The sequence below is a fragment of the Tissierella sp. MB52-C2 genome (genome assembly GCF_030931715.1).
In the GTDB taxonomy this organism is placed as follows: domain Bacteria; phylum Bacillota; class Clostridia; order Tissierellales; family Tissierellaceae; genus Tissierella.
In genome coordinates, this window is sequence record NZ_CP133261.1 from 173014 (window position 1) to 1095759 (window position 922746).

892 protein-coding genes, 4 tRNA genes, 3 rRNA genes, 1 other RNA gene, 11 pseudogenes, 8 riboswitches and 6 other annotated features (2 of these 925 cut by a window edge) are annotated in these 922746 nt (G+C 31.0%); of the genes and pseudogenes, 794 read left to right on the forward strand and 117 right to left on the reverse strand.

The window, feature by feature from the left end:
• The 8 genes from RBU61_RS00805 to RBU61_RS00840 form a co-directional block, all read left to right on the forward strand.
• Positions 1-444 carry the final stretch of a siderophore ABC transporter substrate-binding protein gene (locus RBU61_RS00805; RefSeq protein WP_308877505.1) on the forward strand. The gene continues 579 nt to the left of window position 1, outside the view, so only the last 444 of its 1023 coding nucleotides appear in the window; the start codon falls outside the window, past its left edge; the stop codon is at positions 442-444.
• 19 nt (positions 445-463) lie between these two features.
• Complete coding sequence (locus tag RBU61_RS00810; RefSeq protein ID WP_308877506.1) at positions 464-1477, forward strand: iron chelate uptake ABC transporter family permease subunit; 1014 nt, start codon at positions 464-466, stop codon at positions 1475-1477.
• Complete coding sequence (locus RBU61_RS00815) at positions 1474-2538, forward strand: iron chelate uptake ABC transporter family permease subunit (RefSeq protein WP_308877508.1); 1065 nt, start codon at positions 1474-1476, stop codon at positions 2536-2538. Before RBU61_RS00810 ends, RBU61_RS00815 begins: the two co-directional genes overlap by 4 nt.
• Positions 2535-3287 carry an ATP-binding cassette domain-containing protein gene (locus tag RBU61_RS00820; RefSeq protein WP_308877509.1) on the forward strand — a complete coding sequence of 251 codons (753 nt, stop codon included), beginning with the start codon at positions 2535-2537 and terminating at the stop codon, positions 3285-3287. The genes RBU61_RS00815 and RBU61_RS00820 overlap by 4 nt, the downstream gene beginning before the upstream one ends.
• Before the next feature lie 712 nt (positions 3288-3999).
• Entirely contained in the window at positions 4000-4302 is a 303-nt protein-coding gene (locus RBU61_RS00825) for a DUF6709 family protein (protein WP_308877510.1), read from the forward strand.
• An 84-nt stretch (positions 4303-4386) separates the two neighbouring features.
• Positions 4387-5022, forward strand: coding sequence for a hypothetical protein (locus RBU61_RS00830; RefSeq protein ID WP_308877511.1), 636 nt, complete (start codon positions 4387-4389; stop codon positions 5020-5022).
• Between the two features lie 299 nt (positions 5023-5321).
• Complete coding sequence (locus RBU61_RS00835; protein ID WP_308877512.1) at positions 5322-5747, forward strand: N-acetyltransferase; 426 nt, start codon at positions 5322-5324, stop codon at positions 5745-5747.
• A 653-nt stretch (positions 5748-6400) separates the two neighbouring features.
• A complete protein-coding gene (locus tag RBU61_RS00840) occupies positions 6401-8512 on the forward strand; it encodes a methyl-accepting chemotaxis protein (protein ID WP_308877513.1) in 2112 nt (703 codons plus the stop codon).
• A gap of 394 nt (positions 8513-8906) precedes the next feature.
• On the opposite strand, the gene RBU61_RS00845 is transcribed toward RBU61_RS00840, so the two are convergent.
• From RBU61_RS00845 to RBU61_RS00865, 5 genes are all read right to left on the reverse strand, one after another.
• A complete protein-coding gene (locus RBU61_RS00845) occupies positions 8907-9131 on the reverse strand; it encodes a transposase (protein WP_308875721.1) in 225 nt (74 codons plus the stop codon).
• Entirely contained in the window at positions 9100-9801 is a 702-nt protein-coding gene (locus tag RBU61_RS00850; protein ID WP_308877514.1) for a transposase, read from the reverse strand. The genes RBU61_RS00845 and RBU61_RS00850 overlap by 32 nt, the downstream gene beginning before the upstream one ends.
• A 251-nt stretch (positions 9802-10052) precedes the next feature.
• Positions 10053-10379, reverse strand: coding sequence for a transposase (locus RBU61_RS00855; protein ID WP_308876808.1), 327 nt, complete (start codon positions 10377-10379; stop codon positions 10053-10055).
• A gap of 227 nt (positions 10380-10606) precedes the next feature.
• Positions 10607-11176 (reverse strand): hypothetical protein, encoded by a 570-nt coding sequence (locus RBU61_RS00860; RefSeq protein WP_308877515.1) that lies wholly within the window; start codon positions 11174-11176, stop codon positions 10607-10609.
• A 22-nt stretch (positions 11177-11198) separates the two neighbouring features.
• Positions 11199-11834: a TetR/AcrR family transcriptional regulator gene (locus tag RBU61_RS00865; protein ID WP_308877516.1), complete on the reverse strand. Its 636-nt coding sequence runs from the start codon at positions 11832-11834 to the stop codon at positions 11199-11201.
• Positions 11835-12111: 277 nt separating this feature from the next.
• Here RBU61_RS00865 and RBU61_RS00870 point away from each other — a divergent pair, with 277 nt between their 5' ends.
• The 21 genes from RBU61_RS00870 to RBU61_RS00970 all read left to right on the forward strand — a co-directional run bounded on the left by RBU61_RS00870 (position 12112) and on the right by RBU61_RS00970 (position 32198).
• Positions 12112-12297: a hypothetical protein gene (locus RBU61_RS00870; RefSeq protein WP_308877517.1), complete on the forward strand. Its 186-nt coding sequence runs from the start codon at positions 12112-12114 to the stop codon at positions 12295-12297.
• Between the two features lie 138 nt (positions 12298-12435).
• Positions 12436-13134, forward strand: coding sequence for a VanR-ABDEGLN family response regulator transcription factor (gene vanR, locus RBU61_RS00875; protein ID WP_308877518.1), 699 nt, complete (start codon positions 12436-12438; stop codon positions 13132-13134).
• Positions 13112-14260, forward strand: coding sequence for a HAMP domain-containing sensor histidine kinase (locus tag RBU61_RS00880; RefSeq protein ID WP_308877519.1), 1149 nt, complete (start codon positions 13112-13114; stop codon positions 14258-14260). The genes vanR and RBU61_RS00880 overlap by 23 nt, the downstream gene beginning before the upstream one ends.
• Before the next feature lie 207 nt (positions 14261-14467).
• Positions 14468-15448, forward strand: coding sequence for a D-alanyl-D-alanine carboxypeptidase (locus tag RBU61_RS00885; RefSeq protein WP_308877520.1), 981 nt, complete (start codon positions 14468-14470; stop codon positions 15446-15448).
• A gap of 170 nt (positions 15449-15618) precedes the next feature.
• A complete protein-coding gene (locus RBU61_RS00890) occupies positions 15619-16647 on the forward strand; it encodes a TlpA disulfide reductase family protein (RefSeq protein WP_308877521.1) in 1029 nt (342 codons plus the stop codon).
• 151 nt (positions 16648-16798) lie between these two features.
• The gene (locus RBU61_RS00895; protein ID WP_308877522.1) at positions 16799-16957 is read left to right on the forward strand and encodes a CD1871A family CXXC motif-containing protein; all 159 of its coding nucleotides are present in this window, start codon (positions 16799-16801) and stop codon (positions 16955-16957) included.
• Positions 16950-17780 (forward strand): 4Fe-4S binding protein, encoded by an 831-nt coding sequence (locus tag RBU61_RS00900; RefSeq protein ID WP_308877523.1) that lies wholly within the window; start codon positions 16950-16952, stop codon positions 17778-17780. The genes RBU61_RS00895 and RBU61_RS00900 overlap by 8 nt, the downstream gene beginning before the upstream one ends.
• A gap of 274 nt (positions 17781-18054) precedes the next feature.
• The gene (locus tag RBU61_RS00905; protein ID WP_308877525.1) at positions 18055-19131 is read left to right on the forward strand and encodes a hypothetical protein; all 1077 of its coding nucleotides are present in this window, start codon (positions 18055-18057) and stop codon (positions 19129-19131) included.
• Positions 19132-19240: 109 nt separating this feature from the next.
• Complete coding sequence (locus RBU61_RS00910; RefSeq protein ID WP_308877526.1) at positions 19241-19402, forward strand: hypothetical protein; 162 nt, start codon at positions 19241-19243, stop codon at positions 19400-19402.
• Between the two features lie 501 nt (positions 19403-19903).
• Positions 19904-21073, forward strand: a complete 1170-nt coding sequence (locus RBU61_RS00915) for a bis-aminopropyl spermidine synthase family protein (RefSeq protein WP_308877527.1) — start codon at positions 19904-19906, stop codon at positions 21071-21073.
• 34 nt (positions 21074-21107) lie between these two features.
• The gene (gene speD, locus RBU61_RS00920; protein WP_308877528.1) at positions 21108-21497 is read left to right on the forward strand and encodes an adenosylmethionine decarboxylase; all 390 of its coding nucleotides are present in this window, start codon (positions 21108-21110) and stop codon (positions 21495-21497) included.
• Positions 21498-22013: 516 nt separating this feature from the next.
• Positions 22014-22763 (forward strand): dienelactone hydrolase family protein, encoded by a 750-nt coding sequence (locus RBU61_RS00925; RefSeq protein WP_308877529.1) that lies wholly within the window; start codon positions 22014-22016, stop codon positions 22761-22763.
• 343 nt (positions 22764-23106) lie between these two features.
• Positions 23107-24144, forward strand: a complete 1038-nt coding sequence (rsgA, locus tag RBU61_RS00930; RefSeq protein ID WP_308877530.1) for a ribosome small subunit-dependent GTPase A — start codon at positions 23107-23109, stop codon at positions 24142-24144.
• 11 nt (positions 24145-24155) lie between these two features.
• Entirely contained in the window at positions 24156-24758 is a 603-nt protein-coding gene (locus RBU61_RS00935) for a GNAT family N-acetyltransferase (protein WP_308877531.1), read from the forward strand.
• A 303-nt stretch (positions 24759-25061) separates the two neighbouring features.
• Positions 25062-25688, forward strand: coding sequence for a TetR/AcrR family transcriptional regulator (locus tag RBU61_RS00940; protein WP_308877532.1), 627 nt, complete (start codon positions 25062-25064; stop codon positions 25686-25688).
• Positions 25689-25832: 144 nt separating this feature from the next.
• Positions 25833-28181 carry an ABC transporter permease gene (locus RBU61_RS00945; protein ID WP_308877533.1) on the forward strand — a complete coding sequence of 783 codons (2349 nt, stop codon included), beginning with the start codon at positions 25833-25835 and terminating at the stop codon, positions 28179-28181.
• Positions 28182-28215: 34 nt separating this feature from the next.
• Positions 28216-28983, forward strand: coding sequence for an ABC transporter ATP-binding protein (locus tag RBU61_RS00950; protein WP_308877534.1), 768 nt, complete (start codon positions 28216-28218; stop codon positions 28981-28983).
• A gap of 41 nt (positions 28984-29024) precedes the next feature.
• On the forward strand, positions 29025-29165 hold the full coding sequence (locus RBU61_RS00955; RefSeq protein ID WP_308877535.1) for a hypothetical protein: 141 nt from the start codon (positions 29025-29027) through the stop codon (positions 29163-29165).
• A gap of 375 nt (positions 29166-29540) precedes the next feature.
• Complete coding sequence (locus RBU61_RS00960) at positions 29541-30494, forward strand: phosphoglycerate mutase (protein WP_308877536.1); 954 nt, start codon at positions 29541-29543, stop codon at positions 30492-30494.
• Between the two features lie 569 nt (positions 30495-31063).
• The gene (locus RBU61_RS00965; RefSeq protein ID WP_308877537.1) at positions 31064-31651 is read left to right on the forward strand and encodes a chromate transporter; all 588 of its coding nucleotides are present in this window, start codon (positions 31064-31066) and stop codon (positions 31649-31651) included.
• Positions 31623-32198: a chromate transporter gene (locus RBU61_RS00970; RefSeq protein ID WP_308877538.1), complete on the forward strand. Its 576-nt coding sequence runs from the start codon at positions 31623-31625 to the stop codon at positions 32196-32198. The genes RBU61_RS00965 and RBU61_RS00970 overlap by 29 nt, the downstream gene beginning before the upstream one ends.
• On the opposite strand, the gene RBU61_RS00975 is transcribed toward RBU61_RS00970, so the two are convergent.
• Positions 32172-33038 (reverse strand): LysR family transcriptional regulator, encoded by an 867-nt coding sequence (locus RBU61_RS00975; protein ID WP_308877540.1) that lies wholly within the window; start codon positions 33036-33038, stop codon positions 32172-32174. The two genes, RBU61_RS00970 and RBU61_RS00975, sit on opposite strands and share 27 nt — an antisense overlap.
• A 497-nt stretch (positions 33039-33535) precedes the next feature.
• Between RBU61_RS00975 and RBU61_RS00980 the strand changes: the two genes are divergently transcribed.
• Positions 33536-34411: an aromatic acid exporter family protein gene (locus RBU61_RS00980; RefSeq protein WP_308877541.1), complete on the forward strand. Its 876-nt coding sequence runs from the start codon at positions 33536-33538 to the stop codon at positions 34409-34411.
• A gap of 45 nt (positions 34412-34456) precedes the next feature.
• Positions 34457-34912, forward strand: a complete 456-nt coding sequence (gene mscL / locus RBU61_RS00985) for a large conductance mechanosensitive channel protein MscL (RefSeq protein WP_308877542.1) — start codon at positions 34457-34459, stop codon at positions 34910-34912.
• A gap of 63 nt (positions 34913-34975) precedes the next feature.
• Here the strand turns inward: mscL and RBU61_RS00990 are convergent, their stop codons facing one another.
• Positions 34976-35689, reverse strand: coding sequence for a cell wall hydrolase (locus RBU61_RS00990; RefSeq protein ID WP_308877543.1), 714 nt, complete (start codon positions 35687-35689; stop codon positions 34976-34978).
• Positions 35690-35698: 9 nt separating this feature from the next.
• A riboswitch (cyclic di-AMP (ydaO/yuaA leader) is annotated at positions 35699-35832 on the reverse strand.
• Between the two features lie 155 nt (positions 35833-35987).
• Positions 35988-36581 (reverse strand): rubrerythrin, encoded by a 594-nt coding sequence (gene rbr, locus RBU61_RS00995; protein WP_308877545.1) that lies wholly within the window; start codon positions 36579-36581, stop codon positions 35988-35990.
• A gap of 178 nt (positions 36582-36759) precedes the next feature.
• Positions 36760-37008: a binding site (T-box leader), on the forward strand.
• 92 nt (positions 37009-37100) lie between these two features.
• Between rbr and RBU61_RS01000 the strand changes: the two genes are divergently transcribed.
• From RBU61_RS01000 to RBU61_RS01020, 5 genes are all read left to right on the forward strand, one after another.
• On the forward strand, positions 37101-38462 hold the full coding sequence (locus RBU61_RS01000; protein ID WP_308877546.1) for a YjiH family protein: 1362 nt from the start codon (positions 37101-37103) through the stop codon (positions 38460-38462).
• A 13-nt stretch (positions 38463-38475) separates the two neighbouring features.
• Positions 38476-39426, forward strand: a complete 951-nt coding sequence (locus RBU61_RS01005; protein ID WP_308877547.1) for a threonine/serine dehydratase — start codon at positions 38476-38478, stop codon at positions 39424-39426.
• An 89-nt stretch (positions 39427-39515) separates the two neighbouring features.
• Positions 39516-39699: riboswitch (Lysine riboswitch) on the forward strand.
• Between the two features lie 169 nt (positions 39700-39868).
• Complete coding sequence (locus RBU61_RS01010) at positions 39869-40684, forward strand: transporter substrate-binding domain-containing protein (RefSeq protein ID WP_308877548.1); 816 nt, start codon at positions 39869-39871, stop codon at positions 40682-40684.
• A gap of 24 nt (positions 40685-40708) precedes the next feature.
• Complete coding sequence (locus tag RBU61_RS01015) at positions 40709-41491, forward strand: amino acid ABC transporter permease (protein ID WP_308877549.1); 783 nt, start codon at positions 40709-40711, stop codon at positions 41489-41491.
• A 14-nt stretch (positions 41492-41505) separates the two neighbouring features.
• The gene (locus RBU61_RS01020) at positions 41506-42237 is read left to right on the forward strand and encodes an amino acid ABC transporter ATP-binding protein (RefSeq protein ID WP_308877550.1); all 732 of its coding nucleotides are present in this window, start codon (positions 41506-41508) and stop codon (positions 42235-42237) included.
• 46 nt (positions 42238-42283) lie between these two features.
• Here RBU61_RS01020 and RBU61_RS01025 read toward each other — a convergent pair whose 3' ends face one another.
• The 6 genes from RBU61_RS01025 to sufC all read right to left on the reverse strand — a co-directional run bounded on the left by RBU61_RS01025 (position 42284) and on the right by sufC (position 47424).
• Complete coding sequence (locus tag RBU61_RS01025; RefSeq protein ID WP_308877551.1) at positions 42284-42469, reverse strand: hypothetical protein; 186 nt, start codon at positions 42467-42469, stop codon at positions 42284-42286.
• A gap of 83 nt (positions 42470-42552) precedes the next feature.
• Positions 42553-42975, reverse strand: a complete 423-nt coding sequence (sufU, locus tag RBU61_RS01030; RefSeq protein ID WP_308877552.1) for a Fe-S cluster assembly sulfur transfer protein SufU — start codon at positions 42973-42975, stop codon at positions 42553-42555.
• Positions 42965-44203 (reverse strand): cysteine desulfurase, encoded by a 1239-nt coding sequence (locus RBU61_RS01035; protein WP_308877553.1) that lies wholly within the window; start codon positions 44201-44203, stop codon positions 42965-42967. Before RBU61_RS01035 ends, sufU begins: the two co-directional genes overlap by 11 nt.
• Entirely contained in the window at positions 44196-45239 is a 1044-nt protein-coding gene (gene sufD / locus RBU61_RS01040; RefSeq protein ID WP_308877554.1) for a Fe-S cluster assembly protein SufD, read from the reverse strand. The genes RBU61_RS01035 and sufD overlap by 8 nt, the downstream gene beginning before the upstream one ends.
• 11 nt (positions 45240-45250) lie before the next feature.
• Positions 45251-46657 carry a Fe-S cluster assembly protein SufB gene (gene sufB / locus RBU61_RS01045; RefSeq protein WP_374212472.1) on the reverse strand — a complete coding sequence of 469 codons (1407 nt, stop codon included), beginning with the start codon at positions 46655-46657 and terminating at the stop codon, positions 45251-45253.
• 11 nt (positions 46658-46668) lie between these two features.
• The gene (gene sufC / locus RBU61_RS01050; RefSeq protein ID WP_308877557.1) at positions 46669-47424 is read right to left on the reverse strand and encodes a Fe-S cluster assembly ATPase SufC; all 756 of its coding nucleotides are present in this window, start codon (positions 47422-47424) and stop codon (positions 46669-46671) included.
• 217 nt (positions 47425-47641) lie between these two features.
• On the opposite strand from sufC, the gene RBU61_RS01055 reads away from it, so the two are divergent.
• Both RBU61_RS01055 and RBU61_RS01060 read left to right on the forward strand, forming a co-directional pair.
• Complete coding sequence (locus tag RBU61_RS01055; protein WP_308877559.1) at positions 47642-48565, forward strand: L,D-transpeptidase family protein; 924 nt, start codon at positions 47642-47644, stop codon at positions 48563-48565.
• A gap of 138 nt (positions 48566-48703) precedes the next feature.
• Positions 48704-50065, forward strand: coding sequence for an MATE family efflux transporter (locus tag RBU61_RS01060; protein ID WP_308877560.1), 1362 nt, complete (start codon positions 48704-48706; stop codon positions 50063-50065).
• A 94-nt stretch (positions 50066-50159) separates the two neighbouring features.
• Here RBU61_RS01060 and RBU61_RS01065 read toward each other — a convergent pair whose 3' ends face one another.
• Positions 50160-51740, reverse strand: a complete 1581-nt coding sequence (locus tag RBU61_RS01065) for an aldehyde ferredoxin oxidoreductase N-terminal domain-containing protein (protein WP_308877562.1) — start codon at positions 51738-51740, stop codon at positions 50160-50162.
• Between the two features lie 226 nt (positions 51741-51966).
• Here RBU61_RS01065 and RBU61_RS01070 point away from each other — a divergent pair, with 226 nt between their 5' ends.
• The 4 genes from RBU61_RS01070 to RBU61_RS01085 all read left to right on the forward strand — a co-directional run bounded on the left by RBU61_RS01070 (position 51967) and on the right by RBU61_RS01085 (position 55847).
• The gene (locus RBU61_RS01070; RefSeq protein ID WP_308877564.1) at positions 51967-53052 is read left to right on the forward strand and encodes an ABC transporter substrate-binding protein; all 1086 of its coding nucleotides are present in this window, start codon (positions 51967-51969) and stop codon (positions 53050-53052) included.
• Positions 53052-54065: an iron ABC transporter permease gene (locus RBU61_RS01075; protein WP_308877566.1), complete on the forward strand. Its 1014-nt coding sequence runs from the start codon at positions 53052-53054 to the stop codon at positions 54063-54065. The genes RBU61_RS01070 and RBU61_RS01075 overlap by 1 nt, the downstream gene beginning before the upstream one ends.
• A gap of 10 nt (positions 54066-54075) precedes the next feature.
• Entirely contained in the window at positions 54076-54846 is a 771-nt protein-coding gene (locus RBU61_RS01080) for an ABC transporter ATP-binding protein (protein ID WP_308877567.1), read from the forward strand.
• 170 nt (positions 54847-55016) lie between these two features.
• On the forward strand, positions 55017-55847 hold the full coding sequence (locus tag RBU61_RS01085; protein ID WP_308877568.1) for a sulfurtransferase: 831 nt from the start codon (positions 55017-55019) through the stop codon (positions 55845-55847).
• Between the two features lie 24 nt (positions 55848-55871).
• Here the strand turns inward: RBU61_RS01085 and RBU61_RS01090 are convergent, their stop codons facing one another.
• Positions 55872-57092: an aminopeptidase gene (locus RBU61_RS01090; RefSeq protein WP_308877569.1), complete on the reverse strand. Its 1221-nt coding sequence runs from the start codon at positions 57090-57092 to the stop codon at positions 55872-55874.
• 488 nt (positions 57093-57580) lie between these two features.
• On the opposite strand from RBU61_RS01090, the gene RBU61_RS01095 reads away from it, so the two are divergent.
• The 3 genes from RBU61_RS01095 (at position 57581) to RBU61_RS01105 (ending at position 61361) form a co-directional block, all read left to right on the forward strand.
• Positions 57581-59398, forward strand: coding sequence for an adenine deaminase C-terminal domain-containing protein (locus tag RBU61_RS01095; RefSeq protein WP_308877571.1), 1818 nt, complete (start codon positions 57581-57583; stop codon positions 59396-59398).
• Between the two features lie 126 nt (positions 59399-59524).
• Positions 59525-60733 carry a hypothetical protein gene (locus RBU61_RS01100; RefSeq protein ID WP_308877573.1) on the forward strand — a complete coding sequence of 403 codons (1209 nt, stop codon included), beginning with the start codon at positions 59525-59527 and terminating at the stop codon, positions 60731-60733.
• Positions 60734-60866: 133 nt separating this feature from the next.
• Positions 60867-61361 (forward strand): hemerythrin domain-containing protein, encoded by a 495-nt coding sequence (locus RBU61_RS01105; RefSeq protein WP_308877575.1) that lies wholly within the window; start codon positions 60867-60869, stop codon positions 61359-61361.
• A 227-nt stretch (positions 61362-61588) separates the two neighbouring features.
• Here RBU61_RS01105 and RBU61_RS01110 read toward each other — a convergent pair.
• Positions 61589-61732, reverse strand: a pseudogene (locus tag RBU61_RS01110) (ATP-binding cassette domain-containing protein); the annotation flags it as partial.
• 144 nt (positions 61733-61876) lie between these two features.
• Here RBU61_RS01110 and RBU61_RS01115 point away from each other — a divergent pair.
• The 6 genes from RBU61_RS01115 to RBU61_RS01140 all read left to right on the forward strand — a co-directional run bounded on the left by RBU61_RS01115 (position 61877) and on the right by RBU61_RS01140 (position 69568).
• On the forward strand, positions 61877-62326 hold the full coding sequence (locus tag RBU61_RS01115) for a histidine kinase dimerization/phospho-acceptor domain-containing protein (RefSeq protein ID WP_308877576.1): 450 nt from the start codon (positions 61877-61879) through the stop codon (positions 62324-62326).
• Between the two features lie 6 nt (positions 62327-62332).
• Positions 62333-62818 carry a HAMP domain-containing sensor histidine kinase gene (locus RBU61_RS01120; protein WP_308877577.1) on the forward strand — a complete coding sequence of 162 codons (486 nt, stop codon included), beginning with the start codon at positions 62333-62335 and terminating at the stop codon, positions 62816-62818.
• A 63-nt stretch (positions 62819-62881) separates the two neighbouring features.
• Positions 62882-63628: a GTP pyrophosphokinase family protein gene (locus tag RBU61_RS01125; protein WP_308877578.1), complete on the forward strand. Its 747-nt coding sequence runs from the start codon at positions 62882-62884 to the stop codon at positions 63626-63628.
• Positions 63629-63760: 132 nt separating this feature from the next.
• Positions 63761-65638 carry a molecular chaperone HtpG gene (gene htpG, locus RBU61_RS01130; RefSeq protein WP_308877579.1) on the forward strand — a complete coding sequence of 626 codons (1878 nt, stop codon included), beginning with the start codon at positions 63761-63763 and terminating at the stop codon, positions 65636-65638.
• A 72-nt stretch (positions 65639-65710) separates the two neighbouring features.
• Positions 65711-67177, forward strand: a complete 1467-nt coding sequence (locus tag RBU61_RS01135) for a DUF445 family protein (RefSeq protein WP_308877580.1) — start codon at positions 65711-65713, stop codon at positions 67175-67177.
• Between the two features lie 258 nt (positions 67178-67435).
• The gene (locus RBU61_RS01140) at positions 67436-69568 is read left to right on the forward strand and encodes an adenosylcobalamin-dependent ribonucleoside-diphosphate reductase (RefSeq protein WP_308877581.1); all 2133 of its coding nucleotides are present in this window, start codon (positions 67436-67438) and stop codon (positions 69566-69568) included.
• A gap of 60 nt (positions 69569-69628) precedes the next feature.
• Here RBU61_RS01140 and RBU61_RS01145 read toward each other — a convergent pair whose 3' ends face one another.
• The gene (locus RBU61_RS01145; RefSeq protein ID WP_308877582.1) at positions 69629-70900 is read right to left on the reverse strand and encodes a DUF1576 domain-containing protein; all 1272 of its coding nucleotides are present in this window, start codon (positions 70898-70900) and stop codon (positions 69629-69631) included.
• 238 nt (positions 70901-71138) lie between these two features.
• Between RBU61_RS01145 and RBU61_RS01150 the strand changes: the two genes are divergently transcribed.
• From RBU61_RS01150 to RBU61_RS01170, 5 genes are all read left to right on the forward strand, one after another.
• Positions 71139-71552: a hypothetical protein gene (locus tag RBU61_RS01150; protein ID WP_308877583.1), complete on the forward strand. Its 414-nt coding sequence runs from the start codon at positions 71139-71141 to the stop codon at positions 71550-71552.
• 121 nt (positions 71553-71673) lie between these two features.
• Entirely contained in the window at positions 71674-73383 is a 1710-nt protein-coding gene (locus tag RBU61_RS01155; RefSeq protein WP_308877584.1) for a transporter substrate-binding domain-containing protein, read from the forward strand.
• 12 nt (positions 73384-73395) lie between these two features.
• Complete coding sequence (locus RBU61_RS01160) at positions 73396-74769, forward strand: sigma-54 dependent transcriptional regulator (RefSeq protein ID WP_308877585.1); 1374 nt, start codon at positions 73396-73398, stop codon at positions 74767-74769.
• A 262-nt stretch (positions 74770-75031) separates the two neighbouring features.
• Positions 75032-75754 carry a cyclase family protein gene (locus RBU61_RS01165; RefSeq protein ID WP_308877587.1) on the forward strand — a complete coding sequence of 241 codons (723 nt, stop codon included), beginning with the start codon at positions 75032-75034 and terminating at the stop codon, positions 75752-75754.
• 265 nt (positions 75755-76019) lie between these two features.
• Entirely contained in the window at positions 76020-76511 is a 492-nt protein-coding gene (locus RBU61_RS01170; protein WP_308877588.1) for a phosphatidylglycerophosphatase A, read from the forward strand.
• Positions 76512-76544: 33 nt separating this feature from the next.
• Here the strand turns inward: RBU61_RS01170 and RBU61_RS01175 are convergent, their stop codons facing one another.
• Together RBU61_RS01175 and RBU61_RS01180 are read right to left on the reverse strand one after the other, a co-directional pair.
• Positions 76545-77654 (reverse strand): M20/M25/M40 family metallo-hydrolase, encoded by a 1110-nt coding sequence (locus tag RBU61_RS01175; RefSeq protein WP_308877589.1) that lies wholly within the window; start codon positions 77652-77654, stop codon positions 76545-76547.
• A gap of 74 nt (positions 77655-77728) precedes the next feature.
• Entirely contained in the window at positions 77729-78898 is a 1170-nt protein-coding gene (locus RBU61_RS01180; RefSeq protein ID WP_308877591.1) for a dicarboxylate/amino acid:cation symporter, read from the reverse strand.
• Between the two features lie 209 nt (positions 78899-79107).
• Here RBU61_RS01180 and RBU61_RS01185 point away from each other — a divergent pair, with 209 nt between their 5' ends.
• Together RBU61_RS01185 and RBU61_RS01190 are read left to right on the forward strand one after the other, a co-directional pair.
• Positions 79108-79806 (forward strand): cytochrome c biogenesis protein CcdA, encoded by a 699-nt coding sequence (locus RBU61_RS01185; protein WP_308877593.1) that lies wholly within the window; start codon positions 79108-79110, stop codon positions 79804-79806.
• Positions 79807-79816: 10 nt separating this feature from the next.
• Positions 79817-80380 (forward strand): redoxin domain-containing protein, encoded by a 564-nt coding sequence (locus tag RBU61_RS01190; RefSeq protein ID WP_308877594.1) that lies wholly within the window; start codon positions 79817-79819, stop codon positions 80378-80380.
• Between the two features lie 355 nt (positions 80381-80735).
• Here the strand turns inward: RBU61_RS01190 and RBU61_RS01195 are convergent, their stop codons facing one another.
• From RBU61_RS01195 to rocF, 8 genes are all read right to left on the reverse strand, one after another.
• Positions 80736-81347 carry a DUF6273 domain-containing protein gene (locus RBU61_RS01195; protein WP_308877595.1) on the reverse strand — a complete coding sequence of 204 codons (612 nt, stop codon included), beginning with the start codon at positions 81345-81347 and terminating at the stop codon, positions 80736-80738.
• Positions 81334-82341: a MerR family transcriptional regulator gene (locus RBU61_RS01200; protein ID WP_308877596.1), complete on the reverse strand. Its 1008-nt coding sequence runs from the start codon at positions 82339-82341 to the stop codon at positions 81334-81336. The genes RBU61_RS01195 and RBU61_RS01200 overlap by 14 nt, the downstream gene beginning before the upstream one ends.
• Positions 82342-82668: 327 nt before the next feature.
• Positions 82669-83772 (reverse strand): ABC transporter permease, encoded by a 1104-nt coding sequence (locus tag RBU61_RS01205; RefSeq protein WP_308877597.1) that lies wholly within the window; start codon positions 83770-83772, stop codon positions 82669-82671.
• Positions 83769-84947: an ABC transporter permease gene (locus RBU61_RS01210; RefSeq protein WP_308877599.1), complete on the reverse strand. Its 1179-nt coding sequence runs from the start codon at positions 84945-84947 to the stop codon at positions 83769-83771. Before RBU61_RS01210 ends, RBU61_RS01205 begins: the two co-directional genes overlap by 4 nt.
• 10 nt (positions 84948-84957) lie before the next feature.
• On the reverse strand, positions 84958-85896 hold the full coding sequence (locus RBU61_RS01215) for an ABC transporter ATP-binding protein (protein WP_308877600.1): 939 nt from the start codon (positions 85894-85896) through the stop codon (positions 84958-84960).
• Between the two features lie 88 nt (positions 85897-85984).
• Positions 85985-86632, reverse strand: coding sequence for a response regulator transcription factor (locus RBU61_RS01220; RefSeq protein WP_308877601.1), 648 nt, complete (start codon positions 86630-86632; stop codon positions 85985-85987).
• Between the two features lie 123 nt (positions 86633-86755).
• Entirely contained in the window at positions 86756-87910 is a 1155-nt protein-coding gene (locus RBU61_RS01225; RefSeq protein ID WP_308877602.1) for a sensor histidine kinase, read from the reverse strand.
• Between the two features lie 116 nt (positions 87911-88026).
• Positions 88027-88935, reverse strand: a complete 909-nt coding sequence (gene rocF, locus RBU61_RS01230; protein ID WP_308877604.1) for an arginase — start codon at positions 88933-88935, stop codon at positions 88027-88029.
• A gap of 135 nt (positions 88936-89070) precedes the next feature.
• On the opposite strand from rocF, the gene RBU61_RS01235 reads away from it, so the two are divergent.
• Positions 89071-89679, forward strand: a complete 609-nt coding sequence (locus RBU61_RS01235; RefSeq protein ID WP_308877605.1) for a ribonuclease H family protein — start codon at positions 89071-89073, stop codon at positions 89677-89679.
• Between the two features lie 42 nt (positions 89680-89721).
• Here RBU61_RS01235 and RBU61_RS01240 read toward each other — a convergent pair whose 3' ends face one another.
• Positions 89722-90150 (reverse strand): deaminase, encoded by a 429-nt coding sequence (locus RBU61_RS01240; RefSeq protein WP_308877606.1) that lies wholly within the window; start codon positions 90148-90150, stop codon positions 89722-89724.
• A 180-nt stretch (positions 90151-90330) separates the two neighbouring features.
• Between RBU61_RS01240 and RBU61_RS01245 the strand changes: the two genes are divergently transcribed.
• The 4 genes from RBU61_RS01245 (at position 90331) to RBU61_RS01260 (ending at position 94030) form a co-directional block, all read left to right on the forward strand.
• The gene (locus RBU61_RS01245; RefSeq protein ID WP_308877607.1) at positions 90331-91476 is read left to right on the forward strand and encodes a CapA family protein; all 1146 of its coding nucleotides are present in this window, start codon (positions 90331-90333) and stop codon (positions 91474-91476) included.
• 12 nt (positions 91477-91488) lie between these two features.
• Positions 91489-92706 (forward strand): patatin-like phospholipase family protein, encoded by a 1218-nt coding sequence (locus RBU61_RS01250; RefSeq protein ID WP_308877610.1) that lies wholly within the window; start codon positions 91489-91491, stop codon positions 92704-92706.
• Between the two features lie 96 nt (positions 92707-92802).
• Positions 92803-93324, forward strand: a complete 522-nt coding sequence (locus RBU61_RS01255) for a peroxiredoxin (RefSeq protein WP_308877611.1) — start codon at positions 92803-92805, stop codon at positions 93322-93324.
• 85 nt (positions 93325-93409) lie between these two features.
• Positions 93410-94030, forward strand: coding sequence for a CoA pyrophosphatase (locus tag RBU61_RS01260; RefSeq protein ID WP_308877612.1), 621 nt, complete (start codon positions 93410-93412; stop codon positions 94028-94030).
• Between the two features lie 15 nt (positions 94031-94045).
• Here the strand turns inward: RBU61_RS01260 and RBU61_RS01265 are convergent, their stop codons facing one another.
• From RBU61_RS01265 to RBU61_RS01275, 3 genes are all read right to left on the reverse strand, one after another.
• Positions 94046-95413, reverse strand: coding sequence for an MATE family efflux transporter (locus tag RBU61_RS01265; RefSeq protein WP_308877613.1), 1368 nt, complete (start codon positions 95411-95413; stop codon positions 94046-94048).
• A 106-nt stretch (positions 95414-95519) separates the two neighbouring features.
• Positions 95520-96326, reverse strand: coding sequence for a CAP domain-containing protein (locus RBU61_RS01270; RefSeq protein ID WP_308877614.1), 807 nt, complete (start codon positions 96324-96326; stop codon positions 95520-95522).
• An 84-nt stretch (positions 96327-96410) separates the two neighbouring features.
• Positions 96411-96683 (reverse strand): hypothetical protein, encoded by a 273-nt coding sequence (locus RBU61_RS01275; protein WP_308877615.1) that lies wholly within the window; start codon positions 96681-96683, stop codon positions 96411-96413.
• Positions 96684-97024: 341 nt separating this feature from the next.
• Here RBU61_RS01275 and guaD point away from each other — a divergent pair, with 341 nt between their 5' ends.
• The 11 genes from guaD to RBU61_RS01330 all read left to right on the forward strand — a co-directional run bounded on the left by guaD (position 97025) and on the right by RBU61_RS01330 (position 109666).
• Positions 97025-98305 carry a guanine deaminase gene (gene guaD, locus RBU61_RS01280; RefSeq protein ID WP_308877617.1) on the forward strand — a complete coding sequence of 427 codons (1281 nt, stop codon included), beginning with the start codon at positions 97025-97027 and terminating at the stop codon, positions 98303-98305.
• A gap of 13 nt (positions 98306-98318) precedes the next feature.
• Entirely contained in the window at positions 98319-99989 is a 1671-nt protein-coding gene (locus tag RBU61_RS01285) for a PucR family transcriptional regulator ligand-binding domain-containing protein (RefSeq protein ID WP_308877618.1), read from the forward strand.
• Between the two features lie 78 nt (positions 99990-100067).
• Positions 100068-101063 carry a nucleoid-associated protein gene (locus tag RBU61_RS01290; protein ID WP_308877619.1) on the forward strand — a complete coding sequence of 332 codons (996 nt, stop codon included), beginning with the start codon at positions 100068-100070 and terminating at the stop codon, positions 101061-101063.
• A 37-nt stretch (positions 101064-101100) separates the two neighbouring features.
• Positions 101101-102477 (forward strand): sigma 54-interacting transcriptional regulator, encoded by a 1377-nt coding sequence (locus RBU61_RS01295; protein WP_308877620.1) that lies wholly within the window; start codon positions 101101-101103, stop codon positions 102475-102477.
• A gap of 265 nt (positions 102478-102742) precedes the next feature.
• Entirely contained in the window at positions 102743-104104 is a 1362-nt protein-coding gene (locus tag RBU61_RS01300; protein WP_308877621.1) for an aldehyde dehydrogenase family protein, read from the forward strand.
• Between the two features lie 21 nt (positions 104105-104125).
• Positions 104126-105241, forward strand: a complete 1116-nt coding sequence (locus RBU61_RS01305) for a 4-hydroxybutyrate dehydrogenase (RefSeq protein ID WP_308877622.1) — start codon at positions 104126-104128, stop codon at positions 105239-105241.
• A 10-nt stretch (positions 105242-105251) separates the two neighbouring features.
• A complete protein-coding gene (locus RBU61_RS01310) occupies positions 105252-106553 on the forward strand; it encodes an acetyl-CoA hydrolase/transferase C-terminal domain-containing protein (RefSeq protein ID WP_308877624.1) in 1302 nt (433 codons plus the stop codon).
• A 43-nt stretch (positions 106554-106596) separates the two neighbouring features.
• Entirely contained in the window at positions 106597-108060 is a 1464-nt protein-coding gene (locus tag RBU61_RS01315) for a 4-hydroxyphenylacetate 3-hydroxylase family protein (protein WP_308877625.1), read from the forward strand.
• A 43-nt stretch (positions 108061-108103) separates the two neighbouring features.
• Positions 108104-108388 carry a NifU family protein gene (locus RBU61_RS01320; RefSeq protein ID WP_308879735.1) on the forward strand — a complete coding sequence of 95 codons (285 nt, stop codon included), beginning with the start codon at positions 108104-108106 and terminating at the stop codon, positions 108386-108388.
• Complete coding sequence (locus RBU61_RS01325) at positions 108389-108649, forward strand: hypothetical protein (protein ID WP_308877626.1); 261 nt, start codon at positions 108389-108391, stop codon at positions 108647-108649.
• Between the two features lie 231 nt (positions 108650-108880).
• On the forward strand, positions 108881-109666 hold the full coding sequence (locus tag RBU61_RS01330) for a hypothetical protein (RefSeq protein ID WP_308877627.1): 786 nt from the start codon (positions 108881-108883) through the stop codon (positions 109664-109666).
• A gap of 79 nt (positions 109667-109745) precedes the next feature.
• Here RBU61_RS01330 and abc-f (RBU61_RS01335) read toward each other — a convergent pair whose 3' ends face one another.
• Positions 109746-111215: a ribosomal protection-like ABC-F family protein gene (gene abc-f, locus RBU61_RS01335; protein ID WP_308877629.1), complete on the reverse strand. Its 1470-nt coding sequence runs from the start codon at positions 111213-111215 to the stop codon at positions 109746-109748.
• Positions 111216-111571: 356 nt separating this feature from the next.
• Between abc-f (RBU61_RS01335) and RBU61_RS01340 the strand changes: the two genes are divergently transcribed.
• The 3 genes and pseudogenes from RBU61_RS01340 to RBU61_RS01350 form a co-directional block, all read left to right on the forward strand.
• Positions 111572-111985, forward strand: coding sequence for a transposase (locus RBU61_RS01340; RefSeq protein WP_308877631.1), 414 nt, complete (start codon positions 111572-111574; stop codon positions 111983-111985).
• Positions 111986-111992: 7 nt separating this feature from the next.
• Positions 111993-112244, forward strand: a complete 252-nt coding sequence (locus RBU61_RS01345; protein ID WP_308879737.1) for a helix-turn-helix domain-containing protein — start codon at positions 111993-111995, stop codon at positions 112242-112244.
• A pseudogene (locus RBU61_RS01350) lies at positions 112217-113119 on the forward strand (IS3 family transposase); the annotation flags it as partial. The gene RBU61_RS01345 and the pseudogene RBU61_RS01350, both read left to right, overlap by 28 nt.
• 63 nt (positions 113120-113182) lie before the next feature.
• Here RBU61_RS01350 and RBU61_RS01355 read toward each other — a convergent pair.
• Positions 113183-113878, reverse strand: a complete 696-nt coding sequence (locus RBU61_RS01355; protein WP_308877633.1) for a cyclase family protein — start codon at positions 113876-113878, stop codon at positions 113183-113185.
• Positions 113879-114130: 252 nt separating this feature from the next.
• Between RBU61_RS01355 and RBU61_RS01360 the strand changes: the two genes are divergently transcribed.
• The 18 genes from RBU61_RS01360 (at position 114131) to RBU61_RS01445 (ending at position 129769) form a co-directional block, all read left to right on the forward strand.
• Positions 114131-115729: a dihydroorotase gene (locus RBU61_RS01360; RefSeq protein ID WP_308877635.1), complete on the forward strand. Its 1599-nt coding sequence runs from the start codon at positions 114131-114133 to the stop codon at positions 115727-115729.
• 22 nt (positions 115730-115751) lie between these two features.
• Positions 115752-116354 carry an isochorismatase family cysteine hydrolase gene (locus RBU61_RS01365; RefSeq protein ID WP_308877637.1) on the forward strand — a complete coding sequence of 201 codons (603 nt, stop codon included), beginning with the start codon at positions 115752-115754 and terminating at the stop codon, positions 116352-116354.
• A 52-nt stretch (positions 116355-116406) separates the two neighbouring features.
• Positions 116407-116964 carry a UbiX family flavin prenyltransferase gene (locus tag RBU61_RS01370; protein ID WP_308877639.1) on the forward strand — a complete coding sequence of 186 codons (558 nt, stop codon included), beginning with the start codon at positions 116407-116409 and terminating at the stop codon, positions 116962-116964.
• A gap of 17 nt (positions 116965-116981) precedes the next feature.
• A complete protein-coding gene (locus tag RBU61_RS01375) occupies positions 116982-118331 on the forward strand; it encodes a UbiD family decarboxylase (RefSeq protein ID WP_308877640.1) in 1350 nt (449 codons plus the stop codon).
• Positions 118332-118347: 16 nt separating this feature from the next.
• Entirely contained in the window at positions 118348-118629 is a 282-nt protein-coding gene (locus RBU61_RS01380) for a BMC domain-containing protein (protein ID WP_308877642.1), read from the forward strand.
• A gap of 2 nt (positions 118630-118631) precedes the next feature.
• On the forward strand, positions 118632-118853 hold the full coding sequence (locus RBU61_RS01385; RefSeq protein WP_308877644.1) for a hypothetical protein: 222 nt from the start codon (positions 118632-118634) through the stop codon (positions 118851-118853).
• A gap of 16 nt (positions 118854-118869) precedes the next feature.
• Positions 118870-119238, forward strand: coding sequence for a BMC domain-containing protein (locus RBU61_RS01390; protein ID WP_308877645.1), 369 nt, complete (start codon positions 118870-118872; stop codon positions 119236-119238).
• Between the two features lie 39 nt (positions 119239-119277).
• Complete coding sequence (locus tag RBU61_RS01395; protein ID WP_308877648.1) at positions 119278-119556, forward strand: BMC domain-containing protein; 279 nt, start codon at positions 119278-119280, stop codon at positions 119554-119556.
• Between the two features lie 16 nt (positions 119557-119572).
• A complete protein-coding gene (locus tag RBU61_RS01400; protein WP_308877650.1) occupies positions 119573-120325 on the forward strand; it encodes a flavoprotein in 753 nt (250 codons plus the stop codon).
• An 11-nt stretch (positions 120326-120336) separates the two neighbouring features.
• Complete coding sequence (locus RBU61_RS01405; protein ID WP_308877651.1) at positions 120337-120624, forward strand: EutN/CcmL family microcompartment protein; 288 nt, start codon at positions 120337-120339, stop codon at positions 120622-120624.
• 19 nt (positions 120625-120643) lie between these two features.
• Positions 120644-122455: an adenine deaminase gene (gene ade / locus RBU61_RS01410; protein WP_308877652.1), complete on the forward strand. Its 1812-nt coding sequence runs from the start codon at positions 120644-120646 to the stop codon at positions 122453-122455.
• 99 nt (positions 122456-122554) lie between these two features.
• Positions 122555-123919: an NCS2 family permease gene (locus tag RBU61_RS01415; protein WP_308877653.1), complete on the forward strand. Its 1365-nt coding sequence runs from the start codon at positions 122555-122557 to the stop codon at positions 123917-123919.
• 75 nt (positions 123920-123994) lie between these two features.
• On the forward strand, positions 123995-124861 hold the full coding sequence (locus RBU61_RS01420; protein WP_308877654.1) for an FAD binding domain-containing protein: 867 nt from the start codon (positions 123995-123997) through the stop codon (positions 124859-124861).
• Positions 124855-125328 (forward strand): 2Fe-2S iron-sulfur cluster-binding protein, encoded by a 474-nt coding sequence (locus RBU61_RS01425; RefSeq protein ID WP_308877657.1) that lies wholly within the window; start codon positions 124855-124857, stop codon positions 125326-125328. Before RBU61_RS01420 ends, RBU61_RS01425 begins: the two co-directional genes overlap by 7 nt.
• Positions 125328-126599: a molybdopterin cofactor-binding domain-containing protein gene (locus RBU61_RS01430; protein ID WP_308877659.1), complete on the forward strand. Its 1272-nt coding sequence runs from the start codon at positions 125328-125330 to the stop codon at positions 126597-126599. Before RBU61_RS01425 ends, RBU61_RS01430 begins: the two co-directional genes overlap by 1 nt.
• On the forward strand, positions 126596-127594 hold the full coding sequence (locus RBU61_RS01435; RefSeq protein ID WP_308877661.1) for a molybdopterin cofactor-binding domain-containing protein: 999 nt from the start codon (positions 126596-126598) through the stop codon (positions 127592-127594). The genes RBU61_RS01430 and RBU61_RS01435 overlap by 4 nt, the downstream gene beginning before the upstream one ends.
• Before the next feature lie 18 nt (positions 127595-127612).
• The gene (locus RBU61_RS01440) at positions 127613-129193 is read left to right on the forward strand and encodes a methyl-accepting chemotaxis protein (protein ID WP_308877664.1); all 1581 of its coding nucleotides are present in this window, start codon (positions 127613-127615) and stop codon (positions 129191-129193) included.
• Between the two features lie 9 nt (positions 129194-129202).
• Positions 129203-129769 (forward strand): nucleotidyltransferase family protein, encoded by a 567-nt coding sequence (locus tag RBU61_RS01445; RefSeq protein WP_308877666.1) that lies wholly within the window; start codon positions 129203-129205, stop codon positions 129767-129769.
• A gap of 27 nt (positions 129770-129796) precedes the next feature.
• Here the strand turns inward: RBU61_RS01445 and RBU61_RS01450 are convergent, their stop codons facing one another.
• Positions 129797-131152 (reverse strand): sigma-54 dependent transcriptional regulator, encoded by a 1356-nt coding sequence (locus RBU61_RS01450; RefSeq protein ID WP_308877667.1) that lies wholly within the window; start codon positions 131150-131152, stop codon positions 129797-129799.
• The gene (locus RBU61_RS01455; protein ID WP_308877668.1) at positions 131145-132749 is read right to left on the reverse strand and encodes a transporter substrate-binding domain-containing protein; all 1605 of its coding nucleotides are present in this window, start codon (positions 132747-132749) and stop codon (positions 131145-131147) included. The genes RBU61_RS01450 and RBU61_RS01455 overlap by 8 nt, the downstream gene beginning before the upstream one ends.
• Positions 132750-132983: 234 nt before the next feature.
• Here RBU61_RS01455 and RBU61_RS01460 point away from each other — a divergent pair, with 234 nt between their 5' ends.
• Genes RBU61_RS01460 through RBU61_RS01480 form a run of 5 tightly spaced genes read left to right on the forward strand, consistent with a single transcriptional unit; the run spans position 132984 to position 137586 of the window.
• Positions 132984-134123: an ABC transporter substrate-binding protein gene (locus RBU61_RS01460; protein WP_308877670.1), complete on the forward strand. Its 1140-nt coding sequence runs from the start codon at positions 132984-132986 to the stop codon at positions 134121-134123.
• 51 nt (positions 134124-134174) lie between these two features.
• Positions 134175-135047 (forward strand): branched-chain amino acid ABC transporter permease, encoded by an 873-nt coding sequence (locus RBU61_RS01465; protein WP_308877672.1) that lies wholly within the window; start codon positions 134175-134177, stop codon positions 135045-135047.
• 13 nt (positions 135048-135060) lie between these two features.
• Positions 135061-136131, forward strand: coding sequence for a branched-chain amino acid ABC transporter permease (locus RBU61_RS01470; protein WP_308877674.1), 1071 nt, complete (start codon positions 135061-135063; stop codon positions 136129-136131).
• On the forward strand, positions 136112-136879 hold the full coding sequence (locus RBU61_RS01475) for an ABC transporter ATP-binding protein (RefSeq protein ID WP_308877677.1): 768 nt from the start codon (positions 136112-136114) through the stop codon (positions 136877-136879). The genes RBU61_RS01470 and RBU61_RS01475 overlap by 20 nt, the downstream gene beginning before the upstream one ends.
• Positions 136879-137586, forward strand: coding sequence for an ABC transporter ATP-binding protein (locus RBU61_RS01480; protein ID WP_308877679.1), 708 nt, complete (start codon positions 136879-136881; stop codon positions 137584-137586). Before RBU61_RS01475 ends, RBU61_RS01480 begins: the two co-directional genes overlap by 1 nt.
• A gap of 23 nt (positions 137587-137609) precedes the next feature.
• Here the strand turns inward: RBU61_RS01480 and RBU61_RS01485 are convergent, their stop codons facing one another.
• Positions 137610-138128, reverse strand: coding sequence for a nitroreductase family protein (locus RBU61_RS01485; protein ID WP_308877680.1), 519 nt, complete (start codon positions 138126-138128; stop codon positions 137610-137612).
• Between the two features lie 230 nt (positions 138129-138358).
• On the opposite strand from RBU61_RS01485, the gene RBU61_RS01490 reads away from it, so the two are divergent.
• A complete protein-coding gene (locus tag RBU61_RS01490) occupies positions 138359-138925 on the forward strand; it encodes a DNA-3-methyladenine glycosylase I (protein ID WP_308877682.1) in 567 nt (188 codons plus the stop codon).
• A gap of 119 nt (positions 138926-139044) precedes the next feature.
• On the opposite strand, the gene RBU61_RS01495 is transcribed toward RBU61_RS01490, so the two are convergent.
• Positions 139045-139395: a carboxymuconolactone decarboxylase family protein gene (locus RBU61_RS01495; protein WP_308877684.1), complete on the reverse strand. Its 351-nt coding sequence runs from the start codon at positions 139393-139395 to the stop codon at positions 139045-139047.
• A gap of 205 nt (positions 139396-139600) precedes the next feature.
• Between RBU61_RS01495 and RBU61_RS01500 the strand changes: the two genes are divergently transcribed.
• Positions 139601-140272, forward strand: coding sequence for a TIGR00266 family protein (locus tag RBU61_RS01500; RefSeq protein WP_308877686.1), 672 nt, complete (start codon positions 139601-139603; stop codon positions 140270-140272).
• 65 nt (positions 140273-140337) lie between these two features.
• On the opposite strand, the gene RBU61_RS01505 is transcribed toward RBU61_RS01500, so the two are convergent.
• The gene (locus RBU61_RS01505) at positions 140338-140490 is read right to left on the reverse strand and encodes an NAD(P)H-hydrate epimerase (protein WP_308879739.1); all 153 of its coding nucleotides are present in this window, start codon (positions 140488-140490) and stop codon (positions 140338-140340) included.
• A gap of 386 nt (positions 140491-140876) precedes the next feature.
• Here RBU61_RS01505 and RBU61_RS01510 point away from each other — a divergent pair, with 386 nt between their 5' ends.
• The 6 genes from RBU61_RS01510 to RBU61_RS01535 all read left to right on the forward strand — a co-directional run bounded on the left by RBU61_RS01510 (position 140877) and on the right by RBU61_RS01535 (position 146824).
• Positions 140877-141671, forward strand: a complete 795-nt coding sequence (locus RBU61_RS01510) for an ABC transporter ATP-binding protein (protein WP_308877688.1) — start codon at positions 140877-140879, stop codon at positions 141669-141671.
• Between the two features lies 1 nt (position 141672).
• The gene (locus RBU61_RS01515) at positions 141673-142782 is read left to right on the forward strand and encodes an ABC transporter substrate-binding protein (protein ID WP_308877690.1); all 1110 of its coding nucleotides are present in this window, start codon (positions 141673-141675) and stop codon (positions 142780-142782) included.
• Between the two features lie 42 nt (positions 142783-142824).
• On the forward strand, positions 142825-143598 hold the full coding sequence (locus tag RBU61_RS01520) for an ABC transporter permease subunit (protein ID WP_308877691.1): 774 nt from the start codon (positions 142825-142827) through the stop codon (positions 143596-143598).
• A 66-nt stretch (positions 143599-143664) separates the two neighbouring features.
• The gene (locus tag RBU61_RS01525) at positions 143665-145014 is read left to right on the forward strand and encodes an acyclic terpene utilization AtuA family protein (protein ID WP_308877694.1); all 1350 of its coding nucleotides are present in this window, start codon (positions 143665-143667) and stop codon (positions 145012-145014) included.
• A gap of 2 nt (positions 145015-145016) precedes the next feature.
• Positions 145017-145322 carry a hypothetical protein gene (locus RBU61_RS01530; protein ID WP_308877697.1) on the forward strand — a complete coding sequence of 102 codons (306 nt, stop codon included), beginning with the start codon at positions 145017-145019 and terminating at the stop codon, positions 145320-145322.
• A 206-nt stretch (positions 145323-145528) separates the two neighbouring features.
• Positions 145529-146824, forward strand: a complete 1296-nt coding sequence (locus RBU61_RS01535) for an acetamidase/formamidase family protein (protein WP_308877698.1) — start codon at positions 145529-145531, stop codon at positions 146822-146824.
• A gap of 131 nt (positions 146825-146955) precedes the next feature.
• Here RBU61_RS01535 and RBU61_RS01540 read toward each other — a convergent pair whose 3' ends face one another.
• A complete protein-coding gene (locus tag RBU61_RS01540; RefSeq protein WP_308877700.1) occupies positions 146956-147621 on the reverse strand; it encodes an NAD(P)H-hydrate epimerase in 666 nt (221 codons plus the stop codon).
• Positions 147622-147831: 210 nt separating this feature from the next.
• Between RBU61_RS01540 and RBU61_RS01545 the strand changes: the two genes are divergently transcribed.
• The 6 genes and pseudogenes from RBU61_RS01545 to RBU61_RS01570 all read left to right on the forward strand — a co-directional run bounded on the left by RBU61_RS01545 (position 147832) and on the right by RBU61_RS01570 (position 152294).
• Positions 147832-149169 (forward strand): TldD/PmbA family protein, encoded by a 1338-nt coding sequence (locus RBU61_RS01545; protein ID WP_308877702.1) that lies wholly within the window; start codon positions 147832-147834, stop codon positions 149167-149169.
• Positions 149170-149181: 12 nt separating this feature from the next.
• Positions 149182-150411 (forward strand): metallopeptidase TldD-related protein, encoded by a 1230-nt coding sequence (locus RBU61_RS01550; RefSeq protein WP_308877704.1) that lies wholly within the window; start codon positions 149182-149184, stop codon positions 150409-150411.
• Between the two features lie 120 nt (positions 150412-150531).
• Positions 150532-151122, forward strand: a complete 591-nt coding sequence (locus RBU61_RS01555; protein WP_308877705.1) for a hypothetical protein — start codon at positions 150532-150534, stop codon at positions 151120-151122.
• Positions 151123-151220: 98 nt separating this feature from the next.
• Positions 151221-151499: a hypothetical protein gene (locus tag RBU61_RS01560; protein ID WP_308877707.1), complete on the forward strand. Its 279-nt coding sequence runs from the start codon at positions 151221-151223 to the stop codon at positions 151497-151499.
• A 144-nt stretch (positions 151500-151643) separates the two neighbouring features.
• A pseudogene (locus RBU61_RS01565) lies at positions 151644-151961 on the forward strand (Spx/MgsR family RNA polymerase-binding regulatory protein); the annotation flags it as partial.
• 171 nt (positions 151962-152132) lie between these two features.
• Positions 152133-152294, forward strand: coding sequence for a rubredoxin (locus RBU61_RS01570; RefSeq protein WP_308877709.1), 162 nt, complete (start codon positions 152133-152135; stop codon positions 152292-152294).
• A 27-nt stretch (positions 152295-152321) separates the two neighbouring features.
• Here RBU61_RS01570 and RBU61_RS01575 read toward each other — a convergent pair whose 3' ends face one another.
• Entirely contained in the window at positions 152322-153347 is a 1026-nt protein-coding gene (locus RBU61_RS01575) for a low specificity L-threonine aldolase (protein WP_308877711.1), read from the reverse strand.
• Positions 153348-153552: 205 nt separating this feature from the next.
• Here RBU61_RS01575 and RBU61_RS01580 point away from each other — a divergent pair, with 205 nt between their 5' ends.
• The 11 genes from RBU61_RS01580 to RBU61_RS01630 all read left to right on the forward strand — a co-directional run bounded on the left by RBU61_RS01580 (position 153553) and on the right by RBU61_RS01630 (position 164528).
• A complete protein-coding gene (locus tag RBU61_RS01580) occupies positions 153553-154506 on the forward strand; it encodes a Gfo/Idh/MocA family oxidoreductase (protein WP_308877713.1) in 954 nt (317 codons plus the stop codon).
• A 33-nt stretch (positions 154507-154539) separates the two neighbouring features.
• On the forward strand, positions 154540-155067 hold the full coding sequence (locus tag RBU61_RS01585; protein WP_308877715.1) for an isochorismatase family cysteine hydrolase: 528 nt from the start codon (positions 154540-154542) through the stop codon (positions 155065-155067).
• A gap of 63 nt (positions 155068-155130) precedes the next feature.
• A complete protein-coding gene (locus RBU61_RS01590; RefSeq protein WP_308877717.1) occupies positions 155131-155700 on the forward strand; it encodes a xanthine phosphoribosyltransferase in 570 nt (189 codons plus the stop codon).
• A 186-nt stretch (positions 155701-155886) separates the two neighbouring features.
• A complete protein-coding gene (locus RBU61_RS01595; protein ID WP_308877720.1) occupies positions 155887-156573 on the forward strand; it encodes a Crp/Fnr family transcriptional regulator in 687 nt (228 codons plus the stop codon).
• A gap of 66 nt (positions 156574-156639) precedes the next feature.
• On the forward strand, positions 156640-157692 hold the full coding sequence (locus RBU61_RS01600) for a BMP family ABC transporter substrate-binding protein (RefSeq protein ID WP_308877722.1): 1053 nt from the start codon (positions 156640-156642) through the stop codon (positions 157690-157692).
• A gap of 71 nt (positions 157693-157763) precedes the next feature.
• Complete coding sequence (locus RBU61_RS01605) at positions 157764-159299, forward strand: ABC transporter ATP-binding protein (protein WP_308877723.1); 1536 nt, start codon at positions 157764-157766, stop codon at positions 159297-159299.
• Positions 159300-159313: 14 nt separating this feature from the next.
• The gene (locus RBU61_RS01610; RefSeq protein WP_308877724.1) at positions 159314-160396 is read left to right on the forward strand and encodes an ABC transporter permease; all 1083 of its coding nucleotides are present in this window, start codon (positions 159314-159316) and stop codon (positions 160394-160396) included.
• A complete protein-coding gene (locus RBU61_RS01615) occupies positions 160389-161324 on the forward strand; it encodes an ABC transporter permease (protein WP_308877726.1) in 936 nt (311 codons plus the stop codon). Before RBU61_RS01610 ends, RBU61_RS01615 begins: the two co-directional genes overlap by 8 nt.
• A complete protein-coding gene (locus RBU61_RS01620; protein WP_308877727.1) occupies positions 161317-162639 on the forward strand; it encodes an NAD(P)/FAD-dependent oxidoreductase in 1323 nt (440 codons plus the stop codon). Before RBU61_RS01615 ends, RBU61_RS01620 begins: the two co-directional genes overlap by 8 nt.
• Positions 162640-162651: 12 nt before the next feature.
• Positions 162652-163383, forward strand: coding sequence for a nucleoside phosphorylase (locus tag RBU61_RS01625; RefSeq protein WP_308877729.1), 732 nt, complete (start codon positions 162652-162654; stop codon positions 163381-163383).
• Positions 163384-163526: 143 nt separating this feature from the next.
• On the forward strand, positions 163527-164528 hold the full coding sequence (locus RBU61_RS01630) for a questin oxidase family protein (protein ID WP_308877731.1): 1002 nt from the start codon (positions 163527-163529) through the stop codon (positions 164526-164528).
• Between the two features lie 47 nt (positions 164529-164575).
• On the opposite strand, the gene tyrS (RBU61_RS01635) is transcribed toward RBU61_RS01630, so the two are convergent.
• Positions 164576-165799 carry a tyrosine--tRNA ligase gene (tyrS, locus tag RBU61_RS01635; RefSeq protein ID WP_308877733.1) on the reverse strand — a complete coding sequence of 408 codons (1224 nt, stop codon included), beginning with the start codon at positions 165797-165799 and terminating at the stop codon, positions 164576-164578.
• A gap of 567 nt (positions 165800-166366) precedes the next feature.
• Entirely contained in the window at positions 166367-166744 is a 378-nt protein-coding gene (locus RBU61_RS01640) for a class II SORL domain-containing protein (protein ID WP_308877735.1), read from the reverse strand.
• Between the two features lie 138 nt (positions 166745-166882).
• Here RBU61_RS01640 and RBU61_RS01645 point away from each other — a divergent pair, with 138 nt between their 5' ends.
• From RBU61_RS01645 to RBU61_RS01670, 6 genes are all read left to right on the forward strand, one after another.
• Positions 166883-168016 (forward strand): class I SAM-dependent RNA methyltransferase, encoded by a 1134-nt coding sequence (locus RBU61_RS01645; RefSeq protein ID WP_308877737.1) that lies wholly within the window; start codon positions 166883-166885, stop codon positions 168014-168016.
• Positions 168017-168132: 116 nt separating this feature from the next.
• Positions 168133-168660 (forward strand): cob(I)yrinic acid a,c-diamide adenosyltransferase, encoded by a 528-nt coding sequence (locus RBU61_RS01650; protein WP_308877739.1) that lies wholly within the window; start codon positions 168133-168135, stop codon positions 168658-168660.
• A gap of 129 nt (positions 168661-168789) precedes the next feature.
• Positions 168790-169914, forward strand: coding sequence for a SpoIIE family protein phosphatase (locus RBU61_RS01655; RefSeq protein WP_308877740.1), 1125 nt, complete (start codon positions 168790-168792; stop codon positions 169912-169914).
• A gap of 154 nt (positions 169915-170068) precedes the next feature.
• Entirely contained in the window at positions 170069-170848 is a 780-nt protein-coding gene (locus tag RBU61_RS01660; RefSeq protein WP_308877742.1) for a short-chain-enoyl-CoA hydratase, read from the forward strand.
• Positions 170849-170862: 14 nt separating this feature from the next.
• Positions 170863-171711 (forward strand): 3-hydroxybutyryl-CoA dehydrogenase, encoded by an 849-nt coding sequence (locus RBU61_RS01665; RefSeq protein WP_308877744.1) that lies wholly within the window; start codon positions 170863-170865, stop codon positions 171709-171711.
• Positions 171712-171841: 130 nt separating this feature from the next.
• A complete protein-coding gene (locus tag RBU61_RS01670; RefSeq protein ID WP_308877746.1) occupies positions 171842-172828 on the forward strand; it encodes an LCP family protein in 987 nt (328 codons plus the stop codon).
• Between the two features lie 46 nt (positions 172829-172874).
• Here RBU61_RS01670 and murC read toward each other — a convergent pair whose 3' ends face one another.
• The gene (gene murC / locus RBU61_RS01675) at positions 172875-174278 is read right to left on the reverse strand and encodes a UDP-N-acetylmuramate--L-alanine ligase (protein WP_308877748.1); all 1404 of its coding nucleotides are present in this window, start codon (positions 174276-174278) and stop codon (positions 172875-172877) included.
• Positions 174279-174561: 283 nt separating this feature from the next.
• Here murC and spoVG point away from each other — a divergent pair, with 283 nt between their 5' ends.
• From spoVG to lepB, 68 genes are all read left to right on the forward strand, one after another.
• Positions 174562-174825, forward strand: coding sequence for a septation regulator SpoVG (spoVG, locus tag RBU61_RS01680; protein WP_154439470.1), 264 nt, complete (start codon positions 174562-174564; stop codon positions 174823-174825).
• A gap of 128 nt (positions 174826-174953) precedes the next feature.
• The gene (gene glmU / locus RBU61_RS01685) at positions 174954-176339 is read left to right on the forward strand and encodes a bifunctional UDP-N-acetylglucosamine diphosphorylase/glucosamine-1-phosphate N-acetyltransferase GlmU (RefSeq protein WP_308877753.1); all 1386 of its coding nucleotides are present in this window, start codon (positions 174954-174956) and stop codon (positions 176337-176339) included.
• 68 nt (positions 176340-176407) lie between these two features.
• The gene (locus tag RBU61_RS01690; RefSeq protein WP_308877755.1) at positions 176408-177355 is read left to right on the forward strand and encodes a ribose-phosphate pyrophosphokinase; all 948 of its coding nucleotides are present in this window, start codon (positions 176408-176410) and stop codon (positions 177353-177355) included.
• 19 nt (positions 177356-177374) lie between these two features.
• A complete protein-coding gene (pth, locus tag RBU61_RS01695; RefSeq protein WP_308877758.1) occupies positions 177375-177953 on the forward strand; it encodes an aminoacyl-tRNA hydrolase in 579 nt (192 codons plus the stop codon).
• Positions 177954-177989: 36 nt separating this feature from the next.
• Positions 177990-181505: a transcription-repair coupling factor gene (gene mfd, locus RBU61_RS01700; protein WP_308877759.1), complete on the forward strand. Its 3516-nt coding sequence runs from the start codon at positions 177990-177992 to the stop codon at positions 181503-181505.
• A gap of 38 nt (positions 181506-181543) precedes the next feature.
• On the forward strand, positions 181544-182494 hold the full coding sequence (locus tag RBU61_RS01705) for a peptidylprolyl isomerase (RefSeq protein ID WP_308877761.1): 951 nt from the start codon (positions 181544-181546) through the stop codon (positions 182492-182494).
• A gap of 169 nt (positions 182495-182663) precedes the next feature.
• Positions 182664-183215: a stage V sporulation protein T gene (gene spoVT / locus RBU61_RS01710; RefSeq protein ID WP_308877762.1), complete on the forward strand. Its 552-nt coding sequence runs from the start codon at positions 182664-182666 to the stop codon at positions 183213-183215.
• 97 nt (positions 183216-183312) lie between these two features.
• Entirely contained in the window at positions 183313-184923 is a 1611-nt protein-coding gene (locus RBU61_RS01715) for a polysaccharide biosynthesis protein (protein WP_308877763.1), read from the forward strand.
• A 24-nt stretch (positions 184924-184947) separates the two neighbouring features.
• On the forward strand, positions 184948-186408 hold the full coding sequence (gene mazG, locus RBU61_RS01720) for a nucleoside triphosphate pyrophosphohydrolase (RefSeq protein WP_308877765.1): 1461 nt from the start codon (positions 184948-184950) through the stop codon (positions 186406-186408).
• 88 nt (positions 186409-186496) lie between these two features.
• Positions 186497-186775: an HU family DNA-binding protein gene (locus RBU61_RS01725; protein WP_308877767.1), complete on the forward strand. Its 279-nt coding sequence runs from the start codon at positions 186497-186499 to the stop codon at positions 186773-186775.
• 47 nt (positions 186776-186822) lie between these two features.
• On the forward strand, positions 186823-187065 hold the full coding sequence (locus RBU61_RS01730; RefSeq protein WP_308877769.1) for an RNA-binding S4 domain-containing protein: 243 nt from the start codon (positions 186823-186825) through the stop codon (positions 187063-187065).
• 77 nt (positions 187066-187142) lie between these two features.
• Positions 187143-187421: a sporulation protein YabP gene (gene yabP, locus RBU61_RS01735; RefSeq protein WP_308877771.1), complete on the forward strand. Its 279-nt coding sequence runs from the start codon at positions 187143-187145 to the stop codon at positions 187419-187421.
• A 16-nt stretch (positions 187422-187437) separates the two neighbouring features.
• A complete protein-coding gene (gene yabQ, locus RBU61_RS01740) occupies positions 187438-187905 on the forward strand; it encodes a spore cortex biosynthesis protein YabQ (protein WP_308877772.1) in 468 nt (155 codons plus the stop codon).
• 48 nt (positions 187906-187953) lie between these two features.
• Positions 187954-188283 carry a septum formation initiator family protein gene (locus tag RBU61_RS01745; RefSeq protein ID WP_308877774.1) on the forward strand — a complete coding sequence of 110 codons (330 nt, stop codon included), beginning with the start codon at positions 187954-187956 and terminating at the stop codon, positions 188281-188283.
• Between the two features lie 64 nt (positions 188284-188347).
• Positions 188348-188761: a S1 RNA-binding domain-containing protein gene (locus tag RBU61_RS01750; RefSeq protein ID WP_308877776.1), complete on the forward strand. Its 414-nt coding sequence runs from the start codon at positions 188348-188350 to the stop codon at positions 188759-188761.
• 290 nt (positions 188762-189051) lie between these two features.
• Positions 189052-191379: a stage II sporulation protein E gene (spoIIE, locus tag RBU61_RS01755; protein WP_308877777.1), complete on the forward strand. Its 2328-nt coding sequence runs from the start codon at positions 189052-189054 to the stop codon at positions 191377-191379.
• Between the two features lie 127 nt (positions 191380-191506).
• Positions 191507-192883, forward strand: a complete 1377-nt coding sequence (tilS, locus tag RBU61_RS01760; protein ID WP_308877778.1) for a tRNA lysidine(34) synthetase TilS — start codon at positions 191507-191509, stop codon at positions 192881-192883.
• 29 nt (positions 192884-192912) lie between these two features.
• Positions 192913-193452 carry a hypoxanthine phosphoribosyltransferase gene (gene hpt / locus RBU61_RS01765; RefSeq protein ID WP_308877779.1) on the forward strand — a complete coding sequence of 180 codons (540 nt, stop codon included), beginning with the start codon at positions 192913-192915 and terminating at the stop codon, positions 193450-193452.
• Positions 193453-193527: 75 nt separating this feature from the next.
• Positions 193528-195342, forward strand: coding sequence for an ATP-dependent zinc metalloprotease FtsH (gene ftsH, locus RBU61_RS01770; protein ID WP_308877780.1), 1815 nt, complete (start codon positions 193528-193530; stop codon positions 195340-195342).
• Between the two features lie 304 nt (positions 195343-195646).
• A complete protein-coding gene (locus RBU61_RS01775; RefSeq protein ID WP_308877781.1) occupies positions 195647-196933 on the forward strand; it encodes a dicarboxylate/amino acid:cation symporter in 1287 nt (428 codons plus the stop codon).
• A gap of 39 nt (positions 196934-196972) precedes the next feature.
• Positions 196973-198340, forward strand: a complete 1368-nt coding sequence (locus tag RBU61_RS01780; RefSeq protein WP_308877783.1) for an aspartate aminotransferase family protein — start codon at positions 196973-196975, stop codon at positions 198338-198340.
• Entirely contained in the window at positions 198337-199164 is an 828-nt protein-coding gene (locus RBU61_RS01785; RefSeq protein WP_308877784.1) for a 3-keto-5-aminohexanoate cleavage protein, read from the forward strand. The genes RBU61_RS01780 and RBU61_RS01785 overlap by 4 nt, the downstream gene beginning before the upstream one ends.
• Positions 199165-199226: 62 nt before the next feature.
• Entirely contained in the window at positions 199227-199580 is a 354-nt protein-coding gene (locus RBU61_RS01790; RefSeq protein ID WP_308877787.1) for a DUF3870 domain-containing protein, read from the forward strand.
• A 264-nt stretch (positions 199581-199844) separates the two neighbouring features.
• Positions 199845-201524 carry a methylmalonyl-CoA mutase family protein gene (locus RBU61_RS01795; RefSeq protein WP_308877788.1) on the forward strand — a complete coding sequence of 560 codons (1680 nt, stop codon included), beginning with the start codon at positions 199845-199847 and terminating at the stop codon, positions 201522-201524.
• Positions 201525-201706: 182 nt separating this feature from the next.
• Positions 201707-202102, forward strand: a complete 396-nt coding sequence (locus RBU61_RS01800; protein WP_308877789.1) for a cobalamin B12-binding domain-containing protein — start codon at positions 201707-201709, stop codon at positions 202100-202102.
• Between the two features lie 16 nt (positions 202103-202118).
• Positions 202119-203060 carry a methylmalonyl Co-A mutase-associated GTPase MeaB gene (gene meaB, locus RBU61_RS01805; protein ID WP_308877790.1) on the forward strand — a complete coding sequence of 314 codons (942 nt, stop codon included), beginning with the start codon at positions 202119-202121 and terminating at the stop codon, positions 203058-203060.
• 56 nt (positions 203061-203116) lie between these two features.
• On the forward strand, positions 203117-203518 hold the full coding sequence (mce, locus tag RBU61_RS01810) for a methylmalonyl-CoA epimerase (RefSeq protein ID WP_308877793.1): 402 nt from the start codon (positions 203117-203119) through the stop codon (positions 203516-203518).
• A gap of 24 nt (positions 203519-203542) precedes the next feature.
• Complete coding sequence (locus tag RBU61_RS01815; protein ID WP_308877795.1) at positions 203543-205087, forward strand: carboxyl transferase domain-containing protein; 1545 nt, start codon at positions 203543-203545, stop codon at positions 205085-205087.
• 14 nt (positions 205088-205101) lie between these two features.
• The gene (locus tag RBU61_RS01820) at positions 205102-205482 is read left to right on the forward strand and encodes an OadG family protein (RefSeq protein ID WP_308877798.1); all 381 of its coding nucleotides are present in this window, start codon (positions 205102-205104) and stop codon (positions 205480-205482) included.
• 22 nt (positions 205483-205504) lie between these two features.
• Entirely contained in the window at positions 205505-205906 is a 402-nt protein-coding gene (locus RBU61_RS01825) for a DUF2118 domain-containing protein (protein WP_308877799.1), read from the forward strand.
• Positions 205907-205933: 27 nt separating this feature from the next.
• The gene (locus RBU61_RS01830) at positions 205934-207118 is read left to right on the forward strand and encodes a sodium ion-translocating decarboxylase subunit beta (RefSeq protein ID WP_308877800.1); all 1185 of its coding nucleotides are present in this window, start codon (positions 205934-205936) and stop codon (positions 207116-207118) included.
• A 113-nt stretch (positions 207119-207231) separates the two neighbouring features.
• Positions 207232-208194, forward strand: coding sequence for a P1 family peptidase (locus RBU61_RS01835; protein ID WP_308877802.1), 963 nt, complete (start codon positions 207232-207234; stop codon positions 208192-208194).
• A 152-nt stretch (positions 208195-208346) separates the two neighbouring features.
• Positions 208347-209096 carry an ECF transporter S component gene (locus RBU61_RS01840; protein WP_308877803.1) on the forward strand — a complete coding sequence of 250 codons (750 nt, stop codon included), beginning with the start codon at positions 208347-208349 and terminating at the stop codon, positions 209094-209096.
• Positions 209097-209115: 19 nt separating this feature from the next.
• Positions 209116-209889 (forward strand): type III pantothenate kinase, encoded by a 774-nt coding sequence (locus RBU61_RS01845; protein ID WP_308877806.1) that lies wholly within the window; start codon positions 209116-209118, stop codon positions 209887-209889.
• 47 nt (positions 209890-209936) lie between these two features.
• A complete protein-coding gene (dusB, locus tag RBU61_RS01850) occupies positions 209937-210905 on the forward strand; it encodes a tRNA dihydrouridine synthase DusB (protein ID WP_308877807.1) in 969 nt (322 codons plus the stop codon).
• Between the two features lie 196 nt (positions 210906-211101).
• Entirely contained in the window at positions 211102-211884 is a 783-nt protein-coding gene (locus RBU61_RS01855) for a hypothetical protein (RefSeq protein WP_308877808.1), read from the forward strand.
• Between the two features lie 154 nt (positions 211885-212038).
• Positions 212039-212515: a transcription elongation factor GreA gene (gene greA, locus RBU61_RS01860; RefSeq protein WP_308877810.1), complete on the forward strand. Its 477-nt coding sequence runs from the start codon at positions 212039-212041 to the stop codon at positions 212513-212515.
• Positions 212516-212573: 58 nt separating this feature from the next.
• The gene (gene lysS / locus RBU61_RS01865) at positions 212574-214022 is read left to right on the forward strand and encodes a lysine--tRNA ligase (protein ID WP_308879742.1); all 1449 of its coding nucleotides are present in this window, start codon (positions 212574-212576) and stop codon (positions 214020-214022) included.
• Between the two features lie 87 nt (positions 214023-214109).
• Positions 214110-215333 (forward strand): glycosyltransferase family 4 protein, encoded by a 1224-nt coding sequence (locus RBU61_RS01870; protein ID WP_308877812.1) that lies wholly within the window; start codon positions 214110-214112, stop codon positions 215331-215333.
• A 286-nt stretch (positions 215334-215619) separates the two neighbouring features.
• Positions 215620-217150, forward strand: a 16S ribosomal RNA gene (locus RBU61_RS01875).
• A gap of 86 nt (positions 217151-217236) precedes the next feature.
• Positions 217237-217313 (forward strand) — tRNA-Ile (locus RBU61_RS01880).
• 109 nt (positions 217314-217422) lie between these two features.
• Positions 217423-220317, forward strand: a 23S ribosomal RNA gene (locus RBU61_RS01885).
• Between the two features lie 24 nt (positions 220318-220341).
• A 5S ribosomal RNA gene (rrf, locus tag RBU61_RS01890) occupies positions 220342-220458 on the forward strand.
• The 16S, 23S and 5S rRNA genes sit together here with 1 tRNA gene alongside, the layout of an rRNA operon.
• A gap of 490 nt (positions 220459-220948) precedes the next feature.
• Positions 220949-221818: a radical SAM protein gene (locus RBU61_RS01895; RefSeq protein WP_308877814.1), complete on the forward strand. Its 870-nt coding sequence runs from the start codon at positions 220949-220951 to the stop codon at positions 221816-221818.
• Between the two features lie 247 nt (positions 221819-222065).
• Complete coding sequence (locus RBU61_RS01900) at positions 222066-223325, forward strand: uracil-xanthine permease family protein (protein ID WP_308877816.1); 1260 nt, start codon at positions 222066-222068, stop codon at positions 223323-223325.
• 107 nt (positions 223326-223432) lie between these two features.
• Positions 223433-226138, forward strand: coding sequence for a sigma 54-interacting transcriptional regulator (locus tag RBU61_RS01905; protein ID WP_308877817.1), 2706 nt, complete (start codon positions 223433-223435; stop codon positions 226136-226138).
• A 178-nt stretch (positions 226139-226316) separates the two neighbouring features.
• Positions 226317-226628 (forward strand): PTS sugar transporter subunit IIB, encoded by a 312-nt coding sequence (locus tag RBU61_RS01910; RefSeq protein ID WP_308877818.1) that lies wholly within the window; start codon positions 226317-226319, stop codon positions 226626-226628.
• Between the two features lie 36 nt (positions 226629-226664).
• Positions 226665-227948, forward strand: coding sequence for a PTS sugar transporter subunit IIC (locus RBU61_RS01915; protein WP_308877819.1), 1284 nt, complete (start codon positions 226665-226667; stop codon positions 227946-227948).
• A 94-nt stretch (positions 227949-228042) separates the two neighbouring features.
• Complete coding sequence (locus RBU61_RS01920; protein ID WP_308877821.1) at positions 228043-228375, forward strand: PTS lactose/cellobiose transporter subunit IIA; 333 nt, start codon at positions 228043-228045, stop codon at positions 228373-228375.
• Positions 228368-229447, forward strand: a complete 1080-nt coding sequence (locus RBU61_RS01925) for a MupG family TIM beta-alpha barrel fold protein (RefSeq protein ID WP_308877823.1) — start codon at positions 228368-228370, stop codon at positions 229445-229447. Before RBU61_RS01920 ends, RBU61_RS01925 begins: the two co-directional genes overlap by 8 nt.
• Positions 229448-229471: 24 nt before the next feature.
• Positions 229472-229735: an HPr family phosphocarrier protein gene (locus tag RBU61_RS01930; RefSeq protein ID WP_308877825.1), complete on the forward strand. Its 264-nt coding sequence runs from the start codon at positions 229472-229474 to the stop codon at positions 229733-229735.
• An 11-nt stretch (positions 229736-229746) separates the two neighbouring features.
• Entirely contained in the window at positions 229747-231468 is a 1722-nt protein-coding gene (gene ptsP / locus RBU61_RS01935) for a phosphoenolpyruvate--protein phosphotransferase (RefSeq protein WP_308877826.1), read from the forward strand.
• A 105-nt stretch (positions 231469-231573) separates the two neighbouring features.
• The gene (locus tag RBU61_RS01940) at positions 231574-232806 is read left to right on the forward strand and encodes an NAD(P)/FAD-dependent oxidoreductase (protein ID WP_308877828.1); all 1233 of its coding nucleotides are present in this window, start codon (positions 231574-231576) and stop codon (positions 232804-232806) included.
• 9 nt (positions 232807-232815) lie between these two features.
• Positions 232816-234105 carry an NAD(P)-dependent oxidoreductase gene (locus RBU61_RS01945; RefSeq protein WP_308877829.1) on the forward strand — a complete coding sequence of 430 codons (1290 nt, stop codon included), beginning with the start codon at positions 232816-232818 and terminating at the stop codon, positions 234103-234105.
• Positions 234106-234742: 637 nt separating this feature from the next.
• On the forward strand, positions 234743-236083 hold the full coding sequence (locus tag RBU61_RS01950) for a nucleobase:cation symporter-2 family protein (RefSeq protein WP_308877831.1): 1341 nt from the start codon (positions 234743-234745) through the stop codon (positions 236081-236083).
• A gap of 76 nt (positions 236084-236159) precedes the next feature.
• A complete protein-coding gene (locus RBU61_RS01955; protein ID WP_308877833.1) occupies positions 236160-236960 on the forward strand; it encodes a GntR family transcriptional regulator in 801 nt (266 codons plus the stop codon).
• Entirely contained in the window at positions 236908-237756 is an 849-nt protein-coding gene (locus tag RBU61_RS01960; RefSeq protein WP_308877834.1) for an FAD binding domain-containing protein, read from the forward strand. The genes RBU61_RS01955 and RBU61_RS01960 overlap by 53 nt, the downstream gene beginning before the upstream one ends.
• On the forward strand, positions 237753-238205 hold the full coding sequence (locus RBU61_RS01965; RefSeq protein ID WP_308877835.1) for a 2Fe-2S iron-sulfur cluster-binding protein: 453 nt from the start codon (positions 237753-237755) through the stop codon (positions 238203-238205). Before RBU61_RS01960 ends, RBU61_RS01965 begins: the two co-directional genes overlap by 4 nt.
• Positions 238202-240526, forward strand: a complete 2325-nt coding sequence (locus RBU61_RS01970) for a molybdopterin cofactor-binding domain-containing protein (RefSeq protein WP_308877837.1) — start codon at positions 238202-238204, stop codon at positions 240524-240526. The genes RBU61_RS01965 and RBU61_RS01970 overlap by 4 nt, the downstream gene beginning before the upstream one ends.
• 204 nt (positions 240527-240730) lie before the next feature.
• Positions 240731-240948 (forward strand) — a binding site (T-box leader).
• Between the two features lie 257 nt (positions 240949-241205).
• Positions 241206-244310 carry an isoleucine--tRNA ligase gene (gene ileS, locus RBU61_RS01975; protein ID WP_308877839.1) on the forward strand — a complete coding sequence of 1035 codons (3105 nt, stop codon included), beginning with the start codon at positions 241206-241208 and terminating at the stop codon, positions 244308-244310.
• Positions 244311-244696: 386 nt separating this feature from the next.
• Positions 244697-245359, forward strand: coding sequence for a hypothetical protein (locus RBU61_RS01980; protein WP_308877841.1), 663 nt, complete (start codon positions 244697-244699; stop codon positions 245357-245359).
• A 284-nt stretch (positions 245360-245643) separates the two neighbouring features.
• A complete protein-coding gene (locus RBU61_RS01985; protein WP_308877842.1) occupies positions 245644-246411 on the forward strand; it encodes a hypothetical protein in 768 nt (255 codons plus the stop codon).
• Between the two features lie 145 nt (positions 246412-246556).
• A complete protein-coding gene (locus RBU61_RS01990) occupies positions 246557-247372 on the forward strand; it encodes a GNAT family N-acetyltransferase (RefSeq protein WP_308877843.1) in 816 nt (271 codons plus the stop codon).
• 66 nt (positions 247373-247438) lie between these two features.
• Positions 247439-248194: an alpha/beta fold hydrolase gene (locus RBU61_RS01995; RefSeq protein WP_308877844.1), complete on the forward strand. Its 756-nt coding sequence runs from the start codon at positions 247439-247441 to the stop codon at positions 248192-248194.
• Between the two features lie 240 nt (positions 248195-248434).
• Positions 248435-249190, forward strand: coding sequence for a class I SAM-dependent methyltransferase (locus tag RBU61_RS02000; RefSeq protein ID WP_308877846.1), 756 nt, complete (start codon positions 248435-248437; stop codon positions 249188-249190).
• 159 nt (positions 249191-249349) lie between these two features.
• Entirely contained in the window at positions 249350-250141 is a 792-nt protein-coding gene (locus RBU61_RS02005; RefSeq protein ID WP_308877848.1) for an alpha/beta hydrolase, read from the forward strand.
• Positions 250142-250233: 92 nt separating this feature from the next.
• Positions 250234-250503 (forward strand): HAD family hydrolase, encoded by a 270-nt coding sequence (locus RBU61_RS02010; RefSeq protein WP_374212504.1) that lies wholly within the window; start codon positions 250234-250236, stop codon positions 250501-250503.
• Between the two features lie 64 nt (positions 250504-250567).
• Complete coding sequence (lepB, locus tag RBU61_RS02015) at positions 250568-251173, forward strand: signal peptidase I (RefSeq protein WP_308877850.1); 606 nt, start codon at positions 250568-250570, stop codon at positions 251171-251173.
• 373 nt (positions 251174-251546) lie between these two features.
• On the opposite strand, the gene RBU61_RS02020 is transcribed toward lepB, so the two are convergent.
• Complete coding sequence (locus tag RBU61_RS02020; protein WP_308877851.1) at positions 251547-252023, reverse strand: GyrI-like domain-containing protein; 477 nt, start codon at positions 252021-252023, stop codon at positions 251547-251549.
• 336 nt (positions 252024-252359) lie between these two features.
• On the opposite strand from RBU61_RS02020, the gene RBU61_RS02025 reads away from it, so the two are divergent.
• The 34 genes and pseudogenes from RBU61_RS02025 to RBU61_RS02185 all read left to right on the forward strand — a co-directional run bounded on the left by RBU61_RS02025 (position 252360) and on the right by RBU61_RS02185 (position 284282).
• Positions 252360-252836: a GNAT family N-acetyltransferase gene (locus RBU61_RS02025; protein ID WP_308877853.1), complete on the forward strand. Its 477-nt coding sequence runs from the start codon at positions 252360-252362 to the stop codon at positions 252834-252836.
• Between the two features lie 442 nt (positions 252837-253278).
• Positions 253279-253719 (forward strand): 2'-5' RNA ligase family protein, encoded by a 441-nt coding sequence (locus RBU61_RS02030; RefSeq protein WP_308877855.1) that lies wholly within the window; start codon positions 253279-253281, stop codon positions 253717-253719.
• A gap of 88 nt (positions 253720-253807) precedes the next feature.
• Positions 253808-254362 carry a histidine phosphatase family protein gene (locus RBU61_RS02035; protein ID WP_308877857.1) on the forward strand — a complete coding sequence of 185 codons (555 nt, stop codon included), beginning with the start codon at positions 253808-253810 and terminating at the stop codon, positions 254360-254362.
• Positions 254363-254509: 147 nt separating this feature from the next.
• Positions 254510-255280, forward strand: a pseudogene (locus RBU61_RS02040) (GNAT family N-acetyltransferase).
• 64 nt (positions 255281-255344) lie between these two features.
• A complete protein-coding gene (locus RBU61_RS02045) occupies positions 255345-256028 on the forward strand; it encodes an amino acid racemase (protein WP_308877858.1) in 684 nt (227 codons plus the stop codon).
• A 57-nt stretch (positions 256029-256085) separates the two neighbouring features.
• Positions 256086-256916 (forward strand): GNAT family N-acetyltransferase, encoded by an 831-nt coding sequence (locus tag RBU61_RS02050; RefSeq protein ID WP_308877861.1) that lies wholly within the window; start codon positions 256086-256088, stop codon positions 256914-256916.
• Between the two features lie 62 nt (positions 256917-256978).
• The gene (locus tag RBU61_RS02055; protein ID WP_308877862.1) at positions 256979-257848 is read left to right on the forward strand and encodes an alpha/beta fold hydrolase; all 870 of its coding nucleotides are present in this window, start codon (positions 256979-256981) and stop codon (positions 257846-257848) included.
• A 46-nt stretch (positions 257849-257894) separates the two neighbouring features.
• On the forward strand, positions 257895-258413 hold the full coding sequence (locus RBU61_RS02060; RefSeq protein WP_308877863.1) for a CHAP domain-containing protein: 519 nt from the start codon (positions 257895-257897) through the stop codon (positions 258411-258413).
• 38 nt (positions 258414-258451) lie between these two features.
• Entirely contained in the window at positions 258452-258955 is a 504-nt protein-coding gene (locus tag RBU61_RS02065; RefSeq protein ID WP_308877864.1) for a GNAT family N-acetyltransferase, read from the forward strand.
• 48 nt (positions 258956-259003) lie between these two features.
• Entirely contained in the window at positions 259004-259891 is an 888-nt protein-coding gene (locus tag RBU61_RS02070) for a GNAT family N-acetyltransferase (RefSeq protein ID WP_308877865.1), read from the forward strand.
• A 195-nt stretch (positions 259892-260086) separates the two neighbouring features.
• Positions 260087-261079 (forward strand): effector binding domain-containing protein, encoded by a 993-nt coding sequence (locus RBU61_RS02075; RefSeq protein WP_308877866.1) that lies wholly within the window; start codon positions 260087-260089, stop codon positions 261077-261079.
• Between the two features lie 67 nt (positions 261080-261146).
• The gene (locus tag RBU61_RS02080) at positions 261147-261824 is read left to right on the forward strand and encodes a DUF1905 domain-containing protein (protein ID WP_308877868.1); all 678 of its coding nucleotides are present in this window, start codon (positions 261147-261149) and stop codon (positions 261822-261824) included.
• A 50-nt stretch (positions 261825-261874) separates the two neighbouring features.
• Entirely contained in the window at positions 261875-262597 is a 723-nt protein-coding gene (locus RBU61_RS02085; RefSeq protein ID WP_308877869.1) for a protein phosphatase 2C domain-containing protein, read from the forward strand.
• A gap of 68 nt (positions 262598-262665) precedes the next feature.
• On the forward strand, positions 262666-263433 hold the full coding sequence (locus RBU61_RS02090) for an N-formylglutamate amidohydrolase (protein ID WP_308877871.1): 768 nt from the start codon (positions 262666-262668) through the stop codon (positions 263431-263433).
• Positions 263434-263518: 85 nt separating this feature from the next.
• Complete coding sequence (locus tag RBU61_RS02095) at positions 263519-264457, forward strand: dipeptidase (protein ID WP_308877873.1); 939 nt, start codon at positions 263519-263521, stop codon at positions 264455-264457.
• Positions 264458-264529: 72 nt separating this feature from the next.
• On the forward strand, positions 264530-265807 hold the full coding sequence (locus RBU61_RS02100) for a sensor histidine kinase (RefSeq protein ID WP_308877875.1): 1278 nt from the start codon (positions 264530-264532) through the stop codon (positions 265805-265807).
• A complete protein-coding gene (locus RBU61_RS02105) occupies positions 265804-266643 on the forward strand; it encodes a response regulator (protein WP_308877877.1) in 840 nt (279 codons plus the stop codon). Before RBU61_RS02100 ends, RBU61_RS02105 begins: the two co-directional genes overlap by 4 nt.
• A 213-nt stretch (positions 266644-266856) precedes the next feature.
• Entirely contained in the window at positions 266857-268326 is a 1470-nt protein-coding gene (locus RBU61_RS02110) for a sodium:alanine symporter family protein (RefSeq protein ID WP_308877879.1), read from the forward strand.
• A 136-nt stretch (positions 268327-268462) separates the two neighbouring features.
• Positions 268463-269224, forward strand: a complete 762-nt coding sequence (locus RBU61_RS02115) for a copper homeostasis protein CutC (RefSeq protein ID WP_308877880.1) — start codon at positions 268463-268465, stop codon at positions 269222-269224.
• 1 nt (position 269225) lies between these two features.
• The gene (locus RBU61_RS02120; RefSeq protein WP_308877882.1) at positions 269226-270149 is read left to right on the forward strand and encodes an ROK family protein; all 924 of its coding nucleotides are present in this window, start codon (positions 269226-269228) and stop codon (positions 270147-270149) included.
• Between the two features lie 13 nt (positions 270150-270162).
• A complete protein-coding gene (locus RBU61_RS02125; protein WP_308877883.1) occupies positions 270163-271095 on the forward strand; it encodes a N(4)-(beta-N-acetylglucosaminyl)-L-asparaginase in 933 nt (310 codons plus the stop codon).
• A gap of 113 nt (positions 271096-271208) precedes the next feature.
• Positions 271209-272090, forward strand: a complete 882-nt coding sequence (locus RBU61_RS02130) for a GyrI-like domain-containing protein (protein WP_308877885.1) — start codon at positions 271209-271211, stop codon at positions 272088-272090.
• A 92-nt stretch (positions 272091-272182) separates the two neighbouring features.
• Complete coding sequence (locus tag RBU61_RS02135; protein WP_308877886.1) at positions 272183-273157, forward strand: NAD-dependent epimerase/dehydratase family protein; 975 nt, start codon at positions 272183-272185, stop codon at positions 273155-273157.
• Positions 273158-273193: 36 nt separating this feature from the next.
• Positions 273194-273496: a hypothetical protein gene (locus RBU61_RS02140; protein WP_308877887.1), complete on the forward strand. Its 303-nt coding sequence runs from the start codon at positions 273194-273196 to the stop codon at positions 273494-273496.
• 225 nt (positions 273497-273721) lie between these two features.
• Positions 273722-274258 carry an SDR family NAD(P)-dependent oxidoreductase gene (locus tag RBU61_RS02145; protein ID WP_308877890.1) on the forward strand — a complete coding sequence of 179 codons (537 nt, stop codon included), beginning with the start codon at positions 273722-273724 and terminating at the stop codon, positions 274256-274258.
• Between the two features lie 88 nt (positions 274259-274346).
• Complete coding sequence (locus tag RBU61_RS02150; protein WP_308877892.1) at positions 274347-275216, forward strand: phosphotransferase; 870 nt, start codon at positions 274347-274349, stop codon at positions 275214-275216.
• Between the two features lie 75 nt (positions 275217-275291).
• Positions 275292-277058, forward strand: coding sequence for a S41 family peptidase (locus RBU61_RS02155; RefSeq protein ID WP_308879746.1), 1767 nt, complete (start codon positions 275292-275294; stop codon positions 277056-277058).
• 25 nt (positions 277059-277083) lie between these two features.
• Positions 277084-277854: a Nif3-like dinuclear metal center hexameric protein gene (locus RBU61_RS02160; RefSeq protein ID WP_308877894.1), complete on the forward strand. Its 771-nt coding sequence runs from the start codon at positions 277084-277086 to the stop codon at positions 277852-277854.
• Positions 277855-277921: 67 nt separating this feature from the next.
• On the forward strand, positions 277922-279430 hold the full coding sequence (locus RBU61_RS02165; RefSeq protein ID WP_308877895.1) for a hypothetical protein: 1509 nt from the start codon (positions 277922-277924) through the stop codon (positions 279428-279430).
• A 36-nt stretch (positions 279431-279466) separates the two neighbouring features.
• On the forward strand, positions 279467-279778 hold the full coding sequence (locus tag RBU61_RS02170; protein WP_308877897.1) for a hypothetical protein: 312 nt from the start codon (positions 279467-279469) through the stop codon (positions 279776-279778).
• A 14-nt stretch (positions 279779-279792) separates the two neighbouring features.
• Positions 279793-280086: a signal peptidase II gene (locus tag RBU61_RS02175; RefSeq protein ID WP_308877899.1), complete on the forward strand. Its 294-nt coding sequence runs from the start codon at positions 279793-279795 to the stop codon at positions 280084-280086.
• A gap of 297 nt (positions 280087-280383) precedes the next feature.
• Entirely contained in the window at positions 280384-283302 is a 2919-nt protein-coding gene (locus tag RBU61_RS02180; protein ID WP_308877901.1) for an insulinase family protein, read from the forward strand.
• A gap of 101 nt (positions 283303-283403) precedes the next feature.
• Positions 283404-283673 carry a Nif3-like dinuclear metal center hexameric protein gene (locus tag RBU61_RS19460; RefSeq protein ID WP_374212505.1) on the forward strand — a complete coding sequence of 90 codons (270 nt, stop codon included), beginning with the start codon at positions 283404-283406 and terminating at the stop codon, positions 283671-283673.
• Positions 283674-283724: 51 nt separating this feature from the next.
• A complete protein-coding gene (locus RBU61_RS02185) occupies positions 283725-284282 on the forward strand; it encodes a signal peptidase II (protein ID WP_308877903.1) in 558 nt (185 codons plus the stop codon).
• A gap of 81 nt (positions 284283-284363) precedes the next feature.
• Here RBU61_RS02185 and RBU61_RS02190 read toward each other — a convergent pair whose 3' ends face one another.
• Together RBU61_RS02190 and sfsA are read right to left on the reverse strand one after the other, a co-directional pair.
• Entirely contained in the window at positions 284364-285386 is a 1023-nt protein-coding gene (locus tag RBU61_RS02190) for an alpha-hydroxy-acid oxidizing protein (protein WP_308877905.1), read from the reverse strand.
• Positions 285387-285467: 81 nt separating this feature from the next.
• Complete coding sequence (gene sfsA / locus RBU61_RS02195) at positions 285468-286169, reverse strand: DNA/RNA nuclease SfsA (protein WP_308877906.1); 702 nt, start codon at positions 286167-286169, stop codon at positions 285468-285470.
• Positions 286170-286336: 167 nt separating this feature from the next.
• On the opposite strand from sfsA, the gene RBU61_RS02200 reads away from it, so the two are divergent.
• From RBU61_RS02200 to RBU61_RS02305, 22 genes are all read left to right on the forward strand, one after another.
• On the forward strand, positions 286337-286507 hold the full coding sequence (locus RBU61_RS02200) for a hypothetical protein (RefSeq protein ID WP_308877909.1): 171 nt from the start codon (positions 286337-286339) through the stop codon (positions 286505-286507).
• Between the two features lie 96 nt (positions 286508-286603).
• Complete coding sequence (locus RBU61_RS02205) at positions 286604-287344, forward strand: SagB/ThcOx family dehydrogenase (protein ID WP_308877911.1); 741 nt, start codon at positions 286604-286606, stop codon at positions 287342-287344.
• Between the two features lie 120 nt (positions 287345-287464).
• Complete coding sequence (locus RBU61_RS02210) at positions 287465-287878, forward strand: GNAT family N-acetyltransferase (protein ID WP_308877913.1); 414 nt, start codon at positions 287465-287467, stop codon at positions 287876-287878.
• A 203-nt stretch (positions 287879-288081) separates the two neighbouring features.
• Complete coding sequence (locus RBU61_RS02215; protein ID WP_308877915.1) at positions 288082-289119, forward strand: P1 family peptidase; 1038 nt, start codon at positions 288082-288084, stop codon at positions 289117-289119.
• A gap of 22 nt (positions 289120-289141) precedes the next feature.
• A complete protein-coding gene (locus tag RBU61_RS02220) occupies positions 289142-289507 on the forward strand; it encodes a GNAT family N-acetyltransferase (protein WP_308877916.1) in 366 nt (121 codons plus the stop codon).
• Positions 289486-290037 (forward strand): GNAT family protein, encoded by a 552-nt coding sequence (locus RBU61_RS02225; protein WP_308877918.1) that lies wholly within the window; start codon positions 289486-289488, stop codon positions 290035-290037. Before RBU61_RS02220 ends, RBU61_RS02225 begins: the two co-directional genes overlap by 22 nt.
• A 46-nt stretch (positions 290038-290083) precedes the next feature.
• Positions 290084-290653, forward strand: a complete 570-nt coding sequence (locus tag RBU61_RS02230) for a class I SAM-dependent methyltransferase (RefSeq protein ID WP_308877919.1) — start codon at positions 290084-290086, stop codon at positions 290651-290653.
• 399 nt (positions 290654-291052) lie between these two features.
• The gene (locus RBU61_RS02235; protein WP_308877921.1) at positions 291053-291364 is read left to right on the forward strand and encodes an RNHCP domain-containing protein; all 312 of its coding nucleotides are present in this window, start codon (positions 291053-291055) and stop codon (positions 291362-291364) included.
• Positions 291365-291499: 135 nt separating this feature from the next.
• Positions 291500-292186 (forward strand): 5'-methylthioadenosine/adenosylhomocysteine nucleosidase, encoded by a 687-nt coding sequence (locus RBU61_RS02240; RefSeq protein WP_308877923.1) that lies wholly within the window; start codon positions 291500-291502, stop codon positions 292184-292186.
• 40 nt (positions 292187-292226) lie between these two features.
• Positions 292227-292763 (forward strand): GNAT family N-acetyltransferase, encoded by a 537-nt coding sequence (locus tag RBU61_RS02245; RefSeq protein ID WP_308877925.1) that lies wholly within the window; start codon positions 292227-292229, stop codon positions 292761-292763.
• Between the two features lie 207 nt (positions 292764-292970).
• Positions 292971-293729 carry a class I SAM-dependent methyltransferase gene (locus tag RBU61_RS02250; protein ID WP_308877928.1) on the forward strand — a complete coding sequence of 253 codons (759 nt, stop codon included), beginning with the start codon at positions 292971-292973 and terminating at the stop codon, positions 293727-293729.
• 164 nt (positions 293730-293893) lie between these two features.
• On the forward strand, positions 293894-294322 hold the full coding sequence (locus tag RBU61_RS02255; RefSeq protein WP_308877930.1) for an NUDIX domain-containing protein: 429 nt from the start codon (positions 293894-293896) through the stop codon (positions 294320-294322).
• Positions 294303-295106 (forward strand): GNAT family N-acetyltransferase, encoded by an 804-nt coding sequence (locus RBU61_RS02260; protein WP_308877931.1) that lies wholly within the window; start codon positions 294303-294305, stop codon positions 295104-295106. Before RBU61_RS02255 ends, RBU61_RS02260 begins: the two co-directional genes overlap by 20 nt.
• A gap of 112 nt (positions 295107-295218) precedes the next feature.
• On the forward strand, positions 295219-296070 hold the full coding sequence (locus tag RBU61_RS02265) for an MBL fold metallo-hydrolase (protein ID WP_308877932.1): 852 nt from the start codon (positions 295219-295221) through the stop codon (positions 296068-296070).
• Between the two features lie 41 nt (positions 296071-296111).
• Positions 296112-296672, forward strand: a complete 561-nt coding sequence (locus tag RBU61_RS02270) for an AAA family ATPase (protein ID WP_308877933.1) — start codon at positions 296112-296114, stop codon at positions 296670-296672.
• Positions 296673-296735: 63 nt separating this feature from the next.
• Positions 296736-297341 carry a histidine phosphatase family protein gene (locus RBU61_RS02275; RefSeq protein WP_308877934.1) on the forward strand — a complete coding sequence of 202 codons (606 nt, stop codon included), beginning with the start codon at positions 296736-296738 and terminating at the stop codon, positions 297339-297341.
• Between the two features lie 21 nt (positions 297342-297362).
• Complete coding sequence (locus tag RBU61_RS02280; RefSeq protein WP_308877935.1) at positions 297363-297905, forward strand: GNAT family protein; 543 nt, start codon at positions 297363-297365, stop codon at positions 297903-297905.
• A gap of 35 nt (positions 297906-297940) precedes the next feature.
• A complete protein-coding gene (locus RBU61_RS02285; protein WP_308877936.1) occupies positions 297941-298423 on the forward strand; it encodes a GNAT family protein in 483 nt (160 codons plus the stop codon).
• Positions 298424-298694: 271 nt separating this feature from the next.
• The gene (locus RBU61_RS02290; RefSeq protein ID WP_308877937.1) at positions 298695-300281 is read left to right on the forward strand and encodes a spore germination protein; all 1587 of its coding nucleotides are present in this window, start codon (positions 298695-298697) and stop codon (positions 300279-300281) included.
• Positions 300282-300291: 10 nt separating this feature from the next.
• Complete coding sequence (locus RBU61_RS02295; RefSeq protein ID WP_308877939.1) at positions 300292-301464, forward strand: Ger(x)C family spore germination protein; 1173 nt, start codon at positions 300292-300294, stop codon at positions 301462-301464.
• Positions 301465-302574: an endospore germination permease gene (locus RBU61_RS02300; protein WP_308877940.1), complete on the forward strand. Its 1110-nt coding sequence runs from the start codon at positions 301465-301467 to the stop codon at positions 302572-302574.
• Positions 302571-302783, forward strand: coding sequence for a hypothetical protein (locus tag RBU61_RS02305; RefSeq protein ID WP_308877941.1), 213 nt, complete (start codon positions 302571-302573; stop codon positions 302781-302783). Before RBU61_RS02300 ends, RBU61_RS02305 begins: the two co-directional genes overlap by 4 nt.
• A 290-nt stretch (positions 302784-303073) precedes the next feature.
• Here the strand turns inward: RBU61_RS02305 and RBU61_RS02310 are convergent, their stop codons facing one another.
• Complete coding sequence (locus RBU61_RS02310; protein ID WP_308877942.1) at positions 303074-304021, reverse strand: alpha/beta fold hydrolase; 948 nt, start codon at positions 304019-304021, stop codon at positions 303074-303076.
• Between the two features lie 83 nt (positions 304022-304104).
• Positions 304105-305343 (reverse strand): transposase, encoded by a 1239-nt coding sequence (locus tag RBU61_RS02315; RefSeq protein ID WP_308877943.1) that lies wholly within the window; start codon positions 305341-305343, stop codon positions 304105-304107.
• Between the two features lie 223 nt (positions 305344-305566).
• On the opposite strand from RBU61_RS02315, the gene RBU61_RS02320 reads away from it, so the two are divergent.
• From RBU61_RS02320 to RBU61_RS02385, 14 genes are all read left to right on the forward strand, one after another.
• The gene (locus RBU61_RS02320) at positions 305567-306163 is read left to right on the forward strand and encodes an AAA family ATPase (RefSeq protein ID WP_308877944.1); all 597 of its coding nucleotides are present in this window, start codon (positions 305567-305569) and stop codon (positions 306161-306163) included.
• 56 nt (positions 306164-306219) lie between these two features.
• Positions 306220-306606 carry a hypothetical protein gene (locus tag RBU61_RS02325; protein ID WP_308877945.1) on the forward strand — a complete coding sequence of 129 codons (387 nt, stop codon included), beginning with the start codon at positions 306220-306222 and terminating at the stop codon, positions 306604-306606.
• A 59-nt stretch (positions 306607-306665) separates the two neighbouring features.
• A complete protein-coding gene (locus tag RBU61_RS02330) occupies positions 306666-307253 on the forward strand; it encodes a methyltransferase domain-containing protein (protein WP_308879748.1) in 588 nt (195 codons plus the stop codon).
• A 212-nt stretch (positions 307254-307465) separates the two neighbouring features.
• Positions 307466-308356 carry an ABC transporter ATP-binding protein gene (locus RBU61_RS02335; RefSeq protein ID WP_308877946.1) on the forward strand — a complete coding sequence of 297 codons (891 nt, stop codon included), beginning with the start codon at positions 307466-307468 and terminating at the stop codon, positions 308354-308356.
• Positions 308356-309165: an ABC transporter permease gene (locus tag RBU61_RS02340; RefSeq protein WP_308877947.1), complete on the forward strand. Its 810-nt coding sequence runs from the start codon at positions 308356-308358 to the stop codon at positions 309163-309165. Before RBU61_RS02335 ends, RBU61_RS02340 begins: the two co-directional genes overlap by 1 nt.
• Before the next feature lie 186 nt (positions 309166-309351).
• The gene (locus RBU61_RS02345; protein ID WP_308877948.1) at positions 309352-309720 is read left to right on the forward strand and encodes a zinc ribbon domain-containing protein; all 369 of its coding nucleotides are present in this window, start codon (positions 309352-309354) and stop codon (positions 309718-309720) included.
• Between the two features lie 21 nt (positions 309721-309741).
• Positions 309742-310464, forward strand: coding sequence for an NAD-dependent protein deacylase (locus tag RBU61_RS02350; protein WP_308877949.1), 723 nt, complete (start codon positions 309742-309744; stop codon positions 310462-310464).
• 506 nt (positions 310465-310970) lie between these two features.
• Complete coding sequence (locus RBU61_RS02355; protein ID WP_308877950.1) at positions 310971-312140, forward strand: SAM-dependent methyltransferase; 1170 nt, start codon at positions 310971-310973, stop codon at positions 312138-312140.
• A gap of 76 nt (positions 312141-312216) precedes the next feature.
• Positions 312217-314295 carry a methyl-accepting chemotaxis protein gene (locus RBU61_RS02360; protein ID WP_308877951.1) on the forward strand — a complete coding sequence of 693 codons (2079 nt, stop codon included), beginning with the start codon at positions 312217-312219 and terminating at the stop codon, positions 314293-314295.
• A gap of 187 nt (positions 314296-314482) precedes the next feature.
• Positions 314483-314863, forward strand: a complete 381-nt coding sequence (locus RBU61_RS02365) for a DUF2500 domain-containing protein (RefSeq protein ID WP_308877952.1) — start codon at positions 314483-314485, stop codon at positions 314861-314863.
• A gap of 57 nt (positions 314864-314920) precedes the next feature.
• Positions 314921-315532, forward strand: a complete 612-nt coding sequence (locus tag RBU61_RS02370) for a DNA-3-methyladenine glycosylase (protein WP_308877953.1) — start codon at positions 314921-314923, stop codon at positions 315530-315532.
• A gap of 200 nt (positions 315533-315732) precedes the next feature.
• The gene (ndk, locus tag RBU61_RS02375) at positions 315733-316131 is read left to right on the forward strand and encodes a nucleoside-diphosphate kinase (RefSeq protein ID WP_308877954.1); all 399 of its coding nucleotides are present in this window, start codon (positions 315733-315735) and stop codon (positions 316129-316131) included.
• Between the two features lie 151 nt (positions 316132-316282).
• On the forward strand, positions 316283-317497 hold the full coding sequence (gene dapG / locus RBU61_RS02380; RefSeq protein WP_308877955.1) for an aspartate kinase: 1215 nt from the start codon (positions 316283-316285) through the stop codon (positions 317495-317497).
• 104 nt (positions 317498-317601) lie between these two features.
• Entirely contained in the window at positions 317602-318768 is a 1167-nt protein-coding gene (locus RBU61_RS02385; protein WP_308877956.1) for an AI-2E family transporter, read from the forward strand.
• A gap of 31 nt (positions 318769-318799) precedes the next feature.
• Here the strand turns inward: RBU61_RS02385 and hisC are convergent, their stop codons facing one another.
• Positions 318800-319879: a histidinol-phosphate transaminase gene (gene hisC / locus RBU61_RS02390; RefSeq protein WP_308877957.1), complete on the reverse strand. Its 1080-nt coding sequence runs from the start codon at positions 319877-319879 to the stop codon at positions 318800-318802.
• Between the two features lie 224 nt (positions 319880-320103).
• Between hisC and fusA (RBU61_RS02395) the strand changes: the two genes are divergently transcribed.
• The 6 genes from fusA (RBU61_RS02395) to radA all read left to right on the forward strand — a co-directional run bounded on the left by fusA (RBU61_RS02395) (position 320104) and on the right by radA (position 328180).
• Positions 320104-322167, forward strand: coding sequence for an elongation factor G (fusA, locus tag RBU61_RS02395; RefSeq protein ID WP_308877958.1), 2064 nt, complete (start codon positions 320104-320106; stop codon positions 322165-322167).
• 139 nt (positions 322168-322306) lie between these two features.
• Positions 322307-322765 carry a CtsR family transcriptional regulator gene (locus RBU61_RS02400; RefSeq protein ID WP_308877959.1) on the forward strand — a complete coding sequence of 153 codons (459 nt, stop codon included), beginning with the start codon at positions 322307-322309 and terminating at the stop codon, positions 322763-322765.
• Between the two features lie 15 nt (positions 322766-322780).
• Positions 322781-323299: a UvrB/UvrC motif-containing protein gene (locus RBU61_RS02405; RefSeq protein WP_308877960.1), complete on the forward strand. Its 519-nt coding sequence runs from the start codon at positions 322781-322783 to the stop codon at positions 323297-323299.
• On the forward strand, positions 323292-324317 hold the full coding sequence (locus RBU61_RS02410; RefSeq protein WP_308877961.1) for a protein arginine kinase: 1026 nt from the start codon (positions 323292-323294) through the stop codon (positions 324315-324317). The genes RBU61_RS02405 and RBU61_RS02410 overlap by 8 nt, the downstream gene beginning before the upstream one ends.
• A 4-nt stretch (positions 324318-324321) precedes the next feature.
• Positions 324322-326748 (forward strand): ATP-dependent Clp protease ATP-binding subunit, encoded by a 2427-nt coding sequence (locus RBU61_RS02415; RefSeq protein ID WP_308877962.1) that lies wholly within the window; start codon positions 324322-324324, stop codon positions 326746-326748.
• Positions 326749-326803: 55 nt separating this feature from the next.
• Positions 326804-328180, forward strand: a complete 1377-nt coding sequence (gene radA / locus RBU61_RS02420; RefSeq protein WP_308877963.1) for a DNA repair protein RadA — start codon at positions 326804-326806, stop codon at positions 328178-328180.
• A gap of 84 nt (positions 328181-328264) precedes the next feature.
• Here radA and RBU61_RS02425 read toward each other — a convergent pair whose 3' ends face one another.
• Positions 328265-328678 carry a DUF1573 domain-containing protein gene (locus tag RBU61_RS02425; protein WP_308877965.1) on the reverse strand — a complete coding sequence of 138 codons (414 nt, stop codon included), beginning with the start codon at positions 328676-328678 and terminating at the stop codon, positions 328265-328267.
• Positions 328679-328920: 242 nt separating this feature from the next.
• On the opposite strand from RBU61_RS02425, the gene RBU61_RS02430 reads away from it, so the two are divergent.
• The 66 genes from RBU61_RS02430 to rpsI all read left to right on the forward strand — a co-directional run bounded on the left by RBU61_RS02430 (position 328921) and on the right by rpsI (position 377973).
• Positions 328921-329427, forward strand: coding sequence for a CarD family transcriptional regulator (locus tag RBU61_RS02430; RefSeq protein ID WP_308877966.1), 507 nt, complete (start codon positions 328921-328923; stop codon positions 329425-329427).
• Positions 329428-329496: 69 nt separating this feature from the next.
• Positions 329497-330591, forward strand: a complete 1095-nt coding sequence (locus tag RBU61_RS02435; protein WP_308877967.1) for a PIN/TRAM domain-containing protein — start codon at positions 329497-329499, stop codon at positions 330589-330591.
• Between the two features lie 91 nt (positions 330592-330682).
• A complete protein-coding gene (gene ispD, locus RBU61_RS02440) occupies positions 330683-331423 on the forward strand; it encodes a 2-C-methyl-D-erythritol 4-phosphate cytidylyltransferase (RefSeq protein ID WP_308877968.1) in 741 nt (246 codons plus the stop codon).
• A gap of 17 nt (positions 331424-331440) precedes the next feature.
• Positions 331441-331920 carry a 2-C-methyl-D-erythritol 2,4-cyclodiphosphate synthase gene (ispF, locus tag RBU61_RS02445; RefSeq protein WP_308877969.1) on the forward strand — a complete coding sequence of 160 codons (480 nt, stop codon included), beginning with the start codon at positions 331441-331443 and terminating at the stop codon, positions 331918-331920.
• A 34-nt stretch (positions 331921-331954) separates the two neighbouring features.
• Positions 331955-332162, forward strand: a binding site (T-box leader).
• Between the two features lie 356 nt (positions 332163-332518).
• Positions 332519-334240, forward strand: coding sequence for a proline--tRNA ligase (locus tag RBU61_RS02450; RefSeq protein ID WP_308877970.1), 1722 nt, complete (start codon positions 332519-332521; stop codon positions 334238-334240).
• Between the two features lie 222 nt (positions 334241-334462).
• Positions 334463-334618, forward strand: a complete 156-nt coding sequence (locus RBU61_RS02455) for a hypothetical protein (RefSeq protein WP_308877971.1) — start codon at positions 334463-334465, stop codon at positions 334616-334618.
• Positions 334619-334768: 150 nt separating this feature from the next.
• Positions 334769-336250, forward strand: a complete 1482-nt coding sequence (gltX, locus tag RBU61_RS02460; RefSeq protein ID WP_308877972.1) for a glutamate--tRNA ligase — start codon at positions 334769-334771, stop codon at positions 336248-336250.
• Positions 336251-336292: 42 nt separating this feature from the next.
• Positions 336293-337690, forward strand: coding sequence for a cysteine--tRNA ligase (gene cysS, locus RBU61_RS02465; protein ID WP_308877973.1), 1398 nt, complete (start codon positions 336293-336295; stop codon positions 337688-337690).
• Between the two features lie 3 nt (positions 337691-337693).
• Positions 337694-338116, forward strand: a complete 423-nt coding sequence (locus RBU61_RS02470) for a ribonuclease III domain-containing protein (RefSeq protein ID WP_308877974.1) — start codon at positions 337694-337696, stop codon at positions 338114-338116.
• Between the two features lie 17 nt (positions 338117-338133).
• On the forward strand, positions 338134-338901 hold the full coding sequence (thyX, locus tag RBU61_RS02475; RefSeq protein WP_308877975.1) for an FAD-dependent thymidylate synthase: 768 nt from the start codon (positions 338134-338136) through the stop codon (positions 338899-338901).
• A gap of 19 nt (positions 338902-338920) precedes the next feature.
• Positions 338921-339655 carry a 23S rRNA (guanosine(2251)-2'-O)-methyltransferase RlmB gene (rlmB, locus tag RBU61_RS02480; RefSeq protein WP_308877976.1) on the forward strand — a complete coding sequence of 245 codons (735 nt, stop codon included), beginning with the start codon at positions 338921-338923 and terminating at the stop codon, positions 339653-339655.
• Positions 339648-340190 (forward strand): NYN domain-containing protein, encoded by a 543-nt coding sequence (locus tag RBU61_RS02485; protein ID WP_308877977.1) that lies wholly within the window; start codon positions 339648-339650, stop codon positions 340188-340190. The genes rlmB and RBU61_RS02485 overlap by 8 nt, the downstream gene beginning before the upstream one ends.
• Before the next feature lie 61 nt (positions 340191-340251).
• Positions 340252-340896 carry an RNA polymerase sporulation sigma factor SigH gene (sigH, locus tag RBU61_RS02490; protein WP_308877978.1) on the forward strand — a complete coding sequence of 215 codons (645 nt, stop codon included), beginning with the start codon at positions 340252-340254 and terminating at the stop codon, positions 340894-340896.
• A gap of 53 nt (positions 340897-340949) precedes the next feature.
• A tRNA-Thr gene (locus RBU61_RS02495) sits at positions 340950-341025 on the forward strand.
• Between the two features lie 107 nt (positions 341026-341132).
• Complete coding sequence (tuf, locus tag RBU61_RS02500) at positions 341133-342326, forward strand: elongation factor Tu (protein WP_308877979.1); 1194 nt, start codon at positions 341133-341135, stop codon at positions 342324-342326.
• Positions 342327-342563: 237 nt separating this feature from the next.
• Positions 342564-342713: a 50S ribosomal protein L33 gene (gene rpmG / locus RBU61_RS02505; RefSeq protein ID WP_308877980.1), complete on the forward strand. Its 150-nt coding sequence runs from the start codon at positions 342564-342566 to the stop codon at positions 342711-342713.
• A gap of 29 nt (positions 342714-342742) precedes the next feature.
• Positions 342743-342946, forward strand: a complete 204-nt coding sequence (secE, locus tag RBU61_RS02510; RefSeq protein WP_308877981.1) for a preprotein translocase subunit SecE — start codon at positions 342743-342745, stop codon at positions 342944-342946.
• Between the two features lie 70 nt (positions 342947-343016).
• The gene (nusG, locus tag RBU61_RS02515; RefSeq protein ID WP_374212475.1) at positions 343017-343532 is read left to right on the forward strand and encodes a transcription termination/antitermination protein NusG; all 516 of its coding nucleotides are present in this window, start codon (positions 343017-343019) and stop codon (positions 343530-343532) included.
• Positions 343533-343625: 93 nt separating this feature from the next.
• Positions 343626-344051, forward strand: a complete 426-nt coding sequence (rplK, locus tag RBU61_RS02520) for a 50S ribosomal protein L11 (RefSeq protein WP_308877983.1) — start codon at positions 343626-343628, stop codon at positions 344049-344051.
• Between the two features lie 53 nt (positions 344052-344104).
• The gene (gene rplA, locus RBU61_RS02525) at positions 344105-344803 is read left to right on the forward strand and encodes a 50S ribosomal protein L1 (RefSeq protein ID WP_308877984.1); all 699 of its coding nucleotides are present in this window, start codon (positions 344105-344107) and stop codon (positions 344801-344803) included.
• Between the two features lie 38 nt (positions 344804-344841).
• Positions 344842-344975 (forward strand) — a sequence feature (ribosomal protein L10 leader region).
• A 16-nt stretch (positions 344976-344991) separates the two neighbouring features.
• The gene (gene rplJ / locus RBU61_RS02530) at positions 344992-345519 is read left to right on the forward strand and encodes a 50S ribosomal protein L10 (RefSeq protein WP_308877985.1); all 528 of its coding nucleotides are present in this window, start codon (positions 344992-344994) and stop codon (positions 345517-345519) included.
• Between the two features lie 32 nt (positions 345520-345551).
• Positions 345552-345938, forward strand: coding sequence for a 50S ribosomal protein L7/L12 (gene rplL, locus RBU61_RS02535; RefSeq protein WP_308877986.1), 387 nt, complete (start codon positions 345552-345554; stop codon positions 345936-345938).
• Between the two features lie 245 nt (positions 345939-346183).
• A complete protein-coding gene (rpoB, locus tag RBU61_RS02540; RefSeq protein WP_308877987.1) occupies positions 346184-349939 on the forward strand; it encodes a DNA-directed RNA polymerase subunit beta in 3756 nt (1251 codons plus the stop codon).
• Between the two features lie 83 nt (positions 349940-350022).
• Entirely contained in the window at positions 350023-353550 is a 3528-nt protein-coding gene (gene rpoC, locus RBU61_RS02545) for a DNA-directed RNA polymerase subunit beta' (protein ID WP_308877988.1), read from the forward strand.
• Between the two features lie 109 nt (positions 353551-353659).
• Entirely contained in the window at positions 353660-353902 is a 243-nt protein-coding gene (locus RBU61_RS02550) for a ribosomal L7Ae/L30e/S12e/Gadd45 family protein (RefSeq protein WP_308877989.1), read from the forward strand.
• Positions 353903-353928: 26 nt separating this feature from the next.
• The gene (gene rpsL / locus RBU61_RS02555) at positions 353929-354348 is read left to right on the forward strand and encodes a 30S ribosomal protein S12 (protein ID WP_308877990.1); all 420 of its coding nucleotides are present in this window, start codon (positions 353929-353931) and stop codon (positions 354346-354348) included.
• A 128-nt stretch (positions 354349-354476) separates the two neighbouring features.
• The gene (rpsG, locus tag RBU61_RS02560) at positions 354477-354947 is read left to right on the forward strand and encodes a 30S ribosomal protein S7 (protein ID WP_308877991.1); all 471 of its coding nucleotides are present in this window, start codon (positions 354477-354479) and stop codon (positions 354945-354947) included.
• A 72-nt stretch (positions 354948-355019) separates the two neighbouring features.
• Positions 355020-357089 (forward strand): elongation factor G, encoded by a 2070-nt coding sequence (fusA, locus tag RBU61_RS02565; protein WP_308877992.1) that lies wholly within the window; start codon positions 355020-355022, stop codon positions 357087-357089.
• Between the two features lie 25 nt (positions 357090-357114).
• Positions 357115-358308, forward strand: a complete 1194-nt coding sequence (gene tuf, locus RBU61_RS02570; protein WP_308877979.1) for an elongation factor Tu — start codon at positions 357115-357117, stop codon at positions 358306-358308.
• 344 nt (positions 358309-358652) lie between these two features.
• On the forward strand, positions 358653-358970 hold the full coding sequence (gene rpsJ / locus RBU61_RS02575; protein ID WP_072976851.1) for a 30S ribosomal protein S10: 318 nt from the start codon (positions 358653-358655) through the stop codon (positions 358968-358970).
• Positions 358971-359024: 54 nt separating this feature from the next.
• Positions 359025-359651, forward strand: a complete 627-nt coding sequence (rplC, locus tag RBU61_RS02580; protein WP_308877993.1) for a 50S ribosomal protein L3 — start codon at positions 359025-359027, stop codon at positions 359649-359651.
• A 27-nt stretch (positions 359652-359678) separates the two neighbouring features.
• The gene (gene rplD / locus RBU61_RS02585; RefSeq protein ID WP_308877994.1) at positions 359679-360302 is read left to right on the forward strand and encodes a 50S ribosomal protein L4; all 624 of its coding nucleotides are present in this window, start codon (positions 359679-359681) and stop codon (positions 360300-360302) included.
• Complete coding sequence (rplW, locus tag RBU61_RS02590) at positions 360302-360595, forward strand: 50S ribosomal protein L23 (protein WP_308877995.1); 294 nt, start codon at positions 360302-360304, stop codon at positions 360593-360595. The genes rplD and rplW overlap by 1 nt, the downstream gene beginning before the upstream one ends.
• A 25-nt stretch (positions 360596-360620) precedes the next feature.
• Positions 360621-361451, forward strand: coding sequence for a 50S ribosomal protein L2 (rplB, locus tag RBU61_RS02595; RefSeq protein ID WP_308877996.1), 831 nt, complete (start codon positions 360621-360623; stop codon positions 361449-361451).
• A 26-nt stretch (positions 361452-361477) separates the two neighbouring features.
• Positions 361478-361762, forward strand: a complete 285-nt coding sequence (gene rpsS, locus RBU61_RS02600) for a 30S ribosomal protein S19 (RefSeq protein WP_308877997.1) — start codon at positions 361478-361480, stop codon at positions 361760-361762.
• Between the two features lie 20 nt (positions 361763-361782).
• Positions 361783-362118 carry a 50S ribosomal protein L22 gene (rplV, locus tag RBU61_RS02605; protein WP_308877998.1) on the forward strand — a complete coding sequence of 112 codons (336 nt, stop codon included), beginning with the start codon at positions 361783-361785 and terminating at the stop codon, positions 362116-362118.
• 17 nt (positions 362119-362135) lie between these two features.
• Positions 362136-362804: a 30S ribosomal protein S3 gene (gene rpsC, locus RBU61_RS02610; RefSeq protein WP_308877999.1), complete on the forward strand. Its 669-nt coding sequence runs from the start codon at positions 362136-362138 to the stop codon at positions 362802-362804.
• A 30-nt stretch (positions 362805-362834) separates the two neighbouring features.
• Positions 362835-363278 (forward strand): 50S ribosomal protein L16, encoded by a 444-nt coding sequence (rplP, locus tag RBU61_RS02615; protein WP_154440261.1) that lies wholly within the window; start codon positions 362835-362837, stop codon positions 363276-363278.
• Positions 363268-363474: a 50S ribosomal protein L29 gene (gene rpmC / locus RBU61_RS02620; RefSeq protein ID WP_154440263.1), complete on the forward strand. Its 207-nt coding sequence runs from the start codon at positions 363268-363270 to the stop codon at positions 363472-363474. Before rplP ends, rpmC begins: the two co-directional genes overlap by 11 nt.
• A 6-nt stretch (positions 363475-363480) precedes the next feature.
• Positions 363481-363735: a 30S ribosomal protein S17 gene (rpsQ, locus tag RBU61_RS02625; RefSeq protein WP_308878002.1), complete on the forward strand. Its 255-nt coding sequence runs from the start codon at positions 363481-363483 to the stop codon at positions 363733-363735.
• A 29-nt stretch (positions 363736-363764) separates the two neighbouring features.
• On the forward strand, positions 363765-364133 hold the full coding sequence (gene rplN, locus RBU61_RS02630; RefSeq protein ID WP_308878003.1) for a 50S ribosomal protein L14: 369 nt from the start codon (positions 363765-363767) through the stop codon (positions 364131-364133).
• 15 nt (positions 364134-364148) lie between these two features.
• Positions 364149-364463, forward strand: coding sequence for a 50S ribosomal protein L24 (gene rplX, locus RBU61_RS02635; RefSeq protein WP_308878004.1), 315 nt, complete (start codon positions 364149-364151; stop codon positions 364461-364463).
• 26 nt (positions 364464-364489) lie between these two features.
• On the forward strand, positions 364490-365032 hold the full coding sequence (gene rplE / locus RBU61_RS02640; RefSeq protein ID WP_308878005.1) for a 50S ribosomal protein L5: 543 nt from the start codon (positions 364490-364492) through the stop codon (positions 365030-365032).
• A 17-nt stretch (positions 365033-365049) separates the two neighbouring features.
• On the forward strand, positions 365050-365235 hold the full coding sequence (locus tag RBU61_RS02645; RefSeq protein WP_308878006.1) for a type Z 30S ribosomal protein S14: 186 nt from the start codon (positions 365050-365052) through the stop codon (positions 365233-365235).
• Positions 365236-365266: 31 nt separating this feature from the next.
• Positions 365267-365662, forward strand: a complete 396-nt coding sequence (gene rpsH / locus RBU61_RS02650) for a 30S ribosomal protein S8 (RefSeq protein ID WP_308878007.1) — start codon at positions 365267-365269, stop codon at positions 365660-365662.
• Between the two features lie 33 nt (positions 365663-365695).
• Positions 365696-366235: a 50S ribosomal protein L6 gene (gene rplF, locus RBU61_RS02655; RefSeq protein WP_308878008.1), complete on the forward strand. Its 540-nt coding sequence runs from the start codon at positions 365696-365698 to the stop codon at positions 366233-366235.
• A gap of 16 nt (positions 366236-366251) precedes the next feature.
• Entirely contained in the window at positions 366252-366614 is a 363-nt protein-coding gene (rplR, locus tag RBU61_RS02660) for a 50S ribosomal protein L18 (RefSeq protein ID WP_308878009.1), read from the forward strand.
• 17 nt (positions 366615-366631) lie between these two features.
• On the forward strand, positions 366632-367138 hold the full coding sequence (rpsE, locus tag RBU61_RS02665) for a 30S ribosomal protein S5 (protein ID WP_308878010.1): 507 nt from the start codon (positions 366632-366634) through the stop codon (positions 367136-367138).
• A 12-nt stretch (positions 367139-367150) separates the two neighbouring features.
• Entirely contained in the window at positions 367151-367327 is a 177-nt protein-coding gene (gene rpmD / locus RBU61_RS02670; protein ID WP_308878011.1) for a 50S ribosomal protein L30, read from the forward strand.
• A 19-nt stretch (positions 367328-367346) separates the two neighbouring features.
• Entirely contained in the window at positions 367347-367796 is a 450-nt protein-coding gene (rplO, locus tag RBU61_RS02675) for a 50S ribosomal protein L15 (protein WP_308878012.1), read from the forward strand.
• A complete protein-coding gene (gene secY, locus RBU61_RS02680; protein WP_308878014.1) occupies positions 367797-369071 on the forward strand; it encodes a preprotein translocase subunit SecY in 1275 nt (424 codons plus the stop codon).
• A gap of 19 nt (positions 369072-369090) precedes the next feature.
• On the forward strand, positions 369091-369738 hold the full coding sequence (locus RBU61_RS02685) for an adenylate kinase (RefSeq protein ID WP_308878015.1): 648 nt from the start codon (positions 369091-369093) through the stop codon (positions 369736-369738).
• Positions 369739-369809: 71 nt separating this feature from the next.
• A complete protein-coding gene (locus RBU61_RS02690) occupies positions 369810-370091 on the forward strand; it encodes a KOW domain-containing RNA-binding protein (RefSeq protein ID WP_308878016.1) in 282 nt (93 codons plus the stop codon).
• A gap of 30 nt (positions 370092-370121) precedes the next feature.
• The gene (gene infA, locus RBU61_RS02695) at positions 370122-370340 is read left to right on the forward strand and encodes a translation initiation factor IF-1 (protein WP_154440286.1); all 219 of its coding nucleotides are present in this window, start codon (positions 370122-370124) and stop codon (positions 370338-370340) included.
• Positions 370341-370356: 16 nt separating this feature from the next.
• Entirely contained in the window at positions 370357-370470 is a 114-nt protein-coding gene (rpmJ, locus tag RBU61_RS02700) for a 50S ribosomal protein L36 (RefSeq protein WP_072976919.1), read from the forward strand.
• A gap of 52 nt (positions 370471-370522) precedes the next feature.
• Positions 370523-370885 (forward strand): 30S ribosomal protein S13, encoded by a 363-nt coding sequence (gene rpsM, locus RBU61_RS02705; protein ID WP_308878017.1) that lies wholly within the window; start codon positions 370523-370525, stop codon positions 370883-370885.
• A gap of 19 nt (positions 370886-370904) precedes the next feature.
• Positions 370905-371303: a 30S ribosomal protein S11 gene (gene rpsK, locus RBU61_RS02710; protein ID WP_308878019.1), complete on the forward strand. Its 399-nt coding sequence runs from the start codon at positions 370905-370907 to the stop codon at positions 371301-371303.
• A gap of 17 nt (positions 371304-371320) precedes the next feature.
• Positions 371321-371944: a 30S ribosomal protein S4 gene (rpsD, locus tag RBU61_RS02715; protein WP_308878020.1), complete on the forward strand. Its 624-nt coding sequence runs from the start codon at positions 371321-371323 to the stop codon at positions 371942-371944.
• A 68-nt stretch (positions 371945-372012) separates the two neighbouring features.
• Positions 372013-372960 (forward strand): DNA-directed RNA polymerase subunit alpha, encoded by a 948-nt coding sequence (locus RBU61_RS02720; RefSeq protein ID WP_308878021.1) that lies wholly within the window; start codon positions 372013-372015, stop codon positions 372958-372960.
• Between the two features lie 23 nt (positions 372961-372983).
• Positions 372984-373325: a 50S ribosomal protein L17 gene (gene rplQ / locus RBU61_RS02725; RefSeq protein WP_216584929.1), complete on the forward strand. Its 342-nt coding sequence runs from the start codon at positions 372984-372986 to the stop codon at positions 373323-373325.
• A gap of 363 nt (positions 373326-373688) precedes the next feature.
• Positions 373689-374510, forward strand: a complete 822-nt coding sequence (locus tag RBU61_RS02730; RefSeq protein ID WP_308879750.1) for an energy-coupling factor transporter ATPase — start codon at positions 373689-373691, stop codon at positions 374508-374510.
• The gene (locus RBU61_RS02735) at positions 374507-375370 is read left to right on the forward strand and encodes an energy-coupling factor transporter ATPase (protein WP_308878022.1); all 864 of its coding nucleotides are present in this window, start codon (positions 374507-374509) and stop codon (positions 375368-375370) included. The genes RBU61_RS02730 and RBU61_RS02735 overlap by 4 nt, the downstream gene beginning before the upstream one ends.
• Positions 375363-376160: an energy-coupling factor transporter transmembrane component T gene (locus RBU61_RS02740; RefSeq protein WP_308878023.1), complete on the forward strand. Its 798-nt coding sequence runs from the start codon at positions 375363-375365 to the stop codon at positions 376158-376160. Before RBU61_RS02735 ends, RBU61_RS02740 begins: the two co-directional genes overlap by 8 nt.
• Before the next feature lie 8 nt (positions 376161-376168).
• Positions 376169-376909 (forward strand): tRNA pseudouridine(38-40) synthase TruA, encoded by a 741-nt coding sequence (gene truA / locus RBU61_RS02745; protein WP_308878024.1) that lies wholly within the window; start codon positions 376169-376171, stop codon positions 376907-376909.
• Positions 376910-377126: 217 nt separating this feature from the next.
• Complete coding sequence (gene rplM, locus RBU61_RS02750; protein WP_308878025.1) at positions 377127-377555, forward strand: 50S ribosomal protein L13; 429 nt, start codon at positions 377127-377129, stop codon at positions 377553-377555.
• A 25-nt stretch (positions 377556-377580) separates the two neighbouring features.
• Complete coding sequence (gene rpsI, locus RBU61_RS02755) at positions 377581-377973, forward strand: 30S ribosomal protein S9 (protein WP_308878026.1); 393 nt, start codon at positions 377581-377583, stop codon at positions 377971-377973.
• A gap of 181 nt (positions 377974-378154) precedes the next feature.
• On the opposite strand, the gene RBU61_RS02760 is transcribed toward rpsI, so the two are convergent.
• Positions 378155-379660, reverse strand: coding sequence for a hypothetical protein (locus RBU61_RS02760; protein ID WP_308878027.1), 1506 nt, complete (start codon positions 379658-379660; stop codon positions 378155-378157).
• 348 nt (positions 379661-380008) lie between these two features.
• Here RBU61_RS02760 and cwlD point away from each other — a divergent pair, with 348 nt between their 5' ends.
• The 12 genes from cwlD (at position 380009) to RBU61_RS02820 (ending at position 392890) form a co-directional block, all read left to right on the forward strand.
• Positions 380009-380743, forward strand: a complete 735-nt coding sequence (gene cwlD / locus RBU61_RS02765) for an N-acetylmuramoyl-L-alanine amidase CwlD (protein ID WP_308878028.1) — start codon at positions 380009-380011, stop codon at positions 380741-380743.
• A 633-nt stretch (positions 380744-381376) separates the two neighbouring features.
• Positions 381377-382471 (forward strand): glycine cleavage system aminomethyltransferase GcvT, encoded by a 1095-nt coding sequence (gene gcvT / locus RBU61_RS02770; protein WP_308878029.1) that lies wholly within the window; start codon positions 381377-381379, stop codon positions 382469-382471.
• Positions 382472-382492: 21 nt separating this feature from the next.
• Positions 382493-382876, forward strand: coding sequence for a glycine cleavage system protein GcvH (gene gcvH, locus RBU61_RS02775; RefSeq protein WP_308878030.1), 384 nt, complete (start codon positions 382493-382495; stop codon positions 382874-382876).
• A 3-nt stretch (positions 382877-382879) separates the two neighbouring features.
• The gene (gcvPA, locus tag RBU61_RS02780) at positions 382880-384226 is read left to right on the forward strand and encodes an aminomethyl-transferring glycine dehydrogenase subunit GcvPA (protein ID WP_308878031.1); all 1347 of its coding nucleotides are present in this window, start codon (positions 382880-382882) and stop codon (positions 384224-384226) included.
• Positions 384223-385677, forward strand: a complete 1455-nt coding sequence (gene gcvPB / locus RBU61_RS02785) for an aminomethyl-transferring glycine dehydrogenase subunit GcvPB (RefSeq protein ID WP_308878032.1) — start codon at positions 384223-384225, stop codon at positions 385675-385677. The genes gcvPA and gcvPB overlap by 4 nt, the downstream gene beginning before the upstream one ends.
• A gap of 9 nt (positions 385678-385686) precedes the next feature.
• Positions 385687-387093 carry a dihydrolipoyl dehydrogenase gene (gene lpdA / locus RBU61_RS02790; RefSeq protein ID WP_308878033.1) on the forward strand — a complete coding sequence of 469 codons (1407 nt, stop codon included), beginning with the start codon at positions 385687-385689 and terminating at the stop codon, positions 387091-387093.
• A 47-nt stretch (positions 387094-387140) separates the two neighbouring features.
• Positions 387141-387761, forward strand: a complete 621-nt coding sequence (locus RBU61_RS02795) for a phosphatase PAP2 family protein (RefSeq protein WP_308878034.1) — start codon at positions 387141-387143, stop codon at positions 387759-387761.
• Positions 387762-387866: 105 nt separating this feature from the next.
• Positions 387867-388898: a M42 family metallopeptidase gene (locus RBU61_RS02800; protein WP_308878035.1), complete on the forward strand. Its 1032-nt coding sequence runs from the start codon at positions 387867-387869 to the stop codon at positions 388896-388898.
• An 89-nt stretch (positions 388899-388987) separates the two neighbouring features.
• Positions 388988-390385, forward strand: coding sequence for a hypothetical protein (locus RBU61_RS02805; protein WP_308878036.1), 1398 nt, complete (start codon positions 388988-388990; stop codon positions 390383-390385).
• A gap of 135 nt (positions 390386-390520) precedes the next feature.
• Complete coding sequence (locus RBU61_RS02810) at positions 390521-391501, forward strand: MqnA/MqnD/SBP family protein (RefSeq protein ID WP_308878037.1); 981 nt, start codon at positions 390521-390523, stop codon at positions 391499-391501.
• Positions 391476-392231 (forward strand): ABC transporter permease subunit, encoded by a 756-nt coding sequence (locus RBU61_RS02815; protein WP_308878039.1) that lies wholly within the window; start codon positions 391476-391478, stop codon positions 392229-392231. The genes RBU61_RS02810 and RBU61_RS02815 overlap by 26 nt, the downstream gene beginning before the upstream one ends.
• Entirely contained in the window at positions 392210-392890 is a 681-nt protein-coding gene (locus RBU61_RS02820) for an ABC transporter ATP-binding protein (RefSeq protein ID WP_308878040.1), read from the forward strand. The genes RBU61_RS02815 and RBU61_RS02820 overlap by 22 nt, the downstream gene beginning before the upstream one ends.
• Before the next feature lie 49 nt (positions 392891-392939).
• Here the strand turns inward: RBU61_RS02820 and RBU61_RS02825 are convergent, their stop codons facing one another.
• From RBU61_RS02825 to RBU61_RS02850, 6 genes are all read right to left on the reverse strand, one after another.
• The gene (locus RBU61_RS02825; protein ID WP_308878042.1) at positions 392940-394757 is read right to left on the reverse strand and encodes an ABC transporter ATP-binding protein; all 1818 of its coding nucleotides are present in this window, start codon (positions 394755-394757) and stop codon (positions 392940-392942) included.
• A gap of 11 nt (positions 394758-394768) precedes the next feature.
• Complete coding sequence (locus tag RBU61_RS02830) at positions 394769-396562, reverse strand: ABC transporter ATP-binding protein (protein ID WP_308878043.1); 1794 nt, start codon at positions 396560-396562, stop codon at positions 394769-394771.
• A 379-nt stretch (positions 396563-396941) separates the two neighbouring features.
• Complete coding sequence (locus RBU61_RS02835) at positions 396942-397211, reverse strand: DUF3343 domain-containing protein (RefSeq protein ID WP_308878044.1); 270 nt, start codon at positions 397209-397211, stop codon at positions 396942-396944.
• A gap of 8 nt (positions 397212-397219) precedes the next feature.
• Entirely contained in the window at positions 397220-397432 is a 213-nt protein-coding gene (locus RBU61_RS02840) for a sulfurtransferase TusA family protein (protein ID WP_308878045.1), read from the reverse strand.
• Positions 397425-398519: a YedE family putative selenium transporter gene (gene yedE, locus RBU61_RS02845; protein WP_308878047.1), complete on the reverse strand. Its 1095-nt coding sequence runs from the start codon at positions 398517-398519 to the stop codon at positions 397425-397427. The genes RBU61_RS02840 and yedE overlap by 8 nt, the downstream gene beginning before the upstream one ends.
• A gap of 143 nt (positions 398520-398662) precedes the next feature.
• Positions 398663-399343: a Crp/Fnr family transcriptional regulator gene (locus RBU61_RS02850; protein ID WP_308878048.1), complete on the reverse strand. Its 681-nt coding sequence runs from the start codon at positions 399341-399343 to the stop codon at positions 398663-398665.
• A gap of 280 nt (positions 399344-399623) precedes the next feature.
• Here RBU61_RS02850 and RBU61_RS02855 point away from each other — a divergent pair, with 280 nt between their 5' ends.
• The 5 genes from RBU61_RS02855 to RBU61_RS02875 all read left to right on the forward strand — a co-directional run bounded on the left by RBU61_RS02855 (position 399624) and on the right by RBU61_RS02875 (position 402516).
• Complete coding sequence (locus RBU61_RS02855; protein WP_308878049.1) at positions 399624-400010, forward strand: hypothetical protein; 387 nt, start codon at positions 399624-399626, stop codon at positions 400008-400010.
• Positions 400011-400225: 215 nt separating this feature from the next.
• Complete coding sequence (locus RBU61_RS02860) at positions 400226-400510, forward strand: hypothetical protein (protein ID WP_308878050.1); 285 nt, start codon at positions 400226-400228, stop codon at positions 400508-400510.
• 22 nt (positions 400511-400532) lie between these two features.
• Complete coding sequence (locus RBU61_RS02865; protein ID WP_308878051.1) at positions 400533-401126, forward strand: DUF4230 domain-containing protein; 594 nt, start codon at positions 400533-400535, stop codon at positions 401124-401126.
• Between the two features lie 89 nt (positions 401127-401215).
• Positions 401216-401941: a L,D-transpeptidase family protein gene (locus tag RBU61_RS02870; protein ID WP_308878052.1), complete on the forward strand. Its 726-nt coding sequence runs from the start codon at positions 401216-401218 to the stop codon at positions 401939-401941.
• Positions 401942-402030: 89 nt separating this feature from the next.
• The gene (locus RBU61_RS02875; protein ID WP_308878053.1) at positions 402031-402516 is read left to right on the forward strand and encodes a ferritin; all 486 of its coding nucleotides are present in this window, start codon (positions 402031-402033) and stop codon (positions 402514-402516) included.
• A 55-nt stretch (positions 402517-402571) separates the two neighbouring features.
• Here RBU61_RS02875 and RBU61_RS02880 read toward each other — a convergent pair whose 3' ends face one another.
• Positions 402572-402793 carry an alpha/beta-type small acid-soluble spore protein gene (locus RBU61_RS02880; RefSeq protein ID WP_308878054.1) on the reverse strand — a complete coding sequence of 74 codons (222 nt, stop codon included), beginning with the start codon at positions 402791-402793 and terminating at the stop codon, positions 402572-402574.
• 279 nt (positions 402794-403072) lie between these two features.
• Here RBU61_RS02880 and RBU61_RS02885 point away from each other — a divergent pair, with 279 nt between their 5' ends.
• The 5 genes from RBU61_RS02885 (at position 403073) to RBU61_RS02905 (ending at position 405106) form a co-directional block, all read left to right on the forward strand.
• Complete coding sequence (locus tag RBU61_RS02885) at positions 403073-404185, forward strand: sodium ion-translocating decarboxylase subunit beta (RefSeq protein WP_308878055.1); 1113 nt, start codon at positions 403073-403075, stop codon at positions 404183-404185.
• Between the two features lie 10 nt (positions 404186-404195).
• Positions 404196-404309, forward strand: a complete 114-nt coding sequence (locus RBU61_RS02890) for an OadG family protein (protein ID WP_154439924.1) — start codon at positions 404196-404198, stop codon at positions 404307-404309.
• A 115-nt stretch (positions 404310-404424) separates the two neighbouring features.
• Positions 404425-404622, forward strand: coding sequence for a spore coat associated protein CotJA (locus RBU61_RS02895; RefSeq protein ID WP_308878056.1), 198 nt, complete (start codon positions 404425-404427; stop codon positions 404620-404622).
• Entirely contained in the window at positions 404609-404875 is a 267-nt protein-coding gene (locus tag RBU61_RS02900; RefSeq protein ID WP_308878057.1) for a spore coat protein CotJB, read from the forward strand. Before RBU61_RS02895 ends, RBU61_RS02900 begins: the two co-directional genes overlap by 14 nt.
• 12 nt (positions 404876-404887) lie before the next feature.
• A complete protein-coding gene (locus tag RBU61_RS02905; RefSeq protein WP_308878058.1) occupies positions 404888-405106 on the forward strand; it encodes a manganese catalase family protein in 219 nt (72 codons plus the stop codon).
• A 10-nt stretch (positions 405107-405116) separates the two neighbouring features.
• Here RBU61_RS02905 and RBU61_RS02910 read toward each other — a convergent pair whose 3' ends face one another.
• The 8 genes from RBU61_RS02910 to RBU61_RS02940 all read right to left on the reverse strand — a co-directional run bounded on the left by RBU61_RS02910 (position 405117) and on the right by RBU61_RS02940 (position 413530).
• Positions 405117-406727, reverse strand: a complete 1611-nt coding sequence (locus RBU61_RS02910) for a recombinase family protein (RefSeq protein ID WP_308878059.1) — start codon at positions 406725-406727, stop codon at positions 405117-405119.
• 135 nt (positions 406728-406862) lie between these two features.
• A complete protein-coding gene (locus RBU61_RS02915; protein ID WP_308878060.1) occupies positions 406863-408080 on the reverse strand; it encodes a hypothetical protein in 1218 nt (405 codons plus the stop codon).
• A gap of 56 nt (positions 408081-408136) precedes the next feature.
• Entirely contained in the window at positions 408137-410287 is a 2151-nt protein-coding gene (locus RBU61_RS02920) for an ATP-binding protein (RefSeq protein WP_308878061.1), read from the reverse strand.
• Positions 410288-410609: 322 nt separating this feature from the next.
• Positions 410610-411050, reverse strand: coding sequence for a peptidoglycan-binding protein (locus RBU61_RS02925; protein ID WP_308878062.1), 441 nt, complete (start codon positions 411048-411050; stop codon positions 410610-410612).
• A gap of 179 nt (positions 411051-411229) precedes the next feature.
• Entirely contained in the window at positions 411230-411586 is a 357-nt protein-coding gene (locus RBU61_RS02930; RefSeq protein WP_308878063.1) for a hypothetical protein, read from the reverse strand.
• Between the two features lie 150 nt (positions 411587-411736).
• The gene (locus tag RBU61_RS02935; protein WP_308878064.1) at positions 411737-412507 is read right to left on the reverse strand and encodes a restriction endonuclease; all 771 of its coding nucleotides are present in this window, start codon (positions 412505-412507) and stop codon (positions 411737-411739) included.
• Between the two features lie 121 nt (positions 412508-412628).
• Entirely contained in the window at positions 412629-412886 is a 258-nt protein-coding gene (locus tag RBU61_RS19465) for an ImmA/IrrE family metallo-endopeptidase (protein ID WP_374212506.1), read from the reverse strand.
• A gap of 230 nt (positions 412887-413116) precedes the next feature.
• Positions 413117-413530, reverse strand: coding sequence for a helix-turn-helix transcriptional regulator (locus RBU61_RS02940; RefSeq protein ID WP_308878065.1), 414 nt, complete (start codon positions 413528-413530; stop codon positions 413117-413119).
• A gap of 295 nt (positions 413531-413825) precedes the next feature.
• Between RBU61_RS02940 and RBU61_RS02945 the strand changes: the two genes are divergently transcribed.
• From RBU61_RS02945 to RBU61_RS19470, 4 genes are all read left to right on the forward strand, one after another.
• A complete protein-coding gene (locus RBU61_RS02945) occupies positions 413826-414005 on the forward strand; it encodes a hypothetical protein (protein ID WP_308878066.1) in 180 nt (59 codons plus the stop codon).
• A 102-nt stretch (positions 414006-414107) separates the two neighbouring features.
• Positions 414108-414338, forward strand: coding sequence for a hypothetical protein (locus RBU61_RS02950; RefSeq protein WP_308878067.1), 231 nt, complete (start codon positions 414108-414110; stop codon positions 414336-414338).
• 362 nt (positions 414339-414700) lie between these two features.
• The gene (locus tag RBU61_RS02955) at positions 414701-414877 is read left to right on the forward strand and encodes a hypothetical protein (protein ID WP_308878068.1); all 177 of its coding nucleotides are present in this window, start codon (positions 414701-414703) and stop codon (positions 414875-414877) included.
• Positions 414877-414951, forward strand: coding sequence for a DUF1064 domain-containing protein (locus tag RBU61_RS19470; protein WP_374212507.1), 75 nt, complete (start codon positions 414877-414879; stop codon positions 414949-414951). The genes RBU61_RS02955 and RBU61_RS19470 overlap by 1 nt, the downstream gene beginning before the upstream one ends.
• Before the next feature lie 56 nt (positions 414952-415007).
• On the opposite strand, the gene RBU61_RS02960 is transcribed toward RBU61_RS19470, so the two are convergent.
• The gene (locus RBU61_RS02960; RefSeq protein ID WP_308878069.1) at positions 415008-415307 is read right to left on the reverse strand and encodes a YmaF family protein; all 300 of its coding nucleotides are present in this window, start codon (positions 415305-415307) and stop codon (positions 415008-415010) included.
• Between the two features lie 565 nt (positions 415308-415872).
• Here RBU61_RS02960 and RBU61_RS02965 point away from each other — a divergent pair.
• Together RBU61_RS02965 and RBU61_RS02970 are read left to right on the forward strand one after the other, a co-directional pair.
• Positions 415873-416412, forward strand: a complete 540-nt coding sequence (locus RBU61_RS02965) for a 2'-5' RNA ligase family protein (protein ID WP_308878070.1) — start codon at positions 415873-415875, stop codon at positions 416410-416412.
• A 500-nt stretch (positions 416413-416912) separates the two neighbouring features.
• Positions 416913-417425, forward strand: a complete 513-nt coding sequence (locus RBU61_RS02970) for a GNAT family N-acetyltransferase (RefSeq protein WP_308878071.1) — start codon at positions 416913-416915, stop codon at positions 417423-417425.
• A 426-nt stretch (positions 417426-417851) separates the two neighbouring features.
• On the opposite strand, the gene RBU61_RS02975 is transcribed toward RBU61_RS02970, so the two are convergent.
• On the reverse strand, positions 417852-418613 hold the full coding sequence (locus tag RBU61_RS02975) for a LysM domain-containing protein (protein ID WP_308878072.1): 762 nt from the start codon (positions 418611-418613) through the stop codon (positions 417852-417854).
• Between the two features lie 592 nt (positions 418614-419205).
• Here RBU61_RS02975 and RBU61_RS02980 point away from each other — a divergent pair.
• Both RBU61_RS02980 and RBU61_RS02985 read left to right on the forward strand, forming a co-directional pair.
• Positions 419206-419802 carry a manganese efflux pump MntP family protein gene (locus tag RBU61_RS02980; RefSeq protein WP_308878073.1) on the forward strand — a complete coding sequence of 199 codons (597 nt, stop codon included), beginning with the start codon at positions 419206-419208 and terminating at the stop codon, positions 419800-419802.
• Between the two features lie 166 nt (positions 419803-419968).
• The gene (locus tag RBU61_RS02985; RefSeq protein WP_308878074.1) at positions 419969-420406 is read left to right on the forward strand and encodes a DUF2383 domain-containing protein; all 438 of its coding nucleotides are present in this window, start codon (positions 419969-419971) and stop codon (positions 420404-420406) included.
• A gap of 76 nt (positions 420407-420482) precedes the next feature.
• Here RBU61_RS02985 and RBU61_RS02990 read toward each other — a convergent pair whose 3' ends face one another.
• Complete coding sequence (locus RBU61_RS02990; RefSeq protein ID WP_308878075.1) at positions 420483-420650, reverse strand: aspartyl-phosphate phosphatase Spo0E family protein; 168 nt, start codon at positions 420648-420650, stop codon at positions 420483-420485.
• Between the two features lie 912 nt (positions 420651-421562).
• Here RBU61_RS02990 and RBU61_RS02995 point away from each other — a divergent pair.
• Positions 421563-421862 carry a hypothetical protein gene (locus tag RBU61_RS02995; protein ID WP_308878076.1) on the forward strand — a complete coding sequence of 100 codons (300 nt, stop codon included), beginning with the start codon at positions 421563-421565 and terminating at the stop codon, positions 421860-421862.
• Here the strand turns inward: RBU61_RS02995 and RBU61_RS03000 are convergent.
• Positions 421852-422082: a hypothetical protein gene (locus RBU61_RS03000; protein ID WP_308878077.1), complete on the reverse strand. Its 231-nt coding sequence runs from the start codon at positions 422080-422082 to the stop codon at positions 421852-421854. The genes RBU61_RS02995 and RBU61_RS03000 overlap by 11 nt on opposite strands.
• A 464-nt stretch (positions 422083-422546) precedes the next feature.
• Here RBU61_RS03000 and RBU61_RS03005 point away from each other — a divergent pair, with 464 nt between their 5' ends.
• The 17 genes and pseudogenes from RBU61_RS03005 to RBU61_RS03085 all read left to right on the forward strand — a co-directional run bounded on the left by RBU61_RS03005 (position 422547) and on the right by RBU61_RS03085 (position 436652).
• Positions 422547-423035, forward strand: a complete 489-nt coding sequence (locus RBU61_RS03005) for a DUF1259 domain-containing protein (RefSeq protein ID WP_308878078.1) — start codon at positions 422547-422549, stop codon at positions 423033-423035.
• A 263-nt stretch (positions 423036-423298) separates the two neighbouring features.
• On the forward strand, positions 423299-424090 hold the full coding sequence (gene arsM / locus RBU61_RS03010; RefSeq protein WP_308878079.1) for an arsenite methyltransferase: 792 nt from the start codon (positions 423299-423301) through the stop codon (positions 424088-424090).
• 97 nt (positions 424091-424187) lie between these two features.
• Positions 424188-424565, forward strand: a pseudogene (locus RBU61_RS03015) (manganese catalase family protein); the annotation flags it as partial.
• A gap of 216 nt (positions 424566-424781) precedes the next feature.
• Positions 424782-425327, forward strand: coding sequence for a ferritin family protein (locus RBU61_RS03020; RefSeq protein ID WP_308878080.1), 546 nt, complete (start codon positions 424782-424784; stop codon positions 425325-425327).
• A gap of 98 nt (positions 425328-425425) precedes the next feature.
• Entirely contained in the window at positions 425426-426022 is a 597-nt protein-coding gene (locus RBU61_RS03025) for a DUF5317 domain-containing protein (RefSeq protein WP_308878081.1), read from the forward strand.
• A 66-nt stretch (positions 426023-426088) separates the two neighbouring features.
• Complete coding sequence (locus tag RBU61_RS03030) at positions 426089-426793, forward strand: PrsW family glutamic-type intramembrane protease (protein WP_308878082.1); 705 nt, start codon at positions 426089-426091, stop codon at positions 426791-426793.
• A gap of 101 nt (positions 426794-426894) precedes the next feature.
• Positions 426895-428109, forward strand: coding sequence for a CapA family protein (locus RBU61_RS03035; RefSeq protein WP_308878083.1), 1215 nt, complete (start codon positions 426895-426897; stop codon positions 428107-428109).
• Positions 428110-428223: 114 nt separating this feature from the next.
• On the forward strand, positions 428224-429057 hold the full coding sequence (gene cdaA / locus RBU61_RS03040; protein WP_308878084.1) for a diadenylate cyclase CdaA: 834 nt from the start codon (positions 428224-428226) through the stop codon (positions 429055-429057).
• On the forward strand, positions 429038-430252 hold the full coding sequence (locus RBU61_RS03045; protein ID WP_308878085.1) for a CdaR family protein: 1215 nt from the start codon (positions 429038-429040) through the stop codon (positions 430250-430252). The genes cdaA and RBU61_RS03045 overlap by 20 nt, the downstream gene beginning before the upstream one ends.
• An 11-nt stretch (positions 430253-430263) precedes the next feature.
• Positions 430264-431355 carry a butyrate kinase gene (buk, locus tag RBU61_RS03050; protein ID WP_308878086.1) on the forward strand — a complete coding sequence of 364 codons (1092 nt, stop codon included), beginning with the start codon at positions 430264-430266 and terminating at the stop codon, positions 431353-431355.
• Complete coding sequence (locus RBU61_RS03055; protein WP_308878087.1) at positions 431348-432250, forward strand: phosphate butyryltransferase; 903 nt, start codon at positions 431348-431350, stop codon at positions 432248-432250. Before buk (RBU61_RS03050) ends, RBU61_RS03055 begins: the two co-directional genes overlap by 8 nt.
• A gap of 10 nt (positions 432251-432260) precedes the next feature.
• Positions 432261-433328: a butyrate kinase gene (buk, locus tag RBU61_RS03060; RefSeq protein ID WP_308878088.1), complete on the forward strand. Its 1068-nt coding sequence runs from the start codon at positions 432261-432263 to the stop codon at positions 433326-433328.
• Between the two features lie 12 nt (positions 433329-433340).
• On the forward strand, positions 433341-434018 hold the full coding sequence (locus RBU61_RS03065) for an ATP-binding protein (RefSeq protein WP_308878089.1): 678 nt from the start codon (positions 433341-433343) through the stop codon (positions 434016-434018).
• Between the two features lie 19 nt (positions 434019-434037).
• Positions 434038-434253, forward strand: a complete 216-nt coding sequence (locus RBU61_RS03070; protein ID WP_154439910.1) for a 4Fe-4S dicluster domain-containing protein — start codon at positions 434038-434040, stop codon at positions 434251-434253.
• 29 nt (positions 434254-434282) lie between these two features.
• Positions 434283-435344 (forward strand): 3-methyl-2-oxobutanoate dehydrogenase subunit VorB, encoded by a 1062-nt coding sequence (locus RBU61_RS03075; RefSeq protein WP_308878090.1) that lies wholly within the window; start codon positions 434283-434285, stop codon positions 435342-435344.
• Positions 435344-436090 (forward strand): thiamine pyrophosphate-dependent enzyme, encoded by a 747-nt coding sequence (locus tag RBU61_RS03080; protein WP_308878091.1) that lies wholly within the window; start codon positions 435344-435346, stop codon positions 436088-436090. The genes RBU61_RS03075 and RBU61_RS03080 overlap by 1 nt, the downstream gene beginning before the upstream one ends.
• A gap of 1 nt (position 436091) precedes the next feature.
• Positions 436092-436652, forward strand: coding sequence for a 2-oxoacid:acceptor oxidoreductase family protein (locus RBU61_RS03085; RefSeq protein ID WP_308878092.1), 561 nt, complete (start codon positions 436092-436094; stop codon positions 436650-436652).
• Between the two features lie 100 nt (positions 436653-436752).
• On the opposite strand, the gene RBU61_RS03090 is transcribed toward RBU61_RS03085, so the two are convergent.
• On the reverse strand, positions 436753-437655 hold the full coding sequence (locus RBU61_RS03090; RefSeq protein WP_308878093.1) for a CsxC family protein: 903 nt from the start codon (positions 437653-437655) through the stop codon (positions 436753-436755).
• 166 nt (positions 437656-437821) lie between these two features.
• Positions 437822-437951: riboswitch (cyclic di-AMP (ydaO/yuaA leader) on the forward strand.
• 90 nt (positions 437952-438041) lie between these two features.
• Between RBU61_RS03090 and RBU61_RS03095 the strand changes: the two genes are divergently transcribed.
• From RBU61_RS03095 to RBU61_RS03125, 7 genes are all read left to right on the forward strand, one after another.
• Positions 438042-439157: an NAD/NADP octopine/nopaline dehydrogenase family protein gene (locus tag RBU61_RS03095; RefSeq protein ID WP_308878094.1), complete on the forward strand. Its 1116-nt coding sequence runs from the start codon at positions 438042-438044 to the stop codon at positions 439155-439157.
• Positions 439157-440800, forward strand: coding sequence for a cobalamin B12-binding domain-containing protein (locus RBU61_RS03100; RefSeq protein WP_308878095.1), 1644 nt, complete (start codon positions 439157-439159; stop codon positions 440798-440800). Before RBU61_RS03095 ends, RBU61_RS03100 begins: the two co-directional genes overlap by 1 nt.
• A gap of 741 nt (positions 440801-441541) precedes the next feature.
• Positions 441542-441685 (forward strand): hypothetical protein, encoded by a 144-nt coding sequence (locus tag RBU61_RS03105; RefSeq protein ID WP_308878096.1) that lies wholly within the window; start codon positions 441542-441544, stop codon positions 441683-441685.
• Between the two features lie 221 nt (positions 441686-441906).
• The gene (locus RBU61_RS03110) at positions 441907-443685 is read left to right on the forward strand and encodes a radical SAM protein (protein WP_308878097.1); all 1779 of its coding nucleotides are present in this window, start codon (positions 441907-441909) and stop codon (positions 443683-443685) included.
• A 144-nt stretch (positions 443686-443829) separates the two neighbouring features.
• The gene (locus RBU61_RS03115; RefSeq protein ID WP_308878098.1) at positions 443830-445617 is read left to right on the forward strand and encodes a B12-binding domain-containing radical SAM protein; all 1788 of its coding nucleotides are present in this window, start codon (positions 443830-443832) and stop codon (positions 445615-445617) included.
• A gap of 158 nt (positions 445618-445775) precedes the next feature.
• Positions 445776-447344, forward strand: a complete 1569-nt coding sequence (locus tag RBU61_RS03120; RefSeq protein ID WP_308878100.1) for a radical SAM/SPASM domain-containing protein — start codon at positions 445776-445778, stop codon at positions 447342-447344.
• Between the two features lies 1 nt (position 447345).
• On the forward strand, positions 447346-448638 hold the full coding sequence (locus RBU61_RS03125; RefSeq protein WP_308878101.1) for a radical SAM/SPASM domain-containing protein: 1293 nt from the start codon (positions 447346-447348) through the stop codon (positions 448636-448638).
• A 282-nt stretch (positions 448639-448920) separates the two neighbouring features.
• On the opposite strand, the gene fabZ is transcribed toward RBU61_RS03125, so the two are convergent.
• A complete protein-coding gene (gene fabZ, locus RBU61_RS03130) occupies positions 448921-449352 on the reverse strand; it encodes a 3-hydroxyacyl-ACP dehydratase FabZ (protein ID WP_374212476.1) in 432 nt (143 codons plus the stop codon).
• Positions 449353-449551: 199 nt separating this feature from the next.
• Here fabZ and RBU61_RS03135 point away from each other — a divergent pair, with 199 nt between their 5' ends.
• The 17 genes from RBU61_RS03135 to RBU61_RS03215 all read left to right on the forward strand — a co-directional run bounded on the left by RBU61_RS03135 (position 449552) and on the right by RBU61_RS03215 (position 462336).
• Entirely contained in the window at positions 449552-450550 is a 999-nt protein-coding gene (locus RBU61_RS03135; protein WP_308878102.1) for a beta-ketoacyl-ACP synthase III, read from the forward strand.
• A gap of 1 nt (position 450551) precedes the next feature.
• Complete coding sequence (gene fabK / locus RBU61_RS03140; RefSeq protein WP_308878103.1) at positions 450552-451511, forward strand: enoyl-[acyl-carrier-protein] reductase FabK; 960 nt, start codon at positions 450552-450554, stop codon at positions 451509-451511.
• Positions 451504-452463, forward strand: a complete 960-nt coding sequence (gene fabD / locus RBU61_RS03145) for an ACP S-malonyltransferase (protein ID WP_308878104.1) — start codon at positions 451504-451506, stop codon at positions 452461-452463. Before fabK ends, fabD begins: the two co-directional genes overlap by 8 nt.
• 31 nt (positions 452464-452494) lie before the next feature.
• Positions 452495-453238 (forward strand): 3-oxoacyl-[acyl-carrier-protein] reductase, encoded by a 744-nt coding sequence (fabG, locus tag RBU61_RS03150; RefSeq protein WP_308878105.1) that lies wholly within the window; start codon positions 452495-452497, stop codon positions 453236-453238.
• A gap of 76 nt (positions 453239-453314) precedes the next feature.
• A complete protein-coding gene (acpP, locus tag RBU61_RS03155) occupies positions 453315-453548 on the forward strand; it encodes an acyl carrier protein (protein ID WP_374212477.1) in 234 nt (77 codons plus the stop codon).
• Positions 453549-453570: 22 nt separating this feature from the next.
• Entirely contained in the window at positions 453571-454809 is a 1239-nt protein-coding gene (fabF, locus tag RBU61_RS03160; protein WP_308878106.1) for a beta-ketoacyl-ACP synthase II, read from the forward strand.
• A gap of 378 nt (positions 454810-455187) precedes the next feature.
• Entirely contained in the window at positions 455188-455913 is a 726-nt protein-coding gene (locus RBU61_RS03165) for a LytTR family DNA-binding domain-containing protein (protein WP_308878107.1), read from the forward strand.
• A complete protein-coding gene (locus RBU61_RS03170; protein ID WP_308878108.1) occupies positions 455904-457187 on the forward strand; it encodes a GHKL domain-containing protein in 1284 nt (427 codons plus the stop codon). Before RBU61_RS03165 ends, RBU61_RS03170 begins: the two co-directional genes overlap by 10 nt.
• 163 nt (positions 457188-457350) lie before the next feature.
• Positions 457351-457494, forward strand: coding sequence for a cyclic lactone autoinducer peptide (locus RBU61_RS03175; RefSeq protein ID WP_308878109.1), 144 nt, complete (start codon positions 457351-457353; stop codon positions 457492-457494).
• Positions 457495-457505: 11 nt separating this feature from the next.
• Positions 457506-457892: an accessory gene regulator B family protein gene (locus RBU61_RS03180; protein ID WP_308878110.1), complete on the forward strand. Its 387-nt coding sequence runs from the start codon at positions 457506-457508 to the stop codon at positions 457890-457892.
• A 100-nt stretch (positions 457893-457992) separates the two neighbouring features.
• Positions 457993-458205 carry a hypothetical protein gene (locus RBU61_RS03185; RefSeq protein ID WP_308878111.1) on the forward strand — a complete coding sequence of 71 codons (213 nt, stop codon included), beginning with the start codon at positions 457993-457995 and terminating at the stop codon, positions 458203-458205.
• A 38-nt stretch (positions 458206-458243) separates the two neighbouring features.
• Positions 458244-458828 (forward strand): hypothetical protein, encoded by a 585-nt coding sequence (locus RBU61_RS03190; RefSeq protein ID WP_308878112.1) that lies wholly within the window; start codon positions 458244-458246, stop codon positions 458826-458828.
• 57 nt (positions 458829-458885) lie between these two features.
• On the forward strand, positions 458886-459416 hold the full coding sequence (locus tag RBU61_RS03195; RefSeq protein ID WP_308878114.1) for a hypothetical protein: 531 nt from the start codon (positions 458886-458888) through the stop codon (positions 459414-459416).
• A gap of 31 nt (positions 459417-459447) precedes the next feature.
• Complete coding sequence (locus tag RBU61_RS03200; RefSeq protein WP_308878115.1) at positions 459448-460164, forward strand: DUF1835 domain-containing protein; 717 nt, start codon at positions 459448-459450, stop codon at positions 460162-460164.
• Positions 460161-461150, forward strand: a complete 990-nt coding sequence (locus RBU61_RS03205; protein ID WP_308878116.1) for a hypothetical protein — start codon at positions 460161-460163, stop codon at positions 461148-461150. The genes RBU61_RS03200 and RBU61_RS03205 overlap by 4 nt, the downstream gene beginning before the upstream one ends.
• 365 nt (positions 461151-461515) lie before the next feature.
• The gene (locus RBU61_RS03210; protein WP_308878117.1) at positions 461516-461647 is read left to right on the forward strand and encodes a hypothetical protein; all 132 of its coding nucleotides are present in this window, start codon (positions 461516-461518) and stop codon (positions 461645-461647) included.
• Between the two features lie 38 nt (positions 461648-461685).
• Complete coding sequence (locus RBU61_RS03215) at positions 461686-462336, forward strand: plasmid recombination protein (protein WP_308879757.1); 651 nt, start codon at positions 461686-461688, stop codon at positions 462334-462336.
• A gap of 103 nt (positions 462337-462439) precedes the next feature.
• Here the strand turns inward: RBU61_RS03215 and RBU61_RS03220 are convergent.
• Positions 462440-462670 (reverse strand): annotated as a pseudogene (locus RBU61_RS03220) (transposase domain-containing protein); the annotation flags it as partial.
• A gap of 279 nt (positions 462671-462949) precedes the next feature.
• Here RBU61_RS03220 and RBU61_RS03225 point away from each other — a divergent pair.
• The 16 genes from RBU61_RS03225 to yihA all read left to right on the forward strand — a co-directional run bounded on the left by RBU61_RS03225 (position 462950) and on the right by yihA (position 477805).
• Entirely contained in the window at positions 462950-463276 is a 327-nt protein-coding gene (locus RBU61_RS03225) for an ATP-binding protein (RefSeq protein WP_308878118.1), read from the forward strand.
• A gap of 186 nt (positions 463277-463462) precedes the next feature.
• Positions 463463-463606, forward strand: coding sequence for a cyclic lactone autoinducer peptide (locus RBU61_RS03230; protein ID WP_308878120.1), 144 nt, complete (start codon positions 463463-463465; stop codon positions 463604-463606).
• 11 nt (positions 463607-463617) lie between these two features.
• Positions 463618-464175, forward strand: coding sequence for an accessory gene regulator B family protein (locus RBU61_RS03235; RefSeq protein ID WP_308878121.1), 558 nt, complete (start codon positions 463618-463620; stop codon positions 464173-464175).
• A 158-nt stretch (positions 464176-464333) separates the two neighbouring features.
• Complete coding sequence (locus RBU61_RS03240) at positions 464334-465017, forward strand: hypothetical protein (protein WP_308878122.1); 684 nt, start codon at positions 464334-464336, stop codon at positions 465015-465017.
• A gap of 102 nt (positions 465018-465119) precedes the next feature.
• Entirely contained in the window at positions 465120-465953 is an 834-nt protein-coding gene (locus RBU61_RS03245; RefSeq protein ID WP_308878123.1) for a hypothetical protein, read from the forward strand.
• 318 nt (positions 465954-466271) lie between these two features.
• A complete protein-coding gene (locus tag RBU61_RS03250) occupies positions 466272-466460 on the forward strand; it encodes a hypothetical protein (RefSeq protein WP_308878124.1) in 189 nt (62 codons plus the stop codon).
• A 178-nt stretch (positions 466461-466638) separates the two neighbouring features.
• A complete protein-coding gene (locus RBU61_RS03255) occupies positions 466639-467463 on the forward strand; it encodes a hypothetical protein (protein WP_308878125.1) in 825 nt (274 codons plus the stop codon).
• Between the two features lie 156 nt (positions 467464-467619).
• The gene (locus tag RBU61_RS03260) at positions 467620-468954 is read left to right on the forward strand and encodes a CCA tRNA nucleotidyltransferase (RefSeq protein ID WP_308878126.1); all 1335 of its coding nucleotides are present in this window, start codon (positions 467620-467622) and stop codon (positions 468952-468954) included.
• Between the two features lie 61 nt (positions 468955-469015).
• Positions 469016-470362 (forward strand): phosphoglucosamine mutase, encoded by a 1347-nt coding sequence (glmM, locus tag RBU61_RS03265; RefSeq protein WP_308878127.1) that lies wholly within the window; start codon positions 469016-469018, stop codon positions 470360-470362.
• Between the two features lie 20 nt (positions 470363-470382).
• Positions 470383-471219, forward strand: coding sequence for a DegV family protein (locus tag RBU61_RS03270; protein WP_308878128.1), 837 nt, complete (start codon positions 470383-470385; stop codon positions 471217-471219).
• A gap of 65 nt (positions 471220-471284) precedes the next feature.
• Positions 471285-471368, forward strand: a tRNA-Leu gene (locus RBU61_RS03275).
• Between the two features lie 256 nt (positions 471369-471624).
• Complete coding sequence (gene tig / locus RBU61_RS03280; RefSeq protein WP_308878129.1) at positions 471625-472914, forward strand: trigger factor; 1290 nt, start codon at positions 471625-471627, stop codon at positions 472912-472914.
• 18 nt (positions 472915-472932) lie between these two features.
• A complete protein-coding gene (gene clpP, locus RBU61_RS03285; RefSeq protein WP_308878130.1) occupies positions 472933-473514 on the forward strand; it encodes an ATP-dependent Clp endopeptidase proteolytic subunit ClpP in 582 nt (193 codons plus the stop codon).
• Positions 473515-473532: 18 nt separating this feature from the next.
• Positions 473533-474813, forward strand: coding sequence for an ATP-dependent Clp protease ATP-binding subunit ClpX (clpX, locus tag RBU61_RS03290; protein ID WP_308878131.1), 1281 nt, complete (start codon positions 473533-473535; stop codon positions 474811-474813).
• Between the two features lie 66 nt (positions 474814-474879).
• The gene (gene lon, locus RBU61_RS03295; RefSeq protein WP_308878132.1) at positions 474880-477234 is read left to right on the forward strand and encodes an endopeptidase La; all 2355 of its coding nucleotides are present in this window, start codon (positions 474880-474882) and stop codon (positions 477232-477234) included.
• A complete protein-coding gene (gene yihA, locus RBU61_RS03300) occupies positions 477221-477805 on the forward strand; it encodes a ribosome biogenesis GTP-binding protein YihA/YsxC (protein ID WP_308878133.1) in 585 nt (194 codons plus the stop codon). The genes lon and yihA overlap by 14 nt, the downstream gene beginning before the upstream one ends.
• A 63-nt stretch (positions 477806-477868) precedes the next feature.
• On the opposite strand, the gene rd is transcribed toward yihA, so the two are convergent.
• Positions 477869-478027: a rubredoxin gene (rd, locus tag RBU61_RS03305; RefSeq protein ID WP_308878134.1), complete on the reverse strand. Its 159-nt coding sequence runs from the start codon at positions 478025-478027 to the stop codon at positions 477869-477871.
• Positions 478028-478202: 175 nt separating this feature from the next.
• On the opposite strand from rd, the gene RBU61_RS03310 reads away from it, so the two are divergent.
• The 6 genes from RBU61_RS03310 to RBU61_RS03335 all read left to right on the forward strand — a co-directional run bounded on the left by RBU61_RS03310 (position 478203) and on the right by RBU61_RS03335 (position 484516).
• Positions 478203-478598, forward strand: coding sequence for an ATP-binding protein (locus RBU61_RS03310; protein WP_308878135.1), 396 nt, complete (start codon positions 478203-478205; stop codon positions 478596-478598).
• 301 nt (positions 478599-478899) lie between these two features.
• A complete protein-coding gene (typA, locus tag RBU61_RS03315) occupies positions 478900-480726 on the forward strand; it encodes a translational GTPase TypA (protein ID WP_308878136.1) in 1827 nt (608 codons plus the stop codon).
• Between the two features lie 16 nt (positions 480727-480742).
• Positions 480743-482200 (forward strand): cardiolipin synthase, encoded by a 1458-nt coding sequence (gene cls / locus RBU61_RS03320; RefSeq protein ID WP_308878137.1) that lies wholly within the window; start codon positions 480743-480745, stop codon positions 482198-482200.
• A 43-nt stretch (positions 482201-482243) separates the two neighbouring features.
• Positions 482244-483188: a hypothetical protein gene (locus tag RBU61_RS03325; RefSeq protein ID WP_308878138.1), complete on the forward strand. Its 945-nt coding sequence runs from the start codon at positions 482244-482246 to the stop codon at positions 483186-483188.
• Between the two features lie 25 nt (positions 483189-483213).
• Positions 483214-484056 carry an aminotransferase class IV gene (locus RBU61_RS03330; protein ID WP_308878139.1) on the forward strand — a complete coding sequence of 281 codons (843 nt, stop codon included), beginning with the start codon at positions 483214-483216 and terminating at the stop codon, positions 484054-484056.
• A 292-nt stretch (positions 484057-484348) separates the two neighbouring features.
• Positions 484349-484516 (forward strand): aspartyl-phosphate phosphatase Spo0E family protein, encoded by a 168-nt coding sequence (locus RBU61_RS03335; RefSeq protein WP_308878140.1) that lies wholly within the window; start codon positions 484349-484351, stop codon positions 484514-484516.
• Between the two features lie 41 nt (positions 484517-484557).
• On the opposite strand, the gene RBU61_RS03340 is transcribed toward RBU61_RS03335, so the two are convergent.
• Positions 484558-485331: a ZIP family metal transporter gene (locus RBU61_RS03340; RefSeq protein ID WP_308878141.1), complete on the reverse strand. Its 774-nt coding sequence runs from the start codon at positions 485329-485331 to the stop codon at positions 484558-484560.
• A gap of 284 nt (positions 485332-485615) precedes the next feature.
• Between RBU61_RS03340 and RBU61_RS03345 the strand changes: the two genes are divergently transcribed.
• Positions 485616-486488: a DegV family protein gene (locus RBU61_RS03345; protein WP_308878142.1), complete on the forward strand. Its 873-nt coding sequence runs from the start codon at positions 485616-485618 to the stop codon at positions 486486-486488.
• A 116-nt stretch (positions 486489-486604) separates the two neighbouring features.
• Here RBU61_RS03345 and RBU61_RS03350 read toward each other — a convergent pair.
• Positions 486605-486677, reverse strand: a tRNA-Lys gene (locus RBU61_RS03350).
• A gap of 690 nt (positions 486678-487367) precedes the next feature.
• Here RBU61_RS03350 and RBU61_RS03355 point away from each other — a divergent pair.
• The 7 genes from RBU61_RS03355 (at position 487368) to RBU61_RS03385 (ending at position 495241) form a co-directional block, all read left to right on the forward strand.
• Entirely contained in the window at positions 487368-488369 is a 1002-nt protein-coding gene (locus RBU61_RS03355; RefSeq protein WP_308878143.1) for an ABC transporter ATP-binding protein, read from the forward strand.
• A 1-nt stretch (position 488370) separates the two neighbouring features.
• Positions 488371-489312 (forward strand): ATP-binding cassette domain-containing protein, encoded by a 942-nt coding sequence (locus RBU61_RS03360; protein ID WP_308878144.1) that lies wholly within the window; start codon positions 488371-488373, stop codon positions 489310-489312.
• Between the two features lies 1 nt (position 489313).
• Positions 489314-490279, forward strand: a complete 966-nt coding sequence (opp4B, locus tag RBU61_RS03365) for an oligopeptide ABC transporter permease (RefSeq protein ID WP_308878145.1) — start codon at positions 489314-489316, stop codon at positions 490277-490279.
• A 13-nt stretch (positions 490280-490292) separates the two neighbouring features.
• Complete coding sequence (locus RBU61_RS03370; RefSeq protein ID WP_308878146.1) at positions 490293-491225, forward strand: ABC transporter permease; 933 nt, start codon at positions 490293-490295, stop codon at positions 491223-491225.
• A gap of 21 nt (positions 491226-491246) precedes the next feature.
• On the forward strand, positions 491247-493100 hold the full coding sequence (locus tag RBU61_RS03375; RefSeq protein ID WP_308878147.1) for an oligopeptide ABC transporter substrate-binding protein: 1854 nt from the start codon (positions 491247-491249) through the stop codon (positions 493098-493100).
• 237 nt (positions 493101-493337) lie between these two features.
• Positions 493338-494063 carry an HAD-IB family hydrolase gene (locus RBU61_RS03380; protein ID WP_308878148.1) on the forward strand — a complete coding sequence of 242 codons (726 nt, stop codon included), beginning with the start codon at positions 493338-493340 and terminating at the stop codon, positions 494061-494063.
• A gap of 104 nt (positions 494064-494167) precedes the next feature.
• On the forward strand, positions 494168-495241 hold the full coding sequence (locus RBU61_RS03385; protein WP_308878149.1) for a GerMN domain-containing protein: 1074 nt from the start codon (positions 494168-494170) through the stop codon (positions 495239-495241).
• 257 nt (positions 495242-495498) lie between these two features.
• On the opposite strand, the gene RBU61_RS03390 is transcribed toward RBU61_RS03385, so the two are convergent.
• Positions 495499-497364, reverse strand: coding sequence for an ATP-dependent helicase (locus RBU61_RS03390; RefSeq protein ID WP_308878150.1), 1866 nt, complete (start codon positions 497362-497364; stop codon positions 495499-495501).
• Between the two features lie 137 nt (positions 497365-497501).
• Here RBU61_RS03390 and RBU61_RS03395 point away from each other — a divergent pair, with 137 nt between their 5' ends.
• The 18 genes from RBU61_RS03395 to RBU61_RS03480 all read left to right on the forward strand — a co-directional run bounded on the left by RBU61_RS03395 (position 497502) and on the right by RBU61_RS03480 (position 514710).
• A complete protein-coding gene (locus RBU61_RS03395) occupies positions 497502-498059 on the forward strand; it encodes a phosphatase PAP2 family protein (RefSeq protein ID WP_308878151.1) in 558 nt (185 codons plus the stop codon).
• 65 nt (positions 498060-498124) lie between these two features.
• A complete protein-coding gene (locus RBU61_RS03400; protein WP_308878152.1) occupies positions 498125-498940 on the forward strand; it encodes a nitroreductase family protein in 816 nt (271 codons plus the stop codon).
• A 235-nt stretch (positions 498941-499175) separates the two neighbouring features.
• Positions 499176-501290, forward strand: coding sequence for a heavy metal translocating P-type ATPase (locus RBU61_RS03405; RefSeq protein ID WP_308878153.1), 2115 nt, complete (start codon positions 499176-499178; stop codon positions 501288-501290).
• A 71-nt stretch (positions 501291-501361) separates the two neighbouring features.
• Positions 501362-502291 (forward strand): tetratricopeptide repeat protein, encoded by a 930-nt coding sequence (locus RBU61_RS03410; protein WP_374212478.1) that lies wholly within the window; start codon positions 501362-501364, stop codon positions 502289-502291.
• Positions 502292-502324: 33 nt separating this feature from the next.
• On the forward strand, positions 502325-503077 hold the full coding sequence (gene map / locus RBU61_RS03415) for a type I methionyl aminopeptidase (RefSeq protein WP_308878155.1): 753 nt from the start codon (positions 502325-502327) through the stop codon (positions 503075-503077).
• Positions 503078-503785, forward strand: a complete 708-nt coding sequence (locus RBU61_RS03420; RefSeq protein ID WP_308878156.1) for a hemolysin III family protein — start codon at positions 503078-503080, stop codon at positions 503783-503785. It abuts the gene before it with no gap.
• A gap of 68 nt (positions 503786-503853) precedes the next feature.
• Entirely contained in the window at positions 503854-504504 is a 651-nt protein-coding gene (locus RBU61_RS03425; protein ID WP_308878157.1) for a response regulator transcription factor, read from the forward strand.
• Between the two features lie 137 nt (positions 504505-504641).
• Positions 504642-505604: a M23 family metallopeptidase gene (locus tag RBU61_RS03430; RefSeq protein WP_308878158.1), complete on the forward strand. Its 963-nt coding sequence runs from the start codon at positions 504642-504644 to the stop codon at positions 505602-505604.
• A 142-nt stretch (positions 505605-505746) separates the two neighbouring features.
• Positions 505747-506919, forward strand: a complete 1173-nt coding sequence (locus RBU61_RS03435) for an MFS transporter (protein WP_308878159.1) — start codon at positions 505747-505749, stop codon at positions 506917-506919.
• Positions 506920-506924: 5 nt separating this feature from the next.
• Positions 506925-508085 (forward strand): sensor histidine kinase, encoded by a 1161-nt coding sequence (locus tag RBU61_RS03440; protein ID WP_308878160.1) that lies wholly within the window; start codon positions 506925-506927, stop codon positions 508083-508085.
• Positions 508086-508105: 20 nt separating this feature from the next.
• Positions 508106-508588: a Cys-tRNA(Pro) deacylase gene (gene ybaK / locus RBU61_RS03445; protein WP_308878161.1), complete on the forward strand. Its 483-nt coding sequence runs from the start codon at positions 508106-508108 to the stop codon at positions 508586-508588.
• An 11-nt stretch (positions 508589-508599) separates the two neighbouring features.
• Positions 508600-509256, forward strand: coding sequence for a pentapeptide repeat-containing protein (locus RBU61_RS03450; protein WP_308878162.1), 657 nt, complete (start codon positions 508600-508602; stop codon positions 509254-509256).
• Between the two features lie 16 nt (positions 509257-509272).
• Positions 509273-510208, forward strand: coding sequence for a YafY family protein (locus RBU61_RS03455; RefSeq protein WP_308878163.1), 936 nt, complete (start codon positions 509273-509275; stop codon positions 510206-510208).
• A gap of 68 nt (positions 510209-510276) precedes the next feature.
• Positions 510277-510534, forward strand: coding sequence for a zinc ribbon domain-containing protein (locus tag RBU61_RS03460; RefSeq protein WP_308878164.1), 258 nt, complete (start codon positions 510277-510279; stop codon positions 510532-510534).
• A gap of 124 nt (positions 510535-510658) precedes the next feature.
• A complete protein-coding gene (locus tag RBU61_RS03465; RefSeq protein ID WP_308878165.1) occupies positions 510659-511639 on the forward strand; it encodes an ATP-binding cassette domain-containing protein in 981 nt (326 codons plus the stop codon).
• Positions 511636-512436 (forward strand): ABC-2 family transporter protein, encoded by an 801-nt coding sequence (locus RBU61_RS03470; protein WP_308878166.1) that lies wholly within the window; start codon positions 511636-511638, stop codon positions 512434-512436. The genes RBU61_RS03465 and RBU61_RS03470 overlap by 4 nt, the downstream gene beginning before the upstream one ends.
• 3 nt (positions 512437-512439) lie before the next feature.
• Positions 512440-513240 (forward strand): ABC-2 family transporter protein, encoded by an 801-nt coding sequence (locus RBU61_RS03475; RefSeq protein WP_308878167.1) that lies wholly within the window; start codon positions 512440-512442, stop codon positions 513238-513240.
• 117 nt (positions 513241-513357) lie between these two features.
• Positions 513358-514710 carry an MATE family efflux transporter gene (locus RBU61_RS03480; RefSeq protein ID WP_308878168.1) on the forward strand — a complete coding sequence of 451 codons (1353 nt, stop codon included), beginning with the start codon at positions 513358-513360 and terminating at the stop codon, positions 514708-514710.
• A gap of 38 nt (positions 514711-514748) precedes the next feature.
• Here the strand turns inward: RBU61_RS03480 and RBU61_RS03485 are convergent, their stop codons facing one another.
• Positions 514749-515111, reverse strand: a complete 363-nt coding sequence (locus RBU61_RS03485) for a DUF1667 domain-containing protein (RefSeq protein ID WP_308878169.1) — start codon at positions 515109-515111, stop codon at positions 514749-514751.
• 86 nt (positions 515112-515197) lie between these two features.
• On the opposite strand from RBU61_RS03485, the gene RBU61_RS03490 reads away from it, so the two are divergent.
• From RBU61_RS03490 to RBU61_RS03505, 4 genes are all read left to right on the forward strand, one after another.
• Entirely contained in the window at positions 515198-515707 is a 510-nt protein-coding gene (locus RBU61_RS03490; RefSeq protein ID WP_308878170.1) for a nitroreductase family protein, read from the forward strand.
• A gap of 31 nt (positions 515708-515738) precedes the next feature.
• Positions 515739-516446: an MgtC/SapB family protein gene (locus tag RBU61_RS03495; RefSeq protein WP_308878171.1), complete on the forward strand. Its 708-nt coding sequence runs from the start codon at positions 515739-515741 to the stop codon at positions 516444-516446.
• A gap of 193 nt (positions 516447-516639) precedes the next feature.
• Complete coding sequence (locus RBU61_RS03500; RefSeq protein WP_374212508.1) at positions 516640-517251, forward strand: peptidylprolyl isomerase; 612 nt, start codon at positions 516640-516642, stop codon at positions 517249-517251.
• A 23-nt stretch (positions 517252-517274) separates the two neighbouring features.
• Positions 517275-518036, forward strand: a complete 762-nt coding sequence (locus tag RBU61_RS03505; RefSeq protein ID WP_308878173.1) for a hypothetical protein — start codon at positions 517275-517277, stop codon at positions 518034-518036.
• A gap of 65 nt (positions 518037-518101) precedes the next feature.
• On the opposite strand, the gene RBU61_RS03510 is transcribed toward RBU61_RS03505, so the two are convergent.
• Positions 518102-518902 (reverse strand): ABC transporter permease, encoded by an 801-nt coding sequence (locus RBU61_RS03510; RefSeq protein WP_308878174.1) that lies wholly within the window; start codon positions 518900-518902, stop codon positions 518102-518104.
• Positions 518895-519671 (reverse strand): ABC transporter ATP-binding protein, encoded by a 777-nt coding sequence (locus tag RBU61_RS03515; protein ID WP_308878175.1) that lies wholly within the window; start codon positions 519669-519671, stop codon positions 518895-518897. The genes RBU61_RS03510 and RBU61_RS03515 overlap by 8 nt, the downstream gene beginning before the upstream one ends.
• Before the next feature lie 146 nt (positions 519672-519817).
• Between RBU61_RS03515 and RBU61_RS03520 the strand changes: the two genes are divergently transcribed.
• The 4 genes from RBU61_RS03520 to RBU61_RS03535 all read left to right on the forward strand — a co-directional run bounded on the left by RBU61_RS03520 (position 519818) and on the right by RBU61_RS03535 (position 523836).
• Complete coding sequence (locus RBU61_RS03520) at positions 519818-520387, forward strand: thymidine kinase (RefSeq protein WP_308878176.1); 570 nt, start codon at positions 519818-519820, stop codon at positions 520385-520387.
• 9 nt (positions 520388-520396) lie between these two features.
• Positions 520397-521221 carry an NAD(+) diphosphatase gene (gene nudC / locus RBU61_RS03525; protein ID WP_308878177.1) on the forward strand — a complete coding sequence of 275 codons (825 nt, stop codon included), beginning with the start codon at positions 520397-520399 and terminating at the stop codon, positions 521219-521221.
• Between the two features lie 277 nt (positions 521222-521498).
• Positions 521499-523118, forward strand: a complete 1620-nt coding sequence (abc-f, locus tag RBU61_RS03530) for a ribosomal protection-like ABC-F family protein (protein ID WP_308878178.1) — start codon at positions 521499-521501, stop codon at positions 523116-523118.
• A 16-nt stretch (positions 523119-523134) separates the two neighbouring features.
• Entirely contained in the window at positions 523135-523836 is a 702-nt protein-coding gene (locus RBU61_RS03535) for a fructose-bisphosphatase class III (protein WP_308878179.1), read from the forward strand.
• 48 nt (positions 523837-523884) lie between these two features.
• Here RBU61_RS03535 and RBU61_RS03540 read toward each other — a convergent pair whose 3' ends face one another.
• The 5 genes from RBU61_RS03540 to rodA form a co-directional block, all read right to left on the reverse strand.
• Entirely contained in the window at positions 523885-525114 is a 1230-nt protein-coding gene (locus RBU61_RS03540) for a S41 family peptidase (RefSeq protein ID WP_308878180.1), read from the reverse strand.
• A 69-nt stretch (positions 525115-525183) separates the two neighbouring features.
• A complete protein-coding gene (locus tag RBU61_RS03545) occupies positions 525184-526521 on the reverse strand; it encodes a DUF4097 family beta strand repeat-containing protein (protein WP_308878181.1) in 1338 nt (445 codons plus the stop codon).
• A 12-nt stretch (positions 526522-526533) separates the two neighbouring features.
• A complete protein-coding gene (locus RBU61_RS03550; protein ID WP_308878182.1) occupies positions 526534-527103 on the reverse strand; it encodes an HAAS domain-containing protein in 570 nt (189 codons plus the stop codon).
• Entirely contained in the window at positions 527100-527417 is a 318-nt protein-coding gene (locus RBU61_RS03555) for a PadR family transcriptional regulator (protein ID WP_308878183.1), read from the reverse strand. Before RBU61_RS03555 ends, RBU61_RS03550 begins: the two co-directional genes overlap by 4 nt.
• Positions 527418-527504: 87 nt before the next feature.
• A complete protein-coding gene (gene rodA, locus RBU61_RS03560) occupies positions 527505-528611 on the reverse strand; it encodes a rod shape-determining protein RodA (RefSeq protein ID WP_308878184.1) in 1107 nt (368 codons plus the stop codon).
• Positions 528612-528723: 112 nt separating this feature from the next.
• Between rodA and RBU61_RS03565 the strand changes: the two genes are divergently transcribed.
• The 76 genes and pseudogenes from RBU61_RS03565 (at position 528724) to ssrA (ending at position 618858) form a co-directional block, all read left to right on the forward strand.
• On the forward strand, positions 528724-529563 hold the full coding sequence (locus RBU61_RS03565) for a deoxyribonuclease IV (protein ID WP_308878185.1): 840 nt from the start codon (positions 528724-528726) through the stop codon (positions 529561-529563).
• Entirely contained in the window at positions 529551-530588 is a 1038-nt protein-coding gene (gene queG, locus RBU61_RS03570) for a tRNA epoxyqueuosine(34) reductase QueG (RefSeq protein WP_308878186.1), read from the forward strand. Before RBU61_RS03565 ends, queG begins: the two co-directional genes overlap by 13 nt.
• A 58-nt stretch (positions 530589-530646) precedes the next feature.
• Positions 530647-531837 (forward strand): glycine C-acetyltransferase, encoded by a 1191-nt coding sequence (locus tag RBU61_RS03575; protein WP_308878187.1) that lies wholly within the window; start codon positions 530647-530649, stop codon positions 531835-531837.
• A 68-nt stretch (positions 531838-531905) separates the two neighbouring features.
• Positions 531906-532187 (forward strand): DUF503 domain-containing protein, encoded by a 282-nt coding sequence (locus RBU61_RS03580; RefSeq protein WP_308878188.1) that lies wholly within the window; start codon positions 531906-531908, stop codon positions 532185-532187.
• Positions 532188-532195: 8 nt separating this feature from the next.
• Positions 532196-532846: an endonuclease III gene (gene nth / locus RBU61_RS03585; RefSeq protein ID WP_308878189.1), complete on the forward strand. Its 651-nt coding sequence runs from the start codon at positions 532196-532198 to the stop codon at positions 532844-532846.
• A gap of 156 nt (positions 532847-533002) precedes the next feature.
• Positions 533003-534355, forward strand: a complete 1353-nt coding sequence (locus RBU61_RS03590; protein ID WP_308878190.1) for a VanW family protein — start codon at positions 533003-533005, stop codon at positions 534353-534355.
• A gap of 46 nt (positions 534356-534401) precedes the next feature.
• A complete protein-coding gene (locus tag RBU61_RS03595; RefSeq protein ID WP_308878191.1) occupies positions 534402-535073 on the forward strand; it encodes a DUF2225 domain-containing protein in 672 nt (223 codons plus the stop codon).
• 154 nt (positions 535074-535227) lie between these two features.
• Positions 535228-535881, forward strand: coding sequence for a CPBP family intramembrane glutamic endopeptidase (locus RBU61_RS03600; protein ID WP_308878192.1), 654 nt, complete (start codon positions 535228-535230; stop codon positions 535879-535881).
• A gap of 34 nt (positions 535882-535915) precedes the next feature.
• Positions 535916-536251, forward strand: a complete 336-nt coding sequence (locus RBU61_RS03605; RefSeq protein WP_308878193.1) for a hypothetical protein — start codon at positions 535916-535918, stop codon at positions 536249-536251.
• Between the two features lie 369 nt (positions 536252-536620).
• Positions 536621-539725, forward strand: coding sequence for a lantibiotic dehydratase (locus tag RBU61_RS03610; protein WP_308878194.1), 3105 nt, complete (start codon positions 536621-536623; stop codon positions 539723-539725).
• Positions 539726-539831: 106 nt separating this feature from the next.
• Positions 539832-540080, forward strand: coding sequence for a hypothetical protein (locus RBU61_RS03615; RefSeq protein WP_308878195.1), 249 nt, complete (start codon positions 539832-539834; stop codon positions 540078-540080).
• 95 nt (positions 540081-540175) lie between these two features.
• On the forward strand, positions 540176-540388 hold the full coding sequence (locus RBU61_RS03620) for a hypothetical protein (RefSeq protein ID WP_308878196.1): 213 nt from the start codon (positions 540176-540178) through the stop codon (positions 540386-540388).
• Positions 540389-540407: 19 nt separating this feature from the next.
• Complete coding sequence (locus RBU61_RS03625) at positions 540408-541343, forward strand: type II CAAX endopeptidase family protein (protein WP_308878197.1); 936 nt, start codon at positions 540408-540410, stop codon at positions 541341-541343.
• Between the two features lie 40 nt (positions 541344-541383).
• On the forward strand, positions 541384-542106 hold the full coding sequence (locus RBU61_RS03630) for a flavodoxin family protein (protein ID WP_308878198.1): 723 nt from the start codon (positions 541384-541386) through the stop codon (positions 542104-542106).
• A 43-nt stretch (positions 542107-542149) separates the two neighbouring features.
• Complete coding sequence (locus tag RBU61_RS03635; protein ID WP_308878199.1) at positions 542150-543463, forward strand: lanthionine synthetase LanC family protein; 1314 nt, start codon at positions 542150-542152, stop codon at positions 543461-543463.
• 69 nt (positions 543464-543532) lie between these two features.
• Positions 543533-545368, forward strand: a complete 1836-nt coding sequence (locus RBU61_RS03640; protein WP_308878200.1) for an ABC transporter ATP-binding protein — start codon at positions 543533-543535, stop codon at positions 545366-545368.
• A gap of 1474 nt (positions 545369-546842) precedes the next feature.
• The gene (locus tag RBU61_RS03645; RefSeq protein WP_308878201.1) at positions 546843-548240 is read left to right on the forward strand and encodes a radical SAM/SPASM domain-containing protein; all 1398 of its coding nucleotides are present in this window, start codon (positions 546843-546845) and stop codon (positions 548238-548240) included.
• Positions 548227-549117, forward strand: a complete 891-nt coding sequence (locus RBU61_RS03650; protein ID WP_308878202.1) for an ABC transporter ATP-binding protein — start codon at positions 548227-548229, stop codon at positions 549115-549117. Before RBU61_RS03645 ends, RBU61_RS03650 begins: the two co-directional genes overlap by 14 nt.
• Positions 549110-550504, forward strand: a complete 1395-nt coding sequence (locus RBU61_RS03655) for a hypothetical protein (RefSeq protein WP_308878203.1) — start codon at positions 549110-549112, stop codon at positions 550502-550504. The genes RBU61_RS03650 and RBU61_RS03655 overlap by 8 nt, the downstream gene beginning before the upstream one ends.
• Positions 550486-551178: a hypothetical protein gene (locus tag RBU61_RS03660; protein ID WP_308878204.1), complete on the forward strand. Its 693-nt coding sequence runs from the start codon at positions 550486-550488 to the stop codon at positions 551176-551178. The genes RBU61_RS03655 and RBU61_RS03660 overlap by 19 nt, the downstream gene beginning before the upstream one ends.
• A 500-nt stretch (positions 551179-551678) precedes the next feature.
• A complete protein-coding gene (locus RBU61_RS03665; protein ID WP_308878205.1) occupies positions 551679-551885 on the forward strand; it encodes a hypothetical protein in 207 nt (68 codons plus the stop codon).
• Positions 551886-552017: 132 nt separating this feature from the next.
• A pseudogene (locus tag RBU61_RS19475) lies at positions 552018-552148 on the forward strand (IS982 family transposase); the annotation flags it as partial.
• Positions 552149-552462: 314 nt separating this feature from the next.
• Positions 552463-553281, forward strand: a complete 819-nt coding sequence (locus RBU61_RS03675) for a CPBP family intramembrane glutamic endopeptidase (RefSeq protein WP_308878207.1) — start codon at positions 552463-552465, stop codon at positions 553279-553281.
• Between the two features lie 517 nt (positions 553282-553798).
• Positions 553799-554509 carry a LytTR family DNA-binding domain-containing protein gene (locus RBU61_RS03680; protein WP_308878208.1) on the forward strand — a complete coding sequence of 237 codons (711 nt, stop codon included), beginning with the start codon at positions 553799-553801 and terminating at the stop codon, positions 554507-554509.
• The gene (locus RBU61_RS03685; protein ID WP_308878209.1) at positions 554506-555828 is read left to right on the forward strand and encodes a GHKL domain-containing protein; all 1323 of its coding nucleotides are present in this window, start codon (positions 554506-554508) and stop codon (positions 555826-555828) included. Before RBU61_RS03680 ends, RBU61_RS03685 begins: the two co-directional genes overlap by 4 nt.
• A 58-nt stretch (positions 555829-555886) precedes the next feature.
• Entirely contained in the window at positions 555887-556381 is a 495-nt protein-coding gene (locus RBU61_RS03690) for a methylated-DNA--[protein]-cysteine S-methyltransferase (RefSeq protein ID WP_308878210.1), read from the forward strand.
• A 43-nt stretch (positions 556382-556424) separates the two neighbouring features.
• Complete coding sequence (locus tag RBU61_RS03695) at positions 556425-557663, forward strand: alpha/beta fold hydrolase (RefSeq protein ID WP_308878211.1); 1239 nt, start codon at positions 556425-556427, stop codon at positions 557661-557663.
• Positions 557664-557681: 18 nt separating this feature from the next.
• Positions 557682-557870, forward strand: a riboswitch (cobalamin riboswitch).
• Between the two features lie 102 nt (positions 557871-557972).
• The gene (locus RBU61_RS03700; protein ID WP_308878212.1) at positions 557973-558950 is read left to right on the forward strand and encodes a cobalamin-binding protein; all 978 of its coding nucleotides are present in this window, start codon (positions 557973-557975) and stop codon (positions 558948-558950) included.
• 13 nt (positions 558951-558963) lie between these two features.
• Positions 558964-560007, forward strand: a complete 1044-nt coding sequence (locus RBU61_RS03705) for an iron chelate uptake ABC transporter family permease subunit (RefSeq protein ID WP_308878213.1) — start codon at positions 558964-558966, stop codon at positions 560005-560007.
• A gap of 28 nt (positions 560008-560035) precedes the next feature.
• Positions 560036-560812 (forward strand): heme ABC transporter ATP-binding protein, encoded by a 777-nt coding sequence (locus RBU61_RS03710; RefSeq protein ID WP_308878214.1) that lies wholly within the window; start codon positions 560036-560038, stop codon positions 560810-560812.
• A gap of 127 nt (positions 560813-560939) precedes the next feature.
• On the forward strand, positions 560940-561752 hold the full coding sequence (locus tag RBU61_RS03715) for a Cof-type HAD-IIB family hydrolase (RefSeq protein ID WP_308878215.1): 813 nt from the start codon (positions 560940-560942) through the stop codon (positions 561750-561752).
• 15 nt (positions 561753-561767) lie between these two features.
• On the forward strand, positions 561768-562238 hold the full coding sequence (locus RBU61_RS03720; protein ID WP_308878216.1) for a tRNA (cytidine(34)-2'-O)-methyltransferase: 471 nt from the start codon (positions 561768-561770) through the stop codon (positions 562236-562238).
• 91 nt (positions 562239-562329) lie between these two features.
• Positions 562330-563949, forward strand: a complete 1620-nt coding sequence (locus tag RBU61_RS03725; protein WP_308878217.1) for a Na/Pi cotransporter family protein — start codon at positions 562330-562332, stop codon at positions 563947-563949.
• Positions 563950-564091: 142 nt separating this feature from the next.
• Positions 564092-564196, forward strand: a riboswitch (glycine riboswitch).
• A gap of 303 nt (positions 564197-564499) precedes the next feature.
• A complete protein-coding gene (trxB, locus tag RBU61_RS03730; protein WP_308878218.1) occupies positions 564500-565438 on the forward strand; it encodes a thioredoxin-disulfide reductase in 939 nt (312 codons plus the stop codon).
• 36 nt (positions 565439-565474) lie between these two features.
• Positions 565475-565792 carry a thioredoxin domain-containing protein gene (locus RBU61_RS03735; protein WP_308878219.1) on the forward strand — a complete coding sequence of 106 codons (318 nt, stop codon included), beginning with the start codon at positions 565475-565477 and terminating at the stop codon, positions 565790-565792.
• Between the two features lie 87 nt (positions 565793-565879).
• Entirely contained in the window at positions 565880-567166 is a 1287-nt protein-coding gene (locus tag RBU61_RS03740; RefSeq protein ID WP_308878220.1) for a glycine/sarcosine/betaine reductase component B subunit, read from the forward strand.
• 62 nt (positions 567167-567228) lie between these two features.
• Positions 567229-567702, forward strand: a complete 474-nt coding sequence (gene grdA, locus RBU61_RS03745; RefSeq protein ID WP_308878221.1) for a glycine/sarcosine/betaine reductase complex selenoprotein A — start codon at positions 567229-567231, stop codon at positions 567700-567702.
• A gap of 47 nt (positions 567703-567749) precedes the next feature.
• The gene (grdB, locus tag RBU61_RS03750; RefSeq protein ID WP_308878222.1) at positions 567750-569066 is read left to right on the forward strand and encodes a glycine reductase complex selenoprotein B; all 1317 of its coding nucleotides are present in this window, start codon (positions 567750-567752) and stop codon (positions 569064-569066) included.
• A 147-nt stretch (positions 569067-569213) separates the two neighbouring features.
• The gene (gene grdC / locus RBU61_RS03755; protein WP_308878223.1) at positions 569214-570752 is read left to right on the forward strand and encodes a glycine/sarcosine/betaine reductase complex component C subunit beta; all 1539 of its coding nucleotides are present in this window, start codon (positions 569214-569216) and stop codon (positions 570750-570752) included.
• Between the two features lie 10 nt (positions 570753-570762).
• Positions 570763-571950, forward strand: a complete 1188-nt coding sequence (grdD, locus tag RBU61_RS03760; protein WP_308878224.1) for a glycine/sarcosine/betaine reductase complex component C subunit alpha — start codon at positions 570763-570765, stop codon at positions 571948-571950.
• A gap of 150 nt (positions 571951-572100) precedes the next feature.
• A complete protein-coding gene (locus RBU61_RS03765; RefSeq protein ID WP_308878225.1) occupies positions 572101-573210 on the forward strand; it encodes a BMP family ABC transporter substrate-binding protein in 1110 nt (369 codons plus the stop codon).
• Positions 573211-573287: 77 nt separating this feature from the next.
• The gene (locus RBU61_RS03770; protein ID WP_308879758.1) at positions 573288-574814 is read left to right on the forward strand and encodes an ABC transporter ATP-binding protein; all 1527 of its coding nucleotides are present in this window, start codon (positions 573288-573290) and stop codon (positions 574812-574814) included.
• Positions 574801-575910 carry an ABC transporter permease gene (locus RBU61_RS03775; protein WP_308878226.1) on the forward strand — a complete coding sequence of 370 codons (1110 nt, stop codon included), beginning with the start codon at positions 574801-574803 and terminating at the stop codon, positions 575908-575910. The genes RBU61_RS03770 and RBU61_RS03775 overlap by 14 nt, the downstream gene beginning before the upstream one ends.
• Positions 575903-576880: an ABC transporter permease gene (locus RBU61_RS03780; RefSeq protein ID WP_374212479.1), complete on the forward strand. Its 978-nt coding sequence runs from the start codon at positions 575903-575905 to the stop codon at positions 576878-576880. Before RBU61_RS03775 ends, RBU61_RS03780 begins: the two co-directional genes overlap by 8 nt.
• A 264-nt stretch (positions 576881-577144) precedes the next feature.
• Entirely contained in the window at positions 577145-578521 is a 1377-nt protein-coding gene (rpoN, locus tag RBU61_RS03785) for an RNA polymerase factor sigma-54 (RefSeq protein WP_308878227.1), read from the forward strand.
• 164 nt (positions 578522-578685) lie between these two features.
• Positions 578686-579717 (forward strand): sugar-binding domain-containing protein, encoded by a 1032-nt coding sequence (locus tag RBU61_RS03790; RefSeq protein ID WP_308878228.1) that lies wholly within the window; start codon positions 578686-578688, stop codon positions 579715-579717.
• Between the two features lie 49 nt (positions 579718-579766).
• Positions 579767-580771 (forward strand): type I glyceraldehyde-3-phosphate dehydrogenase, encoded by a 1005-nt coding sequence (gap, locus tag RBU61_RS03795; protein WP_308878229.1) that lies wholly within the window; start codon positions 579767-579769, stop codon positions 580769-580771.
• Between the two features lie 86 nt (positions 580772-580857).
• The gene (gene pgk, locus RBU61_RS03800) at positions 580858-582051 is read left to right on the forward strand and encodes a phosphoglycerate kinase (protein WP_308878230.1); all 1194 of its coding nucleotides are present in this window, start codon (positions 580858-580860) and stop codon (positions 582049-582051) included.
• 66 nt (positions 582052-582117) lie between these two features.
• Positions 582118-582861, forward strand: a complete 744-nt coding sequence (tpiA, locus tag RBU61_RS03805) for a triose-phosphate isomerase (RefSeq protein WP_308878232.1) — start codon at positions 582118-582120, stop codon at positions 582859-582861.
• 12 nt (positions 582862-582873) lie between these two features.
• Positions 582874-584406, forward strand: coding sequence for a 2,3-bisphosphoglycerate-independent phosphoglycerate mutase (gpmI, locus tag RBU61_RS03810; protein ID WP_308878234.1), 1533 nt, complete (start codon positions 582874-582876; stop codon positions 584404-584406).
• A 19-nt stretch (positions 584407-584425) separates the two neighbouring features.
• Complete coding sequence (gene eno / locus RBU61_RS03815; protein ID WP_308878235.1) at positions 584426-585718, forward strand: phosphopyruvate hydratase; 1293 nt, start codon at positions 584426-584428, stop codon at positions 585716-585718.
• Positions 585719-585844: 126 nt separating this feature from the next.
• Positions 585845-586030: riboswitch (cobalamin riboswitch) on the forward strand.
• Positions 586031-586218: 188 nt separating this feature from the next.
• A complete protein-coding gene (gene sucC, locus RBU61_RS03820; RefSeq protein ID WP_308878236.1) occupies positions 586219-587379 on the forward strand; it encodes an ADP-forming succinate--CoA ligase subunit beta in 1161 nt (386 codons plus the stop codon).
• Between the two features lie 15 nt (positions 587380-587394).
• Positions 587395-588297 carry a succinate--CoA ligase subunit alpha gene (gene sucD, locus RBU61_RS03825; RefSeq protein ID WP_308878237.1) on the forward strand — a complete coding sequence of 301 codons (903 nt, stop codon included), beginning with the start codon at positions 587395-587397 and terminating at the stop codon, positions 588295-588297.
• The gene (locus tag RBU61_RS03830) at positions 588287-589132 is read left to right on the forward strand and encodes a YitT family protein (protein ID WP_308878238.1); all 846 of its coding nucleotides are present in this window, start codon (positions 588287-588289) and stop codon (positions 589130-589132) included. Before sucD ends, RBU61_RS03830 begins: the two co-directional genes overlap by 11 nt.
• 17 nt (positions 589133-589149) lie before the next feature.
• Positions 589150-589644 carry an FUSC family protein gene (locus RBU61_RS03835; RefSeq protein ID WP_308878240.1) on the forward strand — a complete coding sequence of 165 codons (495 nt, stop codon included), beginning with the start codon at positions 589150-589152 and terminating at the stop codon, positions 589642-589644.
• A gap of 121 nt (positions 589645-589765) precedes the next feature.
• Positions 589766-589951, forward strand: a riboswitch (cobalamin riboswitch).
• 123 nt (positions 589952-590074) lie between these two features.
• Positions 590075-590227, forward strand: a complete 153-nt coding sequence (locus tag RBU61_RS03840; protein ID WP_308878242.1) for a DUF2292 domain-containing protein — start codon at positions 590075-590077, stop codon at positions 590225-590227.
• 133 nt (positions 590228-590360) lie between these two features.
• Positions 590361-591314, forward strand: a complete 954-nt coding sequence (locus RBU61_RS03845; protein ID WP_308878243.1) for a DUF4430 domain-containing protein — start codon at positions 590361-590363, stop codon at positions 591312-591314.
• Positions 591315-591330: 16 nt separating this feature from the next.
• On the forward strand, positions 591331-592035 hold the full coding sequence (locus RBU61_RS03850; RefSeq protein WP_308878245.1) for an ABC transporter ATP-binding protein: 705 nt from the start codon (positions 591331-591333) through the stop codon (positions 592033-592035).
• Positions 592032-593831: a hypothetical protein gene (locus tag RBU61_RS03855; protein ID WP_308878247.1), complete on the forward strand. Its 1800-nt coding sequence runs from the start codon at positions 592032-592034 to the stop codon at positions 593829-593831. Before RBU61_RS03850 ends, RBU61_RS03855 begins: the two co-directional genes overlap by 4 nt.
• On the forward strand, positions 593831-595135 hold the full coding sequence (locus RBU61_RS03860) for an ABC transporter permease (RefSeq protein ID WP_308878249.1): 1305 nt from the start codon (positions 593831-593833) through the stop codon (positions 595133-595135). The genes RBU61_RS03855 and RBU61_RS03860 overlap by 1 nt, the downstream gene beginning before the upstream one ends.
• 175 nt (positions 595136-595310) lie before the next feature.
• Entirely contained in the window at positions 595311-596162 is an 852-nt protein-coding gene (locus RBU61_RS03865) for a DUF4430 domain-containing protein (protein WP_308878250.1), read from the forward strand.
• A 96-nt stretch (positions 596163-596258) separates the two neighbouring features.
• Complete coding sequence (locus RBU61_RS03870; RefSeq protein WP_308878252.1) at positions 596259-600662, forward strand: hypothetical protein; 4404 nt, start codon at positions 596259-596261, stop codon at positions 600660-600662.
• 23 nt (positions 600663-600685) lie between these two features.
• Entirely contained in the window at positions 600686-604537 is a 3852-nt protein-coding gene (locus RBU61_RS03875) for an Ig-like domain-containing protein (protein WP_308878253.1), read from the forward strand.
• A 38-nt stretch (positions 604538-604575) separates the two neighbouring features.
• Complete coding sequence (locus RBU61_RS03880; RefSeq protein WP_308878254.1) at positions 604576-605598, forward strand: terpene cyclase/mutase family protein; 1023 nt, start codon at positions 604576-604578, stop codon at positions 605596-605598.
• Between the two features lie 35 nt (positions 605599-605633).
• Positions 605634-606344, forward strand: coding sequence for a DUF4430 domain-containing protein (locus RBU61_RS03885; RefSeq protein WP_308878255.1), 711 nt, complete (start codon positions 605634-605636; stop codon positions 606342-606344).
• Complete coding sequence (locus RBU61_RS03890; RefSeq protein ID WP_308878256.1) at positions 606341-607237, forward strand: energy-coupling factor transporter transmembrane component T; 897 nt, start codon at positions 606341-606343, stop codon at positions 607235-607237. Before RBU61_RS03885 ends, RBU61_RS03890 begins: the two co-directional genes overlap by 4 nt.
• Positions 607210-608874 carry an energy-coupling factor transporter ATPase gene (locus RBU61_RS03895; RefSeq protein ID WP_308878257.1) on the forward strand — a complete coding sequence of 555 codons (1665 nt, stop codon included), beginning with the start codon at positions 607210-607212 and terminating at the stop codon, positions 608872-608874. Before RBU61_RS03890 ends, RBU61_RS03895 begins: the two co-directional genes overlap by 28 nt.
• Positions 608856-609587: an ECF transporter S component gene (locus tag RBU61_RS03900; RefSeq protein ID WP_308878258.1), complete on the forward strand. Its 732-nt coding sequence runs from the start codon at positions 608856-608858 to the stop codon at positions 609585-609587. Before RBU61_RS03895 ends, RBU61_RS03900 begins: the two co-directional genes overlap by 19 nt.
• A 159-nt stretch (positions 609588-609746) precedes the next feature.
• Positions 609747-609974, forward strand: coding sequence for a preprotein translocase subunit SecG (gene secG / locus RBU61_RS03905; RefSeq protein ID WP_308878259.1), 228 nt, complete (start codon positions 609747-609749; stop codon positions 609972-609974).
• A gap of 17 nt (positions 609975-609991) precedes the next feature.
• Positions 609992-611983 carry a sodium-translocating pyrophosphatase gene (locus RBU61_RS03910; protein WP_308878260.1) on the forward strand — a complete coding sequence of 664 codons (1992 nt, stop codon included), beginning with the start codon at positions 609992-609994 and terminating at the stop codon, positions 611981-611983.
• Positions 611984-612139: 156 nt separating this feature from the next.
• A complete protein-coding gene (locus RBU61_RS03915; protein WP_308878261.1) occupies positions 612140-612904 on the forward strand; it encodes an alpha/beta hydrolase in 765 nt (254 codons plus the stop codon).
• An 85-nt stretch (positions 612905-612989) separates the two neighbouring features.
• A complete protein-coding gene (gene murF, locus RBU61_RS03920; RefSeq protein ID WP_374212509.1) occupies positions 612990-614474 on the forward strand; it encodes a UDP-N-acetylmuramoyl-tripeptide--D-alanyl-D-alanine ligase in 1485 nt (494 codons plus the stop codon).
• A 19-nt stretch (positions 614475-614493) separates the two neighbouring features.
• Positions 614494-615657, forward strand: coding sequence for a D-alanine--D-alanine ligase family protein (locus RBU61_RS03925; RefSeq protein WP_308878263.1), 1164 nt, complete (start codon positions 614494-614496; stop codon positions 615655-615657).
• A gap of 119 nt (positions 615658-615776) precedes the next feature.
• Entirely contained in the window at positions 615777-617888 is a 2112-nt protein-coding gene (gene rnr, locus RBU61_RS03930; RefSeq protein ID WP_308878265.1) for a ribonuclease R, read from the forward strand.
• 64 nt (positions 617889-617952) lie between these two features.
• Positions 617953-618417: an SsrA-binding protein SmpB gene (gene smpB / locus RBU61_RS03935; protein ID WP_308878266.1), complete on the forward strand. Its 465-nt coding sequence runs from the start codon at positions 617953-617955 to the stop codon at positions 618415-618417.
• Between the two features lie 112 nt (positions 618418-618529).
• Positions 618530-618858, forward strand: a transfer-messenger RNA (tmRNA) gene (gene ssrA, locus RBU61_RS03940).
• Between the two features lie 309 nt (positions 618859-619167).
• On the opposite strand, the gene RBU61_RS03945 is transcribed toward ssrA, so the two are convergent.
• Complete coding sequence (locus RBU61_RS03945) at positions 619168-619575, reverse strand: LAGLIDADG family homing endonuclease (protein ID WP_308878267.1); 408 nt, start codon at positions 619573-619575, stop codon at positions 619168-619170.
• Between the two features lie 218 nt (positions 619576-619793).
• Between RBU61_RS03945 and RBU61_RS03950 the strand changes: the two genes are divergently transcribed.
• The 6 genes from RBU61_RS03950 to argS all read left to right on the forward strand — a co-directional run bounded on the left by RBU61_RS03950 (position 619794) and on the right by argS (position 626281).
• Positions 619794-620240 (forward strand): GNAT family N-acetyltransferase, encoded by a 447-nt coding sequence (locus RBU61_RS03950; protein ID WP_308878268.1) that lies wholly within the window; start codon positions 619794-619796, stop codon positions 620238-620240.
• A gap of 234 nt (positions 620241-620474) precedes the next feature.
• On the forward strand, positions 620475-621380 hold the full coding sequence (locus RBU61_RS03955) for a GNAT family N-acetyltransferase (RefSeq protein WP_308878269.1): 906 nt from the start codon (positions 620475-620477) through the stop codon (positions 621378-621380).
• Positions 621381-621761: 381 nt separating this feature from the next.
• Positions 621762-622865 (forward strand): amidohydrolase family protein, encoded by a 1104-nt coding sequence (locus tag RBU61_RS03960; protein ID WP_308878270.1) that lies wholly within the window; start codon positions 621762-621764, stop codon positions 622863-622865.
• 445 nt (positions 622866-623310) lie between these two features.
• On the forward strand, positions 623311-623556 hold the full coding sequence (locus RBU61_RS03965; RefSeq protein ID WP_308878271.1) for a type II toxin-antitoxin system prevent-host-death family antitoxin: 246 nt from the start codon (positions 623311-623313) through the stop codon (positions 623554-623556).
• Between the two features lie 2 nt (positions 623557-623558).
• Positions 623559-623897: a type II toxin-antitoxin system RelE/ParE family toxin gene (locus RBU61_RS03970; protein ID WP_308878272.1), complete on the forward strand. Its 339-nt coding sequence runs from the start codon at positions 623559-623561 to the stop codon at positions 623895-623897.
• A 315-nt stretch (positions 623898-624212) separates the two neighbouring features.
• Positions 624213-624419, forward strand: a binding site (T-box leader).
• Between the two features lie 98 nt (positions 624420-624517).
• Positions 624518-626281 (forward strand): arginine--tRNA ligase, encoded by a 1764-nt coding sequence (gene argS, locus RBU61_RS03975; protein ID WP_308878273.1) that lies wholly within the window; start codon positions 624518-624520, stop codon positions 626279-626281.
• 249 nt (positions 626282-626530) lie between these two features.
• Here the strand turns inward: argS and RBU61_RS03980 are convergent, their stop codons facing one another.
• Together RBU61_RS03980 and RBU61_RS03985 are read right to left on the reverse strand one after the other, a co-directional pair.
• Positions 626531-627919: a glycine--tRNA ligase gene (locus tag RBU61_RS03980; protein WP_308878274.1), complete on the reverse strand. Its 1389-nt coding sequence runs from the start codon at positions 627917-627919 to the stop codon at positions 626531-626533.
• Between the two features lie 403 nt (positions 627920-628322).
• Positions 628323-629321: a sigma-54 dependent transcriptional regulator gene (locus tag RBU61_RS03985; RefSeq protein WP_308878276.1), complete on the reverse strand. Its 999-nt coding sequence runs from the start codon at positions 629319-629321 to the stop codon at positions 628323-628325.
• 290 nt (positions 629322-629611) lie between these two features.
• Here RBU61_RS03985 and RBU61_RS03990 point away from each other — a divergent pair, with 290 nt between their 5' ends.
• The 52 genes from RBU61_RS03990 (at position 629612) to RBU61_RS04245 (ending at position 680463) form a co-directional block, all read left to right on the forward strand.
• A complete protein-coding gene (locus tag RBU61_RS03990) occupies positions 629612-630652 on the forward strand; it encodes a zinc-binding dehydrogenase (RefSeq protein WP_308878277.1) in 1041 nt (346 codons plus the stop codon).
• Between the two features lie 159 nt (positions 630653-630811).
• Positions 630812-631420, forward strand: a complete 609-nt coding sequence (locus tag RBU61_RS03995) for a superoxide dismutase (RefSeq protein ID WP_308878278.1) — start codon at positions 630812-630814, stop codon at positions 631418-631420.
• A 247-nt stretch (positions 631421-631667) separates the two neighbouring features.
• The gene (gene adhE, locus RBU61_RS04000; RefSeq protein WP_308878279.1) at positions 631668-634313 is read left to right on the forward strand and encodes a bifunctional acetaldehyde-CoA/alcohol dehydrogenase; all 2646 of its coding nucleotides are present in this window, start codon (positions 631668-631670) and stop codon (positions 634311-634313) included.
• Between the two features lie 214 nt (positions 634314-634527).
• Positions 634528-637107, forward strand: a complete 2580-nt coding sequence (gene mprF, locus RBU61_RS04005; protein WP_308878280.1) for a bifunctional lysylphosphatidylglycerol flippase/synthetase MprF — start codon at positions 634528-634530, stop codon at positions 637105-637107.
• 16 nt (positions 637108-637123) lie between these two features.
• Positions 637124-637876, forward strand: coding sequence for a sugar phosphate isomerase/epimerase (locus RBU61_RS04010; RefSeq protein WP_308878281.1), 753 nt, complete (start codon positions 637124-637126; stop codon positions 637874-637876).
• A 10-nt stretch (positions 637877-637886) separates the two neighbouring features.
• On the forward strand, positions 637887-638741 hold the full coding sequence (locus RBU61_RS04015; protein ID WP_308878282.1) for a cobyric acid synthase: 855 nt from the start codon (positions 637887-637889) through the stop codon (positions 638739-638741).
• 12 nt (positions 638742-638753) lie between these two features.
• Entirely contained in the window at positions 638754-639701 is a 948-nt protein-coding gene (gene cbiB, locus RBU61_RS04020) for an adenosylcobinamide-phosphate synthase CbiB (RefSeq protein WP_308878283.1), read from the forward strand.
• A 162-nt stretch (positions 639702-639863) separates the two neighbouring features.
• Positions 639864-640538 carry a response regulator transcription factor gene (locus RBU61_RS04025; protein ID WP_308878284.1) on the forward strand — a complete coding sequence of 225 codons (675 nt, stop codon included), beginning with the start codon at positions 639864-639866 and terminating at the stop codon, positions 640536-640538.
• Positions 640535-641824, forward strand: coding sequence for a HAMP domain-containing sensor histidine kinase (locus tag RBU61_RS04030; protein WP_308878285.1), 1290 nt, complete (start codon positions 640535-640537; stop codon positions 641822-641824). Before RBU61_RS04025 ends, RBU61_RS04030 begins: the two co-directional genes overlap by 4 nt.
• 268 nt (positions 641825-642092) lie before the next feature.
• On the forward strand, positions 642093-642803 hold the full coding sequence (locus tag RBU61_RS04035; RefSeq protein WP_308878286.1) for a zinc metallopeptidase: 711 nt from the start codon (positions 642093-642095) through the stop codon (positions 642801-642803).
• An 85-nt stretch (positions 642804-642888) separates the two neighbouring features.
• Positions 642889-644631: a methyl-accepting chemotaxis protein gene (locus RBU61_RS04040; protein ID WP_308878287.1), complete on the forward strand. Its 1743-nt coding sequence runs from the start codon at positions 642889-642891 to the stop codon at positions 644629-644631.
• Between the two features lie 281 nt (positions 644632-644912).
• Positions 644913-645260: a hypothetical protein gene (locus RBU61_RS04045; RefSeq protein ID WP_308878288.1), complete on the forward strand. Its 348-nt coding sequence runs from the start codon at positions 644913-644915 to the stop codon at positions 645258-645260.
• A gap of 102 nt (positions 645261-645362) precedes the next feature.
• Complete coding sequence (locus RBU61_RS04050) at positions 645363-646328, forward strand: metal ABC transporter substrate-binding protein (protein WP_308878289.1); 966 nt, start codon at positions 645363-645365, stop codon at positions 646326-646328.
• Between the two features lies 1 nt (position 646329).
• Entirely contained in the window at positions 646330-647040 is a 711-nt protein-coding gene (locus RBU61_RS04055) for a metal ABC transporter ATP-binding protein (protein ID WP_308878290.1), read from the forward strand.
• Positions 647033-647899, forward strand: coding sequence for a metal ABC transporter permease (locus tag RBU61_RS04060; protein WP_308878291.1), 867 nt, complete (start codon positions 647033-647035; stop codon positions 647897-647899). The genes RBU61_RS04055 and RBU61_RS04060 overlap by 8 nt, the downstream gene beginning before the upstream one ends.
• Complete coding sequence (locus tag RBU61_RS04065; protein ID WP_308878292.1) at positions 647899-648426, forward strand: hypothetical protein; 528 nt, start codon at positions 647899-647901, stop codon at positions 648424-648426. Before RBU61_RS04060 ends, RBU61_RS04065 begins: the two co-directional genes overlap by 1 nt.
• A gap of 136 nt (positions 648427-648562) precedes the next feature.
• A riboswitch (cobalamin riboswitch) is annotated at positions 648563-648742 on the forward strand.
• A gap of 165 nt (positions 648743-648907) precedes the next feature.
• Positions 648908-649624: an energy-coupling factor ABC transporter permease gene (locus tag RBU61_RS04070; protein WP_308878294.1), complete on the forward strand. Its 717-nt coding sequence runs from the start codon at positions 648908-648910 to the stop codon at positions 649622-649624.
• On the forward strand, positions 649608-649901 hold the full coding sequence (locus RBU61_RS04075; protein ID WP_308878295.1) for an energy-coupling factor ABC transporter substrate-binding protein: 294 nt from the start codon (positions 649608-649610) through the stop codon (positions 649899-649901). The genes RBU61_RS04070 and RBU61_RS04075 overlap by 17 nt, the downstream gene beginning before the upstream one ends.
• A complete protein-coding gene (gene cbiQ, locus RBU61_RS04080) occupies positions 649885-650565 on the forward strand; it encodes a cobalt ECF transporter T component CbiQ (RefSeq protein ID WP_308878296.1) in 681 nt (226 codons plus the stop codon). Before RBU61_RS04075 ends, cbiQ begins: the two co-directional genes overlap by 17 nt.
• Positions 650566-651369, forward strand: a complete 804-nt coding sequence (locus RBU61_RS04085) for an ATP-binding cassette domain-containing protein (protein WP_308878297.1) — start codon at positions 650566-650568, stop codon at positions 651367-651369.
• Positions 651366-652115 carry a sirohydrochlorin cobaltochelatase gene (locus RBU61_RS04090; RefSeq protein WP_308878298.1) on the forward strand — a complete coding sequence of 250 codons (750 nt, stop codon included), beginning with the start codon at positions 651366-651368 and terminating at the stop codon, positions 652113-652115. The genes RBU61_RS04085 and RBU61_RS04090 overlap by 4 nt, the downstream gene beginning before the upstream one ends.
• On the forward strand, positions 652115-652768 hold the full coding sequence (locus RBU61_RS04095) for a precorrin-2 C(20)-methyltransferase (RefSeq protein ID WP_308878299.1): 654 nt from the start codon (positions 652115-652117) through the stop codon (positions 652766-652768). The genes RBU61_RS04090 and RBU61_RS04095 overlap by 1 nt, the downstream gene beginning before the upstream one ends.
• 10 nt (positions 652769-652778) lie before the next feature.
• Positions 652779-653810, forward strand: a complete 1032-nt coding sequence (locus tag RBU61_RS04100) for an ABC transporter substrate-binding protein (RefSeq protein WP_308878300.1) — start codon at positions 652779-652781, stop codon at positions 653808-653810.
• Positions 653811-653822: 12 nt separating this feature from the next.
• Positions 653823-654824, forward strand: a complete 1002-nt coding sequence (locus tag RBU61_RS04105) for an iron ABC transporter permease (protein WP_308878301.1) — start codon at positions 653823-653825, stop codon at positions 654822-654824.
• Positions 654824-655612 carry an ABC transporter ATP-binding protein gene (locus tag RBU61_RS04110; RefSeq protein ID WP_308878302.1) on the forward strand — a complete coding sequence of 263 codons (789 nt, stop codon included), beginning with the start codon at positions 654824-654826 and terminating at the stop codon, positions 655610-655612. Before RBU61_RS04105 ends, RBU61_RS04110 begins: the two co-directional genes overlap by 1 nt.
• Before the next feature lie 120 nt (positions 655613-655732).
• Positions 655733-656782 (forward strand): histidinol-phosphate transaminase, encoded by a 1050-nt coding sequence (locus tag RBU61_RS04115; protein ID WP_308878303.1) that lies wholly within the window; start codon positions 655733-655735, stop codon positions 656780-656782.
• Positions 656783-658102 (forward strand): cobyrinate a,c-diamide synthase, encoded by a 1320-nt coding sequence (locus RBU61_RS04120; protein WP_308878304.1) that lies wholly within the window; start codon positions 656783-656785, stop codon positions 658100-658102. It abuts the gene before it with no gap.
• A gap of 1 nt (position 658103) precedes the next feature.
• Positions 658104-658724: a precorrin-8X methylmutase gene (locus RBU61_RS04125; protein WP_308878305.1), complete on the forward strand. Its 621-nt coding sequence runs from the start codon at positions 658104-658106 to the stop codon at positions 658722-658724.
• A complete protein-coding gene (cbiD, locus tag RBU61_RS04130) occupies positions 658721-659797 on the forward strand; it encodes a cobalt-precorrin-5B (C(1))-methyltransferase CbiD (RefSeq protein WP_308878306.1) in 1077 nt (358 codons plus the stop codon). Before RBU61_RS04125 ends, cbiD begins: the two co-directional genes overlap by 4 nt.
• Complete coding sequence (gene cbiE, locus RBU61_RS04135) at positions 659791-660387, forward strand: precorrin-6y C5,15-methyltransferase (decarboxylating) subunit CbiE (protein WP_308878308.1); 597 nt, start codon at positions 659791-659793, stop codon at positions 660385-660387. Before cbiD ends, cbiE begins: the two co-directional genes overlap by 7 nt.
• Positions 660374-660928, forward strand: a complete 555-nt coding sequence (cbiT, locus tag RBU61_RS04140; protein WP_308879760.1) for a precorrin-6Y C5,15-methyltransferase (decarboxylating) subunit CbiT — start codon at positions 660374-660376, stop codon at positions 660926-660928. Before cbiE ends, cbiT begins: the two co-directional genes overlap by 14 nt.
• The gene (cobM, locus tag RBU61_RS04145; RefSeq protein ID WP_308878309.1) at positions 660921-661676 is read left to right on the forward strand and encodes a precorrin-4 C(11)-methyltransferase; all 756 of its coding nucleotides are present in this window, start codon (positions 660921-660923) and stop codon (positions 661674-661676) included. Before cbiT ends, cobM begins: the two co-directional genes overlap by 8 nt.
• A complete protein-coding gene (gene cbiG / locus RBU61_RS04150) occupies positions 661673-662695 on the forward strand; it encodes a cobalt-precorrin 5A hydrolase (RefSeq protein ID WP_308878310.1) in 1023 nt (340 codons plus the stop codon). The genes cobM and cbiG overlap by 4 nt, the downstream gene beginning before the upstream one ends.
• Positions 662688-663410 (forward strand): precorrin-3B C(17)-methyltransferase, encoded by a 723-nt coding sequence (cobJ, locus tag RBU61_RS04155; RefSeq protein ID WP_308878311.1) that lies wholly within the window; start codon positions 662688-662690, stop codon positions 663408-663410. The genes cbiG and cobJ overlap by 8 nt, the downstream gene beginning before the upstream one ends.
• Positions 663407-664156, forward strand: coding sequence for a precorrin-6A reductase (cobK, locus tag RBU61_RS04160; protein WP_308878313.1), 750 nt, complete (start codon positions 663407-663409; stop codon positions 664154-664156). The genes cobJ and cobK overlap by 4 nt, the downstream gene beginning before the upstream one ends.
• Complete coding sequence (locus RBU61_RS04165; protein WP_308878314.1) at positions 664157-664411, forward strand: cysteine-rich small domain-containing protein; 255 nt, start codon at positions 664157-664159, stop codon at positions 664409-664411.
• Positions 664412-664428: 17 nt separating this feature from the next.
• Positions 664429-665502, forward strand: a complete 1074-nt coding sequence (cobT, locus tag RBU61_RS04170) for a nicotinate-nucleotide--dimethylbenzimidazole phosphoribosyltransferase (protein ID WP_308878315.1) — start codon at positions 664429-664431, stop codon at positions 665500-665502.
• A 13-nt stretch (positions 665503-665515) separates the two neighbouring features.
• Positions 665516-666052: a bifunctional adenosylcobinamide kinase/adenosylcobinamide-phosphate guanylyltransferase gene (gene cobU, locus RBU61_RS04175; RefSeq protein ID WP_308878316.1), complete on the forward strand. Its 537-nt coding sequence runs from the start codon at positions 665516-665518 to the stop codon at positions 666050-666052.
• Positions 666049-666783 carry an adenosylcobinamide-GDP ribazoletransferase gene (gene cobS, locus RBU61_RS04180; RefSeq protein WP_308878317.1) on the forward strand — a complete coding sequence of 245 codons (735 nt, stop codon included), beginning with the start codon at positions 666049-666051 and terminating at the stop codon, positions 666781-666783. The genes cobU and cobS overlap by 4 nt, the downstream gene beginning before the upstream one ends.
• Positions 666774-667340 carry a histidine phosphatase family protein gene (locus RBU61_RS04185; RefSeq protein ID WP_308878318.1) on the forward strand — a complete coding sequence of 189 codons (567 nt, stop codon included), beginning with the start codon at positions 666774-666776 and terminating at the stop codon, positions 667338-667340. Before cobS ends, RBU61_RS04185 begins: the two co-directional genes overlap by 10 nt.
• A 92-nt stretch (positions 667341-667432) precedes the next feature.
• Positions 667433-668089, forward strand: a complete 657-nt coding sequence (locus tag RBU61_RS04190; RefSeq protein WP_308878319.1) for a response regulator transcription factor — start codon at positions 667433-667435, stop codon at positions 668087-668089.
• The gene (locus tag RBU61_RS04195) at positions 668086-669411 is read left to right on the forward strand and encodes a HAMP domain-containing sensor histidine kinase (protein WP_308878320.1); all 1326 of its coding nucleotides are present in this window, start codon (positions 668086-668088) and stop codon (positions 669409-669411) included. The genes RBU61_RS04190 and RBU61_RS04195 overlap by 4 nt, the downstream gene beginning before the upstream one ends.
• 311 nt (positions 669412-669722) lie before the next feature.
• Positions 669723-670871, forward strand: coding sequence for a hypothetical protein (locus RBU61_RS04200; protein WP_308878321.1), 1149 nt, complete (start codon positions 669723-669725; stop codon positions 670869-670871).
• Positions 670872-671003: 132 nt separating this feature from the next.
• Positions 671004-671260 (forward strand) — a binding site (T-box leader).
• A gap of 83 nt (positions 671261-671343) precedes the next feature.
• The gene (gene tyrS / locus RBU61_RS04205) at positions 671344-672552 is read left to right on the forward strand and encodes a tyrosine--tRNA ligase (RefSeq protein ID WP_308878322.1); all 1209 of its coding nucleotides are present in this window, start codon (positions 671344-671346) and stop codon (positions 672550-672552) included.
• 151 nt (positions 672553-672703) lie between these two features.
• Positions 672704-673810 (forward strand): HD-GYP domain-containing protein, encoded by a 1107-nt coding sequence (locus RBU61_RS04210; protein ID WP_308878323.1) that lies wholly within the window; start codon positions 672704-672706, stop codon positions 673808-673810.
• A 195-nt stretch (positions 673811-674005) separates the two neighbouring features.
• A complete protein-coding gene (locus tag RBU61_RS04215) occupies positions 674006-674743 on the forward strand; it encodes a GntR family transcriptional regulator (RefSeq protein WP_308878324.1) in 738 nt (245 codons plus the stop codon).
• A gap of 87 nt (positions 674744-674830) precedes the next feature.
• Positions 674831-675388, forward strand: a complete 558-nt coding sequence (locus RBU61_RS04220) for an ECF-type riboflavin transporter substrate-binding protein (protein ID WP_308878325.1) — start codon at positions 674831-674833, stop codon at positions 675386-675388.
• A gap of 24 nt (positions 675389-675412) precedes the next feature.
• Positions 675413-677119, forward strand: coding sequence for an ABC transporter ATP-binding protein (locus RBU61_RS04225; RefSeq protein ID WP_308878326.1), 1707 nt, complete (start codon positions 675413-675415; stop codon positions 677117-677119).
• Positions 677120-677953 (forward strand): energy-coupling factor transporter transmembrane component T, encoded by an 834-nt coding sequence (locus tag RBU61_RS04230; RefSeq protein ID WP_308878328.1) that lies wholly within the window; start codon positions 677120-677122, stop codon positions 677951-677953.
• A 17-nt stretch (positions 677954-677970) separates the two neighbouring features.
• A complete protein-coding gene (locus RBU61_RS04235; RefSeq protein WP_308878330.1) occupies positions 677971-678813 on the forward strand; it encodes an S-adenosyl-l-methionine hydroxide adenosyltransferase family protein in 843 nt (280 codons plus the stop codon).
• 8 nt (positions 678814-678821) lie between these two features.
• Complete coding sequence (locus RBU61_RS04240) at positions 678822-679628, forward strand: GNAT family N-acetyltransferase (RefSeq protein ID WP_308878331.1); 807 nt, start codon at positions 678822-678824, stop codon at positions 679626-679628.
• Positions 679621-680463, forward strand: a complete 843-nt coding sequence (locus RBU61_RS04245) for an S-adenosyl-l-methionine hydroxide adenosyltransferase family protein (protein ID WP_308878332.1) — start codon at positions 679621-679623, stop codon at positions 680461-680463. Before RBU61_RS04240 ends, RBU61_RS04245 begins: the two co-directional genes overlap by 8 nt.
• Before the next feature lie 32 nt (positions 680464-680495).
• On the opposite strand, the gene RBU61_RS04250 is transcribed toward RBU61_RS04245, so the two are convergent.
• Complete coding sequence (locus tag RBU61_RS04250) at positions 680496-681419, reverse strand: pseudouridine-5'-phosphate glycosidase (RefSeq protein ID WP_308878334.1); 924 nt, start codon at positions 681417-681419, stop codon at positions 680496-680498.
• Between the two features lie 4 nt (positions 681420-681423).
• A complete protein-coding gene (locus RBU61_RS04255) occupies positions 681424-682350 on the reverse strand; it encodes a carbohydrate kinase family protein (RefSeq protein WP_308878335.1) in 927 nt (308 codons plus the stop codon).
• A 259-nt stretch (positions 682351-682609) separates the two neighbouring features.
• Between RBU61_RS04255 and RBU61_RS04260 the strand changes: the two genes are divergently transcribed.
• The 4 genes from RBU61_RS04260 to RBU61_RS04275 are packed head-to-tail and all read left to right on the forward strand — an operon-like array spanning position 682610 to position 686810.
• Entirely contained in the window at positions 682610-683674 is a 1065-nt protein-coding gene (locus tag RBU61_RS04260) for an ABC transporter ATP-binding protein (RefSeq protein ID WP_308878337.1), read from the forward strand.
• A complete protein-coding gene (locus RBU61_RS04265; protein ID WP_308878338.1) occupies positions 683671-684567 on the forward strand; it encodes a sugar ABC transporter permease in 897 nt (298 codons plus the stop codon). The genes RBU61_RS04260 and RBU61_RS04265 overlap by 4 nt, the downstream gene beginning before the upstream one ends.
• 14 nt (positions 684568-684581) lie before the next feature.
• Positions 684582-685403: a carbohydrate ABC transporter permease gene (locus RBU61_RS04270; RefSeq protein WP_308878339.1), complete on the forward strand. Its 822-nt coding sequence runs from the start codon at positions 684582-684584 to the stop codon at positions 685401-685403.
• 51 nt (positions 685404-685454) lie between these two features.
• On the forward strand, positions 685455-686810 hold the full coding sequence (locus RBU61_RS04275) for an ABC transporter substrate-binding protein (protein WP_308878340.1): 1356 nt from the start codon (positions 685455-685457) through the stop codon (positions 686808-686810).
• A gap of 66 nt (positions 686811-686876) precedes the next feature.
• Here RBU61_RS04275 and RBU61_RS04280 read toward each other — a convergent pair whose 3' ends face one another.
• A complete protein-coding gene (locus RBU61_RS04280; protein ID WP_308878341.1) occupies positions 686877-687437 on the reverse strand; it encodes a CD3072 family TudS-related putative desulfidase in 561 nt (186 codons plus the stop codon).
• Positions 687438-687664: 227 nt separating this feature from the next.
• Between RBU61_RS04280 and RBU61_RS04285 the strand changes: the two genes are divergently transcribed.
• The 13 genes from RBU61_RS04285 (at position 687665) to RBU61_RS04340 (ending at position 698776) form a co-directional block, all read left to right on the forward strand.
• Complete coding sequence (locus RBU61_RS04285) at positions 687665-687973, forward strand: helix-turn-helix domain-containing protein (protein WP_308878342.1); 309 nt, start codon at positions 687665-687667, stop codon at positions 687971-687973.
• 165 nt (positions 687974-688138) lie between these two features.
• Positions 688139-689590, forward strand: a complete 1452-nt coding sequence (locus RBU61_RS04290) for an IS1182 family transposase (RefSeq protein ID WP_308878343.1) — start codon at positions 688139-688141, stop codon at positions 689588-689590.
• 290 nt (positions 689591-689880) lie between these two features.
• Entirely contained in the window at positions 689881-690576 is a 696-nt protein-coding gene (locus RBU61_RS04295) for a pirin family protein (protein ID WP_308878344.1), read from the forward strand.
• Positions 690577-690610: 34 nt separating this feature from the next.
• Positions 690611-691210: a nitroreductase family protein gene (locus RBU61_RS04300; RefSeq protein WP_308878345.1), complete on the forward strand. Its 600-nt coding sequence runs from the start codon at positions 690611-690613 to the stop codon at positions 691208-691210.
• A gap of 511 nt (positions 691211-691721) precedes the next feature.
• Positions 691722-691910 carry a hypothetical protein gene (locus tag RBU61_RS04305; RefSeq protein WP_308878346.1) on the forward strand — a complete coding sequence of 63 codons (189 nt, stop codon included), beginning with the start codon at positions 691722-691724 and terminating at the stop codon, positions 691908-691910.
• Between the two features lie 59 nt (positions 691911-691969).
• Positions 691970-693325 (forward strand): hypothetical protein, encoded by a 1356-nt coding sequence (locus tag RBU61_RS04310; protein ID WP_308878347.1) that lies wholly within the window; start codon positions 691970-691972, stop codon positions 693323-693325.
• Positions 693326-693335: 10 nt separating this feature from the next.
• The gene (locus RBU61_RS04315) at positions 693336-693461 is read left to right on the forward strand and encodes a hypothetical protein (protein WP_308878349.1); all 126 of its coding nucleotides are present in this window, start codon (positions 693336-693338) and stop codon (positions 693459-693461) included.
• Between the two features lie 10 nt (positions 693462-693471).
• Positions 693472-693576: a hypothetical protein gene (locus RBU61_RS19480; protein WP_374212510.1), complete on the forward strand. Its 105-nt coding sequence runs from the start codon at positions 693472-693474 to the stop codon at positions 693574-693576.
• A 44-nt stretch (positions 693577-693620) separates the two neighbouring features.
• Complete coding sequence (locus RBU61_RS04320) at positions 693621-694934, forward strand: radical SAM/SPASM domain-containing protein (protein ID WP_308878351.1); 1314 nt, start codon at positions 693621-693623, stop codon at positions 694932-694934.
• A gap of 89 nt (positions 694935-695023) precedes the next feature.
• A complete protein-coding gene (locus RBU61_RS04325; protein WP_308878346.1) occupies positions 695024-695212 on the forward strand; it encodes a hypothetical protein in 189 nt (62 codons plus the stop codon).
• A 59-nt stretch (positions 695213-695271) separates the two neighbouring features.
• Complete coding sequence (locus tag RBU61_RS04330) at positions 695272-696636, forward strand: hypothetical protein (RefSeq protein ID WP_308878352.1); 1365 nt, start codon at positions 695272-695274, stop codon at positions 696634-696636.
• Positions 696637-696646: 10 nt separating this feature from the next.
• Entirely contained in the window at positions 696647-697555 is a 909-nt protein-coding gene (locus tag RBU61_RS04335) for an ABC transporter ATP-binding protein (RefSeq protein ID WP_308878354.1), read from the forward strand.
• Positions 697556-697561: 6 nt separating this feature from the next.
• Positions 697562-698776, forward strand: coding sequence for an ABC transporter permease subunit (locus tag RBU61_RS04340; RefSeq protein ID WP_308878356.1), 1215 nt, complete (start codon positions 697562-697564; stop codon positions 698774-698776).
• A gap of 378 nt (positions 698777-699154) precedes the next feature.
• Here the strand turns inward: RBU61_RS04340 and RBU61_RS04345 are convergent, their stop codons facing one another.
• Positions 699155-700021 carry a DMT family transporter gene (locus tag RBU61_RS04345; RefSeq protein ID WP_308878357.1) on the reverse strand — a complete coding sequence of 289 codons (867 nt, stop codon included), beginning with the start codon at positions 700019-700021 and terminating at the stop codon, positions 699155-699157.
• Between the two features lie 422 nt (positions 700022-700443).
• Here RBU61_RS04345 and RBU61_RS04350 point away from each other — a divergent pair, with 422 nt between their 5' ends.
• The 20 genes and pseudogenes from RBU61_RS04350 to RBU61_RS04450 all read left to right on the forward strand — a co-directional run bounded on the left by RBU61_RS04350 (position 700444) and on the right by RBU61_RS04450 (position 723405).
• Positions 700444-701790: a 2-isopropylmalate synthase gene (locus RBU61_RS04350; RefSeq protein WP_308878358.1), complete on the forward strand. Its 1347-nt coding sequence runs from the start codon at positions 700444-700446 to the stop codon at positions 701788-701790.
• A 23-nt stretch (positions 701791-701813) separates the two neighbouring features.
• Positions 701814-703730: an aconitate hydratase gene (locus tag RBU61_RS04355; RefSeq protein WP_308878359.1), complete on the forward strand. Its 1917-nt coding sequence runs from the start codon at positions 701814-701816 to the stop codon at positions 703728-703730.
• A gap of 2 nt (positions 703731-703732) precedes the next feature.
• Positions 703733-704740, forward strand: coding sequence for an isocitrate/isopropylmalate dehydrogenase family protein (locus RBU61_RS04360; protein WP_308878360.1), 1008 nt, complete (start codon positions 703733-703735; stop codon positions 704738-704740).
• Positions 704741-708175, forward strand: a complete 3435-nt coding sequence (locus tag RBU61_RS04365) for a pyruvate carboxylase (RefSeq protein WP_308878361.1) — start codon at positions 704741-704743, stop codon at positions 708173-708175.
• A gap of 129 nt (positions 708176-708304) precedes the next feature.
• Positions 708305-709168, forward strand: a complete 864-nt coding sequence (locus RBU61_RS04370) for a DMT family transporter (RefSeq protein ID WP_308878362.1) — start codon at positions 708305-708307, stop codon at positions 709166-709168.
• 373 nt (positions 709169-709541) lie between these two features.
• Complete coding sequence (locus RBU61_RS04375) at positions 709542-710075, forward strand: RNA polymerase sigma factor (RefSeq protein WP_308878363.1); 534 nt, start codon at positions 709542-709544, stop codon at positions 710073-710075.
• Positions 710062-711144, forward strand: coding sequence for a hypothetical protein (locus RBU61_RS04380; protein ID WP_308878364.1), 1083 nt, complete (start codon positions 710062-710064; stop codon positions 711142-711144). The genes RBU61_RS04375 and RBU61_RS04380 overlap by 14 nt, the downstream gene beginning before the upstream one ends.
• A 147-nt stretch (positions 711145-711291) precedes the next feature.
• Positions 711292-712152, forward strand: a complete 861-nt coding sequence (gene dpsA / locus RBU61_RS04385) for a dipicolinate synthase subunit DpsA (protein ID WP_308878365.1) — start codon at positions 711292-711294, stop codon at positions 712150-712152.
• A 2-nt stretch (positions 712153-712154) separates the two neighbouring features.
• On the forward strand, positions 712155-712733 hold the full coding sequence (locus RBU61_RS04390) for a dipicolinate synthase subunit B (RefSeq protein ID WP_308878366.1): 579 nt from the start codon (positions 712155-712157) through the stop codon (positions 712731-712733).
• Between the two features lie 121 nt (positions 712734-712854).
• Positions 712855-713334, forward strand: coding sequence for a YkvA family protein (locus RBU61_RS04395; protein ID WP_308878367.1), 480 nt, complete (start codon positions 712855-712857; stop codon positions 713332-713334).
• A gap of 258 nt (positions 713335-713592) precedes the next feature.
• Complete coding sequence (locus RBU61_RS04400) at positions 713593-714474, forward strand: YitT family protein (protein ID WP_308878368.1); 882 nt, start codon at positions 713593-713595, stop codon at positions 714472-714474.
• A 568-nt stretch (positions 714475-715042) separates the two neighbouring features.
• Positions 715043-715504 (forward strand): annotated as a pseudogene (locus RBU61_RS04405) (response regulator transcription factor); the annotation flags it as partial.
• Between the two features lie 5 nt (positions 715505-715509).
• Complete coding sequence (locus tag RBU61_RS04410) at positions 715510-716136, forward strand: hypothetical protein (RefSeq protein ID WP_308878369.1); 627 nt, start codon at positions 715510-715512, stop codon at positions 716134-716136.
• 16 nt (positions 716137-716152) lie between these two features.
• Positions 716153-716380 (forward strand): ATP-binding protein, encoded by a 228-nt coding sequence (locus RBU61_RS04415; protein WP_374212511.1) that lies wholly within the window; start codon positions 716153-716155, stop codon positions 716378-716380.
• 173 nt (positions 716381-716553) lie between these two features.
• Positions 716554-717239 (forward strand): annotated as a pseudogene (locus RBU61_RS19485) (polyphosphate polymerase domain-containing protein).
• 26 nt (positions 717240-717265) lie between these two features.
• On the forward strand, positions 717266-717790 hold the full coding sequence (locus RBU61_RS04430; RefSeq protein WP_308878373.1) for a DUF4956 domain-containing protein: 525 nt from the start codon (positions 717266-717268) through the stop codon (positions 717788-717790).
• 61 nt (positions 717791-717851) lie between these two features.
• On the forward strand, positions 717852-719540 hold the full coding sequence (locus RBU61_RS04435; RefSeq protein ID WP_308878374.1) for a phospho-sugar mutase: 1689 nt from the start codon (positions 717852-717854) through the stop codon (positions 719538-719540).
• Positions 719541-719682: 142 nt separating this feature from the next.
• Positions 719683-720549, forward strand: a complete 867-nt coding sequence (locus RBU61_RS04440; protein ID WP_308878375.1) for a sulfide/dihydroorotate dehydrogenase-like FAD/NAD-binding protein — start codon at positions 719683-719685, stop codon at positions 720547-720549.
• The gene (gltA, locus tag RBU61_RS04445) at positions 720549-721934 is read left to right on the forward strand and encodes an NADPH-dependent glutamate synthase (RefSeq protein WP_308878376.1); all 1386 of its coding nucleotides are present in this window, start codon (positions 720549-720551) and stop codon (positions 721932-721934) included. Before RBU61_RS04440 ends, gltA begins: the two co-directional genes overlap by 1 nt.
• 103 nt (positions 721935-722037) lie before the next feature.
• Positions 722038-723405: an MATE family efflux transporter gene (locus RBU61_RS04450; RefSeq protein WP_308878377.1), complete on the forward strand. Its 1368-nt coding sequence runs from the start codon at positions 722038-722040 to the stop codon at positions 723403-723405.
• 21 nt (positions 723406-723426) lie between these two features.
• Here RBU61_RS04450 and RBU61_RS04455 read toward each other — a convergent pair whose 3' ends face one another.
• The 6 genes from RBU61_RS04455 to RBU61_RS04480 form a co-directional block, all read right to left on the reverse strand.
• Entirely contained in the window at positions 723427-724467 is a 1041-nt protein-coding gene (locus RBU61_RS04455) for an NAD(P)H-dependent oxidoreductase (protein WP_308878378.1), read from the reverse strand.
• Positions 724464-725720 (reverse strand): lactate dehydrogenase, encoded by a 1257-nt coding sequence (locus RBU61_RS04460; RefSeq protein WP_308878379.1) that lies wholly within the window; start codon positions 725718-725720, stop codon positions 724464-724466. Before RBU61_RS04460 ends, RBU61_RS04455 begins: the two co-directional genes overlap by 4 nt.
• Before the next feature lie 17 nt (positions 725721-725737).
• A complete protein-coding gene (locus RBU61_RS04465; RefSeq protein WP_308879762.1) occupies positions 725738-730561 on the reverse strand; it encodes a cytidyltransferase in 4824 nt (1607 codons plus the stop codon).
• A complete protein-coding gene (sdaAA, locus tag RBU61_RS04470; protein WP_308878380.1) occupies positions 730561-731430 on the reverse strand; it encodes an L-serine ammonia-lyase, iron-sulfur-dependent, subunit alpha in 870 nt (289 codons plus the stop codon). The genes RBU61_RS04465 and sdaAA overlap by 1 nt, the downstream gene beginning before the upstream one ends.
• Before the next feature lie 4 nt (positions 731431-731434).
• Complete coding sequence (gene sdaAB / locus RBU61_RS04475) at positions 731435-732103, reverse strand: L-serine ammonia-lyase, iron-sulfur-dependent subunit beta (RefSeq protein WP_308878381.1); 669 nt, start codon at positions 732101-732103, stop codon at positions 731435-731437.
• Positions 732104-732166: 63 nt separating this feature from the next.
• Positions 732167-732811: an undecaprenyl diphosphate synthase family protein gene (locus RBU61_RS04480; RefSeq protein ID WP_308878382.1), complete on the reverse strand. Its 645-nt coding sequence runs from the start codon at positions 732809-732811 to the stop codon at positions 732167-732169.
• A 175-nt stretch (positions 732812-732986) separates the two neighbouring features.
• Here RBU61_RS04480 and RBU61_RS04485 point away from each other — a divergent pair, with 175 nt between their 5' ends.
• The 47 genes from RBU61_RS04485 (at position 732987) to RBU61_RS04720 (ending at position 788008) form a co-directional block, all read left to right on the forward strand.
• Positions 732987-734756 carry a peptide ABC transporter substrate-binding protein gene (locus RBU61_RS04485; protein ID WP_308878383.1) on the forward strand — a complete coding sequence of 590 codons (1770 nt, stop codon included), beginning with the start codon at positions 732987-732989 and terminating at the stop codon, positions 734754-734756.
• Between the two features lie 134 nt (positions 734757-734890).
• Positions 734891-735838 (forward strand): ABC transporter permease, encoded by a 948-nt coding sequence (locus tag RBU61_RS04490; RefSeq protein ID WP_308878384.1) that lies wholly within the window; start codon positions 734891-734893, stop codon positions 735836-735838.
• Positions 735838-736956 carry an ABC transporter permease gene (locus tag RBU61_RS04495; RefSeq protein WP_308878385.1) on the forward strand — a complete coding sequence of 373 codons (1119 nt, stop codon included), beginning with the start codon at positions 735838-735840 and terminating at the stop codon, positions 736954-736956. The genes RBU61_RS04490 and RBU61_RS04495 overlap by 1 nt, the downstream gene beginning before the upstream one ends.
• Positions 736957-736969: 13 nt before the next feature.
• Positions 736970-738970 (forward strand): dipeptide ABC transporter ATP-binding protein, encoded by a 2001-nt coding sequence (locus tag RBU61_RS19490; protein ID WP_374212482.1) that lies wholly within the window; start codon positions 736970-736972, stop codon positions 738968-738970.
• 119 nt (positions 738971-739089) lie between these two features.
• Complete coding sequence (locus RBU61_RS04510) at positions 739090-739254, forward strand: hypothetical protein (protein WP_308878386.1); 165 nt, start codon at positions 739090-739092, stop codon at positions 739252-739254.
• 246 nt (positions 739255-739500) lie between these two features.
• Positions 739501-740472, forward strand: a complete 972-nt coding sequence (locus tag RBU61_RS04515; RefSeq protein WP_308878387.1) for an MBL fold metallo-hydrolase — start codon at positions 739501-739503, stop codon at positions 740470-740472.
• A 51-nt stretch (positions 740473-740523) separates the two neighbouring features.
• Entirely contained in the window at positions 740524-741693 is a 1170-nt protein-coding gene (locus RBU61_RS04520; protein WP_308878388.1) for an iron-containing alcohol dehydrogenase, read from the forward strand.
• Between the two features lie 30 nt (positions 741694-741723).
• Complete coding sequence (locus tag RBU61_RS04525) at positions 741724-742656, forward strand: PfkB family carbohydrate kinase (protein WP_308878389.1); 933 nt, start codon at positions 741724-741726, stop codon at positions 742654-742656.
• Positions 742657-742726: 70 nt separating this feature from the next.
• A complete protein-coding gene (locus tag RBU61_RS04530; protein WP_308878390.1) occupies positions 742727-743659 on the forward strand; it encodes a DUF5700 domain-containing putative Zn-dependent protease in 933 nt (310 codons plus the stop codon).
• Positions 743660-743807: 148 nt separating this feature from the next.
• Positions 743808-744887 (forward strand): DNA repair exonuclease, encoded by a 1080-nt coding sequence (locus RBU61_RS04535; protein ID WP_308878391.1) that lies wholly within the window; start codon positions 743808-743810, stop codon positions 744885-744887.
• A gap of 4 nt (positions 744888-744891) precedes the next feature.
• Positions 744892-747327: an AAA family ATPase gene (locus RBU61_RS04540; RefSeq protein WP_308878392.1), complete on the forward strand. Its 2436-nt coding sequence runs from the start codon at positions 744892-744894 to the stop codon at positions 747325-747327.
• A gap of 79 nt (positions 747328-747406) precedes the next feature.
• Positions 747407-748096, forward strand: a complete 690-nt coding sequence (locus tag RBU61_RS04545) for a metallophosphoesterase (protein ID WP_308878393.1) — start codon at positions 747407-747409, stop codon at positions 748094-748096.
• Positions 748097-748101: 5 nt separating this feature from the next.
• Positions 748102-748827 (forward strand): glucosamine-6-phosphate deaminase, encoded by a 726-nt coding sequence (gene nagB, locus RBU61_RS04550; RefSeq protein ID WP_308878394.1) that lies wholly within the window; start codon positions 748102-748104, stop codon positions 748825-748827.
• A gap of 14 nt (positions 748828-748841) precedes the next feature.
• On the forward strand, positions 748842-749384 hold the full coding sequence (locus RBU61_RS04555) for a class IV adenylate cyclase (protein WP_308878395.1): 543 nt from the start codon (positions 748842-748844) through the stop codon (positions 749382-749384).
• Between the two features lie 64 nt (positions 749385-749448).
• The gene (locus RBU61_RS04560) at positions 749449-749655 is read left to right on the forward strand and encodes a hypothetical protein (RefSeq protein ID WP_308878396.1); all 207 of its coding nucleotides are present in this window, start codon (positions 749449-749451) and stop codon (positions 749653-749655) included.
• Positions 749656-749839: 184 nt separating this feature from the next.
• Positions 749840-751231 carry a TldD/PmbA family protein gene (locus RBU61_RS04565; RefSeq protein ID WP_308878397.1) on the forward strand — a complete coding sequence of 464 codons (1392 nt, stop codon included), beginning with the start codon at positions 749840-749842 and terminating at the stop codon, positions 751229-751231.
• Between the two features lies 1 nt (position 751232).
• Entirely contained in the window at positions 751233-752579 is a 1347-nt protein-coding gene (locus tag RBU61_RS04570; protein ID WP_308878398.1) for a TldD/PmbA family protein, read from the forward strand.
• A 78-nt stretch (positions 752580-752657) separates the two neighbouring features.
• Positions 752658-752861: a hypothetical protein gene (locus tag RBU61_RS04575; RefSeq protein WP_308878399.1), complete on the forward strand. Its 204-nt coding sequence runs from the start codon at positions 752658-752660 to the stop codon at positions 752859-752861.
• A 174-nt stretch (positions 752862-753035) separates the two neighbouring features.
• Complete coding sequence (gene ppsA, locus RBU61_RS04580; protein WP_308878400.1) at positions 753036-755387, forward strand: phosphoenolpyruvate synthase; 2352 nt, start codon at positions 753036-753038, stop codon at positions 755385-755387.
• A 249-nt stretch (positions 755388-755636) separates the two neighbouring features.
• A complete protein-coding gene (locus tag RBU61_RS04585; RefSeq protein ID WP_308878401.1) occupies positions 755637-757172 on the forward strand; it encodes a glutathione ABC transporter substrate-binding protein in 1536 nt (511 codons plus the stop codon).
• A 106-nt stretch (positions 757173-757278) separates the two neighbouring features.
• Entirely contained in the window at positions 757279-758205 is a 927-nt protein-coding gene (gene nikB / locus RBU61_RS04590) for a nickel ABC transporter permease (protein WP_308878402.1), read from the forward strand.
• Between the two features lie 24 nt (positions 758206-758229).
• Positions 758230-759117 carry an ABC transporter permease gene (locus tag RBU61_RS04595; protein WP_308878403.1) on the forward strand — a complete coding sequence of 296 codons (888 nt, stop codon included), beginning with the start codon at positions 758230-758232 and terminating at the stop codon, positions 759115-759117.
• Between the two features lie 16 nt (positions 759118-759133).
• A complete protein-coding gene (locus tag RBU61_RS04600; RefSeq protein WP_308878404.1) occupies positions 759134-760123 on the forward strand; it encodes an ABC transporter ATP-binding protein in 990 nt (329 codons plus the stop codon).
• Positions 760124-761089: a dipeptide ABC transporter ATP-binding protein gene (locus tag RBU61_RS04605; protein WP_308878405.1), complete on the forward strand. Its 966-nt coding sequence runs from the start codon at positions 760124-760126 to the stop codon at positions 761087-761089.
• Between the two features lie 102 nt (positions 761090-761191).
• Positions 761192-762274 carry an ethanolamine utilization protein EutH gene (gene eutH / locus RBU61_RS04610; RefSeq protein WP_308878406.1) on the forward strand — a complete coding sequence of 361 codons (1083 nt, stop codon included), beginning with the start codon at positions 761192-761194 and terminating at the stop codon, positions 762272-762274.
• Positions 762264-764042, forward strand: coding sequence for an aminopeptidase P family protein (locus RBU61_RS04615; protein WP_308878407.1), 1779 nt, complete (start codon positions 762264-762266; stop codon positions 764040-764042). Before eutH ends, RBU61_RS04615 begins: the two co-directional genes overlap by 11 nt.
• A 165-nt stretch (positions 764043-764207) precedes the next feature.
• Entirely contained in the window at positions 764208-765434 is a 1227-nt protein-coding gene (locus RBU61_RS04620; protein ID WP_308878408.1) for an FprA family A-type flavoprotein, read from the forward strand.
• 137 nt (positions 765435-765571) lie between these two features.
• Positions 765572-767452: an excinuclease ABC subunit UvrC gene (gene uvrC / locus RBU61_RS04625; protein WP_308878409.1), complete on the forward strand. Its 1881-nt coding sequence runs from the start codon at positions 765572-765574 to the stop codon at positions 767450-767452.
• Positions 767449-767640, forward strand: a complete 192-nt coding sequence (locus RBU61_RS04630) for a PspC domain-containing protein (RefSeq protein ID WP_308878410.1) — start codon at positions 767449-767451, stop codon at positions 767638-767640. Before uvrC ends, RBU61_RS04630 begins: the two co-directional genes overlap by 4 nt.
• A gap of 223 nt (positions 767641-767863) precedes the next feature.
• Positions 767864-771388, forward strand: a complete 3525-nt coding sequence (gene nifJ, locus RBU61_RS04635; RefSeq protein ID WP_308878411.1) for a pyruvate:ferredoxin (flavodoxin) oxidoreductase — start codon at positions 767864-767866, stop codon at positions 771386-771388.
• 415 nt (positions 771389-771803) lie between these two features.
• On the forward strand, positions 771804-772004 hold the full coding sequence (locus tag RBU61_RS04640) for a hypothetical protein (protein ID WP_308878412.1): 201 nt from the start codon (positions 771804-771806) through the stop codon (positions 772002-772004).
• Positions 772005-772121: 117 nt separating this feature from the next.
• Complete coding sequence (locus RBU61_RS04645) at positions 772122-772559, forward strand: hypothetical protein (RefSeq protein WP_308878413.1); 438 nt, start codon at positions 772122-772124, stop codon at positions 772557-772559.
• Positions 772560-773157: 598 nt separating this feature from the next.
• The gene (locus RBU61_RS04650; protein WP_308878414.1) at positions 773158-774468 is read left to right on the forward strand and encodes a radical SAM/SPASM domain-containing protein; all 1311 of its coding nucleotides are present in this window, start codon (positions 773158-773160) and stop codon (positions 774466-774468) included.
• Between the two features lie 9 nt (positions 774469-774477).
• A complete protein-coding gene (locus RBU61_RS04655) occupies positions 774478-775779 on the forward strand; it encodes a B12-binding domain-containing radical SAM protein (protein WP_308878415.1) in 1302 nt (433 codons plus the stop codon).
• 86 nt (positions 775780-775865) lie between these two features.
• Positions 775866-776003, forward strand: a complete 138-nt coding sequence (locus RBU61_RS04660) for a hypothetical protein (RefSeq protein ID WP_308878416.1) — start codon at positions 775866-775868, stop codon at positions 776001-776003.
• 100 nt (positions 776004-776103) lie between these two features.
• Complete coding sequence (locus tag RBU61_RS04665) at positions 776104-776400, forward strand: PqqD family protein (protein ID WP_308878417.1); 297 nt, start codon at positions 776104-776106, stop codon at positions 776398-776400.
• A complete protein-coding gene (locus RBU61_RS04670) occupies positions 776393-777691 on the forward strand; it encodes a B12-binding domain-containing radical SAM protein (protein ID WP_308878418.1) in 1299 nt (432 codons plus the stop codon). Before RBU61_RS04665 ends, RBU61_RS04670 begins: the two co-directional genes overlap by 8 nt.
• Before the next feature lie 19 nt (positions 777692-777710).
• Positions 777711-777893 (forward strand): hypothetical protein, encoded by a 183-nt coding sequence (locus tag RBU61_RS04675; RefSeq protein WP_308878419.1) that lies wholly within the window; start codon positions 777711-777713, stop codon positions 777891-777893.
• Between the two features lie 6 nt (positions 777894-777899).
• A complete protein-coding gene (locus RBU61_RS04680; RefSeq protein WP_308878420.1) occupies positions 777900-779255 on the forward strand; it encodes a PqqD family peptide modification chaperone in 1356 nt (451 codons plus the stop codon).
• A 3-nt stretch (positions 779256-779258) separates the two neighbouring features.
• Positions 779259-780890, forward strand: a complete 1632-nt coding sequence (locus RBU61_RS04685) for an ABC transporter ATP-binding protein (RefSeq protein ID WP_308878421.1) — start codon at positions 779259-779261, stop codon at positions 780888-780890.
• A gap of 262 nt (positions 780891-781152) precedes the next feature.
• Positions 781153-782097 carry an ABC transporter ATP-binding protein gene (locus RBU61_RS04690; protein ID WP_308878422.1) on the forward strand — a complete coding sequence of 315 codons (945 nt, stop codon included), beginning with the start codon at positions 781153-781155 and terminating at the stop codon, positions 782095-782097.
• Entirely contained in the window at positions 782094-782789 is a 696-nt protein-coding gene (locus RBU61_RS04695) for an ABC transporter permease subunit (RefSeq protein WP_308878423.1), read from the forward strand. Before RBU61_RS04690 ends, RBU61_RS04695 begins: the two co-directional genes overlap by 4 nt.
• Positions 782790-782928: 139 nt before the next feature.
• Entirely contained in the window at positions 782929-784278 is a 1350-nt protein-coding gene (locus RBU61_RS04700; RefSeq protein ID WP_308878424.1) for an MATE family efflux transporter, read from the forward strand.
• A gap of 157 nt (positions 784279-784435) precedes the next feature.
• A complete protein-coding gene (gene murB / locus RBU61_RS04705; RefSeq protein WP_374212483.1) occupies positions 784436-785347 on the forward strand; it encodes a UDP-N-acetylmuramate dehydrogenase in 912 nt (303 codons plus the stop codon).
• On the forward strand, positions 785348-786115 hold the full coding sequence (locus RBU61_RS04710) for a PHP domain-containing protein (RefSeq protein ID WP_308878426.1): 768 nt from the start codon (positions 785348-785350) through the stop codon (positions 786113-786115).
• Positions 786116-786127: 12 nt separating this feature from the next.
• Positions 786128-786985: an RNase adapter RapZ gene (rapZ, locus tag RBU61_RS04715; RefSeq protein WP_308878427.1), complete on the forward strand. Its 858-nt coding sequence runs from the start codon at positions 786128-786130 to the stop codon at positions 786983-786985.
• 18 nt (positions 786986-787003) lie between these two features.
• Positions 787004-788008, forward strand: a complete 1005-nt coding sequence (locus RBU61_RS04720; protein WP_308878428.1) for a YvcK family protein — start codon at positions 787004-787006, stop codon at positions 788006-788008.
• A gap of 10 nt (positions 788009-788018) precedes the next feature.
• On the opposite strand, the gene RBU61_RS04725 is transcribed toward RBU61_RS04720, so the two are convergent.
• The gene (locus RBU61_RS04725) at positions 788019-788540 is read right to left on the reverse strand and encodes a hypothetical protein (protein ID WP_308878429.1); all 522 of its coding nucleotides are present in this window, start codon (positions 788538-788540) and stop codon (positions 788019-788021) included.
• Between the two features lie 364 nt (positions 788541-788904).
• Here RBU61_RS04725 and RBU61_RS04730 point away from each other — a divergent pair, with 364 nt between their 5' ends.
• Both RBU61_RS04730 and RBU61_RS04735 read left to right on the forward strand, forming a co-directional pair.
• Positions 788905-789735: a hypothetical protein gene (locus RBU61_RS04730; protein WP_308878430.1), complete on the forward strand. Its 831-nt coding sequence runs from the start codon at positions 788905-788907 to the stop codon at positions 789733-789735.
• A gap of 30 nt (positions 789736-789765) precedes the next feature.
• A complete protein-coding gene (locus RBU61_RS04735) occupies positions 789766-790302 on the forward strand; it encodes a hypothetical protein (RefSeq protein WP_308878431.1) in 537 nt (178 codons plus the stop codon).
• Between the two features lie 85 nt (positions 790303-790387).
• Here the strand turns inward: RBU61_RS04735 and RBU61_RS04740 are convergent, their stop codons facing one another.
• Positions 790388-790660, reverse strand: coding sequence for a hypothetical protein (locus RBU61_RS04740; protein WP_308878432.1), 273 nt, complete (start codon positions 790658-790660; stop codon positions 790388-790390).
• Positions 790661-791061: 401 nt separating this feature from the next.
• Between RBU61_RS04740 and RBU61_RS04745 the strand changes: the two genes are divergently transcribed.
• From RBU61_RS04745 to RBU61_RS04760, 4 genes are read left to right on the forward strand one after another with little or no spacing between them, the layout of a single operon-like run.
• Positions 791062-792687, forward strand: coding sequence for a hypothetical protein (locus tag RBU61_RS04745; RefSeq protein ID WP_308878433.1), 1626 nt, complete (start codon positions 791062-791064; stop codon positions 792685-792687).
• Between the two features lie 30 nt (positions 792688-792717).
• Entirely contained in the window at positions 792718-793659 is a 942-nt protein-coding gene (locus RBU61_RS04750) for a MoxR family ATPase (RefSeq protein ID WP_308878434.1), read from the forward strand.
• A 2-nt stretch (positions 793660-793661) separates the two neighbouring features.
• The gene (locus tag RBU61_RS04755) at positions 793662-794744 is read left to right on the forward strand and encodes a DUF58 domain-containing protein (RefSeq protein WP_308878435.1); all 1083 of its coding nucleotides are present in this window, start codon (positions 793662-793664) and stop codon (positions 794742-794744) included.
• Entirely contained in the window at positions 794745-795944 is a 1200-nt protein-coding gene (locus tag RBU61_RS04760; RefSeq protein ID WP_308878436.1) for a hypothetical protein, read from the forward strand. It begins immediately after the preceding gene.
• A gap of 111 nt (positions 795945-796055) precedes the next feature.
• Here RBU61_RS04760 and RBU61_RS04765 read toward each other — a convergent pair whose 3' ends face one another.
• Complete coding sequence (locus RBU61_RS04765) at positions 796056-797081, reverse strand: M42 family metallopeptidase (RefSeq protein WP_308878437.1); 1026 nt, start codon at positions 797079-797081, stop codon at positions 796056-796058.
• 156 nt (positions 797082-797237) lie between these two features.
• On the opposite strand from RBU61_RS04765, the gene RBU61_RS04770 reads away from it, so the two are divergent.
• The 19 genes from RBU61_RS04770 (at position 797238) to RBU61_RS04860 (ending at position 819206) form a co-directional block, all read left to right on the forward strand.
• A complete protein-coding gene (locus RBU61_RS04770; RefSeq protein ID WP_308878438.1) occupies positions 797238-797639 on the forward strand; it encodes an NUDIX hydrolase in 402 nt (133 codons plus the stop codon).
• Between the two features lie 20 nt (positions 797640-797659).
• Positions 797660-798613 (forward strand): DNA-binding protein WhiA, encoded by a 954-nt coding sequence (whiA, locus tag RBU61_RS04775; protein ID WP_308878439.1) that lies wholly within the window; start codon positions 797660-797662, stop codon positions 798611-798613.
• Positions 798613-798999, forward strand: coding sequence for a GrdX family protein (locus tag RBU61_RS04780; RefSeq protein WP_308878440.1), 387 nt, complete (start codon positions 798613-798615; stop codon positions 798997-798999). Before whiA ends, RBU61_RS04780 begins: the two co-directional genes overlap by 1 nt.
• Before the next feature lie 287 nt (positions 799000-799286).
• Entirely contained in the window at positions 799287-802760 is a 3474-nt protein-coding gene (locus RBU61_RS04785) for a DNA polymerase III subunit alpha (protein ID WP_308878441.1), read from the forward strand.
• Positions 802761-802814: 54 nt separating this feature from the next.
• Positions 802815-803009: a hypothetical protein gene (locus tag RBU61_RS04790; protein ID WP_308878442.1), complete on the forward strand. Its 195-nt coding sequence runs from the start codon at positions 802815-802817 to the stop codon at positions 803007-803009.
• A 20-nt stretch (positions 803010-803029) separates the two neighbouring features.
• Positions 803030-803989, forward strand: a complete 960-nt coding sequence (pfkA, locus tag RBU61_RS04795; RefSeq protein WP_308878443.1) for a 6-phosphofructokinase — start codon at positions 803030-803032, stop codon at positions 803987-803989.
• 45 nt (positions 803990-804034) lie between these two features.
• Positions 804035-805792, forward strand: a complete 1758-nt coding sequence (gene pyk, locus RBU61_RS04800; protein ID WP_374212484.1) for a pyruvate kinase — start codon at positions 804035-804037, stop codon at positions 805790-805792.
• A gap of 20 nt (positions 805793-805812) precedes the next feature.
• The gene (locus RBU61_RS04805) at positions 805813-806823 is read left to right on the forward strand and encodes an aldo/keto reductase (RefSeq protein WP_308878445.1); all 1011 of its coding nucleotides are present in this window, start codon (positions 805813-805815) and stop codon (positions 806821-806823) included.
• A gap of 80 nt (positions 806824-806903) precedes the next feature.
• Positions 806904-808289 (forward strand): sigma 54-interacting transcriptional regulator, encoded by a 1386-nt coding sequence (locus RBU61_RS04810; RefSeq protein ID WP_308878446.1) that lies wholly within the window; start codon positions 806904-806906, stop codon positions 808287-808289.
• Positions 808290-808598: 309 nt separating this feature from the next.
• The gene (locus tag RBU61_RS04815; RefSeq protein WP_308878447.1) at positions 808599-809312 is read left to right on the forward strand and encodes an isochorismatase family protein; all 714 of its coding nucleotides are present in this window, start codon (positions 808599-808601) and stop codon (positions 809310-809312) included.
• 106 nt (positions 809313-809418) lie between these two features.
• Entirely contained in the window at positions 809419-810819 is a 1401-nt protein-coding gene (gene hydA / locus RBU61_RS04820; protein WP_308878448.1) for a dihydropyrimidinase, read from the forward strand.
• 165 nt (positions 810820-810984) lie between these two features.
• On the forward strand, positions 810985-811626 hold the full coding sequence (locus RBU61_RS04825; RefSeq protein ID WP_308878449.1) for a GntR family transcriptional regulator: 642 nt from the start codon (positions 810985-810987) through the stop codon (positions 811624-811626).
• Between the two features lie 191 nt (positions 811627-811817).
• Positions 811818-812291, forward strand: a complete 474-nt coding sequence (gene grdA, locus RBU61_RS04830; RefSeq protein ID WP_308878451.1) for a glycine/sarcosine/betaine reductase complex selenoprotein A — start codon at positions 811818-811820, stop codon at positions 812289-812291.
• A gap of 55 nt (positions 812292-812346) precedes the next feature.
• Positions 812347-812730 (forward strand): GrdX family protein, encoded by a 384-nt coding sequence (locus RBU61_RS04835; protein WP_308878452.1) that lies wholly within the window; start codon positions 812347-812349, stop codon positions 812728-812730.
• A 31-nt stretch (positions 812731-812761) separates the two neighbouring features.
• On the forward strand, positions 812762-814048 hold the full coding sequence (locus RBU61_RS04840) for a glycine/sarcosine/betaine reductase component B subunit (protein WP_308878453.1): 1287 nt from the start codon (positions 812762-812764) through the stop codon (positions 814046-814048).
• 24 nt (positions 814049-814072) lie between these two features.
• The gene (locus RBU61_RS04845) at positions 814073-815371 is read left to right on the forward strand and encodes a glycine/betaine/sarcosine/D-proline family reductase selenoprotein B (RefSeq protein WP_308878454.1); all 1299 of its coding nucleotides are present in this window, start codon (positions 814073-814075) and stop codon (positions 815369-815371) included.
• A 95-nt stretch (positions 815372-815466) separates the two neighbouring features.
• Positions 815467-816549, forward strand: a complete 1083-nt coding sequence (locus RBU61_RS04850) for a hypothetical protein (RefSeq protein WP_308878455.1) — start codon at positions 815467-815469, stop codon at positions 816547-816549.
• Positions 816550-816801: 252 nt separating this feature from the next.
• Entirely contained in the window at positions 816802-818205 is a 1404-nt protein-coding gene (locus tag RBU61_RS04855) for an MATE family efflux transporter (protein WP_308878456.1), read from the forward strand.
• Between the two features lie 143 nt (positions 818206-818348).
• Positions 818349-819206, forward strand: a complete 858-nt coding sequence (locus RBU61_RS04860; protein ID WP_308878457.1) for an AraC family transcriptional regulator — start codon at positions 818349-818351, stop codon at positions 819204-819206.
• 16 nt (positions 819207-819222) lie between these two features.
• On the opposite strand, the pseudogene RBU61_RS04865 reads toward RBU61_RS04860, so the two are convergent.
• Positions 819223-819369, reverse strand: a pseudogene (locus tag RBU61_RS04865) (site-specific integrase); the annotation flags it as partial.
• Between the two features lie 563 nt (positions 819370-819932).
• On the opposite strand from RBU61_RS04865, the gene RBU61_RS04870 reads away from it, so the two are divergent.
• The 31 genes from RBU61_RS04870 (at position 819933) to RBU61_RS05020 (ending at position 859346) form a co-directional block, all read left to right on the forward strand.
• The gene (locus RBU61_RS04870) at positions 819933-820922 is read left to right on the forward strand and encodes a MerR family transcriptional regulator (RefSeq protein WP_308878458.1); all 990 of its coding nucleotides are present in this window, start codon (positions 819933-819935) and stop codon (positions 820920-820922) included.
• Between the two features lie 11 nt (positions 820923-820933).
• Complete coding sequence (locus tag RBU61_RS04875) at positions 820934-821758, forward strand: hypothetical protein (RefSeq protein WP_308878459.1); 825 nt, start codon at positions 820934-820936, stop codon at positions 821756-821758.
• A gap of 440 nt (positions 821759-822198) precedes the next feature.
• Positions 822199-822483, forward strand: a complete 285-nt coding sequence (locus tag RBU61_RS04880) for a CD3324 family protein (protein WP_308878460.1) — start codon at positions 822199-822201, stop codon at positions 822481-822483.
• 222 nt (positions 822484-822705) lie between these two features.
• Positions 822706-823266 carry a DUF1062 domain-containing protein gene (locus tag RBU61_RS04885; protein WP_308878461.1) on the forward strand — a complete coding sequence of 187 codons (561 nt, stop codon included), beginning with the start codon at positions 822706-822708 and terminating at the stop codon, positions 823264-823266.
• Between the two features lie 716 nt (positions 823267-823982).
• A complete protein-coding gene (locus tag RBU61_RS04890; RefSeq protein ID WP_308878463.1) occupies positions 823983-824921 on the forward strand; it encodes a linear amide C-N hydrolase in 939 nt (312 codons plus the stop codon).
• A 36-nt stretch (positions 824922-824957) separates the two neighbouring features.
• Positions 824958-825095 carry a hypothetical protein gene (locus RBU61_RS04895; RefSeq protein WP_308878464.1) on the forward strand — a complete coding sequence of 46 codons (138 nt, stop codon included), beginning with the start codon at positions 824958-824960 and terminating at the stop codon, positions 825093-825095.
• Positions 825096-825213: 118 nt separating this feature from the next.
• Complete coding sequence (locus tag RBU61_RS04900) at positions 825214-826116, forward strand: hypothetical protein (protein ID WP_308878465.1); 903 nt, start codon at positions 825214-825216, stop codon at positions 826114-826116.
• 422 nt (positions 826117-826538) lie between these two features.
• Entirely contained in the window at positions 826539-828422 is a 1884-nt protein-coding gene (locus RBU61_RS04905; protein ID WP_308878466.1) for an ABC-F family ATP-binding cassette domain-containing protein, read from the forward strand.
• Positions 828423-828435: 13 nt separating this feature from the next.
• A complete protein-coding gene (locus RBU61_RS04910; protein ID WP_308878467.1) occupies positions 828436-830616 on the forward strand; it encodes a DNA topoisomerase III in 2181 nt (726 codons plus the stop codon).
• A gap of 143 nt (positions 830617-830759) precedes the next feature.
• Positions 830760-832415: a phosphoenolpyruvate carboxykinase (ATP) gene (locus RBU61_RS04915; protein WP_308878468.1), complete on the forward strand. Its 1656-nt coding sequence runs from the start codon at positions 830760-830762 to the stop codon at positions 832413-832415.
• 111 nt (positions 832416-832526) lie between these two features.
• Positions 832527-833360: a S1-like domain-containing RNA-binding protein gene (locus RBU61_RS04920; RefSeq protein ID WP_308878470.1), complete on the forward strand. Its 834-nt coding sequence runs from the start codon at positions 832527-832529 to the stop codon at positions 833358-833360.
• 23 nt (positions 833361-833383) lie between these two features.
• Positions 833384-833917, forward strand: coding sequence for a hypothetical protein (locus tag RBU61_RS04925; RefSeq protein WP_308878472.1), 534 nt, complete (start codon positions 833384-833386; stop codon positions 833915-833917).
• Between the two features lie 17 nt (positions 833918-833934).
• Positions 833935-834252, forward strand: coding sequence for a putative heavy metal-binding protein (locus RBU61_RS04930; RefSeq protein ID WP_308878473.1), 318 nt, complete (start codon positions 833935-833937; stop codon positions 834250-834252).
• A gap of 89 nt (positions 834253-834341) precedes the next feature.
• Positions 834342-835691 carry a 23S rRNA (uracil(1939)-C(5))-methyltransferase RlmD gene (gene rlmD, locus RBU61_RS04935; RefSeq protein WP_308878474.1) on the forward strand — a complete coding sequence of 450 codons (1350 nt, stop codon included), beginning with the start codon at positions 834342-834344 and terminating at the stop codon, positions 835689-835691.
• Between the two features lie 249 nt (positions 835692-835940).
• The gene (locus tag RBU61_RS04940) at positions 835941-837077 is read left to right on the forward strand and encodes a hypothetical protein (RefSeq protein ID WP_308878475.1); all 1137 of its coding nucleotides are present in this window, start codon (positions 835941-835943) and stop codon (positions 837075-837077) included.
• A 798-nt stretch (positions 837078-837875) separates the two neighbouring features.
• Positions 837876-841490: a metallophosphoesterase gene (locus tag RBU61_RS04945; protein WP_308878476.1), complete on the forward strand. Its 3615-nt coding sequence runs from the start codon at positions 837876-837878 to the stop codon at positions 841488-841490.
• A gap of 426 nt (positions 841491-841916) precedes the next feature.
• Entirely contained in the window at positions 841917-842465 is a 549-nt protein-coding gene (locus RBU61_RS04950; RefSeq protein WP_308878477.1) for a flavin reductase family protein, read from the forward strand.
• Positions 842466-843276: 811 nt separating this feature from the next.
• A complete protein-coding gene (locus RBU61_RS04955; protein WP_308878478.1) occupies positions 843277-843843 on the forward strand; it encodes a hypothetical protein in 567 nt (188 codons plus the stop codon).
• Positions 843844-844162: 319 nt separating this feature from the next.
• Positions 844163-844378 (forward strand): helix-turn-helix domain-containing protein, encoded by a 216-nt coding sequence (locus RBU61_RS04960; RefSeq protein ID WP_308878479.1) that lies wholly within the window; start codon positions 844163-844165, stop codon positions 844376-844378.
• Positions 844379-844777: 399 nt separating this feature from the next.
• Complete coding sequence (locus RBU61_RS04965) at positions 844778-844987, forward strand: helix-turn-helix transcriptional regulator (protein ID WP_308878480.1); 210 nt, start codon at positions 844778-844780, stop codon at positions 844985-844987.
• Between the two features lie 208 nt (positions 844988-845195).
• Positions 845196-846743, forward strand: coding sequence for a type I restriction-modification system subunit M (locus tag RBU61_RS04970; RefSeq protein ID WP_308878481.1), 1548 nt, complete (start codon positions 845196-845198; stop codon positions 846741-846743).
• Positions 846740-847861 (forward strand): restriction endonuclease subunit S, encoded by a 1122-nt coding sequence (locus RBU61_RS04975; protein WP_308878482.1) that lies wholly within the window; start codon positions 846740-846742, stop codon positions 847859-847861. The genes RBU61_RS04970 and RBU61_RS04975 overlap by 4 nt, the downstream gene beginning before the upstream one ends.
• 1 nt (position 847862) lies before the next feature.
• Positions 847863-849026, forward strand: coding sequence for an AAA family ATPase (locus RBU61_RS04980; RefSeq protein ID WP_308878484.1), 1164 nt, complete (start codon positions 847863-847865; stop codon positions 849024-849026).
• A 2-nt stretch (positions 849027-849028) separates the two neighbouring features.
• On the forward strand, positions 849029-852127 hold the full coding sequence (locus RBU61_RS04985; protein ID WP_308878485.1) for a type I restriction endonuclease subunit R: 3099 nt from the start codon (positions 849029-849031) through the stop codon (positions 852125-852127).
• A gap of 32 nt (positions 852128-852159) precedes the next feature.
• The gene (locus tag RBU61_RS04990) at positions 852160-852381 is read left to right on the forward strand and encodes a PC4/YdbC family ssDNA-binding protein (RefSeq protein ID WP_308878486.1); all 222 of its coding nucleotides are present in this window, start codon (positions 852160-852162) and stop codon (positions 852379-852381) included.
• 152 nt (positions 852382-852533) lie between these two features.
• Positions 852534-852662: a hypothetical protein gene (locus RBU61_RS04995; protein ID WP_308878488.1), complete on the forward strand. Its 129-nt coding sequence runs from the start codon at positions 852534-852536 to the stop codon at positions 852660-852662.
• A gap of 664 nt (positions 852663-853326) precedes the next feature.
• On the forward strand, positions 853327-853515 hold the full coding sequence (locus RBU61_RS05000) for a hypothetical protein (protein ID WP_308878489.1): 189 nt from the start codon (positions 853327-853329) through the stop codon (positions 853513-853515).
• A gap of 273 nt (positions 853516-853788) precedes the next feature.
• Complete coding sequence (locus tag RBU61_RS05005; RefSeq protein WP_308878490.1) at positions 853789-856563, forward strand: hypothetical protein; 2775 nt, start codon at positions 853789-853791, stop codon at positions 856561-856563.
• A 245-nt stretch (positions 856564-856808) separates the two neighbouring features.
• Positions 856809-857003: a hypothetical protein gene (locus RBU61_RS05010; protein ID WP_308878492.1), complete on the forward strand. Its 195-nt coding sequence runs from the start codon at positions 856809-856811 to the stop codon at positions 857001-857003.
• An 89-nt stretch (positions 857004-857092) separates the two neighbouring features.
• Positions 857093-857998, forward strand: coding sequence for an AbiJ-NTD4 domain-containing protein (locus tag RBU61_RS05015; protein WP_308878494.1), 906 nt, complete (start codon positions 857093-857095; stop codon positions 857996-857998).
• Positions 857999-858431: 433 nt separating this feature from the next.
• Complete coding sequence (locus RBU61_RS05020; RefSeq protein ID WP_308878495.1) at positions 858432-859346, forward strand: bacteriophage abortive infection AbiH family protein; 915 nt, start codon at positions 858432-858434, stop codon at positions 859344-859346.
• 282 nt (positions 859347-859628) lie between these two features.
• On the opposite strand, the pseudogene RBU61_RS05025 reads toward RBU61_RS05020, so the two are convergent.
• From RBU61_RS05025 to RBU61_RS05045, 6 genes and pseudogenes are all read right to left on the reverse strand, one after another.
• Positions 859629-860135, reverse strand: a pseudogene (locus RBU61_RS05025) (IS3 family transposase); the annotation flags it as partial.
• 57 nt (positions 860136-860192) lie between these two features.
• Positions 860193-861794, reverse strand: coding sequence for an IS66 family transposase (locus RBU61_RS05030; protein ID WP_308878497.1), 1602 nt, complete (start codon positions 861792-861794; stop codon positions 860193-860195).
• Positions 861795-861905: 111 nt separating this feature from the next.
• Positions 861906-862262: an IS66 family insertion sequence element accessory protein TnpB gene (gene tnpB / locus RBU61_RS05035; RefSeq protein ID WP_308878498.1), complete on the reverse strand. Its 357-nt coding sequence runs from the start codon at positions 862260-862262 to the stop codon at positions 861906-861908.
• A 2-nt stretch (positions 862263-862264) separates the two neighbouring features.
• Positions 862265-862618, reverse strand: a complete 354-nt coding sequence (locus RBU61_RS05040; RefSeq protein ID WP_308878499.1) for a hypothetical protein — start codon at positions 862616-862618, stop codon at positions 862265-862267.
• 130 nt (positions 862619-862748) lie between these two features.
• Complete coding sequence (locus RBU61_RS19495; protein ID WP_374212512.1) at positions 862749-862952, reverse strand: IS3 family transposase; 204 nt, start codon at positions 862950-862952, stop codon at positions 862749-862751.
• 155 nt (positions 862953-863107) lie between these two features.
• On the reverse strand, positions 863108-863398 hold the full coding sequence (locus RBU61_RS05045) for a transposase (protein ID WP_308878500.1): 291 nt from the start codon (positions 863396-863398) through the stop codon (positions 863108-863110).
• A 387-nt stretch (positions 863399-863785) separates the two neighbouring features.
• On the opposite strand from RBU61_RS05045, the gene RBU61_RS05050 reads away from it, so the two are divergent.
• The 9 genes from RBU61_RS05050 (at position 863786) to RBU61_RS05090 (ending at position 872548) form a co-directional block, all read left to right on the forward strand.
• Complete coding sequence (locus tag RBU61_RS05050; protein WP_308878501.1) at positions 863786-863926, forward strand: hypothetical protein; 141 nt, start codon at positions 863786-863788, stop codon at positions 863924-863926.
• 311 nt (positions 863927-864237) lie between these two features.
• Positions 864238-864564, forward strand: coding sequence for a hypothetical protein (locus RBU61_RS05055; RefSeq protein WP_308878502.1), 327 nt, complete (start codon positions 864238-864240; stop codon positions 864562-864564).
• Between the two features lie 293 nt (positions 864565-864857).
• Entirely contained in the window at positions 864858-865499 is a 642-nt protein-coding gene (locus tag RBU61_RS05060; protein ID WP_308878503.1) for a DJ-1/PfpI family protein, read from the forward strand.
• A gap of 680 nt (positions 865500-866179) precedes the next feature.
• Positions 866180-867184 carry an AAA family ATPase gene (locus RBU61_RS05065; RefSeq protein ID WP_308878504.1) on the forward strand — a complete coding sequence of 335 codons (1005 nt, stop codon included), beginning with the start codon at positions 866180-866182 and terminating at the stop codon, positions 867182-867184.
• Positions 867185-867695: 511 nt separating this feature from the next.
• A complete protein-coding gene (locus RBU61_RS05070; protein ID WP_308878506.1) occupies positions 867696-867950 on the forward strand; it encodes a hypothetical protein in 255 nt (84 codons plus the stop codon).
• A gap of 223 nt (positions 867951-868173) precedes the next feature.
• Entirely contained in the window at positions 868174-869868 is a 1695-nt protein-coding gene (locus RBU61_RS05075; protein ID WP_308878507.1) for a recombinase family protein, read from the forward strand.
• 111 nt (positions 869869-869979) lie between these two features.
• The gene (locus RBU61_RS05080; RefSeq protein WP_308878508.1) at positions 869980-870258 is read left to right on the forward strand and encodes a hypothetical protein; all 279 of its coding nucleotides are present in this window, start codon (positions 869980-869982) and stop codon (positions 870256-870258) included.
• Positions 870259-870287: 29 nt separating this feature from the next.
• Positions 870288-870692, forward strand: coding sequence for a hypothetical protein (locus tag RBU61_RS05085; RefSeq protein WP_308878509.1), 405 nt, complete (start codon positions 870288-870290; stop codon positions 870690-870692).
• Positions 870693-871558: 866 nt separating this feature from the next.
• The gene (locus tag RBU61_RS05090; protein ID WP_308878510.1) at positions 871559-872548 is read left to right on the forward strand and encodes a hypothetical protein; all 990 of its coding nucleotides are present in this window, start codon (positions 871559-871561) and stop codon (positions 872546-872548) included.
• A 156-nt stretch (positions 872549-872704) separates the two neighbouring features.
• Here the strand turns inward: RBU61_RS05090 and RBU61_RS05095 are convergent, their stop codons facing one another.
• Genes RBU61_RS05095 through RBU61_RS05105 form a run of 3 tightly spaced genes read right to left on the reverse strand, consistent with a single transcriptional unit; the run spans position 872705 to position 873681 of the window.
• Positions 872705-872857, reverse strand: a complete 153-nt coding sequence (locus tag RBU61_RS05095) for an IS3 family transposase (protein WP_308878511.1) — start codon at positions 872855-872857, stop codon at positions 872705-872707.
• A 27-nt stretch (positions 872858-872884) separates the two neighbouring features.
• The gene (locus RBU61_RS05100; protein WP_308878512.1) at positions 872885-873340 is read right to left on the reverse strand and encodes an IS3 family transposase; all 456 of its coding nucleotides are present in this window, start codon (positions 873338-873340) and stop codon (positions 872885-872887) included.
• 47 nt (positions 873341-873387) lie between these two features.
• Positions 873388-873681 (reverse strand): transposase, encoded by a 294-nt coding sequence (locus RBU61_RS05105; protein WP_308878514.1) that lies wholly within the window; start codon positions 873679-873681, stop codon positions 873388-873390.
• A gap of 327 nt (positions 873682-874008) precedes the next feature.
• Between RBU61_RS05105 and RBU61_RS05110 the strand changes: the two genes are divergently transcribed.
• The 7 genes from RBU61_RS05110 to RBU61_RS05140 all read left to right on the forward strand — a co-directional run bounded on the left by RBU61_RS05110 (position 874009) and on the right by RBU61_RS05140 (position 877890).
• Positions 874009-874356, forward strand: a complete 348-nt coding sequence (locus RBU61_RS05110) for a hypothetical protein (protein WP_308878515.1) — start codon at positions 874009-874011, stop codon at positions 874354-874356.
• A gap of 24 nt (positions 874357-874380) precedes the next feature.
• A complete protein-coding gene (locus RBU61_RS05115) occupies positions 874381-875145 on the forward strand; it encodes a hypothetical protein (protein WP_308878516.1) in 765 nt (254 codons plus the stop codon).
• 104 nt (positions 875146-875249) lie between these two features.
• The gene (locus RBU61_RS05120; RefSeq protein WP_308878517.1) at positions 875250-875945 is read left to right on the forward strand and encodes a hypothetical protein; all 696 of its coding nucleotides are present in this window, start codon (positions 875250-875252) and stop codon (positions 875943-875945) included.
• A 34-nt stretch (positions 875946-875979) separates the two neighbouring features.
• Positions 875980-876441, forward strand: coding sequence for a hypothetical protein (locus tag RBU61_RS05125; RefSeq protein ID WP_308878518.1), 462 nt, complete (start codon positions 875980-875982; stop codon positions 876439-876441).
• A 172-nt stretch (positions 876442-876613) separates the two neighbouring features.
• Positions 876614-877102 (forward strand): transposase, encoded by a 489-nt coding sequence (locus RBU61_RS05130; protein WP_308878519.1) that lies wholly within the window; start codon positions 876614-876616, stop codon positions 877100-877102.
• 17 nt (positions 877103-877119) lie between these two features.
• Entirely contained in the window at positions 877120-877536 is a 417-nt protein-coding gene (locus tag RBU61_RS05135; protein WP_308878520.1) for a transposase, read from the forward strand.
• A gap of 48 nt (positions 877537-877584) precedes the next feature.
• A complete protein-coding gene (locus RBU61_RS05140; protein ID WP_374212485.1) occupies positions 877585-877890 on the forward strand; it encodes a transposase in 306 nt (101 codons plus the stop codon).
• A gap of 161 nt (positions 877891-878051) precedes the next feature.
• Here RBU61_RS05140 and RBU61_RS05145 read toward each other — a convergent pair whose 3' ends face one another.
• Entirely contained in the window at positions 878052-878375 is a 324-nt protein-coding gene (locus RBU61_RS05145) for a protein rep (protein ID WP_308878521.1), read from the reverse strand.
• A 391-nt stretch (positions 878376-878766) separates the two neighbouring features.
• On the opposite strand from RBU61_RS05145, the gene lanM reads away from it, so the two are divergent.
• The 21 genes from lanM (at position 878767) to RBU61_RS05250 (ending at position 904409) form a co-directional block, all read left to right on the forward strand.
• Positions 878767-881574 (forward strand): type 2 lanthipeptide synthetase LanM, encoded by a 2808-nt coding sequence (lanM, locus tag RBU61_RS05150; RefSeq protein WP_308878522.1) that lies wholly within the window; start codon positions 878767-878769, stop codon positions 881572-881574.
• Between the two features lies 1 nt (position 881575).
• Entirely contained in the window at positions 881576-883228 is a 1653-nt protein-coding gene (locus tag RBU61_RS05155) for a hypothetical protein (RefSeq protein ID WP_308878523.1), read from the forward strand.
• Entirely contained in the window at positions 883206-883817 is a 612-nt protein-coding gene (locus tag RBU61_RS05160; RefSeq protein ID WP_308878525.1) for a response regulator transcription factor, read from the forward strand. Before RBU61_RS05155 ends, RBU61_RS05160 begins: the two co-directional genes overlap by 23 nt.
• A gap of 147 nt (positions 883818-883964) precedes the next feature.
• On the forward strand, positions 883965-884132 hold the full coding sequence (locus RBU61_RS05165; protein ID WP_308878526.1) for a hypothetical protein: 168 nt from the start codon (positions 883965-883967) through the stop codon (positions 884130-884132).
• A gap of 192 nt (positions 884133-884324) precedes the next feature.
• The gene (locus tag RBU61_RS05170; protein WP_308878527.1) at positions 884325-884507 is read left to right on the forward strand and encodes a hypothetical protein; all 183 of its coding nucleotides are present in this window, start codon (positions 884325-884327) and stop codon (positions 884505-884507) included.
• A gap of 74 nt (positions 884508-884581) precedes the next feature.
• On the forward strand, positions 884582-886300 hold the full coding sequence (locus RBU61_RS05175; protein ID WP_308878528.1) for an ABC transporter ATP-binding protein: 1719 nt from the start codon (positions 884582-884584) through the stop codon (positions 886298-886300).
• Positions 886301-886315: 15 nt separating this feature from the next.
• Positions 886316-887734: a Cys-rich peptide radical SAM maturase CcpM gene (gene ccpM, locus RBU61_RS05180; RefSeq protein WP_308878529.1), complete on the forward strand. Its 1419-nt coding sequence runs from the start codon at positions 886316-886318 to the stop codon at positions 887732-887734.
• Positions 887719-888801, forward strand: coding sequence for a TIGR04066 family peptide maturation system protein (locus RBU61_RS05185; protein WP_308878530.1), 1083 nt, complete (start codon positions 887719-887721; stop codon positions 888799-888801). Before ccpM ends, RBU61_RS05185 begins: the two co-directional genes overlap by 16 nt.
• Before the next feature lie 16 nt (positions 888802-888817).
• On the forward strand, positions 888818-889078 hold the full coding sequence (locus RBU61_RS05190) for a phosphopantetheine-binding protein (RefSeq protein WP_308878531.1): 261 nt from the start codon (positions 888818-888820) through the stop codon (positions 889076-889078).
• Positions 889079-889114: 36 nt separating this feature from the next.
• Positions 889115-890275, forward strand: coding sequence for a S8 family serine peptidase (locus RBU61_RS05195; RefSeq protein WP_308878533.1), 1161 nt, complete (start codon positions 889115-889117; stop codon positions 890273-890275).
• 103 nt (positions 890276-890378) lie between these two features.
• Positions 890379-891500, forward strand: a complete 1122-nt coding sequence (locus RBU61_RS05200; protein ID WP_308878535.1) for a sn-glycerol-3-phosphate ABC transporter ATP-binding protein UgpC — start codon at positions 890379-890381, stop codon at positions 891498-891500.
• Positions 891501-891567: 67 nt separating this feature from the next.
• Positions 891568-892965 (forward strand): extracellular solute-binding protein, encoded by a 1398-nt coding sequence (locus RBU61_RS05205; RefSeq protein WP_308878536.1) that lies wholly within the window; start codon positions 891568-891570, stop codon positions 892963-892965.
• A gap of 27 nt (positions 892966-892992) precedes the next feature.
• The gene (locus RBU61_RS05210; protein WP_308878539.1) at positions 892993-894741 is read left to right on the forward strand and encodes an ABC transporter permease subunit; all 1749 of its coding nucleotides are present in this window, start codon (positions 892993-892995) and stop codon (positions 894739-894741) included.
• 767 nt (positions 894742-895508) lie between these two features.
• A complete protein-coding gene (locus RBU61_RS05215; RefSeq protein ID WP_308878540.1) occupies positions 895509-896633 on the forward strand; it encodes an amidase domain-containing protein in 1125 nt (374 codons plus the stop codon).
• A gap of 183 nt (positions 896634-896816) precedes the next feature.
• Entirely contained in the window at positions 896817-897431 is a 615-nt protein-coding gene (locus tag RBU61_RS05220; RefSeq protein ID WP_308878542.1) for a hypothetical protein, read from the forward strand.
• A gap of 402 nt (positions 897432-897833) precedes the next feature.
• A complete protein-coding gene (locus tag RBU61_RS05225) occupies positions 897834-898718 on the forward strand; it encodes a DUF3658 domain-containing protein (RefSeq protein ID WP_308878544.1) in 885 nt (294 codons plus the stop codon).
• Positions 898719-899118: 400 nt separating this feature from the next.
• Entirely contained in the window at positions 899119-899793 is a 675-nt protein-coding gene (locus RBU61_RS05230) for a response regulator transcription factor (protein ID WP_308878546.1), read from the forward strand.
• Complete coding sequence (locus tag RBU61_RS05235; RefSeq protein WP_308878548.1) at positions 899793-900635, forward strand: HAMP domain-containing sensor histidine kinase; 843 nt, start codon at positions 899793-899795, stop codon at positions 900633-900635. Before RBU61_RS05230 ends, RBU61_RS05235 begins: the two co-directional genes overlap by 1 nt.
• Positions 900636-900743: 108 nt before the next feature.
• Positions 900744-901421, forward strand: a complete 678-nt coding sequence (locus RBU61_RS05240; protein WP_308878550.1) for an ABC transporter ATP-binding protein — start codon at positions 900744-900746, stop codon at positions 901419-901421.
• Positions 901414-903921, forward strand: coding sequence for an ABC transporter permease (locus RBU61_RS05245; RefSeq protein ID WP_308878552.1), 2508 nt, complete (start codon positions 901414-901416; stop codon positions 903919-903921). Before RBU61_RS05240 ends, RBU61_RS05245 begins: the two co-directional genes overlap by 8 nt.
• A gap of 185 nt (positions 903922-904106) precedes the next feature.
• On the forward strand, positions 904107-904409 hold the full coding sequence (locus RBU61_RS05250; protein WP_308878554.1) for a hypothetical protein: 303 nt from the start codon (positions 904107-904109) through the stop codon (positions 904407-904409).
• A 1186-nt stretch (positions 904410-905595) separates the two neighbouring features.
• Here the strand turns inward: RBU61_RS05250 and RBU61_RS05255 are convergent.
• Complete coding sequence (locus RBU61_RS05255; protein ID WP_308878556.1) at positions 905596-906009, reverse strand: hypothetical protein; 414 nt, start codon at positions 906007-906009, stop codon at positions 905596-905598.
• Between the two features lie 402 nt (positions 906010-906411).
• Here RBU61_RS05255 and RBU61_RS05260 point away from each other — a divergent pair, with 402 nt between their 5' ends.
• The 3 genes from RBU61_RS05260 (at position 906412) to RBU61_RS05270 (ending at position 908185) form a co-directional block, all read left to right on the forward strand.
• Complete coding sequence (locus tag RBU61_RS05260; RefSeq protein ID WP_308878558.1) at positions 906412-906621, forward strand: hypothetical protein; 210 nt, start codon at positions 906412-906414, stop codon at positions 906619-906621.
• Between the two features lie 108 nt (positions 906622-906729).
• Positions 906730-906933: a hypothetical protein gene (locus tag RBU61_RS05265; RefSeq protein ID WP_308878560.1), complete on the forward strand. Its 204-nt coding sequence runs from the start codon at positions 906730-906732 to the stop codon at positions 906931-906933.
• A 301-nt stretch (positions 906934-907234) separates the two neighbouring features.
• A complete protein-coding gene (locus RBU61_RS05270) occupies positions 907235-908185 on the forward strand; it encodes a DUF1097 domain-containing protein (RefSeq protein ID WP_308878563.1) in 951 nt (316 codons plus the stop codon).
• Between the two features lie 358 nt (positions 908186-908543).
• On the opposite strand, the gene RBU61_RS05275 is transcribed toward RBU61_RS05270, so the two are convergent.
• Complete coding sequence (locus tag RBU61_RS05275) at positions 908544-909224, reverse strand: Crp/Fnr family transcriptional regulator (protein WP_308878565.1); 681 nt, start codon at positions 909222-909224, stop codon at positions 908544-908546.
• Between the two features lie 392 nt (positions 909225-909616).
• On the opposite strand from RBU61_RS05275, the gene RBU61_RS05280 reads away from it, so the two are divergent.
• From RBU61_RS05280 to RBU61_RS05315, 8 genes are all read left to right on the forward strand, one after another.
• Entirely contained in the window at positions 909617-910891 is a 1275-nt protein-coding gene (locus RBU61_RS05280) for an SLC13 family permease (RefSeq protein ID WP_308878567.1), read from the forward strand.
• 26 nt (positions 910892-910917) lie between these two features.
• A complete protein-coding gene (locus tag RBU61_RS05285) occupies positions 910918-911793 on the forward strand; it encodes a DUF6282 family protein (protein WP_308878568.1) in 876 nt (291 codons plus the stop codon).
• Positions 911794-911914: 121 nt separating this feature from the next.
• Positions 911915-912295 (forward strand): cupin domain-containing protein, encoded by a 381-nt coding sequence (locus RBU61_RS05290; RefSeq protein WP_308878569.1) that lies wholly within the window; start codon positions 911915-911917, stop codon positions 912293-912295.
• A 99-nt stretch (positions 912296-912394) separates the two neighbouring features.
• Positions 912395-913171, forward strand: coding sequence for an aldolase/citrate lyase family protein (locus RBU61_RS05295; protein WP_308878570.1), 777 nt, complete (start codon positions 912395-912397; stop codon positions 913169-913171).
• A 900-nt stretch (positions 913172-914071) separates the two neighbouring features.
• Positions 914072-914299 carry a hypothetical protein gene (locus RBU61_RS05300; protein WP_308878571.1) on the forward strand — a complete coding sequence of 76 codons (228 nt, stop codon included), beginning with the start codon at positions 914072-914074 and terminating at the stop codon, positions 914297-914299.
• 90 nt (positions 914300-914389) lie between these two features.
• Positions 914390-914584, forward strand: coding sequence for a hypothetical protein (locus RBU61_RS05305; RefSeq protein ID WP_308878572.1), 195 nt, complete (start codon positions 914390-914392; stop codon positions 914582-914584).
• Between the two features lie 315 nt (positions 914585-914899).
• Complete coding sequence (locus tag RBU61_RS05310) at positions 914900-915175, forward strand: DUF3781 domain-containing protein (protein WP_285622428.1); 276 nt, start codon at positions 914900-914902, stop codon at positions 915173-915175.
• Between the two features lie 374 nt (positions 915176-915549).
• Positions 915550-915999 carry an NUDIX hydrolase gene (locus tag RBU61_RS05315; RefSeq protein WP_308878573.1) on the forward strand — a complete coding sequence of 150 codons (450 nt, stop codon included), beginning with the start codon at positions 915550-915552 and terminating at the stop codon, positions 915997-915999.
• A gap of 74 nt (positions 916000-916073) precedes the next feature.
• Here the strand turns inward: RBU61_RS05315 and RBU61_RS05320 are convergent.
• Positions 916074-917194, reverse strand: a protein-coding gene (locus RBU61_RS05320) for an IS3 family transposase (protein ID WP_308878574.1) whose coding sequence is annotated in 2 segments (ribosomal slippage) — positions 916074-916945 and positions 916945-917194 — 1122 coding nt in all. Because the reading frame shifts where the segments join, the coding sequence is not laid out codon by codon here.
• Between the two features lie 1247 nt (positions 917195-918441).
• Positions 918442-919434, reverse strand: a complete 993-nt coding sequence (locus tag RBU61_RS05330; protein WP_308878575.1) for a zinc-binding dehydrogenase — start codon at positions 919432-919434, stop codon at positions 918442-918444.
• A gap of 106 nt (positions 919435-919540) precedes the next feature.
• Here RBU61_RS05330 and RBU61_RS05335 point away from each other — a divergent pair, with 106 nt between their 5' ends.
• From RBU61_RS05335 to RBU61_RS05345, 3 genes are all read left to right on the forward strand, one after another.
• Positions 919541-920413 (forward strand): LysR family transcriptional regulator, encoded by an 873-nt coding sequence (locus RBU61_RS05335; protein ID WP_308878576.1) that lies wholly within the window; start codon positions 919541-919543, stop codon positions 920411-920413.
• Positions 920414-921085: 672 nt separating this feature from the next.
• Positions 921086-921676 carry a hypothetical protein gene (locus RBU61_RS05340; protein ID WP_308878577.1) on the forward strand — a complete coding sequence of 197 codons (591 nt, stop codon included), beginning with the start codon at positions 921086-921088 and terminating at the stop codon, positions 921674-921676.
• Between the two features lie 443 nt (positions 921677-922119).
• A protein-coding gene (locus RBU61_RS05345; RefSeq protein WP_308878578.1) for a helix-turn-helix transcriptional regulator crosses the window boundary here: on the forward strand, positions 922120-922746 show its 5' portion. The gene runs 483 nt beyond the window's last position; only the first 627 of its 1110 coding nucleotides appear in the window; the start codon lies at positions 922120-922122; the stop codon falls past the right edge of the window.

Sequence of the window (922746 nt, forward strand, 5' to 3'; positions counted from 1 at the left end):
TTTGATCAAGTTATTGAAAACGCTAAGTCTGCGTATAATGGAACGGATACAGTTATGAGTATTGTAGTTTCTGGTGGAGATATTGGTTTTTCAGCTCCTCATTCTGGACGTGTTTGGGGACCAATGTATGAAATTTTTGGATGGGTTCCAGCATTAGAGGTTGGCAATGCTTCCTCTGATCATCAAGGTGATGATATTTCTGTTGAAGCTATTGCACAAAGTAACCCTGATTGGATTTTCGTACTAGATCGTGATGCTGCAGTATCTTCTACAACTGATGCAGTTCCTGCTCAGGATGTTATCGATAATTCACCTGCTCTTCAAAACACAACTGCTGTTTCTGAAGGAAAGATCGTTTATGCACCAAATGATACTTACACAAATGAATCAATACAAACTTATCTAGAGTTATTTGAAGAACTTGCAAACGCTTTAGCTAAGTAACATAAAGGAGTATAATATAGTGCCGAAAAATACAATGCAAAAAATGTATGGGGCTGAGAACTCTCAGCCCCAACATTATAATAAAAATAAAATATGGACAAAACCTTTTATATTAGCAGTTATAGTTGTTATTATGATAGGTATTATATCACTGTTTACTGGAGTTTATGATATCCTAGGACAAGAGGATGGAATGAGTATGTTTTTCATAACTCGTGTTCCAAGAACAGTTTCACTAATGCTTACTGGAGCTGCAATGTCAATGTCAGGACTGGTAATGCAACTTATTACACAGAATCGCTTAGTTGAATCTACCACAACGGGAACTATTGAATGGGCAGGTTTGGGGCTTGTTTTTGTTTATTTATTATTTCCTGCACCAACTTTGGTTCAACGAATGACTGGTGCAATATTTTTTTCTTTTATAGGAACTATGATTTTCTTTTTGTTTTTAAGAAAAATTAAACTTCGTTCGTCTTTAATTGTTCCAATTATCGGGATGATGCTTGGAGCAGTCATTTCTGCAATTTCTACTTTTATAGGACTAGTCTTTCAAATGACTCAAAATATTGAAGCGTGGTTTGTAGGTTCTTTTGCATCGGTTCAAATTGGAAGATATGAATATTTATGGCTAATTGTCATTGTCACTTTTTTAATTTTCATCTATGCTGATAGGTTGACTTTAGCTGGACTAGGGGAAGATATTGCAACAAGTCTTGGAGTAAATTATAATAGGATAGTTCTTTTGGGTACTGGTCTTATTTCTTTTGCAGTTGGAATTGTTGCGGCCGTTATTGGAAATTTGCCTTTTTTAGGTTTAATTGTGCCAAATATTGTTTCAATGTATAGAGGTGATGATCTTAGGAGTAATTTGCCTTGGGTATGTGTGTTAGGAATGGGTACTATAACTGTTTGTGACATAATTTCTCGAACACTTATAAGGCCTTTTGAAGTACCTGTCTCTTTAATACTCGGAACAATAGGGTCAGTTGTATTTATTGTTATTTTATTGAGACAAAGGAGGCTAAGATGAACGTATTAGAATATAGTAATAAAAGAAATATCGAAATTGATTCTAGCATACATAATGAAAATAGATCAGCTAGAGCCTTCCGTTCTAAGAAAGAAGAAAAACGTTATTGGATTTTCTTGATAACATTGTTTGCTTTGGGCGCTCTTTCTTCATATGGACTTTTGGTTTATAATAATCCAGTTCCAGTAGGTTCCCCTTCCTTTATTCCAGTTGTTAGAAGAAGGATGGTAGCTCTTGTTGCAATGATTATTGCTGCAACTTGTCAGAGTTTGTCCACTGTTGCTTTCCAATCGATTACTAATAATAGGGTTATAACTCCTTCACTTTTAGGTTTTGAAGCACTTTACTCAACAATTCATACTAGTACAATATTTTTCTTTGGTGCTAGTACATTTATAAATTTTAGCGGCATTGGATCATTTATATTTCAAGTTGTTGTTATGGTTTTAATGTGTTTGATACTTTATGGATGGTTACTTTCCGGAAAGTATGGAGATTTACAACTTATGCTTTTAGTGGGAGTTATTATTGGAACTGGGTTAAGGTCTTTGTCATCTTTTATGAGAAGACTTCTTGCACCCTCTGAGTTTGATATTTTACAGGCAAAATTGTTTGGTTCTGTAAATAATGCAGATTCAGCATATTTTTTTGTTGCGATTCCAATTGTAATAATTGCAGCATTACTTCTTCTTACTTATTCTAAGAAGTTAAATGTACTGTCACTTGGAAAGGACGTCTGTACTTCTTTGGGTATTAATAATCAATTTAGTGTAATTTATACTCTTATATTAGTTTCTGTTTTGATGTCGATTTCAACGGCTTTGGTTGGACCACTTACTTTCTATGGATTTTTAGTTGCGACTTTGAGTTATCAAGTGGCGCCAACTTATGATCACAGATATATTTTTCCAATGGCCCTTGCTATAGGATTTTTGATAATAACGGGTGCATACTTTTTTATGTATCATGTATTCAATGCTCAAGGTGTAGTTTCAGTTATTATCGAAATGTTTGGAGGAATAACATTTTTAATTGTAATTTTAAGGAAGGGGACTTTATGATAAAGATTGATAATGTTAAAAAGGTGTATACTGATGAGGTAAAAATAGGACCTTTGAATATTGAAATACCAAAAGCTGGTCTTACTTCTTTAATTGGACCAAATGGTGCTGGGAAATCTACAACACTTTTAATGATTGGAAGACTTTTGGATATGGATAAAGGCCAAATTAATGTGGCAAATATGGATGTTTCTGAATCTAAATCAGAAGATTTAGCAAAAATCCTGACTATTTTGAGACAAGAAAATCATTTTATAACAAGGCTTACTGTTAGACAATTAGTTGGATTTGGGCGTTTTCCTTATTCAAAGGGAAGATTGACTAAAGAGGATGAGGCTATTATTTCTAAATATATTGACTTTTTAGGCTTGACTGATTTAGAAAATAGATATTTAGATGAGCTTTCTGGTGGTCAAAGGCAAAGAGCATATGTAGCAATGGTTTTATGCCAAGAGACTGAATATGTACTTTTGGATGAGCCTCTGAACAATTTGGATGTTGCTCGTTCTGTTCAAATGATGGAGCATCTTAGGTATGCTGCTAATGAATTTGGAAGAACAATTCTGACTGTTATGCATGATATAAATTTTGCAGCAAAATATTCTGATAGAATTTGTGCCATGAAAGATGGACAAATTGCTGCCTTTGGAACAGTAGAAGAGGTTATGGACCCAGAATCTTTGACAGGTATCTTTGAAACGAAAATAGAAATTATTGATGGTCCTTATGGGCCAGTAGCGATTTATTAGTTATAAAATCAAATAAAAAAAGAGAGGCATCTCAGTAATACGTTGATTATCTTCATGACGATCATAATAATAGCTGGGAGAAGAGGCGACTTTAATAAATTGACATATACAATTAATTGCTAGGGAAAAGAAAAATCAGATGATATAACAATCTTACATTATGACGATTTATATGATTTTTCTAATTTACCCATTGGCAAAGTTACTTATTAGAAGTATATTTTAAAAAATTAAGAGGCTAAGTTCTAGATTAACCTATATAATCTATAAACTTAGTCTCTTAATTTATACCCAAAAACATAAGGAAAAGAATGAGAACAATGACAAAATTATTTATGTATGGAATATTACTAGGAAGAATAAAGAAGAAACAATTATAATTCTTAGCAGTTGAGTCTAAAAGGAAATTCTGTTTTGTTGATAGATTATAACGATCTCGCAGAAGATTTAACTGTAGGGCAAAACGAGGATAAAAGTAGAACTATTACGAAGAAAGAAAAGAATCCTGCTTAGATTTTATTATCTAAACAGGATTTAAATATTTTCAGATTAATCTCTTAGTATTTTATTGATTTTTTAGATACTTTTAAACATGATTGATATTGTTAATTTTTATTCAATTTGTCAAAAACAAGACTTTAGTAGTATACACAGGAATGAAAATAATATATATAATGTTTATTATCTACAAATATGAATTAAAGGTACATTTATGGAAATTCATGAATCTCAAATGTTATCTTTATTAAAGAAGAAAGGAAAAAACATAGCTATACTTAGAACAGTTATTATTTTTGCTATTATTATTGCATATTTTATCTACTCTGATTTTGCACCTATTAAATTAATTCAGGGACCTACACCGTTGGGAGATATCAATGTTGTTGACTATAAGAATCAATATGTAACAGTAGAAATGGCTCTATCACTTGGTGCCTATATGGATACCTTCTCCACTGATGAGAAAACCAATATTTCAACCACCATAAAATCTGCCTATGTAATACCTATTTAGGTATGAAATACCATTCAACAGCTCAAGAGTAAGCCTTAATATGTATATAGATAATAAATATTAGAAAAACAGGGGTGCTACTTTATGCAGTGTAAAAATGGAATAAAATATATACTAATTTTTCTTGTAATGCTCTTAATACTTTCAGGTTGTAGTAAGGAACCAGAGAAAGCACCAGAAGCAGTCCACCAAATAGATGTAATAATAGATTATGGTGACTTTCAATTGGCTGTAGGAGACACACGATTAAAGGACATACAAGATGCAGGATATATTGTTGCCTTAGATAAACGTTTAAAGGAAGGGATTGAAGGTAAGGTTATGCCTTCAAGAAGCTATTCTTTAAGGGGTTATATGGGACGAGATGATAAGTTATACTGTAAATTTCAGTTTCTAAATCCCTTAATGGATCAAACCATGTATTTTGAGGAATGTCTGATTAATCAAGTTACTGTATCACTTATTTCTTTACCCTATCAGTACGAATATGACAACAGCAATACCTTAATTAATGGTGAGAACTATAATGGTCTAACTCCTTCTGAAGTTGATGAAAAGTTGCTGGATATTACAACTGACCATCAGGAGTATAAAAATCCTAGTGGAAGTGTTGGGCTAAAAACTTATTTATTAGGAAAGACCAAGCTTTCCTTTGAATTTGATTATGAAACTCATCAAGTGAATTCAGTAGAAATCGGGATAGCTCACCATAATTATTAGTATTTTCCGTTAAAGTTTATTTAAATTCGAATTTCTATATTTTATGGAAACTTCAAGGATAAAATTTGGGTCAAAAATCGATGAAAGAACACTATTTTTTGACCCTTAAAAATAGGCAAAAATATAGATAATATTGGATAATTGGACTAGAGATAGGGGAATACTGAAAAAGTAGAGTTTAAAAGATGGGATTATTAGTTGATAGATTGGCAGATGAATTATATAATATTATGTACATAAGCAGAATTATTTGTCAAAAAGTATGGACTGAAGTTTTTATAAAATAAGGAGTATATTTAATGATAAAAGAATTAAACAAATCTAAAATAGATCATATAATGAAAATCTGGCTTGAAGAAAATATTAGCACACATGATTTTATTTCCAAAGACTATTGGAAGACGAACTATGAATTTGTCAAGAATGCTCTACCAGAGTCTACTGTCCTTGTCTATGAAGATGGTGGTGAAATAAAAGGTTTCATAGGTATTATAGAAAACTCATATATCGCAGGATTATTTGTTTCTAATAAATATCAGAATGAAGGTATAGGAAGTAAATTACTCGAAAGATGTAAAGAAGATTATTTTGTCTTAAGCTTAGATGTTTATGCTAAAAATTTAAAGGCTATAAATTTTTATAAGAAGCATGGATTTAAAGTCAAAAAAGAGAAAGAAAATGATGAAACTAAGGAAAAAGAATATTCAATGATATGGAAGTTGTAAATACAGAAAATAGATTAGGCTAAGTTTTTAGGTCAACAGAAAAGACCAGATAGACTTAGTCTACTTTTTTATAACAAAGGCTACATCTGTATTTTACCTTTTCTAGTGCAGATATTTATCTAATTGAAAATTTTAATTTTATAATAATAGCTGTTGCCTAATTTTTTAAAACTTCAGATAAATAACATGGAGTAAACAGTGTACTGATAAGATTATTTATAAGGTTATTTGTATATTTAAAGTTTAATTATTAACAAAATATGTCGATATTAATATAGAACTAATTGTAAAAATATGTATAATTGTGAAAGGAAAACTCAAATTAGTTAGATAATAAGTTGTTTTTGTAGAAAAAAGGACGTAAAACAAACCATACTGAGGGGGAATGTAGTGGATAAAAAGATTAAAATAAAAAAATGGTTGGAAAACTTATGTCATTCCCTTGGCTATAATATTAGTTTTGTTTCTAATAGCATGAGATGCTATTAGAAACTTAATTAATATAGTAATGGAAAATCGAAGTAATTTAAATAACGAATTATTTAAAAAATATCTGAAGATTTAAAAGCGGGTCATATATATTGTTACAAAGCGATAGCAATGCATTTATAGATAGACTTAATTAAATAAAAACCATAAGGGAGGAAGAGTTTATGAAATCGATTAAAGCTAGAATGTTATTAAGTATTTTAATGGTTATATTAGTTATCTTTGTAGTAACTATTGGTTTTATTGCAAGAAGTTCTTATAAAATTCAAGAAAGAGAAACATTTAATTATACAAAGGCAGAAACAGAAAAGTTTGTAGAAATGGCTCAAGATGAACTTATAAAAGCTATATCTACAACCAAGACAACAGCAGAAATGTTTGGAGGGATGAAGCAAAATGGAATAGAAGATAGAAGTGAATTACTTGTAATCCTAAAAAACATTATTGAAAAGAACCCTAATTTTGTTGGTATGTGGACAGTTTGGGAACCTAATGCTTTGGATGGGAAGGATATAGAATATATAAATACTCCTAATCATGATGAAACAGGTAGATTTATTCCATACTGGAATAGAGGTAGTGGAAATCTAGTGTTGGAAAAGACAAGTGATACCTATAAAAACTATGATGAAAGTGGTCTATGGTATCAAGCCTCTAGAGAAACGATGAAAGATATTGTGTCTGAACCTTCCACTTACACTTTGCAAGGAGAATCTGTAACGCTAGTATCCATTACATCTCCAATCATATATAACAATGAGGCTATAGGAGTTGTGGGGGTAGATATTGCATTAAATAGAATACAGGAAATTGTCTCTGATATCAAGATATTTGAAAGTGGATATGCTCAGTTGATTTCTGCAAATGGCACTATTGTAGGACATTTAGATCCAGATTTAATTGGCAAAAATGCTTTTGAGATATTTGGGGATGAGGAACTTCAAGAAGTGATTATAAATGGCGAGAGTACACGAATAGAAAAAAAAGCAGATTCCATCTACCCACGAAGATATTTAATAGTAGAACCATTAACTACAGATGGATATAGTAATAACTGGGCGTTGATGCTTATAGTTCCTCATAATGAAATATTTAAGGAACTAACTAATTCCATAAAGATTACTGTAATTACTGCCATAATTGGTATTATAATACTAGGATTTGCAATATTAATGATTACAAAGTCAATTAGTACACCAATAGTTGAGTTATCAAAAAATATTGAAAAAATATCAAACTTTGATTTAAGTTATGATAATGACAGCAAGACTGCGGAATATTTAGATAGGAAGGATGAAATTGGCTTAATCACCAAATCATTATCCATAATGCAGAAAAATCTTATAGTGTTAGTAAAAGACATAGCAGATAGTTCCCAACAAGTGGCGGCTTCATCAGAGGAGTTGACTGCGAATATGAACCAATCTGCAATAACCTCTGAAGAAGTTGCTAGAGCCATAGAGGAAATTGCAGGAGCAGCCAGTTCTCAGGCAATAGATACAGAAAAAGCTGCAACTGATATAGATACACTTGCTCAAGGTATTGAAGATAATCGTCGTAATGCAGATGAATTAAATCATACGGCAGGGGAAGTGAATAATTTAAAAAACCAAGGATTAAATACTGTAAAAGAACTTTTAGATAAAACAAATACAACTACTGTATCTATTGGAGAAGTATATAAAATAATATTAAATACTAATCAAAGCACTGAAAAGATAAAAAATGCCAGTGAAATGATCAAAAATATTGCAGACCAAACAAACTTACTCGCTTTAAATGCTGCAATAGAAGCAGCTAGAGCTGGAGAAGCAGGAAGGGGTTTTGCTGTTGTAGCAGATGAAATTAGGAAATTAGCAGAAGGATCTACATCTTTTTCTGGAGAGATTACCTCTATTATAGATAAATTAGCTGCAGAAATTGAATATGCCGTAAATACTATTGCGAAAGTAGAAGAAATAGTAAAATCTCAAAATGAAACAGTAGATATGACCAATGAACAATTCCAAGGAATTGCTTTAGCTATAGAAGCTGTAGAATTATCAGTAGCATCTATTAGAAATTCTAGTATAGAAATGGAGTCAAAGAAAGATGGGATCATAGGAGTATTACAAAACTTATCAGCCATAGCAGAAGAAAATGCAGCTGGAACAGAGGAAGCATCAGCATCTGTTGAAGAACAAGTAGCCTCTATCGAGGAAGTTTTAAATGCAAGTGAAGCATTATCAAAACTGGCTGATGAAATGCAATTGAGCATTTCAAAGTTTAAATACTAAAAGAATTTAGGTAGTTGCAGAATGTAGTTTTTATATAAATCAAGGTAATTCACAAAATAGGATATGATGAAGTATAAGTTAGCAATAATTTTCAGATGCATCTAAGCTATATATTGGTGTGACTGAGTTGAATTGTTTGGCTCTTTTGAAGAAGATAGTGATGGATTAAATATGAGTATATCAGAAATAGTACCTTATTGAGTTTTCAAAAAGGGGCTGTTTCATAACTGATAAATCAGTTATGAAACGCCTCTTTTTCTATATCAAAGTTGACAACTAAGTTATATCAGTCCCTATAAATATTAAATATACTCTCTCTAAATTAATTTAGGGTACAGGAAATAAAGCTTAGATTTTTCTAAACCTCATTTTACTTATGGCGTTTTTTCTATTTCTAAATCACTTCTTTATATCGGATAAAACCTAATTTGTCTGCCTTTATTTTACTACTTAGTTTTCTTATATTTATTGCGACACTTAGTAACTTTATTTCTGAAATAACTTTTTCCATACCTCTATGTTTAAATCTTAAATATTGCATTCCTGATTTTATATATGAAAATACTCCTTCTGACTGAATTGAACGATTAAGTCTTTCTGTAATTCCTTCTTCTGTCATTATATATTTTTTCTGATTCTTTTCTTAATTCTTCAAATCCTTCAGAAACATATATGCGTTTCAATCCAGTTTTGTTTTTCATATTGATGCAATCACTAGAATATATACAATTTAGACAGTCATTGCATAGATAAACCTTAGACTCACTTTTAAATCCATATTTATTTTTTCTATATATTCTCTTTTCGAATTTAAGCTTTTTATTATTATGACAAATATAGTAATCTTCTACTTTATAGTAAATCATATTCTCTTTTCTTGATATGTCATTTCTATATTTTCTTGTCTTTTTTACTTCATAATTTAAGGGTTTTATGAAAGGTTTTATTTTCTTTTTTCTTAGATAAAGATAATTTTCCTCACTTTCATAGCCTGAGTCTGCTACAACTCTATTTATTTTTGTATCATATTTTTTTAGAAGTTTATCCATAAAAGGAACTAAGGTTCTCACATCTGTAGGATTACTAAATCCCTCTATATCTACAATATACCCGCCATTCGTTGCACATTGAATATTGTAAGCAGGTTTTAACTGACCATTTTTCATATGGTCATCTTTTAATCTCATGAAAGTTGCATCTTTATCTGTTTTTGAATAGCTGTTTCTTTCATCAAGTATATTCAAATGTTTTTCATATATATTTAGCTTATCAAGCCACTCTTCCAACATTTCATATTTCTTTTGTTCTTCTAATTTTCGCTTCCCTTTACCATAAGCAAATACTATATTTCTTGATTTGCAAATATTTCTTATGTTATTGAATTCAAGTAGAACAAGCTTTTTACAATCCTCACTAGATAAATTTTCATTAATTCTGAAATATTCTAGTATTTTCTGTATTAGTTTCTCTTGATATTTAAGTATAGATTTTTTCCATACAAATGTGTATCTATTGGCATTTGCTTCTATTTTCGTTCCGTCTATGTATACACTTTTAAATCCATTTCTCCTTGTTCTACTAGTAAGTTTACTAGTTGATGTAATATTTCATCCATGAAAGGATATATCTTATTCCTAAATCTATTGATGGTTACATGATCAGGGGATTTTCCATTATCTAAAAGCCATCTGAATCGAATATCATATTTACAGGCATCTTCAATATCTCTAGCTGAATATTTTCTATTTATGTATGCAAAAACTAGAATTTTCAACATGGTTTTTGATTCTACAGCTGGTTTTCTACCTTTATTAGAGTAGGCACTATCTAAAAACTTTAAATTCATCTCCTCAATAATATTGTGCACCAGGAAAACCTCATCATCCATATCAAAATTATTAGTCAAATCAAAACTAAAAGTTAGTTGCATTTTTTTGATTTTTGCTCTATGATTAACTTTAGTATGTATATTCATCGCAGATAAAGCATACTAGAAAAGAGTTCAAAGAGCAACCGCTCTCTGAACTCTTTTTTTATTAAGGACTATTTATTTTGAAACAGCCCCTTCTAATATTTTGGCGAATTGTTAATGTATCAAATTTTATTCGTTCGCTTATGCTTCTTAAGAAAACAATATAATCCACCGATACAAACTATCAAACCTGTTAATGCAGGTTTTAGAATAGACATGCCTGCCTCACCACCAAATGCTATACTCCAAATAAATTTTAGAACAGCTGCCCCTATGATAATACCTAAAAGCCATTTCCAGTTTCTTTTCCATGCTGCTGTAATAAGAATGATAAAAAATAGGGGTACTGCTAAACTTATTATTATTTTTGGAGCAGTCCATACACCCTTTAGATACTCCATTTCAAAAGCCAAGAATGATAAAACCTGAGAACTACTTGTCGTAGGTACAGGAAACCAGAACATGCTTGTAAATAGAGCAAAAATTGAAGCGAATATACCAGTAAAACTTTTCTTAAATGCAAATATCACCATTGGTATAATAAATAATGGTCTAACATACCAGCTTAATATATTGTGGTGTCTTTCAAATGCCCAATTAAAAAACATATCATTAGATAGAAATAATATAATGAATACAACGGTAGCAACTGCAAATAACATCCCCAGCATAAAATCTAATTTTTTACTCATGGTAAACCTCCTTATACTCTGTTTAAATTTTGTTTTGAATTCCGTTAAATATAATACTTAAGAGAGAATCTACAAAATTACTCACATCTTCTTCATATTGCTCATACCTCACATTCCCAAACTTATTAAGCATATATTCATTAACCGAATTATTCAAAGATTGAAATATCATGCTTAAGGCTAAAGAATCAACTTTACTGTCTATTTCACCTTTAGATTTTGCATGGTCTATCATTTTTATAAATAGTGATTCTGATTGTTTATATCCTGCTTTAATAACCGATGATTTAGCTAATTGATTATTTTCTTTGGAAAATTGTTCTCCTAAGGCAGCGTATTGAGGATAATCTTTTGCAAATTCAATACCTTTGATAAAAAGCAAACGAAATTGCTCTAATAGTGATAAGGTATGAAATTCTCTTAGGATCACCGAGAAAAACCTAATCTTTTCTTCAATAGCTAAAGTCATTATATAAACATATAAATCCATCTTATCAGTGAAATATTGATAAAAGCTTCCTTTAGCAATATTTGATTTCTTGCATATTTGGTTTATACTGGCTGCACTATAGCTAGCTGAAGAAAACTCATCTATGGCAGCAGAGATTATTAAATTTCTTTTGTCATCTGATAAATTAAAAAATGTTGCTTGTGGCATTATATCACCCTTCCCCAAGATAGTGACCATGTGGTCATGTTATACCAATATTATATGACTACATGGTCACACTGTCAAGTATGTATAGCGTGCAGAAACACCATATAAGAATTAGTTCTTTTACAGATAGGAATATATATTGACTTTTGTAGCAAAAAGGGGTAATAATTATTAAGACACAGCTACCAAGGGGATACTAGATTTTAGCGACATCATTATTGTCTTATCAAGGTACAAAATATGAAATTTTAAACTATTATATTCTTGATTCTCAAAAATGAAAATCCAAAAACTATCACCAAGGGATTTAGCAATCTGTCGGAGACCTTTTGAGAATGGGGATACTTTATCAGAAAGAATAGTAGGTAGGTCATTGGTATTACATTCGGATAATGGAAGTGCCATAGATGTAGCTACAATATATTTGATGAATTTAGTGGACATTAAAATGTTAGACAAGTAGGAAGTATTACTGAGCTGGTTAAGGAAAAGATATAGCTATAAGCCTTAACATACTTAAAATAAGTTTGATAGATAAAGTTGAGAAGAAGTATAGGAGTTGCAAAACTCTGCTTATTAGATATAGAAAGAGGGTGGACATATGCATACAAAAATTTTAGTAGTTGAAGACGAAAAAGAAATTGCTAATTTAATTGAATTATATCTAAAAAATGAAAATTTTATAGTGTTCAAATGTTATACAGGAGCAGAAGCAATGAAAGTTATAGAAACTGAACACTTGGATATGGCTATTTTAGACGTCATGCTCCCAGATATAGATGGATTTTCCATTTGTCAAAAAATACGAGACTCTTATAATTTTCCAATCATTATGTTGACTGCAAAAGATGAAGAAATAGATAAAATCACGGGTTTGACATTAGGTGCAGATGATTATATTACAAAGCCATTTCGACCACTAGAGCTAGTAGCTCGAGTAAAGGCTCAATTAAGAAGGTTCACGAAATATAACCAATTAGACAAATCCCAAAATGAAGACATAATTTCTATAGCAGGGCTGGTAATAGACAAAAATACTCATGAGTGTTTTTTAAATGAAAAACCATTGTTCTTGACTCCTACTGAATTTTCAATTTTGTGGGTTTTATGTGAGAACAAAGGTCAGGTCGTAAGTTCTGACAGGTTATTCCATGAAGTTTGGGGGGATAAATACTTTAGCAGCAGTAACAACACCATTATGGTTCACATTAGACACTTAAGAGAAAAAATGAATGATTCAGCTGAAGATCCAAAATATATCAAAACTGTATGGGGAGTTGGTTATAAAATTGAAAGCTAATAAAATAAGGAAAAATGATTATTCATTATTCAAACGAAAAATATTCTTTAAAATATTTATACTTATTCTAGTTAGTATTAGCTTTTTAATGTTATTAAGTTCGATATTTCGAGGAAGTTTTGGTAATTGGATTGTTGATTTCTTACAAAATACATTTAATTTGTCTTATTATGATGCATTAGATATCCACCAATATATATTCCGTAACAATATGTATATTATTATGTTAGTTTTAAGTGTTGTTTTTTCATTAATCATTTTCCGATTTGCTATTTCTCGGATTACAAGATATTTTGATGAAATCGCTGAAGGTATGGATGAGTTAATGAAAGGTTCAGATAAGGAAATTGAACTATCCCCAGAAATGAGTTTTTTGGAAACCAAACTAAATATGTGCAGACATATTCTAGAAAAGAGAGAAAGAGATGCAAAACAAGCGGAACAAAGAAAGAATGATTTAGTTGTTTATCTTGCACATGATATAAAGACTCCACTTACTTCAGTTATCGGATACTTAGATTTAATGTCAGAAATACCAGATATGCCAATTGAACAAAGGGCAAAATATATGGAAATTACTCTAGAAAAAGCAAATCGCCTTGAAAAACTTATCAATGAATTTTTTGAAATTACCAGGTATAATCTTCAAACGATTGTATTGGATAAAAAAGACTTTAATCTATCCTATATGTTATTTCAAATGGCAGATGAGTTTTATCCAATGCTTTCTGAAAAAAGCCAAGAGGTTATAGTAAATGCAGAAGACGATATCATACTTTTTGGGGATTCAAATAAACTGGCAAGAGTATTTAATAATGTATTTAAAAATGCAATTGCATATGGTGGTAAAAATAGTAAAATTATAATAGACATTTATAAACAATCACAGAATGCAGTTATAACATTTAAAAATTATGGAAAAAGTATTCCGCCACAAAAACTAGATAGTATATTTGAAAAGTTTTATAGGATAGACGAATCCAGAGGAACAGATACCGGTAATTCTGGGCTAGGTCTTGCTATTGCCAAAGAAATTATAATCTTACATGAAGGTGAAATTTATGCAGAAAGTAACGATAATTATACAATATTTCATATAAAGATACCAGGCGTAATCAACAACTAAGAAACATTATTTCTTTATGATATAACAATTCATAAAGAAATAATGTTTTTTTATTTTTACTATGTTTTTAAATGCTGCAAATATTAAGCAGTTCATAAGAAAATCTTAATAAGTCCATAAGCTGTTGTTTATACAAAAAATATTAAACTTTATTAGAATTATATTATAAGACGAGATCATATCTCATATTTAAGGAGGAATGTTAAAATGAGAGTTAATAGACAAAAATATAGAAGAAAGAGGAAGATAAAATTTATTCTTTCAATTCTATGTGTATGTGCGGTGGGTATTACAGCTTTATTTTTGCAAAATCATATAATAAGTAAAAATAATGAACAAATAGAATCACCTATAAAAACTCAAGAAACAAGGATTTACGAAGAATTTAATCAGATTATAGTCGATGACTTATATAGTTCAAACGCTATTCTCATTTCTTTAGACGATAATGAAATATTATTAGATAAATCATCTGATGAAAGAGTCTATCCAGCATCTCTTACAAAAATTATGACAGCAATACTAGCAATTGAAAATCTATCAGATTTAGACGAAGAAATTTATCTATCAGAGGATATGTTTGAGGAATTGTATTCTGAAAATGCTTCTATGGCAGGATTCTTGCCAAACGAAAAGGTGCCAGCAATTGACTTGATTTATGGAGTATTATTACCATCTGGGGCAGAAAGTTGCATTGGGTTAGCGGATGCAATTGCAGGTTCAGAAAAAAGTTATGTAAAATTAATGAATCAAAAGGCTGAAGAATTAGGGATGAATAACACTCATTTTACTAACTCCACAGGGCTACATGACAGGAATCATTATACTACTGTAAATGATATTGCGAAATTACTGAAATATGCATTACAAAACAATCTATTTCGAGAAGTATATACCTCAAAACGTTATACGACAAAAGCAACAAATCTTCATCTCGACGGAATTACTTTCCAAAGTACAATGTTTGAAAAAATGGATACGGAGGATGTAAATAATGGTACTATCGAAGGTGGAAAGACTGGTTATACGAGAGAAGCAAAATTATGTCTTGCTAGTTTGGCAAAAATAGATGGCAAGGAATATATTTTAGTGACTGCTAATGCAGATGGGAGTCCTTATACGGAACAGTTCAATATTTTGGATGCATTTACTGTTTATAATCAGGTTTCCAAAACTAATGCTTCCTAGAAATATTAAGTGCTCCATAAGTAATTCTTAAGATATTAATAAGCAAATGTATACAAAGTTTTTTAAAAATTCCTATAAACTATAATTGTTACCGGTAAACTAATAGCAATTTGAGAAGTTATATATTTAAAGTATGAGAATATAATAGAGGACATAAGGAGGAATTAATTATGAAAAGAAAAATTTTAACAATTTTAATATCAGGAGTACTTTGTATATCGATGGTAGCATGTGATAAGTCTACAAGAAGGTTTGAAGATGTTGGAATTGGATTTAGCTTACCTAGTAAGTGGAGAAATAAGGCACAAAACATAGATGCATACGCAACTTTACCAGGAGAAAATATTGAAGGTCAACTGATCGTCAGTTTCATACTTGATGAGACTATGGAAAAGGCACGAAAACTAAATGAGGAGGCATCAAAGATCCCAGAAACAGATAAAGAAAAAATCAAAAAAGCTGCAGCGGAAATTATGGATTTAACTAAAGAATTTAAAGAATTATGGACTGTAGTAAGTATAGATAAGAGCAAAGAAGAGGGCAAAATTCAAAAAGATTTATTTTCAAAATATGAAAATAAGGATTTAATAGGTAAAGAAGGCAATCTTGAATTTTACTTATTATATAATAATAAACCTGATGTTAGTGGTTTATCTGAAAAATCTAAGAAAGACTATGAAGAAATATATGGAGGAATTAAAGAATTTAAAAGTTTAATAAAAACATTTGAGCAAGTAACAGAACAAGAAAGATTAAGTAAACATAAGAAATTTGAATTTAAAACAAAAACTTTAAATGGTAAAGAAATAGATAGTAGTATTTTTAAAGATAGTAAGCTAACCATGGTAAATATATGGGCAACATATTGTAGCCCATGTATAGAAGAAATGCCAGAGCTTCAAGCGCTTTATGAAGAAGTTAAGAATGAGAATGTTAATGTGATTGGTGTTGTCTCAGATACACCAGATGTAGACAATGAAGAATTAGCTAAGAAAATTTTATCAAAAAAAGGTGTTAAGTTTGCTAATATTATTCCAGATGAAAAAATTATAAATAATATATTACAAGATATTTCAGGAGTTCCAACTACATTTTTTGTTGATAGTGAAGGAAATATAATTGGAGAGTTTATAGTAGGTTCTAATAGTAAAGAAGAATTTAAGAAGGAAATTGAAGATAGATTAAAAAATATAGAATAGAAAACTGTATACCTCATCTATCTTCTAATAGTTGAGGTATATATCACAATTTGAATTAATATATGAATAAAGATGATAATTTTATAATTTCAAGAGTGAATATTTTATTATAAGATAATTTAATACATGATATATTAAGGATGTGTAATCTATGAATGTAAACAAATTCAATAAAAGTGAAGTGCTTATAAAATATAGTATTTTAATTATGAGTATTTCATTCATCATCACTGGGATATATAGAGAGGAAGTGAGAATTGTATTTAAAAAGGCAATAAATATATGTTTGGAGTGTATAGGAATTGGATAGGAGAAGAATAACACAAATTATTGTAGCTATAACGACAAATGCAAATGTCAATGGGTTTCTAAAAGGCACTATATTTAAAGGAAGTACAAAAAAAATCTGTGTCCCAGGTTTAAACTGTTATTCTTGCCCTGGAGCTATAGGCTCTTGTCCCATAGGCTCTTTACAGGCTGTTATTGGAACTGTAAAATATAAATTTTCATTATATGTAGTTGGACTTATGTCTTTATTTGGTATTATATTTGGTAGATTTATATGTGGGTGGCTATGTCCTTTTGGTCTTATTGAAGACCTATTACATAAAATACCTTCTAAAAAGATAAATGTAAATAAAAAAGTAAATAATGTACTTAAATATTTAAAATATATTATATTATTATTATTTGTTATAATATTACCTATGTTTTTAGTAAACGAATTTGGAATAAGCCCTCCATATTTTTGTCAATATATATGTCCAGCAGGAACATTAGAGGGTGGGGTACCGTTAATTTTACTAAATCAACCTTTAAGGGGAGCTATAGGATACTTATTTGTCTGGAAAATGTTTTTACTAATTATCATTATTATAGCTTCCATAATTATATACAGACCATTTTGTAGATATATATGTCCATTAGGAGCATTTTACTCACTATTTAATAAAGTAAGTTTTTATAAATACGAAGTAGACAAAAATAAATGTACAAGCTGTGGTGTTTGTACACATAAGTGTAAAATGAATATAGAAGTTTATAAAAAACCTAATAGCCCTGAATGTATTAGATGTGGAGAATGTGTAAAGATATGTCCTACAAAGTCTATTAAAAAAGGAATTAAATTTTAGAATTTTAATTATGGGTAAGGCTGGAATAGCTAGCTATCTAAGCTTTCTATGAAAAGAGTATTTTGTCTCAAAAAAACTGGAACAATATAAAGTATAGTTAAAGAAGTATATAATTAAAAAAGGCAATAATAGGTATATAGAAGAATTCATAGTGCAATCAACTATATGACTCCGCATATAGCACGAAAAAACATAATATAAGGAGATATAATATGAAACGTAAGAAGACTTTTTTAGAATTACTTTATTAATTGTATTTTTAGGCATTATAGCTGTGGTAGGATTTAATAAGTTATTTAATACAGAATATAATTCACTAAATGATTTAGATAAGAGCATGATAAATCAGCTTTCAGAAGTTTATGAGACATATGATAATAATTCGAGGGATATATGGATGGAAGGATATAATTTTAATAATATACCATTTATATTGACTCCGGTAAGTAAGGATAGAGGAACGTTACATGCATATTCATATGTGGTAGGAGTTGATAAGTTAGAAAACTCCATATTTTCTAAAGAAATGAATTTACCATCTATTTATAGAGTATCTTTTTTATCTCCTTCTTTGATTAAGGCATGGACACCAGCAAAGTTTATTTTTTCAGATATAGGAACTCAACATGTTACTTTTTTTAAGTATAATCCTTTGAATACTACAGCACTGAATACAGAAAAGTCATTTAAATATTTTTTAATGCATGAAGTATTTCATGAGTATAGACAAGTACCTTTATGGAAAAATGTGAATGACTTAACCTCAAGTATTTTTATAGAAGAAAGAAATAAGGAGCAATATCAACTTTTATTATTAGAGTTTGCCATTATGGACAAAGCTAATGAAATAAATAATAGAGATGAATTAATAAATATTTTAAGTGATTTTGTTACAGCAAGGGAATATCATTATAATAAATTTCAATATATGAAACAAGAAAAGCTAGTTGAAACTTTGGAAGGATATGCTCAATATATAGAATATAATTATTCTAATTTAGTGGGAGATCTTGTAAAGCCACCATTCACTGTAGATGGAGAAGTAGTAGGATTTAAAGATGTATTTGCTAAAGAAACATTAGAAAACTTTGTAAAAGAAAATAGCTTAAATCAATTTATGGATAAAAACTTGTACTACTATGTAGGTTCATTAGAGGGTGTACTTCTAGATAAATTAGATATAAATTGGAAAGATAGAGTAGAAAATAATGAATTAATTTATGATATTATGAAAGATGAAATATATAAGCGAGCAGATGGCAAGATAAATAGCATAGAAGAAATCAAAGATAAATATGGTTACGATAACTTTGAAGATGAAGCTAAAATCATAATAGATAATTTAGATTAATGTTGATATTATTTTATATAAATAGAGACTGTAAATAATTTTGCGCTAAGTAATTAAATAGTCCTTTGAGGTTAATGTTAAAATAAATATTAATTTGGAAGGATTTTTTATGGCAAGACAAAGAAAATTAACTAAAGAACGAAAAAACTTAATCGATAATTTACTGGCAGCCTATAAGCCAGAGGATGCAAAAATAGTGGGATTAGAAAGGCAGAATTCTCGGTTTTTATATTTGAAGAGAATGTTATTATATGTTATAATAAGCTTGTAAAGGACTAAATATTAGAGGAATATAAGGGAGAGAATTTGATGTCCGCGTTTGTTTTTAACTAAATCAACTAAATAGTTGTATCTTAAAAAGTGTTTAAACCTATATTATCTAGGTTTATTTGTTGATGACTTTTTAAGGATAAGTTAGAAACATGGATATCATTAAACCACACAATATATTAGAATAATTAATGTTTATTAGAATTATTTTATATCAAATATGAATTTTTATATACCTTATATTATAGTTATAGGTTTATTTTTGAGTTTCAATATTTTAATATGATTTTTAGCATATTATTTATTGGAATCTAATATAGGGTATTATTTGACATATAATGTAAATGGTAAAAGGTTATAGTGACTTCGTGTTGCTATGACCTTTTTTGTTTTTGTTCATGTTTCTTTTTACTTTCAATATTAGCATAGACATAATTAGTATTTTAGTTCTTATAGACTATGCAATGAAATTTAAAATGATAAATATGGAGGACAACAAACAATGCTTAATTATATAGATGAAGTAAACAAGAATGTAAGTATAGAAGAAGGTAAGAAGGCCATAGAGAACATATTAATAACAATATACCTTAAAGGAGGAATTTCCACTAAGGAATTAGCAAGAAACAGTCTCCTACCTATTCCCGTGGTTTCAGCTATAAAAAAAGAATTTATTAAAAAAGGGTTGGTTATTCAAGACCGGGGAACAAGGCTTACAATAAAGGGTAGACATTTTGTAGAGGAAGGTTTAGGGTTCAAAAAAATAAATAGTGATTTATATATGAAACTATTAATGGAACCTTGGAAGGAACATAGAGAAATTATTGAGATAAAAGAGGAACTACAGGAGCTCTTTGATAATCGTCCTCAGGTAGATGTCACTATAGATCAGTCAAAGTCCAGTATAGATACATCTCTAAAAAGGGCAATATTGTCTCTTAAAAATCATAACTTGGTAGGAAAAAGAATTTTGTGTTTGGGAGATGATGATTTAGTAAGTATAGCTTTAGGTTTTCTGCTAAAAAAGCTTTTTAATAATACTATTCATCATACTACTAAAATTACTGTAATGGATATTGATAAAAGAATTATAGACTATATAAATGATATAGCTATAAAAGAATCTCTTCCAATTAAGTGCGAGTATGTAGATTTCAGGATGCCATTAGCGGATAATTTTAAAAATCAATTTGATTGTTTTTTTACAGATCCACCTTATACTCTTGAAGGAATGAATTTGTTTCTTTCAAGAGGGATAGAAGCCTTAAGAGATGATAGTGGGCTTACTATTTATTTTTCTTATGCTCATAAGTCTCCAGATTTTCAATTAACTATGCAAAAGTGTTTTTTTAGCATGGGACTTATAGTTTCAGAGGTAATGGCTAGGTTTAATACCTATGAAGGGGCTAGCATAATTGGAAACACAGGACAAATGATTGTTCTTAAGACTACTAATATAACTAAAGCGTTAATAAAAACCCCTTATAAAGGAGTTTTGTATACTGGAGAACTGAAAGAAACAGTACGCTCTTATAGATGTAAACAATGTGGTGAAATTATAAAGGTAGGGCGTTCTGAAAAATTTAATAATATAGAAACATTAAAGTCAAAAGGTTGTTATAAATGTAATAGCCAAGTATTTGAGTTAATTCAGAGAAAAAATATAAACTAGTTAAATATAGAATAAGTATAGAAAAGGAGAAGTTATGATTAAACAAAAGCAATTAGGAAACCATCTTTTAATTGAATACTATGATTGTGATAGTGAAGTATTAAAAAATACACAGCTAATAGAGAAATATATGATAGAAGCTGCTAAAATGGCTCATGCTACAATTGTGGAAAGTGTATTTCACACATTTAGTCCTTGGGGAGTTAGTGGGGTTGTGGTTATTGAAGAATCACATCTAACTATTCATACTTGGCCAGAATATAAATATGCAGCTGTAGATTTATTTACTTGTGGGAATACAATAAAGCCTTGGGTTGCTTTTAAGTTTTTAGAAGAAAAGTTAAAAGCAGAAAGAGCTGATTTAGCAGAGATATCTAGGGGAATGATAGGTCGGATTTTAAAAGATAACAAGAATCTTTTATAATAATCTGGGATTTGATTAGAATAAAACTCAAGCTTGGAAAATCTGTAGGTCTGTAGGGTTAATTCTATGATGCAATAGATATGACTTCATATGACCTCTTGTATCTAAAAAGCAAAAAACAGAGTTTAGACGCAATATGTAATAGGTGGAGGGTGATTTGGGGTCAAAAAATCAGTGAAAAACACTGTTTTTGACCCTTAAGAATAGGTAAAAACGTAGATGTACCGGAAACATTGGTATCTATTATCAATGAGTTTTGGGATAAAAAGCAGAGCATATAAATTCCAATTTGTAATCGAGCTATTTCACATTCTTTATTTGTTGTATACCAGTAGAAAAATATTCAACAGAAACTATTTATATTTTTATTAGTCATCTAAAAGGAAATTTGGCTGATAAACAATATAGAAGATATGGTATAATTTGCTTATTAGAATAGCTGAACTAAATAAATTGCCTAGCAAGCTATTTTTTTGAATCACAGATCAAGAATAAAGATAAAGGGAGATAGTACAAATGGAATGGTCAATATTTAAACAGGAGAATGAATTTGTGACGATTACAGAAGAAAAAGTAGGTGATATTCCATACCTAAGGGTTAATCCAAAAAAATATACTGGAGTATTACCAACTGTTATTTATTATCATGGATCGCATTCAAGTAAAGATTTTATAAGATTTCAAGCAATGTCAATTGCCAGTTTTGGTTATCAAGTAATTGTACCTGATGCATTATACCATGGTGAAAGACAGTCAATAGAATATAACGTAAAATATATATGGGAAATAATATTTAAAAGTATTCAAGAATCGGATATACTTATTAAGAGAGCAATAGAAAAACATGATGCTGATTCAACACGGATAGGAGTAATGGGAGATTCCATGGGGGCAATAACAGCTGGGGGAGTTTTCATTAAGCATGACTACTTAAAATGTCTAGCTGGATTCAATGGAGCCTTTGCTTGGCAAGAATGCATAAAAGTGAATGTCTTGCCATCGAGTGAACTTTATAAAGATGAAATTGAGTTATATGATCCAATGACACATGAAGAAAAAATAAAAGATAGAGCTATTTCAATTTTCCACGGAATAGAAGATACATCTTTACCTATTGAAATACAGAGAAAATTTGTTGATAGAATGAGACCACTTTATACAAGTAATCAAGATAAATTACAGGTAATAGAGTTTAGTAATGTTGACCATAGGGTTACGACAAGTATGTTAGAGAATTTAATTACATGGTTAAAAGTAAATCTTTAGTACTAAGTAGATGAAAATAACTTATTAAGAATCAGATGTACATCTCATGGAAATAAAAACTTCCTTATATGGATTATATTTATATAATTCAAAATTGTAGTTGTATTCTTTATTTCATTTTAGTACAATATAAGAGAATACAGCTTTCAATTTAATTTCGAAAGGAGTTGATTAAATTATGGCAAATATGAATATGGTGATGAATCAATAATTTAATACTTAAGTGTACGCTGAAACTAAGGTTTTCCGTATACTTTATAAAAACAACCCTTTTGAAAATACTGTATAAACAGAACTTGTCGATGGGCAAGTTTTTTTGTGCAAAAAAATTGGAGGTAATATGGTGAGATTTGAAGAGATTTATAAGAATGAAATGATTCTGACAAGAGAAAAAGATAATTTAATTATAGCACGTGTTAGCGAAGTACAGAGAGAATTATTAAAAGTAGTGTGTAGATATGGAGAAACAAATGCAAAATTAAAAGGTGCTTTTTATAAAGATAAAATGAATAAAGAGTATCCTGTAGTAGGAGATTATGTTCTGCTAGAATATAATGAAAATGGAACTTCTTTAATTCAGGAAGTATGTGAACGAAAGAGTTCTTTTTCTAGAACGGATTTTTCAGGACATGTCGCTGGATATGTTAAAACAGTGAAAGAGCAGGTAATAGCAGCTAATTTTGATTATATATTTATTCTTTCGTCTCTGAACCATGATTTTAATTTGAACAGAATAACCAGATATATTAGTGTGGCTTTACAAAGTGGGGGAAAAGCGGTAGTGATTTTAACAAAAGCAGATGAATGTAATAATCCAGATACTTATGTAGCACAGGTAAAAAACATATCAGAGAAGGCTGATGTTGTCGCTATTAGTGCTAAAACTGGATATGGAATGAAACAGTTAAATGTGTATATGCAGGCAGGAAAAACTATAGTTTTTTTAGGATCTTCTGGCGTAGGGAAATCGACACTTGTAAATGCAATTGCAGGGGAAGAAATCATGGTGGTAAGTGAGATACGTGAAAATGATTCTAAAGGTCGACATACAACAACTCATAGACAGTTGATAGAACTTGCTTCAGGAGTAACTGTTATTGATACTCCAGGAATTAGGGAACTTGGAATGTGGGATGCTGAAAATGGCATAAATGATACATTTTCAGATGTAATTCAACTTTTTGCTAAATGTAAATATCATAACTGCAGCCATGGCAAGGAGCCGGGATGTGGAGTAAATCAAGCAATTGAGGATGGGATACTTTCCATAGAGAGATGGAAAACATATTGTCAGCTGTCAAATGAAAATGAATGGGGAAAGAATAAATCAATATATACTAAAAAAGGGAAATTGAGAAATAAGATAAAAGGGAGGAAATAAAAATTCAAAATATGGACCAAAAATATATAGAAGAAGTCCTTGAAGAATATGGCGTTAATAAAGAATATAGCAGTAAAGGTATACACAATTTATTATTAGTTGAAGTATCAAAGAAATATGAGAAGCAAGCTATGGCATACAGACAAGATTATATATCCAATGGAGAAAAACATATAAATGGTAGCAGTGGACTTATTCACTATCAAGATTATGATGAATGGTTAAGGAAAATTGAGCTTGAAAAATACAAGGAAGCTTCGCAGGATGATACACCTGCCACCACATATTTTACAATACGTAAAGAAGACAATAAAATCATAGTTTCGATTCAATTGCGTCATCATTTAACAGAAGAACTAAAGAAAGACGGAGGCAATATTGGTTACGGAATATGCCCATCAGAAAGGGGTAAGGGTTATGGGACACATCAACTTGCCTTTGTATTACTTCAAGCTCAAGCACTGCAGATTCAAAAGGTAATGATTTCATGTGATAAAAGCAATAGAGCATCTGCAAAGGTAGCCATAAAGAATGGAGGCATTTTATCAGGAGAAGGTTTTGATGAAGAAAGCGAAACAATAACAGAAATATATTGGATTGACCTTTGTCAATAATTATAAAAATTCATACGTAGATGTGTTTTATGTTCCCTTAGCCCCATAGGTCTAGGGGAATTTTTATAAGGGGATATACTGATAGCATTATCACCATATTCAATAAATTAATATGTAAGTGCCTAACTCCAATACACAGTTTATTGTATATTAGCTATATGATATGGCGTATTGAAATAAAGCTTGATAAATCGGGGGATAAAATTTAAAAGTTTGTATGGTGAGAGAGTTGACAAACTGAAAAAATTATTATATATTGTTTATGGACCGACTGTCGGTCTATAAGGGAAATAGGGTGATACTATGAGAATTATTAAGGCATATGATGAAAGAAGAAATGAAATTCTTGATACTGCCGAAAGGCTATTTCAAGTGAAAGGATATGGGAAGTGTACTATCAATGACATACTTAAAGATGTTGGAATTGCCAAAGGCACTTTTTATTATTATTTCAAATCTAAAGAAGAAGTTTTAGAGGCAATTGTATCAAGATATAAAGAGATTATAATTAGTAGAGTTGAAAAAGTGATTGAGAAAGATGATATTAGTTTGGAAGAAAAACTAATGTATACATTTATGGCAATGCGAATTGATGATAGGGTTGACAGTCATATGATTGATGAATTGCATCAAACTGAAAATGCACTATTACATCAGAAGACTTTGAACCAGATAGTTACGGCTATGGCCCCTATTTTGGTGAAGGTTATTGAGGAAGGGATTGAAAAAGGAGTTTGGAATTGCAAATATCCATTACAGTATATGCAGATTTTTCTGGTGGCATCATTAACCTTAACTGATGAAGGTATTTTTGAATTGGATACTGACTCGCAAATGAAGGTTATGGTAGCATTGATTTCCGTCCTTGAGAAGATGCTAGACATTCCTGAGAACTCTTTTATGCAGTTGTTTATGCAAAACTGGGAATAAAATTTGTAGAGGGAGATTTTATATTATGACTGCAGGGAATATTCGAGTATGGCAAATCTGCAAGTATCTGAGAGATGGAAATAAGCTTGGATGTATAACAATTAGATACTTTAATGCAAATACATATAGTAGAAGGGAGAAAGTATGTTTTTAAAAATCGTAAAGAATGATTTTATAAGGAAGAAAATCATAACCCTGACAATATTCATATTTATAACTATGGCAGTTATTTTAGGAGCTAGTGCAACAAATACTATTGCAAATTTGACTCAGTCCATATCACAATTTAAGAAATTTGCAGTACCTGCAGATATTTTACAGATGCATATCGGAAAATATGACCAGGCAGAAATTGATAAATTCACAGAAGAACATCATGAGAATATAGCCATGCAGCAGACGACAGTTCTTTTGAATTTTGAAGGAATGAATATCAGTTTTGACAATAATGAAACCATGGCTGGAACTATACAGGATATTTCATTTGTTGAACAGAATAAGAACTTTGATTTTATATTAGACTTAGATAATAAAAAATTAGATGTAAGCGAAGGTAAGGTAGCAGTTCCCATTTATTTCATGGAACAATATGACCTAAAAATAGGTGATAAGATTACGGTGGAAAGTAACGGGTATCAAAAAGAGTTTGTCATCTCAGATTATGCAAGAGATTATGAGATGGGTTCTTCTTTTACTTCTTCGAAACGGTTTGTTATTAATCAAGTGGATTATGATGAAATAAGGCAGGCAGCAGAGCTAGAATATCTTATTCAATTCAAATTAAATGAAGGTGTGGATTCTAAGGATGTGATGTCTGCATATATTGAAGCAAATCTCCCTGGGAACGGACCTGGTATAGAAGGAAAATTTTTTATGGTGTTTAATGCCATTTCAGATGTGACAGTTGCCATAGTAATTATACTTATCAGTATTTTATTAATTATTATAGCTGCTGCTTGTATCAGACTTACCTTCGTGGCAACCATTGATGAAGATTTAAGAGAAATTGGAGTTATGAAAGCAATTGGAATATCACAAAAGGATATAAAGAAAGTGTATCTTACTAAATACAGAGTTATGTCAGTCGTAGGTGGTATAATCGGCTATCTACTTTCCTTTGTAGCAATAAATCTGTTTAACGGTAATATGAGACTATATATATCTTCAGATCTATCAGGAAACTTAAAATATATACTATCTCTTATAGCTCCATTGTTTGTATATATCATAATTGTGATGTACTGTAAGAAGGTACTGAAAAGGATTGATAAAATATCTGCGGTGGAAGCTTTACGAACTAATATCATGGAGAGTAGAAAGAATCAAAAATACAGATTTTCCTTGCTTAAGAACAAATTTTTCAGCACCAATATTTATATGGGATTTAGGGATGTATGGAAGCGTTTCAAATTATACAGGTTACTGATTTTTATTTTTGTACTATGTACATTTGTTGCAATACTTCCTTTAAATACTTATAATACCATGAATTCACCAGAGTTTTCTACATATATGGGAATAGGAAAATGTGACATTAGAATCGACCTTAGAAGAACAGATACGATTACAGAGGATTTCAAAAGGCTGAAGGAAGAGTTAGAAAATGATTTGGATATAGAAAAATATGCGGACTATATCACATATTCCTACCAAATTAAAAATGCAGAAGGTTCTTGGGACCACATTAATATTGAAACTGGAGATTTTTCAGTATTTCCATTAAATTATTTAGAAGGAAGAGCACCGGAGAATGAGGAAGAAATAGCACTTTCTCTTGCAAATGCGTCACAAGATGGATTAAACAAGAAAGTGGGAGATGAAGTAGTTGTAAAGGTTGCTGGAACAGAAAAGACCATGAAAGTAAGCGGTATTTATCAAGATATTACAAATGGTGGAAAAACAGCAAAGGCACATACTAGTCTTGGGCTAAATGAAGATGAAGTTCTTTGGTATATTGTGAGCATTGATGTGGTCACTGGTGTTGATATTAATAAGAAAATGGACTACTATCAGAAAGCCTATGATTCTTCACAGGTAAATAATATTAAAGAATATACTAGGCAGACTCTTGGAAATATGATTAATCAGATGAAAATAATTGTTATAAGTGGAATTGCAATTGCACTTATAATTGTTACATTGATAACTACATTATTCCTTAAAATGTTATTGTCAAAGGATATGTACCAGATTGCAATCATGCGAAGTATTGGACTAACTTCTAAAAATATTAAACATCAATATATGGTAGGAATTTTGCTGGTACTAGTATTGGGAATTATACTGGGAGTATTGACTGCTAATTCTTTAGGTGAAATACTTGTAAGTATGGCAATGGCCTCTATGGGTGCTTCAAAAATTCAATTTGTTAATATTGCATGGCAGACTTGGATTCTATATCCCTTGGTACTAATTACAGTGGTTGGATGTATTATTTCAGTGTGCTGCAATGTAATAGTAAAAGATGATTTATCTGTAGTATTAAGAAGTTAGAATTTCTATTTAATATTTTACATTGGAGGAATATATGAGCAATATATTAGAAGTAAGAAATATTAACAAAATAGTAGAATTGGGGAAAGAAAATGAGGTGCACATCTTAAAAAATGTAAATTTAGATATAGAAAAAGGCGAATTCCTATCAGTAATGGGACCATCAGGAAGTGGAAAATCAACTCTATTATATAATGTAAGCGGTATGGATAAAATTACTTCTGGGAGTGTGAAATTTAAAGACCGTGAAATCGGGGAACTAAAAGAAGAAAAACTGGCGAAGATTAGACTAGATCATATGGGTTTTATCTTTCAGGATATTAATCTTTTAAAAAATCTATCAGTGATTGACAATATTATGTTTCCTGCTCTTGTATCAAAAGATGCAGATAAAAATGCAGTAAGTCAAAAGGCGAAACAATTATTGAAAATGACAGGAATTGAAAAGCTAGCAGATAATAATATCAACCAAGCCTCCGGCGGACAACTGCAAAGAGTCGGAATCTGTAGATCATTGATAAAGGATCCAGATATACTATTTGGAGATGAACCGACGGGAGCATTAGACTCAAAATCGGCAGCAGAGATTATGGCAATCTTCGCAGAGATTAATAAAAAAGGTGTGACTATAATGTTAGTTACCCATGACGTAAAGGTAGCGGCAAAAACTGAGAGAATATTGTTTATGGTAGATGGAAAAATTATTGCACAGAAGAAGCTGGGTAAATATGATGGCTATCATGATGATATTAAGAAAAGAGAAGAAAGTATTATGAAATGGTTAGTGGAAAATGGATTCTAATATTAAAATCATAGTTCTATAGAAAAAAGGAGTGTGAACTTATGAAAGTAATAGCTATTAATGGTAGTCCCCGTAAAAATGCCAGATCAATGGCTTGGCTCCTTAAGACAATTGACGCAGGAAAAGAAAAAATACCTGTTCCTGTAGAAGAAGACCGTGTTATGATAAACTTTATACGATAATAAATCGGAAAGGAAAATGGTCCTGAAAGAGAACTTTTATACATTTTAAGAATTCAAATAAGATGGAAAAATTCATGGGGCTAGAAACTTGAAAGGATAGTATGAAAAGAATCTGGTTGGTTCAGCAGAAAAAGTTAATGTAATAAAGAACAAACCCAAATATTTAAGCTTACAAAAAGAAACGGAATAGAAGTATATTCCGTTTCTTTTTACATTTATATATTTATTTCAAGAAGGAATGCTAGATTTGCTTAAGGTTTCATCTTCATTGCTATGCAGGTTATAATTTTATATATTATTTATAGGATCTAAGTTCATCAACTAATAGGTGCTGTAGAAAGTCAAGAAGTTGCATTTGGCACATTAGGAGCTTTAGTGATTGCAAACTTTATATTGGCATTTTTCGTACCTTTAACAACGGCAAGAGCAGGACGTATTAGGGAAAATACCAATATACTAGCAAATGATATAGACGGCATTATAATCGATGGAGTGAAGGTACTGTTTAAGGAAGCAACGGAACATAGGGCTGTACTTATATTAAGGGGACAAGGCCTTAATGGGAATATAACAGATTCAGATCCCAAGGTTTTAAATGGAAATACAAAGTACAAGAAAGTTTATGCAACTGATGATAAAGAGGAATCAATATTTACCGCAAATATATTAAATAAATTTCTTTTAGAAGCAAATAAAATATTAAAAAATCATGAAATAAATAAAGATAGAGAAAAAAGAGGGGAATTACCGGCAAACTTTATCCTTACAAGGGGAGCTGGTATTATGCCTAATATGAAAAAAGTAACAGAAAAATTAAACTTCAAAGCTTCTTGTATAGCAGCAGAAGGGACTGTATTGGGTGTTGCAAGATTAGCAGGATTTAATGCAATATCTAATATAGAAATGACAGGAAATATAGATACAGATGTGGAACTCAAGGCTCAGAAAGTAATTGACGAACTAGAGGATAATAATTTTGTAGTAGTAAATCTAAAAGCACCTGATTTAATGGGACATGATGGTAATCCAGAAGGAAAAGTAAAGGCTATAGAATTATTTGATAAGCTTATAGAAAATATATTAAAGCATAAATCAAATGATACAATCATATCTGTGGCAGCAGATCACTCAACGCCTTGTGAAAGAAGAGAACATAGTGGAGATCCAGTTCCTGTACTAATAAACGGTCCTGGAATAAGAAGAGATAGGATAGAGAAATATAATGAGATAGATTGCAGTCATGGAGGACTAGGTAGAATAAAGGGTTCTGAGTTTATAAGTATATTATATGATTATCTAGAACTGACAAAAAACAAGGGAACTAGATAAATTTGTACCAAGTTTAAATTATAATACTAAAACATAAAGGTGCTATCTCAAAAAAAATGAGACAGCACCTTTTAATGTTTTATTTCTTTTTTAGGAATGGAATGGGTACTTGATAAACACTTACTGAATTTACTTATTATTAAAAAGGAGAGGTCGGATAATTATATTATCTACAACCTTTATTCTTAGGATAGAAGCATTTACAACAAATTCCATAACAACAATGTTCTGTTTAATGTTTATATATAATTTCATAATTATAAAATTATATATAATATAGTATGCAGGACAAAGTATTTGTTTACATTTTTAGTCAAAATTTTTACGAGAACTTGTAATGTTCGTCATGACACTTTATTTTAAAATAATAGAGTTGTAGTAGAGGTGGAAAGTAAATTGTTTATCAATATTAGTAAGAACAGCTTATATTGCCTACTTTGACAATGGTTTACAAGGTTTATATGTTTGTTATTATATCTATAAGATTTTATTATAGATATAATAACAAACATATATTTTACATATAACTGTTAAGTTGTTAAACTTGTAGAGGCAAAGGAGAGATGCATATGAAAGAAAATAGACTTTGGAAACTTTTTATTTCAACCTTCACCTTAAGTGCCTTCACATTTGGTGGTGGATTTGTAATAGTTTCCCTCTATAAGAAAAAGTTTGTTGAAGAGCTAAACTGGTTAGAAGAAGATGAGATGTTAGATATTTCTGCTATTGCACAATCGAGTCCAGGTCCTATTCCAGTCAATGCAAGTGTAATTTTAGGATATAGAATCCATGGTATTTTAGGAAGTATAGTTGCCATACTAGGTACAATTATTCCGCCTTTTGTTATTATTTCTCTTATTTCAGTTTTTTATCGAGAATTTAAAAACAATGAGATAATTGGAATTGCACTACAGGTAATGCGAGCTGGAGTGGCTGCTGTAATTTTAGATGTGGTTGTTAATTTAGGAAAAAATGTTATCAAGACAAAAAATGTTCTTTATACAATTGTAATGGCAGTTGCTTTTATAGCCACATATTTCTTTAATCTTGGTGCTATGTATATTATATTTTCTTGTTTAGGGATTGGACTCATTTCTGTCTTTTTAGACTATAGAAAGGAGAAAAGTAATGGAACTTCTATGGACTCTATTCATTAGTTTTATACAAGTTGGTTTATTTAGTGTGGGTGGAGGATATGCAGCAATTCCACTTATTCAGGAACAAGTAGTTTATAATCATAAATTGTTAACTATGGCTGAATTTACAGATTTAATCACAATTGCTGAGATGACCCCGGGACCAATTTCGATCAATTCAGCTACCTTTGTTGGACAGAGAGTATATGGTACTTTAGGGGCAGTAGTATGTACCATAGGGGTTATTCTTCCTGCATTTATTATTTGTCTGACCCTTGCTTATTTTTATTATAAATACAAGAACTTTTCTGGTGTTCAAACTGTACTAGGGGCACTTAGGCCTGCTGTAGTAGCCTTAATTGCCAGTGCAGGTGCTTCAATTCTAGTACTTGCATTATTTAATACTGATTTTAACAATATAGTACTTAGTGAATTTAGATGGCTTGAGTTTATACTATTTATAGGTGGATTTATAGTTCTTAGAAAATACAAATTAAATGCAGTAACAATTATTCTAGGAACAGGTATTGTAGGCACTGCTCTACAAATTATTATTAATGCAATCTAAAATTTGAAATATAATTTGATCCTTATCTTGGCTCTTATTATAGATATATCTTATTGAGCGTGGACAGCTATAATCAGCAAAGTTTAATTGCTTTAAGCTTTGCTTTTTTATTGCTGTTTCAGCAGCTATTTTAGAAATAATGGCAAAACCATAGTTGTTTTCAACGGCTTGTATAATTGTTTCTAAATTCGTTGCCCTAAATATGATTTGTGGATGAATATTTCTCATATTCATATCAATCTCAAATTGATTTCTATAATGACTTCCTTCTTCACGAGAAATCCAAGGTAATAGTTCTAAATCTGATAAGTTTTTAATATTGCCGTCAAGAGGATAATCTTGTCCAATTACGGCTATTAACTCATCCTTTAAAATCTCAACTTCAATTATATTTTTTGAATTAATCTTACCCTCAACAATAGCAATATCAATTCTATTATTCAATATTAGTTTTTCTATTTCTGCAGTATTGTTAATTATAACTTCAAATTCTAGATTTTGTATAAAAGATTTCAACTTTTTTAGATAATCATTTAATAGATATTGTCCAACTGTCACACTACTACCAATACGAATTATTTTGTTTAGCCTAAACATTTCATCATTCATTTCTTTAAAATCAGTCATTACTTTTCGTGCATACTTTTCTAATTTTATACCTTCAGGAGTTAAATAAAGTTTTTTAGAAACACGATTAAATAATCTAGTTGAATAGTAGTTCTCTAAATCCTTAATCATGAACGAAATATTTGGCTGTGTAGTGAAAAGCCTGTTAGCAGCAGCAGACATTGTCTTATGATCAATAACAGCCAAAAAAGCTTCTAATAATTTTATATTCATGGCTTAGCCTCCATATGCTGATTTTAATGTCATATTTATTTTATCATAATTCAATGCAAATGTAATATAGTGAAAATCCTACACATTTTAATCTCTACATAGTAATTTGATAAATTATCTTGACCTTATATATTGTTTATAGGCATCGAACATGAAATCATAATAAAAAATACTAAGAGAGTGCATTTGCAGAATATGGAATAACTCCCAATGAATGAAGCTATAAAATCCGTAAAGAAATTTATATGTTTGAGCGTAGCGAGTTTATAAATTTTAGGATTTTGTAGCTGAATGAATTGTAGGAGTTACCCATATTCGAAACGGCCGAACGTGTATTTTTTATTATGATGTTGGATGCCTATACTTATGTTATTTAAGTAGTTGAATTGAAAAAAGCTGTGAGATATAATATATAAAAATCCATATTGCCATAAAAGATATTAAGAAAACTAAATAAGTCATATAATAGGAATAGCTATACTAAAGGGAGGGGTTAGATGAGAGTTGCAAAGATTGGTATGAGAACTATAAAGACTGTTATAGCAGTACTCTTAACTCTAGGAATATCACATATTCTCAAGTTAAAAAGTCCGCTGTTAGCAAGTATAGCAGCTATAATGACTATGGAAAGTTCAATTTCAGAATCTTTTGCTACAGGAATAAATAGAATGTACGGAACTATATTAGGTGGTGTAGTGGCACTAATCATGTCTTATATTCTTCCTATTAATTTCTTTTTCATTGGCATAGGCTTAATTATAATTATAACAATATGTAATATATTTAAGTGGGAAAAGGCTGTTAGAATGGCAATGATAGTATTTCTATCTATAGCATTGAACTATGAAGGTCAGGCTAGATTTTACTATGCAGTTTTTAGAACTTTAGATACACTCATTGGAGTAGTAATAGGAACTGCCATAAACTATTTCATAAGACCACCTAATGGAGAAGAAAAAATTAAAAATATAATAAATAACGCTTATTTGGAAATTAAGGATGTATTAGAAATGCTAATATGGAATAAGGAAATAGATAAACTTGAAAAATTAAAAAGTGAGATAACAAACATAGGAGAAGGGTATAAAATATTTATAAAGGATTTAAAGTTTCATATTGGAAGATCTAATAATGCTGATTCTTACCATAAGCTATTTAATTCCTTTGAGAAAATCCACAATCATCTGAGTGTAATATGTTCTATAAAAGAATCACCTATTATTAACTGTAATAATAGAGGGATCATAGAGAACTACTTTAATAGAAAGATTCCAGATATGGAATATGATGAAATGGATGATTTGGATTTAATATATAATTATCATCTAGAACAGATATTATCTGAGTTGGCCATTATAGATTCAATGATATAGAGACTAAGATATTATAAGATAGCTATAGAACTAAGGAGGAAAACTATGTTAAAAGATTTTAAAGAATTTGCAGTAAAAGGAAATGTAATAGATTTAGCAGTAGGGGTAATCGTTGGTGGAGCATTTGGAAAAATAGTTACTTCTATAGTCAACGATATGATAATGCCAGTAATAGGTTTGTTAATTGGAAAAGTGGATTTTACAAATTTATTTATTAGTCTAGATGGGACAAAATATTTATCTCTAGCTGCGGCAAAAGAAGCAGGAGCAGCAACATTAAATTATGGTGTATTTATTAATACTGTAATTGAGTTTTTAATTATATCCTTTTCCATATTCATAGTTATTAGGCAATTAAATAAGTTTAACAAAAAGGAAACTGAAGAGGAGTCAAAAGCAAGTACTAAAACTTGTCCATACTGTTATACAGAAATTAATCTAAAGGCCACTAGATGCCCTAATTGTACTTCAGAAATAAGTGAACAATTAAGTGAACAATAAAATAATTTGTGAATATCTAATAAAAAAAGGTGTAGATTTATAATCTACACCTTTAGTAAGTTTCTAGCTATAGAAACTATGTCCTCCTATTTTTTTCATGTAAGTTTTATTCTTTACAATCCAAGTACCTGCTGCCTTAGCCGGATTGAAGAAATATGTTGCGTTTCCTACTGGTCTTGCCCCATTTAATGCATCCTTAGCTGCCTTTATACTATCATCTGATGGCTTGTTATAAATTGTGCCTTCAGCAACTGGGCTAAATTGAGGAATATTTTTATAATACTCAAAAATCACATCATATATAGTATTAGGAAATTCCTTAGAATCAACTCTGTTTAAAATTACATTACCAACTGCTACTTTTCCTTCATATGATTCGCCACTTGCTTCAGCCTCAATAATCCTAGCTAACCATAATAAATCCTTATCACTATAATTTCTAGAAGAGCTTCTTGAGGTGCTTGTCCCTCTGGAAACCGTAGTGGTAGTAGATTTATTATATAATGCACCTTGAGTTTGTTTCCCTGCAATACCATCAATAGTTAATTTATTATCTTTTTGAAAATTGATAACAGCTTTTTCTGTTACAAGACCAAAGATACCATCTACAGCAATATTATAGTATCCACGGTTTTTTAACTCCTGTTGAAGTTTAGAAACTTGATTTCCTTTACTTGTAAACTCTAAATTTACAGAATTCTCACTTGCAAATACTCCAGTCATTGGTGATAATACCAATACTAAAGCTACTAAGAATGATAAAATTCTTTTTTTCATTGACATATACACTCCTTCCTTAATAGAGCTTCCGAAGTTAGCTGACGGGTTCGGGATAGAAGGCTCCCTACCACAAATGTGGATTAACCCCTTAGTTGGTTCCTCCGTACCTAGTAATTTCTAGGATTCAGCAGTTATAATGGTATGCAATATGGATATTATATAAAAGTGTATAAGCTATGTAAACCCAAAACAGCCATATACCAAAATTTACATATTGATAAAATTACCATAATATACAAAAAACACCATAATTCATGTCAGTAAAATGACGTAAATTATGGTGTTTTTTTATATATTAATAAGTCTCTACAAAGAGCTCAAAATGTCCTTGTGGATGTATACAAGCTGGACATAAGTCAGGTGCATTAGAACCTTCATGGACATATCCACAGTTTCCGCATTTCCATAATACTTTTTCAGCTTTTTCAAATACTTTATTATTTAATATATTTTCAGCAAGTTTATTGAATCTAACTTCATGGGCTTTTTCAGCATCTGCTATTGCTCTGAAAGCATCTGCTATTTCTTTAAATCCTTCCTCTTCCGCAATATCTGCAAAAGCTGGATAAAGCTCTTCCCACTCTTCATTTTCTCCACTTGCAGCTGCCCTTAGATTGTCTATTGTATTGCCTTGTGCAACAGGAAAAGATGCTTCTATATTAATATTTGCTGGAAGTTCATCTTTTAATCCTGCAAGTAAGAACTTGTAAAATCTTTTTGCATGCTCTTTTTCATTATCAGCCGTTTCGATGAATATATTTCTAATTTGTTTATACCCTTCCTTATCGGCTACAGAAGCATAATATGTATAACGATTTCTAGCTTGAGATTCTCCTGCAAAAGATTTCATTAAATTTTCAGCTGTTTTTGTTCCTTTTAAATTGTTCATTTTTTACCTCCTAAAAAGTATTTTTAGATTAGATAATCTATATAATAATTGCTTGTTTGTAATCATTACAAGTTATATAGTACCATTAATGTAAAACATTGTCAATAAAATACTTTATATAAAATTAGTAAAAATATCTTTACTTTTCTTTAGATATGAATTATAATTTAAAATAATTTAAAAAACTTTGAAGAGGAAAGTAGTTTTAAGAAAACTTCTACAGCGAGTTCTAGATGGTGAAAGGGAACAAAGTCTATTAAAATGAAAAGGGCCTCTGAGTTGTGCACCGAAGTATGAACTAAGGCTGCAACGGGTTCACCCGTTATAGTGATAGGGTATAATCATTTTTTGATGGTACCTAAAGAGGCTTATATCGTAAGATATGAGTAAATTAGGATGGCAACGCGAATATACTCTCGTTCCTAAGAATATTATTCTTAGGAATGGGAGTTTTTTTATTTTCTAGAGGGGAGTGAATTAGTAAACAGTCATTGATTAATAAAAATAGGAGGTATGATTATGGAAAACAAAATAACTAAGAAAAAATATGCATTAGGAGATTATTTCAAGTTTATAATACCGTCATTAATAGGTATATTACTACTTATGCTTCCATTTCAATATGAAGGTGAAACTACAATAGTAGTAGCTCTACTTGCAGGAAAAATGACATCTGCATTAGAAAATATACTACCAACCATTATTTTAGGATTTATAGCCTTTACTGGAGTAGCAACTGTAGTATATAAAGCATTTAAGCCAGCAATCATTGAAAAAAGTAGTTTTTTAAAGGATACATTTAATGTATCAAATTTCTGGATAGTAGTTAGAATGATAGGTGTAATACTTGCAGTAATGGTATATTTTAAAGTAGGACCTGAATGGATTTGGTCAGGAGACACAGGAGGATTAATTTTATATGATTTAATATTGACCTTATTTACCATGTTTTTATTTGCAGGATTTTTATTACCATTTCTTACAGAGTTTGGACTTTTAGAATACGTAGGAGCGCTTTTCACTCCAATTATGAGACCAATTTTTCAATTACCAGGGCGTTCTTCCATAGACTGTATAGCATCTTGGGTAGGGGATGGTACTATTGGAGTTGCGTTAACTAACAAACAATATGAACAAGGATATTATACAGGGAAAGAGGCGGCTATTATTGCCACAACCTTTTCAGCAGTATCTATTACATTTTGCTTAGTAGTATTGAATCAAGTTGGGTTAGTTCATTTATTTGGACCGTATTACTTAACTGTAGTTATAGCGGGATTAGCTGCAGCTGTAATAATGCCTAAAATTCCACCACTATCTAAAAAATCTGATGGTTATTATGAAGGAATAAAAAGAGATATAGGTGAAGATGTGCCTAAGGGATTTACAAATGTCCAATGGGGTCTACATTTAGCCATAAAGAAAGCGGAAGAAAGCAGCAGTGTAAAAAACTTTATAGTAAATGGAATTAAAACCGTTTTAGATATGTGGTTGGGCGTATTACCAGCTATAATGGCCTTTGGAACCATAGCTCTTATAATTGCAGAAACAACACCAGTATTTGAATGGTTAGGTATGCCCTTCATCCCGTTATTAAAGCTATTTCAAATTCCATATGCAGTGGAAGCTTCTCAAACTATTATGGTAGGATTTGCAGATATGTTTTTACCATCAGTTATAGGTGCTAGTATACCTAATGAAATGACTCGTTTCATAGTTGCTACACTCTCTGTAACTCAATTAGTCTATTTATCAGAGGCAGGAGCAGTAATCTTAGGTTCAAAGATTGATATTACTCCTATGGATTTATTTATAATATTTATAGAGAGAACTCTTATTACTTTACCAATTATAGTAATAGCCGCTCATTTAATATTTTAAGGAGATGTAACACATGATTAATTATGAAAACATAAAGGAGGCTAAAGGCAGAATAGATAAATATATTTATCATACGCCTTTAGAAAAATCCATATATTTAAGTAATGCAGATACAAATATATATCTAAAGCTAGAGAATCAACAAAAAATGAGATGTGCCAAAATCAGAGGTGCTTTAAGTAAAATTACAAATCTTACAAAAGATGAAATAGAAAAAGGCGTAGTAGCTATTTCCTCCGGAAATCATGGAGCTGCTGTAAGCTATGCATCTAACTTATTAGGAGTTGAAAATGCAACTATATACGTACCAGAAACTACTCCAAATAGCAAAGTAGAAAAAATAGAATACTATGGAGCTAAGGTAGTAAAGATAGGAAAAAATTATGATGAAGCCCATGAAATGGGGCTGGAGGAAATAAAGAATAATGGCGGTCTATTCATAGACCCATGTTCAGATGAAGTAGTCATTGCGGGACAGGGAACAATTGCATTGGAAATACTTGAAGAAGAACCTAATATTGATACCATATTAGTTCCCATAGGTGGTGGTGGAATCATAACAGGCATAAGTATAGCAGCAAAAGCCATTAATCCCAACATAGAGATAATAGGACTTCAAACGGCAGCCTGTCCTGCCATGGTGGCATCTTTAAAGGATGAGAAATTTTACGAAGTATATCCAACAGAGGATTCTATATGTGATGCATTAGTAGGAGGAGTTGGTGAAATACCCTATAAAATGGCAAAGAAATGTATAGATGATATACTAGTAGTAGAAGAAAATCATATTGCTGAAGCTATTAAATACCTTATAATGACAGAAAAGATAATGGCAGAGCCGGCAGGAGCCATAGGGATAGGTGCCATAAGAAAAAATATAGATAGATTCAAAGGAAAAAATGTAGCCATAGTTATTACTGGTGGCAATATAGATCAAGGTCTAATGAATGAAATTATTAAATAGGATATATTCTAAAATTATCCAATAGGTTGACAAATATGAAATATTGATATAAACTATAAATCATAATTTAATAAGGCCTCATCTTTTTCAGGTGAGGTAGAGGCGCAGTGTTTAACAGTCCTTAATGGAGCATGAGAAAGCCATGATATTAAGGAGAAGGAAATGTTGCCGAAGTGTATAATATTCTCAGTATTATATGCTGGGTCTGCAGTGAATAATTGCAGGACTGTCTCAATAAACTTTCCCAGTTTATTGAGTTGTGCTATCTCATTTTGGGAAAAGGAGGGGAATTAGGTACTACTATGTCTATTAGGATCTGAGTTCATCTCGGATCTTTTTTTGTTACCAAAATAGTGCAACTCGGATACAAGGTGGTAAGTTTAAGATCTTAGATTTTATATTATTAAATTAAACTTATTATGACAGAAGGAGAGAAGTAAATATGAAAAGAAAAATATCATTATTAGTAGGAATCGCCTTAGTAGCTATGGTTTTAGGAGGATGTGGCAAGTCAGTATCAGATGATAATACTTTTAAAATAGGACTTGAGGCAGGATATGCACCATTTAACTGGACACAAATAGATGATTCAAATGGTGGAGTTAAAATAGATGGAAGTTCAGAGTATGCAGGTGGATATGATGTTGAAATTGCAAAGAAGATTGCAGAAGGGCTAGGAAAAGAATTAGTTATTGTAAAGACAGAGTGGGAAGGTCTTATACCAGCGTTAATATCAGGAAAAATTGATGCTGTAATGGCAGGTATGTCACCGACAGCAGAACGTTTAGAGTCTATTGACTTCTCAAACAATTATTATAAATCAGATTTGATCATGGTTGTAAAAAAAGGTGGAGAATATGAAAATGCCACTTCAATAGATGATTTTAAGAATGCTAAAATTACTGGACAACTAAGCACATTTCACTATTCAGTAATTGATCAAATAGAAGGTGTAAATAAGCAAACAGCAATGGATAATTTTCCAGCCATGAGAGTTGCACTTGAATCAGGAATAATTGACGGTTATGTATCAGAACGCCCAGAGGGAATAAGTGCCACATCTATAAGTGATAAGTTTGCAATGGTGGAGTTTGATCATGGATTTGAGACATCTGACGATGATACTGCAATTGCCGTAGGTATTGTAAAGGGTAGTGAATTAAAGGAAAAGATAAATAAAATATTAGATGGGATTTCAGAAGAAGAATTTAAAGACATTATGGATAATGCCATTAAAAACCAACCAGCAGTTGAGTAATGTTTATTTAGAGAGGTGACGAAAATGAGTTTTGAATGGATAATAAAAATTATTTCAGAGTATTGGCCAATGCTTCTTAGGGGAGCAGGTGTGACTCTTTGGATTTCTATAATTGGTACTATTATAGGGTTTATTATTGGACTATTAATAGGGTCTATACGTACTATTCCAATGTCTAGAAATAAGATAAAGGCTTTTGGTCTTAAAATTGTTAATGCTATCTTTTCTATTTATATAGAAATATTTCGTGGGACACCTATGATAGTGCAAGCCATGGTAATTTATTATGGTTCTGCCTTGGCCTTTGGAATAGATATGGATAGAATATTTGCAGCTATACTTATAGTATCTATAAATACTGGGGCTTATATAGCAGAAATCGTTCGTGGTGGTATACTATCAATCGATAAGGGACAGTTTGAAGCAGCTGAGGCAATTGGAATGAATCATTTTCAAACTATGACCAATATTATATTACCACAGTTAATTAGAAATATCTTACCTGCAATAGGAAATGAATTTGTTATAAATATAAAAGATACCTCAGTTCTTAATGTAATTTCTGTGACAGAATTATATTTCCAAACCAAATCTATTGCAGGAAATAATTTTAAATACTTTGAAACATTCTTTGTGTCATCTGTTTTCTATTTTGTGATGACCTTTACAGTAACTAGGATTTTACGTTTTATCGAAATGAAAATAGATGGCCCTGAAAATTATACTATGAATGTAGAGGAAATGTCAGTGGAGAAGTCTGAAAAATTACTTCCTAGAATGAAAGATGCCGATATAGGACAATATTAGGAAGGAGAGATAATATGGAAAAGGTAATAGAAGTTAAACATTTAAATAAATCCTTCGGAAATCATGAAGTCCTAAAGGATATTAATTTTTCAGTAAATAAAGGTGAAGTAGTCTGTATTATTGGATCATCAGGTTCTGGTAAATCTACACTTCTTCGATGTATAAATCTTTTAGAAGAACCTAGTAGAGGGGAGATTATATATAAAGGAGAAAATATATTAGATGATAATCATGATATTTGTCTATATCGCAGAAAATTAGGAATGGTATTTCAGCAGTTCAATTTATTTAACAATCTTAATGTTTTGGGAAACTGTATGGTGGGACAAAGAAAGGTATTGAATCGCTCTAAAGAAGAAGCAGAAAAGATATCTATGGAGTACTTAAAAGTTGTAGGAATGGAAAAGTTCATCAATGCAAAACCAAAACAATTATCAGGAGGACAAAAGCAACGTGTAGCCATTGCAAGAAGTTTATCTATGAAACCAGATGTAATGTTATTTGATGAGCCAACATCAGCTCTTGATCCTGAAAAGGTGGAAGAAGTGCTTCAAGTTATGAATAAACTTGCTAAAACAGGACTTACAATGATAATAGTAACCCATGAGATGGAGTTTGCAAAAGACGTTGCAGATCGTATAGTATTTATGGATAAGGGTATTATTGCAGAGGAGGGAACTCCAGATAAGATATTCAATAATCCAAGTAAAGAACGTACAAGGGAATTTTTAAGACGTGTATTATAGAAATGAAAAGACAGTAAACTTTACTGTCTTTTCATTATATCTATGATTATGAAGGATTGAAAGTGTCCTTATTTTTATGGGAATATTCTTTTTCTCCCATGTGAGCTATACTCTTGGTTATACCCATGGAATTTGCCATAGTAGTAGGATCATAGCCTAATTCATTGGCTATTTCTAACTTCATTTCTTCAAAAGCTTTCATAGCATTTTCGTTTATTGGTTTTTTAGTCATTAAAATCACCTCGTATATATTATTTGCTCTTATTTTATATAATTAGTAGATATTTCATACTAGGTAATTAAATGAAAATGCTTCTAACTAATGGCTTCCTTTAATGTATGCCATGCTAAAACAGCACATTTTACTCTAGCGGGCATATTAGAAATATTTTGTAGAACTATGGCATCTTCCAATTTTTCCAATTGATTTTCATCTGTTATTTCTTTTTTAATCATAGCTATAAATATCTCTACTAGATTTAAAGCCTTCTCTGTAGTTAGCCCTTTTATTAAATCTATCATCATAGATGTAGATGCTTGAGATATGGCACATCCAACTCCTGTAAAGGAGGCATCTTTTATTATATTTCCATCAAGTTTAAGCTCTAAAGTAATATCATCGCCACAACTAGGATTATGACCTCTTTCTCTTATATCTGGATCTACTAAAGCTTTTTTATTATGTCCACTTCTATTATGTTCCATAATTAGCTCTGTATAAATAGAATTAATATCCATAGCCAAACCACTTCCTTACATTTTTAATTCCTTCAATAAATTTATCTATATCTTCCGTTGTATTATAAAGGTAGAAACTAATCCTTGAAGTTGCAGGTATATTAAGATGTTTCATTAAAGGCTGACAACAGTGGTGTCCTGCTCTTATGGCTATACCATAGGAATCTAGAATGGAGGCTATATCATGGGGATGAATATCATCTATGGTGAAGGAGATTATTCCACCACGTAAATTTAAGTCTTTAGGTCCTTGAATATTTATATATGGCAAACCTACCATTTTGTCTAAGGCGCATTCCACTAGTTTGTTTTCGTGAGCTTCAATATTATCTAATCCAATTTTTTGCAGATAGTCAATGGCTGATGCTAGTCCAACAGCACCCTCTACATTTTGCGTTCCCCCCTCAAATTTAAAGGGGAGGGGAGCAAAGGTTGCACTATCTTCAGAAACGTATTCTATCATATCTCCACCTAATAAAAATGGTGGCATTATCTCCAGTAATTGTTTTTTCCCATATAACACTCCAATGCCCATGGGACCCAACATTTTATGTCCAGAGAAAACAAAGAAATCTGCATCAAGTTTTTGCACATCTACTGTCATATGAGGAGTGCTTTGGGCACCATCTACTATGACTACGGCACCCATTTTATGGGCATATTCTATGATTTCTTCTATTGGATGAATAGTTCCAAGTGTGTTTGACATTTGAGAAATAGCCACAATCTTTGTTTTGTTGGTTATTTTAGATTTGACTTCTTCTAGAGGAAGTCTTCCTTCTTTATTAAGGTACATATATTTTAAAACTCCACCTTTTTGCCTTGCTACCCTTTGCCAAGGTAAGACATTACTATGATGCTCTGATATGGCGAGAACTATTTCATCATTTTCTTTAATAAACTCCATACCATAAGAATAAGCAATTAAGTTAAGAGATTCTGTAGCATTTTTTGTAAATATAATTTCTTCTATATATTTAGCATTTATAAACTTTTTTACTTTTTCTTTAGCCAAGTCATATGCTTTAGTAGCCTCTATACTAAGCTCATGGGCTCCCCTGTGGGGATTGCCATGGGAAGTTCTATTGTAATTATTCATGGCATTTATCACATCTATAGGTTTTTGAGTTGTAGCACCATTATCTAAATAAATTAAATTATTACCATTGATTTTCTGATTGAATATAGGAAAATCTTTTCTTATTTCAAAAGGATTTAATTTATTCATCTATAAGCCTCCCCTCAATTTCCTTACTAATAATAAGGCGTAAGTCTTCAAATGGTATCTTATCAACTACTGGTCTAAAGGATGCTTCTATAATCAATTTTTTTGCTTCTCTCTCACTTAGTCCCCTACTCATAAGATAGAAAAGTCTATTTTCATCGATTTGTCCTGCACTGGCAGCATGTTCTCCCTCTACATCATCTTCTTCACATAATAGAGCAGGAATAGAATCAGATTTTACAGTGGGATCCAGTAGTATTACATATTCTTCTTCAACACCTTTAGAGTGTCTAGCACCTCTTTTAAAATCAAGATTTCCTCTGAAGACTTTTTTGGCATTATCTTTAAGGACTCCCTTAGTTTTAATACTGCTTATGCTTCTAGGACCTTTATGAATCATGGAATATTCTAAATCCATTTTTCGTTCACCATCTCCTAAATATATAGAGGAAAGAGCAGATTCACTGGCTTCTCCTTCTAGAAATGTGGAATAACTAGCACCGCTAATATTACTTCCCAACTCTACAGAAATCCAGTTAACTATTCCTCCACCTTCAACAAAGGCAATATTTGAATCAAAACTAGGAGATATATCATTTAGCCTTTGAATCTTTACTATATTGACTACTGCATTTTCCTTTGCATATACGACAGTAAGTCCATTATGAAATGCATTTACCTCTTTTGTAGAATTATAGTCAAAGATAATAGTGGACTCACTACCAGATTCAGCTACAATAATATTTTTATCTATAACCATAGGGTTTTCCATATCCATATTGAATTCAACCTTTATAGGGCTATTAACCTTTATATTCTGGGGAAGGGATAAACTTATTCCACTATTATATGAATCCCTGGCAAAGACAATAAATTTATCTCCTAATCCTTTAGCTTCGTCTATGTCTAACTCTATGTCCCGTGTAGTTTTATTCAATTGTATTTCATTTGGAATATTGCTAGATTTAATGTATTCTTTATTATAATTGACAACATTGGGAAAATCAAAATCTTCCAATTTAATTCTCTTCCAAAGCATTTTATCCCTCCTTATCCAATAGAGCCTTCAAGCTCTATATTGATTAGATTATTTAACTCAACTGCATATTCAAGAGGTAGTTCTTTGGTTATTGGGTCAACAAATCCTCTAACTATCATTGCCTTAGCCTCTTCTTCATCTATACCTCTACTCATTAGATAGAAAATAGCCTCATCACTGATTCTGCCAATTTTTGCTTCATGACCTATATCTATATTGTCATTATTTAATTCTATAACTGGTAAAGTATCTGACTTAGAATCATTATCAAGCATTAAGGATTCACAGGATACTGTAGACTTGCAGCCATAGGCATCCTTAGCCACCCTAAGAAGTCCCCTATAAAAAGCATATCCACCATCCTTAGATATGGATTTAGAGTTAACAGTAGAAGTAGTATGAGGAGCTGCATGAACCACCTTTGTACCAGTATCTAAATGCTGACCTTTTGCAGCAAATGTAATACCAGTAAATTCAGATTTTGCACCTTCTCCCCTTAATATGCTCATAGGATATAGCATGGAAACTTTAGAACCAAAAGAGCCAGAAACCCATTCTATAGTTCCATTTTTATCTACTACAGCTCTTTTGGTATTTAAATTGTACATATTTCTAGACCAATTCTCTATGGTACTATATCTAAGAGAAGCATTTTCTTTTACAAATAATTCAACACAACCAGCGTGAAGATTATTTACCTTATATTTTGGTGCAGAACAACCTTCTATAAAATGAAGCTTTGCACCTTTTTCAACTATAATTAAAGTATGTTCAAATTGTCCTGCTCCAGGTGCATTAAGTCTAAAGTAAGATTGTAAAGGAATATCTACTTGAACTCCTTCGGGAACATAAACAAAAGAGCCACCAGACCATACTGCTCCGTGAAGGGCAGCGAATTTATGGTCATTTGGAGGAACAAGTTTCATAAAGTATTCTTTAACTATATCTTCATAGTCTATTAAGGCAGTTTCCATATCCATATAAACTACACCTGCATCTACTAATTCTTGTCTAATATTATGATATACTACTTCTGAATCATACTGTGCCCCTACTCCAGCTAGAGATTCTCTTTCTGCTTGAGGTAGTCCTAATCGCTCAAAAGTGTCCTTTATATCATCAGGAACATCTTCCCAGCTATTCTTCATATCTGAATCTGGCTTAATATAGGTAATTATATTTTCCATATCAAGATCAGATAAATCTACTCCCCATTTAGGAATAGGTTTATTATTATATATTTCTAAAGATTTTAATCTAAAATCAGTCATCCACTGGGGCTCATTTTTTTCCTTTGAAATTTCCATTATTATTTCAGGAGTTAATCCCTTGTCGGTCTTATATTTGTAGGTAAATTCATTTTTAATATCGTAGATTCCTCTATCAATATCTTCAATGACAGACTTTTTTCTTTCCATATTCATCACCTCTATTTATTGGAAAATTCATTTTTAATATTTTCATATCCATTTTTATTAATTTCCTGAGCCAATTCTAATCCACCACTTTTAACTATCTTTCCGTCAAGTAATATATGGACAAAATCAGGCTGAAGATATTCTAGTAGTTTATTGTAGTGAGTTATCACTAATATAGATTTTTTATTATCTTGAAGTTTTTTTACACCCTCGGCTACTATTCTTATGGCATCTACATCAAGCCCAGAATCTGTTTCGTCTAGAATTGCAAGTTTTGGCTCAAGAATAGACATTTGAAGAATTTCATTTTTCTTTTTTTCTCCACCAGAAAAACCTAGATTTAAATATCTGGAAGCATATTCTTCTTTCATTTCCAGTTGCTCCATTTTTTCTTTCAATAGTTTTCTAAATAGAATAATCTTTTGCATTTCTCCAGATACAGAAGCTTTTGCAGTTCTTAAAAACTCCTCTACTGTGACGCCAGGAATTTCTTCTGGATATTGAAATGATAAAAAGATACCCTTTTTAGCTCTTTTATCTGGTTTTAAATCATTTATTATTTCTCCATGAAATTCTATACTTCCATTTGTAATTTCATACTTAGGATGTCCCATTAGGGTATATCCTAAAGTAGACTTACCACCGCCATTAGGCCCCATGATTACATGGATTTCTCCTTCACCAATTTGGAGACTTAGACCTTTTAGTATCTCTTTATCTTCTATATTTACCTTTAAATCATTTATATTTAATAAATTATTTGTCATACAATCTCTCCTTTATATGAAATAGACTATCAACTGATAAGTGTTATCATTATCATATATTTTTAATTATATACTTATGCCCTAAGAAAGTAAAGCTACTAATTTAATAGGAATTAATTATAAGTTTATATAAAGAATAATATATGAGATATAATCCTGGATTCATAGGAATAGAATAAATAGAAGAATTATATAGGTATGTGAAGGAGAGGGTTATATGTGGAAACAAGGACTAGTACTAGTATTATCTATTATTTCGTCTACTATGATTACTAATCCAGAACAAGAAGTATTAGATAATCTTAATATAAGTATGCCAGAAGAAGTAATAGAAAGCCAAGAAGAACTAGTAAATGAAGGAGTTGGAGAAGAGATAGAGGAAGAAATTGAAGAAGAAATTGAGGAAGTTAATGAAGGAGAAAAAGAAATTATAAAGTTTACATTAGATAAATTGAATTTAAAAGAAGGTATAGTGGCTGAAGATGTTTTAAGAGTTAAAAAGTTTTTAAAGGAAAAAGGATATACAGATATGAGTGAAGGTTACTATTTTGATGGAAGTATAAAATCAGCAATAGCAAAATATCAGAAAGATAATGGGTTAACATCTGATGGAATAGTTGGAAATTTTACATATGAAAAAATAAACCAGGATATGGAAAATAATAATATAAGCATACCAGAAATAAAAATAGAATTTACAAAGGATATACCTAAGGGAAAGTTTATAATAATCAATAAGGATAGTAATACGTTGTATCATCTAAATGGAGAGGAAATAATAAAGAAATATCATGTGGCAACAGGAAAACAATCAGAGCATACTCCAGAGGGAAAGTTTACTATAATTGTTAAATATATAAATCCCTCATGGGGTGGTGCAGGGAGAAGTAAGCCTATAAAAGGAGGAGCACCTAATAATCCTTTAGGGAAAAGATGGATGGGATTAAATATTAAAGGTGGGGGAGTATATGGAATTCATGGAAATTCAAATAAAGACAGTATTGGAAGATACATATCTTTAGGGTGTATTAGAATGTTTAATGAAGATGTGGAATATTTATATAATATAGTAGAAAAAAATACTCCTGTATGGATAGGAAATGAGGAAAAACTTAAAGATTTTGGAATATTATTTAGGTAATTGCAGACTTGCAAAGGACGAATTAATTTGATAGACTAATTATATATTTATTGTAAAAGGATGGCTTCTATTGGGACACCCATGACGTTGCCATATCTTTTTTATTTTTTGCAATATTTCTTAGACAGGAGGATAAAAATGAATAATGAAACAACAGACAAATTAGGACAAGACAGTATAGGAAAATTATTATTCAGTTTGGCAATGCCGGCTATCATAGCTCAGCTTGTAAATATGCTATATAATATTGTTGACCGTATTTACATTGGACATATGCCAGAGATAGGAGCAACAGCTTTAACAGGGGTTGGTGTTACCTTTCCGATTATTATGATAATTACAGCATTTAGTTCACTTATAGGAATGGGTGGAGCACCAAGGGCAGCTATAAAAATGGGAGAAAAAAACCATAATGAGGCTGAAAAAATATTAGGAAATTGTTTTGTACTTTTAATTGTTATTTCTATTATATTAACAGCTTTTTTCCTGGCAACAGGTGAAAAACTATTGATGTTGTTTGGTGCCAGTAGTGATACTATTGGCTATGGACTTAGCTATCTAAATATTTATGTAGGTGGAACAATATTTGTAATGATAACATTGGGACTTAATAGTTTTATATCAACTCAAGGTTTTGCAAAAACAAGTATGATGACAGTTTTAATAGGAGCTGTAATAAATATAGTCTTAGATCCAATTCTAATATTTGGATTTAAAATGGGTGTTAAAGGTGCGGCAATTGCTACAGTTACTTCTCAGGCAATATCAGCTATTTGGGTTTTAAAGTTTATGTTAGGGGACAAAACTAGATTAAAAATTCGCAAGATAAATATGAAACTAGATAAAGCGGTTATTATTCCAGTTCTTATGTTAGGGGTATCTCCTTTCATAATGAATAGTACAGAAAGTTTATTAAATATATCTTTGAACTCGTCTTTACAAAAATATGGGGGAGATGTGGCAGTAGGAGCAATGACCATATTATCCAGTTTAATGCAGGTCATATTTTTACCAATATCAGGATTAACACAGGGAGCACAACCAATAATTAGTTATAACTATGGTGCAAAGAAGAATGATAGAGTAAAGGAAACCTTTAAACTACTTATAATATCGGCTATGGCTTTTTCACTTATAATGTGGGGATTGATGATGATATTCCCAAGGGGATTTGTATCTTTATTTACTAAAAATATTGCACTGATGAATTTTACTTCATGGGCACTCAGAATCTATCTAGGATTAGGGGTTATACTTGGAGCGCAAATAGCATGTCAGCAGACATTTATAGCCATAGGGCAAGCAAAAATATCATTATTCCTTGCGTTACTTAGAAAAGTAATATTGCTTATACCTTTAATATATATATTACCTCATTTCTTTGAGGATAAAGTATTTGCAGTATTTTTTGCAGAGCCTGTGGCAGACCTAATTGCAGTTACTGTTACTGTAACTGCGTTTTCAATGCAATTTAAAAAGTTATTAAGGGCGAATAATTAGATTATTTAATATTGAAATATATTAAAATTATTCGGATAAAAAGTAAGAAAGTAATAGGATGGATAAAGAAAAACTGGGATATCCCAGTTTTTCTTTATCCAATATACACTTTAGTTTCATCTTTGTGAAAATATCTATATAGGACCTTCACGAAATTAGGTATAGTTTTAGACACATTTTTTAACTTTACTTCACCTTCATATTCTTTTTCATTTTTTATAGTTTTGAGGGCATAGTCTAAAATACTTTTTTCGTTTACTTCTATCCCTGTTTTATAAAAAAATAATTCAGAGAGTAGAGTTAGTGCTTTAGGATTATCTATAAATGCAAAAGAAGCAAATAAACAAAAACCTAGATTCTCTAAGGTAATTATATATGCATATAAATAATCTAAATCTGATAATCCTGGTAAATTAATAGTTTTCGACTGAATATCTATATTGAAGTTTTTTTCCTCAACTATGGATGGCTTAGACACCATTTCCTTATATTTTTCTTTTTCTCTAAACAAACCATACATACCCTCAGTTTTACTACCTAATACTCTGCCTATTAAAGTAAGATTTTTGACCTCCACTAAAGCTTTATCCATTTCTTTTATATTACCTTCTATTTCCTGTAGATTAAAATAAAGAGCACAGCTAAAAATGAATTCAATACAATCTATACCTAACTCAAAACACTTATTTGTAAAGTTTTTTACATATTGCTTATCATTTATATCAAAACATTCATTCAATGCTGCATATGCTTCACTTTCAGCAGGAGCAGAGTAATAGTCTTCACCTGTTTTAGTATGTCTATTTAAACATCCTACCACACAGAGAGGAGAACAAGTTCTATTAATTTTAAATGCTATATCTTTATAATTATTTTTGATATTGTTGTTACAATCTAGCTCTGACATATCTATGTTTTTACCTTGGGATAACATTTTCATTAAGGTAATAGAACCAAGTCCAGGTAAGGCCTTACCACATATAGGATGTTCTATAATGATTTTGGATAATTCCTTAGAACATCTTTTCATATTTTCTACATCATATACTGGAGCGTTAAAATGTTCTTTATTTTTAACAGCTATGGCCTTTAACCCTTTATATCCAAAAATATCACCTATACTGTTTCTTGCGCAATAAAAGGAAGGACTTCCCTCTGGATATGTACTAAATAGAGTGGATATGGGTAATAGATTTTCACCTGAAGGGCCTATGCCAATAACTCCACATTCTTTCCCATATAAGCCTTGTATAATATCTATGGTTGAAGATACATCCATGCCTTTAATATTATTAATATTAACTAAAGAAATATGATTTTCCTCAATTAATAGTGTCAATGGTATTTCTTCAGTACTTTTTCCAGATATTATAATGGCATCTATATTAAGAGATGCTAATTTTTGTGAGATAGTACCTGCAATATTTGAAATCTGTATTCCTTCATCTTTTGAGGATTTTGTACCTACCAATAGCCTGCCAGTACTGGGAGCCAAGGTTCCAGAGAATAGACCTGGGGCTAATACTATTACATTTTCGTCATCAAGCCTACTAGCATTAGGAGAAACCTCCTCCCTTATAATCTTTGCAATTAAACCTCTGCCATAATCCTCGGAGTCGTTTTGCTTTTTAATTATTTGTTTTTTCGTTAAATCTATATAAAGTAATTTACTCAAATTAAATTACCTCCTTCATCTTTTCTAATAAATTATACCATTAATTTTTTTAAACCATCTATAGATTAGTAAAATCTATAGGAAGGCTTCTATTATAGATAATCTTTTTAAAAATTGCTAATTAATTGACATTGAAAAAATTATATGGTATATCTTATTTAGATTAATACTGTAATTATCAAGTATTAGAGCAAGATAATATGACGAAAATTAAAGGGGGATTTTAATGAAATTTTGGAAAAGAGGTATTTTATTTCTATTGGTTTTTGTAATTTCTGTATCCATGGTTGGATGTAAACCAAAGGATAAAACTAAGGTTGATGAAGAAATAACAGATGCGTCAACAGAAGAACTACAAAACAAAGAATTAGAGCAAGAATCCGAAGAAAGTGAAATTACTATTATAGACCATTTAGGAAGAACGGTAACACTTGATAAAAAGGCAGAAAAGATAGTAAGTGGATATTATATAACTACATCTATGATGATTGCTTTAGGACTGGAGGATAATGTAGTAGGAATAGAGGCGAAAGCTAAATCAAGACCTATTTATTCATTAGCAGCACCTGAATTTTTAGAACTTCCAAACGTTGGTACAGCAAAAGAATTTAATTTAGAAGGTACGATAGCACTTGAACCAGATTTAGTTATATTACCTATTAGATTAAAGGATGCTGTAGAAAGTTTAGAGAAAATGGGAATAAAAGTCTTAGCAGTAAATCCTGAAAACATGGACTTACTGAAAGAAACCCTTAAAATAGTAGGATTAGCTACAGGAACTACAGAGAGAGCTGATAAGTTAATATCCTATTATGATGATAAGTTTATACAAATTGAAAAGTTAATTGGTACAGAAAGTAAGAAGAAAGTGTATCTAGGAGGTAATAGCGATTTTCTGTCTACAGCAGCAAAGAATATGTACCAAAACTATATGATAGAAGCAGCAGGAGGTATCAACGTTGCTTCTGACATTGATGATACTTACTGGGCTACTATTTCCTATGAGCAATTAATCTCTTATAATCCAGACATTATAGTTATAGTACCAGAAGCAGACTATACAAAAGATGATATAATAAATGATACTAAATTAGCTGGAATAAATGCAGTGAAAAATAATAAAATATATGTAATGCCAGATACATTTGAAGCTTGGGACTCTCCAGTACCTTCTAGTATATTAGGTACAATGTGGTTAACATTTGTTATAAATGAGGATATTCATAACTTTGATGATTTTAAAGAAGAGGTAGCTAACTTCTATGAAACATTTTATAATTTTACAGTAGATAAAGAGAAAATTACTAAATAATGAAGATATATGCTTCAGAGGTAAGGAAGACTAATAACAAATATTTCCTTCAATATCTTATAGCAATTATATTATTATGTGTTGCATTTGCCTTTTCCATAGGAGTAGGAAAGTATCCAATTCATATTAAAGATATAATAAAAATTACTCTTGGTAAGGAAGTTGATTCAACTGTAAGAATGGTATTTTTTAACCTTCGTCTTCCAAGGACTATTATGGTTCTTATTGCAGGAATGGGGCTTAGTATATCAGGGAGTATATACCAAACTATTTTCAAAAATCCTCTTGCAACTCCAGATATTATAGGAGTATCTTCTGGGGCGACTCTTGGGGCGGCCATTGCAATAGTATTTTTATCTGGAGGAACATTTACTGTAGCTTTTAATGCCTTTATGGGAGGTATAGTAGCAGTTTTCATAGCTATTGGACTTGCTAGGATGTCAGAGAATAAAGGGATTGCTACCATTGTCTTAGCAGGTATCGTTATTGGTTCAATAACTAATGGACTAATAATGATATTAAAGTTCTTTGCAGACCCTGAAAGGCAGCTTGCAGCAATAGAGTTTTGGTCCATGGGTAGCTTTGCAGGAATTACAGCTGATAAAATGCTAGGGGTATTACCTTTCTTTTTATTGGGTATTATCATACTTATACTACTTAGATGGCAGATAAATATTTTATCATTAAGTGATGATGAGGGGAAAAGTCTTGGTTTGAAGATTGAAAGAGTACGCTTACTTATTATTGCAGCTGCAACTTTAGTTGTAGCCAGTATTGTAAGTATTACTGGGCTTATATCATTTATAAGTCTAATAGCACCACATATAGCAAGGATTATGAGGAAACGAAATGACTTTAGTACCACTATTTTTAGTGGATTAATTGGTTCATTAATCCTCATTATAGCTGATTGCCTAGCAAGAAGTATAGGAAGTAGCGAAATTCCCATTAGCATACTGACTACTTTTATTGGGGCACCTTATTTAGCATATTTAATGAGTCGCCATAGGTAGGAGGAATATAATGGAGGTATTAAAAATTGAAAATATAGTTGCTAGTTATGGGAGAGAGTTAATAGTTGATGATATTAGTTTTCATATGAAAAAAGGGGAATTCACTGCTCTTTTAGGTTTAAATGGTACTGGGAAAACAACTTTATTAAAGGTGATTTGCGGACTGCTTAGACCGAAAAGTGGTAAATGTTTGATAGATAATAAAGATATGATGAAATATAAGGAAAAAGAAAGGGCAAAGTATATTTCTTTTATGCCCCAACGCCACAGTATAATATATGATACAACAGTGTTAGAGGTTGTATTAATGGGAATTACCCCCTATCTTGGAACTTTTAGCCATCCAACTAATGAGCATAGAAAAATTGCTCATGATATACTAGAAAAAATGAATATGGGAGAACGTGCTAATAAAAACTTTCTCCAGTTAAGTGAAGGACAAAAGCAGCTAGTTATTATAGCCAGATCTTTAATGCAGAATTCACAATTTATGTTATTTGATGAGCCAAATAGTGCTCTTGACTTTAATAACAGCCATATGATTTTGTCAAAGATAAGGGAAGTAATAAAAAAGGAAAGAAAGTCTGGGCTAATAACTTTGCATGATCCTAATATGGCACTAAGCTACTGTGATAGAATTATAGTGTTAAAAGATAAAAAGAAGTTTGCTGATTTTTATATAAAGGATATAGATAGTGGATTTATTCAAGAAGTGTTTAATAAAATATATGGAGATATAGAGATAATTCATTATAATGGAAAGTATATGATAGTAAAATAAAACCAGTGGGATTTCCTGCTGGTTTTATTTTACCACATCTTTGGCTACAGTCTTTTCAATACAATTTTTAAAATACTTCAAGAGAATAATTAAATCATTTAATTGTATATATTAAAATTATTTGGGTAACAAATAAGAACTAGAAACTATTAAAATATATTGGAGGAAACATGAAAAATATCATATCTCAAGAATGGCTGAAAAACAATATATCAAAGGAAGACTTAATTATATTAGATACTAGAGCTGAGTTAAATGATCCTAGCTACGGTTTTAATGAATATAATAAAGGGCATATTAAAGGTGCACAATTTGTGTCAATGGAAGAAGTTATGACTGGAGAATTAAGGGAACATGGAGGCAGACACCCATTGCCTAATATGGATGAATTTATAGAAAACATGAAAAGTCTTGGTATAGAAGATAACTCTACTGTAGTTATTTACGATGATGGAGAGTTAGCTATGGCAGGTAGATTGTGGTGGATTCTAAAATATTCTGGAAAAAACAAGGTTTATGTTTTAGAAGGGGGTATAAAATCTTGGGTAGAAAATGATTTAGAATTGACTACAGAAATTCCTAAAGTAAAGAAATCAAACTCCTTAACTCTAAATTTAGCCCCATCAATGGAAGTGGATATGGATTATGTAAAAAAAGTAATTACCGATAAAGACATAGCCATAATAGATTCAAGGGCCTATGAAAGATATATCGGGAAAATAGAGACAATAGATAAAGTAGCAGGGCATATTCCAAGTGCTTTAAATTATCCATGGACTAATTTAGTAGAAGATGGAATAAAGCCTAAGGAAGAACTGGAAGAATATTTTAAACCATTGAAAGACTATAAGGAAGTAATAGTTCACTGTGGTTCAGGTATTACAGGAACAGTAAATCTAATGTTCATGGAAGAAATAGGATTGAAGCCCAAATTTTACGTAGGTGGATATAGTGATTGGATTAGTTATGAAGACAATGAAATAGTAGAAGGAGATAAATAAAACCAGCGGGATTTCCCGCTGGTTTTAAAATACCCAATTTCCGTTTCTAAATAATTCTACTTCATTTCCACTCTTTTCATAGGCCATAATGCTTAGCTCAGGTCCACCCACCATAAAATCCACATGGATTAAACTAAAGTTTGAACCCTTAGCTTCTAATTCTTCTTGAGTCATATTTGAACCATTCCTCATGGCATAAGCATAGGCACGACCTAAGGCAAAGTGACAAGAAGCATTTTCATCAAATAGAGTTTCATTAAATAATATGCCTGTATTAGAAATAGGAGAATCATCTTGTACCAAGGCAACTTCGCCTAAATATTTAGCACCTTCGTCATTTTCTAAAAGCTTTTCAAGAACATCTTTACCCTTTTCTGCATAAAAATCTACAACTTTTCCATCTTTAAATGTAAATCCAAAATTATCTACGATTTTTCCATTTAAACTAAGAGGCTTGGTAGATTTAAGAGTACCATTTACCTTTAAGCGATGAGGTGTAGTAAATACTTCTTCTGTGGGAATATTTGCAACATAGGAATGTCCACTTTGACTTTCTTTTGCACCACCCATCCAAAAATGATCTTCAGCTAAGTATACCTCTAAATCTGTACCTGGACCTTTAAATACTAATTTATCAAACTGTTTTTCATTTAAAAAGTTTCTATATTTTTTAAGATTTTTATCATGAATCTCCCATGCTTTTACTGGGTCATCTTGATCAACTCTAGTGGCTGCAAATATTTTCTCCCATAGTTTATCTATGGCTTCTTTTTCATCTAATTCTGGAAATACAGATTTAGCCCAAGCTGGTGATGGCATGGCTACTATATTCCATTTTGTAATTCCTGTCATTCTATATTTCATTACATGAGCCATAGCCTTAGAAGCAGACTTTTGACTTGTGGCAATTTTTTCACCATCTACATCTTTTAATAGTTCAGGGTCAGATGCTAAAATAAAAATATGATGATAATTGTCTTTATACATAGCTTCTAAAGAACCCACTTTCCACTGTGGAAAATTTTCAAATACAAAATCTTTCCCATTTTCAAATTTTATTAAACTCATTTCATCATCATTTAACATAAATTCAACATGCTTTGCACCGATTTCATAAGCTTTCTTCATCATAAGTCTGGCTAGGGGTAATGTTTCTGCGTTTCCTGTTATTATTAACCCCTCTTTTTCCTTTAAATTAACTCCAACTTTTACAGCAAGTTCAGCATATTTTTCTAAATTATTCATATTTACCTCCCTAATAAAAGTATTATCTATATTTTACCATAAAAGTAAAGTTTAGTTGCAACAAAAATTCCTAAAGAGCATAATATGGATTATTACTATGGTAGACATTAGTACTAGACAAAATTATACATTAATAGCCCCTTATATAATACAAGAGGAAAAGAGTTCTCATATAGGAACTTTTTTCCTCTTGTGTTTATTTTGTTTGAAACATAGCTAAGCAAATGTTAAATATTTAAACATATAAAATGAGGAATTATTTTCCTTGTTTTATAGTTATACCAGAGAAATATTATATACGTTTAAAAAGCATATTGTAACATCTTATGGTTATATAATCGAATTACAAGAATTATAGAAAAATTTTAAAAAGCAAAAGATTGGCAATTTACACACCTTTCTTTGATGAATATTTTGTTTTCTGAAACTTGGCACAGGAGTTGCTTATATAATGAATTGCAATATAAAAAATAAGGGGGTATGTGTAAATGTTAGATACAAAGAGTCTGAAACTAGTGGCAGATAGGCTCCACCTAGTAGATACCTTATTAGATGAGAATGTTTATGCAGATAAGGTATTAGCAGGTGGTAAAGTTGTAAACGTTATTACTAAAGAAATCTATGAAGCAGAGGTAGCCATTACAGGTGAGTATATATTAATGGTTGGAAATTGTTCAAAGCTTAAAGGACCTAAAACTGAAATAGTAGACGTCACAGGAAAATATATAACGCCAGGCTTTATAGATGCACATATGCATTTTGAATCTGCCATGCTTACAGCTACTGAATTCTCAAGATTATCTCTACCTACAGGTACAACTTGCCTTATATCAGACCCACATGAAATAGGAAATGTACTAGGAAAAGTTGGAATGAAGGCAATGGCTGAAGAAGTAGCCACTCTTCCACAGCACGTGTACTTAAGAGTTCCTGCTTTAACTCCAGATTCACCAGGACTTGAAACAGCAGGAAAAAATATAACATCAAAAGACATACCAGAAATGCTTTCTTGGGAAACTGTCACAGGAATAGGAGAGACACAAGGAGTAACTACTATAAAATTTGTATATGAGCATAATTATGAAGTTATAAAGGATACAATAGCTTCCACAGTATATGCAAGATCAATTGGAAAGCAAGTTGATGGAAATATAGCTGGACTATTTGGAGAAGAACTAGCGGCCCATATAATCTGCGGTGGAACAGATATATCTTGTCACGAGACTACAACTAAGGAAGAAGCAGTTGAAAAATTAAGATATGGTGTGTACGTGCTAATGAGAGAAGGATCTACTCAATATAATATGGCTCAATCTGTAAGAGCTATAACTGAAGATGGATTAGACTCTAGAAGAGCGATAATAGCAACTGATGATATGTTAGCTGAAGATATTATAAACAAAGGACATATGAATGATATTATAAGGAGAACTATAAAAGAGGGAGTAGACCCAGTTGAAGCTATTCAAATGGCTACTATAAACCCAGCTACTTGGTTAGGACTTAGTGAAATAGGAGTATTAGCACCGGGAAAATATGCTGATATAGCAGTTATAGACGGAAAGCTTGAAGATATGAATGTAACTCAAGTATTTTTAAAAGGAGAAAAAATAGCTGAAAATAAAGAACTTTTAATCGACCTTCCAGTCTATACTTATCCAGATACAGTTAAGAAATCAGTAAAGAGAGATCCAATAACTGCTGAGGATTTGATGATAGCTTCTAATGATGATAAGGTATTGGCAAACTGTATAGGACTTATACCACTAAACAATTTATCAGAAAAGCTACAGGTAGAATTGCCGGTTGAAAATGGATATGTAAAATCAAATGTGGAGGATTTACTCCCGGTTGCAGTAGTTGGCAGACATGGGCAAAAGGATATAGGTAAGTCCTTTGTGAAGGGATTCGATCTTAAAGAAGGAGCTTTTGCAGAGACAGTATCCCATGATACCCATAATCTAATAGTCATAGGAACTAATTATGAAGATATGGCAGTAGCTGTAAATAGAGTTATAGAACTGCAAGGTGGAGTTGTTATCGCTAAGGACGGAGAAGTAGTAGATGAATTGCCACTTAGAATATCTGGACTTATGACAGATGAGTTAACAGCTTATGAACTTACAGATAAAATGACTGAACTCCATAAAAAGGCAAAAGAGGTTCTAAAATGTTCTATACCTGCACCATTTATGCATTTAGCATTCCTTTCTCTATCTACAAGTCCAAAGTGGAAGATAACTGACAAGGGAGTAGTAGATGTTGAAAATTATAAAGTAATACCATCAATTGAATCTATAAAGTAATTAAAAATCAAAAAAGAAGTAGTAAATATTGCTGTATATGGCTGGAGATATATCTCCAGCCATATGTAAGAATTCAAGTGATTTTCATCAATTAAATACCAGAAAATATAAGAAAGAAGGTATAATATGATAAGTGAAAAGAAAAAAATCACTAATAGTACTACAGCATCTTTTCTCGGACTTGTGATAATCTCTCTTGTAGGTCTTATATTGTATTTATTATTGTCTAATATTGTAATTGTAACAGATTGGATTCCCTATGAATCTATCATAGAGGGGATAATGGGAAATAATATAATATTTAAGTTTATTTGGATGATAAAAGATTTTTCAGAGGGGCAGTTTTATGGAGGATTATTCGCAAGTATAGGTCTTATAATAGGAGCTATACTTGCTTGGAGACTAGATGTTAAAAATTCTAGATATGCTGGTATAAATATATCTTATGGTTTAAATATATGGCCTTGGATATTTACATCACAGATTTTGACGATGTCAATATCTATATTTATATTGAACTACTTGAGTCTTTTAGACAATGAAAGCTATACTTGGTTACCTACATTTCTATTATTAGTAGGAGCACCACAGGCAGTATTATGCATCTATGGACCTAGTATTAAAGCATTGTTTACAGGTTCAATTTTAGGAGGAACACTTACAGTTCCTATAGCTAACTGGATTAATAATTACATAATGATACCAGTTGGGATGCCAGGAACTGTGGCTAATTACTTTGCATTGGCAAGCTCCATAACTATAACATTACAAGTTTGTAGTTTACTTCCATGGATGGAAAAAAAGTCATTTAATACTATAGACTATGGACCAAAGCCTACAGAAGAAGAAATGTATAATATCTTAAAAAATCCTCTATGGATTATTAGGAGAACTTTGGCAGATTTAACAGACCCACTTTTTTATGGAAATGAAATAGCCTCTCTTTTTTTAATAATTGGAGCTATAATAGATTGGCTTTTAAACTCAAAGCACGGATTCCTAGGATCTCAAGTTTTTCCAGCAATATTATTTTCTCAATTGTTAAGTGGGGGGGTGTCAGTATATCTCTATGGTAGAAAACATTTGGAAAATGGTTGGTATCCTACTTATGTACCAGTGGTAAGTATAGCCCCATTTTGTGTTTTAACATTTGGAACTACTATACCTGTAATACTACTTTCTTCAATACTTGGTGCAATAATAGGGGCACCCTTTGCTGAATTGTTAAATAGAAATCTTCCAGACCATCTCCATGGAGTCATACCAAATGTATTAGCTATGGGTATGACTACTATGCTTACAATAAGTGTTATGAATTATTTACCTTGGTTTTAAAGGTATCCTTTAAGGATACCTTTTTATGTGATTATTTTATTATTAGTAGTATAACTTTTAGATTTTATAGATTAATTAATTTCCAATAGGGTATCACTAAAATTAGAATATGCATAAAATTAGGAGGATTTATATGGCGAATTTTGAGACTGAAAGTTATTCTAAAACAATTGAATATATTTTAAAGAATCATCATACTCCATTAAAAAAGGAATTACCTGAGTTAGAGAAATTAGTATATACAATATTTAAAGTTCATTTTGAAGATATGGGAGATGTTTTAGAGAAGGTTCATGAACTATACGGACGACTAAAGACTACTTTAGAATCCCATATAATAAAGGAAGAAAGAGCATTATTCTATAGCATAAGGGACTATGATAGGGATAAATCAAAGGATTTATTAGAGGAAGTACTGGAAGGAATCAAAAGCGTTGAGATGGATAATAAAGAAATAGAAGAACTAGTAAAGGAAATTAGAAAAGTAACAGATGATTATTTAATTCCACCTACCAGTTGTCCGACTTATGAAAATACTTATGATAGATTAAAAGATTTAGAAAAAAACTTATGCGAACATATAGAGATAGAGAGTACATTATTTCTTAGATTAAAAGATGAAAGATAGTAGACAAAAAAACATCTCAAACTGCTTTAATAAGCAGTTTGAGATGTTTTTTTTATATATACTTAAATAAATTCTACAATATTATCTTTTGCATTATTAGTCTTTTCTCCATATATTTTTCAAGGCTTTCTTTATCAGCATCCATGGTATTTTGAGAGATTATAATAGGAAATTCTGAAAGAGCATCTCTTTGAAATTTATCAATTTGAATTTTGAAACCAGTAGAAAGACTGAGTATGAAGGGCACCTGTAGGTTCATCTGCTAGAATGATGTCTGGATCATTTGCAAGGGCACGGGCTATGGTAACTCTTTGCATTTGCCCTCCAGAGAGCTGGTTTGGTTTTTTGTGTATATGGCGTTTTAAGGATAATGAAGACTTTGAAATCATTACAATACGTGGGTTAGGTTATAAGGCGGTGAAAGGTAAGTGAATAGACTCCGAAGCCTAAATTTTAGTCTTGTCATTCTTGTATTTATAATTATGATATTTTCTAGTATATTAGCAGGTATTATCTTGTTTGTTTTGATTAAATGCAACATTATTTCTTATATAAGGATAACTCCAAGACTATTTTTAATGATTGGGCTTATTGTAAGTACAATCATTGGAACGATTCTTACTTTTCCCATAGGAAATCACTTTTTAAGACCTTTAAATCAATTGATTGAGGCAACTCAAGAGGTATCCAGGGGCAATTTTAGTGTTAAGGTAAAAGAACTTGAGAAAAATTATGAAATAGATAAACTTATTAGAAGTTTTAACACTATGACAAATGAATTAAGCAGTATTGAGATGTTTAGAAAGAACTTTATTAATAACTTCTCCCATGAGTTCAGAACACCAATAGTGTCTATACGAGGATTTGCAAGACAACTTAAAAATTCTACTTTAACAGATGAAATGCGTAAGGAGTATATTGATATAATAATTAGAGAGTCGGAAAGACTTACAAATATGTCCTAGAACATTTTGCTTTTAACAAAACTTGAGAATCAAGAAATAGTTACAGACAAAAAGTTGTTTTCATTGGACGAGCAGCTTAGGAACTGTATATTACTATTACAGATGGAGTGGGAGAGGAAGGATATTAGTTTTAGTGTTGAGTTGGACTCAATTGGGTATTATGGAAATGAAGAAATGTTGTCTCATGTTTGGTTAAATTTGTTAGGAAATGCAATTAAATTCAGCCATAAGGGCGGAGAAATTACAGTAAAATGCCGTAATGAGGGAAGCTATGTTAAGGTCAAGATTTCTGATAATGGTATAGGAATGAATGATGATACTAGACATCATGTATTTGAAAAATTTTATCAAGGGGACTCCTCACGTTCTTCAGAAGGTAATGGTCTAGGGCTTTCCCTTGTGAAACGTATTGTGGATTTGTGCGAAGGGAGAATTGATGTGAAAAGTCGCTTAGAAAAAGGAACAGATATTGTTATCAGATTACCAAATTGAATAAGAATAAAGCGTTAAAGAATATACAATCAAATTTAAATAGACAGAAGAGGTGTGTTTAAGATGGAAATAAAAGCAGCAGTAAATATGAATCAATTAAAGATGATGGAAAAAGAGTTAAAGAGATTTTTAATGTCCTATAAGTTTGGGCTTGAGGAAGTAAAGACAAAAATCAATATTTTAAATGAGGAATTCAAATACATTCATGACTATAATCCTATTGAGCATGTGAAATCTAGAATTAAAAGTCCTGAAAGTATTTTAGAAAAATTAAATAGAAAAGATTTAGAGATTTCTTTTCCTTCAATAAAAGAGAATATTAAGGATATAGCTGGAATTCGGATAGTTTGTTCATTCGTATCGGATATATATAAAATAAGTGAAATGTTAAAGAAACAGAAGGACTTGAAGGTGATAAAGTATAGGGACTATATAAAAAATCCTAAGCCTAATGGGTATCAAAGCCTCCACTTGGTTTTACAAGTACCAGTATTTATGTCAGATAGGATTGAAGATGTTTGTGTAGAAGTTCAGATTCGAACAATGGGTATGGATTTCTGGGCAAGCTTAGAGCATAAAATTTATTATAAATATAATAGTGACGTTCCTCAAAGGTTAAAGGATGAGTTAAGGGAAGCCGCAATTACAGTGTCTCAGTTAGATAGAAGAATGGAAAATCTCAGTAAAGAGGTTATAAAGATAAAGGACTCCAATAGTTCAGAGGAAAATTTGATAAATATTTTTGTAAAGGACACCAGTTTCTATCTTTCTGATAGTCTTTTAAATTTAGAGGAAGAATTGGAGGCATAATTTTATGAATATAAAAGAAAAGTATGTAAATTCTTGACATAGAAAAATAAATATGGTACATTTTTCTTATTAGCACTCTAGTGGTGCGAGTGCTAATTTATTTAAAATAAGAATTAAGAAAGGGAAGATACTATGGAAAAGAGAGAATTTAGGGCAGAATCTAAACGTTTATTAGATCTTATGGTCAACTCAATCTATACTCATAAGGAAATATTTTTAAGAGAATTAATTTCTAACTCATCTGATGCCATAGATAAAATTTATTATAAGGCATTAACAGATGAAAATATATCCTTCAACAAAGATGATTATTATATCAAAATAGTTGCAGATAAGGATAATAGAACCTTAACCATATCAGATACAGGAATAGGAATGTCTAAAGAAGAGTTGGAAGAACATCTTGGAGTAATAGCCAATAGCGGAAGCTTTGCATTTAAAAATGAAAATCAATTAAAAGATGGATATGATATAATCGGTCAATTTGGTGTTGGATTTTATTCTGCATTTATGGTAGCAGACAAGGTAACAGTCGTAAGTAAAACCTTTGGATCTGAAGAAGCATATAAGTGGGAGTCAGAAGGAGCAGAGGGATATACCATAGACAGAGCGACAAAGGACATAGTAGGAACAGATATAATACTTAACATAAAAGAAAACACAGAAGATGAAAAATATGATGAGTTTTTAGAAGAATATAGACTTAGAGGAATCATAAAAAAATATTCTGATTTCATTAGATACCCAATTAAATTAGATATAACAAAGAGTAAATTAAAAGAAGGTTCAGAAGACGAATACGAAGAATATAAAGAAGAACAAATAATCAATAGTATGGTTCCTATTTGGAGAAAGAATAAAAATGAGTTAAAAGAAGAAGACTATGAAAACTTTTACATGGAAAAACATTTTGGCTTTGATAAACCAATGAAATCTATCCATTTAAGTGTAGATGGAACTCTAAGATATAATGCCATATTATTTATACCACAGGAAGCACCTTATGATTTTTATACTAAGGAATATGAAAAAGGGTTAGAATTATATTCTAATGGAGTCCTTATAATGGAAAAATGTGCTGATCTTTTACCAGATTATTTTAGTTTTGTAAAGGGAGTAGTCGATTCAGAAGATCTATCTCTTAATATATCTAGGGAAATATTACAGCATGATAGACAGCTAAAACTAATTGCTAAGAAGATTGAAGATAAAATAAAAGACGAGTTAAATATAGTATTAAAGAATAATAGAGAAGAATATGAAAAATTCTTTGAAAGCTTTGGAAAGCAGTTGAAGTTTGGAGTTTATAGTGATTTTGGTATGAATAAGGAAGTTCTACAAGACTTACTTTTATTCTATTCATCTAAGGAAAAGAAAATGGTTACATTAGATGAATATATAAGTAGAATGCCAGAGGAACAAAAGTATATCTATTATGCGGTTGGAGAGTCAGTTGACAGGATAGATAAATTACCACAGACTGAAGTTGTAAAGGATAAGGACTACGAAATCCTATACTTTACAGATGATATAGATGAATTTGCAATTAAGGTATTGATGAGTTATAAGGAAAAAGAATTTAAATCAGTATCATCAGGAGACTTAGGCATAGAAATTGATGAAAATGATAAAGATAATGAAAAGGAAATAGAAGAGAATAAGGACTTATTTGGATTTATGAAAGAAACCTTATTAAATAAAATAAATGAAATCAAACCATCAAAAAGACTAAAAAATCATCCAGTTTGTTTATCTACAGAAGGAGATCTTTCCATAGAGATGGAAAAGGTTTTAAATATGATGCCAGACAATCCTAATATAAAAGCAGATAAAATATTAGAAATCAATGTAAATCACCCTGTATTTGAGACATTGAAATCTGCCTATGAAAATGATAAAGAAAAGTTAAAATTATATACTAATCTATTATATAATCAAGCACTGTTAATAGAGGGATTACCTATTGAAGATCCTGTAGAATTTACTAACAATATATGTAAACTTATGTAATATAAAGAGGTGGTTTAAGTATACTTTGCCAGTAAACTAAAACCACTTTCTTGTTTTCGAAAGGAGAAAAACATGAAATTAATAATACCTGTCATAGTTGGAGCCATCATAGGATATTTTACAAACTGGCTTGCCATAAAAATGTTATTTAGGCCCCACTATGAAAAGAAAATATTTGGTATAAAAGTTCCCTTTACTCCAGGACTAATACCTAAAGAAAAAGATAGAATAGCTAAGAGTATTGGTGAGACTGTAGGTGTTTATCTATTGTCACCTGATACAATAATAGAAGCTCTTTCTAATAAGGAAATAGATAATACGATTAAGTCTTGGATATATAATAATATGGAAAGATTAAAGGAAAATCACCAATCTATAAAAGTATTTTTAGAAAATACACTAGACAATAATTACAATAAATTTGTAAGGAGAATAGAAGAAAAGACAAGGGATTTAATTATAAAACAAATTAGAAAAGATGAATTTAAAAGTTTAATATCAAAGTCTATTGCCGAAAAAGTAAATAATATGAATTGTGAAGATATTTATAGATTATTAGATGAAAAATTAAGAGATTTTTTATTAGAGTTATCAAAATCTCATGAATTAAAAGTAGGAATAATAGAGTTAATAAAATCAAAATTAGATGCTTTATCAGGTGATGAAAGGAAGTTATCTGAAATATTGCCGGAAGAAATATTATCTTCCATAAATAATTATATTGATGAAAATAAAGATGAAATAGGAAATATTATAAAAAACAGCTTTAAGGATCCTGCTATACAACAAAAACTTAAAAATTCCATATCTGAATTAGTGCTCAAAAATATGAGTAAGGTAATTATGGCATTTGTAAGCCCTGATATGATAACTGAAAAGATATTTCATATGATTGAAAAATACATCAATAGTGAAGATACAAATAGGGATATTGTAATGCTTATTAAATCTCTATTAGATAAGCTATTAGAATCAAAAGTTTCAGAAATAAGTCCAAAGATATTAGATGGCATTGGAGAAGAAGGATTTGAAAAAATATCATGTATATTAATTGGATATATTGCCAATGAAGATAATTACAATGTATTATTAAATATCTTAGGAGAAAAATTAAGAAATTCTGAATCAGAAAACAAGGAAGCTATAATAGATTACTTAACTAAAAATATAGATAAAGTATTGGAAAGCGAAGAGCTTGAGAAAAGTATAGATTTATTTATAGCAAATATTGTGGAGGAGTTTTTAAACAAATCCATATCATCTATGGTAGGAAAGATAGATGAAGATAGTATTTTAAGAATATACAATTCTTTACGGAATATATTTGATAAGTTTGCCATAAATCAATTGCCAAAAATAATTGAATTCTTTAATATATCAAAGATTGTTGAGGATAAAATACAAAGTTTTGATGTGAACTTTACAGAAAAGCTGATTTTAGATATTGCCAATAAAGAGTTAAAGGCTATTACATGGTTAGGAGCTTTACTTGGTGGAATCATGGGCATATTAACCCCCCTTCTTCAAATGTTGTATTAAGATAATTTAATATCTTTGATTTTTAAGCTAATATTTGATAAATTGGGTATATGTTGTATATGAATGAATAAGATATACCATATATAGTTCGAAAATAGTGAATAGTGAATAACTAATATAAGCAGGGTACCAAAATTGTGGTTTTCAATTTTGTGTACATCGCTTAGTTTGTTTATCTAGTGAATAGTTAGAAGCCTTTATGTATATAGGTTCTCAACTATTCACTATTCATTCTTAACTAAATGGAGGGGGAAAAATATGTTACAAGTAGAAAAACGAAATGGTAATATAGTTATATTTGAAGAAGATAAGATTGTTAATGCTATTAAAAAAGCCATGGGAGAAACTGAATCGAGTATTGATGAAAATTTAGCCAAAGAAATTGCCCACAAGGCTTTTTTAGAATTTAGTGAATTAGAAATAGTAAATATAGAAAAGATCCAAGACTTTGTAGAAATTGAACTTATGAAATCACGTCCAGATGTGGCAAAATTATATATAATATATAGAGAAGAAAGAACGAAATTAAGGGAACAAGGATGGATTATGTCTGATCTTCAAAGAGATATATATGAAAAGAAATATCGCTATGAAAATGAGAATTTCGATAGTTTTTTAACTAGAGTAAGTGGTGGAAACAACGCCATAAAAAAAGCTATAAAGGATAAGAAATTCATGCCAGCAGGACGTATTTTAGCTGGTAGAGGATTAGACAAACTTGGAAGGAAAATTACCTTATCAAATTGTTACGTAATGCCAAAGGTTGAAGATAATATTGAATCCATATTTGATACTGCAAAATACCTTGCAAGAACTTATTCCTATGGTGGGGGAGTAGGACTTACTATTTCTAAATTAAGACCAAAGGGTTCTAAAGTAAATAATGCTGCTAATACTACAACAGGGGCAGTTTCCTTCATGGATTTATTTTCCATGGTTACAGGATTAATTGGTATGAGAGGCAGACGTGGAGCATTGATGCTAAATATGGACTGTAATCATCCTGATATAGAGGATTTTATTGATGTTAAAAATGATTTATCTAAGGTGAATTATGCCAATATTTCTGTTAATATAGATAATGAATTTATGAATGCAGTAAAAAACGATGAAGAATATAATTTATACTTTAAAGTTGAGGCTACGGGAGAAGAGATAAGTAGAAAAGTCAATGCTAGAGAATTATTTGAAAAGTTATCTAGGAACAATTGGAATATGGCAGAACCTGGAGTATTATTTCAAAATAGGATTAATTCATGGCATTTAATGAGTGAAGATAAAGAGTTTGAATTTGCAGGAGTCAACCCTTGTGCTGAGGAGACATTACCCGCATTTGGAAGTTGTAACCTATCCTCTATTAACTTATCTGAATTTGTAAAGAATCCTTTTACAAAATATGCATATTTTGAATACGAAAAATTTGGTCAAATGGTAAGGGATGGAGTAATTTATTTAAACGAAGTATTAGATGAGAATATGGAGCTGCATCCATTGGAACAACAAAGAGAAATGTCTAGGGAGTTAAGACAAATTGGTCTTGGAATCATGGGCTTAGCAGATATGTTTATTAAGCTAGGAATTAAATATGGAGGGAAAGAATCTATTGATTTGATTCACAAAATAGGCCATACTATGATTAACGAAGCTTTAAGACAATCAGCTTTAATGGCTAAGGAATATGGAACATTTCCAAGATATAACAGAGAGGCAATCCTTAGTTCATCATTCCTTTTAGAAAATGCAACAGAGGAAGTCTTAGAATTGATCAGGGAATATGGACTAAGAAATAGCCAGTTATTAACTATACCACCTACAGGCAGTATATCTACATTAATAGGATGTAGTAATGGAGTAGAGCCAATATTTCAAGTGTCCTATACAAGAAAGTCTGAATCTTTACACCATGAAGACACTTATTATAAAGTTTTTACACCGATAGTTAAGGAATATATGGATAGGAACAATATATCTAAAGAAGAAGATTTACCAGAATTTTTTATAACTACTTCAAACTTAAATTATAAGGACAGAATAGAAGTTCAAGCAGCTTGGCAGCAATATATAGATGCCAGTATATCATCTACAGTTAATGTACCAAATGAATTTACAGTTGAAGAAGTGGGAGAACTATATATATATGCGTGGGAAAGAGGATTAAAAGGGATAACTATTTATCGTGATGGATGTGCAAGGTCAGGAATTCTTATTACAAATCAAGAGAAGAAAAATAGATTAGATAAAATAGATGAATTAAAAAATGAAATAAATAAATTAGCAGAAGAACAGATAAAAGAAGATCCAGATACTTGTCCTATGTGTGGTGGAGTTATGATGCATAGTGGTGGATGCTCAGAATGTCAAGATTGTGGCTATAGCCCTTGTTCATTTTAATTATCAAAAAACAAGCTAAATGATTGTCATTTAGCTTGTTTTTATCTTATTTAACTATTTTTAATCCCTTTCTTTTTTTCCCTTTCTAGAGAAAGCTTCTAAAATTGGCACCATAATCCCTGCTACTATTCCGCAAGAAAATCCATTGTTATAAAGATTTAATCCATTATGTACCTTTAGTACATTAGCTACAACAGAAACATGAAGGAATCCAGCAATTATACCAGCTATAAATCCATAAGACCCTGCAATAGGTGCTAATGCTGTACCAAATAATGCAGCCATAATTACAGTTGTTGAAGAAGCATTAAAAATCTTTATTATAGCTGCTAGATATACACCAATAAAAATAGGTACTGAATTTCTAGGATGTTTACCAAAAGGAGCAAATGCCATAACAGTTACTATTCCAGCAACTATAGGTCCATTAAACACACCGTTAGTTAACAAAACATAAAGAATACTTATAAACCCCATTATCCCAATATTTATATAGGCAAGCCCAAAGCCAAAACGTTGGATAAAATCACCTAATGAGTGGCCGCTAGTCTTTAGGACATTAGAATAACCTTTAAAACTTCGATTATTCATTATATATCCTACAATTAAATAGAAGGCAGAAATAAAAATTAATAAATACTTCATAAATATACTATATTCTGTGGAAAGAGTAGATTGAGTTCTTATACTAAATCCAAATCCTTGAATTAAAGAGGTAATTAGCGTTCCTATTATGCCACCAGCAAATCCCATGTTATATAAATTATATCCAGAATGAAAATGCGCAATATGAAGAGAAACAGGAATAATAATAAATCCAATTAGTATACCAGTTCCTATGCCTAAAGGAATACTAAGATAATAACTTAAATTAAGACCAAATGCTATTTCACTAACTGCAGGAGCTAGTGTAGTTGCAAATAGAATAGGAGTTAGAATAGTTTTAAATTCTATTTTTTTATGACGACAATATAATAATCCTCCAACTAAAATCGGCCATACATTTCCAATGTTTTTTCCAATAAAACTAAAGCCTATGACAGTTAAAATTGCTGCAATTAAAGGTCCTGTTAAAGAAATCTCTAAAAAATATACTATGAAAATACATAATAGACCTAAAATCCCAGCATTTAGAAAGGTAGCTCCTATGCCACCTACTGCTAAATAATCAGTAAGCAGTATATCTGGGGCTATAATTAAATCGTATAAACCTTTAAATATTTCTTTAGGAGAATCAATTAAAAACCCTAGAATAATTAATAGGGAAGGAATAAAAGATAGTAAAATAAGATTGAGATGCTGAGTGGAAAAATAGTATCGTTGCTTTTTCATCTGTACCTCCAAGCTCAAATAAATTATTTATGAATTCATATGTTATAATAAGAGAGTTTTATTATAACATAGAATTAAGTTCTTATGATAGATAAATTTTTATCGAGAACTATATTTGTAATATATTAAGGAATTAAGTATGATAATTAATAAGTTATTGATTTTATCTTCAAAATAGGTGATACTATAAATAGTAATAAAAGGTAAATAAACTAATAAAAGATGAGGAGTGTGCTTAATGCATGGGGAATCACCTACAGTTTTAAAAAAATTAGAAAAGAAGATAAAACATTTTATTCTGTGGATAGAAGTTATAATGGCAATGTTTATACTTGCTACAGTAATTGTAAGCTGTAAAGACATAGTTGTTTTAATTTATAAAGTGTTTATTACAGAGGCTAGTTCTTCTTATGTAGTCTTGCAAGGACTATTTGTACATATATTGCTTCTAGTAGTAGGTTTAGAGTTAGCACTTATGCTAATAGGTCATACTGCTGGAAATGTTCTTGAGGTAATTCTGTATGCAATAGCAAGAAAAATGTTAATTAGCAGTTCTAATAGTATAGATATACTCTTAGGTGTAATTGCTTTGGCAATAATATTTGCAGTTGATAAGTATTTACATACAAAAGAAATTAAGAGATTGTTATAATTATAAATATGTACATTACTAAGAGTTAAAGACAGATATCTTTAACTCTTTTTTAGTGATAATATAATTGAAATTAGGGTAAAGAGTTTACAAGGTTAACTTAGATAAAAGGAGAAACCCTATGGAAAAAGTAAGAATATGTGCAGATGTAAAACATCCACCCTATGAATTTATAAATGACAACGGAGAAATAGATGGTTTTAACATAGATATTAGTAAAGCCATAGCAAAAGAAATGAATATAGAGATTGAGGTAAATTTATTGGACTGGACAGAGGCTATAAAGGCCATGGACAATGGACATTATGATGGGATTGAGGGAATGTCTTTTTCTGGTGATCGTCAGGAGAAATATATTTTTGGTGCAGAATATATTACAGTATTTCATTCTGCTTTTGCCTTGGAAAATAGGCAGGATATAAAAGACCTCATTAATCTATATAAATATAGAGTGGCAGTACAAAAGAATGATGTTGGATTTGAAATAATAACTAGAGCAAGTTCCAATAAAAATCCTATATCAATATTTGTAGTATCTAGCCATGAGGATGCTTTAAAACTATTATTAGAAGGCAGAGTGGATTTAGTAGTAGGAAATAAGCTAACAATACTGCATTATGCTGAGAAACAAGGGTTTAAAAATAAATTAAAGTTAATTGGGTCGCCAATTCATTTAACAAAGTACGGAATAGCCTTTAAAAAGGGAAATGAAGCTATTGCAAATAAGTTTAGAATGGGAATGAAAAAAATAAAAGACAATGGTAAATATGAGGAAATATATGATAATTGGTTTAACCACAAAATGGGCTATTTTGGGAAGCAGATAATAGAAAATATAGACACAGGAGTAATATATATAGATAAATTAGGTAGAATCACTGCAGTAAATAAATTTGCTGAAGGTATTTTAGCTTTATCTTTAGAAAATATATTATTTAAGTCTTTTTATGAAACAGATATAGCTAAAATATTTAATACAACAGTTATACATCATATATTAGATGGTATTGAAGATACTTATTATGCAAAACTAGAAATAGATAATGCCTGTGAAAAAAAGTATCTGGAAGTTAATTATACTAAATTATTAGATGATAAAAATGTATTAGTAGGTGTACTAATTAACTTTATAGATATTACAGAACGTAAAAAAATAGAAGAAACTTTAATTAGAAAAGATAAGATGGAGTCTTTAGGATTCCTTCTATTAAATATTGCCCATGAATTAAGAAACCCACTTACTAGCGTTAAGAATTTTATTGAATTAATCCCAGAGCATATTGAAGATGAAGAATTTAGGGAATCTTTAATTTACTACGTACCAAAACAAGTGGATTACATAAATAAACTTTTTACGAGTCTATTAGAGTATTCTAAACCAAATGAGGCAAATGTATCTAACGTAAATATAAAGGAACTATTAGAAAATGATATTATGAAATCATTATATAAATCATCAAGCAGATTTAAGAAAATAAAGTTCCATATAGATATAGAAGAAAGATTTACATTAAATGTAGATAAAAATCAAATAAAACAAGTATTAATCAACTTAATATTAAATGCCATTGATGGGATTAAAGATATTGGAAATATAAATGTTTACGCTAAAGAAGATAATGATAAAAAGATGATTTTAATAGAAAATGATGGTAAACAAATCTCAGGAGCAAATATCTCAAAAGTATTTGACCCATTCTTTACAACAAAGAAAAATGGAACAGGATTAGGATTATTTATATCATATAATCTCATTAAAGAGAATAATGGAATTATTGAGGTAGAAAATATAGATAATATAGTAAGGGTTTCCCTAATTTTTCAGATATAGGAAGTGATAAAAATGGAAAAAATATTAATTGTAGATGATGATGAGGCCATAGTAGAGTCTTTGAAGTTTGCGTTTAAAAACCAATATAAGGTTTATTTAGCATATAATTCAAAAGAAGCACTAGAACATTATACAAACAATGAAATATCAGTCACCATCTTAGATTTGAAACTAGGAAATGAAGATGGAATGGAGTTATATACTAAAATAAAAAAAATAAATCCAGAAGCTGTTGTAATAATTGTTACTGCCTATGGTACTATAAAATCTTCAATTGAAGCCATAAGAAGTGGAGTATTTCATTATTTAACAAAACCTATAGACATAAAAGAACTAGAATTTCTAATAGCAAAGGGTACTGAAGTCAATAATCTTTATAAACAAATAAATTTTCTAAGTGCTGAATCTCGAGAAAAGTATGTCAAAGATGGAATCATAGGAAAATCTAATGCTATAAAAAGTATATTAAATACTATAGAGAAGATTAAAGATATAGATTCTAAAGTCTTGATTACTGGAGAAAGCGGTACTGGAAAAAGTTTAATAGCCAAGGCAATACATAGGCAAGGAAATAGGAGACATAAGAAGTTTTATGCAATAAATTGTGCTGCAATACCAAAGAATTTACTAGAAAGTGAACTATTTGGATACAAAAAAGGTGCTTTTACAGGTGCTACAACAGATAAAAAAGGATATTTTGAATTGGCTCATGAAGGAACATTATTTCTAGATGAAATAGGAGATATTGAGTTGGGACTACAGGGAAAACTATTACAAGCAATTCAAGAAAATGTAATAACTCCTGTAGGCTCCAAGGATTCTATAGTTGTAGATGTAAGGATTATAACTGCTACAAATAAAGACTTGCTTAATTTAGTAAAGGAAGAAAAATTTAGAGAAGACTTATATTATAGATTAAATGTAATCAATATTCATATGCCTGCCTTAAGAGATAGACCAGAGGATATTGTTCCTTTAGCCAATTATTTTATCTACAAATATAGTAGACTATTAAATAAAGAAATAAGAAAGGTAGAATATGATTTTATTGAAACCCTAGAGAAATATGAATTAAATGGAAATGTAAGGGAATTAGAAAATCTAGTGGAAAGAGCCATAGCTCTTGTGGAGGGAGATACTCTAACTAAAAAAGATATATTATCCCATATAAATAAAGACGAGAAATCAGAGAAATTTATAAATAAAAAACTTATTCCAATATTCGTAGGACAAACTCTTGAGAATATTGAGAAGAAGGTTATTGAGACTACTTATATAGAATGTAATTATAATCAAAGAGAAACAGCAAGAATACTTGGAATAACTGATAGAACCATAAGAAATAAATTAAAGAGATATATAGAAGAAGAGAGTAAAAGTGAATAGAAGAAGGAAAAAAATACCTATGAGGAAAAAAATACCTATGAGGAAAAATATTCCTTTTAGGTATTTTTTCTTTTAAATGAAGATGAACAAAAGGATTTGAATTATTGAATATTTTCTAAATATTACGAGGAGGAAAAAAATTCTTCTTTTAGCTTTGGTACAAAAAGCAAAATATTGAGAAAGCTGCTTTGCAGGATATAAAAAATTGGCATAAGAATTGCTATTAATATGTGCATATATAAAAGACTAAAGGAGTGTTAATATGAATTTTAATCAAAAATGGGAGATTATCGACCTAACTCAAGAAATTTATCAAGGTATGCCACTGTTTGGTATACATCAGCCAACATTTATAATGACAAACCAAACTCATGAAGAGAACATGAAGGCTACTGGCAGTGAAACATTAGGATTTTATGCAAGAAATATTTTAATGAGTGAACATGCTGGAACTCACTCAGATGCAGTTATTGAGTATAAGCCAGGTGGAGCTCCAATGGAGGATATGCCTTTGGAATATTTCTTCGGTGATGCTATATGTGTTGATTTGAGACATATTAGATATCCAGACTATATAGAAATAAAAGATATTGAAGAGGCTCTAGAAAAACATGGCTTAGAAATCAAGAAAGGTGATATTTTCATAATGTATACAGGACATTATGATAGGACATATCCAGACAATGGATACGGTGGACTAAGTGCAAAACATTCAGGAGTTTCTTATGAGTCAGCAAAATGGTTAGCAGAAAAAGGAGTAGTAAATATTGCTGTTGATTCACCAGCAATTGACCAAACTCCAGATGATTTAGATTTCTCAGGCCATCTAGTATGTGGAGAATATGATATTACAAATACAGAGCATTTATGTAATTTAGATAAAGTTGTTGGAAAGAGATTTGTATATATGGGATTACCTTTAAAGATTAGAGGCGGAACAGGTTCTCCAGTTAGAGCAATTGCATTATTACCTAAGAACGAATAATTATTATCGCTAGTATCTCTAAAGAGATACTAGCGATAATAATTATTCATATGTACTAGGAAGATTCTTTGAATCAAAGATACTAGGAAATAAAGGATAAGCATAATATAATAAATAATAAATATCATATGAATAGGTTAAAGAAAGATTTTTCTTTAACTTCTTTTAATTTACCATAAATATATTTAATTTATTTGGGAATATATACTTAAATAAGGGAATATATAAATAAATATTAAATATTAGGAAGTAAGGGGTGGAAATAATGGGAAAGTATAATATGGAAGAATTACATGAACAAACCATAGCAATGCTTGAAAGAAGAGGCGTAAAATTAGAAGATATAGGAGAAATAGTATTACTGCTTCAGAAAAATTATTATCCTGATTTAACATTGGAGTTCTGTGTAGAGAATATTAAAGCTGTACTTACAAAGCGAGAGATAATCCATGCTATTTTAACAGGAATAGCTTTAGATGAATTGGCAGAAAAAAAACTATTACCAGAACCACTTCAAGATATAGTTGAATCTGATGAAGGATTATATGGAATTGATGAAATAATTCCTCTATCTATAGTAAATGTCTATGGAACCATAGGACTTACAAATTATGGATACTTAGATAAAGAAAAGATTGGAATCATAAAAAAAATAGATGGAATGAAGGGCGTTGCAGTTCATACATTTTTAGATGATTTAATTGCAGCCATAGCAGCTGCAACTGCTAGTAAGATTGCCCATTCAAGAAAAGATTAAAAAATAGGTTCGATTAATCGAACCTATTTTTAATTATATGCTTTCTTCAATTATTGCAGCAACCAACTGACTAGTTTTAACTAAATCTTCTATGGCTATATATTCATCTACACTATGAGCATTAAACATACCAATTCCAAGGGTAGCTGTTTTGATTCCTTTTCCATTGAATATATTAGTATCAGAGCCACCACCTGTAGAACAAGGTCTATATGAAATATTTAACTTATTCATAGCTTTTTCTATTGTCTTTAACATAGGTTCTTCTTTATCTAATTTAAAAGTAGGATATGAATAGTTTACTTCAGTATCTACTGTGCCATTGAAAGATTTAGTGGCTTCCTCCATGGTATCAACCATATGTTTAACTTGATTGTTTAGCTTTTCTTCATCTAAACTACGAGCTTCAAATTCTATTTCAACTAAATCTGCAACAATATTAGTTGCAGCACCACCTTTTATAATTCCTACATTTGCAGTGGTCTCTTCATCTATTCTAAGTAAATTCATTTTATCTATGGCTCTTGAGGCAATTTGAATAGCACTTATACCTTTTTCTGGACTAAGACCAGCATGGGCTGCTTTTCCATGAAATTTTGCAAAGATTTGAGCTTGGGAAGGTCCCTGAACATTTACTCCTCCGATTTCTCCACTAGCATCTAATATAAAGGCTGTTTTAGATTTTATCTTAGAGTAGTCCAAATATTTAGATCCATATAGCCCAACTTCTTCACATATGGTGAATACTACTTCTATATCACCGTGAGGCATATTATTTTCTTTTATATATTTGATTCCCTCTAAAATACCAACTATACCAGCCTTATCATCAGCAGAAAGAATGGTATTTCCTTTAGATTTGACAATACCATTTTCAATAATAGGTTCAATATTTTCACATGGAGTTACAGTATCTAGATGAGCACAGAACATAATAGGAGCTGCCTCTTTATTTCCCTTCAAATATCCAATAAGATTTCCAGTATCTGAATTTGCCTTTATACCTGCATCGTCAACTGTTACATCGAAACCTAAAAACTCCATATCCTCTTTAACTTTTTTAGCAAAGTTTCCTTCTTTATAACTAGGACTTGATATTTTTACATAATCTAAAAATCTTGATAAAACTTCATCCTTATTCAAATTAAAATCCTCCCATCTATAGTATGATTTATGTAAATCATACTATAGATGGGAGGTGATTTCAAATATAAGTTTTATTTAACTAGTTTGTTTCCAGAAATTTTATTTACCATAAGAGCTATAGCTCCATCTCCAGTTACGTTTGTTGCAGTACCAAAACTATCTTGGGCAACATATAAAGCTATCATTAGTGAAAGCATAGGCTGTGGGAAACCTAACATAGTTTCCAGAAGTCCTAAAGCTGCAATAACTGCGCCACCAGGAACTCCAGGAGCTGCAACCATAGTGATACCAAGCATTAGTATAAATGGAAAGAAAGATACAAAGCTTATAGCCATGCCATTTAACATCATTATAGCCATAGAACAAGAAACTAAAGTGATTGTACTTCCAGATAAGTGTATAGTAGCACATAGAGGAATTACAAAGTCAGCAATATCATCTTTAACTCCATTTTTCTTAGTTTGGGCCAGTGTAACAGGTATAGTAGCTGCTGATGATTGAGTTCCAATAGCTGTTAAATACGCAGGAATCATATTTTTTAACATTCTTATAGGATTACCTCCAGCTATTGTACCACCAATGAAGAATTGGATAACTAATGTAATTATATGAAGTGCAATTACCATTAGGAATACCTTTGAGAATACAGAAAGAATAGTCACTACTTGACCTGCATAAGTCATGTTTGCAAATATTCCAGCTATATGAAAAGGTAATAAAGGTATTACTATACTGTTTATAAGCTTTTCAATTATCTCTTGGAAATCATTCATAAATTTCTTTAATGTATCACCTTTAATTGCTGCAATACCAAGTCCTAAAGTAAATGCAAGTAATAAGGCTGTCATAACATCAAATATAGGTGGCATTTCAACTGTAAAAAATCCAGTTAGTAAAGCCTCTTCAGGATTAGCAGCATTTAGGCTTAAACTGCCTAATTTTAAGAAAGTTGGCAATATAATGGAACCTGCAAAGTATGCTAAACTACCTGAAAGAATAGTGGAACCATAGGCAATTCCTGCAGTAATAGCCAATAGCTTTCCAGCTCCATCACCTAGATCACCAATTCCAGGGGCAACAAACCCTATGATGATTAATGGTATAGCAAACCCTAAGAAGTTGCCAAATATGCCATTGAAGGTTGCAAGGACCCTAACGGACCACTGTGGTCCAAAACTTCCTATTAGTATACCAATAATTATGGCAATAATTAGTTTAGGTAGTAAGCCTAATTTTTTCAAAATAATCTCCTCCTTCGTAAGATTTATAATATTATATCACTAATTCCGTTATGTAATACCCTACAAATTTTGAAAGTAAACTCAGAATATGCAATTAATACAAATAATAATATAAGTATAAGTTTTTAAATTATCTTAAAGGGTACATATATATGAAGAGGCGGTTAATAAATATAGTTTAATAAAAGAATTGACATAAAGGAGGAAATATGATTAGTTTAGGAGATGTTTCTATACCCATAGCTTTTGGGGCAGGGTTTCTGTCTTTTTTTTCCCCATGTATACTTCCCCTAATACCAGCTTATATAATGTATATTACTGGTGTTGATATGGAAGATGAACTAGAAAAGAAAAGATTATTTGCTTTAACGAGAACCTTTGGATTTATAATAGGCTTTACAATTATTTTTATGATAATGGGCACATCTGCCAGTTTTCTAGGTAAGATATTTGTAAAAAATAAAGAAGCCTTCAGTAAAATCAGTGGGATTATTATAATCCTATTTGGATTAAATATGATGGGAATATTGAAACTTAGATTTTTAAACTTTGAAAGAAGGGCTAAGGCGCCTAAGAAAGTCACTAATTGGTTTAGTTCTATTCTAATGGGAATGGCATTTGCAGCTGGATGGACTCCTTGCTTTGGACCAGTATTGGCATCAATACTTATGTATGCAGGTGGGGCTTCTACTATTTCAAAGGGAATCTATTTACTACTGGTATATTCTATAGGAATGGCAATACCATTTATATTGACTGCATTATTTATAAATGGGTTTACCAGACTAATGAATAAGGCGGATAAGTTTATGAAATATATTCCAATAATTAGTGGACTCATTATGGTTGTATTTGGATTACTTGTGTTTTTTAATAAGGTGATAAATATAAGTAGATTTTTGCAATAAGGAGGAGAATATGAAAAAAATATTGATAATGATTTTGGCATTAACGCTATTTATAGGAGGATGCGGTAAACAAGATAAAGAAGAGGATATAAATCAGGTAGAAAACAATATAGAAGATGGTCAAACCCCTGATGAACAAACACCAGAGGAAGATGAAGATATAATAATAGAGGCTCCAGATTTTACTCTTAAAAATTTACAGGGTGAAGAAGTATCCTTATCAGATTATAGAGGTAAAATAGTTCTAATAAACTTCTGGGCTACTTGGTGTACTTGGTGTGATAAGGAAATGCCAGATTTACAAAGGCTAGATAATGAAAATGATGATTTAGTAGTTCTTGCAGTAGATGTAATGGAAGATAAGAAAACTGTTGAAAAATATATTGAGGAAGGAAAATATGAATTTGAAGTAGTTTTAGATGAAGATGGAGAAGTATCACAGACTTATTTAGTAAGTGGATTTCCTACATCTTATTTTGTAGACAAAGATGGAATATTATTAGGTGGAGTGCCAGGAGCAATGACTTATGATGATATGGTTAAAATATTAGAAAGCATAAGGGGAGAAGAATAAGACAGGATATATCCTGTCTTATTCAGATTGTTGACTTATTGCTTCTTGGTTGCAAAAATCAAGAAGCAATTTCAAGTTCACAAAATTTTTTTCAAAACCTTCAAATATTGACACAAACAAGCGGAAAAGCAAAGGGGTTAAGTCGTTCTTCCGCAACCTATTTGCCAATTTTTTAGGATTCATACAAGCAAATAAGAGGTTTAGTTCCATTTTCACTCGGTCTAAACCTTTATGCTGGCATAACGAATACCATGAAGCTCCTTAGCATCTGCAAAGACCAGTTCAATAGTTTGGCTTCGGAGTGCATAGAGTTCCTTGCTCCCTACGGTATTATACTTATTAGCCATAATTCAAATTATATATTTAACCACAAAGCGGGACGAACGCCGCCTGTACATTTGCCATCGCTGATGTTGCCTTTCAATATATTGTTGCCTTGGATACCTATATTACCGTTAGTCCCAAAGATGTACACGGCTTTTACATTAACACGGCCGGGCGACCGAAGCCACCACCACCAACCCCATTCTTTACCCTGAAGTCTTGCTATTCGCTTACTGTTGTTTTCATCTTTTCTTTCAAACCAATATCTTTGATTTTTTCCTCGATTTTGCAGTTTTGAACGGCTATCACCGAAATATTTGCACACTTCCTCAAGGCTTAATAAAAATATACTATCTTGCGTATCTGCTCCGCCCTTTGAACCATACCACTGATTGTCAAGATTTTTATTTATTACCGGAATTATCCTTGATTTATCAGTTGCGTTGAATTTGTCATAAAATTCACCATTAAGATATTTTCTTAACGCGCAGTCAGCCCATGTTATATCTTTATAAGCATCATGGTAAGGACGTTGTTCTATTATTTCTTCAGTTATAATCAAAGCCGCATTGTTTTTTATGTCAAGCACACGCCAGTTGTAGTCACCAAATGATATTATCGAATCAATTTTATAATTTTCCATTGTCCTTCTCCTTAATAGGGAATAATAAATCAAGCTGTAAATTTTCCATTTTACCACCTTTTTGTGCAAAATTATAAAAATTCAATGTTTCTTCAAATCCCTGCCCCGCACTGGTTTCTGGCGATGTCCAGCGTGGGGAACCCCAGTCGTTATCATACTTATCACTTGCATTAACCCATTCTCTTAATAAACGCCAATCTTCAAAATCCCATGTCCTCAATACATGCGCAGCATATAACCCACCGTTAAAGGTTCGCTTTACTAAAGGCATAGGTATTTCTATGTCGTTGGGAACAGATACCCACCCTTCATATACATGTGATGGTTCTCCGATTGCTATTGCCTCCTTAGAGCAGTCAAAACCAAAACTTCGGGCGTCGGGTTTAATTTTTAACAATCCACTATCTTTTATAAATTGATTAATCATGTCCATCGCTTTGCCTTCACAGCCTTCTCCCGATGCGTAAGCGGCAGCCACGGTCATAGGCGGAAGGTAAACAATCCGTACATCTTTGTCTTCAAGTTTACTAAGCTTCTCGCTTGCGTGGTTAAGTTGTTCCATTGACTTTTCCTCCTTGAAATTAATTTTAGAGACAGTCAATGAATCTACAATTTCTAATAAGCCTTCATCATCTGGTAGTGCGAATATTGCGCTTCCAAGATTTAGATGTTCGATAAAGGCTTTAATAATGCTACGGATAGTGGAGAGTGCGGTAATTTCGTCCTCAATTTCCATAAGGTTGTGCTCAAAGGCTTCGATTGCAACACGCACATCTGTGCTTTGCAGAATCCTGGCAATCTGTTTAAGAGGTATCCTTAGTTTGCGTAGAATAATAATCTGATGCAGACGTGTAATGGTTTCCATATCATATGCACGATAAGCAAAACCTTCTTTTTTCACAGGTGTTATCAACCCTATTTGCTCGTAATATCTAAGTGTCCGGGTTGAAATTGAAAAATATTTAGATACTTGACTTATGGTTTGCAGTTCCATGACTATCCCCCCTTTCAATTATAAGTATATAGGTTGACGCGACGTCAAAGTCAAGAAAGAAATCAAGAAATTCGTTTTAAAAACCCACGGAAAACCAAGATTATGCTTGCCGTGCAGATAATATAAAATTTGTTCGCTACTGTAATAAAATCAGTGTATCATATTTAAAATTTCTTTTCTACAGTTGGATTAAAAAATTCGGGCAAGTAATGTGTATATTATCTGACTAATAATCAGTATAGTATAATTCTTTTACTAATCATAGATATTAAAAAGCCATCAACATATAGAATGTCGACGGCCTGAAATAAGGCAGGAAATCCTGTCTTATTTTTTAATTAAATCTTTTAATCTATAGTTACCAGCAGTAAATAATGCCAAAACTATAAGTAAGACTATAAATACATTTGGAAATAATATTGATTTTTCTAGACTATCAAATATCCAGTATTGTGGAGTAAATTTACCTAAGTTTACTATAAATTGAGGAAGATTCTGATACATTCCCTCTTGAGAAAATACAGATAAAAATAGTGTCATCATAGCGATTAAGGCTGTAATTAAAGAAGCAGAACTCTCATTATTAAATAATCTAGTCATAGCCAGAGATAAAGTGATGGAGAAAAGGCTAGCTAAAGTAAGATTTATAATGATGATAGGAAGATTAACTATGTTATAACCTATGAGTTTTGTACCTAATAATACAACTATGGTATTTCCTACGACTTGAAAAAATAATAGAGATAAACCTAGACTTCCTAAAATTACACTACTTTTATTTGGAGTAGTAATAGCCCTTGAAATAATATTTTTTTTCTTAAATTCCATTAATTCTACAACAATAGGAGAAGCACCTAAAATGATAAAATATACTAACATCATGGTTACTAGATTCATATCTCCAGTGATTACTTTTTGATTTCTCTCAAGAAATGTTTCAGTTTTAAGAATATATAAATCATCTTTATCTGAAATTATGCCTTTATCAAGAAGTAATTTTTCTTTGATAAACTCATTTATTTTATTATTTATTTCCATTTCCAATGGAACTGTTATATTTCCTTCTTCTCTTTTATAAGATTCAATAATTGGCTTTTCATAGCTATTAATTTTATCACTAAAGTCAGCAGGTATATTATATACTACAGCAACTTCATTGGTTTCAAGTAGATCTAAGGCTTTACTTTTTTCATTGTGAAATACCCATTGAGATTTAGATGGAATAGAGACTTCATCCCATAAATTACCTTTATCTTCAATATTATAAGCCACACTGATATTGGATATTGTACTAGATGTATGTGTATCTCCACTTTCTAGGAAATTAACAAAAAATATTACAGCAATAGGCATTATAAGCATAAATCCAATTTTACTGGGATCTTTTAACATTCTTTTTATGTTTACAATTATTAGTTGAACTAGATTCATTTACTTACACCCCATTTCATTTTAATTAATAAGATATTGATTAAATAAAGTATCGCAGATATTCCTACCATAATTAATAAATAGTTAGATATAGAAGATAGATTATTGTTGATTATATAATTTCTATAGCTATTTACAATGACTGCATCTAGTTTATATTTAGCAAAAAAATTAAAGATAGGATTACTGTTCCATTTGTGTAAAGGGCCTACCATTCCACCTAATATCATATGCACTACTAGGAATACTTGCAAAAAAGGTAATCCATATTTTTTCTTAAATAAGGTAGAAATCAAGCTGCCTATAATTGTTATCATAAGGCTTTGTACTAAGACAATTAAAAGTAAAATAGGCAGTGAACCTTTAAAGGATAGTCCACTTATTCTATATGCACCAACATAAATTAAATTGGCCACTAACATCATCAAATAATTTGACATAACACCATAATTAAAGTATTGAACTTTTGTCATAGATGTGGACATTATTCTACTATATAGACCTTGTTCCTTTTCTAAAGCATCTGATGCAACAACTGCCATTAGAAATATAATGAAAGAAAAATTTAAGAATGCAACAGAGTAGTATTCAAAAGAATTTAAGCTTTTTCTAACTTTGTGAATATTATCCTTTATTGAATTTGTATCATAGGCATTACCTAATGCACTACGGAGTTCCATAATTAAATTTTCCTTATTTTCTTCAGATAACGAACTTCCTTCAATTCCTTCACTAATGATTAATCCCTGACTTACTTCAAGATTATATTTATCTACTATATTTACCAATATATTTCCCATAGTAGTAGAAGACTTTTCTTCTGCTTCTACTTTTACAGAGGCAGAATTCTTACCGAGTAAACTACTACTATATCCCTTTGGAACTCTAAGGGTATAATCAAATTTATCACTATCACTTGGTTGGACAGTGAGTACCTGAGACATATCTGCACTATTTAAAAAGGATATTAAGCTTTGAGACTCCTTAGTATTATCTTCATCTACTATGATAATTGAGAAAATAGGATCGTTTATTGCAGGAGTAAACATATCCTTCTGTACATATCCCATTACTAATGCAAGTACTATGGGATAAATAGCATAGGATAATACAAAGGTAGGAAATTCCTTTATGATTCCTTTTAAGGAAACTTTTAAATAAGCTAATAATTTCATCATATCACTCCTAATCCCGTAAATTCTTTCCAGTAAGGCTTAAAAATACTTCCTCTAGATTTGGCTCGTCGACATTAATACTTTTTATTATAGAGTTATTTTTTTCAAGAATCTTTAATAAGGGTTCTAATTTAAAAGTATCTCCCTTAACTAAGAGTTTGATTTCATCCGGGGAAGTATCACAATTTATTACTGAATCCATTAGCTCAATATTACTTATTAAATCCTTGTTGATTTTGTCAACTCTTAAATTAACTTTATTATTATCACTAATCATAGATTTTACTGTCTTTTTATTTCCATATGCTATTTCCTTACCTTCATCCATTATAAAGATATTGTTACAAAGGTATTCTACTTCTTCCATATAATGTGAAGTATAAAGAATAGTAGCATTTCTTTCTCTATTCACAGATTTAATAAATTCAAAAATATGATTTCTTGACTGAGGGTCGATACCTACTGTAGGCTCATCAAGGATTAATACTTTTGGTTCATGCATTATGGCAGCAGCAAGATTGAGCCTTCTTTTCATTCCACCAGAAAACTTCTTTACCTTATCATTTCTCTTTTCAGTAAGCCCAGTAATATCTAAGGCATAACCAATTTTTTCTTTTAGGGTTTTTCTCTTTAAGCCATATAGGCTGCCAAAGAATTCTAAATTATCATAGGCAGATATATTTTCCATTAAGGCTAATTCCTGTGGTACTAATCCTAGAAATTCCTTTGCCTTTAATGGTTCTTTTTTTATATCAAATCCACCAATTGAAATACTACCATTATTAGAATCTAGTAATCCAGTCATAATATTTATCAATGTAGATTTTCCAGCACCATTTGGGCCAATTAAACCAAAAATATCTCCTTCTTCAATATTAAAAGAAATATTATCAAGTACGAGTTTGTCTTCAAATTTTTTACTTATGTTTTTAATTTCTATTATATTCATATAAAACCCTCCTTTATATTTTCATTATATGAAAAATCATAATTAAATCACATTGCCCTAGGTAATGAAAAAGTAGTGACTAAAGTCACTACTTAGTAAGATTGTTTTTAAAGGCAAAGACCACTATTTGTGTACGATCACGAAGATTAAGTTTTGATAGAATTGTACTTACATTATTTTTAATAGTTCCCTCAGAAAGAAATAGTTTTTCACCAATTTCCTTATTAGATAGACCATCTGCAATATACTTTATAATCTCGTATTCTTTCTGGCTTAGATCGTATTCTTCAAGGGTTTTATCTACATCGTTTTCTATTGAACTATGATTAAGGATATTAGTTGCAATTTCAGGATGAATGACTATATTACCCTTTACGGCTGCCTTAATACCCTCATAAATTAAGTCAGAAGAACTGTCCTTTAAAAGATAACCAGATGCTCCATTTTTCAAGGCTTCTTGTATGTATTCCATATCTTTAAATGTAGTTAAGATTAAAACTTTAGTATCTGGAAACTCATCTTTTATAATTTTTGTACCAATTACTCCATTACATATAGGCATTCGTACATCCATTAGAACTAAATCAATATCTTTAGATTTACATATATTTAGCGCTTCATATCCATCTCCAGCCATAGATACAATATCTATATCATCATAAGTAGAAAGTATAATTTTTAAGCCTTCTCGTATTAATTTCTCATCGTCAACAATTGCTATTTTGATTTTTTTCATAATATACCCCCAATATATGTAATAACTAATATAAGCAGTTACTAAAACTATGGCATTCAATTTTATAAATACTACTTACTTTGTTTATCCAGTTAATATTGAATAACTATTTATTATTATTTTTTACTGGTCTAAACTATTCACCGATTTTAAAACTATTCTAAGGAAGAAGCCCTTATCTTCTTTACTTTCATAACTAATATTCCCTCCAAGTTCCTTTACTCTTTCGGATATACTGGTTAGACCTATTCCTTTTTTGATAGTATTTGTACCTATTCCATTGTCTTGTAAAGTAAGAATTAAATCATCTCCAAAGTGTAAGAAGATATTGATTTTAGTAGCCTTTCCATGTTTAGCAGAGTTAGACAAAAACTCTTGGATAGACCTATATAAAACTAAAGAAGTTTCCTCACTGATTTGCCATTTGTTTTTAGAGAATCCAAACTTAACATCTATTCCTGTTAATTTTTTAAAATCTTTTATTAAATTTTCAATAATTAGTAGAGATTCATATTCCTTAAACTCCTTAGGTTTAAGTTCTCTTAGAGCCTTTCTAATTTCTTCAAGTCCATCTTTAGCAAAGACTTTTAAGTTTGACGCCATTAAAGATGCAGCTTCTCCATTGTCCTTTCCTATTTTTTCTATGGCACCTAATTGAATTATTATAGTAGATAGGCTATGACCTACACTATCATGGATTTCCCTTGAAATTCTATTTCTTTCTTTAAGGATAGACAATTCACTGATTGAATTTGCATATATTTCTAGTTCTTGATTTGTTTTAATCAAATTTTCTTCTGATAGTCTAAGTCTATGATATAAATCCTCTAATTTCAATTTATTATTATGTTCTTTTGCGATTATATTTGAAATAAATAGTAAGGAAATCATAGAAGATAAAAAGGCTAATAGTTGTTCTATAGGTAAGTCCTTACTAGAATATAAGAAAATCATAATGCCTAAAAGGCTGATGATATATCTGCTGAAGTCTTTGATTAAGAAGAAACTATCTGTTATACCTATGATGAAATATGGAAGAAGTAAACCTTGGTATTTTGTATATAATGTGTATCCCAATACAAAGTCAAGAAGAATAGATAAAAATACAAAAGTGGAAATTTTACTAAAGAGAAAATAACGTAATTGATTATTTATAATAAAAATTAAAGTCAATATTATAGGAAAAATAGTAAAGCTTCTTACTTCTATAAGTGTAATTCCAAGTATTATTATAGGCAAATTTATATATCTTATGATTAATAGATTTTTATTTTCCATATTATACTCCTGTTATTTTATTTGAGATTTGTTTATATTATATCATTTATTAAGTGAATATAATTTAAAGAGTATAAAGGGGTAAAGATATATATCTTTACCCCTTTATATTTGTGTTATTTGCCAATTATTTCAAATATATGTTCAAGGATTTCAATGCAACTTTTAATAGTTGTTTTATCTTCATTATCAAGTAGAGGATTTAACTCTACAAAATCAATAGAAGTAACAAACTCTTGTCCTAAGAAAGAAGTAAATACTTCTTTTCCCTCTTCTATGGAGAATCCTCCAACTACAGGAGTTCCTGTACCAGGTACAAGGGTTGGATCTAGAACATCTATATCGAAACTCAGATGTACTCCGTCTATATTGGAGGCTTTGATTTTCTCTATTATTTCCTTTATTACATCTTCTAGTCCTCTTTCACGGATTGCTTCCATAGTATACATATTAAGATTAAGTTCATCGCTAAGGGCAAACTCACCTGGGTCAATATCTCTGCCTCCTAGTATATAAACATTTTCTGGTTTCACCTTTTGCCCATCATAATAAATATTTCTAAGGTCACTATATCCTACATTCATTGATGCAGCAAGAGGCATACCATGTATATTACCTGAAGGTGATGTTTCAAAGGTATTTATATCAGCATGGGCATCAACCCAAATCACAGCCATCTCTCTAAAAAAATTACTGGCACCTGCAATACTGCCCATACCTAAGGCATGATCTCCTCCTATTATGAAAGGAAAACGATTTTCTTTAAGTGAGCAATATACATTATTAGCTAAATTTGTAGTGATTTCCGTTATTGTATTCAAATATTTCATTTTTGGGTGATCACAAAATTTTAATTCATTAGGTATAATTGGAACATATGTATCTCCCATATCATAAACATTATGTCCATTTTTTTTAATGATATCTATTATGCCATTTTCTCTAAGAATTTTAGGACCTAAATTTGCACCATTTCTATCACAACCATAGTATAAAGGTACTCCAATTATGTTAATATCCACCATCAATACCCCCTTAATATATAATCTACAGATATATTATATCATGGATTAGAGCTGAGTGTTAAAAAATCCAGTTATCCATACTGAAAAATTTATATTATGCTATAATTAGGATATTAATAGTATAGAGGTGACAAAATGGCAAAGTTTTACTATGCAGTAAGAAAAGGAAAGGTACCAGGTATATATGAGACTTGGGGAAAGTGCGAAGAGCAAGTAAGAGGATATTCAGGAGCAGAATATAAGAAATTTTCCACATATGAGGAAGCATTAACATTTATAGATGGTGGAAGTGAGAAGTTAGACTTAGTTGATGAAAGTAGTTTAAAAGAGAATGAAATAATAGCCTACGTAGATGGAAGTTTTGATATAAAACATTTTACTTATAGCTATGGAGTTGTATTAATAACCAATGATGGAAAGGAAACATATAGTGGGCGAGATAATAACAAAGAATTGGCAGAAATGAGAAATGTATCAGGAGAAATAAAGGGAGCCATGGTAGCTATGGAATTGGCAATAGAAAAAGGTAAAGATACACTATATCTTCATTTTGACTATACAGGAATAGAACAATGGGCAATAGGCAGTTGGAAAACAAATAAAGATGGGACAAAGGCCTATAAGAATTTTTATGATTCCATAAAGAATAAATTAAAGGTAGTATTCATAAAAGTAAAGGCTCATTCTGGTATAGAATATAATGAAGAAGCAGATAAGTTAGCAAAAGAAGCAATAATGGAATAAAGAGTAACTCCGATTTCCGATGACTAGCATCAGAAATCGGAGTTATTCTATTTTTTCAAAATTTATATTGTTTTTATTAAGTAATTCTACGGCATAATCATCTATTCTATAATCATTTTTATAGTATATACATTTGATTCCAGATTGAATTAGTGCTTTAGTACAGTTAAGACAAGGGAAATGAGTGACATAGGCAGTACATCCCTTTACAGAAATTCCTTCTCTGGCACAATATAATAAGGCATTGATTTCAGCGTGAATAGTGGCAATACAATGTCCATCTCTCATAGTATGTCCAATATCATCACAATGGGGATTTCCAGAAACTGAACCATTATATCCACTAGATACTATTCTATTATCGTCATTAACCAATAGACAACCTACAAAAGCTCTATTACAAGTAGAGCGTGTTGCTACTAATTCTGTAATTTCCATAAAATATTCTTTCCAAGATTTTCTGTTATCCATATCGATCCTCCTAAATTCATAATTCAATATTATATCATAGAAAATAAGAATAATAACATAAACTATAGAAGATAATATGAAAGATTTATATAAATTATAGTAAAATATAGTTGTTGTTGGAGTTTTTTGTATTATTAGGGTATATTTAGAATAACCAATAATTATATTTAGGAGGCTTAAATGAAAAAAAGATTTTATTTACTTATGTCAATAGTAGGTATACTGCTAGGTTTATTTTCTGTTAAGGCTGTAGAAGTCTTGGGAAGTAAAAATGATACTGAAATTCAAATAAGTGAAAAAACAAGAAAAGAAAAAAAGGAAGAACCATCAATAGAAGCATTTGAGTCAATAGATGAAACTGAAGAAACTTGCAGCCTTAGTATCTCTTTGATAGGAGATATACTAATGGATGGAAGCGTAAAGATACATATAAATAAAAACGGATTTAATTATCCTTGGGATAGGGTGAAGGAATATTTCCAGAATGATGATATAACCATAGGAAATTTGGAAACAAGTATTACAACTAAAGGACAGAAATGGCCTGATAAACAATTTAATTTTCGTTCAGATCCAAGAAATATAAAGGCTATGGAAGAAGCAGGAATAGATATAGTATCACTTTCTAATAACCATTCCCTAGATTATGGTTATGATGGACTTATGGATACGTTAAAATATATAGATAATAGCAAAATAAAAAGAGTTGGGGGTGGATATAATAAAAAGGATGCAATTAATGGCACTATAGTTGAAAAAAATGGAATTAAAGTAGGAGTACTAGGATTTTCTAGAGTAGTCCCTGATGTTAAATGGTATGCTACAGACAAAAGAGCAGGAATTGTTGGAGCATATGATCCTCATATAGAAGAAGTAACAGATAGAGTAATGGAAATGAAGAAGGAAGCAGATATAATGGTGTTGGCTATTCACTGGGGTGTAGAAAGAAGTGATACTCCAAGAAAACAGGAAATGGATTTAGCTAAAAGACTAATTGATTCTGGCGTAGATATAGTAATGGGACATCATCCTCATGTTTTGCAAGGAGTAGAGATTTATAAAGGAAAGCCAATATTTTATAGTTTAGGAAATTTTGTATTTGGAACATCAACTGAAATTACTTCCAATACTATGATAGCACAAGTAAACTTAATCAATAAAAATATTGACAATATTAAAATAATACCTTGTGAAATAGTAAGTGGTAGACCGATACCTTTAGATAATAATAAAAACGCAGAAAAAATTAATTATCTACATAAGATATCTAAAAACTTCAAGACTAATATTGATAAGGATGGATTAATAAAAATAGTAAAGGAGTAAGGATGTGTTATAATGCATGGATTAGTTCTAGAAGGCGGGGGAGCGAAGGGTTCTTATCATATAGGTGTATATAAAGCATTAAAGGAATTAAATGTAGAAATAGGTGGAATTGCAGGTACTTCAATTGGAGCCTTAAATGGTGCAATGATAGTACAAAATGATTATGAAAGGTGCTATGATCTTTGGTGCGATATAACTTATTCTATGGTGGCAGATGTAGATGATGAAGATATAGACAAGATAATGCAGTTGAAATTGGTAAGGGAAGATTTATCTTTTCTAAAGGATAAAATAAAAGTTTTAATAACGGGAAGAGGATTAGATATTACTCCATTAAAAGGATTGCTAGATATATATATAGATGAAGAAAAAATTAGAAAATCTAAAATGGATTTTGGAATGGTGGCTATAAATTTAAGTCAAAGAAAGCCTTTATATGCATTTGTTGAAGATATACCAGCAGGTGAGTTGAAAAATCATTTAATGGCGAGTGCATATCTTCCCATATTTAAATCGGAAAAGATAAATGGTGAGCGATTTTTAGATGGAGGCTTTTATGACAATTTACCATTTAAAATGTTATTGGAAAAGGGATACAAAGACTTAATTTTAGTGAGAACTCATGCCATGGGATATACTAGAAAAATAGATCTGCCATCAGATGTAAATGCTTTACTTATATCTCCTTCTGATAATATAGGAAAATCTTATGAATATGATGGAAATAAAGCTAAGAAAAATATAGAACTTGGATATTATGATGGATTAAAAGCTATAAAAGGATTAAAGGGTAATAAATACTATATACATCCTCAAGGAGACAAAGATTATTATTTTGAATTTCTGCTTAATATAAAAGAGGAAGAAGTAAGAGAGATTGAAAAGATATTGAAACTTCCAGAAATCCCCTATAGGAGATCTTTATTTGAACACATAATACCTAAGATATGTTCGATGCTTTCCATAGGTAAAGATTGTAGTTATGAAGAATTATTTATCTATTTATTAGAAAAAAAAGCAGAATGTTTGAATATAGAAAAGTTTAAGGTTTATGATTTTAGAGATTTATTATCTTTAGTAGAAGATAGAGCAATCAATATATATAAAGAGGAATTGGGACCCTTAGACAAATTAATAGAAAAGGTAGATATTATTCCTGTACTCAACAAGGAAAATACATTATTGGAGATTGCAGACATACTTTTTAGAAGAAGAGATCAAACTAAATGATAATTATTATCAAATGTATGTTTAAATTATAAAGAGATGGATATAAATAGAATAATGAAACACACCATAAAAAATTATAAAATACGGAGGTATAAAATGGATAGAATAGTTGGAAAAAAGGCACCAGATTTTAAGATGAATACTTGCGATGGTGATGGTAATAATTTTGGAAAAGTAGAATTAACTGATTACCAAGGTAAATGGTTGGTTATGTTCTTTTACCCACTAGATTTTACTTTTGTATGCCCTACAGAAATTACAGCATATAGCAAGAGAATTGAAGATTTCAAAAAAGAAGGTGCAGAAGTATTATCTGTATCAGTAGATAGTGAACATTCACATAAAGCATGGATTAACTCTAGTTTAGGAAAAGTAAATTTCCCAATGGCTTCTGATATGACTAAGCAAGTATCAAGAGATTATGGAGTATTGCTAGAGGAAGATGGAGTTGCTTTAAGAGGATTATTTATCATAGATCCAGAAGGAATTGTTAGATATTCAGTAATTCATGATTTAAACGTAGGAAGATCAGTAGATGAGACCATTAGGGTACTTAAGGCATTAAAAACAGGTGGACTTTGCCCAGTAGATTGGGATGAAGGAGAAAAATTACTTTAAACTAAAGGAGTCTTTTATGACTCCTTTTATTTTTATATAGATAGAATTAATTTTGTCTTCATTATAATAGCCAGAGGAGGAAAAGATGGATATAGAAAAAATCAGTGAAATAATTAGAGATAGAACTCCTATGCCTATAGATATAAAAAAGAATTACTCTGTACTTATACCAATTATTGAAAAAGACAATAGAATGGAAATAATATATGAACTTAGGTCTAAAAATCTAAATAATCAGCCTGGCGAAATATCATTTCCAGGGGGAGAGGTAGAAGATAAAGAAGCATTTGTAGAGGCAGCCATAAGAGAAACTATGGAAGAACTAAATATAGAAAGAAAAAATATAAATATAATTGGAGAATTGGATTATTTGGTTTCCTATGCCAATATGACGATTCGTTGTTTTCTAGGCATAATTTCTGGATTAAATGTGGATAATATAGTTCCAAATGTTTATGAAGTAGACCATATATTTACAGTACCATTAGATTTCTTCTTGGAAAATGAACCTGATATTTATTATTTAGATTTAGAAACTGTATTAAATGATGAATTTCCATATAATTTAATCCCCAAGGGAAGAGACTATAATTGGAGACGTGGCAGATACTCTGTTATGTTTTATCATTATAATAATTATATAATTTGGGGATTTACTGCTAGAATGACTAAACAGTTTAGAGATATAATAAAAGGGCTAGTTTAAACTAGCCCTTTTAATTTAATTTTTTTCTACTCCAAGAGTTCTAACACTTCTAGTTACAAAATATACAGTAATTATAGAAGCAATGAGATCTGATAGAGGACCTGCTAACCAAACTCCTGTTAATCCATAAAGTTTAGGCAAAATAATTAATGCAGGAATAAGTACTAAAACTTGTCTTGATAGACTAAGTAACATAGCATGTTTTGGTTTTCCAATGGCTTGAAAATAATTGGAGCTTACAACTTGAATTCCTACAATAGGAAACATGGCTAAGTATATTCTCATACCAGGAACACCTATTTTGGTTATTTCTGCTAAATTACCACCTTTACTTATGAACATTTTATATAATGGAACAGGAAATAATTGGGTCAATATAAATCCAACAGTGGTTATACAAGTTGCACCTATAATTGCATATTTCAAAGTTTGCTTGACTCTATCGTACTTCTCTGCCCCATAGTTAAATCCAATAATAGGCTGTGCACCTTGATTGATACCAAATACAGGCATCATTACCATCATAGCAACACTGTTAATAACAGCCATACTTGAATTGGCTAAGTCACCGCCATAGTTTTTTAAACTATTATTTAATAATACAGTTACCATACTACCAGCCAACTGCATACTAAAAGGTCCAAGACCAATGGCAATGATTTTCTTTGTTATATCTAATTTAGGTTTTAGATAATCTTTTTTAATAGTTAGCATACTATTTCCACCGAAGAAATATCTCATAACCCATAGGGTAGATAGAGCTTGTGAAATAATAGTTGCTAGGGCAGCACCACTTACGCCCATCTTAAACCAAAATATAAAAATAGGGTCAAGTATGGTATTTGAAATGGCTCCTATTAACATGGTTTTCATTGCGATTGTCGGGCTTCCTTCACCACGAATAAAGTTATTCATTCCAAGACCAACAGCTTGGAATACAGCACCAATAAGTATAATTTTCATATAGTCATAGGCATACTGAAAATTAGAAGTAGATGCACCAAATAAGTTCAATAAAGGTTTTAAAAACATAAGTCCAAATATAGTTATAAGTAATGAAACTAAAATTAAAAGAATAAATGAATTACCTGTAACTCTTTCAGCTTCTTCTTTCTTGTTTTGTCCTAGTTTAATGGAAACTAAAGTATTTCCACCGATACCTATTAACATACTAAATGCCATTATAATCAAGGAAATAGGGGAACTAATAAATAATCCACCTATGGCAAGGTCACCTACACCTAATCCAATGAAAATCCTATCAACAACGTTATATAGGGCATTTACCACCATTCCCGTAATTGCTGGTAATGAAAACCTAATAAGTAATTTTTTTATTGGTTCTTCACCAAGCAATTTTTTTCTTTCGTTTTCTTTATCCATTTTATCACCTACACAAAAAAAATAATTAGCCCTTCTATATAGAAAGACTAATTATTATTATACCACACAAATACAGATATATTTAAATAATATTTTTCTTGACTAACTAATTAGTAAACATTTGAGTCCAGTAGTTTGTCCCATTACTTGACTTAGCTAAACCAACACCTATCTTATTAAAGCTAGGATTCATTATGTTTGCCCTATGTCCAGATGAATTCATCCATCCATTAACTACAGATTGGGCTGTAAGTTGACCTTTTGCAATATTTTCTCCAGCAGTATTATATTTAATACCAAAGGATTTCATCATATCAAAAGGTGAACCATAAGTAGGAGAAGTGTGACTAAAATAGTTCTTTGTTGCCATATCCTCTGATTTTGTCCTAGCTACTTTTGAAAGCTCAGAGCTTGCTACAAATGGTTTTAAGCCTTCTTTTTGTCTTTCAATGTTTACTAATCTAACTACTTCAGCTTCTATTGCTGATAATCCTGATACTGATGGTGTTTCAGTTGTAGGTGGTGTAGTTGGTTTAGGATTAGTAGGTGTTGTTGGTTCGGTAGGTGTAGTCGGTGTAGTTGGATCTGGATTACTAGGTTTTGTTGGGTAAGTTGGTTTTGTAGGTTTATTTGTATTAGGAATTGTTACAACATTTCCTGGTTTAGATCCTGGTCTATTAGTAATTATTGTCCAATTATAATTAGGATAGCCCTTAACTGTTGTATTTTGTTGTGTATTTGAATTCTTATTGCAATCATAGTTAGAGTTTATAGAATATTCTTTGCTATAATTATTTAATATTGAGTTATAATCAAAATTTGTAAGATCGAAGCTTGCAGCACTTGCTGCAGATGAGCTAAATATTGTTGCGGCTATTAATGAATATACTACCTTTCTTTTTCTTGTAAACATGTTTTGTCCTCCTTGAAATTATGAAAAAATTTAACTTTTTCTATTTGCTTAATATTATAAATTTGATCTTTTAAAAATATCTCTTTATTTTGCAGGAATTGTTAAACAGTTTCCTAACTTATCAGCAATAGCTGTCCAATCAAATTTAGAACAACTGCTGTCTGTTGTATCTTGTTCTGTATTTGAATTTTTATTTGAGTCATAATTGAAATTGATGCCGTACTCTTTGATGTAATTATTTAATATTGAATTACAATCAAAATTCGCTAGATCAAAGCTTGTAGCATTAGCTGCAGATGAGCTAAGCATTAGGACGGCTATTAATGAGTAAATTACTTTTCTTTTCTTTGTAAACATATTTTTGTCCTCCTTGAAATTTTGAGTAAATTTAACTATTTTAACTTGCCTCCTTTCAAATTGATTACAAATGTATTACAAATGTATTACATTTTTTAAAGTATAACATTTAATTCATAGGGATAGTAACCCTCAGATTATGACAGTTGTGGATAATCATGGAATGATATATACTATAATTGTAAGAAACAATTCCGAATTTTGAATCCTGGCTTTAAAATCGAAATTACTGAGGAGACAGTGATAATTTGTATAATATCTACATAGGATTATTATCTATCAAGTAATATAATACTCTTAGTATTGTAAAGATTTAGATAATCTATAAGGGGTGACGAATTATGAATAATATGATATTAAAGGGTGATATTGCATTTACACCAACTAAGGACATAATGGAAATTCATAAGAACTCATACATGATAGTAGAGGAAGGAAAGGTAGTGGATATTTGTAAGGAATTAGATAATTCCTACAAAGGCTATCATTTGAAGGACTTTACAGGAAAAATAATTATACCAGGGTTTGTTGATCTACACCTTCATGCTCCCCAATACCCTAATATGGGATTAGGACTAGATAAAGAACTTATTCCTTGGTTAGATACTTATACATTTCCAGAGGAAGAAAAATATAGTGATTTAGATTATGCTAAAAAGGTATATTCAAGACTTATAAATGATTTATGGAGATTCGGAACTACAAGATCTGCAGTATTCGCAAGTATACATAAAGAAAGTGCCAAACTTCTTATGGATATGTTCATAGAATCAGGTTTAGGTGCTTATGTAGGTAAGGTAAATATGGATCAAAACACAGCTCCAAAATTAACTGAAGATACTAAAAAATCCATAGAAGAGACAGAGGAAATATTAGAGGAATATATGACTAAATCCGATTTAGTGAAACCTATTATAACACCTAGATTTATACCTACTTGCTCAGAGGAGATGCTGACAAGATTAGGAGAACTAGCTATTAAATATGATATTCCTATTCAGTCTCATCTAAACGAAAATACATCAGAGGTTATCTGGGTAAAAGAGCTCTTCCCTAACTCTAAGAATTATACTTCAGTTTATGAGGAATTTAATTTATTAGGTCAGACAAAAACTGTAATGGGGCATTGTATATATAATACTGATGAGGAAATTGATTTAATGAGTAAAAACAAAGTATATGCTGCCCATTGTCCTTATTCAAACTATAATTTATCTAGTGGCATAATGCCTGTTAGAAAGTATTTGGATAAGGGGGTTCCAGTGGGATTAGGCTCAGATATTGCAGGTGGAAATAGTTTAAGTATAATGAGTATCATAGGATGTACCATTCAAGCTTCAAAGATGAAATGGCTAGATACAAATAAAGAACTTCAACCTCTTACATTTAATGAAGCGTTTTTCCTTGGAACAAAAGGAGGAGGCAGTTTCTTTGGCAAAGTAGGCAGCTTTGAGAAGGGCTACGATTTTGATGCACTTATAATAGATGATAGTTCATTAACAGGGCTAAAAGAATTATCTATAGAAGAAAGACTGCAAAAAATAATATATACAGGTGATGACAGAAATATAACTGAAAGATATGTAAAGGGAATAAAGATAGAGAAGCCCTTTATATCTTAAAAGGAGTTTTCCCATGGCTAGACAAAATGGAATTAGTATAGAGGATATGTTGGAACTTGATGTAATGAAATCCTGCAAATTAATTGCAGGATTTCGTGGCACTAGAAATACAATATCTAGGGTAAATATAATGGCAGACCCAGATATATTAGAGTGGACGACAGAAGGAGAGTTTCTATTAACTACTGCCTATTCCTTTAAAAAAGATACTATTGAATCTCAAAAAGAACTTATAAGAGAATGTGCATCTAAAAAGTTGGCAGGTCTGGGAATAAAAGTATCTCCTTATTTAGAATATCTGTCTCAAGAGGTTTTAGACTTGGCAAACGACTTGAGTTTCCCCATAATAGATATTCATTATTCCATACCTTTATCTGATATAATGATGGTAACTTTTAGGGAAATATTCAATAAGCAAGCTTCACTTTTAGAAAGGATTGAAAAGGTTCACGAAAAACTAATGGGAGCTATGTTGGAAGGAAATGGATTAAAAGACTTAGTTGAAATAGTTAAGGAAAACATTAAAAATCCTGTGGTACTACATTTAAACTTTTCCAATGAAACCATTAAGTCCTTAGATGGAAGTAATATTCAGGATTCTCAAGAGTTAATTAAAGAAGTAAAAGAATTTTATGAACCTAATAATACTAGAAGTAAATTAAAAAAGTTAATTGAAGATAAGGTAATAATTAATGGAAAATATGTAAAAAGAATGATAATGCCCATAGTATTAAGGGAACATATATATGGACATTTATTTGCTTGGAGTACAGATATGCCCTTAGGTGGATTTGATTTAGCAATTATAGAATCTGCTTCAACTACTATAGCCTTAAGTATATTACAAGAACTATCTGTGAAGGAAGTGGAGATAAGATATAGATCAGAATTCTTTGAGGATTTAATCTCCATAGACAGTAAGAGGAAGAAGAAGGCTCTAGATAGAGCAAGATTTTTTAACTTAAAGCTAGAAGATTTCTATGCCATAGAAGTAATGAGCTTTAAACATAAGAACGAGGATAATGAAAATGAACTTATAGTAGATTATATACAGGATTTTATAAATCCAATGGTACATACAATAGAAGAATTGATGAACTATTTAAATTTAAAGGGAATAGTCTCTACTAAAGTAAATGGAATTCAAATTCTTTTAAGCTTTAAAATAAAGGATTGTATTGAAGATAAAATTAAAGAATTTAATCAAAAGATAATAGAATCCATTAAGAATAAATCAGATAAATTAGAAGTTAAAATAGGAATTGGAAGAATATATAAGAATCTGGAAAATGTGGATAAAAGCTTTCAAGATGCAGTAAGAACAGTAAGAATAGGAAAAATTATTACTTCAAAGGAAGTAGTCTCCTTTAATGAGCTGGGTATATTCAAAATTTTATCTGAAGATATATTAAAAGATGAGTTAGAGGATTTTTATAATTCTACCTTAAGGCCTTTAGTTGACTATGATAGAAAGAAATCTACAGAGTTAGTTAAGACCTTAGATATCTACTTTAAAAATAATGGAAATTTAACTAGAATATCAGAACAATTATTTACCCATTACAATACAGTACTTTATAGAATAAATCGTATTACTGAAATAACAGAAATGGATTTGGAAGATCCAAATCACAGATTAAATTTAGAAATTGCACTAAAAATTAAAGAGCTACTAGATAAATAATGCCAGAGTTTCTCTGGCATTTTTTATTTATAAGAATTATAATAACAAAGGACATACTGTTATAAGGAGAGATAGAAATTGGAAATACAAATAAACGATGCCATACTTCATATATTAGATTCTACAAATGCACTACCTGTATATTCTCAAGAAATATTAGATTTAGACAATGAAAAGATACAGGAGTTTATAGGAAGACATATTGAAAGAATGTTTAATGATCAAGGGGTTAAATTAGGAAGATTTACTGAAGGTTCAAAGGTGAAAAATTTAATCGTAAAGATTAATGAAGACTTCATTGGTACTAGCATAAAGATTGCAGAAAACCTATATGAGACTATGATAAGATATATGGAAATCCCCAGTGGAGATTTATTAATAGTATCCTTAACTATAGAAAATCAAACTTATATTATGATGATAAAATTAAACTATAAAGAAGGATATACTCATTATGTGGATTATGGAGATAATGGAACATCAAATAAAATAGTTGTCAACAAAGTAATGTTTCCATCAGAAACTCAGAGAAGTATTGAGGCCACTTTAATTAAATTGGAAGATTTATCTTTAAGGATATTTGAAAGGGAATATGATGTTGAAGGAGAAAAGATATTATACTTTTCCAGAATGTTTTTAGATTGTGATACAGACCTTTCTATTAAGGAAAGTATTAAGGTAATTAGAGATGTGGCAAAGGATATGACTAAGGAATATTATAATAACGATTTTGAAAAAGTATCTGCCATAAAGGAAGCAATCTATGATAATCTAGATACTGGTGCTATCGAAGTAGAAAATGTGGCAAATAAAGTATTTAGAAATAATCCTGATATAAAAAGAGAGTATATGGAAAGAGTTGAGGAAGCAGGAGTCAATAAGGTAGTAGATTTAGAAGGAAAGAAACCAGAAAAGAAACTAACTGTACATAAAATCAAAATAGATAATGGAATACAACTAGATATTCCAGTAGATCTTTATAGAGACAGGAACATTATCGAATTTATAAATAACCCTGATGGAAGCGTATCTATATTGATAAAAAATGTAAATAAGATGAAGCAGGGGAATTAAGGGTAGTTCTCAATTAGTTCAGAGAGGAGAGATTATTTTGTTTTCTGAAGAAAGTTTACATTTGAGGATAAATGATATATTGGACTCATCATATGATGGGATTTATATAACTGATGGAAAAGCCAATACTATCATGGTAAATAAGGCTTATGAAAGGATTGCTGGTATAAAGGTTGAGGAATTAATTGGCAGAAATATGAATGATTTAGTGAAGGAAGGCTATATATCTCAATCGGCTACTCTATTGGTATTGAAAGATAAAAAGATAAATACCATTGAACAGAATTTTAAGACCGGAAAAAAAGCATTAGTTACATCTACTCCTGTATTTAATAGTGCGGGAGATATTACAATGGTAGTTACAAATGTAAGAGATATTACTGAATTATATGAACTGAAGGAAAAATTAGATGAAAAAGAAAGTCTTACTAAAAGATATTCTGTAGAACTTGAAGCTTTAAAAATAGAACTACTAAAGAATAATGATCTAATTGCCATGGATAAAAAAATGTTAGATATTATTCAAATGTCAATTAGAGTAGCTCCAATTGACACAACAGTATTGATAACAGGAGAAACTGGAGTAGGTAAGGAAGAGATTTCAAAATTGATATATAAAAATAGTAATAGAGCAAATAAACCATTTATAAAAATTAATTGTGGATCTATACCTAAGACATTAATAGAAGCAGAGTTATTTGGATATGAAAAAGGCTCATTTACAGGGGCAAATCGAGAAGGAAAAATAGGTTTATTTGAAGTAGCTGATGGAGGAACAATATTTTTAGATGAAATAGGGGAATTACCTCCAGATATGCAGGTGAAATTTCTAAGGGTACTTCAAGATGGACAATTTACTAGAGTTGGTGGAATAGAAGAGATAAAAGTAGATGTTAGGATCTTAGCAGCAACCAATAGAAATCTTGAAGAAATGGTAAGGGAAAAAGTGTTTAGAGAGGATTTATATTATAGACTAAATATAGTACCAATTATAATACCCCCATTGAGAGATAGACGAGATGATATTATTCCACTTATACATTACTTTTTAGATAAATTAAATAAGAAATATAAATTAAAAAAAACCATATCCAGTGAAGTAATGAAAACATTATATGCTTATGAATGGAAAGGTAATGTAAGGGAACTTAGAAATATTATTGAAAGAATGGTTGTAATGTCAGAGAAAGATATGATTAGCAAATCAGACCTTCCTAAATCAGTATTAGCTTGGAATGAATCTCAGAATATAATCAACGAAAATGAAATAGTTCCGTTAAAACAAGCATTAAATAAAATTGAAAAACATCTATTAGAAATTTCATTTGATAAATACGGCAATGTAAGAGATGCTGCAAAAGCATTAGAAATAGACCCTTCTACTTTTGTAAGAAAGAGACAGAAATATAAATAAGTGTTGTAAATTTGCAACCAGTTGCAAAAACACATCATAAATAAAAATATTAGATAATTGGGATTTTAACCCAATGAGCTTTAGAAGTACATAATATTTCCAGAAAAGATGTTGCAATAATACAACAAAAAAATCTGGAAATATTTCTTTATGCGATATAGTTAATTATTTAACGAGCAAAATAGAGAGGTGTAGAAGAATGTTAAAAATTTGGCATACTTATTGCAAAAGATAATAATAAAATTTAGGAAAGAGGGGTTGCCAAGTGGATAAAACGGTTGTAGAGATTATGGTGGAAAAGGCTAGAGAAGCACAAGGAGTATATGAAACATTTGATCAAGAAAAAGTAGATAGTATTGTAAAGGCCATAGGAAAGGTGATTTATGATAATGCTGAAACTTTAGCTAAGGAAGCTGTAGAGGAGACAAGAATGGGAGTATACGAAGATAAAGTAGCCAAAAATAGAGGAAAATCTAAGACTATTTGGAATAGCTTAAAGGGCAAAAAATCCATAGGTATAATAGATGAAGATATTGAAAATGGATTAATCTCCATAGCTAAACCTATAGGGGTAGTATGTGCTGTTACTCCCACTACAAATCCAATTGTGACACCTATGTGTAATGCAATGTTTGCCTTAAAAGGCGGAAATGCAATAATTGTTGCGCCACATCCTAGAGCTAAAAAATCAAGTGCTCATGCAGTAGAATTGATGAATAAAGAAATTAAAAAACTAGGCGGACCTGATAATCTTATACAAATAATTAAAGAACCATCAATAGAATTGACAAGTGAACTAATGCAGAAATCAGATGTTGTATTGGCTACAGGTGGAATGGCAATGGTTAAATCAGCATATTCCAGTGGAAAACCATCTTTTGGAGTAGGAGCTGGTAATGTTCAAGTAATTTTAGATAGAGATATAGATTATATAGAAGCTGCTGAAAAAGTAATTGCAGGAAGAAAATTTGATAATGGAATTATTTGTTCAGGAGAACAATCTATAATAGTACCAGAAGATAAATATGAGGATGTTGTAAAGGCAATGGAAGCAAATGGAGCTTTCTATGTCGGTGACGAAGAAACTGTAAGCAAATTTAGAGATGCTCTATTTAAAAATGGAATGATAAATGGAGATGTAGTAGGACAGTCAGTACAATTTATCGCAGATTTAGCAGGTGTTGAGGTTCCAAAGGATACTAAAGTAATTTTATTAAAACCAACAGGAGTTGGAAAAGAAGATTTGCTTTGTAAGGAAAAGATGTGTCCAGCAATGATAATACTTCCTTACAATGCATTTGAAGAAGCAGTAGAAATCGCTCAGACAAACCTTGAATTAGAAGGTAAAGGACATACAACTGCAATTCACTCTAATAATCAAGAACATATAAAATATGCTGGATTAAATCTTACTGTTTCAAGACTAGTAGTAAATGCACCATCATCTACTACAGCAGGTGGCTCATTATTTAATAGTTTATCACCAACTACTACTTTAGGTTGTGGAACTTGGGGAAATAACAGTATATCAGAAAATCTAAACTATAAACATTTGATAAATGTATCAAGAGTAGCCTTTGTGAAAACAGGAGTTACTGCACCTACAGACGAAGAAATTTGGGCTTAGATATAATAAGGAGGTAATTAAATGAGACAATTAGTTGTAAAACCTGAAATATATAAATTTAATAATTGTGCTGAATTTGTAGGGGATTTTCCAATAACCGAAAAAGATTTGGTACTTACAAATGAATATATTTATCAGCCTTATTTTGGAGACTTTAAATTACCATGCCATGTTGTGTATCAAGAAAAATATGGAGTTGGGGAACCTTCAGATGAGATGATAGACAAAATATTTGCTGACATCAAGGATATAGGGTTTAATAGGGTAATTGCAATAGGCGGAGGCTCTGTAATAGATATTGCAAAATTATTTGTAATTAAAAATGCTTCAAATACATTGGAGCTATTTGAAAAATCTATTCCAATGATAAAAGATAAAGAGTTAATAATCATACCTACTACTTGTGGTACTGGTAGTGAAGCTACTAATATTTCCATAGCCGAATTAAAATCTAAAGGAACAAAGATGGGATTGGCAATAGATGAATTATATGCAGACTATGCAATAATCATACCTGAGATGTTAAAAACATTACCATATAAATTTTTTGTGACTAGTTCCATAGACGCTTTAATCCATGCAATAGAATCTTTAGTTTCACCAAAATCCAATTGCTATACTGAATTATTTAGTATAAAAGCTATTGAAATTATCTTAAAAGGATACTTAGATATTATTGAAAAGGGTGAAGACTATAGAATTGAAATAATAGAGGATTTCTTAATTGCAAGTAATTATGCTGGAATAGCTTTTGCCAATACAGGTGTAGGAGCAGTTCATGCTTTATCTTATCCAGTAGGAGGTACTTATCATGTGCCACATGGAGAGGTAAACTACCAATTCTTCGTGGAAGTATTTAGGACATATAATAGATTGAATCCAGATGGAAGGATTAAAGATGTAAATAAGATGTTAGCAGATATAATCGGAACTACAGTTGAAAATGTATATGATGAACTTGAGAAGATATTAAATAATTTACTTCCTAAAAAATCACTTAGAGAATATGGCATGAAGGAAGAAGAAATAGAAGAATTTACAATATCTGTACTTGAAAAACAACAAAGGTTATTGGCAAATAATTATACAGAATTATCAAGAGATGAAATAAAAGGTGTTTTTGCTAGATTGTTTTAGGAGTGATTATATGAACTGGAAATTAGAATATAATAATAGATTAGTATCTAAAGAAGAAGCGGTAAAACATATAGAGTCTGGTGATAGAGTAGTAATAGGTCATGCTGTAGGTGAACCAACTTTAATAATAGAAGCCATGGTGGCAAATAAATCTCAATATGAAAATGTAGAAATAGTTCATATGGTTCCAATGGGAAAAGGTGAATATTTGGAAGAAGGTATGGAAAAACATTTTCGCCATAATGCCATATTTGTAGGTGGTTCTACTAGGGACGCAGTAAACTCAGGCAGAGCAGACTATACACCATGTTTTTTCTCAGAAGTTCCAAGGCTTTTTAGAGATAGCAGTCTTCCAGTAGATGTTGCACTTATAAGTGTTAGTAAACCAGATGAAAATGGATATTGTAGCTTAGGTACATCTGTAGACTATACAAAAGAAGCTGCTAAATCTGCAAAAATAACCATAGCTCAAATAAATGAAGAAATGCCAAGGACCATGGGAGATTCTAATATTCATGTGTCAGAATTAGATTATATAGTGGAAGGTAATATGCCTATTCCAGTTTTAAACCCTCCTAAGATTTCTGAGGTAGAAAGAGCCATAGGAGAACATTGTGCTTCACTAATTGAAGATGGCTCTACACTTCAATTAGGTATAGGGGCAATACCAGATGCAGTGTTATTATTCTTAAAGGATAAAAAGGATTTAGGTATCCATTCTGAAATGATTTCTGATGGTGTTGTAGAACTATACGAAGCAGGAGTAATTACAAATAAAATGAAAACTTTACATCCAGGTAAAATGGTAGTTACATTTTTAATGGGAACAAAGAGATTATATGATTTTGTAAACAATAATCCAGAATTAGAAATGTATCCAGTGGACTATGTAAATGACCCATGTGTTATAATGCAAAATTATAAAATGGTATCTATTAATTCTTGCATTCAAGTAGATTTAATGGGACAAGTGGTTTCAGACACAGTAGGTAAAAAGCAATTCAGTGGAGTAGGAGGACAAGTGGACTTTGTTCGTGGTGCTTCCATGGGAAAAGATGGAAAGTCAATTATAGCAATGCCTTCTACAGCAGCAAAAGGAAAGATTTCAAGAATAGTACCTATAATAGATGAAGGTGCAGCAGTTACTACTTCAAGAAATGATGTCCATTATATAGTTACTGAATACGGGGTAGCAAATCTTAAAGGAAAAACCTTAAAAGAGAGAGGGAGAGCATTAATAAATATAGCTCATCTAGATTTCAGAGACGAGTTAATTAAAGAATGGGAAATTAGATTTGCTGATAAGTTTTAATATGCTTTTATAGTATAAATATATTTAAAAGGAGATGTTTTAAATGGCATTAATGACTAGGGAGGAATATATAGAAAGTCTAAGAAAAATGAATCTAAAGGTATATTTATTTGGTAAACTTGTTGAAAAACCTGTAGACCACCCAGTAATTAGACCTTCCATGAATTCGGTGGCAATGACTTATGAATTGGCACAGCAAGAAGAATATAAGGATTTAATGACTACAAAATCTCATTTAACTGGTGAAGTAATCAATAGATTCTGCCATATTCATCAAAGCACTGAGGATTTAATTAAAAAAATAAAAATGCAAAGACTACTAGGTCAAAAAACTGCATCTTGTTTCCAAAGATGTGTAGGAATGGATGCTTTCAATGCCATATATTCCACTACATTTGAAATGGATGAAGAATATGGTACAAACTATCATGAGAGATTTGTAAATTACCTAAAATTTATTCAAGAAAATGATTATACAGTAGATGGAGCAATGACAGATCCTAAAGGGGATAGAGGACTTTCACCATCTCAACAGGAAGATCCTGACTTATATCTTCGTATCACAGAAGTAAGAGAAGGGGGAATCGTAGTAAGAGGGGCAAAGGCTCATCAAACAGGAGCTGTAAACTCTCATGAACATTTAATCATGCCTACCATTGCATTAAAAGAAGAAGATAAGGACTATGCAGTATCTTTTGCAGTACCATCAGATGCTGAAGGAGTAATTATGATTTATGGCCGCCAATCCTGTGATACAAGAAAATTAGAAGAAGGAGCAGATATTGACCTTGGAAATGCTCAATTTGGTGGACATGAAGCATTGGTAATATTCAATGATGTATTTGTTCCAAATGAAAGAGTATTTATGTGTAAAGAAGCCAAATATGCTGGTATGTTAGTAGAGAGATTTGCTGGATACCATAGGCAGTCTTATGCTTGTAAAACAGGTGTAGGCGATGTGTTAATAGGTGCAGCAGCTTTAGCAGCAGACTATAATGGTGCAAATAAGGCTAGTCATATAAAGGATAAATTAATCGAAATGACACATTTAAATGAAACTCTATGGGCGTGTGCTGTTGCCTGTTCAGCAGAGGGAAGTAAAACAGCTTCAGGAAACTATTTAATAGATTTACTATTAGCCAATGTATGTAAACAAAATGTGACTCGTTTTCCATATGAAATATCAAGATTAGCGGAAGATATAGCTGGAGGATTGATGGTTACAATGCCTTCAGAAAAGGATTTTAAAGACCCAGAAATAGGAAAATATGTTGAAAAGTATCTAGTTGGAAAAACTGGAACTTCAACAGAAAACCGTATGAGAGTATTGAGATTAATCGAAAACATTACATTAGGTACTGCAGCAGTTGGATATAGAACTGAATCAATGCACGGTGCTGGTTCTCCACAGGCTCAAAGAATAATGATTGCTCGTCAAGGAAACCTTGAATCTAAGAAAGAGATGGCAAGAAAAATTGCACAATTAGATATAAGTAAGGATAAATAATAAGTTAATGAAATAATCTAGTGGAGGGTTGGCTTTGAGTGATATGTTGTTAAAGGAGATAGAAGATGTGGTGGAAAATTTTATCAGACCACAGCTTAAACTACATGGGGGAGATATAAGGGTTAATTCTGTTATTGGAAAAACAGTAAGAATAACATTGACTGGTAATTGCCACGGCTGTCCCTCTGCTCAGATTACTACTGAAGAGATTGTAGAAAGTATATTGAAGGAGAAACTGGGGGATTCAATAGATAAAGTTATTTTGGTGAATCAAGTTGATGATGAATTATTAGCCTTTGCTAAAAAACTTTTAAATGGTGGTGAATAGGTGAAGGTGGGTATAAAATATTGCGGTGGCTGCAACTCAAGATTTGAACGTACTACTATTGCAGAAAAAATAAAATCGGATTATAAAAACTTTGAAATTAGTTATGCTAAGGAAAACGAGGAATATGATTTCATTATTGTAATTAATGGATGTCATATAGCCTGTGCGGGATTACATGACTTAAAGTCTAAAAAAGGCTTTATAATCATTAGAGATGATGATTATAAGAATATAAGAGCAAGGATAGATAAAATACTATAATAGAATACCTTATGGTAAACAAGACTAGTTAGGAATACATATGATTCTAGCTGGTCTTGTTTTGCATTTACCATAGGCGTAAACTAGTCATTCATTCATTAATTTTTACTTTTATAAGGAGAAATAGGAAACGCAATACAAGCTTATACTATGAAAGTTAAACTTTTATCAACCTTATCCGATATATTATAATAAGGGAATATATCTTGAATGAAAGGAGGGAGCATAAAAGTGAAACTAAATTTTAATAATATTGGACAAAACAATTTTTTAAATATCCATAGAGTTAATCAGAGTATCTCAAGGCAAAATGGTAAAGATGATTCTCAGCAATCTTTAAAAGTTGAACTTAAGGATAGTGTTACAATTTCTCCACAGGGAAAAGCTAAAAAATTCTTAGAAAATCTTATGAAACAAAAGATGAATATTACAGAACAAAGGAAATCTTTGATTAGTAGAACTCTTGAAAAAGGTGATACACTTGATTCTATAAAGTCTGAATTAGATTCTTATGATGATCAGATAAGAAATATTGATAATCAAATTGCTGAAATGATGACAAAGGAAATGGAAAAACAGGCACAAAAAGTCAAGGAACAATATGATAATAATAAACCAAAGACAGAGGAAGAAGTAGAAAATCAACGTCTTGCAACTGTTACAGGTTTATCCATTGATTTGCGTCAAGCTAAAGCAGTCAATGCTGTAAAGACAAGAATTGGTGGAGAGTCCCGTGTACTTAAATCAGAAATAGAAATGGATAGAGATCGTGGAGTATCAGTAAAAGCTAAAGAAGATAAACTTGCAGATATGAAACAAAAATCATCAAATCTAATTTCTAAAATAACAGATGAGTTAGCTGATATTTCCGAGAAGGCAGATAATATTAGTAAACCTCAAGAAATTATATCTGAAAAAGAGAATGAAAGAATCGATGATGACAAAGATTCGATGATAGAGCCAACTTATGAAGAAATTTATAGAAATTCTGAGGATAGCCATAAGGTCAAAGAATAAATCACTTTAACTAAATATTAGGTATGAATTATGACCACCAGTAAAAAGTGTGGTCATAATTCATATTTCAGGCTTATATTTAACCTTTTATTTTATTCAGCTTTTTATCTCTTATTTCATAAATAGTATCTGCTACATTATCTATTAATCTTATATCATGAGAGACAAATAGAATAGTCCCTTGATATGCTATCATCATGGTTTCCAATGCTTCAACACTCTGTGTATCAAGAAATGTGGAAGGCTCATCCATTAAAAGTATATTGTATTGTCCAGATAACAACTTAACAAGCATTACCTTAGTAAGCTCACCACCACTAAGTTGATTTAATGATTTTCTGATATCCTGAACTTCAAATCCAATTTGTACTAACATCGCAATTAACTCATGGGACTTATAATCGGAGTCCTTAGATAAAAATTGGAGTAAAGATTCATTGCTAGTTGACTTATAACTTTGTTGTTTAAAATATCCGATTTTGGCCTTTTTAGAAATTGTTAAACCTTCATCATTAGATAAAATCATTTTAAGAAGAGTTGTTTTACCTGCACCATTATCACCAGTAATAGCTATCTTTTTTCCTAAGGGAATGATAAATGATGCTTCATCAAATAGATGTGTACTTCCAAGGCTTTTACAAATATCTCCGCCCATAATTGGAAAGTCATTATATAATTTAACGGATTCACTTTGTTTGAAGAATATTTTACTTTGTACTGACGGAGCATTTACTTCTTCCAGGGTTTCTAGCCTTTTTTTTATACTTTTTGCTATCCTATTCATACTTTTTTCTTTACTTCCAATAGGTCTCTGGCCGCTTATTCTACTGTCTTGTTGAGTATTGTTTTTTATTGGCTTTCCAACTTGTTTAGTTTGCAGCTTGCTTGCTTTATTCTCTATAGTTTCTATAGAGTGTCTTAACCTTTCACTTTCATTTACATATATATTATATTGTTTTTCTTGTTGCTTACGTTCAAACTCAATCTGATTCAAATAATCAGAATAGTTACCATAATATTCTAAGACACCATTATCTTTAATTTCCCAAATCTTATGGACAATGGAATCTAAGAAGTAACGATCATGACTTACAACAACAAGTGCACCTGTATAGTAATTAAGCTGTTGAATCAAAAGTTGGACCCCTTCTTGATCTAATTGGGAAGTAGGTTCATCTGCCAAGATACACACTGCCTGCTCTGAAAAAGCTTTTGAAATTCTATAGCGTGTTTCTTCTCCGCCACTCATAACAGTTGTATTTTTGGCGTTGATTTGCCACAAAGAAGTCCAATAATCAGACTTACTAACCTCTTGACTTTGTTCTGAGGGGATTTGAGGAATTATTACAACATTTCCATTATGAATAATTTCACAGCCAGCTGGTCTTAAATCACCTGCAAGGATTCTAAGAAGAGATGTCTTTCCTGAACCATTTTTTCCAATAAGTCCAATTCTTTCTCCTTCAAAAATAGTCAGCTCGGTAATATCAAGAATGTTTTTACCATTATATTCAAGGTCAATATTTTTAACAAGAATTGATTCGTACATAGTCTTTGTCCCCTTTATATATGATTTGGAATAGCCAATTCAAATAATATTTATTGGGGAGCTAAATTAGCCTCCTGTTTGGATTACTAGCAACAGAAAGAGGCCATTCGATTTTCTTTCTATCGCTAGTGGATAGAAGTTCTTAATCTATTACACATGTCGATTCTCCTTTATCTCATATATTTATTATAAATATAATATAACTCATACTATTGATAAATTCAAGTTAAGAAAACATTTTTAATTATGTAGAGATAAGTCTGAAACTAAATAAAAAGCCAAAGGGACTGATATGCTCCCCTTATGGTAGACAGATTTAAAAAATAAAAATCTGATACTAAGAAGGGAGCATTTTTATGTCTAAAAGATCAAAATATACTAAAGAAGAAAAGTATACTATTTTAAAGGAAATTGAATCATCTGAAATATCTATAGAAGATACATGTAGAAAATTTAAGATTAGTTATAATACTTATGATAACTGGAAGTTTACATATGAAAAATATGGAATACAAGCATTAGAAGAAAGTAAAACATGGAAAAGATATTCTAAAGAATTAAAAGAAATGGCAGTTTTAGAATATTTAAATGGAGAAGATACACAATTAAATATTTGTAGAAAATATGAAATATCTTCTCGATCTGTTTTAATGAAATGGGTTAAAAGGTATAATAGTCATAACGAATTAAACACTACGAAAGGTAGGAATGGTGCTGTTATGACAAAAGGTAGAAAAGACCAATTTAGAAGAAAGAATAGAAATTGTTAAATATTGTATAGAACAAAATAAAGACTATAATAATGCTTCTGAAATTTATGAGGTTTCATATCAACAAGTCTATCAATGGGTTAAAAAATATGAAGAATCCGGTGAAAATGGACTTGTAGATCGTAGAGGAAAAATAGAACTTACATCAAAAGATAAAGATCAAATTGAGATGAGAAAACTTAAAAAAGATAACGAAAGATTAAGAATGGAAAATGATTTTTTAAAAAAGCTACAGGAGCTGGAAAGGGGAGGATTTTAAGCTCATCTAGTCTTAAATATGAAGCAATACAGCAATTGCATAAAGAAAAGAAGTACTCCATAACTTCCCTATGTGAAGTGGCAGAGATTTCCAGAGCTTCATATTACAAATGGCTTAAACGAGTTGATGCAGTTAATGATAAAATTAATGATAATTTAATGGAAGAAATTATAAAGTTATATGAAAGAGTAGATGGAATCTATGGTTACCGAAGAATTACTATGAATATTAATCGTAAATTAAACAGTAAATATAATCATAAAAGAATATATAGACTTATGAGAATTTTAGGGTTGAAATCAGTAATTAGAATTAAAAAGAAAAGATATTTAAAAGTATCTGCTGAGGAGATTGCAAAGAATAAGTTGAATAGAAACTTTTTAGCGTTTAAACCAAATGAGAAATGGCTAACTGATGTAACAGAACTTAAATACAGCATTGGTCAAAAGGCATACTTAAGTGCAATTTTAGACCTTTATGATAATAGTATCATAGCTTATAAAATAGGACACAGCAATAATAATTCCTTAGTATTTAAAACCTTTGATAAAGCTATCAAATCTAATCCCAATGCAAGACCACTTCTTCATAGTGATAGGGGCTACCAATATACGTCCCATGGGTTTAAAAAGCGATTAGAAATTTATGGTATGGAACAAAGTATGTCAAGAGCTGGTAGATGCATTGATAATGGTCCAATGGAAAACTTTTGGGGAATATTAAAAGCAGAAAAGTATTATCTAAAAGACAAATATGAAACTTTTGAAGAGTTGGAAACTGATATTAAAAATTATATAACTTTTTATAATAATAAAAGATTACAAAAAAGATTAAACAGCATGAGTCCACTTGAATATAGAGCTCATGCTGCTTAAAGTATTTTATTTATTTACATTGTCTACTTGACAGGGGGCACTTCAGACTATCCCTTGGCTTTTTTATTCTTCTAATAAAGCAACTGCTCTAATTGGTGAACCTGTACCATCTCTTATCTTTAGCGGCAATCCAATATATAAAAATCTTTTATTTATCAATTTGTCTAAATTACACAAATTCTCTGTATTAGTTATATTATATTCTCCACAAATTAGATGAGCCGAAAAGTCAATATCATCTGGAGTTTGGTCTATGGCTGGAGCATCTACTCCAATATTTACTACTCCTTTTTCAGCCAACCACTTAGCCCCTTCATAGCTAAGACCTGCATATTCTTTTTGAAACAAATCTGTCCCAAATGCTCTATCATGGTGGCCGGTATGAAGTAGGACAATATCACCTTGCCTTATTTCTTGACCAGACCGATTTAATGCTTCTTCTAAATCCCTTGGTTCAAAATAATTAGGATATCTTATATGAGATAGGTCTATACATATGGCTGAGCCCCAGAAGTATTCTAAAGGCATTTTATCAATAGTAGGGCCATTTGGGTTGTACTCCCATACTCCATCACTGTGAGTTCCACCATGTTCACTAATAAGTAAATTTCTAGCAGAAAATCCTAATTTCTTACTTCCTGTTTTTTGCATATTTTCCTTATGGGTCATATTGGTCATTATGAAAGTTTGTTGATGCATTGGAAAAACGTCCATGCCTTGATAAATTTCTTGAGATAGGTCAATTAATTTCAACGTCACAAAATCTCCTCCCCAATAATATTTAAATAATTTACTACATCATATATAGATATGTATATTATTTAGTCCTTATTATAGCTAATTGTTTATTTAAATCATATATAGAAGATATACAAAAAGTTTATAAGAAACTAACAAAAGATTTAGCATAAAATTTAATTCTTTAGTATATTTTTATAGTAAACTAACAAGGTTTATTTTATATTAATGTGTTATTATTAATACAAAATTATTTAAGAAGGGGGAAAAAATATGTATGATGTAGTAATAAAAAATGCAAGAATTCCTCAGCATGATGATACTGTACTTACTAATATCCTAGTAAAGGATGAAAAGATAGCGGGATTTCTAGACAATATTGATGGAATAGATGCAAAGGAAATAATAGATGCAGAAGGCAATCTAACTCTACCTGGATGTATAGATTCCCACACTCATTTTATGTATCAAGGATTTCCTCACAGAGAAAACTTCCTAACAGGTACAGCTGCTGCTGCACGTGGTGGAGTAACTACAGTTATTGATATGCCTTGTTGTTCTGTACCATCTGCAAGAAGTGTAGAACAACTAGAATTAAAATTAGATTTAGTAAGACCTCAAGCCTTAGTAGATTTTGCTATGTGGGGTGGTGTAACAGGAGAAGATGTAAGAGAAGGCTGGTTAGACCATGTACAAGAGCAGGCAGACTACGGAGTAGTTGCATTTAAAGCTTATATGACACCTTCAGTACCAACTTTTCCTAGAGTTACAGATCCAGAGATGTATGAAGCTTTTAAAGCTGTGGCAAAAACAGGACTTCCAATAGGAATTCATGCTGAAAACTATTCTATGTGTGATTACTATGTAAATAAATTCCGTGAAGAAGGAAGAATGGATGGGCCGGCTTGGGCAGAGGCAAGAATGGAATTAGCAGAGAAGGTTGCCATAGAATTGGGCATAAGCTTTGCCGAAGATGCGGGAGCAAGACTTCATATAGTCCATATGAGTACAGGAATAGGCGCTAAATTAGTAGGAGAAGCAAAGAAAAGAGGATTAAATGTAACATCAGAATCTTGCCCTCACTATTTAACTCTAAACTATCAAGAAGCTATGACAAAACACGGTGCTTGTGCAAAGATAGCCCCTCCTCTTAGAACTAAAAGAGATAATGAAGAACAATGGGAAGGAATAAATAATGGAAGTATCGACTTTATTGCAACAGACCATGCTCCTTATGAAATAGAGAGTGAAAAGGCGAAGGAAGGAATGAATATTTGGACAGCATTCCCAGGAATACCTGGAGTAGAAACTATGGTTCCTATTATTGTAAGCGAAGGCTACAATAAAGGAAGAATATCTTTAAGCAAACTAGTTGATATATTAAGTAAGAATGCTGCAATCCACTATGGATTATATCCAAAGAAAGGTGCAATGCATATAGGCTCAGATGCTGACTTTACTATAATAGATTTAGAAAAGAAATGGACTATAGATCCTAAGACTGAAGCTTCAATGTGTGGATATACTCCGCTGGAAGGAATGGAGCTAACAGGAAAGGTAGCTCAAACCATAGTTCGTGGACATTTAGTATTTAAAGATGTAGAAGAAAGTACATTAAGAGATTTAACAGATGATGAACTTCAAGAAATAGTTCATAATTATCCAAAGGGAATAGAGGAAAGATATAATAAAATATTTGAAAACTATCCTCATGCCCATAGTGCAGAGTATGAAAAGAGTTATAGAAAAGAACATCCTGAAGTAATAGATAAACATATAAGAGCTATTGATGGAATCATGATTAAACCAGGATTTGGACAGTTCATAAAGAGACAGAGTATACAGATATTACCAAGACAAATAACATTTTAAAAAAATACAAGGGGGAATATAAATGGCTAGACATGCAATTTTAGTGATAGATATGTTAAATGATTTTATACATGATGATGGTGCTCTATTATGTAAAGGTGGGCAAACAATAATTCCAGATTTACAGAGATTGTTCAAATGGGTTAGAGGAAGAAAGAATGATGATATTCATATAGTTCATATTCAAGAAGCTCATAGAAAAAATGATGCTGACTTCAGAGTGAGACCAGTACATTCTGTAGCAGGAACATGGGGTTCCCAAATAATAGATGAGCTTGCACCAGAAGGAGATGAATATGTAGTACCAAAGAGAAGACATAGTGGGTTTGCTCATACGGATTTAGATTTATATCTAAGAGAAGAAAATATAGATACAGTAGTAGTTACAGGGGTTTGGACTAATGTTTGTGTAAGAAGTACAGCAACTGATGCTCTAGCTCGTGCATATAAGGTAATTACCCTAAGCGATGGATGTGCATCTAAGACAGAAGAAATGCATGAATATGGATTAAATGATTTAAGTATATTTACAAAGGTAATGACTATTGACGAATATGTGGATGACTGGGAAAAAGGCATAGATGCATGGGCAGGCGGTGGAGACAGAGAAAACAAAGTGGAATAATATTAGGCGGTCTTTGACCGCCTAATTAGTACATAGAAAGAGAGGAAAAAAGATGAAAATAGTAGTTGGAGTATCTGGCGGTAGTGGATCCATTTATGCTATTTCTCTTCTAAAGGCATTAAAAGAACTAAATATAGAGACTCACCTTGTGGTTTCCACCATGGGAGAATATGTAACAGAGCATGAATGTGGTGTGAGTTTAGAAGAATTAAAATCCTTAGCCACATATTACCATGACAACAAAAACTTTGCAGCTCCCATAGCCAGTGGATCTTTTAAGGTAGATAAAATGATAGTATTACCTTGTTCCATGAAGACTTTATCATCTGTTGCCTATGGTTTTTCTGATTCATTAATAGCTCGTGCTTGTGATGTTACCATCAAGGAAGGAAGAAAATTAATCTTAGTACCTAGGGAAACTCCATTAAGTTCAATTCACCTAGAGAATATGCTAAAACTCTCAAAGATGAATGTAACTATATTTCCACTGAGTCCAGGATTTTATAACCATCCAGAAACCATAGAAGATATTGTATTTAATATGACAGGAAGAATATTAGATGCATTAGAAATAGACAATAATTTAGTCAATAGATGGACAGGACAATAAGTATAAGGAGGGAGAATGTGGAGAATCAAATGTTAAGATATACCTTAGAAAAACTAAGGGCTAACAATTCCCTTTTAGAAACAAATAAAGAAGTAGATTATATATATGAAATGGGAGCAGTATTAAAATATTGTAACAATAGAGTACCTATGTTGTTTAACAATATAAAGGGAAATCCGTTGTCCTCCATAGGAGGATTGTATGGAGATAGAATGATAATATATGACTTACTGGGAATAGACCACAACAATAGAATGGAAAGATTTATGGATGGGATAGTTAATCCACAACCATATAAAGTAGTTAGTAATGGTCCAGTGAAGGAAAATATAATAAAAAGAAATATAGATCTACAAAGAATACTACCTATAAACAAGTTTCAAGAAAAAGATTCATCAAGCTTTATAACGGCAGGAGTAATGGTAGTAAAAGATCCTGATACGGGTAAATTTTTTACTTCCATAAGAAGACTACAGGTAAATGGTGGAAATCAGCTTTCAGCATTGATCGCATCACCAAAACTTACTAATGATTTTCTAGAACTAGAAAGACAAGGAAAGCCCTTAGAAGTTGCCATAGTTTTAGGATATGATGCACCATTTCTAATGGCCAGTCAAATAAGTTCTGCAACTTATGGAGTAGACAAATATATGGTAGATAGTAGTTTAAGAGGAGAACCTTTAGAACTTGTACCCTGTGAAACAGTAGATCTTTTAGTGCCAGCATATGCAGAAATAGTTTTAGAAGGGCGTATTGTTCCAGGTAAAAGAGAATTAGAAGGACCATTTGGAGAACTAATGGGATACTATGGAGCACAAGCACCACACCCAATAATAGAAGTAGATTGTATTCTTCATAGAAATAATCCTATATATCAAACTGCTTTTCCATGTAGAGAAGAACATGTATCAAATGGTTTAATAAGAGAAATAGAACTATACTACCATCTAAAGAATCAAGTAGATGTAGTAGATGTATATGTAACAGAAGGCGGGGGGTACAGATTTAATGCCTTTATTGCCATTAGAAAACATAAAAAGGGTGATGCTAAAACTGCAATATTAGCTGCATTAGGACTAAACAAGGACTTAAAGCAAGTTGTCATAGTAGACGAAGACGTAAACATATTTGACCTTCAAGAAGTTGAATGGGCAATAACTACAAGATCACAAGCATCAATGGACTATACCATAGTGGAAGGGGCCTTAGGTTCATCCTTGGAGCCATCCCATGATATAAGAGGAGTAACAGATAAGGTTGGAATAGATGCTACTAGACCTTTAGAAGATAATTGTGGAAAATTTAGTAGAGCCATTATACCAGAGTATGGTAATATAGATATAAATAAATACTTTCCAAATATTTAGAAAGTTGGTGAGGTAAGTGAGAGAAGCTATAGGAATGGTTGAGACGAGGTCTTTTGTTGCGGCTCTTGAAGTGGCAGATGCAATGACAAAGGCTGCCAGTGTAAAGATTATGGATTTTCAAATAGTTGGATCAGGACTAGTTTCAGTTACAGTAACAGGAGACGTGGCTGCAGTAACTGCAGCAGTAGAGACAGGGAAAGAACGAGGGGCACAAGTGGCGGAAGTAGTATCAGCTAATGTAATTCCAAGACCTCATGATGAAGTAGATAAAATATTTGACTTTGATGGTGGTGAATAATTATGGCAAATCCCTTATCTAGAATCGCCATGGGGAACCTTATAAAGGATAATAGACCAATAATAAGCAATAGAGTAGAAAATAAAATCTGTAACCTTGGCAATGGAGAAAGTAAAATAATCTCAGATATAATAAATAGAGAGAGACAAGTAGTAGAAGAAATAAGAGGAGTAAAAGCAATAACCCTAGAAGAAGCAGCGGAAAGAGTAAAAAATAACCGTTAGCAACGGGAGGTGTGAAATGAATAAAGCATTGGGACTTATAGAAGCCTTAGGTTTAACTACAGCAGTTACAGCTTTAGATGCTGCCAGTAAAGCTGCTGACATAACCTTAGTTGGATTTGAAAAAATTATAGGAGTAGGTAAGGCAGTGGGAGTAAATATCCAGATAGCAGGAGAAGTAGCTGCAGTTCAAGCAGCAGTAGAGGCAGCGGTAAGTGCTGGAAATAAAGTAGGAGTAATATTTGCATCCCATGTAATACCAAGACCCCATGATGAAGTAGATGCTCTAATAGCAAAATTTGCTAAGAATATAGGGAGCAAGGAAGAAAAAAAAGAAGTAAAAAAATCAGCAAAACAAGAAAATAAAAAAGAAGAAAATAAAAAATAAATAAGAATAGAATAAAAAATCCATAAGGAGGAATAAAACATGAGTCAAGCATTAGGATTAGTTGAAACTAAAGGATTAGTAGGTAGTATAGAGGCAGCAGATGCCATGGTAAAAGCTGCAAATGTTACTTTAGTGGGATATGAGAAAATAGGATTTGGTCTTGTAACAGTAATGGTTAGAGGAGACGTAGGAGCAGTAAAAGCAGCAGTAGATGCAGGAGCAGAAGCAGCAAGAAACGTAGGAGAACTTCATTCCGTTCACGTAATCCCAAGACCTCATGCAGAAGTCGAAAGAGTTGTCTTAAAACAATACGAATAATATTGGAGTGTTTTAGATGAAAACAAAGATAACTTCAAATATATTGGAGGATATATCTAAGAGGCTTTTAGGGGGAAATAATCAAGGAAATGGTGAAAGAGTATTAGTAGTCTTTACTGGCTCTGATATTTACCTAGATAATAAAATAGAAGAAATAAGAGGACTAAAAAATAAAGGGATGAAAATATCTCTAGGGTTTTCCTTTATGGCAGAACAAATATTAGATACTGAAAAAATCATTAATACCTTGACTCCAGCAAAGATATATAGAGAACAAGATATTCTAAAACTAAAGGAAATACCAAGAAATTATTCAGCCTTAATTAGTCCAAATATAACTATAAATACAATTTCTAAAATATCTCTAGGAATGATAGATTCCTTTATACCCAATTTAATATGGACATTTATGTATCAAGGTAAAAATGTGTATATGGATTTTGAAGGAATCAGGAACTATTTAGGAGAAAAAACAAATAATAAAGAAATACTAAATCAAATCAATATCCATATAGAAACTGTTAAAAAAATGGGAGCAATAGAAATAGAAGATAATAAATACACAGACAATATAGTAATAGGGGTAAAGGATGAAAATATAAAATTAAATCCAAGATTACAAGAAAATACAGATAAAAAAGTAATAACAGAAAAGGATATATTAAATATATCTTCAAATAGTAATTTAATCTTACCTAAAGGAACAATAATAACCCACTTAGCCAGAGATAAGGCTTTAGCTAAGAACATAAAAATAGAAATAAAATAAGGAGGCTTAGTATGAGAATCGGTAGAGTAATTGGAACAGTCGTAGCCACAAGAAAAGACGAGAAACTAATAGGAACTAAGTTAATGATTACACAGCCTCTAGATTTAGATTTGAAACCAAAAGGAGAATCACTAATTGCTGTGGACACTGTAGGTGCAGGTATAGGGGAGCTAATAGTATTTGTAACAGGAACAGCCTCTAGAATTGCCGCGAGAAAAATGGACTCACCTATAGATGCTTCCATAGTAGGTATAATAGATGAAGTAGATATAAATAAGAGCCTATTAGGCAATGAGTAGAAGGGAGAGGATAGGCTTTATGGATACTAAGTATTTGAAAATGGCAATGGAATATAGATCCTCCATTGATGCTTTAATGGGTAGTAAAGAATATGCAGATACAGTTCTTGTGGGAGGAGAAGTAATAAATGTAATTACTAGAGAAATATATAAAGCTGATATCGCCATTAAGCATAAATACATTTTATTAGTGGGAGATTGCAAAGAGTTAATAGGACCTGAAACTACAGTTATAGATGTAAGTGGAAGATACTTATCTCCTGGATTTATAGATTCTCATATGCATTTTGAATCCAGTATGCTTACAGTAACAGAATTTTCAAGACTTTCTATACCTTCAGGAACAACAACTTTAGTAGCAGACCCCCATGAAATAGGAAATGCACTAGGTACTATTGGAATGAAGGCAATGGCAGATGAAATAGATCATGTTCCATCTAATGTATATCTGGTAGTGCCTGCACTTACTCCAGATTGCCCAGACTTAGAAACAGCAGGATATGATGTAAATTCTAAAGATATGAAAGAATTGCTAAACTATAAAAATATAATAGGTATAGGGGAATTACAAGGATTTAGTAATGCAAAACATGTATATAGAAATACACCGGAAATAATAACAGATTTATTAGCATCAACCATATATGCAAGGTCTAAAAATATGGTGGTAGATGGAAATGCTCCAGAGCTATTTGGCAAGGAACTGGCAGCTCACATAATATCAACAGGTGGAAAATGTTCATGCCATGAGACAACTACAAAAAAAGAAGCAGTAGAGAAACTTCGTCAAGGAGTATATCTATTTATGAGAGAAGGATCTACTCAAAAGAATATGGCAGAATGTATAAGGGCAGTAACAGAAGAAGGAATGGATTCAAGACGATGCATATTGGCTACAGATGATATGGTAGCAGCAGACTTAGAGACAATAGGACATATGAATGAAATAGTAAGAAGAACTATAAAAGAAGGAGTCAGTCCAGCAGAAGCCATTCAAATGGTGACAATAAATCCAGCTACATACTTTGGACTTGACCATGTAGGGGTATTATCTCCTGGGAAACAGGCAGATATAGCCATAATAGATGATTTGGAAGAAATGGTAATAGCAGGAGTATTTCTAAAAGGAAATTTAGTTTCTTTAAAGAAAGAGCTTCTCATAGATTTACCAAGATATACTTATCCAGAAGTTGTAAAGACTTCTGTTAAAATAGGACCAATCTCTGAAAATGATTTAGAAATAGAAGCAGAAGGACAATCAGCCCGTGTAAGATGTATAGAAGTAATACCAGATCAAAACCTAACAGGAAAATCAGAGGAAACATTAAGGGTAAATAGAGGCTTAGTAGAAGCAGACACAGGGAAAGACACTTTATATATAGCCTGTGTAGAGAGATATAATAGAACAAATAATATAGGAAAAGCTTTTGTAAAAGGCTTTGGTATGCAAGAAGGAGCTTTTGCAGAATCGGTAGCTCATGACACTCATAATATAATGGTTGTTGGAAGTAATATAAAAGATATGACCATAGCAGTAAACAAAGTAATAGAAATGGGCGGAGGAATAGCAATTGCAAACAGGGGCAGAGTATTATCTGAAATGAGATTACCAGTTGGGGGACTTATAACAGATGAACTAGACGGACATGAAGTGAGTAGAAAAATAGCTGAACTAGAAAATGTAATAACAAAAGACTTAGGATGTAAAATTCATGCACCATTGATGCACTTATCTTTTTTAGCATTATCTACTAGCCCAGCTTGGAAAATAACAGATAAAGGACTTATAGATGTAAACAACTTTAAAATTCTTCCTCCAGTTATAAAATAAGAATTAACTACAGTTATGTACGAAAATTTAGTATAATACTAAATAGATATAGAAAGGAAAGGAGGGTAGTTTCTAAAATCAAATAAAAGGAGGAGTATTATGTCTAGTCAAGGAGCTTCAAATGTTAGTTTTCTTGAAAAGCAGTTTAAGCTAAAGGAACACAATACTGACGTAAAGACAGAAGTTTTAGCAGGTATCACTACTTTCATGACCATGGCTTATATTTTAGCGGTAAACCCTAGTATACTATCAGAATCAGGTATGGATTGGGGTGGAGTATTTACAGCTACTGCACTTTCAGCTGTAATAGCATGTGTGATGATGGCGTTCATGGCGAATTATCCATTTGCATTGGCACCAGGAATGGGACTTAATGCGTATTTTACTTATACAGTAGTATTTGGTATGGGAAAATCATGGCAATTTGCTTTGACAGCTGTACTTTTAGAAGGGATTATATTTATTTTACTATCATTCTTTAATGTTAGAGAAGCAATTTTTAATTCAATTCCATTTAATCTTAAAAAAGCGGTATCTGTAGGCATAGGTTTATTTATTGCTTTAATCGGACTAATAAATGCAGAAATAGTATCTACAGGTAAGACAATGGTAGTAGATGGAGTAAATGTATTAAATGAAGGTGGACTAATAATAACTCTTGGAAACCTAAAATCAGCAACTCCAATATTAGCAATAATAGGAATAATAATAACAGGATTTTTATTAGCTAAAAAGGTTAAGGGAGCATTATTCTTTGGTATTTTAATTACAACAGTTGTTGGTATACCAATGGGAGTTACTCAATTACCACAAGGTGCATTATTCTCATTACCACCATCCCTTAAAGAAGTAGCATTTAAATTAGAATGGACTAATATATTTAGTTGGGAAATGCTTATAGTAGTATTCTCTTTCCTATTCGTTGATGTATTTGATACTATAGGAACTTTAATAGGAGTATCTTCAAAGGCTAATATGCTTGATGAAAACGGTCAGTTACCTAAAGTTAAAGAAGCTTTACTGGCAGATGCCATAGGTACCACAGCTGGAGCTCTACTAGGTACATCTACAGTAACTACCTTTGTTGAATCATCTGCGGGAGTAGCTGAAGGTGGTAGAACAGGACTTACTACTTTAACAACGGCAGGAATGTTTGCTTTAGCATTAGTATTTGCTCCAATATTTGGAATGGTTCCAGGAGCTGCAACTGCCCCAGCATTAATCTTAGTTGGACTTTTCATGATGAGCCCAATTAAAGAGATTGATTTAGATGATTTCACAGAAGCAATACCAGCATTTTTAACAATTGTTATGATGCCATTTGCATATAGTATAGCTGAAGGTATAGTATTTGGAATGGTTTCATACGTAGTATTAAAAGTTATAACTGGAAAACACAAAGATGTATCACCAGTTATGTATGTACTGGCATTATTATTTATAGCTAAAATAATATTTATGTAAAGTAATACTTACTTGAATAGCCGCCTCTCTCGGGGGCGGCTTTTTAAAACAAAAAATCCTATGAGGGGTGAAAATATGACCTTAAAAGAAGTTTACAATGGTAGGAGTGTTGAGGAAGTAGTAGGATTATTGGGGGAATATGGAAATGGGGCAAAGCTCATTTCTGGAGGAACAGATATAGTAATTGAACTTAAAAACAAGAAAATAACACCTAAGATTTTGATAGACATAAGTAAAATAGAAGAATTAAAAGAAATAAGAGAAGATGAAAACTATATTACATTGGGGTCAGGAGTTACATTCACTGAAATAATTGAAAATCCATTATTTAGTGGAAATTTACATGGATTATATAAAGCCTGTAGAATGGTTGGTTCTCCCCAAATAAGGAATAAGGGAACCATAGGTGGAAATATAGCCAATGGCTCATCTGCAGCAGATGGAGTGCCGCCTTTAATAGCTTTAGGAGCTACAATAAAAACCCTTAGTATAGAAGGAACTAGAGAAATACCTTTAGAGGATTATTATATAGATAAACTAAAATCAAATGAAATTATAATAGAAGTAAAATTTAAAAAACCTAATAACAACCAAATTCTAACTTTTGCAAAGCTTGGACTAAGAAAAGCTTTAGCCATATCAAGACTATCAATCGCATCTTTAATCGGATTAAATGAAGAAGGAATAATAGAATCTGTCACAATTGCCAGTGGAGCACTGGGAAAGTATCCCATGAGAGAAGAAGAAGTAGAAGAATATTTAATTAATAAGAAAATAGATGAAAAAATCATAGAAGAAGCCATAACTACATTACAAAACTCTATGGATGAAAGGTTAAAAGGAAGGTCCACTTTACCATATAAAAGAGTTGCTGTATCTAGTATTCTTAGAGAGAATCTTGAGGAATTAATAAAAAGTAGAATTGAGGTGGAAGCATGGTGAATATAAGTTTAACAGTAAATGAAGAATTATTTGAAGTTTCTGTAAGGGAAGATTTAAGGCTCATAGATTTACTTAGAGACGAATTAGGACTAATAGGAACTAAGGAAGGTTGTGGAGAAGGTGAATGCGGAGCTTGTACCATAATCATGGATGGAGAAACTGTTAACTCATGTTTGGTCATGGCATTTCAGGCAAATGGGAGCAATATTTTGACAATAGAAGGAATGGAGAAGGAAGGAAATATTCATCCGATACAACAGGCATATATAGATGTTGGGGCAGTACAATGTGGTTTCTGTATTCCAGGAATGGTCTTATCTACTAAGGCTCTATTAGATAAAAATCCCCATCCTTCAAAGGAGGAAATTAGGGAAGGAATATCAGGAAATCTATGTAGATGTACAGGGTATAATAAGATGATTCATGCAACAGAAAAAGCTATGGAATATATGGAGGAGGGGAAGTAATGGAGCTAAATGTAGTGGGCAAAAACATCATTAGGGTAGATGCCTATTCAAAGGTTACAGGAAGGGCTTTATATCCTCAAGATATATATCTAGAAGACATGGTTTATGGAAAAACACTAAGATCAACAAAACCTCATGCAAAGATAAAAGTAGATACTACAGAGGCAGAAAAAATAGAAGGGGTACTAAAAGTATTTACATATAAAGATATACCAAATGAAAATAAACATGGAGTAGTTTTAAAGGACCATGAAGTATTTGCCAGTGAGAAGGTTATTAGAATAGGAGAACCTATAGCGTTCATAGTAGGTGAGACACAAGAAGCTTGTGAAGAAGGTTATGAAAAAATCATAGTGGACTATGAGGAGTTAGATGCAGTTTTTGATCCAGTAGAAGCAATGAAAGAAGATTCTCCCAAGGTTCATGGAGATTCCAATATTATTCTTTATTATAAGTTAAGGCATGGGGATATTGAAGAGGGAAAGAAAAAATGTAAGTATATAGTGGAAAACACATATAAATCTCCAATGGTCGAGCATGCTTTTTTACAACCAGAAGCGGGTTTGGGATATTTAGAAGAAGACGGTACAGTAGTCGTAGCAGTAGCTACCCAATATCCTCATTATGATAGAGAAGAAATAGCTATTAACTTAGGATTGCCAGAGGAAAAGGTAAAGGTAATAAACACAAATATAGGCGGAGCCTTTGGAGCAAGGGAAGATATATCTATTCAAATCCATTTGGCACTAGCTGCTAAAGTCTTAAAAAGACCAGTAAAGGTCATATTTTCTAGAGAAGAATCCTTCTTAGCCCACTCAAAGCGTCACCCTATGATTATGAAATATAAAACAGGAGCAGATGAAAATGGCTTTTTGCAGTATATGGAGGCAGAAATAGTTGGAGATTCTGGAGCTCATGCTTCTTGGGCAATAAACGTACTTAGAAAGTCAGGAGTACATGCAACAGGACCTTATGTTATACCAAATGTAAAGGTGGATAGCTATGCAGTATATACAAATAATCCTTTCACAGGTGCCATGAGAGGATTTGGTGCAACTCAAGTATCTATTGCCTATGAACAACAAATGGATGAATTAGCGGAGAAATTGGGGATAAGTCCTATTGAAATTAGAATGAAAAATATATTTAGAAAAGGATCTATGACAGCAACAGGTCAAATATTAACGGATAGTGTACCTTTAGATAAATGTATAGAAGAAGTTAATAGAGATTTTCAGTTCTTAGAGGAATCGGAGGAGGGAGCCATATGAAAAAAATAGGTAGAGGTATAGGAGTTTCATTTTATGGAACAGGCTATGGTAATGGATTTCCAGATATATCAAGGGCAATAATTAGGCTTCTTCCAGAAGGGAGAATTGGAATATATTGTGGAGTTACAGAGGTGGGACAGGGGGCCAAAACTGCGATGATACAAATTGGGGCTGAAGTCCTAGATTTAGAGGTAAAATATATAGATTTGATTCATGAAAATACATCTTTAATGCCGGACTCGGGAACAGCTGCTGCAACTAGACAAACCTATAACACTGGAAATGCCATAAAAGTAGCTTGCGAAAATATGAAAAAGGAATTATTTGAGAAAGCAAAAGTAGAATTAAATCTTAATTCTACTTCAGGATTAATTTTAGAAAAAGGTGAAGTGATCTTGAAGTTCTTTCCAGAAAGGAGAATATCTTACAAAAAACTATCTGAAATATATTATAATGATGATATAATAGAGGCAAAGGGAGAATTTACTGCTCAAACAACAGAAATGGATATAGAGACAGGTCAAGGAGCACCTTATTGGCCTTATACATTTAATGCTTGTGCAGTAGAAGTAGAAGTAAATGCTGAAACGGGTGTAGTCAATATTTTAAGATCTACCTTTGCTCAAGATGCAGGTCGTGCAGTAAATCCGAGAATATTAGAAGGACAAATGGATGGTGGATTTGCCATGGGACTAGGGTACACATTATTCGAGGATTTGAATCTTGATAAAGGAATAATGAAGAATAATAGATTTTCAAAGTACTTAATACCAACAGCTATGGATATGGTAGATATAAATAATATCATAGTAGAGGACCCTGAACCGACTGCACCCTATGGTGCTAAAGGTATAGGGGAGCCAGTTATGATTCCCATAGCTCCTGCCATATTAAATGCTATCTATGATGCAGTAGGTATTAGAATAAAAGAGTTACCTGTGACACCAGAAAAACTTATAAGGCATCTAAGGGAGGGGGAAGAAAAAATAGGATAAGATACAAGGAGGGTAATTGTGGGGAAAAGAATTAGAGATTTTTTAAAATTATTTATTTTTTCAACTATATTTATGGTGGCTAGTTATTTTACTAGCCTATATTTTGAATCGCAGATTATGCAAATTGTATTAACTGTATTGTTTTCACTAGGATTATCCTTAGTTCTATTAAAAGTAAAAGGTAATGGGGGAATGAAAGAAATCATAAATCATTTATCTAATATTAATAATTTAGATTTTGACCTTACAGAGAACATAGATATATCCCATGAGGCTAGGGAAAAGATTCATCAAGTATATAGACAGGTAAGGGATAATTTAAAAACACAAGTGGAAATATCTACAGAGATATTTAATATATGTGAAGACCTAACTACTTTGGCTGTGGAATCTTTAGGAAGTGCAGAGCTAATAGCTACATCAGTAGAAATAGCTGATTCCAATGCAGTGGAGCAAAGCCAAATGCTTAATGAAACCAATAATCTTGCAGACAAAATTCACTTGTCTATGAAAAATATAGATAATGATGTAATAGATAAGATTCAATTTATATCAAGTTCTATTACTACAGCTCAAGAAGGAATAGAGGAAATAACCGCCATAGAAGATAGAATAATAAACTCTAAATCCATGTTAGAAAATAATGCTAAAAAGGTAGTAGAATTAAGAAACTATTTAGATGAAGTAGTAAATTTAGTGGATTTAATAAATAAAATATCTAATCAGACAAAGATGCTTTCCCTAAATGCATCTATAGAAGCAGCTAGGGCAGGAGAGGAAGGAAAAGGATTTTCCGTTGTAGCCAATGAAGTAGGAAAGTTGGCAAATGAAACAGAAACTGTATCTAAGAAAATAGAGGAAGTAATCCATAGGCTAAAGGATGATATAGTCTTTATCTCTAATTCCATGGAAAGTGAAATGGATTATATGGATGAAAACTGTGGAGTAATGGAAAAGACAAATCAAGAATTTATAGGAATTATAGAAACACTAAATCTAGGTAAAGAAAGCTTAGAAGGTATAAAGGAATCCACAGGGGAAAATAATTCTATGATTGAAGAAATTGTAACTAACGTAACTAGAATACATGAGTTTTCAGAAGAAACAACGGCTCAAATAGTACAGACTACAGAAGAAACAATATCACAACATAATAGATCAAAGAATCTAAATGATGTAGTGGAAAAAATCAAAACCTATGTCTATGCTATGCAGCAATTTGTAGTAGGTAGAGTTATGGAAGAAAAGATGGTAAAACAAGCCCATAAAGTAAAAGAGTATTTTCTAAGTAATAAAAATATAAATGATAATATGATAAAAGAATTAATGAAGGATACAGGAGTAGATGCCATATATATTACAGACTCAAAGGGAGCTGTAGAATATACTAATGAAAAATCTGCCATAGGATTAAATCTATATGAAGCAGATCCAAGTTTTAATGAATTTAAGAGAGGCAATAAGGAATACATAGTAACCCCAATTAAAAAAAGAGTAGAAGATGGAAAATTATTTAAGTTTCTAACCCTTACAGATGAAAAAGGCAGGCTTTACGAAATTGGACTTGCCTTAGACTCACTGATTAAGACTATAAAGTAGGATAGGAAAATGATTACAGGAATTATTTTAGCATCAGGTTTTTCAAGGAGAATGAAAAAAGATAAGCTGCTTATAGATATAGGGGGAGAAAAAATAATAGAAAGAGTTATTAAAGCATGTATAGAATCAAATCTAGATGAAATAATTTTAGTCTACAGGACGGAAGAAGTAAAAAGAATAGGCGAAAAATATAATATAAAAACTTGTTACAACGAAAATGCTCATTTGGGTCAGTCACAGGGACTGAAATTAGGAGTAATGAATTCTTCACATACTGAGTATATGTTTTTAGTAGGAGATCAGCCATTTATTACATCAGAATTAATAAATCAATTAATCTACCAATATAAAGAATCAGATCTACCTATATTAGTGCCTTATTATAATGGAAATCGAGGTATGCCAATGATTATTTCATCCATATATAAGGAAGAAATTCTAAAGATAGTGGGAGATAAAGGGGCTAGAGACATTGTAAAAGGGAACATGGATAAGGTAAAAATAGTAGATATAGAAGAAGAAAAGCCAGGCATGGATATAGATGATGAAGAAGATTTAAGGAAATTTAAAAAATAAAAAATTGAGGGAATCACTGTGATTTCCTCAATTTTTTAAATTATATTGATTTAATTTATTGTAAAGATGTCTTTCACTCATACCTAACATTTGGGCAGTTTTCCTTTTATTATTATCACAATATTCCAAAGTGGCAAGAATAAGTTTTTGTTCTGCAGATTCTATGGTGTCACCAATATAAATAGGGACATTTTCACTCAAGGCAACTCTATGGGTATTAGGTATGATTTCATTTGGTAAATCTTGAACTTGAATGATATTTTTATCTGTCAATGCAACAGCTCTTTCAATAATATTTTGAAGTTCACGTACATTTCCTGGATAATCGTGGTTTTCCAATACTTCTATGGCAGTACGACTTATACCGGTCACGTCTTTATTAAAGGCTTTGCTATATTTATTTATAAAATGTTTTGTTAGAGCTGGAATATCGTCTCTTCTATTTCTTAGAGGAGGAGTTTCAATATTTACTACATTTAGTCTAAAAAATAAATCTTCTCTAAAATTACCCTTCTTTACCTCTGCGATTAAATTTAAGTTAGTCGCAGCCACTAGTCTAAAATCAACAGGTATAGATTTTTCACTTCCAAGGGGAGTAATGGTTTTCTCTTGAATAACCCTTAATAGTTTTGCCTGAAGTTGTAAATCCATATCTCCAATTTCATCTAAGAATAAAGTTCCCTTATCTGCCAGTTCAAATTTTCCTTTGTATTTATTATTAGCTCCAGTAAAAGCTCCTTTTTCATATCCAAATAATTCGGATTCCAGAAGGTTATGTGGAATGGCAGCACAGTTTATAATTTCCATATTTTGATTTTTTCGTCTGCTGGTTTCGTGAATAGCCCTAGCAATAAGTTCTTTTCCAGTGCCTGATTCTCCAGATATTAGAACATTAATATCTACATTTTTGACTCTATCGATCATTTTAAATACTTCATTCATGGCATGGCTGGAAGATACCATTTTAAGATCAAATTTATCTTCATTGATTTTTCGTGTTAAATCCTGAACTTCATCAGATAGAGATTGGTATTCTAAAGCTTTATTTATTAAAGATATTAAACCATTTATATCCAATGGCTTAGTAATATAATAATAAGCCCCCCTTTGAATAGCTTCAATGGAATCTTCAATGGAGCCATAGGCAGTCATGGCAATTACAATAACCCTATTATTTTGAGATTTAATAGTATTTAATACTTCTATTCCCTTATAGTCACCTAAATATTGATCAAGCAAAACCAAGTCTATATCCTTGTTATTAATAATATCTAGACCTTCAGGTACGTCTGTAGTCGTATATACATTAAAATGATCTTCCAGTGCAAATCTTAAGGCAGTAAGAATTGACACCTCATCATCTATTACCAAGATATTATACATTGTTATCATCTCCAATTTGTAAAACTCTAGGCATATAAAGAATAACCTCAGTTCCTTTACTAAGTTCACTATTTAATTTTATTTCCCCATTATTTTCATTGACTAGCCTATGGGTTACTGAAAGACCTATACCATAGCCGGTTTTTTTAGAAGTAATAAAGGGATCAAATAATTTATTTAACATTTCATCAGGTACTCCAATTCCATTGTCCTTAATTTTTATGACAGCCTTAGAATTTTCCACAGATCCTGATATTTCTATTTTACCATTATCTTCTATAGCATCAATACTATTGAGAATAATATTAATAAGAATTTGCTTCATTTGAGGTATATCTGCATAAAAACAAATATCCGTACTCTTAGTAAATATTTGAATATTTTTTTCTCTAATTTTTTGTTTGAGTAATGTTAAAATTTCAGACAAAATATTATCCAATATGATTTTAGATGGCTTTGGGCTTTTGGGCTTTGAATAATCTAATAAAGAACTAACTAGCTCATCTAATCTTTTAACTTCATTTGGAACTACTTTAATCAACTCGTCTCTAAATCTTTCATCCTCATATTTTAAGGGAATTAAATCAACGAAAGCTTTTATAGAAGTCAATGGATTTCTAAGTTCATGAGCAATACTGGCAGATAACTTTCCCAATGATTGCATTTTATCATTTTGCATTGCAATATTATTTAAGGCAATTACTTCTTTAGTTCTAATGTCTACTTCTTCCTTTAGCCTTCTATTCCAATAATATATAACATATATGAAGATACTAGAAAGAAGAAGAGCTACTAAAGCAGTGGAGAAAAGATTTTTCCATTTCTGACTTACATCAAAAATATTCTCACCAAACCATTTGGTATAGATTTTATCATAGGTTCCATTATCTTTGATGGCTTTCAAACCAGTATTTAGAATATTTAAAAGTTCAGTATCTCCCTTTTTTACTGCAATGCTATATTTAGTAGTATAAAGGGGTTCTCCTACTATTTTAACGGTTTCTGTTAAATCAAAGGTTTGAACATAAAAAATTCCAGTGAGTCTATTTCCTATAAAGGCATCTACTTCCCCAGATAATAAGGATTCTAGGGCCTCTAATTGATTTACTTTTTCTATAATATCTAGATTAGGAATGGATCTAATGATTTCATTAGTAACATCGTTTGCTTGGATAGCTACTCTTTTCCCATCTAAGTCTCTAATATCTTTTATATAGCTAGTATCTTTCAGAACAAAAATATTTTGAGAGTTTATAACTATTTCTTCAGTAAAATCATAGGTTCTGCTACGTTCGGGAGTTATTGTCATACCTTGAATACCATCTATCTCTCCATTTTTTAAAGAAATCATAGTATTATCCCAATCATTAGGTATTAACTCAATTTCCAATCCCAATTCTATGGCTATAGCTCTTATTATATCTACATTAAATCCTCTGAAGTTTTGGTTATTGTCTATGAATTCATAAGGTGGATAATTATTATCTCCGCCTATTTTAAGAGGTTTCATTTTAATATCCTGTATATCATTAGTAAATCCAAGGGTAAATATGGAAAATATAATTATCAATATAATTAAACTTTGTCTCTTGTACATTTCACACCTCAAACTATTAGAATAGATTTAATATTATTATACCTTTATATGAAAAAATTTCATAGTATGAATTAATTACATAGTTATTATTTCATATATCTATTATTTCCATAGCTAAATCCCTTATTATAATAAAAATAACAGTATAAAAATTTGGCACAGAATTTGCTATATATAGTGGCATAGAAAAATATAGAGTCTATAAAGATTTCTAAAAAATAAGGAGGATTAATAATGAAAAAAAACGCTTTTATAGCAATTATGTTGATCTTAGTAGTTTCACTATCTGCATGTAGTGGTGGGGGTGGAGGAAACAGCAACTCTACAGAATTATATATAGCATCAGCTAACCCTATGACAGGTGACTCAGCTCAATTTGGTGATATGAAAGTTAAAGCAATAGAATTAGCATTAGATGAAGTAAATAAAGCAGGTGGTATTGATGGTAAACAAGTAAAATTAATTGTTGGTGACGATACAGGAAATCCTAAAGAAGCACCAAACGTAGCTCAAAAGTTTGCAGGAGATAATAAAGTTTTAGCAGTAATTGGTCACTGGAACAGTTCTTGTACATTAGCAGCAAGGGGAATTTATGAGGCTGCTGGTATACCAGTTATTACAGACTCAGTTAATAAACAAATAACTGATGGAAGTACACCTCATTTATATCGTATATCATTAACAGATACTACACAGGCGAAAAACTTAGCACAATATGCTTACAATGTATTAGGTAAGAAAAAGGCTGCAATATTGTTTACAGCCAACGATTTTGGTACAGGACTTAAAAATGACTTTACAGAAGAGTTTGAAGGTCTAGGCGGAAAAGTTGTAGCATCAGAAACATATTTTGAAGGACAATCAAAAGACTTCAGCCCTCAGCTTACAAAAATTAAAGGTGAAAATCCAGATATAATGTTTGTTGCAGGATATTATGTAGAGACAGCTTTAATAGCACAACAGGCAGGACCAGCAGGATTAAATGTTCCAATGATAGGAACAGAGGGAATCAGTTCAGATGAATTAATTAAATTAGGTGGAGATGCAGTTGAAGGAATAAGATTCGCAGCTTTCTTCCACAAAGATGTAGAGTTCCCAGGAACAAAGGAATTTGTAGAATCATTTAGAGCTAAATATAATAAAGAACCTGATAACTATGCAGCATTAGCTTATGACTCAGCAAAACTTATTCTTGAAGGTATGAAACAAAATGGAGCAACAAGAGATGGTATAACTAAATATTTACAAGAAGTTAAGGAGTTCCCTGGAGTAGCAGGACCAATATCCTTTGAAAATAATGATGTAACAAGAAGTATTTTAATATTAGAAGTTAAAGATGGACAAATTGTTTTATCAGAGGATCAATTAAACTAAAACTATGGAGGCCTAAAGGCCTCCTATGCACACAAAGGAGAGTGAAAAGATATGTTTATGGAGCATTTAAGTAATGGTATAGCTTTAGGTAGTATTTATGCCCTAACTGCTATAGGATTTACTATGGTCTATGGTATCATCAGACTTATAAACTTTGCCCATGGTGATGTTTATATGATTGGTGCTTTCTTAACATATACAGGATTGACACTATTTAATATGCCAATAGCCCTTGCTTTCTTATTTGGAATGGCTGGCGCATCTATATTTGGTATAGCCATAGCAAAATTTGCTTATAGTCCTGTATTTAAGGCACCTAAGATAAATCTATTTTTATCTGCAGTAGGAATGGGAATATTCTTGGAGAACTTTGCCATGCTTATATGGGGTCCAGAGACTCAATCATTTCCAAATGTAATCAACAATAAGGTATTTAGTTTTTTAGGAATAAGAGTTAATACTATTCAGTTAATAATTTTAGGTACAACAATTGTTTTAGTTGCAATATTAACTTATATAGTACAATATACAAGAATAGGACGTGCCATGAGATGTGTATCTCAAGATATGGATGTTTCAAGGCTTATGGGAATCAATACAAATAAAATAGTATACTTTACTTTCGGACTTGGTTCAGCCCTTGGAGCTGCTGCAGGTACTTTAGTTGCAATATACTATAAGGCAGCATATCCTATGATGGGTTATGTACCAGGATTAAAGGCGTTTATTGCAGCTGTAATAGGCGGTATAGGTAGTATTCCAGGTGCAATGCTTGGAGGTATTATAATGGGAGTATCAGAGAGTTTAGGTGCAGGATATATCTCTTCAGGATATAGAGATGCCATAGCTTTTATAATCTTAATAATTATCCTTATTCTAAAACCTGAAGGCTTATTAGGTAAGGGCATTAAAGAAAAGGTATAGGAGGTGGAGAAGAATGGGTAATATTTCGAGAGTTTTATTAAATTTAATACTATATTCAGGAATATTATATTTAGGAATAATCGTACTTTCAAAAGTATTTGACCTAGGTACAAAGAAGTTTATGAATTTAAATAATAAGAATAGAAAAGTTGCAAGTTTAGGATTTTTAGTATTAGGAGCATTATTACCTTTAGTTTTGGCCAACAATACCTATGCACTAAGGACAAGTGTATTGGTACTTATATATATAGTATTGGCACTAAGCTTAAACTTTGTTCTCGGATTTGCAGGCCAGCTTTCAATGGGACACTCAGCATTTTATGCTGTAGGAGCTTATACTACTGCTATTCTTACAGTAACGTATAATGTACCATTTTGGATTGCATTAGTTTGCAGTGGAATAGTTTCTGCAATATTTGGATTACTCTTAGGTATTCCTACTTTAAGGTTAAAAGGAGACTATTTAGCTATTACTACCATAGGGTTTAGTGAAATCCTAAGATTAGTTTTAATCAACTGGGCATCCTTTACAAGAGGACCAGCCGGTATACCAGGAATTCCATCACCTAAGATATTTGGTTATACCATAAGTAGTAATACAGGATATTATTATATATTATATATACTAGCTCTTTTAACTATATTTATATCCTATAGATTATTAAATTCAAGACTTGGAAGAGGGTTAGTAGCAGTAAAAGATGATGAAGTAGCAGCTGAAGCAATGGGAATAAATCCAACATTTCTAAAAATCTTAGCATTCGTTTTAGGGGCAGCAATAGCAGGACTTGCAGGAGGAGTATTTGCTTCATTCATCCACTATGTAAATCCAGATAACTTCACATATATGGAATCTGTAGTAATGCTTACTATGGTAGTATTAGGAGGAGTAGGAAGTATTCCAGGAATCATTGTAGGTGCAACAATACTTACAATATTACCTGAGGCACTTAGAGGTATATCCACTTATAGATATGCAATATACGGAATACTTTTAGTAATGATGATGATAGTAAGACCTCAAGGAATGATCAGCATGTCTAGTCTAAAGGGAGGTGCAAAGCATGAGAATTCTCGAAGCTAAAGGAATTACAATGCGTTTTGGTGGATTAACTGCTGTAAATAATGTAGATTTCCATATAGATAAAGGTGAAATAGTAAGTCTAATAGGACCAAATGGAGCGGGAAAAACTACTTTTTTCAATGCTATTACTGGAATATATGAGCCAACAGCAGGGGAAGTTGCATTTTTAGGAGAAAAGGTAAAGAAGTCTAAACCTTATGAAATAACAAAAATGGGTATAGGCAGAACGTTTCAAAATATAAGACTCTTTAGCACTATGACAGTTCTTGAAAATGTAATGGTAGGTCAATATTGTAGAACATCTTCAAATCTGCTGGCTACTATATTGAAATCTCCTAAACTTATAAAAGAGGAGAAAGAAGTTGAAGAGAAAGTAATGGATATTTTAGAATTCTTAGAGCTGACTCATTTGAAAGATGAAATAGCTGTAAGCCTTCCCTATGGTTATCAAAGAAGAGTAGAGATCGCCCGAGCGTTGGCGACAGAGCCTAAGCTAATCTTACTTGATGAACCGGCAGCAGGTATGAACTCAGGTGAAAAAGTTGAAATGACAAACCTTATAAAGAAAATTAGAGATAGAGGAAATACTATTTTAGTTATAGAACATGATATGAAACTTGTAATGGGTATATCCGATAGAATCTCTGTACTAGAATATGGAAATAAAATAGCAGAAGGATTACCACATGAAATACAAAGTAATGATAGAGTAATCGAAGCTTATCTAGGTAAAGGAGGTGCTAAGTAATGTTAAAGGTTGAAGATTTAAACGTATATTATGGTGGGATACATGCCTTACAAGGATTAAACTTTGAAATAAAAAAGGGAGAAATAATTACTTTAATTGGAAGTAATGGTGCAGGAAAGACCAGCACCCTAAGAGCCATATCTAACCTAATAAAGTCTCAAGGTAGTATAAAATATAAAGATGAAGAAATAAGTAATTTAAGTGCAGAAAAAATAGTAGCTAAAAAACTTATTCATGTTCCAGAGGGAAGAAGAATATTTACTGCCCTAACAGTAGAAGAAAACCTTTTAATGGGTGCTTATTTAAGAAATGATAAGGACAAAATAAAGGAAGACCTTGAGTTTGTATATAATATGTTCCCTAGATTAAGAGAAAGAACAAAACAATATGGTGGAACTCTAAGTGGTGGAGAACAGCAGATGTTAGCTATTGGAAGAGCATTGCTATCAGCTCCGGAACTACTAATGCTAGATGAACCTTCCATGGGATTAGCACCAATAGTTATTGAAGAGATATTTGAATCTATCAAAGAAATAAATCAAAAAACAGGACTAACATTTTTATTTGTGGAGCAAAATGCTAATGTTGCATTACAAACAGCAGATAGAGGCTATGTAATAGAAACAGGAAAAATTCTATTTACAGGAGATGCTAAGGATTTATTACATGATGACAGAGTAAGAAAAGCTTATTTAGGTGAAGCATAGAAAAGGCGACCATAGTCGCCTTTTTAAAATTTATTATAATGTATTTTGGCATAAGGAAGAGCTTCGTTATTATGAGGACTTTTTTCTTCTGAAGGATAACCTAGGGAAATCATACATTCAACATTATATTTTTCAGGAATATTTAATACATTTTTTACATAATCCTCTACACTTTCATCTTGCGGAGTAAGTCGATTTCTTACTTGAATCCAACAAGAACCAATACCTAAGGACTCTGCCATTAGTTGAATAACAGTAGCTATAATGGAGGAATCCTCTATCCAAATCTCACTAATTTGAGAGTCAGCAGCTATAACAATTGCTAAAGGTGCATTTTTTATAGGAGCTGAAGCATGACCTCTTGAGTCACCTAGTTTTGTTAAGTTCTCCTTATTGTCAACTACTATAAGTTCCCAAGGTCTTCTATTCTTAGAAGAAGGAGAGGTGAGCGCTCCTTGCAAAATTTTATCTAGTGCTTCTTTTTCTATTTCTCTATCCTCATATTTTCTAATACTTCTTCTTTTCATAAGTAAATCTAACATGGTATCACTCCTTATTTTGGTATTGTAAGAATATTATAACATAGATTATTTATAACGAATAGGAAAGTTCTACTTTGGTATTTTTCTAATTAAGAACTCAATCTGACCTAAACAAGTTTCAAAAAACACTTCCTTTATTATGTTTTTTTAGAAGTCTTTTTTATAATATGGTATTATAGGGTATAAGATAAAGATACATATAAGTATAAATAGATATATAAGGAGAAAATATGGAAATTAAAAGATGCCCTTGGGCAAAAAAAGATATAGATATTGAATATCATGATAATGAATGGGGAAAAGCTGTTCATGATGATAATAAATTATTTGAAATGATTATATTGGAAGGTATGCAGGCAGGACTCAGTTGGAATACAATTCTGAACAAGAGAGAGGATATGAGATTAGCCTTTGACAACTTTAATCCTGAAATAATCGCTAAATATGATATAGCGAAAAAGGAACAATTATTACTCAACCCAAATATTATTCGCAATAAAGCTAAGATAAATGCATTAGTTACCAATGCACAAGCATTCTTACGCATTCAGGAAGATTATGGCTCTTTTGATAGTTATATTTGGAGATTTGTTGATGACCAGCCAATAATAAATTCATGGACAGAAATATCTCAGGTGCCTATAAGTACAGAGATTTCTGATGCTATAAGTAAGGATTTATATGCTCGTGGATTTAAGTTTGTGGGTTCAATAATCTGCTATTCTTTTATGCAGGCCATAGGCATGGTTAATGATCATATGGTATGGTGTGAACAATATAAAATGAATTTGGGTTAGAAGAAGGAAGCAAAATACCTTATCAATAGATAGGATGCTTGTCAGAGGATTGGAAATGTCCTATAGTCTATATAAATTAATAAACTACCTAATTTAGGTAGTTTATTAATTTATTGATATTATTCGAAGTCTTTAGCAAATTCTTCTAATGAATTCTTTAATAAGGTTACAGTATAAGCAAGGGATGGACCGCCACCAAATGCAATTGCAACCATTGCAGCTTCCATTATTTCTTCCTTAGTTAAACCTGTTTTTAAAGCGTTGTAAGCATGTCCAACTATGCAATATTCACATCTACTATATACGGAAATACCAATAGCTACTAATTCTTTTTTCTTTAAATCAATAGTACCATCTTTAAATACAGTATTTGTAAAGTTGCCAAAGGCAGACAATTGTTCTGGATTTGTTGTTGCAACACTTGACATACCATTATTGAAATCAGCTAAATATTCTCTAGGACTTTTCATCTTAAATTCCTCCAATTTAAATTTATAAATATATAAAACAAAAGTTATAATCTACAAATTAATTATACTAGAGTTTAAAATAGCTGACTAATAGAAAAAAATAATAAGCTGACATATAGAATAGAATAAATTTATAGAAGAAATTTAAAAAATCATGTAAAATATATATATGGACATAAAACAATAATTTAGCGGAGGTAGCAACATGAAATATTCAATAGAAGGAGATTATCCAGTACTTAGATGTGTACTTAATAGAGGAGAAACTATAAAAACTAGTGCAGGGGCTATGTCTTGGATGACAGATGGGTTTGATATTGAAACTGCATCAGGTGGTATCATGAAAGGTATAGCTAGAATGTTTTCTGGAGAGAGCATGTTTTTTAATCTTTATACGGCAAAAACTGATAATCAAGAAATTGTATTTGCTTCATCATTGCCAGGAACAATAAGACATATAAAAATGGAAGGTCAAACTTTAATAGGACAGAAATCAGCATATCTAGCTTCAGAAACTAGTGTTGAATTCCAGACTGTATTTACTAAAAAGTTTTCCTCAGGTTTGCTAGGAGGAGAAGGATTTATTTTACAAAGATTTTCAGGATATGGAGATTTATTCCTAGAAGCAGATGGATCTTTAACTGAATACAACTTAAACCCAGGTGAAGCAATGCTAGTAGATCAAGGACATGTATTCTTATTTGAAGAAAGTGTAAAGTATGAAATAGAAACAATTAAGGGAATGAAAAATGTTTTATTTGGAGGGGAAGGATTATTTCTTGTAAGATTAATAGGTCCCGGTAAAGTAGTTCTCCAATCAATGCCTATATCAAATTTAGCTGCAAGGATAGTGCCATTTGTACCTTCAAAGGGATAACAGAGGATGGCTTAGCCCATCCTTTTTAATATTTCATTAGTAACCTTTTAAGGTATTCCAATAGATTACACTATTATTTCTCCTATATTCCCATCTAATCTAGAGGGAATGTCAACTGAAAGAATATTATTTGAATAAACGTTGATTAAAGAAATCACTTCTCTAAATATACCTTCAATTTTTCGTGTTAATCCAATTCCAAATATTGAATCTATAATAAGCTCCTAAGATCTTTGATTTTTTCCAGATAGTGAAGTTAAAGCACCTTGTAATATCTTGTCCTATACTTCTTTTTCTATTTACTGATCCTTATATTTTCTAATGCTTCTTCTTTTCATAAATAAATCTAACATTAAATTTTATCCTAGTTTAATTTTATAAATATATTATATTATAGCTAATTTTAAAAAAGAGAATCTTACTCCTTATATCAATTTTTATATCTGTTTTACTGAATAATGACTTGGTTCTCACTATAGATATAATCTATGTGTAAAGGAAGCCATATAGCTATTTACAATTTGACTTGGATTAATAAATACAATAAAATTGTATCGGTAATTTGAAATATTAGTACCATATAGTTGCATTGGGAGGGTTGATTATGCATGACATTACAGTTGAAAATATTAGGTTTTCATATGGCAAGGAACCTATTCTTGAAAATATAAATATGAAAATAGAAGCCGGAGACTTTGTTTGTCTGTTAGGTCAATCTGGTTGCGGTAAAAGCACTTTTCTTAGATTGATGGCAGGATTATCAGAACCCGATTTAGGTACTATTTATATTGGAGACAAGCCATTACAAGGGGCAAGTCTGGATAGGGGTGTAGTTTTTCAAGATTATAGTTTATTTCCATGGCTAACTACAGGAAAAAATATTGTGCTTTCTTTACAGCAAAAGTTTAAGAATGATAGTAAGAAGGAATTAAAAAAACGTGCTCTCTATTATTTGAAAAAGGTAGGATTGGAAGGATCTGCATTTGATAAATATCCAAATGAACTTTCTGGAGGTATGCGTCAACGTTCTGCTATATGTAGATCCTTTGCCTTAGATCCTCCAATCTTACTTATGGACGAACCCTTTGGTGCTTTAGATGCCGTTACCCGTGCTAAATTACAGGACTTGGTATTAGATCTTTGGCGGAAGGACAAGGAGAACAGAAAAACTGTTTTATTTGTTACCCATGATGTTGATGAAGCCTTACTTCTATCTACAAAAATATTTGTTTTCGGTTCAAGTCCTAGCAAAATCATTTACACACATTCCTTTAAGGAAGGAGAAAAAATTGACCGAGACTCTTTGTTTAAAAATAAGGAAATCTTAGAATTACGAAACAGGCTTATCCACATTATAAATAAAGATATCGAAGAGAAATTAACTGAAGGGAGATCATAAGATGGGACAGAGGAAAATACGTTTTATTACATTAACACTTGCTATACTTATATTAGCAGGAGTTTTGGCTGGCTGCGGCAGTAGAGGAAAAGATATAGGAGAAGATGATACACAAGTATCAGAAACACTTGGAGAAAAAGAGTTGAGCAAGATAAAAGTTGCTTATAATCCTGGAACAGGAAATATCTTAGGATTTATTGCTATTGATAAGGGTATTGCTGCAGAGGAAGGCATTGAAATGGAGCTTGTTCCATTTTCTAACTCAACAGATGCATTAACAGCTCTACAATCAAAAAAGATTGATATGGCTGTTTCCTTTGGAACTGCTGCACCTCTTACATATGTTACAAATGGTGCAGATTTTACAATATTTGGAGGATATTTATCTGGAGGTATGCCTGTTTATGCCGTATCTGATTTAGAGTATAAGGGATTAGAATCATTTGTAGGTAAAAAAGTTGCTACAGCAAGAATGTATACCCCTGATATAGTATGGCGTGGTGCTATGAAAGAAGCAGGCTATGATTTGGAAAATGATGTAACTATACTTGAATTTAAAAAGCCAAGTGAAGTATTGGAAGCTGTTAAATCTGGTAATGCAGATATTGGTATAGGTACAAACTCAACATATTTACAATCTCTTGAAGCAGGTCTTAAAACAATAGCTTGGAGTAATGAGTTCTGGGATCCAGTTCATGTATGTTGTCGACCAGTTGCAAATACAACATGGATTAATGAAAATAGAGATACTGTAAAAGCATTTTTACGTTCATATATACGTGCTGAGAAAGTATTAAATGAAGATCCTGAATATGCAGTTAAATTAAATATGGAGTACCTTGAACTAGACGAAGAAAATGCAAGAACTATGCTTCTTGAAACAAATCAAGTTTTTGATACAGATCCTAAGAGTAATGGAATCCGCTATATGTGGAATCGTTTAATTGATATGGAATACATTGATCCAGCTGATATAGATGTAAATGACCATATTAATATTGAAATATATAAAGAAGCTTTAGATGAACTTACAGCTGAAAATCCAGAGGAGTCATTCTATAAGGAACTTCAAGACAAATTTGTAAATTATAATTCTGAAGCTTTAGATTAGTTTTAAGAACTAGATATTATTATCTATAATAGGTGAGATTAAATGTTAAAAGACGAAAGAAATATTAAAAATTATATGGGAACTATTATAATTATAATTGCAGCATTTTTAATTTATACACTTGCTACTGATGTTTATAATATTCTTGACCCAGTATTATTTCCTGGTTTCTTAAAAATTGGGCCTAAATTTTATGATTCTATGCCTAAATTATTGGAAAGCCTCATTAGTTCTTCAAAACTTCTGATACCGGGATATTTTGGTGCTGCTTTTTCTGGCATCTTATTAGGAATTTTAATAGGTACTAATCCAAGGCTGAACAAGACTCTAAAGCCAATCATATTTGCTCTTAATCCAATTCCACCATCTATGATGACTCCATATCTTATTGCTATTATGCCAACATTTTATTTGTCATCTGTGGCAGTTATATTTATAGGATGCTTTTGGCCCTTTTTAAATGGTACTATAAATGGAATAGTTCTAATAGATCAAAAATATTTGGATAATGCTAAAGTATTAGAATTAAGGGGATATAAAAAGCTATTTAATGTGATCTTGCCTGCCGCTGCCCCATCTATTTTAGCTGGAGCAGGAACAGCTTTAAACTTTGCATTTATTTTACTTGCAATAGCTGAAATGTTTGCAACGAATTCTGGACTTGGATATTTTATCCAATATTATGCAGATTTCTCAGATTATGCAAGGGTAATTGCTGGATTATTATTTATGGGATGCTTTATTGTCATCGTTATGCTTTTATTTGAGAAGTTAAAAAAGAGGATATTGTTTTGGACTCTTAACGAAAATAAATAAGAAATATAAGTGCGGCCACAGTGGATTTGTTCTACTGTGGCTACATTTAAAGGAAGGAGTTTAAGTATGAAAAAGATCAGAATAGGTTGTGGAGCAGGATGTTCCTTTGATAGACTGGAACCGGCAATAGAATTGGTGGAAAAGGGAGATATAGATTATATTGTATTTGAATGTCTTGCAGAAAGGACAATTGCAAATAATCAGCAACAAAAACTAAAGGATCCATCAAAGGGATATACTCCTATGCTTGAACCAAGAATGAGAGGGATTTTAAAGCAAGCAAAGGAAAATGAAGTAAAGATAGTTACTAATATGGGTGCGGCAAATCCTAGTGCCGCTGTTGATATTATATTAAAAGTCGCAAAAGAGTTGAATATTACTAATATTAAGGTTGCCATGGTTTCAGGAGATGATTTGACCCATAATTTAGAGAAGTACAAATCTATGGTCATGTGGCAAAGTACAAAAACTCTTGGTGAACTTGACGCTGAAATAATATCTGCAAACGTATATTTAGGAGCAGAAGCAATAAAAGAAGCACTTGATAATGGAGCGGATATTGTAATTACAGGACGTGTTGCAGATGTGGCATTATTTGTAGGACCTATGATGCATGAATTTGGCTGGACTGAAAATGATTTACATAAAATAGGACAAGCCACTTTACTAGGACATCTTTTAGAATGTGGAGGACAAGTTACAGGTGGATATTTTGCAGATCCAGGATATAAAGATGTGGAAAATCTTCATATTTTAGGCCATCCAATTGCTGAAATCGATGAAACTGGAGATTTTATAGTTACTAAGGTGAAGGGGTCAGGTGGAGAGGTATCTCCCCGTACATGTAAAGAGCAGTTGTTATATGAAATAACAGATCCAGCCTGCTATATTACTCCCAATGCCATGGTGGACTTTACTAATGTTAATTTTAAACAGGTTGAGAAGGATGTTGTACTTGTAACAGGAGCTGTGTCTAAAGGAGTGCCTGATACTTATAAAGTAAATATAGGATATTGTGATTGTTATATTGGAGAAGGGGAAGTAAGTTTTGGTGGTTTAAATTCACTTTCTCGTGCAAAATTGTGTGCCGATATAATTGAAAAACGATTAGAAATAGTAAAAGCAAATATAGATGAGTACAGAGTCGATTATATAGGTTATAACTCTTTGTATAAAACAAATATTTCAGATAGATTTGCACCGGAGGAACATAGCGAGATAAGACTTAGGATAAGTGGAAGAACAAAGACTTATGAAGATGCAATGCTTATATCCCAAGAATTAGATTATCTTTATACAAATGGGCCTGCAGGCTCTTCAGGAGTAGAATCTAGGGTGAGACAGGTATTATCCATTGGCGCAATGATTATTCCGAAGGAAGATATAGCTACTGATATAACTTATTGGGAGGTATAAAAATGAAACTTAAAGAAATAGCACATACTAGAACTGGAGATAAAGGCAATATGTCAAATATTGCAGTTATTCCTTATGATGAAAAGGACTATCCTATGCTTAAAGAGTTTTTAACTGCAGAAAAGGTAGAAGAATTCTTTTCTCAAATATGTTTTGGCGGAGTCAAAAGATATGAACTTGATAATATATGTGCATTTAACTTTGTACTTGAAGATTCTTTAGGCGGAGGTGTCACAAGAAGCCTTGCTGTTGATAAACATGGAAAATCTCTTGGGATGGCACTTTTAGAAATGGAAATAAAAGAATAGATATACAATTTAAAATAGGAATCCTTGGGAACTGATTATGTTATTGCATAGATGAATTTGAAAATGGGAATATTAGGATGGGATAAAATAAATAGTGAACAAATATTGTTGTTTTATTTATTATAACTAGAATATTATTATGTTCATATTAGTCATAAGATAACTTATATAATTAATTTTCAGAAACATTCAAGGAGGATATAGATATGTTGAGAGAGTATGTATTTGTTAATGAATTTACTAATGGAATATTAGATCCAAATAAAGAAATGTTAGGACCAGTAAAAGATGGTGGATTAATAGTTGCGAATACTGCACCAGGATGCTGGGGACCAATGATAACACCAGCACTAAGAGGAGGACATGAGGTAACAAAACCAGTATATGTTGAAAATGCAGAAGTAGGAGACGCTATTGCAATATATATTAAATCCGTTACAGTAACATCTACTGTAGCATCATCAGGTAATGAATCTACAGTTCCAGAAAACTTTGTAGGAGACCCCTTTGTTGCAGGAAGATGCCCAAAATGTGAAAGACTTTATCCAGAAACTAAACTAGTAGGTATTGGATATACAGCAGTACATTGTGCAAATTGTGGTGAGGAAATCGCACCTTTTCAATTCACTAATGGATATACAATGGCATTTAATGAAGATAAAACAGTAGGAGTTACATTAACTAAAGAGATGGCAGAAGAAGTTGCCGGAGAGGCAAAATCATACATGGCAACTCCAGATAATTCTATTCAAAACCCTATACTTACTTTTGCTCCACACGATATAGCAGGAAGTATTTCTAGATTAAAGCCATTTATAGGGCAACTTGGTACAACACCATCTAAAGCTATGCCAGACTCTCATAACGCAGGTGATTTTGGATCATTCTTAATAGATGCTCCCCATGAATATGCATTGACAGAGGAAGAATTGGCTAAACATAAAACTGATGGACATATGGACGTTAATAGAGTAAGAGAAGGTGCAGTTGTAATATGTCCTGTTAAAGTAAAAGGTGGGGGAGTATATGTAGGAGATGTCCACGCTATGCAAGGAGATGGTGAAATAGCTGGTCATACTTGCGATGTATCATCAGTGGTTACATTGAAAGTAAAAGTAATCAAAAATTTAAATATAGATGGCCCAATTATATTACCTGTAAAAGAGGATTTACCTTATCTAGCTAGACCAATTACTCCAGAAGAAATGAAAAAGGCAGAAAGAATGGCAGATATGTGGAAAATAAAAACTCTAGAAAAGACTGCACCTATTAGTTTTGTAGGTACAGGTACAAACTTAAACGAAGCTATTGACAATGGACTTAGCAGAGCTGCTGATCTTTTAGAGATAAGTGTACCTGAAGTTAAAAATAGAGCTACAATAACAGGTGGATTAGAAATTGGCAGATATCCAGGAACGGCAACAGTTACATTTTTAGCTCCGATGGAATTATTAGAAAAAGTAGGATTGTCTGACTTGGTTAAAGAACAATATAATCTATAGAATAAGTTCAATATGAAATAATATTAAAATTTATGGAATAACAACCATAAGAAAAAATACTCTTTTCTGGTAAAAGCAAAATATAGCTAAACTCAGAGAGGAGTATTTTTTAGTATTCTAAAGAGACAACCCTATCGTCTATTTAAGATCTCATTAGTAGCGTGTTTGGGTATGCCAATAGGTTCCACTATTATTTCTCCAGTATATTCTTTGCCTTTTAGTAATCCTTTTTTAATTAGATGAAAGGTAATAGTCTTATTTGCTTTAATAGATATGCCAAGAATTTCTCCTGTATTCCCATCTAATCCAGAGGGAATGTCAACTGAAAGAATATTATTTGAATAATCGTTGATTAAAGAAATCACTTCTCTAAATATACCTTCAATTTTTCGTGTTAATCCAATTCCAAATATTGAGTCTATAGTTAAATAATTCTTCATTAGAGAATTTTTAAGAGTTTCTAGTTCCATTTCTCCAGTTACATGAGTAAATTTTACCTCCATATTTTTAAGTATATTTAAATTAATATTAAAGTCCTTGGTACCTTTATCTAAATTACCAATAATAAATAAATTTACATTTTTTCCATTTACCATAAGATGACGAGCTATGGCTAGACCATCCCCACCATTATTTCCCACTCCACATATTACATTGAAACTATTTATCTTCTGTAAATCAATATTATCCATTACTTTAAGAGCAGCATTTTCCATTAGAACTATACTGGGAATGCCAATCTTTTCTATAGCATATGAGTCCATAGCTTTCATTTCTTCACAACTAATAGTAGACATAAGAAACACTCCTTTCAAAATTATTATATATCTTATGGGAGAGAGTGACAATGATACATAATCAATATAGAATATTTTATTTTCTACTAATATACAATTTATAAAGCAGCAAGGAACTATATTAAAAATTAAAATAATAGATAGTATTCATTGACAATATTTTGTAATATTAGTAATATTTAGTCAACTAAAACTTTAGGGAGGGATTAGATGTATATTTTTCCAGAGAGCCTTTATACAGATGTAAGATTAGAAGATGTTTCTATCAGTGAAATTACCTATGAGAATAAACAACTAAGACAAAATTTAAAAAGAAACCATAAGGGTGGATTCATTAGAATATTTGACGGAGAAAGGTGGTACTACAGTTCAACTACAGATATAGATAATATTCAAGAAGAAATAGATAAACTTGCCCTTATGGCTAAGAAAAATGAGAAAATCAATGAAGACCCTGTAGTTAGAAAATTCGAAATCAATACTGGAGAATTTCTATATTTTCAAGATAATGATATATTAAATATTAGTCAAGGGGAAAAGCTTGATCTTTTGAAATCATACTTTCCAATTATAAGTGAAATGGAAGAAATAAAAATGTGGAGAGCAATATATGTTGACCGTAAAATAACAAAACAGTTTTTTTCCAGCAAAGGTGCAGGTTTGAGATTTGATTATCAGACCTGTGCTATCGGCTTTAGATATTCTATAAATGTAGACGGCAAGACTTTAGATAGTATCTATGATGAGACTACCATAGACTTTAATGAACTTAAATTATTACATGAAAAACTTAGAGATAAAATAGATAAAGATATTATTTATACTAGGGATGCCAAACCTGTTAAGCCTGGAAAATACACAATCATATTCTCACCTATAGCAACGGGAGTATTCACCCATGAAAGTTTTGGTCATAAATCTGAAGCAGATTTCATGGTTGGAGATGAAACCATGATGAAAGAATGGACTATTGGTAAAAAAGTAGGCGTAGATAATCTATCTATAGTTGATAGGGGAGATATTTTAGGAAGTGGATTTGTTCCCTTTGATGATGAGGGTACTAAATATAATGAAACTTATCTTATTAAAGATGGAATCCTTTCAGGGAGACTTCATAGTAGTTTGACAGCTGCATCTCTTAAAGAGAATGTAACAGGTAATGCAAGAGCCTTAAGTTTTGAGTTTGAGCCAATAGTGAGAATGACTACCACTTATATTGAAGCTGGAGATAAGACTAAAGAAGAACTAATCTCAGAGGTAGAAGAAGGTATATTAGTTGAAGATATAAGACATGGTTCAGGTATGTCAACATTTACCATAGCACCTAGTATTTCTTATATGATAAGAGATGGAAAAATTGCAGAACCTGTAAATATTGCAGTTATTAGTGGTAATGTAATGGAGGCTTTATATGAAATAGATGGAATCTCAAAGGAAATAGAAATTCTTTTCTCTTCATTATCAGGTTGTGGGAAAATGGGGCAATTTCCACTTCTAGTAGGTATGGGTGGTCCTTATATTAGAGTAAAAAATATTACGGTACAGTAAGGAGGGGTTTCTATGATTAAGGAAAAATATATTAATAATTTCAAAGAAATAAGTATAAATATTCTTCAATCAAATATAAAATCTGTAAGAAAAAAGGATATTACTAAAATAGGTTTTAGAGTGTATGAAAATGGATTTATTGGTATTGCAGGAGCTGTGGGAAAAGTAGATGAATCTGAGTTGGAAAAAAGAGCAATTGAAAATTTAAAGCTTGAAATACCTTATCCCTATGAGCCGTCTGCTAATCTTGTAAAAAAGGTTGACTATAGGAAAGAAGCATTATCCCATGAAGAGTTGGTAAAAGAAGTAGAGGAGTTACTTAAATTATTAAGGGAAGAGTTTCCAGATTTTATTTTTTCAAATAATGTCTATATCCAAGACTTTGAAACTAAGTTAATAAATAATAAGGGAATTAATCTAACTCATATAGATAGAGTAGTTGGAGCAGGAATTATAATAAAAGAAAAAAATTCTGTGAATGTATTTGATGCTTTTTTAAGATATGTAGATAGGGAATATAGCGGAGAGAAGATTTTAAACAATATAAGGGAAACTTTAACAGCTTATAGAAACAAGGTAGAACTACCTATTAAAGGAAAACAGCCTGTAGTCTTTTTAGTAGATGATGGGTTACCTTTAATGAAAATAATAGAGGAAATGAACGGATACAAGGTAGGAACAGGTGCTTCATTGTTTAAAGATTTCATAGGAGAGAAAAAGTTTAGTGATAAATTTACATTATATCAAAGTGCAGAGGAAGAAGAATTAACAAGAATTGAATTTTTCGATGCAGAAGGTGTAGTAAATCCTGATTACAGATACACCTTAATTGAAAATGGTAAGATAATAACTCCATATACAGATAAAAAAACTGCATCACAATTTAATTTACCCCTTACAGGAAGTGCTTCATCAGAATATGATAAGCTTCCATCCTTAGCACCTAGGAATCTTGTTGTAAAATCTAGTGATAAGACTTTAAAGGAATTATTAGATGGACAGTTAGGTGTATTAGTTATCATAGGTTCAGGAGGAGATTTTACACAGGAAGGAGTATTTGGAACACCTGTGCAATTAGCATTCTTAACTGATGGAGAAAAGCTATTGGGACGACTGCCTGAACTTACAATATCAGGTGAACTATATTCAATGTTTGGTGATGATTTTGTTGGAAAGTCTCAAGATAAGGGACTATTAGACAACAAGACTATGGTATTTAATTTAGACGTGGATTATATTTAAAAGGATATAAAAATAGCATTGGAGTCTATTTTGTAATAAATATAGACTCCTTAAATTAGCTATAAATTAGGATTAAACTACTTTCCGTTTTGCCGATATATAATATAAGGTAGATAATATATGGGAAAGGGTGAGAATGTGAAAATAACAGGGAATCAATTTAATATTAATAACTTTATGCAAAATAATAAAAAAAACATAGGATTTAAGCTTTGGAATAGTAAAATTATCATGTCAGGACAGAATATATTTACAACAAGTATAAAACAAGACAAAAATGAAAAATTAGAAGGACCCCAAGAACCTGAAGGTAATATGTATAAAGGAATCTATGAATCCATAGTATTAGATAAAATAGCCAGAAAAATTGCAAGGGGAGAAGATATTACAGCAGAAGAAAGAGCTATGATTATGGAAAAAGCCCCCGATAGGCTAGAGAAAGCTGTACAAGCAAATAAAAGACGTAAAGAAATAGAAAGCAGGATAAAAGTTGCTAAAAGTGAAAGAGAAGCTAGAGATATAATATTGGAATCTAAGGTAGAGGCAAAAGCAGCTTTTGACAGAGGTGACCAAATCTATGGAGAATATCTTATGGAAGCAGCAAATAAAGTTGAATCAGAGTATAATAAAAATGGTGGCAAAAATAAAGAAAAGATTGATAAAGATATAAATGAGAAAGAAAAGGGAAATGGTATTGATATTAGACTGTAAAATGAAAATCTTCTTATCTTAGATAAGGAGATTTAGAAATATATATGAAAATTTATAATAAATGGGTATATAAAATATTAGTTGAGAGGGAGGTTGAAATGGATTTCAAAGATTATGATACTACTAAGAACAATAAATTTCAAGATAATCCTTCTGGATATTCCAGCTTTCGTGATACTGAAGATGTAATGACTGTTATGGAATGGGTAGGGGTAATAACAATACTATTTATACCTCTAATTAATATCATAATGTTTTCTATATGGGCATTTGGAAAAAGGTCTAATATGAATCTGAAAAATTTTTGCAGAGCTATTTTAGTAGCAATAGTTATTGGATTTTGTTTAAAAGTTTTAAGAGAAATATTTTGTTTTTAGAGAAGTGGTGTATAATAATAAACAAGGATTCAGTGTTATAAATATGAAATACTACCATAAGAAAAAAATTAAATAAAAAAATACTTAAAGGAGGATTTTATGAAATATTTATTATTATGTTATCCAAAGTGAACTACGTGTACAAAGGCTAGGAAATGGCTAGAAGAAAATAATATAGGATATGAAGAAAGAAACATTAAAGAAAACAATCCGACTGAAGGAGAATTACGAGAATGGATTACTAAAAGTAATTATCCTATAAAGAGATTTTTCAATACAAGTGGCAATGTATATAAGGAGTTAAAATTAAAGGATAAACTGCCAGATATGAATGATGATGAGAAGATAAATATTTTATCTACAGATGGTATGCTGGTTAAGAGACCTATATTAGTAGGTGAAAATCATGTTTTAGTTGGATTTAAAGAAGATGAATGGAAAAACATATTAGATAGAAATTAGAAAGGTTGCAGATTTTATATTTTCAGGAGGAAAGTGAATAGAGTTAAGATTTCAGTATGATTGCTTAAATATACAGTAGAAAAATGTAGTGGAAGTGTTGAAGTCAGTTGGAATGACTTTGCAGAAAAGATGAAAGAAAAAGACTTCATAGAATAATAAGGAGAGGATAATATGAATAATTATAAATGTACAGTATGTAGTTATATTTATAGACCTGATAGAGGAGATAAACTTCATGATATAGAGCCTAATACGGCTTTTGAAGATTTACCAGAGGATTGGAAGTGTCCTACTTGCAATCAGTCTAAAATGGCCTTTGAAGAAATGAAATAGAATGAGGACAATTTGTCCCCATTTCTTTTATTTGTTTTTATTAAAAAAATCTCTTAAAGCCTCCACAGCTTCAATTTTTGTTGCCCAAGATGTAACAAATCGTACGGCAGTATTATTTTCATCTACTTTATCAATAAACTCATATACGAATTCCTTTTCCATCTTTTCAAGGAGAGTATCTGGAAAAATTGGGAATATTTGATTTGTATATGGTTCAGTATAGAATTTATATCCTGCCTCTTGAATGATTGATCCTAGTCTTTCAGCCATTTCGTTTGCGTGTCGTGCTAATTCGAAATATAAATCATCTTGAAATAATGCTTCAAATTGAATTCCCAGAACAAACCCTTTAGCTGCCATTGCTCCTCTTTGTTTTATTAGAAAACGAAAGTCTTCTTTTAAATCTTGATTTAAGATAATCAAAGCTTCCCCTAGCAATGCTCCATTTTTTGTCCCGCCAATATAAAATATATCCACTAGATTTGCTATATCCTTAATATTTAAATCATTAGATCTACATGTAAGAGCTGAACCTAGTCTTGCACCATCTAAAAATAATAATAATCCATTTTCTTTACATATTTTATGAATTGATATTAATTCATCCTTTGAATATATAGTCCCTAGTTCAGTAGAACTTGATATATATACCATTTTAGGCTGAACCATATGTTCATCAGTATGGTAATCTAGAGCTTTTTTTATAATATCAGGTGTCAGCTTACCATCTTTACAAGGCATAGCTACTACTTTATGTCCTGTAGCTTCTATTGCACCAGTTTCATGGACATTGATATGACCTGTATCTGCTGAAATCACACATTGGTGTGGTCGTAAGAAAGAGGAAATAACCAACATATTAGTTTGGGTTCCACCAGGAATAAAATGTATATCAGCATCTTCTTTTTCAATCAATTTTTTTATATATTCTTTTGCCTTATGACTATGAATGTCTTTACCATAACCTATATTTGCCTCATAATTTGAATTGCTAAGTAATTCTAAAATTCGTGGATGTGCACCTTCACTATAATCATTTCTAAAACTATACATAACTATTCCTCCGTTTATAGTATTTTCTTATATATATAATACACTAAATAATTCTCAATTAAAACTGGTTTTAATAGGACTAATAAAATCTATTTTTAAACAGTTTCAATACTTGAAAATTATGGTAAGATAACAATATAAACATAATAAAAAGTAGCTGGAGTGGACTTTGCTCTTGAGACAATAGAAAGAAAGGACGAGCGCAATGGGAAAAAACATGAATATGGGAATTATAGGAGCAGGAGTGGTTGCAGAGAGAGTCATAAATGCTAGTAACAATCATCCAAGATCAAATATAAAGGCAATATATGATATAAATACTGATAGATTAAGGGAAATAACAGAGAAATATGGTTTGAAAAGTGTAGATTCTTATAATACTTTATTGGAGGATGAAGATATAGATATTATTTACCTAGCAGTTCCTCCAAAATATCATTATCCCATAGCCATGGATATATTAAAGGCAGATAAGCACTTTATATGTGAGAAACCTTTAGCAAATTCAACAGATGAAGCAAAAGAAATGTATAAAGTGGCCAAAGATAAAAATATAGTTCATGGAATGAACTTTCCTACTGTATATATGAAGGCCTATGAAAAAATAGAGGAGCTTTTAGCGGAAGGATTTATTGGAGATTTAGTTAGAGTTGAGTTTCAAGGGTACTTTACTCATTGGCCAAGGCCATGGCAACAAAATGATTGGATAACATCAAGGGAGCAAGGTGGTTTTGTAAGAGAAGTAGTTACTCACTATATTCAAATGACTCAGAGACTATTTGGAAATATAGAGGATGTAAGTTCATTTATAGATTATCCTGAAAACCCTCAAATCTCAGAAAAGAGTATTATTGCAAGAGGAATGGTAAAGGGAGTTCCAGTATTAATCAATGGAGTTACTGATGTGGGCATGGAAGAAGAATTGTGTTTTAAGATATTTGGTACAGAGGGATCTATATACTTAAAGAATTGGAGAGAGTTATGGATAGCTACAAAAGGTACAGCTTTAGAGAAATTAGATATTAAAGAAGAAAATCATTTAGTTGATTTATTAGATAATGTATTTAGGGCAATAGCTGGAGAAGAGGCTAAGATTATTGATTTTGAAGAAGGTTATAAAACCCATATGATTATAGAGAAATTACTAGGGGAAGAATAGGTTTATAAAATAAAAAAAGAAAGGTGGATTTAAATGAACAACGTTTTATTAGTTGTTGATATGCAAAACGATTTTATAGACGGTTCATTAGGTACAAAAGAGGCAGTAAATATTGTTTCAAACGTAGTTAAGAAAATTAAAGAGTTTGAAGGAAAAATAATATACACCAGAGACACTCATGGGGAGAACTATTTATCCACACAGGAAGGTAGATATTTGCCCGTAACTCACTGTATAGAAGGTACATCAGGATGGGAAATACACAATGATATTCAAGCGTTAATAAGCCCCGAAAATACTATTTATAATAAAGTAACCTTTGGTTCAAAGGATTTAGTCATGGAACTAGTAGAAATGGATAATAAAGAGCCTATAGATGAAATAGAATTAATAGGTCTTTGTACAGATATTTGTGTAATATCAAATGCTTTCACTATAAAAGCATTTTTACCAGAAGTAAAAATTTTTGTAGATGCGAAGTGTTGTGCAGGTGTAACCAAAGAAAGCCATGAGAATGCACTAAATGCAATGAAGGTATGTCAAATACAGGTTAAAGAATAACACACTTGCATAAATCTAATAATTATTATAAGATAATACAAATTAATTATTGGAGTGGATAATATGGAATTATTAAAACAGAGAATAAATAAAGACGGAGATATTAAAGAAGGCAATATAGTTAAGGTAGATAGTTTTTTAAACCATCAAATAGATGTAGATTTACTAAATGAAATAGGCAAGGAGTTTAAATCAAGATTTTCATCAGAAAAGATAGATAAAATACTTACCATAGAAGCATCGGGTATTGCCATAGCTGTTGTTGCATCACAATATTTTAATGTACCTGTGGTTTTTGCAAAGAAAACGGACTCAAAGAATCTTGATCAAGATACATATGAAAGTAATGTTTATTCCTATACTAAGGATAAGACTTATACCATAAGAGTATCTAAAAAATATTTGAATAAGGGAGAAAATATACTTATAGTAGATGATTTTCTTGCCAAGGGAAAGGCAGCAGAGGGGTTAATAGATATAATAAAACAGTCTAACTGTAACTTAGCAGGTGTAGGAATAGTCATAGAAAAGGGTTTTCAAAATGGCGGAAAAAACTTAAGGGATCAAGGCATAAAATTAGAATCTTTAGCTATTGTAGATTCCATAGAAAATGATAAAATAATATTTAGATAATATTACATCAAAATTAAAAAGATTATTCTTAAAAGGTTTAAGAATAATCTTTTTAATTTGATATAGAAGGACATAATTCCTGTTTTTTTACATATATAGTATAATTTATAGTAAAAGTATATTATTTAAGGACAGATGTCCTTTAAAATAATTTTGGCTTACTATATACTTGAAGGAGCGAATGTAGTGAATATAATAGAAATTATTGAGTCTAATAAGATAATAAAAAAAATGCTAAAGGATTGTCCATATAATGTTCTTGACAAATGGGAAAGTATGAATTATTCAAAGGGGCAAATAATTTGCCATCAGGATATGAAATATGAATATTTTTATATTATAGTAAGTGGATACGCTAATATATGCATAAACGGAGAGAATGGAAAAAAGTATTCTCAAGCTATATATAAAAAAGGAGATTACTTTGGAGAGCTAGAGATATTTGATAATAAACCCTATGGTTGTTCTATTGAAGCTTTAACAGATATTCAATTAATACGAATAAACAGGGAAAGCTTTTTAAAATGGATAGATAAGGATAGACACTTTTCTCTACATATAATGAAAACATTGTGTCATAATTTTTACACACTATCTAAAGTAGCAGGAGAAAATACTTTATACTCTTTAAAATATAGGATATGTAATTATCTTCTATATAGGACAGATTCTGGAGTTAAGTCTAGTACTGGAATACAAATAGATATAAATAAGGAACAGTTAAGTGAGCAATTTGCAGTTACATCTAGGAGCATAAATAGAGTTCTGCAACAGCTAAAGGAAAGTAAGCTAATAGATGTGTCTAATAATTATATTACCATAATAGATATTAATGAACTAAAAAAGCAAGAGAAAATAAGTAAAAATGAATGACCATGCAAATAGAATCGATTATTTCGATTTTATATAAAAACAATATATAATAAGGAGGTATTTTTCTTGAAAAAGAAACTTACAATTTTTTTAGCATTAATGTTAATAGTATCTTTAGCATTATCAGGATGTAAAAAGGCTCCTGGTACACTAGACGCTTCAGGTAATCCAGAGGAAGCATCTGGAGATGCGGTAAAAGTAGGCTTAGTATTGGCTGGCGGTTTAGGAGACCGTTCTTTCTACGATTCATCCCATGAAGGTGTAGAAAAAGCTAAGAATGATTTTGGAATTGAATACAAAGTATATGAATGTAGAAATGATTCTTCTTTACTAAACGATCAAGTAGTACAAGCATCCCAATATGGTTCAATTGTAGCAGTAGTAGGTTTTGAATTTTTTGATGTTGTGCCAGCTGTTGCAAAAGAGTTCCCAGATGTTCATTATATATATGTAGATAATGAAATCGAAGGAATTGATAATGTAATCACTGTTTCCTATGCAGAAAATGAAGGAGCTTTCTTAGCAGGAGCATTGGCTGCTATGCTAACAACAGAAACATCTATAGAAGGAATAGATGAAGGCAAATTAATAGGTATGGTTGGTGGTAGGGATATTCCTGTAATCAGAAACTATCAAGTTGGATATGAAGCAGGAGCAAAGTATATTGATCCAGAAATTGAAATTCAAACAATATTTGCAGAGGATTTCGAAGACCCTGCAAAGGGTAAGGATAATGCAACGGTTCTTTATGGAAGAGGAGCTGATATTATATTCCAAGCAGCAGGAAAAACAGGAGAAGGTGTATTTGAAGCTGCTAAAGAACATGGGAAATATGCCATAGGAGTAGATACAGATCAACGTTATGTTAATCCAGACAATATAGTTGCTTCAATGGTTAAAGAAGTAGGAAAATCAATCTATGATGTTATAGAAAAGATCCAAAAAGATGAAGTAGAAAAGGGTAAAGTTGTATACTACGGTTTAGCTCAAGATGGTGTAGGAGTATCTTATGGTACAGAAGATATGATACAATTTGCAACTGAAGATATGAAGAAAACACTTGAAGATATTAAAGCAAAAATCATTAGTGGAGAAATTACTGTACCAGCAGGTAAGTAATAATTAATGGAGAAGTAGCTAGCTACTTCTCCATTTTAAAACAGTTTTTTAGATAAAGAGGTGAAACTTAAGTGTATGAAAAGGTTTTAGAGTTAAGAAATGTATCTAAACAGTTCCCAGAAGTATTAGCGAATGATAATATAAATCTCGATATTAGAAAGGGAGAAATCCATGCAATCATCGGAGAAAATGGAGCAGGAAAATCTACACTGATGAATATATTGTATGGGCTCCATGAACCAACTACAGGAGAGATTTATTTTAATGGCAAATCTATAAGATTGTCAAGTCCTTTAGATGCAATAGAGTTAGGGATTGGTATGGTACATCAACATTTTATGTTGGTACCTTCATTTACTGTTGCAGAAAATATAGTACTAGGTACAGAGCCTAAAAAGAGAAAAATATTTATAGACAAGGAAAAAGCCATAGAGTCCACAAGAAAACTGTCTGAGACTTATGGATTAATAGTCGACCCAAAGTTAAAGGTAGAATCATTATCTGTAGGGATTCAGCAAAGGGTGGAAATATTAAAAGCACTTTATAAAGGGGCAGATGTTTTAATATTAGATGAACCTACTGCCGTTTTAACTCCACAGGAGACAGAGGAACTATTTAAAACAATAAAAAAATTAGTAACTGAACTGGGAAAAACCATAATAATAATTACTCATAAGCTTCAAGAGGTATTATCTATCTCTGATAGAGTAAGTGTTATGAGGCAAGGAAAGATGATAGGCACTTTGGATACTAAAGCTGCCAATGAAAAGATTTTAGCAGAAATGATGGTAGGTAGAGAAGTGTTATTGGATAAAATAGATAAAAAACATATAGAAGATAGAAAATATGAAGAAATATTAAAGATAGAAAGATTGCGAGCTAGGGATAATAGAGGTCTTATAGCATTAAGGAGTATAGATTTAAGCTTAAAACCTGGTGAAATTCTTGGGATTGCAGGAATAGAAGGAAATGGACAGTCCGAACTAGTAGAAGTGCTAACTGGGCTTAGGGAAAAGGAAAGTGGAAAAATATTTATTAATGGAGTTGAGGTTTCAAATAAGTCTCCAAGGGATATAAGAAAACTAGGGATTGCCCATGTTCCAGAGGATAGACTCGCTATGGGTCTGTCTAAAGATGCTTCAATTTCAGAAAATATCCTTATGGGAAGTCAACATAATGAACCTTATGCCATTAAAGGTATTCATTTAAATAAATCAAAGATTAAAGAAAAAAGCAGAGAACTCATAAAAGAGTTTGACATAAGAACTCCTTCGGAAGATGTTCTGGTTGGGAATCTATCTGGCGGAAATATGCAGAAAGTAATTATTGCTAGGGAATTTTCCTTTAATACCCCTATACTGATTATATCACAGCCTACTAGAGGGGTAGATATAGGGGCAATTGAATTTATTCATAGCCAAATAATTGAAAAGCGAAATCAAGGATGTGCTATTCTATTGATTTCAGCAGAATTAGACGAAATATTTAGATTGTCAGATAGGATAATAACTATTTATGAAGGGATTATTACTGGAGAGTTTAAGGAAGGTGAAGTCTCAAAACAAGAAATAGGGCTTTATATGACTGGAAAGAACATACAAATTTAAAGAAGGTGAATTAGATGGAAAGATTAACTAAGAATAAGAACTTTGAATATTTGAATTCCCTATTTATATCTATATTTGCATCACTTTTAATAGGAGCTTTAATTATGATGGCAAATGGTAGAAGTCCATTGGCGGGATATGGTGCTTTATTAACAGGAGCCTTTGGATCAAAATATAATATAGCGACTACTTTCGCTAAGACAGTTCCTTTAGTACTTACTGGACTGGCAACGGCCATAGCCTTTAGAGCTGGGATATCAAACGTAGGTGGAGAAGGTCAGCTTTATTTAGGTGCTTTTGCAGCAGCATATGTAGGTATTACTTTTACTAATCTACCAGGAGCAATAGGTATAATATTAGCGATTGTTGCAGGTGCATTAGTTGGTGGAGCCTATGCGTTTTTTCCTGCCATATTGAAGGTAAAGTATGACGTAAACGAGGTAATAACTACAATAATGTTAAACACAGTAGCCACATTATTTACTGCATACTTGGTTAATTACCCATTTGCTTCATCTCAAGGTAAAATGGGTGGTACAGAAATGATAGCAGAACAATTTCAATTTTCTCGATTAGTTAAGCTATCTACATTAAATACAAGTATATTTTATATGATGATTATAGCCTTGGTTATTTACTACTTAATGGAGAAAACTTCCTATGGATATGACTTTAAAATAGTAGGACAAAATAATATATTTGGAAGATATGCGGGAATAAAAGATAAAAATCAAATGGTAATAGCCATGATAATATCGGGAGGATTATGTGGAATTGCTGGAGCATTGGAAGTTTTTGGAGTCCATTATAGATTTCTACAGCATATATCCCCAGGATACGCCTTCGATGGTATGTTAATAGCCCTAATAGTAAACAACAATCCTATCGGTGTAGTATTGATGTCTATATTCTTTGGAGCATTGAAGACAGGTTCTGTCTCCATGGAAAACTCCATAGGAATACCATCAGAGCTAGTGTCAGTTATCCAATCCATAATAATCTTATTTATTGCAGGGGAAGCAGGTTTTAAAAATATATATAAGAACTGGAAAATGAAAAAGATAGCTAAGAGTAAGGTAGGTGAGGAAAATGTTTAAGGATATTTTTAATTTAACATTGCTGCAGCATACCATTAGAACAGCTACTCCTCTGATTTTAGCAGCATTGGGAGGATTACTTACTCAACAAGCTGGAATATTAAATATAGGTATGGAAGGAATGATTCTTCTAGGTGCATTTTTTGCAGTAGTTGGGAGTTATTTCTTTGGCAATGCCTTTGTAGGAGTAGCTTTAGCAGCTATTGTAGGTTTAATCATAGGACTAATATTTGCTTTATTTGTTATAGATTTAAAATCAGACGAATTTGTAATAGGTATAGCCATAAATATTTTTGCAGGAGGATTAACAGTATTTTTATTAAGAAGTATATTTGGAGTAAAGGGTGCATTTTCTTCACCAGATATAATACCCTTACCTAAAATAAACTTTCCATTTATGGATAATATAAAATTTCTAGATATTATCTTTAATAATCATACTATATTTATTTATATCAGCTGGATATTAGTAATACTTACTTACATATATCTATACAAGACACCTCATGGAATTTGGATGCGTGGTGCAGGAGAATATCCTAATGCTTTAGAGACTGCAGGGGTTAGTCCAAGAAAAATGAAATATATTAGTTCCATATTCTGTGGAATATTCTGCGGATTAGCTGGTGCCCATTTATCCCTAGGATATTTAACTTTATTTACAGAAAATATGAGTGCCAATAGAGGATTTATTGCATTGGCTGCAATAATATTTGGTAAAGCCAATCCAATGGGTACTTTCTTAGCTGCTTTACTATTTGGTTTCTTTGATGCATTGGGCATTAGACTACAGGTAGTAGGAGTTCCTGCTCAGTTCACTCAAATGATTCCTTATTTGGCTACTATATTTGCATTAGTTTTTGTGACTCAAAGACAAATGAATAAAAGGAAAAAGAATAAGGAAGAGGCGATAATCCTTGATGAATAAGAAATACGATGTAGTCATAATAGGCGGTGGCATTGCAGGATATTATAGTGCCATGGCTCTAAGAAGAGGCGGAAAGACTGTAGCGTTAATAGAGAAACACTCCTTAGGTGGAACAGCTCTAAGATGGGGAGCTTTACCTGTGAAAAAGGCATTGGATTCCTTTAAGAATATAAAAAATAATTGTGATGAGATTGAAAATATTAAAGAAACACTTATAAATAAATGGAATGAGGATTTAAATATTTTAGATACAAAGATTAAAAAAGATTTAACAGAGGAAGAAGTAGATATATACATTGGTAATGGTGAATTTTTAGATTCAACGACATTTAGGTTAGATGACAAAATATTAGAAGCTAAGTATTTTATCATTGCAACAGGAACTGAACCTCATAGTATAAAGGAAATTCCCGTTGATGGAGTAAATATAATAACTCATAAGGAAGCCATTGATTTAACTAATCTACCAAAAAATATAATTATTTTAGGTGGAAATGTTGAAGGGATAGAATTTGCAGCTTTATTCTCTGAAATAGGTGTAGATGTTACTATTGTAGAAAAAGAAGATAGTATTTTATATGAAAATGATAGAGATTTAGTAGAACCCATAGAGGCTCATCTAGTATCAAAGGGTGTAAATATAATAAAAGGTGTGGGAGCTAAAAGTGCAAAGGTAAGTACTGAAGGAGTAGAGATACTACTAGACAATGGAGATATAATTTCTGCTGAAAAGGCACTAGTAACATTTATGAGAAAGCCTAATTTTCCACTGGGCATTGAAAATACAAATATAAGAACAAATAAAAATAATATAATAGTCTATGAAAATTTATTAACTGATGAAAAGAATATATTTGCCATAGGAGATATTAATGGAATTTTAGGAATGGCTCATGTGGCTATTCAGCAGGGATTAAGTGTAGCAGATTATATATTAAAAAATATCCCAATAGATATATCCCATCATATTTTACCAAGGGCAATATTTACTCTGCCGGAAATGGCAGGTGTAGGTAAACAAGAATGGGAATTGAAGGAACATAATATTCCATATCAAATAGGAATTGCTTTATTTAAAGACTCCTGGAGAGGCTGGGCAAAGAATATAGACTATGGTTTTGTAAAGGTCATACTAGACGAAGAAAATAAAATCCTGGGGCTATGGATGATAGGAGAAAATGTATCTGAATATATTGGACTAATAGGTTCTATGATAAAAGAAGGAAAAACAGCAGATGATTTATTATCTAATTTAATCATTCATCCTAGTCTAGGAGAATCAATACGAGAAGCTTTACTACAAGGAAAAAAATAAGAAGGTGATAAAATGAAACAGCCTCATATACTATGTGAACCAAAAGACATCTCTGAATATGTAATACTTCCAGGAGACCCAGGAAGGGTTTTGAGAGTGGGAGCATTATTAGATTCTTATGAAGAAGTAGCATATAATAGAGAGTTTAGAACTATAAAGGGTTATTATAAGGGGGTTCCCATAACAGTCACATCTACAGGAATAGGAGGCCCGTCAGCTTCCATAGCCATAGAAGAATTGATTTCCTGTGGTGCAAAATACCTTATTAGAATAGGTTCAGGTGGTGCAGTTCAATCGAATATCGACATAGGTGATTTAATTGTTTGTTCTGCCGCCACAAGAGAAGAAGGTACTACAAGTATGTATATAACCCCAACATATCCAGCTGTACCAGATATAAAACTTACTAATTTAATTATAGATACTTGTGAAGAACTAAAATACAAATATCATTATGGAATAGTTAGATCCCATGACTCTTTCTATACGGACAATGAAGACAAAATAATGGAGTATTGGAATAGTAAAAATATATTGGCTTCAGATATGGAAACTTCATCCTTGTTCGTAATTGGACAGCTTAGAGGAGTAAAAACAGCTAGTATACTAAACAATGTTGTAAAATATGACTCAGGATTAAAAGAAAGTATAGGGGACTATGTAATGGAAGGCATAGGATCTGTAGAAGGTGAAAAGAGACAAATTATTTTGGCGTTAGAAACCTTTGCAAAGTTAAATAAATAGCAAAAAGCATATAAACCCAAGGATTTATAGAATTAATAAATCCTTGGGTTTAATGTTATTAAATTAACTTAATAAAGTAGGGATTATAATAAAAAAAGCTGGGTATTACAATACTACTGGAGTATATTAAAGGGGGATTATATATGATTGTAGGAAATTTGATTAATGAGTATGGAAACAAACATTCACCTTATCTAAAGGGGTTGGTAAATCATTTACCAATGGCTCAATTAGCATTATATAAAATGAGTCAAGATTTAGAAAAGGTAAAGGATTTTACCGAAACTTATGTAAAATGTGTAGATATTGATCCAGTAAAAACAGACTATATAAAAATTAACTCCATAGAAGAATGCCTTGGGAAACGAGAATTATATGAATCATGTTTAGATATCATAAGAAAAGAAATTAAGGAAAAAAACATAGATGAAATTATAAGATATGTACTTAATACTTATCCATTTGGTATGTCATCTGGGCTTTTTCATACATCCATTAGATTAGCTTATGGAGTTGAAGGCTTCAAAATGGAGGAGGAATTAAGTGAAGAGGTGGCTAGAGCCTTGGCATATTATATTACAGCTTATAGAAAGGCAGATATATTCGAAAGAAAAATTAATCCTACAGATATTTTGCAAGAATTAGATAGATTGATAAATAATGAAAAGATAAAAGAAATACTACAATCTAAAACCACAATGGGCCAAAAAATTAAAGCTTTATATGAAAGTGAAGATTATATGAAATTAGGATTTTTAATAGATGGAGATGAAGATGAGAAGATAAATACATTACTTCAAATTCTACTGCCAACTTATATTAATTCAGGTAGTATAGTTATACTACATTGCATAACAGGACTTCATGCATTATTAGTATTAAAGGAATACTATAATGATTTTGATACTGCACTAGATATTATGACTACTTGTGTTATTACACATTTATTAACTAATGAAAATCTAATGTTTACTACTGAAAAAGATAGAATAATAGACTTCTCATGGAACTATATATTGAGCATGTGTGTAGAATCAACAGACGTTCATACTTTGAAGTTTGCCTACAGCTGTAGAGAACTCTATAAAAGAAATAAAATGATTGAATTAAAAAAAGCAGCTAAAAAAAGACTTATAAGATATTAACAAATAACTCCGATTTTTGAAGTCTGACTTCAAAAATCGGAGTTATTTTAAATTCTCACTTGATGATATACTTTTTTACCTTTTTTAATCATTATTTTTCCATCCTTGAAATCCTCTAGTGTAATTTGTTTATCTATAGATTCAACTTTTACCTCATCAATAGATATGCCACCTTGCTCTACTAGTCTTCTTCCTTCACCATTAGATTTAGTAAGACCTATTTCTTTTAATAAGTCAAGAATACCTATACCTTTTTCAAAGGTAGATTTATTCATTTCTGTAAATGGTATAGAACCTTCATCTATACCGCCTGAGAATAGTGCTCTAGCTGCTTGTTGTGCTTTATTAGCTTCTTCTTCTCCATGGATTAATTTAGTTACTTCAAAGGCTAATATTTCCTTAGCAGTATTGATTTCTGATCCTTCTAATGCACTAAGTCTTCTTACTTCATCCATAGGAATAAATGTAAGCATTCTTAAACATTTATTTACATCTGCATCTTCAACATTTCTCCAATATTGGTAGAATTCATAAGGAGATGTTTTTTCTGGATCTAGCCATACAGCACCCTTAGCAGTTTTACCCATTTTATCCCCTTCACTATTTGTAAGAAGTGTACAGGTCATCGCATATACTTGTTTACTAGACTTTCTTCTTACTAAATCCATACCAGCAATCATATTTGACCATTGGTCATCTCCACCTAATTGCATTTTACAGTTATGTTTTTCATTTAATACATGGAAGTCATACCCTTGCATTAACATATAGTTGAACTCTAAGAAGGACAATCCTTTTTCAAGTCTTTGTTTGAAACACTCAGCAGTTAACATTCTATTTACAGAGAAATGTGCTCCTACTTCTCTTAAAAAATCAACATAATTTAAATCAAGTAGCCAATCAGCATTATTTTCTAAAATTGCTTTGCCATCACTAAAATCTATTAATCTTTCTAATTGTTTTTTTATACAACTTACATTATATGCTATATCTTCTTTAGTAAGCATATTTCTCATATCAGTTCTGCCTGATGGGTCTCCAACCATTGCAGTACCGCCACCAACTAAAGCAATAGGTCTGTGACCTGCTCTTTGCATATGAGCCATAAACATCATGGCTATAAAGTGACCTACGTGGAGACTATCAGCTGTAGGGTCAAATCCTATATAAAATGTTACACTTTCTTTACCTAATAGTTCTCTTATTTCTTCTTCATGGGTAGTTTGTTTTATATATCCCCTATCCATTAGAATGTCAAATACATTCTCCATTTTATCCCTCCTGTTTTCTAAATGCCGCAGTTTCGCAACTCAAATCTATTTACTCGCTACGCTCATATAGATTTGGTGCTCATTGTGTTTGACCTACTAAAGCTCACTATCGTTCGCTAAGTTAGGTCATTTGCCGCAGTCTCGAAACTCAAATCTATTTACTCGTTACACTCGTATAGATTTGGTTCTCGTTGCGTTTGACCTACATCAGCTCGTTACACTCGCTGTGTTAGGTCATAAAAAACGGGCCTCATCTCATCTAAAGGACGAGAGGAAACCCGTGGTACCACCTTAATTCGCATAAAGCCTCAGCCACGTAACGTGTGGGAAACGCAATAAAATATTGAAACTCCAGAGTTGTAATTCGTTAATTGAAGGATGTAGATTTCTCACCAATAATCTACTCTCTGTGGATTCACCTTTAATTAGCTACTGAACACCTTCATAGTCTATATATAGTTATATTTATATTATATTAATACAATATGGAGATGTTGTCAAGGATAAAAGAAAAAAAGCCTAGAAAATTTCCAGGCTTTTGATTACAAGTTAAAAATCATATAGATATTATGCTTCGACTTTAAGCTCTACGCTATTTTCCCATAGTCCATGGATATTACAATAGGACTCTGCGTATATTGTACCACATTTTGAAGGCTTAAATCTAAGTGATACATTTGGTTCAGTAAATAATTCACTTTCACCATGAGATGTAAAATTACAGGATCCAATTTCTATTGGAAATTTGTGTCCTTCTGGTTGATAATAGACTTTGATCCATGATATGTAATGCTCAAATGTATTTGGATGTGCTATTTCTTCTCCAACCATAACTTTAATATCTACTAAATCCCCAAGCTTAACTTTTTCAGGAGCATGAATTACTGGTACGTGTTTTTCACCTTTCCAATCTCCACTTTGATATAAACTGCCTATACTCTTCATATAAAATCCCTCCACAATTATTATTTCTAACCTGTTACTATATATACCCAAGTATTAAAAAAAATAATCAATATTATGTAGGTAAATCTTTTATATTTAGAGTATAATAGAGTTAGAGATTCTTGAAGGAGAGATGAAATGGGAAATATTGAATTAATAGCTACTGCTACCTTTGGTTTAGAAGCAGTAGTAAAAAGAGAATTAATGAATTTAGGATATAATGATTTAGTGGTAGAAAACGGTAAAGTAATATTTACTGGAACAGAAAAAGATATACCAAAGACTAATTTATGGTTAAGAACGGCAGATAGAGTTCTTTTAAAGATGGGAGAGTTTAAGGCTTTAACCTTTGATGAATTATTTGAAAAAACAAAGGCACTGCCATGGGATCAATGGATCACGGAAGATGCAAACTTTGTAGTAAATGGAAAGAGTATAGACTCAAAGTTATTTAGTATATCAGATTGTCAGAGAATAGTAGAAAAAGCAGTGATAGAAAAGCTAAAGACTAAATATAATGTAGAGTGGTTCGAGAAATCAGGAGCTAAATATACTATTGAAGTGTCACTTCTCAAAGATGTAGCAACTTTAACTATAGATACATCAGGAGAAGGACTTCATAAAAGAGGATATAGAGATAGACAAGGAGATGCCCCTATAAAAGAGACATTGGCTGCAGCTATGATACTTTTAAGCTATTGGAATAAGGATAGAGTTCTATTGGACCCATTCTGTGGTTCAGGAACTATACCGATTGAGGCGGCCATGATAGGGAGAAACATGGCTCCTGGTCTTGATAGAAATTTTGCGGCAGAAGGGTGGCCGAAGGTAAAGGAAGAATACTGGAAGGAAGCGAGGAAGGAAGCTTTTCAAGTAATAGACAATGATACTAAGCTGCATATCCTTGGTTGTGATATAGATAGAAAGGCTATTCTTCGTGCTAGAGATAATGCTGCAAATCTAGGACTAGAAGATGATATTGCATTTTTTATTAAAGACTTTAGAGATGCAGAACTAAAAAATGAATATGGGGTAGTTATAACTAACCCACCTTATGGTGAAAGATTAAGTGAGAAAAGAGAAGTAGAAAGACTGCATAAAGACTTAGGAATTAAGTTTAAGGAGTTAGACACCTGGTCATTATATGTAATTACTTCTGAGGAAGAGTTTGAAAAACAGTATGGCAAAAAAGCAAATAAGAAGAGAAAGCTATATAACGGAAGGATAAAAGTAGATTACTATCAATACTATGGACCAAGACCAGAAAAATAGTAAAGAGTGGATAGCTTTGAATAAAGCTTAAGGTAATGTAAACTATAGGGTGAAAAACTAGTTTTTTAAATTTACTCTAAATAAAATTGGATTTAATAAAAAACGGAGGTGTAGATATGAAGATTTATACTAAGACTGGAGATAAAGGTACTACAGGGCTTTTTGATAACAAAAGAGTATCAAAGGATGATATAAGAGTGGAAAGTTATGGTACTATTGATGAATTAGGGTCTTTTATGGGATTGGCGAAGAACTATGTAGATGATAAGGAAATGTATGGGCTAATTCAAGAGATTCAAAATAAGCTATTCACCGTTGCCACAAATCTAGCAACAGAAGATAGTACAAAGGTGAAATATCATATATCGGAAAAAGATATAGATGACTTGGAAAAGATAATCGATTTATATATGGGAAAGTTAAATAATCCAACTAATTTTATAGTGCCAGGCTCAGGAAAAAAATCGGCATATCTTCATGTCTCTAGAACTATATGTAGAAGAGCAGAGAGAAGGATTATTACTTTGTCAAACTATGCAGAGGTGGACCCTTTGGTTTTAAAATATGTAAATAGACTTTCAGACTGTCTATATGCAATGGCTAGATACTCCGAAGAAAAAGAAATCAATGTTAAATATACTTAAAGATTATGGGAGGTCTATAGGGATAAAGTAATAAATTTAAAAAAGAGTAGAAATTATTATGTAAATAGTATAGAATGAAAAAAAAGAGTAGTTTTTATAATACAAATAAATATTATATAGGTGATAAGCATGCTAAGAAAAGAAGAGTTGAGTCCTGTAGAAAAGAAGATAGAAGAATATGGTATGCTAAACTATCATGTATTAGAAGGTATGGCAGACTGGGTCCGAGTAGTAGATAATGATGGAACTATTATATATGCCAATAGAACAATGAAAGAATCTTTAGGAGATAATATTATTGGCATGAAATGTTATAGAAGTCATTGTAAGACCACTCCTTGCACTTTCTGTATTACAAAAAGAAGTATAAATACTGGTGAAACTGTACAAAAAGAAGAACAAATTAATGGAAGATATTTTTCAGTGAAATCATCTCCTGTTACTAATTCAGATGGAGAAGTCTTTGCGGCAGTAGAAGTATTTAGAGATGTGACAAGGGAAAGAAAATTAGAGTTAGAGTTAATCGATAAAAATAAAAAGATGAGTAAGGATCTTGGTTTTGCTAAAAGAATCCAAGAGAAAATCCTGCCTAATAAAGAGGCATTAGGAAATATTTTTATTAACTATATATATAAGCCTTCAGAGATGTTAAGTGGTGATATGTTTGATGTATTTCATATTGATGATGAAAATATAGGGATATATATATCGGACGTATCTGGCCATGGTATTGCAGCAGCTATGATGACTATGTTTATTAGGCAAACTATGAGATCTATAAAGGATGATCATTTAGACCCATCAGCTACATTGTCTGAATTATATAAGAGATTTAGCGCTTTAAATTTAGAAGTAGATAAATATTTTACCATGTTTTATGGTGTTTTTAATAAGAGTACCTATGAATTTAAATATGCAAATGCAGGGCATAATTGCATACCGATTAAATACAACAATGATGGTATGGAAATGTTAGAAGTAAAAGGATATCCTATGGTTTTACTATTTGATGAAATTATATATGATGAAGAAACTATTCAATTAAAAAAAGGTGATAAAATATTATTTTATACAGATGGGATAACTGAAGCCAAGGATAAGGCTGGACGAGAATTTGGTACAGAAAGTGTAATTAATATGATTAAAAATCATAAAGACGATATTTTAAATGAAATAAATAATAAGATTATAACCTATAGCTGGGGAGAACAACAAGATGATTTCGCCCTAGTACTTATGGAAGTAATCGAATAAATAGACTGAATAGCTAATATTCAGTCTATTGTTATTTAAGGCTACCTTAATAAAATTAGTAATGGTATAATATACATAATATGTAGTTGATTTACAAAAAAAGGTTTGATATAATATTAACAATTAAACTATTGATTGACTAGGGGGGATTTTTTTGAATTGGGATAATTTATTGTTTAGGAAAGAGAAAAATATTGGAGTTTTATCAATTAATAGACCAAGTGCATTGAATGCCTTAAACGGAGCAGTATTGGAAGAATTAAATGAGGCAATTGATATGATTAATAATGATGACGATATTCATATCCTTATATTGACTGGAGAAGGAAGGGCTTTTGTAGCTGGGGCAGATATAGGAGAAATGAAAGATATGAACTCAATAGAAGCTAGAGGATTTGCAGAAAAAGGATTATCCATATTTAGGCGAATAGAATTAATGGAAAAACCAGTAATTGCTGCAATAAATGGTTTTGCCTTAGGTGGTGGATGTGAACTTGCTATGTGCTGTGACATAAGAATAGCTTCGGAAAAAGCCAAGTTTGGACAACCAGAAGTTGGGCTAGGTATTATTCCAGGATTTGCTGGAACTCAAAGGTTAGCTAGATTAGTAGGATTAGGTAGAGCAAAGGAACTTATATTTACTTGCGATATAATTGATGCAGAGGAAGCTCATAGAATTGGATTAGTCAATAAAGTAGTATCAGCAGAAGAACTGATGAATTTAGCCATGGAAATGGCAAATAAAATCGTATCTAAGGGACAGTTAGCCGTAAGATATGCTAAAGCTTCAATAAATAGAGGAATAGAAACAGATTTAGATACTGGAATGGTCATAGAAAAAGATTTATTTGGTTTATGTTTTTCAACAGAAGACCAAAAAGAAGGAATGAAGGCTTTTTTAGAAAAACGTATACCTAATTATAAATTAAAATAATTTGGAGGTGCCTTATGAAAAAAGTAGGTATTTTAGGTAGGGGAACTATGGCTTGTGGTATTGTACAAATTTTTGCTCAGAAAGATTATAATGTTACTATGTGGGTTAGATCTATTGATGAAGAAAACCCAAGGGGAAGTATTAAATCTATAGAGAAGGGATTAAATAGACTGGTAGAAAAGGAAAAAATTACAAAAGAAAGTATGGATAATACATTAAACAATATCTCCATAACTACTTCCTATGAGGATTTAAAGGATTGTGATTTAGTCATTGAGGCTATATCTGAAGATATGGAGCTTAAAAAAGAGATATTTGCAAAACTAGATGTATTATGTAAAGAAGAAGCAATTCTTGCTACAAATACATCATCATTATCTATTACTGAAATTGCAAAATCTACCAATAGACCAGAGAAAATTATAGGAATGCATTTTTTTAATCCAGTTCCGATGATGAAATTAGTCGAAGTTATAAAAGGAATCGCTACTTCTGAAGAAACAAAAAATAAAATTATAGAATTATCTAAAGAACTAGGAAAGACTCCAGTAGAAGTAGAAGAAGCACCAGGCTTTGTAGTAAATAGAATACTGATTCCTATGATAAATGAAGCAGTAGGAATCTTAGCAGATGGAGTGGCTTCTGCAGAAGATATAGATGAAGCTATGAAACTAGGTGCAAATCATCCAATGGGACCTTTAGCACTTGCTGATTTAGTAGGTCTAGATGTTTGCTTGGCTATAATGGACGTTTTATATGAGGAATTTGGAGATCCTAAATACAGAGCACATCCATTACTTAGAAAAATGGTTAGAGGTGGCTTATTGGGTAGAAAAACTAAAAAAGGTTTCTTTGAATATTAAAATTTGCAATATAAAAGACTCTTATTTAAATAAGAGTCTTTTATATTGCAAATTTTTAATTAATAATTTAAAAATATTTTTTTTGGTTACAATATACTAGTAAGAATCCACATGAGAAAGGTGGCTTTATATGAGAACTTTTTCAAAGGTTTTTATTCTATCTTTTATATGCTTTTTATTGGCAATATCTATTGGTTCTTATTCTTATGTAAAAGAAAAAGATATTAAACTAGAGACCAATATAGATAGTCCAATAAAAGAGCAGTTTGACTTAAGTAAAAGAATTGTAGAAAAATTAGAAACAAAACCAAAGGAGCCAGAAATCTATTCCACATTAAAAGAAGCCTTGGAAAAAAGCAATAGAATCAATTTTCTAGTAATGGGGCTAGAAGATGTGAGGACAGATACTATTATTTTTGCTTCTTTTTGTCCTGACACTAAAAAAGTTGATTTAGTAAATATACCAAGGGATACTTACATTCATAGAGTGGGATATAATACTGCAGAACAAAGAAAGATAAATAGCATATATGGAGATCATGGTATAGCAGGAGTTAGAAAAACTGCGTCCTATATTTTAGATAATGTGCCAATTCATCATTATGTTATACTTAATTATGAGGGGGTAGAAAAAATAGTTGATGGATTAGGCGGGGTAGAGGTGGATGTACCATTTCATATGAAATATAAAGACCCTACGGGAAAACCTCCTCTAGAGATAAATATCCTCCCAGGAAAACAAATACTAGATGGTAAAAAATCATTGGAATTTTTAAGATTTAGAAAAGGTAATCAAAACAAAGGTGGATATATGGATGGAGATTTAGGGAGAATAAAGGCTCAACAAGAATTTATGAGCTCCTTTATAGGCAAAGCGACGGATAACCTACTTACTGTGATTACAAAGGGATTTAACCACGTTAAAACAGATATAAATTTAGTTGACTCTTTATCCTATGGAAGAAAGGCTATAGGAATGGGAAAAGAAGATTTTGAGATGACAACACTACCTGGAAAACCGGAATTTAGAAAAATAAGTAAAAAAACGTTGTCTTATTTTATTTATGATAAAAAGGAAACTACAAAGCTACTGGAAAAAATATATAACGTAAAATAAACAGGTGAATTCACCTGTTTATTTTATATTACTGAATCTATTTTGATTAAACAGCTTCTTTTTCCTTATTTTGATCTATTATTGAATCACCAATCATATATACATTTCCTGCACCCATAGTCAGGAGAATGTCATTTTCCTTAACATTATCTAATAAATAATTTTCCACTTCATCAAAGGAACCCAAATAAATAGCATCTGAGCCTTTATCCATAATTGCATTTACTAAATCCTTAGAATGAATGAGTCCATTATCTTTTTCCCTAGCTGCATAAATATCTGTAATTATAACTTTATCTGCATCTTTAAATGATTCTGCAAAGCTATCTAATAAAAGTTTTGTTCTAGTAAATGTGTGAGGTTGAAATACACAATATATATTACCTTTGGTAGAATTTTTAATCGCATTTAATGATGCCTTAATTTCTGTTGGATGATGGGCATAATCATCAATTATTTTTGTACCATTAAAATAGCCTTTTAGTTCTAGTCTTCTATGGACTCCAGAATAAAAAGAAATGTTTTTTTGAACTTCCTCTATTGAAATTCCATGCATATGTGCAACGGCAATGCTAGCTAAAGAATTATATACATTGTGAATTCCCATTACATTTAATTGAATATTATATAGCCCTTCTCCTTTAATTCTAAGGGTATAAGAAGGATAGCCTTCTGAAGAAAAGTTAATATTTTCTGCAGTGTAGTGCCAGTCACCATTTAGACCAAAGGTAGTTACCTGTGCCTTTGTTCTTTCTATTACTTTTTTAGAATTTATATCATCTGCATTTATCAATAATCTACTATTACTTGAAAGGTTTTCACCGTACTTAATGAAAGTATCTAGAATATGATCCATATTTTTGAAGTAATCTAAATGATCTGCATCAATATTTAATATAATTGCCATTGTTGGAAAATATTTCAATATATTTCCTTTATATTCACAGGCTTCTGTAAGAATAAATTCCTCAGACCCTAATCTTACATTTCCATTAATTTCATCTAATTCTCCACCTAAAAGGATAGTAGGATTTAATGTTGAGCGATTTAATATAGTTGATAACATGCTAGTAGTGGTAGTTTTACCATGGGTACCAGATACTGCAATGGAATTTTTATAGTTTTGCATTAAAGCACCTAAAAAAGTAGCTCTGTCAACTACAGGTACTCCAAGGCTTAAGGCTTTTATAAGCTCTTCATTATCTTTAGATATTGCATCAGTATATATTATTAAATCTGCACCAACTACATTATCCTCGCTATGATTTATATAGATTTGAGCTCCCATATTTCTAAGTTTCTCAATTATTGGACTATCTTTAGCATCCGAGCCAGTTACAGAATATCCTTCATTTAATAAAATTTCGGCTAGGCCACTCATAGAGATGCCACCTATTCCTATAAAATGAACCTTTGAATATTCTTTATTATTTATGCGAAAATCGAACATAAGCTTTCCTCCTAATTAAAATACTTTATGTATGTATTATTACCATCTTATATATTAATATTATTTTATTCTAATATTATTAAATTGTCACTGATAGATTATATCATAAACCTTAGATATTTAAACAAAAATTTAATAGATTATGTAAAGTATATGATATTTTCATATAAAAAATCAAAAAAATAAAAGTTTTTTCAAAAAAAAGAAGGAGTTTTGAAACTTTTATAGAATATAGAGAATATTCAATAGTTTTATGACTTAAATAAAGGGGGCTAAATACAAAATGAAAATTACAGATGTGAGATTAAGAAAAATAACAGAAGAGGGAAAGATGAAAGCAATAGTATCAGTGACTTTTGATGAAGAGTTTGTAGTTCATGATATCAAAATAATCGAGGGACAAAATGGACTTTTTGTTGCGATGCCAAGCAGAAAGATGGCGGATGGTGAATTTAGAGACATAGCACATCCTATAAATGCTGATACTAGACAAAAAATTCAGGAAGCAATATTTGAAGAATATGAGAAATCATTAGCTACAGTATAAAAAGAGCCATAGGCTCTTTTTTTATACAAAAAAATATAAATTAGATTAAATTTATATTTTTTTGTAGACTTATATTTTAAATGGGTTAAAATAATAATGATAGATAATTAAAATCGAGGTGTAAAAAAATGAATATTTCTATTATAATGGCAGCTGGTGAAGGTACTAGAATGAAATCAAAACTGCCTAAGGTATTACATAAGGTCTGCGGAAAATCTATTTTAGAATATGTAATAAATGCCAGTAAGGGTGCAGATGTTGAAAAAAACATAGTCATAGTAGGTCATGGCGGAGATATGGTCAAGGAATATTTTAAAGAGGAATCTATAATTTTTAAAACACAGCCTATAGGAGAAGACACTCCTTATGGCACTGGCTATGCTGTAATGCAGGCAATAGACCATATAGATGATAATAGTACAGTGGCAATATTATCTGGAGACACACCCCTAATTACAAAAGAAACCATAAGTAAACTTATGGAGTATCATAATAAAAATGGATTTCAGGCTACGATACTTACAACCATATTAGAGGATGCTACGGGATATGGTAGAATAATAAGAGAAGAAAACCAGGAAGTACTAAAAATTGTAGAACATAAAGATGCTACTGAAGAAGAGAAACAGATAAAGGAAATGAATTCAGGGATATATTGCTTCAATGGGAAACTTTTAAAATATGCATTAAGCAAAATTAATAATAATAATGCTCAAAATGAATATTATATTACTGATGTTATAGGCATATTGAAAGACGAAGGATATAAAGTTGGTGCATACATTTCTGAAGATTCTAATGAAATCCATGGAGTTAATTCTAGAGTACAACTTAGCTTTAGTGAAAAGATAATGAAAGATAGAATTAATGAAAATCATATGATTAATGGTGTAACTATAATAGATCCTTCAAATACCTATATTGAAGATACTGTAAAAATAGGCAGAGACACTATTATTTATCCCGGAGTAAGTTTAGAAGGAAATACAGAAATAGGAGAAGACTGTATTATAAGGAATAATTCTAGAATTGTAAATAGTGTAATTGAATCCAATGTGACCATTGAGTCTTCAACTATAGAAGATAGTAAAGTAGGCGAATATACTCAGATAGGTCCTTATGCCCATCTTAGACCAAATAGTAATATTGGTAAAAATATTAAGATAGGTAATTTTGTTGAAGTGAAAAACTCAACTATTAAGGATAATACGAAGGCTGGGCATTTAGCATATATAGGAGATGCAGATGTAGGGCATGATGTAAATATAGGTTGTGGAGTTGTGTTTGTAAACTATAATGGAAGAGAAAAGTTTAGAACCACAGTAGGAGATAATTCTTTTATTGGAAGTAACTCTAATCTAGTAGCTCCTGTACAGGTAGAGGCTTGGGGATATGTAGCAGCAGGATCTACAATAGTAGAAGAAGTTCCTGAAGGAGCATTATCTATAGCAAGGGCAGCACAAGTTAATAAAGAAGGTTGGGTAGAAAAGAAGGGTTATAAGAAAAGCTTCTAATGAAGCATTAAAGAAAACTATTCTGTTCTATATAAAAAAAGATAAATAAACTTAGGAGGAATACGTAAATGGAGTTAACTAGAGGCAGCATGAAGATTTTTTCAGGTAATGCAAATAGAGGTTTGGCAGAGAAAATTTGTAAGGAGCTAGGCATCCCCTTAGGTACCTGCGATGTTAGTCAATTTAGTGATGGCGAAATAAATGTAAATATTGATGAAACTGTAAGAGGAATAGACGTATTTATAGTACAATCAACTTGTTCTCCTGTAAATGATAATCTAATGGAAACATTAATACTTATAGATGCAGTAAAAAGAGCATCAGCAGGCAGAGTAAATGCTGTAATTCCATATTATGGATATGCTAGACAAGATAGAAAGACTAAAGCTAGAGAGCCAATTACAGCAAAATTAGTAGCAAATCTATTTACTACTGCCGGTGCAGATAGAGTAATAAGTATGGATTTACATGCTGCACAAATTCAAGGATACTTTGATATTCCAGTGGACCATCTTTCAGGTGGAACTATATTGGCAGAATATTTCAAAGACTTCATAGAAGAAGAAACAGTTATAGTTTCTCCAGATCTAGGTGGAGTAACTAGGGCAAGAGCTTTTGCTAACCATTTAGATTTACCTATAGCTATTATTGAAAAAAGAAGACCCAAAGCAAATGTTTCCGAAGTAATGAATGTTATAGGAGATATTAATGGAAAAAATGTAATAATAGTAGATGATATTATAGATACAGCAGGAACCATAGCTAAAGCGGCATCAGTTCTTAAAAACTTTGGTGCTAAGAAAGTTTATGGCTGTGCTACCCATGGAGTATTGTCAGGACCAGCAATAGAGAGAATAAGAGACTCAGAATTAGAGAAATTTATTATTACAGATACAATACCTCTGTCAGAAGACAAGAAAATAGATAAAATAGAAATAGTATCTGTTGCTCCATTATTTGCTGAGGCCATAAGAAGAATTCATGATAATGAATCTGTAAGTAAATTATTTGAATAGAATAACAGGAGATGATTCTTTGTTTGTTGTAGTAGGACTTGGTAATCCGGGAAAGGATTATACAAATACAAGGCACAATGTAGGATTTGATACAATAGATTTATTGGCGGAAAGAAATAATATTAATATAAATAAGATTAAATTTAAATCTGTATATGGAGAAGGTAATATAGGAGGTTCTAAGGTTCTACTGGTAAAACCACAAACATATATGAACAATAGTGGAATTACTGTTAGAGAAATATCTAATTTTTATAAGATTGAACCAGAAAACATCATTGTTATAGTAGATGATATTGATATTGATTTCAGTGCAGTTAGAATAAAACGAAAGGGAAGTGCTGGTTCCCATAATGGATTAAAATCCATAATATATCACCTACAAAAAGATAACTTCCCTAGGATAAAAATAGGAATTGGAAAAAAACGAGAGAATCAAGACCTAGCAGATTTTGTATTAAGTAGATTTTCTAAAGACGAAAGAAAGATAATGGAAGAATCTATTTTAACTGGAGCAGAATCAGTAGAGTCTATTATAAAAGATGGTATAGAAGATGCAATGAACAAATTTAATAAGGTAAACAAGGCCCAGGAATAAACCTGGGCTTAAGATGTTTACCTAAGAGGTGAAGAAATGGTGAACTTTTTAATAGATCCCTTAAATAATTTAGACTCATATAATAAATTAAAACTAGATATAGAAAATAAAATTAGTCCTATAGCTACTTATGGTATTATCGATGAAAGCATAGGACATATTGTCTATGCCTTAAAGGAACATACCAAAAAACAGATATTATTAATTACCTATAATGAAGTAAAAAGTAAGAAAATATATGAGGATATAAAGAATTTAGGGAATAACAATGTGGTTTTATTACCAAAAAGAGAACTAGTTTTCTATGAAATAGATGCATTTAGCCACGAAAGAAATAATGAAAGAATAGGAATTGTTTCAAGACTTATGGAGGGAGAAGATTTACTTATCGTTACTTCAATAGAAGCAATACTCCATAAACTCATGTCTAAAGATATATTTAAAGCTTATTCAAAGGATCTAAGAGTTGGAGATGAGGTAGATTTAAATAAGTTAATAGATCTGCTTATACATGGGGGATACGAAAGGGTTAATATGGTAGAAGGTGCAGGACAATTCAGCCTTAGAGGTGGAATTATAGACTTTTTTCCTCCCTATAGTGCAAACCCAATTAGGATTGAATTATTTGATGATGAGATTGATTCCATAAGAACTTTTGATATTATAAATCAAAGATCCTTAGATATAATGGATTATACTTTTATATCACCAGTAAAAGAGACATTAATTTTAGAAGATTATAGAGAGAAGATGATTGAAAGTTTAGATAAGGATTTAAATAATGCATTATCTAGATCAAGGGGCAATAAGATAGAAAAGGAAAATCTAGAAAATAAGTTTAACAGGTATAAAGAGAACTTGAAGGAGAAATTATTTATCTCCAATAGGGAAATGATAATACCTTATATACCCAAGGAAAATCTATCCTCTATAATAGAATATTTAAAAGAAGATGCATTAATTTATATAGACGAACCTAAGAGAATAGAAGAAAGTATAAAATCTATTGAGGAGGATTTTAGGTTAAAGTTTACAGATCTTTATGAAATAGGACAACTTTTACCTTCTCATTCCAATATGTTATACGATTATATAGATGTTTTAGAAGAAATAAAAGAAAAGATATGTGTTACAAATAGTGCGTTATTAAGTGGGAGTAACAGTTTAAATCCAAAATCCATTCACGATTTTTCTATCAAAGGTACCCAGTTTTATCATAATAAAATGGAAATTTTAAAAGAAGATATTAATCACTTTAAATATAGAGGCTACAAAGTCATAATACTTTCTGGAACAGAAGAAAGGGGAAGAAGGCTTCATGAAACTTTAATGGAGATGAATATAGAGTCTAACTTCTTAACAGATAGAAATACAGAGATTAAGTCTTCTCAAGTATTTATTACTCCAGGTAGTATTGGTGGAGGATTTGAATACCCTCTTTTAAAACTTGTAGTAATAAGTGATAAAGAAATATTTGGAGCTGGAAAGAAAAAATCTAAAAGAATAAAAAAGAAGGATAGTAAACAGATTAGTTTTTCTGACTTAAATGTAGGTGACTATGTAGTACATGAAAACCATGGAATTGGACGATATGAAGGTGTAGAGCAGTTAAATATCCAAGGAATTAAAAAGGATTATATGACCATAAGATATAGGGGAGAAGATAAATTATATGTACCTATAGATCAAATGCATTTAATCCAAAAATATATTGGTGCAGATAGTATAAAACCAAAGATAAACAAATTATCTAGTGCAGAATGGGCTAGAACTAAAGAAAAGGCTAGAAAAGCAGTAGAGGATATGGCTCAGGATTTACTTGAACTATATGCAAAGCGAGAAACCTATAAAGGATTTGCATTTTCTGGAGATGGAAATTGGCAAAGGGAGTTTGAAGATTTATTCCCATATGAAGAAACAGAAGGTCAATCGAGAAGTATTTTAGAAATTAAAGAAGATATGGAAAAACCTAGACCTATGGATAGACTTCTTTGTGGAGATGTGGGATATGGGAAAACAGAGGTTGCTTTAAGGGCAGCATTTAAAGCCATAATGGATGGTAAGCAAGTTGCCATTTTAGTTCCTACTACGATTTTAGCACAGCAACATTATAATACCATAGTAGAAAGGTTTGAAGGCTTTCCTATTAAAGTCGATATGCTAAGCAGATTTAGAACTAAGACTCAGCAAAAGCTTGCCATAGATAATATTAGAACTGGTGTCATAGATATAGTAGTAGGAACCCATAGACTACTATCTAAAGATGTTTCCTTCGATGATTTAGGTCTGTTGATTATAGACGAGGAGCAAAGATTTGGCGTAAAACATAAGGAAGCTCTAAAGAAATTCAAAGAAACTATAGATGTACTAACTCTTACAGCTACGCCTATACCTAGGACATTACATATGTCTCTGTCAGGTATTAGAGATATGTCTATCATTGAAGATCCTCCTGAGGAAAGGTATCCTATACAGACATATGTAGTTGAATTTAATGAGCAAATGATTAGAGATGCTATTTTAAAAGAAATTAGCAGAGGTGGGCAGGTATATTTTCTATATAATAGAGTTGAAACCATAGATAAGGTGGCTTCACTTCTAAGGAAATTAGTACCTGAAGCAACTTTTGCCATAGGACATGGGCAAATGTCAGAAAGAGAATTAGAAAAGGTAATGGTGAGCTTTTTAGAAAATGAAGTAGATGTTCTAGTATGTACAACTATTATTGAAACAGGATTAGATATTCCAAATGTAAATACTATAATAATCCATGATGCAGATAAAATGGGACTTTCTCAGTTATATCAGCTAAGAGGAAGAGTAGGAAGATCCAATAGAATTGCCTATGGATATTTTACTTATGAAACCAATAAAGTTTTATCAGAAGTTGCGGAAAAAAGACTTAGAGCTATAAAGGAGTTTACAGAATTTGGTTCAGGGTTTAAAATAGCCATGAGAGACTTAGAAATAAGAGGAGCAGGTAATTTATTGGGAGTAGAACAACATGGACAGATTGAGGCCATAGGATATGACCTATATGTAAAATTTTTAAGTGAAGCCATTAGGAGATTAAAGGGTGAAGAAGTAGAAGAAAGCATAGATACTACAGTAGACATTAAAGTAGATGGATATATTAAGGCAAGATATATAGAAGATGAAGAACAAAAAATAGAAGTATATAAAAAGATTGCTTCAATTGCTAATATGGATGATTATAGAGAATTATTAGATGAATTAATTGATAGGTTTGGAGATTTACCTAAAGAAGTGGAGAACCTAATGGATATTTCTTATATTAGATATTTAGGTAGTAGAAATAATATTAAAAATATGACTCAATTAAATAAAGAAGTTCGATTAGAGTTTAATGATACAGATAAAATATCAGTGGAATTACTCCATTATTTATCTACTGAATATGGAAAAAGGCTATCATTTAACTTATCTCAAGAACCATCTTTCAATTATAAGATAAGATCTAATGTATTAGATGAGTTGAAATCCTTAGTTGAAAAAATTAACGGTTTTAATCATAAGGAAAATAATATATAATGGACATATTAATAAATAGCTAAGAAAGGATGTTATTATTGAAAAGAATAAATTATAGAAAATTCTTAGCCATAGGACTATTGGTGGCAATGATCTTTGCCATAAGTGGATGTACTAAGGGAAAGGAAGGCCTTGTTGCCAAAGTCGATGGTGAAGGTATAACAATTGAGGAATTTGAAAGTGATTTTGAAGTATATAAGAAAATATATGAGCAAAGACTTGGAGAAGGAGCAATGTCAGAAGTAGGAGAAGATGGTAAGACATTAGAGGAAAATCTTAAAAATGAAATAGTTCAGAAACTAATTATGGAAAAATTAGTAGCAAAAGAAGCTACTAAAATGGACATAAGTGTAACAGATGAAGAAATAGAAGAACAAATGTTAAACTATACTACTATGATGGGTGGACAAGAAAAGTTTGATGAATTTTTAGACAATAATAAAATATCAAAGGAGTTTTTCAAAGAAAACCTAAGAAAAGAGATATTATTTAATAAGCATAGAGAAACATTTATGGCCGAAACTAATATAAGTGAAAAAGAGGCACAAAAATACTTTAATGCTAACAAAGATGATTTAGTTGTAATAAAAGCAAGTCATATTTTAGTTAAGACTGAAGAAGAAGGTAAAAAAATCTTAGAGAGATTAAATGCAGGTGAAAAATTTGATGTACTGGCAAAGGATTTATCTATAGATAAGGCTTCAGCAGTAAATGGGGGAGATTTAGGTTATTTTACTAAGGGAAGTATGATATCAGAATTTGAAGAAGTAGCTTTTAATTTAAAGGTTGGAGAAATTAGTGATTTAGTTAAAACTGAAGTAGGTTATCATATAATCTATCTTGAAGATAGAAAAGATACCTTTGAAACTTTAAAGGATGATATAATGAAGTTATTGAAGGAACAGAAATACTTAAAATCTGTTCAAGATTTAAGAAGTAGTGCTAAGGTTAAAGTATATTTAGATTCAAAGGATTCAAAGAAGAAGTAATCAAACTATGTAAAATCAAAGGTCTAACAGTTATGTTAGGCCTATGTTTTTAACAAGAGTTAAAGTATTTAATGTAAACACTTTAACATAAAGTAACAAAGATGCATAAAAAATTCCTTTTAGTTAAATAATAATTCTACTACACAATTATTGTTTAAGGAGGAAAATAATGAAGGCCACAGGAATCGTTAGAAGAATAGATGAACTAGGCAGGGTTGTAATTCCAAAGGAAATTAGAAGGACACTTCGAATTAGAGAAGGTGATCCATTAGAAATATTTACCGATAGAGAAGGGCAAGTAATACTTAAAAAATATTCACCTATAGGAGAATTAAACGAATTTGCTCAAGAGTATTGTGACTCTCTACATGAAAGTACGAACCATACGGCTTTAATTTCAGATAGAGATTATATAATAGCAATATCTGGTGGTTCTAAGAGAGAATACTTAGAAAAAAGAATTAGCCCTGAATTAGAAAAGTTAACGGAAAGTAGAAGCACTTATGCAACTAGTGGTGATAATGATCCAATGAAAATAACATATGAGGATCCTAATTTAGATAAGTATTCTGCTCAAGTTATTGCACCTATAATTATGCAAGGAGATCCAATAGGTTCAGTTATACTTATATCAAAAGAACCAAATGCCGTTATGGGTGAATTAGAAGTAAAGTTAACGGAAACAGCAGCAGGGTTTCTATCTAAGCAAATGGAGAACTAGCAACCTACCCATCTTGGGTAGGTTTTATCTTTTATTTGTATTATTTTACTAAATTAAGTGATATAATATAAAAGATTATGTTATAGGGGGAAAATTAATGGATAAAAATAATAACTTTCTAAAGGGTGCAGCTATTTTAAGTATAGCTGGAATAATAACAAAAATTTTAGGGGCAATATATAGAATACCCTTATCCAATATAATACAATCTGAAGGTATGGGATATTATTCCACAGCATATCCTTTGTACACCCTATTACTTTCTATATCTACGGCAGGCTTTCCTGTAGCAATAGCCAAGCTTGTATCGGAGAAAAGGGCAGTGAAGGATTTTAAAGGTGCAGAGCGAGTTTTTAAAGTTGCACTAATGGGACTTTCCATAGGTGGATTACTTACATCTTTATTCTTATTTTTAACTGCAGATAGTATGGTAGAGAGAATGGGTAATAGTAATGCCTACTATGCTTTAGTTGCATTAGTACCAGCGTTATTTGTTGTACCTATTATGTCTGCCTTTAGAGGATATTTTCAAGGACGTCAGTTGATGACCCCAACTGCATTATCTCAAATAATGGAACAACTTTTTAGAGTAGGGTCAGGGCTGTTACTAACATATCTTTTATTAGATAAAGGAATTCCCATGGCAGCAGGAGGTGCTTCCCTTGGTGGCTCCATAGGTGCTATAATGGCAACCTTAACTATGATTTTCATTTACTTTTATGGTAGAAAAGAAGCTAAAAAAGAATTAGAAAGTAGCATTTATACAGAAGAGTATGGAATAGGAACTATTATAAAAGATCTTCTTATAATAGCAATCCCCATTACATTAGGTTCAGCCATTGTTCCAATAATGGACACCATAGATGTAGCAATTGTATTAAAGAGACTGCAATCCATAGGATATTTAGAATCAGAGGCCAATGCCCTATATGGTAATCTAAAAGGAATGGCTCAAACGGTAATTAACCTACCTCAAGTTTTCTCCTTGGCAATTGCCATGAGTCTAGTGCCAGTTATTTCAGATGCCAATGCAAGAAGGAAAAAGAAAGAAGTAGAAACTATTTCTTCTTCAGGTATTAGAATGACACTATTAATTGGATTACCTTGCGCATTTGGTTTATTTGTATTGGCAAGACCAATAATTGGATTATTATATTATAAAAATGATTTAGAAACCATAACTAATATAGGGAATCTACTGTCAGTTTTATCTTTTGGTGTAATATTTTTAACTTTAGTTCAAATCTTGTCTTCCATACTTCAAGGTTTAGGTAAGCCCATAGTTCCAGCTATAAACTTATTTATAGGAGCCATAGTTAAAGTAATACTTTCATATATTTTAACCGCTATACCAAGTATAAATATTTATGGCGCAGCCATTTCAACTGTGGCAGCCTTTGGTATTGCAGCGATTTTAGATTTAATAAGTGTAATATCTTTAGCTAAGGTGAAGTTAAACTTTAAAGATATATTTGTTAAACCTTTTATTTCATCATTATCAATGGCCATCGCTGCATTTCTCTCTTATTTATTTTTAATGGATATAATAGGAGAAAAGTTAGCTACAATAGTTGCAATATTAGTTGGAGTCGTTGTATATGGAATATTTTTAATTATAACAGGAACTATTACTGAGGAGGACTTTAATTTATTACCTAAAGGAGATAAAATAGGTAAGAAATTAAGTAAATTTAAATTACTTAAATAGTTATGTATACAAAGGAGAAATATTATGGGAAAGATATATATAATAGGATTAGGTCCTGGAAGTATTGATGCTCTTACATTAGGAGCTGTAGATAGAATAAACGCAGGAGATAAAAATTTCTTAAGGACTGAAAATCATCCTACTGTGAAATACTTTGAAAATAAGAATATACCCTATAAGTCTTATGACTTCTTATATGATAAGGGAGAAGAATTTGATGAAGTTTATGAAAAAATAGCTCTAGATTTAATAGAAGAATCTAAAAATCATCCTCAGATAAATTATTTTGTACCTGGAAACCCTTTAGTAGCTGAGAAAACTGTGGAGATTTTAATTAATAAGGATATAGATATAGAAATAATATCTGGTATGAGTTTTATAGAGCCTATGATAGAATTAGTGGGTAGAGACCCAATAAATGGGTTAAAAATCGTAGATGGTGCAGAATTTAATAGCTTAATGGTGGATATAAATTCAGATACTATAATTACTCAAGTATATAATCATAGGATATTATCTGAAATCAAACTTATATTATCTGAAATCTATGGTGATGAATACAAGGTGTATTTAATTCATAGTGCTGGAATAAAAGAAGATGAAAAAAAGTACTTTATACCTATTTATGAATTAGATAGAGTAGAAGAAATAGGACCATTAACTAGTATATATGTTCCAGAAATGGCAAAGATAGATAAGAAAGTATTTGACTTCAACGATTTATTAGGTATAATAAAAATATTGAGATCTGAAAATGGTTGCCCTTGGGATATGGAGCAGACCCATGAAAGTATGCGTCAATGTTTGATTGAAGAAGCCTATGAAGTAGTTGATGCCATTGATAAAAAGGATATGGATGGTCTTATGGAAGAATTAGGTGACTTATTACTTCAAATCATCTTTCATGGAGAAATTGCCTTTGAAGAAGGGGAGTTTAATCTATATGATATAACATCAACCCTTGCTCAGAAATTAATTTATAGACATCCTCATGTTTTTGTAGAAAAAAGTGTGGAAAATAGCCAAGAAGTAGTATATAATTGGAATATGCTAAAGTATGCCAAGAGAGACATTCATAACTTTACTGACAAACTTAGAAACATACCTAAACTACCGGCCTTAATGACCAGTTTTAAAATTCAAGAAAAGGCAGCAGAAGTTGGATTTGATTGGGAAGATATAAAAGGACCCTTAGATAAGGTAATGGAAGAGTATAAGGAAGTAATAGAAGCTATGGAACAATTCGGAGGTGGTGGCGAAAAAACAGAGGAAGAATTAGGAGACCTTATTTTTGCTGTAGTTAATCTTTCAAGATTTTTAAATGTAAATCCAGAAATAGCTTTAAATCGAACTATAAATAAGTTTATTAAAAGATTTGAATTTATAGAAGAAAGATTAAAAGAAGCAGGTAAAAATATTGAAGATGCAAATTTAGATGAAATGGATAGCTTATGGAATGCTGCAAAAATACATAAAATCCATTAAAATGCTAATAATTATATAATATAAAGAATGGTTTTAAATTTGCAAAGAATTATTATTTAAATAATAAAACTACGAGGAGGAATTAATTATGAACAAAGCTGAATTAGTATCAAGTATAGCAGAGAAAAGTAATTTAACTAAAAAGGATGCAGAAAGTGCACTAAATGCATTTATGAAGACAGTAGAAGAAACATTAGCAGGTGGAGATAAAGTTCAACTTGTTGGTTTCGGTACATTTGAAGTAAGAGAAAGAAAAGCTAGAGAAGGTAGAAATCCAAGAAACCCAGAAGAGATAATTAAAATAGCAGCATCTAAAGCTCCAGTATTCAAAGCTGGAAAGGCTTTAAAAGAAATAGTAAATAAATAAATGAAAAAATCAGGTCTTGGACCTGATTTTTTTGTAGGAGTGATTTTATGAGAATTGATAAGTTTTTAAAGAACGCTAGAATAATAAAAAGACGAACTATTGCTAAGGAGGCCTGTGAGCAAGGTAAAGTGTCTATAAATGGTAAGATTGCTAAGCCAGGAGATGAAGTTAAGGTAGGAGATAGGGTTCAGATTAACTTCGGCAATAATCCTATGAATTTAGAAGTATTAGACATATCAGATAATGTAAGAAAAGACAATGCCTTAGGGCTATATAAGAATATAGAATAAAAAAAGACTTTGTAATAAAAGTCTTTTTTTATTCATAAATATTAGTAGATAGACTATATAAGAATAGGAGGAATACAATGACTGAAAATAAAATAAAATTTAAAAATCAAAATATAATGATCGAAGATAGGGAGAGAATGACAGTAACAGGCGTAGAACAGGTGGAGAGTTTTAATGACAATACAATAGTATTGACAACAGTAAAAGGTGGGATGATAATAAAGGGAGAGGGATTAAATATATCTAAGCTTAATCTAGATGATGGTGGTGTAAAAATAGATGGAAGAATCAGTGGAATAAATTATACTGATAAGGATGCAACGACAAAAAATATAATGGGCAAGCTATTTAAATAACCATAAGGAGAAAAACATGGATACTTCATTAATATTAGAAATACATATTTTTCTTACAGTTATTTATGGTGGCTTAATAGTAGGGTTTACTTACGATTTATATAGAACCGTGAGATATTTTTTTAAGCCAAATAAGATTATTACTTATTTAGGGGATTTATTATTTTGGACAGCTATAGCTTACATATTTTTTTATACAATTATAAAGACTAACTTAGGGGAAATAAGGGGATATATTTTATTTGGATTTTTTATAGGAATAATCATATATTATAAATTATTTAGCAAATATATTTATAGTCTGTGTATTAAGTTAGGTGAGATTTTGAGTACTTTTATTAATGGTATTCTTTCATTGACTTTATCCCCTCTTAAATTTTTAAAGAAGAAATCATCACCAATCTTTAAAAAGATAAGAAAAGTTCCATCAGAAATCATTCAGCAAACAAAGAAATATAAAAAAATAATTTCTTCAAAAAAATAGAGGAGTTTTTTAACTTGTGTAGAATAGTATATATTAGGTGGTGAAATTATGCAAAAGAAGAAAAAGAAAAAGAAAATAAGTTTAATAAATCTTATAGTTTATTCTCTATTTATATATGTAGGACTTATATTTTGGAATCAAAGAGACTTAATGAAGAATTTAGAAGCTAAACAAATTGAAGTTCAAAAAGAAGTACAAACCCTAGAGAAGGAAATAGATATCCTGAACAAAGAAATAGAGGATAGTGACTCCTTACAGTTTGTAGAAAAAGTTGCAAGGGATGATTTGGGTATGGTAAAGCCGAGGGAAATCATATATATAGATCAGAATAGAAAGAAAAACCCATTTTTAAATCCCATAAAAAAGAGAACTAATTGACATTAAAAGAGTTCTAATATATACTAAATTAAGAAAACTATTTTTAAGGAGGAATCATTAATTTATGCCAGTATCTGTGGGAGCAGTAGTTGATGGTACTGTTACAGGAATAACAAATTTTGGTGCCTTTATTCAGCTACCGGAGGGTAAAAGTGGACTTGTTCATATTTCTGAAATATCACATGATTATGTAGAAAAGGTAACTGATCATCTAAAAAAGGATCAAAAAGTAAGAGTAAAAGTTCTATCAATTTCAAATGAAGGTAAGATAAGCCTTTCCATAAGGCAGGCAAAGCCTAAAACTACAAAGCCAATAGAAGTTGAATGGAATAAGCCTGATGACAAGATGAAACATATGTCTTTTGAAGACAAAATTAGCAAATTTTTAAAAGATAGTAATGAAAAACAAGATCAATTAAAAACTAGAGATGGTAGAAGAAGTTCAAAGCCAAAAAAAATGAGTAATATGGATGTATAAAACCGGTTTATCCGGTTTTTTTATTTTTTCCTTTACTCTAAAAACTCTAAAAAAACTACAAATCTCTACATTAAATATGGAATTAGTCACATGAAGCTCTAACCATTTGGAATACTGGATTTTCAGCTTAAAGTAAATTATATTAAGATCTCCTTAGGAAAGATTAAGGTTATAGGAAATACAAATGATTTATGTCTTAATTTTCTCTAGTTTAAGTACTTAGATTTGACAAATTATTATGGCAGCTTTTGTTAATATGTATCTAAATACAAATAACAGGAGTGATTTTTATGATGAGAACGGATTCTCTAAAGAATCAAGGTCATTGGTACGAAGTAAATCTTAAAATGGATAGAAGAACAATAATAACTGTAATTATTGGTTTTTTCTTAGCAAGGGCAAATTTACTAAATAAACTTACTCCATTTGGATTTGCATTTCTAACTGCTTACATTATAATGAAAAGTTTAAATGTGCCTATGTTGCTATCTATAATTATAGGGACCCTAACTTTTCAAGGAACCAAGGGGATAAGCTATGTATTATCTTATTTATTAATTTATGGGTTTTTCTCTTTATTTAAAGAAGAAAAAACTTATTCCTTAATAAAAGCATCCTTAGTATCTTCTATTATATTTACAAGTTGTAGAGTAGCAGGTGTCTTTCTAAGTAAACAATTATTTATTTATGATTTATTTATGGTATTATTCGAAGGTGTAATTGTTTTTACAATGATTTATATATTTTCCTTTAGTTTACCTATTGAAAAAATAGGTGGTGCAAACTTTAATAATGAAAAAGCCATTTGTTCCTTTATTACATTAGCATTAGCCTTAGCTGGGGTTAAAGATATATTGATATTAGGCTTTGGAATTAAAAATGTAATTAGTATAATGCTTATATTATATGTGTCCTATAGCTATGGAGCATTTATCGGAGGAACCTCTGGAATAATCTTAGGAATGGTAGGATATATATCTCAACCCGAGATGCCTTTCATCATAGGAATACTTGGTATATCAGGACTTTTAGCAGGTATATTTAAAGATATAGGAAAATCGGGCTCAGCTTTAGGCTTTATAATTGGAAATGGAATTACTTCTTTTTATGTCAATGGCTTAGGAACTAGCTTTCTAGGAGTTAAAGAAATTATAATTGGAGTAATATTATTCTTAATAAGTGCAAATAAGATAAATGAAAGATTTACTGAAAGCTTTGTATTTGATTTAGATATGAAAAAGGATTATAACCAAAAAAGAGATGATATTATTATTAAAAAACTAAATAGAATGACAGAGGTTTTTAATAATTTAAGTGAGACATTTAAGGAATCAGCAAACGAAAGGGATTTTCATTCTACGGGTGAAGTATATAGTATGGTAGATAGTATAGCTAATAGCATATGTACAAGTTGTGCAAAGTATCAGGAATGTTGGGAAAAAAATTACTATACTACATATCAGAACTTCTTTAATTTAGTTGGCATAGTAGAAATGAAAACTACAGATAGTGAATTTGCTTATGAAGAAGCTAAAAAGTTTTGTATTAGAAGTGAAAAGACTTTAGATTTAATAGATAGAGCCGTAGAAAAGCTTAATATAGATCATAACTGGAAATTAAAATTAAGAGAAAATAGACTTTTATTGGCAGAACAATTAGAGGAAGTAGGAAAAGTAATAGAAAATATGACTGAAGATATATATGTTGATCCAAAGTTTAATGAAGAAATAGAACAAAATCTTTATAAAGACTTAAAAAATAATAGATTGGATATAAAAGATGTCTCTGTAGTTCAAATAGGAGAAGAAGATTTTGAAATATTCATAGACCTAAATACCGCAGTAAAGACTGAAGGAAAGTTAAAAGCGATGATAACTCAAAGCCTGGGGCAGGAAGTTGTCAGTGATACTAACTTTAATAGTATATCTAATAAGACCCAAAGATTTAAACTTCTGAGAACTAATAGATTTAGTGCCATGACCAAGGTGGCAACCATGCCTAACTCAGAAAATAAAATATCAGGAGATAGCTTTACCTTTGGAGAAATAGAAAATACCCACTTCTCAGCATTAAGTGATGGAATGGGAATTGGAAGGAAGGCTAATGAAGAAAGCAAGGTAGCTATTTCTCTACTAGAAAGATTAATGGAAGCTAATGCAGGTAAGGATATGATTTTAAAGACTATTAATTCAGTGCTTCGAGTAAAGTCTAATGAAGAAATGTTTGCTACCTTAGATCTAGCCTTTATAGACTTATATGCAGGAAAACTACAGATGATTAAAACAGGAGCCCCAGCAACTTTTATAAAGAAGAAAGATAGAGTAGATATGATTAGCGATGGAACTTTACCTGTAGGGATACTGAAGGATATAGATTTTAATCTTTATGAAGAATATATAGAAGACGGAGATATTATTATTATGATGTCGGATGGAGTCTTAGATGTTAATAGAGATATATATAATGCAGAAGATTGGATGAAAAATATAATAATTAATATAGATAGTATAAATCCTCAAGTCATAGCCAATGAAATATTAAATAGAGTTCAAGAAGTGGCAGCTACTAATACTGATGATATGACGGTTTTAGTAACAAAGGTCTGGAAGAATGTGTAAAACCATGAATAACTAAATTATTGGGCTAGCAAAGCTAGCCCAAATTTTTGCCTTAAACTTAAAATCAGTTGACAATTAGGTTATAATAAAGATATAGTTCATATATAATAAAATTTAAGGTGATTAAATGAAAGAAAAGGTATTGGCCACAATTAAAGAGTATAATTTGATAGAAGAAAATGATAATATAGTAGTAGGCATTTCAGGAGGACCAGACTCCATGGCTTTATTATATAGCTTATTAGAAGTTAAGTCTTCAATTCCCTTTAGTATACATATAGCTCATGTAAATCATGGTGTAAGAGGTAAAGATGCAAAATCTGATCAATTATTTGTGGAAAGAATAGCAAAAGAATTGAATTTATCATACTACACAAAAGATGTAGATATGATTCAATATGGAAAGGAGAATGGTATATCCTCAGAGGAAGCAGGTAGAGAGTTAAGATATGGATTTTTTAGAGAAATTCTATTGAAAGTAGGTAAGGGGAAAATAGCAGTTGCTCATAATATGAATGATCAGGCTGAGACTTTAATTATGAGATTTTTAAGAGGTACTGGTATAGATGGATTAAAAGGTATGGAATTTAAAACTAAAGATATAATTCGACCTATCCTGGGTATAGATAGAAAAGAAATTGAAAGCTACATAGAAAAGAATAATATTGAAACTGTATTGGATAAGACAAACTTGGAACCTATATATAGTAGAAATAAAGTAAGGTTAGAGTTAATACCTTACATAGAGGAAAATTTCAATCCCAATATAGTCAATACTCTCTGGAGAATGTCCAAGATATCTTCAGTTGATAGTAAGTTTCTAGAGGAGTATTCTAAAGAAAGATTTAATATTATAGTGAAAAATAAAGATAGACATAGTATAATCTTAGATGGTGGAAAGTTTTTACAAGAAGATAAATCTATTCAACAGCGAATTATAAGAGTAGCCATAGAAGAGATAAATGACTCTTTACAAGGAATTACTGAAGTTCAGATTAACTTAACCTTAAGTCTTTTTTCATCCTTAAATACAGGAAAAGAAATCCATTTATCAAATGGTATAATAGCTAAGACTAGATATAATGACTTAATCATCGAGAAAGATCACAAGAAAGAAGCAAGTAAATACTTTTATAAATTAAATCTTGGAAATACTAATCTAGAGGATATAAAATATTCTTTCAAAGTAGAGGTATTTCCGGTAGGAGAAAATTTCATACTAAATAAATCAAAAAATACTAGATATTTTGATTTTGATATTGTAAAGGGAAGTTTAGGAGTAAGAAATAGACGTGAAGGCGATAGACTACATCCATTTGGCATGAGGGGAACAAAGAAGCTTAAAGATTATTTTATTGATGAAAAGATACCGAAGGAATTAAGAGATAGGATTCCATTAATAGTAGACGAAGAAAATATTATATGGGTAGTAGGATATAGAACAAATGATTTATATAAAGTAACAAAGAATTCAAAGAAAATCCTATCAATATCATATAATTAATTGTATAATACATAACAAGGAGGATTATAATGGAGAAGATAATTAAAACTATATTAGTTACTGAAGAAGATATTGAAAAAAGAGTAAAAGAGCTTGGAAAGCAAATTGCAGAAGATTATAAAGGCAAGGATTTAATTTTAGTAGGCATATTAAAAGGTGCCGTTATTTTTATGTCTGATTTAGCTAGAAATATAAATATGCAAATAGGTCTAGATTTCATGGCTGTATCCAGCTATGGCAGATCATCAACATCTACTGGTGAAGTTAGAATAATAAAAGATTTAGACTTTAGCGTAGAAAATAAGGATATACTTATTATAGAGGATATTATAGATACTGGATATACTTTGGCATATTTAACTGACAATTTGAAAAAGAGAGGAGCTAGTTCAGTTAAAGTTTGTACTCTTTTAGATAAACCTGAGAGAAGAAAGGTAAATGTTCCGGTAGATTATTTAGGTTTTGCTATTCCGGATGAATTTGTAGTAGGTTATGGATTAGATTATGCTGAAATAGGCAGAAACTTACCTTATGTAGCAGCTCTTAAGGAAGAAGTGTATAGCAAGTAGAAGGTTGAAAAAGCCATATAAGAGTGTTATAATATATAGATATTGTCTGTTTATAAAGAGGAGGGAGGACTTGTATTGAAAAGATTTTTCAAAAGTATTAGTATGTATTTACTAATAGTAATCATTATAATGTTTCTAGTAACAACTCTTGGAAATGACGTAGAACAAATTAAAACAATAGATGTAACTGAATTAGTAGAACACTTAAATAATAATGACGTAGAAAGTATTAAGATTGTAGGCAGAGAGGCTACAGGAAAGTTAAGAGATAAAACTCAGTTTATGACTATTTTACCTACCCAAATGCAGGATACGTTTTTTGATAATTATTTAAAAGATAAAGTTGATAATAAAGAAATTGCTTTAAGTTCTGACTTAGAACCAACTCAACCCTTTTGGATAAGTATAATTCCAACTATATTAACGGTTTTAGTTATTGGAGTATTTTGGTTTGTATTTATGCAGCAATCTCAAGGCGGAGGTGGTGGCAAGGTAATGTCCTTTGGGAAGTCTAGAGCAAGACTTCATAATCAAGATGATGGGAAAATCATTACCTTTGCAGATGTAGCTGGATTAGAAGAAGAGAAAGAGGAGTTAAAGGAAATCGTAGATTTTTTAAGAACTCCTAGAAAATATATTGAAATTGGAGCAAGAATACCTACAGGTGTTTTAATGGTTGGTCCACCTGGAACAGGTAAAACATATTTAAGTAAGGCTGTAGCAGGAGAAGCAGGGGTTCCATTTTTCAGCATATCAGGTTCAGATTTCGTAGAAATGTTTGTAGGTGTTGGTGCAAGTAGAGTTAGAGATTTATTTGAACAAGCAAAGAAAAATGCACCTTGTATAGTATTTATAGATGAGATTGATGCCGTAGGTAGAAGAAGAGGAGCAGGTCTTGGTGGTGGCCATGACGAAAGAGAGCAGACTCTAAATCAACTTTTAGTTGAAATGGATGGATTTGCTACTAATGAAGGTATTATTGTTATGGCAGCAACCAATAGAGCTGATATACTTGATCCTGCATTACTTCGTCCAGGTAGATTTGATAGAACTGTTTATGTTGGAGTTCCTGATGTAAAAGGTAGAGAAGAAATATTAAAAGTTCATACCAAGAATAAACCATTGGATTCAGATGTTGATTTAGGGGTAGTTGCTAAGAGGACAGTAGGATTTACGCCTGCAGACTTGGAAAATTTAGTAAATGAAGCGGCACTTCTTTCAGCTAGATATAATTTAAAAACAATACCTATGTATTTAATAGAAGAAGCGTCTATAAAAGTTCAAGCAGGTCCTGAGAAGAAATCTAAAGTTGTAAGTGAAAAGGAAAGAAGACTTACTGCATACCATGAGGCAGGTCATGCTCTTACTTCTAGACTTACTCCAGATACAGATCCAGTTCACATGGTAACTATTATTCCGAGAGGAATGGCTGGTGGATTTACAGCTTATATCCCAGAGGAAGATAGAAGCTTTCTAACTAAAAAACAAATGGAAGCTAGATTAGTTACTCTTCTAGGTGGAAGAGTGGCAGAGGCCTTAGTTCTAGGAGATATAAGTACAGGAGCTCAAAACGATATTGAAAGAGCAACTAAAATTGCTAGATCCATGGTTACACACTATGGCATGAGTAAAAAACTTGGACCTATGACTTATGGTACTGATGATGAGGAAGTATTCGTAGGTAGGGATTTTGGCAGAGCTAGAGATTATAGTGAAGATGTGGCAGCTGCCATAGATAAGGAAATGAGAGAGTTAATAGATACTGCATATAATCAAGCAGAAAAATTATTAGAAGAAAATATGGATAAACTTCATAAAATAGCAGAAGCTTTACTAGAAAAAGAGACAATAGATGGTAAAGAATTTGAAGAAATATTTATGAGTGCATAAAAGTAGGTAATCCCTTTTAAGGGAGCCTACTTTTTATTTGATCAAAATTCAACAAATCTTCAAAAACACTTTACAGATTTGTTGAAATACTATATAATAATGTTTAATAATTCTAAATATTTGGTAAATGCTGCTTTATTTATGGCAAAATGGTTACCCCAGTTTGCAAAGTAAATAAAACCCAGTATTAATGGTTTAATATTGCCATTAATACTGGGTTTTTTTATTAATATAGAAAGGAGGAATAGTATTTATCCATAATCAATAATCTTTAATATAAACTGAAAAGATAGGAGGGGTATTAATGTCAAAACTCAAAAAAATGAAATTATTTCAAAAGATTTTTATTGGATTGTTTTTAGGCGTTATAGTAGGTGCTATTTTATCGGCTATAGGGAAAGATGAAACTTTTGTAGTAACTTTATTGCCTTGGTTAGGTCTTTTGGGAGATATATTTTTAAGATTAATTAGAATGGTAGTAGTTCCTTTAGTACTTTTCTCAATAATTAGCGGTGTTTCAAATTTAACAGAAATTAAGAAGCTTAGAAGTATAGGAACTAAGACTATAATATTCTTTTTAGTAACAGGATTTCTTTCCATAGGAACAGGTCTTTTAATGGCCAATATATTTAAACCAGGCGCAGGGTTAAAAATTGCCGAATTAGGAGCTGACGTAGTAGAAATGAAAGAACTTCCTACAATATTTGATTCTATATTAGGGCTATTTCCAGCAAATATATTTGAATCTTTAGCTCAAGGAGAGATGTTACATATAATTTCTTTCGGTATCTTTGTTGGAGCTGGACTATTAATTATGGGTGAGAGGGCAAAGCCTATTGTTGATTTAGTAGATAGATGTTCGGAAATGATGTATAAAGTAGTTGACATTGTAATACAATTTACTCCGATTGGAGTGTTTGGACTTATGGCAAAAGCAGTAGCTACCTTTGGTGTAGGAATATTTGGACCTGTATTTAAGTTTATTCTAGTTGATTATGGAGCAAATATATTTAATATAGCAGTCTGGTATTCTTTAATACTATATTTCATAGCTAAGGTAAATCCATTGACTTTTTATAAGAAAGCATTTCAACCTTGGGTCATAGCATTCAGTACATGTAGCAGTGCGGCAGCCCTTCCAGTGACTATGAAGGTTGGTACTGATGAGTTGGGAATTCCAAAGGAAACGGCTAGTTTTATCTTACCTTTAGGAGCTACCGCAAATATGAATGGCACAGGGATTTATTTTGGAATAGTAGTAATATTTGCAGCTCAGTTATATGGTATACCAGTTTCACTTACTCAACAGATAATGTTGGTATTTACAGCTACAATGTTATCCATAGGATGTGCAGCAGCACCTCAGACGGGGCTAATTATATCAATAGCACTCTTAACGAGTTTAGGGATTCCATTAGATGGGATAGCATTAATAGCGGGAGTCTATAGAATTGTAGATCAAATTCATACTTCTACTAATGCTTTAGGAGATTTAGTAGTTGGGGTTGCAGTCTCGTCTTTAGAAAGAGATTTAGATATGGAGACATTTAACGGAAAAGGTATGTTTTCAGCAAATAAAGACATTAGTTAATATCAAATATGAATTGAATATCTTAAAGGGGGAATTTTCGTGAGTTTAAATAAAGCACCTAAAAATAATGTATTTTATAGAAATCAAAACTGGATTTATCCTAAAATTGAAAAAGGAGAAGGAATATACTTAATTGGTGAAGATGGAAAGAAATATATTGATGGGTGTTCAGGGTCTGCCGTTGCTAATATAGGTCATGGCAATAAAGAAATTGCTGAATTTGCCAAAGAGCATATTGAACGAATTGCTTTTACTCATTTATCTAGATGGACAGTTGATTCTATTGAAAAATGTGCCGAAAGAATAGTAAAGTGGTGTCCAGAAGGATTAGAACATGTATATTTTGTATCTGGTGGTTCAGAAGCCACAGAAACGGCTATGAAAATGGCAAGGCAGTACTTTGTTGAAAGGGATGGCAAATCAAATAAATGGAAGGTTATATCAAAGTGGAATTCTTATCATGGAGCAACTTTGGGTTCTCTATCTATGACTGGAACAATTGGAAGAAGAAAAATCTACGATCCTCTATTAACTAATTTTCCTAAAATCAATCAATTTTATCATTATAGAAATCCATGGGGAGCAAAGACTTTAGAAGAAACCAGTATACTTGCTGCTAGAAGTTTAGAAACAGAAATCTTACGTCATGGAGCAGATAATATTGCTGCTTTTATTTCTGAACCAGTAGTAGGTTCAGCAGCACCAGGAGTTCATCCTGAGAAAATCTACTTTGATATGGTGCGGGAAATCTGCGATAAATACGATATACTTTTTATAATGGATGAAGTCATGGCAGGGACAGGAAGAACGGGGAGGAAAATGGCATCAGAACATTTTGATGCTAAGCCAGATATCCTAGTAGTTGCCAAAGGATTAAGCAGTGGATATACTCCAATAGGAGCGGCTATATGCACCACTGAAGTATTTGAAACAATCATGGTTAAAGGTTCGGGTAATTTTATTCATGGTCATACTTATGCAGGTAATCCACTATCTTGTGGTATTGCAGATAAGGTGATGGAGATTATTGAAAGAGAAAACTTTATTGATAATTGTGCCAATCAAGGAGATTATTTAATGGAAAAACTAGAGGGGCTATATGATTACCCAATAATAGGAGAAATTAGAGGAAAAGGTTTAATGATAGGTATTGAATTTGTTAAGGAAAAAGAAACTAAGGAACCTTTTGATCTATCAGATAATATAAAGGGGAAAATTACTAATAATTGTTTGGAAGAAGGTTTAGTACCATATCCAGGTGGTGGATCTGTAGATGGATCAAGAGGTGACCATATACTATTGGCTCCCCCAATAAATATCACTAAGGAAGAAGTAGATTTGTTATATGAAAAATTAGAAAATGCCGTTAGAAAGACATCAGAAGTATTACAGGGGATAATCGCATGAATTATAGAAAAGAAAAACTCATAATAACCGTTGCCTTAACTGGAAATGTTCCGACAAAGGAAATGAACTCTAATACTCCAATTACAGTAGGGGAAATAGTGGATGATATCATTAAATGTAGGGAAGCCGCAGCTTCTGTGGCACATATCCATGTAAGATATGAAAATGGAGCTCCTACCTGCGACAGAAGCTTATATAAAGAAGTATTGGATAGGTTAAAGGAAAGAAATTGTGATATAATTACTCAACTATCTACAGGAGCAAGGGGAGGAGGAAATACTGCTGAATGGCGTGGACAGATGTTAGACCTAAATGCAGAAATGGCAAGTTTATCAACAGGTTCATCTAATTTTCCCTCTCAAGTAAATGCAAACTCCTTTGAATTAATAAGAGAATTGGCTAAGAAGATGTATAATAATAACATTAAGCCTGAAATAGAAGCCTTTGATTTAGGAATGATAGACAATGCAGTTTTCTTATTAAAAGAAGGAGTGCTTAAAGCACCATTACAATTTAATCTAGTAATGAATGTAAGAGGGTCGGTCAAGGGAACCCCTCGAAATCTTTTGCATATGATTGAGTCATTACCAGAGGGTTCTACATTTACAGTATCAGGAATTGGTCCTAGTCAGATACCTATGTTGACCATGGCAATATTATTAGGAGGCCATGTACGGACAGGATTGGAAGATACAGTATTATATGATAAAGGGATATTGGCTACTAATCAAATGTTAGTAGAAAGGATAGTGCGAATTGCAAAAGAATTAGGTAGAGAAATTGCAACACCAGATGAGGCAAGAAAAATATTAGGTATAGAATAATAAGAAGAAGGCTGCGTTAATATACGTAGCCTTTTGAAGAGTATATAGAAAGGATGTATAGAATGAGAGAAATAAAAGAATTTGGGGCAGATACCGTATATTTTGTTCATTATTCTAAACTTCCAGAAGATATTTCTGCCACTTATGTACACAAAGTAGTGGGAGTTGGCTTCCTGATAAATGTAAAAACAGGAATTATTGAAGATATTATGGTAACATTAATTTCAGATTTATGTAAGGAGTTCTTAGCATATCTAATAGTAGGACACAATATCGATAGAGATGGAATAGATGAAATTATTGAGAGGATTGATAATCGGTTCTTTGGTTATTCACAAAAAGCTGTTATGGTATGTATCAGAGGAATATATGCTAGATACACACAATGGAAGGAGAAGAATAAGAAAGTTAACTAATGATTAGAAGAATAAATATTTTAAGATTTAATACTAATGAATGATAAACCTCATTAGTATTATTTTCTATGGAGGTTTTTAGATATATATTTCACATATTTCATTGAGAGAATTCATACATATTTATACTAATAAATGCAATATTCCATTCATTTTCAAAATATATTGAAATATATGTTGCAAAAAACACCCAGTTATTACTATAATAGACTTAGGTAGAACTTTTTAGAAAGACCATAAGTTACCATAATAGGAGGTAAGAAAATGTTTGATAATAAAAAGATCGATGAAATTAAATCCTCGGTTGATCAATGGGAAAAAGAAGTGGTAGAGAAGTCTATAGCCAGATTTCCAGAAAGGAAAGAAACGTTTACAACAGGATCAAATATAGAAGTAGATAGGCTATATACTCCTGTTAATGTGGAGGAAATGAATTATAATGAAGATTTAGGTCTTCCAGGAGAATATCCATTTACTAGAGGTGTTCAATCTACCATGTATAGGGGTAGACTTTGGACAATGAGACAATATGCTGGATTTGCATCGGCAGAAGAGTCAAATGGAAGATATAAATATCTTTTGGAGCAAGGACAAACTGGGCTTAGTGTTGCCTTTGACTTACCTACACAAATAGGATATGATTCAGATGATGGTTTATCTGAAGGAGAAGTTGGTAAGGTTGGAGTAGCCATAGACTCATTAAGAGATATGGAAACTTTATTTGATGGTATACCTTTAGATAAAGTAAGTACATCAATGACTATAAATGCCCCTGCATCTGTTTTATTGGCAATGTATATTGCTGTTGCAGAAAAACAAGGTGTATCAAAAGAAAAATTGAGAGGGACTATTCAAAATGATATTTTAAAGGAATACATAGCAAGAGGCACTTATATATTCCCACCTGAACCATCTATGAGATTAATAACAAATATATTTGAATATTGCTCAAAGGAAGTTCCAGGATGGAATACCATAAGTATTAGTGGATATCACATAAGAGAAGCGGGCTCTACTGCATCACAGGAAGTTGCGTTTACATTGGCTGACGGTATAGCTTATGTTGAAGCAGCTATTAAAGCAGGACTTGATGTAGATGATTTTGCACCGAGATTATCATTTTTTTTCAATGCTCATAATGATTTACTAGAAGAAGTTGCTAAGTATAGAGCAGCGAGAAGACTTTGGGCTAAGATAATGAAGGAAAGATTTAATGCAAAGAATCCAAAATCAATGCAACTTAAATTCCATACTCAAACAGCAGGTTCTACCTTAACAGCTCAACAACCTGATAACAATATAATAAGAGTTACAATTCAAACATTAGCAGCAGTTCTTGGTGGAACTCAATCTCTTCATACAAATTCAAGGGATGAGGCACTGGCATTACCTACTGAAGATTCTGTTAGAATTGCTCTAAGAACTCAACAAATAGTAGCTCACGAATCAGGAGTAACAGAAACAATAGATCCCCTAGCAGGATCATATTATATAGAAAATTTAACTAATAAAATAGAAGAAGAGGCTTTAAGATATATAGAAAGTATAGATGAATTAGGTGGAGCACCTAAGGCAATCGAAAAAGGATATATTCAAAAAGAAATCCAAAATGCTGCCTATAGATACCAAATGGAAGTAGAATCTTTAGATAGAATAGTTGTAGGAGTAAATAAGTTCAAAATTGAAGAAACAGATAAAAAAGAATTATTAAAGGTAGATAAAACAGTAGAAATAAACCAAAAAGAAAAATTAAAAACTCTAAGAGCTGAAAGAAATAATGAAGAAGTAGAGAAGACTCTAAATATGTTAAAGGAAAAGGCACAAACTGAAGAAAACTTAATGCCATTTATTCTAGATGCAGTAAAAACATATGCAACTTTAGGTGAGATATGTAATGTATTAAGAGAAGTATTTGGAGAATATCAGCAATCAGTAATACTGTAAATATAGTGAAAAGTGAATAGTGGAAAGTTAATAGTTTTGAGTCAAGCTTTTAGATCTTTTAATCTTTTTAACTATTCACTGGATGAACAAACTAAGCGATGTACACAAAATTGAAAACCACAATTTTGGTACTCTGCTTATATTAGTTATTAACTATTCACTAAAAAATGGGAGGAATATACATGGATAAACCAATTAGAGTTTTAGTTGCAAAACCTGGGCTTGATGGACATGATAGAGGTGCGAAGGTAATAGCAAGGGCTTTAAGGGATGCAGGTATGGAAGTTATATATACTGGACTTAGACAAACTCCAGAACAAATAGTAGCTGCTGCAATTCAAGAAGACGTAGATGCAATAGGTATGAGCATATTATCAGGAGCTCATAATCATTTATTTCCAAAGGTTGTTAATCTTTTAAAGGAACAAGGAGTAGACGATGTTCTAATAGTAGGTGGTGGAGTCATTCCAGAGGATGATATTCCTTTCCTAATAGAATCAGGTATAGAAGCAGTATTTACTCCTGGAACTCCAACAAAGGATGTAGTAGAATTTATCACAAATAACCTTAAAAGGTAAATAGGTGGTGCTTTATTTGGATATTCAAGAAAGACTTTTAAAGGGAGATAAGAGAGCCTGTGCTAGACTTATTACTATGTTAGAAAATAATGATAAGGAAGCAATAGATATATTGAAGAAATTATACAATCATACAGGTAATGCTTATGTCATCGGTATAACTGGACCACCAGGTTCAGGAAAGTCTACTTTAACAGATAAACTGACTAAAGAACTTAGAAAACATAATAAGAAAGTAGGCATAATAGCCATAGACCCTACTAGCCCCTTTAGTGGTGGTGCCATTCTGGGAGATAGAATTAGGATGAATGATCTTTCCCTAGACAAAGATGTATTCATAAGGAGCATGGGTACTAGAGGCTCCTTAGGTGGTATGTCGAACTCCACCTGGGGTGCAGTAAAAGTATTAGATATTTTTGGATGCGACTATATTTTCATAGAGACAGTAGGCGTAGGTCAGTCAGAAGTAGATATAGTAAAAACAGCAGATACAGTACTTATGGTTATGGTACCTAATCTAGGTGATGATATTCAAGCCATAAAGGCAGGAATAATGGAGATAGCAGATGTGTTTGCCATAAATAAATCTGATCTTGATGGTGCAGATAAGACTAAGGTTGAAATAGAAATGAACTTAGACTTAAATGAACATAATGACTACAGGCCGCCAGTAGTTAAGGTATCAGCTGGGCAAAATAAAGATATAGATATTTTACTGGAAAAGATTTTAGAACATAGAGATTACTTAGAGAAAGCAGACAAGCTAAAAGAAATAAGAACGAGAAATAATAAGCTAGAACTATTAAAGATGGTAGAAGAAGATTTGATGAAGCTAATATTAGATAAGGCAGTAAAAGAAGACCTATTAGAAAATTTGGCAAAGAAGATTACATCAAAAGAAACAGACCCTTATACTGCTAAAGAGGAAATAACTCAGTTAATAACTAAAAGTGAATAGTTACTAACTAAAAACTATTCATCATTCATTATTCACTAAGGAAAGGTGGTAATCAAATGGTTGGTAAAGTTGATCATATAGGTATTGCTGTGAAAAATCTAGATGAAACTCTTAAATTTTATGAAGATATATTAGGTATGAAATGTGTAGATAAGGAAGTAGTAGAGGAGCAAAAGGTAAAGGTTGCTTTTTTACCTATAGGGGATACTGAAGTAGAACTACTGGAATCAACAGAAGAAGACGGTCCTATAGCTAAGTTTATTGAGAAAAAAGGTGAAGGAATTCAGCATATTGCCTATAAAGTAGATGATATAGAAAAATCAATAGAAGAATTAAAGGCAAAGGGTATTAGAATGATAGATGAAAAACCAAGATATGGTGCTGGTGGTGCTAAAATTGCGTTCTTACATCCAAAGTCAACTTTTGGAGTTCTTATAGAACTTTGTCAAAGAGATTAGTCATTTTAAAAAAGGAGGGTAAATATGAAGGAGAAAATTGAAAGGCTCCTAGAAACTACTAAGAAAATAGAGCTTGGTGGTGGGGAGCAAAGAATTGAAAAGCATCATAAGTCAGGGAAGCTTACTGCTAGGGAAAGAATCAACCTATTATTCGATGAAGATAGCTTTGTTGAGGTTGATAAGTTTGTGGAGCATAGATGTACAAACTTTGGTATGGAAAAGGTAGAAGCACCTTCTGATGGTGTAGTAACTGGATATGGTACAGTAGAGGGAAGACTTGTATTTACTTATGCCCAAGATTTTACAGTAGTAGGTGGATCACTAGGAGAGATGCACGCTGCTAAGATTTGTAAAATTCAAGATATGGCATTAAAAATGGGTGCACCAATTGTAGGATTCAATGACTCTGGTGGAGCAAGAATTCAAGAAGGTGTAGATGCACTATCAGGATATGGAAAGATATTTTATAGAAATACAATTGCATCAGGAGTTATACCACAAATATCAGTTATAATGGGACCTTCAGCAGGTGGAGCAGTTTATTCTCCAGCATTAACAGACTTTATATTTATGGTAGATAAAACTAGTATGATGTTTATAACAGGACCACAAGTAATTAAATCTGTTACTGGAGAAGAAGTAACTCAAGAAGAACTAGGTGGTGCAAGCACACATAATAAAGTATCTGGAGTAGCTCACTTCATGGATAAAACAGAAGCAGAGTGTATAGAAAGAATAAAAGAGTTAATATCATTTTTACCTTCAAATAACTTAGAAGAAGCACCGATGTATGCAATGGAAGATGAAATCAATAGGGTAGAAGAAAGATTAAATGAATTAGTTCCGGTTAATCCTAATAAGCCTTATAATATGAAAGAAGTTATAAAGCTCATAGCAGACGGAGGATATTTCTTTGAAGTTCAAGAAAACTTTGCTCAAAATATAATAACTGGATATATAAGATTAAATGGAAAGACCATAGGAGTAGTTGCTAATCAACCAAATGTATTGGCAGGATGTCTAGATATTAATGCATCGGATAAAGCAGGAAGATTTATAAGAACCTGCGATGCCTTCAATATTCCATTACTTAATTTAGTAGATGTTCCAGGGTTTTTACCAGGAACAGCTCAAGAATATGGTGGGATAATAAGACATGGTGCAAAGATGCTTTATGCTTATAGTGAGGCAACTGTACCAAAGGTTACACTAATAGTTAGAAAGGCTTATGGTGGAGCTTATCTTGCAATGTGCTCTAAGGACTTAGGAGCAGATCAAGTATTTGCATGGCCAAATGCAGAGATAGCAGTTATGGGACCAGAAGGGGCGGCAAATATCATATTTAAAAAGGATATTGAAAACTCAGATGATCCAATAGCAACTAGACAAGAAAAAATAGCTGAATATAGAGATACTGTAGCTAATCCATATATAGCTGCTCAAAGAGGATTTGTAGATGATGTAATAGTTCCAAGCGTTACAAGACCAAGACTTATTTCTGCCTTTGATATGTTAGAATCAAAGAGAGAAAATAGACCTGCTAAAAAACATGGTAATATACCAGTATAGAAGAGGTGAAATAATTGGGTGAATATATTAATTTTGGAGATAGCATAGTAATTACAATATTTAGTATGGTGGTAGTATTTGTAGGACTAATTCTACTTGCAATGTTAATATCTGTTCTAAAGACCATTGGAGGTAAAGCGGATAAAGACGGAGTTGCTAAAGAAGCAGTTGCATCGGATAAGGTTGAAAAAACTGTAGCAAAGGAAAATATAAGCGAAGTAGAAAAAGACACTGTAGATGATGAAGAATTAGTTGCAGTTATAGCAGCGGCTGTAGCAGCAAGTTTAGGAGTTAGTATACCAGAAGTAAATATAAAAAGTATAAAAAGAGTACCACAAAGAAATTTAGCTTGGTCTACAGCTAGTAGACAGGAGCAAATATACGGAAAACTATAAAAAATATTAAGGGGGAGAAGTCATGAGAAAGTTTATGATAAATGTTAACGGTAATTCTTATGAAGTTGAAGTTGAAGAAGTAGGAGTAAGTAACACATCACAAAGACCAGTGGCATCATCAGCACCATCAGCATCATCAGCTCCAAAAACAGCACCAGCTCCTAAGGTTGCTCCAAAGGAAGAAAAGAAAGAAGTTGTGGTATCAGCAGGACAAGAGGTTGTAGAGGCACCAATGCCAGGAAATATTTGGAAAATAGAAGTTAAAGAAGGAGATACAGTTAAAGCAGGAGATATATTACTAATACTTGAAGCAATGAAAATGGAAAATGAAATTTTAGCTCCAAGAGATGGGGTAGTTGCTAGTATAAATACTACACAAGGGGCCACTGTAAACACAGGAGATAAATTAGTAGTATTAGACTAATTCCATTAAGAAAGGAAGGTAAATTTCATGAACTTAGGACAGATATTGCTGGAATTTTTCCAGAGTACAGGAATTGCAGCCATAACCTGGGGTCAGGCATTGATGCTTCTGGTATCCTGTATACTGTTATATTTAGCAATTGCTAAAGGGTTTGAGCCCTTATTACTTATCCCAATTGCCTTTGGTATGTTATTGGCAAATTTACCAGAAGCGGGGCTAATGGCACCACCAGTTGTACAAATTGCTCCAGATCCTATAACTGGAGAACTAGTCTCCACTACCATAGAAAATGGAGGACTTTTATATTATTTATACCAAGGTGTTAAGTTAGGTATATATCCACCACTTATATTCCTTGGAGTAGGGGCTATGACAGACTTTGGACCTTTAATAGCAAATCCAAAGAGTATATTACTTGGTGCAGCAGCACAGTTTGGTATTTTTGCCACATTTATAGGGGCAACTTTATTAGGATTTACAGGACCAGAAGCAGCTAGTATCGGAATTATAGGTGGAGCAGATGGACCAACGGCTTTATTCTTAACATCTAAATTAGCACCCCACTTATTAGGGCCTATAGCGGTTGCAGCTTATTCATATATGGCTTTAGTACCGATTATTCAGCCGCCAATTATGAAGGCCTTAACAACTAAGACTGAGAGAGAAGTAGTAATGGGTCAACTTAGAACTGTATCAAAAAAGGAAAAAGTAATTTTCCCTATTATGGTTACATTATTAGTTTCTTTATTATTACCATCAGCAGCATCTTTAGTAGGTATGCTAATGTTAGGAAATTTATTTAGAGAATCTTTAGTGGTAGATAGATTATCTAAGACGGCACAAAATGAAATGGTAAATATAGTTACTATATTCTTAGGTACTACTGTAGGAGCTACAGCAAATGCAGAAACTTTCCTTACAGTAAGGACTCTAAGTATAATAGCTCTAGGACTTATAGCATTCTCCATAGGAACAGCAACTGGTGTAGTATTTGGTAAGATAATGTATAAGATATCAGGTGGAAAAATCAATCCACTTATAGGTTCTGCTGGAGTATCAGCAGTGCCGATGGCAGCTAGAGTATCACAAAAAGTAGGTCAAGAAGCTAATCCAAGAAATTTCCTATTAATGCATGCTATGGGACCAAACGTGGCAGGAGTAATAGGTTCAGCCATAGCAGCGGGGTTATTGCTGAATCTCTTTGGAGGCTAAAAATCAATTGATAATTATAAAACAGGATTACAATAGAGACTTTCTCTATTGTAATCCTATTTATTATTTATATTTTTAATCTTAAAATTGTGAATCTTTAAAGGGGTGATTTTATGTATGAAGGTTATATAACCGATGTAGAGGGTATCAAAGTAGGGCATAGTCAATCAGAAGAAGGCATGACAGGTTGTACTGTAATCATTTGTGAAAAAGGAGCTACTGGTGGTGTAGATGTAAGAGGATCAGCTCCTGGAACCCGGGAGACAGATTTATTTAAGGCTGAAAAAATGGTAGATAAAGTTCATGGGTTAGTTTTGTCAGGTGGATCTGCCTTTGGACTAGATGCAGCATCAGGTGTTATGAAATATTTAGAAGAAAATGATATTGGCTTTGATGTGGGAGTGACTAGAGTTCCCATAGTAGCCTCTGCAGTAATATTTGATTTAAATATTGGAGACTATAGAATAAGACCTGACTTTCAGATGGGCTATATGGCAGCAAAAAATGCGAATACATATGATAAACTACAAGGTAATATAGGATGCGGTATGGGTGCCACCATAGGAAAAATATTGGGGACGGAAAATTCCATGAAATCGGGATTAGGTTCTGCCACTGTAAAATCAGGAAAATTAATAGTGTCAGCCTTAGTCTCTGTAAATAGCTTTGGTGATATATATGATTTTACCATTAATAAGCAAATAGCAGGCGTCTATGATTATAAAAATGAAAAGCTCCTTAACACAATAGAGATAATGAAGAGTACAAATAAAGATTTAGGATTTAATATAGGCAATACTACCATAGGAGTAATAGCTACCAATGGAACTTTGACTAAGGCGGAGGGCAATAAAATAGCAGAAATGGCTCATAACGGCTTTGCAAGATCTATTAATCCAATCCACACTATGTTAGATGGAGATACAATATTTACCATGGCAACAAATGAAATAAGGGCGGATATAAATCTTTTAGGAACTTTAGCAGCAGAAGCAATGAGTAAGGCCATAACCAATGCCATAATGTTTGCAGAAAATTCTGGTGGATTAAAAGCCTATAAAAATATTTTTAACTAATAATTAATTTTTATTGAATTAATATGAAAATACAATTATAATAATTGTATTAAATAGCCAATATCAAAATTGAATTGGACTGGATAAAAGTTAAATTGAATATTAAATCGACTGGTATCCAAAATAATAGGAACTAGAGCGGAGGGATTTTAATGATGAAAGAAAAGAGATTTACTGTAAGGAAAATGACGATCATAGGAGTATTAGGAGCCATATCAGCAGTCCTTGGCATGACTCCATTAGGGTTTATTCCTGTGGGACCTACTAGGGCAACTATAATGCACATTCCTGTAATTATAGGAGCCTTAATGGAAGGACCTTTAGTGGGAGGTTTTGTTGGATTGATATTTGGATTGTTTAGCATTTTTCAGGCCATAACAAATCCGACACCAGTATCCTTTGTGTTTTTAAATCCTTTAGTATCTGTATTACCAAGGGTATTAATAGGTATAGTATCTTTTTATATATATGATATATTGAAGAAAGTGGGAAAAGAAAAGATAAGGATAGCATTATACCTAATCTGGATAGGAATTATATCCTATTTGTCCTATGGGATATATATAAATATTAAAAGTCAAGGCAGCATATGGTTAGTTTTAATAAATATAGGGCTAATAATTTTAACTTTAATGATAGTTTATTTTACTATAACTAAACTGAAGGATAAAGCATTAGATATTATTATATCAACTACCATAGGTACATTGACTAATACAGTAGGGGTTCTAACTCTGATATATGTATTTTATGCTGAAAGATTTGTAGAAGCCCTAGGTGGCGATATAAATACAGCAAGAAAGGTCATCTTTGGAATAGGGATGACTAATGGCATACCAGAGACTATTATAGGAATTATAATAGTGACTTCAGTAGTTGGAGCTTTAAAGAGCAGAAGATAAGAATGGAAGGTGAAAATCATTGCTATTAGTTATAGATGTTGGAAATACTAATGTAGTATTTGGAGTATATAAAGAGAAAAAGTTATTATATGATTGGAGAATAGCAACAGAGAAGGATAGAACGTCTGACGAATATGGGCTTTTATTTGAACAGATTTTTAGATATCATGGATTAGATCCAAAAGAAGTAAATGATGTTATTATTTCATCTGTAGTGCCACCACTTATGCATACTTTACCTGCTATGAGTATAAAATACTTTGGCATAGACCCTATTGTAGTCGGTCCAGGAGTTAAAACTGGAATAAATATAAAATATGATAATCCAAAAGAGGTAGGGGCAGATAGAATAGTAAATGCTGTAGCGGCCTATGAAAAATATGGCGGACCTCTAATAATAGTAGATTTTGGTACTGCCATTACATTTTGTGCTGTAGCCCAAAATGGAGATTATTTAGGTGGTGCTATTACTCCAGGAATTAAGATATCATCAGAGGCATTATTTATGAGAACATCTAAACTTCCTAAGGTAGAGATTGCAAGGCCAGAAAAAATAATAGCAAAGAATACAGTAAATAGTATTCAATCTGGTTTGGTATATGGATATATAGGAATGGTAGACTATATAATATCAAAGATGATAGAAGAAATGGAAGAAGATGAAGGAAAAGTAAATGTAGTAGCAACTGGTGGATTTTCAAATCTAATTGCCTCAGAGAGTAAATATATAAATAAAATAGATAAATTGTTGACCCTTGAGGGACTTAGAATAATATTTGAACGAAACAGGTAAGTAGCTATCTAGCTACTTACTTTTGTAATGTGTATTGAGGTGAATATATGAAAATAGGAAACATAGAATTAGAAAATAATATATTCCTAGCTCCAATGGCAGGAGTTACAGACTTGGCTTTTAGAATATTATGTAAGGAAATGGGTGCTGGATTAGTAGTATCAGAAATGGTAAGCAGTAAAGGAATGTATTATAAAGATCCGGGTACAAAAACTTTGCTCCAAGTAAATCCTAAAGAAAGACCAATAGCTGTACAAATCTTTGGATCAGACCCTGAAATCATGTCAAATGTAGTGGTAGAATATTTGAATCCAAGGGAAGATATAGATATTATAGATATAAATATGGGTTGTCCAGCTCCTAAAATAGTTAAAAATGGAGATGGCAGTTCTTTAATGAGGGAACCTAAATTAGTAAGACAAATATTAAAAGAAGTAATAAATGTATCTAAAAAACCTGTTACATTAAAGATAAGAATGGGCTGGGATGAAAACAGTATAAATGGAACAGATATAGCCAAAATAGCAGATGAAGAAGGAGTGGCAGCACTTACAGTTCATGCTAGAACTAGGGAAATGTTTTATTCGGGAAAGGCAGACTGGGAATTTATAAAAAAGGTTAAAGAAAACGTTAGTATTCCTGTAATAGGTAATGGAGACATATTTAACCCACAAGATGCAGTAGAAATGTTTAAATTGACCAACTGTGATGGGGTTGCCATAGGTAGAGGTGCTCAAGGAAATCCTTGGATATTTGGAAGAATAAAAGATATAATGGAAGGGAAGGAAGAGAGGGCCCCTTCAAATGAAGAAATAGTAAAGATGTGTATTAGACATCTGGAGCTTCTTTGCTCTATAAAAGGTGAAAGAGTCGCAGTAAGAGAAATACGAAAGCACGCTGCTTGGTATCTAAGGGGGTTGAGAAACTCTAATGAAATAAAAAATTTGATATACACTATGGTCAGCAAAGAGGAAATAGAAAAGGTTTTATATGAATATATTATTCTGAATCCATAGATTTGTAATAATAACAAACTCTCCTCATATAATAAAGTAAAAATTATATAGGAGGGATACTATAGGATTTATATATATATTAAGTAATGAAAGATATTTAGAGTTTTATAAAAAAGGATTTTTAAAGTATATCCCTGATTTTATTTTACCTGAAATTAAACCTAAAGCCATAGAAAGTACTATAAAAGAAAATAATGTGATTGGTAAAATAGTAGGAATAAATTTGAAGCCTATGGATCTTAACAATAAAGAGGATTTAGATGAATACTTAAAAGCATTAGCAAAACTTAAAGACGAAAACAGTAATACGTTATTTATTGAAGGCTATGAGAATTTAAGTTCATCAACATTAGATTATATACAAGAGTTTACAGAGATGAAAATCTTTAATGGAGAACATACTAAGTTATCTAATATTTTAACAGTCATTAGGAAGATTTATAGTATTCTTAAGGAAGATGTTGGAGATAAAGAAATTCTAGTTATTTGTGATGAAAAGGAAATGACAAAAAGAATAATAAAGGAAGTTGCGAAGGACTTTAGATTTATAGCTGCCATAGGCTGTGAAGAATACAATGATGAAATTTATGAATATATATTAGAGGAAACAGGGTTATCTCTATTTTATCCTGCAAATATTCATAAGATTTTAAATCAGTATAGCATAATAATTAATTTTACAGGGGAATTAGAATTTGATATTTCAAATGCTAAAAGGAATGCTATAGTCTTTAACTTTAGCAAGACAAACCTTAAAGATAATAAAAATAGGGTACATTTTATAGAGGACTATGGTTTTGACCTTAAAGAATTAGGTATAAAAAAGCCTGAATGGATAGATAGTAAAATTCCTTCGAGTTTATTTGAAGCTTTACTAGGAAGTGAGAATAAGAGTATAAACTATTTAGTAGCAGGAAATAACTATTATTCAATAAAAGATTATGTTAATTCATTTATAAAAGTAAAAGGTAGATTCTAAGACTTGACATTATAGACTCACTTGATTATAATATCTTGCATACAATAAGGAATTATGCTTTTGTTTTATTAATTTCAGACCTTATATATAGAGATAATATCAATTATAGAGCTTAAAACTACTAATATATCTTAGTCAAAGGAGAGAGATGTAAATGCCAGAAAAAGATGTTTTTTTAACAGAAGAGGGATTAAAGAGATTAGAGGATGAATTAGATGAATTAAAAAGTGTTAGAAGAAAAGAAGTAGCTGAAAAAATAAAGCAAGCTTTAAGCTTTGGTGATATAAGCGAAAACTCAGAGTATGATCAAGCAAAAAATGAACAGGCACAGTTAGAAGAAAGAATTGCAAAACTAGAAACTATGTTAAGAAATGCAAGAATAATAGATGAAGATGATATTACAACTGATGTTGTGGGAATAGGGTCTAAAGTTTTAGTAAAAGATTTAGAATATGACGAAGACATGGAGTTTATTATAGTAGGTTCTGCAGAGGCAGATCCATACAATGGTAAGATATCAAATGAATCACCTGTGGGGTCAGCACTTTTGGGATATAAATCAGGAGATACAGTAGAAGTATCAGTACCAGACGGAAAAATAGAATATAAGATAATGAATATTACTAGATAAGCATATAGCAAACTAAGGAGGTAATGTAGTGGGAGATACTGAATTAAATTTAAATGAAATGTTAATGATGAGGCGAGAAAAGCTTAAGGAATTAATCGAAAAAGGAAAAAATCCATTTTTAGTTGAAAAATTTGATTATACACATCATAGTGCTACTATTAAAGATAGATTTGAAGAATTGGATGGAGAAAAAGTAGCTATTGCAGGAAGAGTAATGTCAAGACGTGGACATGGAAAAGTTAGCTTTATTGATCTTCAAGACAGTGAGGGACGTATTCAAATTTTTGCTAAACAAGATATATTAGGTAAAGAGGAATACAAGGATTTAAACTTACTAGATATTGGAGATATTATAGGAATTCACGGAGAGGTATTTAAAACAAATGCTGGTGAAATATCTATAAGAGCAAAAGAAATACTTATAATGAGTAAGTCATTACAAATTCTACCAGAGAAGTTTCATGGATTAAAAGACCAAGATTTAAGATATAGACAAAGATATGTAGATTTAATAGTAAATCCGGAAGTAAAGGAAACTTTTATTCTTAGAACGAAAATTATTAAAGCAGTTAGAGAATATTTAGATGATAGAGGATTCCTAGAGGTAGAGACTCCAATACTAAGCCCTATAGCAGGTGGGGCAAACGCAAGACCTTTCGTAACTCACCACAATACCTTAGACATAGATATGTATTTAAGAATAGCAAACGAACTTTACTTAAAGAGACTTATAGTTGGTGGATTTGAAAAGGTTTATGAAATGGGAAAAATGTTTAGAAACGAAGGTATGAGTCCGAAACATAACCCTGAATTTACAAATATTGAACTTTACCAAGCATATGTAGACTATGAAGAAATGATGAGACTAACAGAAAACCTTTTTGCATATGTTGCAGAAAAGGCTTTAGGAACTACAAAGATAAACTATCAAGGAACGGAATTAGAATTATCTCCGCCATGGAGAAGATTAGATATGGCAGATGCAGTAAAAGAGTTTACAGGTGTAGATTTCTCTACAATAAACACTGATGAAGAAGCAATAGCTGTAGCGAAGGAAAAGGGAATAGAAATTAAACCTGGTATGACTAGAGGACATATTATATCAGAGATGTTTGAAGAATTCTGTGAAGAACATTTAATTCAACCTACATTTATTACAGGACACCCTGTAGAAATATCACCTCTTGCTAAGCGAAATCCAGAGGATCCAAGAAAGACTAATAGATTTGAGGCCTTTATTAATACATGGGAATTGGCTAATGCCTTTTCAGAGCTAAATGATCCTATAGACCAAAGGGAAAGGTTTGAAGATCAAGTTAAACAAAAAGATTTTGGAGATGATGAAGCTCATCCAATGGATAATGATTTCATTAACTCCATTGAAGTAGGTTTACCACCTACAGGTGGACTTGGAATCGGTATCGATAGAATGATTATTCTTCTTACAAATCAACCAAGTATTAGGGATATACTATTATTCCCAACTATGAAGCCTTTAGATGAATAAAAATATAAGAAATATGGTGGGATTATAATCCTGCCATATTTTTTATAATATAATAAGAATTATTTCTCTGAATAAGGAGGAAGACAAATGAAGAAAATTTTACATATTATATCTCAGTATCCAGGGAGGACAGGTAGTGGAATATATCTTAATGCCTTAGCTAAGGAAGGGAAAAGAAGAGGATATACTCAAGGACTAATTGCTGGTATACCATATTCAGATAACTTTCAACCTAAATATGTGGAGGAATTTTACCCTATGGTTTTTAACACAGAAGAACTACCATTTTCCATAGTAGGAATGAGTGATACTATGCCTTATGAAAGTACAAGATATAATGAGTTAACAGATGAGATGTTATATCAGTGGGAGTCAAGCTTTAGAAAGGCAATAATCTATGCCTTAGAGGATTTTGAACCAGATATTATACTATCACATCATTTATGGTTATCTACTTCCTTAGTAAGAGAATTAGCCCCTAATGCTAAGGTAATAGGAATATGCCATGGTACAGATATTAGGCAATTAGAAAAATGCCCACAATATAAAGATCATATACTTTCAAACTTTAAAAAATTAGACTTAGTCTTATCTCTAAGTGATTTTCAAAGGGAAGATATTGAAAGGATATATAATATACCTAAATCTAAAATAGTAACCATAGGTGGAGGATATGATGAAGATATATTTTTTCATCCATTAGATAAGATAAGTAATGAAAAGATAAAGATAGTATATGCGGGAAAACTTAGCTTTGCTAAGGGGTTAGTATCTCTATTAAATATATTTAAAGAAATAAGAGAAAAAAATAATCTTGAATTGTACTTAGCAGGATCAGGAACAGGTAAAGAGGAAAAGTTTATTAAGACGCTAGCTATGGAAATTGGTTCTAATATTAGTTTTTTTGGGGAATTAACTCAGAAAGAGTTGGGACAAGTATTTAGAGAATCTCATATATTTGTTTTGCCATCTTTCTTTGAAGGGCTATCCCTAGTAAGTATAGAGGCTTTAGCCAGTGGGATGTTAATCGTTGCTACAGAGATTGAAGGACTTAAATCTAATTTAGGAAGTGAAATCAATGAAAATGGAGTAATAGAATACGTAAAGCTTCCTAGGATGACGAAAGTTGATGAACCTTTGAAGGAGGACTTAGAAATATTTGAGAACAGATTTAAGCTAGGAATAGAAAAACAAATAGAGAAGGTAAAGGAAGGATATAAGGTGGATGAAGATATTAAAAAAAGAATAAAGGAAAAGTCTTGGAAGAATATATTTAATAAAATTATAGACTATATTGAATGTATAAATTAAGCAAGTATTATTATTTTTATATAAAAGTAATAAAAGGTGTTGACTTTTGTTATAAAACAGGGTATCATAGTAAAAGTCAGCTACGACATTAAACTTCATAAATCAACAAAAGATTTGAAAAAAAGTTTTTAAAAAGTAGTTGACAGCAAATGAAAAATTTGCTATACTGAATAAGTTGTCTCAAACGAGGCAACGTGAACTTAGAAAACTAAACAGTGTGAGAAACTTTGAATTATAAAAAGTAACACATGAAACAACAGTCAGCAAATTGAGCTGAATCAAACTTTTAAATGAGAGTTTGATCCTGGCTCAGGACGAACGCTGGCGGCGTGCCTAACACATGCAAGTCGAGCGAAGTTTTCAAAGTTGATTTCTTCGGAATGAAACTTTGATTATCTTAGCGGCGGACGGGTGAGTAACGCGTGAGAAACCTGCCTTTCACAAAGGGATAGCCTCGGGAAACTGGGATTAATACCTTATGATACTAAATCTTCACATGAAGGAATAGTCAAAGCGTAAAGCGGTGAAAGATGGTCTCGCGTCCCATTAGTTAGTTGGTGAGGTAATGGCTCACCAAGACCACGATGGGTAGCCGGCCTGAGAGGGTGAACGGCCACACTGGAACTGAGACACGGTCCAGACTCCTACGGGAGGCAGCAGTGGGGAATATTGCACAATGGAGGAAACTCTGATGCAGCGACGCCGCGTGAACGATGAAGGCCTTCGGGTCGTAAAGTTCTGTCCTTGGGGACGATAATGACGGTACCCAAGGAGGAAGCCCCGGCTAACTACGTGCCAGCAGCCGCGGTAATACGTAGGGGGCAAGCGTTGTCCGGATTTATTGGGCGTAAAGGGTGCGTAGGCGGCCTTTTAAGTCAGATGTGAAAGATCACGGCTCAACCGTGGTAAGCATTTGAAACTGGAAGGCTTGAGTTAAGGAGAGGAAAGTGGAATTCCTAGTGTAGCGGTGAAATGCGTAGATATTAGGAGGAATACCAGTGGCGAAGGCGACTTTCTGGACTTATACTGACGCTGATGCACGAAAGCGTGGGGAGCGAACAGGATTAGATACCCTGGTAGTCCACGCCGTAAACGATGAGTGCTAGGTGTTGGGGGTCAAACCTCGGTGCCGCAGCTAACGCATTAAGCACTCCGCCTGGGGAGTACGTACGCAAGTATGAAACTCAAAGGAATTGACGGGGACCCGCACAAGCAGCGGAGCATGTGGTTTAATTCGAAGCAACGCGAAGAACCTTACCAGGGCTTGACATGCCCCTGGCCGGTCTAGAGATAGATCTTTACCTTCGGGTACAGGGGACACAGGTGGTGCATGGTTGTCGTCAGCTCGTGTCGTGAGATGTTGGGTTAAGTCCCGCAACGAGCGCAACCCTTGCCTTTAGTTGCTACCATTAAGTTGAGCACTCTAGAGGGACTGCCGATGACAAATCGGAGGAAGGTGGGGATGACGTCAAATCATCATGCCCTTTATGTCCTGGGCTACACACGTGCTACAATGGTCGGTACAACGAGCAGCTACTTAGCGATAAGATGCAAATCTCTTAAAGCCGATCCCAGTTCGGATTGCAGGCTGCAACTCGCCTGCATGAAGTCGGAGTTGCTAGTAATCGTGAATCAGAATGTCGCGGTGAATGCGTTCCCGGGTCTTGTACACACCGCCCGTCACACCATGGGAGTTGGCAATACCCGAAGCCAGTGAGCTAACCGTAAGGAGGCAGCTGTCGAAGGTAGGGTCAATAACTAGGGTGAAGTCGTAACAAGGTAGCCGTATCGGAAGGTGCGGCTGGATCACCTCCTTTCTAAGGAGTTCAAAAGAACTCACACTGTTTTTTAGTTTTTTATTTAAATTGCGAAACTGTGATTATTTAAATTATAAATCTAATATGGACCTGTAGCTCAGGTGGTTAGAGCGCACGCCTGATAAGCGTGAGGTCGGTGGTTCGAGTCCACCTAGGTCCACCAATGTGATCTGACGCAATAAGCGCCAAATTTAATAAATAAATTTGAAATGCGAAATTGCATTCACACTGAACATTGAAAACTACAAATTGCAATATAAATAAGTAATTTAGGTCAAGTTATTAAGGGCGTAGGGCGAATGCCTTGGCACCAAGAGCCGATGAAGGACGGGATAAGCACCGATATGCTTCGGGGAGTCGCAAATAGACTATGATCCGGAGATTTCCGAATGGGGAAACCTACTTGAGCAACCCTCAAGTATCATACACTGAATACATAGGTGTATGAAGGAAGACCAGGGGAACTGAAACATCTAAGTACCCTGAGGAGAAGAAAGAAAAATCGATTTCCTAAGTAGCGGCGAGCGAACGGGAAAGAGCCCAAACCAGATTTATCTGGGGTTAAGGACCAGCACAATGGAATAATGAATCTAATAGAAGAGGATTGGAAAATCCCACCATAGACGGTGATAGTCCGGTATATGAAAGAAGAATTTACCAGCTGGTATCCAGAGTACCACGGGACACGAGAAATCCTGTGGGAAGTAGGGAGGACCACCTCCCAAGGCTAAATACTCCTTGGTGACCGATAGAGAAATAGTACCGTGAGGGAAAGGTGAAAAGAACCCCGGAAGGGGAGTGAAATAGAATCTGAAACCCTACGCCTACAAGCAGTGGAAGCACATTATTCGTGTAACCACGTACTTTTTGTAGAACGGGCCAGCGAGTTATGGTAGTGAGCAAGGTTAATGACTTAAGGTCAGGAGCCGTAGGGAAACCAAGTCTTAATAGGGCGACTAAGTTCCCTGCCATAGACCCGAAACCGGGTGACCTATCCATGGGCAGAGTGAAGTTGAAGTAAAATTCAATGGAGGCTCGAACCCGTTAGCGTTTAAAAGCTATGGGATGACCTGTGGATAGGGGTGAAAAGCCAATCGAACTCGGAGATAGCTGGTTCTCCTCGAAATAGCTTTAGGGCTAGCCTCAAGGAAAAGTGATATGGAGGTAGAGCACTGAATGGTCTAGGGGCGCATAGCGTTACCAAAACCTATCAAACTCCGAATGCCATACTCATAACCTTGGGAGTCAGACTATGTGGGATAAGCTTCATAGTCGAAAGGGAAAGAGCCCAGATCACCAGCTAAGGTCCCTAAATCCAGATTAAGTGGTAAAGGATGTGAGGTTTCACAGACAACCAGGATGTTGGCTTAGAAGCAGCCATACATTTAAAGAGTGCGTAATAGCTCACTGGTCGAGAGACCTTGCGCCGAAGATTTCCGGGGCTTAAATCTGGTACCGAAGCTGTGGGATTCGTAAGAATCGGTAGAGGAGCATTGTGTGTGGGTAGAAGGTATACCGTAAGGAGTGCTGGACTGCACACAAGAGAGAATGCTGGCATAAGTAGCGAAAGGTGAGTGAGAATCTCACCCGTCGAAAGCCTAAGGTTTCCTGAGGAAGGTTCGTCCACTCAGGGTAAGTCGGGACCTAAGCCGAGGCTGAAAAGCGTAGGCGATGGACAACAGGTTGAAATTCCTGTACTAGTTATAAGCGTTTGAGAAATGGAGTGACGCAGGAGGATAGGCTAAGCGTGCCGTTGGTTGAGCACGTCTAAGCATAAAGGAAGTGAGTATAGGCAAATCCGTACTCATAATTCTGAAATGTGATGGGGATCGAAAAACAAGTAGAGAAGTAGCTGACTCCACACTGCCAAGAAAAGCTTCTATCGAGCAAGTAACTACCCGTACCGCAAACCGACACAGGTAGGCGAGGAGAGAATCCTAAGACGAGCGGAAGAACCATTGTTAAGGAACTCGGCAAAATAGCCCCGTAACTTAGGGAGAAGGGGTGCCAGGGAAACCTGGCCGCAGTGAATAGGCCCAAGCGACTGTTTACCAAAAACACAAGTATCTGCTAAGTCGAAAGACGAAGTATAGGTGCTGACACCTGCCCGGTGCTGGAAGGTTAAGGGGAAGGCTTAGCGTAAGCGAAGGCTAGAACTTAAGCCCCAGTAAACGGCGGCCGTAACTATAACGGTCCTAAGGTAGCGAAATTCCTTGTCGGGTAAGTTCCGACCCGCACGAAAGGTGTAACGATTTGGGCACTGTCTCAACAATGGATCCGGTGAAATTGTAGTATACGTGAAGATGCGTATTACCCGCGACAGGACGGAAAGACCCCGTGGAGCTTTACTGCAGGCTGACATTGGATTTCGGCATTGCATGTACAGGATAGGTGGGAGACTTTGAAGCCAGGGCGCCAGCTTTGGTGGAGTCAACCTTGGGATACCACTCTTGTAATGCTGAAATTCTAACCTGATACCATGAAACTGGTATAGGGACACTGTCAGTTGGGCAGTTTGACTGGGGCGGTCGCCTCCTAAAGAGTAACGGAGGCGCTCAAAGGTTCCCTCAGCACGGTCGGAAATCGTGCGAAGAGTGTAAAGGCAAAAGGGAGCTTAACTGCGACACCAACAAGTGGAGCAGAAACGAAAGTTGGACTTAGTGATCCGGTGGTTCCGAGTGGAAGGGCCATCGCTCAACGGATAAAAGCTACCCCGGGGATAACAGGCTTATCTCCCCAAGAGTCCACATCGACGGGGAGGTTTGGCACCTCGATGTCGGCTCGTCTCATCCTGGGGCTGGAGTAGGTCCCAAGGGTTGGGCTGTTCGCCCATTAAAGAGGCACGCGAGCTGGGTTCAGAACGTCGTGAGACAGTTCGGTCCCTATCCGTCGTGGGCGTAGGAAATTTGAGAGGAGCTGTCCTTAGTACGAGAGGACCGGGATGGACAGACCGCTGGTGTATCAGTTGTCATGCCAATGGCACGGCTGAGTAGCTATGTCTGGAAGGGATAAGTGCTGAAGGCATCTAAGCACGAAGCCCCCCTCAAGATAAGATTTCCCACTTTAAAAGTTAAGACTCCAAGAAGACCACTTGGTAGATAGGTCTCAGGTGTAAGAGTAGTAATACTTTAAGCTAAGAGATACTAATAAGTCGAGGACTTGACCTAAAATATTGCAATTGATAGTTTTCGTCTGGTGACGATAGCAAGATGGACACACCTGTACCCATACCGAACACAGAAGTTAAGCATCTTAACGCCGATGGTACTTGGTTGGAAACGACCTGGGAGAGTAGGAAGTTGCCGGGCTTACATAAAAACATATAGAAAGCTCTATTACGTTGGTCGTAGTAGGGCTTTCTTTTTTTATGACCTAACTTAACGAACGAAGTGAGTTTTAGTAGGTCAAACGCAACGAGAACCAAATCTATGTGAGTGTAACGAGCAAATAGATTTGAGTTTCGAGACTGCGAAGTACAGTATATTCATATATAAAATCCTATTTTAACCTAGAAACTATTACTTATGATAAGACTTATTCTATTATGACCTAACCCAATTTGTGAACAACGTGAACAAATTGATGGTAGGTCAAACGCAACGAGCACCAAATCTACATGAGCGTAGCGAATGAATAGATTTGTGATGCGAAACTGCGTGGTCACTGTGTCAAACAACTCAATCTAACGACAGTACATTCACATATAAAGTCCTATCACCTTTGAAAGTTATCTTGTATTACTAATCTATATAATATATAATTGAAAATAGACAGTTTTGGAAAATAAGAGGTGATAAAATGAAATATGAAGGTTCATTATATAGGCCCCCTAGTGAAGCCTATAGTTTAATTGTTCAGGCTACCATAGGATGTACTCACAATAAATGTACTTTTTGTTCTATGTATAAGGATAAAATTTTTAGAATCAGAAGTACTCATGAGATAATAGAAGATTTTCAAATAGGAAGAGAAAGATATAAATATGTAAAGAGAATATTTATTGCAGATGGTGATGCTTTAGCAATAAAAACTGGAGAATTAATAAAAATTCTTTCCTTTATAAGAGAAAGATTTCCAGAGTGTGAACGGGTAGGAATTTATGGGTCCCCTAAGGCAATATTGTCTAAAACTAGCCAAGAATTAGAGCAATTAAAATCTCTTGGTCTAGGAATTATATATCTTGGAGTAGAATCAGGATCAGAAAAAATCCTTAGAAATATAAATAAAGGTGTAACTAGAGAAGAAATGATTCAGGCAGGAAAAAAGGTAGTAAAATCTGGCATAAAGCTTTCCGTAACACTTATCTCAGGTATAGGCGGAAAGGAAAATTCCTTAGATCATTCCTTAGAATCTGCTAAAATAATAAATGAAATAAACCCTAATTATGTAGGACTTTTAACTTTGATTGTTGAAGAAGGAACTCCTTTATATGAGGATGTACAGACAGGTAGGTTTCAACTTTTAAGTCCAAGAGAAATTCTTTTGGAAACGAAAGAAATGGTGGAAAATATAGATGTAGATAATTGTATTTTTAGATCAAATCATGCATCAAACTATGTATCTTTAAAGGGAACTCTGCCTCAAGATAAAGATTTAATTTTATCTCAAATAGCAGAAGGACTTGAGTTATCTAATTTAGAAGAAAAGGATTTATTTAGAAGGCTTTAGAAAGTCTTCCTTTTTTTGCAAGAAATATTTTACAAAAAAGCATTGTACAAATTATTAAATGGTGATATAATATTTTGGATGACGGATGAGCCGTCGCAGTTTCGCAACACAAATCTATTTACTCGCTTTGCTCGTATAGATTTGGTGCTCATTGCGTTTGACCTACATCAACTCACTAGCGTTCGTTGTGTGTTAGGTCATAAAAACTTTTAAATCAGTCCTGTGAGGCTGGAAAGGAGAAAATATAATGATTAATAATTCAATCAAAGAAACAGTTATGCCTAAATCTAAAGAAATGTCTTTATTAGGTAATTCTAAAAAGGTGATATTAGCACTTCAACATCTTATAGCTATGTTTGGTGCAACGGTTCTTGTTCCCATATTAACAGGGTTAGACCCATCCATAGCTCTATTCTCAGCAGGTATAGGTACTCTTATATTTCATGCTTGTACAAAGGGAAAGGTTCCCGCATTTTTAGGTTCATCCTTCGCATTTATTCCAGTAATTTTATCAGTAAAAGAATTATATAATGGTGATCTAGCTTATGCACAAGGTGGTATGGTAGTAGCAGGGTTAATTTATGTATGTATATCCTTTATGATTAAGAAAATCGGAATGGATAGAATAGAAAATTATCTTGCACCTCAAGTAGTAGGCCCTATGATTATAGTAATAGGAATGAACATGATACCAACGGCTTTTGGAATGGCAAAGGAAAGTCTTCTAGTTGCAGCTATAACTTTAGGTACAGCATTACTTATAAACTTCAAAGGAAAAGGATTCATAAAACAATTATCAATACTAATAGCAGTTATGGTAGGATATATAGTTTCTTATAAAATGGGACTAGTAAATACGCAAGCAATAAAAGAGGCTTCAATAATAGCAATGCCAAACTTTAGATTACCTAAATTTGATTTAGGAGCTATAGCAATGATTGCACCCGTAGTATTAGCAGTATTTATGGAACATTTAGGCGATGTAACTACTAACGGTCAGGTAGTAGGTAAAAACTTCATAGAAGACCCAGGTTTAAACAGAACTTTACTAGGTGATGGATTAGCTACTACAGTGGCTGCTTTAATAGGTGGACCTGCAAATACAACTTATGGAGAGAATACTGGAGTATTGGCAATAACTAAAAATTATGACCCCTCAATCCTTAGGCTTTCAGCAGTATTTGCAGTATGCTTAGGATTTGTGGCTAAAATTGGAGTTTCATTATCTACTATACCAAATGCTGTAATGGGTGGAATATCACTAATGTTATTCAGTATGATATCCTTAATCGGAATGAAAACCATAAAGAATCAAGAGGTTAAATTTAACTGGAAAAACATTGTAGTAATGGGTGTTATCCTAATACTAGGATTAGGTGGAGAATATTTATCCAAGAAGTTAGGGTTTACAGTGGGAATTACAATAAATGAATCGGTAAAAATATCAGGACTAAGCTTTGCAGCTTTAGTCGGTATAATATTAAATGCGGTACTAAATAGGAAATAAAATTAATAATATATAAAAAAATGAAGCCTATCAGATATATCTGATAGGCTTTTATGTACCTTTTTTTCAAATCTGATATAATATACATATCTAAAGGGGTGGAATATATGAGAAAGATAGATGAAGTTTATAGGACAATTCTAAAATTACAAGAGGAAAGTCCAGCGGGTATATCTGCCATGAAAATAGCTCAAGTAATAAACCTAGATAGATCCAATGTTAGTAGATATTTAAATAGGTTATATAAGGAGAATAAACTTATAAAAATAGATGGTAGACCAGTTTTATATAAAACCATGTCTTCTGAAGGATTAAAAGAAGATATGCAAGAAGATAACTTAAACAGTCTAGATAAACTAGTAGGTGCAAAACAAAGTTTAAGTATTCCTATTGAAAAGGCAAAGGCTGCCATAATATATCCACCAAGGGGACTTCATTCTTTAATTCTTGGTAATACAGGTGTAGGGAAGTCTTTATTTGCCGAACAGATGTGTGAGTATGCAAAAGAAATCAATATATTAAGTTTAGACTCTCCTTTTATTAGATTTAATTGTGCCGATTATGCAGATAATCCAAACTTACTAACTTCTCAAATATTTGGAGTAAAGAAGGGAGCATATACAGGGGCGGATAAAGATAAGGATGGATTGCTGAAACAGGCTAATAAAGGAATATTATTCTTAGACGAGGTTCACAGATTACCGCCTCAAGGTCAGGAAATGTTATTTACATATATAGATAAGGGGTTGTATAGACCCCTAGGTGAAACGGAAAACCTAATTCATGTAGATGTAAGAATAATAGCTGCCACAACAGAAAAGCCATCATCTTATTTGTTGCAGACATTTTCTAGACGTATTCCTATGGTAATATCATTACCAGACTTATCGGAAAGGACTTTATCAGAAAGATACTCCTTAGTAGAAACCTTTGTTAAAGAAGAATCTCATAGAATAGGAAAAAGTATATATATAAATAAAAACTCTATTATTTCTTTTCTATTATATAATTGTCCAAATAACATTGGTCAACTAAAATCTGATATTCAATTGGCTTGCGCAAAAGCATTTTTGAATTATAAGGCAAATGACCAAAAATATTTAATTATAAATCAAGGAGATTTGCCTAATCATGTGAGAAAAGGAATATTAAATATTAAGGAATATAGAAAGGAAATAGACGAACTTTTAAGTTCAGCAGATGATATTCTTAAATATAGTAAGGATGATGAGCCTATTTTGCAATTAGTTCACGAAGAGGAAATAGTAGGAGAAGACTTTTATAGTATTATTGAAGAAAAAATAGACTCCCTTAAAGTACTGGGAATGGAAGATAGTGATATAAATGAAATATTGAATTTAGATATAGAATCTCATTTTGAAAAATATATAGGAGAAATTAGCAAAAGATTTAAGAAAGATGAAATACAAAATATAGTAGATAATCAAGTTTTAGATATTACGGAAGAAATATTAATGTTAGCAAAGACAAACTTAAATAAAGAATTCGGTGAAAAAATATATTTTGGTCTAGCACTACATTTAGAAAGAAGTATAGAGAGAATTAAAAAAGGAGATAAGATATATAATCCTAAACTAAACTTTATTAGAATTAACTACGAGGATGAATTTCTTTTTGCTATGAAGATAGCAAAGTTAATAGACAATAGATTTAATATTGAGATTCCCGTTGATGAAATAGGGTATCTATCTATGTTTTTTACTAAGGAATTATCGCAAATGGAAAAGGAGAAAATCCCTCAAATAGGAATCATAGTAGCTATGCACGGAAGAAGTACTGCCAGTTCCATGGCTGAGGTGGTAAATGACTTAATTGGAATGGAATATATAGTACCAATAGATATGCCATTATCTATGAAGCCAGAAAATATCTATAATATTGTAAAAGAAAAGATTAAAGATATAGATAAGGAAGAAGGAATTATATTAATGGTGGACATGGGATCACTTACAAACTTTGGACCTATGATTTCAGAAGAAACAGGAATTAATATAAGGACAATAGATATGGTAAGTACCCTTTCAGTTTTAGAAGTGGGAAGAAAAGCAATGATGAACTACGATATAGATGAAATAATAAATTCAACATGGAATAAATCATTTACTCATAATATGAAAGCAGATGTAAAAGATAAGAAAAATATTATTCTGACGGCTTGTTATACAGGTGACGGTTCTGCAAGGATAATTGGGAATATAATTAACAAAAGAATTAAAAATAAAAATATAGAAGTTATGCATATAAATATAGTTGACGAAAGGTCTCTACAAGATCGAATTAATGAAATAAAAAAAGATTATAATATTTGGGTTATAGTAAGTATTGTGGATTGTAATATACGAGATATTCCATTTATACCTGCTCTTGAATTATTTACTAGAGATGGAGAAGAAAAGCTAGATAATATAATTGAATATGGTGAATTATGTAATAAAATAAGTAGTTCTTTAGAAGAAAGCTTAACTAATCTTAAGGGAGATAAGATAATAAATGATATTAGAAATACTATAATAAGGTTAGAGGAAGAACTTAGAATAAGAATATCTACTGATATAAAGATTGGGCTGACTTTACATATTTGCTCTTTAATGGACAATTTATTATCTGGAATAATTCCAAGGGAATTTCATGGACTGGTGGATTTTATAGAGCATAATATAGAAGATATGAGTATAGTTAGAGAACTGTTTAGAGATATAGAGAAGGAATATAAAGTGAAGTTTAGAGATGATGATATTGCTTATATAGTGAAACCCCTTAAGGAAAATGGAATACTGTGTAATAGTGTGTAAGAGATTACACACTATTTTGATTTTATAGGTACATTTTGCACAATAAATTTACACTTATTCCTTTGAAAACCTGTAGAAAGCTTAATTTAAGTAAAACAAAAAATTTAAAGTACTTGGCATGAATATTGCTTCATATAAATAGTACACTGGTACTAAGATTAAGAAAGGGGGGATTAAATTGTATAATATTTTACTAGTATGTTCTGGAGGTATGTCTACTAGTCTATTAGTAACGAAAATGGAAAAGGCAGCAGAAGAACAGGGAATAGAAGTAAAGGTAAAGGCTGTAGCAGAAACTGATTTACAGAAAAATTTAGATGGGGTTCAGGCTGTATTGTTAGGCCCTCAAGTGAGGTATATGCTTACGAAGATAAAAGCAGCAACGGAACCTAAGGGAATACCTGTAGATGTTATTTCCAGTGTGGATTATGGAATGATGAAAGGGGAAAGCGTATTAAAATATGCCATATCTATGATTGAGGGTAGATAATTAGTTTTCTTAATTAATTAAGTGAGGGGGATAAGAATGAGTGGCTTTATGAAATGGATGGAAGAAAAATTTGTTCCAGTAGCGGGAAAAATCGGTTCACAAAGACATTTAGCGGCTATTAGAGATGGATTTTTTGGTATTATGCCTATTGTTTTAGCAGGATCTTTTTCAGTTTTACTGAATAATACCCTAGGTGCTTGGATAGAACCCATAGGTAAAATCCTAACTCCTATAAATGGCAATGTATGGTGGGGAACCTTTGGAATGCTTGCCTTATTGACTACATTTTCCATTGCATATAATCTTGGCAAAAGTTATGGAGAAGATGGATTAGCAGCAGCACTAGTTTCCATGGCATCATTTTTAATTACTTTACCACAAGCCCACGGAGATGCAGGATGGGGATATTTACATTGGGGATATTTAGATGGTAGGGGACTTTTTACAGGAATTATAGTGGCATTAATTGCAACGGAAATATTTGTAAGACTTACTAAAAAAGGATTAACTATTAAAATGCCTGACAATGTACCACCAGCAGTAGGGAAAGCCTTTGCTTCAGTAATTCCAGGACTCATAACACTATTTATATTTGGTGCCATAACTTACGTAATTAGCACTTTAGGATGGGGAAGTTTATACGATATAATATTTAATGTAATTCAGAAACCTCTTATGGGACTTGGGCAAGGTATGATTTCAGTAATCTTAATTCCTATGTTAATAAATCTATGCTGGTTCTTTGGTATCCATGGTGGAAATATATTTGAGCCAGTTATGCAAAGTATTTATCTACCAGCTTTAACTGAAAACTATGATGCTATAATGAATGGATTACCAGCACCACATCTTATTACAAAATCATTTTTTGATTCTTTCGTACACTTAGGCGGTGCAGGTGCAACCTTAGCACTTATAGTGGCTGTTCTGATTGTAAATAAAAAGAAAAAAGAGTATAGAGAAGTAGCAAAACTATCTTTAGCACCAGGAATTTTCAATATAAATGAATCAGTTATGTATGGTCTTCCTTTAGTATTAAATCCAATACTAGTTATTCCATTTATATTAATACCGGGAATACTATCTACTATATCTTATATAGCTACGGTATTGGGAATTGTTCCAATTACCTATGTTGCAGCACCATGGATTACACCAGTAGGTATAGGGGCATTTATAGCAACTGGGGCTAGTGGAATAGGAAGTATAATGGCTGCTCTTTTATCTGTAATTAACTTTGTAATAGCGGTCTTAATCTATCTTCCATTTGTTAAGATTGCTGAAAAGCAAGCCATAGAAAGAGAAAAGGTAAAAGGTTAATATATGGAAGGGGTATCCCTTCCATATTTCTACATATGAATATTTACTTTATAACAAAATTAATAATAATTGGATAAAAAAAGGAGTTAGAGATATGGATTTAGAATTAATAATAATGAATATAATTAATTATAGTGGAGAAGCGAGAAGCCTTTGTATGGAAGCCATCGGATATGCCAAAGAGGGTGAATTTAAAAAATCAAAAGATTCTATAATAGAAGCAAATGAAAGACTATCTGAAGTCCATAAAATTCAAACAAAGTTAATACAAGAAGAAGCTAGAGGCGAGGGAAAGCCAGTATCTTTATTATTAGTGCATGCTCAAGATCATCTAATGAATGCTATTACCGTAAGAGATATGGCCAGTGAATTTATAGATTTATATAAAATGGTAGAAGAATTAAAAGGGGAGAAGAAATATGACTAAATTAGGAGTTTCTATCTATCCACAGAAATCCAATTTAGAAGATAATAAAAATTATTTAAAATCAGCATCAGAATATGGGTTTAGTAGAGTGTTTCTAAATTTTTTAACTGTGGAAAATAAAGAGGATCTAGATAATTTTAAAGCCATAGTTAGCTATGCCAATAAGCTAAATATGGAAGTTATAGCAGATGTTGCACCTGTAGTATTTAAAGATTTAGGCATAAATTATAATGATCTAAAGGTATTCTCTCATATGGGGCTTGCGGGAATTAGATTAGATATGGGGTTTAGTGGAAATGAAGAAAGTATAATGTCTTTTAATCCCTATGGTTTAAAAATAGAATTAAATATCAGTAGTGGAACTAAATATTTAGATAATATTATGAGCTATTTGCCAAATAAAGATAATATAATCGGCTGTCATAATTTTTATCCTCATAGATATACAGGTATATCTAGGAAACATTTTATAAAAACAACAGAAGAATTTAAAAAGCATGGGCTTAGAACTGCAGCATTTGTTTCATCAAATAATGCAAGTTTTGGACCTTGGAATGTAAATGAAGGATTACCAACATTAGAAGAACATAGGGAATTGCCTATGGAAGTTCAAGCAAAAGACTTACTAAATACAGGATTAATAGACGATATTATAATATCCAACTGTTTTCCATCGGAAGAAGAACTTAGAGCTTTAGGTGGGGTAAATAGAGACATTTTAGAATTAAATATAGAAATAGAGAAGAATATTCCTAAGGTTGAAAAAGATATATTACTAAATGAACTTCACTTCAATAGAGGAGATGTTTCTGAATATATGATTAGATCTACTCAGTCTAGAGTTAAATATAGGGGATATGAGTTTAATTTAATAAACCCTAAGGATATGGTAAAGGGAGATATCATTATAGAGTCTAGTCTATATGCTCATTATGCTGGAGAAATGCATTTAGTATTAAAAAATATGAAGAATAGTGGAAAGTCCTCAGTTATAGGCAAAATTGTAGATGAGGAAATATTTTTACTTGATTATATAAAGCAGTGGCAAAAGTTTAAGTTAAAACTAAGATAATGAAATGGATAAGGGGGAGATATTATGATCACAAAGGAAATAGTACTATCAAACGAATCAGGATTACATGCTAGACCAGCTTCCATGTTTGTAAAGGAGGCTTCTAAATATAAATGTGATATAAAGATTATAAAAGATGGAAAGGAATATAATCCAAAGAGTATAATGAGTATATTAAGTATGGGGGCAGGAAAAGGAAATAGTATCGTAATACAAGCTGAAGGAGAAGATGAAGAAAACGTAGTTAATGAATTAGCCGATTTCATCCAAAATAAGATAAAAGATTAGGGGGAAACCTTATGAAAGGACTAGGAACTTCCGTTGGAATTGGTATAGGAAGGGTTTTAATATATAAAGAACCTAAAATAGATATTATCAAAGAGAATATTTTAGACTTGGATCTGGAAATAAGAAGGTTAGAGGATGCCCTTAAAAAAGCTATAGAAGAAATAGATAATATATATAATACTACATTAATTAAAGTAGGGGAAAAGGAAGCAGAAATATTTACAGCTCATAAAATGATACTTGAGGATCCAGAATATATAGGTAGTATAAAAGAAAAGATAGAAGCCAGTAATATAAATAGCGAATGGGCAGTTAAAGAGGTAACTAATTTCTATATAGATATTTTTAAAGATATGGAAGATGAGTATATAAGAGAAAGAGTTCAAGATATAAAAGATGTATCCAATAGGCTTCTTAAAGTCTTATTGAACATAGAAACTAAAGATCTTTCATCAATAAAAGAAAGGACCATAATTGTAGCCCAGGATTTAACTCCTTCTGATACAGCCCAAATAAATAAGGAAATGGTAGTTGGAATAGTAACAGAAGTAGGTGGTAGAACATCTCACACATCCATTATGGCTAGAATCATGAATATTCCAGCTGTAAGTGGAGCTGAAAATATTACTAATATAGTGAAAGATAACGAATTAATGATTATAGACGGTAGTACAGGAAATATATTAGTAAGTCCTGGAGATGAAGACATAGTAGTTTATGAAAATAAACAGAAGGATTTTATAAGTCTAAGGAAAAAATTAGAGGAAATGAAAGGCAAAGAAAGTATATCTAAGGATGGATATAAAGTTGAGATAGCAGGAAATATAGGGACATTAGAAGATATAGATAAGGTAATAGAAAATGACGGGGAAGGTGTAGGACTTTATAGGACAGAATTTCTTTATATGTATAGAGACAGACTCCCTACTGAAGAAGAACAATTTGAAGCATATAAATCAGTAGCAGAAAAGTTAGGAAAGAAGCCTTTAGTCATAAGAACCTTAGATGTAGGTGGAGATAAAGAAATCCCTTATTTAAATATTCCTAAGGAAATGAATCCATTTCTAGGCTATAGGGCCATTAGATATTGTCTAGATAATATGGAAATATTTAAGACTCAGTTAAGGGCAATACTACGGGCTAGTATATATGGAAATATAAAAATAATGTTTCCAATGATTTCAAATATAAATGAAGTAAGGGAAGGAAAGAAAATAATTAAAGAAGTTATGGAGGAACTAAGAAAAGAAAGTATATCCTTTGATGAAGATATAGAAATAGGAATAATGGTTGAAATACCTGCTGTGGCAATACACTCTAGAGCCTTTGCGAGGGAGGTAGACTTCTTTAGTATAGGTACAAATGACTTGATTCAATATTCTCTAGCAGTAGATAGGGGAAATCAACATATATCTTACCTATACAATCAATTCCATCCAGCAATATTATCCTTAATTAAAATGACCATAGACAATGGACATAAGGAAGGTATATGGGTGGGAATGTGCGGAGAAGTAGCAGGAGATGAGAAGTTAATCCCATTACTTCTAGCTATGGGATTAGATGAATTTAGTATGAATCCTTCATCAATTTTAAAAGCGAGACATCTAATTAGAAATATTTCAAAGGTAGAAATAGAAGATATATTAGATAAAATATTAAATTTATCGACAGCAGAAGACGTAGAAAAATTTATTGATGAAAATATAATATCTAGAATACTACCTGTTTAGAGAAGCTAAGAGAAATCTTAGTTTCTTTATTTTTGTATAAAATAGACAAAACTATTTAAAAGAGATAAAATAAGATAGAATGTAAATTTAATAAAGGAGTTTATTATGAGTAATAGAATAATAGTTATAGGCGGTGGAGCTGCGGGAATGATGGCAGCATTATCAGCAAAAGAACATGGTGGAGAAGTTTTAATCTTAGAAAGAAATGATAGAGTAGGAAAAAAGCTTTTAGCCACAGGAAATGGAAGATGTAATTATACAAATATAAATTTAAACATAAACAACTATCATGGAAATAATCCTAAATTTTGCTATAGTGGATTATCTGAATTTAATGTGGATAGTACAATAGAATTTTTTGAAAGACTGGGGATAACTCCGGCCATAGAGGATAATGGAAAAGTATTTCCACTATCTTTTCAAGCTTCATCTATATTAGATGTACTAAGGTATGAGATAGAAGATAAAGGAATTGAATTAATAACAGATGCCCAAGTAGCTGAAATAAAAAAGAAAAATGGATTTACTGTAATACTAAAGGATAAGAGTGTATTTGTAGGTGATAAAGTGATTATAGCCACAGGGGGCATGGCATTACCTTCCAGCGGCTCAGATGGTAATGGTTATACAATATGTAAAAAGTTAGGGCATACAATTACTGATGTATTTCCAGGGCTTGTACAATTAAAGCTTGAAAGCAGTTTGCTTAAATCTATAGATGGAGTAAAATTTCCTGGAATGGCAGGAATTTATATAGATAATAAATTGATTCTAGAAGACAAGGGAGATATTTTATTTACTTCGTATGGTATCTCAGGTCCACCAATTCTCCAACTAAGTAGAACAGCTTTAGAGTATTTAAATAAGGAAGAAAATGTAGAATTAAGAGTATCTATAATTTATACTAAGACTGATGAAGAGTTATTGAGCTATCTAGTAAATAGATTTAAACTTATGCCTAGAAAAACCATAGAAGCTGGATTAATAGGATTAATAAACAAAAGATTGATTATTCCGATTCTGAAGGAAACTAATATCGATAAAAATAAAGAAATATCATCACTATCTAAAGAGGAGATAAGAAAACTAGCCAATATACTTACATCTTGGAGATTTAATGTTACAGGCAGTCAATCCTTTGGTAATGCCCAAGTAACGGCAGGTGGTGTAAATACTGATGAAATAGATAATCAAACTATGGAATCAAAAATAGTTAAAGGAATATATATAGTTGGAGAACTACTTGATATAGATGGGGATTGCGGTGGATTTAATCTTCAGTGGGCTTGGTCATCAGGTTATATAGCTGGATTAAATGCATCTAAGAACCAAAAATAGGGGGAAAATATGATAGGTTTATATAATAAATTAAATAAGCTTCAAGAAGATAATAAAAATATAAAGGTTTCAATTATTGGTGCAGGACTCATGGGTAAAGGCTTAGTTAGCCAAATGATGTTGGTAAAAGGTATGGTACCTTCATTAGTAGTAAGTAATAAAATATCAGATGCAGTAGAGGCCTATACCTTGGCAGGTGTATCTAGGGATGATATTGTAGTAGCAAAAACTTTAAGTGAAATAAATTTAGCTATGGAAAGTAATAAATATGTAGTAACAGATATAACAGAATATGGGACTAAGGGAAATTTAATAGATGTAGTAGTGGATGCTACAGGAGTACCCAATGCAGGTGCAACAATAGCTATGGACTCAATAAACAATAAAAAACATATTGTAATGTTAAATGTAGAGGCAGATACAGTAATAGGGCCTATATTAAATAAATTAGCTAAGGAAGCAGGAGTAGTATATACAGGCACAGCAGGAGACGAGCCAGGATCAGTTAAGGAAATCTTTGATTTTGCAGAAACTACTGGATTTGAAGTGTTGGCCATAGGAAAGGGGAAAAATAATCCCATAGATTATAATGCTACTCCAGATAGTGTAAGAGAAAAGGCTTTAAAATCTAAACTTAACCCTAAGAAATTAGCATCTTTTGTAGATGGGACAAATACAATGGTGGAAATGGCAGCCATGGCAAATTCAACTGGATTTATTCCTGATATAAGAGGCGGATATGGACCAACAACAACAGTAGATAATCTACCTAAAATTTACAGTTTAAAGGAAGATGGGGGTATATTAGATAAATATAAAATAGTAGACTACGCTCATGGTATAGCTCCAGGAGTATTTGTCATAGTCACCACATCTTTACCACAGGTTCACCATGAAATGCAGTTTTTGAAAATGGGGCCTGGACCAAACTATGTACTTTATAGACCATACCACCTAACAAGTTTAGAAACACCAATTTCCATAGCTAGTGCATATCTATATAATGAACCTACTATAGCACCAAAATATAATAAGCCAGTGGCAGAAGTAATTACAATGGCTAAGAAAGATTTAAAAGCTGGAGAAAGGCTAGATGGAATGGGAGAGTATACAATTTTAGGAAGTATAGATACTTATGAAGTAGCTAAAAAAGAAAACCTTGTTCCCATAGGACTTATAGATAATAATACTATAGTCAAGAGAGATATTAAAAAAGGTGAATTTATTACTTATGACATGGTGGAATTAGACACTACAACAGAGATATATAAATTGCGAAATATACAAGATAAGATCTAGCTATAAATTTGATATAATATGATGAAGTCCACAGAGTCTTGCCACTGCCATAGTGTAGTTTTTTCGATATACACTAGGAAGGTGGAAAAAATATCAGTGCTTAAGTGAGAATACTACCTATTTTTTATTTATGGAAGATAAAGGGTAGGCTAATATTATTTGTTTATAGAACAACCCATTACTATCTAGCTAGAGGGTTGTTTTTGAATTAGCAGAGGAACAAAGTATGGAAATCAGTAATTGAAACAGTTCTCTCGATCTTTCTTTTAGTTTGCCCCATATATCGGCATCATCTACTATATTTCTTCTTTAGGTGGTGTTCCCTAACTCTATAACTTCTTATTTTAATATATAAGGTGAAATCCAAATTTTTTATATTGCATTTTGTATAAATGTTACAACTGAGATATTAATGATTTACAATATGATTATATCAACGTAATAAAGATTTTTTTTGTATAAATTTTATCAATTTTAGATTGATATATTATTATTTTACACCTATATTACTGAAAATTTGTAAAATTTCTATAATCAAAAATAAATTGTTATAGAATAAACTATCTTTAAACCTATCTGATAGGTTTATATGTTGACAAGAGTATTATAAAAAATTTAAGGGAATGGGGATGTGTTTATGATGAAAGAAAATTCAGTAGAAATGCCAAGTGCAATTTTTGAGATGGAAGGGATGCCAAGGATTAAGGAAGTCATACCTTTAGGGTTTCAGCATGTTGTAGCTGCAATTGTGGGTGTAGTTACTCCAGCATTATTGGTAGCAAGTGTGACTGGTTTAGATTCATCTGATAGGACAATATTAGTTCAAATTTCACTTATTATAACAGCTCTTGCAACTATGATACAATTATATCCAATTGGAGGAATAGGCTCTGGATTGCCCGTAATTATTGGTATCAGCTTTGCTTATGTACCTACTATACTTGCAATCGGAGGGCAGTTTGGTATAGCAGCAATTTTTGGTGCACAGATAGCTGGGGGAATAGCAGCATTCATAGTGGGAATATATGTAAAGCAGCTTAGAAAGTTTTTTCCACCTATAGTAACTGGAACTGTAATATTTACAATAGGACTATCACTTTATCCAGTTGCAATTAAATATATGGCCGGTGGTGCAGGAACTCCTAATTTTGGTTCTCCAGAAAATTGGATGATTTCCATGATTACATTTGGAGTAGTTGTGTTTCTTACATATTTTACGAAAGGATTTATGAAATTAGCGGCCATATTAATAGGAATGATAGTGGGATATATTATATCCTTCATGACTGGTATGATATCCTTTGATGCGGTTTCAGCATCAGGTTGGTTTAAAATAGTTGCTCCTATGCATTTTGGAATTGAATTTGAAGTGAGTTCCATTATTTCCATGATTATAATATATATAGTAAATGCAGTCCAAGCAATAGGAGATTTATCGTCAACAACTATTGGAGGATTAGATAGAGATCCCACAGACAAAGAGTTATCTGGCGGAATCAAGGCAAATGGTATAACTAGTGTTATCAGTGCATTCTTTGGAGGGTTGCCTACAGCAACTTTTAGTCAAAACGTTGGAATTGTAACTGTTAATCGAGTTGTAAATAAAATGGTATTTGTTTTTGCAGCAATTGTTTTCTTAATAGCAGGGTTAATACCTAAGTTCGCATCATTGCTCACAACTATACCTCAAGCAGTTATAGGAGGGGCAACAATATCTGTATTCGCAATGATCACAATGACTGGAATAAAAATGATATCTTCTTCCGAATTGACTCCAAGGAATACAGCTGTAGTTGGATTGGCAGTTGCCTTGGGAGTAGGTGTTACATCTGTTCCCGGTGCCTTAGATGGATTTCCAGCATGGGTAGGAACTGTATTTGGAAGTTCTTCAGTTGTAATTTCAACACTAACAGCCATAATATTAAACTTGATATTGCCTAAGGATGAGCTAGATTGCGATGTTCAACAAGAAAATTAAATTATATTAATATATTTATTGTGTTACCAATGTTAAAATAATATTGTTCAGAGTATTTATGGAAGGAAGAATAAATATGAGTATTGGAGATATGAATAAAATTAACAAACAGACTGTGGCTCAACAGGCAATAGAATATCTTAGGGAATATATTTTGAATATAGAAAATGAAGATAATCAAAAATTGCCTTCTGAAAGTGATATAGCAAAGAATATGGGTGTTTCAAGATTGACTATTAGAGAAGCCCTAAAGGTATTGGAAAATGAGGGATTGATATATAAAAGTCAAGGAAGCAATACCATGATTACTACATTTGCAAGGAAACTCTCTGAAAACATTGATTACACTGGAGAGTTAGGAAGCTTTTTAAAAGATTGCGGATATGATTTGGAGGTAGATGTACTTTCTCATAGATTGGATAAGGCTGATGAAAAAATTGCAAAGATTTTAAAAGTACAAACTGGAGAAGAAATACTTATTGTAGAAAAAGTATTTTTTGCAGACGGAAAGCAAGCTGTATACTGTATAAATAGATTACCTAAGAAGATATTGAAGGATATGGAACTTTCTGAGGAACTTTTTGGACAATCAATATTTGAGTTTATAGAAGAAAATACTAATTTTGAATTTAGTCATGACCATATGGAATTAATTCCCGAATTAGTTACTAAGGAACTATCTGAAATATTGAATTTAGATATAAATTCTCCATTACTTAGGGCTGATATAATCAAATATGCTACTGATGGAAAAGTGGTCATGTATAATTCAGAGTATTATGTAGACGAATTGATTAGATTTAATGCACTAAGGAGCAATTATGGTGCAAAACTCAGTAAACTTGGCTCTAGCATTAACAAGAGGAATGGTGATTAAAATGATATCATTTGGAGATTATATGGCGCCTAAGGATCTAGATGAAGCATATTCTACATTGATTTCTAAGAAGCCTGCTAGATTAATAGGTGGAGGATGTTTTTTAAGAATGGGAAATAGGAGAATTGGTCTGGCAATAGATTTATCACAAGCTGGGATTAATTATATAAATGATCTGGAGGAAGAAATTGAAATTGGAGGAATGACTAGCTTAAGGGATTATGAAACTTCAGAAATATTGAAGGATAATTTTGGGAATATAATTCGGGATTCTGTTAAGCATATAATTGGGGTTCAGCTTAGAAGTATAGCTACAATAGGTGGGACAGTTTATTCAAGATATGGATTTTCAGATCCTATCACGGCTTTATTGGCATTAGATGCAGATATTTATTTATATAAAGGAGGCAGAATGCCTTTAGAGGAATATCTTAAAGAGGAAAATCCTAGAAAAGATATTTTAGAAAAAATAATTATTAAAAAGAATGTGGAAAAAGCTGCTTTTGAGACCCTAAGAAATTCAGCAGTTGATTATGCTATATTAAGTGTAGGTGCTAGCAGAGTAAATGAAAAGTATAGAATATCAATTGGAGCACGACCTAGAGTGGCAACATTAGCATATAAGGCTATGGAGTATATAAACAATGTTGAAATTAATGAAGATACTGCCACTAAGGCTGGAGAGTTAGCTTCGGAGGAAATTCATTTCGGGACCAATAATAGAGGAACAGGTGAATATAGGAAAGAAATTTCTAAAGTACTTGTTAAAAGAGCATTGTTGGGGGTGCAGAGATGATTGTAAATTTATATATAAATGGACATAAAAAGTCTTTAGATGTTAAACCAGATGAGTATCTTTCTGAAGTATTAAGGCGTTATGGCTATCTTAGCGTAAAGAAAGCGTGTGATACAGGTTCTTGTGGTGTATGTAGTATATTAATAGACGGAAAACCAGTCTTATCTTGTTCATATTTTGCAGCTAGAGCTGAGAACAAACATATAACTACAATTGAAGGAATCTCTGATGAGGATAAAAAGGTTGGAGAATTTTTAGTTGCCGAAGGAGCAGAACAATGTGGATATTGTAGTCCAGGACTTATTTTGACTGTTATTGCAATGAAAAAAGAGCTTAAAAATCCTACTAAAAAAGATATATCTCAATACCTAACTGGAAATCTATGTAGATGTACAGGATATGTGGGCCAACTTAGAGGGATTATGAAGTATATGGGGGTGAAGGAATGAGTGAATATGCCATAGGAAAAGGAATTTCAAAAGTAGACGGAATGGCACTAGTTACAGGGAAACCAGTATACACTGATGACCTTGCACAGAAGAACTGTCTTATAATTAAAATACTTAGGAGTCCCTATGCATTTGCTAGAATAGAAAGTATAAATATTGAAAATGCAAAGAAAGTTCCAGGAGTTGAATGTATTTTTACTTATGAAGATGTACCAAAACATTTGTTTACAAGAGCTGGACAGTCATATCCTGAGCCATCAACTTATGATAAATATATTTTAGATAAATATGTAAGATATATTGGGGATGAAGTTGCAATAGTTGCTGCTGATACGGAAGAAACAGCTATTAAAGCTATGAAGCTAATAAAGGTGAAATATGAAGTATACAAACCAGTTTTGGATATGACCAAGGCAGAAGAGAGTAAAAGTAAAATACATTTTAAAGATAGATGTTTTTCAAATATAGATAATGGATTTAATCCAGAAAAAAACATTGCAGCAGTATATAATTTTAAAGTTGGTAATGTTGAAGAAACATTGAAAGAATGTGATGTGATTGTAAGTGAAGAATATTCTACACAAGCCACAGCACATGCTATGATGGAAACATATAGGTCCTATTCATATATGGATCAATATGGAACTCTTGTTGTAGTATCATCAACTCAAATTCCCTTCCATGCTAGAAGGCATATTGCTAAGTCTTTAGGAATTCCAGTAAATAAAGTAAGAGTTATTAAACCTAGAATCGGAGGAGGATTTGGGGGAAAGCAAAATACTCAGACAGAATTTTATCCTGCTTTGGTAACATATAAAACAGGTAAACCATCAAAAATAATCTATAATAGAAGAGAAACTTTTGAATCCACGTCTTCAAGGCATGCAATGAAAATAGGAGTTACTATAGGGTCTGATAAAGATGGCAATATTAAAGCCATAGATATGAATGTCCTATCAGACACTGGAGCCTATGGAGAACATGCCAGTACTGTACTAGGATCATCAGGATATAAAACCTTACCTTTATATAATAAAATAGTTGCATCAAGGTTCACTGGAAAGGCAGTATATACCAATCATACACCAGGAGGTGCCTTTAGAGGTTATGGTGTAACACAAGGTACATTTGCACTGGAATCAGCAGTAAACGAGTTGGCTTATAAATTGAATATGGATCCTGCTAAACTTAGAGAAAAGAATATGATAAAAAAAGGAGAAACCTCAGAGGTATTTAATATAACCACTATTGGAGCAGGCGAAGATCCTATTATTATGAATAGCTGTGAACTTGAATACTGTGTTAAAAGGGGAAAAGAGCTCATAGATTGGGATAATAAATTTCCTAGGAAGGAAATTTCTCCTACAATAATAAGAGGAGTAGGGATGTCTATTTCTATGCAAGGTTCTGGAATTCCTGGAATTGATACTGCTTCTGCTACTATAAAACTTGATGATGGAGGAAAATTTACTTTATTAACAGGTGCATCAGATATAGGTACTGGAAGCGATACTATTTTAAAACAAATAGCCGCAGAGGCATTGGGGATATCTGTTGATAATATATCAGTGTTTTCTGCAGATACTGAGCTTACTCCTTTTGATGTGGGTGCATATGCTTCTGGAACTACTTATTTTAGTGGTAATGCAGTAAAAAATGCAGCTTTAAAAATGAGAACTATGATAGAGGAAGAAGCTGCTAGAATTTTGGAAATAGAATCTTCAGAGGTTGAATTTAATGGAATTTATTTTAAGAATAAAGACGGGAGTAAGGAAATAACATTAAGTGACTTAAGTAATAGATTGATATACAAAGCTCCTCATATTCAATTAACTGCTACAGGTTCCTTCAATACTACAGATGTGGCACCTCCTTTCTTATCTGGGTTAGCTGAAGTAGAGGTTGATATTGAAACTGGAAAAGTAAATTTGATAAATTTTGTATCAGTTATAGACTGTGGAACTGTAATTAATCCCAAACTTGCTAGAATACAGGCAGAAGGAGGAATAGTACAAGGAATAGGCATGGCACTATTTGAAGAAGTAAAGGAAACAAAATCAGGAAAACTTATAACAAATAGTATGATGCAGTATAAGATACCATGTAGAATGGATATTAATAATATAATTGTAGATTTTGCAGATGGATATGAGTCCACAGGTCCATTTGGTGCAAAATCCATTGGAGAAGTCGTCACAAATTCAGCTTGCCCTGCCATTGCCGATGCTATATTTAATGCAGTTGGAATTAGAGTAAGGGATCTACCTATAACACCTGAAAAAGTAAAAATGGCATTAATGAAAAAACCGAAAATATCCTAGGGTTGATTTAACCTCCCCAAAAGTGACATTTTATACTAGACTATTAATGAGGATTGAGTTCTAATTAAATAGGACTCAATCCTTTAGGTTTATGCTTAATTTTATATTTGTTGTACCATTCTATATAATATATTAATTTATAAATTTATCATATTTTTTCTTGACAAATAATTGCAAATAAAGTATATTATTATACAAGTAAAAATATATGCATTGATAAGGACAGTATCAAAATAAATTTATTAAAGAGAGATAATTATTTGGTGAGAGATTATTATAAATTATTTTGTGAAAATCACCTTTGAGCATAATACCTGAAAAGAGTAAGGTATTACGTGAAGACGTTATACTTTTTAAGTGACAAGAAATATTCTAATTATTTCTTGTAATTTGGGTGGTACCACGGAAATTTCGTCCCTAAGTCTAAGACTTAGGGATTTTTTATGACCTAACCCGATTTGTGTTTTTTGCAAATCGATGGTAGGTCAAACGCAATGAAAACCCAATCTATACGAGCGTAGCGAGTAAATAGATTGGTGTTTGAAACTGCGTAACACAACCGAGGTTCAAAATCAATTTAAATAATAAGATAGTGGGTCAAACGCAACGAGAACCAAACGTGGCGAACAAATGAATTTGAGTTGCAAAACTGCAATTCTATAAAGAAAGGATGAAGAAAGTGAAAAGATTTAATGAGTTATCAAGTGAACCCGTTAAAGTACGTGAGCATAATATAAGCAAGTACTGGGAAGAAATAGATTTGCTTCATAGATCTGTAACTACAAGGGATGAAAATAAGCCATATGTATTCTTTGAAGGGCCTCCTACAGCCAATGGAAAGCCAGGAATACACCATGTAATGTCTAGAACTTTAAAGGATTTAACTTGTAGATATAAAACTATGCAAGGATACCAAGTAAAGAGAAAAGCAGGATGGGATACCCATGGACTTCCAGTAGAGATTGAAGTGGAAAAGAAATTAAACTTAAAGAATAAACATGATATTGAATCCTACGGATTAGAAGCATTTAATAAACAATGTAAAGATTCTGTTTTCCAGTATGAAAAGCTTTGGAGAGATATGACAGAAAGAATGGCATATCTAATAGACTTAGATAATCCTTATATAACTTTAGACAATAATTATATCGAATCAGTATGGTGGATATTAGATAAATTCTATAAAGAAGGATTAGTATATGAAGGACATAAAATATTACCATATTGCTCAAGATGTGGTACAGGGCTTGCGTCCCATGAGGTCGCACAAGGCTATGAAGAAATCAAGACAGAAACTGTAATAGCAAAGTTTAAGCTAAAGGATAAAGATGAATACTTCCTAGCTTGGACAACAACACCTTGGACGTTGCCTTCCAATGTTGCTTTAACAGTAAATCCAGAAGTAGATTATCTAAAGGTAAAACAAAATGATGAAGTTTATTATGTAGGTAAGGATTTAGCAAATAAGGTATTAGGTGAGGACTATGAAGTATTAGAAGAAATGAAGGGTAAAGACTTAGAATTAATAGAATATGAGCAATTAATTCCATTTATAAAAGTAGATGGAAAAGCATTCTTTGTAACTTGTGCTGATTATGTAACGACTGAAGACGGAACAGGAATAGTTCACTCTGCTCCAGCCTTTGGTGAAGATGACTATAATACTGGAATGAAATATGGATTATCAGTTATTCAACCGGTATCTGAAGATGGAAAATTCACTGAAACACCATGGGAAGGCAAATTCGTAATGGATGCTGATCCAGATATTATAGGGTGGTTAAGAGAAAATGGAAAGCTATATAAGAAGGAAAGAGTAGCACATAATTATCCGCATTGTTGGAGATGTAAGACTCCACTTCTATATTATGCAAAACCTTCTTGGTATATAGAAATAACTAAATTAAAAGATAAATTAATAGAAAATAATAATGGTGTAAACTGGTATCCAGATTTTGTTGGAGAAAAAAGATTTGGAAACTGGTTGGAAAACTTAAATGACTGGGCGATTTCAAGAAGTAGATATTGGGGTACACCTCTACCTATTTGGAGATGTGGAGATTGTGGTCATACTGCTTCTGTAGGTTCAAGAGCTGAACTTGTAGAAAAAGCTATTGAAGATATAGATACAAGTATAGAACTTCACAGACCATATGTAGATGATATTCATTTAAAATGTGAAAAATGTAATGGAAAGATGACTAGGGAAAAAGATGTAGTAGATGTTTGGTTTGACAGTGGTGCTATGCCATTTGCGCAACATCACTATCCATTTGAGCATAAAGATGATTTTGATTCATTATTCCCAGCAGACTTTATTTGTGAAGGTATAGATCAAACTAGAGGATGGTTCTATTCACTACTTGCCATATCAACTTTTGTAACAGGAAAATCACCATATAAAAATGTGTTGGTTAATGACTTAGTATTAGACAAAGAAGGAAAGAAAATGTCTAAATCTAGGGGAAATACTGTAGATCCATTTGATTTATTTGATAGATATGGGGCAGATGTTCTAAGATGGTATGTAATCTATGTATCTCCACCATGGACACCAACGAAATTTGATGAAGATGGACTTAGAGAAGTAGAAAGTAAATTCTTTAGATCCATAAGAAATGTATATAATTTCTTCTCATTATATGCAAATACAGATGGTATAAATCCAAGAGAATTTTTCATCGAATACAAAGATAGACCAGAAATCGACAGATGGATACTTTCAAAATATAATAGTTTATTAAAAGAAGTAAAGGCAAATATGGATATTTTTGAACTAACAAAAGTAGTAAGAGATATTCAAGAATTTATAATAGAGGATCTATCTAATTGGTATATCAGAAGAAATAGAAGAAGATTCTGGTCAACTGAATTAGATGACGATAAAAAAGCTGTATATAATACAACTTATGAAATACTTGTAGGTTTATGTAAAATGGTAGCTCCATTTGTACCATTTATTTCCGAGGAAATATATCAAAACTTGACAGAAGATGAATCAGTACATTTAGCATATTATCCAGAAGTAAATGAAGAATTAATAAATAGAGAAGTAGAAGAAAAGATGGATTTAGTAAGGGACTTAGTAGGGCTTGGCCGTGCATCTCGTGAATCAGTAAAGATAAAAGTACGTCAACCACTTAAAGAAGTAGTTATAGATGGAAAATATGAAGAACAAATCAAAGACTTAGTTCCATTAATCATGGAGGAGTTAAATGTTAAAGAAGTAGTATTTGAAAAGGATTTATCTCAATTTATGAACTACTCCCTAAAACCAAATTTTAAGGTAGCAGGTTCAATACTTGGAAAGAAAATTAAATCCTTTGGAAAAGCTTTAGGAGAACTAAATGCCCATGAAACAGTAGAAAAACTAGAATCAGGTGAGAAACTAGTATTAAATTTAGATGGAGAAGATACAGAAATTGAAAAGGATTATGTATTAGTTACTATATCATCTAAAGAAGGTTTTGATGTGGCTATGGAAAACAATCTATTTGTAATTCTAGACACAACTCTTACTCCTGATTTAGTAAATGAAGGGTATGCAAGGGAATTTGTATCTAAGATACAGCAAATGAGAAAGAGTAATGGCTATGAAGTTCTAGATAATATAAATATATTCTATGATGGATCTGACGAGATCCAAACAGCAGTAGATGAATATACAGAGTTCATTAAATCTGAAACTTTAGCTAAATCTATAGAAAAAGTGACAGAAGAAGATTTAGAAAAACAGGATTTAAATGGACAAATGACAGGAATAAGGTTAGAAAAGACAGAATAGAAATAAAAGTAAGGTAGATAGCGAGAGTTATCTACCTTCTTTTTCTATAAATACAAGTAACCTATAGAAAAAGAAGGAATTTCAAAAAATCTGTAGAATTCATAATTGTAAGAATTTTATTATCAGAAGTAGCACTAGTAGAAGTAAGAAACCATGTCGAAGAATATAAAGACATTACAAGTCTGATTGATATAATAATTACCTGAAAGGTTATGTTTTAATAAGTTGTATCTCTATGTAATTATAATTAAGGTAAAAATAGAAATTGAAAACAAAACTACCACCCAGTTACAGACGGTAGTTCGATTTCTAATGTATAAAGTGTTTACATGATTATGTTTTATTGATATGCTAGTGTTATAGAAGGGGAAAGGGGGGAATAGTTAATGAAATCAAAATTTAAGTACGGTTTAATTGTTATTGTTGTAGCTAGTCTTGCATTAATCGGGTTTAAGAGAATGAATATCTCAGCCTATGATAGCAAAGAAATCAACAATGATGTAATTGAACAAGTAAATAAGGAATATGCAGAAGCGGAAGACGTAACCACAATGGAAGAAGAAACCCCAGTCCAGGTTGAAGTTCACGCGGATAAAATAGGCGAATGGGCTTCGGAAATGAAAAAGATGTTATCTGAACCATTAGACGACCCAAAGTTAAGAGAAACGAACAACGACGAAGCTTTTGAGAAATACTTAAAGGCAGGAATAGTAGTTGACAGTTTTCCATCGAGGGCGGTAGAACAAGGTTCGGCCATTAGAGAAGATTTCTCAAACATACTTTCACTATCTACTCTCATGGGACTTTTACAATTTTCACGAACGACACACTTAGACCCAAATGGTGGGGCGATAGAAGCTACGGAACTATATAGTGAATGGAGACCGGCTAGCGACGACTTGGAAAAAGTATATGAGAAAATAACCCAGATTATAAACGATATTGACGTCAAATACAACAAAGAAGGCGAGGGCGAAGTCTTTGGAGTAACTTATTCACTAGATGGGGATAAAGTGGATGAATTAGAAAAGTTTATTAGGGGCGAATAAGGGATAACGAGAATGGATGGAAGAACCTTCAAGGATATACGGAAGTAAGTTAAACGACGACTATAATAAAATATTTAATTTTTAGGCGGAATTACGTTATGAGAACGTAGTCCCGCCTTTTTATTGGAACATTTCAGTTGCAGTTTAAAATATTATTATGAAAAGAAGGAATCTAGAGACTTATGTAGAATTAGTATATAAGACAAAAAGGGATTGAGACTATAGGTATATGAGGTTAGTAGCTTAGTATTTTGACTATCTAGGATGTTTTGGAGTGTGATACTATGAGAAATAGAAGTAAAATAATGCCTATAATTGTAATAATACTAATAGTAGTAATTACATTAGTATTATCCAAATACAACCAAAAGCAAAAGAGATATGAAGAGTATGTCGATGAAAAACTTAATCAGCACTTTTATATAGTTTGTGATTATATAATAAATTCCAATGCAATCATTGAAAATGCTATTGAAAATCAGTATATCTTTGAGAATGATTTAGAATATCTAAATCACCAATTTTACGTATATTTACAAAGTTTAGATGAAATTAATGAAATATCAATGAAATTTAAAGAATTTGATTTTTTTAGTGTGAAAAAAGAATATGATTTTAACAGGGAGTATTCTTACTTCTATTATAATATTGGAGATTTGTTTGGTAAGCAACAATATGATGATTATTCCACGAAAAAACATGAGTTAAGTGAAAAGGATTTAGATGTGTTTAAACAATCCTATGAATATACTTTCAAAGTTGTTAATATTATAAAGAATCATATAGACTATTACAATATGTTTGATATAGTAATTACAGAAACTGAAGGAGAAGAAAGAAGCCACCTAATGCAAGTATATAAAAAAGAATATCTTATTCCTTGGCCTGATAATAAAGGAGGTAGTGAAGTAACCATGACAGCTATTGAAGATGGAACTGTAACCAAAATACCAGCTAGATATGATTATCCTAAAAAACCTTTTATAAGTATAAATACTGAAGAATGGATAAGTATTTATAAATCTATTTATTTACTTAGTATTAATAAATAGATTTGATTAGGAAATGTTACAAACACTAAGATATATAGGAATGGTTGTTATAGTCCGATGAGTTCATTACTGATAAAATAAGATATTGAATATTAGTAAAAAAATAAAAATAGAGATTATTTATATAATTAAGGGGTGGATATAGTTGTTTAAAGTAGATAAACTTAGCTCAGAAGCTATTGATAATTTAACATATGATGATAGTCCAAATTTTTCAGGAATTGTTGCTGGAGAATGTAAAGGTGATATGTGGGTTGATGACTTAGATAATCCTAATATTGCATTGGTGTATTCATTTGCAGTAGGTAGTTTTTCAATATTAGGAGAACCTAGTAATATTCAGATATATAGCAAATTTAAAGATTTTATTTTGGATAGTATGTTTGACCAGTTAAAGAGTAAAGGTATTAATTATTTTGAGTTTTCCGTTGAATCGGAGAAAGCAAAACCATATATATTAGATATATTTAATAATAGAGATATTCAGAGTGAAGATGAATATGTATTTCGAAAGAATGATAAATATAATGGAAATATTATGGTCCCAGATGGATATGAGATATTTAAAGTTGATTATGAATGCTTAAAGAAGTTAGAAAGTGGTCTATTTGAAAATAAGGATTTTTTAGTTGAAAGATTATTAGAATCCTGGGGTAATTATGACAATTTCTTAAATAAAAGCATAGGGTATGTGGCAGTAAATCAAAATAGAGTAGTTTCTGTTATTATTGGAACAGCTAGGTTTAAAAATATAATTCCAATTGATATTGAAACTGAAAATAGTCACAGGAAAAAAGGATTAGCTCTTGCTTTGACGCGTTACTTCATAAATGAATGTGTAGATATTGGAGTTATGGCACAATGGGATTGTATGGATTCTAACATAGCTTCAAGGAAAACAGCTGAAAGAGTTGGATTTCAGTTCTTGAAAAAAAATAAGGTTTATTGGTTTGACTTTTAGATGAAGTATGATAGACTATTTAAATTCACTTAAAGGTAGAAGGTTGATTTTTGAGGAGGAACGATAATGGAACGAGTCATATTTAAGAATTCAAGGAACTTAAACTTAGTTGGGCACCTATACCCATCTACTTTTGAATCAATAATTATAATGTGTCATGGATTTATGTCGAACAAGCATTCAAAGGGACGATTTGAAAGGCTTGCTACAGCATTTAGCAAATCAGGCTACAGTGCTTTACTTTTTGACTTTAGTGGATGTGGAGAAAGTGATGATGATATTTTAACTGTTGAAAAAGAAGTAGATGATTTGAAGTCTGCAATTCAATTTGTAAAGTCAAAAGGATATAAAAAAATTGCACTTTATGGTCATAGTCTTGGAACTCTTATTTGTTTAAAAAATTATACTCCTGAGATAATAACAATGGTTTTATCAGGTGCTGCAACTGATTCTATGAAGTATAACTGGTATGAATTCTTTACAAAAGAACAAATGGAAGAACTGGAGGAAAAGGGATATTTGACACAGTATACGCCACAAGAACTAAGAAAAAAGACTATAATTGATGAAAGAATTCTAAAAGATTTTGAGTTGATTGATCAGAGGGAGCTATTAAAGGATGTTAATTGTCCAGTTCTAATAATTCATGGGAATAATGATGAAGAAGAAAAATTACTCTACGAAAGATCCAAAGCAGCAATGGCATTGCTTTCAAATGACTCAAAATTAGAAGTTATTGATGGAGCAGATCATAGTTTCCTTGAGCATTTTCATATAGTAATAAAATTAGCTACGGAATGGTTTACAAAACATCTTGGTTAATATTGCGAGGTATAAGGTTTCGTAGGTTAAGGCATTCTATAACAATGTTTGTGCAAGAGTGCACTAGGGCATAATCTTAGGCAATGTGTACCACATCCCTTCATCGGGAATAAAGCTCCGGTAAGGGGTACTTTTTTGGTGTCCAGTTAAGGGATGGCGAAAATACAAGAGACTTTATAAGACATTGTACGCTATTTTTAGTCAAATATTCAGTAATCTATATTAGGGGGATAAGTTATTATGAAAAATAAGATTGCATGGGAGTATCGTGCTTATGAGTTCTGGAATCTGCGTGATGGGAATCCTAAAGATAAAGCGATTCAGATAAAAAAAGATCCTTTGAGATGCCTAAAAAAACATCAAAAGTATTTTCATAATATCAAAGATTTAAAAATTGCTAATCTCTGTGGATCAAATGGTCGAAAAGCTGTTCCATTAGCAATTATGGGTGCACAGGTTACAGTGTTTGACATATCCGAAGAAAATATGAGATATGCTCTCGAATTAGCAGAAAGTGCAGAGACGTCAATTGATTATATCCTAGGGGACATTTATGATATTGATATTCAAAAATATAAAGATTATTTTGATATTTTATATCTAGAAGGTGGCATTTTGCATTACTTTATCGACATTAATGAATTTGCCAGAATATTGTATCAAATATCTAAGAACAATGCAAAGCTTGTATTAAGTGACTTTCATCCCTATAGAAAGATAATCCCAATAGGGCAGGGAGGAGCGAGTTCATTACATACAGATGGAAACTATTTTGACTGTGATATCCATGATGGTGAAGTAGCATATGCAGTCCAATTTGATAAAGATGAACAGAAGGATTTTCCAACTTGTCATCTTAGATACTATACGTTAAGTGAGATAATTAACGCTGTAATTTGTGCCGGTTTTGTACTGAAAGAATTCTTTGAACACCCGAGTTGGAATGATAGTAAAATACCAGGAGAATTTACTATATATGCAGAAAAATTAGAATAGGAAAATGATTAAAAAGAAGGGTAATGGTAATTACTACTTCACAAATTTAAGAAATCCATAGTGTAATAATATATTTGCGTAAAGGTATAGATGGGAGTAATTTTAGGATGGTGGGTATCACATTTTCTGTGGAAATAAATTTATTGAAGGAATGATATAATGAAAAATGTAGAAGAAGTTAGATATAAAAATGAACGAAGCAAAATTAAGGAATATGAGCTGTTTAGTAAGTATTATATAAATGGATCGCCAACAGTATTATTTGAGGCTGGAATGGGTGATAGCAGTGAAGTATGGACCCATATTCAAAATAAGATATCATTACTTACTACAACTTTTTCTTATGATAGAGCAGGAATAGGTAGAAGTGATACTTCAGTAATTCCTCGTACATGTCTAGATATTATAGAGGATCTGTCTGAGCTTTTGCAAAGAGTATCAGTTAAGCCCCCTTTTATTTTAGTCGGGCATTCTTTCGGAGGAATGGTGTCAAGATTGTTTGCAAGTATTTATCCAAATTTAATAGTGGGGATAATATTAGTGGACGCTGCTCCCGAATATAAAGAATTAGCTTTTGAAAAAGTTTTACCTAATCACTTAAAAGCTTCAAACAGAGAATATTACAGTAATCCAATGATTAATTCTGAAAAAATTGATAAAATCGAAAGCTATAAGCAAGTAGATAAACATAAGTGTGTGTTTGAATTTCCATTAACAGTAATAACTCGAGGGTTACCTGATAATTATAAAAAAGATTGGCCTAACCAAGAAATTCTAGATGTAGAGCAAAAGCTTCAATTTGAATTTAAGAAATTATCTAGTGATAGTAAAATTATTGTAGCAAAGAAAAGTAGACACTATATACAAAATGATGAACCAGAATTAATTGTGGATGTAATAACAGAAATAGTTAATAAATACAGAGTCGGGCAAGTGTCAAACATCATCTAACAAAGTGCTTGAGCAAGGGTACTCATAGGGAAGGAGTGATAGAGGTAGGGAAAACTATAATTTCTTACTTAGAGTGAAGCATAATCAAGCTGATATTCCTTTGGGAGAAGTTCGAACAAGCTGAGTCTGAAGATGGAAAAAAACATTTCTTTGATGTATGGCAAAAGACCACGGCTTTAAGAAGAATTAATCATCCAAAATATGCTATAATGTTAGGAGATAATCTTCAAAGTGACATTGAGCCAGCACAAAAATTAGGTTTGGCTGGAATATGGTTAAATAAGAGTCTTACTTTAAGTGATACTGGCATTAAGTCTGATAATGAAATATCTAAATTGAAAGAATTGCTAGATTTATTGTAGTTCAAATCTTATTTTAAATTAAGTCATGTGTTGTTAAATAACATTTTAAGGAGTTGAAATAATTATGAAAAAAATAAATGGAAAGACCATTATAAGAGAGGTATTGGAATGGAGTTTATATTTAACTGTATCATTTGTGATTGTATTATTTCTTAATACTGAGGTATATGCGTTAACTGAAGTGAAACAATGGTCTATGGAGAATACTTTGTTTGAAGGAGAAAGGCTATATATAGATAAGATTTCTTATCATTTTTCAGAGCCTCAATTTGGAGATATTGTTGTATTTCTTCAAGGTGAAATAAATGAAGGCTTTAATGATAGAATTATAACTGCATTAGAAGATATAAAAATGAAGTTTCAAGGAGAACCTCGTAGGAATAGGTTTATTAAAAGAGTAATTGGAGTTCCAGGAGACAAAATTGATATTCAAGATGAAAAAGTATATGTAAATGATAAACTACTAGAAGAGACATACGTTAAAGGTAATACAATTAATAGTACCGTAGAATATCCCGTTATTGTACCTGAAGGGCAACTATTTGTAATGGGAGATAATAGAGAACATAGTAATGATAGTAGGGCATTTGGTCTTGTGGATTATAAGAGTATTGAGGGTAAAGCAATATTTAGATTTTGGCCAATTAATAAACTAGGAGATATAAAATAGGTAGAGACTATTTCTATAAGCTAAAAGGATAGCCATAGGATATGGTGTAAGAATTTATATATATAAAATTGGGATTAATATATGATGATATATATTATAAGGCTTTTACTTAATTTTTGATGAAACAAGGTAAATAGATAATACTATTTGTCTTGTTTTTTATTTAGGATATGTTTTAGAATAGTATTGAAAATATTATATTTTTAAATGGAAGTCAAAAATGACTTCCATTTGTTTATATCTTGTGGATTATACTAAGTTATTAAGGTAAAGAGAGTGTCTATGATGTAAGTATTTTTTATCTATAAATAATTCATAGCTTGAACCAGATAAAACAAATCTGAGGTTTTCTACAAGTGACTATTACAAGATTTTAATTATCTTTTAACTTAATTGGAATAAAGGCTTCCATTTGAGCCCAGCCTTGAGCTTCAATAATTTCGGGAGGAGTAATAATATGTCCCATGGAATAATGATTTGGTCTTATGTCTAGTTCAAAGACCTCCGATTCTTCAATATATTTTAAAGCTTCATTATAGAGTTTTGTCCTAATATCGTCATCGCCATCTTTGTATGCGTATGTCAGGTAAAAACCTCCGTCAAAATCAATTACTTCATTTCCACCACTATCTATATCTTCGCTAAGTGCAAATATCCATATAAGTCCCTGATTTTCTTCATCAAAGTATAAGAAATCTCGTGGCAAAAAACTATCCCTATCAGATGGTTTGATGATAGAAAAATAGTCATTGAATTTCCCTAAAACACCTGATGGAGAAAAATCAAAATTCTTATCCACACCTGAAGAAGCTGCTTTAAATGCTGGCAATGATATAATTCTAAACTTCATACTATAACCCCCTATTTTGATGGTAATTAAAAGTTCAAATTCTTGTTTTAGCCATCATATCATATTTTCAGAATATTGTCACCAGTTTTATATAAGTGTTATTTAGACTATATTTTATATAAATGAGAGATATTATTTGCTTTATTTTTTATTGAAAAGGATTTAAAGATAAAAGAAGGAGTTTAGAAAAAATTGTAGAATATTATATTGTTAGAAACCTTGTATGAAAATTAGAAAATGGACTGAATTTCACTATTATGTATTAAGGAAAAGGTGATATTATGATGACATGGAGGTAGGTACTATATGGAAAATATAATATAAGGAGAGATATTTATGGATGATTATACCCTTATGGAGCTATCAGAAGAACAAGCTAAAGAGATTTGTAATTGGAGATATGAAGGAGAATATTCAATATATAATTTTTCAGACTGGGAAACTGTAGTAAAGAATAAATGGGGACTGTCAATAGAGAAGAAAAGGAAATCAGAATTTGTTGCTATAGTTTTAAATAATGAATTGATTTCTTATGGCAGGGTAAGTTTAAAGTTTGATAAGGCATATATAGGAATTGGACTAAGACCATGTTTTTGTGGAAAAGGTCATGGAAAAAATATTATGAAATTATTAATTGAAGAATGTAAGAGAAGGTTTCCTGACAATGGGATAGTACTTGAAGTAAGAAGCTTCAATAAAAGAGCAATTAATTGTTATAGGAATGTTGGCTTTGAAATTAAAGATAAATATATGAAAAAGACTTTTGATGATTCGGAAGATGAATTTTATTATATGGAGTATATAGGGCAATAAATATTATGAGAAAGAAATTGTGGAAGATGAATCTAAGAAGTACCCTCTAATCTTATTTTACATGGTTCGGGGGGAGCGGAGATAGGGAATTCATATATAGATAAGAAGAATATTCCAGATATAATTGTATCACAACAATGCTCACATGGTGCTTTGGAAATCAAAGAGAATTAGAGGTTAAGTAATTATGTTATGATTTGTGATATTGTGTTTGTATAGAAGATATAGATGTACTAGGATTAAGATACAATTTTAAGGGGTAATATATCATATTTCAACTGAAGGATTTTTATATTAAATTCAGCTGAAGAAGAGCTCTTAAAATTTGATTTTATAATCGTGATTGCTTTAAAAACATAGAATTATTAGCTAGGATAGCTATTACAATTTTAATAATTTTAATATAGTACTTAAGGGATATGATGATAATACGGAAAAATCATTGGCAAATCTACAAATGGAACTTTATAAAAAAGGCTATGATGGAGAGCATACGAAAGATTTGCCACAGCATATAACACTAGGGACTTTTAGAGTTTCACAAGAAATGGAGATAAGAGAGCTTTTAAAAAAAGTAGCTGCTAAAACAGAAGCATTTACAATAACGTTTAATCATGTTGGAATTTTTGGAGGTTCAAAAGTTCTCTTCATCGCACCTGACTTGAATCGAAAATTGCTTGAATTGAAGGAAAACTTTAGTGATAGCCATAATTGGACTCCACATACGACGATGTTAATTGATAAGCCTAATATTATTTATCAAGCGTTACCAATTGTAGCTGACAAGTTTGAAGCATTTGAAGGGTATATCAATTATATTTATCTATATGAATTTTGGCCAACTCGTTTTATATGTTCTGAAAAATTAATTTACCAGGATTAATTGGATAGAAAAATTATTAAATATACAAGGAGAATGTGAGTTACTTATATTTTATTCTTAAGGTTATATGAAAAGAGGGAGAATAGAGATGTACACAAATATTTATCTAGTTAGGCATGCAGAGGTTGATTATATTCCAGATGAATATAGTAGACCATTGTCAGAAAAGGGAAGTAAAGATGTTTTAAGGTTAACAGAATTATTTAAAGAATATTACATATCTAGAGTAATATCGAGTCCTTATTTAAGGGCAATAAATACTATAAGAGGTATAGCAGAAAATAGGGGAGTAACTATAGAGATAGTAGATGACTTTAGAGAAAGAAAAATTGCAAATAGGCCAGTTGAAGATTTCATTTTTTTTACAAAACAGCAATGGAATGATTTCGATTATTATTTAGAAGATGGAGAAAATTTAAATGAAGTACAAGCTAGAGGAATTAATGCCTTAAAGAATATTATAGAAAAATATAGCGGTGAGAATATTGTAATTGGAACACATGGGACAATATTAGCTGCTATCTTAAATTTTTTTGATAAAAAATATAATTATGATTTTTGGAAATCAATGAAGATGCCAGATGTATTTAAGTTACAGTTTAAAGATGGAAATATGGAAAATATTATAAATATAAAGATTTAATATGTGAGAAATGAAAATTGAGAAATTATTGGGAGAGGAATGATAATATTTTCTTGATATCGTAATGATAAGCAATAATGATTAGAAAACAATATTGAAGTCAATCTGTTGCGAATCATATTATAAGGAGGTTTTACCTTGATAGAGTTGCTAAATGAAGAAATATATAATCTCCGTTCCCTATGTGAAGGAAAAAAGAGTGTTGTTCTCTGGGCAGTTGTCGAAGGAAATATGGGAAAAGCCTGGGTTGATAGCAAGGATGATCCTACAATAGGAAATGTTTTGGTTGCTGACTTTTGTTACCTATTAGGAAGCATTAAAGACGAAAAAGACGAAAAAGATGAAATCAAGGTAAAGGAGTTACTTGATAAATGTAAAGGTAGAATCATTGTTGCAGATAGTTTTTTGTGGATTTCTACTATTGAGAAATATTATTCTTATAGTCTTAAAAAGTTTAAAAGATATGCTATAAAAAGGGAACATGATGTATTTCAAGAAAAACTTCTCAATGATTATATTTAGGCTGTTGAGGATGAATTTAAAATAGATAGGATTGATGAAGATTTTTATTATAAGGTGTTAGAAGATAGTTTCATGGCAGATTGCTGTTCAAACTTTTCGTCTTTAGAGGGATTTATGAAACATGGAATAGGATATGTAATCGCATATAAAGGAGAGATTATTTCAGCCGCATCTTCCTATAGTTATTGTGAAGGATATATTGATATTACTATTGGAACTAAGAAAGAATATAGACAGAAGGGACTAGCTTTGGCTTGTGCTTCTAAACTGATTTTAGAATGTCTAGAAAAAAAGATATATCCTGTTTGGGATGCGGTAGATATGAGATCAGTGGCTCTTGCTGAAAAATTAGGATATCATTTTGATAAGGAGTATGAGGTGTATTCTATTTCATAAAATTTAGATAAGCACTTAGTTAAGTATATAAGCAAGAGCAATATAAGAATGGAGGACATAGTGAATGAAAAAGTCAATAGGAATATTAGCTGGAATGGGACCAAGATCCACATCACCATTTCTTGAATCAGTACTAGATCAATGCCAAATTCAATACGGTGCAAAACATGATATAGATTATCCACATATTATGATTTACTCTCTGCCTACACCATTTTATTTAGATCGTCCAATTGATCATAAGTTAATGAGAGAAACCATAATTGAAGGAATTCAACATCTTGAATCAACAGGTGTTAGTTGTATTGCTATGCCGTGTAATTCTGCCCATATATATTTTGATGAACTAAAGGAAAAAATTAGCATTCCATTATTAAATATTGTTGAAGAAACCATGAAAAAAGTAGATTCAAATAAAAAGATAACTATATTTGCTACGGAATCAACTTTTAATTCAGAACTATATCAAAAAGGAATATTAAATTCAGACAATCAATTTATATTCAGAAGTGATTGGCAGAAAAAAATAAATATTATAATTCAAATGATAAAAGAGAACAAGGAAATATCTGAAGTCAATTTATATTGGAATGAGTTAGTTAAAGATGCTATTGCCGAAGATATTGATGATATAATTATAGCCTGTACCGATTTAAGTATTCTAAAAAATAAATTTAAGAATGAGGTAAATTTTATAGATTCATCTCATGCCTTAGCTGAGTCGTTAATAAAAGAGTATTTAAAGTAAGAGGCTATCAATATCTAATACATAAATAGTCAAATAATTAATGAAAGGATTGATAAGATGTCCTATGAAGAGATATTAAAGTTGATAGGGAATATCTCTCCTCATGCAAAAGATTATGTACAAAAATCCTTTGAAAATAAGAGGATTGAAATATTATATTCTTTATTTACGGAGGAAAATAAAGGTGTATTTATAATTGTTGATAATGATGATTGCTGTATTTTCTATGCTTCATTTCTTAATGAAAAGAATATAGAAGATATCTTAAGAGCAATTAATGATAATACTAAAGAATATATTTCAAGAATAAGCTCAAAAGAATTATGCTTTAACATATATGGTAAAAATCAAAAGATAATTGACTTAGTAAGCAAATTAGGCTTTAGATCAGATATGGAAGGATATCATCTTGAGTATACTGGTAGAGAACTTCCACAAATAAAAAAAGCTAATTTGATTGAAAAAGGTTTTGAGCAGGATATGCTAGAAGAATTTATTGATTTGTTTGATAGTTCATATTTTCAACTAAATATAGATAATGAATGGAAAGTAAATGGTTATGCTGTAAATAAAAATAAATTTTGCCAAAAACTTAATGACTTGAATAAACTTAGTCAAGTGCGTTCATTTTGGTTAAATAATGAGTTAGTAGGTGCATATAGTTTTGAGCAAAACTACATAACAGATATTGTTGTCAAACCAATATTTCAAAATAAAGGATATGGAAGTTATATACTAGCACATTGCATTAGAAATATGTCTGTAGACAAATCTATTAAGAATATAAGACTTCGAGTTGCGAAATCAAATACTGGTGCTAAAAAATTATATGAAAGAAATGATTTTATTGAAATAGCTTGTTTTGCAGAGCATACTTATGGAAAATAAATGAAGAACCTTACTAACATTGCTATTAGTAGATAATTAAGATATAGATAGGAGAGATAAGAGTGGGTAATATAAATTATGAATATAAAGTTGTTGGTAATGGGAATACAATACTTGTCATAGATGTAGGAATAGGAAATTCATTTTATGATTTATATCCACTTATTGAACAGATAAAGGATTATTTTACAGTTATTATTTACCATAGACAAGGATATGGTAAGAGTAGTCTTCCAAAATCCTCTAGAACAACAAGAAATATAGCATATGAATTAAATACAATGCTTAAAGAAATTGGAATCAAAGAAGAGTATATTTTAATGGGACATTCCTTCGGTGGACTATGTGTACAACAATATGCAAAAATGTATCCCGATGAAATTAAAGCTATAGTATTATTGGACTCAACTTCATATAACTTAGAGCAGCTAGATAATCTTGATACTCCAATGATAAATTCACAAACATCAATAGATAAGATGACTGCTTTATTTAATGAATTATCTTTTAAATCCAGAGAAGAGCTTATTAGCCAAAATACAGATATGACCTCTAAATATGAGAAGTATGTAGGTAGTGAAGAGTTACAAGATGTTGTGGAATTTTTCGGAAATCCAAATCTTTATAAGACAGTATCAGATGAATTTGCAAATTGGATACATGATGGAGAAGATATTAAAAGCATGGATACATTCCCAGATGTTCCTTTAAGAGTAATTGCTAGGGATAAGATGGCATCTGTTAGAGATTGGATGAAATATGATATTCCAGAGGAAGAAGCAGTTAGACATGAAAATAAATGGCGTGAATTACAAGAAGAATTGGCACTGCTATCTAATCAAGGAAAATTTATAATTGCTTCAGAGAGTGAACATTTAATATACATAAATAGACCAGATGTGGTAATTGAGTGTTTAAAGTCCCTAATTTAAAAACGTAAGACAGAAAAAGAAACATTGTTATTTATAGGAGGAATTTATGAAAAGAGACAAGCTAGCTGAAATTGCCAAATTAGAAGAACAAAAATGTTTTCATGGAAATGTTATGGGGCTTGAGTCCAACATTGAGCCAATAATTAATTTATTTCCTAAATGGTCGCTGGAAAATTGGGATGGTAGATGGTGTGCTGCATTTGTTTATTACTGTTGTATGAAGGCTGGGTTTAATATTCCAGTAAAATTTCCCAATGAAAATGTAAAATGTAACTTTGCAGGTTGTTCCGCGTGGGAATCATGGGGTAGTTTACCTGAAAATCAATTTTATTATCCAGTTGAAAATAATAGTTTTATTCCAAGTAAAGGAGATATTGTAATATTTAATAATGTTTTTTTAAATGAACCCCATGATCACATTGGCATAGTTCTGGAAAATTATGATAGCTATATAGTTGTCGCTGAAGGAAATCTCAATAATGTATCTGGAACTGTAAAAAGAAATAAGAATAAAAATATAAGAGGATATATCAGAATACCTGAAGATTATAACTTCATAAGATAATCAAAACCAGAAAAATTATTCTAAGTGAGGTGATTCTATTGAAATATGAGATTAGAAGAGCTGTGATAGAAGATGTTGAATCTCTAGCAAATGTTATCGTTGAAAGTTGGAGATCAGCTTATTCTAGTATTATACCCGAGAATGAAATAACTAAATTCCTAGATAAGCAAAGAAGACAACAGCAGTTTAAAAGATTTATTCAAGATGAAGAAATTATTTTGATTGGAATTTGCGACGGCATACCTTGTGGATTAGTATTTGCAAATAAAGATAATGATGAGCAACTAGAAGAGTGCGGCTCTATTTATTCAATATATCTCCTTGAAGAATACTGGGGAAAAGGATTAGCTGCTAATTTAATGGATGTAGTTATAAGTATATTAAGAGATGAAGGCTGTAGAAGAGTTTCACTATGGGTTTATGAAGAAAATGTAAGGGCAATAGGATTTTATGAAAAGTATGGTTTCACATTTGATGGTACTAAAAAGCATAGTCGGTTTTCCAATAAACCTATTGAATTAAGATATATATTGGATATATGAGAATAAGAAGAATAACTACATAAAATTGTTATCATAGGAGGACTTATAGTGAAAAAAATTGTAGCAAGATATTTCTATGTTCCAATTTGTCCCGAATCATTTGCTTCATTAGATCGTCTTCGTAATTTATTTTTGAAGTATAAAGAGCAGGTTGATTTTGAATCATTTAATATTTTTGATTGTAAATTTGAATCATTATACTCTTGGTTTTTTAGTGAAGAAGAAATAATAGAAAGTGTTAGGGAAAATGGGACATACCCACTTCTTTTTGGAAAGTTATTTATTCAAGGTAATGAAATAAAAGGTTTTCCTCCATCAAAGAAATTTATATCAAATGCCTTAAAGGAACACGGTATATCCTTCGAAGAGGAAGATTATAAATTTAATTATGGAGCAATCACTAAAGAGAGACTTAAATATGATATAGATAAATTTCAGATTAAGAAATATGATGGAAAACTCCTTAGGGATAGTTGTATTATTTGTACAAAATACAATCCATATCTAGATGAAAAATCATATATTCCTGAGAATTGGGTTAAATATGAACAATTAAAGAGAAGATTTTTAGAGGAAAGTTTAGAGAATGGCAGTTTAGCTGGTTATATTGAATACTATAACCATGAACCAGTAGGATTTATTGAGGCATTTCCATTAAATATATCAAGAAAACTAGGATTTCCAATATCAAGTAAAAGTACCAATGGTGTTATGATTACCTGCCTTTCTGTTCGTAAAGAAATGAGCGGATATGATGTAGCTTCAAGATTAATAGAATATCTTGAAAAAGAAGTAAAAAATAGAAAATATGAATCAATAGAAGTATTATCATTTCCAGATGAACACAATTGGCAGCCTAAATCACTATATGAAAAAAGAGGTTACAATGCAGTTAAGGAAATAAAAGAATTATGTATTATGAGAAATGAATTGTAATAGATCTGTCTAGGATATAATATGAGCTATAGGGTTGCTTTAATTATTATGACAAATGAAAAGCATAGAGTTAGCAATCGTTAATAGCTATTAATTTTGATATTAACACTAAATATGGAAAAATTTCACCATATCATATTGACTTTGACGTCGTGTCGTACCTTATACTGTTTGTTAAAGGGAGGAGGAATCTATATGGAATTAAAAACAATTAGTCAAGTTTCAAATGCTTTTAAAATTTCTACAAGAACACTTCGATATTACGAAGAAATAGGACTTTTAGTCAGCTCTAAAAAAGAAGGATATGCCTATCGTAGCTATGATGAGAATGCAATTTTACGCTTGCAACAAATTGTGATCTTGAGAAAGCTACGTATTTCATTAAAACAAATTGGCGACATATTGAATAACGAAGATGTTATTCAGGCCATTGAGGTATTTAAACAAAATATAACTAATTTAGAAGACGAAATAGCGGCATTATCAACAATCAAAGTGATTCTAAACCGTCTTATTGAGACTTTGCAGAAGAAAACAAAACTTAAATTGAAACTTGGCATATTAAGTGATGATTATATACTTGATGCAATTGATTCCTTATCCTTACAAAAAATTAGTTTTAAGGAGGAAGAGTCAATGGAAGATTTAAATAAGGCAGCAAAAAGTCTATCGACACTTAAAAATGTCAGAATTGTTCATTTACCACCATTTACAGTAGCTGCAAGTCATTATATTGGAGCAAATCCCGAGGAAAATGCAGAAAAACAGTTAGAACACTTTATAAAAACAAGTAATCTATATGAAATTAAACCAGATGCTCGCGTATTTGGATTTAATCATCCATGTCCATCTAATGATAGACATGACTATGGGTATGAATTTTGGATCACAATTCCTGAAGATATGGAAGTACCAGTTCCCCTTGAGAAAAAGCATTTTAATGGAGGACTATATGCAGCCCATATGATTACTTTTGGAAACTTTCATGAATGGGAATGGCTGTCAAACTGGGTTAATGTCAATAATTCTAAATATGAGGCAAATTATGCTGATGATGGTGGAGAATGTATGGCAGGTCTGCTAGAGGAATCGCTTAATTATCTATATCGTTATAATCGCAATTGGCCAGAAAGTGATGAACATCAGCTTGATTTATTGTTTCCAATAAAATTGAAAGAACAGAAATAGGATAATGGGGAGGTAGATACTCCCTTTTATGCTATTCATATTTAAAGTAAATATTAGGAGGATAAAGATGAAGCATTCATTTAATATGACGATGCCAGATTATGATAAAAATAGTAGAGTTTTTATTGAATTACCTTTTAATGTATGGAACTTATTCAACAAAAAAGGAGCAATAAGAGTTAAGGGAAGTATAAATGAGTCTCCATATGAATGTGCTCTTATTCCAAGGGGAAACGGCACTTACTTACTACCTATAAATAAAAAGATAATTGAAAAATCGAGAATAAGTACTGGGGATACTTTAAACATATATATGGAAATAGTTGATAATAATGAAAAAAATAAACCAAAAGTCAATGAACTAATTGAATATAGAAGGATAGAAACGATAAATTATATTGAACAACCTAATCCTAGAGCCTGTGGACAAGCATGTATAGCTATGCTTGCAGGGGTTAATGCAGAAGAAGTAATAAAGGTTATGAATACCAAAGGGTCAACGAGCATTGGACAACTAATTGAGGCTTTAGATTATTATAAAATAAAACATTCTGGCACTAACAAGAGAATTTCTAAGAAAAATCCAAACTATTCAGAAGTGTGTATTCTAACAGTTCATATGCCAGATTATAGCCATTGGGTTTTATATTTCAAAGGAAAATTTTATGATCCAGAGTTTGGAGTTCTTGAGAATTGTCATCCAGATGGAAAAATAACATCATATTTGGAGATATATAGGGAATGAAGCTTAGTTAAGTCTGAAAATATAGGAGTATATAATGGGGGGAATAGTAGATGGAATACTATGGTTTAACAGAGGTTGGGGCTTCGGGAATAAATGCTGATAGTTATTATATATCACAAGATGAAAAAGTATTTGCCGTAGCAGATGGAGCTTCAGGGGCTTTTGATAAGGTTGAGGCAGGGATTATATGTATGAATGCAATTAAAGAATTGGATTACCATTCTTTAGGATTAAATTCACAGCAATATATTTTTCGCTGTATTAATGCGGCAAATAATAGATTAATAGAAAAATCTCAGCTAGATAGACACCTTTCTTTCGGAACAATGACTATGGCAGTGGTTGATGAAGGGAGATTGAGTATAGGAGCTGTAGGAGATACCCCAGCTTTTTTAATCCAAGGAAATAAGATTAGAAAAATAATAAAGCCAAAGAAAAGATATGCAAAACTAATTGAGTTAGGAATTTTAACAGAAGAAGAAATAGATAAAGCCATTTCCTCTATACCAGATGAAATGTGGTCTATGTTTGATAACTTTCTGCCTATGGTAATACCTCAAATTGCAGTAGAGGAATATTTAATTTCACAGAATGATATTTTGATTATTTGTACTGATGGTGTTTCTGACTGGATAGATGAGGATGAATTTGTAGATGTTTTAAGAAGTTCATCTTCCATTGAACAAAGTTGCAGAAAGCTTTTTTCAATTGTAAATGAAAGATGTTCAGCTAATAAATTAGATGATAAAACCATAATTGTTGTACAGGTTTAAGGACTATTTCAGTATATTTATGTTAAGATATAGTAGAGAATTAAGGGAGGAGTGGTAATATAGAACCAGTGCATATAGAAAGACCAGAAATATTATCGTCTGTAATTGCTAGTATTCCTCATGGCTCATCTTGTATTACATCTGAAATGGAAAATAGCATGATACAAAATGTATTACTTACAAATAACGATTGGTTTTTAAATGATCTTTATGATTTTCTATATAAGGCAAATATTACAAAAATATCATTTAACTATAGCAGATATGTAGTTGATGTTAATAGAAATATTAATAAAAAATATATAGAAGAAGACTATACAAAATCTTTAATTTATCATAAAACTACATTTGGTAAACATATTTATGAAAACTCTTTACCTAATAAAGTGGTTGAAAATAGGATAAAAGAATTTTATGAACCATATCATACCTGTTTATTAAATGAAATAAACAATATCTTAAAAGAAAGAAACAAAGTTTATCTACTTGATTTACATAGTTTTTATGCACAATCTACAGCTGATATTGTACTAGGAACATGTGGTGGAAGTACATGCTCATATGATTTCTTATATATTGTTCAGAAAGCTTTTGTTGATGAAGGTTTCACTGTGAAGGTTGACGAAAAAGGTCTTAAAGGAGGATATATAGTATCACATTATAGTTCAATGGAAAATGTTGAAGCTATACAAATTGAGATACGGTATACCAGTTACATAGAGGATAGATATTTTGGAGAAGAAGAAATATATCATAGAGATGATATATTATTTAATAAAACTAAAGAGCGTTTAGAGAGAGTTTTTAAAAATATTGTGAAAATGGTTGAAAATTAATAATTAAATAGAAAGTAGTTTCAATTAAAGAGATATTAGATGTATTATATAATAAAGGATTAAATTATTTATAGAGGTGAAAACAATGAAAACAATTGATATGCACTGTGATACAATTTTAAGAATGATGGAAGATAAGGAGAATATAGGGCTATATGAGAATGACTTTAGTATAGATATTAAGAAGTTGAAGAAAGGGAATTCATTAGCTCAATTCTTTGCTATGTGGGTAGATTTAGAAAAAGCTGTGAATTCATTGGAAGTATGCTTTGAGATGATTGATAAGTTTTATATAGAACTTGAAAAAAACGCTAATAATATTTCTCTAGCAACTAATTATGAAGATATAATAAAAAATCATAAGGAAGGTAAGGTTTCTGCTGTACTTGCCATAGAAGAAGGGGGAACTATTAAAGGAGAAATACATAATTTAAGAAATTTCTATAGAATAGGAGTAAGAGCCATAACTCTTACATGGAATACAGCTAATGAAATAGGTTATCCTAATATAAAAGAGGACTATAGAGATAAGGGGCTAACTAGTTTTGGTGAGGAAGTTGTACATGAAATGAATAGATTAGGTATGCTTATAGATGTTTCTCATCTTTCGGATAAAGGATTTTATGATGTATCTAGATTAAGTTCCAAGCCATTTATAGCATCCCACTCAAATTCAAGGGCAATGAAGAACCACTCTAGGAACCTTACAGACGATATGATAAGGGTTTTATCAGAAAAAGGTGGAACTATGGGTATATGTTTTGAAAGAGATTTTCTAGGTGAAAGTAAGAATGCAAGGATAGAGGATATAATAAGGCATATTAAGCATATTAAAAATATAGGCGGGATAGATGTAATAGCATTAGGCTCTGATTATGATGGATCCCATCCAAATTGTGAAATAGACAATATAGGTGAAATAGAAAAGTTAGGATTTGCATTAAAGGACAATAAATTTTCAGAAGATGAAATAGATAAGATATTTTATAAAAATGCTTTGAGAGTAATTAAGGATGTATTATAATTTGTTATAAAGATGAATATTTATGATTGCATAAAGCAAGTTTTGCATTATATTCATATAGAGGTGAATTGATTGAAAGATTATAAAAAGATGATTTTTGTTTCTTTAGTAGTTGCAGTAGCATCTCAGGTAGGGGTTGGACTTATTAGTAGTAACTTTATAGTGTCTGCAGGAATAATATCTTTCATGTTATTTCTTTTTTATTATGAAGATTTAAAACCTATTCCCACAGGAATATTATCAGGGATAATGGTCTATCTTCTTAGAGTACTAGTTCATTACTTAGGAAAAGGAAATATTATGGATGCCATAACATCCTATCAACAAGAAATATTATTTTATATGTTTTACTCTATTATATATACTCTATTAATAAGGAAGGGAAATAAAAATAATATAAATTTTTTATTTTTTACTATGGTAATTAGTGATTTTGGTGCTAACTTTATAGAGGTATATGTAAGAACTTCTATAGATGTTTTTTCTTCTCTCAAAGAAGTGGGGATTACCTTACTTGCAGTAAGTATAATTCGTTCTGCTATATTGTGGTTAGTATTAAATGCTTTGAAATATTATAGGATGTTTCTTATGAAGGAAGAACATGAAAAGAGATATAAAAGATTATTGTGGCTTACTTCTCAATTAAAGACTGAAATGTATTGGATTGAAAAGAATATGGATCATATAGAGAAGGTCATGTCACAATCCTATGAATTATTTGAAAAAATAAATCTTAATATGGATAATGAAACTTGGGCAAATAGAGCTTTATCCATTGCTAGAGAAGTCCATGAGATAAAAAAGGAAAATGGATTAGTAATCCGTGGAATGAAAGAGATTACAGAAAATGAACTTAATGATAAGGGTATGGACCTTAAAGACATTATTAGTATACTTTCTGAAACTATGAAAAGAGAAATAAGAAGATTAGATAAGGATATAAATCTAATATTCCATGTAGAAGAAAATTTCTATACATCTAAACACTATTATCTTATGTCCATGCTTCGTAATCTTATAATGAATAGTATGGATGCTATGCCGGATGATAAAAAAGATGGAAAAATTATTGTAACACATGAATTATATAAAGATAATCATAATTTTACAATAACTGATAATGGTGCTGGTATAGATGAAGAAGGATTAAATCACATTTTTTCACCTGGATTTTCAACTAAGATCAATTATAGTACAGGTGAAATAAACAGGGGACTTGGATTAAGTATAGTAAGATATATAGTTGAAGAGCAATTGGAAGGTAATATAAGTGTTAGTTCTAAAGTAGGAGAAGGAACTAGCTTCCATATATCTATTCCAAAAGAATCATTGGAGGAAGAAGTAGAATGAAAATATATATAATTGAAGATGATGAAAATATTATTAGAATCCTAGAAAAAATCATAATAGATACTAATTTAGGAGATATAATAGGTAAAGCGGATAATGGAAATAGTGGGATAGATGAGATAGAAAGGTTTAGACCAGATATTGTATTAGTTGATTTACTTATGCCAGGAAAAGATGGCATTACTTTAGTGAGAGAAGCAAAGATGATTTATCCTGATATTCAATATATTATGATATCTCAAGTATCTTCTAAGGATATGATAGCTAAAGCTTACCAAAGCGGTATAGAATATTATATCTCGAAACCTATTGATGCCATTGAAGTACAAACAGTAATAAATAAAGTAAAAGAGAAAATTAACATGAATAAGAAACTATCTCAAATTCAAAGTTTGTTTTCTAGCGAACCACAAAATATAAAAACAGAACAGCCTAAATCTGAAAATTTAGAGGGCGTAAAAAGAGTGATGCAAAGAATTGGTTTAATTGGAGAGGCGGGAAGTCAGGATATACTTGATATAGCTAAATATTTAATGGATACAAATAAAAGTATGTCTGACTTTACAATAAAGGAACTATGTAGTCAATTTACCGATAATCCTAAAACTATGGAACAAAGAATTAGAAGAACGGCAACTGTTGGGATGGTTAACCTTGCCAATATAGGAATAGAGGATTATATGAATGAAATATTTACAGAGTACTCAAATGGTCTATATAATTTTGAACAACTAAAAATAGAAATGGATTTTATTAGAGGAAAAACTAAAAAGAGAGGGAAAGTAAATATAAAAAAATTCTTAGATGGAATGGTATATTATGGAAAAGGACAATAATAAAAAACTATATAAGGCTAGCCTTATATAGTTTTTCTATTATTAGTAGACTAATTATAGAAAAAGTTAATAAATTTTTATCCTGATTTGAAACTTTTGATAACTATTTGAAACTCGAGGTTTATAATAGGGCTGTGAATTAGAAAACTAATTTACATTGTGTGAGTATCAAAATTAATAACTAAAATTACTTAATAACAGGAGGGTTTATTAATGGATGTAGTAAATACTATAGTTAGTTTCGTAAACACTATTCTATGGGACTATGTATTAATATTTGGTCTAATAGGTGTTGGAATTTATATGACAGTGAGACTTAAATTCCCACAGTTTACAAGATTATTTCCAGCATTAAAAGAAATGGTGGCAGGTATAGTTAACAAAGAAGAAGTTGAAGAAGGAAAGATGACGCCGTTTCAAGCTTTATCAACAGCAGTTGCAGCGCAAGTTGGGACAGGTAATATAGTAGGGGTAGCTACAGCCATAGCAGCTGGAGGACCAGGAGCAGCGTTTTGGATGTTAATATCTGCATTCTTTGGAATGGCGACAATTTTTAGTGAATCAGTTTTAGCACAAAAATATAGAGAAACAAAAGACGGAGAATTAGTAGGTGGACCAGCATATTATATAAAAAATGGTTTAAAATCTAAAGGGTTGGCAGTATTTTTCTCTATAACCGCAATTATTGCATTAGGTATTGTAGGTATAATGGTACAATCAAATTCAGTAGCAGGATCTGTAAGTCAAGCTTTTGGAGTACCAGTAATCGCAGTTACCATTGGACTTGCAATAGTAGTGGCCCTTATATTAATGGGTGGAATGGGAAGAATAGCATCCTTTGCAGAGACAGTAGTACCAATTATGGCATGTGCTTATATATTAGGTAGTTTAGCAATTATAGTAATGAATTATGCTAATTTTATTCCAGCAGTAAAGAGTATATTTATAGGAGCATTTTCACCTGGGGCGATTGGCGGAGGTGTACTAGGTATAACTGTTCAGCAAACGGTAAGATTTGGTCTAGCAAGAGGTCTTTTCTCAAACGAAGCTGGTATGGGCTCAACACCACATTCCCATGCAGTGGCTGATACTAAACATCCAGCTGAACAAGGATTTACAGCAATGATAGGAGTATTTATATCAACATTTTTAATTTGTACATCAACAGTAATGGTAAATATTGCATCAGGAGCATATAATATAGGTATCTCAGCAGCTGAAATGACTCAAGGGGCAACAGTAATGACTCAGAATGGATTTGCAGCAGGATTTGGTTCTTTTGGAGGGATGTTTTTATCATTCTGTTTATCATTCTTCTCACTTACTACAATAGTAGGATGGTATTTCTTCGCAGAATCAAACGTTAAGATGGTACTAAATGCTAAGCCTGTAACTATAAATGCTTTTAAAGGTATCGTTCTTACTGCATTAGTAATAGGAACGGTAATAGATCCAACATTTGTATGGGAGTTAGCAGATATGTTTATGGGTATAATGGCTGTACCAAATATAATAGCTTTATTCTTATTATCGAAAGAAGTTAAATATATATTAGATGATTATGATTCAAAGATAGTAGCTGGAAAACTTCACTGGACTTATGAATATCAAAATATTGAAGAAAAGAAAAATAATAAAAAGTCTGTATTAAGAAAAGGCTTAAGTACAACAATAATAAAATAATAATCCTCAACATTGAAGTAATAAATTTTATGACACAGGGATAATATCCTAAAGTAAAAAAGGTAGATGGCAAAGACCATCTACCTTCTTTATATTTTTGAGGTTAAATGTTACAATCATATTAGGGGGTGGTGATTTGAGTAATAAAATAATTACAGAAATTTGTGTGGATTCTATAGAGTCAGCTTTGGCTGCTGAAAGAGGGGGAGCTAATAGAATAGAGCTTTGTGACAATCTAATAGGTGGTGGAACTACCCCTAGTTTAGGAATGATAAAATTAGCTAGAAAGTATATAAATATTGATATTAATATAATGATTCGACCAAGGAGCGGAGATTTCTGTTACTCTCCTATTGAATTTGAGGTAATGAAAAAAGATATTGAATACGCTAAAAAATATGGTATGAATGGTATAGTAGTTGGGATTTTAAAACCTAATGGTGAAATAGATATAGAAAGAATGAAGGAATTAATAGAGTTATCTAAGCCTCTCAAAGTTACATTTCATAGAGCTTTTGATATGACTAGAGATCCTTTTAAATCATTAGATATATTAATAGAATTGGGTGTAGAAAGAATACTAACATCCGGACAACAAAATAGTGCAATAGATGGAATAAATTTGATTAAAGATTTAGTTAATAGAGCTAATGAGAAAATAATTATTATGCCAGGATCAGGAATTAATCAAGATAATATAAAAGATATAATTCAAACTACTGGGGTGAAGGAAGTCCATTTATCTGCGAAAAAGAAGGTAGAAAGTGTTATGGAATATAGAAACCATAATGTAAATATGGGTGGAGATACAATAACTCCTGAATATGATAATTATTTTACCTGTGAAGGTACTGTAAAGGGCATAACTAAAATTTTAAATCTCTTAGAGGAGGAATAAAATGAAAAATATAGCGTGTTTTGATATAGGTGGTACTTTCATAAAGTATGGTATATTAGACATAAATGGCAAGATATTATTCAAAAATAAGTTTCCTTCACCTAAAAAGGATTGTGGAAGAGAAATACCCTTAGAGATATCAAAGAAGATAAATGAATTAAAGAATAATTATGATATATTGGCTATTGGAATAAGTACTGCGGGTAAAATAGATAGTGACAAAGGTGAGATCATTTTCGCAAGCAATAATTTACCTGATTATACTGGAACAAAGTTAGTAAAGGTCATAAAAGAATTAACGGGATTAGACTCTTTTATAGAAAATGATGTCAATGCAGCGGCAATGGGAGAGTATTGGAAAGGCGCTGGAAAAAATATAGATAGCTTTATATGCATGACTCTTGGAACAGGAATAGGATCAGCAATAGTAATTGATGGTAAACTACATAGAGGAGTAGGAGAAGGTACTGGAGAATTAGGACATACAATCATTAATGAAGAAGGAGAAGATTGTAGTTGTGGTAGTAGGGGCTGTTATGAAAGATATGCGTCTACCTCTTCACTAGTGAGAGAGTATGAAAGGAGATCAGATATTCCTAAGGGATCGATCACTGGGAAAGATATAATAAGTAGAGTTAAAGATAAAGAGACTTTAGCAGTAGAAGTCTATAATAAATTTCTAAACCATGTAGTGACAGGATTAGTCAATATTACTCATATATTGGATTTAGGATTGATTATAGTAGGTGGTGGTATTTCTGAATCAGGTGATTTGTTCTTTGAAGAAATAAATAGTGTTTTTTCAAAAACAGTAATGCCTTCCTACGGTCAATATACTAAGATTATACAAGCAAAATTAGGAAATGATGCAGGATTGGTAGGGGCTTGTTATACAGCCCTAAAGAAATTGAATTATATAAAATAATAGGAGGTATATAATGAGTTGGGGAATAATAGGTACCTGGAGAATGGCTTTAGAAGGAATAGAGGAGGCAGAAGGATTATTAAAGAATGGTGAATCTTCTATAGATGCTATTGAGCTGGCAATAAAAATGGTAGAAGATCATCCAGAATATAGGTCTGTAGGATATGGGGGACTTCCAAACCAAGATTGCGAAGTTGAGCTTGATGCTGCTTTTATGGATGGAGATAATCTTTCAATCGGTGCAGTAGGTGGTATTAAAGACTTCAAAAATCCAATTTCAATTGCAAGAAAACTTATGGATGAAAAATATAATATATTTTTAGTGGGGAAAGGTGCTGAAAAATACGCACATAACATGGGATTTGAAAGGATGAATATGCTTACAGACTATTCAAAGAAGGAATGGGAAAAAAAGAAAAATGAGATTAAATTAGATAAACTTAAAGCATACGATGGACATGATACTGTTGGAGTAGTTGGACTAGATAAAAATGGAAAGATGGCTGCTGCCACATCTACCAGTGGTCTTTTTATGAAAAAACCTGGAAGAATTGGAGACTCACCATTATCAGGTTCAGGATTTTATGCAGACAGCGAAATAGGAGCTGCCAGTGCTACTGGAGTAGGTGAAGATATAATGAAAGTTTGTATCTCATATGAGATAGTACGTCTTATGGAAGAAGGACTTCACCCAAAGGATGCTGCGGAAAAAGCTGTAAATAAATTAAATAAAAAATTGATTTCAAAAAGAGGAAAAGCAAAAGATATTTCTGTAGTATGTATGAACAATAAAGGACAATGGGGTGTAGCAACAAATATAAATAAGTTTTCTTTTGTTGTAGCCACTGAAACTGAAAAGCCTACAGTATATATTGCATCCTTTAACGAAGGCAAAACCACTTATGTGAAGGCAACTCAAGAATGGATCGATACTCATACAGAGTAGGATAATAAAGAAATTATTGATATAAATTTAAAATCGATAAATTGGGGCAAGAAAAATCGAGATTAATTTTTATGATTAGTATATTCTATAGTCTAAAGGAGGAAATAAGTACGGTGGAATGGATTGAACGTGTTAACAATGTAATCAATTATATAGAAGAAAATCTTGATAAAGAAATTTCCTATGATGAAATTGCAAAACTTGCAGTATGCTCTATATATAATTTTCAAAGGATGTTTTCCTATATTGCAGACCAATCTTTAAGTGAGTATATTAGAAACAGAAGGCTTACACTAGCAGCTTTTGATATATTGAATAGTAGAGAAAATATAATTGACATAGCATTAAAGTATGAATATAACTCTCAGGATGCTTTCACCAGAGCATTTAGAAAGTTTCATGGTGTACTTCCATCCAAAGTACGGACAGAGGTGGTCAATCTTAAGTCATGCCCAAAGATTTCCTTCCAAATAACTATTACAGGAGGTAACCATATGAATTATCAAATTGAACAATGGCCAGCATTTACTATTTCAGGAATAAGAAAAAGAATTGAAACGGAAAAAGCATTTCAAGTAATTCCTAGGATTTGGGAAACAGCAGGTAATGATGGTACAATGGAAAGATTATTTGGACTCTGGAGTCAGACAGATATGCGTCCAGTAGGACTCCTTGGGGTCAGTGCAGGAGGACAATGGGGAGATTCAAAGGAAATGGATTATTATCTAGGAGTGACGACTTATGTGGATTTACCTGAATGTACCAAGGTCATTACTCCTGAAGATATGGATGAATTACAATTATCTAAAGCCACTTGGGTAATAATCGAGGCTAATGGAGAATTGCCAGATTCTATTCAAAATGTGTATAAAAGCTTTTATACAGAATGGCTACCTAACTCAGGCTATGACTTAGATGATTTGCCTGTAATAGAATGTTATTTACAAGATAATAGACAAGAAGTATGGATAGCAATTAAACCAATTTGTAAATAGTGAGGGAAAGATCAGATAACTGGATATTTAGAAATAATATTATAGTGATCTAGAAAAATCCTTTAATTTCTTTAGAAGAAAGGAAGTCATATATGAAAAAGAAAGTCTTAATAATGGGTGGAAGTTATTTTATAGGAAAGAAAATTGTTGGTGTGTTTTGTGAAAATAAATATGATGTTTTTACTTTAAATCGTGGAACTAAAGCTCAAGACTTAGATAATGTGCATAATCTAATATGTGATAGAAATGACAATAAGCAAATGGAAAATGTTCTTTCTAAATATAGGTTTAATATTGTTATAGATGTATCTGCCTTAAATAAAGAACAGGGACAAATATTATATAAAGCTTTAAATAAAGAGGAATTAGAATCCTTTGTATTTATTAGTTCAAGTGCTGTATATGATGTAGATAGCTTAACATTTCCATTTAAAGAAAATGATCCGTTAAAAGAAAATACTTATTGGACATCCTATGGACAAAATAAAATAGAAGCTGAAAATTATTATATTGAAAATTTCAGAGATTCCTCTATAGACCTTATTATTTTGCGACCGCCCTATGCTTATGGAGAAAATAATTATGCTCAAAGAGAAAGCTTTATTTTTGACCATATTTGTAAAGATAGACCGATTATCATTCCAAACCCAAATACTTATCTTCAATTTATCTATACTACAGATTTAGCTAATATTATTATAGAATTACTTAAAATAAAAAAACAAGATATTTCTATATTCAATGTTGGAAATAAGAAGCCAGTTACTATTAGAGAATGGATTGAATATTGTGCAGAAGTAGTAGGTAAAGAAGTTAAAATAATCGAGTATGATTATAAGTCTAAAGGACGTAAAGAAAGGGACTTCTTTCCATTTTATAACTATAGCAATGTATTAGATGTAAATAAAATTAATTGTATATATAGTGAAGAAGCGGATTTTATAATGGGATTAAAGAATAGTTATAATTGGTATTTAGCAAATAGAGACAACATATCTTTTAAAGAAGATATTATTCGTACTGAAGAAGAAATATTTAAGGAATTAGGAATTAATATTAACAAATAGAATATATACTAATAAATAAAATTGGGGGTAAAAGATATGAGTGAAATTTTATCTAAAAGATTCAAATTATCTATTTTAATTATATTAGTATTATTAGTTTCAACAGGTTGTATGCCAGGAGATGGCTCATATAATTTACAAAAACCTGCTAATTTCTTATCAGGTATATGGCACGGATGGATAGCACCTATTTCATTGATATTTTCAATAGGTAAAAGTAATATTAGAATATATGAAACAATAAATACTGGATTTTGGTATGATTTAGGATTTTATATAGCCATAATAAGTGGATTTGGTGGATTATCCCTATCTAGGAAAAAAAGAAAAGGAAATTAAAAATTAAGTAAGAAACTAAAGATAGATGTCATAAGCCATCTATCTTCTTTTTATATATAAAGAAAAATTTTATAAAAAGAAGGGATTTAATAAGATTTACAGAATAAAGTAATAGATAGGTTTTCTTAGGGGTGATTAAATAGATGCTAAGGAAGATGAATCAAGAAGTTGAAATATTAAATGAATAAAAAATTTATATTCTATAGTAACTAAGGGTTAATTTGATTGGGGGGAAAAGATGAAAACATTATTTGCTTATGTTTATTTAAAAATTTTGAAGAACATACTAAAGAAGATTTTAATAGAGTAATGGATGTAAATTTTTATGGTGCCATAAGTTTAACAAAAGCTGTAATCCCTATTATGAAAAATCAAAGACAAGGTAAGGTCTGTTTTACAAGCTCAGGTGTAGATGTCACAGGATTTATAGATATAAGCTCATATGCATCTAGCAAGGGAGCAATAGAATCTTTTGCTAAATGTATGAATATTGAATATGAAGATAGCGGTATTACATTTCATATAATGCATCCTCCTTTGACAGATACAAAATCATCTTCACCACTTCCGATTCCAAGAGAATTTAAGGCATCACCTGAGAAAGTAGGAAAAGGATTTATCAAAAATATAGACAGCAAGAAATTCCTTATTACCCCTTCATTTACTGATAGAATATCGGTAAGACTTAGTTATGCTTTTTCATTACCAATGGGAAAAATGCTTGTGAAAATGACAAAAAAAGCAAAGAGGGATTTAAAGTGAAAATTATAATACGATAAAACTTTCAATGTTGTGGTTTTATAGAGAAAGATTAGTATGAAATGATGAAGATATGAGAGGAGGTGTTTATTTGAATGTATTAAAACATATTTATCAAGAATTATCATTACTAGGACTATCTAATGATAAAATAGATAATTTAGATGAGATTAGAAATAGAAATGGAGTTTATCTCTATAGGATAAAATATAAAGGTAAAGATTTAGTGATTAAGTATTTTGAAAAACATGAGTTTAGAAGGGAAATTGAGTATTATGAAATCTTAAAAAGTCTAGATATACCTACAATAGAAGTAATAGGATATACGAAGAATACTTTATTACTGGAGGATTTAGATAAAAGTCTAAATTATCGTCTAGGGATTGAATCTGATCTTTCAGACATAGAGGTAGCAAAAGCTCTTGCATCATGGTATAGGAAGTTGCACTATGAAGGAGTAAAGTTTTTAAAAAATAATGATAGGAAATTCTATAAGGAGATGGATTATATAACAAAAGAAAATATAGAATTGGTCATGAATAAAACAAATACTAGAGATAATAAAGTATGGCAGCTTTTAATTGATCATTTAGATTTAATCTTTCTAAAAATCCAGGAATTTGAAGAGACTTTTACCTATAATGATTTTTATTGGACTAATCTAGTGGTTAGTAAAGATAAGAAGGAGGCATTTATGTTTGACTATAATATGCTAGGAGTAGGATTTAGGTATAGTGATATAAGAAATGTCTGCTCTTCTTTATCTGATGAGGCTGGCAATATATTTTTAAAAGAATATGAAGGAATAAATCAGGATGAAAAGAAGATAGATGAAGTTGTGTCAATTTTGGTCAGTTTAGTACAAGCCTGTGAAAGAGATATATTTCCAAAGTGGGCACAGGAGGCATTAGATAAAGTTAACAATGGAGAATTGTATAAGGGGATATTAGAGATACTTTAATTTATAGAGACAATTCCAAAGTTAAAATAAGAATATATAAGAGATAATTGTTTGGGGGAGATCTAAGTGAAAAAGATGTGGTTAGTTATTGTACTATGTTTTTTTATGATGGGATGTAGTGCCAAATATCATAGGGATAATAATATGGGATTAGAACAGGAAGGTATAGAGGTAAGTCAGGTATTTTATAATATAAAGGAGAAAAAGGCAAATAATAATGAATTTGATAAGGGGTCTAAAATAGAAGAAATCATAGTTTCAGAAGAGAAAATAAATGATTTAACTTTACTTGGTAAGATATGGGGATATCTAAAATATTATCATCCTAATGTGTCAAAGGGTAAATATAACTGGGACTATGAATTATTTAGAGTATTGCCTAAAATTTTGGATACAGAGAACATAACTGAAAGGGATGAGATTTTATTTAATTGGATAGAAAGCCAAGGAGAATTTGAAGTAATAGAGGATACAAAAGTAAGGTCAGAAAAAACTAAAATCATTCCCGACTTGGAATGGACTTTAAATTCAGATTTAGATGAGAAGCTTGTATTACAACTAAGTAATATTAAAGATGCAAAAAGGACAGGCAAAAATTATTATGTAAGTTTCATTGAAGGGGTTAAAAATCCAGAGTTTAAAAATGAAAACCCATATCCACTAATGGAATACTCTGATACTGGATATCGTCTGTTATCTTTATATAGATATTGGAATATAATTGAATATTATTTTCCATACAAACATTTAATTGAAGAGGATTGGGATGATGTTTTAAGAGAGTTTATCCCTAAATTTATTGAAGCAGAAAATGAGCTTGAATATAAGCTTACTGTTCTAGAATTAATTGGAAGAGTTAACGATACACATGCTAATGTGTATAATGATAAAACTTTATTGAATCATTGGGGAATAAATTTTGCACCTGTCAGAATAACATTTGTAGAAAATAAAGCTGTGGTAACAGGATATCATGATAATGAGCTAGGTGAGAAATCAGGACTAAAAGTAGGGGATATAATCACAAAAGTTAACAATAAGACTGTTGAAGATATAGTAGAGGATAGATTAAAATATACTCCAGCTTCAAATTATCCTACGAAATTAAGGGATATAGCAATAAGTCTACTTAGAACTAAAGAGGACTCTTTAGATATTGAATTTTTACGTGACGGTAAAATAGAATCAGTGCAAATTCAATGTCTTCCAGCTACAGAAATGAGTGTCAGTATATTCAAGCCTGAAGATACCCATTTTAAGTTTATAAATCCTGATATTGCCTACATCTATCCAGGACTAATAAAGAACAAAGACATACCTGAGATCATGACTAAAATAAAAGATACAAAAGGACTAATAATCGATTGGAGATGCTATCCATCGGATTTTACAGTATTCACTTTAGGTCAACATTTATTGCCACAAAGCACGGAATTTGTAAAGTTTACTCAAGGAAGTATATCGGAGCCAGGTCTATTTGAAATGACAGAACCTCTAGAAGTAGGAAAAGAGAATTCCGATTATTATAAAGGAAAGGTAGTTATAATAATAAATGAATTAACACAGAGTTCTGCTGAGTATCATACTATGGCTTTTAGAACAGCACCAAATGCAGTGGTTATTGGTAGTACTACAGCTGGAGCAGATGGTAATGTATCTCAGTTTTCTCTTCCAGGAGGTATAAATACGGGAATGAGTGGTATAGGAGTATATTATCCTGATGGTACTGAGACTCAAAGGATAGGAATAGTACCAGATATTGAAATAAGACCAACAATTGAAGGAGTAAAAGAAGGTAGAGATGAATTGTTAGAGAAGGCAATTAAGATTATAAATGAATAGTAAAAATTTTTAAAGGAGGACAAACATGGAATTAAAAGAAATAGAACAATATATATTAGAATTATTTACCACTAGAGATAATGAAAACTTTCATGAGGAAAGCGGAATTACTGTAAGAGGCACAGAGGATATAAAAAGAATTGGGTATTGTACAAATTTAACACTTGAAACCATTGAAGAAGCAAAAAAGAATAATGTTGATTTAATGATAACTCATCATGATGCTTGGGAGTTTATATATGGGTTGAAAGAAGCCTGTAAAGAAAAGCTTTTGGAGTATAATATGTCGCATTATTTTAATCATCTTCCATTAGATGATTGTGAATTTGGAACAAATAATTCTTTAATTGAAAAGTTAGGATTAGAAATTATTGAAAAGACACACAAAGAAGATGGATTTTTCTGTGGGAGAATTGCTGAGTTTAAAGAACCAATCAAATTTGAGGACTTAGTTGAGAGAATAGAAATCACATTAGAAGAGCCGGTACAATCATGGAAATTTAATGATAGAGAAATAAAAAGAGTAGGTTTAGTTTGTGGTGGTGGGGGCTTTACCACAGATGTACGAGAAGCAGTAGAGAGAAATTGCGATGTTTATATAACAGGTGAAAAAGTATTATATACCATACAATATGCAAAGTTTTCAAAGATAAATTTAATAGTAGGAAGTCATACTTTTACTGAAGTATTTGGAATCGAAAGCCTTGCTAAGAAGATTAAGGATAAGTATAAGGATATTGAAATAGTTAGATTAAAAGAGGAACATTTAGAAACAGAAAAGACGAGTCTAAATTAGTAGAAAGAATTAGAAAATTCGCATCTTTTTAAATTAAAAATTATATTATAATTAAGGAGGATTATAGGTGGAAAAATTACTTGAAATGGCGACTAAATTAGATGAAATGCAGACAAATTTAAGTAAATTATCATGGGTTCAATATACGGCAGGATATGATTTTGGAATAGATAATGCCTATAAAGAAATGAATTGTTTTCTAGAGGATAAAAACAACTATGAATTAGCATTAGAGTATTTTAAAAAAGATTTGAATCCAGTGAATAAAAGAAGAGCAGAGATATTTTATAGTATGATTAGACCATATCATTTAAGCAATGAATTAAATCAACTAAACCAAAAAATCCAAAAGAAAAAAAATGAACTTTCCATGATACTTAATACCTTTAGATTCAAATTAAATGGCAAGGAAGTTTCTAGCGTGGAGCTAACTCAGATATTATCGAATGAGGACAATAGAGAGCTTAGAAAGAAGGCATATTTTGCAAGAAATCAAATAAATAAGCCTTTAATAGATGGAGGATTTATAGATTTAATTAATATGAGAAAAGAATATGCTACTCTTTATGGAGATGAGGATTTTGTAGAATATAGTTTAAAGCAAGACGAATTGAGTCCAAGCATATTTTCCAATTGGAAGGATGAATTAAAGCCTTATATTGATAAATTAGACAGTAAAAGACTAGAATATGCAAAAAGGTTTTTGAATTGTGATGAAATGATGCCATGGGATGAAAATTATATAATGGCTAAAATATCCCCTATTAGAAATAGGATAGTAGATATGTCTAACTACTATGAGATTCTAAGAAAATTTTTCCTAAATTTTGGGCTAGATTTAGACAAATTTAATATTACTTATGATATTTTCTCAAGAAAAAATAAGTCCGAATGGGGATATAATTTTCCTATAAAAGCTGGAGTAGATTCAAGAATTCTTGCTAATGTAAAGAATAGATACCATGAATATAGGGTGCTTCTTCATGAAACTGGGCATGGAGTGCATTCTTTCCTGCTTAAAGAGGAGGAGATACTATTAAATCAAGGGGTAAGCGGAATTATTTCAGAGGGTATAGCTAATTTATTTAGTAGTTTCTTATATGAAGAGATATTCTATTCCGATTTCTTTGATAAATCAGAGGAGTTAGGATTTAAGGAGTTAGTTGAGTATAATAGATTAAGTCATTTAAGATCTATAGGAAGTATATTTTTTGATCAAGAATTATATAGAAATGAGATTAATTCATTAGATGATATATATAATCTATATTTTAAGATAAATAAGGATTTGTTTGGGGATGAACCATTTGATGAAGCGCCACCATTTGCGTATACAATTCATTATACAACTCATCCAATATATTTGCATAACTATTTTATGGGAGATATAACCTGTGAAATGCTTAGAAAAGTTTTCTGCAAAAGATATGGAATAAATAATATAACAGAAAAGCCAAAGGAATTTGGAGAATTTTTAATAAACGAAGTAATTAATCCATCGGGATTATATAAGTATGAAGAATTATTTGAAAGAATAAGTGGAGAAGAGTTTTCACTTAGATGGTATCTAGAATAGAATTAAAGCAAAATTAAGATTATATAGGGGGTCACCATGGAGTATAATGGGAGAGAGGGAAAAATAAAAGCTATTGCATATTGGAATAAATTCAGCAAACTAAAAAAAGTATGTATAATCAGCATTGGATTATTTATATTAGGTAATATAAGTATATTTTTAGGACTAGCAAAAGGAGCTGACATTGGCTCAAGTCTTTCAAGACCATATGGAGCTAATGTATGGAGTGTTTCAAACGAATTAGTTCGTGCTTGGACATATGCTCCTACTATCCTAGGGATTTCATTAATAATTATCTCAATAATATTGATAACAATAGCTTTAATAAATTGGTTAAAGACTGAATAGATTAGGAGATAAGCATGAATAAACTAATAAAAAATAAAGATAGAACTATCAAAGTTATGATTTTAGTATTAGTTATGTTAGATCAGATGATAAAGATAATAGTCAAAGCTTACTATGGTATAAAAACTCCAATAATAAAAGATATATTATACTTTGCACCTGTTTTAAATGACAACTACTCATATATAAATTCATTATTTAATTTGGGGTGGAGTAGAATTTTTCATATACTTCTGGTAGTATTTATTTTGTTTTTTAGCTACTATGCTTTTAAATATTTAGAAGCTAGAACTATAAAAATTCAATGATTAATATATTAAAAATATTTTTATTTTCGGGGACTATATGTTCTCTAATAGATAAAATCTTCTGGAATGGAAGTTCTAGATTATATATTATTAAAAGGTTTCTTTGTTTTCGATCTAAAGGATTGCTATTTAACTATTTTTGAAGTATTAGTAATTATACTTGTGATAAAAAATTGGAAGAAAAATTCTAAGATAAATGATATAGAATTATTAAAGGATTATATTGGATTTATCAAGAAAGATTTTTCTATAAAAAATAAAGTTGCTAGAAAAAATATGAAATAAGGGGGAAGAATGATGTTTGAAATTAATAAGGCTTATCATGGATTTAAATTGATAGAGGAGGGGAGAATAGATGAATTGCAGTCAATGGCAAGAATTTTTCAGCATGAAAAATCTGGTGCTAGGCTACTTCATTTAGAAAATAATGATGATAACAAAGTGTTTTCAATAGGATTTAGAACACCACCAACAGATAGTACAGGTGTACCGCATATTTTAGAGCATTGTGTATTATCAGGCTCTAGAAAATATACCACAAAGGAACCTTTTATGGATATGGTAAAAGGATCTCTGCAAACGTTTATTAATGCCATGACTTTCAGTGATAAAACTCTATATCCTGTAGCTAGTAGAAACGACAAGGACTTTTTCCATTTAATGGATGTTTACTTAGATGCAGTTCTATATCCAAAAATCTATGAAATACCTGATATTTTTATGCAGGAAGGCTGGCATCATGAATTATTTAGTAAGGAGGATAAAATTACTTACAAAGGTGTTGTTTATAATGAAATGAAAGGAGCATATTCATCTCCTGAGACCATATTAAGAGCAAATATAGCTAAATCCCTATATCCTGATACTTGTTATCAATATTCTTCAGGTGGAGACCCAGATATAATCCCGGAACTTAGCTATGAGGCATTTTTAGATTTCCATAGAAAACTCTATCATCCTTCTAATAGTTATATATATCTTTATGGTGATGGAGACATTGATAAACAACTTTCATTTATAAATGAAAATTATCTATCAAGCTTTGATAAAATTGAAGTTGATTCTTATATTGAAAAGCAAAAACCATTTACATCAAAATATGAAATAAAAGATTATTATTCAATTGGAATAGATGATAATGATGAGAATCGTACTTACTTAAGCCTTAATTTTGTATTAGGAGAAAGCTCAGATTTAGAAAACTATTTAATGAATAATATAATATCCCAATTATTAATAGATTCTTCAGCAGCACCTCTTAAGAAAGCGTTGATAGATGCAGGAATCGGTGAAGATATATTTTCAATGAATCTTGGAGGGTTGCAACCTGGTTTTGGAATAGTTGCTAAAAATACTTCCATAGATAAAAAGGAAGAATTCCAAGAGATTATATTTAACACTTTAAATAAATTAGTTAATGATGGACTGGATAAAAAATTAATTGAGGCTTGTATCAACATAGTTGAATATGATTTGCGAGAAGCGTCTAAATTCCCAACTAAAGGTATTATTTATAATATACTGTCCTTAAATAGTTGGCTTTACGATTGTAGTCCAATAAGTCATCTTAGATATGGAGAGGCTTTGAAAAAACTTAGGGCAAGTATAGATGTTGATTATTTTGAAGAATTTATTAGAGATAATATTATTAATAATACTCATAGTTCACTTGTTATAATAGAACCTAAAAAAGGTTTAGGGGAAGAAAAGGAAAAAAATCTTGAAGATAAATTAGATAAATATAAGGTAGCTCTTACTGAAAAACAAATAGAAACTTTAATTTTAGAAAACAAAAAACTTAAAGAAATGCAGCTATCTAATGATACTGAGGAAGCAAAAGCTACAATACCTAAACTATCTATATCTGATGTAGAACCTAAAGCTGAAGTTATTCCTCAGGGAGTAATAAAAGATAATGAAATAACTATGCTTTTCCATAATATATTTACTAGTAAAATTGCATACTTAGACTTATACTTTGATATGTCTATGGTTCAAGAAAAACATATTCCATATATAAATTTAGTAGCTGGGTTACTAGGAAAAATGGATACAAAAACAAAACTCTACTCGGAATTATCAAATGATATATATGTAAATACTGGAGGAATAGATTTTGACGCTAACGCATTAATAAAAGATGGAGATAGTGAGCAATTTAGTCCTAAATTTATTGTCAAAGGTAAAACTGTAGGAGATAATATTCCTAAACTAATAGAATTAATGTCAGAATTAATAAAGGATACAAAATTAGAAGATGAAAAGAGAATTAAAGAACTACTTCAACAAATAAAATCCCGAATGGAAATGGATATATTTAATAGGGGCAATGCAGTAGCTGCTAGAAGGGTAAGTTCTTATTTCTCGGCACCTTGGAAGTATATAGAGAAGTTAAAGGGACTAGACTTTTACTGGTTTATATCTGATGCTATTAAAAGCTTTGATGATAATAAGGAGGAGATTATATCTAACTTAAATGAAGTTTATAATACTATATTCAATAAAAATAACTTAATTATAAGCTTCACAGGAGATGAAGAGGATTTATCTATTGTTAGGGATAATTTACAAATTGTTACTGAAAGACTAAATAAAGAAGAGTTTATTCCACAGGAATACAGCTTTACTGAAGAAAGATTGAACGAAGGGATATTATCATCTGCTAATGTTCAATATGTATCTAAAGGATGTAATTTTAATAAGCTTGGTTATGATTATAATGGTAGTATGAGAGTTTTAGCCACCATATTAAATGGGGACTATTTGCATAACAGAGTTAGAGCACAGGGTGGAGCTTATGGTGTAGGTATATCTTTTGAAAAAACTGGCCATATGACTACTTTTTCTTACCGTGATCCTAACCTTAAGGAAACCATCTCCGTATATGATAATATGTCCGATTATGTCGCTAACTTAAGTTTGAATGAATCTGAGCTAATACAATATATTATAGGAACTATATCTCGTCTAGAACCAGCTATGACTCCACATATGAAGGGACAATTGGAAACTAGTAGATATATATCAAATATTACTCAAGAAGATATTCAAAAGATAAGGGATGAAGTTTTATCAACAAATCTAGAAGATATTAAAACTTTTGCACCACTACTTGCTGATACAATGAAACAAAATTATCTATGTGTATTAGGTAATGACAGCAAGATAAAAGATAATAAAGAGCTATTTAATAATCTAATAAAACTAATGAAATAAAAACATTGAATTAGCTGGGACATGGGTATAAAAACCATGTCCCAGTATGATAAGACTAGGATTTTGAAACAAGATCTATTTCTACTGGCTTACCTATTTCGATTTTAGTTTGTGGTGGCGGGGGCTTTACCACAGATGTACGAGAAGCAGTAGAGAGAAATTCCGAGGTTTATATAACAGGTGAAAAAGTATTATATACCATTGAATATGCAAAGTTCGTAGGGATAAATTTAATAGTAGGAAGTCATACTTTTACTGAAGTATTTGGAATCGAAAGCCTTGCTAAGAAGATTAAGGATAAATATAAGGATATTGAAATAATTAGATTAAAAGAAGAACATTTGGAAACAGAAAAGACGAGTCTAAATTAGTAGAAAGAATTAGAAAGTTGACCTAAAGAATGAACGTGTTAGGAGATAAGTATGAAGAAGATAATAAAAAATAAGAATAAAATTACCGAAACCATGATCCTAGCCTTAATTATATTGGAGCAAGGGATAAAGATAATAGTCAAAGCTTACTATGGTATAAAAACTCCAATAATAAAAGATATATTATACTTTGCACCTGTTTTAAATGACAACTACTCATATATAAATTCATTATTTAATTTGGGGTGGGGTAGAATTTTTCATATACTTCTGGTAGTATTTGTTTTGTTTTTTAGCTACTATGCTTTTAAATATTTAGAAGCTAAAGCTGCAAAAAATTCAATGATTAATATACTAAAAATATTTTTATTAGCAGGGATCATATGCTCATTAATAGATAAAATTTTTTGGAATGGTAGTCTAGACTATATACTATTAAAAGGATTTTTCGTATTTGACCTAAAGGATTGTTATTTAACTATTTTTGAAGTATTAGTAATTATGTTAATTATAAAAAATGGGAAAAAAGTTTCTAAAATAAATGACAAGGAACTGTTAAAGGATTATATTAAATTTATCAAAAAGGATTTTCTAACAAGAGGAGAATAGTTAAAAAGGTTGTAGGATATTTTCCTACAACCTTTTTTAACTAAGATTGTTTTTTAGTATAATAGATTAACTTTTCATATTTTACCATTCAATAGAAATCATAGACTTATCGATGGAAGTTAAGTCTTTTGCACCAGTTAATATCATAGTCTGAAGAAGTTGATTTTTCATCTCTTGAATTACTAGAGATACTCCCTCGCTATAACCACCAAAAGCACCAATAATAACAGGTCTACCTATTAAAACAGCATCCGCACCTAAAGCAATCATTTTAAATACATCTACTCCTGAACGGATTCCTCCATCTACGAGAATCATTATTTTACCCTTAACAGCTTCAGCTATTTCAGGTAGCACTTTAGCTGTAGATTCTGCATGATCCAATACTCTACCACCATGATTTGATACTACTATGGCCTTTGCTCCAACTTCAACTGCTAGAAGAGCCTCTTCCTTTGTCATCACACCTTTTAATATAAATGGCAAGTGAGTGGAGGAGATAATTTCCTTTAATTCTTCTACAGTTTTAGGTCCAACTGGAGTACCCTTTAAAGCCATAGTAATAAGTCCAGCACCATCAATATCCATTCCTGCAGCAATAGCATTTATATTTTCTGCCTTTCTTAAAGCTTCTATAACAATTTCGTTTTCCTTAGGTTTTATAATAGCAACACCTTTACCATCTACTTTTTTAAGGGCATCAAGACCAGAATCGTATAACTCTGGGTCAGCAGAATCTCCAATCATTGCTATTGTACCAGCAGATAAACTACCATTTACGACGCTATCTATGTATTCCTCTTCAGTTAGTGCACCACCCATATTGAATTCAGTACCAGTTATTGGAGCACTGATTATTGGCGTATCAAGTTTTGTATTAAAGAAATCAAAGTTTAAGTCAGGATTTTTGGCATCATGTATAGTTTTTAGTCTTAATTTAACTTTCCTTAAATCCTCTACATTTGATTTAAAAGCAGATCCTGTTAGAGAACCTCCCATGCCAGGCACTTCTCCTGCACAAGCAACTCCGTTACATACAGGACATACTCTACAATATCCCTTCATTTTTTCTCTTGCTATATTCCTAACTTCTTTTATATTCATTTTAAGTCCTCCCTTATTTATCATTAGTAGAATAATTGATTATGCTATTACATTATACAAGATACACTGAGAATTTTAAAGTTAGAATCTAGTAATAAGGTCAAGTTCAATAGGTTTACCTATTTCAATTCTATTATCTTGTACAATAGAATCGTATGCCAATATTTCAACACCATTTTTACTAGCAAGTTTAACAGCCTCAGAAAACTTACTATCCATTTGCCAATTTAATTTAAATATATTTGGTCCTTTCATCTGTATTAGAAAGAAAATTATTCCTCTATATCCCTGATTCACAGCTTCAATCATTTCCAATACGTGTTTAGTACCTCTTTCTGTAGGTGCATCTGGAAACATGGAAATCCCTTGTTCTTCTAAAGTAACTCCCTTTACTTCAATAAATCCTTTTTGATTTTCAGACTCAAAATATATATCAAATCGAGAATTGCCGAAATTAACTTCTCTTTTTATTTTTGTTAAATTATTGATCTCATTAATGGCATTGTCTTTGAGAGCTTGATAAACAACTGCATTAGGTACTTGGGAATCCATATTTACTAGCATATTGCCTTTCCAAACTGATATAAGAGAATATTTAGTTTTTCTGCTAGGATTATGACTACAATCTTCTAATAAGATTTTCGCCCCTGGCAGAAGTAACTCTTTACATCTTCCAGTATTTTTGACATGAACTATTTCCTCTTTTCCATTTATGAGGACTTCAGCTATAAACCTATTAGGTCTTTTTATAAAAATTCCCTCTACTATTTTTTTATATTCCATATTTTCTCCTTTGATAATTAATATTTAATATAATATTAATTATTGTATCATTGGGAATGTTTTATATCAATTTTTCTAATCATAAAGAAGTTGATGGGAAAATGAGGAAACTTTAATATCTGAAGCTAATATAATAGTTATAACTATTATATTAGGAGGTGAATTAAGTGAAATATATGTATATAGTTGATTATAAAGATGGATCTGCACTTAAAGAAAAAGTCAACCAATGGATAGATGAGAATGAAGAGAATATACTGGAAATTATAGATATAGAATATAACCAGGAAGGAAATTTATATTTTTCTATAGTTACTTATTTAGAAAGGGAAAAATAATAATTTTTTAATATTACTGAATAAAAGAAGGAATTTAGCAAGTAAATGTAGAATATTAAAGTAGGTAATATATAAATTTATTAAAGGAGATTAGAAATGGATAGATTCAAAGAAAATCGAGATTTTATGAAGTCAAAATTTATGGAGGATATAGTATCAGACCAGAAAAAGCAATTACCTCAGCCATCACTTCAAAAATCATATGGGGATTATATTGAAATAATTGAGTTACCTGATATAGATAAGAATATTATAGTTAAACAAGATATACATAAGTGCATATTAGAGAGGAAAAGCCATCGTGAATATACAGAAGAATCTTTATCAATAGGAGAACTATCTTATCTTCTATGGGCAACTCAAGGTGTAAAGGATATTAGAGGGGATAACTATGCAACAGTAAGACCAGTGCCATCAGCCGGAGCAAGACATCCCTTTGAGACATACTTAGCTATTCAAAATGTGAAAGGACTTAAAAGTGGGATTTACAGATATCTAGCATTAGAGCATAAACTATTGTTCTTATGTGAAGAAAAAAATATACCAGAGAAAATAACATCTGGAACCCTTGATCAAAAGTTTGCTGGAACTGCCGCAGTCAATTTTATCTGGAGCTGCTTACCATATAGAGGAGAATGGAGATACGATAAACTTGCACATAAGGTAATGCTTATAGATGCTGGTCACATGTGTCATGGATTATATATTGCCTGTGAGTCACTTGGATTAGGCACTTGTGCTATAGCAGCATATGATCAAAATCTTATGGATGATTTAGTTAAAGTAGATGGAAAAGATGAATTCGTAGTATATATGGCTCCAGTAGGTAGAGTTTAAGTTTATAATTTTCTTTGCCATCTACAGAAAAAACAAATAAAAATTGAAGGAGTTTTAATATGGTTAAAAAGTGGATATAGCTTCTTTATTTTCTATAATAAAAATAAAGGAGAGATGAGCATGAATAGTATTACTTATAAATATTTTAAAAATTTTAAACAAGAAGATATAAAGGCACTATATGATGATGCAGAGTGGATAAGCTATACAAAAGATTTACCTAGACTAATGAAAGCAATAGAATCATCTTTAATGGTTATTTCAGCATGGGATGGAGATAAGTTAGTAGGCTTAGTTAGAGTTGTAGGAGATGGACTAACTATAATATATGTTCAAGATATTTTAGTGTTACAATCCTACAAGAAAAAGGGGATAGGATCCAAGCTTCTAAAATTTATTTTAGATGAATATAAGGATGTTCGTCAAAAAGTTTTGTTAACAGATGAGAGAGAAGAGACTAGACGATTTTATGAAGCAAATGGATTTTTCTCTTGTGATAATGGTATGGTAGTGGCATTTGCCAAGTTTGACTAGAATAAAGTTTATAATAAGTACTCTACATCCCCCAGTGAAATATCTGGGGGATTGTATTAGATTGTTTATTGATAAATGTAATTTTTATATTATTTTATTAATTATGGGGAATTTTAGAAAAAAGTCTTGCATTTAATAATACTCATATGATATTATAAGACAATTTACTTTTTAGAATTAGAAATATTTAAGAGGTGGTAATATTGAAAAATAAGAAAATAAGGGATTATGGAATCAATATAGGTACTTTTAAAATCGGAAGTAATAATTCAATTACTGATGTGAAAGGTGTAAAGGTAGGTCATACAACTTTAGATGATGGAATTGTAAAGACTGGAGTAACTGCAATATTACCACATGAAGGAAATATTTTCAAAGACAAGCTAATAGCAGCGTGTCATGTGATAAATGGATTTGGAAAATCCACTGGTCTTATTCAAATTGAGGAATTAGGTACTATAGAAACACCTATCATACTTACCAATACACTTAGTGTTGGTATAGCCCATGAAACTTTAGTCAGGTACATGCTTAGTGAGAATGATGATATTGGCAATACAACTGGTACTGTAAATCCAATTATTTGTGAATGTAATGATGGAGTAATAAATGATATTAGAGGTCTTCATATAAAGCAAGAACATATTTATGAAGCTATAGAAAAATGTGATGTTGAATTTGCTGAGGGAAACGTTGGGGCTGGTAAAGGTATGATTTGCTATAATCTGAAAGGTGGTATCGGCTCATCATCTAGAATTATTGAATTAGGAAATACCCAATATACACTGGGAGTTCTAGTTCTAAGCAACTTTGGCTCCTTGGAAGATTTTATTTTAAATGGTGATCATATAGGACCTAAACTAGCTGAAAAAGTTAATCAAAAAAATGAAACAGAAGATAAAGGGTCTATAATTATAATATTAGCTACAGATATCCCTCTATCATCTAGACAGCTCAAACGAATAATAAAGAGAGTTTATCCTGGTATATCTAAAACTGGCAGCTATACAGGTAATGGAAGTGGTGAAGTTGTCATAGGATTTTCAACGGCTAATATAATCAAGCATTATGAAGAAAATGATGTAGTTGATATTAAGATAATTAATGAGAATAAGATAAATAAAATTTTTAAAGCAACAGTTGAAGCAACTGAAGAGGCAATATTGAATTCATTAATATGTTCTACTAGTTCTATTGGCAGAGATGGGAAGAAAGTATATTCATTAAAGGATTTAATATAAATATAAAAAGGATGGAATTAGTATGAATATTAATATAAGAAAAGCAGAAGAAAAAGATTTTAAAGATATATGGAATATATTTAAAGAGATTATAGTGAAGGGCGATACCTATGTATTCTCTCCAGATTCTAGTGAAGAGATAGCATATGATTATTGGTTTGGTAATAAGGTTATATCCTATGTCGCAGAATATGATGGAAAGATTCTTGGAATGTATAAGCTAATTGCTAATCAGCCTGATTTGGGATCCCATGTGGCAAACGCATTATTTATGGTTTCATCTGATTCTCGAGGAAAAGGATTAGGAAGACTAATGGGAGAACATTATAATCAAGTATTCATTATGAATATAAGGGGGAGAGTTTGTTGTACTACGGAGATAAAGTAAAATTAAGAGCATATAAAAAAGAAGATATTAAGTTGGCTTATGAATATATGAATGATAGCGAGGTAAAGAAATTATTAGTAAATAAAATACCCTATCCTATGATACTTGAGGAAGAAGAAAAATGGTTTGAAAGTCTTTTGAACTCTAAAGATACTTATAACTTTGCCATAGAAGATTTAGAAACAGGAAAATATATTGGAGGCTGTGGAATAAACAATGTTAATTGGTTAAACAGAGTAGCCATAATAGGAATATATATTGGGGACAAAAACTATTGGAGTAAAGGATATGGTACAGATTCAATAAAGATTTTAAATAAGTTTATATTTGAACAAATGAATATAAATAAGATTAAATTGAATGTATTTTCATTTAACGAAAGGGCAAAAAAATGTTATGAGAAATGTGGATTTAAAGTTGAAGGGATTTTAAAACAAGAACTTTTTAGGGATGGTAAATACTGGGATGAGTATTCTATGGCTATACTTTTTGAAGAATGGTGTAATGTTGAAAAAGTAAACAACTTATAATGATAGTGTTAAAAACATATTTCTAACCGATAAGGGATGAAGTAAATTGAGCCAAGATGAAAGAATATATGTTGTTGGAAATCAGAAAATAATAATAGAAGAAGGATCGGCGGGACAAAGAATTTTAGATATTGGTGGCGGTGGAGAAGGGATAATAGGCTTATGCTATGGTAATAGGGTAATTGCTATCGATCCAAGAAAAGATGAATTGGAAGAAACGCCAGAAGGACCATTAAAAATAGTTATGGATGCAAGAGAATTGTCTTTCTTAGATAATTCATTTGATGCTGTAACATCTTTTTTTACATTAATGTATATTAATAAAGATGATCATGAAAAGGTTTTTAAAGAGATATATAGAGTATTGAAGGATAATGGGGAATTTGTTTTGTGGGATGCTACGATACCAGAATATGATGGTGGTATAAAAGATATTTTTGTAATCCAGCTTGAAATAGAAACTCCTATTAAGGTGATTAAAACTGGCTATGGGGTTTCAAGAAAAGATAAGGTTCAAGATATTGAATATTTTACTAGAATTGGAGAAAGTATTGGATTCAACGTAATAAAAGAGGAAGTAAGAGATAAAGTATTTAAAATAATATTTAGGAAATAAATTGCAATCATTTAAAAATATCTAAATTTTAGTTAAGTTTATAAATGTGGTCGTTATATATTAATGGGAGAGGATAAGCTTGTTTATGAGAGAAATAACTATATTTATACTATATGCATAGGTGGGGATGAGCCAGTGCTAGTGAGGTTAACATACACTTATCAGTGGAATGTGGGGATTAACCTGCGTTACAGTGGTCAATATAAATAAATAAAATTGACAGAGGTTCGGATTTAGAGATTAAATATGTTCTAATGAAGTAGGAACTGAAAGTAATCGCTAACCCTAAAGGAACGGCGGTGAATTTGTCACTAGTTAATCAAGCCTAGAGAATAAAAGAAACTACAGAACCCATCCTCTTTGATTTAAATATACTAAATCAAGGAGGTTGTATATAGAATGGCAAGAAAAAAAGGAAATGAAGGATTTATCTGTGAAAACTGTGGAGAAAAAATTGGTCCAGTAACCAATGGAAGTTATAGAAATCATTGTCCCATATGCTTGTATTCTAAGCATATGGATATAGTTTCGGGAGATAGATTGAATGAATGTAAGGGGTTAATGAAACCAATAGGAATAAAACACAAGTCAGGTAAAGGATTACAAATAATCCATAAATGTTTAAGATGTGAAGAAGAGAAAGTTAATATTTTAGCTCAAAATACAATTCAAAGTGATTTATTGGAAAAAATATTGGAGCTATTTAATTAAAATAATGTTATATAGTGGTTGACATTTGCTTAAATTAATGACCACATCTTATAATCAAAAATCATATAGAATTTTAAAAATAATATAATAGAGGACTATAAATAATAAAGCCTGAAAGTAAGAGGTGAAGAAGTTATGAAAAAAATCGGCATTATAGGTGCTATGGCTCCGGAAATTGAGCTGTTAAAAAACAAGATTGATATTAATAGAGAAGATAATATTGCTGGATTTGATTTCTTTTTAGGTTCTATAGATGATAAAGATGTCATCATAACCCGTTGCGGTGAAGGTAAAGTAAATGCAGCCTCATGTACACAAATTTTAATCGACAGATTTGGAGTAGACAGTATTATAAATACAGGAATTGCTGGCGGATTACATGAATCAGTTAAAATCTGTGATGTAGTAATATCTAACAATGTAACACATCACGATGTAAGAAAGGCTCAGATGAAAAATTGTTTTCCCTATAGAGATTGTTTTGAATCTGATGAGAAATTAATTGAAGCCGCTATCAAAGCATGTAAATCACATCATAGTGAAAATTGGAATTATCATATTGGAAGAATAATAAGCGGAGAAAGCTTTATTCAAGATAGTAAAATAAAGAAAAATCTACTTAGAGACTATTCACCACATTGTGTTGAAATGGAAGGCTCTGCAATAGGACATGTTGCTTATATAAATAATATACCTTTTGTGGTCATCAGAAGTATATCAGATAATGCTGATGATGAGGCTACAATTAGTTATAATGACTTTGAAACTATTGCGGCTAATAAATCAGCAGAAATCGTTTTGGGTATGCTACAAATATTGTAGGTAAGAAATATTCCTAAGTATAAAAGTGGAGTGAGATATAATGAAACAATTAAAGCTAAAAAATGGACAAAGTTTAATTATTAGAACAGCAAAGAAGGAAGATGCCTTAAACCTGATAAATTATGTAAATAAAATAGGTGGAGAGTCAGATTTTCTTACATTCGGAGACAATGAATTTGATATAACTCTTGAAAAAGAAGAGGAAATAATTGAAAGTCATATAGATGCAGAAAATAAAATATATCTTATAGCTGAAATTGGAAATGAAATAGCTGGAAGTATAAATTATAGTGGAGGGGCTAGACAAAGAACTAAACATACGGGAGAATTTGGAGTTAGCGTTGCTAAAAAATACTGGGGGCTAGGAATAGGAAAAGAGTTAATTAAATATATGATAGACTGGGCAAAAGAAGGTAATGTAGTAAGGAAAATCAATTTAAGAGTAAGAGAAGATAATGAAACTGCTGTAAATCTATATACAAAATTAGGTTTTAAAAAAGAAGGTATTATATCTAGAGATTTCTATGTTGATGGTAGATACTATAGTTCTATATCTATGGGATTGGAAATTGATTAAACATTATGATCTTTAGCGTTAGTGATTTCTCGATATATAAATTTAAAATAAATTGTAAAGGAAGGATCAGGATGAAGCTTAAATTCGGTAATTGCTTGGTGCAGTTTATAAAATATGATAGCAGATTGTATCGAGCAGATTAATTAGTTATCAGTAAACTGCACTTTTTAGAAAACATCTAATATATTTTAAAAGGAGTGTAGTTTTATGAATTTAGAAAAATTAAAAGAAACTTGGAGATATGAAGAACGATATTCATTTAAAGGTTGGGATTTTTCTCATATAAACAATCGTATGGAAGAAGAAACACTACCATGGGATTATAAGAAATTAGTTAAATCATATATTAGTGAAGAAAAAATATTGCTTGATATGGGGACTGGTGGTGGAGAGTTTCTTTTATCTTTAAATCCCACAGAAGGAAAAACTTATGCCACAGAAAGTTATTTGCCTAATATAGAACTTTGTAAAAGTGTATTAACTTCCTATGGGATTGATGTAAGACCAGTTTCTGATGACAGCAATTTACCATTTGATGATAGATACTTTGATATTATAATAAATAGACATGAATCTTTCTGCGTAACAGAGATTAATCGTATTCTAAAACCAGGTGGAATTTTTATTACTCAACAGGTCGGAGGCATGAATAATAGAGAGATATCAAAGTTTTTACTAGGAGAGTATCCTAATATAACTGATATTGATTTAAATCTTGATAAAATTTTATTAGAGGCAAAAGCCATTGGAATGAGAATTATTGATACGGGAGAATGTTTCCCAAAAACATACTTTTATGATATAGGAGCATTTGTATTTTATGCAAAAATAATTGAATGGGAATTTCCAGGTTTTTCAGTAGAAAGATGTTTTAATAAACTTGTTGAATTACAAGCTAAGCTAGAAAAACAAGGATATATAGAAACATTAGAACATAGATATTTTTTAATAGCAGAAAAACAATAACTTAGGAAAATTAATATAACTTTCAAAGGCTTAGCTAAATCAAGCTAAGTCTTTGAAATACCTAGATAGATATAACTCAATATTATAATGACAAATTTAGTAGTAGCAAGAAATGGAGTAAGTTATTGATATAACATTTAAATTTTAAAACAGGGGGGAGAATTATGAAGGGTAATAGAATAGATATAGGAGTTAAGGCATTGATTTTTAATGAAGGTAAATTCTTAGTGATGCATAATAATGGGGTAGAAGAAGACCTATGGGAATTACCAGGAGGTCGAATGGAATTTGGTGAAACAGCAGAAGAAACTCTAAGACGAGAAATGATTGAAGAGACTGGATTGGTAGTTGAGCCAATAAGATTATTAGATACATGGAATTTAATTAGAGAGGATTATCAAATTGCAGGGATCATTTATTTATGTCAGTTTGAAGAAGGAGAAGTAAAATTATCAGATGAGCATGATGCATTTAAATGGATTGGTACAGACGAAAAGTCATTGCAAATGGTATATGAAGATTTTAGAGTAAGAATGTTAAACTGGAATTGGGATGAAATCAGAGGGGGAAACTATGTATATAGAATTAGATAAGGATGAGTATCAAATTGTAAGAAATTATTTTAATTTTAATTTTCAGATTCCTGCTGTAGCAGTTATTAATGGAGATTTTCCAGGAAAAATTTATGTAGATAATAAAGAAAATCCTAAAGGAATAATTGTATGGGCTATATCAAGATGGGCCTATGCATATTTTGAATTAGAGAGCTTGAAAAGGAATAGAGCATTTTTTAAAGAACTTATGATAAAAGAAATAACACCTATTATAGATGACTTAAAAGAGCAGTATTTTGAAGTATATTCCTTAAGTGATGATTATGATAAAATATTAGAAGAAGAAATAGAAGGATTTTGCCTATATGATAAACACTATGAAAATACATTTATCTTAAATGAAGAAAAGTTTAATAAATTAGAGTTGAAAAATATTAGTGGGGAGATACTTGAAAGAAACTTTCCAATCGTACCAGAAAGATATAAGAATTATTTTAAAATAATTGAGATGAATAAAGAAACACAGGGCATGATCCTCACAGTTGAAGGGAAAATAGTATCTCAGTGTATGAATAATGGATTTGAAAATGATAACAAATATTTTATAGACCTTGATACTTTTAGTGAAAAAGAAAGAAATAAAGGTTATGCATCAGTAGTAGCGTATGAACTGATAAGAGAACAAAGAAATAAAGGTATGAGACCACTTTGGGAAACTAGGGAAGATAATATACCATCCCTACGAGTAGCTGAAAAGCTAGGGTTTGAAAAAATAGAAAGATACCCTGCATATATATGGAAAAAGAAATTAAGAAGTAAATAAATCGCAAAGAGGTATTAATATTTATAGTGAATTAAATGGTTCGAAATAGTGGGAATATTTAATTTGAAATTTTTAGTTTAGGGCGAGTATTTATAATAAAGGGGGTTAATTCATGTTACATAAACTATCTGATAGAATTTTTTATATGGAACATAGAGATGAAACCGATAGGCCTATTTTAGGATTAATATCAGGTACAAAATATAGTATGATTGTTGATTCTGGAAATTCTCCAAATCATGCAAAGGAGTTCTTGAAGGAATTGGAACAAGTTGACATAGCACCTGTTAAGTATTTGGTTTTAACTCATCATCATTGGGATCATGTACTTGGGATAAAAGGGATGAATTTAATAACTATTGCACATGAAAGAACAAAAGAAGAGCTTGATAAGATGAGAGACTTAAAATGGGATGATGAGTCCATGGAAAAGCATATTGAAAATGAGATATTTCCCAAATCTGCTGTTGAGTGTATAAAAAAGGAAATCGAGGATAGGGAAAACCTTGAAATAGGAGAAATTGATATTACCTACAAGGATAGTTTAGAGATTGGCTTAGGCGGAGTGACTTGTATTATTAGAGCAATAGGAGGACCTCATACTGATGATTCTACTATGATATATATTCCAGAAGAGAAAACCATGTTTCTAGGAGATTCCATATATGGTAGAAGATATGATGGTTTATATGGATATGATAGAGACAAGTTATTTAATATGATAGAAATTATAGAGGAATATAATGACGTAGAGTATTATATAGCATCTCATGAGTCACTATGTGATAGAAAAGAAATCAATGATTTTTGGAATTATTTAAGAGTAGCTAATGAAATAGTAGGAGATAACAAATCTAATGAAGATGGAATAAAGAAATTTATTGATAAATTTAACAGAGAACCTTCTGAAGATGAAATTTTCTTTATTAATTGTTTTGCTGATATGAATAAAGTTAAAAGATAGAATAAAATATTATTTTAAGCAGAATAGGTAGGTGATAGTAAATGAAGTTGGTTTTAATATTTGGACCACAGGCAGTCGGTAAAATGGCAGTTGGACAAGAACTTGAAAAAATAACTGGATTAAAACTTTTCCATAATCATATGACAATCGAGCTGGTATCTAACTTTTTTAGCTATGGCTCAAAGGAAGGTAAAAGACTGGTTAGTTTATTTCGGCAAGAAATATTTGAAGAGGTAGCAAAAAGTGATTTAGAAGGGTTGATATTTACCTATGTATGGGCATTTGATATGCAAGAAGATTGGGATTATGTAGATAAGGTATGCAATATTTTCGAGTCAAGAGGTGGGGAAGTATACTTTGTGGAGCTAGAAGCAACCCTAGAGGAAAGATTAAAACGCAACAAAAGTCCCCTTAGGCTAGAGCATAAACCAACTAAGAGAAATATAGAATTTTCAGAAAGAGATTTAATAAGTACAATGGAAAGGTATAGGTTAAATTCAATAGATGGTGAAATCAAAAAGGAAAACTATATTAGAATAAACAATACAGAATTAAGTCCATTAGAAGTAGCACAAATGATTAAAGAAAGGTTTGAATTATAAATATATTGAGTATAAATAGAGTATTTAAGATTAGAACTTGACAGAAAGAATGGAGGGTCATAAATGACGATATATTTAACTAGACATGGAGAAACACAATGGAACAAAGAAGGAAGAATGCAAGGATGGAAGAATTCAGATTTAACCCCAAATGGCATTGAAAATGCAAAAAGACTTGGGCAGAGGTTAAAAGATATTGATTTTGATTATATATACTGTAGTCCTTTAGATAGGGCGGTAGATACAGCTAAATATATAAGGGGAGATAAAAACACAGAAATAGTGTTAACTGAATCTCTTAAGGAGATGGGATTTGGAAAATGGGAAGGTATGGAGCATGATAGAATAAAGGAATTGTATCCAATAGAACATTTTAATTTTTGGAATAAGCCTCATTTATATAATCAAATTGAAGGAGAAAGTTTTAATGAGTTATTTGAAAGAGTAAATGATGTATTAAATCAGATAATTAGTAACTCATCATTAGAGAATGTCTTAATAGTATCTCATGCAGTAGTTATTAAGGCAATTTATGCTATTATAAAAAAATATCCTTTAGAAGAACTATGGACTCCACCTTTTTTACAAGGAACTTCTCTCACTATAATTGAAGTGAAAGATGATGAAATCAATATAATATTAGAAGCCGATACTTCTCATATAGAATAATAAGAAAATGGAGGAAAAGTAATGTTTAAACATATAATTGATAATGATATAGAGCTAAGACTAGTAGACACACATCACTCAGAAGCGATGTTTAAGTCAATTGATTCAAATAAAGAACATCTGAGGAAGTATTTACCTTGGGTTGATAGTACGAAGACTGTAAATGATACAAAAGGGTTTATAGAGAGCACTAAGAAACAACATGCCGCAAATAATGGATTTAATGCTGGTATATGGTATAGGGGAGAATTTGCAGGTGTTATAGGCTTTCATAATATAGACCATAGTAATAAAAACGTAAGTATAGGATACTGGTTAGATGAAAGATATGTAGGTAAAGGAATAATGACAAAAGCGTGTAGAGAATTTGTTGATTATGCATTTAATACTTTGGAATTAAATAGGGTGGAAATTAGATGTGCAGAAGACAACCTTAAAAGTAGAGCTATTCCAGAGAGACTTGGATTTATTAAGGAAGGTATAATTCGAGATGGGGAATTACTTAATCATGGCTATGTAGACTCTGTTGTTTATGGAATATTGAAAAGAGAATGGAGTAAGTAATATTATTGATTTCAATGTTATAAGGGGGCTATACCATGGCAACGTTAGTGAATTTGCAAATCAATCAGCCTAAATATATAGATATAGATACAGATTTACGTTTAAGAAAATTTGATGGTAAATTTGATTTTGCCTTAAACTGGTATAAAGACGGAGAAGATGCTGAATTATATGATATTGATAAACTTGAAAGGATGTATAATTATTTAGATAATAAGGGAGAACTGTATTTTATTGAGGTTAAGACAGAAAATGAATATATCCCAATAGGAGATGTAACATTTTGGAAAGAGGATATGCCAATAGTAATAGGAGATAAAGATTATCGCGGAAAAGGAATAGGATACAAAGTTATTAATGCCTTAATACAAAGAGCAAAGATACTTGGCTATGATGAAATATATGTTAATAAGATATATTCATATAATGCAGCATCACAGAAAACCTTTGAAAAAGCAGGATTTAGAAAATATAAAGAAAATAAAAATGGATATTCATATATTTTAAAGCTAAAATGATGATTTATAAATTTAAAATCGAAGAAATTATAAATTAGCATAAAATTAGAGAAATATTTCATAACATAATAAAGATGGAGATTTTATAAAAGGAATGGATAGAGTAATAATTGCTTTAGACCATAAGAGAGAAATATAACTAATAATAAAAACTGAAACATTAATATATGAAACAAAATAGATAGCAATTGCTATCTATTTTTGCTTATTGAATAAATTGGAAGAAAGTGTCAACAATATTTATAACATAATGGGAAAGGCGTTGTTATAAATGCTATTTAGTTATTTTATGAGAAAGGTTGTACGATGGCAAAATCTTAGTAGACGAGAACATGAAAATAAAGATTATTTAGATATAGATATATCAAAGAATTTAGAAGAAAATATAAAATTTTTCAAGCTGATTTTAGGTAATAGTAGTGATATAAAAATACATGAATTTATGTTTGGAGATTACTGTGAATTTAATGGGGTGCTTATATATATTGATGGGCTTGTAGATAGTTCAGTGATTACAGAAAGCATATTAAAGCCCATAATGTTAAATAAAAATTTTAAAGAAGATGTAATAGAAAACTTTAGTATAGAGGACCTGCAGAAATGCATCATTTGTTCAGGAGACATTGAAAAAAGTAGTAAATATTCAGATTTACTTGAAAGGTGTCTTTCTGGAAATACAATATTGTTAGTAAATGGATTATCTGAAGGATTAATTATAAGTACACAAAGTTGGCAGAAAAGAAGTGTTACAGAGCCTCAAACAGAATCAGTAGTTAGGGGGCCGAGAGAAGGTTTCACAGAGGATTTTAGGACAAATACATCTCTTTTGAGAAGAAGAATTAAAAGTCCTCAATTTAAAATGGAAAATATGATAATTGGGAGAAAAACATATACCAATATATGTATTGCATATATTGAAGGAGTAGTAAAGCCAGATGTCCTCAAAACTTTAAGAAGTAGATTGAGGAGTATAGATGTGGATTCTATAATAGATTCAAGTTATGTAGAAGAATATATCGAAGATTATCCTTTTTCAATATTTTCTACAATAGGATATAGTGAAAAACCAGACGTGATTGCTGCTAAAGTCCTTGAGGGACGTATTGCTATTGTAGTAGAAGGAAGTCCATTTGTATTAACAGTTCCAATGTTATTTGTGGAAAGTTTTCAAACAGCAGAGGACTATTATGTAAGGCCAATATATGCATCTATTATTAGAATGATGCGATTTCTAGCATATCTTATTGCAATTTTTGCAGTTCCAGGGTTTATTGCATTAACGACTTTTCATCAAGAACTAATTCCAACAACTCTTTTATTTACAGTGGCAAATGCTAGGGAGGGGACCCCTTTTCCAGCGCTATTAGAGGCATTAATAATGGTTATATCATTTGAAATATTAAGGGAAGCTGGTCTAAGATTACCTCGACCTATAGGTCAAGCAATTAGTATAGTAGGAGCCTTAGTCATGGGAGAGGCAGCAGTATCTGCTGGAATAGTGGGAGCACCTTTGGTGATAAGTGTTGCCATAGCGGCTGTAGCTGGATTTATAATACCAGAACAGGCAGATTCTATTTCTATACTTAGGATAATTATGATGATTTTAGCATCTGCATTAGGAGGGTTTGGTATATCTATGGGATTTTTAGGGATGCTGATACATCTATCTATATTAGAACCTTTTGGTATACCATATTTTGCATCTATAAAGTTTTCACAAGACCAACAAGATAGTTTTGTCAGGTTGCCACTTTGGATTATGAAAGATAGACCAGATGAATTGGCTTATATAGATGATACTAGGAAAAAAACGTTTATTCCTCCAAATGAAGAGAATGATAATAATATAAAAAAATAGGAGTTAGTATATGAGAATTAAGAAGATATATTTAATTAAAATCATTATAATCACATCAATTGCTTTTATTTTAGTGGGATGCTGGGACAATAGAGAATTAGACACTCTATCGATAGTAACTGGAGTTGGTATTGATGCAACAGATAATGATGATAATATTAGTCTTATATTACAGGTAGGAGAAATAGGTAAAGATAATTCTGGTTCATTCAAAAGTGAAGGGTCTAATGATGAATCAGCAACTTTAGAAGCAGAAGACAAAAGCATATTATCTGCCATCGAAAAGCTTCAGAAACAAATTACTAGAGATTTATTTATGCATCATAATCAAGTAGTTATATTTGGAAAAGAACAGGCTAGAAAAGGTGTACAGCCTTATATAGATGCATTTCTCCGGCAATATGATATACGTATGGAAACTTTAGTATTTATTGCAGAAGATAAAGCTAGAGATATTCTTAATAATACTATGGATCAAGATAGAATATCTGCTCTAGGAATTACTAAAATGATGGAATCTGTTGACAGATATTATGAATCTTATTCAGTTAGAATAATAGATCTTGTTTCTATGATAATAGATAAGACTACGGATTCTGTAATTCCTATTTTGAAATTAGATAATAACGAGGGGAATACAAGATTAGCTTTATCAGGATTAGCAATTTTAAATGATGGAAAACTTATAGGTGAATTAGATGATACTGAGACCAAAGGATATACTTGGATTACTGATAAATATAAAAATACATTTCTAAAAGTAGAGGCAGAAGAAGGTCTTGCAAACTTAAATATAATACATATAAGACACAAGCTTGAACCGGAAATCAGAAATGGGAATGAATTAGTAATATCACTGGAGATTATTGGAGATATGGTGATTTCTGAAATACAAGAATTTAAAAACATGACAATTGAAGAAGTATCCAATATTCTCTTAGATGAAGGAAAAAAAGCAATAGATAAAGAAATACAAGCTTGTCTACGTAAAAGTAAAGATTTAAACGCAGATTTTTTAGGTTTTGGGACAAAATTTTATAAAAAATTCCCTAAAGAATGGAAAGAGATAAAAAATAATTGGAATAGCATATATCCAGAAATTAAAATATCTACTAATATAAGATTGAATTTAATAAATACTGGTAAAATTGTAAATTCACTAAATATGAAGGGGGAAGATTAGATGAAAATAGATAAGGGAAAAATTTCAGGAATTCAGTTTATGTTTACAGTGGCTTGCTTTATACAATCTTCATCTCTTTTGACATCATTTTTTACATCAATTACAAATCAGGATTCATGGATAATTGTGATAATGGGTTTTATAGTTTCAATAATCCCTTTATTGATATATGGATATATTATGAAGACATTTCCAGATGAAAATTTAATAGAAATAAATGATATAGTTTTTGGGGGCATAATAGGAAAGATATTTTCAGTACTATATTTATGGTTTTTCATGACATTATCATCCTTAAATATACGAGATCTAGGAGATTTTGTACAAAGAACCACAATGACAAAAACACCTCCTATAATTGTCATAAGCATATTTGTTTTATTATGTGCTTGGACAGTAAGAAATGGAATAGAAGTTGTGACTAGATATAGTATGTTTTTTACATTAATTGCAATATTAATAGTTATATCTACAAGTCTTTTGACGATAAATCAAATGAATATAGATAATTTCTTGCCTATTTTTGATCAGCCTAAGATGGTATATATTCAGGGGACTCATATTATATCGACTATTCCCTTCGGAGAAATTGTAGTGTTTTTAATGATTAACTCAAATTTAGAAATTGAACCCAAGAAAAGAAGAAAATATTTTATTTATGGATTTATAATTGGAGGTTTAACTCTATTAACTATAGTTCTTAGAGATACAGCCGTATTAGGGAATACAATGAAAATATTTTCTTTACCATCTTTTGAGACCCTTCGCCTAATAAGTATACACTCTACATTAAGTAGAGTAGAAGTTCTCTTTGCAGTTAGCTTAATTATATTAATGTTTTTTAAGATTTGTATATTATACTATGTAACAGTAATGAGCGTAGCATATATATTTAAGTTAAAATCTTTTAAATCCTTAGTCGCAAGTATAGGTGTGATTAGTATAATATATTCTTTTAATATATATCCTACAGTAATAGAACATATGAATTCTGCAAGTAAAACAGCACCATTTCAATGGCTCTTATATGAGACTATACTACCACTTATTACTATGATAGTTATTAAAATTAGGAAATTGCCTAAATTAAAAAAGGGAATGATTTCATGATATATGTATTTGTAGTTTTTATAATCATAGCATTAAGGGATTTAAAAGGATTGATAAAATCAAATAGAAAAAAAGAATTCAAGGTAACGCTTTCAATGATGATTATAGCTTTCATCTTATCTACCTTATATGCCTTAGACTATAGAATACCAAGCCCCATGGTGGCATTAGATAAATTTGTCAGTGATGTACTAGGATTAGGGTATTAAAAATTAATTTATATATAAATAGAAACTATTAAGATTATCTTAATAGTTTCTATTTGTTTTAAATCAAGATTATCAATAATTATTATACTGAATATTGGACTTATGATATTGAAAATTGCAAAAAGAAAAAAGGACAGAGTATAAAACCATCTCTATCCCTTTTATATCAAGTGTTGCCGTTCTTTTGTCAATTTGTCATAATTGATATTGTGTCAAACTCACGTAATACAAAAAAGCTACTAATATCTTTGAGTTTTAATCAATTGCATTTGCTTAAAACTCAGGTTAGTTTATTCTAACCATCTTTTTAAAGTTTCAAATAGTTTTTTGTCGCTATCCCTACCTGCTTTTAAATTTTCTATAAATTTTCCTCCCATAACCATATTATTATATTTGGTTGGCCCAAATGAGTGTCCGACATCATCGTAAGCAATTAGTTGGTGTTCTCCTTTATGCTCTTCTATAATATTTTGTGCCATTCTATAAGAAGGCCAAAGTTGATCATCTTTTCCTGCGATAATTAAAATGTTTGCTTTCACAACACTTGTATCTATCTTAGCTTCCTCCACATTACCACTTTCTTCAATAAGATATGTAAAGAACGTCTCTAATATTATAGGTTTTTTTTCTAATTTTTTGGCTATATCTCTTCCCTTTTTATCTTTAAATAAAACAGATTGTTTTAAAAATGGGATTTCTTTTCCCTTATAAGTCCAAGAAGGAAGTTCTTTTCCAAAGTCATCAAAACTACCTCCAAATGAATATGCTGATGGAGCGTATAGTACTAAATTATCAATTTTATCTTGATAATTACTTGCTAATATTAAAGCTAACTCCGCCCCTCTGGAACTTCCAATTACAGTTACAGGCTTAGTCCGATTAGAATTATTTTCAATCTTTTCATATAATTCTTCAAAGAAATCTATAGGAACATTGGATATAGATTCTCTTTGGTTTTCTTGCCCAAAATAATACATAGAATATACTTCATAACCTTCTTTAGCAATCTTTCTTGCAAGCTTAAGATTGCTACCACCCTCACTACCACCAAAGGTAATTATTACTCCTTTTCCAGTTATTTTTTTTGGTTGTATATGATAACCATTTATATATTGTCCTATAACCATTTCTTGATCTAAATTTATTCCTTGTATTTGATATATAATTCTAGGCATAAAAATAAAAATTAATAATAATCCTATAAGAATAAAAATTATTTTAAACTTTTTCGATTTCATTTCTTAAATTCCTTTCTATTTATTAATTATAAGTGAACTACTCACCACTTATAGAAGTGGGAGCTTCCGAAGAAGTTTGATAGCTAAGCTATCCTTATTCTTTTAGGCGTATCCACTTCGCCTCTATTGTATAGGATTCTTAGATCCACAACTTTACTTTTCTTTAATATATTTAGTGCTGCATTTACATCTGCATTTAAGGTAGTACCTGTACTTGTTTTATATAATCCTCTTTTTATTCTTTTTCCACTAAAACCCTCTGAGGTTTTATCTCCTATTGTTGGTATTTCATCTTTATCAAAGAAACTTGCTTTAGATGTATAGCTTTCTTCTTGTTTTATATAGGTTATATTGTATAGTTTGCATAGATAGTCTAACTTATCTTTTATATTTCCTATAGGGATATTTACAAAGTTTTGATTGTTGACTTTTCCTATATTTATTTTATTTTGTATATCTTCGTTATATCCTAAGACTATTGTACCTATATCATTATTGATACAGTAATTAGTTATATATCTACAGGCTTTATTTATATAGTCATTGACTTGATTATTTCTCTTTCTAGTAATTATTACTTGATATTTTGTTATTCCTTTTATTTTTTGTTTATCCTTTATACTCTGGTATTTAGTCATTTGTTTGTTATACCATTGGTTTATGGATTTAAGTTTATTGCCATCTACTATGAAAGATTTGCCTTTATTGGTTACACAGGTTGCCAGATTATTTATTCCTAAATCTATTGAAAGTGCATTTTGCTTATTTAATTCCCTTTGCTCTTCTTCTACCTTATAGGTATATTGAATTTCAAAGTACCTTCCAGATAGTTTAGGTACTATTCTAATCTCTTTTATTGCTTTATCTTTTAATATTATTGGTATTGTTATTATGATAGGCTTGTGATTCCTTTTATATGTATTGGAATAGGGAAGTATTAGTTTATTATTATTAAGTCTAACAAATCCAATTATTAGTGTGAAAAATTCTTCTTTTTTAAGATATTTAGGAATATTTACTTTAGAATTATATTTACCTAGTTTTTTTAGTTTGAGAAATTCAAAAAATGACTTAAATGTTCCATCTACTTCTTTTAGTATTTGTTGACTCATATTGCTATTTAGTATTTTGTAATTCTCATTATTTTTACATAGTAGATTATTCTTACCATAACTAAGATATTCACCTGTTTCAAAGAAATATTGTCTAATATTATATAGGGCTACATTATATAGATTTTTAGCAGTATGAGATAGTTCCCTTAAGATTAGATATTCTTCTTTGGTAAGGTTTTTAACTTGTTGCTTTACTGTTAAATACACTGTTTTCACCTCCATTCTATGAATATATTTTATCACAGAACAGAAGTTTGTTCAATGTGTTTATTGCCAATTATTGCAATTCATCACCCACTTATAGAAGTGGATGTATTCTTGCTGGTCTTTTTGATAAAATACAACATTAAGTAGTGTAAAAATATGGTGTATATGCTATTATTGATGTAAATAAGAAGTGTTATAGTAATATGTTTTTTGGAGGTATCTTATGATAATTTGGATTAACGGAGCGTTTGGAAGTGGAAAAACAAATACAGCATATGAATTAAATAGAAGAATAGAGAATTCATATGTATATGATCCAGAAGAAGTAGGATATTTTATTCGAGATAATATACCTAAGAAACTGAAGCTAAATGATTTTCAAGATTTCACAATTTGGAAGGATTTTAATTATCAAATGCTTGAATATATGAGTATACATTATGATGGGGTAATCATAGTGCCTATGACAATAACAAGTGAACTATACTATAATGAAATACTTGAAAGATTGAGGAAAAAAGATATTGATATTAAACATTTTACTTTGGTAGCTAGTAAGGAGACTTTAATAAAAAGATTGAGAAAAAGAGGTGATAGCAGCAATTCATGGGCTGCTAAGCAGATTAATAGATGTGTAGAAGCTTTATCTAATCCTATTTTTAAAGAGCATATTGATACAAACAAGATGACAATTTATGAGGTGGTTGATTATATAGGTGAATCATGTAATATTGATTTGTTACCTGAGGAGAGAAATCTAGTTAAGAAAAAGCTATATAAAACTAAAATATGGCTTAGACATATTAGACTATGGAGATAGTACTATAGATCCACTTATGAAGATTATCAGTTAGAGAAATGGAGGAGATAAAGCTTATGAAAGCATATATTGGAATTAAATATTATGAAGACTATAGAAACAAGACAATTATTGATAAGATTTCATCAGCTCTTGAAAGAAATGGATATAGAGCTAGTTGTATTGTCAGAGATATACAGAATCATCAAGTTAGATATAATCCACAGGAACTAATGAAATTGACCTTCAAAGAAATTGATGAATGCAATTTAGTTATTATTGATTTAACTGAAAAAGGAGTAGGCTTAGGTATTGAAGCAGGATATGCCTTTGCAAAGGGTATACGGATTATTACGATAGCTAAGGAGGGATCAGATATATCTGAAACTTTAGAAGGCATATCTAAAGAAATATTTTTCTATAAGGACATAGAGGATATAGAGATGGCAATAGATAAACTTTAGGCTATAAATTTATCATATATCTTAGATAATATTTGGAGGAGGATTATATATTGCAATACATGGGAGACAAAGAATATTGGGATGAAAAGTTTGCTCAAAGAAGTGATAAGCCATTAAATCCAGAAGGAGTAATAATAGACAACATTAATTATTTTCAAAAAGGATCCCTTCTCGATATTGCATCTGGTGATGGTAGAAATGCGTTGTTTTTTCTTGAAAATGGCTTTAGAGTCACAGGAGTTGATTTTAGCCTTAATGCCTTAGAACGTTTGAAGAGATTTGCAGAAAGATTAAACCATTCTATAGAAACACAGCAGGTAGACTTAAGTAATTCTAATGCATTAAGGAATATTGGAATATTTGATAATATTATAATTAACCATTACAGACTAAATCAAGAGAATCTTGCAGATATTGAAAACCATATATCAGATAATGGAATTTTATTTATATCAGGTTTTGGACATAAACATAAGACTGATGAAAGAATAAGAAAGGAAGATTTAATTCAACCAGCAGATATTGAAATATTAAAAAAATCATTTGAATTAATAAAATATATTGAGAATAAAGATGAAAGAGGTTTTCTAGTAACTTATATTTTTAAAAAGAAGCATAAAGATATATTAAATGTAAACGGAGTATAAAAAAAGTTTTAAATCTTCACTTATAGTAATAGAAATATTGGTGGATAAAGTGAATATAATATTAGAAGGTAATACTTTAAATTAGATTACTAGGGGGGATAAAAGGAGTATGCAATTTTAAGGCAGGATTTTCATAGATAGATTATATCCAATTGATGGTTTCTTTAGATATAATCAAAGAATATAATAAAACTGAATTGGGGATAGATAGTATGAGTGATATAGTGATAAAGGTAAGTAACTTCACAAAATCCTATGGAAATTTTACAGCTGTAGATAGCATAAGCTTTGAAGTAAAGAAAGGTGAAATTTTTGGTATCTTAGGTCCAAATGGAGCTGGAAAAACCAGTACATTAGAATGCCTTGAAGGATTAAGAACTCCCGATGGAGGGGCAATTGATATCATGGGTATAGATCCATCAAAAAATCATAAGGAATTAAAGGATTTAATAGGAGTGCAACTTCAATCATCTGGATTGCCTGAAACAATAACTGTAAAAGAGGCAATGCAGTTATTTTCAGCTTATCATAATATTCCACCAAGATATGATTTAATAAAAAGAATGAATCTTTGGGATAAGTTAAATACTCAATACCAAAAGTTATCTGGAGGTCAGCAGAAAAGATTATTAATAGCTTTAGCAGTTTGTCATAATCCGGAAATACTTATCTTAGATGAGCCTACAGCTGCATTAGACGTGGAATCGAGAGTTGAGCTTCATAATCTGATGAAAGAACTAAAGGATCAGGGAACTACAATACTTCTAGCAACACATGATATGGCAGAGGCAGAAAAAATGGCAGATAGAATAGCAATTCTATTAAAAGGAAAGATTATGATAATAGATACCCCTAAGAAAATAGTGGATTCCGGTTCGTCAAAGATTAAGATTTCTGTTAGGACAGTGGGCACGACCTTAATGGAGTCTACAGATATAATTGTTGATGAGTATTATATTTTCTATTCTGACAAACCCGGTGAGAAAGTAATGGAAATAATGACCCTAATAGAAGAAAAAGGTGATAGTTTGATAGATCTTAGAGTAGAGAGACCGTCATTGGAGGAAAGATTTTTAGAGATAACTTCAATAGGAGGGATATAATGAAAGCTTTTTCCATACATTTTTTATTTGATTTAAAATCTGGTCTAAGGGATAAGGAGTTATTACTTATGAACTATTTATTTCCCCTTGGGTTTTACTTTGTAATTGGAGCTATTATGCCTAAATTAAATCCAGGATACGGTAATATCTTAATACCCTCAATGATGATATTTAGCATATTGGTAAGCACTATATTAGGGATGCCCAATAGGTTAGTAACATCGAGGAATAGTGGTATATTAAGGTCTTATAAAATTAATGGAGTTTCTAAACTATCAATGCTTGCTATACCCACTGTCTCAACTATTTTACATACAATAATAGTGACAACGATAATATTAATATCTGCTCCAATTTTGTATAAGACTTCCTTGCCAGAAAACATATTAGGATTGATTTTAGTCTTTATAGTTTCCACCATAATATTTGCAGGACTGGCATTATTAATAGGTATGATAGCAGATAATACATCTGTAACTGTACTTTTAGCCCAGGCGTTATTCCTACCATCTATGTTAATTGGAGGATTAATGTTTCCATCTAGTTTTTTACCCGAATCTGTGGCAAGGTTTAGCAAACTATTGCCTACAACTTATGCCATGGATGCATATCAAGCATTTACGACAAATGAGATTACTGCCTTTAATCCAATAATTTCTCTAGGGTTATTGGTATCATCTGGTATAATAAGTTTCTTTTTATCCTGGTATTTATTTAGACTAGATAATAATAAAACATCAAAATCTAAAGGTAAAATATGGTCTTTAGCTGCTTTAATTCCTTTTATTTTAGGAGCAATATTTTTGTAGAAATTAGCTTGCTAATGAGAGTTAGCTTCTATAAAATTAGTTGTATTGTAAAATATAGAGACTAAAAATAATATAGAGGTGACATAATGAGTCTATTGAGGAAAATATTTGGAGCAAAACAAGAGGAAATATTGAAGATTTAGAATAATATTGCTAAATTTAAAAACATAAGAAAAGAGGGAGAAAATGTTTTTTGTATTTGGAATATCTACAAAGGACAAAAATATTGATTTTGTGCAGACTATGGTATGCCCAAACTGTAATTCTTATGGGCGATTAGAAGTTTTTATGACTTATACATATTTTAGCCTATTTTTTATTCCTATTTTTAAGTGGAATAAAAAATATTATGTAAGAAGTTCTTGCTGTGGCAGTTTATTTACAATAAGAGAAGATTTAGGAAAAGCCATTGAAAGAGGAGAAAAAAATAGGATTGATGAAGCCGAACTAAATCCTATAGATATGAAATATAACAGAGAACAAACTTGTTCAAATTGTAATTATTCAATTGATACTGATTTTGAATATTGTCCTAAATGCGGAAGAAAGCTTTAATGGAGTAAGGGAGTTGATAATATGACAATAGAAAAATTAAAATTAATAATCAATGGCAGTAATAATATCGTATTTTTTGGAGGGGCAGGAGTATCTACAGAAAGCAATATACCGGATTTTAGATCTACCACAGGGCTTTATACTACATCTAAGAAATCAAAATATCCTCCTGAGTATATGTTAAGTCATACATGCTATGAAAGAGATACTGAGGATTTTTTTGAGTTTTATAAGACTAAAATGGTATATACAGAAGCAAAGCCCAATTTAGCCCATATTGCACTAGCTAAGTTAGAGGAACAAGGAAAACTTAAAGCTATAGTTACACAAAATATCGATGGACTTCATCAAATGGCAGGTTCAAAAAATGTATTGGAGCTTCATGGTTCAGTACATAGAAATTATTGTGAAAAATGTCATAAGTTTTTTCCACTAGAATACATACTTCGCTCATCATTAGTTCCAATATGTGATATTTGTGGTGGAATAGTAAAGCCAGATGTAGTTCTTTATGAAGAGGGATTAGATATGAACATATTAAATAAATCCATAGAATATATAAAGAATGCAGATGTCTTAATAGTAGGAGGAACATCTCTAACTGTATATCCAGCAGCAGGACTACTTGAATATTATAGAGGAAATAAATTGATTTTAATCAATAAATCAGAAACACAATATGATAATAAAGCACTGTTGACATTTAATAGTAGTATAGGAGAAACATTAAGTAAAATATTATAATAGATATAACGTATAGATAACCAACATGAAATCATAATAAAAAATACTAAGAGAGTGCATTTGCAGAATATGGAATAACTCCAGCCGGAGGTTGCGGACTTGAACCTCCCTACAGTCGGTGCAAGTCTCGCCAACCCTGACAGGGGTAGTATCTACAATTCAACTTTGCTATCGCTCGTTTCATTGGATACTACTCCCAATGAATGAAGCTATAAAATCCGTAAAGAAATTTATATGTTTGAGCGTAGCGAGTTTATAAATTTTAGGATTTTGTAGCTGAATGAATTGTAGGAGTTACCCATATTCGAAACAGCCGAACGTGTATTTTTTATTATGATGTTGGTTATCTATATATAGAACGAGGAAAAGATTAATATAAGTCATATATAGACATTAAATAGACCATATAGTAAAATTTAAAACATCAAGTTAGAACATATAAAATAAGCTAATGAATTTTCATTGGCTTATTTTTAAGTATAAGATTTTAAATAGGAGAGATAAAAATGGAAGAAGTTAAAACGTTGATGGATGAAATTATATTAAATAACGAAATTATATATGGAGTTATTAGCAACTTAAGAAAGAAAAATGAAGATAGCTTTACTAAAGTGAGCATTAAACCTGTTCTTATAAAAGATATTGTAAAGCTACAATTTACCTATGAATATAAGAATAAAGTAATACATGAGAACCTAGAATATTCTGAGTCCATAGATGAAATAGAGAGGCTTTTAATTGAGGAGTTTAAACAGGCAGTAATATTTACAAAGAAGGCAGACTATCAAATATTGATAAGTAAAAAAGGTAAGATAAATATATTAAAGAAGAAACCAACTAAGGAAGATCTAGACATATCTCATAATAGGAAGAAGTCCTATATAATACAAGAAGGAGAAGCAGTTGATTTTCTTGTACGACTTGGTGTTATGACTGAAAATGGAAAGGTAGTTGCTAAAAAATATGATAAATTTAGACAAATAAATAGATTTTTAGAAATGGTATCTGATGTAATTCCAAAGATTAATAGTGAAAAGACACTTAATATTATAGATTTTGGATGTGGAAAATCTTATTTAACCTTTGCTCTTTACTACTATTTAGTTGATATTTTAAATTTAGATATAAATATAATAGGGCTAGATTTAAAGGAGGATGTAATCCTTTTTTGCAATGAGGTAGCTATGGATTTAAATTATAATAAATTAAAGTTTATCTATGGAGATATTAAAGACTATGAAGGTTTAGATAGAGTAGATATGGTGGTAACGCTACACGCCTGTGATAATGCCACGGATGCGGCTTTAATCAAAGCTATAAATTGGGATGCAGAAGCCATACTTTCAGTACCTTGCTGCCAACATGAATTTTATAATAAGATTGATAATCCATTACTAGAACCAATGCTAAGTCATGGAATAATAAAAGAAAAACTATCATCCTTGGTTACAGATAGTCTTAGGGCAAATATACTTGAAATTTTCGGATATAATGTTCAATTGTTAGAGTTTATAGATATGGAACATACACCTAAGAATATTTTAATAAGAGCTATAAAGACCGATGTTAAAAATAATAAAGAGGCCATAGATAAATATATAAAATTTAAGGAATTTTGGAACCTAAAAGATTTATATATTGAGAAAGAATTAAAAAATATTCGGAAAAATATGTAGAAAATGGTAAACATATATATAAATTTGCCGATAATATACTTACTTGGCATATTATATTAAGAAAGAGGCGAAATAATTGAAGAAAATCAGTACAAGAATAGTAATAACAGTCTTAATATGTTCTATAGTCACGTCTGTAGTAGTTGGAGCAACTAGTATATTTAAAAGTGTTAACGTAATCCAAAAGGAAGCACATAATAATCTTATTAGTCTATCTCAGGTATATTCTGGAGTATTTGATGAAGATTTAGTTCTGTATGAGGGGACTTCGACTGATTTACATCAGGTAGTCAGTGGTACCATAGATACAACTAGATTAAGTGAAAAAGGATATTTAGAGAATTATAGTGATACTATTCTAAGACCAATAGTGAGAGGCGTTGCTAGAGAAACTAATAAATGTGCTGGAATATACATAGCTATAGATCCCAGATATACTGGAAGAACAGAAGGCTCATGGATTGGGATAGACGATAATGGGACGTTAACTCAAGGGTTACCAACAGATGTAGCAGGCATGAGCCAAGATGATGATTCAGCTGCATTCTATTATAATGCCATAAAAGCAGGAAAAGGAATATGGGGAGACCCTTATTTAAACCATGGAAATATTAATGTAATGACCTACTCATCCCCTATTGTTGTGAATAATGAAACGATTGGAGTAATAGGTGTAGATTTACGTGTAAGAGACTTAATAAAAGGTATACAAGATATAAAATTATATGATACAGGATATGGATTTTTACTTAATGCGAATTATGATTACTTAGTTCACCCTACTTTAGATAGTAGTAATAACTTAAAGACCATGGAGGATGGATTGTATAGTACAATGGTCGAAGAGATTGAAAGTAATAATATTGGACTTATAGATATGGATTTTGATGGAGAAAGTAAGCTTATAGCATATTCTAAATTATATGATGGAAAAATAATAATATTATCAGTTCCTAAAGCAGAAATACTAAAGGAAATGTATATGACATTATATATTATTTCTGGTGTTGTATTGATAGCTGCCATATTAGCTACTATTATATCTTTAGTTATGGGAAAAATGATTTCAAATCCTATAGTATTTATTACTGAAGTAATAGGTACCACATCAAAATTAGATTTAACAGATATAGAGGAAACCAAGAGAATAAAAATGCTATTCAATAGAAAAGACGAAGTAGGTTCCATATTTAGAGCCACAGGACTTTTAAGAGAAGAAATGAGAAGTATAATAAGAGCAATAGAAGAAACTACAACAAATATTGTTGAAAATACCACTACTCTGACTTCTGCCACAGACGATACTGCTCAATCCATAAGTGATGTGGCTAAGACTGTAGAAGAGCTAGCTCAAGCTTCTATGGGACAAGCAGCAGATGCAGAAACGGGATCAGAAAAACTATACAAGTTGGCAAATGAAATAAAAGCAGCAGTAACAGATGGAGAAACTGTAGTGAATAGTTCTATGAAAGCTCAAGAAATAAATCAGCAAGGTTTGAAATCAATGGATGAAATGGTAGAGAAGTTTAATATAACTAATGAATCTACTAATTCTGTAGTAAAGAATATAGATTCATTATTGGAAAAATCTCAATCCATAGGAAAAATTTTAAATATAATAACTGGAATTTCAGAGCAGACTAATCTTTTAGCATTAAATGCAGCTATAGAAGCGGCAAGAGCAGGGGAAGCTGGAAGGGGTTTTGCTGTAGTAGCTGACGAAATAAGAAAATTATCTGAACAGACAGGAAATGCTACTAGTGATATAGAAGGAATATTGAATACTATTCAATTTGAAGTAGAAAATACAAAGGATAATATGGATCAATCTGAAAGTGCACTAAATGATGCCAATACAACCTTATTAGAGGTTAAAAAGGCTTTCGAGGAAGTGTATTCAGCCATAAGTACATCAATGGAAGCTATTACTCAGCTAGATCAAAGATTAGGATTTGTAGATAATGATAAAGAAGAAGCAATATTAGCTATTCAGAGTATATCTTCTGTAACAGAAGAAACAGCAGCTTCTACAGAAGAATTATCAGCATCCATGGAAGAACAAGCTGCAACCATGGAGAGTATATCAAATAATACAGATAACTTAGCCAAAATAATAGAAAAATTAAATGGATTAGTTAATAGATTTAAGTTATAATAAAAACTGAATGAGATTTCTCATTCAGTTTTTTTATAAGGAATAGGAAAGCTCTACTTTTAATATTTTAATATCAAGAACTTGTTATGACCTAAATGAGTCAATAAAAGCTACCTTTAATGCGTCCGTAGACGCTTTTATGGTCGTTATAATTTATGATATAATAAACTAAAAAGGAGGAATTGAAATGTATAGTATGTTTTCTCTTACTGGAGTAATATTTCCTATATTTTTTATAGTTATATTTGGTATGTTTATATTTACAGCAGTAAAAGGAATTGGACAATGGCATTCGAATAATCAGCAACCAGTTTTAACAGTAGCAGCTAAACTAGTATCAAAAAGAACAAATGTAAGTAGACATAATCATAATAACACTGATCATATACATTCAACAACTAGTACTACTTACTATGCTACCTTTGAAGTGGAAAGCGGAGATAGAATAGAGTTTCATATTTCAGGAGAAGAATATGGAATATTAGTAGAAGGCGATATTGGGAAGCTCACGTTTCAAGGAACTCGATACCAAAACTTTGAAAGGATAAAAACTGATCACGAAGGATAATTTATTTGTACCAGGAGATAATAGGGAAGGTATCATAGACTTGAAAGGAAGATTTACATGAGATTAACAAGGGAGTTCTATGAAAGGAACACTGTTTTAGTTGCCAGGGATTTACTTGGAAAGACTTTAGTATATAATGACAAAGGAAATATATATAAAGGAAAAATAGTGGAAACAGAGGCTTATATAAATACTAAAGATGATGGTGCTCATTTTAATAAAGGTATTACTGAAAGAACAAAAATAATAGATGAAACTGGAGGACATATCTATATCTATACAATATATGGGATGTATCTTTTGTTCAATATAGTTGCAGAAAAGAAAGGCGTTCATGGAGCAGTACTAATTAGAGCCATAGAGCCAATAGAAGATATAGATAAGATGTATGAGAATAGATATAAAAAGGAATTTAATAATCCTCCAAGAAAAGAAATAATTAATCTAACTAATGGACCAGCTAAATTTGTAATGGCATATGGTATGACTAAGGGTGATTATGGGTTAGATTTAGTAACAAGTGACAGAATTTGGGTAGAAGATGGAGATAAAATATCTTTAGATGAAATCGTCAGAAGCAAAAGAATAAATATAGATTATGCAGAAATAGCAAAGGATTATTTACTAAGATTTTATATTAAAGATAATCCTTTTGTGTCAAAAAAATAGTCATTAGAACATTAGAGCAAAATTATTTTGCTCTTTTTATTTTTATAGGAACTTTTATACATACATATACATCTAATTAGTATTAAAAAAGTAAGAATCAAGTTAAAGTAGTGGGTATCCACTACTTTTTCTAATACTTATGATACAATTGGGTAAGAATACCAATAATTACAATATCAATATATAATAGGAGTGTTTATATGGAAAAAACTTTTATAATGATTAAACCTGATGGAGTCCGTAGAGGGCTTATGGGAGAAATCATGGGAAGAATTGAGAGGAAAGGATTTAAAATCACAAGGGCAAAGTTGTTTAAGCCTAGTATAGAATTAGTGGAAAATCATTATATGGAGCATAGGGATAAAAGTTTTTTTAATGAGTTGGTAAATTTCATTACTGAAGATTTAGTTATGGCAATGGAAGTAGAAGGGGAAGCAGTAATTGAAGTTATGAGACTTATGATAGGCCATAGAGATTTTAAAATAGCTTCTCCAGGAACCATAAGGGGAGACTTTGCTAATACCATTACACAAAATATTGTACATGGTTCAGATTCTTTAGAGTCTGCTAAAAGAGAATTGAATCTATGGTTTCAGTAGTTTTAAGCTCTGCTGAATAAAAAAAGTTATTTTCATCTTTCATAAAGAAGTTCACAATATATCAAATATAAACTATAATATATAGTATCAAAAATAGTAAGATTTGAATAATCATATAAGTAAATATAGAATTTTGATGGAGTTGAAGACGATGAAAATAATTGTTCAAAAATTTGGTGGAACTTCTGTAGTAAATGAGGAGAGAAGAGGATTAGCCGTAGATAAAATTGAAGCTGCCATAAATAAACATTTAAATCCTGTTATAGTAGTATCTGCTATTGGAAGATCGGGAGATCCCTATGCGACAGATACTTTAATACAATTAGCTAAATCTGTAGGCATAGAACCAAATACAAGAGAGCTTGATATTTTAATGTCCTGTGGAGAAGTAATTTCAGCTGTAGTTTTATCAAATACCTTAAAGGCTAGAGGATATGAGTCATCGGTATTTACTGGTGGGCAAGCAGGAATCATAACAGATAACAATTTCTCTGATGCAAGAATACTAAGAGTTAATCCTCAAAAAATACTGGAAGCTCTGGAAAGAGGTGAGATACCTGTAATAGCAGGATTTCAAGGGATAACAGAAGGTGGAGATATTACAACTCTTGGAAGGGGAGGCAGTGATGTTACAGCGTCTATAATGGGTGAGGCCTTAAGTGCTGAGTTAGTAGAGATATACACAGATGTAGATGGAGTTATGACGGCAGATCCTAAAATAGTACCAGATGCCCGGGTAATGGATACAATCTTTTATAATGAAGTATTTCAAATGGCAGAATACGGTGCAAAGGTGCTGCATCACAAGGCAGTGGAAATAGCCATGCGTTCCAATATACCTATAGTTATTAGAAATACCAATTCAGATTATAACGGTACGTTAATTACAAACTATCATAGAACTAGGTCTTATATAGATGAAAATACAAGAATAGTTACATCAGTTGCAAATATAAATAATAGAATGCAAATAAAAATAACTCTGACAAAAGATGGTGATAATAATCATGAATTAGTATTTGATAGTATAGCAAATGCAGGAGTAAGTATAGATATGATAAATATATATCCAAATCAGGTATTTTTCATTATAGATGAGAAGGATAAAGAAAAATTAGAAGAAGTATTGACTAAATTTAATTTCAACTATGAATTACTTGAGAGTTGTACAAAGGTAACACTAATTGGAAATAGAATGCGTGGAGTACCTGGAGTAATGGCAAAGGCAGTTTCTGCATTGGCTAAGGAAAGTATTGAAATACTACAAACCTCAGACTCCCATACTACAATATCCTGCCTAATAGAATCAAAACATACGAATAGGGCAGTAAATGCATTACATGGATATTTTGAATTAGGTAAATAAAGATATTTTATTGGAACGGTTTTTTTTACCGTTCCTGTATTTTTTGATTATATTTGGCTGTAAATATGATATAATGTGTTATAAAATAATATTAGGAGGGGAATATGAAGATAAACTGGAATTCCAAGTATTGGACTATATCTATATATTCATTTTTAGTAGCTTGTGCAAGTATTATGTTTTACCTAATTGCATCAGAAATAGGCTCATTTCAAATCAAGTTAGGAGAAATTATATCAACTTTTATGCCTTTTATAATAGGTTTCATCATGGCATATTTATTTAATTTTATATTAAAATTTTATGAAAACTGTTTATCGAAATTAGATTTTTTTAAAAAGACGAAACCTAAATTTAAAAGAATTATAGGATTAATATTGACCTATATAACTGTGCTAGTACTTGTTTTTCTATTTTTAAACTTTGTATTTCCACAATTGGTATCAAGTATAATGGGATTAGTCAATGATATACCGTCTTACGTAAGTAGAGCAACAGACTTAGTAAATGAATTCAATGAAAAATATGATATACAAGAAGAATATTATAATTTCTTATTGGAAAGATGGAATATATATAAAGAAAGCATCATAAAATTTGCAACAAATCTTATACCAGTTTTAGGAAACTTTGTAAAGAATACTTTATCTTATTTATGGAATATAGTAATAGGCATTATAGTATCTATATATTTATTGATTGATAAAGAAAGATTCTTTGGAATCATTAGAAAAGTAAATAAGGCTATATTTTCTGAACCAGTTGCCAATAGGTTAGCTGAACTAACCAGTAGGTCAAATTATATATTCGGACAATTTTTATCTGGAAAGATATTAGATTCATTTATTATAGGTGTTTTAACTTTTATAGTTGTAACTATATTTAAAATGCCTTATACAATATTAATATCTTTCATAGTAGGAATAACTAATATTATTCCTTTCTTTGGTCCTTTTATTGGTGCTATACCTTGTGCAATAATAATCCTGTTTGTATCACCAATGAAAGCGCTATGGTTTATATTTATAATATTTATTATTCAACAAATAGATGGTAATATAATAGGACCTAAGATTTTAGGAGATTCCCTTGGAATATCTGCATTTTGGATTTTATTTTCTTTATTAGTTGGTGGAAAAATCTTTGGATTTATAGGACTAATTATAGGAGTCCCATTATTTGTACTTATATACTCAATAGTTAAAGACATAGTAGAGAATAGATTAAAGAAAAAAGAATTACCTTATGAAACAGATTATTATATAAAATAAAGGTGGCTAAGCCACCTTTATTTTATGACCATTAGGCCAATACTTCTTTTAATTCTTTAATAAATAATCTATTTTCATCCATAGTACCTATAGATACTCTTATGAAATCGCCACCCATAGGTCTTATAATAACTCCTCTTTTTTGCATTTCAGTAAATACTTCTTGGCCATTTTTGCCTACATTAACGAATATATGATTTGTCTCTGATGGTGGATAATAGAATCCTAACTTATCAAATTCATTATAAATGTAGTTCTTGCCTTCAAGATTAAGCTCATAGCTTTTTCTTAAAAATTCTTCATCTGCCAAGGCTTCAATTGCTGCCACTTGAGCTAAAGTATTTACATTGAAAGGTCCCCTAACTCTATTTAGAGTTTCGATAATATCTCTATGACCTACAGTATAAGCTACCCTAATACCAGCTAAGCCATAAGCTTTTGAAAAAGTTCTCATAACTAAAAGATTAGAATATTTCTTCAAAAGATTTATAGTATTATGAGGATAATCATCTCTAGTAACATATTCTCTATATGCTTCATCGGATATTACTAAAACATTAGAGGGAACTTTGTCTAAGAAATCTATAAATTCTTTTTCTGTAATCATTGTACCTGTAGGATTATTTGGATTACATATCCAAATGATTTTAGTCTTATCCGTGATTTTACTTAAGATTCCATCTAAATCAAAAGTAAATTCCTTTAAAGGAACTATAACAGGGGTACCACCCATCATCTCTGTAGTTTGTATGTATCGTGGGAAGGTAATATCAGCCATGATAACTTCATCGTCTTTATTGATATATGCCTTTGCTATTATGTCAATCATCTCATCTGAACCACTACTTGGCAATACTTCATCTACATTTACTTGAAGATTAGCTGATAAAGTTTCTTTTAATAGGGTTGCATTTCCATCTGGATATATTCCTAGCTCATCTAGTGCATTTATTATTGCTTCTTTAACCTTTGGTGAGCATCCCAATGGATTTTCATTTGAGGCAAGCTTTATAACCTTAGATAGACCATATTCTTTTTTCACATCTTCTATTGGTTTCCCAGGTTCATAAGCTTTTAAATTTTTGATTTCTTCTCTAAAACTAATTGACAATAAAAACAGCCCCTTTCTATATACACTAATACTAGTGTAACAATATACAAGCGATAAAAAAAGACTATGATAATAATATAGCTTATGATATAATTAAAAGAGTAACTACTTTTTTGAAATTTCTTTAAAAGGAATTAACTAAAAATTTTGTCAAATGTGTAAAATAGTTATAAAGGTTTTTAAAATCTTTTAAATAAATATGCTGGTTAAGGGGGCAATGTATAATGAAAACATATTCAGCTGATAAGATCAGGAATGTAGCATTATTAGGGCACAGTAGTAGTGGTAAAACAACTTTAACTGAAGCAGTACTATTTGCAACAGGCGTAACAAAAAGACAAGGAAGAGTAGACGACGGAAATACTGTATCAGACTTTGATAAACAAGAAATTGCACGTAAGGTATCTATTGGTACAACCGTTATTCCTGTTGAGTGGAATGATTTTAAATTTAATCTATTAGATACACCAGGATACTTCGATTTTATCGGTGAGATGTATGGTGCAAAGCGAGCATCTGAAGGTTCAGTATTATTAATAGATGCTTCTGCAGGTATTGAAGTTGGTACAGAAAAATCATGGAAAAATTTAGAGAAATATGTAACGCCAAGAATTATCTTTATTAATAAAATGGATAAAGAAGAAATTAATTTTGATAATTTAGTATCTGAATTAAAATCAAACTTTGGTGATAAAATAATACCATTTGCATTGCCAATAGGTATATCAAATGACTTCAAAGGAATTATAGATGTAATAAATGAAAAGGCATATGAATATAACGGAACTCAAAGAAAAGAAATAAGCCTTACGGATGATCAAAAAAAAGAGATAGAATCCATAAAGGAAGAATTATTAGAGAAAATAGCGGAGACAGATGAAGAGTTAATGGAGAAGTATTTTGAAGGAGAAGCTTTTACTCCTGAAGAAATAAATAAGGGATTGAGAATTGCAGTTAAAAATGGAGATCTAGTTCCTTTATTAGTAGGATGTGCGGAGAAGGCCATAGGTGTTGACTTTTTATTAGAAAATATGGAAAGATACATACCATCTCCAATAGATGTAGGACCGGCTAATGGATTAAAAGATGGCAAAGAAGTAGAAAGAAAACTAGATACTAATGAACCATTTTCAGCAGTAGTATTTAAGACAATTATAGACCCGTTTGTTGGTAAATTAACATTATTCAAAGTAATGTCAGGAAAGATAACTAAAGATACGGAATTATATAATTCCACTAAAGATAAATTGGAAAAGTTAGGTGGGCTGTTTTTACTTAGAGGTAAGAACCAAGTTGAGGTTAATGAGATACAAGCAGGAGATATTGGAGCTACTGCAAAGCTAAACTTTACGCAAACAGGTGATACACTTTGTGCTAAAAATAATCCTACCCTTTATGAAGAAATTAAGTATCCACAGCCAACTCTGTTTTTAGCTGTAGAACCAAAATCTAAAGGTGATGAAGAGAAAATTGGTACAGCTTTACACAGACTAACAGAAGAAGATCCTACTTTTGTTGTTCAAAGAAATTCAGAGACTAAACAACTTCTAATAGGCGGGCAAGGTAATATGCAGCTGACTGTAATTGTAGATAAATTGAAAAACACCTTTGGAGTAGACGTGAACTTAACTAATCCAAGGATTGCATACAGAGAAACTATTAAAGGAAGTTCATCTGTTCAAGGAAGACATAAGAAACAATCTGGTGGTGCAGGTCAATATGGAGATGTTCATATAAGATTTGAACCATGTGAAGAAAGCTTTATATTTGCAGAGGAAGTATTTGGTGGAGCAGTCCCTAGAAATTTCTTCCCAGCAGTAGAAAAAGGACTTTCAGAATCCTTAGAAAGAGGAGTTTTAGCAGGATATCCAGTAGTAAATGTAAAAGCCACTTTATTTGATGGCTCCTATCACCCAGTAGACTCTAACGAGATGGCATTTAAAATTGCGGCTTCTCTTGCATTTAAAAAGGGTATAGAAGAAGCAAAGCCTATATTACTTGAACCTATAATGAAATATGAAATATCGATACCTGAAGATTATATGGGTGATGTAATGGGAGATATGAATAAGCGTAGAGGAAGAATATTGGGCATGGAACAACAGGATGATGGAAGTCAAAAAGTTACTGCGGAAGCACCTCATTCTGAAATGTTTGAATATGCAATTGATTTAAGAGCCATGACTCAAGCAAGAGGAAGCTTTATGATGGAGTTTGCAAGATATGAAGAAGTACCTTCTAATATTGCAGATAAAATTATAGCAGAATCAAAAACTGAAAAAGAATAATAAAAACTTGAAAAATGGATATAAAAATATTATAATGTTTTTATATTCATAGATAAAAATATTTGCTCTAGGATTTGACTCTTAGAGCAATATTTTTAAAGTGAAGGTCAGAGAAGGTCAACAATTGAGGAGGATTTATATGTCTGGTTTAAGCAATATAATTGAGAGATTTATTAAGTCTATGATAGAAATAGCAGAAGACAGTACAATTGAAATTCAAAGAAATGAGTTAGCCGAAAAATTTGATTGTGCCCCTTCTCAAATAAATTATGTATTAACAACTAGATTTACACCTTATAAAGGATATTATATTGAGAGTAGAAGAGGTGGCGGTGGGTATATTAAGATTATAAAAGTAGGAATAGATACCAATGAAGATATAAATAATATTATTTCAGATACTATTGGTGAATCTATTACTAGGAATAAGGCATATCATATAATTGATGGGCTAGTTGAAGAAGAATTTATAAGTGAAAGAGAAGGAAAGATAATAAAGTCTGTAATGGAGGATAGGGCTTTAAGTATTGAAACTGTAGATAATAGAAATAAATTGAGAGCTAATATATTAAAAAATATTTTGTTAATCCTTATCTAAGCAGGAGGTGGTTTTATGTTATGTCAATCATGTAATAAAAATAATGCTACTATTCACTTTACAAAGATAATCAATGGAAATATAGAAGAAACTCACTTGTGTGATCAGTGCGCTCAGAAGAATAACGATTTTGATTTAGATTTTCCATTTCCATTCCAAAAGATTTTTACAGGACTTATAAGTTCAGCTCAAGAAGGTCAACCTGAATTTAAGAATATTAGCTGCCCAAAATGCGGCTTAACATATAAGAAGTTTTTAGAAGGAGGAAGGTTTGGATGCAATGAGTGTTATGAAGCCTTCAAAGAAGATGTTGAATCTTTATTAAAAGGGATTCATGGTCATACTGAGCATAAGGGGAAAATTGCAGTTAGAGCAAATAACAAGATTCTTAATAAAAGAGCAATTAATTCATTGAGGAAAGAACTAGAAGAATCCATAGTTAAGGAAGATTTTGAAAGAGCTGCGTTCCTAAGGGATGAAATAAAAAGATTAAGTTGTGATATTAGTAGTCAAGGATGTGATAAAAATGACTAAATGGCTTGATAGTGTAGGCACAGATGAAGATGTAGTAATTAGTACTAGACTTAGAATAGCAAGAAATATATCAAATTATAAGTTTCCAGATTTTATGGCTATGGATGAAAGTCAAGCTGTAATAGAAGAAGTTTTAAATGCTATGAAAGATAATAAAGATATATATAGATTTTATAGAGTAGATGATTTATCTGAATTAGAAAGAGTTGAACTTGTAGAAGATCATTTAATAAGTCCAAGGTTAGCAAAATCTTCTAAGAATGGAGGATTTCTTCTAAGGGAAGATGAGAAGTCTACTATAATGATTAATGAAGAAGATCATATCCGTATACAAGTTTTATTGTCTGGGCTAAACACCCATGATGGGTGGGAAATTTGCTCGGAAATAGATGACCATTTAGAAAAAAATATTGAATATGCTTTTCACGAAAAGTTTGGATACCTAACATCTTGTCCAACTAATGTAGGTACAGGTCTTAGGGCCTCTGTGATGGTTCATTTACCATGTTTGTCAATGACTGGACATATAAATACTATAATAGATGGATTAGGAAAAATAGGGTTGACATCTAGAGGAATTTATGGAGAAGGATCTAAAGCATTGGGGCACTTATTTCAAATATCTAATCAAACTACTTTAGGAGAAAATGAAGAGGAGATAATTAAAAAATTAAATAGAGTAGTATTACAAATAGTAGCAAGGGAAAGAAGCACTAGAGGATATATGCTAGATAAGAAAAAGATAGAGTTAGAAGATAAAATATTTAGATCCTTAGGTATTTTAAATTATAGTAGGCTTATATCATCTACAGAAGCAATGGCACATTTATCTAATGTTAAATTAGGATGTGATGTGGCCATAATAAATAGTATTAATCCTAAGGATATTGTTAAACTAATGATAGATATACAACCAGCCAATATACAAAGAAATTCCAATAGAGAAATGACTAAAGATGAAAGAGATATATATAGGGCACAAATAATAAGGAATAAATTTAGAAATATGGAGGGGTAGTAATATGGCAATGTTTGGAAGATTTACGGAAAGAGCACAAAGAGCAATACTATTATCTCAGGAACAAGCTAAGGAGCTAAAACATAATTATGTAGGTACAGAACATCTACTATTAGGCCTTATTGCAGAAGGAGAGGGAGTAGCTGCAAAAGCATTATCTAAATCAGGTGTTACCTTAGATAGGGCTAGGGAAGAAGTGATCTCTGCCATTGGTCAAGGTGAATATGGTGCAGATATTTTAGGGTTTACTCCTAGAACTAAAAGAATATTTGAATTGGGATTTGTAGAGGCTAGAAATTTAGGACATAATTATGTAGGAACAGAACACCTATTGCTTGGATTACTGGAGGAAGGCGAAGGTGTAGCCATAGTTGTATTAAAAAATCTAGGAGTAGATATAGCAAAATTATCAGAAATTATTCTTAGTATGACAACAGATGCAAATCAAAAAGGAGGACAAAATATAGAATCGAGTAATTCAAATACTCCAAACCTAGCTAAATTTAGTATAGACTTAAATAAGATGGCTCAATCAGGAGAAATTGATCCTGTCATAGGTAGAACAAAGGAAATAGAAAGAGTAATCCAAATTTTAAGTAGAAGAACAAAAAACAATCCAGTTTTAATAGGCGAACCAGGAGTAGGAAAGACAGCCATAGCTGAAGGGCTAGCACAAAAAATCATAGAGGGTGAAGTGCCTGAAATCATAAAGGACAAAAGAGTTGTCACTCTAGATTTGCCTGGAATGATTGCTGGAGCAAAATATAGAGGGGAATTTGAAGAAAGATTGAAATCTGTAATGAAAGAATTAAAGGAAGCAGGGGATGTCATTCTTTTTATAGATGAATTGCATACCATAGTGGGGGCAGGAGCTGCAGAAGGTGCTATAGATGCTTCTAATATACTGAAGCCAATACTAGCTAGAGGTGAACTTCAAGTAGTAGGTGCAACAACTATAGATGAATATAGAAAACATATAGAGAAGGACTCTGCTTTAGAAAGAAGATTCCAACCTATAATGGTTGAGGAACCTAGTGTAGAAGATACTATTAAGATACTGGAAGGGTTAAGAGACAAGTATGAGGCCCATCATAGGGTTAAAATAACAGATGAAGCCATAAAAGCTGCAGCAGAATTATCTAGCAGATATATAACTGATAGATTTTTACCTGATAAGGCAATAGACTTAATAGATGAGGCAGCATCAATGATTAGGATAAATTCTTATGTTGCTCCAGATGAACTTAAAAATTTAGAGGAAAGGCTAGAAGAATTATCCCAAGAAAAAGAAGAGGCCATAAATACTCAGAATTATGAGAAGGCGGCTAAGATAAGGGATATGGAAAGACAGGTAAAGGAAGAATTAGAAGATAATAAAGTTAAATGGCATCAAGAAAAACAAATATCCAGTATGAAAGTAGGACATGATGAAATCGCTAAAGTTGTATCTAATTGGACAGGAGTACCAGTTACTAAGATGACAACAGAAGAAAGTGAGAGACTACTAAACTTAGAAAAGATATTGCATGAAAAAGTAATTGGTCAAGAACAGGCGGTAAAAGCTGTAGCAAGTGCAGTAAGAAGGTCTAGAGTTGGGCTTAAAGACCCTAAAAAGCCAGTAGGTAGCTTTATATTCGTTGGACCTACAGGGGTAGGAAAAACATATTTAGCTAAGGCATTAGCAGAGGCTTTATTTGGTGATGAAGATGCTATGATTAGAATAGATATGTCAGAGTATATGGAAAAGCATTCAGTATCTAGATTAGTAGGTTCACCTCCAGGATATGTTGGGTATGATGAAGGCGGTCAATTAACTGAGGCTGTAAGAAGAAAGCCTTACGCTGTAGTTCTATTCGATGAAATTGAAAAGGCTCATCCAGATGTATTCAATATGCTTTTACAAATATTAGACGATGGAAGACTAACAGATTCTAAAGGTAGAACTGTAGATTTTAAAAATACTGTAATTATAATGACATCCAATGTTGGAGCAACTTCAATTAGAAAGCAAAATGTATTAGGATTCTCTGCTGGTAGGGAAGATAATAGAGAAGAATATGAAAAGATGAAGGAAACCATAACAGAAGAGTTAAAAAGAACATTTAGACCTGAATTTTTAAATAGACTTGATGAAATCATAGTATTCCACAGTCTAGAGGAGAAACATATAAAAGAAATTGTAGAGATTATGATAAAGGATTTAGCAAAACGTCTTTCAGATATTGGTGTTAAAATAAATGTATCTGAAAATACAAAGAACTATATTGCAAGTAAGGGATTCGATCCTATCTATGGAGCAAGACCTCTTGAAAGAACCATAAGAAGAATGATAGAAGACGAGTTGGCAGAAGAAATATTAAAAGGAAATGTATCAAAGGACGATACTATTACAATTGATTATGAAAATGATAAACTAGCATTTAAAATTTAGGTAATATATAAAGGCGGTCTACTTGACCGCCTAAAAACTATATTAGGAGAAAAATATGAAAAAAAGAATTATATATATATGTGAAAATTGTGGGTATCAAAGTAGCGGACATCTAGGCAGATGTCCAGAATGTAGCTCCTGGAATAGTATTAAAGAGACTTTGCTGGAAGATAGAAAAGAGACTTCAAAGTCTAGAACTAGGGCAGAAAGAAAACCTATTAAAAGATTACAAGATGTTGTTGCTACAAATAGTCACAGGATTATAACTAGTATAAATGAATTTAATAGAGTAATGGGAGGAGGAATAGTAAAGGATTCCATTACCATTCTTTCGGCAAAGCCAGGAGCAGGTAAGTCAACTTTATTGTTACAGGTAGCCAATGATTTAGCTAATAAGGATTATAAAGTTTTATATGCTTCTGGAGAAGAAAGTGAGTCCCAAATAAAAAGTCGTGCAGATAGAATTATCGAAAAAGTCAATGACAATGTATGGGTAATATCTGATAACAACATGGATAATGTATTAGATAACATAAACGATATAGATCCTGATTTAATAATAATTGATAGTATTCAAACATTTACTTTAGATGAATTTTCTAGTTCTAGAGCAGGATCTCCAACTCAAACTATGGAATGTGCCAATGCTTTAGTACAAATAGCCAAAAATGTAGACAGGCCTAGAGCAATTATTTTAGTAGGACAAATGACTAAGGAAGATGAAATAGCAGGCGTGAGAGCACTGGAGCACTTAGTAGATGCAGTTCTTATTATAGAAGGTGAAAGTGGAGAAGAATTAAGAACATTATTAACTACAAAAAACAGATATGGCTCTACTGGAGAAATGGGATTCTTTTATATAACAGATAAAGGAATGGTCTCCATAGATAATCCATCGGAATATTTTATGACATCAAGGGAAGGAAATAAGATCGTGGCAGGAAATGCCATCACTGTAGTTAGGGAAGGAACTAGACCTATTATCTTAGAAATAGAAAGCTTAGTTTCTGATTCCTTTACCCCTTATCCTTCAAGAATAGGAGAATGTCTAAAAAGAGAACAGTTAAATACCTTAGTTTCTATAATAGAACAGAGAGGTGGAATAAAGTTTTATGATAAAAATGTAGTTATCAAAACTACCGGTGGGATAAAATTAAAGGAACAGGCATCAAACCTAGCTGTACTTATGAGTATTATATCTTCTGTAAAGGAAATTGGAATAAGTAATGATACTGTATTTATAGCCGATGTTGGCCTAACGGGAGAATTGAAAAGAGTTCCTTCTCTAGAATCAAGGCTTAGAGAGCTAGATAGAATGGGCTTTAAAAATGCTTATGTAGCTCTCAATAGTGGAAAAGGAATAAAGACGAATAATCTAAAGATTATAGAACTAGAGACATTAAAAGATGTTATAAAAAATGTATTTTATTAAAAAACAAGCTAAAATATTTTAGCTTGTTTTTCCTTATAAAGAATAGGTAAATTAAACTTTCAATTTTAAGTTAGTCTATTTTATCTATTTTAGGCTAAATACACCTAAGGTTTTAATTGTATTATATTCGCTTTTTAAAATTTCATTTAAATTTAAATCTAAAGAGTTACAAAGAGCGGCTAAGTAAAAGAGATATGATCCGATTTCTCCATTAAGAACTTCTTTGCAACTATTGCAAACATTACCTTCAAGATGGTCTTTAACTGTATCTAACATTTCTTCAAAACTATCATTACTAAAGTCTTGCTTACTTGCATTGATAGAAATACAGCCACAAGAAGTAACTGATTTTGCTACTGCTCTATTAATTCTGGCATTATATTCATCAAGTTTTGTAGTTATATCTAATATGCTTTTGTGTCTAATAAGAACTTGAGAAACTTGTTCTTGAAGATTTTCACATAATGAATTTGTATCTGTATTTATATTATTACTCATAATCTCCACTCCCGTCAAAAGTTTTTTTTGCTATAGTTCAATTATACTTATGAAGACAAGCAGTTGTCAAATATTTCTATCAATTATTTAAAAAAGATTTTTTAAATAATTTTTCTAAGGACTTAAAAAAAACCTATGAAAAAGGATTGACAACTGAAATGAGACTATGATACAATATAAACTTTACAATTTCAGCATTTTGATATATAATATAAAAGAAAAGGTGAATAGGAGGTAATTGAATGTTTAATATTGGTGATAAAGTTGTATATCCTATGCATGGTGCTGGAATTATTGAAGGAATAGAAGAACGAGAGATATTAGGAGAAAAAAGAAGATATTTCATTATGAGAATGCCTATTGGAGATATGAAGGTTATGGTTCCTGTAGATAATGTAGAAGAAGTAGGTGTTAGGGAAGTAATAACTAAAGTAGATTTAGAAAGAGTAATATCTATACTTAAAGGAAATAAAACCTCTATGCCTCAAAACTGGAACAGAAGATATAGAATAAATATGGATAGGATAAAATCTGGTGATATTTTTGAAATCGCAGCCGTTGTTAGAAACCTTTTGATGATGGATATGGAAAAAGGCTTATCCACTGGAGAAAGAAAAATGTTAATTTCTGCTAAACAAATGTTAATTTCAGAAATGGTTTTAGTATCAGAATTTGATATTGAGAAGGTTGAAGAAGTAGTATTAGATGCAATTAAATATGAAGATGAGGATGATATTATAGAAAAATAACTATCAAAGTATAAAGAAATGGTTTATTTTTTTAAAAACGGGCAATAAATATATACAGGAGGTGAATAGATGATTGATAAAATTTTAAAAGGAGCCATAGGAATAATAGGTATGCTAATAGGCTACGGTATTTTATCTTTATTCATTAATTTAGAGATTATACAAACCACTAGAGTAGGATGGCTGAATTTAGTTTTATATTTAGGTGTATCCCTTATATTCGGAATTATATTCTTTTCCTTGTCATCTAAGATAATAGACAGAGGTAGGAAACTGGTTAGATTGATTGAAAATGAGTTAGAGAAATTCTCCGCATATGATATAGCTATATCAGCAGTTGGACTTATTCTTGGACTCATAATTGCATTTTTATTAACTCAACCATTAAATAATATGGGTATACCTTATTTAGGGGTTCCAATATCCATAGCTCTTTATATTATCTTTGGATATTTGGGGTTATCCATTCCAAATAGAAAGAAAGATGATATAACTTCGACTTTAGGTAATATTAGAAAGCAGCCTAGAGATAAGGCAAAGGCTCAAAATAGAACATATCCTAAGGTACTTGATACATCTGTTATAATTGATGGTAGGATAGCAGATATATGTAAAACAGGATTTATCGAAGGTCCACTTATTATACCAGAGTTTGTATTGTCTGAACTACAACATATAGCAGATTCTTCAGATTCCTTAAAAAGGAATAGAGGAAGAAGAGGATTGGATATATTAAACAAAATACAAAAAGAATTAGACGTTGAAGTAATAATTAACGATAAGAAATTTGAAGATGTTCCAGAAGTAGATTCGAAACTATTGAAGTTAACCCAATTACTTAAAGGAAAAATAATAACCAATGATTATAATTTAAATAAGGTAGCAGAGGTACAAGGAATTGATGTACTAAATATAAATGAATTGGCAAATGCGGTTAAACCAATAGTACTTCCAGGAGAGGAGATGCTTGTTCAAGTCGTAAGAGATGGTAAAGAGTCGGGGCAAGGTCTTGCATATCTAGATGATGGAACTATGATAGTTGTAGAAAGTGGTAGAAAGTTCATAGGTGAAACCATAGATGTAGTAGTTACATCAGTACTTCAAACATCTGCGGGTAGAATGATATTTGCTAAACCAAAATCTATGGTAGATAAAGCAGTTTAAGACCCTTAGGGGTCTTTTAATTTTGGATATAATAAATAATGATATTTATTGTTATAATATACTATGTTATAATACTCTAAGAGGTGAGAGGATGTATAAAGATTACTATGTATCTGTAATTATAGCTGCAGCTGGAATGAGTAATAGGATGGGAAGCAAAATTAATAAGCAGTTTATCGCCATAGGTGGCAAGCCTATATTGGCCCATACAATAGAAAAATTTGAAAAATGCAGATACATTGATGAAATAATTCTAGTAGCTAAAGAAGAGGAAATAGAATATTGTAGAAAAGAAATAGTTAGAAAATATAAATTTAATAAGGTAGCTAATATAATTAGAGGTGGAAAAGAAAGACAAGATTCTGTATATAATGGTATATTAGCCTTAAATGAACGCTCGAATATTGTTCTTACTCATGATGGGGCTAGACCTTTTGTAAAAAATGAAAATATAGAAGATGGCATAAAGGGTGTTATAGAGCATGGAGCCTGTGTCATAGGAGTGCCTGTAAAAGATACAATAAAGATTGTAGGTAATGAAAAAGATATAGAGGATACTCCAATAAGAGATCTGCTTTGGGCTGCTCAAACACCACAATGTTTCTTTAAAGACATACTTATTAAAGGGTATGAAAATGCAATAGATACTGGATTTTATGGAACTGATGATAGCTCCATAGTTGAAGAAATTGGATATAATGTCAAGATGATTATGGGAAGTTATGAAAATATAAAAATCACAACACCAGAGGATATAATCCTTGCAGAATCTTTAATTAAAGACAGAAATACGATTTTTAACGGCAGAAATTTTATATTTCAAAGTAGATAATAGGAATAGGTGATAATGTGAGAATTGGATTTGGTTATGATGTTCATAAGCTTGTAGAAGATAGAAAGTTGATATTAGGTGGCGTAGAGATGACCTTTGAAAGAGGTCTACTTGGACATTCCGATGCAGACGTTTTGGTTCATGCCATAATGGATAGCATTTTAGGAGCTTTAGCTTTAGGAGATATAGGAAAACATTTCCCTGATACTGATAATAAATATAAAGACATTTCAAGCATATATCTTTTGTCTCAAGTCTTTGAACTAATGAAAGATTCAGGGTACACAATAGGCAATATAGATGCAACAATTGCAGCTCAAAGACCAAAACTAGCTCCTTATATAGAGGAGATGAGGTTAAATATTGCCCATACTTTACACACTTCAATAGACAATATAAACATAAAAGCTACTACTACAGAATGGCTAGGTTTTGAAGGAAGAGAAGAGGGTATATCAGCATATAGTGTTTGCATGATTAAAAAAGAAAATAATTGACACAATATAATAGTACTAGTATAATATGTATAATATCCTAGCAAAGAAGGGAAATAGTAAGTATTATAGGTCCTAGAGAGGAAGTTAAATGGTGGAAAACTTCTGTCCTTCCTAATATTGAACCTACCCCAGAGCATTTAAGCCAAAAGCTTAAACGGTTGTGCGTTATAACTATTGAGTGAACCTATTTATACTTAGGTTTATTAGAGTGGTACCGCGGAACTTAACCTTTCGTCTCTTACAAAGAGATGAAAGGTTTTTTTATGACCTTTATGACCTAACACAACGAACGACAGTGAGTTGATGTAGGTCAAACGCAACGAACGCCAAATTCATGCGAGTGATAACGAGCAAATGAATTTGTGCAGTGAGACTGCGTAGTCATCTATGGTTAAATAACTAACTAAACGAAGGTAACAAATTGATGGTAGGTCAAACTCAACGAGAACCAAATCTATGTGAGCGTAGCGAGCAGATAGATTTGAGATTCGAGACTGCGTAGCCACCGTATCAAACAACTGAATTTAACGAAGGCAACAAATTTATGATCTGGTCAACATTTTTAATTTTTTATATAAATATAAGGAGAGTGATTTTTATGAGAATGTCAAAACTTTATATACCTACTTTAAGGGAAATGCCGGCAGATGCGGAAATAGCAAGTCATAAATTCCTTCTAAGGGCAGGTATGATGAGGAGATTAGTTAGTGGTGTGTATTCTTACCTTCCAATGGGATATAGGGTAATAAGAAAGGTAGAACAAGTAGTTAGAGAAGAAATGGATAGAGCAGGGTCTCAAGAATTATTAATGTCTGCAATTCAACCAAGAGAAATATGGGAGGCTTCTGGTAGATGGGAAAACTTTGGTCCAGAAATGTTTAGACTTAAAGACAGAAATAGTAGAGAATTTTGCCTTGGACCTACCCATGAAGAATATTTTACTAATTTAATAAAGGACGAAGTAAAATCCTATAAGCAACTTCCATTAAATCTTTATCAGATTCAAACAAAATATAGAGATGAGAAAAGACCAAGATTTGGTTTAATGAGATGTAGGGAATTTATAATGAAGGATGCCTATAGTTTTGATGTAGACGAAGAAAGTATGAAGAAGGCATATGAAGTAATGTGGGAAGCCTATGATAATGTGTTTACTAGACTTAACCTAAAATATAAAGTAGTTCAAGGAGATACAGGGGCCATGGGTGGTAAAGTATCTCATGAATTTATGGCAATGTCAGAGGCTGGTGAAAGTCTAATGGCTTATTGTGATAATTGTGATTATGCAGCTACTGATGAAAAAGCAGATGTAGTATATAAAGTGAATAATGAAACAGAAGAAGAATTAAATATGGAGAGAGTTCATACTCCAAATGTAACTACTATTGAATCCTTAGTGGAATTCTTCAATATTGATCCTAGCAGATTTGGAAAAGCATTGGTATATAACATAGGAGAACCAGTAGTTGCAATTATCCCAGGAGATAGGGAACTAAATGAAACTAAGCTATGTAATTATTTAGGAATAGGAGAACATGATCTAGAGTTAGCCAATGAAGAAGTTATCCTAGACATAACTGGAGCAAATAAAGGTTTCACAGGTCCAGTGGGAATTAAAAAAGGAGTTAAAGTTTTAGTAGATTCTAGAATTGCTAAAATCAAAAATCTAATAGTAGGTGGAAATGAAACAGATTACCATCTACAAAATGTAAATTATGGCAGAGACTTCACAGGTGAAGTAGTAGAAGATTTACTTTTAGTAAGAGAAGGAGATATATGCCCTAAATGTGGAGAAGCGCTAGAGATGGATAGAGGAATTGAAGTAGGAAATATATTCCAATTAGGTACTAAATATTCAGAAGCATTAGGCTCTAACTTTTTAGATGAAAATGGTAAGGAAAAGCCATTTGTAATGGGATGTTATGGTATAGGTGTTTCTAGATCTGTAGCAGCAGTAGTAGAACAACACCATGATGAAGATGGGATAATATGGCCATTAATTGTAGCACCTTATCATGTAATAATAACTGTAGTAAATACAAAGAATGAAGAGCAAGTAAACCTAGGTGAAAAATTATATAAAGAATTAGAAGCATTAGGTGTTGAAGTTATAATAGATGATAGAAATGAAAGAGCAGGAGTTAAGTTTAAAGATAGAGATTTAATAGGAATACCAATTAGAATAACTGTAGGTAAAAAGGCAGGAGAATCTATTGTGGAATATTCTATTAGAGGAGAAGAAGATAAACAGGAAGTAGAAGTAGATAAATTAACATCTTTAATAAAAGAAGAATTTGCTAAAGAGAGTTTGAAATTATAATAAAAAAATAGTCCGAGTGGACTATTTTTTTAAATAAAAGAAGGAGTTTTTTAAATTATGTCGAATATATACTTACAAGATTTCTGAAAATTCAATCATAACAAAAGCTAAAGAGTATTTCTACAAAACATTATTTTCACAGATCTCAATAATTTCTAAGTAATATAAACATAAAATGAGTAATAAGAATAGATTATAATACTAGTGAAAGGTGAGGAAATCATGGATATAGGTTTAGAATTAGCTAAGGTATGTGAAGAATTTATATGTATATTAAATAAATTAAAAGCAAACTCCATAATAACAGAAGAGGAATTTATATTATATTCGAAGGAAAAAATAAGATTTATAGAAGAAAATTGTTTATTGGAAGCTTAATAATGATAATATCTTTTAGAACAGGAAATACTATAGTAAAATCTTTTCAAAGATTTTTTACTATAGTATTTTTACTTATTTAGATAGAGAGTTTACAGTAGGGAACTGGTGATATATAATATAAGATAATTAACTCAGGAGGTGTAGGTTTTGAAAGAAATAAGATTAAGATTTGCCCCAAGTCCAACAGGTTTTATACATATAGGCTCTATTAGGACTGCTTTATACAATTACCTATTTGCTAGACGCAATAATGGAAAGTTTATTTTAAGAATAGAAGATACTGACCAAACTAGATTTGTTGAAGGAGCTATAGAAAATTTAATAGAGTCTTTACATTGGGCTGGGATAGAATATGATGAGGGTATATTTGTGGAAGATGGAAAAGTAGTTCAAAAAGGAGATTATGGTCCATACATTCAATCTGAAAGATTAGATATATATAAGAAATATGTAGATGAGCTTATTGAAAACGGTCATGCATATTATTGTTTCTGCTCTAAAGAAAGACTTGAAAGCGTTCGTGAAGAACAAAAAATTAAAGGCTTAGTGCCAAAATATGATGGGTTTTGTAGAAATGTTTCTTTAGAAGAAGCAAAGATAAGAATTGCTAATGGAGAAGAATATGTTGTTAGATTAAAATTACCTCAGAACTATGATGTAAAATTTCATGACTTAGTTAGGGGAGATATTATAATAAATACTGATGATATTGACGATCAAGTACTACTGAAATCTGATGGATATCCAACTTATCATATGGCTGTAGTAGTAGATGACCATTTAATGGAAATATCCCATATAGTTAGAGGAGAGGAATGGCTGCCTTCTACACCAAAACATATTTATTTATATGAAGTATTTGGATGGGAAAAACCAACATATGTGCATTTGCCTACTGTTTTAAATAAAGACAGAAAGAAATTAAGTAAGCGTCAAGGAGATGTATCAGTAGAAGATTTTAGAGATAAGGGATATTTACCAGAGGGATTAGTTAATTACTTAGCATTAGTAGGATGGAGTCCAGAAGATAACGAAGAAATATTATCTATGGAAGAATTAATAAACAAATTTTCCTTTGAAAGAGTATCTAAAACAGGTGGAATTTTTGATAAAGATAAATTGAATTGGGTAAATGGACATTATATCAGGAGTTCATCTGTGGCGAAAATTACAGATTTAGCTATTCCTTACTTAATAGAAGCAGGTCTAATTGATGATTCTTTTGCTAAAGATAAATATGATTGGCTTAAATTATTGATTCGTACTGTTCAAGAGAGTTTAGATACTGTTGGAGATGTTGTAGAAAAAGTAGATTTTATATTTAAAGATCATGTAGAAATAGTAGAAGAAGATGCATTGGAAATAATAAAAGGTGAACAAGTAAGTTCTGTACTTACAGCTATTAAGGAAGAATTAAACGATGTAGAAGTAGTAGACGAAGAATATGCTAAAGGATTTATGAAACTAATCCAAAAAGCTACTGGGGTAAAGGGTAAAAACTTATTTATGCCAGCAAGAGTAGCTTTAACAGGAGCGGCACACGGACCAGAGTTTGTGAATATACTAGTTCTACTAGGAAAAGAAAATATAATAAAAAGAATTGAATATGTAGAGAAGAATTATATATAGTGAATAGTGTAGGGGTATATCTTTAAAAGAGGGAGGTTAGGTATGAAGATTTATAATACTTTAACAAGAAAAAAAGAAGAATTTATACCAGTAGTAGAAGGACAGGTTAGTATGTACACTTGCGGACCAACAGTTTATAACTATATACACGTTGGAAATGCTAGACCTATAGTAATATTTGATACTCTAAGAAGATTTTTTATATATAGAGGATATGAGGTTAAATATATTTCAAACTTTACAGATATTGACGATAGAATAATAAGTAAAGCAAATGAAGAAAATACTACATTTAAAGAAATATCGGAGAGATATATAGAAGCTTTTATGAATGACACAAAAGGTTTAAATGTATATGAAGAAAAAACTATACATCCGAAAGCTACAGAATTTATTCAACCAATGATTGAATTTATAGAAGCTTTGATAGAAAAAGATGCAGCCTATAATATAGATGGAAATGTTTATTTTAATATAAATAGTGCTAAGGATTATGGTAAATTATCCAAGAAAAATATTGAGGATTTACTAAGCGGTGCTAGAGTTGAAGTAAGTGACGAAAAACAGAATCCTATGGATTTTGCATTATGGAAAAAGGCTAAAGAAGGAGAACCGTCATGGGAAAGTCCATGGGGATTAGGTAGACCTGGATGGCATATAGAGTGTTCTGTAATGGCTAGGACTTTAGTAGGAGATACAATAGATATACATGCAGGTGGAGATGATCTTCAGTTTCCACACCATGAAAATGAAATTGCTCAGTCTGAGACATTAACGGAGAAGCCCTTTGCTAATTACTGGATGCATAATGCTATGTTAAATGTAGAAAATCAAAAAATGTCGAAATCTGTAGGAAATTTTTTCACTGTAAAAGAAATTGCAGAGGAGTTTGATTTAGAAATTCTTAGATTCTTCCTATTATCTGCACATTATAGATCCCCTATAAACTTTACTAGAGAAATAATGCATCAAATGGAAAATGCTTTAGAAAGGATATATAATGGCAAGAAAAACTTAGAATATTTACTTGAGAAGGCTGAAGATAGAGAATTAAATGAGGAAGAAGATAATCATCTGAAGGAAATCGAGAAATTTAAAGAAGAATTTATAGAGAGTATGGAAGATGATTTAAACACTGCAGATGCCATTGCAGCAGTATTTGAATTAGTTAAATATGCTAATACTAATATAAATGAGAAAAACTCTAGAAAGTTCATTCACAAAACCTATGATCTTCTTATGGAATTATGTAATGTTCTAGGGATATTGAATAAAAAGGAAGAAATCTTAGAGGAAGAAATAGTAGAACTTATTAAAAAAAGAACTGAAGCAAGAAAAAATAAGGATTTTAAATTAGCCGATGAAATTAGAGATATATTAAAAGAAAAAGGAATAGTTTTAGAGGACACTCAAGAAGGTGTAAAATGGAAACGAGTATAGATTATGGAAAAAGACAATTTATTTAGAAAAACAAACAAAGATATAACTGCAGAGGATATAGATATGCTATCTCCTTTGCAGCTTGCTTATATAGGAGATGCAGTTTATGAACTTTTAGTTAGGACATATTTACTGCAGAAGAAACTTCCAGTAAATAAACTTCATAAAGCAACTATTGAGTATGTAAAGGCTAAAGCTCAGGCGAATATTGTCCATATGTTGGAGGATACACTTACTGAAGAAGAACAAACAATAGTGAAAAAAGGAAGAAATGCTAAATCCCATACGATACCTAAAAATGCCAATATGATAGACTATAAATATGCTACAGGGTTTGAGGCATTAATAGGGTATCTTTATTTGAAAAGAAGGGATGAAAGAATATCAGAAATGTTTGAAATGATTTCGAATATGGATATTGATTAAATATAAGGGGGATTTGAATGTTAAAGGTAGAGCTTTTAAGATATACACCTGATGGGGAAAAGTTAGTTGCATCAGCTGCTAGGCTATGTTATTCATCTGTGGGAATTGACCAAATTGAAGAAAGTTTAGATAATGATAAAGTTGAATCATTCTTATCTCTTTTAATGGACTTAAATCATGAAAGTCCAATAGAACATATTAGTTTTACCTTTGGTATAGAAGGAGTATCACGTACATTGACTCATCAATTAGTGAGACATAGGATTGCTAGCTTCTCTCAGCAATCACAAAGGTATGTAAAACTTGAACAATTTGAATATATAATCCCGCCCAATATTTCAAATAATGAAAAAGCTAAGAAATTATTTGTAAATGCAATGGAAGAAGACCAAAGATATTATAATGAAATAACTGAAATATTATTTGAAGAACATTATAAAAAATATATCAATGAAGGATTTTTAGAAAAGGAAGCTAAAAGTAAGGCGGAAAAAGAGTCTATAGAAGATGCTAGATATATTTTCCCAAATGCCTGTGAAACTAAAATAGTATTTACTATGAATGCTAGGTCACTACTTAATTTCTTTAATTTGAGATGTTGTAATAGAGCCCAGTGGGAAATAAGAGAACTGGCAATATCAATGTTAAAGGAAGTTAGGAAAGTATATCCAGTACTATTTAAAAATGCAGGACCAAGGTGCGTGTCTGGTCCTTGTCCAGAAGGAAAGATGACTTGCGGGAAGATGATTGAAGTAAGAGAAAAGTTTAGAGCAATTGACAATTAACATAGAAAGGTGTGAATAGATGGATTTTCAATATGTTGTAGGAAGAAATCCGGTTTTAGAAATACTTAAGGCAGATAGAGAAATAGAGAAGTTATACGTTTTGAATGGTGATCTTCAAGGTTCGATAAATAAAATAATTGGAATCGCAAGAGATAGAAATATTATAATTCAACAAGTTGATAAGAATAAACTAGACTCACTATCAGAAGGCAATGCTCATCAAGGAGTAGTTGCTTTAGTTACTTCGTATGGTTATGTAGACTTAGATGATATACTTAATAAAGCTAAGGAAAAGGAGCAACAACCATTTATAGTGATATTAGATGGAATAGAAGATCCACATAATCTAGGTTCCATAATTAGAACAGCGGAATGTGCAGGTGTTCATGGAATAATTATCCCAAAGAGACGTTCGGCAGTAGTTAATCAAACGGTTTATAAAAGTTCTGCTGGTGCAGTAGAACATATGCTTGTGGCAAAAGTAAACAATATTGTCAATACAATAGAGGAGTTGAAACAAAAGGGTTTATGGATCTATGGTGCAGATATGACTGGTAATGATTATTATAAAACATCTTTAGATGGTGGAGTGGCATTGGTAATAGGCAATGAAGGAAAAGGAATTTCCCGATTAGTTAAAGAAAAATGCGATGTATTAGTTAAAATTCCAATGCTAGGTAAGGTATCTTCTTTAAATGCTTCCAATGCAGCATCTATATTAATTTACGAGGTAGTAAGACAGAACTATGGCTAAAAGAAATAAAAAGATTAAGGAATATCTTTTTGTTGATGGATATAATATTATTAATTCATGGGACAGATTTAATAATCTAAAAAAATCCCATCTAGAAGAAGCGCGAAATGAGCTCATAGAAATTATGATGGAATATAAACATTATTCAGGTATAGAAATAATAATCGTATTTGATGCACATTTAGTAAGGGGCAATTATGGTACGCAGGAGAATCATAATGGTTTAGAAGTAATATATACTAAAGAAAATGAAACAGCAGATCAATATATAGAGAAAAAGCTAGATGAAATAGGTAGAATAAAAACAGTACGGGTAGCTACATCAGATTGGATGGAACAACAAATTATATTAGGACGTGGAGGCACTAGAATATCTGCGAGGGAACTAGAGATGGAAATATTTAACCAAAAAAAACTAATGAAACGTAATAGAGCTAATGAAAATAAGAAAAATGATTTACTGCTAGGGAGGTTAGATGAAGAAACTGTAAAAAGATTGAATGATCTAATTAGTGAGAAAAATGACCTTGACTAATAAGAATCTATTGATATAATGAAATTGACAGAATTTAACATCTATGCTGGGGGGAATATTGGTGCATTTAAGCTTGTATGATGACATTGAACTAAATAGCTATACAAATATGAGTGATGAGGATGTAGTGGCTTTTGCTAAGACTGATGATGCTGTAGCTTTAGAATATTTGATCAATAAGTATAAAAATATAGTAAAGTGTAAAGCTAGGTCTTATTATTTAATAGGTGCTGATAAAGAGGATATTGTACAGGAAGGTATGATAGGCCTCTATAAGGCTATCCGTGACTACGATAAGGACAAGCTAGCTTCCTTTAGGGCGTTTGCAGAAATTTGTATTACAAGACAAATCATTACGGCTATTAAAACAGCTACTAGGCAAAAACATATTCCATTAAATTCCTATGTATCTCTAAATAAACCTATATACGATGAAGAGTCTGATAGGACTTTATTAGACATTGTAACTGGCATAAATACATCTGATCCTGAGGAGTTAATGATAGGTAGGGAAGAGTTGGACTTTATGGAAGGCAAAATAGGAGAAATCTTATCTGAATTGGAGTGGGAAGTCTTAATGTCTTATGTAGATGGAATGAGTTATCAAGAAATTGCAGAAAACTTAGATAGACATGTAAAAAGTATTGATAATGCTTTACAAAGAGTAAAAAGAAAGTTAGAGAAAATATTAGAGAATAAAATGTAAATCCCTTGACAAATTTAAAGGGAAATAGTAAAATAACTAACAGTGAGCAAAATGCCCACGTAGCTCAGGAGGTAGAGCACTTGCATGGTAAGCAAGAGGTCACCGGTTCGAGTCCGGTCGTGGGCTCCACATTTTTTTATAGGTTAAGAAACGCCAGGGCGAGTTTCCTTAACTTTCTTCCTAAAGAAATTCGAAAATTAAGATTATTAATATAAAAATTAAGGAGGAATATTGAAATGGCAAAAGCAAAATTTGAAAGAACTAAACCACACGTAAACATAGGAACAATAGGACACGTAGACCATGGTAAGACAACATTAACAGCAGCTATTACAATGGTATTAAACAAGAGATTCGGTTCAGGAGAAGCAATAAGCTATGACAACATAGATAAAGCACCAGAGGAAAGAGAAAGAGGAATAACAATTTCTACATCACACGTAGAATATGAAACAGCAAATCGTCACTATGCACACGTAGACTGCCCAGGTCACGCTGACTATGTAAAGAACATGATCACAGGAGCAGCACAAATGGATGGAGCTATCTTAGTAGTATCAGCAGCAGATGGTCCAATGCCACAAACAAGAGAGCATATCCTATTATCAAGAAACGTAGGAGTGCCAAAGATAGTAGTATTCTTAAACAAACAAGACATGGTAGATGACGAAGAGTTAATCGAATTAGTAGAAATGGAAGTAAGAGAATTATTATCAGAATATGACTTTGATGGAGATGGAACACCAATCGTAGTAGGTTCAGCATTAAAAGCAATAGAAGAACCAGACGGACCATGGGGAGACAAAATAGTTAAACTAATGGAAGAAGTAGACGCATACGTTCCACAACCAGAAAGAGATACAGATAAACCATTCCTAATGCCAGTAGAGGACGTATTCTCAATTACAGGAAGAGGAACAGTAGCAACAGGAAGAGTAGAAAGAGGAATCGTAAAAACAGGAGACAACGTAGAAATCGTTGGATTAGCAGAAGAAGCAAGAACAGTAGTAGTAACAGGAGTAGAGATGTTCAGAAAACTACTAGATGAAGCACAAGCAGGAGATAACATAGGAGCTTTATTAAGAGGGGTTCAAAGAAGTGAAATTGAAAGAGGTCAAGTATTAGCAAAGCCAAAATCAATAAACCCACACTTAAAATTTGAATCAGAAGTATATGTATTATCAAAAGAAGAGGGTGGAAGACATACACCATTCTTCAACGGATATAGACCACAATTCTACTTCAGAACAACAGACGTAACAGGTGATATCAAATTAGAAGAAGGCGTAGAAATGGTAATGCCAGGAGATAATGCAAAATTCACAATAGAATTAATTACTCCAATAGCAATAGAAGAAGGACTAAGATTCTCAATTCGTGAAGGTGGAAGAACAGTAGGTTCAGGAGTTGTAACTAAAGTTCTTGCATAATAAAAAAGACTAGGTCTTTTGACCTAGTCTTTTTTCTGGATGAACTTGGAATAAGATTTCATAAAAAATGGAATAATGATTCTATACTTTAAAGAAAATCATTATAGAGGGATTACTTTTTTATTGACATAGTTTTTAATTTATGATAGTTTATATTAGTAACGTTGTTAAAGATGGGGAGAAGTACCCGAAAACGATAGTTTAACATATATATAGGGTTTGTAGGAGGTGTTTTAAGTGAGAGATAGAATCACATTAGCTTGCACAGAGTGTAAACAAAGAAATTACAATACTACTAAAAACAAAAAGAACAATACAGAAAGAATTGAACTAAAAAAATATTGTAAATTCTGCAAAAATCATACTGCTCATAAAGAAACTAAATAATACTATAATTAAGTAAGGATGTGAGTGTTATGACAGCGCCAACAGGTACAAAGAAAGCAAAAGTAGCTACCTATTTCAGAGGAGTTAAATCTGAAATTAAAAAAGTAATTTGGCCTAGTAAGAAAGAATTAATAAATTATACAGGAGTAGTTATAATGGTTAGTGCTATTGTAGCAATTATTGTATGGGTACTAGACTTAATAATACACGGTGGCTTACAGTTTATAATTTAGTTACAAGAGGGAGGGAAGGACCGATAGGTTCCTGAAATTTATGACGGAGAAAAGTAGAGAAGAAAGGGCTATGGATGCAAGATGGTATGTAGTCCATACTTATTCAGGTCATGAAAACAAGGTTAAAGCTAACCTTGAAAAAATGGTAGAGAATAGAGGTATGAGAGACGATATATTCGAAGTAGCTGTGCCTACTGAAGAGTATATGGACAGCAAGGGCGGGAAGAAAAAGCTTAAAGAAAGAAAACTTTTCCCTGGATATGTTCTTGTGAAGATGATAATCAATGATGAATCATGGTATCTAGTGAGAAACACAAGAGGAGTTACAGGATTTGTAGGACCAGGTTCTAAGCCAGTTCCGTTAACAGATACAGAGGTAAAAGCATTGGGAGTACAAGAAACCGTTCTACCTATGGTAGATTTAAGGGTGAGTGATGTAGTAAAGGTATGTTCTGGTCCCTTTGAAAACTTTATGGGAAATGTTGACAGTATAAATATGGAAAAGAGAAAAGTGAAAGTTTTTGTATCCATGTTTGGGAGAGAAACTCTTGTTGAATTGGATTTTGACCAAGTTGAAAAGTTATAAGTTTTTAAAAGCAAATTGCTTTTTAAATATATATAATTGAGTGGGAGGGTTTATCCCGCCAAACCACAAAGGACACGAGGAGGTGGAAGTATTATGGCAAAAAAAGTTATGGCTTTAGTTAAGTTACAAATTCCAGCTGGTAAAGCAACTCCAGCCCCACCTGTAGGAACTGCATTAGGACCTCATGGAGTAAATATTATGCAATTTACAAAAGAATTTAATGCTAAGACTGCAGATCAAGCGGGAATGATAATACCAGTTGTTCTTACTGTTTATCAAGACAGATCTTTTTCTTTTATAACAAAGACACCACCAGCTGCGGTATTAATCAAAAAAGCTGTAGGTATAGAATCAGGTTCAGCTGAACCAAATAAGAAAAAGGTTGCTAATCTTTCTAAAGCTAAGGTTAGAGAAATCGCTGAATTAAAAATGCCAGATTTAAATGCTGCTTCAATAGAGACAGCTATAAGCATGATTGAAGGAACTGCAAGAAGTATGGGTATTACTGTAGAAGAATAATTATAGGAAAATAGTGGGAGGATATTCCGTTATAACCACAAGGAGGTAATGTTATGCCAAAAAGAGGTAAAAATTATACAGAGAGCATGAAGTTAGTAGATAGAACTAATCTTTATGATGTAGATGAGGCTATTGAACTAGTACAAAAAACAGCAAAAGCTAAATTTGATGAGACTATAGATTTATCAGTAAGACTTGGAGTAGATCCAAGACATGCTGATCAACAAGTAAGAGGCGCTGTAGTATTACCACATGGTACAGGTAAAAGTAAAACTGTACTTGTTATTGCAAAAGGCGATAAAATAAAAGAAGCTGAAGAAGCAGGCGCAGAATATGTGGGCGGCGAAGAATTAGTTGCTAGAATTCAAAATGAAGGCTGGATGGACTTCGATGTAGTAGTTGCAACACCAGATATGATGGGACTTGTTGGTAGAATAGGTAGAATCCTTGGACCAAAAGGATTAATGCCAAATCCAAAGTCTGGAACTGTAACTTTTGAAGTAGCAAAAGCTATTGATGAAATTAAAGCAGGTAAAGTTGAATATAGAGTAGATAAAGCTAGTATCATAAATGTACCAATAGGAAAAATATCCTTTGGAACAGAAAAACTAACAGAAAACTTTAACACAGTTATGGATGCCATAATTAAGGCTAAACCAGCTGCGGCTAAAGGAAGATATTTAAGATCAGTTGCTATATCCAGTACAATGGGTCCTGGAATTAAAATAAATGGACAAAAATTAATGGACTAATCTATTGACAATATGAATAAAAATTGATATAATTTTTATGTTAATTAAATAGATAACTGTAGACAGTAGGTACCAGAAGGTTTAAACTCCTACCGAGGTGAGAACGAACTAATTTATAAAATTGAAATTAGGGTCTCTACGTGTCTGCGGAGGGACCTTTATTTATTGTCCTATGGGAGGTGAATTCAGTGAAGGAACAAACCCTTCAAGCTAAAAGCCAAAATGTAGAAGAGATTAAAGAAAAGATTAGCAAAGCTCAATCTGTAGTATTAGTTGATTATAGAGGACTTAATGTTGAACAATTAACTGAATTAAGAAGTAGATACAGAAAAGCAGGTGTTGAGTATAAGGTTTATAAAAACACTATGATGAGATTTGCTTTTAAAGATTCAGGTCTTGAAGAATTTAATGAGTTCTTAAAGGGACCAAGTGCTATTGCTTTTGGATATGATGATCCAGTTCAAGTAGCAAAAATTACATCTGACTTCGCTAAGGAAAATGATAAGCTTGAGATAAAAGCTGGTGTTGTAGATGGTAAAATTATAGATGTTAATGGTGTAAAAGATCTAGGAGATCTTCCACCAAGAGAAGTACTTATTGCACAAGTACTTGGCGGATTTAATGCACCAATTCAAGGATTTGCTAACGTACTTCAAGGTACAATTAGAAGCCTTGCAATTGTGTTAAACGCTATTCAAGAAAAACAACAAGCCTAAAAAATAAAATTACTGTGGAGGGATATATAAAAATGGCAAGTGAAAAAGTATTAAATTTAATCGAAGAAGTTAAGAATTTAACTGTATTAGAATTAGCAGATTTAGTTAAAGCATTAGAAGAAGAATTCGGAGTAAGTGCATCTGCACCAATGGCAGCAGCAGCAGCTCCAGCAGCAGGTGGCGCAGCAGCTCCAGCAGCAGAAGAAAAATCAGAATTTGATGTTATCTTAGCATCAGCAGGTGGAGAAAAAATTAAAGTTATAAAAGTTGTTAGAGAAATAACTGGATTAGGATTAAAAGAAGCTAAAGAATTAGTAGATGGCGCTCCAAAGCCAATTAAAGAAGGTGCTTCAAAAGAAGAAGCTGATGATATCAAAGCTAAATTAGAAGAAGCTGGAGCACAAGTAGAAGTAAAATAATTATTGTTAATTAAAAAGGCTTTCAAAATTAAAGAAAGCCTTTTTTATTACCTTTATACATAAGAAAAAGCTTGACACAAAAGCTATATTATGGTAACATATCTAAATGCATAATAGGGAAAACATGTATCAATGTATAAAATTTCATTTAATTGGCAATATTATAATATATTTGTTTTGGAAAAGATTTACCAAAAGTATTTTATGCTTTTGGATATTTTAGTTTAATAAGGGGTGAATTTTTGATGGTACATCCTGTAACCTACGGAAAGCGTGTTAGAATGAGTTATTCACGCATCGAAGAAGTGTTAGATTTGCCTGATTTAATAGAGGTACAGAAATTTTCTTACAAATGGTTTGTAGATGAAGGGCTTAGAGAGGTCTTTGAAGACATCTCTCCGATTCAAGATTATACTGGAAACTTAATACTTGAATTTGTTGATTACCATATTGGAGAAAATATTAAGTACGGAGAAGATGAGGCAAGAGAAAGAGATGCTAATTACTCTGCACCACTAAAGGTAAAGGTAAGGCTTATTAACAAGGAAACTGGTGAAGTAAAAGAACAAGAAGTATTTATGGGTGATTTACCTTTAATGACAGATAAGGGTACTTTTATTATCAACGGTGCTGAGAGAGTAGTAGTTAGCCAGTTAGTTAGATCACCTGGTGTTTATTTTGTAGAGGAAATAGACAAAACAGGTAAGAGATTATATTCTTCTACACTAATACCTAATAGAGGGGCTTGGTTAGAATACGAAGCGGACTCTAACGATATAGTATATGTTAGGGTAGATAGAACTAGAAAAGTTCCTATTACTATTCTATTAAGAGCTTTAAAACTACAAACCAACTCTGAAATCATAGAAGTACTTGGAGAAACTGAACAATTGTTAAATACATTGGAAAAGGACAGTACGACTAATGAAGAAGAAGCACTATTAGAAATATATAAGAGATTGAGACCTGGAGAACCACCTACAGTGGATAGTGCTAGAACTCTTATTAATAACTTATTCTTTGACCCTAAGAGATATGATTTAGCTAGGGTAGGAAGATATAAGTTCAATAAAAAACTAGCTTTATACAATAGGATATATGGCAAAAGAGCTGCTAATGACATTCATAACCTTGAGACTGGTGAGATTTTAGTATCACAAGGAGATAAAATCACTAGAGACCAAGCTATAGAAATAGAAAATAGCGGTATAAATATGGTGGATGTTTTATTAGAGGATGGAAGAAGCATAAGAGTATTAGGAAACAATTTTGTGGATTATAAAGCTTTTGACCTACCTTTCTCCATAGAAGAGTTTGGACTTAAGGAAAAGGTATATTATCCTCTTATGAAGGAATTAATGGACACATATGAAAGTCAAGAAGAGTTAAAAGAGGCAATAGGTGAAAGAGTAAAAGAATTATCACCTAAACATATAATCATAGATGATATAATAGCATCTGTAAACTATGAATTTAATTTATTCTATGGTATCGGTGGTACAGATGACATAGACCACCTTGGAAATAGAAGACTAAGATCTGTAGGAGAACTACTACAAAATCAATTTAGAATAGGTTTATCTCGTATGGAAAGAGTAGTTAGAGAAAGAATGACTATACAAGACATCGATGTAGCTACTCCACAAGATCTGATAAACATAAGACCTGTCGTTGCTTCAATCAAAGAATTCTTTGGAAGCAGCCAATTGTCTCAATTCATGGATCAAACCAATCCACTAGCGGAATTAACACATAAAAGAAGAATGTCTGCATTAGGACCTGGTGGACTTAGCCGTGATAGAGCAGGCTTCGAAGTAAGGGACGTTCACCACTCTCACTACGGTAGGATGTGTCCTATAGAGACTCCAGAAGGACCTAATATAGGGTTAATAACATCATTAACTACTTATGCTACCATTAATGAGTACGGATTCATAGAATCCCCCTATAGAAAGATTCAAAAGGGTGAAGGTAAGGTCGTTGGTGTAATTGATTATTTAACTGCAGATGTGGAAGATGAGTTTATTATAGCACAGGCTAATGAAAAGCTTAATGAAGATGGATCCTTTGTAAGTAAAAGAGTTGTAGCAAGGGGGAAAAATGGTGTAATAGATATATTCCCAATTGAAGAAGTTGACTATATGGACGTTTCACCTAAACAACTTGTATCTGTTGGTACTGCCATGATACCATTCTTAGAGAATGATGATGCTAACAGAGCTTTAATGGGTGCTAACATGCAGAGGCAAGCTGTACCACTTCTAAAGACTGAAGCTCCAATCATTGGAACTGGAATAGAATATAAAGCTGCTAAAGACTCTGGAACAGTAGTTTTAGCAAATCATTCAGGTGTGGTATTAAAGGTAGGTTCATCTGAGATAGTTATAAGAACAGATGAAGATAACAAAATAGAAAGATATAAATTATTGAAATTTAAAAGATCCAACCAAGGGACAACTATTAACCAAAGACCTATTGTGGAAGAAGGAGAAAAAGTTGTCAAAGGTCAGGTAATAGCCGATGGACCAAGTACAAACTTAGGTGAAATAGCATTAGGTAAAAATATACTAATAGCTTTTATGACATGGGAAGGCTATAACTATGAGGATGCCATTTTAATAAATGAAAAATTAGTAATGGATGATGTTTTAACATCTGTCCACATTGAAGAATATGAATCTGAAGCAAGAGATACTAAGCTAGGACCTGAAGAAATAACTAGGGATATTCCTAATGTAGGAGACGATATGTTGAAGGACCTAGATGAAAGAGGTATCATAAGAATAGGTGCAGAAGTAAAATCTGGAGATATTTTAGTTGGAAAGGTAACTCCTAAGGGAGAAACTGAATTAACAGCTGAGGAAAGATTACTTCGTGCTATATTTGGTGAAAAAGCTAGAGAAGTTAGAGATACTTCTTTACGTGTTCCTCACGGTGAAGCAGGTATCATAGTAGATGTGAAGATATTCTCTAGAGAAAACGGAGATGAACTTCCACCAGGAGTTAATCAAATGATCCGTGTATATATAGCAACTAAGAGAAAGATAAACGTTGGAGACAAAATGTGTGGACGTCATGGTAACAAAGGGGTAGTATCTAGAATAATGCCAGAAGAAGATATGCCTTACCTACCAGATGGTACACCAGTCGAAATAGTTTTAAATCCTCTAGGAGTACCATCTCGTATGAACTTGGGTCAGGTTTTAGAAGTTCACTTAGGACTTGCAGCCAAGAAACTAGGATGGCATGTTGCTACTCCAGTATTTGATGGAGCCAATGAAGATGATATTATTCAAGCGTTAAAAGAGGCAAATTATCCAGAGACTGGTAAGATATATTTAAGAGATGGTAGAACTGGAGAAGCCTTCAATAATCCAGTAACCGTTGGATATATGTATATGTTAAAGCTACATCACCTTGTTGATGATAAGATTCATGCTAGATCAACAGGTCCATACTCCTTAGTTACTCAACAGCCATTAGGTGGTAAAGCACAATTCGGTGGACAGAGATTTGGGGAGATGGAGGTTTGGGCACTTGAAGCTTATGGTGCTGCTCATACGTTACAAGAAATACTAACGGTTAAATCTGATGATATCGTAGGTAGAGTTAAGACTTATGAGGCTGTAGTAAAAGGAGAAAACATACCAGAACCAGGTATTCCAGAATCTTTTAAAGTTCTGATCAAAGAGCTTCAAAGTTTATCACTAGATATTAAGATATTAACTGAAGAAAATAAAGAAATAGAAATTCAAGAATCAGCAGATGATGAACTGGCAGATTTAGAAAATATAGGCGAAGAGTTAACAGGAGGCAAAATATTCTCTAATGATGAAGGTGAAGAATATGAGGATGAAGAAGAGGAAAAAGAAAAGTTAGAAGATGATTTACCTACTGGATTTATCCTAGAAGAAGATAGTGAAGAAACGGATTTAGATATTGATTTAGATATTGATTTAGATATTGACGAAGATGAAGATGAAGATTATGATGATTTTTAATTAATCCCTCAGGCGTAAGCCTGAGGACAATATGAAGTTAAACATTCTTATATAATTTTATTATAGAAAGGAGAGAATGCTCCTTGTTTGAATTCAATACATTTGATTCAATTAAAATTGGGCTAGCTTCACCAGAGAAAATTAGACAATGGTCTAAAGGAGAAGTAAAAAAACCTGAGACAATAAACTATAGAACATTAAAGCCTGAAAAGGAAGGGCTATTTTGTGAAAAAATATTTGGGCCGCAGAAAGACTGGGAGTGTCATTGTGGTAAATATAAAAGAGTAAGATACAAAGGAGTAGTTTGTGATAGGTGTGGAGTAGAAGTTACAAAGTCTAAGGTTCGTAGAGAGAGACTAGGACATATTGAATTGGCCGCTCCAGTATCTCATATATGGTATTTTAAAGGTATACCTAGTAGGATGGGACTATTATTAGATATGTCTCCAAGATCGCTGGAAAAAATATTATACTTTGCATCATATGTTGTTATAGAAGGTGGAGATACTTCTCTATATGAAAAACAACTTTTAACAGAAACTGAGTATAGAGAAGCCTATGACAAATATGGAAATAAATTTAAAGCGATGATGGGAGCAGAAGCTGTAAAGGCTTTATTAGCAAATATTGATTTAGATAGAGAAGGCAAGGAATTAAGACAACAGTTAAAAGATGCATCAGGCCAAAAGAAAATAAGAATAACTAGAAGGCTTGAAGTAGTAGAAGCTTTTAGACAATCAGGTAATAAACCAGAATGGATGATTTTAGATGTTGTACCAGTAATACCGCCAGATCTTAGACCAATGGTACAGCTAGATGGTGGTAGATTTGCTACATCTGATTTAAATGATTTATATAGAAGAGTTATTAATAGAAATAATAGATTAAAAAGACTCCTAGATTTAGGAGCACCAGATATTATTGTTAGAAACGAAAAGAGAATGCTTCAAGAGGCAGTAGATGCCCTTATAGATAATGGACGTAGAGGAAGACCAGTAACTGGTCCAGGTAATAGACCTTTAAAATCTCTATCAGATATGCTTAAGGGTAAACAAGGTAGATTTAGACAAAACTTACTAGGTAAAAGGGTAGATTATTCAGGACGTTCTGTAATAGTAGTTGGACCAGACCTAAAGTTTTATCAATGTGGTATACCAAAGAAAATGGCTCTTGAACTATTTAAGCCTTTTGTAATGAAAAAATTAGTAGAAGAAGGTCATGCTCATAACATTAAATCAGCAAAGAGAATGGTTGAAAGAGTAAAACCACAGGTATGGGATGTGTTGGATTCAGTAATAAAAGACCATCCTGTACTTCTAAATAGAGCTCCGACCCTTCACAGACTTGGAATTCAGGCATTTGAACCTGTTTTAGTTGAAGGTAAAGCCATAAAGCTACATCCATTAGTATGTACAGCATATAATGCTGACTTCGATGGTGACCAAATGGCAGTTCACGTACCTTTATCTACAGAAGCACAGGCAGAAGCAAGGCTTCTAATGCTATCTACAAACAATATTCTTGCACCAAAGGATGGTAAACCTATAACTACCCCAACCCAAGATATGGTTTTAGGAGCTTATTACCTATCAGTTGAATCTTCGGGAGAAATAGGAGAGGGTATGATATTTAAAGACTATAGTGAAATGCTTCATGCTTATTACAATGGCTCTGTAGGTCTACATGCAAGAGTAAAGGTTAGAATGAGGCTTAATGAAGAGGATAGGGGACAACTAGTTGAGTCTACAGTAGGTAGATTTATACTAAATGAACATCTTCCTCAAGATTTAGGATTTGTTGACAGAACTAAAGATAAATATTCCCTAGAAGTTGATATGTTAGTAAATAAAAAAGCATTAGGAAGTATTATAGAAAAATGCTTTGCAAAACATGGAAATGCAGTTACTGCAACTGTACTAGATCATATTAAAGAAACAGGATTCCATTATTCAACTTTAGGGGCTATATCTATTTCAATGAATGATATAATTATTCCTAATTCAAAAGGAGAATTATTACAAAAAGCTCAAGGTGAAGTTGATAAATTTGAAAGATCCTATCGTAGGGGTTTAATATCAGATGAGGAAAGATATGAAAAGGTTATTGAAATTTGGAACAAGGCCACTGACGACTTAACTAGTATACTAATGGACGGTCTAGATCCAATGAATAATATCTATATAATGTCTCTATCAGGAGCGAGAGGTAGTGTAAACCAAATTAGACAGCTGGCAGGTATGAGGGGACTTATGGCATCTGCATCTGGTAGAACTATAGAAATTCCTATAAAGGCTAACTTTAGGGAAGGACTAGATGTACTTGAATTCTTTATCTCTACTCACGGTTCCAGAAAGGGACTAGCGGATACTGCTCTTAGAACTGCTGACTCTGGATACTTAACTAGAAGATTAGTTGACGTAAGTCAAGACGTTATAGTAAGAGAAGTTGATTGTGGCACTGATGAGTATTTATTAGTTAAACCTTTTACTGATGGAAAAGAAGTAATTGAAGAGCTACATGATAGAATTGAAGGCAGATATGCTTTTGAAAATATATTACATCCTGAAACGGGAGAAATTTTAGTTAAAGAAAATGAAATGATTTCAAATAGCCAAGCTGAAGAAATTCAAAATCTTGGAATAACAGAAGTTAAGGTACGTTCCGTTTTAGGCTGTCAAGCTAAATATGGAGTTTGTGGTCACTGTTATGGTAGAAATTTAGCTACTGGAGATGAAGTAAATATAGGAGAAGCAGTTGGAATAATTGCTGCACAGTCAATTGGTGAGCCAGGTACTCAGCTTACAATGCGTACTTTCCATACAGGTGGAGTTGCTGGAGCAGATATTACTCAAGGTTTACCTAGGGTTGAGGAGCTATTTGAGGCAAGAAAGCCTAAGGGTCTTGCTGTAATTACTGAAAATGCCGGAGTCGTTAGCATAGAAGAAAGTAAGAGAAAGAAAGAAGTTATAATTACTTCCTCAAATGGAGAATCAATGAACTATAATATAGTTTATGGCTCTAGACTGAAGGTAAAGCCAGGAGATATGGTTGAAGCCGGTGATGAACTAACAGATGGTTCTGTAAACCCACATGATATTCTTAAAATCAAAGGAATACAAGGGGTACAAAACTATTTAGTGAAAGAAGTACAAAGAGTTTATAGACTACAAGGTGTAGATATTAATGATAAACATATTGAGGTAATAGTTAGACAAATGTTATCTAGGGTAAAGGTTGAAGAGGCAGGAGATACTAATATGTTGCCAGGTTCTTTAGTTAGTGCTCATGATTTTGAAGAAAATAATATAAAAGCTATTCGAGAAGGATTAGAACCAGCAGAAGGCAAGAAGACTTTACTAGGTATTACAAAGGCCTCATTGGCTACAGACTCATTCTTATCAGCAGCTTCATTCCAAGAGACTACAAGAGTTCTAACACAAGCTGCAATAGAAGGAAAAGAAGATTTCCTTTTAGGGCTAAAAGAGAATGTTATCATCGGAAAATTAATTCCAGCAGGAACAGGAATGAAGAGATATAGAAATATAGAAATTTCTGGAGATGAAAATATTCAAATTTTAGAAGAATTAAATGTTGACAGTGAAAATAACTGATGGTAGAATATATTAGTGTGTAAACTTAGAAAATGCTCTGGATAACATAAAGATTATGTGGATTAATCTCCACATAATCTTTAAGGTGTTTAAAGGAGGAGACGATTTTATGCTATCAAAACTTAATACCAGCAACAAAGTTGTTGGTGCTAAGCAAGTGAAAAGGGCTTTAAACTCTTATGATATCGAAGCAGTTTTTATTGCAAAGGATGCAGAAAATAAGGTTACAGACGAAATAAAACAAACTTGCATTATCAAACATATTCAGGTTATCCTTGTAGATGATATGAAAAAGTTAGGCGATGCATGTGGCATTGATGTTAGTGCAGCAACTGCTGCATTATTAAAATAACATATAAAATAGAAGGAGGTGCCTTGATGCCAACTATTAACCAATTAATTAAAAAAGGTAGAGAAAAGGTTCTTTACAAATCAAAATCTCCAGCTTTAGGAGTAAACTTAAATACTCTTAGAAAAAAGGAAACAGAAGTTAATTCACCACAAAAAAGAGGGGTATGTGTTGCTGTTAGAACAGTTACACCTAAGAAACCAAACTCAGCTTTGAGAAAGGTTGCAAGGGTAAGACTTACTAATGGTGAAGAGGTTGCAGCATATATTCCAGGAATTGGACATAACCTACAAGAGCATAGTGTTGTTCTAATTAGAGGTGGAAGAGTTAAAGACCTTCCAGGTGTGAGATATCACATTGTTAGAGGTGCCTTAGATGCTTCTGGCGTTGACAAAAGAATGCAAAGCAGATCTAAGTATGGTGCTAAGAAGCCAAAGGTGAAAAAATAATAGTGCTTAAAATGCAGGAAGTTATTCCGCTTTATTATATATAATATAGATGCATTTTTGCGCACGACGGTAACTTAAATTACCGAGTACCAATGAATCAACTTTATATAGTTAAGGAGGGAAGTAAAGTGCCAAGAAAAGGACATATACCAAAAAGAGAAGTTATGCCGGATCCGATTTATAACGATATGGTAGTAACTAAATTAATCAATGGAATCATGTTAGATGGTAAAAAAGGAATTGCTCAAAATATAGTTTATGGAGCATTTGATTATATTGCTGAGAAATCAAATGAAGATGCATTAGAGGTATTCTATAAAGCTATGAACAATATAATGCCAGTGCTAGAAGTAAAGGCAAGACGTATTGGGGGAGCAACTTATCAAGTACCAATAGAAGTGAGAGCAGAAAGAAGAGAAACTCTTGGTCTTAGATGGTTAGTAGACTATTCAAGAAAAAGAGGAGAAAAAACTATGGTTGAAAAATTAGCAAAAGAAATCTTAGACGCTTCCAATGGTATGGGCTCAAGCGTTAAGAAAAGAGAAGACACTCACAAGATGGCTGAAGCTAATAAAGCTTTCGCACACTACAGATGGTAATATATATTTAAGTAGTATATCGTTGTTAATGTGTGGAGGGGGACCAACAATCAAGAAGAAGGAGGAAAAATTGTGCCAAGACAAATCTCATTGGAAAAAATTAGAAACATCGGCATAATGGCCCATATTGATGCAGGAAAAACAACCACCACAGAGAGAATTTTATTTTACACTGGTAAGATACACAAAGTAGGAGAGACCCATGAGGGTGGAGCCCAAATGGACTGGATGGAGCAGGAGCAAGAAAGAGGAATCACAATTACATCTGCTGCAACAACTTGTATGTGGAGAGAACATAGAATTAACGTTATTGACACACCAGGACACGTGGATTTTACTGTAGAAGTAGAAAGATCTCTACGTATCCTTGATGGAGCAGTATCTGTATTCTGCGCTAAGGGTGGAGTTGAACCTCAATCTGAAACAGTTTGGAGACAGGCTGATAAATATCAAGTACCTAGATTAGCATTTGTTAATAAAATGGATATTCTTGGAGCTGACTTTTATAGAGCAGTAGATATGATTAGAGAAAGACTTAAAGCCAATCCAGTACCTATACAATTACCAATTGGAAAAGAAGATGACTTTCTAGGAGTAGTTGACTTAGTTAATATGAATGCTAGGGTTTATTTAGATGACCTAGGTGAAAAACTTGAAATAAGAGAAATACCATCAGATATGGTGGATTTAGCTAATGAATATAGAGAAAAAATGCTTGAAAATATAGCAGAGCATGATGAAGAGTTAATGATGAAGTATTTAGAAGGAGAAGAATTAACTGTTGAAGAGATCATGATAGGTATCAGAAAAGCTACAATTAGCGTAGGTATGACACCGGTTTTATGTGGTTCTTCATATAAAAACAGAGGGGTTCAGCCTCTACTAGATGCTGTAATAGACTATCTACCTTCTCCTTTAGATATACCAGCAGTAAAAGGTATAAACCTAAATACTGAAGAAGAAGAAGAGAGACTAGCGTCAGACAACGAACCATTTTCAGCATTAGCATTTAAAATAGTAACAGATCCTTTCGTAGGAAAACTTGCATACTTTAGAGTATATTCTGGTAGTTTAAAATCAGGTAGCTATGTAAAAAATACATCTAAAGGCAAGAAAGAAAGAATAGGTAGAATTCTACTTATGCATGCTAACAAAAGAGAAGATGTTGATGAAGTTTTTGCAGGAGATATAGCAGCTGCAGTTGGTTTAAAAGATACTAGTACAGGAGACACTTTATCGAATGATGAAAATCCAATAGTATTAGAAACTATGGAATTCCCAGAACCAGTTATCCATGTAGCTATAGAACCAAAAACGAAAGCATCTCAAGACAAAATGGCTGCTGCTTTAGCAAAACTAGCTGAAGAAGATCCTACATTTAAGACTTATACTGATGAAGAAACAGGTCAAACAATAATTGCTGGAATGGGTGAACTTCACCTAGAAATAATTGTTGATAGACTTTTAAGAGAATTCAAAGTTGAAGCAAATGTAGGTAGTCCACAAGTAGCATATAAAGAATCTATTCAAGCTTCTGCAGAAGCAGATTCTAAATATGTAAGACAGTCAGGTGGTCGTGGACAATACGGTCACGTTAAATTAAGAGTTGAACCACAAGAACCAGGTAAAGGTTATGAATTTGTAAACGCTGTAGTTGGAGGAGCAATTCCTAAAGAGTACATGAATGCTATAGATGGTGGAATTCAAGAAGCCTTAGAATCAGGAGTTATTGGTGGTTATCCAGTATTAGATATAAAAGTTACTGTTTATGATGGGTCATATCACGAGGTAGACTCTTCAGAGATGGCGTTTAAAATAGCTGGTTCTATGGGTGTTAGAGATGCTATTTCTAAAGCAAAACCAACATTACTTGAGCCGATGATGAAAGTTGAAGTAACTGTGCCGGAAGAGTATATGGGTGATGTTATAGGAGATATAAACTCTAGAAGAGGTAGAATAGAAGGAATGGAGCCTACTAATGGCGTTCAGATAATTAGATCATTTGTACCACTATCAGAAATGTTTGGTTATGCAACTGACCTTCGTTCAAATACTCAAGGTAGAGGATTATATTCCATGCAGTTTGACCATTATGAATCAGTGCCAAATAGTATTGCAGAAAAAGTTACAGGTAAAAAATAATCTATAATTAAGGAGGAATACCCAAATGGCAAAAGCAAAATTTGAAAGAACTAAACCACACGTAAACATAGGAACAATAGGACACGTAGACCATGGTAAGACAACATTAACAGCAGCTATTACAATGGTATTAAACAAGAGATTTGGTTCAGGAGAAGCAATAAGCTATGACAACATAGATAAAGCACCAGAGGAAAGAGAAAGAGGAATAACAATTTCTACATCACACGTAGAATATGAAACAGCAAATCGTCACTATGCACACGTAGACTGCCCAGGTCACGCTGACTATGTAAAGAACATGATCACAGGAGCAGCACAAATGGATGGAGCTATCTTAGTAGTATCAGCAGCAGATGGTCCAATGCCACAAACAAGAGAGCATATCCTATTATCAAGAAACGTAGGAGTGCCAAAGATAGTAGTATTCTTAAACAAACAAGACATGGTAGATGACGAAGAGTTAATCGAATTAGTAGAAATGGAAGTAAGAGAATTATTATCAGAATATGACTTTGATGGAGATGGAACACCAATCGTAGTAGGTTCAGCATTAAAAGCAATAGAAGAACCAGACGGACCATGGGGAGACAAAATAGTTAAACTAATGGAAGAAGTAGACGCATACGTTCCACAACCAGAAAGAGATACAGATAAACCATTCCTAATGCCAGTAGAGGACGTATTCTCAATTACAGGAAGAGGAACAGTAGCAACAGGAAGAGTAGAAAGAGGAATCGTAAAAACAGGAGACAACGTAGAAATCGTTGGATTAGCAGAAGAAGCAAGAACAGTAGTAGTAACAGGAGTAGAGATGTTCAGAAAACTACTAGATGAAGCACAAGCAGGAGATAACATAGGAGCTTTATTAAGAGGGGTTCAAAGAAGTGAAATTGAAAGAGGTCAAGTATTAGCAAAGCCAAAATCAATAAACCCACACTTAAAATTTGAATCAGAAGTATATGTATTATCAAAAGAAGAGGGTGGAAGACATACACCATTCTTCAACGGATATAGACCACAATTCTACTTCAGAACAACAGACGTAACAGGTGATATCAAATTAGAAGAAGGCGTAGAAATGGTAATGCCAGGAGATAATGCAAAATTCACAATAGAATTAATTACTCCAATAGCAATAGAAGAGGGACTAAGATTCTCAATTCGTGAAGGTGGAAGAACAGTAGGTTCAGGAGTTGTAACTAAAGTTCTTGCATAAATTTTAGATTTAGATATGGCAGGGGCGCTAAAACTTTAAGCCCCTGCTTAATATATAATTAATATGCAAAAAAATAAAAAAACTAAGATATTTTGAAAATAAAGCTTGAGTTTTTATTAATCATGTTATAAAATGTATTAGTGTTCAAATTAAGACATTGCGATGATGCAAAAGGTGGCTGTTAAAAGCAGGGAATTTTTGCTGAGAATGTCCGGTTAAAAATCGGGCGACTGGAGTTGTCATGGGTGTAAAAGTTAAAAAAAATAACAACACACCCGGAAGTGTGTATCGGCAACCCCACGTCGCATGTAAAAAAACAGCATGCGATAGAAGGAGGGAATTAAATGTCAAACAATGGTAAACAAAAAATAAGAATTAGGTTAAAAGCTTATGATCATGAACTTTTAGATGCATCAGCTCAAAGAATAGTTGAAACTGCTAAAAGAACAGGTGCTACTGTATCAGGTCCAGTACCGCTACCAACTGAGAAGGAAATAATAACAATCCTAAGAGCTGTTCATAAGTATAAGGATTCTAGAGAGCAATTCGAACAAAGAACTCATAAGAGACTAATCGATATCTTAAATCCAAATCAAAAAACTGTAGATTCACTTATGAAACTAAACTTACCTGCAGGGGTAGATATTGAAATAAGATCATAATTTGTTTATATGATTACGTGAGTAATCCGCTGTAAGATAATAGGAGGTGCAAGTATGAAAAATATGATAGGAAGAAAAGTTGGTATGACTCAAATCTTCACAGAAAATGGATCTGTAATTCCGGTAACTGTAATTGAAGCTGGTCCATTAGTAGTCGTACAAAAGAAAACTGTTGAAACAGATGGATATAATGCAATCCAAGTTGGATTCCAAAATATAAAAGAACAAAGAATGAATAAACCAGCAAAAGGTCATTTTGACAAAGGAAACCTTGAATACAAAAAATACTTAAGAGAATTTAGAGTGGAAAATCCAGATGAATTTGAAATAGGTCAAGAAATAAAAGCTGATGTATTTGAAGCGGGAGACCTAATTGATGTTACTGGTACTTCTAAAGGTAAGGGAACTCAAGGTGTTATAAAGAGACATGGCTTTGGTAGAGGAAGAGAAACACATGGTTCTAAATTCCATAGAGCGCCAGGTGGTATGTCAGCAGGTACTTATCCAGGAAGAGTATTCAAAGGTCATAGAATGGCAGGAAGAATGGGTAATGAAAGAGTAACTGTTCAAAATCTTGAAATAGTTAGAGTAGATGCTGAAAAAAATCTAATACTTATAAAAGGTGCGGTACCAGGACCTAAAAAAGGATTAGTGACTATAAAAGAAACGGTTAAAAAGTAATAATTAAGGCGGAAAGGAGGATGCAAAATGCCTAAGGTAAAAGTTTACAACATGTTAGGAGAACAAGTAGAAGAAATCGAATTAAATGAAAATATATTTGGTATTGAAGTAAACCAGCATGTAGTTTATGAAGTTGTTAAAAATCAACTTGCTAATAAAAGACAAGGAACTCAATCCACTAAAACTAGAGCAGAAGTAAGAGGCGGTGGTAGAAAGCCTTGGAGACAAAAAGGTACAGGTAGAGCTCGTCAAGGAAGTATTAGAGCTCCACATTTCTCAGGTGGTGGAGTTACATTTGCACCAAAACCAAGAGATTATAGCTACAAAGTACCTAAGAAAGTTAGAAGACTTGCAATGAAGTCTGCGTTAAGTTCAAAGGTTTTAAATAATGAAATAATTGTAATTGATGATATAAAATTTGATTCACCAAAAACTAAAGATATGACTAATTTCTTAACTAAAATAAATGCAGATAAGAAAGCTTTAATCGTTATGGGTGAAAAGAATGAAAATATTATAAAATCAGCAAACAATATTCCGAATGTACAAACTGCTCTTGTTAATACATTGAATGTTTATGATATATTAAAATATAATTCATTTATTATAACTAAAGATGCAGTAAGAAAAGTGGAGGAGGTGTATGCATAATGCGTAATCCACACGATATTATAATTAGACCAGTAATAACTGAGAGAAGTATGGATGATATGGCATACGGTAAATATACTTTTGTTGTTGATAAAAAAACAAACAAAGCGGAAGTTAAAAAAGCTATAGAGACTATATTCGGTGTTAAAGTTGAAAAGGTTAGTACAATGAATATGCTTGGTAAAGTAAAGAGACAAGGAGCTCATTCAGGAAAAAGACCAGATTGGAAAAAAGCTATAGTAAAATTAACGGAAGATTCTAAGAGAATAGAGTTCTTCGAAGGAATGGAATAAAAGTTTTATAGAAGGAGGGAAAACGATGAGCGTTAGAAAATTTAAGGCAACTTCCCCTGCACTTAGACAGATGACAGTTTCTACTTTTGAAGAAATAACAAAAAAAGAACCTGAAAAGTCATTACTTGTTAATTTGAATAAAAGCGGTGGAAGAAACTCTCAAGGTAAAATTACTATTCGCCACAGAGGTGGTGGAGCTAAGAGAAAATATAGAATAATAGATTTTAAAAGAGATAAAGATGGAATACCAGGTCGTGTAGCAGCGGTTGAATATGATCCAAATAGAACAGCTAATATAGCTCTAATAAATTATGTTGATGGTGAAAAAAGATATATTCTTGCACCTCACAACTTAAAAGTTGGAGACATGATAGAATCTGGAGAAAATGCAGATATTAAAATAGGAAATGCAATGAAGTTAAAAGATATGCCAGTAGGTACCAATGTTCATAATATCGAGTTGAAACCGGGAAAAGGTGGTCAACTTGTTAGATCAGCTGGAACATCAGCTCAACTAATGGCAAAAGAAGGTGAATTTGCACAACTTAAACTTCCATCAGGAGAATTTAGATTAATTAGAATGGAATGTCGTGCAACGATTGGTCAAGTAGGAAACATATCTCATGAGCTTATTACAATTGGTAAGGCTGGAAGAACTAGACATATGGGAATTAGACCAACTGTTAGAGGTAGTGCCATGAACCCTGTAGACCATCCACATGGTGGTGGAGAAGGTAGAGCGCCAATAGGTATGCCTGCACCATTAACTCCATGGGGTAAACCTGCATTAGGATTAAAAACTAGAAAGAAAAATAAAAAATCAAACAAATATATAGTGAGAAGAAGAACTAAATAGTTAAATATCTGAAAGGAGGAGAAATCATGGGTAGATCTCTAAAAAAAGGACCATTTTGCGATGATCATCTTCTTAAGAAAATAGAAGAATTAAATAAAGACAATGATAAAAAAGTTATTAAAACATGGTCACGTCGTTCAACTATATTCCCAGAAATGATTGGTCACACCATAGCGGTACATGATGGAAGAAAACATGTTCCTGTATATGTAACTGAAGATATGGTAGGTCACAAGCTGGGTGAGTTTGTTCCAACGAGAACATTTAGATCTCATGTTGATAAAAACGAAAGGTCATCTGGTGTAAGATAAGAGAGAAGGAGGGAAATATAGTGGAAGCTAGAGCTATAGCCAAATATGTACGAATTTCACCACTAAAGGTAAATTTCATATGTAAAGAAATTAGAGGCAAACAAGTAGATGAAGCTTTATCAATTTTAAGATTCACACCTAAAAAAGGTGCTAGAGTTCTTGAAAAAGTACTAACGTCTGCAATTGCTAATGCTGAAAATAACTTCAATATGGATAGAGATAATCTTTATGTGGATAATGCCTATGCAAATGATGGTCCACATATGAAAAGATTTAGACCAAAAGCAAGAGGAATGGCTTATCCAATAATAAAGAGAAGTAGTCACATAGGAGTAGTTGTAAAAGAAAGAGACTAGAAAAGGAGGGATAGTTAATGGGTCAAAAGGTAAACCCACATGGATTAAGGGTCGGAATAATTAAAGATTGGGATTCAAAGTGGTATGCGGATAAGAAAACTTTTAATGAATACCTAATTGAAGATAATAAAATACGTGAATTTGTAAAGAAAAAATTATTTATTTCTGGTGTTTCCAAGATTGAAATTGAAAGAGCTGCTAACAGAGTTAAGGTTACGGTTCATACTGCTAAACCAGGAATGGTTATAGGTAAAGGTGGTTCAGGAGTAGAAGAATTAAGATTAAATCTTGAAAAATTAACGAAGAAATCTGTAGTTATAAATGTTGAAGAAATTAAGATTCCTGAATTAGATGCTCAATTAGTTGCTGAAAACATTGCTTCTCAACTTGAGAGAAGGGTTTCATTCAGAAGAGCAATGAAACAATCAATTCAAAGAACAATGAGAGCCGGTGGAAAAGGAATCAAAACTTCAGTATCAGGAAGACTTGGCGGTGCAGATATGGCCAGAACTGAAGGATATAGTGAGGGAACAATACCTCTACAAACCTTAAGAGCAGACATAGATTATGGTTTTGCAGAAGCAGATACTACTTATGGTAAGCTTGGAGTAAAAGTATGGTTATATAAGGGTGAAGTTCTTCCTACTAAGAAAGAAGAAAAAGCAAAGAATACTGTGGGAGAATAATATAGATTCCGTAGGAAGGAGGAAATAAAAATGTTAATGCCTAAAAGAGTAAAATATCGTAGAGTTCATAGAGGAAGAATGAAAGGTAAGGCAACTCGTGGTAATACAATTACTTACGGAGAGTTTGGATTACAAGCTCTAGAACCAACTTGGATTACTTCCAATCAAATAGAGGCTGCTAGACGTGCTATGACAAGATACGTTAAAAGGGGCGGAAATATTTGGATAAAAGTGTTTCCAGATAAACCGATTACTGAAAAGCCAGCTGAAACTCGTATGGGTTCCGGAAAAGGTTCACCAGAATATTGGGTAGCAGTTGTTAAGCCAGGTAGAATTTTATTTGAAATGAGTGGAGTATCAGAAGAGGATGCTAGAGAAGCAATGAGACTAGCTGCGAATAAATTGCCAATAAAGACAAAATTCGTTACTCGTGAGGATGCAGGAGAAAAGGGTGGTGAAGCTAATGAAGATTAAAGAGGTACGCCAATTATCAGAAGCGGAATTAAATAATAAATTATCAGAACTTAAAACTGAATTATTTAACTTAAGATTTCAATTGGCTACTGGTCAATTAGACAATCCATTAAGAATAAAAGCAGTAAGAAAAGATATAGCTCGTGTTAAAACAATAGTCAGGGAACGAGAACTAGGTATAGGAAAGGAGGTTTAATCTTAGATGGAAAGAGGAAATCGTAAGGTTAGAATAGGCAATGTTGTAAGTGACAAAATGGATAAAACTATAGTTGTTGCTGTTGAAACTTTCGTAACACATCCTTTATATAAAAAACAAATCAGAAAAACCACTAAGTTTAAAGCTCATGATGAAAATAATGAGTGTGGAATCGGTGATGTTGTTAAAATAATGGAGACCAGACCGCTTAGTAAAGATAAAAGATGGAGATTAGTAAGTATAGTAGAAAAGGCTAAATAGTCTATTCAACTCAGAAGGGAGGTATTCGAATGATTCAAACGGAAAGCCGTATGAGAGTAGCTGATAATTCTGGTGCAAAAGAAGTATTGGTTATTAGAGTATTAGGTGGAACAAATAAAAAGTACGCAAGAGTTGGAGATATAGTAATTTGTACTGTTAAAACAGCAACACCTGGTGGAGTTGTTAAAAAAGGTGATGTAGTTAAAGCAGTTGTTGTAAGAACAAAACATGGTGTTAGAAGAAATGATGGCTCTTATATCAAATTCGATGATAATGCAGCTGTTATTATAAAGGACGACAAAAACCCAGTAGGTACTCGTATATTTGGACCTGTTACAAGGGAACTTAGAAGCGGAAACTTTATGAAAATAATATCCTTAGCACCGGAAGTACTATAGGAGGAGGTGTAGACTATGCATGTAAAAAGTGGAGATACAGTAGTTGTTATCGCTGGAAAAGATAAAGGAAAAAAAGGAAAAGTATTAAGAGTATTTCCTAAAGAAAGTAAAGTAATAGTTGAAGGCGTAAACATGCTGACAAAACATAAAAAGCCACAAGGACCTACAGCTCCAGGCGGAATAGTAAAAATGGAAGGTCCAATAGATTCATCAAATGTAATGTATTTTTGTGACAAAGACAAAAAAGCAGTAAGAGTAGGACATAAAATATTAACAGATGGCAAAAAAGTAAGAGTTTGTAAAAAATGTGGAGAAGCTCTAGATAAATAATTTAATGTAGAGAGGAGGTAATAGGAATGGCTTCCAGATTAAAAGAAAAGTATAATGACGAAGTAGTAAATGCACTTATGGAAAAATTCCAATATAGAAACAAAATGGAAGTGCCAAAACTTGAAAAAGTGGTAATTAACATGGGTATCGGAGAGGCAAGAGACAACCCAAAATTACTTGAATCGGCAGTAAAAGAATTAGAAATTATTGCAGGACAAAAGCCAATCGTAACTAAGGCTAAAAAATCAATAGCGAATTTTAAGCTACGTGAAGGTATGAATGTTGGTACTAAAGTTACTCTAAGAGGAGATAGAATGTACCACTTTTTAGATAAACTTATGAATATTGCATTACCAAGAGTTAGGGACTTTAGAGGTGTAAGTGCTACTTCCTTTGATGGTAGAGGCAATTATGCATTAGGAATTAAAGAACAATTAATATTCCCTGAGATCGAATATGATAAAGTTGAAGCTATTAGAGGATTAGACATCATAATCGTAACTACAGCAAACACTGATGAAGAAGCGAAAGAATTCTTAGCACTAATGGGAATGCCCTTTAAAAAGTAAAGAAGGAGGGAAAGTTTTTGGCAAAGAAATCTATGGTTGTAAAACAACAAAGAAAACAGAAATTCAGCAGTAGAGAATATAATAGATGTAAAATATGTGGAAGACCTCATGCTTATTTAAGAAAATATGGAATTTGCCGTATTTGTTTTAGAGAATTAGCGTATAAAGGTCAAATACCTGGAGTTAAAAAAGCAAGCTGGTAGTAAGAAGTATATGAAAGGAGGTAGCTAAATTATGATGACAGACCCAATTGCGGATATGTTAACGAGAATAAGAAATGGGAACAATGCAAAGCATGATTCTGTTGATATTCCTGCTTCAAATATAAAAAAGGAATTAGCTCAAATCCTGCTAAATGAAGGATTTATAAAAGGCTTTGATGTTATAGATGATACGAAACAAGGTATTATAAGAGTAGATTTAAAATATGGAAAACATAATGAGAAAGTTATATCTGGAATTAAGAGAATTTCTAAGCCAGGACTTAGAGTTTATGTAAAATCTGATGAAGTTCCAAGAGTATTAGGTGGTCTTGGAATAGCAATACTTTCTACTTCTAGCGGTATAATGACTGATAAAGTTGCTAGAAAAGAAGGCGTGGGCGGAGAAGTTATTTGTTACGTATGGTAATAAATAGCTAAATTACGTGAAGGAGGTGCACTCATGTCAAGAATAGGATTAAAACCAATTAATATTCCAAGTGGCGTGGAAATCAAAATAAATGACAACAATATAGTTGAAGTAAAGGGTCCTAAGGGACAATTATCTGAGAAAATAAGTTCAGATATGGAAATCAAAATAGAAGATGGTGTGCTAACAGTTGCTAGACCAACTGATAATAAAAAACATAGATCTTTACATGGTTTATCAAGAACCTTAATTTCAAATATGATAGTAGGAGTTACAGAAGGCTACTCAAAATCTTTAGAAATCGAAGGTACTGGATATAGAGCTGCAAAACAAGGAAAGAAATTAGTATTAACTTTAGGATATTCACATCCAGTAGAATTAGAAGATCCTCAAGGGATTGAAGTAGAAGTACCTGCAACTAACAAAATTATAGTTAAAGGTATAAATAAACAACAAGTAGGAAACTATGCAGCTAACATAAGAGCGTTTAGAAAACCTGAGCCTTACAAAGGAAAAGGTATTAGATATAGTAACGAAATAGTTAGACGTAAGGTTGGTAAGACTGGTAAGTAGAAGGGAGTGAAAATACGTGTTAAAAAAGATAAATAGAAATGAAAATAGAAAAGCAAGACACATAAGAGTAAGAAAAAAAATCAATGGCACTCCTGAAAGACCAAGACTTACTATTTATAGGAGTGGAAACCATATTTATGCTCAAATAATTGATGACTCAATAGGAAATACACTAGTTTCAGCTTCCACATTAGATAAATCTCTAAATCTTACTTCTACAAAAAACAAAGAAGCTGCAAAATATGTTGGAGAATCTATCGCTAAAAAAGCACTAGAAAAAGGATTTTCTGAAGTAGTGTTTGATAGAAGCGGTTATATTTATCATGGAAGAATAAAGGAACTTGCAGAAGCTGCAAGAGAAGCTGGACTTAAGTTCTAATAGAAGGAGGGGAATCAATGGAACGTTCATATAAAGACGGAAGTGAATTAGAATTACAAGAAAGAGTTGTTAGTATCAACCGTGTTACTAAAGTTGTTAAAGGTGGTAGAAACTTTAGATTTAGTGCTTTAGTGGTTGTTGGAGACGAAAATGGTAATGTTGGAGTAGGAATGGCTAAAGCATTAGAAGTACCGGAAGCTATTAGAAAAGCTATTCAAGATGCTAAAAAACATATAATATCAGTTCCTCTTGTTGGAACTACAATACCACACGAAATAATTGGAGAATTTGGAGCAGGTAGAGTATTATTAAAACCATCTAAAGAAGGTACGGGAGTTATTGCTGGTGGAGCAGTTCGTGCTGTATGTGAGTTAGCTGGTATTAGAGATATAAGAACAAAATGTTTAGGAACTAACAATCCAAGAAACGTAGTTAACGCTACAATGGCTGCACTTGAAGGACTAAAAAGAGCAGAAGATGTTGCACGATTAAGAGGAAAGACTGTAGAAGAAATATTAGGATAGGGGGGATTTAAAGTGACTATGATCAAAATTAAATTGGTTAAAAGCCCTATCGGCAAAACTGAAAAACACAGAAGAACCATAGAGGCTCTTGGATTAAGAAAAATTGGTCAGGTAGTGGAAAAGAATGATACCCCACAAATAAGAGGTATGATACATCAAGTAGACTACATGGTTGAAATAGTAGATTAAGCAAAAAGGAGGTGTACCCATGAAACTAAATGATTTAAGACCAAATGCTGGTGGAGGAAGCAAACCTAAGAAGAGACTTGGTAGAGGTATTGGTTCTGGTCTTGGTAAGACTTCTGGAAAAGGACATAAAGGTCAAAATGCGAGATCAGGTGGTGGAGTTAGACCAGGCTTTGAAGGTGGTCAAATGCCACTATTTAGAAGAATTCCAAAGCGTGGATTTACTAATATATTTGCAAAAGAATATGCTATAGTAAATATTGAAGAATTAAAGATATTCCCAGAGAATACAGTTGTTACTCCTGAGCTTTTATTTAGCGAAGGCATAGTTAAAAGAGGAAAAGCAAAAGATGGAGTTAAGATACTAGGAGACGGAGAGATTAGCATCAAGCTTACTGTACAGGCGCAAAAATTTAGTAAAACTGCCGCTGAGAAGATTGAAGCTGCAGGAGGAAAGGTAGAGGTGATATAGATGCTTTCAACCTTGAGGAATGCCTGGAGGATACCTGAGATTAGAAAAAAGCTTATATTCACATTATTAATGTTATTAGTTTTTAGACTGGGATCTAGTATACCAGTACCATATATGAATAAGGCCATTATAGCAGATTTATTTGAGAAATCTAGAGGCGGAATATTAGAATTTCTTGATTTAATGGGCGGTGGAACCTTTAGTAACTTTAGTATATTTGCTACCAATATTTATCCGTATATTACTGCATCAATAGTAATTCAACTTCTTACTATAGCTATTCCTAGATTAGAAGAACTAGCTAAAGAAGGAGAAGAAGGTAAAAGGAAAATGACAAAGTATACTAGATATACTGCTATTGGTTTGTCATTAATTCAGGCCATAGGATATACATTTGGATTATTTAGTACTGCATTAGAAAGTACTAATGCGCTACAAAATGTAATTGTAATAATCACTATGGTAGCTGGTACTGCATTCTTAATGTGGTTAGGAGATATGATAACTGAAAAAGGAATAGGAAATGGTATATCTCTTATTATCTTTATAGGTATAATATCTAAACTACCTAAAGACTTAATAAATACATTTAATCTAGTTAGAATAGGAGAATTAAATATAATAAAAGTACTTATCTTCGGTCTAGTATTTTTATTTATAATAGCTTTTGTAGTTGCTTTACAAGAAGGGGAAAGAAGAATTACTGTTCAATATGCAAAAAGAGTAGTGGGCAGAAAGATGTATGGTGGTCAAAGTACGCATATACCTGTTAAAGTATCAATGGCAGGAGTAATGCCTGTAATCTTTGCATCATCTTTACTTGCATTTCCTCAGACAATTGCACTATTTACAAAAGGAGCTCCTTCAGAGTGGATAACTAAATGGTTAACACCACAAGGAAATATTGGAATTTGGATATATTCTATACTAAATATAGCATTGATTATGTTCTTTACGTATTTCTATACAGCTATTCAATTTAATACTGTAGAATATGCAAAGAATTTACAACAAAATGGTGGATTTATTCCAGGAATTAGACCAGGGAGACCAACATCAGAACATTTAAATAAAGTTGTAAGTAGAATTACATTTGTTGGTGGATTAGCTTTAGCAGTTTTAGCATCCTTACCAATTATTTTATCTAAGATATTTGCAATGAACGTTAATTTCGGTGGAACAGCTATAATAATCGTTGTAGGTGTTGCATTAGAAACAGTTAAACAAATGGAAGCTCAAATGTTAATGAGACACTATAAAGGATTTTTAAATTAAACTATAGGAGATGATTCTTGTGAGATTGATTTTATTAGGGCCACCTGGCGTAGGTAAAGGTACTCAAGCATCAGCTATAGTTAAAAAATATAATATACCACATATTTCAACAGGAGATATATTCAGAGCTAACATAAAAGAAGGCACTGAATTAGGTATGAAGGCTAAAGAATATATGGATAAAGGCCTTTTAGTTTCGGATGAACTTGTGGTTTCAATTGTTAAAGATAGATTAACTAAAGAAGATTGTGAAAAAGGTTTTCTTTTAGACGGATTTCCAAGAACTATCAATCAAGCAGAAACTTTAGACAAAGAACTTACAAAAATGGGTATAAAACTTGATAAAGTTGTTAATATTGATGCAGATAAGGAAATTTTAATAGAGAGAGCTGTTGGTAGAAGAATCTGTAAAACATGCGGTGCTTCCTACCATATTAGATTTAATCCACCTAAAGTTGAAAATGTATGTGATATAGATGGTGGAGAACTATTCCAAAGAGACGATGACACTCATGAAACAGTTTCTACGAGAATAGAGGTATATCTAAATCAAACACAACCTTTAATTGATTATTATGAAGAAAAAGGGTTAATACTTAATGTAGATGGGACTAAACCCATAAACCAAGTATATGAAACTATAGTAGAAGCTTTAGGAAGTAAGTAATGAGAAAGGCATAGCCTTTCTCTAAAGGAACCAGCGGTTTAAATAAGCTATTATAAAGAGGTGAATTTATAATGGATTTAAGTGACGACGTAGCCATTGGTCAAGTGGTTAAGTCGAGGGCTGGAAGGGATAAAGGTAAGGTTTTCTTAGTACTAGAAGTAATAGACAATCAGAATGTATTGATTGTAGATGGTAATTTAAGAAAGCTTGACAATCCAAAACAGAAGAAGTTAAAACATTTAATTGTTTATAATACGGTTTTATCCGAGTTAGGGTATAAGTTAGAAAATAAAATTAAGATAAATAATGCATATATTCGAAAATTATTAGAACCTTTTAACAAGGATTTCTAAATTTGCTTGAACAGGAGGTTAAAAAACCTAATGTCTAAATCTGATATTATTGAAGTTGAAGGTACAGTAGTAGATGCTTTACCTAATGCTATTTTTAAAGTAAAACTGGAAAATGGTCACGAAATATTAGCCCATATTTCTGGAAAATTAAGGATGAATTATATAAGGATACTTCCTGGAGATAAGGTAACAGTGGAACTGTCACCCTACGACTTAACTAGAGGTAGAATAACCTGGCGAAACAAGTAGCATAGGAGGGAATTAAATGAAAGTAAGACCATCAGTTAAAAAGATATGTGAAAAATGTAAAATAATCAAAAGACATGGAAAAGTCATGGTTATTTGTGAAAATCCAAGACATAAGCAAAAACAAGGTTAGTAAATTAAGTGGCTGCTTTTGTGATGAATTATATTAGGAGGTGTAAACATTAATGGCCAGAATAGCAGGTGTTGACTTACCAAGAGATAAAAGAATTGAGATTGGTTTAACATATATATTTGGTATTGGTAGACCAAGAGCAAATGAAATATTATCAAAAGCTGGTGTTAATCCAAATACTAGAGTAAAAGACTTAACAGAATCTGAAGTAGCAAGTTTAAGAGCTGTTATAGACGGTTACCATGTAGAGGGTGACTTAAGAAGAGAAATAGCTTTAAACATAAAGAGACTTAGAGAAATCAATTGTTACAGAGGAGTTAGACATAGAAGAGGACTTCCAGTAAGAGGTCAAAGAACTAAGACTAATGCAAGAACTAGAAAAGGTCCAAAAAGACTTGTATCTAAGAAGAAGTAGGTAAAGGAGGGGAAACTAAGTGGCAGCTAAAAAAGGCAAAGTGACTCGTGTTAGAAGAAGAGAACGTAAGAATATAGAAAGAGGTCAAGCACATATCTCATCAACATTTAACAATACAATGGTTACATTGACAGACTTACAAGGTAATGTATTGTCATGGGCTAGTGCAGGACAATTAGGTTTTAGAGGTTCAAGAAAATCTACTCCTTTCGCAGCACAGCAAGCAGCTGAAGAAGCAGCTAAAAAAGCTATGGAACACGGATTAAAGAGTGTAGAAGTATTTGTTAAAGGACCTGGTTCTGGAAGAGAAGCGGCGATTAGGTCATTACAAGCAACAGGATTAGAAGTAAATATGATTAAAGATGTTACTCCTATTCCTCACAATGGTTGTAGACCACCAAAACGTAGAAGAGTATAATAGGAGGTGTAAAATACATGGCAAGATATACAGGTCCAGTTTGTAGATTATGTCGTAGAGAAGGTATGAAACTTTTTCTTAAAGGAGATAAATGTTATACTGAACAATGTGGAATAACTAGAAGAAACTATGCTCCAGGACAACACGGACAATCAAGAAAGAAAGTAACAGAATATGGAATGCAGCTTAGAGAGAAACAAAAAGTTCGTAGATTCTATGGAATTTCCGAATCTCAAATGGTTAAATATTTCTTAATGGCAGATAAAGCTAAAGGAATCACGGGTGAAAATTTACTTAGATTACTTGAACTAAGATTAGATAATGTAGTATATAGAATGGGTTTTGCATCATCAAGAGCAGAAGCAAGACAATTAGTTACACATGGTCATTTTTTAGTTAATGGTTCTAAAGTAGATATTCCATCTGTAATTCTTTCAGTGGGAGATACAATTCAAATAAAAGAAAAATCAAGAAGTAGTGAAAAAGTAAAATCACTAATTGAAAATCACAATGGCAACACTGTTAAATGGATAAGTGTGGATCTTGATCAATTTAAGGGTAGCATAGTAACTGAACCAGCTAGAGAAGATATAGATATACCAGTAGAAGAACACTTAATCGTTGAGTTATATTCTAAATAATAGTATTCATAACAAAATCAGTTGCCCTCGTACTTTAACAAACCAAATTTTAAGGAGGGTTAATGTTAATGATAGAAATTGAAAAACCAAGAATCGAAATTCTAGAGTTGAGCGATGATGAGAGTTATGGAAAGTTTATGGTAGAGCCTCTAGAGAGGGGCTATGGTACAACCTTGGGAAATTCCTTAAGAAGAGTGCTATTGTCTTCACTACCTGGTGCAGCTGTATCATCAATAAAAATTCAAGGAGTACTCCATGAATTTTCAACTATACCAGGAGTATTAGAAGATGTACCAGAAATAATTTTAAATATAAAAGGTCTTGCTGCAAAAATATATATTGATGAACCAGTGACTCTAAAAATAGAGGCACAAGGTTCTCAAATTATAACAGCAGGAGATATTATTACAGGTCCAGATGTTGAAATAATAAACAAGGATCATCACATTGCTACCATAAATGAAGATGGTAATCTATATATGGAGCTTGAATTAGTAAAGGGTAGAGGGTATGTAGTAGCAGATAGGAATAAAAAAGAGGGTCAGCCTGTAGGTGTTATACCTGTTGATTCCTCATTTACTCCAGTTACAAAAGTTAACTTTACTGTGGAAAATACAAGAGTAGGTCAAATTACTGATTATGATAGATTAATTCTAGAAGTATGGACAAATGGAACCATGAATCCAGACGAAGCTACATCTTTAGGAGCAAAAATACTTACAGAACATTTAAATCTTTTTATTGGGCTAACTGAACATGTTAGTGAAGTGGAAATAATGGTAGAAAAAGAAGAGGACAAGAAGGAAAAAGTTCTTGAAATGACTGTTGAAGAGTTAGATCTTTCAGTTCGTAGCTATAACTGCTTAAAGAGAGCAGCTATAAATACAGTAGAAGAGTTAACACAAAAGACAGAAGAAGACATGATGAAAGTAAGAAATCTTGGTAAAAAATCCCTTGAGGAAGTACAAAGAAAACTTGCTGAATTAGGATTAGGTCTCAAAAAATCTGATGAGTAACAAGGCATGAAGGAGGGATAAATGTGACAACATTAAGAAAACTTGGTCGCCCTACAGATCAAAGAAGAGCAATGCTTAGAAATTTAGTAACATCCTTGTTGAGAACCGGAAAAATAGAAACAACAGTTACTAGAGCTAAGGAAACAAAGAGAATGGCAGACAAAATGATAACCTTAGCAAAAAGAGGGGATTTACATGCTAGACGTCAAGTACTAGCTTATGTATATGATGAGGACGTAGTAAAAAAATTATTTGATGAAATAGGACCAAAGTATCAAGAGAGAAATGGTGGATATACAAGAGTATTAAAAGTTGGACCTCGCCGTGGAGACGGGGCAGAAATGGCTATAATAGAACTAGTATAAATGTAGGGGATTAAGTTTAAACTTAGTCCCTTTTATTTTATGACCTAACACAGCGAACGGCAGTGAGCTGATGTAGGTCAAACGCACCTACGCTGTCCGTTTTGCCTACAATTCGCTACGCTCATTGGACAAAAAGGCAATGACAACCAAATTCATATGAGCGTAGCGAGTAAATGGATTTGAGCTTCGAAGCTACGATGACTTAACCCAACCAACAAACAAATTTTAGTTTTTAAATATATTGGTAAGCTTATGCCATAAGCCTATAAAATTCTGAATTGTAGATTGAACTAAGGATAGCCTTATGTTATATTATAATATGAAATAATAAAAAGCTGAGGGATACTAATGAAGAAAGATATAATGATAAAAGTAGATAATGTAACTTATGAATATAAATCCTTAATAGATGATAATATACATCAGGCCGTTAAAGAATTGAGTTTAGAGGTAGAAAAGGGTGAATTTTTAGTTGTACTTGGGCATAATGGTTCAGGTAAATCTACATTAGCTAAACTTATAAATGGGCTTATTCTACCTACAGAAGGAGATATATATGTAGCTGGTATGAATACTAAGGATGAGAACAATATATGGAATATAAGGGAAAAGGCAGGTATGGTATTTCAAAATCCAGACAATCAAATAGTTGCTACAATAGTAGAAGAGGATGTGGCTTTCGGTCCAGAAAATCTAGGTGTCGATCCCAAAGAAATAAGAACTAGGGTAGATAATGCATTGGAAATTGTTGAAATGACTGAATATAAGAAACATGCACCACATCTCCTATCAGGTGGTCAAAAACAAAGAGTAGGAATTGCAGGGATTTTGGCAATGAATCCAGACTGTATTATTTTAGATGAACCTACTGCTATGTTAGATCCCATAGGCAGAATAGAAGTAATGGATACAATAAAGAAGTTGAATAAAAACGAAAATAAAACCATAATATTGATTACTCATTATATGGATGAGGCTGTAGAAGCCGATAGGATACTTGTAATGGAACAAGGACAAATAGTTATGGAAGGATCTCCAAGAAATATATTCAAACAAGTTGATAAAGTAAAAGAATTGGGCCTAGATGTGCCACAGGTAACGGAATTAGTATATGAATTGCGAAAAGAAGGAATTGATTTAAAAGATGATATAGTATCTATAGAAGAATTGGTGGAATTGCTATGATTATGAAAATAAACAACTTAAATTATATATATAATCCAAATACTCCCTTTGAAAAGAAAGCCTTAGATAATATAAATTTGGAAATTAATGAAGGAGAGTTCATAGGTCTAATAGGTCATACTGGCTCGGGAAAATCTACATTAGTTCAACATTTAAACGGATTAATGAAACCAAGTTCCGGAGAGATAATAATAGATGGAGTAAATATTACAAATAAAGATGTTAATTTAAAGGAAATAAGGCAAAAAGTAGGACTAGTATTTCAATATCCGGAACATCAATTATTTGAAGAAACCATATATAGAGATATTGCCTTTGGGCCAAAGAACTTAGGACTCAGTGAAGATGAAGTATTCGAAAGAGTAAAAGAGTCTATGGAGTTAGTAGGATTAGACTTTGAAGCCTTAAAGGACAGATCCCCATTTGAATTAAGTGGTGGACAAAAGAGAAGAGTAGCCATAGCAGGTGTAATAGCTATGAAGCCTAAGATACTGGTGTTAGACGAGCCAACAGCAGGATTAGATCCAAGGGGCAGAGATGAGATATTAGGTGAAATTCAGAAGCTTTATGCCAAAGGAAATATTACTATAATACTAGTATCACATAGTATGGAAGATGTAGCAAAATTAGTACAAAGAATATTAGTAATGCATAGGGGAAAACTGGAGATGGATGGAAGTCCACGGGAAATATTTAAGAAAGTTGATGAATTAGAAAAAATAGGTTTAGGAGTTCCACAAATAACAAAGTTTATGAAGATTCTTAAGGAAAAAGAAAAGGATATTAGAGATGATATATTAACAGTTCACGAAGCTAAAGAAGAAATATTAAGGTTTTTAAGGAGAAAGAAAGATGCTTAAAGATATAACTATAGGTCAATATTTTCCTGGTGATACTATAATTCATAGATTAGATCCAAGAGTAAAGATAATTATAATTTCATTATTTATAGCATCACTATTTTTTATAAATAGTTTTATTCCTTATATATTTATAGTAGGATTTATCCTCCTAGTAGTTAAAATATCAGGAGTACCACTAAAATTTATTTTAAAGGGAATCAAACCTCTTTTATTCATTATATTGATAACTTTTTCAATAAACATATTTATGACTAAAGGGGAAGTATTATATGAGTTAGGACCACTGACCATTACAAAGGAAGGAATATACTTGGCTACCTTTATGGCTCTAAGGCTGATTTTCTTAATTACAGGAACTTCGCTTCTTACTCTTACCACATCACCTATAGCTTTAACAGATGGCATAGAGAAGCTATTATCACCATTTAAAAGGATTGGACTACCAGCCCATGAGTTAGCTATGATGATGACCATAGCCTTAAGATTTATTCCTACTTTACTGGAAGAAACAGATAAGATTATGAAGGCACAAATGGCTAGAGGAGCTGATTTTGAGTCGGGGAATATCCTGAGCCGTGCAAAGAATTTAGTACCACTTTTAGTTCCTTTATTTATAAATGCCTTTAGAAGGGCAGATGAACTTGCTACAGCCATGGAAGCCAGATGTTATAGAGGCGGAGACAATAGAACTAGATTAAATGAATTGAAACTTAAGAATTTAGATATAGTCTCTTTAATATCTATGACTGTATTCTTTGGACTTATTATAAGTACAAGATATATATAGGATATAAAATGAAAAATATTAAGCTTACTATTGAATATGAAGGAACGAACTATTCAGGCTGGCAAAAGCAAGATAATGTAATAACGATACAGCAAAAACTTGAAGATGCTTTAGAAACGTTGACAAAGGAAAAAATAAAACTAATAGGATCTGGAAGAACCGATGGGAGAGTCCATGCCTTAGGGCAAGTTGCTAACTTTTTAACTAATGCAACTATTCCAGGGGGAAAATATAAATATGCACTGAAATTCTTATTGCCAGAGGATATAACCATAGTAGAATCAAAGGAAGTCGATATAGAATTTCATTCTAGGTTTGATGCCAATAAAAAGATATATAAATATATAGTATATAATGGGGAATTACCAAGGGCTTTGTATAGAAATTTTTCTTATTATGTTCCTTATAATATAGATATAGATAAAATGATTTGTGCTTCAGAATATTTAATAGGAACCCATGACTTTGCTTCATTCATGGCAACCGATTCAAATGTTAAAAGTACCATAAGAACAATCTATAATATATCAATAGAAAAGGAAGAAGAACTAATAATTTTTAGAGTGGAAGGAAATAGTTTTCTGAGAAATATGGTAAGAATAATAGTAGGTACTTTGTTAGATATAGGATTTGGAAGACTTAATGTGGAAGATTTATCTAAGATAATCTTAGGGAGAAATAGAGAATTAGCAGGTCCTACGGCACCTGCCCAAGGATTATTTTTAGAAAAGGTTTTTTATAATGAATAGGAAAGCTTTCACTTGTTCCTGTTTTTTAAAAAAGAATTTTCCATCAATAAGTTTCATAAAATATTGACTATAGTATTTTAAAAAATTTATTGACTATTGTCAAAAAAACGTCTTGACATAGGTAATTACTTGTATTAGAATATATTAGAGTGTTTTAAAAAAGCCCCGGAACTTTTTTAATTTTTATTGCTCAACGCTGTGATAAGGAGGGAAAATGATGAAAAGCTTTATGGCTAAAACAAACGAAGTTGATAGAAAATGGTATATAATAGACGCAGAAGACAAAGTCTTAGGAAGATTAGCTACAGAAATAGCTACAATATTGAGTGGTAAAAATAAGCCAATATATACTCCTCATGTAGATACAGGTGACTTTGTTATAATAATAAATGCAGAAAAAGTAAAATTAACAGGTAAAAAATTAGAACAAAAAACTCATTTCTACCATACTGGATACCCAGGAGGGGGAAGAGAAATATCATACAAAAGAATGATGGCAGAAAAGCCAGAAATGGCTATTGAATTAGCAGTAAAAGGAATGCTTCCTAAAAATAGCTTAGGAAGAAATATGATTAAGAAATTAAAAGTATATAGTGGAGCGGAACATAATCACCAAGCTCAACAACCTGAAGTATACGAATTTTAATGCTCACGAGAAAGGAGGACTGTAAGTGGCTAACATACAATTTTTGGGAACAGGAAGAAGAAAAACTTCCGTAGCAAGAGTTAGATTAGTGCCAGGTAATGGTAATATTGTTATAAATAAGCAAGATATAGAAACTTACTTTGATTATGAAACTTTAAGAGTAATTGCAAAAGAACCACTGATTATTACTGAAACTTTAGATAAATATGATGTTTTTGTAAATGTTCATGGTGGAGGATTTACAGGTCAAGCTGGAGCTATTAGACATGGTATAGCTAGAGCTCTTGTTGAATCAGATGAAGAACTAAGACCAATAGTTAAAAAAGCAGGACATTTAACTAGAGATTCAAGAATGAAAGAAAGAAAGAAATATGGTCTTAAGAAAGCAAGAAGATCACCACAATTTAGTAAGAGATAGGAAACGAGAATTCGAAAAGCCTCATTTTTATGGGGCTTTTTTATTATATGCTATAATAATCAAAATATAAATATTGTAATGAGTTGAGGATAGAAATATTGAACGAAATAAAAAGGGTGGTATCATTTTAATGAAAACCACCCTTTTTTTTAATAATTCAGCCAATTCTCAGAGGATATTATTAATCCGCCATCATTTCATTTTCTTCTCCAGCAGTATCGTCTTTACTTGTAAAATTGAATGCTATAAATACTACAGCCATTATTAAATATGCAATAACATAGCTTACATCGTGGAATAGGCTTAATTTAGGTGCATGTATCAGGCCGATTGCGGCCAACAATGCTGCTATAACTGATGTGACAGATGCTTTTATAAATTGATTATCAATTATAAAAACCAATATTGCTCCCCAAATCAATGCTATAAACATGGCTCCATTCCCAAGTGGTATAATAGCTGTTGATACTGCTTCTAATGCTTCTGGTGCCGAATTAGCAAATTTACTTTGCATATAGTTAGCTAAGTAAGGTATCATTGCTAATACTACTGCCGGGAAATGCCTTTTTGGAACAGAAGTAAATGATTGTACAACCATAGACATTCCTACAAATACTAGTATTGGAGCTATTACAGGTAATGGTATGATTTCCGATAGTACCGCAATGATACCAAACATTGATGCTATCAAGAAAACTATACCATTTATTATAGAATAACCTCTTTTTGCATTGGTCCATTTAGCACTTACAGATGCAATATATACGGTAGTTGGGAAGACACCTCCAAATAATGACCCAACTATAATACCAATCCCATCTGTTAGCTGACATTTCCCTGCATCATAATTATCTCCTGCAGCTGCCATGGCTTCTACATTATTCATAGTTTCTATGAAATTATAGATAGATATTGGCAAAAGTACTGCAAACATAGAGACAAACGGTCCAAATAACTGTTTAAATCCTTCAATAAAAGCGAGAGTTGGTAAAGGAGGATAAAATCCAGCGATGCTCAATCCTTCACTTAATTGGTTGATACTAGCTTCTTTAAAAGTATATGCAATAATAGTACCTATAATAATTGCAAATAGAGTAGAAGGTATTTTAAACGGCATACGTTTTCTACCTAAAAAACCAATTAAAATGATAGTTAAAGATAATAGACCGATTATAGGTGATTCATAGGTATGAAAGAACATCTGAGCACCTATTACTGAAAACGCCACCCCAGCTAAAGCTCCAAGCATGGAAGCTCTAGGGATATGTTTTCTTATAAAGTTACCAATTAAACTTCCTATTACATCTACTAAGCCACCTAGAAAACAAGCGGCTACCCCTATTTTCCAAGCCAATTCTGGGTTCCCTGTAAGAGCAAGTGCGGGTTGCATTACTGCAAATAAGTAAATAAACATTACGGGAGTACTAATTCCGTAGGATAAAGCAGTTACATCAATTCGATTTTCCTTCTCAGCAAGTTGTTTTGCCATATGTGCATAGTAGATGTTACCAAACAAAACACTAATGGCAGCTCCGGGAATAATCCTTCCATAAACTATACTGGTGGGATAACCCATTCTAATCAGTGTGATAGCTATAACAACAAAGTTGGCCAGATTATTCTGGAATAAAGCAAAAAATCCATCAATATCTTCCTTCACAAACAAAGGATATTTGATTTTTTCCATTAAACTTCCTCCTTTATCTAAATTTACTGTAATGCTACCATATTTAACTAAAGTGATATATGTATAATTTATACAAAAGTTAACTTATAATATATTCATTCTTTTTTCTGAGAAACATTATTTTCTAACAATTTAAGGCTTTTGAAATAAAAGTCTTTTTTTTATGTCAAAAATTAATTATGATAAATTGATTTGAAAAATAAGATTAGAATAGTTTGAACTAAATTTTAAAAAGTCCCAAGAATTAGGGTTTAATACCTTTTTATAAAATAATAAAAACTTAATAATTACTATTTCCTAGGAATATCCTTTAAATCAATGCAATATATTTCTATAGGAGGGGATAGAATGAAGTTAATAATCATAAAGAAGAAATATCTTCTAATATCAGCTATATTCTTAATAGTAATTTTAACTTTAGGACTCTTTATATTAAAAAAATCTAAAATAATGCCAGTTACCTATTTACCCATAGCAAATAAGGTTATTGCCATAGATGCAGGACATGGTGGAGTAGATCCAGGAGCTGTAAGCAAAAGGGGAATTAAAGAAGATGAAATAAACTTAGAAATAGCACTAAAACTGAAGCGACTAATTGAACAAAGCGGTGGTATAGTAGTGATGACTAGGTCTGAAGATGAGGGATTATATACAACAGAGGCTAAAACATTACGCCAGATGAAAAGAGAAGATTTATCCAAAAGAAAAGAAATAGTAAATGAAAGCAATAGTGAAGTATTTATCTCAATACATTTAAATAGTTTCATTAGATCTACATACTATGGTGCACAGACTTTTTATAAAAAAGACTCAGAAGAAGGGGAAAGATTGGCAATAATAATACAAAACGAATTAAAAAATATATTAGATAAAGACAACAATAGGCAACCTCAAGATAGAGATGATATATATATATTAAATGAAGTCAATATTCCTTCGGTATTAGTAGAGTGCGGATTTCTTTCGAATGCTAATGAAGAACAACTTTTAACTAATGAATCATATCAGGAAAAAATAGCATGGTCAATTTATGTAGGAATAATGAATTATTTTAATGAAATGAACTTAGGATACGACTATTAAAATGTGGATAAATATTGTGGATAAAATTACAAGATGTGAATAAGCAAAATCAGTTATTTGTCTAACTTTGAGTATTAGACATTTTATTAAAATCATGAGTTTACATAACTTATCCACGGATGGTTGTGGATAATGTTGATAAGGTGGATAAATAAACAGATAGAATAATATATATTATTCTATCTATCTATTTATCTGACAATCTTAATTTCTAGAAATCCATTTATTGCCAGGGAAATATCTTTTTCGACAAGGAGCTTTACTTTAACTGATTTATAGGGAAAAAAGTCGATTTATGATGTTGAATGGATTATAATAAAATATTTAATATAGCAAGAAAATGGAAAAAGTTATATTTTACTAAATTTAAAAATGAATATAAAGAGGAAGGATTTGTCGACAAATTTTTATCAATCACAAATAGTTGGCTACAATATAGGAATTATCACATATGCTGGGCAATATTGTTAAAAAAATTGCAAATTAACAGTATTGCATAATTTTTCTTACTCTTGTATAATGAAATCGTACTACAATATTACAATACTTAATAGCTATATAAAAAGTAGTTTAAATAATAAATATTAGGGTAACATATTCGTAGTATGAGAAAATAAGGGAAGGAGTGGTAAAATGGAAGCGAGGAAAACCCCATTATATGATGAACACGTAAAACTTGGAGGAAAAGTAGTAGATTATGCAGGATGGTATCTTCCAGTACAATACGAGGGTTTAGTTCCAGAACATGAGGCAGTTAGAAATGCAGTAGGTCTATTTGACGTATCCCATATGGGTGAAATCACAATAAAAGGTAAGGATGCTTTAGCGTTCGTAGATTATCTTATGACAAACGACATATCTAAAGTTGTAGATAATCAAATAGTTTATACTTTTATGTGTGCTCCAGATGGTGGAGTAGTAGATGACCTATTGGTTTACAGATTGGCTCATGATGACTTTTACTTAGTAGTAAATGCTTCAAATGCAGACAAGGATTATAAGTGGATTACAGAACAAAAAGGTGACTTTGATGTAGAAATTACTAATATTTCCGATACTGTTGGAGAAGTAGCAATACAAGGACCCTTAGCCCAAAAAGTACTACAAAAACTAACGAATACTGACTTAAATACAATTACATTCTTTACCTTAAATAGAAAAGTAGATGTCAATGGAGTAGAGTGTATGCTTTCTAGAACAGGATATACTGGAGAAGATGGATTCGAAGTATATACTACTAATGAAGGCGTAGTAAAGGTTTGGCAAGATTTACTTGAAGCAGGAAAAGAAGAAGGAATAAAGCCATGTGGTTTAGGATGTAGAGATACACTTAGATTTGAGGCTTCGTTACCATTATACGGACATGAAATGTCAGATGTAATATCACCACTAGAAGGTGGATTTAAATACTTTGTTAAACTTGATAAAGCATCAGACTTCATAGGAAAAGAAGCACTTAACAAACAATGGACAGAGGGACTTAAGAGAAAATTAGCTGGATTTGAAATGATTGGAAGAGGTATTCCAAGAGAAGGCTATGAAATCCAAAAAGATGGCAAGGTGATAGGCCATGTAACTACAGGATATATGTCACCTACACTTAAGAAAAATATTGGTAATGCACTTATAGCAACTGAATATACAGAGCTAGGTACAGAAGTAGATATTATGATTAGAAATAAGCCTGTTAAGGCTAAAATAATTAGTAAAAAATTCTTAACGAAATAATATAAATTAGGAGGATTAATAATGAAAGTTCAAAAAGGTTTACAATACACTAATGATCATGAATGGGTTAAAGTAGAAGGAGACGTAGCAGTTATAGGTGTTGCAGATTATGCACAACATCACTTAGGAGACATAGTTTATGTAGAGTTACCAGAAATTGATGATGAAATTGAAAGAGAAGAAGCTTTCTCAGCTGTAGAATCAGTTAAAGCAGCAGCAGATATCTATATGCCAGTAAGTGGTAAAGTAGTAGCAATAAACGAAGAATTAATCGATGATCCTGCTCTTTTAAACTCTGATCCATATGAGAACTGGATGATTAAAGTAGAAATGACTAACAAAGCTGAGTTAGACGAATTAATGACAAGTGAGGACTACGAAAAGTTTTTAGCTGAGGAGGAATAAAATATGTTTCCATACATTCCAACTACTCGTGAAGACGAGCAGGAGATGTTAAAGTCTATCGGACTTAATTCTCCGGAAGATCTTTTTAGTGATATTCCAAAGGATTTACAGTTAAATAGAGAGTTAAATTTACCTAAGTCAAAATCTGAGCTTGAAGTTAGTTCATATTTGACAGCTTTAGCTAATAAAAACTGCTCTATGAGTGAATTAACTTGCTTCCTTGGAGCTGGAGCATATGATCACTATATTCCTTCAATAATAGATCATATTATTTCAAGGTCTGAATTTTATACATCATATACTCCATACCAACCAGAGATAAGTCAAGGAACATTACAGTATATATTTGAGTTCCAAACACTTATGTGTAATTTAACTGGAATGGATGTTGCAAATGCTTCCCTATATGATGGAGGTACTGCAATTACTGAAGCGGCTTTAATGGCTGCGGCACATTCTAGAAAAGATGAAATAATAATCTCTAAAACAGTAAGACCAGAATCAATTCAAATCTTAAAAACTTATGCTCATGTTCAAGGGCTTAAGGTTATAGAGGTAGATATGAAAGACGGAGTTACTGATTTAGAAGCATTAGATAACTTAGTAAATGATAATACTGCAGCAGTAGTAGTTCAAAGTCCAAACTTCTTTGGTATTATAGAAGACTTAAAAGCTACAGGTGAAATTATTCATAAAGCTAAAAAAGCTAGTTTTATAGCATCAGTTGATCCAATATCCCTTGCTATTCTAAAAAAACCTAGTGAACTAGGAGTAGATATTGTAGTAGGAGAAGCACAAGGAATGGGAATACCTGTATCATTTGGTGGACCATATCTAGGATTTATAGCTGCAAAATCTGAATATATGAGAAAGTTACCTGGTAGAATAGTAGGACAAACTGAAGATAAAAATGGTAAAAGATCTTTTGTTCTAACTCTTACAGCTAGAGAACAACATATAAGAAGAGAAAAAGCTACTTCTAATATTTGTTCTAACCAAGGATTAAATGTTTTAGCTGCAACTATATACATGGTTACCATGGGTAAAGAAGGACTTAAAGAGGTTGCACTACAAAGCACTAAGAAGGCACATTATGCTTTTGAGCAACTTACTAAGTCTGGTAAATACACACCAGTATTTGACAAGCCATTCTTTAAGGAATTTGCTGTTACATCAGATTTATGCCCTGAAAATATTACTAAAGAATTAAGAAAAGCTAATATTATAGGCGGCTATAATTTAAGTAAAGATTATCCCCAATTAGAAAACGCTGTCCTTTATGCAGTAACTGAAAAGAGGACAAAAGATGAAATAGATAAATTAAGTAGTGTATTGGAGGGGATAAAATGAGAAAATATGATAAATTAATATTCGAATTATCTAAACCAGGAAGAAAGGCATATAATCTTCCAGGACTAGATGTAGAAGATAAATGTATAAAGAATTTTATTCCAGAAGAATTTTTAAGTGATAGCGAAGTTAACTTCCCAGAATTATCTGAAGTTGATGTAGTTAGACACTATACTAATTTATCCAATAAAAACTATGGATTAGATACTGGATTCTATCCACTTGGATCTTGTACAATGAAATATAATCCAAAGATTAATGAAGATGCAGCAAGATATGATGGTTTTGCAAATATCCATCCATATCAATCAGAAGACTGTGCTCAAGGGGCATTACAGTTAATGTATGAACTAGATAAATCCCTTGCTGAAATAGCAGGTATGGATAAGATGAGTTTACAGCCAGCAGCTGGTGCTCATGGTGAGTTAACTGGTATAATGGTTATAAAAGCATATCATGAGAAAAATGGGGATTTTAATAGAAATAAAATTATAGTTCCAGACTCAGCTCATGGTACTAATCCAGCTACTGCAGCAATGGCAGGATATAAAATAGTGGAAGTTAAATCTACTAAAGAAGGTTTAGTAGATATAGAAGCACTTAGAGCTGTAGTTGGAGATGATACAGCAGGCTTAATGCTTACAAATCCAAATACTTTAGGTATATTTGAGAAGGATATTAAAGAAATAGCTAAGATTGTTCATGATGCTGGTGGACAATTATACTATGACGGGGCAAATGCCAATGCAATCCTTGGTCATGCGAGACCAGGAGATATGGGATTTGACGTAGTTCACTTTAATATTCATAAGACATTCTCAACACCTCATGGTGGTGGTGGACCAGGTTCAGGACCAATAGGAGTTAAGAAACACCTTGAAGAATTCCTACCAGTTCCAATTGTAGAAAAAGAAGGAGAAAGATATTTCTTAGACTACAATGTTCCAAATACTATAGGTAAAGTTAAAGACTTCTATGGACACTTTGGCATATTAGTGAGAGCATATACTTACATCCTAACAATGGGTAGCGATGGATTAAAGAAAGCTAGTGAAATAGCAGTATTGAATGCTAACTATATGGCAAATAAATTAAAAGAACACTTCTATTTACCAATAGATACTTTATTCAAGCATGAGTTTGTATTAGGTGGATTAAAAGATACATTATCAGAAGTAACTACATTGGATATAGCTAAGAGATTGCTTGATCTTGGATATCATCCACCAACAGTTTACTTCCCACTAATTATCAATCAAGCAATAATGATTGAGCCAACAGAAACTGAATCTAAGGAAACTCTTGATGAGTTCATCGATGCTATGATTCAAATTTCTCAAGAATCAAAGGATAATCCACAAATACTAAAAGATGCACCTAATAATACTAGAGTAAGTAGACCAGATGAAACTAAGGCAGCGAGAAGTCCTGTTCTTAAATACGAAGGGTAGGTGTACCATTTGACTAAAACTATTGCAGTTATAGGAGCTGGTCCAGGAGGCTATGTAGCGGCAATAAGAGGAGCTCAGCTTGGTGCAAATATCATCTTAATAGAAAATAGAGAAGTAGGGGGTACATGTCTCAACCGAGGCTGTATCCCTACTAAAACATATTTTAGAAATGCTGAAATAATGTCTAATTTTAAAAGGGCAGAGGAATTTGGCATTACAGTAGGCGACTTCAAGATGGATGGGAAAGCACTTCAAGAGAGAAAAAATAATGTAGTAGGTACTTTAGTAAAGGGTATCGAACAACTTATATCTTCTTATAAAAATATAGAATTCTATAATGGAACAGCTAATATAAAAGATAAGAATACTATTTCTATAGATTTAAAAGATGGAACTGAAAAGACTGTTACTGTAGACAACATAGTAATAGCTACAGGTTCTAAACCTCAAATGACTGAAACAAAGGGAGTAGATTTAGATGGAGTAATTACATCTGATGAACTTCTAGAAATGAGTGAGATTCCAGAAACATTAATTGTAGTAGGTGGAGGAGTAATAGGTTTAGAGTTTGCAAGTATTTATCAAGAATTAGGTTCTCAAGTTATTCTTCTAGCATCAAGAATATTAAAGGATGCAGATAAAGAGATTTCAAGAAGACTTACTCCAATACTAAAGAAACAAGGTATTGAAACGTATGTAGATATAAGAGCTAAAGAGATCACTAAAGAAGGAGACAAGCTGAAGGTTTTAGCCAAGTATAAAGAAAAAGATGAAGAAATAGAAGTAATAGGAGATAAAGTACTTATTGCATCAGGTCGAGGGCCCGTATTAGAGGGACTAAACCTAGATGAATTAGGAATGAAATATGATAATAAAGGTATATTTGTAAATCAAGAATTTGAGACAAATATAGAGGGCATATATGCTATAGGAGATGTGAATAGAGGAGTACAATTAGCTCATGTAGCATCGGCTCAAGGTGTATATGTAATGGAGAAAATAATGGGTCATACGCCAGACATTAATTTGGATATATACCCGAATTGTGTATTTACAATGACTGAGGTAGCTCATGTAGGACATACTGAAGAGGAACTAAAGGAAAAAGGAATACCTTACAAAGCTAGTAAATTTATGTTTGCAGCCAATGGAAAAGCCTTATCTTTGGGAGAAGGGGAAGGGATAATTAAAATACTTGCTGGAGAAGATAAAAAAGTTCTAGGAGTTCATATTCTAGGACCTCATGCAAATGATTTAATACATGAAGGTGCATTGGCTATATCTAATGATTTAGATATTCACAGCATAATGAGAACAATTCATGCTCATCCAACTCTTTCAGAGGCATTCTTTGAAGCTACATTAGGATTAGAGAATCAAGCAATTCATATAGCACCACCAAGAAAAAGAAGATAGCCTAGGCTATCTTCTTTTCTAAATACAATAAAGATAGGAAGAGAAAAATGAAAGAACAAACAAACAAAAAGCATAAGGCTATTGCATTGAGCTTAATGTTAATATTATTTTTTACATTAGGTTTCATGGTAAAGGGCAGCAGTGAAGGTATTCTTTTTGATGTAAAAATAATAGAATATGTACATAACAATACTATTCCGGGAATATTAAAATTTATGAGATTTATATCCTTTGTAGGCTCTGCCAATTTCTTATTGCCAGTTACTGCAATGATTATTTCATATACTTTAATTAAGAAGAAATACTATATATCTAAATTATTATTATTATCTACATTAGGTTCTTATATATTAAACTTTATATTGAAGCAAATCTTTCATAGAACAAGACCAATAGAATATTTTTTGGTGAAACAAGGGGGATTAAGTTTCCCCAGTGGACATTCTATGGTTACTATGAGCCTTTATTCTACAATAGCATTTTTATTGGCGAAAAAAGTAAAAGATAAGGGAAAAAGAAGATTAATATATACTATATCCTTTGTCATGATTTGCCTAATGGGTATAAGTAGGATTTATCTTGGAGTACATTGGCCAACAGATGTAATAGGTGGATATTTAATGGGATATGTATTCTATTGTTTGAGTATTACCTTAGTTAAGGAATAGAGAGATATAACTTTTATTTAAATCCTAAAATATTCTGAATTTGCAATTAATGGTATATTTGCTATAATTTAAATAGATATAAATAAAATAAAGGGAGGTATAAAGTTGAATATAGATATAGAAAAGATATTAGATAAGATGAAAAAATACTTGGATATACCTAGTCCCACTGGTTATACAAAGGAAGCCATAACAGAAGTCCAAAAAGACTTTGAATATCTAGGATTGTCTACTCAACTAACTAAAAAAGGAGCTTTAATTGCTACTTTGGGTGGACAAAATGATGATGAACATGTGATGCTATCAGCTCACATTGATACTTTAGGTGCTATGGTTAAAGAAATAACTAATGATGGTAAGCTAAAATATAATAAAGTTGGTGGGGGTAGTTGGTCTGCTATAGAGGGAGAAAACTGCTATATAATAACTAGAAAAGGTAAGAGAATCCGAGGATCCATAGTTCCTAAAATTGCTTCAACTCATATTTATGGTCAAGAAAAAGCAAATATAGCTAGAGATCAAACTAATATGCTTGTTAGAATTGATGAAATAGTAAAATCAAAAGCAGATGTACTTAAGCTAGGCATTAATGTGGGAGACTTCATAGCTCTTGACACAAGAACAGAAATAACGGAAAGTGGATTTATTAAAAGCAGATACTTAGATAATAAGTTAGCAGTGGCTATTTTACTAGAAATATGTCGATATTTTAAAGAGAATTCTATAACTCCTAAATATACTACACATTTTTATATAAGTAATTATGAAGAAGCAGGTCATGGAGTGTCTGTGATTCCAGAAAAGACAAAGGAAATGATAGCAATAGATGTAGGAATTGTGGGAGAAGGGCAAGAATCCAATGAGTTTAGTGTAAGCATTGCAGCTAAGGATAAAAAAAGCCCATATAATTTTGAATTTAGAAATAAACTTGTAGATATAGCTGAAGAAAATAACATAGATTATGTAGTTGATGTATATAATTTTTATAGTTCTGATGCTACTCAATGTATGCATCAAGGAAAAGATGTAAATTTTGCTTCTTTAGGACCCGCAGTAGATTCTTCTCATCATTATGAGAGAACTCATGTAAGGTCTATAATAAATACAACTAAATTATTAATTAAATATTTGTATTAGATATTAATATAATGGGTTGAATCTTTATTTTCACCTACATAGTCCCACTTGCATATTCTAAAGTACCAAAAAAAGCAAGGAGGGATATTATGTCTATTGAATTAAATACTCTACACTATGTATATCTCTTATTCACATTGATAATATTAGGTGTAATGATTAAAAAGAGAGATACTACATTAGTTTGTATTTTGGGAATATTTATATTAGCGCTTATTGCAACATCTTCACTATCACAATCTATAATGGGTGTTTTTAATTCCTTCATATATGCCATAGTGGAACTAATGGGAACCATTCTGATTATTTCCATAATAGTGGGGATGAGCACTATACTGACTAATACGGGAATAAATGAAATAATGATTTCGCCCTTTACTAAATTAATCAAAAGCCCTACATTGGCATACTGGATAATAGGAATACTTATGATGATTATATCCTGGTTTTTCTGGCCTTCACCAGCAGTGGCATTAATAGGAGCAGTTATGTTGCCTATAGCAGTAGGTGCAGGATTGCCAGCCTTAGGAGTAGCTGTAGCTATGAACTTATTTGGTCATGGAATAGCTTTATCAGGAGATTTTATTATTCAAGGTGCTCCAAAACTTACGGCAGATGCAGCGGGATTAGCAGTAGGAGAAGTGATATCAGCTAGTATTCCATTAGTAATTACTATGGGATTGGTTACAACTATCGTAGCTTTTATTTTATTAAAGAAGGATTTAAAAAGTGGTAAGCTTAAATTAGAAAAGACTAATATTAATAAAATAGAGGAAGATGAAGAAAATATAAGAGAAGTTTTAAGTATAAAAACTAAAAAAATCTTAGCAATAGTGATTCCAGTATTATTTGCCGTAGATGTGATAATCATGTTTATAGCAAATCTACAGGGTGGAGATGCTACAGCTTTAATAGGAGGTACTGCAATATTTATACTTGTAGTGGTTTCACTTTTAACCTATAAGGGAAAGGCATTGGAGGAAATAACAAAACATTTAGTAAAAGGATTGAAATTCGGGTTTGAAATATTTGGTCCAGTTATTCCAATAGCTGCCTTTTTCTATTTAGGAGATGAAGGTTTCCTAAAGGTCATTGGAGAACTCTTACCTCAAGGTTCAGAAGGTTTAGTAAATGATTTAGGTATAGCATTGGCCAGCATTGTTCCTTTAAATACAGAAGTAGGAGCAGTAACTCTTACGACTGTAGGAGCTATAACAGGATTAGATGGTTCCGGATTTTCAGGTATATCTTTAGCAGGTTCAGTAGCTAGACTATTTGGAGCAGCCATAGGAAAGGGAGTAGCCACACTTACAGCATTAGGTCAAGTAGCAGGTATATGGGTTGGTGGTGGCACAATCATCCCATGGGCAGTTATTCCAGTAGCAGCTATATGTGGTGTAGATCCATTTGAACTAACAAGAAGAAACTTTAAGCCTGTGGTCATTGGTTTAATTGCAACTACAATTGTAGCCATATTTATAATGTAGATATTTAATATGAGTAAATATTTAAAAGGTTTCCTAGAATATAAAAGTTTTAGGAGGCCTTTTATTTTAATAAAAGATATATATAGTATAAAGCATATGATATAATAATATCAAACTATAAAGGGGGTACAAGGTATGAGAATATATTTTAGATTATTAGTGGTACTAGTCATTGTGACATCAGTAATAATGGGGTGTACTAAAGAAACCATCATAAATAAAGAGGTAAAAGCCATAAGCTTTTCTTATCAAGATGGTACACCTGCCTTAACAGCCTCTAAGATTGCTATGGAGAACCCAATTTTAGATAAATACATAGATATTAACTATGAATTAGTAAAATCCCCAGACTTACTAGTTGCTAAAATATTGAAAGAAGAGGCAGATATAGCCATAGTTCCATCAAATCTTGCAGCTCAAGCTTTTAATAAAGGGCTATCCTATGAAGTTATTGGAACTTCTGTATGGGGATCACTCTATTTAACAAGTACAGAAAAGATAAATAGTGTTGAAGAATTGAAGGGTAAAGAAATATATAGTTTTGGAAAGGGTCTTACTCCAGATTTAGTCTTCAGATATATTCTAAATGAAAATGGCATAGATCCAGATAAGGATGTAAATATAAATTATTTAAATGCTGCTCCAGAAGTTGGTGCTGTATTTTTAAGTGGAAAAAGTAATTTAGCAGTTTTAGCTGAGCCACTACTTACTACAGTAATGATGAAAAAAGAAGATGCTAAAGTAGTCCTTGATTTAAATAAAGAATGGGAAAAGGTAACAGGTGCAGAAAATGGTTTCCCCCAGGCAAGTCTAATAATAAAAAGGGATTTAATAGATAATAATCTAGAGTTTGTAAAGAATTTTATTAAAGCTTATGAGGAAAGTAGAAAATGGGCAGGAGAAAACAAAGACAAACTAGCTAAATATGCAGAAGAACTTGAAATCAGTGTAAATAGAGATACAATAGAGAAAGGAATTACATGGAATAGTATGGAAACCTTTAATATAAAGGATTGTAAAGAGGAGTATGAGGTTTATTACAATGCCATATTAGATTTTGCACCAGATTTCATAGGGGGAAAAATGCCAGATGAAAAGCTTTATTTTGAAAAATAGAAGATTATCTATTATTTCAAAAGGATTAATAATAGTCATATGGATACTGCTATCAAGGATTATAGATAATGAGGTAATATTTCCTACAATAAGTAGTACATTCCATAATATTATAGATATAATCAGTAGACCCAATTTTCTTCTTATTATAGGATATTCTATAATAAGAACTGTCATTGGATTTGCTGTTTCATTATTTTTAGGGATTATTGTTGGGATATTATCTAGTCTTTATAAGATTATATATTATTTAATGACACCTATAATAGATTTCTTAACTTCAGTACCAACCATGGCGATTATTATACTAGCTCTTATATGGCTGAATAATGAATTTGCACCAATGTTTGTAGGATTTATTATGGTATTTCCAATACTATATGAAACAGTTTTGAAAGGAATACTAAATGTAGATAATAACATTATAGAGATGGCAAGGATATATAAAGTAGATAAAATAACGATTATAAAAGACATCTACATACCAAATATTTTTATAAATTTAAGCTATATTTTTTCTTCTGCAATGGGAATTAACTTTAAGATGGTAATAGCAGGAGAGGTCTTATCACAGCCTAAATATGCCATAGGAAGCAGTCTTCAGTTGCAGAAAATGTATTTAAACACTTCTGGAGTTTTTGCTTGGATAATAATAATTTTACTTATCGCTAAGATATTTGAGTATATATTAGAAGGGATAAAATATTTATGTATGAAGTTAAGAACATAATTAAAAGTTATAATGATTTAAAGGTATTAGAAAATATTAGCATTGATTTTTCTAAAAATAAAACAACATGTATTTTAGGGCATTCTGGCTGTGGAAAAACTACTCTTTTAAATATACTATCAGGAATAACGAAAGAAGATTCAGGAGAAATAATAGGATTTAAAGAAGATATATCTTTTGTTTTTCAAGATGATAGACTTATTCCATGGAAGAATGTAAAAGACAATATAAATTTTGTTTTGAAAGGAAAAATGAGTAAAGAGCAAATAGAAACTACTATAGATAAATATTTAAAATTAGTAAATTTACAGGAATATAAACACTATTATCCTAAAGATCTAAGTGGTGGAATGCGGCAAAAGATAAGTATATTAAGAGCATTTGCATATCCTTCAAACTTGCTTATAATGGACGAGCCTTTTAAATCCTTAGACATTAATAGTAAGCAAATATTAATAGATTTTTTAAAAGAATTAAGAATAATTGAAAATAAAACATGTATAATAGTAACCCATGATATAGAGGAGGCAATAGCTTTAGGTCATAGGATAGTAATACTAACAGAAAAACCTACCAAGGTAAAAAGAGTAATAGAATTAGATAATATCAAAGATAAACTTCAATTAAAAAGACTTATAGAAAGAGAGTTAACTGGCTAAAAGTATAATAAATGAAGTATCTAGAATAAACTAGATACTTCATTTTATATTAACCTAATACATCCATACTTTTTTCTTCAATAAATTGATTAGTATATAGATTATAATAATAACCTTTCTTCTTAATCAATTCTTTATGGTTTCCTGATTCTTCTATTCTACCATCTCTTATAACTAAAATTCTATCTGCGTTTTTTATGGTAGATAATCTATGGGCTATAACAAAGGAAGTCCTTCCATCTAATACTTTGCTAATAGCATCTTGAATGATTTTTTCAGTTTCAGTATCTATAGAAGAAGTTGCTTCATCTAGTACAAATAGTCTTGGATTTCTGACTACTGCTCTTGCAAAGGATATAAGCTGTTTCTGACCAGTAGAAAGTAATCCACCACCTTCACCGACTTGCATTTCATATGCTTTTTCAGTCTCCATTATAAAATCATGGGCATCTACTAATTTACTAGCTTGAATAATTTCCTCATCATTAGCATCTAAGTTTCCATATCTAATATTATCTTTTATTGTACCACTAAATAGATGAGGAGACTGTAGCACATATCCAAGATTTTCATGTATCCAGTTTTGAGGCATATCCTTATAATCTATACCGTCTATTAAAATTTCCCCAGAAGTAGGTTCATAAAATCTACAGAATAGATTTACTATAGTTGACTTTCCAGAACCAGTTTCTCCAACTAAGGCTATGGTTTCACCAGGGTTAACCTTTAGGTTGAAGTCTTGAAGTACAGTTTCACCATTTTTATAGGAGAATGATACATTTTTAAATTCTATTGATCCCTTAATATCAGGCCAAGTATCTTTCTTTGGATCTAAAAGGTCACCATATTTTTCCACTACATCATTTCTATCGATTATTTCAGGAACTTCATTAAGAAGAGAAAACACTCTTTCGGCAGAAGCTTGAGCTGCTTGTAATTCAGCAAATATTACGGCTATTTGGCGAACAGGCTCAAAAAACTGAGTAGTGTAAGAAATAAATGCAAATAGAGTTCCATAGGATATAGCATTTAGCATAACAGATTTACCTCCATAGGATAGAGCCAAAGCAGTACCCACGCTACCTAAAGTAAGAACTATAGGTAGGTAAACAGAAGAAATTATAGTAGCCTGTATTGATCTATCTCTCATAGAAGTGGTTATATCCTGAAATTCTTCTAAGTTTATATCTTCTCTAACTAAAGTCTTTGTAGTTTTAGCACCCTGTATATCTTCGTTATATGCGGCAGTAATCCTAGAGTTTATTTTTCGTACATCTCTTTGAGCTTGTAAAATTTTCTTCTGAAAATAAAAACTAACTATAGCTATAAGAGGTATAACAGATAAAGTGATTAATGCTAGTTTCAGATTTAATTTAATCATGGCAATGGTAACAGCAAACATCATAGAAAATCCCCAAGCCAAGTCTACTAAGGACCAAGATATGGTCTCAGATAATCTGGAAATGTCAGATGTCATTCTAGACATTATCCAGCCAACTGCCTTATCATCATAGTAGGATAATGGAAGAAGCTGAAGTTTTTCAAAACCTAGTTTTCTTATATCGTATGCCATTTCCATCTCCAGTTTTCCTGCCTTAGAGATAAATAGATAAACTGTAAGAGCCAAGGCTATTACTGCTAACAAATATATAATACTAAATGTCTTTATACCAGTTATAGTACTATTTTCAACAAAAGTATCTATGGCATATTTAGTTAAAAGTGGGAAGATGGAGTCTAGTACTCCTAGAACTATCATCATTAAAGTAAGTATGGCAAATTGCTTTTTATAGGGTTTTAAATATTTAAAGAAATTTTTCCATACACCAATCTGGATTTTATCATAATTTAAGTTTTCTTGTTCCAAATTAACACCTCCTAAAGATTTATTACTTCGTCATCTAAAGAATTTTGTATACTATATACTCTCTTATATAGTCCTTCTTCATTAATTAAACTATTGTGAGTACCACTTTGAATAATTTTTCCCTTATCTATTACAAGGATTAAATCAGCTTCAGATACAGTTGAAATCCTATGGGATATAATAAAGGTCGTGGCCTTGTTTTTTCTTTCCTTTAATGCTTTTCTAATAGATATATCAGTTTCTGTATCCACAGCAGAAAGAGAATCATCAAAAATAACAATAGGCGAATTGTTTATTATGGTTCTAGCAATGGCCATTCTTTGTTTTTGACCACCAGACAAAGAAACACCACGTTCTCCAACTAATGTTTCATAACCTGATTCAAAGGAATTTATATCTTCGTGGATAGAAGCAATTTTAGCAGCATCAAATACCATTGAATCTTTTAATGAAGGATTGGCAAGCCTTATATTTTCTTTAATAGTTTTAGCATAGAGGAAAGGTTCTTGAAGCACCAATCCTACATTTTTTCTTATCCAAGCTTTATCTATGGAATTAAGCTCCACACCATCTATCTTTATAGAACCTTGATTATATCCATATAATCTTGGAAGTAGATGAACTAAAGAAGATTTACCAGAACCTGTAGGTCCAATAAAAGCAACAGTTTGACCTGACTTTATATTAAATGTAATATCTCTTAATACAGGCTTATCTTTTTCGTATTCAAAATAAACATTTTTAAATTCAATATTACCTTTAACTTTAGGCTTAATATGGTTTTCATCTAGTACTTCTATAGGTTCCCTCAGTATTTCATCAATTCTGTTTAAAGATACAAAGGCCTTACCCATATCAGTTAAAGTTCTTCCCATTTGCCTAACAGGCCATATAATCATATTGATATAACTAGTAAAGGCTATTAATATACCTAGAGATATTTCACCTTTATAAGTTAAATAAGAACCAAATATTATTACACATCCTACTTGAGTCATACTAAGAAAATCTGATAGAGCCCAATATAAAGATAGATTTTTAATGAGTTTATAAGTTAAGTTTTTATAATCTAAGTTCTTTTCATCAAATTTATCTACTTCAAATTGTTGTCTAGAAAATGCTTTAACGACTCTAACTCCTGTTAAATTTTCTTGTAAAGTAGTAGTCATTCTAGCTTCAGCTTCATCAGAAGCTTCAAAGTTCTTTTTAACCTTCGTAAAGAATATGAAGGAAAATAAAAATGTAATAGGTAATACTAAAATAGATACTATGGTCAACTTAATGTTAAGCTTTAACATTACATAAAGTATAAATACCAGCATAAATACAGAGCCAGCTACTTCTACAAGTTGAATAGCCAAAAATCTTCTTATGGTATCTACATCAGATGTACATTTTTGTATAAGTTCTCCAGTTTCACTTTTAACATGAAATTCGTAAGGTAATCTTTGAATATGATCATATAGCCTATCTCTAATTTTCTTAGTTGCATTTTCCGCAGCCTTACTAGCTAAAGTATTTTTTAAGTATAAGAATATACCCCTTAATACAGCAACAAAAATAAGAATAAGTCCAATAATCCATAACCGATTTTTAATTATTTCTTTTCCACCTAATAAATCTACAATACTTTGAATAACAGGGGAGGTAATGGGAGCTTCTCCTATTACGCTATCAACTGTAGTACTTAGGATTAGAGGGGTAACAGTAGTGAGCACTTGAGATATAAGAATTGACAACATTCCAAATAAATAAATGACTTTATACCCTTCCATGAAGTTTAATAGTTTTTTTAAGTTTTTCATTTTTTCCCTCCTTAATAAAAAAAACCATAGGTATAATCCTATGGTTAATTATAGACAGATTAAGACGGCATAATCTCAATATAAAAAGGTATAAAAAAACCATAGGCTAACACACCTATGGTAAATAGTTTCTACAATAAAATACTAAAACTTATTAATAGGTCGTGCTAAAACTTTTATAAAATTTTCATTTGCTTTACCTAAATAATTAAATCTGATCATCTTCACGACCTCCTTTCTTATATTTGCCAATAATACCATTATATACGAAAATTTAGAAAAATCAAGTATCTTTTTAAAAAATTTAAATAAAAAATTTAAATAAAAAGAGCTGCTTAAAAGTAATATATTTAAGTACTCTAAAACAGCTCTTTGAAGATTATCTATTTATATATTTAGAGAACCAAGATTTTCCTTTTTGATTTATTATATGATGAAAATCATCTATGGGTATGTCTCTTTTAGTACATAATAGTTTTATATCTCGTTCTAGTTCACAGGGAATTTTAGCAGCAGTTCCACAGCTAGAACTAACTTGTCTTGGCACAGGCATTAATTTTACATCTATATTACTTTCTTTCATAAAGTTTTCAAAGATTAATGCGTGTTGGGTAACATGAAATGTAACTACACAGTAAAAGTCTTCCATTAACTCACCTATTTTTTAATATTTAATTTAAATTCTCCATTGTTTTCTTCTACGTTCACATTATACCCTTTTCCAGTAACAAATCTAGTAATATTTTCAACAGCAACATGAGTATCCACCAAGACTTCCAATGATATATTGGGGTCAGAATCAATTTGATTTTTAATCATAATTACAGGTTCAGGACAAGATCTACCTCTAGCATCAATAATATTAGCCATTTATCTTAACCTCCTTAGATTGAGAATTAGATTTTTTAGTATCTATTATAACTCCATAGGCTATAATTAAAATAAATAGTATACCCATTATGACAGCTATTTTACCATTAGCTGTAGCACCACTGGCACTGGAAGCTAACCCAAAATTATGAGCAAAAGCAGCACCAGCTATAAGGCCTAGAACTGTAACTCCAGCATCAGTATCTCCTTGACTAGCTAAAATGGTCTGTCTAATAGGACATCCGCCAAGTAAGACAGAACAAAGGCCTACAAGGACCATGCCTAAGAAATTCCAAAGATGATTAGTATGGGCTACTGGTTGATCCATAAATCCTAAGTGGAATTTATCAAAATTTAAAACAAGATTTCCAGCTAAAGCAAATACGAATATTCCAATTAATCCCCATAGAAAATAAGAGTCTTTAATTAATATTAAATCTCTAAATCCGCCGGCAGTACAAACCCTACTTCTTTGAAGGGCCATACCAACCACCGCACCCAATATTAAAGCTATGACAATGGGTGCAGCCATAGAGCCAGGACCTTCACTACTAAATAAGATAAATGCAGGTCTTATAACTAAGAAAATAAGTAAAATAATAGCTATAATTGGATAAATAAATCCAGCAACTTTTGGTTGGTCTATACTTTTGCCAAGAGTATATCCCTTTTTAAGAAATTGAACTCCAATAAATATTCCTGCTACATATCCTCCCAAACCTACTAAAGCATTTAAATCTCCATTTGCTAAACGCAAAATCATACGAAGAGGACATCCTAAAAATACAAGAGCCCCTATCATTAAAAAGAACCCTAAAACAAACCTTATTAATGGTGAAGAACCACCCTTAACCTTAAAATCTCCTGTCATATAAGCAATAATAAAAGAACCAAAGATTATTCCTATAATTTCAGGTCTTATGTACTGAACTACCTCAGCACGATGTAGGCCCAGTGCACCTGCAATATCTCTCCAGAAGCAAGCAATACAGATACCCATATTCCCAGGATTTCCTAGCTTCATTAAAATAGCACCGACAAGTCCCACAATACCACCGTAGATAAACATTTTACGTTTACCACTCATTTTACAAACCTCCTTTGAAAAATAACTATCAAGCATAGTTAAATTATATACAAATAGCTTTAAATAGAAAAATAGAAAATATCTATGGCTTAATTATAACCATAGATATTCTCTATCCACAAAATGGAAATTATATTTAAAACTTATTTTAATAAAGATTCTTCAAGTAACTCTAAATCAATAATTTGCAATTTGTCTTTATGATAGTCGATTATTCCATCTGCTTTCATTTTCATTAATTCCCTAGACAAAGATGGCCTTGGTACATTTAATAACTCAGCCATTTTCCTTCTACAAAATGGGAGCATCAATAATTTACTATTTTGTCTTTCATATTCCATTAAAATAATATTTGCTATTTTCTTTCTGACGCTATCATAGGAAAGATTTGTAATTCTATTGTTTAACATCAGTATTCGATTAGATAAAACTGATACAAAATTATTCAGCACTTTGTCATCCTTAGTCATTAGTGTAATTATATCATCTTTAGATATATACATTATCTTCGAATTACTAGAAGAAACTATGGTGGCAGGATATTTATGAGCACCTGAAAATACTAGGGCTTCACCAAAGACATTACCAGATTGAAAACTACTTATGGTAACAACTTTCCCAGAAGGAAAAGGTTTCTGAATTTCCACTGTACCACTAATTATTATACCTAAACTATTACAATCATCATCTTCAATTGCGATTATATCATCTTTTCTATAATCATTTATACTATAGGGTACAGAAGAAATTAAATTCTTTATTTTGTCCCTTTCTACATTTTTAAAAAGTATAGATTTACTCAAACTATCTAAATATTTCTCCATTATGAACTCCTTTCTAAATACTAGTATTCTTAATAATAGAAAGATTATTTAGTTAATAATTATATCATATACGGACTAATCTTATAACATAAATAGGGATAACTATTATTTTGAATAAGGAGTATAATAATTTAAGTTTATATAGTCAGAAAATTAGTCAGAAAATGTAAGATAATTCAAATTAAAGTGAAAATTTGTAAATTCATACTTGGACAATTTATGTGATACTGGTATAATTTACATGTAGTTATAAATATATCAATTGAAAGGGGTGATTAGAATGTTATTTGATAGGAAAAAAATAACTAGAAGTTTGGTAGTTGTTGTATCAATTATTTTTATTTTTAGTATTGGTTCTGATGCAAAGTCATCTAATGTAAAAACTCCGATTAGAGCTCCAATGGAAAATTCCAATAGTGAATTAAAAAGCTTTGAATCAAAAAATGATACTGGAGAAGATTGTGAATATTGTTATGGTAGTATTTATGAAGGAATTGAAAAAATATATGGCAGAACTGATATAGCTGGCAGCAGGTGTTACCATTGCATTAGACAAAGTGGAAATCATGCAACTAAAGTATATGCACGTAGAGAAGTTAAAAAGTGTTCTAACGGATGTACCTATGAAACTTTAGAATACTTACCTACAGAATATAGATGTTACTAAATATAAGTAATTAGTACTTTAATAATTTTAGAACTGTACCAGCGGGGTATAGTTCTATATATTTTTTGTAGTAATATATAAACTAGTATAAATATAATTAATGATAAAATAATAGTTATAAATAAGTTTTGTTTAAAAAATATTGGGTAATAACATAAAGGATATTGTAAACTTTGAGAAGAAAAATCTCATAAAATTAAAAAGGAGCCTTTCAAATGAACAAAATCATGTTAATTAGCAGATTAAATCCTCAAGACTATACGGAGGAAAGGAGAAAAATATTTTTCTTATTAGGTGATACAAATAATGTTATAATAGAAAATAAGATTATAGATATTATACATAATTTGGGCGAAGTAGATTTAAACGATATAGTTTTAAAATATAATGGAATTGAATTAAATATTGCTACACAACAGATCCCTATTATAGTTAAACTTCTATGTAATGAAAATATTTCAATATATAGCATTTACCAATACTATAATCCAGATTTATAAAACAGCTAAAAGGGGTGAACAGATGAAATATTTTGAAGGAATCAAAGGAAAATTACTCTTAATCGCTATTATAGTAATACTTATTCTAGGTTCCATTGGATATGCTAAAATTTCTGTACAAAGAAAAACTAAGATGTTATCTAATACAGTGGAGGAAAAGGTTACTAGATTAGTAGAGTTATCCACGGTAAAATATAATTATACAAATGTAGTAGAATATGAAAATAAAATGCAAGTAAGTGGAGTAAATCTTCCATTTACTAATAAAAGATTTATTCTAAAATATAGTGGATATATTAAAGCTGGAATAAGTCTAGATACAATGGAAGTAAAAGTGAAAGATAAAGAAACAATAGAAATAATAATGGACAATGCAGAAATCTTTGAAAATGTAATCCCTGAAGAAGAGGTTTATTTTTTTGATGAGAAGGAATCCATATTTAACAAATTAAGCTTCAAAGACCTTTATGTAGTATTAATAGAAGAAAAAGATAAAATGGAAAAGGAAGTAGTAGAGAAAGGCCTTTTAAATGATGCAGAAAAAAATGGCAGCGAAATCATAAAGTCACTGCTGGAAGGAATGGGATTTAAAAGTATAACTATTAGATTTAAATAGATCCTCTTATATATGCAACTATTTTATAAATTAAGTTCTTATAATAAGCTTAATTTATAAAATAGTTGCATATTAATGTATAGGGAGGGATGGTGGTGAATAAAAAGGCAAAAATGTTTATTCTAATAACATTATTAGTTATTGTTTTTTTAATTTTAGGAAACTATATACATAGATATTCATTTATGAAAAAAATTAATTCAGAAAATGTTTATCTTAAAAATAAGGAACAAAAATATACTATATTAATCGAAGTTGATACAAAACAACTAAAACTAGTAGATAGAGAAAATGAAAATATAGTAAAAACATATCCCATAGCAACAGGAAAACCAAGTTCACCTACTCCCTTAGGGACATTTAAAGTTATAGAGAAGGGACAATGGGGAGAAGGTTTTGGAACTAGGTGGATGGGACTTAATGTACCTTGGGGTAAATATGGTATTCATGGAACTAATAAACCAGGATCAATAGGTGGTAATTTATCTGCTGGATGTATCCGTATGAGAAACAGAGATGTAGAGGAACTTTATTCTATGGTCAATCAAAATACCATAGTTGTAATAACTAATGGACTATATGGACCGTTAGGTCAAGGATTTAGAGAGTTAAAGCCTGGAGATAGGGGATCTGATGTATTAGAAGTACAAAAAAGATTAGCCCAAAAGGGATATTATGAACAAGAGTTAGATGGGATTTATGGCGAAAATATGAAATCATCTTTAATTAGATATTTAAAGGAAAATAATATTGAATTAACTGATAGGATAAACCAAAGGATATATAATTCATTAGGTATTCTTATAATGGAATAATAAATTATGATTAATCTAATAGAATTAGGGTATTATGTGATAGAGAAGAAATAAATGAATAAAAATTATAAACAATGGGGGTATATATTATGGCATCAGAAAAATTATTAAATGCACTTAATGATCAATTTAATTTTGAATTATTATCTGGGTATTATTATATGGGAATGGCTTCATACTGCTCTGATAAAAATATGAATGGATTTGCCCATTTTTTAATAGAGCAAGCTAAAGAAGAGTATGAGCACGCTATGAAATTCTATGACTTTATCTATGATATGGATGGAAGAGTAAGAACTCAAGCTATGGATCAACCTCAAAACGATTACAACTCATTCTTAGAAGTATTTGAGGCAGCACTTGGACATGAGAAATTAGTTACTACTAAAATAAATGAATTGGTAGAAATGGCAGAAGAAGAGAAGTCATATCCAACTATCCAATTTTTACAATGGTTTGTTGAAGAACAATTAGAAGAAGAAAACAGTATGAAAGATATAATATTTAAACTAGAGGGAATTAAGGATAGCTTCCATGGATTATATCTATTAGATAAGGAGTTAGGAGCAAGATAATATAAATAAAAAAAGATAGACTTAAGTCTATCTTTTTTTTATTATGGCTATTAAACTATTTTGTAGTTCCACCCATGTTTTGTTGAGCCATTCTAACTAAGTTCTTAGTCATATATCCACCAACATAACCATTTTGTCTTGATGGTAAGTTACCTTTATCCATTGAATCATAGTTTGCCATACCTAATTCAGAAGCTATTTCTAATTTCATTTGGTTAAGAGCTTGACGTGCTTCTGGAACAAGAATTTTGTTACTGTTGTTAGTATTTGTAGTCATTTTGTATTTCTCCTTTCAAATAATTAATTTTGTAAAACTTTGGTGTAGTAGTATTATGTGTAGAAAATAATTTAATAATCATGTAGTATTAACCAGTATTGAAGCTGTTTTCCAGTTTTACCATAAACATCAAAATTTAAAAAAACTTTCTCTCTTTCACATAAATGAAATACCTCCTAAAATTCAAAACTGAATTTTAGGAGGTGTTTTTATGATTTAAAGTTTTGTAAATATATGATATAATGAGCTGCTTAGATATATAGAATAGGAGGAATAAACTTGGAAGAATTATTAGTAGGCATTAAAAGTCTTCAATTTAATCAGGTGCTGATGTTTATGGTTGGTGGTGTACTTATTTATTTGGCAATTAAAAAGGATTATGAACCAATGTTGTTATTGCCAATAGGATTTGGAGCAATACTTACAAACTTGCCTGTTGTTGCAGGTATCCCAGGAATAGCCAGTGATGAAGGAATTTTAGGAATACTTAAAAATGCAGGGATTTTAAATGAATTATTTCCGGCTTTAATTTTTATAGCAGTAGGAGCAATGATCGATTTTTCACCGTTACTTCAGATGCCATCTATGCTATTTTTTGGTGCAGCTGCACAATTTGGAATTTTTATGACTATAATATTTGCAAATAAATTAGGTTTTGACATTAAAGAAGCAGCATCCATAGGTATTATAGGAGCGGCAGATGGACCAACATCTATATTTGTGGCTACAAGGTTTGCTAAACATTTGCTCGGACCAATTTCTGTAGCAGCATATTCCTATATGTCCTTAGTACCTATGATTCAACCAGTAGTTATAAAGATTTTAACTACTAAAGAAGAAAGAAAAATAAGGATGGAATATAAAGAAGTTAAAATTTCTAAAACTGTAAAGATAATATTTCCAATAGCAGTTACTGTAATATCAGGTATTATAGCACCTATATCTGTTACTTTAATAGGATTTTTAATGTTTGGAAATCTTATTAGAGAATCTGGTGTATTAGAGAGATTATCACAATCAGCCCAAAATGAATTAGCTAATTTAGTCACTTTACTACTAGGTATAACTATTGGTTCCACCATGACAGCAGATGCGTTTCTTAATGTTGATACTTTAAAAATAATGGGACTTGGATTAGTTGCATTTATATTTGATACAGCAGGCGGAGTATTATTTGCTAAGTTTTTAAACTTATTTGTGAAGAAAAAGTACAACCCTATGGTTGGAGCTGCTGGTATTTCTGCATTCCCAATGTCTGCTAGAGTAATACAAAAGCTAGCTAAAGAAGAAGATCCTATGAACTTCGTTTTAATGCAAGCAGTATCAGCCAATGTGGCTGGACAAATAGGTTCAATTATAGCAGGTAGTATTGTATTGATATTGTTATCTTAGGAGGAATAGTATGGACAATATATTATTGAAACTATTAATCTATGGAATGGGTACTACATTTTTTGTACTGATATTATTTTATTTTGTTATAAGAATCTTGGTTAAAGTATTTCCAGAGAAATAATCCCTTTAAAGGGATTATTTTTTATTTAATAAATCAAATTATAAAGGTTTTACTTGTAACTATTTAATTCTTTTTACGTAATATATACTGTACAAACTTTTTAGGGGGGAAAAAAATGGATAGAGAGTATAATAAGATACCTTGCAATTGTCAATTAGCAACTGCTTGTGTTCCTATGCAAATTATGAATGAAGTATTAAGTCCAAGAGAAGCATTAAAAGTTGGCACTCTATTCCCAGAATTAATTAAACCTAATTTTACAACAGGAATGGGAGATAGGGAAAGAGGAGGAAGATACCATGGATGTGAATAGGGCACAAATGGATTTGTTAGTAGAAATAATGGAAGTGTCTTTTGTTCTAGATGAGACATCTTTATATTTAGATACTCATCCAAACGATGAAAGAGCTTTGAGGCTGCATAATAATGCTTCTCAAAGATATACTGAATTAAAAAATATGTATCAGGTAAGATATGGTCCTCTAACAAATAGAGATATGAGTAGATATCCTTGGGGCTATATTGATGGACCTTGGCCTTGGGAAATAAACTTTACTAATTTTTAAAGGGGGATCAATATGTGGTTTTATGAAAAAAAATTACAATACCCAGTAAGGGTAGATACAACTAATCCTACATTAGCTGCTATGATAATAGAACAATTTGGTGGAGCAGACGGAGAATTATCAGCAGGAATAAGATATTTAACACAAAGATGGACTATGCCTACTAATGAAGGTAAGGCAATATTAACTGATATAGGCACAGAAGAATACGTACCATTATGTTATCAATGATAAAAGAAAACTACCTGGATAATTTCAGGTAGATCTCTAGTTCAAAATCATCAGGTTGATTATGCCATCTTCCACTTGCAGTTTTACAATAGAGAGCTTTTTCTATTACTTCTTTTAATAGTTTATTTTTATCCGCAGGTTCGTTTAGTGTCCAATAAGATTTAATAATATTTTCTATTTTAGGAATTAATATTTCCTCATGTAATTCCTTATCTTCTTGTAGGTTTATTTTCTTTAATAAATTATTCCTATCTTTTTTTAGAGAGCCTATTTTTGTAGATACTAGTTTGGATCTCTTCATAAATACTTCAGTAGAATATACACCTTGCTCTAATAAATCATACATACTATTCAATTGATTATTAAGAGTTTCTAATTTACTATCTAAGTCTTGTATAGTTTTATTTAGTATTTCGTTCTCTAGATTATTATTATTTTTCTTTTTTTGTTTTTTATATTTTAATTTATGTTCTTTAAGCCATAAATCTAAAGCATCTAATAACCTTTGTTCTACTAAATAAAGATGTGAGCTTACATTAGTGCAAGTTGGTCCATCACACATCAAAGTATCAGGATAATCTCCATTATATGGCCTTCTCTTCATTTTTCTATTACACATTTTACATACAACTATTCCTGCGAGGGGGTTCATTATTTTATATCTAGCCGGTACTGGTAGTGCTGGATTTTCTGAAAGATATTCTTGGGCTAAATCAAAAGTATGATTTTCAATAATGGGAGGATGCAGCCCTCGTATTAAAGTAATATCATCTTTCTTTGCCCTAGGTCGCTCTATGACTATCTCGCCATCAACAACTTTTTTAACCTGTGGTCTAAAACCATCTTTAATCATTCCAATATAAATTGGGTTACTTAAAATTCCTCTAATAGTGGAAGTAGTCCAGTATCCACCTTTTCTAGTGGGTGTTTTCATTTTATTCAAGTTATTAGCTATAATTGATATGCCAATTCTTTCATATGCTCCGTTTTCTCGTAATTGGCCCTTTGTGTACCATTCATATATTAATTTAACTATTTTAGATTCTTGAGGTATTATATCCAATGTATATCCTTTTTCATGTTGCAATTTAACTCTCCTATAGCCATAGGGAGCTACAGAGTGGACATACTTCCCCTCTGCTATAGATTGTTTCCTTCCACGTTGTAAACGCCTGTTGGTGGTCTTGTACTCTCTCCTAGACATAAACAAACCAAACTCAAAGTATTCCTCATCAAATTCATTAGAAGGATCATATATTTTCATAGGAGTAATGATTTTGGTATTAGAGTATTTAAAGGTCTGGGCAACAATACCCTGGTCTATAGTATCACCACGAGCCAAACGTTCCACTTCCATTACAAACACACCTTTTTTAGTCCCACTTTCAACTAATGAAAGGACCTTCTGCATCTCTGGCCTTGAAGCAATAGTCTCACCAGATACAACTTCTCTAAATATATTTTCTTCTGGAATATATATTCCCATCTTGTTGGATAACTCAGTAAGAATTTTCTCATGCCTCTTTAAAGTTTCACCTTCACCATTAAGCTCCGCTTCCATGTCTTTTCTTGATTTTCTTAGGTACATTAAGTAGTCATCCGATACGATGTTTTTAGTCATAAATTCACCTTCTTTTTTTAGTAGGGATTCTTTAATATTCATTATAGAATTTGTCATAGTAAACTTAATTATATATAAATACAGATATGGATAAAGACAAATATAGACATAATAAAAACCTATTTTAATAGGTTTTTATTTTTCTCTTTTATGTATAATGACATATTCATGAGTTATAGATTTCACAGGTTTTTTATTAACTTTAGATGTTTTAGATGGAATTCTTTTATTAGGAATCTGTCTTTGACCATAATCTATATTGGCAAATCTCTCATTTTCAATATATTTTTTAGTAATGTCTGTAAGATTTATAGTTATTCCATCTACGGTTCTATTGCCTAGAGTCATTACAATATATTCATTAGTGACTCTGCATAATTCTTTAAGAAAATAAAAATAATCATCAAAAAAATTTATAACCTTTTGTTTTTTAGAATGTGAAATTTGCTCTAAATACGGTTTTAATAAATCTAATTCAAATTTATTAAAATTAGCTATTCTTTTTTTTCCACCTAAGCTTGCGTTATCAATTTTTGAATAATTGTCAAGTTCCCAACCTTCAAGCTCTAAGTCCTTACTGTCAATCCAATGTAGTGGGAGCATTGAAAATTGTCCATAAGGCACTGTTGTAGCATTATCACCATAAGGTGGGGAAGTAATGGATATATCAAAAGAATTATCCTCAAAATCTTCAATTTTATCTAATATATCAGATTTATATAATTTAAAGTTATCATAAGAACATCCAAACATACTGATATTTCTTTTTACAGAGTCTAAATAATCAGAGATTACATTATTCTGAATGTTTGCAATAGAAAACAAAGGTTTTATGTGTAACTTATAAGTAGAACTCCTAGTATTACTATATTTTCTAATTATGTCAGACATGATATACCAAAAATATAGTCTGTTTTTAGAGTCATCAATTTGCATAATAGACCTACGTATGATGCTCAGACTTTCTATTATGTCTTGCCTAAACCATTTATTTATATTATTGAAACTATGATTATTATTAGAAGTATTATCATCTAAAATAAGGTCCTCTAAAGTATCAATATCTGTAAGTATATTTTCTGTTATACCTTGAAGTTTAACTTTAGTTATAAGGTTTGCTAAAGGGTTTATATCACATCCAAATAATTGAACATCTTTAGATATTTCAATACTTTCGTATAGTGAAGTTCCAGAACCATGAAAAGGATCAAAAATGTTTATGGTTTTATTTGGTTCTATTAATTTTCTTAAAATTTCTTTTTGCATCGGAGCAACCATTACTGCAGGGTATAATGCTGTACCATGAATATCGCTACTTTTTTTATAGTTTTTATATGAAATATTTGCTATCATAAAATCATCTCCTGGTTATATTATATAAAAAATTAGATATGATTACCAGGAAATCTTTATGATTTCAACATTTCATTGATGAAAACTACAAATGTTCCTGCCTTTTTAGCTAATTCTTCAATATCATTCTTGGAAATATAGGTAGTTGATTTGTGAGCTCCTAAATGTGCTTCTGCGATTATTGACTTATATGCATCTTTATCTAAGATGTTTTTTAAACTATCAAAATCTATTTTAGCATTAATTGATATCTTAGTTTTTAGATTGTTATTACTACCAATATATTCTATAATTTTATAAACTCTATCTTCTAATTTCTTAATGTTTAAAAACAAGTTGTTAAATTTTTCAGTTTTCATCAGAGAATCTACACTTATTTCAAAAACAGCTCTAATAGAGCAAGAAATCATTTCTTCATACTCATCTAGATTTAAACTATTAATTTGATTGATTAAATTACTGACATGAGAATTATAATCTATTGTATAAGAATTAATAGTTGGGATAGTTATTAATTCTTTTTCTGTATTAGACCCTAAAACGTCACTTTTAGGTTCATAAAATTCTAGTGTTAAATTATTACAAGTTGGTCCTGTATGAGGATCTAGATAAGAATAAGTAATTGTTATACTAGATGGTTTAGTAATTGACTTTAGTATGCCAGTTATACACTCTTTATCATCAACTTTCATAGATATTTCCTTATTATCAATATCTAGATTTTTACTATCTTTTGCATATTTAATATAACCATATAAATTAATTTGTTTAGTTGGTATTGATATTTTTTTATGTTTAGTTACTAATTCAATTATTGCTGGTAGGTAAGTATCATCTTTATCATCATTTTCATCATCGTCTGTTGGATTGCTAGGGTTTGTGTCGCTATCTTTGTCTTGTCCATCATTTGTAGAAGTAGAATTGCTTATATATGCACAAATCTTTCTTCCAAAAATTGAGTATTCAATTTTATTTCCATCTATACTGATATCTACATCATCCCGGAATTTAAAATTACTTTTAATTAATTCTCTTAGTTTTTCTTTTGAAAAATCAATATTCGAGTTAGATAAGTTAGTTTTTGTTAATATATCAAGAGTGATTAAATCTTTTTTATATTCTGATGCCTTTTCTTGTATAAATATATTGATTTCTTCGATGAATTTAGTAATATTAGTCGTAAGTTTATTTTGGACAAATTGTGTTCTATCAGAGTTGAAATCTAAATCTTGATTGTTTGAATAAATATTGATATTGCCAATTATTTGATTCATAATAGAGGCATATTTAACTTTTTGCATTACATTTGTATCAAATAAAGTATAATTATTGAATAAGTTAGTATTTATATAAACTAAAGGAGTTAGTTCGTTTCTATTATCATAAAAAAGACTGTTAATCTTCTTTTTATCATGTGATTTTAAAGAGAATATAATCAAATCTAAGTCAATTTTAAAATCATCATATGGAAAAGTAAAATCATATTCCATAGCTTTGACGTTATTATGGTAGAATACGACTTTAGAATTATCAGATTTATATTTCACGTTAAAAAGCTGTCTTTCGGGTAGTATAGAATGAAAGTTTGAAGATTTGTTAGTACAATATTTTTCATTATCTATTTCTAACTCAATATTAAAATTATCATTAAACTTATCTACGTCAAAACTATGTAGCAATCTAGCTATCGTCTGTGATTTATCTAATTCTTCTTTAAAAAGTAAAACATTTTCTTCATCCATACATATATCTATAAGTGTTCCTCGTGATACACCTTCTTTTTCTAAAATCGGTATATCAATGTCTTCAATATTTTCTGATTCAATGATATCGCTATAATTAATTCTAAATTCACAGCCTTTATTAGAATTATTGGTGCTAGTTTTCCAAGTAACAGATTCGCCAAACTTAAAAACTGATAGAAATCCTAAACCTTTAGAACCTTGTATATATCTTCCATTAACTAATTTCGCGTACTCTTTATTACTTTTTGAAATATGTAATAGAGTTTCTATATCGCTCTTATTCATCCCATACCCATCATCTAATATGGATAAAGTCTTTTTTTGAGAATCAAATGTTATTTTAACATTATTTGCTCTAGCATCAAAAGAATTTTTAATGAGTTCATTAATTGCAACTAAATAAGTAGGTATTTTTTCAGATAGTTCATCGACTATGTTTCCACTTACTTTCATCCTAACCATTTTATAATCCTCCTTTTATATTTAATTTAATAATATTAACTCTAGTTTTCATTACTAGTATCATTGCTAGTTCCTATTTCTTCATAAGCAGACTCAATTAATGACTTAATATTTCCTTCATTTAAAAGTTGAAATTCTTTGAAATTAATTAAAGATTATTGGTTGTTTTTATCATCATGTTATGTAATCATTCCTTTACAAATGTAACATTTTGTCGAATTATGTTGAATGTTAGTTCTACCATAAAGTCTAAAAAGACTCAAATCTCTAAATTTAAACTCAATTTATTTTAATATTTATAGGTATCACACTACTTGCACGACTATATTCCCAACGTCTCTTTAGTCTTAGTCCCTGCAATTCTATCTGCAGTAAGACCATTATCTTTTTGAAATGCTTTTATAGCTTCTTTAGTTTTTTCTCCAGCTATGCCATCAGCCTTTCCACAGTCATATCCTAGTTCATTAAGCTTCTCTTGGATTTTTTTAATCTCTGCCTTTTTATCAGCTGTAGACGTAGAAGATTTCTTTGTACTGCTTGTACTAGATTTAGCAGAACTACTACTATAAGGACAAACACCATCACTATGTAAATGAGCAGGATTACCTCCACAATGATAGTGATAACTACCTAAACCACTTTTATTTTTATTATCCTTATGCCCGCCATTTGAGTCTGTCTTACCTGGATGTCCTAAAGTAGTAGCAGGTGTTAGTGCTATTGTAGCAGCTAACATTAATGATGTGATTCTTCTTTTTTTCATTAGTATTCCTCCTTGTAGTATTATATTTAATCTCAAATTAGAATAAATATAGATTTCTCCATATATGCAAATATGTAGTTGTATGTTGCTTTTATATCTTCTATCTGGCACACCATTGTTGTTAAGTTTTCTCCCCATAGCACTATTAACACTATGGGGAATTTTCTTTTAGGCTAATTTTATTCTTTTTTCATTTTTGCAAAAGCTATATATGATAAAATCATTTGTACTATAATAAACATAAAATATAACATAAAAAGTAAAATTGATACACTGTAAAGAATTGCACCTGTCAAAATAAATCCTCTTTTGTTTAGAAAATATCCTAGTATATTAAAGATTAATCCAATTCCTACACATAGCATGTGAGGGAATACTAATGCTGTAGCTATAGCAGCTCCTGCTTGCTCAGCACCTGTAGTGCTACCTATACCTCCACCAAAATGTCCTATCAAGTAGATTAGATACATTAGTGTAAGTACCCATGAAATTAATGCTAACTTACTCCTTTTCTTTTTAATTACTTGTTCGCTCATACTAACATCCCCTTTTATAATTATATTATTAAATGCCTTAAGGCTTTTAACCATTTTGTTCAAATCTTAATTCAATTAATTTTTTCGGAACTTTAAAATATAAGCGTTCATAAATAACCTTCTTTTTTTTCATTTGTGTTCCTCCTTAAATTATTTGTATTTATTATTAAATTTGGATACTACATCAGATAATGAAAATCCTACCTTAAATGATAATAGAATACCTACAACTGTACTTAATGAACCTATGAAGGCATTTTCTATGCTTAAAGCACATATAAGTAATGAGATAAAGGATAAGAATAAAGAAAATATAGTTCCTAATACCTTGTTCCAAATATCTCTTTTGGGTTTATATTTATTTTTTGGCTTATATTTATTGTTAAATTCATAATTATTACTTGATGAAGGAATATTAATATCTATATCAATGCCTTCCACACCTGTCTGTTCATTTATTACCAAATGTATAGATTTAGATAAAAGTTCATCCCCATAATCTTCTAGAACATTATTTTTAAATTCGTTCCTTGGATTAGATGTTTTTTCATTGGTTTTCAAATCAACAGATACTAGTGCTTTTCTTATTAAATCATCTCTATTCCATAGTTCAACATCATTACGTTTCGCTAATTTAATTGCCCTGGATGTAAAATAATTATTGGTAACTACTAAGCATTTATTGGCTTGGTAGTAGTCTTTAGCTTCAATGATTTCTTGAACAGAAGAAATTTCAATAGTATTTGAATATATTTCACCTTTGACTACAGTTTTTTCATTATTCCTTGAAATTATTAAATCTGCACCATAGTTATTTGATACAGGAGTACGTTCAACGTCATATCCTAAGTTTTCAAAAAGATTTACTAAATATTCTTCAAATTCATTATTAGATAAATTATCTATATATAAATCATTCATATTTTTCCTCCTATCATTAAAAATAATATTTTGTCGAATTATGTCGAATGTCAGTTCTGCTATAAAGTCTAAAAAAGACTCAAATCTCTAAATTTGAGCTATATCTATTTACATTTTATTATTAAAAATAATTTATACTTCTTTCGGTAATATATAAATCTTCAGCTATTTGTTCTTGAGTATATCCTTCATAAGAAATCTCATCTATGCTAATATCTAAAAGTTTTAAAGCAAAATAATCAGCCTGCTTTTCTAATTTTCCTCTATTTATAAGCTTACTATTATAAGCAGATTTGGTTACTTCAATATGTAATAGGACGTGTCTAAGTTCATGGGCTAAAACAAGTTTTTCATACTGATAAGGAAGATCATCTCTAATAAAAACAGCCTCTAATCCAAAATGGCTCCTAAATAAATAGCTTCGTTATCTTGTAGAAGATAATCATCCTCATAAACTCTTTTTATATCTATATTTAACAAGTCATATATTTCAAAAATATATCTAGAATAACAATAATCTATAACTCAATCTACATATTTATCAATCCAGGCAGGTTAAATCCATAATATGACCTCAAAACTAAACTACTTTTTATAATCTATTACTGACTACTTCTTATATTTATAGCTAACCATCTTCATCTGTTCCAACAAAGCATTAGCAAATTCTAAAATCTCATTATCATCTAGTTTATCGGAATCAAATCCTCCAGAGACAAATATTTGATGTTTATTTACATATGCACGAGCTTCAGCTGAATTTACGAATTCTTCAGGGACTAAGTTCTGCTCCTCTTTGTCCTTATAAGGATTTTTTACATTAGATGCTCCCATCAAATAATCAAGTGATACATTAAAATATTCGGCTATTTTCTTTTTTATTTCATCCCCTGGCATTCTATTTCCAGCTTCATATTGAGAAAGTGTTGAGTTATTTATATTTAATATTTTTGAAAACTCTAATTGAGAAATCTCCTTTTCTTCTCTCAAGAATTTTATTCTTTTACCTAATGTATTTTGCATAATTACCACCTTTCACAATATGTAAATTAACTATATTATAACAAATAAATAAATATAAAAAGGATATTTTACGAAATGTCAAAGTTGATATCAGTATTTACATTTGGTAAACATATAGTGATTTAGGATTTATAGTTAGTAAAACTAAGGAAGGGTGTAAAATGAAAATGGAAATAGTAAGGTACCAGAAGAAATTGCTAGGCATATAGTGAGAATATTAAATGTAGAAATTAAGGATGTTTTTTTACCAGTAACTTTTACAATTAGTAAAGCAAACAATCAAACAGAGTAGTGGGTGAGTCAAAGAAAAATACTAGATAAAGATATGGAAATAACTGGGAAAGTAGTAAATTATTTAATGAAAGTTGAAGAGTTAACATTTGAAAAAATAAAAACTATATTGAATTATACATCTATTGCTATGTCTATATATGATGCCATATTAAAAAAACATGCTAATAAATTAGATGAATAGGAGATTGAGGCTTTTACAGAAAAATATTTGTAAAGGATTATAAAGTAAATGTGACATAGGACAAATTTATTCCAACATAAGCTGTATAAAGGGGTTGGAAATATGGAAGTAGGAGTTAAGCAAATAGAAGCAAATGAACCATTGAAAGTAATGAAAATAGAAAATACTACAATAAAAATATTTATGTCTGATTTCGCATATAAGGGTGATGAAGAAATAGAAAGGGCTTTAGATAGGATTAGTAACATATGGATAGATGCCTATATAAATGGGAGAGTAGATTTGGAGATGCTGGAGAAATTAGGGCCATTTGAAATGATAAATATATTTTGAAAGGAATGAGAAGAAGAGATGAAACAAATTAGATTAATTGGTTTCACTTGTAAGGCAAAGGACCTAATTACTAGGCTAAATGAGGAATGGGAAAAGTTAGAAAAGATTAAAAAAGACAAGGAAAAGAAAACAACTTAGTTTCTTCATTAATTAAATTTTATCACGAAAAAAGATGGGATGAGGTAACTAGAGAGGTATTTCAAATGACAGGAGCAGCCCTTTCAGTAGTATTTTCAAGATAAGGAGGGACAAGCAAGATATATAAAGGTAGCAAACGGACAAGTAATTACAGAAGATAGTGAAATCGTAGAGGGTATAGGAGTTGTTGAGGAAGCTCCTGAATTCAGTGTGGAAGTACAAATATGGGTAAAATAGATGAAGGATTTATAGTGGATTTAAAAGGAAAACAATTTGTAACCTATAAAGTATTACTAGATCCTGTACGTCATAAAGGATTAATTTCTAAGGTGATAAGCTTGGATTACAGCAAAGATACGAGTTATTACATAATTTTAAGAAAAATGGGACAACTGAAGTAGTGGATATAAAGGGAGTTGAGACTAAAGAATTTAAAATCAAGAAAAAACTATTTGAATATAAGTATCGTGACTAACATTGGAGGTGATTAAGTAAAGGCAATTTACCCTTAAAAGATAAATTGCCAGATGTTTATAATAAAGGGTTTTCTATTAAAGTAGCAAATTGAGCTAGATGGAAATGATCGTCATTTACTGTAGTTCTTACTCTTGCGAAGTGTACGTGTTTTCCGTTGCCCACATCGATAGCTGGACCAGTTAGTCTTTCAATCTGATGATGGTGATTTTCAAAGAAATCGGTATTAGTAAATAATTCATGCCTATGGTTACCATTAGAGAAGAAGATTGGTTCGCCAGTAACTCCAGCGAAACGATGGTTGTGTCTATCATCACATTCTTCTGCTAACATTGTACTACCTTCAAACTCATGCACATGACCTGGTTCGAATTCAATACAATCAGGGTTATCATAATTTGTGCTATTCATTGATTACACATCCTTATTTAAAATTTATAAACTTTACATACTCAAGTAATGCTTGTTAGGCTTGTATATAGTTTACATTACATTATATTAAGGTGTAGATAGTTTTGATACAGATAAATTAAAATATGGTGGGAATGATGAGGAAACAAAACCTTAGGGCATGGGATAGAATCCATAAGAACAGGTGGAAGCCATGAAGAAAATTAGATGCATTAAATGTGGCAAACTACTTCTTGAACTTGAAGGAAAGGCAGAAATAATATGTCCTATATGTAAGACTAAGAATAAATTTGATACTAAAAAGAATAGCTAGTCATTTATATGAAATTGAACTTTGAAAACTGAATAATGCGGTATTGAAATTAAAAGTATTTACCACAATATGCAAAATGAATTTATTGTATATGCTATAATATCCATATGAGTAATGCATAATAGTAGAAAAATATGACAGATGAAATATCCCTAGAAGCTGAGTTGGTTATAGTAAGATTTTTATGGAGGTGTAAATATGCATGGTATAGTATCATTGCTGCCTCAACCTTATTATGAAGAGGTTGAAAACATATGGAATGAGTTAGAAAAAGAAATTGGATTAAGTGGAATTAGGGTTACACCATATCCACATTTTTCATGGCAAATTGCAGAAAGCTACGATATAGACAAATTAATAAATGTATTTGAAGATATTGCAGTATGTACAAAACCATTTAAAGTAAAAACAACGGGGATAGGATTGTTTACTGGAAAATCCCCAGTTATTTTTATACCCGTAGTTAAAGATGCTCAACTATTGAAGTTCCATTATTCTGTTTGGGAAAGATTAAAACAAGTAGGAGAAGATATAAGTGATTATTATAGTCCACAATCGTGGATTCCTCATATTAGTTTAGCATATGAGGATGTTACAAAAGAAAATATAGAAAAATTATTAAAAAAACTATCATTTATAGATTTTAGTTGGAGCTTTGAAGTAGATAATATTTCATTTATTTATGAGCCAAATGGACAAATAGGGGAACTAAAATATAGAATTGATTTCAAAAGATAGCATTAATGATTTGATTGGAGGTTTAGCATACTGGTGTGGGATACTTCACCTAACATGATATTTGCACAAGGGGGCACTAGGGCATAATCTTTATATTAAAGGTCATAATTAATAAAACCAAATATTTCATCGAAATACCGTATTATTCAGAGAAGAATTATGCGGTATTCTAAGTAACTAAAGTTATTTATGAGAAATAATAATTAGAAATTTGGACCTTGAAGGCTGAATCATAAAGTATTGAGAATATTAATTACTAGAATTATTCAATAATTGATACTTGGGATGGAATATGGTAAAATTTTAAAAATATAATTTACTATTATTTAATAGTTATAAACTAGTGATAATTGATGTTAGTTAGGTTATTACGCTAAGGCATTTAATAAATGAAGTTTTGGAAGGAAGTGGTTTTTATGATAAAAACAATAGTTATAAACCTAAAAGTGTTAGGAGGAAACACGTAAAATAGCTTTCCAATAAATTTAGGGAGGAAGTATATGAATTCAGAGTTGAGTTTATATGAGGTTAAATTGGAGGAAGAGATTGATTTGTTTTGGCAAAGAAGAAATCAATATATGAGAGAAGATATAATTCCTAATTGTACATTAGGAACTCCAATAGATGAAGATGCGGAAAAATGGTTTTTTTCAAGAGAATATAAAAATCATATAATGATGCTTTTCAATAGAGAAGAAGATCAATTGAAAATCTTATTTTTTAAAATAAATAATAAATATGTTGGATTTTGTGTTTATGTAACTTATATTTCAGAGGACGGCAAGTGTTTCATAGTTGATTATTGTATAGATTTGAATCATAGAAATCAAGGTCTAGGCAAGCAGTTTTTTTATCTTCTAAAAGATCATGTGATTGAGAAGGGAGCTAAATATTTCGCACTTAATCTATCCAACGAGAACAATCAAAAGTTTTGGAAATCTTTAGGATTTGAAAAGGGATCTGCTGATGAATTTGGAAATGATATTTATTTTAACAAGATAAGTATGGATTAATGCAAACTTAAATAACTACTAAGAAATTCAATACGCTTAAAATGTATAAAATATTAATTAAGTAAATTATTGAAGTTGATGAAAGTATTATAGTAGTTGTGAAGATATTCACCTGTAAGGTAGGAGTTTATTTAATATAAAACATGAATATTTGACTGAAATACCGTTTGGCATAGATGGTTTAAAGCAAATGATAAAATAGTGCTAAAAAATGTTATTTTGATGCTATTGTAGCTGCGTTAATATGGTACTAGGGAAAATTGTTCAGCTTCATAATTTAAGTATCTTTTTCAAAACCTCGTTATCTTGATGGGATCTTTTTATTAGAATGAAAGAGGTAATTATATGAAAATATTTGAAAGAAGTATTTATAAGTAAAGGCCCTATAGGAAACTATAGGGCCTTTGTCTTTGGAGAGCTTTAGAACTAGTGTGTGCAATGATTCAGGAATTGTTTAATAATACCTTCTACCATCACATCAGCCATTTCTAAAGCTTGTATCTCAATGGTATCATATACTGTAATGCTATCCTCATACCTTTTTTCAAGCATGTAAACAGCCTCAGATTTAGTTAGTGCCAAGTGTTCATACAGCATGGATTTCCATTCTTCCTCAGACCAATATGGATTGATACTAACAAGAAAAGCGGCAATTTTATCTGTGTTTTCATACCATCTTCTTTCAGTTTCAGCAGCTGCTTCTTCATTACCTGCTTTGGCTTCCTTTACAAGTTGGGCGGCGAGGACAAGATGGTTTGTAAGTAGATTAGCAAGCTGGGAGGCGATTTGATCTCCATAAAAAGGTTTTAGAGCTGATTCGAAGTCTTTAGGGTTTCTGAGAAGACGTTTTATAACAAAGTCTACATCTGGCAAATCGAAAACAATACTAACGATAGCTAGTCTGGTCCAAACAGCGTGTTGCATCCAGAGCAGACGAAATTGATTGTTTAAATATAATTTTGTTGCATTCATTCCTGTAGAAAGAATATTAAAGTTTGAGTAGTAATAATTATATTCAGGTTCAGGGCATATGTGAATGACTTGACCGGTGTGGAGATTATTTAAATCTATATCTAGATTTGCAGACGCAATATCATAAATGGTAGTATTGTATCTTTGAGCTAATAGAGATAATGTATCATATGGTTGAATTGTATAAGGAAATGCTTGTGTTGGATTTTGAAACATATTTAATCACCACTTTTATAATTTTTATATATTATCATATGATTATACAAATGAAAAAGTGCATTTTTTATCTACTTTTATACTTGAAAATGTGAGAAATAGTATAGTAAAGAATGGTAAAGACATTTTTGAAATAAATATACTGAGTGATTAATTTGTGCCTTGCCGAAAAGCAGCAAATACTATATTAGCACATCAACCTCACAGACAGGATGAAATTGATGTGCTAATATAGTATTATGGAAGACTATTCCAAAACCATGTGTCAAAATTAAATAAGGATTACAAAAATCTTACAAGTTCCCTGGTGGGACTTTTTATTGTCCTTACTCCCTATAAATATAGTTATAAATGTGTATAATAGTTTAGTGTAGAAGCTAATAATTTGAATATAATATTGACAGTATAAGTATTGTTGTATATACTTATTGATAAGATAAGGGAGTAGTTAGCACAATAAGAATTGTGTAATAAAGTCAACATACTGATAAAATTCATCTGGCTTTATTTTAAATAATGAGACTTGTCTGCAGAAAAAGACTGCAGACAGGTCTTTTTTTATATTAGAAATAAGCATAAAGGAGAAGAAGATATGAGTTTGCTTGAATTGTTTATTATTGCAGTTGGTTTATCAATGGATGCATTTGCAGTCGCCATTTGCAAAGGGTTATCTATGAATAAGATTAGTATTAAAAAAGCTGGAATCGTAGGCTTGTATTTTGGAGTATTCCAATCAGGAATGCCTTTGATTGGATATTTTCTTGGGGTAAAGTTTCACAATAAAATTACATCTATGGATCACTGGATAGCATTTATACTGCTTGGACTTATTGGAATAACCATGATTCGAGAGTCAAGAAGAGGTAAATGTGAGATTGAAGTTAATTCTCAAACTGATGAGGATACTAATGAATTTCTTGATTTTAAAAATATGTCTGTTTTAGCATTGGCAACAAGTATTGATGCCTTAGCAGTAGGAGTTACCTTTGCTTTTCTTAACGTAAATATTACTTCAGCAATTTCATTTATTGGAATTGTTACTTTTATATTATCAATGATTGGTGTAAAGATAGGTAATGTATTCGGTTCAGCTTACAAATCAAAAGCAGAATTTATAGGTGGATTAATTTTAATACTTATGGGTTTTAAGATTTTACTTAGTCATGTAGGAATAATCGCTTTTAGATGAAAGTCTACATTAGGATACCTAGACGAACTTAGAGAAGAAGATCATCTATTGCTTGTAGATAAACTAGTACGTTTAAAGTGTAAAATGAAATAGTTTAAATAGGGATAGATTTATGAATTGGTGGAAAGATAAAATGTATAATAAGTATTTACTAAGGAGGAGTAACTTGGACAATAACCTAGAAACAATAAAATCACTTAATGAGCTATTGCAAGGAGAATACATGGCAATAGAAAGTTTTAATAATTTTATATCTAGATTAGAAGATGAGAAGATGAGAAAGAGTTTTCAGGATATTCAAAAACAGCACAGGGAGAATGTAGAGATATTAGCAAACTACATTCAGAACATAGGAGGTCAGCCAGATGAAAACCTTGGAATGAAGGGGAAAATGGGTGATATTATGCTTAATATGGAGCTAGGACCAGATTCAATAGATAATGAAATTATTAAAAAAGCCATAGAGGGAGAAACAAAAGGAGTTAATATGGCAGAAAAAGTATTAAGAGGTAAATTAGATGAGAAGTCACGAGATATAGCAGGTGAGATACTAGAAAATGATAGAAGGTCAATAGAGAAATTAAAAAATTCAAATAAGCACTAGAGCCACTAGGCTCTTTTTTCACGCAAAAATGCACTTTTAAATTAAGCGTAACAGGCTAAATATGTTTAACTAATTATTATTTTAAATCCTCATACTCAGACAAGAGCTTGTCTAGTAATTGACTTAGTTTGATTACCTCAGAATCAAGAAGATTGTAACTCTTCTCCGATATTAAATTGTGAAGTTTAATTCTAGTTATTTCAATTTCTTTAACGAGTTTTTCAGTTGTAGCTTTGTTGTTCAACTATCATACTCCTTTTCTATGGTGGATTTATTTAACCTGTCACGCTAATATAAGTTTACAAAAAATATGAGGTAGGTGGTGATATGAAGAAAAAAGGTGGAAGACTTAGCAAATATGAAATAGAGTGGAAAGATAAATTAATAGTTATAGAGGGCTAGGCAAGTTGAAAACGCCTTACTTAAAAGAGCATTAGGCTATGAATATGAAGAAGTAACACAAGAGGGGGTTATCAAAAAAGAGGTGAAAGGAGATTCGATGACAGATTTACATGGATTCCCCATAGCTGAAATGATAACAGCCAAAGTAGTAAAAAAGTAAGTAGTTCTAGATACTACAGTACAAATATTTTGGTTTAAGAATAGAAAATCTAAACAATGTAGAGATAAAAGAGAAACAGAAGTTACAGGTGGGCCAATTGAAATTACAGGACAAAAACTTATTGAGAAACCTACTAAAGGAAAAAATAAAGAAAAAATAATTACTATAATTAATTCCTTGAAAGATGAAGAGGTGAAAGCTCTACGGTAATCTAGGGTCTTTTTTGTTTTGCCAAAACCTTCCAGTATAAAATCTAAAATAAATCACACAATATAAATGTAAGGTTCGTAAATAGGTTTCGAAAAAATATGTTCTTATTTTATAAGGTCCGTAATGGATTTTTTAAATAGACGTATTGCTCGGTTCCATTACGGACCTTACTTTTTTATTTTTGAAGTAACTATGAAAGCTCTAGGGTAAAATCTAGTTTTTTTGGTTTATAGTAACACTTGTACTAGTCCACCATATAATAATATTAGGAAAGTCATAAATAAACTTTTCTAATATTAAAAGAGGAAGGCGAAAATAGTAGATATTAACCAGCTAGCTAAAGAGCAAATGCAAAACGAACCAATTAGAATAGGTGCAACATGTGTGGCACAAATAGAAGGAAGATTTTTCTTGCTTATAGAAATAGAAATAGAAGTTATGGGTTTTGAAAGAGAAGAAGTAATCATATTTGAGATAACAGCGGCAGAAGCAGCAGCACTAATAGCAGCAGGAGTTATGCGTTGTCGAATAGTTACCACAATTCCTACTCCAGGTCCAGGACAGGACGTAAATCTTATTTGTGCATTTGTAGTAGGCCAAAATGCATTTCTGGTGTTTAATGTTGAAAATGCAACTGATCGTCTAGTTCTAGTGAGAGTACCTTTATGTACTATTATTGAATAAAATGAAAATATATCCATTGGAACACCTTAGAGTAAAATCTAGGGTCTTGTTTGTTTTTGATTTTTTGTCTTAGCTGTGTAATTCTAGTGCAATTTACACCTATAATTAGCCTTGCAGTCTCTTCTGGACCACCTGCACGAGAAGAATAAGGCACTGGTGGCGGCGGAGGTAGGAAACCTCCGGATCCCAATAAGCCATATCCTATAGGCCCGTAAGCCAAAATAGATACTCCTCTCTACAAGTGTAAAAATAGCACTAGAAGTAGAAAGGAGTATTTATTATACCTATGAAGCATTATTAAACAGAATCAACTTCTTGGTCTTTCCTATTTTTGAGGATTAATACAAGGTATACTCATCTGTAGGATTATATTCTGTAACTAAGAATTCATTTAAGGCTCTAGAATAAAGCCTAGGGGTTTTTTTCATTTTTTTGGAAGTACTTATAATATTAATTATCGGAATGTGACTTGTATTTAAGGAAGGGTATTATATAGCTCTAATACTATTATATTGATTTACTTAAATTTGGTGATATAAATGTTTAGTATATAGAGTGAAAGTTAATTTTGCAAATCACTCAGAGAAAATTAAAGATACTAGACTAGAAGTTACATAAAAAGTTAACAAAATAAGTAACATAATTTTGAGGACAGTATATACAGATATTAAGGGAGGATTGTATATGGCTGAAATCAAAAGAGATATTTATAGCGACAATTTGCATAGATATGATTATGATGAAATGGGAGAAGAACTGATTGATCAGAATACAAGAGGTAATAATGGACTTTGCCAAAGGTCTGCAAATATATTAAATGCTTCTATATTAACATCAGAAGAGGATCTATGTGTAGTAATATTTAATAGAGATATTGAAGCTGAAATTGCAGGAAGACCTACAAGAAGTCCTTTGGCATTAGCAGCATTGTTTTCTTTTGAATCTATGGATAACATAGGTAGGATCTTAAATTTAGGGGAAACAGTAATACTTCAAAAAGAAATAAATCCTTTTATAACCGCTTTAAGGGAAAGAGGAATTGAAGTAACTGCTTTGCATAACCACTGGTTATTTGATAGGCCAAGGCTATTTTATATTCATTTCTTTTCTATAGAACATCCAATAACTTTTGCAAAAAAAGTTGCTGAGGCTCTTCGAGTATTAAGATCTTAAATTTGACTAGGATTAAACTCCTAGTCTTTATTGTTTTTTGAAAGTATAAATACTATTACCTTAATATTTATAAAATTTTATATTAGAAAGATAAAATAAGTCGTTTTAAATGTTATGTTTTTATTAAATATAAAAATATATAGTTAGTGTGTGGCTTATATAAGAACATTCCATATGAAGTATAAAGAAGATCCTTGACAATGTTAATTAATAGGTATAGCATACGGGTATAAATGTAAAAATGATTAATGGAGGCAAAAAAGATGAGCGATTTTAAAAAGATAGATGTTAGAAATGCTGTTCGTAAAAGTTATAGTAAAATAGCTACTGGAAATATAAAAGAGGATGGCTGCTGCGGAGGAGATATTAAGTTTAAAAAATCTACAATAGAGATATCACGTAAAATCGGATATTCTAATGAAGAAATATCAACTGCCCCAGAAGAAGCTAATATGGGATTGGGTTGCGGAAATCCTCAATTAATAGCTAATCTTAAAGAAGGTGAAACTGTTATAGACCTTGGAAGTGGAGGAGGGTTTGACTGTTTTTTAGCTTCAAAAAAAGTTGGGGTTAAGGGATATGTTATTGGGGTTGATATGACTCCAGAGATGATTAATAAATCAAGAGTTACATCTAAAAAACATAGATATAGAAATGTAGATTTTAGACTAGGTGAAATTGAAAATCTTCCTGTAGCAGATAATACTGCAGACGTAATTATTTCGAACTGTGTTATAAATTTATCTCCCAATAAACAAAGAGTATATAACGAAGCTTATCGTGTATTAAAAAAGGGTGGTAGAGTTGCTATTTCCGATATAGTTCTGATTAGAGAATTGACAGAGGAAATGAAACAAGATGAAAGCCTTTATTGTGGATGAGTTACTGGCGCATCTTCGGTTGAAGAATTAAAATTATATTTAGAAAAGGCTGGTTTTAGTGATATTAGTATTGAAACCCAAGAAGTATCAAAAGAATATGCTGAGAAATGGGCACATAATTTAAAAGTCGGAGAATATATTATGTCTGCATCAATAAAGGCAACAAAATTATAGAATAAGGTATGGTATAGAAGAAAATCTGTTTCTATAATATAAACAATAAACCACATATTTTTAGCTATATCACCAACAACATGGTGGCACAGAAGAACTAGCTCATTGGGAAATGATTGGAACATTAGTGTGGAGACTAGTAAAAGATGCAACACCTGCTCAAATAAAAGGTACACCATTTGAAGCACATTATGTAAATCATGGAAAGAGCCCATTTCCTCATAATGCAGGAGGAGAAGCTTGGACGGCTTCATATATTGGGTCGAAAGATGATCCAATAGCAGATTTACATGAAGATATGGCAGCGGAAGAGAAAGCAAGAGCTACCTATGAATGGCTAATACGTGTAAGTGATGATCCTGGAGTAACAGATACATTAAGATTTCTTAGACAAAGAGAAATAGTGCATTTCCAAAGATTTGGTGAAGTACTGATGATAGTACAAAATGAAATGGATAGAAAAAAATATTACTAATTAGATATATAGATAAATCTAAGGCTCATATCTTTCAAAAATATGAGCCTTTTTACGATAAGAATTAAATAAACTGAGGAATAGTTTTGATAATGATTTAATTTTTGTGATTAACCCAACCCAAAATGGATATATATAAATAGAGCAATAAGGCTTTGTTTAAACTAAGATAAGCAATATATAAAATATATATAAAAAATAAAAGGGGGAATTTTAATGAATGCAATGACAGCAGAAAATTTAAGATCAGCATTTGGTGGAGAATCTCAAGCACATATGAGATATAGAATATGGGGAGATAAGGCTAAAAAAGATGGTTTTCCAACAGTGGCTAGATTGTTCATGGCTACATCAGATGCAGAAGAGGTTCATGCTACATTACATTTTAAAGCATTAAAAGACATATCAGGTGATTTTTTAGTAGCATCAGGAGCAGGATTTGGATTAAGCAGCACTTCAGATAATCTTCAAGGAGCAATAAATGGAGAATTGCATGAAGTTAATCAAATGTACCCTGCATACATAGCAGTGGCAGAAATGCAAGGAGAAAAAACAGCAGTATCAGCTATGAGATTTGCAATTGAAGCAGAAAAGGTTCATGCAGATTTATTTACTAAAGCTAAGGAAGCTGTAGATGCAGGTAAAGATTTAGAAGCTAAAGTAGTAGAACTATGTCCAATATGCGGGTATATTTCACTAACAGGTGAGGAAGATAACTGCCCACTTTGTAAAGCAAAGAAAGAGTTATTTATAGCGTATTAATAAATAATGCTAGACATACAAGTATGTCTAGCATTATAATTTATATATAACTTAAAAAAAATTACATAATAGATAATTGACACAGAGGAGTGCTTCATATGGTGACGGAAACTATTACCTTATCCTTACTTCTTGGTAAATTAACAGGAGGAAAGATACGGAACATAGGAAATTTATATATTAATGGTTGGTATTTATTTGTTATATCTTTTTTAGCGGAAATCATAAGCCTGTTTATAGCTTCAAAAACTAATGGAAATTTAAGTATTATAATAGAAAACAATTTCTTTTATATACATATATTTATTTATCTATTATTGATTATGGGATTAATGATGAACTTTCGCGAAATTGGACTTAGAATAACTTTATTTGGATCTACCTTAAACTTTTTACCGCTTCTTTTAAATAATGGAAAAATGCCTGTTTCAATAAATGCTTTAAAGCATTCAAAACTTTATATTCAATTATCTTTATTAGATGAAGGAAGAATAATGACTCATGCTTTAGCAGATAAAGGAACGAAATTGTGGATTTTAGGAGATATAATACCTATACCAAAACCTTATTTTTTTCCCAAAATAATTAGTATTGGAGACATTTTAATTGCCTTAGGACTTTTTATTTTGATTGTAACTCATATGAAAAAGAGATATATAGTAGAAGGAAAAACTATCGAATTTTATAAATCCTAATTTCATTAGGGTTTATTTTTTTGTATTTTTGGGAAACTATAAGAAAAGACATAAGGAGGTATTTTTTTGAGATTTAGACTTTTCATTATAGCTGTTATACCTGCTGTGATTATTCTTTTAGGTATATATCTATCTGACAGACGCGATAGGGAACCTTTAAAAGTTTTGTTATTTACCTATATTTTAGGAGCATTAACAGTAATTCCTTCAATAATAGTTGAAGAAATTTTGATATCTTTTAATATATTTCCTGGAGTATTAGGTGCATTATTTAATGCGTTTATTGTTGCAGGACTTACAGAAGAATACTTTAAAAGATTAGCAGTATTAAAATACCCATATAAAACAAAATTCTTTGATGAAAAGCTAGACGGTATAGTCTATTCAGTGTTTGTAACTATGGGGTTTGCAACTGTAGAAAATATAATTTATGTAGCTTATAGATATACCAATAATCCATTTATAGGCTTATATAGAGGAATATTTTCAGTACCAGCCCATGCTGTATTTGGAATAACTATGGGATATTATTTATCTTTAGCAAGATTCGATACAGATATAGATAGGAAAAGAAGAAATATGAAGAGATCCCTTTATATGCCTGTGATTATGCATGGAATATTTGACTTTATATTAATGGCTGAAATTCCTCACCTTACAATAATATTTGTTCCTTATGTAATATTCTTATGGATTTTAAATCAAAGAAGACTAGCAAGTTTCATGTATGATTCAAAGTCTAAAATAATAAATGTTAGAAGAGAAGAATAAATTTTTATTGTATAAACAATTGACACAGTATAAAATCAAAGGTAGAGGATTCTCTACCTTTTAATCATAAGGACAAGCTATAATACTTTAAGGAGGAAGGAATGAAAAAGTTAATAATTATTTTTACACTGATAATCAGTTTATCAGTTGGGATATTTGGTTCTATAATAGTTAAAGAAATCTTAGTATTTCAAGAGAATGACTATGTGAAAGGAAATAAGGATATAGTAAATGAAGATTTAGGAATTGAAGAAGAAAATGAAAGTGATGAGGAACTTGAAGAGAAGGTATCCACCATAAGATTATTGGCAGTAGGAGATATCATGTTTCACTCTCCACAGTATAAAGCTGCCTATAACCATGAAACTAATAGCTATGATTTCAGTCATTCATTTAAACATATTAAAAAATATTCAGAAGATGCAGATATAGCCCTAGCTAATTTTGAAACAGTAACAAGAGAAGACGTGAGTTATTCAGGATTTCCAAGATTTAATACTCCTAAAGAATCATTATTGGCCCTAAAGGAAGCGGGATTTGATATACTTGCTACAGCAAATAATCACTGTTTAGATCAAGGGAAAAAAGGATTAATTAATACTATAAATAATATACATGAATATCGAATGAAAAATATAGGAACATATATAGAAACAAATAATATTCTTATAGAAGAAGTAGAAGGGATAAAAATAGGATTTCTTTCATACACTTACGGATTAAATGGCATGGATGGTATGTTATCTAAAGAAGAATTATCCTATATGGTAAATAGAATAGACGAAGAAAAAATAAAAAAAGACATTGAAAAAACAAAGAGTTTAGATGCAGATATTACAGTGGTATTTATTCATTGGGGAAATGAATATGAGAGAGAGCCTTCAAATTATCAAATAGAATTAGGAGAAAAAATGGTGGATTGGGGTGCAAACATTATTTTAGGAAGCCATCCTCATGTAATTCAAAAATCTCAAATAATTAATAAAAATGGTAAAGATAATTTCATTATATATTCCCTAGGAAATTTTATATCTAATCAGAGAAAAGATACTATGGATAATTCCTATACTGAAGATGGTATTATGATCCAATTGGAAATTGAAAAGAACTTTACAAAAGGAGAAACTGAAATTAAAAACATAGGCTATATACCAACCTGGGTTCATAAGTATAGAAAGGATAATAAATTATTTTATGAAGTGCTTCCGATAGATGATTATTTGAATGGAGAGTTAGATACAGCTAATAAGGATGCTATCAAGATGAGACTAAAGAAATCTCTACAAGATACTATGGACAAAATGGTTGAAAATTAGATATTTTCAGAATTAAATTAAATTTAATATATTCAATTTATTAGTTCAAATAAGACAATATATATTATATAATAGAAACAAGTAATAAAAATACGATAAGAGGTGTGATATTCCTTGCAATTTTTCAGATCATTATTTTCCAATCTAAGAATAGCTGACATAATAGATATCATAGTTGTAGCAGCAGTTTTTTATAAACTTTTCAAATTAATCAGAGAGACTAGAGCCGAACAATTGACAAAAGGGATTTTTGCACTATTTATATTTGCGGAAGTTAGTGGACTTTTAAAACTATATACTATTAACTGGATATTAAAAAGTGCAATGACAGTTGGAGTCATAGCAATACTAATAGTATTTCAACCAGAATTACGTCGTGGACTAGAATATATTGGAAGATCAAGATTTTTTACTAAGTCTTTCTTGGAAATCAAAGGAGAGAGTCTTTCAAGGACTGTAGATGAAATAGTAGAGGCCTGTGCCTCCTTATCTAGGCAAAGAATAGGAGCTTTAATAGTTTTGGAAAGGCAAACTGGTTTAAATGAAGTTGTAGAAACAGGAACTAAAATCAACGGAGAGGTATCTAGTAATTTACTTATAAATATATTTATTCCAAATACTCCATTACATGATGGGGCAGTAATTATAAAAGAAGATATGGTTAAGGCGGCAGCCTGTTTCCTGCCTCTTACAGAGAATATAAACTTGAGTAAAGAGCTGGGAACTAGACATAGAGCAGCATTGGGAATATCCGAAAGGTCTGATAGCCTATCTATAATAGTTTCAGAAGAAACAGGAGCCATATCCATAGCAGAGAATGGAACTATAGCAAGACACTTGGATTCTCAAACACTTAAACAAATACTAACTGATATGTATAAGCCAAAGGATTCACAGGAAGCATTTATTATAAAATGGAGGCGAAAAGATGAGCAAGGAGAAGAATGATTTAACCTTAAAGATCTTTGCTTTTACTATAGCAATTGTTTTGTGGGGCTATGTTATGAGTATAGAAAATCCAGATATATCAAAGGAGTATAGAAATATAACTCTAACATTGAATAATACTGACGAATTAGATAGACAAAACTTAATAGTTATGGAGCCAAAGGAGGTCACTATATCTGTTAAGGTAACAGGTAGAAAATCGGACATGGCAAATTTTTCACCGGACCTAATAAAGGCTCAGGCAGATTTATCTGGCTATGGTGAAGGTAAGAAGAAAGTGCCAGTAAATGTAAGCTTAAATCAATTTAATAATATAAAGATAGTTAATTATGAACCTAAAGAAATACTATTCACATTTGACAAACTAATAACGAGAGAAAAAGCAGTTACTATTAAAACCTCAGGTGAGTTAGAGTCAGGTTATGTATTAGGAGATATAACAACAAAATCTGGATCAATATTATTAAAGGGTCCTAGAACATGGGTAAATCAAGTATCTGAAGCAGTAGCAGTGGTGGACATTACTGGAATGAAAGATGATAACTCTAAAACAGCAGTTATACAATTAATAGATGATCAAGGGAATGATGTTCGAGGAGTGGAAAAAGAACCTAATACAGTAGATGTAGACACCTCTATATTTAGGACTGTAAATGTACCTATTGAGCTTAAAACGGAAAACCAACTTCCTGATCAGTATGAAATTACTAATATTACCATAAACCCTAGAACTGTAACGCTAAAGGGTGATAAAAATATAGTTAACTTAAGGTCTATTCAGACTAAAGCCATAGATATAAATTCATTAATAGAAAATACGACTCAAACCGTAGAACTAGAATTACCACCAAATGTATCCCTCTTAAATCCAAATGAAAAGATTACAATTTCCTTAAATATTGAGGAGATTTCCACTAGAGTCTTAGAATATACCTTAGAGGATATAGATATGTTAAATTTAGATACAGATCTAATTATAGACAAAGAACATTCTCAGGAACCTATATATCTGACAGTAAAGGGAAATAGTGAAGTTGTTGAAAAACTAAATAAAGAAGATCTGGGGTTATATTTAGATTTACTTAATCTTAATGAAGGAATTCATGAAGTGCTTTTAGGATTTAATGCACCAGCAGGAATTACAGTTAAAGAGATTACGCCACAACCTATGGAGTTAAAATTAACTAAACATTAAGGGGGAAAAATATGGAAAGAAAATATGTACTAGCAATTAATCCAGGCTCTACATCTACTAAGGTAAGTCTATTTGAAGAAAATAAAGAATTAACAACCTTTAAAATAGACCATAGAAAAGAGGAACTAGATAATTATAAAAGAATAGCTGACCAGTATGATTATAGACTAAACCTAATTAAAGACTGGTTACACAGTGAAAATATTGATGGAGGTTCCTTAAAGGCAGTAGTAGGTAGGGGTGGATTACTAAGACCTATGCCTGGTGGCACATATATAGTTTCAGATTTTATGATAGAAGATTTAAAGGTTGGAATACAGGGAGAACACGCCTCTAACCTTGGTGGAATGTTAGCTAAAGGATTAGCAGATTTAGAAAACATACCTTCCTTTATAGTAGACCCTGTGGCAGTAGATGAATTCCATGAAGTAGCTAGAATATCGGGCTTAAATGAAATATCAAGAAAATCATTAATTCATGCACTAAATATAAAAGCAGTAGCTCATAGAAGAGCTAATGAAGTAAATAGGGATTTAGAGGACATGAACCTATTGGTAGCTCATTTAGGTGGTGGAATCTCAATTGCTCCAATTGAAAATGGAAAGATGATAGATGTGAATAATGCCAAGGAAATGGGTCCATTTTCTCCAGATAGAACAGGCGGGCTTCCTATGGGAGACATAGTTAAAATATGTTATTCAGGTAAATATACCTTAGATGAAATGAAGCTTAAGGTTCAAGGAGAAGGAGGATTATTTTCCTATTTAGGAACCATGGATGGTAGAGAAGTTGAAGATAGAATAAATAAAGGTGATAACTATTCAAAACTTATATATGATGCCATGGCTTATCAAATTGGTAAAGAAATAGGAGCATATTCCACTGTGCTGAATGGTGAAGTTGACAATATAATACTTACAGGTGGACTAGCTTATTCTAGTTATCTTATGGAAAAGATAAAAGAGATGGTTGAATTTATAGCAGAAGTAATAGTATATCCAGGTGAAGATGAAATGGATGCCCTTAACAAAGGAGCATTGAGAGTTATAAATGGTAATGAGGAAGCAAAAATATATGAAACTGAGGTGGATATAAATGGCTAAATCATTTAAAGATTTATTAGAATTGGCTAAAACGAGGGGACCTAAAAAGGTGTCTGTAGCTGTAGCAGAGGATAAAGATGTATTATCTGCAGTAAAAGTAGCAACAGAATCTAAAATAGCTGAGCCTATATTAGTAGGAAGTAAGGAAAAGATACTAGATATAGCAAGGGAAATAGATTTTGATTTATCAAATATTGAGATAATTCACGAGGAAGATAAAGTCCTTGCTTGTAGAATAGCTACAGAATTAGTTAGTAGTGGAAAAGCTGATGTTTTAATGAAGGGACTTATAGATACTTCTATAATAATGAAGCAAGTATTAGATAGTGAAATTGGACTCAGAACAGGAAATGTAATATCTCACGTAGCAGTATTTGATGTACCGACTTATCATAAGGTATTTATTGTAACTGATGCCGCTATGAATATAGCTCCTGATCTTAACCAAAAGAAAGAAATTATTGAGAATGCTGTAGTATTAGCAAGATCATTAGATATAGAAATGCCAAAAGTTGCAGTATTAGCTGCAAAGGAAAAAGTATCACCAAAAATGGAAGCGACAGTCCATGCTAAGGAATTGGCAGATATGAATAAGGCAGGTGAAATTAGAGACTGTTTAGTAGATGGACCATTTGCCCTAGATAATGCCATATCTAAGGAATCTGCAATCTTAAAGGGGATTAATAGTGAAGTAGCAGGAGATGCTGACATACTTTTAGCACCTAATATTGATGCAGGAAATGTACTTTATAAATGCTTATCATTTTTAGCAAATGCCAAGTCAGCAGGACTTGTTGTAGGTACTAAAGCTCCAATAGTCCTTACATCTAGAGCTGATAATGAGGAAGCGAAATTAAACTCAATTGCCTTAGCAGTACTAATGGCTTCAAAATAGGAGGGTAAAAATGATTAGACTTTTAATTATAAATCCAGGCTCTACATCTACAAAAATAGCAGTTTTTGATGATGAAAAAAGTATATTTGAAGAAACCTTAAGACATTCTGTTGAAGAATTATCTCCTTATGAAAAGATATATGATCAATATGAATTTAGAAAAAATATTATTGTAGATATACTAGAAAAGAACAATATTGCCATAGATTCATTAGATGGAGTAGTAGGTAGGGGTGGACTTCTTAATCCAATAGAAGGTGGAACTTACGAGGTAAATGAATTGATGTTAGAAGATTTAAAAGTAGGGAAAAAAGGGGAACACGCCTCAAATCTAGGTGGCATAATAGCCCATGAAATAGCTAAAGAAATAGATAAGCGTTCTTTTATAGTAGATCCTGTTGTAGTAGATGAACTACAGGACTTGGCTAGAATATCTGGATTAAAAGAAATTGAAAGAACTTCAATATTTCATGCATTAAACCAAAAGGCAGTGGCTAGACGCCATGCTAAAGAATTGGGACAAAAATATGAGGATTTAAACTTAATAGTAGTCCATTTAGGTGGGGGAGTTTCGGTGGGAGCCCACGAAAAAGGAAGGGTAATAGATGTGGCAAATGCCTTAGATGGAGAAGGACCATTTTCACCTGAAAGAGCAGGATCTTTACCTGTTGGGGATATGATAAAATTATGTTATTCGGGAAAATACACATATAATGAAGTAAAGAAAATGATTACTGGTAATGGTGGAATTGTGTCATATTTAAAGACTAATGATGCTAGGGAAGTTGGAGAAAGAATTGAAAATGGGGACAAGTATGCAGAACTAATATATAATGCCATGGCCTATCAAGTAGCAAAAGAAGTAGGGTCATGTGCCGCTGTTCTTAAAGGAAAGGTAGATGGAATTCTTCTTACAGGAGGAATAGCATATGATAAGCTATTTACTTCTTGGATTGAAGAAAGGGTTAAGTTTATTGCTGATGTAACTATCTATCCTGGAGAAGATGAACTTACAGCATTAGCAGAAGGTGGATTAAGAGTTTTAAGAGGAGAAGAAGCAGCAAAAGTTTATAAATAGGATATGGTGACTATGTTAAATGATGATAAAAGAATAAGAGTTATAATTGGACATTATGGCAGTGGAAAATCTGAATTTAGTGTGAACTATGCTGTAAAATTAGCTCAGATGGGTAAAAAGGTTGCTTTAGCTGATTTAGATATAGTAAATATGTATTTTAGATCCAGAGAAAAAGCTCTGGAAATGGAGGGTGTAGGTATAAAAGTAATTGGAAGTCAAATCAATGCACCAGCCATAGAAGTGCCTTCTATATCGGCAGAAGTATATACGCCATTGCAGGATGAAAGCTATGATTTAATCTTAGATGTAGGTGGAGACCAAGTGGGAGCCAGGGCGTTGGGAAGATATGTCGATTATTTTGAAGAAGGTAAATACGATATGTTTTTTGTCCTAAACGCTAATAGACCTGAAACTCAAAGCGTAGATAAAGTCCTTGAATATATGACAAAAATTCAAGACGTATCTAGAGCTAAAATAACAGGTATTATAAACAACACTCATTTATTAAAATCTACAACTTGTGAAGATGTATTAAGAGGGCAGCAATTGGCTTTAGAAGTTCAAGAAAGAACTGGTATAAAGCTTAAATATATATCTGTATTAGAAGAAGTAACACCAAGTCTTCCTAATAACTTAGAGGGCGAAATATTCCCCATAAAATTATTTATGAGGGACGAATGGATGCTATAAAATAAAAGGAGGGTTTAAAATGGCTAAAGGTAAAGTAACATTTAATGAGGACATCTGTAAGGGATGTGGACTTTGTACAACTGTTTGTCCTGTAAAGATACTTGCATTAGATAAAACAAAAATAAATGCAAAGGGATACCACCCAGCATCAGTAACAGACCCAGAAAAATGTATCGGTTGTGCAAACTGTGCAACTATTTGTCCAGATGTAGTTATTACAGTAGAGAGATTCTAACTATACTTAAAAAAAGGAGGTTTTAAAATATGACGAAGGTTCTTATGAAAGGTAATGAGGCTATAGGTGCAGCAGCAATTCAAGCAGGATGTAAATACTTCTTTGGCTACCCTATAACTCCCCAATCAGAACTACCAGAATATATGTCAAGGGAGTTACCAAAAGTAGGAGGAGTATTTTTACAAGCAGAATCAGAAGTAGCAGCAATAAATATGGTTTATGGTGCAGCTGGAGCAGGTGCAAGAGTAATGACATCTTCATCAAGTCCTGGAATGGCATTAAAACAAGAGGGGATTTCATATATTGCTGGTGCAGAACTGCCTTGTCTTTTAGTTAATATAATGAGAGGTGGTCCAGGGTTAGGAAGCATTCAGCCTTCACAGACTGACTATTTCCAAGCAACTAGAGGTGGAGGAAATGGAGACTATAGAATGGTAGTATTTGCTCCAGCAGATGTTCAAGAGCTAGTTGACTTAATTATAGAAGGATTTGATATAGCAGACCAATACAAGAATCCAGTTATGGTTCTTGGTGATGGTATGATTGGACAGATGATGGAACCAGTTGAATTTAAAACTCCAGTAAAAAGAGAATTGGCAGAAAAAGACTGGGCTACAGTAGGTACTGGCGGTAACAGAAAGCCAAATATAATAAACTCTTTATATATAGCAGCAGAAGATTTAGAAGCTCACAATATTAAACTTCAAGCTAAATATAAAAAAATGAGAGAAAATGAATCTAGAGTAGAATCATATAATATAGAAGATGCAGATGTGGTTATAGCTGCTTATGGAACTACATCAAGAATAGCAAAGACAGCAATAGCAAAATTAGAAAAAGAAGGATATAAGGTAGGATTAATTAGACCTATTACATTATGGCCATATCCATTTGATGAATTTAAGAAAATAAATCCAAATTGTAAAGGTATACTTACAGTTGAAATGAATAATGGACAAATGATAGATGACGTTAAAATAGCAGTTGAAGGAAAATTCCCAGTATCATTCTATGGAAGAACAGGTGGAATGGTACCTACACCAGATGCAATAATTGAACATGTAAAAAAAATCTATGGAGGTGACAGATAATGACTATAGTTTTTGAAAAGACAAATGGATTAACAGATGTACAAACCCACTATTGTCCAGGATGTACCCATGGAATTGTTCATAGATTAGTAGGAGAAGTATTAGTAGAATTAGGAGTATTAGATAAAGCCATAGGAGTTGCTCCAGTAGGATGTTCAGTATTTGCATATAATTATTTTAATTGTGATATGCAGCAAGCTGCTCATGGTAGAGCACCAGCAGTAGCTACAGGAATCAAAAGAGTTCATCCGGATAATTTTGTATTTACTTATCAAGGTGATGGAGATTTAGCTTCCATTGGTACAGCGGAAATAGTTCATGCTGCACATAGAGGGGAAAAAATTTCAACAATATTTATAAATAATGCTATTTATGGTATGACAGGTGGACAAATGGCACCTACAACACTTATAGGACAGAAAGCTACAACTGCACCATTAGGAAGAACTGAAGAACACAGTGGTAGACCAATAAAAGTAAGTGAAATGTTAGCTACAATTCATGGAGCAGCATTTGTAGAAAGAGTTGCAGTAAACAACCCAGCAAATATAAGAAAAGCTAAAAAAGCTATAAAAGAATGTTTCCAGATACAACTTGAAGGAAAAGGATTTGGAATTGTAGAAGTATTATCCACATGTCCAACTAACTGGGGATTAACAGCTCCAGAGGCTATGAAATGGCTAGAGGAAAATATGATGCCTTATTATCCTCTTGGAAACTATAGACGTCCAGAGGAGGTTGAATAAAATGGAAGAAAGAATAGTAATTGCGGGATTTGGCGGACAAGGTGTAATGGCATTAGGTCAACTTTTAACATATTCAGGTATGACAGAGGATAAAAAAGTATCTTGGTTACCTTCTTATGGTCCAGAAATGAGAGGAGGAACTGCAAACTGTAATGTTATTATATCATCAGATGCAGTAGGTTCTCCTGTTGTAATAGATTCAACTTCAGCAATAGTAATGAATAGACCTTCCTTAGAGAAATTTGAAGATTCAGTAGTGCCAGAGGGAAGACTATTTATTAACTCATCATTAATAGATAGAAAAACTACTAGAGATGATATAGAAGTATATTATATTCCAGCTAATGAAATAGCTAATGAAATTGGTAACCCAAGAGTAGCTAATATGGTAATGCTAGGAGCGTTTTTAGAAGCTACAAAGGCAGTTGAGGTAGATACTATATTAAATAAAGCATTTACAGCAGTATTTGGAGAAAATAGAGTTAATTTACTTCCAATAAATAAAGAAGCATTAGAAAGAGGAGCAGAATTAGTAAAAGAACAAAAGAAAGCAATTCTATAGATTATAAATTGAACTTTTAAATATGAATAGCCCTCTGTCTCTTGACAGAGGGCTTATTCACTTAGGGATAGTTCATATCATTATATTTTAGTTATTAAGATTAAACTTCTTCTACCTCTACTGAGCAACAATGTGGATGTTCATGACAGTGTGGAGGTTGAACTGTGCCTCCAACGGATGGAACTTGAACCTGTCTGTTCTGTAGAACTTTAAGTGTAAGTTCTATAACCATTTTTTCTTCGATCTTTTTGAATTCTCTTTCTTCAAAAGGAAACTCCCTGTCATGAGGGTGCTTGCGATCAATAAATTCATCGAATTCAAAAATTCTTGCTCTGATTAGTTCGCAGAACGGAAGTTCGTTGAAGTTTTCAGTTGTGAATTGATTAAATTCTGATAGATCTCCTGATAATAATTGATCTTTTTCAGCAAAGTGTTTATTTGGCAAATCACTTACCTTTAAAAACTCAAACTCTGATCTGGAATTTAGAGCAAGGGTTTCAGGTGGTGTGAAAAACTCAATTGGTGTTGAACATTCAAAAGGAACATCTACAGTGCAATGACGGATATCGCCACATACTCCTTTCCAGTTTGAGCATTCTGCTGTAGAGAAGTCTATATTTTTACGAACAAAGCCTTTGATAAATAGAATATTAGTGGGTTGAAGTAAAGTACATTGAGTAATTTTCAACTTTTTCTTAATGTCTTTAACTTCAAGAGCTGGCTCAGGTAATCGAATAAGAGCATTAACATTAAATCTAATAGTTAACTCCGCTAATACTACAGGTATCTTTACAACGACACCTGATGTTATACCCCTTGGGGTTATCGGAATATTTTTACAATTATCTAAAACTTGACTATGAACATCAACACAAGGTTCATGATGTTTTGAGCTAACATTACATACTTTAGCAGGACTTGTCATAATTTTGTGCGAATGTCCCAAATTACTATCTACAACACTTACATTACTAACGTTTAATCCTTCTACATGTTTATTCATGCTTTATTTCCTCCTCGATATAATCTGGATGTTGATAACTCGGATGTCATGTCCCTACTATAATATATTCTCGAACTTAGATTAGGTGATAGTATTTTATAGAAAATTGTCTGAAAATACATTTTGTAAAAATAGTTATTATATGGTATAATATTTCTAGTTTCGAAAAGAATAATCGCTGAATTCACTTTTTGAAGCGGGGGAACCAATATTTTGGGGTGAATCCTTTATAGGACGGGCATAACCCTTTAGCCCGAACCCGACAGCTAACCTCGTAAGCGTATTAAAGGGGGCAGAAAAAAGTACTGATCTCAGAGCTATGGTTGCCCATAGTTTTTTTTGTCCCTCCAATGTGGTTGACATAAAAAATGAGAGGAGAGATATTAATGATGGGATTAAACTTTACTATTGTTGGTGCTGGGAATGGCGGTATGGCAATGGCAGGTTATTTGGCCATGATGGGGTATAAAGTAAATTTATATAATAGAACCTTAGAAAATATAATTCCTTTAATAAAAAATCCAATAATATCCTTAACAGGTGAAGAAAAAGGTATTGGAGTATTAAATAAAGTAACCGATATAATGAAAGAAGCCATAGAGGGGGCAGATATAATTATGGTTACAGTTCCTGCCATGGGACATTATCAGATAGCAGTGGAGATGGCACCATATCTAAAAGATGGCCAAATCATAGTACTTAATCCTGGGCGTACAGGAGGAGCTTTAGAAGTATATGAGACAATAAAAAGACACAAATGTGAAAAGGATATAGTTGTCGCAGAAGCTCAGACATTTATCTATGCTTGTAGAGCAACATCAAGCAATAGTGCACATATTTTTCAAGTAAAAAATGAAGTGACCATAGCTTCCATACCTTCATCTAAGACAAATCATGTTATTAATCTATTGCAATTTGCTTATCCACAGTTTATTCCTGCTAGTGATGTTTTAGAAACAAGCATAAATAATTACGGGGCAATTTTCCATCCAGCACCAACCCTATTAAATAGTGGTCATATCGAAAGAGGAGCACCATTTGAGTATTATACAGAAGGAATAACTCCATCTATAGGAGATTTTATAGAAAAGATGGATAAAGAAAGAATGGAAATAGGAAGGGCTCTTCAGATAAACACCTTATCAGCTAAAGATTGGCTATACGAATCCTATGGAGCAAAGGGAAATAATCTATACGAAACGGTTCAGAATAATCCAGCATATAAGGGACTTCAAGCACCTAAAGGCTTGTCTATAAGATATATATATGAAGACGTACCATATAGCTTAATACCAATGTCTTCCATAGCAAGAGAATTGGGGATAAAAACACCAGCTATTAACTCCATTATAAATATTGCAGAATTAATTACTGGAAAAGATTTTCATATGGAAGGCAGAACCATAGAGAGATTAGGTCTCAAGGGATTAGCTGTACATGAGATGCATAAGATTGCACAAATAGGCAAAACAGATAAAAAAGATGAGGAGGGTGTTGCTTAGTGAAAAAAATTATTGCAGGTACTCTAGGTAACTGTGTTCATGTGGCAGGAATAATGAACTATTTAAACCTAGCGGAAAAGGAAAATTATGATACTGATTTTATTGGAATAGGAAAGTCAGTGGATGAAATAATAATGTTAATTCATGAGAAGAAGCCTAATATAGTGGCTCTATCCTATAGATTGACACCTGAACCACTTCATAAAATTTTAGAAGAATTGAGAGATAAAATAAATAAAAACAATATAAGAAATATCACTTGGCTATTTGGAGGAACAGAGCCAACGGGCCTAGTAGCAAAAGAATATCAAATATTTGATAAAATATTTGATAGCACAGAAGATATCGACGAAGTTATAGCATATTTAAAAGGAAAAAATTACTCAGGAGAAGAATCTTATCCAAGAGAATTAATATCTAGAATTAAATCCAAATATCCATATCCAATATTAAGACATCATTTAGGATTACCTACCATAGAAGAAACAGTGAAATCCATAGAAAAAGTCGCAGAGGCAAAAGTAATAGATATAATATCCCTTGCACCAGACCAAAATGCTCAAGAATTTTTCTTTGATCAAGAAAACATGGATGAAAGATTAAATGGAGCAGGAGGGGTACCCTTAAGAAATAAAGAAGATTTTAAAAAACTTTATAACGCAGCACAAGGAGGGAATTTCCCACTATTAAGATCTTATAGTGGGACAAAAAATATAATTCCCTTTGCAGAAGTCCTAAAGGAAAGTATAGACAATGCTTGGTGTGCAGTTCCATTATTTTGGTATAGCGAACTAGATGGAAGAGGACCAAGGAAATTAATAGATGCCATAAAAGAAAATCAAGAGGTAATGAAATGGCATGGGGAAAGAAATATCCCAGTAGAAGTAAACGACCCTCATCATTGGAGTCTAAGGGATGCCCACGATGCCATAGGAGTAGCCGTAGCTTATATTGCAGCATATAATGCGAAGAAAATGGGGGTCAAGGATTATATTGCTCAATATATGTTTAATGTCCCAGCATCTATTTCACCAGAAATGGATTTAGGTAAGATGTTGGCAAAGATAGAATTAATAGAAAGTCTAGTAGATAAAGATTTCAATGTATATCGTCAAGCAAGGGCAGGTTTAGCAAGTTTTCCTACTAACCTTTATCAAGCAAAAGGACAATTAGCAGCTTCAGCATATCTAGCCATGGCAATTAAACCTCATATATATCATGTAGTAGGATTTTGTGAAGCTCATCATGCAGCAAAAGCAGATGATATAATAGAGTCAGCTATGATAGTAAGAGGAATACTAAAGAATGAATTCTTAGGTTCAGTAGATATGACTAATGATAAGAATGTACTTGAAAGAAAGAATACACTAATAAAAGAAGCAAAGATAATAATAGAGAGTATAAAATCACTAAATTTAAACTTAGAAGATCCATTAACAGATCCAGAAACTTTAACAGAAGCAGTGAGAATTGGAATATTAGATGCACCACATTTGCAAGGATCACAAATAGCTAAGGGACAGTTGAAAACAAGAATGGTCAGTGGTGGATTATATGCTTATGATGAGAAACAAAAGAAGATAATTACAGAAAAAGAAAGAATCAATTTGCTCCTAAAAGAAGCAGGGTATTTAGAAATATAGAAAGATATAATAAATTACATTATTGGTGTTGTTACTAATTTTTATAATTTATTCATAAAACTATTCCTTATAAAATATGGTTAGGCACAGTTTTTTTAATAATGTCTAATCATATTTTATATTTTACTCATTGTTTTAATATCATAATACTAAATATTATTAAGAATGATTAGTAAGTAATAGTTTTTCCACTCATTGTAAGGCTATTATATTATTGGCACTATAGTTTGAGCCTTAACTTAGTTTTAATACTATAGTTAATTTAGTTGTAATATTTCTTTGATTAAATAATCAATATCAAGGTAATTTTTAAAGATAAATGCTAATAGTACAAGATGGAGTTATCGACAAAAATAGTCCAAGATGTCGAAGAATACACAAATTTAGTTGTATACAAATTAATTTAGATATGATATAGTTGGTGCTAATAATATAGTGTAGATATAGAAAAATTTAAAAACAACTTAAAAAATCATGTACAAGCCTTTAGTAGGTCAATAATTATAAAAAAGTAAACCTATGAAAGTTTCTACATGATACCAGCTAATGATTTAATTGTTATTGTGAGAATCTTCCAACTACTTTTAATGGGTTTTGAGATGGATATCAACTAAATGCTTTATAAGTTATATCAAAGTATTTAGTTGTTTCTATAAAAAGTAACTGTAGATCAAATAACTGTACTTACTTATTTTGTATATATATGTACGGTTATCATGCTACATAAAGGGGGGTGAATTCATGGAAAATAAGAATTATAGTTTTGATACTAAAGATGCATTAGTTATTTTGGAAGAGGGTATTGATATCGCAGGAAATAAAATAGATGATTTAAACACGGATTCCTGTGAAAACTTTTTTGCTCCTGTCTATGTATGTAAATAATGCGTAGATGTTTTTTATTTACTAGCTTATAGTGAATGGTTTTGGCGCACAAGGTTGTGCGTCAGAATTATTCCATAATACTTTTAAAATTTAATTGATATACTTGTATGAGTTGACATGGTTGTATCTTTGATAATTGTGTAGTTTTGTAGATAGTGTTAGAGTTATTATTTAACATTATATTACACAGCAATATAAATATATAATTAGGAGAAAAATATATGAAAGTTTTGTTTGTAAATCTTTATGATTTTACTAGTAGTAGAGCGAGTTTACCATTAGGTATACAATCATTATATTTATTATTAGAAAATAAATCAGATTTTGATGCCGAGATATGTGATTTTAACAAATTATACGACAACAATTTATTAACAGACAATAATTTTCAAGAGAACATTAATGACATGGCAAATTATATAATATCACGAGAAGCTAAAATTGTTAGTATTTATACAATGTGCAATAATTATCATATTGCATTGCTTTTATGTCGAGAATTAAATAAGTTGAAGTCTGATATTTTTGTTATCTTAGCAGGTCCTCAAGCTACAATGGTTGCCCGTGAGACATTGATGAAATATGAATATGTTAATTATATCGCTTTAGGCGAAGGAGAAGATACGATTCTGCCAATACTTCAAGGAATTGTTAATAATAATTTAGATAATGTTAATGGGATTGCATATCGTAAACATAATGGAGTTATAGATATTAATTGGGATAAAACTAAATTTGTTGATATCAACAAATTAGAAATATTTGATATCGAAGAATTTTATAGAGATGAAGAAATAATTAATATAGAAGTTGGCAGAGGATGTCCTTTTCATTGTTCATTTTGTTCCACAAAGAATTTTTGGTGTAATAATTATCGACTAAAGAGCGTTGAACGGATTATTCAAGAATTAGAATTCTATATTGATAAATATCAAATGAAAAGTTTTGTTTTTCAGCATGATTTATTTACTTATAATAGGAAATATATCATTAAATTTTGTGATGAGATTTTGGAAAGAGGTATCGATATTAAATGGGCTTGTAGTTCTAGAATTGATGTAATAAATGAGGAAATGATAAGTAAAATGTCTCTTTCAGGCTGCAACTGTATATACTTTGGAATCGAAACTGGCTCTCAAGATATACAAGATATAATTAATAAGAATATAAAGATTGAAAAAGTTGAAGAGACAGCTAGATTAGTTAAGAAATATAATATTGATTCAATTTTTTCTTTTATATATGGCTTTCCAAGTGAGAGTGAACATGACCTTAATCAAACTTTACAACTTATTTACAAATTAAAGAAAATTGAAGCAGAAAATAAGAAAGTAAAAAACACAATACAGTTATGGCCTCTGAATTTTTTACCAGGCACGGAAATGGGAGAGGAATATAAAGACAAACTTATATTTCAAAAAACTTCAAGAACTGATTTTAGCTATAATAAATATATAGATAATGAAGAAGTATCTAGGATGATTAGTAATGATAAAGATGTATTTATTAATTACTATAATTTACCTAAGAATTATTCGGAAAGATACATGTATTTAAGTCCTTTTATAATGGGGCTATTTAACAATTTTTATAAATACTCTACATCTTCAATAGATATGATAATAGAATATTACAATGGTAATATCCTTAAAATGTATGATGATATACTAGGGTGTTGCCTTGAGCAGATAACAAAGTTTTTTAACGTTAAAGCCAATAAATATAAGATGAAAGAAGAAATTTCTATTCTTTTCACTATATTTGAAATATTTTTGAAGAAAAAAGACATAAATATTTTGAGACCTGATGTTTATGAAATATTTATTTTTGAAAGAGATATTTTTGACTTTATACATTTTGAATTTGAGAATAAAAAAATAAAAAATTATCACTATAATGTTTATGATTTTTTGTCTAATCAAAACATATCTTTGCAAAAACAAAACAATTGCTTGAAATTTATTAAAGATGAATATGGTGCTAGAATTCAAAAAGTTTAAGATATTAATCTATTTAATAATTGTAAGCAGTAGGAGGATATTATCACATATATTAAAATATAATTATTAGGGACAGATTTCTTAAATATAATTTATACTTATGGATAGTTTCCTTGACAAGTACAGGCATGGGAGAGATGTAATATGAAAATTGTTTTTATAAATGTATGTGACTATGTAAATATTGCTAGTAGTTCATATCCACTGGGAATATTATCTTTAGCCACTGTGATAAAAGAAAGTGGAGAATATGAAGTAGAAGTTATAGATTTTAATCGAATATATACAGAGCAAGGAGTAGATATAAGCGATGATTTAAATGAAAATATCATGAATGATACTAATTATATATTGAAGTATAATCCGGATTTTGTGAGTTTATACACAATGTGTAATTCCCATCATATTGCTATTTTGCTTGCAAAACAGATTAAAAGTCAAAATCCTAAAGTAAAAGTATTATTTGGAGGACCTCATGCGTCATTAACAGCTGAAGCTACGCTTAAAAAGTTTGATTTTATAGATGCTATAGGAATTGGAGAGGGAGAAAATACCATACTGGAAATATTACGAGCAGTTAATAGTTCTGATTTTACAGATGTTAGAGGAATTGGCTATAGACAGAATGGAGAAATTCTATGTATTGATAACGATAATCTAATTTCAGATATGGATCAAATGCCTATTATTGATTTTGACTTATACAAGCATAACTTAGATAAAGGAATAAGCTTGGATGTAGGACGAGGATGTCCATTTGGATGTAGTTTTTGCTCAACTAAAACATTTTGGAAAAGAAAATTCAGAATAAAATCAGCAGTAAGAATTTTTCATGAAATTACTACATATATAGAAAAATATGACGTCTATGAGTTCAATTTTCAACATGATCTTTTCCTTGTTAACCGAAATGTAGTATTAGAGTTGTGTGATATGATAATTCAAAATAATATTAAAATTTCTTGGTATTGCAGTTCAAGGATTGATACAATTGACGAAGAGATGATTAACAAAATGTATTTAGCCGGTTGCAAAAGTATTTTTTTTGGAATTGAAACTGGATCAGAAAGGATGCAGAAATTAATTAATAAGAACTTAAATCTAGGATCTCTAGATAACTTAGTGACACTACTAAAAAAATATAATATTACTCCTACATTTTCATTTATTTACGGATTTCCCGATGAAACTGAAAAAGATATTGATGAAACATTAAGTATATTATATTATTTGTATAGTTATTTTTATGAGGACTTTAAAGGCAGAAATATTACACTTAATCTTAGCAAACTAATTTTCTTTCCTGGAACTGAGATTACAAATAGGTATATAGATGAATTACACTACATAGGAAACTATCATACGGATGCAAGGCTGAGTATAGGTAGATGGAATAGTGAAATTTTAAACAAATTAATTAGAGACAAACAGATTTTCCCACAGTACTTTGATTTGCCAACTAAATTAAGGAATGAATTAAGAAATTTAGATATTGTATTTAATTGTATATTTATCCACACAATAATGTATATTAACGAAACATATAGGTTAGTTCTTGATTCAATGAATAATAGCAATTTAAAAGTATATTATGCATTTACCGAAGTTGTATCAGAAAGCGAGATTCTAAATTGTCATATTTATAATTACAATAATCTTAAAGAATATATTTTGGATGTAATGAAATTAATTAAAAGATTTGTAAATACATATGAATTTGGAGAAAATACAGAAGCTATAAGAAATATTTTTGCGTTTGAAGAAAATATATTTTTATTTTCTACGATAAACAATGACTATGAAGAAGTTGTTGAATATGACTATGATGTCATTAGTATGAAAAAAAATAGATTGATAAATCCTATCAGGAATAATATAAAAGTCAAATTTTTAAAGAGTGATAATAGCGCTTCGGTTTATAAAGTGAAATAGAAATAGTGAATCGTTTATTAAAGATGATAGATTTAAAATCTAAACTAGATAACTCCACAATATTAAAAAATAATACTAAGGAAGTCTACTAACCTAGTTTGGAAAAATTAATATAATTGTGATTATATAATATAAATAATTAAATTAGGGTGATTATAATGATAATATTCCAAGGAAAAAAGTACTTTATTTCTCCTAATGTTCATTTTAAAAAGTCAGTTATGGACAGTCCAAATTATGAATATTATTTATTTGTTAATTATAAAACAATAAGGATAAAAGATGCAGCTGGAATTTTTTTTGAATATTTAATAGGGACAGAAATTATAGAATTTGATAATATTGTATCTAGAGAATCTAAAGTACTTAATCAGAGTTACCAGAGTATAAATTCAGTTCTTCTGAAATATTTTAACTTATTTAGTGATTATGGATGGTTGATGGAGGTCGACAATACCGAAATTATCTGGGATATTGCAAAGCATACATATTTCACCCAAAATGATGGTAAATACTATGCAATGAATTTACTCTATAAGACGGTAGATTTGATATCAGAAGATATATATTATATATTGAAAAACAAGAATTTCACAGATGTTAATTCACAGATGCTTTTTCAATTATATACTCGTAAATATTTAGAAAATACTAGTTTAGAGACTGATTATACTAGTTTTTTAAAGCCTCCTAATTTTAAAGTAGTATCATTGATATTTTCCTATGACTGTAATTTAGCATGTGTATATTGTTTTGAAAAAGATAATAATATAAAAAATATAATGAGAAATGATACTTTTGAAAAAACTATAAAATATATTGATAATTTGGCTAAAGAAAATAATGTACTGTTAGTGTTTTATGGAGGCGAACCTTTATTAGAAAGCAATAAAGAATATATTTATAGAGTCTTACAAGATTTTAAGGATAACAGCCGGATATTATTTAGATTTATAACCAATGGTATTTATATAAGAGAATATATTAAGATATTTGATATTGCTAAAAGTAAAATAGTAGAATTTACCATAACCATTGATGGACCAGAAGAGGTTCATAATAGTAAACGTATATCCAAAGATGGACAATCTTCATTTAATAAAATTATAGATTCTGTTTGCTTATTAAATGAGATAGGCTATCGTGTGTCAATTAGAATTAATTTAAGTAAAGATAATATTGAACATCAACTTGAATTAATTGAATATTTAAATATAATAATTAAAAACAAATCACTTATGCGCATCGAATATCATAGGGTAGAGGATAAGAAGAATCTAGATTATCAACCATTATCATATTTAGATTGCTATCAATTATATTGTATGGTAAAAAACAAAAGTAAAATAAAAGTAGAGTTTTGTCTACCTATTATTAATCTTTTGAATAACATCAGTGAAAATGAAAACGAATATCCTATAATTGAAAAAATTTATTGTGGCATTAATTTGAACAGAGTTATTGATGTTGACGGTAAAGTTTATTCCTGTAATGAAGCAATGGGTATAGAGGAGTTTTATATTGATAATGTTGAACATTCGTTTCAAGAGAAGCATGCTGATCATGTTGATTATAAAAAGTGTAAAAGCTGTAATTTCTACTTAGCATGTTATGGCAATTGTGCTTTAGTAAATTATTTTAGACATTCTGCTAATTCAGAGAAAGAATGTGATTATAAGCAAATAGAGAACGTCTTAAAGTGTTATTTAAACGATAGGAGAAAATAAGATGAAGAATGATTTTAAAATCAGCAAATATATAGTTTGTGTAGATGATTTGGATGAAAAGAATATTCTTTTTAATTGTGCAACGGGATCATTGATGTTATTGGATAAGGATAAATACAGCTTACTAGAAAATAATTTAATAGATAAGATAGATTCTTCACTTATTGAATTGTTAAAAAAAAGTAAAATAATTATTCCATCAGAATGTAATGAAGAAGTAGAGTACTTAAAACATATTGAAAAAAGTACTAAGAATGATGAAATATACTTAACAATTTCTCCTACTTTTTTATGTAATTTTGATTGCAGTTATTGCTTTGTAAATAAAAGTAATAGTATGATAAATACGACTACCTTGAACTCTATTATTAATTGTATAAAAAGTAATAATTTCAATAGAGATAAAATGATAAATATTATTTGGTTTGGAGGAGAAACTTTATTAGCTCTTGACCACATAATTGAATTTACGCAAAAATTAGAAAGATCAATAAGTAGTAATAATATTCGAGCTAGTATTGTTACTAACGGTTATTTACTTAATCAAGATGTATTAGTTAAGTTGATTAGATCACACATCAAAATTATTCAAATAACATTTGATGGAAATGAATATTTGCATAATAAATATAGAAAGACTAAATGTGGAAAAGAAACTTATAAACAGATTATGGAGAATATTATTAATTTATTATCGACTAATTATGACTTTGTATTAAATCTAAGGTGTAATTATTTTTCGGATGGTGCAGATAGTGATATGATTGCTGAATTTGTTAAAGATATTGCCCCAATTATCCAAGATGATAAACGAGTAAATATTCAATTGAAACCAATTATTGATTTTTCTTGCTCATCTAATACAAAAAGTTTTTTCGACAGCTATGATAATGTAGAACTGATTAAGCAAGCTATTACTAAAGAATTACCAAATCAAGTGATTTATAATACAGTTGGCCTACCAAAGCCTAAAATTAAATGGTGTAGTTCCGGAGAGGAAAATATGTTTAACATAGGACCATCTGGAGAATTGTATTTTTGTAAGTCTCAATTTGGATATAAAGATAAAGCTATAGGTTATATTAATGAAGATGGAAGCATATCTTATAATAAAAACTATGACATAAATGTCAGAAACAACTATTTATTAGAGAAATGCTTAGAATGTAAATATCTTCCGTTATGTATGGGTGGATGTAAAAGATTAAGAGTAGATAAGAATAAAGCAATTTGTTATTGGAATGAAGAAAGTATCAAAAATCTCATTAGAAGAAATTTAGCCACGTGGAATTAACTATTTAGGAGGTAAATTATTTGCCATATAGAGGATGAATTGTAGCTTATGAACAAAACTCTAAAATTCTGGGAAGCATGATTTTTTTAGAGATGAAATCAATATCACTCGTTTTTGAACGATACTTCTTTTGGCAGATGTTATGTACACATCACATTATTTTACCCTTGAAATATTAAATTAAATAAAAGTAAAATAATATGCTTTTGATTTTATCAAAAGCATATTATTTTACTTTTATTTACATTAATGCACATTGTTTTGGCAAAACTATCAAATGATCTATTCTATTGCAAATAGAAACTCTCCCTCACAAGCGAGTTCATCTCCAACATAGGCCTTACCTTCTCCAATACCCACAGAACCCCTAACTCTAGTTAAGACTACCTCCATCCTAAGAGTATCTCCAGGTACTACTTTTCTTTTAAATCTTACCTTATTTATTCCAGCAAAATAAGGGGTTTTTCCCTTATACTTTTCATCAGATAAAAGAATTACAGCTCCAACTTGAGCCATGGATTCCACTATTATTACTCCAGGCATTACAGGTATATTTGGAAAATGCCCTTGAAAAAATGGCTCATTTATAGTTACATTTTTATATCCTATGCCTTTAACTCCAATTTCTTCTATGGAAACTTTATCAATAAAGAGAAAAGGATACCTATGGGGAATAATCTCTTTTATTTCTTCTATATTCAACAATTTATCCATAAAATCACTCCTTTTTTGATTGTTATAGTAAAAAATTAATTATTGATTATTTTATTATATTCATATATACTAAGTCTTAAAGTTCTATTCGCATGATATTATTAATAATAATCTAAATAAAACTAATTTGCAAATATTTTAAGGGGGTGGTATATGAAGAGTGGGAAAAGTAAATCATAATTAAATACGGAGGTGGAAAATGAAAAACATTTATGTAGGTATTTCTGGTGTAGGTAGCTATGTTCCTGAAAAGAAAGTTACTAATCATGACTTATCTAAAATTGTAGATACATCTGATGAGTGGATTGTTGGACGAACAGGAATTGAGGAAAGAAGAATAGCCAGTGATGATATGGCAACTTCAGATCTAGGAACATTGGCAGCGAAAGAAGCCTTAGAAGACGCAAGAGTAAAACCAGAAGATATAGATTTAATTATTGTTGCAACAGTTACAGCTGACCATGCTTTTCCATCAACTGCTTGTATAATTCAAAAAAACATAGGTGCAATGAAAGCAGCAGCATTTGATATAAACGTAGGTTGTTCTGGATTTGTCTACGGATTATCCATAGGAGAAAGTTTCATTAAATCGGGAACCTACAAAAAGGTATTAGTCATAGGAGCAGAAACATTATCTAGAGTAGTAGACTGGGAAGATAGAAATACTTGTGTGCTATTTGGAGATGGTGCAGGAGCTTGTGTATTAGAAAAATGCGAAGAAGGTTCAGGAATTCTTTCTAGTGAATTAGGTTCAGATGGTACAAATGGCCAAGTGCTAAGTCAGCCAGCAGGTGGTTCGAGACTACCAGCCAGTATTGAAACTCTGGAAGATAGACTTCACTATATAAAGATGGATGGAAAAGAAGTATTTAAATTTGCAGTTAGAGTTATGGAAAAAGCATCAATAAATGCTTTAGAAAAAGCAGATTTAAATTTAGATGATTTAGACTTTTTAGTTCCTCATCAAGCTAATATGAGGATCATAGATGCAGCAGCTAAGAAATTAAAGCTTGAAAAAAACAGGATATGTGTAAATTTAAATAAATATGGAAATATGTCTTCAGCCTCTATTCCAATTGCCCTTGACGAAGCAGTTAAGGATAATAGAATTAAAAATGGTGATAATATACTTTTAGTAGCCTTTGGAGCAGGCCTTACTTGGGCTTCAATGACTATAAAGTGGAGTAGGAGGAGATAAGATGTGGAAGACTAGGATAACAGATATTTTAAATATTAAATATCCTATATTACAAGGTGGTATGGCCTGGGTAGCTACACACGAATTAGCGGCAGCTGTGTCGGAAGCAGGTGGCTTAGGAATTATTGGAGCTGGTAATGCCCCAGGAGAAGTAATAAGAAATGAAATCAAGAAGCTAAAGGAATTGACAGATAAACCTTTTGGTGTAAATATTATGATGATGTCACCCTTTGCTGAGGATATTGTAGGTATAGTCTGTGATGAAGGAGTTCCTGTTGTAACTACAGGTGCAGGAAGTCCAGGGAAGTATATAAAGAAATTAAAAGAACACAATGTAAAAATCATACCTGTAGTACCTACTGTGTCTTTAGCAGTGAGATTAGAAAGAGAAGGCGTTGATGCCTTAATTGTAGAGGGAACAGAGGCGGGAGGCCATATTGGAGAATTGACTACTATGGCATTAGTTCCTCAAATAGTGGATAAAGTTAATATTCCTGTTATAGCAGCAGGAGGAATTGGAGACGGAAGAGGATTTTTGGCAGCATTAAGTCTAGGCGCAGAAGGAGTTCAACTAGGCACTAGATTTCTATGCTCCACAGAGGCAAATGTTCATACAAACTATAAAGAAGCCATAGTAAAATCTAAAGATAGAGATGCACAAGTAACTGGGAGAAGTACTGGGCATCCTGTTAGAGCATTGAAAAATAAATTTACTAGGGAATTTTTAGAGTTGGAAAAAAACAATGGATCCCTTGAAGAATTAGGGTTATTAGGTTCGGGAAGATTAAAATTAGCTGTAGTGGATGGAGATGTAAATAAGGGGTCTCTAATGGCTGGACAAATTGCAGGATTAATAGAAGATATTAAACCATGTAAGGAGATAATTGAAGATATTATAGGTTATGCAGATAAAAAACTGAATATATTGAATTCCTTAAGTAGAGGTGATATTGGTGAATAAATTAGCTTTTATATTTCCAGGCCAAGGCTCACAATACGTAGGAATGGGTAGTGACTTTTACGAATCCTTTGCAGAATCAAAAAAAGTATTTGATGAAGCAAATGAAGTATTGGATATGGATTTAAAAGGCATATGTTTCAATGGAACCGAAGAAGATCTAAGGAAAACGGAAAATACTCAACCAGCAATACTTGCAACTAGTATTGCAATACTCAAAGCCATGGAAGCTAGAGGGATAGATTGTGAATATACAGCTGGGCTAAGTCTTGGAGAATATAGTTCCTTAGTCACAAGCAAGAGCTTAGATTTTAAAGATGCTCTTAAGGTTGTAAAGGAAAGAGGAAGGTTTATGCAAGAAGCAGTTCCCCTAGGAGTAGGTGGAATGGCTGCGATTCTAGGATTAGACAAAGAAAAGTTACCCTTTATCATACAAAAAACTAAGGAATATGGAGTAGTTGAGGTGGCCAACTATAATAGTCCAGAGCAAATTGTACTGTCAGGAGAAATAGAAGGGCTAAAAGTTGCCTGTGAAGAAGCAGTAAAACTAGGAGCTAAAAAAGCAGTACCATTATCTGTGTCTGCTCCATTTCATTCATCCTTATTAGTTTCAGCAGGGGAAAAGTTAAAGAATGAATTGTCAAAGATAGATATAAGGGAAACCCAAAAGAAGTTTATTTCAAATGTAGATGCGAAACTTTTATCTAATAAAGATGAAATAAAACCTAATCTAGTAAACCAAGTGAGCAATTCAGTATTGTGGCAACAGTCTGTGGAATATATGATAAATGAAGGTGTAGATACCTTTATAGAATTAGGACCAGGAAAATCTCTTTCAGGCTTTGTAAAGAGAATAGGAAAGTCCATGGGGAAAGAAGTAAAGGCACTAAGTGTAAATAATGTTAATTCCTTCGAGGAAACAGTTAATTATATAAAATCAGTGAAAGATAAATAGTTATTCACTAAATTAGAAAGGGGGTGAAAATATGAGCCTAGATAATAAAGTAGCCCTAGTAACTGGAGGTTCTAGAGGGATAGGAAAAGAAATTGCCTTAGAGTTAGCTAAAAATGGTGTTAATATAGGAATTACCTATATTAATAACGAGGTAAAAGCTAGAGAAGTAATAGATGAGATAAGATCCTATGGAGTAAAAGGAATTGCCATAAAGGCAGATGTATCTGTAGAAGAAGATGTATTAAGGATGATAGGGTCCATAGAAGAAGAATTAGGCACTATAGATATATTAGTAAATAATGCTGGAGTTACAAAAGACAATTTAATTATTAGAATGAAAGAGGAAGACTGGGATGAAGTAATGAGTGTAAATCTAAAGGGAACATTCCTCTGTACTAAGGCAGTATCTAGAATGATGATGAAGAAAAGATATGGAAAGATAATAAACATTACTTCTGTAGTAGGTATAATGGGAAATATAGGTCAAGGAAACTATAGTGCTTCAAAGGCTGGAGCCATTGGATTTACAAAGTCCATGGCAAAGGAATTAGCAAGTAGGGGTATTAGAGTAAATGCCATAGCACCAGGGTTTATAGAAACTGATATGACAGAAGTATTAAAAGAGGATATAAAGGAAACAATGCTAAAATCAATACCACTAAATACCTTTGGCAACCCAAAAGATATAGCAAACCTAGTAGTATTTTTAGCTAGTGAAAAATCAGACTATATAACAGGGCAAGTAATAAATGTAGATGGTGGGATGTTAATGTAAATGAGATAAATTATAAAAAACGAGTCTTATTTTTATAATTTATCTAATACAATAAAAAATTAGGAGGAATGCGAAAATGATATTTGAAAAGGTTGTAAATATAATAGCAGAGCAATTAGGAATAGATGACGTGGAGAGTATTACAGTGGAGACTTCCATGATGAAGGATTTAGAAGCAGATTCATTGGATGCAGTAGAAATAATGATGGCTTTAGAAGATGAGTTTGGAATTTCTGTGCCAGATGAAGATGCTGAAAACTTTAAAAACATTGGTGATATAGTAAAATATGTAGAAGAAAAGACAGAATAATACCTTACATTGGAGGTAAAAAATGAAAAGAGTTGTAATAACAGGATTAGGAGCAGTAACGCCTATAGGTATAGGAAAAGAAAAATTTTGGAATTCATTAATACAAGGGAAGTCAGGAATTGGACTTATAACTAGATTTGATACTAAAGAATTCGATACTAAAATAGGTGCTGAAGTTAAAGACTTTAATCCATCTGACTATATAGATAAGAAGGAAGCCAAAAGGATGGACAGATTTACACAATATGCAGTAGTAGGTGCAAAGCTTGCTATAGAAGATGGAAATCTAAACTTAGATAAATTAAACTTAGATAAAGTTGGAGTTGTAATTGGAGTTGGTATCGGTGGTATGGAGACTATGGAAACAGAGTATGGAAAACTAAGGGATAGAGGACCAAGTAGAGTTAGCCCCTTATTTATCCCAATGATGATATCCAATATGGCACCAGGACAAATATCCATGACCTTTGGATTTAGAGGACCAACAATGACAGTAACTACAGCCTGTGCGTCAAGTACCCATGCCATAGGGGAAGCTTTTAGAATGATAAAATCAGGTAATGTGGATATGGTAGTAGCAGGTGGAGCAGATGCGTCTATAACACCTATTTCAGTGGCAGGTTTTTGTTCAATGAAAGCTCTTTCAACTAGAAATAATGACCCTACAAAGGCATCTCGTCCTTTTGATAAAGAGAGAGATGGATTTGTAATGGGAGAAGGAGCAGGTATATTGATTTTAGAAGAGTTAAACCATGCACTCTCTAGAGGGGCAAATATATATGGTGAAATTGTAGGATACGGATCTACTTCAGATGCTTTCCATATAACTCAACCAGACCCAGAAGCAAGGGGAGCAACAAGAGCTATGGAATTGGCATTGGAGGAGGCAGCAGCCGACTATAATGATGTAGAATATATAAATGCTCATGGTACGTCAACATATTTCAATGATAAACTAGAGACTTTAGCAATAAAGAATGTTTTTAAAGACCATGCGGAGGATATAAACATAAGCTCAACAAAATCAATGACAGGTCATTTACTAGGAGCTGCCGGTGGAATAGAGGCTATAGCAGCCATTATGGCAATAAAGGAAGGAATCATCCCTCCAACAATAAACTACGAACATCCAGATGAAGAATGTGATTTAAATTATACACCAAATGAAGCAGTAAAAAGAGATATAAAATACGCATTATCAAATTCACTAGGATTTGGGGGGCATAATGGGACGGTATTATTTAAAAAATATATAGATTAAAACAAAGGGACTTTGAGAGAGATCAAAGTCCCTTTTATCTTTGGGATAACTTTAACAAGTTCTAGGACAATAAATTAATTATATGATAATATAGAGGTAGAAAAACAACAGAGGGTATGGAATATACATATATTTAGAGCACTACTTAAATTATTACTATATAATTATGGCTAAGTTATAGCTTTAGTATTTATAACATACTAATTATTATTTTTATCAAGTTATCAAGAAAAATAAATAATATAGAAAATTCCGTTAATGGAATAAAGGAAAAGTTAGATAAAAATTTAGAGGAGTAAAACTTAATAGGAAATATAATTAGAGTAAAATAAAGATTAAAGATAATCTAATATATAATTTTATAGAGGGTGATACTCAGTGCTAAGAATAGCTATATGTGATGATGAAAATTCAATATGTAATCAATTGGAAGAAATTTTAGAAGGACTTGAAAAGAAATTTTCAAAGGAACTACAAATAGATATTTTTTACTCTGGTGAGGAATTATGTTCGTATCTATCTCAAGATAATCATTATGATATTATTTTTCTTGATATTGAATTAGAAGAAATGAATGGCGTAGAAGTGGGACAAGTAATTAGAGATAAGATGTTAAACGAAACTACTCAAATTATATATATTTCAGGGAAAGAGACTTATGCAATGGAGCTTTTTAAGATAAGACCTTTAGATTTTATTATAAAACCTTTTAATTATAATAAGATACAGGATGTTGTTGAGATTGCTTTAAGGATTATACAAAGAGATGAAAAGGTATTTCAGTATAAAGTTGGACATACAACATACAATTTGCCAATAAGAGATATTATATACTTTGAAAGTAAAAATAGAGAAGTTATAATACACACTATAAATGGGTCAGAAGTATTTTATGGAAGATTAAAAGATATATATGAATATTTAAATCAATTTAAATTCATTCATATTCATAAATCCTATTTAGTAAATTATAACCATATTACAAAACTTGAATATCATCAAGTTACTATGTCAAATAAAGTGATTTTACCTATTAGTCAAGCAAATAGAAAGAAAGTAAGAGAATTACAGTTAGAGTTAGAAAGGGATAGGATATGGGATTAAATATTTATGACTATTTTTATTTAATAACCAATATTTTGAGGGCATATACTACATATAAATTCATGGATATATTCTTTGATACCAGAGATACAAATAAAAAAATAGAAATTCTTTCCTATACACTTTATTTTATTGTAATTAGTTTTGTATATTTAACTATTAATACTCCTGTAGTTACATTTATAAGTAATATATTATTATATTTTGTTTTAACATTTAATTATAAATCATCTATAAAAAATAAGATTATATCCATTATGACTATATATATGATTTTAATGTCTATAGAGAGTATAATCGTTTTATTATCAGGATTTGTTTATACTAATGGTCTTAGCAGCAATCCATTATATTCTTCAATTATCGGAATGATTGCTATAAATATAATTTCATATATGATTGCGTTAATAATGGGAGGATATAAAAATATAAAGAAAGGCATAGATATGCCAAATATCTATTGGTTATCTATATTTTTAATACCATTAGGGAGCTTATATATTATCTTGACTCTGTTACAGAACTTTAACTTAGATATATACAAAACTGTAGGCTGTATAATTATATTATTTTCAATAAATATAATTATTTTCTATTTATATGATACTTTAAGTAAAGCATTTAAAGATAAAATAGAGAAATTAACACTTGAAGAACAAAACCACTATTATCAAAGGCAGCTTGAAATTATAGATAGTTCCTATGAGAATATAAGGTCTTTGCGTCATGATATAAAGAATCATTTAATAGTATTAAAGGAATACGTAGAAAATGGGGGAGAAGAAAAGGCTATTGATTATATTTCACAAATAAATGAAAGTCTTTATGAAAAGGAACAGTTTTCTAAAACAGGCAATATAGAGATAGACAGCATTCTAAATTATAAGTTACAAGAGGCTAAATTAAAAGGAATTTTAGTATCACTAGAACTAAAAATTCCATCTAAATTGAATATCTACCCATTAGATATAGTAGTGATTTTAGGGAATTTGTTAGATAATGCAATAGAAGCTAGTTCCAAGGTTGAGAATAAGAAGACCATTGATATTAGAATTAAATATAAGAATGATATACTATTTATTTATATTAATAATTCTTTTGATGGCTCTATTATTTATGAAGGAGAAAAGATAAAAACAACTAAAAAAGACAAAGAAAATCATGGTATTGGATTAAATAATATAGAAAAAACTTTAGATAAATATGATGGTACCATGAAAGTATATCATACTGAAAACAGATTTCATGTTGATATATTAATGTATGGAGTATAATAAATTAGATAATTAGGGCCAAAGTCCTTTAATATTTTAGTAATAAATATACAAAAATTGTAAGTTTCAACAAAAACATATATAAGTTTCAACAAATTCCTAAAGAGCTATTATTTCTTATTGTATAATGAATATACAAAAAATAACAAAGGGGATGATTCTTTTGAAGAAAGTTATTTTAAGATTTGGTGGAGCTCTTGCAAGTTTAGCATTGATGGTAACATCTATGAATGTAAATACAACATGTATGTATCTTGCTCATCAGCCTGAATTGCCAAAAGGTGCAGAAAAACTTCGTAAAAATTAACGGAAAATAATATGATTGAGAAAATAACAAACTACTTTGTTGTTAATGAGCTAATAAAAGATGAGGATAAAGAGATTTATGTCTATGGATTACATCAAGGACTTCTAATACTACTAAACATCATAACAACGATTTTAATAGGATTTATATTTAAAGCAGTCTGGGAAAGCATTTTATTTATAATAGTGTATACTCCACTTAGAGCCTATGGAGGAGGGTATCATGCTAAAACTGAAGTTAAATGTTATTTGTTTTCTATAGTTCTAATTTTAGTAGTATTATTAGGAATAAAAATTATTCCAGACACAGATGTGATAATCCTAGCTTTAACAGAAGTAGGTGAAATTATAATCTGGTTTCTAGCACCTGTAGAAGATAGCAATTTGAGTTATGGTTAAAAAAATTACATTTAAATATGGATAATAGCAATTAAAATCAACTTACTAGCTGAATCATTGTGTTGTAAATTTATTGAAATTTAAAATCTTGGAGGTTTTTATGAATAATAGAAATAAAGGTTTTCTTCTTATTTTGAGTATTGCTTTAATATTAACTTCATGCTCAAATTCAGAACCTGATAATGAATATACGAAGTTAACAGATACAGAACTTGCTTATATTGAAAATTATTCAACAGATACAATTATAAAAGAACTGCAAAGCAAAATTCAAAAGCCTATCTTGGAATTTGATAATATTTTGATAATATAGAAATAAAAGAATTAAATGTCTATGAAGATAAGCTACTAATGAAACCCAAAGAGAATAAGAAAGAGTTTGCAAATATATTTATAGATGCATGCTTAATATTAGATAAAAGTTTAAGTTTTGAAGAAACTACTAATTTAAGTGAAGAATGTATGGATAAAATAACTGATATTTTTAGAGAAAGGAAGGGTGGAGAATTTAGACTTTCTACAATATCTGTTGTATTTGAATCTGAAAACTTTAAAGAAATTCTAAAAGAAAATATACACTTTCGAGATATTGATAAAGATATAAATGTATTGAGTTTAAAACAATCAGAAGAAGACTTTAATATTCAGACAATCATATTTAATGAACTTTCTAAGGATAATGAAGTTGATATTTTAAGGTTAGGGCTAGAAGATATATCTAATAATTATAATATAGAAATAAATATATTTGAAGTAACAGATGCTGAGACTTATATTGATGATATAGATTCAAAAAATGATGAATTAATAAAAATATTGTCCAACAATGAAGACGTTAAAAAATATTTTAAAAGTAATTCTGTAAATAAATTAAAACTAATTTATAATATGCCATGGCATAAAGAACCACAACTTATATATGATTTTGAACTTTAAATAATATGGTGCATAAATTAGTTTATTTATTTAATATATTATACAAGGAGGTATATTATGAAAAAATTTAAAAAAGTAGCAGTCTTAACATTAACATTGATATTATGTTTAAGCAGTAATTTAGCTTTTGCTAAAACAAGCATCACTGAAAACACAAAAATAAGCAGTGATAATTATTATGACATCATTTACAACGGAAAAACTTCAGGTAAAATAGCAGAAGGAGTCTCTAAGGGGTATATTTCTGATGACAACAAAGAAGAAAGTTATTTTAGATCTAGTCGGGCAGCACTAGTTGTAGGACAATCTGGATTTAGCAGAAATTATCTTACAAAAAAAATATCTGCATGGGGTTCAACAGATACCTCAATAAAGTACAAAGTAAGTGTTAGAGGGGACATGTATAAAAACTACAGATACTATAATGGAGCACCAAGCACAGAAGGATATGGGTATGTTGAGTCTGAAACACCTAAAATTTCATATGAATCAGGAGATAATTTTGAATTTCGAAGTTTTCATAAGGGATGGAATTCATCTGGTGGTTTAGATTATGAGGATACTTTAGTAATAGATAGAGATATATAAGAATACATAAGATTAAAAGGAGAGATGAAAAATGATTCATATATGTTTTTCTGATGGATTTAAAAATACAATAGAAGACTTTGATAGTGAGTTGGATGTGATATCTCTCCCTTTAATCTTTAATATTGGTTCAGTAGAAGAAATTGAAGAAATGACAATTTATAAAATGTTATTCTTTTATAATATGTTTGAAGAAATTGATAAAAAGAAAGCCTTAAAAAATTTTTATTCTATACTTTCAAACACTGAGAAGGATAGTTTTACAATATGGTATTCAGAGGATTCAAATGAATACTGTGGTATGCTCTATACTGTCTATAAACTAAATGAATATTTCAAAAAGGATATCTATTTAGTTAACTGTACACAAAAAATTTATAGAGATAATTGTATTGTGAGTTACAGTTGGACAGGGGAAATACAATCAGTATATTTACCATTGTTTTTCGATAAAATCAAACAAATCGACAATAATCTGGATGCTGTTTATAGAAAAGAATTTATTGAAAACTTCTGTACTCCTAAAATGATACGGATATATGCAAATCATAGAGTTGAATTTGTTGAAAGAGATATACTTACAAATATGATATATCCTCTTATAAGTACAGGAAAATCACATGGATTTCATATAAGTAAAATTAAATTTGAACTAAATTTAAATTTCTATATTGTTGATTATATTATATCTTTTCTTGCAAAAGAAAATAAAATATCTATTAATGAAAAAGGAATAATTGTAAAATGAAAAATAAATTGCACAATAACAAACTGAAAATATTAGTTATAATGTTTGTTTGTTTTTTATTTATAAGTGTATATATATACACTTATAAACCTATAGATACAATTACTTATGAATACTTAAAATTACATATTGATAGTCTTCATGAAAATAAAAAAACCCTTATCTTATATGAAAAGAATAGTAAAAATCCAGTACATGAAATTAACTTAACATTAGATTTTGATTCTAATAAAGATTCGTTTTATAGGGCCATTCTTTTAAATAATTATGAACAAGTCCCATTTGCGATTGATAATTTATCATACAATGAAATTCAAAAAATTAAGCTTTCTAAAACAGAAACTATTACTTCTACTGAAGTTGCTTTAAAAACTGAAAATAAATATTATGATTTAAATGATTATATTTTACTTCTTCTTGAAGAAGCCAATGAACATATGGGAAAAGTTAAATTTTTTAGGTTTAATGTTGTCAACAACACTTTAAACAACATATCTTCATTTGATAGTTTATATAGTAAGAATTTTTTTAATGATGGAAGTCCAGACCATTTAAAAAACTCTCCTAATAAATATGAATATTTAACACTCCTTGATGAGAGTTTAGAACCAATAGACTCTAATATTAGCTCTCTGAAAAAAGCAGAAAAGGTATATTTATTTGTTGATTTAAGTAGGTCTTTACATGGCTCTCCTTATTATGAGAATTTTTTAGATGATATAGAATCACAATCTAATAATTTTATTAGTTTAGCAGTTTTTTTAGTTGATGATCAAGAAAATTCACTATTTAATAATCAAGTGTATTATATTAACACTGAATTGAAAGATAAAATATTGATTGAAGTAAATCATGATTTTAATGTAAATGATTCTTTTAGAATAATGTGTTCATTTTATCCTCTTGAAGCATCAGATGATAAGATGAATACATATAAAATGTCAATATGGGATAATGTATTTTTTTCTAGTGTCTTTTATAATTAAAAACAATGTGATAATATTTTAAGACTAATATCACCCTTAATCTTAAAGATGTCATGTATTGTTTATTTCTAAAATTGCAACCATTTTTTAATATTTCTTCTTTAATATTTTAATTTTGTTATTCTTTATTTTTCAATTTAAATTGTGTTTCAGTTAGTATTTTTTGAGTATGTAAATTGAATTATTGTTTTAAGCCTTTTATAGAGAGGTGAAAGAGTAATTTAAATATATATCTTTGTCACTTTCGCTTATTTTTTATAAAAACGAACGGGAAATTTAGCAATAAAGTTTTCCCCAAAAGTGGGTTAAGGGGAACTCCCCTTACAAGTTACCAAATTTTTGGTATGAAAGGAGCGAAGATTTTTATGGCACATTTGATGAAATCTACAAGAGGAGCAACTGGAGGATTGACTCGTCATTATGAAAGATTTAAAAATGAGAAAGATGAATATATTAAATTTGGCAATCAAGAAATAAATATAAAAAAACTCATTTAAATTATAATCTTGCAGCTGAAAAAAATCAGCTTAAATTTATAAAGAAGAGAACTTCTGAGATTAAGTGTTTAAATCGTAAAGATGTTAATGTAATGTGCTCTTGGGTTGTTACTCTTCCAGGAGAAATTAAAACTTCTGAAGACCAGGAGAAGTTTTTTAAAGAGTCTTATAATTTTTTAGAAAAAAAGTACGGAAAAGAGAATGTGATTTCAAGTTTTGTTCATCTTGACGAAGTAACTCCACATATGCACTTTGCTTTTATTCCAGTGGTTTACGATAAGAAAAAAGAAGAATATAAGGTTTCAGATAAAGAATGTATTACTGAAAATGATTTAAAAAAATTTCATCCTGAATTTGAGAAATATATGGAAAATGTTTTTGGTCGTGATATAGGAATTTTAAATGAAAGAACTAAAGAAGGGAATCGAAGTATAAAAGAATTAAAACAAGAAACTGCTATAAAAGAATTAAATTCTTTAAAAGAGAATATAAAAGATAAACAAGTTATTTTAGATAATATTAAAAACGATTTAAAGGCAGTTAAAGAGGATTTAGATAAGTATGCCTTATTAACTATTGATTTAAAGGCTATAAATCGTTTAGAGGGCAAAGAGGGGCTTCTAAGTCGTAATAAAATTGTTTTAGATAAAGAGGATTTTGAATTTTTAAAGGACATTGCTAAAAAATAATTAGTTATAGAAAGTAAATATAGATCATTGGTAAGCGCCTAATAATAGATGTATTGAATAACTATAGGGATATCGGTATGATATCCCTATAATAGTGTGTTTATTAAGCTTTACATGTTTTTTGAATTACTTCATTCCAAGGCATCATTAAATCTAAGATTTTAGGATTTGTCTTGAAATTAGATCCTAGCAATCTTGATAGCACAAATTCTAAATATTTATAGGGGTTTAATCCATTGGCTTTTGCTGTTTCTACTAGTGAGTATACACAGGCACTTGCATTGGCTCCTTCAGGACTACCACAGAAAGTCCAGTTTTTCCTCCCTACTGTAAATGAACAGACTCCCATTAGTTAGACCAAAACTCTAACTAATGGGAGTCTGTTTTAATTGATTTGTCCTCCAAAAGTTGAACATATAATAAGGATTAAGTTCTATATGGAGGAGAAGGAAAGGCTATTGATTATATTTCACAAATAAATGAAAGTCTCTATGAAAGGGAACAGTTTTCTGAAACAGGCAATATAAAAATAGACAGTATTTTAAATTATAAGTTACAAGAGGCTAAATTAAAAGGAATTTTAGTATCACTAGAACTAAAAATTCCATCTAAATTGAATATCTACCCATTAGATATAGTAGTGATTTTAGGGAATTTGTTAGATAATGCAATAGAAGCTAGTTCCAAGGTTGAGAATAAGAAGACCATTGATATTAGAATTAAATATAAGAATGATATACTATTTATTTATATTAATAATTCTTTTGATGGCTCTATTATTTATGAAGGAGAAAAGATAAAAACAACTAAAAAAGACAAAGAAAATCATGGTATTGGATTAAATAATATAGAAAAAACTTTAAATAAATATGATGGTACCATGAAAGTATATCATACTGAAAAAAGATTTCATGTTGATGTATTAATGTATAGAGTATAATAGATTAGATAATTAGGACCAAAGTCCTTTAATATTTTAGTAATAAATATACAAAAATTGTAAGTTTCAACAAAAACATATATAAGTTTCAACAAATTCCTAAAGAGCTATATTTCTTATTGTATAATCAATATACAATAATGAATATACAAAAAATAACAAAAAATAACAAAGGAGATGATTTGTTTGAAGAAAGTTATTTTAAGGTTTAGTGGAGTTCTTGCAAGTTTAGCATTGATGGTAACATCTATGAATGTAAATACAACATGTATGTATCTGGCTTATCAGCCTGAATTACCAAAAGGTGCAGAAAAACTTCGTAAAAATTAATGGCTAGTAATATGCTTGAGAAGATAACGAACTACTTCATTGTTAATGAGCTAATAAAAGATGAGGATAGGCAGATTTATGCCTATGGATTACATCAAGGACTTCTAATATTACTAAACATCGCAACAACAATCTTAATAGGATTTATATTTAGAGCAGTCTGGGAAAGCATTTTATTTATGATAGTATATACCCCACTTAGAACTTATGGAGGAGGGTATCATGCTAAAAGTGAAGTTAGATGCTATTTGTTTTCTATAGTTCTAATTTTAGTAGTATTATTAGGAATAAAAATTATTCCAGAAACAGATGTGATAATCTTAGGTTTAACAGAAGTAGGTGGAATTATAATCTGGTTTCTAGCACCTATAGAAGATCGCAATAAGCCTTTGGATAAAGAGGAAAGAATTATATATAAAAGAAGGACAAGTATTATTCTTATTACAGAGATAATAATTACTATATCCTTACTAGTATTGAATTTTAAAAAAATAGCATTGGTTATGTCTGTCTCAATTTTTATAGTAAGTTTGATGTTGATTCTAGGGAAAATGATTAACAAAGATTAAATATATTATTTGAGTTATGGGTTATAAGCAAAGCCCTATATAAATAGGGAGCAATACTATTCAAGGATTTAGATAATTAAAATTCCATAGAGTAACTTGTATTGCAATACAAGTTACTCTATGGAATAAAATCTCAATACAAATTAAAGGTGGTTATTTTGAAAAAGAGAATTGCAGTTTGGTTAAGTAAAAGCAGTAATCATATTTTTAAGATTTTCTTTGCACTTTGGTTTTTACTGTCATCATACTCTTTATTTCCTATTCCACAATCATTGATTCTAGCTAAAAATCTAGACGTTTTTTCATATACTGTTATTTATTATATAGGAATATTATTGTTTTTTGGGGTAATTTTTTTATCTAAAAAACTTTCTATAAATTCACGATTATCTGTTTTTATCATTTTAAATATCATATTAGCAGTACTTTTTAACAAAGTTAAAGTAATAAATTTTAAAGATTTTGGAGATTCCATCCTTCGATTTGTTGCGTCATTAGCCAGTCTAGCTTTTATAAGGCATGCTAGACAATTGAAAAATGTTCTAAAAATGCAAAAAAATAAACAAGAGATGAATCAAATAACTATTTATCCTACAGATATCCAAAAGAAAGTAACTAAAGGTCTTTATAGATATACTACTTCCGATGAAAAATTTTGGATAAAAGCACAGAATGACACTGCTGATGTAGAATATATTTGTTCATTTTGTATTTTATTTTTTGTATTTTTAATACCAGATAGATATTTAACTTCTTCAACTGCTTTTATAATTATTATTAGTGCTTTTCGTCTGATGAAACATAAATGGGTCTTAGTTGATAAAGATGGTAAAATAGTATAGGTAATAAAAATTACATATAAAAATTACTTCCGATAGGATAAATATATTGAAATTGTAAAAGGTTCTTCTACTCATATTCCTAAAAGGAGGTCAGATTTAACTATGAAAAAAACAAATTATTATATCATAGGAATAATTGTACTTTTGTTAGTAACATTATGTGGTTCTGGCAGTATATCTAAGGAAGATATAAATAAAGTAAAAAATATTAGTTATGATGATATTGTAATAAGTCTTTCAAATATAATTAATAATTTTTTATATGAGTATGATTATTATACTGTTTCTAATCTAGAATTTGTGGAGGATAAATTAGCCATAGATAATACTAACGAAGTAAAAAAGTTTAATAATATAAAAATACTCCTGGATATAGAGGTAGATTTAGAAAAAGATTCTAATGATTTGAAAAAAGATATGACTATGGCAGAAAAATATAAGTTTTTTAATGAATTAGCGAAAAATACTAATAAGGATTTATTAGATATATTACATAAAGAAAGTCCCATCGCATATTCAAAAGTTGGAAGAGTAGAAACATCATATATAGATACCAAAAATAAATTAAAATATAGTTCAAATATAAATAATTCAAGGGATTCTCAAACAATGATAACTTTAAGAAATGAAGAATCTGAAGGCGAAAAATTAATATTAGAAGCGATATTTGATTATATAAGAGAGTGTAAGGAAAACTATGAATTAAAAAGATTTGGTACAGACAACAATAAGCTAATCATAGAATTTGATTTATATACAGTTGATGATATACATAATCAAGAAATTGAAAAAACAAGTAATGGGTTATTTGAGTTAATTATGGAGAATGAAAATACCAATAGATATATAGAAGAACAAGAAGTTAAGTCTATTAAGGTTATTTTTAATAAGGAAACAAATGATATGGAACCAATCATTTTTGAAAAAGAGATTTGATGTAATGAATAATAGGATATGCAAGGTGATTATATGATAAAAGGTAGAATTAAAAAACTTCAAACAAAAATTGCAATTGATATAATTATACTTATTTCATTTATTTTTGCATATTCTGTTATTAACTCCTTTAATAAAGACTATTTAATTCAAATAAGAGATCTCAATGGAATTTATAATGAAAGACATTATAGCTGAATATAACTTAACCCCTACTAAGGATTGGATTCTATATTGGATAGGACTCAGTCCTTTTAGTTTGAGGTAACTTTGACAAAACAAATTATTATGTGACAATATAGAGGGGAGGTATAAAGTATGATAAAAGTTAAGGCACTACCACCGTTATCATCATTAATCATAAGTTGGATTGTAATAACATTTATAATTTTAGCCTTTATAGTTATACCAGTTGTTATTTTCATTAGACTGAAAAGAAAAATAAATAATATAGAGAATTCTCTTGATGAAATAAAAGAAAGATTAGATAAAGATATGCAGAAGTAGGTGATTGACTTGAATAAGTATATAAGGTACATAAAAAAATATAACTTTGTTAGTAGTATATTATCATACTATAATTTTCAAAGGGAAGAAGAACATAATTTTAGTTTATATCTTTATCGCCTTCAACTAATTATAAAAAGCATGTGAAATTTATTAAATTTATGTAAAGGGGGATTTCATGAATAATAGAAATAGAGGTTTTTTTCTTATTTTAAGTATTGCTTTAATATTAACTTCATGCTCATATTCAGAACCTGATAATGAATATACGAAGTTAACAGATACAGAACTTGCTTATATTGAAAATTATTCAACAGATACAATTATAAAAGAGCTTCAAAGTAAAATTCAAAAGCCTATTTTAGAATTTGATAATATAGAAATAAAAGAATTAAATATTTATGAAGATAAGCTACTAATGAAACCCAAAGAGAATAAGAAAGAGTTTGCAAATATATTTATAGATGTATACTTAATATTAGATAAAAGTTTAAGCTTTGAAGAGGCTACTAATTTGAGTGAAGAATGTATGGATAAAATAACTGATACTTTTAGAAAAAAGAAAGATGGAGAATTTAGACTTTCTACAATATCTGTACTATTTGAATCTGAAAATTTGAAAAAGATTCTAAAAGAAAATATATATTTTCGGGATATTGATAAAGATATAAACGCATTAAGTCCAGAACAATCAAAAGAAGATTTTAACATTCAGACAATTATATTTAATGAACTTTCTAGAGATAGTGAAGCTGACATTTTAAGATTGGGATTAGATGATATATCTAATAATTATATTATAGAAGTAAATGTATTTGAAGTAAAAGATGCTGAGGCTTATATTAATGATATAAATTCAAAAAATGATAACTTAATAAAAACATTATCCAATAATGAAGACATTAAAAAATACTTTCAAAGTAATTCTGTAAATAAATTAAAACTAATTTATAATGTGCCATGGTATGAAGAATCGCAGCTTATATATGATTTTGAACTTTAAATAATTAGGAAGGATATATATCATAGAAGAGAATAAATAATATAACAACAAAGAAAGACTTTGGAAATCATTCCAAGGTCTTTCTTTGTATAAAAAAACTTGTCTGCCACAAATACTATGATATACTAAAATAAGACAAGATATTGGAGTGATAATATGGAATGGAATATTCCAGAGTATGTAGATAGGATTATAGATAAACTTGAAGCTAATGGTTTTAGTGCGTATATAGTAGGTGGCTCTGTCAGAGATATATTAATAGGAAAGAAACCATCAGATTTTGATATAACTACAGATGCTTTGCCAGATGAAATAGAAGAAGTATTCAAAGAATATAAGACTCTTGAAGTAGGCAAACAATTTGGAACTATAGTTGTAGTTCAAGAGGAAGGTATTGTAGAAATAACTACATTTAGAGCAGATGGAGAATACAAAGATGGAAGAAGACCAGAAGAAGTATACTTTTCGAAAAATATTACGGATGATTTAAGTCGGAGAGATTTTACTATTAATTCCATGGCATATAATAAGAAAACAGGAATAATTGATTATTTCCAAGGAAAAGAGGATTTGAAAAAAAGACAGATAAAAACTGTAGGAGACCCAAAAGAAAGATTTAGTGAAGATTATTTAAGAATAATGAGAGCCCTTAGATTTGCGTCACAGCTTGAATTTTCAATTGAAGACTCTACCTTTGAAGCTTGTAAATTATATAGTGAATATATTTCAAATATCAGCATAGAAAGAATTAGAGAAGAATTTTTTAAAATTTTATTATGTAAGACTCCTTCCAATGGAATTAGGTTAATGAAGGATACAGGCATACTTCCTATAGTCTTACCAGAGATGGTAGATACAGTAGGATTTAACCAGCATAATCCTCATCACGACAAGGATGTATTTGAACATATAATGTGTGTATTAGATAATACAAAACCTATTTTAGAACTAAGACTTGCGGCACTTTTCCATGACATAGGAAAGCCTCATACGTTGACTATAGATGAAAAAGGCATAGGGCATTTTTATAATCACGATAAACTAGGTGCTAAAATAGCTGAAAAGATATTAAAGAGATTAAAGGCACCAAGTGAATTAGTAGAAACTGTTAGGTTGCTAATATATAAACATATGACACAGCATGCTAACTTAGGTGAAAAGGGATTAAAGCGGTTAATATCCAATTTAGGGGAAGAAAGAATATTTATATTATTGGAATTGAATAAAGCAGATAGAACTTGTTCAAATAAGGATGCAGATATAACTGATTTAATTGAGAGAGAAGAAAAAATAAAAAAGATTATAGAAAACAAAGAAGCATATGAAAAAAAACATCTAACAATTAATGGGCATGATGTGATAAAATTAGGATATAAAGAAGGGAAACGAGTAGGAGAAATATTAAATTACTTATTAGAAAAGGTATTAGAAAATCCTGAATTAAACAAGAAAGAAAAGTTAATTGAGATTATAGAAAAAAAGTTTAAATAGGGTGCAAACCTTACTATAAACTATTCATTATTAACTGAATTTGAATTTGGAGGTTTTATAGATGGGTAAATTATTCGGTACAGATGGTATTAGAGGAATTGCAAATAAGGATTTAACTCCAGAGTTAGCCTATGAAGTAGGGAGAGCAGGAGCATATATATTGGCTAAGGAGAGTAAAGGTACTGTAATAGTAGGAAAAGATACAAGAATATCTGGTGATATGCTGGAAGCTGCCATAACTGCTGGAATTTGTTCCATGGGATTAGATGTCATATCTGTAGGGGTTATACCTACTCCAGCAGTGGCGTATTTAATAAGAAAATACAAAGCCCTATCAGGAGTAGTTATATCGGCATCTCATAATCCAGGAGAATATAATGGAATTAAATTTTTCAATAATGAGGGATTTAAGTTACCAGATGAAGTAGAAGATGAAATTGAAGATATTATATTAAATAAGAAAGAATTAGATATAAGACCAATAGGAGATAAAGTTGGTAAAATAATAAAAGAAGAAAATGCTTCGGAAGATTACATAGATTACTTGGTGTCTACTTCTAATATAGATTTAACTGGAATTAAAATTGCAATGGATTGTGGACATGGAGCCTTATATAAAATTGCTCCTGAAACCATAAGAAGACTTGGTGGAGAATTAGTAGTTATAAATACTGAACCAACAGGCACCAATATAAATCAAAACTGTGGCTCTACTAATCCTAAAATGATTCAGGAGCTGGTATTAAAGGAAAAGGCAGATATAGGAATTTCTTTTGATGGTGATGGAGATAGAATAATAGCTGTAGATGAGTTAGGAAATGTATTAGATGGGGACCATATATTAGCTGCCTGTGGGTTATACCTTTATGAACAAGGAAAGCTTAAAAACAATACTGTAGTAGGCACTATAATGACTAATATGGGACTAGATACATTTTTAAAAGAAAAAGGTATAAATATAGTAAAAACTACAGTTGGTGATAGGTATATATTAGAAGAAATGATTCGTAAAGACTTTGTATTAGGTGGGGAGCAATCAGGACATATAATATTTTTAGATTACAATACGACAGGAGATGGTTTGGCTACGGGACTACATTTACTTGAAGTAATGCAAAATACAGGAAAAACTATGTCAGAATTAAATAATTTAATGACTAATTTTCCACAGGTTCTAGTCAATGCAAAGGTAAAAAATGAATTGAAATATAAATATAATGAAAACGAAGAAATAAAAGAAGAAATAAAAAGAGTTGAAGATATGTTTAAAGGTCAAGGAAGAGTAGTCATAAGACCTTCAGGAACAGAGCCTTTAGTCAGAGTAATGATTGAGGCGAAGGAGGATATAGGACTTCCACAGATAGCATCTGATTTAGCTAAGTTTATTGAAGAAAGAATAGGCAATTAAAAATTTTATGAGGTGATGAGATGAATTACAAAATCGTAGCAGATAGTAGTTGTGATTTAAATGAAGAATTAAAGGAAAATCTCAATATAAGTTTAGTTCCATTTAACATAGATGTAGATGATACCAAATTTATTGATGATGAGAGTATGGATTCTATGGAATTGATTCGTGCCATGAGAAATAGTCCAAATCCGGTTAAGACTTCTTGTCCTTCACCTGGAGATTTTGTAACAGAATACAAAGATGCTGATAATGTTTTTGCTGTTACAATCTCGAGTCAGCTAAGTGGGACATATAATTCGGCAGTATTGGCAAAAAAAATGGTTCAAGAAGAAGAACCGAATAAATTTATTCATGTATTTGACTCTAAATCTGCAAGTGTAGGGGAAACTCTAGTATCTATGAAGATTCAGGAATTAGTTGAAAATCGATTAAGTAATCTTGAAATAGTAGAAAAAGTAGAAAACTATATTAATGGAATGAAAACTTTCTTTATTTTAGAGAGCTTAGACAATTTAATCAAAAATGGAAGAATTTCAAAAACAAAAGGATTAATAGCCAATGTTTTAAATTTAAAGCCTATTATGGGAGCTACTGATGAAGGTGAAATAAAATTAGTTGAAAATACAAGAGGAAGTAAAAAGGCATTTAAACGACTAGTTGATATAATTGGAGAAACTGGAGAAAAATTTGAAGAAAAAATTTTGGCTATATCCCATGCTAATGCCTTGGAGAAAGCTGAGGAATTAAAGGAAGAAATTCAAAGAAAATATAATTTTAAAGATATAATTGTAGTAAAAACAGCAGGTCTTAGTACTGCCTATGCCTATGATGGTGGAGTAATACTTGTATTTTAAAAAAATATTGACAAGTAAAATCAACATGGTATAATAATAAGGTAAGTTAAATTTATTTTATTTATGCGGGAGTGGCGGAATTGGCAGACGCGCTAGACTTAGGATCTAGTGTCATTGACGTGGGGGTTCAAGTCCTCTTTCCCGCACCATGTTAAAACCAGTGGATTTAGACCATTGGTTTTTTTATAAGGAATAGGAAAGTTCTATTTTTATCTCTTTATATTGGGAGCTTTCTGTAAATGAGTTTCAAAAAAAGGTTTCCTCTGACTTTTAAATATAATTGGAAGCCTTTTTTACTATGTTTTTGTAATTTATAGTGTTGGATATTGTTATATGTTATGTTATAATTTTATGATATAATAAGTTAGTTAAAATGGATAAATATATTGGAGGAGGAAAATATAAATGAAGGCTGTTCTAGGAAAGAAAGAAAACAATAAAGTTAGTTTTACCATTGAAATACCAGGGGTGGATTTCGAAAAAGCGACACAAGAGGCATATATAAAAAACAGATCAAAATTTAATATTCCAGGATTTAGAAAAGGAAAAGTACCAAGAAAGATTATAGAGTTAAACTATGGTATGGGAATATTTTTTGAAGAAGCTATCAACTTGATTTTGCCAGAGGCATATAATAACGCAATAGAAGAGTTAAAGCTTGAGCCAGTGGATCAACCAGAGATAAATATTAGTGAAATAGAAACAGGAAAGCCTATTATTATTGAAGTAGAAGTAGTAGTAAAACCAGAAGTAACTCTTGGAGATTACAAAAGTATAGAAATCGAAAAAATAGAGTATAATGTAACAGATGACAATATCGCAGATGAATTAAAATCAGTTCAAGAAATGAACGGAAGAATAATAGATGCAGGCGATAGAGCTGTTAAAACTGGTGATGTATTAAATATTGACTATAAAGGATTTGTAGGAGAAGAACAATTCCAAGGTGGAACTGCTGAAGCACAAGAATTGGAAATTGGATCCGGGAGATTTATTCCAGGTTTTGAAGAGCAATTAGTGGGTAAGAATAAAGGGGAAGAAGTAGATGTAGTTGTAACTTTCCCAGAAGAATACCATGCAGAAGAGTTAAAAGGCAAAGAAGCTATATTTAAAGTTAAAATAAATGAAATAAAAGAAAAAGAATTACCAGAACTTGATGACGAATTTGCAAAAGATGTATCTGAATTTGATACTTTAGAAGAATATAAAAATGATATTAAAGAAAAACTAGAGAAAGAGTTTAAAGAAAAAGAAGAAATAGAAAATGAAAATAACTTAATTGAAAAAGTAATAGAATCTTGTGAAATAGATATACCAGAGGCTATGGTAGATACTCAGTTACAAAACGAATTAGCTGATTTTGATTATAAAATAGGAATGCAAGGAATAAATTTAGAGCAATATTTACAAATAACTAATTCAACTGTAGATAGCTTAAAGGAACAATTAAGACCTATGGCTGCTAAGAGAGTTAAGGGAGATTTAGTTCTTGAAGCTATTGCCAAAGCTGAAGATATTACTGTAACAGAAGAAGATATAGATAAAGAGCTAGAAAAAATGGCTGAATCCTACAATCAAGAAAATAAAGAACAGTTTATTAAAGATATGAGAAAAGGAGATGTATCTTTCTTAGAAACAGCTATTTCTAATCAAAAGGTTATTGAATTACTTAAGTCAATCGTTAAATTTAAATAATTAATGGAGGGATGTAAAGTGACTCTAGTTCCTATGGTAGTAGAGCAAACTAACAGAGGGGAAAGATCTTATGATATTTACTCTAGGTTATTAAAAGAAAGAATAATATTTCTAGGTAGTGAAGTCAATGATGTTAGTGCAAATCTAATAGTTGCACAACTATTATTCCTAGAAGCAGAAGACCCAGAGAAGGATATTCAACTTTATATAAATAGTCCAGGTGGTTCCGTAAGTGCAGGATTTGCTATATTTGATACTATGCAATATATAAAACCTGATGTATCAACTATATGTACAGGTATGGCAGCTAGTATGGGCGCATTCTTACTTGCGGCAGGTGCAAAGGGTAAAAGATTTGCATTGCCAAATGCCGATATTATGATACATCAGCCTTTAGGTGGGGCCAAAGGTCAAGCAGAAGACATAAGAATTCAAGCTGAAAAGATTATTGAAATAAGAGAGAGAATCAATAGAATCTTGGCAGAAAGAACAGGTCAACCACTAGAAAAAGTATCTAGAGATACAGATAGAGATTATTATATGACAGCAGAAGAAGCAAAAACATATGGGATAATAGATGAGGTAATATCAAGAAAATAATATAAGTGAGGTGTCATCGTGGTAAAATATGATGAAAGACAGCTTCGTTGCTCTTTCTGTGGGAAACCCCAAGAACAAGTCAGAAGGCTTATTGCAGGTCCTAATGTTTATATATGTAATGAATGTATAGAATTATGCCAGGAGATAATTGAAGAGGAGTTTATTGATAGCTTCGATTATGAAATGCAAGATTTACCGAAACCTGCTGCCATAAAAGACACTTTGGATGAATATGTTGTAAAGCAAGATAGAGCTAAAAGAGCTCTAGCTGTGGCAGTTTATAATCATTATAAAAGAATAAACAAAAAACCAACAAAGAGTAACGATATAGAGCTACAAAAAAGTAATATTATTATGTTAGGGCCTACAGGTTCTGGTAAAACATTGTTAGCGCAAACTTTAGCAAAGATACTAAATGTACCTTTTGCAATAGCAGATGCTACTTCTTTAACGGAAGCAGGATATGTAGGAGAAGACGTAGAAAATATAATCTTAAAGCTTATTCAAGCAGCAGATTATGATATAGAAAGAGCTGAAAAAGGTATAATATATATAGATGAGGTAGATAAAGTAGCTAGAAAAACTGAAAACCCATCTATTACAAGAGATGTAAGTGGTGAAGGAGTACAGCAAGCACTTTTAAAAATACTAGAAGGTACAGTTGCAAATGTTCCGCCTCAAGGTGGAAGAAAGCATCCTCATCAAGAATTCATCCAAGTAGATACTACTAACATATTGTTCATAGTAGGAGGAGCTTTTGACGGTTTAGATAAGATAATTCAAAACCGTGTAGGTAAAAAAGCTATGGGTTTTGGTGCAGATATAACTTCTCAAAAGGATCAAGCAATAGGCGAACTTTTAAAACATCTTCAACCAGAAGACCTTCTTAAGTTTGGATTAATTCCAGAATTTGTAGGAAGACTTCCAGTTACAGTTACTTTAGAAGAATTAGATGAAAAATCACTAGTGAGAATCCTTACAGAACCTAAAAATGCCCTTGTGAAACAATATAAAGAGTTGTTCAATATGGATGGGGTAGATCTTGAATTTGAAGATGAAGCTTTGGTTTCTATAGCTAAAAAAGCCATAGAGAGAAAGACTGGAGCAAGAGGACTTAGGAGTATAATAGAGGAAATGATGCTAGATATTATGTATGAGATTCCTTCTAGAGATGATGTAGAAAAATGTGTCATAACTAAAGAGACAATAGAAAATAAAGTAGAACCTACTTTAGTACTTTCAGATAGAAAAAAGAAAAGTAGATCTAAGAAAACAAATAACAAGGAATCTGCATCTTAAAGGCTCACTTTTGTGGGCTTTTCCTTGTATTTATACATATTGTAGTTTATTGGAGGGATATTAGAGTTGAATCAATATAATATAGAGAATAAAACCCTGCCATTAATACCCTTAAGAGGTATATCTATGTTTCCACATATGGTGGTTCATTTTGACATTGGACGTGAGAAATCTATTAATGCTTTAGAAAAAGCAATGATGGATGATTCTGAAATCCTTTTATGTACTCAGAAAGACCCTAAGGTCAATGATCCAAGTGTAGATGATTTTTATCATATAGGGACTGTAGCCAAGGTTAAGCAGATGTTAAAGTTACCAGGTGGAAGTATTAGAGTATTGGTTGAAGGAGTAAATAGAGGTAGAGTAGTAAATATAAATAAAGAAGAACCATTTTTTATGGCTGAAGTAGAAGAATTGACCTATGAAGAAGAAAATATAGAAAAAGATTCTACCATAGAGGCAGCCATGAGACTTGTAACAAATGATTTTGAAGAGTATCTTTCTTATAATGATAGAATATCTTCTGAAATTTTAATTACCATAACAGATATAGAAGATCCAGGACGACTGGCAGATGTTATATCATCTTATATATATTTAAAACAAGAGGATGACCAAAAAATATTAGAATCCTTTGATTTCTATGAGAGACTAGAATTGCTTCATGTAATGTTACAAGAGGAAATCGAAGTTTTAAAGATAGAAGACCAAATAAATCAAAGAGTAAAGAAACAAATAAACAAAGTTCAGAAAGAGTATTATCTTAAAGAACAAATAAAGGCTATTCAAAAAGAATTAGGCCAAGATGATGATATAATGGTGGAAGTAGAAGAATATGAAGAAAAGATTAATGAAATAAAAATGCCTAAAGAAGTAAAAGAAAAGGCAATGAAGGAAGTAGAAAGACTTTTAAAACTATCACCTCATTCACAAGAGACAGGAGTTATTAGAACATATTTAGATTGGATAATAGATCTTCCTTGGAATAAGGAAACTAAAGATAAAATAGATATTAAAAAGTCTAGAGATATATTGAATGGTGAACATTATGGATTAAGTGATGTAAAGGAAAGAATACTAGAGTTTATTGCTATTAGAAAGCTAACTAATAGTATGAAAGGTCCTATAATATGTTTAGTAGGGCCACCAGGAGTGGGGAAAACATCCATAGCAAGGTCCATAGCCAAGTCTCTTAATAAAAAGTTTGTTAGAATGTCCTTAGGAGGAGTAAGAGATGAAGCAGAGATAAGAGGTCATAGAAGGACTTATATAGGATCTATGCCAGGGAGTATAATTAATTCTATGAAAAAAGCAGGGACTAAAAATCCGGTATTTTTATTTGATGAAATAGATAAATTGAGTAGTGACTATAGAGGAGACCCCGCCAGTGCACTATTAGAAGTTCTAGATCCAGAACAAAATGTGACATTTACGGATCACTATTTAGATGTACCCTTTGATTTGTCTAAAGTATTATTTCTAACTACGGCAAACACTACAGCAACAATTCCAGCACCCCTTTTAGATAGAATGGAAGTAATCAGGATATCAGGATATACAGAAGAAGAAAAGCTACAAATTGCATTAAACCATTTATTACCTAAACAAATAAAAGAGCATGGCTTAAGTGAAAAAAAATTAATAGTATCAGAATCTGCCATAAGAAGTATAATCAACAATTATACTAGAGAGGCAGGAGTGAGAAACTTAGAAAGAAATATAGCTAATCTATGTAGGAAGGCAGCAAAGAGAATTGTAGAAGAAAATAAAGAAGTAATTAGAATAAATAATGGAAATCTATCAAACTATTTAGGAGCTGAAAAGTATAGATTTGATACCTTAGAGGAAGAAAATCAAATAGGAGTAGCCAACGGATTAGCTTGGACAGCTGTAGGTGGTGAAACTCTTTCTGTAGAAGTAAATAGTATGAAAGGTACAGGAAAAATTCAGCTAACAGGGAAACTAGGAGATGTGATGAAGGAATCTGCCATGGCAGCCATAAGTTATATTAGGGCTAATTCTAATACTTTAGGTATTGAAGAAAATTTCCATAAAGAAATGGATATACATATCCACGTTCCTGAGGGAGCAATACCAAAAGATGGGCCATCTGCAGGAATTACCATCGCTACAGCAGTTATTTCAGCACTATCTAATAGACCTATTAAAAGAGAAGTTGCAATGACAGGAGAAATTACTTTAAGGGGTAGAGTGTTGCCTGTTGGCGGTATTAAAGAAAAGATACTGGCAGCCAATAGAATGGGAATTAAAAAGGTATTATTGCCTTTAGAAAATGAAAAAGATTTAGAAGAAATTCCAGATAAAATAAGAAGAAAAATGAAATTTGTTCTTGTGAAAAATATGGAACAAGTAATAGAACAGGCATTGACCGAGAGGGTTGATAAAAATGAAAATAACTAAATCAGATTTACACGCCATTGCAGTAGGGCCAAAGCAATATCCTCAAGATGATCTTCCAGAAATAGCTTTTGCTGGAAGATCTAATGTGGGAAAATCTTCTTTTATAAATTCTATGATTAATCGAACAAACCTAGCAAGAACTTCAGGAAAACCAGGAAAAACTAGAACAATTAACTTCTATATTATAAATGATAGTTTTAGATTTGTAGATTTACCTGGATATGGATATGCAGTAGCATCTAAAGGTGAGATAGAAAAATGGGGAGAAATAATAGATAGGTATTTGACCCAAAGAGAAAATCTAAAGGAAGTAGTCCTAGTAGTAGATATGCGCCATGAACCAACAAGTCAGGATCTTCAAATGTATCAATGGATAAAGTCTTTTGGCTATACAGGTATAGTAATAGCTACTAAAGCAGATAAGATATCAAAGGGAAATTGGCAAAAAAATGTAAAGATAATAAAAGACAAACTGGGAATTAAGGACACAAACCTTATAATTCCTTATTCATCAGAAAAAAAGATTAATAAGGAAAAAGTATGGGATGTATTTGAAGATATTATTTCATAGAAAATAAAACAAAGGCTAGTAGATTAAAACTACTGGCCTTTATGTAAGGAATATTATCCCTTATTATTCTTTAGAGAATTGGCTTTTATCTGCGCCACATATTGGACACACCCAATCCTCTGGTACATCTGCCCAAGCAGTTCCTGGAGCTACGCCATTATCTGGATCTCCTTCTGCTGGGTCATAAATATAGCCACATGGATCACATACCCATTTTTCCATTTCCATCCTCCTTTCATTCTGTAATCATAATAGATAATACCCAAATATATAATTAATAAACCATAAAATAACAATTATAAAAAAATTATGCTTATCTATAATGTAGGTTAGATTAAGAAAAATATGGGTAAAATAAAAGTAAAGAATATAGTAATTAAATATTTAGATGGAAGTGATGACATTGGATTTTAAGTACAGTGGTACTGTATGTAGCGATTTAGAGATGATAAAAAGCTTTATAGACGACATTTTAAAAAAACTAAATAAAATAATAGTAAATAATGATACTATGTTTGACATAAAACTAATATTAAATGAATTAGTTATTAATGGAGTTTTACATGGTAATGATGCAATGATATCTAAATGTGTCAAACTATCTTTAGAAGTTGAAGAGGATAAAATAACGATTCAAGTAGAAGATGAGGGAAAGGGTATAGACTATGATTGTAAATCCTATGATCCTGATTCATTAAAATGTTGTGGTAGAGGATTGGTCATTGTCAACGGGCTTTCAGATGAATTTTATATACAGAAGAATAAAGTAATTGCAGTAAAGCGAATAAACTAAAAATTAGGGATGAACAAATCAGGTCTTATTGTGAAGACTTGATTTTTTTATTTCTAAAAAAAATCTTGGGTATAAGAAACTATAAAAGAAAAGTCATATATTAGGTAAATAAGAATCATTAATATAGAAATATAAGGGTAAAGTTTATACCAATATATTATTATAAAAAGAAAAAAACGAAACAAAATAAAATTCGATATGTAAATACATCAGATTTTATTTTGTTTTATTCTTAAAGTATGATAAAATGAATTCTGTTAAAGCTATAGATAAGAATTTTAAATAGGAAAGGACTTGTTGTATGAAGATCAAAAGAGACGATATAAGAAATATAGCCATAATTGCCCATGTAGACCATGGAAAAACAACTTTAGTTGATAGTCTATTAAAACAATCAGGAGTTTTTAGAGCCAATCAAGTAGTAGAAGATAGGGTAATGGACTCCAATGATATAGAAAAAGAAAGAGGCATAACAATACTTGCTAAAAATACAGCCATAAATTATAAAGATGTTAAAATAAATATAATAGATACTCCGGGTCATGCTGACTTTGGAGGAGAAGTAGAGCGTGTTTTAAAAATGGTAAGTGGTGTAATCTTAGTAGTTGATGCTTTTGAAGGACCAATGCCACAAACTAAATTTGTTTTAAAAAAAGCATTTGAACTAGATTTACCAGTAATAGTATGCATAAATAAAATTGACAGACCAGAAGCAAGACCAAATGAAGTAATAGATGAAGTTTTAGATTTATTTATAGAACTAGGTGCAAATGAAAGTAATTTAGATTGTCCATTTTTATTTGCCTCTGCCAAAACAGGTATAGCGACTTTATCCTTAGAAGATGAAGGAGAGAACATGGACCCATTATTCCAAACTATAATCGAAAATATACCTGCACCAGAGGGAGATATAGATGAGCCTTTACAAGTTTTAGTATCTACAATAGATTACAATGATTATATAGGCAGAATAGGAATAGGTAAAATTGAAAGGGGAAAAATATCTGCTAATGAAGAAGTAGTAATAGTAAATATTGAGAATCCAGATAAACAACAAAAAGTTAAAATATCTAAAGTATATGAATTTGAAGGATTAAATAGAGTAGAAGTAGAATCTGCCGCAGTTGGTAGTATAATAGCTGTGACTGGAATAGAGGATATCCATATAGGTGATACAATATGTGATATTGACAAAGCTGAAGCTTTACCTTTCGTACAAATATCAGAACCAACTATTGCCATGACTTTCTCAGTAAACAACAGTCCTTTTGCAGGAAGAGAAGGAAAGTTCGTAACATCTAGACAAATAAGAAATAGATTGTTTAAAGAGCTGCAAACAGATGTAAGCCTTAGAGTAGAAGAAACTGAATCTACAGATGCATTCAAGATATCAGGCAGAGGAGAACTTCATTTATCAGTTTTAATTGAGAATATGAGAAGAGAAGGATATGAGTTTCAAGTATCTAAGCCAGAAGTTTTATTTAAAGAAGAAAATGGCAAGAAAATGGAACCAATGGAGAAGGTAACAATAGATTTATCTAATGATTTTATTGGAGCAGTTATAGAAAAATTAGGACAAAGAAAAGGTGAACTAATTAGTATGACTGAATCCAATGGAGGGTATGCTAGGTTGGAATTTTTAATACCAGCTAGAGGTTTAATAGGATATAGACAAGAATTTATGACGGATACAAAGGGAAATGGAATACTTAATTCTGTATTTGAAGGATATGCAGCATATAAAGGAGAAATCCCAAGAAGAAAAGTAGGTTCTCTTATTTCATTTGAAACTGGAGAATCTACAGCCTATGGACTTCACTCAGCTCAAGAAAGAGGAATATTATTTATAGGTGCTGGTATACCTGTATATACTGGTATGGTAGTAGGCTCTAATCCAAAGGGATTAGATATAGATGTAAATGTATGTAGAAAAAAACAACAATCAAACGTTAGAGCCTCTGGTTCAGATGAAGCTTTGAGACTTTCACCACCTAAAGATATGTCCTTAGAAGAGGCTTTGGAATTTATCGAAGATGATGAATTAATAGAAATAACACCACTTAGCTTTAGAATAAGAAAAAAAATATTAGATAGTAGTAAGAGATATAAGGCAAAGAAAAACAATTAATTTATAGGGAGGAAATATGGAATTCCTGTTTACGTCTTATGGATGGATATTTAGAAATATACTATGGTTAAATATTTTATTTGCTATTTTACTTGTGTTCTTTGAGAGAAGAAATCCTACTTCTACTTGGCTTTGGATAATGGTTTTAACATTTTTGCCAGGCATAGGTTTTATTCTGTATTTATTTATTGGGCAAGACTTAAGCAAGAAAAGATTATTTAAGATAAAAGAAGAAGAAGATTACTGTTTTAGAGATTTAGCATTAAATCAAGAAGAACAAATCGGAAATGATCAATATAAGTATAGAGACCCTAATTATGTAAAATACGAAGATTTAATAAAAATGCACTTAGTTAGTTCGGAATCATTTTTTACTCAAGATAATGATGTTTATATATATTTTGATGGAAATGATAAATTTGAAGCATTATTAGAGTCAATAAAAAATGCAAAACAGTATATCCATTTACAATATTATATTTTTAAGTCAGATGGTCTAGGACGTAAAGTAATAGACGCTTTATGTGAAAAGGCTAAAGAAGGAATAGAAGTAAAACTTTTAGTTGATGGAATGGGAGGTAGAAAACTTTCTAAAAAGTATATCCACAAAATAAAAAAAGCAGGTGGTGAAGTGGGAATATTTTTCCCCCCCTTTGTTCCTTTAATAAGTCTTAGAATTAACTATAGGAATCATAGAAAGATATGTATAATAGATGGAAAAGAAGCCTTTATAGGTGGTTTTAATGTAGGAGATGAATATATTGGATTATCTAAGAAATTTGGATTTTGGAGAGATACACATATAAAAATAAAGGGTTCCGCCATATCATCATTACAGTGGAGATTTTTTCTTGATTGGAGATTTGCCACTGGAAAAGAAATAACCCAGTGTCAAACTTATCTTGCGCAAGAAGATGAGTTAGGTAATACCGGAATCCAAATAGTATCCTCAGGTCCAGATTCAAAATGGCCTAGTGTTAAGGATGGATATCTTAAAATGATTTCCAATGCCAGAGAAAAGATATATATAGAGACTCCTTATTTCATACCAGATGATAGTATATTTGAAGCTTTAAAATTAGCAGGACTATCTGGACTAGATGTAAGGGTCATGATACCTTGTAAGCCGGATCATCCTTTTGTATATTGGGCTAGTATGAGTTATATTGGAGAATTACTTCAAGCAGGAGTAAGGTTTTATACTTATGAAAGGGGATTCCTTCATTCCAAAGTAATTTTAATGGATGACTTTGTTTCATCTGTAGGTACGGCAAATTTAGATATTCGCAGCTTTAAATTAAACTTTGAGGTCAATGCATTTTTATATGATGAATCAATAAATTTAAAGTTAACCGATAAGTTCATAGACGATTTACAGTATTGTAAAGAAATTACCTTAGAAGAATATAGAAATAGGAGTCAAATAGTAAAAATTAAAGAATCTTTTTCTAGACTATTATCTCCTATTCTTTGATAAAAAAATCGCCTCTGGAGATAATAATCTAGAGGTGATTATTTTGAAAAGGATTAAATTATCCATACTATTTATAACAATATTATTTATATTAAGCGGATGTAGATCAATTAAAAATCAAAGTGTCAAATTTGAAAAGCAAGATAAAGCACCAAATAGTCTTAGAGATATAAGTGCAGGACTTCAAGATATATTTAAAAATATAGAAAAGGTTGAAAAAATATTAGATGGTACTTATATTGAAGAGAAAACTAGTGAGAATAAGAATAAACAGGAAGAACCAGAAAAAAAGCAAGGAGGAGATCAAGGAGGAGGTCAAGGACAGAACTCTGGGGGGCAGGGTTCTGGTAACCAAGGAGGAAGCACTAATCAGGGTGCAAATAGCAGTCAAGGAAATGAAGCCGTGACCATAACCATTGAAGAAAGGAAGAAAAAGGAAGAACAAATAAAAGAAAAGAATAGAGAAGAACTTTTGAAAACTTGGCAGCAAGTAGATAAGAAAATAGAAGATATTCATAAAAAATGGAATCAATATGAACCAGAAGGAATGAAAAAAGGAGTTACCGTAGAAAAAGTAGATAGTTTTAGGCTAAGTTTAAATTCACTGACAAAAAGCATCGAAGAAAGAAATCTAAAGGAAATTTATGATTATGGCAGTCAAAGTATGTTAAACCTTGTACCTATGATAAGCTTATATAGAGACGATATAGGTGGAGAAATAAATAAGATTAAATATGCTACTTATCAGGCTTATATAAATGCCATAGAAGAGAAAAATCCTAGAGCTTCAGAACTCTTAAAAAGTGTAGAAGAAGATGTAGATAAAATGAGGTTGAAATTTGAAAAAGATGATGCTAAAGTAAAGATAGTAGAAAAGATTAAATTATCTATAGAAGATATGCGAAAGTCTTTAGCACAAAAAAGTGTAAAATTAACTAGAATTAAGAAAGATATAATCATAGAAAATTTAGGAGATATAGAAAAGTAATATATTAAAAAAAGGGGGATAAAAAATGAAAAAAGAAGCAATTAAAGATTACTTAATTTTAAATGGAGAGATTTTAAAAACAGAAGAAGTAGATGTCTTTGAAAAAATAGAAAAACCACCTATATATGAAGTAATAAGGATAATAGATGGAGTTCCTCTTTTTTTAGAAGATCATTTAAATAGAATGTTTGAATCAGCTAATATTATAGGATACCAAATCGATAGAAGTGTTGAAGATATTAAAAGAGATATAAAAAAACTTATTTTAAAAAATAATATTAATGAATTAAATGTAAAATTAATATCTATTGATATTGAAGGAATGGGAAAAATATTCTTAGCTTATAATATAGAAAGTTTTTATCCACCAAAAGAATACTATATAAATGGAATACATACAACGTTATTTTATCATGAACGAAATAATCCCAATGCAAAGGTATTATTTACATCCTTTAAAGATAATGTAGCAAAAGTTCTAAAAGAAAAGGATGCGTTTGAAGCATTACTTGTAAATAAATCAGGATATATACCTGAAGGAAGTCGTTCTAATATGTTTTTTGTAAAAGAAGATAAGATATATACAGCTAAGGGTTCAGATGTATTAATAGGAATTACAAGAAAGCATATATTTAATATTTGTGATAAATTAAATATAAAAATAATAGAAGAAAGTATTCATGTAGATGATTTAGGAAAAATAGAAGGAGCATTTATGTCTGGAACATCTGTAAATATATTGCCTATATCCAGTATTGACAATATAAAAATAGATTCTATGAATAATCATATTATAAAAGAAATAAACAATACTTATATATTTGAAATGAATAATTATATATTAAAAAATAGAGAACAATGGAAATAATAGTTAGTTTATAGATAGAGTATAATATCCATGGCGAATTTAAGAATATTTTTAAATAGAGAAAACTATAAAAAAGGTTTTTAACTTTTAACTATTAGGTTATAATTATATAGATATCTATATAATATAAGATATAAAAACATGTTTAACATAGATTAAACTGGATATAATACGATAAAGTGGTAAACAAATATAACCTCTGTTTAATATCTTGAATTCAGAAGACTAAAAAATTGCGCTACAAATTTACTAGAGTAATGCTCTTTGATAACAAGAAAGGTAGGGGAAAGCCATGGATGAAAATATGAAGTTAGAAGAAGTAAGAAAAGAAATTGAAGAAAAAAGGAAAGAACTTAATGGAATTGTTATTAAAGGTTTAGATAAGGAAAAGATTGTAACTTTTAGCCAAGAGCTAGATATACTCATAAATAAATATCATTTGCTGCAATTGAATGATTGAAGATAGACATTAAAAAAATAGCAGATTAATCTGCTATTTTTTTATCCTAAAGTGACATCTAGTATCATCATAATAATAAAGCCAATGATTACGCCATAGGTGGCTTCACGTTCATGTCCATTATTATGAGTTTCAGGTATTATTTCATCGGATATAACGAATAGCATTGCACCAGCTGCAAGGGCCAAGATAAAAGGTAATACAGGTTTAAATATAGATACAAGTCCAATACCTAAAATACCACCTATTGGTTCGACTAAACCCGTTAGCAATGCTATTAAAAAGGCTTTTTTAACATCATATTTTTCTCTGACTAAAGCTAAGGCTACGGCTAGACCTTCTGGAATATTTTGAAGACCTATACCTAGAGCAATAGATAAACCATTTTTGATATTATTATCACCAAATCCAACACCTACAGCTAAACCTTCAGGAAAGTTATGTAGAGTTATTGCAATGATAAATAACCAGATTTTTTTTAGAGATGTACTAGCACCTTCAGATCTTTTATCTAAGAGATGAACATGAGGTGAGTACTTATCCGTTAAGTCGAGAAATATGGCACCTATTAATATTCCTGCTGCAGTTATAAATGCACCCTTAACTGTATTGCCAGAATACTCTAAGCTAGGAACTATAAGAGAAAATGAAGTAGCTGCTAACATTACACCAGCAGCAAAACCTAATAAAGTATCTAACATTTTTTCAGATATATTTCTTGTAAAAAATATAGGTATAGCTCCTATTCCAGTAAATAATCCAGCTATAGTACTTGCTAATATACCTAATAAAATAGTATTTTCTAATAAAGCCATAGATAATCCTCCTTTATATTAAGTATAAGAAGGTAAGGTTATTAAGTCAATAGTTAAACTATGAAAGGAAGGCCTATTAAACAAATAATCATTAAAATTAATATTGCAATTATCCAAAATAAAGTTTTCTTTCTAATAAAGAATAATTTCATGAAATTCAACTCCTTAAAATGATAGTATTATAATCTATTTTTAAAATAAAAAATATATACCATTATTTTCATTTTATTGTTAATTCTAGCGAAATAATGTTGTATAATATTATAAGAGAGGGAGGGATTATAATGGGAATTAAAATACTAAGTGACAGCGCCTGTGATTTGCCAAGGGAACTAATAGAAGAATACAGTATAGATATTTTACCAATTATCGTAATTAAAGATGATAAAGAGTATTTAGATAATGTCACTATAAAGCCAGAAGAAGTATATAGTAATATGAGAAATGGAGAAATATATAAAACAGCACAAATACCCCCAAATGCATTTAAAGAAAAGTTCACAGAATATGCTAATAATGGAGACAATGCCATATATATAGCTTTTTCATCTGGATTATCAGGGACTTACCAAACATCTTTACTTGTAAGGGAAGGAATACTTGAAGAATATCCAGATTTTCAATTAGATATAATAGATTCTAAATCAGCTACTATAGGATTTGGACTTATTGTATTAGAAGCAGCAAAGATGGCAAAGGAAGGAAAGTCAAAAGAGGAAATTATAAAGAAGATAAGATTTTATGTAGATAATATTGAACATATATTTACTGTAGATGATATTGAATACTTATTTAGAGGAGGAAGAGTATCTAGAACTCAAGCTTTCCTCGGAGGGTTATTAAACATTAAGCCAGTTCTCCATGTAGACGATGGAAAACTACTTCCATTAGAAAAAGTAAGAGGAAAAAACAAAGTATTTAAAACTATGTTAGATATTATGGAGAAAAGAGCTGCAGATATAGTGCTGAAGGAACAGGTTATTGGAATCAGTCATAGTGATAATATTGAAGGAGCCATGAAATTAAAGGAGCTAATTTTTGAAAGATTTGGAGTTGAAAAATTTATAATCAATGATATAGGTGCTGCAATAGGATCTCATTCTGGGCCTGGAACATTGGCAATATTCTTTCTTAGAGAAAACTATAAAAATAATTAAAGAAACGGAAAGCTAAATAAATTTTTATTTAGCTTTTTTTATTTGTTGATATAGACATTTATATATAACAAAAATAGAAAAAGAACTCTGATTTTATCAGAGTTCTTTTTTGAAAATGCACCTTCAGGGACTCGAACCCTGGACCCACTGATTAAGAGTCAGTTGCTCTACCATCTGAGCTAAAGGTGCAAATCTAACCAACTTTATTATTATACTACTATAACCGATATTTGTCTATAGTATAATCAAAAAAAGTATTTTGAGACAGTCACTTAATTTTTAAAAATTAATTTTAAATTGCTATAGATATTATAAATTAAATATATGAACAATTTACTATGTGTGAATATGAAGAGTTTTTTAAAAGTTTCAAATATGTAGTTTATATTATTATTCATATATGATATAAAACATTTAAAAATTCTATTAATCTCTAAAAATATATTATATCTCGGCATTGTAAAGATTAACTCATTACACAATATTGCAAATATTCTATAAAAGTTTACAACTTTTATTTTCTGATATTTAAAGATTTTCTTAATTATATTTAATAATATTTAATAATATTTGGATTCTTTTGTCTATTAATGTATACTAATCTTATTTTTTAGTTGCATAAAAAAGTGAATGATGATAAAATAAGGTAAATTTACAAAATTTAATAAATTCATAAAAATAAGTAATTAACTTTTATTCTGAATACATTGTTATTTCATGAGAAATAAATTTTAAAGCTATTCTTGCAAACAGTTTAAAATGATTTTTAAGGATGCATTAGTTTATATAATATTTATTAAATGTATATAAAGCTCAAATATGAGCATTAAAATTTATATAATGTGTTAGTAAATAAATATACAAGAAAGGAAATGAGAAATGGGAAATGAAAAGATATTAGAGATTAAAGATTTACACACTGCATTTAGATTTCAAGACCAATACTTTGATGCAGTAGATGGAGTATCTTTCTCTTTGCACAAAAATGAATTACTAGCAATAGTTGGAGAATCAGGTTGTGGTAAAAGTACAGTTGCTAACTCCATAGTAGGGCTACATGATAAGAATTTTACTCGAGTTAGTGGTGAAATAATTTACAATGGTAAAAATATGGTTGATTTTTCCGAAGAAGAGCTTAATGAAATTAGAGGTAAGGAGATAGGTTTTATTTTTCAAGACCCATTAGCATCACTAAATCCATTACATAGAATTGGGAAACAGATAGAAGAGTCTTTAATCTATCATACCAATTTAAAAAGTGAAGAAAGGCATAAAAGAATGCTTGAACTTTTGGAACAAGTGGGAATCAATAATCCTAAAAGAATAGCGAATCAATTCCCGCATCAATTATCAGGAGGTATGAGACAACGGGTTTTAATTGCCATAGCACTTTCCTGTAAGCCAAATATAATCATAGCTGATGAACCTACTACAGCCTTAGACGTTACAATACAAGCACAAATACTGGATCTTTTAACGGAACTGCAAAATGAAATTAATGCTGGAATTATTCTTATTACTCATGATTTAGGTGTAGTTGCACAGATGGCAGATAAGGTTGCTGTAATGTATGCAGGAGAAATTGTTGAGATGGCTGATGCAAAAGAAATTTTTTCTAACCCACTTCATCCATATACAAGGTCATTGTTACAATCAATACCCCATGCAGATTCCGATGAGGAAGAGCTTCATGTTATCCATGGAATAGTTCCATCTCTTAAGAATTTACCTAGAGAAGGTTGTCGCTTTGCATCAAGAATTCCTTGGATTTCAGATGTAGAGCATGAAGAACATCCTGAACTTCATGAGGTTGCAAAGAACCATTTTGTAAGATGTACTTGTTGGAAAAATTTCCACTTTGAAAATGAGGGAGGTTACTAAAATGAGTTTTTTAGAGATAAACGATTTAAAAGTTCACTTTCCGATTCGTGGAGGATTTTTTAATACCATACAGGATCATGTATATGCAGTTGATGGAGTTGATTTTTCTATTGAAGAAGGAAAGACTTATGGACTTATAGGGGAATCAGGATCAGGTAAGACTACAATTGGAAAGGCTATTGTTGGACTTGAAAAACCGACTAATGGAGAAATATTATACAATGGACAACCAGTTCATACAAAAAGGCTTAGAAAGAAAGCAGAATATAATAAGGATGTTCAAATGATATTTCAAGATGTTTTATCAAGCTTAGATCCTAAAAAAAGAATTAGGGATATTATTGCAGAACCAATTAGAAATTATGATAGATTATCTAAAGAAGGAGAATTAGAAAAAATTCTGGAATTATTAAATATAGTTGGAATGCCTGCTGATGCTTTGTATCGATATCCTCATGAGTTCTCTGGAGGACAGAGACAGAGAATAGGTGTAGCAAGGGCAGTTGCTTTAAATCCGAGACTTATTGTTGCGGACGAGCCTGTTTCAGCTCTAGATTTATCAGTTCAAGCACAGGTACTAAATTTCTTAAAAGAAATACAAAAAGATTTTGGCTTAAGTTATCTTTTTATATCTCATGACTTAGGTGTAGTAAAGCATATGTGTGATTACATATACATCATGTATAGGGGAAGATTTGTTGAAGCTGGAACGAGAGATGACATATATAACAACCCTCAGCATATTTATACTAAAAGACTAATTGCAGCTATTCCAGAAATTAATGCAGAAAATAGAGAAGAACTTCGTAATAATAGAATTAAAGTTGAACAAGAATACAAGGAAAGAGAACATTTGTTTTACGATGAAAAGGGAAAAGTATTTGATTTAGTTCAAATTTCTGAAACGCATTATGTGGCAATAAAAAGTAAGGAGGACTTATAGAATGTGGAAAACAATATTGCGAAGAGTACTATTAATGATACCGCAGATTATAATATTAAGTATAATTGTTTTTATATTAGGCCAAATGATGCCAGGAGATCCATTTACAGGATTGATAACTCCAGATATGGATCCATTAGTTATTGCAGAATTAAGGGAAAAGGCTGGATTGAATGATCCTTTACCTGTTCAATATAAGAACTGGATTACAAAAATTCTTACAAAAGGAGACTTTGGGTTATCTTATACTTATAAAATGCCAGTTGCTACATTAATTGGTTCAAGAGCTATAAATACATTATGGTTGTCATTATTAACTTTAGTATTAACATATCTTATAGCAATACCACTTGGAATGTATGCAGGAAGATATAATAATTCGGCTTTTGATAAAGGTGTAATTATATATAACTTTGTTAGCTATGCAATACCTCAATTTATTTTAGCATTAATACTTTTAGCAATATTTGGATATAAACTTGGATGGTTTCCAACTACTGGTTCTGTAGAAATAGGGGTTCAAAAAGGAACTTTTGCTTACTTCCTTAGTAAGCTTCATTATATGATTTTACCTGCAATTACGGCTGCTGTTTTAAGAACAACAGGAACTATACAATACCTTAGAAACGAAGTAATTGATGCTAAAACTCAAGACTATGTAAAGACTGCAAGAAGCAAGGGAGTTCCCATAGATAAGGTTTATAGTCATCATATATTTAGAAACTCATTACTTCCAATAGCTGCATTCTTTGGATTTACTATTACTGGACTTTTAGGTGGTGCTGTTTTTATTGAAACCATATTTAGCTATTCAGGTATGGGAGAGTTATTTATATCATCTATTACCAGTAGGGATTATTCAGTAATGAACACTTTGGTTTTATTATTTGGTGTTTTAACTTTATTTGGTAGTTTATTATCTGATGTGATTATGACAATTGTAGATCCAAGAATAAGAATAGAATAGGAGGTAGCGAAATATGAATAAAGAAAAGAATCTTACAGAAAATGTTGCCTCTAAAATAGATAAAGAAACATTAAAGTCTGTTAGTGAGGTGCCCTCCTTTTGGAAGGTAATAAAAAATGAATTTAGAGTCGATAAACTAGCAACAATATGTTTGATTATGTTAGTCATTATTTTTACTACTGTAATAGTCGGTTCTTTTGTATTAGATCAAGATGAGGTTATGAAAATAAGTTTAAGAAACAAATATAAGGAACCAGGAAAAGAATTTATATTAGGAGCAGATATCGGTGGAAGATCTATAGCGGGACAATTATTAATAGGTGGAAGAAACTCCATACTAATAGGGTTTGCTGTTACTATACTAACTTCTATAATAGGAGTAGTTATGGGACTAATCGTAGGATTCTATGGTGGGAAAGTAGATAACATAATAATGAGAATATGTGATTTTATATCGATATTGCCTACAACTATGCTCATTATTACCTTTGTAGTTGTAATTCCTAAATATACAATGTGGCATTTTATATTTATAATGACAATATTCTACTGGGTAGGAATGACTAGACTAGTAAGAAGTAAAGCATTATCAGAAAATAGAAGGGATTATATAAATGCATCTAGAATAATGGGAACCAGTGATTTAAAGATTATGTTTACTGGAATTTTGCCAAATATAAGTTCAATTATCATAGTTAATTTAATTTTGGGATTTGCTGGTAATATGGGAATTGAAACTGGACTATCATTCTTAGGGTTTGGTTTACCGCCGGCAACGCCTTCATTGGGAACTTTGGTTTCTTATGCAAGAACTCCAGGTGCAATGACAAGTAAATTATGGTTATGGTTACCTGCATCATTATTAATTTTAGTGATGATGTTGTGTATAAATTACGTTGGGCAAGCTATTAAAAGAGCATCCGACGCAAAACAAAGATTAGGTTAAAAAAAGAAGGGGGAAAGTAAAATGAAAAAAAATTGGAAAATTATTACTTCATTATTGCTAGTATTAGTGTTAGCACTAACAGCTTGCGGTAAAAAAGAAGTAAGTGGACCAAATGATGAAGAGGCTGTTGTAGACGATGGTGAAACTACTACTCAAACAGAAGATAAAGATGAAGTAGCGTCTGTAGGAGACATAAAATTACCACATCCAAGTCTTATAAAAAAAGACGGTGAGACTGTAGGCGGTACACTTAATGTTGGATTAGTGACAGATACACCTTTTGAGGGTATTTTTAACACATTCTTGTATTCAAACAATGCGGATTCACTATTGGCATCTCCAATGAAAGGGTCATTTACTAAAGGAGGAGCAAATAGTGAGATTGTAGACGGAGGGTATTGTAACTTTGAATTCGATAAGGAAGCTAAGACTGCTACTTATAAAATCCATAAAGACCTAACTTGGTCTGATGGAGTGCCTGTAACTGTAGATGATATAATCTTTGTATATGAAAGTATTGCACATAAGGATTATCCAGGAGTAAGATTTGATACTAACTATAGAAATGTTGTAGGTATTGAAGAATATCATAATGGAACTGCGGATTCAATTTCAGGATTAAAGAAAATTGATGATAAAACACTTGAAGTATCATTCAAGGAATTTTATCCTGGAATACTATGGGGTGCGGGTCTTACTTATAATGCTGAACCAGCACACTATTTGAAAGATATTCCATTAAAAGAAATGGAAGCTCATGAAAAAGTTAGAGTAAAACCGTTATCCTGTGGACCTTTCGTGGTTTCAAATATAGTACCGGGGGAATCAGTTGAATATATTCCAAATCCACACTGGTTTGGAGAAGAACCTAAGGTTGAAAAAATTGTTTATAAGAGAACGTCACAAGATACTGTTGTAGAGGCATTAAAGTCTGGAACATTTGACGTTATTGAAGATATCAATGTTAATAGTTATCCCGAGTATAAGGATTTAAGCAATATTACATTAGCATCTAATATAGGTAGATCATATGGTTATATAGGATTTAAACATGGAAAATGGGATGTTGAAGCAAAAACAGTTGTACCAGATCCAACTAAGAAATTATCTGATGTAAAGCTAAGACAGGCAATAGCCTATGCTATGAATAATGAAGAAATCGCAGAAGTATTCTATAATGATTTGAGAATACCTGCTAATGCGTTGATTACACCATTCCATGCTACTTTCTGGAATGCTGCGCAAGAAAGATATGCATATAACCCAGAAAAAGCAATGCAAATTCTTGACGAAGCTGGATATGTAGATGTAGATGGCGATGGAATGAGAGAACTTCCAAATGGTGATAAACTAAAGATCAACTTCTTATCAATGTCAGGTGGGGATATAGCTGAACCATTAGCTCAATTTTATATCCAATGTTGGAAGGACGTAGGATTAGATGTAGAATTACAAAATGGAAGATTAATAGAAATGAATGCATTCTATGACATGGTTGAAGATGATAATGAAGATATAGATTTATACATGGCAGCTTGGAGTGTAGGTTCTAACCCAGAACCATCTGGATTATATGGAAGAGAGGCTTTATTTAACTATTCAAGATATGCATCAGAAGAAAATGATAAATTAATAGCTGCTATTTCTTCTGAGAAAGCATTTGGAGAAGATGGAATAGATAATGATTATCTAGTGAAAGCTTATCATGATTGGCAAAAATACGTGCATGATCAAGTTGTAGTAGCACCAACTCACTATAGAGTAACCTTAACAGCACTTAATAATAGAGTTAATTACTGGGATTTAAATAAAATTAATGAGTGGGGTTGGGAGAAGGTTGGTCTATTATCCGATACTCCTGAAAAAGGAAACTAGTAAGATTTTAATTAAGTAAATTAAAATAAAGTTCAATGATTTTAATCATTGAACTTTATTTTGATTATCAATTCTAAGATATAAAACTTAGAAGAAAGAAGTGAACATTTAAGATTTTAAGCTAATATAAAATTAAGATTAAAAATCGGCACTTTTAGTAAGTGCCGATTTTTTAATGGAATGAATTACATCAAATTGGGTATAACTTATATAATAATAAAAAGTAAGGATGATATTATGAAAAATATAGCTGCATTTTTTGATATTGATGGTACCATATTCAGAAACTCTCTGATGATTGAACATTTTAAGAAGTTGAATAAATATGAAGTTATAGACCCTGCTATTTGGTATACAAAGGTAAAGAAAGTATATGAAGAATGGGAAAAAAGATTTGGAGACTTCGAGCTTTATTTAGAGACCTTAGCAAATGTATACCTTCAAGAATTAAAGGGAGTAAATAAAACTTATATAGAATTTATAGCCAGTCAGGTAATTAACCTTAATGGAGATATGGTATATAAATACTCTAGAGATCAGATAGAATGGCATAAAAAGCAAGGACACAAAGTGTTTTTTATTTCTGGAAGTCCAGATTTTTTAGTGTCGAAGATGGCAGAAAAATATGGTGCTACTGAATATAAAGGAACAATATATAAGGTAGATGAAGAAAATAAGTTTACAGGTGAAATAGTTAAAATGTGGGATTCAGAAAGTAAACAAAGAGTCTTAAACGAACTTATTGAAAGGTACAATGTGGATCTAGAGAAAAGTTATGCTTATGGAGATACTACTGGAGATTTCTCCATGCTTAAAATGGTAGGAAATCCAGTTGCCATAAATCCAAATAAACCTCTTTTTTTAGCAATCAGAGAAAATGATGAATTGTCTCAGAAAACAACTATTATAGTAGAAAGAAAAGATGTAATATATAAATTGAACTCAGATGTAAAATTATTGTAACTCTATCGTAAAGACTTTTTTAATAAAATATATTATAATTAAAACGAAAAAGGATATAATCTATATGAACTAAGAGTGAATAATTTTAATATAGGAGTGATGGAATGAAAAGGACTTTTTCTTTATTATTAGCATTAGTGCTGACACTTTCTTTATTTGGATGTAAAACAGTTATATCCAAAGACCAAAATAATGCCAATGTACCTAATGAAGATGAAAAACTAAGTAAGGATATTTTAACAATAGCAGACTATTATCCTTTTAAGGAAAATTCTTTTATGGATTATGAAGGAATAGGAAATGAATACGCAGAACAGCAAACATTTGTAGAATTTATTGAAGATAATAAAGTGCAAATGAAAATTTTTAATCCAGGAACAGTATTTGTAAAGGTTCTAGAGTATAAAAATGGTGAATTAATAGAAGTATTTGGAGAAGGTGAATTTTATCATATTGAAAATATGCTAAATGCCAATACAAATAGTAACAATATTTTATTAAAAGAACCTTTAGAGCTTGATAATACTTGGAAAGATAAATCTGGAAATACAGTTAAAATCACTGGCATAGATAAAAAGATAGAAACCCCTGCAATGACTTATGATGCTTTAGAAGTAACTACTGACTTTGGAGAAGGAAGAACCAAGAGAGACTACTATGCAAAAGACACTGGGTTAGTGGCAAGTATCTATATAGATGGTGAAATGGAAGTCAAAACTTTATTAAAAGAAGTTAGTACGAAGGGGCAAGAGATGGAAATCTTAGCTTATTATCCAACAGTCGAAGATATTTCCACTGAGTATGTTAAGCGAAATATAGAATTTAATACAAATGATAATATTGAAGATATTTTAGAAAATATTATGAAAGAACCTCCAAGTGATAAATTAGCATCTCCAATTTCAAAAAATACTAATATAAATAAGATTCACTTAAATAGAGATGCTTGGACTTTAGAAGTAGATTTTTCTAAAGAATTACTAGAAGAAATGAATGCAGGGTCTTCTTTTGAAATGGAAATCTTAAAATCTATAGTAAATACATTAGGTAAGTTTTATGATGTGGAAAAGGTATATATAACCATTGAAGGTAAACCCTATGAATCAGGTCATTTTGGTATAAAACAAGGAGAAGCGTTTGAAGTAGATAGTTTAGATATAAAAGAATTTAGTGAATAAATAAAGATCCCTTTGAAAGGGATCTTTATTTATTGCTGACATTATTTATCATCGTTTTTATTTTCTTGTCTGTTATCATTATTGTTCTGATTTTTGTCTTGGTTTCTGTTTTGGTTTTTGTCTTGATTTCTTTTTTCATTGTTTTTATTTTTAGCCATTGTAAATTCCCTCCTTACATGAAAATATATTTTCATATATAGTATTACAAATAAATTGAAATTTACTCATAAATTTGGAAAAAATTTTAAATAGCTAAATTAATTTTTGTTATTTTGCAATTCTAACAAAAATCGTGATGGAGAAACAGACTTATCTCCTATACGATTGGGAGTAATTAGAGATAGATGATGTTTTGCTCTACTCATTCCTACATAAAATAATCTTCTTTCTTCTTCTATTAATTCATACTTTCCCTTTTCAGAGGCATCAACACTTGAAGATGATGGAAAATCACCATCTACTAAATCTATCATATATACTCTATCAAATTCTAAACCCTTAGCAGAGTGAACAGTAGATAGAGTTACTGCATTTTTTGTATATGAAGAGTTTCTACATAGACTATCTAAATATTTTAGCCTATTTAATAAATCATTTAGACTTCCAGTGTTATTGGCTATGAGTTTTAAATAATGTAATATAGTTTTTAAAGAGTCATAAGTATATCCAAATCTCATGGAATTTTCCTTAAGATACTTTTCATACTCTAAATCATACTCTATAAATCTAATTGCCTCAGGTGGACTTAATTTTGAAAGTTTTTTAAAATCTAATTTTAAGTCCATGAGAGTAGATCTATAGAAGTTTGATAAACCAGGAAAATCCATTATTCTATCGAATACTGAAAGATTATAGTTAAGAGTCTTTGCATAGTTAATTTGTTTCTTTGATATATATCCTTTCTTTTTATAATAAATACTTTCATATACAGCCATATTACTTGTATCATTGGAAAATATAATAAAGTTTATTACATCCTGTATAAGCCAATGGCTAAAGAATTTAACTTTAACATCACGGATATAAAATGGAATCTGATATCTTTCAAAAAATTCTATAAGACCAACGGAGGATAGATTATTTCTATAGAGTATACAACATTTAGACAGCTCCCTGTCTTTTAGATCATCTATTATATATTTATATTGTTCGCTAATGGAATTAACTTTTATTACGCTAATAGGTTCAATAAATTTATTGCTTGTTCTAATATTTTTATTATATCTTAATTTGTTTCTTCTAATGAATTCATTACATACTGAGACGATATTTTTTGAGGAACGATAATTGTCTTCCATAAAAAACACCTTTCCTTTAGGATAGATATTATTAAAATTTAGTAATCCCTTTGGATATGCACCTCTAAATCCATATATAGATTGATCATCATCTGCTACTATGAATAAATTGTTCTTAGGACTTGAGATTAACTTTATTATTTCCATTTGAATTTTTGAAGTATCTTGTCCTTCATCTACTTGCAAAAAGTCATATTTATTACGATATTTTTCTAATATATGCTTGTTTTCTCTAAGAATTTCTAGAGATAGGGTCAGCATATCATCAAAATCGATTAGGTTATTGTCTCTTTTATACTTTTCATATGTATTATATATAGTTTTAAAATTCTCAATATCAATTTTGTTATTTTTTAAAAATTCTTCTGCTGTAATCATCATGTTTTTAATATATCCTGTGGCATTTAGCAAAGCCTCTAATTTTTCCTCAGTGATATATTGTTGATTTATATCAAGATATATTTTTTTTATTAAATTAAATTTATTTAGCCGCTCTTTTTCACCCTCAACTAAAGTATATTTAATTCTATTTGTATAAGCATATTCTCTAATTAGACTAAAACAGAAACTATGAATTGTGGAAAACTCAATAGGAATAGAAGATATGTCCCCAAATAATTGGCTAAATCTTGACTTCATATCTCTAGCAGAAGCTTTGCTAAAGGTTATAGACAAGATTTTTTCTGGACTTATTCTATGATTTAAAATTAGATTAGCAGTTCTATGTATTAGAACTGTAGTCTTACCTGCACCAGGTACTGCTAATATTAAAGCAGGACCTCTTACATGCTCCACCGCATTTTGTTGTTCTATACTTAAATTCATTCCTACACCTACTTTTTTAATAATCATCTATATTTTAACATAAAAAGGATATAAGTAGTATAATTATATAAAGCTATAAAATTGTAGACATTAAGGTAATAATATTATTTAATAAAAAAATTCACAGAGGTGAAGAGATGAAAGGTAAACTAAAAAGATTCGATGATTTTCTTATAAACTTAATTAACATAAAGATGAGCCATAAGTATTTAGATACTATTATGTCTAAGGCCACAAATTTGGGTGGAGCAATATTTTCTTCCCTATTAGTCTTAACTTTAATACTAATAGGAAGTAGTTATGTAAAACTTATAGGGTTTGAAATCTTGGGAGTCATGATTATTAGCCAAATCATAACCCATACTCTAAAAATTCTTTTAAGTAGAGAAAGACCATATAATATTATAGAACATTTAAATACCTTTGGCATTGATTTAAAGGATTATTCCTTTCCATCAGGTCATACTACTGCAAGTTTCTCTATTGCCGCAACCATAGCCTTAAATATTCCAAGGTTATCCATATTAGTATTTACTATTGCCATGATTATTGGAGTTTCTAGAATATATTTAGGAGTTCACTATCCTACCGATGTGGCAGCAGGTATATTGGTAGGCTGTCTTACATCTATTGCAGTACATTTTTATTTGCTAGAATTTATATATAATATGGCAGAGACTCTAGGCATAAAATGATAGATTAAAAAAGGATAATAGTGGTATATATTGTATAACTTTATATTATCTAAGGGGGTTTGGGTATGTTAATGACTAATTTTTTAAGGGAAAGGAAATCTGTAAGAGAGTTTAAAAACAAAAAAATAGATGTAGACGTATTATCTGATATTAAAGTTTATCTGGAATCAATAGAGAATGAGGAGAATAATGGAAGTGTAAGATTTAGCTTATATGAATATGGTGAAAAGTTATATAATGAACTAAAAGGGGTTGGTGGATATTCGGGAGTAATGATTGAAAGCCCTCATTATATAACTCTAGAACTAATGAATAATCAAGAAAGTAGTATAATATCTAGTGCATATTATATGGAGAAAGTAATAACTAAATTAAATAATCTTGGTATTGATACTTGTTGGGTAAGTATAGGGAATGTGGAACAAGACAAAAAACTTCAGATATTTGGAGAAATAATAGGTGAAATTAACTATATCTTAGCCATAGGATATGGAAAAGCAAGAAATCCTTTTGTAAATGACCCTATTAGCGATAGAATCGGCGTCGAAGACTTAGTATTTATCGACAAAATAGGGAACCCTCCTGAAGGAGATGAACTGGAGAATAGGGGGTTAGATGATTTATTTTATTATGTAAGATTCGCACCATCTGCTTTCAACAAGCAACCATGGAGATTTTTACTTAAAAAAGATAAAGTAAACTTACTAATTAAATATAATGATAAAGAGAAACCAAGTCTTATGGATGCAGGAATAATAATGTATTATTTTGAATACTTAGCTAATTCAATTGGAATAAATAGTAAATGGGAGTTAATTAAGGATATGGTAGTAGTAGAAGAAGATATTTGCTATAAATATATAGGAGAATTTAAATTATAAAAAGCACTTTTTGATATGATACTTCCAAAGTAGACAGCCTAATTAATTAAAAACAGACTATCTACTTGGAGGTATTTTTAATGGGAAGAAAATTGAAGTATAGTAAAGAGAAAATTAGCTTAAACTGATTCCATAGAAGCTTCTTTGATATTGACAAAAATCAATTCCTATCATATAATTATATTAACATATGAATGGTTGTTCATATATTAATATGTAATTGGGGGGACACAATATGAAGCAGATCGAATTAGAATTAGATGGACTTAATTGTGCTGGTTGTGCGGGAAAAATAGAAAAACTTTCTAATGAACTAGATGGAGTCGAAACTGCTAGTTTAGATTTTGTATCTAAAAAATTAAAGATTAATGTAAAAGAAGATGAAAAAGCACCTATAATAACTGAAGAAATAAAGAGAATTGTAAATAAACTGGAACCTCATGTAAAGGTAATAGATAAAACAGAAATAGACCATCATGGTCACGACCACGATCACCACCATGATCATGGTGATGTAGGCAAAAAGGAAATTATTAAATTGATTATAGGTGGATTATTATTTATACTCCCTTATCTTTTAAAACTAGAGGGAACACCAAGACTAATGGTCTATGCTCTTTCTTATGTTATAGTAGGGTATGAAGTAATACTAATAGCAGTAAAGAATATAATGGCTGGGATACCTTTTGATGAAAACTTTTTAATGACTATAGCTACCATAGGAGCATTTATAATAGGGGAGTATCCAGAAGGGGTAGCAGTTATGTTATTTTATCAAGTAGGAGAAATGTTTCAAGGAATGGCAGTTAATCATTCAAGAAAATCCATATCTTCTCTATTAGATATACGTCCAGATTCAGCTAATTTAGAAAAAGATGGAGAAACTATAGTAGTAAACCCTAATGAAGTAAATATTGGCGATACTGTAATTGTAAGACCGGGAGAAAAAGTTCCATTAGATGGAATTATAATAGAAGGTGAATCTTCTTTAGATACTTCAAATATAACTGGTGAATCAGTTCCAAGAAATGTAGGAGTTAATGATAATGTTTTATCTGGAACTGTAAATAATCATGGATTATTAAAAATTAGAGTAACAAAGAAATTTGGAGAGTCTACTGTATCAAAGATACTTGATTTAGTAGAAAATGCCTCAAGTAAGAAGGCTCCAACAGAAAAATTCATTACTAAATTTGCTAGATATTATACTCCAGTAGTAGTATTTGCAGCATTGGCCATAGTCATAGTGCCAACTGTATTTATGGGTGGAGATTTAAGACAATGGGCTTATACTGCTTGTGTATTCTTAGTTATATCCTGCCCTTGTGCTTTAGTTATATCTATTCCATTAGGTTTCTTTGGCGGAATTGGTGGCTCATCTAAGGCTGGAATACTAATAAAGGGCGGAAACTATTTAGAAGCTTTAAATGACGTAGACACAATAGTATTTGATAAAACAGGGACTATTACTAAAGGTACATTTAAAGTAACAGAAATAATTTCTTATGGAGGATATTCAAAGGACGAAATACTAGAACTAGCTGCATATGGAGAGAGTCATTCAAATCATCCTATTGGTAAATCCATATTAGATGCATATAATAAAGAAATAAATAAGGAGTATATAAAATCATATAAAGAAATACCAGGTAAAGGAATAGAGGTATTTATAGATGGAGAAGAAGTTATACTAGGAAATAAAAAAATATTTGATGAAAAAAATATAAAGGTAGAAAAAGCCGATTCTATAGGTACTGTAGTATATATAGGAAAGAATAATAAGCATATAGGTACAATTATAGTATCTGATGAATTGAAAGATAGTGTAGTGGAAGATATTAAAAAATTAAAGGCTTTAGGAATTAAAAGAACTATTATGCTTTCAGGAGATAATGAAAGTACCGCTAAGAAGGTAGGAGAATTAGTGGGCTTAGATAAAATATATGGAAATCTTCTCCCACAAGATAAGGTTAGCAAATTCGAAGATATAGTTAAGGATAGTAATGGTAGAGTAGCCTTTGTAGGAGATGGAGTAAATGACGCACCAGTTCTTGCTAGAGCAGATGTAGGTATAGCTATGGGTGGTTTAGGCTCAGATGCTGCCATAGAAGCTTCTGACATAGTTATTATGACAGATGAAGTAGGAAAAATTGCTACAGGAATTAAAATCGCTAGAAATACTAAGAAAATAGTTACTCAAAATATTGTATTGGCATTAGGATTAAAAATTATAGTTCTAATATTAGGAGTCATAGGAATGGCTACTATGTGGGAAGCAGTGTTTGCAGATGTTGGAGTATCTATTATAGCCATATTAAATTCAATAAGAGCATTAAAAATAGAGGAATAATAATTCCTCTATTTTTTTTAGTATAAAATGTGGTAGACTATAGGTAGTATAAAACTTAAGAGGTGGTTTTATTGAGTAAAATAACCAATAATAATAAACAATATAATTATATTTTATTGGCAGAAAATTTTTATTTGAATAATGATAAAGAAAAGGCAATTAGCTTTTACGGAAAAGCCTTAGAATTTACAGAAGAAATAGGAGAGTATACATCAATACTATATAATATAGCTGAGATATATGATGAATTGGATTATATGGAAAAATCACTATTTACTTATGAAAAGATAACAAAAATTAATCCAGGAGAAGCAGGAGCCTATTATGGTATGGCTATGCTATATGAGAAAATGAATGATTTTGACAAAGCTTTAGAATACTACCATAAGGCCATAGATATGGACCCTAATTATGATAGAGCATATTATTATGCTGCCAATATATTTGATGAAAAGGGTAATAAGGATAAAGCTATTGAGTATTATAATAAAGTAATTGAATTGGCACCTGATGACTATATAAGCTATAATAATATAGGATCTATATATGAGGAATTAGGGCAATATAATAAAGCATTAAAATTTATAGAGAAAAGTTTAGAGCTTGAACCCGAATATTATAAGGCATTATTTAATAAGGGAGTTGTTTTAAAGGCTTTAGGAGATAATAAAAAGGCCTTAGAATATTACTATAGGGTCATAGATATATATCCTGAATATCCATACTCATTTTTAAATATATCTGCTATTTATATAGAAGAAAAAAGATATGAAGATACAATAGATTTATTAACAGATGGTATAAATCATAACCCAGATGGCCATGACTTATATTATAATAGGGCTTGTTGCTATTCCTTATTAAATGATGATAGGAGAGCCATCAGTGATTTAAGAAAAGCTATAGTCTTATTGCCAAGTATAATAGAATATATAAGGACAGATAAAGATTTTGTAAATTTACATGATAATAAGGATTTTATAAAATTAATAAATAGATAAATAATAACTTAATATAAAGGAAAGGGAGATTAAATGATTATATTAAAGACTCAAGAACAAATAGAAAATATGAAAAAAGCAGGAGAGATATTAGCAAACCTACATAAGGAAATAGCTAAGATTATAAAGCCTGGAATATCTACTATGGAAATAGATAAATTTGTGGAAAAATACTTAGAGGAACGTGGAGCATATCCAGAACAAAAAGGATATCACGGCTATCCATATGCGACTTGTGCATCTATAAATGATGAAATATGCCATGGGTATCCTAGAGTAGAGCCATTGAAGGATGGAGATATAGTAACTATTGATATGGTAGTCAACTTAAATGGATGGCTTGCAGATTCTGCTTGGTCCTATGCTGTAGGCAATATATCTGATGAAGCAAGAACATTATTAGATATAACAAAGGAGTCCTTATATAAAGGAATCGAAAAAGCAGTAGTCGGAAATAGATTAGGAGATATTGGTCATGCTATACAATCCTTTGTAGAATCCCATGGTTATTCTGTAGTTAGAGATTTTGTAGGTCATGGAATAGGAAAGAAGATGCATGAAGATCCTCAAGTACCTCATTATGGAATTCCAGGCAGAGGACAACGATTGGTAGAAGGTATGGTTATAACCATAGAACCAATGATAAATGTGGGAACATATCATATGAAAATAGATGATAATGAATGGACAGCAAGAACAGTAGATGGTAAACTATCAGCCCAGTATGAACATACTCTAGCCATTACCAAAGATGGGCCAGTAATTTTAACAGATCAGGGGGAGTAAATGACAGGGGAGTTTCCTCGAGAAAGGATAGGTGAAATTATGAAAAAAGAAAATCCAGTTCAACTTCTAAGTAAGAAATATACAGTGAAGGAGGAAATAGCCAACGGTATAACTCATGGGCTAGGGGTTTTATTTGGAATAGTATCTTTAGTCGTACTATTGGTGCTATCTATACAAAAAAGGGAAACTATTTCTATAGTTGCCTTTAGTATTTATGGCTCATGCTTGATTTTAATGTACCTAGCATCTACATTATATCATAGTATTCCTTATGAAAGAGCAAAGCAAATACTTCGTGTATTTGACCATTCATCTATATTTTTATTTATAGCTGGAACATATACGCCAATAGCGCTTCTTACTATGACAGGAGCATTAAGAATTGGAATACTGATTTCAGTGTGGTCCATAGCCATAATAGGAGTTGTATTTAAAATATTTACCTTTGGAAAATTTGATAAGTTCAAAGCAGTATCCTTAATTATGTATATAGGTATGGGATGGATAGCAGTATTTACAATAAAACCAATTATTAGAATGACTTCACTAGGTTTTTTCATGTGGATATTAGGTGGAGGATTGCTTTATACATTGGGAACCATATTCTATAGTATAAAAAAGATACCTTATCACCATGCGATATGGCACTTATTTGTATTAGCAGCATCTGTATTACATTTTGTAGGTATAGTACTATACTTAGTATAAAATTAAATAACTCCGATTTCTAGCATCAGAAATCGGAGTTATTTAATTTCTAAGAAAGGGGCATAGAGATGATTAGAGTTTTAATTGTAGATGATCAAAGTCTAATACGAGAAGGACTTAGAATGATGCTTGGAATTTATGATAATATATTTGTAGTAGATGAAGCTATTAATGGAAAGGAAGCCATGGAAATACTAAGGAATAAGGAAGTAGACTTAATTTTAATGGATATACGAATGCCTGTGATGAATGGAGTAGAGGCAACAAAGATTATTAAAGAAAATTATCCAGATATAAAAATATTAATATTGACTACTTTCAATGAGGATGAATACATATTTGAAGGACTAAAAAATGGTGCAGATGGATATTTATTAAAGGATATATCTTCCCAAGAGTTGGTAAGAGCAATAAAAACAGTATATGAGGGAAATGTACTGCTACAACCAGATGTGGCTAAGAAAATGTTAGAGTCTATGAAGCAAAACAATACTATTCAGAAAAATATAAGTAAAGATATATTTAAAGAACTGACTAAAAAAGAATATGAAATAGCATTGCTTATTGGAGAAGGAAAATCTAACAAGGAAATTTCTAAAACTTTATACATAACAGAAGGAACAGTCAAAAATCATATAACAAAAATATTAGATAAATTAGAGTTAAGAGATAGAACTCAATTGGCATTACTTATTAAGAGAGGAAAAAGCTATGATTAATTAATCATAGCTTTTTATATTACTTTAGTAATATGAAAACATGACCTTGGTTAGATTTAGAATATTCAATATTCTTATATAATTAAGGTATTAGAACCTTTTGTTCCTGAAATATAAATAAACTATGGAGTGATAATATGGGATCTAATAAAGTAATTGTTTTTTTGGCTAACCTATATTCTCAGGTAATAGTACCATTTGAACTAATTTATATGATTTTCACTGGAAGGTATGACACAGTAAGTGAATATATTTTATTGGTTATATATGTATTAGTAATATTCTTTTTTCATTTTTCATTTTGCTATTGGGGATATACCAGTTTTTACTTGAGATATGTATATAGCTTTTTTATAATAATTGGTACTTTTTTAATTATCTATAGAATTATATTTATTCAAGATATTATATTTGGGCAATTAAGTGACTTGAGAAATAGTTTCAGAAGGATCATTTTTATTATAATTTTTACCGTAATAAATATTAATATTATTTTAAGTAAAAGGAAAAAGAAAAATTGTTTTGATTTAACTTTTCCTTTTGAAAATGGTAAGTTTTTAGTTATTGATGGTGGAGATGGTAAAAAATCATATTTCACTAATTACCATTATTATGGATGGAAAAGAAAAAATATAAAAAATTATTATTCTATGCAATTTGCTGTAGATCTGATTAAACTAAATAAATATGGTTTCCAAAAATGTAATCTACTATCATCTTCTAATAAGGATTACAATATTTATGGAGAAAAAGTATATAGTCCTATAGCAGGTCAGGTAATAAAGGTAATTGAAAATCTAGAGGATAATATCCCACATGGTAGATTACCTAATAATACTGGAAATCAAATTATTATTAGGAGTGACAATTATTATATATCTTTATATCATTTTAAAAAAGATACTATTGTAGTAAATCTTGGACAAAACCTAGAAATAGGTGATTATCTTGGAGAGGTGGGTAACTCAGGCTACTCAATAATACCCCATCTTCATATTCAAGTTGTATACTCTGAAGACAGTGATTATTGGTTAGGAGAAAGTATTCCAATAATATTTAATAATATATATCCTGTTAAGAATTATGTGATTAAATCTTAGGTTTCTTCTAAGGAAAATATAAATAAATTTTATAGTTTAGTATCCAACTTTATTATTAGTATTAATAAAGATACTAAGAAAATAGAGTATATAGACTTATATAATATCTACAGAAAATTATAATTATAATGGAGGTAATACTATGCAAGAGCTGAGAAAAACCATCTATTTTATATCTTTTCCATTGTCCTTTATAGGGTTTATATTTCCTATATATGCCTCATCTATAGGGGCAAATGTTATCCAAATAGGGTATCTTTATTCTATTTTTTCAATAATAAGCATTATGATACGACCTATGGTAGGAAGCTTAATAGATAAGAAAGGAAGAAGAATAGGGATATTAATAGGTACAATTTTTTATACAATAGTGAATATATTTTTTATATTAGCTAAGGATTTTAAATATCTATTGATAGGGAGAATAATTCAATCCTTAGGGGCTTCATTTTTATGGATAAGTGTAGATACTTTTATCTCCGATATAAGTAATGAAACTAATAGAGGTAAAAATTTTGGTTTGTTAAATCAATTTATGGCTAAAGGTGAATGGGTGGGTAGTATTATTGGGTTTACTATTCTATATAATAATTTTACTGATAATCCATTTAAATTAATATTTACTATCTTTCTAATTACTAGTTCCATATCTGTCTACTATACAATTAAAAAAGTTCCAGAGACCATTAATCTTAAAAAGGAATATAAGGCAGGTAATATTAAAGATAAGAAACAATTAAAATATTTCCTGGGAATAATAGGAGTTATTTCATTGATAATCAGTTTAACAGCACCAATATATTTATTATATTTACAGGAGCATATTACAAATGACCTTAGTCTAATAACCTTCTTATTTATTCCAGCATCTATTTTAGCTCTTTTCCTACCAAAGAGATTTGGTAGTTTATCAGATAAATACGGGAGAGAAAAGATAGTTATAGCCGGTATGTTTATAAATGCCATACTTCAAGTATTGATACCTTTTAATAAAGGGTATTATAGTTTTATGGTTTTATATACTTTGATTTCTACTATAGTAATGTTCTATAGTCCTGCATTTTCATCATTGATTATTGATTTTGTAGGAGAAGATAAAAGAGGAAGGTCCTATGGCTTATATAGTTTTGCCAGTGGTATAGGAGGAGCAATAGGATATATAGCTGGTTCCTATATATATGAAAATATAGGTAGTGATATGGTGTTTTATACTAAAGGGGCTCTTTTAGTTGTAATGACTTTGGTTATTTGGTATCTTTATATTAAGAATATAAGAGTGAAAACAGAAATAGAGATAACTAGAACAATGAGGTAATATAGATGAATAAAACTTACAAGTACAATCGTTATTTATATAAGGCAGTACTGATTCTTATAGGGATGGACGTTATTTATCGTTGTAGAGACAATAATATTAAGGCATTAATTTGCTTTGTATTATTTTTAGTAATAGTAATAAATGATTATCTAAGGCAAAAATATTTTTATAAAACTGTAAAAGAATATTATTCATCTATAGCTTTGGGAATGATAATAAACCTAATATTATCATTGCATATAGAGGGATATATAGATATATATTTTTATCTGATTTTGTATGAATTAATTTTATATGGAGAAGGAAAAATTTCAAGATTATTTATATCATTAGAAGTAATATCTCTTCTAGCTCTAATTTCATTTAGAATGATATCAGGTTATGATAATATAGGTTATTATGATATATTGGGTATTATTATGGTATCAACGGGAATATGTTTCTATTTAGTAAGTTTATTTGGATATAAAGCCTTAAGAAAAGAAAAAAGAGAAGTAGAACGACTAAATAAGGAATTGGAATTATCTTATGAAAAACTAAAGGAGCAATCGAAAAAAATAGAAGAATTAACTATAAGTAAAGAAAGAAATAGAGTAGCGGAAGAAATTCATGATAATTTAGGTCATAATCTTATAGCTTTAAATATGAATCTAGATGTGGCAGAGAAGATTATAGATAGAGACATGGATAAAGCTAAAGAGCTAATAAATAAATCCTATATACTGGCTAAGAGAAGTATGGAGGATTTGAGAAAGGCTGTTTATGCCTTAAAGGAGAAAGTCACCAAAACATTTATAGATTCCTTAAAAGAAATAGTTGCTAATATAGAGTATACAGGAAAGGTTAAAATAATATTAGATGTGGAAGAGAGTATAGAGGAGATTTTACCTGAATATAAAGATATAATATATACTTCCATAAAAGAAATCATAACTAATAGTGTAAAACATGGTAAATGTGATGAAATTAATATAAGTATCAAGTTATCTATTGAAGAAATAAATATTATAGTGGCTGATAATGGAGTAGGCTGTGATGAATTTGTTAAAGGAAATGGATTGTTGGGAATTGAAAAAAGAATTATGGACTATAAAGGTAAGATAAATTATGATAACAGTATAAGTAAGGGATTTAAAATTGAATTAGTGTTGCCAAATTTATAATCAATTAGGTGGTGAATAATGTGTCCAATATAAAAACAAATGCTATGCGTATTTTAGACCAGATGAAAGTAGAGTATAATACCATTACTTATGATAAAAGTGATGATAGAATAGATGGAATTTCAGTTTCAGAAAAAATTGGCAGAGAACCAAAATTTGTTTACAAGACATTAGTAACTCAAGGTCATAGTAAAAATATTTATATTTTTCTTTTACCTGTACATAAGGAACTGGATTTTAAAAAAGCTGCAAAATTAGCAGGAGAAAAAAATATAGATATGATACCAGTAAAAGATGTATTAAAATTTACAGGCTATATAAGAGGTGGATGCTCCCCCATAGGGATGAAGAAGAATTATAAGACCTTTCTAGACACATCTGCTCTAGATATAGATAAGCTTATTGTAAGTGCAGGAAAGATTGGAGTTCAAGTGGAGCTTCCTGTATCTAAATTAATTGAAGTAGTACAGGCAGAGGTTGGGAGTTTTATTACTGAGTATTAGGAGGGAATAAAGTGGAAAAAACAAAAGATGAAATAAAGATTTTATCGCCTCAAATTCCAGCGAGGTTAGAGAACTTAGATATAACTGACAGAGATATTCAAGATGAAGACTTTTTTAGTATGGGGGTTATAAGTGATTGTTATATAGAAGAACAAAGGGCAGAGAAAGTAGTATTTGAGAAAATTATATTTAGAAATGTTATATTTGAAGATATATTTTTTAGGGGACTTGAACTGACGAATGTGAGGTTTATTAACTGTGACTTATCTAATATAGATTTAAGTGGGGCAATTATACATAGGACGGAGTTTATAGATTGTAAGATGATGGGTGTAAAGATAATTGATGGAACCTTTAGAAATGTAGTATTTAATAATTGCAATTTATCCTATGGCAACTTTAGAGTTTCTAATTTTAAACAAGTAATTTTTATGAACTGCTTATTAAGAAATGGAGACTTTCAAAGTGTTGAACTTTCTAAAGTAAGATTTCAGGAGAATGATATGAAGCAAATACAAATGAGTGGAACAAAGTTAAAAGATATAGATTTAAGTACTTGTGATATAGAAGGGATAGGTATAAGAATAGAAGAACTATATGGAGCTATAATTTCAAATACACAAGTAATAGATTTTGCTAAACTATTGGGACTTGTGATTAAGGATTAGTAAAAAGGGGAAATAAATGATGAAAATAGATAGGCTGCTTTCTATTATAGTTATATTACTTAACAAAGATAATATAACTGCTAAAGAATTGGCTAATAGATTTGAAGTTTCAGTAAGGACTATATATAGAGATATAGAAACTATCAATTTAGCAGGCATCCCTATAGTATCTAACCAAGGCAGGGATGGAGGATTTAGTATTTTAGACAACTATAAAATGAGTCATCAGCTACTAACATTAGATGATATGACTTCAATTGTCATTGCACTAAAAAATATAGAAAATTTTTCACATAACAAAGATATTGACTTAACAATTGGTAAGATAAGTAATATTGTACCAAAGGATAAAAGAGAGGAATTCGATTATTATTTTAATGAGTTGATAATATGTGACTTGCCTTGGGGATATAGAGCTAATTTTGGAGATAAAGAGAAATATAAGATTATATATGAAGGAATAAGGAAAGAAAAGCTATTACATATAGGGTATAGAAATCGTGATGGAAATATAACAGAAAGAAGAATAGAGCCTATGAGTCTTGTGTTAAAAGGACTTAATTGGTATGTTTTTTCATATTGTCTTTTAAGAAATAGCTATAGATTTTTTAAGCTTTCTAGAATACATAAAATCCATTTATTAGAGGAAAGTTTTAATCGGAGAGAAATGAGTTATGAAGATTTTAAGTATAAAAGTATTTCTAAAAATAATATGGTAGATTTAATTTTAAAATTTTCTCCTGAAGCACAACAAAGAGTAGAAGAGCTTTTTTATGAAGAGGATATTATCATAAGTGAAGATGGTTATATTATAGTTAGAACTTCATTTCCAGAGGATGAATGGGTTTATTCCATGATATTAAGTTATGGTGAGTATATAGAAGTTCTAGAGCCACATTATATTAAAGATATAATCAAGAAGAGAGCACAAAAAATTTATGAAAAGTATTAAACATGACATACTGTTGGCAAAACATAATGGTATCATAAGATAAATAATAAAAATAGGGAGGAAGTCTTATGAACCAAGAATATTGTCAAAGCTGTGGAATGCCAATGGAAGATATTAGCCTTTATGGTAAAGAGAAAGATGGAAGTAAAAGTTTAGATTATTGCACCTATTGTTATGAAGATGGAAGTTTTAGAAAACCAGATGAAACAATGGAAGAAATGATAGAAACTTGTATACCTTTTATGAAGGAAAATGGAATGGCTGAAGAAGAAGCAAGAGCAATACTAAATAACGCCCTTCCACATTTAAAACGCTGGAGTAAATAATTAATTCACAGTTTTAAAACTCTTATATAACAAATATGTTACATAAGAGTTTTTTTGTTGACTTTATCTGCTTACTTTGGTAAAATCAACCTTACGTTTTAAAAAATAGAGAGGGGGTTTTGTCATGGTTATTGTAGCAAATCAGTTGTCTAAGGAATATAAAATAGCACAAAGAAAATCTGGTATAATAGGTGGACTACAAAGTATTATACATAAGGAATACAAATTAATAAATGCTCTAGACAATATATCCTTTGAAATAGATGAAGGAGAACTCGTTGGATATATTGGACCAAATGGAGCAGGAAAATCTACCACAATTAAAATATTGTCTGGCATATTAACACCAAATTCGGGACAATGTAAAGTTCTAGGAAAAATTCCATATAAGGAAAGAATTGATTATGTAAAAGATATAGGAGTAGTTTTTGGACAGAGAACTCAGCTATGGTGGGATTTACCTGTAATTGATTCCTTCGAACTTTTAAAAGATATTTATAAGATTCCAAAAGGAGATTACTTAAAGATTAAAAAAGAACTTATAGAATGGCTTAATCTAGAGACATTCATAAATACTCCAGTAAGACAACTAAGTTTGGGTCAAAAAATGCGATGTGAGTTAGCTGCATCATTACTTCATTCTCCACAAGTACTTTTCCTCGATGAACCTACCATAGGACTAGATGCCGTATCTAAATTAGCTGTTAGAGAATTTATAAAAAAACTCAATAAGGAAAAAGGAGTCACAGTAATACTGACAACCCACGATATGGATGATATTGAAACACTATGTAATAGAGTAATGGTAATAGGAAAGGGTAAAATTCTTTTAGATGGTTCTTTACAGTCTCTTAGGGATACAGTATCGAAAGATAGAAGATTGATTATAGACATTCATGAAGGAGCAAGTGACTTTTCCATAGTAGGAACAACTCTAATAAAAGAAGAAAAAAATAGGCTTGTCATAGATTTTGATCCAGATATAATAACCCCTGCAGATTTAATAAACACTTTATCTACTAAATATAGAATAAAAGACATATTAATAGAAAATACCCCCATTGAAGAAATTATTGCTAAATTATATGGAGAATTAAATATATGAAAGCATTTTTATCTATTATAAAAATTAGATTTAATTTGTTGTTACAATATAGAATAGCTGCTTTTGCAGGGGCAGTGACTCAATTTTTCTTTGGAACTATTATGGTCATGGTTTTATATGGATTTTACAGTTCTTCAGGTGTGGAAACTCCTATTAATTATAAGTCTGCCATCACTTATATATGGATTGGTCAAGCTATGCTTGGAATGTTACCTTGGAATGGAGATAGTGAGATCCAAAATTTAATTAGGACAGGAAATGTAACATATGAGCTTATAAGGCCAATGAACCTATATAATTACTGGTTTGCAAGGGCATTTGCCCTAAGAACTGCTCCAACTCTACTTAGATCTATTCCTTTATTTATCATAGCCTTATTATTACCAAAAGATTATAGTATGGAATTACCACTAAATACTTTGGCTTTCATAGGATGGATAGTGGCTACCTTTGGAGCACTTCTGATTTCTTGTACCATAACAAATATAATAAACATAACTACTCTTTATTCTATTTCTGGAGATGGGATACAAAGACTATTATCATCTATAGTGACTTTATTCTCGGGAATGATAGTACCATTGCCCCTTTTCCCAGATAAGTTGAAACAATTATTAAATTATCTGCCCTTTAGTGGTTTAGTAGATATACCAGCTAGATTTTTTACTGGTGAAATTCTCATTAATCAACTACCAAAATATTTTTTATTTCAGTGTTCTTGGGCATTAGTAATTTATATAATTGGACAATGGATATTAAATAGAAAAATAAAAGATCTAATAGTACAAGGAGGCTAAAATATGGAAAGTATAAGATTATATTTTAAATATATTAAATTGAATATAGAATCTCAGCTTCAATATAAGGCTTCTTTTATTATGATGTCTGTAGGTCACTTTTTAATAACTTTTATTGAATTTCTTGGTATATGGGTATTATTCGAAAGGTTTGGTAATATAAGAGGTTTTACTTTTGAAGAAGCTGCTTTATTTTATGGAATAGTTCATATAGCATTTGCTATTACAGAAGGATGGACTAGAGGATTTGATATTTTTCCTAGATTAGTTAGGTCAGGAGATTTTGATAGGATATTACTTAGACCAAGGACTACAGTATTACAAATTTTAGGGCATGATTTTCAGATAATGAGAATAGGAAGACTTTTCCAAGGTCTTGTTGTGCTTATATGGGCTGTATTTAAATTAAATATAAGATGGACTTTAGGTAAAACTTTACTATTAATTGGATCAATTTTAGGGGGAAATTTTCTATTTTCAGGACTTATAGTGCTTCAAGCTACTTTGTCTTTTTGGTCTGTTCAGAGTTTAGAAATAGTAAACTCCTTTACTTATGGTGGAGTACAAGCAGCCCAATATCCAATATCAATATATAAGCCTTGGTTTAGAAAAATACTTATATATATTATTCCCTTAGCTACAGTCAACTATTTTCCTGCCTTAAACATATTGGAAAAATCTCAATTATTCAATTACCCCATATGGCTAGGATGGATTTCGCCTTTAATTGGATTGGTGTTTTTTATATTTTCTCTACTTGTGTGGCAATTAGGAGTAAGATACTATACATCAACAGGTAGTTAAATTATAGCAAAGGTTCTACTAAAGTTTTTTTAATTATCTTGATTAATTTCATTTTTTACTATACAATTATTTAGAGTCGCTAAGAATAAATTTATTAATCAACTAAAGGAGAGGTATATGCAAAAGAATATTAACTTGACAGAAGGAAATATATCCAGTACCCTTACTAGATTGGCATTGCCTATTATGGGTACATCTTTTATACAGATGATGTATAATCTAACAGATATGATGTGGCTAGGCAGACTTAGTACAAATGCCGTAGCTGGAGCAGGAACAGCAGGGTTTTTTATGTGGTTTGGTATGTCCCTTGTACTTATATCCTCAATAGGAGTAAGTGTAGGGGTAGCTCAAGCTCATGGAAGAGATGATATGGAAGATGCAAGAGAATACATATCAAATGGATTAAAACTAGATATATTTATAGGGCTTATGTATTCTCTAATTCTACTAGTATTTAGAAATCAAGTCATTGGCTTTTTTAATTTAGGAGATGCAGAAGCTATTCAAATGGCTATTGATTATTTAGTAATCGTGGCTTGTGGATTTATATTTAATTTTGTGAATCCAGTATATTCTGCTATATTTAATGCTTCAGGAAATAGTGTTACACCTTTTATTATTTCAAGTATTGGACTAGTGGCGAATATGATTTTAGACCCAGTTTTAATCTTCGGATTTGGGCCAATTCCAGCCATGGGAATAAAAGGGGCAGCATTAGCTACTATAACTGCACAATTTATAGTTACGTTAATATATGTATTTGTTTCAAGAAAAAATAGAGTTTTATTTTCACATTTAAACCTATTTAAATTACCTAATATGAACTATATTAAGAAAATATTTAAATTAGGATTTCCGTCTTCATTACAATCAGGAGCCCATGCATTAATATCTATGGTACTAACAAAAATATTAGCTAATTGGGGACCGACTCCTGTTGCAGTATCTTCTGTAGGTTCACAGATAGAATCAATATCCTGGATGACGGCAGAGGGTTTTTCTACTGCCATAGCAGCCTTTGTAGGACAAAACTATGGTGCAAAAAATTATGATAGGGTAGAAGAAGGTTATTATAAAGGACTTAGAATAGTAAGCATTATAGGTATATTTGCCACATTTTTATTAGTATTTGCAGGAAAACCAATATTTAAAATATTTACTCCAAATGATTTAGAAGCAATAGAAATGGGAAAAACATATCTAAGAATATTAGGATTTTCACAACTTTTTATAACTATTGAGATAGCATCTACAGGAGGTTTCAATGGAATTGGTAAGACATATATTCCAGCTACTACAGGAATTATATTAAACTTACTTAGAATTCCGGGAGCCTTGATATTATCAAGTACTATACTAGGAATGGCAGGAGTATGGTGGAGTATGAGTATTAGCACAGTATTTAAGGGAGTAATCTTGACTGCATTATTTATATATATTCTAAAGAGGGGGCTTCATAAAAAATAATTCCGATTTTTGAAGCCAAGCTTCAAAAATCGGAGTTATTATAGACTATTTACTCGACGGGCTGCAATCACATTTACACCAGTGTCTAATATGTTTTCTATAATAATATCTCCCTTTTCTACAGGGGCAGATACTTCAGTTACTTTGATGATTTCCATACACTTTTCTACTAGATTTTCAGGAATAATATCAGTAGTCTTTACTGGTAGCCTACTCATAGGACCATTTTTAAGTAATACTCTAGATGTAAGAACTCTAGAGGGTTCTTTGATTTCGTTTATACCATATTCTTGACCTCTATTACATCTATTGCCTTCAACAGAATACTTATTATTATCCTTGATAATTTTAAGACTACATCCTATAGGGCAGACCTTACATTGTTTTTCAATTATATTCATAGGTATAACCTCCATTATTATTTGCATAATTATTATAACATAATATAAAAATAAATATAAATATAATAAATATAAGGAGTGGTAAAGTGGATATACTAAAAGCTATTATGACTAGAAGAAGTATAAGACGATTTACAGGAGAAGTAATTACTGATGAGCAATTAGATACCTTGCTTAGGGCTGGATTTCAAGCTCCATCTGCTCACAATTTTCAACCTTGGAACTTTGTAGTATTAAGGGATAAGGATTTACTTCAAAAAATATCTCAGTTCCATAAATATGCAAAGATGCTGCCTAACGCTGGATGTGCAATAGTAGTTTGTGGAGATGAAGAAAAACAACCTGCTAAGGGATTTTTAGTAGAAGATTGTTCTGCTGCCATACAAAATATTCTTCTAGCTTCCCATGGAATGGGATTAGGAGCAGTATGGTGTGGATTATATGATTCATCTGATTTAGTAAATTCTATGAGTGAAGTTTTAGAGCTGCCAGATAATATAATTCCTATAGGTATGGTAGTAGTAGGAAATAAAGATGAAGAAAAAGAGCCATCTAATAATTACGACAGTAATAAAATACATTATGATAAATGGTAAAGGATATAAAATTTAAAGGAGAGTCTTTACCATGATATCGAAAATTGAAATAATTGCAAGACTTTTATTATCCGCCATAATAGGGGGGTTTATAGGGGTTGAAAGGGAAGTCAACAATAGACCTGCAGGTCTTAGAACTCATATTTTAGTAACATTAGGTTCTACCTTAATCATGCTTATTTCTATTGATGGGTTTTTAAGACTTGGTGAAGGTGTACCAAAAGGTGATCCAGCCAGATTAGCAGCCCAAGTTGTAAGTGGAATAGGTTTTCTTGGTGCAGGAACTATTATGAGAACAGGAAATAATATTAGTGGGCTTACTACTGCCGCCAGCCTTTGGGTCTGTGCTGGTATTGGGCTAGCCATAGGATCAGGATACTATTTAGGGGCAATTGTTACTACATTCATAGTTTTAGTTACTTTAATGAGTGTAGGAATATTCGAAAAGAGAATATTAAGGAAAAAATATAAAGCTATTGAAGTCATAGCTACAAATATGCCGGGTATTATTGGTCAAATAGGAGTACTTTTTGGAAAACATTATGTATCTATTAAAGATATTATGATATTAAATAATAGTGGTTATGATGAAGAAAATGGAATTATGGAAATCCGTTTTATAGTTAAAACACCTAATAATTTTAATATTAATAACCTATATAAAGAAATTTATCAGATTCATGGAGTTATAAGCGCAAATTTTGAGGGAAATATCATACCAAATAATAATGATATATAAGCTAATACTAACTATATACAACCATAAAATTATGGTGTATTATTAACTAGGAGATGGAGAAATGTATAAATATACAAAGCAAACTATACTAATATTACTTGTTTCCCTTATTGCTTTATTTGCAGTAGGATGTAAAGGTAATAATGATGATACTGAAATAGAAAAAAATGACGAAAATCAAGGAGGAAATTATATGAACTTAGACCAATTAAAAATGCCTCAAGAGGGAGAAGAAGTAGTTGTTATTAGTACAAATCTTGGAGATATTAAAATAAGATTATTTCCAGAGGCAGCACCAAAGGCAGTGGAAAACTTTAAGACTCATGCTGAAAATGGATATTATGATGGAGTAATATTCCACAGAGTAATCAAAGACTTTATGATCCAAGGTGGAGATCCACAAGGTACAGGAACAGGTGGAGAAAGTATATGGGGAGCACCTTTCGAAGACGAGTTTGATCCAAATTATCATAACTTTAGAGGAGCATTGTCCATGGCAAATGCAGGACCAGGAACTAATGGCAGCCAATTCTTTATAGTTCAAAGTTCAAGTGTAGATAAGAAATTAATGGATCAAATAAAAGAATTAGGAGAAAAAGCAGGTTTTTCAGAAGATGTAATAAATGGATATGAAGAATTAGGTGGTACTCCATGGTTAGATTTTAGGCATACTGTATTTGGGCAAGTCTATGAAGGAATGGACATAGTAGATAAGATTGCAAATGAAAAAGTTGGAGCTAATGATAAGCCAGCAGAACAAATTACAATGGAAAAGGTAGAAGTAAAAAAAGTAGAATCTAAATAATAGGTAATAAAGGGGAAGATAGTATGAAAGAAAGAATCGAGAATACTATAAGAGAATTTATTTTCAGCTATCAGAATAATGAGGATATAACTACAAGATGGAAAGAACCAATAATTGCATATGCATATGCAGAAGATCCAATGTTTCATAAGTTAAAGGAGGTAGTAAGTGAAACGCATTTACTGCCTCATGATTTACTTGATGATGCAGAAACTGTAGTTGCTTATTTCCTGCCCTTTGAAGAATATATACCAAATAGCAATATTAAAGATAGGTGCAGTTCTAAAGAGTGGGCAATTGCCTATATAGAAACTAATAATATTATTGCAGAAATAAATAAATACTTAACAGAAAAATTAGGAGAATTAGGCTATAGAACTAAAATTGTACCTGCAACACATAATTTTGATACAGAAAAACTAATGAGTGATTGGTCACATAGACATATAGGATTTATAGCAGGACTTGGTAAATTTGGGCTAAACAATATGTTGATTACTGAAAAAGGATGTTGCGGTAGGATAGGAACTGTAGTTACAAATATGAAAATTGAACCAACTACAAGAAAAGATAAGGAAAATTGCCTATATAAAAACAATGGCAGTTGTAAGAAATGTATAGATAGATGTGTAAACGATGCATTGAAATTAAGCGATTTCAATAGACATTTATGTTATGAAATGTGTTTAACTAATGGAGAAACTTATAAGGAACTTGGATTGGCAGATGTTTGTGGAAAATGTCTAGTTGATTTACCCTGCTCCTTTAGAGATCCAGTTAAATAATGGATTAAACTATATAATAACTATAAAAATTGGCATTAGCGCCAACTTTTATAGTTATTTTAATTTTACCACCTTTTCAGTTTATCTTCCAATAATGCTATCATCTTATACATTAATACTGATATAATAGCTAGGATAAATACACTCATCATAACAATATCTAGCTTAAATACTTGGCCACCATAGACGATTAGATATCCTATACCAGCTTTAGAAACTAAAAATTCCCCCACTATTACGCCTACCCACGACAATCCAATATTGATTTTTAAAGTATTAATAAGTGCGGGAATAGATGATGGAATCACTATTTTCTGTAGAATTTGCAGTTTAGTAGCACCAAAGGTATTTAATAGCCTTATTTGATCGTTATCTACTGATATAAAGCTTTCAAACATATTCATTATGGTAACTACTATAGATATGGTAATAGCCGTCACTATGATGCCACTATATCCTGCACCAACCCAAATAATTATAATAGGTGCTAGGGCAGTTTTAGGAAGACTATTTAGCATTACTAAATAGGGATCTAACACTCTAGCCCAAAAATCTGACCACCAAAGACCAATGGCTATGATGACACCTAATAATGTTCCACCTAAAAATCCTACTATAGTCTCCATTACTGAAATTCCAATATGATAGAATAGATTACCCTGCTTCATATAATTTAAAAACAGCTTCCAAATTTGAGATGGATAACTGGTTAGAAATGTGTCTATCCAGTTAAAATAAGCTGCCACTTCCCATAATAAAAGACTTAGTATTAAAATGCTTATTTGAGTTAAGAAGATATTTCTATTTTTTTTCTTCAGACTAACTAAATACTTTTCATGTTCTTTAGAAGGTTTTTGATTAGACATGTACATCCAACTCCTTCCATATCTTATTGAAGTAATATCTAAATTCAGGCGCTTCCCTACATCCTAAAGGGGTTTCTCTCCCAAGTGGACAGGTTAATTTAATCTCTACAATTTCCTTTATTGTTGAGGGTCTATTGGAAAGGATAACAATTCTATCTGATAAACTAATGGCTTCGGCTATATCGTGAGTTACCAATAGACCAGTTTTTTGTTCTTTTTTTAAAATAGTACCAATTTCATCGGCTATGGCAAGTCTCGTTTGGTAATCTAAAGCAGAAAAAGGCTCATCTAAAAGAAGTAATTCTGGCTCTAATAAAAGAGTCCTAATTAAGGCAACTCTTTGTCTCATACCTCCAGATAACTGTCTAGGATATGAATATATAAAATCTCCTAATCCATAATTATGAAGCATTTCTTTAGCAGTATTATAGACCTCTGAATTTAATTTCCCTTGAATTTCTAATCCAAGAACTACATTATTTAAAATATTTCTCCATTCTAAAAGTTGATCTTTTTGAAACATATATCCAATATCACTACTAGATTTACTTACCTTCTTCCCATTTATCAATACATTTCCCTCACTTGGCTCTATAAGTCCTGCTACTATTGATAATAGGGTAGATTTTCCACATCCGCTAGGACCGACGATTCCAACTATTTCACCCTTTGATATATTTAAATTTATATTTTTAATGGCTTCAGTTTCACCTTCTAAGCTGTGATAAGTCATTCCAATATTCTTAATCTCAACTAAAAGATTATCCATAGATAAAACACCTCCCAAAATAAATATATAGTAATTTATTGTATTCTCAAGGAATGAAATATGTGAAGTTACAAAAATATTAATTTTGTCCTAAGCTGTAAAAGATGGTATAATATTTCAGTACTAATATTAAGGAGGAATTCGTTTTGCATCAATATAAAGGAAAATTAATTATACATACAGGCTCCATGTTTTCAGGAAAGACTTCAAGCTTAGAAAAGGATGTAAAGAGATTTAATATAGCTAAATATAAAACTGTTGCCTTTAAACCATCAGTAGACACTAGATATCCTAACTCAGAAATAAGAACCCATGATGACATCACTTTAAATGCAGTAATTGTAAACAATATATCCGAAATATGTGAGTACTGCAAACTACATGATCCAGATGTTGTAGCCATAGACGAAGTGCAATTCTTAGGAGGAAAAATAGAAGAGATTACAGATGTCATAAATAAGCTTTTAGAAAAAAATAAAACTGTTATACTGGCAGGTCTTGACATGGACTTTACTGGACAAGCCTTTGAAATAGTAAAGGAACTTATGCCTATGGCAGATTATCTATATAAACATCATGCAGTATGTGCTAAATGTGGTATAGATGCTTGGGTAAGTCATAGAAAAACTAAGGCTCAGGAAAGAATAGTAATAGGAGCAACAGATGAATACGAGCCTCTTTGTAGAAAATGTTTTTTAGAAGAACAGAAGGGATAGGTGATATAGATGGAGAGGTATATAAAATTTGAGCCTTCAAAGGAGCCACTATATAATAGATGCAATAAAGAAGAGATGTATTTATTTCATAAAGATAAGCTTATGGTAGAAGTAAAAGGAGAAAAATATATTATACCTAATGGAGAAGATATAAAAAGGCTTGATTTGAAGGTTAATCATCTTCAATGCCTGGGAGCCTATGATGGAGCAGATTGTTATTCTGGAGAAATCGAAGAAATTAAAGATAATAAGTATAAGTTTATAGATTTAAGAACTTATTCTAAAGATATAAGTCATGAAGAGTTTTTAGTTGGAGCTAAGGCATTGCTTTTATTGAACCATGTAAGGGAGAATCAGAGATGTGGAGTATGTGGCTCCCAGATGATTATGAAAGTCAGTGGAAATGATAGAGCGATGATTTGTACAAATTGCGATAATATGGTATGGCCTAAAACTGCTCCTGCCATAATTGTTGCAGTTATAAAGGAAGATAGGCTATTATTAGCCCATAACAAAATGTTTCCAGAGGGGATGTATAGTGTACTAGCAGGATTTGTAGAAATGGGAGAGACTTTTGAAGACTGTGTAAAAAGAGAAGTCTTTGAAGAAGTAGGTATTAAAGTACATAATATTAAATATTTTGGGTCCCAACCTTGGCCATTTCCAAATTCTATGATGATTGGATTTACGGCAGAATATCTTGATGGAGAAATAAAAGTGGATAATGAAGAAATCGTAGATGCTAAATGGTTTTCAAAGGAAGAAGTCAAAGAAATATCTAGAAAATCTATTAGTATAAGCAGTGAATTAGTAGAATGGTTTTTAAATAGATAAAATCTTCTTGCAAAATTAAGTGATTTGTGATAATATTTAGTTAATTTTAATAATAGAAAAGGATGGATACTAGAACAATGAGAATATAATCCCTTTAATTAAAGAACAATTTGGTTTTAAAAAATACTACCTATTTAATAGGTTTATTTTGGCATACAAATGTTCTGAAGGTGATTATAATCATTTATTATTCTTAAATTAACCTATATAGGTTGGTTTATTCCTTTTGCAATAATAACGAAATTAATCCCTTCAGATATAATCAGGAGGGATTTTTATGTTAATTTTAGATATAAATAATTTAAAGAAGTATTTTGGTAATAGACTTGTATTAGATATTAAGGATTTAAAAGTATATTCCAATGATAAACTAGGTTTAGTTGGATTAAATGGTTGTGGAAAAACCACATTATTGAATTTAATTTCAGGAGAAATTAGTCCAGATAATGGAACCATAAGAACAAATATTAAGCCATTTTATATTAAACAACTAGAAGATAGTCCAAATAAGGAAGTAGATGGTGAGTATATAGGTAAATTGGGATTAAAGGATAAGAATAAGGAATTTATGAGTGGTGGGGAGTTGACTAGGCTAAAAATTGCTAAGTTTTTAACTGAAAATCGTAAATTCCTCATTGCAGATGAACCAACTTCAAACTTGGATACTGAGGGAATAGATATATTAATAGAGAAATTAATTAGCTTTCAAGGAGCTATGATTATTACTTCTCACGACAGAGATTTATTAGATAAAGTATGTAATAAGATAGTAGAACTTGAAGATGGAAAAATTAAAATATATGAAGGAAATTACTCTCATTATAAGACTCAAAAAGAGTTGGAAAGAAAGACCCAAGAGCTAGAATATGAGAAGTATATTAATGAAAAAAGAAGATTAGAAAAAAATTTAATTGATACTAAGACAAAATCAGATAAAATAAAAAGTTCACCTAAAAGAATGGGAAATTCTGAAGCTAGACTTCATAAAATGGGTGGGCAAACTGCCAAGAAAAAACTAGATAATAAGGTAAAGGCAGTGGCTTCTAGAATAGACAAACTAGAGGTAAAGGATAAACTAAGAGAAATAGATAAAATAAAAGTAGATATTAGTGAGAATGAGATTTTTTCTAAAATAGTTATTGAAGGTAAAAGCCTTACTAAATCTTTTGGGAAGAGAACACTATTCAAAAACTCTAATTTTCAAATATATAACAAAGCTAAGGTTGCTTTAATTGGTGATAATGGTAGTGGAAAGACTACATTACTAAAAATGATAATGGAAAATGAGGATAATATTAGTATTTCTAAGAAGGCTAATATAGGCTATTTTAGTCAAAACTTAAATATTTTAGATGAAAATAAAACTATAATAGAAAATCTACTTGAAGTAGGTTTAGAACAAGATGCAAGAGATATTTTAGCTAGATTTCTTTTTAAACGAGATGATGTATATAAAAAGGTGAGTGTGCTAAGTGGAGGAGAAAAAGTAAAGGTATCTTTGGCAAAAATACTACTTAGTGATTTTAATATATTAATATTAGATGAACCTACTAATTATTTAGATATATATTCAGTTGAGGCGGTGGAAGAAGCCTTAATAAATTACGGTGGTACATTATTATTTGTTTCTCATGATAGAAGATTAATTGAAAATGTGGCAGATACCATAATGTATATTGAAAACAAGCAGATCAATACTTTCCAGGGAAATTTCAATGATTACAATAATAAATTTGATGACTTTGAAGATAAGGATATTGTATATAAGAAAGCTATATTAGAGAATAGACTAAGTGAAGTAATAGGACTTATTTCTATTGCTACAAAAGTAGAGGAAAAGGAAAAGCTTGATATGGAATATATGAACATATTAAAAGAATTAAATAAAATTAGATAAGATAAGGTGATAATATATGAAATATGTAGTCAGTGATATACATGGAAGACTAGATAGACTAAAAAGACTTAGTGAAACTATTGAGCTTGGTTGTGGAGATACACTTTATATAATCGGAGACCTAGTAGATAGAGGGGATAAACCTATAGAAACTATAGAGTTTGTAATGAATCATCCACAGATAGAAGTAATCATGGGAAACCATGATGAGATGATGCTTTATGCACTTAAATATAAGGACGAGAAGCAGATAGAAAGATGGGGAAGAAATGGCTGCGAACCTACTATAGAAGGATTTAATAAAAGAACCTTAGAAGAACAAGAAAAGATTTTATCCTATATAGAAAACTTACCATATTTTAAGATAATAGATAATAAGTTTCTATTAGTCCATGCTGGTTTTGAACCAGAAAGATTGATTGAAAGTTTAAAAGAGAAATCATTAGAAGATGCTTTAGTTGAACAAAGGGATAGACTTGTTTGGGTAAGAGATGATTTTATAAAATCCAAAGGTTTGGATAATCTAATCACCATATTTGGGCATTCTCCTAGAAGATATATAGATAAAGTACTTGAAGTAGAATCAAAAATACCTTATGAAATTTGGTTTGATGAAGTTCATAGGGATAAAATAGGTATAGATACGGGAAATTGTTATGATGATGGAAGAATGACTTGTTTAAGGTTAGATGATTATAAGGTGTTTTATATTGAGTAATAATATAGGATGTTTCCTTAAAAAAAAGATAAGGAAACATCCTATAATTTAATTATTTAGAATATATTGAATTGCTTCATCTGTTTTATAACTAGTGCCGATTGTAGGATCTATCTCTATATCAGGAGTAGTCTGTACTTCTTCATTTATAGTTCCGTCACCATTTAGAGCTAGTAGACTGCTAAAACGTACTACTATACCGCTATTGGGTAAAGAAAAGAACAATGGATCTATTCCAATACCATCTCCACCAGTAGTGGAGCCTACCAAGGTTGCAAAACCACTATCCTTACAAAAACTGGCAAAGCTTTCTGAAGATGAATAAACAGCTTTATCTACTAATAAATATATTTTACCATTAAAATTCACGGGGTCTTTTGGAACTACTACTCTGCTAGATATATAATAATAGTCAAAATCTGTATTTACCTCTTCTGGAAAATCTTCTAAAATACTTTTTGCTATGCTTGTTACAGGGGACTGTTTTATTCTCCTTGCCTTATAAAAAGATTTTCCATATTTACCCCTCGTAAAAATATAGTTATCTACAGATGTTCTTTCTTTAGCTAAAGGCTCTATAACATTTTCTATCCAATATAAATCATCACCACCGCTATTACCTCTGATGTCTATAATTAATTTATTATAATCTTTGATTTTTTCATAGAAATTTCTAATTTCTTTGCCGTCTTCTTCAATTTTTTCACCATTCATTTGATTGATTTGCAAATAGGCTACTTGATTAGGTGTAATAATATCTGAAATGAAAGCTGGAGTATTAAGATTAAAGAATCCTTGTTTTTTTGTATCTGCAGATTCATTTTCCTTAAATCCATACCATTCAAGAACAGTTTTATTTTTAAATACTTTAGCCCATGGTTTAAGAGATTTTCCCTGCTTAGGATTGGTATATACGGTGTAATATCTTGTGAAATTTTCTTTATCTATTACGTGAGTATGACCGTTGTTCAAATCTTTTACTATGGCAGAAATATTATACATAAAATCCATATCACTGTTGGAAGCTTTGATTAATTCTATATATTTTGTCTTTTGTTCTAGCCAATTAATACCATTAACTCTTTCATTAACCTTTAAAAAAGGATAATTATCAGAAATTATTGTGTATAGGTATTCAAAGTCCTCAAGCTTTTCTTCCATAGATAATTCTGTAGAAGTATTTATATTATTTACTTCTTGTGTGCAACCAGCTAAGCCACCAAATACTGATACAATCAATAAAATATACACTAAGAATCTTTTCCCAATAAAATTCAAAACTATCTCCCCTTTTTTAATTAATATATTTTATTAAAGAAAAATTCCTATAAGAATTTTCTTATTTATCTATTTTTGTCTAAATCTAACGTCTCCAGCTGAAGTACTAATATCAATAGATTTTTCCCCTGAACCTATTGTAGCTCTAAATCTGCCCTTATCGTTTTCTTGTATATTCATATTTCCAAATGTGATAAAGTCACCTGAAGAAGTAGTGCCTTGGATAGTGTAACTAGGATTATCACCTAAGCTAATAGATATATCACCAGAAGTAGTGGATAATTTCATATTTTCTTTTGTGTTTTTATTATCTAAAGAAATACGACCAGAGCTAGTAGATATTTTAAGTTCACCTATACAATTTTCTAATTCTATATCTCCAGAAGTAGCTGATAGGTCTAATTTTTGACCCTCAACATTCTTGAACCTTTGTTCGCCGGCACTAGTAGATACTTTAAGTTCACCTACACAATCTTCTAATTCTATATCTCCAGAAGTAGCTGATAAATCTAACTTTTGACTTTCAACATTTTTAAATCTTTGTTCGCCAGAGCTAGACTCACATTCAACTTCACCTTTAGAATTTTTTAATGTAATGTCTCCAGAAGTAGCAATCAAAGTTAATTTATTACCCTCAAGGTTTTCAAGTTTCTGTTCACCAGAACTGGATGAAATATTAAAGTATTCTCCAGTTAGATCTTTCATATAAATATCTCCAGAAGAAGCAGAAACATCAAAGTTACCATTGTAAGATTTTGGTACAAATATCTCTAAAACAACATTAGAATCTACTATAGAATAACTATTTTTATTTGTTTTAAGTTTAATATTTAAACTATTAGATATTTTTTCCACATTTAAAACTGGTACTACATTGGTTTTCATTTTACCATAATAATGAATACCAACATCATCTCTTTCTTCAGAAGTTATCTTAACATCAATAAACTCAGGAGAAACTATTATAGTATCTATTCCAGTTATTTCAGCTTGATTTTCTTCATCAACAGTCTCCCATTTTAAATTTCTGGAATTTATACCGAACCAGTTCCAGTTACCCAAAAATGATTTATTTCTTTCCTTGATGTTAACACCATTTAAGCCAATAGAAACTTGCTCATCTCCATCCTTAACTTTGACTCCATCCCAGCCAATAGAAACTCCATCATCTCCATCATTGACTTTAATGCCGTTCCAACCAATAGAAACTTGATCATCACCATCTTTAACTTCTATTCCGTCTGGACCTATTTTTATCGCCTCATTCCTAGATTTAATGTTTAACAGCCTATTAAATCCAGAGCCTACAGATCTATAGTTGTCATTATATCTTAAAGATAGAAAGCCCACTCCAAGAGCTATTAAAGCAATTGCTGCTAAAATTGAAACAACTTTTTTAGTACTCATTTCTTAAACCTCCTATTTATTAATTAATTCTAAATTCCATCTAATATATTTAAAGGTCAACTGATATAACAGTTTTGTTAAGTATATAGACAATATTATTCCCAATGCACCTAATGCAAGTAAGCCTATACCAAAAGAGAGGGATGTAAGAATGTGGGGTGCAGGTACCAGGGATAAAAAACTAAGCGGAGAACCAAATAAAATTGCAACTCCACCGGCTGTAATACCTATACCCATTCCATATGAACCAAGAAGAAGACCTACTAAGCCTAAATAGGGTCCTAATACTATTATTACATTAAAAGCTATTAAACCTAAGGTGATTAACAGTTTTCTCCCATCATTATTAGAATAATTCCCATTATTAATATTCCCGGTATCATGCGTTCCATATGTTGTTTTATAATTGCTTGCAACCTCTCTAGGATCACCTAATTCTTTAGATATTTCTTCTTCCGATTTACCCTTAGAAATACCTATGTGAAAATGTTCTTCATAATCTGATAAAATATCTTCTAATTCGAATATAGGTAATCCTTGTAGATAAAACCTTAGCCTATTTAAATATTCTTGCTTATTCATGATAAATCACCTCTTAATATACTATTTACTCCATCGATAAAACTTTCCCATTCAATAACTAATTCTTCGAAAACCTCAGTACCCCTTGCAGTTAACTTGTAATATTTTCTGGGAGGTCCTTCTTGGGATTCCTCTAAATATGTTGTAACATAGCCTTCAGTTCTAAATTTTCTCAGTAGGGGATATATTGTTCCTTCTGAAATATTTATATACTGAGAGATATGTTCTACTAATTCATAGCCATAGAAATCTTTTTTATCTAGTAGTGAAAGAACACAAAGCTCTAATACACCTTTTTTAAATTGAATATTCATGAGCATATCTCCTTTTATTTTCTTAACTACAATATATCATATGCTACCTTTTATTACAAGGTACTAAAATAAAAAAATAGAGAAGAGTTAAAAAGTTAATTCTTCTCTATGAACACTTATGCTTAATATTATACCTATACATATCATATTAGATAATTGAAATGTTCCTCCGTAACTCATAAAGGGGAGAGGGATTCCTGTTATTGGCATAAGTCCTATTGTCATACCTATATTCTCCCATATGTGAAAGAGAAACATTGCAGCAAATCCTACTATCATTAATGAACCAAATAAATCTTTAGATTTTCTAGCAATTATTATAAATCTATTAAGCATTATAAAATATAGGATAATTAGTCCAAGGCCTCCTATTAGTCCTAATTCTTCTACTATTACGGCAAATATATAGTCAGTTTGTTTTTCTGGTATATAATTAAATTGAGTATATACTCCTTCAAATAAACCTCTGCCAAATATTTTACCAGAACCAATGGCAACTCTGCCCTGCATGGCCTGATATCCAGAATTTGATAGATCTCTTTCAGGATCTATAAAGTTAAATATACGATCCTTCTGATATTGATCCAGCTTAAACCATAGAACAGGAAGACTTAAAAGTCCTAGTGATAATGCATAGCCAATATATTTCCATTGTACTCCAGCGATAAATAGCATGGCAGCTATGAAAAAAACAAATACCATTGCAGTACCAGCATCAGGTTGCATAAGAATAAGAACTACTGGAAGAAAGGCAAAGCCCAATATCTTTAATAAGATAAAAGGTTCATTTATACGGTCTTTATGATTATCTATAAATTTAGCCAAAGATATAATTAAACCAATCTTTACGAACTCCGCTGGCTGAAACCTAACAGGTCCAATTTTCAACCAAGATCTGGCACCCCATTGGTCTTCTCCAATACCAAATATAAGAACTGCTATAAGTAAAAGATTACATATTACATAAATAGGTATGTAAAGCTTTCCCAAAAACTCATAATCTAATAAAACGAGTATGGCAATTAACACTAGCCCTAAAATTGTAGCTATACCTTGAGTTTTAACATTACTCATGGTGCCATAGCTTAAGGTTGCACTCATTATCATAAGTAGGCCATAACCACAGAGTAATATCATGGTAAAAAATAGAATGTAATCAAAATTTTTATAGGCTTTTTTCTTTAAATTAAACATAATATTTCTTCCTTTCTCAACACTAAAGAATATTATAACATATTTTAATCTTTTGAAGTAGTTAAAAATAAATAACAATATGGTATTATATAGAGAGAAAGGGTGATAAAATATGTTAAATATTGGTTGTCATTTATCCATTTCAAAGGGATATTATAATGCTGCATTAGAAGCAGTATCCATAGGAGCTAATACATTTCAATTTTTTACTAGAAACCCTAGGGGGGGAAAGGCAAAGGAAATTGATATGGAAGATATAAATAGACTTAAAGATTTAATGAATGAGTATAAATTTGCACCACTTTTTGCCCATGGAGCCTATACGATGAATCTGTGTTCAGATAAAGAAGGAACTAGAGAGTTTGCAAATATTATTTTAAAAGATGATTTGGAAAGACTAAAAATAATTCCAAATACTTATTATGTATTCCATCCAGGTTCCCATGTAGGACAAGGTAGTGAAAAAGGTATAGAATTTATCGTAGATGCTTTAAATAATGTCATAGATGAAGATAATGATACAGTAATTTTATTGGAAGGAATGTCAGGTAAAGGAACAGAAATAGGAAGAAATATGGAAGAACTTAAATCTATAATAGATGGTGTAAAATACAATAAAAATCTTGGAATATGTATAGATACCTGTCATTTATATTCAGCTGGATATGATATAGTTAATAATTTGGATGGTGTGTTGAAGGAAATAGATAAGACAATAGGTATAAATAGAATTAAGGCAGTACATCTTAATGATAGTAAAGTAGATTTTGCTTCTAATAAAGATAGACATGAAGTCATAGGAGAGGGAACCATAGGTTTTGATGCTATAGTAAACGTAATTAACCATCCATTATTAAAGGACTTACCTTTTAATTTAGAAACTCCAAATGAGTTAGCTGGATATAAGAAGGAAATTGAAATTCTTAGAAGGGAATATAAATGGAAGGATTAAATCAATATATATTAGAAAAATCCAAAGAACTAAACATAGATATTTGCGGATTTACAGACTCATTACCCTTATATACCTTAGGGGATTATCTTGTATATAGGGAAAAAAATAATATAAAAACTGAATTTGAGGAAAAGGACATAAATAAAAGAATAGATCCAAGACTTACTATGACTAACTGTAAATCTATAATAGTAATTGGATTATCTTATAATATAGACTATAATGAAAAGCCAGAATATCTATTACGAGGAAAATTATCAAAATCAAGCTGGGGAATTGACTACCATTTAGTATTAAAGAAAAAAATAGAAGAACTCATTAAAGAAATAAAAAAGAAAGTAGATTTTGAGTATAAATATTTTGTAGATACAGGTCCTTTAATAGATAGGGAATTAGCTAGAAAAGCCGGTATTGGATATTATGGTAAGAATTGTTCTATAATAAATAAAGAATATGGTTCATTTATATTTCTAGGGTATATATTAACTGATTTAGACTTAGAAGTAAGTAAAGAAGCTGAAGCAGAATGCGGTGATTGTAATCTATGTATCAGTGCTTGTCCTACAGGCGCTTTAGAAAAACCATATAGGTTAAATCCTAAAAAGTGTATATCATATTTAACTCAAACAAAGGATAATATACCTATAGCTTTGAGAGAAAAGATGGGAATGAAAATATATGGATGTGATACCTGTCAATTAGTTTGTCCAAAGAACAAAGGTATAAAAAAGTCCAATTATGAAGAGTTTATTCCAGTATTGACCAAAGGTTATATGAATATAGAAGAATTGCTTACCATATCCAATAGAGAATTCAAAAGAAAATACGGAACTATGGCTGGAAGCTGGCGAGGAAAATCTATATTAAAAAGAAATGCCATAATAGTTTTAGGTAATATGAAAAGAACAGAAAACATTCAATTATTAGTAAATTTATTAAAAGATGAAAGCCCTGAAATTAGAGAATATTCAGAATGGGCTATAGTAAATATTTTTTTAACAATCCGTAAAAAACGGATGTAATAAATATAAAAGATGTGTTATAATATATCACGAAAGAAGAAATTTAAGGAGGTATACTATGTCTAATGTTCATGAATTAAGTTATTTAAAGGAAAAGATTGAAGAACTGAAGAAGGATGGAGTATATAGGACGTTGCCAGTAATGGAAACAGCAAGTGAAGCAGAAGTAATATTAAACGGAAAAAAGGTTATAAACTTATCGTCAAATAACTACCTTGGATTCGCTAATAATGATAGAATAAAAAAGGCAGCTATTGCAGCAATAGAAAAGTATGGTGCAGGTTCAGGAGCTGTTAGAACTATTATTGGAAATATGGATATTCATGAAGATTTAGAAAAGCTTTTAGCTAAATTTAAAAAAGATGAAGCAGCATTTTTATATCAATCAGCTTTTAACTGTAATGCTGGTACTATTCAAGCTATAACTGAACCAGGAGATATTATAATATCTGATGAATTAAACCATGCTTCAATAATAGATGGTTGTAGATTATCAAAGGCTTCAAAGACTGTTTTCAAACACTCAGATATGGACAGTTTAGAAGCAGTTTTAAAGGATGCAAGAAAAAATTATAAAAATATCTTAATCATTACTGATGGTGTTTTCAGTATGGATGGAGACATAGCTAAGCTTCCTGAAATAGTTGAATTAGCAGAAAAATATGAAGCTATGACATATGTAGATGACTCCCATGGATCAGGAGTATTAGGTGAAAGTGGAAGAGGTACTATAGACCATTTTGGATTACATGGTAGAGTAGACTTCTCAATGGGATGTCTTTCAAAGGGAATAGGAGTAATGGGTGGATATGTATCTGGTTCACAAACTATGTACGATTGGTTAAGCCATAGATCAAGACCAGTGTTATTCAGTACATCGTTACCACCAGCAGTTGTTGGAGCTGTTACAGAAGCAGTAACTATGTTAATGGAATCAACAGAATATACAGATAAACTTTGGGAAAATGCAAGATATTGGAAAGAAAAAATTGGTGGCTTAGGATTTAACACAGGACATAGCGAGACTCCAATTACTCCAGTAATTATAGGAGACGAAGCAAAGACTATGGAATTCAGTAGAAAACTATTAGAAAACGGAGTTTTCGTATCAGGTATTGTATTCCCAACAGTTCCAAAAGGAACAGGAAGAGTTAGATGTATGGTAACTGCAGCTCATACAAAAGAACAATTAGATAGAGCAGTTGAAGTGTTTGAAAAAGTAGGAAAAGAAATGAATATATTAAAATAATTAAAGGGAGAATATTTCTCCCTTTTTCTTTTACATAAAAATAAAATATAAGATTAGGAGATTATAAAATGATAATAGGTTCTTGCTCATTGAAAGTAATAATATATGAATCTAATTCGTTAAAAGATAAAAGACAAGTAATAAAAAGTATAATGGGTAGACTACAATCAAGATTTAATATATCCATAGCCGAAGTAGGCTTAAATGATAGTTGGCAATCTTCCATAATAGGATTTGTTTGTGTAACAAATGATGTCAATCATGCCAATGAAATTTTGTCAAATGTAATTAAGTTTATAGATGATGATGGTAGGGTAGAAATAGTAGAGCATGAAATAGAAATATTGTAGGTGAGAAAATGAAGAAAATGTTATCAAAAGAAGAAATAAAAGTAGTTTTAGAAAAACTAGATGAAAGGTTTCCAGATGCAAAGGCAGAGCTAAATTATACTAATCCCTTTGAATTATTAATAGCAACTATACTTTCAGCCCAATGTACAGATGTTCAAGTAAATAAGACTACATCCACATTGTTTGAAGAACTTATAACACCAGAGGATTATATAAAATTGTCAGAAGAAGAAATAGGAAAAAGAATTAAATCCTGTGGGTTTTACAAAACTAAAGGAAAAAATATACTTGAAACCTGTAGACTACTCATAGAAAATCATAATAGCCAAGTACCAAATACTATGGAAGAACTGACTAAGCTGCCGGGAGTAGGTAGAAAAACTGCAAATGTAGTACTATCAAATGCCTTTGATATACCAGGTATTGCTGTAGATACACATGTTTTCAGAGTAGCTAATAGAATAGGGTTAGCTGATAGTAAAAATGTCCTAGATACCGAAAAGGATTTAATGGATAATATAGATAAACAAATATGGTCAAAGGCTCATCATTTATTAATCTTTCATGGAAGAAGGATTTGTAAGGCTAGAAAACCTTTATGTGATATATGCCCTGTAAGGGAATATTGTTTCTATTATGAAACGGAAGTTCAAGAATAGATAAATATTAGTTTAGAATATATATACATGGCTTAGATAATAATAAAATGAATAATGATAAATCAATTAAACAGTAATAAATACTGAAACCATATAAATATAATGTATAATAATAGATTTATATAAAAATTGATTATTATAATTCGGAGGTAATATATGAAAAAGTCTATAATTATATTATTATCTATTTCTATAATATTAGTTGCAGCAGCCCTAGGGGCAGGAATGTATATTTATAAAAATGTTCTAAATATAAATACTATTTATAAAGGTGTAAAAATAGATGGTAATTCCGTAGAAAATAGAACAATAGACCAAGCCCTAGAACTTATAAAGGAAAAGAAAGAACCTGAAATTGATGAAAAATATATGAACCTATTATATGGTGGAAAAATATACAAAATAGATTTGAGGCAGTTAGGATTTTCTTATGAATATGATACTGCTGTTAAGAATGCTTTTCAGCTAGGTAGAGAAGGAAACTTTATTAAAAGATTAAGGGATATAAGAAAGATAAAAGCAGGTGTAAATATTCCTCTAGATTCTTTTTATGATGAAGAAAAGATAGAAAACATATCAAAGAATATCTCCCGGGAAATAAATAAAGATAGTGTAGATGCTAAAATCAAACTTGATAAAGGTAAAATTACTGTAACAGATCATATAGTAGGAAAGAAAGTAAGTTTAGATGAATTAGTCTCTATAATAGAAAAAAATATGTATGAATTAAGAGATATAGAAATTCCAGTAAAAGATATAGAACCACAGCTTACAAAGGAATTTCTATCTAGAATAAATGGAGTAATAGGGGAATTTTCTACTTCCTTTAAGGGAAGTAGTGCAGGCAGGGTGGAAAACATTAGATTATCAACTCAAGCCATTAGTAATAAGCTTATTCTGCCAGGACAAGAATTTTCATATAATAATACTACAGGACCTAGAACTCAGGAATCTGGATATAAAGAAGCAAATGTAATCATAGGTGGAGAGTTAACCCCTGGTCTTGGTGGAGGCGTTTGCCAAACATCAACTACTATGTATAATGCTTTGCTATTAGCGGATCTTACAATTTTAGAAAGGAGTCCTCATTCCATACCTGCCAGCTATGTGCCATATGGCCAAGATGCAGCCGTATCTTATGGATATTTGGATTTGAAATTTAGAAACGACTTTGATTTCCCAGTATACACATATGGAAAGGTAGTAGGCAATCAAGTATATATTTACATCTATGGAGATACAAGGGCAAAGAATTATCAAGTAAAAATAAATCCACAAATTGTAGAAACTATTCCACCTAAAGTAGAAGAAATCTATGATGGGAAACTATCTTTAGGTGAAAAAATAAATGTACAGAAGGGAAGAACTGGATACAAAGTTAATACTTATAAAACTATTATAAAAGATGGGAAAGTAATGTCAAAAAAACAAATTACTACAGATCACTACAGAAAAAAAGATTACGTATATAAAATTGGGCCTTCAATCCCTGTTAATTCCAATAATTAATGTTATAATGATATATAACATGATTATAGGAAAGGTGGAGTAGTAATTGACAGATGTAAAGGAGCTATTTGACAAAAATATTAGATGTCCAATTTGTAAAAAAGCGTTTGTAACTAAAAGAGTGAGAACATCAAGACTAAGGCTTATAAAAAGAGATGAGGATTTTTTAAATCATTATAATACAGAAAATCCTATAAAATATAGTGTACTTGTATGCCCACATTGTGGATATGCAGCTTTAGAAACTAGATTCGACGATATTAAACCTAGTGAAATAGAGATAATCAGAAAGAGTGTATCAGCTAAATGGAAAAGCAGAGATTTTGGTGGAGTAAGAGATTTAGATGAATCAATAGAAGCTTATAAATTAGCATTACTTTCTGCAACCTTAATAAGTGCGAAAAAAATTGAGGTTGCGAATATCTGTTTAAATCTTGGTTGGCTATATAGATTAAGTGAAAATAATGAGGAAGAAATAAGGTTTTTAACTTTAGCAAGAGATACTTTTATAGATGTATATAATAACGATTCTCTGTCAGGTACAAATATGGATGAAAGTAAATTATCTTATTTAATAGGAGAACTATCAAGGAGATTAGATGACAAAGATAAGGCTTCATCTTGGCTTCGCATTTGTCTAGAACTTCCATCTACAAAAATGAATCCGGGTTTAGATGATATGGCTAGGGAACAATGGAGATTAGTGAAGGATATGTAGCTATAAATAAGAGTTACTTTTAGAAAATAATAAAAGTGACTCTTTTATTTGTCGAAATTTAATGGCTAATATAACATTGTAAGAATATTAAGAATGTGATATAAAGTAAGTGTCAAATGCTTTGAGATTATATTTATAGTAAGGGGCGAAAAACATGGAAAACAATATTGGATTAATTGAATCTTTTAAAAGAAAAAATATCAAAGCCATAGATATGATTAAATTATTTATATACCAACACGCTGCTGTTTATACAATTTTATTATTTTTAATTATAATTGAATTCATACTAAATACTAAAGGATATTCAATGCATAAAGGTATTCTATATAAAGGCGATAAATCCACTATTAACATTACGTTTTGGACAGGTGTCCGTATTTGTACAATTTCACCATTTATAGAAGAAGTTGTTTTTAGAGATTTAATATTGAGATTCCTAAAAAAATATGGAGTCAAATTTGCTATAATAACTCAAGCATTGATATTTGGTATCCTTCATAACAATATAATTACAATTGTACATACTACAGTATTCGGGATACTATATGGATATATTGCAGTTAAGACGAATTCAATTGTAGTAACAACTATTTTACATATAATGCAGAATTCATTTACTGTTTTAATGGGTATGACTATATTAAAAAATGTAGCCAATGTAGATTTAGCACAAATCGTCATGACTATAATATATATTATAGTAGCAATAATAACTTTATATCATTCTAATTGGAAGATTAGAGTAGGTGACGAAATAAATATAGATGTGAGGGAGATTTTATTAAAATATAAATCAAATAAGTAACAGGATGGAAGAATATTAGGTAGGGGGAAAGGCTATGAAAAAAGATACTAAGAATTTATCTTTTGCTAAAGTATCTTTAAAGGATAGGATTTTTTATCTTAACCTGGGCATATTTTCAACTTTAATTCTAACTAACTCTACCGCAATTTGGAATAGTGAAATAGGCTACTATATACAAAAAGTATTTAGAATAATTACATTTATTGTTTTTACTATTATATTTATATTAAATATAATAGGCTTAAATCGAAGGCTAAAGAATAAAAAAGATTTATATAATAAAAAACAAACTTTTAAAATGATATTTGGAGCCTCAATTGAACTTATAACACTGATTCTTGTTATTATAGCAAATGTGAAGTATATATAGATAGCGCATAAATTAAATTTATAGTAAAGTGATTTAAATATCAAAAGGCACTTTTTCATCTTTAATTCAAGGTGATAGAAGTGTCTTTTATATTTATCTAACTTATCCTAGAAAAAAATATTTAAAGAGTTGTTTTCTACAACAGAAATATCATCCTATTTCTATTATTAAAATTTAATAGCTAGTCCAATATTGAAGAAATAGCACCCAGTTTTGCAGGTTGGATTGTAAAGATTTGAAAAGATGATATATTAATATGCAAAACGAATAATTAGTTTGGCTGCTTAGATAAAAGTTCATTAGTAAATTTCGATGTCTATATTTTACTAAACAGAAAAGAGAACTATAAAAAATCAAAGAGGTGATGTTATGAAATATAGGTGTAAAGATGTTTTTATGATAAGGACGCCAACCTTACCAATAGACAAGTTTTCAGAACTATTAATTAAAAACGATATATCAGAGCTTGTTAGTGATGAAAGTATGTATGGCTTTCTTAATGAAAGTTTATTGGTGTCAAGTAAATCTTTGCAGAAATCCCTTAATATGAATACAAAAAATAAGAAAAAAGAAAAGGCTTATAATCTCAGTCTATTAAAGTACATAACTAGAGCATCTGCAAGACCAACCCCTTATGGATTATTCGCTGGTGTGGCACTGGGAAAATTTATAGATTGTGAAAAAGAGGATCTAATTATTATAGATGAGAGTAAGTGCAAAAGAGATGCGAAAGTGGATACTTATTGGATATGTCACCTAATACATGAATTAGAAAAAAAATGCGAAGTACTATCGAAATTACGATTACAATTTAATACTATCTGCTATAGATATGGAGATCGGATGAAGAATCCATATTTTTCAAATCACGGAAGCATTGATAATCTTAAAAATTATGTGGAAGAAAATAATATAAAATATTCTCCACTAATTGATATTATAAAAGAAAATTCAAAATCTTTTATAGCCTATAAAGAACTAAAGTCTAAGATATGTGAGAACTATGAAGGAGTACCAGAGCATATTATAGATAATACACTTGCCATGTTAGTAGAAAACGAGTATCTGTTAACGGATTTAAGGCTACCTGCCTATTGTAACGATAGCTTAGAACATGTTATTCAGAAGCTAGAAAGTAATAAAGAAATAGAAGATTTAACAAACAATCTAAAGAAGTTGAAAAGATTAATAGACGTATATAATAAAAGTACAGCACCTGTAGAAGATGTTGAGATTATAGAAAATATATATGAAATAATGGAAAAACTACATACAACTAAAGATTATATGGAAGTTAATCGGGGGTTAGTTTTAGAAAAAAATAATTTACCTATGTCCTTAAAAAAGAAGATTGAAAATTTCGCCAATACATTTTGTGATATTTATTTGGAAAGTGAACATTATCCAAAACTTGATAAATTCATAAGTGAATTTTCTGAACAGTATGGGTTGAATGTAGAATTACCATTAAAAGAAATTATTGATCCTAATGGATTTGATGGATTATCTTTAATAGAGTCCAAGCCAGTATCGATTAGGGAAAGGGAGAGAAAAATTAGGAAGGTTATAGATAATAAGATTATATCTGCTTTAATGAATAATCAAGAGGACGTAATGCTAACCAAAGATGACTTTGCAAAAACTATAGATAAATATGCAAAAACAAAAGCCCCTAAATCATTTGATATAAATTTTTTTATAACAAAGGTAGGGGATGAATATAATATAGTAGCGGGACCGAACAAAGGTTCATCGAAAGCTGGAAGTATGTTTCAGAGATTTGCAAATCTCTTTGATAGGAATCTTTTAAAAGAATATAATGAAATTTATAGAGAGGAAATTAATATTTCTGAAGATGAGTACATTTTAGTAGAATCAAGAGAGCTAAATATTTCTGGCAGATCAAACAATGTAACAAATAGATTCAAGAATCATAGCTATTATATTCCAATAGCTTTGACAGATGAAGATACTTCTAATCAAATTACAGTGGAAGACTTACTCATTGGATTATCTCAAGATAGAAAATTATATATAAAGTCAAAGAGTGAAAATAGAATATGTAAAATAGTTGAGGATAACATGTTAAATTCAGCTGCAAATAGTAAAATGTTAGGATTCTTAAAAGAAATCTCAAATAAATATGAGGATAAGTTTATTGATAGGTTATATATGTTATATGATAATAAATATGTCTATACTCCTAGAATCAATTTTGAAGGAATCATAATAGAACCAAGAAAATGGATATTAACATATGAAATGCTAGAGTTAGACACTTTTGAAGCATTTAAAATGAGTTTTCAAAAGCACATACATCAGTATCACATAGATAAATTGATTTATCTATGCGAATATGATAACAGATTGATTCTTGATTTGGAAAGAGAAGAATCTATGGATATATTATATTCTTCAGCTAAAAAAAATAAAAAATTAGAATTATGTGAGTTAGAAGATGGACTATTTAATGGAAGTATTGTGAAGGATAAAAAGGAAAGAAGTTATGTTTCTGAAATGGTATTTTCTTTTATATTAAATAATGAAAAAAATGATATGGTTAAACAAAACATAGAAAATTATGTAAAAGACAATTTGATTTTACATAATAAAAATAGAATATTTCCACCATTTAAAGATGGGTGGATATATATAAAATTATACGGAATTGGAAATAGAGAAGATGAGGTGCTTAAAAATATACCTAATATATTAGAAGTTTTGGAAACTCCAAAATTCTTCTATCTAAGATACTTTGATAAGGAAGGAAAACATCTAAGGATTCGATTTAAATTTAGTGATGAAAAAAAAGCTATAGAAAAGATGCAATCCTTAAATACTTGGTTACTAGAGCTTCAAGAGAAAACTTTAATTAATAGATGGATTTTTGATGTTTATCAAAGAGAGATTAATAGATATGGGGGTACAGAATTAATAGAAGAAGTTGAAAACCTGTTTTATAAAGACAGTACTTTTACTATCCATATCTTAAGTTTATTTGATATAGAACAAGAAAGTGAATTAGAAAAAGCTTACATAGTAGGACTAGGTACAATGCTAAAGAGATTAACAAAGAGTGAAGTAGATATGTTTGAAATCCTAGATATTAATGCTTATCCTAAAGTATATAGAGAAGAATTTAAAAAAAATAGGCAGAAGTATATGGATATAGTAGAAAATATATTAACTAATGAGATTGAATCTATTGACTATAGGATAGTAGAAATAAGAGATAGTATATTAGCAAGGGGAGAAGCACTCAAAAATTTTGAAGAAAAACTATCGAAAGCAGTAAATAATAAAAGAAATACCAATAGCAGAAAAGATATTATCTTATCTCTAGTGCATATGTATTGTAATAGATTAACTGGAATAAGAGGATATGAAGAAAAATACTTAGCTATAATAAGACATGCATTATACCATCATATAGAAAAAGAGAAGCATATGAGACAAGTTTATAATAATATATAAATATTTTATAAATAGAAATTAATTTTTGGGACTTGTAGTGATGAATTTGTTTGGTTGAAAATAAATAAGTTGGAAAGAGAAATAAAAATTATTTGGGGGTTATATAATGGGTAATTTTAATGATTTTGATTTAGAGCTTAAGCAAATAAAAAACAGGAGTGGAGATATTACAGCTGCAGCTACTGAAGGATTTATATGTGACTATATTAAAAGTAAGATAGTTGATGTTAGTATAGAAACACTTATTAAAACTTATACAGAGTGTACTGAGGGATGCCCTACTCCTTCAATAGATTATGAACATCGTTCTTGTCGTGGTCCATTAAATGATGGAACAATACAAATTAATTGTTAATAGCCAAATGTAATTTTAAAAAAGCAAAATAGACTAATAAAGTCCCAAAAATTAATATATAATGTATAATTTCACATCAAAAGAAGGAAAAGTCTATGGAAGAAACAGATAGAAATGAAATTTTTATAAAAGTAAGTAATATAGAAAAATTAATTCTCATAGATATTTTTGTTCAACTTATATTTGTAGTATTTCTAATTGATCCAATAGTCAATATATCACACAAATATGAATATTTAAGTAAATGTGGTACCTTAGAGATTGATATAATAATCATAAGCTCTATGTACACGTTACCTATAGTCTAAAGAGAGGTAGAGATAAGACATGGAAGAAATAAATAAAAGTGAAATTTCTGAAATTGCAAGAAAAATGGGAAAGTTTATTATTATCAATTTTTTAGTTGAACTCATTTTTACAATATTTATAAATGATTATTTAGCAAATTTATTACATAGTTATGGTCCATTAAGTAAAAGTGACCCTATTGAAATTGATATGTTGGTTAGAAGCTCTACACATGGATTAAATTCAATAATTGTTGGAATATTTATTTTTAAACCCAATATTAAAGATATATTTTCAAATAAAAATCAAATCTATAAATTAAGTTTAAAGTTAAAAACAAAGTTAACAATATTTTTTATTAGTATGGCACTATTATCTACAATACCAAGTAGTTTTATAATGGTTACTTATACTAAACTGGATATACCTATGCCTGAAACAGCAGTTATTTTATCAATTTTTGCAATATTTACAACACCATTTATTGAAGAAATTTTAAATAGGGGAATTATACTAAATCAATTAAAAGGTATTGGTTATTTATTTTCCATTATAATTTCATCAGTATATTTTGGATCGATACATGGAATCGGATTTTTTCATGCATTTATTATAGGCTTAATACTTGGAGCTGCTTGTATTTTAACAGGGAATATAAGATGGCCAATTATTATCCATTTAATATATAATTTGACATTGCCATTAATTGAAGAGGTATTTTTACGGTTATTCCCAAATGTGAGCTACAGAGTTGGAAAGTTAATTATAGCAATTATACTACTTTTAATCTTTTTAGTGATCAGCAGAAGAGATAAAGAAATTAAGAAAATTAATATAAGGATAAATATAAAAGATATAGTTTCTGAATTTAAAAAAGATAAAGAAAAATATTTAACTTTTATTACTGAACCAATAATTACAGTTATTATTATGAGCTGGATTTTTATTCAGCTAATTTCAGTGCTTGTGATGTGATTATAATAGGTTAAACAGAAGGAGGATGAAGTTATAATATATGGAAATGAAAAAAATAGTGTCAATAGTGGGAAGTAATAATAAAAATTCAGTCACTAATTTAGTTATGTTTGAACTATTGAATAATATAAAAAGTCAAAATGAAAGTTATGAGTATGAAATTATATGTTTAAGCGACTATAATATAAAATATTGTGAAGGATGTGAAGTCTGTTTTAAACAAGGATTTTGTCCAATTGATAAAAAAGATGATTTTGCAATAATTAGAAAAAAGTTAAAGGAAGCAAATATAATTTTTTTTGCAAGTCCAGTCTATGTACATAATGTTTCTGGTATAATGAAGACGTTTTTTGATAGATTTGCAGTTTCTTGTCATTTATTAAATTTTGCAGGTAAACTGGGCTTTACGCTTACAACAACTTATAGCAATGGTCAAGAAAAAGTTAAATTATATTTAAAAGATCTACAAAATTCTATAGGAGTTAAGAACTTAAATAATTATGTATTTTCTAGGGCTACGGACTCAATTGATGAATTTATAGAGACTAATACTAAAATTTTTTTTAAAGAAATAGAACTGAACTATGGATATACAGATAGATACTTAGAAAAAAAATTTAACCAATTTAAATATATGTATGGTCAAATAGATAGAAAAAATTTGTCTATAAATGAGATAAATATCTATGAATGGGAATATTGGAATCAAAAATGGATTAAAGAATGTAGATCTTTCCAAGAATTTGCTGTAAAAAACAAATAGGTTAAATAGTAAATTATGCGAATTAAACAGGAGGCAATGAAATATGAAATATAATTGGAATTACGTAAGTCTATCTGATGATATAAAGAGAAAGATAGAAAAGTTTATTAGAAATATATACTCATATATAGAGAATGAATATAACCAAGAAGTTTTAAATCCTATTTATTATAGGGATGTAATCTTGTTAATTTCAGAAGGATTTCCCATATTAAAAGATAAAGAAAAATGGGAAAAAATTGGTTATGATATATGTAAAGCGATAAAACAAGATTTAGAAAATTATGGTGTTATGGAAAATGATATTGGGATGATTGAAAGTTTTGGATACACATGTTTTGTAGTATCCCAATACAGCAAAAAAACAGGAAACCTAACAATGTTTTCTAATGGCTTAAATAAACTATTCCTTGATTTTCTGGTAGATAAGGCAGAAGTATTTAAAGCGGATTCCAAAGTTACAATGAGAAGATATGATGTTATTTCTGGACTTTCAGGAAGTCTTTATTATCTTTTGGATTTCTCTTGGAATGAAGATGAAATAAAAAAAATAGGGGGTGTTATTTCTTATTTAGTTAGTCTAACTAAACTTTATAATTATAAAGGGAATTCTGTGATGAAGTTTCATATAACTAGAGACAATCAATTTAGAGATGATGAGAAAGAAAGATTTACTAATGGAAACTTTAATTTTGGAATCTCTCATGGAATAATGGGCCCTCTTGTTGCGTTGTCTAAGGCATTTAGTCTTGGATATAAGGTAGACGGATTAAAAGAATCAATAGTAGAGTTAGCTGAACTATATGAGAGATTTAAAGTATATAAAGACAATATTTCATTATGGCCTTCACAGCTATCATTCGAGCAATATTTAATAGGAAAATGCGAAGAGGAACATTGTCACTTAGCTTCCAGCTGGTGCTATGGAAATATAAGTATAGCAAGAGGACTACAAAAAGTCTCTAAAAATATGGGCTGGGCTGAAAAAGAAAAGTTATATAAAAATGACTTAATTAATATAATCAATCAGCCAAGTCAAAATTATAATCTATACAGTCCAGCGCTTTGCCATGGCTATTCAAGTATCTTAGCTATAAGAACTTCTTCATATATAGGTGATAGAGATTATAGATATATAGATAATATTGAAGAAAATATTAATATTATTCTTAGAAGATTTGAAGAAAATAATAAATACATAGAAGAAAATAAAGAAGTACTTAAAAATAAAGATAATTATATCGAGGGATATATTGAGGATTTATCTTTATTAAGTGGATCATTGGGCATTGCGTTAGTTCTATTAAGTGTCATATTAGAAGATATAGGGTACAGTAAACTATTGTTAATTGATTAGAATGATAGATATATACGTGTAGAGATTCTATAATGTTATCCTATCATAGAGATTATAAAGGAGGATATTATGAATAAGGAGACATATTCATTTAACTTAAAAGATGCAATAAAATCCTTCAAGTCATTTCCAAAGGTATTTAGACTACTATGGAGTGTTAGAAAATGTCATCTAATATTAATCACCATGTTTCATATAATAAATGGGATACTCCCTGCGGTTTCCATACTTGCCACACAATCTTTATTAAACGCCATACAAACAAGCATGGGAGAGAAATTTACCTATGTATTATATCCTTTAATAATATATTTAGTTTTAAATTCCTTTGGATATATAATTTCACAATTAAATGCATATCTACAAAGCATATTTAGAATAGATTTAAACTATAAAATGAGTGTAATGATACTAGATAAGGCAAAAACTCTTAGCCTAAGTGATTTTGAAAATTCAGAAGTCTACGACAAACTAAGAAGGGCGCAAAATGAAGCCATAGAAAGACCCTATGCAGTATTTTCCATAGTACTAAGTTTAATAAGCCAATTTTTAGGACTTATATCATCCTTAGCCATACTATTATATTGGAAGCCTTGGGTGATACTTCTAGTGGTTGTTATCCCAATTATATCAACAATTTATATGGCTAAAATGGGACATTTGCAATATAAAATAGAGTATGGAAGATCACAAGAAAGAAGAAAATCTTGGTATCTTAATTATCTAATGACAAATGATATAGCATTTAAGGAAATAAAGATTTATAGACTAGGAGATTATCTTATTGAAGGATATAAGAAACTAAATAAAAAGTTTATTAAACAGGATAAAAAAATAATCAAAAAAAGAACATTAGCATCATTTATATTTGAGATATTAGATCAAATAGTGGGAGGATTTATACTATACCTAATAGTACAATCTGCTTATATAGGAGAAATACTATTAGGAAATACAGTTGCGTACATAAGAAGTCTTTCAAATATAAAAGGAAATATGGAAGGGTTACTAGGTTCAATATCAGCAATGTATCAAAACAACCTATATACAAAACAACTATTTGACTTTTTGGAAATGCCGGTAAAAGAAGAACTATCAATATCAGATAGTATACCAATAGAAGAAATAAACACAATAGAATTCATAGATGTTAGTTTTAAATACCCTAATAGGCAGGAATATGCTTTAAGGGATATAAGCTTTAAAATAAGAAAAGAAGAAAACATTTCTTTAGTAGGAGAAAATGGTTCAGGAAAGTCTACATTGGTAAAGCTAATATCAGGATTTTATCATGATTATGAGGGAGAAATACTAATTAACGGAGTATCAATGAAGAAAATAAATAAGGAAGATTTGGGCAATAAGATAGGCATTATATTTCAAGACTTTAATAGATATGAATTAACCTGTAGAGAAAATATAGGATTAGGAAATATACATTTAATAGATAATGATATAAAACTACAAGATGCAATAGATAAAGCTTATGCCAAGGAAATGGTTAATAGTCTACCAAAGGGAATAGATACACAGTTAGGAGTATGGTTTGATGAAGGAGTCCAACTATCGGGTGGACAATGGCAAAGAATAGCATTGTCTCGTGCATTTCTAAGAGATGCAGATTGTTATATATTAGATGAACCAAGTGCATCCTTAGATCCAGTATCAGAACATGAGATATTTCGAAGAACTTCCGATTTAGCAAAAGATAAGATAAGTATATTTATATCCCATAGATTATATAACCTAAGAAAGATATCATCCAGGATATTAGTATTAAAGGAAGGTAAGTTAATAGAAGAGGGAACTCATGAAGAATTAATGAATTTAAATAAACATTATAGATATCTTTATGATTTACAAAATACTATTGATTTAGTAGATGATATTGAATCGATTGCCTGAAATTCCACATGATATAAAAAATGATTTTAGATAAAGTTGAAGGCATGATGGGAATAGTATGGAAAAAATTAATCAAGAAGATTTTAGAAAATCATATAATAAAGTGGAACTATTGTTTATCTTACAAATACTCTTATAATAGGAATTGTAGAAGAAATAGCATAAAGAAGAATTTTATTGGAAAGTTTGCGAAGATATGAGATGCTTTTACTATAGTTATTTCTGCACTTATTTTTGATATGACCCATGGATTTCGAGTAATTCATTCATTTATTTTTGGAATATTTACTGGGATTTTATATATAAAATCAGAACAATTATCCTAGGAACGATAGAATTTAAATATGGTAGCAATAAATTCCATACAGCATTATTGATGTTTGTTGAATGAGACAAAAAGTTTTTATCTAATAGCTAGCTGGATACTATAAATATTTTTTAAGACACATAATAGCTTGGCTTAAAATACAATATATATCAATAGTTATTTAGAGTATAGTGAAATTGAAAACGTAATAATAAACTTAATTATTCAAAGGGGAATAATAAAAAACGTTGGTATAGATTAATAAGTAAGAGAAGATGTAGAATTAAATAGGAAAAAATATAGTTTCATTATTTGTATTATCTCCATCATATGACTAAGACCTTCAAATATCTTTAAGTGTAGATGCTTGAAGGTCTATTTCTTAATAGAATATTCAAGATATGTAATCGCCTGTATTTGATAAATAGAGTATTTGACTTTGAGGTAAGAAATTCTAGTAACAATAATGAGGTTTATAGGACTAAATTCTATTAGAAATCTTAGATCGTTACATTAAAATATATAGTTCATGGCAACTTATCGCATATAAAAATATGTTTGTTATAATTAATACATCAAAGTGGCTTAAGGAATGTAGACTTGCTCTGAAGATTTTAGGGATAAAAATTGGCGTGGTATTGGTTAGTTTAACTTTGTCAATGACATCATTGGACATGCATGGTGATTCTATTTAGCCCGTTAACCAAGCTACTAGAGGGAATTAGCAGCATCATAAGTTTAATTAATTTAGATGTGAGCTATTGATAATGAGGACAATATATACTACTCTAAAAATTGGCAAAAATAGTGTTATTTTATGAATAAAAGGGGGGGAATAGAGTATGGAATTTAAAAGAATTAATAACAACACCGAAGACATAAAACCTTTGGGACCTTGCCCTGTTAAGGATCAAGTATGTAGATTGTGTGATTATCCAAAGGATATTTGTAACACATGCGATTCAATACAAGATATATGCCGTAAATACGATTATACTTAGAATGAATTAAAAGAATTAAAGAAAGGATATAACTTCTAAGCATTATCAAGAACAAGAAAACACTATTTTTGCCTTTTTATATATAGTTGCTATTAGAAAAACTCGTTTTTATTATAAAGAGCAGATGATTAACAATATATAGATATAAAGAAAAGGAGAGTTAGATATGTATAATACAATTGAGTTTTATCCATATAAAAAATTTGATGTGAATGGGGAAACATTTCTATATTCCGCAACAAATACAGGAATTTTCAAAATCAATGATAAAGTTGAAAAGATGATTAGAATGCATGGAGCTTCATTTGATCAAATGAGCATAGAATTAAATGATACATGTACAATGGAAGAACTAAAAGAATGCTTATCCGCTATGGAAAAAGAGATGTTTTTAAAAACTGAAGAAAATGATATTAAAATTGAAAAAAGACTTAATCCAGACATTGACCAGAAAATAATGAGTGTTACTCTTATGTTAATTCAAGAATGCAATATGAGATGTAAATATTGTTATGCTGAAGATGGACAATATCATGACAAAGGGAAAATGAATCTTACTACTGCAAAAAAGTCTATAGATTTTCTTATAGATTCAGCTGGAGATATAGGAGAACTGCAAGTTAGTCTATTTGGTGGAGAGCCTTTAATAATGATGCCACTTATTAAAAATATAGTAAATTATATAAAGTTAAAGGAGCAAGAAACGAAGAAAAAAATACATATAGGAATGACTACAAATGGGACATTAATCACGGAAGAAATAGAACAATTTATGATAAAGAATGATATACATGTTCAAATAAGTATAGATGGAAATAAAGAAACACACGATTCAAATAGGTATTTTATTAATAAGACTGGTTCTTACGATAAAGTTGTAGAGAAGACTAGATCTATGCGAGAGAAGGGATTACTTACGGCTAGAGGAACAATTACAGATGAAGGCTTGAATATTTTACAATCATTTTATCATTTAGATTTATTAGGATTTAGAGGAATCGCATTAGCTCCAGCCAATAATTTATTATCAGAAAAAAATGATAATAAATTATTAGAAAATCAGATTGAATATATTAGAGAATTTGAAACACTGGTAAAAAACGGGAAGTTAAATTTAGCACGAAAAATGAGAATGACGTTATCTATGATGGAAAAAATCCATAATGGTAATATTCGATTTTTGCCGTGTGGTGTGGGAAGAAATGCTTATGCAATAGATATAAATGGTGATATTTATCCATGCCACAGATTTGTAAGTAATAAAGAATATAAATTAGGTAGTGTATTCGATGTATCAATAGGCCGAGATCAATTTATTGAGAAAGTCTTGATATGTAATCATAAACAATGTAAAGATTGTTGGGCTAAAAATTTATGTTTGGGAAATTGTCCACATGAAAATTTGATGGCAACGGGTAATATACAAGAGTCTCCAGAGAGAATCTGTAATATGACAAGATCAATGTACGAAGAAGTGATTAAAGTATATTTAGACCTAACAGAGGAAGAAAAAGAGTATTTGTTTCCCAATGAATATAAGGAGAGTAAAGATGATAAAAATTGAGAATCTTATGAAGGCCTATGGAAGGAATCTAGTTCTAAATAATATTGATATGGAAATACCAAAAGGTATTTATGGTTTACTGGGAGAGAATGGTGCAGGGAAAACGACTCTGATGAAAATTTTAACTACTACAATAGGATATCAAAGTGGAGATATAGAAGTATTTGGAGTGAATTTAAAAAAGAACCCAGAGGAAGTAAGAAGGATGATTGGATATTTGCCACAGGATTTTGATTTTTTTCAAAATAGTACAGTTTATGAGGTAATGGATTATCTAGCAGGACTTAAAAAGGTTTCAAAAGGAAAAGCTAGAAAAGAAAATATTGATACTCTTTTAGAAAAATTCAAGCTTATGGAACATAAGAATAAAAAGATAAAATCACTTTCCGGTGGAATGAAGCAGAGATTAGGTATTGCACAGACATTACTAGCAAATCCTAAATTAATTATTTTAGATGAGCCTACTGCTGGATTAGATCCAATGCAGCGGCTTTATTTTAGAAATACAATTAATGAAATAAGTGAAGATAAAATTATTATTTTATCAACACATATTATTTCAGACATATCCAGCACCTGTGAAAATATAGGCATATTAAAAGAAGGAAGCCTATCCTATAACGGTCCTATTGATAGTTTACTGGAAAAGATAAAAAATCGTGTTTATGTAGTGGAAATGACTGGTAAACAGCTGACAGAACTTGGACATAAGGTGTATATTCTTTCAATTCAAAGAAAGGCTGAACGATTTATTGTAAGATTTATGGGTGATTGCAATAATGGTATTGAAGGCGCATATCCCGTAGAGCCCATTTTAGAAGATGCTTATTTCTATCAATACTATATATTGGGAAAGGAGCTAGAGAATAATGTATGAGCAGATATTAAAGAGTATAAAAATCAATGATAGAGAAAATTTAGGTATTATTAAATTAATCTTATATCTGATTCTTACTTTGTTTTCTATCTTTATTCAAAATATGTTGGGATATCTATTTTTATTAATATTTATTGCTATAAATTCATATCAAATAGCAACATTGGAAGAACGATGTGGAATGGAATCCATTGTAGTAACAACAGCTACTGAGAAAGAAAATATATTATGGATAAAATTCACCACAAGTGTAATCAATAATTCGATTGGATTGTTTTCATTGTTTCTTGTGTTATTTTTAGCAATGGATACATCAATATGGTTAGCTATACTAATATCAATGGTTACTTTTCTTTATGCCATTACTGCAGGAATATGTATAGGGAAACTAATTAAAAATCAAATTATTGGGATTAGCATTATATGTCTTTATTTTAAATTAACATCAGGTGACATGAGATATATAAATCAGGAAAGTATTCGTTACTTTTGCCCTATTCTATCTTTAAATGACATCAATGAAATCTATGGTTCAAATATATTAGGATTAATTAGTTGTATTATTCTTTTTATGGGAATAGCTTTTTTATTTTATACAATGGATACAAAGAAAGGAAAATTACATATATCTATTTTTTTTATAAGTTTTTGTCTTCTGATAAGTTTAGGGATATATAGAGACATGAAATTTAATAAACAAATAGAAAATATGCCTTATGAAACAATGGAAATGGAGTCACTGTCTGTTTTTTATAAGGGAGTTGAAAAACAAGAGATCTTATATTTAGTAAAGACAGCCTTATCTTATAAAGGGCAAATAGAAAAGTATAATTTACCTAATTTAGTGGATACGATCATTTGTGATAAACAGTTTATATTTCCATGGAAAAAAATACAGACATTTCAACAAGTTGATAATAAGCTTTTGATTCATTATATCTCCCCGGAAATGCTTAAGCCAAATGATATTAATCGATTGGTTGACATTAGTTCTGCTATTTTTCAAAGGGAGAGATATCTTACAGAAATACAAAATATTGTAGTAGATATTATAAGAGATCAACTTATTAGCAGTACATTAATTGATAATGAGTATAAAATTTTCTCAGAAGAATCTATTGAAATAGGTAAAATGATGAAGGAGCAAGGTTATGAGGCATTAGTATATCAAGCGAATCACGTAAATAACCCTGTTCCATATATATTAGATTGGTTTTTTAAGTATAAACCAGATAAGATAAGAGAAATTTTTCAATATACCATGGAATATACGGGGATTGAAAGACCTTATGATTTTGTAGAGATGATAAAAAGGGAGATGCCTGAAGAATATAAAGAGATTCAAGAGCAAGGGGAGGTAAGTTTAGAATGGAATGGAGAGTACTAACCGATTCTAATATTAAATTAATTATAAAAAACAAACTAACATGGATATATATTATATATCTTGGATTGTTTGTTTTAGGTTCTAAACAGAGTGTAGCATTTTATCATGGTTCACCGGAAATGGTAGCAATTAACTATAATATGTATATGGTGGAATCATTTTTTATGCTACCGGTATTATTGGGGATTATGTGTAATGATAGGATCAATAAATTTCTTACAACAGTGATTTTATCCAAGCTAAATCATAAGAATAATCACTTCATCAGTCAATTTCTGAGTTACTTCAGTATTGCTATTGGAACATTTATATTTGCAAATGCTAAAATGCTCTTTTTTACACTATTGTATGGTGGAAAATTTCAATGGATCTTCTTTATAAAGTATTTTTTTCTTTATAGTCTAACTTTGGTTTTTTATATTCCTTTTATGATGTTTATTTGGAGTTTGTCAAAGAAGTTTGTATTGATGATATTTGGTACTTTTATCTTTTTAGGGCTTAATTTATTTATTACGAATATATATATTCCTATATTATTTATCTCAGATATTTTTCAAAATATATTGATGAAAAAAGATATATTATTTTGGATATCAAGAGTAATTTATGCTTGCTTAGGAATTCTTTTATTGATGAATATGGAGAAAATTTATAGCAAGAGAAGTAGAGATTAGAATACAGCCGAAAGTTAGGATTTATAGCTATAATGATTAAAATGGCTGATTCCCTATTATCTTTTAAAGCCCTCAGAAATAGATGAATTATCCGTAAAAACTGAGATATTAGAAAAACAGCAGCGACAAATGTTGTTCAGAGAGAAAAAACGTGACATTATTCAACATTGCATTATTTATTTGGTTGGAGTTTATCTCTTATTCTTTGCTGTATATGTTATTGGGCGTTTTTATTTTGAGATATGGAATCCATCTGTTATCTCTGCTGAATTTTTGATCGCTACAGATATAGCAATCTTTATTTATATGATTCATATAAATAAAGAATAAAAATATTCCTAAATTCCAATTTGGAATACTGGGTACTTAAATAAAGGAAAATCTATTGCCGATTGCATTATAGATCATACAAATCGTGCAATAGACACTGGATAGGTTACAATAAACTAGATAACTAAAATAAGGTCATGTAAACTAATAATTGAAAGGAGAGATGTTAAATGAATAAGAAATCTAATACATCTATATTAGTACTAATAATAACTTATATAATAACTCGTATAATTTATAAAGTGACAGGATTTAACTATAGTTTTTCTGAAGGAATATTAAATGTAAAGCTGTTAATAGATCTAGGTCTATGGATTATAATATCTGTATTGATTAATACCATTTTAAATAAGATATTATTAAAATCTAAGGAGTAGTTTAAAAATAATAAAGAAAAATAGTAGAGCTACTGATGCTTTATATAACAAGATTGGATTTTAGATAAGATAAATATATGTTTTTAAGGGAAGAAAATAGTATTTTCAAATCATAAGATTTTTTTATGCTATTCAGAAATGATAACAATCAATGTAGTTGGAAACTAATGACTATTGATTCTGAAAAAGCTTGGTTTAACTTCTGTAAAAGAACTTAAGGAATTTGCTTCCTAAGTTCTGTAGTAGAACAAGATTTAATAGAATACATAGAAATTTACAAATTGTTATAGAAGAAATCACTAAAGAGATTTCTTCTGAACTTAGATACTATCAAGAACCATGTAGGATAGGTTGATAGTATTCCTATTTCAGTTTGTAAGCTTGGCAGAGCTGTATTTCATAAAATATTTAGAGGATTAGTTATCCATCTAAGTATTTCTAGGTTATCATTTTTGCTCTTAGGATTTCTACAATTTTCATATAAGCTAAGAGTGAATGAACTTTATTAGTACTATAGAATGAGGTAAATAAAACTTACAGCTTCACACATTTAATTTTATAGATAAAGGAGGATAACATGAGTTTATATTCATTAAACGAAATGGAAAAAGATTTAAATGAACTAGGGTGGGTCTATTTAAAAGGTAGATCTATGATTTTGGTAGTAGATTTTATATTTTCTTTAATTAGTGCATTATTATCCTCAAATGGTAAATTATCAGTAATAGAAAGCAGTTATTTTATTAATATTCGTATTAATATATCCTTTCTATGCCTGTTTTTAATGCTATTATTTCATTATAGAAAGAAAAATATATTATCTAAAGACATATTTAATATTAAAAGTATAGGGCTAATGACCATATTTAAAGCTTTTATTATTAGTTATCCTATTATGATGATAGGGGCTTATATATCTAAGATAATATTTACGCTTCTAGAGTTATTAGGAGTTACATTTGTATTTGATCCTGAAATATTTTCATCAGATAACATGACATCTATAGCAACAATAGTTTCTACTTGCTTAGTTGCTCCTATTTTAGAAGAATGTACATTTAGAGGAATAGTATTAAATATCCTTAGAAAGTATGGAGATAAATTTGGGATCATTACTTCAGCATTGTTCTTTGCGCTTATCCATGGAAATATATTTCAGTTTTTTACAGCTTTGACAATGGGGTTATGGTTAGGCTATTTATTTATAAAAACTAAATCTTTAACCTTAACCATATTAATGCATACCTTATCTAATTCTTTAGCTTTATCTTATGGAATATTTGAGATACCAGTAATTATTAATATAGCAATTAAAATAGGATTTGGATTAATAGCAATTGTAATATATTATTATTCAGGAAAGAAGTATAAGTTAGGTAAAATATCATACTTTTAGAAAAAAATAGCACAATTTTCTGTAGAAGTAAGTATATTAAAAAGAAACAAGAGAAACAATATAAGTCAGAAATTCCTTTAGAAATCATTAACCCATATGAATGTTTTTATGGACAAGTACCTATTAGATTATCGCTAATGATTGATATTGCCATTATTATAATAGTTACTTCATTTTCTATGAAATAATTAATTTTTAAAAGCATTAAATGGAATTTAAAAGGAGAAATTATGACTATACATAATAATGTCATAGGTACAATTACTCTAATACTTTATAAATTTAAATAAGCACTATAGATACCTTTATGATTTACAAAATACTGCTGATGCAGCAAATGATATTCAGTCAACTCTTAGAATATAAAAAAGTTACTTTTGTTTTATTTAAAAGTAACTTTTTTATATTATGATCTTTTCAAGATTCGACAAAATGTTCACTATGTCTATGATATGTTAGAGGCATAATTAAGAACAGATTAATTGCAATTAAAATTTTCAAGAAGTAGGTGAACTTAATGCGTATAGCTATCTGTGATGATGAGAGCTTTTATAGAGAAAAAATCAAAAAATATCTAGAAAAATATATAAACTTATATCCAGAAATAAGTATCACAGAATTTGATTGCGGAGAAGAATTACTCAAGACTTATGATAATGAAGAAAAGTTTGACTTTCTCTTTTTAGATATACAAATGAAAGATATAGATGGAGTACAGACTGCTCAGAAAATAAGAGTGAAGGACAAACATGTAATAATATTTTTTATAACAAGTTATGTAAACTTCGTATCTGATGCCTTTAGAGTGGGAGCATTCCAGTTTCTTATAAAACCTATTAGTGAGAATGACTTTAGAAAAGATTTTGATAGGGCAATTGAACAGCATAAAATCAACCATTACAAATATGTAGTCAAATATAAAGGTTCAACTACTAAATTAGAAGTTAAAGATATAATATATATTGAAGCTCTTAATAGACATTTGTTTATATTTAATGGAGTCAATAGATATGAATGTGTAGGAAAATTAAAGGATGAAGAAGAAAAATTATCATTTTATGGATTTGTTCGTTGCCATCAAGGTTTTTTAGTAAATATGGCGTACATAAAAAAAATTAATAAGACTTCAATCCTATTAGAAAATGGGGATGAAATCCCAGTTAGTAAAGGTTTAAGACCAAGAGCAATGGAGGATTTTAATAAATATATTACGAGGTATCTAGTATGAATGGTTTAAGACTACTAATAGATATTATAGGGCTATTTTTTGAAATATCTATAATTTCTTATTATATGGGGACGGTGTTAAAAGAATGTAAAGTAAACAAAAGAATAGAGCTATCATCCTATTTTATAATGATGATCTCTATAACTATTACAACTATATACTATCAAAATACAACTATACTTCCTATGACCTATTTTATAATGCTTATGCTTATTTCCATGCTTTATAAAGGAGAGATACTGTTAAAGGTAATCTTAAATTTAATTCTTGTTGCATTTTTTATAGCATCAGAAGTAATAGCAGTTACAATTCTTGTTGTTTTAATTGGAGAAAATGCACAATTTATTTTAAATAATATATTACATTATTCGCAAGTTATATTTATTTCTAAAGTATTAGTATTTATTATTATAAAAATATATGAATATAGAAGTGGTAATACTTATTCTTTTATTCGTCGAAGAATACTATTTCCATTAATATCAATACCTATTTCAAGCATTTTGGTAATATGTATTATTGCTAAAATACCTTTTGTGACTACAAGTACATATATAACTTTATCGGTTATACTAACAACTTCACTATTAATCGTAGCAAATATATTTATTTTTTATCTATTTGAAAAACAATTAAAACAAGAACAAAAAAATATTAAACTTGAATTCTTCAAGCAACAATTTAAAAAACAGAAAAAACACTTTGAAGAACTAACTGAAAATCAGAGAAGAATTAATAAAACGATGCATGATACTAAAAATCAATTATTAGCAATACTAGGATATATAGAAAACAATGAAAATGACATAGCCATAGAAAACTTAAATTTATTATGTAATAATATAGTTGAAAGACAGAAATCTATTAATACTGGTAATATAGCTGTAGACTCACTTTTAAATGTAAAGATAAATAAAATAAAAGAACTAGATATAGACCTAGAAATTTCTATCTTTTTAGAACAAAACAACCAAATAGAAGAAATTGAACTTTGCATAATATTGGGCAATTTATTAGATAATTCAATTGAAGCTTGTGAAAAGATACCTCTAGATGGTGAGAAAAAAATTAAACTTAAAATTATTCAGGTAGAAGAATACTTATCAATATATATAAGGAATTCTACTTGTGATAAAATCAAATTTGAAAAAAGTAAGATTTCCACTACAAAGAAAGATAAGATCTTTCATGGATTTGGTTTGGAAAATATAAAAGAAATAGTAGATAAGTATAATGGGCATATGGATTGTGAATATATAGAAGATACCTTTATAGTTAAAGTATTGTTGCAGAATTCCTTAACTAGTGCTATATCATAAATTCAATTTATGATAAAATACTTATAAGATTTTAATTTAAATACTAGGAGATGTAAGAATGAATCCAAAATATTACTCATTTAATTCACCTATAGGAAAATTAACAGTATACTTTATTGAAGAAGGGGTTATAGGGCTTTCCTTTGCAGAAGAAGGGGACAATCTTAAATATATGGAGAGATACTATGGTACTCCTATGGAAGTAGATAAAAAGGATTATAATTATCATGATGAAATAATCAAATATCTAGAAGGGAATCTAAAAGAATTTACTATACCATTTTTATTAAAAGGAACTCCTTTCCAAGAAAAAGTATGGAAAGAGTTACTAAATATTCCCTATGGTGAAACTAGAACTTATATAGAGATGGCTGAAAGAGTCGGATGTCCAAAAGGACCTAGGGCTGTAGGCGGTGCATTAAATAAAAATCCTGTGGCTATAATTGTACCTTGCCATAGAGTGATTGGTGCCAATAGGAAATTGGTAGGTTTTGCAGGTGGATTAGATTTGAAAGAAAAACTATTAAGTCTAGAAAAGAATAACATTATATAATTAATCTGAATATCCTGATATAAAAACAGAAAGGAGAATAATTATGGACTATCCTATTGTTTTTATACCAGGACTTTTTGGTTCCATGGGTGATGATGTAATAAAGGGGACTGGAGAATTTTCTTTTGGCTTTGCAGAGAAAATCTATAGGCCTTTTATTCAGATACTAAACTCTATGGGATATGAAGAAAATAAAAACTTATATATATCTTATTATGACTGGAAAAAAACTGTGGTGGAAATAGTGGAAAGATATTTAATTCCCACCATCGAGAAAGCTAAAAGAGAATCAGGAATGGATAAGGTAATTCTTTTGGGACATAGTCTAGGAGGTTTAGTAGGAAGGGGGTATATGAGCTACTATTCTTCAGCTATTGACAAATTAATTATGATAGGTACTCCAAATTTAGGTTCAGTAAATGCATATTATTTTTGGAGTGGTGGTAAACTACCTTATTCTAAAATAGAGGATAATGTTTTATATAATGCAGTGAAATTTGGTTTTATATTATACTATTCTTTATTTTATGGAGTAAATTATCTAGAAGGATTGAGAAATTTATTTCCAGTTGCACAGGATCTATTACCAAGTCGTAAGTATGGAAACTATTTATTATTTAAAAATAATAAGGGTGCGAAGGAACTTTTAACTGAAGATATGGCAATAAGTAATCCTTTTCTAAATAAATTAGAAAATACCACAATAGATAAAGATAAAACTTTTATTGTAAGTGGCACAGGAGTATTTACAAATATGGAACTTATAGTAAGTAAAAATAAAAGAAAAAGGTTAAGATGGGCAGATGGAAAACCTATAAATACAATTAGAACAAGCAGTGGAGATGGTACAGTAACTACAACTAGTACACTAGGATATCTAGGTGGAAATAATATAGTATTGGAAGGAAATCACACAAATATTTTATATAGATCAAAGGATTATTTAGAAAATGTATTGGGGAAAATATCTGTAATGGAAGAAATAAAAGAGGAAAAAATAGAAAAAGTATATGTAATTATCGCTGACAAGTGTAATGCCATAAATATTCAGACTTCTGGATTAAATCATATATCTAGTCAATCTATAAATATAACTGACAACAAGGTTCAAGCTATAAAGTTATCTCCTAATAGATTTATGGTAATGATTACAGGAGATAATGATTTAGATTTTAAATTTAATATAGAATCCTATAAAAAATTTAAGGGGCAAATCCATATGTTTATTGCCGATAAGAATGGTATAAGTAAGGAGTCGAACTACTTGAAGTATACAATATAATATGATATTATTGGCTTATAATATCATAGCTTTATAGGTGTTTCATATATAATATGAAACTTAATAGGGAAAGTGGTGAGATACCACTACAGCCCCCGCTACTGTAAATGGGTACGAAACCGATAAATGGCCACTGGGAAACTGGGAAGGCATTGGGAGTAGGATGAACCATGAGTCAGGATACCTGCCTATATTTAAGCCTCGGTGGGAGGGATGAGATGAGAAAAACTTATCCTTTAATAAAGGCGTAAGTTTTTTTGTTTGTAAAGAAACAAGCTATTATAGACAATAAAAAACAGGAGGAAGAAAATGAGAAAAATTAAAGGGTTAGCATTATTGTTATCATTATTACTAGTGTTTTCAATAGTTGGTTGTACTCCTAAGGAAAAATCAAATGAAGAATTATCATTAGAAGATATAGATTCACAGGGCAATGAAATAGGAGGAGAATTATCTTCTTTTCCAGTAGAAATAGAAGATAGCTTTGGAAATAAAGTAACCATTGAAGAAGAACCTACAAAAATAGTATCTTTAGCACCAAATAATACAGAAGTTTTATTTGCTTTAGGATTAGGAGACAAAGTTATCGGAGTAACATCTTATTGTGATTATCCTGAGGAAGCTAAGACAAAGGAAATCGTAGGAGATTTTAATGGAAATAATTTGGAAAAAATAGTGGAGTTAGCTCCAGATTTAGTTTTAATTTATGGTGCTGGAAATGAGGAAGACAATAAGATATTAAAAGATGCTGGAATAAAAATTCTTGGATTTATGCCTGAAACTATAGATGCTGTAATGAATGATATAGAGATAGTAGGAAAAGCCACTGGTAAAGATAAAGAAGCAACTAAGCTTATTGATGTTATGAATAATAAGAAAGAAGAAATATTAAATAAAGTAAAAGGTCAGGAAAGTGTTAAAGTGTTTTATGAAATATGGCATGATCCATTAATGGCAGCAGGTAAAGGTTCATATATAGATGAACTTATTACTTTAGCTGGTGGAGAGAATATAGCAGAAGATGCAGATGGGACTTATCCTCAATATGACTTAGAACAATTAGTTGAAAGAAATCCAGAAGTTTATCTAACATCATCAGATACTGAAGATAAAACTATTGAATCCATCAAATCTAGACCAGGTTATGAAAATATATCAGCTATAACAAATGATAGAATATATATATTTGAAGGAAACGAATCAAATATTATGTCAAGACCTGGACCAAGGATAATTGAAGCGTTGGAATTAGTGGCAAAATCCATTTATCCAGAATTATTTAAATAAAGTTGGGATTGAAATGAGAAAAGGTATAGATAGAACTAAATATAGTTTGATTATAATCACACTAATATTAATCTTAATATTTACAATAGCTGTCTTTTCCATAATAGGCACTGCAGATATTAGTGTAATAGATACCTTTAGAATTGTTGGTTCAAAGATACCTATTATAAGAAGATATATAGATATTTCAGATATTGGGAAGTCCCATGAAACTATAATTTGGTCTATAAGACTTCCTAGAGTATTATTGGGAGTTTTAGTTGGTGCTAGTCTATCTATGGCTGGTGCTGCCTTTCAAGGGATATTCAAAAATCCAATGGCAGATCCTTATGTAATAGGTATTTCGTCGGGAGCTGCCCTTGGTGCATCTATAGCCATAATACTTAAAATCAATATATCCTTTATGAACTTATCTACAATATCTGTGTTTGCATTTATTGGGGCATTAGCAGCAGTTTTTACAGTATATAATATAGCAAAAATAAAGAGCAAGGTTCCAGTTACCACCTTGCTTTTGGCAGGGATTGCCATAGGACAATTTTTAACTGCAATAATGTCTTTTTTAATGGTGATATATAGTAAGGATATGGCAAAGATAATATATTGGACCATGGGAAGTTTGGCAGGAAAAGGATGGGGTCCTTTAAAGGGTATAACTATTCCTGTAGTCATATCAATGATAGGTATTAGCCTGTTCTCAAGGGACTTAAATATTATGCTGACAGGAGAAGAATCAGCCCAAAGCCTAGGAGTAGATGTAGAGAAGACAAAGATATATATATTAATATTAGGCAGTTTTATGGTTTCCATGGTAGTGTCCATATCTGGAATCATAGGATTTGTAGGACTGATTATACCTCATATAGTAAGGATAGTATTAGGACCGGACAATAGAATACTTCTACCTGCATCGGCTTTAGTAGGAGCTATATTTATGATTTTTGCAGATACAATGGCTCGTACAATAATTTCTCCAATAGAAATTCCAGTAGGAATAATAACTGCTTTATTTGGCGGACCATTTTTTCTATATTTACTAAGAAAGAGTAAAAAATAGTGAATATGACGACACCGGAGGTGTTACTATGTATGCTTTACAAGTTAAAGATTTAAGATTTAGTTATGGTAAAAAAATAATATTGAAGGATATATCTCTTAATATAGAAAAAGGAAAGTTTGTAAGTATAATAGGCCCTAACGGTTCTGGAAAATCAACTCTTTTAAAAAATCTTAACCATATACATAAACCTAAGAATGGAAAAGTGGAATTAGAAGGGCTAGATATAAAGAAGATAAAGCCTAGGGAATTGGCTATGAAAATAGCTCTAGTACCTCAAAATACTATTATTGATTATGAGTTTACAGTGGAAGATATAGTTCTTATGGGGAGGCACCCTTATAAGGGAAGGTTTCAAAAAGAAGATGAAAATGATTATATGATTGTGAATCAAGCAATGGAAATGACAAATACACTTCACTTAAAGGATAGGATTATTACAGAGATTTCAGGTGGTGAAAGACAAAGAGTCATAATAGCTAAGGCCTTAGCTCAGAATCCTGCTATAATTTTACTAGATGAGCCAACTTCTCATTTAGATATAAATCATCAAATAGAAATATTAAATCTTTTAAGAAAGCTGAATCAAGATAAAGGTACGACTATAATAGTGGTAATCCACGATATAAATTTAGCAGCTAGATATTCTGATGAGATTGTTATATTGAATGAAGGAGAAATAGTAGATGTAGGAAGTCCAGATGATGTTATTACAAAGAAAAATATCGAAGCTATATATAATATTGATGTTGTTATAGAAAAAAATAAATATTCCAATAGTCTTTATTTAACACCAATCAATTAAGTAAAGATTAATAATTAGAAATATAAACTAGCTTGAGCTAGTTTATATTTTTTGTTAACTAATGGGCAAGTTATACTTTTATCTTTATATTTGTTATGTTATATTAAATAATTGAGGAGTGATAAGAATGAAATATAAATTAGTTGCTATAGATATGGATGGTACACTTTTAAATAGCGATAATCAAATTTCTGAAAGAACAAGAGTGGCAATAGAAAAAGCAAAAGAAAAGGGAGCACATATTGTAATATCCACAGGAAGAGTTTTAAAATCAGCATTATACTATTCAGAGACTTTAAAGTTGAGAAATCCAATAATTGCCTGTAATGGTGCAATTATTGTAGATGAATCAGCTAATGTTATCTATAAAAAACCTATAGAAAAAAGTTTAATAAAAACAATAATTGATATTGCAAAACACAAAAATATATATTATCATTTTTATGATGAATCTAGATTTTATTCTCATGTTAGAGTTGAGGAAATATTAAAATTCTATAATGAAGGCAGTGAGAAGAGTACTATAGATATGGAAGTATTTGAAGATATAGAAGAAATCATTAGAAACAAAGACTTAAATGTATATAAATTTATCTTTATTGATGATAATAAAGATAATCTACAAAGTTTAAGGCTAGAATTGGACAAGATAGATAATATAGGCACATCTAGTTCATGGATTAATAATATAGAAGCCATGGGATATAATGTATCAAAGGGCGAGGCAGTAAAAGAACTATGTACAAGGATTAATATTAAACCAGAGGAAGTTATAGCCATAGGCGATAGTGAAAATGATTTATCTATGATACGTTTTGCTGGTTTAGGAGTTGCCATGGGAAATGGAGATGAAATAATAAAAAAAGAGGCTGATTATATTACAGATACAAATGATGAAGATGGTGTAGCTAAAATAATAGAGAAATTTATATTAGAATAGGAGCGTAAAGAATATATGGCATTAAATATAGTACTTGTAGAACCTGAAATACCATCAAATACAGGTAATATTGCTAGAACCTGTGCCTTAACGGGAACAGTACTTCACTTAGTAAGACCTTTAGGTTTTTCAGTAGATGATAAAGCACTTAAACGAGCTGGACTTGATTATTGGAATTTAGTGGAAATACATTATTATGATAATTTCTTTGAGCTATTGGAAAAGTATCCTAATGGAGACTTTTATTATGCTACTACTAAATCTAAAAATAACTATACAGAATTTACTTATAGGGATAATTCATTTTTTGTCTTTGGGAAGGAGACAAAAGGCTTATCAAATGAGATATTGGAAGGAAACCTTGATAAAGGTATTAAAATACCTATGAAGGCGAATATAGCCAGGTCTTTAAATTTATCCAACTCAGTAAATATAATATTATTTGAAGCTTTAAGACAATTAGATTTTCCTAATATAGGAACATAGAATAATTTTATTTCAAGTGGTAATAGCCACAATAAATGTGGTATTATATATCTAGAATAAATAGGTTAATAAATTTACTAGGAGGTTGACTATGGATATAGCTCTGCCAGTACTTGGTGGACTAGGTTTATTCTTATATGGAATGAATCTAATGGGCACAGGTTTACAAAAAGCAGCAGGTGAGAAACTAAAGAGATTAATTGAAGTTTTAACGAACAATAGACTTATGGGTGTATTAGTGGGCGCACTTGTAACTATGGTTATTCAAAGTAGTTCTGCTACAACAGTTATGGTAATAGGATTTGTAAATGCGGGTCTTATGTCTTTGGCTCAAGCAGCAGGTGTTATTATGGGTGCCAATATTGGTACTACAGTAACTGCCCAGTTAATTGCTTTTAACTTAACAGATTTTGCACCTTTAGCAGTAGCAATAGGTGTAGGTATTTGGATTGCAACCTCAAAGAAAAAAGCTAAAAATATGGCAGAGATACTTATTGGATTTGGTATTCTGTTTATTGGTATGGATATGATGAGCGGTGGTCTAAAGCCTTTAGCAGATTTGCCAGCATTTACTAATATTATGGTTAGTTTAAATAATCCAGTTTTAGGTATGTTAGTGGGATTGGGACTTACTACCATTGTTCAGAGTAGTAGTGCTTCTATAGGTTTACTACAGGCTTTGGCTAGCCAAGGATTGTTAAATATAAATATTGCATTTCCAATTCTTTTTGGAGATAATATTGGTACAACTACAACAGCTATGATATCATCAGTTGGGGCTAATAAGACAGCAAAACGTGCAGCTATAATACATTTTTTATTTAACTTAATTGGTACCATTATATTTATGACAATTTTAAAAACACCAATACAAGATTTAGTAACGAAAATATCTCCTAATGATGTTCAGAGACAAATAGCTAATGCTCATACATTATTTAACCTAATAAATGTAGCTATTCAATTACCTTTTGCAGGATTATTGGTTAAGGCTGCACAAGCTATAGTTCCTGGAGATGAAAGACAAGATGTCCAAGAGTCAAAATTCCTTGACTTTAGAATTATAGAAACTCCATCTATAGCATTAGGACAAGTAAGAAAAGAAATTGCAAGAATGGGTGATTTCGTAGAAGATAATCTAGATAGAGCTAAAAGAGCATTTGTAGATGGTGAATATAAGGAAATTGAAATTGCTTTGGAACAAGAACAGAAAATAAATAGATTACAAAAAGAAATTACTGAATATCTAGTTAGACTTTCTAATGCCCCTATATCTGATGAAGAACATAAACAAGTTAATGTGTTTTTTAACAACATAAATGATATAGAGAGAGTAGGAGACCATGCTGAGAATATAGTTGAACTTGCAGAAGAAAGAATGGAAGATAATATGCAGTTTACAGAAGGAGCTATAGAAGAATTAAATGAAATGTTTGGGAAGTGTCAGTTGGCATTTAAAAAGTCTATGGAGGCTTTTAAAACAAATGGAGAGAAAGAAGCTCGAGAAGTATTAGTTTTAGAAGATGAAGTAGATGCTTTAGAAACAAAAAATAGGGAAAATCATATATATAGATTAAATAAAGGATTATGTTCTACAGGACCTGGTATAATCTTTTTAGATTGTATAAGTAATTTGGAGAGAATATCAGACCATTGTTCTAATGTGGCTTTATATGTACTAGATAACTATAAAGCAAAACCTAAACATTAATAAAAAAATTAATAATCAAAAGGGTTGTATATTTATATTTTATGTATTATAATACTAGGTGGATGTGAAAAAAGTATCAAAAAGTCGAATTCACACATATAGTAATTAAAGAAAGATTTAATTATAAAATTTAATTATCTGGATGACTAATACGGAAGAGACCATATTATTTGTGGCGCCGAAGGAAGAAGTTGATGGATAGCCGATCCATAATGAAACTCTCAGGCAAAAGGACCGTATTGTGACAGAACTCTGGAAAGCGCAAGCACCGAAGGAGCAATCTTAAGTGGAGAATCTCTCAGGTAAATGAACAGAGTAAATAGGCCCAATAGACCTATTTATTCTGTTTTTTTTTAAATAAAAACCCTAGCAGCAAACGTAAAAAAAATGTTGATTTTTTAAGTTCATATGCCTATAATTAGGGTGATGTGCTTAATGTAAAATCAATAATATTCCTCTTATAAGTGAAAAATAGGAATATTATCAGCTTTATTTGGCAAAAATGCAATATTAGAGAACTACATAAAAAATATATAAGGGAGGAAAACAAATGATTTATGATGTAATAATCGTAGGAGCAGGTCCTGCAGGATTAGCAGCAGGTCTTTATGCATCTAGAGCAAGACTTAATACTTTAATCATCGAAAAAGATGGAGATGGAGGACAAATAGCTACAACTGATGAAGTTGCTAACTATCCGGGTTCCATTGAAAATGCAAGTGGTCCATCTTTAATCGCAAGAATGGTAGAGCAAGTAAATGAGTTTGGTGCTAAAAAAGTAAACGATGAAATTAAATCAGTAGAAATTGAAGGAAAAATAAAAGTTTTAAAAGGTGCAAAAGAAGAATACCAAGCTAAGACTGTTATTATTGCAACAGGTGCTACACCAAAACCAATAGGTTGTCCGGGAGAAAAAGAATTAACAGGTAGAGGAGTTTCATACTGCGCTACATGTGATGCAGCTTTCTTTGAAGACTTAGAAGTGTTCGTAGTAGGTGGTGGCGATTCAGCAGTTGAAGAAGCTATGTACTTAACAAAATTCGCTAGAAAAGTTACTATCGTTCATAGAAGAGACGAGCTTAGAGCAGCTAAGTCAATCCAAGAAAAAGCATTTAAGAACGAAAAAATGAACTTTATGTGGGATACTACTATTACTGAATTAAAAGGTGATGGTATTCTTGAATCAATGATAGTTAAAAATGTTAAAACAGGTGAAGAAAAAGAAATATTCGCAGACGAAGATGATGGAACATTTGGAGTATTCGTATTCGTAGGATATAACCCAGCAACAAAATTATTTGATGGAATAATTAACATGGAAGATGGGTATATAAAAACTGACGATAATATGAATACTAACGTACCAGGAGTATTTGCTGCTGGAGACAACAGAGTTAAATCACTTAGACAAGTAGTAACTGCAACAGCAGATGGAGCAATAGCAGCTGTTCAAGCTGAAAAATATATAAATGAGCATTTTGAAGACTAGTTGTGACTAAAATTAAATTTAGGAGGTATAATAAATATGTTAGAGCTAAATAAAGATAATTTTGAAGCAGAAGTATTACAAGCAGAAGGATATGTTTTGGTAGATTACTGGGGACCAACTTGTGAACCATGTAAAGCGCTTATGCCACATATTCATGCTTATGAAGAACAATATGGTGACAAAATCAAATTTTCATCATTAGATATTACTAAAGCAAGAAGACTTGCAATTGGACAAAAAGTTATGGGATTACCTGTAATTGCTATTTACAAAGATGGTGAAAGAATAGATGCAGTAGTAGCAGATGATGCTACAAAAGAATCAGTAGAAGAATTAATTAAAAAATACATCTAATTAATTAAATTACATTGATTTTAGTTCTGGCCCTTGTGCTGAGAATTAAGATATAGATATTTGCTAAAATAAGAGGAGGTGAATTTTATGCGTCTGGAATTAGGCCATGTGCTAATTAAAGATGTTCAATTTGGTAGTGAAACCAAACTTGAAAACGGGGTGCTAACTGTAAATAAAGAAGAATTAATCAACTTAATTACAGAAGACGAGCACCTTGCATCAGTAGACGTTGAAATTGCAAAACCTGGTGAAAGTATTAGAATTACACCTGTTAAGGACGTAGTTGAGCCAAGAGTTAAGGTTGAAGGTCCAGGAGGGGTTTTCCCAGGAATATTATCAAAGGTTGATGTTGTAGGTTCAGGAAAAACTAATGTTTTAAAAGGTTGTACAGTAATGACAACTGGTAAAATCGTTGGTTTCCAAGAAGGTATTGTAGATATGACAGGACCAGGAGCAGAATATACTCCATTTTCAAAAACTATAAACTTAGTTATGAAATGTGAACCAATAGAAGGATTAAAGCAACACGATCATGAGAAAGCTGTTAGATTTGCTGGATTTAAAGCTGCTGCTTATCTTGCAGAAACAGCAAAAACATTAGCTCCAGATACAGTAGAGGTATTTGAAGTAGATACATTGTTAGAAGGAATTAAGAAGTATCCTAATCTTCCAAAGGTAGGATATGTTCAAATGCTTCAAACTCAAGGATTACTTCATGATACTTATGTATACGGAGTAGATGCTAAACAAATAGTACCAACTATAATGTACCCAACTGAAATTATGGACGGTGCAATTGTAAGTGGTAACTGTGTATCTGCTTGTGATAAGAATACAACTTACCATCAAATGAATAACCCAGTTATTCATGACCTTTTAGCAGCTCACGGTAAAACACTTAATTTCGTAGGTGTTATAATCACAAACGAAAACGTTTACCTAGCTGATAAAGAAAGATCATCAAACTGGTCAGCTAAACTTGCTGAATACCTAGGACTTGATGGAGTTATAATTTCACAAGAAGGATTTGGTAACCCAGATACAGACCTTATAATGAATACTAAGAAAATAGAAGCTAAAGGTATCAAAACTGTAATCATTACTGATGAGTACGCAGGTAGAGATGGTGCCAGCCAATCTCTAGCAGATGCTGACCCTTCAGCTAATGCAGTAGTTACAGGAGGTAATGCTAACGAAGTAATCGTATTACCACCAATGGATAAAGTAATTGGTACTTTAGATTATGTTGACATCATAGCAGGAGGATTTGACGGAAGCTTAGCAGCTGACGGTACAATTACTGTAGAAATCCAAGCTATTACTGGAGCAACTAATGAAGTAGGCTTCAACAAAATGTCAGCAAGAGGATTCTAAATTAATAATATATATGTAAAAAAATAAATTATATGCTAAAAAATAAGAAAGGAAGTGGACAAATGTCAATATTTAATGAAAACACAAAAGTTATCATTATCGGTGACAGAGATGGTATACCAGGACCAGCTATGGAAGAATGTATAAAAACCACTCCTGCAGAAGTAGTATTTTCAGCAACAGAATGTTTTGTCTGAACGGCTGCAGGCGCAATGGACTTAGAAAATCAAAAAAGGGTTAAAGATTTAACTGAAAAATACGGAGCAGAAAATATGCTAGTATTAATCGGTGGAGCAGAAGCTGAATCAGCAGGATTAGCAGCTGAAACAGTTACTGCAGGAGACCCAACTTTCGCAGGTCCATTAGCAGGAGTTCCGTTGGGACTTAAAGTTTATCATGCAGTAGAACCAGAATTCAAAGAATCAGTAGATGCTGATGTATATGATGAGCAAATCGGTATGATGGAAATGGTTCTTGACGTTGATGAAATAGTGGCAGAAGTAAAAGGTATGAGAGACGAATTTACTAAATTTTAATAAATAAATAATATCCCGATACGAAATACACGAGAGGAGGGAAACAAATGGGGAAAATTAAAGTAGTCCACTATATAAACCAGTTCTATGCTGGAATCGGTGGAGAAGAAAAAGCAGACCACAAACCAGAAGCTAGAGAAGGCGCAATGGGACCTGGTTTAGCTATTCAAGCAGGATTTAAAGATGAAGCTGAAATCGTAGCTACAGTTATATGTGGGGATGGATATTTTGGTGAAAATCTAGAAGATGCAAAAAGAGAAGTTCTTGAATTAATAAAACAATATAGCCCAGATCTAGTTATAGCTGGACCAGCATTTAACGCAGGTAGATATGGAGTTGCAGCAGGTACAGTTACAGAAGCTGTACAAAATGAATTGGGAATACCAGCTGTAACTGGTATGTATATAGAAAACCCAGGTGCTGATATGTTCAAGAAATCAGTATATGTTGTTTCTACAAGAAACTCAGCTGCTGGTATGAGAGATGCAGTTGGAAAACTAGTACCATTAGCACTTAAAGTAGCTAAAGGTGAAGAAATAGGTTCTCCAGAAGAAGAAGGATATTTAGAAAGAGGAATCAGAAAGAATTACTTCACTGATAAGAGAGGTTCTGAAAGAGCAGTTGATATGCTTGTAAAGAAACTTGCAGGAGAAGAATTTGTTACTGAATTCCCAATGCCAAACTTTGATAGAGTGGATCCAAATCCAGCTATTAAAGATCTTTCAAAAGCTACAATAGCTATAGTAACTTCAGGTGGTATAGTTCCACACGGAAACCCTGACCACATTGAGTCATCATCAGCACAAAAATATGGTAAATATGACATTGAAGGTGTTGATGATCTTAAAGAAGGAGAATGGGAAACAGCACACGGCGGACATGACCCAGTATATGCTAATATAGATTCAGATAGAGTTATTCCAGTTGACGTTTTACGTGAAATGGAAAAAGAAGGAAAAATTGGAAAGTTACACAGATATTTCTACTCTACAGTAGGAAATGGTACTGCTGTAGCAAGCTCTAAGAAATTCTCAGAGGAATTTTCTGCAGAAATGAAGAGAGATGGAGTAGACGCAGTTATCTTAACTTCTACGTGAGGCACTTGTACACGTTGCGGTGCAACAATGGTAAAAGAAGTTGAGAGAGCTGGTATTCCAGTAGTTCATATGTGTACAGTAGTTCCAATATCATTAACAGTAGGAGCTAATAGAATAGTTCCAACTATAGCTATACCTCACCCATTAGGAGATCCGAAATTAGATCCTAAGGAAGAGAAAGCTCTTAGAAGAAAATTAGTTGAAAGAGCATTAGAAGCTTTAACAACTGAAGTAACAGAGCAAACTGTATTTGATGTTAAGAAATAATTAATAAGACTTATAAAAGGGTGATTTTTTTATCACCCTTTTATAAGCAAAGCTTCAAAAAAGAGTTTTAAATAGAAAAGTAGAACTTTTCTATTCGTTATAAGCAAGACCAGATAATTACATACCAAAATTTATGGAGGTGGACATATGAATTATTCAGTAGTAAAAGGAACATCTTATGTATTGGTGCATACACCAGATATGATTATTCACAATGGTACAACTCAAACAACAGAAAAACATTTAAATCCAAATTCAGAGTATTTAAAAGCTATTCCAAATCATATACGTACTTTTGAAGAAGCAGTTAACTATATGCCAAATCAAGTGTACATTGGAAATCATAAGCCAGCTGAGCTTAAAACAATTGAACAACCATGGTATGATAAAGACGTAGCAGATGCAAAAAGAGATGGTAAATTTGGTGAAATAATGCCACAAGATGAATTTTTAGGTCTTATTAAAATAGTAGACGTATTTGATCTTGTGTTATTATCAAAAGAGTTTACAGCAGAAGTTAAACCAAAATTAGAAGCTCATCCATTAATTAAGGATGAATTTGTTGCAAAATTAAAAGAAGGTCACGATATAGCAGATATTGAAAAGTTTGTAAATGAACAAGATGCAGAAGGACTTTATTTTGATAAAAAATTAATTGGTTGTGTAAAAAGAGCTCACGATGTGGACGCTAACTTAAACGCTCATGTAATTTTAGAAAACCTTGTAGCAAAAGCTTCAGGAGTATTAGCAGCATGGCATTTACTAGCTAAAAATGATCTACAACCAGAAGAAGTAGAATATGTAATAGAGTGTTCAGAAGAAGCTTGTGGAGATATGAACCAAAGAGGTGGCGGTAACTTTGCTAAATCTATAGCTGAAATGGCTGGTTTAACAAATGCTACAGGTTCAGACCTAAGAGGATTCTGTGCGGCTCCAGCTCATGCTTTAATTTCAGCAGCTTCACTAGTTCAAGCAGGTACTTTCAAAAAAGTAATGGTTGTTTCAGGTGGATCTACGGCTAAATTAGGTATGAATGGTAAAGACCATATTAAAAAAGGTATGCCTATATTAGAAGACGTTGTAGGTGGATTTGCAGTAATAATCGCTGAAAACGATGGAGTAAACCCAGTTTTAAGAACTGATTTAGTTGGTAGACATACAGTTGGTACTGGATCATCACCTCAGGCAGTAATTACTTCATTAGTTACGGCACCACTTGATAAAGCAGGATTAAAAATAACTGATATTGATAAATATTCAGTAGAAATGCAAAACCCAGATGTTACAAAGCCAGCAGGAGCAGGAGATGTTCCAACAGCTAACTATAAAATGATTGCAGCTCTAGGAGTTAAGAGAGGCGAAATTGAAAGAACTGGTATAGATGCATTTATTCAAAACCATGGTATGGAAGGATGGGCTCCAACTCAAGGTCATATTCCTTCAGGAGCACCATATGTTGGATTCGCTAGAGAAGCAATGTTAGCAGGTGAAATAAATAGAACTATGATCGTAGGAAAGGGAAGCTTATTCTTAGGTAGAATGACTAACTTATTCGACGGGGCATCAATAGTTATGGAAAAAAATACTGGAAAGTTAGATGCGGGTAAAGGTGTATCAGAAGAAGAAGTTAGAGGACTTGTAGCAGAAGCTATGAGAGATTTTGCTTCTCATCTACTTCAAGATTAGAGGTGATACTATGTCAGATAACAATATAAAAGGTATGATTGGTAAAGTATTTAATGATATTGCAGATGCAATGCAAACTGGTCAATTTGGAGAAAGGGTTAGAGTAGGTATTACAGTAGCAGGCTCAGAACTAGGAATTGACAATATAGTAAAAGGTGCTGAAATGGCTCAAGCCAGAGACAATAGCATTGAAGTAGTACTAATTGGACCAAAAGTTGATTCAAAACTTACTCAATACAATGTTGAAGGAGAAGATGCTCAACATAAGAAAATGGAAGAATTACTAGACAGTGGAGAAATTGGAGCTTGTATCACTATGCACTATAATTTCCCAATAGGAGTTTCTACAGTAGGTAGAGTTGTAACTCCTGGACAAGGTCGTGAAATGTTCTTAGCTACAACTACAGGAACATCATCACCACATAGAGTTGAAGCTATGGTTAAAAATGGTATCTATGGTATTATAGCTGCAAAAGCTATGGGAATCAAAGAACCAACTGTAGGTATTCTAAATGTTGATGGTGCAAGACAAGTAGAAAGAGCTTTCAAGGAATTAAATAGCAAGGGATATCCAGTTAACTTCACAGAATCAGGAAGAGCAGATGGCGGTTCAGTAATGAGAGGTAATGACCTTTTAACAGGAACACCAGATATTATGATTAATGATACTTTAACAGGTAATCTTTTAATGAAGGTATTTTCATCGTTCTCAACAGGTGGATCATATGAAGCACAAGGCTTTGGATATGGCCCTGGAATTGGAGAAGATTATAATAGAACAATTCTTATTCTTTCAAGAGCATCAGGCACTCCAGTAGTGGCTAATGCAATTGGTTACGCAGCATCTTTAGTAAGAGGCAATGTAATTAATATTGCTAAGGAAGAATTTGAAAAGGCAAATAAAGCAGGACTTAAAGATATATTAAAAGGTCTTACAAAAGATACCAAAAAAGTGGAAGCTAAAGAAGAAGAAACGGTAGAAGCTCCACCAGCAGAAACTGTTACCGGAACTATAAATGGTATAGATATTATGGAATTAGAAGATGCTGTTCAAGCACTTTGGAAAGAAGGTATCTATGCTGAGTCTGGAATGGGTTGTACAGGACCAATAGTAATGGTAAATGAAGCTAAGTTAAGCGAAGCTATTAAAGCATTGGCAAAGGCTGGTTATGATGTAGGCGAATCTGATCCATGCTAAGATTAAAAGCTCCAAGGAAACTTGGAGCTTTTATATTGAAAAAAAACTGAAGATACATTATAATGTTATTGTAGATTAATTTGCCTAAAAAGGTAATTATATAATATTATATATACATAGTATTATATAACAAATAAAAAAGTGGGGGTAATGAAAGTGAAAAGAAAATTATTAGCATTATCATTAGTCTTAGCATTAGTTCTATCCTTTGCATTAACAGGATGTAAAGCAGCTGATAAGACTCCAGAAGATGATAACAGCACAATAACCGATGGTACTAATACACCAGATGACAATGATACAGAAGCTACAGACCTTAAAGTTAGTATGGTTACAGATGAAGGTGGAGTAAATGACCAATCATTTAACCAATCAGCTTGGGAAGGTTTACAACAAGCAGAAAAAGAGTTAGGAGTTACTGTAAAATATCAAGAATCACATCAAGAAGCAGATTATGCACCTAACTTCGAAACATTATTAGATGCAGGTAACGATTTAATTTGGGGAATTGGATATAAATTAGCTGATGCTGCATTAGCAGCTGCTGAAGCAAATCCAGATACTAACTATGCTATAATTGACTCCGCTTATGAAAATACACCAGAAAATATGGTAGGAGTATTATTTAAACAAGAACAACCATCTTTCTTGGTTGGATACATTGCAGGTAGAATGACAGAAACTAACAAATTAGGTTTTGTTGGCGGTATTGAAGGAGAAGTTATTGGAGCATTTGATTATGGATACCAAGCAGGAGTTCAATATGCAGCAAAAGAATTAGGAAAAGAAATTACAGTTTTATCACAATATGCTGATTCATTCTCAGATGCAGCTAAAGGTAAATCAATAGCTACTAATATGTATCAACAAGGTATGGACATAGTATTCCATGCAGCTGGTGGAGTAGGCGATGGTGTTATTGAAGCAGCTAAAGAACAAGACAAATGGGTAATTGGAGTAGATAGAGACCAAAACGATATGGCTCCAGATAATGTTTTAACTTCAGCTATGAAACGTGTAGACGTTGGTGTATACAATATAGTTAAATTATTAAAAGAAGGAAACTTCCCAGGTGGTACTACTGTAGTATACGGTTTAGAAGATAATGGTGCTGTAGATATAGCTCCTACATCAAGCAAAAATGTTCCAGCTGAAATTTTAGAAGCAGTAGAAAAAGTTAAACAAGATATTATAGATGGAAAGATAGAAGTTCCAGTTAATCAAGAAACTTATGATGCATTTGTAGAAGGTTTAAAATAATAAAAATAAAGCAGCTCAGGCTATAGTCTGAGCTGTTTAACTCTAAATAGGAGGGAAACCTGTTGACCACTGAAAAAATGGATAAAAAAGCAATAGAGATGAAAAATATAACTAAAAAGTTTGGTGATTTTACTGCCAATGATAATATAGATTTAACTGTCCATAAAGGTGAGATCCATGCCCTATTAGGTGAAAATGGTGCAGGCAAAAGTACTTTAATGAATGTGCTCTATGGACTTTATACGCCAACTTCTGGTGATATATACATAGATGGTAAGAAGGTAAGCATTACCAATCCTAACGTAGCAATAAAAAATGGTATAGGAATGGTTCATCAACATTTTATGCTAGTAGATACCTTTACAGTGGTAGAAAATATTATCTTAGGTATGGAAACTACAAATGGTGCTGTATTGGATATAAAAAAGGCAACTAAAAATGTAGAAGAAATTTCAAAAAAATATGGACTATTAGTAGATCCCCATGCAAAGATACAAGATATTTCTGTAGGTATGCAACAAAGAGTAGAGATACTCAAGGCTTTATATAGAGGTGCCGATATTCTAATATTGGACGAGCCAACAGCAGTTCTTACACCTCAAGAAATTGATGAATTAATTAATATAATTCATTCCTTAGCGAATCAAGGGAAAACTATAATTATAATTACTCATAAATTAAAAGAGATAAAGGCAGTTGCTGATTATTGTACAATCATTAGAAGAGGTAAAAGGATTGATACAGTAAAGGTTGAAGATGTAAATGAAGAAAACCTTGCAGAAATGATGGTAGGTAGAGAAGTAAGTTTTGTTACAGATAAAAAACCTGTAAATAGAGGTAAAAAGATATTAGATATTAATGATATTCTTATAAAAGATAATAGAAAGTTAAATGCAGTAAATGGGCTATCATTAGAACTTCATTCAGGAGAGATATTAGGAATTGCTGGAGTAGACGGAAATGGTCAATCTGAATTAATAGAAGGTATTACGGGACTTAGAAATATTGAATCTGGAAATGTAATTCTTGATGAAAAAGATATAACAAATAAAACTCCTTTTGAAATAATAAATTCTGGTTTAAGTAATATTCCAGAAGATAGACAAAAAAGAGGTCTAGTATTGGACTTTACAATTGCAGAAAATATGATATTGGAAAATTACCATAAAGAACCTTTTTCTAAAAAAGGTAGGTTAAATCATAGAGCTATAGAAAACTTTTCAAAGGAATTAATAGAAAAGTTTGATGTAAGACCAAATAATCCTAGCCAAAGAGCAGGAGCATTATCTGGCGGTAATCAGCAAAAGGTAATCATAGCCAGGGAAGTGACTAATAACCCAGAGGTATTAATTGCTGCTCAACCAACAAGGGGACTAGATGTTGGAGCTATTGAATATGTTCATAGATATTTAATTGAACAGAGGGATAATGGAAAAGCGGTACTTCTTATTTCCTTTGAACTTGAAGAAATAATAAATCTTTCAGATAGAATAGCAGTTATCTATGAAGGAAAAATAGTAGATATAATAGATTCTAAAGATGCAGATGAGAGAAAACTAGGCCTTCTTATGGCTGGAGGAGGTGCAGATAATGAAAAAAAATAACAAGTTTATGGTAACGTTATTTTCAATATTTTTAGGATTGGTAGTAGGAGCTATAATCTTACTTATATCAGGGTATAATCCAATAGAGGCCTATAAGGTAATGTTTATGGGTATATTCGGTAGTCCCAAATATATTTCCTATACAATAGTTAGATCTACCCCTATAATAATAACTGGTATATCAGTAGCCTTTGCCTTTAAAACAGGATTATTTAATATAGGTGCAGAGGGACAATTTATAATAGGTTCAATATTTGCAATGATAGCTGGATATTTATTTAAATTGCCTCCAGTAATTCATGGTATAGTGGCTATTCTAGTAGGAGCACTAGCAGCAGGTATATGGGCAGGAATAGTAGGAGTACTAAAATCAAAATTTGGTATCAATGAAGTAATTTCATCTATAATGCTAAACTGGATAGCTTTATATATGAATAACTATTTTTTAACTTTTCCAGCTTTAAGAAGACCAAATTCAGATGCTTCATTTAAAGTATTAGATACAGCAAAAATAAACTTTTTAGGACAATGGAAGGTATCAGAGTCAGGAAAAGCATTTTTGAAGAACAATGAATTCTTGAGAGAATTATTAAATCCACCAGTAAACTACGGTTTTATAATAGCAATTTTATTAGCTATACTAGTATGGTATATACTAAAACATACTACATTGGGATATCAATTAAAAGCTGTTGGATATAATAGGGATGCAGCTGAATACGGTGGAATAAATATTAAGAAAAATATCGTAGTATCTATGATGATTGCAGGTGCTATATCAGGTGTTGCAGGTGCTACTCAAGTTCTTGGAGTAGAGCATCAAATAGGAATTCTTGCTGCATCTCAAGGATATGGCTTTAATGGGATGGCAGTATCTTTAATTGCAGGAAATAATCCTTTAGCTACTATACCAGCAGGACTATTATTTGGTGGATTGACTTATGGTGGTGGAAAACTTAATTCCTTAATTGGAGCCCCATCAGAGGTAATAAATATAGCTATAGGTTCCATAGTATTCTTTGTAGCTATGCCAAAGTTATTTCAAATGTTTGGCAAAATTTTTACTAGAAGAAAAAGAGGTGAAAATCTTGATTAGTATAATTAATAATCTAGGAATTATAATAGGAATATCTCTAATGTATTCGGCACCTCTTATATATACGGCATTAGGTGGGGTTATATCTGAAAATGCAGGTGTAGTTAATATAGGTCTTGAGGGTATGATGACTATAGGTGCCTTAATAGGCGCAACAGTAGGTTATTATTCAGGAAACCCTTGGTTAGCATTTTTAGCAGCAGGTATGGCAGGAGGACTTATGGCTGTTTTACATGGTATAGCTTCTATTACATTTACTGCAGATCAAATAGTATCCGGTATAGCACTTAACTTCATTGGACCAGGACTAGCTCTATTCCTTTCAAGATTATTCTTTGAAGGAGCAACAATGACTAAACCTATACCACTTGATAACAAAATGCCACAACCATTTAAAAATATTTTACCTGAAATTACACAGGTGGAAACCATAAAAGATGCTATGATAAACTTCTTTAGAAACGCAATTTTTAATCAATATGTAACGGTTTTTATGGCTTTTATATTAGTCTTTATAGTATGGTTTATATTATATAAGACAAAACTAGGTCTTAGAATTCGTTCAGTAGGAGAACATCCAAGAGCAGCAGATACATTAGGTATCAATGTATATAGGATAAAATATATAGCAGTAATATTATCAGGAGTATTTGCAGGCTTTGGTGGCGCTGCAATGAGTATAGCAGTAGTGGCAAACTATAGGGCAACACTAATATCAGGTCAGGGATTTATAGCTTTGGCAGCTATGATATTTGGTAAATGGAAACCTCAAGGAGCTATGTGGGCTTGCCTACTATTTGGTGCAGCCCAAGGTATTGCAATTTACCTTGGTGGTACAACAGTTAAAGTACCGTCAACATTATTAGCCATGACTCCTTATGTAATTACATTACTAGCTTTAATATTCGTAGTAGGAGAAGGAAATGGACCTAAAGCTAATGGACTTCCTTATGAGAAAAACCAAGGCTAATTAAATTATATACTTTAAAAAGGCAAGGATAAAAACTCCTTGTCTTTTTATAACGAATAGAAAAGTTCTACTTTTTAATCTTTTTATTATTTAGGAACTTGCTATGACCTAAATGAGTTTCAAAAAAAGCTACTTTAATGCTTCTTTAGAAACTTTTTTTATTATGGATAGGAAAATTCTACTTTTATCTTTTTTATTTTGTACTTTGTTAAACTTCTGATATAATATAATCAAATATAAATTTATTGAGGAAGGTTGAATTTTATGAGGCTTAGCTATGATTTGATCCTTGAACAATCTCAAAAGTTAATAATGACTCCAGAATTAAGACAAGCTATAGAATTATTACAGTTCAATAGTTTAGAATTAAAAGAATATATTACCAATGAGTTAGAAGAAAACCCTATGCTTGAACCAGCAGGTACTAATGAAGAATTTGAAAACCTAGATAAATATAAAGATGATAACGACATAGACTGGAAAGAATATTTAGAAAAGTATGACGATATTAGTTATAGGCCACAAGTAGATAAAAATATAAAAGAATATAACTATGAATCTTTTGTAAGCCATGGACCTACATTAAGGGAACATCTAATATCACAACTAAATCTTACTTCGTTGGAAAGCAAAGAACATAAGATTGGAGAAAATATTATATATAATATAGATGAAAATGGGTATTTAAAATCTTCTTTAGAAGAAATTGCAAGTTTTATGAAATCAGATATAGAAGAGGTTAGAAAACTATTAGATATTATACAAACCTTTGAGCCTATTGGAGTAGGTGCTAGAGATTTAAAAGAATGTTTATTAATCCAATTAAGAGATATAAAAGATGTTCATCCCTGTGCTGCAATAATAATTAAAGATTATTTAGAAGATATTGGATATAATAGAATTCAAAAAATCTCCAAGGAATTAAACCTTGAGCTTATAGAAGTACAAGAAGTTTGTGATTATATAAAAACTTTGGAGCCTAAACCAGGTAGGACTTTTAGAGGAGAAGGCGGAGATGCAAGATATATAACACCAGATGCTGAAATTAAACTTGTAGATGGAGAATTTATTGTTATAATAAATGATTCTACAGGCCCTAAGCTTAATATAAACAACTATTATAAAGAACTTATGAAATCAGGCGGAGATAAAGATACCATAGATTTTCTTAACGAAAAATTTAATTCTGCAATGTGGGTAATTAGAAGTATAGAACAGAGAAAGTCAACTATTAGAAAAGTAATAGAGTCCATATTAAAGTTCCAAATGGATTTTTTTATAGAAGGAGAAAAATCACTAAAATCTCTAACATTAAAAGATGTGGCAGAAGATGTGGAGATGCATGAGTCTACCATATCTAGAGCCACAAATGGTAAATATGTTCAAACTCCTAGAGGATTATTTGAATTAAAATATTTTTTCTCATCTGGTATATTAAGTGAAGATGGTGATATGTCATCTACAAGTATAAAAGTTACTTTGAAGGAAATCATAGATAATGAAAACAATAAAAAGCCATATAGTGATCAAAAAATATCTGAGCTGCTAAAGGAACAAGGAATAAATATCTCAAGGAGAACTGTTGCAAAATACAGAGATGAATTAAATATACCCTCTTCATCAATGAGGAGAAGATATTAAATAAATATATTTATTTAATGTTGAATAATATATAAATGTATTATATACTATGGGTAGTAGAATTTTTATTCTACTATTTCTTTAAAAATACTGGGACAAAAAATACACTACCGGGACTTAAAATGACCAGCATTGTAAATAATTTCTATTAGAAGGTGATTTATATGGAAATACTAGAAATACTAAAGAAGATAACTCCAGAGATAGTTGATATAATTGAAAAAAGATATCTTATTTTAAGGGCTATTTCCTATAATCAACCTATAGGAAGAAGAGCTTTGTCCACAGAATTAGGATTTAAGGAGCGAACCATAAGGGACGAAGTGGGAATACTTAAGAACCAAGGGTTGTTAAGCATTGATTTAATGGGTATGTATATAACCGACGAAGGTAAAAAACTTTTGTCAAACCTACATTCAACTTATGGTAATTTGAAAGGTATTCCGAAAATGGAAGAAAAATTAAGAGAAATTCTTAAAATAAAAAAAATAATTATAGCACCTGGTAGTTTATCAGAAAACAGTATGGTTCTAAGAGATATGGGGAAAATTACATCTAAGCTGTTAAAAGATATTACATTATCTAAAGAGGTAATAGGTATTACTGGAGGAAGTACTATGGCAGCAGTAGCTGATGAAGTTACTCCTGATAACAAAACAAGAGATGTAATAGTAATACCTGCTAGGGGAGGATTAGGACGTGAGGTAGAGACTCAATCTAACTCCATAGCAGCAAAACTAGGTCAGAAATTAGGAGGTTCCTATAGGCTTCTATATGTACCAGATGGGCTAGAAGAAAAAGCTTTAGAACTTATGCTAAAAAATGAAGAAGTTAAAGAATCTATGGAATTAATTCATAATATGAATACCCTTGTATTTGGAATTGGTAGGGCAGATACTATGGCAAAGAGAAGAAATTTATCTGAAGAAAAAATAGACGCATTAACTAATGCTGGTGCAGTAGCCGAAGCTCTTGGCCATTATTTCGATATTAAAGGAAATGAAGTTTGGGAATTTAAAACCATAGGATTATCCCTTGAAAAATTTAAGGAATTAGATAATCTTATTGGAGTAGCAGGTGGAGAGGAAAAGGCTGAGTCAATAATTGCAGTATCCACATTAAACGAAAATATGACTTTAATAACAGATGAATCTGCGGCAAGAAAAATATTAGATATAGTAAGTAATGCTACATAGTAGCCAAAATATATAAATAAAAAATATATAATAAATAGGAGGAGTATATATGTCAATGAAAGTTGGATTAAGTGGATTTGGTAGAATAGGTAGAGACGTATTAAGAGCTTATGCAGAAAATGGTGTGGATGAATTTGAAATAGTAGCAATAAATGCATCAGGAAGCTTAAATGATTTAGCACATTTATTTAAATACGATACTATGTATGGTAAATTCAATGGTACATTAGAAGTAGTTGAAGATGGATTTATTATTAATGGAAAAAAAGTCAAAGTAGTAGCTCACAGAGATCCTTTAGAAATACCTTGGAAGGACCTTGGAGTTGAATTAGTAATAGACTCTACAGGAGCATTTAGAGATAGAGAAGGTCTATCTAAGCATATAACAGCAGGTGCAAAAAAAGTTATCATAACTGCACCAGCTAAGGATGAAGATATTACTATAGTATTGGGAGTAAATGAAGATAAATATGATCCAGCTAATCATCATATTATTTCAAATGCTTCATGTACAACAAACTGTTTAGCACCAGTAGCTAAAGTTATACTTGAGAAATTTGGTATTAAAAAAGGATTAATGACTACAATCCATGCTTATACAAATGATCAACAAATTCTAGATAAAAGACATAAGGACCTTAGACGTGCAAGAACAGCGGCACAAAATATTGTTCCAACAACGACAGGAGCTGCTAAGGCAGTAGCTTTAGTACTTCCAGAATTAAAAGGAAAGCTTAATGGCTTCTCAGTAAGAGTACCAGTTGCTACAGTTTCTATGGTAGATGTAGTGTTTGAATTAGAAAAACCAGCTACAGCAGAAGAAATAAATCAAGCTTTAAAAGAAGCTAGTGAAGGGGAATTAAAAGGAATATTAGGCTACTCTGATGAGCCACTAGTATCATCAGACTATATAGCAGATCCACGTTCATCAATTGTAGACGGATTATCAACTATGGCTATAGATAATATGGTTAAAGTAGTTTCTTGGTATGATAATGAGTGGGGTTATTCTGAAAGAGTAGTAGACCTTGCAAAATTAGTAGCAACTAAATAGGAAAACTAAATTTAAAATTATAATATGAAAGAAAAGTCGGGCAATATTGCCCGACTTCATCAAAATATTGGTGAAGAGGTGTTAATATGTTAAATAAAAAATCGTTAAAGGATTTTAATTTTGCAGGAAAAAGAGTATTAGTTAGATGTGATTTTAACGTACCAATGGACGAAAACGGAAATATTACAGATGATATAAGAATAACATCATCATTACCCACTATAAATTATTTAATAGAACAAGGGGCTAAGGTAATATTAATGTCACATCTAGGTAGACCAAAAGGTGAAGCAAATAAAAAATATACATTAGAACCAGTTGCCAATAGACTTAAAGAATTATTAAATAAAGAAGTAATATTTGCAGATGATGATAATGTAGTATCTAATACTGTAAAAAAACAAGTAGAGGCCATGGAAGACGGAGATGTTTTATTACTTCAAAATACTAGATTTAGAAAAGAAGAAGAAAAAAATGAAGAAAATTTCTCTAAAGATTTAGCATCCCTAGGAGAAATATATGTAAATGATGCCTTCGGTACTTCACATAGAGGTCATGCATCTAATGTAGGTGTATCTACCCATTTACCATCCGCTGTAGGCTTCTTGGTGGAAAAAGAAATATCTATTATGGGTAAAGCCTTAGAATCGCCAGATAGACCTTTTGTGGCTATATTAGGCGGTGCAAAGGTATCTGACAAAATAGGGGTAATAGAAAACCTTATAAATAAAGTGGATACAATAATAGTTGGGGGCGGTATGGCTTACACCTTCCTAAAAGCACAAGGCTATGAAATTGGAAAATCCTTATTAGAAGAAGATAAAATTGATCTAGCTAAGAACCTGTTACAAAAGGCAGATGCTAATAATGTAAAATTAATGTTGCCAGTAGATGTAGTAGCTGCAAAGGAATTTAAAAATGAGACTGAAATTAAAACAGTTAAAATAGAAGAGATTCCAGAAGATATGATGGGATTAGATATAGGTGAAGAATCTATAAAATTATTCTCAGATATAATCAAAAATGCAAAGACTGTAATATGGAATGGACCAATGGGAGTATTTGAAATGGATAATTTCAAAAAAGGAACAGATGCAATAGCAAAGGCCATGGCAGAAACACAGGGTATAACCATAGTAGGTGGTGGAGATTCAGCATCAGCAGTTGAAAAGTCAGGATATGGAGATAAAATGACTCATATTTCAACAGGTGGAGGAGCATCACTAGAGTTACTGGAAGGAAAAGTTTTACCTGGAATTGATGCAATATCAGAAAGATAATAAATAATTTTGAGTGAGGCTTTAAGATATTTAAGTTATTCACTAGATAAAGAGGGGGTAATTATTATGCGAACTCCTATAATCGCAGGAAATTGGAAAATGAACAATACTATTAAAGAGGCATTAGGGCTAATAGAGGAGATTAAGGCTTCTAAGTTAAATAAAGATGTGGAGGCTGTAGTTTGTGTACCTTTTATATGTCTATCTGAAGCTAAGAAGGCATTGGAAAATACGGAAATTAAACTAGGTGCTCAAAATATGCATTGGGAAGAAAGTGGAGCCTTTACTGGAGAAATATCTCCCAAAATGTTAAAGGAATTGGGAGTTGATTATGTAATAATTGGTCACTCTGAAAGACGCCAATATTTCAATGAGACAGATGAAACTGTAAATAAGAAAATAAAATCTTCTCTAAATCATGGTCTTAAACCAATAGTTTGTGTAGGAGAAACCTTAGATGAGAGAGAAGCTAATATAGAGAAGGATGTAGTAAAGAAACAAATAGAAAAGGCCTTTGAAGGTATCGAAGAAAAAGATTTAGATAATATAGTAATTGCCTATGAACCAATATGGGCAATAGGTACAGGAAAAACTGCATCATCTGATGATGCAAATAATATGCTAGCATTCATAAGGGAAACCATTGGAAACAAATATGAAGAAAAGAAAAATGACATTAGAATACAATATGGTGGAAGTGTAAAGCCTAGCAATATAAAGGAATTAATGGATAAAGAAGAAATAGATGGTGCCTTAGTCGGTGGAGCTAGTTTAGTAGCTAAGGATTTTGTAGATTTAATAAATTTTTAATTGGAGGATAATATGAATAAATCGCCAGTTATGCTAATAATACTAGATGGTTTTGGTATAGGAAGGGTATACGAAGGAAATGCTGTAAAACTATCTAAAACTCCTAATATAGACAAATTATTTGAGCAGTATCCAAATACTACTTTGGAAGCATCTGGTTTAGCAGTAGGTCTTCCAGATGGTCAAATGGGCAATTCTGAAGTTGGACATTTAAATATAGGTTCAGGTCGTATAATATATCAAGATTTAACAAAGATAACTAAATCTATTGAAGACGGAGATTTTTTTGATAAAAGAGAGTTTTTAGCAGCCATAGAAAATGCTAGAAAGAATAACTCTAAAATTCATCTAATGGGGCTAGTCTCATCAGGTGGAGTTCACAGTCATAATAGCCATCTATATGCATTATTAGAATTAATGAAGAAGCATGATTTCAATAATGTTTATATACATGGAATATTAGATGGCAGAGACGTAGCACCAACATCAGGCAAAGAAGATGTAAAAGAATTAATAGAAAAGATCAATGAAATAGGTGTAGGTCGTATTGCTACAATATCAGGGAGATATTATGCAATGGATAGAGACAAGAGATGGGATAGGATCAAGTTGGCCTATGATGCTTTTACTCTAGGTAAAGGTAAAGAAAGTGATAATCCTCTAATAGCAATAGATAACTCTTACGATGAAGGAATAACAGATGAGTTTATTATACCTACTGTCATTAAAGAAAAAGGTGAACCTGTAGGAACTATAGATAGCGGTGACTCTATTATATTTTTTAACTTTAGGCCAGATAGAGCCAGACAAATTACAAGGGCTTTTGTAGACAAAAACTTTGATGGCTTTGAGAGAGAAAAGATAGTAGATACATTCTATGTTACCATGACAGAATATGATAAAACCATAGAAAATGTTCATGTAGTCTATACTGATGAAGCACCAAAGAATACATTGGGAGAATATATAAGCAATAAAGGATTAACTCAATTGAGAATTGCTGAAACTGAAAAATATGCCCATGTAACATTCTTCTTCAATGGTGGGATAGAAGAGCCTTATAAAAATGAAGACAGAGCACTTATACCATCACCAAAGGTGGCGACTTATGATTTACAACCAGAAATGAGTGCCATAGAGGTAAAAAATGAAGTATTAAATAGACTCAATATGGATAAATACGATTTAATTATTTTAAACTTTGCTAATCCAGATATGGTAGGTCATACAGGAATAGTACCGGCTACAGTAAAGGCCATAGAGACTGTAGATGCTTGCTTAGGTGATATAATAGAGCTTCTAGCTAAAAAAGGCGGCAAAGCATTAATTACAGCAGATCATGGAAATGCAGAGATGTTAATAAATGAAACTGACGGCAGTCCTATAACATCCCATACAAGTAATAAAGTACCGTTGATTTTAGTGGGACCAGAAGATGTAAAGTTACGAGAAGGAATATTAGCAGATTTAGCACCAACAATACTAGAATTAATTGGATTGGAAAAACCAGAGGAAATGACAGGGAAATCATTAGTTATTCACTAAATATTAAGGAGGAATTATTTTGAGTATAATAACAGATGTATATGCAAGAGAAGTATTGGATTCTAGAGGAAACCCTACAGTTGAAGTAGAAGTATGGACAGAATCTGGGTCTTTCGGTAGAGCATTAGTTCCATCTGGAGCATCTACAGGAGCTTTTGAAGCTGTGGAATTAAGAGATGGAGATAAGGACAGATTTGTAGGTAAAGGTGTTATTAAGGCAGTAGACAATGTTAATAATATAATAGCAGAAGAAATAATAGGCTTAGATGTATTTGAACAAACAGCCATAGATAAATTAATGATTCGTCTAGACGATACACATAATAAGGGCAAATTAGGTGCAAATGCAATTCTTGGAGTATCTTTAGCAGTTGCAAGAGCCGCAGCAGATGAACTAGGTATGCCATTATACCAATATGTTGGTGGAGTAAACGCTAAGACTTTACCTGTTCCTATGATGAATATTTTAAATGGTGGAGAACATGCTGATAATAATGTGGATATTCAAGAATTCATGGTAATGCCTGTAGGAGCAAAGAGTTTTAAAGAAGCTCTTAGAATGGGAACTGAAATATTCCATAATTTAAAATCAGTTTTAAAATCTAAAGGATTAAATACCGCTGTAGGAGATGAGGGAGGATTTGCTCCAAACTTATCTAGTAATGAAGAAGCACTAAAGACCATAGTAGAAGCCATAGAAAAAGCTGGATATAAGCCAGGAGAAGAAATAATGCTTGCATTAGACGTGGCTGCTACAGAAATGTATGATGCAGATAAAAAAGTATATAATTTAGCAGGAGAAGGAAGAGTTCTTACAGTAAATGAAATGATTGATTACTATGAAGAACTAGTAAATAAATATCCTATTATCTCCATTGAAGATGGATTAGCAGAAGATGATTGGGACGGTTGGAAACTATTAACTGAAAGACTAGGAAATAAGATTCAATTAGTAGGAGATGACTTATTTGTTACAAATACTGAAAGATTATCTAAAGGAATAGAATTAGGAATCTCAAATTCAGTATTGGTTAAATTAAATCAAATAGGAACTTTAACTGAAACTTTAGATACTATAGAAATGGCTAAGATACATGGCTATACAGCAGTTATTTCTCATAGATCAGGAGAAACAGAAGATACTACTATTGCAGATTTAGCTGTTGCAATGAATGCTGGACAAATAAAAACTGGTGCTCCATCTAGAACAGATAGAGTAGCAAAATATAATCAATTACTTAGAATAGAAGATATGCTAGGTGAAGAAGCAGTATATAAAGGAATTAAAACTTTCTATAATCTAAAGAAATAATATCTAGGCATAAAAAGATTTCATTGTATCTAATGGAATCTTTTTTTATTTTGTAGAAAAATTAAGAATAAATAAGAAAATTTAAATTTGACAATTCATATTGCCTGTGATATATTTTACTTAAAATTTAATATTTTGTTCGTTGGTATAATCTTATATAAGATTATTTAAAAGGGAAGTTCGGTTTAATTCCGACACGGTCCCGCCACTGTGATAGATAGAACTTTACAAATACCACTGTACTAAGGTATGGGAAGGTGTAAGGTTCGTTACTCTTAAGTCAGGAGACCTGCCAATGATAAAGCGCTGTTTATTACTCACGAGGATGAGGAGGTGTTATTTATAAGGTAGATTAAGTAATTGTTCTACTCTATTGATACTATCCTTTCTATTGTAGAAAGGTTTTTTTGTTTTGCAATACTTATTTTGCAAAATAATAGTAATAACTCAGCAAGGTTTTGCTGAGTTATTTTTTTGAAAATTAAGTTGGGGGGATAAAGATGAATATACATGAGTATCAAGCTAAAGAGTTATTAAGGAGCTATGGGATTCCAGTTCCTAATGGAGAAGTTATACATAATCCAGAAGAGGCAGAAAAAGCTTCTTGGAGAATAGGGACTGATATAGCAGTTGTAAAGGCACAGATTCATGCCGGTGGAAGAGGAAAGGCTGGAGGCGTTAAAATAGCTAAATCAATAGATGAAGTTAAAGAGTATTCTAAAAAATTGCTAGGTAAAAAATTAGTCACACATCAGACAGGAGAAGAAGGAAAGGAAGTAAAAGCTGTTCTAATAGAAGAAGGATGTGAAATTCATAAGGAATACTATTTAGGATTTGTATTAGATAGGGATAAGTCAAGTATAACTATTATCGCCTCTGAAGAAGGGGGAACTGAAATTGAAGAAGTGGCATTAAAAAGTCCCGATAAAATTTATAAAGAGACTATAGACTATTTAATAGGGCTAACAGAATTTCAAGCTAGAAGAATATGTTTTAACATTAATCTACCTTTAGAAATAATAAATGATTCAGTAAAATTTATGATGAATTTATACCAACTATTCGTGGAGAAAGACTGTACCCAAGTTGAAATAAATCCATTGGTATTAACAAAGGAAAGAAAATTAATTGCCTTGGATGCAAAAATAAACTTTGATGAAAATGGCTTATTTAGGAATAAAGATATATCTAATTATAGAGATTTAAGTGAAGAAGATGAAAAAGAAATAGAGGCATCAAAACATGGATTATCTTATATATCTTTAGATGGAAATATTGGATGTGTGGTAAATGGTGCAGGTTTAGCCATGGCTACCATGGATCTAATAAAATTTTACGGTGGAGAACCAGCTAATTTTTTAGATGTGGGAGGAGGAGCGACGGAAGAAAATGTCACCAATGCATTTAAAATAATATTATTAGACCATAGAGTTAAAGGGATTTTTGTCAATATATTTGGTGGAATAATGAAATGTGACGTTATGGCCAAAGGAATTGTCAATGCAGCTAAAGAGTTACAACTAGATATTCCCATAGTAATTAGATTAGAGGGAACTAATGCAGATTTAGGCATGGAGATAATAAAGAGTTCTAGTTTTAATATATTTGCAGCGAAAGATATGGATGAAGGTGCTAAGAAAATATTAGAATTGATCAAATAGAAAGGTGGCTAAATAATGAGTATATGGGTTGATAAATCTACAAAACTAATGGTACAAGGAATAACTGGGAATACGGCTGCATATCATACAAAATTAATGCTTGAATACGGAACCAATATAGTTGCAGGGATAACACCGGGAAAGGCAAATACTAAAGTTGAAGGCATACCAGTATTTAACACTGTGAAAGAAGCTGTGGCTAACACTGGAGGAAATGTTTCCATAATATATGTTCCAGCAAAGTTTGCAGCAGATGCCATATTGGAAGCTGTAGATGCAGAATTGGATATGGTTATTTGTATTACTGAACATATACCCATAAAGGATATGTTGATGGTAAAAAGATATATGGAAGGTAAAAAAACTAGATTAATTGGTCCCAACTGCCCAGGTATTATTACTGCCGGAGAATGTAAAATAGGCATTATGCCTGGATATATACACAAAAAAGGAAGAATCGGAGTTGTATCACGTTCTGGAACTTTAACATATGAAGCAGTACATCAACTATCTCAAAAAGGGATAGGTCAGTCAACGGCTGTAGGAATAGGAGGAGATCCTATAAAAGGTATTGATTTTATCCATGTATTGGAGGCATTTAATGAAGATGAAGATACAGATGCAGTAATTATGATTGGAGAAATAGGAGGAAATTCGGAAGAAAAAGCTGCTTTATGGATTAAAGAAAATATGAAGAAGCCAGTAGTGGGTTTTATTAGTGGAAAGACAGCACCAAAGGGAAAGAGAATGGGCCATGCAGGGGCGATTATATCATCAGGAGAAGGAACAGCAGATGGAAAGATAGGAGCAATGAAAAACGCTGGGATATATATGTCAGATACTCCTAGTAATATAGCTAACACGCTAATAGAAGCGTTAAAAGAGAATAAGTTGTGGAGAAGCGAGTATGAGGATTAATTTCAAAAGATTCATAATGATTAATTTAGGTATAATCATTATGGCTTTAGGATTGTATTATTTTTTACTGCCGGAAAATCTAGCTGTAGGTGGTGCAATAGGTATTGCCATGGTAATAAATAATATTTTCAAGTTTATGCCAATAGGTATAATAATGGTAATTGTGAACATCTTTCTTTTTATACTAGCTTTTTTAGTAATTGGAAGGGATTTTGGAGGATATACTATATACTCAAGTTTCTTATTATCAGCTATTATATATCTATTGGAAATAATTACCCCATTAAAAGCCCCTATAACAGAGGATTTACTAATAAATTTGATTTATGGGATAATCATACAAGGAATAGGAATGGCTATAATTTTTTCTCAAAATGCCTCTACTGGTGGTACAGATATTATAGCAAAGATAATCAATAAGTTTACTCATTTAGATATTGGGAAGGCTTTACTATTATCGGACTTTGCTATTATTTTAATGGCAACATTTACTTTTGGTATAAAGCTTGGATTATATGCTCTATTGGGACTTATTATAAATGCATATGTAATAGATAATATAATCGCAAGATTTAACGAAAAGTTAAATATCATAATTATTAGTGACAAAAGTAGGGAAATAAATGATTATATAATTAACGAAATACAAAGAGGAACTACAATTTACACTGCCAATGGAGGATTTTCTAGAAGCGAAAAAACAATAATAAGTACAGTTGTTGGTAAAGGACAATATATTAGAATTAAGAGTTATGCTCAGAGCATAGATTCAGGGGTATTTATCACTATGGGATTAGTTAATGAAGTATTAGGGGAAGGTTTTAACTTAAAATAAAATTTAAAGGGGATGGTATGAAAGAAGATATGGAAAAACAAGATAAAAAGATAAAACTTCCTGGAATGAGAGTTATTAAAACCATTATATCTGTATATATATGTTTTTTAATAAGTTTTATTAGAAATGGACTCCCTTTTTATTCAGCCATAGCTGCAATACTTTGTATGCAAAATGATAATGCTAATAGCTTTGAGGCTGGAAAAAGCAGGATGATAGGCACTTTTATCGGAGGAATATATGGCTTTATAGCTATAGTATTAATTAATTTTGTTAATATCGAATTATTTAATTATATCCATTATCTAATTTTAAGTTTATTTTTAGTCCCGATTATATATACAAATGTATTTTTGAAAGCTAATAGCTCCACTTATATTAGTTGTGTAGTTTTTTTTAGTATAACTATCTCTCATGGGGGAGATATAGCACCAATGTATTTTGCTTTAAATCGGATAATTGATACATTAATTGGGATAGTAGTTTCACTCACTATAAACTTGATAATATGAAATAAAAATTTTTATATGTTATTCATTTTATAATTAGTTGGATATAGAAGTTCCATAATTAATATTCTAAATCTATTGTTAAAATCCAACATATGGTATATAATGGAAATAATTATAAAATTGAATATAAAAATGCTTAGGTTTTTGTGTACTAAAGATTAAAAGATAATCATGTGTAAATCATGAACGGTCCGGCCACTGTAAATGGAGAGCAATTTTTTGACGTACCACTGGAAAAAATTCTGGGAAGGTAAAGAAAAGCTATGACCCATAAGTCAGGAGAACTGCCTAAGCTATATTTTCATTAGCCTTCTGGGATTGAGGTTAGATGTAGTGACTATGTGTATTGATATATGATTATATCTAGATAAAATGTCTTAACTCCTGGGAGTTAAGACATTTTTTTATTTGGGGGAGGTGCTATGCAAAGGTGAATGATAAAAATGCGAATTTAAGGCTCACGGATAAGGAAAAAAACCTTATAGAATTAATAAGAAATACGGAATTCGGAGAAATCAAAATTATAATTCAGAATAGTGAACCCGTAAGAGTGGAAGAGTTAAAGAAGTCAATAAAACTATAGAATATGCTGACCAGAAAACTGGAGGCACTACTTGTAATAAGGTAGTGTTTTTTTGTTTTTGTAGGGATTGAAAGGGGAATTTGTATTAAAAAATTTATACCTGTTACATTGACTAAAGTATGGAGGGGGTAAAATGAAGAAAAATATCATAAAAAAATTAATTCTTTTTTTCATCTTAATTATATTAGTCATTCCTTTAACAGGATGTTTTTCAGATAAGGCTGAGGGAGTAAGCAGTAACGAAGAGTTAGAAATAGACTATTTTGTAGAGAATCAAAAAGATAAAGAAAGTTTAAAAGCGACTTCCCTATTGGCACAGATGAGAGAAAAGTTATCATCAAAAAGTGAGGATGAAATAGAAATTACAATAGAGGAAGAAGATGTAGTTCAGCAGGATAAAAAAGAATTATCATTTTGGGAGAAGTTAAGATTAAAAAATTCGGAGAAATCAAAGGATGAAGAATTAAACTTCGCATCAAAAGAAAAAGATAATGCAGAAATAAAGCCAGTAGAGGACAAGAAAAAAGATAGCTTCTTTGAACAAAAATTAAAGGAGAAGGAAAGTAAAAAGGAAGAAGAGAAAGAGAAGGAAAAAGAAAAAGAAGAAAATAATACTAAAGATGATGAAAATAAAGGGAAAAAAGAAGAAGAAAAAGATCCAGAGGAGCAGAAACCAAAGGAAAAAACAGTAACTCTTACTATACGTTGTGACACAGCAGTAAAGAAAGGTATGCATAAAGATCCTAAATTTAAAGGAATAGTACCTCCTAGTGGAGTTATTCTATCCACAACTAGATTTAAAATAAAAGAAGGAGATACGGTATTAAATGTATTAGAAGCTGCAAGAGATAAATATAAAATACAGATGAGATATACTGGAACCAAAGAATCAGCATATGTGGAAGGGATAAATAATCTTTATGAATTTGACGGGGGACGCTGGAGTGGATGGATGTATAGTGTAAATGGCTGGTACCCTAATTATGGGGCTGGAGTATACGTATTGCAATCAGGAGATGTAATAGAATGGAACTATACCTGTGACTTAGGCAAAGACTTAGGGCAAGATTGGTTAATGGGAAATTAGATAAGAGGAGAATATAATGTCTTTTATTGAACTAAGGAATATAAAAAAAGAATTTAAAATAGGAGAAAATATAGTAAAGGCTCTTGATGGGATCAACTTATCTATTGAAAAAAAAGAAATCATTAGTATTACTGGACGTTCAGGTTCGGGGAAATCCACCTTATTAAATATTTTAGCTGGGCTGGAAAAATCAACAGATGGAGAAATTATAATTGAGGGAGAGCATATTGAAAAGATGGGAGAAGGTCAGAGAATAAGATTTAGGCGTAAAAATATAGGATTTATATTTCAGTCATATAACCTATTACCTCAATATACTGCCTTGGAAAATGTGGCTCTTCCTTTGGCATTAAAGGGAATTGAACCAAAGGAAAGAATTGAAAAAGCTAGGGAGATAATGAAACAAGTAGGAATAGAAACCCATGAGAATCATAGACCTAATGAGATGTCAGGGGGACAGCAACAAAGAGTAGGAATTGCTAGGGCACTGATAACAGACCCAGCTATTGTACTGGCAGATGAACCAACAGGTAACTTAGATACTAGAACAAGCATAGAAGTCATGGAATTATTAATTAATCTTTTTAAGGAAAAGGGAACAACTTTCTTGCTAGTTTCCCATGATGAAGTAGCTAAAAATTATACTGAAAGAACTATTAATCTACTAGATGGCAAAATAGTAGACGTTGAACAAATATTTAGGGGGACAATATCAATATGAAGAAGAGAAAAATATCCATTCTTTGTCTTATACTAACAGTTTTTATAACTGTAGCTATGGTTAATTCAGTTTGGGCAGATACAACTACAACACCTGCACCATCACCAGCTAGAAACCAAGATAAGGTAGAAGGATCAGACAAAAAAGCAATAGTAATAGCAGATACAGGTGCATCTGCTGCCTTTGGAAAACCAGGAGAAAACATTATAATAGAACTTCCTCTAGCTGTAAATAGAGAGTACCTGCCAACAAGAAAGTATGTACTTAGAAATATTACCATAGAGCCAATTATACCTGTGAAGCAAGAGGATATGAAGAAATGGCCTTTTGAAATAAATCAGACAAGCTATATAAAAAAGTTGGAAGATATGACATACGGGAGTATGGCAGATGTATTTTATAGCTTTAAAATATCTGAAACAGCCAACAAAGGACTTTATCCTGTTTCATTTTCAATAAATGCAACAGTGTGGAGATTGGATGATATAAATGGAACCGATATAAAAGAAGATATAGAATTTCAGATTGTGACTTATGTAAATATACTAGAAGATGGAAGCAAGTCACAAAAGATCAATGAGTTAGGAGCATTGGCAATAGCATCAGTTGATGAGGACGGGGCCATAATACCTGCCCCTGCGGGAAATGCAGGAGAAAGAGTAAATCTTAGACTTCCCATTGTAAATAATGGAGGAAATTTATCAAATATCAGCATAACCCCAGTTATATCTACATCACTGGATGAATGGCCCTTTGTAGTGGAAGCAGTAAACTATGGGAAGAGTCTGCCACATATGAAGCATGGGGATATAACTTTCTTAGAATATGATTTCAAAATCTCTCCCAATATATCTGAAGGTGCGAAACCAATTAATTTCAGAGCAACATATAAAGAAAATGACGTGTATATGGAGAGTTTATTTTCTGCATATATCAATGTAGCAAGGGGAAAGCCAGAGACAAAAGAACTTCCAGATTCCGTACCTAAGTTGATAATTACAGGATATAGTATAGAACCAGAAGTAGTATATGCAGAAGATGAGTTTCAATTGGTTTTAAACTTCCAGAATACCTCTCATAGTTCAACTATAAAGAATGCAGGTATTGTATTGACTTTAGAAGATAATAGTATCATGCCTGCTAAGGGAGAAAGTGACACTAGGTATATAAATTCATTAAAGCCAAGGGGAACTACTAGTAGTGTCTTTAGACTTAAGGCATTACCTACAGCATTAAATCCTACTTCTACAATTGCAGTTACTATGGATTATGAAAATGAAAAGGTGGTAAAGGGAACTGCTACTCAAGGAATAGTAATTCCAATTAAGCAAAGAATGGAAATGTCCATAGAAGAACCTATAATCTATGATGAAGATACTGCCGTGGGAGATCCTATAGCCGTAAGCATGGCAATTGTAAATAAAGGAAGGACTAAGGCGTTTAATTTAGAAATTGATATTGAAAGTGAAGATATTCTTATGTTTGAAAAATATTATGGAGGAGATTTGATACCGGCAGGTAAACATAGTGCAGATTTTCAGATTATCGGAGGAAAGATGGGAACACTAACAGGTGATTTTGTAATAACCTATGAAGACGTAGATGGAGAGATATTTGAAGAGAGAAAGCCTTTTCAGGTGGAAATACTTAGTGAAACCTCTGATACAGATAAGATAATTCAAGGAGAAATTCAACAGCCTAAGAAGAAATCAGCATTGCCTTGGATAGGAGGTACAGGAGGAATAGGAGCTATTGCTTTGGGATATTTATATAGGTTTAAATGGAGGAAGAAATAATGAAGTTTTCAGATTTTTTTCGTATGGGATTTATAAATCTAAGGCGAAGAAAAGTACGAACTATTTTAACAGCAGCAGCCATGGCAGTGGGAGTAGCCTGTATAGTGGTGCTCATATCCATTGGAATTGGCTATAACCAAACATATCAGGAATCTATCTCTGAAATGGGAAGTCTGACTAAAATAGATGTAACTCCTCCAAGGGAAACCAAGGGAAAAGTAGCTTTACTAAATAATAAAGCAGTATCAGCATTTAAAAAGTTAAAGGGAGTAGAGGCTGTAACTCCTGTTGTACAGGTAGTGTCATATTTAAAAGGCGGAAAGTATATAGCTCCCATTAGACTCTATGGGATTGATTTAGATACAGCAGAAAGCTTTCAGATAACTCCATTGAAGGGAGAACTGCCCTTGAAGGGTACAAAGCTTGTACCTCAGATTATATTGACAGATGATGTGGCAGGCTCTTTTGCAGACCCTCAAACATGGGAGCAGGTTAAGGATATGAAAAACAAGCCCTCCATAGACCCTATGAAGGGAAATATTAAACTTACCTTTGATTACAATACATTATCAGGACAGTACGCAGAAGGAGAAGATGGAAGAGCAGTACCAAGCGGGAATATCTATAGGATAGAGGTAACAGGAATCACCAGTATGCAAAACTATACATATTCTACTTCAGGATTTATACAGCTCAAAATATTAGAGGAATTAATAGGAGCCAATGAGGATTTTTTACCTCCTTCCAATGCAGCTAATGATATGAAAAATATAAAAACCTACCCCCTAGTATGGATAAAGGCAGATGATATAAAAAATGTACAGGGTATTACTGATGTAATAAGAAAGGCTGGCTTTGAAACCTATTCCTTAAACGATATGTTGGAATCAGTGAAAAAACAATCGAGGCAGATTCAAGGTATGTTGGCAGCAATTGGAGCAGTGGCACTTTTAGTGGCAGGTATTGGAACAGCCAATACTATGATGATGGCAATCAACGAAAGAACTAAGGAAATAGGAATACTCAAGGTTCTAGGAACTGATTTAGGAGATATAGTAAAGATGTTCTTAGTAGAGTCTGCAATAATAGGAGTTATAGGAGGAACCATAGGGCTCTTTGTTAGTTTTATATTGCAAAGAATATTACCGTCACTACTGAAGGAGATGGAAGTCCGCTCTATTATACCAATTTGGTTAGCAACAGGAGCAGTAATATTTGCAGTATTTGTAGCGGTAATATCTGCACTGGGACCAGCAATAAATGCTATGAGAGTCAGTCCCCAAGTGGCCATAAGGGCTGAATAAGTGGCAGTTTGGTTAGAGTGTAGTTTATTATAAACAAACCAAGAGATTGGAGGTATATAAAGGAATGGAAAATAACAGGGGAATGTCATCTTTGGGATAGGCAGAAAACAATTATTTTATGAAATAGGTTCATAGAATAGAGGAAAAAATTTATAAGAAGAAAGGGGATAAGAGTATGTTTAAGAAGTTTAACAACAAAAAGGTATTTAGTTTATTATTATCATTAGTCTTAGTATTGGGAATGAGTGTAACTGGGTTTGCAGCAAATGATAACTATTTAATATTTGAAGTTGAGGGAGAAACTATTGCTACTTCATATAACGAGGTAACCGTAGGGGGAGTAACAAGAAGAACATATTACCTTGAGTTTCAAGATGATATAGATCTTTCAGATGTACCGCTGAAAGCTAACACATATCTTTCAGGATATACTCTGGAAATTGATGGAGTATCGACAACACTAGGAGTGGTGACGAGTGTAGACTTTTCAGATGGGTATGTAGAATTTTCATTAGATAATGGATTAGGCAGTGAATATGAATATTATGTAAATGCTGGCGTAAATGGTGTTGATGTTCTAATATCCGTTAGCCTTGATATTCATAATGTAAAAGATTGGCTTAATGGAACTTATGATGGGGCATTTCCAGCACCAAACCCCAATGCGGATTTAGCTTTAAAAAATAGGATGCAAGATGCAGTAGATGGATTTGATCAACTACCAGTGATAATGCCAGTATTGATGAAAGTAGGAGACTCAGCGATGGATGCTCTAATAGAAGCAAGAAATATCTATGACTTCTATACAGTAGGAGCAGAAAGTAATTACATCTCCGCAATGGGGAAAACATCATCTACAACATTATCTGCCTTTGATATTAATAGTTATTCAGGATGGATGTATAAGATGGATGGTGAAATGCCCAATGTAGGAGCAGGGCAATATACTTTAACTAGTAGTGATGAAACTATGGAGTGGGGATTCACTTTGGACTTTGGACAAGATTTAGGAGGAGCACCTTGGTAAAATTTGTATAATAGCGGCTGATATAGCTTAAGATTAGGAAATGCTATCTGAACTAAAGTATGATAGCATTTCCTAATTAAAATAATGGAGGAAACAATGTATAAGAAAAATAAAATAAATTCTAAAATCATTATTTTTACAATATTATTATCAATTATTTTAAATACATTTAGTACTTTGACATTGTATGCTGAAAAAAATGAATGGTCCTTATTTAAATTCACTACTATAAATGCCAAGGAATATAATAAAATTTTCAACGAAAAATTAGAGGCTGTTAATATAAATTCAAATTTTATAAATTCTATGGCAATAGGTTTAGAAATCCAAGGACAAGGAGGCAAATATGTAGGTATTCCATCGGATAAGGATATTAATTCCTATGAATTGACTCTTACAAAAGCAGAAGTGCCTTCTTATTATTCTAATCCAGGTAGTTTAGTATTAGATGGAAAAAAGAGAGATTATTTTTTACCCGTATCTCATCAATATACTTGGACATATGATAATGGAAATAAGTCAGATACAATGCCAATCTGGTTTATACTCAAAATAGACAGAGGTGACGATCAGTCTAAATGGACAGATGTGAAGGATATAGAAGACCTATGGGCTCCCTTTGCAAATGCATATGATGATTTGATGATATTAGCCGAAGAAATAGAAAAACAAGGCTTACCTAAAAATGTAAATGATTACCACCCTAACCACGCTGGATATTTAAAGGCAGCGGCAAATGATTGGTCAAAGATTTTACAAAGAAATTATTTTGATCCTCGGCTAGACTTTGATGAGAAGGGTAATCCATATCCTAAAAAATTTGATCGCAATCTGAGAAGAGAACAAATAGAAGCTGCAATCGAAAATATGTATACCCATATAGATTATGTAAAAAGTCATAGGGTAAATGAACCTGAAATATTAGAATTTGAAGTGGATGGATATCATGGAATTGTAGATAAAAAGAATAGCAAAGTAACTCTATATGTAGAACAGGGAGCTTCCTTAAATTTAGATAATGTAAAAGTCACTACCCCTGACTGGGTAATAGCAAGACATAAGAGTGGAGAATTAAAATCGGGAAAAACTGCTATATATAGCATACAATCCATAGATGCACTTTATGAAAGATATGGTGCAAAACCTTATGATAATATAAAGAGAGATTGGGAAATTCAAGTAGTTGAAGGTAACCCTCAAATTCTTATAAATTCTGTTAGGTATACTAGTCCAGAAGGACAAAAAGTAGAAGGAATTATAGAAGATAATAAAATAACATTAAATATCCCTTTTGGAGTAGATTTAGAGAGTCTTCCACTGGAAATCTACTATTCTGGAGATGAAATATGCTACATAGATAAAAATGAAAATGAAACAATCTTTAAAAATAAAGATATACTTGATGCAAGGAATCCTATAACTTTAAGAGTAAAACAAAATGGAATAACAAAGGAGTATATATTAAATATAAATACTTCTAAATCTCGAGGAAATAAAATACTATCCTTTAAAATAGGAGAATATCTTGGAAATATAAATCATGAGGAAGGGATTGTAGAAGTAAAGGTTCCTTATGGAACGGATTTAACAAAGTTAAAGCCCCTCATAGAGATAGATTTTCGTTCAGTCATAAGTCCAAGATACAATGAGTTGCAAGATTTTTCTAAGGAAGTTGAATATAAGGTTACATCAGAATACGGTGAAAATAAGATCTATAGGGTTAATGTAATATATGAAAATCCTGTAGAGGGAAATGAAATATTGTCCTTTAGAGTCGGCAGTATAGAGGGAACTATCAATGGGGAAGATATAACCTTATCTGTTCCTTCAAATATGGATTTAAAAAATATAAAGCCTTCAATAGAAATTTCTCCATATGCTAAGGTAGCGCCTGCCAGTGGAGAAACTGTAAATTTCTCAAAGGGAAAGGTTACTTATACAGTAACAGCACAAAATAGCAGTACTAAATTATATTATGTTGAGATAAAGGCAGACGGGGAAGAAAAACCAGGTCCTGATAAGGAATATTTAGATAAGTTAAAGACTATCAGAGATAATATAAAAGATAGATATAAATCCAGTGCATCAGATGATTGGGAATGGATGAATCTAGGATTTTATGAGGGAATAGAGAATGGCTTTGAAGACGGTATAAGAAAGAATGCAGAAGATTTACCTCATAGATTTGATTTATATAAGGAAATTAGAGATTTAAAAACTATAAAATTGACAGATATGGCAAGGGGAGTAATGATGCTTACTGCAATGGGGATAGACGCCAGCAATTTGAGTCAATTTAGCATCGATGGAGAACCCTTTAAAACTGGAGATAATGTGGAAACAGCAGATTTAACAGATAATATCTATAATTATTCCCGTGACACTGGAACAGTAAATGATTTTATATTTGGATTAATCGCATTGGATATGGGAAATTATTCTGTTCCGGATAATGCAAGATATACTAGGGAAAAGATGCTAGATATTATTTTAGCTCATAGGTATGGTACAGATGATTTTGGTATTGATATGGTGGCTATGCTTATGCAATCATTATACCCTTATAGATATGATCCTATTTATGGAGAGCGAGTCAAAGACAAATTAGATGAGGGTTTAGATATCATATTAGGTCATAAAACAGCTCCAGGAGTAGAGCCGATGAGAGACGATTATATGTTTGAAGCCTGGGGATCTATAAATAGTGAATCTGCAGATCAAGTAATTATAGCTTTATGTTCCGTGGGAATAGACCCTTTTTCTGATACAAGATTTTCAAGGCAACCAAAAGATAACTTAATATATAATGTGATAGATAAATTTGTAACTAGAAATATGGATGGATTTGGTCATGACAGTAACAGTTACAATTCTATGGCAACTTATCAGGGAATGTATATGCTCCAATGGTATATAAACTTTATAGAAGAGGGTAGTAATCATTATTCACTATATTATGAGGGAGTACCTTTTGATTTTAGCAAGAACTTTAGCAGTGAGGCCGAGATTACCTACTTTGAGCTTCTAGGCAAAGTAGGGGATATTGACCATGAAAATGGTATCATAAAAATTGAAGTGCCGAAAGAAACAACAGAAGAAGAATTGAGTACAGTTCCTATTATAAAAGTTTCCGAAAATGCATTCATTAGTCCTTCCATAGATACAGTTCAAGACTTTACAAAGGAGATTTCCTATACTGTAATTGCTGAGGCTGGAAGTACAGAAAAAATCTATAGGATTATTATTGAGAAAAAGGAAGATGTATTAAGCGGAGAAAAAGAAATAACCTCTGTTGGAATAAAGGAAATGCCTAAAGCTAAAATCAATATAAATAAACAAAATAGGGAAGTAATTGTAGTTCTTCCTAGTGATACGGAAGAATCTAAGCTAAAGAACTTGATATTGTCTATAGAATATAGAGGCGAAAGCATAAGTCCTGATCCTAGTGAACCTCAGAATTATACACATGATGTAAAATATACCATAAGAGCTAAGGATGGTTCTACTGCTGATTATATTGTAAAGGTATTTATCGAGGAGGCAGACAAGTATGAATTTACCAAATTTGTACTGCGTGGGGTAGAAGGAAAAATAGATACTATTTTCAATGAAATAAAGATAGATATTCCTTTTGGAGCTTTTGTTGGAGAAGAAGGAGAACAGGGGGGGAAAGTGATACTAAATGAAGCTGAATATGGTCCTTGGGAAAGTACTACCTCCATAGTTCCTGCACCTACTAATCCAATAGTCTTTGAAGATGAAAATGAATATAAAATACTTCCATATCCTTCAGATAATATGGTGAAATACAATGTAAAGATAAACTATGTAGAAGTAGGAGGTAGTAGTGAGATTTCTCAATTTTCCATAGGAAGATATACTGGGAAAATAGAAAAAAACTCTATTATTCTCACCATACCTGATGGTAAGACCGAGAGACAGTTTAAAGAAGAATTAAGGAGCAAAATTCCAAATATAAATTGGAATGGGAAATCTATAGATCCAATGCCTGATGGTGAGAATAATTCATTGAAATATAAAGATAAAAATGGAGAATATCAAGACGATTACCTTAAGGATTATGTATTATCAGATAATGAGGGTAATGTAAATATATATACTGTGAAATTTATAGGTGGAAGCACAAACCCTGGCTCAGAAGATTCAGATAAAGATGATATGGAGATTATATCTTTTACTGTAAATGGAATAGACGCAATTATAGATAACGAACATGGAAGAATTTTCCTAGAAGTTCCATTTGAAATGGAAAACTATAATGTATTTCCCATAATTATATCAAGTAAGGGTGTCAGCATATATCCTGACTTAAGTCAGTCCATAGATCTAAGAAAAAATAATGTATATACCCTTCAAAAAGGAGACAATTACAAGCAGTATACCCTCATAGTAAGAAGGGCACAGCCAAAACCAGCCACTTTACTATGGAGATATATGGAAGAAAGCTTGGATATACCCTATTATCAAAGAGTTGATTAAAAAAGTATAAAGGATGATATTAGATGAAAGAAAATATAAGAAAGATTCTTACTTTATTTTTGACAGGAATATTGCTTTTGGGTAGTATTCCTGCATATGCCAACTTCACAGAGGGAAATATATTCACAAATAAGGAAGAATTAGAGCCTCGTGGAATCACAACTCTCAATAATGAAGAATTTCAATTAAAAATAAAAGTAACTATTGCAAATGGTCCTAAATCACAAGTATATGTAAATAATGAATTATATAGTTCAATTGTAACTATGACAGTGAAGAATGGAGATAAGATAAAACTAAAAGCAGTACAAGGAGAAAATGAAAGATTTGTTCAATGGACTGCTCAGTATAAAAAAGGAATGAATACCGTTAAACCAAATACTTCATTTGGATCCCAGAAAGATTTAGAAACCACATTTACCGTAACTGATGATCTAAAGAATGCAAGCAAGAATGAGCTTACAATATTTGGAGCTTTCACAGCAGTTAAGCCTGTGAGTGTAAGGGTTGAACCGTCAGATGTAGCAGGATTGAGCGCTGAATCTGAACAGAATGGAGTGATAGTTGGGGGAGATGTAGTATTATCGTCAGAATGTGAAAACGAAGATTATCAATTTTCATTTTGGGAATTGGATAAAGCTGCAATACATCCTGAATTTATAAATAAAGATGTGAATATAAATGACCCAAACATGAAATTTCTAATTGATTCAATCATAGGTAGATATAATGAATTTAATATTATTGCACATTTTGAAGAAAAATCAAATCCTAAAGTGAAAATAAAGAATATGACAACTAAAGATGTAGAAATATATTATGCAGAAGAATATCAATTACCTAAAACTGTTGAAGTGGAAATGACCGATGGAAAGAGAGAAGTATTAGATGTAGCATGGATAATGGATATTGTTAATATTAATAATTTAGGAACACAAACCTTTTATGGAGTTATATTGGGATATGGCGGAAATCCATATGTTGTATTGAACCTAAAAGTAAAGGAAAGAGATAAAACCAATTTTCAAATGCACTTAGATGTGAATAGTATTGACAAATATACAGATCCAACATTGAAAATAGGAGTTGTTTCAGGAGAAGACTTAAAAGGGTCTATAACTTTAGAGAAAGGTAAAAATGAAATAGCAGAGATAAAAGCAATAGATGGTGAAAAAACTAGGTTTAAAGAATGGAAAGCTAGTGGTACACGAAATTATGAAAATGAAGAGTTTAATTATCTTTTAGAAGACCCTTTTAGTAATATAACTACATTTAAAATAGACGATAAATTATTTGGATTAGATAAAAATAGAGTTGGAATTACAGCAAAATTTGATTTTCTCAATGATATTAAAGTTGCAACTAATTATCCCGATATTCCTAAACTTAAGGTAAACTCCAGCCACGAAAGGGCAGTTAAAGGAGACAAGGTAAAATTCACAGCTATATCCGATAAAGAGAACTATAAGTTTTCAAAATGGGAAATGAATCCCATTATTGTAGGAGTGGGAACGCCTAATCCTAATGTAGATTTGAATAATTCAGAAATAGAATTTGAAATGATACAAACGGAAGGACTTGAATTAGAAGTGACTGCATATTTTGAAGAAAAGAAGGATTTGACAATAAAGCGAATAGATGGAATAAAAGCAGAAACATATGTAGGAGAGGAATATAAATTACCAGAAGAAGTGAAAGCAATAATGAGTGATGATAGTGAAGAGTTTGTGAAAGTAATAAGGTGGAATCCTGACAAAGCAGATACAAGTAAAAAAGGAACTCGATTATTTTTCGGGAATGTAGAAGGTTATAGCAGCATCGTAAGCTTAACGTTGACAGTAAAGGAAAAAGAACAGGCAACTATCATCTCCATACAAAATATAGAGGCACAAATAGAGTCAGGAACTGAATATGTACTTCCTAAGACAGTAACTGTGAAGATGAGTGATAATTCAAGTAAAGAGATACCGGTTACATGGACGCCAGATACTGTGGATTTAACAAAGATAGGAGAGTCACAGATATTTACTGGAACAGTAGTGGGATATGATGGAGAAGTTAAATTAACATTAACAATAAAAGAAAAAGAACCGGTAGAAGAGATATTGGAAATAAAAACAGTGGAACTTTTAAAAGATGGACAACTTATTACAGAGGGGCGGATTAGTGGAAAAGAAATTACCATTACCCTGCCAAAGAGTATGAGCCAAGAGGAAATAGATAGTATAGCTTTAGGTGGATATTTTCTTAAAATTATAGCTACAGATGGAGTAACTATAGAGCAGGAAAACGGATATGTAGGGCCATTTTGGCAGGAAGGAAAGGCGATTAATACCATATATGCAGATGCTCCCACTAAGTTCATACTCCATGGTGAAAATAGTACGGAAGAATATATTTTAACCATCAAAGCTTCAGCAGAGGAAAAAGCAAAATACACAGTAAACTTCAACACCAATGGGGGAAATAGTATTTCATCTCAAGAAGTAGAAGAAGGCAATAGGGCTATAAGACCTAGTAGTACCACTAAAAATGGATATAGATTTATAGATTGGTATAAGAATTCAAACTTAATCCAAGTTTTTGATTTCAATACTCCTATAACAGAGAATATAACCTTGTATGCAAAATGGGAAGAAGTAACCAATCCGGAATTAAAGGAATTTATAGTCACATTTGACAGCATGGGAGGAAGCAGTGTCAGCTCACAGAATGTAATAGAGGGACGAACAGCTATCCAACCAAAGGATCCAATTAGAAGCGGATATAAGTTTATAAACTGGTATACAGAATCCAATTTAAATAATATATTTAATTTCAATACATCCATAATAAAGGATATAGAGCTATTCGCCAAATGGGAAAAAGCTGAAGACCCTAAAGAACCTACTAATGAACTTCCTAGAATCATAAGGTTTTCATTGTTAGGATATGAAGCTTCAATAGATGATAGAAATGAAAGAATTACCATTAACCTACCATATAATATGAATCTAAGCAATCTAGTTCCAAGTATTACAATAACTGACGGTGCCTCTATTTCTCCAAGTAAAGACAGCGCAGTAAATTTCAATCGTACTGTTTACTATACAGTATATGGATCAGGTAATACTCAGAAGACATATCGTGTAATAATAAATATACCATCTGAAAGAGATTCGTATTATTGGGATGATTATTATGATAATTATAAAAAGGAACGAGACGATTATTACAAGAGAAGGGGAGAAATCTCTTGGTGGGAATTAGCAAAGGAAGCAAAAGAAAAAAGGGCAGAAGAGGAATTGAAAATAAAATCGGAAAGAGACGAAAAATTAGTACTGAAGGAAAGGGCAAAGATTTTAAATGATGTAGGTAAGATTGAATCAAGAGCTAGAAATAGCCGCAGCTCTTTGATGATAAATGATAGATTTAATCATATAGAAATCAGACCTACCGTTTCAGATTTCAAATCAGGATTCAGCAATATAATAACCATACCTAAGGATGTTCTGCCAAATTTATTAAAGGGAGAATATGAATTCATAAAATATCATACTGGGGTTGTAAATATAGAGATATATCCATCTATGGAAACAGCATCTGGATTAAAACTAAATTTACGTGACATACCTAAGGATATACAAGAAAAATGGAATAAAGTAAAGGGAAAGGGTTATATATTCCAAGTAGAATCGGATTCTACTAAGGGCGGACTTTCCTATGAAATAAATTTAGAAAAACAGTATCCAGTAGAAAAACTTAGATTTGTAAAATACAATTATATGAAGGGTAATTTTGAAGATGTTTCTCCGGAAAAATGGTATGTGTTCAATGGAAAACTTCGTTGTGATAAGGTTTCAGCAGGGATTTACGGCATAATATATAAGGACTAGAATGTTAATTGAAATATATAGATAGGGAGGGTTAATATATGAAGAATAAAGTCAAAAATTTATGGAAGATTATTTTTCTTATTATATTAAGCTTTAGCCTTGTATCATGTACTGTTACTACATTCTCAACTGATTACAATATAGAAGAAAAAATAGCGGAAACAGCTAAGTTTATGCAAGAAATTATACCTGATCCAACGGTGTCCTCCATGGGAGGAGATTGGACTATAATGTCTTTGGCAAGGTCGGATATAGAGATTCATAAGGATTATTTCGAGAATTATTATGGTAATGTCGTAAACATCCTTGAAGAAAATCAAGGTATACTCCATGAAAGAAAATATACAGAATATTCTAGGGTTATTCTTGCCTTAACTGCCATTGGGAAGGATCCTTCAGATGTGGCTGGATATAACTTACTTGAGAAATTATCAGATTATGAAAAGGTTATATTTCAAGGGATAAATGGACCTACATTTGCCTTACTAGCTTTGGATTCCAAAAACTATGCAATCCCCTTAGTTCCAGAGGTGAAAGTTCAAGCTACTAGAGAAATGTATATAGATAATATATTAGAAAGGCAATTACCAGACGGAGGGTTTTCCATAGCTGGGGATGATGCACCTGCTGATCCAGATATGACAGGGATGGTATTGCAGGCTTTATCAAAATACAAAGATATGGCTAAGGTGAAAGAAACTATAGATAAGGCTGTGGAATGTTTATCTCAGCTTCAATTAGAAGATGGAGGATATGAGAGCTGGGGAGCCGCTAATTCTGAATCTGTAGTGCAAGTTATTATGGCTTTAACAGAGCTGGGGATTGATCCAAATGATAGTAGATTTGTAAAGAACGGAAAAACTCTAATAGATAATTTAATGACCTTCTATGTAGATGGTGGAGGCTTCATGCATATAAGAGAAGGTGAAAAGGAAAATGGAGGGGCACAAGCGGGATTAGTAGACCCTATGGCAACAGATCAAGGAATGTATGGAATAGTAGCATATCAAAGATATATGAATAAGATGAATAGTTTCTATAATATGACTGATATGAATTAGCTATAACTTAGGATATAAATTAAGGTGATAAAAAGATGAAAAATAGAAAACTTAAAATAGGAATATTTGTAATCTTTATATTGACAGTTACATTTTTTGGGGGCGGGAACAAAACTGTAAATCCTCTTGATTCCAATGAGACCTATGTAGATATGGGCATAAATCAGGATGAAATAAATAAGGAACAAAAATTAGAGAAACAAAACATAATAGAAGAAGACAAAAATAATAGTGATGAAAAGGATAAATACTTAACAGATCCAGTTCCAGAGGGAAAGCCAAATCCAGTTGAATGGCAGGATGTGACCATAAATAAGGAGAAACAACTGACAGCAACTCTATCTGTTACAAGTAAGACCATATTAAATAATATGCATTTATTTAATGAAGATAAACTTGAAGTACTGCCTGAGGATGGGATTATTTATCCTCCTCAGACAGTAAGTTTCTACGAAGGAGAATCTGTATTCGATGTTTTGCTAAGAGAGATGCAGGCAAATAAGATTCATATGGAATTTGTAATGACTCCAATATACAATAGCCATTATATAGAGGGGATAAATAATATATATGAGTTCGACTGCGGAGAATTAAGCGGATGGATGTATAAGGTCAATGATTGGTTTCCCAATTATGGATCTAGCAGATACCTATTAGAGGATGGAGATATAATAGAATGGATTTATACCTGTGATTTAGGCAGGGACATAGGCGGCGGTTTTGCTGTTACAGGAGGAGAAGAATGATGTATGATAGCTTTTCTAATTTTCATCCCATAGTAAATTTCATATATTTTTTAGCTGTATTAATCTTTAGTATGTTCTTTATGCACCCTATATTTCAAATAATAGCTCTAATATCAGCTATTACTTATTCAATGATGATAAAGGGATTAAGAAAGGGCATAAGATTTAATATTATATATATGATGCCAATGCTATTGTTTATGGCAATTCTCAATCCTTTGTTTAACCATGAGGGAGTTACCATATTATTTTATCTAAAGGATGGAAATCCAATTACATTAGAATCCATATTCTACGGCATAGCTTCAGCCACCATGTTTATTACAGTTATTATATGGTTTTCCTGTTATAATGCAGTTATGACCTCCGATAAATTTATCTATTTATTTGGGCGGATTATACCTTCATTATCTTTAATTTTTTCAATGACTCTTCGGTTTGTTCCGAGATATATAGAACAAATAAAGGTGATTTCCAACGCACAAAAATCCATGGGCAGAGATTTATCTCAAGGAAATATTATTAGAAGGGCTAAAAACGGAATCAAGATATTATCCATAATGACCACATGGGCATTGGAAAATGCCATCGAAACGGCGGATTCTATGAGGTCAAGGGGCTATGGATTACCTGGAAGGACTAGCTTTTCCATATTTTCTTTTGATAATAGAGATAAGATAGGAATTTCAGCCATATTACTATTAGTGCTGATTATTCTAATAGGGGCCTTTAAAGGTGAAAACACAATTAGATTTTTCCCATCTATTAAATTTAGTGAATTAACAGGATATAGCCTATTGGTATATATAGCATATTTAATATTATGTATGATGCCTGTAATTATAAACATTCAGGAGGAAGTTAAATGGAAATCTATAGAATCAAGGATTTGAATTTCACATATCCATTAATGGAAAAAAAGGCATTAAATAATATAAATCTTATAATTAATAGGGGAGAATTTTTAACTATATGTGGAAAATCAGGTTCAGGAAAGAGTACTTTGATTAGACAATTAAAAACTATCCTTTCACCTCATGGAAAAAAAGAAGGTGAAGTCTATTTTTCTGGACAACCTCTATCAGAGGTTGAACATAGGATTCAGGCTTCTCAAATCGGATATGTATTTCAGAATCCAGATAATCAAATAGTAACAGATAAGGTTTGGCACGAGTTAGCTTTTGGACTGGAAAGTTTAGGCTATGATAACAAAACCATCCGAATTAGAGTAGCAGAGATGGCTAGTTTTTTTGGTATTCATAATTGGTTTAATAAAAAGGTAACTGAGTTATCAGGAGGACAAAAACAAATTTTAAATTTAGCAGGGATAATGACAATGCAGCCTTCTGTATTAATCTTAGATGAGCCTACATCTCAGTTAGATCCTATTGCGGCCTCGGAATTTATTGAAACCATAAAAAAAATCAACCAAGAATTAGGTACAACTATTATAATGACTGAACATAGACTGGAAGAAATAATTCCAATATCAGATAAGGTTATAGTTATGGATGAAGGAAGTGTTATTAGTAAAGGTGCACCGGAAGAAGTTGGTAAGGATTTAAACAAAAATAATCACCCAATGCTTCATAGTATGACATCAGCTATGCAGATATATGCAGGAGTAAAAAATCAGTTGCCTTATCCTATTACAGTGAATGAAGGAAGACGGTGGATTGATTCATTTATGGAAGGAAAAAATATAAAGATCAATTACGTAGAATCCATAAAAGAAAAAAGGGATGTAATAATAAAACTTAAAGATATTTGGTTTAAATACGATAAAAGTTTGCCTGATACTATTAAAGATATGTCCCTGGAAGTAGAAAAAGGTGAAATATACTGTATATTGGGAGGAAATGGAACTGGAAAGACTACTGCACTATCAATTATTAGTGGAATACTAACTCCTTACAGAGGCAAGGTTTTCATAGGAGATAGAAACCTAGCAAAGATGAGCACCAAGGAGAGATATATCAATAATCTAGGGGTATTGCCCCAAAATCCTCAAAGCCTATTTGTGAAAAAGACTCTTGAATTAGATTTGTACGAAATGTTATTAGACTTTAAAATATCTAAAGAGGATAAATCTCAAAGAATTAAAGAAATAGTAGAGTTAACTGAACTGGAGAACTTGTTGAATCGACATCCCTATGATTTAAGTGGTGGTGAACAGCAAAGGGCAGCTCTTGCAAAAATATTATTGTTGGAACCCCAAATATTGTTATTAGATGAACCCACTAAAGGTCTAGATAATTTTTTTAAGGAGAAATTTGCAAAGATCCTTAAAGACTTAAGTAATAAAGGTGTAACAACTATAATGGTGTCTCATGATATAGAATTTTGCGCAAAACATGGAGATACTTGTGCCATGGTTTTTGATGGAAATATAGTGAGTTCCAAGGCAACGAAGGAATTTTTTGCTGGAAATAGTTTTTACACTACATCTGCAAATCGTATTTCTAGACATATTTGTCCAGAAGCAGTGACTATAGAGGATGTGATTAGATTATGTCAAGAAAATATCTAGGAGAGAATTTTTTAAAATCTAGAACTTTAATCTCGGCAATTATTATTTTAGTAGTGATTCCAATCACTATTTTTTTGGGAATATATTTTTTAGATGATAGGAAATATTATTTCATTAGTGTTTTGATTATTATCTACACTATGATTCCCTTTATAATGATATTTGAAAAACGGGAGCCACAGGCTAGAGAATTAGTTATGATAGCTGTATTAACTGCCATAGCTGTAGCAGGAAGAGGTGCATTTTATATGTTGCCTCAATTCAAACCTGTTGTTGCCATTGTAATTATTACTGGAGTGTCACTTGGACCAGAATCTGGTTTTCTTGTGGGAGCAATGACTGGATTTGTATCTAACTTTTTCTTTGGACAAGGTCCCTGGACACCATGGCAGATGTTTTGCTTCGGAATAATTGGATTTTTAGCAGGCATACTATTTCAAAAGAAGATTCTTAAGAAGACGAGATTATCATTATGTATTTATGGTGGATTGTCTACATTTTTCATATATGGTGGAATTATAGATATTGGAAGTCTTCTAATATTTACTTCTCATTTTTCATGGAAAGCCTTATTAGCAACTTACATTTCAGGGTTCTGGTTCAATGTTGTTCATTCGATCTCTACAGTCTTTTTTATATTTTTCATTTCCCAGTCTATGATTGAAAAATTAGATCGGATTAGAATTAAATATGGTTTAATTGAGATGGAATAGTGTTGAAGCTAAATCTTTATTAGTTTAAGGTCATATATATTTGAGAATAATGGGGAATATATAGATTACTATTAGGTCTATAAACTATTGATTTTATGCTCCTACTATGTTAAAATAGTAATGTTTTAGGGGATATATAAATTGTTGGGAGGTGTAAATATGACAATGTTTTTCTCAGTATTAGTACTTATATCAAGTTTATCATTAATAGTTTCAGTCGTAATGCAAGAAGGTAGTGAACAGGGCTTAGGTACTATAGGTGGCGGCGCATCAGACTCATTATTTGGTAAAGCAAGAGGAGCAAGCCGTGAAGACATGCTTAAGAGAATAACAGTAATATCAGCTGTTATCTTTATAATATCTACTTTAGTTTTAGCAGCTAAATAACAAAGGAGGAGTATAAGATGAATTTGGCATTAATTGCTGCGCCAGTAGTAGGTGTATTGGCGCTGTTATTTGCTTTTTATAAAGCAAACAGTATCAATCAGGTTAGCCCAGGTAACGATAGGATGAAGGAAATTGCAACTTACATCCAAGATGGAGCCATGGCTTTCCTAAGTAGACAATACAAGTCTTTAGCAATCTTTATAGTTGCACTTTTTATTATTTTAATATTTGCAATTAATTTCTACACAGCAGTTTGTTTCTTACTTGGAGCATTATTCTCTATTGCTGCAGGATATATTGGAATGAAGGTAGCTACTAGAGCCAATGTAAGAACTGCAAATGCAGCTAAGGAATCAGGTATGACAAAGGCATTAAATGTTGCATTCTCAGGTGGTGCAGTAATGGGAATGACAGTTGTAGGATTAGGACTTTTAGGAGTAGGAGTACTTTATATAATATTTGAAGATGCAAATATTATAACAGGATTCGGACTTGGAGCTTCATCTATAGCATTATTTGCTAGAGTAGGTGGAGGTATTTATACTAAGGCGGCAGACGTAGGGGCAGATTTAGTAGGTAAAGTAGAAGCAGGTATTCCAGAAGATGACCCAAGAAACCCAGCAGTTATAGCAGATAACGTTGGAGATAACGTTGGAGACGTGGCAGGTATGGGTGCAGACTTATTTGAATCCTATGTAGGAGCTATTATATCAGCGATTACTTTAGGAATAGTAGCTTATGGAGAAAAGGGAGTTTATTTTGCTCTTGCTCTTTCAGCAGTAGGAATTATAGCTTCAATTATAGGAGTTTACTTTGTTAGAGGGGATAAGGATCCTCAAAAGGCATTAAATACTGGTACATTAGTTAGTTCATTAATTACTGTAGTAGCTGGTTTCTTCTTAAGTAGATATATATTAGATTCAACTAAACCATTTGTTGCAATATTATCTGGACTTGCAGTAGGTCTTATTATAGCTAGAATAACAGAATACTATACATCAGGAGACCACAAGCCAGTACAAAGAATAGCTACTGAATCAGAAACAGGAGCTTCAACAAATATTATTGGTGGACTTTCAGTAGGTATGATGTCAACAGCAGGACCTATTGTTGTAATAGCTATTGGTATTTTAGTAGCTTATTATGTATCAGGTGGATCAACTAATCCAACTGAAGGATTATATGGAATTGCATTAGCAGCAGTAGGTATGTTATCAACAGCAGGTATGACTATAGCAGTAGATGCTTATGGTCCGATAGCTGACAATGCTGGTGGAATTGCGGAAATGTGTGAGTTACCAAAAGATGTAAGACAAATTACAGACAAACTTGACTCAGTAGGAAATACTACTGCAGCAGTAGGAAAAGGATTTGCAATAGGTTCGGCAGCTCTTACAGCTCTTGCATTATTTGCTTCCTATACACAAGCAGTAGGTTTAACAAGTATAGATTTAACAAAGCCAACAGTTATAGCAGGTGCATTCATAGGAGGTATGTTGCCATTCCTATTCTCAGCTATGACAATGGATGCAGTAGGTAAAGCTGCTTTCTCAATGATTGAAGAGGTAAGAAGACAATTTAGAGAAATACCTGGTATCATGGAAGGAAAAGCAACTCCTGAATATGGTACTTGTGTAGATATCAGTACAAAAGCAGCATTGAGAGAGATGATAATTCCAGGACTATTAGCAGTAATAGTACCTGTAGCTATAGGTTTTGTACTAGGTGCAGAAGCATTAGGTGGATTATTAGCGGGAGCATTAGTTACTGGAGTACTAATGGCTATATTCATGTCAAACGCAGGTGGAGCATGGGATAATGCTAAAAAGTATATCGAAGAAGGAAATCATGGTGGAAAAGGTAGTGAGGCTCATAAAGCAGCAGTTACTGGAGACACTGTAGGGGACCCATTCAAGGATACTTCAGGACCATCATTAAATATCTTAATCAAACTTATGACAATAGTGTCATTAGTGTTTGCTGGACTATTTGGAAGCGGGATATTTTAATTAAAAATCTCTAAAGAATATATGCACCCCGAAGGCTATATTAATATAACCTTTGGAGGTGCATTTTTATAGTGTGAAAATCTATTTCTATATGATATAATTACATAGTTAAGGACATAATTATATATAAAAGAGTATAGAAAGGTAATAATAGAAATGAAAGTAGAAGGTATAAAATTAAACTACATAGTAGAAGGAAAGGGAAAAGATGTACTTATACTTCATGGTTGGGGCGCAAATATTAATACTGTACTTCCAATAGTAAATATACTTAAAGATAAGTTTAGAGTACATGCATTGGACTTACCGGGTTTTGGAGAAAGTCCTGAACCATCTGAACCAATAGATTCGTTCAAATATGCAGAGATAGTAAAAAGTTATATTGATAATATGGGAATTGAAAAGATCACTCTAATTGGTCATTCCTTTGGCGGAAAATTATCTATTATATTAGGAACTAAGTATCCAGAAATAGTAGAGAAAATGGTTTTAGTAAATAGTGCAGGATTAATACCAAAGAGAGGATTAAAATACTATTTTAAAGTATATAGTTTTAAAACATTGAGATTTCTATATAAGACTCTATTTTTCTGGATGAAAAATGAAGAAAAGATGGAAAGATTCTATAAGAAATTTGGATCTACGGATTATAAAGAATCAACAGGAATTATGAGAAAAATATTAGTTATAGTAGTAAATGAAAACCTATTACCATTATTAAAAAAGATAAAAGCTCCTACATTACTTATATGGGGAGACCAAGATGCGGCGACTCCATTGTATATGGGGAAGATAATGGAAAGGGAGATAAAAGACTCAGGTCTAGTAGTCTTAGAAGGAACAGGTCATTATTCATATTTAGACGATTATCAAAAGTTTACGTTGATATTAAGGAACTTTCTACAGTATGATGCAATATAGTAGATAGTAAGGAACTTAACTATTAGTTGTTCACTAATATAGTGGGGGGATTGTTTTGTTGATTATACTTATTACAATAGGTATTATGGCATTAATTCTAATGGCAAGTAAATTGAAATACTTTTTACATATGATTCAGCTTGAGGGCTATGATTCAGAGGCTTTCCAAAGGTGGATAAATAACAATAAGGAAAAGGCATTTTCTATTAAACATAGCAATAAGGAAACCAAAAAACCATTAGTATTTACCAATAGAGCTAAAAGATTATATTGGACCAATATTATATTAAATGGCATATTAGTATTTCTTTTTGTATTTAAATCTAATAGGTTTTTAGGCATTTCACCATCATTTACTATATTAAGTATAATTATCCTTATAGTTTTACTTGGAATATTATATTACTTACAGGCTTTCATTATGCTAATGTCAAATAATTTGATTAGCCCCATGGAAAGAAAAATTAATATGGGATTTTATGAACAAGCTCAAGAAAAGATAAAATCAAGAAAAGATTTAAATGTAGTAGGGATTACTGGAAGCTTTGGAAAAACCAGTACAAAGTTTATACTAGGAGCTATACTAGGGGAAAAATTTAATGTGTTAAATACTCCAGAGTCTTATAACACTCCTATGGGTCTATCAAAAGTAATAAACAACGATTTAACAGAGAAACATAATGTATTTATTGCAGAGCTGGGAGCTAGAAATATAGGAGATATAAAAGAAGTGGCTGAGTTAGTTGGTCCTAAAATAGGAGTGCTTACGTCTATTGGACCTACTCATATAGAAACCTTTAAAAATATTGATAATATAATGAAGACAAAATATGAGCTAATAGAAGAATTACCATCAGATGGAACAGCAGTGTTTAATTATGATAATGAATATATTAGAAAATTGGCAGATAAGACTTTTAAGGAAAAAATACTCTATGGTATTGAAGATATAGAAGAATTAGATTTATATGCTGAAGATATAGAAGTATCAGAATTAGGATCTACTTTTACTGTGAAAGATAAGGAAGGCAATTCCATAAGATGTACTACCAAATTATTGGGAAAACATAATATATATAATGTTTTAGCAGGGGTAGCAGTAGGAAAGATATTAGGTTTATCTTTTGACGAAATAAAAGATGGAATAAGAAAGATAGAGCCAATACCACATAGACTAAATATAATAAATCCAGGTACAGGGATTATAATTATAGATGATGCTTTTAATTCTAATCCTATAGGAGCTAAGGCAGCTTTAGAAGTATTGTCACAGTTTAAGGAAGGAAGAAAGATAATAGTAACTCCAGGAATGGTGGAATTAGGTACAATGGAAGAAGTGGCTAATAGAGAATTTGGTACAAATATAGGAAAAGTTTGTGATTACGTAATTCTAATGGGAGAAAGTAGAACGAGACCAATATTTGAAGGATTAATGGAAGTAAGCTATAGTAAAGATAATATATTTACAGTAAATACATTAGATGAGGCAACAGAATATATTCAAAAGATAGCAAGACCAGGGGACATTGTCTTATTTGAAAATGATTTACCAGATAATTATAGTAAATAATATATAAGGAGGTCTCTAAGTGAAAAAAATCGGTGTATTCTTTGGCGGTAGAAGTGCAGAGCATGAAGTATCTGTAATTACAGGTATGCAGATAATAGAAAATATAGATAAAACAAAATATGAAGTGGTACCTATTTATGTAAGTAAAGAAGGAAAATGGTTAACTGGAGACAGTCTACTGGATTTTAAAAATTATAAAGATGGCAATTTTAAAGATACAAAGGAAATAATATTATCTCCTAATTACAAAGATAATAATGTATATGCACATCCTGAAATGGTAGGATTATTTGGTAAGAAAATAATGAATAAAATAGATATAGCATTTCCTGCCTTTCATGGAATGAATGGCGAAGATGGTACTGTACAGGGAATATTTGAACTTATGGATATACCATATGTAGGTTGTGGAGTATTAGGTTCAAGTGTGGGAATGGATAAGGTTTTAATGAAAGATGTATACAAAGCTAACGGTTTGCCTATAGTTGATTATACTTGGTTCTATAGATCAAAATGGTTAAAGGATAGGGATGAAGTCATAAATCAAATTGAGGAAAAATTATCTTATCCTATGTTTGTTAAACCAGCTAATTTAGGTTCAAGTATAGGAATAACTAAGGCTAAAGATAGAGATGGACTTATATCAGCCATAGAAGTTGCAATTAAATATGATAGAAAAATAATCATAGAAAAGGCAGTAGAAAGTTTAAGAGAAATAAACTGTTCAGTTATTGGATATGATGAAGAAGTAATGACTTCATTGTGTGAAGAACCAGTTGGTTGGGAAGAAATTTTAACATTTGAAGATAAATATGTAAAAAGTAATGAAAAAGGTGGAAAAACAAGTGGAGAAAGAAGAATAATACCAGCTGATATTAAAGAGGAAATTGCATCAGAAATAGAAAATTTAGCTAAAAAAGCATTTATAACTATAGATGGTAGAGGTGTTTCAAGGATTGACTTTTTATTAGATGAAAATAATAATGTGTTTATAAATGAAATAAATACCCTGCCAGGATCTATTGCATTTTACTTATGGGAAGGAAAAGGTTATCCTTTCGTTAAACTAATAGATGAGTTAATAAATATAGCAGTTAAAGTTCATGAAGAGAAGAAATCAAATATATATTCTTATGAAGCAAATTTATTAAATAGAACTAATTTTGGTTCTAAAGTCAAATAGGGTGAGCTTGGCTCACCCTTAATCTTTAAATATATAAAAGATTAAGTGGATTATTATTGGAAAAAGGGTAAATACTAAAAATGAAGAAAGTATAGAATACTCCAAAGGGAGGAAGAGAGATGAGCATTAGAGAAATAATCATTGAATTAATGGAAGATAAGAAATATAAGCCTATGTTAAGAGAAGAACTTGCAGTTCATTTTGATATAGGCCGTAGAGAATTAGAAGACTTTTATGGTATATTAGGAGGATTAGAAAAAGAAGGAGTCATTATAAAGGCTAAAAATGAAAGATATGGACTAATAGATAATGACTATTTAGTAGCTGGAACTTTAGAAGGGCATGAAAGAGGATTTGGTTTTGTTGTATCTAAAGACAAGACAAGACAAGATATATTTATCCCTGCGGAAAATATGAATGGAGCCATGCATGGAGATAGAGTAATCGCTAATATTACAAAAAGACAAGAGGGCGAACGTAGAGAAGAAGGAGAAGTCATTAGGATATTAGAAAGGGGAAATAAAACTATTGTAGGAACCTTTGAGGACAATAAAAACTTTGGATTTGTCATACCTGATGATCATAAAATTGGATATGATATATTTATTCCAAAGGCTAAAACTATGAAAGCTAAGACTAAGCAAAAAGTAGTTATAGAGATAACTCAATGGCCAGAGCCTAGAAGAAATCCAGAAGGTAAAGTAGTGGAAATCCTTGGATACTTAGATGAGAAAGGTACAGATATTTTATCTATTATTAGACATTTTAACTTACCAGAGGAGTTTCCAAATAAAGTACAGGAAATTGCAGAAAGAATTCCTCAAGAAGTAGATCCTAAAGAGGCAGAAAAAAGAACAGATTTAAGGCATTTAAACACCTTTACTATAGATGGAATAGATGCAAAGGATATAGACGATGCTGTATCTATTGAAAAGAAAGATAATGGAAACTACTATCTTGGTGTTCATATTGCAGATGTATCTCACTATGTTAAGGAAAGAGCAATTCTAGATAAAGAAGCATTACAAAGAGGAAATTCAGTATATCTAATAGATAGAGTAATACCAATGCTTCCTAAGGAATTATCTAATGGAATATGTTCTTTGAATCCTAATGTAGATAGACTAACTTTATCTGTGATGATGGAAATCGATAAAAAAGGTAAGGTAGTTGACCATGAAATAGTTGAAGGTTTAATTAATAGTAAACAAAGACTAGTATATGATGATGTTTCTGATTTCCTAGAAAATGATGATGAAGAAGCTAAGGAAAAATTGGCTAATGTGGCAGATGATTTAAAATTAATGGAAGAATTATGCCATATCCTATATGAAAAAAGAGAAAGAAGAGGAAGTATAGACTTTGAGTTTCCAGAAACAAAAATAATACTAGATGAAAAAGGTATACCAGTAGAAATAAAGAAAGAAGATAGAAGAATAGCAAATAGATTAATAGAAGAATTCATGTTAGTATGTAATGAGACTGTAGCAGAAAGATTTTTCTGGTCTCAAATTCCATTTTTATATAGAACCCATGAGGAGCCTTCTCCTGAGAAGATGGCTACATTTAGTAAGCTGATACACAATTTTGGATATACTTTAAAGGGACAAAATGAAGTTCATCCTAAGGAGCTTCAGTTATTGACTAAAGAAGTAAGAGGAAAGACGGAGGAAACATTAATAAATACACTTATGCTGCGTTCTCTTAAAAAGGCAGTATATAGCAATGAGCCAGGAATTCACTTTGGTCTTGCAGCACAATATTATTCTCATTTTACGGCACCAATTAGAAGATATCCAGACCTTGTAATACACAGAATAATAAAATCATATTTGAATGGCAAAATGAACCATCAAGTTCAGCAAAAGCTTGAAGTAACTTTACCTGAAATAGCAGAACATACATCTATGACAGAAAGACGTGCAGAAGAAGCTGAAAGAGAAGTTGAAGATATGAAAAAAGCTCAATATATGACAAAATATATTGGGGAAGAGTTTGAAGGTATAGTATCTTCTTTGACTAGCTTTGGAATGTTTGTACAATTGGAAAATACCATTGAAGGCCTAGTACATTTTAGCAATATGTTAGATGACTATTATCATTTTGATGAGGAAAAATATCATATAATTGGTGAGAGAACAAATAGAATTTATAGATTAGGAGATATAGTTAGAATAAGAGTAATAGATGCTAATGTAATGACTAGGAATATTGACTTCGAACTAATATAGGACATTGACATCACTATAGATATTTGTTAAACTTAATTACAAGAAACTATAATGTGGTGATAATATGAAGAAAAAAGGAACTAATGTAGTTGCAACCAATCGAAAGGCAAGATATGAGTATTTTATAGAGGATACTATAGAAACAGGATTGGTGCTGACTGGAACAGAAGTCAAATCCATAAGACAAGGAAAATTAAATATAAAAGATAGTTATGCATCTATAGAAAAGGGAGAAGTATTTATAAATAATCTCCATATTAGTCCCTATGAACAGGGAAATATATATAATGTGGATCCCCTTAGAAAAAGAAAACTATTGCTTCATAAGAGGGAGATAAGGAAGCTTATGGTTGCCATAACACAACAAGGCTATACCTTAGTTCCCTTATCTGTGTATATAAAAGATGGGCTAGTGAAAGTAGAACTAGCAACTGCAAAGGGAAAGAAACTATATGATAAGAGAGATGATATAGCGAAGAAGGACGCAGAAAGAAGAATGCAGCAGCATCTATCTGAAAAATATAGATAATGGAGTTTTTTAATTTTAAATTGGTCATAAGTTGACATAACTCTATTAATTTGTTATAATATATTGCATCGAAAATTTTAGTTTATAAAATATTATAATATATGGGGGCGAATTTGGTTTCGACGGGGATGTGGAATCAGGAGTAGCGAGTCGTTGTCGCCAAGCAACGTTAAAAGTGGCAAAATAAATTAAACGCAAACGATAATTACGCATTTGCAGCTTAATTAAGCTGCCCGTTCTACCTGAGTAACCCACGGCTGGGGATAGAACGTCAATCTAGTGGGGCACCGCACTTAGCAAAGCTTTGAGCTAAGGACGGAATCTATGAAGCTACTGAAGCTTGAACCTTGTCAGTAAGGGTCGAGTAGAGGGAATGTTAAACTACTGACTGCACTCGGAGAAGCTCTTGTGGAAGTGTTTTCGGACGTGGGTTCGATTCGTATGGAGTCGCCCTATAGAGTGATCTATAGGTGATAATCTGGCTTTATCGGTGAAGGCTTTAAAATGCTAATACCGAGGGGTATGTGGAGAAATCCAACAGCCCTGTATCGACTTATAGGCTGCTAAGTCTTATGATATGCAGTACTAGGATGGAAGAAGAAAACTATAATAATCTTTCATAATACGCCAGAGAACTTTTAAAAAGTTCAAGATATAGTCAGTGCCTTTAGGAAACTATTGGATATCATGTCCCACCGCCTCCACCATACATATGTAAAAAAGCCTTGATTAGAAAACTAATCGAGGCTTTTATAATGCCATGAAATCAGTATAGAATTGTTCCTTAGCTAATCTTTGAGCATCGTTATACCTACCATTTCTTATAGTAACTTCTTTGTACTTAGAAATAATATGCTTGGCTCTAGCTTTTTTCTTCTTTATTACTAAATAAGGCTCAATGTCTTGAAGTAATTCTATGGCTTCGTCATATATTATCGTATATGTATAAGAATTCTTATGTTTTTCTTTATCATAATTTTTTTTAGTAGTAATTTTACCAGATTTTATAGTATTTTTAATCCATTCTAATAGCTCTACGTCAGTAGAAGAAATTGAAACACATGGAGAATGATATTGATTTTTATGAAATCTAGTAAGCATAATACTTCCTTCTCCATCTATGATACCAGCTATATAAGCTTTCTCAGTATTAGTCATCTAATCACTCCTCTAAGCGTACGTTCTTAAAAAGAGTATATAATATTCTATATATGCTGTAAATATCATTTATACTAAATAATATAAATAAAGTTAATAAATTCTAAATTAATGTTATAATTAAATCAAGAAAAGAGAGAAACTATGTATTTCTTTTTAGAAAAATTAAAGCAATGGAATTTTAGCAGTAAAGTATGAACTAAGCGAGGTAGATTTTAATGGATAATTTGATTATTAGAGAATGTACCTATGAGGATTTAGATAAGATTATATCTTTACAGCAACAATGGGAGATAGAAGATATAACTCATGGATTTGTTCCAGCTGATAAAAGTTATTTAGAGGAAAAAGTCGGTAAATACTTTTATATTGCTAAATTAAATAGTGAGATTGTTGGTTTTGTATATGGAACAGTACATAATGCAGAAAATATAGGTATATTTAATGAGGGAGAAGCTTATGTTGAAGTAGACGATATTTATATATCACAAAATAATAGAGGTACAGGTTTAGGAAATATTTTGTTAGAAAAAATATTAAATACGGCAAAAGAAAATGGAATTGAAAGATCATTAATTTATTCCTCAACAAAAGATATGGATAGTATCATTAGATTTTATAAAAAACATGAATACAAAACATGGTGTATCCGAATGTATAAGTAAACTATTATTTTGTAGAGATGATTACTGAAAATAATTATAAGTGGATTGTTAGACTTAAATTTGATAGCTTATTAAAGCCAATTGGGATTAAAATTCATAGTCCTGACTGGCTTATTTTTATTAAATCCTTAATAAGAAGTATAATGTATTAATCATTTTAATGGTGTATAATGGAATGGTGGGAATTTTCCAATAACTTCTAAGAAGTATTCTAGTGATAGGGGGATAAATATTATGTATGAAAGATTGTCAGGGAATATTAAAAAATATAATCTGTTTGATGGATACACTATTGAAAGGGTAACTGGAAAGGAATTCTCTATATATTTTGCTGTATATGAAATATTTGATACAAATATTTGGTTTAGACAGAGCTTTGATGATTATTGTTCAGTTATAGAAGACTGTGATATTTGTTTTTGGATTAAAAAAGATGGTAATAGAATTGGTGGTGTTTTGCTGGAACCTAATTATATGAATTGCTTAATTTTAGAACCACCATATAGTAATGAATATGATATTATAATTGGCAAGTTAAGAAACATATTGTTATGTTGGTCAGATAAAAGTAAACCAATTATTGTAGGTTGTGTTAAAACAAATGAAGTTAAATATTACCAGAGAGCTGGATTTAAAATGGGGGAATCTAGGAGATGTATGATTAGACCTACTGAAGAATTTGAAATAATTTGGAGTGATGAATATAAAATTGTTTCAGCTAGAAAAGAAAATAAAAATGAAATAAGTGAACTTTTGGCAGAAGCTTTTGCCACTGGGATTGAAGGCAAAAGCAAGTCAGAGATTGAGAGCCAAATACAATATTATTTTGATGAGAATCCAGAAAATAGTTTGGTAAACAAGGCATCTACATTAATTTATGAAACAAAAACGAATCAACTCATAGGAGCATGTTTAATATCTATTTGGGAAAAATGGCCTAATGTGTATGATATAGCAGTAAAGCCATCATTCCAAAAAAAGGGATTAGCAATAAATATGATAAAAAGGGCATTAACCATATTAAAAGAGCAGTATCCAGTAGTTAGGTTGTTTGTAACCTTAGGTAATAATGCAGAAATGCTTTATCATAAAATGGGTTTTCTATCAGGTGTAGAAACAACAGAAATGATTTTATCATAACATACAGTTGTCAAGTAGTATGTTGTATAATCAAAGTAAATACAAGGAGAGCAAGTATCCTGAGATAAACTTAATGTTAAAGTCAAGCATTAAGTATGAAGCTTTGAAAGATACAGGCTTGCAAGGCTAATATAATACATTAACTTTAAGTATGTCAGGACGCAGGACCTATCCACATGTTCCAGTTTAATATGTAAGGGGGATAACAATGTTTATATCAAATCGTAATTTAAAAAAATTTTACTTATTTTTTTAATGGTGGTTTTTGTTTTTTTAAATGTTGGTTGTAATGAATTAAATAATGACTCCTCATTAACTGTTTTTAAAAATGTAAATATTATACCTATGAATACAGAAACCATATTAGAGGGCTATAACGTAGTGATTAAAGATGGAAAGATAGTTAAGATAGGTAAACCATGGAAAACGAGAGCACCTAAAAATTCAATGGTTATTGATGGTAAAAGTAAATATCTTGTACCAGGCTTAACGGATATGCATGTTCATTGGTTGCAAGGGGATGATGAGCTTATACTATATTTGGCCAATGGGATTACAACTATAAGAGATATGTTTGGTAATTACGGTAAATTAGGGCGTAGGGAGCGAATTGAAGAGGGAGAGATTTTAGGGCCACGTCTGTATATATCTACTCCCTTAATAGATGGAGAGCAGCCAATATGGTCAGGATCATTGGTTGTAACAAATCCTGAAGATGTGGAACCATTGATTGCTAATTCTAAGAAAATGGGTTATGATTTTATTAAAGTATATGAGAAATTAACAATGGATGTTTATGATTCAATTGTTAAGGCAGCTAAAAAAGAAAATATTCCTGTAGTAGGGCATGCCCCTTCATTGGTAGGTATAGAAAAAGTGATAAAATCTGGGCAGAAATCTATAGAGCATTTAAGCAGGTATTATGACAGTGATGAATTGTATGATATGACTATAGAAAACAATTTATGGAATTGCCCTACAATAGTTGTCTATTCAAATTTTAATAGGTCTTTGGCTGAGGAAAAAATAGAGGGACTTGAATATATTCATCCATTGATAATTAGGACCTGGGAAGGAGGGATGAATATGGGGTCTTCTATGATAGAAATTAGTGGACTTAAACATATAGCTAAAAGATTACATGATAAGGGAGGTAAGATTTTACTGGGAACAGATACAAATAATCCTTTTATAGTACCTGGATTTTCAATCCATGATGAGATATACAATTTTGTAGACATAGGGCTTACTCCTTATGAAGCCTTAAGAACAGGAACTTATAATGCGGCAGAATTCTTAAATATATTAGATGAATCTGGTACTGTTGAAACAGGTAAAAATGCTGATTTAGTTTTGTTAGATGGAAATCCTTTAGAAGATATAACTAATATGAAAAAGATAGAAGGAGTCATGATAAGAGGAAAATGGATTAGTAAAAGTGAAATAGATGAAATGCTTAAAACTATAGTCGAGAGTGTGGAGTAGGAAAATATCTGTTTATATAAGCTTGCTATTAACCAAATTAACATGGTATTAGATGGTATAAGACGACCCTTTGGTAGGAAATGACTGCTGAGATAACTTGTTTGATAGAAAAAACAATGAATATAGGCAATAGAGATGATTTGTTAACGGGTGCAAACAATTTAGTGATATTCGAATATTGTTAAATTGTATTAAGATTTTAGTTATTAGGCATACATAAACTTAAATATTGATAAAATATAAACCCCTTGAATTGAAGGGGTTCTGTTATTTGCACACCTTAACGCTAAATTATGCACACTGGGGGATATAAAAAAAATTTTGGGATATATTTCTATCTCTTTAGTGTAATATAATTAATGTATATGCTGTAAATTAACATGTTAATTCACATTGATATTAGTCTTCGCAAAGGATATAATAAATATAAAAGGAGCTGAAGGTTATGATAAATATTAAACCAATATCAGATTTAAGAAATTATACTGAAGTACTCAATGAAGTAAAAGAAGACAGTCCAGTTTATTTAACTAGAAATGGACGAGGTGAATATGCAATAATAACAATTAGTGAATTGTCTAAACTAAAAGCATCCATAAGATTACTTGCAAATCTGGAAGAAGGGCAGAAATATGCTAGAGACAAAGGATGGCTTTCAGCAGAGGAAGTTGAAGCTAGATTAGGATTATAAATATGCTAAAAGTGGAATATTCACCGTTAGTATTGGAAGATTTGGAACGTATTAGTGGATATATTACAGAAAATTGGGGAAAGAATGTTGCTAATAGAATTTTAAAAAAGATAATATCTGATATAAGACGGTTGGAACAATATCCTTTATCAGGAGTCAGTCTGGATAAGATTATTGATGTGAGAACAGAGTATCGATATTTGTTTTCAGAGAAAAATTATATTTTTTATTACTTGGAATATGATAAAATTCGAATTGTACGAGTATTAAATGAAAAGCAGGATTATATACATCATTTGTTTGGAGTTAGTTCAGAACTTGATGAAGAATATGGAGAGTAGTAAAATTTTTATATTGAAATAAAGCTGGAAATATTCTATAATTAATACTACATCAAAAGATCTTTTCAAGATATAAAATAATAGGAGTAATCATATATCGGATGTTCAGATGATCACTGCAAGTAATTATAAAGATATAGTTAGACTTAAATCAGTCGAATAAAATCAAGCTCTAATGAGGAAAATCATTAGAGCTTCTATAATGCAATAGTTTTTTAGCCTTAGATTCACGATATCTATATTAGAAGCCTACTAAAAATCTTTCATTGACTTTTCGTAATGTATAATATAAAATCAACAATAATTAACAAAATTAGAAATTCTAGGAAGAGAAGAGTAACCATTTGGGTTTCTAACAGCGAGCAAGAACAGAGTGAGAGTCTTGCAAGAAAGTTGATGGTGAAGAGGGTCTCGGAGAAGATGTCTGAGCAATTGTGAGGATAATACGTTAACTGCGTTAAAGTATTTAAGTGGACTATATGTCAATTTGAGTGGTACCGCGGATTTAGACCCGTCTCAGTTTATGAGGCGGTTTTTTTATCATTATGTATATTTTGATGTTCTAGTAATAATATAATTTACTGAAACATCCAATATAATAAAATTTAAGGAGGGAAGCCATGGAAAAATTAATTAAAATATTAAGTGGGATAGTTGAAGATGCTTTTGAGCAATGTGGATATGAAAGAAATTTTGGTAATGTTACTATATCCAATCGTCCTGATTTATGTCAATTTCAATGTAATGGAGCTCTACCTGCGTCTAAGAAGTATAAGAAGTCACCTATACAAATTGCTAATGAGATATTAGAAATATTGAAAAATACTAATGTTTTTAAAGATGTTTCTTCTGCTGGACCTGGATTTATAAACATAAATATAAAGGATGACTTTTTAGTCGATTACCTAAATGATATGAGTAAAGATAAGAAATATGGTTGTTTTGATGCAGCAAAGCCTATGACGATTATAGTAGATTATGGCGGAGCAAATATTGCGAAACCTCTTCATGTTGGTCATCTTAGAGCTGCAATTATTGGTGAAGCAATAAAGAGAATTTCTAGATTTCTAGGACATAATGTCATAGGTGATGTTCATTTAGGTGATTGGGGCTTGCAAATAGGAATGGTAATATCTGAGCTTAGAAGGCGTATGCCCGGGCTGCCTTATTTTGTTAAGGATTATAAAGGTGAATATCCTGAGGAAGCTCCTTTTACAATAGATGAACTTGAAGAAATATATCCAGCAGCAAGCTCCTTAGCAAAAAGCAATATTGAGGCAATGGAAGAAGCTAGAAAAGTTACCTTCGAGTTACAAAGTGGGAGAAAAGGATATATAGCACTTTGGAAGCATATTTTAAATGTTTCTGTAGAGGATTTGAAGAAAAATTATAGTGCTTTAAATGTGGAGTTTGATCTTTGGATGGGTGAAAGCGATAGTCAAAAATATATTGATGAAATGGGAAATTATCTAAAGGAAAACAACTATACCTATGAAAGCAAAGGAGCATTAGTTATAGATGTTGCTAAGGAAACTGATACTTATACGATTCCACCAATAATAATATTAAAATCAGATGGAGCTATATTATATAGTACTACTGACCTTGCTACTATTTGGCAAAGAGTAAAGGATTATAATCCGGATCAGATAATATATGTTGTTGATAAAAGACAGGGACTACATTTTGAACAAGTTTTTAGATGTGCTAAAAAAACAAGAATTGTAAATGAAAATCTATCCTTTGATTTTATCGGTTTTGGAACAATGAATGGTAAAGATGGGAAACCTTTTAAAACTAGAGAAGGTGGTGTTATGAGACTACAAGATTTGATTAGAATAATTCAAGATAATGTAGTAAGTAAACTCGATGACAATAAGGGTTTTAGTGAATCTGAAATATATAATATAGCAAGAAAAGTCGGACTGTCTGCATTAAAATATGGGGATTTATCTAATCAGGTTACTAAAGATTATATATTTGACATGGAAAAATTTTCATCCTTTGAAGGAAATACAGGACCATATATTTTATATACCACTGTAAGAATTAAATCTATTTTGAGAAAAGTTAATGAGGAAAAAATGCATAATGCAGATATGATACATGAACCGTACAGTGAGAGTGAAAGAGATTTAATGCTAAAGCTTTCAAAATTTAATGAGGCGATAGAGTTGAGTTTTTTAGAAAAGGCTCCAAACAAGTTATGTGAATATATTTATGATTTATCTAATCTATTCAACAAATTTTATCATGAGAATAAAATTATAAGCGAGAAAAATATTGAAAAGAAAAACTCTTGGTTAAGTCTTATTACCTTAACAAAAAATATTTTAGAAACTTCTCTTGATTTACTTGGAATAGAAGTGCCTGATAGAATGTAATGAAAAAAATCAGAATTGAATAAAACTTAAAGGATAATGAATAAGTTAAAAAAACATAGAAAACATTAAGTAGGGGAGTCTAAATTGGCTTCCCTGTTAAAATGCTTAACTATATTGGTATCTATCCAATCGCTCTGTGAGCTACTATCTACACCTACTAAATATCTTCCATCTTTGAGTACAATATGCTCATAATTTTTCTGTCATATAAAAAATTGCCTATACCATATAGTATAAGCAATTCTTCTATTAAAACTTTAGCTTTTCATTTAAATATGCTTCTAAATCTGAAATAAGAATTCTTTCTTGTTCCATACTGTCTCTGTGTCTAATAGTTACACAGTGATCCTCTAGTGAGTCGTAGTCGAATGTTATACAGAAAGGTGTTCCAATCTCATCATGCCTTCTATATCGTTTTCCTATACTTCCCGCTTCGTCATAATCTACCATATAATTCTCTGATAATTTTTCATAAAGCTCTAGAGCTTGGTCTTTTAATTTTTTAGTAAGTGGAAGTACCGCTGCTTTAAAAGGTGCTAAAACAGGATGTAGTCTTAAAACTACTCTTGTATCTTTTTCATCAACAACTTCTTCATCATATGCATCTACTAGGAATGCTAATGCAACACGATCAACCCCTACAGAAGGTTCTATACAATATGGTACATATTTTTCATTTGTAATAGGATCTTGATATGTAAAATCTTCACCCGAATATTGGCTATGTTGCTTTAGATCAAAATCTGTTCTATCTGCAATTCCCCAAAGCTCTCCCCAGCCAAATGGGAATCTATATTCAAAGTCTGTTGTTGCCTTACTATAATGGCATAGCTCTTCCTGTGCATGATCTCTTATACGAAGATTTTCTTCCGTTAAATTTAGATTTAATAGCCAGTTTTTACAGAACTCTTTCCAGTAATTAAACCATTCTAAATCTTCTCCAGGCTTACAAAAAAACTCTAGCTCCATCTGTTCAAATTCTCTAGTTCTAAATGTAAAGTTACCAGGGGTAATTTCATTTCTAAAGGATTTTCCAATTTGCCCAATTCCAAATGGCACTTTTTTTCTTGAGCTTCTTAGAACATTTTTAAAGTTTACAAAGATTCCTTGTGCCGTTTCTGGTCTTAAAAATATTTCTGTACTTGAGTCTTCAGTTACTCCTTGGAATGTTTTAAACATTAAATTAAATTGACGGATATCTGTAAAATCCTTTTGACCACATTCAGGGCATGTAATTCCTCTTTCATCTATATATGACTTCATTTGCTGATTGCTCCAACCGTCTACAATAGTTTCTTCATTTTGACTGTGCATATAATCTTCGATTAGCTTATCAGCTCTGAAACGTGATCTACACTTTTTGCAATCCATTAAAGGATCGCTGAAGCTTCCAATGTGACCAGATGCTTCCCATGCTTTAGGATTCATCAGAATAGATGCATCTAATCCAACATTATATGGATTTTGTTGTATAAATTTTTTCCACCATGCTTTTTTTACATTATTTTTTAATTCAACACCGAGTGGACCATAGTCCCATGTATTTGCAAGTCCTCCATAGATTTCTGAACCTGGAAAAATAAATCCTCTAGACTTAGCTAATGAAACAATTTTTTCCATCGTCTTTTCTGTTGCCATTTTTCATACTTCCCACAATATTTTTGTAAAACAACAAAATAAGTCTTCCGTCTCTAACTATAAAAGTTAGGGACGAAAGACTGTTCTTCCGCGGTTCCACCCTAATTGGCAAAATGCCCATCTTGATCGTATTGCTCAAAAGTGCCCTTCGTTGATAAACTATACTAGGCTTGCACCATCCCTAGCTCGCTCATTTAGTCTTCTCAATTACTCCTCTTCATCACAGCAATATATTATTTAATTACACTCAAATTTAACAAATTATTATGAGTTTGTCAACACATAAATTGCTATGTCAGAATCTGAATCATCAAGAAGATTAATTGAATAAAATCAATATATCCCTTTCACATATCTAAGGGAAAACCCTTGATTAGAGCCATATTCTAATCAAGGGTTTTTATTATTTTTGCAATCCATATTCATTAATCTTATTAAATAGCTGACGAGAACTAATATCAAGTCTACGAGAAGCCTCTGCTACATTTCCATGGACTTCATCTAAAACCCACTGTAAATATTTAGTTTCTGCATCTTTCCTAAAGTCCTTTAATGGAACTATGGATTCAAATTTATTTGTACTGAAGCTAGATTTCTGTTTACCAATGGCATATAAAATTGGAAGATCATCTTTCCTTATAATACCATCTTCAGATAATACTACTAGCCTATCAATAGTATTTTTAAGCTCCCTAATGTTTCCAGGATAATCATAATTATATAAGAATTCGTTGACATCTGGTTCAATATAAGATACTTCACAATTATTTTCATCACAAGCTTGTTTTAAAAAAAATTGAACCATATCCACAAGGTCTTCCTTACGTTCTCGAAGTGGTGGGATTCTAATGGCAATGGTACTAATTCTATAGAAAAAATCTTCCCTAAAAGTATTGTTTAAAATATTTTCTTCTAAATCATTGTTAGTCGCACAAATAAGTCTAAAGTCTATTAACATAGGTGTATTAGAGCCAATTCGTTCAAATTTTTTAGTTTCTATTACTCTTAAAAGCTTCACTTGAGTAAGTAGGCTAGTATCACCGATTTCATCTAAAAATAGAGTTCCCTCATGTGCAAGCTCAAATTTACCTTTTTTAGATTTTAAGGCACCTGTAAAAGCTCCTTGCTCGTATCCAAACAGTTCAGATTCTAAAAGTGTTTCAGTAAAAGCGCTGCAATTAACAGCTACCATATTATCTGAGGCCCTAGGGCTACAGGCATGAATATATTTAGAGGCCACTTCTTTGCCAGTACCAGATTCGCCTATTAATAAAACATTAGCATTGGAGTTAGCAACCTTTTCACAGTATCTTAAGCTTTCTGCAAAAGCAGGGCTTTTAGTATTGAGAAAAAATTTCTTTTTAATATCATCTTTACTTTTACTACTCATATTTTTACTCATATAATTAGCTCCTTATTAGAATACTATATATATAATAAGTGAAAAAACTTTCATAGTCAAGAAATAAACTTCAAGATATTTAATTAATAATTTCAAAAAGAATTCATAAAAGAATGGATAAAAGTTTTAGAAAATGATTTTTATAATCAATGTATGGCTATAATATTGATGTCTATATACATTATGTAAGATATAATTTAATTTTAAATAGAATATAAGAATATGGCAAGGAAATTGCAATTATAAGTTATTAATATAAACTATGTTTTAATATAAAGGGAGGAATGGGTATGAAAGGGTTTGCAATGCTTGAATCAAATAAAGTAGGATGGATAGAAAAAGAAAGACCAATTGCAGGGCCTTATGATGCAATACTTAGACCTTTAGCATTAGCACCATGTATATCAGATATTTATACTGCATACCAAAGCGAATTAAATTATAGAGAAAATTTGATTTTGGGACATGAAGCTATTGGAGAAATTATAGAGGTTGGAGAAAAGGTTAAAGATTTTAAAACAGGGGATAAAGTAATCGTACCAGCTATTACACTTGATGGAAGAAATAATAGTTCAGATAATAATTGTGCACAGCAGATAATCGGGAGAAAATTTTCAAATATAAAGGATGGAGTTTTCTCAGAATACTTTCATGTAAATGATGTAGATATGAATGTAGCATTATTACCAGAGGATATTTCATTAGAATCTGCCATTATGCTTACGGATACAGTATCTACAGGACTTCATGCTGTAGAATTAGCAGAGGTAGAATACAACGATACAGTGGCAGTTTTAGGTACCCCATCCATAGGATTAATGGCAGTTGCTGGGGCTAAGCTAAAGGGAGCTAAAAGAATCATCATAGTAGGTGCTAATAAAGAATTAATCCAAGCCGCTAAATTTTATGGAGCAACAGATATTATATACCATAAAGATGGTCCAATATCTGATCAGATTCTTGAATTAACAAAAGGTGAAGGAGTAGATAAAGCCCTAGTGGCAGGTATGGATTCAGATGCAATTACAAATGCAGTAAAGGTTGTTAAGCCTGGAGGATATATAGGAAATGTAAATCACTTTGGTAGTGGAGAAAAGTTTTCAGTCCCTAGACTTGAATTTCCAAGTGACACTAAATTAAGTATTACGGGAAAAATAACACCTGGTGGCAGGGAGAGAATGGAAAAACAGATTGAGTTGGTAAAGTCTGGGCTAATCGATCCTAGTAAAATAGTAACCCATGTTTTCCATGGATTTGAGAAAATAGAAGATGCATTGGAAATGATGAAAACTAAGTCTTGGGATTTAATTAAACCAGTAGTAATACTATAATATAGAATACAACATTAAGCTCTAGTGAAACAAACTGCACTAGAGCTTTTATATATTAAAATTTAAAGATTTTAAATGATAATGTTTATCAATTGAAAAAGTGGGCATATATATAATACGATAACAATCAAATTAATATAGATAAAAAGGAGCGATAAAATGAAATTTTTATTACCAGAATTAAAATATTCATATGATGCTTTAGAACCACATATAGACCAGTTAACTATGGAAACACATCATTCAAAACATCATCAAGCCTATGTAGATAATTTAAATAAAGCCTTAGAAGGTCATGAGAAGTTTCAAGGAATGGAGATAGAGGATATTTTAAAATCCCTAGATAGATTGCCAGAAGACATTAGAGCTGCTGTAAGAAATAATGGTGGTGGTCACTATAACCATACTTTATTCTGGGATATAATGTCACCTAAAGGTGGGGGAAAGCCAGAAGGAGAGCTTGGAAAGAAAATTGATGAAAATTTAGGTGGATTTGATAAATTTAAAGAGGATTTTAAAAAATCAGCTTTAGGTCAATTTGGTAGTGGATGGGCATGGCTAGTACTTTACAATGGAAAACTTGAAATAGTTGCTACAGCAAATCAAGATAATCCAATTTCACAAGGGAAAGTACCACTTCTTGGTATAGATGTATGGGAACACGCTTATTATTTAAAGTATAAGAATAAAAGAGCAGACTATATAGATTCTTGGTGGAATCTAGTTGATTGGAATGAGATAGAAGAAAGATATAATAAGGCTAAATAGTAAATAATATTAATGCTTAAAGAAGTTACTAAAAACCAAAATAGATTTTAAAATCTGTTTTGGTTTTTAATTTTAGTCAGAAATTTTAGATATTTCTATTTATTCTGTAAAACATTAGGAAAAGTATTAGTTATATGATATAATACTAAAAGAATAATATTTAGTCTTACTTATTACTGAAGCTATTATACCCTAATATATGGAATAGAGATATTATTAAGAAAATGATTAAAGGGGTGCTTTGAGTATGAGAGTAACAAACAAAGAAGAACTTTTAATGAAGTTGGAAGAGCTTAGGGGAGCTCAGAAAAAATTTGCTACATTTACTCAAGAACAAGTAGATAAAATATTTCTTGAAGCCGCTATGGCAGCTAATGACCAAAGAATTAAATTATCTCAATTAGCAGTAGAAGAAACAGGAATGGGTATTGTAGAAGATAAGGTTATCAAAAATCACTATGCAGCTGAATATATCTATAATAAGTATAGAAATGAAAAAACTTGCGATATTATAGAAGAGGATTCTTCTTTTGGACTAACAAAAATAGCAGAGCCAGTGGGAATTATTGCTGCAATTGTACCTACGACAAACCCCACATCAACAGCAATATTTAAATCTTTAATATCCTTAAAAACACGAAATGGAATTATTTTTTCACCTCACCCTAGAGCAAAGGAATGCACCATAGCAGCAGCTAAAATAGTCCTTGATGCAGCAGTAAAGGCTGGCGCTCCAGAGGGAATAATAGCTTGGATTGACGACCCATCAATAGAGTTATCACAGTTAGTTATGCAGGAGGCAGATTTGATCCTTGCTACTGGTGGGCCTGGAATGGTAAAGGCTGCATACTCATCAGGCAGACCAGCTGTTGGTGTAGGTCCTGGAAATACTCCGGCCATTATAGATGAAACAGCAGATCTTAAAATGGCAATAAACTCCGTTTTATTATCAAAAACATTTGATAACGGTGTTATTTGTGCATCAGAACAATCTATATTAGTAGTTAAAGAGGTATATCAAGAAGCCAAGGAAGAACTTGAACATAGAGGAGCATATATTTTAAATGAAGATGAAAAGAATAAGGTAGGAAGTATATTACTTAAAAATGGTGCAGTAAATCCAGATATAGTAGGACAACCTGCTTATAAAATTGCAGAATTAGCAGGTATTACAGTGCCAAAAGAAGCTAAAGTTTTAATAGGAGAAGTAGAGGCTGTAGGACAAGAAGAACCTTTTAGTTATGAAAAATTATCTCCTGTTTTGGCAATGTATAAGGTAGATGATTTTAACCATGGGCTTGAAATGACTGAAAAACTAGTGGCACATGGAGGATTAGGACATACATCTGTACTTTATACAAATGAAATGATATGTAAAGATAGAATAGAAAAATTTGGTGCAAGGATGAAAACTGGAAGAACTATAATAAATATGCCATCTTCTCAAGGTGCCATAGGTGATTTATTTAACTTTAAATTAGCTCCTTCATTAACTTTGGGTTGTGGATCATGGGGTGGAAACTCTGTATCTGAAAACGTAGGAGTAAAGCAATTACTAAATATTAAATCTGTTGCGAGAAGGAGAGATAATATGCTTTGGTTTAGAGTACCTGAGAAAGTATATTTTAAATATGGTTGTCTAGGAGTTGCAGTAAGAGAACTAGGAGAAATGGGTAAAAAGAAAGCATTTATAGTAACTGACAAGGTACTTTATGATTTAGGATATACAAAGAAATTAACAGATGTCCTTGATGAATCTGGTATTGCATATAAAGTTTTCGCAGATGTTAAACCAGATCCTACTCTTGAAATTGCCATAAAAGGTGCAGAAGAAATGAAGAACTTTGAACCAGATATAATAATTGGTCTAGGTGGAGGTTCGCCTATGGATGCAGCAAAGATAATGCACGTTTTATATGAACACCCAGAAGTTGAATTTAATGATTTAGCTATGAGGTTTGTGGATATAAGGAAGAGAGTATATACATTCCCTGTAATGGGACAAAAGGCAATGATGGTGTCTATTCCTACTTCAGCAGGGACTGGTTCAGAAGTTACACCATTTGCTGTCATAACAGATGAAAAAACAGGAATAAAGTATCCTCTTGCAGACTATGAATTAACTCCTAATATGGCAATAGTAGATACAGAATTTATGATGAATATGCCAAAAGGTCTAACGGCTGTCTCAGGCATTGATGCTTTAACCCATGCCATTGAAGCATATGTATCCATTATGGCTACAGAGTTTACAGATGGCCTAGCGCTACAAGCAATCGAATCCATATTTAAATATTTACCAATAGCATATAATGAGGGTAGTACAAATGTAGAAGCTAGAGAAAAAATGGCTCATGCCTCTACTATTGCAGGTATGGCTTTTGCTAATGCGTTTTTAGGAATATGTCACTCATTAGCCCATAAACTAGGAGCATTCCATCAAGTCCCTCATGGAGTGGCTAATGGAATGTTAATAAATGAAGTAATTAGATTTAATGGAGTAAATAATCCTACTAAACAAGCAGCTTTTTCTCAATACAAATATCCTAATGCACAGGAAAGATATGCTAAAATAGCTGATTATATAGGATTAGGTGGAAATACAGACCATGAAAAGATGGAATTATTAATAGAAGCCATAGATGAATTAAAGGATAAGGTTGGAATACCAAAATCTATTGCTGACTTTGGTGTTAATAGAGAAAAATTCTATGCTTCCTTAGATGATATGTCTGAACAAGCATTTGATGATCAATGTACTGGAGCAAATCCAAGATACCCATTAATAAGCCAATTAAAAGAAATATATATTGCTGCATACGAAGGCGTATATCTGAGTATTGAAGATGGTGAAATAGAAGGAGAACTTGTGGAAGAAGGGGCTGGTAACTAGAAGATAGTTTTTCACCTTCAACGGATAAAAAACTGCTAACAAAGAAACTTGTTAGCAGTTTTTATTATTTATAATAAATCAGTTAAGCTAAATCTACAATATTTAACTCCATTGATAAAATTTGAAAAACGATGTAATATATTATTTAGGTATTAGAATAAATATAGATTTATAGAGAATAGTAAATTAATGAGTATCACAGATGGAGGAGTATATGGAAAAACTTAAATTGCTATTAAAGAAAAATGGAGCAAAGATTTCAAGAGTAATATTTATAATGCTTATGATAGGAGTTATAATTGCTGGAGGAGTAAGGGAATTAAAATCAATAGATTTTGCTAAGATAATATCTATAATCAGGGAATTTCCTCTATCTCTTATATTTATATTTACTATTTTAGGAATATTAGCAGTATCATCAATGAGTTTATATGATTTTGCAATAATAAAATATCTAAATTTTGATATAAAAAAGACAACTATATTTAGCATTACTTTTGTGGCTAATACAATAAATAATATTTCTGGGTTAGGCGGATTAACAGGTGCTTCCATCAGATCACTTCTATTTAAAAAGAGTGCTAACAATAAAGAGGATATTATAGATTATAATTTACTACTAATTCCATCAACAGGTATAGGTCTTTCTCTTATGATGATTATTGCACTGTTTAAATATCAATATATAAGTCCGCTTTTAGAGAAGTATAGATGGATAATTATAGCCATTATTGCTTTTATGATATACTTTGTTATCTATTTTTTCATAGATAAAATATTTGATACCTTAAAGAAAAGTTCAAGAGATGTAGATAATAATAGAATTATTTTGAGAGTGAAACTACTATTCTTATCCTTTATAGAATGGATGATTGCTTTTACCTTATTCTTGGTTATTGCTAGACAGTTTAGCCAAGGGATAAATTTATATATAGTATTTATTATATTTACTTTAGGTTCTATGGCTGGTATCTTAAGCTTACTGCCTGGTGGAGTGGGGTCATTTGATTTAGTAGTATTACTTGGCTTTCAATATTATGGTGTAGGAACTGAAAATGTCTTAGCTATATTAATATTATATAGAATTTTTTACTATATACTGCCTTTGATAATAGGAATAAATCTTACTTTAATAATACAATCTCAAAGCGAGGACAAATTAAATCAATTTATAGATTTTTCAAAGATAAAAGATTTTATTAATAAAACATCTAGTATTACAAATCTATTATTATCAATATTAATATTAGCATCTGGAGTAACCTTATTATTATCTGCATTAGCTCCAGGGGCAATTGAACGAATTAAAATAGCTTCAAGGCTTTTATCGTTTCCAATTTTACAGTTATCAAGACAGCTAACAATATGTATAGGAATATTGCTGATAGTTATCTCTAGAGAAATAAGAATGAAGGTAAAGCGCAGTTATAAAATTACTATGTGGCTATTGTTTTTTGGTGCTATATTTGCAATGATTAAGGGGTTTGCTTATGAGGAAGCGATTTTCCTAATACTAGTTCTAATAATATTAAAAATGTCCAAGCATAGTTTCTATAGAAGAAGTTTGCCAATTGATTGGTTTAAAGCTATTATGACTTTGATATTAGCATTTATCGGGCTTCTAGCCTATGTAAAAATGTCCCATATAATACTGAAGGATTTCATAAGAATTGAGTATTTTAAGTCTTTAATTACAAAGGGAATCTCTTGGCCTATACCTAGTGGAGTTATTGCTTATGGTTTTCTCATTATTTTTGTTGTCTATTATGAATTGACAAAGGAGAGGATAACGAATAATGACAGGTATGAAGATGTTGATGAAGAAAGGGTAAATAAATTTTTACAGGAATATGATGGGAATTTCTTAACTCATCTTATATTCTTAAAGGATAAACATTTATTTTGGCCTAAAAATAATAAGGTTTTAATTCAATATGAGATAAGTCATGGTCTTGCTGTAGTTTTAGGAGATCCCATTGGAGATGCAAAGTACTTTGGTGAAGCTTTAACAGAGTTTCAGGACTTCATAGATGAATATGGATATAAATCAGTTTTTTATCAAACAAGTGAAAGATTATTGCCTTTTTATCATGATCATGGATATTATTTCTTTAAATTAGGTGAAACAGGACTAGTAGAGCTTGATAATTTTGACATAAATAGTTCCAAAAGTAGAGATTTTAGAAATATACTTAGGCGATTTGAGAAAGATGGTTTTACTTTCGAGATATATTATGAGAATTCCATAGATGAAAGTCTATTTTTAGATTTAAAAAAAGTTTCTGATGAATGGTTAGCCCATAGGGAGGAAATGGGTTTTTCACTTGGATGGTTCAATAAAGAATATTTAGATAAATCTAAGATTGGAGTTGTAAAGAATAGAGAAACAGAAGAAGTAATAGCATTTGCTTCTTTAAGTCCTAGTTATGATGATAAATCGGTTTCAATTGATTTAATGCGTTTTAGAAAGGAAGTACCTAATAACACTATGACTTTTCTTATATTAAATTTGATTTTGACATTTAAAGATGATAACTATAAGATATTCAATCTTGGAATGGCTCCACTTTCAAATGTAGGTATAGCACAAAATGCTCATATCCAAGAGAGAATTGCACACTTGGTATTTAAATATGGTAAACATTTTTATAGTTTTGATGGTCTAAGAAAATATAAAAATAAATTTGATCCGAGATGGGAAGGGAAATATTTGGTTTATGAGGATTTGATATTGTTACCATCTTCTTTGATAGAAGTAACTTGGTTGATTCATTCAAAGAAGAATAAATCTTAAAGGGATGAGTGAGTATATGAAAAGGAAAATATTAAAAACCATAAGTACCATAGATAGTTTAAATATGGAAGAGATTGAAAAACTCAATATAGGTATTGAAATACAAGATTTTACAGAGCCTAATTTGTCATTAAATGAAATTAATACGATAATTCATAGATATAAGGCCAAGCTTAAAGGGTTTAAAAACATTAAAGCCTTACATGGACCTTTTTTAGATCTGAAGCCTTCAAGTCCAGATAAATTAATTAGAGAGGTAAGTTATAATAGATATTTATATACTATAAATGTGGCTAAAGAGTTAAACATAGATTATTTAATATTTCATAGTCAAATAAATCCATATTTAAATCAGCCATCCATAAGGAAATTAAATAATACTCAAAGTAGGGAATTTTGGGAAGAAATTCTAAAGGAAGTACCAGATTATAAAGGAGTAATACTCTTAGAGAATATATTCGAGGAGACTCCAACTATGTTAAAAGAGTTAATAGAAACTATAAACTTGCCTAATGTTAAAATCAATCTAGATATAGGGCACGCTAATTTAGGAAAGGTTACATTGGAAGAATGGATTAAGGAGCTTAAAGATTATATTTTCTATATTCATATCCATTCCAATGATGGTCTATACGATAATCACCAAGCACCAGCTCTAGAGAAAATAGAAGAACTATATTATCTATTAGATAAATATAATATAAATCCAGTATTATCATTAGAGTATAATGTAGATAGTCTAGAAGAAGAAATACAAAAATATAGATAGGGGGAGAAACATGACAAATATTATGATACAAGGTACAACATCTTCCGCAGGTAAAAGTTTAATGTGTACAGGATTATGCAGAATCTTTAAAGAAGATGGCTATAAGGTTTATCCTTTTAAATCTCAAAATATGTCATCGAAATATTATACTACTAAAGATGGGTATAAAATAAGTACAGCACAAACTTTACAAGCTATGGCAGCAGGACTTGAGCCCCATCCCAATATGAATCCAATTTTACTTATACCGAAATCAGATAAAGGGTCTATGGTAGTTATAAAAGGTGAAGATAAAGAGGATATGGAAGCTGTGGAATATTTCAAGTATAAAAACACATTAAAACCAATGATACTAGATATATATAAAGAAATAGAAAGCAAAAACGATATTGTGGTTATAGAAGGTGCAGGAAGCCCTGCTGAAATAAATTTAAAACAAAATGATATAGTAAATATGGGTATGGCTGAAATGGCAGATGCTCCAGTACTTTTAGTAGCAGATATAGATAGAGGAGGAGTATTTGCTTCCCTCTATGGTACTGTAATGCTATTGGAGGAACATGAGAGAAAAAGGATAAAGGGGCTTATAATCAATAAATTTAGAGGAGATAAAACCCTTTTAGATCCTGGAATTAAAATGATTGAAGAAATATTAAATATACCAGTTATAGGTACTATACCCTTTGCACATTTGGAGTTAGTGGATGAAGATAGTTTAGTAGACTATGACAAGGAATGTAATATGAATCCTCAAACAGAAGAAGAAATGGAAAGGGAGTTAAGTAAATTAGCTGCAATACTTAGAGAAAATATGGATATGGATTATATTTATAAAATAATGGGATTGGATTTAGTAAATAATTAAGGAGAATTTAATATGTCAATGAGTGTAATTTTAGGAGTTTTATTAGACTTTAAGCTAGGAGATCCTTATAACTTTCCTCATCCAGTAAAGCTTATGGGGAGGATAATTTCTTTTGAAGAGAGATTAGTAAGAAAAATTATTAAATCTAAAAATGGACTTAAACTTGCAGGACTTATTATTGTTATAATTAATATTTTACTTGGATTTACAGTGCCATATTTACTATTAAAACTTATAAAACAATATAGACTTATTTATATCCTAGTAGATACATACCTAATCTATACTTGTATAGCTGCAAAATGTTTAGACTACGAGGCAACTAAAGTATCGGAAGCTTTAGACAGCAGTATAGAACAGGGGAGAGAGAGACTTTCTTATATTGTTGGAAGAGAGACTAAGAATCTTTCAGAAGAAGAAATCATAAAAGCAACTGTAGAGACTGTGGCAGAAAATACTTCCGATGGAGTTATAGCTCCTTTAATTTATATAATTTTGTTAGGAGCACCAGGGGGACTAGCCTATAAGTTTATAAATACTATGGATTCTATGTTAGGATATATGAATGATAAGTATATAGATTTAGGATATTTTCCTGCAAAAATAGATGATATATTTAATTATATTCCTGCGAGACTTACTGGGATTTTTATGTGTTTAGGATCTATAGGAAGATTTAATATAAAAGATGGTTTTAGAATAATGACAAGAGATAGAAAAAACCATAAAAGTCCTAACTGCGCATATCCAGAAGGAGCTGTTGCAGGGCTTTTAGGTGTTCAGCTAGGTGGAAATAATTATTACCATGGCAGGCTAGTTGAAAAACCAACTATTGGTGATAATATACGATCTATTCAAAAGAGAGATGTAAGAGATACAATAGATATTATGTATTTAAGTGAGATATTATTTTTGACTACTTGCATTATAATTGAATTAATAATAATTAATATAAAATAATATTTAACTATAAAAATAACTCTTATTTTAGAAAGAGTTATTTTTTATAACTAATTCTTATAAAAATTAATATTCAGTTCATATTAGTGTTTTATAATTATATAAGGATTTCACTAATACTATGGATTCGTTTTTAAAATAATATTGTTAAGAGGGATATATATGATTAATATTCTAGTAGCTGAAGATGATAAGAATTTGCAAAAATTAATTGGAGCTGTATTAAAGCAGCAAGGATATAATGTTTTAATGGCTAATGACGGTATTCAAGCATTAGAGATATTGGATATGATACATATAGATTTAATTATCAGTGATATTATGATGCCAAACATGGATGGTTATCAATTAACTGATTTACTTAGAAAATCCAACTATAATTTACCTATTCTAATGGTAACTGCTAAGGAAACCCTTGATGATAAGAAAAAAGGATTTATTGTAGGAACAGACGACTATATGGTAAAACCCATAGATATAGACGAGATGGTATTAAGGGTAGCAGCACTATTGCGTCGTTCGCGTATTGTTAATGAGTATCGTCTAACAATTGGTGAATTAGTTTTGGATTATAATACTTTAGATGTCAATAAAAAAGACATATCTATAAATCTTCCTAAGAAGGAATTTTATTTATTATTTAAGCTGTTGAGTTATCCCAAGCAAATATTCACAAGACAACAGCTTATGGATGAAATATGGGGAATGGATTCAGAAGCTGACGAACGTACAGTAGATGTCCATATTAGGCGTTTAAGGGACAAGTTTTCTGAATTTGACGAATTTGAGATTATTACAGTTAGAGGATTAGGATATAAGGCAGAGATAAAAATATGAAAAAGATTGCTGTAAAACTAGCTTTATTTTTTATTATTATAATTTATAGTTCTTCTATTCTATCCTTTATTATATCAACTATATTTACTGAGAATATTGAAGATGAAATTAAACTAAATCAATTTAAAATAGCAAACTCTATATTACAGCTATATGAAAAGACAGATTTAAGTATAGAAGAAATTGCAAATATTACATCTACTTCAACATCTCATGTTAGTAAAATTGAAAATATCGATTTATTTAAGTTTACAGAAAAAGAGTTAGAAAAGATTTATAATAATGAGCCTGTTTTCTCATATGAAAGCAAGCGAAACAGTCCTGTAGTAGTATTATTTTTAGATGACTCATTTATTCAAATTAGCCTATATCCTAAAAATACAATCTTTAAAATAGTAGTATCTAGAGTATGGTTTACCATGTTAGTGTATGTTGTTATAGGGAGTATATGTATTATACTTTTATCTAAGAGAATAGTCAAACCAATATTGGAACTAACCTCTGCTACGCAGGAAGTAGCAAAGGGAAATTTTGATGTATCTGTTGAAGTTGAAAGACAAGATGAAATAGGGCAACTTACCCATAACTTTAACAAAATGACTCGAGAACTAAAAAACATAGAATATCTTCGCAAGGACTTTATCACAAATGTATCACATGAATTTAAAACTCCAATTGCATCTATTCAAGGATTTGCTAGATTGCTGCAGAAAGGGAATTTAACGGAAATTGAAAGAAAAGAATATACAGATATAATTGCAGAAGAAACCATAAGATTGTCTAAACTTTCCTCTAATATTTTAAAACTTTCAAAATTAGAAAGTCAAGAGATAGTAGGGAGAACAACAGAATTTTGGCTAGATGAGCAAATAAGAAAAAGTATTTTACTTTTGGAATATGAATGGAGTAAAAAGAATATTGAGTTTGATATTGAACTTCATAAGGTTAAATATGTAGGAGATGAAGGATTATTTCAGCAGGCCTGGATCAATCTTTTGGGAAATGCAATAAAATTTTCAAGAGATAATAGTGTTATTAGTATAAAACTTGAGGAAACAGGTTCAATTATAAGAGTAGAAATTAAAGACCATGGTATTGGTATGAGTGAAGAAGTATTGCAGCGTATTTTTGAAAAGTTCTATCAAGGGGATAGATCTCATTCTTCTGAAGGTAATGGATTGGGATTGCCTTTAGTAAAGAAGATTATAGATCTATATGGAGGAAATATTCATGTCCATAGTATTCCCAATATAGGCTCTGTTTTTACAGTTGAGTTAATATATTAAAATCTATTAATATAGATAACCAACACGAAATCATAATAAAAAATACTAAGAGAGTGCATTTGCAGAATATGGAATAACTCCCAATGAATGAGGCTATAAAATCCGTAAAGAAATTTATATGTTTGAGCGTAGCGAGTTTATAAATTTTAGGATTTTATAGCTGAATGAATTGTAGGAGTTATCCATATTCGAAACAGCCGAACGTGTATTTTTATTATGATGTTGGTTATCTATAAAAAAATTTAAAATAAAATTAAGGAGTGATTATATGTTATATTCAAGAGGATTTTATGGATTTGATCCTACAATGATTATTTTGCTTCCAGCAATTATTTTAACCATCTATGCTCAAAGTAAGGTAAAATCAAATTTTGCTAAATATTTGAGAAAATCAACACAGAAGTCATATACAGGAGTTCAAGTAGCAAGAACACTTTTAGATCAGCATGGATTACATCATATACCAATAGAAGTTTCAAAGAGACATTTAAGCGACCACTATGACCCAGCAAACGGTGTACTTAGATTATCCCCTGAAGTGTATCAGGGTAATTCTATTGCTTCCGTTAGTGTTGCTGCACATGAAGTAGGTCATGCTATTCAGCATGCTAATGGATATATTCCCTTATCTTTAAGAAATATGATATTTCCTTTGGCTAGTTTCGGGTCTTCTACAGCTTGGGTTTTTATTGCCGTAGGACTGATGATTCCTAGTCTTGGTGGATTAATGGATATTGGCATATGGATATTTGGAGCTGCTGTGGCTTTTCAGATAATTACCCTGCCAGTTGAATTTAATGCAAGCAGCCGTGCTTTACAACTACTTGACAGCAATGGATTTGTTGTAGAAGATGAAATTAAAGGGGCAAAAAAGGTTTTAAATGCTGCGGCTCTAACATATGTGGCGGCTATGGCCAGTGGTATTGCACAACTGTTGCGATTGATATTGATTAGAAATAGAAATAGTAGAGAGAAATAAAATAGTCAACATAGAAAATATTATATAGATAACCTCATTTAACAAAAAAATTGGTACCATTTTGTGCAATTTAAGGGGGAAGTAAATGAAACGTGCAACAAAAAACAAGAAAAAGACAACTTTGCGTAAACAGTGGACAAGAAATATAATGATCTTTATAATTGTTTTATTTTTAGGATTTGGATTTTTCGTTTATAAAACGGTGAATATAGCAGCACATCAAATGTTGAATATCTCACTTAATGCTATGATGGGAATCGCCACAAGGGAGTTATCTCAATATGATTTAAAGGAACTTGCAGTGAGTAAAGATGAAAACAGTGAAGATTACCAGCATATTGTAAATACTTTGGAAGAAATATCAAGTAAGGCTAAATCCATACTGGAAGATATTTATGTATTTACAAAGGATTCCAATAACAAATGGATATATATAGCAAATACATCTAGTAGTGATAAACACAATATAGGAGAGTATCTGTCCCATAATAATGAGGAGATGGACATGGCCTATGAGACAGGAAGTACTCATACCGTAGCAATAGATCAGGATTTCCTTACTCAAGAAGCATATTCAGCAGTTTATATACCTATTTCTCAGAATGATAAAGTAACAGCTGTTTTAGGTATAAATGTAAATACAAAGGCGTTCATTAAATTACAGACTCTATTCTTAGGTATACTAATAGCTATATTAGCAGTAAGCTTGTTTTTCATATGGTGGATTGTTCGATTTATAACTATGAGACAAAGCAAATCAATAGAAAGTCTGGTAATTAAGATGAGAGAAATAGCAGAATTAAGTGGGGATCTTACTAAGAGACTGGAAATTGAGGAAAATAACGAAATAGGCGAATTAGCAATATGCACAAATCAAATGCTTGATACAATACAGAGTATATTATTGAATGTAGATGAAAATTCTAGAAATTTACTGGATAATACTAAACAGTTTTCTAAAGCATTTGAAGAGGTTAGTATATCCTTTGAACAAATAGATGATACTGTTGATAATGTAACCGAAAGAATAGCAGGGCAAACAGTTGAAATGTCGAAAATGACTGATTCAATCTTAGGAACACATCAAGCTATTAAAGATATAGCCAGACATTCACAACAGGTAACGGTAGAAGCCACAGAGACTCAAAACAATGCAATCCAAGGAAATGAAGCAATTGAAAAAATGAAAAATCAAATTAATGATGTAGGTAAAGTTGTTAATGAAACAACAGAATTAATGATGAAGTTGGATGAACATTCAAATGAAATAAATAACATAGTAGATACTATTACAGGCATAGCTAAACAAACAAATCTTTTAGCATTAAATGCTTCAATAGAAGCTGCCAGAGCAAAGGAACATGGCGCAGGATTCACAGTAGTAGCAGAAGAAGTAAGAACCTTAGCAGAGGAATCATCAAAGTCGGCAGGTGAAATATCTAGTCTTTTAGAAGATATACGGAAAGGGATTTTAAATGCTTCAAAGTCCATGCAAGAAGTATCTCAAAAAGCAGCAGCAAGTCATGTACAAGTAGATGATGTAATAAATCGCTTTGAAAGTATTACAGAGTCTATACAGAAGGTGTCATCTATGGTAGAGGAAGTATCTGATTCTACAGAAGAAATAACTTCAAGTACAGCAATAATGTCGGAAGGGATGGAAAACCTAGAAGCTATTTCAGAAGAAAATACTGCATCGGTAGAAGAAATTGCATCTAGCATAGATAGTGAAGCAAACACCATTAAGGATATATTACAGATAGTATCCCATATGGAGAATGAAACCTATGAATTAAATGAAAGATTGAGTAAACTGAAGCTAAGATAAATATTTCATGCTTTCCTAGATTTTCCTTGACAACGCTTTTCATATTCAATAAAATTATGGATATGAAAAGCGTTTCCAAATTGCTATTTTATTAAAGGAGAGTCTATAGGACAGACTACTATTTATAGGAATCTGGATAAATTGGTATTTGGATTATTATCATCTTATATGTATTGATTGCAGACAGGGAATCCAGTTGAATTGCAATCATATTAATGAGCTTACAATACATATGCGGGAAAATCACGGATTTAATCTTGATAGGGACAGAACGATTCTATATGGATATTGTGAAAAATGTAGGCCATAGGAAAGGAGAAAGCACAATGAATATAAAGCATTCTAATATAAGAAAGTTGATAGTTTTGCTTATTATTTGTATTGCTATGACATTCCTTCTTTCTGAATGGTTTATTATTACTCATACTGCTCACGACTGTATTGGTGAGCATTGTTATGTCTGTGCACAAATTCATACTTTAGAAAACCTTCTCAAACAACTTAGCGTAGTTGGCATTATTATAATGGCTGGGTTCTTTAAATCCTTAACTGCTTTTGTATTCGTTAGTCGGAACAAATCCCATGTAAATATCACACCAATAATTTTAAAAGTCAGAATGAATAATTAAAATATACCTCCACAAGGGAATAGTATGTCCGTTTTTAGTAAGGATTTAGTGTCCCTTGTATTTTTATGCCCAAAAACAAGAATAAATGGAGGTTATATTTTTATGAAACGATTTATTTCGATAACGCTGGTGTTTTTCATTTTTGTATCCACTTTAATTGGATGCAGTAAAAATGAAAATACCATTACTAGTGAGAAAATAAGTGTTGTTGCCACTATTTTTCCTCAATATGATTTTGTTAGAGAAATCGCAGGAGAGAATGTTGAATTGACCATGCTTCTCCCTCCAGGTTCTGAAAGTCACTCCTTTGAACCTACTCCTAGGGATATTGCGAAGATCCAAGATTGTGATATGTTCATCTATGTAGGAGGAGATTCTGATTCGTGGATTAAAGGAATTTTAGAATCCATAGATACAAGCAAAATGAAGATTATATCACTTATGGATACTGTAGATGTAGTAGAGGAAGAAATAGTAGAGGGAATGGAAAATGATCATGGACATGACCACGATCATGATGATGACCACCATGAGGAATCGGAATATGACGAACATGTGTGGACATCCCCTAGGAATGCTAAAATTATCGTTCAAGCTATTTCTGAAGTATTATGTGATATAGATAAGGATAATTCTTCTATATACAGACAGAATACTACTTCTTATGTGGCAAAACTGGATGAATTAAATATGGACTTTAAAAATGCTGTGGATGCAGGAGTTAGAAAAACTATAGTTTTTGGTGATAGATTCCCATTTAGATATTTTGCTGATGAATATGGACTTGAATATTTTGCCGCATTTCCTGGTTGTTCTACAGAAACTGAACCCAGTGCTGGCACTATAGCATTCTTGATTGATAAAGTAAAGACTGAGAATATTCCTGTAGTATTTAATATTGAACTTTCCAATGAAAAGATGGCAGATATAATTTGTGAAGCTACAGGTGCAAAAAAGCTATTGCTTCATGCTTGTCACAATATTGCTAAAAGTGATTTTGAAAAGGGCATAAGTTATTTGGATTTGATGACAGCTAATCTTGAGGCAATAAAGGAGGCTCTTAAATAATATGTCACTTCTTATTTGTAAGGATGCCTCCTTTGCTTACGAGGGGCATACTGTAATCAGTGGTTTAAATTTTTCAATTAATAGTGGAGATTATTTGTGTATTGTAGGAGAAAATGGATCAGGTAAAAGTACACTCATTAAAGGCTTACTTCGTTTAAAGGTTCCTCAAAAGGGAAGTATTCTAATGGATGAAGGACTTAAATCCAATGAAATTGGTTATTTACCTCAACAAACCATTGTTCAAAAGGATTTTCCCGCCAGTGTCTATGAAGTCGTTTTGTCTGGAAGATTAAGTAAGATGGGAATTCGTCCTTTCTATTCAAAATTAGATAAAACCATGGCTGAAGAAAATCTTGTTCTTCTTGGAATTGAAAATCTTCGCAATAAATGCTATAGAGAATTGTCTGGAGGTCAGCAGCAGCGTGTGCTGTTGGCCCGGGCACTTTGTGCTACACAGAAGTTACTGATTTTAGATGAACCAGTAGCGGGACTTGATCCAATAGTGACTCAGGATTTATACAAGCAGATTTTTAAAATAAATCGTGAGATGGGAATTGCAATTATTATGGTTTCTCATGATGTCCGCAGTGCTATCAAATATGCTGACCTTATTTTACATTTGAAGGGACAGCAGATATTTTTCGGAAAAACATCTGACTATGTTAAATCCAGTGTGGGATCTAGTTTTTTGGGAGGTGAGCAGAATGATTAACATATTAATTCAAATGTTTTCATATCCATTTCTTGTTAGAGCAGTAATTGTAGGATTGTTGGTTTCCCTTTGTGCAGCATTGCTTGGTGTGAGTTTGGTATTGAAACGCTATTCAATGATTGGTGATGGGTTATCCCATGTGGGCTTTGGAACTTTAGCTATTGCTACAGCCATGAATGTAGCACCTTTGACGATTTCTATACCCGTATGTGTTATGGCTGCCTTTCTGCTGCTTCGGATTAGCGAAAATAGTAAAATTAAGGGTGATGCTGCTATTGCCATAATTTCCACAAGTTCACTTGCAATTGGTGTTGTAGCTATATCCATGACTACTGGTATGAACACCGATGTATGTAATTATTTATTTGGAAGCATTTTAAGTATGAGCCATGCTGATGTTAAACTAAGTGTGACACTGTCTATCTTAGTTTTAGGAATGTTTATACTTCTTTATAATAAAGTTTTTGCAGTAACTTTTGACGAAAATTTTGCTAAAGCTACAGGTATAAAAACTAATATTTACAATATGTTAATTGCATTTTTAACAGCAATAACAATTGTATTAGGTATGCGAATGATGGGGGCTCTACTTATTTCCAGTTTAATTATATTTCCTGCTCTAACATCAATGCGATTGTGTAAGCAATTTAAAACTGTGACAATTTGTTCAGCCATTATATCTATAATCTGCTTCTCTTTGGGAGTAGTAGGTTCTTATGTTTATGGCACACCTACTGGAGCCAGTGTAGTTATAGTTAATATTGGAGCCTTTGTATTATTTTGGCTTGGAAACTTAGTTAGAATGAAGGTAAATGGAGTTAAGTCTATAAATGGAATAGAGAAAAGAGGGATTAAGTAATGAAAGGATACCTTATAATGATATTTGCTTGCCTTATATTATTGACTGGATGTAAGGAGCAAATCCAAGAGGACAATTCTTCTGATGATATTTCAACTATTATACAAGAGACAGATTCACAAAATGATGAAGTCCAGCATAGTACCATAGATATTCCCCCTTCTGATATGGATACAATCGAAATAAAGGAAAAAATCTTCATTTCCCAAACCAATGATATTTATATAAATTCTGAAGATTATCTAGGAAAAATTATTAAATATGAAGGTATATTTACTTCAATTTATTATGATGTAAATGATACAAACTATAATTTTGTCATTCGTTATGGACCAGGGTGTTGTGGATATGATGATAATGCAGGTTTTGAAGTGGTTTGGTCTGGTGAATATCCTGATGAAAATGATTGGGTAGAAGCTATAGGAGTATTAGAAGAATATGAGCAGGATGGAGAAGTGTATTTACGTCTGAATTTATCGTCCTTAACTGTTCTTGATACTCGAGGGGAAGAGTATGTGTATCAATAGATAATTTAAGTTTATTTAATAAGGAACAATTAATAAACTAGTATTCTCAGGCAATTAAATTGATAAAAAAGGTCATATTTTAGGATATAAAAATGTCTTGTATTAAACATTGTTTTATGATAGCATTAAAGAGAAAATTAAATATAATACATTAGGTTCTATAAATGATTAATAGGGAAATAAGTGAAAATCTTATACAGCCCCCGCTACTGTAAGTGATAATGAAATCAGTTTATGCCACTGGAGAAATCTGGGAAGGTACTGAGAGTAAAATGAATCACAAGTCAGGAGACCTGCCTAGTAGTATTGAAGTGACCTTCGGAGGGAAGGAAAATCTTACTATTGTACTATGTCTATAATTAATATTAGTATAATTTCCATCCCTAATCTATTTTGATTAGGGATTTTTATTTCCTTTATGGTCACCTAATTTAGTTATAAAGGAGGAGTACTCCTTTAAAAATAAATGAGAGGTGATTTTATGAAAAAGAGATTAATGATGTGGAGTGTACTGCTGCTTCTACTTGTAACTCCACGACTAAGCCATGCAATGCACATTATGGAAGGGTTTTTACCATTGAAATGGGCTATTGTATGGGCAGTACTATCTTTACCATTTTTAATTGTAGGGCTTAGAAAGTTAAGTAAAGGTTTAAAGCAAGAACAAAAAATGTTTCTAGGTTTAGTAGGGGGATTTGCTTTTGTTTTATCTGCACTTAAAATTCCATCTGTTACAGGGTCTTGTTCTCATCCAACAGGAGTAGGCTTAGGAGCAATAATGTTTGGACCAACTACTATGACAGTAATAGGAACCATTGTACTATTATTTCAATCCTTATTATTAGCTCATGGTGGGATTACAACACTGGGAGCAAATGTATTTTCCATGGCTGTAGTAGGGCCTTTAGTATCCTTTTGGATTTATAAGTCTTTAAAAAATAAAAACAAAGGTTTAGCAGTATTTTTAGCAGCTGCCTTAGGAGATTTAGCAACTTATATTATTACATCTATTCAACTTTCTATTGCATTTCCAGATGCGGCAGGAGGATTCTTTACATCTTTAACAAAATTTATATCAATATTTGCAGTTACTCAATTGCCATTGGCAATAGTTGAAGGAATTATAACTTTAATGGTGTTTAATCTTATTGCAGAATATAAAAAAGAAGGAGTGATTAAACTTGAAGAGTCTATATAAAAAAAATATTATCCTTTTACTTTTAGCAGTTTTAATAATAATCACTCCATTGATTATAAAAAAAGATTCAGAATTTGAGGGAGCAGATGGACAGGCAGAAGGGTTGATTCAAGAAATAAATCCAGAGTATGAACCATGGTTTGAGCCATTATGGGAACCGCCAAGTGGAGAGATAGAGAGTCTATTATTTTCTCTACAGGTAGCCATAGGTGCTGGAATTATAGGCTATACATTTGGAGTACTAAAGGAAAGACGAAAAATTGCTGCTAATAGATAAATATGCTTACACGAATAAATTAAGAAATTGTTCTCCACAGGCAAAGATACTCCTTGCCTGTGGGGCTATGATATTATCAAGGATAATCAACAATTATTATTTTGATTTATTGACTATTATACTTATGTCTGTATTAATAGTTGGAATAGCCAAAATTCCTTTTAAGTCCTACTTTAAAATGTTACTTATACCATTATCATTTTTATTAGTCAGTATATTAGCAATAATAATTTCTATTAATGATGTAAATTATATTTATTATTTCAAATTTATAAATATTTATATAGGTATCACTCTAAATTCATTCACTACTGGAACTAAATTATTTACAACAGTATTATCTTCTCTAACATCAGTATACTTTCTAATACTAACTACTCCTATAATAGACATTATTAGAGCCTTAAACAAACTAAAAGTTCCTAGCCTATTTATAGAACTGATGGTACTTATTTATAGAAGTATATTTATATTTATAGAAGAAGCAAATAATATTCATATGGCACAAACCATGAAATTTGGCTATGAAAATAAAAGAAACTCATTAAAATCAATATCATTACTTATTAGAAATCTTTTCATTAGAATATTTATAAAGCATAATGAAATGAATATATCCCTTGAATGTAAGTTATATGATGGGGAATTTAAACTAGGTGATTAAATGTTAAAGATAAATAATTTATATTATAAATATGAAGACGGCACAGAAGCATTAAACAATATAAATATAGATACATATAAGGGAAAGGTAATAGGAATTATTGGGGCTAATGGCTCTGGAAAATCCACTTTATTTTTAAATATTATGGGGATATTAAGACCAAGTAAAGGTGAGGTAATATATAATGATACACCTCTAAAATATGATAAAAAATATTTAAGGGAGTATAGAAAGCAGGTTAATATTGTATTTCAAAATCCTGACCAACAGCTATTTTATTCTAATGTATTTGATGATATAGCTTTTTCTTTAAGAAACCTTGATGTTGATGAAGATATAATCAAGGAAAAGGTATTTAAAGCACTGGAAAAAGTTGGTGGACTTGATTTAGTAAATAAACCTGTACACTTTTTAAGCTATGGACAAAAGAAAAGAATTGCCATTGCAGGAGTTTTAGTTATGGATTCTAAAGTATTATTATTAGATGAACCTACCTCTGGGCTTGATCCATATATGACTAAGCAGATGAAGGAAATAATAAATGAAATAAGTAAAGATAAAACAATTATAATCTCCAGTCACGATATGGATTTAATCTATGATATTTGTGATTATATTTATATACTCAGTAAGGGGAATATCATTGGACAAGGGCAGAAAGAACTGATTTTTACTGAAGATAAGTTAATTGAAGAAGCAAGGTTAGTTAAACCATGGCTTGTGAGAATTCATCAAAAATTTAATTTACCATTGTTTAAAAATGAAGAAGAATTTAATTTATATAAAGGAAAGGGGATTTTATGAAAAAAGGAATAATAGTGGCTAGTTTTGGAACTACTTATGAAGAGACTAGAAAATTATGTATTGAAAGTATAGAGAATCTAATAAGAGAAAAATATAAAGATTGTTTGGTGCTAAGAGCTTTTACTTCTAGGATAATTGTTCATAGATTAAAGCAAAGAGATAATCTTCATGTGTTAAATGAAATAGAAGCAATGGAAGAAATGAAGAATCAAGGTATAGAAGAAATATATATTCAACCTTTACACATAATTCCTGGGCATGAATATGATAAACTTACTAATTATAATATAAAGGTAGGATTGCCATTACTAGGGTTAGAAGAAGACCATAGAAGTATTGTACATGATACTGGAGTTAATGAATTAGGAAATAATGAAGCTTTAGTTTTCATGGGACATGGTTCTGACCATGAGGCAGATGAAGCTTATGAGATATTAGAAAATGCTTATCATAAGGAAGGTTTTAAAAATATATTTATTGGTACAGTAGAAGGAAGTAAAACTATAGAAGATATAGTAATGAAATTAAAAGAAAAAAATATAAAAAAGGTAAAATTAAAACCATTTATGCTAGTAGCAGGAGATCATGCCAAAAATGATATGGCTTCAGAAGAAGATGATTCATGGAAATCAATACTTGAAAAAGCAGGGTTTGAAGTTGAAGTATGTTTGAAAGGTTTAGGTGAATATAAAATTATCCAAGAAATATTTTTAGAACATCTTGAGCAAATAATAGGAGAGAAATAATGAAAAAATTATATGGAATTGGCACAGGTCCGGGAGATAAAGAATTACTGACCCTTAAAGCTGTTAAAACAATAGAAAAATCATCAGTTATATTTGCTCCAAAGAATAAGGGGAAAAATATGGCTATAGATACTGCAAAAGATTTTATTGGAGATAAAAAAGTAATATTTATAGACTTTCCCATGGGACAAGTTCAGAAAGAGGATTACAAAAAGGCAGCAGAAACCATATTCAAGGAGATACCAGAAGGTGAAATAGGTTCGTTTCTTACAATAGGAGACCCTATGATATACAGTACATTTATATATATTATGGAAGAATTAGAAGGAAAGGATATTGATGTAGAAATAATATCAGGAATTCCATCTTTTGTAGCAGCAGCTGGTGAAAGCAAAACTCCTATAACTGTAAAGGGAGAAAGTTTTCTGCTATGTGATGAGTTAGATGAGTCTCTATTGGAAAAGATAGACTCCATAGCCATATTGAAAACTTTAAAAGACAAAGAAAGCATATTAAAAAGTTTAGAGGAGAAAGACTTTAGTTATAAATACATTAAAAGGGCAACCTTGGAAGAACAAGAGGTCATAATGGACAAAGAAGAAATATTGAAGGATAAAGACTATATATCATTGATTATAGGCAGAAGAAATTAGGAGGGCAACAATGAAAAACAAAAAGATATTATCACTATTACTAGTACTTATATTAATGGCAACCACATTAACAGCTTGTAAAACAAAAGAAAATAATGAGCCAATAGTGCAAACAGAAGGTAATTCACAACCCCGAGAAATAAATGAAGATATAAAAGAGGAATATGGAATAACACTTACAGATGAAACTGTGTCCTTTGTAGATGGCAGAGGAGAAGAAGTTACTCTAAATAAAAATCCTGAGAAAGTAGTAGTTATATATAACTCCTATTTAGATATATGGATGAAAAACGGTGGTAAAGTAATAGGTAAGTTAGAAGATTCTGTTGGTCAAGAAGTAATACCAGGTACTGACGATGCTGAAATTGTAGGAGCTCTTGGCTCCATAAGTTTAGAGAAAATACTGGCATTAAATCCTGATTTAGTAGTTTTAATATCAACTCAAAAATCACAAATGGAATTAGTACCTTCATTTGAAGAGAATAATATACCATTTATAGCAATGGAATATTATGTTAAAGAAGATTATTTTAAACTAGCAAGATTATTTTCTGCTCTTAACGAAAGAGAAGATCTATATGAAGAGAATGTCCTAAATGTTAAAAATGAAATAGACAGTATAATTGATAAATCACCAAAAGATAAGGAAAATAAAGTACTTATAATGATGGCCAGTGCTAAATCTGTTACTGCTAGAGGTTCTGAATCTACGGTTGGTGAAATGTTAAAGGATTTGAAGACCATAAATATTGCAGATACCTCTAATGATATGCTAAGTGATAAAAACTTTAGTATTGAGAAGATACTAGAAGAAGATCCAGATTTCATATTTGTACAGACTACAGGAAATGATATGGACAAGGTAATGGAAAGAATAAAAGAAGATGTAGAATCTAATCCTGCATGGGCATCTCTTTCAGCAGTTAAGAATGATAGATATGTGATTCTGCCAAAGGATCTTTATATGTTTAAGCCAAATCATAGATATGCAGAAGCATATGAAGGGTTAGCTAAGATTTTATATCCAGAAGTATTTAAATAAAAAGGAGAGGCTATGATTAAATATACAAAAGAGGGGTCTAAGAAAAAGACAATAATTACTGTCTTTATTATCTTATTCATAGCCAGCTTTTTCTTCAGTGTTGGCAATGGAGCAGTACAAATAAGTCCCATAGGAATAATTAAGTCAATTCTATATGAGAAAGGTACAGTCAACTATCAAATAATATGGAATGTAAGATTGCCAAGAACCATAGTTGCAGCATTAGTGGGCATATGTTTGTCATTATCTGGTGCTATATTGCAAGGAATAATGAGAAATCCCTTGGCAGGACCTAATATCATAGGAGTATCCTCTGGGGGAGGATTTTTTGCTCTTGTTATTCTTATAATTTTTCCAAGGTATTATTATCTCGTCCCTATAGGTGCATTTGTTGGTGCCCTGTCAGCTACTTTGTTTATATATTCTTTGGCGTGGAAAGAAGGTGTACTTCCTACAAGATTGGTCTTAGCTGGAGTAGCCGTCTCGTCCTTATTTAGTGCAGGTACTAATACTCTTATGACATTTTTCCCCGATAGAGTTCATGGAGTTTTAGGATTTATGGTTGGAGGTCTTTCGGCTATAACTTGGAAAGATGTAAAGATGATTTTACCATATGCAGTCTTAGGTATGATATTGATATTATTTCTGCCAGATAAATTAAATATCCTTATGTTAGGAGACGAAGTTGCTACAGGGTTAGGATTGAGGGTTGAAAGAACTAGGTTTATCTTTATCATAATATCATCATTACTAGCAGGAGCGGCAGTATCAGTAGTAGGTTTATTAGGTTTTGTAGGACTTATTGTACCTCATATGACAAGGTTGTTTATTGGTTCAGATTATAGATACCTTTTTCCAGGAGCTATATTTTTTGGGGGGTCTATTGTTATGATCTGCGATACTTTGTCAAGAACATTATTTGCACCAATGGAGATTCCAGTAGGTATTATAATGTCGGCACTAGGAGCACCATTTTTTCTTTATTTATTAAGGAAAAAGGAGGCAATGAGATAATGAGTATGGAAACAAAAAGATTACAGGTTAAATATGGTGAAAAGCTAGTATTAAAGGATATCAACTTTAGAGTGAGCAATGGAGAAATAGTTACTATAATTGGACCAAATGGATCAGGTAAAACTACTCTCATTAAATCATTGTCAAGATATATAAAGGTTTATTCGGGAGAGATATATCTTGATGGAAAGGATATATCTCAAATACCTACAAAGAAAATAGCAAGGGAAGTAGCCGTATTGCCACAGGTGAAAAATGTATCAGCCGATGTTACCATAGAAAATCTTGTATCCTATGGCAGATACCCACATTTAAGCTTTGGAAAAAGAATAAAAAAAGCTGATAAGGATATTATTAATTGGGCAATTGAAAAGACTGGGCTTATGAGGATTAAAGATAGATATATAGCGACACTATCTGGAGGAGAAAGACAGAGGGCTTGGATAGCAATGGCACTAGCACAGAAACCTAATATGCTAATCCTTGATGAACCTACTACATATTTAGATATATCTTATCAATTGGAAGTATTAGAGCTAGTAAGGGAACTAAATGAATCTTTAGGTATTACAGTAATAATGGTTTTACATGATTTAAATCAAGCAGCTAGATATTCGGATAATATCTATGTATTAAAAGATGGAGAAATTTGTGAATATGGGGAACCTAGTAATATATTACAAGCTAAATTATTAAAAGATGTATTTAGAATAGATGCACATATATATGAAGACGAAATAAATCACTGTCCATATTTTATACCACATAAGCTAAAAGGCAGTGAATAGTGAATAAGTAATAGTTAATAGTTGAAAACATAGTGAATAATTAAGAGACTTAAAGGGCTTACTAAAAACTATTCACTTTTCACTATTAACTATTCACTATAATAAAAGGAAGGTGATAGAATGGAGCATGGAGGAGACTTATTATCCTACGAAAATTGTTATGATGGAGAATTAATAGATTATAGCAGTAATATAAATCCTTTAGGACCACCAAAGGGATTGGAAAAGATTTTAATAGATAGTTTTAATAGTCTTGAAGCATATCCAGATATTAAATATAGAAGATTAAAGAAATCTATATCTAATTACTTAAAATGTAATGATGAGAATATTGTAGTTGGTAATGGGGCAGTAGAGTTAATAGATAATTTTATAATATTATCCAATAGGGTATTTGTCTGTACACCTTCCTTTTCAGAATATGAAAAAAGAGCTATTGTTCATGGAAAGGAAGTAATTAGAGTACCTTATAAGGATGATTTTACAATAGATATTCTAGTCATAGGGAGCAAAATACAGAAAGGTGATTTAGTGATATTAGGTAATCCTAATAATCCTACTGGTCTTAGGATAGATAAAATAGAGTTAATAATGTTATATGATTTAATAAAAAAAACTAAGTCATATTTATTGTTAGATGAGGCATTTTTTGAGTTCTGCCCTATGGATTATGATAGTATTGAAGTTTTTAGAAATACAAATTATGAAAACTTAGGCATCATAAGAGCTGCCACAAAGTTCTTTGCATTACCTGGTATTAGATTAGGATATGGATGTACTTCTGTTGATTTAGCTGAGAAAATATCTAATATAGAATTACCATGGAGCATAAACTCATTGGCAGAATCAGCAGGGAACTATATTTTCCACAATGAAGAATATATAGAAAAAAGTAAAGAATATATAAAAAAAGAAAGAGACTATCTTTTTAAGGAATTATCCAATATAGAAGGAATAAGAGTATATCCTACTGAAACCAATTATATTTTAATTGAATTATTGAATTGGAAGGAAGAATATGTATTTAAGTTTTTCTTACAGAGGGGAATAGTTATTAGAAAATGTTCTAGCTTTATTGGATTAGATAATAATCATATTAGGGTTGCTGTAAAGAGCAGAGAGAACAATATAAAACTTATGGAAATTTTTAAGGAATTGGAGAATAAATAGATGAGAACCGTAATGATTACAGCTCCATCAAGTAATACAGGGAAAACAACTATAACCCTTGGACTAATTAGAGCCATAAAGAATAGAGGTTTTAATATATCAGCATTTAAGACAGGACCTGATTTTATAGATACAAAATATCTAGAACAGGCCTCAAATAAGAAAGCAGGAAACCTTGATATACATTTAATGGGGAAAGATGGCATAAGAAATTCTTTACAGATGAATTCAGGAGACTATGGTGTTGTAGAAGGGGTAATGGGATATTTTGATGGCATATATAATACCTATGAAAACTCAAGTTTTCATATATCTAAAGAGTTAGACATTCCTGCTATATTGGTATATAAACCAGAGGGAGAAATGTTTTCAGCAATTCCCAAAATCAAAGGTATGGTGGAATTTTCTGATTCAAGGATTAAGGGAATTATATTAAATAAAGTAGATAAAACCATATTTCTTTTGTTAAAAGAAAAAATAGAAGAATATATAGATATAGAAGTATTAGGATATTTACCTAAGGATACATCTTTAGAAATTGATAGTAGATATTTAGGATTAAAACAGGTTCATGAAAATGAACAGTGTGAATATTTAATATCCAAGGCAGCGGAAACTTTAGAAAACACAGTAAATATAGATAGAATACTTAATTTAGCTAATAATATAGAAATGGAACCACATAAGTATCCACAAAAAAGAGATATAACTGTTGCCATAGCCTATGATAAGGCATTTAATTTTTATTATAATGAGAACTTAAAATTACTTAAAAATATATGTAATGTAGAGTATTTTTCACCTATTAAAGATAAAAAAGTTCCAAAGGCTGATATTATATATATAGGTGGAGGGTACCCAGAACTATATAAAGAGGAGTTATCATCTAATATATTAATGAAAACTCATATAAAGGAAAATGCAGAAAAAGGTACACCTATTATAGCAGAAGCAGGAGGGTTAATGTATCTTTTAACATCTATAGAAGATACTCCCATGTGTAATATATTTAGTGGAAATGCTATTATGACAAATAGACTACAGAGATTTGGATATGTAAATATAGAATTAAAAGAGGATACAATAATAGGAAAAAAAGGCACTATAATTACAGGAAATGAATATCACCGTTCTCAAGTAAATACAGAAGAACAGCCAGTATTTCATATTACAAAGCCAATGAATAACAATAGAACTTGGGAATGTGGATATATTTACAAAAATGTATTAGCTTATTATCAGCATATTAATTTCCTTGGAAATATAAATGCTTTTAATTATTTGTTGGATATGGCGGAAAACATAAGAAAAGAGGGATAAAATGTATATAAAAAATCCTATGGAAATAGAAAATAAAAGTATGGATATTATAGATGAAGTTATGAATGACACTAATTTTTCAGAAGAAGAAATGATAATAGCCAAAAGAATGATTCATACAACTGGAGATTTTGACTATAGAAATATAATAGTATTTAAAAATGATTTCATAGAAAAAGGAAAGAAAGCTATATTAAAAGGAACCACAATATTTACAGATACAAAGATGGCATATATGGGAATCAATAAACCTGCTCTTAAAAAGGCAAATTGTGAATTGAAATGTTTCATAGATGATGAAAGAGTATTTAAAATGTCTAAGGAATTGGGAACTACGAGGTCAGCTTGTGCAGTAGATTTAGCCATAGAGGAAGGTATAGATATATTTGTAATAGGAAATGCTCCCACTGCATTATTTAGGATATTGGAGTTAGTGAAGGAGGGAAAAGCAAATCCTAAATTCATTGTAGGAGTTCCTGTAGGATTTGTTGGTGCGGCAGAGTCAAAGGAGTATTTAAGAGAATTTGATATTCCATCTATATCTACAGTAGGTACTAAAGGCGGAAGCAATGTAGCTGCCTCTATTATCAATGCCCTATTATATATGGTGGTAGGAAGATGACTTTAGATTTGTATATCCTTAAAGAAGGGAAAAAATTAAGATGTGGATATACTACAGGTTCATGTGCAGCGGCAGCAGCTAAGGCGGCAGCTATTATGCTGGAAAAAAAAGAGATAATAAATTATGTGGAAATAGATACTCCAGCTAATATTAGGCTAAAACTTGAAGTAACTAACCCAGTTATTGAAGGAAATAAAGCCATATGCTCTATTGTAAAAGATGCAGGAGATGATCCAGATAATACAGATGGTATAGAAATATATGCAGAAGTTTCTAAGAGAAATGATGGAGAAGTTTTCATAGAAGGCGGAGAAGGTATTGGAAGAATAAAGAGAAAAGGATTATTTGGAGAAGTAGGAGAAGCGGCTATTAATCCAGTACCTAGAAAGATGATAGAAAGGGAAGTAAGGGAAATCTCAGATAGTGGCTATGATATAACTATATTTGCCCCTCAAGGAGAAGAACTTGGGAAAAAGACTTTCAATAAAAATATAGGTATTGAAGGGGGTATATCTATTATTGGAACTAAGGGAATAGTATATCCTATGAGTGAAGAAGCATTAATAAAAACCATATATATGGAAGTGGATATGATAGAGGAGACTAAAGGGAAAGATAGTATAGTTTTAGTACCAGGGAATTATGGGGAAAAAATAGGAGAAGAATTAGGAATTAAAGAACCAAAGGTGAAAATATCAAACTTTATAGGAGATAGTTTACTATATATCTATAATAAAGGTTTTAAATCCATGACTTTAATAGGTCATATAGGTAAATTTGCTAAACTATCCATAGGAGTATTTAATACTCATAGTAAAGTATGTGATGGAAGAATGGAATCATTTATATATTATTTATCACTTATGGGTGCTCCGATTGAATTGCTTAATAAAGTAAATAATGCAGTAACAGCAGAAGAAGGATTAAATATATGTATAGAAGCAGGTTATGGTAGTGTTGTAAAACATATGGAAAAGGGAGCAGAGGAAAGAATAAGAAAGTATTTAAAAGATGAAAATTATAATGTAAAAGTAATTATATATTCCATGGAAAGAGGTGTGAATATATGTTAATAGTAGCAGGAATAGGGCCGGGAAATCCAAATTATTTGACTTATGATGTAAGAGAAAAAATAGAAAATGCAAAGTATATTTTAGCCTTTGGAAGAATTGCAAATTCTCTTAAAGAAATTAGAGATGATATTGTAGAAGTAAATAAAGTAGAAGAAATAGTAAATTACATAGATGATGAAAAGGACACATTATTACTTGCATCAGGAGATCCCAATTTTTTTGGAATAGTAGACTTTTTAAAGAAAAAAGGACTTAGGGTAAAGGAAGTATTGCCTGGGATTTCTTCATTTCAATATATGATGGCAAAGCTTCAAAAATCATGGCAAGAAGGAGTATTTTTGTCTCTCCATGGAAGGAATGAGAACTTAGAAAGTATTAGAGAAAATAGACTTAGTATATTGCTTATAGATAAATATAATTTACCCAGTAAAATATCTAATGATTTATATAGATTGAATATTAAAGGAAAAATATATGCAGGATTTAATCTATCCTATGATGATGAAAAAATAATAGTAAGAAATATAGGAGAAGAAATAGAAGATATTTCTTCCCTTGGGGTGGTGATAATTGAAAATGAAATGGATTAAAGATGAAGAATTTATAAGAGGAAATATTCCTATGACTAAATTTAACATTAGAATCCTGACTTTAGGATATTTAGCCATAGAAAAAGGAGACAGATTTTTAGATATAGGAGCAGGTACAGGTTCTATATCTATAGAAGCAGCTCTCCATGGAGCAAAGGTTTATGCCATAGAGAGAGAAGAAGAAGGAGTAGAACTAATAAAGACCAACAGAGAAAAATTTGGTGTAGATATTGATATAATAAAAGGACAAGCACCGGAAGATTTACCTAATATAAAGATAAATAAATGTTTTATAGGTGGCAGTGGTGGCCAATTAGAAGGAATATTTTCTTATTTAGATATAAATTTAGAAGATAATGGAATAGTATGTGGAAATTTTATAACCGTTAAAAACTTAAATAATTTTATGGAATTACTTAATAAGCATAGATATAAAGATATAGAAGTACAGCTTATTCAAGGATCGGTTATGGATAAGATAGGACTTTTAAAGGGACAAAATCCAATATTTATAGTAAAGGGAGTGAAGTCTAATGATTAGCTTTGTAGGTGCAGGACCAGGAAATGTGGATTTAATCACAGTAAAAGGAAGAAGACTTTTAGAAGAAGCAGATGTTATTATATATGCAGGTTCATTAGTATCTAAGGAACATTTGGAGTTTTGCAAGGAAGGGGCTAGACTATACGATTCAGCTTCAATGACTTTAGAGGAAGTAATTGAAGTAATGGAAATATCCATGAGAGATAATCTAAAAGTAGTTAGATTACATACAGGAGATCCTACTATATATGGAGCCATAAGGGAGCAAATGGATTTATTGAACAGTAAGGGAATAGAGTATCAGGTAATCCCAGGAGTAAGTTCCTTTACTGCTGCCTGTGCTTCCATAAAGAGAGAATTTACATTACCTGATGTAAGTCAAACTGTAATACTTACTCGTATAGAAGGACGTACTCCAGTACCAAAGGAAGAGGATTTAGAAAGTTTAGCAAAACATAGGGCTTCCATGGCAATATTTTTATCGGTACAGGAAATAGGCAGAGTAGTAGAAAAATTAGTAAAAGGATATGGCAGAGATGATATACCTGTAGCTGTAGTATACAAAGCTACATGGGAAGACGAAGATATATTATTTGGTACTCTTGGAGATATAGAAGAAAAGGTAAAAGAGAAAAATATCAACAAAATGGCACAAATATTAGTAGGCAATTTTATAGAAGGAGAATATGAAAGGTCGAAATTATATGACCCTAGTTTCACCCATAAATTTAGGAGTGCATCTCAATGAAAATAGCCTGTCTATCCTTTACCCATAAAGGTAAAGAAATAGGTGAAAAATTAAAGGCTCTTGGTAAAAAGGGAGAATATTCATTTCATCATTATTCAAATGATGAAATAGAAGGTGGAATAAAAAATCGATTGGATTATATTTGGAAAGAATATAATGGTCTAGTATTTATTTCATCTACTGGAATAGCCATACGAATGATAAATTCATATATAAAAAATAAAACCATGGACCCAGCCATAGTAGTCGTAGATGATTGTGGCAGATTTTCCATATCTTTATTGTCAGGACACTTAGGTGGAGCAAATGAGCTTTCTAATTGGATTGGAAAAGAAATAGATGCTATTCCAGTTATAACTACTGCATCTGACAATAGAGGTATAGAAGCTATAGATATATTTGCTAAGCAAAACAACTATTACATGGATAATATGAAATTGGTGACTAAAATAACTGGAATGATGGTAAATGGAAAGACATTGGGCTTTTATTCTGAAGACTATAAAACAATTAATTATCCTAATATAGTAATAGTTAAAGATTTAAACAATATACCTTCTGAAATAGAAGGTTTAATTATAGTAAGTTCAGAAAATCTACAGATTGAAAATATAAATATTCCATATATATATCTAAGACCTAAAAATATAAACATTGGAATTGGATGCAGAAAAGGAGTGGAGGGAAAAAGAATTATTGAAGCTGTAGAATCTGCTATGAAGGAATTAAATCTTTCTAAGAATAGCATAAGAGCAATTGGTACAGTAGAAGTAAAAAAAGATGAAGAAGGTATTATAGAAGCTGCAAGATATTTTAATTGTCCAATTAAAATATTTACCATAGAAGAAATAAAGGAAGTAGAAGATAAATTTGAGAAGTCTCAGTTTGTGAAAGATACAATAGGAGTTTATTCGGTATCAGAGCCTTCAGCATACTTACTTGGTGGAAAATTAATTAAAGAGAAATCAAAATATAATGGTATTACAATATCCATATCAAAGGAGACAAGAAATGGCTAAATTATATGTAGTAGGCATAGGACCAGGCAGTAGAGAACATATGACTTATAAAGCAGTAGAAGTAATTAAGAAAAGTGATGTAATAGTAGGATATACTCCTTATATAGAATATTTAGGAGATTTAGTAGAAGGAAAAGAACTTTTTTCTACAGGAATGAAAGGCGAAATAGAAAGATGTAAAGTAGCCATAGAAAAGGTTAAAGAAGGGAAAAATACAGTAATTGTAAGTACAGGTGATTCAGGTCTTTATGGAATGGCAGGACCAATTCTAGAATTGGCAGAAGATATAGAAGTAGAAATAATACCAGGAGTTACAGCAGCATTTTCCGCAGCAGCAGAACTAGGTTCTCCTATTATGCACGATTATGCTTCAATTAGTTTGTCTGACTTACTTACTCCTTGGGAAGTAATAGAAAACAGACTAGAAAAAGCTGCTGAGGCTGATTTTGTAATTTCCATATATAATCCTAAATCAAAGGGAAGAAAGGAACATCTAGAGAAGGCAGTAAATATAATTTTAAATTATAGAAAAATTGATACGCCAGTAGGTATAGTTAAAAATTCAGGCAGAAAAGGTACAGAAATCACAATTACTACTTTAGGCAGTATAGATTATGATAGAGTAGATATGCTTTGTGTACTTATTATTGGAAACTCTAACTCTTATATAAAGGGTGATAAAATCATTACACCAAGGGGATACAATATAAAATGATTTGGATAATAGGTGGAACCAGTGAAGCGCGAGAAATAGTAGATAGGATAAAAGATATAGATGATTATATTGTTACTATGGCAACAGATGGGGGAAAAGAATTTCTTCATAGTGATAAAATCCTAATAGGAAGAATGAATTATGAGGAAATGATAGAGTTTTGCAAAGAAAATAAAATATCCCTAATAGTAGATTTAACCCATCCCTATGCCAAAATAGTATCAGAAAATGCAAAAAAAGTGGCAAAGACTTTGGAAATAGATTATATTAGATATATAAGGGATAAAATGGACGTAGAAAATAATATTATCTACTTACAAAGCTATGAAGAATCCTATAACTATCTATCGGAGATTTCAGGAACAGTGTTTTTTACAACAGGCTCTAAAAATATTGGAGATTTTGAAAAGATACGAGGAAATAATAGATTTATATATAGAATACTTCCTGCATTGGAAAGCATAGAGGAATGTAAGAAATATAATGTACAGATGAAAGACATAGTTGCAATACTAGGGCCATTCTCAAAGGAATATAATAAGGTTATGTTTAGGGAATATAGTCCTAAATATTGTGTTATGAAAGATAGTGGGCATAGAGGCGGTACGCTGGAAAAGATACAGGCCTGCCAGGAATTAGGTATAATACCAATATTAATAGGTAGAGAATATGAAACTGGAATTAGAGATTTAAATGTAATAGAGAAGATAATTAGAGAAAAAAATAATATGGAAGGAGATATATAGATGGAAAACTCCTATAGATTTTATAGAAATATGGATTGTGACTATTTTCCATGTCATAAATTAGAAAATGCAGAAGAGTTTAATTGTATGTTTTGCTATTGCCCCCTATATTTATTAGAAGATTGCGGAGGGAATCATATGGACAATTATGGTGTTAAGGATTGTTCTAATTGTCTTGTACCTCATAGACCAAATGGTTATGATTATATAAATAAAAAGTTAATTGAACAAAATAATCTTAAAAGAAATAAATAATATAAGGATGTGTACATATGAAACTACTTAAAGATACTCTAGAATTAATAACACCTACAAATGAGGAAGTGAAGAATCTAGTAAGGAATCAATGGGATGGGCTGGTAAAGCCAATGGGAAGTCTAGGTACATTGGAAGAAGCAACTATAAAAATAGCAGGTATGACTGGAAAGGTAAACAACAAAATTGATAAAAAAGCAATTGTTGTAATGTGTAGTGATAATGGAGTAGCAGAAGAAGGAGTCAGCTCTGCTCCACAGATATTTACCAAGGTACTAACTGAAAGTATGACAAAAGGAGTAACAGGAGTTGCTACTTTAGGTAAATATACAAATACAGATATAGTTACTGTAAATCTAGGAGTAATAGGGGAAATAGATGACTCTAAAATAATAAATAGGAAAATTGCCAATGGAACAAAAAATTTTGTAAAAGAACCTGCAATGGCTTATGATGAAGCCGTTAAGTCTATAGAAATAGGTATAGAAATAGGAGACAAGCTATATAACGCGGGATATGATATATTAGGTACTGGAGAAGTTGGTATAGGAAATACTACTACTGCAGCAGCAGTTTTATCAGCTTTAACAGGTCTGGATGTAGATATAACCTGTGGAAAAGGTGCAGGTTTAACTGATGAACAACATTCAAATAAAAAAGATGTAATAAGAAAAGGTATAGAAAAAAACAAACCCAATGGTGAAGACCCTATTGATGTAATATCAAAAGTAGGGGGGTTTGATATAGGAGGTATGTGTGGCTTATTTTTATCGGCTGCCAAAAACAAAAGACCTGTAGTCATAGATGGATTTATATCATCTACAGCGGCTCTTTGTGCTGTTAAATTAAATCCTTTAGTTAAAGAATATATAATTCCATCTCATTTATCTGGAGAACCTGGGGCAAAGTATGTAATGGATAAGCTAGGTCTAAAACCTATGTTAAATTTAGGTATGAGATTAGGTGAAGGTTCAGGATGTCCACTGGCTTTTCAAATTATAGAGGCGGGAGTATATACATTGGAAAACATGGGAACTTTTGAATCTTTGTCATTAGACGGTGACGCATTAGTAGATATAAGAGAAGATTAAATGGAGTGGTAAAATGATTACATTAGTTACAGGTGGTGCAAGGTCAGGGAAAAGTAGATTTGCAGAAAGTATATATAAAGATACTTTAGATGTGGTGTATATAGCCACATCTAAGGTTACGGATGATGAAATGGCAGAACGAATAAATCTTCATAGGGAATCTAGACCAAGGGAATGGAGAACCTATGAGGGAAATTATGGACTTCAAAATGCAATAGATGAAGAAAAAAATTACTTTTTAGATTGTATAACAGTACTTACTTCCAATATAATGTTTGATATATCTAAGGATATAGAGTATATAGACTATGATTTGCAAAATAAAATAGAAAATACTATAATAGAGGAATTAAAAGCCTTAATAGATAAAGTTAGAGAAAAAGATTATAATCTAGTATTAGTAACAAATGAAGTAGGAGATTCCATAGTTCCAGAACACCATATATCTAGAGTATTTAGAGACATTCAAGGAAGGATAAACCAAAGGATAGCTTCAATTTCAGATCAGGTTTATTTGGTATGTTGTGGCATACCAGTGAAAATTAAATGATAAATGGACTTATACTTTCTCTACAGTTTTTTACAAGAATACCCATCAATATAAATGTAGATTTTAATGAAAAAAATATTAAATATAGTGTCTTTTTCTTACCCTTAGTGGGAGTAATAATAGGAGGATTTGGAGGTTTAGTTTATTACCTAATATCACCCTATAATATTCAATTAGCTTCTTTTTTAACACTATTAGCTACGATTATATTGACTGGAGGACTACATCTAGACGGACTATCAGATACTTTTGATGGTTTTTTGTCCAATAGAGATAGGGAAAAAACTCTAGAGATTATGAAAGATAGTAGGATAGGGGCTTTTGGAGTAATAAGCTTAATTCTTTTAATTTTATTTAAGTTTATCTTGATTTCAAGTGTAAAAAATCTGCCTTTAGCCATAACCTTATCCTTTGCAAACAGTAGACTGGTACTCAGCTATATAATATCTTATAAAAAAAATGGAAGACCAGGAGGCTTGGGAGAATTATTTCATAAAAGTAATCCTAAGCACATGATGTTTATAAGTGGAATTATATATATAACTATATTAATCTTATTAGACATAAGATATATAATACCCCTTATAATTACATTTTTATTTGGAGAATATATGTCTTTTATATCTTATAAAAAAATAGATGGATTAACAGGAGATGTATATGGTGCAATTATAGAGTTAGGAGAGGCTATTTCTCTACTTAGCTTTTGGAGTGTGATGATATGGATATAATTATGATAAGACATGGAGAAACAGAAGATAATATAAGAAAGATATTTAGTAGAGATAATACTAGACTTACAGATAATGGTATACAACAAATTAAAAAAACTAAGGAACTACTAAAGCATTTTAACTACAATAAAATATACTATAGTCCCTTAACAAGAACTGTGGAAACTTTAGAAAATCTAGAGCTAGAAGGGATAGAAGAAGAAAGAATTAGAGAAATCAACTTTGGGATATTCACTGGAAAAACCTTTGAGGAAATATCAGAAATTTATCCTATGGAAAGTAAGGCTTGGGTAGAAGATTCAATTAATTATGCAATTCCTCAAGGGGAAAGCTTAATAGATGTATATAGTAGACTAAGTGAATTTTTAGAAGAGATTTCCAAAGAAGAAGAGAATATTTTATTGGTCTGCCATGATTGTATAATAAGACTTGCCTTATGTTGGATATTTGATAATCCCGATTATTTTTTTAGATTTAAAGTAGATAATGGAAGTATAAACATAATATCAATAGAAGATGGATTTAAATATATAAAAAAATTAAATTATAACTAAAAATATAAGAGACAGTTCTTCAATGTAGCATATGAAGGACTGTATTTTGTAAATAAGGAGAAATTATATTTTAATGGAAGGTGAACAAAATTATGGCAAAAATTCTAATAGTTGAAGACGATAAATCCATAAATGATTTAATAGCAATGAATCTTTCTGTTGTTGGATATGACTGTGAAAAGGTATTTGACGGCGATATGGCTGTAAAAATGATAAGGAATAATCAGTATGATTTAATACTATTGGATATTATGTTGCCAGGAGTCAGTGGTATTGATTTATTAAGATCAAATATAGGTGAAAATACTAAAGTAATTTTAATTACTGCAAAAAGTGGATTAAAGGATAAATTGGAGGCTTTTAATCTTGGAGCCTATGATTATATAGTAAAACCATTTGAAATGCTAGAGTTGATTGCTAGGGTAAAGGTTGCCTTAAAAGGCAGCCATACACAAGAAAATATAAAAATAAAAGATGTGGAGATTAGATTAAAAGAACATAAAGTCTTAAAATCTGGTAGAGAAGTTGAATTGACCATTTTAGAATATAATTTATTAGAAACACTTGTTATAAATAGGAATGTGGCTTTATCAAGGGAGAAACTATTAGAACTTGTTTGGGGCTATGATTTCACAGGTGATAGTAGAACAGTAGATGTACATATTATGAAATTACGTAAAAAGTTAGATTTTGAGGATGTTATAAAAACGGTTTATAAAATGGGTTATAGGCTTGAGGTAAGCCAATGAAAATAAAATATAAGTTGATTTTAGTTACTATATTAATGTTTATTATTACAATAAATATTATAGCGGGTATATCCATAAGTCAGTATAACTCCTTATTTATGGAAAGAGAATTGAATTCAGCAAAAAATGAAATGAATTTTATAATAAATAGCATTGAAAACTATGCAAAAGACTTGCAGGCAAGAGGCGGAACTTATAATAAGGATAGCTTAATTTCAATTATTGAAATTTATAAAAAATATTATATAACTCAAAATATCACTTTGGACCATAGTGAAGAAAATATTGAAGATAGTATATATCTAGATACAGAAGAAGGAAATATTGTAATTCAAAATAAATTCAATGAACCATTTGAAAGTATTTCCCTTATATTTAAGAAGAGTTTTCAGGATATTTATAACCTACAGAAAAGATGGAATGATTCTTTTGTAAAAGTGTATTTACTTCTTTCTGGAATATTAATTTTAATATTGATGTTTATTATTGGAAGGATATTTAAACCTTTAGATAATTTAATAGATAAGACAGAACAAATAATTCTTGAAAATTCGAAAGAGAAACTACTAGTAAATTCCGATGACGAAGTTGGAGAACTTAGTATGAAGTTTAATATTATGCTTGATTTATTAAATGTAAATATGGAACAGATTAAGGAAGGGGCAAAGGAGAAGCAATGGCTTCTAGATAATTTGACTCATGAAATGAGGACGCCACTTACAAGTATTCAAGGATTTAGTGAATATCTTATGAGAACAAATGCTACTGAAGAAGATAGACTTGTAGCATTAAACCATATCAATGAGGAAACAAGCAGATTAAAACAACTTATTGATAAAATGTTTGATTTAATGACATTGAAAAAAGAAAGTTTAGATATAGTTCAATTGAATTCAAATGAAATTGCTGATACTTTAAGAAAGATAGAATTTCAAAAATTAAAGATGAAAAACATAAAGTTTAAGGTAAACATTAAAACAGACCATTTTTTTGCAGACCAGGATTTAATATTAATTGTTTTAACCAATCTAATAGATAATGCCGTTAATGTGTCAAAGGATAATTCTGAAATTGAAATGGCTATCTATAGGGAAGAAAACAAGGCGGTTATAAGAATATCAGATAAAGGGGAAGGAATCGCTGAAAATGATATTCCTTATATATTTGATCCATTTTTTAAATCCGATAAAAATAGACCAGCAAGTTATAAAGGTGCCGGTTTAGGATTGAGTCTATGTAAAAAGATTATAGATTTACATAATGGACATATAGAAGTTAAAAGTCAAAAGAATATTGGAACAGAGTTTTATATTTGGATTTAATTATAGATAACCAACATAGACCATAATAAAAATACCGTTCCTGCTGTTTCGAACATGGGTAACTCCTACAATTCATTCAACTACAAAATCCTAAAATTTATAACTCGATACGCTCAAACATATAAATTTCTTTACGGATTTTATAGCTTCATTCATTGGGAGTTATTCCATATTCTCCAAATGCAGTCACTTAGTATTTTTATTATGATGTTGATTATTTATGGTTGAAATTTTACAACTTAATCATAACTTTATAACATCTTGATAAAAAATCAATGTTAATATTGAGAAAAAGAAAGAGGTGTAAAATTATGAAAAGATTTAAAGGATTTAAAGGAACTCCAGTTATTGTTTTAGGAGTATTATTATTAATATCTGCATTTATATTTCCTAGTGTAGCAGATAATATTCAAACTAAGGGAATTGAAAAGGCAGGTAAGGATTTAAATATTAATTTTCCTAAGATAACGGAGTTGGTTATTGAAGAGGGACAAGAAGAAACAAACAAGGAAGACATTATTACAATCAGTGATGAGGAAGAAAAGGTCTTTGATGATATTGTTTTATTAATACAAAAATCTACATTACCAATAGCACTAAAAAATCGAGAACTTAGTGAAAGTGAATCAAATAGAATGGTGGAGTTGAGAAAGAAGTTTAAAGCAGGAGAGATCAAGAGTGAAAAGACAATGGCAATAGGAGAAAATCTTGAAAAACCATATTATAACCCTGAAAATGAAACATATTATTATCCTGAGACAGAAATGACAGATGAAGATATGCTTCAAATCATAGTTTTTGACGAAAAACTTAATAGAGCGTTCTCTAGATTTCGTGAAACCTATATCCAGGAAGTTATGGAGAATTTAGAGCCTAAAATTTCAGAGGAAGAAGCAATAAAGTCAGCTAAAGAGATTGTTGAGAAAGTATATAATGTAGACCTTGATAATATGAAAATCAGCTGTAGTTTCGATTCAACTGGGTTAAACAATAAAAAATATTGGAGTGTTGGATTTCAACCTAAAAACTTAGATACCTTAAGGGAACAGGAAAAACTATATTGGATATACTTTACAAAAGTTGATATTTATGATGGCAATGTAGTATATGTGGATTCATTTTATAGCAATCAAATGTCAGAAAGAGAGGGAGTAGCAGAAACAGATTTAAATAATATAGAGGAATATAAAAAAATGTCTGAAGAAATTCTAATAGAAAAGCTGAATATAAAGAATGTGGAATTCCTTAAAGCCTATGTTCGAAAACCTAATAACTTATTACCACATAAGATAACAAGTAAAAACCTATATCTAGTATTCAAGGCAGAAGATAGATATGTAGAAATGTTATTTTTATATGGAAGTAAAAGAATGGTGGGATTATCTTTCTATGATGACCCAGTAGAGCTAAATGAAAGAATTAATAAAATAGAAGAAAGATCCATAGGGAACATAAATTAGAATATATAATGAAGAAATAATAGTAAAATATCTAATTTTAATCGTTGACTTATTAAAAAATATAATATATAATCTTTCTAATTAATCATTGAATAATGAATATTTGCTGTATTTTGCATTTTGACTATAAAAATAAAAGTTGTGATAAGAATTAGTAGCAATCAGTATACCAAACAGAAAGTTACCGTATGATGAGAGGTGCATGGTTAGGGATTGTGAATACATCTTTGAGCTTTGCACCGAAGAGTTTTTACTTAGTAGGCTGCAACGGAAATCAGCTACCGTTATCTTGCTAGGGTATCTCATCTATGATGATGTACTTAATAAGGTAAGTAATGTGAGTTACTTATGAATTTAAGGTGGTAACACGAAATAATCTCGTCCTTTTGGAAACAATAGGGCGAGTTTTTTTATTGCTGAATTTTATAAGACTTTTAGATACTGAAAATAATATTTTAAGGAGATGTTAAATATGTTGAAGCCAAAAGAACAAATGCCAATTATTTTAAAGGGAGTCCATACTTTAATAAATGAAGAAGAGTTACTAGAAAAACTTAAAAAATCCTATAATCAGAAAAAACCATTAACTATTAAGCTGGGGCTGGACCCTTCTGCACCAGATATACATTTAGGCCATGCAGTCGTATTGCGTAAAATTAAACAAATGCAGGATTTAGGACATCATGTAGTAATTGTAATTGGAGATTTTACTGGAAAAATAGGTGATCCAACTGGGAAATCAAAGGGTAGAACTACTTTGAGTGATGAGGAAGTAAAGGAAAATGCTAAAACCTATTGTGAACAGATATTCAAAATACTTGATGTAGAAAAAACTGAAGTAAGGTTTAATAGTGAATGGCTTTCTAAACTTACTTTTGAAGATGTTATCAAACTTGCTGCTACTACAACAGTAGCTAGGATTCTTGAACGAGATGATTTCCATAATAGGTATCAGAATCAAGTTCCAATAGGAATTCATGAGTTTTTTTATCCATTAATGCAGGCATACGATTCCATTGAATTAAATTCAGATATTGAACTTGGAGGAACAGATCAAACCTTTAATATTCTTATGGGCAGAAATCTTCAAAAGTCATTTGAACAGGAACAGCAGATTGCTATGTTTATGCCTATTCTTGAAGGCTTAGACGGTGTGGAAAAAATGAGTAAAAGTCTTAAAAACTATATTGGTATAAATGAACCTGCTGAGATAATGTTTAAAAAGGTTATGGAAATTCCTGATGGGCTTATTATTAAATATTTTGAACTAGCAACTGACGAGCATCCTGATAAAATAGATAATATCAAATCAGAACTAAATAGTGGTGCAAATCCTCGAGATGTTAAATACCATTTGGCTAAAATTATAGTGTCACTTTACCGTAGTCCAGAAGAAGTAGAAAGGGCTATTGTATATTATGATACAGCATTTAGCAAAAAGGATATTCCAGAGGATATTCCAGAGCTATTAGTTAAAGGAGATAAAGAGACCATTGGAGATATTATTTTAGAAATAGTAAAAATAAATCTTGTAAAAAGTAAAAGTGAATTTATCCGATTAATAAATCAAGGAGGAGTTCAGTTAAATGGTGAAAAACTAACATCAGATGATATAAATAAGCCTATTAAATCAAATGATGTTATAAGGATAGGAAAAAAACGGTTTTTAAGATTTAAATAAAGTAGATTAATAGATAATAACTAACTTTTTTAAAAAGGGGACAAAGTACCATATCTTGAAAAACTTGACAATTACTTTAATTGAATGTTACAATTTTTACATTAGTTTTTAAAAGAATAAAAATATGTATTGATGCTAGAGGTGTACGGTAGTGAGAAAAATTCCAATAGAATATGCCAGAGAGGGAGATACCCTGGGTAAGACTTTGTACAATAACATGGGTGGTATGTTATTAAAGGAAGGATCTAGTCTTAATGAGTATATTATAGATAAGTTAAAAGCATATGGTTATTTAAGTATATATATTAAGGATAAATATACAGAAGAGGATATTGAAGATATTATAAAGCCTGAGGTTGTAAATAGGATATATAATCTACAGGGAAGTTTAAATAATATAATAAGAAATTCCAATAATGGAGAGAAAATAAATAGTAAAAATGTAAGGAAAAATGTAAAGGATCTTAATGAAATAATACAAGAGGTTGTTTATGATATTGTGTCCAGCAAAACTGTATTGGAAAATTTGGCAAGTATTTCTGTCTATGATGATTATACATTGACTCATAGTCTAAATATGATGATGTTATCTACAGTTATTGCTAAGGATATAGGATTTAATATGAATGAGATAAAAGCATTAGCAACAGGATGTGTATTTCATGATATAGGAAAAACATTTCTACCTATAGAGATAATTAACAAACCGGGAAAGTTTACTGATGAGGAGTTTAGGTTAGTACAATCCCATACAGAAAAGGGATATAAATTCTTGACTAATCATACAGATTTATCTGCTGTTTCAAGAAGTATTTCCTTATGTCATCATGAAAGGGAAGATGGGTTAGGGTATCCCAGAAAGTTAAAAGGTGACGAAATTCATATATTTAATAAAATAGCTTCTATATCCGATGTTTTTGATGCATTGACTTCAGATAGACCCTATAGAAGAGCTGTACCTTTACCTGATGCTATGGAGTATCTATTAGCATCAGGTGGAAATCACTTTAATATAGATTTAATTAAGGTGTTTTCCCAATCCATTAATATTTTTCCTAAAGATACCTTTGTACAATTAAGCGATAATAGAGAAGGTATTATATATGAAATAAACTCTGAATTTCATACAAGACCTAAGGTAAAGATCTATGGAGAAAATGGTAAAAAAGTAGCTCCTTATATAATAAATTTAATGGAGTATAATAATATAGTCATAGAAAAAGTCATACATATTTTTTCTTTTGATGAAAATAATTAAAAAAGAAGGTTATCGTTATTATAATGATAACCTTCTTTTTTAATATATGGTATGACATATATATTGATTAGGATGGAATAAATTGAATAATTCTATTAATCATGCTTGACAAAGCATAATTGATAGAATATTATAAAAATAGGCACTTGTCCAACAAGTGACAACTTGTTAAACAGGTTTAAACGGAGGTATAATATGTCCACAAGAAAAATAAGAAGCCAATCCTCATCTAAAATTCCGTCATATGTGCCTATATATAATATGTTGTACTCAGATATTATTAATGGCTTGTATGAAGAGGGAACAATATTACCTAGTGAGAGTGCATTGGGTGAAAAGTATAAGGTTAGCAGACATACCATAAGACAAGCCTTAACTATTTTAACAGAGGATGGGCTAATTTATAAACAACAAGGGAAAGGCAGCATAATAACAAATAAGAGTCAGGCAAATTACAATCAAGAAAAAAATATTTATAATATAATGTTAGAATGTGCTAAAAAAGAAATTGATGAGATTGATATTGAATATAATTTTTCTCCACCGACAGATATTGCAATGGAGAGATTGGGTATAAATGCAAATGAAATTGTAATGGCATCAAATAGTATATACTATATTGAAGGTAAGCCAGTAAGTCATGGATTTTTTCAGATTCCAGTAAAATATATAAATCTACTGCCTATTGATTTGAATAAAGAAAAGGATATATCGGAATTAATCAATAAAAATATTTTTGATATGGCTCACTCTGCTAAACTTCACATTAGATTGGTTTTGGCAGAAGAGAATATTATTCAATTCTTAGATGTAAAAGAAAATGAACCTATAATATATATTGAAGAAATATTAAAAAATGAAGAGTATGAGGGAATTGCCAGGTGTAAATATTATTTTATACCAAATTATTTTGATATAAATTTAAACCTATAGTTAAAGAATTCATTATGTCTCAAGACTAAAATATATTAAGTTAAGTTGTTTAGTGTAGACTTATATTATCTATTAAGGAGGAAGAAGATGAACAAATACTTTAAAGTAACAACCAAAACCATTGTTGCAACAGGATTAGGTGCTGCAATATTCATGCTTTTATTTATGTATGTAAAAATACCTTCACCAATTCCAGAGACAAGCTTTCAAACGGCATATGGTATATCTGCATTCTTTGCAACAATATACGGACCTATTGCAGGAGGACTTATAGGATTTATAGGACATGGACTTAGTGATGCAGTGCAATATGGTTCACCATGGTGGAGCTGGGTAATTGCAAGTGGAATTGCGAGTTTTATTTTTGGGTTTGCATATAAAAATACTAGGGTAGAAGATGGTGAATTTAAGGGTCAAGATATTGTAAAGTTTAATGTAATTCAAGTAGTTGGAAATCTTATTGCTTGGTTACTAGTTGCACCTATACTTGATATTTTAATCTATGCAGAGCCTGTAAAGCTTGTATTTGCACAGGGAGGAATAGCGGTAGTTATGAACTCCATAAGTTCTGGTGTAATAGGTACATTTTTTCTTATTGCATATTCTTCAACAAGAACAAAGAAAGGCAGTATAACTAAAAAATAAATCATAGCATACTTGGAGGCATATATGAATAATAAACCGATCATAGAATTTAATGATTTTACATTTAAATATTATAGCCAAAGTGAGCCTACACTTCACAATATTAACTTAAAGATCTATCCTGGGGAAAAAATCCTTATAGTGGGGCCAAGTGGTAGTGGAAAAAGTACCCTTGGACACTGTTTAAATGGACTTATCCCCTTTTCATATAAAGGGGAGATATCAGGTAGTCTAAGAATAAATGGACTTGAGACAAAAGAATTAGATATATTTAAACTATCAAAGTTTGTTGGTACTGTATTACAAGACTCAGATGGTCAATTCGTTGGATTGACTGTAGGTGAAGATATTGCATTTGGATTGGAAAATGATAATACAGAAAATCACATTATGAAAAAAAGGGTAGAGGAAGTATCTAAAATGGTAGATATGGGTAATTTTCTAAGTTCATCTCCTTATGATCTGTCAGGGGGACAAAAGCAGAGAACAGCTTTAGCGGGAGTTATGATAGATGATGTAGACGTTCTTTTATTTGATGAGCCTTTAGCAAATTTAGACCCAGCAACTGGGAAAACTGCCATAGAAATTATAGACGATATTCACAAAGAATCTAAGAAGACAATCATAATAATTGAACATAGGCTAGAAGATGTACTTCATAAAAATATCGATAGAGTTATTTTAGTAAATGATGGACGTATATTATCAGATATGAACCCACACCAGTTAGTTTCTTCTTCTGTGCTTGTTGATAATGGAATAAGAGAACCACTTTATATAACGGCATTAAAATATGCTGGAGTAGAAGTAAGTGAGAAAATGATGCCTGGCCATATATGGAGTCTAAAAATAGATGATAATGATGATAAGATACTTAATTGGCATAGTTCAATAAAAGAAGATAAGGAAAATTTAAAAGGAGATTCATTTTTAAGGCTTGAGAATATTTCATTTTCATATAATTCACAGACAAAAGTGTTAGAAAGAATAAGTTTTGATATTAAAGAAGGTGAAATGGTAGCCATAGTTGGTAAAAATGGTGCAGGGAAATCCACCTTATCTAAACTCATATGTGGATTTGAAAAACAGAGTAAAGGCAATATCTATTATAAAAATAATAATATTAAGGATATGACCATTAAGCAAAGAGCAGAAATCATAGGTTATGTAATGCAAAATCCTAATCAGATGATTTCTGAAAATATGATTTATGATGAAATAGCCCTTGGACTTAGAATTAGAAAAGTAAGTGAAGATGAGATAAAGAAGAAGGTAGATAAAGTTCTTAAAATATGCGGGTTATCTCCTTTTGTGGATTGGCCTATTTCAGCTTTAAGCTATGGTCAGAAAAAAAGAGTTACCATAGCTACAATTCTAGCTTTAGACCCTAAGATTATAATCTTAGATGAACCAACAGCTGGCCAAGATTATAAACATTATTCAGAGATTATGGAGTTTTTAAAGAAAATTAACTCCCTAGGTATAACAATAATATTTATAACTCACGATATGCATCTAATGTTAGAGTATACAAAACGAGCTATTGTATTGGCAGATGGTAAAATAGTGGCTGATGAAAAACCATCAGTGATTCTTACAGATAAAAATGTAATACATAGTGCAAATTTAAAAGAAACCTCTCTTTTCAATCTCGCACAAATGGCTGGTATAAAAGATGAAACAAAATTCGTGCAAGGCTTTATTGATTATGAAAGGTTGGTGGGATTATAGATGAAAAATAATTTATTTTCATATAATTTAGTCGATACACCAATTCATAGACTTTCTGGTCTTACTAAATTAATAGCATTTTTATTATTAACTTTTGCCGTTATGTTTTCTTACGATATTAGAGTAATTATAGGTGTGATGATTTTTTCTTTCTACATTTTAAAAATATCGAAGATTAAATTTTCTCAAATAAAACTTATGATAATTTATGTTGGAGTATTTTTAGTTACTAACGCTATAATTACTTATTTGTTTGCTCCTGAGGAAGGTGTAGTTATCTATGGGACAAGGCATGAAATAGTTCATTTAATTGGTAGATATAGTTTAACATGGGAGCAAATTTTCTATCAGACGACAAAGCTTTTGAAATATGCTTCAGTAATACCATTAGGAATTATATTTTTATTAACAACAAATCCTAGTGAATTTGCTTCATCCTTAAACAGAGTAGGAGTTAATTACAAGGCGGCTTATGCTGTGGCATTAACTTTGAGATATTTTCCTGATATACAAAGAGAATACGTAGATATAAGTTTGGCTCAACAAGCTAGAGGGCTAGATTTATCAAGTAATGCAAAATTGAAAGATAGATTTAAGAATGCTTTACTTATAATAGTGCCTTTAATATTTTCCACTATGGATAGAATAGAGTTAATTAGTAATGCAATGGATTTAAGAGGTTTTGGAAAACATAAAACAAGAACTTGGTATAATTCCAAAAAAATGCATAAGGGAGATTATTTTTCAATAGGAATTTCGATACTAATTTTTATATCAACTATTTTAGTATCTGTATTTATCAATAAAAGTAGATTTTACAATCCATTTATTTAAGGAGGAAAAGAAAAGACATGAAGCCAATTTTAGTTTTTCAGACAGATTTTACTTATAAAGAAGGTGCTGTTTGTGCAATGTATGGAGTTGTTAAAACAGTAGATAGATCCCTTGAGATAATCGATGGAACTCACGAAATACCACAATACGACATATGGAGTGGATCCTATAGATTATTCCAATCCATGAAGTTCTGGCCAGAAGGTACAATATTTGTATCTGTAGTTGACCCTGGTGTAGGAACTAAGAGAAGAGCTTGTGTAGCAAGAACTTCAGATGGATATTATGTTGTTACTCCAGACAATGGTTCTTTAACTCATTTGAAGAAGTGGGTAGGAATTGAAGAAGTAAGGGAAATCGATGAAAGTGTAAATAGGTTAAAGGGCAAAGACACAGAAGGAGTTAGTATATTCCATGGTAGAGACCTATTTGGATATTGTGCTGCAAGACTTGCAAGTGGAATAATTACTTATGAAGAAGTAGGGCAATCATATCCAGTAGAAGAAATAGTAGAACTACCTACACATGAATCAGTAATAGAAAAAGGTTGCGTGAAAGGAATGTTTGAAATAGGAGATCCTAACTTTGGAAACCTATGGACTAATATTCTATTGAAGGATTTCAATGAAGCAGGCTTCAATTATGGAGATAGAATAAAAGTAAAAATAAGTCACAAGGGTGAATTGAAATTTGAAGAGACTTTACTATTTGAAAGATCTTTTGGTTATGCAGAAGTAGGGGAAGCTTTAATATATAATAATGAATTAATGAAAATAAGTGTAGCAGTAAGTCAAGGTAGCTTTGCAGAAAAATATTCTATAAGCTATGGTCCAGAGTGGACTGTGGAATTCAGTAAGTAGGATTAGATATGTTAGTTAAAGCAACAGAGAATAATAGAGAAGAAATATTAAACTATTGCCTAGAGGAAGAAGTTTTCAATATCTTTATAATTGGAGATATTGAAAACTTCGGATTTTCATCTGGAATCCAAGATATATGGTATGAAAAAGAAGATGATAAAATCATAGGAATAGTACTTAGATACCATACTACACTTATTGTTTATAGTAAGGATTTAAATATGGACTTTTCATCGATTAGAGCAATTACTGACAATATGAACATAGAAAATATAAGCGGCAAGTCTACAGTAATAGATAAGCTTTATCCTTATTTGAAGGGTAATTATAGTAGAAAAGATACTAAGTTTTGTCAGTACAAAGATATTGGCGGTTTAAAAGATATAAAAGATGATATTAATGTATCAGATGAAAAAGATGCTATGGAAATAGCAGCTGCATATGGTGAAATCTCTGAATTTAAAGCTCTATATTCATCTGATATAAATATTAGATACAATCAAATCTTCAATCGTATTTCTACTGGTGAAGGTAAGCATGTATTTATAAAAGATAACCTAGGAATATTGTCCCATGGTAATACTACTGCAGAAAATAGCCATAGTGCTATGATTGGTGGAATATTCACAAGACAAAATGAAAGAAGAAAAGGTTTTGGAAGCCAAATAGTTTCTTATTTGGTAAAAGATCTAATAAACAGAAAAAAGAATATATGCCTATTTTATGGAAACGAAGAAGAAGGAAAGTTTTTTATGAAATTAGGTTTTGAAATAATAGGTAATTGGACTGTACTAAGGAGTGAAAAAGATGAATAAAGTTTTAGTATTACAAAGTGACTTTGGGCTAGTTGATGGAGCTGTAGCTGCAATGATAGGAGTAGCCCATGATGTAGATATGGATCTTAAAATATATAGTTTGACCCATGATATAACTCCATATAATATATGGGAAGCATCCTATAGATTATTTCAATCGATAAAATTTTGGCCAAAGAATACAGTTTTTGTTTCAGTAATAGATCCTGGAGTTGGATCTTCAAGAAAGTCTGTAGTAGCTAAAACTAAAGATGGACATTTTATAGTTACTCCTGACAATGGAACATTAACTCACTTAAAAAAATATATAGGTATAGAAGCAGTACGAGAAATAGATGAGAAAAATCATAGAAGGAAAGAATCAGAACTTTCCCATACTTTCCATGGGAGAGATATATTTGCTTATACTGGTGCTAAATTAGCTTCTGGAAAGATTGCTTTTGAAGAAGTAGGGGAAGAACTTTCTGTAGATGAAATAACAGAATTAGAAGTAGGGGAAATTATTAAGACTGAAAATAGTATAAAGGGAAATATAGATATATTAGATGTACGTTTTGGTAGCTTGTGGACCAATATTACTAGAGAAGACTTTTTATCCATAGGACTTGAATATGGAGATAGAGTAGAAGTAGTTATAAAGAATGGCTCTACTTTAGTTTATAATAATAGAATAACCTTTGGAAAGTCTTTCGCAGATGTATATGTAAGTGAACAGATAATATATGTAAACTCATTGCTTAGAATGGCAGTAGCCATAAATCAAGGAAACTTTGCCAAGGCCTATAGTATAGGTACTGGAATTCATTGGACAATAGAATTTAAAAAAACAAGTTAATATAAAATAAATAAGAGCCTTAAGGCTCTTATTTATTTTATATTACATAACTCAGATGCAATTTGTGCTGCTAATTTTACATTATTATATACTAGTTGGATATTTGCTTCAAGGCTTTTTCCTTCTGTAATCTTTTGAATTTTATCAAGTAAATAAGGAGTAGATTCTTTCCCTTTAATACCTAATTTATCAGCCTCTACAACGGCATCTTCTATAGCCTTTGATATATAATCACTATCCATTGCATATTCTACAGGAATAGGGTTTGCAATAACCATGGAACCCTTCATGTTTAAATCTTCTTTTGCCTTTAAAGCCTTAGCTATTTCTAAAGGATTGTCCATTCTATAATTTACTTTAAATCCACTTTCCCTAGTATAGAAAGCAGGAAGTTCTTCAGTTTGATAGCCAATAACAGGAACACCTTTAGTCTCTAAATACTCAAGAGTTAATCCAAGATCTAAAATAGATTTTGCACCAGCACATACAACAGCTACATTAGTATTAGATAATTCTTCTAAGTCAGCGGAAATGTCCATTGTTGTCTCTGCACCTCTATGAACTCCACCTATACCACCAGTACCAAATACTTTTATTCCAGCAAGGGAAGCTATTATCATAGTAGCAGCTACAGTTGTAGCACCATCTTCTTCTTTTGAGACAAGAATAGGTATATCTCTTCTGCTTGCTTTAGTTACATTAAGTCCTTTTTTACCAAGATAATCTATTTCCTCAGGCGTAATTCCTACGGTAAGCTTTCCACCAATAATAGCAATAGTTGCAGGAATAGCACCATTATCTCTAACTATTTTTTCAACATTTAAAGCAGTTTCCATATTTTGAGGATAAGGCATACCGTGGGATATAATTGTGGATTCCAATGCTACTACAGGTCTATTTTCTTCAATTGCCTTTTGTACTTCAGGATTTATTACTAAAACATCTTTTAAATTCATATGATTACCTCCAATTGTTTTCCATTAAATTTATAATTTGTTCTTCGGATATATTTTTAGCCACCGTTGAACTAGAATTGATACAAATATAAGAAGCTGATAAACCAGCTTTAGCTGACTTTTCTAAATCAAAGCCTTTTAGATATGCCCAAATTACAGCGGCTATATAACTATCTCCTGCACCAGTGGTATTTATAACTTTAGTTTCTATAGGTAAGATATTTCCTCTATGATTTCCATCGGTGAAATATACTCCTTTAGCCCCTAAAGAAACAAACAGCCTTTCTACACCTTTTTCAAGAATAATATCAGTTGCCTTTTCTAAATCTTCTATAGTATTAATTTTCATATTGGAAAGGATTTCAGCTTCAATAATATTCGGCTTTAAGGTATAAATGTTGTGAATTGAGTCCTTAATCTTTTCAGTCTTCTTAGTAGAGACTGTATCAAGAAATATAGGAACATTGCAATTATCCATTAAGTACTTAAGAGAATCTTCAGGTATATTAGTATCTACTACACATACTTTACCATTATTAATTACTCCAAGCTTTTCTTTAAGATAGCCAGGAGTGATATATTTATAGATTTCCATATCGGAAATAGCTACTTTCATTTCTCCAGATTCATCATTGATACAAAGATAGGTAGATGTTCGCTCATTAGTCATAATAAGAGAATGTTCTAAGCTAATATTAAGTTCTTCACAATTATTAGTTATTTCTCTAGAATAGCCATCATCACCCAATACAGTAATAAACTTTACATTTACATTCAATCTACTAAGATTTTCGGCAATATTTCTACCTACACCACCTAAAGATAAAATAGTTTGACCTGGATTAGAATCATTGATATTTAAGTCGTAATGAGGCGTACCTGTAATATCAATATTAGCACCACCAATAACAGTTACATACTGTTTTTCCATTTATTCACCTACTTTAAATATACTTACTCTCTATATATTATATCCTATATCATAAATTATCAATGATTAATAAATGGTTTTATATTATTTTGATTTTTAAGTACTCAGATAATTAGATTAATCTATAGTAAACCATGTAAATATAGAAATATTAAATTTAACTTATGTATCCAAAAGTGTTATCCTATAATCTGGTAGATTAACCATAGTCTATGAGAAGCAAACGCTAGGATTTAAATATAGAAATTTGAGGGGTTATATGAAAATTACATTAGAAAATATATGTAAAGCATTTGGATCAGTTAAGGCAGTAAATAATTTGAATTTAGAAATAGATGATGGCGATTTAATATCCATATTAGGCCCCAGCGGATGTGGAAAAAGTACTACATTATCTTTAATTGCAGGACTTTTAAAACCTGATAATGGAGATATATATTTTGGAGATAAAAAAGTTACAAATATAGAGCCAGAAGATAGAGGGATAGGTATGGTATTTCAAAACTATGCACTATATCCTCATATGTCTGTGTTAAAAAATATTATGTTTCCCTTGAAGATGAAAAAAATGAACAGAAAAGAAGCTAATAGATTAGCTACCCAAATGGCTGAACTTACAAAAATAGAAGATTTGTTACATAGAAAGCCTTCTGAACTTTCAGGTGGCCAGCAGCAAAGAGTTGCAATTGCTAGAGCCCTAGTAAAAAAACCTGAAATCTTGTTATTAGATGAACCTTTATCTAATTTAGATGCAAGACTTCGGATTGAAATGAGAGAAGAAATCAGACGAATTCAGCAGGAAGTAAAGATTACTACTATTTTTGTTACTCACGATCAAGAGGAAGCAATGAGTATTTCAGATAAAATTTTATTGATGAAAGATGGATTATATCAACAATATACTACACCAAAAGAGATGTACTCTAATCCCTCCAATAAATTTGTAGCTAGATTTTTAGGAAATCCACCTATTAATTTCATAGAAGCTGAGATAATGGATAATAAAGAGGATATTAAATTACATAATAGTAATATTATATTAAATCTATCTAGACATTTAAAAGACAGAGAAATAAGGGAACGTGAAATAACTTTAGGAATTAGACCAGAAGATCTTATTATAACTAATAAGGATGAAGCCTTATTTTCTGTAGAAGTAACAGGTATACAGATTATGGGGAAGGAAATCTATATTATTGCCAATATAGATGAAGGGATAAAGATTACCTTAGTTGTTTCATGGGACTTTAACATAGATTTAGGGGACAGGCTATATTTAGATGTTAAAAACATCCATATATTTCACAGGGGGGATGTTTGTTGAGAGTAATAGACAAATTAAGAAAATCAAACACCTTTAAGGGATTATTATATATTCTTCCTGCAACATTGATATTGGTCGCATTTAAGATTTATCCCATAATTAAATCCTTTACCATGTCTTTTTATACTGATTTTGATTATTTAAGTGGTGAAGTATATAAAAGAGGTTTTGATAATTTTCAGTATGTATTAAGTGATCCGGATTTTTATTTGGCTCTAAAAAATACATTCTATTTTGTATTGGGAGCTGTACCTTTATCAATAATAGTATCTTTAGGTTTTGCACTGTTATTAAATTCCAATATTAAACTGAATAGTTTTTTTAGGTCTATATATTTTCTACCTTTTGTTACTTCAACAGCAGCTTTAGCTATTATATGGAGATGGATTTTCAATGGTGATTATGGACTGGCTAATTATTTAGTTATGTCTTTAGGTGGGAAAAAGATAAAGTGGCTAACAGATCCTAATCTAACAATCCCAATACTAGTTCTCTTTAACGTATGGAAGGGAATGGGATATAAGATAATCATCTTCTTAGCAGGATTACAAAATATTGATAAAAAATACCACTTATCTGCCAAAATAGACGGTGCAAATAAATGGAATATATTTACTAACATTACTTTGCCATTACTAAGTCCTACCTTATTTTTTGTATCTATTACTTCTGTAATAGGTGCTTTTAAAATATTTGATGAAGTTTTTGTATTATACAATACAAGTACAGGACCATTGAAAAGTGGATTAACCATTGTTTATTATATATTTAATAAATTCTATAGACATTGGCAGTTTTCCATTTCTTCAGCAGCTGCATTTGTATTATTTATCATAATACTTATATTTACTTTAATTCAGCTGAAAATTGGAAAAACCAAGTCTAATTACTAATAAGGATGATATTAATGAAAAGAACATTACAGAAAACTTTAATATATATGATACTTACAGTAGGTGCACTTTTTATACTAGTACCTTTTATATGGATGATATCCACATCTTTAAAGCCCTCTAATGAGGTGCTTATAATGCCACCAAAGTTTATCCCTTCTAAATTAATGTGGGAGAATTACAAGATAGCCTTGGAAGCAGCTCCTTTTAAAACATATTTTAAAAATAGCATAATAGTTACAGTTTCTGTTACATTAGGAGAAATAATCACTACTATATTGGCAGCATTTGCTTTTTCTAGGGTGAATTTTAAGGGAAGAGATATTATATTTACTATTCTCATAGCAACTATGATGGTACCAGGAGAAGTACTTACTATACCTAATTTTGTAACATTGAGTAAATTAGGGTGGATAGATACATATAAGGCGTTGATAATTCCTTGGTGTGCCAGTATATATTCTATATATCTTCTTAAACAGCATTTTATGAGTATACCAGATGAATTATATAATGCTGCAAAAATTGATGGGTGCAGTGATTTTAAATTTCTATGGACCATAATGGTACCTTTAGCCAAACCTACAATAGTTACCTTGATTATATTGAAAGTAATAAGTAGTTGGAACTCATTTTTCTGGCCTCTTATAGTAACTAATTCTAAGGAAATGAGGACATTACCTTTAGCTTTATCTGCATTTACCAATGAATTTGGAACAGATTACAATGTTTTAATGGCTGCAACAAATATTATAGTATTGCCTGTGATTATATTTTATACTATACTTCAAAAACATATTATATCGGGAGTATCCAAGGCGGGAATAAAAGGTTAGCTTAAACACTGTACAAGTGATTAAATAAAATTAAAAATAGGAGGATTTTAAATGAAGAAACAATTATTAGCATTATTTTTAGTATTGGTTTTATCTATATCATTAGTTGGGTGTAAATCAAAACCTGTAGACAATAATGAAATAGTTGATGAGGTAGGTGAAGTTAAAGAAGATGAAATTTTAACAGAGATTACTGAATCAACAGAAGTAGTATTTTGGCATGCAATGAGTGGCTCAAACGAAGAGGCTTTAGTTAATTTAGCAGATAAATTTATGGATGAAAATCCAAATATAAAGATAAATCTTCAATTTCAAGGAAATTATAGAGAATTATTTGAGAAACTAATGGCTGCTGCTAAAGCAAATCAATTGCCTACTATGACTCAAATATATTCCAATAGATTATCTTGGTATGTTGAAAAAGGATTAGTTGAAAATCTAAACCCTTATATGGAAAATGAGAAAGTTGGATTAAGTAAAGAAGAATTAGCTGATTATCCAGCATTATTTTTAGATGATGGAATATGGAATGGCAATCAGTATGCTATGCCATTTAATAAGAGTCAAATGGTTTTATACTATAATGTAGATATGTTTGAAGAAGCAGGAGTAGAAGTACCAAAGACATGGGAAGAATGGAAAGTTGCAGCAGAGAAATTGACAAAAGATACTGATGGAGATGGAGAGCCAGATATATATGGTTTAGTATTTGCAAATAATATTTCCACAGATATAGCTCCATGGTTAAAACAAGCAGGTGGTATGACTATGAGTGAAGAAACAAATGAATTATATTTTGATACTCCAGAGACAGAAGAAGCTATAGAGTTCTTAAATGGATTAATTCAATCAAAGGTAGCACGTACAGCAGGAGAAGATAAATATGCTAACGTTCCAGTATCACAAGGAAGGGCGGCAATGTGTGTAGCATCTACATCAGCTATATCAACCATAGAGAAAAGTACCTTAGAAGGAATAAATATATTTGCAGCACCTCTTCCAGGACATAAGACAAATGACCAATTATACTATGGTACAAATGTAGCAGTATACAATACTGGGACGCCAGAGGAGAAATTAGGTGCTTGGTTATTTAGTAAGTTTTTATCAACACCAGAAAACACAGCTTATTTAGCACAAGAAACAGGATATTTACCAGCTAGATATTCTGCTAGAGAGATTCCCGAATATAAAGCATACTTAGAATCAGCTCCAATTAAAGCAGTAGGATTAGAAAGCTTTGATATTGGATTCCAAGGAACAAGAAATATAGGTGGAATAAATGCATTAGATGTATTGGGAGAAGAGTTAGACCTAGTATTTGCTGGAGAAAAATCTGTACCTGATGCTTTAAAAGATGCTCAAGAAAGAGGAACTAGAGCTTTAGAAGAAGCAAGGAAAAACTAATAAAAGCGACTTATTTAAACATACCCCTGTCAAGTAGACAAGGGTATGTTTAATTTAAGCCGCTTTTTATAATGATTTTTTAATTTGATCTATTATTGACGCTAAGTTTTCTTTATGAAAATCTATCATAGGTATGTCTAGATCATTGTCTTTAAAAATTTGATTTATCTCTTCCATAAATATTCCACTATCATCTATACCTGAAACAGTAGCGATAGTACCTTGAATATCAGGATTAGATCCTATTTCTCCACCCCAGTTGCCTGAACAAGTTCTATAGATTCCACAAGTAGGACTTCCATATATGCCCATGAGAGAGATTATTTCAAAGCCATTAGATTGATACTCTAATATTTGATCTAAAATTGGCTCAAATAATTCTCTGCAAATTTTTCTATAATGGGGATGATCGTATTGCTCCTTTACCTGCCCCCATCTTTTTAATCCATATCCCTTTAACTCAGGACAAGGAAGCTGAATAATGCCAATCTCACTATCTAAAAGGAATTTTAAAAAATCCATTGTATTTAATTCTGTTATTTTTTCATCTTTATCCCATTTTTTCACTTTAGAATATTCATTTAATATACAGTGGGATAATATGATTACTTTTTTAGCTTTAGTCATTTAATCACTCCTATTTACTTTATCAGGCAACTAGACCAAGCTTCATTATATGTTTTGCTAAGAAATTAGTCAAATTGAAAAATTTTATAGATAGACAGGGACTTATTACTACAATTTGACAATAAAATTGATTGAAAAATTATATTATATATTTGAGCAGTATTATATAATAATTTACTTACTATTTTCAACTAAAAATGGTACAATATAAGTAGGTGGTGAGTTAAATGACAAAATATCATTTATGTCCAAAGTTTGAAGATGCTTTTGAACTATTAGGAAAAAGATGGACTGGATTAATTATAAGAACATTGTTAAATGGACAAAAACGTTTTACAGATATATCGGCATCCATACCAAATATGAGTGCAAGAATGCTTACAGAAAGATTTAAAGAACTAGAGCAAGAAGGAATAGTAATACGAAAAGTTTATCCAGAAACTCCCGTAAGAATCGAATATGAACTTACGGAAAAGGGAAAAGCCCTGGAAACTGTTATGGATGAAATACAAAATTGGGCTGAAAAGTGGAGCTAATAGTTAAATAAGTTTAAAAATCCTCTAATTTAATTGAGGCCACTGAAAAAGTACTAGTAAAATAGAATTAAAGGCATAACAAATACAATAATAGTTGTAGGAGTTATGCTTTTTTTGTTGTAGAATATATATATAAATACATTCTAATTGATGAAGGTGATTCTAATGCTAAAAAAACAAATGGAAATGATTTTAAGTACATATAGTGAAATATACAATTTGATTATTCCAAAAGATAATATCCTTAGAAAGATAAATGAAATGATTGATTTTTCATTTGTTTATGATGAATTAATCACAAAATATTCTCCTGATAATGGAAGAGGTGCAATTGATCCTTTAAGAATGTTCAAATACCTTCTTCTAAAAGTAATTTATGATTTATCAGATATAGATGTCGTAGAACGTTCAAGATATGATATGTCATTTAAGTATTTCCTTAATATGGCACCAGAAGAAGACGTTATTAATCCAAGTTCTTTAACAAAGTTTAGAAAACAAAGATTAAAAGATATTAATTTACTCGATTTACTCATTGGAAAAACTGTAGAAATAGCATTAGAAGAAGGTATAATAAAAAGCAATTCAATCATTGTGGACTCCACTCATACTAAAGCAAGATATAACCAAAAATCGCAAAGAGAAATCCTTCTTGAATACTCTAAGAAATTAAGAAAATCAGTCTATGAAATAGATGACTCAATAAAAAAAGAATTTCCTCCAAAAGTAAATAGCGGTATTCTAGAAGATGAAATACAATATTGTAAAAAACTAATATCTGTTGTTGAAAACAATGAAATAATATCGCAATACCCTAAAGTAAAAGAGAAAATGAATTTATTAAAAGAATTAATTGAAGATGATTTAGAAATGCTAGAATATGCTAATGACAAGGATGCAAAAGTAGGTCATAAAACTGCAGACACTTCTTTTTTTGGATATAAAACTCATTTAGCATTGACAGGAGAAAGAATAATAACTGCAGCCACCATAACATCTGGAGAAAAGCATGATGGTAAACAATTAAAAGATTTAGTAGAAAAATCACGTAAAAATGGTATTGAAGTAAATGAAGTAATAGGAGATACCGCATACTCAGAAAAAGATAATATAAAGTATGCCAAGGAAGAAAAATTTAGATTAATTTCAAAGCTAAATCCTACAGTAGCCCACGGCAATAGAAAAAATGAGGACAAGTTTGAATATAATAAAGATGCTGGAATGTATGTCTGTAAAGCAGGGCATATGGCAATAAGGAAAGCACGCCAAGGTAAAAAAGGGGGAGCAAGAAATCAAGTCAATACATATTATTTTGACATAGAAAAGTGTAAATGTTGTTCGCATAAAGATGGATGCTATAAAGAAGGTGCAAAAACAAAATCATATTCTGTATCTATAAAATCTGTAACTCATCAAGAGCAAATGAATTTTCAAGAAACAGAGTATTTTAAAGAGAGAGTAAAAGAACGGTATAAAATAGAGGCTAAAAATAGCGAATTAAAGCATAGACATGGATATGATATAGCATCATCTTCATGTCTAATTGGCATGGAATTGCAAGGAGCACTCACAATATTTGCAGTAAATTTAAAAAGAATAATTGCATTAATAAAGTAAGTTAAATTTAATATCATAAGCTTTTATTAAAGAAAAACGAACTAGTGATAAAAAATATCCCTAGTTCGTTTTAATTTCATTATCTAGATTAAAAATCGAGAAAAGCAACTAATGTTTTTCAGTGGCCTCATTTAATTAGGGGATTTTTTTATTTAAAAATTTTTTAAAATTATACTTGACATATTAAATTATATATGCAATAATAAAACTACACTAAGTAAATAAAAGTAAGTTAATAATAAATAAAAAACAAGTATAAAAAGGTAATTAAATTGAAAGAGGTGGACGATGTGTTAAGAAAATTAGATAGTAAAAACATGGGTCGTTCTGACCTAGGATGGCTACAAAGTATATTCCATTTCTCATTTTCAACATATTACAATAAGGATAATATGAATTTTGGAGTATTAAGAGTAATAAATGATGACCTGGTAAAAGCTAATACAGGATTTGAGACCCATCCTCATAAAGATATGGAGATAATATCTTATATAGCAGATGGAGAACTAACACATGGAGATAGTATGGGAAATAAAAACACTATCAGCAGAGGTCATGTACAATATATGAGTGCGGGAACAGGGATATATCATAGTGAACATAATTTAGGAGAAACAACATCAAGGTTTTTACAAATATGGATACTTCCAAATGAAAAGGGACTTAAACCAAATTATGGTGACTATAGATTTGAATGGGAAGATAGAAAAAATAAATGGCTTCAAATAGTATCAAGTATTGATGGCGATGCACCAATTAAGATATATCAAGATGCAAATATATATGTATTAGAATTAGATGAAGATAAAGAAATTGATTTTAAAGTTAATGAAGGAAGACAGGCATATTTAGTACAAATAGAAGGAAGTGCAGAAATAAACGATATTTTACTAAATAATAGGGATGCATTAGAGATAGTAGAAGAAGATATAATAATAAAATCAAGGGAAAAATCCCATATTATAATGATAGAGATGAAAAAATAAATCAAAAAAATAAAATTAGCTGGAGGAATATAAAATGACAAAGAATTTTTATGAAGCGGTAGAGCAAAGAAGATCACATTATGGAATTAGCAAAGATGTAGTATTATCTGATGAAAGAATTCAAGAAATAATAGAACATGCAGTGAAACATACACCATCAGCATTTAATTCACAAACTACAAGAGTAATTTTATTATTGGGTGAGCATCATACAAAATTATGGCATATTACTAAGGAAGCCCTTAGAAAAATTGTACCTGCTGAAAAATTTTCATCTACAGATGAAAAAATCAACTCCTTTGATGCTGGATATGGTACAATATTATTCTTCGAAGACAATAGTATAGTAGAATATTTACAAAAAGAATTTCCAACGTATAAGGACAATTTTCCAATATGGTCACAACAAACAAATGGAATGCATCAATTTGTAATATGGACAGCATTAGAATCAGAAGGATATGGCGCATCAGTTCAGCATTATAATGAACTTATTGAAGAAGATGTAAAAAAAGAATGGAATGTACCTAATAACTGGAAGCTAATAGCTCAAATGCCATTTGGTAAACCAACAGATGTACCGGGAGAAAAAGAGTTCAAACCACTAGAAGAGAGAGTTAAGATATTTAAATAGTTCAAAATACCCCCTTCTGACGACAATAGGATTAGCGTCAGAATGGGGTGTTTTTTTATAACGAATAGGAAAGCTCTACTTTCAATATCTTGATATTAAGTGCTTCCCGCAAATAGGTTTCAAAAAATATTCCGATATAGTTGCTCTTATAGAGAAATAGAATCTTAATATCTAGAATTTGTCATAAAAAATTTTATTTTATAGTCAATACATAGTTGGAAAATATAACATTATAGCTAGTTTTGTCGAATGAATTGAAATGTTTCAGATTGGATGGTAGTGTATAGGAAAACAAACAGTTGATTTTCCATATTAACCGGGGGATAGTATGAAGGAGTCGAGACAAGGTTAGAAATTGTGATTAGCAAATAAGCGAGATCAAGAGTTCTATCATAAAGAGTTATAAATTGATGAACCAATAAAGGGATAGCTATCATACTGCTAGCCATAATCAAGATAATTTTAATGAGTATAATTTCTAAAATTCAATATAATTGAGGGGGGAAAAATAATGAAATACTTAGTACAACCAATGGTAGGAAGTTTAATTTTGGATAAAGAAGATCATGAAGTAGGTACAAATTGTATTGCTAGATGCATAGCTGATGATAGTTGTTATAATTATGAAATCTGCTATACTCCAACAGGACCTAAGATGATTCAAACAGGGATTAATCCTGCAGATATAAATACAGACTAAGTTGTAATTTAGTATAAATTAAAATGACTAGCAGTATGTACTATATAAGGAGAATGAGTATGAGATACCAACTAAAATCAATATTTAGAAATAGGATTACCTTGACAGTATTAGTCATTATCATAATATTGAATTTATACACCGTAATAAATCTTGAAAAAGAAGCATATTCTTCTAATTCAAAAATAGTTAATAATTTGGCGTTGAATATAATACGTATGAAAGATGCTCAAGAAAGAACGAAATCCAGTGTTAAAGCTAGGTATAAGGATCCTGAGATATTAGGGTATTCTGAAAATTACGAGAAGTTTAGGGATTGGGCTATCAGCAATGCAGAAAGAAAGATTGAAATATATGAAAATTTAGATCCGGAGGAATACTCAGATGAACTCTTAACTATGGAGATTATGGAAACGATGAGTGTAATGGATGTAAATGCAGATTTAGAGGAAGGTAGACCATTGTCAGAGGAGATATTCAAGGAGGACATAAAGTATTTAGAATTGAAGGAAGAGCTTCCCTTTGATTCAAATAAGTTAATGCTCTATGCCTTTGATGTAAAAGAAGACAGACATTCTGTTTATAATGGGGTTAAATTTTTCGTCACAAGGCTATTGGACTTATATAAAACTAAAGAAAAAAGACTAGAGTTAGATATAGCATCTCCATGGACATTTTATGTGAGGAAGGTAGGATTTGAAGGATTCTCAGTTCCTGTATTATGCACCATATTTCTTGTATATACCTGTTCAATGGTAGTAGAGGACAGAAAAAGTAGAAGTATGCAGTTAGTAAAGGTATTGCCTAAGAATAGGGGGTATATATTCGGACATTATTATACTGCCATACTACTTTCTGTATTTATCATATTGATTATATCCTTCCTTATACCAATATTATTTATGGGTATAAGACATGGGTTTGGAGGATTGAGAAATCTTATACTAGTAGACCCTAAAGGATTTACTTCATTTAATGGATATGAACATGTTGATATATGGGGAACATTAGGAATAGGAAGATTTGCTACTTCTTCAATGAATATGAATCATGGGGCAATGCCTTCAAATCAGCTAGAACTTTATCCATTGTGGAAGGTAATGGGATTGTCTATGATACCTGCTATATTAAAGCTTTTATTCCTGACTCTATTAGGGGTAGGGATTGGACTATGTATTTCAAACAAAAATACTTCTATATTAGTCACTAGCCTAGTTGCAGTAATATATATTGTATTCCAGCTATATGGATCTGATATGTTGTTCAATCCTTTATCAATAGGTTCTGCTTGGAATATAACATTGGGTGGTATGGCATTTACATGGGTTAGAGCTGTAGTTGTGTTAGTAGTAGCCTTGATAGTCAGTACGACGATTATATATACTATTATAAGTAAACAGGATTTTAATGTTTAGGAGGGAAATCATGGAGAGCATATTGCGGATTAATAATTTGAAAAAATCCTTTGGGCGGGAAACAATAATAAAAGACCTTAGTTTTCAAGTGGGAGAGCAGGAAATAGTCGGGTTTTTATGTATTAGAATTAGATGAAAATAAAGAAATTGATTTTAAAGTTAATGAAGGAAGACAGGCATATTTAGTACAAATGGAGGGAAATGCAGAAATAAACGATATTTTATTAAATAATATAGATGCACTAGAGTAAGAAAACAAACAATTGATTTTTCATACTAATTAGGGGGGATAAGCATGAAGGAATCAAGATACAATATTTTTTTTCATATGGGGAAAAATATATTAGCTTATAATGCCAGAACGAATGCATTGGCTGAAATTTCGCAGGAGGATTATAAGGTCATTCAATCAATTTTTAAAGACCCAGATAGTAATTCTACAAATAAATTATATCAAGATTTATTATATGGAGGATTCTTAGTAGAAGATAATTTTGATGAACTTGCAATGATTAGACACAATATGTATGCCAGCAGGTTTTCAACTAATACATTAAAGTTGACTATTGCACCTACAGCTGATTGTAATTTTAGATGCCCTTATTGCTATGAAAGAGATGTTTTAAAGGATAAGCAAATGACAGATGATGTAGAAAATAAAATTATTCAAATGATAGAATCTAATTTAAAGAGCATAGCAACTCTTGGTGTTACCTGGTATGGAGGAGAACCTTTATTAGAGAGAAAGCGAATTGAAAGCATGAGTGAAAAGATAATCAAACTTTGTAATGATTATAAAGTTGATTATTTTGCAGGAATAATTACTAATGGTTATTTGTTAGATCCAGATACCTTGTTGATGCTTGCCAAGTATAATGTTAGAACAATACAAATAACCTTGGATGGAGTTGCAAAAACTCATGATCAAAGAAGGTATTTGAAAAACAAAGGGAAAACATTTGATAAAATCATGAAAAATTTGATGGATATTAGTATGTTGTATGAAGAAGAGAGAGAAAAGCTACCAAACATTAGTATTAGAATAAATGTAGATAAAAACAATAAAGAAGACGCCTCTGAATTATTGAATTTTATAACCAATAGTCCTATCTCTAGATTTGTTGCTCCATATATTGCAGGAGTATATGATCATAAAGATATAGATAATGAATATACTTTGACAACTGGGGAATACAATGAACTTAGGGACAGATTTATAGAAGAATGTATAGATAAAGGATATAGAATAGACTATAATACATTTTACCCTAGATATATAACATCTAATTGTGTATGTGACAGGATTAATTCGGGAGTAATAGATCCAGAAGGAAATATATATAAATGCTGGGAGGAAATGGGTGAAGAAAGTGTATGTGTAGGACAGGTAGGGGGAAACCCTATATCAAATCTTCCAAAAAGATATTTTGATTATATGCTGTTCGATCCTACATTGGATGAAAAATGTTCCCAATGTATAATTTTACCAGTATGTATGGGCGGAGGATGTCCACTAAGAAGGAGCCGAGACAAGGTTAGAAATTGTGATGAGCAAATAAGCGAAATCAAGAGTTCTATCATAAAGAGTTATAAATTGATGAACCAATAAAGGGATAGCTATCATACTGCTAGCCATAATCAAGATAATTTTAATGAGTATAATTTCTAAAATTCAATATAATTGAGGGGGGAAAAATAATGAAATACTTAGTACAACCAATGGTAGGAAGTTTAATTTTGGATAAAGAAGATCATGAAGTAGGTACAAATTGTATTGCTAGATGCATAGCTGATGATAGTTGTTATAATTATGAAATCTGCTATACTCCAACAGGACCTAAGATGATTCAAACAGGGATTAATCCTGCAGATATAAATACAGACTAAGTTGTAATTTAGTATAAATTAAAATGACTAGCAGTATGTACTATATAAGGAGAATGAGTATGAGATACCAACTAAAATCAATATTTAGAAATAGGATTACCTTGACAGTATTAGTCATTATCATAATATTGAATTTATACACCGTAATAAATCTTGAAAGAGAAGCATATTCTTCTAAGTCAAAAATAGTTGACAATTTGGAGCTAGAGTTGATACAGGCGAAAGAGGCAAATGCAAGGAATAAAGACAGTGTTAAGGCTAGGTATAAAGATCCTGAGATTTTGAGTCTACATGATAATTATACCAAACTTAGAGAGTGGCTTATTAAAAACAAAGAAAGAATGATAGAAATATATAAAAATCTAAATCCTGAAGAATACTCGGATGAACTCTTGGCTATGGAGATTATGGAAATTAGGACTGTAATGGATGTAAATGCAGATTTTGAGGAAAATAGGCCCTTATCAGAGGATATCTTTAAGGAAGAAATAACAATGTTAGGATTGAAAGAAGAACTTCCAGTTGATTTTAATAAAATAATAAATAATGCTTTCTATACTTTTAATATAAAAGAGGATAGGCACGCTATTTATGATGGGCTTAAAAGTATAATCACAAGGCTATTAGACTTATATAAAACTAAAGAAAAAAGACTAGAGCTAGATATAGCATCTCCATGGACATTTTATGTGAGGAAGGTAGGATTTGAAGGATTCTCAGTTCCTGTATTATGCACCATATTTCTTGTATATACCTGTGCAATGGTAGTAGAGGATAGAAAAAGTAGAAGTATGCAGTTAGTAAAGGTATTGCCTAAGAATAGGGGGTATATATTCGGACATTATTATACTGCCATATTACTTTCTGTATTTATCATATTGATTATATCCTTCCTTATACCAATATTATTTATGGGTATAAGACATGGGTTTGGAGGATTGAGAAATCTTATACTAGTAGACCCTAAAGGATTTACTTCATTTAATGGATATGAACATGTTGATATATGGGGAACATTAGGAATAGGAAGATTTGCTACTTCTTCAATGAATATGAATCATGGGGCAATGCCTTCAAATCAGCTAGAACTTTATCCATTGTGGAAGGTAATGGGATTGTCTATGATACCTGCTATATTAAAGCTTTTATTCCTGACTCTATTAGGGGTAGGGATTGGACTATGTATTTCAAACAAAAATACTTCTATATTAGTCACTAGCCTAGTTGCAGTAATATATATTGTATTCCAGCTATATGGATCTGATATGTTGTTCAATCCTTTATCAATAGGTTCTGCTTGGAATATAACATTGGGTGGTATGGCATTTACATGGGTTAGAGCTGTAGTTGTGTTAGTAGTAGCCTTGATAGCCAGTACGACGATTATATATATTATTATAAATAAACAGGATTTTAATGTTTAGGAGGGAAATCATGGAAAGCATATTGCGGATTAATAATTTGAAGAAATCCTTTGGCCGGGAAACAATAATAAGAGACCTTAGTTTTCAAGTGGGTGAGCAAGAAATAGTCGGGTTCTTAGGACCTAATGGTAGCGGAAAATCTACTACTTTAAAATGTGTAGCTGGGCTTTATCAGATGACAGCTGGAGAGATTTATATTGGGAAATACTCTATTAAAAAGAATCGAAAGGAGGCATTATCTCTAGTTGGATTGAGCATAGAGCATCCTACTTTATATCCTAATTTATCAGGATTAGATCATTTAAAAATGATGGCAAGATGGCGTGGAGTGGGACAGGATAGAGTAAAAGAAATGATTGATTTCAGTGGACTTGAAAATAGCATAACAAAGGTTGCTGGGAAATATTCCATGGGAATGAAGATGAGATTAATGCTATCTTTATCTCTTTTACATAATCCGAAATTAATTATACTTGATGAGCCTACTAATGGATTAGATCCTCAGGCTATAGTTAATTTGAGGGAGCAAATAAAGGAAATTAGAGAACAGGGTTCATCTATTCTTTTCTCTTCTCATCAATTGGGAGAAGTAGAGAAAATTGTTGACAGAGTTGTTCTTATTAATCATGGGGATAAGCTTTATGATGGTTCATTACCTGATAAGCTAAAGGATGGAAATGTATATAAGATTCAAGTTTCAGATGTTGAGAAAAGCATGAAAATAGGGAATGAAATTAATGGGTTGAGCATGACTTCACTAGAGGATAATGATAGTAATTGGATTTCTTTTCATTGTGATGATAAGGAAGCATTAAATAATTATATTGAAATGCTTCAGCAAAATAGTATAAGAATAGAGGATTTTAATAAAGAGGTTACAGATTTAGAAAGTTTTTATAACCTATATTATAAGGGGTAATGTGTGATGAAAGCTTTAGTTTATAATGAAATAAAACTTTTTTTCTCAAAAAAGAATGTCTTTTTAATGCTATTAGCTATATTATCTGTGTTGTTAATATTTCAATTTTACTATGTAAAGCTTTATAAAGAATATCCTAGTGTTAAAATGGAGGAACTACAATCTGAAATAAATAATGCTACAGTATGGTATGAAAGATATAGTAATCAATTAGAAACTCTATATAATGAATCTCCAGAACATGAATCAATATCATCGTTAGAATTTATGGCAGACGTGTGGAGTGTTAATTTAAACAATTTGAACTTCTTGAAGATATTATGGGAAAATAGCCACAAGAATGAATTAAAGATACAAGAAGTTAATCAGAAGCTAGATAATAATTTGGTAAGGGTATTTGAACAGAAAATAGATGTAAGAGGAAGTAATTTATATAGGACAAATGAAAGAGATTGGAATAAAAGAATGCTTTTGATGAAAGAATATGGTAAAGATGAACAATTGCCAGAGATTAATCCCAATAGACCCGATGGATTTTATATAATCAATCAGGCTATTAATGGAGAGAGCCCATTTAGTTTAGTTTTTATATTTTTATTTATATTGCTGAACTATGATATTTGGTCTTTGGATTTTGAGAACGAAACTATAAGGTTGATATTTACCTTACCTTTTTCCAAAAAAAGGATTTATTTGACTAGATTTTTTTCGAGGTTTATTTTGTCATTGTGTGCAGTAGTATTATGTCTTATTGTTCTGTTCTTTTTAGGAAATATACAGTTTGGGCTAGGACTGGACAGATATGGGATTATAAATGAGAAAGCAGTACAGACATTTGGTTTCTTTGAAACATCGGGGGATATGTTTTTTTCATCGGACAAGGTGGTGAGTATGTTAGGTATTACTATGTATACTTTTACTGTATTTGTAGCTTATATATTTCTTATATATTCCTTGGTTCAACTTGTGTCCTATATAAGCAAAAATCAAATGATTTCTTTTTTGCTTCCTTTGACAGGATTAATAACCTTAATGACATATTTACTATTACCTAGAGATACACATAATGTAGGTTATAATGTATTTTTATATTTGCAGACACAAAAGTTATTTGATGGGAGCTTAGGGATTGGTTTATTATTAGCTTTATTTATTTTGATATTGTCTTCACTTTTAATGTTTGCAATCTCCATGTTTACCTTGATGAAAAGGGAGCAATAAGTAGGAGATGGAAACAATTTCATATTTTGGATTTAGGATTGCAAAATGGGAGATAAGATTATAGATCAATTAAGTATTATTATAGGGATTAAAAAAGCCCCTATATTCCTTTATAAAACCAACTGCTGAACCAAGAGAAAAAGAATATAATTCTTTAGACGATAGAATTATGATATTTAAATAATAAACACTCCTTTCTAGGAATAATCAAATAAGATTAAACTAGAAAGGAGTGTTATTTTATTGTATAACTTATAATGGCTATTTTTTGTTTTTGTTCTCCAGATAGGGAAGTTCTACTTTAATATTTTAATATTGAGAATTTCCTGTAAATGAGTTTCAAAAAAAGCTATCTCTTTATGTTTCCTTAGAAGTTTTTTATTTCTCAAAAAAAGAAATTATTATAACTGCTAATAATATAAATGAGATTCCAAAGAATGTTTTAATTCCAAAACCCTCGTTTAATAATAATACTCCTATAGTTACACTTGTAATAGGTTCAAAGGTACTTAAAATAGATGTACTTTGAGGTCCTATTACCTTAATGCCAAACTGAAAAAGAGTTACTCCAAGACCTACTGACAAAGATAGCAATAAGGACATTATCCATCCTAGGGGTTTCATATTTATTGTAAATGTTTTAGTTAGTATACTAAAGATTAGCATCATAATTGCTGCAATTACACAAAGATAAAATGTTAATTTAATTGTATTCATTTCTTTTAAGCTACTTTTATCTAGATATATAGTATAAAAAGCAAAGGTAATACTTGATGAAAAAGCAAGGAGCATTCCAGTGAAATTAATATCTCCATCACCATCATAAAACATTATGACGCCCAATAAGCAAAGTATAACTGCAATTAACTTTGTAACACTTGGATTTTCCTTAAAAAATAATATGCATCCAAGTATTACAAAGGCCGGATATATAAAATGGATTGTTGTTGCTATTCCAGAAGGAATATAGTTATAAGATAAATATAACAACAAAGCCGTTGCTCCATATCCTAAAGTAGCTACAAGAATTATTTTCTTTAATTCTTCCTTTGCAATTTTTAAAGTTTCTTCATTATCTTTTCTAATTAATAAATATAAAAAAGGAAGTATCAACAAAAATCTATAGAATGCTAAACTTGTGGCATTTCCTCCAGATTCATAAACAAACTTTGCCATTAAAGGCATACTTCCAAAAATAGTTGCTGAAATAACAACTGCTAATATACCTTTAGATTTAGTGCTCATAATTAACCACCCCTTGTGTAATTGATCATATTTTTAGTATATATAACTTTTATATTATAGGCAATCAAATATTTGATATTAGCAGAAACAACTTTCTCTAAATGTAGATTATTTAACATAATGCAAGGAAGAATATAAAAACTTGCAAAAATGGCTTGCTATTATTTTAAAACTGTGCTAGAATTGTTTAAAATATTATTTATCACATTAAAGTAAGCAACTGGAAAGAAAAATCATGAAATTGGCGTAACGCAGGAAAACAAATAGACATAGTAATGGAGAAATAAATATGAAAGGGAAAAACCATTAGAAGTGGATGATGAAATAGTAAGAAAAACAAAATGATTGTTTTTTAAAAAAAGAAACACGAGCTAAGAAAACTTGCAAAAAATGAAGTATAATACAAATGAGGGGGAAGAAAAATGATTTATAGCGGCATCGATACTTTAAGACCAAATCTTTTTAAGGAAGCATTTCCTTATACTGAAATACCAAAGGTAAAATTTAACAATATTCAATTACCAATGGATATTCCAGAAGACATATGGATTACTGACACTACATTTAGAGATGGACAGCAATCCATGTCATCTATGACAGTTGAGCAAATGGTTAGAATCTACGATTATCTTCATGGGTTAGATAATGGTTCAGGGATCATAAGACAAACTGAGTTTTTTTTATACTCTGATAAAGATAGAAAAGCCGTAGAAGAATGTATTAAAAGAGGATATGAATTTCCGCAGATTACTTCTTGGATTAGGGCTAATAGGGAAGATTTTAAACTAGTAAAAGAAATGGGAATTAAAGAAACTGGTATACTTATGTCTTGTTCAGATTATCATATATTTCACAAATTGAATATGACTAGAAGAGAGGCTATGCAGACTTATCTTTCTATTGCAGAAGCTGCTTTGGAAAATGGAATTACTCCTAGGTGTCATTTTGAAGACATAACTCGTGCAGACTTCTTTGGATTTGTTGCTCCATTGGCCAAGAACTTAATGGAATTATCTGATAAGTATAAGATACCTGTGAAAATAAGGGCTTGTGATACTTTAGGCGTAGGTATTCCTCATGTTGGAGTAGAGTTACCTAGATCTGTGCCTGCTCTTATTCATGGTTTAAGATATTATTGTAATGTACCTTCAACATCCATTGAATGGCATGGACACAATGATTTTAATTCTGTAGTTGTAAATTCCACTACATCCTGGTTATTTGGAGGTTCTTCTGTCAACTCTACATTATTTGGAATTGGTGAAAGAACTGGAAATTGTCCCCTAGAAGCCATGGTATTTGAATATGCACAAATAAAGGGAACTACTAAGAATATGGATCTTAAAATAATTTCTGATATAGCTGATTATTTTGAAAGAGAATTGAATTATATTGTACCAGCCCGTACACCTTTTGTAGGCAGTGAATTTAATGTTACCAGGGCTGGAATTCATGCAGATGGTATGTTAAAAAATAAAGAAATATATAATAGCTTTGATACTGAAAAGATTCTAGGTAGACCACCGATAGTTGCAGTAAATTCATATTCAGGATTAGCAGGTATTGCTGCTTGGATTAATGGATATTTTAAATTAAATGATATGAAAAAAATTGACAAGAACGATCAGAGGATTTTACCAATTAAAAAATGGATGGATGAGGAATATGCTAATGGAAGAACTTCAAATATTGGCAATGATGAACTTAAGGAATTAGTATTTAAATTTATTCCAAATATTCTAGGAAACAAAGAAACAAAGGCAATTTAGATGTTGATTGGAGGTAAAAAAAGATGGGATTAACTGTTGCAGAAAAGATAATAAGAGAGCATTTAATAACTGGAAAATTAATAAGAGGAAGTGAAATAGGATTAAAAATAGATCAGACCCTTACTCAGGATTCTACAGGAACTATGGCTTATCTACAGTTTGAAGCCATTGGAGTAGATAAAGTTAAGACAAAAAAGTCAGTAGCCTATATTGACCATAATATGCTCCAAACTGGTCCAGAAAATGCAGATGACCATTTATATATTCAAACCGTTGCAAAAAAATATGGAATATATTTTTCAAAACCAGGAAATGGAATATGCCATCAAGTGCATCTAGAAAGATTTGGAGTACCTGGGGAAACACTTTTAGGCTCCGATAGTCATACCCCTACCTGCGGTGGATTGGGAATGTTAGCCATAGGGGCAGGAGGGTTAGATGTAGCTGTAGCAATGGCAGGGGGAGAGTATTATATAACTATGCCCTACATTGTAAAAGTTGAACTAACAGGTAAATTAAATCTTGGTGTATCTGCTAAGGATATTATCCTTGAAGTTTTGAAAAGATATAAGGTAGTAGGTGGACTTAATAAAATATTTGAATATACAGGTGAAGGGGCTAAATCTTTATCTGTTCCAGAAAGAGCAACCATAACTAATATGGGAGCAGAACTAGGTGCTACAACCTCTATATTTCCTTCTGATGAAATTACTTATGAATTTTTAAAACTTCAAGGAAGGGAGAAAGAATATAAGAATATAGTGGCTGATGATGATGCTTTTTATGATGAAGAAATAATAATAAATCTTGATGAATTAGAGCCAATGGTGGCTTGTCCCCATAGTCCTGATAATGTAGTTAAAGTATCTAATCTGAAAGATATTAAAGTTAATCAAGTAGCAATAGGCAGTTGTACTAATTCATCTTATATGGATTTAATGAAAGTTGCAGAAATTTTAGATGGAAAAACTATATCTGAGGATATTTCTTTAGTTATTTCTCCGGGTTCAAAGCAAGTATTAAATATGCTTGCTGAAAATGGAGGACTTTCTAAACTTATATCAGCTGGAGCTAGAATACTTGAATCTGGATGTGGTCCCTGCATAGGCATGGGACAGGCACCGATTACTGATGGTATATCTTTGAGGACTTTCAACAGAAATTTTAAAGGAAGATGTGGAACTCCTTCTGCAAATGTATATTTAGTAAGTCCAGAAGTAGCGGCGGTGTCAGCTTTAACGGGATATATTACCAATCCATCAGGTTATATGGAAAATATAAATATATTTATGCCAGAAAAGTTTTTAATAAATGATAATTTAATTGTTAATCCAGCTGAGGTTGGGGAAGATATAAATATTATCCGTGGACCAAATATTAGACCTTTTCCAAAATCTAAGGAATTAGGGGAAGAAATTATGGGAAAGGTATTAATTAAAGTGGGAGACGATATAACTACTGACCATATAATGCCTTCAAATGCTAAGTTATTGCCTTATAGATCTAATATTCCTTATCTATCTGATTATTGTTTAACACCATGTGACTTAGAGTTTCCTAAGAGGGCTAAGGGAAATGGCGGAGGTATCATTGTTGCAGGATTTAATTATGGGCAAGGTTCAAGTCGTGAACATGCAGCTTTAGTTCCATTATATTTGGGGATTAAGTCTATAATAGCTAAATCCTTTGCAAGAATTCATAAACAAAATTTAATCAATAATGGAATAATTCCTTTAGTATTTGAGAACACAGATGATTTTGATGATATAGATATGTTAGATGAATTAGTTATTGAAAATGTTTCTAATCAAATTAATGAAGACAAGATTATTATAAATAATAGAACTAAAAATAAGGTATATAAATTAACCTTAGATATAACTGAAAGGCAAAGAGATATGCTTAAAGCTGGCGGTCTTCTAAATATGAAGGGGGAATAATTATGGAACATAATATATCTTTAATTTTAGGAGATGGCATAGGACCAGAAGTTATATCTTCTGTGGTAGAAATCATTGAAGTCACAAATCTTAATATAAATTGGGAAATAGTTAAGGCTGGAGAAAATACTATTAAAACTTATGGGACACCTCTTCCAGATTATGTTTTAAATAGTATAAAGAAAAATAAAGTAGCACTAAAAGGGCCTATAACTACCCCAATAGGTAAAGGCTTTAGAAGCGTAAATGTAGGATTAAGACAGGGATTAAATCTATTTGCAAATATAAGACCAATAAAATCTTACCATGGTGTTGACGGTTTACATAAAAATGTAGATTTCATCATAGTAAGAGAAAATACAGAAGATCTATATGCAGGTATAGAGCATATGATAGGTGAAGATGCAGCCGAGAGCATCAAGATAATAACTAGAAAAGCAAGTGAAAGAATATGCAGATATGCCTTTGAATTGGCAAAGAAGGAAGGGAGAAGAAAAGTCACACTAGCACATAAAGCAAATATTATGAAATTATCTGATGGTTTATTTTTAGAATGTGGAAGGAAAATTTCAGAGGAGTATAAGGATATAGAATTTGAAGACATAATAATAGATGCTATGTGTATGAAACTTGTTCAGTCGCCAAGGGATTATGATGTGATCGTGGCACCTAACCTATATGGTGACATATTATCTGATTTATCAGCAGGGCTTATAGGTGGATTAGGGTTAGCACCAGGAGCTAATATAGGAGAAGATATTGCAGTATTTGAACCAGTTCATGGTTCAGCGCCAGATATTGCAGGAAAAAATATAGCAAATCCTACTTCGGCAATATTATCTGGAATAATGATGCTGAAACATATAGGTGAATTTGAAGCTGCAATTAAGATAGAGAAAGCTTTAGCCTCTACATTTAAAAATAAAAATAGTAAGACAATAGATTTAGGAGGAAATCTAGGAACTAAAGAATTTACAGAAGAAATTATTAAGCATCTGGAGGTGTTATAAATGGAAAAGAAATTTAAAAAGGTGTTAGTTGCCAATAGAGGAGAAATTGCCATAAGAATATTTAGAGCTTGTAATGAACTTGGAATAAGAACTGTGGCTATTTACTCAAATGAAGATAAGAACTCCTTATTTAGAACAAAAGCTGATGAGTCTTATTTGATTGGCAGAAACAAAGGAGCAATAGAAGCATATTTAAATATAGACGAAATCATTAAATTAGCATTAAAAAAAGGAGTAGATGCAATACATCCAGGATATGGATTTTTATCTGAAAATCCAGAGTTTGCAAGAAAGTGTAAGGAAATGGGCATTGAATTCATAGGGCCAACTCATGAAATGATGGATAGTCTAGGAGATAAGATAAAGTCTAAAAGAGTAGCCACTAGTATAGGAGTACCAACTATTCCAGGGATCGAAAAGTCAGTAACCTCGGAAGAGGAAGTAATAGAGTTTGCAAGATTCGCTGGTTATCCCGTTATACTTAAAGCTGCTGCTGGCGGTGGTGGTAGAGGCATGAGAGTGGTAAAAGATGAAAGGGATCTAATAAGGGAATACCATAGTGCAAAAAATGAGGCTAAGAAGGCTTTTGGTATTGATGATATATTTATTGAAAAATATCTTGAAAAACCAAAACATATAGAGGTTCAAATCTTAGGAGATAAATATGGAAATATAGTTCATTTATTTGAGAGAGATTGTTCTATACAAAGAAGGCACCAAAAGGTTATTGAATATACCCCGGCATTCTCTATTACAGAGGAACAAAGAAAAAACATATGTGATGATGCAGTTAAAATAGCAAAAGCCGTTAATTATTGGAATGCTGGAACAGTTGAGTTTTTATTAGATAAATATGGAAATCATTATTTCATTGAAGTAAACCCTAGGATACAAGTAGAACATACTGTATCTGAAATGGTTACTGGAATTGATATAGTGCAGTCTCAAATTTTAATAGCTGAAGGATATTCTTTAGATTCTGATGAAATAGGAATAAAAGGACAAGAAAGTATAGAAATAAGGGGCTATGGAATACAGTGTAGAGTTACTACAGAAGATCCATTAAACAACTTTGCTCCAGATACAGGAAATATTGATATATATAGAACTGGTTCTGGATTTGGAATTAGACTTGATGGAGGTAGTGGTTTTACAGGTGCAAATATTAGTCCTTATTATGATAGTCTTTTAGTAAAGGTTACTTCTTGGTCTAGAACTTTTGAAGATGCCACAAGGAAAGTTAAGAGAGCATTGAAGGAATTAAAGGTTAGAGGGGTAAAAACAAATATTCCTTTTTTAATAAATGTATTGAATCATGAAGAGTTTTTAAAAGGTAAATGTGATACTGGATTTATTTCCAATAACCCAGAGTTATTTGATATTAGAGCAAAGACTGATATTGAATTAAAGGTTCTAAATTTCATAGGGGAAAAGGTAGTAAATGAAACAAAGGGTGATAAACCAGACTTTGATATCCCAAATATACCTAAAGTTGTTAGACATGAAAGACAATATGGTACTAAACAAATATTAGATGAAAAAGGTCCTGAAGGTTTAGTAGAATGGATTAAAGACAAAAAATCTCTATTGATAACAGATACAACTCTAAGAGATGCTCATCAATCTTTAATGGCTACTAGAATGAGGACTGATGATATGTATAAGATTTCTAAGGCTCTTTCAGTATTAGGAAATGATTTATTTTCTTTAGAAATGTGGGGAGGAGCAACTTTTGATGTGGCTTATAGATTTTTAAATGAATCTCCTTGGGAAAGGTTGGAGGTTTTAAGAAAGAAAATACCTAATATATTGTTTCAAATGCTTTTAAGAGGTGCCAATGCAGTAGGATATAGAAATTATCCTGATAATGTTATTAGAGAGTTTGTAAGGGAATCGGCAGAGAAAGGTATAGATGTGTTTAGAATATTTGACTCGCTTAATTGGCTGAAAGGTATGGAAGTAGCCATAGATGAGGTATTGAAGGTAGGAAAAGTAGCAGAAGCCTGTATATGTTATACGGGGGATATATTGGATAAAAGTAAAACTAAATATAACTTGGACTATTATATAAAGACTGCTAAAGAAATTGAAAAAACAGGAGCACATATACTAGGGATTAAAGATATGTCCTCCTTATTAAAACCTCAAGCAGCCTATGAGTTAGTTAAGGCATTAAAATCTGAAATTAAAATTCCTATTCATCTTCATACCCATGATACTAGTGGAAATGGAATAGCAACAGTACTAATGGCAGCTCATGCTGGCGTAGATATTGTAGATACTGCCTTTAATAGTATGGCGGGGCTAACATCTCAACCTGCATTAAACTCAGTAGTTGCAGCATTAGAACATACAGATAGAAGTACAGGACTTAACTTAGATGATTTACAGATTATATCTGATTATTGGAGTAGTGTTAGACCAATATATAGTAAATTTGAATCTGGACTAAAATCAGGAACGGCAGAAATATATAAATATGAGATACCAGGTGGACAGTATTCAAATCTTAAACCACAGGTAGATAGCTTTGGACTAGATCATAGATTTGACGATGTGAAGGAAATGTATAGAGTTGTAAATGAAATGCTAGGAGATATTGTAAAGGTAACACCTACTTCTAAAGTTGTAGGGGATATGGCCATATTTATGGTGCAAAATGATTTAACTCCAGAAAATATTTATGATAAGGCTAAGGATATGGCATTTCCAGATTCCGTGGTATCATATTTCCAGGGTATGATGGGGCAACCAATGGGAGGATTCCCTGAAAAGCTTCAAAAACTAGTATTAAAAGGAGAAGAGCCTATTACTTGTAGACCGGGAGAATTACTTCCTCCTGAGGACTTTAAAAAAATCGAGGAGTATCTAAGTGGAAAGTATAATGTAGTTCCACAAAGAAAAGACTTATTATCTTATTCTCTATATCCTAAGGTTTTTGAGGACTATTTAAAGTATGTTGAAGAGCATGGAGATTTTAGTAGAATGGGAAGTGATATATTCTTCCACGGTTTAAGGGAAGGCGAAATTGGAGAGATAGAAGTAGAGGAAGGTAAGACTTTAGTCATCAAACTCCTTGAAATAGGTAGATTAGATGATAAAGGATATAGAACTTTATATTTTGAAGTCAATGATAGTAGAAGGGCTATAAAAATACTTGATAGGGCAAGTAATATTGTAAAAGAAGGATTAGTTACAACACAGATGGCAGATCCTGAAAACAAATTAGAAATTGGAGCAAGTATCCCAGGAGTTGTAGCAAAGATTTTAGTAAAAACTGGCGAGAAAGTTACAGAGGGTCAATTAGTTGCAATAATTGAAGCTATGAAGATGGAAACACAAATCACAGCGATCACTGCTGGAATTGTAAGTTCAATAGCTGTTAAAGAAGGTCAAAATGTAGAGGCTGGAGAACTGTTGATGAGATTGGAATAGAAAATATCAAAGGTTAAGCTAATTAATTAGTTTAACCTTTTAATAATTTATAGTAAAAAAGCATAGCAAGATTAAAGAAAGTTATGTAGAATATATAAAATGGGATATTTTTCTAAAGGATGTGAAAAAATGAATATAAAAAAAGATAGATATAAAGGAATTATTCTAGCTGCCATTGCTTCGACAATGTGGAGCACAGGTGGTATATTTGTTAAATTAGTAGATTGGAATCCAATATCAATAGCAGGTTTGAGAAGCTTTATAGCCGCATTAGTAATGTTGATTTATATAAAGAAACCAAAATTTACAAAATCAAAACCACAGATTCTAGGCACAATAACTACTTGTACCACTATGTTATGTTTTATTATTGCAAATAAATTGACTACATCAGCAAATGCAATATTATTACAATATACAGCCCCTATTTTTGTTGCAATTCTAGGAGTATGGATTTTAAAGGAAAAGATTCGATGGTATGATATTCTTTCAATTACAGTGGTATTTTTAGGAATGATATTATTTTTCATAGACAATGTGAATATAGGGAATACATTAGGTAATATTATAGCTATACTATCAGGATTTTCTTTGGCATGTATGACTATATCACTTAGATTACAAAAAGATGGTTCAGCTATGGATACTACATTTTTTGGAAATATGTTGACATTTATTATAGCAATACCTTTCTTTATATTTACCCCATTACCAGATGTAAAAAGTATTATTATAATCATCATAATGGGAGTATTTCAACTTGGTATTCCTTATATATTTTATGTAAATTCAACAAAATATCTTACCGCATTAGAGGCTATTTTAATTACTGTTATAGAGCCTTTGCTAAATCCCTTATGGGTATATGTTTTCGCAGGTGAAAATCCTGGGATATATGCTATCATAGGTGGTGTTGTGGTTATAGCTGCTGTACTAATAAGAGGGATTTATGTCTCTAAGTTGGAAAGTATTGAGGAACAAGGAATTAAATAGAGTATAAAAAAAGAAGGAGTTTTATTATTTATAAAGGATATGGATTAAAAATCCATTAGTAAAAAACCTGGTAAATTTTTGAGAAAGAGATAAGGTTTTATAATCTTGCTGTTATAGATGAATCTGTATAATTGGACTAAATTAGTAAACCTTTATATTATAAGGTTCTATCTAAGTTAGTCTATTTTTATGTTATAAATTATAAAGAGGCTTCTATATGAGACTCAAAAGTAAGTGAGAACTTTTCTATTCATTATAAAAAATATGAACCTAACTAGAAGTTATTACAATATATAGATGAGAGGCCAATCAGTACATGATCCTTCTTAAATTTGAAGGCATCATAAGAATAAGATAAGGAGGGGATAACAGATTGGATGTTGCAGAGTTAACTCATTTAATTGAAAACCATGGTAAAGATGTCTACGGATTTTGTTGTAAATTAACAAGGGATAAACATCAAGCTGATGATTTATATCAGGAAACCTTTTTAAAAGCCATAGAGTTATGTCACAAAATAGATAGAAACAAAAATCCAAAGAGCTTCCTCATAGCTATTGCAGCAAATATGTGGAAGAATCAGAATAGAAAATTTGGTTGGAGGCATAGGATTGCAAAGATAGTAGAATTTAAAGATGATTTTGATAATGAGTCATACATGATTGATACTACAACACCAGAACTTGTAGTCATAAGCAATGAAGTCTATACGATGATCGATAGAGCTTCAGCATCGTTGAACGATAAATTAAGGATACCCTTGTATATGTATTATAATACTGGATTATCAATTGAAGATATTGCATCAGCACTTAAAATTCCAAAAGGAACTGTAAAGAGTAGGCTTTATAAAGCTAGAAAGTTAATTAAAGAATATATGGAGGTCAATGGATATGAAGAACTTTGAAAAGTTAGACAAAATGCTATGGCAAGCCCTTTCTTCAGATAATGAACCAGATGACAGCTTGAATCGAAAAATTATAAATAAGATAGGGGAGAGAAATAGGATGAGAGGTACAAATAAAAGGAGATTATCAGTATCTGCTATGGTTGCTATACTTATAGTAGCAACATCAATTTCAGCATTTGCAGCATGGAAGCTATTAACACCTAGGGAGATTGCAGAGAATTTAGGAGATAAGGGACTTGCCATTGCTTTTGATGGTGAAGGAGCTGTATCTATAAATCAGACTCAGACTATTGGCGATTATAAGATAACTTTAATGGGAATAGTATCTGGCAAAGAAATCAGTGATTTTAAACACTCTGCAGAAGAAATATTTCCAAATAGAACATATTCAGTACTTGCTATTTCTAGGGTAGACGGAACGCCAATGCCGCATCCACTTGATCCTGCATATGATGAAATGTCATTTCTTGTTTCACCTTTTATAAAGGGACAGCACCCTAAAGACTTTAATATTTTTACGATGAATGGTGCAGGAAGTTGGTTTGTAGAAGATGGGATAATGTATAGAATTATGGAATGTGATGATATAGAAGTTTTTGCAGACAGAGGCTTATACATTGCTGTTATGGATGAGTTCGATATTATTAATTCCTATAAGTTTAATAAAGAGACAGGGGAGATTAGCCGTAACACAGCTTACAAAGGAATCAATGCTTTATTTGACTTACCTATAGATCCATCAAAAGGAAATTATGATGAGGGGGAGAAGTATATTCAGACATTATTAAGGGATGATGAGGAAGTATCAGATGAAGAATTGCCAGAGATAGAAGATCTATTAAAAGATGCAGTATTAATACCAGAATCTGTACAGAAAGTGGTTCCAGACAAAGATGGTATGATTGATTACTACTTTGCTGAACATAAACTTAAAGCAGATATTAAGAGTTTATTTGAAGAAGGTCAAGTAGGTTTTTCTGACAGCAGATTTATGGATGATGGAAATATCCTTGTTTTTTCAAGAGATGATGACGGGGTTATTACAGTTATGACCTATAGAAAATAAAAAATTAAGGAAATTTTAAATAGGAAAAGTCTTAATGTTTTTACATTAAGGCTTTTTCTATTTATGTAGATATACAGGCACCTTAAATGCTTATATACATAATATATATTAGTCTCTAAATAGGAAATAGAGTATTGGAGGGATGATATGAAGATAGTTGTATTAGGTGGAGATAAGAGAAATATTAAATTAGCAGAATTACTAAAAGATGATGGCTGCGATCTTCAAGTTTTTGGTTTTGATAAATCAGAGGTTAATTCACTAATATTTAGTGAAAATCTTTATTATGCCATTAAGGATGCGAAAATAGTTATAGGTCCACTTCCTTGTTCTGATGATAATATTTTATTAAATACACCTCTATATTCAGAGAATATAAAAATAGATGAGATGTTTGAATATATGACAAAAGAGCAAATTTTCATAGCAGGAAAAATATCTGATGAAATACTAAAAAAATCTAAGTTAAATAATATCCTCAGTATAGATTTATTCAATAGGGAAGAAATGACAGTTTTAAACGCTATTCCTACGGCAGAAGGTGCAATTCAAGTGGCTATGGAAGAAATGGATATTACTATCCATGGCTCTAAAGCTATGATTTTAGGTTTCGGCAGAATAGGAAAAGTTCTAGCTAAAATGCTTCATGGAATAGGAGCAGATGTATATGTGGAAGCTAGGAACTATGCAGATTTAGCATGGATTAGCAGCTACGGCTATAAACCAGTACATTTAGATAAGATGACAGATTTAATTGGAGAAATGGATGTAGTATTTAATACTATTCCTAGTATGATTGTAAAGGAAGAAATCTTATTAGAATTAAAGAAAAACTCATTAATAGTTGATTTAGCATCTAAACCAGGTGGAGTAGATTTTGAGAAAGCTAAAGAGTTGGGAATAAAAACTACTTGGGCATTGGGATTGCCAGGTAAAGTAGCACCTATAACGGCGGCGGGGATTTTAAAGGACACTATTTATAATATTATTGAGGAATTGGGGGTATAGGTATGTTATTAAACGGAATAAAGGTTGGTATAGCTATTACAGGCTCATTTTGTACATTTGATACTATATTAGTTGAGATTGAAAGATTAGTTGAAGAGGGGGCAGATGTATATCCGATAATGTCTTATAATGCAGGCAATTTTGATACTAGATTTGGTTTAGCAGAAGATTGGAAGGAGAAGATAGTTAAATTAACAGGAAAAGATATTATAATGACAATCCAAGATGCTGAAGGAATAGGTCCAAAAAATTATCTTGATATAGTTGTTGTAGCACCATGTACAGGAAATACATTAGCAAAATTGGCAAATGCAATTACAGATACTCCAGTATGCATGGCTTTTAAGGCTCATTTGAGAAATAATAAGCCTGCAATAATTGCAATATCCACCAATGACGGACTTAGTGGTAATGCAAAAAATATAGGAGTTTTACTAGATAAGAAAAATGTATATTTTGTACCATTTGGGCAAGATGATGCCATAAATAAAACTAATTCACTGATTGCACATTATGATTTGATAGTACCTACTATTATAGAAGTATTAAAAGGTAAACAAATACAGCCATTATTAGTATAACAAATAAAGAAGCCTGGATTTCTAGGCTTCTTTATTTATTTTACATAGATTTTTGGATAAAAAGGTGTAAAAAATAGTATAATTAATATAGATGAGAATAAAAAGAAACAGGAGGTAAGAAATGAAAATAAATATTGAAGAAATCATAAGAAAACTAGAATCAAAAGCAAATACAATTTATTTTGATACTGATAAACTTAAGAAACTTTTAACGACAGCTAAGGAAAAGGCAGAGGGAAATAAACAACTAATGGAAATTTGGGGGGACTTAAAACTAATTATTGATTTAGTCAGAGATTGGATGAAGGGAGATTATAAGGAATTATCAAAGGGCTCCGCAATAATGATAATAATATCACTATTGTATTTAGTAAATCCCTTAGACTTAATACCAGACTTTATTGTAGGTGGGTTTGTTGATGATTTAGCAGTAATAGCATATGTAATTAAAAAAATATCAGATGAATTGAAGATCTATAAACAATGGAGAAGCATAAATAAAGAAGATGATACTATAGATGTAAAGGCAGAATTTGTAGAAGATATGGAGGAGACAGATGATATATTAAATGAAGATAAGGATACTAATGAAGAAAATTGACTTAGAACTTACAAATATTTTAGATGTATAAAATCACATATGATATAAGTATAAAAAAGAGAGGAATCCTCTCTTTTTTTGTAACAAAAATAAGCTTTAATAAAAGTACCTTTAGTCCTTCTGTAGAGGCCTCCATTGTTGATATTAATAAAGATGGGATTGATTATATTTAGATTATAAGATAAGATATAGTAAGGAAATAATATATAATATAAATATATATAAAATTAATAAATCATAGAAATAAGGAGTTCATAAATGAAAACAAATAAAATACAAAAATCCATATTAGGAGAACCTAAGGAAATTGGTATTAAAATATTTTCTATAGTTTTAGGAAATTTATTATGCGCATTGGCAATTAATTTATTTTTTGTCCCTAATGGATTACTAAGTGGCGGAGTTGGTGGTATTGCAATTATGATTCAATATTTAACAGATTTACCTACAGGAATATCTGTATTCTTAATGAACTTACCATTATTTGTATTAGGTGCTAAAATGCTAGATAGAAAATTTGTGCTCTATGCCTTTATATCCATGATTGTGTTTTCATCTTGGTTAACTGTAACCAAAGGATTTTCAAAGTATTTTATAGTAGATGATATACTTCTGGGGTCAATTTTTGGGGCAGTGCTTAATGGAATTGGCATGGGGTTAATGTTTAGAAATGGAACTTGCCAAGGTGGATTTGATGTAATAGCAGCCATTCTTAAAAGGAAGTACAATATGAATATTGGAACAGGATTGATGATGGCAAATACTATTATAATTTCCCTTTCATCTTTATTGTTTGGTTATAAGTCTGCAATGTATACTTTAATAGCCATGTATGCAGGCTATCAAATACTTGATAAGGTACAAATTGGAATTAATGTGCAAAAAAATGTTATAATCGTATCTGAAAAATCTAAAGAATTATCTCATGCAATTATAGAGAGATTGCATAGGGGAGTTACTTTTTTAAAGGGACAAGGTGGATATACTCAAGAAGATAGGGATATTATATATTGTACCCTTACTTCTAGGGAAATTGCAAAACTAAAAGAGATAGTAAACGATGTAGATCCAAAAGCATTCTTTACCATAACTGATGTAGTAGAAGTAAAGGGAAAAGGATTTAAAACTGCAGAGATATAATAACAAATGATTAGTTCTGAATTATGAAAAGAAATAAAATAGCTAAAGATAGTCATAAAGGGATGCCGCAAGGCATCCCTTTATAATTCTACTCATACTATTTTTTTTCATCAGGAAGATAAACATGTATTTTTCCCTTGTTATAAAGCCACTTTGTTGTATAAATTTAGATTAAAATTTATATTTATATATTTAATAAAAACTTAGTGACTTTTTTATCAAAGTTTGATATAATATAAACAAGTACAAGCATTATATTGAATAAAGAGCATAATATGTTTATATAGGGGGGTGGGAATATGGCTGCATCCGTAACGTTAGTTAAGTTTATATGCAAGGACTGTGGACATATCTGGGATGAGAACTATGAAGAAGATATAAACTGTCCAAAGTGTCATTCTGAGAACACCGAAGAAATGAGTAGAACGAGATATTGATTAAGAGGGTAGATAATACTACCCTCTTTTTTCATACTTAGATATATAAAATTTATCACATAACTAACACATTGAAGATTTATAATATAGATAAGGGAAGGCTTTCCTAGAAAGTCTATAGGAGGAGTTTTATGTTTAGAATACTTGTTGTAGATGATGAGGAGAGAATTCGAGAAGTTATCAGAGAGTATGGAGAATTTGAAGGACATCAAGTGTTAGAAGCCAAAGGTGGAATGGAAGCTGTAAATATATGTAAAGAACAGGATTTTGATGTTAGAGTAATGGATATAATGATGCCGGAAGTAGATGGTTTTTCTGCTTACAAGGAAATTAGAAAGATAAAGAATATACCTGTACTTATGCTCTCTGCACGGGGAGAAGAATATGATAAATTATTTGGCTTTGAAATAGGAATTGATGATTATGTAGTAAAGCCCTTTTCACCCAAAGAAATTATGGCTAGGCTAAATGTAATTGTTAGCCGCAATAAGAAAATACAAAATAATAGTAATTCTAATGAAATATATGAATTTGGCGGTCTTGTAATTGATATGCTAGGGAGAAATGTGTTTGTTGATGAAGTAAAAATAGATTAGATATGAGAAGTCTAAAAGTTAAATTAGGGACATATTTTGTTTTATTTGCGGCAACTATTATGACCATATTATGGCTTCTTCAAATTGTATTTTTAAATACCTATTATAAGTCAATGAAGACTAATGAGATTAAAAAAATTGGAGACAGCCTAGTAGTAGAATATGGAAAGGATGACTTTGAAGATATTATTTATACAACATCCTTTAGTAAAGGAATAATTATTCAGATACTAAATGAAGATGGTGTTCCAATATTTCCTATGAATACATCCTTTGATCCTAGACCACCTAAATTTAATTTTATAGATTCAAGAAAATTTGTAGATAAATTGAAGAAAGAAAATCAAGAAAAGATTTTGTATACTACAGAAGATCCTAGACTTGGAAGGCCAACCATAGTTTATGGTGCTATATTACAGGAATATAATGGTGAAAACTTGTATTTATATATTAATGGATTGCTAGATCCAGTGGACTCCACCACATCTGTTTTGAAAAACCAGCTAATTATAGTAACTATAATATCTTTACTCTTAGCGTTGCGATTATCATTTATTATTGCATCAAAAATATCTAGACCTATTACACAGGTAACTGATGCGGCTTCAGTTTTAGATAAGGGGAACTAAAAATGTTGGTGATTTTATTAGGTATGAAGTGGGAGATACAGGAAAAGGCATTGCGAAGGAAGAACTAAATCATATATGGGATAGATATTATATGGTAGGTAAAACCCATAAACCAGCGGTAATAGGAACTGGATTAGGGCTTTCTATTGTTAAAGATATATTAATAGCTCATAATTCAGATTTTGGAGTGGAAAGTCATACTAATCAAGGAACAACATTTTGGTTTCAATTAAGAGCTAGATAGATGCATGAAATAGATTGAATTCTTATTTTTTATACTCCTTTTATTAGCTTTCATTATGCTGAGAGAATTTCTCTCAGTTTTTTTATTTTCACAAGGATTTCTATTTATTATCATCTAGATTTCACAAAAGAAATATATTCTTAATCTAGACTTAAAGCTTGGAGGTGAGAAACATGGACAATATCAAATATAGACATGAGCACAAAATTTATACCAATTTAGGAGATTATTATATACTCAGATCCAGACTTAAAAATATAATGAAACTAGATAAGAACTCTAAGGAGAATAGTGGATATTTTATCAGAAGTATATATTTCGATAATATAAATGATAAGGCTTTATTTGAAAAGATATCTGGAGTTAATCATAGAGAAAAATATAGGATTAGGTTTTATAATAATGATGCTTCTTTCATTAAGCTAGAAAAAAAGTAAAAAATAATAATCTCACAGCAAAATTCAGTACTTTAATCTCTATGGAAGAATGCAGGAAAACCTTAGATGGAGATATTGAATGGATTAAATCTACTGACCGAAGCTTATTAAAAGAACTTTATATTAGAATGAAGAGTGATTTGTTTAAGCCAAAGACTATAGTTGATTATAATCGTGAGGCATATATCTATCCTGTTGGTAATGTCCGAGTGACATTTGATAAATCAATAAGCTCTGGATTGTTTTCAAAGGAGATATTTAATGAAAATCTACCAACTATGGATTCTTTAGATCCTCAATTAATTATTTTAGAGGTAAAATATGATGAATTTCTTCCTAGTGTTATCGCCGATATTATACAAATTGGAGAAAGAAGAATTACATCAGTTTCAAAATATGATCTTTGTAGAAGATGGGGATAAAATTAATAAAAGTTAGGAGATAAAAAATGAATACAACAAAAACTTTAGGCTTTAGTGATATTTTTAAATCTAGCTTCATAAATAAATTTGCTGCTGTATCTGGTCTTAATATGATAATAGCTCTTGGACTAGCCTTTGTCCTAGGACTTTTTATAATGACAGTTTACAAGAAGACTTTTAAGGGAGTACTATATTCTTCTAGTTTTGGCGTGGCCCTTATGTCTTTAACACTTATTACAACTTTAATTATTTTAGCTGTTACTTCTAATGTAGTACTGTCCTTAGGTATGGTTGGTGCACTATCCATAGTTCGATTTAGATCTGCTATAAAGGAGCCTATTGGGATAGCTTTTTTATTTTGGGCAATTTCTGGTGGAATAGTGCTAGGTGCAGGTCTCATTCCCTTAGCAATATTTGGGTCTATATTCATAGGTATTATAATGGTACTATTCGTGAATAAGAAATCCGATGAAACGCCCTATATAATGGTAGTTAATTGTGAAGGTGATAAATGTAAACAAGATGTTTTATCAGTAGCTATGGACAAATGAAGTAATAACAAATACAATATAAGAAAAGAATAAAACCAAATCAATATATTGAGGTGATTTTATGAATTATAAAGATAAATATAATAGCTGGTTAGAAAATGATTATTTTGATGAAGAAACAAAGGCAGAACTTAGATCGATAACAGATGAAAAGGAAATAGAGGATAGATTTTATACTGATTTATCCTTTGGAACAGCAGGATTAAGAGGAAAAGTAGGGGCTGGGACTAATAGAATGAATATATATACTGTGTCTTTGGCTACTCAGGGACTAGCTCAAACCATAATAAATAAAGGAAAAGAAGCTATGAATAAAGGAGTAGCTATTGCCTATGATGTAAGACATTATTCAGATAAATTTTCTCAGATAGCTGCTAGAGTATTGGCATCCAATGGAATAAAAGTATATTTATTTGAAGGAATTAGACCTACACCTTTATTATCCTATACCATTAGAAGATTAAATACCATATCGGGAATAGTAGTTACAGCTAGCCATAATCCAAGGGACTATAATGGATATAAAGTTTACTGGGAAGAGGGTTCTCAAATTTTAGATGACATAGCAGATGAAATCCTTATGGAAATAAAGAACATAAAAGACTTTTCAGAGATAAAACTTATGGATTTAGATGAAGCGCAAAGTAAGGGATTGATCGAATATATAGGTAAGGAAATCGATGATGATTATGATAAGGACTTACTTAGTCTAACTCTCAATGATGATATAGATAAGGATATAAGAATTATATATACACCTCTTAATGGTACTGGAAATATTCCGGTGAGAAGAATATTAGAAAAAAGAGGATTTACTAATATAATTATAGTGCCAGAGCAGGAAAATCCAGATCCTAACTTTACAACTGTAGGATATCCAAATCCAGAGGATATAAAGGCATTTGATTATGCTAAGGTATTGGGAAAAAAAGAAGATGCAGAATTAATTATAGCAACTGATCCAGATTGTGATAGGGTAGCTATGATGGTAAGGGATAAGGATGGAGAATTTAGATTTATTAATGGCAATCAAGCAGGAGTACTATTAGTAAACTATATATTATCTCAAAGATATAGGTTAAATAATATTCCTAAAAATGGTGTTATAGTTAAATCTATAGTTACTGGAGATTTAAGCAGAGCCATAGCTAAAAAATATAATGTGGAAACTATAGAAACGTTGACTGGATTTAAAAACATTTGTGGTAAAGCTAATGAATTTGATAAAACAGGAGAGCATACTTTTATCTTTGGATATGAAGAAAGCATAGGATATGTATATGGAACTATGGTAAGGGATAAGGATGCAGTAAACACCTCTATGCTTATAGCAGAAATGGCAGGATTTTATAAAAAGCAAGGAAAATCTCTATTAGATGTGTTGGAAGATATCTATAAAGAACATGGATATTATAAGGAAAAACTTATTTCAATAGTATTAGAGGGATTAGAAGGCAGTCAGAGAATAGGCAGAATGATGGAAGAAATTAGAAAAGAACCAATAACAGATTTTGATGGTATAAAGCTTGATAAAACCATAGATTATCTATTAGATGATACAGGAAATCCTAAATCCAATGTTCTAAAATATTATTTAGATGATGGTTCTTGGTATGCCGTAAGACCTTCAGGTACAGAGCCAAAAATAAAACTTTACATTTATTCAAAAGACAAAGATAGTAAGATTTCAGAAGAAAAGATAAATACTATAGAATCCATAGTTCTCAAGAGAATAAACTCAATTGAATAATAACTAAGATTATTTCCTGTTAAATAGGTTGAATTAAATATATGGATATGTTAAAATTTTGTTGATGTAAAATAAATTTTTTTATAAATTACTAAAAGTTTTAAAGTATGAAATAAAATATATTATTAAGGGGGAAGTACAATTGTATAAAATTGTAGAAAAAGAAATTCTTGCTCCAAATATTTTCTCAATGGATATTTTGGCTCCAAGAGTAGCAAATTCTGCTAAGCCAGGACAATTCGTTATAGTAATTACTGATGAAACAGGAGAGAGACTACCACTTACAATCTGTGACTATGATAAAGAAAAAGGAACAGTTCAGATAGTAGTGCAATCTATGGGTAGTTCTACTAAAAAGCTTGCAGCATTTGAAAAAGGAGATTATTTAAAAGATTTTGTTGGACCTTTAGGAGTTCCATCAGAATATGTTAATGAAGATGTTGAAGAGTTAAAGAAGAAAAAAATGTTATTCGTAGCAGGTGGAGTTGGTACTGCTCCTGTTTATCCTCAAGTAAAATGGTTACACGAGCATGGTGTAGAAGTTGATGTTATTATGGGAGCTAAGACTAAAGATTTAGTTATCTTAGAGGATAAATTAAAATCAGTTGCAGGAAACCTATACGTTGCAACAGACGATGGTTCTTATGGATTCCATGGATTAGTTACTAATTACATAGAAGATTTAGTGAATAATCAAGGAAAAGAATATGATGTATGTATAGCTATAGGACCTATGATAATGATGAAATTCGTTGCATTGACAACTAAGAAATTAAATATCCCTACTGTTGTATCACTTAACCCTATAATGGTAGACGGAACTGGAATGTGTGGGGCTTGTAGAGTTACAGTAGGAAATGAAACAAAATTTGCATGTGTTCATGGACCAGAATTTGATGGACATCTTGTAGATTTTGATGAGGCATTAAAAAGACAAGGACAATATAAGACTGAAGAAATTAAAAAAGATGAAGCTTATAAATGTGAACTAGAGGAGGCTAGAAAATAATGGATAAGTTTACAAGAACTCCTATTGCGGAACAAGATCCGCAAGTAAGAAACCATAACTTTGAAGAAGTTTGTCTTGGATATACAGAAGAAGAAGCTGTACAGGAAGCAAAGAGATGTATACAATGTAAAAAGCCTTTTTGTAGACCGAAATGTCCAGTTTCCATAGATATTCCAGGATTTATTAAGCATATAGCAGAAGGAAACTTTGCAGAAGCTGCTCAAGTTTTAGCAGAATATTCAGCACTTCCAGCAGTTTGTGGTAGAGTTTGTCCACAGGAAGTTCAATGTGAAAGCACTTGTATCTTAGGAAAAAAAGGAGATGCAGTTGCAATAGGTAAACTAGAGAGATTTGCTGCTGACTGGGCTAGAGAAAATGGTATTGAAGTTGGAAAAGCCAAACCAAGTAATGGTCATAAAATTGCTGTAATAGGTTCAGGTCCTGCTGGTGTTACTTGTGCAGGGGAATTAGCTAAGGAAGGCTATGATGTAACTATATTCGAAGCTCTTCATGAGGCAGGCGGGGTACTAGTATATGGTATTCCAGAGTTCAGACTTCCAAAGGAAACAGTAGTAAAACACGAAATTGAAAACCTAAAGAAATTAGGAGTTAAAATAGAAACTAACGTTATAGTTGGTAGAACAATTACTGTAGATGAGATATTTGAAGAAGGATTTGAAGCTATATTCATAGGTTCAGGTGCTGGACTTCCTAAATTCATGAATATTCCAGGAGAAAACTTAAATGGAGTGTTCTCAGCTAATGAATTCTTAACTAGAAATAACTTAATGAAAGCTTTTAGAAAAGAATTTGATACACCAATTAAAGTAGGTCAGAAAGTAGCAGTAGTAGGTGGAGGAAACGTTGCTATGGATGCTGCTAGAACTGCTAAAAGACTTGGTGCAGAAGTATATGTAGTATATAGAAGAACAGAAGAAGAATTACCAGCAAGAGTTGAAGAAGTTCACCATGCTAAAGAAGAAGGAATTATATTTGAACTTCTTACAAATCCAGTAGAAGTTCTTGGAAATGAAGATGGCTGGGTAAGAGGACTTAAATGTGTAAGAATGGAATTAGGTGAGCCTGACGCATCAGGTAGAAGAAGACCTAGAGAAATAGCAGGATCAGAATTTGAATTTGAAGTGGATACTGTTATAATGTCTTTAGGTACGTCACCAAATCCATTGATTTCTTCAACTACTGATGGATTAAATGTAAACAACCACTTATGTATAGTAGCTGATGAAAATGGTCAAACATCAAGAGAAGGTGTATTTGCAGGTGGAGACGCAGTAACAGGAGCAGCTACAGTAATACTTGCTATGGGTGCAGGTAAAGATGCAGCTAAAGCAATGGACGAGTATATAAAATCAAAAAATAATTAATATAAAAAACAAACTCTCTTTAGAGAGTTTGTTTTTTTGTTTTTCTATGATATAATATTTAGAGTGTCGAACTAAATATAAGGAAAGTAAAGGTGAATTATAAATGGAGTCTGTTCTTAATAAGAAAGATTTAAGAGATCAAATAGTTAAAATAGCATCGCCTGTTTTGATTGAACTCTTAATGGGAACCCTTTTCGGTATGGTAGATATGATGATGCTTGGTAGATCTGGTGATGCTGCTACAACTGCTGCATCTATTGCTGCCGTTGGTGTGACCAATCAATTGGTATTTTTAGGACTAGCCTTAGTACAGTCTTTAAATATTGGGGCTACAACTATGGTGGCACGTTACATGGGAGCAAAGAGAGAGGATAGGATTGAATCTGTAGTAAAGCATGTTACAATACTCACTCAAATTCTATTGGTTATTCCAATATTATTTATAGGTTTAGGTATGACAGATACTGCTATGATATTCTTTGGTGCCCATGAAGATACCCTTATGCTTGGTAGAGGTTATTTTAGAGTAATTGCCTTAGGATTCATATTTCAAGCTTTTAACTTTTCCATATTTGCATCTTTAAGAGGTTCAGGAGATACTAAAACGCCTATGAAAATAAATATTATAGCCAATTTATCAAATGTTGTTGGTAATGCTGTTTTAATTTATGGATTATTTGGCTTTCCAAGGTTAGGAGTTTTAGGTGCTGGAATATCTACATCTTTATCACAAGTAATAGCAAGTATATTATTGATGAGAGTTATATTTAATCAAAAGAATATAGTACATATAAATTTAAAGAAAAAATTTAAGTTTGATAAAGATATAATATATAATTTAATTAAAATTGGATTGCCCGCTTCTGGGGAACAACTTGCTATGAGAGCGGGATTGTTAATATTTACAAAGATTATAGCTTCCTTAGGTACTGTAGCTTATGCAACGCATCAAATATGTATCAGTATATTAAATCTATCCTTTACTCCAGGGCAGGCCTTTGGAATATCTGCATCAACTTTGGTAGGACGAAGCTTGGGGGAAGATGAACCAGATAAAGCAGAAGCATATATAAAAATGTGTGGTAAAATAGGTGCATTAATAGCGACAGTCATGGGTATTATATTTTTCTTCTTTGGTTCGGCAATAGCATCTTTATATACTGATAATAAAGAAGTAATCACAGGAGCAGGAACTGTACTAAAGCTAGTGGCATTTATACAACCTTTTCAATGTTCTCAATTGATTATTTCTGGAGGACTTAGGGGAGCAGGAGATACAGTATGGACTTTAATATCTACTCTATTAGGAATTTTAATCATTAGATGGATTTGTGCATATATTTTTGTAATAAAGCTAGGTATGGGACTATCAGGGGCATGGTTAGCTGTATTAATTGACCAAAGTATTAGATGGATATTTATATCCCTAAGATTTAGAACGAATAATTGGAAATATATTACCATAAGATAAAAAGCTATGATGGCTTAGCCATCATAGCTTTATTTTTTCTGCAAAGGATTTTGCTAAGGCTTCTATATTTGGTACGTCTTTTATAGCTCCCTTATCATTGGCGACTGCCATAAGGGAAAAATAAGGAGGAAGTCTAAAGGTTTTATTCATATTCAAGCTAGATATTAGTTGCTTTGATATGGCATCTCCACCAGAATAGCCAGATACTATAATGGAAAATATGCTTTTATCATAAAACTTAGTCTGTCTATACAAAGCCGTAAGTCTATTTATAGTAGCCACTAGATTTGCAGTTATCATATCATTATAGTTAGGGCAAATAAATAATATTGAATCTGTCTCAAGTATGGCAGGATAAATTTCCTCTATAACTATGCCGCCATAAAAGCAACGACTTTGGTTCCCTAAATGTTTGCAGGTTTTATAGGGACATCCTTTGCAATCTAAGACATTTCCATTTCCTACGTTGATTTCATTTATTTCAATACCATTCAAGTTTTTCTTTACCATATCCCAAAGAGTAAGGGTATTTGATATTTGTCGATTGCTAGAGTGCAGAACTAATAATTTCTCATTTTTATCAATGAAATTAAATTTATTAGAGAAAAATCTTTTACCTAATTCCTTACACTGATATAGACAAATATCCTCTAAGGGCATATTATATACTTTTTCCATGGCTATAAAGTTTTCCAAATTTCCTGTGGCTTCTACAAGGGGTCTGCCTATGAAGCTACAGCCTAGGTTATTGGCTAAAAAGATTATAGATTGAGCCATGGTTTTTGTAAACATGGTATAGTGACTATGGATTAAAACAGCACCTTCAGAGCCAACTAAAGAATCTTTTCCCATTTTATAGAGTTTGGAAAAAATATTGTTCAATACATTAGATGTGCCAATTTCATTTAATTCCAAGACAAATAATATCCTTTTATTTTGTAAGTTTTCCACTTCATTTGGAGAATTTACTGTTGTAAAATCTCTATTACCTAATACAGAAAACATCATCTTGGATAATAATGGACTAGGGTTTTCTGGAACTATGGCTACTATTTCTTTCATATAATCATCGCCAGTTTATTATAAGTTTCTTGAATTTTGCTAAATAGTTCATTAGGTAAATCAAGTTGTTCAACTTCAATGCCAGATGGCAGCAATCTACATTTAGAGCCCATATATACTTCCCTCATATATGTAGAGCCATAGAACCAATCACTATTTATAGTGGCTATAATGGATAATGCCCCGGAAGAAAGGGAAGGGGCTACAAAGGGCTTATATCCAAAACCTCTAACTTCTTTATTGGCATTTACAGTTTTATCTGTTAAATAATTTGATATTTCTGCATTATAGTTTTTGATACTATCTGCCACAATTAAACCTTCTCCATGAGGTCCAAAGACTCTTCCTTCTTCAATATAATGAACCATCTCACCAGATTGTTCTGCATAAAAACAAGCTCTGCCATTCATTACTCCTAAGCCATATCCTATTATTTGATCGGAACTTAAACCCTTAAAGTCCATATTTCCCTCATTATCTTTATTGCTTTCGAGAAATGCAACTTTACAAAGTAAATCCACAGGGTCTGATACTACTGCAAATATACCTTGAAAATTTCTTTCTCTGGCTAACTTTGAATATTCACTGATGATTTCGGAATTAGACTTAAATTGGGCCATTCGTACATCCGCTATATCACTGCCTACTGGTGGAATCCCCTTAGATGCACAAAATATAAACATATCACAATCAAATAAATCATCTTCTTCTAAGGAGATAACTTTAGGGAAAGCCAGTTCATCAAAGGGGCGTCTTATTTGATTTAGCTCATATTCCCATCTTTTTAAACGATTAATATTCCTGTCATAAATACCTATTGTATCTATACATTCCCCTCCAAGGAGTCTTAGACCTATAAGAAGTGTACTTCCCACATCACCTAATGCTACAAGATTTAATTTCCATTTTTTCTTTATAGGTTTATGAAGTAAGTCTTGCCAGTTTGGATAGCTTGTATTTATAGACGTTACTTTTCTATCATTGATTTTATCTATTATCCAACTTGGAATATAAGGTGGATAATCTTTAGAATCTAATTGTAATATATTTAATCCCTCTTCTTTTAAAAATAATAAAGAAGGAGAGGAGATTGAAAAAGATTTTCTTGAATTTATAGGATTCATAGGGTTAAGAAAATATATAAAATCCTTAGGGGATATTTCTTCTTCTAATACTTCATCTAAATCATCATATTCATATAATGAAAATAAATAATTGTTATCTAATTTATAGTATTTAAATTTTTCGTGCATTTATAAAACCTCCTTACTTACCTTCTAATAATATTTTCTAATCTTCTAAGATATTCTAAATCCATATCTATACAGACAGAAGGCTTAAGATTTTTATTTAGAATCATAGCTTTATTTGTATCGGGGTGTCTTGGGGATACTAGGACTTCACCTAATCCCTTTATATTTAAACTTTTTTCATTTATAGATTGATAAACCTCTTCGATAGATTGAAATATCATTAGTGAGTTTTGTAAACAAATCTCCGATAAATTATATATAGAATCATTTTCAGTATTTTTTATAAATTTCGGTGCCACATAGGGAAGAAGCATATTTATACTTGGTATGGAAGTGGATTCTAAAATATTTCTATCTACCATATCACCACCAATGAATGGATATTGATTACTTTCATTAAACCATAATTTTAAGTTTGGTATAAAATATGCGTAGTCTAAGGGAATATTTTTTTCTTTACCAATTTCACTTCCTCTACCAGAGAGAATACCTAATATGACTTTTTCTATTTCTATTCCCATGCTCCTTAAAATAGGTACTATAACATTTATTCTATATCCTTTATTAAGCAAATCATCTACTAATATAACAGGTCTGTTAAAGGATTTTAAAACCTTAGCTTGTTCTACGAGACTAAGATAATGAGGATAAGTCTCTATGGTGAAATCAATAATATTTGATTTAAATACCTTTTCTGTATGCATAGTCTTAGTCACAGTATTTGGTATAATACTACTATTGAGTATGGAACCAAAAGGTACACACATATTAGGTCCTAGATTTCGTTTTGAAGACTGAATTATACTAACTTGATTTGTATCACATATTTTCTGTATTAATTTACTATAGGTCATATCTCTATTATAAGTAAGCAAAAGCTCTCCTGGATAAAGATTGACTAAGGCTTCTTTAAGTCGATTTCTAGTATTTTTTATGGTTTGCAAGACTTTAGAATCTGTACTATAAGGAGGCTTTAACATATTTTCCAAGTCTAAATTTAGAGTCATGGGATTATTCATATTGACCATGAAAATAGGATTATTATTATATATAAAATCCGTCATTGAAAAACCCTGCAGTAATAACTGTTTCTCTATTTTATGATTTATTATTTTAGTAAGAGAATTATTATAAATTGCGTAGTTATAGTCTCTATTTATGGCAACGGATAATGTTTCATTCAGAACAGTCTCTATTAAATAATCACTATTATTTTTAACGCAGACTCCAGATATTAAAACTATTCTACCTTTTACACTTTGTCTAATATATTCTGTAATAGATGAATTATTAAATTCATCATATAATATGCTTTGGCGAATCCAATAGAAGGTGGAAAAACCTAGTAATTCATGGCTATTTGCTTCTCTAACTAATAGAATTCTATAGCTTAATTTATTTCTAAGGGATTCTAAATGTTTTATATTTATTACTTCCCCAAATTGTTCTTTTATTTCATTAAAAAGTTTTTCACTTAAATTTCTTGCTACATTAAATTCGAGAGTTTTAGATTGTAATAAAGTTTTATATTGAGGTTCCCTAAGATAAAGTCCATAGTCATATATATAGGATTCTGCAAGGGGATCTATAAATTTAGAAATGTCCCTATTTAAATCTATATTTTTTCTTATTTGAGAGGAACTAATATCTTCATATTGTGGCGGCAAAGAAAGTCTAATAATATTAGCCCTTATATTTTCAATACTTTCTTCTAACTTTTTTTCATCATCATCCTTCGATATACTTGACTTTCTATCAAAGATAATATGGGCAAAGTCTAATATAGGACTTTCTGTTTTATAGGCAGATGCATTAATTAAAACATCAGAACCAACTACAATATAGACATCATCAAAAGGAAATAGTTCCTTTAATTTATATAGATCAGTTGGATTGCTAATATTTATTGGTATATCCTTAGGAAATAGATAAATATCCTTTTCATTTGCAATACTCATGTTTATAATATTTCGTCTAAAAATATGAGGTTCTGTTCTCTTAGACCAGGAAAATTCATCTACAGCTAAGTATACTTGAAATCCTTGATCCCTTATTTCAATGGCAATTTCTTTATGACCTAGGGAAAAGGGGTCAAAACTGCCTGGAAAGAAGGCTATCTTTTGTTTATGGATTTTTATTAAATCCTTATGATAAAATTCATAAAGAGATATAAATCTATATATATGATTTAACGAAGCAGCATTGCTATAGAATAAGAAATCATTTTCTTTATCAGTATATAAAAGAGTTAAAATCTTTTTCCCAATTCTATCGAAGATATTAAACTTTTCATTTAAAGTAAGTGATTTAGATTCAAATAAATTAGAACTTAAAATCATTAAAGATTCATTTTTAATATCCTTGTCATATGAAGCCATGGCAATAGATAATAAACCTAAGAGTCTATCTATTCTTTTATAATAAACGTCTTTTTCTTCTTCAAATCTTTCCATATACTTGCTATAATTTTCAATGGAAATGACTATGGTATTCAGTAATAAAAATACTACCTGAGGACTAACAGTTTTTAGCTTATCCTCAAAATCGTTTATAATCTCATCTAGTTCATTGGGAGGTAGATATAGAAGTAGTTGTCCTAAATAATGGGGAATAAACTTGGCAAACTGATAACTATCCATCTCTAAAGCCCTTAGTAATTCTACTGCCACATCATTTCTTTCCTCAGGAGATAGTAGGTGAAATATATTTAGTAGAGTTTTTCCGCTATAGTTTCTAATCCTCTCTATGGCACTTACTTTAAGTATATTACATAGGTGCATAGCAGTATGGAGTCCTTTGTTTTTAGGATTTTTGACTACTTGGTCATATAGTATATCTATATTTACTTTCTTTTTTACCCATTCAGTTGCAGTCTTCAAATTCTCTAAGAATATCTCAGAAGTATCATTTTGATTTTCTGCATAATTACTATCTAAAATCTCTTGGTAATTAGGTGATATATTTATTTTCATACCTATAATATATTTTAGATAATTATCCGCTGGTATAGATGATTTTTCCAAATTAGCTATTATCCAGTTTCTTATTGAAGCAATAAACATTATATTATTAGTTGCATTTAATATTTCATATATAATATCCAATGTACTGAGCCTTATTTCTGTATTATCTGAATCTAACTGTTTTAGTATATAGGTATATAATTTTAATAATCTATTATTATCTAAGGCCTTAATAGGAATGTAGTTAATAGTCTGAGATAAATAGAATTGTGCTACGGTAGATAAACTATCATAGTTACTATAATATTTATTTAGAACATCGAAGTATTTTTTGTAGTTGGATTTATGAGATACTTCAAATAAGGATTTTATTATATTCTTTAAATTATATAGCCATTCTCTTTGGGAATCTGCAACCTTGTGGTCAGGAAAAAGCAAATTATTTAGAAATTCATCTAATAAAACTTCTGAGGATTTTTTAGTTTCAAAAGACTTTACAGAGGGAGGAAGCTCTTTTCTATATTCCTCATCAAATAATGCTATGAGCCTTCCAATTAATTCAGCTGCTTCTTTTCGTATATCTTCTCCAGTATGAAGAAGTAAATCCGATAAAAAATGTAAAGTAATAGTCTTTTGCTCTTGTGTGAGATAGATGGAATATTCCTTAAATATTTGCAGATAAAGCCTAAGTTTTCTCCAATTGGTTTCTCCCCTTGCCATTTCTATAATAGAATTAAAAGAAGAACTATCAGTTAATTTAGACATTAGATAGATATTATGTTCTATTGCCATATACTTTATATTGTCTAATACCTCCTTTTTATTCATTAACTCGAAGGGCTTTTTATAGGATTTCATTAACTTACTATTTAAAGTAGTGTCCACTCCTAGAGATATAATATAATCTTCAAAATCCTTTAATTTTTTATATACTTTTTTATATCTATTTTCCTTTATGGCATCTACATTATCTAACTTATTTAAGATTACATCAAAGGAATCTGATAAGGAAAATATATGCATTATATAAGTATCATTTTCTATTTTACTTTTAACCCTAAAATCTGAGTATATAAGAATTAAAGATTCAATAGGTAGATTTTCTAGCTCTAAATCCCAAGTGGAATGGTTAGTAGCTATATGTCCAATTTTATCCATACTAAATCTTTTAAACCATTCTTCAGTATAGTAGTAGTGAAGATAGGGAACTCGTTTCATATCTTCTTCCAATACACCATATTTGCCTATATCATGTCCCAAACTAGCACCAGCAATTACACCTAGATCTACGGGAAGACCTAGAGCATAAAGTTGTCTTCCAATATACATACTTAAATGATTGACTCCTATAACATGGTCAAGAGTATTATGTCCAGTGATTGCCATATCTAAATACATTAATTCATTGATATAGCAGTTATAAAATGTATCTTTAAATATAAAGTATTCTGCTGTAATATCGTGGAATAGTTCTTCTTCCCTAGTAAGGAAGGTCAAAGGATATTTATTGGTGAAATCCTCATTACTAGATGATTTTACTTTTCTTAAAAAGTAATTTAAGATTTCTAAGAAAAACTTATACAGGGGGATTAAATCGGGATCAAATTTATCGATGCCTTTATGGGGAAATGATTTATTATTTACCCAATTAAATATTTGAATGATATAATCCTTAGAGTTACCTAGAGTATATTGATTAAAGTAATCTATAAATAAATCAAATAAAGAAAAGACAGAAAAGTTTCTGTCTTTTAAGTAGCTGTCGAGTTCAGATTGAAACTTTTCACTATTTATATATTGGTAAAGAGTTTCTTTATATTTTAATAAGTAATCTTTTTTAATTTCATTATTAATGAAATCATACAGCTTTATTTTCATCAATGTTGAAGCCTCCTTCGAAGATTTTCTCCTGTTGGAGTAGTAGCCACACCTCCTAATGCAGTTTCTCTTAGGGATTCAGGAAGCAGCTTACCAACCTTATACATAGCTTCAACTACTTCATCGAAGGGAACTAAAGATTTCACTCCAGATAATGCCAAATCAGCAGAAATCAGTGCATTGACAACTCCCGATGCATTTCTAAGGGCACAGGGATATTCTACTAGTCCACCTATGGGATCACAAACTAGTCCCATTATATTAACTAATGCAAAAGCAGCAGCATTAAAGGAGGCTTCGGGAGTACCACCTGCCATTTCAACGATTGCAGCAGCAGCCATTGCAGCAGCAGAGCCACATTCAGCCTGACATCCACCTTCGGCTCCAGAAACAGTTGCATTTTTGGCAATTATTTCTCCTATACCAGCAGAAGTGAAAAGTCCCATTAAAAGGTCATCGTCAGTCAGATCTAATTTTTGTCCAGCAGATAATAATGCACTAGGTACAATTCCCGATGCACCAGCCGTTGGAGCTGCAACTATTCTACCCATGGATGCATTTACTTCAGATGTGGATAATGCCTTAGCCATGGCAGAAATTATAAGATCACCAGTTAATGTTTTGCCTGAATTTCTATATTCTTCAACTTTTTTTGAATCTCCACCAGTTAGACCACTAACTGATATAACTTCTTTATCTAAAGCAGAAGTAGCAGAGGTTTTCATTACCTGTAAAGTCTCTCTCATTCTATTCATTAATTCATCCTGTGAAATATCAGAACTTTTAAGTTCCTTTTCCATTACGATTTCAGATATTTTTTTATTCTTTTCATTACATAATTTCAATAATTCTTCAGCTTTATTAAACATATAATCACCTCTTGATTGGGTTTATTCCTTTGATGTATATTACTTCTTCTAGTTTATCTATTTCGCCTACAATACCTTTATTTATTTCTGAATCGGTTTCTACTACCATGGTAGCAATATCATTTTCTCTAGTTACTTTCATAGTAGCTATATTAATTTCATTAGTAGATAAAATTGAACTAATACGAGATATTACGCCTTTTTGATCTATATATTTAATAAGCATAGTAGGATAATCTCCACTAAATTCTACCTTGTTCCCATTAATATCTGTAATTAATATATTACCTCCACCAATAGATGAACCCATGATATAGATATCTTCTTTATCTTCAAATTTAAATACTATTTTTACAGTATTAGGATGTTGATATCCTAAGTCAGCCTCTATAAATTCAAAGTCTATATTTTTAGATTTTGCAATTTCAAAAGAATTTCTAAGATTTTCATCTGAAGGCTCCATTCCAAGGATACCTGCAACTAATGCTTTGTCGGTACCATGTCCTTCAAAGGTCTTACCAAAAGAACCATGTAAATAAAAAATTACTTTATGAAACTCTTCATCTACAACATCTTTTGCTACTTTAGCTAATCTTGCAGCACCAGCAGTATGGGAGCTTGATGGGCCTATCATAATTGGACCTAGAATATCAAATACTCCGTAATCTTTCATTATACTACCCCCTTATTATTAATCAATTCATTCTATCATTATATACCCAATTCTGCAATAAATTTAACCTCCAAGAGTAATATCCTGAATATTATACCAATCTAATGCACTGTGGAAATGTTCTGCTTTAAAATCAGGCCAATAATCTTCAATTATATAAAAATCTGAATAGACAGATTGTAAAGGTAAAAAACCACTTAATCTTCTTCTACCACCCCATCTTATAATTAAATCCACTCTAGAAATGTCTTTAGATCTAATTGAACTGAAAGGATTAGATTTCTCTCCTTCTTCTGATAGGTATTCTCTTAAATCCCATTGCCAGCCGTAATTTACTAAGAAATTAACTTTAATTCCACCTTTGCCAAATCGTTGTCTTTTAATTGCAAAGGGCATTAGTTCCTTTGGGAACATATCTGAATCTGTATTGCCTAGGACTAATAAATCTGCATTTTCTTTAGATAATATATTTACTGCATCAATACAGGATTTTGTAAAGGCTAACCTTTGAAATTTTGGTCTTTTAGTATTATCTACTGTAAACCCATAGTAAGTAATTTCCTTTATTCCAACTTTTTCACAAAGTTTAAATAATTCTATTCCTGGATCTAATCCCTTATCATAACCTTTCTCCTTAGTCATACCATGTTCTAGTGCCCATCGTCTGTTGCCATCAGGTATTATACCTATATGATTTGGAATTCTCATATCATTACCTCCTAAATTTTCTTAGACTTAGTATTCCATATGTATTAAAAAAGAATACATAAATAGGGCGTAAATAAATATTATGGTAATTATTTTATAAATCAAAACTATAATGTAATAAGGTAATGTAAGCATAAATACATATTACCTAAATTATTAATAAGGAGGAATCATAATGAAAAGGTATCTATCTTTATTATTGGCCATAATAATAATGGCCTCTGTCTTAGTGGGTTGTGGGGGGAAAGAGGTAGCACCAGAGGCGGAGACCGAGGTTGAAGAAGTAGATGAAACGACGGAAAAGCCAGTTAAAGAGGGACCAACGATTTATAGGGTTGCTGCAAGTAAGACAGCCACATTGAACCCTCATATTTATGAAACAACAGCAGAATCAGATACTATGGCTTTTATTTTCGGTAACTTATTAGATTTAATTTATGATGAGGATATTGATAGCTATAAATTTATTGGTAATCATGCAGTAGATGTTCCTACAAAAAATGAAGATGGAACTATATGGAATTTTAAATTAAAAGAAGGACTTAAGTGGGAGGATGGAGACCCTCTTAATGCTAATGACTATGAATATTCTTATAAAATGCTTTTAGATCCAAAGCTGAAAAACATGAGGGGACCTCAAGTTTTTGATGCTGACGTAGTAGTAGTAAATGCTAAGAAGTACTGGGATGGAGAATGTGAGTGGGAAGATGTAGGCATAAGAGCTTTAGATGACTATACACTTGAGGTTACTATTGATTTTCCAGTTCCAGAAATGGATCTTTACTTAGCATTTACAGGTGGTGGAGCTAGTTCACCAGTGCAAGAAAAAATATATGAAGCTGGAATGAATGAAGACAGAACAGAAACTAATTATGGTACATCTATGGAAACCACACCTTCTTCAGGACCATATAAATTTGAAGAGTGGATAAGAGATCAAAATAATATATATGTAAGAAATGAATATTCTCCTATGACAGAAATTTACAATGTAGATAGAATTGAGTCAAGAGTTGTAGAAGATGCTAATACGAGAGTTCAATTATTTGAAAATAACGATATAGATGGTGTAGCCTTATCAGGAGCTAACTATGATAAGTATGCAGAAGACCCGAGATTAGTCTTTTCAAAAACAACATCAGTATGGTCAATGTTTGTGAATATGACATCAGAAACTAAATCATTTTTAAGAGATGTGAATTTTAGAAAGGCCTTATTTTATGCAATGGATAGAAAAGCCATAGCAGAAGACATCTATAAAACAGCAGCACCAGCACCTTATGTTGTCTCAAGTGCTAAAATAGCTGTTCCATCAAAGGGATTAGCATATCGTGATACAGATATTGCGAAGAATATATTACCACAAAATGATGGTTATGATTTAGAAGTGGCAAAAGAGTATTTCGACAAAGCATATGAAGCCTATGGAAAGAAAATGGAATTAGAAATCCAATATTTCGATAACAGTGAAAATATGAAGAGAACAGCAGAATTCTTAGAACAAGAATATGAAAATGCTTTTGGTGCAGAAAGGTTAGATATAGTTCTAAGAGGCGTACCATGGCAAAATGCTTATGACAATATGGAAAATGGAAATTATGATTGTGGATTTGGAGCATGGTCTGGTGGAGTATTTAATCCTTGGTCAAGTATGGAAGTTTATACACAAGGATTTACAAGTAAAATTGATCAATTTAAAAATGATGAATTCGATAAACTTTTCGAAAGAACTGTTAGAGGAGATTTAATATTTAAAGAAGAAGAAAGACTACAAGCATTGGCAGAGATGGAGGAAATGTTATTGGACGCAGTACCTTTTGTACCTATGTATGAACCACTAACAACTTCTATATTTGCAGATAGAGTTCATTTAATTACTGAAGGTAAGTATGTACCTGGAATAGGATTTGCTACACTACAATCTGAATTTGATCCACTGGATTAAAGATAGATTATCAGGCATTATGAATTGAGGTATAAACTACCAAGTATTTATAACGATAAAGATCGTTATAAATACTTGGTACATAATGAAAAATGCTGATAAAACAGTGAAATTTCGTGAAAGGGGCAAAGACAATGTTTAGGTATACTGCTCAAAGATTAACCTTGTTAGTTATTACTTTATTTATGATAATTTCAGTTTCGTTTTTTGTACTACATTCCATGCCAGGAAGCTTTATTACTGATCCCAAAATGCCTAAAGATGTAAAAAAGGCTATTGAAGATAAATATCATTTAAATGATCCAATGATAGTTCAGTATGGATATTTCCTAAAGGATTTTTCAAAATTTGATTTTGGTTTATCTATAGCAATACAACCAAAAGTTCCAGTAAATCAAATATTAGCAACTAAAGTACCAGTATCAATGCAGCTTAATATTTTCTCCTTACTTCTTAGTTTGCCCATTGCTATTGTATTTGGAATCTGGGCGGCTCTTAAGAAAAATAAACTTCCAGATCATATTATTTCTATTATGATAATAGCATTTATAGCTATTCCCTCATTTGTATTTGCATCTTTACTACAGTATTTTATAGCATTTAAACTAGGATGGTTCCCCATAGTCGTTAGTACAGAGAAAGTACTTACCTGGAATAAATTTAAGTCCATTATACTTCCAATATTGGCGCTTTCCTTTGGTTCCATTGCAGGAGTAGCAAGGTATACACGTTCAGAACTATGTGAGGCACTTAATTCTGAATATATGCTTCTTGCAAAGGCAAAAGGCTTAACACAGGTGCAGGCAACTACTAGACATGCCATGAGAAATTCATTTATACCACTTGCCAATATTATAATCCCTATGTTTACTGGGATATTAGGCGGTTCTCTAGTTATAGAAAAGATATTTAGTATTCCAGGTATGGGAAGTGTCATGCTTGATGGAATAAATGCAAAGGATTATCCAGTGGCTATGGGAGTATTATTTTGGTATTCTCTACTAGGATTATTGACTATTTTAATAGTGGACTTGTCCTATGGAATTATAGATCCTCGTATACGTATAGGAGGGAGAAAATAATGAAAGATAATACTGAAAAGAACATAAAAAATAAATTTGAATTTATACAATTAGATGAAACATTAAAGGATGAAAAGTTTGAAGGTGAGGCTATTGGTTTCTTTAAAGATGCCATGATAAGATTTAGAAAAAATAAGGCATCTGTTACATCCTTTGTTATCATATCTTTTTTAGTATTTATGGCTATTTTTGGTCCTATGATGAATGAATATGGCTTCAAAGAGCAAAATTTGAAATTAACTCTTATGCCTGCTAGAATACCTATTATTGAAAAAACAGGAATATTTGATGGAACCAAGGTTATGAATATTTCAAAAGATAATATTGAGGGAAAATATAAAGGTGCAGTACTACAAGTCATCAAAGAATACAAAGTAAGAGATAAAGAGATGGCTACAGTAAAAGTAGATATGTATAAATATAAAGAGGTAAAAGATAAATATTTTTGGTTCGGAACTGATTCTCTGGGCAGAGACCAATGGACCAGATTATGGAGAGGTACAAGAATATCACTGATTATAGCAGTTATAGCTATGTCAGTAAATATCGTTATTGGAGTAGTATATGGAGCCATATCTGGATATTATGGTGGTCTAGTGGACTTGGGGATGCAAAGATTTATTGAAGTATTAAACGGAATTCCTTTTTTAGTAGTTATAATTCTGTTTGTTTTATATTATGGGCCGGGAATTATTCCTATTGCCATGGCTTTATGTCTTACTGGATGGATTGGAATGAGTCGAATGATAAGGGCGCAGTTTTATAAATATAAAGGAATGGAATATGTATTAGCTTCTAGAACTTTAGGAGCAACTGATAGAACCCTTATTTTTAGGCATATACTGCCAAATGCATTTGGTATCATTATTACCATGAGTGCACTTGCAATACCTGGAGCAATATTTCAAGAATCCTTTTTAGCATATATAGGATTAGGAATTCAAGCACCAGAACCATCTATAGGTGTATTGTTAGCAGAAGGACAATTGGTATTATTAGAGTATCCGCATTTAACTATATTTCCCGCATTGGTAATTTCAATTCTGATGATTTCTTTTAACCTATTAGGAAATGGTTTAAGGGATGCTTTTGATCCAACATTAAGAGGGCAAGAATAAGGGGGGGCATAGGATGGATAATGGAAGTAGTATATTAGAAGTTAGGGATCTATATGTGACCTTTAATACATATGCGGGGAAGGTCCATGCAGTTAGAGGTGTTGATTTAAGTCTCAGAAAAGGTGAGACTTTAGCGATAGTTGGGGAATCAGGTTCTGGTAAATCTGTTACTGCAAGAACAATAATGGGGTTATTAGCCAAAAATGCTAATATTGAAGGGGGAGAAATTCTATATAAGGAAAAGGATTTGACAAAGCTTAATGATAGTGAAATGTCAAATATTAGAGGGTCAGAAATTGCAATGATATTCCAAGACCCTATGTCATCTCTAGATCCAGTTATGAAAATAGGAAGACAGATTACAGAAGCATTAAGGATTAAACAGGGAATGCCTAGTGAAGAGGCTAAGAAAAGGGCTCTAGAGCTAATGAAAGCCGTAGGAATTGATGAACCTGAAAAAAGATTTAATCAATATCCATTTCAATTTTCTGGTGGAATGAGACAACGTATAGTTATTGCCATAGCATTGGCATGTGATCCAGATATATTAATATGCGATGAGCCTACTACAGCACTAGATGTTACAGTTCAGGCAAAAATACTTGATTTAATAAAGAATATACAGAAAGAAAGAGATATTGGTGTAATATTTATTACCCATGACTTAGGTGTAGTAGCTAACTTAGCAGACCGTGTTGCTGTAATGTATGGAGGAAAAATAGTTGAATATGGAAATGTAGGGGAGATATTTAAAAATCCGAGAAATCCTTATACCATGGCATTACTTTCTGCCATGCCAGACTTGGAAACAGATTCCTCCTCAGAACTATATGTTATACCAGGTACACCTCCAAATATGCTTTATCCACCAAAGGGTGATGCCTTTGCACCGAGAAATCAATTTGCCATGAGGATTGACTTAGAGGAGCATCCACCTATGTATAAAGTATCTGATTCCCACTATGCAGCCACTTGGCTCCTACATGAAGATGCACCAAAAGTTGATTTAAATAATTATAGAAAGAAAACTACAGATGATTATAGAAAAACTCTAGATAGAACAAATCAAAGGTCAAAAGATGAAAAGCCTATAATAGAAGTTAAAAATTTAAAACAGTATTTTACATCAGGGTTTGGTAGAAGAAAACTTGTAGTAAAGGCTGTTGACGATGTAAGTTTCCATATATATAAGGGGGAAACCTTTGGATTAGTAGGAGAATCAGGATGTGGAAAAACTACTACAGGAAGATCCATTATTAGACTCTATGACCCAACAGAGGGAGAGATTTATTTTAAAGGAAAACTCATATCAAAGAAATCAAGACATAAGGAAATAAAAGAAAATACAAAAGGAATAGCAATGATATTTCAAGACCCTATATCATCATTAAATCCTAGAATGACTGTTAAGGAAATAATAGGAGAAGGTTTAAGAATAAATAAATTATATAATAGTGAGCAGGAAGTGACAAACAAGGTGTATGAGATGCTTGAGACTGTAGGTCTCACTAAAGAACACGCAAATAGATATCCCCATGAGTTCTCTGGTGGACAAAGACAACGTATAGGAGTAGCCAGGGCTTTAATCACAAATCCTGAGCTAGTAATAGCTGATGAGCCTATATCGGCTCTAGACGTATCTATACAGGCACAAATTCTTAATTTATTAAACAATATAAAGAAGGAATTAGGTCTTACTGTAATGTTTATAGCCCATAATCTTTCAGTAGTTAAGTATTTCTCAGATAGAATAGGAGTAATGTATTATGGGAAATTAGTAGAAATAGCAGATGCAGAAGAATTATATAGAAACCCATTACATCCATATACAAAATCTCTATTATCGGCTATTCCAATACCAGACCCAGATTATGAAAAAAATAGGAAACATATATATTATGATCCGACAATCCACGACTATAGTATAGAAAAACCTGAAATGGTTGAAATAAAAGAGGGACATTTTATATATGCATCACCTTCTGAAGTAGAAGAATATAGGAAATTTTTATAGATAGAATAGAATTATGAATATATCTAATAGTTTTTAAACTAAAAGAGACATTTATATATCCTAAAATTACCTTGTATGTAAAGAAAAATAAAACTAAAAATACATACGAGGTGATAAAGATGAAAGATAAACAAAGTAAAGATACTATTGATAAAAATCTCTTTAAGGCAATGAGTTATGAATTTGCTGGAGAAATTGGAGTAGTAGATAATGAAGAAATGAAAAATAATGTAGGACTTTCTTCAGATAAAGATGAAAAAAAGTTAAAGGAAAATAAGAAATAATAATTAAGCCATAGAGAAATCTATGGTTTAATTGTTGTAAAAGTTTATGCGAATTGTATTATTTTTATTTTTAGATTGATTGATACTTGGATAAAGAAAAATATCTTAAGTTATATCATAAAGTGCCTGTAAAGATTAAAAATTAACCTTACAGCCATTTTTATTGTGAAATAATACCTTTTTCATTTGACAATTTTTATATAACAAAATACTATATAGATAAAAGAATATAACGAGGTGAAGAACTTGGTTACTAAGGTTTATGAAAATATATATATGATAGAAGTAATACTTCCAGATAATCCTCTTAAGGTATTAAATTCTTATGTAATAAAGGGTGATGATAAATCTTTAATAATAGATACAGGATTCAATAGAAAAGAATGTATGGATTCGCTTTTAGGAGGTTTGAGAGAGCTAGATATCGATATAAAAGATACTGAATTGTTTATTACACATCTTCATGCAGATCACTCGGGAATGGCATCTATATTTAAAGATAAGGGAATTAAGATATATGCCAGTGAAATAGATGGAAAATTAATCAATGAGATGACATCAATGCCTTATTGGGAAAGACTTGAGGAGTTTAAGGTATTGTTTGATTTAGAGAGAGATGGAGTTACATTTAGTGAGCACCCTGGCTATAAATACTGCCTAAAAGAACCAGTTGAATTTACATATATTAGTGAAGGAAAGGGGATACAGTTTGGTAGCTACTTTTTTGAAGTAATAGATATATCAGGTCATACTCCAGGGCATATAGGTTTATATGAAAGAAATCATAAACTATTTTTCTGTGGAGACCATATATTAGATAGAATTACACCTAATATTGGATTCTGGGGATTTGAAGAAAATATTTTAGCAGTATATTTTAATAGTTTAGCCAAGATATACTCCTATGATATAGACTATTTATTTCCATCCCATAGAAATATAATTAGAGACCATACTAGACGAATTACTGAATTATTAGCTCATCATAAGGAAAGGCTCAATGAAATAATCAATATATTGAAAAATGGTGAATCCACCGTAAGAGATATAGCTAAAAGAATGGAATGGAATATACGAGCTAATTCTTGGGAGGAGTTTCCTATTCCTCAAAAATGGTTTGCAACAGGAGAGGCAATGGCTCACTTGGAATATTTATATTGTACTGGAAAACTTCATAAGGAATTAAGGGAAGGGAAATTAATTTATAAATTAAAATAAAGTTCTTTGGGTATTATATAGAAGAAAAAGAAATTAGAGGGGGATGGATATATGTTAAACTTTAATTACAATATACCTACTAGAGTCTTCTTTGGAGAAGGGAAAATAGAGGTACTAGGAAAGCAGATTAAAAAATATGGTTCTAGAGTGCTTTTGACTTATGGGGGAGGAAGTATCAAAAAAATTGGGCTATATGATAAGGTAGTTAATATATTAGAACAAAATAATATTCCTTACTTTGAACTATCAGGTATAGAGCCAAATCCAAGGGTTGAGTCTGTAATTGAAGGTGTTAAAATATGTAGAGAAAATAATATTGACTTTATACTGGCTGTAGGCGGAGGCAGTACAATAGATTGCTCCAAAGTCATAGGGGCTGCATATTATTATGATGGAAATCCATGGGATTTAGTTATAGGTAAATCCAAGGTTGAAAATGTATTACCTATAGGCACTATATTGACACTATCTGCCACTGGTTCAGAAATGGATGCAGGTGCAGTTATAACAAATATGGAAACAAATCAAAAATATGGTGTAGGACACCCTGGAATGTTTCCTAAATTTTCAATTTTAGACCCTACCTATACTTATACAGTATCAAAATATCAAACTGCTTCAGGTGTAGCTGATATTATGAGTCATACCCTTGAAGAATATTTCAGTAATATTAAAGGAGCATATCTTCAAGATAGATTAGCAGAAGGAATCTTAAAAACTTGTATAAAATATGGTAGAACTGCCATAGATGAGCCAACAAATTATGAAGCAAGGGCAAACCTTATGTGGGCTTCTTCTTTAGCTATCAATGGATTAATAGGATATGGAAAAGACTCAGCTTGGACAGTTCATCCATTGGAGCATGAATTATCTGCATATTACGATATTACCCATGGAGTAGGATTAGCCATACTTACACCTCATTGGATGGAACATGTACTAGACCAAGATAATTTATGGAAGTTTGTGGAATATGGGGTGAATGTATGGGATATAGATAGAAATCTTGATGATATGGAAATAGCTAAAAAATCAATAGAAAAAACCAGTGAATTCTTTAAATCCTTAGATATACCTATGACACTTAAGGAAGTTGGCATAGGAGAAGAAAAACTTGAAATAATGGCTAAGGCTTTAATGGAATATGCAGAAGGTTCTGTAGGTAATTTTAAACCTCTAGAATATGAAGATGTATTAAGTATATATAAGAAATCACTATAACAAATAGTTTATGGTTAGGGGGTGATAAATGTGATTTTAACCGTAGATTTAAATCCTGCCATAGAAAAAAGATATATTGTGGATAATATTTCCATAGGAGATAATATTAAAGCTAATTCTTTTACTTATAATCTATCTGGTAAAGGAATAAAAGTGGCTAGGCTATTAAATATTTTCAATGAAAATTCATTTATTACTGGGTTTTTAGGAGGTATAAATGGAGAATACTTCCATACAAAGTTAAAAGATGCAGGTATACCTCATGAATTTGTTGGTATTAAAGAAGATATTAGAACTATTGTTAAACTAAAAGATATATCGGAAAATTATATTAATATAATGGAAGAAGCTCCTAGAATCACTAGGGAAGAATTGGTTAAGTTCTATAATCTATCTTCTAGATTAATGGAAAATATGGACATTATATGTGGATTAGGATCAACATTTCATCCAAGTGTACCAAAAGATATTTACTTTGATTTAATAACACTAGCCAACAAAAAAAGAAAAAAATTTATTTTAGATGGAACAGAAGATAAAATAAAGTATGGAATAGATGCTTCACCTTATATGGTAGTCCTAAGTAAAAGGGAATTGGAAGGTCTGATGAATGTAACCTTAGATTTTGAAAATCAAATCATTAAATCAGGACAGTACATTCTTGACAGGGGAGTAGGTTTTGTAATCATTGATTTACAAGAGAAAGGCAGCATAGTCTTAGGGCAGGACAAGGGCTACAGAGTTGAAATTCCTCATTATGATGGTAATCTAGGTAATGACCATAGTGGTATGATAGCAGGATTTGCCCTTGGAATAGATAGAAATTATGACTTGGAAATGACAATGAAATTAGGACAAGCCTTTAGTATAGTGACTAATATAGATCCTGATCTGGAAGCCACTGAAATAAGTGATATAAAAAGAATTATGGGACAAATAGACATATATTCAATCAATTATTAATTATATATAGAATACTCCTTTTTTAAAGCCATATATATTTATTATAATGCTTTAAGAAAGGATTTTTTTTGTGAAAATTCATATGGAAAGTATAAAAATACTGATAAATATATTGAAGGAAGATAAAATAGATTATAAAAAGTTAACTAAGTTTGTTAAGACTAAGGAAGTTCGAGGTTTTATTCAACATGAAAAAACTTTTAATAGAAAGACAAGTGAAGATACTATAACTGAAGAAATAATAAAATTAAAGACTCAAATCGATTATAAAGATAAATATGACTTCTATATAATAAAGAATAATATAAATATAATAGTATATAGATTAAACTATATAGAAGAACATCAAGAATTAATTATGGAATATGCCTTAAAAAGAATTAAAACCTTTATTCCTCAAAGTATAAAGGTCAATTCCAATATTTATCTTTATATAGGTGGAATAGACGGTGGATTTTCAGTATATGGGAAGGATGTATTTATTAATTATATAAAATACTTTAATGAAATAGATGAACTAATTAAAATTATAAGCCATGAATTATTTCATTGTAGAATTATACCATTTAAAAATAAATTTAAGGTTTTCCTTACTAGAGATACTAAAAAATATATATATGAAGTTTTAGGAAAGATTTTAGAAGAAGGAATAGCTTTACTCATACAGCATGGAATAATTTTGAGGAAAAATGATCCCATAGGAACGATTACTAAAGAGAAAATGGAAAAGGTAGAAGAGGAATTTGAAGTATTAGATTGTGTATTATTGAAGTTAAAGGAAGGTAATATAGATTATCTAGAGCTTAGAAAAATAGACATTTATTCCATAGGATATTATATTGTAAATTTTATATATAAGTATTATGATGAAGAGATATTGGAATCCTGGATATTTAAATACGATTATAACAGGCCCATAAAATCATATATCTATGGAATTAGAAAAGAAGGACTTAGTTCTGGTTTTTCAAAAGAAATAGAAAATTGGATATTAGAGTCATAGAAATAACTAAAATTATATTAATGAAAAGGATGATTGAGTAAATATCTTCTATTTGAAACTAGCTTAATATTAGCTAGTTTTTCTTTTTATTGGAAATTAGATATACAACTATGATATAATTTTAGTACTAAGGCTTGGAGGTGAATTCATGGTTAAATTTATTCATACAGCGGATTTACATCTTGGGTTTAAATTTAAAAATGTATCCTTTAAGAAGGAAAAGGCAGCAGAAAGAAGAAGAGAATTATGGTCTACATTTGAAAGAATAGTAAGATATGGAAAGGACGCTAATGTAGACTTTTTATTAATAGCAGGAGATTTATTTGAAGATGATTACTTTACCATAGGTGATATTACTAGGATTAGAGATACATTTAGAAGGGCAGAAAACATTAATATAATTATATCTGCTGGAAATCATGATTATAGAGGAAGAAAATCATTATATGATAAAATAGAGTGGACGGAAAATGTGACCATATTTAATGGAAATAAGATTCAAAAAAAGGAATTTAAAGATTTAAATACTGTAATATATGGATATAGCTGGGATGCTATGGAAATAAAAGAAAATAAAATATTTTCTGAAATAGATATTGATAATACTAAAAATAATATACTTGTATTACATGGGGATTTAGGAAATAGTTCATCATATCTTCCATTAAAACTAGAAGAATTAAATAAGTTAAATATGGACTATATAGCGCTGGGTCATATACATAAGCCACAAATTATTTCAGAGTCTATAGCATATAGTGGATGTCCAGAACCCTTAGATTTTGGAGAAATAGGAGAGAGGGGTATAATAGAAGGAGTTATAGAAAACAAAGAGACTAGATTTCACTTCATGCCTTTTAGCAAGAGAAAGTTTATGGAAACCAGTATGACTATAGATGAAGACATGGGTTATATAGACATAATGGAAGCCATCAAAGATATAGATATAGGTGATAAAAACGTAGACTTTTATAGAGTAAATCTTTCTGGGTTTATGCAAAGAGATTTAGAAATTAAAAACTTGGAGAAAGATTTATCTAGGGATTTCTATCATTTAGAGATAATAGATAATACTATATTGGATTATGATTTAGAGGAATTATCAGAGGAAAACAAATATAATATAATCGGAAAGTTTATAGAAACCATGAAAGATAAAGGTTTAGATGATCCAGTAGTTAAGGATGCGCTATATACTGGATTAGAAGTGCTCTTAAAGGGGAGATGATAAAATGCTTCTTAAAGAACTTAATTTACTTGGATTTGGGAAGTTTGAGAATAAAAGTTTTCTTCTAGACAAGGGTATAAATATTATCTATGGAGAAAATGAAGTGGGTAAATCGACTTTACATAGCTTTATTCATGGAATCTTTTATGGATTTTTAAGACCTAATGTAAAATCTACATTATATTTAGAAGAACATGAAAAATATAATCCATGGAATAGCAATAAATATGCTGGAATCATAAGGTTTGAACATAATGGAAAATACTATAGAATAGAGAGAAACTTTACAAAGGGAGAAGAAAGAACTAAAGTTATTGATGAAGTCACTGGACAAGATATTACGAAAGATATTGATGTGGGAAAAGGTAGGGTGTTTCAGCCGGGAATCCATTTCTTTGGATTTAATACTAGAGTTTTTTCCAATACCATATTTATCAAACAATTAGACGTTAAAACAGATGAGAAACTAGCCAATGAAGTAACAGAAAAGATGATAAATGTTACGACAGCTTTAGATGATAATCTATCTATAGATGAGGCAATAGGGGAGTTAAAGATACGACTAGCAGATATAGGTACTGATAAGGCTTATACAAGACCCTATGCTAGAAATCTAGAGTATATAGAGCAACTTCAAGAAAAAAGAAAAAACATAATAATAGAGAAAGAGAATTATGAATCCTATGTAGAAGAAGAAGCTAGATTAAAAAATATGCTTAATATAGAGACAGAAAAACTTTCTAAATTAAAAGATAAATTAGCTGCAGCTGAAATATTGGAAAAGGCAAAAATCCTTGAAGAAGCAGAAATATTATTAGATGAAATAAAAAGTATAGAAAATAAAATATTAGATTTAAAGGACTATGCAAATTTTTCCATAGACCAATATAATGAAATCATTAATTTAAATAGTTCTATTGTATTTTTAGATAGTAATATTCTTGATAAGGAAAAAGAATTAATTGAAATAGAAGATAAATTAAAGCTGAATTATAAGAATGACCATAAGGACAATGAGGAGAAAATAGTTAAAATAAATAATGATTATAATACTTTTGAAGAATGGGAAGAAGAAAAACATAAGGTTCTATATGCTAAAGACAATCATCAAATTGAATTCTTAAAAAGGGATTATACTAATTATGAAAGCAAATTATCTAAAAATAGACTTAATAAAATAGTTATTAGTGTTGCTTTAATTATTTTATTGTTTATTGGAACTGTCTTTAAAAAATATATTATTTTTACTATAGGTATTCCTTTGATTATTTCATTAATATACATATCAAAGAAATCTAAAGAAATAGAAGTGATTAGGGAAACGGCAAAGACTGAAATAGATAAAATTTACACTGAGGAAGAAGAAAATCGGAAAAGAATAGAAGAAATAGAGATATTACAAAGAGAATTATTACAAAAATATAATATTGAAAATAAGATAGAATTTAAAAGATTCCTTGATAAGATTCAAATGGAAAGCTATAGAAATAAGGAAAGTTCAGAGCTATATAATGAACTAAACAACAAAAAAGATTTTTTAATAAAGAAAATTAATGAAGGAAGGCTTAAAAAAGAAGACATTGAAAATAAGCTTAAGGACATTTTATATAAAAACAATGTTAATAATATTCAGGGGTTTAGAGAAGGTCTAGATAAAAAGGATTTATATGAAAAATACTTAAAGAAATTAGAAGTTAAAAAAGAACTTTTATTTAAGACAATGGGAGAAAACTCCGTAGAAGATTTAAAAGGACAACTTAAAGGGCTTATTACAACTTTAGATAGGACATTATTAGGTGTAGATAAAAATCAATTAAGATATGAAATTGAAAGAACTAATGAAAGTATTTCAGATATTAAAATTGCTTTAAGGGGAGTAGAAGAAAATCTAAAATTATTGGGAGAGAATATAGATAAGCTTGTTGAAGTTGAAGAAGAATTAGAAAGAAGAGAAAAATATAAAGCTGAACTAGAGTTTAAGACTAAGTCCTTAGAACTTGCAGTGAAAACTATAGAGGAGTTATCGAAGGATATTCACCATGAATTTGCCCCTAGTATAAATAAACAAATCAGCGAAATTATCGAGAGTATTACAGATGGAAAATATAATAAAGTTAGAATAAGTGAAGAGTTAGATATTAGCATTGAAAATCCTATTACCGGGGAAATAATAGGAATAGATAGTTTAAGTGGTGGCACTATAGATCAATTATATTTTTCTTTGAGATTAGGTATAACTAATTCAATGGTTGGAGATAAACTTCCCTTAATTTTAGATGATTGTTTTGTTCAGTATGATGATAATAGATTAAAAAACATTATGAAATTTTTATATGAAATTAGTTATGAAAGACAAATTATTTTATTTACATGTCACAATCGTGAGAATATAATATTAGATGAACTAGGAGTAGATTTTAATTTAATTACTTTAAGTTAAAGGATTACATTGACTTAAAGTGTATTGAAAATACTAGGGTCTAGTTTCATGTTCATCAACAACATTAAGAGGTGGTAACTTGATATTTGCTATTGGAGACTTACATTTTGATAATACAGGTGAAAAGCCGATGGATATATTTGGAGATAATTGGTTGAATCACGAAGAAAAAATTATAGATAATTGGAAGGAAGTCGTAGGAGAAGATGATTTAGTTCTGTTGGCAGGAGATATATCATGGGCATTAAAATTAGAAGAAGCCTATGATGATTTAATGAAAATAGAAAGTCTTCCTGGGAAGAAAATAATTATTAAAGGAAATCATGACTATTGGTGGAGTAGCTTAAAAAAACTCAAAGATTTTCAGTTTAAAACTATTGAATTTATTCAAAACAATAGTTTTAAATATGGAAATGTGGGAATAGTAGGAACGAGAGGATGGACTTCAATAGATACCAACGAATCTGATGAAAAAAATCAAAAAATTTTCAATAGAGAATTAAATAGATTGAAATTATCATTGGATTCATTACAAAATAAGGTAGAAAAAATCATAGTGGTACTTCATTATCCGCCCTTTAATCCAAATCTTAGTACAAATGAATTTGTAAATATTATGAAAGACTATGATGTGGATATATGTATATATGGACATTTACATTCTGAAGGGCATAGATATGTTGTTGAAGGTAATATAGATGAAATTCAATTTCACTGTGTATCATGTGATTATATTGATTTCATGCCAAAAAAAATATTAGAGGAGTGAAAAAGATGAAAATATTAGTAGAAAAAGATTATGAAGCTGTGAGCAAGAAAGCTGGTGAAATATTTAAAGAAGAAATATCAAAAAAACCAGAGATAGTTTTAGGTTTGGCTACTGGAAGTACGCCTATTGGAATGTATAAAGAATTAATAAAGGCTCACAAAGAAGAGGGCCTAGATTTTTCAAAGGTTAAAACTTTCAATCTAGATGAGTATGTAGGCCTATCTAAAGATAATCCAAATAGTTATGGCTATTTTATGGATACTGAGCTTTTTAATCATATTAATATAGACAAAGAAAACACTCATGTACCTAATGGAAAGGCAGAAAATGTAGAAGAGTGCTGTAAGGAATATGATGAATCCATAGCTGAAGCAGGTGGAATAGATATTCAAGTATTAGGAATAGGACAAAATGGACATATAGCTTTTAACGAGCCAGAAGAAACCTTATCTGTTGGAACAAATATTGTTAAATTAACTGAAAGTACTATTGAGGTTAACTCAAGATTTTTTGATTCAATGGATGAAGTGCCTAAGACAGCAATAACTATGGGAATTGGAACTATATTAAAGGCGAAGAAAATAATACTTTTAGCCAGTGGGGAAAAGAAAGCTCCTATCATAAAAGAATTGCTAAACAGCAATAGAGTAACTACTAAATTACCAGCATCATTTCTATTACTTCACCCTGATGTGACTATTATAGTAGATGAAAAAGCCTATAAAGGTTAATGGAGAACATTAAGATGAAAGAACTTGAAGTAAAAATATTAAATATAGATATAAATGAGATGGAAAAAAAGTTAAAGACATTAGGTGCTACATTAATAGATAAAGAGGTTCAAGTAAATACATTAATTGATTCTAAGGAAGAATTTATTCAAAATAGCTTAGACAGTTACTTACGAATAAGAGAGACTAAATCATTATTGACTAATAACATTAAGTTAACATTAACTATGAAGAAAAACATCAATAGGGAAGGTATTAGGGAAAATATTGAAATCAATACAGATATAACTGATAAAGAGGCTCTTTTAGAAATATTAAATTCTTTAGGATACTATGTTTATCAAGAAGGATTTAAAGAAAGAACTTCATATACCTTAAATAATGTAAGGTTTGATTTAGACAAATGGGATGATTTAACTTATCCTGAACCTTATATGGAAATTGAAGTTAATGTTGAAGATGAACTTGAAGCTATGATTAAGTTATTAAATATTCCAAGAGGAAATATATCTACTAAATCTATTGTTGAGCTTAGAAAAGAAAAAGGATTAGTATAACTAATGTAACCAAAACCCCCCCATAAGAATAAGATATATTAATCTAATATAGGGAGGGTTAAATATGTTAAATGGTTTATTTGGTTGCGAAGATAATAATAATATGATACTAATTATTATCGTGATATTCTTATTGTTGTGTAATAACGATTCTGATTGTGATTGCGATTGTGACCGTGATCATTGTCGTGGAGGATTAGGTGGATTATTTGGAGGAGATAACATAATATGGATACTTATATTAATATGCTTCCTAGGTGACTTTTTCTAAAAAACAGCAGATTATCTGCTGTTTTTTTATTATGAATTAGGAAGATTCTACAAATGAGTTTCAAAAGAAGTTACCTTAAAATGTTTCGAAAGAAACTTTTTTATTTTTTAAATTAGAATAATATTCCAAATATTTACTTAATGTTATATAATATCAAATAAATATTAAAAAAGGAGGAATTTCATTGCTAAATGGAAAAATTATAGAGAATGTGCTTTGTGCTGCCTTGTGTAAAGGTGGAGATTTTGCAGAGATATTTGTTGAGGATAAGTATAATTCTAATATTAAATTAGTTGGCGGACTTATTGAAAATAATATGTCAGGCAGAGATTATGGAGTAGGTATTAGGATTATTGATAAATTAAATTGTATCTATGCCTTTACAAATGATTCGACAGAGGAAAACTTAATAAAGGTAGCAAAAGAAGCTGCATCAGCATTACAAAATGCATCCATTGATTTAAAATTAAATTTTATGAAATCTGATATAACTAATTATAATCCAATTAAAATAATGCCATCATCTGTGGAGAAGAAGAAAAAAATAGATTTAATGAAGAAAGGTTATGAGGCTGCCAAAAGTTATGATTCAGTTATATCACAAGTTATAGTAAATTATCTTGAAGAGGAACAAAGTGTACTTATAGCTAATACAGAGGGTTTATTGGCTGAAGACAGGAGAGTTAGGACGAGATTTTCAGTTGGATCAGTAGCATCTAAGGATGGAGAAATGCAACAAGGATCCTATGGTCCAGGTGCATCTATGGGTTTCGAATTCTTCGATAAGATTAATGTAGAAGAGGTTGGAAGGGAGGCTTCAAGAATTGCTAAGGCTATGGTTTATGCAGATCATTGTCCATCAGGAGTTATGCCTGTAATTATGGATAATGAATTTGGAGGAGTATTATTCCATGAGGCCTGTGGACATTCCCTAGAAGCTGCTTTTATATCAAAGGGTACATCAGTATTTACAGATAAATTAGGACAATTAGTAGCATCACCTTTATTAACTGCCATAGATGACGGAACAATGCCTAATGAATGGGGAACTACGAATATAGATGATGAGGGAACTCCAACAAAAAGAAATCTACTTATAGAAAATGGTGTCTTAAAATCATATTTGATTGATAAATTAAATGGGAAAAGAATGAATATGGAATCTACTGGTTCAGGAAGAAGACAATCCTATAAATTTGCTCCTACATCTAGAATGAATAATACTTATATAGCAAAGGGAGATTCTAATCTTGATGAAATAATATCTAGTACAGAAAATGGATTATATGCTAAAAAGTTAGATGGTGGGTCCGTAAACCCTGCTACTGGTGATTTTAACTTTGCAGTTATGGAGGGATACTTAATTAAAAACGGAAAGATATTAAAACCTGTAAGAGGTGCTACACTAATAGGTAATGGACTTAAAGTCTTAGAGCTGATTGATATGGTAGGAAACAATTTATCTTTAGGTCAAGGAATGTGCGGTGCAGATAGTGGTTCAATACCTGCAGGATTAGGTCAGCCCCCTCTTAGAGTAAAATCTCTAACAGTTGGTGGAAGAATGGGGGATGAATAATATGGCTTATAGGGAATTAATCAATAAGATATTTAATAAGGGAAAAGAAAAAATGGAAGATTTAGAGGTATATATAGAAAGCTCTAAGCAAATTGAAATAAAAATATTTAAAGGGGAAATAGATAAATATAGTATATCTGAATCAGGCGGTCTATCTTTAAGGGGGATTCATAATGGAAAAATGGGATATTCTTATACAGAAAAAATAGATGAGTCCTCTATTGATATGATAGTTAATGAGGCTTATGAAAATGCTAAATATATAGATACTGAAGATAAAGAGGAAATATTTAAGGGGTCAGATGGATATAAAGAAATTAACTCCTATGGTGAAGAATTGTCTGCTACTTCTATAGAAGAAAAAATAGATTTAGTAAAAAAATTGGAAATAGAGGCTTTATCCCTTGATGAAAGAGTTACTTCAATTCAACAATGTGGCTATAAGGAGTTTGATAAATCGAGGTATATTGTAAATACAAAGGGTGTGGACTTATCAGATAGATTAAATGGAGCGGGAATTTACATTGTAGTAATAGCAAAGGATGGAGATGATATTAAGACAGGTATGGGTTTTAGGATGATTAGGGACATAAGCCAAATAGACTATAAAGCCATTGCCAAAGAAGCTGTAGATGAGGCAATTTCTAGTTTAGGGGCAAAACCTATTAGATCAAATAGCTATCCATCAGTAATAAAAAACTTAGTATTTGCAGACCTATTAGATTCTTTTATTTCTGTTTTTTCAAGTGACTATATACAAAAAGGAATGTCTCTATTGAAGGATAAAGTAGGAACTAAAGTTGCATCCCCTTTATTGACTATAGTAGATGACCCCTATTTAAAAGAAGGATTTATCCGTGGTTTTGACGATGAAGGAACAAAAACTACTTATAAGAAAATTATAGATAAAGGAGTTTTAACTACTTATTTATATAATTGGAAAACAGCTAAAAAAGATGGAGTGGAGTCAACGGGCAATGGAGCTAGGGGTTCATATAAATCATCCTTATCTATTTCACCTACAAATTTCTATATAGAGAAAGGTAATAATACATTTGAAGAATTAATAGAAAGTATAGAGAGAGGAGTTTATATAACAGATGTAGCTGGATTACATTCAGGATTAAATCCTATATCAGGAGACTTTTCTCTATCGGCAAGTGGATATGAAATAATAGATGGCAAAATTAATAGACCAATTAATCAAATAACCATAGCAGGAAACTTCTTTGAAGTGTTAAATAATATTGATGCCATAGGAAATGACTTAAAGTTTGGTTTTCCAAACTTAGGATACTTTGGTTCCCCTTCCATAAAGTTAAATAATATATCTGTTTCAGGAGAATAAAGCCTTAAAATTATAGTAACCACTTATATACAGATTTCATAATATAAAGTGAGGAATAAATATAAGGAGGTTATTATAATGACTGAAGATTTAGGAGTGAGAGGAGAAAACCAAGGTATATTTGGAGGTTGTGGAATCGACAATTCACTATTATTCTTCTTCCTGCTACTAGTTGTATTATTTACAAGTTCAGGATGCTTCAATGATAGAGAAGATGATTCATTATTATTCTTCTTCCTATTGTTAGTTGTATTATTCTGTAGTGAAAGTTTCTGCTTCTAAAATACTAGAAAATACTAGATGGAAAAATCCCGTATAAAACGGGATTTTTTTATTTTGCCAAATAATATCAGATAAATATTACAAAAAATTAATAAAAAAAACATTATATAGTATAGCGTATTTAAATATAAATGCTATAATATATAATATAAAAACAATTAGGAGGCTACACTAATGGGCGATTATAAATATATAAAATGGTTTAATGAGATTGATAAAGATGATATTCCTGTAGTAGGAGGTAAAGGAGCAAACCTAGGAGAATTGACACAAAAAGGATTAGATGTTCCACCTGGATTTTGTATAACTGCAGGAGCATATACTCATTTTATTGATTATGCAGAATTAGATGAGGTAATCAAGGAGTTAATCATAGGGTTAGATGAAGAAAATTCTGATATGTTACAAGGAGCTAGTCGTGCCATTCAAGACAGAATAAATAATGGAATAATTCCAGAAGATTTAAAGGAAGAAATCTTAAAAGCTTATAAAGAATTTAGTGAGAAAATTAATTTAGATAACCCAGAAGTAGCAGTTAGAAGTTCCGCAACTGCTGAAGACTTACCGGAGGCTTCATTTGCGGGACAACAGGATACTTATTTACACATAAGTGGTGAGGAAGAGTTAATTAAACACGTTAGAAGATGTTGGGCATCTCTATGGACTGCTAGAGCTATATACTATAGAGTGAAGCAGGATTTTGATCATTTTGATGTTTCATTATCAGTTGTAATTCAAAAGATGGTAAATAGTGAAAAGGCAGGGGTTATGTTTACTGCTAATCCTGTAAATAGTAATGTAAATGAAATAATGATAAATGCCAGTTGGGGATTAGGAGAGGCTGTTGTATCAGGCATAGTAACACCTGATGAATACTTGGTAAATAAAAAATTAAAAGAAGTAATAGAAAAGCATATAGCGGAAAAAAACACTATGGTAATAAAGAGAAAAGATGGGGTAGGTACAGAAGAAGTAAGGGTTATTGATTATTTAGATGAAAGTCATATAAGTAATCAATGTTTAACAGATGAACAAATAATGACTTTAGTAAATTACGGATTAAAAATAGAGGAAATGTATGGTAGTCATCAGGATATAGAATGGGGATTTGATAGAGATACTAAGGAACTTTATATATTACAGTCAAGACCAATAACTACTTTGAAGGGAGAGGTTAGTGTGAGTGAAGTAAAAGAGCAAAAAGAATTGAAGATGCTTGTTAGAGGTTTACCAGCATCTCCTGGAATTGGAAGAGGAAAAGTTAGAAATATTAAAGATATATCAGAAATCGGAAGAGTAAAAGATGGAGATATTTTAGTTACAGTAATGACAAATCCAGATATGGTACCGGCAATGAGAAAGGCAGCAGCAGTAGTTACAGATGATGGAGGAAGAACTTGTCATGCTGCAATAGTATCTAGAGAATTAGGTATACCTTGTATAGTTGGTGCAAAGAATGCTAGTGAAATTTTGAAAGAAGGCTTAGAAGTAACAGTTGATGCAAGTAGAGGAGTAGTTTATGAGGGTAGTGTATTAGAAGAAAAAGAAGAAAAGAAAGCTGAAGGTGGTTCAGTAGGTATTAGTGAAGAAATATTAGCAGGATTATCTCCAATAACAGCTACAAAGATTTATATGAACCTTGGAGAACCATCATTAATAGGAAGATATAAAAATTTACCTTTAGATGGTATTGGTCTTATGAGAACAGAGTTTATATTTACAAATATGATAGGAGCCCATCCCATGTATTTAGTGAAAACAGGGCAAGGACAGTTATTGATAGATAAAATGGCAGAGGGTATCCAAATGGTAGCAGGAGAAATCTACCCAAGACCAGTTGTTGTTAGAATGTCTGATTTTAGAACTAATGAATTCAGAGGATTAAAAGGTGGAGATGAGGTAGAGCCTATAGAAGCAAATCCAATGATTGGTTGGAGAGGTGTATCTAGATATATTTCAGAAGAATACGAAGAAGGCTTTAGACTAGAGTGTAGAGCTCTAAAAAAAGTAAGAGAAGAATTTGGTTTAACAAACGTATATGCAATGTTACCCTTTGTAAGAACTACATGGGAATTAAAGAAAGTAAAAGAAATAATGGCAGAAGAAGGACTTGAACAAAATAATAACTTTAAAATATGGATAATGGCAGAAGTACCATCAGTAGTATTTGAAGCTGAAGAATTTGCTCAGATGGTAGATGGATTTAGTATTGGAAGTAACGACCTTACTCAACTTGTAATGGGAGCAGATAGAGATTCAGGAATACTGAATAATATGGGATATTTTGACGAAAGAAATGAAGCAGTAAAAAGAGCTATATCAATTCTTATAAAAGCTGCTCATAAATATGGAAAAACTATTTCAATCTGTGGTCAAGGGCCTAGCCAGTACCCAGAGTTTGCAGAATTCCTTGTGGAACAAGGTATTGACAGTATGAGTGTTAACCCAGATACAGTGGGATATACAAGAAGATTGGTAGCATCAGTGGAACAAAAAATAGTATTAAGAAAACTTAGAAATATATAGGATATAGGAATTATCTACAATATAATACATTTTGCTTAACAAAATGTATTATATTGTAATTTTTTCAGTTGTCAAAACTATAAGAATATAGTATAATTTATAATGTTGGAAAGTATAGAAAAAAATTTATTAACTAGATTGAAAGTATTTTAGGGAACATATATGAAATTATTGAGAAATTATAATGAGTATATGTTCCTTAATTCTATAATACTGTCAATTTAGCCAAAAAACAAAAGGAGTGATTCAATGTTTAAAAACAAAAAGATTCTATCACTAGTAATTACAATCCTAACTCTATCGATTGTTTTATCTGCTTGTGGTGGAGGTAAAGGGATTACTAGATCGAATCCAGAAGATACTTTAGTTGTTGCACAAGGTGCAGATGCGAAGTCATTAGATCCACATGCTACTAATGACCAACCATCATCAAGAGTCGCGAAGCAAATTTATAACACTTTAGTTGCTTCAAATGTAGATATGGAAATAGTTCCAGCTCTAGCTGAAAGTTGGGAAAGCATTGATGAATTAACATGGGAATTTAAACTTGTTCCAGGAGTTAAATTCCATAACGGTGAAGAATTAAAAGCATCAGACGTTAAGTTCACTTATGAAAGAATGTTAGCTTCACCATCTGTATCACACATTATTGGACCAGTTGCAGAAATTAAAGTTGTAGATGATTATACAGTACAAATAATAACTTCTGAGCCATTTGCTCCGTTATTATCACATCTTACTCATACAGCTTCCTCTATATTAAATGAAAAAGCAGTTACAGAAGCAGGCGAAGACTATGGACAAAATCCAGTAGGAACAGGTCCTTTTGCATTTGATAGCTGGCAATCAGGAGATAGAATAACTCTTAAGGCATCTGAAGATTATTTCCAAGGTGCAGCAGCTGTAAAAACAGTTATATTTAGAAACGTTCCAGAAGGAAGTAATAGAACTGTAGGACTTGAAACTGGAGAAATTGATATAGCTTATGATGTTGAGCCTATTGATAAAAACCTAGTTGCTGATAATGCAGGACTAGAGTTAATAGAAGGACCGTCATTATCAAGTCAATATTTAGGATTCAATACTCAAAAAGCTCCATTTGATAACGTAAAAGTTAGACAAGCTATTAACTATGCTGTTAACGTACAAGAAATCATAGACGTAGTTTTAGAAGGTGCAGGAGAAGTTGCTAAATCACCTTTAATGGAATTAATATTTGGTTCTAATGAAGAAATCCAAGGTTATTCTTATGATGTTGAAAAAGCTAAAGAATTAATGAAAGAAGCTGGATTTGAAAATGGATTCAAGACTTCCATTTGGACAAATGACAGCCCAGTAAGAGTTAGAATAGCAGAAATCGTTCAAGCTCAACTTAAAGAAATAGGTATTGATGCTAGTATAGAAGTTGTTGAATGGGGTGCTTTCCTAGATAGAACATCAGCAGGAGAACATGACATGTTCATCCTTGGTTGGACTACAGTAACTGGAGACGCAGACTATGGTCTTTATGCTCTATACCACAGTTCACAACATGGAGATGCTGGTAACAGATTCTTCTATACGAACCCAGAAGTAGATAAATTATTAGACCTTGGTAAAACTGAGGTAGATCAAGAGAAGAGATTAGCTGCATATAAAGAAGCACAAGAAATAATAGTAGCTGATGCTCCACAATTATTCTTATATTTCCAAACTCAAAATGTTGGTGAAAACAAAGCTATAAAAGGCTTTGAATTACATCCTGCTGGACATCACTCACTATACAATGTAACTATAGAACAATAACAATCTTAGTTGGATAATGAGAAGCGGGACATAGGTCTCGCTTCTCATTTCTTTAGAATGGTAATAAATAACATTGTCAATGTCTATTCGATAAGGAGGGAAATAAGTGAGTAAATATATATTACGTAGATTATTACTATTAATTCCAGTAATAATAGGAGTTACATTTTTAGTTTTTACAATTATGTATTTTACACCAGGGGACCCGGCAAAACTTATACTTGGTGAAAGTGCACAGCCTGCCCAGGTAGAAGCTTTAAGAGAAGAAATGGGATTAAATGACCCATTTATTGTACAATATTTTAGATTTATAACCAAGGCAATAACAGGAGACTTTGGAAGGTCATATTCAACTAATAGACCAGTTTTTGATGAGGTTTTCTCCAGATTCCCAGCGACTTTAAAGCTTACTGCAGCAGCTATGTTAATAGCAATTGCAATAGGTATACCAGTAGGTATTATTTCTGCAACAAAACAATATTCAGCCTTAGACAGTATATCCATGATAGGAGCCTTAATAGGGGTTTCCATGCCAGTATTCTGGTTGGGACTAATGCTTATTTTAGTATTTTCTGTTAATTTAAGACTTCTTCCATCAAGTGGTTCTGAAACACTTAAGCACTTAATTTTACCAGCATTTTCATTAGGTGTTGGTTCAGCCGCAATTATAACTCGTATGACTAGATCCTCAATGCTTGAAGTAATAAGACAAGACTATATAAGAACTGCTAGATCAAAAGGAGTAGCTGAAAAGAAAGTAGTAAACAGACACGCCTTAAAGAATGCTCTTATACCAGTAGTTACAGTTGTTGGATTACAATTTGGAGGACTTTTGGGTGGTGCTGTTCTTACTGAATCAGTATTCTCATGGCCAGGAGTTGGAAGACTAATGGTAGATGCTATTAGACAGAAAGATAGTCCAATGGTTTTAGCTTCAGTTGTGTTTATATCTGTAACATTTAGTTTTGTTAACCTTTTAGTTGACTTACTATATGCATTTATAGATCCAAGAATTAAATCACAATATAGATAATACTTAAGGTAAGGAGGTAGAATAATGTCTGACAAAGCTGTAAGCAACAATACAAGTAAGAAGAAAAGAGGACAATGGTCAGATGTCTGGAGAAGACTTAGAAAAAACAAAATGGCCATGTTAGGTTTAACTATAATTTCTATTTTTATATTATTAGCTTTATTCGCTGATGTAATTGCAGATTATGATGAAGTAGCTATAAAGATGAATACTTCAATCAGACTTCAAGGACCAAGTAAAGATCATATCTTAGGTACTGATGAACTAGGTAGAGATATATTTGCTAGAATAATTCATGGTGCTAGAGTTTCTTTACAAGTAGGTATAATAGCAGTAGGTATTGCCATAATAATTGGTGGTACTTTAGGAGCCATAGCAGGATTTTATGGTGGAAAATTTGATAATATTATAATGAGAGCCATGGATATATTCTTAGCAATTCCAAGTATATTACTTGCAATTGCCATAGTATCTGCCCTCGGTACAAGTATGCTGAACTTAATGATTGCAGTAGGTATATCATCTATACCAAGTTATGCACGTATTGTAAGAGCTTCAGTACTTTCAATTAAGGATCAGGAATATATAGAAGCTGCTAGAGCAATCGGTGCTAAAGATACTAGAATTATATTAAAGCATATATTACCGAACTCATTAGCTCCTATAATTGTACAAGGTACATTAGGAGTTGCAAGTGCTATATTATCAACAGCAGGACTTAGCTTTATAGGTTTAGGTATTCAAAAACCAGCTCCAGAATGGGGAGCAATGCTTTCATCTGGTAAAGACTTTATTAGACAAGCATGGCATGTAACTACATTCCCAGGTATAGCAATCATGCTTACTATATTATCACTAAACTTACTTGGTGACGGTCTAAGAGATGCTCTAGATCCTAGATTAAAACAATAAGAGAGGAGGAACTTAAATGAGTAGTGAATTCTTAAATATTAAAAATCTACACATCCACTATGTTACAGAAGAAGGTACAGTTAAGGCTGTAAATGGTGTAGACATGCAAATAAATAAAGGTGAGACTTTAGGTCTTGTTGGTGAAACTGGTGCAGGAAAAACTACTACTGCTTTGGGAGTCCTAAGATTAGTTCCTGATCCTCCAGGAAAAATTATTGATGGAGAAATATTACTAGAAGGACAAAGCATATTAGATATATCAGAAGAAGAAATGAGAACTATAAGAGGAAATAAAGTTTCCATGATATTCCAGGACCCTATGACGGCTTTAAACCCTGTTATGACAGTAGGAGAGCAAATTGCCGAGGTTGTTGAAATACATGCGAAATTATCTAATAAGGAAGCTTTTGAAAGGGCAAAGAAAATGCTTGAATTAGTTGGAATCCCTGGAGCTAGGGCTGTTGACTATCCACATCAATTCTCAGGTGGAATGAAACAAAGAGTTGTTATTGCCATAGCCTTGGCATGTAACCCTGGACTGCTAATAGCAGATGAGCCTACTACAGCTCTGGACGTTACTATTCAGGCTCAGGTTCTAGAACTAATGAATAACTTGAAAAATGAATTTAACACAGCTATGCTTTTAATCACCCATGACTTAGGTGTAGTAGCAGAAGCTTGTGATAAAGTTGCTATAATGTATGCCGGTGAAATAGTAGAGTATTCAAAAATTGAAGATCTATTTGAAAACCCAAGTCATCCGTATACTAGAGGACTATTTGGTTCAATTCCAAGCTTAGAAGAAGAAGTAGATAGATTAAAACCAATAAAAGGTCTAATGCCAGACCCTACAAATCTACCTTCAGGATGTAAATTCCATCCAAGATGTCCTCATGCTACAGAATATTGTAAGGAAAATCATCCAGAAGATACAGAAATAGCACCAGAACACAAGGTAAAATGTCATATATATACTGGACAAGTAAAACCAAAGGGGGAAATATAGATGGAACCAATTTTACAAGTCAAAGATCTAAAGAAGTATTTCAATACCCCTAAAGGACTACTTCATGCAGTTGATGGTGTTACTTTTGATATTAATAAAGGTGAGACCTTAGGTGTTGTAGGAGAGTCAGGGTGTGGAAAGTCAACTTTAGGTAGGGTAATACTTCATCTATTAGAATCCACTGACGGACAAATAATCTATGAAGGTGAAGATATTACTAAAATTAATAAAGATAAGTTTAGAGAGTTAAGAAATAAAATGCAGATTATATTTCAGGACCCATTTTCTTCTCTAAATCCTAGAATGACAGTTAGTGAAATAATAAAAGAGCCTATAATAATTCACAAAACCATAAAAGATAAAAAAGAAATCGAGAAAAAGGTATCCTCACTAATGGATACTGTAGGTTTAGCAGAAAGACTTGCTAATACTTACCCTCACGAATTAGACGGTGGTAGAAGACAAAGAATAGGTATAGCTCGTGCATTGGCGCTTAATCCAAACTTTATCGTTTGTGATGAGCCAGTATCAGCACTTGACGTATCAATTCAGGCTCAAGTTCTTAACTTAATGCAGGACTTACAAAAAGAAATGAACTTAACTTATATGTTTATTACTCATGACTTATCAGTTGTTAAACATATATCAAATGATATACTTGTAATGTATCTTGGTCAATTAGTTGAGAAATCAGATGCAAAGGATTTATTTAAAAATCCATTACATCCGTATACAAAAGCTTTACTTTCAGCAATTCCAGTACCAAGTTTAAAACATAAGAGAGAAAGAGTTTTACTAAAAGGAGAGCTTACTTCTCCAATTAATCCAAAACCAGGATGTAGATTTGCGCAAAGATGTATATATGCTAAAGAAAATTGTCAGCATGACAGTCCAGCAATAGAAGAAGTATTACCAGGACATTTTGTTGCATGTCATTATGTAAGGGAAATAAACAATTTAAAATAATTAATTAATAAAAGAAAAAGGCAGCTTACCTGCCTTTTTCTTTTATTGGGTATATAATTGTAGTATAATAAAATCATTACAAATTTATATATGAGGTGTAAAATGATTTATATAATGATTATTTTTTCAGTTATTGCTGGAATAGATAAAATATTAAATAATAGATTTGGATTAGGAGAAAAATTTGATGAAGGATTTAAATCTGTAGGTGGACTTGCAATATCCATAATAGGTATTTATAGTTTATCTCCTATTATTGCTAAGATTATTATTCCAATACTTAATCCCGTGGCGAGTATTTTAAATACAGACCCTTCTGTATTTGTAGGAAGTTTACTAGCGCCAGATTTAGGAGGTTATACTACAAGTGTTGAAGTAGCTTTACATAAATCAATAGGTGTATTTAATGGAATAGTGCTTTCATCTATGCTTGGTACTGTCATATCTTTTACCATACCTATTGGAGTGGGATTAATATCTAAGGAGGATTTTAACTATTTTGCTAAGGGCGTTTTAGCAGGTATTATGACTATACCTATTGGAATGGTTGCAGGTGGTATAATGATGAAAATAGAATTTATCCATATTCTACTTAGCCTAATTCCAGTTATAATATTTTCAGCTCTCATAATCATAGGGATAGTTAAAATGCCTAATACCATAGTTAAGATATTTAATATTTTAGGCAAGATTATTATAACCATTAGTACATTTGGACTAATTATATCTATTATAAATTTTATGTTTGGAGTTGAAATAATAAAGGGTTTAATCCCCTTAGAGGAAGGGGCAATACTAGTAGTAAAAATAGGAGTTATATTATCGGGGGCATACCCAATGTTTCATTTTATATCTGGAAGATTACATAAGTATTTAAATAAAATAGGAAATAAGTTTGAACTTGACCAATACTCTATATTGGGGATATTTAGTTCTTTGGCAAATAGTATTCCAATGCTGGGGATTTATGATAAAATGAATGAAAAGGGTAAGATATTAAATGCAGCCTTTGCTGTATCCGCTTCCTATGTTTTTGGTGGACAGCTAGGATATATTTCATCAGTATCACCAGAAGATGTTAATGCATTTATAGTGAGTAAATTAGTGGCTGGTATATCTGCAATTATAGTAGCCACTTTAATAATAAAATTAGAAAAGACTAAGGGGGGTAAATATGAAAATTAATGAAAGAGTAAATAAGCTAAGACAACTAATGAAAGACAAAGGTATTACTGCCTATATAGTAAATACAGGAGATCCACATCAATCTGAATATGTGGCAGATTACTATAAAGGGAGAATATGGATATCAGGATTTACAGGCTCAGCTGGTACTGTAGTGATTACACAGGAAGAAGCAATTCTATGGACTGATGGTAGATACTTTATTCAGGCAGAAAAAGAATTAAAGGGTTCAGAATATAAACTATTTAAAATCGCAATACCAGGATTCCCAACTTACACAGAGTGGTTAAGAGATAATCTAAATAATGGAGATGCCATAGGATTTGATGGTAAAGTATTTTCACAATTTGCAGTTGAAAATTTAGAAAGAGAATTTAAAGATAAGGACATTAAATTCATTGATGAATTTGATTTAGTAGGAGAGATTTGGAATGATAGACCAAGTTTGCCTAAGGAAGAAGCTTTTATACATGAGTTAAAATATACAGGAAAAACTGGTAAAGAAAAAATTGAAGAAGTAAGAACTGAGATGAGAAAACAAGGTGTGGACTATTGTTTAATAGGAAGCTTAGACGACATAGCTTGGTTATATAATATTAGAGGTAGAGATGTATCAAATAATCCTGTAGTCATATCATATGCCCTAATTTCCATGGATAAAGCTTATCTATTTACAGATAAGGAAAAAATTAATACAGATGTTGAATCATTCTTAAAGGAAAACGAAGTAGGAATTGCTGGATATAGTGAAGTCATTGATTATATAAAGAAAATAGATAAAAATTCAAAGGTTTATATTGATAAAAATAGAATAAATAGATGGATATATAAAGCTATACCATCAGAATGTAAAATAGTAGAAGGTACAGATATTACAACAAGTCTAAAGGGTATTAAAAATCCTATTGAAATCCAAAATCAAAAAAATGCTTATATTAAAGATGGAGTTGCATTAGTTAAATTTTTATACTGGTTAGATAAAAATGTAGGAAATATTCCAGTTACTGAAGTATCGGCACAGGAAAAATTATTAGAATTTAGGCAAGAGCAAGAGGGCTTTATTGAGCCAAGCTTTGGAACTATATCTGCATATAAGGAAAATGCAGCTATGATGCATTACTCAGCTAGTGAAACTTCAAATGCTGAAATCAAAGAAGAAGGATTATATCTAGTAGATTCAGGCGGACAATACTTTGATGGAACTACTGATATAACTAGAACTGTAGTTATGGGACCTATAACTAAAGAAGAAAAAAGAGATTTTACTTTAACTTTAAAAGGTCATATTAATTTAGGAAATGCAAGATTCCTTTATGGTGCTACAGGTCATAGCCTAGATGTATTAGCAAGATATCCATTATGGCAAGAGGGTATAGATTACAAATGTGGTACTGGCCATGGTATAGGATATTTATTAAATGTACATGAAGGACCACATAGAATTGCACCAGTGGTAAATACAGTAATCCTTGAAAAAGGGATGGTAGTAAGTATAGAACCGGGAGTATATAAATCTGGTAGCCATGGAATAAGAATAGAAAATATTGTAGTAGTAGATGAAGATATAAAAACAGACTCAGGTCAATTTATGAAGTTTGAAACACTATCCTTTGTACCAATAGATCTAGAAGGGGTAGACGTAGAATTATTATCTGAAAAGGAAAGAATATGGCTAAATGAATACCATAGAGATGTATATAATAAGCTTGAATCATATTTAGACCAAGAAGAAAGAGAATGGCTGAAAAATGAAACAAGAAGCATATAAAGGCTAATAAATATATAAAACTGCTAAACAACATAACTAGCAGTTTTATATTGTAATATTGTAATTTGTTTTTATATCCAATATATGGGTAAATAAGAAATAGTTTAATATATATCAAGGTATGAAGATTAAGATAATAAAGGTAATAATGTAAGGGGGATGTAAATGAATGTAACAAAAGTTACTGAAGATATTTATCAGCTTTCAGTAAATATAGAAGATATATTATTTGAGGGATTATGGGAGATACCTAATGGGGTTTCTGTAAACTCTTATATAATAAAAGGTGAAAAAACAGCAATAGTAGATGGAGTATGTGGTTGGGATGGAGTTCCAGAATCTTTATTTAAGCTTTTAGATAAACTTGAGATAGATCCAAAATCCATAGAATATTTAATAATAAATCATATGGAACCTGATCATTCAGGATGGATAGAGGATTTTAAAAAGATAAATAATGATTTTAAAATAGTCTGTAGTCAAAAATCAGCAGAACTATTAGATGCCTTTTATGGTCATACAGAAAATATTACAGTTGTAAAAGATAATGATACTTTAGATTTAGGTAAAAATCATGTCTTAAAATTTGTAGAAATACCTAATGTTCACTGGCCGGACACCATAGCAACCTTTGATACCTTAACAGGTACTTTGTTCCCATGTGATGCTTTTGGTTCCTTTGGAACTGTTACAGATTTAAACTATGATGATATGCTGACATCGGAAGAAATAGAGTTTTATGAAAGAGAAGCTGTTAGATACTATTCAAATATAGTTGCGGCATTTTCTATGCCAGTAAAAAAGGCTATTGAAAAATGTGCACCACTACCTATTAAGGTCATAGCACCTGGTCATGGAGTAGTATGGAGAGAAAACCCAAGTAAAATTATTGAAGACTATATTAGATATGCTTCCTACCAAAAGGGACCTGCAAAGGAGGAAATAACTCTTATTTGGGGATCCATGTATGGTATGACGGAAAAGGCGGTAAATTATGTAGTTGAATTGTTAGAAAAGGAAAATATAAAGGTCAATTCACATCAAGTACCACAGGATTCTTGGGGAACGGTACTGGCATCAGCTTGGAATTCAACAGGAATAATTCTTGCCATGCCTACCTATGAATACAAAATGTTTCCACCAATGGCAGCAGCATTGGAGGAATTAGGAAAGAAAAAGCTTCAAGGAAGAAAAGCTTTTAGACTTGGTTCCTACGGATGGTCAGGTGGTGCTCAGAAAGAACTAGATGAAATAATGGGTAGATACTGTATGAACTGGGATTTTATAGAACCAGTTGAATTTAAGGGAGCTCCTAGAGAGGAAGATTTACAGCTAATTGGAGATAGAGTTAAGGAGTTAGTGAAAATAGTAAAAGAATCAGTAAATAATTAATATTATTTAAAATGCGATACTAATTTTAGTATCGCATTTTAAATATCTAAATATAAATAAATTTGGTATAATAAGAATATAGGTTCTAATCAATAACTTTAAATTTAAAATTGGCGTAAGAAGTCTGAGGTGATTTAATGTTTGACATAGAAGAAGAGTTAAAAAAGCTACCAGATAAACCAGGTGTTTATATAATGAAGGATAAAAATGAGGAGATAATTTATGTTGGAAAGGCTATTTCTCTTAGGAAAAGAGTAAGGCAATATTTTCAATCAGGAAAAAACAATCCACCTAAGGTGAATTCCATGGTTAAACATATCTCTGAGTTTGAATATATTATAGTAGATAATGAAGTAGAAGCTTTAATACTTGAGGCTAACTTAATAAAGAAGCATAAGCCGAAATATAATATTCTACTTAGGGACGATAAACAATATCCTTATATTAAAGTAACTATAAATGAAAAATATCCTAGGGTAATGAAAACTAGACAGGTGTTGAAAGATGGTGCAAAGTATTTTGGACCCTATCCCAGTGTATATGCAGTAAATGATGTAATAGAAATTTTGAGAAATATATATCCCCTAAGAACTTGTAACCGTAATTTAAGTAATTATGGTAAAAAGACTAGACCTTGTTTAAATTACTATATGAAAAGGTGCTTAGGACCTTGCCAAGGTGAAAATGTAGATGATGAACAGTATATGGGTATGATAAATGAAATCCTTATGTTTCTAAATGGCAGAGAGGATAAGCTAGTAGAAATCATTGAGGAGAAGATGAAAGAAGCCTCAAAAAAATTAGACTTTGAAGAAGCTGCAAGGTATAGAGACCAAATTAACTCCCTAAACTTGCTCCATGAAAAACAAAAGATTGAATCTACTACTAATTTAGTAGACCAAGACGTAATAGGAATGGCTAGAGGTATAGAAGAAGTATGTATGCAAGTATTTTTTATTAGAAATGGGAAAATTGTAGGTAGAGAACATTTTATACTGGAAGATACTTTTGAAGAAGATAGGAAGGAAATCCTTAGTGCATTTATTAAACAATTCTATATTGGAGCTTCCTATCTACCAAAAGAGATTATAATCGAAGAAGAAATACAGGATATGGAAGCCATATCTAAATGGCTAGGAGAAAAGAAGGGAGCTAAAATAAATATATTAGTTCCAAAACGTGGAGATAAAGTTGGATTAATAGATATGGTTAGGAAAAATGCATTAGATATGTTAAACAAATATGGAGACAGATTTGTAAAGAAGGCAAGAGAAAACCAAAAGACTTTAGAAGAGCTGAAAAATATCTTAGGAATTAGCAGTGATTTAAATAGAATTGAAGCCTTTGATATATCAAATATTAGTGGAGTAGAATCTGTTGGCTCCATGGTAGTATTCGAAAAAGGAGAGTCGAAAAAGTCGGATTATAGAAGATTTAGAATTAGAACTGTGATTGGTGCAGACGATTATGGTAGTATGGAAGAAATTTTGAGTCGCCGATTTATTAGGGGTCTTGAAGAGAGACAGCTAATGAAGGAAAATGAGATAGAAGTAAAGGGATTTTCAAATTTCCCAGATTTGATAATGATGGATGGAGGTAAGGGACAGGTTAATGTAGCTCTTAGAGTATTAAATAATTTAAATATAAACATTCCAGTATGTGGGCTTGTAAAAGATGATTTTCACAAGACAAGAGGAATAATATATAATAACAAAGAGATAAGTCTAAATGAAGACTCTCTAGGGTTTAGATTAATTTATAGAATACAAGAGGAGGCACATAGATTTGCAATATCCTATCATAGATCCCTAAGAACTAAGAAAATGTTTAAGTCTGAATTAGATGATATAAAGGGTATAGGAGAGAAGAGGAAGGTGGAACTACTAAAACATTTTCAAAGTATAGAAAAAATAAAGAAGGCATCAATAGAAGATTTATTACAGGTAAAAGGTATGAACAGATTAGCAGCAGAAGAATTATATAATCATTTTAATAAGAAAAAGGAGGAGAATAAATGAAGCAATTATTTCTATCTGATACTGATAAGAAATTGTGCGGAGTATGTGGAGGAATTGCAGAATACTTTGGAATAGACTCTACCCTAGTAAGACTTGGATGGGTACTATTATCTATTTTTAGTGCTGGTTTTCCTGGTATAATAGCTTATATCTTAGCATCTATGATAATTCCAAAAAGAAATTTCTAAGTTGTTAAATTTTCTTAACTATTATAACAATTAGAGAGGATAGATATAGGAATATCTATAAATCTATTCTCTTTAATTATGTTTTCCAAAGATTGACTTTCTACCTAATATTTCATATACTTAAAGGGTAACGATATGGTTATAAGTGTTGGAATACTTTAGTTAGAAAAGTGTTAAATTTTCAACAAACTTAACAGTTTTATAATAAAAAGGAGGTATACAAATGGCAAAAATAATGAAGACTATGGATGGTAACACCGCTGCATCTCATGTAGCCTATGCTTTTACTGATGTAGCTGCTATCTATCCAATTACACCATCTTCAACAATGGCAGAACTAGTAGATGAATGGTCTGCTAATGGTAGCAAAAATATTTTTGGTCAGGAAGTATTAGTTAAAGAGATGCAATCTGAGGCAGGAGCAGCAGGAGCAGTTCATGGTTCTTTAGCAGCAGGAGCATTAACGACTACATTTACAGCTTCACAAGGACTATTACTTATGATTCCAAATATGTATAAAATGGCAGGGGAATTGCTTCCAGCAGTATTTCATGTTACTGCAAGAGCTCTAGCAGGACATGCTCTTAGTATATTTGGAGATCACCAAGACGTTATGGCAGCTAGACAAACAGGTTTTGCTCTACTTGCATCAGGTTCTGTTCAAGAAACAATGGACTTAGCAGGAGTAGCTCATCTTGCTGCTATAAAGGGAAGAGTACCATTCCTACATTTCTTTGATGGATTTAGAACAAGTCATGAAATTCAAAAAATCGAAGTAATGGATTACAAAGACTTAGAAAAATTAGTTGATCATGATGCCCTTAATGAATTTAGACAAAGAGCTTTAAACCCAGAAAGACCGTATACAAAGGGTACTGCACAAAACCCAGATATTTACTTCCAAGCGGCAGAAGCAGCTAACCCATACTATGAAAAAATAGTAGATGTTGTAGTGGAATATATGAACGAAATAAACAAAATAACTGGTAGAGATTACAAACCTTTCAATTACTATGGACATCCAGAAGCTGAAAGAGTAATAGTTGCTATGGGTTCAGTTACTGAAACTATAGAAGAAACTATTGATTACTTAATTGCAAAAGGTGAAAAAGTAGGAGTTATTAAAGTACACCTATATAGACCTTTTGCACCAAAATATTTCTTTGATGTACTTCCTAAGACTGTAAAGAAAGTAGCAGTATTAGATAGAACTAAGGAAAAAGGTGCTGTTGCTGAACCACTACATTTAGATGTTAAAAACATATTCTATGATTCAGATATAAGACCGGTTATAGTTGGCGGAAGATATGGATTAGGCTCAAAAGATACTACTCCATCACAAATATTAGCTGTATATGAAAACTTAAATGCAGATAAACCAAAAGATAGATTTACTATAGGTATAGTTGATGATGTGACTAATCTATCATTAGATATAAAAGAAGTTATAAAAACTGAACCAGAAGGAACAATTAAATGTAAATTCTGGGGCTTTGGTTCTGACGGAACTGTTGGAGCTAATAAATCAGCTATAAAGATTATCGGTGACGATACAGATATGTATGCACAAGGATACTTTGCATATGACAGTAAGAAATCTGGTGGAGTTACTATTTCTCACTTAAGATTTGGTAATGAACCAATAAAATCTACGTATTTAATTACTGATGCAGACTTTATATCATGCTCAAAGCAATCCTATGTATATCAATATGATTTATTAAGAGGATTAAAAGATGGTGGAACATTCCTTCTAAACTGTACTTGGAGTCCAGAAGAGCTTGATACACATCTTCCAGCATCAATGAAAAAGTATATTGCAGAACACAATATCGACTTCTATACAATCGATGCAACTAAGATGGCAGTTGATATAGGACTAGGCGGAAGAATAAACATGATAATGCAATCAGCATTCTTCAAACTAGCAGAAGTATTACCATTAGAAGAAGCAATCGCTCACCTAAAGAAATCCATAGTTGATGAATATGGAAACAAAGGTGAAGAAATAGTTAGAATGAATTATGAAGCAGTAGATAAGGGAATTGATTCCTTAGCTAAGATAGATGTTCCAGCAACATGGAAAGATGCTAAAGCTGAAACGACAGAAGATGACAAGGATGTTCCAGAGTTTATAGAAAAAGTATTAAAACCAATGAATAGACAAGAAGGTGATGATCTACCTGTAAGTACTTTCGTTGGCAGAGAAGATGGTTCATTCCCACATGGAACATCAGCATACGAAAAACGTGGTATAGCAGTAGATGTACCAAAATGGATACCAGAAAATTGTATTCAATGTAACCAATGTTCCTATGTTTGTCCACATGCGGTTATTAGACCTATTCTTATAGATGAAGAAGAAAAGAATAATGCACCAGAAACATTTGAAACATTAAAAGCTACAGGAAAAGGATTAGAAGATTTAGGATTCAAGATTCAAATCAGTCCATTAGATTGTACAGGATGTGGAAACTGTGCTGATGTATGCCCAGCAAAACAAAAAGCTTTAGTTATGACACCGTTTGAAGAAGAATATGAAGTTGAAGCTAAAAACTGGGAATATGCTATGACAGTTAAGGCTAAAACTGATGTGATGGATGAATTCAGTATAAAGGGATCACAATTCCAAGAACCATTACTTCAATTCTCAGGAGCTTGTGCTGGCTGTGGAGAAACTCCATATGTAAAGTTAATTACTCAATTATTTGGTGATAGAATGATGATTGCCAATGCTACAGGTTGTTCATCAATCTGGGGTGGTTCTGCACCATCTATGCCATATTGCAAGAATCAAGAAGGTAAAGGGCCTTCATGGGCAAACTCATTATTTGAAGACAATGCTGAATACGGATATGGTATGGCAGTAGCTGTTAGCCAAATGAGAGATAAATTAGAAGATTTAATGAAGGAATTCGTTGAATTAAATATAGATGAAGAATTAAATACTCATTTTAATGCTTGGATAGAAGGCAAGAAAGATGCAAAAGCTTCAAAGGCTGCTACAGGTATGATCCTACCAAGATTAAATAAAGAAGTAGATAACACAAGAGGAAAAGAAATCCTTGCTGAAATCGAAGAGTTAAAAGACTATCTAATCAAGAGATCTATGTGGATATTTGGTGGAGATGGCTGGGCTTATGACATAGGATTTGGAGGACTTGACCATGTTCTAGCTTCAGGAGAAGATATAAATATATTTGTTATGGATACTGAAGTATATTCAAATACTGGTGGTCAATCATCTAAAGCAACTCCAACAGCAGCAGTTGCAAAATTCGCAGCTTCTGGTAAGAGAGTAACTAAGAAAAACTTAGGTCTAATGATGACTTCCTACGGATATGTATATGTAGCTCAAGTAGCAATGGGTGCTAATATGAACCAATTAATGAAAGCACTTAAAGAAGCAGAATCCTATGACGGACCATCTATAGTTATAGCTTATGCACCATGTATCAACCATGGAATAAGAACTGGTATGGGTACAACAATTAAACAAGAGAAGAAAGCTGTAGATACAGGATACTGGCATTTATATAGATTTGACCCAAGATTAAAAGATGAAGGAAAGAATCCATTCGTTCTTGACTCAAAAGAGCCAACAGAACCATTTATGGACTTCATCAATTCAGAGGTTAGATACACTTCATTAAGAAGAACATTCCCAGAGGTAGCAGATGAACTATTTGCTGCAGCTGAGAAAGATGCTAAGGATAGATACGAGCAATACAAGAGAATGACAGAATAATATATAAGAGTAAAAAAACAAGGTTATGGGGACGCCCATGACCTTGTTTTTTTTATATTGTAATATATGACTAAATTGAATTTAAGGTTAACGAAAACAGATAGTTAGATAAAATTCGAGTTTCTTGCGAAATTTGTCTAATAAAATATATTGATTTTGCTATTACTGTATGTTTTAATGTATGCTAATGAACCTAAAGATTATCTAGATATTTTTAAAGTTTATTGTTTTAGGAGAACAAAAGGAAGATAGAGATTAGTAATTTAAAAGGGAATTTAAACTAAGCTAGATATTTATCTATTTAGAAACACAAAGATTCTTATGGTACAAGCTTTATAATACTCAAATAAAGTGAGTTTTGAATAGTTTTGATTAATTTTATTACTTGAATTTAAAGAAAGGAATGATGGTTATTATGAAAAGCCTTAAAATAAAAATATCCTTAATTTTAGTGTTGTTCATGTTATTCTCTATCAATATAAGTTCCTATGCAGAAAAGAGCCAAAATATAGAAGAAGATTATACTATGGAAGAGATAGAACAAATGTTAGAAGAGTACTTAAAAGAATATAATGCAAATATTGAAGTTGGTAGCAAGGAATATGTTAACAGGTAGATTATTATATTCAGGACACACCAATGACCATTCAAATACAGTGTTAAGGGATACTGGTGAGAGCCAATATAGGATAATAAGATACTAATATATTAGAATATAGTAGGGTGATTTTTAATGAATAAAAAAAAGATATTAATCAGTATATCTATAGTATTTATCATTATGATTTCTATAATTATATATATGAGAAGTCAATCAATTTATGCAAAAAGTGAAAATGGAGAATGGAAAGCTTATTATAGAAGAGAGTTTTTAGACCCAAAAGCAACATGGAGTGGGTATCTTTATTATACAGGACAAGATACTGATATAGAAGTAGCTACTACATTCATTGTAAATGGAAAAAGACTTGTTGATGATGGCTTATTTTTCAGTAAAGGTAGCAAGTATAGCCCTTCTTTTTTAGAGAAGCTTGCATTTGGAGGAAATCCAAAAAAAGTATTTAATTTTGCAGTATTTGGAATAGAAAAGAAAGCTAGTGATAATTGCGAATTGCTAATTAAATATAAGGTTGATGAGGATATATATGAGGAGAAATTAGTTTTTAAATAGTAGTTGTATAAGTACAAATAAATATTAAATATGATCTCCATTGGCTTATTTTCTACTTATGAGAGCAGTAGCGCTGTTCACGACAGTGGATATACAATTATGAGGGGCAAATGTAGCAAAACGCAATTTTGAACTGCGTAATGACAGCTATAGATTTTTCATATTTGCGGGGATTACAGCAGGTGTTTTATATATTCATTGATATAAAAAGGTAGAGCTTAGGCTCTATCTTTCTATTTTTTTAGTTTAGCGAGACTTTCATATTAAAATAATAAGTATTATTTGAAAGGAAATAAGAATCAGTTTACTAAAGAAGACAAAAAACGAGTTAGTGATGGAATAATATGAAACTATGATGGTAAGTAGATATAGTATAAAAAATATGTTTAGATTAAGCATATTGGTATTAGGCAAAATCGAATTATGTCCGAAAAATGGGAATCAAATTCATTGACAAGCTTTTTAGCGAATTAGTATAATAAAGTCAATAAGAATTATGATGCAAATATCAAAAAAACTCTTATAAGTATCTAATCATATTTATTAGAAATTAAAGATGATTAATGTATAAGAAGTTAAGAAGAAAGGAGGAAGGCTTATGGAGGGTGTAGAAAATGAAAGATTTAGAGTAAAATTAAGAACTGATGGAGCACTTGCTATTACAAATATTGAAGAAAATAAAATTAAAGTATATAAGGGAATTGATAAGCAAATAGTAGCTTTGCTTTTGAAGTATTCAAAATCATCTCATGTAGAAAAATTAATTCTAGAAAAAATGGGAGAAAATGCTGAGAATGTATTAGGCAAACTTGAGCATATAATAGATGAATTAAAAGATATGAATATTATAAATGAAGAAAAGAACAATACTTCATATAAAATTAACAAACAAAATTTGGATATATATAGTGAGAATCTAACTAAAAGTTTAGATGAAATATATATAGAGATAACCAAAAGATGTAATTTAAGATGTTATCATTGCTATATTGATAATGATATATTAAAAAGAGAAATGTCCATAGAAAAAATACAGGATATAATTGATCAGGCCGCCGAAATGGGTGTATTGATGATTAAAGTAACTGGTGGAGAACCTCTTATACATAAAGATTTTTTTAAAATTGCTAAATATATAAGGGATAAGAACATGTTATTAAGAGTTTATACTAATGGAACAAGTTTAAATGAAGATGTCATTAATAATATGTATAATTGTGGAGTAAAAGAAATACAAATTAGCGTAGATGGATTTTATGATGAAACCCATGACAGTATAAGAAGGAAAAAAGGTAATCTTAATAATATAAAACAAGCACTTCCTATTTTAGAAAAAAATAATATAAAAACAATACTATCTTTTACGGCAACAGATTTTAATGTTAGTGAAATAAAATATTTTTCGGAATATCTTAAAGAATTTAAGCATATAAAGTTAAATGCAAGTTTATTTATGAATTACCATAATAAACAAGAATGTAATCATGATATGTTGAATGTATCTAATGATACGATAAATGAACTAAAAAGATGTGCATATACAATGCAAGACGTTTGGAGTAAAAAAATGGACTATGGATTTACTTATTCAAATGATAATATTGGATATTGCGGTGCAGGGAATTTTAGTATGTACATATCTTCAATAGGAGAGGTATATATGTGTCCTGTCCTTCAAGAAAATAGTTTTAGATTAGGCAACGTTAATGGGGAAAGACTAAAAGATATTTGGGAAAATAGTGAAGCATTGAATGAATTTAGAAAGTATAAATTGAGAGATATAGATAAATGCAATAGTTGTCAAAAAGTGAATGAATGTAGAGGTGGATGTAGAGTAAGAGCATACTTAAGTAATGATAGTATATATTCACACGATCCAATTTCATGTTCTATGTTTTTGGAAGACTAGGAGGACGATATGTATAAAAAAATATTATTTATTATTTCGTCAAGTAATAGTATTGCAAGAGCAGTCTTAAAAAAGTCAAATTGCACTCCAAATATAGGAGTATTATATATAGCTTCAGTTTTAAAAATGCATGGGTATGAAGTTAAGATTATAGATATGTTAGTTGAGGATTTTACAGCAAAAGGATTTATAGAGGAAATAAAACTATTTAATCCAGATATTATAGGGATGTCAATTTTTACAGAAGCTTATGATAATGCTATTGAAATAATAAAAATGATTAAGAAAAATTTCAAAGATATAAAAATTGCAGTTGGTGGACCACATGCAACCTTTGAAGGTATTAATATGATGAGAGAAATAGAGGAAATAGATTATGTAATTAGATATGAGGGAGAATTCACATTTTTATTATTACTTGAACATTTAAACTATCCAGATAGTATAGGTATAGAAAAAGTTAAAAGTCTTATATATAGAAAAAAATCTGATATTGTATGCAATGAAAAACGAGGATATATAGAGGCTTTAGATGTATTGCCATTTCCTGTATTAGGCATGGTAGATAGAGATAAATATAGCGAAATATTTGCACTTATAACTAGTAGAGGATGTCCTGGAGATTGTGTATATTGCAGTTCAAAAGCAATGTCAGGAGGAAAATATAGATATAGAAGTGCAGAAAATATCATAAGTGAAGTCTATTATATCTATAATAAGACTAAGGAAAGCTTGTTTGAAATATATGATGATACATTTACAGTAAATAAAAGTAGGGTCAAAAAGTTTTGTAAGCTATTAAAAGAAGTGAACATACCAGTTATATGGAGATGTCAATCAAGGGCTGATGTTTTAACTGAAGAATTAATACATAATTTATATGATGCTGATTGTAAATATATTCATATAGGCATAGAGAGTGGGAATCAAATAGTTTTAGATAAAATCGGTAAAAAAATAAAACTAAAAGAGGCTCTAGATAAAGTTATTTATGCAAAAGATTTAGGAATAAATATCTACTGTAGTTTTATTATTGGACATTATTGCGACACAATAGAAACAATAGAAGAAACTCTAGAAACCATAAGAGATTTGAAAAATAAAGGAATAAGCATTGGTGTAGCATCCTGTACTCCTTATCCTGGAACTTTTATAAAAGAGAATGCTGAGGAAATAGGACTAAATATACATGCTAAAAGATGGAGAGAATATCAGTTTGGAAATCCTATTGTAAGTAATAAAGATTTATCTCTGGATGATTTAAGAGACTATCTTTTTAAAGGATTTAAAGAGTTTTTTATAGGGAATTAAGTAATAAAAAACTTTGAATAATCTTGCTATGATTATAATAAAATTATATAAAACTTTGTAAATATCTTTATAAAGGGGGGAAATAGATGAAAGATATATATGAAGCTCCATTAGCTGAAACAAGTAGCGATTTTGAAACAGTAGATTCTTGTGGATTCAATTGCAACTGGGGATTTGGCGTAGGAATAGCAATAGTCGCATTACCAGCACCAGGGCCAACGTAAAATTTTTAATTAACTAAGTAAGAATACTAAGATGGAGGGTCCTACTCACTATCTTAGTATTCTTGCTAACTAAATTAAAAGAGAGAGAGGTACTATAAAGATGATATTAGAAAACCCAATTCATATGAAAACATATATATGGAAGAAACAAGAAGGATGTATTATAACTATAAGCGAAGATGGTCAAAAGTACATATTAAATCCTGAATATGCAATGATTTGGGAAGAAATAGACGATCTAAAAACAATAGAAGATATAGCACAAATAGTTGCTGTAAAGATGGAAATTAATCTTGATATGGCAATAGAAAAAGTAACAGAAATGGCTAAAGAATTAGCAGAAAAGGATTTAATATCTTTTGAAAATTATCTATGGCTGGAGGAAGATTATGTATAAAAAAGTGTTATTGATACTTTCAAGTGCTAATAAATTGAGAAGAAAAAGTTTTTCTGATAAATCTTCAGCACCACCATTAGGATTAATATATATAGGTAATATGTTAAAAATTCATGGTTACCCAGTAGAAATTATAGATTTATCTGTTGAAGACTATTCTCTAGATGATTTTAAACAATTCTTAGAACAGTATAGTCCTGATGTTGTAGGAATAAGCGTTTATACAGAAACATATTTTTCATCGATAGAAATATCTAAAATTATAAAATCATGTGTTCCAAGTTGTAAAATAGTCTTAGGTGGGGCACATGTTACATTCTTGCCAGAGGAAAGTCTTTTGAATGATTCAGTAGACTTTGTCGTTAGGAATGAAGGGGAATTTGCATTTGTTCAATTAATGGAATATTTAAATAATTCTCATTCATATATTATAGAAAATATAAAGGGGTTATCATATAAAAATGCAAAAGGTGAAATTATATCTAATGAACAAAGAGGATATTTAAAAAATTTAGATGTTCTTCCTATACCAGATGAAAATATTTTACCATCTGAAAATTATACGTATGCAGCAACGATTTTAAGCAGTAGAGGATGCCCGGGAGGGTGTATATATTGTGCTTCTAGAGCTATGTCAGGAGGAAAATATAGGACAAGAAGTATAGAAAACTTTATAGGTGAAATTTATTTTAAATATAAAAAATATGGCATTAAATATTTTAATATATTTGATGATACCTTTACAGCTAATGTAAAAAGGCTAAGCCTATTTTGTGAAAATATAAAAGAAATCGGAGAAGATATTACTTGGAGATGTGATTCAAGAGCAGATGTATTAAATGAAGATATACTTCATATGTTAAAGGATGCAGGTTGTATTGCTATTCATATTGGAATAGAAAGTGGCAGCCAAGAAGTCTTAGATGGGCTTAAAAAATATATTGATTTAAAGCATGCAGAAGCTATGGTAAAGTATGCCAATAGCATTGGAATACGACCAATGTGTTCTTTTATCATAGGTCATCATAGTGATACTTATGAAACAATTGATATGACAGTAGAATTAGGTATTAAGTTTAAAAATGAATATAATGCCATGGTAGCATTTTCAACTAATACACCATATCCAGGGACTTATTTATATAATAATGCTGAAAAATTAGGAATAACAATTCATACTAAAAATTGGAATAAATATGATATTGTTCAACCAGTTATATCAACAAAAAATATAAGTTGTACTGAGTTAAGAAACATTATGTACGAAGGTCAAATTAGAATGAATAACTAGTAAAGGAGATGGAATATTTATGAAAAGAGTAGTAGTAGAATTGGAAGGGAATTTAACGTTTTGTGGAATTGATAAGGGAGAAATAGAAATAGAAGGTAAAGTAGGATTACTGGTAGAAACAGATAAAAAATCTGGCTTAAAGATTTGGTGTCCAAAGGAAATGATAAAAGATATTTTAGTAATTCCAATAAGTGAGGTGTAAAACTATATGATTCAATTAAAAAATAATCTATCCTTAAATCAAAGAGATGATAATAGTTATATAATAATAGATCCAGAGCAAGGAAAATACTATAAATTGAATAATTCAGCATTACAGATAATAGAAAGAATTAAAAAGAAAAAAACAATCGAAAATCTTATTACAGATATATCAGATCATTATGGAGTTCCTACAAGCCTTGTAAGAGAAGATATAGAAAAATTTGTAGAAAAACTTAAATTAAGTGGATTTATTTATGAAGAAGATAATATGAAAGATATAGATAAGGTTGATGATACGAATAAAGAAAGTTCAGGAGAATTAAAAACCTTATGGATAAAGGTTACCAATAAATGTAATTTAAGTTGTCATTACTGTTATGCAGAGAGTGGAGTAAATACTGAGAATACTGATGAAATGACTTTGGAAGAAATAGAGAAATTGTTGGAAACAGCTAAACCTATGGGGCTAGAAAGAATAGTGATTACAGGGGGAGAGCCTTTAATAAGAAAAGATATACTAGAAGTTTTCAAATTAGCGAGGAAATTTGGCCTAGTACAATTACTTAGCAATGGAACTATATATGATGAGAAGATATTAAAGCAGATAGTTGAGTTTGTAGACATTATACAGTTTTCTATGGATTCCCATGAGAAAGAAAAACATGATGAAATTAGAGGGGTTGGATCATTTGAAAAAACGTTAAAGTCTGTAAAATACTTGAGGAGTATAGGATTTAAAAATATAGTTTTTGCAGCGACTCCGACGCCAACAAATAATATAGACTTAAGAAAAATGATTGATTTATGTGTAACAAATGAAGTTAGGCGATTACATGTAAATAGATACGTTCCTTTAGGTAGAGCTAAAGATTATAAAGATTTTGATATAGAAGACTTTTATAGAAAAGCAGATGAAGCATACTTTTATATAAGTCAATTATATAGAAAGTCTTTAGAAAACAAAGAGAGTTTTGATTTTGCTATAGATATTTCAGGGGATTTGGTAGAATCTGTTGCAGCAGTGAATAAAAAATATAGTTGTGGACTAAATAAAAGTTCAGCTAGTATAGAGAGTAATGGAGATGTATATCTTTGTCAAGCGATGCATCATAAAAGTCTAGTAATAGGAAATATAAGAAATGAACCATTTGATAGTATAATGAAAAAATCAAGAGAGAAATTTGGAGAGTTTAATGTAGATAGTATAGATAAATGTAAGGACTGTGATGTAAGATATTGGTGTGCTGGAGGGTGTAGAGCTTTAGCATTTGCAGTTAACGGGGAGATGAGAAAGGAAGATCCTCAATGTTGTTCTCATAGACAGAGGGTATTGGAGATTATGGGAAGGGTTGGAACATAATCAATGGATAGATGGTTTAAAGAGCAATTTAAAAGGAACTGTTTTCCTATATTTATGATACTTATTTTAAATATTATAGGAATGTCTTTTAATATAATATTGCCTATGTTTATGAGATATTTTTTAGATAATATTATTGTAAATAAACATACTGAGATTCTAATGAGATTTTCAATGTTATTAATAGTATTATTTATCATTTCAAGTATATTAGATTTTATAGGTAAACGATGGTATTGTAATATAATATTAAAATTAAAAAAGGACTTAAAAGAAACAATATTTAATCATATTCAGAGAATTGGTTTAAAGGATTTTTTCTCTAAAAGTAAGGGAGATTATATAGCCACAATAATTAACGATTCAGAATCAGTTATACAAATTTTTAATGATTATTTATACCCAGCAATATTAAGCATAATATCTCTAATAATAGTAGTAGGAATATTATTAAATATGAGTATTGAATTAACTATAATATGTCTTTTAAGTATACCTATATTTGTTATAACCTCAAAATATTTTGGTGCAAAAATAAAACAGATAGCATATAAAATTAGAAAAGATACAGCAAAACATATGGAGATACTTGATGAGGGATTAAGCCTAATTGTTACTAATAAATTATATGATTATTATGAAGAGCAACAAAAGAATTATAAAGAAAAAGTGGATGATCTTATGAAGAATAGTTATTCACTATTTATAAATAGCATATATTCAAAACAAATATTCGGACTAACAGCATCAATATTTCCAATAATTATTTTAATTCAAGGAGGATATAAAGTGGCTGCAAATGAAATAAGTGTAGGAATGATAGTTGCGTTTATTTCTTATTTAAGCTATTTATATAATCCTGTTACAGTACTATCTAAATTAAATATGGTTATTAAAGAAATGAAGGTATCTATTAAAAGGATTGACGAAATATTAAATATGAATAAAGAGAATTTATATGAATATGACTCTAAAATTGAAGACCAAGATGTAAAAGGTAATATTGAATTTAAAAATGTACGATATGATATAAATAATAAAACTATATTGAATGATGTCAGCTTTACAATAAAAGCTGGAGAATTAGTAGCTATAGTAGGTACTAATGGAGTAGGTAAGTCTACTTTATTAAATTTATTATTAAAGCTTTATGATTTTGATGGAGATATATTAATAGATGATGTATCAATAAAGGATATGAATACAAGTAGTATAAGAAATTTAATCAGTATAGTTCCGCAAAGAGGATCTTTATATGCCACCAGCATTAGAGAAAACATAAAGATTGGAAAAAAAGATGCAAAGAATGATGAGATAGAACAAGTATTAGAACTAGTAAATTTAAAAAGCTTTATAGATAGCTTGGAAGATGGATTAGATACTGAAGTATTTGGAAATGAAGTAAATTTATCAGGTGGAGAAAAGCAGAAAATCTTATGTGCAAGAGCATTCTTAAAACCAAGTAAAATTCTTATTTTAGATGAAGCTTTAAATGCTATTGATAATGAAAGTAAGGAGATTATTATAAAAAATATATTAAAAATGAAAGAACAAAAAACAATAATAATGATTACTCATGATCCAGATAATTTAAAAATAGTCGATAAGGTGATTGAAATAAAAAGTTATAATTGATAAAATGAAATTACTATATTATTCTAAAAAGATTAAAGAATGAATTTATTATATATTTCATTCTTTAATTATGATTTGAGTTATTTATGGGAAAAGAAGAATTACAAAAAAACAATGGCTAAAATATAAATAAGGGGATTTTCTAAATTATGAGTATAGGGGGATAATTAATGAGTCAATGGGGATACTTTGCAATATTCTTAACTATAGCAATTATAACTAAGGGATATGGATATTATCTTAAAAAGAAAGGGAAAAATAAATGAATAAAATAGTACAGCTTAAAAATGTACAAAAGAGATTTGGAGATAATATAGCTCTTGATAATATTAGTGTTAATTTTAATGAAGGATGTATACATGGATTACTAGGCCATAATGGAGCTGGAAAAACAACGCTGATAAGGATTATAGGGGGAACATATAAGCAAGATAAAGGAGAAGTAGATGTATTAGGGTTAAATCCTATTGATGACGGATATGAGCTTAGAAAAAACATAGGTGTTTTATCTGAAAATATGTGTATGTACGATAGACTAAGTATTTATGATAATTTAATGTTTTATGGAAAGCTTTATAATATAGAGAAAAAGGAACTAAAGAGTAGAATAGATAATTATCTTAAAATGTTTCAAATTTCAGAGTTTAAAGATAAGCTTATTAAAGATTGTTCTACAGGGATGAAAAAGAAGACAGGAATAATTAGAGCAATTATCAATGAGCCCAAATTACTTTTATTAGATGAAGCTTCCAATGGATTAGATCCCATAAGTAAAGATGAATTTCATGAGCTTATTAAGGAATTAGTTAAAATAAAAAAGATTTCGGTAGTTTTATGTAGCCATGACTTAGAGGAAGTGAAGAAGCTATGCGAGTATATTACTATAATAAAAGAAGGAAAAATTGTATATAGTGATAATGTTAACAGTTTATCGAGGAATAAAGAATCTATAGGAATTGAAATAAATACTATTCAAGATTTATTCAAGTTTAAAGAGCAAATACAAAAGGAGTTAAAAGAGAATAAGATTGATCATGCAGAGTTTAATAGGAATTCAGTAAAGCTGGATATTCCTAGTTTAAATGATGTAAATACAGTCATAAAAGTTCTCATGAAATATAATTTAAATATTATAAATGTAGAGCATAAAATATTTGATTTAAATAAAGTTTATTTAGATAGCCATAGAGAGGAAAATGCAATATGATAAGTGCTATTGTTAGGAAAGAAATGAAAGAGTTATTAAAATCAAAAGAGTTTATTTCATATTATATAATGCTTATTTTGGTCATAGGGATCATGATACCTATATCCTCAAAAGAAAGTATATTAAATAGAAATTGGTATATAATGGGGTTTGTTTTTCAATTCGTAGGCAGTATTATTCCTTCTGGGTTGACGGCAGATTCTTTTGCAGGAGAAAAGGAACGAAAAACAATAGAAACACTTTTTATTTCACCAGTATCATTGATAAGTATTTTCTTAGGTAAAGTAACATATATAGTTATGGTAACTTTAAGTATTATGACTATAATTTTTGGAATAAGCTATATATTACTTGTATTAATGAATTTTATAGAATATAAAAATCTAATTTTCAACTTTTATTCTTTTAAAGCCATATACTTCATATTTATCAATTCCTTAATAGTATGTTTTTTTACTACCTTTTTAGGAGTTTTGATTTCTCTAAGGAGTAAGACCATAAAGGCAGCAAATCTATTTAATTATTTCATATCTATGCCTATAATAGCACCAGTTCTAGGAAAGCTATATACTGGAAGTATGCCATGGTCTTTTATATTAATATATCAATTGATTCTATTAATAGGTGTTGGTCTACTATTAGTTATAATTAAAAACAAATTTAAAATACATTCTATACTGGAAGATATGTAGTTTATATGAGGAAAAGATGTATATAACATGAATAGTTTCTATCATTAATTTTTTTCCAAAAGTAGTTGAATTTTATTATAATTTATATTATGATATACCAATGAAAATATAGATTTGATGAAATGATAGGAGATAATTTATGGAGAGACAAAATAGGGCTATTAATAGAATTACTGAAGGAGTTGTTTGGAAACAACTGCTTATTTTTTTCTTCCCTCTTTTATTCGGTACGTTTTTTCAACAACTTTATAATACAGTAGACGCTATTGTAGTAGGTAAATATGTTGGAAAAGAAGCATTATCAGCAGTAGGAGGTACAACAGGGGCACTTATTAATCTGCTTGTAGGTTTTTTTGTGTCTGTATCTTCAGGGGCAACAGTAGCCATATCTCAATACTATGGTGCCGATGATGAAGAAAATGTAAGCAGGTCTGTTCATACCTCCATAGCCCTTGCAATATCAGGGGGAATAATAATTATGATTATAGGGATTCTCGGTGCTCCATATGCTCTAAGATGGATGGGAACACCAGAAGACATAATGCCTTATTCATTACAATATATTAGAATATATTTTACGGGAATGATTGCAAATCTTATTTATAATATGGGTTCAGGAATTCTTAGAGCTATAGGGGATTCTAAACGTCCATTATATTTTCTTATTATAGGCTGCATTATGAATATAATATTAGATATTATATTTGTGGTAGTATTTGGCCTAGACGTAATAGGAGTTGCAATGGCTACAGTAATTTCACAAATAGTTAGTGGAGCCTTAGTATTTTTTTCTTTGATGTCATCTATTGAATGTTATAGATTGGATATTAAAAAAATAAGATTTGATAATAAAATATTGAGAAAGATAGTAAGTATAGGATTACCAACTGGTATACAATCTTTAATGTATTCTGCCTCTAATATTATTATACAATCAAGTATTAATAGTTTTGGTACGAATACAGTTGCAGCCTGGACTGCATACACAAAGATAGATGGTATATTCTGGATGATATTAACTTCCTTTGGAATAGCAACAACTACATTTGTAGGACAAAACTTTGGTGCTGATAAAAAAGATAGGGTAAGAAAAGGAGTTGTCACTTGTATCTTAATGTCAGCAGGAACAAGCCTTGCTCTTAGTTTCATTCTATATAATACTGGTGCTTATCTATTTAAATTTTTCACAGATGATTTAAAGGTAATTGAAGCAGGAGTTGAAATGTTAAGTTTAATAACACCATTTTATATAACTTTTGTAGCAATAGAAATATTATCTGGTGCATTAAGAGGGATGGGAGATACTTTCATACCTATGATTATAAGTGGAATTGGAATTTGTGCTTTACGTGTACTTTGGATATTTATAGCAGTACCAGTTTGGCCTACAATAAAAACTGTACTTTATAGTTATCCAATAACTTGGACAGTTACTTCTATATTATTTATTTTTTACTATATGAAATTTCTAAAGAAAAAGAATATATAGCTATAACTAGGCAGGGCATATAAGCCCTGTCTTTTATTGTACATAAACAAAGGATTTTAAGAATATTATAATGTAATGGGTATAAAATAAATTAGTAATACTAGACTAAATTTGGTACAATAATAAGGATAAGGACAATACATAAGGGGTGATTTACTTGAAAATAAAAGGATTACAAGAAATCTTTGAAAATAAATCTTTTGGAAAAATTTTATTTAATGAACCAATGAGAAATCATACTACATTTAAAATAGGTGGACCAGCAGATGTAATGATTATTCCATCTAACGAAGAAGAGCTAATAAAGGCAATTATATTCTGTAGAGAAAACAATATAGATTTTTTAATCATGGGAAATGGCAGCAATTTGTTAGTTAGAGATGGTGGCATAAGAGGTGTTGTAATTAAAGTAAACGAAGGATTTAATGAATTAACAGTAGATGGAGCTAGAATCTATTGTCAAGCTGGAGCATTACTATCTACTACTAGTAAATTAGCTTTAAAACACAGCCTAAAAAACTTTGAATTTGCATCTGGCATACCAGGTACCATAGGAGGAGCAATTACAATGAATGCAGGAGCCTATGGCGGAGAAATGAAAGATGTAGTAAAACTAGTTAGAGTACTGGACAAAAACAATCAAATCAAAGAATATACAAATGAAGAGATGAACTTTAGATATAGGAATAGCAGGATATGGGATGAAGGATTAATTGTCCTTGGTGTAGAGTTAGATTTAGAAGCTGGAGAATATTCTGCTATTGAAGAAATAATGAGGGATTTAACCTATAGAAGAACATCAAAACAACCACTAGAGCTGCCAAGTGGAGGTAGTACATTTAAAAGGCCAGAGGGACATTTTGCTGGAAAATTAATAGAAGATGGGGGACTTCGTGGACTACGATATGGAGGGGCTCAAGTTTCAGAGAAACATTGCGGATTTGTAGTTAATGTTGATAATGCTACTTGTAAAGATATATTACATTTGATTTCTGTAATACAAAAAGTAGTAAGGGATAAATTTAATGTGGAACTAGAAACGGAGATAAAACTATTGGGAGAGGATTAGATGATAAAACTAATAGGTGATTATCATACTCATACTATTTATAGTAGTGGGTTTAGAAAAGAAGGCAATCATGCCATAGGTACTATAAGAGACAATGCTGAGGCAGCTTTATCTAAAGGACTTAGAGAAATTGCAATTACTGAACATGGACCTTCTCATTATCTCTATGGAATAAGGAAAAAAAGAATTCCTTTTATGAGAGAGGAGATAAATAGATTAAATGAAGAGTTTATACCTAGAGGTCTTAAGATTTTACTTGGAGTAGAGTCTAATCTAATAGGATTAGATGGTACTCTTGATATAGATGAGGAATCACTTAAATATATAGATTTTTTAATTATGGGTTATCATTATGGCGCAACTCCAAGAAGACTAAGAGATGCCTTAGGATTATATGGACTAAATCCATTGTCTAAGTGTTTGCCCATATGTGAGAAGAAAGCTATAGAGTTAAATACTAAGGCTTATATAAAGGCATTGGGGAAGTATCCTATAAATATGATATCTCATCCAGGATCTAAGGCAAAGGTAGATATAGTAGAACTGGCAAAAGAAACAAAGAAATATGGTACTGCTCTAGAGATAAGTTCAAAGCATAGTCAATTATCTGTGGAGAGTATCAAGCTTTTATTGGATATGGATGTAATCTATATGGTAAATAGTGATGCCCATAGACCTGAAGATGTGGGAAATGTGGAAAATGGCATAAGAAAGGCAAAAGAGGCAAACTTACCTCTTGATAGGATAAAAAATATTGAGATAAACTAATGAGGTGTAATTATGGAATTTTTATTGATTACTGGTATGTCAGGAGCTGGCAAATCTCAAGCCATGAAGGTAATGGAAGATATGAACTATTACTGTATGGATAATTTGCCTCCTGCACTTTTACCAAACTTTGTAGAGCTATGTTACGAATCAAGAAGAGATATTGATAAAGTAGCATTGGTGGTAGATATTCGTTCTGGAGAATTCTTCGACCATTTATTTAAAGGATTAGAGGAAATTAAAGGTAGAGGCATAGAATATAAGATACTTTTTCTTGATGCATCTGATAATACTTTAATAAAAAGATATAAAGAGTTAAGAAGACCTCATCCCTTAAATCCAGAAGGAAGTATAATCGCAGGGATTGAAGAAGAAAGATCAATGTTAAATGAAGTAAAGAAGAGAGCAGATTATATAATAGACACATCTAATTTAACTTTAGGAATGCTAAAGGAAGAAATGTCAAATATTCTCTTAAAGGGGAAGAAGTCTAGAAATATATCTATTTCAGTGAGCTCCTTTGGGTTTAAACATGGGACTTTATTAGATGGTGATTTAATATTTGATGTAAGATTTATTCCAAATCCTTTTTATATTCCAGAGTTAAGAGAGTTTACAGGAAAGGATCAAAATGTAAAGGATTATGTATTTGGCTGGCCTGAAACCAATATTTTTATATCTAAAACTATAGATATGTTAGAATTTTTAATTCCTCATTATACAAGGGAAGGAAAAACCCAGTTAATTCTAGGCATCGGATGTACTGGAGGAGTCCATAGATCCGTGGCCATAGCAAATAAGATTGCTGAGATATTAATAGCTAATGGACATAGAGTAGCAATTAACCATAGGGATTATAAATTAAGATAAAGATAAAGGGGAATATTTATGAAGGATATAGAAACAAAAAAGAAATTATCTATGGGTCCTAAATTTGTAGTTATAGGTGGTGGAACAGGATTATCTGTTTTACTAAGGGGACTGAAAGAATTTACGTCAAATATTACAGCCATAGTTACTGTGGCGGATGATGGAGGCGGTTCGGGAAAACTTAGGGAAGACTTAGGTATGCTGCCACCAGGAGATATTCGATCCTGTATACTTGCCCTTGCTAATACAGAACCTACCATGGAAAAACTTTTACAATATAGATTTACTGATGGAATATTAAAGGGGCAAAATTTTGGTAATTTATTTATAGCAGCTATGAATGAGATATATGGTAGCTTTGAAAGAGCAGTTAAAGAAACAAGCAATGTATTAGCTGTTACTGGAAAAGTACTTCCAATGACTTTAGAAGATGTAAAACTTTGTGCAGTACTGGAAAATGGCTGTACCCTTAAAGGGGAGTCCCATATACCTATTGATGCAATAAAGGAAGGTAGTAGGATAGATTATATTTATACTGAACCAAAGATATCCTACCCTTTAGAAGAATCGGTAGAAGCCATTAATGAGGCGGATATTATTGTTCTAGGGCCAGGAAGCTTATATACCAGCGTAATACCTAATCTCTTAGTAAATCATATAGTAGATACAATATATAATGCAAAGGCACCAAAGGTATATATTACAAATGTCATGACTCAGCCAGGAGAAACTGATGGGTATGATGTATTAGACCATGTAAATGCTATATTAAAACATAGTACGCCAGATTTCTTAGACTATGTAATAGCCAATACAGAAGAAGTACCAATAGATACACTTGAAAAATATATAATGGATGGTTCTAAACCTGTCTTAATGGGAGTCACAGATGAGAAGGTATTAAAGTCTAAAAATATAAAGCTAATGGGATCTAAGTTAATAGATATTAGAAAAGAATATATTAGGCATGATAATATAGAGCTTAGTAAATTACTAATGGAAATAGCAAAAAAAGAAAAATAAGCAAAAAAGCTTATTTTTTCTTTTCATCTATTAATCTAGATATAATATTTCCAGCAGTTTTCTTAGTCAATGTATCATAATTTACCTGATAATTTAACTCTCCAGCCAATTTTTTTATAGTTTCTATTTGTCTAGGAGTAGGAGACTCGTCGGGGGAAGGTGGATAATTTTCTTCTCCGTCAGCTATTATAGAATCTTCCATAGACAATTCTTCTACAGCAGTCATACCTACATTAGTTAAATCACGAAGAACACGAGCCTTTGCACGAGTAGATGCCATTCTGATCAGATGTGGAACTAAAGCTGAATTAACAGAGTTAGGAGCAGCATCACCTATATCTTGAAATTTTTCCTTATCAGTAGTAGCTATAGCCTTACATATGGCAGTCATATTATTTTCTTTAGTAGGTATCTGAACTATTTCAACCTCTATGGATACAAGATTTCTCTGATGAGCCAAATCAAGAAGTCCTTCATAGGTCACAAAAGATTTTCCTTGTAAATTTATAATAAACTTTTCATTTACTGTCATAAAATCACCTCTAAATATATATTTCCCTTAAAAGAATAAAATAATCGTCTATAAGTATTAAGCAACATTGGATAATCATGGTAATATTATATCATAAAAAATACTGGATTTAATAATAGAATATAAGGTAAATAACAAAAACATTAAGAATTGTTCTTTCGATGAAAGAAATATTGTCTAGTATATAATTGTTTATATAAAATTGACAGTATATATTGAAATATGTCGAAATATGACTAAGGTTAGGTTAAATCAATGGGTTGACGGCCCATCCTATGAATGTCATACTTAATTTAACGAATATTTTGAAAAAAGTGAAATATGATATCAATTAGTTATTTTTGAATTAGAGGAGGAAAGATATATGAGACATATAATGAGATTAAAATATAGGATATTATATTTTCTAATAATTTTTTTATTATTTATTGTGGGATGTAATAAAACAGAAAATGTAATAGAAACGAGTGATGTTTTGAAGGTTACTTTAGAAGATATAGAAGAATATATAGATGATGTAATTAGTTCGGTTTTAAAAAATAAAAATAAGAATAACAATAATATTATATTTGAAGTGGAAAAAGCTGAGGTTATAGAGGATGATTTATTATTACATAAAGATAGTTACTTAAATACCTTGAATAATGTAATAATTAATGTTCATTTAAATTTACAAGATATATCAAATTTAAATGATGATGTTATACAGGACAATAGTATTTTATTTAGTGATGAAGTATTAGAAAATATATCTAGCAATGAAGCATTGGAGTTATCAAGAATAAGAACTATAAATTTTATTTATAATGGCTATGAGAAATTTAATAATAATATAAATTTTATAGAAACAAATAAAGATTTGCTTAAACTAGATTTAACTAAAAATGAAGATTTAAATAAAAATATTTATGATTCATTCAAGAATTCATTAAGTCTTATAAATGAAGATTCAGAGTATGATATTTTTAGAATGGGGATAGACCAGAACAATTTTATTATTGAATTAAATATATATTATTATAATTTAAATGACTTTGAAGATATGTTGACAAATATAAATTTAGAAACTATTAATAGTTTAGATAAAAATATTTTGAATATACTTAGAAAGGAGGGTATTGATAAAATTAAATTTATATATAATGCAAAATGGTATAAGACAGAAGGACCTTTAGTTTATGAGCATGAAATTTAGAAGCTATTTAATGAAATAGGAGGGACAAATATGATGTTAAATAGTAAGAAAGTAAAAATGTTATCAATCATTTTATTGTTTGCGTGTATTTTTTCTTCTAGTATATTAGCTAATGCAGATAGTTTTAACAATAATCTTGATGAGAATGGTATTCCTATAGGAGAATATAAAGCTTTAGATATCAATGGTAATGTTATAGAAGATGTGGATAGTTATATTATGAGAAGAGATTCTGGTTGGATGTATACAACTAAATCTTCAACATATTCATTGAAAGATGGTAATGCTGTTATAGGTTATTTTAACTCCCGTGCAAGATATAGAGTGAGTTTTAGTAATAGTGTAACAGATTGGTCTGACTATGGTAGCTCAGCTTGGCCTAGAGGTTCTGAAGATGATGGCTGCTGGGCAGATGTTAGGATAGATGGTTCTTATAAACCTAATGATTATACAGCTAGATTAACTATAACTGGTGAAGCTGGAGATATTTTATTAGGAACATATGGAGCCGTATCACATGTTTATTGGTTCTATGGTAATGGAACATGGGACATGCAGTCTTTTTAGATATAGTTTCCTAATAATATTATAGAATTAAACTTGATATAAATTTAGATTGAGAAGATAAGAAATATCTTCTCAATCTTCTTGTTTAATGTGCTATTCCTAATTTTATAGTGCTGTCAATTGCTTCAATATGAGTTCTTTCAAAGCTATGGGAAGCATCAACTCCAGGCCCAATTAGACCTACCTTAATATCATATCCAGCTCTAAGGGCAGCAGAACCATAGAATGGATATATATCTATTTGGTGATTTATATTATTTTCTTTAGCTAGATTAACAAGTCTTTTTCTAAGCTCATAATCATAAGGACCTGTACTGTCTTTAGCACAAATTGTAACTGAAAATTCGTCTATAAGCATTAAGCATCATTGGATAATCATGGTAATATCATACCATAAAAAATACTAGATTTAATAATAAAATATAAGATAAATAACAAAAACATTGACAATATATATCTGAATATGTCGAACCATATTGGAATATGTCTATGAGTTAGTAAAATCAATAGATTGACAGTTTTTTCTACGAATGTTATACTGATTTTAATAAAAAATTTGGAAAATATGAAATATAATGTCAATTCAAAGGTAAAGTAATAAGTTATCTTAACTCAAATAAATCAAGATAATTTATTACTTTAAAAGTCTTATGGGAGATAATGTATCTAAATTAGGGACAAGCTAAAATTAATAATGTTTACCTTAAATGATGGTACTATCTTTATATGATTTTATAGATTGATAAAGGGGAGCAGGATATGAGAAAAAAGATATCATTGATTCTATTAATAGTTATTTTTGCATTATTCACAAATGGATGCACTAAAGAAGTAAGTCTAATAGAAACTAAAGAAGAACATTTTACAACATATAAAAATGATAATATTAGTATAAAGATATCCAAGACAGTAAAGGAAAAGGAAAATATCTATAATACTATTTTAGAAGATTTACAAAAAATCAACGGATTTTCACCAATACATAATATAGAAATAGATATAGATGAGAAATACGTTATCCCTATAGTGGAAGATAGTATTAAATGTAATAGTAGTTTTATAAATACAGAAGAATTTAGAAAAGAACTTATAAAAAGATCCTATGATATATATGATAATTGGATTTCAGAAGGACTTTATGTAAAGATGTTTGAGGTAGATATAAAGGAAAAGGAGTTTGCTAAATACTATGAAGCCCATGAATTTTCATTATTTGGAGCGAGATTCTTTGAGCCGTTCACATCTAAAGAGGAAGTAGAAAATGTACAAGCTGCATCAATAGATTTAGTAGAGTATTTAATAAAAAAGGAGAAAAAAGAAGAATTATTGAAAAATCAAATAGAGATATCAGATATTGAGGAATGGGCAAAGGAAAAAAATATAGATTTATCCTATCAAAAAGAAATAGATAGTCTAATGAATAGGATGGAAGTAAATAACTTAAAGCCAAATATATACCTAACTATAAATACAAAGGAAGATATTAATGGATTTATCATAGATATATTAACTATAGATGAACAATATGATACTTCCAAAAAGATTGAGGACACTATATTAAAATTTGATATAAATATAGTACAAATCCGAGAAGGAATAAAGAAAGATGCACCTAATTTTTATAATGACTATAGTGATTCAATAGAAAATGTTCCTAAGATACATTATTATTTTAATATAAATGCAAAGATTAATTCTGCAGAAATAGGACGAGGCAGAATAGTTCTTAAAAACTTATTATCTCAAGCACATGAATATGTTCATATATTAATAGTTGATTCTTTTTTAGCAAATAATATAGATGCGAATAAACCTAGATGGCTAGATGAAGGTATAGCAAATTATTTAGATATGGCATATTCAGATTCATCTAAATTACAAATAAAAAGGATACTTAGTGGAATATCAGAGTCAAAGAAATATGAAGATGAATTGAGTGAAGAAGAGAAAAACCTTTTAGACAGTACGATTAAAATTTTTGATGCAAACAATATAAACTTAAGTAATCGTGATAAAATTATGGAAAATAAAAATGAAAGAATAAGGGTATCCACAATATTAGACTCAATGGGAATAAAATTTTCTAGATATATAATGACTGAAGGATTAATTGAGGATACAGTTTATATTTCAGGAGGAGAAAGCAGTTTTGACCAAAAACAATGGGCAATGGATGCTGGAAATTATATTAATTATCATGCCAATCGAAATTTTACTAACTATTTAATACATGAATATGGACTAGAAAAACTATTATATCTAATGGTTGAAGATTTCAGTACATTGACCTATGAAGAGTATTTTGGAAAAAGCTATGAAGAGCTAAAGGTTGAATGGATTAAATATCTTAAAGAAAATATTAAAGCTATCGAATTGATACTTTAATATAATGATATAAAAATAAGGAGGAAATTTATGAACTTACAAAGATTTGTTGATTTTAAAGAAAAAATAGTAAACAATGTGTCAAAGGTAATAATCGGCAAAGAAAATGAAATAATGCTTATTATAGTATCTTTTCTTTCAGGGGGACATGTTCTTTTGGAGGATATACCGGGTATGGGGAAGACTATGATGATAAAAGCCTTTTCAAGAACTTTAGACTTACCTTTTAAAAGAATTCAATTTACACCAGATTTATTGCCATCAGATATTACAGGAATTAACTTTTATAACCAAAAAACTGGAGATTTTCAGTTTAGAGAAGGACCTTTATTTTCTAATATAGTACTTATAGATGAAATAAATAGAGCTACCCCCAGAACTCAATCATCTTTACTAGAAGCTATGGAGGAAAAACAAATAACAGCTGATGGGGAGACTAGAAAATTACATATGCCTTTTATGGTGTTGGCTACTCAAAATCCTGTGGAATCATATGGAACCTTTCCACTTCCAGAGGCACAACTAGATAGATTTTTTATGCGTATTAAACTAGGATACCCTACGAAAGAAGAAGAAAAAATTATAATCAAAAAAAACATAGGAAATCCTTTAGAAAACATAAAAGCAATAGTTAATTATGAAGAGTTAGATTATCTATTATTACAGGTATCTAAGGTATCAATTCATGAGGAGGTTATGGACTATTTAGTAAATATAGTTAGCCAAACTAGAAATAAAGATGGAATTGAATTGGGAGTAAGTCCAAGGGGATCAATAGCATTGTTTAAAGCTTCCCAAGCTTATGCAGCAATTAGTGGAAGAGACTATATAACACCTGAAGATATAAAGATGATGGCCCCATATATATTGAACCATAGGATAATTGCTCGTGGTGTAAATAGTATAGAAGATTCATTACAACTAATTAAGGGAATAGTAGAAGAGACAGAAGTTCCCTTAGAGAATATATAGGTATGACTATGATTTGGTTTCTAATAGGTTTAATTGGATTTACTTATTCAATAAATAAGGCAACTTTACACTATGGTTTTAGAAACTTATTATATAGAATGGAGATAGAGAAAGAAGTATTTGAAATAGGAGAGGATATTGAAATTGTTTCCATAATTGAAAATAAAAAACCTCTAACGGTTTCCTTTCTAAAAGTAGAAGAAAAATTCCCTAAAGGATTTAATGTTGGAGGGAATATATATACACTATTTATTATGCCTTATCAAAGGGTGAAAAGAACATATAAGATATTTGGAGAGAAGAGGGGACTTCATAGAATAAAGGATGTAGATTTAGAATTAGGAGATTTTATTGGGTTTAATAAATCAGATCAGAATATAGGAATAGGGAAAAGCCTAATAATACTTCCTAAGAAAATAGACCTTGAAAAGAGTATTACTCCAATAGGGTCATTAAGTGGTGATATTTCAGTGAAAAGATGGATAATCGACGATCCTCTTATGACAATAGGCATAAGAGAATATACTGGAAATGAACCACAAAAGCTTATTCATTGGCCATCAACGGTAAAATATAACAATCTAATGGTCAAGAATTTTGATTTTACCACGGATAACAGCGTTCTCATAGTCTTAAATATTGAGAGCTCCAAACCATATTGGAAGTCAATAGACAGCGAGAGAATAGAGAGAGCTATATCTATTACAAGGGCAGTAATGGAAGAATTTGAAGATTCAAAGACTCATTATGGATTTGCATCTAATGCATATAACTTAAAACCTAATAAGTATATAAAGGGATATTTTTATCATCCAGGGCTGGGTAATAACCATCTTTATCACCTTCTGGAGATATTAGGAAGTATAGGCTATATGGCATCTACCTTTGAGGAAACTTTAAAAGATATTAGACGAAAACAAGGAAACTATTCTACTGTTATAGTTATTACGCCGAAGATATTGGAAGAATATATAGAACCTATAAATTTTTTAGGGAAAGTCGCAAATAAAACCATAGTTATATCAGTTGATGGTAAACATTTGGAAGATTTGGATAAGAATATAATTAAGTTTAGGGGGGATTAGATGACAGGAATAATTTTACTTGAAGTAATATCCATAGTGTCATTTATATATTCTTTATTGACAATATTTTTTCCATTTGCATCCATTAATGAAATATTTATAATATTTATTTGGTCTATAGGTGTATCTCTTGTATTTTCCTATAGTTATAAGAAGTCAAAGATATACCAAATTGTTTCCATACTTTTATTAGCACCATTAATATTTTATAATAATATTAAGTATATTGCTTTTGTAGTTATATCGACCTTTTTTATTTATACTTATATAACTAAATCACTTATGAAGGGAAGTCATAGGGAATACACAGATAAAATAAAAAAGACTTATATAGTGTATGGGGCAATATGTATCCTATTGCTATTGATAGATGAAGGATTTAATAATTTTATTAATATTAGTATATACTTCACTATAATATATTTGGTAACTACAATTATACTTCTAAGAGCAACTAGACATTTAGAAGCTGGTATGGACATGAAAAAAATAAGGCAAGTAAATTTAAGATACTTAGTAATGATATTTACTATCTCTTCCATAGCCATATCAGAGAGACTAAGAAGTTATATATTCTTAATAATTAGACAGATATACTTATTTACAATTGACATAATAATGAAGATATTACATTACCCTATTGTGATTATGGTAACCATAGTAAATAAAGTTATAACATATATAATGGGGAAGGATGCAGATTATGGTATATTAGAATCATTACTAGATGAACTTACTAAAGCGGAAGAGCCTATAAGTTCAGAAAAAGTACTCGGAACGGATAATATATTTGTCCAAAGAGCAATACAAATTATATTGATTTTATTTATATTCTATATGATTTACAAATTAATTATTAAGACAAAAGATAGAGAGTATAAAGAACTACAATATACTGAAAAAAGAGAATATATAAGGGATCCAAAGAAAAGAAAGAAAAGGTTTTTTAAAGAAAAGTATCCAAAGGAATTAAATCAGCAGATAAGGTATTATTATAGAAGATATATGGACAAATTGGATCAGAAAGGAATTAGAGTATTGAAAACGGACACTTCTTTAGAGGTAAATAGAAAAGCTGAAAAGACTTTCAAAGAAGGAATTGAAGAAATGAGAAATATTTATATTAATAGCCGTTATGGGAATAAAGATGTAGACAAAAACAAAGTAAAAGAAATGAAAAATCTGTATAAAAATTTATGAGAAGGAAGAGGCTAGTTTACTATATATAAAATCTAGAAACGAAAATGTTAAAATGATATAAGGTTTATATTAAATAATAAAAAAACCCAGAATAAATCTGGGTTTCATACATTACTTAGTTAAATATGCTATGCCTAATTTTATAGTGTTATCAATTGCTTCAATATGAGTTCTTTCAAAACTATGGGAAGCATCAACTCCAGGTCCAATTAGACCTACCTTAATATCATATCCAGCCCTAAGAGCAGCAGAACCATCAGAACCATAGAATGGATATATATCTATTTGGTGATTTATATTATTTTCTTTAGCTAGATTAATAAGTCTTTTTCTAAGCTCATAATCATAAGGACCTGTACTGTCCTTAGCACAAATTGTAACAGAGAATTCATCAGAAGTTTGTCCCTCTCCAGGAGCTGCCATATCCACTGCTATGAATTCAAAAGTTTTTTCAGGTATAGAGGTAGATGCTCCGTGACCAACCTCTTCATAAGTAGATATAAAGAAATTAGTTGTATAGTTAGGAGTAATATTATTTTCAACTAAATATTTCGCCATGCCTAATAGAGATATGACACCAGCCTTATCATCTAAATGTCTTGATTTAATAAAACCTGATTCAGTAATTACTACTCTTGGATCAAAGAATACAAAATCTCCTACATTGATGCCAAGTCTTAGAGTATCTTGTTTTGATGAAACTTTCTCATCTATTCTGATTTCCATATTATCTGCGTTTCTTTCAATAGCTTTTGTACCCTCACCATGAACATGGGAGGAAGCTTTAGTAGTCATTATAGTACCAGTGTAAGTTTTTCCGTCCATAGTTTCAATAGTTACATGTTCACCCTCTATGGTATTCCAAACATATCCACCTAATTGGGTAATTTTAAGTTTTCCATTTCCTTTTATTTCTTTTACCATTCCACCTAAAGTATCTACATGACCTGATAATGTTACTTCTTTATCTTTGTTTTTCCCCTGAATTGTAGCTATTAAAGCACCTTTATTTGTTCTTCTTGTAGGAATATTTAATTCTTTAAATCTTTCTTCTACAAAGGCTACAGCTTTTTCTGTATTTCCAGTAGGACTTGGGATTCTTAATAACTTTTCTAAATTTTCAATCAAATATTTCATAGCCAATGCCTCACTTTCTAAATATGTCTATAGATATATTATATTGCTATTGTAATTATAAGTCAAAATCATTTAGCAAATCTAGTGATAATATAGTATAATTAAATTAATATGTTTCTTGGGAATAATTTAATTATACACTGGGAGTTGGTTTCAATGATGGAAGAAGTAAGCGCTGGAGGTGTTGTGATATTTGGTAATACTATATTGCTTTTAAAAAAATTTAATGGTGATTGGGTATTACCTAAGGGGAGAGTAGAAAAAGACGAGACTCTAAAGGAAACAGCCTTGAGAGAAGTCTTAGAAGAATCTGGAGTAAAAGCTGAGGCCGTAAAATATATAGGTATGGTTCACTACAAATATAAAAACTTAAAGGAAAACGAGATGGTCTATAAAACTGTTCATTGGTATTTAATGAAAACAAACAGTATGGATTGTACTCCACAGAAAAAAGAAGGATTTGTAGATGCTGTATTTGTTCATATAGATAAGGCTAAAAATTTAGTAAGGTATCAAGATGAGAAGAATATAATTATCAAAGGATTAAAGATGTTGTAGATATAGATTGGGGTGATTGAATGTCATTTTCGGCAACAACTAAAAATGAACTATCTAGAATACCTTTAACTGATAAATGTTGTGCAATGGCAGAATTAGCAGCCCTCGTTAGGATGAATGGCACTATACAAATATCAGGAATGAAAAAGATAAATCTAAAATTCACCACTGAAAATGCTGCCATTGCTAGAAGAATATTTTCTTTATTGAAGGTAATTTACAATACTGAAGTAGAAGTAATGGTAAGAAGAAATAAGCAATTAAAGAAAAATAATAATTATTTAATAATAATTAATAATAAGGATATATCAAAGAAGATATTAGAAGATATAGGATTTATTAGAGATGATTCAAGCATATTTAATCCTAACTTTACAATTCCAGAAGAACTAATAAAGAATCGATGTTGTAGACGTTCTTATATTAGAGGTGCATTTTTAGGTGGAGGTTCCATTAGTAATCCAGAAAAGACTTACCATCTTGAATTTGTAACTAGTAATGAAGAACACGCTATGGATTTATCAAATGTAATTAATTCCTTTGGCTTAAACTCCAAAATAGTAATCCGAAAAGAAAACTATGTGGTATATATTAAAGAAGGTGAGCAAATAGTAGATTTATTAAATATAATAGGAGCACACCAGGCACTTTTAAAACTTGAAGATATTCGGGTGTTAAAAAATGTTAGAAACAATATTAATAGAATAGTAAATTGTGAAACTGCAAATTTGAGCAAAACCATCGATGCTTCTATGAGACAAGTAGAAAGCATTAAATACATTGAAAAGAGTATTGGTTTAGAAAAACTACCAGAAAACTTAATGGAGGTTGCAAGACTTAGACTAGAATATAGTGACGCTAGTCTAAAGGAAATAGGTATGATGTTGGAACCACCTGTTGGGAAGTCTGGAGTTAATCATAGATTTAGAAAAATAGAAGAACTAGCAGATAAGTTGAGAGGAGATAGCAAATAATGTCTAATATTATAGTTACAAACAATCCATACGTATATGAAAAATATAAGGATAAAATGGATATGATTTATAAAGAAGAACTTAATTACTTACAATTACTAGAGTTTCTAAGAGATAAAATTCATGAAGGTCATCAACTACTTACTCACCCACTATCAGGAAGTATAAAGCCTAATGAAACACCTTATAAAACAGTTATGATTTCAAAGGAAAAAGGAAGTCTTGATACAAGTGGAGTGCTAATAGTTGAAGAGAGTATAGAAACAGCGAAGAAATTTCAAACTGACAAACCTACTCCTGATTGGGTAGAAAGTGTATTAGATGATTTTAGAGTTATAGATTTATCTTTAATAGAAAATGTAATTGATAAACTAGGACATAAGTAGTTTATAGGTCATTTTACGCAGTTTCGCAACTCAAATCTATTTACTCGATACTCTCGTATAGATTTGGTGCTTATTGCCTTTTTGTTCAATGAGTGTAGCGAATTGTAGACAAAAAGGACAGCGAAGTGAATGTAGGAATGAGCGTAGCGAATGTTGCGTTTGACCTACCTGCAATTCGCTAAAGCTCATTGGGTTAGGTCATAAAAAAGGTTTCCTTATATATAGGGAAATCTTTTGTTTTATGTTAGAATAGAGTTATAAAGAGAACTAGTAGAAAGGGATATTTTATGAATTATAAAGATAAATTTGTCCATTTACACGTGCATACTGAATATAGTTTATTGGATGGGTCTATTAGGATGAGAGATTTAATCTCTAGAACTAAAGATTTAGGTATGGAATCCATTGCTATAACTGATCATGGCTCTATGTTTGGAGTTATTCAATTCTATAAGGAAGCCAAGAAGCAGGGAATTAAACCAATACTTGGCTCTGAAGTTTATGTAGCTATGAATAAATATACTGAAAAAGAGCCAAAGGATAAGAGCCAATATCATTTAGTACTTTTAGCAGAAAACAATGAAGGTTATGAAAACTTAATGAAAATAGTTTCTGAAGCTTATATAAATGGATTTTATTATAAGCCTAGGATAGATCACGATATACTTAGAAGGTATAGTAAAGGAATTATCGCTTTATCAGCTTGTCTTGGAGGAGAAGTACAAAAGCATATAATGAATAATAATATAGATAAAGCAAAAGAAATAGCCTTAACATATAGAGAGATTTTTGGTTCAAATAACTTTTTCCTTGAACTGCAAGATCATGGGATTGAAGAACAAAGAAGGGTAAATAGAGAACTAATAAAAATATCTAAGGAAATGGATATAGGATTAGTTGCTACAAATGATGTGCATTATTTAAAAAAAGAAGATGCTGAAGTCCATGATGTTTTATTATGTGTACAAACGGCAAGTACAGTAGATGAAACAGATAGAATGAAGTTTCCAACAAATGAATTTTATTTAAAATCACCAGAAGAAATGAGAAATATCTTTGGAGATACTTTAGAAGCTTTAGAAAACACTGCATTGATTGCAGATAGATGTGATGTAGAGCTAGATTTTGATACATTACATTTACCTGAGTATGAGGTGCCAGAGGGCTATACAAATGTGGATTATTTAAAACATCTTATTTTAGAGGGAATGAAGGAAAGATATAAGATTATTACCGAGGAAATAGAGGATAGATTTAATTATGAGTTTAATACCATAGTTGAAATGGGATATACAGACTATTTCCTTATAGTATGGGATTTTATAAAATTTGCTAGAGATAACGGAATAATGGTAGGGCCAGGAAGAGGTTCAGCAGCAGGGAGTATTGTCTCCTATGCCTTAGGTATTATAGATATAGACCCCTTAGAATATGGTCTGATATTTGAAAGATTTTTAAATCCAGAGAGAGTATCTATGCCAGATATAGACATAGATTTTTGTTATGAAAGACGAGAAGAAGTTATTCAATACGTTATAGACAAATATGGAGTAGACCATGTGGCTCAAATAGTCACCTTTGGTACTATGGCGGCTAGGGGTTCCATAAGGGATGTAGGAAGAGCAATGAATATGCCCTACGGCGAAGTAGATTATATTGCAAAACAAATACCAATGGAATTAGGTATGACGATATCGAAGGCCTTAGAGGTAAATAAATCATTAAAAGATGCCTATGATGAAGACGAAAATGTTCAAAGACTTATAGATGTATCTAAAGCAGTAGAGGGATTACCTAGACATACATCTACCCATGCTGCTGGAGTAGTTATATCTAAAAATCCTGTGACAAGTTATGTTCCTCTATTAAAAAATGGAGATTCTGTGGCTACTCAATTTAATATGATAGAATTAGAAGAATTAGGTCTTTTAAAAATGGACTTTTTAGGTCTAAGAACATTAACGGTAATTAGAGATACAGTTAATTTAGTAGAAGAAAATCATGGAGTAAAAATTGATTTTAATAAGATAAACTATGAAGATCCACTTGTACTTGAAATGTTTGCCAAGGCTGAGACTCTAGGTATATTTCAGTTTGAGTCTCCAGGAATGAGGGCGTTTCTTAGGGAATTAAAGCCAAATGTATTTGAAAACCTTATAGCTGCCAATTCTCTTTTTAGACCAGGGCCTATGAATCAGATACCTACATTTGTGGCTTGTAAACATGATGCATCAAAGATAGAATATCTTCATCCTAAACTAGAGCATATACTAGATGTTACATATGGATGTATAGTATATCAGGAGCAGGTAATGCAAATAGTTAGAGATATTGGTGGATATTCTATGGGTAGAGCAGATTTAGTAAGACGTGCCATGGGAAAAAAGAAAATGGATGTAATGGAAGAAGAAAGAAGGAACTTTATCTATGGTCAAGTCGACGAAAATGGAGAAGTTATTTTATCGGGAGCCATAAGAAATGGAGTAGATGAAAAAACAGCTTCAAAAATTTATGACTTGATGATAGACTTTGCCAACTATGCCTTTAATAAAAGCCATTCAGCTGCCTATGCAGTAGTAGCCTATAGAACTGCATATTTAAAATATTATTATCCAGTGGAATTTATGGCAGCTCTTATTTCTTCTGTTATGGGGAATACTAACCAAGTATCACTTTATATACAGGAGTGTAAAAGGCTTGGAATAGACATACTTTCACCTGATATAAATGAATCCTACAATAAATTTACTGTGTCACAAAATAAGATTAGATTTGGACTTTCAGCAGTAAAAAATGTAGGAGAAAACTTTATAAAGGCCATAGTAGAAGCTAGAAAATCAGGAAGATTTAAATCTTTTACAGATTTTATTGAGAGAATAGAAAAGACAGATTCATCTGTAATGAATAAAAGGGCAGTAGAATCCTTGATTAAATGTGGTGCTATGGATAGTCTAGGAGTCAATAGGGCACAATTATTGGCAATATATGAAAAGACAATAGATGGTATTCATGCAGATAGAAAGAGGAATATAGAGGGGCAGTTTTCCATATTTGATACTTTAGATGAAAATGTTTCAAAAGACAATTTGCCAGATTTAAAAGAATTTCCTAAAAACATACTGCTTACAATGGAGAAGGAAATGGTAGGTATTTATATATCAGGTCACCCATTGGAATCATATAAATCTGAAATAGAAAGGGTATCAAATATTACAACCTTTGATTTATTAAATATAAATGAAGAAATAGGTAAAGATTTAAATGGAGTAAAAGATGGGGCATCCATAATATTAGGTGGTATAATTGTTGAAAAGAAAAATAAAATAACTAGAAATAATAATATGATGGCATTTATTACATTGGAAGATTTATATGGTTCAATCGAATGTATAGTTTTTCCTGCTACCTTTGAAAGATATAATAAATATTTAAAAGAAGACAATATAATAGTAATCCATGGTAGAATAAGTATATCTGAGGTGGAAGAACCTAAAATAATAGTTGAAAAAATATCTGAACTAAATACTTATAAAAAAGGCAAGATATATGTAAAGATACCATCAAATAATTCTTCAGACACTTTTGATAAGCTTAAAAGGATTCTAATAAAATATACTGGAGATACACCGGTATATGTATATATTGAAAAGGAAAAGAAAACAGTTGTGGCAGATAGAAGTCTATGGATCGATATAGATAATAAAAATGCAATAATAGAATTGAAAAATTTGCTTGGAGAAAATTCAGTTAAAATATCTTAAACCATTATTTTAATTGACAACTATATTGTCAATTGCAGAGGGGTGCTTTGATATATGTGGACAGCAGTTCATATGACTACAGGATTCGAAAATGCATTAAATATAGAAAGACAGTTAAAAAAAGAAGGATTCTTAGTAAAAGTAAAATATTTTACTAAGGAAGGTGAAGAAGAATTATATGAAATATTAGCGCCAGAATTCGAAGCAGGAGAAATTCAGGAGGCAATGATAGAATTAGGAATTATTTGATTTATATAAGGGGGAATTAAATGAAGACTATAGGAATACTGACTAGTGGCGGAGATGCACCAGGTATGAATGCAGCCATTAGAGCAGTAGTAAGAGCAGGAATATATAATGGATTTAAAGTAATGGGTATAAGACAGGGATATAATGGGCTTATCAATGGAGATATATATGAAATGAACCTTTCTTCTGTTGCAGATATAATACATAGAGGAGGAACTATGCTTAGGTCTGCTAGATCAGATGAATTTAAAACAGAAAAGGGATTTAAGAAAGCATTAAATGTATTAGAAGTATTTGGCATAGATGGACTTGTAGTATTAGGTGGTGATGGTACACTAAAGGGAGCAAGGGAAATATCAAATGCTTCCATACCAACCATAGGAATACCTTGTACTATTGATAATGATTGTGGATATTCTGATTTTACCATTGGATTTTTCACAGCTGTAGAAACAGTTGTAGATGCAATATCTAAAATTAGAGATACGTCCACATCTCATGGTAGAGCCAATGTTATAGAAGTCATGGGTAGACACTGTGGAGATATTGCATTATATGCAGGTCTGGCAGGTGGAGCTGAAAGTATAATAGTGCCTGAAGTGGAATTCAATATAGATGATGTATGTAAGAAAGCTATACAGGGGAAAAACAGGGGAAAGTTACATCATATTATTGTCTTAGCTGAGGGAGTAGGAAATGCTTATGATGTATCTAAAGCAATTGAAGAAAAAACTGGCATAGATACAAGAGTAACAGTTTTAGGATATATTCAAAGAGGTGGAAATCCTACATCCTATGATAGAATTACAGCCAGTAAAATGGGAAGTAAAGCTATAGATTTGCTAAGGGATGGGAAATCAGGAAGAGCTCTTGGAATTAAATGTAACCAGATAATTGATATGGATATAAATGATGCTTTAGAGGTGGAGAAAAGCTTTGATATAGAAATGTATAATACTACAAATATTTTATCGATATAGCGTAATTGAATAATATAGAAAATTAAATTAATGGAGGGGAAACAGATGAAAAAGACTAAAATAGTATGTACAATAGGACCAGCATCTGAATCTGAGGAGGTATTAAAAGAATTATTTTTAAATGGGTTAAATGTTTGTAGACTTAATTTTTCCCATGGAAGCCATGAGGAACATAAGAAAAGAATAGATACCATAAAAAAAGTTAGAGAAGAACTTAATATGCCTATAGGAATTATGTTAGATACAAAGGGACCAGAGATAAGACTAGGAGATTTCGAAGAAGGTACTATAGAAATTGAAGAAGGAAATATATTTACCCTAACAACTAGAGATATATTAGGAGATAATACTATAGTATCTGTTTCTTATGATGGTTTACCAAATGATATTGAAGTAGATAGTAGAATTTTAATAGATGACGGACTGGTAGAATTTAAGGTAATAGAAATAATCAATGGAACAGATATAAAATGTATAGCATTAAATAATGGAACTTTAAAAAATCATAAAGGTGTAAATGTACCAAATGTAAAAATTAATTTACCGGCGGTGACTAAAAAGGATATAGACGATATATTATTTGGAATAGAAAATGAAATAGATTTTATAGCTGCATCCTTTGTTAGGAAAGCATCTGATGTTTTAGAAATAAGAAAAATATTAGAAGACAATAATGCAGATTTTATAGAGATAATTTCAAAAATAGAAAACCAAGAAGGTGTAGATAATATAGATGAAATACTTGCTGCATCTGATGGAATAATGGTAGCTAGGGGAGACTTAGGAGTAGAGATACAAACAGAGGAGATACCACTGGTTCAAAAAGATTTAATAAGAAGATCAAATCTATCAGGAAAACCAGTTATTACAGCTACGCAAATGTTAGATTCCATGATGAGAAATCCTAGACCGACTAGAGCAGAAGTAACAGATGTTGCCAATGCCATTCTTGATGGAAGTAGTGCAATTATGTTATCTGGAGAAACTGCTGCAGGAAAATATCCTATTGAATCTGTAAAAACCATGTATAATATTGCAACAAGGACAGAAGAATCTTTAGATTATGGAGAAATACTAAAATCTAAATCTATTATATCAGAAGTATCAACAACTAATGCAATAGGAAAGGCAACTTGTACAACAGCAATGGATTTAGAAGCATCTGCCATAATTACTGCAACTTCTTCAGGATATACTTCAAAGGCTATATCTAAATTTAGACCAAAATCTCCTATAATAGCAGCTACAACTAAAGAATCTGTAATGAGAAGATTATCTTTAGTATGGGGAGTTTATCCAGTATTATCTCCTTATAGCAATTCTACAGATGATGTAATAGAACTATCTATACAATCAGCAGTAGATAAAGGATATGTAAAAGAAGGAGATTTAGTAGTTATTACAGCGGGGATTCCTGTAGGAACATCAGGATCTACTAACCTTATTAAAGTTCATACAATAGGAAAAGTATTGATTAAAGGTATGGGAATTTGTAAAGGTTCAACATTGGGTAGAATTTGTATTGCAAATAATAAAGAAGAATTAGAATCGAAGTTTAGAGATGGTGATATTATAGTTAGTAGAGATACAGATAGAGATATGATACCATTTATTGAAAGAGCATCTGCTATAATAACAGAACAAGGTGGACTTACATCCCATGCAGCCATAGTAGGGCTAAATCTTAATAAAACAACCATAGTAGGTGCAGAAAATGCTACAACTTTATTAGAAGATGGAGAAATAGTAACAGTAGATAGTGCTACAGGACTTGTATATAAAGGAGAAGCAAGAGTATTATAGAAACAATAAGGGGGATAAATATGGAAAAACGAAGACTGGGAAAGACTAGTTTAGATGTATCTGTTATTGGCTTTGGAGGAATCCCTATACAAAGAGTAGACTCCGAATTATCCCATGGACTTCTTCAGGAAGCTTATAATAGGGGAATAAACTTTATAGATACTGCCAGAGGATATAATGAATCAGAAAATTTAATTGGAGAAGCACTGGAGAAAATAGGTAGAGACAAATTTATATTGGCTACAAAATCCATGAAAAGAGACTATGATGGAATGGTAGAAGAATTAAATATTAGTTTAAAAAACTTAAAAACTGACTATATAGATTTGTTTCAATTCCATAATATTAGAACCTTTGAAGAGCTAGATTTCATCATGAGTGACAATGGAGCATTTAAAGCATTGAAGGAAGCTAAAGAAAAGGGAATAATAAGGGAAATAGGGATTACATCCCATAGCCCAGAACTATTAGATAAAGCCGTAGATATGGGAGAATTTGCAACTATACAATGTCCATATAATCCTGTTGAACGCCAAGCAGAAGAATTGTTTAAAAAAGCTAAAGATATGAATATAGGAGTAATAGTTATGAAGCCTCTAGCAGGAGGTGCTATTACTAAAGGAGAACTATCCCTTAGATTTATAGTAGACAATCCAAATATATCTGTAGTTATTCCAGGAATGGATACTTTAGAGCAGGTAAAGTCTAATTCAGAAGTAGGCATTAATATAAGAAAGCTAACAGGGGAAGAAGAGAGTATTTTATCTGAAGAAGCAAATTCTCTAGGAACGGAATTTTGTAGGAGATGTGGCTATTGTCTGCCTTGTCCTCAAAATATAGATATACCTACTCAATTTTTAATGGAAGGATACTATACTAGGTATAATCTAAAGGAATGGGCTCAAAGCAGATATGATGCCATGGAATATAGGGCGATTCACTGTATAGAATGTGGACTATGTGAATCTAAATGTCCATATAATCTTCCCATAAGAAAGATGATGAAAAATGTAGTGGAAAAGCTAGGATAAGTTAGTCTGAATAATTCCGATTTTTGATGCCAGGCACCAAAAATCGGAATTATTATCATATAATAAATGGGGGGATAGGTATGGATATGAATATATTCAGAACAGCCATGGAATTTTCATCAGACGGCATACTTATATCAGATGTTAATGGAAATGTTATATATCTAAACAAGGCATATGAACAAACTACTGGATTAAAGAAAGAGCAGATATTAAATAAGAATTTAAAAACATTGATGGAAGAACAAATTTTTAATAAGGCCATTTCTTTATCTGTATTACAAGATGAAGTGCCTATCTCTATAATACATAAATATATAACAGGAAAATCTGCGTTAACTACTGCAAATCCTATATATGACAAAGAAAAAAAGATAATAGGAGTAATTTGTAATACTAGAAATGTATCAGAATTACTTAATTTGAGAAATGAACTATTTGAAACCAAAGAATTAACTAAGAAATATTCAGAGGAAATAAAAATCCTAAGACAACTTGCTCTTCATCATGAAGAATTCATCTATGAAAGCAAGGTAATGGAGAACACAATAAAACTCGCATCAAAGGCTGCAGCATTTGATAGTACTATTTTAATACATGGAGAATCAGGTACTGGAAAAGAAGTATTAGCTAAGTTTATTCATAATGAAAGTCCAAGAAAGAACCAACCTTTTATAAAGGTAAATTGTGCAGCCATACCAAATGAACTTTTTGAATCAGAGTTATTTGGATATATGGGAGGTTCATTTACAGGAGCATCTAAGGATGGAAAACCTGGTATGTTTGAATTGGCCAATTATGGAACTATATTATTAGATGAAATTGGAGAATTGCCTTTGCCAATACAGTCTAAATTACTTAGAGTAATACAAGAGAAAGAAGTATTTAGAGTTGGAGGCCAGACTCCTATATCTTTAGATGTTAGAGTGTTGGCAGCTACAAATAAGGATTTAAAAAAAGAAGTTGCTGAAGGTAGATTTAGAGAAGATTTATTTTTTAGATTAAATGTTGTTCCAATAAATATACCAGCATTAAAAGAAAGAAGAGAAGATATACCAAAGCTAATCCAATTTTTCTTAGAAAAGCTCAATAGAAAGTATAAAAAAATTATATCTATAACAGATGATGCCATAAATATATTAAAATCATATACTTGGCCTGGAAATGTAAGGGAGCTTGAAAATTTAATTGAGTACTTATTTATTATGAATACATCTGAAGAAATAGATATTGAGCAGCTACCGCCCCAAGTATTGACACAACAGCTATATACTAATTCGTGGGGAGAAGAGGATAGCTATATCCCGAATCTTAATTATATGATTGAACGTTATGAGAAATCTATTATCTTATCTACATTAAAAAATTATCCATCCATAAGACAGGCTTCAAAAGTATTGGGAGTTCACTACTCTACTTTATCGAGAAAAATTAAAAAATATAATATAGATTATGATGTTTTCTAATAAAAAGATAGAAATTTATTTAAAATGTATGCAATATTGCAACACTTACAAAAAGTATCGCAAACTTGAAATCCCTAATTGAAGTGATAAAATGCTCTTTCATAAATATAGTGTTGCAGAGATGCAAATATATTTAATCACATATATAGCTAAACCCAGTATTATCAAGAAAATAAAGTTGGCATATTAATTGCTTTATATATAGTCAAGTAAAACAGGTAATAAACAGAGAGACTAATTTTGTTTTACTTTATACTCTTTAATATGAAAGAGTATTGAAAACTATTATAATGAAAGGGTGGATTATTTATGTCAAAAGAGCAATACAAATCAAGAGTATCATATGAATTTGATGAGGAATTATTAAGACAAGCTTTTGCAGAAGCTAGAAAGATTTATAAAGAAAGAGGATTCCAAACTAGAATGGGCTATGGTAAAGCACCAGCAGTAACTACTGTAGATATGGCTAGAGCTTGGATGGAAGATGGACATCCATTTACATGTGATAAATCAGAAGAGGTAACTGCTAATGCACGTAAAGTATTAGATGCAGCAAGAAAGAGTGGAGTTCCTATATTCCATACAACCACTGGATTTGAGCCAACTAGAGGATTAGACTTAGGTAGATGGGATGAGAAAATTCCTCTACACACATTAGAAAAAGATTCATATTGGATGGAAATAGATCCAAGGTTAAACCCACAACCAGATGAGCCTGTAATATATAAACCATATGCAAGTAACTTCTTTGGTACAAGACTTGCTCAATTACTAACTTACTTAGGAGTAGATACTCTAATAGTAATGGGTGCTACTTCATGTGCATGTGTTAGACATACAGTAATGGATTCAACGGGATATGGATTTAAAACTATAGTTCCTGAAGGAACTGTAGGAGATAGAGTGCCAGGTGTTGTTGAATGGAATCTATTTGACATGGATGCTAAATTCTGCGATGTTGAGCCACTAGAAAATGTAGTTAAATATTTAGAAGGCATAGATAAAAGCGTATACACTAAATAAGATAAATTAAGAAAATAAATAATATCTTACAGAAAAATAAGGGACACTGATATATTATAATAGTGTCCCTTAAATTTAACTATTTTTTCGAAAAAGGGGGATGTATATGGGACTAATTATAAAAAACGGAAATATCATAACATCCGAAAATGAGTATATTGCAGATATACTTGTAGAAGGAGAAAAAATAATTGCTATAGGGAAAGAATTAGATATAGCTGGACATGAAGTTGTAGATGCCACTGGTAAATATGTTTTTCCAGGTGGTGTGGACGAACATGTACACTATAACTCATTTAACTCTTTAGGTTATGAAACTTCACATGCAGCATTGGTTGGAGGAACAACTACAGTTGGTGACTTTGTTGTTCAACCAGTAGGAGTTGGACTTAAAGATTCTATAATAAACTATAAAAGAGATTGTCTTGATGGAGTGGCAACAGTAGATTATGTACTTCATGGAATCATCATGGATCCTTGTGAAGAAAGTATAGAAGATTTAGTAAATATGCCTTCAGTTGGTGTTTCTTCAGTTAAGCTTTTTATGGCTTATAAAGGTATGCCATATTATGTATCAGATGAGTGGATATTTAAAGCACTCTGTACAGGAAAAGAATCAGGAGTAACTATTATGGTTCATGCTGAAAATGCTGATATTATTGATGTATTAACAAAGCAACTTATAGCAGAAGGAAAAACAGAACCTAAATATTTTGGAGATTCAAGACCAGTATTATCTGAGGCAGAAGCCACTTCTAGAGCAATCTATATGGCTAAGATGGCAAAGGCTCCAATTTTTGTTGTTCATGTTACCAATCAAAAAGCAGTGGAAGTCATTAGAGAAGCATATAATGAAGGGGTATCTGCATATGGAGAAACTTGTACTCACTATCTAATGTTAAATGATGAAAACTTAGCTCGACCTAATTTTGAAGGAGCAAAATATGTATGTAACCCCCCTTTAAGACCACAGTCAGATGTAGATTTCATGTGGGAAGCCATTAATAAAGGATGGATAACGAGTGTTGGTTCGGACCATTGTGCTGTTATGGGAGGTTTTGCAGAAGGAAAACATAAGGGAATTAATGATTTTAGTAAGATTCCACCAGGATCCCCGGGAGTACAGGAGCGTTTATACATGATGTGGACTTATGGAGTGGAAACAGGAAGGATTTCTCGTCAGAAATTTGTAGAGGTTTGCTGTACAACTCCAGCGAAAATTTGTGGTATTTATCCACAAAAGGGTGATATAGCAGTTGGATCTGATGCTGATATAGTTGTTTTTGATCAAAACTACAGAGGTGCTATAAGTATTAAGGATAGCCTCTCAGGTTCAGACTATTGCACTTATGAAGGATATGAACAAAAAGGAATAGCAGAAAAAGTGTTTTTAAGAGGAAAATTAGTAGCTGAAAATGGAAAGTTTGTTGGAGAATTTGGTGAAGGAAAACAAGTTATATCAAAGCCATATGCTTACTGTTATAATAAATTTAAAGAGGGCGAATAAGCCCTCTTTTTTGTGTATATAGAAAGTTTTGATTTTTATATAGGTATTATAATGAATTGTTATGGAATGATATAATCTTGATAACATATTTAATTTATATTTGCTTATTTTTTATATAACAAATATAATAATACTTAATAACAATTTTAGGTAAGGGGTATGATTATGACCGATAGTAAACTAGATACAGATAAGATATATGAAATATTAAGATCAAGAATTATACATCTTGAATATGAACCAGGGCTGGTTTTAAATGAAGTGGATTTAGCAGAGGAATTTAATATAAGTAGAACACCAATTAGAAAGGTTTTTCAATTATTACATAGTGATAAACTTCTAAATATTGTGCCAAGATTTGGAGCTCAAGTTACACCTATTGATTTTAAACAGATGAAATATATATTTGAAGTGACTAGAGAGCTAGACCCTTTTGCTTCAAGACTTGCGGTAGAAAGAATAAGCGAAGAAAAAATAAAAAAGCTTGAAGAGATTATGTTAAGGTTTGAAAATTATGATATAAGTAAAGACTATCAAAATGCCATTAACGATGACGAACAATTTCACAGCATTATACTTTCATCCTGTGGTAATCCGTGGTTACAAGATATATTGACATCTTTACATTATCATACAGAAAGATTATGGCATTATTGTGAGCAATATTTTGATAGTATTGATTTATTTAGTCATACTTTAGGAAAGGTATTAGAAGGAATAAAAGAGAAAGATTTAGATAAAGTAGAAAAATATGCTAGGGAGCATATAGATGAATTTGTTTTTAAAATAAAAAAAGAAATGTTATAGAATTTTAAAAAAAGCTTTAATTTTAGATGGTTTGGGTCATCTGAAATTAAAGCTTTTTTAATTTTTTTGGAAAAACTTTATAATTTTATTAAAATACACTTGAAATACATTTGAAAAACATATAGAATGTAATCAAGAAACAAATGAAAAACAATTAACGAACAACAACGAAAAAGAAAGGAAGTGGATATATGTCAATATTTAATGAAAACTCAAAAGTTATCATTATCGGTGACAGAGACGGTATACCAGGACCAGCTATGGAAGAATGTATAAAAACCACTCCTGCAGAAGTAGTATTTTCAGCAACAGAATGTTTTGTCTGAACGGCTGCAGGTGCAATGGATTTGGAAAATCAAAAAAGGGTTAAAGATTTAACTGAAAAATACGGTGCAGAAAACATGATCGTATTAATCGGTGGAGCAGAAGCTGAATCAGCAGGACTAGCAGCTGAAACAGTTACAGCTGGAGATCCAACTTTTGCAGGTCCATTAGCAGGAGTTCCGTTGGGACTTAAAGTTTATCATGCAGTAGAACCAGAATTCAAAGAGTCAGTAGATGCTGATGTATATGATGAGCAAATCGGTATGATGGAAATGGTTTTAGATATTGATGAAATAGTTTCAGAAGTAAAAGGTATGAGAGATGAACATACAAAGTTTTAATAATTAATTTTGTTTAATACAGTTCCCAGAAGAACAATATAGAGGAGGGAAATCTATGAAAAATAATATAGGTTATCAAATAGTAACTAATAACCCAACTATAAGAGATGAATATAAAGAAGTAATTTTTGTTGAAGGCAGCTTTGAAGATGTATTATTTAAGGTTAGAGATTTAGTTCATACAGGTTTTGAACTTATTAACCATCCTCTAGGAGCAAGTATAAGAATGTTTTTCTCCCCATATCGTTCTATTATTGTAAGGGAGAATCTAGAAAAGGCAAATGATGTATATGCCGAAACAATTGAAAACAGCATAGCGAACTATAAAAAGCATATGAATGTCAGAAAACCAGATGTGGTAAATAGTGGAGATTATGCTTTGATTGATGCTGAATTGTTGAAATCTGCATTAGATGAATATGAAAGAGTTTATAATTAAAAAATTAAAAATAAAACGGAGGTGACTTTCCTTGAAACTTGAACTTAGAAGAATCCATATTAAAGATATTCAATTAGGAAATGAAACAACTGTAAAAAATGGAGTTCTAACAGTAAATAAAGAGGAATTAATTAGTAAGCTTAAAGAAGATGAAAGAATTAAAGATGTTAAGCTTGATGTAGCTAGACCTGGAGAAAAGGTAAGAATTATTCCAGTAAAAGATGTCATTGAGCCAAGGGTAAAAATTGAGGGAGAAGGAAATGGCTTTCCAGGAGTATCTACAAAGATGGCTCAATTGGGAGATGGAAAAGTAAATGTACTTTATGGTGCAGCAGTTGTAACAGTAGGAGATATTGTAGGATTTCAAGAAGGAGTAGTTGATATGTGGGGCGAAGGTGCAAAATGGACTCCATTTTCAAAGACTTTCAACTTAGTAGTAGATATTATTCCAGTGGAAGGATTAGCACCACATGTTCATGAAACAACTGTTAGATTAGCAGGACTTAAAGCAGCTGAATTTGTAGGAGAAGCAGGTAGAAGTGTGGAGCCAGATGAAGTAGTAGTATATGAAATGGGCAGCCATGCAGAGGAAAGCAAAAAATACCCAGACCTACCAAAGGTAGCTTATGTAGAAATGCTTATTTCTCAAGGATTATTACATGATGGATATATATATGGTGTTAATAGTCAATTAATACTACCTACACTACTACATCCAAATGAAGAACTAGATGGAGCGGTGATTAGTGGTAACTGTGTTGCAGCTTGTGACAAGATAACAACTTATCAACACCAAAACAACTCAGCAATTCTTGATTTATATGCTGAGCATGGAAAAACTATTAACTTCTTAGGGGTAATACTGACTCCAGAATTAACTACCCTTGAAGGTAAATTTAGAACTTGTGATTATACAGCTAAATTATGTAAGAGCTTAGGAGCAGATGGAGTTATTATATCTGAAGAAGGATATGGTAATCCAGACTCTGATTTATTAATGATTTGTAAGAGATTAGAAGACTCAGGAATAAAAACTGTATTAATAACTGATGAATGTTCTGGTTGGGATGGAATGAGTCAACCATTAGCAGATACAGCAAAAGAAGCAATAGCAGTAGTATCTACAGGAAATGTTAGCCACGTAGTTACATTACCACCAGCAGATAGAGTTATTGGAAATGACAAAGCAATAGCCACTTTAGCAGGAGGCTGGGAAGGCTGCTTAGAAGAAGATGGAAGTTTAAAATGTGAGTTAAATGCAGTAATTGGAGCAACATCAGAAATCGGATACCATAACTGTACAGTTAAATTATATTAATTAGCTTGGAAAGGAGGAGAAGGTATGAAATTCAAGGTATTATATTATGTTAATCAATTCTTTGGTCAAATAGGTGGAGAAGAAGAAGCGGGAATGGCACCAGTTTTTAAGAATGAAAACATTGGACCAGCATTAGGATTTAATGGTCTTCTTGGAGAAGAAGGAGAAGTAATAGGAACATTAATATGTGGTGATAACTACTTTAACGAAAATAAAGAAGAAGCTTTAGAATATATAATGAAAGTAATAAAGGAAAACAATCCAGATATTGTTGTTGCAGGACCAGCTTTTAATGCAGGAAGATATGGTATGGCTTGCTCAGGAGTTGCTAATGCAGTAATAGATGAATTAAATATTCCTGTAGTTACAGGTATGTATATAGAAAACCCAGGCTTAGATTCTTGTAGAGCTAAAGCAATAGTAGTAGAAACTACAGATTCAGCAGCTGGAATGAGAAATGCATTGCCAGTAATGGCTAATATTGTAAAGAAATTAATGAAAAATGAAGAATTAGGTCTTCCGGCAGAAGATGGATATATTTCTCAAGGAAAGAGACTTACTGTTTTCTCAGAAAAAAGAGGTTCTAGAAGAGCGGTAGATATGTTATTAGCTCGTTTAACTGACCAACCTTTTGAAACAGAGTTACCAATGCCAGTATTTGACAAGGTAGATCCAGCTTCAGCTATTAAGGATTTAAGCAAAGCGACTATTGCGTTAGTAACTAGTGGTGGAATGGTTCCACATGGTAATCCAGATAGAATTCAGTCTGCTAGTGCTCAAAAATGGGGCAAATATGATGTAAGTGGCAGAGATGCTTTAACAGGGGAATATTGTACAATTCATGGTGGATTTGACCCTGTATATGCAAATGAAATTCCAGATAGAATAGCTCCACTTGATATGCTTAAAGAATTCCAAAAAGAAGGAGTTATCGGTAATGTATTTGAATATTTCTATACTACTACTGGTACAGGAACATCTGTTGGAAATTCAATAAAGTTTGGTACTGAAATTGGAAAGGAATTAAAAGAAGCAGGAGTAGACGGTGTTATCTTAACATCTACTTGAGGCACTTGTACACGTTGCGGTGCAACGATGGTAAAAGAAATAGAAAGATATGGTATTCCTATAGTTCATATGTCTACTATAACTACAATTTCAGAATCAGTAGGAGCTAATAGAATTGTTCCAACTATTGCAATTCCTTATCCAGTTGGAAATCCAAATCTTCCACAGAACGAAGAGTATACACTAAGAAAGAAAATGGTTGAAAGAGCCCTAAAAGCATTAAATACAGAAATAAAAGAAGTAACTCAGTTCTAGCAGGTCTCCATTACTAAAAATAAAAGGGGCAATTCATAGCCCCTTTTTACTAGAATCGTTAATAAACTACTATTAATTGATAGGAGATGATAATTGTGGAAAAGCAACAAATGAGCTGGGGTAGAGTTATGACTTATGCTGGTGCATTCATAGCATTTTTAATAGGCTCTGGGTTCGCAACAGGACAAGAAGTTTTGCAATATTTTAGTTCATATGGTTATCTAGGTATATTAGGAGTAATAGTAGTGTTTTTATTGTTTCTTTATGTAGGTATTGATTTTGTAACTGTTGGTCAGAGGCATAAGTTTCCAAAGGGAAGCGATGTTTACAAATACTATTGTGGAAATATAGTAGGAAGTTTCTATGATTACTTTTCCATTGCTTTTATCTATATGTCATTCATAGTTATGATAGGAGGAGCAGGTGCCACTGTAAATCAGCAATATGGACTTCCACCAGAATTTGGTGGAATAATGATGGGAATCTTAGCAGCAGGTACTGTAATATTTGGATTAGGAAAAATAGTAGATGTAATAGGAAAAATAGGTCCAGCAATAATTTTCCTGACCATTATATTAGGTGTAACTGCTATACTTAAGAATCCAGAGGGATTAGCTAAGGCAAGTGAGGTAATACCTAAACTTAATTTATTGAAAGCTTCCTCTAACTGGTTTTATGCAGCTGCTTCATATGTAGGATTTTGTATGTTATGGTTAGCTGGATTTATGACATCTATGGGTGCATCTAGTGAAACTAAAAAAGAACCAGTTATTGGAGTAGCCTTAGGTGCTTTAGGATTTAGCGTAGCTTTAGCAATTATTACATTAGGTATGATTGCAAATATTGAACAATTAGCAGGATCAATGGTACCATCACTAATATTAGCTGGAAATATACATCCAGCATTGGCTATAGTATTTTCATTTATAGTAGTAGCTGGTATATATACAACAGCAGTACCACTTTTATGGCAAGTTGTTGCTAGATTTTCAGAAGAAAAGACAAATAAATTTAAGATTTTAACAGTGGTACTGGCTATAGTTGGTGTATTTATTGGACTAAGAGTTCCATTTGATAGATTAGTAAACATAATTTATGTAATAAATGGTTATGTAGGTATTATACTATTAGGATTTATGATAGTGAAAACCATAAGGGTTAAAGTAACTAATAATTAAAATTAAATAAGGAGATAACTCATTTGAGTTCTCAATAGATTTGTAAGAAAACTTTTCCCCAAAAAGTTTTCTCCTCGTAAAGTATTTTAGCAAAATATCTATAATCTAGATATTAAAAAATTATGACACATGGTGAAATAAGTTAGACAAAATTAGTCTAACTTATTTTATTTTTCTACTTTTATTTTTGGTACAAAATGTTATAATATACATATGTTTAGCGACTCGAAATATCTAAGAAAGCGGTGGAATATGAATAATCAAAATAAAACTGAGATGATTCTAAAAGGAAGTATCTACAATGTACTTATTACGCTCTCAATCCCAATCATAATCAACAGCCTTATACAGACTCTATATAATTTAGTAGATGGTATATGGGTTAGTAAAATTTCTTCAGTTCATTTTGCAGCCACGGCTTTTGTGTGGCCTGTAAACTTTTTATTTGTATCATTGGGTATTGGATTATCCATAGCTGGTACATCTATTTTATCTCAATTAGTTGGGGGAGATAAAATAGAGGAAACAAAAAAATATTCGACCCAATTAATAGCTGTTACCTTAATATCTTCACTTGCTTTCACCGCTTTAGGATATATAATAAGTCCAACTATAATTAGACTAATGGGTGGAACTGGAGACTTGGGGCTATATGGAAATATTTATTTAAGAGTTACTTTTTTAGATTTACCATTCATGTTCCTATTCTTTAATATTAACTCTATTATGAATGCTCAAGGAAACACATTAGCTCCAACTATACTTAGCGGTATCTCGGCAATAATAAATGTAGTTTTAGACCCAATATTTATATTTACATTTGGTTGGGGAATTGCAGGAGCGGCTTGGGCTACTTTAGTATCTAGGGCAGTTTTGGCAATTGTTGGAGTTATGATGTTATTTAGTGAAAATAATAAAATAAGACCAGATTTTAAAGAATTTAAATTTGATAAATCAATAATCAAAGAAATAATTACTGTGGCTTTACCATCTACAATAGGACAGTCAGGAGCATCTTTAGGATTTATTGTACTTAATGGATTTATAGGTTCTTATGGAACGGCTACCATAGCAGCGTATGCCATGGTAAATAGAATAACATCTTTAGTAATGCAGCCGGCAATGGGAATAGGTTCAGCTTTAACTGCAATAGTAGGGCAAAATATGGGTGCTAATCAAATAGATAGAGTAAGGGAAGCTTTTCACAAAGCATTAAAACTAACAATCATTATAGGGACTGTAGGGTGTGCGCTTTTAATAGTGTTTGATGAGCCTATTATAAACTTTTTTATGCAATCAAAAGATGATCTTTCAGTTATAGAACTAAGTTTAACCTATTTATTCTATATATCTTTATCAATGCCTCTAATGGGTATATTTAGTGTATTACAAGGGATATTCCAAGGTTCTGGTAATACAAAATACTCTATGGCCATGGAAGTAGGAAGGCTTTGGTTTGTTAGACTGCCTATGATATTAATATTTAAACATTTCACAAATTGGGGACCTGTTGGAATATGGTTTTCCATGAGCTTTAGTAATCTTATAGTTTGTTTATATGGTTATTGGATATATAGAGGGAACAGGTGGCAAAAAAAGGTGATTAAGTTGGATGCTGAGTGCCAAAATGAAGGTTCCCTTGGAGTAATTGAATAAAATAATTATAAAAACGAAGAATTAATTCTTCGTTTTTGCAATTATAATATCAGTAATTTTATATTAACTCTCTTATTTGTGCATGAATGGAGAGGAAAAGATAGTTGGATTATATTATATTTAATTGTAAAGGAGAGAAGAGGATGGAATGGATAGAACGATTAAATAGTGCCATAAGTTATATTGAAGAACATTTGGAGGATGAGATTGATTATGAACATATTGCAAAAATTGCTTGCTGTTCCACATTTCATTTCCAAAGAATGTTTTCTTATATAGCAAATGTACCCCTTGCGGAATATATTCGTCGTAGACGTATGACAATGGCAGCTGTTGATTTGCAAAATAGTAAGGAGAAAATCATCAATATTGCTTTGAAATATGGATATAATTCTCCTACTGCATTTAACCGAGCTTTTCAAAATATACATGGAATTACACCATCACAGGCTAGATCAAAAGGCGTTTTAATCAAGGCATTCCCTCCAATTAGCTTCAGAATAACAATTAAAGGAGATGTGGAGATGAATTATAGAATTGAACAGAAAGATAGCTTTAGAATCATTGGAGTGGCAGAATCTTTACATAAGGAGATTGAGAAAAACTTTGAGATTGTTCCACAAATGTGGCAAAGGGTGGCAGAGGATGGCACTGTGGGAAAACTTGTTTCTATGATGAATTCTGAGCCCATGGGTGTACTTGGAGTAAGTGCCTGTAATGAAGAAGAAAATTGGAAGTATTATATTGCTGTTGCAAGCGATAAATCTATTGATAAAGAGTTTGAAGAATTCATTATTCCAGCATCAACGTGGGCAATTTTTTATGGAGAAGGTACTATGCCACATTCTATACAAGAACTTGAAAAGAGAATTGTAACTGAATGGCTTCCTACATCAGGCTATGAATATGCCAATGCACCTGATATTGAAGTATATCTATCAGCAGATCCCCAAGATGCAAAGTTTGAAGTATGGATACCTGTTATAAAAAAACATAATTAATATACAATTGCGGTGTTGTCACTTTTGGCAATGCTTCCTCGTGGCACTTGTTGTACTTCTTGACAAGTCCACGGAACATACTGTCATAATTGACCGACACTTTAGGATAGCCTTTCTGATTGAGAAACAGAAAATTGCCATACCCGTCAACAATGATAGGTTTTGTCCCTCGGGGGCTTCATCCCCTTTTCTGAATTAGCCTTGAAAAAGCGGTTTTTCTCATTTATGAGAATAGGGGTTGATGTTATCGAAAGTGCTAGAGAATCGAAGGTATTCGTGGTATGATTATAATGATGGTGTTGTTATGAAGGTAAACAGGAATATTGAGATTGACGCACTTGCCTTGTCTGATAGTGCGGTTGAGGTTTTGAAAAACAAGACACTTAATAATCGGCTGATTGGTGAATTGCTATCCCATGTGGATTTTCAGCAGTTGAGGATATGAAGGATTTTGTACAATCATATATGGAAAATAGAAAAACACAGTTTGAAGCCGTGGCAAAGTTTCATAAGTTATGCAAACAGCTACAGCTTAATGTCACGAAGCTGGCGGATGAAGAACAGCGAGTAATGATGAAGGCTTTGGAGCGTTCTCCGTTGGCAAAGTGTGGTGGGCGGAGGAAGTAGGGGAAATAATCATAGCAAGCAAAACAAAAAATGGTTTTTCCTCTTGACACGAACACCGTGTCGTACTTTATACTTGTTTTGAAGGGAGATGCAAAGACAATGAATCAAATGCAGACCGTCGGCACAGTATCGAAAAATCTTGGTATATCAAGCCGTATGCTCCGTTATTACGAGCAAATCGGCTTGATTGAAAGCCAACGCATGGAAAATTATGCCTACAGGGTTTACGATGAAGATACAATACGCCGACTTCGCCAAATCATCATACTGCGAAAACTCCGTGTACCTGTCAAGCAAATTCGCGAGATATTTAGCAATAGTGATGCTGTGAATGTGATAGAGATATTCGAGCGCAATATAAGCGAATTAGACGAGCAGATTACAGCCTTATCAACAGTTAAGTCTATACTTAGCCGTCTTGTTCATGAATTGCATGAAAAAGCGAATATGCGATTACAGCTTGATTATTTAAGTGATAATTCTGTATTTGCCCTTGTGGACAGCATTTCCCTCCCAAAAAACATATTGCAGGAGGAAAAATCAATGGATGACCTTAACAAGGCAAATGAAAGTTTAAGCAAGCTAAAGGATAGCGACGTGCGGATAGTTTACTTGCCGCCAATGACAGTAGCTGCTGCATACGCTTCAGGGGAAGCCGAATACGGCGTGGGACCAGAAGCAACCGGCATGATAGAGCAATTTGTATACGGAACGGGATTGCTAAAAATTAAACCCGATGCCAGAGGGATGGGTTTTGACTGTTCTAGAGAAAATTTAAAAGTCGAAATCGGAGTTACTCCAACAGCATATGAGGCGTGGGTATCCATTCCAGATGATATGGAAGTAAAGCCACCTTTAGTTAAAAAGACTTTTGGTGGAGGAATGTATGCCGCCCATGTACTAAGAGATTGGAGTTTTCAGGACTGGCGTTTGCTCCAAGAATGGGTTAAGACAAGCAAAAAGTATGAAGAAGCCGAAGGGCCTTGCTTCGAGGAAGTATTAAATTATTATAACCTTATGGAAAACGGCGCGAAAATGGAAGATACGCAGCTTGATTTGCTGTTACCTATTAAGGAAATAACAGAGTAAGGAATGATAAAATGAGCATACATCACGGCGGGACAGTAGCGCTGAAACCAATCAGTGAAGTTGCAAAATTCCAAAAAAATTTGATACCAGCGAATATACCCGAGGTTTATGCACTGAAACCCATTTTTGAAAATGTTGCAAGGGAAGAAAATATACGAAACGGCGTTATTGCCTTTAGAGATTTTATATATTTATTTTTTGACCGCTTAATCTCAGACGGGCATTTATTTGCCAAGCCGCCAAAAAAACCGAAAAGCATGACAGACTATCCGTTTTTGCATAATGTTACAAACCTGTTAGTTGACATAGGTTATCATAGCAAACTGGCTGAAAACGGCGATTCATTATTGATAACTGAAATACCGTTATTTACCGCCTCAGTTGATGAGAATGGGAAAAGAACAAAGCCTAAAATCCCTGCTTCTAATCAAATTGAATGTTTGCGGTTTTTAGCCCTTTGCGGTTTTGATTTTACTGGTATTGATTTAGAAGCAAAGACACTTAGTATTTCGGAAGTACAATTGTTAGAAGTGTCATATCCGAATAATCCCATCTTGCTGACTGGGTTAAAAGCCATGTCAATTGCAGATATAGAACTGCGAAGGGGAAGAAGGTATTGGAACGACAATAATCTTTTGCGGTGCGATTACAGGCTGTTAAAAGCAGAAGATACGGACATACTCCATGTTTTGAAAGATTTTTTACATCCGTTACCCGAAAAAATTCAAAAGTTTGCCTTAAAATTACATCAGCGTTATACAGATATGGAGATGACTTGCGTAATGAATGCTGTCAGGGCGGGTGTCAGGGGATTCGTATACCTTTGGATGACTTAATACTTAATATCAGCAAGGATATTGAAACATGGCTTGATAATGAGATGCCGAGTTCATTAAGAAAATAAACAATCTGCCGTGAATTGCTTGCTTTTCTGTTCGCTTATGAATAGCGGGATTTTCTACAGAAATAAAAATGGATGTTTCCGATTGTAAAAATAAGACCAATAGAGTACTAATGCTTATTGCATATGTATTTTATTGGTCAATATATTTAGATATGGTATAATCTATCTAATAGTACTTTGGGCAATATAGATGGCATATGTGGATGAAAGAGATGTATGAAGAGAATATAGAGTATGCTGTTTTAAGAAGGAGGATTGCTTTATGAGAAAATATGTTATTTTTGCATAGCATTGGCTATTGCAATTTAATTGAAGAATTTAATTTGTTGTAGCTAGTGCTATTCCTAAAAAATATAATTTTAGGAGGGCAAAATGAGCTATAAAAGAGCAGAGGATATTCTGCCGGCAGAAATCATAGAATTAATTCATAATTACGTTGATGGAGAATACATATATATTCCTAGAAAAGATAATAATAGACGGGAATGGGGAGAAAAAACCAATATTCGTAATGAACTAGAAATACGAAATCAACAAATATATGTTGATTATCAACAAGGATATAAAATTATAGAATTAGCTGAGAAATACTTTTTATCTGAAAAAAGTATACAACGTATAATCCTTAAAATGAAAAAAACAGTTAGAGAAAAATAGGTCAATGCACTTTGAGTGCATTGGCTTATTCTTTTTTCTAAAAAAGTTTGAGGTAGAAATACAATGTAAAAAAGATTAAGATAGACACAGAAATGAAAGAAGACTTAAGGAGGGAAAAGTATGGGTACACCTATCTACTTTGCATAGCCAAGGCTATTGCAAATAAATAATATAAGACATGTAATAGCCTTTGAATATCTTTGATAAACAAAGGAGTGCAAAATGGGCTATTTAAGAAAATTTGAATATAAGATTATGCAAAAAGATTCATATAAAATCATTCGCAATTGTTCTGGATGTGGATGTAAAGCGACATATATAAATACAAATAAATTTAGAGTGAATGCTAATGGAAAATACTTAGATGTATGGTTGATTTATCATTGTGAAAAATGCAAGTATACTTATAATTTAAGTATTTATGAACGAATAAAAGTAACTGATATTTCTAAGATTGAGTATGAAAAATTTTTAATGAATGATTTGCAGTTTGCTTTAGACTATGGAAAAGACAAACAGTTATTTCTAAAGAATAAAGCTGATATTGATTGGGCAAGTATAGATTACTATATTGTTGGAGATGATATGAATTTTAAAAAAGGAGATTATATAGCTATATATAATCCTCAGCAATTAAAGATTCGGACAGATAGGCTCCTTGCCAATATACTACACATACCAAGAAGTAAGGTCAAATTATTAGAAAGAGATGGAACTATAGAAATAATGTATAATTGTTTTGAAGGCAAGATAGAAATTTTAATTAAAGAAGAATTTATATGAATATAGTTTTAATATAATCCTAATTCAATGTGATAGTAGGGGATATAATATATGGAAAAAAGTTTGAATTATTATTCCGACACTATAAATAGAGATAAATTGAGAGTATGGAAAGCTTATGCTAGCCATTCTCTTTTTTTATATGAAACTATTTTTGCTTTTAGGAGATGGGAGATAGATTTGGACTAGTAGGATAATTTAATAATACTGGTTTAAATCTATGGAAATGGGAATAAACTTATTAAGGTCACAAATTATCTCTAATTAGAGGAAAACATATCTAGTTAGAGATAATTTAATGAGGAGAGATCAAAGATAATGAGGTGGCTTTGTGCCAAAGACAGAACTCAAGATGAACAAGAAAATATATTAAATTATATGAAAAAGTTTGGGGGCTAGAATATGAAAAGAAAGATAAAAGATAGAGTAACAGGCTTTAGAAGGAAGGATGGAGCAGGAGTAAATTTAGTTAGGGTTTTAGGGCATAATACAATTGAAACTTTTGATTGCTAATAAATACTTAAACATTGAAAACAACAACCTTAGAGAGGATTAAATAGATGTTTAGTCCTCTCTAAAATTATATCTAAAAAATTTGTTAAAGGTAGTCATTATTGGAATGAAAGAAAATATAAGCTATAATTAAAAAAGAGATAACTAAGTTATTTCTAAAGCAGTTTTTTCAAAAAATACATTATGATAATAAGAGGGATAATATGTGTACAGGTATAAAAATAAATTATGAAGATGGCTGTGTCATGGGGAGGACAATGGATTATGAAGTTCCTCTAAATTACAATGTAATCTATTTACCAAAAAAATATAATATTTGTAATGATTTAATGGGCAATCCATTGTATTCAAAATATAAGACATTAGGTCTATGTTTTGAAAATCGAGACCCATTGAAAGACGGTATAAATGAATATGGATTAATGGGGATTACCAATGCTTTTTCAGGGTTCAATCTTTATTCTAATCAAACTAAATCAGAAAAGCTTAATATTTCTAGCTTTAATTACTTAAACTATGCACTTACAAACTACAAATCTGTAGAGGAATTAATTGAAGACTTACCAAATATTCATATGTCTGCTAAAGATCATAGGGGAGAAAATATAATATCACCAGATTTTCATTTTATGTTTGCCGATTCTACTAAAAGGTGCATTGTTATTGAACCTAGAAAAGGGAAATTGATATACTATGAAAATCCATATGATGTAATGACAAATTCACCGAGATTTGAATCTCATGTTAGAAGACTGAATCAAATTTTAGATTTAGATAATCTTGAAGATTTTAACTCTGCTAAAGATTTGCCAGGAGGTTATGATCCTATTTCTAGGTTTATTAAAGCATTTTATCTAACTAAAATGAATATTAAGCCCAATAGTGCTAAAGAGGCACTTTCATACTCTTATAATATAATGGGTGCAATGACTATGCCAAATGGATTTGTTAAAAATAAAAAGTATGATTACGCTACTTATACTAGATATATTTGCTCCTATGATTCAAAAAACAAACTACTAACTGTAAAATCTAATACTAATCCAACTGTTTATCAGTTAGGATTTGAAGATATAGAAGATAAGGATACAAGACAAGCGTTTTTTTTAGATACAGATTTTATCGTAGAAAAGTTAAAATAACAAAGAGTTCGGAATCAATAGAAAAAAGGTTCTAGAGTGTTGATAAACGAATTCGAATATTATGGATTTCTAAGATTTATGTATCATTTTGAAGGTATAATTAAGGAAGATTATGTGAAATTAGAGGAAGAAATTTTCAAAGATATGTCCGTAGACAAAAAAATGATGATGTAAAGAAATATTGAGAAAATAAAGATTTAAAAAGCTCTTTTTAGAAAGAGCTTTTTAAAAATAGATAAATAGAATATACTATTGCAAAGAAATGAAATTGTAAAAACTGAGGTGAAATATAATGTTTAATTCAGCATATGGAGTGATTATTAATGATGAGATTAATTGTCCCAATAATAAGTATATTAAGCATTTTCTTTGGACTAGCTATTTTCATGATAGCGAAATAATAAGCATAAAATTAGAAAGAAAATCTAATCAGCTTGTTTTGCTAATTGAATCTATTTATGATATTGATAAGGATTGGGGTAAGCTTGAAGGAAGTAGAAAAGAAAAAAGAAAATATATGCAAGATAATAACAATCGATATATATATAAATTATGTTTTAATGAATGTATGTTTTTCAATCATGAATCTTATGATGGTTCTAATGATTTTATCTTTTGCTATTTTAAACGGTCAGCTAAACTTAAGATGATTGAGAAAAATACAGGTAAAGAAAAATATCATTTAAGAATTGTTACATCGGGTGGATATATAGATATCATATTTTCTGAATTTGTAATAAAAAAAGTCGAGGGAAGAATAGTTATAAAGGACAAGCAGATTAAGAATTATAAAATTCAGTGGTTAGAGAAATTAGCTAACTATTTAGAAGGCTACTTTATGAGAGAAAATAATGAAGTTGATGATGAAAAATTGAAAAGAAATCTATTTGAAGGAGACGATATGGAAAGGTGTATTGCACTATATTATTTTTTGAACTATACCAATGAATCTATAATTAAGTATGCTTATGACATATTAGATTTAGATAAAGATTATTACGAACTATCTAGAAGTTATGCTATTACTGCTATTGGGCAACAAGGAAGCAAAAAAGATATTCCTATATTAATAGAAGAATATTTGGATATTGAAAGAAAGTATAGTAGAGAAGAAGAATATTATGGGAATGCACTTTTGAGCAAAAGACATGTAATGGATGCAATAGAAATGATAAATTATTGTAATATGGTATAAGTGTTACCAATATTTATCAGCATGAAGTATAATGTAAATCAGAAGGTGATTTAGTAGATCAATATATGGAATGCAACAGCATTATCTGAAATAATTATGCATGGTATTGGTGATGTTTTTAGTGTGAACAGTAACATTTTATGATTAGAATAATTGTGAAACCGCTCTATTGTCAATTTATACTGTATTAACTTTCATGAAAATGTAAAACCTGAAAAAGATTGATTCTAAGCTATGTCAAAGAATTTTGACGGTCTAAAAACAGCTAATGGAAAAGCATTTTAATAATCAACTGTAGATTATTATAAACAAATTAGAAGTATTATAGCAAAAACGGAGAATTAATTCTCCGTTTTTTGTTTTGTATGTCCAATATATGTTATAATATTAAGTTAGAAAAACTTAAACGAAAGGGTAATATTATGAATTTAATATCTATAGAAAATTTATCAAAGGCATATAGTGAAAAGCAGGTACTTAAAGATATAAACTTGGGAATTAACGAAGGAGACAAAATAGGTCTTATAGGAGTAAATGGCACTGGTAAAACCACACTTTTAAAGGTTATAGCAGGAATAGAAGAAGCTGATACAGGAAGAATAGTAAAGGCTAACAACGTAAACATTGAGTATTTATCTCAAGACATAGATTTTGACCTGGATGTTACAGTTGTAGAGCAGGTATTTAGAGGTAATTCTAAAAATATTCAATTAGTCAGAAGATATGAAGAGGCTATTATGAATCCCAATACTAAAAATGAAGAAATATTAAAACTAACTGAAGAAATGGATGAGGCCAACGCATGGGACCTAGAAAATGAAGCAAAAGTGGTATTGACTAAACTTGGAATTACAAATTTTAATGAAAAGGTAGGCAATTTATCTGGTGGACAAAGAAAAAGAATAGCATTGGCATCTGCCTTAATCAATCCATCGGAACTACTAATATTAGATGAGCCAACTAACCATTTAGATAATGATACTATAGAATGGCTTGAAGAATATCTGGGAAGACGAAAAGGTGCTGTTCTTATGATTACCCATGATAGATACTTTTTAGATAGAGTAACTAATCAAATAATAGAATTAGATAGTGGAAATCTTCATATATACAAAGGCAATTATAACTATTTTTTAGAGAAAAAATTAGAAAGAGAAGAAATAGAATTAGCCAGTGAAAGGAAAAGACAATCTTTGCTTAGAAAAGAATTGGCTTGGATAATGAGGGGAGCAAGGGCTAGAACTACAAAACAGAAAGCTAGAATAGAACGTTTCAATGAATTAAAAGAAGGAGGACTAGATATATCAAATGAAAAACTTGATATATCTGTAGGGGGAACAAGATTAGGTAAAAAAATAATCGAAATAGAAGATATAGAGAAATCCTTTGATGGAAAGAAAGTAATAGATGATTTTAGCTATGTTCTTTTAAGAGATGATAGAGTAGGTATTCTTGGACCAAATGGAAGTGGAAAGTCTACTTTAATGAATATTATTGCAGGAAGACTTGAACCAGATAAAGGCGTAGTAGATGTAGGTGAAACTGTAAAGATTGGAATATTTGCTCAGGAAAATCTGAATATGGACAATAATATTAGAGCTATTGAGTTTATAAAGATGGGTGGAGAATTTATTCAAACAGCCGATGGAGAAAAAATCTCTGCTTCTCAGATGATGGAAAGATTTCTGTTTCCTAAAGATCTCCAATGGACTCCCATAGGGAAACTTTCTGGTGGAGAAAAAAGAAGACTGCATCTGCTTAGAGTATTGATGGAAGCACCTAATGTACTTTTATTAGATGAGCCTACTAATGATTTAGATATAGATACACTTACTGTACTGGAAGAATATATTGAAGAATTTCCAGGACCAGTAATTATAGTATCCCATGATAGATACTTATTGGATAAAATAGTTGAAAAATTATTTGTCTTTGAGGGTAATGGAAAAATAGTAGGATATACTGGAAATTACCAGTATTTTAAAGAAGCATCAAAGATAGAAAAAGAAGACAATATAGTAGATCACAAACCTAAACATAGAGAAAGACAAAAAACAAATAGTAAGCTAAAGTTTTCATATAATGAACAAAGAGAGTGGAATGAAATAGATAATATTATTGCTGAATTGGAAGAAAATATAGTTGAAATAGATAAAAAAATAGAGGCGGCAGCCACAGATTATACTAAGCTTCAAGAATTATTGGAAGAAAAAGAAGAAGTTGAAAATAAACTTGAAGAAAAGATGGAGAGATGGATTTATTTAAGTGAATTAGCAGAAAAGATAGAAGAGCAAAACCAAAATTGAAAGGATGTTTTTTATGAGTAAGACATTAGTTTTAGCAGAAAAACCTTCAGTAGGCAGAGATATAGCCAGAGTACTTCATTGTAATAAAAAAGGCAACGGCTGCTTAGAAGGAGAAAAATATATTGTAACATGGGCATTAGGTCATTTAGTCACTTTAGCCGATCCAGAACAATATAATAAAAGATATAAAACTTGGAGTATGGAAGACCTTCCAATGCTACCAGAAAAGATGAAATTGGAAGTCATAAGACAAAGCCAAAAGCAATTTTATGGAGTTAGAGAACAGATGTATCGTAAAGATGTGAAAGACATAATCATAGCAACAGATGCAGGGAGAGAAGGAGAACTTGTTGCAAGATGGATAATAGAAAAGGCAAATGTAAAGAAACCAATAAAAAGACTATGGATTTCTTCTGTTACAGATAAAGCTATAAAGGATGGATTCAACAAATTAAGAGATGGCAAAGCATATGAGAATCTATATTATTCAGCTGTGGCTAGGGCAGAGGCAGATTGGATTGTAGGTATAAATGCTACTCGTGCTCTTACTGTGAAATATAATGCCCAGCTATCCTGCGGTAGAGTTCAGACCCCTACTTTGGCCATGATTGCACAAAGAGAAGAGGAAATTAAGAAATTTGTACCAAAAGAATATTATGGAATTACAGCTAACACGAAAGGTCTAAAATTAAAATGGCAAGATAATAATACCAAAGATATTAAAACCTTTGATAAATCTAAATCTGATAAGACACTTGAATCCATTAGAAATCAAGATGCTGCAATAATTGATATAGAAAAGTCTAATAAAAGATCATATGCACCAACATTATATGATTTAACTGATTTACAAAGAGATGCAAATAGGATATTTGGTTTTTCAGCAAAAGAAACTCTGTCTATAATGCAAAGGCTATACGAAAATCATAAGATACTGACTTATCCAAGGACAGACTCTAGATATATATCTGATGATTTAGTAGATACATTAAAGGATAGAGTAAGGGCTTGCGGCATAGGCCAATATCAAAAACTAGGATCAAAGGTACTTAATTCACCTATAAAGGCTAATAAGTCCTTTGTAGATAATTCCAAGGTAACAGACCACCATGCAATTATTCCAACAGAGCAAAGAGTATTATTATCAGAGTTAAATGATAAGGAAAGAAAAATATATGATTTAGTAGTTAAAAGGTTTTTAGCAGTACTTTATCCTCCTTTTGAATATGAAGAAACTTCTATTAAGGCTAAGATAGGAAATGAAAATTTCATAGCTAAAGGAAAAAGAGTAATATCTTTAGGGTGGAAGGAAGTCTATGAAAATAATTATTACGATGAAGAGGAAGATAATGATGACCAGAATCTTCCAGTAATAAATAAAGGTGATACATTAAAAGTAATATCATTAGTACAAACAACAGGAAAAACAAAACCACCAGCACCATTTAATGAAGGAACTTTACTTCAAGCTATGGAAAACCCAGTAAGATATATGAATGATGAAAGTAAAACATTAAAGAAGATAATAGGTGAAACTGGTGGAATTGGTACAGTAGCCACTAGGGCAGATATAATCGAGAAGTTATTTAATACATTTTTAATTGAGAAAAATGGTAAGGATATATTCATAACCTCAAAGGGAAAACAATTGCTAGAGTTAGTACCAGAAGAATTAAAATCTCCAGCATTAACGGCGGAGTGGGAACAAAAGCTAGGGCTTATTTCTCAAGGTAAGCTAAATAAAGATAATTTCATAAAGGAAATGAAGGAATATTCTAAATCAGTAGTAAAAGAAATAAAAAATAGCGATGAAACTTTTAGACACGATAATATGACTAGAAATAAATGTCCTGAATGTGGAAAATTTATGCTAGAGGTCAAAGGAAAAAAAGGAAAGATGTATGTATGTCAAGATAGAGAATGTGGTCATAAAAAAAGTATATCTAGAGAGACAAATGCAAGATGCCCAAATTGTAAGAAAAAATTAGAGCTACGTGGTGAAGGAGAGGGACAAATATTTACTTGTCAATGTGGATATAGAGAAAAGCTTTCTGCTTTTAACGAAAGAAAAGCAAAAGAAAAGAGTAATATATCTAAGAGGGAAGTATCTAATTATATGAAACAACAAAAAAAAGCAAAGACAGAGCCAATAAATACAGATTTAGCAGATGCATTGTCAAAATTAAAGTTTTAGTATAGTGACGTACTAATGAGAGGTATAATGAAAAAAGCATAACACATATATCGAAAATATATATCATATCTTGTTCCAAATAGTCGAATTATCTGTTATAATATGATTATTAAAATAATAAGGATTAATTGAGGGGGTAAACAATGGCAACGATAGCAAACTATAGAAGAGAAGATATAAGGAAAGATAATCCAATCTTTTCTCCTATACGTACTACAATTGAATCTGCTTTTTATGGTAATAATGTAATTAAGGTTTCTTCATTATCAGAAGCATATAAATTAGCAAAAGCTTCATCTGGTACAGTAGTTACAGATATGCCTGTACATAGGCCAACAGAATTAGGATTAGATGAAGATTCAAAAATTCTTCTATTTAACGATGGTGAAATAACAGGGAGATTTGCAGGAGCTAGAGTTATTATTGGCGAAAATAATGTAGATGAAGGACAATTTGCAGCAATTTCAAGAGAAGCAGTTTTTAATACAAGATATAAAAAATTATATCATGCTCAGGTAGTTATAGGATTACATGAAGATTTTATGGTAAAAGCCCATTTGTTAATTCCAGAGGGTTATGAAAATACAATGTATAGCTGGATGTTAAACTTTCAGTATATAACAGAAGAGTATATTAAAATGTATAAAGATTCTACACAGTTGCCAGAGGGTGATATTTATATATTATCTGACCCAGAGTATTATCCACCTACTCATTCAAATGGATTAGCATTATTTGACCCACAACATAATTGTGCACTATTATGTGGAATGAGATATTTTGGTGAACATAAAAAAGGAACATTGACCTTGGCTTGGGGTATAGCAAATAGAAATGGATTTGCTTCATGTCATGGTGGAATGAAAAGATATAATTTCTCAGATAATGAGAAATACACTATTGGAGTATTTGGACTATCTGGATCAGGAAAATCTACACTTACCCATGAGAAACATGATGGAAAATATGATATAACAATATTACATGATGATGCTTATGTAATATCTACTGAAGATGGATATTCAGTAGCTTTAGAACCATCATATTTTGATAAAACTCAAGATTATCCAACAGATCATCCAGCAAATAAGTATTTAGTAACAGTGCAAAATTGTGGTGTTACTTTAGATGATGAGGGAAACAAAGTTATAGTAACAGAAGACTTAAGAAATGGTAATGGAAGAGCTGTTAAATCAAAGCTATGGGCAGAAAATAGAATAGATAAAATAGACGAACCAGTAGACTCTATAGCTTGGTTAATGAAGGACGCAACTATTCCACCAGTAATTAAGATAAATAATCCTATACTTGCTTCTGTAATGGGAGCTACCCTAGCAACTAAAAGATCTACAGCTGAAAGACTTGCTAGTGGCGTAGATATGAATGCATTAGTTATAGAACCTTATGCAAATCCTTTTAGAACTTATCCTCTTGAAGATGATTATAATAAGTTTAAGGAATTGTTTAATAATAGAAATGTAGAATGTTATATTTTCAATACAGGACATTTTCTAGATAAGAAGATCCCAAAAGAAGTTACGTTAAAATTATTGGAAGATATAGCAACTAAGAAAGCAGAATTTAAAAAACTAGGTAACTTTACTGATATTGAATATGTAGAAGTAGAAGGATTTACTCCAGATATGGATAATGCTGAATATCAGAAAATGTGGTTAAGCAGTCTAAACTATAGAAAAGAGTTTCTAAATAATATGGAAACCTTTAAGGGTGGTAGGGACAAGCTGCCACAGGAAACATTAGATGTACTTGAAAAATTAGAAAAAGAAATCTCTAAATAATCAATTCAGGGCGAACTTTGTTCGCCCTTTAAAAATTTCTAAAATTATTTAGATAAAATACAGTAATTGTGATAGAATAATAGTAGAAAAAATAGGAAGAGGAAGTGAAACATGATAGAAGTAGGAAAAGTACAGAAATTAATAATAAAGCGATTTACCTCTGTAGGAGCCTATTTAAATACTAATGAGGCTAGAGAAGATGATGTATTGTTGCCTAAATCTCAAATACCAGAAGGTACAGATGTGGGAGATGAGATAGAGGTAATGGTATATAATGATTCAAGGGATAGGATCATTGCCACAACTAAAAGGGCTAAAGCTCAAGTTGGAGAAATGGCTCACTTAATGGTAATCAGTCAAACAAAAATAGGATCATTCTTAGACTGGGGATTAGAAAAAGACTTATTTTTACCTTTTAGTGAAACAGTAGGCTCCGTTGAAAAGGGAAAAGAATATCTTGTAGGAATCTATTTAGATAAATCCGATAGACTTTGTGCTACTATGAAAATAAGAGATATGTTAAGTACAGAATCTCCATATAAAGAAAATGATAGGGCAAAAGGAACTATTTATAGTATTAATAGAGATATTGGAGCATTTGTAGCAGTAGAAGATAAATACGATGGTTTGATTCCTAAAAAGGAATTACTAGGGGTCTATGAAGTAGGAGAAATAGTAGAAGTAAGAGTAACTAAAGTGAAGGAAGATGGAAAGCTAGATTTAAGCTTGAGAGATAGGGCTCATATTCAAATGGATAAAGATTCAGAGCATATTTTATTAAAGCTAGAGGAAAGAGATGGATTTTTACCTCTAAATGATAATACTGATCCAGAAAGAATAAAAAAAGAGCTTAATATGAGTAAATCAGGATTTAAAAGAGCAATAGGAAAATTATATAAAGAAGGATTAATTACAATAGAAGATAAAGGAATTAAATCAAAATAACTAAGGATTAGGAGACGATTTTAATGGTAAAGACAATAAAGACTAATTTTGATACAGTGGAAATGATGTTATTTATATGGCAATCAATTGCTGATAGAGAAAAAGTAGTAGATTCTTTTTTTATGGATGTTGCAAATAAAAGTGAAATGAAATACTTATATGGAGAAGAATTTAATGAGGAATCTGTTAGAAAAGTATTATCAGCTATATCAAATAGAGAAATGCTAAATAATTCAAGCAAAAAAGAAAGAAAATTTTGGAATAACAATATGTGGATGTTAGAAGACTTAGAAAATATGAACAATATGGTTAGACCTGTTAAAACATTAAATTTGGATGGTATAAAAGAGAAACTAAATAGAGAAACTAAATTTGAAGAATTAGAAGTAATCTTTATACCAGGTCATGAAGAGGAATACTATATAGATGGTAATAAGTTGGTGATTAATTTCTTCAGACTGATGGTAGACTTTATGGATCAAACTAAGGTAAATATATCTGGAAAACCACTGAAGGAATATGTAGAAGAAAAATTATCTGAAATTGTAAAAAAATAAATAGGAGGTAGAAGAGGATGATATCAACTACTACACCAAGCATTGAAGGAAGAAAAATTGTTGAGTATAAAGGTATAATATTTGGAGAAGTAATATCAGGGGTAAATTTTATCAAAGATTTTGCAGCAGGTTTAACTAATATTTTTGGTGGAAGATCTGGTAGTTATGAAGGAGAACTTATAGAATCTCGTGAAAAAGCTATAGCTGAGATGGAGTCTAGGGCAAGGCAAATAGGAGCAAATGCAGTAGTAGGAGTAGACGTTGACTATGAAGTATTAGGTCAAGGTAATATGCTGATGGTTACTGCTTCAGGTACAGCAGTAGTTATAGAATAGTTATATAAGTACCCTTTAGTGCTAAAGGGTACTTATATTTTAAAAGGATATATACTACAAGAAAAGTAGTTGGGATATAGGAGGTTTAAATGGATAGGATTGTAGGAGATAGATTTGAAGGCAAAATAATTGACTTTACCCATGAAGGTAATGGAGTATTAAAAGTTGATAATTTTGCAATTTTTGTTTCTGGTGGATTGATTGGTGATAAAGTAGTGGGTAAAATAGATGAGGTTAAAAAGAATTTTGCCATAGGATCAATAACTAATATTATAGAACCTTCTGAAGATAGAATAACACTAGATTTCAATATAGAAGAAGCAAGGGGAGGAATACCTCTTGTTGAATATAAATATTCTAAGCAGTTAGGGTGGAAAAGGAATAAGGTAAAGATGGATCTTGCCAAGATTGCAGGATTAGCGGATGTAGAGGTAAAGGATACTATCGGTATGGATAACCCCTATGGATATAGAAATCATGTTCAAATACCAGTAGGTGAAAAAAATGGAAAAACAATTATTGGATTTTATGAACAAAATACTAATGACATAGTCAATATGAGTGGAAGTATACTTCAACCTGAAATAGGAAATAAGATAATAAAAATAATTAGATCTTGGATGGATAAATTCCATATAAAACCTTATAATAAAAAAACTAAAAAAGGAATTATTCGACATATAGGTATAAGAATTAATAAAGATAACAAGTCCATGGTAATTTTAGTAACAGGTAGTGATAAAATACCTTATGAGAAAGAATTAATAGATATGTTAATAGACGAGAACGTTATAAGTATCTATCAAAATATAAATAAATTAAACTCATCTCCTACATATGGAAAAGAATATAGAAAAATTTATGGAGAAGATAAATTATTAGATTATATAGGAGAGTACGAATTTTATCTATCACCTAACTCATTCTTCCAAATAAATAGGATTCAAGCAGAAGTAGTATACAATAAGGCTATGGAGTACTTAAATATAGATAAAGATGATATTATCTATGATTTATATTGTGGAATAGGAACCATCTCTTTGTATATGGCAAAAGAAGCTAAGAAAATATATGGTGTGGAAGTAGTAAAGAAAGCCATAGAAGATGCTAAGGAAAATGCAAAATTAAACAATATAGATAATGTTGAATTTATAGTAGGAAAAGCAGAAGAAGTATTTCCACAATTAATGGATAAAGGAATAAAGGGTAACAAGGTAGTAGTTGATCCACCTAGAAAAGGCTGCGAAAAAGAAGTTATAGAAGCCATTATAAAATTAAGTCCAGAGAAAGTTGTATATGTGTCCTGTAATTCTGCTACTATGGCTAGAGATGTGAAATGTTTGGTGGAGAATGGATATAAGGTGGAGGAAGTGCAGCCGGTGGATATGTTTCCGCATACTGGGCATGTGGAGTGCGTGGTTAAGCTTGAAAAGCAATGAAATTAAGTAATATCAATAGTTTAGACCATTGAGTGTGTGGATGACATTCGGTGGCTTTTATTTTAGAAAATATTTTATACATTGGGATGAGCTGGTTAGTGTATAGGAAGTAATAGTATATGAAAAGTAAATAAGAAAATCTGACGAATAAACAAGAGAGAGCTTTGCATGTCTAGTATGTTGAAAATTGAACATGTGGCACAATATAGTTACATATTGTAAAAAATAGAGGGTTGGAGGATACTATATATGAAAAGTATATTTAAGAAGAAATTGGACAAACAAAATCATAATGCAATAGGCAAAATTTCGTTGAACTATGAAGATTTTGTGCTGATTAAAGAAGACTCGCAGTTATGTCAAAAAGTGTTAAAACAATATAGAAATGAATTTAAAATGGCACATGATCCTTCAAAAATGATAAATATTTTGGAGTTTGGCTTGTATACTAATTTTATGAATGAAATATTTAATTTTTATAATAATGATATATGTATAGAGGTAGCAAAAATATATGCGATGACTGAGGGACAAGGAGATTATAATTTTAGGGTAATCATGAATCTGATAGATACAGTCACATTAAAGATATGCTCTTGTTGGGAATATATTTTCCAAATACTCAATCAATATTTTTCGCTTGAACTAAATAGTTTGAGAATAAATAAAAATACAATAGATAAGATGTATGAAAAGAAGATGATCTTTGTCAAACAGGAAAAAGGATATAATGTTGAGTATGTTGAATGGTCAGAAGAAGAGAAAAATGAATTAGAGGATACATTGAGAAAGAAGAAAAAAGTATTAGATGTTAGGGGGCATGCGAAAAAATTTAAGAAGGAAATAAAAGATTCGGGATTTATTGTTAGTGATAGAGTTAAACAGATTTCAAAGTTATATTCTAGTTCTTGTGTAAAGCTTCTAAAGGAAGAGGTAAGAAATATCATAACTCATAAAAAATCAGCTACATTTGGAATTTCGGTGGGAGATATTGATAGAATTTTACCAATAGAGGGTATTTCAATAAATAGAGAGGGCTGGATGAAAATAGATAATTTTAAGAAGATTGTATCTGAAAATTTAGAAATTTTGAAATTAGCTATTCAAACTGCTTTTGATATTATTTGTTTAGAAGACAAACTGGTAAGTGTTGGCAATGAGGGAAAGGAATATAGGATTTTACTGGTGGAATGCGATAATTGTCATCATTCTACAAATATAACAAGTGGGTTTTATGCATTGGAAAATGAGAGGCATTTAGGCGTAAAGTGTTCTAAGTGTGGAACTCTAATGGAAATATTGGAAGAAGGGGAAACTAGTGAATATGAGCACAAGCAAGTTTTGCTTAGACAATTAGAAGAATACTTTTGTAGAGTGGATAAATAGAGAAATAAAAAAGATTGTTTTATAGCCAAGTAAGACGACATAGTTTAGTGAGGGATATTTAATGATAAAGTATAGTAATAAATAACAAATCTTTTTTGAAATCACATTTTGATCAATTACAAACTATAAATAGATGACGGAATGTAGTAATAAAATTAGAAAGTATTTTTATGGAAAACTGTTAAGGCAAAACACCCAGTATGCTAGGGGCTTTATTGCTGGGAGTTTTTATTATTACTAAATAATATATATAATCTATATCATTATGTTATAAAAAGTAAAGATTGAATGGTAAAATTATTGAAAATACACTTTTCCACTAGGAGAGTAATATATACCTACGATATCTTTATTGTACTCTCAAGGCATGTGGAATTTATGATTCTGTTGCAACATAAAAACAACTAGATTATAAGAAGAAAAATCAATATAAATGAAGTAAAATTAAGGATGTGAGAGTTAAAGCTTTCATATCCTTTTTTTATACGTAACAATTGGAGATTTGATGTTGTAAATTGACAGAAAAGGTTATACAATGAGAATAATCATGTTGGCTATATTGTTAATTGGGTTGTACAACAGTCAAGGAATTATTATATAGAATAGCGTGACCAAAGTAGCTAATGATATTTAAATCGTAATCTTTGGTAATGAGGTATGAGGTAACCCAGATGATTTAACGGAAATTATATATTATGATTCTATCAGGAACACGGAGATTGAACGTATGGAATTTATTTTAAGACAATAGAAATCTATAATCAAGATAACAGAAATACTATTCGGGGGGAAAATATAATGGAATTTAGAGTTTTGCATTTATCAGATGTGCATATTGGAAAAACATATAAGCCTTCTGAAAGTATCGCTTACAGGATTGTTTCGGATATTGAGCATAATAAAATGGCAGATATTGATTGTGTAATAACAACGGGCGATATTTTTGAGGGAACTATAGAAACTAGTGAGACACTCATTAGAGAAGCTGTTAATTTTTATGAAATTATATTAAAAGAGATAAATTATAATCAAACAAAACAATTAGGCAAAACAGATTTTATTTTTGTTCCAGGTAATCATGACATAATAAGAACCGATAATATAGATGAACGTTGGGAAAAGTACCATAGCTTTATTCAAATGTTTTATGAAACAATTCCTGAAAGCTATAATACGGATTTTTCTGTCTATAAACCTTATCACGATAACAAGATTGTTTTTATAGGATTTAATTCTTGCCAAATAGAAAATAAAAAAATATTTGATAAAGAATTTATCTCTAAGCTTAAAAGTAATTTGAGTAGTGAAGTTTTAGGTGATTATAACATCGATAGAGATAAATTAATTGAGATATTAGAAGAACAAAAGACCTCTGAATTTGATGATTATGGTAATATTTCTTTGCAACAGATTGCTGATATTAAGAGGAAATTGAAGCAAGTTACTGACTATAATATAATTGCTTTATTTCATCATCATTTTTATTTATTTCCGGAGGTTTCTAAAAAGTTTGGTGACTCAAGTTTGATTAGGAATTACAGCGAGTTTATACAAGAACTAAAATACATGGGTGTTAAAACTGTTTTGCATGGACATAAACATTTTGACTTGGAGAGACCGTATATCTCAGATGATTATTATGATACAACTGAGAGTATCATTAATATATTTGCTGGGGGTTCCGTAGGAACGTCTAGAACCGATAGACATACCTTTAGCATTATAAATTTTTATGATAAAAAAGAAGATGTTAAGTTGATCCAAAAGAAATTTATTTATAATGGTGAATCACTTGAACCTATACAAACTAAACGAATTCCCCCTAAAAACACTTTAATTAAGGTAGTAAAGTTACTAGAACTTCTGAAGGTAAATAATCCAGATAAATTTAATGAATATCAATCCGTTGCCGAAAAAAATTACAGTATTTATAATGACTGTAATAAAATTATAGAATGGTTGAGTGAAATATTTACTGGTTTTAATGAAACCTATAAAATTCTTTATGAAAATGAAAAGAATATACTTTTTATCCTATATGCTGTAAATTATAGGACGCTAAAATATAAAGAAATTATTGAAAAAAATGATACAGAGTTCGAATCTAAATCTACTCTTTTACAAGCGTTTTATAATAAAATTCTTAATGGACCAGATTTTCAAGTCTGCTCTAAGGACTTTCATGAATTGTTTAATTCAAAAAACCTTTCTGAATGTGCAAAGTATTGTGATGAACTTTTAAACTCAATAAATAAAAAAACTTCGCAGTATTATTTAGCATTGACAATGATAGCAATATTTTTTAGCGATCTTTATCTTATATTGACAAAGTATGCTGATGACTTTAAACATAGTATAAAATACAAAGTAAATATTAAGATTGAAGATAATAAATTTCATGAAAATGTTCCTGCACCTAGAATTATTATTAATTCAGATTCAGACAGACGTAGCGCATATATTCAGTTACTCTGCAATGATGCTACAGCACATAAAATGGCAGTGCTTTTTATAAAAGAGTTTGATCTGATGATAAATAAATATGAAGACTATTTTAAACTTATTGGATTGAAACTATATTACTTATTACCTCAGATTAATAGTGATAATGTTGAAAAAGCCTTGGATAATTATAACTTTGAAGCTTATATTCCAACATTGCTTCCTCTATTAACTGGAGATAATATTTATCCAGCAAAAGAAGTATTTGCCAGAGAATTAATTCAAAATTCAATTGATGCGATAGCTGTAAGAGAAGCGAAAGATACTATACAGTTTGCAAATAAAATATATATTGAGATAAGTAAAGATGTTCAAGGTAGAAGATTTTTTAAAATTAAAGATAATGGGACAGGCATGGATCGTTATAAAATAGAGCGTTATTTTACTAGTATAGGAAGGAGTTTTTATTCGGATGAAGAATACCAAGATTTAAATATTAGATACAAACCTATCAGTAATTTTGGAATAGGTTTTTTGTCATCATTCATGGTTTGCAGAGAAATTGATGTTAAAACTAGATATTATACGGAAGAAAGTGAAGCGCTAAAATTGCATATTCCCAATTATGAAGGATGTTTTTTTATTGAAAAAGAAAAGGGGGTAGATATTGGTACAGAAATAATTTTATATCTAAACCATAATATAGAAAATAAGAAAATAGTTGACTATATCCAGGATACGATGCTTGATGTTAAATATGAAATAATTCTTAATTACACAAGTGATAAAGCTATTCAAGAAACTATTATCCCTGCACATAATCTTAGAAAAAAAGCTTTAAAAAGTGATTTTAAATTATTTGTACCTTTGTCAGAAGACTATAGCGCCCTTAAACTTGATTATGAGAAGGATATAATTAGCGGAAATTTTATATCAGAATACAAATATGGAATATTAATTCATAATAATATTTCAGAAAAAAGAAGCGTTTTTAATGTGCTGAACGCAGGAATCTTAGTGCAACAAGCTTCACTTTCAAAATTATTTGGTAGAGGATTTGATAATGAATACCAATCGAATATAAGAGATAAATTTTATTATAAAAGCAATATACTTGCAAATTTTCCTGCTAATTGGATACAATTAGATGTATCGCGTGAAAAACTAGTTGGATTTTCTGAGGATTTAAAAAAGATAATTGGGAAAGACATCCATTTATCTGTAGGGGTACAGATAGCAGAAGTTTTATTAGATCAAATACGTTGGATACTAAATAATAGTGAAAGTTCTGTTAGCCAAAACCCTGTTATTAATTTGCAAGAGGCTATTCTCTTTGCCATTGATTTTTGCAACCGTAGCAACAATACAGAAATTTACAAAAAACTGTTAGTTCTAAAATATATATTACATATTGATTTCACGAAAGAAGAGATAGTTTTTGCTTTGGGGCATAAAGGCGACTGTAAAGAAAGAATTAATGTCACTTATAGCGCAGAAATGTCAAGAAAAAATATAAATGAACTACTTGAAAGAATTGGGACATTAGATTTTAGAGAAGATCTTTATATTGATAGCATTCATAAAAATGACATAAGAGAAATTCATCCAATGCTAGTTAGAGAGTTCTACAGATTCCTTGAAGAGTTTGTAATAACTAGGGACATTAAAATGAGTAAAAATTTTAGATATAAGTTTGAACAAATTATTCATACAACTAGTTTTAGTGAATCAGATCAAGCAGATGATATTTTAAAAATTATAGCTATTATTATGTTATTATATTTAGATAAACAAGGAGAGTTACAAGAAAATTTAATTGAAAAGTCACCTATTGTTAGCATTATTGAGCGCATACTTATGGAGAGAATAAATATCCGTGATGTAGAAGAAAAGTCTGCTAGTATAATTATAAAATATGAAGAACTTAATGAATTATTTGAATTAAGGAAACACATTGATAAATTGAAGTAAAAAAATCATATGTACTGTAGATTTTTAAAGGTGATAAAAAAGCAAAGATTCCCTTCCGCCAAGGCTCTACTAGGCTCAAATGACATCATTATTGTACTCTCAAGGCATGTTGAGTGTGTTACACTGATAGAGCGAATTTGGAGAGTTTAATATGTTCCCTCAGACTAATAAGTTTGAGGGAACTTTTGTTTAGGGGGTCGTACTTTTGCGCAGAACTAAAAATATGTGCAGAAATGCCAGAGGTTTTGAATATAACTAAGAAAGAATATACATAACAAGTTTATATAAAATAATAGAGTATGCTCCGTAAGGGGTATACTCTATCTATATGATAACTCATGGTAAAGAAAAAGTCTATTAATTTATTTATTTTTACCTTATAATTTCTATTGTCGCAACAAATAAAGATTTTGAGAGGAGAAAATTATGAATAAGAAGAAGATAGCAAATATTCCATTTGGTCCGTATATTACAGTTTTAGCAGGGGCAACTGTTAATGGAAAAGCAAACTATACGACCATTGGAGCATACGGAGTTGTAAGTCAAAAAACTGTACTTTATATTTCATTGAAAAATACTCATTGTACAACTGCTGGAGTATTGGAGAATGGTTTTTTCTCTGTAAATATTCCGTCATCTGAGGCTGTTGAAAAAACTGATTATTGTGGCACTGTTTCTGGTAATAAGGTAGATAAATCAGAGATTTTTGAATCGTTTTATGATGAATCAGGAAATGCACCAATGATAAAAGAATGCCCTGTAAATTACCTTCGCAAGGTAATACAAACTATACCTATATTTGATTTTACAATGTTTATAGGTGAGATTGTTGCTGCATACGCAAATGAAAACTGCTTAGAAAATGGAAGGCCCAATGCACTCAAAGTTAAGCCAACAGTATTGATGGACTCTGGATACTTTGATTTGAATGATAGAATAGGCTCCATATTCAAAACATGCAAGGGCAGTAGATAAACAATGATTATACTACCTGCAAAATATTGTTGCGTAAAAGAGCATGACAACAGAACTTAACGACCCCCTTAATTATGGGGGTACATCTTTACGCAAAATTAGATTTAATGCGTATTAGTATCATTTTTCTATCAAAACACATGTTGAGTGTGTTATGTTGATCGTTAAGGAATAGGCTGGTTCTAAGAGTTTTGAAGTTTTTTAGATAAAAATTGAATTGTTTTTATGTTCCCTCAGACTAATAAGTTTGGGGGAATTTGCTTTAGGGTTCTAACTTGTACGCAGAATTAGGGATTTCTGCGTTAAGGTACGGTTTTTACATAATTATGAGGTTAATGCATAGAAACAACTTGTCTAAGATATTACCTTTAATTAACCTTTGCGTGAATTTATTTTGGCAGCGATACAATAAATACTACCCTGTTAAATTACTTGAAAAATACCCTCCCACCAAGGGGATAATATCAACCTACGACATCTTTATTGACCTCTCAAGGCATGTTGAGAGTATAATTCTGATGACGTATTGTGGGTTATAGGAGAAATAATAAGATTCGACAACAACATATAGTGGTTAGAGGACGAAAGTTGGGTCAAAAATCAGTGAAAAGCACCGTTTTTTGACCCTTAAAAATAGAGCATTTGACAGATGATATTGGGCAATTGGGGATATTTGAAGAGTAAATGGATAAATTTGGTTGATAAAATGGCAGGTGAATTATATACTATAGATAAACATTAGTAGAATGTTAAGATGGTATTTTCTAATGTGCTTTTTTGTAAACAACTAAATCATGATGGGGATGGTTTAATGAATAAAAAATTTATTTTATTGATAGTAACTTTAATATTTTTATTAACTGCTTGTACAAATAGTAGTAGTGATAATGAGCAAGATAATCAAAAGGTTCAAAGTAGTACACCATTATTAGAAGATACAATTGTAGAATTAGAAGATTTCTCATTTCAATTATTAGATTATTACTTAGTTAAATCTGAGAATGATGCCGTAAAAGATTCAGTTGCTATATATGAAAAGATTAGTAAGACAACTGTTGATAGTACTAAATTAGGATTTGATATAGGATTCCATGGCTCAAATTCTGAAGTTAGCAAGAGAGACGGTTATCTCCTACTGACGCTTAATTATAATCCAAATAAAAACAATACCTCTCAGCGTGATTCTGTTATTCCTAAAATGGATATCAGTGCAGTAGATAATGAAGGGGATGATTTAATTTTATTACATAATTCAATGGATGATAAATATATTCAAGTAGAAGATCCTATTGGAATACTTGTATTTAAAATATTTGGAGATATAGAAACTATTGATTTTGTGTTTGATGGAAATATGTATAAACTTGAATTAAAATAAGAATATAGATTCTATGAATACTAATTATTAAATCATAACTATTGAATATTATCTACATTTTGCCCATAGAATAGAATACATTATGAGTAGGATATGAAATTATATTCTAATAATCAAATAAAATTAAAATAATAAATGCATTAAGATGTTACATCTTAATGCATTTATTATATATAGCTTCAAAGCTAAATATAAAAACTATAAGAGATAAGTTTTCGGTCGAACCAAAGACTAAATAAATTTCTCCATGAACAAACAGATGGAGGCAAAGTAGATCCAAAACGTAAACCAATACTAAGGACATAGAGGGTGGTTTTCTTTGAGCCTTTTTGGAATAATCTATAAAGAGGAGCTTCCATCTCGTGCTAAGTATGTATATATGTATCTGAAAGACAGATGTGATGCAAAGGGTGAATACTGGCCAGCTATTAATACCATTGCAAAAGACACATCCATGTCAAGAAGTACAGTAAAGAGAGCCATAGCTGATTTAATCCGTTGTGGTTTGCTTAGAAAAGAATCACGTTATAGGTAGAATGGAAGTAATTCATCCAATAGATATTTTTTAATTATAGAATAATTTTTGAATAAAAGAGATTAAGAACATAAAAAACATGTATTTTCACCAAGGGGAAATTACATGTTTTGTGGACTGAGGTGGGGGTCAGAATGAACCAACCAGAAGGACTCATTTTAAAAATATACTTAACATCAGAAAAGAACAAGTGGTAATATGTACAATAGATAATATAAATATTTTCTTTTGTTTTTCCTGTTTCGTAGTTGATTATTTACGGTGATTTTTGAGATATTGAACGATTATGTTGAATTTATGAATTGTAACTGTTATAATATTTTGAGATTGATATTTGTATTATAGTGGTGTGGAGTAAGGGATTGAAACGAAATCGACTATCTATGAAGAGGTGTTATTATGGGCGTAAGCTATAAAAAACTATGGAAATTAATAATCGACAAAGACATGAGGAATGTTGAAGTAAGAAAATCAGCAAAGATCAGTCCGGCTACATTCACAAAGCTTAAGAAAAATGAAGTGGTATCTCTTGGTGTATTACTCAAGATCTGTAAAATGCTTGAATGCGATATTGGCGATATAGTAGAGGTAGTTAATGAAGTAGAATAATGTCCATTTTTATGGAGAGACATCCTATTATAGCTAAAATAGAAGCTGGGAATACTTATTAGGAATTGGTAGTTAATGTATTGAAAATATAGTAATATTAAGAAGAAAAAATATAAAACTTTGATAGAAATTAAAGCCAAAAGTGAAAGTCTTAAAAAAATACCCTCGGTCATTGAGGTGCTTATTATAACAATTGGAGGGATATAAAATGACAAGTGCAGAGCAACGAGCGGAATTACAATCTCAAATCTGGAAAATAGCCAATGATGTCCGTGGTTCAGTAGATGGATGGGATTTTAAACAATATGTTTTAGGAACTCTTTTTTATCGTTTCATAAGTGAGAACTTTTCTAGCTATATTGAAGCTGGAGACGAAAACATCAATTATGCAGAACTTGATGATGATATTATAACTAAAGAAATTAAAGATGATGCCATTAAAACAAAAGGGTATTTCATATATCCGAGTCAGTTATTTACTAATATTGCAAAAAAAGCAAATACAAATGAAAGCTTGAATACAGATTTGGCAGCCATATTTTCTGCTATTGAAAGTTCAGCAAATGGTTATCCATCTGAACTAGATATTAAAGGACTATTCACTGACTTTGATACGACAAGCAATAGACTTGGAAATACCGTAAAGGATAAAAACAGTCGTTTAGCCGCTGTAATTAAAGGCATTGAGGGACTTAATTTTGGTGAATTTGAAAATAGTCATATTGATCTTTTTGGTGATGCCTATGAGTTTTTAATTTCTAATTATGCTGCCAATGCAGGAAAATCTGGAGGTGAGTTTTTTACACCGCAGTGTGTATCTAAACTTATTGCACAGTTAGCGCTTCACAAGCAAACAACCATCAATAAAATTTATGACCCTGCAGCTGGTTCGGGTTCACTTTTGTTACAAGCAAAAAAACAGTTTGATGCTCATATTATCGAAGATGGCTTTTATGGACAGGAGATTAATCATACGACTTATAACCTTGCCCGTATGAATATGTTTTTGCACAATATAAACTACGATAAGTTTAATATTGCTTTAGGAAATACACTTTTAGACCCTCGATTTGGTGATGAAAAACCTTTTGATGCCATTGTATCTAATCCTCCATATTCTATAAAATGGATTGGCAGTGATGATCCAACCCTAATAAATGATGAGAGATTTGCCCCAGCAGGAGTATTAGCTCCAAAGTCAAAAGCTGATTTTGCCTTTGTGCTTCATGCCCTTAGTTATCTTTCAAGCAAAGGTCGTGCTGCTATCGTTTGTTTTCCTGGTATTTTTTACCGTGGCGGAGCAGAACAAAAAATCAGAAAGTATTTGATTGATAATAACTTTGTAGAAACAGTTATTTCATTAGCACCTAATCTTTTTTACGGGACTTCAATAGCAGTTAATATTTTAGTACTTTCTAAGCATAAAAGCAATAATAAAACCCAGTTTATTGATGCAAGTGGCGAAGATTTTTACAAGAAAGAGAACAATAATAACATACTGACAGATAATCACATTGAGCAAATTCTAAAAATGTTTGACAGTAAAGAAGATGTTGATTATGTTGCAAAATCCGTTGAGTATGATGCAATCGTTCAAAATGATTACAATCTGTCTGTAAGCTCTTACGTGGAAGCTAAAGACACAAGAGAAGTTATTGATATCAATGAGGTGAATGCAGAAATAAAAACGACCGTAGCAAAGATAGATAAGCTTCGAGCTGACATTGATGAGATTATTGAGGTGATTGAATCATGATGAAGCCGAATTTTATGGAGAAACTACTTGATGGTGTTGAAGTTGAATGGAAGGCGTTGGGGGAAGTATCTAATGTTTTACGCGGTAGAAGATTAACTAGAAATCAACTATCTGATGCTGAGAAATTTCCTGTGTTTCATGGTGGTTTAGAGCCATTGGGTTATTACGGACAAAGTAACAGACCAGCCCACAGTGTAATGGTTATAAATGTTGGTGCTTCTGCTGGTATAGTAGGGTACAGTGCTGTAGATTTTTGGTCTTCAGATGGATGCTTTTGTATTCAACATTCGGATTTATTAAATAATAAATTTATATATTACTTTTTAATTGGTCAGCAACATTTATTGCGTTCGAAGGTACGTGTTGCTGGTATTCCAACTCTAGATGCGATAGTTGTGGAAAAACTCCAAATCCCAATCCCACCTCTAAAAGTACAAGAAGAAATCGTCCGTATTTTGGACGCTTTCACGAAGCTTACAGCAGAGCTTACAGCAGAGCTTACAGCTCGTAAAAAGCAATATGAGTATTATCGTGATAAGTTGTTGACTTTTGAAGAGGGCGAAGTTGAGTGGAAGGCGTTGGGGGGGCTTGCCGAGAATCTTGACTCAATGCGTAAACCGGTTACTAGTGGTGTAAGAGAGTTTGGAGATATTCCATATTATGGTGCATCTGGTATTGTTGATTATGTAAAAGATTATATTTTTGAAGGAGATTTTTTACTTATTTCGGAAGATGGTGCAAATCTACTTGCTAGAAATACACCAATTGCATTTAGTGCCAGTGGGAGGATATGGGTAAACAATCATGCTCATGTACTTAAATTTAAGACTTATGAAGAACGTAGATTTGTTGAATTTTATTTAAATTATATTGATTTAACTCCCTATATATCGGGGGCCGCTCAACCCAAATTAAATCAGAAAAATTTGAATAGCATCATGGTTCCAAATCCATTGCCTTTACAAAAAAAGCGTATAGTATCTATTTTAGATAAATTCGACGCCTTGACATCCTCAATTACCGAAGGTTTACCTTGTGAAATAGAATTGCGTCAAAAACAATACGAGTATTATCGTAATATGCTTCTTAGCTTTCCAAAAAAGGAGGTAGAGGATTAAGATGGGTGTTTCATTAACTGATATTGCAAAGCAGTTAAAAGATAATGATAAAAAGGTTCAACTAATTTATGCCTTTAATGGAACTGGTAAAACAAGACTTTCACGGGAATTCAAATTATTAGTGGAACCGAAAGTAGATGGTGAAATGGAGTTAGTGGAATCAGAAGTAGTTAGTAAAAAAATCCTTTATTATAATGCTTTTACGGAAGATTTATTCTATTGGGATAATGACTTAGAAAATGATACTGAACCAAAACTTAAGATTCACCCTAACTCATTTACAAGATGGATTTTTGAAGAGCAAGGACAAGATAGAAATATTATTTCTCATTTTCAACATTATACTGATGAGAAATTAACTCCACATTTTAATGAAGAATATGCTATTATAGATAAAAATGGGGAGAATATATCGGTTGGAGCGTTTACAGAAGTAACATTTTCATATGAACGTGGTAATGATGAGCGTTCAAATAATATTAAAATTTCAAAAGGAGAAGAAAGTAACTTCGTATGGTGCGTTTTCTATTCTCTACTTGAACAAGTTATTGATGTTTTAAATGTAGCTGAACCAAGTGGTAGAGAAACAAATCAATTTGACCAGATGAAATATATATTTATTGATGACCCTGTAACTTCATTAGATGATAACCATTTGATGCAGTTAGCTGTAGACTTGGCTCAATTGATCAAAAAAAATGATTTTGAATCTGGACTAAAGTTTATTATTACAACACACAATCCTATCTTTTATAATGTGCTCCATAATGAGTTGAAATCTAAGACTTGCTATATGCTAGGACGGCAAGAAGACGGTACTTTTGAACTGCAAGAAAAAAGAGGAGATTCAAATAAGAGCTTTTCTTATCATTTGCATTTGAAGAAGACTATAGAGGAAGCAATTGAGAATAATCAAGTAGAAAGATATCATTTCACTCTTTTAAGAAATCTATATGAAAAAACAGCTAGTTTTCTTGGATTTCCAAAATGGTCAGAATTATTACCTGGCAACAAAGAAAGTTATTATAATCGTATTATTCAATTTACAAGTCATTCTACACTCTCAGATGAAAGTGTAGCAGAACCATCTCCCCAAGAAAAGCAAACTGTTAGGCTATTACTTGAACATTTGATAAGCAACTATAGCTTTTGGAAGGAGGCATAAAGATGAGTGATTACAAAACCATTGCCGAATCAAAAAAATTTATAGTTTTAGATAAATATGACAAATGTTTTCAGGTGTGTGAGGGCTATCAAAGTGAATACAGTTTAGAGCGGGAGTTTATCAGTGATTTAGTCAATCAAGGCTATGAACATCTGCCTAATTTAACAACTCCTGAAAAAATGTTTGCTAATGTTCGTGTAGAGTTGCAAAATCTTAATCATGTAAAATTTTCAGAAGCTGAATGGATTAGGTTTTGTGAAGAGTTTTTAGATAAACCTAGTGACAATTATATTGATAAAACTCGTAAAATTCATAATGATTATATTTATGACTTTGTCTTTGATGATGGGCATATTCAAAATATTTACCTGGTAGATAAAAATAATTTTGCCAATAATAAAGTGCAGGTAATTTCCCAATTTGAACAGAAAGGTACTCAAGCCAATAGATATGATGTTACCATTTTAGTTAATGGCTTGCCCTTAGTACAAGTGGAGCTTAAAAAGCGTGGGATTGCTATTCGTGAAGCCTTTAATCAGGTTCATCGGTATAGTAAGGAAAGTTTTAATTCTGAAAACTCTTTGTTTAAATATTTACAGATTTTCGTGATTTCTAATGGCACAGATAGCAGGTATTTTGCTAATACAACGAGACGAGATAAGAATAGTTTTGATTTTACTATGAATTGGGCAAGATCAGATAATAGCCTGATTAAAGATTTGAAAGATTTTACAGCGACTTTTTTTCAGAAAAATACTTTGTTGAATGTACTGCTAAAATATTCTGTTTTTGATGTGAGTGACAATCTTCTGATTATGCGTCCTTATCAAATTGCTGCTACAGAAAGAATTCTATGGAAAATCAAAAGTTCCTATGTATCCAAAAACTGGAGCACCACTGAAAGCGGAGGATATATTTGGCATACAACAGGTTCAGGAAAAACCCTGACAAGTTTTAAAGCAGCACGTTTGGCGACTGAACTGGATTTTATTGATAAAGTATTTTTTGTTGTAGATAGGAAAGATCTAGACTATCAGACGATGAAAGAGTATCAACGTTTTTCTCCGGATAGTGTTAATGGTTCAGAGAGTACCGCAGGGTTAAAGCGTAACATTGAAAAAGATGATAATAAAATTATTGTTACGACTATTCAAAAGCTTAATAATTTAATTAAGAGTGAAACAGAATTGCCTATATATAATAAACAAGTGGTATTCATTTTTGATGAAGCTCACCGCTCGCAATTTGGCGAAGCTCAAAAAAATATTAAAAAGAAATTTAAGAAGTTCTATCAATTTGGATTTACAGGTACGCCTATTTTCCCAGAAAATGCTTTGGGTTCTGAAACTACTGCCAGTGTCTTTGGTCGAGAGTTGCACTCTTATGTAATTACTGATGCCATTAGAGATGAAAAAGTTTTAAAATTCAAAGTAGATTATAACGATGTACGTCCCAAATTCAAAAATATTGAAACAGAACAGGAGGAGGAAAAGCTATCGGCAGCAGAAAATAAAGAAGCTTTGCTACATCCTGAGCGAGTTAAAGAAATCTCTCAATATATTCTTGATAATTTTAGAATAAAAACGCATCGCCTAAATACGAATGGAAAAGGATTTAATGCTATGTTTGCTGTTAGTAGTGTTGATGCAGCCAAATTCTATTATGAAGCGTTAAATAACTTACAAAAAGAAAGTGATAAGCCTCTTAAGATTGCTACAATATTTTCCTTTGCTGCTAATGAAGAGCAAAATGCTATAGGTGAAATTCAGGATGAAACTTTTGAACCATCAGCAATGGATAGTAGTGCAAAAGAGTTTTTAAGTTTGGCTATTAAAGATTATAATGCCATGTTTAAAACCAATTATGGTGTAGAAAGCAATGAATTTCAAAATTATTATCGTGATCTTGCTAAACGAGTGAAGAATAAAGAAATCGATTTATTGATTGTAGTAGGAATGTTTTTGACAGGTTTCGATGCACCTACATTGAATACTTTATTTGTTGATAAAAATCTTAGATATCATGGTTTAATACAGGCTTTTTCAAGAACAAATCGTATTTACGATTCTACTAAAAACTTTGGAAATATTGTTACTTTTAGAGACTTAGAACAAGCAACTATAGACGCAATTACTCTTTTTGGAGATAAAAATACTAAAAATGTAGTGTTGGAAAAAAGCTACAAAGAATATATGGAAGGATTCACTGATGTGGCAACTGGTGAAGCCCGCCGTGGATATGTAGATGTAGTCAAAGAATTACAAGAACATTTTTCTAGTACGGATGATATTGTTACTGAAAAAGATAAAAAAGAGTTTGTTAAACTCTTTGGTGAATATTTGCGTATTGAAAATATCCTTCAGAATTACGATGAATTTTCAGCTTTAAGAGCTTTACAAACAATAGATATTACTGACTCTAAGACTTTAGAAAAATTTAAATCAACTTATTATGTAAGTGATGAAGAGATAGCTACTATGCAAGAGATTAAAGTGCCTGAGGAAAGAACTATTCAAGACTATCGTTCTGCATATAACGATATTCGCGATTGGCTACGTCGTGAAAAAGCTGGAAATGAAAAAGAAAATTCCTCTATTGATTGGGATGATGTTGTCTTTGAAGTAGATCTTTTAAAATCACAAGAGATAAATTTAGATTACATTCTTGAACTTATTTTTGAAAAAAATAAAAAAGTAAAGAGTAAAGAATTGTTGATTGAAGAAGTACGTCGTATAATTCGATCTAGTGTGGGGAACCGTGCAAAAGAAAGCTTAGTAGTTGATTTTATTCATCAAGCAGATTTAGACGAGATTCAAGATAAAGCAAGTATTATTGAGGCCTTCTTTTTATTTGCACAAGCGGAGCAAAAACGGGAAGCGGAAGAATTGATCAATGCTGAAAAACTAAATGAAGAGTCTGCAAAAAGGTATATTTTGAATTCGTTAAAAAGAGAATATGTCAGTGAAAATGGAACGGACCTTAATGAAATTCTTCCTAAAATGAGTCCGCTTAATCCTCAATATTTAGCAAAAAAGCAGAGCGTTTTTCAGAAGATTTCTGCTTTTGTAGATAAATTTAAAGGTGTGGGTGGAAAGATTTAATAATATTAAAATATAAAGGATAATGTGGATAAATGGCAGAATTTAAATATGAAGTAACTCAAAAACATGGTAAATTGTCAGAATCTTCAAAGGGTTGGACAACGGAACTTAGGAGTATAAGTTGGAACGAAAAAGAAGCTAAGTACGATCTTCGAGAATGGGCGCCTAATGGCGAGAAAATGGGAAAAGGCATTACCTTGTCAACAGAAGAATTAGTTAAGCTAAAAGAATTTTTAAATAATATGGAAATATAGCGGCTAATTAGCATCAAGGATAGGCACTCAAATAAATTTGTTTTATTTGAGTGCCTTTTTGAAGATGTATTTTGGTTGAAGTTTTTGTTATACTTTTAAGCTAATTAACAATCTGGAGCTGACAGAGCATTATGGAAAGTGAGGTGAGGTAGATGATGCAAAGGCATATGCCGCTTGGCTATAAGATAGTAGATGGAAAAGTAATAGTTGATGAAGAAAAGGCAGCTGTGCCTAAAAAGATATTTGAGGAGTACCATAAAGGATGTACTTCGGCTGGGTAACAACATGAAAACATCAATGCAAATTGTAATAGATAAAGCCTTCAAATATAATAATTCTTTTGAGGGTTTTATTCATTACAATTTTGATACAAAAAGTATTAGAATTTATTTGTAAAAGGCAAGAGTCTAAATTACCAAAATGAGACTACATAATGCAGATGTAACTTTAGTAGTGAATTTTTCAGAAATATACTCTGCCACCAAGGGCATATCAGATACATACGACATCATTATTGTACTCTCAAGGCATTGTGAGGTAGTTGTTAAGCTAGAAAAGAATGAAACTGAGTAATATCAATAGTTAGAGCCATTGAGTGTGTAGATGACATTCAATGGTTTTTGTTTGTGGGAATATGTCTACTTGATTTTCTAATCATTAAATAATCATAACAATCATTATATTTGTCAAATTATAGAATTATTAGTTGAGAAATGCTGGAAGATGCTATAGAATTAAGGTAATATTACAAACACGCGGATCAAAAAAATCTTTAAGAAATTTAATATACTTTAATTTTAAGAATATTTGAAGCTATAGACTGTATTAGCAATTTCAGCATATTAAATTTGTCGCATAAATAATTTAGCCTAAGAGTCTACTAACTTGTTCAAAGTATTAGAAGGTATATTTATTTCATTATGAAGCGCTAGATAGATTCTGAAATTGTCCAAGCATGAAATTCTAACCCATGCTGGCAAGATTAGTGCTAAGGCAGCTGAACTTAAGGCAAAGACAGAGTATAAGAAATATAAGGAGTTACATTTATATGATGTTTCCAAGGCAGAAAAAAATTATATCAAGGCCTTGGAAGATATGGAAGTGAAGTTATTAGGTGAAGGAGATAAAAAATAAGGATGTATTATATCTACAATGGGAAGTTCCGTAAAATGAAGAAGCAGTAATAGTACCTATTTTGGAATTTCAGTCCTGTACTGGTCCTGAGTGTGATTAAAAAGGTTCTTTGACTATGATAAAGAGCAAGACCCCTATGAAGATAAAATTTGAATAAAAGAAGTGTATTGGTAACACAATACGTAGCTTTTATTGGTTGCTGAATCTGCAACTGTTGGTGGTGAATGTGATAAAATCAAACATTTATTAAAATGAATTTGGGAGAGGTGGACTATGATTATACCTGAGCAAAAAATACAAATATTTATAAGCTCTGCATGTGGTAATGAGCCTGAAAAACAAAAATATAATTTCGTGCGTGAAGCACTTAAAGTATTAATTGAATCAACGGGTTTTGCAAAAGCTTATGTTTTTGAATCCGAAGGAGCTTCCACGACTTCGGCGGGACAGCACTATACATATGCATTGGAAGATTGCGATGTATGTATATTTCTGATCGATAATAACGATGGTGTTCCAACAGGAGTTCAAAAGGAAATTGATACAGCTAAAAAGCATGGTATCAAATCACTTTTCTATTTTTGTGACCAATTCTCAAAAGCAGAAACGCCACTGCAAAAAAGCTTGAAGGGCGCAAAATACGCAAAAAGTGAAACCATACATGATTTTAAAAGCCTTATCAAAACCGGTGCAATAGATTTAATTAACGATTTAGTAATGATATATAAGCACTACTGCAAAGGACGCTTAACATGGCATGAAGAGTCATCGATAGAGCAATCTGCTGATATTTCAAATATTGAATTATCTCTCTATTCAGATAGTATTGCACAAAAAGATGTACTTACTAATATTGACTGTTGTGTTGAATATTTTACAAAGCTGATTCTTGAGCTTTCAAATGACGAAGTGAAAAAAACAGGAAACATAGACCAATTATGCGCTGCTTTTCTCCCCGTGTTATTTGAAGGGGCTACCGTCAATGAATATAACTTGAGTTCATTATTATTAGAAATTGAGAAACATCAAACTTCGCAGCATTTTACTGTAACAAAAAAGCGGTACGAGGCCATCAAGGAATATTATTCCGGAAATCAAGAAGCTTGTATAAACAAACTAGATGAAGCATTGCAAATAGCAAAACAAAATTGCTTACCTGAATGGCTTATAAAAGATATACTCATTGATTTGCGGAATCAAGATATGTTCTTACAGGAAAGCCGAAATACTTACTCGCTAAAACCGAAATATCAAAACGAACTGGATAACAGTCAATCTTTGCTTTATTACCCATTATTGGACAGGCTAGACAGTAATTATTATGAAGGTATTATTCAACAGGATATTAGATATAAAACTGAAACTCCTGGGACTGTTACTTACGGTCACGGGCTAGGTGCACATATTAAATCACTTACAGGCATTTATGTATTAGCGATGTATAATGGCTCACTTACTCATTTAGAGTTACTATACGAACGTATAAAACTTATTTCATTTTATTGTGCAACTAGGTATTCAAATTGGAGCATAAAAAAACTGCTGCTAAAAACTACAATTATATTTGGTAAACAAAAGGAAACTGACGGCATAATTCGATGTTTTGGTGATTTGCTAAGTAAGATGAATGAAAACGATGCATATGAAATTTATTCTTTTTCGAACAACAGACCAATTGCTCATAAACGGTTTATTAGCAAGTTAGATGCGTTTAGAATTACTTGCTATTATATGGATGATGAAAGATTCAGTTTTGTTTGGTCTGAGTTATATGAGCTTATTTCCAAATGGATTAAAGATGAAAATTCCGTAACTGTAATAGGTTATGAGATATTCCCTGCCCTTGAAGGGAGTTATTTGCGTATCTCTCAGAACCAACTAATTGAAATCATATGCAACTGTATTCATAATAACAAACGTCGATTTTACGACGAAATATTTAAACTGATTAGGAAATGCATAAATCTTGACCAAGCGTCTCCAGAAAATGTAGCTAATCTATTGGAAGTCATTATAAATATTGTACAAAATCCAGATGAAAGGACACATATTCATGGTCTAGAGGCAGCGCTGTTTACACTTAGGAAAAAGCATAGGGATCTAACAGAAGAACTTGATAAAATAATTGCTGATGAAATGCCTGATTTTTATGACAGCACTTACCGTTTGGAGACAACTGTCGAAGAGAACACGGATATGCCAGTTTTTCTGAAGTCATATATAAATCAAGTGCAGAAAGACAACGAAGAACAAGGAAAAAATGGGACATTTTTTGATCGAGGGAATCTGCCGCATATTACTATCAAGAATATCTTACAGCAAAGTACGGCAAAGTTTTCTAATGACTTAATTGATTCTGCGTTTCAAGTCTCGAGTGAAACGTTATTAAGGGAAAAACAGACGATTGAAGCAAAAATAGATGCTATGGAATTGCTTGTTTACTTGCTCAAATCTCGAACTAGCGTACAAGAGCGTAACAAAAATAAGATAATAGAATTATTGTCGAGCAAACCGCAAGTGGAAAAGGCACAGGCTATCATGACGAATCTAAGTGAAACAAATCTCAGGTTTTCTGCACTTCTTTTATATAATTGTTTAGGCGAAGATATTACAGTGGAGTTACTTAATATATTAGCAGATATTGGCGATGATACTTTATCAAATAGAAAAGCTAGTGCAGCATTTTTGAATTATCTAGAAGCTAACAATTCCCCTGTGTCTGACATTCAGTTAGAACATATAATATTACAACAGGCGATAGAGTGGTGTGTGGAATCCGACTTGGATATTCGTTGGAATGCGGTTCAAATTCTGTTTTTATTATTGCAAAACATAGAGAATAAGAATGTTGTATGTAATCAATTAGTTAAGCTAATGGACACAGATAATTTCTACATAAAAAATAAAATACTTAGAAATATTTACCTATTAAAAGATGTTGATTTTGAAACATACAAATACATTATTCAAAAAGCATCTGTAGATACAAACTATGTAGTGCGTAAAGTTGCTAATGAGGTACAGGTGGAACTTGGGTCACTTGGATAAATAATTATATTTACATGTATTTAACGTTGAGTACATTTTGGATACAAAAATTTTGTCAAAAGCAAAATAGAAACCAAAACACAAATAAATAATAAGACATCAGAAATCAAAACAAAAATGTTAATGCTGAGATGTTCATTAAGCTTTATGATGGGGTGAACTTCGCCTAATGTTTATTAGTGAAAGGCTTTTAATTCTTTCATAAAACTATCTTTTGGTTTTAATAGGATTTAGTTTGTGGGGATATGTTTTCAAATTATATATCCGCTGAGACGATTGTATCTCTCTCCCATAAAAATGCAGATATACATATCAACATAAATGTGGAGTTTGGTGATGAGGAAGGACAGAGTCCTATTGATGAGATAGCGAGAAAAGCTGAAGATTTAAATCTTGCAAAAAAGCAATATAATGGAAATATTTTGTTGAAACATGTATAATAAAGGAAAAATCGGATATGAAGAAATATAAATAAAAGATGAGTAGCTTAGTGGCTATATCATCATTAAATAAGAGGGAGGACTAAAAAATGAGTTTATACACAGAACGACATGGATTAAGAAAGCCTATTGAACGTACAAGTGAAATATCAATAGAAGTTTACACTTTGCTATTGAATATATGCGAAAAATACTATAAAAATCTAACGCATGAATTTACTCTTCAGCAGCATTGTTCTTTTGTGAATGAGGATTATATTGGATTTAACCGTAGTCAATTTGAAAATAGAATGGCAATAAAAATCCCTAATATTTTCAGAGATGAGCATGGTCGTATAGCTACCCCACAATACAATGATGATTATGACCAATATTCATTAATTGACCTTATAGAATATGTTGCTAAAAATATAAAGGATATCTCTGAAGGATGGAATAATAAACTTTATAAAAATTATTGGTATATTCATTGTTTGGATACAACAAATATTTTCTATGATTATCAAAATGAAGTAAACGAAATATTTCAAGAGTCTGGGTTACTGTTTACATTGACTAGTGAAAAAAATATTGAGCGTATTGTAGAAAACACTCCTCTTTCACCCAAAATAGAGACTCAAGTACAACAAATTTCTGAACTTGGTACAAGAGAATTGATAAAAGATGCAATTGCATTATATAAAACTCCAGATCCAGCAGCCCGTCAATATTCAGTCGAAAAAATATGGGATGCTTTGGAACGATTGAAAACTTATTATACTAATTTTGACAAAAAGGACTCTGCAACTAAAGTGGTAAGTAATATGAGTAACGGACAAGCTGAATTTATTATGATTTTTGATGCTGAATTTAAGGCATTAACGAACATTGGCAATAACTTTAGGATTCGTCATCATGAGACAAATAAAATTGATATTACAGATAATCGTCACTATGATTACTTTTTTAACCGCTGCTTGTCGTTAATTGCTTTAGCAATTCAATATTTACAATAAAAGAGGAGAACGTTAAGCCTGAGACTTCTATTGAAGAAAGAGTGAGGGAGTCTCCAGAGTGGTATGTGGGGTATTAATATTAGTATATTAATATATGACGGTGCCAGGCACTAACTTACTTAAGCCTGAGAGCTCAATTGAGCAAAATGTAAAGAATGGTAATTTGGCTTATTGTGGTAATAAATATTTAGTTGTAGCAATAAGTAATTTATCATCAATTCTTATAGAAATGTTAATTATAACATTTTGGTAGTATAAGCTGGGACAATGATTCTCATAAGGTAATTGTTTCATTAGATGAAAGCAAATGTTAAAATGATTCGATAAATAGGAAATTTATTGGGCAGTTTTTAATGACCTAATTACTTATATAATTTCCATAAAATACTTGCTTTTATAGCTGCAATAGTAATTCAACGAGGGAGGAATACTGATGAAAAAATTATTTATAATCGGAAATGGTTTTGATGTTGCTCATAAACTACCGACTAAATATTCAGATTTTCAAGATTATCTAATGGAAAATTACCCTGAGGCTTCGGACGAATGTTTAGTAGTTCCCGAATCGTTTATGATGCCAGACGGAGACGAAAGATACAATGACGATGAGGTTGTTGGATTTTTATTGAAGATTATTACTGAAACAGAAGCTACGGGTGAAGCATGGGGTGATTTGGAAAATACGTTGGGGCGACTGGATTTTGATGAGTGTTTTGACGATTGGAATGATGACGATGATGACAATAAATGGCACAAAGCAAACAGAAACGAGTATACTGCAGCTAATATAAGTGGTGCAGTCAAGATGATAAAAGAATACTTCTCGGATTGGATTGAAACAATCGACATATACGACACGGAGCTGAAAATAAAGTTTTATCATTTGATTGACAATAACATCGACTTGTTTTTAACATTTAACTATACTGAAACGCTCGAAGAGATATATGAAGCAAAAAATGTTTATCATATTCATGGCAAACAAGGCAGCAAGGTGGTTTTCGGTCATGGAAATAATATGGACAATTATGATGAATATATGAACAGGAATATTGGGTCTGAAAACCATCTCAGTGAATTACAGGCGGCTTTGAAAAAAGATACTCAAACTGTTATCAACCAAAACAAGTCTTTGTTCAAAGAGCTTGGTGAAGTTGATGAAATATATTCATATGGGTTTTCATTTTCAGATGTAGATATAGTATACATAAAAGAAATATGCAACGCATCTCCAACTGAAAATATCGTATGGTACATCCACGATTACAATAGTGCAAAATTTGATGTTTTAAAAGAAAAAATTATAGATTGCGGTTTTAAGGGGAAATTTGATATGTTTACAGTCTGACAGCAAAAGAAGTTAAATGAATATGGAGGTATTAGTGATGGTTGGTATGATTGGAGTATAGATAATAAGATGATTGGTGAAAATAAACTAATTGTTGTTGAAAATGAGAATCCTTCACATTACTATAGAAAAATATAAGTATTAACAAAATGAACATAATGTAAAATTGTAATGAACAAAGCCTTCAAATTAATAAATTGATATGCTCCCCTTGTAGTAGACAGTTAAAATAATAAAACTGTGGAGATGTCAATGTTTTGTTGACACAAAGTTAAGAGGATTTTATGAATTTTGTTCCTCAAATTTGGACGGAGAGAGGTATCCTAATGAGGAATGTATTCTTTTCGTATTATAGTATAATTCAATATATTTAAATATTTCTTTTTGAGCTTGTTCAGGAGTTGCAAAATGAGCATCTTGAATAAGCTCTCTTTTTATTGTTTTGTAAAAGGATTCCATGACTGCATTATCATAAGGATTTCCCTTTCTACTGTTGCTATGGGTAGCGCCGTATTTTGCAAGAGTAGTACGAAAGTTGCCACTCGTATATTGAGAGCCTTGATCCGTATGAACTATTAGCCCACAATTAGGCCGTTGTTTCCCATAAGCTTGAATAAATGCTTCAATCACAAGGGTATCTTTCATTCTACTTCCCATCCACCATCCAACTACCTTTCGAGAAAATATATCAATAAATACTGCAAGATAGAGGGTTCCTTTTCTAGTTGGTATATGTGTAATATCACCTACCCAAATTTTATTTTTGGTATCCGTAACGAACATTTGATTGTAAGCGATAGACAATCACATGTATATAAGATAATGGCAGCCAAATGGCTGCCTAAATTATTCTGATTGTTTGATTTTACATGCTTCCTGAATGTTTGAACTCCAAGGAAGTAAATTGTCTATTAATTTCTCATTCTTTTGAAACGGCTCTTTAGGTAGAGCTGTTAAGAGAATTTGTAAATATTTATATGGATTTAATCCATTGGATTTTGCTGTCTCAACCAGGCTATAAACTATGCTACTTGCTGTTGCTCCTTTTGGACTTCCTGCAAATAGCCAATTTTTCCTCCCTACAGTAAATGGCCTTATACTGTTTTCTGCAAGATTATTGGAGATATCACAGTTACCGTCTTCTAAATATGTCATTAATCCAGACTGCTGATTTTTTACATACTGTAATGCTTGACCAATCTTAGATTTGGGTAAGACTAAATTAATGTTTGAATCAACCCATGACCAAAAAACCTCTAAGATTGATTTTTCCAACTTAAGGCGTTGTTCTTTTCGATCTTCAGGTAATAGATTCTTTAATTCCTTTTCAATTTCAAAAAGTTTATTGCAATATGCTACTCCTTGTTTTGGTAAGGTAGCATCTGCACTTTTTATGTCTTTAGGTAAGGCATCTGTAAAGTATCTCCTAGAATGACTCCAACAAAGGCACCTAGTGATCCCTTTTACCTTTCCATAACCTTTATAGCCATCTGTGTGCAAAAAGCCAGTATATCCATCTAAGAAATCAGCTGCATTTGCACCTGCACGACCAGATTTGTATTCAAAGATTCTGATCTGCTTGTTGCTATGGCTACCAGTTGTATATACCCACATGTATGATTTAGTAGTATTTTTCTTACCATCTTCATTCATTACTTGAATAGGAGTTTCATCAGCATGAAGGTAATTGTCTTTAAGAAGCTCATCATAAAGCCTTGATACCACTTTACTTAACCATTCTTCTGATATCTTTACTATCCAATTTGATAGGGTGCTTCTTTTAATTTTCATACCAAGATTTTGCCAATCCTTTTCTTGATGGTATAGAGGAACATGATTTACATACTTTTGGTACATTGTCCATGCAACACTAGATGAGGATGCCATAGAATGCTGTAAAAGAGCTGGATCCATCTTTGCTTGTTTAAGATAATCTCTTTCTTCTTTACGGCAAGTTCTGCATTCCCAATTTTCTTCATAGATATGTATAACTTTCATTGTAGCAGGAACATATTCAATTTCACTACGCATGTATTTCTTACCTGCATAATGTAATGTGTCTCCATCAATTTTACAAATTTTATCTTCTTCTGATAAGGTATATACTCTATCTTCTTCTGGAAGATTAATTAGAGCTTTTTCTCTAGAATATCCCTTACGAGTTTTCTTCTTTGTAATTACAGCCTCAATTTCCTCTGGATTTGCTTCTACTTCTGCCTCATCAAACTGGCCATATTCTAATCCCTCAATAACAGTTTGACCCGTTAACGTTGCTGTCTTTTCACTTTTTGTACCAAAGAGCTTTTTTGTTAAATAGTCAATCTGCTCCCTTAGAATTTTGGAGTCAGTACTTAACTCTTCAATAGTTTTTCTAAGAGAGGATATAGTTAGATTTTGTTCTTTAATTATCTCTATTAAAACTGAGGCATCAGTTGTAGTTAAATCCATTAATTTCAGCTCTTTCCGTTAGTCTTATTCTAAAAATATTATACCATGATATTTAGATAAACACACGAAAAGAATTACCAAAACCATTGTTTTTTCAATAGTTTCATTAGATTACACTATTTTTTTATTCGACACCTCTTGGATGATTTTTTTCTGATCAATTGTTAGTCCTTCAATTAACCATCTGTATTGCTTCTCCGTAATTTCTCTTACATCCTCAGTAGTTTTTGGCCACTGAAAAACACCATTTTCAAGCCTTTTGTATAAAAGGAGAAATCCATCTCTTTCCCATAAGAGAGCTTTCATCCTGTCTCTCTTTCCTCCACAGAACAGGAACAATACATTGTCAAATGGATTTAGGTTAAAATTATTAGTTACTATTGTTGCAAGTCCGTCTATGGATTTTCTCATATCTGTTTTACCACAAGCAATATATATCCGTATATCATCAGGAAATTTAACTTTCATAGCTATTTACCAATTAAATTAAGCACAAGAGCTAATGTATTTGGATCTGCACCATTTAGAATTTCGATTTCATTACCATTTGAACGAAGGATAGCACAAGTTCCTTGCTGGTTGCTTCTAGATTTAATTTCAGTAATGCTTGGCTTTACTTCTACAAATTGAGTTTGACCTGTGACAGCTAATGTTCCAGCCTTAATTAAGGCCTCTTCCCTAATGACTCTCTGCCAGTAGTAGAATTTACCATGTGAAATATCATTTTCTTTGCACCATTCCCTTATGGACTGGCTACTGGTACTGTGTCTATTAATGATTTCCATCCATTGGGACTTAAGCATTTCATGCTTTTCATTTTTCATAGTTGTAATGTTATCAACCTCCCTACACTTTTAATGTTGACAAAATGATTTTGTTGACATTAAAAGTACTTTGTAGAGAGTATTATCCCATGTTACGTGATGTTTTTAAATCCATTAGATTATTGGCCGCTTACATTTGATTAAGTAGATTAGGCCTTTCTTCACCTCTATTTTTTTGATTATATTTTTTATAACTATATCTGGTTCCTTTAGGACATAGATTCATTTCACGCATTAATCTAGATATCCGCTTACGATTTACATGAATTCCACGTTGCTCTAGTACTTTTCCTATACGAATAGATCCGTATCTACCTTTATTTTCATCAAAAATCTATTTGATTACTTCCTTCAATGCTTCATTTTCTAGATCACGTTTGGATGGTTTATGATTTAAATATTTACAATATCCAGCTCTTGAAACTCCCAGTGTTCTGCAGGCCTTCTTGATGTTCAAGGAATCTTGATTATCTTTAATGTATTGAAATTTCACTTGTTCTTTCGCTTCAAGAAGGCCTGGTACTTTTTTAGCATATCCAATTCTTTTTTCAGTTCTGAATTTTCTTGGCGTAATTTTTTAATTTCATATTGATAAGAATATAGTGCAGTTCCATGTCCAGGGAATGTACTCTCTCCATATTCTTCATATTCATTTATCCAGCGGTATAAAGAATTGTAATGGATACTTAATTCTTTTGCAGCTTCTGTAACGGGCATATCATCCTCTAGTACTAACTTAACTGCTGAAATCTTAAATTGTTTGTCGTATGAACGTCTCATAAAGTAGTCATCCTCTCATATTTTCCTCTTATCTTTGTGTCTACTTTATTATACCACGTCCAGTTTTTTATTATTTACACTGTCTACTTGACAGGGGCATGTTCAAATATTTGAGGGTTTTGTTGCTTACAATTTTGATACAAATGGTATTATTAAAATGTATTAGTAACATCAAGTATCAAAGTGCAAGGAAATACTTATCTATAGATATAGCGAGTAAGATAGTGGCAGAAATAAAAAAATATGTGTAATAATCGGTAGAGTTTCAGAAATATAGACTTCCGCTAAGGGGATAATACCAACTTATGACATCATTATTATCCCCTCAAGGCACTTAGAGTGCGTGGTGGGAATACAGAAGATTATCTAATAGGAAAATATAGAGAGATGGCTAATTATCAAAGGAAACAACATGTTGTAATGAGGTTTATTCATGAGGAAAAATATATTGTTTTTAATGATATTGGAAAAGGCAGAAGAAAAAAGGAAGTATATGATGGGATTGAGGTTATTATAGCTATGAATTAATGTTAAAGTTAAAAAGAACTTGAGTGGGCATATAACGCATAAGCTGTACACATATTTTAATGGTGATTATATAAAAAAACCATATTTAAAAGATTTTAAATTAGAGAAACAACTTAATAATACAAAAATAGGAAAATATATTTATTACCTCATTCTGTACTTTTAGGATGGATAAATGCAAGAGTACACTCAAAAGGGACACTGTTAATTATAATTATTTGATGATTCAAAAAATGACTAGAGAGTGATACAATGATATTAATAAATTAATGACGTCTGGGTAATATAAGGCGAATTAAATGGAGGATATTATGGTAGGAAAGTATAAAATAATAACTTTGTGCAGGAGTACGAGGTTTAAAGATGAGTTCTTGAAAGTACAAAAACAATTAACTCTAGAAGGGAATATAGTTATTTCAGTAGGATTGTTTGGACATGCTGATGGTGAGTTTAAAAATGTCATCACTCCTGAAATTAAAGTAATGCTTGACGATATACATAAAAGAAAAATTGATATGTCTGATGAAATTTATGTGATTAACAAAAACGGATATATAGGCGAAAGTACAAAAGGTGAAATAGAATACGCTATAAAGACTAGAAAAAGAGTTAATTATTTAGAGTGCCATAATGCTTAGTCTGTTTCGCAATGTTTATAAACTGCGAACCTAAACATTATTTATGATTAACATCATAAGGTCTGATTTTAGCGTTTCTGAGTTTTACTCATTAAGAATTAAGACAAACTCACTCTTTTATAATAAATGAGAAAAATTTATAAGGAGAAGTACTTAAGTAAGTAATTTAAGGATGTAGTATAATAAATCTTTAAAAATATATGAAGAAAAGGTGATGAAAATGAGCAAGTAATAAAAAGTACCTAAATTATAATAGTGATAAATATAATACTATTTATTGAAAGGAAGATTTTATGAAAAAGGTAGCTGTGATGATTTATCCATATTTTTCTATGCAAGAAATTTCATGTTTAACAGATGCGTTAAAAGTGTTTTTCAATGTTGATATGGATGTATTTGCTTCTTCTAAAGAAATCATTAAGAGTGAAGATGGTTTTCAAGTTATTGCAAACAAAACATTTGATGAATTTAGTTTAGAAGAATATAATTGCTTAGTTTTACCTGGTATTTGGAATCCCATTCCCGCTTTATTTGATGAAAAAAACATTGAATTTTTAAAGTCTATAAAAGGGAAAGATATTTTAATTTCAAGTATATCTAGTTCACCGATGCTATTAGCTAAAGCAGGATTATTAGATGATGTTCATTTTACTAGTGGAGTTTTTGATGAGGTATGTCAACATCTTGATTTTATTCCTTATCAAAATATTATTCATCAACCGGTTGTAAGAGATAAAAACTTTATAACTGCAATAGGTTTTGCTTACAGAGATTTTGCAGTTGAGACAATAAAAGCTTTGGGAATTGATGAATGCGAAGGTGGATTATTTAATGGAGTAACCAGAGAATATACAGAAGAGGAGCTAACTTTTAAAATGGGTGAAGATCATTTCAAAGAATTTATGAATGAATATAATAATTATATGAAGAAATAAAAAATTATAGCCTGAGCTTGTCTTAATCTAAATTATTACAAACTTGGCCAAGTAGCTGTAACCATTTAAATTCAGCCACTTAAAGGGATCCTGTAAAAATAATGCTTTGATTTATAATGTTAAGCTTGTCATAATATTTATATAAGTATCATTATGACAAATTTCGTGAGACCATTTAATGTAACTAGTCAAATATAACTTATATGTTGTGCATCAAAAATCCAACAAGTTGCTTGCTGAATTTTTATAGTATTAAAATATTATAGAGATATTTTAGAAGGTAGAGGCAAGATTGATTCAGAACGAATTAAACTAAGTGTATTGAGGTAGTATGCAATCCATAATACCAGAAGACTAAATACTACTATAGATGATGAAATATAGATGGACTTCCCAAAATTAAAAATCAATTTTAAAGATAATCTTGATAGATAAAAATATCAAGATTATTTTTCTCTGTATTTTTATTTATCTTTCAAAAATGGTTGTCAAAATGCCTTTCTTATTGCCTACACAGTAGGGAGTAAATTTTATTCTAATAAATAATTCTAAATTTAGACTTCATAAATCACCCTCTAAATGTGGAAACATATAGAGGGTGATTTTTATTTTAAATATTTTTAAATTACACTTCAAAATAGAGGCTCAAATGTGGAAACAAGTAAGGAGGTGAATTTTAAATGATAAAAAGATTTAACACCATTGATGGTGAAACTTTGATGACCATGCCACTAAAACCAATAAACTTCATTATTGAAGACATGTTATCAGAAGGACTTCATATCTTAGCTGGCTCACCTAAGGTAGGAAAATCATGGCTTGCTCTTTGGTTATCTGTTGCAGTATCAAAAGGAGAAGATGTATGGGCAAACAAAGTTAAGCAAGGTGATACCTTGTATTTGTGTTTTGAAGATAGTCAAATCAGAATACAAGATAGACTCTTTGATATTACTGATGAAGCAACAAAGACTGTAAACTTTTGCACTGAAAATGCTTTACTTGGAGGAGAATTAGAAGATAGGATTGTAACGTTTATTACAGAGCATCCAGATACTGTTCTAATCATTATAGACACCCTTCAGATGATAAGAAATACAAGTAAAGATAATAACTATGCCAGTGATTATAGCGATTTAACTATACTAAAAAAATTGGCAGATAAATATGGGATTGCTATTCTACTAATCCATCACTTAAGAAAAGAAAATGACAAAGATCCATTTAACCGTATATCAGGTACAACAGGAATACAGGGAGCTGTAGACAGTAGTTTTATTTTAGTAGAAGAAACTAGAGGTAGTGGAGTTGCTACTTTATCTTGTGTTGGTAGAGATATTGATTATCGTGAGATTAAGTTAAAACGTGGTGAAGATAATATTTGGCAAGTAATATCTGATAGTTTTGAAAATCATGATTTATTGTTAGATGATATTGTTATTCTTCTTTCTGATTTTATGAAAGATAAAGATTATCATAAATCTACACCTACAGAACTAGCTGATGAATTATCTAAAAACAGGGACGATAATATTTCTTCAAAGACCCTTACAAAAAAGATACTACAAAATACTATGGAGCTTGAGAAACGTTGTATCTCTGTAGTTATTCGAAAGAGCAATGGAAAAAGATTGATTGAAATTGCTAGAAATAGGGACGATAGGGTCGATGAAATGAGTACCCCCTAAGTCCTCAAAATGATGACCCTCATGACCCTTATGATCCTGGAAAACTAATAACAAATGAACTAGTATGAATTTCAGCAATCGTCTGCCCCAGTGTCCCCTTGTGTGGCATTGAAACTGGAGAAGTGGAGTAGTAACACCTAATGGCTAATAAAATGACTTGTGGAGCAGATGTGCTTATAAAGTATAATTGGAACAATTGAAATAAAAAAGATTAAAAAACAAATTAATATTACATTATTCTACCAAAATGGAAGCTGGACTTCCCAATCTATTTTGGTGCAGGATAAAGGAAGGTGGTCAAAAGATTCCACCTTCCAGCCACATCCCCCGGCAGTGCCGTGGGTTGAAAGAATAAAGATAGGTGGTCAGAATTAGGGTTTTGTGTCAGCTTAGGTGGTCAGAAATGATAAAAACCACCATAAATAGGTATTTGTTGGTGTCACCTATATGTGGTCAAAGAAAGTTTAAGGGGGAATTATATAAAAGTTATAGATAAGATTGGAGGTTTTCAATGAAAAAGAAATTAAGATCACTGTGGAAGAAAATAAAAATAATTTTAAAAGATAATAAAGGTGAAGGAGATATAGAAACAGTTAAAAATATTCTCTTCACTCCAATAGGGTATAAATTTCTAAAGAATAATATAGAAAAATATAGTTTACAAATAGGGATGTTAAATCGACTATTAAAAGAAGAATTAATTTCAGAAAAAGAACATTCAACTATAAGAAATGGTATAAAGAAGAAATATGAAATAAAAGAGTAATAAAGAAATAAAAAATAGGAAAAAAATAAAATATGTTACAACAGGCTAACCTTCACTATTTTATTTTCTGCGTTTATTCTTTTAATTTCCTAGAATAAGTACAGAGATAGAAACTCTAAGACGCTGATAACTAGCTTGACTAAGAAGAATCTTCTATCTATAATCCTTGTAATCCATGGTAGGGATACAAGGATTATAGATTAAAAGAAAGGTTGGTGAGAAAATGAGTAAAGTGCAAATAATTCAAGCACAGAAAGAGAGAATTGATAGAAATACAGGCAAGGTAGTAAATAAATTGCGTGTAGCAGCTTATTGTAGAGTAAGTACAGATTCTGATGAACAAATGAACAGCTATCAATCCCAAGTAAATCATTACACAGAATTAATTAAGAAGAATAAGGAATGGGAATTTGTAGATATCTATGCTGATTCAGGAATATCAGGTACCCAATCAAATAATAGAGATGAGTTTCAAAGGATGATATCTGATGCCAATAATGGCTTAATAGACATAATAATTACTAAATCTATATCTAGATTCGCTAGGAATACTATGGACACATTAAAATATGTTAGAATGTTAAAAGATGAAAATGTATCAATAATCTTTGAAAAAGAAAATATAAATACCCTAACAATGAATGGGGAAATGCTATTAACTATACTGAGTTCCTTAGCACAACAGGAAAGTGAATCCCTTTCTGCCAATACTAAAATGGGTCTTAAAATGAAGATGAAAAGGGGAGAGTTAGTGGGACAAGCTTCTTGTTTAGGTTATGATTATGACAAGGAAGAGAAAAAGTTAATTATAAATGAAGAGGAGGCAAAAATAGTAAGATATATATTCAATAGATATACAAGTGGAATAGGATGCTTTGTACTAGAAAGAGAACTTACAGAAATGAGAGCAAAAACCAAGAAGGGCAATACAACCTGGTCAGATTCATCTGTCAGAGGAATTATTAAAAATGAAAAATATGTGGGAGATATCCTTATGGGAAAGACCTTTACTCTAGATCCAATAAGTAAAAGAAGATTAGATAACTTTGGTGAAGAAGAAAAGTATTATATTAAAAATAATCATGAACCCATTATATCAAGGGAACAATTCAATAAAGCAAAAGAAATATTAGAAAAGAGAAGTAGAAACCATAACCAAGGAAGAATGAAAAAACATAGCTTAAAATATGCCTTTTCTAGCATGATGAAATGTGCCTATTGTGAGGGAAATATTACCAGAAGAAGATGGCATAGTGGATCCAACAAACAAAAAGATGTCTGGTTCTGTACAACTGCAATAAGAAAAGGAAAGAAGTCTTGCCCTGAATGCAAGGCAGTAGAGGAAAAAATAATAGAAAATGCCTTTGTTAAAGCCTTCAATATTTTATGCACTGATAACAAAAGCATAGTAGAAGAATTCCTAGAAAATATAGAGAAAGAACTACAGTCAAAAGATAATAAAAAGCTACTAAATAGAATAGATGGGGATATAAGAAATATAGAGAATAAAATAAGTAAACTCCTAGATTTGCACTTAGAAGATAAAATAGATAAAGAAAACTATGAGGTAAAATATACCGAACTAAAGAAAGAACTCCAAGAACTAAAAATAGAAAAGGAAGAATTAGATATAGTAGAAGATGAAGAAAAAACTATTAAAGAAAGAATAGCATCCTTCAGGAAACTATTTGAAAGCAAAGAACCACTAATAGAATTTGATAGGGAAGTATTTAAAACTGTAGTGGAGGAAGTTATAATAGGTGGGTATAAAGAAGATGAAAGTATAGATCCTTATATGCTGACCTTCATATTTAATACAGGCTTAACTAGCAAAATTAATGGACATAAACAAATTTCTAAAAGTGAGCAAAATGCAGGTTTACAAAAATGCACCTATCAAGAGGACAACCCAAGTTGAATCCATAATCATGTTGCAAAAGAAAGAGTGAAAAAGTACCAATTATTATATACTATATTTTCTATATGTATAATTAATAATTATTACATATAAGGAAAGGGGGAGATTAATTTGTTTAATTCACCAATGTTTATGCCAACAGCAATTTGTATAGGAATAATTCCAGTTAGTATATTCTTGTTAATAACAACTGTATTAAATATGAATGAAAATAGAGAGGAAGGTTATATCTTAGTTAATAAAGTTAATTACTGGATTGAATGTTTTGAAGAGTTTACTTTATCAATATTTACTATAATATCAGGAGCGTACATATACTACTGTTTTGAAAGCAGTGATATTTTGCAAAATATTTTTTGGGTCCATATGCTACAATTATCATGTTGGTGATTATTGTAATATCTATATTAGTTATGAATATGATAAGTAATAACTTTAGCCTTACGATTAGTACAGAAGAAAAGACTAGCTTGAGATTGCTAGGGAGTATTTATGCAGTAATTAATTTGATTATTATTCGAATAATTGTATCTGATGCTGAATTAGATGCAATTACAATTTGTTATATCGGATTATTACTTGGAAGGTTTATATTTTTTGATACTTCTATTAGTTCCATAATAATAGAATTCAAAAATATTGGAAGAAAAGCCATACTATTAATTGTAATGGGAGCATATGTGTCGGTTTTACTATTTTGGTATAAGAAAAATGGAGTTGATATAGTTGGCAATAATATGATATTTCAGTTTGCTATAATATATTGTGCGATGATTTTTGGATTAAAAGCTGCTAAGGATATAAATACCAAAATATATCTATAATGAATATATAAGTTTATTGTAAAAAGCAAATTGTATTGTAAGTTAATTATAACTCATAAAGTGATAAATAAGATTGAGGGTACAATAAGAATATGCTTATTTATGTTCCCTACATATGTTATAATTACCTCCTAAAAAATCGAGAATAGATAAAAATACAATTGAGGTATAGCTGAAATTTGAGAAATATTGCTAAGATAGTAATTACATTTAACACTATACGATATAGTAACAAAATTGACGAAACTTATTTTATTGACTATTCAATATTCTGTTATTTTATTGAAAGGTATAGGCTAGGCGTGGAGTTGTAATATAAAATAACAAGATATATTTATAAACTATCTAATTATACTGATAGTTAAAGAAGATAATTTATGATAAGAAGTTTAAAGATTTAAATAGTCCTACATTGGTTGGTTTTATATTAAAGGCATGAGAAGAGTTATAGGAATTAACCTAGTAAACAGAATGAGTGTTGTATATGAAATTTATGAAAATAGAAATTAACTTTGCATATCTGAATAATTATTGAGATAAATATTTAATAACTGTAGAAAAGGATATAATTTAAAGTTATTATAATTTTGAATACCATACCATCAAGGGGGTAATATCAGCTCACGACATCTTTATTATTACTGTGGAGTGTGTTGTCCTGATAGAGAAGGAATAGGTTGGAATAGCAGGGTTGAGGGGGGGCAAGTAAATATGTAGGTGTGTTTTATGTTCCCTTAGATGATAAGTTTAGGGGAAATTTTGTTAGGGGTTTATTCAATATGCAAAAATGATACTATTTGGCAAAAAGAATATGATATAATAATATTAACTAGTTTGGGTTAATAATAGGGTTTAGGAGTGATGGTATGTATATAATTGAAGGAAGACAAGCATCCAGAATAGAACCTGTAACTTTTTCAGATCTAAATATGTTGGAAAATGATATTGAAGAAATTTTAAGAAATAGTATTGATATGCTTTGTGATGAAGAAGAATCTATGCTTATTATTGGTAGGCAGGTTCAGAATGAAAAAAATGGAAGAAGTGATCTCACTGCAGTCGATAATAATGGAAATATAGTACTTATTGAAATTAAAAGGGATAAAAAAGATATAACATATCGTAAAGAAGGATTTGAATTTCAAGCCATTAGATATGCTGCAAGCTATGCAACAATAGAAAATATTGATGAATTGGTAAAAAAGACTTATGCACCATATATTGAAAAATATAAAGTTGAATTTGAACCTGGAGAATTAACATCTTATGAACTAGGAATTAGAAAGCTTAACGAATTCCTTGTAGAAAATGGTGCGGTAAATAATTTTAATAAAAAACAAAGAATAATTCTAGTTGCATCTGATTTTGACGAACAGACACTTTCAGCTGTTTCATGGCTTAATAGTAATGATGTAGATATTAGCTGCTATCGGTTAATACCATATCAATTGAAAGAAGATATATGCTTGAAAGTTGAAAAATTACTTCCAGTTACAAACTATAATGATTACTATGTTAATTTAATGGATAAAAAAATATCCTCTTTTAATCAAGGTACGAAAAAAATTATAAGGCGGACATTACCTAAAATAAAAGATATGTTAGAGTGGGGCGTTATTAAGACAGGAGATATAATCACCGCAAAAGGTAAAGGGGATGAAGGAGAGCTTCTGGCCAATGGAAATGTACTAGTAAACGGAGAAGAAAAATCTATGCAAGTATGGCTTAAAGGCATCTTTGGTTGGGCAAGTATTCAAACTTATGTATTTGCTGTTCATAAAGACACGGGAAAGACATTATCACAAATTAGAGAGGAATATATGGCCGATAAAGAGTCAGGAGGTATTGAATTATAAAGAGCAATAACACAACAGATAATTATATGTACAAACTTTTGAAAATGGCGTTTTTACGATATTTTTTGGAGGTTATTGATATTTGATGAATTTTGGGTCCGTTTTAAGATAGATGATGATTGGACTGGACTCGATTAGGTAGATACGACAAATAGTCTATTTAGTCAGATTTAGTTTTTCATATTCTAGGGGAGATAAATAGCCAAGCGAACAGTGTCTTCGCTTCCTATTATAAAATAGTTCTATATATTCAAATATAGCTTTCTTGGCTTCTTCACGTGTAGCAAAAACTTTATTATTATCCATCATTGCTAACTCTAATGCATCTAGTACTAATTATTCTCTCATATTTTTATCCATAGACCAACCGACAATTTTACGAGTATATACATCCATATAAGCCATAAGGTATAGAAACCCTTCTTTAGTAGGAATATATGTAATGTCGCCAACCCAAGTTTTATTTCTCATATCTGCAGAGAAATTTTGCATAAGAATATTATTCTTTATTAGGTCTTGTTGAATCTTTTTATAACTGTCGTGCTTCTTCCTGGGGTGTTTTCCAGATAAACCGCACTCTCTCATTATCCTATACACTCTTTTATGGTTAACAATTATACCCCTAACATCTAGTTCTATTTTTACTCTTCTATATCCATAGCACATCTTAAATTGGTTATGTATATCTGTAATATATTCTTTTAAAGCCTCATTCTCAACTGATCTTTTACTCGGAGTTTGATTAATGTATTTGTAATAACCTGATCTTGAAACTTTGAGCAATTTACACATTGTTTGAACACAATACTCATTAGAGTGTTCTTTTATAAATCTAAACTTTACTTGCTTTGTACCTTGAGGAAGGCTGAGTACTTCTTTAGAATTTCACATTCCTTTTGCAAAGAATCCACTTTTTTATTAAGTTTTGTTATTTCAAATTCGTGATCTCTGCGAGCGTTACCTTCACCAGAGAAAGCTTCACTTCCGTGAGCTTCATATTCATTTACCCATCTATATACCATATCTCTAGATAAGTCTAGCTCATTAGCTATATGTGATATTTTCTTACCTTCCTCAATAACTTGTTTAACAACTTGAACTTTAAATTCTTTACTATACTTTTTTCTAGACATAAAGTACCCCTCCTAATAAAAGTATTGACTAAATCTACTAATCTATACGTCTACTAAAAGGGGTTCAGTCCAAATTTTTATTTTTTAAACCTGTCTACCATAAGGGGAGCATATCACGGTTAACTTATGATTGATAGACTTCGCCTTTTTTTCATATTAAAGTGAAAATGATAGTATTTTATATAATTAAAAAATTTGAAAATATGTACAAAAGTTAGCTGACAAGAATTTTATTACATATTATACTTTTATTAATCTTTCCAGATATGAGATTAATAGTTAACTAAATAAAAATGATAGATATCTCTATGTGGTGGGATAGTTGGAATGAATATTTTTGTAGTATGTGTAATGGTGTTTCTATTTGGAAGCATGTATACTTTTAGTTCTATCATAAATCCGAAGGGTTTTATGATAGAGATGGATTTTATATTTCCAGTTAACGAAAATGGTGAAACTTACGGAGAAAATATTTTTGAAGATGCTTTGCCAGATTTAATTGCTGCTATTGGTGATGACGGGACTGAAGGATACGTTAGGGAGGGAGACTTGAGAGGAGAAAATTTTAAAACACCGGAAGAAGCTTTGCAGCACATACCAAAAACCAAAATACTATTATATGAAAAAGATGGTAAGACTATCTTGGGGGAATTTACTTTAAATACTAGCCATTAATAAAATTAAATAAGGAGTAATAGTATGAAGAAAATATATAAGAATATTTTGAGTATTTTATTAGTTTGTATTTTAGTATCGGTAAGTAGTTTAACAGCATTTGCAGGTATAGCATCAGATTGGAAGGAATCATCTGTTAAAGGATATAATTACAAATATAGATCGGACATATGGACGATATATTATGTCTCAGGAAATACCATTGAAGGGGTGGGAATTGTGAAATCCACTGCTGGAAATGTACCTGCAGGTTATATGGGTGTACAAGCTAGGTTATATACTTCAAATGATACTTTAAAATATTCAAGTGCTTATGTTTATAATGAAATCGCCGTAATAAATGAATATGCATATACTTCAGCGACATCTTCATCAGGGTATTTTTATTCACAGAGCCAAGTAAAACTATATAATGGGGATGGTTATAACACTTATAATGCATATCAGTCACCAAATGCAGCAGTTCCAACTTCCTTAGATATATCTATGGATTCCTATGGAGTTACTAGAAACAATGAAACCTATGGTTCTGCTCTATTAGCAGAAAAAATTGGACAAGAACCAGATTTGATTTTAGCTGTTGGAACTGATGGAACTGAAGGCTATGTTAGAGCTTTAGATTTAGCAAGGACACCAAAAACGACAAAAGATGCCATTAATATTGGACTCATGAGTTCACAAGATCGAGATATTCCTTTGTATGATTTAGAAGGTAATGTAATAGGACAATTCATGTTAAATGCTGTAGAAAAAGAAAAGGTGGCTGAATTAGAGTTAAAAATGAAGTAAATTCTAAAACTGATTCCCTTGATGTTCGTGAAAAAGTGTACACATAAACAAAATATTCTGTCGGATTATTACTCATGATAAAAACTTTAAAAAGGAGTGGTATTATGTTTAAAATCAAAAAAATATTACCAGTTTTTTTAGCAATTCTAATGTTAATCCCAAGTGTTAATGTATTAGCACAAGAACATAACATGACTGAAAAAGATTTAAAACTAGAAGAATTAATATCATCAATAGATATTGACAGAGAATTAAATAATGCAATTAATGGAGTTATCGATAATGAAGTTCCTAAAGAAATAATAGACCAAATAAAAATTGAAGGAGATTTTATTTCTGAAGAATCTTTAATAAGAAATTTTTCTACATTACCTTCAGAAACCCCAGAAATAGAAACAGGTTATACAGTAAAAAAACTTGGAGAAATTGATGGTGAACCAGTATATTCAATGACAGCATATGCTAAAACTAAAACAATAGACGATGAAGCAACAAAATTGGGAGTTACTGCACTTGTTGGACTGGTTTGGATAGATAATTTTGGACCAGAAAATGAACTAGAAAGTGTCTTTTATGGATGGAAAACAACCGGGAATTCCACAGTATCAAATAGGGAGCTTAGAATTCTCATAGATGAGACAAATAAAGATGGAATAATTTATCCAAGAAGTAATGACTATAAACATTTTAGTTATTATAGAAAAGGATTTAGATTTAGTGCAAGTACAACTGCAGATGTTTCTGATGGTAGAAATAAAGGATTTATAAATGTTAAGGCAGAAACAAGATTATGGAATTAGGTTTAAAATATAATTATTAGAAGGGGTGAATTTTATGAAAGCTAAAGATATTCTAAAAATATTTATCTCAATATTATCATTTTTTATAATTGGGATTATAATACTTCTAATAATTGCTAATACAATAAACCTATATAATTATTTCAATATTTTTATAGTAGATTTCTGTAAAATAATCCTAAGTATTTTAATAGCATTTATTATATTTAGAATAAAATATAGTAAAGAATCAAAAAAACAAAATTATAAGGACTATAAAAAACAATTAAGATTAAAAATTTTATTCACTATTTTTCTATCAGTAATATTCATATATAATGCAGAAAATCCAATAAGATTATACTCATTAATGGATTATAAAGAGTTTTATCTCAACTGCATTTCAGTAATACGAGGCTCATTTACCTTAGTATTTATCCTTTCAATGATTACAACATATTTGATACTTGAATATAGATACATAAAAAGGAGTTGTTTCAAAATAAATAGTCCTTAATAAAAGAAAAAGAGTTCAGAGAGCGGTTGCTCTTTGAACTCTTTTTTAGTATGCTTTATCTGCTATGAAAAACCATACTAAAGTTAATCATAAAGCAAAAATCAAAAAAATGCAACTAACTTTTAGTTTTGATTTGACTAATAATTTTGATATAGATGATGAGGTTTTCCTGGTGCACAATATTATTGAGGAGATGAATTTAAAGTTTTTAGATAGTGCCTACTCTAATAAAGGTAGAAAGCCAGTTGTAGAATCAAAGACCATGTTGAAAATTTTAGTTTTTGCATACATAAATAGAAAATATTCAGCTAGAGATATTGAAGATGCCTGTAAATATGATCTTCGATTCAGATGGCTTTTAGATAATGGAAAATCCCCTGATCATGTAATCATCAATAGATTTAGGAATAAGATATATCCCTTCATGGATGAAATATTGCATCAACTAGTAAATTTGCTAGTAGAACAAGGAGAAATGGATTTAAAAAGTATATACATAGACGGAACGAAAATTGGAGCAAATGCTAATAGATACACATTCGTGTGGAAAAAATCTATACTTAAATATCAAGAGAAATTAATACAGAAAATACTAGAATACTTCAGAATTAATGAAAATTTATCTAGTGAAGATTGTAAAAAGCTTGTTCTGCTTTTATGAGATTAAAAGATGATCATATGAAAAATGGTCAGTTAAAACCTGCTTACAATATTCAATGTGCAACGAATGGCGGATATATTGTAGACATAGAGGGATTTAGTAATCCTGCAGATGTGAGAACCTTAACTCCTTTTATGGATAAACTTCTAAAAAAATATGATACAAGAATAAATAGAGTTGTAGCAGACTCAGGATATGAAAGTGAGGAAAATTATCTTTACCTAAGGAAAAAGAAAATAAAACCTTTCATAAAACCCTTAAATTATGAAGTGAAAAAGATAAGAAAATATAAGAATGAGATATCAAGAAAAGAAAATATGACTTACTGTAAAGCAGAAGATTACTATCTTTGTCATAATAATAAAAAGCTTAAGTTTGAAAAGATGATATATAGAAAAAATAAATATGGATTTAAAAGTGAGTCTAAGGTTTAACTATGCAATGACTGTCTAAATTGTACATATTCTAGAGATTGCATCGATATGAAAAACAAAACTGGATTGAAACGCATATATATTTCTGAAGGATTTGAAGAATTAAGAAAAGAATCAGAAAAAAATATAATGACAAAAGAAGGAATTACAGAAAGACTTAATCGTTCAATTCAGGCAGAAGGAGTATTTTCATATATAAAATCAGGAATGCAATATTTAAGATTTAAACATAGGGGTATGGAAAAAGTTGTTTCAGAAATAAAGTTACTAAGTATTGCAATAAATATAAGAAAACTAAGTAGTAAAATAAAGGCAGACAAATTAGGTTTTATCCGATATAAAGAAGTGATTTAGAAATAGAAAACACCATAAATAAAATGAGGTTTAGAAAAATCTAAGCTTTATTTCCTGTACCCTAAATTAACTTAGAGAGAGTATATTTAATATTTATAGGGACTCATATAACTTAGTTGTCAACTTTGATATAGAAAAAGAGGTGTTTCATAACTGATTTATCAGTTATGAAACAGCCCCTTTTTATTTTTACTAACTTTTTTTAGTACATAATTTTTTACTCTAATATTCCATTGATACCTTAAAACAATATTAGTTAAATCTTCTCTTAATTCTTCATTGTCAGTATTTGTCAAATCTTCATCTTCAGCATCATCAAGATTTAATTTTTTATGAATCTCTTTAAACTTAAATCCAAAACTAGTTAATCTTTTCCTATGAAGTGCATTATCTAAAGTTTTAACTACTTCATCAGTTAAATTTTCTTTAATATTTCCTTTTTCATCTCTACTTATAACAAAGATAAAAATACATATCACCCTCATTTTTATTTGATTTTGCCAGTAAATAATAATTATTTTACTAATTTAAGAGTTTATTTATCACAAAATAAATAACTAAGATCACCATACTTGAAGTTAAAGCCATTGGAAATGCTATTTTTGCCTTGCCTCTAAAGTCTGTATGTTCAACTATTTTGAATATAACTGACTTTTTGTATAACTGAGATTCTCTTTCCAATATATTTTGAATTTGTATATTTATTAAAACTAAAGAATTTAGACAAAAGTTAGCTGACTATAAAATATAAAAGAGATATGATTAATAGGATTGAGGTAAAGAATTTATATATAAAAGAATCCAAATTATATTGGGTAATAAAGATAGTGGTAACTATAAATAATTTTAACTTATAAATGAAAGAAGGTAAAAATATTGAATGAAAATAATAGAATACAATTCAGTGGGTATATAACGAGTTATTTGGATAATTATTTTAAAGATAGAAATATGAATAAACAAGATTTTAATGTAGAGTTTTATGATTACTTGATAAATCAAATCCTTTCTAATTCCATAAAAACAATAATAACGCTATTTTTTGCTTTTAAGAAAGAAAACCTATTAGAAGGAAATTCTTCGGAAGAAAGATATGATTATTTCGATAACTATTCAGCTACAAAAGAGTTTCATGATTTAGTAAACAAAATCTATCTATTACTTAAATTGAAACTAGATAGGATTCTTAATAATCATATAGTAAATTATAATGATCTAAAAATGAGAGTTGTAAGTGATAAGGAAGAAATCTATAAAAAGTTTGGATTAAACTTAGAAGATACAGCAAATTGTCATATAAGATATGGGTTATCAGATCATCATAGAGGACTAAAATCTATTTGTATAATTGAAAATAGTAATAGAAAAATCGTTTATAAACCTCGCTCAGGTAAGATAGATGAATACTGGAGAATTTTCATGAACTGGTTTAATTCTAAAAGTCCTTCTTTAAAGCTAAATACAATTAAAATTCTAGACAAAGGAGAATATCAGTGGCAAGAGTATGTAGATAGCAAGTCTTGTAATTCACAATCAGAAATTAAGAGACTTTATTATAGAATAGGAATTTTAGCAGCAATATCTTATGTTTTAAAAATGGGAGATTTGCATATGGAAAATATGATAGTAAATGGCGAGTTTCCTTACATAGTCGATATGGAAACAATTTTCCAAGTAGATGGATTTCAGAATGGTAATTTGGAAGTAAAAAGTGCAACTGATATCTTGAATAAAAAAGTAAGACAATCTATTCTAAGTACACAACTTTTTCCAGTTCCCGGAAGATTTCAGGATTCTAATATAGACATTTCAGCTATAACGGGAAAAGGTGGACAGTTGATTAAAAATGGTAAGATAAAAATTAGTAATCAATTTACTGATGAGATAAAGGTAATTAAAGAAGATGGTATGACAGAAGATAAGAATAATATTGGACATATAGAAAATAATCTTATTAATCCTAAAGATTATATTAAAGAAATAGTAGAAGGATTTAGAGAAGGATATATCTTACTTGAAAATAATAAAGAAGAACTTTTAAAATTAATGAATTCTGGTGAGTTATTTTATGACGTTTGTCCAAGATATCTTTTTAGGAATACAAATGTATATGCTACAATCCTTGAAATGGGTAAAAACCCTAAATATTTAAAGAATAGATCAGAATTGGATAGATTATATCACCTTCTTTCTAAAACAGATAGTAATCACAAGTTTAAAAAGGTATATCAATCGGAATTAGATGATTTATTTAATGATGATATTCCATATTTTTATGGAAATATCGATAATATAACTATATTTAATTCCAATGGGGATAGTTGCTTTGTACTGGATAGAACCCCATTAATAGAAGTAAATGAAAGGATTAAATACCTAAATAAGAAAGATATGAGTATACAAGTAGATTTTATATTAAAATCAATGGCAAGGCAAAAAAAGACCTGGAATGTAATAGGAGAAAGGACAGATTATAATTTTAAAAATACAGATGATGATAATTCATTAATGGAAGCCGCTAAAGAGATAGGAGATATGTTGATTAATAAAGCCATAATTCATGAAAAAACAGGAACCATCAGTTGGTTAGATTTACAGAATACATATCCAACTTGGACCATTAGAGCCCAAGATGTTTCTTTATATAATGGGTTAGCAGGTAATGCTATATTTTTCTTCAGTCTTTATTTAGCGACCAATAATATAAAGTATCATGATATACTGCAAAAAATATTAAATACCATAAATATAGACAGGGATAGAATATACAATAATCATATATCAGCTTTTAATGGATCAATTTCATTAGCTTATTTATATGCTTTCTTATATAATCAAACAAAGGATAGAGGTATGCTTAAGCAAAGTCGTGATATTATAAGCCAATATAAGGATATGATTTTAGATAATACTTCATATGACATAATTGATGGGCTGTCAGGCGTTCTTATAGTAATTCTAAATATATATCAGCTAAGTAAAGATAAAGAATTGGAAGAGCTATCTATAGGAATTGGACAAGATATAATAAAAAATATCCAAATACAAAAAGACGCGGCTTGTTGGAAAAAGGGCGGTGATAATGAACTTATGATAGCAGGATTCTCCCACGGATTATCAGGTGTAATTTATGCACTCAGTAGGTTATATAAGCTGACTGACTATAAAGAAGACATATCAATTATTGATAATCTAATACAGATAGAAAACAATTATTACAATGATGATATTGAGAATTGGATAGACTTGAGAAGGGAAGATAAATCAAATCTAGATGAGACACCTATACATTGGTGTCATGGAGCAGTTGGTATAGGGTTATCGAGATTAAGATGTAAAGAGATAATAGATACCTCAAGTGATATAGGTAAGGCTCTAGAAGTTGTTAGGAAAAAAGGTTTATATCGTGACAGTGACTGTTTGTGTCATGGAAATTTAGGAAATATTGAATTATTATTAGAAGCATATAAAGAAAATGGCAATTCAAACTTATATAATGAAGCTATTAACAGAGCAAAAGAGATAATAAGAGAAAGTAAATGCAGAAAAGAAGGATATAAAAATGGTATAGGGCAAGAGTTTGATAGTCCAGGGCTTATGTTAGGCCTATCTGGAATTGGATATGAAATGCTAAGACTTTTAAACCCAACTAAATATCCTTCTATACTGCTACTGGAGGTTTAAAATGAGTAAAACATTATCAAAATCTTTAGATATAAAGATTGATAGAAAGACAATTCTTACAATCTATATTTTTATTCAGATGCTACTACATTTATTAGCATTTAAAACATTAAATAATCATGGATACAATGTAATAGAGTATGTATCTATATTTTTAGCTTTGATTTATAGTTTTGTTGTTTATCTAGTTATATTATTGAACAATAAAAATAAGGGGACGATATCTTATTATTGTATATCAACGGTGCTGCTAAGCTTTTTCTTGATAATAGATTTAAATTATTTAAGAAGAAACCAGATTCATAATAATTATGTTTATATTCAAATTATGATATTATTTGTTATGCTTGACATAACACTAAAGATTCTAACACAGAACATCAATAAAGGATCGTTTTATAAGTATATAGTAATTACCTTATGGACTTTAGGTGTAGTGTTTGGAATTTCAAGAAGCGATGTATATATGTTAGTTTATCAAATTACATTTTTAATCATCAATATTTATCCAATTATATTTTTAATATTTAATTATAAGAAAATAAGAAATTATGGTAAACATTTAATACCTACACTTTTATTATTATCTATTATAAATATCATATTTCTTTCTTGGTCAATTATTTTTAATGTCCCTAATAGCGGAAGTTATAATTATGACTTATATATTTTTTTACATCTAATAGAAGTTTTTCTAAGCTATTTGGTTTTATCTGCACTGGGTTTCTGGAAATTAATAAAAGGCAAAAAAATAGGTATAAAAAGAAACTTAGTTATTGGATGTGTTTTTATTATTGGATACCTATATCTCAGGAGAGAACAAATAACATTAGGTATATTGTCTATTATTAGTTTGGCATTAATATTAAAACAATGTCAGTTATTAGATCACTATATTAAATTAACTGGTAGCAAAGATAACTATATAGGTGATGACATAACGAAGGATAATTTATTTAAGCATGTGCTAGAGAACAATATCTTGGATTTCAAAAAAGAGGAATTATATAAAGAGCGCGTTGCAGATTTCTTACATGATGAGATATTACAAGATGTCATATATATAAAGAGGGAGCTTCGCGACAATTATAAAATATCCGTAGATGATAAAGTATTTAAAATTGCTGATAAGATGATAAATAATACAAGAGGACAAATAAGCTTGTATAAACCATATATAAATTATGAAATTAGTTTAGCAGATAATTATTACGATCTTATTAAATCATTAAAAAATAGGTTTGGGATGGACAATATATTAGTGGATTTTGTTTGTGATGATAAATTATTTTTAAGCTCTCCATATGATCTGGTGATATATAGAATGATCCATGAGCTAGTTACTAATATTTTTAAACATTCTAAGGGAGAATATTCAGTTATAGAACTTGAAGTAAAAAATGATACAATTGTTTTAAATGTTACAAATCATGAAGATTATCTTGAAAATGGCTATATGACAAATACAGATAGCAGGGGGCTTAAAATTATCAAAAGAGAGACGGACAGATTTGGTGGTACTTTACAAATAAGCTCATTTATGGATTCAGATATTTTAATCAATAAAGACACGCTTGATAACTCTATAGTTAATATAAAAATTGAAATACCAATTAAGGGAGAGATAACGTATGAACATTTTATTAATAGATGATCATGGTATGTTTAGCGAAAGCTTAAAACTAACATTAGAAAGAGATACTAGGATTGAAAAAGTTGATATATTGCAGAATATAGATAAAGCAAAACAAAAAATATTTAATAAAGAATATGATATTATTTTAATGGATATCAACATTAAGAAAATCACAGGAAATAAAGATGGTCTGACAATTGCAAAAGAACTTCTAGAGGAAGATGATACGTTAAAAATAGTGATGCTGACAGGATTTGATATGCCTGGATATGAAAGTGAAGCTCAGAAGATAGGAGCTAAAGGCTTTATATGTAAAGATGAATATACAGATGTTTTAATTGAGAAACTTGTAAAAGTATATAATGGGCAGACTGTATTTAGGAGAAAAGATAATGAAATGGATGAACTCACAGAAAGAGAAAAGGAAATATTAATTCTATATAGTTCAGGACTTTCAAGAAAAGAAGTTGCCGATGAATGCGAGATTTCAGTGAGCTCATTAGCTGTAGCATTAAATAGAATTTATGAAAAGTTAGATGTTAAGAATTATCAAGAGATGATAAATAAAGCTTTGGAGATTGGATATATAAAGCCAAGTTTTTTCTAAATAATATCTCAAACATAGAATTGATATATAGTTCTATGTTTTTTTATTTATAAAAAATTTCAAAAAATGGACAAAAGTTAGCTGACAGGATTTTTATTATAAAATATACTTTAGATAAAGAAGGAAATAAAAAGGAGGTAGACAAGCATGAGCGAATTACTGGAAAGGATAAATAAAACTGCAGATGAAATAATAGATCAAAATTTAATAATGGATATGTCAGAACAGAAAATCATTGAGTCAATTTCTGAAGATGAGATTTTTGTATATACTTTTACGCGTGCGTGTCCTACAAGTTTCTTAACATGCTGTTAGTTGGATAATAAAAATTTAAAATATTAACTTTGGGTTTGAAGTAAGATATGGCTAGTATTAGAAATGACGATTTCTAATTAATATATAGGCTAGCACTTTGAGCGTTCAAAAATTAGCAAATGGAATTTTGCTAATATGTAGATAATATTATCTACATATTAATGAAGTCGTAAAATGAAAGGAGGGACAAGTATGAAAAAGTTAGGTAAGAGAAATGACGATAAGAGATTCACATCTTATTACAAAGCTGCTTGTACTGAATGTAATTCTATATGTATAGTTGGATGTACACCTCCACATGATTCTAAAGAGGAAATGGCTGAATATGAAGCATTTGAAAGATATTTTCAAAGAACAGATTTTCCAAGATGGTAATAAGAATGCTGTCCAACATCTGTATTTGCAGATGTTGGACACTAAAATATGCAATATAAAGAGGGAAGAAAAGGATGACAAATAATAGACAAACAAAAAAAATAATGATAGATATTTTAAAGTTATTTTCTCCTTACAGAAAGAGAATTGTCATAATAATTATTTCCACTATCTTTACTTCTTTAATAAGTATATTTACTCCGTTAATAAGACAAATTTTAATAGATGATGGTATTATAAAAAATGATATGAAAACAGTAGGGATTATTACTCTGGTAATGCTACTTTTTGTTATTGTAAATTTAATTTTTGAATATATAGAAATGGTAAACTCAACCTATATTATTCAGATGGTGCCATTTAATCTTTTAAAAGAATGCTTTAGTAAAATGTTAAGACTTAAGATGGCATATTATGATAATACGACTTATTATAAGGTAATTGAAAATATTAAGTTTGATATATCGACTATTACGACTGTAGTCGACCAAAGTACTTTTTTAATACTTGGAAGAATAGTTAACTTTGTTGGTGGATTAATTGGATTATCTATTATAAGTTGGAAGCTGAGTATTATTATTCTAATTGCCATTCCAATCAAGATATGCATTACTAATTATTTTACTAAACGTAAGACCACTTTGTTTAAAGAATTAATGATAAAAGTTGAAAAGTCAAATGAGTGGCTTGGAGATGTGCTTGCTAATATAGAAACAATAAAGTTATGGAATTTATATACTCATTCAAAAAATGCATTTGTTGATGTTAAAAATGAGGAAATAAGCTCAAGAAGAACTACAATATATAACGATAAAATAAATAATATGATTAGCAATGTGATAGGTTTGATTGTAAGCATAACGATATATTTTTATGGAGCCTCACTTGTTATTAATGGAGAGATTACATTAGGTGGACTCTTTGCGTTTTTGTCTTATTCAACAACATTAATAAGTACAATAAGTTTAATTACTTTTGTTAAATATAGAACGGCAGAAATAATACCGGCGTATTTAAGGTATATGGAATTTTTGAACTTAGATGAAGAGACATCAGTAGATAGCAAAAAAATTTCTTGCCATAACAGACCTTCGAATATATCACTAAGGAATGTTAGTCTTGTTGTTGATAATAGAACAATCTTGGAAAATATTTCATTTACAATTAATAAAGGAGAGAAAGTAGCAATATGGGGAGAAAATGGCAGTGGGAAAACATCAATTATTAACTTATTATTAGGTTTCATACATCCTAGTAAAGGCAGTATTTTAATTGATGAGATTAACCTTAAAGATATAGATATAGACTCTTATCGCGATAATATAAGAGTTGTTACGCAACATACAAAATTATTTAATCGAAGTATATATGAAAATGTAGATCCTCAAAATATTTATAGAGAACAAGAAATAATTGATTTACTAAAAGAATTTAATATAGAAAGCTTTTTGCAGAATTTAAGACGCGAAAACAACGTAAAAATAGGAACTAATGGTAACAAGTTATCGGGAGGCGAAAAACAAAAGCTTTCTCTTCTAAGGGCATATTTAAAGAAGGGAAATATTCTAATCTTAGATGAGCCAACTTCTAATTATGATGAAGAATCAAAAAAGACATTTGATAAAATAATTAAAATGAAAACAAATGATAATATTTTAATCATAGTTACTCATAATAGAGAAATATTAAAGGAAGTGGACAAGATTATAAAGATATCCAATGGCACTGTTGACGGTATTTTTACATATGAAGAATTCTGTGAGATTACTTCAGAAATATCATATAAAACTTAAAGGGAGGAAGAGAATATGTATATGTACAAAACAATAAAATCTCCATATAAGTATTACGTATATGATGGAAATATGAATTCTATTTTGGAAATCGAAAAATCAGAATTTCAATCATTAAGGAGAATAGAAGAAGGGAGGGGACAAGCTGGAGATAATGTGATTTTACAATCTTTTCAAAAATCTGGTTTTTGCAATGAATCAAATATTAAAGAAATAAAACATCCTGATACAGATAATGTAGAGTATTATTTAGAAAGTATGTTGTCGCGAATATATTTACAGGTAACACAAAATTGTAATTTACGATGTAATTACTGTGTTTATTCTGGAAATTATAAGAATAGAACTCATTCCGATAAAGTTATGGATTTTGAAATGGCTAAAAAAGCAGTCGATTATTTGGTAAAGCATTCATATGATTCTTTTGAGTATACTGTAGGATTTTATGGAGGGGAACCACTATTAGAATTTGAGTTGATAAAGAAAGTTATTTCATATATAAAGTCAAATTACTCTAATAAAAAATTTGTCTATACCATAACAACGAATGGAACATTACTTTCATCTGAAATAACAAATTATTTAGTAGAGAATGATTTTAGATTAGTTATTAGTCTAGATGGCCATAAAGAATGTCAAGATACTAATCGTAAATTTATTAGTGGAAAAGGTACATTTGATATTATAATCAAAAACTTAGAGCGAATAAGAGATCAACATCCAGATTATTTCTCAACAATCTTAATTAATTCTGTACTTTCTCCAGATGCTGATATAATAAATGTAAAAGATTTTTTCGCTACTCATAATCTAATAAAAAATATGCGAGTAATAAGCACTGCAGTTTCTGAGGTATATAGCAATGAAATGATTTATTATCCTGATGAGTACCGTGCTGTTGAAAGATTTGAAACATCTAAATGTATGCTCTGGTTAATAGGTAAGCTTGATTTTGACAAAGTTTCAGACCTTTTTACGCGATGGAATGGCCCTGCTATTGAAAAATATAGGTTAATGAAAAAAATAGGAAAGATATCAGAAGTTAGTCATCCTGGAGGTCCTTGTATTCCTGGGAAGTTTAGATTATTTATTGATATAAATGGAAATATATTTCCATGTGAGAGGATAAGTGAAAAGTCCCAAATAATGAACATAGGGAATTTAAACACTGGTATAGATGTTCAAAAAGTTAAGGATATACTTAATGTTGGCAGTTGTACTAAAGAAGAATGTCGAAATTGTTGGTGCTTTATTTTTTGTGGACAATGTGCTGCACATGCTGATGAGTTAGATGATAAACCTTCTCCAGAGAAAAGATTATCTAGATGTAATCAACATAAAGAAGCGGTAATTGATGATTTCTTAGATATTTGTTTTTTGAAGGAGAATAGTTATAACTTTGAGGAAGGAGTTTTACAATGGGAAAAATTATGATATATCCGTTTGGAAAGGAAACAGCCCCAATAATGAGAAATATTGATCTTATAAATAATGTGGGAATTCAACTAGTTACTGACATTAACCATGATATTTATATCAAGGAATATCCTGAACTAGATGGTAATCAAATTATCCACAATTTATCAAATGATTTTGAAAAGTCTTTAAATGAAAGTGAGACTGTATATGTTCCTTTTGAAAAAGCTTACTTTTCTATAGAGAGATACATTGAAACAATTGAAAAAATAATTAAATCAGAGAAAAGAGTATTCTTATCACGAGATTTATATAAAGAATTAACTAATATTGAATATAAATTTGCAGATAAAGTTACTACTTATGATCATCATAGAAATATGAAATTAAAAGTAAAGACTAGGGAAATATTTCAAATTAATGTGCCAGTTATTATTGTTCTAGGGGATGGTCTAAACTGTAATAAATTTGATATACAATTATCATTGAGAAGGTTTTTTAAGAACAAAGGATACGCTGTGTCACAGTTAGGTACGAAAGAATATTCAGATTTATTTGGATTTGATTCATTCCCATCTTTTATTTTTGAAGATGGGAAAATAGATGATATAATTATCGCTTTGAATCATATGGTATATAGTAAAATAATAAATGAAAAACCAGATTTAATGATTATAGGTGTTCCTGGAGGTGTCTTGCCCATAAGTGAAGAACATCCTGAAGAATTTGGAAAGTTTGCATATATGATAACAAATGCTGTTAAACCAGATATAGCAATTAGAAGTTTGTACAACAATGACTATACTGATAGATTTTTTGAAAATGATATGCAGATGTGTAAGTATAAATTGGACAGTATTGTTGAGTATTATAATATTTCGAATACAAGACTTATTTATCCAGAAATTAAATATGGAGATTTGACATATTTAACAATTAGTAATAATACATCTGAAAATTATATAGAAGAACAAAATCAGAAGAACACCCATTATACTTTGTTCAATGTACTAGGAAATCATAATGTTGAAAAAGTCTATGAGCAGATATTGGAGCAATTGTCTCAGAATAAAGTCCAAATATAGTTTAAGGAGAGATAATGTGCATAATAAGAAAAATATAGAAAAAAAGGTAATTGAAATAATAGAAAGAGTTTGTAGTAGAAAAGTAGAACAAATAGATACAAATATATTTATTAATCCATTTTATATGTCTAGTCGTGAATTAGCCTATATTTTTGTTGAATTAGAGAAAGAATATGATATTGATTTGAATGAATTGGTTGAAGTGTATAAAGACCATACGGTAGCAAATCTGATAGATGCTATAGTAAAATTAACATCCTTAGTGGAAGTAATGTAGCATCAAAACTGGATTTATTATATAATGGTGATGAATATGAGAATGGGGTTAAAGGTAGCATTCATAGATGATGGTATAAATAAAGGTAGCATATTTTACAAAGATAACTATAAATTTTTTCACTATATAGTCAAAGGAAATAGTGTTATAAAGTCAGACAATGAAACTATAAGTTCTGAGTCTCATGGAACATTGTGTGTCAGTATTTTCTTGAAATATGCACCGCAGTGCAACATTTATGACATTAATATTGAATCAAATGAAAAAGATAGTATTAATGCCAGTAATATTAATGTTGCTTTACAATGGTGTATTACAAATGAAATACATCTCATTTCAATGAGTCTGGGTGTATTGTCAATGATTGATACATCTGAATTGAAAAACATTATTGATACAATCAGTAAAAAAGGGATTATTTTAGTTGCATCATGTAGCAACACTAATAAGGTAACTTATCCTGCTTCCTTTGATAATGTTTTGGGTGTTAGATATGATAGTCGTCAATATTCATTAAAAAATGGGGAGTATCATTTTTTTAACAATGCATTTGATGGAATAGATATTGCCACATCTTTGCCTGATGACCATCCCCTGCAATACTTAGAAGATCAAAATATAAGAATGACAAATAGCTTTGCTGTACCGTATATAGCTGCAAAGGTGTGCTATTACTTGATGCAAGGGATGGATATGGAAGAAATAAGAAATGAATTAATGAAAAGATCTAAATACATTGACTGCAGAGAATATTATAAGTTTCTGAAAAGAATAGTCCCAAAATCTTTCAAATCATTGACAAATGATATACCAGTAATAGGAATAGTTGTTGACCAGAAGATAGACAATCTTATACAGTATAATTTGAAAGAACTCTTTAAAAAAGAAGGATATTTATGTGCATTGCTAGATGATGAGAATAATATTAGTAAAACAAATTTTTCAAGAGAGTGGGAAAACCAGTATAATATTTCAATTGATGAATTGATATGGTTAATTATTAACAGCAATATAATAGATGTTTTATTAGTGGTTATTACTGTAGAAGAATTTGAAAAATATATTGAAAAAAATTTGTTTGATATATACCTAGTACCGGAGCGATTTTCTATGTTAAGGGATTCAAAGACTATAGATTATATTGCGACTTATGATATAAAAGCAATATTTAGTAAAATTATAAAAATGTTTGATTGAGAACTATATTGAGACTAAATAAACTTAAATCTAGATATAAAATGAAATTCAAATTATCAATTAAAATTAAAATCTTAAAAAATAATTATAGGTGTTGTTTAATATGGCAGAGTTAGAATTAAAGCAAATTAATAAAATTTATGACAATGGTTTTCATGCTGTTAAAGATTTTAACCTTAAAATAGAAGAGAGAGAATTTATTGTTCTTGTCGGACCATCTGGATGCGGGAAAACTACAGTACTGAGAATGATAGCAGGTTTTGAAAACATTACTGATGGGGAGCTATATATGGATGATTCTCTTATGAATCATATGGCTGCGAAGGATAGGGACATAGCAATGGTGTTCCAAAACCATGCTCTTTTTCCTCATTTGACAGTATATGAAAATATATCTTTCCCATTAAAAATAAATAAGCTATCAAAGAAAGAAATTCATAATAAGGTTAAAACTGTGGCAGATATATTAGATGTAGAGCCTCTTCTTGATAAAAAACCTAATACTTTATCAGGGGGACAAAAGCAAAGAGTGGCATTGGGAAGAGCTATTGTCAGAAATCCTAAAGTTTTTCTGATGGACGAGCCTCTTTCAAATTTGGATTCCAAATTAAGAACTCAGATGCGTATAGAAATATCCAAACTGTACAGAAAATTAGATGCTACATTTATTTATGTTACCCATGATCAAACAGAAGCTATGACTATGGGGACAAGAGTTGTAATAATGGAAAATGGAAAGATACATCAGGTTGGTATACCTCAAGAAGTTTATGAAAAACCAAATGATATATTTGTGGCGCGATTTATAGGGAGTCCGTCAATGAATGTATTTGACGGAACCATTGTTATAAATGAAGAGGAGGTGCAACTGAAAGTATATATTGGGAAATATAATGACGATAACATGATCTATCTTAAACTGCCTGAAAGCAAGCAAAAGATTTTACAGGATAATAATTACATAAATAAGGCTATAAAGATAGGAATAAGACCTGAGAATATAAGGATTAGGGATAAAGAGCATTCAAATATATTGAAAGCATATGTTAGTATGGTAGAGACAATAGGTTTAGATACATATATTTATTTCGATATAGATGATGAAAACTGCGTTATAAAAACTAATATAGATAATAAGATTAGAATTGGTGATAATATATCATTTTATATAAATAAAGAAAAAATACATTTATTTGATTATGAGACAAGCTTAAGAATTTTTTAATAAATAAAAAATGAGGAAAGACTCGAATGGGTTTAAGCAAATACGTAGAGAAGGGAGTTATAAAAAATTGAAATATAAAATGATATGGAAGATTCTTGTAGGCTTTATGTTAATAGTAATATTATCTGGATGCTCAAATAATATAGATACAAATAGCGATTTTCCAGAGACAAGAGATAATAAAGAATTAAGCGGAACATTGACAGTATCAACTATCTTTGATACGTATATTGATACATTTGCAGAAGAATTTATGGATATGCACCCTAACGTTGAGATTATAGTGGAACGACCGGAAGATAACAGGGTTTCATATATGTACAGAATAGCTATAGATTTATTAGGGGGTACAGCCAGTGACTTGATAGATTTAAGTGCTTTGGATATAAATCACAAAGCCCAAAGTGGTCTATTGGCTAATATATATGATTTTATGGATAGTGATCCTGATTTTAATAAATCTGACTATTATACTAATATTTTTGAAGCTATGGAATATGAAGGTGGCTTATATGCTATGCCATTATCATTTAATTATGATATGGTGTATATTAGTAAGCCTCTAGCAGAGAGTATAGGTTTAGACTACGAAAATTATAAATACATTAACTATACTGAAATGATTAATATATATGAAAAGGTTAAAAAGACTCACCCTTCACCAGACGAATTTTATCTTATGCCAGGTATCGGGAAAGAATCTTTTTTTAATTATGAATCTGTTGATTTTTTTGACATTAAAACAGGGGATGCCAATTTTGATAGCAACGAATTTATACAACATTTGAAGCTTACAAAAAAGCTGAATACAGTTTATCATCCGGACACTCAAGAATGGGATTTTACTCGTATAGGAGTGGGGAATGAAGATTTTTTAATAAAAGATTTTATGTTTGCTAAATTTACAACGATTGATATAGATTTGAAAAATATGATGGTTGAATTTGAAAATACCGGAAGTCCTATACCATTTATAAGTAGTAAAGGAAACATGCCATTCAGCAACTTCCTTTCGACATATGCTATTTCTAATAATAGTGCAAATAAAGAGCTGGCATGGGAATTCTTAAAATACTGTGCATCTGCTAAGGAACTACCTGTATTTGAAACAAAAGAAGATGAAGAAAAATATTCCTTCATGTTTTTAGGGAATATACCAATAAATATTGAGAATTTTTATACCCATTTCAGACATAGTTTTGAATCCGAGGTTAAGTGGTATAAAGAAAACGGACTTGAGGGTAATTGGAAATTTACAAATGAAGAAGAGAAGGAAAAAATGTTTCAAGATACATTAGACCAAATACATAAATGGAATCAAGAGAGAGATGTATTAGTGGGGAATCGAGAGTTATCAACCTTACTAAGAGAAGAACTAGATAATTACTACTATTATGACTTAGCAACAGCGGAAGAAACAGCAAAGATTATTCAAAACAAGGTATTTACTTATTTAAATGAATAAAATTCAAATAAATGAAAGGGAAAGTATATGAAGATAAAACATATAAAAAAAGACCGTCTATTACCATATATATTACCTAGTTTATTCGGGATATTATTTTTTTATGGTATCCCCTTTATATTGTCTTTTTATTATACTCTATTAAATAATATGGGGGAGAAGAAGTTTATAGGCTTAAAAAACTTCTTAGACACTTTACAAAATCCAATGTTTCAAAGAGGTCTAACAAATCAAAGCCTTTTTATAGTCATTGCTGTTCCTTTGTGCCTTATTTTAGCCTTATTTTTTACATTATGTATAAGAAAATTAAATAAAGGTAAGAAAGTTATATTTTTAATATCAATAATACCTTTTGTTATTCCCTCAGGTACTAGTATATATTTTTGGAAATGTATCTTTGATGTTAATGGACTTGCTAATAAGATACTGTATTCCTTAAATATCCCTATGGTTAACTGGTATAATAGCAAATGGGTCATGGTTATTGCTGTGATTATATTTCTTTGGAAAAATGTTGGAGTTACAAGCTTAATATTATATGTAGGTTTTAATCAAATCCCTAAAGAGTATTATGAAATGGCAGATATGGAAGGAATAAATAGATTTCAGAGATTTTATAAAATTACCTTAGTATATTTGACACCAATTATCTTTATTTCCATATTGCTATTGGTGGTAAATTCATTTAAGATTTTCAAAGAGATTTACTTGCTCTTTGATAATTATCCAAATGAAAATATATATTTATTGCAACATTATATGAACAATCATTTTTTTAGATTAAACTTACAAAAATTAACGACAGCATCATACTTGCTGTTTGTTATCATTGGAGTGTTTATATCTTTAATGTTTCTATTACAAAAACAGTATTCAGATACTTTTAATACTTTGAATTTTGAAGGAAACCATAAAGGTACATATAGTAAAACATCGAGTTATTTTGCTAATAGCGCTACAATCATAATGGGATTACTTTTTTTACTTCCTTTAATCTTTACATTTGCCAATTCATTTATGGGTGACATAGAGATTATCAGCAGGTATACGAAGGAGATTACAGAGTACAATACAATGGATTTAACAGCGGGAAATATGCATTTTGTTAATATAGGTTTTTTTCCAGATAACCCTACAGTCGGCAGTTACTTAGACGTATTTAATAACCCTAAGTATTTGAAAGCTTACTTAAATTCTATAAGGATAGTTGTACCGATACTTATAGGTCAATGCATTGTTTCACCATTGGCTGCATATGCCTTTGAATACAGTAAATGGCGGTATAAAGAAATACTGTTTTTTATATATGTATTAATAATGCTTATGCCCTTACAAGTTCTTTTGGTACCCAATTATCTTGTTGCAGACTATTTAGGACTTGTAGATACCCATTGGTCCATAATTCTTCCTGCAATATTTAATCCGATAGGCGTATTTATTATACGATTACAATTGAAAGGCTTTCCAAAGGAGTGTATTGAAGCAGCACAAAATTGCGGAGCAACGCATTTTCAAGTATTTAAAAATATTGTTCTACCCAATATAAAGCCAACAATAGCCATATTGATAGTGTTAGTATTTACAGAGTACTGGAATGTGATAGAACAGGGGTTAGTTCTACTTAAAAACTCAAATTTAAATCCATTATCAATATATTTATCACAAATAGTAGATGAGAATTTAGGTGCGTTTTTTGCTACTTCGTGTTTATATTTAATACCTGTATTTGCAATCTTCTTTTTAATAAGAAAGATCTTTTTAAAAAGATATATATAAGACTAGTTTTTTATTAAAAGAACTTGAAAAAATGTACAAAAGTTAGCTGACAAGAAAAATTTTTTAGAATAAACTTTAATTACATCAATATAAAGGGGATAGGCAGGCATGAACGAACAGAAAGTGGAATATCGCTATAGGTATACTTATAGTAATATTTATAATACTAATAGTAATTTCATTAAAGGCATCGAGCATTCTTTTAAATTTTTAGAGGATGATTAAATAAAGAAATTTAAATAATTTAAAATGAAAGCTTGAAACCTGTTTGTAAAATTCTCAAACTAAAACCATATTGAATTATGGGAAAATATATTATAACTTAAATAAAAACTTTAAGGCAAGTGCTTCGATATTTTAAAATAAAGTGTCGAAGCTATTTTTATACTTTTTTAATAATCTAGTATCCGTAGAGTTAGGAACAATGATTTCTACTGTTCCTAGTTTTATTATAAAATTTATTTTAAAGAACTTCAAAAAAATGGACAAAAGTTAGCTGACAAAAAAATCATTCTGGAATAAACTTTAATTGCGCAATAAAAAGAAAGGAGTTTTGCAACGAGCTAATATAAATTTTATTAAGGAGGTGACTATATTAGGAAAACTAGATTAAAATAGTGTATATAATTGCATTGGTAGATGTTAGGTAAGGTTAGAAGAGCATAAAATTACTAATGATTTTATGTATTTAGCTGGCAATTTTAAAGTTGAAGGATAAGTGGGAATATGAAAATAGGATACAGAATGATAAAATAGGGGGAAGAGTTATGTTAAGGAATAAAAAATTTATAATGATGTTAGTGGTATTATTGGTAGTAACGTCAGTTCCAGTAATGGCTGATGCTGTCAAAAATATTGAAGATACGGATAGGAGTTTAAGTAGTGATATTTTAATATTAAAAAAGAATCTAGAGAATAGAGATATATCTACAGGATATGACGATGGTAGCTTAAAAGTTGAAACATTAATAATTGAGCAAAAGAAAGAAAAAAGTAAAGTAGAAGTATTCAATAAAGATTATTATAGTGAAAATAGTGATTGGGAATTAACATTTAATGAATTAAGTAAAATTGATTTTAAAAAGATAAATAATGAAAATGACTATTATTTTGCAAGAATATTTTATGAAGACTTACTAGAAGAAATATACATTGCTGATTTGATAAATAAAAATTCAAGTATAAAAACGACAATTGATAATTGGAAATATAACTTACAGTTTCTAATTGATAACTATGATGAAATTAATAATAATAAGGATTCAGATATGCAGATAATAGATAATTACATTGAAGCATATTTAGTAGCATTAGCTACAGAAGAATATCCAGATGAAAAACAAATAGATAAATCCCAAATCCAACCGATGTCATCTGCAAGCTTCAAAAACAAAGTAGTATCATATATTAATAGTTATTGGAATAGATATAACCCCGAATATTCAAATTGGGATGGCCATGGTGGTGATTGTGCAAATTTCGTATCTCAATGTTTATATGCGGGTGGAAAACCCATGAAAGGAACACCAGGGAGTGCATCTTCAGCAGAAGATTTTAGTAATTGGTTTTCTAAAGGAACAGCACGAAGTACTATAAATATCTCATCTACCTGGAGGGGGGCAAATGCATTTAAATGGTATTGGATGGATAATGGAATAGGGTATAAATATTTTGAAAGAATTATAGGACCACTTGATTATCATACTTATGCAGATATAGGTGATGCTGTTTCAATAGTAAATGCAAATAAAGTTGCGAAACATACAATGATAGTTTATAAAAAGACAATTAGCGATGTTATATTAGCGGGTCATTCAGGTTTTACCAATGATTCACCTTTAGATAATAGAATAGACCAATTTGGTGGTGGTGTTTATATCATAAAAATGTAATATTATAATATAATATAAAGGTTGTTATTTCAAATAACAACCTTTATGATGTAAGAAAGTCTAGATAATAAATTTAACAACTAATTCTCAACTAATTATAATGCATTTGATATTTTGATTAATCAAAAGGATAATTTGAATCGAACTTTTTATTGCATATTAAAAGGGCAAGGGAGTCTTGAAATGAGAAAAAAGAATATTTTTTTATTAATTATAATGTTTTTACTACTATTTATAATCACTATAAGTAATAGTAACGACTTAGCATTTAAAAAGGTTCATTCTACTATAATAAATGATTATTTAATTACACATGATATGGTATTGATTGACTATGCATCAAAAGATAGGGTTATTTTTCATTATGGTTCTGTTTTTTTTGTATATGATGTCCATGAAGAAGCAATATATAGAAGCATTGATATGAAGCCAATAAATAAGAATTATATTAATGGGGATATATATACTGAAGTAATTGTTTCATATGATGGAAATTATGCTTATTTCTTTAATCTTGGTATTGAGACTGATGGTGTTATGTATAAATATGATATTGAACAAGATAAAGTTAAAAAGATAAAGTTGGAACAGATAGATGATAAGTATCAAGTATTACTTACAGAAGACATTCAACCAGATAATTATAAAAAACTTGCAGGAGCATATAGTCCAACAATCTGCCGAATTGAAGATGATATATTAGTATATTTATATTGTCCAAGCTTGAAATTAAAAGATTTGCAAGTAGTTTTTTTAAATGAAACTAATCAGAATAAAAAAGTCTATGATATTTTTTAAAATTAAAAATGTGATTAGTATAAAGTAATTTCAAGCAATACTTTATATTAATTATACATTAAAGCTTATGATATAAATTAAATAATTGCTTAAGCTACGGGCCTCGACATTTTGAATTAAAGTATCGGGGCTACTTTTATGCCCTTTTCCAATAATACGGTACATAGAAAGCCGAGAATAACGATTTTGTTATTCTTGGCTTTTTTATTATATGTATTAATACAACTTTCAGGCAGTAAGTATAGAAAAGAAAATTCTATCTATGTTATAATAAGTTAGGACTTTGTAATATTACTTTTTCCATAAAACATGGTGGGAAGATTAAAATGCTACAAAAACAAACACTATAGCTTTCATTGCAATAAAATAAAAATTATATTATATATGCTAGGTGGTGAAATTATGCTTGAAGTTGTATTCAGTGATAGTGAGAAAGGCTCTATGAAATTAGCAAAAAACTATAATGAAAAAAGTATGATTGGTGGAGCAATCAGCTATATTGGGGAAAAACCAAATAAGGCTGAATTAGAGAAACATTTTGAAGGTCAAGCAGTTGGGGGGAATTCCAAAGATGTAGTTAAAATAGGTTTTTCACTTGATATTGGAGAAATTTCTGGTTCCATTGATGGAGATGAGCGCCAAAATGTTTTTCTCAAATTGTGGGAGAGATTTGATTTTGATAATAAAGAACAAGAACAGTTTTTTCTAAATCAGCGTAAAGATATGGAATATCTTCTATCTGCTGCAAAGAGTGGAATACCTATACGAATATGGAAAAGCAATGCTCCTTATTCTACATGTGGATTTTATTTTGTCTGCAATATATTAAGGAATCTTGACTGTGATATAAGTGTTGTCTCTTTACCTAAATATAAGCACAGATCTGAGAATGAAATAGTAGAATATAGTCACTGGGGAGAAGTTGAGGCAGGTAAATTTTATCAATTCTTACACCTTGAAAAACAATTACCTCAGATAGAAAAGGGAATTGCTAGTGACTACTGGGATGATTTAATGGTAGAGAATGCACCATTACGAACAATTATAAACGGAAAATTAATTTCTGTGCCAGAAAACTTTTATGATTTCATCATCACAAAGAATCTTCCAGAAAATGATTTTATTATGGCACGATTTATCGGAAAGCTCTTAGGAAAATATAATTTAGGTATTAGTGATAGTTGGTATGCTTTTCGCATTGATAAGATGATTGCTGATGGCAAGCTGGTTATTGTTGAAAATAAAGATACATCACATCCTTACGGAAAAGTTTTAAGAAAAACATAAATTGTAACGAACAAAGCCTTCAAACAAATATTGAGGGTTTTGTTGTTTACAATTTTAAAAAAGATTATAAAATATAAATAAAAGCCAAACCATATAAAAGATATGGTGAATTAGAATTAGTAGATATTAGTGTATCATTTATATTTTTAAAATGAATATTAAAACTACTTTTTAGAAATATACTCCTACCAAGGGGGTACTAGATACTTATGACATCATTATTGTCACCTCAAGGCATGTAGAGAGTATAATTCTGATGACATATTGTGGTCAAAACGATAAATAGGCCGTTACAACCACAAAATGTCATGATTTGGAGCGAAAACAGGGCAAAAATATAGATGACATCGAACAATTAGGTTTATAATAAAGGGAGTCTTGATGATAAAGGGGGATAAAAATGCAGCATAAAATTTTAATTGTTGAAGATGATGTTTCATTATGCAATGGAATCGTACTTGCACTAAAAAATGATGATTATTTATTTTCGTCAGCCCATACCCTTGCGGAGGCAGAAAAACTCTGTAAGGAGAATACTTTTCAACTAATAATTTTGGATATAAATTTACCGGACGGTAATGGGGTTGAGTTTTTGAGGCAAATAAAGAGCCGTTTTGCTGTAAGTGTTATTATGCTTACAGCAAATGATATGGAAATTGACATTGTAACGGGATTGGAAAGCGGTGCTGATGATTACATAACAAAACCCTTTAGTTTGATGGTACTTCGTGCAAGGGTGAATACGCAGCTTAAAAAAGTTAAAACTCAAAATAAATTTTTGATTGATGATTTTAGTTTTGATTTTGAAACAATGAATTATAGCAAGGGAAATAAATCAATAGAATTAAGCAAGATAGAGCAAAAACTGTTATGGCTTCTGTTAAGCAACAAAGGAAATACCATCTCCAGACAGGTATTATTAGATAAAGTTTGGAATGATGGAGCTGAATATGTTGATGAAAACTCACTTTCCGTATCCATAAAGAGACTTAGAGATAAATTAGAAGACAATTCATCAAAACCGAAATATATAAAAACAATCTACGGGATTGGTTACAGTTGGGTGGTGAAATAATGAATCCCTTTCAGTTAAATAAAACTATTAACCGTTTGAATAAAATGATAGAAAATGCAATTTGCGACGAGACGACAGAGGATGAGTTTGATGAAACTAAGATGTCTGCCCTTGAAACAAAGCTTAACCGCTATGTTTTGATGAACAGAGTAAAGTCTAAACAGCTTGAAGATGAAAAACAAAGAATTAGTGAGCTTATATCCGATATATCCCATCAGACGAAAACACCTATTGCAAATTTAATGCTTTACAGCGGGATTTTAGAAGAACAAAGCGAGCTAAGTCAATACAGCAGACAACTACTTAAAGAAATAATAAAACAGAATGAAAAACTTAATTTTTTAGTTGGTACCCTTATTAAATCCTCACGGCTGGAAAATGGCATTATTAATATTAATCCTGCTGAGAACAGTCTAGATGAATTAGTCAGCGATGCAATAAAGCAAATCGAAACAAGTGCTGAAAATAAGCAGATTTCAATTATTTATACTGACACTGGATTTAGATGTAATTTTGATTATAAGTGGACTTCGGAGGCACTCTATAATATCCTTGACAATGCTGTAAAATATACATCGGAAGGTGGGGAAATAAATGTATCAATTGAATCCTATGAAATGTTTTATAAAATAAGTGTTGCGGATAATGGCATTGGCATAGAGGAAGCCGAGCAGAGCAAAATATTTTCACGTTTTTATCGAAGCAAATATGTTGTAGACAAAGAAGGTGTTGGAATAGGACTGTATTTCACCAGAGAAATAATTGAGCGGCAGGGCGGATATTTAAAAGTAAATTCCTCATTAGGAAAGGGAGCAACTTTTTGTATATTTTTGTCTAAGTAAATCTTACAGAAGTGTTAGATTTGAGAAAGATTGTGGAAAGAATCCTATAGTATAATCTGTATTATAGAAAACTATCATACAGATTATTTTTGAGGAGGAAATATTCAAATGAATATTTTAGAATGCAAGGAATTAAAAAAAAATTATGGGCATGGAGAAACAACTGTCAAGGCACTTGACGGAGTAAATTTGCAAATTAAAAACGGTGAATTCGTAGCCATTGTGGGTACCTCCGGAAGTGGAAAATCTACGCTTTTACATATGCTTGGAGGGCTTGATCGTCCTACTGCCGGAAGCGTTATTGTTGACGGAAAGGAAATTTATTCGCTGAAAGATGATGAATTAACAATCTTTAGACGTAGAAAAATAGGATTTGTGTTTCAAAATTATAATTTAGTCCCGGTTTTAAATGTTTATGAAAACATTGTTCTACCAATTCAGCTTGATGGAAACAAAGTTGATAAAGAGTATCTAAATATAATTATTACAACACTTGGATTGACGGAAAAATTAAAAAATTTGCCTAATAATCTTTCTGGAGGTCAACAGCAGCGGGTTGCCATCGCAAGGGCATTGGCAACAAAACCGGCAATTATTCTTGCTGATGAGCCAACCGGAAACTTAGACAGTAAGACAAGTCTTGATGTTATGGGATTACTTAAAGTAACAAGCAAACAATTTTCACAAACCATTGCAATGATTACCCATAATGAAGAAACTGCTCAAATGGCTGAAAGAATCATTCGAATCGAAGACGGAAAGATTGTGGGTGGTCTTAATGCTTAAAGTGAACAATAAAAAAACCATAAACAATCTTGCTGCAAAATCTTTTAATGCAAACAAATTAAGGAATATTTTTGTAATTGTAGCGATTACACTTACGACCATTTTATTTACAAGTTTATTTACAGTGGCTTCCAGCTTGATGGATTCAATGCAGGAAAGCACCATGCGTCAGGTGGGAAGTAATGCGCACGGTACGTTTAAGAACTTGAATATGGAAAAATATGAAAAAATCAGTCAGCATAAATCTATAAAAGAAATAGGATATTCAGTAGTGTTGGGATTTGCTGAGAATAGAGAGCTTACTAAACGACCGACTGAAATCCGGTATACCTCCGGTGAATGGCAGGCTAAAAGCATGTTTGCATTTCCAACAAGCGGTAGGCTGCCTGAAGCTGAAAATGAAATTGCTACGGATGCGATTGTTCTTGATAGACTGGGGATACCTTGTGAATTAGGACAGAATGTCACAATAGAGTACTCCTTAAATAATGAAAAAATCACTGACACTTTTACCCTTGTTGGTTTTTGGGAGGGGGATAGTGTTATATCGGCAAGTGAAATTTGGTTATCGCCAAGCTACGTTAAGGATAGGCTTTTAGGATATGAGGGTGATGAACTTTATGGAAAAATCAATGCGGACGTATCCTTTGCCAATAGTTTCCTTACTGAAAAAAAGATGCAAAAGGTAATCGATGAAAGTGGATTGGCGGATAGCGAAATACACTATGGGGTAAACTGGGCCTATGCAGGAAATGGTGAAAATAGGGATTTGTCTACGATTTTAGGTGCAGCGGCTATGATTGCTTTAATCATATTTTCAGGATATTTGATTATTTCAAATATCTTCTATATATCAATCGTAAAAGATATTCAATATTATGGATTGTTGAAAGCAGTTGGAATCACTTCAAAACAAATCAAAAAAATCATAAAGAAACAGGCGATGCTGCTTTGCTGTATAGGTATTCCAATAGGCTTGGCGGTAGGTTTTATAGTAGGAAAAGTTTTGACCCCGATTGTAGTGGCTTCTTTTAATGTGGCTAATATGGTGATTTCTTTAAACCCTGTCATATTTATTGGGGCAGCTGTATTTTCTGTTGTTACAGTTTTTATTAGCACCAAGAAGCCTTCAAGGATTGCAGCAAAAGTAAGCGCTATTGAGGCTATCAGAAACACGGAAAACAGTAAAAATACCAATAAGAAGGTAAGAAAAAGTAAAAAAGTAAGTCCTTTTAGAATGGCAAAAGAAAATGTTTTTAGGAACAGAAAAAAATTGTTCGTTGTAACTGTTTCACTTTCGTTAAGTCTTGTGATTTTAAATTGTACATACTCAGTTATCAATGGATTTGATATGGATAAATACTTAAGCAACAGCATTGTAAAGGACTTTGCTGTAGCAGATGCAGCTTATTTTAATGTGTTTATAGGTTATCAAGGAGAACAAACGTTAAACAAAGAATTTTTGGATGAGTTATATTCTAAAGAAGGTATAAGTGAAAGAGGAAATATTTACTTTTCTGAAATAAATTATCCAATGGATGATAAAATAAAGGATGTTGTTGAACGAGCTATAGTAGAACTTGATATGAATGAAAAAGGGGCAGCTATATTTAAAAATGAAATCGCGCAGGACAATTTAAAAGTTAAATTGTATGGATTAGATGATTCGATACTGGAAGAATTGGAATGCTTTGATGGCGAAATCAATATGGATAAGTTTAAAAGCGGAAAATATGTAATTGCTTCAGCTTTTCGTTCGGACGAAAATTTTCCATATTATAAAACCGGTGATACTATAACAATAAATTTCACCAATGGCAGTAGTGAGCAATATGAGGTTATGGCAATCGCAGATATTCCATTTCCGATATCACAACGAGGTGTTAACTTTGTTAATGTAGACTTCTTTTTGCCATCAGGAGAATTTAGCGAAAATATGGGTGAACTTGCACCTATGGTGACCACATTTGATGTTAGTAAGAACTCACAAGAACAAATGGAGGATTATTTATCTGATTATTGCAACAACATAAATAAAGATATGCAATATATTTCGAAACCAACTTTTGCAGCAGAATTTGAAGGAGTAAAGAAAACCTACTTCTCAGTAGGTATTGTAGTAAGCGTTTTATTGGCATTTATAGGAATTACAAACTTTGTAAACACGACAATTACTTCACTTATAGCAAGAAAAAGGGGACTTGCAATGCTGCAAAGTATTGGAATGACAAGCAAACAAATGAAGCAGATGTTAATATCCGAAGGTCTTATTTATATTTCTTTAACAGGGTTAATAGTACTTTTTGTAGGAAGCCCGATAGGGTATCTCGGGATAAAAGCGATAATGTCTAATAATATAGCTTTTTCACCGACTTTTACCGCGTTGCCATCGTTAATATGTCTACCTGTATTTGTGGGATTTGTATTTGTTATCACGTTGATATCTTATAAATTTATTAACAGAAAATCTATCGTTGAAAGATTAAGAGAGGTAGAGTAGAATTATTAAAGCATTCGGGAAATAGAATATCTTATGGCATGGAGTAAATAAGCATAGCTTTTATTATGGAACGAGAAATTCAGAGGCATTGAGATGAGAAATCTTGGTACCTCTGTTTTTATATAAACCTAAAATACAATTTAACAAATTTGCCATCAGGCAAAACAGCCATGAGGTTATGTTCTTTGTTACTGAAAAACATAGCCTCCTTCTTGTTGCCTGATTTGCAGAAAAAGAAAGGACTGATGAAAGTGATTGCAAGATTTATGAGAGATACACCTCTCGTAGCCATAGAAATAGAAATGCAACTTATCCCCGGCTTTACACCTCATGCCAGCGGTACATTCCGAAGCCAGCAAAGATATATAAATCTAAGCTCTATTCAATATGAAAAATTGCTGGGGCTGTTATTGAAAGAGATAGAGCTTCAGGCATTTGCTCTGCGAGTGCAAAAGATCATAGGAGAAAGCGAGATAAACCAATTTTAATAAGAATATGCTAAGGCTAAAATCCTCAGAAAGCTGAGGGGTTTAGTGTTGGTATATTTACCATACAGACCTACAAGTACAAAGTAAAATAAGGTACTTTTAATGAAGATGATAATTATCAATACCTTCTTGAATATAATTTTAAAAGTGATTTAATTTGAAACTCTAAAGGACCTAGAATTACAGCTTTTAGAATATGTTTACTAGTATAATTATATAAGAATCCATGGCTCTTTAGGATATATAAAACATATCTTTCTAAAATAAATCAATGTTTTATCTTTATTAATAGTATTCATGCTTCATTTCTACCTCTTTCTTAGTTCTATGAATCCTGCCATGAGGATGGTTAGGGGTAACCTATTTTTTAATAAGTTTAGATAATTGTTAATTAATTGATATAGACTAAAAATTAATGCTACATCAGGAAAATTAAAACAATTGAATTTAATACAAAGAGTATTAGAATGTATTAACAAACATCAGGTATAAAATTATCAAAATAATACTTGTCTAAATGTATCCAGCAATATAATGATATAAATGGAAAAATTCAAAAAGATTGTGAGAGAATTGTTAGAACTTATCAGATGTACCCTCCCACCAAGGGGTAGCAGATACTTACAATATCTTTATTGTCATCTCAAGGCACATAGAGTGCGTGGTAGGAATACAGAAAATAATAAGACAACAAGGAACCTGAAAATGGCTAAATATAAGACTAAACAGCATGTTATTCTAAAATTTATACATGAGGAAAAACATATCGTTTTTAATGATATTGGGAAAAATAGAAGAAAAAAAGAAGTATATGGTGAAATTGAAATTGTTATTGCTATGATGGCGTAGGAATAGCTTATAAAATAATCCGTTTCAACTAGTCCTACAAAAAGTTGCCCAGGCACTATACTTAATCTAAGGAATAAATATGCTGATAGAGTTAAAGATGGAGTTTGGGTTGAGGATATTCTTTTCACTAGCCCCTATGTAGCAGCAGGCTTTGTTACATATGCAAGTGCTAATGGAATAATTATGTGGCTAGATGAAGAAGGAAGGACTCTAAAAGAAATTGAAAATAATGAAGATTAGCTGTACTTCTTATTTAATTAAATTAATTAAAGGATATTATTCGTCTGCTTTTTATTCAAGGGTGGAGAATAATATCCTTTGGGGTTAATAGTATAACCTATTTTTTCCTTGCCAAATACTTAGAATAGCCTTCAAAAATTATCTTTTTATCTAAATTATTATGTGAAAAAGTTTCAACATCAAAAACTGTCATAATATCCTCGAAAGCACCCAGAGCATTAAGGGCAAGTATTAATTTTTCTTTTGTTTCATCTAACTTGTCATACTCTAATTCTTCTAATGCTTTTTTAATTAGAAGTCGAATCTCTCGAGTCCAAATGGCATACCTTCCTGATGTTGCTCTTTCACCATGAGCCTGATCTATTACAGCACGCTCTAAACGTAAATAGACATAATACTTATCTCCATTGCCTTTATATTCAGGATTATAATATGGTTCATTTGATGATAAGGCCTGATAGAAATTTAAAACAATTCTTATTCCATTAATTAAATCTTGTTTTTCATTCATTTTAAATTACCTCTAATAAAAATTTATATTTCCTCAAGCTGTAGTTCTCTTTATAGAATATAATAATGTTTTCTATTTTTAATGCGGCTTTCATAAATCATCTCTTCAATGTTGTAATTGATGCTCATATTGATGTATACAAACCATCATCAGACCGATGCATAGGTGCTGCAGGTTCTGGTTTATGGTTTCTTTTAGAATCTAATCATTTTTTTAATACGTTAAATGGATTTAGTGGTAGCAACGTTACAATTTTAGGTTATCAACAAGAGACTGAAATTAATAAAGATGTTAATATGTATAGTCTATGGGAAATTAGGGAGAAAGGGATAGAGTTAATAGCAAAAAGCACTCTTGATATTATTCCTGAAGATAGTAGTATACTAATACACTTGAATTTAGATGCTATTGCAAAAAAAAGAAACGTATGCTGTTTACTCACCTAGTGAAGAAGGTCTTTCTATTGAAGAAGTAAAGACTCTTTTAAGACAAATTCTTGCTGATTCTAGGGTAATAGGAATAGAGATTACTGAATTTTTTGGTTTATATGATATCGATGAGAGTCAGGCTTTAAAGTTAATTGAGTTAATTGCAGATGCAATAAGAAATTAATAGTTCTGCCAAGGGACTAGTGTCTTTACACGATATCATTATTGTCACCTCAAGGCATATAGAATGTTGCGTACTACTTTGTAGAGAGAACAATAAAAGGAGATTATTATGAAGAATAAGATTTATGATACTGAAAGATTGACTCTAAAAGTGTTGGACAAATCTTTGGCGCAAATCGTTTTAGATTATTATCTAAGAAACAGGTCCTTTTTAAGAGAGTGGGAACCTGTGAGGAGTGAGGAGTTTTATACAAAGACATTCATGGATACTTTATCTGATAAAGTATCATTAACATTGGAACAACTAGATTAATTTATGGATTCATTTTTATTAACACTTCCAAAACAATTTAAAGGAATCTAGGTTCGTGTGTTTAAAATCAAAAAACATATATATATTTATTGTCAAATATTCAATTTTCAAGGTCCATATGAGGATATTTATGTGCGAAGTTTGAGCAAATTATTGTTTAGACATCGGAACTTAGGAAGTATTTATAAAATATTTTCTTTAGTAAATAAGGAAGCTGCCGATATATATTTAGTGTATATTGCGTTCTTTGTACTAGGATATATTGTTTAATCAGGAAAATCAATTAGGGGGAAATAAATATATGTCGGCTAAAATAATTAAAAATATTTCTGAAGATTTAAATCTTCATTATGATGAAAAAGGAAAAATTGCATATGGGTTATATAAAGGATATAAAGTAGTAATCCAAGAGCATAGAGAAGAACGTCGTTTTTATATTAACTTTCCTATAAAACTAACTGAATTAAGTCAAAAAGAAGATTTAGAGAGGTTTATAGGTGAAGTATTAGAGAAGGAAAAATTTGTTTGGAAAGCATTCTATGAAGACTATTGTTTTAAAATACATTTAGTAAAAATAAATAAAGTAAAAAAAGATATGCCTAATATTATAGATACTTTAAATAAAGTAGAGGATTTTTTAAAAAGCAATTATTATAAGCAATGTTGTGAATCTTGTGGAGAAGATATTGATACATCTGTTTATTTGATTAATAAAAACCCACTAGATATTTGTGAAAAATGTTATAAAGATATTATAGATACCTTCCATGATGCACGAACTAATTTTAGAAATCAAAAAAGTAATATAGTAGCAGGAATAGTAGGGGCTTTTTTAGGCTCTTTATTAGGTGTTATACTGTGGATTGTTGTTTATGCCATAGGGTATATTGCTGCTATATGTGGTATAGCTCTTGCAGTATGCACCCTTAAAGGCTATGAAAAACTAGGGGGTAAATTAGATAAAGTAGGAATAGCTATAACAACACTTATCACTATAGTTATGGTGTTTGTTGCTAATTACCTTTCCCATGGGTATGATATTTATGCTGTATTTAAAGATACTGAAGGTATAAATATATTTGAAGGAATACGCTCAGTACGCTTTTTCTTGGAAGAAGTCAACGAATTTAGAAGCTCCTATTATGAGAATTTAATAAAAGGCTATCTTTTTACTGCCTTTGGAGCTGGTTCTATGTTTATTAATACATATAGAACAAAGAGTTTTAGATGTAAAACTAGAAAATTAGATTAAACTTTAAAAATATATACAATCTTAGATAAAGAATACAACGATAAATACCTTTATTCTCTAAAGAATAGAGGTATTTATTGTTGTACGCCCAGCATGGGTGTAAACTAGAAAGAAAATATGAATTTACTATGCAAGAATAAAAAAAGTTTATGCTGTTTAAATCTTTAACAGATATAAGTATGAAACAGGTTAAACAGAGAAATCAGTTTAGTCTATTTTGCATGTTCAAAATTAAATAGATAAAAAAATTCAAAACCTGCTAAAAAACACTTGATTTTTATTAGCAGGTTTTCATGCAAAAAAGGTGCTGATTTTTTATCATCAACACCAAATATTATAAAATCATTATTTCCAGTTTCTAGGTAGAGCAATTGCATCCGTAAGAACATAGATTAATTAAATTATCCATATCTAAAACTTCAATACCATTCCTAGATGTACTTACAATATCCATAGCACGCAATTTTTTCAATACACGAGCTACTTCTAATCGTGTTTCTCCGATAATTTCACCTATTTCAGATTGAGTAAGTCGGATTCCTTTTCCCTGTAAATAGCTAGTATAAATATAAAGAAAATTACAGGTTTTAATAAAGGCTGTATTGTAGGATAGATTAATTGATTCAAACATAAAAAGATTAGAATGACGAATGCAGTAGTCAGTCATAGCCATATGAAAATCAGGATTTTCTAACATTGCCTTATGGAATACTCTCGGAATTATTCTAATAGCTAGTACATCTGTTATGGCAGTTAGAACCAAAGCATCAGATTCGATTTTATACTCATTATCAGTGGGTCTACATAAGGAATATGGAAGAATAGAATTCTTACCATGAAAACAAATGGTTTTTATAGCCCCTTCCTCATGAGTAAGTGATAGCTTAAAAATACCATTAAGCGTAAAATAAAGATATAAGTTTGGATTAATTGATGTGATCTCATATCCTTTTTTTAAATTACATTCTTCGCCCAAGCTGCGTAATAGTGATTCAAATTTACTGAAATGATTTTCAAAATAATATTGTGGAAATCTCATCTTTGGAACCTCCCGATTAGATTATATAATTGGAATAATGCAAGTTTTAAAGCAATGTATATTTATGAAACATACCAACAATTAGGTGCTTTCAATACTTCTATTTATAGGACATATGATATCATCAGAAGATTTTTTCGTCAAATAAGATTTTTATACACTGTGTATCATTTGATATAGAGAGCATTTTTAATATTCAATATAATTTAGCTATAAAGTTACTTTATTATATCCGACAAATAAAAGTCTCTTTAAAGCTGAGGAGAAAAATTATGATATTTCTTTTAAGCTTAAGAAACTTTTAGCACCAGGTGCAAGTAAGAATTAAGGACTTAGTTTTAATTTTAGAGAAGTTTAAACTGAGGAACAAATTATAAGGAGTGATTTTCTTAATGGCAGGTATCTCGTTATTAGTATTAGTGGGAGCTATAGCATTAGGTGTTGCTTTTGGAAAGAATATAGGTATTATTTCTCTAGCAGCAGCCATGGTATTAGGCTTTTTTGGAGGAGTTACAGGTAGTGCAATTGTTGCTGGTTTTCCAACAGGACTATTTTTAAATTTAACAGGAATGTTTTTCTTTTTCTCAATTGCCCAAAGTAATGGTTCATTAGAATTATTTTCTAAAAAGATGTTTAAAAAGATTTCATCTTTAGCGAAATTTTATCCTCTTATGGTATTCTTAGTGTGTTTGTGTATAACCATAGTTGATCCAGGGGGACTGACAGTTTACACAGTTATGCCTTTAATCACAATGAGCATTGGATCTTATATGGGGTATAGCCCTGTTATGATTGGTATCCTTGCAATCAGTGGAGCAAATGCAGGTATGATGACACCTGTAGGTGTATTTGGTAATACTGCCAATATTATTGTTTCAAATGCTGGATATCCAGATTATACATTCCCTATATTATTTAATGGAATGATTATGCATACCATTGTATCTATAGTGATTTATGTATTATATAAAGGGTGGAAAATCAAGGATAATAGACTTAATAATACTTCAACTAACAATGTTTTTGAAGATATAAAGCCATTTAATACTAAGCAAAAAATTACCTTAGTAGTTCTTGTTTGTATGATATTAAGCATAATGTTATTAAAAACCCATGCAGGACTTACTGCCTTCGTATTTAGTTTAGTATTACTTATAGCAAACTGTGCCGATGAAAAAGCAGCCTTTGCAGGTACACCTTGGGAGGCAATATTCCTATGTGTTGGCATCGGATGTTTACTGAATATAGTTGATATTTTAGGTGGCTTAACATTAATGGCAGACTTATTTGCATCGATCGCTACAAGATGGACTGCGGCACCTATTTTAGGATTTACGTCTTCAGTAATGTCATTTTTCTCTTTAGCTATTGCGGGACCTATACCTACACTAATTCCTACAGTTGCTCAGGTAAATGCAAGTATCGGAAATGTATTTCATCCATTAGAATTAATCAGTGCAATTATAAATGGTGGATTTACTGCTACTATAAGTCCTTTATCTATGGGTGGAGCTATGATTTTAGCAGCTTATGACCAACTTTTTAAACCTGATGTTTCTGAGAAAAACAAACTCTTTAGAACATTACTTTTATCTGCTATTACTATTTCAATTATCGCTGCAATATTAGCGAATACAGGTATATATAGAATTCTAATAAACGAATAGTACTAGAATCAAAGGAGGAATTTATTATGGATAGAAAAATTTTAGAAGGAATCATTGATATGCACGTTCACTGTGGACCATCTATAGCTAGTAGAGAGCTAGATGCAGCAGATATGCTAAAGGAAGCTGAAGCAGCAGGATATGCAGGATTTTTGGTAAAGGATCATTACTTCCCAAGTATGCTTGGAACTAAAATGGTAGAAAAGCATTTAGGAAATGGAACATGTAAGGTATATGGAAGTATGTGCTTAAATAACTCCATGGGACTTTTCAACCTAAAGGCATTAGATACTGCAAGACAAATGGATGCAAAAATAGTATACTTCCCAACAGTTTCAACAAAGAAACACATAGATGACCACCAAAGCAAAGGATTCGTTGGTGGTGGAAAATCAAAGATTGATGAAGAACCAGTTTCTTACGTTGATGAAGATGGAAATATGGATCCAGCTGCTATTGAATGTTTAAAATATATGGCAGAACATGATATGGTTTTAGGAACAGGTCATGGTACACTTTGGGAAGTTGATCACTTAGTTAAAAAAGCAGTGGAATTAGGAGTTAAGAGAATCTTAGTAAATCACCCACACTATAATGTTGGTGCATCCTATGAGGATATGAAGAGATGGACAGATTTAGGTGCTTATATTGAATTAAACGTATGTGTTTTTGTTGGTGGTTCAAAGATTGGAAATGTTGAAGATGCTGTTTTCAAAAAAATTATGGATATTGTAGGCGTTGATCGTATTATTATGGATACAGATTTGGGACAAGTTAACAATGGTTCTCCAGTAGAAGGTATGTTTAATTATATTAATTTATTAGAAAGAGAATTTGGTGTTACAGAAGAAGAAATTAATACAATGACAAAGGTTAATCCAGTTAAATTATTTAATCTTTAATATTAATATAGAGACTTTTATTTTTAAATAGATATTAGTTAGTAGTACAGGCGATAAGCTTTATATATGTAGATTCATTATTTTTAATATAAAACACATTTAATTAATGGAGGTAATGAAAATGGCAAGAATAGAATCAGGAAATTGGAACAATTTACCTTGGCAAGAGGTAAGAGAAGGAATAACAAGAGTAGTTTTTGGTATGGGTGCAGACAATATTAACTGTACACTTAACAGAGTTGAAAATGGAAATGAAGTAAATCCACATTCACATCCAGACAATGAGCAAGTTGCATTACTTTTAGAAGGAGAATGTGATTACTATGTTGATGGAGTAGCATATAGATTAACACCTGGTTCATGGGTAACTGTTCCAAAGGGAGTAGAACACTACATTCATGTATATGATAGCCCAGTTCCATGTATGCAAATGGATATTTTCTACCCAATAAGACCAGAATACATTGAATCTTATAGCAAATATTTAGAAGAAAATAAATAATAATTTAATTCTGCTGAGTTGGTTTTATAATTAGCTCAGCAATATTAATAATAAGTAGACTTTAGATAATATATTATATAAAGGGATAGGAGCTATTTTATGAAAATGCGTAACTTAGTTAAGGAAAAACTAGAAGATAAAGGATATGTTCTAGGAGCCTTTGCTGCATCTGGTTCACCTACCAATGCAGAAATTCTAGGAATTAATAATTTTGATTTCATTTTAATTGATATGGAACATGCACAAACAAATATGGAAACTATGGTGGATATGATTAGAGCATCTGAACTATACGAAATGGCACCTTTAGTTCGTGTTTATGATCCAGCCGATGGACCAATGATGGCACGGATGTTAGATGTAGGTGTACATGGTTTAATGATTCCCATGGTTGAAACTCCAGAACATGCAAAATATATTATAGATAATGTTAAGATTGCACCCCTTGGAAAAAGAGGCATAGGGGTAGGTCGTGGTCCTCGTTGGGGATGGTACCAAGATTATAACAAGGGAGAATGCAATGAGAATACTTATGTTATAATGCAATGTGAAACGAGAAAAGGTGTTGAAAATATTGATGAAATATGTGCAACACCGGGTCTTGACTGTATATTTATAGGAACAGCTGATTTATCACAGGATATGGGATGCTTAGGAGATATGAAAAATCCTGAACTTACAGAAGCTATAGATAGGGTATTGAAAAGTTGCGAAAAACACAATATTGTTCCTGGTATCGTTACAGGTTCACAAGAAGAAGCAACAATGAGAATTAAACAAGGATTTAAATTTGTAACTATTATGAATGATCTTGGATTTTTTAGAGCACAAAGTAAAAATCTAATTGATAATGTTAGAAAAAGTATTTCTGAATAAACGTATTTTAAGCAGTATGACTATAATTTTGTAGAAGATAGGTAATAGGTTTAAATAATTTTAATAAAGGACATCTGACAATAATGTGACCCCAAAAAGTTAGACTTTTTTCCAGAGTAGAAATTGATAATGTTTCTACTCTGGTTTTTATTTGTGTTTCTGTAGCTAATTGTTTCCTATTTTAGCGAAAGATGGCTGTCAAGAGCAGAAGCGAAGCGTCTCTTGATTGACAGTTATCGCTAAAATATAATTATCTAAGCTGCAGAATGCAATTTCCTATAATCTATAGGACTTACCCAACCTAATTTTTCCTTAATTCGTTTTTCATTACTTTGCCAAATTAAACAGACCCCTTAGTTAGATTTGTGGTCTAACTTTTGGGGGTCGGCTCATAACCTAGAGTCTTTTACCTTTGTAGGCAATGCCGACCTATTGCCTACCGTGGCTAAGTTGTATTAAAATCCAATAAGGTGTAATATAATACGACAAAACAAACAAACTCCTTAAAGTCCTTACATTTGCTAACATAATAAAATATGTTAAGTTATAGTAAACCACAATAAGCTATTTCAATCAAACATACGGGGCACGTTGAGAGTATAATTCTGATGACGTATTGTGGTGATAAGGAGAAAAATAGGGCTTGACCACAACATATAGTGGTTTAGGGGCTAAAATTGGGTCAAAAAACAGTGAAAAAACACCGTTTTTTGACCCTTAAATATAGGGTGTTTTATAGATGATATATGGTAATTTGAGTGATGACAGATAAAAATTGGAAATATTAGGTTGATAAATGGATAGATGATTTATATACTATAGATGAACATAAGTAGATAATAACGTCATAGTAGTAGAATTATCTTTAAGAATAAAACTTTATATTTTGGGAGGCTAAGAATGAAAAAGTTTATTGATTTTTTAGAAAGACTGGAAGAGAATAAAATTTACTATTCTTTAGATAAAATAAGAAATGATTATATAATGGTTGATATTGCAGTTCCAGGTGAACGATGGGAAGTTGAGTTCGCTACTGATGGTAACATTGTTGTGGAGAGATTTAGGAGTATCGGAGATGTAGAAGGTGAAGAGGCGATAAAAGATTTATTTGATAATTTCTCAGATTAAATATTTTAAATTATATGTACATCATTAGTATTATCTGTTATGGTGGTATCTTTTAATTCACTATAAGTTGTTTTATTAGGAGGTTATTATATGGAAAAAGAATTTGAAATTGCTGGAGCAGTATCTGTACCAGAAGAATTATCTTATGATGAATTTTGGCATACATTCATAAATTTTATCGAATCAAATAATTGGTCATTTGGTGGGGGCATAAATGAAATAATAGATGGTTATTACATCAATGAAGATGGAACAAAAGGTAAACATGTATTTGATGACAGATAATATTTAGTTAGTGAACATCATTTATATTAAACGTCATAATTATTAAAATTAAATATTTAGTAAAGATACCGTATTATTCAGAAATGAATTTTACGGTATTTTTTATGTCACATAACAAGAAAGATGCGACATAACTATTAAAAATGAAGAGGCAAACATTGTACATTGAAAACTGAATAATACGGTATTAAAAAGTAATGTTGTCATAAGTATATTGGTGATATATGGTATAATTGACATATAAGTAGAAAAAGATGACTTAAGAAAGCCAAAAAATACTTAATGAACAGTAGTTTGAATTTGAAAGGAGAATATATGGTAGAACAAATTAATGATAACAATAAAAACACACTATTGATTTTAAATCTTGATAAACTGCATACAACTGACTTGGGGGTAGAACGAATTAAAAGAAATCTATGTTTAGAGGTAGAAGATGTTGTCAATTGGTGTAGGCAAAGAATTCAAGAATCTAATAGTAGTATAGCTAGGAGAGGTAAAAACTGGTATATTAAAACAGCTGATTCTGAGATAACAGTGAATGCTTCAAGCTATACGATAATTACTGCTCATAAGTTAAAAAATAAATAAATTTCACTTTGTAGATTTGAAATAAGTTGATGAACATAGTTCTTATTAAACGTCATAATTATTAAAATTAAATATTTAGTAAAAATACCGTATTATTCAGAAATGAATTTTACGGTATTTTTTATGTCGCATAACAAGTAAGATGTGACGTAGCTATTGAAAATGAAGGTGCAAGTATTGTACATTGAAAACTGAATAATACGGTATTAAAAAATAAAAATATTTACCATAATATACCAAGTAGATTCATTATATATGTTATAATATCCATATAAGTAATTCGTAATAGTAGGTAATGGTGACTTAATATATGGGTTTTGACTATAGAGACAGGAGGGATATAAATAGGAGATTATATAGGAGATTTAAGAAAAATGATAGGTACGAGACCGGTAATTATGTGTGGGGCAAATGTAATTCTTTTAAATGAACAACACCAGATTTTATTACATCATAGGGTTGACAGAGACTGGTGGGGATTACCAGGTGGAGCAATGGAACTCGGCGAAAGTTTGGAGCAAACAGCATGTAGAGAGGTTCTTGAAGAAGTTGGTTTACATTGTAGGAATCTGAAACTTTTTAACATTTATTCAGGAGAAGAATTATATTACAAGTATCCTGATGGGAATGAAGTTTATAACGTTACTGCGACGTATTTATGCAAAGAGTATTCTGGACAGATAGTCGTTGATTTAAGCGAAGGACGAGATGCAAAGTTCTTTTCATTGGAGGATATACCAGCAAACTTAAGTTCAACAATTAAAGGAATTATAGAGGAGTTTCTTAGTAGATATAACGAATTGAAATCACAAGGAATAATTTAACCTTATATCAGAAATCTTATGAACTTAATTTAGGATATATGTTTAGACGGAGAGGTTGGATTGTCAACACTAAACTAGACAGATTTTTTAAGGTTCTGTAATTTATACTCTCTAGGGCTTAAATAATCTAATGTCCCATAAATTCTAGTATTATTAAACCAATTAACATAATCTGCTAGCATGAACTCTAATTGCTCCAAGTTTTCAAAATGATAGTTATTAGTAAATTCAGTTTTGAATATCTTAAAAGTAGCTTCAGCTACAGCATTATCGTAGGGACACCCCTTCATGCTTAAAGAACGTTTGATTTTAAAGGTATCTAGGACTTCATCTATTATTTTGTTTTTAAATTCGTTTCCACGATCTGTATGAAATAGAGTAATATCATATAATCTAGTTTTAATTCTAGTAAATGCGTTATAAACAAGATTTGCATCTTTGCTAGGACCTGCATTATAGCCTATTATTTCTCTATTAAATAGGTCGACTAATAAACATACATAATTCCATTTTTTATTGACTCTAACATATGTTAAATCACTAACTACAGCTGCATAAGGCTGACTTGTATTAAATTCTCTGTTTAATTCATTATCTATCTTTGATTCATTGCATTTATTCACATAAGGCTTATACTGGAAAACCGTATAGTTTGATACTAAGCCATTTTCTCTCATTATTCTACCGATTTTTCTTCTAGATACTATATAGCCTGCTTTTTTTAGCTCTACTTTTATTTTTCTAGTACCATAATTGTTTCTACTTGCTTTAAATATATCTATGACCTTGGGTGTGACTTCATCTGTAGATTCTTTAGCTTTTGATTCATAGTAATAAGTACTTCTACTAACTTGTAGGACTTTGCACATTGCTGATATACTATATTTGTAAGCATTATTCTTGATTACATTTATTTTCGTCCTAATATCAGCGCTGCTTGCTTTAAAATATCATTCTCCATCTTTAGCTGCTGATTTTCTTTTCTCAGCCTTATTAGTTCATTTTCCTCGGGAGACCGATTTTCTTTCTCCTTAAATGAACCAGTAGTTTGACTTCTTTTGATCCAAGTATTAAAAGCAGTTGGTGTTAAATCGTATTCCTTCATTATTTCAGCTTTAGGCTTACCACTTTCATATAACTTTACCATTTGTTCTTTGAATTCTTCAGTATAGGTTCTTCTATCTCTTTTAGCCATATAAACGATTCTCCTTTAATATATTGTTTTTAGTTTACATGACCTTAATTTTATTGTCTAGTTAATTGTAATCTATCCAGGAGCTGTTTCATAACTAATTTAATAATTATGAAACAGCCCCAATCTAATCTGTGAATTTAATTGTTAATGGTAAAATGCAGATAACATTTTATATAATGGTATAAGCTATGTAACTTTTAGGGCTATTTCAGAAATGTTAGGAAAAGATGTGGGATGGGAACAAGATACTTATATAGTTAGCATTAATGAAAAAATGGAAGAGCCTAATAAAGAAAAATCTATTAATGGCAGTTCATAGCGTTGATACAAAAGGAAATTATATAGAAATCCATGGTGTTGGAGAATATTAAAATTATTGGAGTGGATGTCATATGTATTATTTTTCTTTATTTACACTTTTAACATTATCATGTTCAGATGTTATATTGTTTTTTCCTGACTATTATAATTCATTTTTTCCCTTATTTTTAGATATACAGACTATTATGATATTTCTTCCCTCATATTCAATTTTATTTTATGGTTTGTTTGTTCACTTAATTAAAAATAAGTTAAGAAAAAATGCTTTTTTTAGAAATAGCTTAGTTAGTAAACTTATTATATATTTATATATTTCTGTTGTGTCTACTACTTTATTATATATTTAAGAATTTTATTCTCTGAAAATAAAATTCTTGTTATTGTTTTTCAGCATTGTATTAGGTCTTTTAGTTAATACTGTATTAGATATTCTATTTAATAAAAATAATTGTTGCACATAGTTTTTAAACTACGTTTTATCAGTTGAGTTCTGTTATTTAGATTAAAATAGGAATTATTTTATTTTTTGCAGAAACCTTTCATGTCACACTAATGATATTAATATGTCAAACGGTTTAAACCTAATGGGAACTGTAGTCAATCCGTAAGAAAAATTATTAAAGATTTACAATATCACGCAATTACATTGTAGAACCTAATATAAAGGGATTATTTGATAATGTAGATCTAGCAAAATTTCTAAAACAAAATATTATGGGAAAGTTGGGCATATCTAGATAATGAAAATAAACTTGTAAAAAATATATATGAAACAATAGAAAATTCTCTTTTCTGGATTTAATCTTATTTTGATTCCTGCCAGAAAAGAGAATTTTATTTTCTAAGAGCATAGATTACTTTACACTGCCAATTTTCTACCCAGTGCTATTATTAATCGATAGGTTTAGAGGTCTAATTATATAATGTTAATTTGAGATAGAAATACCTATTTTGCCAAAGCGGATTCCACTTCTTAAGTCCTCTAATGCCTCATAAATATTATCTAAATTATATATTTTATCCACTATTGGTTTGATATTATATCTTTCAATAAAGTCTAGCATTTGATTAAATTCCTGTGTACTAGCCATAGATGTTCCTACTAAACTAATCTGAGGGAAAAAGATATTACGTAAAGGTAAATCGATACAACCTCCAGAGGTCGCTCCAAAACTAATAATTTTACCATTGGGTTTGATTATATCAAAATATTTAGCGAATGTAGCAGGACCTATACTATCCAAGATAATATCAACTGTATTTAATTTTATTTCTTTAGACCAATAATCATTGCTATTAAGCACTTTATCTGCTCCTAATGAAAGTGCTTTTTCTAAAGTTTTTTTATTGCGAGATGTGGCTATTACTTTTGCACCTATTGCTTTGGCAAATCTTAAAGCAAAAGTTCCAACACCACCTCCAATACCAGGAATTAAAACAGTTTGACCTGACTGTAAGTTTCCTCTTGTAAAAAGAGCTCTATATGCTGTCATAGCAGATAATGATAAAGTTCCAGCCTCATTCCAATTTAAGAAATCAGGTTTTTTAACTATATTTTTATATGAGATAACAATATACTCAGCAAGTGTCCCATTAGTTGGACCACCTACTATATTTAAAACCATAGGTATTTCATTTGGTTTTTCCCAGTTTAAAGTAGGGTTTATAATAACCTTTTGGTTTATTAATTTTTCATCTAGATTCTTTCCAACTTCAGTAATAATACCTGCACCATCAGACCCTAAAACAAAGCTTTTATATTCTTTATGGCTCCCTCCAATTAGAAATAAGTCACGTCTATTTAGTCCAGCTACCTTTAATTTAATCTTTACCTCATTTTGTTTTGGATGTATATCAGGTATATCTTGGTAGTTGGGAGTATTTTTACCATTACTTGCATCATAAACTACTGCCTTCATAATTTATACCTCCTTAATTAGATTATTTTTCTTCTTGTTTAATTATACTGGATATACTAACATTAGTATAATGAATAATTATGATGAAAGGTATGAGGGATAACTCATGACAATAACAAAAATTGAAGTTTTCTTAAAGGTAGTTGAATTAGGAAGCTTTACAAAAGCTGCTAAGGTCTTAAATATGACACAGTCTGCTGTTAGTCATGCTATTAATGGATTGGAAAAAGATTTAAAATCAATACTTTTAATTAGAGACAAAAAGGAAGGAATTATATTAACAGAAGTAGGTCAAAAATTGTTAGGACCAATGAGGAATTTAATAGGCCAAGTAGAAAATATTAAATTTATAGTTAATTCTACAAATAATTTAGAAACTGGAAGTATCAGAATAGGATCTTATGCAAGTGCATCTTCCTGTTTGCTGCCCAAAATTCTAGTTGAATTTGAAAAAAAATTTCCTAAAATAGACCTTGTTTTTTTTGAAGGAAATTATGATGAAATAATTGAATGGCTAGAGATTGGAATTGTGGATGTTGGATTTGTAATTGAAACTGATAGAAAATTGAATTTACAACGTGTTCCAATTATTAAAGATAAATTGGTTGTAGGGTTTTATAAAGGGCATAAATTTGAAGATAAAGAAAACATAAATATAAAAGAATTAAAAGATGAAATATTTATTTTACCAAAAGGTCCCTATAGGAAACAAATTGATATGTTTTTTCACAAGAATAGCATTGTAGCTAATACAAGGTTTGATGTACATGATTGCAATACGATCTCTAATATGGTGGAATCTGGATTAGGCATTACAATAGGTTCAGAACTATTTCTAAAGACTCAATCAAATATTTTAACAGCTAATCTTACTAATACTATTACACGTGATGTATATTTAGCCTGTAGTTCATTTAGTTCAACTTTATCTGTAGTAGAGCAATTTGTAAAGGTTTCTAAAGACGTATTTCCAATGTAAATGATTTGGTTTTTTATTTGACTAAATTTAATTTGGATATTTATGATAATATCATCTTTTTAACATAGATGTTTTGAATTATTTAATATAACTTTTGTTTTTTCTATACCGCAGGTTTGATTTATAATAAAGGTAGATATTAAAAAATAGGGCTAAATTACTATTAATTTAGTCCTATTTTAATTAAAGTAAACAGAAATTTTGCCGAAAAATATGGTGTATTTTGTCATTTGTAGGAGAATTTGTTGTTGAAACTTAATATTTTAGCTAAATTAGGAGAAAAAGATTTGCAAACTATTTAGGAGGAGATAAACTAATGTCTAGAAAAAAATAAGAAAACTTGCTGATGGGTTAAATCTACAGTGTGATACTAAGAGTAGGGTTATATATGGTTTATATGGAGGATATAAGGTAACAATTCAACAGCCTCAAAAACAAACATTTTATTTTATAAATATATCTATAAGACCATCTGAGTTAAGTCAAAAACAAAGTTTAAATATCTTTTTAGAAGAACTTTTACAAGAAAAAAACGCAATTAAAAAAGCAACTTATGAAGAAAATTCCCTCAAAATACAAGTAGTAAAGGGACTTACATTAAAACAAGATATATCTAATATCATAGATGTATTAGAGAAGATAGAAAGATTTGTTAGAAATAATCACTATGAGATGTGTTGTGAATTATGTGGCGAAGTAAAGGAGAATCCTGTTTATTTAATTAATGATACTCCACTATGTATTTGTGACAATTGTTATAATAAAATTATCCAAAATTTAGATAATGCGCAGCTTAGCACGCAAAATAAGTCAGACAATACAGTAGCTGGTACAGTTGGTGCATTTTTAGGTTCACTGTTATGGGTTTTAATTTGGGTTGTTGTTTATGCAATGGGTTACATTGCCGTTATCTGTGGAATAATCCTTGCCATTTGTATTATTAAGGGATATGAAAAATTTGAAGGAAAATTAAATAAAATATGGATAACTATAACGGTAATCATGACTATATCTATGGTATTTTTTGCAAACTATCTATCATATGGATATGAAATTTATTTAGCATTTAAAAATACAGATAATATAAATATTTTTGAAGGAATACGTTCAGTAAAATTCTTCCTAGAAGAATATCCAAATATCAAGTCTTCTTTTATTGGAGACCTATTATTAGAATACTTTTTTACAATCATTGGGTCCGTATTTACATTCATAAAAGCATATAAAACAAGCAATTTTAAATACACTACTAGAAAATTATAATAATTAGATTAGAAGTAAATTACTTAATATAAATAAATCTGAATTTATATAGGCAATTAAAATATTTTGTGTAAACAGCATAGAAATACTTTTCTTTGTTAATCATTGGAATAGATAAACAACCAATAATTATAAGGGAGAGTATTTTAATGTCCAAAATTTCTAAGGAGATTTTGAAAAATTATGTTAATAAATAAACCTTTATACTGAAAAAACGGTAAAGAGATCAATGATATTGATATTAAGTTGGATGAGTTTCAAAATAATCTTTTAGGCTGGCAAACTTCAAACGAGATCATAATAAAGTAGATGATAATTTGTTTATACGATATTTAATAGATTAATTCAACTGGTGGTTGAATATGAAATGGATAAACAACTATAACTCCATTGACGCATCTATTATAAGCTTATATACTTTTGATTAAAGGAGAGAGTTTTAAATGAAAGAATTTAGATTTTCAGACAACATAATAGTGAAGCGAAAAAAGTTGGGAATGACTCAAGGAGATGTGGCTACTTATATAGGTGTGTCAGGTTCAGCAGTGTCTAAATGGGAACAGGGATTAAGTTATCCTGATTTAACCTTGCTACCCAAGTTGGCTTCTTTGTTTCATATAACCATTGACGAGTTGTTGGGGTATGAGCCACAACTTACTACCAATAAAATAATGGAAACTTATCATATCTTTTCAAAACGGCTCAATAAAGAGCACTTTGAAACGGTTCAAAAAGATGTTGAGAATATGATAAAAGAATATTATTCATGTTTTCCACTATTGGTAAGAATTTCTCAATTTTATATTAATCATTATTCCTACTCACAAAATCCGCAAAGGGTTTTGGACCGAATTATTGAGTTGTGTGAACGTGTAGTTGCATTGAGCGACGATTATAAACTAATACAAGAAGCACAGACTATTTATGCCACTACATTGCTAATCATGAACAAGCCCCAAGAGCTTTTAAAAAATGTTGGATCCGAAGTGCCCATTCAATTTGGTGTAGAAAAACTAATAGCAAAAGCCTATGCGATGCTGAAGAATCATGATAAGGTCAAAGAAATATTG

Bases quoted from the DNA above. Each gene is read 5' to 3' on its own strand.
- RBU61_RS00815 (WP_308877508.1), top strand. From the start codon at position 1,474: ATGAACGTATTAGAATATAGTAATAAAAGAAATATCGAAATTGATTCT.
- RBU61_RS00820 (WP_308877509.1), top strand. From the start codon at position 2,535: ATGATAAAGATTGATAATGTTAAAAAGGTGTATACTGATGAGGTAAAA.
- RBU61_RS00825 (WP_308877510.1), top strand. From the start codon at position 4,000: ATGGAAATTCATGAATCTCAAATGTTATCTTTATTAAAGAAGAAAGGA.
- RBU61_RS00830 (WP_308877511.1), top strand. From the start codon at position 4,387: ATGCAGTGTAAAAATGGAATAAAATATATACTAATTTTTCTTGTAATG.
- RBU61_RS00835 (WP_308877512.1), top strand. From the start codon at position 5,322: ATGATAAAAGAATTAAACAAATCTAAAATAGATCATATAATGAAAATC.
- RBU61_RS00840 (WP_308877513.1), top strand. From the start codon at position 6,401: ATGAAATCGATTAAAGCTAGAATGTTATTAAGTATTTTAATGGTTATA.
- RBU61_RS00845 (WP_308875721.1), bottom strand. From the start codon at position 9,131: ATGACAGAAGAAGGAATTACAGAAAGACTTAATCGTTCAATTCAGTCA.
- RBU61_RS00850 (WP_308877514.1), bottom strand. From the start codon at position 9,801: ATGTTGGAAGAGTGGCTTGATAAGCTAAATATATATGAAAAACATTTG.
- RBU61_RS00860 (WP_308877515.1), bottom strand. From the start codon at position 11,176: ATGAGTAAAAAATTAGATTTTATGCTGGGGATGTTATTTGCAGTTGCT.
- RBU61_RS00865 (WP_308877516.1), bottom strand. From the start codon at position 11,834: ATGCCACAAGCAACATTTTTTAATTTATCAGATGACAAAAGAAATTTA.
- RBU61_RS00870 (WP_308877517.1), top strand. From the start codon at position 12,112: ATGAAAATCCAAAAACTATCACCAAGGGATTTAGCAATCTGTCGGAGA.
- vanR (WP_308877518.1), top strand. From the start codon at position 12,436: ATGCATACAAAAATTTTAGTAGTTGAAGACGAAAAAGAAATTGCTAAT.
- RBU61_RS00885 (WP_308877520.1), top strand. From the start codon at position 14,468: ATGAGAGTTAATAGACAAAAATATAGAAGAAAGAGGAAGATAAAATTT.
- RBU61_RS00890 (WP_308877521.1), top strand. From the start codon at position 15,619: ATGAAAAGAAAAATTTTAACAATTTTAATATCAGGAGTACTTTGTATA.
- RBU61_RS00895 (WP_308877522.1), top strand. From the start codon at position 16,799: ATGAATGTAAACAAATTCAATAAAAGTGAAGTGCTTATAAAATATAGT.
- RBU61_RS00910 (WP_308877526.1), top strand. From the start codon at position 19,241: ATGGCAAGACAAAGAAAATTAACTAAAGAACGAAAAAACTTAATCGAT.
- RBU61_RS00915 (WP_308877527.1), top strand. From the start codon at position 19,904: ATGCTTAATTATATAGATGAAGTAAACAAGAATGTAAGTATAGAAGAA.
- speD (WP_308877528.1), top strand. From the start codon at position 21,108: ATGATTAAACAAAAGCAATTAGGAAACCATCTTTTAATTGAATACTAT.
- RBU61_RS00925 (WP_308877529.1), top strand. From the start codon at position 22,014: ATGGAATGGTCAATATTTAAACAGGAGAATGAATTTGTGACGATTACA.
- RBU61_RS00935 (WP_308877531.1), top strand. From the start codon at position 24,156: ATGGACCAAAAATATATAGAAGAAGTCCTTGAAGAATATGGCGTTAAT.
- RBU61_RS00940 (WP_308877532.1), top strand. From the start codon at position 25,062: ATGAGAATTATTAAGGCATATGATGAAAGAAGAAATGAAATTCTTGAT.
- RBU61_RS00945 (WP_308877533.1), top strand. From the start codon at position 25,833: ATGTTTTTAAAAATCGTAAAGAATGATTTTATAAGGAAGAAAATCATA.
- RBU61_RS00950 (WP_308877534.1), top strand. From the start codon at position 28,216: ATGAGCAATATATTAGAAGTAAGAAATATTAACAAAATAGTAGAATTG.
- RBU61_RS00955 (WP_308877535.1), top strand. From the start codon at position 29,025: ATGAAAGTAATAGCTATTAATGGTAGTCCCCGTAAAAATGCCAGATCA.
- RBU61_RS00965 (WP_308877537.1), top strand. From the start codon at position 31,064: ATGAAAGAAAATAGACTTTGGAAACTTTTTATTTCAACCTTCACCTTA.
- RBU61_RS00970 (WP_308877538.1), top strand. From the start codon at position 31,623: ATGGAACTTCTATGGACTCTATTCATTAGTTTTATACAAGTTGGTTTA.
- RBU61_RS00975 (WP_308877540.1), bottom strand. From the start codon at position 33,038: ATGAATATAAAATTATTAGAAGCTTTTTTGGCTGTTATTGATCATAAG.
- RBU61_RS00980 (WP_308877541.1), top strand. From the start codon at position 33,536: ATGAGAGTTGCAAAGATTGGTATGAGAACTATAAAGACTGTTATAGCA.
- mscL (WP_308877542.1), top strand. From the start codon at position 34,457: ATGTTAAAAGATTTTAAAGAATTTGCAGTAAAAGGAAATGTAATAGAT.
- RBU61_RS00990 (WP_308877543.1), bottom strand. From the start codon at position 35,689: ATGAAAAAAAGAATTTTATCATTCTTAGTAGCTTTAGTATTGGTATTA.
- rbr (WP_308877545.1), bottom strand. From the start codon at position 36,581: ATGAACAATTTAAAAGGAACAAAAACAGCTGAAAATTTAATGAAATCT.
- RBU61_RS01000 (WP_308877546.1), top strand. From the start codon at position 37,101: ATGGAAAACAAAATAACTAAGAAAAAATATGCATTAGGAGATTATTTC.
- RBU61_RS01005 (WP_308877547.1), top strand. From the start codon at position 38,476: ATGATTAATTATGAAAACATAAAGGAGGCTAAAGGCAGAATAGATAAA.
- RBU61_RS01010 (WP_308877548.1), top strand. From the start codon at position 39,869: ATGAAAAGAAAAATATCATTATTAGTAGGAATCGCCTTAGTAGCTATG.
- RBU61_RS01015 (WP_308877549.1), top strand. From the start codon at position 40,709: ATGAGTTTTGAATGGATAATAAAAATTATTTCAGAGTATTGGCCAATG.
- RBU61_RS01020 (WP_308877550.1), top strand. From the start codon at position 41,506: ATGGAAAAGGTAATAGAAGTTAAACATTTAAATAAATCCTTCGGAAAT.
- RBU61_RS01025 (WP_308877551.1), bottom strand. From the start codon at position 42,469: ATGACTAAAAAACCAATAAACGAAAATGCTATGAAAGCTTTTGAAGAA.
- sufU (WP_308877552.1), bottom strand. From the start codon at position 42,975: ATGGATATTAATTCTATTTATACAGAGCTAATTATGGAACATAATAGA.
- RBU61_RS01035 (WP_308877553.1), bottom strand. From the start codon at position 44,203: ATGAATAAATTAAATCCTTTTGAAATAAGAAAAGATTTTCCTATATTC.
- sufD (WP_308877554.1), bottom strand. From the start codon at position 45,239: ATGCTTTGGAAGAGAATTAAATTGGAAGATTTTGATTTTCCCAATGTT.
- sufB (WP_374212472.1), bottom strand. From the start codon at position 46,657: ATGGAAAGAAAAAAGTCTGTCATTGAAGATATTGATAGAGGAATCTAC.
- sufC (WP_308877557.1), bottom strand. From the start codon at position 47,424: ATGACAAATAATTTATTAAATATAAATGATTTAAAGGTAAATATAGAA.
- RBU61_RS01055 (WP_308877559.1), top strand. From the start codon at position 47,642: ATGTGGAAACAAGGACTAGTACTAGTATTATCTATTATTTCGTCTACT.
- RBU61_RS01060 (WP_308877560.1), top strand. From the start codon at position 48,704: ATGAATAATGAAACAACAGACAAATTAGGACAAGACAGTATAGGAAAA.
- RBU61_RS01070 (WP_308877564.1), top strand. From the start codon at position 51,967: ATGAAATTTTGGAAAAGAGGTATTTTATTTCTATTGGTTTTTGTAATT.
- RBU61_RS01075 (WP_308877566.1), top strand. From the start codon at position 53,052: ATGAAGATATATGCTTCAGAGGTAAGGAAGACTAATAACAAATATTTC.
- RBU61_RS01080 (WP_308877567.1), top strand. From the start codon at position 54,076: ATGGAGGTATTAAAAATTGAAAATATAGTTGCTAGTTATGGGAGAGAG.
- RBU61_RS01085 (WP_308877568.1), top strand. From the start codon at position 55,017: ATGAAAAATATCATATCTCAAGAATGGCTGAAAAACAATATATCAAAG.
- RBU61_RS01090 (WP_308877569.1), bottom strand. From the start codon at position 57,092: ATGAATAATTTAGAAAAATATGCTGAACTTGCTGTAAAAGTTGGAGTT.
- RBU61_RS01095 (WP_308877571.1), top strand. From the start codon at position 57,581: ATGTTAGATACAAAGAGTCTGAAACTAGTGGCAGATAGGCTCCACCTA.
- RBU61_RS01100 (WP_308877573.1), top strand. From the start codon at position 59,525: ATGATAAGTGAAAAGAAAAAAATCACTAATAGTACTACAGCATCTTTT.
- RBU61_RS01105 (WP_308877575.1), top strand. From the start codon at position 60,867: ATGGCGAATTTTGAGACTGAAAGTTATTCTAAAACAATTGAATATATT.
- RBU61_RS01125 (WP_308877578.1), top strand. From the start codon at position 62,882: ATGGAAATAAAAGCAGCAGTAAATATGAATCAATTAAAGATGATGGAA.
- htpG (WP_308877579.1), top strand. From the start codon at position 63,761: ATGGAAAAGAGAGAATTTAGGGCAGAATCTAAACGTTTATTAGATCTT.
- RBU61_RS01135 (WP_308877580.1), top strand. From the start codon at position 65,711: ATGAAATTAATAATACCTGTCATAGTTGGAGCCATCATAGGATATTTT.
- RBU61_RS01140 (WP_308877581.1), top strand. From the start codon at position 67,436: ATGTTACAAGTAGAAAAACGAAATGGTAATATAGTTATATTTGAAGAA.
- RBU61_RS01145 (WP_308877582.1), bottom strand. From the start codon at position 70,900: ATGAAAAAGCAACGATACTATTTTTCCACTCAGCATCTCAATCTTATT.
- RBU61_RS01150 (WP_308877583.1), top strand. From the start codon at position 71,139: ATGCATGGGGAATCACCTACAGTTTTAAAAAAATTAGAAAAGAAGATA.
- RBU61_RS01155 (WP_308877584.1), top strand. From the start codon at position 71,674: ATGGAAAAAGTAAGAATATGTGCAGATGTAAAACATCCACCCTATGAA.
- RBU61_RS01160 (WP_308877585.1), top strand. From the start codon at position 73,396: ATGGAAAAAATATTAATTGTAGATGATGATGAGGCCATAGTAGAGTCT.
- RBU61_RS01165 (WP_308877587.1), top strand. From the start codon at position 75,032: ATGAATTTTAATCAAAAATGGGAGATTATCGACCTAACTCAAGAAATT.
- RBU61_RS01170 (WP_308877588.1), top strand. From the start codon at position 76,020: ATGGGAAAGTATAATATGGAAGAATTACATGAACAAACCATAGCAATG.
- RBU61_RS01185 (WP_308877593.1), top strand. From the start codon at position 79,108: ATGATTAGTTTAGGAGATGTTTCTATACCCATAGCTTTTGGGGCAGGG.
- RBU61_RS01190 (WP_308877594.1), top strand. From the start codon at position 79,817: ATGAAAAAAATATTGATAATGATTTTGGCATTAACGCTATTTATAGGA.
- RBU61_RS01195 (WP_308877595.1), bottom strand. From the start codon at position 81,347: ATGGAAAATTATAAAATTGATTCGATAATATCATTTGGTGACTACAAC.
- RBU61_RS01200 (WP_308877596.1), bottom strand. From the start codon at position 82,341: ATGGAACTGCAAACCATAAGTCAAGTATCTAAATATTTTTCAATTTCA.
- RBU61_RS01205 (WP_308877597.1), bottom strand. From the start codon at position 83,772: ATGAATCTAGTTCAACTAATAATTGTAAACATAAAAAGAATGTTAAAA.
- RBU61_RS01210 (WP_308877599.1), bottom strand. From the start codon at position 84,947: ATGAAATTATTAGCTTATTTAAAAGTTTCCTTAAAAGGAATCATAAAG.
- RBU61_RS01215 (WP_308877600.1), bottom strand. From the start codon at position 85,896: ATGAATATAATAGAAATTAAAAACATAAGTAAAAAATTTGAAGACAAA.
- RBU61_RS01220 (WP_308877601.1), bottom strand. From the start codon at position 86,632: ATGAAAAAAATCAAAATAGCAATTGTTGACGATGAGAAATTAATACGA.
- RBU61_RS01225 (WP_308877602.1), bottom strand. From the start codon at position 87,910: ATGGAAAATAAAAATCTATTAATCATAAGATATATAAATTTGCCTATA.
- rocF (WP_308877604.1), bottom strand. From the start codon at position 88,935: ATGGTGGATATTAACATAATTGGAGTACCTTTATACTATGGTTGTGAT.
- RBU61_RS01235 (WP_308877605.1), top strand. From the start codon at position 89,071: ATGGCAAAGTTTTACTATGCAGTAAGAAAAGGAAAGGTACCAGGTATA.
- RBU61_RS01240 (WP_308877606.1), bottom strand. From the start codon at position 90,150: ATGGATAACAGAAAATCTTGGAAAGAATATTTTATGGAAATTACAGAA.
- RBU61_RS01245 (WP_308877607.1), top strand. From the start codon at position 90,331: ATGAAAAAAAGATTTTATTTACTTATGTCAATAGTAGGTATACTGCTA.
- RBU61_RS01250 (WP_308877610.1), top strand. From the start codon at position 91,489: ATGCATGGATTAGTTCTAGAAGGCGGGGGAGCGAAGGGTTCTTATCAT.
- RBU61_RS01255 (WP_308877611.1), top strand. From the start codon at position 92,803: ATGGATAGAATAGTTGGAAAAAAGGCACCAGATTTTAAGATGAATACT.
- RBU61_RS01260 (WP_308877612.1), top strand. From the start codon at position 93,410: ATGGATATAGAAAAAATCAGTGAAATAATTAGAGATAGAACTCCTATG.
- RBU61_RS01265 (WP_308877613.1), bottom strand. From the start codon at position 95,413: ATGGATAAAGAAAACGAAAGAAAAAAATTGCTTGGTGAAGAACCAATA.
- RBU61_RS01270 (WP_308877614.1), bottom strand. From the start codon at position 96,326: ATGTTTACAAGAAAAAGAAAGGTAGTATATTCATTAATAGCCGCAACA.
- RBU61_RS01275 (WP_308877615.1), bottom strand. From the start codon at position 96,683: ATGTTTACAAAGAAAAGAAAAGTAATTTACTCATTAATAGCCGTCCTA.
- guaD (WP_308877617.1), top strand. From the start codon at position 97,025: ATGAATAATATGATATTAAAGGGTGATATTGCATTTACACCAACTAAG.
- RBU61_RS01285 (WP_308877618.1), top strand. From the start codon at position 98,319: ATGGCTAGACAAAATGGAATTAGTATAGAGGATATGTTGGAACTTGAT.
- RBU61_RS01305 (WP_308877622.1), top strand. From the start codon at position 104,126: ATGAGACAATTAGTTGTAAAACCTGAAATATATAAATTTAATAATTGT.
- RBU61_RS01310 (WP_308877624.1), top strand. From the start codon at position 105,252: ATGAACTGGAAATTAGAATATAATAATAGATTAGTATCTAAAGAAGAA.
- RBU61_RS01315 (WP_308877625.1), top strand. From the start codon at position 106,597: ATGGCATTAATGACTAGGGAGGAATATATAGAAAGTCTAAGAAAAATG.
- RBU61_RS01320 (WP_308879735.1), top strand. From the start codon at position 108,104: ATGTTGTTAAAGGAGATAGAAGATGTGGTGGAAAATTTTATCAGACCA.
- abc-f (WP_308877629.1), bottom strand. From the start codon at position 111,215: ATGTACGAATCAATTCTTGTTAAAAATATTGACCTTGAATATAATGGT.
- RBU61_RS01340 (WP_308877631.1), top strand. From the start codon at position 111,572: ATGTCTAAAAGATCAAAATATACTAAAGAAGAAAAGTATACTATTTTA.
- RBU61_RS01360 (WP_308877635.1), top strand. From the start codon at position 114,131: ATGTATGATGTAGTAATAAAAAATGCAAGAATTCCTCAGCATGATGAT.
- RBU61_RS01365 (WP_308877637.1), top strand. From the start codon at position 115,752: ATGGCTAGACATGCAATTTTAGTGATAGATATGTTAAATGATTTTATA.
- RBU61_RS01370 (WP_308877639.1), top strand. From the start codon at position 116,407: ATGAAAATAGTAGTTGGAGTATCTGGCGGTAGTGGATCCATTTATGCT.
- RBU61_RS01385 (WP_308877644.1), top strand. From the start codon at position 118,632: ATGGCAAATCCCTTATCTAGAATCGCCATGGGGAACCTTATAAAGGAT.
- RBU61_RS01390 (WP_308877645.1), top strand. From the start codon at position 118,870: ATGAATAAAGCATTGGGACTTATAGAAGCCTTAGGTTTAACTACAGCA.
- RBU61_RS01395 (WP_308877648.1), top strand. From the start codon at position 119,278: ATGAGTCAAGCATTAGGATTAGTTGAAACTAAAGGATTAGTAGGTAGT.
- RBU61_RS01400 (WP_308877650.1), top strand. From the start codon at position 119,573: ATGAAAACAAAGATAACTTCAAATATATTGGAGGATATATCTAAGAGG.
- RBU61_RS01405 (WP_308877651.1), top strand. From the start codon at position 120,337: ATGAGAATCGGTAGAGTAATTGGAACAGTCGTAGCCACAAGAAAAGAC.
- ade (WP_308877652.1), top strand. From the start codon at position 120,644: ATGGATACTAAGTATTTGAAAATGGCAATGGAATATAGATCCTCCATT.
- RBU61_RS01415 (WP_308877653.1), top strand. From the start codon at position 122,555: ATGTCTAGTCAAGGAGCTTCAAATGTTAGTTTTCTTGAAAAGCAGTTT.
- RBU61_RS01420 (WP_308877654.1), top strand. From the start codon at position 123,995: ATGACCTTAAAAGAAGTTTACAATGGTAGGAGTGTTGAGGAAGTAGTA.
- RBU61_RS01425 (WP_308877657.1), top strand. From the start codon at position 124,855: ATGGTGAATATAAGTTTAACAGTAAATGAAGAATTATTTGAAGTTTCT.
- RBU61_RS01430 (WP_308877659.1), top strand. From the start codon at position 125,328: ATGGAGCTAAATGTAGTGGGCAAAAACATCATTAGGGTAGATGCCTAT.
- RBU61_RS01435 (WP_308877661.1), top strand. From the start codon at position 126,596: ATGAAAAAAATAGGTAGAGGTATAGGAGTTTCATTTTATGGAACAGGC.
- RBU61_RS01445 (WP_308877666.1), top strand. From the start codon at position 129,203: ATGATTACAGGAATTATTTTAGCATCAGGTTTTTCAAGGAGAATGAAA.
- RBU61_RS01450 (WP_308877667.1), bottom strand. From the start codon at position 131,152: ATGTATAATATCTTGGTAATAGATGATGAGGTGTCAATTCTTACTGCC.
- RBU61_RS01455 (WP_308877668.1), bottom strand. From the start codon at position 132,749: ATGTACAAGAGACAAAGTTTAATTATATTGATAATTATATTTTCCATA.
- RBU61_RS01460 (WP_308877670.1), top strand. From the start codon at position 132,984: ATGAAAAAAAACGCTTTTATAGCAATTATGTTGATCTTAGTAGTTTCA.
- RBU61_RS01465 (WP_308877672.1), top strand. From the start codon at position 134,175: ATGTTTATGGAGCATTTAAGTAATGGTATAGCTTTAGGTAGTATTTAT.
- RBU61_RS01470 (WP_308877674.1), top strand. From the start codon at position 135,061: ATGGGTAATATTTCGAGAGTTTTATTAAATTTAATACTATATTCAGGA.
- RBU61_RS01475 (WP_308877677.1), top strand. From the start codon at position 136,112: ATGAGAATTCTCGAAGCTAAAGGAATTACAATGCGTTTTGGTGGATTA.
- RBU61_RS01480 (WP_308877679.1), top strand. From the start codon at position 136,879: ATGTTAAAGGTTGAAGATTTAAACGTATATTATGGTGGGATACATGCC.
- RBU61_RS01485 (WP_308877680.1), bottom strand. From the start codon at position 138,128: ATGTTAGATTTACTTATGAAAAGAAGAAGTATTAGAAAATATGAGGAT.
- RBU61_RS01490 (WP_308877682.1), top strand. From the start codon at position 138,359: ATGGAAATTAAAAGATGCCCTTGGGCAAAAAAAGATATAGATATTGAA.
- RBU61_RS01495 (WP_308877684.1), bottom strand. From the start codon at position 139,395: ATGAAAAGTCCTAGAGAATATTTAGCTGATTTCAATAATGGTATGTCA.
- RBU61_RS01500 (WP_308877686.1), top strand. From the start codon at position 139,601: ATGAAATATTCAATAGAAGGAGATTATCCAGTACTTAGATGTGTACTT.
- RBU61_RS01510 (WP_308877688.1), top strand. From the start codon at position 140,877: ATGCATGACATTACAGTTGAAAATATTAGGTTTTCATATGGCAAGGAA.
- RBU61_RS01515 (WP_308877690.1), top strand. From the start codon at position 141,673: ATGGGACAGAGGAAAATACGTTTTATTACATTAACACTTGCTATACTT.
- RBU61_RS01520 (WP_308877691.1), top strand. From the start codon at position 142,825: ATGTTAAAAGACGAAAGAAATATTAAAAATTATATGGGAACTATTATA.
- RBU61_RS01525 (WP_308877694.1), top strand. From the start codon at position 143,665: ATGAAAAAGATCAGAATAGGTTGTGGAGCAGGATGTTCCTTTGATAGA.
- RBU61_RS01530 (WP_308877697.1), top strand. From the start codon at position 145,017: ATGAAACTTAAAGAAATAGCACATACTAGAACTGGAGATAAAGGCAAT.
- RBU61_RS01535 (WP_308877698.1), top strand. From the start codon at position 145,529: ATGTTGAGAGAGTATGTATTTGTTAATGAATTTACTAATGGAATATTA.
- RBU61_RS01540 (WP_308877700.1), bottom strand. From the start codon at position 147,621: ATGTCTACTATTAGTTGTGAAGAAATGAAAGCTATGGACTCATATGCT.
- RBU61_RS01545 (WP_308877702.1), top strand. From the start codon at position 147,832: ATGTATATTTTTCCAGAGAGCCTTTATACAGATGTAAGATTAGAAGAT.
- RBU61_RS01550 (WP_308877704.1), top strand. From the start codon at position 149,182: ATGATTAAGGAAAAATATATTAATAATTTCAAAGAAATAAGTATAAAT.
- RBU61_RS01555 (WP_308877705.1), top strand. From the start codon at position 150,532: ATGGGAAAGGGTGAGAATGTGAAAATAACAGGGAATCAATTTAATATT.
- RBU61_RS01560 (WP_308877707.1), top strand. From the start codon at position 151,221: ATGGATTTCAAAGATTATGATACTACTAAGAACAATAAATTTCAAGAT.
- RBU61_RS01570 (WP_308877709.1), top strand. From the start codon at position 152,133: ATGAATAATTATAAATGTACAGTATGTAGTTATATTTATAGACCTGAT.
- RBU61_RS01575 (WP_308877711.1), bottom strand. From the start codon at position 153,347: ATGTATAGTTTTAGAAATGATTATAGTGAAGGTGCACATCCACGAATT.
- RBU61_RS01580 (WP_308877713.1), top strand. From the start codon at position 153,553: ATGGGAAAAAACATGAATATGGGAATTATAGGAGCAGGAGTGGTTGCA.
- RBU61_RS01585 (WP_308877715.1), top strand. From the start codon at position 154,540: ATGAACAACGTTTTATTAGTTGTTGATATGCAAAACGATTTTATAGAC.
- RBU61_RS01590 (WP_308877717.1), top strand. From the start codon at position 155,131: ATGGAATTATTAAAACAGAGAATAAATAAAGACGGAGATATTAAAGAA.
- RBU61_RS01610 (WP_308877724.1), top strand. From the start codon at position 159,314: ATGGAAAGATTAACTAAGAATAAGAACTTTGAATATTTGAATTCCCTA.
- RBU61_RS01615 (WP_308877726.1), top strand. From the start codon at position 160,389: ATGTTTAAGGATATTTTTAATTTAACATTGCTGCAGCATACCATTAGA.
- RBU61_RS01620 (WP_308877727.1), top strand. From the start codon at position 161,317: ATGAATAAGAAATACGATGTAGTCATAATAGGCGGTGGCATTGCAGGA.
- RBU61_RS01625 (WP_308877729.1), top strand. From the start codon at position 162,652: ATGAAACAGCCTCATATACTATGTGAACCAAAAGACATCTCTGAATAT.
- RBU61_RS01630 (WP_308877731.1), top strand. From the start codon at position 163,527: ATGATTGTAGGAAATTTGATTAATGAGTATGGAAACAAACATTCACCT.
- tyrS (WP_308877733.1), bottom strand. From the start codon at position 165,799: ATGGAGAATGTATTTGACATTCTAATGGATAGGGGATATATAAAACAA.
- RBU61_RS01640 (WP_308877735.1), bottom strand. From the start codon at position 166,744: ATGAAGAGTATAGGCAGTTTATATCAAAGTGGAGATTGGAAAGGTGAA.
- RBU61_RS01645 (WP_308877737.1), top strand. From the start codon at position 166,883: ATGGGAAATATTGAATTAATAGCTACTGCTACCTTTGGTTTAGAAGCA.
- RBU61_RS01650 (WP_308877739.1), top strand. From the start codon at position 168,133: ATGAAGATTTATACTAAGACTGGAGATAAAGGTACTACAGGGCTTTTT.
- RBU61_RS01655 (WP_308877740.1), top strand. From the start codon at position 168,790: ATGCTAAGAAAAGAAGAGTTGAGTCCTGTAGAAAAGAAGATAGAAGAA.
- RBU61_RS01665 (WP_308877744.1), top strand. From the start codon at position 170,863: ATGAAAAAAGTAGGTATTTTAGGTAGGGGAACTATGGCTTGTGGTATT.
- RBU61_RS01670 (WP_308877746.1), top strand. From the start codon at position 171,842: ATGAGAACTTTTTCAAAGGTTTTTATTCTATCTTTTATATGCTTTTTA.
- murC (WP_308877748.1), bottom strand. From the start codon at position 174,278: ATGTTCGATTTTCGCATAAATAATAAAGAATATTCAAAGGTTCATTTT.
- spoVG (WP_154439470.1), top strand. From the start codon at position 174,562: ATGAAAATTACAGATGTGAGATTAAGAAAAATAACAGAAGAGGGAAAG.
- glmU (WP_308877753.1), top strand. From the start codon at position 174,954: ATGAATATTTCTATTATAATGGCAGCTGGTGAAGGTACTAGAATGAAA.
- RBU61_RS01690 (WP_308877755.1), top strand. From the start codon at position 176,408: ATGGAGTTAACTAGAGGCAGCATGAAGATTTTTTCAGGTAATGCAAAT.
- mfd (WP_308877759.1), top strand. From the start codon at position 177,990: ATGGTGAACTTTTTAATAGATCCCTTAAATAATTTAGACTCATATAAT.
- spoVT (WP_308877762.1), top strand. From the start codon at position 182,664: ATGAAGGCCACAGGAATCGTTAGAAGAATAGATGAACTAGGCAGGGTT.
- RBU61_RS01715 (WP_308877763.1), top strand. From the start codon at position 183,313: ATGGATAAAAATAATAACTTTCTAAAGGGTGCAGCTATTTTAAGTATA.
- mazG (WP_308877765.1), top strand. From the start codon at position 184,948: ATGGGAAAGATATATATAATAGGATTAGGTCCTGGAAGTATTGATGCT.
- RBU61_RS01725 (WP_308877767.1), top strand. From the start codon at position 186,497: ATGAACAAAGCTGAATTAGTATCAAGTATAGCAGAGAAAAGTAATTTA.
- RBU61_RS01730 (WP_308877769.1), top strand. From the start codon at position 186,823: ATGAGAATTGATAAGTTTTTAAAGAACGCTAGAATAATAAAAAGACGA.
- yabP (WP_308877771.1), top strand. From the start codon at position 187,143: ATGACTGAAAATAAAATAAAATTTAAAAATCAAAATATAATGATCGAA.
- yabQ (WP_308877772.1), top strand. From the start codon at position 187,438: ATGGATACTTCATTAATATTAGAAATACATATTTTTCTTACAGTTATT.
- RBU61_RS01745 (WP_308877774.1), top strand. From the start codon at position 187,954: ATGCAAAAGAAGAAAAAGAAAAAGAAAATAAGTTTAATAAATCTTATA.
- RBU61_RS01750 (WP_308877776.1), top strand. From the start codon at position 188,348: ATGCCAGTATCTGTGGGAGCAGTAGTTGATGGTACTGTTACAGGAATA.
- spoIIE (WP_308877777.1), top strand. From the start codon at position 189,052: ATGATGAGAACGGATTCTCTAAAGAATCAAGGTCATTGGTACGAAGTA.
- tilS (WP_308877778.1), top strand. From the start codon at position 191,507: ATGAAAGAAAAGGTATTGGCCACAATTAAAGAGTATAATTTGATAGAA.
- hpt (WP_308877779.1), top strand. From the start codon at position 192,913: ATGGAGAAGATAATTAAAACTATATTAGTTACTGAAGAAGATATTGAA.
- RBU61_RS01775 (WP_308877781.1), top strand. From the start codon at position 195,647: ATGTCAAAACTCAAAAAAATGAAATTATTTCAAAAGATTTTTATTGGA.
- RBU61_RS01785 (WP_308877784.1), top strand. From the start codon at position 198,337: ATGAATTATAGAAAAGAAAAACTCATAATAACCGTTGCCTTAACTGGA.
- RBU61_RS01790 (WP_308877787.1), top strand. From the start codon at position 199,227: ATGAGAGAAATAAAAGAATTTGGGGCAGATACCGTATATTTTGTTCAT.
- RBU61_RS01795 (WP_308877788.1), top strand. From the start codon at position 199,845: ATGTTTGATAATAAAAAGATCGATGAAATTAAATCCTCGGTTGATCAA.
- RBU61_RS01800 (WP_308877789.1), top strand. From the start codon at position 201,707: ATGGATAAACCAATTAGAGTTTTAGTTGCAAAACCTGGGCTTGATGGA.
- mce (WP_308877793.1), top strand. From the start codon at position 203,117: ATGGTTGGTAAAGTTGATCATATAGGTATTGCTGTGAAAAATCTAGAT.
- RBU61_RS01815 (WP_308877795.1), top strand. From the start codon at position 203,543: ATGAAGGAGAAAATTGAAAGGCTCCTAGAAACTACTAAGAAAATAGAG.
- RBU61_RS01825 (WP_308877799.1), top strand. From the start codon at position 205,505: ATGAGAAAGTTTATGATAAATGTTAACGGTAATTCTTATGAAGTTGAA.
- RBU61_RS01830 (WP_308877800.1), top strand. From the start codon at position 205,934: ATGAACTTAGGACAGATATTGCTGGAATTTTTCCAGAGTACAGGAATT.
- RBU61_RS01835 (WP_308877802.1), top strand. From the start codon at position 207,232: ATGTATGAAGGTTATATAACCGATGTAGAGGGTATCAAAGTAGGGCAT.
- RBU61_RS01840 (WP_308877803.1), top strand. From the start codon at position 208,347: ATGATGAAAGAAAAGAGATTTACTGTAAGGAAAATGACGATCATAGGA.
- dusB (WP_308877807.1), top strand. From the start codon at position 209,937: ATGAAAATAGGAAACATAGAATTAGAAAATAATATATTCCTAGCTCCA.
- greA (WP_308877810.1), top strand. From the start codon at position 212,039: ATGCCAGAAAAAGATGTTTTTTTAACAGAAGAGGGATTAAAGAGATTA.
- lysS (WP_308879742.1), top strand. From the start codon at position 212,574: ATGTTAATGATGAGGCGAGAAAAGCTTAAGGAATTAATCGAAAAAGGA.
- RBU61_RS01870 (WP_308877812.1), top strand. From the start codon at position 214,110: ATGAAGAAAATTTTACATATTATATCTCAGTATCCAGGGAGGACAGGT.
- RBU61_RS01895 (WP_308877814.1), top strand. From the start codon at position 220,949: ATGAAATATGAAGGTTCATTATATAGGCCCCCTAGTGAAGCCTATAGT.
- RBU61_RS01900 (WP_308877816.1), top strand. From the start codon at position 222,066: ATGATTAATAATTCAATCAAAGAAACAGTTATGCCTAAATCTAAAGAA.
- RBU61_RS01905 (WP_308877817.1), top strand. From the start codon at position 223,433: ATGAGAAAGATAGATGAAGTTTATAGGACAATTCTAAAATTACAAGAG.
- RBU61_RS01915 (WP_308877819.1), top strand. From the start codon at position 226,665: ATGAGTGGCTTTATGAAATGGATGGAAGAAAAATTTGTTCCAGTAGCG.
- RBU61_RS01920 (WP_308877821.1), top strand. From the start codon at position 228,043: ATGGATTTAGAATTAATAATAATGAATATAATTAATTATAGTGGAGAA.
- RBU61_RS01925 (WP_308877823.1), top strand. From the start codon at position 228,368: ATGACTAAATTAGGAGTTTCTATCTATCCACAGAAATCCAATTTAGAA.
- RBU61_RS01930 (WP_308877825.1), top strand. From the start codon at position 229,472: ATGATCACAAAGGAAATAGTACTATCAAACGAATCAGGATTACATGCT.
- ptsP (WP_308877826.1), top strand. From the start codon at position 229,747: ATGAAAGGACTAGGAACTTCCGTTGGAATTGGTATAGGAAGGGTTTTA.
- RBU61_RS01940 (WP_308877828.1), top strand. From the start codon at position 231,574: ATGAGTAATAGAATAATAGTTATAGGCGGTGGAGCTGCGGGAATGATG.
- RBU61_RS01945 (WP_308877829.1), top strand. From the start codon at position 232,816: ATGATAGGTTTATATAATAAATTAAATAAGCTTCAAGAAGATAATAAA.
- RBU61_RS01950 (WP_308877831.1), top strand. From the start codon at position 234,743: ATGATGAAAGAAAATTCAGTAGAAATGCCAAGTGCAATTTTTGAGATG.
- RBU61_RS01955 (WP_308877833.1), top strand. From the start codon at position 236,160: ATGAGTATTGGAGATATGAATAAAATTAACAAACAGACTGTGGCTCAA.
- RBU61_RS01965 (WP_308877835.1), top strand. From the start codon at position 237,753: ATGATTGTAAATTTATATATAAATGGACATAAAAAGTCTTTAGATGTT.
- RBU61_RS01970 (WP_308877837.1), top strand. From the start codon at position 238,202: ATGAGTGAATATGCCATAGGAAAAGGAATTTCAAAAGTAGACGGAATG.
- RBU61_RS01980 (WP_308877841.1), top strand. From the start codon at position 244,697: ATGAAATCAAAATTTAAGTACGGTTTAATTGTTATTGTTGTAGCTAGT.
- RBU61_RS01985 (WP_308877842.1), top strand. From the start codon at position 245,644: ATGAGAAATAGAAGTAAAATAATGCCTATAATTGTAATAATACTAATA.
- RBU61_RS01995 (WP_308877844.1), top strand. From the start codon at position 247,439: ATGGAACGAGTCATATTTAAGAATTCAAGGAACTTAAACTTAGTTGGG.
- RBU61_RS02000 (WP_308877846.1), top strand. From the start codon at position 248,435: ATGAAAAATAAGATTGCATGGGAGTATCGTGCTTATGAGTTCTGGAAT.
- RBU61_RS02005 (WP_308877848.1), top strand. From the start codon at position 249,350: ATGAAAAATGTAGAAGAAGTTAGATATAAAAATGAACGAAGCAAAATT.
- lepB (WP_308877850.1), top strand. From the start codon at position 250,568: ATGAAAAAAATAAATGGAAAGACCATTATAAGAGAGGTATTGGAATGG.
- RBU61_RS02020 (WP_308877851.1), bottom strand. From the start codon at position 252,023: ATGAAGTTTAGAATTATATCATTGCCAGCATTTAAAGCAGCTTCTTCA.
- RBU61_RS02025 (WP_308877853.1), top strand. From the start codon at position 252,360: ATGGATGATTATACCCTTATGGAGCTATCAGAAGAACAAGCTAAAGAG.
- RBU61_RS02035 (WP_308877857.1), top strand. From the start codon at position 253,808: ATGTACACAAATATTTATCTAGTTAGGCATGCAGAGGTTGATTATATT.
- RBU61_RS02045 (WP_308877858.1), top strand. From the start codon at position 255,345: ATGAAAAAGTCAATAGGAATATTAGCTGGAATGGGACCAAGATCCACA.
- RBU61_RS02050 (WP_308877861.1), top strand. From the start codon at position 256,086: ATGTCCTATGAAGAGATATTAAAGTTGATAGGGAATATCTCTCCTCAT.
- RBU61_RS02060 (WP_308877863.1), top strand. From the start codon at position 257,895: ATGAAAAGAGACAAGCTAGCTGAAATTGCCAAATTAGAAGAACAAAAA.
- RBU61_RS02075 (WP_308877866.1), top strand. From the start codon at position 260,087: ATGGAATTAAAAACAATTAGTCAAGTTTCAAATGCTTTTAAAATTTCT.
- RBU61_RS02080 (WP_308877868.1), top strand. From the start codon at position 261,147: ATGAAGCATTCATTTAATATGACGATGCCAGATTATGATAAAAATAGT.
- RBU61_RS02085 (WP_308877869.1), top strand. From the start codon at position 261,875: ATGGAATACTATGGTTTAACAGAGGTTGGGGCTTCGGGAATAAATGCT.
- RBU61_RS02095 (WP_308877873.1), top strand. From the start codon at position 263,519: ATGAAAACAATTGATATGCACTGTGATACAATTTTAAGAATGATGGAA.
- RBU61_RS02105 (WP_308877877.1), top strand. From the start codon at position 265,804: ATGAAAATATATATAATTGAAGATGATGAAAATATTATTAGAATCCTA.
- RBU61_RS02110 (WP_308877879.1), top strand. From the start codon at position 266,857: ATGGATGTAGTAAATACTATAGTTAGTTTCGTAAACACTATTCTATGG.
- RBU61_RS02120 (WP_308877882.1), top strand. From the start codon at position 269,226: ATGAAAAATATAGCGTGTTTTGATATAGGTGGTACTTTCATAAAGTAT.
- RBU61_RS02125 (WP_308877883.1), top strand. From the start codon at position 270,163: ATGAGTTGGGGAATAATAGGTACCTGGAGAATGGCTTTAGAAGGAATA.
- RBU61_RS02135 (WP_308877886.1), top strand. From the start codon at position 272,183: ATGAAAAAGAAAGTCTTAATAATGGGTGGAAGTTATTTTATAGGAAAG.
- RBU61_RS02140 (WP_308877887.1), top strand. From the start codon at position 273,194: ATGAGTGAAATTTTATCTAAAAGATTCAAATTATCTATTTTAATTATA.
- RBU61_RS02155 (WP_308879746.1), top strand. From the start codon at position 275,292: ATGTGGTTAGTTATTGTACTATGTTTTTTTATGATGGGATGTAGTGCC.
- RBU61_RS02160 (WP_308877894.1), top strand. From the start codon at position 277,084: ATGGAATTAAAAGAAATAGAACAATATATATTAGAATTATTTACCACT.
- RBU61_RS02170 (WP_308877897.1), top strand. From the start codon at position 279,467: ATGGAGTATAATGGGAGAGAGGGAAAAATAAAAGCTATTGCATATTGG.
- RBU61_RS02175 (WP_308877899.1), top strand. From the start codon at position 279,793: ATGAATAAACTAATAAAAAATAAAGATAGAACTATCAAAGTTATGATT.
- RBU61_RS02180 (WP_308877901.1), top strand. From the start codon at position 280,384: ATGTTTGAAATTAATAAGGCTTATCATGGATTTAAATTGATAGAGGAG.
- RBU61_RS02185 (WP_308877903.1), top strand. From the start codon at position 283,725: ATGAAGAAGATAATAAAAAATAAGAATAAAATTACCGAAACCATGATC.
- RBU61_RS02190 (WP_308877905.1), bottom strand. From the start codon at position 285,386: ATGAATATAAAAGAAGTTAGGAATATAGCAAGAGAAAAAATGAAGGGA.
- sfsA (WP_308877906.1), bottom strand. From the start codon at position 286,169: ATGGAATATAAAAAAATAGTAGAGGGAATTTTTATAAAAAGACCTAAT.
- RBU61_RS02205 (WP_308877911.1), top strand. From the start codon at position 286,604: ATGGATAGATTCAAAGAAAATCGAGATTTTATGAAGTCAAAATTTATG.
- RBU61_RS02210 (WP_308877913.1), top strand. From the start codon at position 287,465: ATGAATAGTATTACTTATAAATATTTTAAAAATTTTAAACAAGAAGAT.
- RBU61_RS02220 (WP_308877916.1), top strand. From the start codon at position 289,142: ATGAATATTAATATAAGAAAAGCAGAAGAAAAAGATTTTAAAGATATA.
- RBU61_RS02235 (WP_308877921.1), top strand. From the start codon at position 291,053: ATGGCAAGAAAAAAAGGAAATGAAGGATTTATCTGTGAAAACTGTGGA.
- RBU61_RS02240 (WP_308877923.1), top strand. From the start codon at position 291,500: ATGAAAAAAATCGGCATTATAGGTGCTATGGCTCCGGAAATTGAGCTG.
- RBU61_RS02245 (WP_308877925.1), top strand. From the start codon at position 292,227: ATGAAACAATTAAAGCTAAAAAATGGACAAAGTTTAATTATTAGAACA.
- RBU61_RS02250 (WP_308877928.1), top strand. From the start codon at position 292,971: ATGAATTTAGAAAAATTAAAAGAAACTTGGAGATATGAAGAACGATAT.
- RBU61_RS02255 (WP_308877930.1), top strand. From the start codon at position 293,894: ATGAAGGGTAATAGAATAGATATAGGAGTTAAGGCATTGATTTTTAAT.
- RBU61_RS02260 (WP_308877931.1), top strand. From the start codon at position 294,303: ATGTATATAGAATTAGATAAGGATGAGTATCAAATTGTAAGAAATTAT.
- RBU61_RS02265 (WP_308877932.1), top strand. From the start codon at position 295,219: ATGTTACATAAACTATCTGATAGAATTTTTTATATGGAACATAGAGAT.
- RBU61_RS02270 (WP_308877933.1), top strand. From the start codon at position 296,112: ATGAAGTTGGTTTTAATATTTGGACCACAGGCAGTCGGTAAAATGGCA.
- RBU61_RS02275 (WP_308877934.1), top strand. From the start codon at position 296,736: ATGACGATATATTTAACTAGACATGGAGAAACACAATGGAACAAAGAA.
- RBU61_RS02280 (WP_308877935.1), top strand. From the start codon at position 297,363: ATGTTTAAACATATAATTGATAATGATATAGAGCTAAGACTAGTAGAC.
- RBU61_RS02285 (WP_308877936.1), top strand. From the start codon at position 297,941: ATGGCAACGTTAGTGAATTTGCAAATCAATCAGCCTAAATATATAGAT.
- RBU61_RS02290 (WP_308877937.1), top strand. From the start codon at position 298,695: ATGCTATTTAGTTATTTTATGAGAAAGGTTGTACGATGGCAAAATCTT.
- RBU61_RS02295 (WP_308877939.1), top strand. From the start codon at position 300,292: ATGAGAATTAAGAAGATATATTTAATTAAAATCATTATAATCACATCA.
- RBU61_RS02300 (WP_308877940.1), top strand. From the start codon at position 301,465: ATGAAAATAGATAAGGGAAAAATTTCAGGAATTCAGTTTATGTTTACA.
- RBU61_RS02305 (WP_308877941.1), top strand. From the start codon at position 302,571: ATGATATATGTATTTGTAGTTTTTATAATCATAGCATTAAGGGATTTA.
- RBU61_RS02310 (WP_308877942.1), bottom strand. From the start codon at position 304,021: ATGAAATCGAAAAAGTTTAAAATAATTTTTATTCTTATAGGATTATTA.
- RBU61_RS02320 (WP_308877944.1), top strand. From the start codon at position 305,567: ATGATAATTTGGATTAACGGAGCGTTTGGAAGTGGAAAAACAAATACA.
- RBU61_RS02325 (WP_308877945.1), top strand. From the start codon at position 306,220: ATGAAAGCATATATTGGAATTAAATATTATGAAGACTATAGAAACAAG.
- RBU61_RS02330 (WP_308879748.1), top strand. From the start codon at position 306,666: ATGGGAGACAAAGAATATTGGGATGAAAAGTTTGCTCAAAGAAGTGAT.
- RBU61_RS02335 (WP_308877946.1), top strand. From the start codon at position 307,466: ATGAGTGATATAGTGATAAAGGTAAGTAACTTCACAAAATCCTATGGA.
- RBU61_RS02340 (WP_308877947.1), top strand. From the start codon at position 308,356: ATGAAAGCTTTTTCCATACATTTTTTATTTGATTTAAAATCTGGTCTA.
- RBU61_RS02345 (WP_308877948.1), top strand. From the start codon at position 309,352: ATGTTTTTTGTATTTGGAATATCTACAAAGGACAAAAATATTGATTTT.
- RBU61_RS02350 (WP_308877949.1), top strand. From the start codon at position 309,742: ATGACAATAGAAAAATTAAAATTAATAATCAATGGCAGTAATAATATC.
- RBU61_RS02355 (WP_308877950.1), top strand. From the start codon at position 310,971: ATGGAAGAAGTTAAAACGTTGATGGATGAAATTATATTAAATAACGAA.
- RBU61_RS02365 (WP_308877952.1), top strand. From the start codon at position 314,483: ATGTATAGTATGTTTTCTCTTACTGGAGTAATATTTCCTATATTTTTT.
- RBU61_RS02370 (WP_308877953.1), top strand. From the start codon at position 314,921: ATGAGATTAACAAGGGAGTTCTATGAAAGGAACACTGTTTTAGTTGCC.
- ndk (WP_308877954.1), top strand. From the start codon at position 315,733: ATGGAAAAAACTTTTATAATGATTAAACCTGATGGAGTCCGTAGAGGG.
- dapG (WP_308877955.1), top strand. From the start codon at position 316,283: ATGAAAATAATTGTTCAAAAATTTGGTGGAACTTCTGTAGTAAATGAG.
- RBU61_RS02385 (WP_308877956.1), top strand. From the start codon at position 317,602: ATGAAGATAAACTGGAATTCCAAGTATTGGACTATATCTATATATTCA.
- fusA (WP_308877958.1), top strand. From the start codon at position 320,104: ATGAAAACATATTCAGCTGATAAGATCAGGAATGTAGCATTATTAGGG.
- RBU61_RS02400 (WP_308877959.1), top strand. From the start codon at position 322,307: ATGTCTGGTTTAAGCAATATAATTGAGAGATTTATTAAGTCTATGATA.
- RBU61_RS02405 (WP_308877960.1), top strand. From the start codon at position 322,781: ATGTTATGTCAATCATGTAATAAAAATAATGCTACTATTCACTTTACA.
- RBU61_RS02410 (WP_308877961.1), top strand. From the start codon at position 323,292: ATGACTAAATGGCTTGATAGTGTAGGCACAGATGAAGATGTAGTAATT.
- RBU61_RS02415 (WP_308877962.1), top strand. From the start codon at position 324,322: ATGGCAATGTTTGGAAGATTTACGGAAAGAGCACAAAGAGCAATACTA.
- radA (WP_308877963.1), top strand. From the start codon at position 326,804: ATGAAAAAAAGAATTATATATATATGTGAAAATTGTGGGTATCAAAGT.
- RBU61_RS02425 (WP_308877965.1), bottom strand. From the start codon at position 328,678: ATGAGTAATAATATAAATACAGATACAAATTCATTATGTGAAAATCTT.
- RBU61_RS02430 (WP_308877966.1), top strand. From the start codon at position 328,921: ATGTTTAATATTGGTGATAAAGTTGTATATCCTATGCATGGTGCTGGA.
- RBU61_RS02435 (WP_308877967.1), top strand. From the start codon at position 329,497: ATGATTGATAAAATTTTAAAAGGAGCCATAGGAATAATAGGTATGCTA.
- ispD (WP_308877968.1), top strand. From the start codon at position 330,683: ATGTATAAAGATTACTATGTATCTGTAATTATAGCTGCAGCTGGAATG.
- RBU61_RS02450 (WP_308877970.1), top strand. From the start codon at position 332,519: ATGAGAATGTCAAAACTTTATATACCTACTTTAAGGGAAATGCCGGCA.
- RBU61_RS02455 (WP_308877971.1), top strand. From the start codon at position 334,463: ATGGATATAGGTTTAGAATTAGCTAAGGTATGTGAAGAATTTATATGT.
- cysS (WP_308877973.1), top strand. From the start codon at position 336,293: ATGAAGATTTATAATACTTTAACAAGAAAAAAAGAAGAATTTATACCA.
- RBU61_RS02470 (WP_308877974.1), top strand. From the start codon at position 337,694: ATGGAAAAAGACAATTTATTTAGAAAAACAAACAAAGATATAACTGCA.
- thyX (WP_308877975.1), top strand. From the start codon at position 338,134: ATGTTAAAGGTAGAGCTTTTAAGATATACACCTGATGGGGAAAAGTTA.
- rlmB (WP_308877976.1), top strand. From the start codon at position 338,921: ATGGATTTTCAATATGTTGTAGGAAGAAATCCGGTTTTAGAAATACTT.
- RBU61_RS02485 (WP_308877977.1), top strand. From the start codon at position 339,648: ATGGCTAAAAGAAATAAAAAGATTAAGGAATATCTTTTTGTTGATGGA.
- tuf (WP_308877979.1), top strand. From the start codon at position 341,133: ATGGCAAAAGCAAAATTTGAAAGAACTAAACCACACGTAAACATAGGA.
- secE (WP_308877981.1), top strand. From the start codon at position 342,743: ATGACAGCGCCAACAGGTACAAAGAAAGCAAAAGTAGCTACCTATTTC.
- nusG (WP_374212475.1), top strand. From the start codon at position 343,017: ATGGATGCAAGATGGTATGTAGTCCATACTTATTCAGGTCATGAAAAC.
- rplK (WP_308877983.1), top strand. From the start codon at position 343,626: ATGGCAAAAAAAGTTATGGCTTTAGTTAAGTTACAAATTCCAGCTGGT.
- rplA (WP_308877984.1), top strand. From the start codon at position 344,105: ATGCCAAAAAGAGGTAAAAATTATACAGAGAGCATGAAGTTAGTAGAT.
- rplL (WP_308877986.1), top strand. From the start codon at position 345,552: ATGGCAAGTGAAAAAGTATTAAATTTAATCGAAGAAGTTAAGAATTTA.
- rpoB (WP_308877987.1), top strand. From the start codon at position 346,184: ATGGTACATCCTGTAACCTACGGAAAGCGTGTTAGAATGAGTTATTCA.
- RBU61_RS02550 (WP_308877989.1), top strand. From the start codon at position 353,660: ATGCTATCAAAACTTAATACCAGCAACAAAGTTGTTGGTGCTAAGCAA.
- rpsL (WP_308877990.1), top strand. From the start codon at position 353,929: ATGCCAACTATTAACCAATTAATTAAAAAAGGTAGAGAAAAGGTTCTT.
- tuf (WP_308877979.1), top strand. From the start codon at position 357,115: ATGGCAAAAGCAAAATTTGAAAGAACTAAACCACACGTAAACATAGGA.
- rpsJ (WP_072976851.1), top strand. From the start codon at position 358,653: ATGTCAAACAATGGTAAACAAAAAATAAGAATTAGGTTAAAAGCTTAT.
- rplC (WP_308877993.1), top strand. From the start codon at position 359,025: ATGAAAAATATGATAGGAAGAAAAGTTGGTATGACTCAAATCTTCACA.
- rplD (WP_308877994.1), top strand. From the start codon at position 359,679: ATGCCTAAGGTAAAAGTTTACAACATGTTAGGAGAACAAGTAGAAGAA.
- rplW (WP_308877995.1), top strand. From the start codon at position 360,302: ATGCGTAATCCACACGATATTATAATTAGACCAGTAATAACTGAGAGA.
- rplB (WP_308877996.1), top strand. From the start codon at position 360,621: ATGAGCGTTAGAAAATTTAAGGCAACTTCCCCTGCACTTAGACAGATG.
- rpsS (WP_308877997.1), top strand. From the start codon at position 361,478: ATGGGTAGATCTCTAAAAAAAGGACCATTTTGCGATGATCATCTTCTT.
- rpsC (WP_308877999.1), top strand. From the start codon at position 362,136: ATGGGTCAAAAGGTAAACCCACATGGATTAAGGGTCGGAATAATTAAA.
- rplP (WP_154440261.1), top strand. From the start codon at position 362,835: ATGTTAATGCCTAAAAGAGTAAAATATCGTAGAGTTCATAGAGGAAGA.
- rpmC (WP_154440263.1), top strand. From the start codon at position 363,268: ATGAAGATTAAAGAGGTACGCCAATTATCAGAAGCGGAATTAAATAAT.
- rpsQ (WP_308878002.1), top strand. From the start codon at position 363,481: ATGGAAAGAGGAAATCGTAAGGTTAGAATAGGCAATGTTGTAAGTGAC.
- rplN (WP_308878003.1), top strand. From the start codon at position 363,765: ATGATTCAAACGGAAAGCCGTATGAGAGTAGCTGATAATTCTGGTGCA.
- rplX (WP_308878004.1), top strand. From the start codon at position 364,149: ATGCATGTAAAAAGTGGAGATACAGTAGTTGTTATCGCTGGAAAAGAT.
- rplE (WP_308878005.1), top strand. From the start codon at position 364,490: ATGGCTTCCAGATTAAAAGAAAAGTATAATGACGAAGTAGTAAATGCA.
- rpsH (WP_308878007.1), top strand. From the start codon at position 365,267: ATGATGACAGACCCAATTGCGGATATGTTAACGAGAATAAGAAATGGG.
- rplF (WP_308878008.1), top strand. From the start codon at position 365,696: ATGTCAAGAATAGGATTAAAACCAATTAATATTCCAAGTGGCGTGGAA.
- rpsE (WP_308878010.1), top strand. From the start codon at position 366,632: ATGGAACGTTCATATAAAGACGGAAGTGAATTAGAATTACAAGAAAGA.
- rplO (WP_308878012.1), top strand. From the start codon at position 367,347: ATGAAACTAAATGATTTAAGACCAAATGCTGGTGGAGGAAGCAAACCT.
- secY (WP_308878014.1), top strand. From the start codon at position 367,797: ATGCTTTCAACCTTGAGGAATGCCTGGAGGATACCTGAGATTAGAAAA.
- RBU61_RS02690 (WP_308878016.1), top strand. From the start codon at position 369,810: ATGGATTTAAGTGACGACGTAGCCATTGGTCAAGTGGTTAAGTCGAGG.
- infA (WP_154440286.1), top strand. From the start codon at position 370,122: ATGTCTAAATCTGATATTATTGAAGTTGAAGGTACAGTAGTAGATGCT.
- rpmJ (WP_072976919.1), top strand. From the start codon at position 370,357: ATGAAAGTAAGACCATCAGTTAAAAAGATATGTGAAAAATGTAAAATA.
- rpsM (WP_308878017.1), top strand. From the start codon at position 370,523: ATGGCCAGAATAGCAGGTGTTGACTTACCAAGAGATAAAAGAATTGAG.
- rpsD (WP_308878020.1), top strand. From the start codon at position 371,321: ATGGCAAGATATACAGGTCCAGTTTGTAGATTATGTCGTAGAGAAGGT.
- RBU61_RS02720 (WP_308878021.1), top strand. From the start codon at position 372,013: ATGATAGAAATTGAAAAACCAAGAATCGAAATTCTAGAGTTGAGCGAT.
- RBU61_RS02730 (WP_308879750.1), top strand. From the start codon at position 373,689: ATGATAAAAGTAGATAATGTAACTTATGAATATAAATCCTTAATAGAT.
- RBU61_RS02735 (WP_308878022.1), top strand. From the start codon at position 374,507: ATGATTATGAAAATAAACAACTTAAATTATATATATAATCCAAATACT.
- RBU61_RS02740 (WP_308878023.1), top strand. From the start codon at position 375,363: ATGCTTAAAGATATAACTATAGGTCAATATTTTCCTGGTGATACTATA.
- truA (WP_308878024.1), top strand. From the start codon at position 376,169: ATGAAAAATATTAAGCTTACTATTGAATATGAAGGAACGAACTATTCA.
- rplM (WP_308878025.1), top strand. From the start codon at position 377,127: ATGAAAAGCTTTATGGCTAAAACAAACGAAGTTGATAGAAAATGGTAT.
- RBU61_RS02760 (WP_308878027.1), bottom strand. From the start codon at position 379,660: ATGGAAAAAATCAAATATCCTTTGTTTGTGAAGGAAGATATTGATGGA.
- cwlD (WP_308878028.1), top strand. From the start codon at position 380,009: ATGAAGTTAATAATCATAAAGAAGAAATATCTTCTAATATCAGCTATA.
- gcvT (WP_308878029.1), top strand. From the start codon at position 381,377: ATGGAAGCGAGGAAAACCCCATTATATGATGAACACGTAAAACTTGGA.
- gcvH (WP_308878030.1), top strand. From the start codon at position 382,493: ATGAAAGTTCAAAAAGGTTTACAATACACTAATGATCATGAATGGGTT.
- gcvPA (WP_308878031.1), top strand. From the start codon at position 382,880: ATGTTTCCATACATTCCAACTACTCGTGAAGACGAGCAGGAGATGTTA.
- gcvPB (WP_308878032.1), top strand. From the start codon at position 384,223: ATGAGAAAATATGATAAATTAATATTCGAATTATCTAAACCAGGAAGA.
- RBU61_RS02795 (WP_308878034.1), top strand. From the start codon at position 387,141: ATGAAAGAACAAACAAACAAAAAGCATAAGGCTATTGCATTGAGCTTA.
- RBU61_RS02805 (WP_308878036.1), top strand. From the start codon at position 388,988: ATGTCTATTGAATTAAATACTCTACACTATGTATATCTCTTATTCACA.
- RBU61_RS02810 (WP_308878037.1), top strand. From the start codon at position 390,521: ATGAGAATATATTTTAGATTATTAGTGGTACTAGTCATTGTGACATCA.
- RBU61_RS02815 (WP_308878039.1), top strand. From the start codon at position 391,476: ATGAAAAGCTTTATTTTGAAAAATAGAAGATTATCTATTATTTCAAAA.
- RBU61_RS02820 (WP_308878040.1), top strand. From the start codon at position 392,210: ATGTATGAAGTTAAGAACATAATTAAAAGTTATAATGATTTAAAGGTA.
- RBU61_RS02830 (WP_308878043.1), bottom strand. From the start codon at position 396,562: ATGAAAAACTTAAAAAAACTATTAAACTTCATGGAAGGGTATAAAGTC.
- RBU61_RS02835 (WP_308878044.1), bottom strand. From the start codon at position 397,211: ATGGAAGACTTTTACTGTGTAGTTACATTTCATGTTACCCAACACGCA.
- RBU61_RS02840 (WP_308878045.1), bottom strand. From the start codon at position 397,432: ATGGCTAATATTATTGATGCTAGAGGTAGATCTTGTCCTGAACCTGTA.
- yedE (WP_308878047.1), bottom strand. From the start codon at position 398,519: ATGAGTGGTAAACGTAAAATGTTTATCTACGGTGGTATTGTGGGACTT.
- RBU61_RS02850 (WP_308878048.1), bottom strand. From the start codon at position 399,343: ATGGAGAAATATTTAGATAGTTTGAGTAAATCTATACTTTTTAAAAAT.
- RBU61_RS02855 (WP_308878049.1), top strand. From the start codon at position 399,624: ATGTTATTTGATAGGAAAAAAATAACTAGAAGTTTGGTAGTTGTTGTA.
- RBU61_RS02860 (WP_308878050.1), top strand. From the start codon at position 400,226: ATGAACAAAATCATGTTAATTAGCAGATTAAATCCTCAAGACTATACG.
- RBU61_RS02865 (WP_308878051.1), top strand. From the start codon at position 400,533: ATGAAATATTTTGAAGGAATCAAAGGAAAATTACTCTTAATCGCTATT.
- RBU61_RS02870 (WP_308878052.1), top strand. From the start codon at position 401,216: ATGGTGGTGAATAAAAAGGCAAAAATGTTTATTCTAATAACATTATTA.
- RBU61_RS02875 (WP_308878053.1), top strand. From the start codon at position 402,031: ATGGCATCAGAAAAATTATTAAATGCACTTAATGATCAATTTAATTTT.
- RBU61_RS02880 (WP_308878054.1), bottom strand. From the start codon at position 402,793: ATGACTACAAATACTAACAACAGTAACAAAATTCTTGTTCCAGAAGCA.
- RBU61_RS02890 (WP_154439924.1), top strand. From the start codon at position 404,196: ATGGACAATATATTATTGAAACTATTAATCTATGGAATGGGTACTACA.
- RBU61_RS02895 (WP_308878056.1), top strand. From the start codon at position 404,425: ATGGATAGAGAGTATAATAAGATACCTTGCAATTGTCAATTAGCAACT.
- RBU61_RS02900 (WP_308878057.1), top strand. From the start codon at position 404,609: ATGGATGTGAATAGGGCACAAATGGATTTGTTAGTAGAAATAATGGAA.
- RBU61_RS02905 (WP_308878058.1), top strand. From the start codon at position 404,888: ATGTGGTTTTATGAAAAAAAATTACAATACCCAGTAAGGGTAGATACA.
- RBU61_RS02910 (WP_308878059.1), bottom strand. From the start codon at position 406,727: ATGACTAAAAACATCGTATCGGATGACTACTTAATGTACCTAAGAAAA.
- RBU61_RS02915 (WP_308878060.1), bottom strand. From the start codon at position 408,080: ATGATAGCAAATATTTCATATAAAAACTATAAAAAAAGTAGCGATATT.
- RBU61_RS02920 (WP_308878061.1), bottom strand. From the start codon at position 410,287: ATGGTTAGGATGAAAGTAAGTGGAAACATAGTCGATGAACTATCTGAA.
- RBU61_RS02925 (WP_308878062.1), bottom strand. From the start codon at position 411,050: ATGAAAAAAAGAAGAATCACATCATTAATGTTAGCTGCTACAATAGCA.
- RBU61_RS02930 (WP_308878063.1), bottom strand. From the start codon at position 411,586: ATGAGCGAACAAGTAATTAAAAAGAAAAGGAGTAAGTTAGCATTAATT.
- RBU61_RS02935 (WP_308878064.1), bottom strand. From the start codon at position 412,507: ATGAATGATTTATATATAGATAATTTATCTAATAATGAATTTGAAGAA.
- RBU61_RS02940 (WP_308878065.1), bottom strand. From the start codon at position 413,530: ATGCAAAATACATTAGGTAAAAGAATAAAATTCTTGAGAGAAGAAAAG.
- RBU61_RS02950 (WP_308878067.1), top strand. From the start codon at position 414,108: ATGGAAGTAGGAGTTAAGCAAATAGAAGCAAATGAACCATTGAAAGTA.
- RBU61_RS02955 (WP_308878068.1), top strand. From the start codon at position 414,701: ATGGGTAAAATAGATGAAGGATTTATAGTGGATTTAAAAGGAAAACAA.
- RBU61_RS02965 (WP_308878070.1), top strand. From the start codon at position 415,873: ATGCATGGTATAGTATCATTGCTGCCTCAACCTTATTATGAAGAGGTT.
- RBU61_RS02970 (WP_308878071.1), top strand. From the start codon at position 416,913: ATGAATTCAGAGTTGAGTTTATATGAGGTTAAATTGGAGGAAGAGATT.
- RBU61_RS02975 (WP_308878072.1), bottom strand. From the start codon at position 418,613: ATGTTTCAAAATCCAACACAAGCATTTCCTTATACAATTCAACCATAT.
- RBU61_RS02980 (WP_308878073.1), top strand. From the start codon at position 419,206: ATGAGTTTGCTTGAATTGTTTATTATTGCAGTTGGTTTATCAATGGAT.
- RBU61_RS03005 (WP_308878078.1), top strand. From the start codon at position 422,547: ATGGCTGAAATCAAAAGAGATATTTATAGCGACAATTTGCATAGATAT.
- RBU61_RS03020 (WP_308878080.1), top strand. From the start codon at position 424,782: ATGAATGCAATGACAGCAGAAAATTTAAGATCAGCATTTGGTGGAGAA.
- RBU61_RS03025 (WP_308878081.1), top strand. From the start codon at position 425,426: ATGGTGACGGAAACTATTACCTTATCCTTACTTCTTGGTAAATTAACA.
- RBU61_RS03035 (WP_308878083.1), top strand. From the start codon at position 426,895: ATGAAAAAGTTAATAATTATTTTTACACTGATAATCAGTTTATCAGTT.
- RBU61_RS03045 (WP_308878085.1), top strand. From the start codon at position 429,038: ATGAGCAAGGAGAAGAATGATTTAACCTTAAAGATCTTTGCTTTTACT.
- buk (WP_308878086.1), top strand. From the start codon at position 430,264: ATGGAAAGAAAATATGTACTAGCAATTAATCCAGGCTCTACATCTACT.
- RBU61_RS03055 (WP_308878087.1), top strand. From the start codon at position 431,348: ATGGCTAAATCATTTAAAGATTTATTAGAATTGGCTAAAACGAGGGGA.
- buk (WP_308878088.1), top strand. From the start codon at position 432,261: ATGATTAGACTTTTAATTATAAATCCAGGCTCTACATCTACAAAAATA.
- RBU61_RS03065 (WP_308878089.1), top strand. From the start codon at position 433,341: ATGTTAAATGATGATAAAAGAATAAGAGTTATAATTGGACATTATGGC.
- RBU61_RS03070 (WP_154439910.1), top strand. From the start codon at position 434,038: ATGGCTAAAGGTAAAGTAACATTTAATGAGGACATCTGTAAGGGATGT.
- RBU61_RS03075 (WP_308878090.1), top strand. From the start codon at position 434,283: ATGACGAAGGTTCTTATGAAAGGTAATGAGGCTATAGGTGCAGCAGCA.
- RBU61_RS03080 (WP_308878091.1), top strand. From the start codon at position 435,344: ATGACTATAGTTTTTGAAAAGACAAATGGATTAACAGATGTACAAACC.
- RBU61_RS03085 (WP_308878092.1), top strand. From the start codon at position 436,092: ATGGAAGAAAGAATAGTAATTGCGGGATTTGGCGGACAAGGTGTAATG.
- RBU61_RS03090 (WP_308878093.1), bottom strand. From the start codon at position 437,655: ATGAATAAACATGTAGAAGGATTAAACGTTAGTAATGTAAGTGTTGTA.
- RBU61_RS03095 (WP_308878094.1), top strand. From the start codon at position 438,042: ATGATGGGATTAAACTTTACTATTGTTGGTGCTGGGAATGGCGGTATG.
- RBU61_RS03105 (WP_308878096.1), top strand. From the start codon at position 441,542: ATGGAAAATAAGAATTATAGTTTTGATACTAAAGATGCATTAGTTATT.
- RBU61_RS03110 (WP_308878097.1), top strand. From the start codon at position 441,907: ATGAAAGTTTTGTTTGTAAATCTTTATGATTTTACTAGTAGTAGAGCG.
- RBU61_RS03115 (WP_308878098.1), top strand. From the start codon at position 443,830: ATGAAAATTGTTTTTATAAATGTATGTGACTATGTAAATATTGCTAGT.
- RBU61_RS03120 (WP_308878100.1), top strand. From the start codon at position 445,776: ATGATAATATTCCAAGGAAAAAAGTACTTTATTTCTCCTAATGTTCAT.
- RBU61_RS03125 (WP_308878101.1), top strand. From the start codon at position 447,346: ATGAAGAATGATTTTAAAATCAGCAAATATATAGTTTGTGTAGATGAT.
- fabZ (WP_374212476.1), bottom strand. From the start codon at position 449,352: ATGGATAAATTGTTGAATATAGAAGAAATAAAAGAGATTATTCCCCAT.
- RBU61_RS03135 (WP_308878102.1), top strand. From the start codon at position 449,552: ATGAAAAACATTTATGTAGGTATTTCTGGTGTAGGTAGCTATGTTCCT.
- fabK (WP_308878103.1), top strand. From the start codon at position 450,552: ATGTGGAAGACTAGGATAACAGATATTTTAAATATTAAATATCCTATA.
- fabG (WP_308878105.1), top strand. From the start codon at position 452,495: ATGAGCCTAGATAATAAAGTAGCCCTAGTAACTGGAGGTTCTAGAGGG.
- acpP (WP_374212477.1), top strand. From the start codon at position 453,315: ATGATATTTGAAAAGGTTGTAAATATAATAGCAGAGCAATTAGGAATA.
- fabF (WP_308878106.1), top strand. From the start codon at position 453,571: ATGAAAAGAGTTGTAATAACAGGATTAGGAGCAGTAACGCCTATAGGT.
- RBU61_RS03170 (WP_308878108.1), top strand. From the start codon at position 455,904: ATGGGATTAAATATTTATGACTATTTTTATTTAATAACCAATATTTTG.
- RBU61_RS03180 (WP_308878110.1), top strand. From the start codon at position 457,506: ATGATTGAGAAAATAACAAACTACTTTGTTGTTAATGAGCTAATAAAA.
- RBU61_RS03185 (WP_308878111.1), top strand. From the start codon at position 457,993: ATGAATAATAGAAATAAAGGTTTTCTTCTTATTTTGAGTATTGCTTTA.
- RBU61_RS03190 (WP_308878112.1), top strand. From the start codon at position 458,244: ATGAAACCCAAAGAGAATAAGAAAGAGTTTGCAAATATATTTATAGAT.
- RBU61_RS03195 (WP_308878114.1), top strand. From the start codon at position 458,886: ATGAAAAAATTTAAAAAAGTAGCAGTCTTAACATTAACATTGATATTA.
- RBU61_RS03200 (WP_308878115.1), top strand. From the start codon at position 459,448: ATGATTCATATATGTTTTTCTGATGGATTTAAAAATACAATAGAAGAC.
- RBU61_RS03205 (WP_308878116.1), top strand. From the start codon at position 460,161: ATGAAAAATAAATTGCACAATAACAAACTGAAAATATTAGTTATAATG.
- RBU61_RS03210 (WP_308878117.1), top strand. From the start codon at position 461,516: ATGGCACATTTGATGAAATCTACAAGAGGAGCAACTGGAGGATTGACT.
- RBU61_RS03235 (WP_308878121.1), top strand. From the start codon at position 463,618: ATGCTTGAGAAGATAACGAACTACTTCATTGTTAATGAGCTAATAAAA.
- RBU61_RS03245 (WP_308878123.1), top strand. From the start codon at position 465,120: ATGAAAAAAACAAATTATTATATCATAGGAATAATTGTACTTTTGTTA.
- RBU61_RS03250 (WP_308878124.1), top strand. From the start codon at position 466,272: ATGATAAAAGTTAAGGCACTACCACCGTTATCATCATTAATCATAAGT.
- RBU61_RS03255 (WP_308878125.1), top strand. From the start codon at position 466,639: ATGAATAATAGAAATAGAGGTTTTTTTCTTATTTTAAGTATTGCTTTA.
- RBU61_RS03260 (WP_308878126.1), top strand. From the start codon at position 467,620: ATGGAATGGAATATTCCAGAGTATGTAGATAGGATTATAGATAAACTT.
- glmM (WP_308878127.1), top strand. From the start codon at position 469,016: ATGGGTAAATTATTCGGTACAGATGGTATTAGAGGAATTGCAAATAAG.
- RBU61_RS03270 (WP_308878128.1), top strand. From the start codon at position 470,383: ATGAATTACAAAATCGTAGCAGATAGTAGTTGTGATTTAAATGAAGAA.
- tig (WP_308878129.1), top strand. From the start codon at position 471,625: ATGAAGGCTGTTCTAGGAAAGAAAGAAAACAATAAAGTTAGTTTTACC.
- yihA (WP_308878133.1), top strand. From the start codon at position 477,221: ATGAAAATAACTAAATCAGATTTACACGCCATTGCAGTAGGGCCAAAG.
- rd (WP_308878134.1), bottom strand. From the start codon at position 478,027: ATGGAAAAATGGGTATGTGATCCATGTGGCTATATTTATGACCCAGCA.
- RBU61_RS03310 (WP_308878135.1), top strand. From the start codon at position 478,203: ATGACATTGGATTTTAAGTACAGTGGTACTGTATGTAGCGATTTAGAG.
- typA (WP_308878136.1), top strand. From the start codon at position 478,900: ATGAAGATCAAAAGAGACGATATAAGAAATATAGCCATAATTGCCCAT.
- cls (WP_308878137.1), top strand. From the start codon at position 480,743: ATGGAATTCCTGTTTACGTCTTATGGATGGATATTTAGAAATATACTA.
- RBU61_RS03330 (WP_308878139.1), top strand. From the start codon at position 483,214: ATGAAAAAAGAAGCAATTAAAGATTACTTAATTTTAAATGGAGAGATT.
- RBU61_RS03335 (WP_308878140.1), top strand. From the start codon at position 484,349: ATGGATGAAAATATGAAGTTAGAAGAAGTAAGAAAAGAAATTGAAGAA.
- RBU61_RS03340 (WP_308878141.1), bottom strand. From the start codon at position 485,331: ATGGCTTTATTAGAAAATACTATTTTATTAGGTATATTAGCAAGTACT.
- RBU61_RS03345 (WP_308878142.1), top strand. From the start codon at position 485,616: ATGGGAATTAAAATACTAAGTGACAGCGCCTGTGATTTGCCAAGGGAA.
- RBU61_RS03355 (WP_308878143.1), top strand. From the start codon at position 487,368: ATGGGAAATGAAAAGATATTAGAGATTAAAGATTTACACACTGCATTT.
- RBU61_RS03360 (WP_308878144.1), top strand. From the start codon at position 488,371: ATGAGTTTTTTAGAGATAAACGATTTAAAAGTTCACTTTCCGATTCGT.
- opp4B (WP_308878145.1), top strand. From the start codon at position 489,314: ATGTGGAAAACAATATTGCGAAGAGTACTATTAATGATACCGCAGATT.
- RBU61_RS03370 (WP_308878146.1), top strand. From the start codon at position 490,293: ATGAATAAAGAAAAGAATCTTACAGAAAATGTTGCCTCTAAAATAGAT.
- RBU61_RS03375 (WP_308878147.1), top strand. From the start codon at position 491,247: ATGAAAAAAAATTGGAAAATTATTACTTCATTATTGCTAGTATTAGTG.
- RBU61_RS03380 (WP_308878148.1), top strand. From the start codon at position 493,338: ATGAAAAATATAGCTGCATTTTTTGATATTGATGGTACCATATTCAGA.
- RBU61_RS03385 (WP_308878149.1), top strand. From the start codon at position 494,168: ATGAAAAGGACTTTTTCTTTATTATTAGCATTAGTGCTGACACTTTCT.
- RBU61_RS03390 (WP_308878150.1), bottom strand. From the start codon at position 497,364: ATGAATTTAAGTATAGAACAACAAAATGCGGTGGAGCATGTAAGAGGT.
- RBU61_RS03395 (WP_308878151.1), top strand. From the start codon at position 497,502: ATGAAAGGTAAACTAAAAAGATTCGATGATTTTCTTATAAACTTAATT.
- RBU61_RS03400 (WP_308878152.1), top strand. From the start codon at position 498,125: ATGTTAATGACTAATTTTTTAAGGGAAAGGAAATCTGTAAGAGAGTTT.
- RBU61_RS03405 (WP_308878153.1), top strand. From the start codon at position 499,176: ATGAAGCAGATCGAATTAGAATTAGATGGACTTAATTGTGCTGGTTGT.
- map (WP_308878155.1), top strand. From the start codon at position 502,325: ATGATTATATTAAAGACTCAAGAACAAATAGAAAATATGAAAAAAGCA.
- RBU61_RS03420 (WP_308878156.1), top strand. From the start codon at position 503,078: ATGACAGGGGAGTTTCCTCGAGAAAGGATAGGTGAAATTATGAAAAAA.
- RBU61_RS03425 (WP_308878157.1), top strand. From the start codon at position 503,854: ATGATTAGAGTTTTAATTGTAGATGATCAAAGTCTAATACGAGAAGGA.
- RBU61_RS03430 (WP_308878158.1), top strand. From the start codon at position 504,642: ATGGGATCTAATAAAGTAATTGTTTTTTTGGCTAACCTATATTCTCAG.
- RBU61_RS03435 (WP_308878159.1), top strand. From the start codon at position 505,747: ATGCAAGAGCTGAGAAAAACCATCTATTTTATATCTTTTCCATTGTCC.
- RBU61_RS03440 (WP_308878160.1), top strand. From the start codon at position 506,925: ATGAATAAAACTTACAAGTACAATCGTTATTTATATAAGGCAGTACTG.
- RBU61_RS03455 (WP_308878163.1), top strand. From the start codon at position 509,273: ATGATGAAAATAGATAGGCTGCTTTCTATTATAGTTATATTACTTAAC.
- RBU61_RS03460 (WP_308878164.1), top strand. From the start codon at position 510,277: ATGAACCAAGAATATTGTCAAAGCTGTGGAATGCCAATGGAAGATATT.
- RBU61_RS03465 (WP_308878165.1), top strand. From the start codon at position 510,659: ATGGTTATTGTAGCAAATCAGTTGTCTAAGGAATATAAAATAGCACAA.
- RBU61_RS03470 (WP_308878166.1), top strand. From the start codon at position 511,636: ATGAAAGCATTTTTATCTATTATAAAAATTAGATTTAATTTGTTGTTA.
- RBU61_RS03475 (WP_308878167.1), top strand. From the start codon at position 512,440: ATGGAAAGTATAAGATTATATTTTAAATATATTAAATTGAATATAGAA.
- RBU61_RS03480 (WP_308878168.1), top strand. From the start codon at position 513,358: ATGCAAAAGAATATTAACTTGACAGAAGGAAATATATCCAGTACCCTT.
- RBU61_RS03485 (WP_308878169.1), bottom strand. From the start codon at position 515,111: ATGAATATAATTGAAAAACAATGTAAGGTCTGCCCTATAGGATGTAGT.
- RBU61_RS03495 (WP_308878171.1), top strand. From the start codon at position 515,739: ATGATATCGAAAATTGAAATAATTGCAAGACTTTTATTATCCGCCATA.
- RBU61_RS03500 (WP_374212508.1), top strand. From the start codon at position 516,640: ATGAACTTAGACCAATTAAAAATGCCTCAAGAGGGAGAAGAAGTAGTT.
- RBU61_RS03505 (WP_308878173.1), top strand. From the start codon at position 517,275: ATGAAAGAAAGAATCGAGAATACTATAAGAGAATTTATTTTCAGCTAT.
- RBU61_RS03510 (WP_308878174.1), bottom strand. From the start codon at position 518,902: ATGTCTAATCAAAAACCTTCTAAAGAACATGAAAAGTATTTAGTTAGT.
- RBU61_RS03515 (WP_308878175.1), bottom strand. From the start codon at position 519,671: ATGGATAATCTTTTAGTTGAGATTAAGAATATTGGAATGACTTATCAC.
- nudC (WP_308878177.1), top strand. From the start codon at position 520,397: ATGGAGAGGTATATAAAATTTGAGCCTTCAAAGGAGCCACTATATAAT.
- abc-f (WP_308878178.1), top strand. From the start codon at position 521,499: ATGTTAATTTTAGATATAAATAATTTAAAGAAGTATTTTGGTAATAGA.
- RBU61_RS03535 (WP_308878179.1), top strand. From the start codon at position 523,135: ATGAAATATGTAGTCAGTGATATACATGGAAGACTAGATAGACTAAAA.
- RBU61_RS03545 (WP_308878181.1), bottom strand. From the start codon at position 526,521: ATGAGTACTAAAAAAGTTGTTTCAATTTTAGCAGCAATTGCTTTAATA.
- RBU61_RS03550 (WP_308878182.1), bottom strand. From the start codon at position 527,103: ATGAATAAGCAAGAATATTTAAATAGGCTAAGGTTTTATCTACAAGGA.
- RBU61_RS03555 (WP_308878183.1), bottom strand. From the start codon at position 527,417: ATGAATATTCAATTTAAAAAAGGTGTATTAGAGCTTTGTGTTCTTTCA.
- rodA (WP_308878184.1), bottom strand. From the start codon at position 528,611: ATGTTTAATTTAAAGAAAAAAGCCTATAAAAATTTTGATTACATTCTA.
- RBU61_RS03565 (WP_308878185.1), top strand. From the start codon at position 528,724: ATGTTAAATATTGGTTGTCATTTATCCATTTCAAAGGGATATTATAAT.
- queG (WP_308878186.1), top strand. From the start codon at position 529,551: ATGGAAGGATTAAATCAATATATATTAGAAAAATCCAAAGAACTAAAC.
- RBU61_RS03575 (WP_308878187.1), top strand. From the start codon at position 530,647: ATGTCTAATGTTCATGAATTAAGTTATTTAAAGGAAAAGATTGAAGAA.
- RBU61_RS03580 (WP_308878188.1), top strand. From the start codon at position 531,906: ATGATAATAGGTTCTTGCTCATTGAAAGTAATAATATATGAATCTAAT.
- nth (WP_308878189.1), top strand. From the start codon at position 532,196: ATGAAGAAAATGTTATCAAAAGAAGAAATAAAAGTAGTTTTAGAAAAA.
- RBU61_RS03590 (WP_308878190.1), top strand. From the start codon at position 533,003: ATGAAAAAGTCTATAATTATATTATTATCTATTTCTATAATATTAGTT.
- RBU61_RS03600 (WP_308878192.1), top strand. From the start codon at position 535,228: ATGGAAAACAATATTGGATTAATTGAATCTTTTAAAAGAAAAAATATC.
- RBU61_RS03605 (WP_308878193.1), top strand. From the start codon at position 535,916: ATGAAAAAAGATACTAAGAATTTATCTTTTGCTAAAGTATCTTTAAAG.
- RBU61_RS03610 (WP_308878194.1), top strand. From the start codon at position 536,621: ATGAAATATAGGTGTAAAGATGTTTTTATGATAAGGACGCCAACCTTA.
- RBU61_RS03615 (WP_308878195.1), top strand. From the start codon at position 539,832: ATGGGTAATTTTAATGATTTTGATTTAGAGCTTAAGCAAATAAAAAAC.
- RBU61_RS03620 (WP_308878196.1), top strand. From the start codon at position 540,176: ATGGAAGAAACAGATAGAAATGAAATTTTTATAAAAGTAAGTAATATA.
- RBU61_RS03625 (WP_308878197.1), top strand. From the start codon at position 540,408: ATGGAAGAAATAAATAAAAGTGAAATTTCTGAAATTGCAAGAAAAATG.
- RBU61_RS03630 (WP_308878198.1), top strand. From the start codon at position 541,384: ATGGAAATGAAAAAAATAGTGTCAATAGTGGGAAGTAATAATAAAAAT.
- RBU61_RS03635 (WP_308878199.1), top strand. From the start codon at position 542,150: ATGAAATATAATTGGAATTACGTAAGTCTATCTGATGATATAAAGAGA.
- RBU61_RS03640 (WP_308878200.1), top strand. From the start codon at position 543,533: ATGAATAAGGAGACATATTCATTTAACTTAAAAGATGCAATAAAATCC.
- RBU61_RS03645 (WP_308878201.1), top strand. From the start codon at position 546,843: ATGTATAATACAATTGAGTTTTATCCATATAAAAAATTTGATGTGAAT.
- RBU61_RS03650 (WP_308878202.1), top strand. From the start codon at position 548,227: ATGATAAAAATTGAGAATCTTATGAAGGCCTATGGAAGGAATCTAGTT.
- RBU61_RS03655 (WP_308878203.1), top strand. From the start codon at position 549,110: ATGTATGAGCAGATATTAAAGAGTATAAAAATCAATGATAGAGAAAAT.
- RBU61_RS03660 (WP_308878204.1), top strand. From the start codon at position 550,486: ATGGAATGGAGAGTACTAACCGATTCTAATATTAAATTAATTATAAAA.
- RBU61_RS03665 (WP_308878205.1), top strand. From the start codon at position 551,679: ATGAATAAGAAATCTAATACATCTATATTAGTACTAATAATAACTTAT.
- RBU61_RS03675 (WP_308878207.1), top strand. From the start codon at position 552,463: ATGAGTTTATATTCATTAAACGAAATGGAAAAAGATTTAAATGAACTA.
- RBU61_RS03680 (WP_308878208.1), top strand. From the start codon at position 553,799: ATGCGTATAGCTATCTGTGATGATGAGAGCTTTTATAGAGAAAAAATC.
- RBU61_RS03685 (WP_308878209.1), top strand. From the start codon at position 554,506: ATGAATGGTTTAAGACTACTAATAGATATTATAGGGCTATTTTTTGAA.
- RBU61_RS03690 (WP_308878210.1), top strand. From the start codon at position 555,887: ATGAATCCAAAATATTACTCATTTAATTCACCTATAGGAAAATTAACA.
- RBU61_RS03695 (WP_308878211.1), top strand. From the start codon at position 556,425: ATGGACTATCCTATTGTTTTTATACCAGGACTTTTTGGTTCCATGGGT.
- RBU61_RS03700 (WP_308878212.1), top strand. From the start codon at position 557,973: ATGAGAAAAATTAAAGGGTTAGCATTATTGTTATCATTATTACTAGTG.
- RBU61_RS03705 (WP_308878213.1), top strand. From the start codon at position 558,964: ATGAGAAAAGGTATAGATAGAACTAAATATAGTTTGATTATAATCACA.
- RBU61_RS03710 (WP_308878214.1), top strand. From the start codon at position 560,036: ATGTATGCTTTACAAGTTAAAGATTTAAGATTTAGTTATGGTAAAAAA.
- RBU61_RS03715 (WP_308878215.1), top strand. From the start codon at position 560,940: ATGAAATATAAATTAGTTGCTATAGATATGGATGGTACACTTTTAAAT.
- RBU61_RS03720 (WP_308878216.1), top strand. From the start codon at position 561,768: ATGGCATTAAATATAGTACTTGTAGAACCTGAAATACCATCAAATACA.
- RBU61_RS03725 (WP_308878217.1), top strand. From the start codon at position 562,330: ATGGATATAGCTCTGCCAGTACTTGGTGGACTAGGTTTATTCTTATAT.
- trxB (WP_308878218.1), top strand. From the start codon at position 564,500: ATGATTTATGATGTAATAATCGTAGGAGCAGGTCCTGCAGGATTAGCA.
- RBU61_RS03735 (WP_308878219.1), top strand. From the start codon at position 565,475: ATGTTAGAGCTAAATAAAGATAATTTTGAAGCAGAAGTATTACAAGCA.
- RBU61_RS03740 (WP_308878220.1), top strand. From the start codon at position 565,880: ATGCGTCTGGAATTAGGCCATGTGCTAATTAAAGATGTTCAATTTGGT.
- grdC (WP_308878223.1), top strand. From the start codon at position 569,214: ATGAATTATTCAGTAGTAAAAGGAACATCTTATGTATTGGTGCATACA.
- grdD (WP_308878224.1), top strand. From the start codon at position 570,763: ATGTCAGATAACAATATAAAAGGTATGATTGGTAAAGTATTTAATGAT.
- RBU61_RS03765 (WP_308878225.1), top strand. From the start codon at position 572,101: ATGAAAGTGAAAAGAAAATTATTAGCATTATCATTAGTCTTAGCATTA.
- RBU61_RS03770 (WP_308879758.1), top strand. From the start codon at position 573,288: ATGGATAAAAAAGCAATAGAGATGAAAAATATAACTAAAAAGTTTGGT.
- RBU61_RS03775 (WP_308878226.1), top strand. From the start codon at position 574,801: ATGAAAAAAAATAACAAGTTTATGGTAACGTTATTTTCAATATTTTTA.
- rpoN (WP_308878227.1), top strand. From the start codon at position 577,145: ATGAGGCTTAGCTATGATTTGATCCTTGAACAATCTCAAAAGTTAATA.
- RBU61_RS03790 (WP_308878228.1), top strand. From the start codon at position 578,686: ATGGAAATACTAGAAATACTAAAGAAGATAACTCCAGAGATAGTTGAT.
- gap (WP_308878229.1), top strand. From the start codon at position 579,767: ATGTCAATGAAAGTTGGATTAAGTGGATTTGGTAGAATAGGTAGAGAC.
- pgk (WP_308878230.1), top strand. From the start codon at position 580,858: ATGTTAAATAAAAAATCGTTAAAGGATTTTAATTTTGCAGGAAAAAGA.
- tpiA (WP_308878232.1), top strand. From the start codon at position 582,118: ATGCGAACTCCTATAATCGCAGGAAATTGGAAAATGAACAATACTATT.
- gpmI (WP_308878234.1), top strand. From the start codon at position 582,874: ATGAATAAATCGCCAGTTATGCTAATAATACTAGATGGTTTTGGTATA.
- sucC (WP_308878236.1), top strand. From the start codon at position 586,219: ATGAATATACATGAGTATCAAGCTAAAGAGTTATTAAGGAGCTATGGG.
- sucD (WP_308878237.1), top strand. From the start codon at position 587,395: ATGAGTATATGGGTTGATAAATCTACAAAACTAATGGTACAAGGAATA.
- RBU61_RS03830 (WP_308878238.1), top strand. From the start codon at position 588,287: ATGAGGATTAATTTCAAAAGATTCATAATGATTAATTTAGGTATAATC.
- RBU61_RS03835 (WP_308878240.1), top strand. From the start codon at position 589,150: ATGAAAGAAGATATGGAAAAACAAGATAAAAAGATAAAACTTCCTGGA.
- RBU61_RS03845 (WP_308878243.1), top strand. From the start codon at position 590,361: ATGAAGAAAAATATCATAAAAAAATTAATTCTTTTTTTCATCTTAATT.
- RBU61_RS03850 (WP_308878245.1), top strand. From the start codon at position 591,331: ATGTCTTTTATTGAACTAAGGAATATAAAAAAAGAATTTAAAATAGGA.
- RBU61_RS03855 (WP_308878247.1), top strand. From the start codon at position 592,032: ATGAAGAAGAGAAAAATATCCATTCTTTGTCTTATACTAACAGTTTTT.
- RBU61_RS03860 (WP_308878249.1), top strand. From the start codon at position 593,831: ATGAAGTTTTCAGATTTTTTTCGTATGGGATTTATAAATCTAAGGCGA.
- RBU61_RS03865 (WP_308878250.1), top strand. From the start codon at position 595,311: ATGTTTAAGAAGTTTAACAACAAAAAGGTATTTAGTTTATTATTATCA.
- RBU61_RS03870 (WP_308878252.1), top strand. From the start codon at position 596,259: ATGTATAAGAAAAATAAAATAAATTCTAAAATCATTATTTTTACAATA.
- RBU61_RS03875 (WP_308878253.1), top strand. From the start codon at position 600,686: ATGAAAGAAAATATAAGAAAGATTCTTACTTTATTTTTGACAGGAATA.
- RBU61_RS03880 (WP_308878254.1), top strand. From the start codon at position 604,576: ATGAAGAATAAAGTCAAAAATTTATGGAAGATTATTTTTCTTATTATA.
- RBU61_RS03885 (WP_308878255.1), top strand. From the start codon at position 605,634: ATGAAAAATAGAAAACTTAAAATAGGAATATTTGTAATCTTTATATTG.
- RBU61_RS03890 (WP_308878256.1), top strand. From the start codon at position 606,341: ATGATGTATGATAGCTTTTCTAATTTTCATCCCATAGTAAATTTCATA.
- RBU61_RS03895 (WP_308878257.1), top strand. From the start codon at position 607,210: ATGGAAATCTATAGAATCAAGGATTTGAATTTCACATATCCATTAATG.
- RBU61_RS03900 (WP_308878258.1), top strand. From the start codon at position 608,856: ATGTCAAGAAAATATCTAGGAGAGAATTTTTTAAAATCTAGAACTTTA.
- secG (WP_308878259.1), top strand. From the start codon at position 609,747: ATGACAATGTTTTTCTCAGTATTAGTACTTATATCAAGTTTATCATTA.
- RBU61_RS03910 (WP_308878260.1), top strand. From the start codon at position 609,992: ATGAATTTGGCATTAATTGCTGCGCCAGTAGTAGGTGTATTGGCGCTG.
- RBU61_RS03915 (WP_308878261.1), top strand. From the start codon at position 612,140: ATGAAAGTAGAAGGTATAAAATTAAACTACATAGTAGAAGGAAAGGGA.
- murF (WP_374212509.1), top strand. From the start codon at position 612,990: ATGGCATTAATTCTAATGGCAAGTAAATTGAAATACTTTTTACATATG.
- rnr (WP_308878265.1), top strand. From the start codon at position 615,777: ATGAGCATTAGAGAAATAATCATTGAATTAATGGAAGATAAGAAATAT.
- smpB (WP_308878266.1), top strand. From the start codon at position 617,953: ATGAAGAAAAAAGGAACTAATGTAGTTGCAACCAATCGAAAGGCAAGA.
- RBU61_RS03945 (WP_308878267.1), bottom strand. From the start codon at position 619,575: ATGACTAATACTGAGAAAGCTTATATAGCTGGTATCATAGATGGAGAA.
- RBU61_RS03950 (WP_308878268.1), top strand. From the start codon at position 619,794: ATGGATAATTTGATTATTAGAGAATGTACCTATGAGGATTTAGATAAG.
- RBU61_RS03955 (WP_308878269.1), top strand. From the start codon at position 620,475: ATGTATGAAAGATTGTCAGGGAATATTAAAAAATATAATCTGTTTGAT.
- RBU61_RS03965 (WP_308878271.1), top strand. From the start codon at position 623,311: ATGATAAATATTAAACCAATATCAGATTTAAGAAATTATACTGAAGTA.
- RBU61_RS03970 (WP_308878272.1), top strand. From the start codon at position 623,559: ATGCTAAAAGTGGAATATTCACCGTTAGTATTGGAAGATTTGGAACGT.
- argS (WP_308878273.1), top strand. From the start codon at position 624,518: ATGGAAAAATTAATTAAAATATTAAGTGGGATAGTTGAAGATGCTTTT.
- RBU61_RS03980 (WP_308878274.1), bottom strand. From the start codon at position 627,919: ATGGCAACAGAAAAGACGATGGAAAAAATTGTTTCATTAGCTAAGTCT.
- RBU61_RS03985 (WP_308878276.1), bottom strand. From the start codon at position 629,321: ATGAGTAAAAATATGAGTAGTAAAAGTAAAGATGATATTAAAAAGAAA.
- RBU61_RS03990 (WP_308878277.1), top strand. From the start codon at position 629,612: ATGAAAGGGTTTGCAATGCTTGAATCAAATAAAGTAGGATGGATAGAA.
- RBU61_RS03995 (WP_308878278.1), top strand. From the start codon at position 630,812: ATGAAATTTTTATTACCAGAATTAAAATATTCATATGATGCTTTAGAA.
- adhE (WP_308878279.1), top strand. From the start codon at position 631,668: ATGAGAGTAACAAACAAAGAAGAACTTTTAATGAAGTTGGAAGAGCTT.
- mprF (WP_308878280.1), top strand. From the start codon at position 634,528: ATGGAAAAACTTAAATTGCTATTAAAGAAAAATGGAGCAAAGATTTCA.
- RBU61_RS04010 (WP_308878281.1), top strand. From the start codon at position 637,124: ATGAAAAGGAAAATATTAAAAACCATAAGTACCATAGATAGTTTAAAT.
- RBU61_RS04015 (WP_308878282.1), top strand. From the start codon at position 637,887: ATGACAAATATTATGATACAAGGTACAACATCTTCCGCAGGTAAAAGT.
- cbiB (WP_308878283.1), top strand. From the start codon at position 638,754: ATGTCAATGAGTGTAATTTTAGGAGTTTTATTAGACTTTAAGCTAGGA.
- RBU61_RS04025 (WP_308878284.1), top strand. From the start codon at position 639,864: ATGATTAATATTCTAGTAGCTGAAGATGATAAGAATTTGCAAAAATTA.
- RBU61_RS04030 (WP_308878285.1), top strand. From the start codon at position 640,535: ATGAAAAAGATTGCTGTAAAACTAGCTTTATTTTTTATTATTATAATT.
- RBU61_RS04035 (WP_308878286.1), top strand. From the start codon at position 642,093: ATGTTATATTCAAGAGGATTTTATGGATTTGATCCTACAATGATTATT.
- RBU61_RS04040 (WP_308878287.1), top strand. From the start codon at position 642,889: ATGAAACGTGCAACAAAAAACAAGAAAAAGACAACTTTGCGTAAACAG.
- RBU61_RS04045 (WP_308878288.1), top strand. From the start codon at position 644,913: ATGGATATTGTGAAAAATGTAGGCCATAGGAAAGGAGAAAGCACAATG.
- RBU61_RS04050 (WP_308878289.1), top strand. From the start codon at position 645,363: ATGAAACGATTTATTTCGATAACGCTGGTGTTTTTCATTTTTGTATCC.
- RBU61_RS04055 (WP_308878290.1), top strand. From the start codon at position 646,330: ATGTCACTTCTTATTTGTAAGGATGCCTCCTTTGCTTACGAGGGGCAT.
- RBU61_RS04060 (WP_308878291.1), top strand. From the start codon at position 647,033: ATGATTAACATATTAATTCAAATGTTTTCATATCCATTTCTTGTTAGA.
- RBU61_RS04065 (WP_308878292.1), top strand. From the start codon at position 647,899: ATGAAAGGATACCTTATAATGATATTTGCTTGCCTTATATTATTGACT.
- RBU61_RS04070 (WP_308878294.1), top strand. From the start codon at position 648,908: ATGAAAAAGAGATTAATGATGTGGAGTGTACTGCTGCTTCTACTTGTA.
- RBU61_RS04085 (WP_308878297.1), top strand. From the start codon at position 650,566: ATGTTAAAGATAAATAATTTATATTATAAATATGAAGACGGCACAGAA.
- RBU61_RS04090 (WP_308878298.1), top strand. From the start codon at position 651,366: ATGAAAAAAGGAATAATAGTGGCTAGTTTTGGAACTACTTATGAAGAG.
- RBU61_RS04095 (WP_308878299.1), top strand. From the start codon at position 652,115: ATGAAAAAATTATATGGAATTGGCACAGGTCCGGGAGATAAAGAATTA.
- RBU61_RS04100 (WP_308878300.1), top strand. From the start codon at position 652,779: ATGAAAAACAAAAAGATATTATCACTATTACTAGTACTTATATTAATG.
- RBU61_RS04105 (WP_308878301.1), top strand. From the start codon at position 653,823: ATGATTAAATATACAAAAGAGGGGTCTAAGAAAAAGACAATAATTACT.
- RBU61_RS04110 (WP_308878302.1), top strand. From the start codon at position 654,824: ATGAGTATGGAAACAAAAAGATTACAGGTTAAATATGGTGAAAAGCTA.
- RBU61_RS04115 (WP_308878303.1), top strand. From the start codon at position 655,733: ATGGAGCATGGAGGAGACTTATTATCCTACGAAAATTGTTATGATGGA.
- RBU61_RS04120 (WP_308878304.1), top strand. From the start codon at position 656,783: ATGAGAACCGTAATGATTACAGCTCCATCAAGTAATACAGGGAAAACA.
- RBU61_RS04125 (WP_308878305.1), top strand. From the start codon at position 658,104: ATGTATATAAAAAATCCTATGGAAATAGAAAATAAAAGTATGGATATT.
- cbiD (WP_308878306.1), top strand. From the start codon at position 658,721: ATGACTTTAGATTTGTATATCCTTAAAGAAGGGAAAAAATTAAGATGT.
- cbiE (WP_308878308.1), top strand. From the start codon at position 659,791: ATGTTAATAGTAGCAGGAATAGGGCCGGGAAATCCAAATTATTTGACT.
- cbiT (WP_308879760.1), top strand. From the start codon at position 660,374: ATGAAATGGATTAAAGATGAAGAATTTATAAGAGGAAATATTCCTATG.
- cobM (WP_308878309.1), top strand. From the start codon at position 660,921: ATGATTAGCTTTGTAGGTGCAGGACCAGGAAATGTGGATTTAATCACA.
- cbiG (WP_308878310.1), top strand. From the start codon at position 661,673: ATGAAAATAGCCTGTCTATCCTTTACCCATAAAGGTAAAGAAATAGGT.
- cobJ (WP_308878311.1), top strand. From the start codon at position 662,688: ATGGCTAAATTATATGTAGTAGGCATAGGACCAGGCAGTAGAGAACAT.
- cobK (WP_308878313.1), top strand. From the start codon at position 663,407: ATGATTTGGATAATAGGTGGAACCAGTGAAGCGCGAGAAATAGTAGAT.
- RBU61_RS04165 (WP_308878314.1), top strand. From the start codon at position 664,157: ATGGAAAACTCCTATAGATTTTATAGAAATATGGATTGTGACTATTTT.
- cobT (WP_308878315.1), top strand. From the start codon at position 664,429: ATGAAACTACTTAAAGATACTCTAGAATTAATAACACCTACAAATGAG.
- cobU (WP_308878316.1), top strand. From the start codon at position 665,516: ATGATTACATTAGTTACAGGTGGTGCAAGGTCAGGGAAAAGTAGATTT.
- cobS (WP_308878317.1), top strand. From the start codon at position 666,049: ATGATAAATGGACTTATACTTTCTCTACAGTTTTTTACAAGAATACCC.
- RBU61_RS04185 (WP_308878318.1), top strand. From the start codon at position 666,774: ATGGATATAATTATGATAAGACATGGAGAAACAGAAGATAATATAAGA.
- RBU61_RS04190 (WP_308878319.1), top strand. From the start codon at position 667,433: ATGGCAAAAATTCTAATAGTTGAAGACGATAAATCCATAAATGATTTA.
- RBU61_RS04195 (WP_308878320.1), top strand. From the start codon at position 668,086: ATGAAAATAAAATATAAGTTGATTTTAGTTACTATATTAATGTTTATT.
- RBU61_RS04200 (WP_308878321.1), top strand. From the start codon at position 669,723: ATGAAAAGATTTAAAGGATTTAAAGGAACTCCAGTTATTGTTTTAGGA.
- tyrS (WP_308878322.1), top strand. From the start codon at position 671,344: ATGTTGAAGCCAAAAGAACAAATGCCAATTATTTTAAAGGGAGTCCAT.
- RBU61_RS04215 (WP_308878324.1), top strand. From the start codon at position 674,006: ATGTCCACAAGAAAAATAAGAAGCCAATCCTCATCTAAAATTCCGTCA.
- RBU61_RS04220 (WP_308878325.1), top strand. From the start codon at position 674,831: ATGAACAAATACTTTAAAGTAACAACCAAAACCATTGTTGCAACAGGA.
- RBU61_RS04225 (WP_308878326.1), top strand. From the start codon at position 675,413: ATGAATAATAAACCGATCATAGAATTTAATGATTTTACATTTAAATAT.
- RBU61_RS04230 (WP_308878328.1), top strand. From the start codon at position 677,120: ATGAAAAATAATTTATTTTCATATAATTTAGTCGATACACCAATTCAT.
- RBU61_RS04235 (WP_308878330.1), top strand. From the start codon at position 677,971: ATGAAGCCAATTTTAGTTTTTCAGACAGATTTTACTTATAAAGAAGGT.
- RBU61_RS04240 (WP_308878331.1), top strand. From the start codon at position 678,822: ATGTTAGTTAAAGCAACAGAGAATAATAGAGAAGAAATATTAAACTAT.
- RBU61_RS04245 (WP_308878332.1), top strand. From the start codon at position 679,621: ATGAATAAAGTTTTAGTATTACAAAGTGACTTTGGGCTAGTTGATGGA.
- RBU61_RS04250 (WP_308878334.1), bottom strand. From the start codon at position 681,419: ATGAATTTAAAAGATGTTTTAGTAATAAATCCTGAAGTACAAAAGGCA.
- RBU61_RS04255 (WP_308878335.1), bottom strand. From the start codon at position 682,350: ATGGAAAAACAGTATGTAACTGTTATTGGTGGTGCTAATATTGATATT.
- RBU61_RS04260 (WP_308878337.1), top strand. From the start codon at position 682,610: ATGAAAATTACATTAGAAAATATATGTAAAGCATTTGGATCAGTTAAG.
- RBU61_RS04270 (WP_308878339.1), top strand. From the start codon at position 684,582: ATGAAAAGAACATTACAGAAAACTTTAATATATATGATACTTACAGTA.
- RBU61_RS04275 (WP_308878340.1), top strand. From the start codon at position 685,455: ATGAAGAAACAATTATTAGCATTATTTTTAGTATTGGTTTTATCTATA.
- RBU61_RS04280 (WP_308878341.1), bottom strand. From the start codon at position 687,437: ATGACTAAAGCTAAAAAAGTAATCATATTATCCCACTGTATATTAAAT.
- RBU61_RS04285 (WP_308878342.1), top strand. From the start codon at position 687,665: ATGACAAAATATCATTTATGTCCAAAGTTTGAAGATGCTTTTGAACTA.
- RBU61_RS04290 (WP_308878343.1), top strand. From the start codon at position 688,139: ATGCTAAAAAAACAAATGGAAATGATTTTAAGTACATATAGTGAAATA.
- RBU61_RS04300 (WP_308878345.1), top strand. From the start codon at position 690,611: ATGACAAAGAATTTTTATGAAGCGGTAGAGCAAAGAAGATCACATTAT.
- RBU61_RS04305 (WP_308878346.1), top strand. From the start codon at position 691,722: ATGAAATACTTAGTACAACCAATGGTAGGAAGTTTAATTTTGGATAAA.
- RBU61_RS04310 (WP_308878347.1), top strand. From the start codon at position 691,970: ATGAGATACCAACTAAAATCAATATTTAGAAATAGGATTACCTTGACA.
- RBU61_RS04315 (WP_308878349.1), top strand. From the start codon at position 693,336: ATGGAGAGCATATTGCGGATTAATAATTTGAAAAAATCCTTTGGGCGG.
- RBU61_RS04320 (WP_308878351.1), top strand. From the start codon at position 693,621: ATGAAGGAATCAAGATACAATATTTTTTTTCATATGGGGAAAAATATA.
- RBU61_RS04325 (WP_308878346.1), top strand. From the start codon at position 695,024: ATGAAATACTTAGTACAACCAATGGTAGGAAGTTTAATTTTGGATAAA.
- RBU61_RS04330 (WP_308878352.1), top strand. From the start codon at position 695,272: ATGAGATACCAACTAAAATCAATATTTAGAAATAGGATTACCTTGACA.
- RBU61_RS04335 (WP_308878354.1), top strand. From the start codon at position 696,647: ATGGAAAGCATATTGCGGATTAATAATTTGAAGAAATCCTTTGGCCGG.
- RBU61_RS04340 (WP_308878356.1), top strand. From the start codon at position 697,562: ATGAAAGCTTTAGTTTATAATGAAATAAAACTTTTTTTCTCAAAAAAG.
- RBU61_RS04345 (WP_308878357.1), bottom strand. From the start codon at position 700,021: ATGAGCACTAAATCTAAAGGTATATTAGCAGTTGTTATTTCAGCAACT.
- RBU61_RS04350 (WP_308878358.1), top strand. From the start codon at position 700,444: ATGATTTATAGCGGCATCGATACTTTAAGACCAAATCTTTTTAAGGAA.
- RBU61_RS04355 (WP_308878359.1), top strand. From the start codon at position 701,814: ATGGGATTAACTGTTGCAGAAAAGATAATAAGAGAGCATTTAATAACT.
- RBU61_RS04360 (WP_308878360.1), top strand. From the start codon at position 703,733: ATGGAACATAATATATCTTTAATTTTAGGAGATGGCATAGGACCAGAA.
- RBU61_RS04365 (WP_308878361.1), top strand. From the start codon at position 704,741: ATGGAAAAGAAATTTAAAAAGGTGTTAGTTGCCAATAGAGGAGAAATT.
- RBU61_RS04370 (WP_308878362.1), top strand. From the start codon at position 708,305: ATGAATATAAAAAAAGATAGATATAAAGGAATTATTCTAGCTGCCATT.
- RBU61_RS04380 (WP_308878364.1), top strand. From the start codon at position 710,062: ATGAAGAACTTTGAAAAGTTAGACAAAATGCTATGGCAAGCCCTTTCT.
- dpsA (WP_308878365.1), top strand. From the start codon at position 711,292: ATGAAGATAGTTGTATTAGGTGGAGATAAGAGAAATATTAAATTAGCA.
- RBU61_RS04390 (WP_308878366.1), top strand. From the start codon at position 712,155: ATGTTATTAAACGGAATAAAGGTTGGTATAGCTATTACAGGCTCATTT.
- RBU61_RS04395 (WP_308878367.1), top strand. From the start codon at position 712,855: ATGAAAATAAATATTGAAGAAATCATAAGAAAACTAGAATCAAAAGCA.
- RBU61_RS04400 (WP_308878368.1), top strand. From the start codon at position 713,593: ATGAAAACAAATAAAATACAAAAATCCATATTAGGAGAACCTAAGGAA.
- RBU61_RS04410 (WP_308878369.1), top strand. From the start codon at position 715,510: ATGAGAAGTCTAAAAGTTAAATTAGGGACATATTTTGTTTTATTTGCG.
- RBU61_RS04430 (WP_308878373.1), top strand. From the start codon at position 717,266: ATGAATACAACAAAAACTTTAGGCTTTAGTGATATTTTTAAATCTAGC.
- RBU61_RS04435 (WP_308878374.1), top strand. From the start codon at position 717,852: ATGAATTATAAAGATAAATATAATAGCTGGTTAGAAAATGATTATTTT.
- gltA (WP_308878376.1), top strand. From the start codon at position 720,549: ATGGATAAGTTTACAAGAACTCCTATTGCGGAACAAGATCCGCAAGTA.
- RBU61_RS04450 (WP_308878377.1), top strand. From the start codon at position 722,038: ATGGAGTCTGTTCTTAATAAGAAAGATTTAAGAGATCAAATAGTTAAA.
- RBU61_RS04455 (WP_308878378.1), bottom strand. From the start codon at position 724,467: ATGAAAGAAATAGTAGCCATAGTTCCAGAAAACCCTAGTCCATTATTA.
- RBU61_RS04460 (WP_308878379.1), bottom strand. From the start codon at position 725,720: ATGCACGAAAAATTTAAATACTATAAATTAGATAACAATTATTTATTT.
- RBU61_RS04465 (WP_308879762.1), bottom strand. From the start codon at position 730,561: ATGAAAATAAAGCTGTATGATTTCATTAATAATGAAATTAAAAAAGAT.
- sdaAA (WP_308878380.1), bottom strand. From the start codon at position 731,430: ATGTTTAATAAAGCTGAAGAATTATTGAAATTATGTAATGAAAAGAAT.
- sdaAB (WP_308878381.1), bottom strand. From the start codon at position 732,103: ATGAAAGATTACGGAGTATTTGATATTCTAGGTCCAATTATGATAGGC.
- RBU61_RS04480 (WP_308878382.1), bottom strand. From the start codon at position 732,811: ATGAGAATTCCAAATCATATAGGTATAATACCTGATGGCAACAGACGA.
- RBU61_RS04485 (WP_308878383.1), top strand. From the start codon at position 732,987: ATGAAAAGGTATCTATCTTTATTATTGGCCATAATAATAATGGCCTCT.
- RBU61_RS04490 (WP_308878384.1), top strand. From the start codon at position 734,891: ATGTTTAGGTATACTGCTCAAAGATTAACCTTGTTAGTTATTACTTTA.
- RBU61_RS04495 (WP_308878385.1), top strand. From the start codon at position 735,838: ATGAAAGATAATACTGAAAAGAACATAAAAAATAAATTTGAATTTATA.
- RBU61_RS19490 (WP_374212482.1), top strand. From the start codon at position 736,970: ATGGATAATGGAAGTAGTATATTAGAAGTTAGGGATCTATATGTGACC.
- RBU61_RS04510 (WP_308878386.1), top strand. From the start codon at position 739,090: ATGAAAGATAAACAAAGTAAAGATACTATTGATAAAAATCTCTTTAAG.
- RBU61_RS04520 (WP_308878388.1), top strand. From the start codon at position 740,524: ATGTTAAACTTTAATTACAATATACCTACTAGAGTCTTCTTTGGAGAA.
- RBU61_RS04535 (WP_308878391.1), top strand. From the start codon at position 743,808: ATGGTTAAATTTATTCATACAGCGGATTTACATCTTGGGTTTAAATTT.
- RBU61_RS04540 (WP_308878392.1), top strand. From the start codon at position 744,892: ATGCTTCTTAAAGAACTTAATTTACTTGGATTTGGGAAGTTTGAGAAT.
- nagB (WP_308878394.1), top strand. From the start codon at position 748,102: ATGAAAATATTAGTAGAAAAAGATTATGAAGCTGTGAGCAAGAAAGCT.
- RBU61_RS04555 (WP_308878395.1), top strand. From the start codon at position 748,842: ATGAAAGAACTTGAAGTAAAAATATTAAATATAGATATAAATGAGATG.
- RBU61_RS04560 (WP_308878396.1), top strand. From the start codon at position 749,449: ATGTTAAATGGTTTATTTGGTTGCGAAGATAATAATAATATGATACTA.
- RBU61_RS04570 (WP_308878398.1), top strand. From the start codon at position 751,233: ATGGCTTATAGGGAATTAATCAATAAGATATTTAATAAGGGAAAAGAA.
- RBU61_RS04575 (WP_308878399.1), top strand. From the start codon at position 752,658: ATGACTGAAGATTTAGGAGTGAGAGGAGAAAACCAAGGTATATTTGGA.
- ppsA (WP_308878400.1), top strand. From the start codon at position 753,036: ATGGGCGATTATAAATATATAAAATGGTTTAATGAGATTGATAAAGAT.
- RBU61_RS04585 (WP_308878401.1), top strand. From the start codon at position 755,637: ATGTTTAAAAACAAAAAGATTCTATCACTAGTAATTACAATCCTAACT.
- RBU61_RS04595 (WP_308878403.1), top strand. From the start codon at position 758,230: ATGTCTGACAAAGCTGTAAGCAACAATACAAGTAAGAAGAAAAGAGGA.
- RBU61_RS04600 (WP_308878404.1), top strand. From the start codon at position 759,134: ATGAGTAGTGAATTCTTAAATATTAAAAATCTACACATCCACTATGTT.
- RBU61_RS04605 (WP_308878405.1), top strand. From the start codon at position 760,124: ATGGAACCAATTTTACAAGTCAAAGATCTAAAGAAGTATTTCAATACC.
- eutH (WP_308878406.1), top strand. From the start codon at position 761,192: ATGATTTATATAATGATTATTTTTTCAGTTATTGCTGGAATAGATAAA.
- RBU61_RS04615 (WP_308878407.1), top strand. From the start codon at position 762,264: ATGAAAATTAATGAAAGAGTAAATAAGCTAAGACAACTAATGAAAGAC.
- RBU61_RS04620 (WP_308878408.1), top strand. From the start codon at position 764,208: ATGAATGTAACAAAAGTTACTGAAGATATTTATCAGCTTTCAGTAAAT.
- uvrC (WP_308878409.1), top strand. From the start codon at position 765,572: ATGTTTGACATAGAAGAAGAGTTAAAAAAGCTACCAGATAAACCAGGT.
- RBU61_RS04630 (WP_308878410.1), top strand. From the start codon at position 767,449: ATGAAGCAATTATTTCTATCTGATACTGATAAGAAATTGTGCGGAGTA.
- nifJ (WP_308878411.1), top strand. From the start codon at position 767,864: ATGGCAAAAATAATGAAGACTATGGATGGTAACACCGCTGCATCTCAT.
- RBU61_RS04640 (WP_308878412.1), top strand. From the start codon at position 771,804: ATGAAAAGCCTTAAAATAAAAATATCCTTAATTTTAGTGTTGTTCATG.
- RBU61_RS04645 (WP_308878413.1), top strand. From the start codon at position 772,122: ATGAATAAAAAAAAGATATTAATCAGTATATCTATAGTATTTATCATT.
- RBU61_RS04650 (WP_308878414.1), top strand. From the start codon at position 773,158: ATGGAGGGTGTAGAAAATGAAAGATTTAGAGTAAAATTAAGAACTGAT.
- RBU61_RS04655 (WP_308878415.1), top strand. From the start codon at position 774,478: ATGTATAAAAAAATATTATTTATTATTTCGTCAAGTAATAGTATTGCA.
- RBU61_RS04660 (WP_308878416.1), top strand. From the start codon at position 775,866: ATGAAAGATATATATGAAGCTCCATTAGCTGAAACAAGTAGCGATTTT.
- RBU61_RS04665 (WP_308878417.1), top strand. From the start codon at position 776,104: ATGATATTAGAAAACCCAATTCATATGAAAACATATATATGGAAGAAA.
- RBU61_RS04670 (WP_308878418.1), top strand. From the start codon at position 776,393: ATGTATAAAAAAGTGTTATTGATACTTTCAAGTGCTAATAAATTGAGA.
- RBU61_RS04675 (WP_308878419.1), top strand. From the start codon at position 777,711: ATGAAAAGAGTAGTAGTAGAATTGGAAGGGAATTTAACGTTTTGTGGA.
- RBU61_RS04680 (WP_308878420.1), top strand. From the start codon at position 777,900: ATGATTCAATTAAAAAATAATCTATCCTTAAATCAAAGAGATGATAAT.
- RBU61_RS04685 (WP_308878421.1), top strand. From the start codon at position 779,259: ATGGATAGATGGTTTAAAGAGCAATTTAAAAGGAACTGTTTTCCTATA.
- RBU61_RS04690 (WP_308878422.1), top strand. From the start codon at position 781,153: ATGAATAAAATAGTACAGCTTAAAAATGTACAAAAGAGATTTGGAGAT.
- RBU61_RS04695 (WP_308878423.1), top strand. From the start codon at position 782,094: ATGATAAGTGCTATTGTTAGGAAAGAAATGAAAGAGTTATTAAAATCA.
- RBU61_RS04700 (WP_308878424.1), top strand. From the start codon at position 782,929: ATGGAGAGACAAAATAGGGCTATTAATAGAATTACTGAAGGAGTTGTT.
- RBU61_RS04710 (WP_308878426.1), top strand. From the start codon at position 785,348: ATGATAAAACTAATAGGTGATTATCATACTCATACTATTTATAGTAGT.
- rapZ (WP_308878427.1), top strand. From the start codon at position 786,128: ATGGAATTTTTATTGATTACTGGTATGTCAGGAGCTGGCAAATCTCAA.
- RBU61_RS04720 (WP_308878428.1), top strand. From the start codon at position 787,004: ATGAAGGATATAGAAACAAAAAAGAAATTATCTATGGGTCCTAAATTT.
- RBU61_RS04725 (WP_308878429.1), bottom strand. From the start codon at position 788,540: ATGACAGTAAATGAAAAGTTTATTATAAATTTACAAGGAAAATCTTTT.
- RBU61_RS04730 (WP_308878430.1), top strand. From the start codon at position 788,905: ATGAGACATATAATGAGATTAAAATATAGGATATTATATTTTCTAATA.
- RBU61_RS04735 (WP_308878431.1), top strand. From the start codon at position 789,766: ATGATGTTAAATAGTAAGAAAGTAAAAATGTTATCAATCATTTTATTG.
- RBU61_RS04740 (WP_308878432.1), bottom strand. From the start codon at position 790,660: ATGCTTATAGACGAATTTTCAGTTACAATTTGTGCTAAAGACAGTACA.
- RBU61_RS04745 (WP_308878433.1), top strand. From the start codon at position 791,062: ATGAGAAAAAAGATATCATTGATTCTATTAATAGTTATTTTTGCATTA.
- RBU61_RS04750 (WP_308878434.1), top strand. From the start codon at position 792,718: ATGAACTTACAAAGATTTGTTGATTTTAAAGAAAAAATAGTAAACAAT.
- RBU61_RS04755 (WP_308878435.1), top strand. From the start codon at position 793,662: ATGACTATGATTTGGTTTCTAATAGGTTTAATTGGATTTACTTATTCA.
- RBU61_RS04760 (WP_308878436.1), top strand. From the start codon at position 794,745: ATGACAGGAATAATTTTACTTGAAGTAATATCCATAGTGTCATTTATA.
- RBU61_RS04765 (WP_308878437.1), bottom strand. From the start codon at position 797,081: ATGAAATATTTGATTGAAAATTTAGAAAAGTTATTAAGAATCCCAAGT.
- RBU61_RS04770 (WP_308878438.1), top strand. From the start codon at position 797,238: ATGATGGAAGAAGTAAGCGCTGGAGGTGTTGTGATATTTGGTAATACT.
- whiA (WP_308878439.1), top strand. From the start codon at position 797,660: ATGTCATTTTCGGCAACAACTAAAAATGAACTATCTAGAATACCTTTA.
- RBU61_RS04780 (WP_308878440.1), top strand. From the start codon at position 798,613: ATGTCTAATATTATAGTTACAAACAATCCATACGTATATGAAAAATAT.
- RBU61_RS04785 (WP_308878441.1), top strand. From the start codon at position 799,287: ATGAATTATAAAGATAAATTTGTCCATTTACACGTGCATACTGAATAT.
- RBU61_RS04790 (WP_308878442.1), top strand. From the start codon at position 802,815: ATGTGGACAGCAGTTCATATGACTACAGGATTCGAAAATGCATTAAAT.
- pfkA (WP_308878443.1), top strand. From the start codon at position 803,030: ATGAAGACTATAGGAATACTGACTAGTGGCGGAGATGCACCAGGTATG.
- pyk (WP_374212484.1), top strand. From the start codon at position 804,035: ATGAAAAAGACTAAAATAGTATGTACAATAGGACCAGCATCTGAATCT.
- RBU61_RS04805 (WP_308878445.1), top strand. From the start codon at position 805,813: ATGGAAAAACGAAGACTGGGAAAGACTAGTTTAGATGTATCTGTTATT.
- RBU61_RS04810 (WP_308878446.1), top strand. From the start codon at position 806,904: ATGGATATGAATATATTCAGAACAGCCATGGAATTTTCATCAGACGGC.
- RBU61_RS04815 (WP_308878447.1), top strand. From the start codon at position 808,599: ATGTCAAAAGAGCAATACAAATCAAGAGTATCATATGAATTTGATGAG.
- hydA (WP_308878448.1), top strand. From the start codon at position 809,419: ATGGGACTAATTATAAAAAACGGAAATATCATAACATCCGAAAATGAG.
- RBU61_RS04825 (WP_308878449.1), top strand. From the start codon at position 810,985: ATGACCGATAGTAAACTAGATACAGATAAGATATATGAAATATTAAGA.
- RBU61_RS04835 (WP_308878452.1), top strand. From the start codon at position 812,347: ATGAAAAATAATATAGGTTATCAAATAGTAACTAATAACCCAACTATA.
- RBU61_RS04855 (WP_308878456.1), top strand. From the start codon at position 816,802: ATGAATAATCAAAATAAAACTGAGATGATTCTAAAAGGAAGTATCTAC.
- RBU61_RS04860 (WP_308878457.1), top strand. From the start codon at position 818,349: ATGGAATGGATAGAACGATTAAATAGTGCCATAAGTTATATTGAAGAA.
- RBU61_RS04870 (WP_308878458.1), top strand. From the start codon at position 819,933: ATGAATCAAATGCAGACCGTCGGCACAGTATCGAAAAATCTTGGTATA.
- RBU61_RS04875 (WP_308878459.1), top strand. From the start codon at position 820,934: ATGAGCATACATCACGGCGGGACAGTAGCGCTGAAACCAATCAGTGAA.
- RBU61_RS04880 (WP_308878460.1), top strand. From the start codon at position 822,199: ATGAGCTATAAAAGAGCAGAGGATATTCTGCCGGCAGAAATCATAGAA.
- RBU61_RS04885 (WP_308878461.1), top strand. From the start codon at position 822,706: ATGGGCTATTTAAGAAAATTTGAATATAAGATTATGCAAAAAGATTCA.
- RBU61_RS04890 (WP_308878463.1), top strand. From the start codon at position 823,983: ATGTGTACAGGTATAAAAATAAATTATGAAGATGGCTGTGTCATGGGG.
- RBU61_RS04900 (WP_308878465.1), top strand. From the start codon at position 825,214: ATGTTTAATTCAGCATATGGAGTGATTATTAATGATGAGATTAATTGT.
- RBU61_RS04905 (WP_308878466.1), top strand. From the start codon at position 826,539: ATGAATTTAATATCTATAGAAAATTTATCAAAGGCATATAGTGAAAAG.
- RBU61_RS04910 (WP_308878467.1), top strand. From the start codon at position 828,436: ATGAGTAAGACATTAGTTTTAGCAGAAAAACCTTCAGTAGGCAGAGAT.
- RBU61_RS04915 (WP_308878468.1), top strand. From the start codon at position 830,760: ATGGCAACGATAGCAAACTATAGAAGAGAAGATATAAGGAAAGATAAT.
- RBU61_RS04920 (WP_308878470.1), top strand. From the start codon at position 832,527: ATGATAGAAGTAGGAAAAGTACAGAAATTAATAATAAAGCGATTTACC.
- RBU61_RS04925 (WP_308878472.1), top strand. From the start codon at position 833,384: ATGGTAAAGACAATAAAGACTAATTTTGATACAGTGGAAATGATGTTA.
- RBU61_RS04930 (WP_308878473.1), top strand. From the start codon at position 833,935: ATGATATCAACTACTACACCAAGCATTGAAGGAAGAAAAATTGTTGAG.
- rlmD (WP_308878474.1), top strand. From the start codon at position 834,342: ATGGATAGGATTGTAGGAGATAGATTTGAAGGCAAAATAATTGACTTT.
- RBU61_RS04940 (WP_308878475.1), top strand. From the start codon at position 835,941: ATGAAAAGTATATTTAAGAAGAAATTGGACAAACAAAATCATAATGCA.
- RBU61_RS04945 (WP_308878476.1), top strand. From the start codon at position 837,876: ATGGAATTTAGAGTTTTGCATTTATCAGATGTGCATATTGGAAAAACA.
- RBU61_RS04950 (WP_308878477.1), top strand. From the start codon at position 841,917: ATGAATAAGAAGAAGATAGCAAATATTCCATTTGGTCCGTATATTACA.
- RBU61_RS04955 (WP_308878478.1), top strand. From the start codon at position 843,277: ATGAATAAAAAATTTATTTTATTGATAGTAACTTTAATATTTTTATTA.
- RBU61_RS04965 (WP_308878480.1), top strand. From the start codon at position 844,778: ATGGGCGTAAGCTATAAAAAACTATGGAAATTAATAATCGACAAAGAC.
- RBU61_RS04970 (WP_308878481.1), top strand. From the start codon at position 845,196: ATGACAAGTGCAGAGCAACGAGCGGAATTACAATCTCAAATCTGGAAA.
- RBU61_RS04975 (WP_308878482.1), top strand. From the start codon at position 846,740: ATGATGAAGCCGAATTTTATGGAGAAACTACTTGATGGTGTTGAAGTT.
- RBU61_RS04980 (WP_308878484.1), top strand. From the start codon at position 847,863: ATGGGTGTTTCATTAACTGATATTGCAAAGCAGTTAAAAGATAATGAT.
- RBU61_RS04985 (WP_308878485.1), top strand. From the start codon at position 849,029: ATGAGTGATTACAAAACCATTGCCGAATCAAAAAAATTTATAGTTTTA.
- RBU61_RS04990 (WP_308878486.1), top strand. From the start codon at position 852,160: ATGGCAGAATTTAAATATGAAGTAACTCAAAAACATGGTAAATTGTCA.
- RBU61_RS04995 (WP_308878488.1), top strand. From the start codon at position 852,534: ATGATGCAAAGGCATATGCCGCTTGGCTATAAGATAGTAGATGGAAAA.
- RBU61_RS05005 (WP_308878490.1), top strand. From the start codon at position 853,789: ATGATTATACCTGAGCAAAAAATACAAATATTTATAAGCTCTGCATGT.
- RBU61_RS05010 (WP_308878492.1), top strand. From the start codon at position 856,809: ATGTTTTCAAATTATATATCCGCTGAGACGATTGTATCTCTCTCCCAT.
- RBU61_RS05015 (WP_308878494.1), top strand. From the start codon at position 857,093: ATGAGTTTATACACAGAACGACATGGATTAAGAAAGCCTATTGAACGT.
- RBU61_RS05020 (WP_308878495.1), top strand. From the start codon at position 858,432: ATGAAAAAATTATTTATAATCGGAAATGGTTTTGATGTTGCTCATAAA.
- RBU61_RS05030 (WP_308878497.1), bottom strand. From the start codon at position 861,794: ATGGATTTAACTACAACTGATGCCTCAGTTTTAATAGAGATAATTAAA.
- tnpB (WP_308878498.1), bottom strand. From the start codon at position 862,262: ATGAAAGTTAAATTTCCTGATGATATACGGATATATATTGCTTGTGGT.
- RBU61_RS05040 (WP_308878499.1), bottom strand. From the start codon at position 862,618: ATGAAAAATGAAAAGCATGAAATGCTTAAGTCCCAATGGATGGAAATC.
- RBU61_RS05045 (WP_308878500.1), bottom strand. From the start codon at position 863,398: ATGAGACGTTCATACGACAAACAATTTAAGATTTCAGCAGTTAAGTTA.
- RBU61_RS05050 (WP_308878501.1), top strand. From the start codon at position 863,786: ATGGCTAATTATCAAAGGAAACAACATGTTGTAATGAGGTTTATTCAT.
- RBU61_RS05055 (WP_308878502.1), top strand. From the start codon at position 864,238: ATGGTAGGAAAGTATAAAATAATAACTTTGTGCAGGAGTACGAGGTTT.
- RBU61_RS05060 (WP_308878503.1), top strand. From the start codon at position 864,858: ATGAAAAAGGTAGCTGTGATGATTTATCCATATTTTTCTATGCAAGAA.
- RBU61_RS05065 (WP_308878504.1), top strand. From the start codon at position 866,180: ATGATAAAAAGATTTAACACCATTGATGGTGAAACTTTGATGACCATG.
- RBU61_RS05070 (WP_308878506.1), top strand. From the start codon at position 867,696: ATGAAAAAGAAATTAAGATCACTGTGGAAGAAAATAAAAATAATTTTA.
- RBU61_RS05075 (WP_308878507.1), top strand. From the start codon at position 868,174: ATGAGTAAAGTGCAAATAATTCAAGCACAGAAAGAGAGAATTGATAGA.
- RBU61_RS05085 (WP_308878509.1), top strand. From the start codon at position 870,288: ATGATAAGTAATAACTTTAGCCTTACGATTAGTACAGAAGAAAAGACT.
- RBU61_RS05090 (WP_308878510.1), top strand. From the start codon at position 871,559: ATGTATATAATTGAAGGAAGACAAGCATCCAGAATAGAACCTGTAACT.
- RBU61_RS05095 (WP_308878511.1), bottom strand. From the start codon at position 872,857: ATGATGGATAATAATAAAGTTTTTGCTACACGTGAAGAAGCCAAGAAA.
- RBU61_RS05100 (WP_308878512.1), bottom strand. From the start codon at position 873,340: ATGTGTAAATTGCTCAAAGTTTCAAGATCAGGTTATTACAAATACATT.
- RBU61_RS05105 (WP_308878514.1), bottom strand. From the start codon at position 873,681: ATGTCTAGAAAAAAGTATAGTAAAGAATTTAAAGTTCAAGTTGTTAAA.
- RBU61_RS05110 (WP_308878515.1), top strand. From the start codon at position 874,009: ATGAATATTTTTGTAGTATGTGTAATGGTGTTTCTATTTGGAAGCATG.
- RBU61_RS05115 (WP_308878516.1), top strand. From the start codon at position 874,381: ATGAAGAAAATATATAAGAATATTTTGAGTATTTTATTAGTTTGTATT.
- RBU61_RS05120 (WP_308878517.1), top strand. From the start codon at position 875,250: ATGTTTAAAATCAAAAAAATATTACCAGTTTTTTTAGCAATTCTAATG.
- RBU61_RS05125 (WP_308878518.1), top strand. From the start codon at position 875,980: ATGAAAGCTAAAGATATTCTAAAAATATTTATCTCAATATTATCATTT.
- RBU61_RS05135 (WP_308878520.1), top strand. From the start codon at position 877,120: ATGAAAAATGGTCAGTTAAAACCTGCTTACAATATTCAATGTGCAACG.
- RBU61_RS05140 (WP_374212485.1), top strand. From the start codon at position 877,585: ATGAAAAACAAAACTGGATTGAAACGCATATATATTTCTGAAGGATTT.
- RBU61_RS05145 (WP_308878521.1), bottom strand. From the start codon at position 878,375: ATGAGGGTGATATGTATTTTTATCTTTGTTATAAGTAGAGATGAAAAA.
- RBU61_RS05155 (WP_308878523.1), top strand. From the start codon at position 881,576: ATGAGTAAAACATTATCAAAATCTTTAGATATAAAGATTGATAGAAAG.
- RBU61_RS05160 (WP_308878525.1), top strand. From the start codon at position 883,206: ATGAACATTTTATTAATAGATGATCATGGTATGTTTAGCGAAAGCTTA.
- RBU61_RS05165 (WP_308878526.1), top strand. From the start codon at position 883,965: ATGAGCGAATTACTGGAAAGGATAAATAAAACTGCAGATGAAATAATA.
- RBU61_RS05170 (WP_308878527.1), top strand. From the start codon at position 884,325: ATGAAAAAGTTAGGTAAGAGAAATGACGATAAGAGATTCACATCTTAT.
- RBU61_RS05175 (WP_308878528.1), top strand. From the start codon at position 884,582: ATGACAAATAATAGACAAACAAAAAAAATAATGATAGATATTTTAAAG.
- ccpM (WP_308878529.1), top strand. From the start codon at position 886,316: ATGTATATGTACAAAACAATAAAATCTCCATATAAGTATTACGTATAT.
- RBU61_RS05185 (WP_308878530.1), top strand. From the start codon at position 887,719: ATGGGAAAAATTATGATATATCCGTTTGGAAAGGAAACAGCCCCAATA.
- RBU61_RS05195 (WP_308878533.1), top strand. From the start codon at position 889,115: ATGAGAATGGGGTTAAAGGTAGCATTCATAGATGATGGTATAAATAAA.
- RBU61_RS05200 (WP_308878535.1), top strand. From the start codon at position 890,379: ATGGCAGAGTTAGAATTAAAGCAAATTAATAAAATTTATGACAATGGT.
- RBU61_RS05210 (WP_308878539.1), top strand. From the start codon at position 892,993: ATGAAGATAAAACATATAAAAAAAGACCGTCTATTACCATATATATTA.
- RBU61_RS05215 (WP_308878540.1), top strand. From the start codon at position 895,509: ATGTTAAGGAATAAAAAATTTATAATGATGTTAGTGGTATTATTGGTA.
- RBU61_RS05220 (WP_308878542.1), top strand. From the start codon at position 896,817: ATGAGAAAAAAGAATATTTTTTTATTAATTATAATGTTTTTACTACTA.
- RBU61_RS05225 (WP_308878544.1), top strand. From the start codon at position 897,834: ATGCTTGAAGTTGTATTCAGTGATAGTGAGAAAGGCTCTATGAAATTA.
- RBU61_RS05230 (WP_308878546.1), top strand. From the start codon at position 899,119: ATGCAGCATAAAATTTTAATTGTTGAAGATGATGTTTCATTATGCAAT.
- RBU61_RS05235 (WP_308878548.1), top strand. From the start codon at position 899,793: ATGAATCCCTTTCAGTTAAATAAAACTATTAACCGTTTGAATAAAATG.
- RBU61_RS05240 (WP_308878550.1), top strand. From the start codon at position 900,744: ATGAATATTTTAGAATGCAAGGAATTAAAAAAAAATTATGGGCATGGA.
- RBU61_RS05245 (WP_308878552.1), top strand. From the start codon at position 901,414: ATGCTTAAAGTGAACAATAAAAAAACCATAAACAATCTTGCTGCAAAA.
- RBU61_RS05255 (WP_308878556.1), bottom strand. From the start codon at position 906,009: ATGAATGAAAAACAAGATTTAATTAATGGAATAAGAATTGTTTTAAAT.
- RBU61_RS05260 (WP_308878558.1), top strand. From the start codon at position 906,412: ATGCTATTGCAAAAAAAAGAAACGTATGCTGTTTACTCACCTAGTGAA.
- RBU61_RS05265 (WP_308878560.1), top strand. From the start codon at position 906,730: ATGAAGAATAAGATTTATGATACTGAAAGATTGACTCTAAAAGTGTTG.
- RBU61_RS05270 (WP_308878563.1), top strand. From the start codon at position 907,235: ATGTCGGCTAAAATAATTAAAAATATTTCTGAAGATTTAAATCTTCAT.
- RBU61_RS05275 (WP_308878565.1), bottom strand. From the start codon at position 909,224: ATGAGATTTCCACAATATTATTTTGAAAATCATTTCAGTAAATTTGAA.
- RBU61_RS05280 (WP_308878567.1), top strand. From the start codon at position 909,617: ATGGCAGGTATCTCGTTATTAGTATTAGTGGGAGCTATAGCATTAGGT.
- RBU61_RS05285 (WP_308878568.1), top strand. From the start codon at position 910,918: ATGGATAGAAAAATTTTAGAAGGAATCATTGATATGCACGTTCACTGT.
- RBU61_RS05290 (WP_308878569.1), top strand. From the start codon at position 911,915: ATGGCAAGAATAGAATCAGGAAATTGGAACAATTTACCTTGGCAAGAG.
- RBU61_RS05295 (WP_308878570.1), top strand. From the start codon at position 912,395: ATGAAAATGCGTAACTTAGTTAAGGAAAAACTAGAAGATAAAGGATAT.
- RBU61_RS05300 (WP_308878571.1), top strand. From the start codon at position 914,072: ATGAAAAAGTTTATTGATTTTTTAGAAAGACTGGAAGAGAATAAAATT.
- RBU61_RS05305 (WP_308878572.1), top strand. From the start codon at position 914,390: ATGGAAAAAGAATTTGAAATTGCTGGAGCAGTATCTGTACCAGAAGAA.
- RBU61_RS05310 (WP_285622428.1), top strand. From the start codon at position 914,900: ATGGTAGAACAAATTAATGATAACAATAAAAACACACTATTGATTTTA.
- RBU61_RS05315 (WP_308878573.1), top strand. From the start codon at position 915,550: ATGATAGGTACGAGACCGGTAATTATGTGTGGGGCAAATGTAATTCTT.
- RBU61_RS05330 (WP_308878575.1), bottom strand. From the start codon at position 919,434: ATGAAGGCAGTAGTTTATGATGCAAGTAATGGTAAAAATACTCCCAAC.
- RBU61_RS05335 (WP_308878576.1), top strand. From the start codon at position 919,541: ATGACAATAACAAAAATTGAAGTTTTCTTAAAGGTAGTTGAATTAGGA.
- RBU61_RS05340 (WP_308878577.1), top strand. From the start codon at position 921,086: ATGTGTTGTGAATTATGTGGCGAAGTAAAGGAGAATCCTGTTTATTTA.